Origin of the sequence: Paenibacillus sp. FSL K6-1558 (assembly GCF_038002565.1) — a bacterium.
In the GTDB taxonomy this organism is placed as follows: domain Bacteria; phylum Bacillota; class Bacilli; order Paenibacillales; family Paenibacillaceae; genus Paenibacillus; species Paenibacillus polysaccharolyticus.
The window spans coordinates 3,633,301-4,556,046 of sequence record NZ_JBBOCV010000001.1 but is presented as its reverse complement, the minus strand read 5'-3'; the positions used below and the strand labels follow the sequence as shown (position 1 = coordinate 4,556,046).

The following is a 922,746-nucleotide window of genomic DNA, read 5'->3' as shown; positions in this document are numbered from 1 at the left end:
GTCAGACGTGTCTTCATATAATTTTTCAGATATTCCCAGATTAAACCCATATAGTACATTCGCTTATCCCCCTTGCACGAACAGACGCTTGCGAGCCTGCCGCCAGATCAGCACCATGGGTATGAGAAGCAGGACAAACCAGAGCACCTGAATCCCGAGCACATTCCAGATGCCTGTACCTTCCACCCTGCCAGTGAAAACCGAGCCGGGCAGATACGTGATCGCCTGAAATGGCAATACTTTCATGATTGTGGACAACCAGTCCGGATACAAACTGATCGGAATGATCAGACCCGAAAAAAGATCGACTACGACACGTTTCATACGCATCATGCCTTCGTTATTTTCCACAAAAAACGCCGCCAGTCCCGTAATGACATTAATCTGGGAATTAATGATGAAACTGAAGAACAGCATAACGAGAAAACCGATCCATGCCGAAGGCGCTGTCGGAAGCTCCACCGGGAACAGCAGGATGGCAATAATCATGCCCGGAATCATGAGCAACAAGAAGCGAAAAATACCTTCGCCAAGCCCCTGCATCATTTTGACCATCACATAGTTAATCGGCCTTATAAACTGAATCGCAATGGAGCCATCCCGAATGTCGGCGGCAATCTCCCGGTCCAGATTGTTAAAGTAAAACGCACGCGCCATCCAAGAGACAGCAACATACGTTGTCATCTGTGCTGCCGTAAAACCGCCAATCTCTCCGCTGCTTCCATAAATAGCTTGCCACGTAAAGTAATACACGCCAATATTCAGCGTATATATCAAAATGCCGGAATAATAATTCACTCGATACGCGAGCATCGTCAGAAAACGAATACGCATGAAATCGATAAATGCACTGTTCATCTTAGGTAGCACCTACCGCTTCTTTATCTGCCGACACAATCTCCGGGCGCTCAGCCGAACCGGACTGGTAGATACTACGCACAATCTCATCCGTGTTGGTCTCAATGATCTGAATATCCGTAATATCTGCCTGACCTACCACACGTGCCAGTACATCCGAAACGTTCAGTTCCAGCGGAATCCAGACGGAGGCCGACAATTCGTTCTCCACGGTCCACCGCACAGGCATCGCCGCTGTCCATTCCTGCATCTGAGTCATCGTGTGACCTGTACCGAATTTGAACCGAACCTCACGCTCTGTGCCCCACTGGGACTTGAGATGATCCAGACCTCCATCATAGATGATACTTCCCGCATCCAACATGATGACTCGCGAACATAAGGCTTCGATATCCTGCAAGTCATGTGTCGTAAGCAGGATGGTTGTACCATGTTGCTCATTCATGTCTTTCAGGAACTCGCGGATTTCTGACTTCACCACGATATCCAGACCTATGGTCGGCTCATCCAGGAACACAATGCCTGGATTGTGCAGTAAGGCCGCCACCAGTTCACAGCGCATCCGCTGACCGAGACTAAGTTTGCGCACCGGGCGACTCAGCAACTCCTGTAATTGCAAACGCTCAACGAGCTCGTCCAGCCGTTTACGGAAGTCCTGCTCCCCAACACGATATACTTTGCGTAGGAGATGAAAAGATTCAATGACACCGATATCCCACCATAACTGGCTACGTTGTCCAAACACTACACCAATATTTTTGACAAACTTCTCCCGTTCCTGATACGGAACATACCCACCTACCGATAAATGCCCGGATGTAGGCACCAAAATGCCGGTCAACATCTTGATCGTTGTTGATTTGCCGGCACCGTTCTCTCCAATATATCCGCAGATTTCACCTTGCGGTATCTGAAATGAAATATCATTCACAGCCAATACTTCCTGGTATTGACGTTTGAACAGATCCTGAAACGCGCCCTTCAGCCCACCGCGGCTTTTCTGGACATTAAACGACTTTCGCAAATCTTTTACATCAATCGCCAGCATGTTTATACCTCACTTGGATTTTGTTGAAATTGCTTGTAGCCCAAAAAGAAATTATAATAGTAACAGTCAAAATTCAGCAAGCTTTAAAAAATAGTTCGAAGTGGCCTCCTCTGCCTTGAGCTTCGGAGGGGAAGCGAACGGAAAGCTTCGACTTATACGCTAACTCAACGCAACTTTACATGTACTGAAATCGTTTATTTTTTATCTCAAATACAAAGGAGCGCTAGCATGACCAGAAAGACGAAGAGAACCCTATGGATCTCTCTTGCCGCCTTCGTGTTAATTGTTGGAGGGGCAGTGGCCTACTATTTCGGTTCTATTCTTAATCAGTTGGATGGATTGCAGAAGAAAGGCGAGGATTCGCCATTTGCCAATATTGAAAATGTAGAGAAAGTGAAGACACCCGACCCTCCGAAATGGGAAGGTACCGAGACCGTGAACATATTGGTTATGGGTGTTGATGCCCGCGGTCTGAAAAAGGGTGAAGTGCCACGTTCCGACAGCATGATGGTGGTATCACTTGACCCGCTGACCAAAAAAATCAATCTCTTCTCCATTCTGCGGGACACTTACATCAATATCGACGGATATGGTAAAGATCGCATTAACACAGCGATTACCCACGGTCCGAACGTAGCCATGGAAGCCGCAAGTGACTTGCTCGGTATCCCTGTTCAATATTATGTGTATACCGATTTCCAGGGATTCATCAAACTTGTCGATGCGGTTGGCGGTGTAGACTTTGATGTCGAGAAGGACATGCATTATGTGAGTAAAGCCGACAACAATGAGTACGATATTGATCTGAAAAAAGGCTACCAGCATCTCGACGGTAAAACAGCCTTGATGTATGTTCGTTTCCGTCATGATGCGATGTCCGACTTCGCACGTTCGGAACGTCAGCGGGAGCTGCTCAAAGCCGTGACGGCCAAAATGCAGTCCACAACAACGATTGCCAAACTACCTTCCATTCTGGAACAAGTTAGCCCGTATGTAGATACCAACCTGACGCTTTCCGACATGTGGAAGCTGGGCGGGCTTGGTTACCAGAGCAGTATGAATGGCAGTGAGCAGGTTCCACCAATGAACCTGTTGAAAGAAGAACGCACTCCTGGGGGAGCACAAGTCTTGTCGGTAACCAGTGAAGAAAAATTAAAACAGCATGTTCAAGACATCATTCACCCACCAGTCAAGACGGAAGACGAAAAAGCCAAAGAAGACAAGACCGCCAGCGGTAATGAAAAGAACACACAGCAACCGGCAGAGTAAATGAGCCAATAATACAGCTCTGAGCTAACTTGGTATATACTATAACGATGATCTCATTCATTCTCAGAAGGGCAGCCTATATGCTGCCCTTTCGCTATGCCTGTTCGCCAAAGTATGCGAAAATAATCATATCATGCTATTGTTTTGCTGGTTTAAACTAATGGAATTACGAAAGGAAGTTATCTCATGAATACACGTACGAACTCGGAGTTGTTATATACAGAAGCGTTGGAACATATTGTAGGCGGGGTAAACAGCCCTTCACGCTCATTCAAAGCGGTGGGCGGCGGGGCACCCGTTTTTATGAAAAAAGCGCAAGGCGCTCACTTCTGGGATGTCGACGACAACAAGTACATCGACTATCTCGCGGCATACGGACCGATTGTGACTGGACATGCCCACCCTCATATTACCAAAGCCATAACGGAAGCGGCTGCAAATGGTGTCCTGTACGGTACACCAACGGAGCTTGAGATCAAGCTTGCCAAAATGCTGAAAGAAGCGATCCCGTCCATGGACAAGGTACGCTTTGTGAACTCCGGTACAGAGGCCGTGATGACGACGATTCGCGTAGCTCGGGCATATACGAAACGGAATAAAATCGTAAAATTTGCCGGATGTTATCATGGTCACTCCGATCTCGTACTGGTCGCTGCAGGCTCAGGCCCGTCTACGCTTGGCATTCCCGACAGTGCAGGTATTCCGACCAGTATTGCTCATGAAGTCATTACCGTTCCATACAACGACCTGGATGGTCTGAAGGAAGCGCTCGAACGTTGGGGTGACGATGTAGCCGCGGTTATGGTAGAGCCGATCGTTGGTAACTTCGGTATGGTTATGCCAGAGCCAGGTTTCCTGGAAGGTCTCTGTGCAATGACACGCGCGAACGGTTCACTTGTTATTTATGACGAGGTTATTACCGCTTTCCGTTTCCACTACGGTTCCACTCAGACGTATGCCGGATTGGACAATCATGCGGAGATTGAACCTGACCTTACTGCACTTGGAAAAATCATTGGCGGCGGCTTGCCGATCGGTGCCTACGGCGGACGTAAACATGTCATGGAGCAGGTTGCTCCACTCGGCCCGGCGTATCAGGCCGGAACGATGGCTGGCAATCCGGCATCAATCTCGGCGGGTATCGCTTGTCTTGAAGTACTGCAAGGTGCTGGCGTATATGAAGAAATGGAACGTCTCGCCTTCGATCTGACCACTGGCTTGCAAGCTTCCGCGGACCGTCATGGCATTGATCTGACGATCAACCGCATTCGTGGCGCGTTCTCCACGCATTTCTGCAATCATCCGGTGACGAATTATGATCAAGCACAAGACACGGACGGCGAACGCTTCGCGTCCTTCTTCCGCCACATGTTAAACCGTGGCATCAATCTGGCTCCTTCGAAGTATGAAGCTTGGTTCCTGACCACCGCTCATACGGACGAAGACATTGCTGTCACGCTCGAAGCGGCTGAAGCTTCTTTTAAAGCAATGGCACAGGAGTAAGAGTTGGAGCCGGCGGCAACATAATTTTAAATTCAAGATAGACCAGCCTATTAAAGACTGGTCTATCTTCACGTTGTCGATCTGATCTGCAGCTTCAATATCTCCTCCCGGATGATCTGCATCCCCTCTGCAATACGCTGTTTCGGAACATTAGAGATGTTCAGTCGCAACATCTGATCTGTAAATGCGCGGTACGTCCCTTCGGGATAATATCGCTCTGTTGTATCAGCAATAATTCCGCGGTTCTGTAAACGGGACAGCAAGGTACGGACAGGTATATTCCCTGGCAAAGGGAGGGCGGTATGTTCTCCGCCAGTTCGTGGCGCAATACGAAATGGTTCGAAATCGGAATAAGCCTCCAGCTGTTCTTGCACAACTTCCATCCGCGCGGCATAGCGGCTACGAATGATTTTGCGATGGTGGGCAAACATTCCGCTATGAATGTACACCTCAAGCGCAGCTTGAGATAACAGTGAGGTGTCGATATCCAGCATTCTTTTCATTGAACCGAAAGAGGCGATCAAGGCCACAGGCGTTACGGCTACACCCATACGAAGTCCAGGGAACAGAATCTTGGAATAACTTTTCAGATAAATAACGCGGTCATGTGTATCATAAGCCCATAAAGGATCTTGTCTCGCGTTGTCCTCCAAATCGGCCAGATAGTCGTCTTCGACCAGATAAACATCATATCGCTGTGCTAACCGAAGAAGTCTCTTCTTTTCCGCCGCCTTCATGGAAGTCCCGATCGGATTGTGGAACCGTGGGATCACATAGAAAAACTTGATATCCCCCTCCGCAAACTGGCGTTCGAGCGAATCCCAGTCCAGTCCTTCGTCAAACGTTCTTCGTACACCAGCAATCGGCACGTTCAAGCTCTTCAACAAGGTAGGCATGTTGTGATATGTAGGCAGTTCCACCATGACTTTGGTTCTTCCACCGGGAAAGGGCATCAAGGCCAGCGCCGCAAGCGCCTGCTGCACACCCGATGTGATGAAAAACTGTTCCGCTCGCGCAAATACCTGATAATCGGCAAACTGTTTCTGTAATAGCTCAATCAGCGAGGGCAATCCTTGCTGCGTGCCATATAAAAAAAGCTCATCTTGCTTCTGTTTCATCGCCACTTCCACGCAATGCCGAAAATCCGCATAAGGAAATACCCTTGGATCAGGAGCCGCGGACGCAAAATCCAGCGGCTCCTGCCAATCCATATCCTGTACACCTAGACCATTTTGAACGGCATAATAACCGGATTGGGGTACGGCATACACCAAATGTCGCTGTTCCAACCATTCATACGCACGAATCGCTGTGCTTACACTGCATTGATATTGCTTCGCAACACGGCGAACCGCTGGCAACCTTATTCCTTTGTCATCCCACTGGCGGCTTCCCTGCTGAACCATTTGCTCCTGTATCCACTGTTGCAATGCATGAGCGATTACCTCATATTTTTTCACCTTTCCACCCCTTATCTACAAAACTGTACCGGTACAATCGCTTGTTTTCCGTATTGTAGCACAGCGGATGTAGAAGTATATTAAATAAGGCTAATATATTCCATCGCTTGATAGGTAACAGTAAATCTAGTTCATATCGCATTACTGGAGGTAAAAGGAATGAATACTACACATAACCGAACCTATGCTTATATTGCATCTGTTGTATATGCTGCCATTATCGGACTATCTTTTTTATTTGTGAAAATGACCGTCACCATTGCTCATCCCTTAGATGTGCTTGCACATCGTTTCGCTCTGTCACTCATTGTGGTCAGCATTCCTGTGCTATTCGGCTGGATTAAAATCAATCTCCATTGGGCTGACCTGTGGCGAATCATTCCGCTTGGACTGCTCTCGCCCGTACTCTTCTTTGCCTTTCAAGCCTTCGGACTGGTAACCTCCAATTCTTCGGAAGCGGGAATTATTCAGGCGATGGTGCCTGTGTTCACCCTTGTTCTGGCCTCGGTCTTTCTGAAGGAACGTACATCTATTGTGCAAAAAATGTCTCTGCTCCTTTCTGTCGCTGGCGTCATCTTTATCTTTGCCATGAAAGGTAGCGGCATGTCGATGAGTAATATGCAAGGCATTGTGCTACTGGTTCTATCAGCCATCAGTTTTGCAGGATACGGGGTACTGGCCAGACCACTTACTCGGCAATATAAACCGCTGGAACTGACCTGGGTGACCTTAATGGTAGGGTGTATTGTGTTTAATGCGATTGCATTAATACGTCATGCATTCACAGGCTCAATGGCTGATTATGTTCAGCCGCTTGGAGATCTATCCTACTTGGGCGCACTCGCTTATCTGGCTATCTTATCTACCATGGTATCCACCCTGCTGTCCAGCTACGCCCTGACTCATCTGGAGGCTTCACGTGTCAGTGTGTTCAGTAATCTGTCTACACTCATCTCCATCGCTGGGGGTGCTCTGATTCTACATGAACCTGTCCGGAGTTATCACTATGTAGGTGCAATCCTGATCATTATCGGTGTACTTGGCACCAACATGAGTGGTCGCAAACGTACGTTGGTCAGTCATGCTAAAGCATGATATCCGTCAAGCCAGAAATACCGCAAAAGGTACGATGATTAACGTACCTGAGGCGATGATCCTGTATGAAGCTTCCCAAACACGTTAACACTGCTGAGGATACTCTACTCTGAAAAGGAGTTCCTCCGCATGAAGCGTACACAACCTTCGTTCTTGCAAGCCATGATGTTAATCATGTTATCTGTAGGCCTCATCAGCCATGTATTAATTATACCCGCCCTTCTGAGTGCGGCCAAAAGGGACTCATGGATCTCAGTTTTGCTATCTACCGGCCCACTCGTGATCTTTGTACTGATGCTGGCCTACGTGTCACGCTTTCTACAACATCAGACTCTACATGATTGGCTGTCTTCCCATCTTGGTAAACCCGTAGGTTTTCTGTTGCGGGTGGGAAACAGTCTCTTTTTTCTATGCGTCATCTACTTTACGTTACGTGATACCACGACTTGGGCCAAAACGAACTATCTGACCGAAACACCTGTGATCGCAACAACAATCGCACTTATGGCTTTGTGCGGATATGCTGCCTATAAGGGTATGCGTTCGCTCGCCTTCACAGCAGGACTGATTCTGCCATTAGTTGTGTTGCTCGGCTTCTACGTCGCCATTGTCAATTCCCAGTATAAAGATTACAACCGTCTTCTGCCTGTGCTGGAGCATGGATGGTCACCTGTATTTCAGGGCATGATTTACAGTCTCGCAGGCATGTTTGAACTGCTTTTCCTCTGGTACATTCAGCCTCATCTCTCCAAACGTATCAAGCTATGGCAGTATCTAATGCTTGCATTGATCATGGTTGGTTTAACGACAGGTCCGCTCATTGGAGCGATCGTAGAATTTGACCCTTATGAAGCAGCCAAAATGAGATACCCTGCTTTTGAAGAATGGCGCATTGCCTCCCTGGGCAAATATATTGCGCAGACCGATTTCTTTTCCATCTATCAGTGGCTCGCAGGTTCATTCACCCGGATTAGTCTGGCCATGTATATTGTGATAGAAATATGGAATATTAAGACCACTTCCAGAAGGATGGTTACTTGTGCGTCTTTGGCTACATTTTTTATTCTATCCATGCTGTACCCTCTGGACGATATTACTTTCACGAAGATTCTGGTTGATTACATCTTTCCATATAATCTCGTGTATCTGAGCGGATTTGCGGTTCTGGCAACAATCGTTGCCTTCATCCATTCACGCCAGCATAGGAGGAAACAACGCCATGGAGAAGGAGAAACACCCGATTGACACAACATCCTACGAGAACCTGCTTGCCTCCCTGAGAAAAAACTTTGAATCCTGTGCGGATGTGGTTATCCAGACGTTTTCTGCCCAAGATGAGACCGTTCGTTCTGTCATTCTGCTCTATTGCGACGGGCTGGTGGACAGTAAACAAATCAATCAGTTCATCATTCCACGGTTAGAAAAACATACATTGATTATGGAAGAGGCTGTACCCAAGGAGCTTGGGCTAACCCTGAAACCCATAGATGACATTTCCGATCTCCAAAACATAAGCATGCTCCTGTTTAGCGGGCAGCTTCTACTTATTTTTGAAAATGGTGTACAGGCTTGCAGTCTGGATATTGCCAATATTCCGGGACGCACACCAGAAGAGTCTGCCATCGAGACGTCCGTAAAAGGACCGCGCGATGGTTTCACCGAAGAACTATCCACCAACATCGCCCTGGTTCGCAAACGGTTAAAAACGTCATCCATGTGTTATGAGAAAATCATAAAAGGAGATCGCACACAGACAACGATCGGTCTCTTATACGTTAGAGATATTATTAACCCCGAAATTCTAGAGACTGCTCGTAGCAATCTGAATCAGATTAACGTCGACGGAATCATGGGCACGTCCATCATGGAACGCGCGGTCATGGGGGGCGTGAGAAGCATCTTTCCGCTTACAGATAATTCTGAACGTCCGGACTATGTCGCAGACTCTTTAATTAACGGACGCTTTGCTGTGCTCACGGATGGGTCACCTGTAGCCGTCATCGCACCGACAACACTGTTCAATCAGTTAAAATCACCTGAAGACGAGAGCACTCCCTTTTTCATCGTGACCTTTGAACGGATATTACGAATTGCCGGGCTGCTCATTGCCTGTTTTTTTCCGGCCTTCTACATCGGTCTGACCAGCTTTAATCTGGAGCAGATTCCACTGCCCCTGCTCGCAACGATCGCAGGAACACGGATGGGATTGCCCATGCCGGTTACGCTTGAAGCTTTCCTAATGATCTTTATGTTTGAACTGTTCAATGAGGCTGGAAGAAGGCTACCGCGTGCGTTGGGACAGACCGTCAGCGTAGTCGGCGGCTTAATTATCGGGGATGCGGCCATTCGTGCCGGGATTACATCTCCCACTATAATTGTCACGGTAGCGATCTCCGTCATCTCCAGCTACATTCTGGTGAATACGGTTCTGGGGGGAGCCACATCCCAGGTTCGCATCGGAATGTTAATTGCTTCTTCGATCTTGGGGTTATTCGGATTTATGGTTGCTCTGTTTGCCTTGTTAGTTCATCTCGTATCTCTGGAGTGTTACGGCGTATCCTACCTCTCCCCTGTATCACCTTACATTCCGGGAGATTTCACACAGGCCGTATCCATGCCACCTTCCATGACACGCACCAAACGCCCAGCTGTGTTACGCACACAGGATTCTACCCGCCATAAGGACAAACCTTGATGAGATGGACTTGCGTAAGTAGCATCGTTGCGGTTTGTGTCATGCTGCTGACAGGATGCTGGGATTCCAAGGAAGTGCAAAGCATTAACTTTATTACAGCCATTGGCATCGATTATGCGGATAATCAATATACGACATACGCCCAGTTAATCGATTTTTCCAGCATTGCAAAGCAGGAAGGGCCGACACCAAGAGAAGGTAGTCAAATATGGATCGGAAAAGGTACCGGTACAACGTTAAGTATGGCAATCAACAATCTGTATGAGACATCGCAGCAGCAAACGTTGTGGACTCATGTGAAAGCAATTGTGCTATCCAAAAATGCGTTGGAAGGGCGACTGGAGGATGTTTTTAACACGTTACTTCATTCCGGGCAACTGCGATATACACCATGGATCTATGCGACAGAACAAGATCTGTCCACTTTGCTCTCTCCCTCCGCGATCCTGAACCAGTCGGCTCAAACGATTGAGTTGTTCGAACCGATGAGACTGTACAGGCAGCATTCCGGGTATGAGCCCATTCGCCTGCATCAGTTACTTGATAGTCTGAGAGAACCTGCATCTGTGGTGTTGCTGCCTTCCGTTTCCACTAAAAATCAGACGTGGCATAACGGCGAAGAGACCCCGCCGCTGATTCGAATGGATGGATTTTACGTCGTGAGCAATGGAAAAAGTCAGGGGAAAGTCTCTGGTGCCGAAGCAGACGGCGCCCGTTACGTGAATTATGACCATGTGTACCAATATCCGCTGTATGTTTATGGGAAGCATGGCAATACTCCTGACCTTACATTGACTCTTCACAAACCCAAAACGCGTATAAAGGCGAAAAAAAGTGCTAGCGGTATCACCTTTGATCTGTTCACTTCAGTGAAAGGTTCGATTGCTGAGGATCATGGCTCTTTTCGTTCTCCCCGTGTAATGGAGCAAGAGGCAAGCAAGCAGATGGAAGCTCAAATACGAAGCTCATTTGCCACAACCAAAGCGCGGAATGTAGATTCATTCGGTCTTGTAGAGCATCTCTACCGGCATCATCCCGATTGGTGGAGAGCTGAGGTTGCCCAGCGGGCAGAACCCCTTGCTCGTATTCGCCTCGGCAAAGTTGAGGTCGACGTGAAGATTCTGAATGCCAGTACGTATAAATATGGGGAGTAAACCGAAGAGTAAAGACCTGTAATCCGGCATCAAACCAGGTGCAGATTACAGGTCTTTCTGTGCTTGGTCAGTGCTTGTTAGCTTGGCAAGATGATTAAGGCACCGTACAATATTCATTATTTTTTGTTGGCTTACTTCGTTTATGCCAAAGGGTACGCCATGACACTCATTAAGGCCAGTTCCGGCTGGGTTGTATCCAGGCGGCTGTACTGAATGATGACGGGTACATTACTTGAAACCGTGATGGCATATGGTACACCGGAAGGGATGCTTTCTTCTCCGGCACGTAGCGATGCGGTACGGATATGTTTTGTTCTTCTAGCCGGGACTTCCGCTTGCATATGTTCCAGCGGATCGCGGTCTTCAAAATAAATCGTGATGTCCAGCGTTGCATCCTCACCCCCCGTGTTTAACACACAGATGCTCTCATGACTCTCCAGTGCACCTGAGCTATCCGGCGGGATGTACCCATCCGGGATAACCCAGTACGTATGACCGTGGGATGAGGATTTCGGAAGGCTTGATTGATCTGGCATGATTCTCCTCCTTTTTGCGATACGCCCTGAAAATTAAAACCTTCGGTGGCTCGCGGGCGGGCGCTCGGTGGGCGGATCGGGCTTTGGGCCGCTGTTGGTCCGGGATTTCTTCTATTCCCCTCCAAGGGAGAAATCCCGTGCCAAACGCGGGCGCTTTGCTCCCTTTTCCCGATTCCGCCCTCCTCTCTGCCTCGCTCACCCTCCACTGCTTTTAAAAGGCATGGCCTTCGCTTCGTTGGGCCATTTTTTTGTGCTCGTTGCTTCGCTGAACTCGCATTTCATTTAAACCCCTCGGTGGCTCGCGGGCGGGCGCTCGGTGGGCGGATTGGGCTTTGGGCCGCTGTTGGTCCGGGATTTCTTCTATTCCCCTCCAAGGGGGAAATCCCGTGCCAAACGCGGGCGCTTTGCTCCCTTTTCCCGATTCCGCCCTCCTCTCTGCCTCGCTCACCCTCCACTGCTTTTAAAAGGCATGGCCTTCGCTTCGTTGGGCCATTTTTTGCGCTCGTTGCTTCGCTCGACTCGCTTATAATTTATAAGCAATTGTATAGTTCGCGTTTCAACGCAAATACATCTGCAATGGTTGCAAATGCATCTCGCGGATAGCTTCAGCCACCTGCTCTGCCAAGCGGCGTGCGCCTCGCTCCTGAAAATGTGTGTTATCTTCCATCCCGGTTGGGAAGTTGATATATTCGCCGGGCAACACCCACATAAAATCATCTTTGGTTCCTTCTTCACCCGCCTGCTCAAACATCAGGCGGCTGCGTTCGGCCAGATCGATTAGCGGCACTTCTTCATCTGCCGCAAGTTCACGTACGGCGGTAATATAATCGCCGTGTGTATCGGTCAATGTGCCGTCTTTCGCAAAGTATCGGCGATGCACTGGTGTGATCAGCACCGGACGCGCCTCAGCCTCGCGTGCGGCATCAATATATTTTTTCAAATACTGCTTATAAGTGGTAAAAGGATCTGTCCCCCGTTCCGGGTCAGGCTTCTCGTCGTTATGTCCAAATTGAATGAACAAAAAGTCATCCGGTTTTATTCGCTTCATGATCGCATCCAAGCGGCCTTCATGAATAAAACTACGGGAGCTGCGGCCCGACTGCGCATGGTTATCCACCGCCACGTCATGTTTGAACTGTGCAGGCAGCAGTTGTCCCCATCCACAATACGGATATCCGCTCTCTGGCTGATCTGTTACCGTTGAATCCCCAGCGAGAAAAACAGTCATCGTTTGATTTGCCAGCGTAATCTCCAGTACATTGATCCGAGGTGCAGGTCCCGAGAAGGTCAGGCGAAGCTTTCCTCCGCGAACAACAACGGCAAACCGCATTTCTGCGCATTGCCCAGCCACCGTGCGAATCGTGGGTAACATCAGCCGGCCTTCTCCTGCTTTGACACGCGTGATTGTATCCGCAAGCGGATCTCCGGCAATCAGTAACACCTGATACGTCCCGTCGGGCACATCGACGACAAACGATGCCTTAAGCGGGATGCAAAAGCTGGAACGCAAGCGGGCAGACATTGTTGCCTGCCCCTGCGATGGATAACCCCCTTTTGAAGAAGGCGACCCATCTTCCTGCTCTTCAATCCGTTGCTTTTCATATACCAGCGAACCGGGTTCAAATCCGAATCCTTGGCTCACATCATATATCGTTGTAGACGAAACAGCCACATAGCCATCTGCTTTTCTTACATTCGTATGGATGCCTTCTCTGCAAGCTTCCTTATCGGACTTCCTCATGCTTAAAGTGGATTGCGATATGATTTCTGATCTATGATCAGATTGAACTGTGATCGGGCCAAAACTAAACTTCCACGAGGAACTCTTTTGTTCTACTTGTTCTACTTTTTCTGCATGTTCTGCGTTTTCCAAGTCTGCTGCATCCACTAATTTTTCTCCTCCATGTATTATTGGTTTGATGCGCTCGCCTCGTTACCCCTTCAAACCACTCGTGCTCATGCCTTGCACAATCTGCTTCTGGAAGATGAAGAATACAGCCACAACCGGCACCAGACTGACAATCGACATCGCGAACATCGCCCCCCAGTTGGAGGCAGATTCACTATCGAGGAACATTTTGAGCGCCATGGATACGGTGTACTTGTCAGGCGAATTCAGATACAACACCGGCCCGAGCAAGTCTTCCCATCTCCAGTAAAAGGAGAAGATTGCCGCTGTCGCCAGCGAAGATTTGATCAAAGGCATGATGATCTGAATATACAGCCTGAATTTGTTACAGCCGTCAATCGTTGCGGCCTCATCCAGCTCTTTCGGAATCGTGCGAATAAACTGAACCATCAGGAAGATAAAAAACGGCATTCCGAAGAATGTAGGTACAACAATCGGCAGAATCGTGTTCAGCCAGCCCAGCTTGGTAAAAATGATATACTGCGGAACCAGTACGACGTCGTGCGGCAACATCAGCGTAAGCATCATCAGAGAGAACCAGAAGGTACGTCCTTTGAAATTCAGTCTGGCAAAACCAAACGCGATCAGTGACGAGGAAAGCACTGCCCCAATCGTAGAGATGACCACTATGATCAATGAATTGGTGATGTAATCCATAAACGGCCGTCCAGCTGTTCCTTTCCAGCCATCCACATAGTTGGACCAAATCCATTCGGTCGGAAACAGGCTTTCTGCCGTTACAAAAATCGTGCGACTCTCCTTGAAAGAACTGAATAACATCCACAGCACCGGGTAGAGCATCAGGAGGGCAAGTGCGGCAACGAATAGGTGATAGATTGGCCATTTTACATTTCTCCACACCATGATTACTTCCCTCCTTCAGATTCATAAAATACCCAGAACTTGGATGTCAGGAACACAGCCGCTGTAAGCACACCAATCATGATCAACATGACCCACGCCATCGCAGAAGCATAACCCATGTTGTTAAACATAAATGCCTGGCGGAACAGATATAACGAATAGAGCATCGTTCCGTCCATCGGGCCACCTTCCCCTTTGGAGATGATGTACGCAGGCACGAAGGTCATAAATGCACCGATCGTCTGCATGATCAGATTGAACAGCACGATTGGACTGAGCAATGGCAACGTAATGCTGAAAAACTTCCGAACAGGATTCGCGCCATCTACCCCTGCGGCCTCATACATCTCGGGAGAGATGTTTTTGAGTCCTGCCAGGAAGATCAGCATCGATGAACCGAACTGCCATACGGACAGGGAGATCAGCATCACAAGGGCCGCATCCGGGTCACCGAACCAACTGATCGGCCCAATGCCGATGGCGGTCATCGCACTGTTAATGACACCTTCGTTACTGAACAGGTTACGCCACATAATGGATACGGCCACGCTACCGCCGATGATGGAAGGCAGATAGTACAATGTACGATACGTTCCCACCATACGAGAGCCCGTGTTCAGAATCATTGCGACAAAGAGGGCAAAGATCAGCCTTAACGGCACCCCGATGAATACATATAAAAACGTAACCTTAACCGAATTCCAGTATTTCGGATCATCAAAAAACATCTTGGTATAGTTGTCCATCCCGATCCATTTGGGAGAGGTGAACAAGTTATAACTCGTAAACGACATGTAGAGAGAAACGAACATCGGGATGAGCGTAAATCCAAGAAAACCAATAATAAATGGGCTGATAAAAGCATATCCCGTCAAGTTTCTGCGCAATGAAGAATACTGCCTCAAGTGGAACGTACCTCCTTCATGGATCAGCTTGCTGCCGTCTTCATGTTGCAGACAGGACGGGGAAAGGCCCTCGCCGTCAGCGAGCAGCCCGGTTCCCGTCCATCCCTGCAAACGGGACGAGCAAGCCATCATTCAATTGTTATTTATTGTTGGCAAGCACGGATTCTGCATTTTTGCGGAAGGTCTGTGCTGCCTGTTCGGCTGTAATTTTACCAAAGTTCAGCTCTTCCACTACATCCGCCAAGGAGGAGATTACCTCAGGTGATCCAACCGGTGGTGGTGGGCTCATTGGCGAAGCTTTCGGCTCCATCGATGCCACGAATTCAAATACCTGTTTCGTTGCGTCACTCAGTTCAGGAGCAATAGCCTCTTTGATTTTTCCGGAGATCGGAACACCGCGCTCCCCTTTGATCAGTTTGTTGGCTTCTTCGTCATTCACCCAGAAGTCAATGAACTTCGCTGCTTCTTCCTTCACCTTGGAGTTGGACGTTACACCCCAGTACATACTTGGTTGCATATAAAGTCCTTTTTCCATATCCGGTCCCGGCATTGGCGCAATCGCAAGCGGACGGTTAGCTACCTGTTGCAAAGCAACGAACTGGTTCGACCATTGCCATACCCCGATGCCTTTTTCTTTGACCAGATCGGACTCTTCAATGATGCCTTTGGTTTGGTTAGCCACATCCGGTGAAGGCGCCGCCTTCTGCTCGATCATGCGTTGCATTAATCCGAAGAACTCTACGAACAGAGCGTCGTCATCATAACCAAGCCCTGTTCCTTCCGGGTTATAGAGCGATTTGCCTTTGGTACGCAGGAAGTAGTGGAAGAAGATATCCGGCGCTACGCCGCCATCCAGATACAGTCCCTTCTCTGCTGCTTGTTTACCAAGCGCTTCGTAGGATTCCCATGTCAGATTTTCCGGCATGGCATCTACGCCAGCTTTCTTGAGCAACGCAGGATCATATTGGAAACCAAGTACGTTAACCCCGGCAGGTACACCATACTGTTTGCCGTTAATTACACCTGTGCTGATGACATTCTCGGCCACATCATCCACTTTGATCTGATTGCCCAGATACGGTGCGAGATCTTCAAGCTGACCGTTCTGTGCATATTGGCTGATGTAGGAAATATCCATCTGAATAATGTCAGGCAGCTGGTTGGCTGCGGCTTGCGGGGCTAGCTTTTTCCAGTAGTCGTCAAAAGAAGCGTATTCCACATCAATTTTGACGTTTGGATTTTTCGTTTTATACAGGTCGATGACCTTCTGTGTATATTCATGCCGTGTATCCGAGCCCCACCATGCGATACGCAGATTTACCGAATCACCCTTGCTCCCGGATCCCTGTTCGCTGCCTCCACCTGAGCTACACGCTGCTGTAAACACAAGTAACGCAGCCATCATCAGGAATATTGCCTTTTTCACCATGCCAATCTCCCCTTTTTATGCTGATATGGTATTGTGAACGGGTTATCTCCATCTTGTTAACGATATACTGATAACGCTTTCACAAACTTGATATTGTCATTTTCGCAAAAGTACGATCCAAGTTGAATACACAAAACCGTCTTGTTGGTTCAAAAAACAGAGGAGGACATCCCTGACGCTCCAAGCGCCGGTTATCCTCCTCTTGAGATATGGTATGACCTCGTATTATCATAGCTTTGCCATTTCTAATCCCCTGTTAGATGCCGAATCTGCGGTATTCCGTAGGCGTCATGCCGGTCCATTTTTTGAATACCTGACTGAAATATTGCGAGTTACCTCCAAAACCGAACAATTCGGCCAGCTCAAACACCTTCACATCCCCGCCTCTGCGGATATGTTCACACGCCCGTTCGATGCGAAGACGATTAACGTAATTGGAGAAATTTTCGCCGGTGACTTTTTTGAAAATTTTGCCGAGATAGTCTGGATTCATATATAACATTTGATGTGCTACTCCACTCAGGGAAAGGTCAGCCTCACCATAGTGACGGTCCACGATGTCCATCATTTTCTCCACTGCCGATGATTGACGACTGATGTAATTTTTATAATAACCAGCAGTTAAACGGGTAGCACTGTCTGCTACAAATGTATTTAAATCAGCTAGCGTATCCATATGCGTCAGTTCCGCCATCCGCTGCGTGAAATCGGTTGCCTCCTCTGGCGGGCAGACTTGAATCATGGCAGAGTATAACTGCACCACATAAGCACGTGTCACCTCAATATCCAGCTTCTGGTCTGCCAGTTGCTCGAACAGACGATGTACCTCGGCTGCAGCCTCCTCCGTATTCCCCGATTTAATTAACTGGCACAGTTGCTCGGCATCCTGCTCCACATTCACACCGTCACACTCCCCTGCCAGCACCACATCATTCTTGGTTATAAGTTTGCCCTCTCCAATGAAAAAGCGATGATTCAAGTACTGCATCACCTCGCGGAACAACCGCCGGGACTGGGTCATATGATCCGCTTCGCTGAGCGCAGCTGTCAGCTCTAATCTGTACAGACGGGTAAACGTCTGGCAAACCGCTTCGATTCGCTCCTGCAACATATGCACATCCGCTGGTTCTGCTAGTACAATCAAGAGCTTGCCTTCAATCGTTGTGCTTAACAGTACACCCGGAAGCAGGTCAGCAGCTATATTTTTAATCGCAAATAAATGGCTGTAATCATGCTCATCCACAATCCGAAGCAACAGTAAACGGACGCTATTCTGTTGAAGCTCCATATTGAACAGATCCTGATAATACGCCAAATCCACAGGTCCATACGTGCGATTGGTCATGAACTCCAGCAGAAACTGTTCCTTCACATGGGGAAGTACTCGCTGCAGACGCTGCTTGATCTCTCCTGCAACATGTTCTTTCACCTGCGCATCCTGACGCTCCTGCAACAGCTCAACCAGGGCATCATGAATCTGATTCTCGTTACAGGGTTTGAGCAGATAGTGCTTAACCCCATATTGCATCGCCTTGCGAGCATACTCAAACTCCTTGTAGCCGGACAACATAATAAATCGTACCGCGGGATAAGCCTCGGACGCCTTCTCGATCAGCCCCAGCCCATCCAGACCCGGCATGGAAATGTCAGTAATGACGATATCGGGTTTGGCACTTTCGATTTTGCCCAGTGCTTCCACTCCATTTCTGGCCGTATCTACAAGCTCTGTCCCTGCAGCCGCCCAGTCAACCACCTGGGAAATCCCCTCCAGTATGACACGTTCATCATCTACGAGCATCACTTTGTACATCGTCATCGTCCTCTCTGATCCAAGGTATGCTGATCGATACTACAGTTCCTGATCCAGGCTTGCTATTTATGCTCATGGTGCCTTCATCGCCAAAGGTCAACCTTAGACGTTCCTGAATATTCGTAAGCCCTATGCCCTGTCCTCTGGTCTGAATCTGACCTTCCTGTAAACGTTCCATAAATTCGGAGGTCATGCCCGGCCCGTTATCCTCCACCTCGATCCGAATATACTCCCCTTCTGCTCTGGCACGGATTCGAATCTGACAAGGTTCGATACTTGGTTCAAGTGCATAGTGAATGGCATTCTCTACAAGCGGCTGTAATGTTAACTTGGGAATTCGAGCTGTTCCGACCTCAGGCGCAATATGCATGTCAAAATCAAGTCTTTCCTCGAACCGGGTACGCTGAATAGTAACGTAGCTACGCACGATGTCCAGCTCCCGTTCTAGCGTAATCCACTTCTCGGACATATTGACCGAGCTACGTAGCAGGAAGCCAAGCGCTTCGACCATCTCGGAGATTTGATGCTGTTTCTGCACTTTGGCAAGCCAGTTAATGGATTCAAGCGTGTTATATAAAAAGTGTGGATTGATCTGTGCTTGAAGCGCTTTCAACTCTGTTTCACGAATGACGAGTTGCTTCGCATAATTCTCATCAATCAGCTCTCGAATCCGCTGTAACATCATCTTGAACGTTCGATGTAACAGTCCGACTTCATTTTGCGGAGATACGGGAATGTTGCCAAGGGCTGCTTCCTCAAGTTTATCCAGATCCCCTTTTTCAATATTACGCATTTTCTTGATTAATTGAGCAATCGGATGGGTGATGCTGCGAGAGAATTTAGCTCCAATCACAAGGGCCACCAGGAAGATCATAATAAAAATGACCATGACTAACTGTTTGACAAATTGAATCTGTTTGAACATCTGATCAAATGGCGTGGTATATAAATAATTCCAGCTGGTATAGGATGAATGTGCTCTTGCAACAAAATATTTGCCCTGCTCCAACGTGGCAATTCCGTAAGGTTGAGTCCGCTTCATTTCTTCCGCAATTTCGGATTTGCTTACGGTCGATTCGGTTGGGTAGATGACTTCCGTCCCATCAACGATCAGCAACTGTGAGTCCTCTGCCGGTTCCTGCATCTGATCCTGTACGATACGATCCAGCCGTACACGGATAATCAGGGTCCCCAGCTTTTCCAGCGTAAATGATCCGCCCGTAAAGGACTTCACCTGTCTGACCGACAGCAACCTCGCCTGTTGATCTCCACTTGCCAGCCATACGTTGGAACCGGCATACTGCTCACCGAGCGAAATCAGCTCCTGTTGCTTCGTCTCTGAGATGCCTTCGCGATTACCTGCCGCCATGACATTTTCATCGTTGTCGATAAAGATCATGGAGTACACATATTTCTCGGAACCAGCGTAAGCAACGAGTCGGTTTGTAATCTTTTTACGAAGACTATTCCGCTCATATCCGGTCTCCGCCTTCTCCAGTTGCAATAGATACTGTTGCAGCGGCTCATCCGACATTACCTTGAAGGACAGATTGGATAACTCGCGTAGCTTGTTCTCGATGCCGACGGACGACATATTCAGTACTTGTGATGACTTCTCGTAGATCTGGCGGTCATAAATATTCAACACGTACTGCATGACAGATACGTAGAAAGCAAAGCTGATCAGCATTAAAAATCCAATCAGCAACATCGTTTTGTGGTGAATGGGTAGTGTGGTGAAAGCGTTTTTAAATTTACTCACTCGGGAGCGCTCCTTTGCTTGGCGAAGGGTTGCTGGATTAGAGGGATACCGGTCTACGATGAAGCTGATAAGGGTCTGAATTGGGTTGCATATGCCAGTTTACTTGTAAGTTATTTTCATATTTACACATCCATGGTCGGATGACAAGTCATATTTATACAACATTTTGGGTCATCTGAGAAGGTATACAATCATCAAGGTAGCTGACTATAACACTTTTTAGTGGAACTTGTTTATCTGCGTGGCAACGTTGGTTAGCGTGTGAGTGAATTATAATGCCAGGAGAGTTGCGTTACTCAGGAGAGCAATGTTAGGTATAGCACAAAAACAAAAAAATGACGAGTCAGGAACAAGTCCCTCCTCGCCACTAATGATATCTTTGGAATAAAGGTCACTCCTTACGAGTTCACCTTATCACTTTTAACCCTATTAAAAACTTTATGGATTTACAAATACCGTTTTAAGCTTCGCGATATACTGCACATCAAAACCAAGACCTTCGGCTACCATAGCCACAGGTACATACGTTTTGGCTTCTTTGCCTACTTTGTTCAGGAAGGCCGGAGTGTCCACTGCAACGGATGCACCGTTCACTTTCACGGCATTCGCTCCGATCTTCACAGCTACTGTGCGGTCACCGTAGGTTATGGTTGCCGTTGACGTTTTGTTATCCCAAACGGTTTTGGCACCCACCGCATTCACGATATCCTGGATCGCGACGAAGTTTTTGCCGTTACGAATAACTGGTTTATACGGTGTGTTCAACATCTTGCCATTTACGATGATGTTCATCGGTTGGCCTGCATCTGGCGCGGTCAGTTTCGTGTAGTCACCCCAGATGGTTTTCGCAAACTCTTCAGCAATAGCAGCATATCCAAGCTGATTCGGGTGGAAATCGCGATTTTTGATCATATGTGTCATCGTGCCTTCACCGCCCACAAAATCTTTGGCTACATGGGCTACTTTCACATCTGCACCCTTAGCTGTGAACTGAGCAGCAATGCCGTCAATCGTTTGTGTGAATCCCTGGGAAGCCTGCATCAGCTTGGCATATAGCTCTTTGCCCGCTACTTCGGGCATCGGCTGATACTGGTCAGCAATAACAATCCGGGCAGATGGATTAATCGCATGAATATCATTAATGATAGCAGTAACATTGGTTGTATACATTGAAAGCAGTTCTTTTACTTTCTCTTGGAGTTCTTGCTCGCTCATCGTGTTGGCTGTACCTAGAAGCTCCGAAACATCATTGCCACCAATTGTCATCGCAACGAGATTAGCCTGTGCAATGCTTTCACGAATCGCAGCTGTATTAGCTCCAATCTGTCCTGCTCTTGGATCAGGCAGACTCGGTTGAATGGCTTCAGAAGTCAGCGTCTTGCCTTCCTTGATCGCATCGGTGAAGTTCTTCAAACCGCTCGTTTTAAGTCCAGCGATGCCGAAGTTATCTACTTGTGTGCGCCCATGGAGCAAGCCTTGTTCTTGCAAACGCTCAACGTAACCATAAGGCAATGTGGTCATCTTTGGCTCATATCCTACGGTAATGGAGTCACCCAATGTGACGATCCGGAACTCTTTGGTTACCGCAGTAGCATCTTTCTTGGTTGCCGTAAGCGATGCTTCATTTGAAGCCACAGGTAATACGCCCGTTTTGGCGTCAGCAGCATGTGCCGGTAATGTGGACGGTGTAAGTAGCAGCATACCTGCCAGCATGCTGGCACTCAGCCCTGCGGCGGTGTTTTTCCAAATACGTTTACGCTTCATTCTTGTGAACACTCCTTTAGTTAAATCCAACATTTACACGATTATATAGTACACCATTCATTCCGATGACATATGCTTGTGTACCTCTATTCTATCACTTCAAATATAGCTTTGTCCTCTTGCCTAAATGTGCGCGCAAAATAATAGACTTCCCTATGCCGGGAAGTCTATTATTGTTAGAATCCGTCTCTATCGTATGAGAGCAATCCTATTGAGAATGTATATCCTTATGATGGTATGTCCATTAATGGTCATATGTTTCCTGTATGTTACGCTTCGCTATCCGAATCTGAATCCCTAACTTGATCTTGATCTGCAGGCTGACTCGGCGTTGGTTCACCATTTGCCCTGGCTCCCTGCCCGGCAGCACGATCCACATACGGGTCATATCGATCATCCAGTTCACGAGCCATGGTACGATACTTTAACGTTTCCTCCACAATCGGATCTCGTTCTGTCTGAATACGCACCTCGTACTTCGGAGGAATGAGCTGACGTTCTTGCTCTTCAGCATCACCGGACGCTTCCATATCTCCTTCCGTCAGCATGTCGCTAAGCCGTCGTTCCAGTTCTTTGGATTCATCCATCGTTATTCGCTCCTTTGATATAATAGTATATAAGTTAAACTAAAGATTTTACACAGTCCACTCCGATGACAGAATAGCCTTGAGGGTAGTTGTTATCCCCAGATTTTTTGAATTCCCTTTTCCAAAGGGGATAATCCGGTGATAAGCGTATGCTTCCGATGCAACTTTCTTGCAGAAAGCTTTCAGGCGAACGCTTCGCTTTTCCAGGTTTTTTCTGTCCCCTTCGTTAACGTGTAAAAGAATAGTTCAAATTATATTAATTAACTTATACCAAACCAAAGCTGCCTTCAGATTACTCCAGTCCGGTAGCCTTAGCTTCTTTAAGTACATCCGTCAACGCCTCATGAATCTTGCCATTGCTGGCCACGATATGATTCACCGCTAACGTGTACGGTGTTCCGATTGTATCCGTCACCTTACCGCCAGATTCCGCAACCAATAGCGCACCTGCGGCAATGTCCCACGGCTTGAGCCCCACTTCCGTATAAGCACTCAGTCGCCCCGCAGCAACATAAGCAAGATGAATGGCAGCAGAACCACCAGCACGCAGATTGCGCACCTGCGGAGCAAGGGCCTGAACAGCGGCCATATTCAGTGGCAACGCAAACGTAGTATCCGCCGGGAAGCCTACCGCTACGAGGCTCTGCGTTAGTGTTTCCTCACCCGATACTGTCATCCGGTTTCCGTGCACATAGGCTCCTTTTCCTTTTTCCGCAACAAATAATTCGTCACGGGAAGGATCATAGATAACACCCACAATCACTTCACCCTTATGTGCAAGCGCAATGGACACCGAATAGAATGGGAATCCGTGCACAAAGTTCGTCGTTCCATCCACCGGATCAACAATCCAGAGATACTCTTCCTCTGCTGCCTCTTTCAGCGCTCTTGCTGAAGCTTCAGGCCCCGGTTCAACTCCCTCTTCCCCCAGAATAGCGTGGTCTGGAAAATGCGTCAGAATCAGGCGCCGAATCATCTGCTCTGCACCTTTATCCACTTCGGTCACCAGATCTTGAGGAGAATACTTCGTTCCGAGTTCACTTACCGTACCCAGACGGCTCTTGATCCACTCTCCCGCCTTGGACGCAGCATTAATGGCAACGGCAGTATAGCTTTTGCTTGTCACGACATAAGGTACCTTTTCCTTTTCACTCAAAGCGTTCACTCTACTTTCTATATCAATCTACGAAAAAGTTAAAAATACTTGTTAGAAGTATACGTCTGAGCATTCGTAAAGTTTCTTGCTGTCCAAGCCCCTTTTGGCTTCACGGATGAATTCGTACCGTGGACTCGTCCACCCATTCAACACCTTCATCCTGAAAAAAGGCCAGTTTCTGCATCAGTTGCACCAGGGCTTCATCCTTGCGCTTCGCTTCAATCATGACATCAAGGGCCGGTGTATCCGCTGCAATATGACGCAGAAAATCAAGTATGGGCTCAACCTCTACTCCATCCGCATGACCACGAGGGTCCTTTTCACTCTTCGGGCTGGATACATGGATTTTGGGGACTAATGGCTGGTTTGGAGGTGCATCGGCCTGGGCAAGCGGTGATTGCCAGGTCTTTAAAATATCCGGCCACAGCTCCCATGGCTGCTCGCCTTCGTTATTCACCCACTGGTGATGAATATCCAGCACCATCGGTAACCCAATGTTCTGACATACCGCGAGTGTCTCAGGTGAATTGAACGTTTTATCATCATTTTCAAGCGTAAGTCGCTCCTGAATATCCCGATCCAGCTTCAGGAAATTTTCTTCAAAACGCCGTGCAGCCGAAGGCTTGTCCCCGTATGCACCACCGATATGAATATTGTTCTTGGCTGTCGCATTGAGGCCCATGGCATCCAGCATTCGGACATGATGACGAAGATCCTTCATCGAGTTACGCAACACCTCTTCGCGAGGGGTGCTTAGTACGGTAAAATGATCTGGATGAAAGGATACGCGCATCTGATTTTCCTTCACGAAGTCGCCAATGGCTTCGAAATCCGGTTTCAGTGCCGGAAACGGGTCCCAGTCACTCAAATCTTCATGGGTAGCCAGTGGAATTAATTTCGAAGAAAAGCGATATACATGAATATGACTTCCTTTATTGTGCCGGAGCAAACGTAAGGTATTGTGCAGGTTCTCGGCTGCAATGCGTTCCAGCTTGCGAATCGCCGCTTCCCTGTCGCCGATTTTATTAAAACTAGCCATTGTCATCGTCTTGGAAGGCGAAGCATTCTCCACCAGCACCGACATCGCCACGTAACCGAAACGTACAAGCATGAATTTCTTCCTCTCTGTTTAGGACGGACAGACTTGCACGACTGAAGACAGCCGCGAAGCTAAGCCGACATGGTATATAACCAAGTTTTACCCTAAACAGGGGAGCGTAATCCCGTGATTGCAAATCCGGCCGATCGCTCTCTTACAGGAGATAGACCCTATAAGGCTCTATGATCGTACCCAACGGTAGACTCTAACCCTCAGCCTGTTCCCCAAAGAACATCTCATCGGCAAGCGCCGTCTGGATGCGTGATTCTTCCTCGGTCAGCTTGCGAATAAGCTGCATCTCTACTTCCGTTACTTCTTGGTTCTGAAAATTGATTTCCGCAATGGAAGCCACAATTTTCACAATAGCCACCGCTACATTGTCCGGAGTGTAAGCAATGACCTTCTGCCCGGTAGGAAATACCCGAAAGCCTTGTTTGACCATTTTGCCGCGGCCGTATTCCAGCAGTTCAAATAACTCTTGTTCGCTCTTGAATTTACATACGGAATTAAACTCTGTCTGAAATCCCATGCACATTCCTCCCAATCTCCTGATAGTGGAAATCTAGCTTGGATAGCGGATCGTCCAGGCTATGCCTGAACGCCGTTTTCGTAATTCAGTGCCTGTTTGCGGTTATACCGCTCCAGTCCCAGTTCGATCATGCGATCCAGCAATTCAGCATATGACACACCTGTCTCGCGCCACAAGAGCGGGTACATGCTGTACGGGGTGAAGCCAGGCATCGTGTTCACTTCGTTAATCAGCAGCGCTCCATCCGACTTGCGAATGAAGAAATCTGCGCGAGAGATACCGTTACCCTCAATGGCACGGAACGCCTGCAAAGCCGCTTCACGAATGCGATCTGCTGCCTCAGGGTCGAGCGGTGCAGGAATCAGCATCTGGGACTGGCCATCGATGTATTTGGCTGCATAATCGTAATACTCACCAGAGGATACAATCTCGCCTGGAACCGAAGCCATCGGTTCATCATTTCCGAGCACACTAACTTCAACCTCACGTGCTTCCACAAATTCCTCAATGACTACTTTGGTATCATACCGGAGTGCAAACTCAATCGCTGTTTTCAGTTCATCGCGGTTACGCGCTTTGGAAATGCCTACACTAGAGCCAAGGTTAGCCGGTTTGATGAAACACGGGTAACCCAGCTGGTCTTCGACCTGTACGATCATTTCGTGTTCCGTCTGTTTCCATTGTGTCGCGTTAAAATACGTGAAGGCACACTGGTCAATCCCGGCTTGAGCGAACAGTTTTTTCATAACTACTTTGTCCATGCCGCCTGCCGAAGCTAGCACCCCTGCGCCAACATACGGCATATCCGCCATCTCGAACATACCCTGGATCGTGCCATCTTCACCAAACGTGCCGTGAAGCAACGGGAACATAATGTCCAGTGCCTCCGCTCCACCGTACAATCGTGCGAATAATGCGTTCAGTGCGTCCTGTGTGCCGCCCGCAAAGTTTTCCAGTTTAAGATCTTCAATACGTGCAAAAGGTGCATTCATCACGGCTCCTTTTTTCCATGTCCCCTGCTTGGAGATATAAAAAGGAACCAGTTCATACTTCTCGTAATCAAATGCATTTGTTACAGCAAACGCCGTTTGCAGCGATACCTCGTGCTCACCTGATTTTCCGCCATATACGACGCCTACTTTTAATTTATCCATACTCATGCGTAACCTCCGATTATATCTGTACGTGATGCTATCTGCGCAGCCGTTACAGGCTATTGTCCTGCTGCTTCCGGTCTCTGTTCTTATTTTACACGGAACGGGCTGTCTGCGTCACCGAATCTCGCAAATCTTTCCCTGTTAAAATTCGTCCGCGATATGAAAAAGTCGATATACCGTCCGCTCCGTCCAGGCATAGGAATCCCGGTAATCCCAGTAACGATGGCGACTGCTCACCGTATGTGCGTTCACCAGCGGCATCCCCCCCGCGTCAAAAGCGGTAACAACCGTGCTGTGCTGGAACCTTCCATCGCCGTCCCAATCATAGAAAATGACATCTCCGAGCATAAGCTGCTCAGGACGATCCACTTCGGTGGCCGTCAGCCCCCAGCTACTTCCCGACAGATATCTTGCCAGACTGTTGGATACAGCCCAGCTATAACTCCACATTTCCGCGCCGTTCACATACCCTTTATACCACCAGCCCGCTTCTCTTCTACCAGTATAGTGGATGGGTGCTTCCCCTGCAAAGAGACACTGGGACACATAATTCGTGCAGTCCACATCGAATTCTTCATATGCCGGATTGCCTGCATTCCACCATCGATCTGCGTAGGCCACGGCCAGATCCCGACGATATATATGCCTTTTGGCACTTCTGCCTTGACCCAATACTTCCCGATTCAGAAGCGGCCGATTCACCGCCTGTACAAAATCAGCTTGTTGATACGGCCGTCCTTCCCCCGCTGGACGGCGCTCCGGCACTTCTCTTTCCACACGCGCTATACTCCAATGGCCATTTTCGCGCAAAAAGGTTAATCGCTCCCGTTCGATCCGATCTTCCCGGTGAGTGATGCCACTCTTCTCATAGAACAACCTGCTGTACAGTTGCACTTCCACCACCGCTTCTTCAGATCCATCAATGAGTGTACGCACAAGCTTGGCGCTGGTCTCGCTGCGAAGAGGTACGGCGCGCCGTTTGCGATACCATTCATCCAGCCTTGCCATGCGTTCTCCCCGTTCCACCACAAATTCGGGATCGGTTACGATCCGTTCACTCGTCTGTGGACGGTAATCGATCTCACAGCGATTGTACTGGTTGACGTACGTATATAAGGCACTCTTCCATTCGCGTTCCAAGCTTGTGTCCCCCTTTGGCATGAGTTCAGTCTGCTCCTATTATTCATATGAAAGGAACCTCGGTTGTATGTGCACAGCTCAAATAACGCAGCTAAATCTGTGACCTGAAAAGATCAAAATCATCCACGCTCATACCAGAATGTAGAAAACGCCTTCATCCTTTCAAACGCTTGCTTGAACAGGCAAAAAGCCCTTTACGTACGGATGTGAAAACGGTATACTTAGAACTAAAGTTATGATTTTGAAATTATGTTTCATCTGATGAAACCACTGAACAAGAACACGGAACGGTGAAGGCCTGTTCTTCATTTAGAAATGAACGTTTTCTTCATCTCACCGACACATTTTAAGGAGGTACATGTATGTCAGCCAAGAACCATTTCTCCGCCGCTCGTACGCTTGAGGTTGGAGGCAAGTCTTACCGCTACTACAGTCTTGACGCTCTTCAGGAAGGCGGCCACGGCGACCTTTCCAAGCTTCCCTTCTCGATTAAAGTTCTGCTTGAAGCAGCGATTCGTCAATACGACGGACGTGCTATCACCGAAGAACACGTTAAACAACTGACTGGCTGGGCTGAAGGCCGTGATAATAATAAGGAAATTCCGTTTATCCCTGCGCGGATCGTATTGCAGGATTTCACGGGTGTACCGGTTGTTGTTGACCTTGCAGCAATGCGTGACACCGTGAAAAAAGCAGGCGGAGATCCAAAACAGATCAACCCGCTCGTTCCCGTTGATCTCGTTATTGACCACTCCGTTATGGTTGATGCTTTCGGAACCAGTGATGCACTTGATTACAACATCAAAGTTGAATTCGAGCGTAACGAAGAACGTTATCGCTTCCTTCGTTGGGCACAAACGGCATTCAACAACTTCCGTGCTGTTCCACCATCCACAGGGATCGTTCACCAGGTTAACCTGGAGTACCTTGCTTCCGTGGCTGCAACCAAAACAGTTGATGGCGAAACGGTTGTATTCCCGGATTCCCTCGTGGGTACAGACTCCCACACCACTATGATCAACGGTCTCGGCGTTGTCGGCTGGGGTGTAGGTGGTATCGAGGCCGAAGCAGGTATGCTTGGCCAACCGCTTTATTTTGTAACACCAGACGTTATCGGTTTCAAATTGACAGGTAGCCTGAGCGAAGGCGCAACAGCAACTGACCTCGCGCTCACCGTTACTCAAATGCTTCGTAAAAAAGGCGTTGTCGGCAAATTCGTTGAGTTCTACGGACCAGGTCTTGCCAACATCGGTCTTGCTGACCGTGCAACAGTTGCCAACATGGCACCGGAATACGGCGCAACGATCGGTTTCTTCCCGGTAGACAGCGAAACGTTGAACTACCTGCGCAGCACTGGACGTTCCGACGAGCAAGTAGAACTGGTTGAAGCTTATTACAAAGCTCAAGGCATGTTCCGTACTTCCAGCACCGTTGATCCGGAATTCACGGATGTAATTGAATTGGATCTCGGCTCCGTTGTACCAAGTCTTGCAGGACCAAAACGTCCACAAGACCGTATCGAGCTGACACAAATGAAAGAAAGCTTCAACAGTATCATCCGTACTCCTGTCGACAAAGGCGGATATGGACTGAGCGATGAGAAGATTGAACAAAAAGTGCCTGTGAAGCACCCTGACGGTTCCACTACTGAGATGAAAGCTGGAGCTGTAGTCATCGCGGCGATCACAAGCTGTACGAATACATCCAACCCTAGCGTTATGGTCGGTGCTGGTTTGCTCGCAAAAAAAGCGGTTGAACTTGGTCTCACTAAACCAGGATATGTGAAAAGCAGCTTGACTCCAGGTTCCCTCGTCGTTACCGAGTATCTGGAAAAAGCAGGTCTGATCCCTTATCTTGACCAACTCGGATTCAACGTAGCCGGTTACGGCTGTGCAACATGTATCGGTAACTCCGGTCCACTGCCGGATGAAGTGAGCGAAGCGATCTCTGCCAACGATATGACTGTAGCGGCTGTATTGTCCGGTAACCGTAACTTCGAAGGCCGTGTACACGCACAAGTAAAAGCGAACTACTTGGCTTCTCCACCGCTGGTTGTTGCTTACGCACTGGCAGGTACAGTTGATATTGACTTCGAAACCGATCCAATCGGTCACGACCAAAATAATCAACCTGTATTCCTGAAAGACATCTGGCCTAGCTCCGAAGAGATCAAGGATGCGATTGCAAGCTCCCTGAATGCACAGATGTTCCGCAACAAGTACGAGAACGTATTTACTGCCAATGAGCGTTGGAACCAAATTGCTGTACCGGAAGGCGAACTGTACGAGTGGGACCCGAACTCCACTTATATCCAGAACCCGCCATTCTTCCAAGAGCTTGGTGACAAGCTGAACGATATCTCCGATATCCGCGCTGCACGTGTAATGGCATTGCTGGGTGACTCCGTAACAACGGACCATATTTCACCAGCAGGTAACATTGCTCCGTCCAGTCCAGCTGGATTGTATCTGAAAGAGCATGGCGTAGAGCGCAAAGACTTCAACTCCTACGGTTCACGCCGTGGTAACCATGAAGTCATGATGCGTGGTACATTCGCCAACATCCGTATTCGTAACCAGGTAGCTCCAGGAACTGAAGGCGGTATTACGAAATACTTGCCAACAGACGAAGAGATGTCCATCTACGATGCTTCCATGAAGTATCAGGATGAAGGACAGAACCTGATCGTTATCGCAGGTAAAGAATATGGTACAGGAAGCTCCCGTGACTGGGCAGCCAAAGGAACGTTCTTGCTCGGCGTCAAAGCCGTTATCGCGGAAAGTTTCGAGCGTATCCACCGCAGTAACTTGGTAGGTATGGGCGTTATGCCATTGCAATTCCAGGAAGGTCACGGCTGGTCCAGCCTCGGCCTGAACGGACGTGAGACGTTTGACATCACAGGTCTGAGCAACGATGTGAAACCAGGTCAAGAATTGAAAGTAACCGTAACTCGTGAAGACGGTACACAGTTCGACTTCCCTGTTATTGCTCGTCTGGACAGTATGGTTGATGTGGATTACTACCACAACGGCGGTATCCTGCAAACGGTATTGCGTCAAATGATGAAAAAAGCGTAATCCCCTTAATCTTTCATGGGATAAAATGAGATAGCAAAGCCCCGCTTCATGTGCAGCCTGCACGATGAAGCGGGGCTTTTGATTTTTGATTTATTGAGTTGGGAACTCAGCTTGAGTTGAGTTGGGACCCCAATCTACTCAAAAATCAATCCTGATTCCCACCTCTGAATCGTCTGGTGGTGCAGCTATACGATAGATTCCCCTGCTTTTCAACTTTTCGACGTTGATCCAATCCATAAAATCATCCCCGCCGTAACTGCGAATAAACACCCCATATTCCAGTTCATCATCGAAATTAATCGATTCCATATATTGAGTGAACGGATGTTTACCTTCAATGCTTTGCAAAAAATCAGAAAATTCATTTCTCCACGCTTCGATCTGCTCTGCATACTCGTCAGGGACATAATAATAGAAACCGTCAGGAGTGTAATACGAAATTTTCATAATCATCCGATCTGCCTCCTAGAGTTTCAGAATAGCCATACCTTCCTTCAGTTGTTCAGAAACAGCCGTATAATACTCAATTCTATCTGCAAGCTCGTGTTCTGTTTTATGTACCAGATAATATGAATACTTCTGCATCAACTCATGCTCGTTCAGCTCAATGGACAGGTGAATGATCTCATAATAATCTGGATTCTCTGAGTTGGCATAATAACGATAACCTCTTTCGCATCGGCCAATATTCATAACCGTTTTGATAACCAATAATTCATCACGTGTGAAGCTACGAATCTGTGTGGATCTCTCCTTTTCCAACGCTCGTATGGCCTGTTCCTCTTCTTGTCTATGTGTTGCGTCTGCGATCTCACTTTCGATAGCGATCAGCGCTCTCATTCTTCCGGCAAGCTGTTTAGCTAACAGAATCAATTCGAACCCTCCTTCAAGTATAGTGAACATACAGGTAATAGGTGAATCGTCTTTTCTTTATCTCATTAGATGTCTCTCCACTACAACGATGAAGAAGTATCACAAAATGCTCCGCTAAAAACTACTCAAATCAATGCTCTAGAGTGTAACTTTAAGGTGAAAATCCCCCGCTGGCGAACAAAGCAAAATTGTATCCGTCGCAGGAACGTTTCTGAAGTTAAGAAATCAACGTCAATGACACCGGCAGCCAAAATGCTAACGACTCTAACGATCATGAGGAGCCTTATTGGGCGCCAAATAGGCCTTGTGAAATTCTAACGATCCGTAGGAACGCTATTGAAGTAAATCCTCCCCGATTTATCCCGATTTCAGCTAAAATTGAGAAAATAGCGTTTCTGGTGATCGTTAGAAGTTATAAGCTGGCTAAATCAACCAAATAAGCTCTGTCATGATCGTTAGCGCTACGAGAGAGACAGAACATTGATAATTATAGGGTTAGGTTTTTTGGGTTTGGGTTTTTGGGTTTGGGTTTTTGGTTTTTGGTTTTTGGTTTTCGAGTTTCCAGGGTTTTTAAAAATCCCCGCCACCTTCGTGTCTTTATAAAAAAACTCCCTCTCACGCATCGCTACAAGCTGTGCGTTCATAGGGAGATTCGCTTAATGTCCAATATAATGTGAGGATTGATCGAACAGTTGCATGGTTCCCATCATCAGAAATAAACACGACATGACGATCAAAGTTGCTCCTATCCACCTCGCTAGAAAACGACGATCCTTGATTTGCTGATCTGTGGCACCTGTTGTACTCTGCGGATATACCAGAAACATAAACCCTGCACTAATCAACAGCACAGCGATAATAATCAGTGTAATCCCTCCTTAGGCAGGCCACGAAACATGGGCCTCTCTCCCACAGTTATCACGATCACTCTTTCGCTTAATTACTCTCCCAGTGATTTACATCGCGATTCTCACAGTTACTCTCCTGTGATTTCATCGCCAGTCGCCTAGTTATTCACCACTACTCTCGATCTTCCTCCAGTGAATAGCCTGTTCAATACCAGTAACACGATATACAACACATATCCGATCATTCCACCAAGTGTATTCAGCATAAGATCATCCACATCAAAGATGCCCATCCCCGTCAGCAACTGTGTCACTTCATACCCCAGGCTAAGTAAAAAGGATAGGAACAGCACATGAATCCCGGCGAAAAAAGAATGGCGTACCAGACCCGTAATCCATACACCAAACGGTACAAATGCAAGTATATTACCCACCAAGTGAATGGCTGTTCCCGATCGGTGATGAACGGAGAGACTATGCCAGTCTCGCTTGATCTCCTGAAATGGCGTCAGATTTACAGTTCGTGTATGAATCAGATCTGGTTGACGCAGTAACGCCATCAGTCTGTCCCATACCAGTCCTACGTCCACGGGCCCTCCTTTAAATAAAATCAGCTTGGTTAGCATATAGAGGTAGACCACGAATAGGGCAATCCAGACGATTCGAAGCGGACTGGGTTTGATCCCATTGCGATGGGGACTATGATTCTTATGACGTTGGTTGTCATCAAAAAGTTTGATTTTTGGGTGATTTTTTTGACCCTGTTGCCTAACCTGCTCGTCCGGCTCGTTCTGTCTCATGCTGTCTCTCCCTCCTCCTCCGTCAGGCCGTCCTCTTAGGTTGATACTCATCATCAAGACGATTTTTCAACCGTAACAATAACTCCTTGCATATTATCACCGGAGATGTCATAGGCATCATTCTCTGGCAGATATATTTTCGCATCCTGCGACACCTGATAATAATGGATATCATATGTAACGCCGTCCAGATCGACGCTTACGTCTTTCTTTTCTCTTAACATCTCCAGATACTCTTCCAAAACCATATGGTTCTTGTACATCACTGCACTATGCGGCATGCCAACATATCTGAAATGCCAGGGTTCATACTGAATGCCGGTCACGTTCACTTTATCTTTCGGATATCGCAAAATAAAACCGTATCTCCACGCGTTCTTCTCCAGCCATGCCCCCTCAGGAGCTTCGCTCATCGCGGCCAGACTTGAACCTATATCCAGGGATAAACCCAGATTGTGCTCGCTGTAGCCTGCAGGCAAAGCGTAGTCTGAACCCTTTTGCCGATACAGCTCGTCCTGCTTCTCAAAATCTCTGTACCCGCTGCTCATCAGGAAATAGCGCACCCCCTCTTTACCCGCAGCCTCAACCATCTTCTGAAATTTTGCTGTGACCTCACGAGACAACATCAACGTCTGATCCATGATGCCATAACCCTGAAGCAAGTCTTCTTCATCCGCTACATATACAACATCGGAGCGAATACCCTCCGGGTGAATCGGATGCTTGGAATTGACCAAAACAAGATTGCCTTTATGTATTTGCTGTTTCATATCTTGAGTTGTAGCTTCATGGTACCCCCTGTATTTCTCATCGGTATCCAAAATAACAATCGGCACCCCCTCTTTTTGCTGTAAAGCTGCCGTTGATTGCGTTACGATATATCCAACCAAAATGATGCATAGTAGAAAGCCCCACTTTTTCATGATTGTTCCTCCTTCCTCTCATGATTCAAGGATAGACAAAACAATTTAAAGAAAACGCAGGGCAATGTTTAAATTTTTCTTAAGTTTCATGAGAAACCTGCTGGAAAACAGGTAGACGAACCTCAAACATCGTGTGCACCACATCACTTACAGCCGATATTACGCCTTCATGCTGCTCCACGATATTACGTGCGATAAACAGTCCAAGCCCCGTACCTCCCTCTTGTACGGTCCGTGCACGATCTCCGGTATAATACATGTCGAAGATGTGCGGCAGATCATCGGGATGAATATGTCCCCCATAGTTCGTCACCTGAATGACAACGTGACCTCCATCGTGAAATCCTTTGATGTCAACGTACATACCGTCCTTGCCATGTCTGGCAGCGTTAATTAGCAGATTCTCGAACACACGGGCGAGCAGCTCCCCATCTCCGGATACGGTAAGATCGTTATCGATATGTAAACGGGTGACCAGATTGTTTTTTTCAAAAACAGGATAAAGTTCCTCATTCATCTGCTTCAACAGCTCGCTTAGGTCCAGCCTCGTTTTGCGTACAGGTAACATGCCGTAGTTCATTCGTGTAATCTCAAACAGATCATCAATTAGCTTCTCAAGCCGCTGGGACTTGGTGAACGCAATCGCGATGAAATGCCGCGCCTGTTCCTCTGTCAACTGCTCATCCTTCATCAGCAAATCCAGATATCCCAGTACGGAGGTCAGCGGTGTGCGCAGATCATGCGCAAGGTTTACGATGAGCTGGTCTTTGCTGTTCTCGGCAAAATCCCCTCGTTTCACCGCTTCTCGCAGCTTCTGGCTCGCCATATTGACGCTTTCCGCAATCGTACCCAATTCGTCTTTGGCCACAATCTGTACCTGATGATCAAAATGCCCGTTAGCCAAGTGATTAATGCCCGCGGAAATCTCTTTGAAATACGTGACATAGCGCCTGGTAAACAAGTAGAAAAATAAAATCGCAAGCGGGATAAAGAGCAGCATAAAGACATATAAATCGCCAATACTTCTCATCATATTGCGATATTCCGCCAGCGGGTCTTCCCGCCTCACCCCTGCGTAGTACATCTGTAACAGCTTATACACGATAAATGTTACGACGCCAGAAGCCAACATACTCAGACCAAGCATCATAATCATCGTTGTGCGAAAACTTCTCCGTTTAGTCATTGAACGTGTACCCCACACCCCAGATGGTTTTGATGAACTTGTTCTTGTTCACATCTTCTCCGAGTTTCTTGCGCAGTGTTCGAATATGTACCATGACGGTATTACCGCTCTCGAAATAAGCCTCGCCCCATACCTTTTCAAAAATGATTTCTGTGCTGAATACCTGTTTGGGATTGCTGGCAAGTAACACTAAAATGTCAAATTCCTTCGGTGTTAACTCCAGCGGTTTACCGTAAAGAGTTACGCTATGTTGGTCGGGGACAATAACAAGTCCGCCCTTTTCCAAAACAGAACGCTGCGCCGTAGCTGTGGACTGACTGAACTGTAAAGCACGCCGTAGCTGAGAGTTGACGCGAGCCACAAGCTCCATCGGATTAAACGGTTTGGTCATATAATCATCGGCACCCATCACGAGTCCTGTAATTTTATCCATGTCCGACGTTTTCGCACTCAGGAAAATGATTGGAAAATGATGCTGTTCCCGAATTTTACGGGTCACCTCATACCCGTCCATACCCGGCATCATAATGTCCAGTACCGCCAGATCGATGGCGTGTGTCTGAACGGCCTGTAGTGCCGACTGTCCGTCAGAAGCCTTGACGGTATGATAGCCTTCTTTTTGTAAATGTAAAGCAACCAGATCCGCGATCTCTATTTCATCGTCCGCAATCAGAATCGTAATTCGCTTCATTGCTTATTTCACTCCTATATGGGATGCTGAGCATATAATACCTATGAATCTAACAGATAACTCCTACATACACAATTGAAAGCAATGTTATATAAGCAGAACAAGTTTTACACAGTCCACTCCGATGACAGAATAACCCTCCGATCGCTGTTATCCCCAGATTTTTTTGATTCCCTTCTCTATAGGGAAAATCCGGTGATAAAGGCGACCGCTTTGCTTCTCCAGGTTTTTTCTGTCCTCTCCGTTCAAGTGTAAAAGAAATATTCCACTTATATAGACACTAATAAAAAAGGAAGATATATCTATGAAACTGGAGCGTTTGTTAGCCATTGTGGTACTGCTCATTAATCGCAGGCGATTACAGGCCAAAGACCTGGCAGACATGTTTGAAGTGTCTATTCGTACAATCTATCGAGACATCGACACCTTAGGCCAAGCTGGAATTCCGGTGGTGACCTATCAGGGCGCAAGCGGTGGCATCGGACTGGCAGAAGGTTACCGGCTGGATCGCAATCTGTTAACCGACAAGGATCTCGCTTCCATCGTCACGGCGCTGCGTAGCATCTCAACCACTCATACGAATACTGCGCGTGAGTTATTGGTAGAGAAGCTGAGCAGTATCGTGCCGGAAGCCAAAAATGAAGATTTTCAGGCCAGCACACACCGATTCATCGTGGATTATTCAACGTGGACTCACCCTGAAGCACTGCAACAGAAATTAAAGGTCATCGATCAGGGAATCGATCAACTTCAATGCATTCATTTTGCCTATTGCAGCGCCGAAGGTGCAGAGACCTGTCGCACGGTCGATCCACACACCCTTGTGCTGAAAAGGCACGCGTGGTATCTGTACGCCTTTTGCCATGAACGGAATGAATTCCGTATGTTCAAGCTGGTTCGCATGAAAGAGGTTGTGCTTGCCGAACAACATTTTGAACGTCAATCCATCAATCTTCAGGACAGACCGTGGCAGCAGGAATGGAGCCGTCCGAACAATCACATTGGACTCACGCTGAAATTCCATGCCCGTGCCCGTCATCTCGCGGAAGAATGGTTTGGGATTGAGAATGTATTGCCTGACGGGAACGGGTATTATATCAGCCAGATCGCTTTCCCTGAGGATAACTGGCTATATGGCTTTATTCTCGGTTTTGGCGCGGACGTGGAGGTGCTGGAACCTCTGCATATTCGGGACAATGTATGCCGGATGGCAGAGCAGATTGTGCAAAATTATAAAACCTCAGCTCAAACCTGACAGACAGCTGTCCAGTTCCTCCCCGTATACTTCAACTATGTTCAGGTTGAAGTTGTACATATAACCGAGGAGGAATGAATAATGAACGTTACCGTATGTCAAAGCTGTGGAATGCCACTCACAAGTACCGATCAATTTGGTACAGAAATGAATGGCAGCACCACCCGCGAATACTGCATTTATTGTTACAAGGATGGCAAGTTCGAACAACCAGGCATGACGCTAGAAGGCATGATCGAGATGTGCACCGCTATTCTCGAAGAAGAAGGCATGGACGAGGAATCAGCCCGCTCGATGCTACGCAACCAACTACCTTTTCTGAAACGCTGGCGTAATGAAGGAAATGTAGGAAACGGTCCGGACGGGACAGCGACTGTCGCTCATGCACCTATTCATGCTGGGGCACCATCATCTGACGTTGCTTCTGCGGTGAACGATACTCTGCTGACCAAAGAGCCTGTTCGCTATGTCACCCTTCCAGGCAAACGCTTAGCCGGATTGTCCGCACGTACAACCAACGCAATTGAGATGAGCGGTCAAGGCAGCATCGGTGCGTTGTGGGGCCGTTATTTTGCCTCCGAACACATTCCGGCTACTGAGGCTGCACGCTATGGCTGTTACACGGATTACGCGGATGGCATTGCTGGAGAATATACCATTTTGATCGGACATGAAATCGGCGAGGAAGAACGACTACCTGAAGGTTTCGACGAGGTACAGTTACCGCCTGCTACCTATGCAGTGTTTACTTCGAGAACCGGACCCATGGTTGAGGTGGTCAGCGAAGTGTGGGGAGCGGTGTGGGCGTGGAGCCATCAGCAAGACCGTACATTTACCGGCGATTTTGAGTACTATGATGAACGCAGTTTAGACCCGGAACATACACAGGTGGATGTATATATTGCGGTAAACGAACGTAGGTAACGGAAGTAATACGAACGGATACCCCTCTTCAGAAAAGAATTTAAAGAGAGAATCAAATGAGGAAACCTGTAGCTGCCAAGTGGTCTTGGCAGCTTTTTTGACATTTTTCGATTAATATACCCCGACCATAGAACCAAGTTAGTTAGCATATACCATACCTAGTCACTTGGACATATGTCTTAGAGGCAAGTACCATTGACTTCCCTAAAATTAGGACCATTCGCATAACAACCGATACCACGCTCCCATGCCTCGCCTTTTATATCAGGTTCTTTGTTCCTGAATTTTCCTAAAACCGTTTACATCTTCTGAATACCGGGTAAAATCACTACATCCGAGTCGGAATAACGATCGAATTTCCGCTTCTTCATGTAACAAGTCATATGTACCTATATGCGTACAAGGTGAATTCATTTTATTTTCACCAACAAAACGAATGTTGAATATACATACAAACTAACGATGCATGTCCATCATGCATGTAAGGAGGAAACCAAGATGATCCGCATGCCTATTCAGCAAATGATCCCGTACCACCACCAATATCCGCGCAACACGGAGACCAATGTGCCCAAAAAGGAAAATGAGAACACTCAAGGCCTATCCTTCCATGAAATTTTACAGCAAAAAATGGCGAAAAAGAACGTATCCATGAACATGAGATAACGCTTTACATCTTTGCGGCTACTTCCTATACTACGTGTAAAAGGTGACATTTCAGGCGCGAAGTTTCTTAACCGATGGTTCACTCTAATTGTGTGATCCAGGCGCGTCTTGTAGTCACTCTACATAAAGGGAATTGCCTATGAGCACCATTGCCTGTTTCCACGCACATCACTCCAATATCAGGTTGATTGAACAAGCCTTGACTTCCTATAATATCGAACTGGTTCACTATGTAGACCCCGGTCTTGATCGGCTCAAGCATGATGAGTATTTCGATAGTGCGCTTGTTCGGGAAAAAGTAAATCAGACACTGCAATGGATGAGCCGCTGTCACGCTGACGCCATTCTTGTGACATGCACCTTGTTCGCTGCCGTGCTGGAACAAATACAACCGTTACCGATTAGGGTAACGGGTATTGACGATTCACTGCTCGCGATGATGGTAAAATATCCGAAGCGGTATTTGCTTGCGTTTACCAACCCTGCCACCGTAGAGCCGACGATGGCTCGATATCGTGACTATATGGATCGACACTTGGCAGGAAAGGACAAGCCTGAGCTTGAATCCGTGTTGCTCCCTGGTCTATTCGACATGATCATGCGAGGTGACCAGGAAGGCTACATCACCGCGTTAGAAGAAGCATTGCAGCAGCTTGCTCTTGAACGCAAGGATACTTGTCTTGTCGCTGCTCAGCTCTCCATGGCTCCTGCCGCTGAGCAGGCATCTTCCGATACAAGTATGACCATCTATACGCCGCTTTCATTATTAGGCGCGAATCTGGAGCGGGATATCGGTATCACGAAAAAAGTATAAGCATTTTCGCACTGTTTGCAGTTTCTAGTACGCGGTACCCTGCTTCATGACAAGGGTGGTCAGCCACAACTATGTAAACTTTTTATTTTGGAGGGAATGTAACCATGAAACATCTCACTGTAGAACCAGGTCAATCCATCGGGGGGATCCGTTTAGGCATGACACAAAATGAAGTTGAACAAACGGAAGCTTTCGGCTTTGATCCCAACGTGGAATATGATACTCAAGGCAAAGTACATTTTATTGAATTTCATGAAAGTGATGAGTATAAGTGTATGTTGGGAGAACTTGATCTGCTTGGCACCGAGGCTGACATTTTGATACCGCAGTTGGACGCTATTGCGCCATATGACCGTGAAGATCCCGAGCTTGGTTGCAGTTTCCAGTTCGATCAGATCGGTTTGATCCTGTGGCGTCCGGTACCCATGACCCGAGAGGATATGAAGGAGCCGTGGTTCCTGGAGATGCCGCCCGAAAATCAGCAGGATGAAATGAAACATCTCTGCTTCTCAACGGCAGCCGTCTATGCAAAAGGATATTACGAGTAACCTTCAACTTAAACATAAAAAAGTGACCCAAGCTCAGGCACTTCAGTCCTGTCGGGTCACTTTTTCGGTTGCGGAAGCTTACGACCGCCCCCGATACTCCTCTGCCTTCGCCTGCATCCCGGCGGCTACTGCTTCATCATCGTTCAGGCCGCGATCTGCGGCAAAGGCACGGATGTCCTGCGTGATGCGCATACTGCAGAACTTCGGTCCGCACATGGAACAGAAATGTGCTTCCTTCGCCCCTTCTGCGGGTAACGTCTCATCGTGGTAAGACAGTGCCCGTTCCGGGTCAAGTGACAGGTTAAACTGATCTCTCCAGCGGAACTCGAAGCGTGCCTTCGACAGTGCATCATCCCGGCGCTGAGCGCGTGGGTGGCCTTTGGCTAGGTCTGCGGCATGGGCAGCTATTTTATAAGCGATAACCCCTTCACGTACATCATCCTTGTTCGGAAGCCCCAGATGCTCCTTTGGAGTGACATAGCAGAGCATAGACGTACCAAACCAGCCAATCATCGCCGCCCCAATCGCAGACGTAATATGATCATATCCCGGTGCGATGTCTGTGGTCAGTGGCCCGAGCGTATAAAACGGCGCTTCCTGGCAGATCTCCATCTGCAAATCCACATTCTCCTTGATCTTGTGCATCGGCACATGCCCCGGCCCTTCAATCATCACCTGCACATCATGCTTCCATGCAATCTGCGTTAATTCCCCAAGTGTGGCGAGCTCCGCCATCTGTGCTTCATCGTTGGCATCGTAGATGCTACCTGGACGCAGTCCGTCCCCGAGGGAGAAAGCAACGTCATACCTTTTCATAATCTCGCAGATTTCTTCAAAATGGGTGTACAAAAAGTTCTCCTGATGATGTGCCAGGCACCACGCCGCCATAATGGACCCACCTCTAGACACTATTCCCGTCATCCGTTTCGCTGTCATCGGAATATATCGGAGCAACACACCCGCATGAATTGTAAAATAGTCCACGCCCTGCTCCGCCTGTTCAATCAGCGTATCCCGGTACAACTCCCAAGTGAGGGCCTCCGCCTCGCCATTTACCTTCTCCAGCGCCTGATAGAGCGGCACCGTACCAATCGGCACTGGGGAGTTACGGATGATCCATTCCCGTGTGGTATGAATGTCTTTGCCCGTGGAGAGATCCATTACCGTATCCGATCCCCAGCGAACAGCCCAGGTCATCTTCTCCACCTCCTCCTCGATAGAGGAAGATACAGCGGAATTACCTATGTTGGCGTTGATCTTCACGTGAAAATGACGCCCAATCAGCATCGGCTCACTCTCCGGGTGATTGATGTTGGATGGAAGAATAGCCCGGCCGCTCGCCAGCTCCTGCCGCACGAATTCAGGCTCTACGCCTTCACGAATAGCGGCGTACTCCATCTCGGGCGTAATCAAGCCCTGCCTTGCATAATGCATCTGTGTGACAGAGCGTCCAGCCTGAGCACGTAGCGGTTGACCGCGGAATCCCGGGTACTCCTCTGCCCCGGCTCTCCGTCCTCCCGCCTTCAATCCGTTATCCTCCGGCTTCACTGCGCGGCCCTCATATGCTTCAACGTCACCGCGCTCCATAATCCAGTGATTTCGGAGCGCAGGTAATCCCTTCCGAATATCCATCTGGAATTCGGGATCGGTCATCGGGCCGCTCGTATCGTAGACACGCAGCGGCTCATTATGCTCCACCCCTTGGGGAGTATTCGTATCATGAAGGGCAATTTCACGCTCCGGTACAGCAATGTCCGGTCGTGAGCCCTGAATGTAGACTTTGCGGCTGCCCGGGAAGGGTTGTACCCCTCCAGCCGCTCCGGTTTTCTTTTCCACCGGATGACCATCGCGCCCTGTTTCCTCTATTCCCGTCTGTTGCTCCTTTTGGTTACCTGTATTCATGTCTCCTGTTTCCTCCTCTGTGATCTTCATTTGCCCATATCGTCCACCAATGTGACAGCTTTGACTTACCACACCTGTCTGGAAAAAGCAGAGCACAGAAGCACAGCAGGATTGACCCTGCATAAGCAGCTAGAATGATCCAAAAGACAACTTTTATGTACAATCAGCATGAACACGAAACACGAGATCACTTCTCTTAGAAGTCCAGGCATATATGCCGCAATTATTGTGCTGTCACTTCCAAGGTGAAACACAACAACTGAATCTCTGCTTGCCGCTGTAAATAAAAAAAGCCGGTTCCGAAGGAACCGACTAATGTCCATCACCATACACGCAACAAGGGCCACCTGCTGCAATACAGCATGGATCCCGGGTTAACGTCTGTGGTGTCTGTGGTCATATGGCCGATTACTTCCCTACGCTGGTATGATCCAGATCAGGTGCAAAGGGTCCGGGATCTCATGCGATCCCGTCTCAGTCCGGACAATTCGGACTCCCCCAGTAACGTAAACGTATTGCGACAATCAAGCCGCTGTTCAACTTAAAATATGACATTCAACCGACCCCGCTGGGTCGTCCATTACAGAGTAGCGTAATCTGGGCTTAAATTCAACCTTAATATTCCAGAGGGGAAATTCCCTTCGAGCAAAACTTCATGCAAGAGCCTTCCCCTATGGCAACATAAGTCCCATTTGTACAGCTGCTTCTTTCAACACAGGCGCGTACTCATGTAATGTCTCTTGCGAGAGCCTGCTAACAGGTCCAGACACGGAAAGCGCTGCTGCAATGTTGCCTCTGCGATCCATAATTGGCACAGACACAGCGGCAGCTCCCGGCTCGCGTTCCTCATAGCTGGTTGCGTAGCCACTCACTCGAATGTCTTCCATCTGTGCCAGATAGACGGCCGGATCGATAAATACTGGCCATTCCGGGCCGTTCATCAGTTCCTCCCGATCCTCATCAGCGGCAAAAGCCATTAATACTTTGCTGGAGGCTCCTACGGAAAGCGGCAGTCTGACCCCTACAGGTGCAACCCGCCGAATCGCCTGATCACTCTGCACAGCCTGAATCCGAATCCGTTCACCGCCATCACGAAGGTAGAGACTTACGGTTTCGCCCAAGCGATCACGCAGCCTCTCCATTGCAGGTAACAGCAAAATTGCAGGATCGTCACTACGTGACATATGCGCTGACAGCTCCCAGATTCGAATACCTAGCCGATACTTCTCGGTTGCCGCATCACGTATTACGAACCCCCGATCCTCCAGTGTAGCCATCAATCGATGTACCGTGCTTTTGTGTAAACCGATCTGACTAGCAATTTCGGTGAGTCCAAGATCACTGCGCGTGGTAAAACATAATAATATATCCAGCGCCCGTTCTACAGCCCGGACGGTTAACTTGCGGTCTTCCATGGCATGATGCCCCCCTCATGTTTCATCACATGAAACTTGGTTACATAAATTATATGAGAAACGGTCTCATCTGTAAACCAAAAAGAACCGTTTTGAAGATGATCTGAAAACAAATAAATGAACAAGGATATCCAATTGGCACATCGTAATCTCCTGTAATTTACACACTATGGAATTGTTACCTCTACATCTTAAGAACTATATAACAATTGCGTAACAAATACCTCCAATCAATTGACTTTGACTATATCGGGACATACGATAAAGATAGAAACCAATTCAGATAAAATATCAAAAGCGTGACTTTAGCATTAGGATGCCATCTTCATGAATACGTGCTAAAAAGTACCTATATGCTATTTTTCATATCGTTATGATCTTGTCCATATTAATCCTCAACCGAAACTCAAAGGAGGGGCGTGCATGTATCCGACATCCCAGAGCGAAGCCCCGCTGCATACCAAAGTGTCCGATCTGCCCTCTTCGTTGTCACCGAGGCTGATTCGGTTCAAACATATTGTCGTAGCGTTGCTGCTCTCCGTTGTATTTTTTCTGTTGTTTTGTTTTATTGCCTTACACGGTTATATTGCTTGGGTGCTCTCCAACCCTACGGTCGCACCGGTGTTTTCGAACCCGATGCAGGCCAAAAACATGAAATATGAGGACATTACATTCCCTGCGGCCGACGGTAGCAGAACCATGCAAGGCTGGTATATCCCTGCGAATACCGATACGGGCAAAACCATCATCTTCAGCCACGGTTATGGAGCCAATCGGGAGGAAACCTGGGTGCCTATGTATGACCTCGCCCATTACGCGCACCAGCTCGGGTTTAATGTGGTGATGTTCGATTACGGCTTTGCCTCTCAGGTCAACCGAGCGGTAGCAACAGGTGGTAAGGCTGAGTCTCAGCAATTGCTGGGAGCTATTCAGTTTGCTAAACAGCGCGGAGCACAGGAGCTGGTCGTCTGGGGATTTTCCATGGGAGCAGGCACGGCTCTGCAAACCGGACTGCTAACCAAAGAAGTGGATGCCATGATTCTGGACAGTACATTCCTGCTGGAGCCGGATACGCTGTACCACAACATTCATAATCAGATCAATCTGCCGCGTCAGCCTACGCTCGAGATTATGAAGTTGCTCTTCCCGATCTTGAACGGTACCGGCTTGCAGCAAATCCCGTATCAGGAAGTGAAGAAAAAGGACTATCCGTTCCCAATCTTCTTTATTCATGGTACAGAAGATGAGAAGGCCCCTTATCCGATTGCCGAACAACTTGCCGCTAATCAGACGAATCCTTATTCAGAAGAATGGATTGTACAAGGCGCGCATCATGAACTGATCTTCCGGGAGCATCCGAAGGAATATCTACGCCGTGTTTCGATTTTCCTTAGTCATGTGACGAAAACAAGCAGTGAGGATGTGCAACAAAACCGGCAGTAATATTAAAATGATATACAGCATTTCGATGTGTTTAGAGCCCCCCGGGGCTCTTTTTTTATACACATAGGACAATGCGTCCCAAGAATACACTGTTGAGACAGAGCAAAGGTAATTGGACGAAGAGCGGGTTCGAAAAATAATCTGAAAGATTGGAGGTATAACGCATATGAACTGCGATGGATACGGTCATCTGCTTCCTCTACGGACGCTGGAAGAAATCCGTTTCTGGAAAGAGCAAGAGAAAGAACATACGCTCATCATTCGCACACTGGTTCCTGACCTTGAGCCCTCCTACGTTAAACTTCTGGAAGAATGGGAAGCAGCCTTTGCGTACAGTGAGCGAGTGGCGAATCAGTTGATAAAACAGCTGTTGCCTGCAACCCAGCCGCCTGCCCCCTATATCATGCGAAGTATCGATCAACTCGTCCAGACAGCAAAACATCAGTCCAAAGAGTTTATCAAGCAGCTTTATATTATGCTGGAGCAAAGTGCAGCGGTGCGTGCGGTCCCACTTGCTCAAACCTTCATCTTGCATATCATCCGCGAATCGGAGTATTTCCTGGGGGTATTAGAAACCCTGAGCCAGCCCGGCATTCTGCGTGAAACAGAACCACCCTCATCGATGTTGCTAGAGAATGCACTACACAACATTAACTCCAAAGTCGCCCAAGACACACGTCTAGAAGCAGCGGAGTCACAAGCATCTTTAGCCGGGCAAACCAATGCCAATGGTTCCCTTGCCGCATCTGCACAGGTACAATCGTCGTCACTCCAACCATCAACGGCTGGGACGGCTCCTGCGGAAACGCTGCCTGCATCTGCCCCGGTAAGAGAAAAGCCGGTTCCTATTGGCGGGCACACGTTACCTCCCCTCCCTTACGCGTATAATGCGCTGGAGCCGCACATTGACGAGCTGACAATGCGCATTCATCATGACAAGCACCATCAGTCCTATGTAGACGGTCTGAACGTTGCGGAGAAGAAGCTCGCCGAATCCCGGAAAAAGAATAATTTTGAGCTCATCAAACATTGGGAGCGTGAGCTAGCTTTTAATGGAGCAGGACATTATCTGCATACCATCTTCTGGACCATTATGAACCCAGCAGGCGGCGGCAAGCCTACCGGAATGCTTGCAGAGCAGATCAAACGTGATTTTGGCAGCTATGAAGCATTCAAAAATCAATTTACCGAGGCAGCTAACAAGGTGGAAGGTAGCGGCTGGGCAATGCTGGTCTGGAGTCCGCGAGCACATCGTTTGGAAATTTTGCAGGCTGAAAAACATCAGAATCTGTCCCAATCGGATATCGTTCCACTCCTGCCACTGGATGTATGGGAACACGCCTACTATCTCAAGCATCAAAACGAACGCAAAAAGTACATCGAAGACTGGTGGAATGTCGTCTACTGGCCCGCTGTCGCTGAACGGTACGAAACCGCACGCAAGCTCCTATGGCCGCCTTACTAAGGTAATCTGGTTCCAGCAAATATAAAAAGAGATATCTCCAGTCAAAGACTGAAAGATATCTCTTTGAAACGTGCTGGTCGTCAATCCTTTATGGATGCGGCCTGAATCGCTTGGTAAGCCCAATGGGTATCAGGTACGTCCGACCAGGATTTTAGCGCTGTTGCTGCAGGTTGAAGACCAATCAATTTATTAATCATAGTCACTGCTTCAGCACGCGATACCAGTTTCTCAGGACGGAAGGTACCATCCGTATATCCTGCAAGAACTCCTGCAGCATCAAGCCGAGCGATCGCTTCCTGAGCCCAGTGTTGCTTCACATCCGTGAATGCAGTTGTTGCTTCGGATGTCACTGCTTGTTCAGCTTTCAGCAAATGTTGTAATACACTCGCTATCTCTGCTCGTGTAATTCCTTGCCCCGGTTTGAAGCTACCGTCTGCGTAACCTGTGAAGTAACCAGCTTGAGTAGCAGCATAGATACTGCCATAAGCCCAGTGGCCAGCTCTAACATCAGTAAATGATGCTTTACTCTCAGACTCCACAGTGCCTGTTACACGCGTAATGAGTGCCGCCATCTCGGCACGTGTTACGAACCACTCCGGTTGGAAACGACCATCTGCATAGCCGCGAATATAAGGTTTGGCTGTTGCCGTGTCATCAGCCCAGTCTTTGACCCGTACCACGGAAAAGGTACTGAACTGATCCACATTGATCTCGATGCCTTGCTGGTTATTATCTTTATTCAATGTCACTACTTTACCGTGTACCAGCTCTTTTGTTCCATTGCTGTGTTCGATATACACGCCAAGATCCGCTGGTTTCACACCTGCAAGCTGTTTGCTGTCTACCGGCAGGACAAGCGTTACAGGACGGCTTTGCAGATTCGTTTCAATCGTCATCGGACGTCCCAACACCTGAATTTCTTTGGTGCCGGCGAATTGAGTAATCGTCTCGTTAGCCAGCAATCGTTGTTCGATAGCCAGACGTGTCTCCTGTTTCTTTACAGGCACGAGACGGAAATATACATCATCTGTTCTGTCTTTCATAGATGTGGCTGGAATGGTTACTTTCACGTTTGGATTGGAAATAACCAACTCGATTCCTTGTTCAGTGAACAACTTAGTCGATTCCCGCGCTAGTTTCACGTCCCACTGAGAGACTTCATCTTTCGCATCTGGAATCAGAACAACAGCTGTACGTGAGCCGGTTTTCTTTAACTGATCAATAACCGATTGTGCTTTACCTGGATTTAATCCAAGCTCGTCTTTTATCGTACCATCTGTTCCACGAGTCCGGCTGATTTCCAAGGAATCAATGGTGGAGGCCAGCTCGCCATTTGCCACATCCACTTTAATAATCTCCTTCTGTGGAGTCGATGAAACCGGTGATGAAGGCGAAGAGCTAGATGGTGATGGAGAAGGTGTCACAACAACTTCTCCCCCACTATTGCCAGGAGATTGCGGTGTTACCGATGCGGATACTTTATACTCTGACATTCCCGTGCTGCTTGAAGATCGAACAGCAAATACATAAGGCAGACCGCTCGTTAGATTTGAAACGGTATACTGCAATGCACTCATTGGCCCAGCTACTTTAGTCCAATTCTCAGGATCTTGTGGCGCAGTACTGCCCTGATACATATATACGACATACCCGTCTACCTCAGGTACACTATTCCAGTTTAACTGAACTTGTCCATTAATAGCCTGCGGAGTTAGTACAGCAGGTGCAGCAGGTGTAGCAGGCAAATCAGGTGTGATCACGTTAGAAACGACATAATCGGACTGGGTATGATCATCGTTGAATGTAGATTTAACTGCAAAAACATAAGGCAATCCATTCGTCAAACCATGGATGACCTTTTCACCGTCTAACATACTTGTAATATCAATCCAGCTATCAGGATCGATTGGCTCTTTGGAACCTTGATACATATAAACAGCATCCGTAACGGAAGAGTCTGAACTCCAGCTAATCTTCGCTTGAGCATCACCAGCAACAGCCTTCACTTGGGAAGGAGTAACCGGTGAGCCTGCGCTAGTCTGGAACTGTTGATACCCCAGATCAGCCAGATCGAATAAGTTATTGCTTGGATCATCTGCTGTAAAATATACAGCATAATCTGTAGATGAATTTAAGTGATTAAAAAACAGATCACGTTCTTCTCCTGCTTGTAAATCAATATACGTTCCTGCAAGTGTTGCATTTTCCTTGATCGTATCCAGTTCAGGTCTTGGACTAAGCCAGTCTACTGCACGGATCTCATAATATAAACGCGCACTCTCCGTTAGTTTTACACTTGATTTAAACGTTGACGAGGTAACTTTTACATCTATTGGATAATTAGGAGTGCCACGAGCAAAATCTATTCCGACTGAAGCATGTGCTTTTCCGGAGAAATAAACGTTGTTCGCCATACCAAGTGTTAACACAACCATCAAAAAGAATTTCATTGGACGAGACATCCATGAAAACTTGTTTTGCACTGACTTTCTCATCGTATAAACCTTCCCTTCCTTGTAGGCTTTTGGATGAGTATAACAATGTATTCTGAACATTTTCTGAACAAAATACGACATAGTTCACGCTCTATCGATGTTATCTGACTCAAAAAATGAAATCAACGTAAAAAAAAGCGAACCTCTCATTAGAGATTCGCCTCAATATCGACTTCATATTACAATCCATACATAACATACCTATGTTAAGAAGCACAGCCCTCGCACGCTACATAGTTGTCGCCAACCTGTTTGCTGATGGCGATCAGATCGCCCAGTTTGATATCGGACTCTTCTGTGAACTCCAGATCGGCAATACGTGCCACAATCAGGGCAGCCGCCTCTTCTTTACTTGTTGCCATTTGGCTGAATTCTGACTTTTCACCTGTTGAAATGACTTCATACAGGTATGTATATCGCAATGTTTCCACTCTAAATCCTCTCCTTCCGAAATCACATCATACCATCTCTCTTCACCAATTCCAAGCCTATTGATAAAGAACTCAGTCGTAGCGCTGTTTCATCTGTTCTGCCGTCCGCAACACATCATCCGCATCAACAGAAAGCACCCGTTCTGTCGCTGCATGAGGATACCTGTTACGCAATGTGCGTACCAGCGAAGCCGTATACGCAGCCGTGGATGGCACCCCTGCCAGCTCCTGCAGACTTGCCATAGTTCCATGCTTTACCTCAGGATATCCTTCGGCTATCCCTCCTGAGGCCTCTTCATAGAATTTACGCACCTCCGCAGCAAGCCGATCCCCCTGACCTTCCACAATGATAAATGCCGTGATGATGTACGCTTTGGCCTGACGCCGCTGAGCAATACCGCAAAATTTCAATCCACCCACGCTGACATCATAATCCCCAGGACAGAACGCCCCCTGCACTTCTCCTGTCTGCGCCTGAGTTGACCAAGGAGTTAACGACTCGGCAATGATCGAAGCCATCTCGCGAAAATCATCATGAATATTAATTGCGTGCCCTGGATTGGGCAAAATCAGCGACACGTTCACAATACCCGGATTCAACGGAACTGCGGCCCCACCAGAAGGCCGTACACATACAGCTGTCCCCTGACCTTTGATAACATCCATCGCTTCGACTGCCCGCGGCAGCCTTCGGTCGCGTAAGCCTGCCACAAAGGCATCTGGGTGTCGCCATATATGAGCAACAGGCAGATGGCCTGCTCCAACACGTCTGCACATCACTTCTTCCCATGCAAAAGCATCAAGTACACTGCTGCCAAGGCGCATAAGCGGTGTCTCCCAAATTTGCAAACGCAGCGATGAATGCTGCTCAGCGGATATCCTTTGTACAGTCAACTCGCTCTTCTCTGACTCAGGCAGTTGGTTGGATTGGGAAGGTATATTCATCGTCCATAACCTCCGACTATCGAATTCATATGTAGTTTCAGTCCCTCCGACAAATACGAAAAAAAAGCCCTATATAAATAAGCCGGTTCCCCAAAGGAACTCGGCTTATTTATCATTACTCTTTGACCAGAGACAGAAACTCCGCACGCTGTGCAGGGTTATCACGGAAAGATCCACGTACAGCAGACGTTACCGTCTTGCTGCCCGGTTTCTTCACGCCGCGGGAGCACATGCACAAGTGCTCACCTTCTACGACAACCATCACACCATGCGGTGCAACTGCTTCGGTCAAGATGTCCGCAATCTGCGATGTAATACGTTCCTGTACTTGAAGACGGCGTGTTACCGCTTCAACCAGGCGTGCCATTTTGCTTAGACCCACAATTTTCCCGCTTGGTATATAGCCAATATGGACTTTACCAAAGAACGGTGCCATATGGTGCTCGCACTGGCTGTAGTACACGATATCTTTCACGATGACCAGCTCTTCGTGATTCTCGTCAAAGGTGACACCCAGCACGTCACGGGGATCCACTTCATATCCACCAAAAATCTCTTCGTACATCCGGGTTACACGCGCAGGCGTTTCCAGAAGCCCTTCACGTGTGCTATCTTCTCCGATCAATTTGAGAATTTGTTCGACATGATACTCGATCTTCTCCCGATTGTCGGATACTTTGGAATTCAAATAATCTTTCACGCCAGCCACTGCCAAGCGCCTCCTTTCGAACCACATCCTGCAAGCGATTTAATCACCCACAGCTATTATTTTCGGCGGCCCGAGTTTTTACGCGCAGGATGTTGAGTCGGCTGAGGCATTTTTGCGCCTGGTTGCTGGTTCTTCATCATCTGCTGGGCACGCTGCATTTGCTTGCCATTCAGGTTATAGCCCATTTGCTTCGCCATTTTCTGTAACATGTCAGGGTCGCTTTGCATTTTCTCAAGCTGTTTACGCAGGTAGAACACCCCGATGAAAAATCCACCGACCAGACCCACAATCAATGTAATAATCGGTATTACAATATCCATCTCTTAGACACCTCTGTATGCAATATGCAATCTTAAAAAACGGATGATCTGTGCTTGTACACATCATGAATGATGAAGATTAATACCATGATGCAAACATAACACCGACCGGATTTCCTGAGAATTATCATAGCATTTCCACACGTCCTGAGCAAACGCATTTTCCAGTTATATCACTTACGTCAGTACTCCTTCAATAAAGATCGTGTTCTGTTTGGCCAAATCAATCTCAACAACATCCAGCGAATAACGCGTGTTGCCGTGAGCCACCCGAATAACCGGTCTTCCTGGCAGCCCGCGGTGCTGGCGGACAATGACGCCGGTCTCTTTCGTAGACAGCCGAACAGCAGTCCCGTTAGGATATACGGATACACTTTTATTAAACTCAATCAGAATATCGCGATCCAGCTTCGTTCCGGACATCGCCATCATTGCCTCACACGCTTCATGGGGAAGCATGTTGCTGCCTGACAGACCGTTAATGAGATTATCATAGATGTTAGCTGCACTTACAATTTTGGCAAAAAGATGGATGTCCTTCCCTCTGATTCCCCTTGGTGTACCACTGCCGTCCTCATGTTCATGATGTTGAAGTGCAGTGTGCGCAACGAGCAGACTGAACTCACGCTTGTTCTTGATCACTTCAAAGCCACGCCATGTGTGATGCAGCTTTGAAGTAGGAACAGTACCCGGAGGCTCGCCTACTTTCCCAATATCATGTAAAAGGGCACCTACAGCCAGATCCTTGAGCTGATTGTAGTTAAGCCCCATATTCAGTCCAATAACCGAAGACAACAAACAAACATTCATCGCATGAACATATTGTGCATTGTCTTGGGTTCGGATATCGGTTAACTGCACCAGCAATTCTCGCCCGTTTAGCACATCATTCAATAATTTGTCTATGCTAAGCGCGACTTTCTTCGGACTCCAGTCTTTCCCGGACCGTACCGCTTCCAGCGTAACGCTCATCTCATTGATAATGGCCCTTTTCGTGGCTTCATCCAGAATATCTTCTGTATCCACATCTTTAAACGCTTCATCCTGGATGTACAGCGTGGTTACCCCGATACGCTTCAGCGTATTGACCATAAACACGGTGAGCTGGACTCCGGCAGACAACAACACTGTCCCATTACTGGAATACACCGTCTTGCCCAAAATTTCCCCCGCCTCCACGCTTTCCACGTTTACATACTTCATGAACGTCCCCCGCTCTTACGATTACTGCTCCAATGTGAGCAATTGCTCCTTGGTTTGCAGACCGCCTACGTAACCTACCAGAGTGCCATCTTTACCGCTCAATCGATGACAAGGAATAATAATCGGGATTGGGTTCTTGCTAATAGCATCCAAAACTGCACGTATAGCCTTGGGCCTGCCGATCTTTTCCGCAACCTCTTGGTGGGTTAAGGCTTCTCCATAAGATATATCGGACAGAACCTCCCAAACTTGTAGCTGGAATGCAGTACCATACTGCTTAAGCTGCAAGTCAAATGTCGTTCTTTCCCCAGCAAAATACTGCACTAGCTGCCCCGTAGCTTCGCTGAGCTTCTCTTCGTTTTTCTCATATCGGTATTCACCGACCCACGTACGGGCCCATTGTTGCAGATGAGCTTCCCGAACATGAAAAGCGCCAAAATCGAGATGACACAGTCCCTCATCCGTTGCACATAAGGTAAGTGTCCCGATCGGTGTCAACACCTCATCATAATACACAGGTTTGCCGTGAAGCCCGGTTACTGCAGATGGCTTCCATGCAGCTGCTTCGGATCTGCCCGAGGCGACGGACTGCTCAGGCTCACCGTCACTTTCACTTTTAATAACGTTCGCAGTCCGCTGTGTCTCCTCCCCGAACTCCGTATCTCTTGCTTGAGAAAAAGATGCTGCTTGTGTATATTGCACAGCTTCCACTGTATCTGCTTGTTGTTTCTTCACTTGCTCCGCCTGCGGTCGATCGGGTAAGGTCTCGGACGATAATAATCTCTCCTCGGCCTTCTGCAGCATACTTAGCACGTTCCCATCTTGTTCGATCGCGGCAGCTTCCCCAATAGCTCTCATGGCGTCTTCTCCTCCAATTCTGCTCAGCGCCCAGGCAGCGGTTCCCCGCAGTTCCGGACGCGGATCACGCTTCAGTACCTGCGTTAGTTTCGGTACAGCGCTTTTGTCTTTGAAATTGCCCAGTGCAATGACCGCATTGCGCTGGATCGGCTTTTTGCCCCGCCAAGCGGCAGAGCTTTGACCGAAACGTTCTTTGAATTCACGGTTACCGATATCCAGCAGCGGCAACAGCAAAGGCTTTACAACCTCCGGATCGGGATGAAACTCGGGATGATGATCCCAATTTTTGCCCCGATTTTTCGGACATACAATCTGACATGTATCACAACCGTACAGACGGTTGCCTATTTTCAACATAAACTCTTCATCCAGGAACCCTTTAGTCTGGGTCAGAAAAGAAATACAGCGCTGTGCATTCAATTGCCCAGGGCCAATCAGCGCACCTGTAGGACAGGCATCGATGCATTTCGTGCATTCCCCGCAATCCTCGGTCACGGGAGTATCTGGCGGGAATGGAATGTTCGTGACAAGCTCACCAAGGAATATCCATGAACCGAATTTGGGCGATATAATCGAGCAGTTCTTGGCACTGAACCCGATCCCGGCCCGTTGGGAGACGGCGCGATCCACGAGCGCACCTGTGTCCACCATACTTTCAATGATCGCTTCCGGTACGCGTTCACGGATAAAATTCACCAGCTTGTCCATCGCTGCGCGAAGCACCTGGTGATAATCCTGCCCCCAAGCCGAACGAGCAAAAATGCCGCGGTACGCGCCAGGCTCCGACTTCGGCGGATTGACCATTTTGGACGGATAAGCTACAGCTATGGCGATCAGGGAAGCTGGCTCGCTATCCGGGAGGGCGGGATGCACTCTTTTTTCAATATCTGGTTCTTCAAATCCTGACGCATATCCCTTATCCCGAGACTGCTCCAGCAATGACTTCAGAGAGATGAAGGGGTCCGCTGAAGCAAATCCAATATCATCTATACCCATTTCCGGGCCTGCCGCCTTGATCTCCTGCTTTAACGCTTCCCATACGGAGGCGGCCTGTGCTGCCCCGGTCCGTACGTTCGTCATTGTTCTTCCCTCTTTTCTATAAGGCACGTAATCTCGTTATCTTTAAACAATGAACGCCCGCCTCACTTAAGAGACCAGGCGCTGAACTATAACGATATAAGTCTTGCATACGATTAAATGTAAAGTCTACGTGCCTGTATGGTTAAACGCAAATTGCGCTTCGAAGTTGTTGTGGTCCAACATTTTACAGCTTTTTTATCTCGGAGAAAGGCCAAAAAATAAACTCGGCTTTACCGACGATCTCGCTGGAAGTTATACTCCCAAACACACGGCTGTCCTTGCTTTTACCTTCATGACGATTATCTCCCATGACGAAGAAATGATCCGATGCCAGGGTAAGCGGCCCAAAATCAGGGTCCTGTACCTCAATGTCGGTGTAACTCTCTGCCTGCTGAACACCATTTACATATAGATGATGGTCTTTGACCTCAATTGTATCTCCAGGAAGTCCAACGATTCGTTTCACCAGAAAATCTTTCTTGCCTGCATCTTCACTCGGATCACGAAGAACGATCACATCCGACCGGGCCGGTTCACCGAAATGATAGACCATCTTGTTTACAAACAGACGATCAGACTCGACCAGCGTTGGTTGCATAGACTGTCCTTTGACCATCGACAGATTGAATACAAACAGGTTAAGCAGCATCATGATCACAAAAGCCACCACAATGGTCTTCACCCAGTCCCACAATTCGGCTGACCAGGACTTCCCTGCCTGCTTGGGGACAGGCTTCTGATTTTGCTCCTCAAACGTCGAATGCTCCATAGAAGGCATATTAGAATTCAAAGAGACACCTCATTTATCAGTTTGTAGATTTATCGTATAACCATGGTCGTACTCCTTTTCAGTCTACTCTATTTGCAAGAGCGAAACAATTGGAGATGCCCACCAGCATACAGACAATTACAATCTTTTATACACGCTTTGGAAAAAAGGAAACAGGATGCATATCAGCCGCTCCCTCCTCATACAAATAGAAAGGCATATCTCTCACGCCATGATGCGTGAACAGATATGCCTAATATGAAATGAAAATCCCTTTATTTCTTTGTCTAACTACACCGAATTTACCTACATCGATTAAGCCTTGGACAAAATACTAAGTTTCTGAAAAGCACTCAGAATCTTATTGGCCCCATATCCCATTGCTTCATACAAAGGCATGGCTGCTTTGTTGTGCTCATCACCAGCCACCCAAATCTGGCTGACTTTACGCTGCTGGAACCGCTGTTCCATAGCCTCGACAAGTGTTTTACCGACGCCGCGGCGACGATAGTCTGGATGAACCGCAATACGGTAGATGCATCCCTGGTTTTGATCAATCGTACCAATCAAAGCGCCCACGAGGTCTCCCTCTTCTTCCGCAACCATGATCAGGTCAGAATCCCATGACAATTGACGGGCAAACGGGCCCATCGTGTTCTCATAACACTCTTCCGATAGTGCAACCTGGAGAAGCTCCGTCATCTGGCTTGCATCACTCAACTGAAAGGAACGAACGTGCATGTTTTAAATCTCCCTTTTCGTTAGCTTAGATGAGGTTTTACCAAAAAGGGAATCCCCTTTTACCAAAAACCCGATGTTCATATAATGACAAAAAACGAGAAAATACCGCTTCTTCGTCAATTAAACCATACTTTTCTCCATAAAACACGCATTTTCTTCTGAAAGCGCTTTATTGTAAACGTTTACATTGATTTCGCTTTAATTTTAACGATTTTTTCCGTCGAAATCTCATAATTTTATTCATAATGGGTAAAATATGTTTGTTATCTCTGGCCTCGCTTTTGATTAACGGTTTGGGGGACTTAATAAACAAAAATGTTGATTAATTATCCCGAATGCGGTTTAATAATAATGGCAAGGGTATTATTACATATGTACCTAAACAACAAATCACAAAAATCTCAGGAGGTATTTCACTATGGCTTTTCAATTACCAGCACTTCCTTACGCTAACGATGCACTGGAACCACATATCGATGCACAAACGATGGAAATCCACCACGATCGCCATCACAACACTTACGTAACTAACTTGAACGCAGCTCTGGAAAGCGCTCCTGAACTGCAAAACAAAAGCTTGGAAGATCTGATCGCTAACCTGGACAGCGTACCAGAAAGCATCCGCACAGCGGTTCGTAACAACGGTGGCGGACATGCTAACCACAGCTTGTTCTGGGAAATCATTGGACCAAACGGCGGCGGCGCACCAACAGGTGACATCGCAGCAGCAATTGATAGCGAACTGGGCGGCTTTGACAAGTTCAAAGAAGACTTCGCTAAAGCAGCTACAACTCGTTTCGGTTCTGGCTGGGCATGGCTCGTTGTAGGCAAAGATGGCAAATTGTCCATTACTAGCACACCTAACCAAGACAGCCCGCTCTTCGAAGGTCTGACTCCAGTTCTGGGTCTGGACGTATGGGAGCACGCTTACTACCTGAAATATCAAAACAAACGTCCTGATTACATCGGTGCATTCTGGAACGTAATCAACTGGGATGAAGTAAACAAACGTTACGCAGCAGCGAAATAAGACGCTGTTCGAATAAAAGAGCCTGAATCGATCCTTGTGATCGATTCAGGCTCTTTTTTGTTTATTGCTCCGTTGCCTCATCATAGGCTCCAGCAAAATAGTTGCGAAGAAGCTTCAGAAATACATTAGGGAACGCCAGCTTCTCCATATCCTCCGGGCCGATCCATTGATAAGTGAGGCCATCGCCTTTGCCTGTCATCGCTTCCTGCGCCGCTTGAGCGGCGGTGGATGAAGATGATTCTGCAGCTGGGGCTGATTCTGCCATTGATGCCGCCTGTGCATGATAGGCGGCTCTGGCTTCCGCGGCGATCAGCGGAAGCTCACTGCTCTGGTCCTGCTCGGTGCACTTGTACACCTGTAGGCTCCAGACAATGTGGCTGAACACATGCTCCGCATGGGTAGCCAGCCCTTCCGGGCGGGCAGCGAAGCCTTCCGCCCACAGACTGCCGGCCAACAAAGCCATGGCCGGCTCATCCGCCAGCGGCGCTGCCGCCTTACCTGCTGCGGCAGGCGCCGCCAGCACATGCGGCAGCTCCCACATCCGGGCCAGCAGGCCTGTCTCTGGGCGCTGGCGCACAAGCACACGGCCGCGATGAGCACCGCGGCCTTCCACCAGGGCAACAAGCCGCTGCTCAGGGCGTGGCGGCTTCGCTTTGGTCTTGACCGGCAACGTAAGCTCCCTTCCGGCAATTCTGCCGGAACATTGCTCCATCACCGGGCAAGTCAAGCAATGCGGCGCTTTGGGTGTACATACCAGCGCGCCAAGCTCCATCAGCGCCTGATTGAAGTCACGCGCTCGCCCTTCCGGAATGAGCTCTCCCGCGAGCTCTTCCATCAAAACCCGGGTGCTACCCTTCATAATATCCTCATCAATGAGGAAATATCGGGACAGCACCCGCATGACGTTGCCGTCCACCGCTGGTTGTGGCTGGTTGAAGGCAATGCTGAGGATAGCGCCGGCTGTATACGGGCCGACTCCTTTTAATGCAAAGACGCTCTGCTTGTCCTGCGGCATCTCTCCGCCATGCAGCTCCATAACTTGCCTTGCTGCTGCCTGAAGGTTACGCGCTCTTGAATAATATCCGAGCCCTTCCCAATTTTTTAGCACCTCTTCCTCCGGTGCCTCGGCAAGAGCCTGGACGGTCGGGAAATTCCCGATAAATCGGTTAAAATACGGAATCACCGTATCTACACGCGTCTGTTGCAACATAATCTCCGAAACCCAAGTAAAATACGGATTGTTGTGGCGACGCCACGGCAAATCCCGACGATTAATCATGTACCAATCCAGCAGATTCACGCTGAAATGTCGTTTCTGTTCTTGTAAACCCATATGCCCTTCCTTTCCTGTACACACGTTTCTCCCGATTTCAGCGAGAGGCAATTCCTCGCCTCATTTTAACTGACGCATCTATACGTATATCACTCAAGCGGTTCACCCGCGCCCTGCTCAATGATCGCGAATGCCGCGGCCAGCTCCGTCTGATGTGTAATGCTTAGATGGATCTGGTATCTCTGACCACACGGTAGCTGAAGCCGCTCCCAGGCCTGACTGGACAAAGTAGCGACTGGACGACCGGACGGATCTGGCAACACTTCGATATCATGAAAACCCATGACAGCGCCGATCCCGCATCCGAATGCTTTGGATACCGCCTCTTTGGCCGCAAAACGCCCGGATACAAACTCCGCCATCCGTTTCCCGCGCCTAGCTGCAATTTCCTGTTCAGCCTGAGTTAAAATACGCTTCATAAATGCCTCTGCCTGGCGGCCAGACAGCAACCTGCGTAACCGTTCTATCTCTAATACATCGTTGCCAATGCCATATATCATAACGATTCACCCGCTTAATCTTTTAGGCTATAAAAGATAATCTTTAGTAATCCTTACTTCAACGAATCCATAGCTTTCCGAACACATATTCTATTGTAGCAGGAGGCGTGCATGGATGCGAGTACCTGTTATCCGCGTTTCCACTTTTGCTAAAATTTTCTCCCTACGAAATGGCGGTAAGATAGAACAACAAAAAGAGCCGCTGCTCAAGGCAGTGACTCTTTTTGTTAGCAACGACTCATTTGCAAAATGAAGTACGCTACTCGATTACACTTTTAAATCCCCAACCTTAGATACCAGGAATCGCATTACGTTTGTGATGTGTGCGTGTGTAAAAGGCCTCCAAACGCTCTTGCGCAGCCGGGTCAATCTGCTTGCCTTCAAGGTAATCACTGTTCGCCTCGTATGAGATACCCAGCTCGTCCTCATCCGTTTGCCCTTCCCATAGTCCGGCCGAAGGTGCTTTGTCCAGAATGGATTGCGGCACTTTCAGGTAAGCAGCCAGCTGACGAACCTGACGTTTGTTGAGAGTGCTCAGTGGTGTGATATCCACGGCTCCGTCGCCCCATTTGGTGTAAAAGCCCGTAATCGCTTCGGATGCATGATCCGTACCTACGACCAGCAGGTTTTCTTCAAAAGAAAGCGCATATTGCATCACCATACGTGTTCTTGCTTTCACATTGCCCTTGCCTTGATGAGTCATATGACGCGGACTGCCAAGAGATTTGAAGCCCTGCTCTACTTCCAGCGCGATTTCATTCACGGCATCCTCGATGTTTGTTTCCACAACATGCTTCAGATCGTATGCTTTGGCTACAGCATAACTATCCTGGATATCTGCTTGCTCTCCATAAGGCTGGAACACACCCAGCGTTTTGTACTCTTGATTGTTTTCCGCGGTAAGCTCGTCCGTAGCTTGTTTGCAAAGTGCCGTTGCCACAGCACTGTCAATACCGCCGCTAATGGCGATCAGCAATCCTTTGGTACCGGAATTTTTGACATACGTCTTCAGAAAATCCACACGCTTGCGTACTTCCTCAGCTTCATTAATACTCGGTTTAACCTTCAATTCAGCGATGATCTGTTGTTGCAAACTCATCGTTCGTACACCCCGTTTCTACTAAAATAGAATTTTGATGCTCGTTTGAAAGGTATGTTGATGTCCAGCTAGAAAGGTTCGAATGGTTCAATAACCTGATCTGTCCAAAATGAAACGCCCCGGCATCGGGCATCCGAAGTGCGGGGCGTTCTATGAAGCGGATTAACGGCAGTAACGTTCAAACGCACTTGTCAGGTCAGCCGCGATTTCCTCTGCAGAACGATCTTCCACTTGGTGACGCTCGATAAAGTGAACGAGTTCTCCGTCTTTCAGCAAAGCGATGGACGGTGAGGATGGCGGGTATGGTGCAAAGAATTCACGCGCTTTCGCCGTAGCTTCCTTGTCTTGACCAGCAAATACGGTGTAGAGATGATCTGGTGTTAAATCGTTCTGAAGTGCTTGAGCAACCCCTGGACGACATTGACCTGCTGCACAGCCGCATACAGAGTTAATTACAACCAGTGCTGTTCCTTTAGCATCAGGCAAGCTTGCTTCAACCTCTTCCGGTGTACGCAGCTCCTGGATTCCCAGACGAGTCAGCTCATCCCGCATTGGCTGAACCATATCTCTCATGTATTGATCAAATGACATCGACATTCAGTTTCACTCCTTATAATGGTTGTTCTATGATCTCGTTTGAAAAGTTAGAGGACAATAGCTATGCACCAACGAATGCGTCCATATCGAAAAAAATGGATACACGCTGTGCTATTCCTATTATACATCCCCATGCAATGAAAGCAAGGTTCAGACAACACCTGCGGAACAGCTTTCTCTCACTTATTATGGCTTATGGTCTGGCAAAATATGCTGATGAGCTAACACTGGAAGGCAACTTTAAAGGTCGTTCCCTGTCCTTCTTCAGATTCAACGGTAATTGTGCCATTATGGCGTTCGACAATGCTCAGACACATGGATAATCCCAGTCCGGTTCCTTTAGCTTTGGTTGTATAGAATGGTTCAAATAGCTTTTCCTGCTTCACTGGTGGTATTCCCGGCCCTGTATCGTGTACACACAGTTCCACCCGGTCATCAACCATCCGTGTTTCCAAGGTAAGCACACCTTTTTCCGTCATGGCTTCCATTCCATTACGAGCAAGATTCAATACGACTTGTTTAATTTCTTTTGCATTCAGATGTAGCTTCGGCACATTATGGGCCAGCATCAGTTCGATGCTCTGACCTCGCAGATTGGCGTCTGCCCATAACAAAGGACTTAGCTCATGAATGATATCGTGTAATTGTGATTCTTCTTTTTCTGCTATACGGTTCTGAGCCAGGGACAGAAAATCATTGATAATGCTGTTGGCTCTGTCCAATTCCTCCATAACGATCCGATAATAATGATTCAGGGATTCAGGACTCTTTTCCTGCATTAACTGGAGGAACCCTCGCACCACAGCCATCGGGTTGCGCACCTCATGCGTGATGCTCGCCGCCATCTGTCCCACCAAGCTTAGACGATCCACATTATCAAGTTCGCTACGCAACATCTCAAGCTCGGTAACATCCTGAATAGTGATCATAGCTCCCGAGACTTCCTTCGAGCCTTTTGCAGCATAAGCATAGATCGGCACCGTTCGGGAAAGAAATACATGCGATCCGTATCGCACGGTCAGCACACTTACTTCACCATGAACAACCGCTTGCTGAATACTGTGTTCCATCTTATCCGCCTGTTCTTGCTCGACAAATTGACTGGCGTGCTGCCCAATCAAGTTATGTGCTGATGTGCATGGAAGCTGTTCTTTTGCCGTTTGTTTCATCAGTTCGTTTACAAACACAACTTTGCCTTCGACATCTACCGTGGCTATAGAAAGAGGTACTGCATTCAAAATCTGGTGCAGTTTCTCCGTTTCACTTATGTAATGGTGATGTTCTTCAGATAGTTGCTGTTCCATTCCGCGATAACGTCCCATCCGATCCAGCCACAGCTGGCTCATGCCCCCAGCAGCCAGTGCACCTGCTGTATATCCAAGTGCTGACAAAATCAGATGAAGCTTGGAATATGTGGTGTAAGGATAGACATAAACCACCCATAACAGACTCGCAACAGCTAGTTCAGCGGTAATCAACGCGATGACCGTATTCATTTTGCGTGAACACGTATTATGCTTGAATCGTTTGGCAGACAACCATACAATAGGATAGAGAAGTATTCCCGTATGAAGAAGAAATCCGTACAGATCATAGGGATGTGCTAATAGAAAATAGAAGAGAATATGTAGAATAGACAAGGCAGCGCCTATGTGGGCTTTACAATATAGAATCGCAAGAGTAACCGGGATGATACTCAGGGATATAGGAACGGTCTCGGAACCTACAGATAATGCAAAAATCAGACAGAGTAACATACTGATGACACTTGTTGCAGCAAAGCTGAAATTGACTTTACCTGCATGATCCATCCGCATGACCTGTTGTTTGGAGAGACCCAAATATAATAAGGGAATCAGGAATACTGCCGATCCGGCCAGCAGTACTTGTAAAAGAATGTCCTTTAACGCAACCACAATGTCATCTCCTCCTCTGCCTGTACATTCCCTCATTTAATTCTGATTAAAACATAGGCGACAGCTTATTACAATATATCGCTTAAGACTGCAAAATAGAACACCGAATCACCCTGTCTGATTTCAGAAAGAGGCAGTAACAGACATTGTCTATAAAAAACAGACAAAATCAATCAAAAAGAAGGTAATTATGTATGTATGACGTTATCGTAATAGGTGGCGGTTCCGCTGGTCTGATGGCTTGTGTGGCAGCTGCCGAGCACGGAGCATCTGTGCTGTTGCTGGACAAAGGGGATCAATTAGGCCGCAAACTGGGCATCTCCGGCGGAGGACGCTGCAATGTAACCAATGCCAAAGAAACGGATGAGCTTATTCGACATATTCCGGGTAATGGACGTTTTTTATATAGCTCGTTTCAAAATCTGGACAACCAGGGCATCATGCGTTTTTTTGAAAATCTCGGCATTGCCTTGAAAGAAGAAGACAACGGAAGAATGTTCCCTGTCACGGACAAAGCCAAGACGGTTGTTGATGCGCTTGTCGGGAAAATTGTTTCTCTTGGCGTCGAGATTCGTACGAAAGAACCTGTTAAAGAGCTTATTCATAACGGTCAGCAAGTGCAAGGTGTTAAGCTCGCTTCAGGCAAAATCATTCACGGCCGCTCCGTCATTATTGCAACAGGCGGCAAATCCGTGCCGCAAACCGGTTCCACAGGTGACGGATATCCTTGGGCTGAGGCGGCTGGTCATACTATCACAGAATTGTATCCAACCGAGGTGCCGATCGTATCTGGAGAGAGCTGGATTCAGTCCAAGGAATTACAGGGCTTGTCTCTTCGTGACATTGCCCTGTCCGTACTCGATGCCAAAGGCAAAACTGTCATTTCTCACCGTGGAGATATGCTCTTCACCCATTTTGGTGTATCCGGCCCGGTTGCCCTACGCTGCAGTCAGTTTATTCGCAAAGTTCAGATGAAATCAGGGAATACACAGGTCACCATGAGTATCGACCTCTTCCCTGACTTTACCCCTGCCGCGCTGGAAGCACAAGTGAAGCAAGGCCTAGAGCAGGAGTCACGCAAGGCTGTCAAAAATATTTTGAAAACATGGGTGCCAGAGCGTCTGATTCCACTATTGATGAAACGCGCGGAGATCGGGGATGACCTGACATTTCACCATTTCCCTAAAGGTATGTTAAACCATCTGTGCGAACTGATGAAATCCTTCACCTTCCGCGTTGACGGCACAAGATCACTTAAAGAAGCCTTTGTTACCGGAGGTGGAGTTCACTTAAAGGAAATATACCCTAAAACAATGGAATCCAAGCTGCTGCCCGGACTATTCTTTTGCGGAGAAGTACTCGATATTCACGGTTATACCGGAGGTTATAACATTACCGCTGCATTCTCTACAGGGTATACTGCGGGCATGCATGCCGCGGAGTACAGACATGTTAATGCGTAGGTAAGCTGGTGGTTGGTGTTCTGCTTTTTGCTTTCGGCGTTCATGGTCGGGACAAGTGCCTGTGCCACGCGATGTTGACATACAGGATCAAGGGCCAGTGCATGGAGTGATCGAATTGTGTCTGGGGCAGACTGTTGTGGTGAAATGTTGCTTGCCATCTCTCAGGTATCGGTGTTGTATGCACGTTGCAGACGTGGCTTTAATGTGCACATCAATATGTTGCCTGTGTCGGTTGTTGTGGTTCGGTGCGGTGCGATGCTGGTAGTTGGCGAGTCGCTTTACGCATGGTTCAGCGCTAACGATCACCACGAACCTTATTCCGTGGAAATTAATCATTTTTAAATTCTAACGATCACCAGGAACGCTATTTGGCACCAAACAGGCCTTTACAGCTTGAAATGAGCCATTTCTACTAAAATAACGTCTCTGGAGATCGTTAGAGTTTCAAACACCTCTAACGGTTCAACCCCTTAATATTGGACACTAGCTAGCTTTTTCTCAGATTGACGCATCATAATGCAATGGATTTGGGCTCTATGGTTCCTTCGTTGACCAGGCGCAGGTAATCTGTCGGCGACCAGTCGTGTAGACTGCCGTGAATACGGTCTTTGTTGTAATAACGGATATAACGGTCTACCTCGGAAAAGGCTTCTTCGTAGCTTTCGAAACAATGTCGCTGGTAACACTCACGTTCCAGAACACTATGAAACGATTCAATAAAAGCATTTTTATTCGGTGTTCGAACGGGTGTCCGCTCATGCTCTAAACCTGCTTCTTCACAGAAGTTATAAAACGCTTTGCTTATAAACTGAGGGCCGTTATCGGTACGAATCACGAGCTTTGGCTCGGTCTTAGGGATACGTCGCGTTACCATAGCCTGCCGGAGCGTATGCAGGATGCTCTGCGTGTCGCAGGCTTTACCGCGATGGTGAGCGACGATTCGACGATCAAAAACATCAATAATACTTGCGAGGAAAAAGTGCCGGCGTTTCCCCGCAACATAACCGTACTTGATATCCATCTGCCACAATTGGTTAGGCCCATCTACCGTTCGGTTATTAGCTACTTTTCTCGGTACGGTATGGATTTGTTCGCGCTGAGGGAGAAGGATACTGAGAGACTTACAGAGCCGATATACTTTCTTTTTGTTAATTACCAGATTGTACTTTCGGCGTAACAACACGGTTAGTTTTCGGTAGCCAAACGCTGCATTTGGCCCTTGAATCAAACGACGAAGAAACCCGACAATCCGAGTGTCCGAAATACGATTCCCTTGCTGGTTGTAAGAGTATCCAGGGATTTTTCGTCCGCTACTTATGGGTTGCTGGCGTTCAGGGTGTTTCAAGTGATAATAATATGTTGAGCGAGGAACATCGCAGATCCGGAGCACCGTACGGACAGGATATCCTCGCTCAATCCAACCTATCGCGGTTTGTAGTCGGGATACTTTTTTTTAACGAGATCCTTAAGAATCTGGTTTTCTAATTCTTTTGCGCCAAGAAGTTTCAAAGCTTCATTGTATTTCTCCTGTAATTCTTGATAGTTGGCTACATCTTGCTGTATTTGTTGTGTTTCTTTTTGTTTTTTAGCCACCAGTTCCCCCACCTCATCTTCGTATTGACGAACCCAAGTCGTCAGCGTTTTAGGAGACATGCCGTACTTTCGTGCCACGACCTCTGTCCGGAGGCCAGAAAGCACCTCTACGACATACTCCTTTTTCGCCTCAACTGGGCATCTAAATCGTCTTTTCATGAACACTCTCCTCATTTCATTTAGTGTATCTGAGGTAGCTTTGAGTGTCCAATTGGATTAGGGGGCTTTAAAGCTAAATCGAGCAAATAGCGTTCTCTGTGATCGTTAGAAAATGTTCAGATACAGCGATAACCCATGGGACACTCACTCAACCTGCATCATTGGCTTGTACCAAAAAGGCACCCTACATGTCATTATCAATGACCGAAGGGGTGCCTTTTGCTTTGCTTGATACTTTTTACAGCTCCAAGGTAAGTTTCAGATGAACCCTGCAGTTTGCTGCGATAGGTACGGGGGAAATGTATTCGTGTGTGCAGTTTTTCCTCAAGCTTTAACGCTACCGGAAAATCCATCCGCCGAGTCATCATAAACAGGATCATCACTATAATTATGTTCGCCCTGGTCTACTCCTTGATCAACGTTTTGACCGTAATTTACCGTTTGGCTTGCGCCGCGTGCATAGCCTTCGTTCCAGTCCTCATTCACCAGATGTGCCGGAATGGATACGTTTTGGAACTGATCCAGTTGATCAACAGAAGAAGCAAACACCGCACTCCCTCCATGTGATTGCACAATCTCTACTGCGGATTGCGGGTCCTGCCGATCCGTCGGAATATATAATTCAAGTGGTGCAGATTGATATGGCTTATAGCCTAATTCCTCCAAGGTTGCTTTTGCCTCAAACAGTGCCGAAGGATCGGAAAAATGTACTTGAAGCTCACCGTTATCCATCATGCTCTACTCCTCCTCACTATAGATAATTCTATCCTCAGTCTGTGAAACCTATTGAAAATATCAAGACATCCATGAATCCAGAGATACATAAACAGGACGACCTAATATTCATGTGCTTCACATTCCTTTTCTTCTATAGCATGGGCAGTTCAACCAAGTGATATGCGCCTCGGATAGCAAATTCCTTTCAAGCCTAGTGATACAAAAACAAATCATGAACGAGTCTGTCTAATCAAGCCTGCAACGGACACTGAACCATAACCCAATGCCACTGTGCATGCAGCCGTCAGAAAACCGGAAATCCAGTCCAGCCAGAACACTCCCATGACATACCCCATCACTGCAACAAGTGGGAGCAATAACATACGCGCCATAATAGAGCCTGCTTCATGCAGCGCAGCAGAATCATACGTGACAAGCTGTACATACTCCGACGTAGCCAATCCATCCCAAGCACGGTACAACATCACGGTTAGCATAATGACCAGTAACCCACATACGATGACATTGACCGGAAACGGTGGCAAGGCTACCGCTGCAATAGACAACCCACCCAGTTGCAAATACAATTTCAACGTCTCGGAATTCCGAAAAAATGCTTTAAACGCGATCTCTGCTGTCCGATTCGGAATGGAGCGTTTACGAAATAGTTTGCGAGGTTTACGAAAAATAATTGTTCGTGTCTGTGGAGACTTCGGCTTGCTCACGGCCTGACTTAACATCAGTGCTGTTAACCTGAGCCTGCTTCGCAAATCCTCACGCACATCGCCTTCAAATGTACCTTTCATACGTAATCTCATCTGGATCATCGTAATGAGCAGTAGCAGAACGGCGGCAATACTGAGCATGATTTTCCACGTATACATGTCCCCTAACATCCAAGCCGACGTGCGGACAGTCATCCATCCCATGGCGATCACAAGTGAGGCCAATGAGAGCCAGCGCCGCCATCCCGTATATCGAACTTTGATAGTATGTATAGCAATGACTTGAAGTGACGCTACGGTTCCCAACCAGAAACATGTCAGCACAATCTGTAAAAGAGACATTTCATACACACGAACGAATAGCGGTGCAACCACTGCAGTAATAAGTATCATTTTTCCAAGTTGTAACACCGTCACCCGCACAAGTCCTCGCATCATCAGTGTTCGCATCCAGACCCTTCTCGATTTCAGGAACAATACATCCGCTTCTTCGATAAAAAGAAGAACTCCACCCGTCAGGATGATCAGTTCGATAATCCCTGTTAGTAAAGGGAATGATATGCCCCCGCTTGCCCATGCTGGCAATGCTTTTGTCCACAGACTGACGTAGTAGCCGATAAAATATAACATTCCTGGAACTAGCAGATACAGCCAGACTGTCCAGTCCACCACAAGCTTGAGATTGCGCCACTGTTCCCGAAGATGCTCTCTCTTTCTTCTCTGATATAGAAGATGCGGGGTATAACGTTTGGGCTCCACCATCAGGCCTCTCCTCTCTTCAATCGGATGTTAACGTGTCAAAACAATCAAACAACGACGCTTCCGGCATTTCCGCCGTAGCCCGAATCTCATCCAACGTTCCTTCCGCAGCCGGCCTGCCGGCAGCAATCAGAATGAAGCGGTCACAGATCCGTTCTGCCGTATCCAGCACATGTGTAGACATTAACACACCCGCCCCGCGGCGGCGCTCATCATCAAGTAATTTCAGAAAATCCTTCGTTGCACGCGGATCTAAACCGATAAATGGCTCGTCCACAATATAGATATCCGGTGAGGAAAGAAATCCGATCATGAGCATCATTTTCTGACGCATGCCCTTGGAGAAACTTGCTGGGAGATCATTGCGGACATGATCCATACCAAAACGGACTAACAATTCCTCTGCTCTCGCAACAAACACTTCTTCTTCTATTTCATACGCTGCAGCAGCCAGATCAAGATGTTCCCACAAGGTCATATACTCGTAAAAAACAGGCTGCTCGGGAATGTAAGCGTAACGCCCTTCTCCACCAATGGTTACATCATAATCGGCATGCTCCAGCAGGCCAAGCAATGTTTTAATGGTTGTACTTTTACCCGCGCCATTAGGCCCGATAATCCCGACCAATTCTCCCGGTGCCACGTGCATCCGAATATTCCGGATCGTAGACTGTCCTGGCGCGTAACCAGCTTCGCGAATATGTACGTTCAGAATGGAGTCGGGTAAAGCTGTTTCTTCCATCGATGCATGCTGCATGGCTTAACACTCCTGTTCTTGTCCTTTTTATACGTGATGAACTATTTATATTGTAAATGAGTTTTGTTTATCATGTTTGATCAAATTGAGCAAAAAGTGGGCAAACAAAAACAATAAACCATTAAAACTCCATGATTTATTGCTCATACATTCTTTGATCCCTATTATGTTTTCTCCTCAGACCAACAGTGAGTTTGAATCATCGAAGTAAGATCTTCAAATGAATATTTGTGGTTGACCATATCAACCGTAAAATCCTCAGCTAAGGCCTGTTCCATTTTAAAGTAAATATGATTGTAACGTAAAAACATGACTAATGCAGTAAAGGCTGTTCGTTTATTCGCATTATGAAAAGGATGGTTTTGACCTAACGACTGAAAAATTGCAGCCGCCTTCTCATAGACTGTCGGAGACGCTTCGTCACCAAAAGCAGATGATTGCGGTCTAAGAACAGCAGATTCAAGCAGATTAGAATCTTTTACACCAATCTGCTCTCCCGGGCTATACCGTTTTATCATCGCAACATTAATCGCAATTACTTCTTGAATATTTAAATAACGAATGAGACTCATCTGTCTTTAAGACCTTTCAGAGTTCGATCATACTCATCCATAACAGAAGCTAACGTATCCATAAAATCATTACTTATTCCGTTAGGCAGATTTACCTTGACCGACTTTTTAATAATGATTTCTCCGCTCGTTTGGTCGACCTCTACCTGAACCATATCTCCTTGTTCAAGTCCGATTTGCTTGAATGCTTCTGTCATCGTTATTCCAAGGCTGTTACCAAATTTCGTTACTTTTCGTTCCATCTCTCTCACCCTACTCACTTAGATTCATCCTATAATTATACTATTCAACTGTTATAACAATTATACCATGATTCACCCATTGTATTTGGTTAAATATAAAAAAAGAAGCAGGGTCTCCGGAGCCCCTGCTTCTTCATATTACAGTGAAAAACTCATATTATCGATTGCTCTCCACCATGGTCATCGTTTCGCTTTCTGCATCCGCTTTCGCGTTCAGACCCAGATCCAGCATGCCGCGATTTTCGCTGGCATAGCTGCTGCTTGCGGTACGCTCACGGTCGTTCACGTTACTATTGCGTTCGGATTGAGCCATTGTTGCACTCTCTCCTTCCGCTTTCGCGTTCAGACCCAGATCCAGCATGCCGCGACTTTCGCTGGCATAGCTGCTGCTTGCAGTACGCTCACGGTCGTTCACGTTACTATTGCGTTCGGATTGAGCCATTGTTGCACTCTCCCCTTCCGCTTTCGCGTTCAGACCCAGATCTAGCATGCCACGGCTTTCGCTGGCATAGCTGCTACTTGCGGTACGTTCACGGTTCTTCACGTTATTGTTGCGTTCGGATTGAGCCATTGTTGCACTCTCTCCTTCCGCTTTCGCGTTCAGACCGAGATCCAGCATGCCGCGGCTCTCGCTGGCATAGCTGCTGCTTGCGGTACGTTCACGGTCGTTCACGTTACTGTTGCGTTCGGATTGAGCCATTGTTGCACTCTCTCCTTCCGCTTTCGCGTTCAGACCGAGATCCAGCATGCCACGGCTCTCGCTGGCATAGCTGCTGCTTGCGGTACGTTCACGGTCGTTCACGTTACTGTTGCGTTCGGATTGAGCCATTGTTGCACTCTCTCCTTCCGTTTTCGCGTTCAGACCCAGATCCAGCATGCCGCGGCTCTCGCTGGCATAGCTGCTGCTTGCAGTACGTTCACGGTCGTTCACGTTACTGTTGCGTTCGGATTGAGCCATTGTTGCACTCTCTCCTTCCGCTTTCGCGTTCAGACCGAGATCCAGCATGCCACGGCTCTCGCTGGCATAGCTGCTGCTTGTGTTGCTGTTGCGTGCTTGACCGTCTCGTGAATACTCGTTCATCGTTGCTGCTTCTCCAGACACATTGGCATTCAGACCGAGGCCCAGTTTGCCAGAGCTACTTTGCTCGCTCGTAACGTCCGTAGATTCGTTATTGTAACGGTTCATGTTCTCGGCGGATACACCGGCGTTTAGTCCCAGATCCAGATTCAATGCACCACTTGCGTTAGAGGAACCCCCATAGCTGCCAGTATTCCCGTAACCAGCGTCACGTTGTCCTGACAACAATGATCCCAGTTCCAGACGCAGACCTGCATTCAGATCCAAATTACCGCTGCTGTTGCTGTTATAGCTATCTGCATAGGTTGACTGTGAAGCTCCCAGCAATCCAGCTACCAGCGTACCCGACAATACCGACAATTTTACCCAACGATTCACTTTTTTCATGATAATATACACTCCTTCTCATTTTTGGTTGAATTAACGCCATTGTTGTTTATGAGAAAGAGGTATATTTCGGCGGCTGACCTGGTGGTGCTTGTGACCACTGGCTGAAACCATCCAAGCGTTCCATGTCAAAAGCAAAGTCGTAACCTAGCATCACCAGACTTGTTATCGCCAAAGGCAGTGCTACAGCCGGAACGGATGCTCCGCCCCCCGTCACACCGGACGAACCGGAGCTTGTACCTGTAGAGGTACTCGTTGCAGAGGGAGCTATTGCCATAACAGACCAGTTAGCCGGTCGTTCTGCCCGTGGTTGCCATGGTGCAGAGGCTTCACCCTGCTTCTCAGGTATTGTCTGATCCGCATTCAGATTCCCCTGACCTTGGTTCTCCGCTGTTGATTTACCAAAGGATGGGTTCATCCGCAACCATTCATTATCCAGTAAAGATACGTTTGAATTTGTCTCCTTAGCACGTTGTTTCAGACCATCCTGCTTCACAGGCACAGCCTGAGAAACAGCAGGTTCGGTTACCGAGTCCGGATTGATCTCCCGATCCATCACCTGACCTGTAACCTGTATTTCATCTTGTGCCGTGTTCTGTCCACTCACTTTGTCCTGAGACGAAGGTGAATCGACTGCTTTACTAGGCTGATCTAAAGTATTCGCGGGTTGCTCCGGTTTCACAACCGGAAGTTCAATCTTCCCTTTACCAGAATCAACTTCTGTTGATACACCAGTAGCAGGCACTTTTGCTTTCACCTTTGGAAGCCGTACCTTGCCTTCACTCAGATTTACACCTGATGCCCTGACATCCACCGATGTAACTTCAGGAACATCAACTTTCACGGAAGGAAGTTCAAGCTTGCCTTGCCGTAGGTCTGTTTGTACAGCAGACGTCTCTGCTTTGATGACCTCGGGAACCTCGGCTTTAATTCCCGGCAAGGAAGCTGTTCCCTCTTGTAGATTCACCTGACTGCTGGACACATCTGCTCGAATGACAGGCGTGTCTGCTTGTACAGAAGGAAGATCGACCGTCCCTTGCTTCGCATCGATGCCAATCTGCGATGTTCCTGCCGATCCAAGCGGTGTATCGACCTTCAATTCAGATACACTTAGCTTGCCGGTAGATGCATTCGTTTGGATCGAAGGAACTTCTACATCCAGTAGTGGTGTGGATAGAGATATCGATGGAGTCAGATCAAGACTGCCATCTGCATCGTGTGAAAAAAGGTTCAGTGACAATCCGCTGGACGGTTTTCTTGAACCCGCCTGATTCTGAGCATCATCTGCATATGCATGCGATGAACCAATGCCCATAACCAACGTTCCGGCCAAAATGGCTAACGGAATGCTTGCCAGACGAGTGATCGATCTGGGTAATTTCCCTTTTAAGTTCAAGTTGCTTCACCCCCTTTCCGCGCTAGCGTTGGTGGGACAAGGCATATGAGTTTTCCCCTAGGATTAATTAGAATACAGGGATTTCTGCCTGTTCCTCATTAAACATGAAGGCTTTTCCTCAAACGATTTCTCAGTAAAAATATTTTAAATTTAAATCAATTTCCGCCTTCATGCGCAATGATTACCTCTCAAAAACGGCCTTACGACACCTCTCCGGTTGCCACGGATTTCGCCGGAAGAACTGCCTCCAGATCTTCTCCGCTCTTCGCTCTTGGCTTCAACAAATACAGCAGACCCAGCAGTGTCAACAGAATGCCTGAACTTACAAAAGCAGGCACAACACCAAACGAAGTCACTAATAACCCGCCAGCCACAGGGCCGAGAATGTTGCTCGTTGTCATCACACTGCCTACGGTACCAAATACCCTGCCTGTCATCGGCTCAGGGGTCTGTTCTTGCAGCAGAATCTGAAAAGGCACGACTGCAAACCCGATACCCACACCCGCCAAGGCAAACAGCGAAATAAGAAGCAGCTGTGCGCCTATTCCTGCTGAAGGCCATACAACCACGACTAATCCAGCCGTTCCAATGACAAGACCTGTTACAGCGGTTCCTAGCCCCATTTTTAACCCGTGGCTCGCTGTTTTCCATTTCCGGACACTCATCGCTGCGATTAACGTTCCAACACCACTTGCGGCAACGCACCATCCAAGCAGATCACCGGAAATGCCAGGTAGTTGCCTGAATAAAACTACAGTCTGTGAATCAGCAAATTGCAGAAACAAAATCGCGGATGCCAGTAAAAAAAGTGACGTTCCGACATGAGGCAGAGAAGCTAGCATACGGATGCCCTCAAGTGTTTCTTTCCAAAAGGATTGTTTGACTTGAATCGATCCTGCTGTCTCTTCCTCTACTTCTGTTACGTCAGAATTCGTCCGTTGGATCACCCGATGTCCAGGAATCCACAATAAAATGAGGCCAGAAATCAGAAATGACGATGCATCCAGCACAAAACACCACGTAATCCCAAACCCGGCTACAAGTAATCCGCCCAGCGCCGGTCCGATAATTTTGGACATCTGTTCAATCACCGAGCTAATGGAAACCGCTTGAGCAAGCTGGTGATGCGGCACAATTTCTTTTAACTTACCGTTCTTGGCGGGTGAGAACATGATATCAAATAAAGATTTAAGAATAAGCAACACATAAACATGCCAGATCTGATCCGCAAAAATAAATGCACCCACGATAATAATTCGGGCAGCATCCGCTGTAATCATCATCCACTTTCGGTTCAGGCGATCTGCCAGAGCACCGGCAAACGGCCCTGTGAGTAGCATCGGCAGTGCCGCAGATAACATTACAAACGTGATCTCCCAAGGCGTTGCATTCCAGCGAAGCCCTACCAGTGTGAAAATAGCCAACAGGTGTAGCCAATCCCCCAAGTTGGATATCGCCTGAGATACCATTAATGTCATGAATGCACGATTCTGTTTCAGTGTCCCTTGACCCGTTAAAGTGTAATTCGTCATCTCACTTCTCCTCCATCATTTTCCGAATGTTTAATATGAAAATGATTATATAAAAGAGACTCGGGTAGAACCTCCTGCCCGAGTCGGAGATGATAGAACATCCACAGGATGATTTTTCATTCCCCTAGTATTCTGCACTCTAATCCATTTGGTTGCTCCAATCGAAATATGTATCCAAAATCGTGACAAATGATCAAATTTTAAATGCTAAAAATGCAAATCTTGTGACATATCGCATGTTTTTCGGCCAAATTGAGGTCTACAATGAATATATGACGATCCTCTGATTCGTCAATTGATATAATGATCCAACTCATATAAGTTGATCTGATCTTTTACTAAACGCTTTGTATAGGTTTAACTTGATGTACGGGTAAATTAACCTTAGTTCAAACTTATACAGCAAAGAGAACCTTCATATATCACGTCAACTTATATAAATACACTGAAAGGCGGGATCAGCATGCTGGAATTACAAGAGATCGGGACAGAACGTTCACTTCATCTGTACCGCACCCTGGCTCATACGTTCAAAAGTGTGAATGAACACGCTGTATCTGGAAGTAAAGTACATGGCTTTAACCCGACTGCCTACGGAGTGCTCGAAGTGTTATATATGAAAGGAGCACAACCAATCCAGCAGGTAGGGGCTCAACTGCTGTTGCAGAGTGGGAACGTTACCTATGTCATTGACAAGCTGGAGCAAAAAGGGCTTCTACGCCGCAAACATTGTCCGCAAGACAGACGAATCATTTTTGTCGAACTGACAGAAGAAGGCCAGCGCACGATGGATGACATCTATCCAGGATATGCGGTCAAGATTGATCGCGCAGTCAGCGGTCTAAGCGAAGAGGACAAAGAACTGCTGTCCGAGCTTCTAGGAAGACTGGCGCATGGTGCAGAAAGTCTGTCAGCAAGCAGCTAGAACGTATGCACGCCACATCCGAGCCAGGTAACCAGGTTTACGTTGGATAACTTAAAAGAGTGGTAGAGATGCAAAAACCGGATGGGTCTGACCAAGGCTCATCCGGTTTTTGCTTGTTTATTATTTTTTAGCCAATGAGACCCAGCCCTCAAAATATATTGCCAGCCCAGAAAGATCGGGGTGAAGATGAACATCTGGCGGATTGCCCCCATGTAAAGAAACGTATCTTCCCGAAACACAAAAACAGAGAACAGAACACCGCTTGATCCTGCTAACAGCACATAACCAATCATGATGGAAACAACCTGCATCGCAACTCCTTTGAATCGTCGCGCTAAGGACAGAGTCACCGCATCCGTCAAAAGTGACAGCGGAAGAATAAGAAAAATGGCGATTGCTAGAGTAATCAGTCCAGCTATAACTAATGAATACCATAGCGGATAATAGTACGTATTCTCCATTCGCTCGGCAACCGGTACATAGTTAATAAAAACCATAATGACAGAGATTGAAATACAAGTCAGCAATGCTGAGAAGATACGGACAGGAAAGGAAACGGAATGCAGGGCTAGCCACTTCGGGTTGCTCAATTCACATCATCCTCCTTTTTCCAATTCATCATACCAAACCCATTGAAATATAAAAAGCAGCTGATGTTCAGCTGCTTTTAGTACATAGCGAAAATATGCATCGATCCTTGAATCCCATTGTATTGGGGTGTATTTCCATTCCTTCTCCCAGCATGTCAGTTACTTCTGCATGGCTTCCACTTGCGGCGGGGCATCTGCATCCTCAGGAACAATTAGCCTTTTGCGCAAGGCCAGCGTAGTGACCCATGAAACGATCGCAATAACAAACATGATGACAAACAAGGAGTGCAAGCTACCCTCCAGCACACTGCGTAGCAACGCCCACTTCTCGTCCGATAACGCAACATCGGTATGCGGTGCAAGCAGCTCATTCAGATCCTTCTCCGATATACCTGATGCCGCTAAATTTTGTTCACTCGACTGTGTCGAGATACGGAAATTCAGCCACGTTCCAAATGCCGCTGCCCCGATCGTCTGGCCAAGTGTACGCATGAACGTATGTAGTGCCGTTGAAGAACCACGCTCTTTGTACCCCACAGACGACTGCGCGATAATCGTGAAGATCGTAAAGGCGAAACCAAACCCGAGCCCATAAATAAAGGTCAGAATAAACAATACGGCTTGCGGTGAAGTACCACCAACTAAGAACAGACCACCCGAACCAATGGCGATCCCGGTAAGTCCGATTAAGCTGGTCAGCCGTGATCCAATCTTGAGCAACAATCGGCCTGCCCATACGCTACCGATCAGCCAGCCAACGGACATGGGCGCGAGCAGCAAACCGGACTCGGTTGCATTGCCTCCACGAACTCCCTGCACCCAGAGTGGCAGATAGCTGGTTAAGCCGATCATCAATGTGCTGGTCAGCAGGCCGGCGATATTCGCCACCCGGATGTCCCGAATACGGAACAGATGAAGTGGAACCATCGGGGCCTGGGCTCTTTTTTCCACCACAAAAAACAAGATAAGAAACAAAACAGCGACCACGCTCAGTCCCACAATTAATGGAGAACTCCACGCGTAATACTGCCCGCCTGCCGACAAAACAAAGAGCATAGCGGTAATACCAACAGTGAAAGTGAGCGCACCAACATAATCAATTTTAGCGGTACGCGGTGAAATGTCCTCTTTGAGATAACGGAATACAAACCACATGGCAAGCAAACCAAACGGTACATTAAATCCGAAGATCCACTGCCAGCCGAGGTTATCCACGAAATAACCGCCGAGCAACGGGCCAACGAGAGACGAGATCCCCCATACCGAGCTGATCCAACCCTGGATTTTGCCCCGTTCCTCAATGCGGTAAATATCCCCGATAATCGTAAAGGTAACCGGTACTACAGCGCCTGCACCAATCCCCTGAATGGCACGGTAGATGATCAGTTGCTCCATATTCTGCGAAAGACAGCATAAGAGTGAGCCCAGCAAAAACAAGGCACAACCGATGAGAAACACGGGTTTACGTCCATAAATGTCACTGATTTTCCCAAAAATCGGAGTACTGACTGCCATCGTGAGCAGGTATGCGGTAAAAATCCAGCTAAGCAGTTGCACGCTCCCCAATTCGCTGACAATCGTTGGACCCGCCGGACCGATTACCGTGCCTTCGATCGCGGACAGAAACGTTGCCAGCAACAAACCCGCAAGAATGAAACTGCGCTTCAAACCTCCTGTTGTATTCACACAAACCCTTCTCTCTTTAATCTTATACATAATTAACAGTTGATTTTACTTTCTGCTCCAAAACAGAACAAGCTTTCGATCACAGTTATCCCCAGATTTTTTCATCTCTTTTCTATAAAGAGAAATCTGGTGATAAAGGTGAACGTTCCACTTCTCCAGCTTTGTTCTGTTTCTTCGTTAATGTGTAATCTCAAAATAAATTAAGTATCTTTTCCTACCTTCCTTGCCACTACTTTCTCTTATTGCGGAGGAACTCATCATATAATAGCGAGTACATCACCATGTCCTTGTATCCCGTAGACGTATGCTGTACCTGGCGAAGCAGGCCCTCGCGTGTAAATCCCTGGCTTGTCAGGAAAGTTCCTGAGGCCGCGTTACGTGGGTCCACAAGAGCTTCAATCCGGTTCAATCCCATCGTCTCATAACCAAAGGGTAGCAGCGATGTGAATGCCTCGGACATATAGCCGTAACGCCAGTACTCACGGCCCAGCTCATATCCGATCTCACCCCGGAATGCCCCTTCCAGCTGCCAGGTATTGAATCCGCAACTACCGATAAGTTTGCCGGTAGCTTTCAGTTCAATGCCCCACCGAATGGCGTCTTCTTCCCCTGCCATATGATTCAGCAGCCCAATCATATCGGCCGCCTCGCTTGTCCCAATCATGGGCGCGAGATTCATGTACCGTGTGACCTCCCGGTCGGACCAGTGTACGAACATCTGCGCAGCATCCTTACGGCGCATTTTCCGTAAGCGTAACCGCGGTGTCTCCAGTTCCGGGATTCTTCCTTTACATTTATACATCACTTGACACTCCGATCCGATCCTTCTCTTGCAGACCATAAGATTCATTAGCCATCTAACCATAACCTGCACCAATTGGCAACTGTTCACTCCTCTGATCATATCAAAAAACCGGGCGCATCCGCTCCCGGTCTTGATGTACCTATGAATCCACCAGCACAGGTTGTCCTGTTCTATGCCGAGAATCAATCTTTATTTGCTCAGTTGCTCGCAAAACTTGATCTGCAACAGTTTTACGCCGGAGAGGCCTTCTTACTGTCGGGCAACAATTCTTCGCTCACCCGACCAAGCACAGCAACAATTTCCTTATACTCCTCAATGCCTGTCCCGGTCAGGCTCCACTGATCTCCGTGGGCAGTCAGGAAGTTCTCTTGCGTCAGGTGTTCAAGCTCCTGCTTGATCTCACGTTCACCCACGCGATATCCTCGCTCTTCTAACAAAGGCAACGCGTCGCTTACGTTTAAATCCTGATTTTGGGCAAAATATAGAAGATGAATTCGTACGAATAGATTCTGTACTTCTGCATGCATAAGCTAAGCTCCTTCCCGGGTTGTAGCCCTTCTTGGTTGCTAAGTAATTACCCCGCGAAAGAAGCGAAGAAACAGGTGCATAATCCAGGTACTGTCATCTCTTTCCAAAATCATTCCGCTTGACTAACCGCATCTACTGCACTATCTTGAAAATAAGTACCATTTTTGCTCGGGAGGGTGATTCACCATGTTTCAAGCTGTTTCCTATGAAGGAACACGAAGCGAGCAGCACACCGCCGTCCTGGGACAGTTAAGTGCTCTGATCCGCGATGAACCTAGTGCGATTGCCAATCTGGCTAACGCTGCTGCGCTGCTCAATGTATTTCTAACCGACACCAACTGGGTCGGATTCTATCTGTATGATGGAAAAGAACTGGTCCTCGGACCGTTTCAGGGATTGCCTGCTTGCATCCGTATTCCACTTGGACGCGGGGTATGCGGCACATCTGCTGCGGAGAGACGCACACTCGTTGTTGATGATGTGCATGCTTTTCCAGGCCATATCGCCTGTGATGCTGCATCCAACAGTGAGATCGTTGTTCCGATCATCAAAGACGGACAATTATATGGCGTACTCGATATCGACAGCCCGATCAAAAACCGTTTTGACGATGAGGATCGTATCTTCCTGGAAAAAGCGGTTAGCTTGCTCGTCGAGCAACTGTAAGCCGTCCGATTCATCTCCAATTCATGTGAACAAGAGGACTCTGTCCTCACCCGGTGATATCCATATGTACGAACAAAAAGCGCAGCCCTCCCGGAGGTCTGCGCTTTTTGTTGTTATTTTCTTACGAATGCTCTTACCAATGTTCTTACCAATCATCTTGCCCGCCCATGTTACTTTATGCATTCAGGATAGATCCTGTGACGCTTTGATGATCATTCCCTCTCGCAGAAACTCTGCCAGTCTTGGATGATAACCGTCATACATGTTCCGAAAATCGCGGTGCTCCACGTACAGATTGGCCAAATCCCGATAAATCTCAGCCGTAGGTGTGTAATATCCTTTGATCCATTCAAGGTGTCTTCCAATAATCTCCTGCACAGCCGGATTGCCCGGTTCAAGCCCAAGCTCCAGCGCCTGCTTCAGATCCAGATGAATCTGATCGATTCTGGTCTGTGAGTCCAAAAAATCCTCTTTGGATTTCAACTCGATCTTCTCCGCTTTCGATTCACGTGACGGCAGGGTCTCAGGCAAGTGCTGTGTTTGACCTGCTTCTGGCAATCTGGCATGACGCGTATTATGTTCGAAGCCATGGTAGAGTTCGTGCTCCTCTATCGTCTCTTCCCCTTGCAGATAAGAAACCGTTCGATCCAGCGTTTGGATCAAACCGTGCAGGCGAAGTGCTTCCTCCAAAATTCGGATACGATGTTGCCGCATGACACGGATGATCTCCACAGGCTCTTCCTTAAGCATAGAGCCGATCTCTTCCTCCGCTACTCCTGCTTCCTTGCAGAACAGAATCTGCTGCAGCGTCAGCAACTCTTTTTTTTCATAATAAATATCCTCATCCAGTCCACGAAAGGCAGGGGACAATAACCCCAGCTCCGCATAATGACTTAACTCACTTAGGCTCACACCTGACATACCCGATACATCCGTCATAGAATACGCCATATGAATTCACCTCCTACCTGTTATGCGTCCTCTGTGTGTTCACCCGCCGTATTGCTTCCGATATATTTAAAAAGATACAAAAGAATTGAAAACGCAGTTGAAAATGCGTGCACCCATGCCCTATGAAATTCAACGGGTTCAGACAGTTGCTTGCAGGATGTTACCTATTTTATACCCTTCTCACCCATTGTGAACCTATAGTCAGTGCAGAAAAATGATCGTTTTTTTTAGGAAATTTTAAGCGGATATCGATCGTTTGTGATATAAAATTACAAGCAAAAATCCTGCACCATGAGATGGATACAGGATCTTCGAAAATTTCATATAATCGGTTTATTACAAGCGATGAACTCACTTAATTTTTGTTAAACATGACAAACTTCAATTCCGTCATTTCTTCCGTTGCATATTTCACACCTTCACGCCCGATGCCACTTTGCTTCACACCGCCATACGGCATATGATCTACCCGGAATGTCGGGATATCATTAATCATTACACCGCCCGCTTCAATGTCATCCACAGCTCGAAGTGCCGTTTGAATGTCATTCGTGAATACCCCAGCTTGAAGTCCATACATAGAGTCGTTAACATGCTGAATGCCTTCTTCTACGGAATCAACCTTGTTAATCACAACAATCGGTGCAAACACTTCCTGACAAGAAACCTTTGCATCGCGTGGCACATTCGCAAGCACGGTTGGACGCAATACGCCTCCTTCAGCCTCACCACCTGCGACCACGGTTGCCCCTGCCTGTTTCGCTTCTTCAATCCAGTCCAGAGTACGTTGTACATCCTTAGATGTAATGAGTGCTGATACGACCGTATCCTCGTTCAGCGGATCACCGATCACAACCTGTTCAGCAGCTTCGGCAAAGCGCTTAATAAATGGCTCGGCAATCGACTGATGCACATAGATGCGCTGTAACGAAATGCATACCTGGCCCTGATATGTGAAAGCTCCCGTAACGCTGCGCGGGATGACCTTGTCGAGATCCGCATCTTTGTCTACAATGACAGCCGCATTGGAACCCAGCTCCAGCGTAACACGTTTCAGTCCTGCGTTGCTGCGGATGTTTGTTCCTACGGCCGGGCTACCTGTGAAGGTAAGATAAGCTACATCCGGATGGCTCACAAGTACATCGCCAATTGTTTTACCATCACCGCTCACCACATTCAGTGCTCCGTCTGGCAACCCTGCCTCTTGGAGCAGGTTTGCGATGTAATAGGCAGACAGCGGAGTCTGTTCCGCAGGTTTAAGCACGATGGTATTTCCAGCAGCCAGTGCGGGTCCAACCTTGTGAGCAACCAGATTCATCGGAAAATTGAACGGTGTAATGGCCCCAATCACCCCCAGCGGCTGCCGCATCGTATAACCAATACGACCTTCGCCGCCTTTTGCCGCATCCATCGGAACGGTCTCTCCAGTCAAACGTTTTGCCTCTTCGGCAGCAAACCGATAGGTCTCGATCGTACGATCAATCTCGCCTCTTGCCGCCGTGATCGGCTTTGCCGCCTCTAATGCAACGATGCGGGCTGCCTCTTCTTTACGTTCCTCCAGCATGGCCGACAGCTTGTACAGCAAGTCTGCACGCTGATGTGCAGGCATTTGGCGCATCGCTTTACGTGCCTTCACAGCCGCCGCAATGGCGGCTTCAGTCTCCTCCGCCGAGGCCGAAGCCACTTCTGCCAGCGTTTCCCCGGAATAAGGTGCTCGAAGTGTTGTATAGTGTACCGATTCGGTATACTTACCGCCGATAAACAGATGTTGTTTTTTCATAAACGCATCCTCCGTTCCCGTTCATTCGATTCGCGAGTAACTACCATCCTTACATAACTCTACTCTAGTTATACACCATTTCGCCCTCTTCCACCCAGTTGACGAAACGATATAAGTTACTCGGTACTGGTTGTTGGTAGGGCCGTGCGGTGGATGATCTTTAGAAAAATCGTTGCTTTATTTCACCGTCAGTACCGGACATTCGGCATGCTTCAGCACACCATGACTGACACTGCCGACTACAATCTCAGCCAGCACACTTTTGCCACCGGTGCCCATCACAACCAGGTCACATTTCCGCTCACTCGCCATCCGGCAGATTTCAGTTACAGGATCACCTGCAACCAGCAATGTCTCGTAGTCCACACCGCGACCAACCATTTGTTCAACCACTGGCTCTATAATGTGCTTCCCCTCTTCAGCGATACGTTCCTCCAAATCAACGCCAAGCGCTGGTTCGTTCATTGAGATAGAAGGATTCACATGCATAATCGTCAGACTGACAGGATGTTTCATCTGTTCAGCCAGCATCAGAGCCTGTTCCAGCGCCTTTTTCGCATGATCCGATTCATCTACAGCGACCAATATTCGTTTTAGCATACCCATATCCTCCAGTCTGTTTATCGGTTCTAAACATCTACATCTATCCACGCGTTGCGCTCGTACTAATTTCCTGTAGGCATAAACCAACTCTTAATGAGCTGTGATGGACGCATCAATATCCCGCAGGTGACGACGACGCATCAACAATACAGCAACACCGATCAGCACCATTAACGCACCGAAGTAAAACGGCGTTTCTGGCAAAAACCATTCAGACAATTTACCCGCAAGCCAAGGGGCTAGTGCACCGCCCATAAACCGCACAAAACTGTACGCCGCAGAGGCTACGGAGCGCTCCACTGGAGCGGCCTCCATCACAGCCGTTGTGATCAACGTATTGTTTATTCCAAGGAAAATCCCTGCTACGATCACCGCAACAATAACCGTCACCGATGAGCCCATTACCGTACCCACAGCCATCACCAGCAAGTCCAGCGCAAACAACGTGAGCATGACACTCATGGAAGGCACGGAGCCAAATCGGCGCTGCAGCTTCGGTGCCACAAAGACGGACGTAATCGCCAGCATCAATCCCCATCCGAAGAAAACATACCCAAGGCCGTGTTCGTCCAGTTTCATGACATAAGGGGAGTACGCCATCAACGTAAAGAATCCAAAGTTATATAAAAAGGCGGTTATCGCCAACGTTTTCAGTGAAGGGTACCCGAGCGCTTTGAACGGATCGGATAACGTGCTGCGTGTTTTCGGTTTAGCCATTTTGGGCAACATAAACATGATGCTGATAAACGCAATTGCCATCAGTACAGCTACCCCGTAGAACGGGCCGCGCCAAGAGATCGAACCCAGTTCCCCGCCAAGTAGCGGACCAACGGCAATCCCTAGACCCAGTGCTGCTTCGTATAAAATAATAGCCTTGGCTGTCCCTGACGTGGACAAGCCAACAATAGCTGACAACGCGGTGGCGATGAACAAGGCATTCCCGAGTCCCCAGCCCCCGCGATAACCAACCAGCGCTCCGACCGTGTCCGATGTACCGCCAAGGAACGAAAATACAATAATCAGCAATATACCGCTGAGCAGTGTCCATTTCACGCCAATCCGGCTGGAAACCACACCCGTAATCAGCATGGCGATCCCTGTTACCGCGTTATAGCTGGTAAATAGCAAGGACACCTGGCTTTTGGACGCATGTAGCTGATCCGCAATGGCTGGCAGAATCGGGTCAACTAAGCCCAGGCCCATAAACGAGATGATACAGGCGAAGGCTACAGCCCAGACTGCTCGTGGTTGGGACAGCAGACCTCCACGGGATGAGGGAAATTCGTCAGGTAGTGATGGTTCTCTTTTCATAGGTCATTCCTCCGATGTAATGTGTAATGTTGAGACGGTGAAAATAATTAAGAACAATTGATTAGTTGTATTTTCATGAGTTTTCTTGTTTTTTTCAGAAAACGAGTTGCAAAAACAGCACAAGGACACCGGAAATCCCGGTGTATTGCATTCATCCATACTGCTCTGCACTCCCACATAAAGACTTGCAAAAGCTCCCTATGCGTATCTTTTCACTTCGGCTTCTTGTTGCCTTCTCTGTTGGCTACTCGTCTTAATCTTCGTTTCTCTCACGAGCGTTGGCTTGCAACGTCTGTATGCCCGTTCTAACGCGCCCACGAAGCTCCTCCAGCTCCTGTTGTACAGCATGAATGCTCTGAAGCTTCTGCTCCAGCAACTGCAACTGACCATCCAATGTGGCTTCCATCAGGGTGAGCTTTTCGATCCGCTCTTTCACCTCAGTGGTCTGCTGATAGTCGAAACGTTGCTCGTTCAGCACATCTGTCGTAGCTACATAGGCATGAAGTTCTTGTAACGAAAAGCCAAGCACCTCTTTGGCTCGAACCACTTTTTTCAAATAGTCGATGTCATCCTGTGAATATAGCCTCGTTCCGCCGTCTGTCCGCTGAGGTGAAGGCATCACACCAATCTCTTCGTAATATCGAATGGTACGCTTCGTCAGTCCGCAGGCTTTGGCGACATCATCAATTTTGAACAAATTCATCGACTCCACCTCGCTTATATGTCATTAATATTATGTACGTAATTATATATAATTCTAACGTTAACGTCAACGTTAGATTTTAGCTTGGAATTTAACCGTTAAAATGATAGATATAATCGACCATTCCATTCCGTATTTGAAACAGAAGCAGAAAATAAAGACAAAAAAAGACCCGCATCCGCGGATCTCGGTGATAATACAGGTCATTAAGCATGTTGCTCTGCATGTACTTACTGACATTACTTGCTCTGACCTTGTCTTATCTTACTTTCCTTACTCATCTCACTTCTCTTATTTCTCTTGCTTGTCCTGTTCCTGCTGTGCCCTTTGCATTTGCTTCAAACGGCCTTCCACCCGGGTAAACAGCCTGATGGTATAGAAACCAACAGCGACTAGACTCAGTACCAACGCACGCACATCCGTAAGCCAGAAACCAATCACGCCAAAGGCGGTAATAATAACTCCAAATTGCATCATCAGTGCCGAACTGTACCGCTGCGCTTCTTCCCACAGCGCCCGGTCGCTCATTGCACGTGGTGTACGATACCCATATATTCCGTTAATTTGTTTTGGCGGCTTCTTATACACCATCAATCCCAAAATGAAATAACATACGCCGCATATAATCCCCACGAATGCTCCTGCCAAAATGCTCGCTCCTTCTCTATTCTTTAGCTCTCAGGCCAATTCGGTTCACAGTCTACCATAAAAACAGTAAAACGGCTCTACGTATATACGCAGAGCCGTGCTGTACGTTTCAAACCATTTAAACGTCCTTGATGCGCAGAACCCGCATCGCATTGAGTACCGCTAGCACCGTCACACCCACATCGGAGAAAACAGCTTCCCACATCGTCGCGATTCCGAATACTCCCAGCAAAAGGAAGACTGCTTTGACTCCCAGCGCGAATCCAATGTTCTGCCATACAATGCGGCGTGTACGCTTCGCAATACGGATAGCACTGGCGATTCTGGACGGTTCATCCGTCATGATCACCACATCCGCTGCTTCAATCGCTGCATCCGATCCGAGTCCGCCCATGGCAACACCGACATCTGCACGGGCAAGTACGGGTGTATCGTTAATCCCGTCACCGACAAAGATCATTCTTTCCTTCGGTAATTTGTTTTGTTCCAGTTGTTCCAGTCGTTCGACTTTATCCTGCGGTAGAAGTTCGGCATGAACCTCATCCACGCCAAGCTGGCGTGCAACTGCCTCGCCTACCGCTTTGGCATCGCCGGTCAGCATGACCGTTTTGTGTATGCCTAGCTGTTTGAGTGCCTCTATCGCAGACGCTGCATCTTCCTTCACTTCGTCCGCAATAATGAGGTGTCCGACATACTCTCCGGCTTCAGCTACATGCACAACCGTTCCTACCGTTTGCGGCTTCGTATACATGATCCCTGCCTGCTCCATCAACTTGGCGTTGCCTGCGAGCACTTCCTGACCGTTCACATTGACTTTAATTCCATGTCCGGCTATCTCGTCATATCCGTCCACACCTTTTGCAGGAATGTCTTTCGCCCAAGCGGCACGAATGGATTCTGCAATCGGATGATTGGAATTCGCTTCGGCAATCACGGCCAGCTTCATCAGTTCCTCTTCCGTACGCGTACCTTCAGGATGAACAGAGGTGACTTTGAAAACACCTTTGGTTAATGTGCCCGTTTTGTCGAACACTACCACTTTAACGTCATTTAGAGCTTCCAGGTAATTACTTCCTTTGACCAGAATACCGTTACGCGAAGCTGCACCAATCCCGCCAAAGAAGCCAAGCGGAATCGATACAACAAGTGCACAAGGACATGAAATAACGAGGAACACCAGCGCACGATAGATCCAGTCTGCGAACGTTGCACCGCTGAGTAGCAGTGGCGGAACGAAGGCGATCAGAGCAGCGAGAATGACCACAACAGGTGTGTAATACCGGGCAAATTTGCTGATAAAATGCTCCGTTTTCGCCTTGCGGCTGCTGGCATTCTGCACCATATCGAGGATTTTGGATACGGTGGATTCACCAAAGGTTTTGGTGACCTCTATGGTTAACATGCCGTTTTTGTTCACAAATCCGCTGAGTACATCACTTCCAGGCTCCAGTTCACGTGGAACAGATTCCCCCGTCAACGCGGATGTGTCTACCATGGAGTGGCCTGCCTTTACGATACCGTCGAGGGGCACACGCTCACCGGCTTTAACCACAATCCGGTCGCCAATGCGAACCTCTTCCGGGGAGACACGCCGCGTTTCCTCCCCTGCTCCCGTGAGTATATTCGCATAATCCGGGCGAATATCCATCAGGGACTGAATCGACTTGCGCGAGCGATTCACTGCCATGCCCTGGAACAGCTCTCCGAGCTGATAGAAGAGCATGACCGCGACACCCTCAGGATACTCTCCGATGGCAAACGCACCTAGCGTGGCAACCGTCATCAGGAAGTACTCATCAAACACCTGACCGCGAATGATGTTTTTGAATGCCTGTAGCACGATATCGCCACCAGCGATGAGATAAGCCACTACGTATAGCGCAAGCTGTGCCCAGCCATCGAGCGGTGACCAGATCGCTGCGGCCAGCAACACAGACCCCGTAGCAAGGCGGGCTAGTAACGTTTTGGTCTGTCCGGCACCATGCTCATGTGAATGCCCTGCATGAGCATCACTGCCTTCGGCGTGATTATGCGTATAGCTGTGATCATGTCCATGACTGTGTCCATGATCATGAGTATGTCCATGTGAATGTTCATGTGAATGAGCATGGCTCTGATGTTGATGCTTATGCGTGCCACCCGCTTGGCTTACGTTCGTGTGGGCAAGACTACCCGACCCTTTTTCCGAGATACGAATATGTGGCTCCAGCCGCAACACCTTGCGTCTCACTTCCTCCACTACCTGCTCTTCCATATCGGAGTTGGTGTACATGGATAACGTTTTGGTTACAAAATTAACGGAGCATTCATTAATGCCCTTAATTTTACTCACACCATTTTCAATCTTCAGTGCACAGTTGGCACAATCCAGTCCGTCAAGCAGCAGTTCCCTTTTCACCTGTTCCTGTTCGGTTCCCATGTGAATTCTCCCCTTTGCAGTCCGAAAAAAGTTGAACTAAAGGTATTACACGAGCACTACGATGACAGAATAACCTTCCAATCGCTGTTATCCCCAAATTTCTTTTATCCCTTTCATCTTCAGAGGGAAATTTGGTGATAAAGGCGAACGCTCCGCTTTTCCAGGTTTTTTCTGTCCTCTCCGTTTTTGTGTAAAAAATAGTTCATCTTTTTTTATATAATCTTGTATTTAATGATATATGAGCAATCATTCATATGTTCAATTAACCCTATTATATGCATGCCCAAACCGGAGTGTCAACACAAGGTGTTGATTTTGGATACAGAATATGCAGGGCGTGTCTGAAAACGCTGAAGGAAGCAGATTTTGCCGAATTTTCGTTCCAAGCCAGGAAGTTTACCGCAGGCGTGCCGGGGCACGTCAAGGGAAAGTGACGCAGAAGGGGGCGAAAAGGCGGTAAAAGATGCACTTCAGTCGGTTTCAATACACTCCCTATTAGTAATCATTTCGCTTTAGGCGTTTTTTGGATATAATAGAGCTATCAAGTTGTTAAACATAGGCGGTGATAGGAATGGAACAACCGGTTAAAGCTCCACATGATTGCGATGATGCCTGCTTAGGTACGGAAGCCGATGTGCAAACCATTCGCACCTCACTTATAGATCGGGAGACCTCTTCCGAGATGGCGGATTGGTTCAAAGCATTTAGTGATCCAACACGTCTACGTATTATTGATGCACTGTTACAGAAAGAATTATGTGTACATGATCTAACGGTATTGCTCGACATGGGTCAGTCAGCCATCTCCCACCAGCTGCGCTCTCTCCGCAACATGCGGATTGTGAAGCGTCGCAAGGAAGGCAAGACCGTTTTTTATTCTTTGGATGATGCTCACATTGAGCAGATTTTCCTGCAAACGCTCCAACATATCAAACACGGCTAGGCTACTGCCAGCCTGTTCAAACCAACAGAAACCCCCGTCATTCGGCCTTATGCCGATGGACGGGGGTTTCTGTTGTGTAAGGGAACCGTTTTAATAGTTACAGCAAACGGTTATTGTTCGGATCATAAAGACCCGACTTATCTTTGAACATGTTGAAGATATGGGACACCACCACTTTAAGTACCGCGTATCCCGGAACCGCAAGCAGGATGCCGACTACCCCGAACAAGTTCCCTGAAGTCAGAATGACAAAGATGATGGTGATTGGATGAATTTTGAGTGTTTTACCCATAATTTGCGGCGAGATAAGTTTACCTTCAATCAGCTGTACAATTGTCCACACGGCAATCATTTTCAGCAACATCACTGGCGAAGTCACCAGAGCGACAATCAAAGCCGGAGTAATCGCAATTGCTGGACCCAGATAAGGTACAACACTCGTGAAGGAAGCAATGATTGCAAGAATCAGAGCATAATCCAAACCAATGACCATGTACCCGATGTAAAGCAACACACCGATACAGAAGCTGACGATAATCTGTCCACGGATGAATGAGCTGATCTGGTGGTTGATATCATGCAACACATGCATGGCACCGGTACGACTTTTGATTGGCAAAAAAGACAAAATCTTGTCCGGCAACTTCTTGCCGTCTTTGAGAAGATAGAACAAGATGAATGGCACGGTTACGATAGATAACACGGTCTCGGTAAATGCACCAAGGAACCCGCCAAGCTTCGTCCAGGTAGAATTGAGGATCTCGGTAGCTTTCGTGGAAATCGTGCCCCACCAGTCCTGCCAGTTCATGTTGATCGTATCTTGCACCTGGCTGAACAGCTTATTGCCTGTCAATTCCTCGAATTGTTCCCTTACGTTTTCACTGTAAGTCGGGAAATTGGCGATCAGCCCCATAATCTGATTACGTAGCACAGGAATAACTGCCAGCACCACAATAGTCAAGATGCCACCAATGGCAAGATAGAGAATCAGTATCCCCCAGCCTCGCTTGATTTTCCATCGTTCCATCACGTCCACAAGTGGATTGAGCAGATAATAAAGGATACCCGACAGAATAATAGGCAGGAGAATTGTTTTGAGTAACACCGCTAGCGGATGGAACACAAAGGATACCTTGGTCAGCACCATAATGTTCAGTCCTACCAATAGCAGAACTAACAGAAACAGCACAAATTTGTTGTTCAGAAAAAATCGTTTGAATCGCTCAGGCCACACCCGAGTTTGTACCTCAGGTTGTTGCTCAGGTTGCTCCATAGGCTTGTCGTCCTCTCTTATGTATCTTTCTTCCGTTATAATCACCTTTCTGACGGGTACAATTAACTCTTGTACAAGCCAACATATGTATAATACTCCCGATTTATACGTATGAGCCCGTTGACCGTTTCAAATTCGGCAAGTAAAGTCATTTTACCCCAAAATGCATAACCTGCCCCACACCGACCAATTGAAAAATCTCCCATACAAAAAAACGATCCACCTCTGCTTGGAGGCGAACCGTCTCTCTCTGATCCGATGCTATTCACATTCTTCTGTCATATAAAACCTTTATACGTTTCCCGCAAGCTGTGCGATCAACTCATACGAATGCAGACGTGCTTGATGATCATAGATCATCGAGGTAATAATCAGTTCATCTGCCTGCGTCTGGCGAATAAAGGACTCCAGCTGGCCCTTCACTTTCTCCGGTGAACCGTTCACTGCAGCTTTCAGTGTTTGAGCTACAGTAGCCTGTTCGCGTTCTGTCCATTTGTCATCCATCACAGCTGGCGGCTGTACAAGCCCTGTTGTGCCGCGGATGATGTTCAGGAACTGTTGTTGCATCGTCGTTCCCAGCCACGCAGCCTCTTCATCGGTATCTGCCACCACGGCATTCACCCCTACGATGACATAAGGCTCCTTCAGACTCTCCGACGGCTGGAAGCTATTGCGGTAGGTATCCAGAGCAATTCGGGTATAATCTGGTGAGAAGTGGCTGGCAAAAGCAAACGGCAATCCCAGCTGGCCTGCCAATCGTGCGCTGAAATCACTGGAGCCCAGCAGGTAAATCGGGATGTTCAGCCCTTCGCCGGGCACTGCGCGTACGGGTGCATGATAAGACGTTGCCGATGCATCAAAGTATGCACGCAGTTCTGCCAGCAGCTCTGGGAAATCTTCTCCGCTGTTCAGATCTTTGCGAAGCGCAACGGATGTACGGCGATCACTGCCGGGGGCACGTCCCAGACCCAGATCAATGCGTCCAGGATACAGGGATTCAAGCGTACCAAACTGCTCTGCAATGACAAGTGGTGCATGGTTCGGCAGCATAACGCCACCAGAACCTACACGAATGGACTTCGTTCCACCCGCCAAGTGTCCGATTACAACCGAGGTTGCAGACGAAGCGATGCCCGGCATGTTGTGATGCTCAGCCACCCAGTAGCGATGATATCCCCAGCGCTCGGCATGTTGTGCCAGTTCCAGACTGTTGCGAAGTGCAATTGCAGGGGTTGATCCCACGACAACGGGAGCAAGGTCAAGCACGGAAAGTTTGACGTCAGTGATATGTTCTTTATGTTGATGTTCAATACTCATTAAAGTTCATACTCCTCTGTGAATATATTTTTGTATATCCAGATATATAGATATAAATAAACAACATTTTGCTTAAAAAATGAAACATAACTCTTATGTTTCGAAGACAGATTCTTTTCATACATGTAGCGAAGAAAGCCGGGAGTCCATGTGGTACACACCACGTGTTCTTACAACCTCTAGCCGTTCACATCCGGACGGAATCTCCTGCTTGCTGCGTATTGCATCCTTAGCTTCCGTTCCGGCATCCGGCTTATAACTCATGTTGTACGTACTCGGCAAAAGCCTGTATCGTTTCTTCATTGCGTCGATAGTACGTCCATTGTCCTCTGCGCTCCGATAACAACAACCCTGCCTTGAGCATCGTCAACAAATAGCTGGAGATTACAGACTGTGCCAGTCCAGCCTTCAATTGAATCGTGCCAACACAGATCCCACTCTTACCGCCATCCGGATGCTGGGATAGCTCGAGGGGGGAGAAGTGCTGCTCCGGGTTTTTCAGCCACAACAGGATCTGTCTGCGTGTCTCATTAGATAGTGCTTTGAAAATGAGTATAGGTTCCATGGGTCGATTATACCCCCTTTTTGACCTTTTGCCAAACCCCATAAACTAACAAACCGACTCATCAAGAGTCGGCTTGGCAATTCACATCTGATCAATTCCATGTTAGAAACGTGTTGTTACCGTCTGTTTCACTTCATCCAGCATTGCTTGATATGCAGCATCATCCAGATAACCAATACCACCGAAGAGCAGATGGCCTACCGGCTCGATTCCTACAAAATCAAAAATCCCTGTGTCGGAAGTCAGCTGGAGTGCATCCGTCATACCGATCTGGTCATACACGTCCTTAGGCGTTCCGTGTGTACTGATCATAACACCTTTTTTACCCGTTAACAGTTTCTCGATTCCTGCCGCTCCGGATGCATAAGCAAATCCGTAAGCAAACACCCGGTCAACGTATCCTTTCAGAATCGCCGGAAGCCCCGTCCACCAGATTGGATAGATAAACGTAATAGCTTCTGCCTCTGTCACATATTTTTGCTCCGCTACGATATCTTGGGGAGTCTGTCCTGCACGCATTGCAGCTGTATCCGCCTCAGTCAGTACAGGCTGAAAGCCGAGTTGATACAGATCACGTACAACGACCTCATGCCCCTCTGCTTCCAGAGCAGTTACGGCTGTAGTCAAAATGGCTTTATTGAAGCTGTCTGTATGTGGATGAGCGTATACGATAAGATGTTTCATGCTTTAATTCCTCCTCAATTGGGTTCAACAAGTTTTAATTTAAAGACGTCTGACAATCATAGACAGCAAATTCTCCAACTGCTCCGACTGCTCTTCAGAGAGAGCTGCGTAGATCATCTGGTTAATCTGATCCGACACTTCGCGGAAGATCGGCTCAAGCTGCTTCCCTTTGTCCGTAAGACGAATCATGGTCACTCGGCTATCCTCAGCGCTCTTACTGCGTTCGACATAACCCAGCTTCTCCAATTTGTTAACGAGCACCGTTACTGTAGGTTGCGTACGCTGAACACGTTCAGCCAGCATTTTGATCGATAATGTCTCTTCCCGGTACAAGAACATCAGGACATCTCCATGGGATGGCACGATACCCGTTACTTCATGCTGTTCCAATTCATGAACAATTCGTTTGTTCACATGATCTCTGATTCGTGCAATCATTGCAAAAGCGTTGTGTTTTAACATAAATGTATTATACATAGATATCTATGTATTTTCAACTCCTCATTTTTAGACTATATAAGTTAAACTAAAGATTTTACACGGCCCACTCCGATGACAGAATAACCTTCCAATCGCTGTTATCCCCAGATTTTTTGGATTCCCTTTTCCAAAGGGGAAAATCCGGTGATAAAGGCGAACGCTCCGCTTTTTCAGGTTTTTTCTGTCCTCTCCGTTATTGTGTAAAAGAATAGTTCAACTTATATACAATTCATAATTCCAAACAAAGTGACACGGCCCTTGTACTCTCATACTTGAAGGTATGGGACTACAAGGGCCGTACATCGTTACAACAGTTTAGTTCACAGAAGATTTGTTTGCACATTAATAGCCGTTACTTTCGTTCTTTACCTTATCGTTATTTAATCCAGAGTGTAATTTGCTCAACTGATTGGCGTGATTTCTCACGATGAGGCTCTTCTGCACGGTAACCAAAGGCCGCCATCACTGACACATCCCATGCGCCGTTCTCTAACAGTCCTGCATCTTCCAGAATACGATGCACCTCTGCATAATTGTATCCTTCGATCGGACAAGAATCGATGCCAATCTGAGCCGCTGCAGTCATCATATTGCCAAGGGCAATGTATGTCTGTTTAGATGCCCAGTCGAATAATGTTTTCGCGTTTTGAAGCAGACCTTGATTGTTCTGAAATTTACCGTAAGCTTCACTTGTCAGCTTGAATACATCATCAGGCATGCCCTGGACCTCTTTCAGCATGTACGCTGCATAAGGAGAGCTGTAGCTGGCATCCGTGCGAGCCAAGATCACAATGAAGTGACTGGCTGTGGCTAGCTGCCGCTGTGCACCGGACGACACCTCGGACAAGCGCTGACGGAACTCGGGATTTTGTACAATGAGAAACTTCCATGGCTCGAATCCAATGGAACTTGGAGACAAACGACCTGTTTCAAGGATGAAAGCGAAGTCTTCTTCTGTAATTTTGCGTGACGAATCAAATAGCTTTGTTGCATGACGAAACTTAAATGCCTGCAAAATCTCTTCTTTTTTCTTTGTCTTTACAGTAACATCCACTCTTCTCCACGTCCTTTGCTTTATATATTATATGCTGAACCTGCATAGCTATAGATTTCGTTTGCTGTTTATGGCTCAGGTATCAGTTTAGATGTTATGCTTCAGATTGAAAAGTACGTACCTTATTGTACCCTGGTTCCTAAAAGTAAGGATAGATTACATTACTAAATTGCTTAATTACTTAAAATACTTAATTAAAATCTTGCGTTCTACCTTAGTGATCATTGTGATACGCCCATCTTCTTTGTACCGAACCTCAAAAGCATCTTTTGCACCGCGCTCAAATGTAACTGTATCTATTTTTTCAGCATCTCGGTGGAGCCTGTAGTCGTCAAGATCTACATTGAAAATATTTTTCACAAATGGCCCAACCCGCTCTCTAAGAAGATTCTCATCCATATTTAATAACTGATCCTGGTAAGCCTCCATCTGTTCCGGACTGTTTATTTGGGGATAACCATAATCATTTGAATCTCCCACCATATATCTCGATCCGTTTTTGGCTTCTGTTATTTTTACAAAATAATTATCACTAAATGAGAAAAAAGTTGAATCTTCACCAATTTCATCATCTTTAATTCGACTAGCATCATCTAGGTTAAAGTTAGCTTTACCTGAGAACACTTCAATCGCCCTTTTCGCCTTTGCCACTTCAGTTTGGGATATCTGGTCTGGTCTTAACTCACCTGTAATGGAGATTGCTTGATCCTGCCGCCAAATAATCTCTCCGTAACTGTCACCATCGGCTAAATCTAATATAGTGTAACTCGTCGGCTCCGTTTCCCCTTGTTTCATTCCAACGGATCTTCTAACTTTCACAGGTTGAAGTGTCGGTATTATGCCAGTACTCTCCAGAATTGATGGTACCTGACGCAAATACCGATGTTCCAGCTTACTTGGCTGCATCTCCGCTCTCATCTGCACTTCACGAAGATTACCCGTCTTGGCATCCAGCCAAATTTGGGCGTAATCTGCTCCTTTCTCCTGGCCCGCTTCGACGTATATTCTTCCAGACACAGGCAGATCTTGTACTTTGGTAATGCGTAGCTGTTTGCCCAGATCATCTCTCATCGTCATCGCAACATTCTTTTTCATCTGATCGGTAAGGATATCGACATTCACGTGATCTGTAAACAACAAAGCTGAAGCCGGATTCATCTGCTCCATCAACGGTTTTGCGAGTTGCCCGTCGTGCCAATTCCACATAAATAGCCCACCTGCGATAACCAGTGCACTTAACCCTGCAACGAGAATGCCTCTACGACTTTTTCTATGACGTTGATGACCTGGACCAACTTTGAATGTATCTTTAGATATATCTTTAGCTTTAGCTCTATTATTAACTGTATTTGTGTCTGGATCTGTGTATCTCCTGGATAAATCAAAGTGTGAACCAGATCGCTCCAATGACGACTCTAAAGGGCTCATTTCACTCATTTCCTCTTCCTTACTGCTTACCGTTCGTATCCGCTGCACCTGCTGTAGCACCTTACGCTTGTGATCTTCAGTAAAAGGAGACGTTGCAAACGGCCCTTTACGGATTTCCTTTTCCCATTGATCATCCTCATGTTTCATTCGCTTCTCTCCTCCCACTGCTTTCGAACCTTATCCTTAGCCCGGAATAGCCGTGATTTCACGGTTCCTTGGCTAATTCGTAACATATCTGCGATCTCCACCGTTGTAAGTTCATACCTCAGATGCAACAGAAGGATCTCCCGAAACTTCTCCGGTAGTGCCAGCACGATATCCCAAATTTCATTGATATGTACTTTACGAATCACTTCTATCTCGGCAGATGGATAAGCTGATCGTTCTCGCATCGTTTTTCTTGATCCGGATTGATCTCCTTGATCTGACTCTAACGACAACGTTTCTCCCCATAAGCTGCTTCGGAAAAACCTCGACTTTCGGTATGTAAACGTTGTGTTCCTCGTAATTGTTAGAAGCCATGTTTTGATCGAGCAATCTCCCCGATAGTTCGCGATTCCTGTGTATGCCCGGACAAACACTTCCTGTGACAAATCATCTGCTTGCTCCGTATTTCTAGTTAAAAAATAAACATAATTCCACACATCATTGCCGTAATCATGCATCAGGCTGGCAAGTGTGTCATTGTTGATGGTCTCGGCCTCTGCCAGAAACGAATAGTCCAACGAATGTTCACCTCACTTAATACGACTAAACGGAATGTCATCCGGTTCCCTAATTTACACAATATTCTTTATACTTTAGCAAAAAAACAAAAAACAGCATGTCCAGATACACTGAACACGCCATCGTAAAACGCTGAATAATGTACATATAAGATTCATCATTATTTCTTCATTGCTACAATCATCAGAAACATCGGTCTTCGATTCTCATCAGACATCCCTGGGACCTGCTCCATCATCTCCAAAGAAGGTTTGGATTCTGCCACTTGTTGAATGATGAACCCCGCACCAATCAATTCATTCAGATGTGTAGCCATCGTCCGATGATACTTCACCACATCATGATCCAAAAAGTTTGCGATCCGCTGTCCTTGCTCATGATAATGATCCACAGGCCAATGCAGTTTCTCCCCTTGAGCATCATAATGCCAATCTTGCTCCGCACGAGCGGTGAATATCGGATGTTCAACAGATAGAATGAACGTTCCACCTGTGACTAGACAATGATTGATTTTACGATACACGTCATGCAAATGTTTAATGTAATGCAGAGCAAGCGAGCTAATAACCACATCGAACTGATTCTGGTCAAAATGAATATCTTCGATGGCCGTCTGCCGATACTCAATCTGTAGATCATTCGTCAGTTCACGCGCACGCCGCAGCATATTTTCGGATAAGTCTACACCGATGACAGAACTCGCCTGTTGTTCACGCGCATATCGGCAATGCCAGCCAAAACCGCAACCCAAATCAAGTACTCGCTTATCCTTTAAATCGGGTAATAAGGTTTGTAATTCATGCCATTCCCCAGCTGCATCTAACCCTTCAACGGAGCGAGCCATCTTACTATAATTCTGAAAAAATGCCTTATCATCGTATTTATTTTGTTTCATGTGATCTTACCTCCCTCCCCGGTCTTCTCTCATACTCTATCAAATAAACGGTATGAATTTCGGAAAAGTTGCCATTTGAATTGTACTCGTGTTATTATACAGAACGAACGTTCAGTATAATATATAGGTATAAACTTTTTAAACTTACTAACGGAGGTCATTATGAGTACAAATTGGACACATCCACTTGAGAGGCAAACGGTAGGCAAAGCTTTTATCAGCTATCTGGTGCCCTCTGTTCTGGGGATGCTGGTCATCGCATTTAACTTTATTATCGACGGCATTATGGTTGGGCATAAACTGGGGTCAACCGCTATGGCAGGCATCGGCATCGCTTCCCCTGTCTACACCCTGTTCGTGGCAATGTCTCTATGGATCGGCATGGGCGGAGCTACGTTATACTCTAATCATATGGGCAGGAAAGAAAATCAGAAGGCCAAAGAAGTGTTTACCAAATCCATTATTCTCATTTCGCTGGTCACAGTGGTTATTGGTTACACGGCCTTCACATTCAAAGATAAACTCGTATATGCATTGGGTGCAAATGCAGATACTTTTCCCTTCGCATCCGACTATATGAATATCATGTTACTTTTCGGGTTTGTTTTTACGATCGAAAATGCTTTATCCGTTTTTGTTCGCAACGATGGCGGTCCAAACACCTCAATGTATGCCCAGATTACCTTTGCTGTAGCTAACATTGTCATCAATTATATTACGTTATATGTGCTGGAGTGGGGAGTACGCGGGGTTGCACTTGGCACGATTGTTTCAGCCGCTTTGGCACTGCTCGTGCTGTTCAGTCATTTTTTCAAAAAGTCCAATAATCTTACGTTCACAAGGTTCACATGGAGTACCAAATTGCTTTGCATGATCGCACTTATTGGCTTTCCCAGCTTCCTGGCTGAACTCGGTATGTCCGTCTTTTCGGTCTCACATAACATCTCAACGGAACGGATTGGAGGTACGGATGGTGTTGCCTCGTTTACGGTTTTAAATTACATCCACGGGGTTGTCTTAATGGCATTCCTTGGTCTGGCTTCTGCTGCGCAGCCCCTAATCAGTTATTATCATGGTGCACAGCGAGCAGAACAAGTGCAGGAAACGATTCGTATTGCCGTCAAAACAGCCTTAACCTGCGGTGTGGTTCTGCTTCTCATCGTTCAAGTTGGAGCACCTTATTTTGTGCAAATCTTTGGTAACTTCAGTAGCAGTGTAACTGATAACGCCGTCTACGGTTTGCGTATTTTCACCATTGCTTATGTATTCATGGGAGTAAACTTTGTCATGAGCACGTACTTCCAGTCCATGGGTAACGCTAAAATGGCGATCTGGATTACAGCCGCACGCGAGATGATTATCATGATTGCTTTGATTGCTATTCTCCCTTCGTTCCTGGGTGTTACTGGGGTATGGCTGGCTGTACCTTTATCTGAAATGATTGTTCTAATCACGATAGCACTCTATTATCGCAAACGCTCCTTGACCGAGCGGCTCAATCTGTTACAGGCAAAATAAATATTATGGTTTAAAAACAAACATAACGTTCGCTGTATTTTCACCCCACCGTCACGATATTAAACACTGGCCCCTAACCCCGGCGTAGTTCTCCAAAAGAGAACGCCAGGGTCAGGGGCTCAGTACCATTCTGTGCAAGACACAAAAAAGACACACCTGATTTTCATCAAGTGTGTCTTTGCTTTGCTTGGCGGCGTCCTACTCTCCCAGGACCCTGCGGTCCAAGTACCATCGGCGCTAGAGGGCTTAACGGTCGTGTTCGGGATGGGTACGTGTGGAACCCCTCCGCCATCGCCACCAAACGCGATTGGTCGAAGCATAGCTTCTTCCATATCCATTTTGGAATTGAAAATCATACACACATTCCGTGATGTACCGATTTTCATTTCACCATTCAGAGTGTTGTTCTCTGAAAACTAGATTCGAAACGAAACGCACGCGATTTAAAACTTGCTATTGGATAAGCCCTCGACCGATTAGTACTGGTCAGCTCCATGCATTGCTGCACTTCCACCCCCAGCCTATCTACCTCGTCGTCTTCAAGGGGTCTTACATACTGGGAAATCTCATCTTGAGGGGGGCTTCACGCTTAGATGCTTTCAGCGCTTATCCCGTCCGTACATAGCTACCCAGCGGTGCTCCTGGCGGAACAACTGGTACACCAGCGGTACGTCCATCCCGGTCCTCTCGTACTAAGGACAGCTCCTCTCAAATTTCCTACGCCCACGACAGATAGGGACCGAACTGTCTCACGACGTTCTGAACCCAGCTCGCGTACCGCTTTAATGGGCGAACAGCCCAACCCTTGGGACCTACTTCAGCCCCAGGATGCGATGAGCCGACATCGAGGTGCCAAACCTCCCCGTCGATGTGGACTCTTGGGGGAGATAAGCCTGTTATCCCCAGGGTAGCTTTTATCCGTTGAGCGATGGCCCTTCCATGCGGTACCACCGGATCACTAAGCCCGACTTTCGTCCCTGCTCGACTTGTAGGTCTCGCAGTCAAGCTCCCTTATGCCTTTGCACTCTTCGAATGATTTCCAACCATTCTGAGGGAACCTTTGGGCGCCTCCGTTACTCTTTAGGAGGCGACCGCCCCAGTCAAACTGCCCACCTGACACTGTCCCCGCACCGGTTTACGGTACCAGGTTAGAACCTAGATACGATCAGGGTGGTATCCCAACGGTGCCTCCACGCAAGCTGGCGCTCACGCTTCAAAGGCTCCCACCTATCCTGTACAGATCGTACCCAAATTCAATATCAAGCTGCAGTAAAGCTCCATGGGGTCTTTCCGTCTTGTCGCGGGTAACCTGCATCTTCACAGGTATTAAAATTTCACCGGATCTCTCGTTGAGACAGCGCCCAAGTCGTTACGCCATTCGTGCGGGTCAGAATTTACCTGACAAGGAATTTCGCTACCTTAGGACCGTTATAGTTACGGCCGCCGTTTACTGGGGCTTCGGTTCACAGCTTCGGGATTACTCCCTAACCACTCCCCTTAACCTTCCAGCACCGGGCAGGCGTCAGCCCGTATACTTCGCCTTACGGCTTCGCACAGACCTGTGTTTTTGCTAAACAGTCGCTTGGGCCTTTTCACTGCGGCCCCCTCGTGCTATTCACACTACCGGGGCACCCCTTCTCCCGAAGTTACGGGGTCATTTTGCCGAGTTCCTTAACGAGAGTTCTTCCGCGCGCCTTAGAATTCTCTTCTCGCCTACCTGTGTCGGTTTGCGGTACGGGCACCTTCATCTGGCTAGAGGCTTTTCTTGGCAGTGTGAGATCATGACCTTCGCTACTGTAATTTTCACTCCCCATCACAGCTCAGCCTTACGGTTAGCGGATTTGCCTACTAACCAGCCTTACTGCTTGGACAGGCATCCATCAGCCTGCGTCACTACCCTACTGCGTCCCCCCATCGCTCGTAACGATTTACGGTGGTACAGGAATTTCGACCTGTTGTCCTTCGACTACGCCTTTCGGCCTCGCCTTAGGTCCCGACTTACCCTGAGCGGACGAGCCTTCCTCAGGAACCCTTAGGCTTTCGGCGGATCAGATTCTCACTGATCTTTTCGTTACTCATACCGGCATTCTCACTTGTATAATGTCCAGCGCTCCTTACGGTACACCTTCAACCCTTATACAACGCTCCCCTACCCCTGATGCAAGCATCAAGCCATAGCTTCGGTGGTGTGTTTAGCCCCGTTACATTTTCGGCGCAGAGTCACTCGACCAGTGAGCTATTACGCACTCTTTCAATGGTGGCTGCTTCTAAGCCAACATCCTGGTTGTCTGTGCAACTCCACATCCTTTCCCACTTAACACACACTTGGGGACCTTAGCTGATGGTCTGGGCTGTTTCCCTTTTGACAATGGATCTTAGCACTCACTGTCTGACTCCCGGAAGTAAGTCTATGGCATTCGGAGTTTGACTGAGCTTGGTAACCCTTGCGGGCCCCGCACCCAATCAGTGCTCTACCTCCACGACTCTGTTTTCCGAGGCTAGCCCTAAAGCTATTTCGGGGAGAACCAGCTATCTCCGAGTTCGATTGGAATTTCTCCGCTACCCCCACCTCATCCCCGCATTTTTCAACATGCGTGGGTTCGGGCCTCCAGTGCGTGTTACCGCACCTTCACCCTGGACAGGGGTAGATCACCCGGTTTCGGGTCTACGTCCACGTACTATAGTCGCCCTATTCAGACTCGCTTTCGCTGCGGCTCCGGCTCTTCACCTTAACCTTGCACGGGAACGTAACTCGCCGGTTCATTCTACAAAAGGCACGCCATCACCCCTAAAACGGGCTCTGACTTTTTGTAAGCACACGGTTTCAGGTTCTATTTCACTCCCCTTCCGGGGTGCTTTTCACCTTTCCCTCACGGTACTGCTTCACTATCGGTCGCTAGGAAGTATTTAGCCTTGGCAGATGGTCCTGCCGGATTCATACGGGGTTTCACGTGCCCCGCACTACTCGGGATCCGTCTCGGAGGGAACAGACTTTCAATTACAGGGCTTTTACCTTCTTTGGCGGGCCTTTCCAGACCTCTTCGCTTAACCGGTTCCTTTGTAACTCCATGTGAGACGTCCCACAACCCCAAAGAGCAAGCTCCTTGGTTTGGGCTTCTCCGCGTTCGCTCGCCGCTACTGACGGAATCACTATTGTTTTCTCTTCCTCAGGGTACTTAGATGTTTCAGTTCCCCTGGTATGCCTCTACATAACCTATGTATTCAGTTATGAGTAACTGGAAATTACCCCAGCTGGGTTTCCCCATTCGGACATCCCCGGATCAAAGCTTGCTTACAGCTCCCCGAGGCAGTTTCGTTGTTCGCCACGTCCTTCATCGGCTCCTAGCGCCTAGGCATCCTCCGTGTGCTCTTAGTAGCTTAACCATTGCGCTCGTGTTCGAGCTGTCACTTCCCTTGGTTTGCTTGCGCAAAGCCAAAAGTCGTTCCATTTCGATCACTCGCTCCAGCAATCTACCTTATAAAACACTTCACTTGTTTACACAAGATCAGCTTAAAGGAATGTTCTAATTCGCGTTTGTTTCGTTTCGATATCTAGTTTTCAAAGAACAAATCGTTTGGTTTCGGGCCGTTCACGGATGTGTCGGTCGAACAAACGAGAAGTTTTGAGAGTTTGAGCTCTCAAAACTGAGCAACGAGTGAGTAACTAGCCGACCTGGCTAGATTTTAGTTTTGAATGTCTTCATTGCAGAAGACGATTCTCCATAGAAAGGAGGTGATCCAGCCGCACCTTCCGATACGGCTACCTTGTTACGACTTCACCCCAATCATCTATCCCACCTTCGGCGGCTGGCTCCTTGCGGTTACCCCACCGACTTCGGGTGTTATAAACTCTCGTGGTGTGACGGGCGGTGTGTACAAGACCCGGGAACGTATTCACCGCGGCATGCTGATCCGCGATTACTAGCAATTCCGACTTCATGCAGGCGAGTTGCAGCCTGCAATCCGAACTGAGACCGGCTTTGTTGGGATTGGCTCCATCTCGCGATTTCGCAGCCCGTTGTACCGGCCATTGTAGTACGTGTGTAGCCCAGGTCATAAGGGGCATGATGATTTGACGTCATCCCCACCTTCCTCCGGTTTGTCACCGGCAGTCTATCTAGAGTGCCCACCCGAAGTGCTGGCAACTAAATATAAGGGTTGCGCTCGTTGCGGGACTTAACCCAACATCTCACGACACGAGCTGACGACAACCATGCACCACCTGTCTCAACTTTCCCCGAAGGGCACCTAACGCATCTCTGCCTCGTTAGTTGGATGTCAAGACCTGGTAAGGTTCTTCGCGTTGCTTCGAATTAAACCACATACTCCACTGCTTGTGCGGGTCCCCGTCAATTCCTTTGAGTTTCAGTCTTGCGACCGTACTCCCCAGGCGGAGTGCTTAATGTGTTAACTTCGGCACCAAGGGTATCGAAACCCCTAACACCTAGCACTCATCGTTTACGGCGTGGACTACCAGGGTATCTAATCCTGTTTGCTCCCCACGCTTTCGCGCCTCAGCGTCAGTTACAGCCCAGAGAGTCGCCTTCGCCACTGGTGTTCCTCCACATCTCTACGCATTTCACCGCTACACGTGGAATTCCACTCTCCTCTTCTGCACTCAAGTCACACAGTTTCCAGTGCGATCCGGGGTTGAGCCCCGGGATTAAACACCAGACTTACATGACCGCCTGCGCGCGCTTTACGCCCAATAATTCCGGACAACGCTTGCCCCCTACGTATTACCGCGGCTGCTGGCACGTAGTTAGCCGGGGCTTTCTTCTCAGGTACCGTCACCTTGAGAGCAGTTACTCTCTCAAGCGTTCTTCCCTGGCAACAGAGCTTTACGATCCGAAAACCTTCATCACTCACGCGGCATTGCTCCGTCAGGCTTTCGCCCATTGCGGAAGATTCCCTACTGCTGCCTCCCGTAGGAGTCTGGGCCGTGTCTCAGTCCCAGTGTGGCCGATCACCCTCTCAGGTCGGCTACGCATCGTCGCCTTGGTGAGCCGTTACCTCACCAACTAGCTAATGCGCCGCAGGCCCATCCCCAAGTGACAGATTGCTCCGTCTTTCCAGTTCTCTTCAGGCGAAGAAAACAAGTATTCGGTATTAGCTACCGTTTCCGGTAGTTGTCCCAAGCTTGAGGGCAGGTTGCCTACGTGTTACTCACCCGTCCGCCGCTAACCATCAGAGAAGCAAGCTTCTCTTCAAGTCCGCTCGACTTGCATGTATTAGGCATGCCGCCAGCGTTCGTCCTGAGCCAGGATCAAACTCTCCAATAAAGATGAATTTCGTCAGCGTCGTTAAACGCTGTGTAACTCATCGGGGTATTGAAAAGAGCGATAAGCTCATTTTGAATCTGACGAGATTAAAAAATCTCATTTTTGATCTTGCAAGCAAGATCCATACTCACTCGTTGTTCAGTTTTCAAAGATCAAACTTGACCTCGCTACCGAAACCAGTTCGTTTCAGCAACTCTTATATAATACCATGTCCGAACCAACTTTGCAAGCTCTTTTTTTCAAGTTTCTTTCGAAGCTTGTTTCAATGGCTTGCCGCACCGTGTAAGCTGTGTTTTCTTGGCCGGAATAAGAATATACCACGTATCGACTCCACTTGTAAAGTTTTATTTATTAAATTTATTTATCCACTTTTATCCAAATGAATATCAAGCTAAAGATTAGCACAGTCTATCACCACCCTCACTCTCCACCAACTGTAACCGACCAATTATCATTAGATAATAAAGACGCCTATTCATAGAAAGAAACCCTTTCAAACTAAGCGTCTGAAAGGGCTACTACGTGCATTCCTTTTATTGAAACAACTAAGATGAACCATAAAGAATAAACCATTAGATACCTTACCTAACTGTTTTCACCTTACTTGCGCTCTACCTTATATCCTTTATCCTCTAGCAACTTCACAACCCCGTGATCCCCTAAATAGTGTGCTGCTCCAACTACGATAAAGTACTCTTCGCCTTTGCCGTTTTTCAGGTAACCATCGATCTTGTCGGCCATACCGATATTGCGGTCTATCAACATCGCTTTGTTATACTCTTCATCATCGGAGAAGGTGTTGGTCAACTCCAGCAATTGCTCGTCATTACCTGTTTTCCACATCTCAGCCATCTGATTCGCGGAATTGTCCAGTACATCGAAGTTATCGATTGTGGAACGCAATGTTTTTTCCTGTAATTCTTTTGAGAAATTATCGAACATTCCTAATTGAGACTGGTAGGATTCAAGTTCAATGACAGGGATTTTACGCTCAATCGCTTTTTGAATAAAATACAAATCTACACCGGACGTTGCTTCCAGTCCAACTGATGACATCTTCAGACTTCCCAGCGTAGTTTCCACCACCCAAGGCTTAAATGCATCCAGCGCATTAGGCTCTAACCCCTTTTTCTTCAAAATATCACCAAGCTTGCTGTATGTCTCACTGGAAATATGATCCTTCAACGTTGTGCCATCCTGATATGAACCCATACTTAACACCAGCTTCTGTTGTTCTTCGTCTGCCGCTTTACTCAGATCTATTTCTACACCAAGATAGTCAGCTTCAGCAAACGCCTCTTCAAATTCAGGACGCAATGGGTAAAAACTTTTGTCTGCTACATGCATCGACCCTACCAGATATACGGTATTTCCGTTATTCTGCACTTCCCACATGAAGCCGCGTCCACCGTTTTGAGCGGTTTCAACCGTGCCGTCACCCTTGGATACGAGCAACACAGTTCTTGTAGCCTTATCCCAACGAACCTCATACCCTGCGGCATCGCCAACGATACGAATTGGTGCGTAAGTAACACCATTGATGCGAACAAGTTTGCTTTTCAGCGTTATGGTCTTGCCATTGACGATTGCTGTGATACTGTCATCGGTTGTACCCGCCAGTTTGGCATCAAGTGCATCCAGCGTTGTACGGAGTGGAACGAGAGTCGTTCCTTTTTCAACAATTGGTGCACCCGCAGTGTATGTAACAGCTTTATTATCGATTTTAACAGCCGTGTCTTGCGGAGCAGCCATTGCCGGAACTGCTGATGCGAGCAATCCTACTGAGACGGTAAGAGATAAGAGTACGTGTTTCCATTGCTTCATATATTATGTATTTCCCTTCTTCTTCTAATTTCTACACTTTTGATGTAGACAAAGATCAACGAGATCACTTTCACCTTCTATATTACGTTCTAATGTGAAGTTCGTTCCAGGAAATTTTCCAAATATTCATAGATTACTATAGTTTATAAAAAAAGCCCTGGCTTTAGCCAGGGTTTCAAATGGTTTTGTTATGTACCTTTTCACGACGGATTCGTTTTTTGATAAGCATGCATTGCCGTTTGAAATTGATCTAACGCCTCCTGATATTTAAGACGATCTTTGTCATTCGCTGCAAGTTGTTTTCTCATAATTAAATCGTCCTGCAATCGTTGTACCAGGTCTTTGATCTGATCATTTGGATTTGATTTGGCTGGTTTGGGCAAAGCCTCCGTTCCGGTCTGCACGGTCAGTTCTCCTTTACTATCCACCTGACCGATCGAAACTTGGCTTAAGGTCAGATCTAGCTTACGCAGTTCTTTTTTGACCCAATCCTCACTCACTGCAGCAGAATTTAAAGTTTCAGGTAGAATGCGACCATCCATAATGATCGTTCGCGGTTCTTTTTCCGAAGCAAGACGATACCCCAGCATGTCTGCGGTGAGCGGTTGATATTCCTTTTTTAATAACACACTGATATCTCCGCTCTGTTCCATTACCGCAAATTCCACATCGGCCACCCGAAAAACATCTTTCTTACGAAGCTGTTCCAAAAACTCATCAATCGTCAGTCGTTCCTTTTTCAGATTTTTCTGAATAACAGCTCCATTTTCAACAAGGATCGTTGATTTTCCATCCACAATATCTCGGAACTTTTTACTTTTCATCGTTAGATACTCTGCACCTGCCGAGAAAGAAACCCACACCAGCACAGCAAGAAAGCCCAAATACCAGCTTGTGTCGGTATCCAAAGAGATGTAACCTACCAGGTTCCCGAGCGTGATACCCGTTATATATTCAAACAAGGAGAGTTCAGAGATCTGCCGCTTACCTAAAATCTTCGTAATGAGAAACAGCATAGTTACCGCAGAAATCGTTCGTATAATAACCTCTAACCAATCAGGCACGTCGCATGCTCCTTTCCAAATGAAGTCCATATTCCTCGGATGACATAACTTCATTATTAAAGGTTATAATTAACATGCACGCCAGATTGTATGCATTGGAATGTTCAGTTTCTTGGCAATCTGATAGACCATCTACTTTTTTATCTTACTTGTCCAAGATGATATGAAATTTCTTTGGATGTCTCTAAAATTTTGTCGATCATAACACTCTTCTCTTCCTCTTTATACAGGCTCAAAGGGATTGCGAAAATAATGCTTCCGACTACATTGTGCGCGGCATCAAAGATAGGAGCACCGAATCCGATCGACTCATTTTTACGTTCACTGAACGTATAGGAGTATCCTTCACTTCTGATCCTCTCGATCTCCACCATAATTTGCTTTGCTTCATCTAATGGCACACTTTCCTGATTTAACACTTCCTTAATTTGTTCATCTGTTAAAAATGCTAAAATTGCTTTCCCGCTGGCTCCAATATGAATGGGTTGAAGCACTCCGAGCTCCAGGCGATACTGAAGAATGTTGGAACTATGAATACCTAAAATGAATGATAGCTTCTGATACTGCTCTTGATATTGTGCCAAATACACGGACTGTCCCACTTCATGCGACAAGGTCTTAAGGTAAGGTTCAGCTACGGATTTCAATCCAAAATTAGCACTAATAAATGATGAAAGTCGTACCCACTCATTCCCAATCGTGTACTTATTCGTTTCGGGGATAGTCTGTAAAATGTTCTCTTCTTTTAATGTCTTTAAAATACGGTGTATGGAACTAGGTGGACTTTCCAGATATCGTGCAAGATCATTGACTCCCCATACCGCTTGTCCATCAATGAAAGCCTTCATAATGGTTAATGTTTTCAAAGTTACGTTAGATTTATTGGTCATTAATAAGGCACCTTTCATCGTTAATCTTTATCTTGATTATAATGTAAGCGTATGCTACTATTCCAATCATACAACACACCCATTCCACATTCAAGAACACCATTCCATTATACGGAATGATAATTCAATTCCACTCATTAAGTTGAATGCCATTCCATATAGTGGAATGATAGGGGTGTGTACACATCAGGGGGGACAATATGAAAATTCACTATGCTTGGGTCATTTTTTTGGGATGCTGTATTATATCCTTCGTTGGTTTCGGATTAACAATCAATACAGCCGGTTTATTCTGGGGAGGGATGAGCACAGATTTAAATTTGACGCGTGCTGAAATCGCTCTCAACGCAACCTTTGGCGGGATTGCCGGTGCAGTTTCTTTATTATTTGCTGGTACAGTGTTTAAAAAGGTCAATACCAAACTGCTGCTCAGTCTGTCTTTCGGAATAACCGGCCTTTGTTTTATAGCATGTTCATTCATTCAAAGCGTCACTCCTTTCTACGGGATCAAAGTTGTCTTGGGAGTCATGCAGAGTATCTCCATTGTCATCTCCATCCCCATTTTGCTAGGTAACTGGTTCGAGAAAAAGCTGGGGATTTTGTTTGGAATTACAGGTGCGCTGACCGCTGTCGGAGGCTCGTTCTTTAATCCTATAATCAGTCATTTAATTCTTGAACACGGATGGAGAACAACTTATATCATCGTAGGCATTATATGTCTTGTCGTGCTTTTACCGACTGCCCTTCTGATGAAATTCAAACCTGAAAACGGTTTGCTTCCTTATGGTGCAGAAACGAACCATACAGCAGCAGAATCAAATCAAGCAGTCAACAATGTGGAAGCGAACGGTCTGTCGATAAAAGAGGCATCCCGCACACCTATCTTTTACAGCTTTATCATAGCTATTATCTGTTTTCAGGCAGCTGGCTCTCTGGCACAACATGTACCGGCACTTATTCAAAGCTTAAACTTCAGTTTACAAGTAGGTGCAAGTGTGATGTCCGCCCTGCTTATTGGAGCCGCCATTGGTAAACTGCTTATGGGCTTTATGTTGGATCATGTTAAACCCGTCATCGTACTACTTATTTTCACGCTCCTTGGAGCTTCTGGATGGTATAGTACAGGCGTATTCAACAATGTAGTCTTTTTGAATGGTTCTGGATTTCTGAGCGGGATGGGACAAGCCATCGTACTTACTGCAATCCCTCTATTGATTCGCGGATCTTTCGGAACGAAAGACTATAGTCAAATCCTTTCTATTATTCTCATGTTCGGTGCATTTGCCAATGCTGTTTCTGTATATATACATGGATCGATGTTTGATCAAACCCATTCCTACTCAGCCTCATTGATTTTGAACGTGGTAGCGTATACAATTGGTTTCCTTTGCCTTGCATTTGCTATTCAATTCAGAAAAAGAATGACCACATAATAAATTCGTTAGAAGGTGTAAAAAAATGAGATCATTCCAAGTAAATCCCCAATGGGAAGGTTTAACTAAAACGATCGAACAGGAAAACCCACCTTGCAAATATGAAATCCACGGTATGAGTGAAGCCATGGTTTCGATGCGAGATGGCGTTCAGCTTCATACTAGGATTTACCGGCCTAATCAAGGTGATTCTTGGCCATGCATTCTCGTACGTAATCCCTATCCCAATAACCAAGACTTGCTTGAAGCAACCTATACACAATTCGTCAGGCATGGTTATGTTCTAGTTATTCAATCCTGTAGAGGAACAGGACTTTCCGAAGGGGAGTGGTCTCCCTTTGTGAATGAACGTGAAGATGGCATTGATACATTGGAATGGCTAGTCCAGCAATCTTTCCAAAATGGAAACATTGCACTCTTCGGCCAATCGTACTGTTCATTTACAACCTGGATTATCGCTGATTCGTTTCCTAAAGAAGTCAAAACCGTATTTCTAGATCTTTTTGGAGTGGATCGCTACGGACAGATGTATATGAACGGTATGTTTCGGCATGACATATATACGTCCTGGGCGTTTGCGAATTCCGGGGTTGAAACGACGACCGATGCAGGCGAGCTGTATCAAGACTCTCTCAGCATTCTGCCTCATAACCAAGCAGACGAGAAACTTTTGGGCCGTACCCTTCCCTTCTACCAAAGCTATATTTCAGAGACGAGCCGTGAATCAAAATACTGGCAGGATGGAATATGGGCAGAGCTGTTAAATATTCCTGCCAAGATCAATATTCCAGTGTTTATGGTAGAGGGATGGTTTGACCATCATCTGGAGGGAGCCTTCAAAGGCTACAACCTGCTTCAAGATCACGTAAAACGTAAAAGCAGATTTGTAGTCGGCCCTTGGGATCATGTCGGGAATTCACCAGGTGAACGAACGTATCCTGATGCTAACCTTCTGGGAGCTTTTCGAATAAAAGCGGCCTTGGAATGGTTTGATATACATTTAAAAGGGAACCCTGGCACATTCAGCCCAATTTCCTTTTATCGTATTGGAGCTTCTCGGTGGGAAGAACGTCAGTCCATAACGGATCAGGATACAACCTGGCGTTTGTACTTTTCAAATAATCCTGAACAGCAACTAACCGACAAGCCATCGCAACCGTCAACAGTGAAGTATGTATACGATCCTTCCTCCCCCGTACCTACCCATGGAGGAAGTGCCTTACTCGCATGGATCATGCCTTCGTTTAAGGGTGCACCACATGGTAGTTTGGCCCAACCTGACTTTTCTGATCGCCAAGATGTCCTGAGGTTTGACTCTGCTGTACTGGATGAAAATACACAAATAACAGGCGGTATTAAAGTGTGCTTAGAGGTTAGTACAGATGCGGAGGATACGGCTTTTAGTGTGAAGATCTGCGAGGTATTTCCGGATGGTCAAAGTTTTAATATCGTCGATGGCATAACTTCTCTGAGATATCGGAATAACATTGATCAACCCGTGGATTATACACCCAACCAACCTGTACAGGTCATTATAGAGATGTGGCCAACAGCGTGGGAACTGCAAAAAGGTTCTTTTATTCGAGCAGAAGTATCTTCTTCTAATTTTCCTGCTTACCATGTACATTCCAATGTGAAAGAACCTTGGGCTTCCACATCCAAATACAAGATTGCAGCTCAGACCCTATATACAGGCTCTAACTATTGTAGTTATATTGAATTCCCTAAATAGATTGTATTTTTAAAAGGAATGCAGTCTAGTTAGCAAATCGTGCTTGCTTTAATTAATCGGATCAATTCATCAAATCAAAGATAAATAGGTGCCACTCCATTGCCGAGTGGCACCTATTTCAGTTACATGTCCCATCCATTTTGAAAATACATTCACTAATTATGACTCCCAGAATCCCATCATTTGATTTCACCTTATAAAAGGTTATAGTTTATCGTAGGAGATAAACGTTGTTAGTGATATTAATTCACGTACTACTATGTAAGATGGTGCTTCTATGTTCTGTCTCACTTTATCATATTACTCGTATGGGGTGACTAACCATGAACAAGCAAGAACAGGTTATGCTGAATTTCAGGGACTTATTTAACAAGTTAGTCTGGATTAATAAATCGAAGATGGAAAGCAGTCTTCAAGGGTACAAGCCTTCTGAAGTCCATTGCATTGAATTTATAGAGAAAAATGTAGATTCCAATGTAACCAAGCTGGCGGAGTCCATGTATATGACCAAGGGCGCTATAAGTAAATTAACGAAGAAACTCATTGAAAAAGGCCTGATTGAAGACTATCAGAAAACGAATAACAAGAAAGAAGTCTTTTTTAAACTCACCCAGCAAGGCAGAGTCGTATTTGACATTCACGAGAAACTGCATAAAGAGTTTCAGGAAAGAGATGAATCCGTATTCAAGCATGTAACGGAAGAGCAATTCGATCACATGCTGAACTTCATTGAACTGTACAGTAAACATTTGGACACCGAAATAAAGAAACAAGGTTTAGATATAATGAAGTGAAACAACTATAAATTAAGAATAAAACCAAGAGCAACCTTCTCTAAAGAGATATGGATGCTTTTTTTACACCTTTTTTATTGTTGACAAGGAAACTAAAAGTGGGTAGAATTTTGGTTGACGAGGAAACAATATTGATTAAAGGAGTGTAATATGCGTACAAACAAAGCAAAAGAAACCGGCATACCTAGACATATCCTGATTACCGCTTGGGCCATTGCTCTTGGAGCAATCGCTCCTATGTTAGATTCTACAATGGTGAATATCGCTGTAAGTCAACTCACAAAAGATTTTCATACCACATTAAGCACCGTTCAATGGGCCATTACAGGATATATTTTAGCCCTTGCCATTGCAGTTCCGGTATCTGGTTGGCTTATGAATCAATTTAATAGCAAAAAGGTCTTCATTGGAGCGGTCATTGCTTTTGGCGTAATCTCTTTACTAATTGGTGTTAGCTGGGATATATCCAGTTTTATCTTCTTCCGTTTGCTTCAGGGATTTAGTGCCGGAGTCATTACCACCCTCATGTTCACCCTCTTGGTTAAGACAACCGGACAAGAGTACTTAGGCAGAGTCATGGCGATTGTAAGCACTCCTATGATCTTTGGTCCTATTTTGGGACCCATCCTCGGAGGGTTCATTGTTCAAGTCGCATCTTGGCCGTGGATCTTTTTCATTAACGTGTTCGTTGTATTGATCTCTGCACCACTAATGATCAGAAAGATTCCAAACTACGAGCCTTTTAACAAAGAAAGCAAGCTCGATCTATTCGGAATTATCGTTTTATCCATTATGAGCATAGCTTTAATATACGGAATCACCAAAGCAGCGGATTATGCCACTTTCAACAATCAGGAGACCATCTTGTGGATGGGGATAGGCCTCGCTTCGGCTCTCTTATATCTCGTTTATAATCGTATTAAAAGGAATCAAACCGTTCTGCCCCTGAATTTGTTCACCCATAAGAACTTTGCAGCCTCAAGTGCCGGGCTATTCTTCGCGAATATCGCCATCATGGGTCCGTTGTTAATACTCCCTCTGTTCTTTCAAACCTTTCGACACTTCACAGCCATTGAAACAGCAGTTGCACTCATTCCTCAAGGCGTTGGTATGCTGATTACTCGGCCTTTCATTGGAAAAATGATCGACAGCATTGGTGCAAAAAATGTGCTGATCGTCAGTCTCTTCCTTTCCCTTATTGGGTCCATTCCTTTTATCTTCATCACAGATCATACAAGTATGATCTGGATTTCAGTAATCTTATTTATTCGCGGTGCCAGCGTTGGGGGCATTAGTCTTCCACTAATGAGCGAAGCCTACAATGGACTGGGCAACAAGCAACTTCCGGAGGCGGGTGTTGGAATAAATATCATTGAAAACCTCGGTTCAAGCTTCGGCTCAGCCATTATTGCGACGGCTGTTGCAACAGCTATACAAGGTTTGCATCCATCCATTGCAAATCAATTGCAGGCGTACCATATCGGTTTTCTTATAGCCGCGATCATTCTGGCACTGATCTTTATCCCCGGCCTGTTTCTTACGAATAAAAAGAAGGTGCACCCATTGTAGAGTAGCACCCATTCTTTTATCCAACGTTAAAACGAATCCAGACCAACAACTCCATCTTTATCCGAAAAAGGAATCATGGCCACCTGAACATCAGGAGGCCATGATCTACTTCTAATTATGACAACGCACAACATAATCGTCGTTTGAAATATTAAATCTTGTACGCCTTCATCGCTTTAAACAACTCTTTGAAGGTTGGACGTTTGCCGTACATCAGTACGCCCGTGCGATAGATTTTAGCTGCGAGCCAGCCAAAGACCAGAATGGATACAGCCAGAATGGCAAGAGACGTTAGAATCTCCCAGGTCGGTGCAACGCCTGCCCCGATCCGTACAAGAATCGCTGTTGGCGAGGTGAACGGAATGAAGCTTGCAACTTTGAGCAATAAAATATTCGGTGCAGAGATGCTGAAGAGTGCAATATAGAATGATACCAGGGACAGCATCGTGATTGGCAGAACTGCCTGCCCCAGCTCTTCCGTACGGCTGACCATTGAACCGACGGCTGCGAACAGCACTGCGTACAGGAAGTAACCCAGGATATAGAAGATCAATCCATATACAATTACAGCGATATTAATGTCGCTAACACTTAAATTGAAATCATCCAGTACTGCGCGGTTGTGCGGTAATAGAATATTCCCCGCAATAACTGCGCCGAAGATTCCGATCTGTAACATACCTACCATGAAGATACCGATGATTTTACCAAACATTTGACTGAGTGGAGATACACTCGTAATCAGAATCTCCATGATACGTGAGCTTTTCTCTGCTGTGATCTCGGAAGCAATCATATTACCTGTCATCATCGTAGATGTGAACAGCAAGATGATTAACAAGTACACAACGATATAGTTGATCGGACTCATTGATTTTTCCGCACCAGCTCCAGCCTCACCATCATCGGCGCTTAGACTCTCTGCAGTCAGCTTCACAGGTGTTGTAATCAACGCCTTCTGTTCAGGTGTCAGTACATCCTTGACTACGACATCCAGCTTCACACTTTGCAGAGCAGATTCAATAGCCGTAGTGATCTGAGGTGAAATGTCATCTGTGGAATATAAAACAGGCTTCGGGAACTCCTGTCCTACTACCGTTTCAAGTTTCAAATAACCATCAATCAGGCCTGCCTTCGCATCTTCCTGTAATGCAGCTTCGTCCTTATCCCCACTCACGATGAAACGATACGCCTGATTTCCCTGAGCAGATGAGAAGTCTTCCAGCTTCTGTGCTACATCCTGCTGTTCCGTTGTCAGAAGACCGATGTTGACAGGATTTTTACCGGAAGCTCCGCCGCCAATTGGTCCGCCATTGAATAAAGTAATGAAATATGGAACATTGAGTCCAATCGAAATTAAAAGTGCAAGTACAATGGTAGTAACCATAAATGACTTCGTTTTTACTTTGTTTTTGAACGTGAAACCTGTAATTGTGCCCATTTTATTCATTCGACTCACCTACCTCACGAATAAAGATTTGGTTAAGCGTTGGTTCCTTGATCTCAAAATGCTCCACGGTGGTCTGTGCCATTGCCGTTTTCAAAATCTCCTGAGCGGCTGCAACCTCACTGACCTGAATCTGATATCCACGTTCGTTTTGCTCCACTCGTTTCACACCTGCCAGCTGCTCAAGTCCTTCTACCTGTCCAAGAGTACTGAGGTAAACTTGCTCACGCGGATAACGGCTCTTAATCTCCTTAATCTCACCTTGCACTACCGTGTTAGAACGATGAAGTATCGTGATCTGACGACACAATTCCTCGACATGTTCCATCCGGTGTGTAGAGAACAAAATGGCTGTACCTTCATCACGCAATTCTTTAACCGTTGATTTAAGCAACTCTACGTTAACTGGATCAAGTCCACTAAAGGCTTCATCCAGAATGAGAATCTGCGGTCTATGTACCACCGCGGCTATAAAGCCCATTTTCTGCTGGTTTCCTTTGGATAATTCCTCGATTTTTTTATCATAGTACTCCGGCACTTCGAAACGCTTCAGCCAGTACTTCAGACTCTCATCGGCATCCTTGGCTTTCATTCCGCGAAGGCGTGCCAGGTAATTAATCTGTTCGCTAACTTTTACCTTGGGATACAATCCGCGTTCTTCGGGCAAATATCCCATAATCTGTTGCAGCTCTGTATTATATGGCTTCCCGTTGTACAGAATGTTACCACCATCCGGGTGGATTAGACCGAGCACCATGCGCATCGTTGTTGTTTTACCGGCGCCGTTCGCTCCAAGCAATCCGTAAATCTCGCCCTCTTTTACATTAAGCGTAACTCCATTGACAGCTGTTTTGTCTGCGTACTGTTTGACGACTTGCTTTAGTTCCAATCGGTTCATTCAGAATCGTCTCCCTTCGGTTATCTCCACTGTACGGGTGCATACCCGGCAATCCAATATTCAAGTACTTCTCCCAGTTCCAAATTGCGAATTTTGAGCACCCGGTGATTGGATAACTCCAACCTCTCCTGCGCTTCGCTCACCCGGGTTGTAATCACACGGATCAGACCATTCTCTTCCTGAAAAGATTCAACTACACCAGGAATATTCTCGGGCCGCAAATCCCCTTCGTACCAGATCTCCTTCCACTGCTCAAGCACTAGGTCTTTCTCTGCCATACCCAGAACCTGCCCGCGGTGCATCAGCACGATGTAATCTGCCAGCCGCTTCACTTCATCTGCAATATGCGTGGCAATCAGAATGGTTGTGTCTCCACCTTCCATATAATCACGGAACTGCTCCACCATTACCTTCCAAGCAAAAGGATCAAGACCGGACGAAGGTTCATCCAGAAGAAGCAGTTTAGGACGTGCAGCAAGTGCTGCGGCTATTTCAAACTTCCTTCGTTCTCCCTTGGACATCTTGGTCAGCTTCACATCACTTGGCACATCCATGTCTGTCATAAGCTGTTTGAACAGCTTCATATCCCACCTCGGGTACCAATGTGATCTGAAATCGGCTGCCTCCTGCGGCGTCATCCGATTCTCTTCAATACCACTGTTATCTGCCACAAAGCTAATCTGTTGTCTCAGCTCAATCGGGAGTATCCCCGAATGCTTCTCCTGTCCAAACCATATGATCTCACCACTATCCGGTAGTACAATTTGTTGCAACATGTTAAGCAATGTGCTTTTGCCAGAGCCGTTATGCCCCAGAATGGCAACCACATATCCTTCCGGAATCGTGAGATCAATCGGCCCAATAACCCTGCGTTTACGCATCTTGGATACACCATTTAATTGAACGGCTATAGGTTCCACCATACCTCCCCCTCCTTACTTCGAATAATTTGCTCTTAGGGCTTCCCGGAACAAAACTTCCATTTCCTCTTCTGTGCACCCTACAGCTTTGCCCGACTGCACCGCAGCTTGCATCGCTTCCTCCGCTGCCTTCAGCCTGTAGTTCTCTCGTTCTCCCGCCTCAACCTGGGCCACAAATGTTCCTGTCCCCTGCTTCGTGCGAAGCAGGCCTTCATTCTCCAGATCCTGATAGACCCGTCTAACCGTAATTACACTGCAATTCAGCGCTCCGGCAAATTCACGAATGGACGGCAAATGTGTCCCCTCCCCCAGTTGACCCGTTATAATTAACGACCTTAATTGGTTCTCAATCTGGTGATACAAAGGTTCAGCGCTATTCTCATTTATTTGAATGGGTATCTTCACATCTTGCACCTCGCCCTCCGGTACACTTCACTCACTTGCCTGAACGTGCCGGTTTCATCCTTTATTCTTTTTATCACTAATTCTGCTGCCTTCTAACTCAGATCTCTCACGGCAAGCTTCTTCAACGTCACTCGACTGAACCCCCATAATGTTGCCAAACCTGCAACCACCGCAATCCACATGATCGGAGATAACAAGCCCCACAGTTTACTGTAGTGTATTACATACCAGAATCCATAATTACCCGAGAGGCGGATCAGAACAGCTATCACAACGGCCATCGGTAAGAACATGAAGCTAAGCATCAAATATTTTTTACCACTGAAGAGAAACTCTCCGTAAATATATAATCCCGTAATCAGGAGTCCATATCCTGTGCAACTCAGCGCAAAGGCTAAATACTGATCCCATGTGAAACCTTCCTTGTGTAATCTGACTGCATATAATGATCCGTAGAAGAAAAAACCATTATATGCGAATGCAATCAGAGATTGCTGCAGTCTTGACCACATCACAGTTTCATTCGGAATCGGGAGCCTTCGATAAAAGGCGAGCAACTGTGTGTAGGAATCTTCTTGTATGTAGCGGAAGGAACGTCTGCTGAAAAGAAATCCTAGGAACGGGAGCATAATGAGAAAAAACGCATCTACTACCGGGTTAATAAAATTACTCTGTTGCTGCCCAATCAGCATTACGCCGCTCATACTGCCTGTGTAGATCATAAATATGGCAGACCATAACCACTGCAGCTTATCCTTACTATAATCGTTACGGGTTAGCCACCACGCTTGCTTCCATGCATCCATATCTATGCCTGCCTTTCAACTGTCTTCCTTCATCTGGTTTACTGTGCTTTTGTTTTGATCACTGTGATTACTGTATATATCAATATACACAGTATACAGACCTATCGCATGTTCCGTCAACCCCTTTTTTTCCTGAATCAGGAAAGCAGGATAGGAAAAGAATCCATTCTGCGATAAGATATACACAGCGATTTTAGTTGAGAGGAATGATCACCCTATGGGATGGCTTATTGAGCCCATACTTGTATTTGGTTTTATCCTTGCGATGATCTGGCTCATCATTCGAAGTGAGCCAGGTCGGGTTAAGAGCAAAAGTGACAGCAAAAGGCATTCCAGACAGTCCAGACAGCATCATCATTCGTCTAGCTCGGCTACGTCTTCTTCTATGATGACCTCTGACTTTTCGACGGACTCGCATACCAGGCCCACTCACGACCACCGACTCCATCACGATCACAAACATCACGATATAGATTCTTCTTCGGGCTCTCATCATCATTCGAGCAGTGATCACGGAAGCAGCGACAGCGGTGGGGATAGTGGCGGAGGCGGAGATAGCGGTGGCGGCGGAGACTAACAGCCTCTGCTCTACCTCAAGAGAAAAGAGCTGTACCCCACACTGTGAATCAATCACAGAAGGGCACAGCTCTTTTTTCTTTTTCTTTTTCTTTTTCTTTTCCGGTCACCTGATAGCAGAAGAGGCTCATGTTTTACACGAGGTTGTAGCCTGTTGGCAAGCTGCGGTTTCTACGGATGGCGCGAATCTCAGCCAAAGTGAGACGCTGATTGGTGGAGATCAACGACTCTACATCTTCGCCGCGGATCAAGTCATCCAAATCTCTCAGATTGGTGTTCCCGCGATAGACACGGAAGCCTCCCTGGAAGTTTGGCCGTGTAAACACCACAAGTGTTGCATTCGAACTCGTTGAAAAGAAGCGCAGGCTCTCAACCCCGTCCAAAATATTGTCCAGGTTGCGAAGTCCAGTGTTACCACGATAAATGCGGCTTCTTCCTCTGTAGTTCTCTTCGGAATACACGGTAAGACGAGGATACGTCTGACTGATGCTGACTGTTTTTTTCATTTTGGTTCCCTCCTCTCAAACTCATTCTATGAATGAATAAGAGAGATGGTATGGACTAATCATCTGCGAGATTCATCCATTTAAGCGCCGAGGATAACTTCCCATACCGGACTTGTGTGTCCCCCCGGATAGAGCAGATATAACAACACATATACCACCGTACCTGTCAGTGCAGAGCCAAACCAGATGATGGAGGTAAATTTCCCCCAGCGGCGATGTTTTCCAAAATTCTTTTTGAAGCCAAGTACCAGTGTCGAGATACCAAATACAGCGGCAACCGTGGCCAGAATAATATGAAAGATCAGAAAGATGCGGTAAAAGATCTCCATATCCGGGTCTCCGCCCCAAGCCGTATTACCAACAAATACAGTGCGGGACATGTAGATTACAAAAAAGATTAGAGCTGCGATCGCTCCCGCTACCATAGCAGACTGGTGTGCCTCACGTTTACCACGAATAATTAAAGCCCAGCCAATCGCCACAAGTATCGCACTAAGCACAATGAACGAAGTACTGATTGTAGGCAGCCAAAAATACATATCCATCGTGTGTTCCCCCTTTTGTCGTCACATTACACTCACGATTTGGCGGCCGGATTGAGCGGCCCCTGCTCTTTACCGCCACCAGCAGGCGAGAGATCATCATCCTCTTCCTGTCTCTCTTTCCGATACCATTGAGAAAACACATAAGCCAGCATAGACACAAAGATGCCCTCCTGGATAAACTTCATAAGAATCCCACCCACCTGCTGATCCTCCTTCGTGGAAGACAGGACATTAAAGAACGCCGGCCCTCCGAATGAACGAAGAATTGCCGAGGAGTCGCCAGATACGCAATACCTCATCGCTTCAGCCCATATGGCCGGGTTGCTATACGTCTGATACAGCGGTTCGGAAGCAAAAATGATTAATCCACATGCAGGCGTTAACAGCACCATGTTCAAAAAGATAAATCCAACCTTTGACAAGCCTGAAGCTTGTCTACCCTCTGGCAGAGGGTTAAGTAACGTCCACCACATCAGCATGGATGTGATAAAAAGTACGATATAATACAACCGGTGAACGGTAAAATTCAACATGACATAATCATGCACAACGGGCAGATGATACAAGGAAAACAGTCCGTTGAACAACACTGCCGCTACAATGGGATGCGCCAGGAAGGAAAGCTTGCGAGTAGGCAGCCAGCGCACAATACCGCGCCATACCCAAGTCGGCAAACCTTTCATCATCAATGGCGGAGCAACAAGGTAGGATAATGCCATGCTCACCATGTGGAAGCTGAACATTACATGACCCAGTAGATTGAAGGGACCCGCTTGTGCCAGATATAGAGCGAACAGACCTGCGAGAAACATGATTTTCTGTCCGGTAGTTGCTGGCTCTGCGCCCTGTACTTTCTCGCTGAACGGACCCACTAATACGAGATAGGCTGCCGCAATAATCAAAAATAAAGCAAGAATAAGCGGACTCCATAAGTCGTCAAAACTAAAATATTGCAACCCGAGCATACGGGAAACCTCCCCGTGACCTGTTTTGGTGAACATTTATTTCACTTACCACGATGTCATACTCTCTTGATGACAGTACATTGGAACGATCCAGAGATGCAAACCTCCATCATTCATCATTCACTCGTATAAAAGGGGAAAAGACGGCGGCATTCGCCGCCGCCATCTCTCTTACCACCAGACCCAGAAGAGGGCCATAATAATACATGTAAAGGCTACAAAAAATCCAAAGGCCATAAATAGTATTGGCATCAAGTGGCCTTTGTCCTTCAAGTGCATCCAGTAACCAAGTTGCACAAATACCTGCAGAATGGCCATGACAACCATAATAATAATGGTGAAGGTTGTGTTAACCCCTCCGGCTGCAGCAGCTGCAAAGGCAATCAACGTGAGTATAATGGAGAAAATAAACACGACGACATGCTTCGAAGGCCCTTCCGCACGGTGACGGTGCTTCACCGGCTGTTGATCACTTTGATCCTGAGCGGACATGTGTTACCCCACCTTTCCGAGCAGGTACACGACCGTAAAGATGAACACCCACACAACGTCGATGAAGTGCCAGTACATGGCTGAGACATAGACTTTCGGTGCGGTTACGACCGTTAATCCTTTTTTGAACAGTTGCCCGATAATGATTCCGATCCACACAATACCGAATGCAACGTGGGCTCCGTGGAACCCGACCAGCGTGTAGAATGCCGAACTGAAGGCGCTCGTGGTCATGCCAAACTCTTTATGTTTCACGTACTCGTAGAACTCGTAAATCTCCAGACCAAGGAATCCCAGACCTAGAACAACTGTGATCCCCAGCCACAAAGCCAGTGAATTTCGGTTCCCTTTGTGCATCGCCTGAATGGCGAATACACTCGTCAAGCTGCTGACCAAGAGGATGAAGGTTGCTGCTGCCACAAGCGGCAGATGGAACAGTTCATTCGCTGTAGGTCCATCATTGGTCTGCCCGCGAAGTGCGAGGAAGGTCGCGAAGAGTGTACCAAACAGTACCGTCTCACCGCCAAGGAACAGCCAGAAGCCAATCAGCTTGTTGCGTCCTTCCAGCGTTGCCTTCTCTGGTTCGTGCGGCAGTTTGCCGTTTACCGGCTCGGCATGTGAGGTTGTCATGTTCTCGCCCCCTTCTCGTCCTGATCCTCGGGTTCAATGTGCCAGCCGTGATCGTCATATAATGAGCGCAGTGCCATCGCACCAAATGTAATGAGAAGACCGATAATAAGCACAATATAATTATTGAAAATAAAATTCATGAATTCCATTTCGAATTTGTCTTTGCTGAACATTAGTCCAAGTCCGGCGATAAAAATACCTACCGACATCACAAACGGCAACGGTGTAGCAGATGGCATATGAATGGAACCTACCGGCTCCGCCGGAGTCATCTCCTTGTTGCCTGCCATCTTTTCTTTCCAATATGCATCGATACCACGCACCAGTGGTGTTTGTTTGAAGTTGTACTCTGGCGGCGGCGATGGAATCGTCCACTCCAGTGTACGGCCGTCTTCCCACGGATCGTTTGGTGCATCGATTGGTTTCTTTGTCGTGATGACGATGTTCACCAGGAAGATAATGACCCCTACGCCCATAAGGAACGCCCCGATGGAGCTAATCAGGTTAAGCAGGTCAAAATCCTGATTCGGCAAGTATGTAACAATCCGGCGTTGCATCCCCATCAGACCGAGGAAATGCTGTACGAAGAAGGTCAGCTGGAACCCGATCATAAATGTCCAGAATGTCCACTTCCCGAGCGACTCACTTAGAATACGACCAAACATCTTCGGCCACCAGTAATGAAGTCCGGAGAATAATCCGAGAACCAGTCCGCCCACAATAACATAGTGGAAGTGAGCTACAACAAAGTACGTGTCATGGAACTGGAAGTCTGCCGGGGCAGAAGCCAGCATGACACCGGTAACCCCACCCATAACGAAGGTTGGTACAAATCCGACAGCAAAGAGATTGGCCGCCGTAAAGCGAATCTGTCCGCCCCACATCGTAAAGAGCCAGTTGAAGATTTTGATCCCTGTCGGAACCGCAATCAGCATCGTTGAGATCGAGAATAACGCATTGGCCACGTTACCCAGGCCTGTCGTAAACATGTGATGCGCCCATACCATGAAGCCCAAGAAGGCAATCAGAATGGTTGCAAATACCATGGAGCTATATCCAAACAACCGCTTACGCGAGAAGGTTGGAATAACCTCCGAGATAATGCCGAATGCCGGCAAGATCAGAATGTAAACTTCCGGGTGTCCGAAAATCCAGAAGATATGTTGCCAGAGCACGGGGTTACCGCCACCTGCAACATCGAAGAAATTCGCACCGAGAATACGGTCAAACGTCAATAATACAAGGCCCACCGTGATGGCAGGAAAAGCAAACAGGATAATGGCTGATGTAATAAACGTGGTCCAGGTAAACATCGGCATCCGCATATAGGACATGCCTGGCGCACGCATGGTGATAATGGTAGCCAGGAAGTTAATGCCTCCGATGAGTGTACCCAGACCGGCGATCTGAAGACCGATCGTATAGAAGTCTACACCGTGTGTTCCGCTATACTCCGAACCGGAGAGAGGTGTATATGATGTCCAGCCTGCGTCCGGCGCGCCTCCCATGATCCAGCTCAGATTAAGTAACAAACCACCGAACAAAAATGTCCAGAAGCCCAGAGCGTTAACAAAAGGGAACGCTACGTCACGTGCCCCGATCTGCAAAGGGACCACCGCATTCATAATGGCGAAAATAATCGGCATCACGCCAAGGAAAATCATCGTAGTTCCGTGCATCGTAATCAATTCATTAAACACTTGCGCCGATACAAAATCGTTCATCGGCTTCATCAGTTGAATCCGGATCAAAATGGCTTCAATTCCGCCAATGCCGAAGAAAAGTCCGCCTGCAACCAAGTAAAGAACGGCGATTTTTTTGTGATCGACGGTGGTGATCCAGTCCATCAAGCCCTTGTACCGCTTGACGCTATGCGCATGAGCCAAGGTTGTGTACCCCCTTCTTCATCCTTGCTGTTCTATTCGTAGTCCAATTTGTAATTGGCCAAATATTCGGCAATTCCGTCGATTTCTTCATCCGTCAGTCCCAGACTCTTCGGACTTGGCATCGTATTGCCCGGCTTCACAGCTTGTGGATCATGAAGCCACTCTTTCATGTTATCCAGTACCGGTTTACCTTCTTCCTGACCTTCACGTTGATTCAGCAAAATACCTGCAACGGATTCCTTGCCACCAATACCTGTAAGGTTAGGTGCAACAGGTCCGCCCTGATCGCCTACAGCGTGGCAAGACAGGCAGTTCGTTTTGAATTTCTCAGCAAGCTGTGTGTCCTCAGGAAGCACAGCTGGCGCTTTCATCGCGTTAACCCAGCGGTCAAAGGACTCCTGGCTAACAGCCTTAACTTTGAATTCCATGAAAGCATGAGATCTACCGCATAACTCGGCACATTTACCACGGTAAACGCCTTCATTTGGAGCAGAGAAGCTGAATTTGTTCAGTGTTCCATCCGGGTTTGTGTCCATTTTGCCCGCAAGTGACGGCACCCAGAAGGAATGAAGCACGTCCGCGGTTTTCAATTCGAATGCAATTTTCTTTCCGGTCGGGATGATGAGGTCTTGAGCGGTGGTTATGTCATACTGAGGATAAGTGAATTCCCACCAATACTGATGTGAGGTTACCTGGACCTTAACTGCGTTTTTGTCGCTCGACAAATCTTCACCTTGGGCGAAAATCGTCTGAACCGTTGGTACAGCCAAAATAATGACCAGCAATAGAGGAATGGCTGTCCATATTACTTCCAGCTTGAAATTGCCTTCAACCTGTTCGGGTACTTCATTCTGCCCGGCTCGTCTGCGAAACTTAATCAGGACATAGGCAGCAATTGCAAATACAATGATGAGCACCACGATCATAATCGCAATAGACAGCTTCATCAGATCATATTGGCCTTGCGCCACAGGACCCTGAGGTTTCATTACTGACAAGTCTTCCCGCCCGCATGCGGATAGCAGCAAAGAGAACACCGCCAGCAAGGGGAGAATTCGCTTTGCAACCTGCCACTGTTTCATCATTGATCTACCCCACTTTTTTACGTTTTCGTAGATTACGTTGTCGTCGGTACAAAGGCAACACATGTACGTTTCAGCACGATACACATAATCCTCTTCATCATATAGGATGCTTACAAAAATAACGCTTCCAGTACTCCCGTCATTTCCTGTCCAGGGCATGTCTGCGCATTCTTCCAATTCATTCTATATGCTTCAATCACTTATTAAATATAAGTTGAGGGTATGATTTTGTCAATCTTTGGACACATGTTCACAAATTGTTCACTTTATGTATAAAACCGCATCACAACTTGGTTTGCAAACGATTTCACTTAAAAGTATTACAATTAACCACTGAAAAATTTTGCCAAATTTCGGTGATGATATCAGATTTCTTGGCGACTTTTATCACAATAAAAACATGCAAGATTATGCAAAAAGATTCTTCGCCTTTTCAGGAAACTATTACCACACCGACTGGAAATGGACGATTCTGCCCCATGGATCTTCGAGTCGATATTTGCATGGAGCATTCACGCCAGCTTTACAGCATTTCAATTATTCAATTATAGAGGGAAAATTTTCGTTTAAGTTCCATCTGTTAGGATCAACGGCCCATCCTTGGTAATGGCTACGGTATGTTCATACTGCACGCCCCAGCTTTCATCCAGCGTTCGGACTGTCCAGCCATCCTCATCCCACACTACAGCCCCGGAGCTACCCTTCGTGAATATGGGTTCAATGGTTATGACCATGCCTTCAGTAAGCATCATTCCTGTTTTTCGTTTTCCATAAGGCAGTACATTCGGTGGCTCATGGATATATTGCCCTATGCCATGGCCGATAAGCGGTTTAACGATTCCATATCGGTACAATCGTGCCGTTCGTTCAATTGCGCTACCAATGTCTCCAAGTGTATTCCCTGGAACGGCCTGTGCTATCGCCTTATAAAGCGCCTTTTCCGTACGTTTCATAAGCCGACGAATAGATCTGCTCGGTTCATCTATGGCATATGTCCAGGCCGAATCAGCAAGCCAACCGTCTTTGTTTACTACCATATCAATCGTCACGACATCTCCACTTGCAAGTGCCTGGCTTCCAGGAAACCCATGACAGACCACATCGTTGACGGAAGCACATGTAGCATAGGGATAACCTTTATACCCTTTCTGCTCAGGTGTGGCTCCATGATCCGCGAGAAAGGCTTCAACGTGCTCGTTAATCTCCGCTGTTGTGGTGCCTGGAACCATGTACTGTTCAATATGTTGATGGCATTCTTTTAATATCCGTCCCGCTTCTCGCATGTAGCCAATCTCTTCTCTGGTTTTCAATATAGGGTCCACATGCCTTCATCCTTCCTGCTGTAGGTATACTTCCATGTATATGCAGGCAATTCAGAACAAAGCCCCTAAAGTGACACTAAATCCAAGATAATATAGATACATGCTAATTGACTCCACAAACGCAAAAAAAACCGTCTGCCGGAGCCAAGGCCCGAGAGACGGTTCTATTCATATTGGAACAGTATAATCAGAAGTTGGTGTTGTTTCAGGATACGGAAGAATCCATCTTGACAAGTTCATGCTCAACGACAGAAGTCAATTCTTCCTCATATCCACCCGTAATCCGGTATTTTCTCACATACTCCTTCACGAATTTTTTTGGATCTTTAGGACGGAAAATCCGAGTCATTTCCCTCAAACTTTCTTTGACCTCATTGTGACCTTTCGTTGCCATTGTAATTCCCTCCCAAAACGTTGAAAGTGAATGCTCCGTTTAGAGAACGCCGAATAAGTCTTAAATGCCATTCATGAAGTTGTGTGCGCGGCTTAAAGCAAGCTTTAGGTCGGGAACCTCGCCGAATAGCAAGTACCTGACACTATAAATACCCGATATGATTCAGGTTGAATCATAATCTTATTGTATCATATTCGGAACCTCGTTACGACTTGACGATTTTTCCTAATATATATAACGGTTTTACTGCCCAAAAAGTTTAATTCCGAATCATATTTTATAAAATGTTTATTCTATACGGATTAATCTATCCAGCATAACCCGCAACTATTCGGGGGATATTATCTTGGATCACCAAATTAGTTAACTATATGGAACTAAAAGGAGGACCTGTTATGGAACGAAAAGAACAGGATATGTTACCCCTTTCGCATGAAAAGGTCGAGGTCGACGGCGTTTATATCAATGAAGCCGGGCAGGAAGAGCACCTTCACCGGGGGCAAGAGTTTCCTGCCGATCTCGTACTCGGCAAGACCGAATGGAAGCTGACAGAGTATGCATTCGATAATCATCATGAAGGAAAAACAGATGAGCGTCTGGTGCCGAAGGAAGATGATGAAGATAAAAAAGGGAAAATAACCAGCCCTCGCAGACAGATTCAAACTTAATCCATTCATCGGTTCAGTTCTGTCCACCTCCTACATAGCCTATATAAAAAGGACAAAGGAGGCTGGGCCGAATGTCTCCCATGAAATCGTCCAGCGGTCTGGATGAAAATATAGCCGGCATGTTGTGTTATTTATTCACGTTTGTAGGCGGCATCATCTTTCTAGCCGTGGAGAAGCGCAGCCGATTTGTGTTGTTCCATGCCCTTCAATCCGTGACGGTTTTCGGACTGATTATGGTTGGGCATGTACTGTCGGCCTTTCTCCCACTGTTTGGTCCACTTGTAGCTTCACTGTTATCCCTGCTAGGTGTAATCGTATGGCTCCTGACCGTCGTTACAAGTCTGCAAGGAAAATGGCTGAAACTGCCTTGGGTTGGTGATTTTGCCGAGAAGCAGATGCGGCACCTATAATATCGTATCGTGCAATAACAAGAAAACACCGAAACAATGGTTTGTGCTGAACCCATTGTTTCGGTGTTTGCTGTGCGTAAATTATGTTAACTGTCCAAAATAAAGGTTAACTTATACTTCATCGCATTGATATTTTATAACGTGAATAATATAAGAAATAAATCATTTATATGCTGAGTCAACATGCTTTATGACGTGAATCATTCATCATGTACGCTTTACATAATAACCCTTCTGACCATGCATCAGGCTAAAAGGAACAGCGATTCCGGCCAGTTTATGAAGGGATAGAATCCCACTCCAAGCCATAATCCTATCCAGCCTTACATTACTCCTTACCTCACCTTTATGCAGTCTTGCTGTTCTCCTGAGCCATCTCATCTGTATGCTGTGCAGCCAGTTGGGCAGCTGTTTCTTTACTGCCGAGGCCATTAAACAACAAATTCATAAAGATTGCCGTAAAGCTACCTGCAATAATGCCATTGCCCAGCATAATCTGAGCCCAGGCTGGTGCACCTGCGAACAACTGCGGTACCACCGTCACCCCTAGTCCCATGCCAATAGAACATGCAATGATGAACAGGTTCTCATGACGGTTCAGGTCCACCTGAGTGCCAATGATGCGAATACCCGACGAAATCACCATACCGAACAACGCCACCATGGCACCGCCAAGCACTGATCCGGGAACAAGCTGAGCTAGAGCAGCAATTTTCGGGACAAAGCCAATAACGATCAGCAAACCGCCTGCAACAACGATGACATCACGTGTCTTCACACGAGTCATCTGTACAAGCCCTACATTTTGCGAATACGTTGTATAAGGGAACGAGTTAAAAATCCCCCCAAGCACAATAGCCAGTCCCTCTGCACGATATCCACGCGCCAAATCCTTGGAGGTCAGATCCTTGTCCAACATTTTACCCAGAGCCATAAATACGCCCGTAGATTCGGCCACACTGACAATCGCGACCAGAATCATCGTCAGAATAGGAACAATCTCAAAGGTCGGTCTTCCGAAATAAAATGGCTGAACCATATGGAACCAGCTTGCATCAAGAACGGGAGCAAACTTCACCTCACCCATGAAGCCAGCAGCCACTGTGCCAACGAACAGACCGATTAATACAGAGATGGAGCGTACAAAACCTGTAGTGAAACGAGTCATTAAAATAATGAAGATGAATACACCGAAACCGAGCAACAGATGTACACCGCTGCCAAAGTCCTCCGCATTCTGACCCCCACCCAAATCGGTAAATGCTACCGGAATCAGGGTCAGACCAATAATAGTAACCACGGAACCTGTAACCACTGGCGGAAAGAGCCGAATGAGTTTGCCAAACAAACCAGAGAAAATGAGAACGAACAGACCGGAGGCAATAATGGCACCGTAAATGGCAGATACGCCGCTGCTCTTCCCGATCATAATCATCGGAGATACGGCCTGGAAGGCGCAGCCCAGCATAACTGGCAGGCCAACGCCGAAATATTTATTGCCCCAGACCTGAAGCAGTGTAGCTACACCGCAAGCAAGCAGGTCGATCGCAATCAAATAGGTAAGTTGCTCCTGTGTGAATCCAAGTGCGCTACTAACAATAAGCGGGACAATGACAGCTCCTGCATACATCGCAAGTACGTGCTGCAAGCCAAGTGAGAAGGTTTTGGCCGGATGCCGGTGACGTTGAAAAATACGTTCGCGTGCCATACTAGTTCGTGCCCTCCTCATCTGCAAAGGTTACTTGTCCATCGGACAGTGCTCCAATACGAACTAAAGATTCCACGCGGTAACCCGCTTCTTTCAACAGACGGCCTCCCGGCTGGAATGCTTTTTCAATCACGATCCCGATCCCAACGACTTCCGCGCCAACCTGTTCTACAATACGAGCCAGGCCAAATGCAGCTTCGCCGTTCGCCAGAAAATCATCAATGATCAGCACGCGGTCGCCGGGATTCATAAACTTCTTCGCTACCGTGATTTCATTCGTCTCCTGCTTGGTAAAGGAATACACTTTCTCCACCAAAATATCTTCCGTTAGGGTAAGTGACTTCTGCTTACGGGCGAAGATCAGCGGAACATTGAGTTCCAGTGCGGTCATAATACCCGGCGCAATGCCGGATGATTCAATCGTCAGCACACGTGTAATGTTCTCCCCTTCAAACCGACGAATGAACTCTTTGCCAACTTCCTTCATCAACACGGGGTCCATCTGGTGGTTCAGGAATGAGTCTACTTTGAGTACCTGCTCGGACAGGACAATGCCTTCCTGTCTTACTTTGTCTTTTAACAATTGCATCGTTTTTTCCTCCCAAATGCCCTCTACCGCCATGTACAGTCTGCTCCACAATATCTCTCCCGGGTAAAAAAACAAAAAGCCCGCCTGTCCACACCTGCGGCATGAACCGGAGACGGGAAAGACGGACTTGTTCCTGTACGGACACAAGCCGCTCGAACACTGCATACGCCACAGGGCGAGGCTCAGGAAGCCATACCTATGTATTTAGGCAGACCTAACCTTAACCCACGCAGAACGTAGAAGCATCCTTCCCGTAGTCCAATCATTCCGGTGATCGGGTAGAGACATGCAGGCCTATTCCTGCACATATACGAGTAACGGCTATTCAATTCATTTTGGCTTCACGATTCGTATCCATGTATAATTGCGAACCTGAATGTAAAAGTGTAATCTCACTGACAATGTTAGAAGTATACCGAATTGGCGGCTTGAAATAAAGAGGTATTTTCATGGAATTTGCGGAAACGATGTTTCTTTTGCATAATGGGGGATGATTGATTTTCATTTTTTATGTACAATATGAGAACAAAAGCGTATCCTGACGGGACTTACCTTGGAGGATGCGTTCCGAATCTAGTCGTTAAAGGAGATTGTTACATGAAAGGCATACTGAAAGAATTTAAGGAGTTTGCTGTTCGCGGCAACGTCATTGATCTGGCGGTCGGTGTAATTATCGGAGCTGCTTTTGGAAAAATCGTTACGTCCCTTGTGAATGATATCATCATGCCACCGGTTGGGAAACTGCTCGGCGGGATCGATTTCAGCCAAAAAATCATTAACCTTGACCCTGACGTAAAAACAGCTGGTGGACAAGACATCACGACACTGGCTCAAGCCAACGAAGCTGGCGCCACCGTCATTGCTTACGGTCAATTTATCAATGTGATGATTGATTTCATTATCGTGGCGTTCTGTATCTTCATGCTGGTTAAAGGCATTAACTATCTGAAACGTAAAGAGCATGCCAAGCCTGAACCGAAAAAAACAACGAAAGCATGCAAGTACTGTCTGTCTGAAATTCCTGCTGCAGCTACTCGTTGTTCCCAATGCACTTCCCAGCTCGAGGCTGAAGGAAGCAACGCTCCGGCATAAGGGTCTGATCTATTAATGTGTAGAGCAAATATAAATAAAGCAAATGCAGGTTTGATTCTTGATACAGCAATGACATCTAAGCCAATGTACGCTTATGTAATGATTATTGTCTGCATCTATAGAGCATTTAAGCATACTCATTCTTGTTTGATCGAAAACTATTTTAGCTATGCATACGCGTATAAAGTACATCAAACCTGCAAATGTTCAGGTTCCACCTTAATGGTGGGACCTTTTTTTTATTTACTGTGATTGCTGTATGCTGGTCATGCGTCTCTTATTTAGAAACGTTTTGGCAGCAAGTGTTCCAGAATCGATTTGAGATCTTTGTCTTCCTTGTAGACCTCTTCCCCGGTATCCAGTTCAGTAACCCGAATGTATTCAAAATTGGCGCTGGCATCCGTCGGTTTAAACAACAACTGTGCTTCGTCTTCCAAACGAACATGAAATCCCATGTCTTTGAACATCGTCGTAAGCTGACTCGTGGCCGGCTCCTGACCTTGCCCTACAAAGATAAGTCCCCTAAGCGCTTTACGCTCCTGAGGTTGCGGATAAATCACCTGAAAGTGTACAATGCATTCCATACAATCGTTCCCCTTTCGTTAAAAAGATACTTTGTGAAATTTTGAACTTTAAATTCTGCTATATAAGGAGATACGTTTCATGACCCCAGAACGTTTCGACATTTATGACGATCAGCAACAATGGATCGGTACAGCACCCCGAAACGAGGTCCATGCCAAAGGATATTGGCATCGTTCCTTTCATTGCTGGATCGTGCGTGACGAAGGCGACAAGCGCATGGTTCTGTTTCAGCGAAGACGGGATATTAAAGATACTTTTCCCGGATATTATGATATCACAGCGGCAGGCCACCTCGTAGCCGGTGAACAGCTACAGGATGCACATCGTGAACTCGAAGAAGAGCTCGGTGTGCATACCTCATTCGATGCACTGACTTATTTGTTCACGGCTAGGCAACAGCTACAGGGTGAGGTGCGTGGTATTCCGTTTCTGGATCGGGAATTCAGTGCTGTCTACGGTCTGTGCCTGAACCAGCCACTGGAGTCCTATGTTCTTCAGGCTAGCGAAGTGGATAGTCTCTATGAAGCGCCACTGGATGACTTGCTCGCCCTGTTCCGCCAAGAGAAAGATGCCGTGCAGGCATCTGGTGTGCGTGCGCAACAGACATTCGTGCAAGAAGGTGAAGCGTTATCTACCCCATTAGAGGATGACACACCCTTAACCGCATCCCTACGAACTGGTGAGTCACTGTCTGAGTGCACCCAAGAAATCACAATGACATCAACCGACCTTTCGTCCAATCATGGCGATTATGAGCATTCCGCCAGTGCTGCACGCCTCATATGCGAAGTAAGCACGGCGGATTTTGTGCCGCATGGCTCCACGTATTATATCGACGTACTCAAAGCTTTGAAACGAGTACATGGGGTCTAACTTCATTTTCTCAAAAATAGCATTACTTCATACGTTTAACTCATCCCTAGACGATTACCTTCATTATTCCCAATCACATTACCCTTTAGGTATTCCAGGAGCATTCCTTTACTATCAACCGGATGGCAAACCAATGCTGTAACAAGCATCACTGCATTTGGGTTCTGAATTGTATCGTTGTACCCATGAACCACCTAAAGTGAATGTGCGCGAGCTTGGGCTCAGAAAAATTCTAACGATCACAGGGAACGTTATTTGCCCCATTTCGGGGTCTCGTGAAATGTAACGATCACCATGGACCAATGTCAAGAAAGTAGACACTTACGCGACGGATTTGTCCGTAAACTTCTTCGCAAAACGAGTAGGGGAAAGATAACCTAGCGCACCATGCATTCGCTTGCGGTTGTAATAGAACTCAATGTACTGGTAAATGGCGTTATACGCCTCTTCTGGATTCTTAAAACGAGGGTTACAGTAAATGAGTTCCTTCTTCAAAATACTGTGCCAAGACTCGATACATGCGTTATCGTAACAGTTTCCTCGGCGGCTCATACTGAGCTCCATACCATACGATTTCAGTTGCTCCACGTATTCTTTTGACGTGTACTGTGAGCCACGATCCGAGTGATGGAGCAATCCTGGAGCGGGGCGTTTGGCCTGGTAAGCATCTTTCAATGCATCTAACACCAAGCTCGTTTCCATATGGTTGTACAGGCGCCAGCCCACAATCTCACGCGTACACAAATCCAGAACACTGGCGAGATATAACCGGCCTCCACGGCAGGGAATGTAGGTGATATCGGTGACCCATGCAGTGTTCGGTTTGGACGTTTGAAATTGCTGGTTCAGCGTATTGGGTGCAATGGGATGATGATGGTTAGAATCCGTGGTCTGGACACGATACCGAGGACTGTGCACGGAACGAAGATTCATTTGACGCATGTATATACTGACGGTACGGGAAGAAATTTTGTATCCTTCCAGATGGAGCGCATACGTAATTTTCGGACTCCCACACCGCTTCTGGTGGTCGTAGAAATGAAACCGAATACGCTTCATGATTTCAGTTCTCCGGCGCTGTTGCTTACTGGTTAGATCCATCCGCCACTTGTAATATCCGCTCCGTGACACGTGTAACAGAGTGCACATCTTCTCCAAAGAAAACAGGGAGCGATGGTCTTCCACAAACTGAAATCTTAATTCTTTGGTTTGCTGAAGATGTGCACTGCTTTTTTTACAATAGCCAGTTCCTCTTGCGTGTCCGCAAGCGTATGCTCTTTCTCTTGAAGTAACCGGCGCATTTCTTTAAGCTCTGCTTCCAGTTCTTTCACTCGATCTACGCTAGCTACGGGCTCATGTTTAAGTTCACGATACTTGCCCATCCACTGGTGTAATGTACTTTTTGGAATGTTGAGTTCTTCTGCCAAGTCTCCGAGTGTCTTGGTCTGTTCTTGAATAAATTTTACCGTTTGTTTCTTGAATTCTTCATTGTATCGTTGCCGTTGTTCTCCCATGTGGACACACCTCCGTTAGCCTTATTATCCTTCCGTCCGTTAACGGGTGTCCACTTTTTATTCTAGCTCCACCAGAGACGTTATTTAGGCAAAAATGGCTCTATTGGCGGTGAAAAGATGTTTTTTGGACGAAATAGCGTTCCTGAGGATCGTTAGAATCTGAAAGAGGTCGATTTCGCCAAAATAAGGCTTGTGGTGATCGTTAGCGCTCAAGCCGTAGGTTTTCGAGTATGTGCTAGACAAAGAGTGCCACGATCAGTAACACAAAACAACACAAAAAGAACGAAGCCGCAACGAACCCTTCTGTTCGCGCCTCGTCCTTTTTGGTATTTCTTATTTCTCCCGTAAGAGCTCTCCTGCTACTGTAGTGTTACTGTTCATGATCTGGTGCAGGGGTAGACCAGTACCGTGCAGCAATGTCTGCGTACCGACGTCCGTAGCGATCCTCCAACTCCTCGCCGATATCCTGCTCCAGTTCATACAGCACCAGTTCTTGTGCAAAATGATTCAGTAGCAATCCGGTCATTACCGGATGAGCTGTGACCACGGCCTGCGTAGGACATGACTCCCCACGCATGCCCAGCATGCACCAGCGGCGATCTACAACGAGCGAGAACTTACGCCCGTTACCCATGCCATGTGAGGGCAATCCCGGCAAAGGAAGCGGCTGATCTACCATACCTTCCCCACCTTCACAGGACCACAATAAGCGTACACCCCGAGCCTCAGCCTGTTGCAACTCCTCTCGAAGCAGTTCTGCTTCCTCGCGCCACACATCCACTACAATCTCGTGCTGCGCTGCGGCAAGTTCACGACTCAGATTCTCCAGAACATTTTTGTCGCCTTCGACATTGTAAAACACAGGTTTCTCCGGTTCGCTCTTCGGCATGCTTCGCTCGACGTAATCCAGAGAAGTATGCATCTGATCCGAGATCATGCGTGTCATCTCTTCCGGTTTCAACATGCTGTACTTCGCAGGTTCTCCCGGACTGCACCGGAGAAATCCTCTTGATTCCAGTCGTTGCAAGGTTGCATATACATTGGAACGGGACACACCCAGCCGTTTGGCTACCTCATATCCAGAGGCTGATCCCTGGCGGGCTAATTCCACCATAATTTTAGATTCCATCTCGGTGAACCCGAGATGACGTAGATGATGCAGCAGTTGGTCCATATTTCTGTCCCCCCATGCTGTCAGCAACCAGCACTGCCTGACGGCAGCACGTCTACTGCATCAAATCTGCTCGGCTCCGCAACGCGGGCACCACTTCGAGCCTTTTGGCAATTCGGATGCACAAATCTGACACTTCACCATTTCACGTGGCACTTCCGTCTGCACATCTACGGTGTTCACGATCGGATTGTTTTCTTTCCAATAACGAATACGCTCATCCAGCTCCTGCTGACGCTCACGTTCCCGCTGCATTTCCTCTTCTCTGCGGCGTTCCCACTCTGCATCGAACGCTTCCTTCTCTTCCAGCGTAAACTCGGTGCTGTTATATCCCGGTTCCGTATCCAGATCCGCAATCGAAGGGATAACCGTATGATACGGCTCGGTCTCTTCATGTTCTTCCACAGCCGGCGGTGCATCAAAAATCGACTGCTCCGTAACCGGGTTCTGTGCAGCTGCCGTCTCATGATTTGCCGTTTTGGCAACCCCTGCCGCTCCGGCCGTTCCCGATGCAGCTGCACCCGGTTTGGATTCGCCCAATTTGCGTCCACACTTCGGACAAAAATTGGCATCCAGTGATGCAACGTGTCCACACTCACACAGGCGTTCATTTTTCAACTCGGCAATCTTGCTGCGCAGAGCGTCGATCTCATCCTGTAACTCGTCACACAGATTAGACAGATCTACCATTTCCTTTTCAGCGAGCGTCATATCCTGTGCACGATAACCTTCATAGAAGATGCGGCCCATATCGGTAAAATGGACTTCCTGTTCCTGTTGCAAGCCCACAATCTGATTATTCAGTTTGCCAATCTCAACGGCATGCTGAGCACGCTCTGTTGCTTTGTTTGCTCCGTTTTTGATGCGCTGAAGCAGTTTCATCACAATTCCTCCTCTGTCCCGTCAAAACAATATCATTATTATTCTTCATTAGTTAGTAGGTGAGCAATTCGCAACATGCGAGATGCTCTGGATATATAACTTATACGATATGAAGCCAAAAAGTTGCGAAAAATCGCGCTGCCACCCCATTTTATGCGGATATTGGATCAAAACAGGGGCTTTCGTCAAGACCATACGTTCGGTATAATGGAACTTTGACTCCATATGAATGGAACACGCAGGATTCGCAACTTACTCTATCTTACCAATTTACAATGCGATTGTGAAAAGGGCAAATTCTTTACTCTTGAACGGGATTATTCAATCCCTGAATGTATACAGAGGTGGATGAAACATGTTAAGTCCGAACTCAACGTTCTACCCCCGTCCGCTCGGGGTGACCCCCGCGTCCTCCTTGCCTCAATCTCCCTCGGCGCCGCTGGAAACCAGCCGGCAGCTTGTGGGTGATGATCAGCAGGACGCCTATTATTTCCGCTCGCTTGAAGAAGCCGGCATTAAACTCAATGGTCCGCAAATCTCGGCTGTTCGTCATGGCAGAGGGCCTATTCTCACCCTCGCCGGTGCTGGCTGCGGCAAAACAACTGTACTCGCTGCGAGAGCAGGCTACCTGATGGAAGTCAGCGGTGTACACGCGGGCAGCATTCTGCTCGTGACGTTTACCAACAAGGCCGCTGCGGAGATGAAGGACCGGATTGCTGCTTTGCCAGGGATTAGACCTGCTGCAGCAAGAGCGGTACAGGCCCGCACCTTTCACTCGTTTGCGCTGACTTTGCTACGCCATTACGGGGTACAGGAAGACATTTTTGGTGAGTCGCGGGCCCAGCATACGGTGCTGAAAATGCTTCTTCGCCAAAATGGCATGAGCGAGGCGTTTCAGCCGGAGAGTCTGCTGGCGATGCTGTCCGCCTGGAAGATGCAAGGTTCAGACACGGCAGACTTGCCGGAGAAAACGCAGGACGAGCGCGATGCCAAGCGGGTATTACTCGGATACGAAAGCTGGAAACAGGATCGCGGCAAAATGGACTTTGATGATATCCTGCTGCGCGCGGCTGCGCTGCTTCGGGATCCGGCGGTGTTAAAGCCGCTGCAGCGGCGTTTTCAATACATTATGGTTGATGAATTTCAGGATACAAACCGGCTGCAATACGAGATTGTACAGATGCTCGCTGGAGCACACCGCAATCTGATGGTTGTTGGAGACGATGACCAGACGATCTATACGTTCAACGGCGCACGGCAGGAATCGATTTTGGAATTCGATAAAGTATACCCAGGTGCACGTATTGTGACGCTGGATATTAATTATCGTAGTGATGCGCGTATTCTGGGACTTGGAAGCGAGCTGGTCGCACGCAACAAACGCAGACGTGACAAACGGCTGCGTGCGGCAGGACAACGCGGGGATGCGCCCCGGTTCGCTACACCATCTAACGCCGAGGAAGAAGCCGCCTGGGTCGTGAATCAGATCTGTGAGCAGGTGGAGGAAGGACAGTTTCCATATCGGGACATTGCTATTTTGCACCGGACCGCCAGTAGCAGCCGGGCGGTATTTGAGCAATTGGTGCTTAAGGATGTGCCCTTTGTACAACACGGGGCCGCTCCGGTGTTCTATGATCAGTCACTGATTAAGCCGTTAATGGATCATATGCGCCTGTCTCTGAACCCACGAGCGATGGATGCTCTGCCAAGCGCACTCGGCCCGCTGTATGTGTCCCGGGATGCCGGTCTGGAGTATATCCAGCGCTGTGAGCAGGAACAGGCCAAGAAATATCCGCTAATCCATCTGAGCAAATGGGACAAGTTAAAGCCTTTTCAACAGGAGCAGGTCAAGGAACGCATCAAGCTGATCAAATCTCTGCACAAGCTGAAGCCGATTATCGCGATTCAGGAGATGCGCCGTCAGTTCTACGATAAGTATATGGAAAGCGGCGACCCGACTATTTTTACTCATTATAAGGAAACGATGCTGGAAACACTGGATGAATTCGAAGCGGCTGTCAAAAAGTTCGAAACCGTGGAAGAATTCGTGCAATTCGCAGACGAGTTATCCCGTAGACATCGCGAGATGGAATCACTGCGCCGGGCACAGGATAGTGATGCGGTGCAGCTCATGACCATTCACCGGGCCAAAGGACTGGAGTTCCCATGTGTGTACTGGATCGGAGCCAGTGAAGGCATTGTGCCGCACAGTACCGCCTTGCGTCAGGATATTCCGGAAGATCAGAAGGCAGCACTCACCGTGCAGCAGACGGATGCTGAATTGGATATGGCTTTGGAGGAAGAACGCAGACTCGCTTATGTAGCCATTACCCGTGCGAAGCAACACTTATATGTGACATCACCCGCAAGCCATCACGGCAAACCTGCTGATGTGTCGCGTTTCTTGCTTGAAGCCTTTGGCATGGAGGTTCCAGACAAACGTAAACCACGGGAAGAGGCACGCAGCGGCAGCACGTCGTCATCTAGTAATCATGGACACGCAAGCTATAACAGGAACAACAACGGAAATAGCAACAACGGAAATAGCAACAACCGAAGCAGCAACGGAAACTGGAAAAGCATCGGTAACGCTAAAGATGAAGGCAGACGTGAAAATGGTAAGGGTGGTACTACACATCAAACTTCATCTTATGTGCAGCACGATCGGCAGCGTAGTGCAATTAACCATAAGGATCATCGGGAAATGGAGATGCTGGATGAGCGGGATGAAGATCGTCTCAGCGAGAAACGCGGCAGCGGAATTATTCGAGATCATAAAGCTTTTAGCACACCAGGTCTACATCCAAAAGTTGCCGCTACAACCTCCACTTCCAGCGCTTCCACGCATGCTGATTCTACTCGATCAGGTGTGGACAAAGCCGAGCGGACAGAGACGGTAGCTGTCTGGAAATGTAGCTCGACTAAATGCAAAGCATGGTTGAGGCAGAAACCGGCTGTGCCTTCCGGTAAAGCCACGAAAAAGGCCAACTCTGGCCCTCCTGTCTGTCCACTATGTTCAGGAACGATGATTGCCGGCACCCGGCAGGTTCCAATGACGAATCGATTTGGAAAATAGAGAAGCATCTTCTTCGTTTCAGGGCGCTTGCTGCTGTTTATTAACAGTAGAAGCGTCTTTTTTCCAATTCAACAGTAAAATGGTCTTTTTTTTTCAATATTGAAATGGGGGTTGGATTATGCAGGAAGGCAAACAACATCTGTATGTGTCGGTAACTCATAACCTTATTGAACGAACGAGAAACGAATCTACTCCGTTCGAAGTCCTTGTGGATGATGGACAATTGGCAACATTGCAAGATCTGATGAAAGTACTTGAGGATGGGGACGACTACTCGTTACAGCGGGCCCCCGTACCTTACAAATCGGCAGACCACGACGATGGAAATGAACGATTAACAGACGGCGTGACGATGCTGTACACCTTCCTCTACGATCATGGTACAACGGAGACCCGACAGGCTATAGAGGACATGGACGTGCTTCCAAAGCTTCAGAATACGGATTACGATGACCCGGGATATGAAAACTCACCGATGAATAAATGATGAAATGCAACCATCCTATAACCAAAGCAATAACCCTCCTTCTGCTCCATTTACCATTTAGAAGGAGGGTTATTCTGTCAGCGGAATTTCCCGCGAGAATAGTCATGATTCAACTTTCCGTTATTATTTATTTTTTATATTCGTTATATTCTATATTCTATATTATCAACGTCTAATCTAAACGTACTTCCTGCCCTTTTTCGGCAGACTCATAGATGGCGCACAGCATACGCGTGGAGGCCACCCCATCCGCAATCGGGCTGATAGGCGGCGTACCGTTCAGGCAGCATTCTACAAAGTGATCGATCTGATTCTGGAAAGCACCGTGTATATCCAGACCGGAATGATCTGTCTGAGGTTCAATGTTCATGATGGTGTCATGTTTCTCGGTGACAATCAGTGTTTTGGGCTCCAGTTCAAATCCACCGCGCTCACCGTACAGCTTAACAAAGGATTCATCCTCACGGGCATGGAGGGTAAAACTCACATCTACCGCCAGAGAAGCGCCATTTTCAAAACGAATCAGGGCATTGGCCATATCTTCGACATTATTGACCGCAGCACTGTAGTCTGCCGCTTTGTAAAATGAGAGATGTTCCACATTCGCACGATTGCCGAGTTTACGATACGTATTCCCGCTGACGGAAACAGGCTTCGGTCTACCCATGAGGTACCAACACTGATCGATGATATGTACACCCAGGTCAATCAATGGGCCACCTCCGGAACGAGCCTTGTCCGCAAACCAGCCGCCCGGGTTACCCAGGCGCCGCAAAATCGACGCTTTCGCATAATATAGCTCGCCAAACTCGCCGGCATCAATGAATCTGCGCAGCATCTGCATGTTGTTATCGTACCGGCGTACAAAGCCGACAACAAAGGTCCGTCCGCTTTTTTTCACCGCTTCCTCAATCCGTAGCGCATCTTCCACATTCGTAGCCACCGGCTTTTCCAGCAACACATGCTTGCCAGCCTCCAATGCTGCAATGGCAAATTCCGCATGGGTATTATTCCATGTACAGATACTGACCGCATCGACATGCGGGTCTTCCAGCATCTCACGATAGTTCGTATACACGGACTGAGCGTCATACTTCTGTGCGGCTGCTTTGGCCCGTTCCTCGTTCAGATCACAGATGGCATAGATGACGGCATCCTCATTTTTGGCATAACACCTCATATGAAGATCCGAGATGGAACCTGTGCCAATCATACCGATATGCAGCATTTGCTTGGTGCTCATCTTCGTCCTCCCTTCCTTTTCCAAAACTTCGTTAACGTCTAGTCTGCCCGCAGCATGCCTTCGTAAATACCTGGTGTTGAATTTTCAATCTCCACCGCGCCCAGCGTTCGTTTGTAGAAGTCCATTGGCCCAGCCGATCCGATAATTGCATATCCATAGCCATCTGCTCTCATCGCATGCATACAAGCCAGTAGCAAGGCAGTACCAACACCCTTTCCACGGGCATCCAGGCTTACGCCAGTAGGGCCGAAGAAATTACGACAGGTCGCTTCATAACAGGCAAAACCAATCATTCTTCCATGCTCCAGCGCAATATAACAGGTCACAGGCTGTCGGGCAAAGGCGACATCACATTCATCTACCCAATGCTGGTTAAAATGGGTTCTCACCCAGTTCAGCACCTGCTGTTTCTCCGGAGCAATAGCTCTGCGAATGACAATGGATGCGGCCTTCAGTTTTTCCAGCCCGCCGTGTTGCTCAGGCAGACGATAAAGTGCGACCAACATATCACTCATCGGTTCGTTTCCTCCTCATCTGGCACGAAATGATCCGCATACTTTGAAATTAACCTAATCCTACTGCTGATAACCTGCTCCTTACGCAATATTCCGAATTGAAACGAACATACGGCGCTTACAGTGTTTATATCCTACTGCAACACTGAGACAGGTTATCCCGTCAGTAAAGATGAGATGCGGTGATCTGTATAAAAGTTTACCGCGACACAACGCAGATGAGAAGGGATGATTACGAATGAAAAACAACATGAAAAAGGTAAGCACCATCATGGCTCTTTCAATGGCACTGAGCGGTGGGGCTGCTTATGCTGCTTCAGTAGATAACACGGTACAACCTATGCAGGAAACCGTCACTTCTGCCCCGAGCAGTACTACAGGAGTTGTACATGTATCCGTCAATGGTGCAGCGGTTGCTAACGGATATTGGACTCAAGACGATAAGGCAGCCATGATCCCGCTTCGAGCGCTAACCGAAGCTCTCGGAATCGATTTGAAATGGCATAAGGAAGATAAGTCCGCAGAGCTGACTCGCGGCGCCTTGTGGACTCAGGTTTTTGCGGGTAAAGATCGTTACTCTGTAAACAAAATGCTGCTGACCCTCGGTACAGCTCCTGAAATCAAGGAGGGAACACTTTACGTACCTGCTGTTTTTGCGGAGAAAGTCCTACATGCCCAAGTAAGCACAACGGGAGATCAGGTGGAGATTAGAAGTGAGGAGGACGTCAAAACGGTTAAAGAACGCGGCGTGATTACCCGGATTTCAAATCAGGATAAATATCAATCCATTCAGATTGGTGGCGCAGGGCCAGATGGTATCGTGCTGAACCTAAGCGAGAAAACAACTTTCATTTCCGCAGAGGGAAAAGAGATTAAACTGGCCGATCTGTCTATCGGTATGATGGTAGAAGCTGAGCACTCCTTGATGATGACCAAAAGTCTGCCTCCACAAACACCGACATATAAAGTAACTGTACTGGATACAGCAGCTGAAACAGCAGCGCAACCTCAAGAACTTTTTGGAACCTCAGGTACGATTGAAAATGTATTTATGAAGGACGGCACGGTGTCCCAGATTGAGATTAAAGGTACACGTCTGGCTGAGACTGCACCAGATCATGTCATTTTAAATATCAACAAAGAAACTTCGCTAGTGAACCAGAGAGGCGAAATTGTAAAAGCCGAGCAACTGACTAAAGGTGCCAAAGTGATGGGTTTCTATAGCCCGATGCTGACACGCAGCCTGCCTCCAATCGGGACAGCTTGGAAAGTGGTTGTAGAGATTCCGGCAGTTCAGCCCAAAGCCGAGTAAAGGCGGTAGGATGTGCCGATAGGAAGTTAGAATTAGCCTACAGGCAAGTAAAGTAGAGTACATGTGGAATGACGAGTAAAGGCTAGAAAAGCTAAAAACCTTTCCCTCCTGTCTTCTGTCAGGGCGTGGAAAGGTTTTTTCACAAATGAGTAAGTATCAAAACTTCTAAGGTATGCATTCTAAGGTAAGTATCTGTTATCTGTTATATTTCTTCTGTTTTCCGGATAGAGAAAATATGATCAAGCCTCATCTGAAGATTCTATAATTGCTTCAGCCTCAATCTCCACCATCAACAAGGGGTCAATGAGCGCACTTACTTCGACCATCGTAGCTACAGGCTGGATCTGTCCGAAGAATTCGCCATGTGCTTTGCCAACCTCTTCCCACTTCGAAATATCCGTGACAAACATACGTGTTCTAACCACATCGGTCAAGTCTGCACCAAGCTCTTTCAGCGCTTTTTCGATCGTCTCCAAAATAAATTTGGTCTGCACATACGGGTCACCCGCACCCACAACGACGCCATCCTGCATTGCTGTTGTCCCGGCAACCTCTACCCGGTTACCCACACGAATTGCACGACAATACCCAACCAGTGGTTCCCAAGGGGAGCCCGTAAATACCTGCTGTCTGCTCATTTTCCTAACCTCGCTTTATGTCATTTCGTTATTGGATTAAAGATGAATTATATCAGTCCGTACTCATCTCAATCAACGATTAAAACTTGATTTCAACTTTATTGCCTTTCCTCAAACTCAAAAATCCCCTGAACACTTTCACCTTAAGTAAGGTTAAGTGTTCAGGGGGATTTGCTTAACGTACAAAGAAAATTAAAGTTTAATATTAGCCTCGTCAAAGTAATCTTCCAGCGTTAAACCACTCTTTACAACATCGGGTGCAATATCTGCACCAACATAACGAATGTGCCAAGGCTCATATACATAACCCGTCTTGCTCTCTTGGCCTTTCGGATAACGAATGATAAAGCCATATTCGGCAGCATGTTCATCCAGCCATTTGCCTTCTTTGGATGAGCCGAATACCTCCTCCAGCACATTGCCCACGCTTGGACTGGATACATCTATGGCAAGACCTGTCTGGTGTTCACTGCGGCCTGGAACGGCACTTACACGGGAAGCATACTCTTCCCCTTTGGTTTTCACATTATTGTTGTAGATGGATACCTGACGCTTGTAAGACCGATATCCAGACACGGCACGAAGCTCAATCCCGTCTGCTTTGGCACCGGCAAACAGTTTCTCCAGCGCTTCCGCAGCTTCTTTGCGCATATGACGTTTCTCATGTGGCCCCTCGAATGAGAACGGCACGTCAGGCTCGACCAGATCACTCGGCTCATAACCTTCCGGCAGACTACGCTGTTTGTTGACAATGACCGTCATGGCCTCCGCATTAGTAACCACCGATTGGGAGTCAATCGTGGTCTGCAGAGCGCTGATGCTGCGTTTCTCCATGAGCGGATCTTCTGCTGTTGCACCACCACTTCCATTGTCCGCAGAACCCTTCCCTTCTCCGGTAGATACGCTGCCTGAGCCGTTATCTGTGCCTTCATCGCTACCCGAATTGGTTGTGTTATTGCCCTCCGCATTACCTTTGCCATCTGAGCCAGATTCATCGGTCAAATGCACGGTTGTGCCATCCGTTCCCTGCTCCGTGTTAGGTGTTCCGTTCGCGTTCTGATTCTCGTTCGCACCGGAACCGCACGCAGCCAGCAAGGCTCCACATATCATAAGTGAGGACAGCAGAACCACGATTCGGCGCTGTCTTCCTGTTCCTGATTTCATCATAAAACTCCTATCACCTTAGTAGAATAATTATCTTTTTTACGTTTTCTCATGGTTACTATGATGTTCCCTGCGACAGTATACCTTAAATGTACGATAAGCTCCACCAGTAAAGAGTTCCTTCTCCCAGTCTCTATGCAAAGATATACCCTTTATACAGCTTGTAGCCTTGATTTCTGTACATTTAATGCAACATCCCAATCTTAGATAACTTCAGATGGAAACTGGAAATGAAAGCTAAGCTCCACAAAAAAGCAGGGGCGATCTGGTGATCTCCCCTGCTGTACTTGTGTGATGCCTCATTTGGTTGCCGGGCTGTCCTTGTGCTTCTGGACAGCCTGCCACATCCGCGCCGCCACGCGCTCGCGGATGAGATCCAGACCGGCTGCTGCGGGCACACCCGGCAGCAGCGCGGTCAGCTCGGGCAGCGCAGGCGGTTTGCCCGGCTGCGCAAGCCGCACCTCCACGGCCCCGAAGCCCGGCCCCGGCTGGTGCATGGCGCCGTCCGCGGCGGCCTCGGCGATCCACTCGCCGACGGCCGCGCCGCCTTCGCCAGCCCGTGCCTGCGGGCGGCCCGCCGTTTCCGCTGCGCGGCCGGGCCGCTGGGATCATGGGCAAGTTCCTCTGCCCATGATCCCAGCACGCCGGCGAGCAGCGCTTCGCGCGGCAGGCCGGCATGCGCCAGCTGCAGCGCCGGCTCGGCCGCGAGGCGCGCAGCAACGGCGCGCTCCGCCGCCGCGGCATGCGCGCGCCCGCACGGCCGCAGGTGCACGCCGCGCAGGCGCGGCGCCGAGCGCGGCCTCGCTTGGCGTGCCAGCAGGTGCCGCCGCGGGCAGTAGCCCGGCGAGCTCCTCTGGCGCCGGGCCACCGCGCAGCAGGGCGTACAGCGCCAGCGGGCGCTTGCGCAGCTGCGCAAGCACGGCCTCGCGCTGCGCCTCGCTTAGCTGCGGCAGCGTGCCTGTGACCGTGAACACGCCGGATGCGGCTGTTCCGGTCTGATCTGTATCAGCGGACCCGGGCACAGTCTCTCCCGAATCCGCCGCTGCATTCACCTCTGCTGTCCACACTCCGGGGGACATATGCAGCTCTACGTTCCATTTTTCGCTCATCATCATCCCCCTCTCTTCATTGATCATGCAAACCAGCTTTACCAACAACAAGCCGATTTTGCCTTCATTGCCAAACATTCAAATGTAGTGTGAATAACCTTATCCACTACATACCTCAGTGTTAATCTATAACCAAGTCTCTCCTTGAAGCGAGATCAGACTACGCAGTTCATCGTCTGACATCTCGGTCAGCCAGTTTTCACCCGAACCTACAACCTGCTCGGAGAGAGCTTTCTTGCTCTCAATAAGCTCATCAATTCGTTCTTCCAATGTACCCTGGCAGATCAACTTGTGTACCTGAACGTTGCGATTCTGCCCGATACGGAATACCCGGTCTGTCGCCTGGTTCTCCACCGCCGGATTCCACCAACGATCATAGTGAATGACATGGCTTGCCCGTGTCAGGTTCAGACCCACGCCGCCTGCACGAAGAGACAGGACAAACATAGACGGTCCTTCTCCTCTTTGGAATGTCTCCACCATTTCATCCCGCTGCGCCTTGGAAACTCCACCGTGCAGGAAGTAAGGCTCTTCCTCATAACGCCGGTTCAGTCTGGAAACCAACAGATCCCCCATCGCAACATACTGGGTAAAGATCAAAGCCGATTCTCCATTATCCCGAATAGCATCCAGCAATTCGAGCAATCGTTCCATTTTGCCGGATGCCTCGGCCTTGCCATGCTCCTTCCGGCTGCTGTCCGCCAGAACAGGGTGATCACAGATCTGCTTCAGCTTGGTCAGCGAGGATAATACGATCCCTTTACGCGCAATACCGTTCCGTCCATCCAGACCACCCATGAGATCATCCACGACCCGTTGATACAGAATCGCCTGCTCCGGTGTTAGTGAACAATAGGATTTCAGTTCCAGCTTTTCTGGCAAATCTTTGCGAATATCCGGATCACTCTTCAGCCTGCGTAACATAAACGGCGACACCAGTCGATGCAGTTCCCGGAGCGAAGCTGCGTTCTCTTCCGAAGGCGCCAGACCTGTATACCGCTGGCGGAACGAAGAAGATGTACCGAGATATCCCGGATTCAGGAATTGGAAAATAGACCAAAGCTCACTCAAACGGTTCTCCACCGGTGTTCCTGTCATGGCAATCCGATGAGAAGTGGACAGCCGCATGACACTCTGAGCCTGCTTCGTCCGATAATTTTTAATATACTGTGCCTCATCCAGTACAACGGTCGACCAGTGCAACGAAGCCAAATCCGGGCCATCACGGCCTGCCAGGTGATAGGTTGTGAGCACGATGTCATGCTTCTGCGCTTCCTCTTCGAAAGCATCTCCATGTAGCCTTTGTCCACCATGATGAATATACAGTGACAGGTCTGGAGCAAAACGCTTCAGCTCACGCTGCCAGTTGCCCAGTAGAGATGTTGGGCAGACAATAAGTGTAGGACATTGACCTTCCGGCATATCTGTATCTGGATCACCAACGGACTCCTGAGCTTCTTGCAGTGCAGCCTGGCGCTCCTCCTCTTTGCGATCCAGCAGACAAGTGATGACCTGAACCGTTTTTCCAAGTCCCATATCATCGGCAAGACATACCCCGAAGCCCAGTTCACCCATGGCAGATAACCACTGAAATCCACGTTCCTGATACGGTCTCAGTTCACCATGCAACTCCGCTGGCACTCGGCGAGGTTCAATGTTACGAAGCACCTGTCCCTCTAGTAGGAAAGCGAGCATGCCTTCAGATTCAGCACCAAAAACAGACATCCCTTTCCAAATGGAATCTTCCCCTTCATCTGCGGCAAGATGTAGCCATTCGGAAAGCGGCATGTATTGTTCTTCTTCTTTTTTCATATATCGAAGCACTTGGCGAATCTCTTTGGTATCCACTTCAATCCATTCCCCGCGAAACATAACATAGGGAACGGTGGATTCAGCCAGTGCGGCAAGTTCCTCTGCCGTAATCGGCTTGCCATCCAGCATCGGCTCTGCTGTAAAGGCTACGAGTTGCTCCATGCCGAGTGTAGAACCAGCTCCAGGTTGACGCTCCGGTGCTCCGTTCATCATCTGCAAGCGCAGACCTGCACGTCGTTTCCCCGCGCGACTCCATCTCGACGGCATTAGAACCGTTACCCCAGCCTTCTGCAACTTGGGAACGGCATGGGTAAGAAATTCAAAAAAACTCTGTTGCTGCAACTGCATCCCCTCGGGACGAGCATGCAGCAAAGCAGTCTCCAGTTCTGGTGCCAGCTCAGACGCCTCACCGATGGCCATCAGTAACTGTTCTGCCACAGAGGCGTAGTAGACTTTTCCCCGATCCAGATCACGCTCAGGATGTGCCCAAATGCTTCGTGCAGGCAGCCTGAGACCTGCCTCCTGATCGCTATCCACCCAGAAACTGATACCCCAGGTCGTCTCCTGCTCCCCCAGAGGCGGCTCCAAACGCAGGACCAGTCTGAACTTCCCTTCCGCAGGCGGCATTTCTTCGACACCAAATGCAGGCATCGTTGTACCCCCGGCCTCATGGATCGCATCCACGAAGTCCGCCATATCCTCTGTCGGTCCTTGCACAGTGACTGGGCGGAATATGGAGATCAGACTGTTCCACCATAGCTCAGACACCGGTGAAGAGCCGCGCCTGAACGATGTCCGGTAACGTGAAAGTTCACTATCCATGCTCTCCAGTTCATTCGTTACCACCGCATGAATGATGCCACTCATAAATGAAAACAATACCGTGCCTGCCGCTTCCTCACGTGTCTCCGGCTCCGTCGAGGCATAGGCCCCCGGCGCTGACAGCGCGATGGGAGGCATCGATTCGGCAAGGCTTCTGAAACGCTCCTGATCTTCTTCAAGCTGCAAACGCGGATGCCACACCCCTGTAAGGGTCTCCTGACCCGTTCGCCGTCTTGCGCCTGTTTTAGCGGCAAATGCCGCCGCCGGAGCAATTGCCCCTCGTAGCAACAGTTCCTGTGTGAACTGTGCTGCCTTGACCCAGTAACGCATCTCTTCTCCAGCCTGAATCCCAGCTGCATGTAACATCTGATCGTCCCACTGCAATAACAGTCTGAAAGCATCCTTCGGTGAAACCGCCAATCCTTCCAGCGTGCGTCCAAGCAACTGCCTCCGCTTTACGTTTTTGGCTTCTGCCGCATTTCGAAGCGGATTCGGCCAGCGCAGTTCGGCAAGACGTAGCGCGGCAGGCTGAAACAGACGACCCCCGTCGCCAAATTGCAGCCTTCGCACCACGTGACTCCATGCATCTACGCGCGGTTCCGATGTTTCACCGGAAAAACAAAAAAATACGTCTCCAAGCCATACTCCATACAGCGATTGCATCATTACAGTCTCCCGTCATCCCTTCGCATTGTTACTCTCCATCATATACGAAAATGGACGGATTTAAAAACCTTTACGTATAAAAAGTGCTGATCATGCTCTTTTTCTATACAAAAAAATGCCCCTTCTCCATTATTCGGATGAGGAACATTTTGTTTAAACATTTAATGATGCGGGCCGTCAGACGGTCACCATTTTGATCCGATCAGGATCTGACCAGACTTCCGAGCAGTACATCCAGGTTCAGAATACCCGCACGGTGATCCGCACAGAATCCGATTTTATCAAAAACACCAAGCATAAAGCGGCGGTGTTCTTCTGCAGGCTCTTCGAAGCGATCATACGTCACAACCGAATCTACCATGTCTACAATTAGAGGCACATACCCGTTCTTGTAAGGGACTACGATAATTCGTGTAGATGAGGTATCTTCCTTCTCCGGCATGCCGAGCAACACACGAAGACTCACGACAGAAACTACCTTACCGTACAATGAAGCGAATCCTCTGATCTCTGGACTTCCGAAAGGAACCGTTGTAACCTCTACCATTCTAATAATTTCATGAACCTGATCAATGCGAAGTGCAAAAATTTGATCTCCCACCGAGAAATTAATATATTGCATTACTTCATCCATAATGTCCCCATACCCTCTCATTCCGTAAAATCAGATCATCAACACGCTTTTGGCTGTCGAACTTTAGACGATGAGTCGTTACATGTTGTATCGGTAATTTTGGCGTAATTGTTTAGGCTTTCAAGAAGAAGAATCGCAGTTACATCTCTTTCCCTATTTTCTTTGAAAAATAAGCGATTTAACTCTCATTTCTGTGGATAACCCATTAAAAAATTCTAAAACTTTGCTTATCGTGAATATAAATATAAAGTTATACCCCATTTGTGGATAAGTTGTGCACATGTTGCACACAATCTGTGGATAGATACCTTCATTTATGTGGATATTCATAATTTTGATGTGGACATGTTGTGTATTTGTTTGTAAATCTAACGTAAACTTTGTCGTTTTTCGCCTGCTTATCCTCTACTGTGGACATATTGTGGAAAGCCTTTCAATAACAATATTGGATTTCACACTTTCACCCTATTGTTATTCACATCGCTTTCACCAGCCCAACCAAGAAGGATTTCCGCTGTACGTTCAACCTGAAAAACTGGAAAATAGTGCCCATAAGGGAGTCCCACTTTTGTATAACCCGCATGTAAACTAGCAGGAAAATGATATTCTCGATCCTTTTCAGCCCAAACAACCAGTGGGTCTGCGTTATACCCTGCCTGCTGAAAGCTTCCGAGTTCATCCCAAAAGCTTATCGTCTGCTTATGTCCCAAGTGAATCCATCGCAACAAATCTACATGCGCACCCGCTATACGAGGTGAACGGAGATAGGCTTGTACCCTCTCAGCCAGCCTCGTAAAGCTGATCTTATCCACCACTTCTTCACCGCTCGCACTAAACATCCGCGCCCAACTGCTCCGGGACTTACTCCGCAGTAATGTCCTCACAACACGCCTAGGCAGATGAAGCACCTGTTTTAAACGTCCATTATTCCACTCATTCACATTGTCCGCAACAGGCTGGAGTAACGCCAAACGAATATCGGTACGTCCGCTTCGCTTCAACGCTGCCGCCGCGATAGCTGCACCTACAGAGTGACCTACTAGTTTGATTGGACCCTGCACTTCAGATAGGGCTTCCACAAGAGCGTTAACCTGACCTGTAAATGCATCTTCTGCCTGGTGAACAGGTGAACGACCAAATCCTGCGAGATCAACGATCCAGACAGGATTACCCGTAAGTTTCCGCAACTGTGACCCTAATGGAAGCAAATCATCGGCACTTTGCAACAAACCATGCACGATCACCCACGGCTCCCCCTCCCCTTCCCAGCCTAAACTCGCCAGATTTCCCAAACGCACACGGATATAATCGTTTAGAACATGTTTATGCTCAGCTCCAGCCTTGGACAGAAGCCGGTAATCCAGATCAGCAATAATGAACGGAAGCTGCTCCCGGATATCTGGCCAGTTTCTCCCCATTCGTTGCATCAGCCCCTCGGTCTCCTCTACCGGAAATGTCCTGTCTGTAATAAAAGCAAGTGACTGTGAAGGTATACCGCTGACGCGACTTCCACCAAGGCTCATAAGGCGTTGAATCCAGGATAATGGCAATGATCCTGCCGGTCTGGGCACATCCAGTTGCTTTGTGATCAGATGCAATAATTCCTTCATGTCCGGACTCTCTTCCTTACGGGCGAGCAGTGGATAAGTCCCTCCGAACGGTGCCTCATCCCGAATTAGAAAGACAAGTGTTTCTGCCACCACATCATTCTCCACGAGTGGCAACCAGTACGACGATCCACCAGGCACAACCGGCATAAAACCTTTCTGAACGGCTCCAATAAGTAACCCGATCCCGCCAGTCTGCTCGGTTTCACCTGTTGGGCGTGGCCCGACTACCGTACTGGGATTTACCACGGACAACGGGTAGTCATACTGTTTTGCATGTGCCCTTATATAAGCATCGGCCTTGAATTTCATCTCTTCATAAGCACTCTCTTGGTTACCGGCATGATTCATTTCAACCTGTTCCTGTTTCTCTTGCTCATTCCCTTGCCCATAAGGGCTCATAAAACCAACCACATGAATGAAATGTCGCAGACTTCCGCCAAACTTCATCTCCTGAGCCAGCTGAGCAATCTCTCTGGCTCCATGCATAAAGGTTTTTTCTGCTGTCTCTCGTCCCAGCGTAATGTCCATCGTTCCCCCTGCATGAAGAACGACATTCGCCTTCCTGATGCGTTCACGATCTGCTCGAACAAGCCCTAAACCTGTCAAAGATAAATCACCTTCGATAAACGTAATCCGTTCAAAGCCTCTCACACCGTAACTCTCCAGAACTGATCTGGCGCGCCGCTCGGAGCGAACCAGCAGCAGCATATGTATATCTGTTTTCTCCACAAGTTGTTTGACTGTTTCCTTTCCAATAAAACCGGTACTACCTGTCATAAACAGAACGGTTTGCTCTAATCTTGCTTCGTTCATCGATATGCCTCCAATTTATCTTGATCTCGTTTATTATCAAACTACATATTAGTACTATTTAGTACTAATTAATCTCAAAAAAAGAGCTTCGTTTAACGAAGCATCTGACAAAACGTACATGCGGACTGCTCTATAATACCCAGATCACGAGAAGTTCCAGCCAAGATCAGCGAACCTTCAAGTGCTACGACAAATAAGGAAGCTGCCGCCCCCGGCTCAATCCCTTTGCGGAATTCGCCTCGTTCTGCCCCTTGCTGGAACAGCTTCTCCACCATAGGTACAAGTTCTCGGAAAAAGATCGAGATGCTTTCCTTCGCCAGGGAAGCACTTTCCGGTGCCTGCATATAAAGAGTGACAAACGGGCATGTACCTTCAAAGTTTCTACTTTCTATACCTGCCGAGAGCAATTCCAGGAAAGAGTTGATCCGTTCCTCCACTCCCCGCTCACGCTGACTTAGTAGCAAGTACAGCTCTGATTCATATTGCGCAATCCAGAACTGCACAACTGCCTGAAGCAGTTCCTCCTTATTTTTAAAATGATAATAGATATTGGATTTGGATACGCCACTAACACGCACCACCTCATCCATGCTGACATAAGCATAGCCTTGCCGGAGGAATAACTGCGCAGCAACTTCCACCGCTTTGGTACGGTTAACTGGACTAGAACTTCTGGGACTGGAGCTTCTAGGTTTGGATGATTTAGAAGATTCAGGAGTCCCTTGATGTGATGTATTGTTATTATTCATAACTAGAACTATATAGTACTATTTTAACAAAAGCAAGCATGGCTGTTTATAAAAGTAGATCAGAAGTTCATTTTCTGAAAAGTTGTCCACATTTAGATCATATACACACAGGATATCCACATCTAGTATTAAGCCGATGTAAAAGTTGTACTTTGACATTTATAAACGAGCAAAGTTATCCACATTCTCGAGGTGAATACTGTACTATAACAGGTAATGCAAAGAAGCCAGTTGCACAAGCTGCAACTGACTTCAAGTGTGCGTACTTTACTTATTTTTTAAGACTATCCCAGTTTTGCTGTAATGCATCAAGTAATGCTTTTTTGTCCGATTTACCTGCAACATATGCTTGGATAGTGCTACCGAACTCTTGTGGAACACCCTCAGGGAAACGGTTGAAGTTCCAGCTTAATGTTTTGTTTTCCTGACTATATTTCATGATATCTGTTGCGAGGTCCCCGAGCTCTTCCTCCGATGCCTGAATGGAACTGAAGGCCGGAATGAACTTGAACTCTTTAGTTAAATAGTTTTTACCAATGTCGGAGGTAACGAGCCAGTCCAGAAATTCTTTTGCCTCCGCCTTCACTTGAGAGTTTTTATTCACAACCCAGTAGTTAGGCACGCCTACAAACAGCTTATCATTCGGTTCATTCGTAATCGGCATAGGCAGAATACCCAGATTCAGATCCGGATTGATGCCGTCAATCTGTACTTGTGTCCAGTTTCCTTGTTGCATCATCGCCGCTTCGCCACTAGCAAAAAGAGTTACCTGCGTGTTGTAGTCTGTGGTGAGCGGATTTTTGTTGCTGTATTTGAGCGTCAGATCAAGCAGGTTGATCCATTCCTCGAAGACTGGGTTACCCGGAATTTTCTCCGTGCCCTCATTCAGACCTTGAATGAATTTTACCGGATCGGCCTGATTCGCAAAGGCTACATTGACGTTATGATTCCCGAGCACCCACCACTCCTGATAACCGTTCGAGAACGGTGTAATGCCTGCGTCCTGAAGTTTCTTTGCTGCTTGATCCAGTTGTTCCAGTGTTGTTGGGATTTCAGTGATGCCTGCTTTGGCAAACAGATCTTTGTTATAGATAAAACCGTACCCTTCCAGCGCGAGTGGCTGTCCATAAAGCTTGCCATCCTTAGTCATCGGCTCTTTGGCCACTTCCAGTACATCCTTAGCCCACGGTTCACTAGATAGGTCTTCGAGATATTCGAGCCAGGTATCGAGTTCACGGTATCCACCGACGTTAAAAATGTCCGGTTGCTCGCCTGCGGCAAACTTCGCTTTTAATGCAGCCCCGTAATCACTTCCACCGCCGACCGTCTGAATATCCAGCTTCACGCCTGGATGGGAAGACTCATACTCTGCTTTGAGACGATTAAGCGCTTCGGCAATTTCAACTTTGTATTGGAAAATTTTAATCGTTTTGGCGCCACCCGCTGCGTCACCACCACCCGTTTGAGCATCTGTATTCACGGGACTACCGCTTTTGTCCCCGTTTCCGCAACCTGCCAGCATGACTGAAAAAGCAATGAGCATCAGCAATGTTAACTTTGTCATTCTTTTCATAGATACACTCTCCCTGTAAGTAGTTTCACTTTTACTGCCTGCACCTCTTGCGTACACTTTGCCTCTTACTCCGGCTGTACTTCGTTTGTTTAGAATGACCCTGTCCCTGCTTTTAATTCTGTTGCTTATATAGATGAACTAACACAATTCCCACAAATGTGATTGCGTAGTTGATCACGAATTAACGGTCAAGCCAGCTCTTGTCGCTATGCCTTTGATGTCGGTGAGGCCAGTCTTTTTACTCGACCTTTTACAGAAATCCATTCTTTGTATCCCTTGTTTTAATCTCGTCTTTACTCTGTCTTTTCACGTTCTACTGCTCTGGCGCATCTGTCCAAGCCCTGCGGGCAGATGCGCCTTTTGCCCACCACCGTGCGAGGCAGGAGCGGAGGCATCATGATGCGCTGGAGGAGCGGAGCGTTCGCCTTTGAACCTCGGGGGCTTCCTTGCCTAAATCATTCAGGCCCCCGAGGAGCAACAGCGACCGAAAGCGCACATGATGACGGAGCGGCCAGTCCTCGCACTACCCTTTAACGGACCCGGCAGTAATCCCCTGAATGATATACTTCTGCATCAGCAGGAAGAAAATAATGATTGGCATGATCCCAAGTACCAGAGCAGGTAGCGCCAGATCCCACTGCTTTGTATATTGACCAAACAGTGCGAAGGTTGCAATCGGAATGGTGCGCAGATTGGAGCTTTGCAGGATCAAGGATGGCAACAGGTAGTCATTCCAGATCCAGAGTGTGTTCAGAATGATGACGGTTACATACATCGGTTTCATTAGCGGGAAAACAATCCGGAAGAATACCCCATAGGCCGAACTGCCGTCCACACGGGCCGCTTCTTCGATCTCAAGTGGCACCGATTTAACGAATCCGTGAAACAGGAAGATGGACATCGGTGCTCCAAACCCGAGATAACAGATTATGAGTCCGCCAAGGCTGTCGATCAGTCCCAAATTGCTGGTTACCGTAACCAGCGGGATCATGATAGACTGGAACGGAATCACCATTGCGGCGATAAACAGACCGAATAAGATCCGGTTGAACCGTGTATTGCTGCGAACCATGCGGTACGCGGCCATGGAACTGATCAGCACGAGCAACAGATTGCTGACGATCGTTACAATCAGCGAGTTCATGAGCGCCGATGGAAAGCTAATTTTCTCCCAAGCGTTCGCGTAGTTGCCCCACTGGAATACTTCCGGCCAGGCAGCCGAATTGGTAAGCAGGTCACCAAAGGTTTTAACCGAATTCACAAACAGGAAGTAAAACGGAATCAGGAACAACAATCCGATCAACACCATCACAATCTCGGTAATTACGGTACCGAAGCGATAATTTTTCGTTGTTTCCATCAGGCTTCAACCTCCTTGCTCTTCGTCAAACGAACCTGAACCATGGTGATGATGGCAACGATCACGAAGAATATAAACGCTTTGGCGGTTCCAATTCCGTACCGGTTGTTCACGAAGGCTTCATTGTAAATATTGAGTGCAACCGATTCGGTTGAACCAAACGGGCCACCCTTGGTGAGTGACAAGTTGAGATCGAACATTTTGAACGACCAAGAGATCGCCAGAAACAGACAGATGGTTACACCAGGCATAATGAGTGGTAAAATAATGCTCCGTAGCACTTGTCCGCGGCTGGCTCCGTCAATCTCGGCAGCTTCCAGCAGATCAGGTGATACATTCGTTAAAGATGAGATATAGATGACCATCAGATATCCGGCGGTCTGCCATACAAACACGATGACAATTCCCCAGAAGGCCGTCGGCTCATCTCCCAGCCATGGGAGGTTAAAGAAGGACCAACCCGTCACGTCGCCTACTGCTGAAAACCCTTTCACAAATATGAATTGCCAGATAAACCCGAGTAACAATCCACCGATTACGTTAGGCATAAAAAAGATCGTACGCAGAATATTTCTCGTCTTGAGCGGTTTGGTCAGGAAGTAGGCCAGGAAAAAACCGATGACATTGGTGAGGATCACCCCTACAACGGTGAAGCGTACTGTGAACCAGAATGCATTCTGGAACTTGGGATCGTTTGCAAAAATATGCACGAAGTTATCAAGCCCAACCCAGTTAATGCTGGCGGATACTCCGTTCCAATCCGTAAAGGAATACATCATGCCAAGCAGGAAAGGGACCACGATGATGAGAATAAAAAATACAACGGAGGGACCCACGAACACAAGCTGCTGTAACAGCTGTGAAGATTTGCGATGCTTCATATCGTTCTCCCCTTCTATAGATGGATGATATTGGTCTCTTTTTCTATTAAACTCCAAAATCGTGAAGGGAAACACCGACACTCGTGAACAGTTGGGTGTAAAATATTGTCCTCTCTTGACGAGTCACCAGAAGGGGTGTACTGATGTCCAAATACTACAGTATCCGATCCAAGCTCATCGCCTTTATGCTAATTGCAACAACGATTCCGCTGTTGGCATCTATAAGCATGACCTTTATTCAGACCAAAACAGCCTTGCGAGAACAGGCACTGGAAGAGAATAAACGTCTTATTTATCAGGCTTCAACCAATCTCAACAATTACGTCGATAACGTGGCACGGGCATCGCTCGCCATATACAATGATCCCACTTTCCTGCGGAATCTGGCTAAATTGCCGGGGGATTATCGGGCTGTTGCCGAGGTGTATACAACGTTGCAAACGATCAGAGCCGCTGTACCGGATGTATTCCAGCTCTATCTGCATTCTTTTGTATCCAACCAATCCACCTTGATTACCAACCCTTTCCCGAAGCGGGAGGAACGTAAGCAAGCCTATTCCGATTCACTGCATGGTAAAACAGGGGACGGAGGATCGGATATCTGGGTAGAATCTGCACATATGAGTCACACCTACGGTTTCAAGGCAGCTTCTCCTGACGATTCACCAAGAACCGTGATTACCTTGCACCGGATCATTCGGGATATCCCATCCCCTGAGCGGCTGGGCGTTCTAGCGATTGACCTCAACATGAACAGTATTGTTGCGATCTGTAGCAGACTGTATGATCCCGCTAAAGAGCAGATCTATGTCGTCGATGGGCAGAACCGGATTGTTTATCAAGGGCGTACCGAGATACAAGCGGCCAATGAGGCTGGTCATCTGCAACAAGTGGCAGGAAGCACGCTCGAAGATGGACGAAACCTCGCCGGTTCGGCAAGGAATGCAGCTGGACATTTTGAACAAGATCAGTCCATGTATATATATCAGCAACTTGGAAGCAACTACGCGGACTGGACCATAGTGAAGCAAATTCCGAATGAAACGTTATATGCGAGAGCCACAGCGTTAACCTGGAACAATGCAATGATTGCTATTGCAGCGTTGATCCTTGTGATCGTGGCAACTTTATTCATCTCCATACGTATTACAGGTCCGCTCAAACAGCTCATGCGATACATGAATCAGATTCAGGCAGGACGCCTGCATGTGGATATCCGTCTATCGAGCCGAGACGAATTCGGGGTACTTGCGAGGCATTTTCGGGATATGATGGATACTGTGAATAATTTGATCTTGCGAGAGTACCAGCTTGAACTTGCGAACAAGACGAATCAGCTCAAAGCATTGCAAGCACAGATTAACCCGCATTTTCTATATAACACTTTACAATCCATTGGAACTCTGGCGTTACAACAGCAAGGAAAACGAGCATATACCTTACTATCTTCCCTGTCCAAAATGCTGCGCTACAGCATGCGGGATCAGACCTGCGTAACCCTCCGCGAGGAAGCAGAGCATGCTCGGCTGTATCTAGATCTACAGCAGGAACGTTTTGGTGAACGCCTGGAGGTACACATGGATTTTGCAGAGGATACATTATCTGTTCAGATGCCTCGCATGACATTGCAACCATTGATTGAGAACTATTTCAAACACGGAGCCGATGTACAGCCGGGAAAAGGATACATCTCCATCACTAGTCGCCAAGTAGACAAACACTGGATAGTAATTGAATTGATCAACAACGGTCCAGCTATTCCTGAGGATAAACTGATTGAAATACGCGAATGGCTACAACCCCAAGAGACAGAATCTTCAATGTCCTCCCAGGATTCTGCCATGTCCGAATCCATCGGTCTTCGCAATGTGGTACGCAGACTTGCACTTAACGCTCATCCCGGCATGCCTGCCAGGATCGAAATTGATAATTTGGAAGCAGGCGGTGTAAAACTTCAAGTCAAACTATACGCGGGAGAGTGAACAACATGAAAGCACTGCTTGTTGATGATGAACAGCATGTCCGCCATGCGATCCAGCTCCTTGGTCATTGGGATGACCTGGGGATTGACGTATTGCTCGAAGCAGCAGACGGAAATGAAGCGATCGAGGCAATTACAGCGCATCAACCTGAGATCATACTGAGCGATATGCGAATGCCCGGCAAGGATGGAATGGCATTGCTTGAATGGATCTCAGCACATGCTCCACATTGTAAAGTCATTGTTATTAGCGGATACGACGATTTTGAACTGGTAAGACATGCAATAAGGCATGGCGGCATGGACTATTTACTGAAACCCGTCGAAGCAGACGAACTGAATGCCTCCTTGATGAAGGCAGTGAAATCTTGGGAAGAGGAGCACACCTTACGCACAGAGTCCACCAAACAATCCATCGTGGTGAATCGTATGCGCCCGCATTATCAGGATCGTCTACTCACCGAGCTGGCCATTGGCAGAGGCAATACTTCCGCACATATTCAGCGATTACAGGAAGAATTGAATCTCCCCCGCCTCATTCCGATGTGCTGTGTGGCCGTCACCAGTCTGTCTCATCTGGATGCGGATTGTTTAGCGAAATATCGCAGTCAACCAGATCTGCTCGTATTCTCCGTGCTTAACATCTGCGCGGAGATGATGCGCACACCAGATGAAGGCGTCACCTTTCGTCAGCTCAACCAGCCGGATGAAATTGTTCTGTTGCATTGGGGGGAACCGTCCTCACTGGTACGCATCCTGGACAGCATTAACGATGGATTGGAGCAGACGATTCAGCGCAGGCTTCATTTTGGGATATCTACTTGTGAAAACTACCCTGCCGGTATTTCCGGAGCCTATCTGGATGCCAGCTCTAAATTGTGGCGACGCAACACCATACTTACGCAGCGGCGTATTCACTCTACCCTTGAATCTTCGAGCAGGAATAAGGGTCAACGTTTGACTGTTTTTGAAGAGCCTATGCGTATAGCTGCCTTGAGCTGTCATGCTATCAGTGTAACCGATACCGTCACAGCGTGGCTTGAGCCGTTTACCAAGCTGGAGGTGATCAGTGCAGAGCAACTGCAACAATGGATGCAAGAGCTGGAATGGATGCTCAACCGTTGGCTAGATGATGCCGATGGTCAGCTCTCCCCCGAGGAAGAAAGTGCCGAGGATCAGTTTCCTCCTTTTGCCGAATTGCCTTTCGACGCTGAAGGTTTGCTTTCGTTCCCGCTTCTTCGTTCTCTGTTAGAGCAACGATTGCTTGCCGCCGGAAAAGCACTCACAGCTCAGCGTCACGCCGATCCTGATCCGATGCGCGAAATCGCTCGCTACATGGAAGCTCATTATCAGGAGGACTTGTCATTGCAACAGATTGCCGCACGCTTTTATCTGAGTAGGGAGTACATTTCTCGGAAATTCAAACAGCAGTTCGGGTTGAACTGGTCAGAATATCTCGGCAAGCTGCGGATTAACAATGCCAAGCTCCTGCTACAAAACCCTTCTCTGCGAGTTGCCAAAGTCTCGGAAATGGTCGGTTTTCAGGATGAAAAATATTTCAGCAAAGTGTTTAAAAAAATAGAGGGCATCACCCCCGCAGAATATCGCAAAACCATATCAGGAACCGGTAATTAACATCCCTGTTTCGATTAAAAAAGAGGACTTCTCGACATGATCTGTCGGAAGTCCTCTTTATGCCTTACGTATACATCAATGCAAGTTTAGTCAGGATGGCTTACTCGCTCTCTTTTTTCTAAAATAATATATCATTCGAAAGACTGCTCCTATTACAAAAACGGTCATAAACACATAAGGGAGGTTATCCCCTGTTTTCTGAGCCATGATGGGGAAATAGATTACACTGAACAGCAATATGGCAATATCCAGATAGAACAACACTTTCCAATACGTATTGACGATTATCCCTCCTTTTATTTACCAAATATGGTGCCCTTAAAAGTATTGTATCATATCAATCCATATTGGACGGGAGCGATGGTTACCGATCTTTCAGGATCACACCAGGCACAAGCCGGATATAAATCAACTCTCCTGCAAGCTCCACTATCGTCTGTGTGACGATAACTGCCGCAGCAATGGTTGCCCACTCTGGCGAGAGCGACAATGCCAATGGCAAAACAACCAGCGAATTACGGGTTGCCGCACTAAAAATCAGCGCCCGACCAGCACCTGTATCGAGCTGGAAGAGCTTTGCAATAAACCTGGATATGAAGGGCATAATGATGAGGAATGCAGCATAGATCGGAATGACATTCACAATACTGTTCAGATCATTGTAGACCTTGCCAATCTGGGAAGCTACCACAACGAGCAGGGCGAGTGCCATCATCGGAACCGGGAGCCATGCCGTCGCATGAAGCAGCCGCTGCGCACTTCCGCCTTTTTTGCACAATACTTGTGTCATCAATGCGAGCAATAGCGGAACAACAATCAGTAGCATGAAAGCCTCTACAAACGGCCCTGCCTTCATTATTGTGGCTGCATCACTGCCCATGAATAACCAGAGATACCCCGGAAGCAAAATCATTTGAACTACAAACAGCAGCGGAGTTGCTGCCAGCATCAGCTTCTCGTTCCCCTTCCCGAGCTGTGTAAACACAATGACGTAATCAATACAAGGAGTTAACAAAACTAGATAGACTCCTATCAACACATCAGGCGATTGCGGAAAAACAAGCGTAAGCAGCCAGACCACAATTGGAACAGTGATAAAATTCGCGATGAGCAGCGCAGCCATAAAATGCAGATTGGACCAGGATGCCCGAAGCTCTGTAAACGGAATCTGCACGAGCATGCTATAGAGAAGTACGGCAAGAACGGGTGATACCGCATAGTGCAGTACAGTGCCCCAAGCCGGAGCGGCTAGCCCGATCCATGCACCTGCAAATAGAGCCATCACATAGAACCAGGTCTGTTGTCTGTCCATTGTTTCTCTTGTTATCATCTCTCTCCCCCTACTGTATGAAAACACTCCTATGGACATATTCACGCCTGAAGTTGCGTACATTGGGACAGAGTACACTCCGTTCCAATAAGCTAGACCATGCGAGGTCTCCGGAAGGTGAGCGTTCTCAAATTTTGAAAACAGATTATTAAAACACGTCTTTAGTGGGTATATTTATTGTAGACTGACCCACGGTTCATTACATTTGTTAAACCAAGGAGGAAACGTCATGTCCCGTAACAATCCGTATAAGTGGTTAAACGCCCTCGGTTTTATTGCTGTGATTATTGTAAATTATCTCTCCAATGCCCTGCCCATTGGCGGCAAAACCAACAAGGAAGTTTCGGATATGTACCCTGTACTGCTGACACCTTCGGGTTATGCTTTTGCAATATGGGGGCTGATCTACCTGCTTCTCGCAGGTTTTATCATCTATCAGTTCACCCCTGCCTCCTGGAAAAATAATTCGATTACCCGCCTCGGATACTGGTTTCTCGCCAGCTGCGCCTTTAATGTCGCCTGGATTTTCGCCTTTCAAAATCTCAAGACTGGACTCGCGCTGCTGATCATCGCATTACTGCTAATTACTCTGATTATGCTGTACGTCAAAACACGTGCGATCACTATGCCAACCACGGCTGAAATCTGGCTAGTCAAACTGCCATTCAGCATCTATCTCGGATGGGTTAGCGTAGCAACCATCGTTAACACAGCCGTTTATTTGTACAAAATCGGATGGGATGGATTCGGCATCAGTGAAACGGCGTGGACGATCATTATGCTGATCGTTGGTATGGTTCTGGCCGTGCTTGTCAGCTTCCGGTACCGTGACAGTGTGTATCCACTCGTATTCACTTGGGCATACATTGCTATCGCTCTGAAACAAAAGGATGTCATTTCTGTCTACTATACAGGAATTATCATTGCCATCGTTTTGGCGATCTACGCCGTGTGGCTGTTCCTTGCGCGCAATCAAGACCGTGATTGAGTACCCTTTTCTATTATAAAATAAACCGAACACAAAAAGCCGATTTTCAGGTCAAACGACCCTAAATCGGCTTTTTGCTGTAATCTTATACAACACAGGATTCAATCGCTCATCCTGTTACAAGGCTGAAATATGATCCTATTTCAGCGCGATCACTTCAATCTCAACCAGTGCATCCTTCGGCAAACGCGCAACTTCCACAGCACTGCGTGCAGGATAAGGCTGCGTAAAGAAGCTGCTATATACTTCGTTGACAGGAACGAAGTCATTCATATCTTTCAGGAATACAGTTGTTTTCACCACTTTATCCATGCTTGTGCCTGCTGCTTCGAGAATTGCTTTAACATTACTGAGAGACAGACGAGTCTGTTCCTGTACATCCGCACCAAATTCACCGGTTTGCGGATTAAGGCCAAGCTGACCAGACGTATAGATGAAATCACCAGCATCTACGGCCTGACTGTATGGACCAATGGCGCCTGGCGCCTGTTCGGTCGAGATTGCTTTTTTCATTCGACAGGTACTCCTTTGTGTTCGCTACCCCGCCACGACATGGAGACAAGGCATGCTTTTATTTTTAAAACCTATTATACCACGCACCTGTTCTGACAAGAAACGTTTGTCTCCCTGCGCCCTTGCAAGTCTTAAGCGTCCTGCACCCCAAGCGCATGAATCACTTCATTGGAATAAACATGATTGCCCTTCGTCTGCACCATTGCGACATTTCTCATCGCTTGAGCAATCGTTGACGCTTGAATGGCCCGATATTTGTCTAAACGGCCTTTCATCCAGCGATCCAGAAAAGTCATCACATGTGCAGCGAATTGTTCACCCGGACGTTTCTCGCCTCGATCCCCCAGAATAAGAGATGGACGAAAAATGTGTAAGGCACGGAACCCGATACTCGAAAGTGCATCCTCCATCTCACCCTTGGTCCGACTATAAAACACACGCGAATCCGCATTCGCTCCCATCGAGGAAATCACTAGCATCTGCTCCACACCATGCTGCTTTGCCAGCGTCGCTGCGCGAACCGGATAGTGATAATCCACTTCACGAAAGTTCTCCTGACTGCCTGCTTTCTTGATCGTCGTACCCAGACAGCAGTACAGGTCATCGATTCCTTCAAACAAATGTCCTTGACCCTCAAGCTGTTCCCAGTCTACAACGTATTGCTTCAATGCGGGATGTTCCAGATCAAGTCTGCGTCTGACCAGAATGCGAACCTCGCTGTATGCGGGGTGCCCGAGCAGATTGTGAACCAAAAGCCCACCCACCAGTCCAGTAGCCCCGATCACCATCGCTTTGCGTTCAGGATGATGCATCTCTCCAACCACCCCAATCTATTCATATATAGCTGAGTATTATATCAAAGAACATCGTAATCAGCTTTTTTTGTTGTTATTTTAAAAGAACCCGACGTCCCAAAGTAAACGTAAGCAGCAACATCACTGCACCAACCGTCACTTGGAATCCGTAAGTGGATATCCAGACCATCGCTTCCGAGAGAGTCTCCATCTTCTCGTACAGCCAGCCTCCAATCAGCGGGCCAATAAACGATGTTACGCCAGTCAAAGCTGAATAAACGGCTATAAACATCGGTCTTTCACTTTTCGGTGTGTCGCCAATCGTAAAATTAAACGCGAGCTGGTTGAAACCGCCAACACCAATCCCAAGAAAAATGTGGGACAGGAACAACGCAACCAGTACCGGAGTAAAGGACATCAACCCCCACGACAGGCAGGACAAGGCGATGACGGGTAACGTCCAGAATAACAGCGTTTTGTTGCTGTATCTGGCATTCAGGTTGCCCCAAATATAGAATCCTCCCATCATTACCAGTGTTTGCACGACCGTGATCAGTGAGACCATCTGATAGCTGACTTTCAGCAGATCGAGCATAACGTAAGAATAGAGAGGCACAATTAATGTCTGGATCAATAGCCATGCCGCCAGAAAAATAGTCGCCTTCAGAAAAACCCGATCCTGAAACGGTTTGATAAACATCCGTGAGAACGACTTTTCGGTCGACCGTTCAAAGGGCAGATCCGGATAAAAGAAATAAATGACCGTATTGGCGATAGCACAGATCCATACAGGAATAAACAAAATCAGAAAACCGGTCTCTCCCGGATAACGATCCAGCAAAATCCCGCCACCAAATAAACAAACGCTTCCAAGTGCATTCAGAATCGTATTTCGTATCCCGAAATAACGTCCTCTTACCTTGGCAGGTACGATATCCCCAATCAGGGATGTCCAGATCATACCGCCGATGGTATTACATATGAATGCAACCGTGTATAGGCCAATAAAAACACTGACCCACCATTCCTTAGGGAAGATGAACGGAATTAATCCCGTTGCACTCCACAAAATACGGTGCCCTCCGACGAACAGCAAAAGCGCGCGCTTACGGCTCCGAATACGTTGCATCCAGTATGCTGCGCCGATCTGCGCGATGTTTACAAACGTGGTAATCGCGAGCACAAAGCCGATATGCCTCGACCCGGCCCCAAGATACAGCAAAAACCCGGTTAGAAATGGACCACCCAGCAACGTTTGCAAAATAATTGCCGGTACGCCCTCCCATGTTGCAATTGATAAATTCGTGCGTTGTGTCGAACCCTTGCGCCGTGGCTTGCCTAACGAAGAGGGGTTCATCTTGACCATCTTCTGTATGGGGATACACTCCTTAGACCGGGTAAAGCTTTGCCGGCCGATGCTAGTTGTCACCCCAAATTCTACTCACGGCACAGAGGTTGTCAACTCATTTTTTCACGGTGAGTGGAAGCCGCAGACGAAAGATACTCCCCTTGTGCTCAGCACTTTCAAGTTCAATTGATCCACCCAGTAATCTTGCCAGATCCCTGCTGATCGAGAGGCCAAGTCCGGTACCCCCAAATTTACGGCTAATCGAACCATCTGCCTGCTGAAATGCTTCAAATATAGAATGATGCTTGTCCTTCGGAATGCCGATCCCGGTATCCTGAACCGAAAAAACGAGCCATTGACTTACCATATCCGCCTGTTTAGTCTGTTGGGTACTCACGGTCAGAGTGACCTTCCCTTTCGGAGTAAACTTGATGGCATTGGACATTAAATTCCGCAAAATCTGCTGCACGCGTTGCGGATCAGACCAGAGTGTATCTGGCAGTCCCTTTTGCTTCTCCAGCACCAGCTCAATTCCTTTTTTGTCAGCAACGAGCCCAAAATGATTCATGGCATCTTCGATCAACTGACTCAGACTGATGTCCTCCAATACAATATCCAGCCGTCCAGCTTCAACTTTGGACAAATCGAGAATGTCGTTGATTAGCCTGAGGAGTTCTTGTCCGGATTGATCAATCATACCTGCAAAACGCACAATCTCATCCTGATCCATGGTATCGGCATTCTCACCAATCATCTGGGCGAAGTTAATCACACTGTTGAGCGGTGTACGCAACTCATGAGACATATTCGCCAGAAACTCCGACTTGTACTGTGAAGCAATTGTCAACTGCTTGGCTCGCTCCTCCAGAACAATCTGCGCTTTTTGTAACTCTTCCTTCTGCACAGATAAGAGGCGATTCGTACTCTGGATCAAGAGAATCCGATTTTGTTCATTCTGAAAATCACGTAAGATAAATGCAAATATAAGACTAAGAGCAATTCCGGTAGGAAGCGTATAAGGCATAATGTGTGAGAAGAAATAGGCCGTAGGAATGACACCCACGAAGGCGATATTCACACTGTTGACAACGTTCACGATCAGTGTAACGATGATTCCTTTGACAATAAGTCTGTAGCTACTGCGTCGCATCCATATATTGAGTCCCGCACAGAGCAATCCCAGAAGAGACATGTTAATTACCGCGGCTACGGTCGCATCGGAAATACCAAAGGTTAGCCTCGATAGTCCAATCCCCACACCTATAATCATGACACTATACGGTTGTCTGTATGACAGAACAGCAACAATTAGAGGTACATAACGAAGATCAAAAACGACTTCATCATTCAGCTGAAATCCAAACACGGTACTGATCCAGCCAGCAAAAATCAGCACTAGCACGGAACAGATCTGTTTTACCTGGGAAGAGGCACGTATTACGATATATTTATAGAAAACACTTGCAAGATAAGCAATCGTAATAAGCATCCCCATATTGAGTACGAACATTTTCGAAAATTGCATGCATTCACTCCTGTTGTTCGACGTTATAACCCAAGTGCTTATTTCGTTCGTATTTTTACATCATATCACGCTAGGCCCACCTCGGCATGGAAACCTCATCAAAAAGAAACAAAAAAATACACAAAATGAGGATTCAATTTGTGTACAAGACATAGTAAAATATATTGTTGTTTCATTTTTTTCATTTACCGCTATGATCATGTTTGCTTGAAGCATGATGAAAGGAGATCTACAGCTGTGCAATTGTTAAAAGACAAATCCTACTGGCTGTCGCTTAGTCTGATGTTATCCCTGGCTGTCATGGGACTTTTCTATGATATTCTGAACAATCCGGGTCGTGGATATGTTATCCTAAATTCTCCAATTGACCAGATGCTTCCTTTTATACCCGCGATGTCGATTCCCTATCTGGGATGGTACCCGTTTGTATTCGGCGTGCTGGCTTACCTGTGTGCCAAAGATCGACTTATGTATTATCGGGTCTTGTTATCCATGAACATCTGTGTCTGGATCTGTTATCTGATCTACTTCAACTTCCAAACCATGGTTCCACGGCCGGAATTAACTGGCTCTGGCTTGGGTACAGTCGTCATCGGATGGCTCTACAGCCAGGATCGTCCATATAACTGTTTTCCCAGTATTCACGCGCTGCACTCTTATCTGGTGATGCGTGCCGTTCTATCGGTTTCAACCATCCGTAAATCCGTCAAGGTGGCGGTAGTTGCCGGTGCATCCCTGATTATCATCTCTACACTGCTCATCAAGCAACATGTCATTTACGACGCACTGAGTGCAGTTATTCTCGGTGAATGTATCTTCACGATCATTACTGGATTAGCGCTTTATCGACGTCGCAGAAAAGCCTCCAAATGGACTGAGGGGATCAACTAACCCCCTCTTCAGGCTTCTTGTCCAGTTGCTTCTGTCTTCTCCACTCGTCAATAAACAAACCTGCATAATAGGGGTCCCACTGGGTCCCCTTTCCTTCTTCCAGAATCATAAGCGCTTTCTCATCGCTCATTCCATTACGGTAAGGTCTGTCTGACGTCATGGCATCAAAGGCATCCGCTACCGCAATAATACGCCCGAACAGCGGGATCTCTTCGCCTGCCATGCCATCCGGATAACCTTTGCCATCATACCTCTCATGATGGGATCTCACGCCCGGTAGAAAGTCAGCCATGGCATCCACAGGTTCAATCTGAAGCAAAATACTCTCTCCTAACACGGGATGCGTACGGATGATTGCAAATTCCTCATCACTTAGCTTGCCATCTTTGAGTAATACCTCGTCAGGTATACCGATTTTTCCGATATCATGGAGCAAAGCTGATTTGTACAACAAGTCGGCCTGTTCGTCATTCATGCCGCTGAGCCTGCCGATCAGAATGGAATATTCCGCCACACGCATCGAATGTCCCGCCGTATATTTATCCCGGGCATCCAGTGCGGCCGCAAGCAGAGAGAAGTAACTTTGCAGCAGTTGCCGATTGCGCTCCTGTCTCATCTCTAGCCGACTAATCATCATATTGAATCCCGAGATCAATTGCGAAAATTCATCCGAATACAGATCCGGCGTTCTTCTGCCGAACTCACCGCCCTGAATCCGGTTCATCTCTTGTGTCAACTCAGACACCGGATCACGGACATCCCGAATTAACAACCAACTGCCCACCATGGAGAATCCTGCACCCAAGATGACGATGAGTACACCCCATAACGTGTATTCTTTTGCAAACACCGGGTCTATATACTGGAGCCGAATATAGGTAGCCAGAAAAAATAAACATAACGGAAATAAACCGATAAGTGCAGTGCTCGTCTGAAACTTCCGCTGTATTGAGATCAAGATGCGTCCGCCAAGCGAAGGCTCCATCCTATACAGCATCTTGCCTCTACGGCGAACTTCGAGTAGTAGCGGCCTCACCGCCCTCACCGTAAGGTAATATTCAATCAGGGCATGCATAATTGCAATCAGGAATGCACACATAGCCGCAACAACGACATATCCATAGGGGATTTCTAGCCAGCCTGTGGAGATCATCCATAGCGTAAGTCCAGCCGCAGGCAGAGAGAAACCTAGCATATGTGGTCCAATAATGCGATATATGGTCTGGCCCGGAAAGCGGTGAATTCGTTCATACATCCGATTTAGTTCAGCCATTTCATGATGCTCGGCAGCGAAAAATTGCCTTATTGGACCCAATTGAGCCCACAATGTAATCAACTCCGCAACCAACATAAACAGAATCGATATGAGTACAATGAAAATCAATCGAACATATTGGATATTGGGTACCTGTAAGGTTGAAATCATCACCACGGAACCCACAACAAAGACGGCTGATAATGAACCAATTAGATAATTGCGTAGCAGACGGAAGATAAATGCACGATATACTTCCAATCCAATCCCTCGCTCTCTATGTCTAACCCGTTCCGCCCTGATAAAAAAGGGAGAATAAGGATGTTTTCTCCTATATATTTATCGGTTATTCCCACTAAAAAAATTAATAAAATCCTGCGAAAAATACTACATATTCTGCTTGGCTGTCTTCGGGGATTGCTTCATAGAAAAGGCCGCTCCCTGGGGGAGCGGCCTTTTATTAAGGTTTTTGTTACGTGTATTCCATTAAAGCTCCTTTTGGCGACTTGGCATCTAACTCGTTTTAATTTTAGCCGCCAAAATCATTGTGCCGCGTGGTTGATCCCCCAGCGCATCCGGTTCAAGCGTGATCGCTACGGTGTCATAATCGTTTGCGGAATCCAGCGTGTAATAGACCGCTCCCGTACCGTCGTGACTTAGGAAAGTCCCGGCATTCTTAGGAGTATCCCCCTTGATGAGCCATACCTGAAATGCCTGATTACCTTCCAGAGCAGGCAGTTTCTCTGCCTGCACCACGAGGTGCGTGCCTTTGCTATCGATCACGATGGTCGCCAGACCTTGAGCAACAATATCTTGCGTTGCCGGGCTCAGCTTGACGGCCTCGCCCGTTTTCATGCCCTGCGCAGGCGCCACAGCTGAAGCGAGTTGCTCTTGCAACTGTGCATTCTGCGCTTGCGCCTGAGCCAGCTGCTCCTGCGCGGCCGATACGCCTTCGGCTTGCTGCGTCAGCAAGTCGATGCGGCTCTGCAGCTGCGCCGTGTACACGCCGAGCACCAGCGCCGCTGCCGCGAGGCCCGCACTGGCTGCGCGCCAAGCGCGGCCACCGCGCGCACGTGCGCGCGTACCTGGTTGCCCCAGCTGTGCCTGGGCAGCCTCTTCGGCCCGGGCCGCAGGCACAGCCGCTGGCGGCAAGCCAGGCCCGGGCTGCGCCGCACGCTCATGCTGCGGCGCAAGGTCTTCCTGAAGCACCGCGGATGCGGGTGCTTCAGGTTGCTGCGCAGGAGTCGCAGCCGGCGTCGCGCCGGTGCTCTCCTGCGCCTGACCGAGCACGTTGCCCAGCACGCGTGCTCGCATGCCCGGCGGCGGTGCCACTGGGTCCGCCGCAAGTGGCAGGGAGCCGGTTACCTCCTGCAATTCCCTTACCTCCTGACGACAAGCTTCGCAATTCGACATATGTGCTTCGAATGCCGCCACTTCCTCTGCTTCCAGTCCGCCCAGCACATACATCGGTGCCAGATCAGACCACTCCTCATGTCGTTCTATCATGGATGTATGCCCTCCCTTCCCGCGTCCGGATGCAATTCAGCATCAGCAAGTAACTTCTGGAGCTGACGCATGGCAAGCCTGACACGGCTCTTCACCGTACCCAGCGGAATCCCGAATCGGCTGGATACCTCTTGTTGCGTTAAACCTGCATAATATATCGATTCAATCACTTGCTTCTGGTCCTCGTTCAATTGGGTCAATGCCTCTTTAATACGTGTGCCTTCCCATTTGCGCTGGACCTCAACTTCTGTATTTGTATATTCGTCAGCATACGCCGCCAGTGTCTCATTCTCAACTGGAGTGGTTGCTGCTCCTTTCGATCTCCGCCTCAGCATGTCCACTGCGATATTGCGCGTAATCGCGAACATCCACGTGGTCAGCTTCCCCTGTGAGGCATCAAATCGTTCCGCCTTGTTCCAGATGCGCAGGAAAAGTTCCTGCACGGTCTCCTCTGCCGTCATCGAATCACCAACAATTCGGTAAGCAAAAGAATAGACGGCCCGTTCATATCGGTCATATAGCAGTTCCAGTGCAGAAGCATCACGCTCTGCAATTCGTTGCATCAACCTGCTGTCCTCTATCGATTCAGTCATCCGAGGGCCCCTTTCTGTATCTTCCCTCATATTATAACCTACGCAGAAACGTTTGAAGAGGATTACCCTCAATAACATTTTTTTGAGATATTTCTTCTAAACTCCGGACTCAAATGAAGGCTTAAACCCGTGCCTCAGGAGTTATCCTTCCTTTTTATTGCAATAAATTACAGACTGTGGTATGATATAAAAGTTGTATAAACAACCTCATATGATTTTCTGTCTTCTTTTTAACCCCGGAATATTTTCTTCATGCTGCGACCGCAGCGAATATGCTAACTAACCTATGGAGATTGACGAACCTGAATCACAATAACCCGGTAGACTAAGGGTTTACAAGATGTTCCCATTCACACTGGCGCGGTCATCGGAGCCGCAAGGACAAAAGAGAGGTAGGGCTTTTGTTGTTTTGGATATCATTTATTCTTGAGAAGATTGAAAACATACATCAAGCACCCGGAATTGGGTTCCGGGTGCTTTTCTATATCCAATTCTCTTTATCGCTTTTGGAGAAAACCGGTACACGTTCCCCGCTCCCTGAGAAAAGCACGCCTTAAAAAAAAGATAACCCCGGCTTACTGCCGGAGTTAACACGTTAATGATTCCGTTATATTCTTTCGAGAAAGATTCTTATAAGAAACGGATCTGAATTGCATGATCCAGTCAGGCTTTCCGATCAGCCCGATGTTGCAGTCCACGTTTGGACCGCGGCCTCTCAGCAGAGGGATTAGATAAACATGGTTTTAGAGATGATTACGAGCAGAATGAATAAAACAAGAATGGTTCCCATGGAGCTCCACACGCCAGCACCACAGGCAGGTGAACAACCATGGTGGTATCCTTGCACCATCGGTGCTTGATTTGGCTGGTAGCCATAAGGCATTGTTCCGTAATTGTACATGTCTTGACCTGGATATTGGTATCCGTACATATGTTCATGCCCTCCTTGTTGTCCGTAAACTTGCCCCTGTCCGTTCGGTGAGTTCGGTTTAACTTCGCTCATCGTCATGCCTCCTTAACATTTGCCTACACCTTAAGCTATGTATTTGCCCTATACGGTGACCGGGCTATGGCCCTCATGATCTCAAAATAGGCGTTTAACCACTGATAAATAAACTACACCTTGCTTCCGTTACAACGATTAGGGGACTGAACTCTCTTTCCTTCCCCAACGGTGCTTGTCCAGTCTCATAAAACCCTGCCGGTTACCCGGCAGAGCAAGACACATTATACCCAGAAAGACTTAGTGATGATTACGAGCAGAATGAACAACACCAGGATTGCTCCAGTGGAAGTCCAGCCGCCGTATCCCATTCCTCCTACTTCACCCATCTTAAACCCTCCCTTACGTGTGAATTTACAAAACCGTTTATTAGATCAGGAATGCTTTAGAGATGATCACCAGCAAGATAAAGAGAACCAGAATCGCGCCAGTCGATGTCCATGCACCGCCGTATCCACCAACTACTCCACTCATGTAAAACCCTCCTTTGATTTGAGGTACAGTTCACTATATGCATCGGACGCACAACCGACCGGGCGCAGATGTAAAATGGGCTGACTTCCAGTTTTGACTACATTCTTCACCAGGAAGAATAGTATTAATTGAGCTTATAAATATCTCCTTTATTGTCTTTCGCTTACCTTAATTAATACTTAGTGTTATAATTTATTAGATTTGTAGCCTTTATGTTCCTAATATTGATATATGCTATCCATTTATTCAGAAGGGCTGCTATTCTAAAATCTATACGGAAGGGAGTATTTCAGCTTGTTTTGAGCAATGTGTCCATTATTACAAAGTACAGTAGTTTCTAGATTGAACCATTCAATATCAATCATTAAATGTCTGATTAGATTGAGTAAGTAACCTACAAATGACCAACATTTATTTTGCAGAATAAAAAGTACAAATTTTAGAGTTTGGTATTTCACCTGATGACCGGAGTAAAAAAACCCAACCGATGGGAAGCATACTAGGGGATTAGAAAAATGAAAAAACGGGTTATGATTCTTGCTTTAACTGTATTGCTCAGCGCTTGTGGTAATTCGGAGACAACTAAAACAGCTGACAACAAGCCCTCGGAAACAACGAATGCTGCTGAAACTGTCAAAGCTGAAGCTAAAGAAACAAAATATACTACATATAACGGTGAAGGATTTTCGTTCTCATATCCGGAGTCTTGGGAAAGTGTAGATACAAGTCAAATGCACGCAGCAGTGAAGGGCGCGTTCTCAGACCAATCAGGAACAAAGAAGTTTGCAGATAACATTAATCTAACGATCGAAGCCAACACATCAGGTTCAATCAACCCTGAGGAATTTGCTAATAACACAGCTGACTATTATGTAAAGAATGGCGCATCTATTGGTATATCTGATTATAAAAAGACCAATTTTAGCATCAAGCCTTATAAAGACATAAATGCAGGCGTACTGGAAGGAAGTTATACTCATTCCTCTGGAACCAATGTAGTTCTAGTTCAGTACATGATTCCAACAAATACAGACCTGTATACCTTGACGTTAACTTATGGCAAAGAATCATATCATTCAGATGAAGTGAGTGATATTCTTAATTCCTTGAATATTACTTCTCCGCTGGCGCAAACAGCTGTAAATACATCTGCTGCAGATTCATCGGCCGCAGCAACTGCTGCTGATTTCTTTAACGATCTTACATCATCCGTCTCATCTGAGACAGCCGTGATGGAGCAAGCATCTTATAATTTTCTCGCAAAACATACCGACCTGTTCCCAGCAGATACTGCTGAGCTTCGCAAAAAGGTCAAAGGACTTGTTAAAGCCGATGTAACCACCCGACATCTCAATAAAAATGTAGCCAACTACTATGAAAATTTTGTAAAAATAAGCGGACAGGTTATTCAGGTGGAAGAAGACAATTCACTTGGATCACCCATTTCTATCTTGCTGTTAGAGGACGATTACGGAAATTATATTACAGCCATATATCCTGCCTCGACCGGAGACTTGCTTGATGGGGACTATGCCACTGTTATTGGCGCACCTATCGCTAACTACTCCTTCGACAATGTTAGTGGCGGATACACCAATTCTACTATAGTAGGTGCATCTTTAATCGTTGCTGAATAATACAAACCAAGAATAGGTACAAACAGGCCAGCTTAATTAAGTTTAAGCCGGCCTGTTTGGTGTAAAGTTCTTTTTTTGAATGCACATGATCACAAAACCTTGAACTGTTTTCTCGATGTAGATACCCCGGTTTACATTTGGCAACTGGCTTATCATTCTTGATATAGGACAGAGCACCGCGTATTTTGAGTCATTTGTCAAAACTCAAAAACGGCAAGCCCCTATTGAGACTTACCGCGTAAAATGGGTTTTATTCCGTTTCTCAATTCGGCCTGTTGTGTAGTGAAATCAGCTTATCTTGTACGGATTGCAGTTTCTGCACGCTGGAAGCATCCGGTTTATCACGCCGGTCATCGATTTTCACGGATGTGGAGACACGCTGGGCTCCTGACAGAAACGGAGCTTCATGTAAAGCCGCGATGGCGGTGAAAACTTCATTTAGCGGACCTTCAATAATGGTGCTCATCGAAGTTAACTGATATGTAATGCCACGTTGTCTTTCCAATATCTTTTGCATGTCTGCTACATAACTGCTCAGACTGGTGGTTCCTGTTCCAATCGGAATAACGGTTACTTCTGCAATTGCCACTTCGCTCTGCCTCCTCTGGGCACCGTTCGAACCGTTGCCGCTCAAGTTTTAGTCGAGTTTTGACTGATTTTATTTTACCAGTTTAAAGTGCTCCAATTCAAACTGACGTTATGACGTCATTCCAAATCCCGTAAATTTTTTTTCGCAGAATCTTCAAATCTTCCAGTCCTTTTCCTTTGCGGATTTCTGGCTTAGATGGTATACTCGGAATTACGTTTTAAGGTTTCCTCCCTGTTTACAAACACTATATGTTGGGGTACATTAGTATAACAACAACAAAATATAGTGAAACGGGATACCCCACTTCTTATAACCAGCATCTGGAATCTATCGAAAAACAAGATGAAATCACCTCCAAAGGCACGTCCCTGTAGGTGTAAATCGCTTTCTCGAAGACAGGGCTGGCATGGAGGTTAACGGGGCTGTTTGGACTGCGTCCGTTAACATTATTCACAGGTATGAAATGATCAGACAAAAGCTTACATACAGCAACTTGTTCTGTCGAAGGCATGCATAGATAAGACTGTCAAAAACCAGAACATGAATGGGCATTTTCAGCCGTAAGGCAAGGGGAATGCTTTTTGTATGAGCAGGTTCTGTCCACTCCTTGTCGCATGATTTCATCCCAAACGTATCTGGTTACTGCCACTGTAGTCCGCAAAATCCGAATTTTACTCACCGTTGTAGACCTCCAATTCTTATTTTCAAAGAATTGTTTAATTTATTTTTTTATCATTATCTTTTTATCATGTGAAAGCGAGGAATATTCATGCCACAAGTTGTGACCAAGCCGAACAATCGCCAGCTTGCCTTTGACGAGATGCGTATCTCGGTATATGCCGACCGTATCCTGGAAGGACTGGACATGCTCGACAAGGAACGTCTGGTTCGCGGAGTAACGAGCAAACTTCGTCGTGACGAAGTTACCGGAGATGAGATCAGCAATGCTTTTATGATGAGCGCTCTGGAACTGGTAACGAAAGAAGAGCCGAACTGGAAATTTGCAGCAGCGAGATCCCTGCTTACTTCCCTTTACAAAAAAGCGGCAACCAACCGCAGATACAAATCCTACCCGGACGAACCTTATGGTGCATTCCACCCGCTGATCGTTGACCTTGTCAAAAAAGGCATCTATCGCGAAGAGTTGCTGGAATGTTACACCAAGGAACAGATCGACGAACTTGCGGAGTGCATTGACTATCGCAACGATCTGCTCTTCGATTACATCGGTTTGCTCACACTGGCTGAGCGTTACCTCGCCAACGATTTTGATGGAAAAGTCATGGAATTGCCGCAGGAGCGTTACATGGTTATCGCCATGTACCTGATGCACCAGGAACCTGCCGAGAAACGTATGGATCTGGTGAAAGAAGCCTACTGGGCGATGAGCAACATGTACATGACGGCAGCTACGCCGACTATGTCCAACGCAGGTAAAAAGGTAGCCGGACAGCTCTCCAGCTGCTTCATCGACACAGTAGATGACTCGCTCGAAGGGATCTTTGATTCCAATACAGACGTAGCTCGTTTGAGCAAAATGGGCGGCGGCATCGGCGTGTACCTCGGTAAAGTCAGAGCACGTGGTTCAGACATCCGCGGTCACAAAAACACCAGCTCAGGCGTTATTCCTTGGATTCGCCAGTTGAACAACACAGCAGTAAGCGTAGACCAGCTTGGCACACGTAAAGGTGCGATTGCGGTTTACCTGGATGTTTTCCATAAAGATATCCTGGCATTCCTCGACCTGAAGCTGAACAACGGCGACGAGCGGATGCGTGCGCATGACGTTTTCCACGGTATCTGTCTGCCTGACCTGTTCATGGAGCGTGTCGAAAGTCGTGGCGAATGGAGCTTGTTCTGCCCGCACGAGACGAAAAAAGTGATGGGCTGGAAAGATGAGAACGGCCGTGCACTGGGTCTGGAAGACTTCTACGATGAAACTAAGGGTCAAGGTACATTCCGCGAGAAATATGAAGAAGCCGTGAATCATCCGCTTTTGTCCCGTATTACGGTACAAGCAATCGACATCATGAAACGTGTCATGAAATCACAGCTTGAAACAGGTACACCGTACATGTTCTACCGTGACACTGTAAATCGTTCGAACCCTAACCGGGCACATGGCATGGTGTATTCATCCAACCTGTGTACTGAAATTATGCAGAACCAATCCGCTACCGTGGTGGAAAAAGAAGAACTGGTGACCAAGGATGGTCAGACACGCATCGTGATCTCCAAAGTTCCTGGTGACTTCGTCGTCTGCAACCTGAACTCGATCCACTTGGCTCGCGCGGTACCTCATAACGTACTGGAGCGTCTGATTCCGATTCAGGTTCGTATGCTGGACAACGTTATTGACATCAACAACATTGAGGTGCTTCAAGCCCAATACACGAACAGTCAGTATCGCGCTGTTGGTCTGGGAACGTTCGGATTGCATCACCTGCTTGCGCTCGAAGGCATTCGTTGGGAATCCGAAGAAGCTGTTACCTATAACGATAATCTGTATGAAAAAATTAACTATTTGCTCGTTCAAGCCAGCATGGAATTGTCCAAAGAAAAAGGACATTATCCGAAGTTCAAAGGCTCCGACTGGGAAAGTGGTCATTACTTCGATCAACGCGAGTACACAACGGGTGAGCGCGTAGGCGAATTCGTAACTACAGATCAATGGAAAGAACTGCAATCACAAGTCAAACAAAACGGCGTACGTAACGCATGGATGTTTGCTATCGCACCAAACGGTTCCACCTCCATCATCGCCGGTTCAACAGCAAGTATTGATCCACTGTATGAGCTGTTGTCCTATGAAGAGAAAACAACATACAAAATTGCCAACCCGGCACCGGATCTTTCCGAAAAAACGATCTGGTACTACAAAACGGCATTTATGGTGGATCAACATGCTTCCATCAATATGGCCGCTGCCCGTCAGCGTCACGTTGACCAAGGTCAAAGCTTTAACCTGTATGTTCGTCCAGATATCAAGGCAACGGAGTTCCTGGAATTGCATCTTCACGCTTGGAGAGCCGGCATGAAATCGACTTATTATGTTCGTAGCCGTGCATTAACGATCGAGGAATGTGATTCCTGCGCAAGCTGATCCACATAAGAATGGTAACATCGTGATGGATATGGGCACCTCCATTCTGTCACGCTGATCATGATGACCACCGGGGCATCCCTGTTTTGAATGCAAAATAGCGTTGCCCTGGTTCTTTTTTGCCCAAAACTTGACCACAGCATCGCAAGATGTTAAATATATGCCAGCCAAAACAGTACAAGCTTGTTCTGTCATCGTCGTTATATAGTTTAAATTCATTCAAGGAGTGAACGGATTATGCAAGTACAGAAAATTTTCAATACCGAAGCGCCTAACCAATCAACACGTATTATTGAAGGTGAATGCTCGGGTATCCTGAACTGGAACGACATTCGTATGCCTCATATGTACAAATTGTACAAAGTATTGTTGCTTAACCACTGGATCGCTGACGAGATTCCGATGTCCAAGGATGCTTCCCAATTTGCCCAACTGGACGAAGAAGAGAAACGTACGTTCAAAATTAACATCTCCCTGCTGGCTGTACTGGATTCCATGCAAACGATGTTTGTTGGTGACGTGAAACGTTATTTTACCGACTCTTCCCTTGAAGCGATCTCTGCCATTATCGGACAACAGGAAGTTGTGCATAACCAATCCTACTCCTACGTTCTGTCTTCCATCGTTTCCGATCAGGAGCAGAAAGAGATTTTCGAATATTGGAAACATGATCCGGTGTTGCTGGACCGCAACCGTTTCATCGCGGATATTTATCAAAGCTTCCGGGACAACCCTTCTCCACAGACGTTCTTCCAAGCGATGGTTGCTGACTTGATTCTCGAAGGTATTTTCTTCTATAGTACATTTGCGTTCTTCTATAACCTGGCTCGTGACCAGAAAATGATGGCAACCAGCCAGATGATCTCGTACATCCAACGGGATGAAAACCAGCACTGCTACTTCTTCGCGGAAGTATTCAAACAGTTGCTCGTGGACTTCCCTGAACTGAACACACCAGAAAACATGGACTACGTGTACAAAACGATTGACCGCGCAGTTGAGCTGGAAACGAACTGGGCACATTATACACTCAGCAACGTTCGCGGCATCGACCTGAACGAGCTGGAAGACTACATTAAATACACAGCGAACAAACGCTTGCGTCTAATGGGTATGGAAAAGGCATATGAAGGCGTTGACGTGAACTGTATGCCTTGGATCAAACCTTTCTCCGACGAAGCACTGAACGCAACGAAAACGGACTTCTTCGAAGCCAAATCCCGTAACTACGGTAAAGTCGGCGACGATAACGGATTTGACGATTTGTAGAATAACGTCTAACACTGCACACTCTCTCATACGGCTACCCGTATGAGAGAGTGTTTTTTTGTCTCTAAACCTTGTAAAATAGTGGGTAGAGTTGCCTATTCTTTCACGATGAAATGAGGTCTAATCATGGATAGAGAGTTGCTGGAACAGATTAATGTTTGGCATGAACAGGAAGACTATGCGCTCATCGTAAAACGTATTGAGGCATTACCCGAATCCGAGCAGGATGCCGAAACGATCGGACAGCTTGCAAGAGCATATAACAATTTGGAAGAGTATCGCACAGCCATAAAACTATTACAAGGCGTTAAGGAACAAGGCCAACTAGACCCGTTATGGCACTTCCGGTTAGGTTATGCCTACTGTTACGTCGCTGAATACAAGCTGGCACAGGCAGCTTTTGAAGAAGCGAATCGACTTGAGCCCAATGATGAGTCTACCCTGGAATATCTGGACTGGATTCGCCCCAAAGCAGCTAAGATGGATCGGGATCGCATTCGCTGGGAGACGGAGCAGGCAGAGTGGGAGCAAAGCGGAACACTAAACCAGCTTCAGGTTGCTTCAGGCACATACGATCCCGCAACATTCTGGCGGTATAGCGATTATGCGCAAGATAACCATGTGTCTTCTCCTTTTGACGAGGAATTAATTCAATCCATTGAACAGGAACTCGGCTACAAACTGCCAGCTTCCTATATCCAGCTAATGAAAACGCAAAATGGCGGTTTTCCTGCGCGCACAACGTTTCCGACCCAAGAAGGTACAAGCTGGGCAGAGAATCATATCGCCATTACAAGCATCTTGGGTATTGGACGGGATAAGATGTATTCCCTTGGTGGAGAGTTCGGCAGTCGCTTTATGATCGAAGACTGGGGATACCCTGACCTCGGGGTTGTCATCTGTGATTGCCCGTCTGCCGGTCATGATGTCGTCATGCTGGACTATCGCTTCTGCGGCCCTCAAGGCGAACCTTGTGTCGTTCATGTGGATCAGGAAAGCGATTATGAAATTACTTATCTGGCACCGAATTTCGAAGTTTTCATTCGGGGCTTGCTGGACGAAGAGGATTTTAATTTGCTTGACGAGGAAGGCTCTGACTCTCTTGATGAAGAACAAGCAATTACTGCTGTATTCACTGAGAACCAAAGCGTGTCAACATTCTCTAAAGAAGCCATTGCCCCTTTTAGGTTCATTGATGCGGGAACCAATTCCTATTCCGTGATTCTCAATGCAGGTACATATCTTCAGGACGTCTTTGACTCACGTGCAGATGAAGGTTTCGAAGGTGGCGGGTACGATTGGGCCTCCCTCGCATCTGTCTTTCTTGAAGAAAAGATGCCTCATCTGACTTCGGTTATTCGTTTCGATCCGGAAGCGGATATGTTCTGTGCCTATACAGATGACAAAGAAGCGCTCATATCTTTTATTCTCGGATTCAAGCAGGCATGTGAGCAACGCAATCTTATTCTCGACCTGTTTTCAAGAGCGGAGCTGGACTAAACAGAAAAATAAGGAGCCTTTTTATGACGACTCGCATCTACTTTGCTTCCAATAGTCTCGGTCATGTCTCGGAGCCCGATCTGCAACGGGCACTTGATCATTTCAATCTCGGGGAATTAGTCCATTTTCACCGGACAGCTGAAGGGGTGATGGGGCAAACCCTGCTCGTTCAAACTACGCTAGGCGAGTTTATTCTGAAGGGCAATCCGTTGTACAACGGACAGTTTCAAGAAGAGCAATTCTTCGTGGAGCAACTGGCGGCGCGCACTACCATTCCTGTGCCTGTTCCCTATCGGATTCAGGAGGACACGCAGCTACTGGGCTGGAGTTACGTAATCATGCCCAAGTTGCCTGGAAACCATCTATATGATCCTGTTTTCCAAGCGACTCTAACTTCACAAGATCATAAAGACATTACAGATGTACTGGCTGAAACGTTAGCCGAGTTGCATCACTGGAAAGTTCCGGATGCCGGAGAATACGATCCTGTGGCAGACAAAATCATGCCTTTTGCCGGCTCGTATCTGGACTGGCTGTACGGAAGCATCCGCCACTGGTTACATGATGCGGAGAAGTACTCCGTGATTACTGACGATGATGTATGCTGGGTGGATGAGCAATTGAGACAGTCCGAATCTGCTTTTTTAGTCTCGACGGTTCATGAATTTGTCATGGGAGATTTTAAAGTTGAGAACTTTCTTATCCAAAAAACAGATCCGCCTGCATCCTCTTGGAGAATCAGTGGATTATTTGATTTTACGACTGCTTATTTCGGCGATGGCACAGCCGATCTGACGAAAATGACTGCGAGATACCTCCGGGCAGACCGGCCTGATCTGGCTGCGAGATTTCTTCATTCTTACCGGGAAAAGGTCTGTGCAGACGATGTGGAAAAATGTAAACATTTTCGTTCACGCCTTCTGATTCACCTATTGTATCAACGTATTCTATGGTGGGGTGAGGCGAAGGCGACCGGACAAGTGACCTGGGAAGCTGATCTACCTTTTGCTCCGTGGGCAGAGCGGTATATCGAGAAGGTACTCTCTTTGCTGGACTGAACGTTCTGATTGTAAGACAAGCATGCGGCTTGTAGGTGCTAAAGGAATCCGTGACTACCAGATGATATATAAATAACAACTTCATGTGATTGACTTGAAACAAAAATAGCCAGTGATCACAAGGATCACTGGCTATTATTTGTTGCTCTATAGTAGACTCCATGTCTGTATGAGCTACCTCTTGTCACCCTCATACGAATGATCCACTGAAGTCTATGGTGATCAAATGATTCAAATTAAACTTGTGCAACAGGAGTCTCTTGATGCTTTTGTAAAAACTCTACCATTTTACGATAAACTAATATTTCATTTGTTTTTCTGGAGAAACCATGGCCCTCATCATCCAATACAATGTACTCCACGTCTACACCTTTTTCCTGCAGTGCGGCTACGATCTGGTCGGATTCAGCCTTGACCACCCTTGGATCGTTAGCCCCTTGAATGACTAGCATCGGGTTTACCATCTGATCCAGATACGTAATCGGGGAATCTTTGGTTAAGCGTTCACGGTCACGTACCGGATCACCTAGCCATCTGTCCATCATTGGCTTCCAATCCTCCGGTACAGATTCCAGAAAAGTAAACAGATTGCTTGGGCCAAAGATATCAACTGCTGCACGGAACAGCTCTGGATGACGACCTGCAAGTAGCAGCGTCATGTAACCTCCATAACTACCGCCTATCACAAATAAACGCTCTGGCGAGCTAATCCCCTGATCAAACAACCACCCAATGCCTGCAACACAGTCCAGTCTCGGTCCTTTGCCCCAATCCCGATTAACCATCTTCACGAATTCAGCACCATATCCCGTGCTACCCCGGAAGTTCGGAGCGAAGATATTGTACCCTTGTGCAAGCAACAACTGAAACATCGGACGGAAAAACTTGGCTTCCGATGCCTGTGGCCCGCCATGTGGCCAGAATACACTGTATCCGTTCGCCTGCTCCGGCTTCGCTTTGAACAGCAATGCTTCAATCTCCAGCCCGTCATAGGAATGGTATCGCACGACATCTGGATATACGAGATCATCCGGGTTCAGACCTGTTACTCGATTGGCCGTTAACGGCTCCCAGGACTCACTATCTGCAACAAGTCGATAGATATTATGCGGCTGCACAGCACCACGTCCGAGAATATACACGTTACCGGATTTAGTCACGTTCACCTGTTCAATCGTATCGAGTGGCATGTCCATGCGGCGAGGTTTTCCAGCACCTTTTTCCAGCGCATACATGTGATACTCCGGCCCGGTCAGTGTCCAGATATATAACGTTTCAGTTGCCTCATGCCAGCGGATTTCATCTACATCTTCACCCTCAATATGACACAACGCACGGAATTCTCCCGTATCTATGACATACTCAGCTACATAGGCATATGCCGAATTATCGTTGGTAATCAGCAACAAACGGTCATTACCTGCAAATAGAACATATGGAACCTGACTCTGCCGCTCCGTAACCGGTACTATGGCATGAGATTCCCCGTTCCGGTGCAGATGAGCAGTCTGATACGTATTGGAGTACATTTTCAAAATAACATAGGCTTCTTCATTGGGACTTACCGCAATCAGGCTGCTGGTTACCTCTTCTCCCTGATACAAAAGCTTGTCTTCCCCAGTCTCCAGGTCACGAAGGCGTGCATTCATATAATTAGGATTGCCTGAACTGGTGTTATAATATAACCGTTTTCCGTCCTCAGATAAATGAGCATAATAACAGCGGTCATTCGGATCAGCTGGGACAATCGGAAGCGGAACTCCCCCCTCCGGTGGCAACGCATAGAGGTGATAGTTTTCGTTCCCATCTCGATCAAAAGCGGTAAGAAGATGACGCCCTTGCGGATCAGCTTTAATAAATTGACTGCTTTGGTTCAAATACGTCAGTGGATACGGATACCCTCCCGGCAAGTCCATCGCCCAGATATTCGGCTGACCATTCAGGTTGCTATCCATATACAACTTTTTCTCATCCGCTGATACGGCAAAATGCGAAATACGATACGTCTGGAAATACTGCTCTACATCCGGTTCCGGAAACTGAATCATGACAAACCTCCTTAAGATTAAACCCATGAATTTAACATTGGTAAATTAAGGTTCCATTTGTCCAGTTTATCGTTTATTCCATTGTTTTCACAATAGATATGTGAGCTTTAATTCCATTTATTTTTTATTTGTGCATACCTCATGAATAAAAGGTCATATGCGGTTTAGCCTCACGATAATAGTCCAACCGCTTCTTCAAGCTGCCTGTATGTAGTTCAAATAGATGCCCGTCCGGGTCTGTAAAATAAACCGATCTCCCATCCCGCTCATCTCTCGCTCTTCCTGGAATAATATCGGCTCCTGCAGCTCGCAGTTGCTCCACGGATGCGTCAAACTCTTCTTCTTTTACCGTAAATGCAATATGGGTATAGGTTCGTTCCGTATAATTCCGAAGCACATCCTCCTGATTCAAAGCAATCCAGAGGCTCGCCAGTTCGAAGTAGGCCAGTTTGCGTCCTTTCACCTGAATTCGGGCACCGAGAGCCTGCTCAAAGAACGTAATAGATCGCTCCAGATTCGATACGGAAAAGCACAAATGATTAATTCCCTGAATGTTCATAGGGCTCCTGACACCTCCATCAAATTTAAAGGGTTACTCCCTTATTATGGTATATATTTTCGGTAGAACACAAGCTTATAGCACGGCCAAACTGCATCTTTTTCGGGATGAATGCATAGGGTAGGCTTATCAAGGAACGTTCGAGGAGGATATACAAACCATGAACCCTGTCTATCCATTTTACGGTGAGAAGACGGTATGCAAACCACAGAAGTTAGCTTTTCCGCCCCAGCATCAGGATCAGCAGCCCGGTCTGGAATCGCTGATGGTGCCCGAACCGATCAGTGAAGATCCTGCTTATATTGGCAGCTGCAAGCTCCAAGGCAAGGTTGCGATTATTACGGGCGGCGATAGCGGCATCGGGCGAGCGGCGGCGATTGCTTTTGCCAAAGAAGGTGCAGACGTTGTCATCGCTTATCTATATGAACGAACCGACGCGGAATGGACACGAGATCGGATCGTGGAGCTGGGTCAGCGCTGTCTGCTCATCGAAACAGACCTGCGGCTAAAACCAAACTGCGAAGCGGTCATTCGCAAGACCATCGAAACGTTCGGGAAAATCGATATACTGGTCAACAACCACGCCGTGCAGTATGTACAGCAGAGTATTGTCGACATCACCGAGGAGCAACTCTATCATACGTTTCAAACGAATGTGTTCTCGTATTTCTTCCTGATCCAGGCTGCCCTTCCCCATCTGTGCCAAGGAGCGTCCATCATCAACACTGCCTCCATTACGGCCTACAAAGGTGACGTGCGGCTAATCGATTATTCATCGACCAAAGGCGCTGTCGTCTCCCTCACCCGTGTACTCTCCCAATCGCTGGCTGACAAAGGCATTCGTGTAAACGCCGTGGCTCCGGGGCCCATCTGGACTCCGCTTATTCCAGCCAGCTTCTCGGCTGAAGATGTGCAGGTGTTCGGCACCGATACACCTATGGGCCGAGCAGGTCAACCTTACGAGCTAGCTGCAGCCTATGTCTATTTGGCTTCACGCGATTCCTCCTATGTCACGGGCGAATGTATCCATGTCAATGGCGGCGATATGGTGACAACGTAAGGGCTACTGGCATGAGTATATGTACATTCAAACGGCTTTGCTTATATTCTATGTTCTTGCCCCATGATGTCAGGTTGGATTTGGATGTTTTGGCAGGAGATTGGCTTGTCGGTTGCGAAAAGGGTTAGAAGCTACACTCCGGTTAACCAACGGAATCTGACATCTCGTGACAAGGAGCTGATTGACGAATGAACTTTGATCCCCTCTACCAACCTTATTCCTCGTACCGTGTGCCGGTATACGCCAAGCAAGGCATGGTGGCTACGTCGCAGCCACTTGCTGCACAGGCTGGTCTGGATGTGTTGAAACAAGGCGGCAATGCGATTGATGCCGCCATCGCCACAGCGGCAGCACTCACCGTGCTGGAGCCGACCTCCAATGGCATTGGTGGCGATGCTTTTGCCCTCGTGTGGACGGAGGGCAAGCTGCATGGCCTGAATGCCAGTGGACCTGCGCCTCAGAGCATTTCGATTGAGGCGCTACAGGCGGCAGGTTATACGGAGATGCCGAAGCTGGGGGTTGTGCCGGTGACGGTGCCTGGCGCACCGGCGGGTTGGGCGGAGCTGAGCCGTCGGTTTGGACGGCTCACGCTGGCGCAAGTGCTGGAACCGGCCATCCGCTATGCGGAGGAAGGTTATCCGCTTGCGCCGGGGCTGGCCCGCCACTGGGCACGGGCAGCCGAGATCTATGCACGCCAGGGCGATGCGGAAGCAGGGCGTGCGTGGTTTGAGACATTTGCCCCTGACGGGCGTGCACCCGCGGCGGGGGAAATGTGGCGCTCGCCGGGCCATGCGGCTACGTTGCGCCGGATTGGCGAGAGCGAAGCGCGAGACTTTTACGAAGGAGAACTGTCGGAACGCATTCATGCTTTTATGGCAGAACACGGCGGTTACCTGACACGAGATGACCTGAAGGCTTTTCAGCCGGAATGGGTTGATCCGATCTCCGTTTCCTACCGGGGTTATGATGTATGGGAGATTCCGCCGAACGGGCAAGGACTCATTGCCCTATCCGCACTCAATCTACTGAAGGGATTCGACTTCGCCGAGAAGGAATCCGTCCTCAGTTATCACCGGCAGCTGGAAGCGATGAAACTGGCTTTTGCCGATGGAGAAAAATACATTACGGAAGAACGAAAAATGGGCGTATCCGTGGAGGATTTGCTGTCCGAAGCCTACGCGGCAGAACGGCGCAAGCTGATTGGCGATACCGCACGTGCGCCCGAGGCAGGCGATCCACGCGGAAGCGGAACCGTTTATCTGGCTGCGGCAGACGGCCAAGGTAATATGGTTTCTTTTATCCAGAGTAACTATATGGGCTTTGGTTCAGGGCTGGTTGTGCCAGGTACAGGCATTGCACTCCAGAACCGCGGACATAACTTCTCGCTGGACCCGCAACATGCGAATGCACTGGAGCCGGGTAAACGCACGTATCATACGATTATCCCCGGATTCCTCACCCAAGGCAGTGAAGCGGTCGGACCATTCGGGGTCATGGGCGGTTTCATGCAACCTCAGGGTCATGTGCAGGTCATTATGAATACGATTGATCATCATCTGAATCCGCAAGCCGCTCTCGATTCACCTCGCTGGCAGTGGATTAAAGACAAAACGATACTGGTCGAGCAAGGCTTCCCTTCTCACGTTGCCCAAGCGCTGGCTCGCAGAGGACATAATATCCAAACAGAGCTCGATTCGTCCCAATTCGGACGGGGGCAGATCATCTGGCGCAACCCGGACACAGGTGTGTTATGCGGCGGAACGGAAAGTCGGACGGACGGCTCGATTGCGGCGTGGTAGGAAATCCATAACGTGATGAATGTAAAGGTTGAGCAAGGCAAGGCAATGTAAAGCAAAGCAGAGCAGAGTAGGATTCTCGCTCTACTTTGCTTTTTTTGTTTTTTTACGGCATCACGATGCCAACTCATAAGTTCTTATAAGAATGATTAAACAACATAATTGTAAAAACTATGTATAATTCATGAAATAGATTTATATTTCTGTAAATTTTCATTAGAGATCGTAAAAAAACGGATTTTTTCACCGATATAGATAAAGGGAAAAACTCGTTGCATAGATGATTGGGGTTCATCCATCTTCCAGTATATTTCCAGAATTATTACATAAGAAACTTACAGAAATGAGGGCATTTCACATGAAAACAACGATGTTCATCCGTTTAGGGCTCACCATGCTTCTGGCCCTGACACTGATCATGTTAGCTGCTTGTTCAACCGGCTCTAAAACAGCAACCACTGACGTAAAGACCAGAGTGGGAATTGTACTTACAGAGGTCGGTCTGGGAGACCGATCTTTTAATGATGCGGCTTTTAACGGACTGGTCAAGGCGAGAGACGAGAAAAGCATTGTTTTTGACTATCGTGAACCAAGCAAGGAGTTAACTGCAGAAGCTTCGTTTGAGGAATTTTCCAAAGACAAATTTGATCTTATTATTGGACTCAGCGATACCGTAAAAGCAGATATGGAAAAGGTCGCTGCCAAATATCCTGACCAGCAATTCCTTCTGATCGATAGTACGTCTGAGCTGCCTAACATCGCTTCCATTTCATTTCGTGCAGAGGAAGGCAGCTATCTGGCAGGTGTAATTGCAGGCATGGCTTCCAAGGAGAAACATGTCGGTTTCTTGGGCGGAATGGAAATTCCCGTACTCAAAAATTTTGAACAAGGTTTCAAACAGGGTGTGCTGGCTGTTAATCCGGAAGCCGTTGTAGATATTGTGTATGCCGGTGATTTTGGAAATGCCGATCTGGGTAAGCAGCTTGCGGAGCAAATGATTCAGGAGAAAGGTGCTGACGTGATTTATGTAGCCGCTGGTCTTACCGGTGTCGGCGCACTGAATGAGATTCAATCCCTCGGCAAATACGCCATTGGTGTTGATACGGATCAATTCTTTTTGGCGGAAAAAGCAATTCTTACATCTATGCTGAAAAATGTAGATGTCTCCATTTACAACGCCGTGAAGTCTTTTATCGAGAACAAACATACCTTCCCGAAAAAGGAAATCGTAGAGGGTCTCGCCGAGAATGCTGTAGGCTTAACTGCACTGCATAACATCACGCTGAGTGATGAACAACAGCGGATTTTCGATGATCTGAAAGCCAAAATTTCTTCGGGTCAAACCAAAATCACAGTGAATCCATAACCCAAGATTCGAGGAGGCTCGCATATGAAACTACAGGGAAAACTTATTGTCAATGCTCTGATCTCACTGCTTCTATGCCTTGCGCTGGTCGCTTATATTATTATGGAACTGCTTAGTATGAATGCAAAAAATCAAAATCTGGTACCTGCGATGCTCAAGGTAAGCGAGCTGAACTCCAACCAGATTCAGACCCAGCAGGCACTGGATGTCTATTCCTTCTCGATGACTGCCGGCAATCAGGAAGCTGTAATGCTTCTTTTAAAAGAAGGCCAAGCCATGATTAAGGAACTCACGGGTGGCTTGTTAGAAACGGATCAGGAGCTGCAGCTCATCCAAACGGTTCAAACGAAGCTGCAAGCACTGGATCAAGGTGCAACCCAAGCAATGAGCAATATGGACAGTGCAGAGGCCAAACGTTACAGTGCACGGGTTCGAGGCATACAAAATGACATTTACTCACTGAATGAGATAACGCGGGAGCGCTACACTCAATATACGCTCGATCTGGAAAGTGGCATCCAGCAGACATGGCAGATTGCCCTTGGCGGGGCTGCCCTTTTGTTCATCGCGGTCATGCTGTTTAACATGTATACTTCACGTCAGATAGCCAAACGTATTCGTCTGATCAAGGATGCTGCCGGGCATATCGCCAGTGGTGACCTGTCCCAAACGCTACCGGAACCTCGGGGGAAAGATGAACTGGATGATCTGAGCCGTTCTTTTGGGCAAATGACGAATAATATTCGCGGAATCATCCAATCCATTGACACGGCGGGGCAACGAGTCGATCAGATGGCTCAGGATATTGATCGCGGTAATGATACGGTGCAAGCCATCGTACAGCAGGTGTCACGTACCACAGAAGAGCTCTCCGTTGGCAGTCAAAAAATTGCGGAAGATCTTAGCGAAACGGTTATGGTCGTAGACAAGATGCAGTCTACCTTTAATCATAATCTGGAGGCCACTGCCCAATCTGCCAAGGATGGACGCGATGTTCTAACCACAGTGGAAGAGGGAAACAAGGCGATTGAAGAACAGTTGCGACTCGCCGAAGTAAATCGCCATGCCATGTCCGAAGTGGAACAGACCGTGCTGGAGCTGGAAGAGAGCGCGGCTCGCATTACAACGATGACGGGATATGTATCCGAGATTGCCAAACAAACCACCATGCTCTCCCTGAACGCTTCCATTGAAGCTGCACGTGCCGGGGAAGCCGGACGCGGATTCGCTGTTGTGGCAGGTGAAGTGAACAAACTGGCGGAACAGTCTGCTCAATCGGTCAAACATATCTATGCCGCCGTTAACGAGATTACAGCCTCAATGGAAAAAGTAAAAAGTTCCGTGGTGCAAAGCATGCAACTCTTTGGGGAACAGGAGCACGCCACCGGTCAGACTCAACAATCCTTCTCGGCGATTCGCGAGAGTGTGGAGCGCATCAGCGAAGGCATTCAGCAGCTTGCAGAGGACATGTCACAATCCAACAAACTTAGTTCACAGGTGCAACAGGCGATTGAAAACATCAGTGCCATCACCGAGCAATCTGCAGCCAGCAGTGAAGAAATCACTGCTTCCACCGCAGAACAACAACGTTCTTTCTCCGAAGCCAGTATCAAGGTCAAGTCACTTCGTGATATCAGTGCTGAGATGCATCAGGAACTCCAGCGTTTCCGTCTGTAAGAGGAGTCCACGAGATGTGTGTACCTGTAGTAAAGTAATCAATGAAGCTGCAGTATGCACGCGGAGTATGAGGATTATGTGAGCGAAAAGTGAGTGAAAATTAAATTTTATCCTAACGATCTCAGATGAGCTTATTTGCATGATTCTGAGTCGTTTGAAATTCTAACGATCCCCAGAGAGCTTATTTGGGCCAAAGTGGAGGGAAATGTCTCCTTTTTATAATAAATGATTGAAATAAGGTTCCCTGTGGACCAATGTCAAGAAAGTAGACACTTACGCGACGGATTTGTCCGTAAACTTCTTCGCAAAACGAGTAGGGGAAAGATAACCTAGCGCACCATGCATTCGCTTGCGGTTGTAATAGAACTCAATGTACTGGTAAATGGCGTTATACGCCTCTTCTGGATTCTTAAAACGAGGGTTACAGTAAATGAGTTCCTTCTTCAAAATACTGTGCCAAGACTCGATACATGCGTTATCGTAACAGTTTCCTCGGCGGCTCATACTGAGCTCCATACCATACGATTTCAGTTGCTCCACGTATTCTTTTGACGTGTACTGTGAGCCACGATCCGAGTGATGGAGCAATCCTGGAGCGGGGCGTTTGGCCTGGTAAGCATCTTTCAATGCATCTAACACCAAGCTCGTTTCCATATGGTTGTACAGGCGCCAGCCCACAATCTCACGCGTACACAAATCCAGAACACTGGCGAGATATAACCGGCCTCCACGGCAGGGAATGTAGGTGATATCGGTGACCCATGCAGTGTTCGGTTTGGACGTTTGAAATTGCTGGTTCAGCGTATTGGGTGCAATGGGATGATGATGGTTAGAATCCGTGGTCTGGACACGATACCGAGGACTGTGCACGGAACGAAGATTCATTTGACGCATGTATATACTGACGGTACGGGAAGAAATTTTGTATCCTTCCAGATGGAGCGCATACGTAATTTTCGGACTCCCACACCGCTTCTGGTGGTCGTAGAAATGAAACCGAATACGCTTCATGATTTCAGTTCTCCGGCGCTGTTGCTTACTGGTTAGATCCATCCGCCACTTGTAATATCCGCTCCGTGACACGTGTAACAGAGTGCACATCTTCTCCAAAGAAAACAGGGAGCGATGGTCTTCCACAAACTGAAATCTTAATTCTTTGGTTTGCTGAAGATGTGCACTGCTTTTTTTACAATAGCCAGTTCCTCTTGCGTGTCCGCAAGCGTATGCTCTTTCTCTTGAAGTAACCGGCGCATTTCTTTAAGCTCTGCTTCCAGTTCTTTCACTCGATCTACGCTAGCTACGGGCTCATGTTTAAGTTCACGATACTTGCCCATCCACTGGTGTAATGTACTTTTTGGAATGTTGAGTTCTTCTGCCAAGTCTCCGAGTGTCTTGGTCTGTTCTTGAATAAATTTTACCGTTTGTTTCTTGAATTCTTCATTGTATCGTTGCCGTTGTTCTCCCATGTGGACACACCTCCGTTAGCCTTATTATCCTTCCGTCCGTTAACGGGTGTCCACTTTTTATTCTAGCTCCACTGAGATCGTTAGAAAATAAAACGGGTGAATACGTGCCCAATAAGGTTTCTCATGATCGTTAGAAATGTTCACCCCGAAAAAGAATGCAGATCGGCACTAAGAAACGTTGTTCCGTCAACACTTGAATAGGCAGTAGGTCATGTTAGTGAGTTGGAACGATAGAATGTGCGATGGTCAGGTTAATCAAGTTGGGCTGATGAATGTGCAATGGGTGGGTAGATGAGTTGGGTAGATACTGTAACAATGTTTCCAAATGGGTGGTTCGGTGCTTTCAATAAAAAACGATATAGATTGTTTTTTATTTATAAATTCACTTTATATGAGAAAGGAGCCCCTCGAGATGATGGCGGGCTCCTTTTTCATATGTTTATACTTTCATGTGATAGGTATTTAAACATTATCGCTTCCGTATGATCCTGCACGCTGGATTGAACACACCTCTACAGTGCATCGATAATATCTCCTGCCAGCAAGGAGGATGGATCGCCTCGCCGCAATGCTGCCCGTTCGGCAGCCTGTCCGTGCAGGTATACACCGAACGCGGCGGCTTGTTCCGCGCCTAGCCCTTGAGCAAGCAGACCGGCGATGATGCCGGTCAACACGTCACCGGCACCGCCTGTTGCCATGCCGGCGTGGCCGGTGGTGTTGATGTACGCCTCGCCGGAAGGCGTTGCGATGACCGTTCGTGCTCCTTTGAGCACAAGGGTCACGCCCTGCTCGCGGGCGTACCGTGCAGCGTGTCCAATTCGGTCACGCTGCACTTCGGGGGTCGACATGCGCAGCAGTCGGCCCATCTCGCCAGGGTGCGGCGTCAGTATGGTCGCCGCACTGCGCTGGCCCCAGGTGCGTGGCCCATCTGGGCCTGCATCTGCCAGCATGTTGAGGGCGTCCGCGTCGATGACGAGCGGACGATCCGTCTGTTGCCACAGACGGCGCAGCCAGTCGGTGTCGCCTTCGAAGCGACCAAGGCCCGGGCCGGTCGCAAGCACGTCGCGGCTCTCCGCAAGGCGCAGCACCGCTGCGGCGGAAGCCGCGTTCCATTCGCCGCTGGCGCCATCGGCTGCAGCGGCGAGCATCAGCTCAGGCACGTTGCCGATGACATGCGGCAACAGTGCCGCGGGCAGCGCCCATGTGGCGAGCCCGCAACCTGCGCGTAGCGCGGCTTTGGCCGAGAGCAGGCCAGCGCCGCTCATCGGCATGCTTCCTGCGGCCAGCAATACATGGCCGTAGGTGCCCTTATGGCCGTCCGGTGCCCGGCGACGGCCTGTGTCCACGCGCAGCGCACCCCGCAGCACCTCGTCCGTTAGCAAACGGACCGAGGGGCCATGCTCTGGCGCAAGGCGCGCGGGAATGCCGATGGCGCGCACAACGATGCGCCCCGCGGCAGAAGCGCCCGGGTACTGTACCAGACCACGCTTAAGCAGCGCAAGGCATACCGTCACCCGGGCTTCAATGCACGGCTCGTACACCTCACCGGTGTCGGCGTCCAGCCCGCTTGGCACATCGGCGGATACGACTGGCTTACCGCTGTCGTTCGCCGCGCGAATCAGCGCCGCGTATGCTCCGCGCGGCGCACCACGCGAGCCGGTGCCCAGTAGCGCATCGACGATGCCTGTGCACCGGCTAAAGTCCACGGCTTCGCGCCCGTGGACAATGGCAGGGATGCCGAGCTTCGCGGCGGCATCCCGTTGCACTGCGGCTTCGCCCCGCAGTGCCTCCGGGGCATCGGCGTAGACTAACGTCACGCCCAGCCCCGCTTCAACCAAATGGCGCGCCGCAACCAGCCCGTCGCCGCCATTGTTGCCCTTGCCGATCAGCATGTACCAATGCTGATCACCGGGATGCGCCATCACCAGCGCCGGATCGGCGATGATGTCACCCCCGTAACCTACGCGGTCGCCGGGCCCGGTATGTGCCCGTAACGCCTCTTTTCGCTGGCCGCGATCAGGCCAGCCACCCCCACCTTCACCAATGTTTCTGTGCCGTGCTTCATCACTTTCAGCATGACTGCCTTCACCCCAGCCACGATCACCCCGACTGCCATCCTCTTGCCATTCCCGGCACAGCTTGATAACTTCCTCGGCGATAGCTCTGCCTGCATTCTCCATCAGACTGGCCGCAGGAATACCAAGCTGCTGAATCGTATACTCGTCCACAGCCCGCATCTGATCAGCGGTTACGATAAACAACACTCATCCCTCCCCGGTCGTGTTATGAATAACACTGCTTAGAGCATCACACTCATGGGTATTCCATTCTCATAAGTTTTCCATTGCCATTAGTTTCCCAATCTATCGTGTGTTACTCGTTTTCCGACCATTCGTGCCTTATGAGTTTTCAACCCATTCATGTCTCATTGGTTCTCCACTCACTCGTGGTTTGCGCCAAGGGCTTATCTGTCACATCTATAATTATCCCATTTGCTTATCTATCCTCAGTTAGTACCCCACCGTAAACCGCGCTTGAACAAATTGCGGATCATCCAGTTCGTCCACCAAAGCTGCGGCAAAATCACCTACAGAAATGCTGCTTTCGCCCAGATCATCTGTAATGACACGAGTCATGCCAATCCGGAATTGACCTGTTCTCCGCCCTGTCGTAATCGTTGCTGCCGGACTCATATACGTCCAGTGAATGTTGGATTCTTCCAAAAGCCCATAAGCATCCGCATGAGCCTGCGCAAGAGGTTTGATTTCCTCCGGGAATCCAGGGGTATTCATCAGCATTTCACCTGAATCGGTCATCAGACTACCTGCTCCGCCTACAACAACCAGACGCCCGGCATTCGCACGGCGCACGCCTTCGATCAGTGAACGCGTTACCTCCAGCAGTTCCTCTTCTTCGCCAAACTTCGGCCCGTAAGCACTCACTACCGCTTCTTGTCCCGCTGCAAAATCTGCAACCTGATCCGGGTTAAGCACATCTCCCTGCTCCACACGCAAGCGCTCATGCACCATCTCCACCTTGGACGGATCACGTACGACTGCTGTCACTTCATGACCACGATCCATCAATTCCCACAAAATCGTCTTACCAATCGCTCCTGTCGCTCCAAAAATAGTTACTTTCATATCTGAATCCCTCTTTTCTATCGATGTCATCTAAATAAGCTGTACCGTTATTTTAATACTTAATCCTGTTGTTATATACCTTAAACGGCTCACGCCATCTTAAACCGGATAAACCTACTTGTAAACTCGAATCTTCATCAGCGGAACCAACACCTCAGCTGAGCGTTTCTATTTCATTCGCATATTGTAGATTTCTTTATAAATGTTCTCCCAGGTTTCAACCCATTCTTCTCTCGTCTAATTAGATCCACGTACGCCAAAAAAGCCGCACGGGCGGCTTCCACATTTTATCTTGATCATCTTACCCTGGCTGAGTTACCTTGTTACGGGTTAGAAAATGAACCGACTTCGCCGCCCAGATTCGCTCCGCATACACCTCATGCTGAAGATCATCTATGATATGCAGTTCAAGTTGCCTGTCTTTCGCCTCTACAGGCTCCTTCCGCTTGAATATCTCCTGATATAAACGCTCCGTCTGTTCCACGGGGCAGAGCTGATCATTCCGTCCATGGACAAGCTGTAGATCTACTTCACACAATCCAGACGCATAGGTTAACGGGCTTCTCTCCCGCAGTGCGGATTCATCCTGTAACAATCCTCCAATTTCCATCTGCAAAAACGATCTTAGCTTCGCCCCACCATCAGCATACAAGCTGCTTAAGTCCGTAAACGGTGCGCAAGCCACAACGGCGCTCCACAGTTCCGGGTTTCTACCTGCCCCTAACAGCGCTAAATAAGCCCCATAACTGACGCCATACAGTGAAACTGCCGAATATGAACCCAAGACCTGCTCTCGAATAATCCGAATAACATCTGCATCCACACCGCCCCAATCATTCTGAATACGTTGCTTGTAATCAGAACCGAATCCTGAACTACCGGGATAATTCAGCCCAATCACCCTCACTCCAGCCTCACATAAACGCGCAATAACCGGACTGTAACTGTCCAGAAGGCAATTATGAGGCCCGCCGTGCAGATAGATGACTGCCTGTCCTTCACCTCCCGGATGGATATCCATATAAGGAATGAACTCATTCCCGTAACGCAGGTGTTTGTACTTGGTCTCCGGTTGCTGTACAAGATTACTCACAAGTGCATCCCCATGCCTGACCGAAAGTGGGGTAATGTCACCAAACGATTCAGATATTTTATACCTGGCGGGCACCGGGGCAGTCGTAATGGACTCGAATTTACCTATGAGACTCTGCTTGTCCTTGCTGTGAACCGCTTGCGTTAACGTTCCGGGATAGTCACACAGCTCAAATGTCTTTGTTCCATCCAGCGTGTACTGAACGTATTGCCACTTACCACGCCTTATTCCCTCGCATAAGATATGCTGTCGATCCACATCCAGCTGGATACGAATCAACTCAGAGAACGGCTCACTGTGCTCCAGACTACCTTGAACAACATTCTCCTGAACGCTCATCCAGCCAGGATAAAAACCATCTCCCGCCGGAATGCAGACAGCAATCTGATCACCCTGCTTGTCCATCACCGGATAAGCATATTCCTGATAAGGAATTTCCCGAGATGATCCGGTATCTTTCCCGTAAAAATATACTCTGCCAACCCCGCCTACATTAACACCAATCTCTCGCTCAGGCTTGGCCCAAAACACAAATTGCGGGTTATCCAGTTCTGGAGTAACCCACTCGGCTTTTTCCTTTACGGGATCGTACAGCCCGATCTGCACCGTTCCTGAACGATGCCGAACGGCAAAAAGCAGCAGGAGTTGTGCATCTTGCCAGGCAAACTGCATCACCGGAAACGGTAATTTTAGAGAGAGCGTTTGAATCATGCTTATGCGCTCCTGCTCTTTTTGAAATACATGAATCCATCTCTCCGTCTTCTCCAGGGTGATTGCCACCACTTGGTCTGTTCCGATGAATTGAACATGCTGTACAGTCTGGCCCCGTTCTGTCCAATGATCGGAAAGACAAAGCACACCTTGAACATCGCCAGCATCGTCAAGCCCACACCATTCACATGTCTGGTCGTCATAACACAAGACCATGCTTGTCCGCTCCCGGTTCACACTCATTCGGTTCAGGAATGCATTGCCCAACCGGATTCCCTCCCCTCATGCCAATGCTTGAATTGCTCCCAGGTATCAAGCTGTAGTCCCAGCTTGAGCGTAAGCTGATGCTGTGTGGCCGTTGCAGCAGGACTCTCTGTTCCCAAACTACTTAACGCTTGCCGGATCAAACGGATTTGCTTCAGATTGGTTGCTGGCAATCCCGCGATCAGAAGACGATACACCTCCGCAGCATGTTCCTCTTCCCCTTGCTGGATGAGCACGCCAGCCATTTCGATTGAACGTTGCAACAATTTGGAAGGAATTGAACCCGTCTTCATCCGTAACACTTGAATCAACATTTTGTATTCTAACTCCTGCTCGCCGAGTTGTTGATATACCGACATTTTTAATTGAAGTATATGCCCGAGCCAACCCGAGTACACACCTGTACAGAGCTTTTCGCCAGCTATTAGTGTCGTCTCGGCATCCATGAGAAGTCCTGCCCGGATCTGTAACCCTGCAATATTTAGAGCCGTTTGAATCTGAAAAACATGCCGATCCGGCCCTGGAGGAAGCTCACGAATACGCATCCCGGCTCGCTTCTCCAGTTCAATTGCACGTGAGATGTGGCCTTCCTGCATCTCAATTAATGCTTCACCGTTATCTAGTGCCGCCTCTTTTCCAATACGATAAACTTCGTCCAATTCCTCATGCTCCAGAACGGCCCGAGCGTGAGCATAACATTCTCTTGCCGCGTCATAATCATCCCCATTTTTGGTTAATAACTGACCCAGTTCAAACCATAGAATGGCCTGCTGCGAAGCTGATAATTGTTGGAATATGGCGTTTTGACTAAAAAAGCGAAAACAAGCCCTGTACCGCAGGTGATTATCCGATTTGCACAACAAAATCCAGGCCAGCCTGTTATATAGAGCCAATGCTTTACGTTGTTGTTTACCTTCCGCTTCATCGTGCCTACCAGCCATCCGCAACTGTTCATTTAACAAACGCCGGGTATGTTCCGGTGTATCTCTCACCAGAGAAATAGCCAGCCTCGATACATGTTGGGGAAGGTTAACACTCACGGGATATTGATGAAAAAATAACAATACGCTTACGTCCTTTAGTTTTTGACGATAGAGCAGATGATGTATGGCTCCCAAATCTGCAGGATGCAGACCGGAGACCACCTCAACCAAGATCCATTTCCGTGGCCCCGGTGCCCAGCCGGCTCGATGGAATCGGAGCAATGCATTTTTGCATGCCACCAGATCATCAATCGGGTGAACCGGGTTCAACTGATAAATGAATGGCAACGTGTGATACGTATCATCAAGCACAAGGCGAATCGCCTGATCCTGCCAATGCATACTTAACTTGCGTAGCTCTTGCTGCACAATATCCGAACGTCCTTCAACCACAAATAACCCTGGTTCGTGGCTCGCACGAAACCATGTACTTCTCAGATCATGATAGTCCGTACTTTCCAGCAAAACAGGTTTCATGAGGACTCCCTCTCTTTCCTGATCCGGCATACATGTATAAGTTCAGGCACCTGCTGTAAAGGCAATGCACTCATCAAGCGATAGCTCCCTTGATTGTTTGCATCAAGAGAAGCCTTAATCTGCTTTTCCGGGTCGGAACTGCACTGATGTAGAGCATAAGCAACAAGCCACCGTGCCCAGCCCTTGCGTTTTGCCGCAGGCATGGTGAATATATGTGACAGAAGGATGCTATCAAACTCATCACTTAACAGACAGCCTCCGATCTTCGTTCCTTCCAGTTCCACAAGTCCCGACCCTTCCAGTAAACGTCCATACAGCCCTTCATAGATATCATCCACTGCCTTGCGAGCAGCTTGGATTCCGGGGCAGGTTGGATCACTGCTTTGAAGCAAATGAGCCATAACTTCCTCTTGCCCTTCTGCAGGCAACCACTTCCCGTTCAGGTCCGGCATAACCGGAACAGAAATGTGCTTCAGATCACCGTAAAAGCGATATCGATGGGCAAGCACATCTGCCTTATACCCGAGCCTTTCCCATGGAAACGAGGCGGGTGCAGTTACATATATAGAGGAGTAGGACAACGTATCCAATAAGGATGTGATCCGTCCTTCCCAATATGCATGAGATGAAGCTTCACTCCATAAATCCATCATATATTGACCTTCCCCATGATCTATCAATAGCATGGAAGAGCTCGTTTCTCTTTTCCCAGGCTCACTGGCATAGTATCGACCCCCGACCTTGCCGGGTTCATGCTGACATTGTGGCAGGATATCAGCTATGGATGTTTGCATCATATACCTGCACCTCCCTGGTCTGGTCGAAGCCTGAATATACCATGGGTTCATGAGAAACCGCAGGATAAAATCGACGAAGCAGAAAAGAGTAAATCCCCATGTATCCCGTCATATAGTCCGGGGAGAATGATTCCATATCCTCCAGTGGCCACATCCAAAAGTCTTCCTGCACATCACTGCGAAGCATGTATAGACTCTGTGTATACTCTTTCAATTTGGCTTCGTATCTGCCAGGGAAACTCCGATTGGCCATGATCAAAAAGTCCCCGTTACCCGCGATCCCATGACACTGGCCGAAAGAAGCAAAAATGGTCGACTGGGCTACCGCATCCGCGGCCTGCTGACCAAGTCTGTAACATACCGGATCTTGCAGAACCTCGGCTGCAGTCAGTAAAAACCGTCCTATACCCGCCGAACCATTACACCAATGAACCCAGAGAGCATCCGGCTTTTCGGGGGAAGCAGGCCATAACCTCACCCCATTCTTGCCTTTGTAACTCGCATGTTCCAGCGTGTCCACAATGCGCTTCACCGCCGAATAATACTCGCCCTTCCCCGTCTGCTTCGCTAAAGCAAGCAAGAAATAACCGATCCCTGCCATGCCATGCGAAAACCCATACGAATGGTGGCTTTTTTTATCCGACTTGTCCTTCACTTCCCACATGCTCAGCCCGTCTTCTGTTCGCTTTTCCTGCTGTAAAATCATTTCACCGAGTTCATCAGCCCTTATCAAAAGTTCGGAACAACCTCCAAGATGATGTACCTCCATCAGCATTAATCCTAAACCTGCCGCTCCATGACTGATATTGGTTTGAACCGGGTCATGCCTCGTCATCTCCAAGGCCAGATTTTCAGCAATGCGAAGTAACGGTTTATCATCCAGCGCATCCGCTGTCTGTGCCAGTGCCCAAGGAACAGCCCCATAACCGAAATACAGGCTTTCTGGCGTTTCTCCGGGAACATAAGGCGTATGATTCAATATCCACTCCAATACTTCACGTGCATACTGATGATAATGTCTGTTCTGCGTAATCTGCCCAAGCTGATGAAAACCGTAGGCCATGCCCGTCCATCCAAAGTTGAAATTAGCCGGGTGAAACATCTTGCTCATCCTATTTTCGGGATATAACTGATGAGGATGATTAAAATCAAGAGATTGAACCAACTTGGTAGCCATAAGCTCGGCTTGATGAAGTACTTCTTCTGCCGTCATGCCTGCTTCATTCGCGCACGAAGATTGCTCGCTCCCTGTTAAATCTCCCTTAGCTTGTTCACACTTACGTATTAGCTGTTCACGTATTTCAGATAAATCATTATATCGTGCAGACATGATCTCGATCCCCAGACTTCCCAGCTCAAGAAGCTGTTTATCATTGAGATTGTCCAAATAGACTTGTCCAGCAGACAGATGAGACTGTCTGTATTTCAGATAAGGGTCCATGGAGGTTGCCATGTAATAATAAACGGCTCCCAGCGCGTAGAGATCATCGGAGTATTCCGATCGCTGACTGTGCTCTCTTCCTCGAAGCACATAACCAGGCGTGTGCCCTGTTAATGGTTTCACCTGACTTTTGCTATCTTTCACATAGGCTAACTCCAGATCGATCAACCGCACACTTCCGTCAAACATCACAACAATGTTATTCGGAGTTAAATCGTTGATGACAATGCCTCTATCGTGAAAATGTTCTACAATATCCAGAATATCTAAGCTGATTCGGTAAAATTCTGCCTGATGAATGCCATCGGCAGCTACATGTCTGCGGTGGACATGCTCGCGCAAGCTGATGCTCTCAAAGTATTCCAGAATCAGATATCGATTCCGTTCAGCACTGAACAGATCGATTGGCCGCGGAGTATACCCCGTATCCTTCATCAGATCAAGCACATGATACTCGTTATCCAGATAATCACGGGCAGAACGTCCGGCACCATCCACACGCATGAGATGAACCGCTTCTTTCATCACAGCTTGCTCATGCCGGGACGTGGAGACAAGAAATACGCCTCCTTTGCCCGATTTTTTGAGCACCCGCTTCACACGGATTTTACGTATTCCGAACTCATTGTTACTGGAATTATCGGGATTATTTACTGCCTCATTTTCTTTCTTCCACCCGGCCTGTATGCTCACCAGTTCTTCCGGCTCGTCTACCCACTCGGGCTTGTATCTGCCTGGTATTCTCCGGTCTTCCTCCAGTCTACCTTCCGGGTTCCGGATCGCATATACTTTTGCCCCAGAGTAACGATCATAATAGAACCGGTCTACAAAGGCTCCATAGCGATAAAATACACATGAACTTCCCCGATAAGCCCGATCTGTAGGGATCGCGGGGCCTTTAAGATCACCCGTACAAACATACATCTCCTCAAGCAATTGTATAAATTGTTCATCACTGCGTGCATAGATCGTCACACACTTCCCGGTCTGAGGTAGCGGTGTAGAACCATTGGATGTTTCAATTAACTTTAGCCCACTATTTACGACTTTCCACATCACACCATACGTTGTCAGAATGGGTGTAATCCTTCGTAGCAGTTCCGCTCCCTCTACAGGCACAACCGATAAATGAATCTTCCATCCCTGCGGGGGAAGTGTTAATCGGTCCGGTTTAAAACAAATCCAATGGCCGTCATTCGACCATTGGATGGATTCGGGTAGATCCCGGATTATATAATGCAAAGCGTTCTCATAGGCGTCCTTCTTTTCAGTCAGGCTTGCTGATTTCAATGAGAATCACTCCTTTTTTGAAGTAGAGTAAGAGGGGGAGGTACAATTATTTTAGTTTAGTAATGCGAAATCAAAGACTTATCTTACGAATCATTCAGTGGTTCGAGACGATGAAGAGTTCTAAGCCTCTACAACGATCGTTTGTGAGCTTGTCCAGCTGCACACTGTACACAAGCTAGTTTCCTCGAACATGTTGTTATCCTCTTCAACCTCCAGAGCCATCAAATCCTGTACAGATAAAATTTCCTTGTTTTCCATGATAAATTACCTCCCATTTGTCTCCCCCTCTTATAAACCAAATTCTACATAAAATTTTAAATTCCTTCTTTTTAATTGAATTTTTTTACAAAAATTATTTAAGAAACCCATATATAGTTGTAATACATGTCATAACCTTTGGTTTCCCCTTAAAAAAAGGAGTAATCTAACATCAAATCCCAGACGAAACGGACGATTTCCTGTGTGAGGTATGTCCTGCTCGATCTTCCCGAAAAGGTCTGACAAACAGGCTTGCCGTGCCCATAAAAATAACAAACATGCCGATTCCCATGTACACCCATGAAGGACTATAGGCTTCAATTAACCAACCTCCGAGTAACAAACCGAGCGGGTTACTAACACCACTCATAAGTACTCCCATACTATTCATGACACGTCCTCTTTTTTCTTCCGGTGTAGATAACAGAATGGAAGTGACTAACGGTACATTTACAAGAGCAAGCCCCAACATCAACAGGAAAGAGCAGGCAATGGCAAAGTACAAGTTAGGATACATCGGCATGAACAGCAAGCTTGCGCCCGAGATCAGATAACTGATTAGGAACCAATGGGCGAGTGACAGACGTTTGGCATATTTTCCACTAAGCAAAGAACCAACGATACTGCCAGCGGCAAAAGCAGATTGAAGCAACCCATATCCTTGTGGCCCGGCTTCAAGCACCATATTGGCAAAAATCGGCGTGAAGATATGTAGCGGGGCCCCTGCAAAATTGATAATGGCACCAAAGATAATACAACAGGCCAAAACTTTGTTTGAAAATAAAAAGGTAATCCCTTGCATGCTGTCTTTGACAAAACCTGAAAATCCTTTTTGTTTGACCACTTTGGTCACAGGGATACGAATGAAGGCAATAGCAAGTGCGGATAACAGAAAAGTGATCGCATAGATGAACAAGATGGATTGTACGGAGATAAAGGCAATTAAAATTCCCCCTAGAGCATAACCGAGCAGTTCTATCGTTTTGGAGGAGGAGTTCAATAGGGCATTGGCTGGAGCGAGTTGCTCAGTCGGTTTGGGCAGAATCGCCGGAATGACCGTCTGAGTGGCAGGGTTGAACATGAAACCGAGAATCGCAATGAGCAGATTGGCTACATAGATATGCCACGGAAGCATGCTACCCGTCAGAAATAGAATCGCTAAGATACAAGCAATAACGGCTCTCCATATGTCGGTCCAGATCAGCAATGGTTTCTTTGGCAGACGGTCACTGATCGTTGCAAGTGGAATACCCAGGAAAGCGTAGATCAAATAGGGAAGCATCGGAATTAGTGCCGCAGCAAGTGCGGATTCAGTTAACTGCAAGATGTACCACATCGTGGCCATGGAAAATAAAATCTGACCTGCACCTGAGACAAGCCTGCCTACCAGCAGCACTGTAAAGGAAGGTATTCGTAACACGGCAAGATAGCCGTCTTCGCCAGTCTTATTCGTTGTTTTCTGGTTCATTTCCATCGCCTCCAATCGGAATCTACCCACGCTCATCCCCTTGTTTTAATTGAGCAACCAGACCCGATTCTTGTATTCTTCGCTGCATTTTGGCTTTAACTTCTTCCAGCTCAGCTGTGTACTCCTGTAACTCGTGAAACAGTGTCTGGTGCGTGCGAATCCCTTCCCGAATCAGCATCGCTGTCGCATCTGAGCGGTTTTTGGCGAGTTCCAGAAATACCATTTGGTCGATCACATCAATCTCATCCTGACTTAATCGAACGGAAACTACCCCCTTGGTACCCGAAAGATTTTTAGCAGCCTGTTCCATTGATCGCTCGATCATTTGATTGAACTGTATTTTTTGATTTTTGTTCAACATATTTCCTCCATATTTTATAATCTGTAATTTGTAAATCGTAAATTGTATTTATTTTACATTATCATGTAAAAATATGGTTGTAAAGCAAAAAACCTTTGGTTTCCCAAAGGTTTGCGGTAACTATTTTTGTTGAACCTGCTGTATTGGCGGTTTCCGGTTTATACTTTATTCCCCCTGCCTCCACCACATGCCTTCCGATTTCGGGCTTGTATATTCAAAGCCAAATTGAGCATACAAGCGATCCGCAGGAACATCAGCCAGTAGACTGACCAACCCCCTCGCAGGCACGGCTTCACGCAAATAGTTCATAATTTCGATCATGATCAGTTTCCCATAGCCCTTCCCCTGAAGATCAGGATGCACTGCAATATCGACCACTTGAAAAAAACAACCACCATCCCCAATGACACGTCCCATCCCGATGAGAACGTCGGCTTCTCGCAAACACACCGCAAATAAACTGCGAGGCAGCCCTATCTCAGCCCCCTCCCGGCTCATCGGACTCAGCCCCGCAATCTGCCGCAGTGCCAAATATTCAACCGCAGCCGGCGGTGCATGTTCAATGTTCACCTCGTTCATCTGTTCCTCCCCTTTCTGATCTTGTATCTTATTGACCTGCATCAAACGCGTGGATATTTATGTTGATCTTCCTCTGTAATTTCCCTGATCACCCTGCATGGATTCCCAGCAGCAACAACGCCGGCAGGAATAGATTTTGTAACTACACTTCCTGCACCAATAACGGTGTTATCCCCAATGGTGACCCCTGGCAGAACAGATACCCCTCCACCTATCCAAACATTATTTCCTACCGAGATGGGTAGAGCAACCTCCAAACCTTGATTTCGCTGTTCCGCGTCAAGAGGATGCTCAGGTGTATAAAAGCCGCAATTGGGCCCGATAAATACATAATCTCCGAAACTGATCTTGCCCGCATCCAGCATGACAGTATTATGATTGCAATAAAAATGGTCTCCAATTTCAATGTTATATCCCTGATCGCAATAAAATGGCTGCTCAATCAGAAATTTCTCCCCGGTTTTCGCAAAAAGCTTCTGAATCAGTATTTCTCTGTCTTTTAGATTACTTGGGCGAATCTGGTTATAGTCATAACACATTTCCTTCGCATACGTACGCTCTCGAATCAACTGTTTATCGTTATTATTATCGTAAAGCAAACCCCTCTGAGCCTTTTCTTTCTCTGTCCATTTCATGCTAATTTCCTCCAGAACCTGATTTCCTTTCATACAGATGTATCCTAACAAAAAACCAGGAATTCTCCAATTAAGAATGGATCTAACTGCTTGAATTCATCTACTTCCTGTGTAATAGTGAGAGAAGGCTTGCGTAAAAGCGTGTTTAGATACGTCAAGTTGGTTGTAAAGGAGGAAATGTTGTGTTTCAACGTTGGTTGGATAACCTGTCATCACATCCCGATGCTACGTTTATACTGCTTGGTGTTGTTGCATTGCTTCTGGCAGCTTATCTATGGTCAGCCACAGAAATTCGGCGAAGCCATGAAAGGCATATGCAGAGGATACGAGATACATTATACATAAGCACAGGCCTTTTGGGACTACTTACCATTTGGGAACAACGAAAATATGAAGATCCCGCACAGGAACATCATGAGTTGTTACAAGCAATGCAGGCCTGCAAAGCGGCCTCATGCCTCTCCCCGCAGCTTCAGGATCAGATTCGTGACTGCGTTAAAAATGAAGATCCCGCCAGGCTTGCTCTGATGCATAAAGCACTTGAACGGGAGTGCACTGCACTATCGGATGAATTCAGCCGAAATACATATTCGGTGCACTGGGGCAGTGCCATCTGGAACATTCTCAGGCCTGCAGCTGAACCTGCCGCACTCACGGCCACAGCACTTTTAATCGGATACCTGTTCTACACAGAGCGTATCACTAGTACCCCCGTAGATTCCTGGGATAACCTGTTACCATGGTTTCAGGCCATTTCCCTCATGCTTACGATACTATACGGTTACCTGCTTTGGTCCAGCCCCAAGCGTGGCACTTCAGGAGCTCTGGTCAAATGGCTATCACTCTTGATCGCACTCTGCTCTTTGCTTCATCTGATCGGACTTGCGGCGGCCCCTTATGCCCTTGCTCTGCAACTCATTCTGTTTGTCTCCGGATTCGGATTAACTGGATCACGCTCCCGCAGCGAGCGCCCATATGCCGGACATGCTGAAACAGATGAAAACAGTAGCAATAGCCGTATGACTACGCCAGTACATGGAGCTGTTGTAGAGGATTCCCCTCCCCCTGTGACACCTCGCAGATCTGTATCGGCGTCCGACTAGTTCACACAAAAATGGCTATCCCTAAGTCATCACGACGACAGGGATAGCCTGTTTATTTTTTAAAATCAACCATGTAACACACAGGATTTTCATATGAAATGCTCTTAGGATAAGATGAAAAAGGATTATCCTTTCGCACTCGCGTTCGATCCACGAACGGAACGGGCGGAGTTGCTTCTAGCCGTATTGCCAGATTTGGAGGCATTGCCTGAGGACGTATTTTCAAAACGTTTGCGCTCGGTACGCTCCATCTGCACAATCTGTCCCTCATGTACCACAATATGCAATGAACCAAATTCCATGTCATCCAGCTGTCCGGCAATTCGGTTTAACCATACCTCATCCACTTTTAACGGCTTAGCCACTTGAGCCGCCTCCTCTTCTCGGGCTAACACCCGTTATTCATCCTGTACGTACCTGTCATTTAAAGTATTGAATTATAATTCATTCTTATCCAACCTATATACTTGGTTTATACCATATCAGGGCTTCCAGCAGCTGTCAATTGATATTTTGATCCACACTATGCCTTTTCTGCAACTGCTTTATGACCAAGCCAGCTCTTGAGTAGCAACGTAGCTAAAGCCAAGATTAACAGTAGGGAAGCGACGGCAAATGAGGCCGAAAATTGATATTCGTTATACAAAATCTCGACATGAAGTGGCAAGGTATTGGTTTCTCCACGAATATGTCCGGATACAACCGACACTGCTCCAAATTCACCCATAGCACGTGCATTACACAGGATAATTCCGTAGAGAAGCCCCCATTTAATATTGGGTAATGTCACACTCCAGAAGATGCGCCACCCGGAGGCTCCAAGTGTTACAGCCGCTTCTTCTTCTCGCGTGCCTTGATCTTCCATCAACGGAATCAGCTCTCTCGCCACAAAAGGAAAGGTAATAAATAACGTCGCAATCACAATTCCCGGCAGTGCAAAAATGATTTTGATATCATGCTCTGCCAGCCACGGGCCAAACCATCCGTTTGAGCCAAACACCAGGACAAAGATCAAACCGCCAACGACAGGCGAGATGGAAAAGGGAAGATCAATCAGTGTGATGAGCAGTCCTTTACCTTTGAATTGGAACTTGGTGATGACCCAAGCCGCTGCCACGCCAAAGATCGTGTTGAGTGGAACAGTTATTGCGGCAACCAGCAGTGTCAGCTTCAGTGCAGACCAGGCATCCGGTTCCGTCAGCGCAGCGATGTAGACCCCCCAGCCTTGCTTCAACGCTTCCATAAGTACGATGACCAGTGGCAGGATCAGCAACCAGATCAGGACGAGACTCGCAAGTCCGATCAGTAGCCATTTTACCCAAGGTGCTTCTGTTGTGGCACGATTTGTACTGAGACCGGTTTTTACAGGTGGAACAGGACTAAGGGGAACAGAACCCGCCATATGTACACCCCCTTCGGTTTGGTGATTGCGCCACATTGTGGCAATGTAAATCCATCCGGGCCACCACGAATGGGCAAGCCGCACGGACAGAATGTGAAGTGATCAGGCACACTTCTGGCTCTACTATTGCTGCGATCACACTCTCCCGGCCTTCCGACTCCAGCGCTGGAGAGAGTTGATGATGAGCAGCAGGATAAATGAGATCAACAAGAGTAACAAGGCTACCGCTGTAGCCCCTGCATAATCAAACTGCTCCAGCTTGGACATGATGAGCAGCGGCGCGATTTCCGTTTTCATCGGCATATTGCCTGAAATAAATACGACCGATCCGTACTCACCAATGCCCCGTGCAAAAGCCAGCGCAAACCCCGTTAGCAGAGGGGGGACGAGATCCGGCAGCAAAACGGCACGGAATATCCGCCATCGCCCCGCACCCAGCGTCGCAGCTGCTTCTTCGACCTCAGCTTCAAGCTCTTCCAGCACTGGCTGTACCGTACGCACGACAAAAGGGATGCCGATAAACATAAGTGCGAGTGTAATTCCCACTTGAGAGTATGCCAGCTTGATGCCCAAAGGTTCTACAAATTGTCCGATCCATCCATTCCCGGCATAGATCGCTGTCAGAGCCACCCCGGCTACGGCCGTGGGTAGCGCAAACGGAAGATCAATAACCGCATCGAACAATCTCTTACCGGGGAATTCATACCGAACCAGCACCCAGGCCAGAAGAAGGCCCAGGAACAGATCAATGAGTGCCGCCGCACCAGCTGTCAGGAAACTGACCCGGAACGAAGTCAGCACCCTTGGATTGGTAGCCACCTCCACCATCGTTGCCCAGGTCAATCCCGTGGAGTTGAATAACAGTGCCGTCAGCGGAATCAGCACGACCAGACTCAGGTAAAGCACGCTGTACCCCATCGTTAATCCGAATCCCGGCAATGTCCGCCTTCCCCGGGCCTCGATAACCTTGCTCATGCCTATTCATCCTCTCTGCCGTCAGCCGGTTAGGCTGGTTGGCTGCGTACAGCGCAATTTATGCTTTGTTTGATTTACTTTGACTGGTTTGCTTTGATTAATTTCTTTACTCGCTTCGGATGCTGTTGCCCTGTTATTCTTAGCTACCCGGCACGTAGATCTGGTCAAAGATGCCGCCATCTTTGAAGTGTTTGGCCTGGGTATCCCGCCAAGTACCAAAGACATCTTTTAACGTAAACAGCTCCAGCTTCGGAAACTGATCTTTGAATTTTTCCTTTACACTATCCAGCGTAGGACGGTAGTAATTTTCGGCAGCAATCGTCTGGCCTTCTTCGCTATATAGGTATTTGAGATACGCATCTGCCACGTCGCGAGTGCCTTTTTTATCCGCATTTTTATCCACGATCGCTACAGGAGGTTCAGCCAAAATGCTGATAGAAGGCACGACAATGTCAAATTTGTCTGGCCCTAACTCTTTGACAGAAAGGAATGCCTCATTCTCCCAAGCCAGCAATACATCGCCAATGCCGCGTTCCACAAATGTCGTTGTCGCCCCACGAGCACCCGAGTCAAGCACAGGGGCATGTTTGAACAGCTCTGCCACGAACTGCTTAGCCTTCTCTTCGTCGTTGTTGTTATGCTTCAGCGCGTAACCCCAGGCCGCTAAATAGTTCCACCGTGCTCCGCCTGATGTCTTCGGATTCGGAGTAATGACCTGCGTATCTCCTTTGATCAGATCATCCCAATCCTTGATGCCTTTCGGATTGCCTTTGCGCACCAGAAATACAATCGTGGACGTGTATGGTGAACTGTTGTGCTCGTATTTGTCCTGCCAGCCTGCATTAATCAGACCTTTATCTTCAATCGCATCGATATCATAGCCCAGTGCCAGTGTAACCACATCTGCATCCAGTCCGTCAATGACGGAACGGCTCTGTTTACCCGAACCTCCGTGAGATTGTTTGATGGTCACTTCCTGGCCTTTCTCTTTCAGCCAATGGGCGGCAAATGCTTTGTTATATTCCTCATAAAGTTCCCTTGTCGGGTCATAGGAGACATTGAGCAGTTCAACTGCTTTGCTGCCTTCTTTATTCCCATCTGTCCCCGTTCCTGTTGCTGCGCCCGCTGCACTTGACCCGTCGTTATTTGATCCGCAAGCTGCCAGCACCCCCGTTAACACCAATGCCAGCCCCATCAGAATTCCTTTGTGAACTCTCTTTTTCATCATCTTACACTCCCCCCGATATAAACTTGCATGATCAACTACAGGTCGGCAGAACAGCGATACGCACCAGAAAAGAACAAAAAGACGGAGGAACCCCCTGCGCATTCTTCCCTTCATCAAGTCATACCGACCCCTAAAGTCGTGTATGCTTCATCGGTAAAATGCACTGCGGTGTTCCTCCGTCTATACGGTGAGAACGTTATGCTGTTCAAGTGTTTGCAGTCATTTTTATTATTCCTACCTGTTTAGTAAGTTATATACGTATAATAAAGGCAGTCTATATGACTGTCAAACGTTTTTTTTCCGTTTTTTACCGAAATACCGCAACATTGACTCCACTTCCCTCCCTCACCATAATATAAAATATGAGACCAACACACCGACCCCCCCTGTTACGTAAATCAGACGGATTCCGCCGGCAAAAACTAATGGTGCTACCCGAATCATTACTGATGGAAGCGGCTGCTTCCCCGGTGACATCGGGATTGTATGTTACGGATATTGGATATTTCCATGAAGCAGAGCATCATTATCGGGATCGCCCCGAAGGATGTGACTCCCACATTCTGATGTACTGCACGGAAGGCTCAGGCTGGTATGAACTGGAGCAGGGTAAAACCTGCAAGGTGCAACCGGGGAACCTGATTATTTTGCCCGCCCACGTTCCTCATATCTATGGTGCCAACACGGAAGAACCGTGGAGTATACACTGGTTTCACTTGCGCGGCGAACACGCCCATGCATATATCGAATCTTTGATCTCGCAGCAAATTACAACAATGCCACCTGCGAAGGCACAACGATGGCTGGAGCTTTTTCATGAGTGTTACGGCGCACTCGAAACCGGATATTCGCTGCAAACGATGACCTTTGCCTCACAGATTATTGGTTACATGCTGGGCTTGCTTGCTTACGGTTCCTATGCCTCTGCGACAGATAACGGAGTGATGACCAGCAAACAAGCAGCCGAGTATTCTGTACAGTATATGCTGGAGCACCTGGAGAGCGGGGTTACACTCAAGGAACTGGCAGCGCATGCCCGCTTGTCCGTGCCGCATTATTCCCAAGTGTTCAAACAGGTGACGGGTCATTCACCCATCGATTATTTCTTACGGCTCAAAATCCAGCATTCCTGCCGTTATCTTGATTTTACCGATTGGACAATCAAACAGATCAGCTCCGAGCTGGGGTTCAGTGACCCGTACTATTTTTCACGACTGTTCAGCAAAATGATGGGTCAATCCCCCACGGATTACCGGAACCAATCCAAAGGATAAATTTGTGGGAAATTCAGCAACCTTTTGAACAAAAGGGTCGTCTATAGGGGCAAATCACTTTAAAACAAAGGGATATGAACTTCCTGGAAAAGCGAGGCGACACCGAAATGAAGAAAAATATTATAGCAACTCTTACAGTAGGAGCCCTGCTTACACTCTCCTTAAGTGCGGGCCCTCTCCATGCTGCGCCGTCCAAATTTACGGATATTCAAGGTATTCCAGGTGCAGACAAAATCGAATCTCTCCATCAGAATGGATTAATTAAAGGGGTTAGCGATAACTTGTTCAAACCAGAAGAACAGCTGAGTACCGCTCAAGGCGTTCAATTGATCGTAGACGGACTGGACTTAAACCTGAATGCTATTCGTTTTATTAAAATGCCTGTGCCTAGTGATTATTTCTCTGCTGTAAAAGACGGTGTCTGGTACAGCGATGCTTTCATCCGCGCACAGTACAACAGTATCAAGCTTCCGCAAAATATTGATCCTTCCAAACCGCTCACTCGTGAGCAGTACACTCTGTTCCTCATGCAAGCGATTGAGGCCAAAGGTGGTCTGCCTATGATCAAAATCCAGCCGGTAGACATTGCGGACGAGAATGAGCTTACACCAGAGTACCAAGGTGCCGTACAACGTTCTCTGGTGCTGAAGATTAGCGCGCTGGATGCGGAAGGACAGTTCCATCCGAAACAAACCATTACTCGTGCTGAGGCTGCCGTGATGATGTACAATGCCATGGAGCACATGAAATCCTTCTTCACACCGCAAATCCCGGAAACACCGGAGAAGTAAATGGTATCTCAGGATAAAAGAATAGAATGGCAAACCCCGCATCTTTCTTCTTTAGAAAGTGCGGGGTTTTGTGTACAGCCTCAGTGCGATTCTAAGACACTTGGGGAAAACCTCTAAGAAAAACTGGTTTCCCAGGTCGGTTAAATCCGAGCTTCGTAGGATCAAATCTTCCTTCAGCGAGCCATCCTCCTGAAACGGATCTACAACAATTAACTGGTTTTCTACTAGAAATTGCGTACCGACGGTCTGTAAAAATAGCAAAAAAGCGAGTACTTTCCTCCAATAAGAGGATGTACTCGCTTAGAATATTACTGCCTATAATCCACGTTTAGATAGACTTAGAAAGAACCTTTTACAACCACTTCGGACAATGGGAAGCGACCTGATGGACGAGCTGGCTCAGCAGCTTTACCTACAGTAATCAGCAAAGTTGGTACAAAGCGTGCAGGGATGTTGAACGCTTCGATCAATTGTTGTGGGTTGTATCCGCCCATTGGGCAAGTGTCATAACCCAGGGAACGTGCTGCCAGCATAATGTTTTGGGAAGCAAAAGAAGCGTTGCGGATTGCTTCATCACGAGCGATTTGCGGGCTTTGGTAAGCACCGTTAATTTGACCCACCAACGCGTCACGAACTTCAGCAGGCAATGCGCCAGCTTCAACAGCTTGATCGTAGATGAATGTATTGCGGTTCGCTTCCAGATCACCAAGAACGGCAATCGTAACAGAACTGTCCACTACTTGAGTTTGTCCGTAAGCGATCGGGAGCAATTTTGCTTTGTCTGCTTCGGATTCAATCACGAGGAATCTCCAGTGTTGCAGGTTCCAGGAAGACGGGGCTTCAGAAGCTGCAGTCAAGATTGCGTTCAGGTCAGCCTCCGGCAATACAAAACCTTTTTCATACTTTTTAACTGCGTGGCGTTCGCTAATGACGCTAAGTGTTTCATTTTTTTCAGTAACGGACATGTGTTCCACTCCTTAGTTCTGTTTGGAATATTATATTTTTACGTTCGCAAAGCACGCCTTGAAAGCCATTCCGCCCCAAGCACAGGCCTTCCGAAAATAACATCAGCGCAGACGAACGCTCCCCATCTGTGTTCACGTTATGCCCGGAATTACCCAACTTTCAACCTCTTTTACACCGGAGCATACGTATCTCTTACACTTCTCTCCCATGAGCCATGACAGCACCCATTCAGATCTTCTCTTTGGTAGATACCCCTTCCATCGGAAAAGGTCCTTCTCCACGCTCAATGCTTTGCATCACATCAAGGATGGATATGCGGTCGAAATAAGCGCTCAGCGCTTCTTCCCCTCCATCGTATATAGCCCCCATCACACCCTGCATATTAGAGGAAACTTTACACGGTGAACCCGATTCACCTGAACACCAGCTTGGCCCGAGCGAACCTCCAGCAACTAGTCTGTACACTTCTCCAAGCTTGATCTCTTCACTTGGTCGACTAAGCAAGTATCCCCCATGAGCACCTTCTTTGGTCGTCAAGTAACCATGTTTGCGCAGAACACTCAGTACCTTGCGGACTCTGGCCGGATGTGTGCCCACACTTTGAGACAGGTCTTCACTGTTGGCCATACACTCGCTTCTCATCGATAGAAAAACAAGACAATGCACCGCAATGGTAAATTCGCTGTTCATAACTTACTCCCTTCCCGGCATACAACACCGATGAAATTCATTCCAAGGTAAGTATAACTGTCATTATATGAATAACAGTTATGTTTGTCAACACTTGCTACTGAACGTCATTTGATCTTAGATTTCCCTGTTATATCAATACTTACACTCTCTTGGTAATCTGCCGAACGCTGATTCAAAACGGTTGTTGAAAACGTTCTATGCATAAAAAAGTGAGCCTTTCGCTTCGCGAAGGGCTCCAATAAGATAGACATATGAAAGGGCTTACGTGATTATTATAATCGCTAATCTTCATTTTGAAAACGCTTTTTTTGTAAAGTTTGATTTTAAGCTGATTCAGGATTTATCCGGTTATGATGAAAATTTATATTGCATAAACTAATGTCATTAGTTATATTACTAACACCATTAGTTTTAGGAGGATTTTCGATGCGGATCACCCGTGAATTCGATGTTTACCAAGTCACCTTTCTTCCCTGTAAATGTCTATCTTGTTGAAGAGGAACAAGGCCTGACCCTGATTGATACAGGCATGCCATTCAGTCTCAAAGGTATTCTGGAGACAGCCGCTTCCTTGGGGAAACCCATCACCACCATCATCCTGACCCATGCCCATTCGGATCACGTTGGGGCGCTTGATGGTCTCAAGGATGCGCTCCCCGATGCTGAGGTATGCATCTCCAGCCGAGATGCCAAGCTGTTAACCGGGGACATATCGCTGTTGCCGTACGAGCCGCAGACCCCGGTACGCGGCAGTGTGCCCAAAGGCATCCGTACGCAGCCGGATCGCCTGCTCGAAGATAGCGACCAGATTGGATCGCTGGTCGCTATTGCTTCTCCAGGCCATACGCCTGGGCATATGGCCTTCATGGATACACGCAGCCGAGTGTTGATCGCCGGCGATGCGTATCAAGTGCGCGGGGGCCTCGCCGTGTCCGGCCGCGTGCGCCCGCTCTTCCCGTTCCCTGCGCTGGCCACGTGGAATCGCGAAGCGGCACTAGCCAGCGGGATGCGTCTGGCGGAGCTGGAGCCGTCCGTGCTGGCCGTTGGCCACGGACGAATGCTCCGCCAGCCCGCGGCGGCCATGCGCGCGGCAGCCGCTGATGCTCAGCAGCGACTGCAACCAGCCGGGGGGCAGCGATGAGCCCCCGGCAAGGTCTGGATCGCGGCGCGTTGCTTGACGCTGCGATTCAGATCGTGGACAGCGACGGCTTTGAGGCGCTGACCCTGGCCGCTCTTGCGAAGCGGCTGGATGTGCGCTCGCCGTCGCTCTATAACCACATCAGCGGGCTCCCCGGGCTTCGCCAGGAACTGGCGCTGATGTCAGTGCAACAGCTTGGCCTTGCCGTAAACGAGGCTACGGCGGATCGCACCGGCGACGAGGCCATTCAAGCCATCGCCGCTGCTTATATAGGCTTCGTTCGCCAGCATCCCGGGCTCTACGAAGCCTCATACCATGCGCCCGACCTGAATGAACCGCAGCTCGCGGCATGCAAAACAGCTCTGCTGGACATGCTGCTGCATACCCTGCAGCCATACCCCCTCACCGAAGCGCAAGCATTGCATGCTGTTCGTGGATTACGCAGCCTCTGCCATGGTTTTGCCTCCATAGAGGCACAGGGCGGCTTCGGCATGGATTTCAGTCCGGACGATAGCCTGCGTCTGACCGTATCCGCTTTTCTCCACGGGCTGCGCCACCTGTCCGAAGACATATAAATGAGGACAAAGCTAAGTTTCCTAAATATCCGAGCAAGAGAAAACCGCCGAGACACTCGTAAGCAACCGAAGGAAGGATGATACTTTCGGAAGCTGAGCTACACCAAGTAATAGAAGTCTGTCTAATCAAACGAACTAAGTTTCCCGCACCGCTTGTAGCTCCTGGCTCACGCGGTGCCCCTCTTCATGCGAAGCATGCCTACAACTAAGCTAACCTCCGTCGCCTGATCCGTTGAATCTGTCCGACCTACTACAATTTCCTCTCAACAAAGTGAGACTTCCATGCGTCTGCCAGAATTCTAACGATCACCAGAGAGCTTACATGCCCGATAAACAGCCTTTTGGAATTCTAACGATCACCAGAGACGCTATTCTCTCAAAAAACGGTTAGAAACCATATAACAGACCGAGAATTCACAAAATAAGGTTTCTCCTGATCGTTAGAATTAAAAGAAGCAGAAAATGCGGCAAATAAGCTTCCTGGTGATCGTTAGCCTACATAGCTTGTGCCCAGGAACAGGAGCAGGAGGTTAATAAGTTTAGATACACCATCCCACGCCTGTCCATCTGTTGCAGTAATCCCTTCTTAGTGCAGCCATTAGTACATCTGTTAGTACATCTGCTTAATTTCCTCCTTATTCGAATAAACGACAACTCAGCGGGAACAATACTAGAGCGTGTCTTGAAACCTACTGAAGTGCATCTTTCCCCCTTTCCGCCCCCTGCTACGTCACTTTCCCTTGACGTGTCCCGATACGCCTGCGGGAAACTTCCTTGCTTGGAATGAACATTCGGCAAAATCAGCTTTCTTCAGAGTTTTCAGACACTTCTTACATATTTTCCGAATAAAAAACGATCAACATTGCCTGCATTTTTAAAAGATATGTATTCTATCGATTTCCTGTGTTTGTGCTATAATAGGAACTGAAAAATCAGGTCTTTTTGTATCTTATCCGGTTGAACGGATTACATATCATTGTAGAAAGAGGGCGTTTACGTGGCTCAAATCTCTCCGTACTATCTTCAAATCGGGGCGACTGTTGGCATGCTTGTCATGGCCTTACTTGCCATCTTCATTCGTATGAAAGCCAGCCACCGGCCGGTCACCATCCGTAAAATTATTATTCCGCCGCTCGGCATGAGCACAGGCTTTTTTATGTTTGTTGTACCGGAGACCCATGTTCCATGGTTATGGGCATTCATCGCTCTGCTGGTCGGCTGGTTTATTTTCTCGTATCCTCTCATTCGCAGCACCAAGTTTGAACGCGTAGGAGAAGAGATTTTTGCCACACGTTCCCGCAGCTTTGCCTTCATTTTGCTAGGACTTCTGGCTGTACGCCTGATTCTGCATGAAGTTATCCAGCGATATGTCAGCATTCCGCAAACAGGCGGCCTGTTCTTCCTGCTGGCGTTCGGTATGATTGTGCGCTGGCGTGTATATATGTACAAACACTACAAGGAAGTGCTCGCTGTTCAGAACTAAACGGTAGCTAAAATCTCCCGGCACTACCCTGATTTTTATAGGTCTAGAGCAATAAGAAATTAGACAATCAAGGTATTAAGCATTTACCAATCACATTGATCACATCAACTTATCGATAACATCAATCGACATCAACATCATTTTAAAAAGACACGTTCAACACACCATCAAAAGGTGCCAAGAACGTGTCTTTTGCTTGCAGGCTGCAACGACTTAATCAGAACTGTTATGCGGAAGTCGCTTTAATCGTTGGAATGAATGTACTCATCCATCAACCCAAGTTTACTCGCTCAATCCATCTATTCAGGGTCTGCAACCTTCACTAGCTGCTTGCCCAGATTATCTCCAGAGAAGAGTCCAATGAAAGCTTCCGGCGTCCGTTCGAAGCCGTCCACAATATTTTCTTCATACTGCAGCTTGCCTTCCTGAATCCACTTAGCAAGCTTAGCACGTCCTTCCTTGAAAGACTTCGTGTAGTCGCCCAGCAGAAAACCTTTCATCAGCGCCGTGTTCGTTAGCAGCAGTGTTTGTGGACGCATGCCGATATCCGGTTTCTCCAGATTATAAGACGAGATCTGTCCGCACAGCGGAATACGGGCATTCCGATTGATATGACGCAGTACAGCATCCGAGATATCGCCGCCAACATTGTCGAAGTATACGTCGACTCCGTCAGGACAAGCCTTTTCAATCGCTGCCGACATATCTTGCTCCGTCTTATAGTTCAGCACAACGTCGAAACCAAGCTTTTCTTTCAGATAGGTACATTTATCGTCAGAACCTGCGATACCAACCACACGCGCACCGACGATTTTACCGATCTGACCTGCGATCATCCCCACAGCTCCTGCCGCGCCAGAGACCACAACGGTCTCTCCATCTTTGGGTTTGCCGATATCCTCCATGCCGAAATACGCGGTCAAACCTGTCAGACCCAATGCACCGAGATAAGCTGTAATTGGAGCCTCGTCCGAATCAATCAGCGACAGATCCGTCGTATTGACCGCAGCATATTGCTGCCAGCCCCACATCCCCGTCACCAGATCACCTTTGCGTAAATTGGGCTCGGATGATTCCACAACCTGCCCGATCGCTCCTCCCTTAATGACTTCATTCAGGGCGTACGGCGGTGCATAGGATTTCGTATCTTTCATTCGTCCCCGCATGTACGGATCGACCGACAAATATAATGTACGAACCAGCACTTGCCCAGCTTCCGGTTCAGGTAGCGATGCCTCAACGAATTCAAAATTCTCTTTGGATGGAGCCCCTTCAGGACGGGACGCCAGTACGATCTGTTTATTTACACTCATTAAAATAACCTCCTGATTCCCAGTGGCTCCAAGGTCAGCCCTTGTCATCTGCAGTAACACAGGCACACCACTGGCTCTATGTTGATCTTCATAATAGTTTAAACCGAAACAGGCGGATCACAAACGTGGGCCGCCCGGAAATATACAAATTTCGTCACATTATAGCTCTAAACCAACCTTACAGCACAGTGAAAATGAATTAGCCAATAGTGAAATGACACAATCTTTTCATTCTGGGCGAATAGCCTTACATCTGTGTGTAGTCCACCCATCTGAATCCCTACCCCATCTTATTGCGCAGTCAGAATGACCGGTCCATCGGCTGTAATGGCAATGGTATGTTCATACTGAGCGGACAGACTTCCATCCAAAGTGCGTGCAGTCCAACCATCCGAATCCAGCTTGCTGCGGAATGTTCCGATATTCAACATCGGTTCAATGGTGATGACCATGCCCTCTTTAAGCCGCGGACCGCGATGCGGTGGGCCGTAGTGAGGAACCTGCGGCTCTTCGTGCATCTTCTCTCCAATACCGTGTCCAATAAATTCACGAACCACGGACAGTCCTTCTCCTTCAGCATACGTTTGAATGGCATGCGAGATGTCTCCGATCCGGTTACCGACAATAGCAAGCTCAATGCCTTTGTATAGAGAGTTTTTCGTCACGTCTAACAAATGTTGCGCTTCAGGACTTACATTTCCGACTGCATAAGACCAAGCCGAGTCCGCCAGCCATCCATCCAAATTCACGACCATGTCGATGGTAACGATATCGCCGTCTTTCAGCACGTATTTTCCCGGAAAACCGTGACAGATCACGTCATTAACCGACGCACATGTCGCATAAGGGTACCCGTTGTAGCCCTTTTGCTCCGGTATAGCTCCATTTTTCTTCATAAATGCCTCTGCAAACTGGTCAATCTCCTGTGTTGTGATTCCCGGACGAATCAGTTTTGCAATTTCTCTATGGCACGCAGCCAGAATTTCTCCAGCTCTTCTCATTTGTTCAATCTGTTCTTTCGTCTTTATCATGATCATGCCAACTACTCCTTGTCCGTTATGATCTTATCCTGTCTTCTATTGTAACGCGAAACGCTCAAAATAAAAAATTCCGATAACTGAGGCAACATCCTATTATACGCCAAGCTGTGAATGAATGAGTATTTTTTTCTCCAAAAACACGAAACCCCTCTTGGGCAAGCCACGTATTAGCATAAAAATAACTGAAAACGAAAGGATGAACGACTCATGTTTAAGAAACTCATAGGCAAACTCATCGACTCCAAGTCCTCATCTCAACACAAACGTTACAGTTCTTCCAATAGACGTTCCTATAAAAAATACAGCAGTTCCTCTGGCAAACGCGGCTACAAGCGCTATTCCTCATCTGATATGAAGTACAGGGATCAGCGCCATGGATCAGGATATTACAAAAGCAGAAAGTATAGCTCCAGCTAAACGATTGAATCTGATATGACTCTACGTCGGTCCCGAATTCGCTCTCGCTTGAACCTGACTCTTTACCACCAGATATAACAAAGGGGTGTTCCATCGATACCGTACACACGGCCTTCGGAACACCCCTGCTTTTTAGTTTATAACACTTCTACTCCGCTCTTCTGCTTCTACAGCAACGGTCTCAACCGATCCATCTCACGCTGCAACTCTCCTGCCCCGCCCTCATAACCCGGACGAAGCCCGAGAAGCCGCTCCAGCATCTCATGCAGTGCAGGCGTAAGCTGGAGCTCTTCCTGCCAGCTGGCAGGTGCGCTACCCTTCTGAGGCTCATAGGCCGAATACAGCATGAAAAGCAGAAAGTGACCAATATCCTGCAAATCCTGATCAGGTATAGCCGGTTCATCCTCAGGCTCAGGCACATCTTTCATTCGGCGTTTTAACTCTGGCAACAACGGCTCCCCCAAGCGTCTTGCCAGGCCAAAATCAATTAAATGTACTCGTCCCTCTCGTACAATGACGTTAGGGATTCGCACGTCGCCATGAATGAATCCCTGCTGATGTACATGAGCTATCGGAACTAGTAGCTGACAAGCGAGTTCCACGCATTCACGCTCTGTATATTGCTGACCTTCTTCGAAGATCAATTGTTCCAGCGTCTGTCCCCGGACATACTCTGTCACCATATAATTCCGTCTTCGCACGTTAAAGGTATCCAAAAGCTTAGGGATTGCTGGATGATGCAAATGCTGTAACACATCCGCTTCCCTGCTCAGCAGCCGCGCAGCAAGTCTGCCCTTACTCGGCTTCGATTCCTTCAACGCGACTTCCCTTCCCGTCTGCTGATCCACGCACAGATAGGTCAGTCCGTAACTCCCCATGCCTAGAAGCTCCCGTATCACATAACGATCCCCTATGATTATTCCTTGCCGCCCAGGACGGTCTGCAAATAATCCGATCAATCTTTGCCAGCTTCTCCCCAGCTCCACGTTGCCTCCCACGCCAGCTATCTGATGCCTGATCCGGTTTCCTGTCCTGTCATGAGAAACGGCTGATCAGCGGCTGGACTTCATGTTGTATTGGAGCTAATTATAGCAGGCTGTATATGTGAAATCACGATCATCCATAATGCAGATTCATTTAAGCTTCTTTATGTTTCTTTGGCATCAAACCAAACAACATACGGAGTGAAGTGATTTTGGACTTTCGTTTTCGCCCCTGATAGCTGCGCAAATTGGTCACGAGTTCGCGATCTCGTTCTTCCTCCAGTTTTTCGTTCATCCACTGACGTTGCTTCTCCATCTGTTCCTGGAGCGCAAGATGAGTCTCCGCCAGATGCTGGAGTGTCAGTTCCAGTTCATCCACCCGGTGCTGTAACACCTGCACGCGATCGTCCTCTTCCGGCTTGGGCTCAACCGCACCGTAGGTAACCTCACTTACAAGCTGGCCGAGTCCTTCATAAGATCTCAATTGACCGTACTGATCCACTTCCAACGGCGGTAATGGATTAGATCCAGATAAGACCGTACTGGTTGCAGCACACTCCTGCTCTGTATGCTCACGTATGGCTTGGACAGACTGCTGTTCTGTTTTCCCTTCTGCCGGGGATAGCACCGTAACCACTGCATCAGCCAGCGGCAGGTTATGCTCTCTAAGCTCCGTCATCAGACGTTCAATGCACTCGATATCATCGGATTTGAACAATCTGGATTTATTCGCAGAACGTTCGAAACGATATCCCTGCTCCTCAAGTGCTGCCGCATATTTACGAAGAGTACTGGCACCTATACCCAGGCTCTTGGCCGTTTCCGTCGTTGCTCCTACTTCTTCAATCATCATGAATTCCCTCCCGGTATGAAGTCTTTTTGGCTTGCAAAATCACGACTTTAGCGCTCCTGCAACGAACTGTCATCGGATCGGGTGACCTTTCTCTTGCACAACCATGGACTGTGAACATGAAACCTTAAACAATCCTAAAACAACCTTCTACATGTGACCCGCCAGTGCTTCTCTCTTGCATGTCGGTAAGTATTCGTCAATCTGCTTGCAGAACCCTTTGACGGTTTAGTTCTGTTTCTGGGGATTCATAAGAACTTTTGTCAGGTATATATTCCGCATAAAAGCCCCTCCATCCGACAAGCTACAGGAATGCTGTCGTGTCGAAAACGGTACATGCAAATGCCGTCTAAATTTCGGAATGCATCGAATTGATGTCAATTTTGTTAACTCCATTACTCCAATACGCTCCCGCGACAGAGGGAATCATTGCTGTATTGCTTTTTCATGTGTTATCTTATGTAACGTAGAATTGAATTTCAGCATAAAATAAAGCACTATACTTAACATAATAATAATCAAGTAATGGATAAATCCAATGTAAACGGAGGCTGAAGGCAGTGTTAGGCAAATCAGGGAAAGTGGCGGTCATCGGGGCAGGTCTTGTAGGTTCAAGTTGTGCATATTCGATGATCAATCAATCGATATGCAGGGAGATTATGATGGTCGATCGGACGTATGACCGTGCGGTAGCACAGGCACTCGATTTTTCCCATTGCATGGACTTTACACACAATCGAACGAAAGTATACGCAGGAACGTATGCCGATTGCGGCAGTATGGATGTCATCATTTTGACCGCTGGAGCCAATCCGAAGCCTGGACAGACAAGACTCGACGTTCTGGAGGAAGCAGAGTCTATTGCCAAAGATATCGTAGTTCCGATCATGAACAGTGGTTTTAACGGAATCTTCGTTGTCGCAGCCAACCCCGTGGACATTGTTACGTATATGGTATGGAAATTGTCCGGTTTGCCGCGTGAGCGTGTCATCGGGACGGGAACCTCGATCGACTCTTCACGGCTCAAAACACTGCTATCCGAGGTATTCTCCATCGACCCGCGCAGCGTACACGGCTACGCACTCGGTGAGCACGGCGAGTCCCAATTCGTAGCCTGGTCCCATGTTACCATTGGTGGCAAGCCTATTCTGCACATTTTGGATCAACACAAGGAACGGTTCAAACATCTGGATCTGGACGATATTGCTAAAAAAACGAAGGATGCGGGCTGGGAAATTTTCACTCGCAAAGGTTCAACCCAGTTTGGCATTGGGAATGCACTTGCCCATATTACTCGCTCCATCCTGAATGACGAGCATAAAATCATCGCTGTATCCGCGATTCTTGATGGCGAATATGGACAGCGGAATGTTTGTGCAGGAGTCCCTGCAATCATTGGGGAGGGCGGTATTCAAGAGATTATCGAATTAAATCTCGATCAAGCGGAGATTGAGAAATTCGAGCGCTCCTGTGAAATTTTATCCGGTAATATTAACCGCCTGACCATCGCCTAAGCCTTCGTAAATTCTGAGTAGGAACAGGTCTACACTGCGAGCTTGTTGCAAAATAGAACAAAAAAAACAACCTTCATTTCACCACACTGTGGACATGAAGGTTGTTCTGCTACACTATCTTTTTAATCCGTTGGGCTCAATCCAATGATCCACATATGAATCTCTACTTAACTAGGCCCAATCCGCGGCTCATCAGACGGTCCCCATTGCTGGAGGACCCGCTTCAGTTCACTTAGCATCACCGGCTTGCTGATAAAGTCCCGCATGCCGATCTCCAGACAGGCCTCTTTATCTTCCCGCCTCGAATTGCCCGTAACGGCAATAATCGGGGGAATCCGATCCTCAGGAATTAACCGATGCAACAGATTCGTGGCTTTCAGACCGTCCATTACAGGCATATGGATATCCATCAGAACAATATCATAGGCATTCTGCGAGATGGCATCAATCGCTTCTACTCCATTCGTGCACACATCGGCCTCATAGCCCAGTTTCTCCAAATATTCCTGTAAAATCTTCCGGTTGACCGGATGATCTTCTGCTACGAGAATACGCATAGCCACCTTGTCACTTTGACGTGTACGGTCATGCTGGAACTCACTTGCTGACTTTTCACCTGATGCTTCAACTCGCGTCGTCGGAATAGCAAACCGGAAAACGGAGCCTTCTCCTTCCGTACTCTCCACACTGATGCTTCCACCCATAATCTCAACAAGTCTCTTGGAGATCACCAGCCCAAGTCCTGTTCCGCCGTATTTGCGGTTAATTACTGGATGTAGTTGAGAGAACGACTGGAACAACTGATCCTGCTTGTCCGCAGGAATACCAATCCCCGTATCTTGCACAGCAAAATCCAGTACACTATCCTCAGGTTTACTTCCTTTAATGATATCCACCGTGACATCGATACTTCCCTGATCTGTGAATTTCAGCGCGTTGCCAACGAGGTTCACCAGAATCTGCCTTATTCGCATCGAATCCCCCGCCATATAATCAGGAATATTCGGGTTCAGACGAAAACGAATATCCAGATGTTTCTCGTCTGCTCGTGGCTTGAACAGCTCCGCAACCTGCTCCAGCATCTTGCGGAGCGAGAACGGCTCGTAGGCCAGGGCCATTTTACCAGACTCCAGCTTACTGAAGTCCAGAATATCATTCAGGATGTTCAGCAATGCATCGCCGCTCTCTTGAATAATCTGGGCGTACTCTCGCTGCTCCTCTGACAAGTCTGTACCCACCAATAGCTCAGTCATTCCTACAATGCCGTTCATCGGTGTCCGGATTTCGTGACTGACGAGAGACAGGAACTCGGACTTGGCTTGTGCAGCGAGCTCAGCCGTTTCCTTGGCGCGAACAATTTCACGTTCACCGGTAACGTCATTAAAAACAACGACCGCACCACGAATCTGACCCTCATCAATAATCGGAGTTACTTGATACTGTACAAGGAAACTACTGCCGTCTTTTCTCCAGAACACGTCCTCCGTCACTGAACGCGCATGTCCATCGAGCACCGTCATGTGAATCGGACATTCTTCTTTCGGAAAATAACTTCCGTCTGCACGCGTGTGATGGATAATCGGGTGTGAACTTTTACCAATGAATTCATGAGCTTCATAACCGAACATGGATGCCGCAGCCGGATTCATGAACATGGTAATGCCATCCGCATCGAGACCGTAGATTCCTTCGGTAACGGTATTGAGGATCAACTCATGCTGCTTGCTCAGCTCCTGAATACGCTCCGTGTACTCCTTGCGCTCCGTTATATCTGATACTATACCGTAGACACCAACTACTTCGTTATCTATAATAATCGGCACATTCGTTACCGAAACTTCGATCTTCCGGCCACTGGAATTTACAACACGAGTCTCATAGTATTGAGGCTTCCCCTGCTTCACGAGCTCAAATCCAGTTTCCCCCTTCTGCAGTTCTCGTTTATCCAGGTTCGACAGAAAGGACTGCCCGATGAGTTTGCTACGCGGAATATCAAGCATTTGCACCATATTGCTGTTCACAGCACTATAATTCCCTTCCAGATCGAGGGAGTATACCGCAGCTGGATTATATTCAAACAATGACTTGTACCGCTCACGGCTTTCGCGAAGACGTCTGTCAGCATCTTTCTGCTGGGTAATATCCCTGCTAATGCTCACAATTTGCGTTATTTTGCCATGTTCCCCGGTCACGGGCTTCGCCAATGTCTCCATCCAGATGTAATGCCCATCTTTGTGTAACACTCTCATCTTGCAGCCATGACCAATATTAGAAATGAGCAAAGGGTCCGGATAATCTCCCGGGTAACAGTAGGATTTAAACGATTTCCCTGCGACTTCCTCCGGCTCATAACCAAGCAGTGCACGAACAGATGGAGAGACATACAAGAGTTCACCATCTATAGCACAGGTTGTAATCAGATCTTGCGCATGTTCGGCCAATACCTGATATTTCTCTTGAGTCTGTTGCAGTTCCTGTTCGATGATTACTTTATCCGTCACATCCTTGGCAATACCATAGATGCCGACGACATCATCACCTTCTGTAATCGGTATATAGGTCACCTGTGCATGTTTCACAGAGCCATCTTTATGATAAAAAGCCATCGCTTCGCTGACTGAACGTCCAGCCAGAACATCTTCGATGAATTGCACTCTTCTATTTTCACTCTCAGGCGGGCTGATGCGATCCCGACTCACCCCTGCAAGCTCTTCAATCTTGTAGCCAGATAACCGTTCAAACGAAGGGTTAGCATCGATGTGATTCCCTTTAATGTCCATCACATAGATGGCATCCGGGTGGTTAAAAAACAATGATCGGTAAGAGCTACCCTCAGAAATAATTCGTTTCAGGGTTTCCGTTTTATTATGATCCAAAGGCCTACCCCTCTTTTCTCAGCCAAAATCTTCTTTCTTCATCACATTACATATGCGCCATTTTCGGCTGTAACAGTCTTACCCTCGAATAACCATGTTCGCCTGACTAGAAACAGCTTTTTTTATTTTACCAGATTCTCGTCTCATTTTGCTTATCAAATAGGATGAAATTCACATCAATAGGCATGAAAAAGATGGGATTTGCCCTTTATCGCATAATATAAAAAAAAACTGAGACTGTCTGCATACCAACTCTTTGGATGCACAGCCTCAGGAAAGGTTCATTTGTTATTCTCATCGAACGTATACTTTATACTTCCTTCTTCGAAAAATAAATCATGCCCATCGCAATGAATAACACGGCGCTGCCACCAACTACGGCTAGAAGTGTGCCGAGCGGAACATTGAACGCACCGAACCCTGTTCCCTCAATGGGAAGCATCAGAATCATCGGCTGTGCCCATGGATAATACGGGCCATACGTTGCGGAGTTTGCAACCAGAATGTTAGGTATCGTTAGCGCGAAGTTCAGGGCAAGCGGCGCGGCGAAACTGCTCCAGATCAGAGACACAAACATCTGTAATGCCGCCAATGGGATACAAGCCAGAAGTCCAAGCAACATTTTACTGACAAGGAATCCCCAAGGTACCGGTGATGCCATCCCATGGATTAATCCTGTCAAAACGATACTTCCGAATAGAAGTAACTGTGTACCAGCGAGGAGCAGTAACACCATTGTGAATTTGCCTAAATACACACCTGTACGTGTAAGTGGCAGAACCAAGAGCTGTTTCCATCCACCCCCTGCATGTTCAAAACGGCAGACAAATGAGGTGAACACCCCTGTCAGCATCGGTAACAAAAGCATACCGTGAATCATCACCATGGCTGACATCAATGCAATCCAATCGCCCGATGGGGAAGAGAGCAGACCGATGAGCAGTGCGATCAAGGGACTGATTAGAACCAAAAGCGAGATTGGCGATTTGGCCATTTTCAAACGTTCCGCAGATAAGATACGAAAATAGGTTGTAGCAAAATTCATATCAGGCCACATCCTTCCGACTGAAGTGCATCATGCCTATCAGCAAAATGAGGATTCCTAAACATGCACCCATTGCTGCGTATAAGTAAGCGTTAGGCGCACTCCAAGCCATCTGTGCCCAAGCAAGTGGAAAATGTGGAGAAATGCTGAGTGAAAACATACCGGTAATCGCAAGAATAATGCCGAATGTAACCGGTAGCGCCTGATTTTTGGATACCAGCGTAAACCATAATTCAATGGACAATACAGGCAGTGCGCCAGCTAGCGGCATAAGCCCCAGCTTCAGTGCCTGTGCCCACGGTATATCTTTGGCATCGAAACCAAGCACAAGTCCCAGTCCAACAACCCCCGCCGTTAGCAACAAACATGAGATCATTAGTAGCACACAGGCCAGCAGAAACTTTGCAAGATAAACGGCTGGCCTTTTAATTGGCATCGCCAGAAGTTGCTTCCACGACCCCTGCTCATGCTCTATTCCGGCGATCATCGAACTCAAAATGGTTGCGCCCAGCATTAAAGCCAGCGGCACAAAAACAACCACGTTTCCCAGCAGACCTCCCCACAAATTATCGGCATACTGCTCTTTCAGATAATCCAGCCGTAATCCGAAATTCAGAGCCTGCATGGCCGTCAAGCCGATTGGGGCCAGAAACACCAGAAACCAGATGCCTTTGCCACGAATTTTAAGCCAGTCGGCTGATAATGCACGTCCTGTCATAGGGAAGCCCCCTCGCCAATGACACGCATGAAGAGATCCTCCAAAGACTGTCTCTGTTCTTCGACCCGGTATACATCATGATCCTGTTCAATCAATCGGCGTACCAGCAGTGCGACTGCGCTGTTATCCATGTAGGGGAAGGTAAGCTCAGCACCCTGTCTCTGACCAAATTGCCCCTGCTCACGAGCAAGCTTCATGGCTGCCTCCGGTTCAGACACCGTGAGCCTGATTGAGCTGCCTGTCTGACTATGGAGACTCGCCATCGTGTCCTGCATCACCATTTTGCCATCTCTTATAATACCGACACGACTCGCCATCTGCTCCACTTCACTCAGCAAGTGACTGGATACAAGAACGGTGATGCCATGCTCCAGCGGCATACGTTTGATGAGTTCCCGAATCTCCTGAATCCCCGCGGGGTCAAGTCCGTTCGTTGGCTCATCCAAAATAAGCAGCTCCGGTTCACCGAGTAGCGCGCTGGCAATGCCCAAACGCTGTTTCATGCCGAGGGAATACCCTTTTACATTTCGTTTAGCATCTTTTGTCAGATCAACAATAGATAACACTTCCGCAATCCTTGACTTGGGTACATTGATAATGCGGCGCAGTACCTCAAGATTCTCTACCGCATTCAGATGACCGTAATAGGAGGGGTACTCCACCAGAGAACCTACACGCCGTAAAATGTCCATACGGTCCTTGCGAATATCTTTGTCGAAGACCCGGATGACACCTTTGGTCGGTTTAATCAATCCAAGAAGCATGCGGATCGTTGTTGTTTTGCCGGCACCGTTAGGACCAAGGAAGCCGTAGATATCTCCTTTTTTAATATGAAGGTCAAGTTCACGAACCGCTGCACGGTCCTTATATGTTTTCCATAAATTCGCTGTTTGAATAATATTTTCGCTCATTCATTATCACCTCGGAACTATCGTAACCCTCCAAGGTTAAAGCCAGCGTACATCCAAGTTTAAGTTTAGTTTAAAAAGAAACCTCTTCTGCCTGCGTTCAAACTTCCCGATCAATCCCTTAGCCGCTGTATAGATAGGTACGGACACCCGCATCTGAGCTATCTACCCGCTTCCGCAAGCCCATCTCACGAATCAGCAGATCGACAATGGATAAGCCAAGTCCTGTGCCCTTCGTACCCGAATCCGGCTGAATTCCCGGTCCGCGATCCTCGATCACTACGGCAGTTCGACCCTGAATCTGCTCCGTGGAAATGCGAATATATTTTCCGCTTGCCGCATGACGAACTACATTTTGAAACAAATTATCCAGCACACGCCGCAGCCCTTGCGCATCTACATCCCAGATTAACGGAGTTTCAGGCAGGTCAATATCGATCTCAAACTCTTCCTTCTCCCACACCGGATACCAGGAAGCAGCAGCTTCCCTTATCATACGCAGTGCATCTTTCTGCTCCAGTTTTAAAGTATATCTTCCACTAGTCAGCAGATTATACGTGAGCAAATTGTCGATCAGTTCACCAAGATCCTGTATCTTGCCTTCCATTCGACTCAGTGCCCGCACGCCTTGATCACTTAGGTTTTCTTTATTCAGTGCATGCATATGCCCGCGAATTACCGTAAGCGGTGTTCTCAGGTCATGGGATAACCCTGCCACAAGCCGTTTGCGAAGTTGCTCCTCTTCCCGTTCACGCTGAAGGCTATCCGTTAACTGATGTACCATCTGGTTAAAGGATTCCTCCAAATGTCCAATCTCATCCGATCTCTTAATGTCCACTGGAAGTGGTATACCCTCCTTGCCCGGGGTAACCATAGCAGATTGCAAGTGAATCAGTCGTTTGCGAATTTTGGCGAAGAACAGAACGGACATCACAATAAAGATCACAAACACAATCAGCATCACTGCCCCGAAATAGATGAATTCTAATACCCCGTTATTGGTGATGTTTTGAATGAGCTCACGAGGGACTTCAATCACCATAAACCCTTGTCCCTTATTCACATTTACTCCGCCAATAAAAGAAACCACGGTTAGAGGATCGCGATACAAGGCTTCCTTCATGAACTGAACCGTATCATTTGGTGTCCATCTTGCCGGGATTCGGGTCTCTGCTTTTTCTCCAGTTGCGAGCGACCACTTCAGAATGACGTCTGTATTTAAAGACGCCGGCTCCCCTTCCGAGGTGACTGAAGGATGCAATGATTTAGACTTCAGTACATCCGCCTCTTCACCGCCAAGCACTATCTTCGTTCGGCCTGCCGCATCTACACGATACATAGCCGATTTAGGGTATTTCTCCTGCAGTTCTTTCATCCGTTTATCTATGATTTGGTCAGAAGCCCCGCCCAGCTTTTTGGATTCCATAGCCCACAGTTCGGTAATTTGGTCAGCGTTTCCGTAAGGTGCTTCTTCACTAGAGCTTACGTTATTGATGACTACAATAAAAACCGTTGCTACCATCGGTACCACAACAGGTACAAACAGAAAAGCTGCCAGAATCAGTAGCATGTATCTGGACATCAGTGATCGCCCAAACTTTATTTTGGGACGGATAGGCTGTCCTGTTTCACTGCCTCTGTTCTGTTCAGACTTCCTTGCCTTCCGTTCTCTATACCATCTGATCATGGCTTCTTCACACGATAGCCAACACCGCGTACTGTCTGAATAATGACAGGATTGGCCGGATCAATCTCCAGCTTCTCGCGCAGATGCCGAATGTGCACCATCAACGTTTTGTCCCCATCCAGATAAGACTCGTTCCACACCGCTTCATAGATCTGCTCTTTGGTGCGAATCATGCCCATATGCCGAAGCAAATAAGCGAAGATGTGGAACTGTTTACCGGATAAAATAATCTCTTCCCCCGTCTGCTCATTCACGATCCGGTTATCCTGCTCATAAATCGACAGATGATCCAGCTTAAGTACCGCTTCACTTGAACCTACTTTGCCTGCTTTCCGCAGTTGAACCTCAATTCGCGCTGCAAGCTCGTCCGGATGAAAAGGTTTGGTCACATAGTCATCGGCAAAATCAAGCCCATGCAACTTGTCATCAATGGATGTTCTGGCCGAGAGCATAACGATGGGCACAGCAGGATATTCTTTTTTTAATCGCTGGCCTACCGTGAATCCGTCGAGCCCTGGCAGCATGACATCCAGAATGACTAGGGAGCAGTCTGCCACAGCCTCGGTGGCCCCTTCACCGCTCCCAAGCCAGACGACCTCATATCCACGCTCCTCCAGATCTTCTCTCACCCATGTTGCAATTTCCGTATCATCCTCAATGTATAACAGTTTGTTTTTCATCTATGTACTCGTTTCCTTTCCGTTCCCTTTGGGTTAATGATATATCTGGGCGGCAATGCTTATCTTTATGATTTTTGGCTTTAAATTTTGAATGGGGCGAACCTCCCCGCGAGTTTAAATGCAAGCCTGGTTGCACAAGCTACAATGTCCGTTGCCTAGGCCTCAGTACATTCCATGTCGCTCGTTTAGAGCCTGCCCTCTCTTTTCATACCCTCATTATAACGCAATCTGCAGTCACGTAATATGAAGCTATATCTTTCAGCAATAATGTCTACATATCACCTGTATTACTGTACTACTAGCATATTTAATCGAATTTAAATGAATTGGTCTCTGCTTACTTCATTCATATCTGACAGGAGGAATTACATATGCTGCTTGAAGCCATCTTCCACCAACCGAAACGAAACTGGGCCTATGCCTATGATCAGGATACGATTCGTCTACGTCTGCGTGCCAAAAAGAATGATCTCACCGAGGTGTATGCCCTGACTGGAGATAAATACGCGTGGGAGGAAACAAAAGATATGGTTCCTCTGACCAAATTGACGTCAGACTCTATGTTTGACTACTACGAGGGGGAAGTGAGACCTCCGTATCATCGATTGAAGTATGCTTTTTTGCTCAAAAGTGGAGATGAACACATCTGGATGACCGAGACGGATTTCCAAGAGGAGGAGCCCGATGACCCAGGCCGCATGTTTCAGTTCCCATATCTTCATGCCGGAGCTGTGTTTACACCCCCAGCATGGGTGAAAGATGCTGTGTTTTATCAGATTTTCCCCGAGCGCTTTGCCAATGGCAACCCGGATATCAATCCCAAAGAGGTTGAACCTTGGGGCGGTGAACCTACACCCTTTAATTTCTTTGGCGGTGACTTGCAGGGTGTAATCGACCACCTTGATTACCTCAGTGAACTGGGCATTAATGCGATTTATTTTACTCCGATTTTCGAAGCTACAACCAATCATAAATATGATACCGAAGACTATCTGCGCGTCGACCGCCATTTCGGTGATGCTGACACCGTGAAGCGTCTGGTGAAGCTGTGTCATGAACGGGGTATTCGTGTACTGCTGGATGCCGTGTTTAATCATTCAGGCAAAACATTTGCTCCTTTTGTCGATGTACAAAAGCTTGGTGCCAAGTCCAAATACAAGGACTGGTTTCACGTACATGAATTCCCGCTGGACGTGAAGGATGGCATTCCAACCTATGAGACATTTGGATTTGAGGCTCATATGCCCAAGCTGAATACAGAGAATCCCGATGTGAAGGCCTACTTGCTCGAAGTAGCGGAATATTGGATCAAGGAAGTTGGCACGGACGGCTGGCGTCTTGATGTAGCTGATGAAGTGGACGATGCTTTCTGGAGAGATTTCAGGCGGGTTGTTAAGGAAGCCAACCCAGATGCCTACATTCTAGGTGAGATATGGAACGAATCTTCTTCCTGGCTACAAGGGGACCAGTTCGATGCTGCCATGAACTATCCGTTCACCGCCGCCGTAAATCATTTCTTTGTGGAAGATAAGATGCACGCTGAACAATTCGCGAGTGCCCTTGGCAGGCAGCTATCTCGCTACCCACTTCAAGCGAGCGAGGTGGCATTCAACTTACTCGACAGTCATGATACTCCGCGCCTGCTTACCTTGTGCGAGGGCGATCAACGCAAGATGAAGCTGGCTGCCTTGTTCCAGTTCAGTTATATGGGAGCCCCATGTATCTATTATGGTGACGAGATCGGGCTCGACGGAGAACATGATCCAGGTTGCCGCAAATGCATGGAGTGGGACGAAGCGAAGCAGGATCGGGAGCTACTTCACTTTTATCAAAAGCTGATTGCTCTGCGTCATGCTCATCCTGCACTGCGTGCAGCAGGAACCATTCGTTTCCTGCAAGCCCAGGAAGGCGGTAGCCAGCTTGTGATGGAGCGGCAAAGTGACGAGGAACGCATCCTCATTCTGTTCAACCGTTCTGAGGAAACCGCCATCGTTGAACTGGATGCAGGAGAGCAACCTTGGACGGAGCTGTTTGAGGGCAACCATCGCACCGCTCTGGAAGACGGTGTGCTTGCCATTGAACTGCCTGCTTACGGATATGCCGTGATGCGCACAGAAGTAAAATAGATGCCTTTTGGAAACAACAATAAATGACTGCCTTCTCCAATTCTGAGTGGTTGACTGCTATCTTGGCGGTTTAGGCAAACTGGACAAACAAGCGTCTCGCATAACCTGAGAAAACCAGGTTCGCGGACGCTTGTTTGTTATGAAGTAATAACGACTAACATGCTCTAATTACTAATTTAATTGATAATCGGAACTTGGTTGTGTGCTCCTAAGCTATCTGCCCCTGTCCTGTATATGATCCACTTGCTATTCTGCCTCTGAGCCTGTTGTTGATGTTTCGGATGACTCATCCGGCAAGCGCTTGGCCTTTGGCTTCGCCAGCTTCTCCATCATCTTGCGGCCTGTAGGTGTCTGAGCGAGCCCACCTTGCGCTGTCTCGCGGTGACGGCTTGGCATCGCACTGCCTACCTCCAACATCACGTCAATGACTTCGTCAGACGGAATGGCACTGCGTACACCAGCGAGTGCCATATCTGCGGCAGCCAGTGCAGTAACGGCACCGAGTCCGTTGCGCACGATGCATGGAATCTCTACCAGGCCAGCAACCGGATCGCAGATGAGGCCCAGTGTATTTTTCAAAGCCAATCCTACAGCATGCACTACCTGCTCCGGCGTCCCTCCACGAAGCTCCACCATCGCACCGGCAGCCATGCCAATCGCTGATCCTACTTCCGCCTGACAGCCGCCCTCGGCCCCTGAAATAAATGAATTGTTGGCGATCACGTATCCAATAGCACCGGCGCAGAACAATCCATTCACCAGATGTTCATCCGTCCAGCCAAATCGTTCCTGCGAGCTGATAAACACACCCGGAATGATGCCACAAGAGCCCGCTGTTGGCGTAGCCACGATCCGTCCCATGGAGGCATTCACTTCCGATACGCAAAGTGCATAGGCCATGGCAAGGGCAGAAGCATCGCCAGAGCATGTTTCGCCTTGGCGAATATATTCGGCCATCTTTTTCCCGTCCCCACCCGTCAGTCCGCTACGTGAGGTGGTATCTTCTGTAAGTCCTTTACGAACCGCTTCTTTCATCACCTGGTAGTACTCCGACATTTGCTTTACGACATCTGTTTCGGGTGTGTTAGTCTCCTGCACCTGCTCTTCAATCATCAACTGTGCAATTGTTTTGGACTCCGCAGTGCAGATGGTGTTTAATTCATGTAGATGTTTAAACCGCATCCGGATCACCCCCTCTCTTCAGATCAATCACACGAATATCCAGCATATGATCCAATGAACGCAGTTTGTTCAACGCGTCTTCACTCGGCGGTGCATCCATCTCCATTGCTGTAAGTGCCTCACCATCACGAGCCTTTCGATCCACTTGCATATAGCCGATATTCACTCCGGACGAGCTAATGGTTGAGGTCACGGATGCCAGAACTCCCGCTTTATCGGCATGACGCAAAACAAGTGTCGGAAACTCTCCACTGATCTGTACGCGAAAATCATTTAATGCATGCACAGATACACTGCCGCCACCGATGGAAGCACCTATTAAAGAGCATGCCCGTTCGCCGTGCCACAATTCAATCTTGACCGTGTTCGGATGAGGAGCCGGTAGACCGCTGGTGTAAAATTCAACCTCCATGCCTGCTTCATCTGCATATTGCTCTGCATCCGGTATACGCGGATCATCTGTAACGTAACCCAGCAAACCACCGATTAGTGCCAGATCTGTTCCATGTCCCTGATAGGTATCCGCAAATGAGCCATATAACGTAAGCCTTGCACGTTCCGGTGTACATCCCAGCCACTGACGCGCAATTCGTCCCAATCTTGCAGCACCGGCTGTATGTGAACTGGATGGTCCCGTCATCGACGGGCCAATAATTGAAAAAACATCTTTAAATCGCACCTGTTAACCCTCCAATTGGTTTTGTCATCGATATCTGGACAAGACCCACCACAATGTTCCTGATTTACTGATTGATGACATCAAAAAAGGACAGAAGAAGGCCGTTAGCCCTCTCTCTGTCCTTGATACCTGAGAGTTTCATGATTTTAAGCCAGGAAGAACAAGGCCGAGTACACGCAAGCACTCATCTGTTCAGCAATCTGACAATCATATACCCCTTGGGTGGCGCTTCTTCCGCGCACTCTCCAGAGTTGCGTCCAACGACGGTACATTTACCTGAGAGATTAACGGTTATGCCGGGTGCATAACTGCTTGCTCCTTCGGTGCCCAAGCCATCTGTACAGTACAGTTCTACATCTTAAATTGCATTAATCATGCCTACTTGTACTGTATTGCATCATCCTGCTAGGTCTCTCCCGCTCGTTATCATTCGCTATATTCTGTTATTTCCTTAATGAAAGTTCACCATTCTGCCATGCATTCAATCATATACAGCGTAATATGCCATACGCTATATGTCAATAAAAGTGACGTAATCTCGAAGCACATCATTTCTATATACGATATGCTCCTTTCGTTCATATGGTTCAAAGCTTGTTCATTTTTCTCTATCCGCAATATTATTTCGCTTGCTTCGTTATTTGCAACTCATCTACCCACATCTGTAGTTGTTCTTCTGTCCAAAAATCATTTTCGCCCATGACCGAATAACGAAGACCATCCTCGCTCCACGACAAGTTCCGAATGATAGACATATATGAACCTTCTGTATCACGAATGTTAACTTTCTTTTCCTCTGGAAGCAGTTTTTCATTACCGTTTTCCCCTGGTGCTTTAAATACGGTCATGCTGATCTCTGGTTTGTTATCCTTCACATAATACAGTGTCACTTCATCCCGGCCTTGTTCACCCATAGATGAAATGAGCTCAATTCTCGATAATTTCATATCCGCTCCGATATACTGTAGGAAGGGCTGACCAACGGCCTGCACTGCCTCTTCTCGTGTGATTTCTCGGTTATTCATCACGTCATTCATTTTTTTCACTTCAACATCTGCAGGAATATCCAGCGTGAACGTCTGGTCTGTGAACTCAGGATTGTAATTGATCTGGTCATATAGAAACTCTGACTTGGTATCCCCATACGTACTCGTGGCTTTCACAACCATCCATTCTTTCGGGTTTATCCAATACTCCGAAGACATGGAGAGTGAATCCTTATCCTTCGGAGTTAGTTCAATATGAATGACCTCCTGGTCCTGAAGCTTTTCCTGACCCAGCATCTTCACATTATGGTTATCACGCATACGTTCCAGTTGATCCACCAGCATCTGCTTCTGGGTTTGGTTGGGTTCCTGCTGGAGCGCTGATGAATCCATCGCAATAGCGGTCTTCGCCTCTTCTTCATAGAGCAGAATCTCTGAACCGTTATGAACCGCATAACTCACGTTTCCGTTTTCATCGGTCTCGATCCGCTTTTTCCCTGTTTTTCCGTCGACCCATTCCTTCACGTGTATCGTGCTCGTAATCTCACTATCTGTCCACATCTTCATCGTACCTTCGGCATAGTATGACCCTGGCCCAGACTCGGATGCAATTACTTTCTCAATCATATCCGCTCCTGACATCCCAAGCATATCTTTCTCTGCGCATCCAGCAAACAATGAACCTGCAATCAAGGCCGCTCCCATCAGCTTCCATCCCATTTTTATCATCATTCTCACCTTTCCTTAAGTTATATCCTGTGTTTCATCCGGGTTCCTTCGTTCCGGCAATCGACAAACAGCTACAGTCCCATATCGTTCAGAGGACCACATGCGTATATCTCCTCCATGCTTTAATGCGATTCTCTTTGATATGCTTAATCCTAATCCAGAGCCTCCTGCATAACCGCCTAGTTGCTCTTTGTGATATTGAACGTACGGCTCAAAAATCCGCTCCAGCTGTTCTGCCGGAATAGGAGGGCCTTCATTTTGAACGATAAGCAATGTCGCACCATTTCTGTACGCATCCAGTTCTGCCCCCAGTGATGGATCGATCCATTCCGCCAGTTCTGATGCTGAATCCATTACAGCGAGCCCGATTCTACCTTGGGGAGGAGTGTAGCGAAGCGCGTTATGCACTAGATTATCGGTCAGACGCATCAGGGATTCAGGATGAATTCGATAGCAATGATTGGTCCGAACAGACATCTTCATGTCATACTCATCACGTTCCGCAAGACCTCCGTAACTGCCAAGCAGCATCTCAAAAAACTCTTCCCCTTCTACCTCAACCATAGCAAGCTCTGAATCTCTGGAACCCAATGCTGTGTACATCTCCAGCTCACCGATCATCTGTTTCATACGCTCCACATTTCTAGCGATGACATCTCTATACTCTTGTCTCTCTAATTGTCTAGAATCTCTCTCCATACTAAGTGCTTCCGCATAAGCACTGATGGACATGAGAGGTGTCTTTAGGTCGTGTGACAGAGAAGCTACAATCATCTCTTTTTCTTTTTGTTGCCTCTCCACTTCCTTCTGGGTCTGCCTGATGGTTTGTTGCATCGCATCAAACTGCTTTAACAACATACCCATCTCATCACTGTGACCGTTGACCCGGATCTCATCTGGTTCTTCTCCATGGGCAAATCCATGCATCCTGTTTATCAAAACTTTCATAGGGAAGAAAAGCTTGCGGGATAACAACCACAACACTGTTCCGTACAAGAGAACAAAAAATACCACTGATCCACCGATAACCCATGTCGTTCGAAGCGATATTCCTTCAAGCCGATCCTCACGCAACATCGTTATTTCATAAATCCCTACCAGCTCCCCTTGATCCCAAACTGGTTTTTTCAATGAAAATGTGCGGTGTCGAATCTGAAGATGATACAGATTTCGATATAATTCAGAGCTTCTTACCGTATATCCACCTGTTGACCAGGTAATATCCCCGCCAGATGTGTACACCCGAATCCCAGAAGGTAGATAAAGATTGAAACTTAGCTGTTCGCTGGCAAGCGCAGGGAGGGTTTGATCACGCTCAGGCGAATTCAGCTGATACAGCGTTGGATCATTTAAGACCTTTTCTATCGGTGCAATGCGTCCTGTCATTTCAACATACTCCGCTACTGCACGGTGATTTTCATAATAGCTATATAAGGAAAATAAAGCCCACCCTGCCGCCACAGGCAAAAACATCACGATCAGGAACGCAATCATCAGCCAATATTTCAGTTTCATTTAACCCGTTCTCCAATAAAGCGGTATCCACTGCCCCATATGGTTTGAATCCAGCGCGGCTGGTGCGGCTCATCTCCCAGCTTGGCCCGCAAACTTTTCACGTGCACAGTAACTGTAGCGGCGGAGCTTCCTTCTGCCGATTGACCCCACACATGTTCGTAAATCTCTGTTTTCGTAAAGGCTCGGTTGGGGTGCGAAGTCAGCAGCATTAGCAATGCTCCTTCTTTAGCTGTGCACTGCACCTCTATACCATTCAGTCTCACCTGCTGATTCAGTGGGTGAATCGTTAACCCATCGTTGTATTGCTGAAGCGATGCATTGGACTGACCACCTTGATATCTACGATATCTGTTCAGGTGGGCTTTAATTCGAGCCGTAAGCTCCGCCAAACTAAAAGGTTTGGTGATATAATCATCTGCGCCTAAGCCAAGTCCTTCTAGTTTGCTTTCTTCCTGGGTCCGGGCACTCATGATCAATACCGGAACATCGCTGATCAACCTGACATGTTTGCATACTGTAAATCCGTCCATCTCCGGCAACATTAGATCAAGTAGTACAAGATGATATAATCCGTTCTTGAAATCTTCCCAGCTCTCCAGTCCACTTGATGCCCAGGTCACTGCATACCCTTCACGACGAAGATGGTCCATTAAGATCCGGGCAATTTCTGGATCGTCCTCTACTAACAGTATGTTATTCTTGTCTGTCATTGCGCTTTCATCCTCCCTGGATTAAAGTGTAGCGAAAAATACTCGTGATGCTGCAAAGTTTATAGTTTCTTTAGAATTACAAATCGTCTATATCCCAGATCTCTAAACCGCACTCTACAACAAAAAGAGCACCCTGAACTTCAGGACGCTCCGTCTCATAATGAAATTTCAAATAAGTTGCCGCTTAACTCATGTAATGATTTCTCGATATTTATTTATCCTAGCATGGTGCATCCTATCCGGCAAACATTTAGATAGAGCAAAACAAGGCTCCCGGATAGACTAATCCAGAAGCCTTGTTTTTGTTTTCAATTAACCAAAACGCCCCATAATATATTCCTGAGTCAAGCGGTTGTCCGGGTTAGTAAAAATGTGCTCCGTCTCCCCGTGCTCAACCATACTGCCCAGATAAAAATAAGCGGTATAATCCGAGATGCGAGCCGCCTGCTGCATGTTATGGGTAACAATAACGATGCGTAGCTCCTGCTTCAACTCCGAGATCAATTCCTCCACTTTACCCGTAGATACAGGGTCAAGCGCAGATGCAGGCTCGTCAAGTAATAGGATCTGCGGGTCTACAGACAGTGCGCGCGCGATACAGAGACGCTGTTGCTGTCCACCTGAAAGTGCCAAGGCTGACTCATGTAGCCTGTCTTTCACTTCATCCCAGAGAGCAGCACGGCGCAAGCTTTTTTCCACGATTTCATCCAGTGCCTTCTTACTTTTTGTACCGCGGTAGCGGGGGCCAAATGCGATATTGTTGTAAATAGACTTGTGAAAAGGGTTTGGCTTCTGCCACACCATGCCGATTTTCTGACGAAGCTTGATTACATCCGTCCCCGGTTCGTTAAGGTCATTGCCGTCCATCCAGATATGTCCTTCCGTGCGGGACCCGGCAATCTCATCATTCATCCGATTTAACGAACGAAGGAATGTGGATTTCCCGCAACCGGACGGCCCGATCAGGGCCGTTACACTCGCTTCGGGGAAAGTCAGGCTGATCTGCTTCACGGCCTGAAAATGTCCATAATATATGCTTAACTGTTCCGTACCAAAAGGTATGGCCATGTGGATTTCCTCCTTATTTCGAAGCTGTCATACGGCGGTACACAACCCGGCCGATCCAGCGCGCGCTCAGATTGAATGCCAGTACCAGAATGACCAGCACGGCAGAAGCCCCTGCTGCAACTTCTTTTGAATCTGGTCCGATGCCTTCACTGTTGACTTTCCAGATGTGTACAGCTAGTGTTTCCGCAGGACGAAGTGGATTAATTGGTGATCTCGGACTTGTTGGATTCCAGTCCGTAAAGTCCAGCGGTGGACTACTCATACCCGCAGTGAACATCAGGGCCGCTGCTTCACCGAAGATCCTACCGGATGCCAGAATCGTACCAGTGATCAAGCTTGGCAGTGCCACAGGCAACAGGATGGACGTAATGATCTTCCATTTGGACAAACCAAGAGCAAGTCCTGCTTCCTTCTGCTCTTTGGGAACGGCTCGGAAAGCTTGCTCTGTCGTCCGTACCATAAGTGGCAAGTTGAAAATTGCCAGTGCCATCGCACCCGATAAGAGTGAGAAGCCCAGGCCAAACGTATTTACGATCAGCAAAAGTCCGAACAAACCGATCACGATCGATGGGAAAGATGACAATACTTCGACAACCAGTCGAATGAAACTTGTAATCCGACCCGGTTTGGCATATTCCGCCATATAAATACCTCCGCCCCAGCCGAGCGGGATGGTAATAATCAGCGTTAGTACAAGCAAAAAGATAGAGTTAAAGAGTTGCGGACCAATACCACCGCCACCTTTGAGCAATTGCGGCGCACTCGTCAGGAAGTGCCAGTTGATCTGACCGATCCCCCGGAACAGAATAAATCCGAGTAAACCGAGCAAAAGTACAACAATGAATAAAGCCAGAATCACGATGACTACTGTTGCAATTTTATCCGCTGTTTTTGGCTTCATTCTCATACCCGGTTCCTCCTTTCAAGCAGGCGAACCAGAATGACGAAGACAAAGGTCATTACCAGCAGGACAAGCGCCATGCTCCACAATGCATTGTTATGAACAGAACCCATCGTGGTGTTACCCATACTCAGGGTGATTACACTTGTTAATGTTGAAGCGGATTCGAGCAGGGATGTCGGTACATGCGGCGCATTACCGATGACCATCTGTACAGCCAATGCTTCACCAAATGCACGAGCCATACCAAGGACAATACCTGTCAGCAATGCAGGTAGCACCGTCGGAATGATTACCCGATAAATCGTCTGCCAGCGTGTTGCGCCAAGCGCATAAGAAGATTCACGCAAGCCCTTAGGCAAAGCAGACAACGCATCTGCCATGATACTCGTAACTGTAGGCAGAATCATGACGGACAACACCAGACATCCGGCTGCAATCCCAATGCCGGGTCCTCCGAAGATACTGCGTAACATCGGAACAATTACGCTTAGACCGATAAATCCGTATACAACGGATGGAATACCGGAAAGCAATTCAATCGCGGGCTGCAAAATCTTTTTACCTTTACCCGGTACAATCTCGGTCATAAAGAGTGCTGCACATAGACTAAGCGGACTTGCGATCAATGCTGCAAGCAAGGTGGTTGTAAAGGAACCCGTGATAAACGGTAATGCACCATAAACGCCAGGCTCACCTGTAGGATTCCACGTTTTTCCGAAAATGAACTCACGCAGGCTGACGCCATCCTGGAAAAAGGTTGATAACCCTTTGGATGCGACAAAATATACGATGGAAAACATGACAACGATCAGGAAAACGACACATATCGACGTGTAGATCCGTCCCGTCCACTCTTCCCAGTAATGTTTCTCTCTCAAGGGCCGGCGTGGTTTCAGTTTATTGTTCATCACCGTTCCCCCTTCGGTCTGTTCCATAACAACCATCCTTCTATAGTAGAATTAGTGCAAAATATGGGATAATTTCTGAGCAAACCGCGCAAAGAGGCAGGACCTGGGTCCGCCTCTTTCGCTGTATGCGCAAGTTCAAAGAATGTTACTGAGTCACATTACCTGCTGCATCGCGTTTTACTTTCATGCCGGATACCGGAATGTAGCCCAGTTCCTTAACGTCATTTTGTTGAATTTCATCGCTGAGCATGTAGTCGAGGAATGCTTTTGTTGCTGCATCCGGCTCACCTTTTGTATACATGTGCTGGTAAGCCCATACTGGATACGTTCCTGCTTCTACGTTCTCAACTGTAGCTTCAACACCGCCGTATTTCAGAACTTGCAATTTGTCATCCAGGTAAGACAGAGCCAGGTAACCAATTGCTCCTGGAGTCTCAGATACCAGTTTCTTAACTGTACCGGAAGAATCTTCTTGGATTGAACCTTGAATATCTTCTACTTTCGTTCCCAGCGCGAAGTTTTCGAAAGTTGCACGTGTACCGGAGCTACTTGGACGGTTAACGATAACGATCGCTTGATCTTTACCACCAACATCTTTCCAGTTCGTGATTTTACCGGAGAAAATATCTACCAGTTGTTCTTTTGTCAGATCCGTTACACCTGCATCTTTATTGCTTACTGGTGCAATTGCTACAACTGCTACCTGGTGGTCAACCAGTTCTTTAGCTTTTGCTTCGTCTTTCAACTTCTCTTCAGCAAATACGTCAGAGTTACCGATCGTAGCTTGTCCGTCAGATACTTGAGTCAGACCTGTACCACTACCGCCGCCTTGCACTTGTACCGTCACGTTCTTATATTGATCAACTGCCATAAATTTTTGTCCAGCTTGCTCTACCAGAGGCTGCAGTGCTGTTGATCCAACAGCGAGAATGTTACCGCTGAGTTCAGCAGCAGTATTATCTCCTGATCCATTACTTGCGGCACCATTTGTAGTACCTGCGTCGTTTTTCGATCCGCATGCTGCAAGCACCAGTACGAACGTTAAGGTCATCAAAATAAACGGCAACTTTTTAAACATTTTTTGTTTTCCTCCCCCAATGTAGTGATGGCGTTTTGTGAATTTGTGTGATCACCATCAACTCTTTAATCATTGTAGTTTCGTTATGTCATCTGAAAATCAATGTTTTGTAAACGCAATGTTAAAAATGTGGGCTAGGGATTAAATACGAAACATACGAAATATAATTTTGTGCGCAGGTGGCCGCTTCGGGAACGGACGTTGTTTCAATCGCTGTTACCCCCGGATATATTTGATTGTATTTGTAAGAGGAATATATCCGGGGATAAAGGCGAACGCTCCGCTTTTCCACAATCGTTCCGTTCCCTCCGCTGCGTCAGCGCTTATTCGTTCGTTTCCAAAAATGAATTCCTAGCCAGGCTGGGGGCAGAAGGGAAAAGAGCACTTCGTGCGTGCATTCCAGTTACGGATTGTTCTTTCGATCGCAGTTGTCTCCGACAAAGGAGGGCGCTTCGCTTCTCCAGAATTGATTCCGTCGCCTCCATGAGATTACTTTGTTGGTTTCTTCTATATAAGAGGACAATGGAAACACATTTATACAAAAACAAAAAAGGCCGTCTCAACGGATGTGTTTAACACATCTGGTGAGAACAGCCTTTTTAAATCATAACTATTTAACCATTTTAAACTCACTGCTTATTTTCATCCCAAGATCCACAGCCATAATGCTAAACCGGCCAATGTAATCAACAACGTTGGAATGGTTAGAATAATGCCTGCCTTGAAATAATATCCCCATGTAATCTTAACGCCCTTGCGAGACAATACATGTAGCCATAACAAGGTTGCAAGCGACCCAATCGGCGTCATCTTTGGACCTAGATCCGAGCCAATGACATTGGCATAGATCATAGCTTCCTTAATGATACCCTCGGTGTGTGCACCTTGAATGGCGAGCAGATTAATTAATACCGTTGGTAAATTGTTCATCACGGATGATAATACCGCAGCGGTCAGGCCCATACCTAGCGATGCTGCGAACAGACCATAATCCGCTATAGCATCAAGCCAGCTGCTCAGATGATCCGTTAATCCAGCATTACGCAAACCATAAACAACAATGTACATCCCTACCGAGAAGACAACAATAGACCAAGGTGCTTCCTTAACCACCCTTTTCAAATCCACCGCTTCGCTCTTGCGTGCAAGCATACCGAAAAGCAGGGCCACCGCACCTACAATAACGGAGACGGGAATCGGCAGAAATTCACTGGAAGCGTAAGCTACGAGCAATAGTCCCAGCATAAACCATGCAATCTTGAACACCCGTGGATCACGGATGGCTTCCTTGGGGTCACGAGCGGCCGTGACATCATACGTCTGCGGGATGCTTTTACGATAAAACAAAAACAACATCGCCGTACTCGCTGCAATAGAGAACAGATTAGGCACAAACATACGTATCGCATACTCTACAAATGTAATGCCAAAGAAATCGGCAGAAACAATATTCACCAGATTGCTGACCACGAGTGGCAATGAGGTCGTATCCGCGATGAAACCACTTGCCATGACAAATGCCAGCACCATGCGCTCATCAAACTTTAAAGCACGAACCATTGCCAGAACAATCGGTGTCAGAATCAACGCAGCGCCATCATTGGCAAACAAGGCAGACACCGCAGCCCCCAGTAAAATAGAATAAAGGAATAATTTACGTCCGTTACCTCCGGCCAGCCGGGCCATATGAAGGGCAGCCCATTCGAAGAATCCAGTCTCGTCCAAAATCAATGAAATCATAATAATGCCAACAAAGGCCAGCGTAGCATTCCACACAATCGAGGCCACATCCGAAGCATCATTGAAACTAACTACTCCTGCTGCCAAGGCAAGGATTGCCCCTCCCGAAGCGCTCCAGCCAATGCCGATGCCACGAGGCTGCCAGATCACCATCGTAATGGTCAAAACAAATATTAATATTGCTACATATACCATAGTTCCTCCTGCTGTCCTGTACAATTGCCCATAAGAACCAGACGATATATTTATACAGGGACGCAAGAGGAATGTCTATATTTATTTTTTTCTATTATTTTGATAATGGTTGGTTGACCCTTTATGGTCAGGATTTGCTATTATCTTTTGCGGGATCATCCATCATTTTGAACATGCCCAGCAATCCTTGTAACTGTTCAGCCATACTATTCAAATGTGCAGAAGACGAAGCAATTTCCTCAACAGAAGCCAGTTGTTCTTGCGATGAAGCCGATACAGATTCGGTACTCGCCGCAGATTCCTGAGTGACGTTCGAGATATCCGTCATCGTCTGAGCCACATGAGAGGCACCATTCTCCAATTGTTTCGTCGTTTCGGATAGTTCATCCAGCGTATGAACAGCATCCTCCACCGCTTCACGAATTTGGGCGAAGGATTTTCCAGAAGTATTTACAGCCTGTATCCCCTCACCAACACGGCTTTGGGCAGCATTCATCGCTGTTAGGGCAGAGTCCATGTCCTGACGAATATTATGCACAAGTTCACCAATCTGAGCCGCGGAACTACCCGATTCTTCAGCCAGCTTGCGTACCTCTCCAGCTACGACTGCAAATCCACGTCCTGCATCCCCTGCTCTTGCTGCTTCAATAGATGCATTCAGTGCGAGAAGGTTGGTCTGTTTGGAGATAGATGCAATGACATCAACCATACTACCAATCTCAACTGAACGGGCATTAAGAGACTGCACAACATCTCCTAACTGTTCCACCGTTTCCTGGATGATATTCATCTGTTCAACAGCTTCTCCCGCTGCTTCATTCCCTGAAGATGCTGCCCCGGATGTATTTCGCATGGCTGTAGTTATGGATTGTACACGCTCTGACATCTGACGGACGTCTTCTGCCATACGGCTCATCTGTCCAGAACCGTCCTTCACACTATTCACTTGTTGCTCTGCACCCTCGGCCAGTTCTTGGATCGCCATCGTTGAATGTTCAATGGCTTTGGTTGTTTGGTCTGCACTCGCAGACAACTCTTGTGAAGAAGCGGATACTTGTTCTGCCGTTTCCTGCACACCCAGAATCATCATGCGTAAGTTATCCACCATGCGTTCAAAGTACTTCGCGAGTTCGCCCATTTCATCTTTACGTTTACTATCCATCTTCACGGTGAGGTCGCCTTTACTTACAGCTCTTGCATTTTCCTGCAACCGTTTAATCGGGCTCACTAACGAACGAGTGAACCAGATAATAAAGATAAGGGCTAGGAATACAGAAGCCAGAAGAACGATAAGCGTAGCAAGTCTTATTTCCTTACTTGCGTCGGTGACTTCACTCTTGAACATCGTACCTGCAATTTTCCAACCCGTTGCTTCATTCGTAGAGAAAATCATGGTTTTGGAACGGCCTTCGTAATCATAGTCAAATTGACCTTCCTTGCCATCATACATTTGATCCAACACGCCGCTCTTTTCCTGTGTACCTACTTCTTGTACAGGAGAAACAACAACATGTTTATCTTTATCCAGAATAATAACGTACCCTTCTTGACCAACCTTAATCGCAGCCTGATCCCGTAGATCGGTCAAATCAAGTGACAAGCCAATTACAGCGGATTGATCCTTAAGCGTTTTGGAGATAAAAACAACCGCTACGCCATCTGTATTTTTGGTGACAGGTGAAATAGCAACCGTACCCGGCTTATCCATCGCGAGCTTATACCACTCACGCTCTCTTGGATCATAAGCTTCTCCTCGCTGGCTACTCTCTGTTGGCTTGCCGCGAACCATGACTCCTTCTGTCGACCCTACAAAAATATTTAAAACATCCGGATGCAGTCCCAGATACTGAGCAAGCTTGGTTTGAAGCTCCGTGCTATCATTTTCTCCTTTGATCAAGGACGGTTCGAGTGAATCCGAGAAGAAATTAATGTCAAAAATTTTGTTATTAACCTGACTTTCGACAATCTTATTAGCCGTACTTACGCTCTGAAGGGCACTGTCGTTCAGTTGTGCTTGTACTGTATCTTCCGCGATATACAAAGACACCAAGCCAATTGCCAAACTTGGTACCAAAAGAACAACCAAAAAAGAAACGAGCATTTTATTGCGGATATTCCAGACAAAAGCTTTCTTTTTACTTTTCTTTTTGTTCTTAGTCTCTTTCAATCGGTTCTCCCCCTTGTATTATGTCACCATGCTCCCAGCTATGTATGAACTTCTATTGGTCTATACTATATATCGGCTAATGACAGAGTTTTTTTGAATAAAAACAAAGTTCACGACAAACAAGTCACTTCAAGGGGAAAGTGACTTGTGCTGTAATGTTAATGTTCAATGTTAATGTTTAATCCAAAGGTGAACGACAGTTATCTCGCTTCTCTGTACGATGGATCTGAATATGGACCATCGGGAGGTCGTGCTGCGGGTTTACCAAAATAATATCCTTGTGCAAGTTCAATTCCAACCGATCGGCAGAAATCAAACTCCTCCATTCGTTCGATCCCCTCGGCAAGCACTTTGCCTCCAAATCGATTGGATAACTGAACAATATTTCTGATCTTCTGTTGCTTCACTTCATCCTGATCACAATAGTCGATCAGGCTGCGATCAATTTTCACAAAATCCGGCTCTAAGCGGTTCATTAGTTCGATCGTCGAAAATCCAGCGCCTACATCATCCAATGCTACGGACATACCGCGAGAGCGATAAACTTCAAAAATATGCTGCAATGTAGACAGTTGCTGGATCTGTTCAGTTTCAACGACTTCAAAAACGAAATCTTTCGGATCGAGCGAGAGACGTTCTATCGCCTCAAATGTATGTGTCAGGCAATATTCGGGGTTATAAATAGAGGAAGGCAGGAAATTAACAAAACGTTTCACACCGCGAGGCAGATATTTGGCGCTTGTCTCAATGGCCTTAATACGGGCAGTACGATCCAGAAACGAATGCAGTCCCGTTTCGCGAGCTACTTCAAACAATTCATAGGAACTAAATGCTCTCCCATGTTCAGCCGGACGAAGCAAAAACTCATATCCGATAATGCACTTTGAGGCATCTACAATCGGTTGCATATAACTGGTAAACTGGCGTTCTAAAATAGTAGAAACGATATCAGCATATTTGATTCTGGCATGTTGCATGGATAGACTAATCCACTCACTCTTAAAATCATCGGTGAATGGTTCCGTTACAGACTTTAACAGAACGGCCAGCGAAATCGACAATATCTTCTCCATATCTATAATCTCTTCCATCCGATTCTGTAACTCCTGTACGTCTGAAAAATGGAACCAAAACATCTCTTCTGAATAATCAACATACCTTCCCTTGGTTTGCAGCGCTTCCAGCAAAGCAGGGGAGACGGGACGCAGGTACAAGGTACCTTGGCTCTCTATCGGATAGATCGGACTGCAGCCACTGCAATTCATGTAGAACCCCCTTGCCAGTTTATCAAGCTACATCATTAATGTTACCAAGTTTTATACCCAAAGTTTGTAAATAGTATATCATGGGTCTAGAAATTAATCTCTAATGTTTTAATGACTTCCTATATGATGTATACAGAAACATTTGTATTCTTTCTTGCCACAAAAAAGACCAGCAGTCTGATGACTGCCAGTCTTTTGACTATACCCTTTATTAGAATCTATGAAACAGGAATGACAATTTTTTGTCCAACTTTCAGGTTATACACATTAGTGATTTTGTTTGTTTTGACAAGTACACGCCAGTCCACACCATGTTTTAAACCGATGCGATACAGGTTGTCCCCTTTTTGCACCACATATACGACTTTATGGTTCGTAGCTGGTTTCTCCGGCTGTGGTTTTGGTGTTGGTGTAGGTTTTGGCGTCGGCGCTGGTGTTGGTTCGGGTTTCGGTGTCGGAGCCGGGCTTGGTTCAGGTTTTGGTGTTGTTGCTGCCTCACCTGTCAGTTTCAATCCGTACTCTGCGAACCCATCTTTATTGGTACCAATAAAGGACATAGCCGGATTCGCCTCTACCAGATCCTTCGCATCTGGCGAAGAAGCAAATACCACCTCAAGGTCATTCAGCGCTGCCGCAGTTACACCAGCAGAAGGTTTAATTGGTGCTAGCGACCAGTTGCCATCCGCTGTCGGGTTAATCGTTTTGTTCTCACGGATATAGTCGATAATCACTTGACGGTTCTCATCCGGTGCAGCCAGAACGATACGTTTACCGTCCGGGTTAGCCAATTTGGATGAAGACGCACGATAGTTATTCGTTGCTACGATGAATTTTTGTGCTGGATCTACCGGCTTGCCTTCGAAGCTCAAGTTTTTGATCCGGCTGGCCGATGCATTAACCACTGTCGCTTTACTATCGTACTTAGCTGGTTGTGTAACATCAATCTGGTAGGTTACACCATCGATAACATCAAAGTTATACGTTGGGAAATCCATATTAATTAATTGTTGCTGACCGCCTTTAGCCGGATCAATCTGGTTAAATTGGCCTGCTGACCATTCTAACCACTCTTTCAATTCGGCACCATTCACCATTACAGCGTGTACCGTGTTTGGATATACATAAAGGTCTGCCACGTTTTTGATGGCAATCGTACCTTTAGGAATGTTGGTGTAATACGAAGCACCAGAACGTCCACCTGCTTTGAAAGGTGCACCCGCAGACAGGACTGGGACATTCTCATAGTCAGTGCCTTGCAGTTTCTTTTCCACGTACCACTTCTGTGCATTCGTTACGATCTGAATGGATGGGTCATCCTGCACCAGAGCGAAGAAGCTGTTGATCGGTGCTGTCGTTTCGCCAACCGGACCACGTACATATTCCAGTGTGCCTTCGTGCTCGTCATGGACAGCATCAACGATTGCCTGATCCGCATCTACCAGCGGTTTTTTGTTCGCGGTATCGTAGATTGGACGTGCTTCTGTTTTGGAATCAACCACTTTCCATTTGCCGTCCACTTGCTCCAGGTCCAGATCAATGATTCCGAGGTGATCACCCCAGAAACCAGGCTCTACAGCAGGAACACCATTGATTGTACCCTTTTCCAGATCGACTCCTTTTTTACCTTTAAAGTCTGCACTAGGGAATACTTTGTGGGCATGTCCAAACAGAATGGCATTAATGCCTTCCACCTGGCTCAGGTACAGCACGGAGTTCTCCATCAGGTCGGTTTGCGGAATATCCTCGAATCCCGAGTGAGGGATCGCTACGATAATGTCCGCACCTTCGGCTTTCATCTTTGGAACAAACTTTTTCGCAGTAGCGATGATATCCTTGGCAATCACCTTACCTTCAAGGTTAGCACTGTCCCATTGCATGATTTGCGGCGGCACAAATCCGATCACGCCCACTTTAATGGTATGCTCCTTGCCGTTCTCATCCGTTACTTTTTTGTCCAAAATTTTATAAGGAGTGAAGTAGTTTTTGTCATTTGTTTCATCTTTGTCACCATCGTCTACATAAACATTGGCATTGATGTAAGGGAAGTTTGCTCCCTCCAGCGTCATGTCAAGGAAATCGAGACCATAGTTGAATTCATGGTTACCGATGTTACCTGCATCATAATCGAGCAGATTCATCGCTTTATATACAGGGTGAGTTTCACCCTTTTTCAGAGGATCAATCTTCGCAACATAGTCTCCCATCGGGTTACCCTGGATCAAGTCACCGTTGTCGAACAACAAGCTGTTCTTCGCTTCCTCACGGGCTTTCTTGATCAGCGTAGCCGTTTTGGCCAGTCCATATTGATCCGTCGCTTTGTCTGAATAATAGTCATAGTTGATCAGGTTGTCATGAATGTCCGTTGTTTCCATGATCCGCAATTTGACTTTGGCCGCATCGGCAGCCGATACAGGTACTGGAAATACCGCAAGCACGTTAAATGCAACGAAAGCGGCAGTCAGGCTTGATAACAACTTCTTACTTTTCTTCAAAAATAACCCCTCCCGGTTTATGTACATTAAATCATGCAATACCGCAAATACAGGCACAGAAAATAATAGATTTCATGGGTTGTGCGTACTGATGATCCAATGAGCACTCATCGGCGTCTTCAGGTAAGTTTATCTCACATGAACATCTATTCATATCTGTGCGTGTATTTACATATCAAATCATAACGTAATGTTAAAACAATGAAAAGCATTAATTTTTACGTTATCCGCACATAACTAGTCCATTTTACGTTTTCATGCGTGATTTCGACATATTTTGCAGTGAATAAGGAAAGGGTTAGGGTATAATTACTCAAAATCACGTATGTTACATCAATGTTACATAAAGTGCATATCTTGCTGTTTTGGGATAAAATTAAAAACCGCGAAGCCTTAGAAAAGGCATTCACGGTTGAACATTCTCTATATTTTCGTCGTCTGACAACGAGTATTCGCCAAGATAATTTGGTAATTGGCTTTACCTTGAAGCTACGCCTGAATTTATTGCTCCCACACATGATGCTCATGGTCTTTGCCTGTATATTCTATGCGAGCTGGGGTAATATCCAAGATTACATAGTTGGGATCATTAGGTCCATCGAACCATGCCTTCAACTCATCATTCCACACTTGCTCACGCAAGGATTCATTTTTAGTGACCTCACAAGTACCCTCGATCTCCACCACTTCCTTGGTGCCTCCGGCTTCGTAACCAAGCAGAAGACTAACATTCGGATTGTTCTCCAGTTCCTCTACTTTGTGCGTCTGACGGTTGGTTGCCAGATGAATATTCAGCCCATCATTGAAAATAGCCATATAACGGGATTTCGGCTTGCCATTCTCTACGGTAGAGAAACTACAATACGGGTTATTTTCCAAAGCCTTCACAATGTTTTGTTCCAATTCGTTCTGGTTCATGGGAGTTGCTCCTTTCGGGATGGGGGAGTGTTTGATGAATTGTGCATAAGCGTTACGAGTACGGATCGTTCTTCCGATCGCTGTTATCCCCGGATTTATTATTGAATTTTTCTATTGGTAAATAATCCGGTGATAAAGGCGAGCGCTTCGCTTCTTCCGAATCGATTCCGTTCTCTCCACTACGCACAATTCCTCAAAATTAGAGTTAGAATTAAAATTCAAAACAACGTGCGGTTAACTCACTTCTGCAGAATCGATTTCGTCCCTTCCACTACTGCTGTAATTCTTCCATTGGTAGAAGCGGTTCAAAGCCCAAAAGCTTTAAAAACCTTCTAGGGTTAATTTAAAAATCTCTGTCTTTTACTCTAGACATTGATCTTTCTAATGGTACGTTGTACAGATGCACTATTAAGGACAGATGCCTTTTGGCTTTGCAAACGCCTGTACTTATAGTGTACCCGCCTCACCTATGATGAATCCCTGAACCAGAACATATGCATGACAATTTTGAGAATGTTAACTTAATTAAGGTCTCCAAGGTAAATGCGTTGCTCTCCCTTTTTCAACAGCAATTCACCGATGGTTTTGGGATACAGGCGGATGTTGGACAGCTCCTCGAGCGCAATCCATTCTACAGCAACCTGATGATCATCCGGGTTAGAGCCTTCAAAGACTGAAGCTTTTGGATCAACCAGACTGCACTCGAAATAAAACTCCACCTGATGGATATCTGCATCCCACTCAGCAAACTCATGATTGGCACCGATGTATTCCCGGATATGTAATAGCTCACCTACCTGCACCGCCTGTCCAATCTCCTCCAGACATTCCCGAGCTACCGCATCTTTCAGTTCTTCACCCTTCTCCTGCCCACCGCCTGGAAAAACATAAGCATCACCATACTGATCTTGTAGACGAATCAGTAACAAACTTCCGTCCTGAACAATGACCGCTTTGGCCGAATTCCGTATGGGTTTCATGGTGTACAACTCCTCCATTCTCCATCTTTATCTCGCTTCATATGCGGTCAGTGCAACACCCTCCGCTTCCAGCATGCGACGAATCTCTTGAGCAAACGTAAGGGCATGTGTGCCGTCACCATGGATGCAAACTGTATCTGCTGTAATGGGAACTAAGGTTCCATCCGTAGATACGACCACTCCGTCTTTAACCATGCGAATCACCTGAGCCAGTGCTTCTTCAGATCGTTCTATGAGAGCACCTTCGTGACTGCGAGGCGTTAATCTGCCATCAGAGGTATACGTCCGATCTGCAAATACTTCATTCACGCCGCGAACACCGATTCGCTGAGCTGCCCTGATCAGCTCACTGCCTGCCAAACCATATAAATAAAGCTCAGGTTGCACCCTATAAACCGCTTCGGCAATAGCCTCAGCGAGCTTCGAATTGGTTGCCGCCATATTATAAAGTGCTCCATGTGGTTTTACATGATGCAGACGCCCTCCGCTGGCACGGACAAAAGCATCGAGTGCCCCAATCTGATACACCACCATGTCGTAGGCTTCCCGTGGTGTAATCTCCATATTTCGTCTTCCGAATCCTTGCAAATCAGGCAACCCGGGATGTGCGCCAATGGCTACCTGATGCACGATTGCCCGTTCTACCGTCAGCCGCATGACGGAGGGATCACCCGCATGGAATCCACAGGCAATATTAGCCGATGTGATCAATGGCATCATGGCTTCATCGGAATTCATCATCGTCTGATAAAAACCATAACTCTCACCAAGATCACAATTGATATCCAGTGTATATGAAACGCTCATGATATCACCTCCATTTCGGCCATTTTCCTGCGAATCAACTGATTCAGCAATCTTAAGTTCCGCTCACGTTCTATATAGAGATCACGTGCTTCTTCATGCGTAATCTCTGCAAAAGAAACGCGACTTCCGGGCCTGGCCTGAGCCAGAATGGGCAAATCAACCGCAGCTACCTGTGCAATCACAGGATATCCTCCAATGGTCTGGTGATCCGCCATCAATACGATAGGCTGCCCATCCGCAGGTACCTGCACCGTGCCAAAGGTGACCGCCTCGGATAAACGATGCAATGGCCGATTTAGCTCCAGCCGTAACCCCTGCATCCGGTATCCCATACGATCAGATTGGGGAGAGATGAGGTAATCTTCGGTACCAAATCGATCCAGGCTCTCTGCGCTGAATTCCGCACAGTCTTGACCTTGCATCACTCGAACGACAGCTTTACCGTAATAGTTGGGTCTCTCCCGCTCTGATAATAGCCATGCCGGAGCGACCATGGATTTGTTATCACCTAATTGTTCTTCCATAAAACGCATCCATTGTCGAACCTGATCTTGGATGCTTCCCGTATCCAGGACATCTGCCGCACGCAGAGCTCTCCCATGAAAACCACCAAACCCGGTCTTAACATCCGTACTACGGCTGCCCATTACTTCTGGTACATCGATCCCGCCAGCAAACGCCAAATATGCACGCAGGCCATGCCGGCATGCGCCAAACTTCAATACACTGCCAGCCCGCAACAGCACGGGGCGCCACAAAGGTACAGGCTGCCTATCTACCGTGGCACTGAGATCTGCACCACATAGCGAAACCAGTTGATTGGTTTGTACTTGCAGTTCCGGCCCGGACATCGTGATCTCAAGTACTGCATCGTGCCGAGAGTTACCGACAAGTATATTGGCTGCTCGCGCCGCGAACATGTCCATTGAACCGCCTACGGGCACACCATAACGGCGATACCCGATTCTACCTTCATCCTGAACGGTTGTTAACAAGCCAGGACGAATGATCTGTATACTCATCACTCCTCCTCCTTCCGCGCCAGTTCCAAGTATTCTTGCATCGTAATGGGCTTGAAGTGAACAAAGTCTCCCGCTTCAAGCAGACTTGGAGGATTCGTTTCCGGACGGAAAAGACGGATAGGTGTCCGTCCAATACACTGCCACCCACCTGGTGTCGTTATCGGATAGATCCCTGTCTGAGAACCACCTATGCCTACCGTCCCCACCTCTACTTGAAGCCTCGGCGTTACCCTCCGTGGCGTGGCTATTTGTTCAGGCAGTCCTCCTAAATATGGGAAGCCGGGGGCAAATCCAATCATATGTACGAGGTAATCAACCGATGAATGGATCGCTATGACTTCCTCTATTGTCAGCCCATGTTCGTTAGCCACATGTTCCAGATCCGGCCCGAACTTTCCGCCGTAACATACCGGAATAGTCACAATCCTAGGAGAATTCCCCATCCCAATGGACTTCAAATCTTTAGATTCGTCATTGAGTTGACGCAAATGTTGTAGCAGAAGCCCACATGTGTCCTCATAAGACGATATCCAAGGATCGTAAAACAATGTGACAGACAAGTAAGAAGGCACCCACTCCACCGCAGCTGTCACAGATCCCTTTTCCAAAAGAGCACATACTGACATCACTCTCTGATGTACCACCTCAGACAGCGACTCGCCGCAGCGAATTACAATTCCACGCTCTCCGAGTGGAGATAACCTGTCCTCTGTCCAGTTATAGGAGATTGTGTCCATGGCTTTACCTCACTCCAGATGCGCACTGCAATTGTACAATTCACACTGCCATGCCTGATCCTGATGCACCATTCGTGTAATCGATGTGTTCCCCAGCTTTACGCTGATATCCAGTTCCGGTACCAGTGCCCGTAATGTATTACGAAGCACAGCCCCGTGACTCACCACGATGACTCGTCCATTCGAATGCTGCCGAAGGATATCTTCTAACGCCGCTTTCCCTCGGGAAGCACCTGTGTCCGGGTGCTCTTTTCCTAGATCGAGCAAACTCCAATCTGCTCCCCATTTCGCGACACGTTCCTCTTCTGTTGTGCCCTCCACCTGACCTCCGCCCATTTCACGTAATCTCGGGTCGAGATGAATCTCCTGAATACCAAGCCGATCTGCGATAACACGAGCCGTTTCACTTGCCCGCTCCAAGTCACTGGCGTAGATGGCATCCCAGGATTCCTCCGCCAGCCTCGCCGCTAACAAAGCCGCCTGTTCTCTGCCCTCCTGATCAAGCGGGTTGTCTGTCTGTCCCTGCGAACGTTTTTCTTTATTCCATGCCGTACTGCCGTGACGTATCAACGCAATTTGTGTCATCGTTTGTAATCCCTCTTTTCTCTAAAACTCATTCAAGCTCGTCCTCTGTGAAATGTTTTCTGGTCTTTGGTTTCAAAAACTTGCCTTCGTTATAAGTATTTGACCCGTTTCTGGGGATAGAAAGACTATCCCACGACGTTTCTTTTAACATTTTGGCCGTGTGCACAATCTGCCCCACATGGTACGGATAATGCGCCAACTGCCGCATAATCGCCTCCATAATGGTATGGCCCTCATTCCGAATATATATGATCTGAGACATGTGATCCGGAGTAAACGAACGCAGCGCTCCCAGCAGACAGTCCCAGCCCTCTTCCCACTTGGCAAGCAACTCTTCCCTCGTATGAAAATCACCCACGAATTCGGCATCACGCTCACGCCATGGTTTCTCACCATCCGTTGTCAGCACATCCGTCCAGCGGGATCGCATATTGCCCCACAAATGCTTTACGATGACTGCAATGCTGTTGGTGTCTTCGTTCCATGTCTGGAACAACTGCTCCGTCTCCAATTGCTCCATTGCGCGTTCACCAAGCTGCTTGTAGTAGAGGAACTGTTTCTCCGCTGTTTCCAAAAAAGCCTGATTCATATCCATCCGTCTTACCCCCATTTCAGAAAGTTATGCCGGGAAAGAAAACGTGCCGTCTGCATTCGGTTCAAAGTTCAGGACCTTACTTACCGCATCCAGATTCAACTCTCCATAGATGTGTGGAAATAACTCGTTTAATTCATATAGATCCTCATAGACCAGCTCTGCCTTCAACGTTCTCTCTTCAATCCCGAGCAGCAACAGATCGGTACGTCCTGCATAATACTGTCCAGCTACCCACGGGATCTGCTCTGCGGTGGAACAATGAATAAAGCCGTCCGTTTCTAAACTCTCTGGTGCATATGTGTCTCCTTTGGACACTTCCTCCCATACGGAACGGGAAATAATGCTATAGATCATAGTTTTTCCTCCTTGGTCGCTGTAAGACAGCTCATGTTAATCAACTATTATAGATCATCCCGGATGCGGGCGTACATCTTCTGGTCGGTAAATACACCTTTAATTTTCAATTGCTTGCGTAACACCCCTTCTTGCACCATGCCCAGCTTTTCCATCACACGCGCAGAGCCGATGTTGCCCGCATTGCATTTACCCTCCAGCCGGTTACACCCCAGTTGCTCGAAGCAGTAATCAACGATAGGTTGCATAGCTTCCGCGGCAAGCCCCTTGCCCCAATAGGCGCTACCAATGGCGTACCCCAGTTCCCCGCTCTGCATGAATTCATCCAGATGGAAAATGCCACCTCTTCCAATCAGCGTTTCCGTTTCCTTCAGCACAAAAGCCCAGAGATATACCGTTTTTTGCTCATAGTTTCGCAGCACTCGCTCCAGATAACCGATGGAATCATCCTTGCTTTGATGGCACTGCCACAAGCTTTGCTCACTAACTTTCGGGTCAGATGCAAATGCATAATATTCATCGAGGTCATCCATCGTAAGACGTCTGAGGTACAACCGTTCGGTTTCAAACTCAGGGGATGCTGCAAAAAGTTTATCGATATTCATTCAGCGTACCTCCTATTTATGAATTGACTCTATAAACGTATAAATCTAGTCAAGATAAAACGGTCTATAAAATAAACACATAATATGCCGATTAGGTATCGGATTAAATCATTGACTAGAAATCCACGACCCAATATCAGAGCTCCCAACAACGTCGAACGCAGATCGTTCAGCCAAGGTACCTGAATCATTTGAGAGAATTCAACGCCCCAACTGAATATAACACTGATCCAGACTGCTCTCGCACGGCTCAAGTGAATGAATACCATACGTATGCCAAAATAGATCATGCCTGCCCATAGCGCATCTCCAAAATGCTCATACATCCATTTCGGCAAAACCGCTCCATATGTTCTGGAAGCTAGTCCCGCTGCCATCGTGATGATCACGGCGATGAAGTAGACCCATCTATTTTTAATGGACAGCCCGTTCTGATGCTTCACAGCCGTCCATCCAGAACCTTTAAGATGAATTCGGTTTTGGCAGTGGTATACGATTCTCTGTCGTCTTTATTCTCATCTGCAAGCTTGATTTTCAGTTCGGCGTAGGCCTTCACCAAATCCGGCCGAGATCTCAGTGCATCCCGAAACCGGATCTGTCGCTCCCAGCGTTCCTCATCTGGACGCATGAGATGCAGATGCACAGCTCGTTTCCCATCTTTAACTTTGACCCAGAATCGTCTGTATTCCCGGCCATCCAGTTCAGGCGGAACGTAGTTCCAGCCTACAGGGTTCAACTTCTCGGCAATGCGCTCCATGTCATCCCAGGACTGCACCTTCCCCATCAGATCAATAATTGGCTTGGCAGACAAACCAGGTATGGATGTGCTCCCTATATGTTCGAATGTATGTATTTCCAGGTGTTTCAAAAGCTCTCTTAACTGCGCAATTTCTTCCTCAGCCTGCGCACTCCAAGCGGGGTTAGCTTCTACAACTTCTACAGGTTCCGTGGCCCATGCAGGCCAATTCTCCGGGTTCATCTGATCGGTCATTTCCATAATCACTCCTCGAAGCTCGATTCTATGTTCAAAAAAGGAGACGCATAAGTACGCCTCCCTCATAGTATACATGGATTCAATTCGATCTGATCAACACTTATATGGAAAAAGGGAACATTATTTTACCGTCACAGGTATCGTCACTTTTTTATTGCCCCACTTCGCGGTAATGCTTGTTTTACCTTTGGCTACAGCAACGATTCTGCCATTTGTTACGGTGGCGATATTCGGCTTAGAACTGCTCCACACCGCACTTCCTGTCACCATCAACGTTTTCCCTGTATCATACTGAGCCATTACCCCTAGAGCCGAGCTGGACTGCGGAGACAAAACCAAACTCTTCTGACCTATAATCAGCTTCTGGAGGGTAGGTACTACGTTGACTTGTACAGTAACGGTCTGACCCTGATACGTACCAGTCAAGGTGGCTTGTCCTTCGTTCATCCCTCTGACCGTACCATTTTTCACTGCTGCCACGCCAGGATTGGATGACGTCCATATCACAGATCTGGATAGATTGACTGTTTTGCCACTGGAGTACGTCCCCATCACTTTAAGCGGGGTAGATTTTTTGATCGTTAACTGGATTGTTGCAGGCTTAACCTCTATCTTGCTAATGGTGTCTGTCACCGTTATCGGTACTTTAACGAGAGTCGACCCGTACTTCCCTTGCAGCATCACTTTACCAGGAGTGACGCCTTTGATCTTTCCGTTCTCAATCACAGCCAGGTTACTGGACACCGTCCATACAATATCAGATGTGACTTCCTCTTCCTTGCCATTAGCACGCGTAATGCTGACTTTCGGAAGCGTGCCTTCGTTTCCTTTTACAAACGTATACGCATTAGGTGAAGCCTTGATGCTTTTGATTTTATCCTGCACCTGAACAACCACCTGTGCTTTAACCCCGCTCACTTGAGCAACAATCGTAGCTTCGCCTGCAGCGATCGCTTTGACTTTACCTTTTGTGATTGTCACCACAGCAGTATTGCTAGTGGACCAGTTTACTCCCCCGGTAACATCCTGTTTATGGTCCGCGCCTTCCACCGTCGCCAGCACCTGATAGGATGTAGTCTCCCCCACATTCATCTTCTGCGGACTGCTACCTGAAATCTCAATTGAAATGACATCACCTGACGCTGCCCAAACTGACGTAGGCAATACAACCGTAAGTGCGATAATTAGAGCAAGCATACCTCGTAACGACCATTTGATTCGACTCTTGTCCATGTCCAGTCTCATTCTCCCATCATCCAACCGTTTAATTTATTTTTCGCCTAATATTTTACTATCTACTATACTTTATATCGGACATGGGATGGTTAAAGTTAAATGACAAAGTGCAATGAGAGCCATTTCCACTTCACCATCCACGAAGGTGCGCTCAGAAGATGAGATAGTCTTACTGATGAAAACTGCCCGCAATCGTTCTGAAAAGGCACTCAAATCCGGAAAGATCGAAATTATTAACGAGCGTGAATGGAAGCTGCGTTAAAAATACAGGTGAACTATGGAGCGTATACAAACACCAGAAATACAGAAAAAAAATTCAATGGGCTATTGATCATATGTTTGAATAAAGAGGAACCCGATAAGGGCTCCTCTTTATTTGCTTCTTTCATTTCATTAAGTTGAAACCACTGTATTTCTTCTATTCACCCTGCTCATGCTCTGGCAAATTCAAGCGTTCGGCCCCGCCCATATATGGACGCAAAGCTTCCGGAATATAAATGCTACCATCTGCCTGCTGATGGTTTTCCAGCAGTGGGATCAAAATGCGCGGTGAAGCTACGGCTGTATTGTTGAGCGTATGGCAGTAGACCAACTTGCCCTCCTCATCACGGCAGCGAATGTTCGAACGCCGAGCCTGAAAATCATGCAAATTCGACGACGAATGAGTTTCCCCATATGCTTCGCGGCTTGGCATCCATGTTTCGATGTCATACTGTTTGTACGTTTTCTGAGACATATCTCCCGTACATACCGCCACTACACGATAGGGCAATTCAAGCCGTTGCAGCAATTCCTCTGCATGTCCCGTAATCTCCTGTAACATCCGTTCCGATTCCGCCGCATCCGGCGCACACAGGATGACCTGTTCTACTTTGGCAAATTGGTGTACACGGTACAAGCCCCGTACATCCCGTCCTCCCGAGCCTACTTCACTACGGAAACATGTCGATATTGCGGCCAGCTTTACGGGCTCTTTCACATCAATCACTTCATCCGCATAATAAGAAACCAGCGGTACTTCCGATGTGCCGACCAGCCATTTGTTCTCTCCTTGCAATTCATATACCTGATCCCGGCCTGTCGGGAAAAATCCGGTGTTTACCAGTGTATCCTCCCTGACCATGAGTGGAACCTCCAGCGGGGTGAATCCCTGCTTCAGCAACAGGTCCAGTGCAAGTTGCTGTACCGCCCGGTGTAACAACAGACCTGCCCCCTTCAATACATAGCTTCGCGTTCCACCGATCTTCACGCCGCGCGGAATGTCGATCAGTTCGTGCATCTCTCCCAGCTCGACATGATCTCTGGCCTCGTAGTCAAACACAGGTAGCTCTCCCACTCGCCGTAGCTCTACATTATCTTCATCCGACAAGCCCACAGGCGTATCTGGCGACACGATATTAGGCACCAGCCTTTGCAGTCTGGTCACTTCCTCCTGGATTACCGCCAGCTTGGCTTCCTCTTGCTCCAGCTGTTCATTCAATTGTTTAACCTGTGCCCGCATCTTCTCCGCTTGCTCACGCTCACCCGACTGCATAAGCTTCCCGATCTCAGCCGATAGTGTATTACGCTGACGACGCGCTTCTTCCGTTTGCTGCAAAAGTGCCTTGCGCTCGTCATCCCGCTGTAGTAACACAGCAATATCAACCTTGATCTTTTTCCCGTGTGCCGCCGCCTGAACCTCTTCTGCATGTGCCCGAACCCACTTCATGTCTAACATGATCACCGTCTCCTTTGGCTAAAAAAATACAAAGAGCGCCCTCATCCCTTGGGACGAGGAGCGCTCTGCTCGCGGTGCCACCCAACTTGCCAAATCAGTTCAAATCTCCTGATCAGCCTCTTGGTCCGCGATAACGGGCGGTTCCGGTTAACTTGGGATAGTTTCAATTCGCTCCCTGGCGAAAACGCCTCTGAGTTGGATTCTCTTCAACGGCATGATCCGATCTGTAATTGTGTTTCTCAGTATATACGAAGACAGAACAACATTGCAACTCATATATGCCCGTTTACGTATCTTTCCAAAGCTGGATCAAGTACAATTGAAATAACTTCTAAAACACCAAGGGGTGATTGCTTTATGAATATGGACCCAAACCATCTGAATTCATCCGAGGGCGAAGCCGCCAAACAAAGAGCAGATGAACTTGCCCGCCAAGCCCAGCGAGGTTCATGGTTGAGCGGAGTTTTCACTACGATCATTATTGCCGCTGTGGTTATTGGTATTTTGTTTTGGATCGCTTACGCTAGAACTTCTTAAACCACAGGATTGCCCAGGAAATACTTTTGTTATGATGGATAACGATACGATGATTTAAACCGACACAACGGCTACTGGTCCCTTGAACAACTTGCCAAATACATAACGCACTAGCGGCCCGAGTACAATCAACTGATAAGGCAATGCCAGACCGAAGTTACGTACAATCGTATGAAGATACGCATTGATTACGGAATCTCCTTCTAGCTGACCTGCAGTATAGGCTGTAATGATGCCATATAAAGACATGAGCAAAACCATGCCGATTACCATGAAAAAGGACATCGTAACTACACCTCTAATTTTACTCGACTTCGCAAATGAGAAGGAAAATGTGATTTTTCTCGCTATCGGTCCCACGATGAACGACTCCACCAAAAAGGCGATGGCAAAACAGATCACAAATTGGAGCAATAGCTGCAGCACGGACATCTGACTTAACATCCCCGTATGCCATAGATTGAAGGTCATCATCACTACGACCATTCCTGTACACATCATAAGTCCAAAAATCACTTGTTGTTTCTTGCGTACTGACAATACACTCATCCTTTCTGTAACTTGGATCATTATAGACAATCGGGCTACCCTCACATAAGTGAACATTCTGTGAAAATATTTTTAGTCCAACTTATGTAGACACAATCCTGTCACTGGCCTATAATTACACCTAGTAATGCCCGTAACTTCATAGTTTCCCAGGGGAGTCGGAATTGGCCGGCTGAGAGTGTATCCCATCAAGATACTAACCCTTAGACCTGATCTGGATCATGCCAGCGTAGGAATCGGAGTATATTGCAACGGCACAGCTATAAGCTGAACGCCACTCTCTCACGCCTGCACGCGTCCCGGATTACGGGGCGCTTTTTTTGTTTTCTTTTGACATGCAGAAACAGAAAAATGACGTTATTCGGATAACCCGCGAGTATAAATTCGTCGATTTATGCAAAGGGATTGGATATGAAGCCAAGGAGTACCCCCGTGCCATCCGGCCGGACATACCGAAGGAGAGAAACACGATGAAATGGCGTAAAACGATGGGAATGTTACTCATGTGTGTGCTACTCGTTACCGTAGCTGCATGTGGTGGCAAAGAAGCCGCTCCAACAGAGCAGCAAGGTGCGACAGGTTCGGACCAAACCAATCAGGGGAGCGGTACTGCACTGAAAGATGTAAAGGTCGTGCTCGACTGGACTCCAAATACGAATCATACCGGTCTGTATGCAGCGGTGGACCAAGGTTTTTATAAAGCAGCAGGTTTAAATGTGGAGATTGTACAGCCAGGAGCCGGCGGTGCGGATACGATGGTTGCTTCGGGTGAGGTACCGTTTGGCGTCAGTTATCAGGAAAGTGTAACTCAGGCGCGTACGCAGGACGTTCCCCTTGTGTCGATTGCCGCAGTTATTCAGCATAATACATCCGGTTTTGCCGCTCCAGTGGATCGTAAGATCAAATCACCCAAAGACTTTGAAGGTAAAACTTACGGCGGCTGGGGTTCCCCAGTGGAAGAAGCGGTGATGCAATCCATTATGGAGGGCGAAAGTGCTGACGTATCCAAAGTCAAAAAGATTAACATGGGCGATGCCGACTTCTTCACAGCTGTGAAACGGGACATCGACTTTGCGTGGATTTTCTATGCCTGGACAGGAATTGAGGCTGAATTACGTGGAGAACCGATTGACATGTTATATGTGAAGGATTATGCCAAAGCGCTGGATTACTACACCCCTGTACTCGTGACCAATGAACAGACGATTCAGAAAGACCCTGAACTGGTGAAGGCTTTCCTGAAGGCCACTTCTGAAGGATATCAATATGCGATTGATCACCCTGAAGAAGCAGCGAACATTTTGATCAAAGCTGTTCCCGACCTGGACAAAGAATTAGTACTCGCAAGCCAAAAGTGGCTCAGCCCGAAATACAAAGATGATGCCCCGCGCTGGGGTGAACAAAAGGAAGACGTATGGAAGAACTACACCGACTGGATGTTCAGCAAGAAACTGCTGGATAAAGAGATTGATGTAACGAAAGCATACACCAATGAATTTTTACCACAGTAATATTAAATCTAACTGTAACCATGAACTTTGATATTTACACGTTTTGAACGAAGAGGGCAGAAAAAAATTGAAGAAGTCAACGCTTATAAGGTTTTCTAAGGAAAACCACCTCATAAGCGCGCTTTCTCTTGAATTTTTTCCACAGCTTAATGGATAAGTTGAATTTTTTGTACACAAGAAACGGAGAGTACAGAAAAAACCTGAAAAAGCGGATTTTCCCCTTTGGAAAAGGGAATCAAAAAATCTGGGGATAACAGCGATTGGAAGGTTATTCTGTCATCGGAGTGTTACAGTGTACAACGACCATATCTACTTATCCATCCACACCCGAAAGGAGCATTAATCTCTCATGGCAAGTACATTACTCAGTATTCAGGTTATTCCCAAAACACCGAACGGCGAGAACTCATATCCATACGTAGACCGCGCCATTGAAGTCATTCAGCAATCCGGCCTGAAATATCAGGTCAATGCGCTAGATACCACCATGGAAGGCGAACTGGATGAACTGCTGGAGGTTGTTCGCAAAATGCACGAGGTACTTGTGGAAGCTGGTAGTCCAAGCATCATCTCCCAGATCAAAATCGCACATAGCCCGGACGGATTCAGCATGGATACACTGACGGAGAAATATCGCTAATGTCTACCTATTTCAAAAGTGTATGGCCGCCCCTCGTGGCGGTTATTCTCTTTATTGCGATATGGCAAGGGGCCGTCTCCCTATTCCACATTGAGAAATGGATGTTGCCCGCCCCGTCCGATATCGCTCGCGAAGCGGCGTCTCAGGCTGACCGATTGGGTATGCACGCCTCTGCAACGATTCAGCTAACCCTTATCGGATTTGTCGCCGGGACAGCGGTCGGTCTGTTCATTGCCATGGTACTGCATCTGATCCCTTTTCTGAAGTCAGCTTTGTATCCACTACTTATTCTTAGTCAAAATATCCCGACCATCGCACTTGCACCGCTCCTGCTGATCTGGTTCGGCTTCGGCCTGCTACCCAAATTGATTACTATCATTCTGGTCTGCTTCTTCCCGGTAGCAGTCGCTGCCATGGACGGTCTAACACGCACGGATGCGGCGATGATGAACTATATGCGCATGGCAGGTGCGAATCGCCGTCATATTTTTTGGAAACTGGAGCTTCCGCATGCCCTTCCATCGATATTTTCCGGTGTCAAAATCGCCGCCACATACAGTGTCATGGGTGCCATCATCGCGGAATGGATTGGTGCCGACAAAGGCATCGGTTATTATATGATGTTGCAGAAATCGGCTTACCGCACGGATCGCCTTTTTGTTGCCATCATGATTATCGTGGCACTCAGCCTGCTGCTTTTCCTGCTCATTGCGCTGTTAGAGAAGCTGCTCGTTCGCTGGCGCCCACAGAAGCGCTAGTTTTGCATATCAGAGGTTAACGTATTATGTACTTAGGAAGTGACTCCCTATGAAAAGATACCCGAAGGATAAAACGAATGGTCCGGGTTCCATTTCGGTTCCTCCCGCGCTAGACATTGTTAACTTGCATGTGTCCTTCAAGGAACGGCGGCAGAAACTGTCTGTGTTGAATGGCTTGTCCCTGACGGTGGAAAAAGGGGAGTTTGTTGCCATCGTCGGCCCTTCCGGCTGCGGCAAAAGCACCCTGTTCCACATCATCGGTGGCTTGCTCAAGCCGCAGGATGGCCAAGTGCTCATGAACGGCAAGCAAGTTACGGGACAACGCGGACATATCAGCTACATGCCACAGCAACCCGCCCTTTTCCCATGGCGAACTATTGAAGACAATGTGTTGCTGGCAGGCGAGATCGCTTCTGCTACAGCTTATACCGCTCCCGTTGCTCCACGCGCCGAAGCGCTCGCAGAGGCAAGACGGTGGCTAAGCAGCGTTGGCCTTGCAGGCTTCGAGCGGGCATATCCTCATCAACTGTCAGGCGGAATGCAACAGCGTGTTGCTTTCCTTCGTGCACTGCTCAGCCCGCAGGAACTGATGCTGCTTGATGAGCCATTTAGCGCGCTCGATGCTCTGACGCGGAGCGACATGCAACGCTGGTTGCTGGATATCTGGGAACAGAATCGTCGCTCGGTGCTATTCATCACCCATAATATCGAGGAAGCACTGTTACTGGCGGATCGGGTCTATGTATTATCCAATCGACCGGCGGTTGTGCTACACGAGGTTCATGTTCCTTTTGACCGTCCAAGACGAGATGAAATAACAGAAGAGCCTGCCTTTCTCGAACGCAAACGGCAGATTGCCCAGTGGATGAAAGAAGAACAGCAGAAAGCCCGCCTATCTTGATAGCGCGGGTTTTTTAGTTATATTTTTCCTAATATGGGTGATCCAACACCATGAACTCGGCGTTATATATACATACCTACGATATAAGGAGGCACTCCCCCATGCATTCTCCAACGTTTGCACCATTAATCGATGCCCACATTCATTTTGATAAATACACACATGAGGAACAGGAGAAGATGTTGCTAAGCTTACCATCGCATCAGGTCGAAGCCGTCATTGCGGTTTCCATGAATCTGGCTTCTGCTCAGGCCAATCTGGAACTTGCTAAACAGCATCCGCGTTACATCTACCCGGCGTTTGGCTATCATCCCGAACAGCAACTTCCCTCCCTCAACGAGCAAGAAAAGTTCTTTCTTTGGATTGAAGAAAACATTGGACATGCTATTGCCATCGGTGAGGTAGGCTTGCCCTATTACAACCGTGAAGAAGCACAGCGAGCAGGCCTTAGCTTTGACCAAAACGGATATATTGATCTGCTGGAGCAGTTCATCATACTCGCCAAAAAAAAACATAAACCCATCATCCTGCATGCCGTGTATGAGGATGCCGATATAGCCTGTGAACTGCTGGAGAAACATCAGTTTACACGGGCCCACTTCCACTGGTTCAAAGGATCCAAGCAGACCATTCGGCGTATGGCAAACAACGGGTATTATATCTCCTTCACACCCGATATTCTATACGAGACGGAGATCCGCGAACTCGCAAGGCAATATCCAGCAGAGCAAGTGATGGCCGAGACCGATGGGCCTTGGCCTTTTGAAGGGCCGTTTCAAGATAAGATGACACACCCGGCTATGACAGGTCAGGTGATTCAGGCCTGGAGTGAGATTACAGGTATGGGAATCGAGCGAGCCACACGTCTTTTTTACCGGAACACCAAGCGTTTTTATCGCCTGCCAGAATAAGAGAACGCAGCAATAAAGCAACACTGAACGAGGGCTAAACACGAAAAAGCCAGTCGGATTCTTGTTGCAGCTCTCCACTAAGCATACGTTGGCATATCCAACTAACCTTGGAGTAGCTGTTCAATTCTGTCCTACTGGCTTTTGAAACTAATTTTGAATTTACTATTAATCTATCTATTTCATTACCGCTTCAAGAACCCTCTGCGTTCAAGGAATGCTCTCACCTGCATACGAGCAGGCTCGGTAAGACGCTTCGCCATGAGTTCAGACCACGGGGTTGCGCGTTCACCGTGGGTACGTTCTTTCAAGTATTCCGTCGTGGTCACATCATACTCCTGAACACCTTCCAGGGTCTGAGCAGGCTGGTAGTGATTATGATGTAATACCGCCTTCAGTGGAAGACGTGGCCGGATACCGGTTTCCTGATCCGCAACCCCGATACACATCCCGTATACTGGATAAACGCCATCCGGTAATTGGAGCAATGTAGCTACTTCTTCAATACGAGTGCGGATTCCGCCGATATATACAATGCCGAAACCGAGCGATTCGGCTGCAAGAGCAGCATTCTGAGAAGCAAGGGCAGCATCAATCGTAGCTACCATAAAGTTTTCGGTGGAGTCCGCATAAGACTCCTTCTCCGGAAGATGACGCGCCGCTGCATCCTTCAATCGATATAGGTCAGCACACCATACGAGAAAGACCGGACATTCATTGACATAAGCCTGGCCCCCGGCAAGCTCAGCCAGTTTGGCTTTCTGCTCTTGATCTGTCACAGCGATCACCGAGTAAGCCTGTACATTGCTTGAAGAGGATGCCATCTGTCCCGCCGCAACAATAGCTGCGAGTTGCTCCTCACTGACCGGGTCTGGTTTGAATTTACGTACAGAGCGATGTCTCATCATCAGTTCAATCGTTTCATTCATGGCTGTTCACTCCTAATCCTCGAAGTACGAACTCTACCGTCTCTTCGGCAAGTTCCTCTGTATTCATATCCTGATAATCAAAACCAAAACGCGAGTGCTTGGCCCGCTTATGCGCAAGTGCTACGCCCATAACCTGAAGCATGGCATAGGATGAAGATTCAATCTTGAACAGTCCCTCATCTTTACCTTGCTGTAGATACTCTCTTACTTTATTCCAGACCGGATCCAGATATTGAAACACCGTTGCAGTCCGATGAGTACGCAGGGTAATCTCCAACTGTACAATGTCACTCATCTCGCGATCCGTCATCGTAAACCTCACGACTTCACCAACAATTCGGCGGATACCTTCTACAGGGGACATCGATTCTGCAGCTAACTTACTCAGAATATGTTCGGGGAAAAAATGCTCAAATAGTGCATCGAACACTTTCTCTTTACCGCCAAAATGATAAGACACCAGCGACACATTTGCCCCCGCCTCATCACAGATTTGACGAACACTCGTCCCGTCATACCCTTGTAATGCAAAAAGTTTCTTCGCTGCAAGCAATATCCTCGTTTTGATATCCAATTCCGGTTCCGTCATTTGTTTCTCTCCTCTTATCCGTTCATGTCAGTTGCTACAGTATTTTACGCAGACTGTAGCCCTCACTTCATCCCATCTATTATATTACACCAAGCACCCCGATGAAAATCACCGGGGTGCTTGGTACAAACGACGCAGCTTCATAATGCGTACGTATATTAGCTGTTTGCTGGAGCCGGGCTTGGCATGCCAGCCGGTTTGCGCCCTTTTTTGAGCAACGTCACAACGAGGGACAGTGCAACAGCAATCAGCAGTACAACCACGATGGAGCCTGCGGCAGACTGCACGCCCGGGCCACCTAGTTGCACGCTTAGAATACCCTGAACCGCATAGGTTGCAGGCAAGTAGTGACCGATTCCGCTGTAGAAGCTGTTCAACAATTCACGCGGCACCATCGCACCGGATGACACCAGTTGCAGGGATAGCGAGATAATGTTAAACACACTTCCTGCTGGTCCAAAGCAAATCAGGAAGAACTGGGAGAAGAACATAAACGTACACAGGAACAGCGCCTGGAACAACCAGAAGGCCACGAATCCTTGTGCAATCTGCCCTCCCAATGCCACGATCAGAGAAGAACCAAGCAAAGAAACAACCAATGCGGAACCTACATTAATGACAACTCGGGCACCGAACAATGTCATGCGGGAATACATGGAAGACAACATACCCATAGCTACTTGAAGATTCATGCCCATAATCATGGCGCCTACATAAGAGGCAAGCACCATCATCATCGGTACCATCTGATTGTTCATGCCGTTCACCGGATTAATCGATGTCGTCTTGCCTTCCACCCGGTTGGTCAGGTTCTTAGCGGCCTGAGCAGCTTGATCGGCTGAAGCACCCGAAGCGGTAAGAACAGTTTGCACACCTTGTGCGGAAGCTTGTTTGTTAATGGTGTTGGTCACGCTCTGTGACACACCTTGCATCATACTTTTAATCGTTACCGGATTGGCTTCATTAATCGTATATTTGATCTCGGCAGTGGCGCCAGCCGTTTGAAGGGATTCATTAAATCCTGCCGGAATGTCCAGCACCATGTGCACTTGATGATGGTTCAATTGATCCAGTGCTTCAGAGGCACTCAGGTTAGCCACGGTATGGAAAGGCAATGTTTCTGCCAATCGATCCGCAATCCCTTTGGAGAGTTCACCATCCTCATTCACAATAGCTACCGTTAATTCTTTCGTCCGATCGTTCACACCGGAATATGCGGTCATCCAGATCACACTAAAAATAACCTGAAACATCAGTGCAGTAACAATGCCTATGATCACTGGTGGTTTTTTAAACAATGTACGTAGAGCTTGCAACATATAATTAGGTTCCTCCATCTTCAAAATAGTTCAAATTTGATTTAAACATCCGTTTGAATCAAACGATCGTTTAAATTTTATAGGCATATGTCTTTATTGTCAATATACTTTCGTAATATTCAGAAAATTCGGCCCGCATTTTCATGAATGAAGCTGGGTTTATTTTCATGAGTGTTAATCTTGGTTAGCTTATGACCGCTTTTGCGTAAAAAATACGCAGTTCGCCTTGAAGCGAGCCGCGCATTTTAAAGGATCATCATTGATCTGTTACATAGCTCTTATTACCCAAGTGTTAATCTCTTATCTTATGACTTCGTTCGAGCAAGCTTCATCCGCTGCAACCGCAGGGCGTTCAGCACAACCGACACCGAGCTGAATGCCATTGCAGCCCCCGCCAGCCACGGAGCCAGAAATCCCGCGGCCGCGATCGGTATGCCAATCACATTGTAGCCAAGTGCCCAAAATAGATTCTGCTTGATATTGCCCATCGTGCGGCGGCTCATCTCGATGGCATCTGCAATGCTGTTTAAGTCACCACGCATCAACGTAATATCTGCGGCTTCCATCGCTACGTCGGTTCCGGTTCCAATCGCCATTCCGATATCGGCTGTAGCCAGTGCGGGGGCATCGTTGATGCCATCTCCAACCATGGCAACCTTTCGGCCACTCTCTTGCAATTTTTTCACTTCGGCCGCCTTGCCTTCCGGGAGAACTTCTGCCAAAACGTTCTGGATGCCCGCTTGCTCTGCTACCGCACGAGCTGTTCGTTCATTGTCTCCCGTAATCATAATGACATCGATTCCCATAGATTGAAGCCGTCCAATGGCCTCCCGAGAAGTATCCTTGATCGTATCCGCCACCGCAATGATGCCCGCCCACTGGCCTTGAGAAGCAACCAGCATAGCCGTACGGCCCTGTTCCTCCAAAGCGCTCATCTGCTGTATGCCTTCCTCCGGTACCTCTACGTTCGCATCTGCCAGCAAGCGGCGTGTTCCCACGAGAATCTCTTCAGCAGATACCGTTGCACGGACACCATAACCAGGGATGTTCTCAAACGATGCAGCTGACTCCAAAAGCAGACCTTTCTCCCGAATACCGTTCACAATCGCCTCGGCTAACGGGTGCTCCGAGCTTTGCTCTGCCGCTCCAACACGCTTAAGCAACTCTGATTCTGTCCAGCCGGGTGCAGCAATAACATCAGTTAATACAGGCTTGCCTTGGGTAACGGTTCCTGTTTTGTCGAGCACAACCGTCTGAATCTGCTGGGCTGACTCCAGATGTTCACCGCCTTTAAACAGAATGCCATATTCCGCCGCACGACCTGAACCAGCCATGACAGAGGTCGGTGTCGCCAGCCCGAGCGCACATGGACAGGCGATAACGAGCACAGCTATCGCTTTTTCCAACGATCCGGCGAAGTCCCCCGGACTTGCAAACAGATACCAGATCAAAAAGGTCAGTACAGCAATCCCCACCACAATAGGCACAAATATTCCTGAGATCACATCGGCAATCCGCTGAATAGGTGCTTTTGATCCCTGTGCCTGTTCGACCACTTTAATAATTTGCGATAGAGCCGTATCTGAGCCAACTCGGGTCGCCTGAATACGAAGAACACCATTTTTGTTCAGCGTTGCACCCGTGACGGGATCGCCAGGCTTTTTATCGATAGGTAGACTTTCTCCACTCAGCATGGATTCATCGACAGAGGATTGACCCTCTTCTACGATACCGTCCACCGGAATGCTGTCTCCAGGCTTTACCAGAACCAGATCACCAACGGCTACATAGGAAGCCGGAATCAAAACTTCCTGTCCGTCACGGATAACACGTGCTTCACGGGGAGCGAGTTCGATCAAGCTTTTAATCGCCTGTGAAGAGCGCCCTTTCGCCACAGCCTCGAACCATTTTCCAAGTAAAATCAACGTAATCAAAATCGCACTTGTCTCATAATACAACTCCACCATCGGCATAGCGGTAGAGCCTGCAGCAGTTCCTATACCCGTTCCCATTGCACCATGATCCATACTCTGACCCATACTGGCATCAGGTAAGTACCCGCTCGTGAGCGTCAGATACAGGCTATAAAAAAAGGCGGCGCTTGTTCCGAGTGCCACAAGTACGTCCATGTTAGCACTACCATTGCGAAGCGCTTTATATGCACCTACATAGAACTGCCATCCAATCACAAATTGCACGGGTGTCGCCAGTAACAGCTGGAACCATGGGTTCAAAAACAGCTCAGGTACATAAATGCCCGATGTAAAGGAGAAATGGGCAACCATTGCCCACAATAACGGAATGGACAAGAGTGCGGAGATCATCCATTTCCATTTCTTACGCTGTAGCTCCCGTTCCCGAACAGAGGTCGATTCCTCCTGTGTTAATTGCATTTCAGCGCCATAACCCAGCTGTTTGATTTTGGCTGTAATATCAGATGGCTTGAGGGTACCGGCAGCATATTCAATATGCCCTGTCTCTAGCGCCAGATTAACGTTAGCTTGAATAACACCCGGTAGTCGTGACAGTCCTTTCTCAATACGTGCAGAGCAGGCCGCACAGGTCATTCCCGTAATATCCAGATCGACGGATTCTGTCACCGTACCATAGCCAAGTGCCGCGACTTTGTCCCGTAATGCGTTCACACTGGTCGTTTTGGGATCATACGAGATGGTTGCCTGTTCAATGGCAAGGTTCACATTAGCTTCATGTACGCCTTCCATGCGGGACAACCCCTTCTCCACACGTGTAGAACATGCGGCACAGGTCATACCCGTAATGTGCAAGGTTGTCTTGAGACCTGAATTCTCCACAGGTACAGGAGTTGGTACAGGTTCTATATTTTCAGATGCGCCCGTTGTCATCATGTTAGCTCCTTTCGAACGTTTTATATACCCTATAGGGGTATATTCAGGACGGAAAATCAGGCTTAAACCCTCCCTTGTATAATCAAGTTCAACTGAGAATCAAGAGGTTTAAGCCTGTACTGCCATCTTTCGTTAATGAACTTCTCTCGAATCAATTAAACAACGTCGTATCCTTGATCTTCAATTGCGGCTTTGATCTGATCTACTGTAACCGCCTGCTCATTATATTCTACAGCTACTGTTCCGGCTGCCAGATCCACCTGACCATTTGCACCCGCATTTTTCACCGCTTCTTCAACGGACTTTACACAGTGATTACAAGACATCCCTTTGACATTCAACGTAACATTAGACATGTTTCATTCCTCCTCGATTGAGTATGTTCGTATTTACTATATAAATTGAACTAAAGATTATTTACATGGGCACTCCGTTTCTGTGTAAACGATTAGTTCAAAATATATAGTTTATCATCTGCACATTACTTCATCAGTTTTCTAACGGTAACCAGTAATTCATCCACGACTTCGTGTTCGCCGGCCTGAATACGTTCCACAATACAGCTCTTCATATGCCCTTCCAGCAAAAGCTTGCCTACCGAATTGAGCGCAGACTGTGCTGCAGCGATCTGGGTTAACACATCATCACAGTATGTGTCCTTATCAATCAGCCCTTTGATGCCGCGAATCTGACCCTCGACCCGGTTCAAACGAGAGATCAGGTTGCCCTTCATCTCCTGCGAATGGTGGCTTTTACGAATGGGCTTGCCGTCTTTATCGAGGTTCACGGCGTGGCATGAATCCGCTTGTTGCTCGGACTGATGTTCCGCAGTGTATACCGGCTCTTCGGGATGGCTTTGATGTTCCATCATAACACCCCTTTTCTTTCGTTCTTCATTCAGATTAACATACCCCCATGGGGTATTCAAGGATTTATTTTATTTTATTATCGAACATTTTGTGTATGTAGTTTTTATGCTCAGATTTATTCCACTACTCGACTTACAATTACAATGAAAACTCCAGTCTGCTGCTACGCACCCTTAGCCCCATCTGTTCATAAAAAGCCTGTGCATGCGAGTTGAATGTAGAAACCGTTAATTCTAAGTGGTCCGCCTGAAGCTCTCTTCCCAGATCCAACATGGTCTGCATTAATCGTTTGCCTGTTCCATGTCCTTGGTGACTTGAATCCACCACGAGTTCGTGGAGGTATAACATCCTGCGATCCGCAAAAAGCGAATGATCCTGAATGATGCTCAGCTGTGCGCTACTGAAGCCGACAATTTTACCAGCCTCTACGTGTTCCGCTACATAGAGGTAACGATCATCCTTCGCAAGCCAATCGGTGTACTCCTTTTCCCCAAGCCTGGGGTGCAAAGGTTTGTAAATGTCCGGTCTTGCCTGTACATGTAACTCGTGTAATTGATCCAACAACGTAGATACACCAGGATAGTCAGCAAGCTGTGCATTTCGGATCTGTATGGTATTCTTCATATTTGTTCCCTCCACCTTTCCTTATTATGTATTTATAATATTATACTAGGACGAAAAAGCAGATACCCTAAGGTACCTGCTCTGTCGATTAATACTATTTTTTGGAGGTTGTATTGATTTCTTCGTTATAAGCAACCGGTGATGGTTTAGCTGCCCAATCATCCGCCTGTGGCTCAATGTCCACGCCATTCAAGATCTTCTTTTTCTCCATCAAGGAGTCGCCATCTTCATCCAGTTTATTGCGAAGTTTTGCTTCATCCTGAGGTTGATTGTTCTGTGTCATCGTGTAAATCCTCCTTTTGCAATCTCATGTTGGATTCTGTTCCTGTATATAATTACCCAATGATTTCAAAATCATTCTGACTACATCAGCTGAACAAAAGTTCTTACACACTGCACTCCGATGATAGAATAACTTTCCTCGATGTAAAAAAAGACGCCCCCCGGCCATATTCATGACCGTAGAAGGACGTCTGACAAAATGTCCACTCTCAGTGGACGTTCACATTATGTTTAAGCTATCTTGTCGCCTGATCTTGGCGAGCAAGTGTAGCAAGTGCGCGTAGCGCTGCATTGATCTCGTGCTCCACAGCCTTAGCGACCGCATCGGTATGCGGATCATACTCGGCAGCAAGATCACTGTCTGCGAAGCCGTCAATCGCTACAATGGCTCCAGCCCGTGCACCACGCAAGGTGCTTACGATATAGAGTGCAGCGATCTCCATCTCGGCGGCAAGTGCTCCAGCCTGCTTGTATTTACGGTGTGGAATCTCCTCTACCCCTGTAAAGAATGCATCCAGTGTTACTGTGATTCCCACGCCAACTTTGGTAGCCCCCACACCTGTAAATGATGCTGCTCCAGCTTCTGTTCCTGCCTTACCACTCACAGCCTCACCTTTACCACTGCCTGTCTCACGTGCAGCAGCAACCAATGCGCTGGTCACATCAATATCCGCCACCGCGGGGAAGCCATCTGGTACTAGCTGACGTGTCAGCCCATCGGAGCGTACAGCTGCAGTGCTCACAATAACGCTACCTGCTGGATAATCGGCTGTATATGAGCCTGCTGTGCCTACACGAATCAGGGTTTTCACTCCTGCGCGAATCAATTCCTCGAAGCACACAGCTGCACCCGGTGAACCTACCCCATGACTAACCACGGCCATCTGAATGCCTTCATACTCACCTACAAATGTGCGATATTCGCGGCTGAACGCGAGCTCTCTGGCATTCTCCAACTTTCGGGAAATTTTCTCCGCACGAGCCGGATCACCGCACACGATAGCATACTCTGGCATATCTTCCGAATGAATCTGCAAAATCGGCATCAACATCTTAATCAAACTCCTTCTTCGTCCACTCATCCTCAGGAATCGGCAGATCCTCACCCGAGAAACGCTGTTCCTTGAACGGATCGGCAAAATGGTGGAAACCATTGCTTTCCCAGAAGCCGTTGCGATCCTCTGTCATAAACTCCAGCCCACGCACCCACTTTGCACTTTTCCAGAAATACAGCTGTGGCACAACCAGTCGCAGTGGGAATCCATGCTTCGGTGTGAGTGGCTCGCCGTTATATTTGAACGCAAGCAATACATCACCATGCATCAGTTCTTCGAGTGGCACATTGGTCTCATAATCATGGTCCGCATGAATCATGACGTACTTCGCTTCTGGTTTAACCCCCAGCAGCTTCATGAATTCCGAGAAGCGGATACCCTCCCACGGTGTATCAAATTTTGACCAGCGGGTAACGCAGTGAATATCACTTACCATGTTCACCTGCGGCATCGCTTGAAGCTCAGCCAGAGAGAACACCTTCTCTTCTTCGACTTCACCAAAAACCTTCAAATCCCAAGTGGAAAGGTCATACTCCGGCACTTCCCCTTCATGCAAAATCGGGAATTTCTCCGTCAGCACCTGACCTGGCGGCAACCGATCTCCGTAATCGGCGCCAGCTTTCGGTGACGGTGTTTTGGTTTTTTTCAAACGCTCAGCTTTGTTATGCACGTCCCTGATTCCTCCTTTGCTACAATTAACGTGAGCTTCCGCCTGCTTTCAATGCATCCTGCGCATACGTCCGGTCTTTGAAAAAGAACATCGCCACCAGTGTTACAATATACGGCAACATCATGGTGAAATGGGTCGGCAGAGAGAAGCCTTGCAGACGAATACTGAGTGCTTCCATGAATCCAAAGAGTACACTAGACCCCATCACCCCAAGCGGGTTGGCTTGTCCCAGCATCGTAGCAACCAAAGCGATGAAGCCGCGACCTGCGGTCATGCCTTCGGTGAACATCGTCACCTGACCAAGGGACAGCTGCGCTCCAGCCAGTGCACACAATACACCACACATCAGTACAGCACCATACTGAATGCCGCGTACCTTGATGCCAATGCTCTGTGCTGCAATCGGATTCTCGCCCACGGAACGCAGACGGAAGCCGGATACACTTTTAAATAGATAGAACTGTAAAGCAATAACAATCATAATGCCTAGATATACGAGTGGGCTATGACCAGATAACACCGTGCCCACCCAAGGAATATCCTTAATCAGCGGAATGTCCAATTTCGGGAGGCCCACCATATTTTTATCATAGTATGCACCTTTTACGTCGAAGATTGCCCGCAGGGCAAAGGTCGTGAGTCCCGCCGCCAGAAAGTTCAACGATATACCGACGACGATGGCGTTAGCCTTGAGATTAATACTTATAAATGCAAAAAGCGCCGAGAACAGCATCACGATAATAATCGAAAACAGTACTGCCAAGAGTACATTGCCGAACAAGTAATTGCCCACAATCGCGGAGAATGCCCCGATCAGCACCAGTCCTTCCAAACCCACGTTAAACAGACCGACGCGCGAACATAAAGCCCCGCCAAGTGCTGCGAGCAGAATCGGCGTCATAATCCGCAAGGTTGAGCCAAACATGGCTGCATCAAACAGTTGTTGCATTGGACTTTTTCTCCTTTCTCCGCTTCAGGAAGGAATAACCGATCTGTGCCGAGACAAACAGTGTCAAGACAGCCTGAATTACGCTACCAACTTCCAGAGGGACATCCGTATTCCGCTCCATGCCCATCGCCCCTGTCTGTAATGCCGCGAGCAGAATAGCCGCTACAGCTGTACCCAGTGGGTGCGAGCGCGCCAGCAATGTAGCCATGATGCCGCTCCACGCATAACTTGCCGAGGATAACGAGCCATCCAGGAAACGATACTGCGTACCTAGCACTTCGCCAGCACCCGCAAGACCTGCAAGTCCACCACTAATGACCATGGACAGCATCATCATACGAATCCGGCGAACACCGCCATAAGCCGCAAAAGACGGATTGCTACCCAGCATACGAATTTCATAACCCGTCACCGTTTTATGCGTAAACCAGTAGATCACCATCGCCGCTATAATCGCTATAATGAAACCCGCGTGCAGTCCCATACCCTGAAATAGCTTCGGCAGCCAGACACTCTGATCAATCATTGGTGTCTGCGCCATCGCTGCTGATCCTGTCTTATCTTTGAATGGATACGAAACCATATATCCACCAAAATACGTCGCAATATAGTTAAGCAGTAGTGTGGTAATCAAAAGGTTCATGCCAAAGCGTGCATCCAGCCACCCTGCAAAAAGGGACCACACACCGCCGGCGATAATTCCCGCCAAGATGGCAGCAATACATACGAACCAGCCCGGCCCTGGCAGATAAAGCGCCGTGAGCGCCGCACTGAGTCCGCCCAGAATCATCTGGCCTTCCGCACCCATATTGAAAAATCCGGCGCGGAATGCCAGTGCAACACCCAGACCCGCCAAAATAATCGGCGTGGCACGTGCCAATGTATTGGTGAAGAAGTAGAAGTTACCGAAGGCACCCTTCCACATCTCGGCATACGTATCTATGACATTGCCGCCAACGACCAGAATGGCGATCGCACCGGCGAGCAAGCCAATCAATACGGCAAGTAGCGGCTGCACAAGTCCGCGAAGTGTTTCTTTTACCCGATTCATACCCGCTCTTTCCCTCCTGCCATCAGCAAGCTGATCTGTTCTTCTGTCGCTTCCGCTGCCGGAAGTTCTCCGGCAATCTCGCCTTCATACATCACGATAATGCGATCCGATAATTGCAAAATCTCTGACAACTCGGATGAGATCAACAGGATACCTGCTCCCTCATTCCGCTTGCGCAACAATTCCGCGTGAATAGTCTCCATTGCACCGATATCTACCCCACGTGTAGGCTCTGCTGCAATCAGAAACGGTGTATCCTGCGCAAATTCACGTGCAGCAATCAGCTTCTGCAAGTTACCGCCCGATAGAAATTGGGCTTTTGTTTCCGCCGAGCCTGTCTTGATGCTAAACTGTTTGATCCAGCTTTCCACCATTGCTTTGGCTGCTCTGGCCTTGACCATGCCCCGCTTTTGCAGACGATGATGGTGCCCCATCAGTCCGTTCTCCTTCACGCTGGCGTCCTTCGCTGCCCCCCACATATAGCGGTCTTCCGGAATATGGGCGAGACCATGCTCACGAATCCGGCGTACCGGCCAATTGGTCGTGTCCTGTCCGGATAGAAGCACTCGGCCTCCATCGGGCTTCCGCAACCCGGCAATCACCTGAATCAATTCGGATTGACCGTTACCGGAGATGCCCGCTATCCCGACCACTTCACCTTTGCGAACCTTCATATGAATATTATTAAGTGCAGAGCGGTCTTTGGCTCCCGAGAGTTGAACGGCTTCCACCTGAAGCACAGCTTCACCCGGAACCGATGCGGGTTTGTCCATTCGCACCAGTTCACGCCCGACCATCAGACGTGACAACTCCTCTACATCGGTATCCTTCGCTTCTAATGTACCTGTGACTTGTCCATCTCGAAGTACGGTGATTCGATCCGCGACATCCATAACCTCTTGCAGCTTGTGTGTGATGATGACAAAGGTTTTGCCCAGCTTCGCGAGCGATTTCATATTCGCCAGCAGTTCTTTCACTTCAAGCGGAGTAAGCACCGCCGAAGGTTCATCCAATATAATGATGTCTGCTCCCTGATGCAGCACTTTAAGAATTTCTACACGTTGTTGCATACCCAGGGGACATTCTCCAACTCTTTTCCACGGGTCGACCGGCATGCCGTATTGTCTGCCCAATTCATCGACCTGAGCTGCCGCTTTTTTTCGATCAAATACCCCTGCCGCCGCAGGTTCACGTCCAATGACAATATTCTCCGCTACCGTAAAGGATGGAAACAGCATGAAATGCTGGTGCACCATGCCAATCCCGCTCGCCATAGCCTGAGATGGTGTTGCAAAGCTTACCTCGCGCCCACGGACTTTAATCGTGCCTGTTGTCGGTTGCTCCATCCCGTACAGCATACGCATTAGCGTCGTTTTCCCTGCTCCATTCTCCCCGACGAGAGCATGAATCTCCCCCTCGCGAAGATTAAAATGGATATCCTTGTTCGCCGTGAAGCTACCGTATTTCTTCGTAATTTGCTCCATCTCCAACAGCATATCTTGCGTTCGCTCCTCTCGGTTAATATAAGTTCAACGTGAAATGGTTACACTGGGCACTCCGATGACAGAACAACCTTTCGATCGCTGTTATCCCCGGATTTTTTTGAACTCCCTTTTATAAAGGAGAAAATCCGGGGATAAGCTTATGCTTACGATGTAGCTTTCTTGCAGAAAGCTTTCAGGCAACCACTTCGCTTCTCCAGGTTTCTTCTGTCCTCTCCGTTATGGTGTAAACGTTAAGTTCAACATATATGGTCACTGTAACAGTAGCAAAACCGGCTGCCTGGTTGGGCAGCCGGCTAACTAGATGGATTACACATCCGTCAATTCATTGCTCATTCTTCATATGAAATATTTCAGATCATATATAAGAAGTGATTTATATCCTTACTATTGTTGCAATGGATCTTTAACTACAATTTTACCGGATACGATGTCATCCTTGATCGCTTTAACTTTGTCGATAACTTCTTGACCAACAAATGCATTCAATGGAGACTCACTGTCACGCGTGACGTATGTCAGGCCTACACCGTCTTCTTTCAAGCCGTAGTTCACTGCGCCTGCTTTGAATGTACCTTCTGCAAAATCTTTCACGGTCTCATAAGCCACAGTATCCGTAGATTTCAACTGGGACAGTACGATATGCTCCGGATCTTCTACTGTACGGTCTGTATCTTGTCCAGAAGTGTAGAAGCCTTTTTCTTTTGCCGCTTCGAACACCCCAAGATCACCTACAGCAGATGCACCTGCGATGAAGTCAGCACCTTTGCCGAATTGCACCAGTGCCAATTCTTTCGCTTTAGCCGGGTCATTGAAACCACCAACATAGTTCACCAGGAATTCTGCTTTTGGATTAACCGACTCCAGACCTGCTTTGAAACCTTCTGTATATTTCTTAATCAAAGGAATGTCCATTGCAGCGACCATACCCACTTTATCCGTTTTCGTGGAAAGTCCGGCAGCAGCACCCAGCAGGTACGCTCCTTCATATTCACGGAAACCAACGCTACGAACGTTAGGCAGATCAATCGCTGTGTCTACAATCGCAAACGACTTGTTTGGATTCTCGGCAGCAACCTTTTTGAGTGCATCTTCTGCCTGGAACGTTGCTGTAATAATCAGATCATAATTCTCAGCAACAGCTGCACGCAGGTTTTGCTCGAATGCTGCAGGGTCTGTTGATTCAATCGTTTTGGTATCCACCTTGAACTCTTTACCTGCTTTTTTGAAGCCTTCATCCATTTGTACAAAGAAAGGGTTGACCCCTATTTTTTCAGGAAGTACCAGTGCCATTCGCAGGGATTTTTCAGAATCGCCGCCTTGAGCGGATTGTTCGTCTTTAGTAGCTGATTTCCCACAAGCGGCCAGCAAAATAGACAACATAACAATTGATAAGACGAACGATAAACCTCTTTTCATTTTGAAAATTCCCCTTTTCAATAATCTTTTTTATTATCCTAGCGGATAATGTCGATCCTTGTCAATAAAACTTTCAGCGTATACACTCATATGGAAGATCATCGTAACAACACTGGTTTCCATACTCTGGAAACCGCATTATAACTGGCTTTTTTCCGTTGACATTTGGCGCGACTCCGTGCTAAAGTCAATCAAATTATTATATTCTGATAGGATTTGTCAGGATTATATTTCATTCACCTATCATTTTTAACCTATTTTAAGGAGGCTTTTCATTTGAAAAAGATCACCCAGATTACGCTGGCAGCCCTGCTCGCCGCTCCGGTAACCCTCGGCAGTCTCAGTCTGCCCGCTTCTGCTTCTGCAGCATCCGCAACGCCAGTTGCACCTAAAACGCTACAAGTGAACACCCCTGCAGCAACAGCACCAGCTGGCTACACAGAGAGTGCAGCAGATTTCGCTCAATTCCTGCAAGCCAAGTACGGTGTCCAATTGCCACAGCAATCATCCAAGGGTGATTTTATCAAAGCCATAGCAGCCATTACGCAAGCAAGTTCCGCCTCCACTACAAGTACGGATGCCACAAAGGCACCTGCCTTCAGCGATCTGAAATCGGGTGACGACGCCTACGAGGCAGCTGTTGCGCTGTTCAACAACGGTGTGTTATCAACAACGGAGGTACGTGCGAAAGATCAACTGAGCATTTACACAGCGGTATTCCTCGCCGTCAAGGCAGCTGGTTTCAAAGAACTCGCTTACACCTATCCTGCGGACAAAACAGCGAAGGCCCTTGCCAAAGCAGGCATCAAGTCGAATCGTTTGCAAGGACAAGCTGGACAAGAACTGGCCGCGGCCATTGATACAGGACTTGTTCCGGAGAGTCTGTATCCCGCTCTGGTTAAGGGCGGCGTAGCAAGCAAGGATGCAGCGAACATTTTGCTTGGACGTGTGTTGATCAGCCAAGGTAAATATAAAAATGAAATCGGACGCTCCAATGATGCAGATATCTACTCCAAGCTCTATGCTGCATATCGCACAGCAGATCTGATTGAAGCTCCGGAACTGAGAAAGATTGTAGATCAGGCGCTACGTGAGGATCTCGTTACAGGTTACAACCTGAAGGATAGCCGTTTCGACTCCAACTTTATCGATGAACTGACGTTAACTTATGGTCATGACAGCATTAATCATGCAGTACAGTTGATTGGCCTGCTTCGTAGCGAAGGCATCGATGCCGATGTACAATTCCAGCCGAAGACATCTGCTTTTATCTATTTGAAAGAGTGGGGCGAGCCGAAAGAAACACCAGACTACAAAGTTACGCAGATTGAGAATGGTAATTACATCGCTTATGCGAAGGAATATGACATTCAGTTTGAATTTAACAACACGGCGGACAAAGCCCGTTTCAACGACATCGTTCTGAAATTTGCTAAAAAGAACAGCAACAGCCAATCTCCACTGATCATCAACTCCTGGTGGCAGCCGCTGTATTACTCACCAACCGCACTGGCTAATTTCCCAGTGATTACAAACAACAAAATTACGCTTGGTCATTATTATGCCCAATCTTTCTCACTTAAAGAAAATGCCAAGGCTATTCAGGAAGGATTCCGCAAGCTGGCTCCTGAAGCAAACATCACCTCATACAACTTCTGGGTGGATCAACCTTTCTTTAATTACTTGAATGGTGGTTCCGAGTAAATATCGACCTAGATAAACACTTGACTGAAATGATCATTATTTAGCAAAATATAAAGCCGTCTTCACCGATTCGGATTCAGGTTTCGACCTCTATTTTTCGGGAAGACGGCTTTTATATATGCTTTTACAAAATTCTTCTTAAAAATCATTTTGACCATGCAGGAATTGCCAATATCAGGTCGAATTTCTTATGTACACAAACACGCAAGTATCGTTGCGCACGTCCGCAAGAACAGGGGTTAATCATGGTATACGACGGTATTCTGATCGGCTTGATTGTTGGTCTATTCAGGGGTGGGGTCCGTTATGGACTCAACCAGTTTGCAACACTGCAGCTACGCGGCGGCTGGATCTTCCCTCTACTGTTACTCTTCCAGTTTGGCATTTTCTATATGCAGGAGCGGTTGAGCTGGGTAGCATCCATTAATGGTTATCTGTTTGTCGCTGTTTATATCACCGGCCTCATCTTTTTATGGCTCAACAGACATCATCGGGGGTTCACGCTGATCTGGATCGGGGTGTTTCTCAACTTCATCGTGATGGCTCTTAATGGTGGACGCATGCCCGTCTCCGTTGAAGCTTCTGCTGTGCTTGGGCCTTATTATGTCGATCTGCTTCGGGAAGGCACCGCCGTATCCAAGCATTATATGATGGACGCATCAACCCATCTTGCTTTTCTCGGCGACATCATCCCGCTATCGAGTCCATACCCACGAACACAGGTCATCAGCATTGGTGATGTCGTGATGAATGTTGGCATATTCCTGTTTATCCAGTACATGATGGTGAATCGGGGCAAAGAAGATATATCGTCCGCAGAAACATATCAAACCCAGTGAGAATTGGGTGAGCATCGGACCAGACTCCAAGGAAGGGAGGTCTTTTCCATGAAGAAATTCGAGGGTATTAAATATTCCCGCATTGTTATCAACGCCATCATCGTAGCGTCTGTCGTTGTAGCACTTACTTCGGGATACAAGCTTGGCGGTTAGGTTCTGCTGCCACACCAGACAAACAGGCTGCGAGCGGCCTGTTTTTTCTTGCTGGATTTTTGGAAGCGATCTTGTTATGTTAAAAAATATATAGTATATACCTATACAACAATAACCAATATAAATGCATCGAGCAGGAGTCTGTTATCTTTATAAGATGTCGTGATACTGCACCTTTCGTTTATACCTAACATCACGAGTTGACTAAATCCAAGCAGGAGATTTTCTATGAACTTTATTCGTAACCTTATCCGAAAAGCAGATCGAAGCATGATGTATGTTATTTTGCTTAGCTGCACAGGGGTTGGCGTTTTTATCTATATGAACCAGTGGTCTTATGTACATCTGACTACAACCGATTGGGTCATGGTTTATACCATGCTGGGAGCCGCGCTCATCCTCGACTATTTTACGTTCCAGATTCCCCCGAAGGGTAACCAGCAATCGATGGATTCCTCTGTGTATCTGGCCTGCATATTTATGTTTGGCGGGGCATTCAGCCTCTCGGTGTTGTTGCCGATTTCTATCATTTTATTAATTAAAGACCGCAAGCTTGCCTGGTGGAAACATGTTGTCAATTTCAGTATCTATAGTCTCATGATCACCGGAGCCGCCACTGTGTTCGAATGGACAGGTGGTCAGGTCGGAGCGATTGATAGTTACAACCTGATTCCATATGTTGCAGCGCTGGCTGCCTATTTTATTATTAATACCATTACGCTAGGATTGTTCTTTCATTTTTCAACCAAAGATGCATTACAGCAGATGAAACGGGCATTCGTAACCGAATCCCTCCTGGTCTACCTCTGTACACTTATTTTGGCGCTTGTGCTTACCATTTTGGTTGTACATAACGGTGTCCTTGGTCTATTTTTATATCTCAGCCTCAGCATCTTGTTATCTCATGCGTTCAAGCAACTGTTCATCATGTACCAGTCCATTGAAGAAAAGGCAAACTCGGATCAGCGTACAGGATTGTTCAACCATAGCTATTTCGAGAGCATGCTGGAAACGGAGCTAAACAAAGCTCGTACGCAAGGAACGCCCCTCTGTCTGGGATTGCTTGATATTGATGATTTCAAAAAATATAATGATCAGTTCGGTCACCTTCAAGGTGATAGCCTGCTGGCGTTGCTTGGGGATTTTCTCATTCGCAAGACCGAAGGCACATCCGTTACCGCTTTTCGATATGGTGGAGAAGAATTCACGTTGCTCATGCCAGGCATGGAACTCGATGAGTCTTACAGATTTATGAATAAGTTACGCAAACAACTGAATGATACCCCTTTTGAAGGGGTAGAGGTTTTACCGCATGGCTGTCTCTCTTTCTCTGCCGGAATTGCTGCATACCAAGTGGATATGTATAACAAGTCTCAACTGGTGGATCAGGCGGACAAAGCGCTTTACTATGCCAAGAAGCAAGGCAAAAACAACGTACATCGCTATGGTAGCAATGACGGTATGGAGCACGAGATTGATCTGGTTCAAGACGTCCGCGACATCGAGCAGCAGCTGAACCTGTTTCAATACAAGGATATGGATACGTTCAAACATTCCAAACGGGTCTATAAATACGCGCTCGATATTAGCGAAGTGCTGAAACTGGACAATGCAGAAAAGCGGCGTTTCGTGCTTGGGGCGCTGATTCACGATATTGGCAAGCTGGAGATCCCCTGGTCTATATTGAACAAAAGAGAAAAGCTGACATGCGAGGAATGGGATACCATCAAGGGTCATGTGACTTGGGGCAAAAAAATGGTGATGACGAATGATCGCTTCGCCGATCTGATTCCGTATATTGAATTGCATCATGAGCGCTATGACGGCCATGGCTATCCTTACGGCCTGAAGGGGCATGAAATTCCTAAGCTGTGCCGGATGCTGACCGTGATCGATTCCTTTGATGCCATGACCACCGAGCGACCTTATCAGAAAACCAAAAATGTGGATGAGGCCATAGAGGAGTTGCGGGCATGTTCAGGTACGCAATTTGACCCGGAACTCGCGGAGTTGTTCATTCGGTATATCGAGAAACGAGCGGCTCATCAACTATTGCAGTAGTCTGATATATGTATAAACGCCAAAGCGCTATCCCATGAGGGATAGCGCCATTTTCATTTTTCATCGTGATGTGAAGTGTGATTTGATTCATCGAATGCATCAGGGGCCAGTTCAGTCTTGTGAAGACTCTTCGTTACTCATCGTATTCAGTTCATGCGAGGTCTGATGTAACTCTTTGATCATCTGTTGCAAAAACATGTTGTCTTGGCGACTGATCCCGTGCTGATTGTCTTGAACAAGCATCTGGTGAATGTTCTTCTTGAGCAATTCACTGCGACGTTCCAATACTTCTTGACTCATGTTGCTGCGTCACTCCTTAACATGTTTTGTAATGATTTTGCGTTCTATATAAGTATAGAGGACCTTCCCTCATAGCGAAAACGGGCAGAGCCCTCCTGAGCAGAGCACATCAACCCTCACCTAGCGTGACAGTATTTCACCCCTCTGTGTTCTTAGATATCCTTCTAAATACTCCATGATGCTCCCCCATTTCCTGTAAACAGCCCGGACTAGGGTCTTGGACAAGGTTGCGTTATAATGATCCCATTACCCTCATTGTGGAAAAGGTACAACCTGCTACAGTATGATGTATCCAGCCCTTAAAAGGAGTTATGTATATATGTCCTATAAACAGATCAAATGGATGATCCTGCTAATTCCCACCATCACCGTGGGACTGTGGGAATATATTCGCCATCAGTTTCTGATGCCTTATCTATCGATGGATGCCGGAAACTGGTTGACACCTGTAATTGTATATCTTGTCAGCGTGACACTGCTAAGCCGTTTGTTCCTGATGTTAGAAGGGGCCCGAGCTGCCCTCGAACAAGAGCGAGCATCCAAAACGGCGCTTGAAGCGCGTGACCAGCTTGCCCGGGAACTGCATGACGGCATTTCACAATCGCTATTCCTGCTCTCGGTAAAGACTGACAAAGCAGGACGCAGTCTTGCAGGCACCAGCCATGAGCAGGATCTGCGCGAGATTCAAAAAACCGTGCACGAAGTCAATACATATGTAAGGCAAGCTATTGCTCAGTTGCGTTATGTACCTTCACCTGTTGCTGATCCTGAAGCCGTCGCTTTGCAAGCTCAGGTCGAAGCCATCGTGAGTGATACCGTTCCAGAAGCAGATATAGAATGGAATCTGACCGAAGTTTCCTTCTCGGCCAAAGAGCAGGTAGAACTGCTTGCTTGTATTCGGGAAGCACTGCTTAACGTACGCAAACATGCCCATGCCACCAAAGTGGAAGTTTACACTAAAGGCAATGCCTCTAACTGGTCTGTTCATATCCGTGACAACGGTACTGGAATTCAAGGCGATCCGATGCTGTTCAAGGACCGGTACGGTTTACGAATCACAAAAGAACGAGCCGAGCAGATGGGGTGGACATTCCAGCTTGATTCGACACCAGGTAATACACAAATGATCATTGGAAAGGGGCAGACTTGATGGAACTGGTACGTGTACTCGTTGTTGACGATCACGCACATGCGCGTGAGGCGATATGCACCATTTTATCCGAAGATAGCCTGTTTGAAGTCATTGGCACAGCCAAAAATGGGCAGGAAGCGATTGAGCTAACCGAACACTGGATGCCTGACCTGATTCTGATGGATGTGCAGATGCCCGATATGGATGGACTCGAAGCAACAAGGCAGATTAAACTGCGTTTCCCATACGTCATGATCGTAATGGTCACCGTATCGGATGATGTCACTTACCTCTTTGAAGCATTGAAACAAGGAGCCCAAGGTTATCTACGCAAAAATTTATCTCCTTCCACTTGGCTGGAATACCTTCGCGCCATTGTTAGTGACGATGCACCGCTGAGCAAGGAGCTAGCATACCGAATATTGCAGGAGTTTCCCGCTCCTCGCAGTGAGGATGTGCAAGAGAATCCGTTAACCGCTCGCGAATTGGAGATTCTGCAATGGGTATCTGCCGGGTACACCAATCGTGAAATTGCCGAGCAGCTCGGTATCTCGGATCAGACCGTCAAGAATCATCTGAAGAACATTCTGCAGAAGCTACAGCTGGAGAACCGGGTGCAGCTCACTCGCTACGCATTAGAGAGCGGGCTTGCCGGGCGCAAGCCTCGTAAATAAAACATGTTTCAGAGCGAATAGAATAGGGAAGTCTACCACAAAACGATTTACTTCTGATATGCGTTATGTAATAGCACCACTTATAAATGTGCATCATTTCAAGCATTTGTCACAAATATGCAGTAATCCATGATTTTTTATAGCCCTATGTAGTCATACGCCTTCATTTTGGACAAAGTTATAATGGTATAGATTATGTGTGAACGACGAATTATGGATAATTGTAAATCTATAACCCAAGGGTGATGATTTTTTGAGAGTAAGAAGCTTAACCCTGCGTTGGAGCAAACGTCACTGGGCGCTGCTCACCAGTCTGTTACTGGTGTTCTGTCTGGTGATGCCGCAATGGGCATCTGCTCATGCTTATATCGTGAAGGCGTCTCCTGAAGAAAATGAACTGCTCGTTACTGCACCGCAGCGGCTGACGTTGGAGTTTAATGAATCATTGCAGACGGCCTTTTATGATATTAAAATTACCGGACCTGACGGAAATCAAGCGGACAATGGTGACGTACAGATTGACTCAGAACGCCCGCACATTCTGGAAACGGGTCTGAAGCCTGGCCTTGCTGACGGGACATATCTCGTCAATTGGAAGGCCGTATCTGCCGATGGTCATCCAATCTCTGGAGCGTATGTGTTCCATATCGGTGAGCCTACCGGAGCACCTGCCGGATTGAAGGATTTGGCGTCCGGTTCAGGTGCCACCGGTGGCCCATTGAAATGGATCGTGTCATTCACGGACTGGATTCAATATCTCGGTCTGTCCGTCATTCTGGGTACGCTCGCCTTCCTGCTACTGCGAATTGCCCCAGCTTCCCTGCTACGGGAACCGATGGAGGCACCGGGTAGCTACAAATTGCTCTGGATCAGCTATGCTGCTGCTTCCTTTGCCGCACTAATAAGCCTTCCGCTGAACACACTCTATGAGTCAGGTGTCAATCTCGGCGAATTCAGTTGGGCCTTATTAGGCAGTGCGCTCAAACTGACCTCCTTCGGTCAGATCTGGATGTTACAGATGCTGATTGCCATGTTGATTGCAGTCACACTACTGTCCGGTTATGATCTGGATCGATCCCTGCGCGTGCGAATCTGGTCCTCATACGGATCATTGGTGCTGGTTCTAGGCTGGCTGCTTACCCATGCTATGACGGGGCATCCTGCTGCCGCAGAGCAACGTGTGCTTGCTGTAGCCATGGACTTTGTACATCTTGCTGCTGCTGCATTCTGGATCGGGGCTCTCACCGCTATGGCAGTGTGTCTGCCTGCACTCACCAATCGATTGCCTGCAAAATTGCGAGGCGAAGTCTACTGGGCAGCGATAAGGAGATTTACCGTTTGGGGTATCGGTGCTGTAGCCGTTTTGATCGCTACGGGTATCTATGGCAGTCTGGTCATCCTGCCCGCACCGCTACTGAACTCTTTATTCACAACAGCATATGGCCTGGTTCTGATTGGTAAAATTCTGCTACTTATCGTGATGATCGGTTTCGCGCTGATACATGCCAATCGAGCAAGAGCCGCTACAGGTAAGCAGTTGTCTGGCAGTCTAAAGGCTGAACTGGTTACAGGTGCCATCATTCTTGCGCTCGCGGCTGTACTGACACATCTGTCTCCAGGTCAGCCAGCACCCGTCGGTCCTTATAAGGGCACACAAACGACAGATGATGGCTCCGTGATAACACTCCAGGTAAGCCCAAACGTAGTGGGAGAAAATCAGTTCGAAGTCAGCATAAAGCGAGCGGATGGCAGTATCGTCAAAGATCTCGAACAGGTGACGTTGTCTCTGATCCATCTGGATATGGATATGGGTATCTATGAGATCACCATTCCGAAGAACGATACGGGCGTATACAAGGCGGAGGACTACATCTCTATGCCGGGCAAGTGGAGTATCCAAGTCCACGCGTTAACTCGGTCACTTGATGCCCTCGATGCCGAGTTCAAGATTGAGGCAGCAAAGCCGTAGTAAACAACGAAACCATTTTTAAAAGAGTGAAGTGTATCTAACAACGATTGCATAAGAAAGAATGAGAGGGGTTATCATTTTGAAAAAGACATCATGGGTATCCAAATTAACATCTGCTATGGCAACAGGTGCAGCAGCATTCCTGCTGTTCTCCGGTTTGGCCAGCGCTCACGTCACGGTAAATCCGTCCGTCGCACAAACGAGTGCATGGCAGACATATACGATTAAAATACCGTCTGAGAAAGAGTTGCCAACAACCAAAATTACACTCAAAATTCCAGAGGGTGTTGCATTTAAGCAATATCAGCCACTGTCTGGATGGAAGATCACAACTGAGAAAAATGATTCTAAAGAAGTAACCTCGATCACTTGGGAGATTGATGGAGATAACCAAGGGATTCTGGCTGGACAGTTCCAACAGTTTAACTTTGTTGCACAGAACCCAAAGACAGAAACAGAAGTGGCATGGGATGCCTTCCAATATTACAGTGATGGCAGCATTGTAGAGTGGACAGGCCAGCCGGGGGCAAACTCTCCTCACAGCATCACAACCATCAGCGAAGATCCGGCATCTGCTGGTAATGCCGCAACAGGCGGATCAAGTAATGGGCATGACAGTGCAGGTACTGCTGGCACTGCGACAGGTGACAAAGCTTCTGACACTGCGACTGATGGCAAAAAAGAAAATGATGACACTACTCTCGGCGATGCTCTCTCCGATACGGTAACAGGTCAACCGAACAACACGGATTCCGATGCAGGTACGTTGAAGCTACAACAAGCAACGTTAATCGTATCGATCCTGGCTCTGATCATGTCCTTCCTGGGCATCGCACTGGCTACTCGCCGCAAAAAGCGTTAATCTGCAGTTCTCTTACCCGGGGTCACCCGAGGAGATCATTGTAAAAAGATGCAAAAAGGAGTTTGCAGCGAACGGGATAACCCCGTTCATGCTACAAACTCCTTTTTTGGTTAACTCATATCTAGAATCCAGATAACTTGCCGTGCACGATACATGCGCCATCCGCAATATGGCACACCGTTGCATATTAACGTTGCTGATCCGTTTGAATCATAAATTCAATATACTGGATCAGACTTTTCTTCTGCATCTCGATGGATTGGATACGCTTGGCGAGACCTGCGAAAAATTCTTCAATCTGTTGCCTCGTATGATCCGCAGATTGTCCTTTCCAATCGTTCAGACGGCTGTACAGCGCCCTTGCCTCCTGCTCATCCGCTTGCATGCGAACCAGTAGCTGTGACAGCTCTTTTTCCGCAATCCGCAGGTCATTCAATTCCACCAGCAATTGTCCGCTCATCCGTGGTTCCCTCCCCCTCAGTGCACGTTCTCACCTTGAATACTCAATGCTATCTCTCCAGCCTGTCATTTATAACTAGTTAAAATGTACCGGACTCTCATCCGCTTGCCGGAAAGCCTCCGCCTTTTCCTCAATAAAGTTCAGGAACTGGCTCGTATGCTTCATATGCCATGTGCTCAGCTCCTGGATAGACGCATCCAAGTGAGTCACAATGGGCTCCAGTCTGCGGCTACGGCTTGTATGTAAATACTGAGCCATACGTGTCCGCACCTGATTCAACTCGGCATTGCACTGCTGGGCATTTTGTTTCCAGCGGGAAGCCACACTTTTCAGTTCCTCCGGGGTAACCTGGATTAGACCAGATCCCAGCGCCGCAGCCGCTCCTCTGCCGGCACCGCCTCTCAGCCCCATCGGACCTACCGCTTTGCTCAGCGGTCCCAGATTCTCCATAAGTCGTGGCGAATAACGAACCCGCTCACCCGTGATCGGATCATACAACTCGTTGGAAATGTAACCATTTTTGAAGTTATACTGATCCAGGCTGTGGTAGTTTTCTCCGCCAAATGTATTCTTGATTTTATCAATCAGACTTACACCATTATTGGCATCTGCGTAATTCGAATCAATATAATACGTAGAACCTACATGACGATCATATCCGCCTAACGTTCCGCTAGCGACCAGATCGCCCGGACTCGCATAGTTCGTCACTTGGCCATCCAACTCACCTGCCTCTACCCGCCGACGCATCTCAGGAGTCAAGTTGCCCATCACTGAAGGTGCACTGAATGTAACCGCAGGAAGACCTGTATAAGCGGAAGCATACTGCGCATCCCCACCTCCGAGAGAATGTCCTGTCAGAGAGAAATTCAGATCGCCATACTTTTCTTTCATATGGTTCGCATAATCTTCCGACTGATACATCTGGTTAGCCCAGCCCGTAGGCGAATAGGTCTTTTCGATATCCTTTACTCGATCGCCCGTCCAGTTTTGTACATCTCTTACCCTGTCGCCAGCCCAGTTCTCCACTTTGGAAATACCTGTGGAATCTTTGATATTCTGAACGCCTCTATCGAGCCAATCCGGTGTCAGGTTGTCTACAAATTGTGCCGTGTCTTGTTGCCCTTTGCGGATCAACTCTCCGCCCCCGATGCGTGCATCCATCACGAAATCAGGCACCGAGCGGTCCAGAGAGGCACTCCCCTCGGTTCCCCGATAGGCAATGACTGCCTCCTTGGTCTCCGGATTATAAAACGTTACGGCATCGAAGCCGGAAAATTTATTACTCTCTGTGCCCTCCAGTACTTGCCAGCCGGGAAGCTCCGTCAGACGGTCACCTGCCTTTTGATCCTGATAGGCTAACTCCGATAAGGTTTTGTACGTTTCATCATCAATGTTCCTGCCGTTACTCAATCACTGCACCTCCCCTTTTATTTGGCGTATGGATCATGTCCTTTAGCTTTAATGACTTCCTCGAGCTCGGGACTAATCACGAGATTTTTGGTGATTTTTTTCTTGTAATCGTACGATATGCCAAAGGTCTGATCGTCATGATCCTTCACATGCCCCTTCAGTCCGATCTGCGACATCGCCATCTCTGGCAGCAGTTCCTTGCTCGTAACGACCACATCCAGTTCAAACTTTTCTTTGAAGTGCTGCACCACAACCTTCTCAGCTTCCTGGTACAACGCCTGTTTTTCACTCTCTGTCATCTTCTGACACCCTCCCAGCAATATAGTGAACACCATCATCAGTGCGAATAAACTTCTCATCCATTTTGTGCGCGGAATAGCAATTCCCCCTTTTGGCTCAAACCTGTGTAAGTAAAGAGCGCCCCCTTCACCTGTTACATGCATCATAGTACAAAATCAACATAAGGCACATCCGCTCACAGGAGCGTTTTCCTGAAACTTTTCTCCTAGTTGATTCATGCCTATATTTGGGTGTATATTACCCGCTTCTAAGACTGCTGTACCATTTAGGCCCTAACTTTTTCCATATAAAAATAAAAAAAACTTTCCTCCGAGCACCGGCTGGTGTCAAAAAGAAAGCTTGATTATAAATGACACCCTCTTATCCAGGCCCAGCGAAGCAGAGACACCTCATAAATAACATGCTCTATCCATATTGTCTGAGCTGGGCCTCATTCAGCTGCTCTCCTACGAGTCTCTGATACGCGTCACACCTTGTAACCAACTCTTCATGTGTTCCCGCATCGACAAGTTCTCCCTGATCCAGCACATAGATCGTGTCGGCATTTCGAATGGTGCTCAGCCTGTGAGCAATAATAATTTGCGTACATTTCAACATGCTTAAGTTCCCGGCAATCGTAGATTCCGTTAACGTATCCAGTGCGCTGGTTGCTTCATCCAAAAGCAGAATTTTGGGCCTGCTCACAAGCGCCCGTGCAAGAGCTACCCGTTGTTTCTGTCCCCCGGACAGATTAGAGCCTGCCTCCGAAATTAACGTGTTATATTTCATCGGCATGCGTTCGATATCTGCATGAATATCGGCAAGTTTTGCAGCAAACATTACCTCTTCTGCAGTTGCTTCTTCCGCATGCAGCTTGATGTTATCGTAAACGGTATTGTTAAACACGAAGTTATCCTGAAGAACGATGCTGACTTGATCACGAATATGTTGAGGATCTAATTCCTCCGCATGAATGCCATCGAAATAAATATTTCCTTGTGTAGGGGTGTACAACCCCACTAGCAATTTAGCGAGAGTACTTTTACCAGAGCCAGATCTGCCAACGAGAGCCACCTTCTGTCCTGCTTTAATGGTCATACTAATGTCATTAAGCACAGGACTACTGTACTCCGTATATTTGAAGCTCACATGGTCAATCGTAATATCACCCTGAAGCTCGGCAACATGCACCATCTCATTTGGTTTCTTCTGAAAAGACCGACCCTTTTCTGCCAAAATCACATCATAAATCCGATCCAGCAACGCATCCGCCATTACGAACTCATTCAGCATCAAGGCAAGTGAATTAAGCGGCCCCAAAAAAAGTGCAGCCAGAGACTGGAATGAAACAAGCATACCTAACGTCATGTTGCCCTGCATAATCTGGTACAAACCCACAAGCAAAATGAGCATCGGTGTCATAAAATTCAAAGTATTGGTTATCGTGTTAACTCGAGTTTGAAAAATAGCCTTTTCCTTCACCGTGGCAAGCTGGCGTTTAAATAACTCCCGCCATTTTTCTTCCGTGCGCTGCTCGATACCGAGAGATTTAATTGTTGAAATCCCTTCTAACACTTCGGTCATAAAAGATCCTGCCAAGCTCTGAGCTACAATCTGAGTTTGCGTCAGTTTTTTGAACCTGCTGCGCGTGTATACAAAAATAAGAACCTGTGTTATTCCTATACCTAGCAACGTGAACGCAATAATGCGTGATTGAATGACAATGTAGGTAAACGTCACCACAATTAAAAATAAATTGATGAACGTGGAAATCATTTTTTGCGACAAAATTTCCCGGATGGTAACATTGCTGTTGACTCGCATCATCAGATCTCCGCGAGAGCGAATCTCAAAATATTGATACGGGAGCTTCAACATGTGGGACACAAAATTGGTGGTTAACTGCGAATCCAGCACTTCCTGAAGGCGCACGATCCACATATCTTTCACATATCCAAAACCGATCTGAAACAAGGTTAATAAAGCCACACTGGTGAGCAACACGGGAAAAATGGAGTATCCCTCATTGCCCGTTACCGCATCAATCGAAACCTGCATCAGGAACGGAAAAAGCACCGATACAAGCTGTAATCCCAGGGCAAGCAATACGGCCCATACAAAATACTTTTTGTTGCTGCGAATCAAATCTTTGAAATACGCTACTTTACTCATCTTTTTTTCTGAAAAAGGGACAAACCCCTCATCCGGGTATACCAGCAGAAAAATACCTGAATATTTCTCTTCGAACTCCTGTTTAGTGATCGTCATTCTTCCCATGGCAGGATCAACAATGGTATATAACTTACCAGCCTTAATCTCCTCAAGCACAATAAAATGTCGTTGCTCCCAGAAACAGATGATCGGCAAGAAATCATTGCTGAGTGAAGGCACAGGTGCCTTTTTGGCTACACCTTTCAGATGGTAGGTTTCGGCTACCTCCTTCATTTTCAACATGGAACTTCCGTCACGACCGCTCCCCAGCATGGCAAATCGTTCCTTCAGATCGGTAAAATCGGCTTCATAGCCGTAGTACGCAAGCAACATATGCAAACAGCTGGGCCCGCAGTCGTATTGATTCATTTGCAATTTAACAGGAATTTTTCGCTGTGCCTTGCCACGCAGACGGCTAAATACTGAACGTTTAGGCATAATGCTGTCCCGGTTCAGATGACGGCTCTGCCGTATACTCCTGCTGTCTGGTAAAAGCCATCTCCACTCTATCCTGCTGCGTGACCTGCTCTACATCCTTCAGTTCATGGCTTACCGGCCCTTCCATCATAAGTACAGAAGGCAGTGTCCGATTATACAGCCGCAGTAACTGGTATCCGATTCCGGCCAGACCCAGCATAAGTCCTGGTATTTGTTGACGACTCGGAATGCCGCATCTCCAGTGACCGTTATCCTCTCTAACCTTGGTCATGATATAATCAGCCATTTGATAAGCGTATGCTTCTAACGTTTCATCCTGCCAATAGTCGGCTGCGAGCAAGATCAGCTCCAAATTCCCCATATCTCCGTGACATAGTGAATAACTGACTTCTGTGAAACCATCTTCCATAGTCTTGGTCACCGCTCGGCGAATGTCTTTTTCCAGCACATCTATAGGCCCGCGGAAGCTTAACTCCTGTGCTGTTCCTACCCGGGCAATACCCAAACCGGGTGCGCCATTACACCAATACATGACATAATGTTCTTCCGACATATTGCCATCCGTGAACCGGAGATCCTTCCAGTTGTTCACTTCGGAACTGTAGATCGATTTCTCATATTTAATTCCTTCCAAACAAGCTTCAAAATAAGGTTCGTGACCTGTAACACGGTACAGACGGGCAAGACTCAGACATATGCCTGCGTTTCCATGTGCAATGCCGCTAAGGGGCACTTTATTGATCGCCGATGTCACCCATGCCAAGCCTTGTTCCATCGGCCCAGCCAGCTTAAGCAGACGATCTGCGCATCTTGTAGCTATGTCCAGTGCCTTAGGCAGGTGGAACATCGTATACAAATCCACGCATGCCATTAATGTGCCTGCACAACCTGAGATGACATCCAGCCGCTCATCTTCCTCGATCATCTCATCCAGTATATCCAGCAGTTCGAGCAGTTCCGGGTGAACATCCTGCTGGGAGTATACCTTCGCTTTATGCACTAACAAATAGAGAAGTGATCCGTAACCTGTAAACAGAGAGATATTTCTGTCCATGTTTTTGCGAATCATCTCCCAGGCCGTCTGGATACACAAATCGACCATCTCCGTATACTTCCCGTCACCCGTCTCTTGACCTAGATAAAGATAGAAATAAGCGATGCCCGTGACCCCATTGTATAGACCCAGTTCCGAGGATTTATAGATCAGTTTCTCGTCCGCATCCATGCCCATGCTGATCCAGGATACGGTGCTGCCCTCATCTCCCGTGATCGCGATATCCTTAATATAATCACCAATCCTTACCGCTTCACGTAAGTAATCAGCTCGGGTCGTGGAGATTGGATGCCCGTTCAACGCCTCTGGCCGTACACTCGCTGTACTCTTCTCCATAGCGAACGAGCGCTCCAGTACATACTTCGTTTGCAGTGTACGCTCCGTAAATTCCCACTGCATATCCATATCATCTTCATTCATGGCCCGAACCTTTGTCTCCGTCTGGGTCAAGATATCCGAGTCATAAACACCCTCAATGGCTTGATTATCCGAATGATGAAACAGCACCTTCTCACCAATTAATGTTTTGAACATGGGCACATCTCCGTGCAACAGATCATGGCATTCATAGCTGACCAGTTTCTCACGGTTACGATCCTGCCGGACGATGGCCCACATCATGTCAAACAGCAGACTTTTGTCCAGCCCATTGCGTAAATATTTAGGATGAGAGCTGGCTTCGATTAATGTAAAATAGGTCACGGTTGGCCGAACAATTGTCCGCACAGCACACCCATGAAAATGGTGGCGTACTGCCATGATGAAACGGTCTTTTTGCTCCATGATGGAACGATAAGTGCGATAGAACCCTTCTTTTAAACGATGGATATGGCGTTCGGGTTGTATTGGCGTTTGATTGTAAGATGGCAGGTGACTGAACCGACTTACAGCAATCTTGCTTCGTTTGATCCTCATCATATCTGTGTTTTTATCGTGAACCTCATAGGTATTGAGAATCTGTTCCACATCTCCGGCAAGCCCGCTCAGATCACTATGATACAAGGCGTTGGAGTCCAGCGTAGGGAGCATGCTTGTTTTTAATACGGAATCATTCAATATCGAAAGGGTCTTCTCCAGTGCCGTATACTGCTCCTTCTCATCCATATACTTGAAGGGTTGATTGTGCAGCAAAGACTCCAGATCTACGAAGAACGGATGCTCTCCTTGGGAAACGATATTTTCCATGTGCATATCCGTTGCATTTAATGCATATAGAATCGCTAAATATTGTCCCTGTCTCTCAAAAAAGCGTTCTGCCTCTTCCTCCCGGGTTACTTCCTCGTAAGAAATATATTGTTGCCAGCCATACTCGGAACGGTCCAGCGTTTTGGTAATCCGGAAAGGCAATCCAATCTCCTGTTCATTAAACCAATGTAGTATACCAGCAAATGCAGTATCAATTGCCATGTCTCTTGGCTTGTACATGACATCAACGTCCCCGGTAAATTTCAACCGCAGCACGCTGGCTCCACCATTATGGGAATCCCCAAGAAATACGATATCCTCCAGCCTGTCCAGTTTAAAATCAAACAAAGATTCCAGTTCATGACGGTCGGCCGTCAATCGCTCCAGAACCCGAATCATATTCTGATTGATCCGCAACGTCTGCTCGGCAATACCTCGGGCAAGAACCGGATATTCCAGTAACAGGTTGAGAATTTGTTCTCTGGACTGAATTTTCTCGCTTACAAAATGCAAATATCTCTGCCGGGAATCTTCACCTATCAATTCCTCCTGGAGCCGAGCTTTATTTAGTTCATAGATGAGTGTCTTCGCAGACAAGTGAAACACTTTATCCGAGACGGTCTTCAGTACAAGCCCGATGACACGGCGCCGATCCAGCCACTCATATCCTTCTGAAAGACCCTCTGTCATGATCTGAATAGATCGTTGCAGAAAAGGTTGTGAAAACTCAAAAAAAGGGATTTCCTCTGTATTGCCCTCGATGAAATATGTAATATCCTCATGCTCATTCTCAAGAAACGTCTTCCGAAGCTCCTGATGCCAGCCCATATCTGTAAACGCGTACTGGAAATCTGGAGTTTGAAATAGACTATTCACCTTATTCATGTCCATAGATTCAGCCTGGAATCGATCCGCTAATTGCTCCTGATCCTGAAAGAACTGATCCAGCCACAACTTCATTCTTACATCGTTTGAGGATACTGCATCTCCATGAGCGGAAGGCTCGGCAGCAACTTCAAGTTCATACTGCTTGTATTTCTCTGTCAAATATAAAGCATCACCCCAGCGGGAGTTATTCAACTGCTCCTGTATGCTCATCGTTTTCTCTCCCTTTCTAAATCAATGGTGGTAAACAGGCAAACGCCATATAAATACTTCAAGCACATAACTGAGATCAGCTATGTGCTTGAAGAAAATCGAATTCAGAATTAACAACAAGTCAACCAGGAAGAAGGTGAAACAGAATTATAATGGCACTCATGACTCACTGTGCAAAATACACCGCCGCTTTTCTTATCCTCGATTGCGGCCAACGCCCCTGTAACCACCATCAGTTCATCATCACTGATGTCCTCGATTGCTGCTAATGCTTCGAGATTGAATTGTTTCATTGAAAAAACCTCCATTCAATTTTTTGTATATGTATAGCTTAAATAAGCTAAACACCGGAGTTTATTCAAACAAAACATATATTTACATTAAATATAAAATATGTAATCTACTTCTGTCTTCACTCTATCACACTTTGCTAGATTTTGTAAATCCTTATTTTACCTTCTTTGGAACATCCCAAAAATCGACTAGATCTTACTTTAAATTATTAATTCTCTATATTACGTTGTTATACGCATGTGCTTGTAAAGAACCTGTCCTGAGACAGGCAACTCTCATACCGTTACAGGCAGTTCCAATACTGCGCGAAGCCCTCCTTGGCTGTTGCACTGGAGCAGAAGCTTCCCCCGATGGGCTTGAGCAATCCGTGATACCATTGGAAGTCCGAGACCATGCCCATGACGTGGAGGTCTTATGCGACCTGCCGTATAAGGAAGAACCAGCACATCAAGCAGATCTTCCTCGGGAATTCCCTTCCCATCATCGGAGACTATGAATTGTGCGTAACCACTTTGCACTTCACGCTTGATCATCAATTCGATTGCACACCCCTCTGGATTGTGTCTGATGCTGTTCTGCACCAGATTGGTTACCGCTCGATATAACAATCGTTCATCCCCTTGCACATACAGACTTTCGTCTTGAACATTCAACGATATCGGATAACGCTCGTCCAGACCATTATTTAAAAAATCAGATACTACTTGCCTTGCCAGAACAGGCAACCGAATGGATCTCATCTGTAGGGGCTGCATTTCATACTCTAGCATCGATACCAGATTCAAATCACTGACGAGCGATCGCAGACGCTCCCCCTGACGCCGGATAATGGATGCCTGTTGCTTTTGCTCGGTTGTTAGATCCGCTTGCTCCTCCAGTTCACTGGCATATCCCAAAATCATGGATAATGGCGTCCGTATATCATGCGATATCCCTGATATCCAGTTGGATCGTGCCTCATCCCTTGCCTTTAGCGCATCATTTTTCTCCTGTAACATATGGGAGGTCGAGTTAATGCTTTCAGACAAATCATTGAATATGCCCTTGGTTTCAACCTGCACCGACTCTCCTTTAGCAAGTGCATGAATGCCATCGATCAACGGGCGAATGCTTCGTATGACACGGGTTCCGATTAGCAATGAGATAAGTAGCGCAAGTGCCACATTGCATATCAATAACAGTACAATCCTGACCGGTAGAGACTTGAGCCAATCCGCCAAAAAATCGAACTGGTATTTTCCATACGTATTTTTGGGATACCCCAACACCAAAAGTCCATCTTCCCGTTCCCACACATATACCGGGTACTCTTTAAGATAGTATCGAGAAAATTTAGCAACATCGGTCACACTGTAAGTAAGAGGGATTTCTGCTGGAAGACGCTCACTCCACTGCACCCCACCCTCCTGATTCAAAAGCATCGCCCAGGCTTGATGTTCAGCGAGAATCTCCATCCCTTTACTTTGTAATGTGTACTCCCCCTGCTCGCTCTTGCTCAAACTGCCTGCGACCTGTTTGACAACAGCACTGGGGGAAGGTCCTTCGTGAATTTCCTTGAAGATCAATGAACCCAGCAATACGAGATTAAATAAAAGCAGTACAACAGATACAAGAATGGTAGAGCCGACAAATCTTCTTAGAATACGAACCAAACCATCCATTATCGAGTCTCCTGAGTCATCAGTTTATAACCAAGCCCACGGACGGTTAACAGAAACACTGGTTTAGACGGGTCCTCTTCGATTTTCTCCCGAATCCGCCGAACATGAACCATTAGGGTATTCTCATATCCGTAACTCTCATCTCCCCAAACGGCCTGACATAGTGCATCACTGGTTACAATCCGGTTCTGATTCTCATAAAGTTTGACCAGTATAGCGTGCTCCTTGGCTGTCAGTGGAAGTTCTGTTCCCTTCCCATGAACGACAGCGCTTTCCAAATCAATGGTTAATCCACCTAGACGAAATACAGGCAATCTTTCTATCGTATTGGAAGCGTATACCCTTTTCAAAATGCCCATGAGCCGAAGAATCAGCTCTCTTGGAAGAAAAGGTTTGACCATATAATCATCTGCTCCCAAACCTAAACCTAGTAAACGATCCTCATCCTCCCCTCGCGCTGACAAAAATAGCACAGGCATGTCCGAGAAGGAACGAATAGAAGACAACAAGGAGAATCCGTCTCCATCTGGCAACATGATATCCAGGATGGCTGCATCCGGCTTCTCTATTCTGCACATTGCCAGAGCATGGGCCACATTACCTGCGGTATAGACTCTGAAAAAGCCCTCCTTACGCAAAAAGCGTTCGATCATCTCACGGATTTCCGGTTCATCATCTACAATCAGTATTTTCTTGTTTTTCATTATGTCCATTCGTATCACCCTTTTCATTATACATCAGGACATGAATATAAGCCTATATTTTCCAATTCTATTTAAGGTAAATGTAAGGTTATCTTCAGCCAAGAGCAAGACGTCTGATCTATATTGAACTTAACAGAGATCACCGTGAAATGGAGATGAAATCAATGATAAACACTTCCCCCATTGTCGAAACGCATAATCTGTCCAAATCATACGGCGGTATGAATCGTGTGCATCAAGTGAATTTGTCGGTTGAGAAGGGGCAAATTTTTGGATTTCTAGGCCCGAACGGAGCAGGAAAAACGACCACGTTAAAAATGTTGCTAGGGTTGATCAAACCTAGTGAAGGTACGGTCAAGGTCTTTGGGAAAGACTTGACCACACATCGACCCGCCATTCTGAGCCAAACCGGTTCATTGATTGAATCCCCCTCGTATTATGGTCACTTGACCGGTCTTGAAAATATGAAGGTGATGCAGCGGTTGCGAAATGTACCAAGCAAAAATATCGATGAAGCCTTAAAAATTGTAAGACTGGAAAATCAGAAACATAAACAGGCCGATCAGTATTCACTCGGTATGAAACAACGGCTGGGCATTGCCATGGCTTTACTTGCTTTTCCCAACTTGCTTGTTCTGGATGAACCTACGAATGGGCTTGACCCTGCCGGTATCGGTGAAATCAGAGAATTGATCAAGTCCCTGCCTGGTCAATATGGCATCACCGTGCTGCTCTCCAGCCATTTGTTATCCGAGATCGAACAGATCGCAACCTCCGTGGGCATTATCAGTGATGGCAAATTGTTGTTTCAAGGTACCATGCAGAGTCTACAGGCTAACAATCAGGCCACGATCCGTTTTCAGACCCCCGAGCCGGCAAAAGCAGAAAAACTTCTACTAACTCATGGCTATATGCCACAAGTTCATGGAAATCAGCTCATATTGAAGTATCTTCGCGACGAAGAAGTATCGAAGCTGAATAAAGCGCTTGTGGAACAGAACATTCCGGTCACTCGCATTGAGGAACACAAAAAGAGTCTGGAAGACATTTTCCTTGATCTGACTGGAAAGGAGAGAAGCCTGTAATGAAAGCTCTATCTCTGGAGTATTACAAAATCCGGCGCAAAAAGATTTGGATCATGATTACCCTGTTCCTTGCTGCAGAGATGATCTGGGCTGCCATGTCCATGAGCATCTCGATCTCTCGAAGCGCGAGTAATGCCAGCTGGGAAGCACTCATTTTCAGCATCGCTTCGATGAATGGTCTGTTTCTGCCGATCATATCGGCGATTGTGGTGTCCCGCATCTGTGATATGGAGCATAAGGGGAACACTTGGAAGATGTTAATGACTACCAATACGGGGCGAAATCATGTCTACACCGCCAAATATATCTGTGCAAACAGTCTGATCCTGTATGGCATCATAGCACAGGCCATTTTTATCGTGGGCTTTGGTCTATCCAAAAACATTTCCGGTTCCATCCCACTCTCCCTGCTTGTGCAATTTGTTGTTGGGACGTTATTAACTACACTTGCCATTACAGCACTACAGCAATGGTTGTCGCTGACCGTCCGCAATCAGGCGTTTGCTTTGTGTCTGGGCATGCTGGGAGGATTCATTGGAACCACATCCGGTTTGTTCCCAGCCGCTATTCGTCACTTGTTTATCTGGTCTTATTATTTGGATTTGAACCCGGTCACTTACATTTACAGCGCCTCTTCAGGAACCTATGTATCTGGAATGTTGCCTGTCGGCCTATTGTTAGCGGCCCTGTGCATGACGATCATCTTCTATCTTGCTGGCAATTTTCATGCCTCGAGACAAGAAATCTAAGGAGGGAACTATATGCTGAGGAGTATCTCTGCCGAATGGCTTAAACTTCGGCGTTCCCGGATCGGTCTGGTACTGGCAATCCTGCCTATTATCAGCCTGCTTATCGGATGTTTTAACTTTTATTTTAACCAGGCCGCTTTACAAAATGGTTGGTTCAGCTTGTGGACACAGGTCAGTTTATTTTACGGGGAATTCTTCCTGCCTATTCTCATCGCCATCTGTTGTGCCTTTGTATGCCGTCTGGAGCATAGCAACCGCAACTGGAACATGGTTCTGGCTTCGCCGTTAAGTGTCACCAGTCTGTTTGTTGCCAAATTGGTCATTGTTGGCCTATTGATCTTTTTCGCCCAAGCCTTTTTCATGCTGATGTATTGGGCTGCGGGCAAGATGTTCAACATTCCGGGCGAGTTTCCAACGGAAATTCTGGTCTGGAGCCTACGAGGGTGGTTTGCTTCTCTTTCCATCGCTTCACTTCAACTTGGGTTATCCATTCGGATACGCAGCTTTGCTACACCTATTGGTATCAGCCTTTGTGCAGTTTTTTTTGGATTAGGCATGTATGTATTGAAGATTGGCATGTTATTCCCGTTTTCCCTGCTCACGATCGGTATGGGTGTGCTTAGTCAGAAAGGGCTGACTACCTCAGAGAATATGGTATTTTTATTTATGAACAGCTTGTTCATTCTTCTATTTGCCATCTGGTCGATTCGCTACCTAAAATATAAAGATATTGCAGCATCCTGAATTCCAATCTGTAAAGGAGTGCACTATGATGAAAAAATCACTCGGTATTCTCGCATTAGTGCTTGTGATTCTGACTTGCCTGTGGCTTATATTCATGGACCCGGCTAAACTGACACCTGATAATCCAGCAGGCAAAACAACCTATTATACGGTTGTGAATCAGACTGAAGTAAACAAGGATGAAAATGGACGATACAGCTACAAACTAGTCGGTTATACGGATGAGGGAAAATCCAAAACATTAAACTTTTCTACAGGAAAATCACTTAAAAGTGGTGCATATTTGAAGCTCTATGTAGCCGCAATACGTGGTGTAACGCACTGGGAAGAAGTGACGGCAGATGAATTGCCCGCTCAAGCCAAGCAACTAACCTCCAAATAATCCACCTCTCATCCCAAGCTAGCAACAAGATAACAAACCACATCATTACGATGACACTAAAAAAGAGCCTGCTCTACACACGAGCGGCTCTTCTTGCTGGCCAGCCAGATCGGCCCGGCCTTCCCTTTTATTCAAGTACCATCCGTAGCGCGGTCAGTAAGACCCCGATAATAAATCCGGTCACCGCACCGTTGATCCGAATCCATTGCAGATCCTGACCTACTTTATCTTCAATCAGCGAGATGAGTGAAGCATTATCCATTTTATCTACATTTTCGCGCACGAGATTCCCGATTTTGGAGTGATTTTTCTCCAGCAGTGTGGTGACACCTTCTACAATCTTGCCATTCATGCTTGTCATTAACGCATCATCTGCACGCAGATCAGCCAAAACCTTCTCTATTGCAGGTAGTGCATACGTATCCACATAACGACCATCCTCCATCGCCACTAGTGCTTTATCCCGCATCTCGATGAGCTTGTTCAGCACGGTTTCCTCAGCATTCCAGCCATCCAGCAGATTATTCTTCCACCCGTTAAGGCCATCCTGCACAGCTTCACTCACCGCAATACGCATGGCCTGTGTACGAAGCATATCCAGCACTTTGTAACGCAGCGCACTGCCTTCCCGTTTCATATCCTCTACCCGGTCAAAGAGATATCCTTGAATAATGCCGCCCAGACGGTCTTCATTCAAATAACCCATGAACGCATTCATCGCAAACTGCATGAGTCCATTCATCTGGATACCACTAATAGCTTTCATGCCACTTTCACCCAGGAACAGAATCGTTTCCGGTTTGACCAGCCACTCCTCTGCCTGTTTCAACGCATAATCCAGAGCCTGAGCATCATACCCTCGCTCAGTTACCTGTACAGCGGCCCGTTCGAGAATCGGCCCCAAGTCAAACGCTCCGGCCTGTGACTTGATCTCTTTGGCCACAATCGGAGCGATCTGCTCTAGCGGAAGCCCGGCCAAAATACGTTTGCACAACGTATCAATCATGGTTTTGATGCCGTCACTATGCAGCTCCCGGCCCAAAGTATCCAGCACAATCTCAGCTGCTTTGAAGCCAGCAATTTTCTCCGTAATGCTGTCCTTGTTGAGCAGATTATTCTCCACAGCGGAGACCAAACCTTCCGTCATCTTATCCCGGTTCTTCGGCAGTAACGCCGTATGGGGAATCGGAATACCTAGCGGATGACGGAATAACGCAGTTACTGCGAACCAGTCCGCAAGTCCACCCACGAGTCCTGCTTCAAACGAACCAACCAGCAGTTTACCTACCGGCACCCCCTGGAATGGCAATGATGCTGCGAAACCTGCTCCCATAATGACGAGAGACCAGGCTGCTGCCGTTTTGGTTTTTTTAGGTTTAGCCATGATTAATTTGCTCCTTTATTGTTAATCGCGCGAGCTCGACTTGTCATACGAGATCACTACGCTTGATTGACTTTGATTATGTAAAAGCATACGATTTCATGGTTTGGATAAGATTCCTCCTAAAGGTATCCCTCCAAGAATCATGATCAAGATCCACTATTCATGCTACACTTCCGTCGATTTTCGTATACCTCATCTTATCACCCACAAACGTCAAAACCAAACCTTCATTTTTGTGCCAATAAAATCGAAGAACCCCTCTATAGATATAGAAGGGTCGTGCAATACACTGAACATACTATCTTGTAGAGGCTCTTTGTTCGAACCATGCCAATGTCTCTAATATGGCCTCGTCATGTGAAGTTACATTCTTCTTAAATTTTCTTTCGTATTTTTCTGTATCGACAACAAACGGAGCTTCGTACAAATACAACATTTCTTTAAGTTCCCTCATATCAGAATTGAAGAGGGACATCACGTTCACAAAAAATTTAGGTGCTACTCGAAACTTCGGCTCCTGATTTTTCAATCTATAAATACGCGCGATTATTTCCCTGGTCGTCGTTGTCTCTGCACTCGGGATGTGCCATATCTGCCCATAAGAATCGTTGTCCTCTGCCAACTCCACAAGCCCCTTTGCAAAGTCTTTAATATATATATAGGTATGAGGCAAATCTATATTTCCTAACACCTCTGATGGCTTACCATCAAGGACAGCTCCAAAGACACGTTCTCCCAGAGCAGAATCCAACACTCCTGGACCGTAAAAGTCCGATGCTCTACCGATCACAGCTTTCACTTTTCCTTTGTTATGTGCATCCATTAATGTCTCTGCCATGTTTGCACGAGTCACGCCTTTACGTCCTGTAGCTCGATTGGGTAAGTCCTCAGATATTTTGGATTTCGTCTGTCCATACATGTACAAGTTATCTGCATATACAACTCTCGCATTCTCAGTTATAGCTGCATGTATCACTCCATCCATAATTGGTGGAAACTTCTCAGGCCATTCCTTATATGGAGCCTTGGCACAATGATAGATAACAGAAGCCCCCGAACAAGCCTTGCTGAACTCTAAATCATCAGTTGCATCCCCTCTAACTACTTCTACATTAGCCGATGAATCAATCTCGCCACTTCGGTTAACCATTCGCACTTTCTTGTTTCTTAATAATAACTGTTCCATGACTGCCATCCCTAATGGTCCTGTACCTACTACAACGTGCAATTCGCTCGTGTCCGTTATCAACAACTCCCTTTATCCATAATTATGTATAATCTACAAACTATATACACCAAACCGGACCCACTATAATTTCTTTATTAAGGAGCCAATATACCCATAATTACTTTTTGTTCATGTACTTTTCTATTTTCTTCTTCTCCCATTCAGCACCAAATATAGATCCACCACCCCAAATAGTAAACCCATGTGCGATCACTCCAATTCCCCATCCTAACAACGTATATATAAACCATATGTTATCCGGGTAGAAAATCAGATTGTATATAATCAATCCAGAATTCACAAGAATGTATACCACCAGATGAATATAAAAATCCTTAAGCGCTTTAACCCGTTTTAACGCCTGCTCATAATCTTCATTGTTTTTTTCCAAAGTTATACCTACCTTCTCAGATTTTTGGAAACACCGCTTACAGGCAAAACAAACTTCATTGAAGGCCTGAGCCTATTAAGTTACAAAAATAGCAAAAAGCCTTAACAAACCGATGTGATTTTGTAAATATATAGATTCCTATATAGGATATATATACTAAATTAACTATATCATAGTGTTTTAGAATCATAAACCATTATATTGTAAATAGTTACTATTGTTTAAATAAATAGATCATAAACACTAAATATGGTTTAAATCAAAATTATATAAATTTAATTATCTGATTTTGCGAAGGTTATATTCTTGAAAATTCGACCGATTACTAATATCGTAGTACTCTATATATAGGAAATTCACAGAAGAATCAGAGGAGGAATGACAGATCATGAAACACGTTCAGGACACAACCACACTCAACAATGGAGTCAAGATGCCATGGCTTGGCTTTGGCGTATTCAAAGTGAAAGACGGAGATGAGGTTGTAAGTGCCGTCAAAACAGCGATTGAAGCTGGGTACCGCAGCATCGATACCGCCAAAGTATATAATAACGAATCCGGTGTCGCTCAAGGCATTCGTGAATCTGGCATTGCTCGTGAAGATTTGTTTATCACAACCAAAGTATGGAACAGTGACCAAGGCTACGAGAGCACGCTTGCCGCTTTCGAAGAAAGCATGCAACGTCTGGAGCTTGAATATCTCGATCTCTACTTGATCCACTGGCCTGTCAAAGGCAAGTACAAAGATACATGGAGAGCACTGGAGAAACTCTATAAAGAAGGACGTGTTCGCGCCATCGGCGTGAGTAACTTTCAGACTCACCACTTGGAAGATCTCTTGATGGATGCCACCATCAAACCTGCGGTCAATCAGGTCGAGCTTCATCCGCTCCTGACTCAGAAGGAACTACGCGACTACTGCAGTACACATGAGATTCAGATTGAAGCCTGGTCTCCACTTGGACAAGGTAATCTGATGGAGCATCCTTTGCTCCAGGACATCGCTGCCAAATACGGCAAGAAACCGGCACAAGTCATATTGCGCTGGGATCTGCAAAACGGCATCGTGACCATCCCGAAATCGGTAACACCTGAGCGCATTCATGCCAATACCGAGCTATATGATTTCGAGTTAATAGCTGAGGAGATTGAACAGATTAACGGTCTGAACGAGAATAAGCGTTTCGGTTCCGATCCGGACAATTTTAATTTCTGACATATTGAATTGAACTACACCCGCCTTCGTTTCTGGAAGAGCGGGTGTTTTGATATGGTTCTGTGTAGGTTATAGTCACAGACTTCGTTGTGAAAAATGAAGGTATGGCCCCTTTGTAATAGAGATTACATATTTTTTTTGCAAGCCTTAAAACTATTTTGCCTCCTTATCAGTCTAACGGGTATCAAACAACTCAAGCACTCTACACCAATCCGGGCCTGGAATACACGAGGACTTGAATATTATTTAGGTTGATCAGGGGGGAACAAGATTGATTAGACTGAACAGCAGAAAAACAAAGGAAGAACAGTTCAGCGAAAAAATAACAACGATCCAAAACAAATTATACAGACTGGCATACTGCTATGTGAAAAATGAACAAGAAGCATTGGACATCGTATCCGAAGCCACATACAAAGGTTATATTGCTTATGGCAAAATGGATTCCATGACCTATTTTGATTCCTGGATGTCACGGATTGTAATCAATACATCGATCGACCATATTCGTCGCAGCCAGCGCGTAACTTATATGGAGGATCATGTGCAAGAGTTCGCAGCTCCAGAGCGAGGAGCCTCCATAGAAGAAAAGATGGATCTGTACGATGCGCTCGATCGCCTCGTGCCTGAAGATAGAGCCTATATCATATTGAAGTTTTTCGATAATATGCGTTTTCGAGAAATCGCTGAAGTGCTCTCCCTATCTGAGAATACCGTCAAGTCAAAATTTTATCGGATCATCAATAAATTAAAATTGGATTTAGTTGAAGGAGAGGTTGGAGATCTATGACAAGTAAAGAACGTTATGAAAACATTGAAATCCCGGCTCAACTTACAGAGGTTATTCGTCAAGCCCAGCGAAAAGCGGCTGCTCGCAAAAAATCATCTCGTCTCATTCGCTATGCTTCTGCTCTGGCAGCATGTGCAGCTTTTCTGTTCATCGTCAACATTCCTACAGTTGCAAATGCTATGGTCAAAATACCTGTGGTCGGAACGATTGTTCAAGTATTACAATTCGGCGATGGCGGTAAGATTACCGATGGAGTAACCGTGGGTTCGGACGCAACGCAAAATACGCTTAAAATTCATTTTAGTACCGATGACCAGGATCAGACGAATGACGCACCTTATTATAATGTAGTACACAAGTCAGCACCCAATCGTATCCTCTTTACATTCAGCGGTGCACGTTACATGGATATGGAGAAAGTAAAAAACGACTTCATGACTCAACCTTTAGTAAAAGATGTCTATGGTTCCATGATTCTAGACGACTCCTCCGTCGGATTCGTTGTTGTTTTAAAAGAAGGCGTACAGTATTCCGTCACGGAATTCAAGAACCCTGGATATTTGGAAGTGAAGCTGACTTCTGACGGCAAACCAGTCACACCTCGAAAGATGTTCTCACTCCGTACAGAATCAATGCCTTTTGGCGAGTCCATGGGTATATTAAAAGAATCTTATCCGGATGAGGATATCTCCTTCCTTAAAACGTCTACGGATGAGTTCACGGCTGTTATCGGTGAGTATTCTACCGCGGAAGAAGCTGAACTCAAGCTTAAGGAACTCGCTAAGCTACCGGAGTATAATGGAGAGTTTTATGTAGACAGCTGGATGAGTAATGAAAATCCGAAGTGAGCAGTATTCTCCATCGGACATGCAAAGCATTCACAATGAACATCAAGGAGATATGAGAAATGTAAGAGCAAGAAAGAAGAGCACTCAAAAAAACCGATTCAGATGCTGAAGCATATCTGAATCGGTTTTTTAAATTTAAAGTTTTAAATATAAGCTTATCCTTTGGATACCAGCTTGAAGTCATCAAAGTGAAAACCTGGCGCTACGACGCAAGTGACCAGAACCGGCTCATCGCCCAATGGTCGTGCCGTCTGCCATACACCTGCAGGCACAAGTACCTGCGGAGATTGTCCTGCCTCGATATCCATGCCGAGAATCAGCACTTCCTCATTCTCCGGGTTTTCGCCGTTGCCACCCAATTTCAATTCAATTGGACTGCCGCTGTGCCATAACCACAGCTCATCCGAAAGCACCGTGTGCCACTCGGAGATCTCATGAGCATGAAGCAAGAAATACGTTGAACTTGCTGAGAAGCGTGGACCAGAGTAAGCGTCCGGTAATACGGATTGAGGGATTTGATAAGATGCTTTCCAAACTTCCTTATACCAACCACCTTCAACGTGAGGCTGCATATCCAGCGCAGCTACGAGCGGTGATAATTCATGTGCTGTCATAACTTGTTTCCTTCCTTCCAATTCATTTTCGGGGATACTCCCAAACTGGGGCATGACCTCGCTCTCCTTACTCTAAAACAACATGTCCGTTTTGTCACCTTTATAACGGGCATTCTTCCATTCGTCCACCTTCTCCACAATATCCCCCCGTCCCTGATGAATGATATCTATCTTCACAAAAAGCAATCTCACTCTATATGATAGCGTTTACAAAATTATCTACTTTCCGTTATGATATGAGTATCAACGCCAAGCTGAAGTGGAGAGGAGTTGCCTAATGAGTCTCATTGAGGATCGAATCGGACCCAAGTATCGGATTGGTGATTATGCCTTTACCATAGAATATATGCGAAGACATGACGGGAGTGCGATGCCGCAACCTCATGCTCATCCCTTTTACGAATTATATTACCTGCTCGAAGGTGAACGGGTATACTCCATGAATGGACAGATTTTGCCTGCGCAAAAAGGTGACTTGGTTCTCATCAACCCGCATGATGTACACACCACCTCCAAAGGCAACAAACCTGGCTTCGAACGGATTCTCATTGGTTTTTCGCCTGCTTTTGCCACGGGCATGGAGCTAGGCATATGTGGCCTGCTGCCATTCAAATGCTCCAGCCTCCTCCGCCTTCCCGAGTCAGATCAACCAGAGATCGAGCGCATCCTGTGGCAGATGCTTCAGGAATGCAAAGAACGACGCCCTCATTATGAGATCGCCGTACGTAGTCTGCTGGCTCAACTTCTGATTCTTGTCCATCGGGCACAGGAGGTTATTCGGGAATCCAATCCAGGCTCGCTACATCCGATGCAGGACAAGATCAGCGAGATTGTAACCTATGTCAATAAACACTACACCGAACCGCTCACTTTGGAAGATGCTGCAGCCCGTTTTTATATCAGCCCTTCTTATCTCAGCCGAATGTTCAGCAGGCTTACCGGATTTCGCTTCAGCGAATATTTGCGTATCGTTCGAGTTCGAGAGGCACAGCGAAGATTACTTTCAACACAAGAGCGGGTTCAATTTATCGCAGAGAAGGTCGGATTTGAGCATACTGCTCATTTTAACAAAACCTTTAAACAGATCACAGGCACAACGCCGCTGCGTTATCGCAAAGAGCATCGATGAATGTGACATGTTGTCCTGACCTATTCTTCCTATACAAAATCAATTGGGCAGCCGTGTTCCAGCTCCAGCATGTGCTCTTCTCCATCTCAGGAGAAGTTCAGGCGATGACTGGACTGCATACATGGCTGCCCTATTACACTTCTAATAGGCACGAAAAAATCACACCGTTTATCTACGAATGATAACTCCATTTCGGACTTCCGGACTTACCGATATCTGCCGTCCTTCCGTATCTGCATCCGTTTCCCGACATACGATCCCCGCAGATTCAAGTCCAGTGACTTTCAATAGCTTCCCATCCGCACCCACACCTTTAATGTCCTCCAGTGTAGCGCCTTTGCAGTTATGAAGATGAATAAGCGGACCTTCGGTGATCTGTGCCTGAAGCCCTGTAATCTGTAAATGTTTTGCCTGAGCACACTGAATGCCAGTACGAGCTTCCACGCTGTAACGTTCGATACTTACGCTGTCCAGAGGCATCTCCGGTAGACCGCTAACAAATAATGCCGTATCGGCTCCCGCGCAGACCACATCCGAGATGCGAATATCGCGGAACACCGGCGTTTCTTCGCTGACCTCTTTTGCAAGGTCCCCACCGCGGGCAGACCCCTCCATATTGGCATAGAAAAAGGAAAACGAAATAGCTTCCATAATGATATCCTTCATATAAATGCGCTCAATCTGAATATCCTCAACGATCCCCCCGCGTCCGCGTGCGCTCTTGAAACGCAGACCAATATCCGTGCCGATAAACGTACAATCCGTTACCCGGACATGCCTTACACCGCCGGACATTTCACTGCCGATCACAAAGCCGCCATGACCATGATACACCGTGCAATCCCGAATCGTAACGTACTCCGATGGTAGCCCGAGTTCACGCCCCTCGGCATCTTTTCCTGATTTCATACAGATTGCATCGTCACCAACATCAAATATACTCCGCTCTACCAGAACATGACGACATGATTCAATATCCAGCCCGTCTCCATTCTGGGAGAACCACGGGTTTCGCACATTCACTTTACGAATCGTCACATGCTCACATGCCCAGGGATGCAGGTTCCAGGCCGGTGAGTTCTGGAAAGTAGGCCCTTCCAGCAGAACCCGTTTGCATTGGCGCAAGCTAACCATGTTCGGCCGCAAGAAATCCCGGATCTCTTGATGCGCGGCAAGATCACGTACTTTTTCCAGGTAGAGTTTCTCGGCAATGGCACCGCCATCCATCGCAGATTGGGAAGGCCACCAGATCTGTTCATCCGTCGTTTCTGACGTTTCCACAACACCACCAGAGGCAAGCAGTCGCTTCCACTGGCCAGCCGTCATTTTGGAACGTTTCACCGGACGCCAGGCTTCACCGCCGCCATCCCAGATGCCTTCACCCGTAATCGCAATATCTTCGAGCCCGTCTGCATCAATTGGAGATTGACAACGTACAACCTGCCAACCCTCGAAGCTTGATGCAATAAGAGGATACTTGTTGAAATCCTGACTGAAGGTTACCAGTGCGCCGGCTTGCACATTCAGTTCAATTCGGCTACGCAGCACGATCGGTCCAGTGAGCCACACGCCGGCAGGAATGATGATCCTGCCTCCACCTGCGTCTGCACATGCCGCAATAACCAACCGAAAGACCTCTGTATTATCTGTAATACCGTCTCCAACGGCACCATACTCGGTAATATGAAAATCATTTTTAGGAATCTCGGGCAAATCCACTTCGTATGCTTGAAGTTCAGTTGCACTGCCTGACCCTGCAGATAATGGGGAGCGATATATATTCATGGTATGAAATCATCCTCTCTACTCGGTTCTCTCGTTTCATCATATCAACGGCACAGTAGTGACGGGTTAAGCTTTTTTGCCATGTACAGAGTGAACTTGATGTTATTTGTTATTTATATTTGTTAGCCCGTCTATAAAAACAAGACACTATTTTTAGTTTACAGCATACATCAATTCCAGTCATTGTAAATAAACTAGGAGTATTGATTCATTTTTCTGTCAGCATTCGTCACAAGAAAACCAACTATATAACATATATATAACGTAATTTTGGGCTATAGCCCTATAAAACCCATTACTTATGTCACGTTTTATTACAGACCAATTGCTATCAGCAGGATGTCTATGTATGATTAAATAACCACTTTGCAATAATGCCTTTTTATCCCATTTTTACTCTCCATTGCAGAAAGGGTGTGTGTTCTTGATTGAATTTAAACGTGTGCAAAAGCATTTCGGTCATTTCCATGTCCTCAAGGATATTCATCTTCGTATCGAAGAAGGAGAAGTCGTCGTTATTGTCGGACCTTCAGGTTCTGGCAAAAGTACGTTGCTCCGTTGTATTAACCGCCTGGAGACCATCAGTGAAGGTGAGCTCGTTGTCAGCGGCATTCCTCTGCATCAGAAAAAGGTGGACATCAACCTCTTCCGCCGCGACATCGGCATGGTTTTTCAACATTTCAATCTGTATCCCCACAAAAAAGTCATCGACAACATCACTCTTGCACCCGTCAAGGTGCGTAAGCAACCCAAAGCCCAAGCCGTAGCAACCGCTATGAAATACCTTGAACGGGTCGGCATTGCCGATAAAGCAGACAGTTACCCATCCCAATTGTCCGGTGGACAACAGCAGCGTGTAGCCATTGCGAGAGGACTCGCCATGGAACCGAAGATTATGCTTTTTGACGAACCCACGTCCGCCCTTGATCCTGAGATGATCGGGGAGGTTCTGGATGTGATGCGCTCCCTTGCCCACAACGGCATGACCATGGTCGTCGTTACCCACGAGATGGGATTTGCCCGTGAGGTGGCAGACCGGGTCATTTTCATGGACGAGGGCCGGATCGTCGAAGAGGCTCCCGCAGTAGATTTTTTTGACAATCCCCGAGAAGAAAGAGCACAACAGTTCCTTAGCCGCCTGATCCATCATTAACCTCTTCGTACTTTCACCCAGACGTTAATCCAATCATTTATGCTCACTCCACATTTTGAAAGGGGTCTTAAATTGATGAACAATAATATGAAGTTCCCGTCTTTAACGTTAATGTTGGTGCTCATGTTATCTCTTGTATTGTCTGGCTGTAACTCCACTGGTACAAACACACCCTCCGCGAGCGGTGGGGGCGATGCGGAAGCGCAAGGTACGATTGAACGGATTAAGGAACGCGGCAAGCTGATTGCTGGCGTGAAATATGACACGAAGTTATTTGGACTCAAAGACCCGGCAAGTGGAGATGTGGAAGGCTTTGATATCGATATTGCCAAGGCACTGGCCAAGCAGATTTTGGGAGATGAAACGAAGGTCGAACTGAAAGAAGTAACGTCCAAAACACGGATACCGATGCTGCAAAACGGAGATATCGACATCATCATTGCGACGATGACCATCACGGATGAGCGTAAAGAGCAAGTGGATTTCAGTGATGTGTACTTCGAGGCAGGCCAATCCCTTCTGGTGAAAAACGACAGTGCCATCGCTGGTCTGGAGAGCCTGGATGGTGTGAAAGTGCTTGCCGTGAAAGGCTCTACGTCTGCACAGAATATCCGCGAGAAGGCACCGAAAGCCGACGTGCTGGAGTTTGATAATTATCAAGATGCGTTTACAGCGCTGAAAGCAGGCAAAGGCGAGGCGCTGACGACCGATAACATCATCCTCATCGGCATGCAGCAGACGGACAACAACTACAAGTTGGTTGGCGGCAACTTCACTAGTGAGCCATACGGCATGGCGATTCGCAAGGGCGATACGGCTTTTGTAGAAGAAGTGAACAAGATGCTGAAAGCCCTGAAGGATAGCGGGGAGTATGACACGTTGCATGAAAAGTGGCTAGGTAGCAAGCCTGAATAGTCCAAGTACCTGATGATGAGCAAATCTACCATCAGCTAAACATTCAATATACACTGCAAGCATCTGCCGTATACGAGAAATACGTATGCAGCAGATGCGCTGTTGTTTTATTTTCACACCTGGAGAACGGGGGCTCTTGTTATGGGCACATTGGATTTCAGCGTACTGTTCAGACACTCCGACCGCTTTATGGAAGGATTTCTGAATACAATTCAAGTGAGCGTGATGGCTCTGATTGGCAGCTTTGTACTCGGGGCCATTCTGGCGATCTTTCGAATCTCACCGGTCAAACCGTTGAACTGGTTTGGTACGGCCTTTGTTGAATTTATCCGCAACATTCCCTTGTTGCTGGTTGTGTTTTTTTTCTATCTCGGACTGCCTTCGCTGGGTATTTCTCTGGATGGATTTGTCGCGGGCACACTGGGACTAACCATATACACGGCCGTTTTCATCGCAGAAGCGATTCGGGCAGGCATCCAAACTGTACCTCGAGGTCAACTGGAGGCCGCACGTTCATCGGGACTGTCTTATGTACAGGCCATGAATCTGGTCATCCTGCCGCAGGCCATCAAAATTGTACTGCCTTCCATTGGCAATCAATTTATTAATCTGGTCAAAAACTCATCCATCCTGGCGGTTGTGGCCGGCATGGACTTGATGTATTTTGCCGACATTGTGAACTCCGATACGTTCCAGCCACTAAGCGTCTACACCATCGTTGCTCTGTTCTATCTGATACTGACCTTACCGCTCAGCTTTCTGGTGCATTATATGGAACGCAGATTTGGACAGAGTGATGCAGAAGCGCGCAAACCTAAAGGTAAACCGAAGAAAAACAAACCTGCCGGGCAGGTTACGATGTAGGGTATTACTACCCAGTCACATGTGGTGATTCATTGAACATATATCGCTCACCGAAGGAGGCATCGGATGTATGGACTTTAGCGGGGCCTATGAGTGGCCTAACCTTCGTTTCCTGTTGCAAGGATTTTGGGTGACCCTTCAAGTTGCAGGCTTATCCATTGTGTTCAGCTTTGTGCTGGGCACACTGCTCGGTACGATACGATTTACACGAATCCCCGTCCTCTCCCAGATTGTGGCGGTTATCGTAGATACCATTCGTAACCTGCCGCTGCTGCTCATCATCTTTTTTATCCATATCGTGCTACCACAGCTTGGTATTAAAATGCCACCCTTCTGGTCCACGGTTGTAGGACTGAGTCTGTTCGAAGGCGCCATGATCGCAGAAATCGTGCGAAGCGGCCTTAAATCTGTAGAACGTGGTCAGGTGGAAGCTGCCCGCTCCTCTGGCCTAAGTTACATGCAGACGCTCATCGGTATCATCATGCCACAAGCACTGCGCCGCATGTCTCCGCCCATGGTCAGCCAGTTCATCTCACTATTGAAGGATACGTCACTGGCCATTATCATCTCCCTGCCGGAGCTGATGCGCAATGTGCAGATCCTTGGAGGTCAAAGCTTCGATTACATCATCCCGGCGTTGTTGCTCGCTGCTGTACTCTATTTCATCATCAACTACTCCCTCTCGATCGTTGCCAGAAGACTTGAGGCACGAATGAACTAGGGAGGTGGGCGTTGTTTTGTTCCAGGTGCTTAGGTTCAGTTCCTTTGGTCTCCATTGCTTGTAGCAATGGTTTGAAGCTAAGCTACTCTATTGCTCCATGTTGAACAGTTTGAGGCTACCGCTACGGTTGCTCGCGATTCAACTGTCCAGCTTCAATACTCGAAGTGGAACTGCCAAAATACGAGCTAAACAAAGTAACGGTTCAACGTTCAAAAGCTCCCGTTCCACATTTTTCGTGGAATTGGAGCTTTTGAACTCTAACGATCTCAGATGAGCTTATTTAGCCATTTTTGAGGCATTTTCAATTCTAACGATCCGTAGGAAGCTTATTTTGCTGATTCAGGCCATTTTCCGCCCCATTCCGAGCAATCTTGGCAAAATAGCGTCACTGGTGGACCAATGTCAAGAAAGTAGACACTTACGCGACGGATTTGTCCGTAAACTTCTTCGCAAAACGAGTAGGGGAAAGATAACCCAGCGCACCATGCATTCGCTTGCGGTTGTAATAGAACTCAATGTACTGGTAAATGGCGTTATACGCCTCTTCTGGATTCTTAAAACGAGGGTTACAGTAAATGAGTTCCTTCTTCAAAATACTGTGCCAAGACTCGATACATGCGTTATCGTAACAGTTTCCTCGGCGGCTCATACTGAGCTCCATACCATACGATTTCAGTTGCTCCACGTATTCTTTTGACGTGTACTGTGAGCCACGATCCGAGTGATGGAGCAATCCTGGAGCGGGGCGTTTGGCCTGGTAAGCATCTTTCAATGCATCTAACACCAAGCTCGTTTCCATATGGTTGTACAGGCGCCAGCCCACAATCTCACGCGTACACAAATCCAGAACACTGGCGAGATATAACCGGCCTCCACGGCAGGGAATGTAGGTGATATCGGTGACCCATGCAGTGTTCGGTTTGGACGTTTGAAATTGCTGGTTCAGCGTATTGGGTGCAATGGGATGATGATGGTTAGAATCCGTGGTCTGGACACGATACCGAGGACTGTGCACGGAACGAAGATTCATTTGACGCATGTATATACTGACGGTACGGGAAGAAATTTTGTATCCTTCCAGATGGAGCGCATACGTAATTTTCGGACTCCCACACCGCTTCTGGTGGTCGTAGAAATGAAACCGAATACGCTTCATGATTTCAGTTCTCCGGCGCTGTTGCTTACTGGTTAGATCCATCCGCCACTTGTAATATCCGCTCCGTGACACGTGTAACAGAGTGCACATCTTCTCCAAAGAAAACAGGGAGCGATGGTCTTCCACAAACTGAAATCTTAATTCTTTGGTTTGCTGAAGATGTGCACTGCTTTTTTTACAATAGCCAGTTCCTCTTGCGTGTCCGCAAGCGTATGCTCTTTCTCTTGAAGTAACCGGCGCATTTCTTTAAGCTCTGCTTCCAGTTCTTTCACTCGATCTACGCTAGCTACGGGCTCATGTTTAAGTTCACGATACTTGCCCATCCACTGGTGTAATGTACTTTTTGGAATGTTGAGTTCTTCTGCCAAGTCTCCGAGTGTCTTGGTCTGTTCTTGAATAAATTTTACCGTTTGTTTCTTGAATTCTTCATTGTATCGTTGCCGTTGTTCTCCCATGTGGACACACCTCCGTTAGCCTTATTATCCTTCCGTCCGTTAACGGGTGTCCACTTTTTATTCTAGCTCCACTGGGGATCGTTAGAATTTTTTTGTCTACTTTTTTGCCCAAATAAGGCTTCTGGTGATCGTTAGAATTTCACCACTGTGCGGTTACCCTAACTTCGTTCCCTTTTCCGCTCAAATTGCCGCACCATTTTGACGCAACTCTGCTTGCAACAGTGATACAGGAAGCTTTGCAGGCGGAAGTTTCAGCTTTACCGCCATAGCCGCAGCTGTTCCCGAAGCTTCTCCCGTTGCCATACAGCTTGGGGTCAGTCTGGTTGTGGCGTGAGCCTCATGTGTCGTGGAGATACAGCGTCCGGCAGCCAGCAAGTTGCTGATATTTTGCGAGAGCAGCGAACGATAGGGAATATCATACGCACCATCTCCTTCAATAAAGGCTGCAGTCACGCCCTGCCCGGAGGGATCATGAATATCGATAGGATAACCGCTTCTAGCGATGACATCGTCGAACTTCCGTCCTGCAACGACATCTTCCTGAGTCAGCGCATAATGCCCAATGACACGTCTGGATTCACGAATGCCGATCTGTGGGGCTACAGCCGAGATCGAAGCTCGTTCGAAACCAGGCACATCATTCCGCAGAAATTCGGCAATCATCAGCACCTGCTTTCGTCCCTCCTGTTCAGCTTCGGTTAAATCCACAGCATTGGTGGCATCAAGCCCCTGCACCCGGGTACAGTTAATCAACACTTCATCAGCCGCCGGTCCGGTGAAAAATAACACCTGATCGCGTTGAATCGGCACTGCCGCTCTCTTCCAGTGTGAATAGAAGCCGCTCACGCCCGTTAACGGAATCGTGTCCAGTTCGGCAAAAGGTGTTTTCTCATAAAAATCCTCCGGATGCTCCTGCATATACTGCTTCACACGCCCGAGATCCACGCCGCGCATACGGAATTTCATCGTCATGGGCTGAGATTGGCTGTCTTCCTCCCGCCCCTTCGCTATAGTGGCCCCAGCCAGATAAGCCACATCCGCATCACCGCTCGCATCGACAAATACGTTCGCCTGAAGCTCCAGCTGACCGGATTTGTTCGTCACTCGCACCGCCTCTACTCGGTCATCCACCGTAGTAACACCATCTACGAAGCTGTGCAGCAACAGCCGAACACCCGCTTCTTTCAACATTTCTGCCGCGACCACCTGATAGACGGCCGGATCGTACGGTGTCACGCTATGCACAAAACCAACCGTATCACGCAGATGCCCGGGAGAACCGCCACGTGCCTGCAAGCGATCCACAATCTCCTGTGCAATCCCCCGAATGACCTGCTCACCCTGCTCGGTATGAAACGTCATCCACGGGTAGACCATAGCAGCCGTTGACATCCCGCCAACAAATCCGTAGCGTTCCACTAGCACCACGCGAACACCCTGCCTCCCTGCTGCAATCGCCGCCGCTATTCCCGCGGGGCCGCCTCCGACAACGACAACATTCGCCGTTTCCCTTTTGACATTCGCCACTTCATTCAAACATGCCCTCTCCCTTCCATACGATATGCTGCCCTTCCAATCGCCTGATGCCTGATGCATCGTGCCTCTGTCTGTCTGACTTCCCGATCCCGACTACTCCTTCAATCCCGTCATCGCCACTCCCTCAATGAAACGCCGCTGCGCCAGGAAAAAGACGATCAATAGCGGCACCGTCGCCATCACGGTTGCACTCATCAAATACTGCCAGGCTGTGCCCACCTCATCCGTGAACAGGGACAACCCCAGCGGCAGCGTCATTACCTCTCTCGAATTGATAAAAATCAACGGATCGAAGAACTCATTCCAGCTCGTCACAAATGTAAAAATCGTCAGCGTCGCCATACCCGGCTTGGCAAGCGGAAGCATAATCTGCCAATAAATCCGAAATCGGCTACAGCCATCAATCATGGCCGCTTCCTCCAGCTCGGTGGGCACCGTAATAAAGAACTGCCGCATCACAAAGATGCCAAACACGCCGCCCGCGCCAAAGATCGGCAATAAAATCAGCGGAAGATGCGTATCGATCCACCCCAGCTGCCGCATAAACAGAAACATCGGAATCGCTGTGACTTCATGCGGAATCATCATCGCGCTCAGCAAAATGAGAAAGACCACATTCCGTCCCTTAAACGGAATCTTGGCAAAGGCGTACCCAGCAAGCGAGGAAAAAAACACCGTGCCAAGCACCACCAACGCAGAGATATACACACTATTCCCGTAAAAACGGTGAAACGGAATCAATCGAAACACATCGATATAATTCTGAAATTGCAAGCTGTCCGGTATCCACTGCGGCGGATAGGTAAATATGCTCTGCGGTTCCTTGAGGGATGTCGAGACCATCCAGATCAACGGAACAATCATGATCAGCGAAACTGCCGACAGTATCAAATAGGTGCCAACCGCAGCCCCGAACCTTCGGCCTGACAAACTAGGCATCGCCTTCACCAAACACCCACCTCTTTCGAAGCTGCCATTGCAGCAGCGTCAGAATCAGCACAATCAGGAACAGCACATACGCAAGGGACGAAGCATAGCCGAACTGAAACAGCTTGAACGCTTTTTCCCAGATGTAATAGACCAGAACTTTCGTGCTGTTGCTCGGCCCGCCTTGGGTCATGACATAGATCTGTCCAAATACTTTGAGCGACCCAATGACGGTCATCACGACGGTCAGAAATACGGTCGGCGTGATCATAGGCAGGGTGACGTTGAAAAAAGAAGCCCTTCTGCCCGCGCCGTCCAGTGTCGCCGCTTCGTACAAGGAACGCGGGACTTGCTGAAGTGCTGCAATGAACAGCACCATGTTCAGACCGACATTTTTCAGCACACTCGTCACAATGACCGCAGGCATGGCCAGGTTCGGATCATATAGCCAGGCAGGGCCTTTAATGCCCATCATCAGCAATAGCTGATTGATCAGCCCCGACTCTGTTGCATACATCAGCTTCCACACGATGGCCCAGACAATTAATGACGTCATCACCGGGACAAAAATGGCCGTTCTGAACAGGCCAATCCCTCGAATGCTTTTGGATAAGAGCAGGGCGAGCAGCAAAGCGAGTACGATATTCAGCGGCACCAGACCTGCCGTAAAGTAAACCGTATTGCCAAGCACTTCCCAGAACATGGCGTCCGTCATAATATCCCGGTAATTGTTCAGTCCGATAAAATGGTGATCCCCAAGCAGCGGCCAATCCGTCAGGCTCATATAAAACGCAAGCCCCATCGGGAACAGAAGCAGCAAAGTAAAGCCCAGCACCATCGGTGAAATAAACAACCAGCCAGCAATCTGCGCTTCCCTGGCGAGCGGCCCTCCACGCCTCCGCTTTTTGGATCGGCTCACGAGCCATCCCTCCCAGTCAGACGATCTATGGCATTGCGGAAGCTACTCACCGCTCTACGCAGCTCATCCTCCGTTTTGCCTGTAACCATGGCCCCGAGCATAATCGCCTTGATGCCGCTATGGTGAAGCACGGGAACATCCTCCGGTACCAATTTACGCTGGGAAGGGACAAGTACCGGTACCCCGGCCTGCAAGACCAGTTGCCGATAACGAAGCACGTCCGCAAAGCTGAGCGGGGTGCCGTATTCTTTGCCGGGTACAATCGAAGCCTCCAATGCAGTAAAGCCGAAATGTACAGCAGATGCCACTAAAGACACATCATACTCGTTGTTAATCGCAAACGTAGATTCCACTCCAAAGTCTTGCAGCATAAAAGAAGGCAGATGATGCGCATAGATGGAGTAGAAATCAAAGCCTAGATCCGCCAGGCGCTCCACATCTTCTCTCCGTGTCCCTTCGATACTCCCGGATGGCACAACGCCGAACGGACCAGCGAACTCCGAGCGGATCGCCCGAAATACCTCGGTGTACTCATCCAGAGAACCAAAATGGTTGCCACTTGCGCGATGGCCCACATTAAAGTGCACCTTCAGAGCATCCGCACCTTCCTCCCGTGCCGCCCGAGCCAGTGCGAGATCGTTCCCGGGCAGACTGACGATGAGCGACAGCGGTTTTTGCTCCAGCATGGCTTGCAGTTGACCTGTCTTTTGCACATGCTGCTTAGCCCGAAGTTGATCGACTTGATGTGAATGTTGCGGGTTCTGGGAGTTCTGCCAACTCTGAGAATGCTGCATCTGTTGCGACTCCTTGGTCTGCTCCGTCCGCTGACCCTTCTTCATGTCTTCCACCTGGTTCATCCCCTCACTTCTCTCACTTCTCTCACTCTGCATACGCCCCATTCACTTTTTTTCCGTCATTTTTCTTTCCGTCATTTTCCCGTCTTCCCTACGCTCTATCTTATTTACGCTTCATCTCCCGCACTCCTTCACTCTCCAACTCTTCAGGGCTGCAATATGCGCTGCACTTCCGTCTGCATTTGTTTCAAATTTTCCTCTGGCGAGGCTGTACGGGCGAATAATCGGTCAAAACCTTGCAGTACCGCGTTATCAATATCCTGCCAGCGGATATGTCCAGGAATCAGACGAGCTTTCGGCATTTCATCAATGACCGCCTGCACGATATGCTCTTTGCTCGGGTTGTTCGGCTGCTGGATGAAAGCATCGGAGTTCAGCACCGAAGTACGCGCAGGCACAAAGTACGTCGCGGTTGCTTGCGTTCCCTGTTCACTGGCAAAATACTTCAGCAATTTCTTCGTCTCCTCCGGGTGCTTACTATCCTTGAACATGGCATAGCCCGCCTGCCCCAGCATCGGTACGCTGCCCTGTGAACCGGACGGCATAGGGGCAATGCTCCATTCAAAATCCTTGATCTCCCTCGCTTTGGACACATAGCTGTAGTTATCGAAGAACATGCCCACATTGCCTGCATCAAAGCTCACCTGTTCGCCCGCTTTCGGGTGAGATTCGTCGGTAAACATCATGCGTTCCAGCATCGCGAAGGTCTGCACACCGTACTGGTCATTCCAGGTAAACGCTGTCATATCTTCGTTGAACGGCCCGCTTCCGTTAGACCAGGAGTATGAAGAAAGCACGGCCCAGGTCTTCCAGTCCCGAAAAAAGTTAGCCCCATAGATGCGATTCGCCGCATCCTTGCTGGTTATCGCTTTGGCAGAAGCCTCGAACTGCTCCCACGTCCACTCGCCTTTGGCAGCCAGCGTATTCGGATCGGTCAGCCCAGCCTTGTCAAACAGCGTCTGATTATAAAACATCACCACAGGCGGTGTGGAAAACGGCAAGCCTAACAGTTGATCTCCCTCACGGAAGAGATCCAGCGTGCTGGGAATGTAATCGTCCAGCTTGAATTGTGCATCATCCTTGAACGCCGACACGTCGGCCAGGATGTGATTGGACTTGAATTGTGGTATCATGCGTTCCGATACCCAGGCCAGATCAGGAAGCGATCCGCCAGCGGCAAGCACCGATATTTTCTGCTGATAGTCGGCAAAGGGTACCGATTCCATCGTTACCTTAATGCCCGGATTCTCTTTGGTAAAGCCATCGATCAGCTTGTTGTACACATCAATGTGTGCCTGATTGCCCCACATCATGAACTTCAGCTCTACCTTGTCGTTCTCTCCACCAGAGGCGTTAGAACCCCCGCCCGTATTGGTGCTAGTACACCCGATTAGAGCTGTGATCATAAGCGCGAGAATCAGCATCAGTCCTGCCTTTTTCATGGAAATCCCCCTTATGGACGTTATGGTATTCCTGTGCCACCCCAGTATATCGAAAGCGCTGCTTGCTCCTAAATCACGTCAGTTGCAGAAATGGTACGTTTTTTAAAGAGATTTACTCGTGGCTCTGTCCCTGCCCTCATACAGTACTCGCCTAAATGCTCTCTATACTTCGCTCGTCCAAACTCTTCTAAACCAAGAGGCATTGTACTAGTGCTAATCCCTTGCCTTTACTCTCTGTTTCTTACTACTCCCCACGCTGTACACCATATCCGTCACGGTACTCCCCTGCCGTACACCCCATCTGCTGTTTAAAAACCAACATAAAATGTTTCGGACTCTGATATCCAGATAACCGGGCAACGTCATAGATTTTGAGTCCGGTGTTGGCCAGCAGCCACTTGGCACGTTCCATTCGAGCCTCCGCGATATATTCCGAATAGTTGATGCCCGTCTCGGTTTTGAATAATTGGCTCAGATACGTCGGGTTCAGATTGACCAGTGAAGCAACCGTCTGGAGCCGCAGATCACCATCGGGATGCTGGTGGATATGCTCTTTCACGCTACGAATAATTTTGCGAGGTTCCCCGTGTTCCGGGTTGGCTGCGCCAGAGGTTTCGGGGATGGGAAGTGTGGAGAGACCATACCTACGGTCCAGCAGCGATTGTATTTTTTGCAGACATTTCACCAGTTCATGACGTTCGATTGGCTTCAAAAGATAACTTAATACCCCGTGTTCCATCGCCCTGCGTGCATATTCGAACTCCCCGTACCCGCTGATGATAAGCATCAGCAGATCAGGGTACATCTCTCTCGCTAATGAAACCAGCGTCAATCCATCCATCTCGCGCATACGGATATCCGTGATTAGTACATCCGGCACTTCACAGCGCAGTACCTCCAATGCCTCGGCTCCGCTTGCCGCTTCCCCCACCACCTGAAACTGAGGGGATGCCTGTACAATCAACTCTCGTAACCCCTGACGAATCACCGTTTCATCCTCCACAAGCAGTACTTTATACATGCGTATCAATCCCCTTTCCGTTGAAGGTGAATGGATAAAGTCACAACCAGCCCTTGTCCGGGGCTGCCATCAACAGTTAGTCCGCTGTCTTTTCCATACACCAGATGCAGCCTTTGAGCGATATTGTGCAACCCCAGACTTTCCCCGGCATGACGATGCAGAATGGGATTAGCGGTTGGGTATACGTTTTGTCCAGAAACGGTCTGCCCAGAAACGGTCTGCCCAGAGACAGAAGCATTTAACCGATCCAGCTCCTCCTGTTCCATCCCTTTGCCGTTGTCCCGAACACTGATGAGCAGTTCCTGATCGAATAAAACGGCAGATACCCAGATCATGCCGCCATTATTACCACCCGTGCTGCCGCCTGCTAGCCGTCCTTCGATCCCATGGCAGATTGCATTTTCCACCAGCGGTTGCAGGATCAGCTTGGGAACAAGACAGTCGTTAACCTCTTCCTCCATGTCATAAATAATCTCCAGTTCACCGTTGTAACGCACTTGCTGAATTCGTACATAAGAATCGACAAACGCCAGCTCTTCCCGCAGCGTCACCATGCGATCTGCCTTATCAATGGTGTATCGAAGTAACCTGCCAAGCGCTGTCACCATGGCAGATACTTCGGCATGCCTCTGGCGGACAGCCATCATGTTGATCGACTCCAGTGTGTTGTATATAAAATGAGGGTTCATCTGGCTCTGTAGCGCCGACAATTCAGCCTCCCGTTCCTGAATTTCGAGCATATACACCTCATGGAACAGACGGTGGATCTCCTCCATCATCCGGTTAAATCCCCTGCTGATCTGCCCCAGTTCATCACTGCTGTACTGAGTAACCCGCTGACTGAAATCCCCCTGTTCCACACGAATCATATGATGTTTCAGACGGATAAGCGGACGTGTGACCCTATACGATACGAGTACGGCGAGGATCGCTACAGCCGCCATACAGAGAAGAGCAAGTCCCATCGTAAAGGTCAGCATCTCCCCAGACTCCTTTTGAATGACCGTAATTGGCGTCAGACTGATCACGGACAACCCTGAATATCCTGAATGATGCTTTACATGGAGATAAGATCTTCCCTCCAGCTCTATCTTCTGATTGTCTGCATAATCCTGAAGCTTTCCATGAGATAACAAAGGAGCATAAGCGGATAAGCCGTCTGTTGACGTTTTTTCAAAAATAAGACGTTGCTGGCTATCCACGATCATCAGACTTGCCTTTTGCTCAAAATTCAGGTTGGATAATAGCTGTCCAAATGCCTCCAGCCGGATATCGATCAAAATGTACCCCAGCCGCTGTAGCGTTCCCGGATCACGCAGCTCTCTGCCCACGCTGATGTATTCCGCTTCCTGACCTCTTACGTAGTAGCCGGGAATATGTGGAGGAAGCAAGTGCCATACGCCTTCGGTGCCCCTCAGTTCGGCAAACCATTTCTCTTGGCTGCCGTCCCAGACGGGTTTGACCGCAAGGGAGTCCAGATTGGAGAACAGGATGCCGCTGTTGCTGATCAGATGAATGCCTCGAATCTCTGGCCGATCATAGGCTTGAGCTGACGTATACAGCTTCATTTTCTGATAATCATCCGACTTGGCCCACGTCCCTGAACCCATCGCCCCATCGTACTTCCGCAGGATTCTAAGAACGGTCTCGTCATAAAGCGGCAAGAGCGACAACCGCTCCATATCCTTGAGCAGCCGGTTCAAATTTGTGTTGATCTGCCGCACCATATCAATGGTGAATTGCTCCGTCTTCTTATCCAGCGTCTGTGAAAAATGGGCGTAGCTCATCACCCCCTGCAAGCTAAGTGGCAAGAGCGTTAATGCCAGAAAAAGCACTAGCAGCTTGGAGCGCAGGTTTATGCTTTTTCGAATCGAGCTGAAACCTATGAAATCTCGAATAGAACGAAAACCTTTCAGTGTCCTTTCTGCCATTCACTTGTCCCCCTCCTTCGTTTCATTGTATGAACCCTCGCTGTTGTTCGATGAAATGGTTCAATCCGTTGGAACCAACAGATGCATCCATTCCGGGTGAATTGAGGTCATCATATCCAGTTTAGAGATGTCGTGACGATCCTGTAAGCTATGGATTTAGTACGGAATTTCAAAAGGGAGGTGAGTGAGATGGAGGGCTCTTCTGGGAGTAAGTTGGGGGAGCGTGATTTATCTTTCGGAAAACATTAAAAAGCCGAATGCAGTTTTGCAGTCGGCTTCTTTTGGGTCACATCAAAAAACCGACTGCATTAAGCAATCGGTTGTCTCTTCATCACATGTTTATATTGAAAACGATAGTATTCATTGATTAGCTCATCCAACACCATGGACTGCTCGAGGACTTTGTTATCCTGCATGCCATGATTCTCCGCCAACCGACGTAACTTTTGCCTATCCCGTTCAATTCGATCTTTAATCTGCATCGGTTCACCCATAGCATGCACCCCCTCGTTTTACATCATTTTAGGATACATTGCCAAAAAATTCATATTTTATTCCTTTGCAAAATCAAATGATTGTTTGCAAAGGTTTAGTTTCATAACTTAAGTATTTTAAAATATGTCCATTAATCAAAAATACATACAACATATGGATACGCGGTCTTATGTTTTATCCACATATCGTGATCCATCCACATTTCACAGAAACGCCAAGTCAGGATTCACCCCATCACCCATTTTAATAAATGTGTCATATGATCCGCTAAAGGTGTTTTTACCTTGATGAATAAAACCCATTGGTGTCGAATGCAATCCCTGTCATATCAATCGTTTTTTTCTAATCGCTGCAAGGGTGATGGCTGTGGCGATTCGGTGTTAATTGCTTAAATAATCAAAACAAAAAGAAATAGACCGCCCCCGCTAAGGTAATGATCTATTTCAGCTACCTATGCACAGCCACCACCCTTAGAAGCGGCTGTTGTAAAAAGTAGGGATGTTAGCGCATCCTTGCTCTTTTTTATTATCTTCAATTTAGCACAGTTTGTTGCACAAGTTAACTCTTTACTGGTAATTATTGTCGTACAATTTTGAGTAAGGGCAAGTGGCAAAGCTGGTAGATGATCTCCTTCTCATCAGGAATACCTTGTATTTCTGACGGACGTTTAACCACATTTGCGATCAGATCAAGTCGTTTTGCCAGACCCATTTTTTTGTTGCTACAATTTAGAAAACAGGGCTGTCCCTAGCCAATTTTATGACTTATGGGACAGCCCCTGCCTTATTTATTTCGTAATGAATTTGCTAAATACAACATTAACATCCCTAAAAATATCAATAATATTCCTTCAATTTTATACGACCAAATCTCTGAGTTTATAAAACTACCAAAGATATCAGAGGTATCAGACTTTACATTTTGGTATTCTGCCAAAACCAACATAGCTTTGTCCATACCCCAATCAGTACTTTGAGCAATAAACTGAAATCCAATAACAAATAATATAATAGAACAGATAAGGGGAACTAAGAAATTCATTTTACTTTTCAAATTTAAATTCTCCTTTAGTAATATAGTATCGCTATTGTATGCGTTATTAAATTACCAAAATTGTGAAATCAAGTCTAGTCATTAACCAATAGTATCTCGCCAGTAAAAATATAACCCCGTTGGTTCTTCACATTCATAAGTACCACTAATATGAGTAAGCTATATATTTTGCTAATGACTACAAGTGCTTTTTATAACATATTATGCTTTGCATAATATTGTAAAAATAATTCTTTAGAAAGAGCATTACATTCTTCCTTTTCTAGGATGTGAAAATAAAAAATAGCTTTTCCCCTCTCCGTCCTCGGTTAAAATTAAAAATGAGTAACTGCGTTTTTTGAAAATGCAACACTTCTCCCTACTTCACCTGCTCCAAAAACGCTAAGTCAGGATTCACTCCATCTCCCATTTCAATAAATGTCTCATATGACCCACTAAAGGTTATTTTACCTTGATGAATAAAATGCAGAACACACTGGATATTTGCAATATCCTGCAAGTGATGGTTCGAGACCAGTACAGTGCACTCATTATGGAGTGCAAGCTTTTCGATCCTTTTTAGAATATGATAACGCATCTCAGGATCGATTCCCGCTAGTGGCTCGTCAAAGATGTACAATTTCCTCTTCATTAATGTGATAGCCAAAATACACAGATAGCGCCTCTCCCCAACAGATAGTTGCCCAAACTCCATATGCCATACACGCTGTACCAAATCAACCTCAGCTGGACTCATAGCTTCATCTACATAAGGTTCATTATTCACTTCAATACGGTTGGAGTGGTCAGAATACAGAAAAAAACGAAAAAGATCCTTAGCCTTTAAGGTTAGAGGAAATAACAAACCCTGCAGCTGGTAGATGATCTCCTTCTCATCAGGAATACCTTGTATTTCTGGCGGGCGTTTTATCACATTTGCGATCAGATCAAAGTGATCTCAGGCTCCTGGGTAAACCACTGATAGTTAAAAATGAAAAACGCAATAAGGGGAAATAACAGATACCATACGAATGCCACTTTGTTGCTTAACATCATTTTAGTAAACAGACGGAAGTATTCACGAGTTATCTTCAAAAATCAACCTCCAATTGATCCATTGTTACATGCTGTATTGAAAGTTAACGCAGATAAATATATTCCAATTATATAATATTTTTCTAAATATTTTATAGTATTCTATAAGAAATGTTATTAGATATAGTCAACTTCTATCAAAAGGATGAATTCATACAATATAGAGCCCAAAGATTGCTCTATCTTCTTGAACCATCTTCAAATATATGTTAATTTAACTACATAGAATTACATAGTAGGTGGTGTATCAGTTGAAGAATGAAATGATCAAAGGATATATCGATGGTATTGTGCTCTCCATTCTGAGTCAAAGGGATGCATACGGGTATGAGATATCTCAATATATCAATCAAGTCACCGATGGAGCATTTCTGCTGAAGGAAGGTACGCTGTATCCTGCATTAAAGAGGCTGGAAGCCAATTCTTACATTGAGGGCTACTGGGGTGATCAAGAAGGTGGCCCTAGACGAAAATATTACAGGATAACAGATGATGGCCAACTTCGACTTGAATCGATCAAAACCTCATGGGAACAAAATACACATATCATTAATATTTTCTTAGGAGGAACGGCGAATGGACATTCAATCCTATTTAGACCAAGTTTTTAAGAAATCATTCTTATCTAAACGAGAACGTAGCGATTTAGCCGAAGAAATGGCTACTCATTTACACTCCTCCAAGGAGCATCATATCAATGAGGGATGCACTGAAGAACAAGCCACCACCAAAGCTATAGCGTCTTTTGGCGATCCGATCAGCATAAAAACTAAATTGACTCAAGAGACTTATGGTCTATCAAGTAAACTGATCCTACAGTTTATAATCATGAGCTTAATCCTGTATTTTAGCTCCCTGTTCGCAGGAGTAGTTCTTCATTATTATGATGTTCATAACAGAGTGATCGAACTTCTCCCTGTAGCCTTCATTACAATATGTGCCTTGAGCAGTGCTCTGTTGCTGACTCGCAAAAACACTGATCGTTGGTGCCTACTGTCGGTTCCCATTTTATTTGGATTAGGATACTTGCAGGCATATCTGGGTCTTTTCAAAAATATGTTTGGTGGCCTCGATTCATTTACGCTTTTTGAGAATTTATTTTTCAGCGGCGCTTATGATTTTTCAGGGCGCAATAGCTTCATGCTTATTGGTGGTCTGATCCTAGCTGTTCAAACACTCATTTTGTTTGTTATCAGCAAAAATATCTACATCTCTTTGATGCCCTTCGCCTTCTCTATCTTGTATACAGTTTCTCATATGGTCATTTTCGGATCATATTATCTATTCTTTGGGGATCATTTTAGTTCAGCTGTCACCAATGGATACAACGTTTTTGCCGCTGGTAATATTCAACGTCTCTCAGATATCGGTGTAAAATTAGGTATGTGTCTTGTATTGTTTTTCACTTTAAGTTCATTGAAGAAGCTGATCTTTAAATCTAAGCTTCAGGCTGGATGAGTTGGAATGATATATAATGTTTAATTAAAAAATAGGTCGCTTGTAATTATGAGAGCTGGCTTATTTTCCATGTATATATCGATTTCATACTATTCGAAATACTCTTATGGTAGGTACCAATTTCATTATCACAACTCCATCACTCAGACCACTTTTATGTAAATTATATTAAAATCTATTATTTTGCATCGGTTAATCTATGAAAACATAAAAAGGTTTACTTCCTCATTCGGAAATAAACCAATAAAGTATCCATAGATACTCCCCTATACCTTATGTTACAATCCTCCAGCACCATGACCTAATAGTACATAAATCTGTTCTTTCACATCAAACTGACTTATAGGAAAGATGCTAATAATCACAACACTAAACAAGAGTATAGCCATGATTTTTTTTATTTTCATAATAGCCGTGAACCTCCTCCATTAGATTGCGATAGCTATTTTCCACTTCTTTAGATGCAAAAGACCTGTACCTCTCAAAGAGAGCAACACATTGTATTATGTCATTAGAATTATTAATTCTAATAGCTGAATTCAGACAAGTGACCAGCTTTTCCATTCCTTCTGCGTACCGCCCTCTGTTAAAAAGATACATTGCGAGTTCAAATAAAAGTTTAGAGTATTGATCATTCTTTATTTGCTCATTGTACCCTTCAGTTAAGTTTTTATCGCTCAGCATTAAATTAAAAGAGTTTTCAAATTTCAGTAAAATATAATCTATATCCATTTCAAATTTATTTGCCGCTTCAATAATTTTAACAAGAGCAGTAAGAGTTTCTCCTTCATTTTGTTCAACCCAAGCTAAATATACCGGAAGAATCTCTTTCTTCCCCATCATCAGATTATATAAATATGTGTTGGCCTCAGTCCATCTATTAAACATATCGATATAAACATTATCTTCGTCACTAGAATTCAACACACTAGTTAAATCAGCATTTTTTCTTGTATATAACAGTGCCTCAGTATACTCACCTTGCCACTCACATGCAGTGGCTTTAAGCAAGTTTGAATATGCCTGGTACACAAATAAAGGGTAAGCTGTGACCCTGTTCTCTTTACTAATTTTTTTCTTAGTATAGGATTGGATAATTTCCGCTTTCCGTCCCAGATCATCAGCAAGTGAAAATGATTTGTCCCAATACCTTAAAGCCAGATACGTATTCGCCAAATCCTTGATCGCATCCAGCTGCCTCTCCTCATCCAAACGATTAATATACGGCTCGAAGTGTACCGCTGCACGGAGATTGTCATGCTGATTCTGACCGAGCGAGAGGGTGAAGATGCGATACTGGCAGAGGGCCAGGCGCTCGGAATGCTGGTATTTCTCGCACTCGGCTACACATTCATATAACATACGGGCAGCTTGTTGCTGACCGCGCTCCAGCATACCTTCGGCCATCTCGAACAGTTCCGAGATATAGGAACGATCATCCGTTACTTGTTGAATCACCCGCTGGATGCAGTCCAGCTTGTCCAATTCCGCACAGCGTTGCAGGAAGGGCTCAAGCCTTCGCCAGTGTGGAGCCGACTCTACGAAGCACTCCCCACCATACGTCTCGTAGAAATAGCCTTCCTCCAGATTCATGCCCTGGGTAATCAGATCAAGCTGCGCCATGGCGATGGGGCGTGTTCCCTTAATAATGGCGCTAAGCGTTCCAGCGTTCACTCCCGATATATCTGCAAAATATTGAAGGGTATATCCCTGTTTCCTGATGTAATCCTCAATCGTTGAGCGTATCGTAGTTGCAGGTTCCATGTATCCCACCTCCACAATTAAAATCCAGAAATTTGAATTTATATGATTAGACCAATTTTAATCCTAAATTTTACAGTGGTCAATAACAATCGTGGCAATAAATTTACATTTTTATGCAAGCACAAGAACTTCTACATCTCCAGCTTGTCTTCGCCTCGAATTGCTTATAGAAAAAATCCATTAGAAGAATGGACAGGAACATGATACAGTTATTCCAACTTCAATATCCTACTATTTCCATAGGATTATACAACACGGACAGACACGAACTGCCAAGTTCAGTGTGGAATGATCCCCCAATATTAAACAAGCACGAAACTCCCTTCGTCCCCAAACCAACGGACACATGGCCCTCTGCCATCTCCCCGATCTTCCAGGTATAGACTTCGTTTGGCTACGCAGTAACCGTATCCCCGGGTAATTCGGTCTTTCTCCGAATTGCCCTTTCCCTTTTCCTTTTCTTCTCTTCTTCTCTTCCTTCACTATCACATGCTGCTATCACTTATTGCTATGCCTCAGACCCGATGCCTTTGAATACCGTGCCTAGCAGCAACTCCACAAACGTATCATCCATCGGCTCGCCCGTGACCAGCATCCGGTAAAATACAGGCCCGTAGATCATGTCGATATACAGCCCAATGTCCAGTCCCTGCTTCAATTCGCCACGTTCCACGCCTTTCTCCAGAATGCCCCATGCTTCACGGCGGCGCGGCTGAATATATCTGCTACGGTATTCTTCCGCAAGGGCGGGATCAGACTGCCCTTCTCCGATGATCTGTGTAATGACTTTCCCTTCGGCACTTGTCAAAAATTGAACCAGGTTCCCTGCATGAGCACGCACATCCTCATATACAGACCCCGTATCCGGCACAGGCAACCTGGCCGTTAACGCCGACATGTACCCGTCCAGCATAACAGCACCTTTACTTGGCCACCATTTGTAGATGGTGGCTTTGCTGACCTGTGCACGTTCGGCAATCTTTTCAATCGTCACCGCTGCAAACCCATCCTCCAGTAGCAGTTCATACGCCGCGGCAAGAATGGCATTCTGGGTCTCCATGTTGCGGGGACGTCCTCTTTTTGCAGTCATTGCTGACCCCTCCATTGCAATCATCTCTATAAGCTCAACCAAAGTATTTACACAACCAATTCAATAACAGAATAACCGTTGAATCGCTGTTATCTCCAATAAAAAATACGATACGTTCATTATACTAAAATACAGCTTCGATATACATTTTTAAGCTCCCGGCAAGATCATTATATTTCCGTCATCTTTATGTAAAATCACTTTGTTCTGTAACTGCCTATTTACAATACTAAACGTATCGTATATTATTTAGATGTAATTAGTAAACGGATCGTTCATTAATTAAACCAACACATCATTCTTAGTGAAAATGGCAATTGAATAACCATCATACACTTTTATTGGAGGTTGATCTTATGGATACCAAACAGAAACCAAGCACCAACCAGACTCAGACGACCGTGCCCGCCTGGATGATTTTTCTGCTCGCCGCTTCCTGCGGTCTGATCGTAGCCAACCTGTATTATGCTCAGACCGTTCTTGGGCCGATCAGCAGCACTACAGGTCTCTCGTCTGCCGCAGCCGGATTAATCGTAACACTGACACAGATCGGTTATGTCATTGGACTGCTGTTCATCGTACCGCTCAGCGACATTATCGAGAATCGCCGTTTAATGGTTCTGTTTCTCATTGTACTTGTACTAGCGTTAATCACCGCCACCTTCTCCACCAGTGCTTTCCTCTTCCTGACGGCGTCACTGCTCATCGGCATCGGTTCTGTCGTTGCGCAGATTCTGGTGCCGTATGCGACTTATCTGACTTCGGAAGAGCAGCGCGGGCAGGTGGTCGGCAATGTGATGAGCGGTCTGCTACTCGGCATAATGCTCGCACGCCCTGTCGCCAGCTTTATCACCAGCGTGTTCGGCTGGCAAGCGGTCTTTGCATTCTCGGCCGTGGTGATCGCATTGCTCATGCTGTTACTGTCACGGGCACTTCCAGCGCATCGGCCTGATCCCAACCTGACTTATGGACAATTGATTATCTCTCTCGGTACACTGCTTCGCACCTTGCCGATGTTACGGCGTCGAGCGTTCTATCAGGCCAGCTTGTTCGGCGCATTCAGCCTATTCTGGACGACGGTGCCTCTTCGACTGGCAAACGATTTTGGCCTGTCGCAGCAAGGAATTGCCTGGTTTGCTCTTGCTGGGGTAGGCGGCGCCATTGCCGCTCCGATTGCCGGAAGATGGGCAGACCGCGGTTTTACCCGAGTGCTCACCGGAGCCGCTATGGTCATTGCCGCAGCTTCCTTTGGTCTGGCCTATCTGTTCCAGAGCCATTCCACACCGGCCTTGATCCTGCTGGTCGTGGTTGCCATTACGCTGGATATGGCTGTTTCCGGTAACCTGGTGCTAGGTCAGCGCATCATTTACTCCCTTGGCAATGAGGCAAGAGGACGTGTGAACGGCTTGTTTATGTCGATCTTTTTCATCGGTGGTGCCATCGGTTCTTCGCTTGGAAGTTGGTCATATGCCCATGGCGGCTGGAGCCTCACGACACTCATTGGTCTGATCATGCCCCTGCTCGCGCTGCTATACTATTTAACAGAGAAAAAGGTTACAGCCGTGAGCGGCACATAACCTGTATCTTATCTGTACTTGCACCTGCATCTTCATCACCATATACAGAGCATTCATCTAAAAATTTCTCTTGTACAAAATACGGGCAGAGGCCATCCATAGGATCGCTTCTGCCCTTCTTGTTATGTTCGTAACCCTTATGTTCGTACCCCGCATCGACAAGCTTTTCTGTCGTCCGCTAGTCTCCGGTACTCTGCTCCGTTCTGTTCCGTTCCAGCTAGGCGCGACAGCCTGCTTGTTGCAACTGCACCCCAGTTGTACTCCATTTAAAGCGTATCCCCAAACCCGCCTTATTCATTACACTATTTCATCACACTGAACTTCTTGGTCGCCGTCCGAACGGACTCGTCTTCTCCCCATACAATGACACCTACGACTTTGGCCGCCTCCAATGTCATCGATGCAATTTCACTTGCATATTGTTCGAAGGCGTTATTCAGGGACTGTCCTGTCTGTGTAAAAACAAGATGTTTCAATCCGTCCTGATTCTCGGCACAGGTCTTAGCCAGATTGATCAGTTGATTCTCCCCCGCCTTCAGAATAACGGTGCTATAGCGGATGCCAGCATGCTGAATGCCGCTCTGATCCCGTACAGGCTGATCGGCATATAACTCCGGTTCGTTGAGAGCAGCTTGTCCCATAAGCAGTGCTGCCACATTGGCTGCGGCTCCTTGCTCCAGATTTTTATCCAGTATAATTGCAATTCTCTTCATACGAGTGCATTCACCCTCTGTGGTTTTTTCGTAAAACATACCCATGGCATTTGAATGCCTTCACGCAACACTTTATACGTTACCAGTCCGTAATGATCCGCACAGAGCTGGTTCGTGAGCGCAATGGAGGTTTCAGTATTCAGCATGACCTGCCTGCAGGCCTCCGGGTTGGATGATACTGTGCTGCTCTCTCTATAGGCAATATTCAGTTCAGATAACAAGTATGTCGTCGCCGGATGATGAAAAATCGTATCAATCTGCTCCGGGCAAGCGGCGTGGAAGCCGGACAGCACCAGTGCAGGGATCTTCTCTACAAAACTTTCGGACACGACCAGATCTGAATCCATAATGAAACTGTTCAGCTTGGGATACGCTCCAGGCACCAGCAGACAGGAAATCACACCGGATTTCAGATCTTCTGCAGCTGCTTCGAATTCGGGGTATGGCTTAATCATATCCGAATTATCCATTTTTTTCGCAATATGCATGCTGCAAGTCAAGAATCCTTCATCGTCACCCAATGTGCCCAGTATGGCATATTTCTCTTTATTTATATCCATTTTTCTCCATTACCTCCCATTTATTTTCCAATTCGGTACGATACTATACCAAAAAATTCCTGCTGTCAATTAACACTTCAACGCAACAAAAATATGTACAATCGTGCATAAAATTTTACAAATAATGTATTGAAAACTGAAAATAATGAGCTATAATGTTGTGAAAACCATTCATTATTTCAAATTTTATCCAGGAGGACATATGAAAACGATCGTATACATATCTGATTTCAGGCTTCCCTTTGGTTTAAACTTCGTGAAACCCTTGACCAAATATACAGACTGCCGAAAAATTCTGATTATTGAACGCCATCAATTACATCACCCTGAACGGCTTGAAGCTTATTTTGATGAGATTAGATACGTTGATCATCTCGAATCTGTGGACGCCATCCGGGCACATATGCAACAAATCCTGCAATCTCACTCCATCGTTGCTCTGTTAACTCCGGGTGAGAATGCCATCGAGATCGGCGGACAACTCCGTTCCGAGTTCGGCATTCCGGGCATACAGCGCAATCAGGCCGAAGCGGTTCGGAACAAATGGATTATGAAACAAATGTTGCATCAGCGCGGAATCCGCACGTCCAGAACGGCCATTGCGCTCCAGCAACAGGACTATCTTCATTTCTCTGCTACGTATGGTTTCCCCATCATTGTGAAGCCGCTCAGCGGTTACGGCAGTATCAACACGTTCAAATTGTCCAGCATGGAAGAACTGTTGCATTACCTTCAATGCACAAGACAAGAACAGCAACGGGATTTGCTGGAAGAATTCATTCATGGCACAGAGTTCCACTGTGACTCCATTGTGTGCAAAGGAGAAGTGGTCTTTGCTTCCGTTTCCCAATATCTCTACAACTGTCTGGATATCGCAACGCAGCAGAAACCTCCAGCTAGCATTACTTTCCCCAAAGGCACAGAAGCGGATTTTATCCAGCGAATCGAGAACATCAATAGACAAGTTATTGCCGCGCTTGGCATCAATCAATCAGTGACCCATGCCGAACTGTTCCTCACGCCGGAAGGCGAAGTGGTTTTCGGAGAGATTGGAGCCAGAATCGGGGGTTCACATGTGATGCCGCCTTGCATCAAGAACACGCATGGTGTGGACTTTTTCGAAGCAGTGACGGATCTGGAACTCGGTACATATACCTTCATGCAGCAGGAAACCAGTAACAAATTCACGGGTATGATCTGCTTCCCCTCCCGCGCAGGAGTGATCCAGCACATCTCCGGCAGAGACGATTATGCGGACGTTCCAGGCATCATTGAATTTAACGTCTCCTATGAAGTGGGGCAACACGCCGGAGCTGTCAATGACACGATGACCCGCTCAGGGTTCGCTATTGTGGAAGGTGATTCGTTCGAGGAATTACGTCAGACGTTACTGGAGATGTACGACCGATTCGTCATTGAGGTAGCGGTTCCCGAAAACGTATAAGATCGTGAATACGCGGTAGAGATCGACCTGAACGTAGTTTTTTTTTTACTGGGATTGTGTGTTTTTTGAGGAGGTTTGAAACGATTGTCTTTATTCAAAACATACGCGGGACTCAGCCGCGACATCTATTATCTCTGCTTGGCCAGAACCATTAACAGCATGGGGGATTTTATTTTCTCCCTGATCACCTTGGTGCTTACGCTGCAGATGGGCATGAGTGTAGTCAGTGCGGGTATTTTTGTATCCATGGCGGCTCTGATTAGCGGCCCCGGTGTACTGCTTGGCGGTTATTTAAGTGATCTGATTGGCAAAAAAACGATCATTATCTCCGGGCAGATTTTGTCTGCCCTTATGATCATGAGCTGCTCCTTCTGGTCAGGCACGATGACCATCGGTTATCTTCTGATTGCGGTCATGTTCTTCATCAGTATTACACGCCCGGCGTATAACGCCTTAATTATTCAGCTGTGTCCAGAGGAGAAGGAGCGGAAGTCTGCCTTTTCCCTGATGTATCTTGGAGCCAATCTCGGTATCGCGCTTGGGCCATTGATTGCCGGCTTTTTTATTAAAGATTACGTGCATATCGTCTTTCTGAGTATCGGAACCGTATTTCTGATTTCTACCTTTATCATTTGGAAAAAGGTTCATGTGGGTGCGAGCGGCCAAGTAACGCAAACCATTGCCAGGGAATCTGCACAGCATACAGAGCAATCACAGGGGGAACAACGGCCACATGGGAAGCAACAACACCAAGAACGCCAGCAGCCTGGACAACAACAACAACAACATAAAAAAGGTCACTCTCCATCCAGGCAGCAACAAGGATCAGAGTCTTTGCCTTCGCCATTGTTCCCTATGCTGCTGAAGAATCCACTTGTTGTTTTTTTCATCGTGGTATCTTTTCTTAACTATTTTATTTACATGCAATACTCGTTCAGCCTGCCCTTGCAGATGAATCAGACGTTCGGTGAACATGGAGCAGCTTACTACGGCTCTGTCATGACCATTAATGCAATCAGTGTCATTCTTCTGACCACGCTGGTGCTATCGGCGACCCGTAACTTCACGGCTCTAAACTCCATCGCGGCAGGCGCTCTCTTTTATGGCATCGGATTTGGTGCGCTATATCTGCTCGGGGATTGGCCTCAATTTGCTATCGTTGTGGTATCCACGGTGCTCTGGACGATTGGAGAGATTCTGGTGCAGACCAATATCAATCTATATATAGCATCTCGTGTGCCTGACAGCCATCAGGGGAGATTTAACGGCTTGCTGTTGTTCGTCGGTTGTCTGGGGTATACCCTTAGCCCTTATCTGACGGGTCTGTTCATTCGAAGTGTGGATATGAAGAGTGTATGGATCATTATTCTGGGGATCAGTCTGTTCTATGCCGTGTGTATGGTTCTTCTCTGGTATATTGAAAAAAACGCCACAAATAACCGTGGAATCGAATCACCCGATTACTCGAAAAGTGTCTAAATCCAAGCCTCGGTTTATAAGAGCTGCCGCTTAAACTTATGCTAAAACGAAAACAAGCAATCACACCAAAAAGGGACAACACTGAATGGGGTCTGCACGAAAAACCTCCGAAAATGCGTTTTTTTTCGGAGGTTAGTACGTTCGTTTGACCAAACTTTCAGGATCGTCCCTTTAGTTCATCTGCTCGTCTTACCTATCGTCTTACACGTTGTCTTACATGAATCCAGCTTTCAGTTGCTTGACTGAAAGGATTTATTTCCGCAGTCTGCGTGCACTTAATGCATGATGACCATTTTGTAAAAAGGTGCTGCGTGTGTTCTTCATCATCTCGATCCGTTGCTCGGCAAGACGGTCTGCCGCGACATAAGAAGCGATGCCTTCGGTGCGGGAACTTTCGAATATTTTCTCCAGCGTGGTGTAAATCTCTCCGATCTTCGCCCAAGCTCGATCTTCATGATATCCGTTCAGCTCATCCGCAATGTTGATCACACCGCCTGCATTAATGACATAATCCGGTGCGTACACGATGCCTCGCTGATACAGCTCATCCCCATGGCGTGGCTCCAGCAGCTGATTGTTCGCACAACCCGCAATCACTTTGGCTTTCAGTGTCTTAAGTGTATCGTCATTAATCGTGCCGCCGAGCGCACATGGCGCATAGATATCACATTCCACACTCGTAATGTCCCCCGGATCAACTGCCTTGGCGCCAAAACGTTCCACCGCCAGCCTCACGGAATCCTTGTGGATATCGGTTACGATAAGATGTGCACCTTCCTCGTACAAATACTTGCACAGATGCATTGCTACGTTACCGACGCCTTGCACGGCAATGGTTTTACCCTCTAGCAGATCGGTTCCAAATGCTTCCTTCGCAGCAGCCTTGATGCCGCGGTATACCCCCCAAGCGGTTGCAGGGGAAGGGTTGCCGGATGAGCCATAGCTAGCTGAGATCCCTGTCACATAATCGGTCTCCTGATAGATCAGGTTCATGTCTTCTTCGGTCGTGCCCACATCCTCGGCAGTGATGTAACGGCCATTTAACCCTTGAATGTAGCGGCCGAAGGCGCGGAACATCGCTTCATTTTTGTCACGACGCGGATCTCCGATAATTACCGTTTTGCCTCCGCCCAGATTAAGACCGGATACTGCATTTTTATATGTCATGCCCCGAGCGAGACGCAGTGCATCTTCAATGGCAGCTTCCTCTGAAGCGTATGTCCACATTCGTGTACCGCCTAGCGCAGGCCCAAGTGTTGTATCGTGTATGGCAATAATGGCCTTCAAACCTGAATTTCGATCCTGGCACAGGACCAGTTCCTCGTAATCATGTTGCTCCATTGCTTCAAACCAACTCATGTGCTAACCGTCTCCTCTAACCATTTTTGCGATAAATCGCAGCATTGAAATCTAGCGTTCCTATTTACGCTCCACCCTCTATTGTACCCATATCCACCCAGTTTGTGCAAAACGAAACCTCTCACATAGCAAAAAGAGGCTCCGCCTGTCACCCTGTGACTGGTCAGCCTCTCCAATAACTCGCTCTGGATGCATAGGCAGGTCGATACGCTCATGTACTCATATGCTCACGATTATGTACCTATGTACCCTCGCCATCTCTCATATCGCTATCTGCTATATCCTCTAGGTCAGCGTTTCAACCACATTAATCGGATGCAATGCCCCGTCCACCGCAAAAGAAGCCTGTCCCGTTTCTTCCGAGACCACCAGCACCACCGCATCGGTCAGTTCGCTTAATCCAAGTGCCGCCCGGTGGCGTGTACCCAACTTACGTTCGTGGGCTTCGGCTTGGGATAACGGCAACACATTGCCAGCAGATACAATCTGGTTGCCACGAATCAGCACAGCTCCATCATGCAATGGCGCACCAGGGATGAAGAGCGATTCAAGCAACGCGTGAGTTACTTTGGCATCCACCGCTACACCGGAATGAATCATCGTCTCCAGCGGAACCTCCCGTTCAATGACAATCAGCGCTCCGTACCTGCGGTCGGATAGATGCTGCACACTGGACGTCAGTTCTGCAAACTTCTCGGTAAACGGGGACAAATAACAGTCGAGATAAAAAGAAGAAGCGAGCACCTCAATGTGTTTGATCTCGGCACGAATCTCCGCAAACTGCCCCAGCAAACAGACACTGTCATGGTCAAAACGCGATAATGTCAGATTCATTCGTTCTGCTACGCGGTGCAGGTCCGCCTTTAACTTCTGCCGCATCAGGGAACTGTCACAGTCTGCTTGTCCTATTTGCTGATTCATCTTGTGCCGCCTCCCTCTTTGGATTAACTAGCCCGAGTACCCATACCTTGCCCGGAGAAAAGAAGCTTTATGCATTGCCAATTGGATAAATGTTACAATGTATGTATGACGTTAAAAGAAGGAGATTTATGATGCAGAAACGTAATTATTACATCCTGGCATGTATGATCATCCTTTTAGCAATCGCACTATGGTTCTTTACAATGAATTCAACAAAGTCCCTAAAGGAATTTGCATGGAACGAGGTTGACTTCAACACGATAACCTTGAAGTGAAGAAAGATTCGAGTATTTCCAAAGATTTCAATGAGGTTTATAGGTTGCTGGTTGAAGTAAATGGAGGCGCAAGACTTGGAATATTTTTATATGACGACAAGTATATCGATGTCTATGATTACGAGGCGTCTCCTAAAAAGAACTCATCCATGAAGTATAAAATCTCAAATAGCTTTGATAAGAAGATCATTCATGATTATTTAAAATAAGAAACGCAAAGAAGAAGCTGAGTGACATCACCAGCTCCTTCTTTGCGTTTGTTTAACGTTGCTTCGTATTTTGAATGATTGTCATTCTAAATCCTTATCTAATTCTAATTTAGCCCTGACTTACCCATTATTGAGCCTTGCCGTACGAACCCGCTTTAAATGTCGTTGGATCATACCATTTGTACCCTGCCGCAGGCGCAGCCCACGGCTCAAGCTGTGGCTCGGTGGAGCTTGCTGGTGTCTCCATTGGCAACAAGCTTGTTGCTGTATCAAGGGTCAGACCTGGCACTTGGGACAGGCTGGTGTAACTTTCTTTGACCGCCAGCCATTTCACCGTATTCACGAGGAACGTAGCGTCGTCCACCTCTTTGAAGCCATCGTAGGTTTTCTTGGTAGCTCCGTTTTCTTCACGCAAATACTTTGGCGACGCATCTTCAACCGGAGAGGAATCACCGATGAACGCCGCTTTTCCTGCACCTACTTTGGCAACCGCAGCGTACGCCCCTTCTGCTCTTCCGCCACCGTTATATACGCCCTGATCGACGGCGTTATTCCATTTGGACACGCCGGCCGGAACATACACCAAACCTTTAGCTTTGTTCGGGTCCATAATGGCAATCGTTGATCCGGCATGCATCGCTACAGCTTGTACACCTGTCGTGATGCCAAAAGCCTGTGAAGGTGCAACGATATCTGTGGCGTTCACATCACCCAGCGCGTTATAACGGAAACGAACGCCGAAGTTCGTTCCAAGCCAGTCAGAACTGGTCACGCCTTGCATCGCCGGGGATTCCGCTTCGGCAGAGGACATGCCCTTGGCTGGATTCAGGAAAGCACCGCGGCGGTAGCCGTTGAACACTTCGGAAGAATCCCAGCGGTTTTTGTTCCGGTCTGCATTATAGTGATCGGAGATGAAGAAGACACTTCCGCCATTCTGTACATATTGCAGGAGCGCAGCCTGCTCCGTGGCCTTGAATGGCACGTTGGCTTCGCCGATGACAAACACGTCATAGTCTTTCAATTTGTTATAGGTGTACGCTTGCTCACCAAATGTATACGGGATGCTGCGTTCCAGCTGATCCACGGTAAAGCCTGCGTTTCGCAAACCATTCGCAAAGTCTGAAAAAGCTCCATCGATAATCCAGTCAGCCGCACCTGCGGTCTGAGCATGCGTGTTGTCAAACAGCACTTTTTTGCCGTTTCCGCCCGGAAGAGGTGTACCCGGATTCGGATTTGGCTCGGGGTCAGGGTTGGTGGTACCTGAAGAGAGGGTAATCGACGTAGGATTTTTGACACCAGCATAGCTGTTATAGGCGCCAAGCGTTCCCGTTACGATAATTTTTTTACCTACCAGACTTGGGTTTGAAGCCAGTCCATATTGAGCACGGAAAGAAGAAGAAACTTGCACATCCAGCAGTTTGGCGTTCGAGCGCTCGGATGCGGAATCTGCAATCAGCACATTGAAATCATTGGCATACGGTGAGGTAAACTTGGCCGTCAGTGACCCGGTCGCATGTCCCACAACATAACCTTCGACGGTTGCCGTGCCTCCGCTGCTCTGGGCAGCAATCGCTTGTGATACGGTAAGTGGTGCTGCGGCTTGAACCGGAGCCTGAACCCCCGGAGCGAATAACGTTGTTGCCATCATAACAAAGACCAGGAATGCCCCGATCCAGTGCTGTCTTAACGCCTTTTTCATATACCCTTTCTCCTCCTCCATAACGTATGATGCTTGTCCCTATCTAATTTAAAGCTTCATATGATGAATTCCTCTCGATTTATGTAAAATTTTTGAAAAATTTTATAGTCCACAAAGGTCATCATGAGCCTATTTCCTGAAAAAAGTTGAGTTATCGCGTGGTTAGGCATTGCAATTTACCTACATTCGATGCATAATGACATTATATATGTGATAATGATTATCATTATTGAGCTTGTTTATTTTCAATTCCGATGATGATGCCAACCATGCTTACGACTTTATAGATAAAGGGGAACGAACATCGAATGAACACAACTCTGCAAAAGGCTGTCCTGCAGCTTGACGATTATTTGGATCTTCTGAACCTGGCGATTAACCTGGGTGACACAAGATGGCAAAAGGAGATCATCCGCAAGCTGGCCTACACATATCCTGCAACGACTTGCAACCAACCATAAAAACATACCGTCACATAAACGATTTTGGTAATCTTCTAATAGTCTGCGAGGAATTCAGTTGTATGAATTCGATCGTGGGCTTTTTTGCGTGCATATGGTGCGTTACAATAGGATGCAATACGATGCGGAATCCATTCAGCAGAGGGATATGACCCACTCCAAGTAGAAAGAAGAAACCTGAGTTGGAGCAAAGGAGTGTACATTATGAAGCTTGAAACAGAAAGATTACTTCTTCGTGAAATTGTAGAACATGACTGGCCTCACATCCATACGTACACCTCGATGCCCGAAGTCACGGAACACACCGCATGGGGCCCGAACACGGAGGAGGATACCCGGGCTTATGTACAGGATGTCATTCGTATGCAGCTGGCCGAGCCGAGAGAAGGATATGAACTTGCCATTGTTTTGAAAAAGGAAGGGCTTCTCATCGGCGGCGCAGGGCTCCACCTTGTCGATCAGACCAATGCTGAGATCGGCTATGTGCTTCACCCTGCCTATCAGGGGAATGGATATGTGACCGAAGCCTGCCGCGCATTACTTCATTTTGGCTTCAAGGAACTTGGCGTTCACCGGATTTATGCCAAATGCCGTCCAGAAAATCCGGCGTCTGAGCGCGTCATGCAACGGATCGGTATGCAACGTGAAGGCCTTCTCCGGGAGCATTGGTTCTATAAAGGGGCATATCATGACTCGTCTCTCTACTCCATGCTGGATCGGGAGTTAGAATAAATATCAGATGTGCTTACCTGCGGGTGAAGCGAGGTACACAGTGGCAGCCAAAATTCTAACGATCACCAGGAACCCTATTTAGACGTTTTGCAGCTGTTTGGGATTCTAACAATCTCCAGTGACGCTATTTCACTAAAAAACCGCAAAAAAGCTACATTTTCGTGTGAATTTTGAGAAATAACGTCTCTCCTGATCGTTAGATTTCCAAATGGGCTAAAACACATAAAATAGGCTCATCTGAGATCGTTAGCCGCGGGAGAGCGAGACCCGATAGTTTGGAAAAGCTACATAACAAAAAGTAGGAAAAAGGGTGAAGCAGCCCGCGCCGCTTCATCCTTTTTCCTTTCTATTCATTCATTCCATTTCGCTACTTTAGTTCCGTTTTACTCTATTTCGTACCGTTAGTTCTGTTTTGTAAATTTCGTTCAGTTCCGTATCCGTTGCGTTTTTGTTATGTTCTATCCGTTCCGATCTCGTGTCTCCCCACCCGTGCGTTCTCTCTAATTAACTGTTTTGTTACCCGAATCTACTGTAATATGGCCTACAGACGACACAGTTCTTTCGGACAGCTTGGGAACGAAGGACATCCACACATGCAACGTAATGCAGCCATGTCCCGAATCATTAATTTGCCGTCCAGCATATCGAGGGTCCCCTGCTCCTTCCATGCTCCGAGCATACGTGTAACACTCTCCCGAGTTGCCCCGATCATCTCAGCGAGTTCAGTGTGGTTCAGCTTCATCTCCAGCACGATGCCATCTGGAACAATCTTGCCATACGTATTGCTGGCACGAATTAGTGTCGAAGCAAGTGCACCTGCTTTGCCGTAGAGCAACAGGTCACGGAATCTCGACTGTGTAATCCGCTGTGCAAGTGCCATCCATTGCAGAAATTTCAGCGCAAGATCCCCATTTTTGCTAAGCACACTTTCGAGATCCGTCAGCGAGATGATGGCCAGTTCCCCTTTTTCCGCCATCTCTGCACTGTAACTGTGGTTCAATCCGCCAATACCGCCGAATTCACCGATCAGATCGCCTCTTTGCTGGATCGACAGAATAATCTCTTTGCCATCCTCCGTCGATTTGGTCAACTTCACTCGTCCCGAACGAATGTAGTACAGATATCCAGCTTCATCACCTTCCAAAAAGAGACTGTATCCCGACTTTACTTTTTTAGGCTGCATTTTCTCTTCGATCAGACTCCATTGCTCCGGTGTAACAAAAGACAGAATCCCGCCTGTTCGCTGTGTCATCTTGCCCGCCTCCGTCTGTGTCTGCTCTACTTTTTGGGTGATTCTTTCCACGAATACTGTACCCATAACTTTCGTCCCCCTCGGTGATTCCTTATGTTTACATCATATCGTGAATGAGTTCGAAAGGTTATCGGGGGATTACCTGATCTTTGGCGGGAAACTCCCCCAATTCGCTGTGAGAAAAGTCACATATCCCCAATAATGCCCCGTTTGCGAGTGATCTTATCTTGCATTGTCAAACTTTTACGATAGTGCTAGCATACAGTTAAATGCTTGTGAGTGTTCAATCTTGCGAATTACAATCTTATGCATCTCCGGAACAGGAGGAATACATATGTTATCGTTAGATCATGATCTTTGGGCAAAACTATCAGGGCCCTATGGGTCAGCAGAAGATGTGCCCCACCTATTGCAACAATTGCAGCAGCAATTCAGCCAAGAGATTTTTGACGAACTGTTTCAGGAATATCTGTTTCATCAAAATACAATATATACGGCTACTTACGCCGCCATGCCATTCCTAGCTCGTCTGGCATGTACGACTTCCGATACAGCAGTGCGCAAGGAACTGTTTATCAACTGCGGTATTATTGAAGCAAGCCGTGATGAGCAGCACCAAATGCCATATCCGCCATCCTGGACTGAGCTGGCTGATGAGGTGGGAAGTACGGTCTGTACGCAGATGTACACTGATTATGTAGAAGCTATCGACCAGCTCAGATCACTGACAGAACAAGTGCTGACCGATGTTGCTGAGCTATCCACAGATGACACGGAGAAACGTTACGTCCTTATTGCGGATGCCGCATTCCGCGAATCCTATATCGTCGCGAATATGCTGATGACATTTTCGGACGGGGATGAGTATGTGGCTGAGTGCCCAGCTTGCGCAAATGAAGTGTACATATGGCCTGATGAACATCATGCTGTGCCTCTGAAAGCCTACGAACAAGATCCTGTTTTTCAACCTGATCAGGAAGCTCATGCTATCATTCCCGCTTCTATATGGACAGATGAGGAGACAGGAATTCTAGCAGAACGGACAGCAAGGATCGGAGAACAGACACTGTCCGCGCATTTGCCCTATCTGGCAGGCAAAACAACCTGTCCCTCTTGCCGTGAGAAGATCGCAGTATGGCCGGCATTACTGAGCACATTTACAATGTAGAAGAAAGATACGTGTACATTTCTAATCTACAGGAGAGTCTTCCTAGATATAACTCATTCCAAAATACACATTCAAACGAGACAGTTGGCTAATCGGCCAGCTGTTTTTTTCATTCTTATGCTTCTCGGAGTGATCCACTGCCCACGTTCAGCAGTTTCCAGAAGTGAAATAGGGGTATTCCCTGAATTACAAGGCTGACAAAACAGTCTACAATAGAACTAACATCGGAATATCCCGATTGTAGACTGATTCTCCCATCCAACGAGCCTTGAGTTCAAGGTTACCCATATGTTGTGACAACGATGAACGACCACAATAATGAAAGAAACGTAACGAGTGAAGAACAGATCATCATATGATTCGAAAAAAGGAAGTGTCCCTCATGCATGATGAAGTCTCATCTGCCGTTCAGGAGATGATGAGCGGCCTGTGTCAGAACACCACCGGCGATTTTTGCGGAATGGCTTGTGTGTCTGGATCAATGTTGCGCTGGAAGTATACCTTCGGGGCAACCAATGAACGTGTCAAACGCATGGCTATGCGCCCTGGACAAGATCTGGTAGGCACGGCGCTACGAACCGGACGCACGGTTATGCTGGATGAGCAGTTCCGTGGAGAATATATCCCGGACCGTTGCCCGCTTATGCTTGCTGAACGACTCGTTTGTGCGATAGCCGTGCCCATGTTCAGAGAAGGGAATCTGCCCAACGGTGTATTGCTGGTGGGAAGCAGAACCCCTTGCACGTTTTCCCCCGAGATAATTGTACAAACCGAGCAAGCTGCCAGAGAATTGGAACAATATGCATGAGCAGAATATGGAAGCAGAACACACTGAATAAGAGACTTTTCGGAGATTCCCCTCTGAAAAGCCTCTTTTTTTGGTATGATGGATATAGATGATGGAATCGGACAGGGGGAAATGAATGTGATTCGACTGTTAGTTGTGGACGACCATGTGGTTGTACGCTCGGGGCTAATCGCCCTGCTGGAAGGAAAGAACGATATACATATTGTTGGCGATGCAGCCGATGGCGACGAGGCCATTGCCAAAGCACAGGAGCTGAAACCCGATGTAGTTCTGATGGATTTCAGCATGCCTCCGGGCAAGGATGGATTGACCGCTACGGCGGAGTTAAAAAAGCTAATGCCGGATGTATCGATTTTAATTCTTACGATGCATGACGACGAGGAATACCTGTTCCGCGCAATCCACGCGGGAGCTTCCGGGTATATCCTCAAAAGCGCGCCCCACGAGGAATTGCTGGCTGCCATTCGTTCTGTAGCCGATGGAAGCGCCTACCTCTATCCAAGTGCAACCAAACGGTTAATGAGCGAGTATCTGGACAAAGCCAAACAGGAAAATGCCGGGCCATACGATACACTCTCGGATCGGGAAAAAGAGATCTTGTCCTGGATTGCCAAAGGATACGCGAATAAGGAAATTGCCGAGCATCTGGTCATCAGTGTCAAAACGGTGGAATCCCATAAAAGCAATCTGATGGAAAAGCTTGGCCTGCGCACCAGACCGGAACTGGTGAAGTTTGCGATGAAAAAGGGGTTGTTGAACTTTGAGTAAGCCACGCAAAAACAGACTCAGCGGATTAGCCGACCAACCTGTTCGGCACCTACTCAGCGAAATTGACAATCACATTTCGGACAATGAATTCCGAAGCAAACTGAAAGGTTCGCTGCATCAACTTGGTGATTTGAAGTTTGCACTCGACGAATCCTCGATCGTAGCGCTGACGAATCGTTTAGGTAAAATCCAATACGTGAACGATAAATTTTGCGAAATTTCACAATATAGCCGCGAAGAGCTCATTGGTCAGGATCACCGGATTATTAACTCGGGGTACCACGGTAAAACCTTTATGAAGACGTTATGGGATACCATCTCTGCTGGCAAGGTGTGGAATGGCGAGATTCGGAATCGTGCAAAAGACGGTAGTTATTACTGGGTAAATACCACGATTGTGCCATTCCTCGATAACGATGGTGAGCCATATCAGTATTTAGCTGTGCGCAGTGAGGTGACCAAGCTGAAACAAGTCGAGGCTGAGCTGCAACAGATGATGTCGCAAGTCATGAACATTCAGGAAGAAGAGCGACGGCGCATCTCTCGTGATCTCCATGACGGGATTGGACAAAGCTTGTTCTCTCTCGTAATTCAGATGGACCGTCTGCTGGCAGATCAAGCTAACCCGGGCGTTGAAGCACTACGGAAACAGGTTACCGGCATTATGGAAGATGTTCGCGGTATGGCTTGGGAACTTCGCCCGTCTGTGCTGGATGATCTGGGTGTTGTTCCTGCCATTCGAACCTATATTGAGAACTATAACCGCCATTACGGTATCGAAGTTACTCTCGAATGTAATTTGCGCAAGCGGCTCCCGATGAACCGAGAGATCGCCATCTATCGCATCATCCAGGAAGCCTTAACTAATGTAGCCAAATATGCCGACGTTGCCGAGGCTCAAGTGACCGTAGAAGATACGGAAGAGCTCACGCTTGTCGTTATTGAAGACCAAGGTACCGGATTTAACGACGCTACTGCCGGGAATGGTGTTGGGCTGTTCAGCATGGAGGAGCGTGCACGGGGAGCAGGCGGCACGTTACGCGTATCATCAGAACCCGGCGAAGGAACTACGGTTACGCTACTACTACCTAAGACAGTGAACTCATAATGGGTGATGCATCACCATCCAGATAAACACCTTAACTATAGCAACAACTCTTAATCTCCTGAGAGAAGCATCCTTGCTGATACAAATTCATGAAGTAACTTGTCCTAACAAGGATGTGCTGACTGCCCGCATAAAGCGAGCAGTCTTTTTTCTTTCATAGATGAGACAAAATGAAGGTGATTCCTTAAATATTTTTAACAATCCCCCTAAAATCAGTTGACGTTAGTTACGTTTCGTCATTAAACTATGAATGCTGCATGTATTAAGCGTACATTCAATTACTCTTTAAATTCGGATACACATCTTGCAACATATGAAAACGAAAAGGGTGATTCAAACATGTCTCACAAACGTTCCTCCAAAGGTGGAGAAATTCCGCAAATGTACAATCTGGACGAGATGGATCGCAAAATCATCGCCGCGCTCCATGAGAATAGCCGGATTTCCTATACAGACCTGGGTACACAGATCGGATTATCCCGCGTAGCCGTTCAAGCTCGCATCAATGCATTATCGGAAAAAGGAATCATTGAACGCTTCACCGTTGTCATTAACCCAGGCAAGGTGGGGCTACAGGTCTCTGCCTTTTTCAATGTCGATGTGGAACCGCGCTTCCTGGATGAAGTTGCAGAGATGCTGGATGATGAGCCAGCGGTGACCAGTCTCTATCATATGACAGGCCCAAGTACCCTGCATATGCACGGTATTTTTGCAGATATGGAAGAGATGGAGCAGTTCATACTGGAGAAACTCTACAAGATGCCTGGCATCGTCAAAGTGGAATCACAACTGCTCTTAAAACGATATAAAAGCCGCATGGGCATGAGACTCTAGGAGGATATCAGCATGAGTTGGAAAGATTACAACGGTCTCGTGATCGGCATGGTACGAACCGGAATTTTGGGATATGGCGGCGGCCCCTCGGTTATTCCGCTAATCCGTTATGAAGCCGTCACCCGGTACAAGTGGGTCAGCGACGATGAATTCGGCGAGATTCTGGCGATTGCCAATGCCTTGCCCGGACCTATCGCAACCAAAATGGCTGCTTATCTAGGCTATAAAACAAAGGGTGTTCTAGGCGCTATTGTGTCCGTACTCGCTCATATTTTGCCAACAAGCATCGCGATTATTGCTCTACTCGGTTCGATGTACGCACTGCGTGAATCCAAGATTGTAGCGGGTATGGTAGCAGCCGTGCGCCCTGTCATTTTTGTGATGCTTGGTATGATGGCCTATGAATTTGCGATGAAAGCCTGGAAAGGCTTGGGTAAGTGGTTTGCTATTTTATTCGGTGTGATTGCTTTTGCAGCATTACAGTTACTCAATATTCATCCGGGACTGGTGATTACGGTGTTCCTGGTCTATGGTTTCTTCCATTTCGGGCTGGTACAGCGTATAAAATCCAAAGGTAACTCCGACAAGGAGGTATCGTAGGATGCTTCAGACATGGTGGGAATTATTTTGGGGATTTTTCGTAGCGAACATCCTCGGATATGGAGGCGGCCCCGCTTCCATTCCATTGATGCAGGAAGAGATTGTGAATCATTACCGCTGGATGACAACCGAGCAGTTCGGTGATGTACTGGCGATCGGTAATGCGCTCCCAGGCCCGATTGCCACGAAAATTGCTGCATTTGTCGGATATCACGTCGCAGGCTGGTTTGGTGCGTTAATTGCCAGCTTCGCTACCATTGTACCGTCAGCAGTTGCACTCATTCTATTACTTCGTTTGTTGAACAAACACCGGACTTCACCTAAGGTCAAAGGCATGACTCTGCTTGTTCAGCCGGTAATCGCAGTGCTCATGATTCTACTCACTTGGGAATTCGGCCAAGTATCCACGGACTCCATCGGCATCTGGCAGACGCTGATTATTGCAGGCATCTCCCTCTGGGTCATGACCAAAACCAAGCTGCACCCGGCAATTCTTATTCTTATTGCTTTTGCCTATGGTGCTTTGGTACTGTCACATACGATGTGACCAGATTAGATCGCTATTAGATCGCTAATCTAAATTATGAATTCGGGAAAAGGTATGTTTTTCGACTCTATATGGTACTCAAAAAGGTGATATCAGCTTGAATGCTGATATCACCTTTTTGACATTTACTATTTCTAATTCCGTATTCCGACCTTACTTCTCCTCAACCACAACGTTGACCTTTGTTTTTACACCTGCATAGGAGATGGTAATAGTCGCTTTACCTTTACCATTCGCTTGAATGATCCCATCTTTTACGGAAGCCGTCGCAATGCGGGAGGAAGTCCAAAGTGCTGGTTTGGACACATTCGCTTCACTTCCATCCAAATACGTTGCGGTGGCGACTACGGTTGCTTTATCGCCAACTTTCATCGTTAACGTGACTTTATCCGTCTGTAAATATTTCAATGTATCTACATCCAGCGCAATCGTAATCGTTTTGCTACCGTACTTCGCAGTTATTCTTGCTTTACCTGAGCTCAGTGCCTTCACTTTGCCTTTGGTCACTTGAGCCACTTTGTAACTGTTTGATTTCCACTCTGCTTTGTCTGTAACATCCCGCTCACTGCCATCACTCAAGGTAGCAGTCAACTTCAAATCCACGGTTTCACCGGATTTCAGCGAAAGAGCTGGTTCAGATGCTTCAATCCGTGAAATGACATCGACTTCAACCTGAATTGTGATTTTCTGTGAGCCGTATTCAGCTGTGATGTTCGCTTTACCACTGCTATTACCTGTGATTACGCCTTTTTTCACATCAGCTACACGCGCATTGCTTGATTTCCAAGTTGCATCGGCTGTGACGTCTTTCGTATTACCGTCCCCATCCGTGCCTGTAAGGATAATGGCTTGAGTTTCTTTTGCAGACAGCACGACAAAGTTCATATCCGCTTCCAGCCCGCTCGCCATCCCTACTTCTACAGGCAGTGTCAACGTTTTTCCTTCGATTTTAGCAGTAATCGTTGCTTTGCCTGTCGCTACACCCGTAATAACCCCTTTGCTGTCTACCTCAGCGATTTTCTCGCTGCTACTGCTCCACGTTGCATCGTCAGATACATCCTTGGAAGTTTCACCGTATACGGCAAGCACTTTGGCAGCAGTGGTTCCGCCAACAGCAACGGTTGCTTTCTTTTTATCCATCTCATACTTGTCAGGCACGTCTACGTTTACTGTGAATTTCACCGTTTTGCCGCCATATGCTGCGGTAATGGTAGCTGTACCCGATTTGTATGCAATCAGTTCACCACCCGATACATATACAATATCTGCATTGCTGGATGTCCACGTCGCTTTGGACGTTACATCTTCCTTGCTTGCATCGATGTATTCAGCGTTCGCTGTCAGGTTTTTCTTTTTGTTATCACCAGTCACGCTCATGGCAAGTTTGTCGGTAACATCTTTGATATCCAGATATCTCGCCGTATCTACATCGACAGCGATCTCTACCGTTTTGCCACTGTATGCAGCCTTAATCGTTGTTGATCCCGCACTTATTGCTGTAATCTGGCCTTTGAACACCGTAGCCACCTTCTCATTGCTGGATGTCCACGTTGCCTGATCCGTTACATTCACATCACTACTGTTTGGATATGAAGCTGTAACTGCGACATTGGCCGTTTTATTCGTATCACTCAAGCGGAAGAAGATACTCTGTTTCGCTACGCTCAGCTTGCTCGTCAGATCTACATCCACATCTACGGATACCGACTTGGTACCATATTTACCTGTAATTGTGGCAGAACCTGCCGAATAACCTGTAATGTTGCCTTTCAGTACATCTACAACCTTTTCGTTGCTTGACGTCCACTCTGCCAGATCGGTTACATCTTTGGAAGTTCCATCTGGATAGGTCGCTGTTAATGTGACACTTTCCTTCTGTTTCAGAAGTAGACTGATCTGGCTTTTGTCCACATCCACACGTTTAACCACTTCCACGTTAACATCTACGGTTACGCTCTGACTGCCCAGCTTCGCTGTAATCAACGCTGTACCTGCACTCTGACCCGTCACTTTACCGTTGACCACTGTTGCCACTTTCTCATTACTTGTTGACCATTCGGCACTGCTCGCCGCCTGCTCATTCGTTGTATTATCACTGTAAGTTGCCGTCAGCAAAATATCCTTGGTAACCCCTGTACGGAGATCAAGATCTTGCACATTCTTCGAAAGGGCTTTGACTTTCTTGGTCACTTTGATTTGAATAGATTGACTTTGCCCTTGATACGCCACTGTAACTGTGGCTGTACCTTCTTTTTTGGCTGTTATTGAACCATTATATGCAGAGGCTACCGAAGCATCACTGCTCGTCCAGGATGAACTGATCGTAACGTTTGCCGAGGTATTATCTGAATATACCCCCGTTACGGTAACCGACCCGGAATCGCCGACTTCGAGCGACATTTCATTTTTAGAAACCACAATTTTGGACAGTTCTTTCTCTGCCGCAGCGGCCAAGCCTACGTTGGAAATACTCAGTATCAACACCAGCATCATCACCATGTACTTGGTCAATCTTGGCTTAAACATCATTTCCCTCCGATTAATCGTCAATTTTTTCCTACTCTAATTAATGTCGGCAAGATCTTTCCAGATGTTTAGACTTTCAGGAAATTTTCAGGTAATTATATGGAAAATCATACTATAGTCTCATCTACTCCCGCTGCGCATAACCTGAATATAAGGCTTACCATCTTACGCAACATCATTTTTCAGTATCGGAGGAAATCGGTGTGAATCAGTCATTTAATTACATCCATTATTGGGAGCAGACTTATTCTTCGGGTAAAACGTCGGGCAGTGGTTCATATGGCGTGCTGGCGGAATTCAAAGCCGAGGTGGTCAATGCGTTAATCCAGCGCGAAGGTATTCATCGGGTCATCGAATTCGGCTGCGGAGATGGAAACCAGTTGAAATATATGAACTATGGTGAATACCTGGGCATGGATGTGGCTGCCTCGTCTATAAAACAATGCGCTTCGCTATATGCCAGCGATCCTACCAAAAGCTTCATGGTGTATACACCGGGCCTGTGGGTCAATCGCGGTTTTCTCCAAGCTGATCTGACCGTGTGCCTGGATGTGCTGTATCATATTACAGATGAAACGGATTTTCGGGCTACCTTACGCGATGTTCTCCACACTTCAACTCAATGGGTGGTGCTGTATACAAGGCTGAAGGAGCAAGGAGATTCCGGCGTGAAAACCATCCAGGATCGCAATCTGTTCCACTATCTATTCGATTATCCCGAATTCAAAGTGCATGAGATCATACGCCAGCGATATCCCGAGCAATCCTCTGCCGACTTTGTCATTCTGAGACGTTCGCCAGCGAAGTAAGTTCACTTCCTGAAAATACAGCAGAGAAACAACATAAATAACCGCCCTATGCAGGGCGGTTGGCTAGGCGAATCTTGAAACCTACTGAATTGCATCTTTTCCCCCTTTTTCGCCCCCTGTTACGTCACTTCCCCCTGACGTGCCCCGGCACGCCTGCGGAAACTCCCTTGTTTGGAACGAATTTTCGGAAAATCGGCTTTCTTCAGCATTTTCCGTTAAAATAACCCCTCGTTTCCACGCAACTTCGCCAGCGCTTCCATATAGAAGTAATCGCCGTAAATAATCGGCACATTGATTCCCCGGCCTTCCGGGTAATGTACCGTTCCCTGCATAATCAGCCCTTCTTCCGCTACAGATTCAGCAGGACTGTAGCGCTCGTACAAGCCGCGGACGATGCGCTCTCCCGCGGCAGCGTAGATTTGCCCGCGTGGCGACAGCTTCGCGAGCTCAAGCAGACCGCTCGCGGCAATCGCCGCAGCGGACGAGTCCCACGCCGCCTGATGCTCGGCAGGCGCGCGGAAATCCCACACCGGCACGATGTCTTCGCCAAGCATGGCGAGGAAGAAATCGGCCGCCCGCTCCGCTATCTCCAGATATCGGGCTTCGTCCGTATACCGGAAAGACAGCGCAAACCCGTGCAACGCCCAGGCGGTTCCCCGCGCCCAGGCGGACCCGGGAGCATGGCCTTGGCCGCCATGCTCCCGCAGCTTCTGCCCCGTGTGTGGATCAAACTCCACCACGTGGCAGATGGACCCGTCTGCGCGGACGAATTCGCGCGCCACGGTGTCCGCATGCGCTTCCGCCAGCCATCGGAAGCGAGGATCGCCGCTCTGCTCGGATGCCCAGTAGAGCAGCGGCAGGTTCATCATGCTGTCGATGATGGCAACGCCGCGCGTGTCCATCATCGACGAGCCGAAGTTCCATGCGCGGATGAACTCACCGCGCACGTGAAAGCGGGCAGCGAGCAGATTCGCGGCAAGCATGCCGCGGCGGCGCCCATCCTCGCTGCCCATCTGGCGATAGCTGGCTACGCCACTAAGCAGCCAGATGAAACCCAGATCGTGATCCACCAGGTCTGGATCACGCAGACAATCTTCAAGCTGTCGCTCACAGCTAGCGGCGATATGCCGCAGATCGGCGGCCGCTTCATGCTGCGGATCATTCCGGTACACCAGCCACAACAGTCCGGGCCAGAAACCGGCTGTCCACCATTCCGGATCATTTTTGTCGTACACACCCTGCGGTGAAATATGAGGAAAGGTATCCTGGATTCGTTTTGCATTTCGAATCGTCTTGTGAACCCCTTGCTGCCATGCTTCCTCCAGCCATGTTGCGGATGTTGAGGTATTCATGATCATGTCCTCCTGTTCCTATGTGAGATCGCGTCCCAATCGAATAGTGAATGTCAGTTGCTGTGCATCGTAAACTTCCATCCGCGCTTGCTTGAGCAGCCCGTTGCGTGAAGCCACTTCCTGTGGATTCAGCTGAATCACAGCTTTTGCATCTTGAATTGTCGATTCAACGTATGCTCCCAGGTACGTTGTGCGCACACTGCGCTCCGTATAGGTAATCACAGCCTGCTCCCGACCATCGCTATACATCAGTGGAATCACAGCTCCCACCGCCTCAATCTCACCCTCAAATATATACGTCACCACCAGTTCATCTGCTCGTTGCACATAACGGGTAATGATAGATCGCATCCCAGGTAAAGGCCCCGTCCAGGTAATTTCAAAATCATTCTCCATTGTATTCAACATGGCTTTTTCGGCAGTTTCCCTCTTAGTTTGCTCAGAAGCTTTTCTCGTATCATGCTCAGCAGTGCTCATCACAATATTTGAACCAACTGCTGACACGGTTTCTTGTAGCTCATTATCCGCCGAACTCTCACCCATCCGGGTCGCCATTTTAAATATGATTGAACCGCCACCGTGTGCCGGATCAATTCCCGCATCACGGTCATACTCACTACCCGATGGTATGCCCTCAGCCAGACTATGCCACACCCCATCCGTTGTCTTCCAAGCGGGGCAATAACTCAAAGGCTGCACAACACCTTCAGCAAATTCCGTAAATCCTGGCTGTACATGACTGGCTGCGGACGGGCCTATTAATCCCGGCATACCTGCCTGTTGCACTCGTACCAGCCCCGGGATCGTATACGGGTCATTCAGCGCAGTGTGCAAAACCAACTGCTGGCCTGGCACAGAGGCCAGCACGGTTTCGAACCAGCCATCCGTCTGTAGTACCCTGTTTCCAATCTCGGAAGGGAGATAGGATAGCACAATCCCCTCATCTGAAGCACGAAGACAGGCATGTGCCAGCGCGGCTGCCGTCCACAGATTGTAACAGGTGTGATTGGTGTATACTTCATAACCGTGACGTTTCTCAGGCGCATATTCGTTGCGTACAATCTTCAAACGTCCATCCGGCATCAACCAGCGCTCTACGGCTTCAAAACAACGATTTGCCGCTCGTGCGAACGCCCCGGCCATCACCGAATCCCCAGCCTGCATCGCCAGCTTGGCGTGTACCGAGCAAACATATGCCGCCGCCGCTTCATTCCATTGGTGCTGGGAGCTGCGACCACGCGGCGGTATTTCTCCCAGCGGAGACAACATCAGCAGTGAGCTGAACGCACCATGATTCAACTTCTCTCGTAATGCATCTGCGACTGCCCCTTCATAACCTCCATCAAGCATCACTTCAAGATGATAGCGGGTAGCGATATCATAGGAAAACGGACAATTCGGCTGATCCAGCGGGCCGTCCTGATACAGACCGAGCGGAGTAAAACGTGGCAGATGGTATGCTTCGAGATAACGATCCATCCACGTTGTATCCTCACTCGCAAGATGTTCGCTCCATCGCAGATATTCACCAGAGATCATAATGGCATTCCAGTTAATCATGCGATTGGCATTATTCATCTTACTCATCGTAAATACATAATCGTTCTCGGGATCAATCGTCCGAAGTGCCTCGGCCCAGATGGAGGCCTGATCAGGTCGATGAGATCTAAGCAACATGTATGCCCGCATCATCAGTACAGGAAAAAAATCCGGATGATTGTCCGGCGCACTGCCACTTACCACCGCATCAATACTATGTGACAGAGCTGCCGATGCAGAATCCAGCAGCTCGATGTGCCCAGCATCCACCAATACTGCAGCTGCCATAGCGTAGGCTGGGGTAGAGTAGTACCGTTCCATGCCTGAGTACGGATCGATAATCGCACCGTTATTATCCTGATATTCCGTGTAAGCGCACACAATTCGTCTCACGAGTGCCAGCTTACGCTCCCTGTTCCAGCCATCTGCCGGTGCAGAGCCTGCTTCAGCTACTAATGTGCGATACCTTTCAAGTTCATTTTTCCATGGATATGTCGCTGTGGCTGTATAACGACTCACGTGGACTCACCTCGGTTTCTCCTTAATGGGGTTCAACCATAAAATCAATCTGACATACAATCTCTAGCGGAGCATCGTTGGCGGTTTCGGCATCTTCAACTCGTTCATTCTCGCCCTTTGTCGCTGTAACTTCGTTCCCTTTCCAAACAAGTGATGTACGATAAAATGTAACAGGGACCTGATCATGATCCACGGTATGCACAGCTTCTGTCTGCACCCGCCACAGGACAGCATCATAGTTCATGTACAGATTAGCCTGCGAAGCCTGCCACCGAAGTCTGCCTTCCTTTTCCATTGTCGGACCTACCCGGCTTATCCAGCGCTCAACGACTTGTGCTTCAACATATGGCTCGTTCAACGAAGACTTCGTAGTATCCGCTTCTGTGTCCATCTTCCATTGGAATCTGTCTATAATCCGCAAGGTCGCCATATCTACATGCACACCCGGATCAGAAGGATTCCCCGTACTACAACAACTGCCGCCTCTTTCCTTAACTTCCATAGTCCTATTCATTCCAACACAATCTTGTCCGGCCTTCCAGCTCAGATGACGTGTATATCGGTGTAGTGTTGTTGCTTCGGAATATGCACGCGTCAGGTCGAACAAGGCCTGCATTTCACTTCCATCCGGCTCAAGCCTGAATTCCAGCAACTCGGCTTCAGCCTTTCTACCCGAACGTTGCTCGCACCCTCTGATCAGGGGCACGTTATGCCCGGCAGATGAGATATGAAATAACTGCTCGCGCCCTGGAGCAAAATACGCCTGAGTGTACAACCCTGCTCCAGGGTCACAAAGTATATTTTCGCCACCGCAGTGGATAATCACTTGTCCCAGATCATTATGATTGTGGGGTTCATCATTATGACCGCCTTTAAACGAACATGCCACCTGAACCCACTCCCAGTCTGAACAAGGTTTGCTTGTCTCTCCTTGTACATTCGGCGGCATATGAAGGACATGTTTAGCAACCATCCATTCCAGCTGTTGAAAAATAAACCCTCCATTCGCCCGCTCAGCCGCTTCTCGATGTATACGTTTATATACCACCGGATCGCTCCACATCACGTTCCGTAACAGATGAGCCCAGCGACGACAAGGATCTTCTGTCAGCCGGGGAATACGCAAGGGCAAATCCACTTCCATTCCGAAACGTACAGCTAACAGAGACAGGAGCCCCGAAGGTATCTCTTCATGCTCCGAGCTATCCGAATAATTGATAAATGTACCGCCCGACAGATGGATTCGTAGCGGAAATGCCGCTATCGCCGCTATCTTGGAACCTTGTAACAAGTCCAACGCTCCCTCGGTGTAGTCCAGTAACATCTCGGCATAATAGACGAAATAACCGAAGCCATACACCCAGTACCCCATCCCTTCAGCACAGCCGCCGTCCTCGCCATACCCGCTCAAGAACGCCTTCATACAGTCGATCGTCTGCCTGGTGGACTCCAGCAGCATCGCCTGATCCTCCAGCAATAACAGAGCAGCCATGCCGCAACATCCCCCACAGACAGCAGACCAGTTGTGATCGGCTATCTGCCAGTGATATGCCCTCTTTTCCCTGTATAACGGCGTAAAGATACGTCGCTCCGCCTCTTTACGTATCCGTTCAACAACCAGAGCATCGAGATGATGACGATGAAGTATCACAATCTCCGCAAGCATATGTACCGTCTCTGCGGCGAAGAGGTCGATATTGCCTGCTACCTGCTCCGCCTCTCCCGTTCCCAGATGTGCCGGAAGGCACCACGTATATTCATCACATACCGCCCACAACATCTCTTCGAGAGCATGAACCATATGAGGGGTGCCAGCATCGAGAGCAAGCATGGCAACGGCTGCTAATCTACCGCGCCTTTCGAAGTAAACCTGCTCGTATGCTTTGCGGTCTCCCGCCCTGCCGAACTGTCGAAATAATTGAAATGTCAGAAGAGGTAGCGGTTCTCTTAATGCTTGCTCTCCATACCTTCGTAAATCGGTGAGCATCTCAGCCAACTCGGGCCGGAACAATTTTTCCCGAAGTTCATCAGCCTTGAATCCTGCACCCTCTTGAACATGATTCCGATTGTTAATGTTAAGAAACACTTGCTGGATCTGCTCTTCGTCTGGCCAGTCGAGTACCTCAGATTCATCTACAGCGTATCTTACACGCATTTCATGATGTTCGTTTCCGATTTCGTGATTAGAGCCTTGCAAAGGATTCACCACGCTTCACTAAAGGAATTTAAGATAAGCTACACAATAGCAAGTGGAGATTGCTGCACCACAGACAACCACTGACGAGCAATTAGCTCATGACCTGCCGCAGTAGGATGAACGCCATCCCATAACCAGTATGAAGCATCGGCTTGCTCCAATGCCGCATTGAACGTTTGCTGTAGCGGGACCCACACCGCCCCGAAGTGCTCGGCCATTTCTCGAACCTGTTGCTGGTATTCAGCCATAAGCGTTTCCCAGCCATCCCATTTCTCCAGTGTCGCCCCTGTCTTCAGAATGAAAGGCTCCATCAGTACAAGTCCGGTATTCGGTATAACTTCCCGTGTTTCCTCTAGCAAGTGACGATACGCCCGGGCAAAACGATCTGTATATCCTCTTGGTTCATCATTCATAAAACGCCAAGCATCGTTAACCCCAATCAGGATACTGATCAGATCGGGTTTCAGACTATATGTGTCTTCATTCCAGCGTGCGTACAGATCGGATGCCCGATTTCCGCTAATGCCTCGGTTATAGAACGTTTTTTGCTTGCTCGCCAGTTCCATGCCCAGTCTGCTTGAGATCAGATACGCATACCCGTGACCAAGAACATGATTCAGATCCTCATTCCGTGATCTTCCTCCGTCGGTAATGGAATCCCCTTGAAACAAAATCGTCGATGGACTTGGTTTCATCTTAGACATCGTTCCTTTCGCTCAAAATAGTTGATGAAATCCTTATACTATATCCATGGCACAACAGACTATTTCATGCTGCTTTCTCCATCTTATCCCTTTTAGGTTCATTAGAAAATAGCGTTTTCATCACGATCCTACCTTCCTATCCCATGAGGTAACGTAATATCATCATGGATACAATACCAACCAGCACCGTACCGAGCAGACTGCGTGTCCAGATGGCTACAGCCACTGTGGGCAATGCTGCCCACAAGGCGGCATTTTCTGTAATGGGGACAAGACGATTGCCTGACATAAACAATTCCTGACCAATGAGTGAGGCCATGACAGCAACAGGCACATATTCGAGCCAGCGCATCAGCCACACCGGAATCTGTATTTTACTGAAGAGCATAAGCGGCAATACCCGGGGGATAAACGTGAGTAGTGCCGAGCCCATAATAATCCAGAATACATCCCATCTTACTTCCATCGTTCCATAAACACTCCCATCGTTGCTGCAACCACTGCCGCTATGATAATGCTCAGACTACCTAGTGAAGCCATGCTTGCTAAGATAACACACACGACCGCTATGATTGCTACATTGATATGTATTTTTTTGCTTTTGCGATGTACCAACTGAAGCACGATTAGACCGATAAACATCGCTGGCAACGCATAATCCAGTCCGAAGCGATCAGGGTTTGTAATCCAGCGTCCAAAGTACGCTCCCGCCATGTTCGCGACAAACCAGTTCAAGTACGCCGTAATATTCAGACCGTGCATCCAGCGCTCACTGAGCGTTTTTCTGCCGATTGCACGTGTCATCGCCACACCGAATGACTCATCCGTAAGCAGTGAGCCAATCCACATATTTTTAAGCGGTGTCAGATGTCTGAAATACGGAGATACGGCTGCGCTAAGCAGCAGATGACGCAGATTCACAAAAAATATAGTGAAGATGATCGCTAACGCCGATCCGTTGGAAGCCAGCATCCCTGCTGCGATGAACTGGGCAGAACCTGCATACAAAATCAGGCTCAACAATGCCGTTTCGGCAAAACTGAGACCTGCAGTCATCTCGATGACCCCCGCTGCAAAGCCAATACTTAAGTATCCAAGAAGGGTAGGCACACAATCTCGAACCCCCTGCATAAATGTTGCTTTATCCTGGATTTCCACACTTTTTTCATGTGCAGATAATCTTGGTGCACTTTCATTCAACTCTCGCACAACTCCTCTCTAATTTTAATCACTGTCAGCCGATATATATCGATACATACCATTCTGAATCAGAGATTTGGAATAATGAATGCAGAATTGGTTTGCATTAACTTAGAAATATACCATATTTTATGTCAGTTCGGGAGAGTTGACAGGGGGAGAATGTACTATGAAGAAAGTGAAGCAGCCAAAGGGGAAACGAACGTTACAGATGAGAGAGAAACTGATACTTTCATTTGCTATCGTGCTGCTGATCCCGACGATCAGTTTAGGCATCATTTCATTCCAGACAGCGGCTACCAAGGTCGAAGAAAAAATGTTTGAGAATGCCAACAGTAGCGTGAGTGTACTGAATCAGACCATTGACCAGATTATTGGTGCTACACGTAAAAATGTAGACTTCCTGGCAAGTCAGCTGGATGCTGGTAATGTGGGTCCGGTTCAAGGGGACGAAACGAAAACGATTCGTACCTTACTTGATGCTTACAAAGATACCCACGATGACGTGGAACTTGCTTCCGTCGGAACGGATAAAGGTGTCTATATCAACTCCCCAGTCACCGCTGTAAACAAGCCGGGATATGATCCCCGTGAACGTCCTTGGTTTAAGGCTGCTTCGGAGAACAAAGACGTGCCTACTGTAATCACACCTTACATCTCAAGCAATACAGGTAACGTAGTTGCTTCGGTCGCTCAGACGACCGGTGACGGTCATGGTGTTGTTTCGGTCAGCCTTTCCCTTGAAGCTCTTTCCCAGACGGTAAATTCCACGAAAATCGGGCAAAGAGGATATATCTATATTATTGATAATGCAAATAAAATCATCGTGCATCCAACCGAAAAACCAGGTACTGAAGGTACGATGGAACCCTATAAACAAATTTTTGATCAAAAGAATGGTGATCTGCAGTATACGTTGAACGGAAAAAGCGAGCATGCCTTCTTCGTAACCAATGAAACGACAGGCTGGACAGTTGTCGGTGTTATCGATAACGACGAAGTTACGGAAACCGTCCGTCCAATCCTGTACACTACCCTGATTGTTATTGCGATTGCTGTAGTTATCAGCTCCATCATTATTTTTTGGATTGTACAAGCCATTACGAGACCGCTCAATCGACTTGTCAAAGCTTCCAACGAAATCAGCGATGGAAATCTGACCATTGAGGTTGCTGTGCACGGTCAGGATGAATTTGGCAAACTCAGCAACAGCTTTAACAAAATGAGTCAATCTTTACGAACCGTCATTCAGGATGTGCGTAATACAGCTGACGAGCTTACAACATCTTCTGCACAGCTTGCGATCAATTCATCGGAGACAACCAAAGCTACAGAGCAAGTGGCCCTCATTACAGAACAGTCCGCAGCTGGCATTGAAAAGCAGGCAAACAGCCTGAAACATACCGCACAACAGATGAATGAACTTGCCGGAGGGGTTGGACAAGTAACCAACAGTACACAGCAAGTATCCGAAGCTGCAATGCAAGCAAGCGAACTCGCGCAACAAGGGAACTCGACGATCAAAACGGCTGTATCGGAGATGGGCTCCATCCAGCATTTTGTGCAAGGTATCGCAGAAACTGCGACACGGCTGGATCAGCATTCCAGCTCTATCGGTGAGATGGTCTCTGTCATTACGGATATCGCAGCCCAAACCAACCTGCTTGCGCTAAATGCCTCCATTGAAGCAGCTCGTGCAGGCGAGCATGGACGCGGATTCTCCGTTGTAGCAAGTGAAGTCCGCAAACTGGCCGAGCAGTCCAGCGAATCCGGTCAGAAGATCGTGGAGATGGTCGCATCCATTCAGCAAGAAATCTCCAGGGCTAATGAGAATGTTCGTCTGGGACAAAAAGATGTAGACAGCGGCATCCGAGCTGTACAATTTGCCGATGATGCATTTGTACAGATTAGCGAGGCTGTTGGGGTGGTTAATCAGCAGCTTGAAAATATCGCAGCAGCATCAGAAGAGATGTCTGCCAGCACAGCAGAAGTGGTTCAGTCTATCGACCACATTCATACCATCTCGGAAACCAATGCCGATGGCACAGAGAATATCTCCGCTGCGACGGAAGAGCAAGTGGCGTCCATGCAGGAAATCTCATCCTCTGCCGATTCCCTTGCGCATCTGGCTAATAAGCTGCAGAAGCTGGTGGAGCAATTCAAGCTGTAATGGACAACCAACGCAAATCTTTCGCCATTTGGCGAGCATTTTAGAGCACATCAACTTAAAAAGTCCCTTTGCCGACTCTACAGCAAAGGGATTTTTTTTCATTTAGGATAGTCATACATACTCACTCACTACTTACTTTCCACTTGCTTGCTTACTAACTTATCAAAAAGGCTAAATCACAATATTCCGCCCAGAAGTGACTGCCCTGCATCGCCTGATCTAGCTGGATAATTTTCTAACGATCTCAGGGAAGCTTATATAGTAAAAATAAAGAGAAAATGGACGGATATCGTGTGTTTTAGTGAAATAAGGTTTCTGGTGATCGTTACATTTCTAGAAAACCAGTCATGTATTATGATACTTAATGAAGCGCAAAATCTACGTAAAGACGGTCCTAATCCATCTATCGGTTACATGAATCGGGATCGTCTTTTGTAATCGAAGTCCTTCAGCACCTCTTTGGTTGTTGACAATAACTGAACGTTCATTTAATATAGGCTCGTGAGACATAATAGATGAAAAAAGAACCAAGCTAATTCGATTTCACAATCCGGTTGAATAATGACGTTAAAAATAGCTAAGCGGCTAATCTTGTGAATGTAAATAAACTACAATTTAAAAGGAATTTGAGCTCATATTCTACTGAGCTGGGGATGCCATTAGTCAATAATGGCATTTATTCTTCTAATAATTAAATAAACATTCATTTAATTAATAGTCTGGAAGTGAATATAGAACGACGTTCATAATAGCCAAAATGACTTCCTCATCGTTTAAATCTATGCATATGTAGAGGACATTAAAAATAGGAATAAGCATTTCCCTCTAACGAGAGTCAGCTTTTTAAAGAAAGGATGGCAGCAATGAAGGTGATTTTATATGGTGTAACGGGTATGATGGGTCAGTCAGCATTAAGAGAAAGTTTACGCGATCCAGAGGTGGAACAAATATTAGCGATTGTACGTAAACCAACAACTAACCAACATGTCAAATATCAAGAAATTGTGTTACCGGATATTTCTGATCTCTCCTCAATTCAGGAAAAAGTGATGGGATATGATGCATGCCTTTATTTAATTGGTGTTTCATCAGCTGATGTGTCGGAGGCTGACTATATCCATATCACCTATGAAATGACAATAAAAGTAGCCTCTCAATTAATCAGACTCAATCCTGATATGAAAATGATTTATATTACGGGAATGGGAGCAGATAGTACGGAGCAAGGAAAAAAAATGTGGGCTCGCATAGAAGGAAAAACGGAAAATGCGTTACTTCGCCTGCCTTTCAAAGGAGCGTATATGTTACGCCCGTTAGTTATTTTACCTATGCATGGTGTTCGTTCAAAAGTAACACTTCATCGTATCCTATACAATGTATTAAAACCTTTGAATCCGTTGTTAAAACGAATGAAGTCAGTTATAACATCTGAACAATTAGGTCAGGTTATTTTACATTTAGCCAAAACAGGAACAACAAAAGAAGTGTTGGAGAAAGAACAGTTAAAAGAAATGGCGTTATCGATTCAAAGATAAGATGTATTAGAAACTTAGCACACAAAAAACCGTTGACCGTTGCCGTTGACAATAACCGAACGTTCATTTAATATAAATTCATGAGACATAAAGATGAAAAAAAGAACCAAGCTATTTTTGATTCTACAATCCAGTTGATTAATGAAGTTGGATTCTCCGATCTCTCCATGTCAAAAATAGCGAAGCGAGCTCACCTTTCTCCTGCTACTATTTATACTTATTACGAAAATAAAGAAGATTTGCTAGTCAAACTGTATCTGGATGTAAAGGAAAAGTTGAGCAGAAGTATGTTGCATGGTATTCATGAAGAATTGGATACTAAAGAAATCTGCTATATCTTCATGAAGAACTCATTAGAATTCATGATGGAAAACAAAGATTGGTTTCTTTTCTTAGAACAGTTTACAGCATCACCATTTATGAACAAGTTATGTATGGCTGATACTGCTCCCATGTTTGAAAACTTGTACCGTTATTTTGAACGAGGGATTAGCAATGGCTCTTTAAAAAATGCGAAAGCGGAATTAATTATCTCATATTGTTATTTCCCTATTGTTCAGCTTGCAAAGGAATATTATGAAGGAATGTACACTACAATTGAAAAGGAATTTGAGCTCATATTTTCACTGAGCTGGGATGCCATTAGTCAATAATGGCATTTATTATGTTTTTTAATTAAACGATCATTCATTTAACTAATGATAAGAAAGTTAATATAGAAAGAACGTTGAAGTTTCTTAATATCCACAGTGATTTCTTCTAAAGAGAGTCCGTTTTTTCAAAGAAAGGATGGTAGCAATGAAGGTGATTATATATGGTGTAACAGGTATGATCGGTCAGTTAGCATTAAGAGAAAGTTTACGTGATCCAGAGGTTGAACATGTATTAGCAATTGTACGTAAACCAACAACCAACCAACATGAGAAATATCAAGAAATAGTGTTACCAGATATTTCGGATCTTTCTCAAATTCAGGATAAAGTAACGGGATATGATGCTTGTTTTTATTTAATTGGTGTTAGATCAGCTGGTATGTCAGAGGCTGACTATATTCATATCACCTATGAATTGACGATAAAAGCAGCCTCTCAATTAGTCAAACTTAATCCCGATATGAAAATGATTTATATTACGGGAATGGGAGTAGATAGTACGGAGCAAGGACCAGAACTATGGGCCTGTGTAGAAGGAAAAACGGAAAATGCGTTACTTCGCCTACCTTTCAAAGGAGCATATATGTTACGTCCATTAGTTATCTTACCCATGCACGGTGTTCGTTCAAAAACAGCACTTTATCGTATCCTATCCAATGTATTAAAACCTTTGCATCCGTTGCTAAAACGAATGAAGTGGGCTATAACATCTGAACAATTGGGTCAGGTTATTGTACATTTAGCCAAAACCGGAACAACTAAAGAAGTGGTAGAAAATGAAAAGTTAAAAGAAATGGCGTTATCCATTCAAAAATAAGATGTGTTAGAAAATTGAACTAACGAAGGCCCTATTGGATTGCATCTGTTACGCTAATCTGCCCGTTAGGTGCTAATCGCCTGGTCATGAAGCAGGAGAATCTAGTTATTTTCCAAAATTAAAATGTTAAGTTCGTAGTGTTCAATACTGAAAGTGAACTCTATTTACCTACTGATTCGATGGTTTTGGCTCCCCGTGGTATCCACGATCCCCGTAAGGCTCCAGCTTCTCAAACCAGCTTTCCAAACATTTGGCCAGCGCGTCCTTCGGATCGGCGTAGGGATTGTCATCCTTTTTCATGACTTCTAATACCTCAATCGTAAATGCACTCTCACCGTATTCATTCCACTCTGCCTGTAAACGTCGATTTAGATGGCTCCCCATCTGCAGCATAAATTGCTGTCCGTTAATGGTCTTCAGATTAGGCGTGCTGTCGATGTACACTTTACCGTTTCGCTCATTCCGAATTTGATAAACGCCTGCTTCTGTTTTGACTTCTTTGGCTTGCTCTTGTAACTCTTTGCGTCGATTCATGCTCTTCTCTCCTTTACCTGCTCTTTCTTCTGGAACTTGCTGTTCCATGGTTAGGGATTCAGCTGAGTTATCTGTTAATTTGGCTGATGATCCTTTCGGCTGTTTCCCGTCGCCTCTACCGTTACCTTGTTCCTCTTCTACACTACCCAGCCAGTACTGGCTTCCATCCTCCTTTCGCTCTAACAGACCGTAATCCACCAGATATCTCCGAATCTCAACATAGTCAGCATGTACCTTCTCCAAGAGTGTGTTCACTTGTTTTTCGGTGTACTGACGCCGGGGTTCAAAACGTTTGGCAATCTCTGTGAGCACGATATACTTATGTTTTTGCTGCATATGGAACGTAGTCATTGGGCCGCTTGTGCCTTCGGGAAAGTAGCTGCGTAACACTTGTTCCCGTTCCTCTTCGGATATATCAAAGGAATGCTGATGAATCGTATGACCTTGTTTCATAATCGGCGACACCCATGTTGCCGGAGCATGCAGGTCTTTATTTTTCAACAGTTCCATTAACGCCAGAAATATTTTGGCCTGCCTCTCTTTTTCCTTCAAAACGAATCGATGGTTTCGAATGGTAGACGCACTGCCGATGCCCAGAGCCTGTTGCACTTCTGCATCCTTTTTCCCTTCATAGAACTGGGCCAGCAGACCTCGCTGTACATCCGACAATCCGGTCACACTTTTATCCAGCTCCAGCAAATATTCAAATACCGAACCGTGGACCTTCTCAATATGAACACGCATGTAACGAACCGCATCATAGAGCACGCCTTCGTCAGGGTAAACTATTCCCGGTTCTGTTGTAAAACCGCAACAAATACAGAAATAGGCCGTTCCTTCCTCCACATATCCGCGTTTGATCTCTTCGAGAGATGCTGTCTGCAATCTTGAATCCGAGGCTTTCATCCTTCGCCGTCCTTTCTATAATTCATCTAATGTATTTTGATTTGTGAGTTATTTGGAGTCCCAAGTTAATTCTGTATTGATTCATACGGGAAATTAATTTATATCAATTCCACTCGGTTTATTTGTTTGTTTATTTATAGATATAATATAATTTTGTTTGTTCATTGTCAAACTAAAGAGATAGATTAGATATTTCACTCATAATCCAATCTCCCGCAAAAAAGAAAAAAAGACTGCCGGTTCATTACTCCGACAGTCTTCAAACCCACTTTCATACTCTCTTCGTTACAATTTGAATCGTTCGATCATGCTCTGCAGATCCTCTGCCATGCGAGACAAAGCCGCTGAAGATGCCGCAACCTCCTCCATTGTAGCAAGCTGCTCCTGAGCAGCCGCCGATCCATCCTCGGTTCCCGCAGCAATCCGGTTAGAGAGAACCATCGTTTCGTTTACAGCTTTGTTCACATGTCCCATTCCTTGATCGATCTGACGGGAAGCTGTAGCTGCCTCCTCGGCCTGGGACGCAACGGTTCGAACCGCATCACGAATCGTCTGGAAGGCTTCTCCGGCCTCTGCAATCATCTGCGAGCTTTTCACCATACCTTCACCTGTACGGGCAAAGGTAGACTGAACAGCATGAGTCTTCTCATGCATCTCGCGCATTAGATCATTAATCCGCTCTGCAGAAGCGCCTGAGCTGTTCGCAAGCATTTTCACTTCGTTCGCAACCACAGCAAATCCCAGGCCATGCTCGCCTGCTCTCGAAGCCTCAATGGAAGCATTCAGTGCCAGAATGTTCGTCTGCTTGGCGATGGCTGTAATCTCCGCTACAATCTCCAGAATTTCATCGTTTTTCGCTCGCAGATCTTCGATGACAGCCTCCATATCCTTGCTCTCATCATTCACCTGCTGAATATGGGACACGGCCTGCTGCATCGTGACCATACCCGCTTCCGATTTGGAGGATGCTTCAATGGCAATACGTTCTGCATCTCCGGCTCTTGCAGAAATCTCCTTCACACCAAGTGACATCTCACCGACAAGTTGCTCTGTCGCTGCAAGACTTTCATTCTGCATCGTTGTTCCTGCAGCTGCATCTTGCATCAACTCCGCTACTTGCTCCGTTGCTTTTGAGGTCTGCTCAGAACTTGCCATCAACTCTTCCGATGATGCCGCCAGCTGACTCGATGTATCATGTACTTCGCCAAGTACATGACGCAGTGAATTCGTCATGGTATCAAAGCTTTCTCCAAGCTGACCGAACTCATCCTTGCGCCGCAGGCCTACACGAACCGTCAGGTCCCCTGCACTTACTTGAGAAGCAGCTTGGGTTAACTGTTGCAATGGACGGTGAATGCTACGGATAATAAAGATCAGCAGCACAATCCCCACCATAACCGCTACGCCGACAAGAGTGATTGCTCGGATCATAATAGGTTGCACGGACTCCGCCGCTTCGGAGGGAATCATCTCGCCGACAATTTTCCAACCCGTTGCCGTATTTGTGTAAAATACAGCCTCCATCGGTTGACCATCATATGTATACTTCACGGTTCCCTGATCTTTCGTATACATCTCGTTGATGTAACTTTGATCAGACTGAGTACCGGATTCAATCTTGTAATGGAATAAAAATTTCCCGCCATTATCCAGCATATACAGTTTCCCTGCTTTACCGATATGGATCTGATCCACTGTCTCCTTCAAATGATTCAAGCTTACATTGGCTCCAAAAACACCTTGTCCGTCTGCTAGCTTGGCCGCTGCTGTCACCACCCATTCCCCAGTCGTTGCGGACTGGAAAGTATCCGAGATGACTGGCTCAGATTGTGATAGAGCCATCTTATACCATGTGCGTTCACGAGGATCATAAATCTGGTTGCCGGGATCAGGGGATTTCATCCAACTTCCATCCTCCGCTCCAGCCGTAAGCACCCCGAGTTCTTTATGGTTTTTGGACATCCGATCCATCTGAGCTTGAAGCGCAGGTGACTTGTTAATAATGTCTTCGGATGTAATACCCGATGCCATCTGTGCAGCGTTATCCTTCTCCATATTGAGCATCTGATCAATCTGCAGACTAAGCATTTCCGTTTTGGCCTGTGCAGAACGAGTAATCTCCATTTTAACCTGATCTGCTGCCTTAAGATAAGCAAGCCACCCTACACTAAGGCTGGGTACAATCAGGAACAAAAGGAATGCGGCAATCAGCCGTTTTTTTACCGTCAACGTAAACCATGATTGAAACCTCCCCTTCACTTTATGCCCTGTTTGAGGCTTTTTTTGAAGTCTTTTTTGAAGTCTTTTTTGAAGCCCTTTTCTCATTATCTATCTATCTCCCATCATTAAGTTCAACTCTTTTTATCGGAAAGTTCGCCGCGAAACATTATGTATCCATACTAAATAATCGCAATTTTAATGATCTGATCCTATTACTTAGATATACTCTCTTTTTGACCCCCTTGTTGGGATCGTTTACAATATTTATATAATGGATTATTAAGAAACACTTGGAAGGAGAGGGTTCAAATCTTACGCAAGTTTCACACGCAACAACCTGTATCTAGCAGTGGTTATTCATCCATGCTTCGTATTCTATTCGCAATCATTCTATGCGCAGGCCCGGTATTCGGGCTGTTTAACAACCCTACGGTTTCTGCAGCGCAGACTACACAAGCCGTGCATATTGAAGTCAACGGAGAGCCGCAATTCTGGAACAACGCTCCGCTTATTCTAAAAGGTACAACGTTCGTTCCCTTACGAGATGTAGTCCAATCTGTTAAAGGGGATCTGAAGTGGGATGCTCGTACCAACACAGCTACAATCACCGTTGGAAGGGACACACTGGTGCATCAAGCCGGAAGTAGATCCATTAAAGTAAACCAGGTATCTCTGGCTTCTCCAGTGAATTCACGCACCATTAACGGCACATTAATGATTCCTGTCCGGACCCTGGCGAATGCTTTGAAGGCTGATATTCAAGTCCAGCGAACGCTCTCAGGCCAGATGAATGTTGGTATAACGACTGACCAGGTCAGCGTGTTAAATCCTGAAGTGGCTAGCGTAGACACATATCTGCGCGAGATCAACTATCCGGGGATGGCTCTGATTGCACGAGACGGCGAAGTCTTGCTCAAACAGGGTTATGGTCTTGCTGACGAACAGACCATGAATCGTCCGGACCAAAAGACCCGTATCGCCTCCTTGAGCAAGTCATTCACTGCGGCTTCCATTTTGAGTCTCGCAGAAGCAGGCAAGTTGGATGTTCAAGATCCAATCTCCACCTATATTTCTGGCATCCCGAAGGGAGAACAGATTACCCTGCATATGTTACTGTCCCAAACGTCGGGTCTGCCGTCGGCCTTCGGTCGCGGGGAAGGGGATACACTTGAAAAAACGGTAGAAGAGATTCGCCACAAAACGTTGAAGTTCGAACCCGGCAGTGCCTACCTGTACAGCAATAGCGGCTATGTATTGCTTGCGTACGTTGTGGAGCAGGTATCTGGCATGAGCTATGCAGACTATGTGCAACAAACCATTCTGGGGCCGCTCGGCATGCAAGATTCGGGAGAAGCATCGCGCAAAGTGCATACGAACAGTGGATTTGTCCAGCAAGGAAAAGGATGGGCATCTGCACCTTACTATGTTTCACAATCCGGGTCAGGTACGATCTACTCTACCGTGGATGATCTGCTGAAATGGGATCGGGCACTATACACTGACCAGATTTTAAATCAGGAAACGATTGAAACGATGTATGAGCCCTATTCCAATAAAAATTACGGCTATGCCTGGATTCTCAAGGAAAACGGAACAAAACGCACCGTCTTCCACAATGGAAGCGGAGGTGGGTTTTCCACAGCATTTTCACGCAATCTATCCGATGATATTACCATTATCCTGCTCGGCAATCATGCAGGCATGGATATGACCACACTGCTAAGTGATATAGAGACACGAACGGCCAAAGCCTTGCAATTGTGATGGTCGCTTGAAGCATCATAACGTAGCCGCACGAAGCCACCAATTCAGCGAGGTTGAAAGTTTGAGGTTGGTGTTTTGCATTTTGGTTAGTGGTTGTTCTCTGATTGGTGTTGGCGGTTCGGGGTTAGAGTTAGGTAAAATTGAAGATTACGGTTTGGGGTGAGGTCTGGGTTGGCTACACACTCTTCACCCACCCCCTGTTTATTCTAACGATCTCAGATGAGCTTATTTGAGCGATAATCACCCTTCAGAAATTGTAACGATCACCCTGGACCAATGTCAAGAAAGTAGACACTTACGCGACGGATTTGTCCGTAAACTTCTTCGCAAAACGAGTAGGGGAAAGATAACCTAGCGCACCATGCATTCGCTTGCGGTTGTAATAGAACTCAATGTACTGGTAAATGGCGTTATACGCCTCTTCTGGATTCTTAAAACGAGGGTTACAGTAAATGAGTTCCTTCTTCAAAATACTGTGCCAAGACTCGATACATGCGTTATCGTAACAGTTTCCTCGGCGGCTCATACTGAGCTCCATACCATACGATTTCAGTTGCTCCACGTATTCTTTTGACGTGTACTGTGAGCCACGATCCGAGTGATGGAGCAATCCTGGAGCGGGGCGTTTGGCCTGGTAAGCATCTTTCAATGCATCTAACACCAAGCTCGTTTCCATATGGTTGTACAGGCGCCAGCCCACAATCTCACGCGTACACAAATCCAGAACACTGGCGAGATATAACCGGCCTCCACGGCAGGGAATGTAGGTGATATCGGTGACCCATGCAGTGTTCGGTTTGGACGTTTGAAATTGCTGGTTCAGCGTATTGGGTGCAATGGGATGATGATGGTTAGAATCCGTGGTCTGGACACGATACCGAGGACTGTGCACGGAACGAAGATTCATTTGACGCATGTATATACTGACGGTACGGGAAGAAATTTTGTATCCTTCCAGATGGAGCGCATACGTAATTTTCGGACTCCCACACCGCTTCTGGTGGTCGTAGAAATGAAACCGAATACGCTTCATGATTTCAGTTCTCCGGCGCTGTTGCTTACTGGTTAGATCCATCCGCCACTTGTAATATCCGCTCCGTGACACGTGTAACAGAGTGCACATCTTCTCCAAAGAAAACAGGGAGCGATGGTCTTCCACAAACTGAAATCTTAATTCTTTGGTTTGCTGAAGATGTGCACTGCTTTTTTTACAATAGCCAGTTCCTCTTGCGTGTCCGCAAGCGTATGCTCTTTCTCTTGAAGTAACCGGCGCATTTCTTTAAGCTCTGCTTCCAGTTCTTTCACTCGATCTACGCTAGCTACGGGCTCATGTTTAAGTTCACGATACTTGCCCATCCACTGGTGTAATGTACTTTTTGGAATGTTGAGTTCTTCTGCCAAGTCTCCGAGTGTCTTGGTCTGTTCTTGAATAAATTTTACCGTTTGTTTCTTGAATTCTTCATTGTATCGTTGCCGTTGTTCTCCCATGTGGACACACCTCCGTTAGCCTTATTATCCTTCCGTCCGTTAACGGGTGTCCACTTTTTATTCTAGCTCCACTGCATGTACAATAATTAGAGTATGCAACACGCAAAGGGACGAGGCATGAACAGCCTCGTCCCTTTTGTTATTCTCATACATCGTTTGTTATTCCGGCTGTGTGACGAGACACCAGCTCATCCCTCATATCCTTAAAAGTTCAGTTTCAGCTACGTCAAGTCCCGTCAGATTGCGTCATATATAGAATTGCATCTATTTATTCAATCGTGACAGGAAGCTCGCCCTTGAACGGGATCTGTCCCATCATCGCTTTCGCTGCACTACTCATCGCGAGAGGCCGACTCTCATATGCCGCGATATAAGTCTGCACATCCGGCAACTTCTGTAGGTCGTACGGACTGCGAAGTGCGGTTACAGCCAGCGGTTTGCCAAGTTGCTGAAGCCAGCCGATCAACCGGCATTGCGGGTCACCGGAAGGGCTGCCTGCATTATAAGTGCCGATCACGATCTGCCCAACATCCACCGCTTCTGCGGCTTGAAGCAAACGAGCCGAGGATAGCGCAATTTCATCCGCCGCTACCCTCATATCCACCACTTCCAGACCTTGAGCTGACAAAGCCGCTCCGAGCGTTGCCCCTCCATCCAACTGTTCATCCGCAATACTTGTCACTTCTGCGGCAACCGTAATGACAAGTGTTCGCTCTTGTTTTAGCGGCAACATATGCTGTGCATCCCGAATTAATGTAATGCTCTTCTCACTGATTCGCTGAGCTACCTCCTGATGCAGTGGACTATTACGTTGAAACGGAACTGCAACTGGCTGATTTACATTCATGGAATTTATGGAATTGTGAACAACCGCCGGGGTCGCATGGATATCATCCACACCAGATATCCCGCTCATACTGACAGACATCTCCACTGCCGTGTCGCTCTCCAGCCCCATCTCCACATTCATCAGCCCACGCTTCATTTTATATGTCAGCAGACGTTTAACAGATTCATCAATCCGCCGCTCACTGATACGTCCACTCTTCACCGCATTCATCAATGCTTCAAAAGCTTCCACCTGTAACTGTGCCGTATGACTGATCAGTACCATATCTGCTCCAGCTTCAACCGCCATCACTGCCGCATCGACCGTGCCGTAGTGAGTAGCGATCGCCTTCATCTCCATACAGTCGGTCAAGATCATACCCTCATATCCAAGCTCCTTACGGAGCAGTCCGGTCAAAACAGAATGGGATAATGTCACCGGCAGACGTTCTGGCTCCAGTGCCGGAAAATAGATGTGAGCAGACATCATTGCGTCTACACCCTCTGTAATAGCTGCACGAAATGGCACAAGCTCTACCTGATCCACCCTTGTTCTGTCATGTGTAATCACAGGAAGATCCAGATGGGAATCCGTATCCGTATCTCCGTGGCCGGGAAAATGTTTGGCGGTTGCAGCTATACCGGCTTGCTGAAATCCAGCAATGGATGCCGCACCGAAGTCAGCTACCTTTTCCGCGGATTCCCCGAAGGAACGCACGCCAATGACCGGGTTGCTCGCATTGTTGTTCACGTCGAGTACGGGTGCAAAATTCATGTTGATGCCCATCGATTGTAACTCCGCTCCACTGATCCGTGCCGCTGCATGAGCATCTTGCACCGATCCGGCCGCAGCAATGGCCATCTGTCCAGGCATAAGTGCAATCCCCTCTGTAATTCGAGCCACCATGCCGCCTTCCTGGTCAATAGCAATCCAGAGAGGTACATTGCCACTTGCTTGCGCAATGTTCTGCAAACCGCCGGATAGCCGCTCTACCTGCTCAGGCGAAACCACATTCCTTGCAAAATAAACGATACCGCCAATCGGGTAATCTCCAAGCAGCTTCTCTATCCCGCCTTCCGGCTCTGTTCCATGAAATCCGCATAACAGCATCTGCCCGATCTTATCCCTTAAGCTCATCTGCCCGATTCTTTGCTTCACCCTGTCCTTCAAGCTACGCATTGCGTATCCTCCTCCCATGAACCTCAAACCCTCGCGCCTAAGAGCAGCATCCCTGTCTAACCATGCTACTCTTCATTCACCTCTACCTGCCTATTAAGTCCGTCATTCATCGTATAGTAAATAGGGTCTGCGGCGTTCCTGCCACATCTTCTCCTGCTCACGCCAATTAGCCATTAAACGAAATAAGCCACGACCGTTTCCAATGGTCTCGCGAACCTTTTCCCCTCCAGTAAGTAAATCAATAAAATATCGGGAGCCCTTACGTGGAGGTTCAAGCCACTTAAACTGTTCGGGGTATCGAACGGCGATCTCATGCAAAAGCAACAAACCTGTTTCAACGGAACGGAATTGCTTTTCTTCTGTGACAAAAAGCCTCACACCCTCACATCGTTCTCCAGCGTGTTTGGAAAAGGCTGGTGTCATATACACCGGGTGAAAATGTACCCCGCCCAATCCATGAGACTGCATCGCATCTGCCAGCTGTTGCCCATTAATCCACGGGGCACCCAGCCATTCAAATGGCCTCGTCGTGCCTCGACCTTCCGATACATTCGTACCTTCCAATAGACACGTTCCCGCATAAGCACGCACGGTATCTACCGTTGGCATATTGGGCGAAGGCATCATCCAGGGGAGCCCCGTCTCCGTAAAAGTCATGTATCGCCGCCAGCCCTCCATCGCTATGACCTCTAACTCACAGGGCACATGATGCTCGGCGTTGACAAGCAAAGCCAGTTCCCCAATCGTCATACCGGTACGAATCGATGTAGCCCAGGCTCCCACGAAGGATTCAAACCCGTGCTTGAGTAAACCGCCTTCCACCTCCACACCGCCAAGCGGATTGGGGCGGTCCAGCACCAGTAGACGTTTACCCGCTTCGCCACACGCCTCCATCATCTCAATTAACGTCGAAGCATACGTATAATACCTCACACCTACATCCTGGATATCAAAAAGAACCGTATCCACATCAGCCAGCATGTAAGGCTGCGGCTTTTTATGTACGCCGTACAAGCTGTATACCGGAATGTCATAACGGGGGTGTTCCGAGTCTGAAAAAGGAATACCCGCCTGCAGCTCACCAGATAGCCCATGCTCACATGCAAACAAGGCCGTCAACTTGGCATCCACTAAGCCTGCACATACATCCACCGTGGAGACAAAGTCTGCGGTGATGCCCGTCGGATTGGTTACCAAACCGATTCGTGCACCATCGGTTAACCATGGATGTGCAGCTCCATCGGCCAGCACATCCACTCCTGTTTTCACTCTCATGACACATGCCCCTCACTGGCCCAACCGGCTTGCTGATGATCATTACCACGAGACAAGGCAGGCTCCTCTTCAGGTTCAATCAGATTATATGTGGCCTTATGCTGATAGACGGCAAACATGCCTGCAAACAACGCCCCGAATCCCACAACTGTCAGCATAAGCAGTGCGCTAAGGCACACCACTTGGAAACAGGCCGCAATCGTATACCCCGGATAACGGAAGAACAACTTCACACTCTCTCCCATCGCCTGCAGGAAGCCCATTCCTTTTTGCAACATAAGCTGCCAAGTGTAGAACTGTGAGATGAACGCCAAGATGACAAAAAACGTCTGAAACATGCCTACTGCCATGCCCGTCATGTTGCCTTTCCCTCCGTAATACCACCAGGTTGACCAGAGGATGAAACCGAGCAGTGCAAACAACAGCCCCGTTACACCGCCCGGAAGCAGCCCCTTCAACGTACCTTCCCATATATCACGCAGCGCGTTTCGGCGCTCTTTCCGCTCCAGCCGATGATGCACTGCGTAACAGACACCGAACAAGAGCGGCATATAGATGATGGCAAGTAGCAGCACGGCCACCGGTATCGGCGCAAACATGAGAATCGGAATGAGCAGCACGGAGCTGCCCACACTGAACAGCGCCACCGGAATAATATCCCGGTAGATCTCTACCCCTGACTTGACCACCACTTCGCTCAGTTTACGCATAAAAGCTCTCCTCCCTGTAATTTGTGAAAGCCGTTATTCGTTAAGAGTTTGATTACGCTCTCCATCATGACGGATCTTCTATTCCCGTCCGATCGCCATCTCCGTCTCCGGGTCAAAAAAATGCGCTTTTCGCATATCTAGCACAAAGGTCTTATCCATACCCACATATGCATGGGTCTCAGGATGAACCTTGGCTGTCACCGTCCGGCTTCCGAGACGGAAGTAGAGCAAATTTTCCGAACCCAGATGCTCCACCACCTGAACACGTGCTTGAAGCATGTGATCTTGCGGAACATTGGGTGCCACATCATCACCAAAAATATGCTCTGGACGCAGTCCAAGGATGACTCGTTTGCCCTGATAGCTGTTTAAGCGCTCTAGCACATCCGCTGGTAACGTGAACGATGTACCCTCCACCTTCACTTGCGTACCTTCGATGTGAGCATCAATGAAGTTCATTGCAGGCGAGCCGATAAAACCGGCGACAAACATATTGCGCGGACTGGCATAGAGCTCTTTCGGTGATGCGACCTGTTGAATATCCCCATGATTCATCACTACAATGCGCTCGCCAAGCGTCATAGCCTCGACCTGATCATGTGTAACATAAACGATTGTAGCGCCCAGCCTTTTATGCAGCTCGCCAAGCTCTACACGCATCTGCACACGCAGCTTGGCATCGAGGTTTGAGAGCGGCTCATCGAACAGAAAAACCTGTGGATCACGCACAATCGCTCGTCCCACGGCGACACGCTGGCGCTGTCCTCCGGACAATTCGCGAGGCTTACGTTCCAGCATAGCTTCCAGGCCAAGGATTGAAGCAGCATTCTGTACTTGCTCATCAATATAGGCTTTGGGTTTCTTCAGATTTTTCAGACCGAAGGACAGATTCTCCCGAATGGTCATATGAGGATACAAGGCATAATCCTGAAAGACCATCGCGATATCCCGATCCTTGGGATGCAGATCATTCACAATGCGATCCCCGATCACGATGTCCCCGCTGGTCTGTTTTTCAAGCCCTGCGATCATTCGCAGTGAAGTGGTTTTACCGCAGCCCGAAGGCCCAACAAACACGACAAATTCCTTATCTTCTATTACAAAGTCCGAACCGGCGACCGCCGTGAACGTTCCTTTATGGTCGTCTTTGAACTCTTTGCGCACTTGGCGAAACTCCACGCGTGCCATAGGTTAATCCCCCTTTTACATTGTCACCTGTTGTAACTGCATAGGTTGCAGTGGTTATCCCTTCACGGCTCCAATCGTGATGCCTTGCAAGAAATAACGTTGCAATGAGAAGAACAGAATGATCATCGGCAATGCACCAATTGTAGCTCCAGCCATCATGGCACCGAAGTCGGTGGATTCAGCAAAAACAAAGGATGCGAGTCCAACCTGTACCGTCCGCATTTCATTCGAATTGGTGATCAGGAAAGGCCAGAAAAATTCATTCCATGAGGCGACAAAAGTGAAAATCGCCAGCACCGCGATGCCTGGCTTTGCCATAGGCAGAATCACTTTCCAGAAGATGCCGAACTCACTGCACGCATCGATTCGAGCCGCGTGAATGAGTGACGTCGGCAAGGTGGACATAAATTGTTTCATCAGAAAGATATTGCCTACACTGACTGCTGCGGGAAGGATAATCGCTGTGTACGTGTCCCCCAGATCAAATACGTTGACCATCAAAATGTAGAGTGGAATCAGCGTCACCTGTGCAGGAATCATCATCGTTCCAAGCAACACCCAGAATACGGCCTGACTGCCCGGAAATTTTAATTTAGCAAATGCATATCCTGCCAGCGAAGCAAAGAACACATTAGTGACTGTCAATATAATGGAGATCAGCAGCGAGTTATAGAGCCAGCGCCATGCATCCGTTTTGGCAAAAAAACGTTCATACGGCGACATGGACAACTGCTCGGGTATCATCTGTGGCTTAAACGAAGCTGACATCGTTGTGTCCTGCACCGATCCGACGAGCATCCAGTACATCGGAATAATCGTAATCAGTGCCCAGCCAGCGAGCAAAACAGACGCTATAACAAGCAACATCTTTTTTCGTGTTGAATTCATACGTGTATTCACCCCCGGATGCCTAATGAAAGCCCTAATTAATACTCGATATCACTGGAGAAATATTTGAATTGAATCACGGAGATGACAATAATGATGACTGCCAGTACAAAGGATTGTGCCGAGGCTAATCCAAACTCGTAAAACTTAAAGGCCGTCTCATAGATTAAATAAGCAATCGTAGTGGTCGCAAAGTTAGGCCCGCCTTGGGTCATCAGGTATACGGAAATAAACACTTGAAAGGACGTAATGACGCCAGTCACAAGCAAGTAGAGCGTCGTTGGTTTCAAAAGGGGCCATGTGATCTTGCTGAATTGTGTCCATCCGCTCGCATGATCGATATCGGCAGCCTCGTACAGCGATTTCGGGATACCTCCCATAGCTGCAAGATACAGAATGATGCCTGCACCGTGGGAACCAAGCCAATTCATCAAGATTAGAGAAAAGAGGGCTGTCCCTGACTGGCCAAGCCAGATGACCGGGTCAAGGCCGAAAAAGCCCAGGAAGCGATTGAGTAGTCCCGAATCCGTCGGGTCAAAAATGGCTAGCCACACGATCGAGATCGTCACTCCCGATGCTACCGCAGGCAGATAAAGTGTGGCCTTGAAGAACGTCTGCCATTTGCTTTTCATCTGGAAGATAAAATACGAGAGCACAAACGTAATCAGGATGTTGACGGGTACTGTTCCAAGTGTAAAAATGACGGTATTTTTAATCGATTTCCAGAAGGTTTCGTCCTTCACCAGACGTTCGTAATTGTCCAATCCCACCCACGTGGAGTTCATGATGTTGTATTTCTGAAAGCTCATAACAAGAGCTGTTAATACGGGGTACATTGTAAAAACGAGAAACAGCAGGACAGGCGCCAAAATAAACAAATACGCCCACCCGTAATCTCGCCAGAACCGGACAACCCGGGAATGCCGGGGTGCAGGCTCCGGCGCAAGGGCGGTCTGCATGGCGAATCCTCCTCTCCGAATCAAAGTATCACTGCGAAGTTATTTATTGCCCGAACATCTGCTGACCTTTGCCTTTGAAGTCTTCCGCGATCTGCTCGGGAGTTTTCTCACCCGAGAACAGCGCCTGAATGTTTGGTTTCACAACCTGTTCCTTGAACTGCTTTTGCTGTGATGCTTTGTCAATGTCCAGCTTGAGCACGACCGGCATCGCGATGTGTTTGGCCATTTCTTTCGCTGCATCCAGATTCACCTGCTGTCCCAGCTCCTTGCCTTTGAATAAGTCCGCTTGCGATTGTCTGACAAAAGGAAGAGCCAGCTCATTAGCCGAGTTCCCCGCTTTGGCACCGCTAAGCGCCTCCATTACAAGAAAAGTATTTTTGGCATGCTGCTCGCCCTTGTCTTTCTTCTGTTTGAAGGCCACATAACCCTCGCCGCCCATAGTCGTGGCTGCAGGCTGATTGTCATTGTGCGGTACGGGCAGCAATACAAAATCAATCTTTTCCCCCTGCACCTTGCCATCGTCAATATCTTTGTTGCGGTTCTGAATCATGACATCATAATAAGGAATCGCCTTCGAGATGATTGCCGTTTCACCGGCATAGAACATGTCCGTCCGCTTCGCCGGAGCAAGTGCTGCCGTTTCCTTCGGCATATAACCCTGATCCATCAAATTTTTGATAAAAGAGAGCGTGTCCAGAATCCGTCCATCATTCCACTGGAACTTTCCGGTTTCATCCAGCACATCAATCATGCCGTTGTTACGGGACAGCATTTCGATAAAATCAAGCGAAGTACCATCTGTCACCAAGGCATATTGTTTACTTCCGTTATCCAACGTTTTCGTCAACTTGGCCGCGGCTTCGTTAAACTCTGACCAGGTCCAGCCATTCTTCTGGATGCTCTTCCAATCAATGCCCGCTTCATCGAGAATACGTTTGTTACCGCCCCAGGCCCACTGGAACTGATAAAGAGGCAGACCGTATTGTTTCCCTTGAATCTGCCCCAGTTCTAAAGTGCCCGGCAGATAGTCATTTTTGATCTCAGGGGTCAGATAACTGTCTAGTTCCAGTGCCAGTCCGGTATTCACATACGTACCGTCCACACTATGGAAGTACAGATCAGGCGGATTTCCCGCGTTTAAAGCGACATCAAATTTCTTGGGCCCCTCAGCCCAGGAGAGCATTTCCGTTTTCACCGTAATATTCGGGTGTTCCTTATTAAAATCAGCAATTAAGTCCTTCAATTCATCCTCGTATGTGCCATGAACCGGGTATGTCCATACCGTCACCGTATCATTCGCACCCGGATCATTCGAATCTGCTCCACCACTGTTGCCACAGGCTGTGATCCAGACCATCAATAACACCATTGCCAAAACAAGACCCTTCCTTTTCATACCCTTCATCTCCTTTTGCATGTCGTCTTCTCTTGTCCTACGCCCATTATGAATGTCTATTGCTGGTGCCCTTCTGTTACCTTTCCCTTTCGTAACCCTCTGTTCACAGCCTGGCACAGAGCCGAAATCTACACCTCCTTGGAGATCGACCTGTTCGGCAAGGTCTAGTTTTACTAATGAAACTTTAACGTTAATTAATGTAACATCAATCGTATCGATTTCTTCCAAAATTGTGGATTGAATTCATTATATGAGGTGTAAAATAAAAATTCAACAATAAATTTATTTATAAAATTTAATTTTACTTTTTCGTTTTAAGCCTCTATACTATGAAAAAAAGAAAATATGCCCTAACGAGGTGAGCACGCTTGCGAGTATACGTAGGAATTGATGGAGGCGGTACCAAAACTGATGCAGCAATCATTTCTGAATCTGGGGACATTCTGGCAACAGCTCGTGGCGGTGCAACGAATCCACATAGTGTACCGCTTCACGAAGCTATAAAGGAGTTATTTCATCTCTTAGATGTTCTATTTTCATCCGATGTAGATTTTTTGTCTAGTTGTGAGAGTATATGTCTCGGTATGTCAGGTATAGCTAAGGATCAGGAGCGACAATGGATCACAGCTCACGTTGATGACTATATGAAAAGCAAGAAAAACACGGCTGATGCCATTCATGCGAACTGTACGATCCATGTTGCCACGGAGGGAGAAATCGCACTAATGGCCTCGCTTGGGCAACCGCACGGTTTGCTTGCAATTTCAGGAACCGGCTCGATCATCTATGGAATCACACCGGAAGGTGAAGTGAACCGGGCAGGCGGGTGGGGACATTTACTCGGAGATGAGGGGAGCGGTTATCGAATTGGACAGCGTGCACTGCAAAGCGTGATGAAGAGCCATGATGGCGTTTTGCCTACAACCATTTTGGCATCACTCGTATTGCAGGAGTTGCAAGTCAAGCATCCACCGGAATTAAAATACGTGGTATACCAAGCGGACTGGAACAAATCAAGTATGGCTTCCATAGCTCGCCTGACAATAGAAGCCGCTGCTGGAGGGGATGAGGTAGCACGTTTACTTCTCATGGATGAGGCTCAGCAGCTGGCCGATACCGCTAAAGCGCTCATACGCCAACATGTTTCTTTTGCCACGGCTCCTATGGCACTTTCCGGTTCCATATTTCGCTACTCTTCCCTGTTTCGAAATACATTCCTTCACCATCTTACCGGCGTACACGATCAACAGCAGGTTGTCTGCTCCGAAAATGCTCCTGCCCCAGCCGTGGGTGCGGCACAGTTAGCAAGACTACAATGCCACTTGGATAAATCATGCTAAACAAAAAAAGGAGGGCTTACGGATGAATCATACCCTTAACTCATTGGTAACGGAACAGCCTAACCCACAGACAGACGATATGGATCAACTGCCTTCAGCGGAAATTATGGAACTCATCAATCGGGAAGATCGCCGCATAGCTGAGCTTATTCAGCCACTAATTCCAGTCATTGCTCAAGCCGCAGACCGCATTGTAGCCAGCTTTCAATCGGGAGGAAGACTGTTTTATGTAGGTGCAGGCACAAGCGGTAGGCTAGGTATTCTAGATGCATCGGAATGCCCCCCTACGTACGGTACTCCCCCTTCTATGGTGCAGGGCATTATTGCAGGCGGGTTTCGGGCAGTTAAGGATCCGGTAGAAGGCGCAGAAGATAGCGAGGAAGCCGGGGCAACGGATTTGAAGCAGCACGGACTACATGCCAGCGATGTGGTCGTTGGCATTGCAGCGAGTGGACGCACCCCTTATGTGCTTGGAGCTATGAATTATGCCAGACAGCTCGGTGCTGTAGTCATCGGGTTGAGCAATAATGCAGGTACACCTATGAGAGCAATCTCGGATGTGAGTATTGAAGCGGTTATGGGACCAGAGGTTGTGATGGGGTCGACTCGCATGAAAGCCGGCACCGCCCAGAAAATGATTCTGAACATGCTGACGACAACAGCGATGATCCGTTTAGGTAAGGTATATCGAAATTTCATGGTGGATCTGAATCCGTCCAACGAAAAGCTTGTACACCGGGCAAAACGCATGATACAGCTTGCGACTGGAGCGCAGGAAACCGAAATTGAACAAGCCTTTACCGCAGCGAATGGACATGTCAAAACAGCTATTGTGATGCTGATGGCGGATGTCGATGCAGCCGAAGCCGGGCGTCGGCTAGAGAATGCAGATGGTTTTGTACGTCATGCTATTTCCGGATCAGGCTGATCGGGACGCTACCTGGTTAGCTGCTGCAACATCTATCACCTACCTGTTTAAGAATCATTGGAGAGTATGCGGCAGCTTGTTTGTTTTAGAAAAGTTGGGATAAATAAGCAAAGCCAGCAAGTCATTTGGTACTTATAGGCGAGCTTTCCCAGTGCTGAGATATGGTTATTTGTATGAGAGAAGCCTTGCCTGCCCGGTTGGCTTCTCTTTTTCTATTTTTCCTAACGTACCATTGTATTCCCACATCAAAAAAATCCCTGGTACATATGACTGTACGGGATTCTCCACGTTTTTATTTTCTAAACAACTCATAGTCTCGTTGCTCATTTATGCTCCTGAATCGCTTGTCTGCTCTTCTCCAGATACTGCACCGACTGATTATAATCCCGGCTGGCAATAGCCAAATAAAGAATATCAATAACGTTAAGCTGTGCAATGCGTGAAGAGGTAGCTCCACTGCGAATATCGCTCTCCATCGACGTAATCATAAGAGGAACATCCGCAAGACTACTCAGCGTGTTACTGCCCCACTTGGTAATACTGATCGTTCCTGCACCACCTTCACGGGCATGCTTCAAACAGGAAATCACATTGGAGGTCTCGCCTGAATAAGAAATACAGACCACAACATCGTCCTCACGTAACGTCGTCGCAGACGAAATCTGCATATGTGGATCGGCGAACGAAAAGCTGGTTCGGTTAATCCGCATGAACTTGTAATGTGCATCCAATGCGATCAAATTAGACGCCCCCACGCCGTAGAAAAAAATGCGATTTGCTTTATTCAACATGTTAACCGCCTGATCTACAAGCCTTGGTTCCAAAATATGAACCGTGTCCTTAATCGATTGAATATTGTTTGTAGACACATGCTGAATAATACTTTCCACTGAGTCCTTAGGACGAATCTCCGTATATTGATATTGCTCATTGGTCTGTAAATCCCCCACTATCTTGAGCTTCAGCTCCTGAAAACCGGTTACACCCAGGGATTTGCACAACCGGATAATGGCGGCCGGACTGCCTCCGCTTCGTTCAGACAGTTGCGCAACGGACGACTGCACTGTCTCTTGGGGGTGTTCCAGAATGTAAGCTCCGATCTTTCGTTCTGACGGAGTCAGATCATCCAGTAATGCGCGTAAACGTACAAGTCCACCTTTCATACCTTCCATCCGCTCCTCCTCTCCGTACTGTTATCTGTACAAGCATTTTATCTTATATTTATTGCCACGTCTAATTGTAGATACCGCTTACCTTGGCAATTCAATAGCCACTACAGAGTCAGATGTCCCGAAATAACAGCATGTGCCGCACCTGTTACATTAGGAAGTGTATTTGTTCTACCCATCAGAGCCTCATGTCCAAGCAGCGCAAAACCCATCGCTTCCCTGGCATCATCCGGAACACCGTAATCTGCTGTACGCTCCAGACGGATGGATTCTGGAAGTCTTAATCGAATCATCTTCATTAATGTTTCATTGGACGTACCACCGCCGCAGGTAAGCATCGCCGAGATTGACGTCTTGGGTAACACAAAATTCTCAACGGCCCGTACAATTGTTTCTGCTGTAAGCCAAGTTACGGAAGCTAACAGATCTTCCAGTGACAGATCATGCAATGCCGCAAATTCCAGAAGTCGCTTGGCATAATCTGCACCATAAACTTCACGTCCGGTACTCTTGGGTGGTTGGCGACGGAAGTATTCATCATTCATGCAGTAGGCCGCCAGCTCGGGGTGCACGGTTCCCTTCGCTGCTATACTTCCATCGGGATCGTAATGCTGTTTCCCTTCGGTAGCATGACGAACCAGTGCATCTATCACCATATTCCCCGGTCCTGTGTCAAAAGCCGAAACCTCCGTCTCGGATAATCCTGACGGAAGCACAGTCACATTGCCGATCCCGCCAATGTTCTGCACCAGACGTCCTTCCGTAGCACTACGGAACATTAATGCATCCGCATAGGGCGTGAGCGGAGCACCTTCACCGCCTGCGGCCATATCACGTGCACGCAGATTACCAATAACGGGTAGCCCGGTGCGCTCTCGCACTACAGCACACTCACCGATTTGCAGTGTAGAAATTACTTTCATATTGCCGGTACCCAACGGGCTTGGAAACGCAGAAGGAACAGGTGCATGCCAGATTGTCTGCCCATGCATGCTGATTACATCGACTTGTCCGCTGGAGACACCAGCTGATTGCAGTAGCTCCTGTACACTCTGTGCGTACCATTCGGATACACCGAAATGGGCTGTTGTCAGCTCATCGACACGCGCTGTTTCGGGAGAACATAAGCGAATCAACCTCTCTCTGAGCTCATTCGTATATGGCGTACAGACAAAATCAATAAGATCAAGCCGTTGCATTGCTCCGCTCTCATCGGTCTGAATACGTACCAGCGCTGCATCCGTTCCATCCAGCGACGTGCCAGACATCAATCCAATCACCAGGTGCTCCCGTTTAGAACGATACTTTGCCCACATCGGGAAACTGCTGATATCTCCTCGTGTGTCCATACGTATGCCAACCTCCCTAGACCGGATGCATAACCTGCCCCGTCCTGTCCATATTTCAATCAGTATATGACATAAAATTTTACAAGTCAATTGTAATTTGAAATTTAATTACACCCTCATACACTTCTTTTATTTCACACTACATAGACGAGACTCTACAAATAATCGAGTACGTTGAAAATAAGAATAAGTCCAGCTATGCACATAACCCACGAAAGCATAGAGCCCGAATGTTCAACCAGCTTACGATGCAACTTCTCCACGTGGTATTGAATGAATGACCCGATCCAAGTGTACAGCAGATAGATCAGCACAGGCGGCATAATCATCAAAATATTGTAACTGATCAGTAGCGGCAACCATTCCAACCATGAAAGCCCCTTACTCGTCATGAGACCTACTGCACCGAAATATGGTAAGGCTGTGCCTGCTTCCAGCAAAAACGTTGTAAACCCCATTAAGACTACTCCCACAGTACCGGTGGAGCGTAAAGAATGGATTCGATTATTTTTTCGAGAATTGGGTTTAATCCAGAAGCTTACCACAAACAACAGCGCACCAATGATAAATATCGACCAGCTTGCAATCTTGTTATGGAAAAAGGAACTCAAATAATTTTGTACAAACTCCATCCCCAGCATGAGTATACAGCCAAGGAAAAAGTATAGTACCGCAACAGTCAGCAAATACACCGTCAACCGCGAACCGAATTGTCTTTGCCCCAACGCCATCAGATAGATGGTTACCCCCAGAAGTGTTGGGCTTAACATATCCAGAATTGCGAGACCTCCAACATAGAGCAACATTTCAGCATTCATTCAGCTGTTCCACCTTCGTTGGTTATAAAAATGTCATAGGCCGCCTCCATATAATCTAAAAGTTCAGGCTCCAAGGGGTAGAAGCCAAGCTCTTCGGAAACTTCAGCCGATTTCCTCGCCTCCCATAGTTTGTTTAAAAAATCATCCTGCCCTGCGAAGTCCTCTCGTTGCTTCTCCATCATTCGCCTGATAATGTTCTGTACTTTCTCATGTGTAGGCGATTCATGCATATGACTCTTAAGCTGCCCAAGCAGTGCAATCCACTCCAGCGAATGGGGATCGTTTGCACGCATCCGTGGTAACTTCCGCCACATCTTCATTTCATCATGACTAAATAATTCCTCTCTTAAAGAAGGCCGCTTGGCTACATTGGGTTTGGAGAGTTGAATCAGCTTTTCGATCGCTTCATGCTGATCTCCCTGCTCCAGCACTAAGCTGTGCAACATCTCCCTGATCGATACCTCCATCGATTTCAGCCGTTGTTGCTCTTCTACAATGTAATCCAGCTGATTACGCAAAGAATGCTCCCAATTCCAAGACGCATCCGATAACATCTCCTGGATATCTTTGAGCGCATAACCCAAATCTTTGAGAAACTGAATCTGCTGAAGCTTCTTTAGATCGTTCTCTACATACAAACGGTGACCACCGTCTGTCTTAGAGGATGGCTTTAAAAGACCGATTGAATCATAATACCGCAGTGTTCTTACAGTAATATCCGTCTTACGTGCAAGTTCATTAATATGAATATACAACGTTCATTCACCTCTCAGGCATCCTGTACAATTCGCTCAGGTATCCTTGTTTTTCTGTTCTCCAGACCACGCATATTTCAGAAGATAACCAGCACCTAACCCGATTAATACACCTGGAAATACATAATCCATGGTTAGTCCGATGCCTGCCCCGATGATAACACAACTGTATATGAGGACATCCCCGGTTTTCATGTTCACACCTCCTTCTATTTGCAAAACAAGACCTTTTTGACTTGAAACTATTATATAAAATGACGTAACGTCAGCTTCAACTCCTAATCATTATGCAAAAAAACTTGATCCTTACGTAACGTCATCTCGTACGATGGATGAACACACCCTGTTCCTAATCCATTTCTTATTATGAGGTGATATAATGAAAAAAGTTTGGCCTGTATGGCTTTGTATGCTTCTCATTCTGGTATCCTGCAATCCGCCTCATGCCCCTTTTACAGACAATCAGACCATGCCGCTTGGTACAGCTAAAGTCATTTCTATTGATAACGGTAGTACTCCCGTAACCATAGAAACCGTATCCGGCCTTGATTCGTTGGAAGTGTCAAGCACTGCTCCCGATCGTAAACCTGCTTTCACAATAGAACGAAGCCAACAACACATTCGAATCGCAGCCAATAATCATCTGTTTCGCATCTTTAACTTGGCCAATAAGCCCGTCATGGTCGTCAAAATCCCTCTACATTATGAGGGAAGCCTGCAGATCAACAGTTCGTCCGGAACCGTAAACATCATTCGGCCTCAGAATAGTCTGGTAGTGGATGGAACTAGCGGCTCCATTGAACTGATCGCTGACCGTATTGTTTCAGATATTCGCCTTGCCTCCACCAGTGGTAAGATATCGCTAAGGATCGCGGAGCCTGTACCTGATGTAAGTTGGACACTCGAGTCCCGTAGCGGAAGGCGTTCTTTTGCTCTTGAATGGCAGCAGATGAACGAAAATAAACATATATCACAAGGGGTTACCGGTCAGGGAACACATCAAGTACACGTGATAACTCGATCAGGTAATATTCAGGTTCAATAAATAGAGCAGGCTATACCCCTTAGGACAGACACATCCCTAGGAAATTGAAAAATGAATGGATTAGCAATATGACAAAAAAGGCACACAAGGTGCCTTTTTGGCTGTTCAAGCTATTCTTTGTCCGTATCCTTTTCGAAATCAAAACTGAGGTGATCGTTAAGCTCTCCTTCAAAAGATTAACTCATCCCCTGGAGATAATAGATCAATATCTGTACCCGATCGAGATTGTCCAACGAGCAATCCCTGTCTTAGTCGCTCTGTCTCTGCAATATCGGTATGAACCAGCACGTTGTGCCGTGCAGAGACCCGGTTCAACATCCGCTCTACATCATTCCATCCTTGATGAACCTTGTATCGGACCTTTTCCACCCTGCATGTGCCGTATTGCTCAGGATTTTCGAGCAATTGATGTGCGAATGTACCGGTAGAAGTATGTCCCGTGAGCAAAATCAGATTTTGCATCTCGGGTGCCCACATTCCGTAATACCAGCGTGCGAGCGGAGACTGCATCATGCCATCCGGAATGAACCAGAGCGAAGCTTCATATTTTTCAAGCAACGTTGTCCGTTCTTCGGTTGTACTCACTCTTTCCCAGCCTTCTCCGCTCAGAAATGTTGCAATCCTATGAGCAGGTGCACTTTCGGTGACTTCACCTTCCAGCTCTCTAAGCCAAAAAGATGCACGATGCAATTGCTTCATGCCATCTACAAGCCTCTGCTCCACAATCAAAGGTATATCTGCAAAACGTTGTTGTGCCCACAGAATCAGTTCCTGTCCTCGGCCAACCGCAGGCATGGGTAAGAGCACCTTACCCCCTTGATGAAGAGCATTCTGGATGGCACTTTCCAGCTGCTGTAACTTGTCTGCCTGTGTATCACGATCTGTTCCATAGGCCGCATCGATAATAGCCAAATCCAGCCTGATGATAGGTAGCTTATGCCCGTCTTCATTTCGGTCTATATGTTGATCTTTCTGTTGATCGTTGTACTGATCTTTGTGTGGATATTCGTGTGTTGTCACCTGCATTTGCGCTTCCAAAGGAGCATACTCCACGGCTTGCCTGCTACTCGTAACGGATGCGTTGCTGGACAAAGACAAATGTTGAGCTCCACCTGCCACAGAAGCAACGGGCATGACTTCTTTCAGTCTCTGCCTCTTCAGATCAGCCTGCCTGAATCCGTCAGCCACATCATCTGCCTGTAATAGCATAGACTCCAACGTGTAATCACCAGAGTACAGTATTCGCTTGTCTTCCATCTCCAGCCCGAACCAGACTGATCCAGCCAAATGTCCAGTACGTCCCCACATGACCGATACACCAGGTAACAATTCAAACCAGTACTCACGCTCAGCCTCATCCTCTAAAAATCGATAGCGAATCCGTTTTTCATCTACTTCATCATAGGGCAAAGATTGACCTGCACGTTCCATATTGTTACGCCATGATCGAAAGTAAGTTGTTAACTGCTCTTTCGTCTCGCGTGTTGTCCATACTTCACCCATATACCCCAGCTTGTAAAGTAGTGGGATGGCAACGGAGTGATCCTCATGGGCATGGGATAACAGCACCGCATCCAGTTGTGGCACAACCTCCGGGTCGATGAGCGGATATTCGCCGTTGCCTTCTTTTTTCACACCACAGTCCAGCAACAGCCGGTAACGGCTCCCGCTAAGCAGATAGGCGGAACGTCCGTGCTCGCCCGCACCGCCCCATACATTCAGTTTGATCATGAAGCATTCCACTTTCTCTTTGAATTCAGCATTTCAATCCCAAGCAGCATCAGTACGGTCATGCCGACGGTTACCACAGCCATCGCCATACCAAGTGACACCTGACCCTGTTCAAACTGGGCAAAAATATACGTCGCCGACGTCTGCATCGACGGCGGAAGAATAAGCAGTGAGCCGACCAGTTCCCTCGTTGCGATCGTAAAGGTCATCATCCAGCCCGCCAGCATACCGGGCAGAATCAGCGGAACTAGGATACGCCGCAGAATGTACAGCGGCTTACCGCCAAACAACTGACCCGCCTGAAACAACGTGCCATCGATTTGGGTAAAGCTTGATTTTACATATTGCACGGTATATGGCAGGAACAGCACAACATAGGTGAGCACCACCATCCCATACGTGTTATACAGCGTCACGGGCATCCAAGGCGAGTTCCAGAACAGAATCAGACCAACTACCATAACAATACCCGGCACCGTGTTTGGTAGCAGACTGAACAAGTCGATGACCCGCTGCATGAACGAAGATGACTTGCCAATGGCCAGCGCAAACCCCGTACCAATGATTACTGCCACCGTAGAAGCTGCCAGAGATAATCCGAGACTGTTACCGATCGCCTTCATACTTACTGAACCCCAAGATAACAATTCCCGATAGTGTTCCAATGTCAGATTGTCCAGCGCAAGTCCTACTCCCCTTAGCTTCATTGTGGATGCCGCTATAATCGAGAAATACGGGATGCCGATGGATAGAATGAGCAAGATGGCAAGATATGCACCGCATAACCATCCTGCCCACCCCCGCAAAGAATAGCGCTTCGAGCGTTGTCCTTTACCGCCTACCAACCGATATGTGAACTTCCGGCTGATTGCTGACTGCATGTACCACATCACCAGACAGACGGACAGCAACACCGATGCCAGTGAAGTCGCCTTACCGAAGTCAATCGGCCAGCTGGAGATGTATTTGTGAATCTCGGAAGTCATCACATAGTAACCGATTTTGCGCCCGAAGGTCGCGGGTGTGCCGAACTCTGCAATCGTTTTGACAAAAACAAGCATAATTCCCATCCCGTAAGATGACAGCAACAAGGGTAAAATAATACGTCTGAATCGGTATCCGGCACGCCCACCGTGCACGGCTCCCGCTTCCTCCAAATTGCCGCCGATGCGGATTAACGCATCCCGTAGCAACAAGTAGAGGAAGGGGAACAAGTGCAGACTCATGATCATCACCATGCCCCAGAAGCTGAAGAACAGCTCCGTCCAGTTCGCAGAGGAGGGTATCCATTGCTGGAGGTATCCCCCTTTTTGCATAAATAGAATCCATCCCATGGAGCCGATATACGGCGGGGTCATGAACGGAATCATCAGGATGACATCCACCCAGCGATGCTCTCCCATTCGGGTTTTGGACATCATCCAGGCAAGCGGTAACGCCAATAGCGTTGTCATCGCCACCACGCAGATGCCCAGCCACACGGAATTCAGCAACACACCGGATAGATGATGCCCCGTAATCGTACGCAGAGGCGCCATCCAATCCCATTGCCCGTTCAGGTACACACTTTGCCAGAAAATGAGTAACAAGGGCATACCAATGCTAATTGTCAGCAGAAAGAGGGCCAACACCACCCCCACTCTCCGAAAAATACGGTTGTTATCTGTTACAACAGGTTTCACTACGCTCACCTCACATGACTTTCCACATCAAGACAGCAGCATCACCTGTTGTCCACCGTTTCTGTAGTTGCGTTCACTTATTTAAAAGTTTCGGAGAAACGTGCTGCGGTTTCATCACCATGCTCGCTCATCCAGTTCCAATCCACTTTCAGTTGCGGAATATCCTTCACGTTGGCACGGTTGGTTGCTTCGATATCTTCGCGTCCTGGAATCAGGTATGCATCTGTAACCAGCTTCTGTGCTTCATCCGACAACAGGTAGTCGATAAATGCTTTGGCATTCTCTACGTTAGGGCTGGATTTTAGAATGGCCGCCGGTCTTGGGCTAATCACTGTACCCTCTTCAGGGTATACGATATCCAGCGGTTCCCCTTTGGCTTTGGCGGAATAAGCCATATAGTCTACACCTGCTGCCACAATGCTTTTCGCACCCGTAATCACCGGGTCAAGGGCTTCCTGATTCGCTCCTGCCATCGCTACACCGTTCGCTTTGTAGGCGTTCAGCAGATCCCATCCTTTTTCACCATTGGCGCTCAGGTAACCTGTAATGAAATCAAGTGCGGAGCCAGATAGGGTCGGATCAGGAATATTCACTTTATCTTTCCATGCGGATGTTGCGAGTTCAGCCCAGCTTGTAGGCGGGGTTGTCACCAGTTTGCTGTTATACACAATACCCAGTGCAGATGCACTACTGCTAAAATAGTTTCCGTCTGCATCCGACCATTCCTTATTCAGCTTGTCCGCATTCGCGGCTTCCGGATATGGCAATGTGAGTCCATCCGCTTTCAGAGCTTGTGCCGAAGGCAAGGAAGCCAGAATAACGACATCTGCTACCGGATTGGCTTTTTCCGCCTCCATACGAGCCAAAATTTTACCCGTCGTTCCCTGGAACATCTCGACCTCAATGCCTGTCTTCGCTGTAAATCCATTCACGATATTGTCTGCCAGCTTCTGTGGACCTGCACTGTACAATACCAGTTTGCCGCCTGCTGCTTTATTCGGCGCTTCCGCTGCCGCTGCAGCATTTCCTTCCCCTGCGGGCTGTGCTGCGTTTCCAGTCGTTGTATTCCCCGTGCTACATCCGAATAGACTCAGACTCATCACTGCTGTTAATAAAAGTGTTGCACTCTTTTTACTTGATTTCATACCGAACATGTCCATTCCAGCTCCCTTAGTTTCGAATTAGAGTAAAACTGCAAGTGTTTGCTTCCATTTCTTCGATCATATCTTCTTTATTTTTTTCTGTTATTGTCTTCATTTCATTGTGCTTTACGTTTTGAAAAGCTTTGTCGCTGTAGTTCACTGTAAGTCGCTATCTATCGAGCTACGGCGATCACTTCTCGCTGTTTAACACTAGCATTCGGCTTCATATCATGTTTCATATCCAGCTTTGGACTGCCCTCCTGGCTCTGCGCATCATGCATTCGGCAGATTCGTTCCGGCGAGACATAGAGCTGAATTTTCTCTCCAACGCTTAATCTATGATTCGCATATGCTGTCCACACGCCCAGTCCTTCCATCTGCACACGTACCTCGTAGCGTTCTCCCACATAGCTGACGCTGAGAATAATTCCGGGGTAGCCCAGATCATCGTGGCTTGTTTTGTTCCAGGTGACATATTCCGGCCGAACCATGGATTCGTTTGGCGTAAGCCAATTGGACTTTCCGATAAACGATGCGACATAAGAGTCACTTGGCGCAGAGTAGATCGTTTCCGGGGTACCTTTTTGCAAAATCCGCCCCTTCTGCATCACCACGATCTCATCTGACATCGACATGGCCTCAATCTGATCATGTGTCACATACAGGGCAGTGAGTCCCATATCGCGTACCAGTGACATCATCTCAATCCGCATCTCTTCTCGCAGCACAGCATCCAGTGCACTCAGCGGCTCATCAAACAAGATAACACCCGGCTTCACCGCTACTGCTCTGGCAAAAGCAACCCGCTGCTGCTGTCCACCCGACAGCTGATGAGGATACCGATCTTCCATGCCTTGCAGTCGAACCATGCCAAGTGCTTCATTAACCTTTTGCCGCAGATCAGCCTTCTGTTTGCCTGCTTTCAAGCCAAAAGCTACATTTTCATATACCGTCATATGCGGCCATAATGCAAAATCCTGAAACACCATGCCCAGATTACGCTTGTGTGTCGGTTTATCAATCCGCTTTGCTGTAGAGTAGAAGTACTCCCCATCTGCACGAATCTCCCCCGCATCCGGCTGTTCCAGCCCGGCAATCATGCGGAGCAACGTCGTTTTGCCGCAACCCGAAGGGCCAAGCAAAGTGGTGAATTTTCCGTGTTCAAGCGTCAGATCCGTGGGCAATAGTGCAGGCGTTTGATGAAATGATTTTTGAATTCCTGTTAACTCCAGTTTCATAAGCACCCCTGCCTGTCCTCTTTACTAAACTTTTATTGCACATCCCTTGGACTACTCTCTTGTTTTACTCTGTTATTGTGTTTCTCTGTTATTTCGATTTCTTCTGTTGCTTTTGGCTTTAGCTTATCTAGTTAATATTGCTCTGCTTGAGCTTATCCCCTTTAAACTGCTCTTGTACTGTTTTCAGTCTAACGCTCGCTTTCGAGAGTTGTTTGTTATGTTTGTAAAATGGGAATTAACTTTTTAGATGAATTCTGTTGATGTTCATAGATTAAATCTATAGATAGACACGGTATGATCTTTCATTGAATTTTCTATGTGCTTTCCATGGAGGAATCGGATTATTATACATACCGCGAAGTTGTAGAACAGAGGAGTGTGGGAGAAACATGAACCTGATCAAATTACAAATTGTTGAACTGATCGACAAGTATCATCATATGACAAGTGTGGCCGAGATTCTGGGCATCAAGCAACCAACGGTTACGTTTCATATGAAGTCACTGGAGGAAGAGATGGGGGTTCGTTTATTCGAATCTCGCAGTGGAAAAACATTTCTGACCGAAGCTGGACAAGCCTTGCTTCACTATAGTGTCAAAATCAATGCCCTAACCCAGGAGGCCCGCCGCGTCGTCAAGGAATACGATAGCCTGTACCGGGGTACGCTCCATATTGGAGCAAGTTATGTTCCGGCTACATACCTGCTACCCGCGATGCTTCATACGTTTTCTCAAGAGTTTCCGGGTATTCGGATGTTGTTGTCTGTCAAACCAGCCCCGGTTATCCGCGAGATGGTCATCCGGCATCAGCTTGATCTGGGCATCATCTCATCCGAACCGTTTGTTGGGTCGGTATTACACGCTGAAACGTTATGTGAGGACGATCTTGTGCTCATCTGCTCTCCGCAACATGGGCTGACTCAGAAAGAATCGTTGCATCCTGAGGATATTGCACAGGTGCCTTTTGCTCTACACGGTGATGAGTCCAGTACGCGAAGGCTGACCAACCACTGGCTTGTACAGCACGATATCCGGCTGCGGAGCACCGTGGAGATGGATTCCCTGGAAGCGATCAAACAGCTTGTGTTACTTGGCGGTCACATCTCCTTCATGTCGCGGATGGCCGTTCAGTGGGAGGAACAGCAGGGTCTTATTCAGGTGCTTCCCATTCCGGGGGAGCAGGCACCACGCCATATTTATACCGTTCATAACAAGGATCGCCACCCTTCTGTTCAGGTCAATCGGTTCATCGAAGTTCTACACGAAGTTATGAACACACAGCCTTTACTCCATCAGCCTATCGGTTGAACCTATATAAACTATCGCGGGCCATTCATGAAATCTATGCAAGGTTAACGTAATGTGCGCTTCCCGTTAATCGTATTCAGAAACTTGCACGGTAAAGTGGGGTCTGTACGTTAATCCAGATTAGGAGAGTGATTGGTTTTGAAAAAATGGAAAAAAGTAACCGCCTCGTTGATGCTGAGCATCGTCACCCTGGGAAGTGGACTAACATTTCTGGATACGCCGCAGGCTTCAGCTGCTGCCAACGCCGTTCCCGCTTATGAAGTGAAGTTCCTCGCCAAGCCGGAGCTTGTGTTAAACGCCAATGGAACACCGCGCAGTGAGGTCATCCAGACCCTGGGGCTTAACGCTACACCACGAAATATCAATGTGGAGTACTTTGACACCAATGCTCTCGGATTGGATGCCCAAGGTTGGAACGTCCGTTTTCGCAAAAAGGATGATAAAAACAACTTCGAATTAACCTACAAGAAGCGTTATCCTGTCATTAACGGGGATATCAATGCAGCACTGACACTTGCAAATCAGGAAGGCTTCGATTCATCAGATGATAACTACGAGGCTGAAATTGACTGGGGATACGGTAAACAAACACTTAGCTTCTCCAACACGAAAAAAGTAGACACCAAAACAACTGGCACACAGTTGCCTTCCGAAAAGGATGCCTTGAATCTGCTATTGGACAAGCTTCCCGGTAAATTAAAAAACTGGTCTGCCTCCAACTGGGGCAAACAACAACTTACACAGGCCCGTGCCTATGGCCCAATCACCTTCCAACGGTATGAAGGTACATGGAACGGTCAGGAGCTTACCCTGGAAGTATGGCCGATCCGCAACGCAGCAGGTACGGATATTGAAAATATCGTCGAGGTTTCATTCAAAACAGATGACGCAGCAACCGTATCTGGTCTACGTAACCAATTACTACAATTGCTTCAAAACAAAAACTGGTTGATCCCTGCCGATGGTCTGAAAACACAGACCATCCTGGAACGGTATTAATGTAAAGCGATATGCAGTAGAAACAAAAGCTCCTCCTGCTTCTTTAGATAGAAGCAGGAGGAGCTTTTGATTTTCATCATATTTATCCGATAATTTAAACATTAGCTTTCACAAGACAAATGTTCTTTTTCCGGGGGACATATATTAACTATGTATATTCTACACCACTAAAACTAAGCGATCACGAATTACAATCGAATTACCCCATTACTTGAGTTATTAGTGAACAACTGTCTCTCGATCTCCCATAAAAAAGTTTTAGCTACTGAAGACTTAAAAAAAGCTAATTTTATTTTTCGATGTCTGCCGTTCATATGATAACCAATAATCAGAAAACTTTGGAATTTCATTACTTCTCGTTGGTTAGGGTGATGTACGCCACTCACTTTACTTAGTGAAAGCTCGAATATTTGTTGATCTGCTTGTATGTATAAGTTTCCGTTACCTAGTAGTACATCCACTTTCTTACCCTCCGGCACCTGAGGTAGACCTGAATAATGAATTCCGACTGAATGTAATGCTGCACCATATTTTTTCTTTAATCTGTTCGATTTTCTCGTTTGGGTAATTCCATAAATAATTATGGCGATCATCACAAAGACAAGGAATATAATAGGGCCCATTTAACAACCTCCTGTAACTTTTCTACTTTTGATTAAGAATAGATTACCACAAAACCCCAACATACGGTTCACTTGATCCGTATAAGCCAACTTATACACACTAAAAATAAAAAAAGAGTTCTTGCATTATGCAAGAACTCTTTGAATCGTAAGCGGGTGATGGGAATCGAACCCACGCTATTAGCTTGGAAGGCTAAAGTTCTACCATTGAACTACACCCGCATAAACGAAAAATCGGGATGACACGATTTGAACATGCGACCCCCTGGTCCCAAACCAGGTGCTCTACCAAGCTGAGCTACATCCCGATATAAAGGAAATAATGGCGCGCCCTGAGAGATTCGAACTCCCGGCCTTTTGATTCGTAGTCAAACGCTCTATCCAGCTGAGCTAAGGGCGCAAATATTGGAGCGGAAGACGGGAATCGAACCCGCGACCCTCGCCTTGGCAAGGCGATGCTCTACCGCTGAGCCACTTCCGCAAAATATATGGTGCGGTCGAGAGGACTCGAACCTCCACGGGGGGTTAGCCCACACGGACCTGAACCGTGCGCGTCTGCCAATTCCGCCACGACCGCATAATATGAAAGTGAGTCATGAAGGATTCGAACCTTCGACACCCTGATTAAAAGTCAGGTGCTCTACCAACTGAGCTAATGACTCATAGTAAATGGCTGGGGATATAGGATTTGAACCTATGCATGACGGAGTCAAAGTCCGTTGCCTTACCGCTTGGCTAATCCCCAATAAAGAAAACTATGGGGCGATCGAGGGGAATTGAACCCCCGAGTGCCGGATCCACAAACCGGTGCGTTAACCACTTCGCCACGATCGCCATAAAATCAAACCTTAAAGCATGAGTTTTTAGTATTACCATCAGAGCTTATATTATACAACTTATAAACCTCTAATTGCAAAATACTAAAATGGTGCCGGCGAGAGGACTTGAACCCCCAACCTACTGATTACAAGTCAGTTGCTCTACCAGTTGAGCTACACCGGCGCGGTGTAAAGTATTAAAATGGCGGAACCGACGGGATTCGAACCCGCGATCTCCTGCGTGACAGGCAGGCATGTTAGGCCAACTACACCACGGTTCCAGATCACTTTCGGTTAGGAAAGCTACAATTGCGGGGGCAGGATTTGAACCTGCGGCCTTCGGGTTATGAGCCCGACGAGCTACCGGGCTGCTCCACCCCGCGTCATTTAAAAAAATATATGGTGGAGGCTGAGGGGATCGAACCCCCGACCCTCTGCTTGTAAGGCAGATGCTCTCCCAGCTGAGCTAAGCCTCCGAAAATATGACCCGTAGGGGATTCGAACCCCTGTTACCTCCGTGAAAGGGAGGTGTCTTAACCCCTTGACCAACGGGCCTCACTAAAAAAGAATTATGGCGGAGAGAGAGGGATTCGAACCCTCGAGACGCTTGTGACGCCTACACGATTTCCAATCGTGCTCCTTCGGCCAGCTCGGACACCTCTCCATGGCTCCCCGAACAGGACTCGAACCTGTGACAACTCGATTAACAGTCGAGTGCTCTACCAACTGAGCTATCAGGGAATGGTGGAGCCAAGCGGGATCGAACCGCTGACCTCCTGCTTGCAAGGCAGGCGCTCTCCCAGCTGAGCTATGGCCCCATTCATGTATTTCTTATGCAGTTACTATGGGCCTTGGTGGACTCGAACCACCGGCCTCACCCTTATCAGAGGTGCGCTCTAACCAACTGAGCTAAAGGCCCACATATACATCCCATATCCCTAACGAGGGGGCAAAAAAAATACCCCAAAGGGAATCGCTTGGCGGCGTCCTACTCTCCCAGGACCCTGCGGTCCAAGTACCATCGGCGCTAGAGGGCTTAACGGTCGTGTTCGGGATGGGTACGTGTGGAACCCCTCCGCCATCGCCACCAAACGCGATTGGTCGAAGCATAGCTTCTTCCATATCAATCAGAACTGAAAATCATACACACATTCCGTGATGTACCGATTTTCACTTCATTCAGAGTGTTGTTCTCTGAAAACTAGATTCGAAACGAAACGTACGCGATTTACAACTTGCTATTGGATAAGCCCTCGACCGATTAGTACTGGTCAGCTCCATGCATTACTGCACTTCCACCCCCAGCCTATCTACCTCGTCGTCTTCAAGGGGTCTTACATACTGGGAAATCTCATCTTGAGGGGGGCTTCACGCTTAGATGCTTTCAGCGCTTATCCCGTCCGTACATAGCTACCCAGCGGTGCTCCTGGCGGAACAACTGGTACACCAGCGGTACGTCCATCCCGGTCCTCTCGTACTAAGGACAGCTCCTCTCAAATTTCCTACGCCCACGACAGATAGGGACCGAACTGTCTCACGACGTTCTGAACCCAGCTCGCGTACCGCTTTAATGGGCGAACAGCCCAACCCTTGGGACCTACTTCAGCCCCAGGATGCGATGAGCCGACATCGAGGTGCCAAACCTCCCCGTCGATGTGGACTCTTGGGGGAGATAAGCCTGTTATCCCCAGGGTAGCTTTTATCCGTTGAGCGATGGCCCTTCCATGCGGTACCACCGGATCACTAAGCCCGACTTTCGTCCCTGCTCGACTTGTAGGTCTCGCAGTCAAGCTCCCTTATGCCTTTGCACTCTTCGAATGATTTCCAACCATTCTGAGGGAACCTTTGGGCGCCTCCGTTACTCTTTAGGAGGCGACCGCCCCAGTCAAACTGCCCACCTGACACTGTCCCCGCACCGGTTTACGGTACCAGGTTAGAACCTAGATACGATCAGGGTGGTATCCCAACGGTGCCTCCACGCAAGCTGGCGCTCACGCTTCAAAGGCTCCCACCTATCCTGTACAGATCGTACCCAAATTCAATATCAAGCTGCAGTAAAGCTCCATGGGGTCTTTCCGTCTTGTCGCGGGTAACCTGCATCTTCACAGGTATTAAAATTTCACCGGATCTCTCGTTGAGACAGCGCCCAAGTCGTTACGCCATTCGTGCGGGTCAGAATTTACCTGACAAGGAATTTCGCTACCTTAGGACCGTTATAGTTACGGCCGCCGTTTACTGGGGCTTCGGTTCACAGCTTCGGGATTACTCCCTAACCACTCCCCTTAACCTTCCAGCACCGGGCAGGCGTCAGCCCGTATACTTCGCCTTACGGCTTCGCACAGACCTGTGTTTTTGCTAAACAGTCGCTTGGGCCTTTTCACTGCGGCCCCCTCGTGCTATTCACACTACCGGGGCACCCCTTCTCCCGAAGTTACGGGGTCATTTTGCCGAGTTCCTTAACGAGAGTTCTTCCGCGCGCCTTAGAATTCTCTTCTCGCCTACCTGTGTCGGTTTGCGGTACGGGCACCTTCATCTGGCTAGAGGCTTTTCTTGGCAGTGTGAGATCATGACCTTCGCTACTGTAATTTTCACTCCCCATCACAGCTCAGCCTTACGGTTAGCGGATTTGCCTACTAACCAGCCTTACTGCTTGGACAGGCATCCATCAGCCTGCGTCACTACCCTACTGCGTCCCCCCATCGCTCGTAACGATTTACGGTGGTACAGGAATTTCGACCTGTTGTCCTTCGACTACGCCTTTCGGCCTCGCCTTAGGTCCCGACTTACCCTGAGCGGACGAGCCTTCCTCAGGAACCCTTAGGCTTTCGGCGGATCAGATTCTCACTGATCTTTTCGTTACTCATACCGGCATTCTCACTTGTATAATGTCCAGCGCTCCTTACGGTACACCTTCAACCCTTATACAACGCTCCCCTACCCCTGATGCAAAGCATCAAGCCATAGCTTCGGTGGTGTGTTTAGCCCCGTTACATTTTCGGCGCAGAGTCACTCGACCAGTGAGCTATTACGCACTCTTTCAATGGTGGCTGCTTCTAAGCCAACATCCTGGTTGTCTGTGCAACTCCACATCCTTTCCCACTTAACACACACTTGGGGACCTTAGCTGATGGTCTGGGCTGTTTCCCTTTTGACAATGGATCTTAGCACTCACTGTCTGACTCCCGGAAGTAAGTCTATGGCATTCGGAGTTTGACTGAGCTTGGTAACCCTTGCGGGCCCCGCACCCAATCAGTGCTCTACCTCCACGACTCTGTTTTCCGAGGCTAGCCCTAAAGCTATTTCGGGGAGAACCAGCTATCTCCGAGTTCGATTGGAATTTCTCCGCTACCCCCACCTCATCCCCGCATTTTTCAACATGCGTGGGTTCGGGCCTCCAGTGCGTGTTACCGCACCTTCACCCTGGACAGGGGTAGATCACCCGGTTTCGGGTCTACGTCCACGTACTCATTCGCCCTATTCAGACTCGCTTTCGCTGCGGCTCCGGCTCTTCACCTTAACCTTGCACGGGAACGTAACTCGCCGGTTCATTCTACAAAAGGCACGCCATCACCCCTAAAACGGGCTCTGACTTTTTGTAAGCACACGGTTTCAGGTTCTATTTCACTCCCCTTCCGGGGTGCTTTTCACCTTTCCCTCACGGTACTGCTTCACTATCGGTCGCTAGGAAGTATTTAGCCTTGGCAGATGGTCCTGCCGGATTCATACGGGGTTTCACGTGCCCCGCACTACTCGGGATCCGTCTCGGAGGGAACAGACTTTCAATTACAGGGCTTTTACCTTCTTTGGCGGGCCTTTCCAGACCTCTTCGCTTAACCGGTTCCTTTGTAACTCCATGTGAGACGTCCCACAACCCCAAAGAGCAAGCTCTTTGGTTTGGGCTTCTCCGCGTTCGCTCGCCGCTACTGACGGAATCACTATTGTTTTCTCTTCCTCAGGGTACTTAGATGTTTCAGTTCCCCTGGTATGCCTCTACATAACCTATGTATTCAGTTATGAGTAACTGGATATTACCCCAGCTGGGTTTCCCCATTCGGACATCCCCGGATCAAAGCTTGCTTACAGCTCCCCGAGGCAGTTTCGTTGTTCGCCACGTCCTTCATCGGCTCCTAGCGCCTAGGCATCCTCCGTGTGCTCTTAGTAGCTTAACCATATGCTCCGGTTTCGTCTGCTCGCTTCCCTTGTTTTGGACTACGTCCAAAGCCAAAAGTCGCTCCCACCCGATACCATCGCAATTGCATTATCTACCGTTTTTATTGAAACTTGTTATACACAAGTTCAGCTAAAAAGGAATGTTCTAATTCGCGTTTGTTTCGTTTCGATATCTAGTTTTCAAAGAACAAATCGTTTGGTTCGGGCCGTTCACGGATGTGTCGGTCGAATCAACGAGAAGTTTTGAGAGTTTGAGCTCTCAAAACTGAGCAACGAGTGAGTAACTAGCCGACCTGGCTAGATTAGATTTGAATGTCTTCGTTGCAGAAGACGATTCTCCATAGAAAGGAGGTGATCCAGCCGCACCTTCCGATACGGCTACCTTGTTACGACTTCACCCCAATCATCTATCCCACCTTCGGCGGCTGGCTCCTTGCGGTTACCCCACCGACTTCGGGTGTTATAAACTCTCGTGGTGTGACGGGCGGTGTGTACAAGACCCGGGAACGTATTCACCGCGGCATGCTGATCCGCGATTACTAGCAATTCCGACTTCATGCAGGCGAGTTGCAGCCTGCAATCCGAACTGAGACCGGCTTTGTTGGGATTGGCTCCATCTCGCGATTTCGCAGCCCGTTGTACCGGCCATTGTAGTACGTGTGTAGCCCAGGTCATAAGGGGCATGATGATTTGACGTCATCCCCACCTTCCTCCGGTTTGTCACCGGCAGTCTATCTAGAGTGCCCACCCGAAGTGCTGGCAACTAAATATAAGGGTTGCGCTCGTTGCGGGACTTAACCCAACATCTCACGACACGAGCTGACGACAACCATGCACCACCTGTCTCAACTTTCCCCGAAGGGCACCTAACGCATCTCTGCCTCGTTAGTTGGATGTCAAGACCTGGTAAGGTTCTTCGCGTTGCTTCGAATTAAACCACATACTCCACTGCTTGTGCGGGTCCCCGTCAATTCCTTTGAGTTTCAGTCTTGCGACCGTACTCCCCAGGCGGAGTGCTTAATGTGTTAACTTCGGCACCAAGGGTATCGAAACCCCTAACACCTAGCACTCATCGTTTACGGCGTGGACTACCAGGGTATCTAATCCTGTTTGCTCCCCACGCTTTCGCGCCTCAGCGTCAGTTACAGCCCAGAGAGTCGCCTTCGCCACTGGTGTTCCTCCACATCTCTACGCATTTCACCGCTACACGTGGAATTCCACTCTCCTCTTCTGCACTCAAGTCACACAGTTTCCAGTGCGATCCGGGGTTGAGCCCCGGGATTAAACACCAGACTTACATGACCGCCTGCGCGCGCTTTACGCCCAATAATTCCGGACAACGCTTGCCCCCTACGTATTACCGCGGCTGCTGGCACGTAGTTAGCCGGGGCTTTCTTCTCAGGTACCGTCACCTTGAGAGCAGTTACTCTCCCAAGCGTTCTTCCCTGGCAACAGAGCTTTACGATCCGAAAACCTTCATCACTCACGCGGCATTGCTCCGTCAGGCTTTCGCCCATTGCGGAAGATTCCCTACTGCTGCCTCCCGTAGGAGTCTGGGCCGTGTCTCAGTCCCAGTGTGGCCGATCACCCTCTCAGGTCGGCTACGCATCGTCGCCTTGGTGAGCCGTTACCTCACCAACTAGCTAATGCGCCGCAGGCCCATCCCCAAGTGACAGATTGCTCCGTCTTTCCAGTTCTCTTCAGGCGAAGAAAACAAGTATTCGGTATTAGCTACCGTTTCCGGTAGTTGTCCCAAGCTTGAGGGCAGGTTGCCTACGTGTTACTCACCCGTCCGCCGCTAACCATCCGAGAAGCAAGCTTCTCTTCAAGTCCGCTCGACTTGCATGTATTAGGCATGCCGCCAGCGTTCGTCCTGAGCCAGGATCAAACTCTCCAATAAAGATGAATTTCGTCAGCGTCGTTAAACGCGGTGAAACTCATCGGGGTATTGAAAAGAGCGATAAGCTCATTTTGAATCTGACGAGATTAAAAATCTCATTTGTGTTCCAGTTTTCATACAGCCAGATGGCATGTACCAAAAACCTTCACGTCATTCTGCAAGCAGAATGTTTACTCACTCGTTGTTCAGTTTTCAAAGATCAAACTTGTTCTCGCTACCGAAACCAGTTCGTTTCAGCAACTCTTATATAATATCATGTCCGAACCAACTTTGCAAGCTCTTTTTTTAAGTTTCTTTCGAAGCTTGTTTTCAATGGCTTGCCGCACCATGTAAGCTGTGTTTTCTTGGCCGGAATTAGAATATACCATGTATGACATAACAATGCAATACTTATTTTAAAAATATAAAATTCCATCAGATTCCCTCATATAAACTAGGACTTATATCATTATAGACATGAACTTTAAGAAACCATATCCAACTTATGAAGCTGTGTAATACACTCGCGACGTCGCGCTCATTTCACAAATCACAAACCGAAACCGGATAGAAACTGTAATATGACATCAGACGAACGATCACAGCTGTACCACAACATTTATTAACGTAATAAATACAGGGAAGCCGCGTATATGATCAGCAAAATATTTCAACCGACCAATAACACAACTCCCCTGCAACATACCTTATAGATCATACCTGTTCCCTCTGAGCACTTTCCGCTTCCTTCTATAGAATAGATTTCCCTAACAAAGATGCAATTAATCCAACACCAAGCCGTGCCGTATGCCGGTTCTGATCAAGTAGCGGGTTCACTTCGACCAATTCCATAGATACAACCTGGTTGCTCGTAGCTAAACACTCCATTGCAAAATGCGCTTCTCGATAACTCAACCCACCCGGTACAGGTGTCCCCACCCCTGGCGCTTCACGCGGATCAAGGCAGTCCATGTCAAAGCTAACATGAATACCGTCCGTCCCATCTCCCGCAATCATCATCGCCTGATCAATGACCTGTTGCATCCCCAATCGATCAATATCATGCATCGTAAAAGCTCGAATGCCCAGTGCTCTGATCTGCTCCTTCTCGTACTCATCCAGATCACGAAGTCCGATATACACCAGATTGGACGGATTCACAAAGGAACCAGCACCTCTGATCTGTGACAAATTAAAAGCCGAATGCCCCAGAAACGCAGCCACGCTCATTCCATGCATATTCCCAGTCAAACTATGTTCTTCGGTATTCAAGTCTGCATGAGCATCGAACCAGATCACACCTAAATTGCTGTAATGAGCAGTTAACCCGGCCAAAGTACCGATGGCTACACTATGGTCTCCCCCAAGCACAACTGGAAAGGCTTCCTCTTCAAGAGCAGATGCTACTTCTTGACACACATACTCACTGACCTGCTGAACCTCATTCAGATACTTTACCGTCTTGCGCCCAAGTGAAGTTGCTGATTGTGTAGGGCAATCCACACGCACCTCTCTATTCAAGAGAAACCCCAAACTCGCAATTTCACGCTTCAACCCGGCGGTGATCAGTTCATCAGGGCCTAACTCGGCCCCATTTCTAGCACCAGCTAATCCAAAAGGAACTTTAATCAGAGCCACTTCTTGTTGATGAGTATTTACATGGCGAGTGGCCTGACCAGATACATTTGCTATCCCCCGCTCCCGCGAAGCCAAAACATCCTCATTCTTCATAAAGTATCGCTCCTTTTCATCGTTGTCGAATTATAGTCCACTGATGCCGCCTTACCTTTACGATGAAGCATCACTAAGCACTTCTTTAATGATCTCTATAGCCCAATCAATCTCAGATTCGTTGATAGTTAGTGGGGGAGCAAAACGAATGGTTGTTTCATGCGTTTCTTTACAAAGTAACCCCGCCGACATCAGACGTTCGCAATAAGGTCGTGCAGGACCATCGAGCTCAACCCCAATGAATAGACCTTTGCCCCGAATTTCCCGAATGGCAGAGCTCTGAATACCTTGAAGTTGTTCCATAAAATAATTCCCCAGCCGCTCTGACCGCTCCGCAAGCTGCTCATCTTCCAAAACATCCAATGCGGCAACTGCCACCGTACAGGCAAGTGGATTACCCCCAAACGTAGAACCATGCGATCCCGGCTCAAACAGATCCAGGATATCTGCTCCGGCAGCGATTGCCGAAATCGGCATCACACCACCTCCAAGCGCTTTGCCCATAATCCATATATCTGGTTCGGCACCCTCCCAATCAGAGGCGAATCGACGCCCCGTTCTTCCAAATCCGGTCTGGATCTCATCCGCCATGGTCAAGACTCGCTGCTGTCTGCATATCTCAAACGCCTCGGACAAGTATCCAACTGGAGGAATAATAATTCCCGCTTCGCCCTGAATGGGCTCAACAAGGAAACCCGCCGTATTCGGTGTGATCGCTTGTCTCAACGCCTCCAGATCACCGTAAGGGATAATTCGAAATCCAGGTGTGAACGGTCCAAAATCCTTTTTATATTCAGCAGATGAAGAAAAAGAAGTAACCGTCAGGGTTCTTCCATGAAAATTGCCAGAACATACAATAATTTCAGCACGATTTTCAGGTACCCCCTTACAACGATATGCCCATCTGCGTACAGCCTTTATCGCTGTTTCAACCGCCTCTGCTCCTGTATTCATAGCTAATATTTTGGCTTTACCCGTAAACGTGGACAGTTTTTGATAAAATATCGCTGCAGCATGGCTGTGAAATGCCCGTGATGTCAATGTGACCTTGTCTGCCTGATCTTTCAACGCTTGAATGATGACAGGGTGTCTATGTCCATGATTCAGTGCTGAATACGCACTTAACATATCCATATATCGGCGGCCTTCAGGGTCCTCTACCCACACCCCTTCTGCCTGTTCAATGACGATGGGAAGTGGATGATAATTAGGTGCAGCATACGTTTCCGACCATTGAATGAACATCTCGGTATCTGGCATTCCTTCACAACCTTCCGCATAATATTGTATACAAAATACAGTAACAGTGTATGCGAGTTGATCTGCGTTTACGACTTGTTTCCTCTTTTTCCGCATCCGCCCTGTTTGTATACCAGCACTCCAACATATCAAAATAGCTTTATCTTTCTTAAAGATGAACCTCTATACCTCGGGTGAAGAATCCGTGTGAACCCATTTTAAATTTGTATACAATATACATAGTATGATATGCGCTTGTTTATATCTTCAATAGTAGCAAACCCATACGAGGATGACAACGCTTTTTCGATCATTTCCATACTATAATTCCAAAAAATGTTCACTGAACATTGCCACTTATGTATCTCCCCACATGTGAACTTTGCTTGCCCAACTCCCCCCTCGATGGTAAGATGATAAAAACTTGAAACACCCGGAACAGCGCGCCCTGTATGGCTTCATTAACCATCGATCGTCACTATACATATAGAAGGGAGAATTTGTATGGAGGTTCCTAAATACCGTTCCTTGAAAGATCACGTCTACGATTACATCGCTCAGAAGATTCAGGACGGGACGCTACTTCCCAACCAGAAGATTAACGAAGCCGAAATTTGCAAAAGGCTGGATATCAGTCGTACCCCTACCCGGGAAGCTTTATTTCAGTTGACCTCTGACAATCTATTGCAATATATCCCACGCAGGGGATTTATTGTTGCTCCTTTTGACACAAGCAAAAAGCTCGAATTCTCGCAGGCCATCGGTGCACTGGAGGCATTAGCCGCCACGCTGGCAGTGGATCACCTCAAAGCGTCAGAACTTATAGAAATGAAAGCCCTGATCGCCCGTATGGATGAAGACATCAATCAACTCGATCTGGCTGCCTACAGCAAAGATCAGTATCTGTTTCACAACCTATACATCCAGCGCTGCGGCAACGCCACCGTCATCGAAATGTTGAACACACTTAAGAATAGCTTTATCCGTCAATCCTATGTCAGTGATAACAAGCCAAAACTATCCGAGGTGCTACATGAAGTCAATGAGGAGCACAGACAGATTTTAAGTGCGTTTCGTGCGAAGGACAAACCACAGCTGGAAGCACTGCTCAAACATCACTGGCGTATTATTGATAACGACATGCTGTAACCTACTACTTATAAACGTGAGAGGCAACTCACATCATAACGAAGGTGAGTTGCCTCTTTTTTTAATTCGTCCCAGCTTCTGTAGGAACTCTAGCCGCAAATACGGCATATCCCAGCCTTTTTCCGTATCTCAGAAGCAACCGGTCATTGGTACGACTCATTCGCTGTATATTTTTATCCTCAATCCAGTTCATATCCATCTCTCGTAAAGGGTCGTGATCGACTCCCCACTTGCCCATTGTACGCGATTGCTCCTTCACTTCAACTTTGGAGAATCCGCATCCCCTCAGTCGTTTCTTCCAAGCTGACACCGTTGCCAGTGTACGTATCCCATAAAATCGCTTCAGTCTGCGACTCATCAGCTCTGTTTTCCTTCCCGATAAAACCATTTCCCGATCGACAAGTAGTCCTCCAGGTTTTAGCACTCTTCGGTACTCAGCCAGTGCTCTGCGCCATGAGGTGAAAATCGTGACCGATTCGATAAACACCACGTCCACGTGATGATCTGGTAAGGGTAATGCTGTAGCGTCAGCTTGAATAAAACGCACATCAACCCGCTCTTTACGCGCACGCCTTACCGCTTTATCCAGCATGTGACGGTGCAGATCAACTGCAGTTACGTTGTACCCCTGACGGGCCAGATAACATGCTGTTCTTCCCGTACCACACCCAATCTCCAGAACATGAACCCCAGCAGGAAGCGATAATGAATCAAGCAGTTGCAGTGTGGCCGAAAATCCACCAGGATGAGCACTTCCTTCTCCTAAACGAGCAAGCAAATCATGATAATCCATGACTCCCCCTCCTTCCCTCCCTCCAGTCTATGGAACAAACCGAAAAACGGCTCCTGACTATGGAGAAAACCGGGTACTCGTCCATACCAATCCACTCGATTCCTACTATGATATACAAACCGTTGATTTCAGGCGGCAAACCGCAACTATGAGGGGGATATGCATGCACAGAATTCATCCGGTATGTGAAGAAACGGTGTCACCGCATGTGGGGCGCCCTGTCTGTCTTGTCATGAGAGACGGCACGCATATGTATGGTACACTTGGAGGCTGTCGGGACGGGAAGGTCTACTTGAATGAATGTTTTCAAGGTCCGCGCCTGTCTTCCGTCCAATCCAAGCAACAACTGCGCAGAGTAAGTAAAAAGAAATTATCATCAGCCAGAAAAGCTAAATCTTCAGCTTATGGTGGCTACCCATATGGCGGTGGATACGGTGGTTATGGTGGTTACGGATACGGAGCTGGCTATGACGTTGCCCTGATTGCTACGTTGTTCCTTCTTCCATTCTTATTTATCTAAATCTCAAAACAATCAGCTATTGTATGTATATTAGCAATCAACAAAACCTCTTCTTGTCCAATTACGGAACATGAAGAGGCTTTTTTTCTGCAACAAAAAAGGCATTCGCCTTAAACGAATGCCAGGATGTTCTTATTTAATTCCCTACCTCAGTCACGGACGTTCACTTTATCTAAAAAAAAACACCTCGCGAGAGGCGGGTAAGCTATATTAAATCCGATTTCCTTTAGACATCGTTTTCAGGTTACTATTCGAATTCTCAAGCAATGGCAGCATCCTAGTCGTGCTCACCATCTCAGAAGCACATATTGGACAAGTAGGTACGGTATCAAACGCAAAATTGTCCCGCATCCATCCTTTGCACGTATCACTCGTACATTCCCAGATTGCCGCATCTGCTTGTGGAATTTCTTCCAACGGTTTTTTGCGATTATACATGACTTCTACCCCCTTTGTTATGGAAACACATCTTACTGACGTTATTTCACAAAAGCCACTGCTTAGCGGAAGTGTAACATCCGCCGAACTTCTGCCTCGACAACGGTTGGGCCAACTTCATCTATAAATCAAAAAAAAGAAGCTGCCTTTATCATTATAACATGTTAAAGGCAGCTATGCTTTAATTACAGTTTTACAACTTCTTCTGCTTGAGGACCACGGTTTCCTTGTACAATTTTAAATTGCACGCGTTGACCTTCGTCCAGCGTTTTGAAGCCTTCGCCTGTAATAGCGCTGAAGTGTACGAATACATCTTCTCCGCCTTCAACTTCGATGAAACCGAAGCCTTTATCAGCGTTGAACCATTTTACTGTTCCGTTTTGCATGTGAATTACACCTCCAAATAAAGATTAACATGTTCCTTTGTTCTTTGCAGCAAGCAAATAAAAATTCACACATTGAAAAAGGTACCAGTCATAAAATATAAGTGATCGCCCTTTACAATATGTGAATTAGGTTTTCCACTCTGCTCTGTACAACTTGATTCTTAGTATACCTCTAATTGATTCAAAAAGCAAATCATTGTATTTTCTTTTCAAACAGCTTTGGAAATACCTGTTTATTATCTTCATGCCATGATCAGTCTGTGTTGTCCCCTGTGAAAGATCGTCTTTCTGCGGTCTTATGAAAGGATATGCAGTTCCCACCCAACTTATACATGATTTGTGAAAATGTTCTGTCTTGCATATCCATCATACTCAGGCCACTACTGCCCATCTTACTCAGAGTCAATGCAACAATATGTCGGCACCCGACTTAACTACACAACTAAGTCCATGCCCACATAAAAGCATCGCGATCCCAAGCAACCCGCCCGCCATGAAGCTTGCGAAATGCTTTTTTCACCTCTTTGGACAAGGAAGCATTACCGTTCTCATTAACAAAAACAAAATGCTCTCCGTAATGAGTTCTTACATATTCTATTGCTACTTCCTGACGAAGCGTGCCTGTAAACTTAATCTCAGAAACCATCCATTCAGCTACGTCCTGCGCCGTCTTTTCCATTCTTTCACCTGCCGTTCTTCAATTACAACGTGGTCAATCTTTTCTTGCCTGACTTTCTACCGTCTAAAGTATACCACGATTGTAGAAAATACGAAAAATAGGAAAGGACAGAGTTAGAACGAAGGAAAATTAAACGTTCTACAATCCTTTTCAGAGCAAGTGTACCCATTCCAGAGAGAGCGTAATATAATACCTTGCATGAACAGCTTGAATGCTTCGTAAGGAAGGTGCCGAAATCTTTAGTCATAATATAGTCATTCCTATCCTTGTCCCGATATGGATAAAAAAATAAAAAGTAACAAAAAAGAGATACATCTAATTGTATTTTACCCTAAAATCAGGTATGGCTTATCCCTCTGCCTGTCCATTATAGTAAGACTTAAGATTGAAACTGCAGGGGCGCTTCATCTATTTAGCGTCAAATGACTATGAAACTTAGATAACGATGAAATTGATAATGAATATCGAATCAGGGAGGATTTTATGAAAGCATTTTTTCAACGATGGGGACATCTGCTGGCCATTCTATGTATACCACTTCAAGGCTCCATTTATATGTTCCTAGGTAGTCAAGCGGGAAGTGATGTATTTTACAATTATGCCTGGATTGATACACAAATTCCTTTTATCAAAGAATTTATTATTCCATATGTCAGCTGGATGCCTATTCTATATCTAAGCTTTCTCTATCTTGGTTTAACGAATAAGTCGTTATTCTGGCGGACACTGCTCATTTATAACGTCGGGGTGATGGCAGCGAATGTTTGTTTTGTGGTATTCCCCTCGTATGTACCACGTCCGGAAGTGACTGGAACAGATCTAAGCAGTGTACTTGTGCAATTCATCTATTCTAATGATGCGCCTGTGAACTGTTTTCCAAGCGTCCATTGTTTAACAAGCTACATGTTGTTCATCATTCTCAACCGACATCTGAACGTTAAACCTGCCGTGCGAATCTTCGGCTCCGTCTGGCTATGGCTCATCATTGCTTCAACTGTCTTCGTCAAACAGCATTCCATGCTGGACGTCGTTGGTGGCATTGCTTTTGCTGAAGCCGCTTATTGGACAGTTCATGTGTTTGCCAAACGTCTGGGACAGACCGCAAAAAACAGCAAGCAACCAATCAGATCCACGCAGCCAAGCCGAAATGCATAACGTAGTTCCAGGACAAACATTATAGATAAACAGGTTGCGACATGGTACATTTCAACAATAACAACAATAATGATAAAGAGGGCTCAGGTGCCCTCTTTTTTTATTGCATTCTTCAGACTAAAGTTATTGATTATAAATTCCACTAGACCAGTACGGGCTACCATTCGTTAGACAATTGGGGGACGCTCATGCAAGAGATCGGATGGTGGGCTGCCCATAAGTCGTTTGAATATGCGGTAAAAATAAGACAGATCCCGGTAGCCGAGAAATTCGGCAATTTCCTGAATAGAGAGCTGCGACTCGGTGAGCAGGTACAGAGCCCTTTTCATCCGTTGGTCATGAACGTACTCGCTAATCGTCTGATTCGTTACAGTTTTGAACAGGGAGGCCGCATAATTGGGAGACTTTCCGATCTCGTCACCAAGCTCTTCCTTCGTTACCTTCTCCCGATAATGCTGCTCAATATACCGTTTCATCCGTTCCACGTACCGATGCCTCTCTGGCGGAATGATACCGCGATCGAGTTCCCGGTTAATATAAATTAGGACTTCCATCAATAAGGCCTGGCTCATCATGACATAATAAGAAGGACGCTCTTCCCATTGTTGCTGAATGCCCTTCATTCGCTGATGAATCAATTCGTAACAGCCTGGTTTATGCCTCAAAGGTTCACACTGTTCGAGTGCAGGCAGTTCTGCAGTCTCATTTTGCCTCAACAAAATAACAAACTGGGTGTGCGTAACCGTAGGAATACTCTTTCCATAATAGGGTGTCCCACCGGGAATAAGTAACAGTTCACCCTTTTCCATGATCTGTTTATCTCCGTTCACCCAATATACACATTTTCCATATGTAACCAAGCTAAGACGCCAAATCCCTTGTGGTTGCACGGCTTCTTCGTACCACCCTACGCCATTCACATGATGTACTTCAAGTGGAGTAACCATATAACACCTCATTATCGGACTATACTCTAATCATTGTACTATAGTTCATATCGTGATTCGACAGAAAACGCTACAATGTACACATAAGCACTAAATATGAGGAGGATATTAGCATGTTGAAAACCAAAATTATCTGTACTATGGGACCTGCTTGTGACTCAATCGAAACGTTGAAAGTAATGATTCAGGAAGGTATGACAGTTGCCCGTCTAAATATGGCTCATGGAGAGCTGGAAGATCACGTGGGACGGATTAACAATATCCGTACAGCTGCTGCTGAACTGAACAAATATATCCCCATTATGATGGATATCAAAGGACCGGAAGTACGGATCGGTAAATTAAAAGAGGCTTCGGTTCACTTGCAGGCAGGTAAAGAACTTACGCTGACTACTGAGGATATTCTTGGCGATGTAGAGCGTATCTCTGTAAACTATCCTGAATTGAATCTGGTTGTGAAACCAGGAGATCGCATTCTGATTGACGACGGCTTGGTTGATCTGACTGTATTGTCTGTTGAAGGTTCAGAGATTCACTGCAAAATCATCAGCGGCGGTATCCTGAAACCACGTAAAGGTGTGAACCTGCCGGGAATCAAAACGACTTTGCCAGGCGTAACCGAGCGTGACGTAATGCACATCGGATTCGGGATCGAGAACAACATCGAGATTATCGCAGCATCCTTTGTTCGTAAAGGCGATGACATTCGTGAAATCCGTAGCATTCTCAAAGAACGCGGTCAAGACCATGTACAGATCATCTCCAAAATCGAGAACCAAGAAGGCATGACCAACCTGGATGATATCATCGAAGCATCCGACGGCATTATGGTAGCTCGTGGTGACCTCGGGGTTGAAGTTCCGATTGAAGATGTACCGATGATGCAAAAAGAAATGATCGACAAATGTAACAAAGCCGGCAAACCGGTTATCGTCGCTACACACATGTTGGAATCCATGCAAGTAAATCCTCGTCCGACACGTTCTGAGGTAAGTGACGTGGCAAATGCGGTACTGCAAGGCGCAGACGTTGTAATGTTGTCTGGCGAATCCGCTGCTGGTAAATATCCGATCCAATCTGTTCGTACGATGGCTGCTGTTGCACGTCGCGCAGAAACAATGATCGATTACAAAGAACAATTCAACCAAAAATCTGCGCAGCAAGTGGCTGACATTACCGAAGTTATCAGTCAGGGAGCAGTGAGTTCTTCCCTCGTTCTGAATGCTAAAGCGATTATTACTTCGACAGAGAGTGGTTTCACAGCTCGCATGATCTCCAAATATCGTCCAAAAGCACCGATCATCGCAGTCACTCAACATGAGGAAGTGCTGTCCAAAATCTGCCTGCTCTCCGGCGTTATTCCGGTAATGGGTGATAAAGTGACAACAACGGATGAAATGTTCGAATCTGCAACACGCAATGCGATCAAAACAGGTTACATTGAAAAAGGTGACATTATCGTATTGTCAGCTGGTGTGCCAATCGGCCAATCCGGTAACACCAACCTGATTAAAGTACTGCAAGTATAATTACGAATCGCGGCATAGCGAAAAAGTATGAAATCAAAAATCCACCGGGATGTGAAATCCGGTGGATTTTTTGGTTTTCCTCTTTTACTTACTAAATTAAAAGCTGAACGAGAAAAAATCGATCTATTTTTTTACACAGAAACTACAAGTTGCGCGAATAGTTAACCAGATCCTGTGACATGTTGTTGATCTCATCCATTGAGGCATTGACCTGCTGCGTCAGGGCTGCCTGATTCTGAGTCAATGTGGACATGTTGCCGATATGCTGCAAAATATGATCAATTAACGTTTTCATTTTCTGCATGCTATCTTCAATGTTGACCGTTGCCTCCGAACTGTGATCAGCCAACTTCCGCACTTCCCCAGCTACAACGCCGAAGCCCAAACCGAGTTCGCCTGCACGTGCGGCTTCGATGGCTGCATTCAAACCGAGCAGATTCGTCTGACTGGCAATCTCTCGAATAAACGCTGTAATGCTTTTCGTATCGTCCACACTATCCCGAACTTGTATTGCCGCATCAGCGGATAATTCCTGAGCATTAACCAGCTCCTGTGCCTGATCCGTAATGGAGTTAATGCCACGCACCATCTCTTCGATCGACTCGGACAACTGTTTAGTTTTCAAATTCATCGCTTCGACAATGACTTCTTTGTTCTTCTGGTGAGTCACATCCCGAATTGTCCCGGCAACACGAAGCGGTACGCCATTCTCGTCACGAATGGTTTCACCACCCGCATGATACCAGCGATACTCCCCGTCTTTCCGTTGCAAACGGTAGTCAAGATCGTACGGCGTTCTGCCGCTGTAATCATTCATATGTTCAGCAAATGCATTGATCGTACGGTCATGATCTTCGGGATGAAGACGAGAGCTCCAGCTGCTGAACACATTCGGAAAATCTTCTTCATTCTTGAAACCGAGTTCTCTGCGGAACTGTGGCGACCACCAGAATTCATTGTTTGGATTGACTACATCCCCGGCAACGACCGTCATATCCCACGGCGCTTCTACAAGTGCACGGTTGACGAGATCATAACGGGTAACAAGCGCCTCGAGTTCATCTGACTTGATCTTCTCCTCATGAACGTCGAACATGACTCCAATTAACTTAACCGGAGCACCTGTAGCATCTCTCAGAAGTCGTCCAAGACATCTGAACCAACGAACATCTCCGTTTTTCAAAACCATACGGCTTGTAACATTATATCCCGCTTGGTCATTCGGATCATTCACATGTCTCGTAATATCCTCCACAAGCTGTGGTCTGTCCTCTGGATGCACAGATTTAGCCCAACTGGCGAATTCATTGGGGAAGTCCTTCGAATTACTATAGCCCAGCATCTTCCGGAACTCTTCCGAGAATGAAACGATGTTATTGTGATCCAGCGGATTACCTGCAACGATCTTCGACTCCCATATCGCCGCTTGGAGTGCCTGATTCAACATGGTAAGACGCATTTGCGCAACCTCATGCTGTGATTGCATCAGTTGTACTGCTTTTTGAATATTTCCCAAAATTTCATCATTGCCTTGTGCATCAGCATCTGTCCCGCTCCAAAACTGGCCCTTCTGAGCGTTCTCAAGCAAACGACGGCTGTAACTCAGCAATTGCTCATGTGAATCTATACGATTCGATTTGCTTACTTCACTACGTTTCAAAAACATCGCGGTATCCCCTCTTATGTAAGGTGTCTTTATATATTCTTCGACATATATTGACAAGAAGTGTAGGTCTAAAGTCTCCAATGTAAAAAAAAAACGCAAATCTCCCTCAGTTGGAGAAGATCCACGTTGTTAGATGATATTCTGTTTTTTGTATAACTCCGATTTACGTAAAAATAATTCTCTACTACCATCCGAAATTAAGCGTTTTGCCCGTCTCGACCCATGTTTTAATACTACTTAGAATCATCCACCAGCTATTCTGCGCATTGGCATAGGAAGGATGGTTATCTGTAAACCGATCATTGATCAGCGTCAGCTTGGTACACTCCCCTACGTTCTCCAACTGAAAGATGACTCTCGACTGAAGCTCGGCATGATTGGAATGATACGAGGGCCCTGGATGTTCCAGGTAGCCAAGTGTGGAGAGCGGCTCAAACTCCAGAATCTCACCATATACATGGACGGTTTCCTCACCATCATTACCGGGCCCGACATAAGCAAAGGGCTGTCCAGGTTGAAAATTCGAACGAAGCTCACTGCCGAAGAAGCTACTGCGTGTACCCTCCGAGGATATCAGAGCATTCCATACTTCTTCACGCCCTGCATTGATATAAATTTCATATTTTAGATCCATCACTTGCGCACTCCCTTTCATACACTCAAAATACGGCATTTCTCCCGCATTTCTATCCTATCTATAAACCCCATTACTCGTATTGTAAAAACGCGACAACGACGAAAAATCCGTTATACTAAAGAAGACTCATTGAACCAGATCGCTTCACCATCTTTTCCAAAAAGGAAGGAGTGTACACAGGTATGCACAGGACAGGCAAGCTCGATCCGCCCCCCATGGGTTTGCTTCATCTGGAAGTAGGCAGGCAACAATATCAGTTACTGCGAGTGCCTCCAGCCGAGGAACTGAATCCATTTGTCAAACATTACTGGATGGTGTCCTGGGATCTTGCGGGCAGTGACACGTATCCCCAGCATGTCGTACCTAACCCCTGCGTCAATCTGGTTGTTGAACGAAACAAAACATTTTTTTTTGGGCCTTCTGATCAAAAGTTTACCTACGCTATTCACGGCAAAGGTTGTGTTTTCGGCGTAAAGTTCAGACCGGGGGGATTCTATCCCTTCCTTCGAGCACCCGTTTCTACTCTCTACGGGAAACCACTTGAGGTATCGGGTCTGCTCGGCATCCGTGCCGGAGCATTAGAAGATATTTTGCTTGGTTAAGACGCTATGGAGGAAAAAGCCCGCTATATGGATCAAATGCTTTCTGCACGCCTTCCCGCGAAGGACATTGACGCAAGCTTAACCTGTGCTATTGTGCAGCATATTGAGCAAGATCGGGATATGCTGAGAGTAGATCAGCTGTCATCCCACTGGAATCTGCATACACGCAAACTCCAGCGTCTGTTTAATCAATATGTCGGCATCAGCCCCAAAACAGTCATCCAATTATATCGCCTGCAAAATGCCGCTGAATGCATCGAACGCGGCTTAGCCTGCGACCTGGGCAAGTTATCTCAAGACCTGGGATACCATGATCAATCTCATTTTATTAAAGACTTCAAATCCATCATTGGCAGCACACCCGAAGAATATATGCTGTTGTCTGCATCTGTTCCATGAAGCAGAAGCGGAAACCATGCAGGATGAGAATCTATGAAATACAGCCACCAGGATAGATACCTAAGGCAAACGTATCACTTCAATCGTGTCACCTGTATGAATGGTACCCTCACGTTCAACGGAACAGACGATACCGCGTTTCTTGCGGGCGGCCGGCACAAACTTTTTGCGCAAACCCTCCTGTCCGTAGAACTGTTCAATGACTTTTCCAGGATGCACGCAAGGCAGGTTCTCTCCTTCACAGATCAAGCCTGTTCCATCAGGAAACAGAAGTCTGGTTCCCACGGGCAGTTCAGTCAATTGCTCTATACCTCGAACCAGTATATTGGCACCAAGCCACTCGGGACGCACTTCCGGAATGTTCATCTTCTGGGCGATCAAAGCGCACTCTTCCTCAGAAACGATGCTGATCTGCCGGCGATTGGCAATCGGCGTACCCCGTTTGTAGATTTTCTGACGGGAATCTGCCGGTCTTAACAGACCGTAATGCCGATCACCGGGTATTCCAGCAAGTTCAATATCTATAAAGGGCACTACCCTTGTTACAAATGTAGACGGATCATCTGCAAGCAGAACAAATTGAGCTGTTCCCATTAAACTCCCCTCCCTTTCTGGATCATTCACTTTCCCCTGTTACTCTAAGTGTTATTACTCTGTGTATGAATTTTTGATAATCGGTAGATGCTGATAGGTAAAAGGTATGTCTTATTATCTTACCCACTTTTCGAAGTTAGAAGAAAATCACGAATAAAATTCAATTACAGTATACGAAATTAAATTGCAAAAAATTAATTTGAAATTCCACGTTTATATGCTAATCTATATATTAAGTATGATAGGAGTTCATTACATAGTAGAAAGCAGGGTGTTTCTTTTGATAGGTACTATTTTTGTTGCTCTTGTAGCTGTTGAACACTTCTATATCATGATTATGGAGATGTTCATGTGGACACGTCCACGCACGATGAAAACGTTTGGCACTACACCGGAGTTTGCTAACTCCACCAAAGCTCTTGCCGCAAATCAGGGTCTGTACAACGGTTTTCTTGCAGCCGGTCTGATCTGGGGCCTGTTGTATCCGGATTCCAGTGTAGGGCTGCATATTCAGATTTTCTTCTTAGCATGTGTAATCATTGCGGCTCTTTACGGCGGTGCAACTTCTTCACGATCCATTATTATCAAACAGGGTTTGCCGGCTATCATAGCACTTTTGCTTGTATTGTTCCTGTAACTTGGTTAAAACGGGCAAAATCTGCGACTGAACCCTCGGATATGGTAAGGTAGGAAGTATATCTTACCAATCACCAGAATGGTTCTGGGAGTAGAAAGGGGAACATGTCATGGGACTGTTTGACAAGCTGCGTCGGCGCAAAAAGGAAAAGGTACCATCCAGCGTTGTTGCTCCGCAGACGGATTATAGTCAAACCATTGTCGGATTTGTGCTATTAGAACGGGAAGACTGTGATTTTAATCTTTTTATCGACCGGATGAAGATGGAATGGAATATTGAGATTAATGAACAAGCCGAGGAAGGCAACCTCTTCTTTGAAGTTGATGGAATGCAGGTCGTGTGCGCTCACATTGCCGCACCTGTACCCGATCGCGAGGTCGAGGAGAATGCGAAGTTAAACATTCTTTGGCCAGAAGCTGAACAGGTAACTGCAAGGCACCAGTCTCAGATCATTGTATCTGTTCTGAATGCAACAGATGCTATTCAAGGACACATCCTTTTTACTCAAACCGCATCCGCATTACTGCAATTGGATCATGCTCTCGCAATCTACATGTCTCCACTTGTCGTTGAAGCAGGTAAGTATGTGGAGGTAAGCCGTGGGCTTAAAGAGGATGAATTACCGGTACCTCTATGGGTGTTCATTGGTCTGTATCAAAACACCGAAGGTGCTTCAGCTTATACGTACGGCCTGCGTAACTTCGGGAAAGTTGAGATGGAGATTACTGGATCGTCCAAGCCATTAAGTGATGTCTTTGAGATGATGTTTATGACAACCACCTATGTTGTTGAAAATGATGTTACCCTGCATGATGGTGAAACTCTTGGATTCACTCCAGAGCAGAAATTAAGCATTACTCTTTCCAAGGGAATTGCTACGGAAGGGGAAAGCCTGAAGATTGGCTTATAACCGTTCCTGATACTCCCTTGCAATACTGATATTCACAAAAGCCGCCTGGCGATAATACTCCGGGCGGCTTTTGATTTTTAGAACCCTTCCAGAGTCCACGCTTGACCGGAGTTGTAAACCCCGCATTTTACTCTACTAGAATTATATGGTTCAAAAGAACTACAATCATGTGAATTCCATATTCAACCATCGCAGAAAACAGTATAATTAATAGGCTATTAGACTTATATAATACATAAAACAATCAATGAGGAGCTGCTTTTATGTCTGTCAAACGTTTGGATTCAACAAAACCGATAATTGAGATTACGTGGGAGGGGATTGTCTCACCAGAGCAGGTCGATCAAGTTAACGCAGAGATTGAAAAGATCGCCCCGCAACTAGGTCAACCATTTGATGTACTCGTTGATATGATACACATGAAGGCTTTTCCGCAAGACACGAAGGAGAAAATGGTGGAGCATCAAAAAAGACTGAAAGACCTGGGCATGAAACGGGCCAGTGTGGCTGTCGGTGGAGCGATCGCCAAAATGCAGCTCAATCGAATCTCCAAAGAATCAGAACATCAGACCGAATTCCAATGGGAAACGTATGATGAGGCATTGGAATTTTTATTGAAATAAGAGTGCAATATGATGTGTTTAAAAAAGGGTGCTTTCCATTGGAAAGCGCCCCTTTCATTTTTCTCGTTTATTAAGCAGCTTATAAAGTGCAATATACTAGGATAATATCTCATTTTAATTCTCCGTGTGTCTAGAAAGAGCGTTTTCAAGTAAGAAGTATAAATATACAAGATCTCGCGGAAAGCTATACATTTTAATTTAATAATGACGATATATTTCATATACCAGAGCTGTAATCCACACTATCATAATCGTTATTTCGCTTGTGTTTTTTTAACATGTGGGTTACGGATCTATCGAACTTTTCATGGGGTAAAGCAACTACAGAGAATAGAAGGGATTCTGTAACATCACATGAGTTTCATTCAACAGAGAATTAACATACTAGGAGGAATAATATGAAGCTCAAACCTAAATTAATGGTAATGTTTATGGCCTCTGTGCTAGTTACTGCACTGCCTCTTGCCCTTCTTGGTTTGTATCAAACAGAAAATCAGGCTACCCATAACGTCAAATCTCTACTTCATGGGTTAATGAATTCAGCGACTAACCAGTTAGAGGGGTGGATTGCGAGCAATGCCAAGGTCGTCGAAACCTTAGGCTTTGTAATCGAACAAGCTGTGCCTGAAGGCACGCTTACAGAGGATTATTTCAAAATAATGAACATGGGCGATAATAAGGACTATCTATCCGATCTATACTTTGGCTCAGAGAAAGATGGCACCTTCATGAACGGATCAGATTGGTCACCGGATGCAGGTTACGATCCACGTGAACGCCCATGGTATGAACAGGCCAAACAAGCATCTACCTTAATATTCTCTGACCCTTATCAGGATATGATGACTAAAAAATACGCTATTTCCATGGCTATGCCTGTTCATAATAAACAAGGGAGCCTAGAAGGAGTCGTCTCAGGCGTTTTATTGCTCTCTACCTTAAAGGATACAGTTAATAAAATTAATCTAAACGGACTCGGGTACTCCTTTTTGATAGACAAAAATGGGATGATTCTCGCCCATCCAGAGGATAAAATGTTGAACACCTCTGCCAAGGATAATCCAGAATTAAGTCCCCTGCTCGCAGATATGCAGAGCAATCCTTCAGGGGAGAAGTCGTTTCAATATAACGGGGAAGATTATTTGTTATTCTATAACCAGATTCCTAGTACAGGCTGGGTGATTGGTTCCGTGATTTCAAAAAAACTTGCCTATGCTGAATTTTATCAGTTGCGTAATAACTATATTCTAATTATTGGAGCTACACTTCTGGCTGTACTGGCAGGAGCTTACTGGATTGCGACACTGTTCATCAAACCGTTGAAACAGCTGCACCAGACTTCCATGCAAATGTCAGGCGGTGACTTCACGGGACGGGTTAACGCGAAGGGCAAAGATGAATTTGCCGAACTCGGCATCGCCTTTAACCAAATGTCTGATCAACTCGGCACACTGCTACGCCAAGTCACCACCTCGGCTGACCGGGTACACGGCATATCAGGAGAGATGCAGGAACACACGGAAAATACCAAACGAATTGCTGAACAAATCTCGATTGCCACAGATGAGCTGGCTCAAGGCTCCAGCACACAAGCTGAATCCGTCTACGATGGATCAGGTCGTCTGGCTATTATGAGTGACAATGTTGGGGGTATTAACCGCAGTGTAGAACAATCGGTGGAGATGATACGTGACGCCGGTGAAGCGATGCTCACAGGTCTGCAAGCCGTGGATCACCAGGTTGAACTGGCAGACGGCAATCGTCACTCCATTGACCGGGTAGGTGAATCCATTACACTGCTTGCCGACAAGTCTCAGAAGATTGAGGGCATCGTTGCTATGATTCAAGGCATCGCCTCTCAAACCAATCTGCTGGCGTTAAATGCTTCGATTGAAGCTGCACGAGCGGGTGAACACGGACGGGGCTTCGCTGTTGTGGCAGAAGAAGTACGCAAACTTGCCGAGCAATCTGCCGATTCTGCCAAAGACATTATCATACTGCTGAATGAAATTCAGACTGCCAGCGGCATGAGTGTTAACGAAGTACGCACTGCTGAGCAGGGTGTGGAGCAACAGGTTGCTGCCGTGCACAATATGCGTGAATCCTTTGTCCGCATTCAACAGTCGATTGAAGGTATTGAAGCTCAGTTGAAACAAGTCTCCTCTGCTACGACGGAACTGGACGACAATGCTGGCAAAGTTGCCGAGGTGATCTCCAGCGTTGCGGCGATGTCGGAGCAAAGCGCTGCTTCGACGGAAGAAGTGGCTTCTTCCACACAAGAGCAATTCAATTATATTACCAGCATCTCCGAGCGCTCTAATGAATTGGCTGAGCAATCCAAAGCATTGGCCGACGAGGTGAAAAAGTTTAAAGTGTAATCTTCAATATCGATACGGATGACCTCTGCAAAAGGAAATGCATATCCAAGCTGATTAAATCAAAAAATCAGTATTATAGATATAAAAAAACAGACCTCATTATGCTCCCAGATGGTGCATAATGAGGTCTGTTTACTGTTTGGTTATGTGTCACAGACACCATTGAAACTTTGCATGGTACCGCAGCAGATAAATAATCAACAGGTACGGTTAGATCCCGTGTTTTACATTAAATGCTACGACTATTTACGCAGCTCTGCTGGTGCTTGGCCTGCCGAATCCCGAACCACCAACTCGGGTTTAAGTACAATTTTTTGTGGAGCCTTCTGTTCATCCTTTAGCTCATCGATCAACAAATCCACTGCCCGACGGCCCAAATCTTCAATTGGTTGGGCAATCGTGGTCAGAGGTGGACTCGTTACTGAAGCAAGAATCGTATTGTCGAATCCGATAATGGATACATCTCTCGGTACACGTAGTCCTAACTCCTTGGCTGCTTGAAGTGCACCAATCGCCTGAATATCATTACAACAGAATAAGCCTGTCGGATGATTCTGTTCACCGAGTAGCCGCAATGCTTCTTGTTTGGCAGAGCCTAGATCTGCAGCTGATTCACGGATCTGATCAGGCTCCAGTACGTATCCTGCCTTATTTAATGCTTCACGGAAGCCACGTATCCGTTCCTGACTGCTACTGACTTTGGATGGCTCAGACAAAACTGCCAGACGCGTATGTCCAAGTTCAAGCAGATGTTGCGCAGCCAATAAGCCGCCAAGTCTATCGTCAATGGTGACCGTATGCACTGACAACGCGGGCATATGGCGGGCAATCAGCGCAACAGGCATCGACTGCTGCAAGAGCGGTGACAGAATTTCGGCATTATCGATCCCGGTTCCGATCATCATGCCGTCGACTCTTTTTTGCTGCAACAGGTTCAGGTATCGCTCTACTCGCTCGTCCTTGTTATCCGTACTACAGATCACCACGCTATATCCCAACTGGCGGCTACGATCCTCTACTGCCCGGGCAAGTTCGGCAAAATACGGATTCGAAATATCCGGCACAAGCAGGCCTAGCGTATACGTCTGTTTACCTGTCAGTGCGGCAGCAATTGCGCTCGGTTGATAGTGAAGCCGCTCCATGATCTCCATAATCTCGGCACGGCGCTTCTCACTGATCTTGCCTTTGCCGTTAATCACCTGCGAGACGGTGGCAATCGATACCCCCGCCTCGCGTGCTATATCGTAAATGGTTGCTTTCATCGTTTTTCCCCATTTGTGCTATATATAAATTCATTATACATAGATGATTATTCTCTTCTTATTATGAAGGGGGAATACTGCTTACGCAATGTGAAGACGAAATTACTTATGACTTTTACTTTTTGAAAAGCCACTCATGATCCGGGTCGTTATGGAACTTCCACGTTCGTGTCGGCCCAGCCATCACATTCAAATAATAGACTTCATATCCCGGAGGCGCACCTACCGGATGGTATCCATTCGGCACAAGCACAACCTCGCCGTTTTTCACGGCAAGCGTCTCGTCCATAGAACGATCATCGGTGTACACGCGTTGAATGGCAAATCCCTGCTCCGGCTGCACACGGAAATAATACGTTTCCTCTAGCAGTGATTCATCCGGCAACGCATCCCGATCATGTTTATGCGGCGGATAGCTCGACCAGTGACCGTCCGGTGTGAACACTTCAACGACCAGCAGGCTATCGGCTTCCTTTTGCTCCGGTAAAATGTTATGGATATGACGCTCCAGATTGCCGTAACCGCGCCCTTCCACACCTACATCCTCAGGAGCGATCAAGCGTGAAGGATACGTACCTTTCCCTGGAGCAACACAAATCGCGATCTCCAGCTCGGTAAGTGCCGTAACCTCAATCTGATCTGACGTGGACACATAGACAGAGTACGGAGGAATTTTTTCGAAAACGCTCATGCGTTTCCCGATATTCTCCCATGTATGCTCCCGAGTACTTACATTCGCAAGCCCGCTGAGAAGCACCACGCATAGCTCCTGGTCTCCACTCTCACGGCTTAGCTTCTCCCCTGCTGCTAGTTTCGCAACCTGAAATCCGACGTATTCCCAGCCAGCAGATTCCGGTGTCACCGTTAATATTGTCCCGTCTGCCTCCGGGTTTGCGGCAGGTTTTACAATAAGTTCTGACATGTTATTGATCCACTCCTTCCATACTCGTCTGCTATCACTTGATCTGATCCTTGTGTGTTTGACATAGATAACATTCATTCATTTTGAAGAGAAAATTGCTTTGCAACTTCTACTAAATTCTACTTAATTTGCCGGTTGCGTCTCACGCGATGCACCTGGAACTTCTGTCATCTTCACAGGTCTTCCCTGCTCCATGGACATCTTGGCTGCCAAAGCGATCCGCTCTGCCTGTACTGCATCGTTACCGTCTACAATGACGGGTTTATCATGAATAATGGCATCGATGAAAAGAGCAGTCTCCTGCACATATGCTTCATTGTAACGTTCAAGGAAGAAGTGCAGTGGTTTGTCGCGCATCAGTCCAGCTGCTGTGCTGATCTCCGCTGTATTCGGATGATCATTATCCGCCGAAGCGCTGCCCAGCGAACCGAATACTTCCACACGTTGATCATATCCGTACACGGCCTGACGGCTGTTGTCGATCACACCAATTGCGCCATTAGCAAACGTTAACGTAACGATGGCTGTATCCACATCACCATGTTCTGCGAATACCGGGTTAATGAGTACCTTGCCTTTGGCGTAAACTTCCTCTACTTCACTGCCGGACAAATAACGGGCCATATCGAAATCATGAATCATCATATCCATGAAAATTCCGCCGGATACCCGGATATATTCCGCAGGTGGTGGGCTCGGGTCACGGGAAGTAATCTTGAGAATATGTGGATCACCAATCGTGCCTTCCAGCACATGAGAGCGTACTCTTCTGAAGTTGTGGTCAAAGCGGCGGTTAAATCCGATCTGAAGTTTCACGCCAGCCTTTGCTACAGCCGCTACAGCCGCTTCGGTCTGGGACAAGTCCATGCTTACCGGCTTTTCACAGAAGATATGTTTACCCGCTTGTGCTGCTTGCTCGATCAACGGTACATGTGTATCTGTTGAAGAACAGATTAATACTGCATCAATGTTTGGCATAGCAATGAGCTCACTGCTGTCTTTGGTGACAACAGAGATGCCGCGTTTAGAGGCCCACGCCTCCAGTTCAGGTCCTGCGAACAAATCACTGATCGCTACAATCTCGGCATTCGGGTTACGCAGCAGGTTGTCTGCATGGATTTTGCCGATACGTCCAGCACCAATGATGCCAATTCTTACTTTGTCCTTGCCCATTCCGTTATCCTCCCTATTTGCATCCCTATGGTGTCTGGGAACTGAGCCCTTGCTCAGCCCCTGTATTGCATGCTGTACGCTGTGCGTTGATCGATTACCAGCGTGTAGTTACCATTTTTTTGCGAGTGTAGAACTCTACACCATCCGTGCCGTTAGCATGCAGATCACCGTAGAAGGATTTCTTCCAACCGGAGAATGGGAAGAAGGCCATCGGAGCTGGTACGCCCAGATTAACGCCCAGCATACCCGCTTCAATCGTTTCACGGAACTGGCGCATATTCGCACCGCTGCGAGTAAACAGGCATGCCCCGTTAGCAAAGTCTGAACGGTTTGCCAGTTCTACCGCTTCCTCCAGCGTTTCTACTCTTGCCACCGAAAGTACTGGAGCGAAGATTTCATCTTTCCAGATTTTCATGGTGCTATCTACATGATCAAATACAGTTGGCCCTACAAAATAACCGGAGCCGTCTGTCGCTTGATCCTTACGTCCATCCCGAATCAAGGTTGCGCCTTCCTGTTCACCTGACTCAATGTAACCCAGTGTACGCTCTTTGTGAGGTCCACGGATTACCGGTCCCAGGAATACACCTTCGTCCATACCATTACCGATGTTGATCCGGTCCGCCGCTTCCACCAGCTTTTGTACCAAAGCATCCGCCACATCGCCAACAGCAACCACAACGGAGCAAGCCATACAACGTTCGCCAGCTGATCCAAATGCTGCACTTGTGATCTCTTTTACGGTCAGATCAAGGTCAGCATCCGGCATAACGATGGAGTGGTTCTTCGCACCAGCAAGTGCCTGAACACGTTTGCCGTGTGCAGAAGCTGTTTTGTAGATGTATTCAGCAACAGGTTGTGAACCGACAAAGGAAATAGCCGCAACTTCTTTATGCTCAAGCAATCCGTTTACAACGTCATGTGCACCGTGAACGATGTTGAGTACGCCGTCTGGAAGTCCCGCTTCTTTGAAAAGTTCTGCCAAACGTCCGGCCAGGAGCGGAGTACGCTCTGACGGCTTCAGAACAAATGTGTTACCGCAAGCAATCGCTAGCGGGAACATCCAGCACGGTACCATCATCGGGAAGTTGAACGGAGTAATTCCGCCGATGACCCCGATTGGGTAACGGTACATGCCTGATTCCAGTCCTGTAGCGATGTCAGGCAACTGTTTGCCCATCATGAGGTTCGGGGCACCTGCCGCAAATTCAACGCACTCAATCCCGCGCAATACTTCACCATAAGCCTCGGCATAACTTTTACCGTTCTCCAGTGTCACCAGTTTAGCCAACTCTTCCCAGTGCTCTACCAGTAGTTGCTGATAACGGAACAAAATGCGGGCACGGCGAGGAACCGGTGTGGTGCTCCATGATTTGAATGCTGTCCGTGCAGCCTGTACGGCCTGATCCACATCCGCTTGTTCAGACAGCGGTACGTATGCAATAATCTCTTCTGTAGCCGGGTTAACAACCGCTTCGGTTCGTGTCGTTGTCGGGGTTACCCAAGTACCCCCGATCCAGTTTTGTACGTTCGTCACTGTTGCAGACGTTTCTGAAGTCCCTTTTCCCATGTGTGTTGTCTCCCCTCGTTTATGTGCGTTACTTCTATGCGTTTCTTTCCTATCCATTGCGTATTTTCGTATCACGAATTCCCATTGATCCAACATGGATCATCTAGAACAAAGCCATCTGTTTACGGCTGCATCAAGACGGAATAATCTCGCCCCGGTTGCAGCGTTCGATATACTCATTCACTTGTTCTACAGTCGGCATTGCATCCGAGCAGCTGTGACTGGAGATAACGATACTTGCTGCAGCACTTCCGTAACCCATACTGCGCTCAATCGTCCAGCCTTGCATTAAGCCGTAGAGGAATCCCGCAGCGTAGGAGTCGCCTGCACCGAATGTTTTTACGACACGAGCAGGGTAACTGTTAGCCCGGTGCGAGAGCCCTTCACGCGTATACGCGATGGAGCCTTCTTTTCCGTGCTTGATCACAACGATTTTCGCTGAAAAATCAAACCATTTCTGTGCTGTCACCTGATCATTATGATCCGGGTTATTCTCAAATGTCTCCATCATGTCGAACTCTTCTCGTGTTCCCAGAATGATATCGCATTTCTCGGCAGCGAGGTTATAATAGACTGCTGTCTCTTCTTCCGATGTCCAAGTATATGGACGGTAGTCCAAATCAAATACGATGACAGTGCCATGTTTTTTTGCATAAGTCAGAGCTTGAATAACTGCTTCCCGTGATGGGCTCTGTGCGAGAGCTGTACCGGAGATCAACAACACTTTGGAATCCGCAATTAGTTGCTCCTGTACCTCGCTAGCCTGCAATAAAAGATCCGCTACGTTGTCTCGATACATCAAAATACTGCAGTCTGTCGGGCTTTTGATCTCGGTAAAAGCAAGTCCGGTTACTGCCCCCGTGTTATCAGTCACCACATTGGAGGTGTCGATCCCGTTCTTCTCCAGATAACTTTGGATGAATCTGCCCATCTGATCACCTGCGATTTTGCCGATGAAAGCCGTCTCCATGCCAAGTCTGGACATGCCGATTGTAATATTGGCCGGAGAACCGCCAACGTATTTGGTGAACGTCATCGTCTCTTCCATCGGACGGTTGATCTCATTGGCATTCAAATCGATGCACAAGCGGCCAATGGCAGTGAAATCCTTCTTCCTGGATGCTGGAAAGGATACGTAAGTCATTGCGTTTGAGCCCCTTTCTATGGTGGAAATTTCGATTGGTTAGGAGATAATTCTTACTCCATTTATATGAATTCATATTGGTTCTTTTTAATTTGCTACACATATAGAGGCTAGGCTGGCTAGCAGTCTTTCGTTGCGTTGTCTTTACTACCCTAGTACAGAGACTCCATGTAACTCAGAGAGCGTTTTGCATACTCATACGGATTATGAATGGCAGGATCTTGTTCTCCTTCGAGCATCGCCCAGCCGTTATACCCGCGAGTGATCAGTTCCTGCAGGATCGGTGCAAAATCAATGCAACCATCTCCTGGTACCGTGAATACCCCCCTGCGAATACAGCCAACAAAGTCAGATTGCTCCGCTCGTGCCTGATCCAGCACATCCGGGCGAATATCCTTCAGATGGATGTAGGCAATCCGGTCGTAATGTTTACGCAGCACCTCAAGTGGATCAGCGCCGCCATAATAGGCATGGCCTGTATCAAAGAGTAAGTACACCAGTGATGGGTCTGTGAGCTCCATCAAACGATCAATTTCATCAGGTTGCTCAACTACCGTGCCTCCGTGATGGTGATAGGTGAGTTTCAGCCCATACTCCTGAGCAATGGCACCAGCTTGGTTCAAACCTTCAGCAAGAACATGCCATTCGGCATCACTGAGTCTAAGCACTTCTTTTTCATTCGGTGTCCGTCTTGGATCAAAATGAAGTGACCCGCCAACCTCGGCTGTACTAATGACCTTGCTGCCCATGGACTGCAGAAATTCAGCATGTCTGCGATAATCGTCCAGCTCCGCTTGGCGATATGCCGGATCGGAGAACAGTACGGATTTCCACTGGGAGATCAGATTAATATTCCGCTTGCTCAGTTCTTCACGCAGTGTAGCGGGATCGGTCGGATACTTGCGTCCCATCTCAGTACCCTTCAATCCCAGACGCTGAATATCGTCCAGAATCTGCGCACAAGTTGTATGATCACCATGTTCTTTCACATCTTCGCCGACCCAATTGATCGGATGAATCCCAAGCTGGAATGGCAGCTTGCTCATGATTCCACGGCTCCTTTTGTTGTTCAGCTTTGTCAGACTTTATCTTTATGAGAAGAGATTTATTTATAAAATAAATGAGTAGATGAGATTAGTAGCGTGAATTACACCCGTTTTGCTTTACCACGATTTGATTTCATCGTCTCGTGGGCACGAACGACTTTCTCCTCAACAGATACTTCAGGTACGCCGACATTCCACCATGACTCATATCCGCCCGTGTTGGTCCCCGGTACAACCGGAATTTCAATCAATGTTGTTACCGTCTCGTTCTTGGCATCCCGAAGTGCCTGTTCCAGTTGCTCTGCGGTTTCCGCACGATATGCTTTCGCTCCCATACTGCGAGCGTGAGCCGCAAAATCCATAGGCATATACTCACCCGTCAAACGGCCACTGTCTGTTTCACGATAACGGAACTCGTTCCCGAATCCGTCACTGCCATGTTCACGTTGCAGATTATGAATGCACTGGAAGCCATTATTATTAAATAAAAGAACCGTCATTTTCTTCTGTTCCTGCAGACTTGTAACCAGTTCAGAATGCAACATCAGGTAACTGCCGTCACCCACCATGGCGTAGACTTCACGATCCGGCTCTGCAAGTGCTGCTCCGAATGCACCGCTGACCTCGTATCCCATACAAGAGAACCCATACTCCATGTGATAAGTCTTCGGCTCAGCAGTACGCCACAAACGGTGCAAGTCCCCTGGGAGACTACCTGCCGCACAGACAATTACCGAGGATGGATCAATCGTGCGATTTACAATACCAATGGCTTTGGTCTGCGCCAGACCGGCTTCATGCTCCGCAGCGTAGAGTCGATCCACTTCTGTATTCCATTGATCACGAAGTTCAGCCACTTCAGATGAACCATATGCACTGCTGTACTGTTGTGCCTTCAATTCTTGTTGCAACGCCTGCAAGCCTTCACGGGCATCAGCCAGGATAGCTTCCCCGCCTAACTTGGCAGCATCCATACTATTCAAGTTGATGTTGATAAAGGATACTTCTGGATTTTGAAAAGCAGCATGTGAGGCCGTGGTAAAATCGGAGAACCTCGTACCCACGCCGATCACGACATCTGCTTCTTTAGCCAAGCGATTGGCTGCCAGAGAACCGGTAACCCCGATGGCCCCCACATTAAGCGGGTGTTCCCAAGATACTGCGCTTTTGCCTGCTTGCGTTTCAGCAATTGGAATACCGAAAGCTTCGGCGAACTCGATCAGTTGTGCAGATGCCTCAGAGTACAGCACCCCGCCGCCCGCAACGAGCAGGGGCTTTTTGCTATGGGTGATCTGCTTCGTTGCCCGTTCAATGGCTGCCTGAACAGGTGGCCTGCGATCCAGATAATGCACTTTACGGGCAAAGAAAGATTCCGGGTAGTCATACGCTTCTGCCTGCACATCCTGAGGTAATGCCAGCGTAACAGCTCCTGTCTCAGCTGGGTCGGTCAATACACGCATAGCATTGGTAACTGCAACCATCAACTGTTCCGGGCGCACGATGCGATCCCAGTATTTGCTGACCGCTTTGAACGGATCTGTAGCCGATATGGTATAGTCACTGCTTACTTCAAGTTGTTGCAATACTGGATCTGGCTCTCTTGTAGCAAAGTTATCTCCTGGGAGAAGCAATACCGGAATCCGGTTCACCGTTGCTGTTGCTGCGGCAGTAATCATATTCAGTGCACCAGGGCCGATAGATGTAGTGCATGCGTAGATCTGTTTGCGGTTTTTCTGTTTGGCATACGCTGCAGCTGTGTGCACCATACCTTGTTCGTTCTTACCTTGCATATACGTCAGGCTTCCAGAGCTGCGTTCTAATGCTTCCCCGATGCCTGTTACATTCCCGTGTCCAAATATTCCGATAATTCCTTTTACAAACTTGGTCTCTACCCCATCTACCGAGATATACTGCTGATCCAGGTATCGAAGCAAGGCCTGAGCCATCGTTAGTCGAATCGTTGTCATGAATTGATCGCCATCCTTTCCTTTACGGGTTAAGCGCTTAATCTAAGTTAAGTTTAAGCGCCTTACCCCTAAAGGTTAAGCGCTTAATTTATATGGTATTACAGGCTGAGCATTTTCGCAAGCTATTTTTGAAAGCGTTTTATTAAAATTAGGTTGGATTTGCGTAAAATAAGGGGTGAGATCGTACGATGCTGGAGGAATGTAAGGTATAAATGATCAACAAATATTAGCTTGGAGTGTAACAAGAGAGTTCGCTGAATGTGGATTGAATGTTAATTGAGAAAATAGCTGAAGAATATGACGGAGACTTGGCCACATAATATAGGAAAAGGGGACTAACTTCTTGTTCATGCAAAAAAAAAAAGAGAACACAGATTGTGTCTCTTTCTTCTTCAATATATAAAGCGGGTGATGGGAATCGAACCCACGCTATTAGCTTGGAAGGCTAAAGTTCTACCATTGAACTACACCCGCATAAACAAAAAAATCGGGATGACACGATTTGAACATGCGACCCCCTGGTCCCAAACCAGGTGCTCTACCAAGCTGAGCTACATCCCGTTAAATATACCGGCGAGAGGACTCGAACCTCCACGGTTTCCCACTCGATTTTGAGTCGAGCGCGTCTGCCATTCCGCCACGCCGGCATAGTTTAAATTTAGTTATAATGGCGCGCCCTGAGAGATTCGAACTCCCGGCCTTTTGATTCGTAGTCAAACGCTCTATCCAGCTGAGCTAAGGGCGCAAATATTGGAGCGGAAGACGGGAATCGAACCCGCGACCCTCGCCTTGGCAAGGCGATGCTCTACCGCTGAGCCACTTCCGCAAAATAAGGGATGCGCGTGGAGGGACTTGAACCCCCACGTCAAAGACGCTAGATCCTAAGTCTAGTGCGTCTGCCAATTCCGCCACACGCGCATATAATAAAAGTGAGTCATGAAGGATTCGAACCTTCGACACCCTGATTAAAAGTCAGGTGCTCTACCAACTGAGCTAATGACTCATAATAGAACTGGTGGAGGATGATGGATTCGAACCACCGAACCCGTACGGGAGCAGATTTACAGTCTGATGCGTTTGGCCACTTCGCTAATCCTCCATAAAGTGGTGCCGGCGAGAGGACTTGAACCCCCAACCTACTGATTACAAGTCAGTTGCTCTACCAGTTGAGCTACACCGGCGTATCAAATTGTTTTATTAATGGTGGCTCGGGACGGAATCGAACCGCCGACACGAGGATTTTCAGTCCTCTGCTCTACCGACTGAGCTACCGAGCCATATAAAGATGGCGGAACCGACGGGATTCGAACCCGCGATCTCCTGCGTGACAGGCAGGCATGTTAGGCCAACTACACCACGGTTCCAGATCACTTTCGGTTAGGAAAGCTACAATTGCGGGGGCAGGATTTGAACCTGCGGCCTTCGGGTTATGAGCCCGACGAGCTACCGGGCTGCTCCACCCCGCGTCATTTAAAAAAATATATGGTGGAGGCTGAGGGGATCGAACCCCCGACCCTCTGCTTGTAAGGCAGATGCTCTCCCAGCTGAGCTAAGCCTCCGAAAATATGACCCGTAGGGGATTCGAACCCCTGTTACCTCCGTGAAAGGGAGGTGTCTTAACCCCTTGACCAACGGGCCTTACTGGCTCCCCGAACAGGACTCGAACCTGTGACAACTCGATTAACAGTCGAGTGCTCTACCAACTGAGCTATCAGGGAAAATGGTGGAGCCAAGCGGGATCGAACCGCTGACCTCCTGCTTGCAAGGCAGGCGCTCTCCCAGCTGAGCTATGGCCCCATACATGTATTTCTTATGAAGTTACTATGGGCCTTGGTGGACTCGAACCACCGGCCTCACCCTTATCAGAGGTGCGCTCTAACCAACTGAGCTAAAGGCCCCTATCATTCGAAAAAAAATACCCCATTGGGGTTCCGCTTGGCGGCGTCCTACTCTCCCAGGACCCTGCGGTCCAAGTACCATCGGCGCTAGAGGGCTTAACGGTCGTGTTCGGGATGGGTACGTGTGGAACCCCTCCGCCATCGCCACCAAACGCGATTGGTCGAAGCATAGCTTCTTCCATTCATTCAGAACTGAAAATCATACACACATTCCGTGATGTACCGATTTCCACTTCATTCAGAGTGTTGTTCTCTGAAAACTAGATTCGAAACGAAACGTACGCGATTTAAAACTTGCTATTGGATAAGCCCTCGACCGATTAGTACTGGTCAGCTCCATGCATTGCTGCACTTCCACCCCCAGCCTATCTACCTCGTCGTCTTCAAGGGGTCTTACATACTGGGAAATCTCATCTTGAGGGGGGCTTCACGCTTAGATGCTTTCAGCGCTTATCCCGTCCGTACATAGCTACCCAGCGGTGCTCCTGGCGGAACAACTGGTACACCAGCGGTACGTCCATCCCGGTCCTCTCGTACTAAGGACAGCTCCTCTCAAATTTCCTACGCCCACGACAGATAGGGACCGAACTGTCTCACGACGTTCTGAACCCAGCTCGCGTACCGCTTTAATGGGCGAACAGCCCAACCCTTGGGACCTACTTCAGCCCCAGGATGCGATGAGCCGACATCGAGGTGCCAAACCTCCCCGTCGATGTGGACTCTTGGGGGAGATAAGCCTGTTATCCCCAGGGTAGCTTTTATCCGTTGAGCGATGGCCCTTCCATGCGGTACCACCGGATCACTAAGCCCGACTTTCGTCCCTGCTCGACTTGTAGGTCTCGCAGTCAAGCTCCCTTATGCCTTTGCACTCTTCGAATGATTTCCAACCATTCTGAGGGAACCTTTGGGCGCCTCCGTTACTCTTTAGGAGGCGACCGCCCCAGTCAAACTGCCCACCTGACACTGTCCCCGCACCGGTTTACGGTACCAGGTTAGAACCTAGATACGATCAGGGTGGTATCCCAACGGTGCCTCCACGCAAGCTGGCGCTCACGCTTCAAAGGCTCCCACCTATCCTGTACAGATCGTACCCAAATTCAATATCAAGCTGCAGTAAAGCTCCATGGGGTCTTTCCGTCTTGTCGCGGGTAACCTGCATCTTCACAGGTATTAAAATTTCACCGGATCTCTCGTTGAGACAGCGCCCAAGTCGTTACGCCATTCGTGCGGGTCAGAATTTACCTGACAAGGAATTTCGCTACCTTAGGACCGTTATAGTTACGGCCGCCGTTTACTGGGGCTTCGGTTCACAGCTTCGGGATTACTCCCTAACCACTCCCCTTAACCTTCCAGCACCGGGCAGGCGTCAGCCCGTATACTTCGCCTTACGGCTTCGCACAGACCTGTGTTTTTGCTAAACAGTCGCTTGGGCCTTTTCACTGCGGCCCCCTCGTGCTATTCACACTACCGGGGCACCCCTTCTCCCGAAGTTACGGGGTCATTTTGCCGAGTTCCTTAACGAGAGTTCTTCCGCGCGCCTTAGAATTCTCTTCTCGCCTACCTGTGTCGGTTTGCGGTACGGGCACCTTCATCTGGCTAGAGGCTTTTCTTGGCAGTGTGAGATCATGACCTTCGCTACTGTAATTTTCACTCCCCATCACAGCTCAGCCTTACGGTTAGCGGATTTGCCTACTAACCAGCCTTACTGCTTGGACAGGCATCCATCAGCCTGCGTCACTACCCTACTGCGTCCCCCCATCGCTCGTAACGATTTACGGTGGTACAGGAATTTCGACCTGTTGTCCTTCGACTACGCCTTTCGGCCTCGCCTTAGGTCCCGACTTACCCTGAGCGGACGAGCCTTCCTCAGGAACCCTTAGGCTTTCGGCGGATCAGATTCTCACTGATCTTTTCGTTACTCATACCGGCATTCTCACTTGTATAATGTCCAGCGCTCCTTACGGTACACCTTCAACCCTTATACAACGCTCCCCTACCCCTGATGCAAAGCATCAAGCCATAGCTTCGGTGGTGTGTTTAGCCCCGTTACATTTTCGGCGCAGAGTCACTCGACCAGTGAGCTATTACGCACTCTTTCAATGGTGGCTGCTTCTAAGCCAACATCCTGGTTGTCTGTGCAACTCCACATCCTTTCCCACTTAACACACACTTGGGGACCTTAGCTGATGGTCTGGGCTGTTTCCCTTTTGACAATGGATCTTAGCACTCACTGTCTGACTCCCGGAAGTAAGTCTATGGCATTCGGAGTTTGACTGAGCTTGGTAACCCTTGCGGGCCCCGCACCCAATCAGTGCTCTACCTCCACGACTCTGTTTTCCGAGGCTAGCCCTAAAGCTATTTCGGGGAGAACCAGCTATCTCCGAGTTCGATTGGAATTTCTCCGCTACCCCCACCTCATCCCCGCATTTTTCAACATGCGTGGGTTCGGGCCTCCAGTGCGTGTTACCGCACCTTCACCCTGGACAGGGGTAGATCACCCGGTTTCGGGTCTACGTCCACGTACTCATTCGCCCTATTCAGACTCGCTTTCGCTGCGGCTCCGGCTCTTCACCTTAACCTTGCACGGGAACGTAACTCGCCGGTTCATTCTACAAAAGGCACGCCATCACCCCTAAAACGGGCTCTGACTTTTTGTAAGCACACGGTTTCAGGTTCTATTTCACTCCCCTTCCGGGGTGCTTTTCACCTTTCCCTCACGGTACTGCTTCACTATCGGTCGCTAGGAAGTATTTAGCCTTGGCAGATGGTCCTGCCGGATTCATACGGGGTTTCACGTGCCCCGCACTACTCGGGATCCGTCTCGGAGGGAACAGACTTTCAATTACAGGGCTTTTACCTTCTTTGGCGGGCCTTTCCAGACCTCTTCGCTTAACCGGTTCCTTTGTAACTCCATGTGAGACGTCCCACAACCCCAAAGAGCAAGCTCTTTGGTTTGGGCTTCTCCGCGTTCGCTCGCCGCTACTGACGGAATCACTATTGTTTTCTCTTCCTCAGGGTACTTAGATGTTTCAGTTCCCCTGGTATGCCTCTACATAACCTATGTATTCAGTTATGAGTAACTGGATATTACCCCAGCTGGGTTTCCCCATTCGGACATCCCCGGATCAAAGCTTGCTTACAGCTCCCCGAGGCAGTTTCGTTGTTCGCCACGTCCTTCATCGGCTCCTAGCGCCTAGGCATCCTCCGTGTGCTCTTAGTAGCTTAACCATTGCGCTCGTGTTCGAGCTGTCACTTCCCTTGGTTTGCTTGCGCAAAGCCAAAAGTCGTTCCATTTCGATCACTCGCTCCAGCAATCTACCTTATAAAACACTTCACTTGTTTACACAAGATCAGCTTAAAGGAATGTTCTAATTCGCGTTTGTTTCGTTTCGATATCTAGTTTTCAAAGAACAAGCTTCATAATAAACAAGCTGTTTGAGAGTTTGAGCTCTCAAAACTGAGCAACGAGTGAGTGGTTTGCAGCTAAGCTGCATATTTGAATGTTTCCACGCGGGAAACGATTCTCCATAGAAAGGAGGTGATCCAGCCGCACCTTCCGATACGGCTACCTTGTTACGACTTCACCCCAATCATCTATCCCACCTTCGGCGGCTGGCTCCTTGCGGTTACCCCACCGACTTCGGGTGTTATAAACTCTCGTGGTGTGACGGGCGGTGTGTACAAGACCCGGGAACGTATTCACCGCGGCATGCTGATCCGCGATTACTAGCAATTCCGACTTCATGCAGGCGAGTTGCAGCCTGCAATCCGAACTGAGACCGGCTTTGTTGGGATTGGCTCCATCTCGCGATTTCGCAGCCCGTTGTACCGGCCATTGTAGTACGTGTGTAGCCCAGGTCATAAGGGGCATGATGATTTGACGTCATCCCCACCTTCCTCCGGTTTGTCACCGGCAGTCTATCTAGAGTGCCCATCCAAAATGCTGGCAACTAAATATAAGGGTTGCGCTCGTTGCGGGACTTAACCCAACATCTCACGACACGAGCTGACGACAACCATGCACCACCTGTCTCAACTTTCCCCGAAGGGCACCTAACGCATCTCTGCCTCGTTAGTTGGATGTCAAGACCTGGTAAGGTTCTTCGCGTTGCTTCGAATTAAACCACATACTCCACTGCTTGTGCGGGTCCCCGTCAATTCCTTTGAGTTTCAGTCTTGCGACCGTACTCCCCAGGCGGAGTGCTTAATGTGTTAACTTCGGCACCAAGGGTATCGAAACCCCTAACACCTAGCACTCATCGTTTACGGCGTGGACTACCAGGGTATCTAATCCTGTTTGCTCCCCACGCTTTCGCGCCTCAGCGTCAGTTACAGCCCAGAGAGTCGCCTTCGCCACTGGTGTTCCTCCACATCTCTACGCATTTCACCGCTACACGTGGAATTCCACTCTCCTCTTCTGCACTCAAGTCACACAGTTTCCAGTGCGATCCGGGGTTGAGCCCCGGGATTAAACACCAGACTTACATGACCGCCTGCGCGCGCTTTACGCCCAATAATTCCGGACAACGCTTGCCCCCTACGTATTACCGCGGCTGCTGGCACGTAGTTAGCCGGGGCTTTCTTCTCAGGTACCGTCACCTTGAGAGCAGTTACTCTCCCAAGCGTTCTTCCCTGGCAACAGAGCTTTACGATCCGAAAACCTTCATCACTCACGCGGCATTGCTCCGTCAGGCTTTCGCCCATTGCGGAAGATTCCCTACTGCTGCCTCCCGTAGGAGTCTGGGCCGTGTCTCAGTCCCAGTGTGGCCGATCACCCTCTCAGGTCGGCTACGCATCGTCGCCTTGGTGAGCCGTTACCTCACCAACTAGCTAATGCGCCGCAGGCCCATCCCCAAGTGACAGATTGCTCCGTCTTTCCAGTTCTCTTCAGGCGAAGAAAACAAGTATTCGGTATTAGCTACCGTTTCCGGTAGTTGTCCCAAGCTTGAGGGCAGGTTGCCTACGTGTTACTCACCCGTCCGCCGCTAACCATCAGAGAAGCAAGCTTCTCTTCAAGTCCGCTCGACTTGCATGTATTAGGCATGCCGCCAGCGTTCGTCCTGAGCCAGGATCAAACTCTCCAATAAAGTTATTGAAAAGAGCGATAAGCTCATTTTGAATCTGACGAGATTAAACATCTCATTTGTGTTCCAGTTTCCATACAGCCAGATGGCATGTACCAAAAACCTTCACGTCATTCTGCAAGCAGAATGTTTACTCACTCGTTGTTCAGTTTTCAAAGATCAAACGTATTCAGTCACCGTCACTCATTCGCTTCAGCAACTTTTATATCATACCACTTCCGAACCAACTTTGCAAGCTCTTTTTTTCAAGTTTCTTTTGAAGCTTGTTTTTATTTGCTTGCCGCACCGTGTAAACTGTGTTTTCTTGGCCGGATTTAGAATATATCATAACATACAACCTTTTTGCAACTTGCAAAATATCCCATCTATATGTCGACATTAGATCAAAACCATATAACATCAGCCTGCTTCTATAATGATAATTGAAACTGCCCTCACACACTACATTCCTTTACTTACCCTACTCGTTTCAGCTACACATGAAATACACCTTATAAAATACTCATCATTTAAATTTATCCAAGGAATCCTGTGATACTAGACCAGCTCTTATTTTTTAAATGTTTATTCTCAGCTAGCTTGTATTAATCATACAACCCTTCCATCTAGCATTAGGGATAAAACTATCTATGGTAACATTTGTTCCGTGTATTCTAGCTACTAAGCAAAGACCCCTAATTTCATATGTTATCTCGTTCCATCGGGAAATCTGGCCATCATCACTGTATCGTAATACTCTCCATCCGCATGCCTTCGATCTCGCTTGAGGACTCCTTCAATCTCAAAACCACTCATCTTATATAATCGTATCGCTTTATCATTCGTTGAAAGTACCTTTAACGTTACCTTTTCGATCCCTTGTTCATCCGCCCAATGTAAGGACGATTTCAGTAACTCTCTTCCTATACCATATCCCCAGAAGGAACGGGCAACACATACCCCAAACTCGACCTGATGCGAAAAACGCTTCAACTCAGATCCAGCACACCTGCAGTACCCGACAATGTCACCTGATGCCACAGCAACCAGAAACAGATTGTTACGTTTTGCGGTATCCATGCGAATCAACTCTTGGAACCCCGAAGCATCAATGTAGGCTTCGCCCGCTTCACGATCCATATTATCCGTCTCACCGTCTAGCTGTACACGAAGTGAGCACAACGTATCTACATCCTTTTCCACGGCTGAACGAATGGTATATTGCATTCCTTTGACTAGGTACTCCTGATCATCAATGATCATCTCGCCTCTCTCACACCTTTCACGCTTAACATTAACAACATCATCAACTCTGTTTAGGCTACATTCCACACTCACCTTGCCTTATTCTCTTCTATATACTGCTCTGTTCGGTGCGCCAACCTCACTCGATCTGACTTAGAATCCCGAATCTTCAACCTGCCAGACTGACAACTAATCCACTCAGCCAATCTCTGACGGGCTTTTCCCCGTCAACATCTTGAACACCTGACTAAAATACGTCGCATTGCGGAACCCCGTCATTTCACTGACTTCGTACACCATATAATGTCCCGACTGCAGTAGCTCCACTGCCCGCTGGATACGGTATCCGTTCAGGTAGCTGACGAAATTCTCTCCGGTTACCCTTTTGAATAGTTGACTTAAATACTTGGGATGCACAAAAAGACCTTTGGCAATGGCCTCGAAACTGATCTCCTCTGCGTAATGTTCCTCAACGTATTGTTTCACTTGAGCGATAAGTTTGTTGCTTTTCTTCTCGCCCATCTCCTTGCGGATCTGCTCCAGCCATCCCTTAATGACGCCATCCATCCAGTTTATCAGATCATGCAAAGCATATTTAGACTGAATTTCACGCAGGAAGTCACTCATCGTGAGAGGCGGTGTCAGCATCGGCTGTTGCTTTTTCCAGCTATGCATCATCGTATCAAATAAACTAACCGCTACCACCTGGGCATCCTGAATGCTTGCACAGTTCCCCTCTTGTAGCGAATGGAATAATTGAAGCCAGACCTCCTCCGCCTGATCAATCCGTAGATCGGCCCACGCCTCATCCCATTGATGAAGCAACAATGAATAATCTGTCGCGCTTCGCTCCACCTCTTCCGATGTCTCCACATGATAAATGCGGTTCCCACCCTGAAACTCCGCTCGTTCTACCGCTTCCCTGCTCTCCAGATAAGAATCGATGACCTCGCAGGGATGCTCTTTCACCCGACCAATGCCGGCGCTAACTTCAATTTTCAGATACGTAAAGATCTGATCAATCATCCGACCTACGAGAGCCTGCAAGTCCTCAAAATAATCCTTGTCTCCAAGCATAACGAGTACAAATACCTGATCCGAATAATCCACAACCTCCACTTGGCAATTCGCCATCTCAGCAGTCTGTTGCTTCACTGTTTCCTGGATGATATCCGCCGCTCCATAACGTAACAGTTGCCAGTCTCGCTCTTTCATACGTGTCATAAAACCCGGACGATTCAACTGCAAACTGACTGCACGAACCTTATCATAGATTTGAAACCCGATATAATCCATCCGTGCCTCGGGCAATTCGTCCGCTCGATAACGTGTGGTCAGCAATTCATGAAGAAACTGTTTGCGTAAGTAAGGGAGCACTCTTCCCGCTTCTTGTTTATACGTCCGCTCCAGCCGCTCTCGCCGCTCTCGCACATCTTGTTCCAGCAACACTTCCCGTAGCACTGACTCAATCTCTTCCACCTCCGCTGGCTTTAGCAAAAAGTGATTCACGCCCCAGCGCATAGCCGCTCTGGCGTTTTCGAACTCGTCATATCCACTAAGGATGATAATCGGCAAGTGGGGATAGTCACGCCGCAACTCCTGCGTGACTTCAAGTCCAGTCATGCCCGGCAAGTACACGTCGGTCATGACAAGATCCGGACGCACGCGCTGGAACAGCTCAAGTGCATCCACTCCACTCGCAGCTGTACCAGCAATACTCAGGCCCAGGGAGGGCCAGTTAATATGCTCGGTCAGCGCTTTAATAATATGCGGGTCGTCATCGACAAGCATAATGGTTTTCATCATTTTTCACCGTCCAGCCACAGATTTAATTGCTCTTCGGTCTCAATGCGCGGTAGTGTAATCTCCACCTCGACACCGCCTGAACTTCCATTCCGTAGTTGCACGCCATACCTTTGTCCACAATACAACTGAATACGTTGATGTACATTACGAACACCGATACCTCGTGCATCCTCCATGTTCCAATCCTCCGGCAAACCTTGTCCATTATCCGTGATTCGAATGGTGATATCAGCAACAGCCCCTTCCGCCGGGGCAATACATACTTGGATACGCAATGTTCCTTCCAATGGATACCCATGCATCACAGCATTTTCAATAAAGGGTTGCAAGATGATCTTGGGAATGTGACACCCACGTATACGTGGGTCGATCCGCTCCTCATATTGAATCGAGAACGGTAAGCGTTCAGATTGAATGCTGACGTAACAACGGGCATGCTCTAATTCATCCCTTACACGGATAAACAATCTGCCCCCGCTCAGCCCGATCCGCAGCAGCTTGCTCAATTGCACAATCATACGACTGATGTCCTTGGCTTCATAATCAAGCGCACGCCAGTGAATCATATCCAGCGTATTGTATAAGAAATGAGGTTTGATCTGAGCCTCAAGCAAGCTGGTTTGTGCTTCCCGTTTCGCTCGACTCTCTTCCTTGACCTGCTCCATCAGCATCGTAAGCTGTGAAGCCATATGGTTAAAACCATAGGCCAGATGGGCGTACTCCTCTGTAAACGACAGTTTTACACGCGTATCGAAGTCCCCTTTTTCAAGCTGTCTCATTCGTTTGATCAGTTGGCGCAGAGGCCGAATAATCTGCCGTACAAATAAATAAGCAAGCACAGCCGAGCATAACAATCCAAGGACGGCGATGCCGAGAATCTGCCAGCCTGCTTGGCGCACCGGGGATAACAAGGTATAGACAGGAATCGTCTGCACAAGACGCCACTGAAGCATAGCAGGTCTGGAGTACAGCACCAACTCTGCTCCACCCGGTTGACCTGATACCACTTCGAATCCATCTTCTCCAGGCCGCGCATGCTCCTGAATCCAGGCACTATCTATAATAGAAGATGATGGGTCAGTCCCGTCCACCGTTCCTTGAGCTATGGTCTGCTTTTCTTCGGGACGTGATTGATCTTCTTGATCGGACTGACCTGTACTTCCCCCTGACGGATCAGCCTTCCCCATCTGCATCACCACATTGCCGGCGGTATCCACCAGTAGCACTTTGCCATCGAGCACCATTGGAACATCGGCAAACCTGCGTACGATATCCGCTCTGCTTAGACGAATGAGCACATAAGCGACCGTCCCGCCTCGACTATCATAGATCCGCTGTGCATACCCAACCAAGGATTGTCCCGATTCATTCTCACGAAGCGGGACCCAAGCTGCGTCCGCCTTCTCCAGTGCGGCAAACCAGGAATCATTCGATATAGCATCTACAGGAAAAATACGATCAGCCATCGTCACCGTTACTTCATTAAAGGCATCCGTATACAGCTCAATCGAGGTAATCCCATCACTCACCACCATGGTATGATCCAGAATTTTTGAAACCTCTCTCCGCTGATGAATCTGTGCCAACCTGCCCGTATTGGATGTATCCAGCAAGTTAGACAACTCCCTGTTGCTTGCGAGCCCATAGGACGTGCCCGTTACCCCAGTAATAAAATCAAAGCCCCGCCTGGTGCTCTCATTCAAAAGAGCAAGACGTGCTTTACTGATTTCGGTAAATGTGACCGCAGAGAAGGATTGGTAAGCCAGCCATACAATAATGGAGACAAGCAGCAAATTAAACGCAATAAAGCAAGTCACCATCAATGTGGAGAGCTTGCTTTGTTGCAACTTTTGAAGAATGTAGGCAGACCATCTTGTTTTTCGCACTCGGAATCAACTCGTTTCGTCTTGGAATTACCCTTTGAGCCCAGAGGTCGCGATTCCTTCCACGAAGTACTTCTGACACACGATAAATACGATAAAACATGGCACAAGGGATAAAACAGACATGGCAAACATCGGACCCCAATCGGACTGTGAGCTCGAATCCAGGAACAGACGTAGTCCCAGCGGAACGGTGTACTTGCTTACATCGCTCAGGTAGATCAATTGACTGAAGAAATCATCCCATGTCCACAAAAACGTAAAGATCATCGTCGTTACCAGTGCCGGAAAAGCGAGCGGGATAATGATTTTGGTATAGATTCTTACCGGGCCACAACCGTCGATCGTCGCTGCTTCATCCAGTTCTCGCGGCAATCCCCGGAAAAACTGTACCATAAGGAAGATGAAAAACGCGTCAGTTGCCAACCATTTTGGTACAACAAGTGGCAAGTACGTATTCACCCACTCCAACTGATTAAAGAGAATATACTGCGGGATTAGCGTAACGTGGTGCGGTAGCATAATCGTCATCAGCATTAGCCCGAAGCAGATCGCTTTGAAGCGGAAGTTTAGCCGGGCGAAGGCATAGGCCGCCATCGAACAGGAGATCACATTGCCCAGCACGGCTCCAAGCGACAGAACGATGGAGTTGGTCAGAAATTTGGAAAAGGCATTCCCCTGAGCGCCGGACCAGCCCGTCATGTAATTTTGCCAATTCCATTCCTTTGGCCAGAACCAAGTTTCTGTAAAAATCATGTGCCCCGGCTTGAACGAGCTGCCCAGCATCCACAGAACAGGATAGAGCATCACAAGGGCAATACCTGAAATCAGTACATGTTTGGTGACAATCCATGCTACGGAGTTACGTTGTCCAATCATGATTTTCCACCATCCTCATAGTGTACCCACAACTTGCTGCTGCGGAATACGAGCAATGTAAATACGCCGATCAGGATTACCAGCACCCACGCCATGGCAGAAGCATAACCCATCTGAAAGAAGGAGAACCCTTTTTTGTACAGATAGAGAGAGTACATCAATGTGGAATTTACAGGACCCCCGCTGCCGTTACTGATAATGAAGGCCTGTGTGAACGATTGAAAGGACGTAATCAGCTGCATAACTAAGTTAAAGAAGATGACAGGTGACAGGATCGGCAACGTGATATAGAAAAATCTCCGCATCGGACCCGCACCGTCTACCGCAGACGCTTCATCATACTCCGGTGGAATCTGTTTGAGTCCTGCCAGGAAGATGATCATGGATGAACCGAACTGCCATACAGACAACAGAACAATGGAATACAGTGCGTACTTCGGATTAGCCACCCAGTCAGGTGCTTTAATGCCTACCATCGCCAGTACGCTGTTGAGCAATCCGTCACCGCCCAGCATTTTGCGCCACAACATTGCGATAGCTACGCTGCCTCCCAGCAATGTAGGGATGTAATACACGGTGCGGTATATGCCAAGTCCGCGAATGCCTTTGTTGAGCAGCATCGCGACAAATAAGGCAAAAATCAGTTTGAGTGGGACGGAGACAGCAACGTAAGTAAATGTCACCTGAAGTGACTTGGTGAACAGCTTGTCAGACGTAAACATGGTGACGTAGTTATTCAGACCGACCCAGTTTGGAGCGGCAAGAATACTATAATCGGTAAAGGAAATGTATAACGAAGCAAGCATGGGACCCAGGGTCAGAAATACTAATCCGACAAGCCAAGGAGCGAGAAAGAGCAGAGCGGCTCCATTATGGGCGTATCGACGTTTCATGCGCCGGGCGGCTACTTTCTCGATTCTGGCTTGACTGACCTGTGATGTCGTCATTTTCGCAACCTCCCCGCAGGATTTGAATTCATCGGAACGGTTTCCGCCAGGTGTATTTGTAGATATATCTTGTAGACATATCTACAAATACAGATACAGGTAAAACTCGTCTATAGCTACAAGTTCTATTCTCTTTACTGGCTTGATCCAAGCGTTGCTTTGGCGCCCTCAATAAACTGGGCAATGATGTCTGTCATACTACCTTGACCAAAAGCGATCTGTTCGCTTGCACTTTTGAAACTCGTGTCCACTTCAGCAAAACCTTGCGGGTATGGCGGGCTAATTTCACTGGAATGTTTGGATACCGTATCAATGAATTGGAAAATGACTTTCTCTGCATCTGACAGCTTCGGCTGCATCTGCTCACGGATACTCGCATTGACTGGCACACCGCGCTCTGATCCAAGAATCGCTGTCGCTTCAGGGTCATTCACCATAAAGTCAATGAACATAGCTACTTCTTTTGGATGTTTGGATTTGGCATAACCGGACAGGAACTGGCCTGGCTTCAGATACTCACCGATCCGTTGTTCGTTCACACCATGTGGCAACACTTGAATGCCAAGCTTATGATCCTGGTTTTTGTTCACTTGTTGGAACGTAAGCAGTTGGTTGGACCACGCAAAGTCCATAGCCGCTGTACCCAAAGAAATCGGTCTGGTTTCGAGTGCATTGGTTGTGGAAGCAGCGACTTCAGCGGATGTAGCTCCTCTGTTCTCACGCAATGCAGCCCACATCTCAAACCACTCTTTCAATTGGTCACTTGTTGCTGTCATGGTGCCATCCTCAAACAACCCTTTACCGGACTGGCGTACAAATACCTCAAACATATTCGTAGCACCGGAAATGTCAGCCGAACCGTAGAATCCGTCTCCCTTCGCTGCAGCAATCTTGGCTGCTATCGCTGAGAAGTCGTCCCATGTCCAGCTTTCCTTCGGCTCTTCAATGCCCAGTTGCTGGAATAATGTTGCGTCATAAATGACACCTGGCGCATTCACCCCAAGGGTGATGGCATATAGTTTATCGTCGATCGATCCGGCTGTAATCATGCTCTTGTCGTGGTCTTTGATTCGCAGCTCTTTATCTGCATATGGCGTCAGGTCAAGCAAAGCACCGCGCCGTGCAAAGTCCGTCAGAAACGCGTAGTCCATCTGGATGATATCCGGAGCGTTCGAACCGGCAACCTGAGTCGTAAGTTTGTCAAAATATCCATCCCAGCCCGAATATTCAGCTTTAATTGTAATGCCTGGATGTTTCTCTTCAAACAGTTTGATCACTTTGGTTGTCAGATCATGTCTGGTCTGTGACCCCCACCAGGTCATGCGCAGTTCAATTTTGTCAGAAGTACCGCCTTGGCCTGAATCACCGGAAGATGCCGGTGTGCTTGAGGTTCCTCCAGAACAGGCTGTAGCGAATAATAACAGGGACAGGCAGAACAGGGTTACCCACTTTTTGGTGATGATCATGAATGAATTTCCTCCCCTTTTTGCTTATATGAAATCGCTTACAAAACTATTGTAATCGCCTGTCTCTGTACATGACATAAACAAAAGTAAGCTATCCTGTCAAAAAAGTAAGGGGTTCACAGGAAAGAAAAACCACCGGAAACCACATTCCCGGTGGCGCTTATCTCTTCATGATGAACAAACCTAAAAAATGAAGCAGGTGGGAAGCTGATACAACCTCGTTCTATCCGGAATGTACAGTAGACGCTGTAGACTTCGCCGTGCGCTCCGATAAATGTTTCTCCATTTTGGCTACCTCTGTTCCAGCCAGCATCATGATCCCAATGCCATGGTTGTCATTGGTAACCGTCCGCAAATCTTGATCGTAGTATTCAGCTGTGAATGCATATCTTGATCCGCTACATACGCCGTGAACGTTCCCTTGACGGTCAATGGCGTTGCTCACCAGTCCCTTCCAAGCCCGCTGAGCTGCCGTAACGTATGCCGAAGGATCTTTAAACCAGCCGAAACGCACACCACGTGCGAAACCATACGCAAACATAGCTGTACAGGAGGCTTCCAGATACGTTTCCGAATGATTCAATACTTGATGCCAGAGCCCGCTCTCACTTTGCAGTGCTGCATAACCCTCGCATAGCTCGTTGAAAAACTCGATTAAAGCGGGACGCTCCGCGTGGTCTTCAGGCAATGCCTCCAGTACTTCTGTCAGGGAGAAAAGAGTCCACCCGTTACCACGCCCCCAAGGAATCTGAGTCGCCTGTTTATATTTGAAATCATATACATGAGACATGATCTTGTATTCAGGCATAAACAAATATTTGCGATACAACGAAAACTGTTTGGCCGCTTCATCGAGTGCTTCGGATTTCCCTGTCACACGAGCATACCGCACAAGGAACGGTGTACTCATGTAAAGGTCATCTGCCCACATCGTATTCTCGGCATATTCCCCAGCACATGTTCGATAGAACGCCCCATCCGTTTGACGCTCCAAACGGTTAAGCATAAAGTCCGCGATTCGTTCAGCAATGGGAAGGAAGGTTGGTTCCTTACATTCCGTATATGATTCCAGCATCGCTGAGCCGAAGGAACCACAGTTATCCAACATCTTCAACATAATTAACTGCTGATTAATAGAAGGAAAACCATACTGCTCACGATCCCATAGAGAATACTCATACATCTGAGTGCATGACTGTACATGTTCTGCGGCATAACGGGTAATATCTGTTCTTTGCATATATCGTCCTGCCTGGAGCAGGCCATAGACGGTAACACCCAGCGGGTAATCCCAACGTCCATAGTTGGTTACACTACCCACGGTCCATTTATTGCTCAGCATCGCATTTTCATAATAAGGTCGGATGAACGTATCCGGCCGATCCAAACGCCAGTACGTCCGCCCTGCTTGCGAAACGCCGCTCGTTCCTGTGCCTTGTTGTCCTGCATTAGTCCGGTACACACGATCCAAACGCATCAAATCTGCAAGTTCTGGCTCGGCTCCAGATTCAAATGGACCTGCATAGAACCAACATTCTTCCAATGCTCCCTGCACTCGTTGCGGAAGCTCCAACTGAAGAGACTCTTTACCGACAGAAGCTTTCAGGTCAAATCCCCATGAGCCAGCACCAGCTTGACATTCACTTCGTACCAGAAGATCATTTCGGCCAAATGTGGCTTCAACCTCCACTTCGAACGATCCTGCGTTTTTTATTGTTGCAACTGACTTGTCCCCGAGCCAGATCTGTATTGGACCAGAGGATTGTCCAGATAATCGAACCGGACGTCCAGAGGTATCACGATTGTTCAGATTCGTCCATGCATAAGCGTGTCTGCCTGGAAGCAGTCCATAGATTCGTTCCAAAGCCGATTTATTCTGTTCGGAAGCAGACCACTGGGTCTCTGGCAACCATTTTAGATTACTCTCTCCTTGACTCGCGAGCAGGTTTGGCTGGGCTTGTGCAGATGTAACAGGTTCAGAGAAGACCCATCCCGCTTGCCCCGAACGCTCTTGAAAAGGAGCAAGTACATTCAAAATACGTACTTTGCCTTCATCGGAACCGAACTGGCATCCGAATCCGGCAGGGGTGTTTTTCATCTCCAGCCACACGGTATTCCAGCCGGGCTCGATGTCGATTCCAAGCTTCACCGTGGCATCTGGCGTTATCTCATCAATGACCGTAGAACGGTAGATCAACTCGTTGTTAAAATAAAAACGTACCGGTCCATAGCAACGTACCAGCACATCGAGATTACGGTTCTCATCCCCCCATACCAGCGCTGCGGCGTAGGAGATATGATCTTTCGGCGCGTCTGGAAAGCGTTTACCAAGATTCAGATCATAGAGCCCTTTATCATTTTGCAAAATGCCGGATTGCTGAAACGCACGGTACACAAAATCGGCCTGTGCATTGGCACCAATATATCTCTCGGCAAGCACCTTCAATACCTGCTCCTGATCTTCTCCGAATCGATAATACATGCTCTGCGGTTCACTGAAATACGTTGTCATTGAATGCCACATTCCTCTCATGTTGAAGTACTTCTCAATCTTATAAAAGCCCATGCTTGTTTACAGGACGTTGTTCACTTATTTTCATGATATAGATATAGCGCTTAACCTCAATGAGGATACCCCTTTATGAGCAAGCGACAGCATTTCTTTTACCATTCGTATCGATTAATAATCCTAGTATAACTGACACAGCTCATGGTGGCTATAGATTTTTGTTTACGCTTACACTGTATTCGCAAATCCTCGCTTCGCTTACCAAAACCAAGAAATATATGGTACCTGTGACAATCATGGTTAAAAGAAATTCGAGACGCAACCGATATATACTAGGTAGTTTAATAACAACCCATACTAATTTGGAAAGGACAGATTTATATTGAATACGCTTGAATCTCTGGTCAATACGATGCCTTTTGTACGTCAAATGTTCCGTGACGATATCTCCATATCGATCAATGATCATGAAAAGGTATTATATTTCTCCGAAGCCCAAAGTCTAGATATTGGTGTAAAAGCCGGCGACGAACTACATGATGACTACAAGCATTTCAAAATGCTGAGCAATAAGGACTCCCGCACCGTTGTGCGCATGCCTGGTGATCTTCAGGGAAGGCCGTTCGATTCCATCCTCATCCCTGTAAAAGAAAACGGACAAGTAGTCGGCATCCTGGGGGTCAACTACGCACTTGATAATCACCTTACACTGGAAAAGCTGATTAGCGAAAGCGAAAAAACAATCAACTCCCTTGTTGGTGGCATTCAGCAAATTGCAGCTCATTCGGAGCAGCTGTCAACAACCTCGGAGGAAATTTTGCGAAATTCTCAAAAGGCATCCGAAAATTCGATTAACGTCACAAAAGTCACTAACGTGATTCGTGAAGTCTCCGAGCAAACCAATCTGCTTGGATTAAACGCAATGATCGAGGCCGCTCGTGTCGGTGAGCAAGGCGCCGGATTCGGCATCGTAGCTAGTGAAGTCCGTAAACTCTCCGATCATACGAAACAAGCTGCGTCGGATATAGAGACCTCTCTGGGCAGTGTGCAGCATTCCATGAAATATATGGAGCAAGAGATTGGCCAGATTACGACAGCAACTGGAGATCAAGCCAAGCTTGTGACTGAATTTATGCAAAGTATTGAACAACTGAGTGAGACTAGCGCAAACTTGAAAAAGTTTGTAGAGCAGATGCTCACGCTTGAGTAAACTTGAGTAAGTCAACCCTAGCCACCACGAATTACATAAAAAATAGCCCTATTACGACACACCAAGAGCCTCCGCAGTCATTCCCTGTTCGGAATATGAGCGGAGGCTTTCTATCTACATGATCGAATATAGCATTCAGGCGTACACGAGAAAGAGAATGTACGTGCAAAAGCATAAACTCGGAAGATCCTTATATCTCTACCGCAACACCGAAATGATCGGATACGACAGGTCCCTTTTTACCATTTAACACAACGTTGGAGGTCTGCGCCTGAACAGGACGATTCGAGAAAATATAATCAATTCTTAGCGGTTGTTCATTGTTCGCCCAGCCGGCAATCGCTTTAACCACAGTAGCCCCGTCGTCTTTTTGTTCGGCTGTCGTATACAGATCATTCCAGCCATGTTCCATCATGTAATCGTAGCCTTGTCCACGAATCTCCGCGACATTGTTGAAGTCCCCCATCAGATACAACGGTTGATGCATATAAGGTGTAAGCACACGCTCGGTCAAATCCCATTGCCCCTTAAAAGGTTCCTGTGCATCATCCCACCAGTTATAATGTCCGTTCACAAACCATGTGGATGTGGACTCACCTTCCAGGGTAGTCTCAATCCCGACGATTTTGCGTGTTCGATAGTTGTTATAATCCCGCATGTGGGACACGTATTCGCCGAATGAACGAGTAATGGGTGTCCGGCTTAGAATCGCCAGCCCCTCATCGTATGTACGAAACCCGATATGTGTTGGAATCCAGGTCCAGTAATACGTCTCGGTTAGTTGCTGTAGCAGGACATGAGCGTAGTTATCTTTTTTGATCGTCACATCCGCTTCGGTTGCTGTATACGTCTGCAATTCCTCTTGGGTCAGAGCCGTTTCTTGAATCGGCTGGTTCACTTCTTGCATCGATATGATATCAAATTGATGTGTATTGATAAAATCAGCCAGCTGACTGATCTTGGTTCGTTGGTTTTCTTCCGCCCAAGCATGGACATTTAATGTAAGGATTTTCATCTCTATGCTCGCTCCTGTTGTTGAATATAGTCTTCATATGGCTGCCGCGCAGCCAGTACCGCTCCTGAAATGAATACATACGTTATAAGATAAGCATACACAATATGGAGTATTCGTGCAGTAGATTCCGATGACGTCTGCACGAGCATCTCCAGAACTGATATGATAGAAGCATTGAAACTCTAGGCCGTGACGTTGAAGACGTCATCATTAGTTAACCATGTATACCCCAGGAGATGGAATGATGAACATACCTAAGGATCAGATCATGGATGACACGCAGTGGCAAGCACTGATTCGTGAAGTTGCAGATCTTTTTAACAACCTGACGATCATGCGTGGATTCCAATATTATAAACAGAAACGTGTTGTATCTATAAATTTCAACGATGCTCAGTCTATTACCGCCCAGGTACAAGGATCAGAATCTTACGAGGTTGTGCTCCGTATGCAGGACTTGTCCACCAGTTATTGTGCCTGCCCGGTTAACTCTCCATGCAAACATATGGCTGCTGTATTGATGAGTTATGCCGAACAGCAAGGACGCCCCGTTACTGCACTGGTCAATGCACATGCAAGTACTGCCTTGAAACAAACCAGCAAACCGGCAGGTTCGACATCTGCGAGAGCTTATAGCTTCAGCGATGTTACGGAACAAGAGGAGGCTGTCCAAGACAATATCTCCTCGGATGGACCCCAGTATAGCACAATTAAGGAGCGGGCAACCGAACTCGCTGGAATGGACATTGTTGAATGGCATGAACTATTTCGAGCGACCCTTAAGCGACTCGGGACAGGAACGGCAACGACGGGCTACATTCAGGAAGCTGCAGATGAACTATACGCGATCAAACCCAAGATGTCAGTGGCGATGGATCAGCTGTTTGAGCTGCATGTTCAGCTTTACCTCATGCGATACTGTATACCACCCGCGCGCAACTCGATTACGCATACTCCTGTGTATTTAAGTTACCCTGCCCAGCTGGCGGTAGACTCTCTCCAAAAAGGAATTGAGACCCTTCTGCTCCAGTCGCTGGACTTGTCCGGATTGAAGGGCACGGCATTTGAACAAGTCTGGGCAAGGCTCGAAGAAACTTCGGCTTATTTGCGGACAGAGATGTTGCCGGAGACAGCTAATATGATGTTCTTCTCACCCGTTTACTCCAAGCTGTGGCTGAACTGGATTGTGCCCTGGCTTCAAGGTAAACAGGCGATGTTGGAGTCAGAACTTCATCTACTGAACGAAGCAGAAGCAAAGATCATTTCGCCAGAAGGAGCTGTCCCCGGCGGAGAGAAGAACGTCAGAAAAGGATCTTTACCCTTACCGCTTGTTCTGGCACAGAGCTGGATGTACTACCATCTGGAACAGGATTCATCAGCTTGGCAGAAACTTGTCCATGGCAGCTCAGCCTATGGCATTCCGCCGGAACATCTGTTGTACTTTCTCCATACACTGACCGATGCAGCTGAATGGACACGTCTGTCCGAATGGCTGGTACAGCTCGGGCCCCTGCTGGCGGGTCGCCGCAATGCTCCTTTACAGGACTATATGCGATTGTGGGATACTGCAATCCAGCATGTCCCTGATGCAGAGCACCGGATGTGGGACACGCTGGTCAGCATGCTTCCCCACTCCAGGCCTGCTTATGAGGATGCCATGCATTCTCGGGGGCAGTGGCGCAGGTGGATTGATTTTCAGCTGAGTACAGGCACTGAACCTCTCGAATTCCGAGTAGCTGTATTGCAACCCATTGAGAAGGATGCCCCTGAATTGCTGTTGCCGTTCTATCATCAGGCGGTGGAGCGTTATATCGCACACAAGAACAGGGATGGTTACAAAGCCGCAGTAAAGCTGCTGAAACGACTATCCAAAATATATAAAAAAATGAAGCGAGAAGAGCCGTGGGAGCAGTTTATTACTGCACTGGCTGTTCGTAACAGCCGATTGCGCGCTCTGCAGGAGGAACTTCGGAAAGGTAAACTGATACCATGAGTCTAATTCACCCATACACGGAAACGATTGAGGTACACGTGGCTTTGACCGGCTATGGCGATGCGCTATTTTACGGTGCGCTGAATACACATCACTTTGTGTCAGGCCAATCGTTGAAGCAGCGTCTATTCGCATGGCATGCTCCTTCCTTTTACGGCACGGAGCTTGAAATCCGGCAGATTGAAGAGATTGAGCTTGTGGTGTTGCCTGCGGAAGAGGTTCTCCCATTCTTTGCAGAGATGAAGACTCTGATTCATATTGAGTGGAAGTGGGATGAACAGGCTGAGTACCTGATCCGACTAGCCCCGATACTGTCCTCGTCTATTGATCATCGCAAGCATGTACCCAGCTTTGAGGCTTATCGTGCCGGACAACTGCAATGGACGTGGGACTCGGATAGTCTGAAAAAGCAGGATCTGGCTGCACTTCACCAAGCCATGCAGCAGACGGATGAAAGTTTCGCTGAAGGACTTGGCGCAGCTTACTCCGCCGCTGTGTTCCAGCGCTGGTATAGCTCCGAAGAAGCAGCCACCGACCTGCGGCGGGAGTTCCCGCAGCTCTTCCCCGAGCGCGGAGTGCTTCCGCGAACAGGCGGCCTTGATGCTCGGTCGTGGCTGGTGTCCATCGGCTGGAAAGCCGATGCCGCACCCTTCCGCCCGATGCTGCAATTGCAGGAGCCGGACGAGGACGACTTCTCCTGGCGACTGCGTTTGGTATTGCAGAACAAGCTGGACGCTGCCGTTCTCGTGCCGGTCTTGCTGGATTCACGCGGACGACTGGAGGGCGAATGGCCCGAAGCTTGGACGCCATTTGTTCTGGATCGCTCGGCTGGCTGGCTGGATCAGCTGCGTGCGCAACTGCCGCGTCTTGGCAGTTCGATCAGCGGCAGACGAGATATTCTGAGCGACCCGCTGGATGATCAGCAAGCCTGGCAGTTTCTGACCCAGGAGAGCGGTCGCTTGCTAGCCGCGGGATGGCAAGTTCTATTGCCGGGCTGGTGGGAAGCCGCCCGGAAGAAAAAACCGAAGCTGCGAGCCAAGGTAAAACCGGAGGAAGGCAGCGAGCGGGGCCAATCGTTCTTTGGATTGGACTCCATCATTCATTTTGACTGGCGCATCGCCATTGGGGATAGTGATCTTAGTGAAGAAGAATTTGCAGATCTCGTCGCCCGTAATGAACGACTCGTCCGATTCCGCGGCGAATGGGTTCCGCTCGACCCCGATCTGCTGGAGCAAATTCGCAGAGCGATGGGTGGTGTAGATCGGGAGCAAGGACTCTCTTTCCAGGATATTCTGCATCTGCATCTACTTCACAATGAGCAGCGGGAATACGCCAAGCAGAAATGGAAGGAAGGTCAACAGGCCGAGGGCGAACAGGAGCCAGAGCCATCTCAGACCAGCGAGAGTATCCGGCTTGAGGTGGAGTTAAATGATCATCTGAACCGGGTCATCGCTCAGCTCGGAGGCGGACAAGGCGGAGCCCCTTCCCTGCCCGTTCCGGAGGGACTTCACGCAGAGCTACGTTCCTACCAGAAGGAAGGTTTTGCTTGGCTTGGTTTTCTGCGCAGATTCGGCTTAGGCGCTTGTCTTGCTGATGATATGGGTCTTGGGAAAACGATTCAGTTCATTACGTATTTGTTGCACATTAAAGATCATGAGCCAAGACTACCTGGACAAGCACCTGCCCTTCTGATTTGTCCAACATCCGTACTCGGGAACTGGCAGAAGGAAATCAGCCGTTTTGCTCCTTCCATCCGTGTCAGTCTGCATTACGGGGCACGCCGGTTAAACGGAGAAGAATTCCGGGAGCAAGCCGAACAGTCGGATATTATCATTACTTCCTACGCCACGGCGACGCTGGATCAGGAACTGTTGGAAACCTACACGTGGTCTGCTATCTGCCTCGATGAAGCACAGAATATCAAGAATGCCCAGACGAAACAGTCCGTGGCTGTACGCAGCTTCCCGGCGAAACATCGCATTGCGCTTACAGGTACGCCGATCGAGAATCGGTTATCCGAACTGTGGTCGATCTATGATTTCATTAATCCGGGTTATCTGGGCAGTGCCCGGGCATTTCAAACCCGCTTCATCAGTGCGATTGAAAAGGATAAGGATGAGCAACGCATGCAGGATCTGCAACAACTGGTGAAACCTTTTATGCTTCGCCGTAAGAAAAAAGATCCGAATATCCAGCTCGATCTGCCGGACAAAAATGAGATGAAAACGTATATTCACCTTACAGGTGAACAGAGTGCATTATATGACCAATCGGTGCAAGCCCTGATGGATAAAATGAAAGAGCTGGAGGGCATCAAGCGCAAAGGCGCGATTCTCTCCGCGTTAACCCAATTGAAGCAATTGTGTGACCATCCGCTGTTGCTCACCAAGGAAACGTTGCCTGAAGAACTGCCTGCGGATGATCCGGCAACATCAACCTATGACGTGTACAGTCCGCAGGACATGGCGATGCTGATCAGCCGCTCGGCCAAGCTGGAACGGCTGATGGAGCTTGTCCGCGAGCTGCGTGACGAGGGCGAACGCTGCCTGATTTTCACACAATATATCGGCATGGGGCAGATGTTACAGCAAGTGCTGCGGCAGGAGCTGCAAGAACCTGTACTCTACCTGCATGGCGGCACGTCGAAGACTGCGCGGGATCGCATGATTGAGGAATTTCAATCTCGTACACTGCCTGCGGACAAGCAGCCTTCGGTCTTCATTCTGTCCATCAAGGCTGGTGGTGTTGGGCTGAATCTGACGGCGGCCAATCATGTCTTCCACTTTGACCGCTGGTGGAACCCCGCAGTGGAGAACCAGGCAACAGACCGGGCCTATCGCATGGGACAAACCAAGGACGTACAGGTGCACAAATTCATCTCCCTCGGTACACTGGAGGAACGCATCGACGAGATGCTGGAGAGCAAGCAACAACTTAGTGACAACATCATCACCAGCTCCGAGAACTGGATTACCGAACTATCGACCGATGAACTGAAGGATTTGTTCACGCGTCGCCGGGACTGGTCTGGTTAAGCTGGCTGAGTAAAATAAAAAAAGAGCGAAGCTTTGGAATGTGGATTCCGGCTTCGCTCTTTTTGCTTTTGTAACGTTGTGCTTCTTGATGAAAGTACCATTCTAAACCTTGTTTTGGGATCCCAGTCCTAGCGCATGTTACCGATGATGGAGGATCTGGAGTCTTGCATCTTTTTAATGAAATTAGTCATGAGATCAAAAGCTTCATTCCGCTTGTTAGACATGGACTGCAGACGAAGCATATCCATTTGTTGCGAATTGCTGAGGGCATCAATCTGGCCTTTCAATGTTTGCACAGCGGCTTGATCTCCGTTTTGCTGAGCCACTTGCAATTTTGCATTGAGATCAGCAATCTGTTGATTGCGGTTCTGTACCTCTTGAATTTGTGTTTGCAATTGAGCATCCAGCAATCTAGTGCGCTCCTGCTGCACCATCATCAAGGCCGTTTCAATATCCATAGAGGAGATGTTTACTCCGGACAATGAAGAAACGGGCTTTGCCACAGTTGCACTTGCTGCCGATGCAGAAGTGACAACCGATACTGCTGCAATTGCAGCAATAGCTGTTGAAGAGAGAAGCTTTGTTGACTTTTTCATAGGGTAGACCTCCCAAAATATGTAGAAGACATCTGGTCATAATTGACATCTTTCGACATGATTATATCAGAAGACCTGGGACTTTAAATCTATTTATTTTAAATTTGAAATAAAATATATACTTCCCGTTGTTATATCCAGAGCTAGCCATCCAATAAACTCTCATATCTGCTAGTTACATCGTCCGTGATAGCTGTTGAATCAGTTCGTTAATGTATGATTTCACCGGCTGATCATCCAGATTCTTAATCCTTGACGGGTTAAGTAACTGATGTTTCTTTAGGATGTAGAAGTCAAACAAACCCTGCCGGATGGTCATATCATGTGTAATGGAAAACGAAGGTTCAGCGATTCTGCGGATCACAGCTTCATCTTGAATCATGTATAACACCGGGCTAATGCGATTAAAAATACCTTGTTCTATTCCCTTTTCAAAAAATGAACATAACTGTTCACTATGATGCCTCAAAGCGGAAGCAATGCCTTCGTATAATTCCGGGTAAAGCTTCTTCACCTCGTTCCAAAAGAACTCGGGCAGATATAACACATGGGTCATCGCATGCTCATAGGCGATCTGAAATCTACGCTCGTACGAGATCGTATCATCGTCCATTGTTGCCCGGGAATCATGAATCTCCTCAATATACACGTTCAGTACGTTCTGGATAATTTCCTCTTTGGATGAGAAATATTTATATAGGGTTGCCTTGCTGATATCCATATGTTTCGCGATGTCATCCATGCGCAGGGAACTGATGGACTTTGCACGCAGAACCGGAATGATTTTGGTTAGTAGTTTTTGTGAATTTTCCAAACGTTTCAAGGGGGTACCTCCTTCATGCTGCGTCAATTGCTCCAAATTGGACAATATAATGAGTATACCATGCCTGGACAAAATAGATAGAATAAACGAACTATACGAATTTCATCGTTTTAGTTTACTTTAACAAATGAGTATGGTATATTGTCTGCATGAAGTTGTTAACGATTATATTTTACACAATTTAAATTACAAGCATGTACAGGAGGTTTTCACGATGAAAAAAATATTAGTTGTTTTGACCAATGTCGATAAATATGCAACCAAAGATGAACCTACAGGTCTGTGGCTCAGTGAAGCCACTCACTTCATTGAAGAGTTCGACCATAACGATAATGTGCAGATTGATCTGGTTAGCCCGAATGGCGGCAACGTGCCACTTGATCCGAAAAGTCTGGGCGACTCTCTGGATGCCAGCACCAAAGCTTATTTCGAGAACGAATCCTTCATGAACAAATTGAAAAATACATTGAAACCGAGCGAAGTAAGCGCAAGCGACTACGATGCCATCTACTTCACGGGTGGACACGGTACAATGTGGGATTTCCCGGACAATGCCGAACTTCAAGCGCTATCACGTGATATTTATGAAAAAGGTGGCGTAGTATCCGGCGTGTGCCACGGGGTTACTGCCCTGCTGAATGTGAAGCTGTCCAATGGCTTGCTTCTGATTAACGATAAAAAAGTGTCCGGCTTCACCAATGAGGAAGAAGAACTGGCACAACAAACGAAATATGTTCCATTCCTGCTCGAAGATGCACTTCGGGAACGTGCTTCCGAGTACGTTAAATCCTCTCCTTACACTTCCTATGTGACAACAGATGGACGTGTGGTTACGGGACAAAACCCGCAATCCAGCAAAGCCGTAGCCGAAAGTGTCAAAGAATTGCTTGGTCTGTAAGATACCTCAGCTCCCCCATGAGCTTTTATATAAATGAATGTTGCAACAATTTACACAACACAAACAGCACGTATCCGTCATGATCTGATGGGTACGTGCTGTTTTATTACCGTTTCTAGTCTTAAGCCTTTTGGAAACTACTAGGAATTAACCACACCTTCACTATAGATACAGGTGCGATGCGGTTACAGTTCTGCCCCATTGGTACGGATTACATTCTGGTACCAGTAGAACGAGTCTTTGCGAATCCTTTTCAGCGTACCCTTACCGTAGTCGTCCTGATCCACATAGATAAATCCGTAGCGCTTACTCATCTCCGATGTACCTGAACTGATCATATCAATCGGACCCCACATCGTATACCCAAGTACCTCGACGCCATCCGCGATGGCCAGTCCCATCTGTTCGATATGTTTGCTTAAAAAATCAATCCGATAGGGATCATTCACCGTGCCATCTTCATTCAGTGTGTCGTAAAATCCAGAGCTGTTCTCCAAAATAAACACAGGCTTTTGATACCGGTCATAGACTAGATTCAGCGTATAACGCAGACCGATCGGATCAATCTGCCATCCCCACTCGTTTGCGGGTAGATGCGGATTTTTGTACACGCTGTGCACATTACCCGCTGTTAATTCAAGCTGCTCGGTATCGCTGCTGGAGATCATGGAGTTGTAATACGACATGCCTACAAAGTCAGCCGTATGTGACCGAATTCCTTCCAGGTCTCCATCCTCAATGTGGAGATGAATGCCTTTATTTTTAAAATACGTCTTGCTGTAGTACGGGTATTCTCCCTTGTTGAGCACATCCAGATAAAACTGATTTTTCATCTGATCATCCTGCTGCATCTGTAACGCGTCCTCCGGCTTGCATGTGTACGGATACGTGGTGAAATAGGCCACCATGCTGCCAATCTGATTACTCGGATCAATCTCATGTGCCAGTCTGGTTGCTCTGGAAGCAGCCACAAACTGGTGGTGCAGACCCTGAAAGAGCATTTCCTCGTAATTAGGCGCGTCATAATCAATGATACCGAGCGTTTTAGCCGATGCTTTGACACTCATATTAATCTCGTTGAACGTAACCCAGTATTTCACTTTTCCTTTGTAGCGATTGAACAGCACTTCGCAATACTTCACATATAGATCCACGAGCTTGCGGTTGTACCAGCCACCGAACTTGTCCATCAGTACAATCGGAGTATCAAAATGGCTAATAGTAATCAACGGCTCCATGCCGTGCTTCAAACATTCATCAATGACCTGATCGTAGAACTGTAACGCCTTCTCGTTTGGAGAAGCATCATCCCCGCCCGGAAACACTCTCGCCCACGCAATCGAATAACGGAACACCTTGAAGCCCATCTCCGCAAACAACGCAATATCCTCACGGAATCGATGATAAAAATCAATCCCCCGCCGTTTCGGATAGTTCGCCGCATTCGGGTCGTTTCGAGCTTCCTCAATCATCTCCCAGTTCACCCGAATCTGTTTGGTTACCTTGCGGTCGTTCTTCTCGTTAAACTTCATGACCTCGGGAATGGTCAGGCTCTTGCCGTCCACATCATAAGCACCCTCTGCCTGACAAGCAGACAGTGCACCGCCCCATAAAAAGTCTTTTGGAAAATGAGATTTGCTCATATTCGTCATTGTAATTTCCTCCTGTATTTTTATTCAAGGAATAAGTTTAATTAATGCTTCGCTCTCCCGGATCGGGCCACTGCTCGCTGTCGTGAGCACATCTCCATATTGTTGCATGTTAGTAACAACAATCGATGTAATCGTGTTATAACCTGCTGATCTAATGCCGTCTGGATCAAACTCCACCAACAAATCTCCTGCTTGGATAGTCTCTCCCTGTTTGATGTGTGCGTTAAAATATTTGCCTTTCAGGCTGACGGTGTCTACCCCGATATGGATCAGAATCTCTACGCCGTTATTTGCCTTTAAGCCAATAGCATGTTTCGTGCGATAAAGAGCTTCAACCACTCCGTCAAACGGGGCATATACCTTGCCTTCCGTTGGCACGATCGCAATCCCTTTTCCCATCAGTTCTTGTGCAAAAGCTTGATCCTCTACTTCGGAGATCGGTTTAATCTCACCCGTCATCGGACTTACGATGAGCATGTCTGAAGAAGAAGTGTCGTTCAAAATAGACTTTTCTGATTGTACTGTGCTTGCCACTGCATTCGATTGATCGGTGTTTACTGTGCCAGAAGTTTTCTGCGACGGGCTTCCGTCTGTATCTTCCTTAATGCCCGCAATCAGGGTGAATACAAAGGCTAATACCACTGCAGCAATACATCCGATGATGACATAGATGTAACGATCTGCTGTGTACGTGCCTAGCGCCAATAAACCTGGAAGTGCAATTGCATTAGCCGTGGTATGAACCAGACTGTAAAATCCACCAACGATACCACCAGCCAAACAAGCTGCGAAGAAAGGGCGTTTATATTTCAACGTTACACCATAGATTGCTGGCTCCGTAATTCCGAATAACGCCGTGATGCCACTAGATCCCGCAGCAGATTTCATCGTTTTGTTCTTCGTTAGGACAAATACACCAAAGGCCGCGCCAGCTTGTGCCAAATTCGCTGCCAGTGCTGTAGGAATCAGCACCGTTGCACCCAGTGTAGCCACCTGTTGAATCTGAATCGGCATGATGGCATAGTGCATACCAAACATAACCATAATCGGTTTAAAGAAACCGAGAATCGCTCCTGCCAGAACACCCGCGGTAGAGAAGAGTGAGTTAATACCGTTCGTCAGCCAGTCACCAATATGTGAACCCACAGGGCCAAACACGATAAGTTCAAGTGGAACCATAATAAACAGCACGATCATTGGCGTAAGCAACACTTGCAAAAACTTAGGAATCACTCGATTGACGAGTGGATATAAGTAACTCATAATCCAAACAGCCAGAATAATAGGAATAACCGAGGATGAATACTTCATTAACAGGATCGGCATGCCCAGAAAATCAACGGTGCTCACACCTGTCTCAGCTATTTTAGCTGCCGCATTCAAAATCGTCGGGTGCATCAGTCCAGCGGCAAGCGCTACTGCCAGATAGGGATTTGTTTTGAACTTATGTGCTGCGCTGACAGCAAGGAAGAACGGCAAGAAATAAAAGATCAAGTCACCGATCATATTGATAATGACCATGAACCCAGACCCTTCCAACCATCCGAGTGCTGCCATTACCGTGGCAAAACATTTGATCATGCCGCAACCAACCAGTGCTGGCAGGATCGGCGTAAAAATACCGGCAATCGTTTCAAGTACCGCATTGAACGGATTGCGTTTTTTCTTCGATCCACTGCTTGCTGCGGATTCCTCGGAATTTTCAAGTCGATCTGAGGTTAAGTTTTTGACTTCATTGTAAACAGCATCTACTTTCGCTCCAATGATGATCTGAACCTGCCCCCCGGAGTTCTGCGCTTTAAGCACACCTTCCAGCTGATTCAGCTCCTTCAAATTGGCCTTACCATCGTCTTTCAATACAAAACGCAAACGGGTAGCACAGTGTGTAAGTCCGGATATATTTTGCTCGCCGCCAACGAGCTCAAGCACGTTTTTAGCCAAGTCTTTATTATTCATAATCCTGTTCTCCTCTGCTTCATGATGGATAATTAGATATATATGAAAAATGACCAAGCCGGGGAATCGTCATTCCCTACGCTTGGTCATGCCTGATCGAATCAGTAACAGTCCATTAATGAGTATTCAGTTGTCCTACTAGTTAAAGCTAAGGAGCATTTACACTGACACTTCGATGACAGAAGAACCTGGAGAGTAGCTGTTATTCTGCTGGTTCGTTAGTGGTTAATCGCTGGATGTGCAGGATCAGATATAACTTTTCATCATCGGAACATGTCCAGCCATAGTTTGTTTTCAGGAAATCCGCAATCTTCTCTACACAAGCGAGTTCCTTCGGGAACTTTTCCTTCACCATCGTATACAGGGACTCATTCTCATCTTTCAGTGACTTGCCGCTCATCTGCCGCATGATGAAGTATCTTATATGTGTAGCGAACCGCATGAAATGAATGGAGTCCTCTTGAAAATCAATCTTGAGTGCGTATTTGATTACGGAAAGGATCTCTCCCGTCACGGTAGTTACCTTGGTTGTATCACTCATCTCGCCAGAACCTACCTGTGCATTCACAAAATGCAGGGCAAGCAGGGTGATCTCGGCTGACGGCAGAGCCAAATTCGTTTTCTCCTGAATCAGCTTCAGTGCAGCTTCCCCTACCCGGGTCTCACTCGGATACAGTGTCCGCACTTCCCACTCCAAAGGATTTTTAATGTTGATGCCTTCCCTGGTTCGGGAAAGGGCAAAGCTGATATGGTCGGACAGGGTGAGAAGCAGATTCGGGTTAAAGGTTTTGTTCAAAATCTCACTGCCCAGCTTCATCACTTCCTCCGCGAGATAGATATCCTCAATCGGAATGCTGTTCAGCAGGTCATACATCCGAATGTTCTTCGGGGCCACGAAGATTTTCTCCACCAGATCCGTCTCGGTCAGCTCATATGGGGTTTTGAGAAACCCTACACCTTTGCCCACCACGAATACCTCTTCGTTATGCTCATTAATCGCAATGGCCACGTTATTATTCACTTTTTTGATAACCTTCAACGTTCTCACCCCCCCGTTAGAAATAAAAAAAGACCGAAAGCGATTACACGAAGGCAATCGAATTCGGTCATGCCTGGTTTCCCCAGTAACAGTCCGTGTTAACAATATACTTTTATTATAGGCACATCCTTCGAAAAGTCAATTGGTTAATATCAGGAGAATCAGAGCCTGCTTCCTATGTAACCTGTACTTTGGCATTTTGCTACGCATGAAGGGCATCTGTTGCTCCTAAGCGTCTAACAAACTAGAACTTTTTTATTCAAAAATAAATGTGACCATCTGCCCCACCCGGCAGTCTAATCTATGTAAAACCGGCCAAGAGATGTATCTCTAACACGATATAAACCCGTTACGAAAGGAGCTGTTAACTATGGATTCACCCGATCTCATCACACAGGCTATCCAGGGAGATCGTGAAGCTTTCATCAGGCTGATCCGAGAGATCGAAAATTCCCTATACAATACCGCCATATCCATGCTGCGCAAAGAAGAGGATGCCGCAGACGCGATTCAGGAGACGATCCTGAAAGCCTACAAATCCATGCATACCCTTCGGGAACCACAGTATTTCAAAACCTGGATGTTCCGTATTCTCATCAATGAATGCAATACCTTGTTATCCCGCCGCTCTCTCTCCACTTCTTACGCAGAAGTACCCGCAGAACATCAGGCACAATCCAGTCCATACGATGAGGTGGATATGCGAGAAGCAGTCGATCAGCTGGAAGAAGCCAAACGCATTGTGATTGTACTGCACTACTTTGAAGATATGAGCCTGCGTCAAGTCGCCGATACACTGGGCCTGTCCGAAAGCGCCGTGAAGATGAGGCTGAGCCGGGCAAGGAAAGAGCTATATCAAAAATTCAAAAACTTTCGGGAGGTAAAATTACATGTCGAACCCGTTTAATCTCGATCAAAAATTAAAAGAACAAGCCAAGGAGCGTCCTGCCATGTCTAAAATCGTACGTAACCGCATTGATGCCACACTGGATTCCCTTCCGGAATCAGCTAGCCAAATGAATATGGAGTCGGTTCAGGCTCATCCATCAAAACGTGTTCATAAGCCACTACGCCGTACCGCAGGAGCTGCTGTCGCAGCAGGTGTGCTGGGCTTAACGGTATTTGCATCCGGTTTTGTCTCTCCAGCAATGGCTGACTCGTTGCGCAACATTCCACTGATAGGCAGTCTCTTCAGCTCGATTGAAGCTGATATGGGTCTGAGAACAGCAGGCAACGAAGGTTTGACTACACCAGTGAACAGCTCTTTCACTTATCAGGATGTGAAATTCAAAGTATTAGAAACGGTCTATGACGGCACACGTGCAGCGTTTCTCGTTCATGTTACTGCACCTAATCTCAATCAGGGCATGTACGACAATGGCAAAGATATCGTAAAGCTGAGCAGTGGCGTTGAAAATGTATTTTTCGATGTGAACGGTTCTCGTCCAGATAGCGGTCTGTTCTATACTTCAGCCGGAGCGAACGAGCCTGATACGTTGCTTTTTGAACAGGTTATTCCTGCAGATCACACAGGCGTCATCCCGGATCAGTTCGAAGCTAAAGTGAAGTTGAAGTTGCAAGGTATGGATCATGAGTTCGAATTGACCGTTCCGTTCACTAAATCTATAACGGACACTCATAACGTTCAGCCGAATAGCACGATAGAAAATGATCTGTACACGGTCACTGTGAACAAAGCCGAGGTCACCCCAATTACGACTCGTCTAACTGCTTCGATCGCGTTAAAAGGGGAAGAAACGTTAAGTAAAAAAGAAGAGAAACAGCTACGTGAAATCCGATTTGCTGTCTATGATGATCAAGGCCGACAATTGACTGCATTGAGCGGTGAAGGTGTGTATCAAGCAAACCAGTTGAACTGGGAAAACATCTATGCTACCACAGCCAAGGATGTGAAATACTTGATTGTGAAGCCTTTTAAGGTGAAAGATGATTTTGCCGAAGAGGTCAAGGACGATCAATTCATTAAAGGAATGGAAATGAAAATCCAGTTGCCATAGCTCAATTTCATTTCCTTGCAGAGGGGTTATCGCATGTCCATTCAGTTTACCATTTCATCCTTTGTAGTTCTTGTGCCACTGTTTATTCTGACCCTGCTCACTCTGGTGATTCATGCCAGGGTGAGCAAAGTCAGATATACAGGCAAACAGTATATGTTGATGCTGACATTTGTGATATATATGCTGGGCATGATGCATTTTGTATTTTTCCCCATTGATGTGAACATCGGGATGTATGCCAACCAAACACCCTGGTATTCAAACATTCAGTGGGTTCCATTGCTGACTGCGGATGCGCCAAGCTTTCTTTTGAACATCCTGCTGTTTATGCCGTTAGGATTCCTGCTTCCTCTTTGGAGACCTTCGGTCAACTCCATAAAAAAAGTGGCGAAGACAGGCTTAACGGTAAGTTTAACTATTGAACTATTGCAACTCGTGATTCGAATTGCGGTAGGCAACGGCCGCTCAACCGATATTAATGATCTGATCGCCAATACTTCAGGAAGTGTGCTTGGGTTTATTGTGCTTAGTCTGCTTACCCGCCTGATCGGCCAAAAGCTGATTCTTCCTTGGAAAATGCCAGGTCATAAATCACACTCTACGCAACGTTAGAATGATACATCTGAAAATGAGCTTCCTCCTTTGAAGGCAAAACATGGTCTGTTCCTTAAGATGAAAAAGTTCGCGAGCTGTGATACAATGAAGGAATTGTGTATTCGCAGACAGACATGCAGATCGCGCTTAAAAATAAAACATTTTGGGCACTCTTTATCGATTGATCATGCTGCCACTTTAGGGAGGTTTATGGAACAACCATGCTCATTATTGGTATCGCCGGAGGAACCGGCTCCGGCAAAACAACGGTAGCTCGCTCCGTTATTGAACGTCTGGGATCAGCCAAAGTTACATTCATATCCCAAGACAATTATTACAAAGACCAGTCAGACCTCACACCTGAGCAACGCAGACTGACGAATTACGATCACCCGTTTGCTTTTGATAACGATCTGTTGATTGAGCATCTTACCCTGTTGAAAAAGGGCCAGCCAGCGTATGCTCCCGTGTATGACTTCACCATAGATAACCGCGCTGCAGGCGAAACGATTGAGCTTGCGCCGAACCACATCATCATTGTCGAAGGGTTACATGTGTTGATTGATGAGCATCTTCGTACACTGCTGGATATCAAGGTATTTGTAGATACCGACTCCGATGTACGCATTCTGCGCAGAGTACTACGGGACATGGAAGAGCGTGGACGCTCGATTCAATCCGTGTACAAACAATATCTCGAAACGGTAAAACCGATGCATGATGCGTTTATCGAACCGTCCAAAAAGTATGCGGATATCATCATCCCTGAGGGCGGGCATAATGAAGTAGGGATTCAGATGCTGTCCATTCTTACCGAGAAATATCTCACGGGAGAAAACTGGAACAGATCTTAATCAAAATTGCATAAAGAAAAACAGAGTTTTTCAGGGATTAATCCAGGTTACGATACAGCGTAATCTGGATTTTTTGTTTTCGGGGATGGATATATCATCTATACTATATGACATCGTTTCGTTGAGAGGAGTTTATTTATGGCTACTTTTGAAGAGTTCACGCAACATGATATTCGAGTAGGTACCGTGGTGGAGGCTGAACCTTTTCTGAAGGCTCGTGTTCCTGCGATTAAGATGAGAATAGATTTCGGGCCACTCGGTTTAAAAAATTCCAGTGCCCAGATCACCCACCGTTACACGCCCGAGCTGATGATTGGCAAACAGGTCGTTGCTGTCGTGAATTTCCCACCTCGGCGGATTGCCGGTTTCGTGTCCGAGGTACTTGTACTGGGCGGTGTTCCCGGCGAAGGTGACGTCGTCCTGCTCTCCCCAGATCATCCGTTACCGAATGGAACACCGATTGCTTGAATTTATTTTTATGTACATGGGGTTTTCAAATGTTGGAAAATGGAGTATTCTCTATGTATTGAGCAATAACTGAAATGAATTACATATTTCGAGAGACCTTAAAGCATAAGGCTATGAATCTGCGGATTCGTGGCCTTTTTTTGTGTTTTGAGAGGATATACATGGTAGAATATTGATTATTATTACAAATTTAGCAGATATAATCCTAGTAAGTACATATCAGCGCCAAATTATATCCATCGAGAGGAGTTAGATTCATGAGAAAACAGATGATTTCCAGTTTAACAGCATTAGCTTTATTCGTAGGGGGATATGCAAGTTTGGTGGGAATAGGCGGCACTAGTACAGTCGAAGCAGCGCAAGCCGTCAGCTCATTTAAAGATGTACCCGCATCCCACTGGGCATCCTCAGCAATTTATTCCGCAGTAGAGAAAGGTTATTTCAAGGGATATGCAGACGGAACGTTTAAACCAGGTTTACCCGTCACCAAAGCTGAAATGGCTAGTATTTTAGCACGTTTGAATGATCAGCCGGAGCTACCGACTGCTGAACCGAATCATTTTACAGATGTACCGGAGTGGGCTAAAAATGGTGTCTCTACGGCGATTGCCAAAGGATTTATCCATCCTTCCAGCTATAAGGACAAACTGGGTGCTCAAGCTGCACTTGAACGGGGCGAAATGGCGGAATGGTTAACACAAGGATTGAGTGTAGTGGATTCAGACTATGGACAGGCTCTCTCGGATGTAACAAACACCGTCATTCCTGCGAAGGAATATTTTACAGGCAAGCTGGCCGACTCGCAAAAAAATGCTGTCGCCGTTGCCCTTGGAACCGGGCTGATGAGCGTTGCGAATGATAAAACATTTGGCGTAAACCGCACCACAACCCGGGCAGAAGTCGCCGTGTTGCTCAGTCGTTACGCGTCCGTGGCCAAAACCAAACCTGCCGATCTTCAAGGGCTGAATGAGCTGCGGCAGGTTGGATTGACGGGCACCAATCTGGGTGTGATTGCACCGAGCTATCAAGTTTTCCCTGAAAACAGATATCCAGACTCATATGACTATAGCAAGGTAACGGATGACTTCTCAAAAATTCGTAATAAAGAATTGAATACTGTAACTAAATATGCTTCAGCCAAGCTAAAGAATTGGGTTGTAATTAATCCCTATGTGAAAGAAACCGAACGAAGTATCTATTACCCAGTATTTGTTGACGAAAAGGATAAACTTCTTCGTGGCGCATATTACTCTTTCACGGAATATGATTTTAACATCATTGACTCTATGAGTCGTTTACAAGCTGGAAGTCTTTTTAATTCCCCAACGATAAATCCATTAACCTCACCTAATAGCAAAGCATTTAGAGAATACGCGGTACCACATATGAACAATCTGCTTAGCTCTAAAGGTATTTTCAATGTAAAAAATCCAATCTATTGGGGAGAGGGCTTATTACACTTTGACAAAACGTTAAATCCAGAGGTCCATCTTACTCTCAAAGATGGCACCACTTTTTACATAGTGCCAAATTAAATCTAAAAGGATGATTATTATTGGTTATACATAGCAATTCAATCTTTAGAAGGTTTCTCATCTCTTTGATAACGGTCTGCATTCTATTCTACCCTTTTCATTTTGTTTTTGCAGGTGGGGGTCCAGGTACTAAACCTATATTGGAAGCCACGTACTTTGAGCCTTCAATACCCGCCAAATCACAGAAGAAATTGACTCCTGTAGAGGGAACAGGCACAACAAATATCGGAGTGTTTATTTACCAATTGGATAGTTTAAAATGGATGGTCGAGGGAGAATGTAATGGTCAACAATTATCTAATAACAGATCTACTAACAGACCCGTTTCATCCCTGGTGTGTGTTGACCTTTCTTTAGAAGATCCTAGTTATCAACCTTCTTTGTATAAAGACAGTTTGGGTAATCAACATCCCAGCAATGAGCTCACCGAGCTTTCTTTAAAGCCAATCTACATGGATAATATAGCTCATTATCGTCCTGGAAGGCCTATTTTAGTAAGTGTAGATTCCTTTACTGGTAAAAAGGTTAAATTCACCACTCAAATCGGAGGAGTAATTGAACCAATAGAATATAGGCCATATAACCCACCCAAATACTCTGCAGACTATGTATTTAATACCGATATATATTGGCGGGCTGTCGCCGAAACCACCAAAGAAATCAACCTCTCTCCTGGGGAACAAATTCGGTTAAATCAAACCAAACAGCTCAATGCGATGGTTAAAACCAAAACAGGGGATGGTAACTTTGGTGCAGAAACCAATGTAAACACAGGCAGCGGAGGAACGACCACGTGGGAGTCCTCCAATCCCTCGGTCGCAACGGTAAGTAACTCCGGACTGGTACAAGCGATTAGCAGGGGTACTACATCTATAACGGTTTTATGGGAAAAAGACGGATTCCAATTAACAACCCGCACAACCATTGGTGTTGAACAGGGAACCGGTGGTGGTGGTGACGACGGAGGCGGGAATACCGGCGGTGGAGATAGCGGAGGCGGGGGTGGCTGTACGCCTACGATTGGATCACCATCTCCAGGTACAACGATGAATATGAGTGAACTTGATCCCAACGCTACAGGTACAATAAATTCAGATAACAGGGGTAATGAAACATTCGATGTATTGAAAGGAATTCCTACTTCCGAGTCTCTTTACACTAACGCCTTCGCGGACAATTATCTATTCAAGCAAGCCTGGACCAAAATGAGCGGCAAAGTGATATATGATTGTAATATCACCATCTCCTATGATAGAGAATGGACCGTACCTGGACCGCAGGTCTGTAATGACGACGGATGTAGGGATGGCACACCTATACCTAAAAATGATACCGTTCCTAAACCATACAACTTCCAAATTACACGAGACTATTCCTACTGGATGATTAGCAATCTTGAAGTGTACAAGCTCGTCAAAGCAACGATGAAAAATTATGCACTGCCTGGCGAAACCATTACGATGAATCCTGCTGGTTATGTTCCACCGGCACTTGAATCCAGCAATGACTCTGCTGTTGAACGTCATGTGAGGCCAGGACAAACGTCATCAATCTCGTACACTCCATCCAAACTGACAGGTGGCTTGAATGCACCCCCGGATGTACCAGATGACACAGCCCTATTAAAGGGAATGGCGGAAACTAACACACCACAAAGCACCGTAAAAAATGATTTGGTGAAGTTCAACAATGCAGTGATCATGAATGATACCGAAACTACCAAGGATGGGCCACTGCCGAACAACATTCCTTCACCAACAACAATTGGAAGGGATGTTTTGTACACTCCCAACCACAGGATCAGCAGTTCCCTGCGAAACAAGGCCAACACGGAAAGTTCTGGCCAGATCTATTATGATCTACTACCGGGTAACGTGAACGGCGGAGCCAACAAGATACTTCCGATTCATGGGATAAACACTGTCACGGTGCACACCCCCGTCGTAAACTACGCATGGGTGTCGGACGATCAGCCGCATAATCAGAAAACAACACCTGACCCTACCCGTGCTGCACTGATTTTGGAGCGCCCCTTCATTGTGCGTATCCCTACATCTGGACAGCACCTAGATGCATCCATCTATCCTGGATATGGCAACCGGGACTATACCAAATATTTTCGCATCAAACAGGTGTTATTCCCGTTTGACGTCTACACAGCAGATCGAACACAGTTCATCCCAAGCCACACATGGGTCAACATTCCGGTGAACCAAATGGATACAACATTCTATATGCCAGTATGGGTGGACGAGGGGAAATATACCATCGAATTTCGGAACATCGCCGAGAATGCACCAGCAAACTTCACAGAGCAACCCGATGCCAACACCGATCTAACTCATCATGTTGCAAGCGATAAGATACCTGTAGATGTAATCGGCAGGCTGTATGACTTTCATGTGACTGATGTATCCGACTATAACTGGGAGAGTGTATTCCGCAAACGACCAGGTAGCCCGGAACCTACAGGCCATAGCTACTGGAGCGGATTACGCGGCATCGATGGTGACCCCCGAGGAAACCTTGCTCCATTTGTATTGCCGATTAGGCCTGGCAGTCATCCGGTCGAAGGATTTCGGAACGTTGCTGTGAAAACAGGCTATCACTTCAAGTTTGATCTAAAGACGAAGGGTAATATGTTCGGAAAACAGGATGGTATTCGAATAACACCCACATTCTCTTTTATAAACAAGGATAACTCTTTCCGTCAGGATGTTGATCTATACTACCATCGGGGGCAGGAACGTCTTATTCGAATTGGTTCAGCGCAGGATATGGAGAAACGATTTGTTGTGTTGAACTCACGACTGCGTAATGTACCCGGCACCGAATTGAGCGATGCGGCACGTTACCAATATACGTATGAATTTTCACCAGACGAACGCAATCGTCTCACATTAGCAGAACATATGGTCAAAGTCGCCAACCAGACTTCACACCAAAAAACCTGGACAGGCCGTTATGACTGGATGATTCTGACGGCGCCGATTCGTACACTGATTGGTCCTAAAACAAATATCCCTACCAGCGTTAACGTTGACAGGGCCAATGCTGCAATACAGCGGTGGTACGGGGAATACAGTCTGCCGGCAGATGTGTACGCTGTTCCCAAAGGCACAAATCTTGAACCACTTGCCAGACAGAATAAGCTAGATGAACAATCTGATATCTTTTTGAAAAATGGGTACATCGTCGTCAACTTTAATATCGAGAGTCTACGTAATGGCAATTCACAGGCACCGCATCTGCAATATACCCATGCTCCACTTATGGATCAGTGGCAGTTGGAGGGTTTCAACTACCCACCTGCATTCAATAACAGCGCTAACGACAGCAGTAGATGGCCATTGAAGGATGGTGATATTCTCTTCTATTATGCAGACCAGTCCAGTCGAAATGACTTTCAGTCTCAGGTGCCTCATTAAGAAATAGAGTTACGGATGACGGATAAAGATATCTGGAGAATGAATATCAGGATAAAGTTTAACCCAGGGCAGAAACAGCAAGATCATTCTCATTCCGTATAGATGACAACTATCAAAAAAGGCAAAAGGGTTATCTCGAATGAATTCATTCATCAGCAGAATTCAACTCCAGATAACCCTTTTCTCATCTAATCTTTATTCATAATTAACCTGATCTATCTACTTCCCGCTAGTACCACCACACGCTCACGCATCTGCATATCATCCTTCAGCTCTCTCAGCGACAGAGCGGAGGACATCAGACTTCGGGTATACGGATGATTGGCCGAACTGGTCAGCTTGGCACTGTCCACAACCTCCACCACTCTCCCTTGATGCATGACTGCAATACGGTCACTCACTTGCTGCACCACAGCAAGATCATGTGATATGAATATGGAGGAAACTCCCGTCTCCCTACGTAGTTCCATAAGCAGATCCAAAACCTGTTGCTGAATGGAAACATCCAAAGCAGAGGTAGCTTCGTCAAACAAAATGATCTCAGGCCGTAAACCAATCGCACGAGCAATGACAGCTCGCTGTTGTTGCCCGCCGCTTAATTCATGTGGATACTTATCCGCATCCATAGCAGACAATCCAACGCGCTCCAGCAATCTGCGTGTTTCCTGAGCAGCCGCCTGCCGTTTCATCATTTTATAATTCAACAGAGGCTCACCGATAAACATGCCCACCTTCATGCGTGGGTTGAAAATCGCCGCAGGCTCCTGAAAGACCATCTGAATCTGCTTACGCATCTGGCGCAGCTTCTCACCTTTCAAACGGGTAATCTCCTGCCCATAGTACCAAATCTCTCCTGAAGTCACCTGTTCCAGCTGAGTTACACACTTGGCCAGTGAGCTTTTGCCGCTTCCACTCTGCCCGACAATACCCAGACACTCCCCGGGATATAACGCAAGATCTACATTCTGTAAAGCCTGAACAGCCTGCCGCCCTTTCATCTCGTACGTTTTACATACGTTACTCAGTTTTAGAATGGGTGATCCGGCATTGATCATGTATGGTTCCCCTCCAGTTCAGGTACAGCTTCTAACAGTTTGCGGGTATACTCGTGGTCAGGATTCGATATGACACGCAGTGTATCTCCCAGTTCCACTAACCTGCCGTCTAACATCACACCGATCCGATCAGCCATATGGGCCGCAACCGCCATATTATGCGTCACGAGCATCATGCCCGTTCCCTTGTCCGCACAAAGCCTGCTCAATTGATTCATTACTTCATTTTGAGTCGTAACATCCAGCGCACTCGTCGGCTCATCCGCCAGCAGCAGTTCCGGCTCCAACGCAGCCGCCATTGCGATCGCGGTTCGTTGCTTCATCCCCCCGCTAAGCTGGGAAGCATAGGCATGCATGACTCTCTCTGGATCATCCAGCCCCATACGGGTCAGTGTGTGAACGGCCAATCTCCAAGCCTCTTTACGGGACATAGGCAGGTGGGCACGAATCGCCTCCACATACTGACTTCCAATACTACGAATCGGATTCAGATATGAACCGCTGTCCTGAAAAACCATCGCGATTCGTTTGCCACGCATCCCCTGCCAATCTTGTTGCGAGTCACGTAGCAACACCCGTTCCCGAAAAATAATCTCTCCTCCGGTGTATCGTCCGCCTACAGGCAGTAGTCCCAGCAAAGCCCGGATCAGGGTCGACTTCCCGCTTCCGCTTTCCCCCACAATGCCAATGATCTCTCCTGGCTTCATCGAAAAGGATACATCCTGCAAGGAAGGCACGCCTTCCTTGTAACTTACAGACAGATTCTTCATCTCAACAAGCAAAGATGTCGTTCCCCCACGCAAGGACGTCATCACTACTCGACCTTAATGTTGCGATCTAGCAGATAGAAGTCGATCGGGTACATCGTTGCACCCTTTACATTACTTTTGCTGACGATATTAATCGGTGTATATGTCAAGAACATATAAGCAGCATCGTCCAGAATCATCTGTTGCGCTTCTGCCGCAAGTGCATAACGCTTCTCCACATCAAACTCCGAGTGAAGACGCTCAATAAGCTCGTCAAGCTTCGGATTGCTGTATCCGCCAACATTCCACTCCGCACCTGTTTTGAAATAAAAGTCGAGAATATACTGCGGATCACCCGTTATGCCTGTATTGATGCTCGTCAGAGCCAGATCATAATTCCCACTCTTCTGATGGTCAGTGAGATCCTCATATGAGGTGAGCTCCAGCTCAACCCCAATTTCTTTAAGCTGGGACTGCATCGCAGCAGCCACAACGGAATCGGATTCATAAGCTGAGTTAAGAATGAGTTGTAACGACAGCTTCTTCCCTTCCTTTTCACGAATGCCATCTCCATCAGCATCCTGATATCCAGCCTCATCCAGCAATTGTTTTGCCTTCGCGGGCTCGTAATCATATCCGGTAATTTTGTCGTACCCAAAAGGCAATGCAGAGGTAAACGGACCTTTGGCTGCTTGTCCACCCACCAGCGTATTCGCGTACATTTCGCGGTCAATTCCGTAAGATATGGCACGGCGAACCTTTACATCGCTTAGCAGTGAATGGGTCGTGTTAAACCACACAAACTGCGTACGGAGGCTCGGAATTTCATCAATCGTATATTGTGTTTTATCCTGAAAAAGAGGCATCTGGCTGCGTCCCACATTACTCGCTACATCGATTTCCCCTGATTGCAGTGCCAGCGCCCGTGTATTGTCATCCTTGATGTATTTTAGTGTCATCGTATCCAGATCAGCCGCGCCACCCCAGTACTTATCGTACTTTTTCACCTGAATCTCCTGGTCGGGCGTATATCCTGTAACCATGAACGGCCCGGTAGCGATGGGCTCACTCTTGAATTTTGATGTATCTGCACTCGTATCCACGATAATAAACAGTGGCTCTGCAATATTGCCTAGCAGTGAGGCATCTGGCTGTGTTGTTTTGATCGTCAGATCCTGCCCCTTGGCAGTCATTGACGCAATTGGCAGTGTGGATTGACCTCTCTCATTCAGCGAGATGGAGCGTTCGATTGATTTTTTAACCGCATCCGCAGTCACGGGATTGCCATTATGGAACGTTACTCCGTCGCGAATATGAAAATGCCAGGTTGTATCATCGATCCGATCCCACTTATCGGCAAGTTTGGGGACGATCTTCATCTGCTCATCAAACTGAATCAACGTCTCCCCAATAGCCGCGCGCGTCAGCGTCCAGCCGTTCCATTCCTCCGCAGGATCAAGGCTACTCCCCAGCCAGAACAAGGCCACATTCAGATGTGATTTCTTGTCCTCACCAGCCGCACCACTCGCATCCACCCCTGCCTTTTTCCCCGTAGCATCGGATGATGAAGGTGTTGAATTTTTGTCGTTACCACAGGCCGCGAGCAACAGAATAGTCATCATTGATATGATAGCCAGTAGCCATGTTTTTTGAAACTTACCCATACTTCCCCATTCCCCTCAGTTACACTGTATTTTTCTTGGGATCAAGCACATCTCGCAGACTGTCCCCCAGCAAATTAAAAATGATAACCGTGCTAAATATCGCGAGCCCCGGATAGATTAACAGCCAAGGCGCTGTCTGCAGATATCTTCTGCCTTCATTCAACATCGCTCCCCACTCGGGATCAGGCGGCTGTGCACCAAGTCCGAGAAAGGACAGACCCGAAATCGACAACATCATGCCGCCTACGTCCATCATCGCCATGACGATCAAGGGTGGCAACATATTCGGCAGAATCGTTCTGCTAATGATCTGGATTTTACGCGCACCGCTGAACGCGGCGGCAGTGACGAACTCTTTTTGCTGAAGAGAAATGACCAGGCTTCGGGCCATCCGTGCATACTTTGCCCACCAGACAACTGACAGTGCGACCACCGTGTTAAATAACCCCGGCCCTAACATGCCTACTACGGCAATAGCAAAAATCAAACCCGGAAATGCCATCAACGTATCGCACAGCCGCATCAGCAGCGTATCCACCAGCCCTCGCAGAAAACCTGCGACGACACCAACCGCTACACCTAAGCCGAAAACAATACCGATCATCATAAATGTAAGCAGCAGAGAGGTGCGTGCTCCATATAAAAGTCGGGACAGGACACATCGCCCAAGCTGATCCGTACCGAGTGGATATTCGGGGCTGGATGGCTGCAACACTTTGGCAAAATTCGTAGCAAGTGGATCGTGAGGCGCCAGAAGCGGCGCAATCAGAGCCAGAACGATCCAGCCTGTGGTCAGGGATAGCAAGAAAATAAATAGACGACGTTGTGTCAGATATGCTCGAATCTTCATCACCATCTACACATCCACATCCAGTTGAATGCGCGGATCGCGAAGATGTGTCCAGAGATCCACGATCAGATTCAGGGTGACATAGATGACTGCCATCCAGATTACATAACCCTGTATCAGGGGGTAATCGCGGGTGAAAATGGCATCCACCGCCATCTGTCCTACTCCCGGCCATACGAATAAACTCTCCACAATTGCTGCTCCGCCAAGTAGTGCTCCTGTTGTCATGCCTAGCAAGGTCACAATTGGCAACAGTGAATTGGGCAAAATATGTCGCCAAATAATCATTGATTCCTTCACACCTCTTGCTCTTGCACCCACTACGTAATTCTGGCTTGTCTCCTCCAGCATGACTGCACGAATCTGCCGGCTGTATTGGGCGATCAATGGAATCGCGAGTGTCGCAGCAGGCAGGATCAGGCTGTTCCAGCCGGAACTACCCATGACCGGCAGCAGCTTCAGCTGCACACCAAATACCAGCATCAGCAACATCCCCAGCCAGAAGCTCGGCATGGATAGACCGGCAAACGAAAACAGGCGAATCACATAATCCAGCCATTGATTCCGGCGTACAGCCGAAAGAACTCCGAGCGGAAAGGAAATCAAAATCACCAGAAGCATTGCGCTCCCGGTTAACTTGAGCGTTGCTGGAAGGCGGGCCATTAACACATCCAGCACCGGACGGTCATATTTATACGACGTACCAAAGTCTCCAGTGACTACTTGTCCCAGCCATGTGCCATACCGAACCAGAAATGGCTTGTCCAGCCCAAGCTCTGACCTCACCTGTCTGACCAGTTCATCCGAAGGTGTGACTCCGGTAGACATCAGCATCAGTCTGGCGGGATCTCCAGGAGACAGATACGTTAATAGAAATGTCAGGAAGGTGATTCCAAACAGAACGGCGACCAGTTGTAATAACCGTTTAACGATATATCTGCCCAATAATAAAACGCCCTTCCCGGTTTAATGCGCGTGTACGCCTTCATTTTCATTCCATTCAATACAAGCCAATTCAAGCCAAAAAAGCGCCCTTTCCGTTTCACGGGATAAGGACGCCTTAAATAAACAGATTTTCAGAAAAAATCATGCTCTTTAAACACCTTCCTATCTCCCGTAGGGTACTGCTGTGTTTGTCCAACCTGGCAGGTCTCCTGGCTCCAGTATCATTGCCATAGCAGCTCCTTCCCGGTCTTCGTAAGACCAGTGGATATGCTGCCTGACTCCTCTGTTACAGTGGCGGGACCGCGCCGGCATCACACCGGACTTCCCTTTTAAGCTTCTACCCCAGCGGGTAGAGCACCAAGTTCCACGTATTCAATTCACTAAAAGTTGGTATCTGTTACACTTCTGTATCAGTATAGCGGCATACGGAATAATGTTCAAAACTTTTCTTTCAAAATTTAAAATCATGATTGCGGCTAATCTCGCACTCGCGAGCCCTTGGGTGACACCCCCGTCACACGTTTGAACATTTTGGAAAAAAGCAGCGGGTCGGTGTATCCAACGGAGTGGGCTACTTCACTCACAGACAGCATCGGGTTACGAAGCAACTCCGCTGCACGATTCATGCGATACTCTAAGAAAAAGGCTTGCAGCGACTTGCCATATCGCTCTTTGAACAACCCCGATAAATACGTTCGATCCAGCCCGACCGCCTGTGCGATATCCAGAATAGAAGTACGCTGGCTATACCGGTTCTCCATAAACTGCACAGCCTGCCGAATATAAGTCTCTTTCGTCGAAAGGAGCGGATTTTCTTCTTCTTTGATCGGTGAGGATGCGATTAATGCCGCCATAAGTCGGTATAACAGACTTTGATGTAGCACATCCCCTCCTGCAACAGAGCTCGTTCCGGCCTGAAGCATCTCGTCATACAGCGCTGCCATCATATTCTTATCATGAGCAGTAAATACCGGGTGCTCCTCGCTTAACTGCGCACGTTGCATAAAAGCCTTCGCCTGTACACCTCTGAAGCCAAACCATGAATATGTCCAAGGCTCCTCAGCATCGGCTTCATAATGAATGACCGTGTCGGGTAATATGAGAAATCCTTGGCCCTCGCCCAGAGGATATTCCCGATCTCCCATATATACCGTACCATGACCCTCATGTACGTAATGCACAATATAGGAATCACGCACCCCCGGCCCCCAATAGTGGGCAGGATCACATGCCTCCCAACCATAAAATAACAAGACCAGTTCCATCTGCGTCCAGCCGGCAGAGACCACATTCATTTCCACTTTTCGACTCATGTTTCCCCTCCTTTCGACGATGAGGTTAAAGATATCTTAATGTGAGCTCACATATTCCCTTACCAGTACACACAATAAATTATAACAGGTAGAAGAGAGGAAATCTTGCTGAAAACGAAAACAAAAATGGGATTATGCCATATTTGAGAGGGTTTGAGCCATAGTGATATGGGCCTGTTCGGCCTATAGTTGGGGTACAACATTTTTCGGGAAGGATGAAGTTGAAATGAACAAAATTACGTTTCTCGGTGCAGGCAGCACCGTTTTTGTCAAAAATGTATTGGGTGATGTGATGATGACGGAGGCCTTGCAAGACTTTGAACTGGCCTTGTTTGATATTGATGCTGAACGTCTAAGTGACTCGGAGCGTTTGTTAAAAAGCCTGGCTCAGTCGCTGGGAAGCCGCTGTTCCGTTAAAACATACCATGACCGCAAGGAAGCGCTCCGCGGAGCTAAATATGTCATCAATGCCATTCAGGTGGGCGGATATGACCCGTGTACGATTACCGATTTTGAGATTCCGAAGAAATACGGCCTGCGTCAAACGATTGCCGATACGCTCGGCATTGGCGGAATCTTCCGTAACTTGCGTACCATTCCGGTGATGCTGGACTTCGCCAAGGATATGCAGGAAGTGTGCCCGGATGCCTGGTTCCTCAACTATACGAACCCGATGGCTGTACTCACCAATGTCATGAACGTGCATGGCGGAATTAAAACGATCGGTCTGTGTCACAGTGTACAAGTCTGCGTACCTCATCTGTTCGATACGCTGGGGATTGACCAGACGGGTGTCGTTGCCAAAATCGCCGGGATTAACCACATGGCATGGCTCCTGGAAGTAACAAAGGATGGTGTCGATCTATATCCTGAGATCAAACGTCTTGCCAGACAGAAACAGCAGGAGACACATGATGACATGGTACGTTATGAACTGATGCATCGCTTCGGTTATTATGTTACCGAGTCTTCTGAGCATAGTGCAGAATATCATCCGTATTTTATTAAACGCAACTACCCGGAATTGATCGAACATTACAACATTCCACTCGACGAATATCCACGTCGCTGTGTGAACCAGATTGCAGAATGGAAGGAAATGCGGGAGAAGCTGTTTGCGAGTGAAAATATTCAACATACCCGCAGTCATGAATATGCTTCGCATATCATGGAAGCGATGGAGACGGATCGCCCGTACAAAATTGGCGGTAACGTTATAAACAACGGGCTCATCACCAACCTGCCACGCGAAGCTTGTGTCGAGGTGCCTTGTCTGGTCGATGGTTCGGGTATCAGCCCAACATATATTGGTGATCTGCCGCCACAGCTGGCAGCGCTGAACCGTACCAATATCAACACCCAATTGCTTACCATTGAAGCCGCTATGACTGGCAAAAAAGAGCATATCTATCACGCGGCTATGCTTGATCCGCATACGGCTGCTGAGCTGTCCATGGACGACATCGTGGCGATGTGCGACGATTTGATTGAAGCTCATGGCGACTGGCTGCCTAAATTCTCATAATAAAAACATCAAGATATACAAAAGTAGCACCGTTCCTTTCGAAATCGAAGGGACGGTGTTTTTTTTCACTTATTTTCAGATTACTCCATTACTCCGCAGGCAGTAGAAAACGATATCCAATCCCTGGTTCCGTCTGAATATAGAATGGACGAGTAGGATCTTCCTTTAGCTTTTTACGCAAATGACCCACATAAACTCGCAAATAGTGGCTGTCCGACTCATGATGATGTGGACCCCATACTTGCTGTAAAAGCTGGCGCTGGGTAATAATTTTGCCTGCATTCGAGGCAAGCACCTTCAGCATCTCATATTCGGTTGGCGTTAATTTGACCTGTTCTCCGTCCAGCTCAACCTGCCTGAGAGCCAGATCGATAACCAGTGAGCCAAATCGCAAAATGGGTTCATCCGTTGTTTTGGCCACATGTCGCAGCGCCACTCGAATCCGGGCAACCAGTTCACCCATGCCAAACGGCTTCGTCACATAATCATCTGCACCTGCATCCAGTGCGGCAATCTTATCAGCCTCCTGATCTTTTGCTGTCAGCACAATAATTGGCACCTGTGACCATTCCCTTATTCGGTGAAGCACGTCCATGCCAGATATGCCTGGCAAACCCAGATCCAGAATGATCAAATCGGGATGCACCACACTTGCCTGCGTAATACCCTCCTCTCCATCAGCACACTCATAATGATCATATTGGTGAGCCTGAAGAGTCACTTTTAGCAGTTTGCGAATCTGCGGTTCATCATCAATCACCAGAATGCGAGCCCCTAATGCGGCATTCATCTAATCTCCAACCTCTCCTTGCCCTGTATAGGAAAATCGCACTTCATCCCTTCCCACAGGCAACTCTATACGTATTCTTGTTCCTCCATCCGGATTGCCCTCAGCTTGGATTGTACCTCCGTGAACCTGCACAATCCCTTTGCAGATGGCAAGCCCCAATCCAGTTCCCGTAATATGCTGCGTGGAGGGTGAGCGATAAAACTTATCAAACACGCGAGTGCGCTCCGCTTCCTCAATCCCAACACCCTGATCATCTACGATGAAGGTCACACAACTCTGTCTCGGTTCATTCTTTACCCTTATGATCACCATGCTCTCGTCGGGTGAATATTTGATTGCATTGCTGACGATGTTCACAAGTACCTGTTCCAACAACACTTCATCTCCGTCAAAAAAGGCCGGTTCTTCCGGCAGTTGTACCGTAACTTTGCGGTGAGGGCTGAATTCTCTGACTTTTGCCAAAACAACGCTAATCATATCTCCTACATCACACCATTTGCGATTAAGTTGTAGCATACCGCTCTCCAGCCGCACCATGCCAAGCAAGTTGGTTACGAGACGATTCATACGCAACGCGCCGTCACGGATGTTACCAGTCAATTCCAGGCGATCCTCGGGTGTAAAAAGACTGTCATTCTCTATCAGCCCTGTGGCTGAACCGATAATGGCAGTTAACGGCGTACGTAGCTCATGGGATACCGAATCCAGCAGCGCAGTTCGGATGCGCTCTGATTCAGCGGTAACTTGAGCAAGGCGCGCTTCCTCAGCCAGCTTCACCCGGGCGATTGCACCTGCCGCAAGACTGCCGCAGGCTTCCAGCAGCTGGCCCTGTTCCTGTTGCTTCTCCGGCTCACTAGTAGTCATGTATACGGCAAGTACACCGTGAATGTGATTCTCTGTTCGTAACGGAACATACAGCCCCGCCGACTCACCAAGCTTTGGTGTACCTTTGCCTGCGATCTGCCCCTGTTTATAGACCCAATCCGCGATAGCCAGCTCCGAAGAACGGCTTCCCCAGGCATTCTTCTCTGTCCCGATCTCAGACGCAGGTCTCTGTTTCGTCCAAAGCTTCAGTTCACCCTGCTGATCCGGCAGATATATGGCGGCTGGACTTCCGAGCATAAGGGATATCTGGCTCGTCATGTTATCCAACAAGGTATCCAGATTAGTAATTGCAGTGATCTGTCGACTAAGATCATACAGGGCATTCGTTGTGGCTTCACGAGATTTAACCCGATCCAGCTGTTGCCGTAAACGTCCGGCGAGACTTGCCGTCATGACGGCGACAGCCAAATACACCCCAAACGAAATCAGATATCGCAAATCCTCTATCGTAAAACTGAGATAAGGTGGAACAAAAAAGAAATCAAACATGACAACACTAAGGGTCGCTGCATATACTGCCGGCCCCATTCCCCAATATACAGCACTAATCAGTATGGGAAACAGGTACACCAGTGCAACGTTGACCAAGTCATCACTCATCCCAATGGTATGAAGCAGTACGGTTAACAGGATGATGGCAAATGTTACCCATATATAGGCAGGAACCCTTTTCTGGCGAGAGATTCCCTGTAAGCTTTCCTGATCTTTGCCCTCTTCCTGATGTTCAGACAAATTCAATTCCACCCGCTTTATTTATAATCATCATCCGCTACGATCAATACATCACGATGTCTCGACAGACGAACAAGCTGGTTCACCACCGATCCCGAGCCACGATGACCATTCAGCCACCATACCCGTTTCGCCTGCCCAACTACCAGTTGTGTCGCCTTCGCTTCCGTAGCCTTTGCATCCAAAATACCTGGTACTTCCCGCAACTTTGCACTTTGATGGATATGAAAATGCCCTCCTAGCCGCACAGTGAGTTGCTCCAATCCTGCCAGGTGCTCCTTCACTTCAGGAGTCATTGCCATGCCTGTGCCGATGTGTACATGATGGACATGCCAGGATGCCTTCAGCCGATAAGCCATGCGAAAACCTCTACGAATTAACCGTTCGGCGTGACGGTCACTGCTGACACACACAAAAACCGACTCCTCACGGCGCCATGGGCCCCGTAGTGTTCGCGCCGCTCGCTGCGATTCCAGCCGCTCATCCACATCGTCTGCAAGTTCGCGTAGAGCCAGTTCACGCAATGCGATCAGATTACCCATTTTAAAAAAATTCGCAAGCGCCTGCTCCACCTTGGCAGTTGCATAGATTTTACCCTCTCGCATGCGCTGCCGCAAGGCCTCGGGAGCGACATCAATCAGTTGCACCTCGTCTGCCAATTGAATGATCCGATCAGGTACCGTTTCTCGCACCCGAACACCGGTAATATGCTCAACGGCATCATTCAAGCTTTCAAGATGCTGTACGTTCACGGTTGTAATGACGGATATGCCTGCGTCCAGCAGCCTTAGCACATCCTCGTAACGCTTTTGCCGAGCATTTCCAGGCACGTTGGTATGCGCGAGCTCATCCACAAGCACCACTTCGGGATGCAATCGTAATATCGCTTCTGTATCCATTTCCTCTAAGCATGTGCTTTGATACACACGCTGCGCTCGCGGGATGATGGACAAAGAGCCGATTTGTTCCACCGTGTCCGCTCGTCCATGGGTTTCCAGCAAACCGATTTGCACATGGATGCCTTTGCGCAACAGATCATTGCCTTCCCTCAGCATCATGTAGGTTTTGCCCACCCCTGGAGCAGCTCCAATATAGATTTTGAACGTACCGCGCCTAATCAGCCCAATCTGTTCCTCTATCTCCTGCTCACTGAGTCTGCGATAGGTTTTTTGTTCCGTTTCACTTACTTTTGTCGGCACAACCCGTTCGCCCTCTTGCGCCGACCGATCTGCAACCAGTAGTAAATCTACTCCTTGCAGTTTGCGAAGCAACGAGTTAATGAGAGAGCCCTGCCATAACTCCTGCCGGCGTGTACGCCGCGAATGTCCCATAACGATCCGGGTAATCTGCTGTCTGATCGCATACTGTGCCAATGTGGCTGGGATATAGCGGTGATGTATGACCGGAAGCTCCTCCATGTGCCCGCCGATCTTCTCCACTAGTTTCATCATACTGCGGCGAAATACCGTAGCTTCCTTCGTTAGTGGCTGTTTCATGGGCCGGAAGACAACAACATGCAAGCTCCCGTTCAATCGACGGGCAATCTGCTGTCCGCGCTGAATGTAGATCGAACCGTTCCAGTGGTACTGCGCGGAGACAAGAATGCGTTCCATGATGCCTGTTGCGGGCGGAAGACCCATTTCCTCGCGATGTTCACGTAAAGACTCGTTAACCCCTTCTGCAACAAGTTTCAGTGCCAGCTCACGTAAAATCCCAAGATTACCATGGCGAAAAATGTCCATACCCCCGTGCCCTTGCAGGTGACCTTCCGCAAGACGACTCAAAATGGTCTCTGGCGTAACGTCGATCAGCTTCACTTCATCCGCCAGTTCCAGTGTGTCCGCCGGCACGGTATGTGCCACCTTAATTCCAGTGAGCCGCCTGGCGAGTTCGGTATATCCCTCGAGCTCATACACATTCACGGTAGTTATGACACTGATATTGTGGCGCAATAGAAAACGGATATCCTCCAGTCTCGTTACATGTCTTGCTCCCGTCCGGTTTCGATGTGCCAACCCATCGACCAGAACAACCTCCGGATTGCGAATTAACAATGCATCCAGATTTAAGTCTTTCATCTCCGCTCCGTCACTGCTCCGAATCCAGTGGATGCTGGGCACACGCTCAAGCTCACCGAGCTGTTCTACCGTTTCCGGTCTTCTCATCGTGGAGACCGCACATATGACGACATCTATGCCCTGCTCGCGCAAATGATTGCCGTCTCTGAGCATATGATACGTTTTACCTGAACCGCTGACCGGGCCAATGTAGATTTTAAACGTGCCCTCTTGCAGCTTCGAAATCATACGCAGCATCTCTTCCGGCGATTTCCGCTTGAAGCTGCCCTCCATGCTGTCGCTCTCCTCCTCTCCTTCCTATAATGAACTCCACTTCTACTTCTTCTGTGCTGTAGTGAGTGCCAGATTTAGCTCCATCACATTCACACGAGGCTCCCCAAATATACCTAACTGGCGGCCTTGTATATGATCCTGAATGAGCTGAGTCAACTTCTGCTTACTAAGTCCTGTAGCTTGACTGATCCGCGGAATTTGGGCCATAGCCGCTTCAGGAGACAGGTCCGGGTCAAGCCCTGAACCGGAACCCGTAACCAGATCGGCAGGGATATGTTGCGGCAGAGTAGGATTTTCCTGGCGGAGTGTAGCCAGCTTTTGGTTCATCTCTGCAATGTATTCCGGAGATGCCACCGCTCGATTAGACCCTGCCGATGCGGTCGGATCATATTTCGCATTTGAAGCGCGAGGCTGGAACAATCCCGGTGATTTCACTTCCTGCGCTAACAGGGATGAACCGATGATTTTCCCATCTTGAATGATGAGACTGCCGTTTGCCTGTGAAGGAAACAGCAACTGGGCCACCCCCGTTGTGACGAGCGGATAGAGCAGACCACAGACTAGCATGAGCACAACAGACAACCGCAATGCGGGCAATAACATCTTCATACAAATCACTTCCTGAATGGATTTAATGTAATATCAAAAAGGCGGGCAACCACGTTATCTTCACCATGAATGTCATCACACCTGTACTTCACAGCTACAATGACATTTACATCAAACCTGACAAAACCAGGTCAATCAGCTTGATGCCGATAAACGGTACAATGACACCCCCAACACCATAGATGAACACGTTGCGGCTCAGCAGCCGTTCGGCAGACATCGGACGATATTTCACGCCTTTCATCGCAATAGGAATGAGCAACGGAATAATAATCGCATTAAAGATCAGTGCGGACAGAATTGCAGACTGCGGTGAAGAGAGATTCATAATGTTCAGAGCCTGCAACTGTGGCATGGCGAGAATGAACATCGCTGGAATGATAGCAAAATACTTGGCGATATCGTTGGATATGGAAAAGGTGGTCAGCGCGCCGCGGGTAATCAGCAGTTGCTTGCCTATAGAGACTACCGACAACAGCTTGGTCGGGTCAGAGTCCAGGTCAATCATGTTAGCCGCTTCTTTGGCCGCCATGGTTCCAGAATTCATCGCCAGGCCCACATCGGCCTGCGCCAGAGCAGGAGCATCATTGGTGCCGTCGCCTGTCATGGCGACAAGTTTACCCTCCTGCTGTTCTTTTTTGATCGCCGCAATCTTGTCCTCAGGCTTCGCTTCCGCTATAAAATCATCCACACCCGCCTCCAGTGCGATCGTCGCTGCTGTCAGCGGGTTATCGCCGGTGCACATGATTGTCTTGATACCCATGGCACGCATCTCGGCAAATTTCTCCTTGAGACCGGGTTTCACGGTATCTTTCAAATAAATCACGCCATAGATTCGGTTATGGATCGCTACCGCCAGTGGTGTCCCCCCGGCCTTTGCAATCTGTGTTGCGATTTCGTCCAGATCACCGGGTACACGTCCGCCTTCGGAGGTCACATACCGCTTGATTGCATCTACTGCGCCTTTGCGGATTTTCGTTCCATCACTCAGATTCAGACCAGACATGCGTGTTTCCGCAGTAAACTCGATACGATCGGCATTGGTGTAGTTGCCTTCCTCCCAGCTCTGCCCCTGCTTACTTGCAAGCTCGACGACAGAACGACCTTCTGGTGTTTCATCTCGCACTGAAGCTTGAAGCGCCGCCCGTGTCATCTCGGGTACAGTTACACCCTGAACCGGAATAAATTCAGAAGCCATCCGGTTGCCGTATGTGATCGTGCCTGTTTTGTCCAGAATCAACGTATCGATATCGCCAGCCGCTTCCACCGCTTTCCCCGACATCGCTAGCACGTTAAACTGTGTCACCCGATCCATGCCAGCAATCCCGATGGCAGACAGCAGACCGCCGATCGTAGTTGGAATCAGGCACACAAGCAGAGCAATTAAGGTAGCCAGATCGAGCCGGATGCCGAGATAATTTGCCATAGGGACCATCGTCACAATGACGATCAGGAAGATTAGCGTTAATACGGCAAGAAGGGTAGTCAGGGCAATCTCGTTTGGCGTTTTCTGACGCTGTGCGCCTTCCACGAGAGAGATCATTCGATCCAGAAACGATTCGCCGGGATCGGTCTGAACTCGCATGATGATGTAATCAGAGGTCACCCGTGTACCTCCGGTGACTGAAGAGAAATCGCCGCCGGCTTCCTTGATCACCGGGGCGGACTCCCCTGTAATAGCCGATTCATCGATAGAGGCCAAACCTTGGGTAATCTCACCGTCCGTTGGAATGAGTTGCCCGGCTTCCACACGGACGAGGTCCCCTTTTTTCAACTCGGTCGAAGCGACCTGTTTCACAGTTCCATCCTTCTGCAATAGATTGGCCATCGTATCCGATTTTGTCTTACGCAGGGTATCCGCCTGTGCTTTGCCCCGCCCTTCCGCTAGCGCCTCGGCAAAATTGGCAAATAGCAACGTGAAGAGCAGAATAAAAAATACAGCCACATTGTATCCTCGCCCTGCATCCGAAGCGGTAAATAGATTGGGATCAATACATAATAGCAACGTAATGAATGTGCCGACTTCCACGATAAACATGACTGGATTTTTGATCATGACCATCGGATTCAGTTTTTTGAATGCATCTCGCATGGCCTGGAGCAACATGGATTTATTTAAAGATCGTTTCGACCCGGGATGATGCTGAACGTGGTTGATGCGTTGATGAATTTGTTCTTTGTTTTGTTCCACTGCATTCATTGTGAATGCCACCTCCATACTATACGTGCTTACTTCAATCCTTTGCCGTGCTTCCATAATTATTGGCTGTGTCGCTGTCGCTCCGCTGGCTTATTCGCCTGCCACTTCTTCAGCCATCACCACCTCGTATCATTCACCTGCCGCTCATCGCACCATCGCCAAATGCTCCGCAATAGGACCAAGAGCCAACGAAGGGAAGAATGTCAGCGCGCCTACGACCACAATCATCATGACCAGAATGCCTGCAAATAGCGGTGTATGCGTCCGTAGCGTTCCTGTGGTAACCGGGACAACCCGTTTCACGGCAAGTGAACCTGCTATCGCCAGCATGGCAATCATCGAGATATATCTTCCGAGCAACATCACAATCCCTATAGCGATATTGTAAAAGTCCGTGTTGGCGTTCATTCCGGCAAAAGCCGATCCGTTATTGGCCGCTCCTGAGGCAAAAGCGTACAACACCTCGGTTAGCCCATGTGTACCGCCATTGGAAATGGAAGCCACGGCCTCCGGCCTTATTAAAGCGAGTGCGGTTGGCACGAGAATAATCAACGGATGAATCAGCAGGGCGATACAGGCCAGCTTGATCTCTTTGCCTTCAATCTTTTTGCCCAGGAACTCCGGTGTCCGGCCGACCATCAACCCGCAGATAAAGACCGCAATGATCACATACAGCAGACCATTCAACAAACCTACACCCTTGCCGCCAAATACATTGTTCAGCATCATCTGAGCAAGAGAGACCAGACCTCCAAGCGGAGTAAGTGACTCATGCATGTTGTTCACCGACCCCGTTGTTGCTGCTGTAGTTACAGCCGTGAACAAAGCCGATTCGGGAATCCCAAACCTGACCTCCTTACCTTCCATGTTGGTTTGTAGTCCATTCGCAGCCAGCGCAGGCACTCCGCGATACTCGGAAACAAATACCGTCGTCAGCATCACTAGGAACAGAACTCCCATTGCAGCAAACAACGTCCAGCCCTGCTTCCGATTGTTCACGATTAAGCCAAATGCATACACCAGCGCTGTCGGCAGCAACATCATACAAACGATATGCACCAGATTGCTCAGCGCCGTTGGATTCTCAAACGGATGCGCGGCATTGGTGCCGAACCAGCCCCCGCCGTTGGTTCCAATGTGTTTAATCGACTCGAGCGAAGCCACTAATCCACGCGTAATGGTCTGCTGTGCACCCTCCAGCGTGGTTGCCTTCACCGCACCGGCCAGCGTCTGCGGCACCCCTTGAAATACAAGGAACAAGGCCACAATGAGGCTGAGCGGTAAAAAAATACGAGTAATCGACCGAACCAAGTCGACATAAAAGTTACCCAGATCATCCCGGCGGCCTACTAATCCGCGAATAAAGGCAATCGCCACCGCGAATCCCGTTGCCGCCGAGGTGAACATCGGGAACGTTACCGCGAGCAGTTGTGACAGATACGACAGGGCATTCTCTCCCGTATAGGACTGCCAGTTGGTATTGGTCATAAACGATGCCGCTGTGTTAAAGGACTGCGCAGCCGGCATGTTATCGATCCCATCCGGATTGAGGGGCAGGAACTTTTGCAGCCGTAATACCAGAAACATCAGGATCAACATGACCGCATTGGAGATGAGCACGGCAGACAGATATTTTTTCCACCCCATCGTTTCATCTTCCCGTACCCCCATCAGCCGATACAATAATCGCTCCGGCCCGCCAAACACACGATCAAGTCCCGTTCGTTGCCTGTCAAATACCCTCACCAAATAACTGCCCGTTGGCTTCACCAGTAACAATATGATGAGTAGCGTAACCGCTACCTGCACTACACCGATACCCATATCTGTATATCCTCCCTAATTCAACCTTGATGTTTCCTGCTGACCTGTTATTTATCTTCAGTTACAGGCACATGATCTGAAGAGTTACGTTAGAATTTCTCTGGCTTCAACAGCACGTACCCGAGATAGACAATCAGAGCCATGACAATCACGCCGATGAAAATCATCTTTTCGCCCTTCCTTTCTGCCCTCAGGCCTTCTCGCAAAATTTTACAAAGCCCCAAAACACCGCAAACAACAGTACGATCAGTCCAATCATCGTTGCATCATTCACCATGCGTCCTTCATCCTCTCTTCTCTACCGTTCCTCTCGCTTGCTACAAGTAAAATCGTAATACGAATCGCTGTAAAAAGGGGGTAAAGAAACGCCGCTCTGGCTGTAAAAAAAGCGTAAAAAAGACCCGTTCTTCTCAGCGATCAGCTGAAAGAACGGGTCTGACGTAAATACATATCAATGTAGGATTAAAGATTACATTGAATAGGTCATCTTTTTTTTAAGAACTGCGAGTAGTCCTGCCCTTAATGCCAGCGGGGAAAACATTTTAGATCTCAAGGTTTTACAACAAAAAGGAAATCAAGAATTAGATCCAGAGCCCTCCCTACCCGAACGGATTCTGCGCCCACTGTGTCAGCCGTTTTTTGGTGATGTGTCCATGTGAAGTGTGTTCAATAACCTTCCCTTGATCGAGTAGGAGTACCTGCGGCGATTCATGGCGAACCTCGGTCTCTTCGGCGATGTGACGGGATAACGGACGGTTCTCGATAACTTTCACCATACGATATTCCATCGTCTGTTTCGGATCGGATGCATTGGTGCCGACAAAAGCCATGAACTCTCTATATGCTCGCGCACTAACGGGACAAGTTGTGCTGTGTTTCAGCAAAAGCACCGGATGCTCTTGCGAACGTTGGAGCGCCTCTTGCCAATCCTCCAGTTTATGCAATTCCAGCACATGCTCGCTTAACATCTCATGTGAATCGGCGCCTGTACGTTTACTGACCACGGAACCGATCACCACGCCAAGAGCAGCACCAAAAGCGATGCCCAGTCCAATCTGCCCCGTAGCTGTACCAAAGCTTGCACCAAGAGCCACACCGACTCCGAGCCAAAGTGCCTGATGATTTACCTTTTTCTCCACATCAAGTCATCCTTTCTCTACGTATGAATCAAGCGATTCGAAGCTATATAAGTCGAACGACTAAACAGGCTTTTCCTGAATACTTCAATGATCATATTTTTATCTCATATTTTGTTCAAATTATAGCACAGCCCCTGCACACAAGCTTTCAGAATCTGCATCTTTCGGGTACATAATTGTGTTACACTGATGGTAATTTGGAAACGATGAACATAAGAGCAACTGAAAGGCGGAAATTCAATATGACATACGCTTTTACGATTGAACCACCGGAATATTATGCACTGGACAACGAAGACGAGTTAATTGCCAAGTGTCAGGAATGGGGTCTGATTTCGGCGAAAGCAACTAAACTCAAAACATTTTATTATAAAGGCAACGGGCTGAACCTGCCCTGTAACATTCTAGGTTTTGTGGATCACATGACGGCTGTAATTGAGCTGGATAATGGGCAAAAACACTGCATTCACCCCTCCTATCTCAAAGAAATGCAGGCTTCGAGCTACAGCACCAGAGGATTAAGCGGAGCGGGAGCAGAGACGGGAACGGAACAGGGCTACACTGCACAAGCCCCTGATTCCGCTGAAACATCTGCCCAGGACGACTCGTCAGCCGAGCTGGTTAATCCGGAGGATGACATGGATGGGCCAGATTCCTTCTCCGAGCTCAAAGGTGATCCTGACGGATTGGTGGAGGAATACATCGGGCCTCAGGCAGGCAGCAATGCCGATGCGACTTCAGAAACCAAATCCAAAACCAAAGCTGCACCGAAAACAAAAGCCGTTAAAATCGATCTGCCCGAAGGCAAAGTGAAGATGAGCGGGGTGGTTAAGGAGTTTACGACAGTACCCAACCATTTCTCGGACAATGACGATGAAGTTATCATTTATGAGTCTGTAACCATTACGGAGCCTGATGTCATTGAGGTCGGAGAGGCTTGGTCCAGTCACAGTGCAACGATGAAGAAACAGGAATTAGAAGTTGGCGATGTGCTAACCTTTGAAGCTAAAATTATCAAAAAGAAATTAACCCGCAATCCGGTACCCTATAAAATCAACAACCCGTCCAAGATTCAGAAGGAAGATTAGTCTTTCTTTAAAAAAACAGCAAAAAAACCTCCACGCTGCATTATGTAGCGGATGGAGGTTTTTTCCAGCTAGTTATTTAGTTATTACGTGTTTTATAGTTTAATGCTTGATATTTAGCACATAAGCCCAGACTGTAACTGTCCCTATGCTTGTCCAGGAGTTGCACTGATTTGGAACTGCACACCAAACTTATCGGTTACATTACCGTAAGCCGGGCTCCAGAACGTTTCCTGAATCGGCATATTCACTTTACCGCCCACTTCAAGTTTACTGAAAATATCCTTCGCTTGCTCAGCCGTGTCCGTATTGACCGTCACCGTGATATTATCTCCAATGGTGTGAGGCATACCAGGCAGCGTATCCGATAACATCAACACCGAACTGCCGATTTGCAGAGACGCATGCATAATCCAGTCTTTGGCTTCTGGTGGAATCGGATGATCCGGACTGGAAGGGCCTTCCCCAAACGTCTGCATTGCGAGCACTTCCGCACCAAATGCCTCTTTGTAGAACTCGACAGCTTCACGCCCGTTACCATTGGTAACAAGGTATACATTCAAGTTAATTGCCATGGATTGTTCATCTCCTTGGATTTGTGTAGTATATATGGGTCAGGTCACTTGCGACATGAGTATATAGGAGCGAATTGTCCTTTGACAAGCACAAATTTCCACTCTATACGGTGACCGTTACTGAGCTATATTTCCCAACATCTTCTTCTCCCATTCTCCACTTCATTCAACTTCACTATTTAAACCTTACGCTTGCGAAGGTAATGCACAACCATGATCAACATCCCCGGTACAAGAAAGGCAAAACTGGCGTAGATCATACACCATTTTAACAACGTAAATACAGGAGTCAGTTCAGCAATCACAAGTGTTCGCTCGGGATACCGGAACATGACCAAAGACGCCCCCAGGTTTTCCAGCATATCCATCCCCCAGCCCATAAAGGGCAACAGATTTATCCACCGCCAGCGGCTTGTGACTGGAAGTATTTGATACAACATGGATATCAAAACGACGAGCAGGAACAGATAGACCAGCGGCCAGATCATATCAAACGTAAACCTAGCCTGAATATAGGCGCTTCGCCCGCTCTCTCCATAGTGCTCAGCCATCCGATACAAATCATCGGCGCTGTATAGAAACGACGAATCCGGTGACTCTCCGCCGCCTGTTGCCTCCTTTGACTTTTCTGCCTGCCAAGGTAGAACGAATGCGATAAAACACCCAAAGACAATGGTCGCAACGACAACCCATTTCCAGTTTACATACCGATATAAACCTGATGATAACCTGCCGAGCATGCCTGACTCCCCCTCTCTATTCAAGAAAAAAGCCACTCTCCCGAGTAATGCCCGGTAAAATGGCTATAAATGTTCTATTCAGTTATTACCCCGGTCAACTAAGACTGCTTGCCTTTTTCCTACTCAATTATTGCGCCTGCACAATGCGATCGATTTCACTTTTTAACAAAAGATATCGATGCACACTTCTCATAATAGGTACTTTGGTGAGTTTGTTTTTATCCACGTATAACTTCATCTGGTCTTTACTCAGCCCTAGCAGGCTGCCCGCCTCAGTTACCGTCAATACCACTTCGGGATTCGTTGCGTTGAACGTCTTCTTTACCTTTTGGTTCCAGTCCTCAAATACCTGCATAGATTCACGATCTCTCCTATCCATAGCCAGTTATTTTCAGGCTGCGTACATTCAGTATAGCATACTTGTGATTATCGTCACTTATTCCTCTTTATGGCACTACAAAATGATCTCCTAGTTCATATGCTGTATATGACAAAAAGAGCCACGAAAACGCGGCCCTATACCAAATCACTATTAATATTCCCTCTATGCTTCATCCCAGAAACGACGCAGATTATCCATGGCGATTTTGGAAGCGGCTTTGCATTCCTCCATGCCTTCGAACTCCACCGTTATGTTGCCATCGTAACCGGAATCTTTGATCAGCTTGACGATTTTACGGATGGGGATATCACCTTGACCCACGATCGCACCGCGCAGGAAGTTACCATAAGTTGTGGTAAACCACTCCCCTTCCCCCGGATGCTCGTCATACGGACGGAAGTAGAAGTCTTTGAAATGAATGAGCGAAGCGTACGGCAGATTTTTCATCACACCGATAATCGGGTTTTCGTCTACACACATGAAGTTGCCAATATCCAGCGTTGTTTTAAAATTCGGCCGATCTACGGCATGCAATACTCGCTGAACCCGATCACTAGCCTGCACACTGAATCCATGATTCTCAATCGTTGTAATTATCCCGTACTGTGCAGCATAATCGGCAATGACCTGGCTTCCCCTAACCATCAGCGGCAGATGCTGTTCAAACCAGGCAATGGTCGTGCTCTCCTTGGGTAGCCTGAATGAAGTAACGTCGTGGCGCAGATGCCTGACACCCATCCGGTGTGCGACATCCACATGTCTTTTGACCCGGGCCATCTCTTCTTCAAAAGCCTCTTCCGTCTCCTGCACAAAGTTGGCTGGCATAGAATAGTTCGACAGTTCAATCCCAGCTGCTTCGGCGCGCTCCCGAATCGCATCCGCCAGTTCATGATTATCCTCCACCGTGTATCCGTAGGGAACCATCTCCATGTGCTCGCCGCCGTTCGCTGCAATCCAGTCGATTACATCCAGCACCGTCATGGCTCCTGAATTCAGATCATTCAACAAACTGTACGTGCTCAGACCTACCTTCATCTGCTCCACTCCTATCGATATTGTTTGATGAACTGCACGGCTTTGCGAATATCCACTTCCGGTTGGTCTCCCACTTCGCGCTCAATGGTCAGATACCCTGTATAGCCAATCTCATGCAGCGCGGCAAAATAAGCATTAAAATCAACAGCTCCCTCGCCCAGCGGCACTTCGCGGAAAAAGGCGCCGGAAGCTACCATTTCGGCAATTTTCCCATGATCCATCGGAGCATAACCCACCGCACCGTACACGTCCCGTGGATCGACCTCTTTCAGACGCAAGCCATCCTTCACATGCGTATGCACGATATAATCCTTGAGTAGCTTCACACCCTGTACCGGATCATCTCCTGTCACCATCACCATGTTTGCCGGGTCAAAGTTTACGGATACCCCGTTCGTGGAGAGGGTATCCAAGAAACTTTTCAGATCAGCAGCCGTTTCCGGCCCCGTCTCGATCGCAAAGTAGGCTCCGACACTTTTGGCGTACTGTCCCAGTTCTTCACAGGCAGCGTGCAGTGTTTCGTATACTTCGGAAGAAGGATCATGTGGAACAATACCGATATGTGTGGTCACAATATTTGTGCCCAGATCAAGGGCCAGGTCAACAATTCGTTTAGATTTTTCCACTTTCCAAGCATTGTCTTCCTTGACCTGAAAGCCGTGACCGCCCAGATCACCAACCAATGCCGAGATCTCAAGACCGAGACCATCTATATAACTACGAAGCTCTTTACGAGCCGCTAGCGACAGATTTTCCGGGTCCATCTCCCCCTTCACCGCGTAGATCTGTACCCCTTCTGCCCCTGCATCTTTGGCTTTCAACAGCCCTTCCCTTACACCTACGCCAAAACTGTCTACGATTACACCGATCTTATTGGTTAATTTCATGTCGTACCTCCCATGAGATTAGATGAGTTATGCTGCTCTTTGACGTTTCAATCCATCGTGCATCCGTGAATTCAAAAATCAAGCTATATAAGTTGAACTAAAGGTTTTTTACACGGAACACTCCGATGACAGAATAACCTTCCAATCGCTGTTATCCCCAGATTTTTTTGATTCCCTTTTCCAAAGGGGAAAATCCGGTGATAAAGGCGAAGCCTATGCTTCCGATGCAGCTTTCTTACAGAAAGCTTGTAGCTTCGCTTTTTCAGGTTTTTTCTGTCCTCTCCGTTATAGTGTAAATGAATAGTTCAACTTATATCGTATCAACTTGATGGCACAAGTTTTACCGACTTGATTTCATAGGGTTTAAAAGTCAGTTCAAAAGCTCCACCCTCGCAAGTGAGTGGCGCAAGCTCATCTTCCAGCAAATTAATCATTGATGCACTCACATTTTGCTCATTCCACTGCACCTGTACCGTTTCCCGGCCTCCGCTTGATTCGTAGAAACGCAGTACCGTTCCCGTTCCATCTTCCGATGCCTTAATCGTATCCAAAATAACATGTTCACTGTGGAACTGAAGCCAGCTATGTTCTGAGGATTTATCGCCCCCATGTGGTGTAGGTGCAATCACCTGGACCGGATGATTCAGTTCCATCGCACGTTGCACCACATTTGCCTGACGCCAGTCTCCTGCATGTGGCAGTACCGAATATGTGAATGCATGCTGTCCTTGATCGGCATGTACATCAGGCCATTTTGGTGCTCGCAAAAGTGAAAGACGAATCGTGCGATCCTTAATGTCGTAGCCATACTTGCAATCGTTCAACAAACTGATACCACTATTGCCCTCCGAGAGATCAGCCCAGCGATGCCCGCACACCTCAAACTGCGCCCGTTCCCAACTTGTATTGTTATGCGTTGCCCGCTCTAAGGCACCAAACGGAATCTCATAGGTTGCTTTAGCCGCCACCAAATCTGCTGGAAACGCCACCTTGAGCAGCTTGTGACTTTCATTCCAGTCTACCCGAGTTTTAAAATCAACGCGTCGCTGATGATGAAACAAAATTACATCCTGGCTAATCTCGGATTCATTCAGCTTCCAGCGGAAACGCAGTACATCCTGCACAGATCCGCGCTGCACAATCTCTCTGGAGATCAGCTGCACGGCACCTGCCCGCTGAGATTCGAACCTTGGGTCTATATCCCATGCATCCCAATACGTCGGTTTGTCGTGGAAAAACTGCCACTCATTCGCTTGGTCGCCTGGCCTCAACCATTCACGCTCTACCGTCTTGTCATACCATCTTGTGATCTCACCCAAGTCGTTGAATTCGAGCAAATAGAACTCGGTTTCCCAACATGCAGGTATCTGCTCAAGCTTAGTTTCCTTTGGGATCGTTGAACTCACTTCTAGATCTGCATTTGTTGTTCTTTTCCCTACTGGAATGTCGCCCTCACCTGTTGCTCCTAATGCGCTATCCGCTCCCTGTTCTACAGTTACCGCTATTTCTTCTTTTGAATATCGTTCTACTTCTTCTTTTGTCTCGCGCAACCATATGGTGATATACCCAAAGGCAGGAATCGAAGGAACAAGAACATGCAATCTAACCCTATTTTCTTGCTCTTCCCGCTCTACCTCGCTAATCAAACGATTTCCATAGCGATCATACGCCGCCAAGCCATCCCAATCCGTATCCCCTGCGATACAGATCACTTCACTCCGCTCCCAGCCAAGACTGTTGAATACAACGTAAGGCTTACCTGATACTTCATTTGTTGCAATGTTATCCGTGAGCGCATCGAGTGACACCTGTAGCACGTCGTCACCAAGCGCAAACACCTTCGTATACTCCTCAGCAGAAGTTACATACACTTCGGGAATCGACGTACCTGGAATAATATCATGGAACTGATTCAACATGATCAGCTTCCAGCCTTCATCAAGCACTTCCTTGCGATCCAACATACGGACGCGATTCTGATCCCACTGGCTCCAGATTTCTGCTTCGCGATAGAGCACCTCGGCCTTGCGGTTGCTGCGTTTATTCCGCGCATGGGTTGTATATGTGCCGCGATGCAGCTCCAGATACAGATCACCATGCCACTTCGGCAGTGTTGGCTTACTCGCTGCAATCCCTTCAAAAAAGGCGCTCGCCGTGCTGAATTGACTGATCGGTTGCCCTGCCATCAGGTGAGAACGCTCCGCAAACTCCACCATTTCGTTCGTCACACCGCCGCCACCATCGCCGTGTCCATAAAGCAACATCTGCTCTGCATGAACGTCTTTTTGCTTGTAGGACTGCCAGTGTTCATGCACATCTTTGGGACGTGTATGTTCGTTTACACCATGATTCAGGTAAGACAGCACGGAGGTACCGTCAATCCCCACCCAGTCGAACAGATCATACGGGAACACATTCGTATCATTCCAGTTTAGTTTGGTCGTCATAAAATAAGGAATGTCGGCAAGCCTCAGAATCTGAGGCAGTGAAGCACAATATCCAAACGTATCCGGCAGCCATTCAATGTTCGAACGTTTGCCAAACTCCGACTGATAGAACTGCTGTCCGTACAAAATCTGCCGCACCAGGGACTCGCCACTTGGGATATTCAGATCCGGCTCCACCCACATGCCACCGACCAGTTCCCAGCGCCCTTCGGCAATTCGTGCCTTCACCCTTTCATACAGCTCGGGATAATGCTCCTTAACAAAAGCATATAGTTGAGGCTGGCTCTGGGAGTACACAAAATCCGGGTATGTGTCCATAAGCGTACACATCGTAGAGAACGTTCGGCTCGATTTGCGCACGGTTTCCCGCACAGGCCAGAGCCAAGCCACATCAATATGAGACTGTCCAACCAGATGCATAAACCCGCTTCGATGCTGCTCCGGATCTTGCCGCTCCACGGTCTGGACGATTCTCTGCTCCAGCTCATGCAGCCATACACCATCCTGCCAGCGTCCCGGATCATGGTGCATCTCATCCATCACCTGATGGACAGCCCGAACCCATGTTGTGCGTTTCAAATCCTTCTCCGGTAAAGCCTGCAGCGATTCTGAAAGTACCATTATGCTGTACATCAGGCTCTGCAACGGTTGATTCACATGCACCAGCGCCGCTCGTATCCCCTGAATCGGGGGCTGAATTACCGCTTGCCGATTCAAGGGATCATGCGGTTCAGGGATGGGGTCATACAGCTCGATCTCCAGCTGTGGCGAGATTCCCACACGTTCTCTTGGGAGAGGTACGAAGGTATGATTACGATCCAGACCGTGATACGGAACACCGTTGACCTTCATCAACCCTTCCCCACCCGCTTCAAAAATGAATCCGATAGCCTCACCCTGCCACGTCTCAGGAATCTGCACTCTTTTGCTCAGAAAATACGTCGTTCCGTGCGTGCTGTTCAACGGATTCAGGGAATGCTGGATCTCCTCGTGCCCTTCCTGTTCAGATGCGCGCTCCTGACCATACGCATATCCCTGCTCATGTGCATATTCTTGCTCATACTCGTATTCTCCCGGCCGAATATATCGGGCTCGCTGCATCTGCCACTCGGGAAGCTCAACGACTTCCAGCCACTGCTTCTGCTTCAAGTCTTCGATAAACCTCTGCATTCGGATCATACCTTCACCTCCACCTGTTGTACATGCAGACTGCAAGCCGTCCAGTCCGCAGAGCTGCGTCCAACCATCAGCTTGAATTCACCCGGTTCCACCACAGACTGGAGACGGGAGTCGATCAGTGCGAGATGTTCCTTTTGTACAGAAAACGTTACGGTTTGAGTCTCTCCTGGTCCCAGATGGATTTTGCTGAAACCTTTCAGGGCAATTTCAGCCCGGGTAACGGAAGCCGTCACATCGCTAATGTACAGTTGTACGACCTCTTTGCCTGCCACAGCACCCACATTCGTCACTTCGACCTGCACCTGTGCCTCCTCGTCCGGGCCAATCACTTCTGGTGTCACTCGTACATTGTCGTACTTGAAGTCCGTGTAACTAAGCCCATGCCCGAAAGCATATTGCGGCGTTAGATCCATCTCCAAATACCGTTTGCCACGCGTCCGTTTCGCATGATAGTACACGGGAAGCTGACCTTCATGTTTGGGAATGGATACGGTCAGTCGCCCCGATGGATTCACATCCCCAAACAGTACATCGGCGATGGCATTGCCCCCTTCCTGCCCCGGATACCATGCTTCCAGAATGGCTGGAATGTGCTCGTCGATCCACGGTTCGGCAATAGGGCGCCCGTTAATATACACCACAACGACTGGTTTCCCCAGCTTATGTATTTCTTGCACCAGTTCTAGCTGCACACCCATCAGGTTCAACGAAGAACGGTCTATGCCTTCCCCGCACTCCATGTCATTCCACGGATCATCGGTTACCACGGATGCCCCTGTTCGCAGATCAATTGTACCTTCGCCAAAATCACGCGCACTCGATCCACCCATCACCATAACGATGACATCGGCCTGCTCCGCACATGCCAGCGCCTGCGCAAAGCCTTCTCTCGAATCCCCCTTGACCCGACATCCGGGTGCATACAGCACCTGAGCAGAATCGGTTCCACCGAGTTTGCGAGTGATACCATCCAGCACCGTCACAATCTGGTCTCTTGGCTGCGGCGAGGTATAATCTCCAAGCTGGTTATAGATATGGTTGGCGTTCGGCCCGATCACAGCCAATTTGGCTCCCTGAGTAGCAAGCGGAAGCACATGGCCTTCATTTTTCAACAGGACGATTCCCTCTTGTGCCACCTCCCGTGCGAGCCGAACATGTTCCTCACACCCAATAACCTTTTCTGCAAAATCAGGATCAACATACGGCTGCTCAAACAAACCAAGCTTGAATTTCATCTCCAACACCCGCCGCACCGCCAAATCCAGCACCGCCTCTTCCAGTAAACCCTGTTCGAGAGCTTGTGCCAGATGTTTGCGGTACATGAATCCTGACATCTCCATATCTACACCTGCCCGCAGGGACTGGGCCACGGCTTGCTCTCCATTCTCTGCCGTATTGTGTCCGTTCACCAGCATCTGGATCGCCCCAAAATCGGTAATGACAAATCCGTCAAAACCCCACTCTTTCCGCAAAAGATCATGCAGCAGGTACGTACTGGATGTACACGGCACGCCATCGATCTCGTTATAGGCCGTCATGACCGAGCAGGCTCCGGCTTCCACCGCTTGTTTGAACGGCAGCAAGTCGATTTCGTGCAACTCACGCATTCCCATATGCACTGGCGCCGCGTTGCGTCCTCCCTCTGAACTGCCGTACGCTGCAAAATGTTTGAGTGTTGCTACCACCGTCCGGGCGGAATCAAGACGATCCCCCTGCAATCCATAGATGGCTTCTACGGCAAACTGTCCGATGAGATAAGCATCTTCGGCAAAACATTCCTCCGTTCGTCCCCATCTCGGGTCACGTACAACATCAAGCACTGGAGAATACGTCGCTGCGCCGCCCTGACTCCGGGTTTCCACAGCGATCGCCTCGCACATCCTGCGATATAGATCAGTATTCCATGTGCTACCTACCGTTAACGGCACAGGAAAGACCGTTGCACCAATGGCCATATGTCCGTGGGAACATTCTTCTCCGAACAGAATCGGAATGCCTAACCGGGAATGTTCTATGGCATATTGCTGAATCACATTCGTGGCTACCGCTCCTTGCCGCGGCGTCAGTCCTGTATCCAAAGTAACTTCTGTCCATGGATCAGCCCTGAGTACACCATACAACGAGCCGACACCACCCTGCGCCATGTCCGCCTCGAACTCTTCGGTTACCTGTACCGTACCGTCTACCGTTTTCTTGTACGTTTTCCACCCCATAGGTTGGATCAACTGTCCGATCTTTTCTGCGGTAGTCATTCGTTCGAGCAGATCCCGTACCCGCTCCTGAATGGGAAGTGATACATCTTTATAGCCCGTTTGCGTTTGCATGTGCACATTCTCCTCCTGCCTGTGAGTTGGTCATACGTGGAGCTTACATCGCCTTGCGATAGTCACTTGGAGCCATGCCCACGACATTTTTAAAAGCGCGGTTGAAGGAATTGTAATTGGTATATCCCACTTCCTCACTGATCTCCTGAATGGCTTTGTCCGTCTGTTGCATGAGCTGTTTTGCTTTTTCGATCCGGTGACTGATGAGCAGATCCACGAATTTCTCCCCGATCTCATCTTTGAAAAGCTTGCTCAGATACTTCGGATTGATATCGAACAGATCACTAAGGTAATTCAGCGACAGATCGGGATTGTTGTAATGCTCTTCGATATATTTGCGAATCTCCAGAATATGTGACCGATGTTTACGAGAGCATTGCAGTGTCTCCATCTGCTTCGCCAGCTCACGGAACCCTTCCAGGCACAGCTCGCGCAGATCATCCAGCGTCTCCCAACCTTCTAGCCGCGGCAACAATGGCGTAAATATCGCCGCCCATGACTCCTGATATTCACGCGGAAGCTCGGCAAATTCACGATTATAATGCTGGAACAACAGCTGAACCGTGTTCATAATCTCCTGACGAGACAGAACAGACTGACGAATCTGCTTAAACAGCCGTTCAAAATGCTGTTCCCAAACATTGTCTGATAGCCGCATCGCCTGCACGAGCAAGGAGATGGTCTTAAGAAACTCATACACGTCATTCGTTGAACTCGGTACATCTCCGCATGGTATGATCCGATTGGTGCCCAGAACCGCCTTGTACTCCAGGGCATGCACAGCCTCTTTAAGCGAAGCTCGAAGCCCGCGAATATCCACAGCAACCCTGCCCACACCAATGGTTACGGTAAAATTCAAATACTGACCCACCTGATCCAGATAACCGCTGAGCAAGCGTTGCTCTGTCTCTTCGGACTGTTCCGTCTCAGGCAACCAGAGGATGGCATACAACCTTTGACTCGATACCCACTCTGCCCATACCTCGGTTCCTTCTTGCCTTGCACTTTCCTGCAAAATGCTCGACAGCACAAATTTCAGGAGAGCTTGATCCTGCTGATGATACTCATCCACAAACACGTCGTATCGATCCATCTCCACTACCATCACAGCCCAGCGATGCTCTAATGCCGGTAGCTTGAACTTACTCATCTCCGCAGATAACTCATGACATGTGTAATCCCGTGTACCTTCCAGCAACTCCTGAAAGAAGACCTTCTTCTGCAAAATCAGATTCTCTTCATGCTCCTCCTGATATTGCTTCGTCTGGTCGATCATGCGCTCCAGCGTGGTATGAATGAAACGGAATTCATTCTCCTTGCCATAGTTCAGTGGTGACGGTTTCTGTGAGGAGACCGTCTGAATCAGGGTAACAATCTGCTGGATCGGTTTATAGTTTCTACGCGTCACATAAACGACCCATACAACTCCAATCAGTACAACAGCGACCGCGAAAATAAACCAGATATTATAAAATTGCAACGTAAACTTGATGATTTTCCCGTTATTTAGCCCCGTCTGTACCTTCCAGCCACTATAGCTGGACGTGAATTCAGAGAAAACCTCTCCCGAAGCGGAAGCTGGCTTGGAAGCAAGCATCTCAGCATCAGGCGTACCACCATGCCACAGACTCCCCCCGGATCGGTTATAGATGTTCACAAACGTAAATTCAGGGTCGTACATCTGCATAATGGACTTTTGCAGCGTATTCAACTCCACGTTGGTCACTACAAGACCTCTACCGTTCCCGACATTCCGCACAATCGTAATGACCTGCTCCGCCGATTGGGAAGGAAACGCCTTGAATGACCGTCCGCCGACCCACTTCTGCTCATCCTTCGTCCGGCTGTCTGCAATAAAGGCTGCATCGGGGAATTCGTTGATCGGAACGGCCTTGCCATTGCTAAAAACGGTGTTATCGCTGTACCTGACCAGGTAGACCGAGTCGATCAGCGGATATTCTATCTTCAATTCATCGATGACCTTAACGGCCTGAATGCCGGCATAGACATCCTCGCTGCCAGATACCGAGAAATAATTTTTCAGATTCGAGTTGGTCAAAATCTCGCGCAGTACCTTGAAATCGATGGAACGCAAGGAATTATCCAGATACTGTGTCACCTGTGAAGCCAAAAATTCATTAGCCTTGAGCGCTTCTCTCCGGTTCTGCTCATTGAATACCTGAAAGAAAATAAAAAATAAAATCGTCGTCACAATAAAAAAAATAGGCAAATACGATAACAGCAAACGTCTGAACCAATTGTTGTTCATCTCCGCGCCCCCCACCAATCCATTTCATGTTGCATGACGACAACCACTTGCACCTTGCCTCTGTTCACAAAGTTTTCATAATTATGCGTTCATTATATCGAATGACGTGGGGTTGTCATAGGAGAAGACTGCCCCGGTCACGGGTGACAGGCGGGACAGTCCTTTTGCATCACTTTTTCTCAATTGCACGCTGATAAATATCCAGATAATTGCTTAATCCAAGCCCATCGAAACCTTTGACGTATGAATCCCAGTCCTTATCAATGCTCTTGCTACCAATGATGAACTGAGCCATATTCGTCTGCACATAATCTTTGATCGCGGTGGTCAGTTGAGCTGCTGTCTCGGTATCTTCTGGACGAATAAATACGTTGGCAGGGTATACTTCTTTCGGAGCGTATGGAGCATATACTTTCGTCGCTTGAGCAAGCCTTGTACCGTATCCTTCAGCAGACAGTGGATCTTGACCCTCTGCAAACAGATTACGGAACGTATTGGACAAATCATGCGCACCGATCTGTGACCAGCTCTCGTTCACAACCACGTTGGGATCACGTTCAGGCAGGTTGTAATAGCTGTATTTGGCAGGTTCGCCGTTGATGTTTTTCTCATCCGGGTCTGCTTTCTTCCAGCCCTTTCCTTCCGTTGGGCCGTACTCTGCGTAGAGCGCACCCTCTTCACTGAACATGTAATCTACAATTTTGATCGCTGCGATCTGTTGTGCTTCGGTCGCTTTGTTGGTGATGGCAAATTCAAACTCACCTACACTTTGCGTTGCTCCAGTCGTCTGCACACCGTCCGGTCCTTTGAGTGGGGGCACAATCTCCCAGTGCTGGTGACGGGTAATTTTTTTGTCATACGTATTCACCAGATAACTCACCAGTGCCGTTGTAATGGAACCAACCACTTCATCTCCTTCTTTGTTCCCCAGTTGACCAATCGCCTGGTCATTCTGTGTGAAGGAAGCCGGGTCGATCAGGCCATCCGCGTACAGCTTGTGCATGTACTCCAGCCCTTTCTTCCATCCCTCCTGGTTGGCGGCAAAACTCACCTTGCCATCGTTCACGATCAGGTATTTATCGTTATCGTTGTATATGAAGCTGTTCATCAGATAGGCATCAATATTGCCGTTCCACACATATTTGTTCGGTGCACCTGTGAGCGGAATCTCGTCGGCTTTGCCGTTACCGTTCGGGTCTTGGGTTTTGAACGCCTTCAGAACGGTATACAGTTCATCCGTCGTCGTTGGCATTTTCAGCCCCACCTTATCCAGCCACTCTTGGTTGATCCAATACTTCTGCGCATACGTACAGTGGTAACATTCATTAAAAATAGGCAATGCATAGATGTTACCGTCCGGTGCCGTTATGGCATCCTTGAAATAAGGCTTCTCTTCCATCACTTTGGTGAGGTTCGGGCCGTATTGCTTGATCAGGTCTTGAAGCGGGAGGAACACGCCTTGTTTACCATAGGTTTGAAGATCCGAAGTGGTGAATTTGCCGTGCAGGAACACTTCAGGATAATCCCCGCTGGCTAGCAGCAATTGTCTGCGATCCTGCAAAGCGTCTGTCGGGGCCAGATCCCATTTCAAGGTCACGTTGAACTTTTTTTCGATAAACTTGGTGAATTCATTGTCTTCCATCGGTGCTTTACCTTGTGGGGCAAAAAAAGTCATCGTCACCGGGCCGCCGCTCTCGCCGCTCCCCTCGCTACCTGTACCCGCTTTTTCAGATGAACTGCATGCAGATAATATCGTTATCGAAGCTAAGATCAGACACAAAATTGAAATCCAGGATTTTCTCAAGCTGACTCCTCCTTTTTATTCATAACGACAAACCTTTGGTTAAGCTGTTGGGTTGATATAGCCGGCGTGTGCCCCCACCTCCTTTCATAAACCGGCTACCGTCTATCCTTTAAGTGAACCCACCATAACCCCTTTGACGAAGTGTTTTTGCACAAAAGGATACATAATCAGAATCGGAATACTTGCGACCACAATCAGCGCATATTTCAGCACCTGCTCAAACCCTTGATCTCGCATCTGCTGGCTTGTATTCGCAAGCATGGCCGGGTCAGCCGCATTCAGAATTAACAAGTTGCGAAGCACATATTGTAATGGGAACAGTTTCTCTGAACGGAGGTAAATGAGTGCATCAAAGTATGCATTCCAGTGGCCTACTGCGTACATCAGGGTCATGACCGCCAAAATCGGTTTGGAGAGCGGCAGCACCACGCTGATCAGGTAGCGAATATCCCGGCACCCGTCCATCTCGGCAGCTTCACCAAGCTCCTCGGGGATCGACGACTGGAAGAAGGTGCGAGCAACGATGACCTGGAACACGGCAAGCGCTCCGGGCAGCCACATCGCCCAGCGGGTATCCAGCAGATGCAGGTCTTTCATCAGCAGGTAGGTCGGAATCAGACCCCCGTCAAAAAACATCGTAATCATCATGAAGATAATGATCGCTCCCCGTCCATAGAACGACTTACGGGAGAGCGGGTAGGCTAGCATAACCGTCAGCGCCACGTTGATAAACGTACCAACCACGGTGTAAATGATCGTGTTGTAAAACCCGAGCATGAGCTGCTGGCTTTTGAAAATGGAGATGTATGCCTTGATGTTGAAATCAACCGGGAACAGCCACACCTGGCCGGATGTTACGGCACGTGACGAGCTGAATGAGGAACTGACAATGTACAAGAGCGGGTAGAACACCGTTAACAGAATGGCAATCAGAAAGATATAGTTGATGGTCATGAAAATACGGTCGCCAATGGGATCTTTGATTCGGTTCCGATTGATCAGATTAAACATGGACATGCTCCTCCTTTACCACAAGCTGTTCTCGGATACTTTGCGTGAAATGCTATTGACGATGACCAGCAGAATCAGGTTAATGATGGAGTTAAAGAATCCGACAGCCGCGGAGAAGCTAAAATTCGCTCCGATCAGACCGACCTTGTACACGAACGTGGAGATGACCTCCGAAGCACTTGTATTCAGCGGATTCTGCATCAGGTATATTTTTTCGAAGCCAACGCCCATAATGCTGCCCAGACTTAGAATCAACATGATTACGGTCACCGGAACAAGGGTGGGAAGGTCGATGTGCCAGATTTTCCGCAACCTTGAGGCGCCATCCATCTTGGCCGCTTCGTACAGGGATGGATCAACTCCCGCCAAGGCCGCGATGTAGATAATGGAGGAATACCCCATGCCCTGCCATACCCCGGACCAGACATAGATTGATTTGAAATATTCGGGAATCCCCATAAAGTTAGTCATCGGGAAACCCAACCAGGTAAATAACTTGTCTACGACGCCTACATGTGGCGAGAGCATTAGAATGATGATGGATACCATGACAACGGTGGAGATAAAATGCGGTGCATACGTGACCATCTGTACGGTCTTTTTAAAATAACCCGTTCGAATCTCGTTCAGTGCCAAGGCGAGCAAGATCGGTATAGGGAAACCTGCAATGAGGGAATAGAAACTGATGCCAATGGTGTTCTTGATCAGTAGCCAGAAGTTCGGGGAATTAAAGAAGGCTTCAAAATGTTTGAGCCCCACCCATGGGCTACCCCAGATGCCTTTGACTACGCTGAAATCTTTAAAGGCAATCTGCACACCCACCATCGGGATGTATTTGAAGATCAATAGATACAACACCGGAGGTAGCACAAGCAGGTACAGCTCCCAGTGCTTTTTGAAGCTTTTGATAAACGGATGCTGCTTCTTGGGCGCTGTCTGACGTAATTGCTGCAGCTCTATGTTCGCAGGTATGCTATCTGTACCTCGACTCATTTGCGTCACTCCTTCTCAGCCTCAAGTGTAATAATACATTACATTCACATCTCTTAAACGTTCATTTTCGATGCTCATTTGTTGCCTTGAATCCAATCAATGTTAACAATCATATCAGGTAGCGCTTTCTTAATTTGATAGTACCTTGCCGAGGTCTTTTTGATCAATTTGCAATTTTCTCTGACCTCTCTTTATTCCAAAAACCCTTGTGCAGCAAGTGTTTAAAGCCCTGTTCTTTGGGGTTCTGTAAGTTTATATGTACAAAAATAAAATTCCGGAGGCCCTGATATCTCCCCCGGAATTGACATGCATTTTTATGATTTGGTGATCAATCTAAATGTATGAGTGATCGGTGCTTGGTTGCTTGTAGCGGATCGTGGCAACTCCACGAGCAGCCCTTCTTCGGTCTGCTGAAACGAAAGTACGTCATTCGTACCGATGAGTTCAATACGCTCTACCTTTTCCACATAAGGAATGATGAGTCGCTCTTCCGGGGTCTCGCTCTCGTTGCGATACATGCGGAAGGCATAGACGGTGTGTACGTCTTCTTTCTGTGTGAATGCCCACTCCTTCGTGTAAAACGGTGCGCAAATGCGGGTGCCATAAATGCCCTCGCCGTGTGTGTTCAGCCATTCGCCGAGTCCCTGGATGCCTCGAATTGCCCCTTTAGGTAGACGTCCGTCCGGCTGCGGCCCGACATTCAGTGCCAGATTCCCGCCTTTGGATACCACCTCGAGCAAAATATGTGCAAGCTGCCGGCCTGATTTATACTGATCATCAAAGCCAAAAGCAAAGGAGTGCCCGACGGTAATACAGCTCTCCCACGGGATATTCATCGGATGCTCGGGGATCGTCTGCTCCGGGGTGACGATGTTTTCATACGGCCCGCCTACGGTGCGATCTGCGGACAGAAGCCAAGGCTGCGTGCTCTTTCTCGCCCGCTCGACCACTTCGCCAAGCCGAATATCCTGACCGTGGCGGCCTTCACGTACCCAGCCTGCATCAAGCCACAAACACTCGATCCGTCCGTAATTCGTCAGCAATTCCATGATCTGCTCATGGGTGAACTCCACGAACTTTTCCCACATCCATGGATACTTGTGTGGATCATAGGAAGGCCCGCGCCACATATGCCGTCCACGCTCCATGCCCGGTGCCCAGTAATAAGGGGTGTGCCAGTCTGCTTTGGAAAAGTACGCCGAGATGCCAAGTCCCTTCGCTCGGAACGCGTCGAATAGCGTACGGCAGATATCGGCATATTTGTGCGTGTGAAACGGCGTATCTTTGCCTGTAATCCGGTAATCGGTTGTTTTGGTATCCCACATGCAGAAACCGTCATGGTGCTTGGTCGTAAACAGGAAGTATTTGAAGCCGTTGTCGGCGGCCATCTGTGCCCATTCCTCGGGCTGGAACCGGATCGGATTGAAGGTTTTGTTCAGGTCAAAATATTCACGCTTGAAGTCCTCCATATCGTCCGTCCAGTCCACATCATCCCGTGACCAGTCGCCATCCTCATCACTCAGCGCCCATGATTCCACCAAGCCGAGCTGCGAGTATGGCCCCCAGTGCATCATCAAACCGAGCTTCTGATCTTTGAACCACTCCAGCCGCTCCAGCAACATTGGATCTTCCGGCTTTACCCATTCGTCTTCTTTGCTAAAGTTGTGTACGCCTGCTTCAACGATCTGCTCTTCCTGCTCTGGCAGGGGGGAATTGGTTTGAGTCAAAATAAAGCATCTCCTTTAGTTGAAATTTCTCGCGCTGTAAAAAAAGATTAAATTTACACTAGGCCACTCCGATTGCAGTACCATCTTTCGATCGCTGTTACCCCCAGATTTCTATGAATTATTTCCCTGATGGGGAAATCCCGGGATAAAGGCGCACGCTTCGCTTCTTCGGATTATTTCTGACCTCTCCGTTTTCGTGTAAATAAATGCTGATACAACGTCCAAAGATGGTTTCACCTCGTCGATGGGGTAACTTGGGATACGTCGGGTTACTTATTCCTCCGTTTTGGGTAGAGCAAATGACTTAAGATCACTGGTGAATTTACTCTAGGCCACTCCGCGGTCAGAACAATCCTCCGAGCGCTGTTACCCCCGGATTTCTTTGAACTATTTCCCTGATGGGGAAATCCGGGATAAAGGCGCACGCTTCGCTTCTTCGGATTATTTCTGACCTCTCCGTTTTCGTGTAAATAAATGCTGATACAACGTCCAAAGATGGTTTCACCTCGTCGATGGGGTAACTGGTTACGTCGGATTACCTCTTTCCTCCGTTTTGGGTAGAACAAATGATTTAAGATCATTGGCGGATTTACACTGGTCACTCCGTTTTTGTGTAAATTGAATTTTTACAACGTGATCTCCTTGCCCTCGCGCGCCGATTCGTAGATGGCGCACAGCATTTTCATGACTTCCACGCCGTCCTCGACGGGGCTAAGGGTTTCTTTTCGGCCCTGCGTGCTATCGATAAAGTGGTTGATTTCATTGCGGAACGAGCCCATGAAGTCAAAGGATTTGAAATCGACCTGCGGTGTCATGTTCAGAATGGTATCGAACTTCTCGCCAACAATTGAAATCTCGGGCTCCAGTTCGGCTCCGCCTTTGTCGCCATACAGCTTAACTGCTGTTTCATCAGCCTTTGCATGCAGGGTGAAGCTGACATCGACCAGCAGGCTTGCTCCGTTTTCAAAACGGATCAATGCATTCGCCATATCCTCCACGGTGTTCTGTTCTGCATCGTAATCGGCAGCCTTATAGAACGAAAGATTGCGAATGTTCGCTCGGTTGCCGAGACGATTGGAGACGTTAGCGGAAACGGATTTCACCTTCGGTCTACCCATCAGGTACCAGCAAATATCGATAACATGTACGCCGATATCTATTAACGGGCCGCCGCCGGAGCGACTTTTATCCGCAAACCAGCCACCAGGGTTGCCAAGACGACGCAAACTGGAAGCTTTGGCATAATAGATTTCGCCGAGCTCACCTTCGTCGATGAACTTTTTAAGAATCTGAGCATTGTCACTATAGCGGCGAACAAAGCCTACTTGTAGCAACTTACCACTGCGATGAACGGCTTTTTCTACCTCAAGTGCTTCCTCCACCGTCTGGCAGAGGGGTTTCTCGCAGAGCACGTTTTTGCCCGCATCCAGCGCCGCAATACTGATCTCGGCATGCGAGTCATTCCATGTACAGATGCTAACCGAATCGATTTCCGGCAGAGCGAGCAGATCTTTATAATCCGTAAACACATGGGATGCTCCGTACTGCTTCGCCACATCGGCGGCACGAGTTTCGTTCAGATCACAGATCGCATAAATCTCTACTTCCGGATTACTGGCATACGCTTGCAGGTGGCAATCGGATATTGAACCGGCGCCGATTACAGCGACTTTTAATTTGGACATTTCACTACCCCTCCAGTGTTAAAAATGAAAATGAATACCGTTCAGCTCGGCAGAGCCAGCTTTTATAAAAAGTTGTACAACCTTGAATCATTCATACTGATTACATTTCAATGTATTTCATCTGAGAGAGAACGGATAACGACGTCTTCTTTCATACAGCCTACTTTTTTACTAAACCTCCTGTATAGAAGACTCCCTACACTGCACCTCACAGCACTAAACCAATCGACACGGGATATCATAGGCGATCCCAGATCATAGCAAGGCGCATAACTACATATTGTCACGCCTCATCCCACAAACGTCGCACGTTATCCATTGCAATGCGCGAGGCGGTTCGGCAATCCTCCATGCCTTCGAATTCAACCGAGATATATCCCTCGTAACCGGACTGCTTCAGCACACGAAACACCTCTGGCATGTCGATATCACCATGGCCCACGATAGCACCACGCAGATAATTGCCATGGGAAGTCTGGAACCAGCCTTCGCCGGGATTCCGGGTGGAAGGACGCCAGTAGAAGTCTTTGGCGTGAACGATAGACGCGTGAGCAATGTTATTTTTCACCGCACTCACCGGATCTTCATCCACACAGAGGAAATTGCCGATATCCAGCGTCGTTTTGAAATTTCCCCGACCCGTCTCATGTAACAGCCGTTGAATCCGCTCACTCGATTGCACATAATATCCGTGGTTCTCTACACTTGTTGTAATGCCAAAGCCTGCGGCATAGTCGGCAATTCGCTGACAGGCTTTGACGAGTACGGGCAGGTCGGCTTCAAACTGCGCTACAGTCCCCTCCGGTGCAGGCCTGAAAGCCACATCGTGGCGCATCAGCTTCACACCCAGGGCAGCGGCGACATCCACGTGGCGCATAACACTCTGAATTTCTTCTTCCAAAGTCTCGGCATTCTCCTGAACCGCAAAATTTGCACCAATAGCATAGTTTGAAATGTCGATACCAACGTCCTGAGCCGTAGCTTTGATTTCCTCAATTAACGCTGGATTATCAATCAAACTGAAGCCCATCGGTACAATCTCCACATGCTGCCCGCCCTGCTCCGCAATCCACCGAACGGCATCCGGCACAGTCAGCTCCTTACGATCCAACGCTTGCTGCAAACTGTATGTGCTGAGTCCAACTTTCATCTTCCTCATCCTCTCCCTCTCCTGTGATGGGTGTCCATACCCAACGTATACCTTGTTCCAGTCCATAGAGCAATTGCCAATAATCGCATGGCTCACCGATTTTCCTTTTCTAGCCCAAATCCGGCTGATCCACGAACATGACGGCGGCATCTGCTGTCCCATGAAGCTCAAATATGATGATCTCGTTCTCCCCTAGACGGAGAAGAGGCGCAGGGACATACAACGTCTGTTGCGGGCCTTTATTCCAGTAGCGCCCCAGATTGAATCCGTTTACAAATGCAACCCCTTTTGTCCAGCCGTCCAGACGAAGAAAAGTATCCTTTATATCCAACACATCTTCAATATGAAGACTTCCTCGATAAAAAAATGGCTCCTCTGTTACTGTTCTTACGCTACTCTCAAGCTCAGACAGCACAGCGAAGGATAAACCCGAAAGATCGGTCATCGGCAAACAATGAATCGTCCAATCGTATAAAAACTGAAATCCATGCCGCACACCCTCCGTAATTCCCTTCGGATCTCTCAGGTACGGACCATAATTGATTCGCCCCATATTCTCAACGAGAATGAGCAACTCTGCGCCTTCCGCGGGTACTTCAAAGGATATCGCAGTCTCAGCTTTTCCACGTTCGAGAACACCCTGCAACAAACCATCTACAAACACCAGAGCCCGATCACGCACCTCCTGAACAACGAATTCCTGTCGTTCTCTTGGCCCGGATATCCGCGTCCGGTAGCTGATAAATCCGTAATCCTGTCCCAACTTCTCCATTGGCTCCGGATTTGTACGGTGCATTGGAACAGCCAGAGCATTCAGATGCTGAAGCAAACTAGCGTGTTGCACCATCTCGACCCTACCGTAAGCGGCTGTCCCCATAGGTTCTGGTAAAACCATATCTCCCAGTTCAGAGCTACGATCCTCTTTTTTAGAACCGCTATACCGCAAGAGCACCTCCCTCACCGCATAAAATTTCGCTGTTGGCTCACCCGATTCACTAAGCAGGGGGTCATAGTCGTAACTTGTGATGGTTGGTTCGTATTGATCCTTTTGCTGACAGTTCGCCCCATTATAAAATGCAAAATTCGTACCGCCATGGAACATGTAGAAGTTCACCGAGGCGCCCGCTTCTAACATTTCCTCCAGTACTTTAGCTACATCTTCTGCTTCCCGAGTGTGATGAGACTCGCCCCAGTGATCGAACCAGCCATTCCAAAACTCCATACACATCAGCGGTTCCTCTGCTTGATATTCACGTAGCTTGGCAAACGCACACTCGGTCCCAGACCCAAAATTAACTGTTGCCAAGTGTCCTGGCACGGAACCAGCCTGCAACATATGATCGGTTGGCCCATCCGAGGTAAACAGGAGTACATCCATGCCCCGCCTCACCATGCCATCTCGCAAATATTGCAGATAACTCGCATCGTTCCCGAAGCTGCCGTATTCATTTTCAATCTGCAATGCAATAACGGGGCCGCCAGAGGTGCTCAGAAGGGGTTTCAATTTGGGCAAAAGCACATCGTAATACCGATCCACGTACGCCAGAAACGCCGAATCACTGCAACGAAGACGCAGATTGTCATCTGCAAGCAGCCAGGACGGCAATCCGCCAAACTCCCACTCCGCACAGATGTAAGGACTTGGACGAACGATCACATGCATCCCTAAATCTCCCGCAAGTCGTACAAACTGTCCCACATCCGCCATGCCTTCAAAACAGTACTCTCCCGGCTGCGGTTCGTGCATATTCCATGGCACATAGGTTTCCACCGTGTTGAATCCGCAGGCCTTCAGCTTCAGCAGCCGATCTTCCCAATACTCGGGCACCACTCGAAAATAGTGAATCGCACCCGACAGAATTTGAAAAGGTTCTCCATCCAGCATGAATTGTGACCCCTGAACCGTCAGTACTACCATCTCATATGTCCTCCCGTTCACTGTAAAATAGGCTGAATCTAGATAACGTCGGGAACCATCTGGACTCCTGAATGGTTACTCGAACCCGGCGTGCAGTCACTTTTGGAAAACAGCAAATTCGTTTGTATCCAACCACCGTTCCGGCATAGATGTCCTGCCACCGACCATCCTCACCGCATACTTCCAGCGTGAATCGTTCGATCCGTTGCCCCGATTGGATGTGCTCCATCAGCATCACACGGTCGAAGGTCTTTTCTTCCGGCAAAAGCAATTCAATCCACGCCTGCTCTGTTCCTTCGCGTGGGCACCAATAAGCTTTTGGTTTGCGCTCTCCATACGGATTTAGCACTTGTGAAGCATCATGTGCTTCGTCCATCGTCTCCGAAGCCTTCGCCTGTGCGCCTTGCGCCAAGTCTTCACTGAACGTGGTACGAAGCACCGAACCTAACTCGTGCAAGCGCTGGACATCATTTTCATGAATCAGACCACGCTTGTCTGGCGGCAGGTTAAGCAAAAAACAGGCGTTGCCGCCCACGGCTCCGTAATAAATGGAAAGCAGTTCCTCCAGCGTTTTGACCTGATCGTCTTCACTTACATGATAAAACCAGCCTGGACGTATCGAAGTATTCACCTCGGCAGGATACCACACCAGCTGATCTGCATAATCACGGATAACGCTCCGACTCCCTAGATCACGGTCCTGTGTATTGATTTTCCTCGCAAACGCTCCATCATCCACCTGTTGCGACTGCTCCTGAATCTTCTCATTATCCTGCATATGCGCCGGCACAACGCTCCATTCCGATTCGCGCGTATGTCCTGCCTCATTGCCACACCAGCGTACGTCCGGACCACAAACCGAAATGACCGCTTCTGGCTGAAGCTCACGAATGAGCGCATAATAGGCGGACCAGTCATAGATCTGCCTTTTCCCATTAGGCCCTTCACCACAAGCTCCATCAAACCAGACACAGAAGATGTCACCGTAGTTCGTCAGCAGTTCGCGCAGTTGATGAAGAAAAAAGGCGTTATACCGCTCCGAATCCCCATAACATGCTTCATGGCGATCCCATGGAGAGAGATACACCCCAAATTTCAGCCCGGCGTCACGACAGGCATCCGCAACTTCTCGAACCAGATCCCCGGAGCCATTTCGCCATGGACTCGCTGCGACCGTATGATCTGTATAACGGCTGGGCCATAGACAGAATCCGTCATGATGTTTACATGTCAAAATTAGCCCTTTCATGCCTGCGTCCTTACATGCCTCCACCCATTGCTCTGCATGTAGTTCAGTAGGGTTAAAGATCGCCGGGTCCTCTTCCCCCGTTCCCCACTCCCGATCCGTAAATGTGTTCACCGTAAAATGAATAAAAGCATAAAACTCCATCTCCTGCCATCTCATCTGGCGCTCGGATGGGCTGACCTGTGCCGCCGTTTTAATCCAATCTGCTGGTACTGGTGAAAGCTTTGAGTTCACGGCTTCCCACTCCCTTATATGAAAAGTACATTTTGCTTTCGTCGCATTTATTGCTTTTATTACTCCTGATCTAGCTATTCGTCTGCTTCTATAACCACCGCCATGTCCGCTACATCCAGAACACACAACTGCCATTATCACTTCTACTGTTGCTGCAACTCCTGTACTGCATGAATCAACGCTGCTTTGGCCTGAACGACAAGCTGAGCATCTACAGGGTGAGCGAAACTGCCTCCACGCCGCACACCCGATCCCATATGAATCTCGGTGATTCCCGTTCGGCTCACGATGGTTGGAATCCCCTTAATCGTGACACCCGCCCCCGCCATGATCGATATGTTCAACGTCTGTCCTATCTCCTGCAACCGCTGTAATTCGAGCAAACCCTCAGGGGCAGTAGGTTTGCCTCCCGATGTAAGCACACGCCCAACGACACTTTCCTCGCTCTTACTCACACATGCACTCTTGCTCTCACCCTTGCTATTACTCTCACACTCACTCTTGTCCTTGCTGTTATTCTCGCTACTACTCCTGTCCTTACTTTCACTAACACTCTCACTCTTGGTTTTCATCTTCCTCTCATGCTCGAACCTGCCCTTACCCTCACTCCCACCATTGACGCTACCGATGCTTTCCAGTGCTCTCACCACATGTGCACTCGAATCGATGGCGCGATGAAACGTAACTCCCAGCCCCTGAGCGCTTAACAGACAAGTTTGTAAAAAGGAGCAATCTACTTCTCCCTCATTGGTGAGAGCTCCAATCACGATGCCTGCGGCACCAAGCTCCCGCGCCACACGTATGTCTTGGATTATCACTTGAAGATCATCAGCGCTATAGCAGAACGAGCGGCTATGTGGCCTTATCATGACATACACTGGAATCGACACCTTGGATACAACCTGTTCAATCTGCCCATAGCTTGGCGTAAGACCACCTTCGGACATAGCCGACACCAGCTCAATCCGATCGGCTCCCCCCTGCTCTGCCGCTAGGGCATCTGCTGTGTCTACCGCAATGACTTCCAAAGTCGGTTGTCTCTTAATGACTTGCCTATTCATCGGAACTCCTCCTCACAAGTAACCACGACAGAAAGGACCGATTAAACGCCTGATCAGCGTTTCTGCGGCCCTTGCTTATTCCCATGTATGAACGTTCAGTTTCCAGAACGCAATCCGATCTCTTTTCCACGTATAAGTAATATACAGACGCCCACCCTGAGATACGATGGCAGGATATGAATACTCTCCCGGCTCATCTTCAAGCACCCATTCATCTCCCCAGCTCGCACCATTGTCATTCGAAAAAGCAACCACCAGTGGTGTCCGGGGACTCTCTGTCGCATATCCGCTTACGGGATTGTAAACAAGCGCAAGCAAGCCACTCTCCAGGCGTGTGACATCAATTCCGCTATTGTTGTTTGGCAGTTCTGTCGGGTACGCTTCACACCATGTCCTGCCGCCATCCACCGAGTCACTGCGGAAAATCTTCCCCTCCGTACTACGGAGTAACATGTGTACATCAACCTCACTTGAAGTCCATAGAGTAGGCTGAATCAGACCTTTTGCAATCCAATGATCCGCCCCCACATAAACAGACAGGTTCATCGGCACAGGTTTACTTTTTGTCCATGTCTTGCCCTCATCGGTTGAAATATCAATAAAAGCTTCCCACACCTGTTTGCCCGGACTCTCCATATCCATTCGCTCAATAGAAGATGGAGCCAAAATGGTTCCATCCGTTAGCCGTACAGGTTTATTGCGCACCGGACCACGACCACCCACATCACCGGGAACCAACTCACGAGCCTCCGTCCATGTCTGCCCGCCATCCTCCGAGCGCATGATGCGAGTATGCCAGTCTGTAATTTCGTGTCCCACCTTGTAAAAGAGGACTAGTCAACTCCCATGTACATATAGCACCGGGTTCCAATGCGCAATACCTTCTTCATCCGCTACTTTGCGCGGCGCTGACCACAAGCCATCTCGCTCCTGAATAGCCATCCAGATCGCGGTGTCGCTGGATTTTTCATACGAGCCTGCGAACCAAGCTGCAATAACCACCCCACCTGGCAAAACAGTGACGGTTGACGCATGACTGCTCTGAAAATGCTGCCCTTCCTGAAAAACATACTGTTTCTCAGCCTTAATCTTCATGAGTTAGCCTCCTATAAAATGGAGTAATAAAGACGTTAGCTAGCGTTGATTCAGTTAAACGAGTCCAGGTTTCCATAGCTTCCATGAACTTCATGCTTTATTGGTTCTAATTGATTTTTACTTTTGCGATTCTCATCTCTTTTGTTATTTTTGTTATTTTTGTTATTAAATTTGTTATGAAATTATATATTCAGTCTAAAACGTTAGGTATTGAACGTCAATACTCTTATATGAGCTTCTTCGAAAATATCTTATACGGGGTCCAGCGCCCCTACCAGCTCAAACATGGTCTTTTGGAGGTCGTGGGAGAACAGTTTTTATTACGGGGTTGGTGCCCCTAAAAGAGCCACGTTCTCCCGGCTTCCCCCATCGTAAAACGACCACAAAAAAGGCCAACCAGTAATTACTGGCTAACCTGATAATACGAAAAAGAGTCTTACTACATAAACCACCACATAAAATTGTTGATTTTAATGTATTAAAATTTGGTAAAAAAGATAAGTGTAGAGAAATTAGGTATTTAAACCTATATAAATCGATTGAAATTATCTCTATAGTTAATATTATACAAAAAAGAGGAGGAAAAGGAATTTGAATACTAAAAAGTTTATTGCATCATTTCTTGTTGTAGCAATGGTAGGTACTTCTGGAAGTGCATTTGCTAGTCAATCTTTGGATAATCCCCAAAACAGGTCAGAAGCAGGGGGTGTGATACAAGTTAATTCAGTACCTCAGAATGAATATCAAGACTGGTCAACCAGCAACGAAGTGGTATTAGATAATCAGGTTATTGGAACTCGGACAACAAACTTTGATTATGATCGGGTAGTTAAAGGTGAAGCTACTACAGTTAAATTGATTACAACCACTACATATCAATTCAATGAAAAGGCTACTGAGCAGCAAAAGGAAGTACTTCAAAACTCCACTAATGTTTATGATGTTTATGTAGATGAAGACACTACAAGCTTAGCAGTTAATGGAGTTGAAGTTCCAGAAGAAATGTTAGACCAGGAAGTCTCTTTCGCGCCTTCTCTCAGTAACTCTGCATCTAATCAAATGGGGGTTTCGAGGGCGGCGGCTGCAACTGACAGAGGGGGCGTCCCTGCAGTTTCTCATTATTACGGAAATTACGAAACATATGCATTTGGTTCTTACAGTGGTATTTCCTTCTGGACATTTGGCCCCAAAGGTGATAATGTTCAAAAGCAAGGAATAGATATAGGGAATAAATATTTTATGCCGGCCAAAACTGCAATTGATAGTTTCGCGGCTAACCTTACTGAGACCAATCGAGCTACCTATGTCTTGGGTAGTGAATTAGGATTTGCTGTTGTAACCTTTTCAACAGTAATAGGAGCACTTGCTGCGGGGGGAGCTGCTGCAATCACAGCTGGTCAAATCTCCGACTATTGGAATGCAACACAAAACAATTTAACTGCAGCTTACAATTATATAAAGAAGATGTAAAAATCAAAAAAATGTTACAATAAAAATCAAAGGTCATATTTGTTTATGACCTTTGATTTTTTATCATATTTAAAGAATAATAAGGAAGGTGAAGTTTTGAAAATACTGTGTTTTGTATGGATTAGTTTTATATTACTTTTGTTACTGTATAGACTTATTTTTCAAAAGTTTAAAAAGCATAATAAAGAAAACATAGGACTATCTGCAATACTGATCATTTTCTTGACAAGTAGTTATAATATCATGCAGATTAACAATCTTTTATTTTATTTAATAATCGCTATCTCCATATATTTTGCTGTATTAAATAGCATTAATTATAGCAAAAGTGGGAATGAGCATAAGAAATTGTTTTAGAAAACCCCTTTGAAATTAAAACTGAAACTCCTCCATTAGCAGAGAAAAAGCTCACGAGCCATTGCCAAGGAGCTTGGTAGACCTCCTTCGACGATATGTCGTAGGTTAGAATGCACTACATCTTCCGACGCATGAGATTTGGTTGAGGATCTGGAGTTTGGATAATTTCTTCGTGTCGTTATTACCTGTTCCAATCTTCCACGTTCCTCAACCTTTGAGAAAAAATAAAGGGCTTTCAAAATTGCTTTTTTCTACCTACTTGTCCCATCGGAGACCACACCGTTTTACTTGTTACGCCGGGCTTTTGTCATGCGGTTGAACATAATTAAAGCCACAATAATCATGGCAAGCATCGCAATATTACTGGACACCTCTTGCGACAGTCCAAACAGCATACACACGTTAGTAACCAGACCTCGCACAATTAATGCAACGACAATCAGCAGAATCGGACTTAAATAATTGTATCTTTTCATCGTTTGCCACACCCCTGACCCCATTATTCTGTTTGACCACGATCCCGTAACTCGATCATAACAGCCTGTCTCTCTGGTGACAACAAAAGGACACCGCAAGCAGTGTCCTTTGTTATCATCTCTATCATTGTTACATCGCTACAATAGTTTTATTACTGCTTGGTTACCCTTCTTCTTTCAAAAACCCATCCCAAACAACAGCCAATTCGCATAAAACTTAATCTCTATTGAGCTTACAAAATTATTCCCCATCTACTTAACCTAACCAACCTACACCTGCTTGAATTCGATCCAATCGATCTGCAGTCCTGGTTTGGTAAAGTCGAGCTTGAGTTCATACACCCCTGCTTCCAGCTGCACTTTCACCAGCTTTTGTCTGATCCATTTGCCCTCTGTACCATTCGTTTGAATCGTCGTGGCGAGCTGATCATTGAGCAGCACATTACATGCACTTTGTGCCAGTTCAGGCTCAGGTGACATGATCTGCACAATAATCCGGTACTGGCCTGCTTCATCGACTTTCATATATACAGGCTCAGCTACTGCAGGTTTTACCTGTGCATTCTCAGCCAGCGACTGAGCGTCTGCCGCTGACAGGGACGTGTTCGCTTGGAATGAGGCCACGTTCTCTACAATCTCATGTTTGCGTGAGGATACCGGCGCGTTCATGATGAATTTGCAGATATTGATCGCGGAGCGTTGCAGCTCGCCGCGGGTCAAGGTTCCATTTTCGAGCGATTCAATCGTATTGTCATCCCAGCCGTTGATCTCTGCGCCATAGTTTGGCACAACCATGTAAAGGTCATTCTGAGCGCGAACCATCCAGTTCGTGAACTTGCGATCGGCTTCTCCGCCTTCAACCACATCGTTCATAATCGCCCACCAGTCCGTCATCACAATGCCGTCGAAGTTCCACTCTCCACGCAAAATCGTCGTGTTCAGATCGTAGTTGGACGCAGCCCAATGTCCGTTAATTGGATTGTAAGAGGTCATGATGGAGTTGGCTCCACCCTCTTTGACTGCAATCTCGAACCCTTTCAGATAAATTTCGCGTAACGCACGTTCGGATACAACAGCATCGACTTTGCTGCGGTGTTTCTCTTGATTATTGCAAGCAAAGTGTTTCAGTGTGGCGTTAGATCCGCCCTTCATAATACCTTTTGTACAAGCTGCGGCAAATACACCAGAAATCAGCGGATCTTCCGAGAAGTACTCGAAGTTTCGACCATTCAGCGGACTGCGGCGGATATTGAGTCCGGGTCCGAGTAAGGTGTCCACCTGATTGCGAAGCAGCTCTTGTCCTTCCATCACATACAGTTCTTCTACCAAGTCTGCATTCCACGTTGCCGCTAGCAGCGTTCCGATAGATACTTGTGTTGCTTTTTCTCCACTATCCATACGGATACCGGACGGGCCATCTGCCGTACAGGCAACAGGAATGCCATAGTTAAATAGGCTGTCACTCACACCGCCAAATGCCGATGCCGTTCCCGAAGTCACCAGCGGACTGCTCATGCCTTCGCCTCGTACAATTGCTGCCAGATCCTGATCGTTCAGTTGAGCTACAAAGGCCTCCAGACTCACTTTACCCGCCCTCACGTCACTCAGCTTGTAACCCTGATTTCCCGTTTGGTCCAACGTTTGGGGCATGTTCTGCGTAATACGGTCTGCGATAGACACTTTGCGCTTTGGCACATCTACATACGTCAGCTCATACGTTCCATCTGCCTTGCGAGTACCCGGTTTCATGCGTGTAAAATCTTCCGTTGGCGCCATCGCTTCCTGCAATTGCTCCACCAGTTGAACCGTGTCCACAACGTAGCCATCCTGGCCATCCACGCCAACATGCTCTACCTGCTTCACACTCGTACCCACATGCAGACGGTATGTTCCCGCTTCAAGCACATAAGCAGAAGCATACCCCGTTACACCCGCATCATCATATGAAGCCATGCGATTTACCGGGAAACGGATCGTTAACAGCTCGGAATCGCCGGGCTGCAATAGTCCTGTTTTGCCAAAAGCGGCAAGTGCTTTCACCGGTTGTCCCAGTTCCCCTTGCGGTGCTTCATAATACACCTGAACGACCTCTTTACCTGCATAGGTTGTACCGGAGTTGGTCACGTTCACACGAACCTCGATCAATGTCTCACCGTTCTCGGTCACCGTGCGAGCTTCCTCGATTTGTGTGGCAAAAGTGGTGTAAGACAAGCCATAACCGAACTCAAATTGTACTTTTTCAGGTCGAAACGTTTCGAAAAAACGATACCCCACATAAATATCTTCCTGGTACAGGTTCTTGAACTCATTTCCGTAGTTGCTTGTAGAAGGGTAATCTTCGATGGAATATGCAATCGTATCCGTCAGTTTACCGCTTGGTGTCACGTCTCCAACCAGTACGTCCGCAATCGCATTACCGCCTTCCATGCCACCGTGCCAGGAGTAAATCACACCTTGAATTGGATGTAGAACCGTTTCGTTCAGCCAACTCATATCCATAATATTGGAGACATTCAGTACCACGATGGTATGTTCAAAATGGTTCGTGACATGCTTCAGCATCGCCTTCTCATCGTCTGTCAGACGATAGCTTCCAGGTGCATCTGCATTATCCTGATCTTCCCCTGCGGTACGCCCAATGACCACAATGGCTTTGCTGGATTTACTTCTGGCTTGTGCGACCAGTTCGTCCGTGAGTGGCATTTCCTTCTGATTCCACGGCTCTGCCGCCCATACTTTGCCGCCATCGTCAAACGGATTTTCCTCGATCCATTTCTCATAAACCGCTGCCAGTTCTTCGTTAACGTTAATATTCTTCTTGCTACGCAATCCATCCAGCAGATTCGTGGTATATGCGACATGAACACTCCCGCCTGAACCTGTGCCGCTACGATAATAATTTACTTGAATCCGGCCAAAAACTGAAACGTTTTCGGAATGGCCAAGTGGAAGCACCTGTCCTTCATTTTTAAGCAAAACGGCTCCTTCGGCAGCTACTGTACGACTGAATTCTGCAAACCCTTCCAATGGAACACCAATTAGATTCGTACTCAAATGATTTCCCTCCTGAAATGTCATCTCCATATCTGTGTGAAACGGCTATTTATAAACAAGATTAGATCGTACTCCAATTCTCTGCGATGGAAAAAATAATCTAAAAATTACTCTTGCCCAAGCTAAGCTCATTTAAAAAATAGAACGAACTTCATGGATATGGCAGATTTACTTGTACCTAGTCCCATCTTAACAGATTGCGTACATGAAAATATATGAGAAATATTTATGTTCTTATAGCAAAAATGAAAGCCACGAACAAAGTCGTCCGTGGCTCTCGCTTCTTTTTTATATAAACGTAGATCATGTCGTCAGCTTCGCATATACCAGAAAGAACAACATATCCTCACCCATGATGACATATCCGGGAACGCGGTAGATTAGATCCACCACCACAAAGGCCACTAACAGCCCCACCATGACCACCATATGAGTCGGACGGAGACGGAGATGCGGATGTCTGTAGCGATGAAACACAAGAGTTGTCGACAGGAAATACAACAACACCGAGCCAAATACAAACGCAAGCATAAACTCATAACTCAGCAGGTTCTGGTACAGCAGTTGGATCGATGCAGCGATCATACTCAGGGAGATGTAGATAAATAGATGCCCGTAGATAATTGCCTGCCCGGCGGTTTGCATCTCTTTGCTCACTTTTTTCTCCACGTTATCGAAGTACTGCCACCACATGGCGATGACAAACAGGGACGTAAAGACGGCGAACAAGATTGATTTCAAATCCCATTGATCGGCCGACAATACCGCGATAATGCTGACAACGGATTCACCGAGCAGAATGAGCGTAAAAAGAGCGAAACGTTCCAGCAGATGATGGGTCTGCACAGGCACCTTCACCAGATTTTTACGGCCGAGTAGTGGCAAAATAATATCCACGGCAATCCCGGCATACAAAATTACGTAACGCACCCATGAATCAAAGAACAGGGAGCCCGATGAGATCACGATGCCAATGATAAACGAGATGCCCAGGAAACGGGCTGCCTGCTGCTGATGCTCGCTTTTCGATTTGTGGATCGTCAGGTACTGGATGGCGGTAAATGCTCTGGAACCAATGTAACCTACGAAGAAGGACAGATAATGTTCGTCAAAATGAGTGGACAGACTTGCCGTCATAATGAGAACCGACAGCAGTTGAAGGATGAGGAAAATCCGATGGCTCAGAATATCCTGACCATAACGGTTGATGAATAAGGTCTGGCCTACCCACGCCCACCATACCGGAATGAAGATTAACACAAACTTTAATAAATATTCCCATGTAATGACGCCGTGCTCGGCATGTAACAAGACATGGCCCGCTTTGGAGACTGCCGCGACGAAAAGCAAATCATAGAACAGCTCCAGCCAGGTGACCTTTTTCTCCATCATCCCTCAATGCTCCTTTTGGTTTAGTTTCATATTCGTTGAAACAAAGGTGTTCACACGCAAACTTCGAGGACAGAACAACCTTCCAATATCCTTTATCTCTCTACCTCACTCTGTTACAGCTGTGGCAGGAGTAAGTGTTCTAACTTGAATCGGCTGCAGATTATCCTCGATCTGAGTCCGGTATTGCTCAAACCACTCTGGCAGCATCAGTTTCTGTCCAAGTGCTTCGGCGGGTTCGTCTTTTGCAAAGCCTGGAGGATCGGTCGCAATCTCAAACAGGATGCCGCCAGCTTCTCTGAAGTAAATCGCGTTAAAATACTGGCGATCCCGTACCGGAGTCGGCTGGTAGCCATACCCGCGCACGGCTTCACTCCACTGCGCGTGCTGTGCATCATCGACTGCACGCCATGCGATATGGTGTACTGTTCCTGCGCCGCCCATACCAAGTGGCACGCGGGTAACAGGCACATCCACGATATTGCCAATGTCACCGATGGAACGGAAACGGGCATATTCTTCATTTTCGCCCACTTTCACAAATCCGAGAATACGCTCAAGCGCATCCATCGTACGCTGCGGATTCACACTGAACAGTACGGCTCCACCGAACCCTTTGATTGCATGTTCAGCAGGAATACCTTCCTGCACCCAAGTATTTGCCGCTCCTTCTTCCCGCTCAACAAGCTCCAGACGCAAGCCTTCGCTATCTTCGAATTGCAGCAATTCCTCATCAAAGCGGTTAGTGCGAGTTAATTCGATATTAAAACTTTCCAGACGATTTTGCCAGAAGTCCATAGAACCCGGTGGAATGACATATGAAGTGATGCCTACCTGACCGCCGCCAATCTGGCCTCGTGGTGAACCAGCCGCCGGGAAGAAGGTAATAATGGTTCCCGGACTGCCGTGCTCATCTCCGAAGTACAGATGGTATACATCCGGTGCATCGAAGTTTACTGTTTTTTTCACTAGACGAAGTCCCAGAACTCCGGCGTAAAAATCAACGTTAGCCTGCGGATCTCCAGCAAAAGCGGTAATGTGGTGGATGCCTGTCGTTTGAATATTCATGATTATTTCCTCCTTGGTTTGTATGCTTATTTATAGTGGAATTATATTATCTTTAAATTAAGATATATGGTCTGTGCTACTAGTTCCGGATTGAGACTAACATCCGTACGAGTAGCACAGTTTATCGTGAACTCCCGATCAGGGAACGTTTAGTGCCCCTCTGCTTCTGCAACAAAATCTATGGATTCTGTCTGGAAGCCTGCTCTTGTTTCAATTTATCTGGAGTCACGTCATCGCCGTTTGGATCGTAGATGGTGGCATTCAGCAAAATGTCGTTGACTGAACCACGGAAAGTCTGCAAATATTCCTGGCGAAGGCGAGTCTGTTCAGCCTGTTCCATCTCCGTCAATCCACCTGCTTTGGCTTTTCTCGCGAGTTCATTAATTCGCGTCAATGTTGGAATCATCATCTGGATCTCTCCTCCTGTTCAATCATTTGAAGATATTTATTTGAGTATATTCTTGTGTTAGTCTTACTGTCACTTTCATTCAAATTAAATGTCTTAATATAAAGATAATTGATTTTGTTTTGGTTGTCAACACTTTGTTTTTATGAAAAATCAAGCGGGTTTACTTCGCATTCAAACGTATCGCTCCTATATAATTAAAATCAATAAAAGGTTAGCTCTACGGATATGATCTCCTGTAGAACTAACCTTTTATTCGAAGTTATACTTAGCATATATTAGATAAGCTTAAGTTGAATTTGAATCTTAAGTATCCCGTTACATCGGGAATCCGGATTTGGCAAGCGATCAGGCCAGCTTTTGTCCGCAGTTCGGACAGAAGTTGGCTCCTTCATTTTTGGCACCACAGTTCGGACAGAAGTTTGGCTTTTTGCCATCCCCACCAGAAGACGAAGGCGCACCCGCATTATTATTCTGCTGTTGACTTTGATTCTGGTTGCTTTGGTTATTCCCTTGGTTATTTGAATTTTGATGATTGGAGTTCTGATTGTTCTGGTTCATGTTTTTCAGCATTTCATTCGCCATGTTCATACCCATCATCATACCTGCCATATCGGAAGCTGCACCGCCGCCCTGTACTTTACCGGAAGAGATCCCGTCGGTCATACTCACCTGCTGGTACTTTTGCAGATTGCCGATCATCTCGTGGGAGGCCGTTTTGGTGATCATATCCTGAATTTCCTGCGGATAGTTAAAGCTCATTACCTGGAAGCCGGTTATGCCAATCCCGATATCCATCATCTGCATATCCAGATCCTCTTGAATACCGCGTGCAATATCCGATGCATTCGCTTGTAGATTGAACATGTCCTTGCCCTCACGGCTAATCCACTTCATCAGTAGCTGATCCAGCACAGACGTGATGCGGATTTTGACATCCTCCACCAGGTAACTCTGTTTGATGCCTGCGATTTTATCAATCAGAGTCACATAGTCACTTACTTTGAAGTTAAACGTTCCATTCGCCCGAATCGGCATGCCGCCCGGAAGCTGTGGTGTTGGAATCAATACCGGACTCTGTGTGCCCCAGCGTACAGTGAACTCTTTTGTATTTACGAACAAAACTTCAACCCGCATACCGCTGTTGAATCCGAACTTGAATCCTTTTAGCGTGGACAGAAACGGAATAATCTCCGAGTCGATATTAAACGAACCTTCGTCCTCAAAAATCCCTTCCACCTTGCCGTTATTCAGGAAAATCGCATCCTGTCCCGAGCGGATAATCAGCTTACTGCCCTTTTTAATCTCTCGGTTGTTCCACTTCCAGAAGATCATATCATCTCTGAATTCTTCCCATTCCACTACGTTGGAGAACTGATTTCTGAAAAATCCCATGTTCGATCCCGTCCCTTCTATAGTAACCCTATCAAGCTTCATCTACGTTGTGCCATCATTCAATAAATGTTGACGATATGTCTGGTTATTGCGGTTAGAACGATCGGCTACTACCACTGTGCGAATGTCCACCTGCGGTCGTACCTCCACCACCGCCGCCTCCGCTGTTGTTATTGTTTTTCTCAATTTTGGTCTTCGTGACCGTTGTGCGAATATATCGATCCTGACGATCAATCACATGAGAGTTAGCCGAATCCTCATAAGTAGCGCGGTTGACCGTCACACGTCCGCCCGAACGATAGGTCATGACGCCAACGACAATACCACCAATCGCTACAGATGCGGCAAGCTGAAACCATGTTTTGAATAAAATATTATCCGGGTTCACTCCAGGCTTGAGATCCAGATATTCGTAAGACAGGTTCAGAAACTTTTCAAAAGCGATCCGATAATTGCCATCTGTCAATTCTGGGGCAATTTTGGCTGTAATTTTATCTGCCCGGCTGTTATCAACGTACTCTTCGCCTTTATAAAAACCCGCTACGTACAATTTCCGATTGTACATATCCAATGTCAGCATAACGGTGTTCCCGTGAGGTTTATCATATCCCGGTGCGCGGTTATCGTAGAATTCCTGAGTCAGCAGCATGTCACTCTTCTGTTCCTCATTGTTGGTAGTGTATATAATCAAGTCCGTCTGCCGCTCTGCTGAATACTGATTCGCCAGTGCATTTAATTCATTTCGATCCTGTTCACTTAGCAGATTGGCCTCATCGTAGATGAGGTTTTTGTTCTCCGCTGCGGATGCCGATGATAGAGGCAAGATCGGAGCGATCATGGTCACTAGGAGTACGATTAGCGCAGCCATCGCAGCTAAGGGTCTTTTTTTGCTCACAGGAACCCACCTCCCATCATCCACGACACCAGCTTCAGCGACAACAGTGAAACGGCGGCGACACCCGTAAACCATCCAGCCACTTTGGCTTTACTGATCGGTGGTTTGCCGACCACTTTACCCGTCTGTCCATTCATGGCAAAGGTGTACTGTTTGTGGTTGTAATCATAGTTGACCATCCATACGGGTAACAGGACATAGTCTGCATTTTTGAGCGTGGTATCGATATGTTTATTGGTGTAGCTCACGCTTGTATATCCCGATACGGTAGAGGCGATGTAAGAATCAATGTAGGATCTCGTCTTATCCTTGGCCCGTGGGAAAAGCTCATCTTCGGAATAACTGTATTTTTCCGCAATATATCCCGCCAGATACGGGGTTTTGAACAATTTCAGCTCATTGTAGGGAAACGGCTCCAGCTTATCCATCAGCTCGTCGTTCATTTTTTCCGATGCGTCGATGGGCAGATTCACGTATTCCAACCGAATTTTACGATAAATATCAAAATGCTGCGTCTCCGTATAATGGTAGTCACCCTGCGTATAGGATCGTACCTTGGTTCCCTGAGCATGGACCTCAATTCGGTTATGTAAATCATAAAGCCAGAACGGCACGTATATGCCGGTAACGCTCTGGATGCGATCAGCGGTCATGAAGCCACCGGGCGTGAGCAGACCGTTTCTGCACCATTTTTTGAACGCCTGTTTCGCTTGATCTTTGTTGATGGAAAAAGGAATCACCATCGCCGGGGCCAAATTGCCCGTCAGCCGATCACTTAGCACCACCGCCGCACCGCAGAAACTGCATGTCGTTGCACTTGTCTCCGGTTCGGTCACGATATCTGCTCCGCAGCTGTTGCAGTGATATTCCTTCACTTCCCCCTCCGTAAACACCTGCTTCTTCAAGGGATCAGGGAGCTGTTCAATGTTGTCCTGCCGCCCGCAGCTCGGACAAGATAATGCACCGGACACACTATCAAAAATCATGCCGCTGCCGCAATTCGGACATTTATACTCTAATACCGGCATCTGTTCACCTCCGTGTCTAAATCGGATGTCTTACTTCCCTAGTTTCTCCTGGATCGCTGCCAGTTCCTCGTCCGCACTTGGACTTGGATTCTCTCTATTCCTATTACCCGCATCCGCGTTCATATCCCGCTCCAGCTGTGCAATAAGTTCATCCAGATCATCTTTCTGTGTGCCTGCACGAAGCTCGGCAAGTGCTTCCGCTTCATTTAATGCCTGATTCGCGTGATCTTCCATCGCTTTAAACGCAGATTCAGCACGGCTCGCAGATGCCTTTTGTTCATTCAACTGCTGCTTTGCCTTCGCATCAGCCATGCGGCCTTTCAGCTCTGCATGTCTTGCCTCCAATGTCCCCAAATCTGCAACAAGTTTGTCGTTCATGTGTTTCATCATCTGCGCTTTGGCGGAGGCCCGGTCATATGCCGCTTGTAATTCATTGCGTTTGTCAGCCAGCTTCACTTTTTTCTCCAAAAAGCTGCGTGCCTTGTCCACATCACCTGACTCCGCTGATTTCTCCGCATAACGTTGCAACTTGTTCACCTCAGCTTGGCACTCATCCAGTGCCCGCTTGGCCCGATTTTCATCCGACAGTACCGCGGCTGTCTCGGCTTTCACCTGTCCCAGGTCACTGCTCAGGCTCCGCATGTACTCGTTCACCGTTTTCTCCGGGTCGCCTGCCCGGTTCAGCATGTGATTCACATTGGCCTTCATCACGTCTCTAAACCTCGATAAGATTCCCACCATTTGTTCCTCCTTCGGGTATGTTCATATGAATATAATACATGAATAACACCGCATACGTTTCATTAAAATGATTCTAAGCTCTGGCTACATCTCCTCAGGGAGGCTCTCCACCGCTGTAAAAAAGACATCCAGCAGCTCCACACCATACGCAGTCCGCACGTATTCTGTAATCTCTGCCACATCCTCTTGCCGCTGATACTCCAGGCACGGACGGCCTTCGCTCCACAGCACTCTGCAAGGGAATCTCTCCACCACACACTGGATAATATGGTCTGGATCAGCGGCTTTATGTATATTTGGCATATGTCTCGACTCCTTTATATAAATTAGCTTTGATGTCGCAAACACGCTCTAACTATGCACTCAGGTAAATTCCTTCCCAATGCTTTAATTTTGAAATACATGTTGTTTTGATTCAGTGCAGTTCGTCACATCGTTCTTCATACCTCGCTTCACTCCTCTTCAAAGATGCCTTTCTTCTTCAAATTAGCTATAATAAAGGGATCAATGATTTTATAAAAGGCAGGAAAACTATGCGTACACGAGTTCATTTCATCGCTCCTTATGAATCGATGATTCCTATTATAGAAGAATGCATACCTCGCTATCCTGAGCTATCCATCCAGACCGATGTGGGTGACTTGGCAAAAGGGGTAGAGCTGGCCATTCAAGCTGAGAAAAACGGTGCAGAAATTATTATTAGCCGCGGCGGAACCGCGCAACTTATTAAACAGGCGGTGGCCGTTCCTGTCATCGATGTGCAGCTATCTGGCTATGACATGATTCGTTCTCTCACACTGGCAAGCCAGTTTAACGGACATACGGCTATCGTTGGATTCTCCAACATTACATCTGGCGCACAGTCCATCATCGACCTGATGGATCTGCCGCTCAAAGTTTACACCATACATAGCTCCGAAGAGGTCGCCAGGTTACTACTGGAGTTGAAGGCCTCTGGGTACCAGCAGATTGTGGGTGACGTTATTACCGTGAATACCGCAAAGGCCTACGGTCTGGACGGTTTATTGATTCAATCGGGCACCGAATCCATTCTCAGAGCCATGGAGGATGCACAGCTAGTCTACCGTTATTTGAGCAAAAATCAGACGGTCTCCATCATACTCCATGATCTCGTGACCCAAGAGCATCGGAATCTGCTGATTTTGGACGAACAGGACGAAGTAGTTTTTGAAAACTGGGCTGATTTTGATCATAATCCTCTCACCGATAATCACCTATATCTGATGAACACAAGCCTGGAGTTCCACCAATCCAAAATTCAGAACGTGTTTATGGTAGACGATTATCAATTGACGGTGCAGGCTTATGAAACCAAGCTGGATAACAAGAGCTACAAGGTGTATCTGCTGGAAAAAGGAGAACCTTACGCATTTGCACAATTCGGCATCACCACGTTCACCGATTCCTCGATGGAGCCCATCGTTGCCGAATCACCTGCCATGCAGGCTATATTAAAGAATATCCGCGCACTCTATTCGCATAATGAAGCGATATACTTATTGGGCGAAGCCGACTCTGGTAAATCCTTTCTGGTCAAACATATGCATCAGATGCACGCTGGCGGTGGACTTTTGTTGCAAATTGATCTCTCCCAGGTTCCTTCAGGCCATTTACACAAAATCCCGTTAACCAAGGTGAAAACGGTCGAGGTGAATCAGATCGAATCACGCCTGAGCGATCCTGAGCTGCTTACCTTCATCGAGACCTGTCTCCAAAACAACATCGGTCTGTTTATTCTAAGTGAGCAAGTGCCTGATCCGAATTGGACACTCCGGCTGAAGCTGAACACACTCATGATGCCAAGCCTGGCCGAACGTACGGAGGATCTTGAACCGTTGATGCAGCATTTCCTGACGGGGTATTATCACAAATACGGCACTACCGCTGTACGAATCAAGGAGGATGCACTACAGATAATTCGGGATCAGGCCGCACAGATGAACGTCAATCAACTGAAACATCTGATCAAACAAGCTGCGCTGAATGAACCGGATTATGTCATCACGAGTGAAACCTTAATCCGTCTACTTCATCAACAGTCTGCGGCCAATCCAAGCGCTATGAAGCTCAGCGGCACACTGAAGGAAATTGAGCAGCAAGTCATTGAGCGGGTGCTGCAGGAAGAAAATAATAATCAATCCAAAGCCGCTGAGCGTCTGGGGATTAATCGAGCCACATTATGGCGTAAACTTAAAGATTAACTTTAAGTTTACGTCTTTTTTTATGGGCTTTTTTGCGGGCTTCTTTTTCAAGAGCAGCACTCCTTATGCTTCTTCAATGGATATTGGACTGCACACGATAATGTGTTGCATTTTTAAACATTAGTGCACTTATTTTAAATTTACAATAATTTATTGTTGCTAATTTAAACAACATAAGCTAACATAGTCTCTGCAAGCGCTTAAGAAAACGATTACTTCATAAGGAGCTACGACTATGAATATTAAAGCTACGCTCGATCGCATCCCTGGCGGTATGATGGTTGTTCCCCTGTTGCTAGGTGCAACGATCAATACATTTTTCCCGAATGCTCTACGCATCGGCGGATTTACAGAAGCTCTTTTTGTAAACAGTGCGAGCACACTCATTGCATTATTCCTGTTAATTGCAGGTACACAGATCACATTTAAAACAGCTGGTTCCTCTGTCGGCAAAGGTTTGACCCTGCTTACGTTCAAGTGGGTAATCGGTGCTGGTCTTGGTTTCATCGCTATTCTACTCGCTGACTCAAACGGCTTATTTCTAGGACTTGCTCCGCTTGCCATTATTGCAGCTATGACGAACTCCAACGGCGGCCTCTACATTGCACTTGCAGGTCAATATGGCAAAGAAGATGATAAAGCAGCCTACCCGTTCCTCGCACTCAGTGACGGACCCTTTTTAACCATGGTAGCGCTCTCGATCTTTGGTGCGATGGGCTTTGCGAACGGCATGTTCTCACCGATGTCCTTTGTTGCGGTATTGCTTCCTCTGATTGTTGGTGTCATTATTGGTAATCTGGATCGTAACATGGCTGAATGGTTGCACAAAGGCAGTGACAAGCTCGTTCCGTTTTTTGCCTTTGCACTTGGTATGGGCATCAACTTCTCCTCCATTATCCAAGGTGGACTTGGTGGAATTCTGCTCGGCGTGCTGACTGTGCTTCTTACAGGCGGGGTTGGATACTTGCTCTTCAAAGCCATCGGCTGGAATCCCATTGTTGGCGCATCCGAAGGTTCTACAGCAGGGAATGCGGTAGGTACACCAGCCGCCATCGTAGCTGCCAACGCTTCATTTGGCCCTATTGCGGAGATTGCTACGGTGCAGATTGCGGCAAGTGTTGTGACCACGGCAATTTTGTTGCCGATCTTTATCGGTTTCCTCTCTAAACGGCTGGAGAAATCAGGCGGGGTCGCCAAATATAATGAACGACCGACCACATAAATAATGGGCATTAATACTGAGTAATTTTTTTGAATTTTTTACCATATAAATTGAACTATCTATTTACACATTAACGGAGAGGACAGAAAAAACCTGGAGAAGCGAAGCGTTCGCCTTTATCACCGGATTTCCCCCTTTGGAAAAGGGATTCAAGAAATCTGGGGATAACAGCGATTGGAAGGTTATTCTGTCATCGGAGTGATCCGTGTAAACACCTTTGGTTCAATTTATATGGTTAATGTAACAAACGAAAACTAAAGGAGGGATGACTGCATGAAACTGGCCATTATTGCAGATGATTTGACCGGTGCCAATGACAGCGGGGTGCAGCTAGCCCGGCATGGCCTGAAGACGAGTGTTCTATTTAATATGGACGAGGCCTCTCTGGCCTCTTATGATACCGTTGTTTTTGATACAGACAGCCGCTCTGTTGCAGCGGAGGAAGCTTATGATCGCGTGTATCGTGCAGCCAAGCTGCTGACCGAGAACGGGTTCGATACCCTTTTCAAAAAGATGGACTCCACCATGCGCGGCAATATCGGTATCGAGATCGATGCAGTATATGACGTTGTACAACCGGATTTCATGATGATCGCCCCGGGATATCCGAAAAATAACCGCACCATTCGGGAGGGTATTCATTATCTGAACGGCGTGCCACTTGCGGAGACAGAGATTGCTCTTGATCCGAAGACACCCGTGACGCTCTCTTACCTGCCGGATCTGCTCAAACAGCAGACGAAATACCGCGTGGGCGAGATCACAGTTGGTGATCTGGAAGCCGGACAAAAGCAATTACATGCCAAACTGGAGCAGTTCAAACAAAACAACATTCCGTATATACTGGTGGATTCCACGGAGGAAGCACATTTGGAGCAGATTTTGCAGATGACACAGGACATGCCGTATACGTTTGCTTGGGCAGGTTCAGCAGGGATTGCGAACTATCTTCCCGCTCACTATGAGCTAGAGTCCAAATCCGCCGCACTCGCCATCCCGGAGAATACCGGCCCCATCTTAACCGTCGTGGGCAGTGTGAATAAAAACTCCCGTGAGCAGTTGTATCGTTTGCTCCGCCAGTCTCGGATTGCGTCGGTATCGTTTCATTCGTTCAAAGCCGTATCGGCAGAAGCAGATCGTACTGCGGAGATGGAACGTGTCTACGATGAGGTCAGAACCAAAGCGTTGGAGGGAGAAGATGTCGTGCTCTACTCCACTGCCGAATCCATCGATATTGAGCTGGCACGGGCAACAGGTGAGAATCGCGGATTGAATCACACACAAGTCAGCAACGAAATCGTACGTGCGATAGGCGAAATATGCGCCAGATTGCTCGAAGAGGGACTTTTCAAAGGAGTATCCATGACGGGCGGCGATACCGCCAAACAGATTTGTCTGAAATGGAATATTAGCGGCTTCGAACTGCTGGACGAGCTCGAAATCGGCGTGCCAATCTCCAGATTTATGGGTATTGAAGATTTATATGTGATTACCAAAGCAGGCGGATTCGGCAAACCGGATGTCTTTATCCGAGCAATTCAAAAATTAAAAGGGGGCATTCTCGTATGAAACCCACAGTAGGTATTACGATGGGCGATGCCGCAGGCATTGGACCGGAGATTATTATGAAAGCATTGGGACATCAAGAGGTGTATGATCAGTGCAACCCGCTTGTGATCGGTGATGCAAAGATTTTGGAGCGTGTGCTACCCGTGATCGGCTCCAACTTGAAAGTGAATTCTATTCAGGAACCAGAAGAAGCAAAGTATGAATTCGGTACTGTCGATGTCATTGATCTGAACCTTGTTCCAGCTGATCTGGAGTACGGCAAAGTATCAGCTGTCGCGGGAGATGCGGCATTTCAGTTTCTTGCGAAGGCCATTGATTTGGCGAAAAAGAAACAGATTCACTCGATCTGCACAGCACCGCTTAACAAAGAAGCACTGCATCTGGGAGGTCATCTGTATCCAGGCCATACGGAGATTTTGGCAGACCTGACGGACACCGAGGACTTCTCCATGATGCTCACTACGCCTAACTTGCGCGTCATTCACTTGACCACTCATATGGGCCTGATTGATGCTATTGCGAGCATTAACCCGGAAAGAACCTACACGGTTGTGAAGCTGGCTCATGATACGTTGAAAAAAGCAGGCTTTGACAATCCCCGCGTCGCGGTATGCGGGATTAACCCTCATGCCGGAGAGAACGGCCTGTTCGGCAACGGGGAAGAAGAAGAGAAGTTGCAGCCCGGCATTGAGCGTGCGCAGCAGGAGGGCATTAACGTCGTTGGTCCACTGCCAGCGGACACACTCTTCTTCCGCGCAGGCCGTGGCGACTTCGACATCGTTGTAGCCTGCTATCACGACCAAGGTCATGCCCCAATCAAAGTGATGGGCATTGAGGAAGGCGTAAACATCACGGTTGGACTGAAAGGCGGCATCATCCGCACATCCGTGGACCACGGCACAGCCTTTGATATCGCTGGCAAAAACATCGCTGATGACAAAAGCATGCTGGCAGCTATTCGCTCCGCCATTGAGCTTGCACCGAAAGACTTGGTGTAAAGAGAGTAATCCTTTAGTATATAGCTCTATAAAGTAAACATCATATAGATCAACCAAGGCAAACCTACTTCATTCGAAGGTTTGCCTTGTTATTTTTTTATATCCATACACCTCTAATGAAAAGAACAGCTACGATTCCTCTGTTGCCCATTTTTATGAACCAACATGGGCAACGCCTCGAATCTCCACCCATTGTTCAGGGAATGCCAGATAATTTACCCCAATCAGACTGCCTGCCGGTCGATGCTCACCAATATATTCTTTAAACATTTCGATGGCGATTTCCCCGTGCTTCTGCGCCTGAGTCAAGTAAATTTCAACATATGCAAGATTAGACCTGGTTACATCAAACTGTGCTAATACGGTATCCAAGTTCTCTAATGTCTGTAATACCTGTGCCTGAATATCCCCCTCACCAACAAAGCTACCTTCTGCGTTGTGAGAAAATTGTCCAGAAATGTACAGCGTATTATTGACGCAGTAGCCTTGAGAGATCCCGTGATCCCAGAGATCATGATTGTACGTTTGAATTGTGGTCATATAACTAGCCCCTTTACTTTAAATTAAGGCTAGTATAGACTGAGCAAAAAGATTAGGATAGTACGCACAATAATGATAGGTACTATCTGAAAGGATAGTGTAAACATGGGCATATCCGACTTTGAAGGCGAAAATATAGCTATTCAAGATACACCTTTTGGCTACACCATGTCTGTCATCGGTGGTAAGTGGAAGATGATTATTTTATATCTGCTCGCTGCCAAGCAACCGGTTCGTTTCAATGAAATGCAGCGGCAGATTGGAGCGATCACGTACAAAGTTCTAAGTGCACAGCTCAAGGAACTCGAGGCCGATGGATTAGTTACGCGTAAGGAGTTCCCGCAGATCCCGCCCAAAGTAGAATATTCACTGACATCGAAAGCACAGACAATATTACCCGTGCTGGAACAGCTGTGCGAGTGGGGCGAAAAGAATCGTTAAAGCGGTAATGCTTTTAGAGACAACGAATAAAGATGGATTCCCTGTCATTTTCAATGGTCTATATTCGGCATTCGGGTATCTTATGCTAAACTGAGTATATTCAGTAGATTGTGTTGCAGTCGCTGCACCATTTTACGATCACAAGACACGTTTTAGTTTTAAATCAGACGAAAGAAGAGATTGTTCATGGGAAGAAAGCAATCGTTTACGGAAACAGAGCTGCTGGATATGACCAAAAAATTGGTGCTTGAGCATGGGTACGATGGTTTCCACCTCAAGCTGCTTTCGCAGCATCTCTCCGGAGCTCGGAGTACCATCTATCAGTATTACGCCAATAAAGAGGAGATTGTGGCTGCTTGCATGAAAAGAGTCATCGCTAATGTATTGGAACATGCATCAGCCGTTGATGAGTCCGACCCATTAGAAGCGCTTGAAGAACTGCTACTTATTTACGTTGAAGAAGCCGCGCTCCATCAGCTTCTAGGGGATGCGAATAAAATTAATACCTCCAACTCTCCTGCAGCAGCAAGAGATCTTGAATTTATTGAAGAAGCGCATCAGACACTCAAACTTCAATTATCACGTTTGTTTGAACGCGCTCAACAGGATAAATCTCTCCGCCAAGATATCCCTCTACCTGTACTTATTGGTGTCTTTTTTAACTTGTTTAATACACCTAACATGATGAATTTGCCTACAGCTGATTGGGGTAAACTGCTTTTTCAAACGTGGATTGGAGGAGCCAAGAGATGAGTTTTCTTCTTGGGACTAATTTGACACAAGTGTCAATTATATTGTTTAATAAATGAGAACGTGTGTCGCGACACTTCAAATCTGACACAAGTGTCATAAAAGGGGTTGAGAGAGTGTTTTTAGCTGTAAAAGAATTAATGCACAGTAAATTGAAATTTCTAATGATTATCATCATTTTTGTATTGATCGCTTGGCTGGTATTTATTTTATCTGGTCTAGGCAATGGGTTATCCACGCTAGCTGCATCTACCTTTAAGAATATGAAAGCGGACTATGTCATTTTTGAAGAAGGATCCCAGTCTTCCATGAGCAAGTCTTTATTGTCTGGTCAACGGGTGCCGGAGGCTGAAAAGCTGCCTAATGTTGAAGCTGCCGCACCCATGGGTAGCACGATGGCGACAGCAATGAAGGGTGAAAATTCAAAGAACGAAGATAAGGTCGATATTGCGATTATAGGCATTCTTCCAGGAAGTTTTCTAGAACCGAAGGTAGTCGAGGGTAAACCTCTATCTTCGGATAACCCTACTAGTGTAGTGGTGAATACTTCCCTTAAAGATGAGGGCTTCAAACTCGGAGATACATTTCAATTAGATGGTACGACCGAATCCCTAACCATTATCGGTTTTGTGGAGAATGAGACGTATAACCACGTTGCATCCGTATTTACACCGATCGATCAATGGCGGAAGATTGCCTTTGCTGCTCCAGGTTCCGATAAAGGCTTGGCTGAACCTGTGAATGCCATCATGCTGCAAGGCGAGAATATAGATGCAGCTGAAATCAATAACAAGTTGTCTGGTACGGATACCGTTACTCGGGGCGAAGCAGTACAAGGCATGCCCGGATACAAAGAAGAGAACGGTACGATTCTGATGATGCTGGCCTTTTTGCTCGCTATATCTGCCTTTGTACTGGGTGTATTCTTTTATGTCATCACGATGCAAAAGACGAATCAATTCGGCATTATGAAAGCCATAGGTGCCAGCAATAAATTTCTGAGTAAAACGATCGTATCGCAAGTATTTGTGCTGTCGGTAACAAGTATTCTGGTCGGTATTTTGCTGACTTATGGAACTGCTGCGATTATGCCTAAAGGTATGCCATTCAAGCTGGAGACTAGTCTTGTTGTGACCTATTCCATCATTCTGCTCGTGATTGCAATGTTAAGCTCGTTGGTGTCTGTTCGCAAAATTACCAAGATTGATCCGCTTAAAGCGCTCGGGAGGGTTGAATAATGACTACAGGTCTGCAGATGAATGAAGTCACTATGGTTTACGGTGAAGGAAGTAATCAGATGAAGGCTCTTGACCATGTGTCCTTATCCGTAGAGCCAGGAGAATTTGCTGCTGTCGTTGGACCATCCGGATCTGGTAAAAGTACATTTCTGTCGATCGCTGGGGCGATGCTTAAAGCATCTGAGGGAGAAGTCAGACTAAATGGAAATCTGATCTCGACGCTTACGGAGAAACAGTTGTCCACGATACGGCTCAAAGAAATCGGTTTTATCATGCAATCATCTAATCTAGTTCCTTATCTGCATGTTCTTGATCAGCTCCTTGTCGTAAAACGAATGTCCGGAACCGTCAGTAAGGAGGATCAACAATTTGCCATGAAGCTATTGGAAGAGCTAGGACTCGGACAGAAGTTGCGGAAATTCCCAGAGGAATTGTCAGGCGGCGAAAAACAGCGGACAGCCATTGCTCGTGCTTTAATGAATGATCCTAACCTGATTCTGGCAGACGAACCCACCGCAAGTCTGGATACCAAGCGAGCCCATGAAGTGGTCAGTCTCATGGCACAAGAGGTGAAAGCACGCCAAAAAGCGGCCATTATGGTCACGCATGATGAGCGTATGCTTGCCTACTGCGATAAGGTATACCGAATGAATGACGGAATTTTAACGCTCGCTGCAACGTCTTAGAATGAACTTTAACCCGATTATGTATTGAAATGAATTAACTCCCCTATATGGTGAAGAGTCAACTCCCTAACGTGGCAGTTGACTCTTCCTATATTGTGCCAAGTTTCCGATTATCCCGCTCATACCTCACACTTTAGACACTCGATCTAAATCTCACTCATTACCTGCTTAGGCTGATAAGGTTTGCTTAATGCTCCTTATTACTCTTTAAGTTACCTTATGCCCTATCCTTCCCCTACAAGTACCATCTGACGTTCATCCTGTGCTGGTCTGCTACGCCGATACGCACTTGGCGACATTCCATTCTGCTTATTAAAAATGCGATTGAACTGCGAAAAGCTGGTGAAGCCACATTGGGCGGCAATATCCGTAATTTTCTCACTCGAATGTAGTAACATTTGTTGGGCATTTCGAATTCGGGTCATCTGCACATATTCCGTAAACGTGAAGCCTGTGACTTTGTTGAACTGGCGCGATAAATGATGCGCACTGACATAAAAGCGTCTGGACACCTCATCCAGCGACATCTCCTGCTGATAGTGACTGTGAATATAGGAAGCAATGGCATACATCCGCTGAGTCATGGATGATCCTTTTTCCTCGCGAACATAACTATTCTCCGCCGCATAGCGATGAAGACCACATAGAAACTCGACAAACTTATGATGAATAGCTACCGATTGAATAGGAGATAACTGCTGTGATATCGCAAAAATGTCGTTAAGGGGCGCAAGAACTTCCTTACGCCGTTCTTCCGAGAAGCGGAAAATGGGAACCTGCGCATTAAATATCGTAAACAGCTCGCTGTAACCGTTCTCAAGTCCAGGTAAACTGCGAGGCATAGCAAAATTAATCATTAACCTTTTGGGTGGCACACCCTTCGGATATTGGGTTTTATGAAGCAAAGCAGGCCGAAGCAACACAATATCATAGGGCTGCATCTCGTATAAACTGCCTTCAATAATATGTGCAGCGGTCCGATCCAGCAGAATGCAAATTTCATAAAAATCATGAAAATGCTGAAATTCCATATTGAGGTCATGCGAACGCTCGTCGTAATCCAGGTAATAATAAAGCGAATCCCCTGGCTGGTTCACATGGATCGCATATCCCTTCTCATATGTCAAAACCGATGATGTCATGGACATGCTCCTTCCCTAGGGCGTGTCTGAAAACGCTGAAGAAAGCAGATTTTGCCGAATTTTCGTTCCAAGCAAGGAAGTTTCCCGCAGGCGTGCCGGGGCACGTCAAGGGGAAGTGACGTAGCAGGGGGCGAAAAGGGGGTAAAAGATGCACTTCAGTAGATTTCAAGACACGCCCTAATCATTCATACGTCTATTTTAGCATGAAATGCAATAAAAAAACGGCATTTCCAGCATACATTACGTAGTTTCTAGCATTTTTCGTTTGATATGATAAAGTTAAAATGTCAGCGTTTTCAACGAGTAAGCTTCTATTGTTGTTGAAGTAACCCTTACAGCCTGTACTTACTAAATACCAAGGTGGGAAACACATATGAAATTGAATTCCTTGTCTACTCGAATCCATACGATTGTGAAACACTTGGAAAGTGCGCGATTAACTTCAAAAACGTATATACCTGAGCTTTATCATAAAGAGAGCGGATACCATACATGGAATCTCGTGCATGAAGACCCTTCTTCATGGAACGTGTTCCGCAAAGGTGATGGCTGGGGCGGCAAAGATGTACACAGCTGCTTCAAAACCCGCATTCGCATTCCCGACCACCTGGAGGGAAAAAGGGTCGTCTGCGCCATCGTTACCGGTGCTACAGATATTTGGAACTATGATAATCCACAATTTCTGGCGTTCCTGAACGGAGAGCTCATCTGCGGTCTGGATGTGAATCATACTGAGATTGACCTGACGCCTGCTGCTGTCAAAGGGGAAGAGTTTGAGCTGGCGCTGTATGCCTACTGTAGCACGTCCGCAGCCGATGTTTTCCTGAACGTATATATTGCCGAGCATCATGAGCCTGTCTCGAATTTGTATTATGACCTGAAGGCTGCACTGGATGCGGCAGACCTGCTACGCGAGGATGATCTGGAGCGTCTGAAGTTGATCGAACAGCTGAACGAAGCTGTAAATCTGCTTGATTTACGCCAAGAGAACAGCACAGCTTTTCACGCATCCGTACTGAAAGCACGTGAGTATCTGCAAAACCATATCTATGGAGAAACTCGCCCCGACAGTGATCATATCCCGACCGTTCACTGCATTGGTCACACTCATATTGACGTAGCATGGCTGTGGACGCTGGATCAGACACGTGAGAAGGTTATCCGTAGCTTCGCGAGTGTGCTTTATCTGATGGATAAATTTCCGGAGTACACCTTCATGTCCTCCCAGCCTCAGCTCTATGCATATTTGAAAGCCGACTTCCCGTCTTTATATGAGAAAATCAAAGAAAAAGTGGCCGAAGGCCGCTGGGAAGCAGAAGGTTCGATGTGGCTGGAAGCAGATTGTAACCTGATCTCGGGTGAATCGATGATCCGTCAGATTATCTATGGCAAACGTTTCTTCAAGGAAGAATTCGGCGTAGAGAACCGTGTGCTCTGGCTGCCCGATGTATTCGGTTATAGCGCAGCGATGCCGCAGATTATGCGCAAGAGCGGGATCGATTATTTTATGACGACCAAGATTGCCTGGAATGACACTAACCAGATTCCAAACGATACGATGTACTGGAGAGGCATTGACGGTTCGGAGGTTCTGACACATTTCATTACGGCCAAAGACTATATTCCCCACCCGGAATTCGGAAAGCACCGTTTCGAGACCACATACAACGGACGTTTTAACGCTTCACAAGTGAAAGGCACATGGCAGCGATATCAGAACAAAACCATCAACACCGATGTTTTGCAATGCTTCGGCTTCGGAGACGGCGGCGGTGGACCAACCGAGGAAATGCTAGAGCACGGCAGACGGCTTGAAAAAGGACTCCCCGGCGTACCTACGGTAAAGCGTACATTCGTGCGTGAATTTTTTGAAAAGTTAGAGCAGAATTTAGACGGCGTACGTTCGGTTCCGCGCTGGTCAGGCGAGCTGTATCTGGAATATCATCGCGGTACGTACACGTCTATGGCACGTAATAAAAAGTATAACCGTCACAGCGAATTTGCACTGTCCGATGCCGAGCTATTCTCTATGATTCAACGTCAGGCGGATGCCCAAGCCGTCTATCCAACCGACACATTGGAACACGCTTGGAAGCTGACGATGCTGAACCAGTTCCATGATATTTTGCCAGGCAGCTCCATTGAGCAGGTATACATCGATTCGCAGGAGCAATATGAAGAGGTGTTGCGTGTCACGGACGAACTGAAGAGCAGCGCCTTGAACGGCATTGTAAGCCAGATTACGTCAGACGGCGAAGCCATTGTTGTCTTTAACAGTACCGGCTTTGCAAGGACAGATGTGGTGGAACTGCCCGCTTTTGCGAAAAAAGTAACCGTACACGATGGAGATCATCCTGTACCAAGTCAGTACACACCAGAAGGCGGATTGGTGTTCCTTGCCGAGAATGTGCCTGCATCAGGATACAAAACGTTCCGCATCACGCCGGATGCCGCCGCTGATCTTGGCAGTGCAGGTGTATCGGTTGCCCAGTGGCAGTCGGAGCAGCAATCCATCGAGACCCCTTGGTATGATATTCGCCTGAATGAGAGTGCTGAATTTGTATCCGTGTGGGACAAGCTGGAGGGGCGTGAACTGCTTCAATCCGGTGAGCGCGGCAATGTATTGCAAGTATTCGAGGATCGTCCTGCGGAGTATGAGGCATGGAACATTGATGATTTTTACGAACAACATATGTGGGAGATCAATGATCTAGAGTCGATGGAATGGGTAGAGAGCGGCCCGGTACGTTCCGTGCTTCAAGTGAAAAGACAATTCCTGGACTCTGTCGTTGAACAAACTATCATTTTCTACGCACATACACGGCGGATCGACTTCCGTACCTTCGTAGACTGGAAACAGGAGCATTTGTTGCTGAAAGCTGCTTTCCCACTTGATATCTGGAGTGAAAAAGCCGTCTATGAAATCCAGTACGGTAACGTAGAACGCGCAACACATCGCAATACAAGCTGGGATCAGGCTCGTTTTGAGGTATGTGGTCAGAAGTGGGCTGATCTGGCGGAGAGCGGCTACGGCGTTGCCCTGCTGAATGACTGCAAGTACGGATATGACATTCACAATTCGGTGATGCGTCTATCCCTGATCAAGAGCGCAACCTATCCGAACGAAAATGCCGACAAAGAGCAGCATGTGTTCACTTACTCCCTCTATCCGCATCAGGGTGATTTCCGTGAGGGACGAGTTATCCAGGCAGCTTATGATCTTAACCGTCCACTGGTTGGTCTGGAAGTAGGTTCACAAACCGGAACATTGCCGGGTACATGGTCGCTCGCTTCTGTGGATCAGGAGAATGTCGTGCTAGAGGTTATTAAAAAGGCCGAGGACAATGATGACATGATCATCCGTGTCTATGAAGCCCATGGCCGCCGCAGCCGTGCCTCCTTGCAATTGCCTGAGGGAACAGGTGCTACAGCTTATGCATGTGATTTGCTAGAGAACATCGAAGCAGAGTGCCGTGTGGAGAATGCTCGCATTGCTTTTGACATCAAGCCTTACGAGATTCTGACGTTCCGTATTCCGCGCGTATAAGGCATCTGGCTGAGCGGACTTGTCTTAAAGCAGTGAATGCCAGAAGATGTAAAAACATAGATGTTTCTGTTCGGGAATCTGTTTAGATGCTAGCCAATACATCGTTCTATATATCAAAAGAGTGCCGCTTGTCCTTATGGACGAGGGCACTCTTTCTCTATGCGAGCTTCTTCTATACATCTTTCTTCAATGATCCGTAATCTCTTAAAATTCCTCGTACTCACTCGGATCTTGGTTCCACAATCGTCCATCCGGACGATTAAACGAAGCGATGGCCCGCATCTCTTCTTCGTTCAACTCAAAATCAAAAATATTAATATTCTCTTGCTGATGCTCTAAGGAACCTGCCTTCGGAATCGGAATAGAGCCAAGCTGAATATGCCAGCGCAATATCACTTGTGTTGGTGTTTTGTCATGCGTTTCTGCAATGCGAACAATATTCTCGTCCTTCAAAATATCCTGCAAAGCATCATTCCCACGTCCGATAGGACTCCAGGATTCGTTCACAATGCCATGCTTCGCATCCTGCTCCCGCTGCTTCGCTTGATCGAAGAACGGATGTAGCTCGATCTGATTCAGACTTGGTGCAACGCCCGTCTCCTGAATCAGCTGTTCATTGTGTTCAGGCAGGAAGTTGCTGACACCGATGGAGCGGATATATCCGCGTTTTCTCGCTTCGATTAAAGCTTGCCACGCCTCCACATACATGTCTTTCTTCGGATTAGGCCAGTGGATCAAGTATAGGTCATAATATTCCAGATCGGCTCTGTACAGCGATTCCTGAATCGCGACCAACGCTTTATCATAGGCATGATATCTGCCCGGCAGTTTGGAGGTAATGAGCAGTTCCTCTCTCGCAATGGAACTTTGTTTGATTGCTCTACCCACGGTAGCTTCATTTTCATAGTTATACGCTGTATCAATCAAGCGATACCCTGCATCCAACGCAGACGCAATGGACTGAACCCCTGCTTCCCCTTTCAAACTGTACGTACCAAATCCAATCGCAGGCACTTTCAAGCCATCATTCAACGTGTATTCCGGGATATGATTCATTCGAGAACTCTCCTTTGTAAAAGGTGGTATGATCTTTCCTGAACAGCACTGGAAATATAAAACATTCTCTCGTTATTCTACCCCTTCACGCCGGCTTGAATCAATTCAGGCAACTTCCGTTCTATTTGCCATCTCCTATAATTAGATCTGTAATGATGTCCAGTTGTTTCTCTACCGCAATAGGGTCACTCGGAAGGAACTGGTCAAAATCAATAGAGTACACATGGCCTGATTTCCCCGCTGGTGAGGCATCGACCAGTTTCTGTACATCCTTGAGCTTGTCCTCCGCCCCCTTATTCACAGCCAGGAACAGACGGTCACCGATAAACTCGGGAATCACCTCGCTAGATACCTCCCACGTTTCGCCATGAATGACATCGGACTCTACCTTGGCTGCCGGCTTCAATCCAAGATACTTATAAATAATATTGCCACCCATATTGGTATCTCCGTATACAAAAAGAGCATCTGGACGTACGTTTAATATGGAGAACGTTTCATCCGCACGAACATTAGGGCTGATTTTTGCTTTGTATTCTGCGATTTTGGCTGTAAACTTCTCATTCCACTGCTTCGCTTCTTCCTGTTTACCGAAAATATCCCCAAACATCTCTATATCTTTGATGGGTTCATTATTCTGCTCGATCACAATGGTTGGGGCAATCTTGCTCAGTGCATCATACCCACCCTCCACAATCTCGGCTAATGCAGGTGTTGTTACAATCAAGTCTGGTTGCAGGGACAGAATCTTCTCCGCATCTGGCGGTATGCCGATATCGGTAATGCCTGTTTTGTCGCTAATATGCGGGTTGTCCAGAACATATGTCGTTGTGCCCACCGGTTTCACGCCAAGTGCGATCAGCTCGCCAAGATGAAAGAAACTAACAACACGCTGTGGGTGCACAGGGATGGCTGTTTCGCCTTTTAAGTGTTTATAAACTCTCGTTTCCGCAGCAGTACTGTCTGATGCGGTCGCGGTCGCGGTCGCGGTCGCTGTTTGGCTTGCAGGCTCTTGAGCTACCGCAGCCCCTCCTGTAGGATTGCTTGCCTGACATGCACTAAGAATCAACGATGTACATAATACCATCATGGCTCCAAAAGCAGGCCTTGAAAATCGAAACATGGATGTATCCCCTTCCTCACTCAATTGATAATAAGACTCATTCTCATTATGGGAATCAAAAGGAGGGGAGACAATGGACGATTCCAACCCATGTAATGGATTATTCTGAACCTGAGCTGCTTGTTGATATTCCGCGCGGAACTGAAGTGGGGAACGACCAGTGTGTTTTTTGAATAATCGACTGAAATAATATACATCTGCATAGCCTACCTTGGTTGCAATATCCTGAATCCGTGCATCCGACTTCAACAGTAGCTGCTTGGCCCGGTGGACACGCTCATGAATCAGATACTCGATTGGCCCTAGTCCGATCTGATTGCGGAATAAACGCGATAAATAACTCGTGCTGCAATCATATCTGCCCGCCAGTTTCTCCGCTGTAACGGACTCCCTATAGTTCGCTTTAATATATTTGATAGCGTCGGTCACGATGTTGATTTTAGTATGCTCTGGTTGCGCCAATGTCTGCAGTTTTTGGCTCAAAACCCCGTACACCATCGATAAAAAGATGGATTGGGCTTGCAGCCGTTCTAACGACTCACTGCTTTTCAACAGAGCTCCCACCGCTTCACATTTTTCCTGAATCGGCAGCATAGCATTGGGTGTAAACCCGTAAGACAGAGCTAGGTTCCCCTGATCCTCCGACGATGCAGATGCTGCTGTATATAAAACCAAATAACCATCCCATTCCTGATTGTCATTGGGTACTACAAAACTCATGTTGTTATCGGCTCCTCCGTGGAAAATGTAAGGTGCGCGACATCGATATATTTTATCGGACATCCTGATCTCGATCTCTCCACGCGTAAGAATAAAGAAAAAACCTGTGCTTGCCTCAAGCTTGAGCTCGGACAAATTAGGGGCTGGATTACCCTTCACATGATATGACTGAATAGACTGTAAATGTGCAGTCGCTCGACTCCACTGCTCGATATAAGCATTCCAATCTATTATCCTCTCCATCAACATCCCCCCTGTCTGTACGTGTACTGTATCTCGAATTCTATGAAGTGAGTTATTCTTTACCTGTATATTGAAGCAATAGCGATTTTCAGGGGAAACGTTACCATTCCTCATCATCTTCCCATGCTCGCCTCATTCTATGTCCTTAAAATATGCCCTATTATATCACAGACAAAAAGCCATCAACCGGAGAGGTTCATGGCTTTTCTAAATATCTTCTGAACTACGTAGTGTAACTATATTAGCGCTACTTACTGGAGCTATTTGTATAGCTACATCATGAAACTATGCAAGAATTGGAGAGTCACTCCCAAAAAGTGCTTGATGGATAGGATACCCCATTAATATTCTCGCACGTATTCTTTATTTTCCTTGAGCTGTACAATGTCATGCCCTGTTGGATTCTGGAAGGCACGCAGCCCAAACGTTGATGCAACTGCAAAGATATGGTCAAAGATATCTGCCTGCACATTCTCATACACAGCCCAGTTGGTGTCATTGCTGAACGCATAAATTTCGAGAGGTAATCCGCGATCCTCCGGAGCAAGCTGTCTCACAATCATCGTCATATCCTTATTGATCTTCGGATGATGTCGCAAATATTGATGAATGTATTCACGGAATACACCGATGTTAGTGAGTTGTCTGCCATTTACGTTGCTTTCCCGATTTACCTGATGCTCTACGTTGTACGCTTCGATTTCTTTTAATTTCGACGTGACATAATCGGTTAAATAGTGGATTTTTTCGAATTCAGCCACCATCTCTTCGTCACAAAAACGGATACTGCTAATATCGATAAAAATACTCCGCTTAATTCGTCTGCCGCCGGAAACCTGCATGCCTCTCCAGTTTCGGAATGAGTCAGAGATCAGCGCATAACTCGGAATCATGGTAATCGTCTTATCAAAATTCATGACTTTCACCGTATTCAATGTAATGTCGATCACGTCGCCATCCGCATTGTATTTCGGCATCTCAATCCAGTCGCCTACTCGCACCATATCATTGGATGACAGTTGCACACCCGCGACCAGACCCAGAATGGAATCTTTGAAGATGAGCATCAATACTGCTGATAAAGCCCCCAGTCCACTGAGGATGATCAACGGATTCTGTCCGACCAGACTGGAGATCACAATGATACCGCCAATGATAAACAGTACTATTTTAGCCACCTGAATATAACTCTTGATCGGGCGGATTTTAGACACTTCATAGGTACGATAGATATCATCGAACACGTTCAGCAATGCATTCAGCACCGTAATCATGATAACAATCATGTAGGTCATGGCCGCTTTTTCAATCAAAGCCTGATAACCCGGGAAAATGTAAGCCGTATAATAGATGATAATAGCCGGTACAAGGTGTGATAGTCGCTGGAACAGCTTTTTCTGAACAACGATATGCCCCCATTTGAACCGGTTATGACTCACAATCCGATGCACGGCCTTAAGTACAAGTCGTTTGGCAATATAATTGGCAATCATCGAGATCAGTGCAATAAAAATAATCATAATTACACTGGAAAAGTATCCAAGGGAAGGCTCAGTCATGCCGAGTTCCGTTAACTGTTTTTTGATAAAATCCATAACTTCCTCCTGACGCAGTCTAGTTTAGCCTACTATTATAGAGTAGATTCTATAGTAAAGTAAAACACATGGGAGATGTTCTACCTCCATTTACACAACAAAAAGACCCATCAATCTATAAAATGATGGGTCTGCTCTATTTTATGACAATTTGTTTTACAGCTTACAGCAGCATGTCACTCAGCCATTCTTAACAATTCACTCACCGTGACCATGCGATATCCCTCTGCCGTCAGTTCTTCCACCAGCACACGTACGGCCTCAACAGTCTGGGAACGTTCCCCGTATCCATCATGGAAGATCAAAACACTGCCGGGTTTTACCACGGAACGGGTATGTTCCAAAATGTGTTCAACCCCGGGATTATCCCAATCCTGCGCACCGCCGTTCACCGCACCGATCGTCCGGTAACCCCGCTCCGCAGCCAGAGCTAGAATGTCCTCGTTCACGCCAAAATAAGGCGGACGGAAGCTGCGGGCAGCATTGCCCGTGACTTCTTGAACAAGGCGTTCTGCTTGCCGCAATTCTTCCCCGGCCTCATCCAGCGTAAGCTCGGTCAGGTTCGGATGAGTGTATGTATGATTGGCAATCTCATGGCCTTCACGATGCACCTGTGCCGCAATGTCCGGGTATGCTTCCATCTCCTTGCCGATCATGAAAAACGTTGCATGCCCGCCTACACGGCGGAAAATGTCCAGCACTTGATGGGTATACACCGGATGAGGGCCATCATCAAACGTAAAAGCTACAACCTTTTCCTGTACAGATACCTGCTCAACTAACTGCGCCATCATGTAACCACATTCCCCTCTCTGACTGCTCAGATCAACTCTCCCTTATTATTCCACGGCTGAAAGCTGGGGTCTAGTCCATATAAGTTGAACTTGATATGTTCACACAAGCACTCCAATGACAGAACAACCCTCCAATCGCTGTTATCCCCAGATTTTTTGATTCCCTTTTTTAAAAGGAAAAATCCGGTGATAAAGGCGAGGCGTATGCTTCCGATGTAGCTTTCTTTCAGAAAGCTTTTAGCTTCGCTTTTCCAGGTTTTTTCTGTCCTTTCCGTTTTTGTGTAAAAAATAGTTGAACTTATATAGCAATCACACTAGCAAAAAGCTAACCTTTAATCGCACCAGCAATCATACTCTTCTGCACCTGTTTGTTCAGGAGCAGATAGATCACAACCGTCGGTACGGTCGTAATCATTAGACCCGCGCCAATGATGCCCCACTGCGTAATGTACGTTCCAACCATGGACATCATGCCCACCGTCAGCGTTTGATACGCTGTATTGTTAATAAACGTGACTGCAAACATCAGCTCATTCCAGCACGACAAAAATGTAAATATCGCTACCGTGGAGATCGCAGGAGTTACGAGAGGCAGGATAATGGAGAAAAACGTGCGGTAAATCCCGCATCCGTCGATAACGGCAGACTCCTCCATCTCTCTGGGGATACCTTTGAAAAAGCTACCCAGGATGAAGACCGCCATCGGAATGCCGAAGGCTACATAAGGAATGATCAAAGCCCAGTAGCTGTTGAGCAGACTCAGGTTTTTCAAAATAATAAATAACGGCAGCAGCGCCGCATGAATCGGCACCATCATTCCGAGCAGAATCAACGTCATCGTCAGCCCACTGAGCTTCCAGTTCATTCTTGTAATCGCGTATCCCGTCATCGAGGACAGGATCAGCACCAGAATAATGGAGACCGCCGTGACCAGCACGCTATTCATAAAATAGTTCAGGACATGCCCATCAGACAGTGCCTTGGTATAGTTGCTCCACAGAAAGGCTTTGGGTAGCCCTGCCACGTCGCCGCTGAAAATTTCACTGTTATCCTTCAGGGAAAACAGTGCCAGCCAAATCAGCGGATAGATCTGAATGACGGCGATCAGGATCAGAAACGCCTGCAATAACACTTTGCCGATAGCTCCGGTGAGGGAGCGCCGAGGCTGGGGCTTTTTTTGCAACATGATATTGTTAACCGTACTCATACGTCTTCCCTCCCTCTACTCTGTCTTGAACAACGAATTAATAAGGATGGTACACACCAGACATTCCACGATAATAAAAACAGAAATAGCACTGCCGTATCCGTACCGGAACGTGTCAAAAATGGTAGCGTACATCAGCGTGCTCGGCACCTCTGTACTGTAAAATGGCCCGCCGCCTGTCAGCACATAGATCAGGTCAAACACCTTAAACGCCCCAATTACCGAAAATACAAGACATACCTTCAGAATCGGCTTCATCAACGGGATCATAATGGACCACGCCACACGCATCCGGGAAGCACCATCGATTCGTGCCGCCTCTAAGACATCCTGGGAAACGGATTTTGCCCCAGCGTACATCAGCAACATATGATATCCCATGTACTGCCAGAGCGTTGGAATGAAGGAGGCCGTCAGAGCCGTCTCCTTCTGACCCAGCCAATCCTGCGCCCAGCTGGATAGACCGATATTCTGTAGCATCACGTTGAGCAGACCGTAATCGGCATTATAAATTTTCGACCATAACTGGGCAATAACGACCGTGGAGATCAGTACAGGAATAAAATATACAGTTCGGTAAAAGCCTTCCCCTTTGATGTTAGAGGCCAGAATCAGCGCCAGCACCAGTGAGATTGGCAACTGAATGAATACAGAGGCACCTGCAAATAGCAGGGAATTTTTGATCGAGTTAATCACTCGGGTATCCTTGAACATCTCCACATAGTTGTCCAGGCCGATAAACGCCCCTTTCCCCACGCCATTCCAATCAAGCAGACTGTAATAACTGGAGACAAAGATCGGAATCAGCACAATGCCGCAGAACAGAATCAGTGTAGGTAATACAAAAACGGCAATCGTACCTTTATTGGAAAATACAGAGTTCATGACTCTTCTCCTCTCAAAGGCGTGACCGGAAATCCCGGATCACGCCTCGTTTGGGCATTATTTTGATGGTTTACAAGTGTATATGAGCGCGCACGTAGCATAAGCCTATACTTGCTTGCCTGTTTAGTCTACAGACTTAGCTCCGTTGGTTTCAGCTGCGCCATCTGTTTGCAGAACTCCTCTGGCGTCACGTCACCAGCCAGCAGCTGTGCAATCAGATTTTTATGTGCTTCCGCAGACTCGGCTGGCAGAATGTTATCCCACCAGGCGATAAACGAGGTAGCCGTTTTCATAATGTCCGCCGCAGACAGATCGAGTGAAGACAAGCTGGAGGTGTCGAGTGAATCGGTTTTCCAGCTTGGCAGTCCCGCTCCGGCCAGGAAACCTTGTGTGCCGAGCTGCTCGCTCAGATACATGAGGAATTCCGTAGCTTCCTTCGGATGTTTGGTCGTCTGGCTGATATAGAAACCGTCGACTGCTCCGCCGAAGATTTCAGTGCTAGTGCCTTTGCCATCCTCAAATACCGGGAACGGAATCACCTTCACTTTGCCTTTGACTGCCGAGGAAGACGGGTCTTCAATACCTGCATTCACCCAGTTGGCTTGGAACATCATCGCTCCTTTGCCCGCATTAAACGCCCCAAGCATCTCGTCATAACTCATACTGAACATACTGCTGTTGAATGCTCCGGCCTGTGCCAGTTGCTGCATCTTGGTCGCCGCCGCGACAAAGTCCGGTGAATCCCACTTGGACGGATCTTTGAACGCTTCGATCACAGCCGCATTGCCCGCTTGGCGCATCGCAATCATGTCATACCAGTACATGCCCGGCCAGCGGTCTTTCTCACCAATCACGGCAGGGGTAATTCCAGCCGCTTTTAATTTGGTGACAGCATCCAGCAGCTCGTTATATGTAGTCGGGATTTTGGCACCCGCCTGCTCGAACAGCTCCGTATTTACGTAAAGGTTGGCGATGTGTGTGTACACAGGTAACGTATAGATTTTGCCATCCATATTAATCGCTTCTGCCATCCCGGGACCCATACGTTCCTTGATATCATCAGTCAGATAACTTGTAATCTCCAGTACATTACCGGATTTAATATAGGGCTGCATGAAGCTACCCCCACCCATTCCGTAGAACAGGTCTGGTGACTCACCAGCTGCAATAGATGTTTTTACTTTCGTTTTATATTGTTCGCCTGTTGTGCCTGTACGTTCAACCTGGATGTCGGGATGCTCGCTGTTCCATTTCTCCACAATCTCAGGTAGCAGTTTGGCTGACGGGTCTGTTGTACCAACCGATTGATCCCACAGCGTCAGCTTGATCTTACCGTTGCTTCCCCCCTGTGCTCCGCCAGACGAATCGGACGAACATGCAGCCAGACTTCCCGCAAGTCCCAGAGCCAGAAACAGACTTAAAGATTTCTTTAATAGCGCTTTCATCATATGACCTCCCTGATCTTTTTATTGGTTCTGTACATCGTTGAACTCAGATATTTACACGTACACTCCGATGACAGAATAACCTTACGATCGCTGTTATCCCCAGATTTTTTTGATTCCCTTTTGAAGGGGTAAAACCCGTGATAAAGGCGAACTCTTCTTTTCTTCAGGTTTTTTCTGTCTTCTCCGTTTTTGTGTAAAAAGTAATTCAACTATGTACCCATATTTTAGTAGTGGTTCGCACTGTGCTCCATTTAGAAAACAGGCATCGACTTGTAATATTCGAACACAATTGAAAGCGTAACCATTTTGAAATTTACCAGGCTAATCTCGGACGTTCCGGTATTCGTTCATGGAGCGGCCGAACTGTTTTTTGAATAATACGCTGAAATAGTGCGGGTCCGGGATGCCTACCTGCTCCCCGATCTCATACCCTTTCAAATCCGTCTGCTTCAGCAAGGATTCGGCCTTTTTCATACGAAGCTGCGTTAAATACTCGACAAACGTCTGCCCGGTTTCTTTTTTCATCAAACGCCCCAAGTGACCCGGACTCACGTAAAAAGTCGCGGCTGTACTAGACAACCCCACCTCTGCATTGCTCATCTGCTCTTCCAAATACGCCTTGACCTGATCGATTAAATTGACTTCCTTCGCTTGTCGTTTGGCTTTAATCACACCCGATATGGCCCGGACATGTTGCTCCAGCATCGCCCTCAAGTCTGGTAAATGCTCTGACATCAGCATCATGGCAACAGCTTCCTGGTTGAATACCTGCTCACCCTCAAGTTGCTGCTCCATGGCTGCACGTTGGCATTCGGTAATTACATCCATAGCCGCCATGCGGAACTGTGCTGGATTGGAAAATGGGGTAGCAAGGATCTGTTGAAGTAAAGACACAGCCTCCTCTCCCGCACCAACGCTAATGCAGAATTGCAATTGCTCTAGAAGCCCTTTATCCGAGCGATACGGCTGACTTCGTTTATCGCTTTCGATCACGAGATCCTCGAAGCAGATGACCTGATTTTTCCCCACAAACGTCTGGTAATCCAGAGCACGACATGCTTCACGGTAAGCGATACAGACTCTCTCCCACCCGGAGTACAGCTGTCCAATCCCTATTGTTACGTCTGCCTCGGAACCGTCAACTTTCAGCAGATATCGAAGTTCTCCCATTAATTGCTCGGCCTGCTCGGTTAGCTTGGCATCAGGGTGGGTCGTAAAGATGACAATACGATTGTGTGTGTCCATGTCAATGATTTTGTATATATCCTGCTGGTAATAGGCCTGTACGTGCTTCAAACCATTCATACGCATCAGGATCTGAACTTCCTCTGTAGAAGTCTCCGTTTGTGAAGGTATCGCGGCCTGTACCTCGATGATGGCTACTCGAGATTGCAGGTTATCAGCAGCGATTGGAATGTCGAAGAAACGCACCTGTTCCCGCACCTCTTCCTCATGCAACACCCCTTGTAGCCACTGATTCACAAAACGTTCCTTGAGATACGGCAGACTGCGCTTCATCTCCTCTCGCAGCTTAGACAGCTCATATTCCCTTCCCCTCTCCTGCTCGATAGCCGCTCGCAACTTGGTGGTAACCTGTAATAATTCAGTAGCTCGAATCGGTTTCAAAATAAAATCGGATATGCCCAGCTTCACACTCTGACGTGCATATTCAAATTCATCGTGTCCTGTCACCACTACAATTTTGATGTTCGGATAACGCTCCAAAATGAGACCACTCAGCTCAATGCCGTCCATCTTGGGCATATAAATATCCGTGAATACGATGTCGGGATGTAACAACTCTATCTGCTCTAAGGCTTCTGCCGCATCACAGGCTTCGCCAACGATCTGCATGCCTTGTTCCTGCCAATCGATGCGCATACGTAGTAGATTTCGGATGAGATATTCGTCATCCACAAGCAATACTTTTAATGGTTCCATGATCCAACGTCTCCCTTCGGGATCGTAATGGTTATGGTGGTTCCTTTTCCAGGCACACTCTTAAGATTCAACACATCTTCACGATCATAAAAAATACGCAGCCGCTCCATCGTTCCCCACAGACCAAAGCTTTGATTCACATTGGAGTTAGAGGCAGGAGTAGGGTTGGAAGAGGATTTAAAGGCGTTCGAGAGAGCAGCTAGATTAGTTAGGTCACAGGTGCTGAAGGAGCTAGGCTGTGACTGATCATGCACGAGTCGGATGAAGTTGTGCTTTTCTGTGCGCTGAATCTGTTGCACTTGTTCCTCGGACATACCCGCACCGTCATCCGTAAGTAATAGAGTAACGCTATCTCCCGATTGCTGTGCCTGAATACGTATAATTCCTGAGCTACCTTTGGCGCGAATGCCATGATAGAGTGAATTTTCCACCAGGGGTTGGAGTACGAGTTTCGGAATCAGCACCTGCTCACAGTCCGGATCGATATCGTACTGCACCTCAAAAACACCAGGATAACGCACCTGCTGGATGATCAAATAATGACGTACAATCTCAACCTCTTCGCGTAATGTGATGACCTCATTGCCTTTGCTCACACTCAGCCGGTAATAACTTCCGAGTGCCTCCAGCATCTCGCACACTTTGTCGTTCATACCCGACATCGCCAGAGAAGTAATCGAGTCGAGTGTGTTGTACAGAAAATGCGGTTTGATCTGTGCTTGGAGCGTGTTTAGCTCCGCTCGGCGGATCGTCTGTTGCTCCTGAATAATGCGACTCAGCATCTGCTCGATCTGCTCAATCATCTGGTTGTAGCCACTGTAAAGCTGTTCGAATTCGTAACTGTTCAGCTCCACTTTAACTTTGCGGAAGTTGCCACTGGGTGCTTTTTGCATGGATCGGAGTAACTTATGAATCGGCTTGATGACGCTACGAGAGATAATAAAAGAACTGACAAAAAAGACAGACCCATTCACCGCCAGCAGCATAAAAGCAAGCAGAACCAGAGATGTGTTACGGGTGTCCGTTGCACGATATGGACTCATGCTGATGTACTTCCACTGATCTTCACCTGCTGAGCGGTAGGTCACCGCGTAGTCCTGTCCTCCGGAATGTAAAGTCAGAACGCCTGAAGACTGTTCTTGAAATGCCTGTTTTAACTTCGCTTGATTGGCCTCTAAAATATCTTGCATACTTGCCTGCTTCTGAGCTGTGGAGGAGGATGCATCAGATGGAATTGCCTCTTCTGATTCTGTAGCTGTTGGAGTTGCTGTATGTGCGGTAGATTTTGATGAAGCTGTGTATGCCAGAGATGTTGAAGAAGAAACTGTAGAATCTGCATTCTTTACAGCATTTGTCATGGTGTTTGTTGCCGTATTTGTAGTGGCATTCGATGCGATAATCTGCTGATGCTCGTCCAGAATGGCTACCTGAAATGAATCAGATGCCGGTAGATTAGCGTAAGCCTGCGCAATGGATTTCTCTTTGATATTCATGACCAGAAAGCCGAGCGGAGAGGTATCGTCCAGATCGCGCATTAAACGAATAAAAGAGACCACTTTCTCTTTTTGTTTCTCACTTTCATTTTTTTTCTCTTTTTCTTTCCCCTGTTCTGTTTCCTTCTCCGTCTCCATTTCTAAACTTCTACCGTTGGCCGGGGGCATGCCGACATTTTGACTATGGGTTATACTGTTGGTATTTTTGCTGTCCATGTTGTTAGTGTTTTCGTTTTCATGAATTTCGCTATTAAGTTGCTCAGTACCTCGATCATTATTGTTCGAGTTCTTGCTCGTCACTTTGTTAGCAGATTCATGATGAGGATAATTTTGACGTTTATTTTCTTTTACATCTGCCCGTGTGTATACAGTGTTGTTAATGTTCTCTGCCACTGCTCCGACTCCCGCTTCCTTTTCGTTGCTGTCACCGCCATTCAGCCTGAGCAGGTATCGCCCTTTGTAATTCAGAGCTTGCTCATACCACGGTGCATCCTTCACATTCGCTTCGAGAAAAGCTGGCCACTGCTGTGTGCCCACCGAAAAACGGTGTCCCGAGTTGTCATAAATATAGACTGAATCAATAATTGGAACCGCTTGCATAAGATTAGTCAAATACGAACTAACCTTGGATTGCATCTGCAAATTAGAATATACATTGCCTTGCCTTAGCAGGTTCTGCAGGTTCGGATCGGAAAAAATCATTTTCGAATAATTGTTCACATTCTCGATCATCAGATTGACATTCGTCTGGATCGACGTAATCGTCTGCAGAGACGCTTCGTTGATCTTTTGTTGCGCGTCATTTTCCGAAATACGGTTCAACACCAGCGCACTAAACGCCACCGTTAGCAGAATAATAACAAAGTACGCAAAGGGAATTTTAAAGGCAAGTGTTTTGGGCTTTCGTTGCAAAAACTCTCTTAGACGTAATATCAGGTTTAACTTCCTGCTCAATACAGGACCCTCCATTCTTCTCAGATTTCCGAGAGATCCACGCTACCTCGGACTGCATACAATTGTATATTATATGCCTGGATCTGGAAGAGCCTCAACACCTTTTATCGCTTTGTGCTAGTTTGTATTGGTAGAGAGGTTGGGCATTAGGTGGAAAAATGCCGTACTCGATATGGACATGCCTTATTCGGCGTAAAAAAAACGACCTTCACGGTTAGCTGTGAAGATCGCTCATATTGAATACGTAGTTGAGATTATAGCGAGAACTCAGTAACGCCCTTTTTGGAGGCAAATTTCAGCGTGTAGCTGCCTTCTGTGCCGTAAGGCATGGTTGCAATGAGGATGCGGGTGTGATCTAGCCGGCTCTCTCGAAGTACTTTTTTGACCAATGCTATGCCCCGCTCTTCATCCATCACCACACAGAAGATGTTCATCACATATTTCTTCGGATCAGCCACGCTGCTTCCTATCTCGCATCCATCCACTTCCCCCAGTTCATGCTGGGTTAGAGCAGTTTCAAGATACTCCATAACCTTCTCCTTCAACCACTGATCACGTTTGCTGCCATTGGCACTTTTTAGCGGGTATTGCACGACAAGCCAGTGTTTTTTGCTCATTTGGAGTTAACTCCTTTTCAGTCAAACCAGTTTGGATTTCCGCACATGATCATTCTCAGAGGAAATGTAACACTCGGTTTGACATCTACCTTTTAATGCAGGTATTATTATTCAATTATTATTATCTTGCACAAATGCCTCACATAACTCACGAACCTCAAACGGAAATGTCTCAAGATCAGTTCCTTTAAAATCACTTTGTGACATTTCTTTAATTATACTTCTATTTAACGGTTTGATTGATCTTCGTTTTTTCCCATCTTTAGCAAAGCCTAACTGAACATCTAGACTTTGATCAGACCTAATTGTGGTTAAATTTGATGGCATCTCATCTTTCAGTACTTTTTGTAAAGCGGCAATTGTAAAGTAATTTTCAATCGAATACCTTTCTAACCTTATGCATCTTATACCTTTTTCCTCGCACTCTCTAGCAAATCGCGTACGAGCTACACTACTACCTGGATCATTATCAATTATTGCAATTACGTTATTTCTCTCAGAAAAGACATCCAAATCTACGTATGCCATGATATCTCCCCCAAGCGGCCAAAATTTAATATTATATTCGTGCAGCACTCCATCCCACTCCAATATTTTTGAGTATATTGGAATGTCTGTAGGTCCCTCTGTTAAAATTACTACATCAGAAACAATATTCTCTACTGCAGAGTATCCTAAATTTTGAAGTATTTGAGCTTTATATGTTTGGTCAGAAACAACTAAAGATGAATCCTTTATCTCAGAATAAAAAATTTTATCAACTAAGTATGGATTTACAAAAACACTAGAATGAGTTGAAATAATAAACTGCTTCCCCCGAGCCTTACTAAGAAAAAGCAAAAGATTTTTTTGAAACTCCGGATGTAAATGACTTTCAGGTTCTTCAATTAAAATAACATTATATTCAAAATCAAGTGAATAACATATTATAACCAGAATATCCTTTAGTCCCATGCCACTATGATCTGCTTCAATCCAAACTGTTTCCAATGTTCCAAATCTTAGTAGAAGATTGTTGTTTTGATCCGGGATAATACTGAAGGAGGATTTAGTTATCTTTTGAAAAACATCACTGATTTCTTCAAATTTTTTGTACTCTTTTGAGTTCAGATCTTGAGATTTTAGATAAAACAATCGATTAATTAAGCCTTCACCATTAGGAAGGGAACTCCCTAAACTATCATAACTTACTTTACTTTCTAAATGTCTCTTCGCAGGAATATATATTGGTTTATATTTAGCAGCAGGTTTATCAAGGTAATCTTTTAATATCTTGCTGATAACAAGGGATGCTCCATTTTTAAATCCTCTCATTATTTCCAGACTTTGATTTTGTATGTCTGACTCATAAATTGTCGGTTGACTCGGACCGTAATCTTTGAGAAAAGTTTCAAAACTCTCCATCACCTCTAATTTATCAACTATCTCGGATTTATCCAGCATTGGTTGGAGTAACTGCTTCAATCGTTCAATGTCTGTTAATTTTCTACCAATAAAGTACTTCCCTTCAATAGTTAACGCTTCTAAAATGGAGGTTTTTCCACTATTATTTTTCCCACATATTACATTAATCTTGCGTAGCCCTTCAAGTTTCTCCTCTTTTATCGCTTTGTGGGTGAATATTTTAATATCAGTAAACATACTGGACACCTCGTTGAGGATAGATATAATTCAATTTATGACTTTTCTGCTAATTTTATTAGTTTTGACTTCTAGTTTTCTTAAACCTAATAGATTATCCCAATTCTTAAAGCTTCACTCTTCCTCAAACTCTTCTTCCCAATAAACGTTATTGACTAAATATTCTACTGACTTAGCTTTTTCACTACCAGGAAAACTAATTGCAAACCCAATATATGGTATTTTTGAGTCACTTATATTATTAAAACTAGGGTTAATAGGATATATTATCAAAAGTCCTTTTTCAGGTTTCCGCATATTTCGAATGTAATGGCCCCCTGGATTAGTTGGCTCTCCCTTTTTCCCATTTTTTATACGGTCTTCTTTTGTTTTTTCTAACGCAACATCAATATCCTCTTTCTCCAAATCCAAACATTCATCGAGTGGGCTTATAAGATGATTCCTAATCATCTTATAAATGTCTGTCTTATTCGTATTATCATTGAGATCATTATCACGATCCGTTAATCCAAGTGAAATACCAGCAAGCTCATGAGGGGCACCCTTCTGAGTAGATTTTAAGATTATTGTCCACTCTGAAAGCTCTTGTACTTCTTGTTGTTTCTCAATATATTCTTTCAGTTTCTTGGGATTTGATCTTCTGGAGTCAGGGTGCCCTATGTAACTGTTCAAAAAATCAAGAACAAGTGTTACCTCCTTCCCTTCCCATTTATAGTTTTTTGATCTATCCAATTTCCATACACCTAAACTTTTAATAAACTGTTCAGTAACTATATAGTTTTTTTCAATTATAGTAGTATCATTTTTATGGAATACTGTAGTCTCAGCAAGTGTATCAGCAAAAGTAACCTGCATTGGAGTCCCATTCTTCATCTTACTTGCCCCAGTTACAATCATTCCAGCCGGATGTGTACGCACTTTAAGTCCAAAATCATTTGGTGTCCTACCCGAGCTTGCCATATATTCAAAGTCTAAGCGCAACTCTTCAGTAGCTGATGAAATATGTTTGTACCACTTTATCAACTCTGAACTGGTATATATACGACATAAATCAATATACCCTGGACGGTACCCAAACCAGCGACCCATTTGCATAAGTGTATCGTACATTCTTGAACCACGGAGATAGTAACTAACAGTTAACCCTTCTAATGTAAGCCCCCTTGAAAGTTTATCTCCGCCAACAGCAATCACACTAAGGCCATTTTTATGATCTACGTAATCTAAAATATCTTTTGCAGATCCATTAATTCTCCTAACTTGAATTTTCATAACTGCAGGGTAGATTTGCTCTTTAACTCTATTCCATGATAAGGATGTAATACTTTCATCCTTTAATTGAAGGGCAACTTTTTTTGTTGTTGGAATAAATTCTGTTTCCCATATTTGTTGAAGTTCGTCCATTATATTATATCTAGATTTTTCATCACCGTTTTCAATACGTCTCTGTAGTAGGAGAAACTCCCTTCGCACTAGTTCTTCAACCTGATTTTGAACATTTATAAAACGAGTAACATGAACCAACATAGAATTATGTTGATTTTCCTGCCCCCGAGTCAACCGTGCTGCACAAGATAGAATAAAAACCTTAATCGCATGATAAAGGGACTCAGGTAGTTCTTCTATAGAAAGTGTACCTTTATGTGAATTTGGAATAAACTTATGATAGTCTTGAATCGTGCGAACTATAGGAAGTGCATCTACATGCTTTATTCCTAGACTAGCATCTTCGTCCAACCCAAATACTTGAGCAGGCCCTATATAATTTGAGGGAGCAGGAATATTGATAATAAAACTTTTCGGAAATAAATCAGGACCGAGCTCTTCATCATCTGTATTAGGATAAATAAAAATATTGGCATATGGAGTGGCTGTATATCCTATATAAGCTTTTTGCTCAAAGCTATGTAGAATTTTACGAATACTCGCATTAATTGCTGAAGCATTTTCATCATCTTTCTTAGTGTTCACAGATGCATTGTCTGCTTCATCATCAATTAATAATAGTGGAATCCCACGAACGATCCGTCTCCCACTTTCAGGATCAGCTTCCCCCCGCACACTAAGAATCCAGTTTAAAAGATTATTTAAAATAGTCTTATGTTTCTTGACAACAACTAATACTGGATCTCCACCGAGTGTTGTACCACCCACCTGATTTTTTTTAAAATCGCCATTATCTGCGCTACTGGTCATTGAGTGGGCAATTAACTGCTCTTTACTTGGAATAGCTCCTGCACCTAAACGGTGACTATCCATGCTGAAAATGCGCTCTCGTTGTGTATCTCTTCCTAAGAAACCTTCATCAAGACGATATTGTGTTTGACTACGCAAGCTACTATGTAATCCAGAAAGAACGACTATTAACTTATATCCGGCATCTGCTGCTTTACAAATAAGTCCAGTATAATTAGAAGTTTTACCAGATTGAACTTGGCCCACTACCATACCTCGCCGATCCCATGGTCCGAATCGTTTAGGATTTTCGAGTTTACCTAAAATTGAATCAGTAAGCTCGTGAAGTTTCAAGACATTATCTGTCGGCATTCTTTTATCTTGTTCTAGATACGTTTCGTATCTCCTCCAGAATCCCCATGGTAGCTGACTTTTTACATCATCAAGCCATGGCTCATGTCCCTCATTATTCGTAAGTTCAGAATGATTAGCACTCCATATGCTATACTCACTCTCTAAATCACGAACTAAATCATCCAGATTAATATTTACTGGTATATTAGACATCTTATACATATTCAGTACCATCTCAGCCCTAGTAATAATTAATTCCCTTGTGCGAATTGGTTCAGGCTTTAGCATCAACTTGATCTGTTGATAAATCATCTCATAATTCATAGTCTTGCCTCCTGTTTTATAAAGGTAGCATCTGATTCAGGGGTATAGATCAATAGTCTAATAAATACTTAATATCAAAACTATTTCTGAGATCTATTCTGAATCTCTCTAAACCCTTACAACCTCTTTCAGTAAGTGGATTATTGTTTAACATAAATATATACGTGCATTTGAAGTATTCCGATCTATAGCATTACCCGATATTGCTTGCTGAATTAAAAGACTACTAGCTAATCAACCACCCATAAAAGTTCTAAAATAAAACTAGTGTCTAGTAAATAATAAAACAGAGGTTCAACTAGTGGTTCAACAATATCACATTTTCAAAGGTCATTCATACTACTTCTAAATAAAAAATAGTAAGGATAGCATACTACTCCATAATTCAACCTACCATTATACAAATATTCACCTGATTAACACATTCGACATATTTTTTTCTTTACCTCCTAAGTCAGATAATCCATAAATCACCATTTACTTATATCAGTTTATAATCACAAAGCTCTACAGTTAGAAGATTATCTGTTGTTTGTTATAAAAACAGACAAAATAGCCAAGTGTCATATTACTATTTAAGCAGTGCGCTTGGATTTCTAACTCGATACCTTCACGAACTATACAGACCTTATGTACAATTGCTTCAATATATGTAGCGGCGTATAGTAGGGAATATTAGTTTTCCATATCAAAGAGCCTCATACAGAGTATGAGGCTCTCATTTTTAAAAATTTTTCTCCATTCGTTTTATCGCATTTTCCAAAGGGAATTTTACTGATTTACCTAGATATTTTAATACCTGTTCAGCCACTGCCCTTCCCAAAAGCGGAGGGACAGCATTTCCAATTTGTTGATACTGTGAATCCTTAGAACCTTCGAAAACAAAATCATCAGGAAAAGTTTGAAGTCGCGCTGCTTCTCTAATACTTATTGCCCGATTTTTACAAGGATGTATCCACATTGACTTTCGCACATTCATAACAGTCCCGGAGGGTTTCCTGTAATCAAGCCTTGAGTATACAGTATTTTGGGTTCTTTGGGGATTAGAATATGTTTGTTTTTGGGACTCGTGCAAGTCGTGAAAATTCTGGCCTGGTCCTAGTGCTTTAAACCTTTCCATCGCTGTGTCAGAAGTTTCTGTCATAACATGATTTTGAATTGTGTTAATGTTCCCACGTAAATACTGAAGTAACGGATTCCAGCTATTAGGAGGATTTTTTTTAATTGGTCTGTCGGCTCCCATTACTGTGAATGGTTCAATATCCTCAAGATCTCCAATAGCGTCTTGCACTTTATAAAATTGATTTGGATCCTTAATAATTGAATTTGGCAAAACTACAGTTGTATCTTTAACAAAATCTTTTTTAACTCCTATAAGAACTAAGCGCTCTCGAAGCTGCGGTGCTCCGAAATGAGCAGCATTTAAGATATGATCATCATTTACAACATAACCAAGACTTCTAAATTTGGAAAGCAAGTAATTCATCACACCATAAGTCTTCACGCTTACACAAACATGCTTATGATCTCTTAAAATGTCGACTATCTCAATGTTATTAGATTGAATTTCGCTCATTTTCATTAATATTCTTTGAATTTCAATGATCTCATTTAAAATCACAAAAAATTGTTGTCGGGATGAATCAGTAAGTTCTTTACTTGAGAGCAGATCCCCAAGTCGTAACCACATATCCTCATATGCAGTACTCCAATACTTACTATGCTGTTCTTTCCATTTCAACAAAATTTTCTTTAAGGAATTCTGGGCTTTAGTAATATATATATGAGCCTCTTTCTGTTTTCTACTTATATGACTTATTTTAGAGAAGAGAGTTTTATCAGTAATCACGAAGGGAGATAAATCAAAGTTATTTTGAATGTATTCAGTTAGAAAAACAACAAGATCATCGGATAAATTACTTTTCATTCCTAATATAAATTTATCAAGTGTCAAATTTATTCCTAATTTATCTACTATCTCTTCCTGATCTTTAGCCGAATAGAAAAATTTATGCTTGTCTGACTTCATTGCTTTAACATTTTCTAATACAAATGCATCTGGTTGTAACTCATGTATGGCTCTAACATATTCTTTAACCAATTGATTATTAGTTGAAATGAGCTCTGACTTCTGTCGATTTGCGTTTGAAAATCCTTGACAGGGAGGCCCGCCAAAAACGAGATCTATCTTCTGTTGATCATCTTTTATCTTTCGAAAGTCAACCTTCCTAATATCCTTGTAGTACACAATATCTCTATTTTCTTCAGAACTATTATAATTATGGTTTCTTACATAAGTTTTTTGAGCAGATGCATTATTCTCTACTGCGGCCACAATATTCACTTGGCCCGTTTGTAAAAAACCTAGACTTAATCCCCCAGCCCCTGAAAATAAATCCACTGCTAATAGCTTTTTTTCTTTCATAATAACCCCACCTCTAAATTACGAACACACGCTCTATATAAGCAGCTTAACACTTCGCTTAATATTTTTCAAGCTCCTTCTTTTAATTATCAGATCAACGAAACCTTGACGATTATCTTTTTACATATATATTATTGCATTTTTAAGTACTCGTTCTATTATGCCACTTTCTATTAAAGAATTTCTTTTGCATTAAAAAATTGCTTCAAAGTATAATAATGATTGACACCATATTATCACTAATAAATTGCAGTAACTGCAATCTATTGAATGTTTCACATAACATATTTAATATCATTTCAATGAAACGCAAAATCCACAACCAGATTCGGTTGTGGATTTGACTAATGGAGGCGAGGGGAGTCGAACCCCTGTCCGAAGATAACGACACATAAGCTTCTACGGGTGTAGTCACAGTTTTGATGTCACCCGAGTATCGCCCCGTAACCGGCTATACGTTGGGTCAGCCTGATTGTCTTCTTCAGCACACCCCAGGCGGAGATGTGACAGCGTATCCCACTACTTGTTAGCCCCTAGTCCTGTCACATGGGCGATGCAGGGTAGAAGCACGCACACAGTTTCTTAGGCTGCGAAAGCGTAGTTTGTTTGTTGTTTGCCGTTTAATAGGCTTTAGCGTTGATAAAGCGGACGCGTCCCCACTACCCGCTACCCATGCTCGAACTATCCCCGTCGAATCCATAAACGCCCCCTCAATGAAGAAGGGCTCCAGGATTAATCCGTGAATACGGAGCAAAGGTGCTGCACATCTAATCCCTCCAAGGTGAAAAGATGTTTCTTACATACTCGGCATTCCTGTCTGCTACATGAATAATCATATCACAGCCCGAATCACCGATATAGTGCAGATTGCTGGAAAGCAATCCAGTCTACTGAGCGCAGATGAAAGGTTATCCAAACTAGGCTAACTAACCAATCAGGCTCAATCGTCTACATATTATACCGCGTGACTCAGCGGAAGTAAAGTTTACCCAGCTACAACCGTTGGTTTAATTAATTTACCCACCGATGCACAAATTTACGCAATCTACAAAATAAAAAGCCTCACACTCACCCATACATAGGCAAACTGCGAGGCTCCATCGATTCCGAGTTTCTAATCATTCTTCGCTTATCGTTTTCTGCCTCGACCAGCTAAGCCATAAGGCTTAACATACCTACACATTGCGAATCGATGCGAATGAACATTGGCGAAACGTCGTTCTCTTTTAACGCGCAACCTTCTGCTTCTCGCGCAGTGCACGTTGGATATCACGTTGAGCATCCCGTTTCGCGGCAGTGTCACGTTTATCATACTGCTTCTTACCTTTACCCAAGCCAAGTAGCAGCTTCGCGTAGCCATTACGAATGTAAATTTTCAATGGCACAATGCTGTATCCATCCTGCTTGGATAATCCAAGCAATTTATGAATTTGCACCTTATGCATTAACAATTTACGTGTGCGTGTTGGATCAAGCGGATTATGCCGATTGCCTTGTTCAAAAGGACTGATATGCATATTGTGAATATGAATCTCACCGTTACGAATCGTTGCAAATGAGTCTCCAATGTTCGCACGACCGTTACGAATCGACTTGATTTCTGTGCCGGTCAGCACCATGCCCGCTTCATACGTATCTTCAATGAAGTAATCATGGGAAGCCTTTTTGTTCTGTGCAAGCACTTTGTTCTGCCCATCATTCTTGCCCATGTCCTCACTCCTTCTTCGTAAAATAAACCCGTACCATGCTGTACCAGCATAGCATCCATGTTGCACCAAAAAACCTGTGCCAGACCCTAATTGTAGCAAGGACGGCTGTTAAAATCAAGAAAGAGGCGGCCTGCGCCGCCCCTTTCTGGCTTCTCACTTACTTCTTTTTCTTCCGAACAAAAGCGGCTGTCCCATTCCCGGCCCCGCCTTTGTTTTTCTTACGTTTACGGCGTGGTGCTCCGCCTTCTTGCGCGCCGCCCGGTGTAGCATTTTCCCCGATAAAGATACCGCTAGGTGAGGTGTTCTTACGTTTACCTCCGCCTTTGCCACCTTTACCGCTACCGCCCTTACCGGATTTGAAGCTTCCTTCTCCACGGCCGCTACCATTTAGGCTATTTCCTTGGTTACGTTCACCTGATCCACTATCCTGACCAGCCGGGGCAGAGCTATATCCGCCTTTACCCGAACCAAAACCAAAGCTTACCGCACCTTTACCACGACTACCTGAAGCGCCTGTGCCTGCACTTGCATCACTCGCACGACGTTCACCTTTCGGTCTGCCGCTGCCTTTACCAGCAAACCCACCTGCTGATGAGCCTGCGCTTGCTCCGGCATTTGCCGCTCCACCACGGCCACCGCGGGCACCTTTACCACTCTCTTCTGCTGATCTGCCGCCGCGGTCACGTTTACCGCCTGAACCAGCAGCTGCAGCACCGCCTTTTCCGCCACGGTTTCCACCGAAGCCACCTTTGGCTCCGCCTCGGCCGCCGCCGCTACCAGGACGACCACCTTTACCACCGCGAGCACCACGATCGAAACCGCCATCGCGTTCTCGGCGAGGTTTCATATCGACCATTTCAAAATCAATGGTGTACTCTTCCATACTCACTCGTGCTACGCGAATCTTCACTTCGTCACCAATACGGAATACTTTGGATGTACGCTCACCAATCAAAGCCATATGCTGATCATCAAAATGGTAATAGTCATCTGTCAGCGCGCTAAGTCGAATCAGACCTTCGACCGTGTTCTCCAGCTCAATAAACATACCGAAGCTGGTTACGCTGCTGATGATGCCTTCGAACTCTTCGCCGACCTTATCAAGCATGTACTCGGCCTTTTTCATTTTCTCCGTGTCGCGCTCCGCTTCCACCGCCACACGCTCGCGCTCTGAAGACTGCTGGGCGATATCCGACATCCGGCTTGCCAGATACTCTTGGCGATTCTCCGGTAATGCTCCTTTGTTCTCAATCACTTCACGAATGACCCGGTGAATAACCAGATCGGGATAACGACGAATCGGGGATGTAAAGTGACTGTAGAACTCAGCAGCCAGACCAAAGTGACCTGACATTTCCGAGTCATACTTCGCCTGTTTCATGGAACGTAGCATCATCGTGCTGATGACCGTCTGCTCTTTCGTACCGTTAATATCCTCCAGTAGTGATTGAAGCGCCCTTGGATGAATGGCATTGCCACGCCCTTTGACCTGGTGTCCAAAATTCGCCGCAAAAGCGAGGAAGTTTTGCAGTTTTTCCTGATCCGGGTCTTCATGCACACGATAGATGAACGGCACTTTAAGCCAGTGGAAATGCTCCGCTACGGTCTCATTGGCGGCAAGCATGAACTCCTCAATGATTTGTTCTGCAATGGAACGCTCCCGTTTCACAATATCCACCGGTTTGCAGTTCTCATCGACAATGATTTTGGATTCTTCAAAATCAAAATCAACCGCCCCGCGGCGCATGCGCATCGCACGTAGCTTCAAGGCAATCTCTTTCATCAGGTGGAAATCATCCACCAAGTCTTTATAACGTTCAAGCAATTCCGGCTCTTCGCCTTCCAGGATTTTGCGTACGTTGGTATAGGTCATACGTTCCTTCGTTTTAATGACACTCGTGAAAATGTCGTGTTTCACAACCTTCATCTGGTCGTTAAACTCCATCTCACAAGACAACGTCAGACGATCCACCTGCGGGTGCAAACTACAGATTCCGTTCGACAGACGTTGTGGCAGCATCGGAATAACCCGGTCCACGAGATACACACTGCATCCGCGGTTATATGCTTCCTGATCCAGTTTGGAGTTCTCACGCACGTAGTAACCTACATCGGCAATATGCACGCCCAGACGGTAGTTGCCGTTCGGCAGTTTTTCCACGTTAACCGCATCATCCAGATCCTTCGCATCCTCACCATCAATCGTAACGATGTTCAGACCACGCAAGTCGCGACGTCCTTGCTGGATAATCTCTTCATCCGTAATGGAGTCCGGTGCTTTTTCCGCTTCTTGCATCACTTCATCCGGGAAAGCTTCAGGCAGCTGGTGTTTGCGGATGACCGATAAAATATCAATGCCTGGCTCATCCTTGTGACCCAAAATCTCTATAATTTCACCCTCTGCGGCTGCACGGCCTTCCGGATAACTGATAATCTTGGCAACAACTTTCTGTCCATCTACAGCACCGGCAAAATTCGTACGCGGGATAAAAATATCACGATTAATCCGTTTATCGTCCGGAATTACAAATCCATACACTTCGTGGCTCTGGAAAACACCCACAACTTGTGTAATTGCACGCGTCACAATCCGTACAATTTCACCCTCCAGACGTCCACCGGACGGCCCTTGGGACGTTACTTTCACAAGCACAATATCGCCATTCATTGCACTTTTCATATCATTGGCATGGATATATACGTCCGGGTGTTCGCGGTCTTCTGGAATCAGAAAGGCAAACCCCTTCGAATGCGCCTGCAAGCGCCCACGCACCAGATTCATACGTTCTGGCATACCATAGCGGTTGTTACTGGTCAGCAAAATTTGGCCGGATTCCTCCAGCGTATTCAGCATAATCAAAAAGGCTCGGAAATCAGCAGCATCTTCAATCTGAAAGTGCTGTTCCAGCTCCTGATAAGTCATCGGTTTATAAGCGGTCTCCCGCATGAAGTCAAGCAATTGTTGTTCGGTTATCATTAGTTTTCACCTCGGGAAACGTAAGAGTATAGTCTGATCTCTTCTCTTTATGTATCGGAATTCGTGCCGTATTCGTACAGATGCCATATAGTAAAATGCGTATGATTACCGCGCCCTTACTATCTCATACCCTAGTATACACGAATTCAATCCAGCCCATCCGTAGCTACCCAAAAAAGACCCTTGGTCTCTTAACGTTCCAAGTTAGCCGTTTGAGTCTGCTCCTTCAAACAGTTTATGCAGTATGTGATATGCCCGATCTGATTTAAATTAGCATTTAGAAAATTAGTTTCACCACAAATCTTATCTATACGTTTGAAGTATTAATCACAGGATTTTTACATCTCGCCGGGGCATACCTGCCTGAAATGGGTCTCTAAAACAGTAAGGGGGAATCGAACAGAAGTTACAAGCAAAATGCAGTATCCCTCAATTTCATGAAGGATTAGATGGCCTATATAGCAATATAAATGGAAAACTTTGGGGCAATAAATTTCTACTAAAAAACCTCCGTTTCTGCACGAAACGAAGGTTTATCCGTTAAGCCATTGGCTTCAGCTATTCGGTTTCTTGCTGTAACTTGACTGCAAGTTACTTCGAAACGATCGTAACAATAACAGCCAAAATCATAAATCCTGCACCCAGTACCACCGTTGCACGTTGCAAGAAAAGATCCAATCCGCGCGCTTTCGTTTTACCGAAAAGATGTTCCGCACCACCGGAGATGGCACCCGCCAAACCAGCGCTTTTCCCGTGCTGCAGCAATACTACAGTGATTAGACCGATCGAGAAAACAACGAGCAGCAATTTCAAAGCAATATCCATTCTTTCCACCTCCTACCCATGTGGGCATAACATCTGACCATAAAAACAGTTACTTTAATTGTAGCATAGCTATAGGTGTGATACAAGTAGTACACCACACCCTATTTCCCTTAAATTTCAAAATTGGACACCAAGTATTCATATAGCTACTACATCCACATTCTACAGCACCATATATAATCATAAAAAAGACAAGCCGGTTACCCGGCTTGCCCGAAAAGCTGTGTACACAGCTTATTTTTTAAGGTTGTAGAATCCTTTAAGACCATTGTATTGAGCAAGCTCATCCAATTGATCTTCAATGCGAAGCAATTGGTTGTATTTTGCGATACGGTCTGTACGGGAAGGAGCACCCGTTTTGATTTGACCCGCGTTTGTTGCAACAGCGATGTCAGCGATTGTGCTGTCTTCGGACTCACCGGAACGGTGGGAGATAACAGCTGTGTATCCTGCACGTTTAGCCATTTCGATTGCATCGAATGTTTCAGTCAATGTACCGATTTGGTTTACTTTGATCAGGATGGAGTTACCGATACCTTGCTCGATACCTCTAGCAAGACGCTCAGTGTTCGTTACGAACAAGTCGTCACCAACGAGTTGTACTTTGTCACCCAATTTTTCAGTGAGCAATTTCCAACCATCCCAGTCATCTTCGGACATACCGTCTTCAATCGTGATGATTGGGTATTTCTCAACCCATGAAGCCAGAAGGTCAACATACTCAGCGGAAGTGTAAGATTTACCTTCACCAGCCAAAGTGTATTTACCATCTTTGTAGAACTCAGTGGAAGCAACGTCCATACCCAAGAATACGTCAACACCTGGTTTGTAACCAGCTTTTTCGATTGCTTCGATAATTGTAGTGATTGCTTCTTCGTTAGAACCCAGGTTTGGTGCGAAACCACCTTCATCACCTACAGCTGTGTTCAAGCCTTTGGAGCTCAGTACGGATTTCAGGTTGTGGAAGATTTCTGCGCCTACGCGAAGAGCTTCTTTGAAGCTAGGTGCGCCAACTGGCAATACCATGAACTCTTGTACGTCGATGTTGTTGTCCGCGTGCTCACCACCGTTGATGATGTTCATCATTGGTACTGGCAATGCTTTTGCGTTGAATCCACCCAGGTAAACATACAGTGGCAATTCCAGAGCATCAGCAGCAGCGCGAGCTACAGCCATGGATACAGCCAGGATTGCGTTTGCGCCCAATTTACCTTTGTTTGGCGTACCATCCAAAGCGATCATCAATCTGTCGATACCCAGTTGATCCAAAGCATCCATACCGATTACTTCTGGAGCGATGATTTCATTTACGTTTTTAACAGCTTGCAGAACGCCTTTACCGAGGTAACGGGATTTGTCACCATCGCGAAGCTCAACTGCTTCGTGGGCACCAGTAGATGCACCAGATGGAACGATTGCGCGTCCGATTGCGCCGGATTCCAGGTATACTTCAACTTCAACTGTAGGGTTACCGCGGGAGTCGAGGACTTCGCGAGCGTACACGTCAGAAATAATAGTCATGAGTGATAATCTCCTTTAATTTTGAATTTATTAAAAATTAGGACCACTTGTGTTTCCCCTTATCCACTACGTCAGCAGAATCGTCTTCCGATCGCTGTTATCCCCGGATTCCTTTGAACTTATTCTCATAAGTTGGAATCCTGTGATAAAGGCGAACGCTAAACGCTTCTTCAGACGATTTCTGCTGCCTCCGTTCGGGGGTAAACTCCAAACTTCCCAATTTCATATATGGTTGCTGTGCAACTTATTTACGGGTAGCAATGACAGATGTACCTGTCATCTCTTCCGGTTGTGGCAATTGCATCAGGTCAAGAATGGTTGGCGCGATATCGGCCAAAATTCCGCCTTCACGCAATGTTACATTTGGATCAGTCACGATAAATGGAACCGGGTTCGTTGTATGAGCTGTGAACGGACGTCCTTGCTCATCAAACACCATATCCGCATTACCATGATCCGCAGTGATCAGCACCACGCCGCCTTTGGCAAGTACCGCGTCTACAACGCGACCCATGCACTCATCCGTCACTTCAACCGCTTTGATCGTAGGCTCCAGCATACCGGAGTGTCCAACCATGTCAGGGTTAGCAAAGTTCAGGATAATCGCATCGTGTTTATCCGCTTCAATCTCACGGACTGCTGCATCGGCTACTTCATAAGCGCTCATCTCCGGTTGCAGGTCATACGTCGCCACCTTAGGAGAGTTAATCAGCACGCGAGTTTCGCCCGGAAGCTCTACGTCACGGCCGCCGCTGAAGAAGAAGGTTACGTGCGGGTACTTCTCCGTTTCTGCAATACGCAGTTGTTTTTTGTTATTCTGTACCAGCACTTCACCCAGCGTATTGTCGAGGTTTTTAGGCGAGTAAGCCACATAACCTTCAACCGTTTCGCTGAACAACGTCAGGCACACAAAGTGCAAGCCTACAGGGAACTTCGGCCCACGATCGAAACCGCGGAAATCGGAGTTCGTGAATACTTGCGACAACTGGATTGCACGGTCAGGACGGAAGTTCAGGAAGATGACGGAATCGCCACTCTCTACCAGACCTACCGGCTCACCATCCGCTTGAACGATAACCGTTGGTTCAACGAACTCATCAAATACGGATTTCTCATACGATTCCTCAACCGCTTTGAGTGGATCAGTGTATTTCGGCCCATCACCGTAAACGATGGCGCGGTAAGATTTCTCCACACGCTCCCAGCGTTTGTCACGGTCCATAGCATAGTAGCGGCCTTGAACCGTTGCGATTTTACCTACACCCACTTCATCAATCTTAGCGATCAGCTTCTGCATGAAGTCTTTACCACTATCCGGCATAACATCACGGCCATCCAGGAAGGCATGAATGTATACTTCATTCATTTCTTCTTTTTTAGCCAGATCCAGCATCGCGAACAAGTGGTCGATGTGACTATGTACGCCACCATCGGACAACAAGCCGTAGAGATGAAGCTTTTTACCGTTCTGTTTCGCTTCGCGCACCGCTTTGACAAGTGTTTCATTGTCATAGAACTCGCCGTCACGAATCGATTTGGAGATACGGGTCAAATCCTGATATACGATCCGGCCGGCACCAATGTTCAAGTGACCTACCTCGGAGTTCCCCATTTGGCCTTCCGGCAAACCTACAGCCTCACCGCATGCAGTCAAAGTTGTGTGTGGGAACTGGCTCATGAAACGGTCATAGTTCGGTTTTTTGGCTTGCGCTACCGCATTGCCTTCCACCGTGTTACGCAGACCGAAGCCATCCATAATGATCAGTGCTACAGGTTTTGGAGCTGTCATCTTACTTCGCCCCCTCAACAAGCGCGATAAACGAAGCCGGCTGCAAGCTGGCACCGCCAACAAGTGCGCCGTCGATGTCGCTTTGTCCGAGGTATTCTGTTACGTTTTCCGGTTTCACGCTGCCGCCGTATTGGATACGAACCGCATCTGCAACCTGCTCGTTGTACAGATCCTTCACCAATGTACGGATGTAAGCAATAACTTCATTCGCATCTTGGGATGTAGAGGATTTACCTGTACCAATCGCCCAGATTGGCTCATAAGCGATAACCACTTGAGCTGCTTGCTCAGCAGTCAGACCAGCAAAAGCTGCTTCGGTTTGCACTTTACATACGTCTTTTGTTTGGTTTGCTTCGCGCTCTTCAAGCGTTTCACCAAGGCAGAAGATTGGAGTCAATCCATGACGGAATGCTGCATGCAACTTTTTATTGACAGTCTCATCGGTTTCCGCAAAGTACTGACGGCGCTCCGAGTGACCGATAATCACGTAATCAACACCCAGTTCTTTCAGCATGATACCGCTGATTTCACCAGTGAATGCACCGTTGTCTTCGAAGTGAAGATTTTGTGCACCGATTTTGATGTTAGTGCCTTTCACAGCTTCTACCAGGGATGGCAGGTTTGTAAAAGGTGCGCAGATTACTGTTTCTACGCCTGCGACTTCCGCTTTTCCTTTAACTTCCTGAATAAAGTCATTGGATTCGGAAACCGTTTTGAACATTTTCCAGTTACCCGCGATAATTGGTGTTCTCATTGGTTTCAACTCCTTCATGCTATAGCTTAAAGCTTACTTGTCGTTCAATGCAACTACGCCTGGAAGCACTTTGCCTTCCATGAACTCGAGCGATGCACCGCCACCTGTGGAGATGTGGTCCATTTTGTCAGCCAATTTGAACTTCTCAGCTGCCGCTGCAGAATCGCCGCCGCCGATTACTGTGTAAGCAGATGTTGTAGCACAAGCTTCTGCTACTGCACGAGTACCGTGGGAGAATGGCTCGATTTCGAATACGCCCATAGGTCCGTTCCATACAACCAGTTTGGAGTTTTTAACAACGTCAGCGTAGATCTCACGTGTTTTAGGACCGATGTCGATACCTTCCCAATCTGCAGGAATGTCGCCAACTTCAACGATTTTTGTGTTTGCGTCTGCACTGAAATCGTCAGAGATTACGATATCCACTGGCAGGTAGAAGTTTTTGCCCAGTTTTTTTGCTTTTTCGATAAAGCCAAGTGCTACATCCAATTTGGACTCATCCAGCAAGGATTGACCTACTTCGTGGCCTTGAGCTTTCATGAATGTGTAAGACAAACCACCACCGATGATTACGTTGTCTGCAATATTCAGCAGGTTGTCGATCACATCGATTTTGTCTTTTACTTTGGAACCACCGATGATTGCTGTGAAAGGACGCTCAGGGTTGGAGATTGCTTTACCCAACACATCAAGCTCTTTTTCCATCAACAAACCGGACACTGCTGGAAGCAAGTGAGCGATTCCTTCAGTCGAAGCATGTGCTCTGTGAGCTGCGCCGAATGCATCGTTAACGAATACGTCAGCCAGTTCAGCAAATTGTTTTGCCAGTTCCGGATCGTTTTTCTCTTCGCCTGCGTGGAAACGAACGTTCTCAAGCAACAATACGTCGCCATCATTCATTGCTGCGATTTGAGCTTTAACCGCTTCACCTACGGAATCATCCGCTTTAGTAACCGGTTTACCCAGCAATTCAGACAAACGCTCAGCTGCTGGTGTCAAACGCATGGATTCTACAACTTCACCCTTTGGACGTCCCATGTGGCTCGCCAAGATTACTTTTGCACCTTTTTCGATCAGGAAGTTGATCGTAGGCAGTGTTGCACGAATACGTTTGTCATCTGTAATTTTACCATCTTCGAGCGGCACATTGAAATCTACACGGACAAATACCCGTTTTCCATTCAATTCGATATCGCGTACACTTTTTTTGTTCATCTCTATTTCCTCCGCACCCATGTATTTGGTGAACCTTTCAAGAGCTGAATCCCTTGTCAGTCCTGGTGTTCATGAGAAATTAACTAAATATCCATATATAAAGAGCGGAAACAATAACAATCTGTTTCCGCTCTATGTTATTACAGATATTACTTGATCATTTTTGCAAAGTGCTCCAATGTGCGAACCAATTGAGCTGTGTAGGACATTTCGTTGTCATACCAAGCTACAGTTTTAACCAGTTGTTGGTCGCCAACAGTCAGAACTTTAGTTTGAGTTGCATCAAACAGGGAACCGAAAGTGATTCCTTGGATATCGGAAGATACGATTTCGTCTTCAGTGTATCCGAAAGTTTGTGGATCGGAAGCTTCTTTCATTACTGCGTTAACTTCTTCAGCAGTAACTTTTTTGCCCAGAACAGTTACAAGCTCAGTCAGGGAACCAGTAGCTACTGGTACACGTTGAGCTGCACCATCCAATTTGCCTTGCAGTTCAGGGATAACCAGACCGATTGCTTTAGCAGCACCAGTTGTGTTAGGAATGATGTTTTCAGCTGCTGCGCGAGCACGACGGAAGTCACCTTTAGGGTGTGGAGCATCCAATGTGTTTTGGTCGCCAGTGTAAGCGTGAATTGTAGTCATCAAACCTTGAACGATTCCGAATTTGTCTTGCAGTGTTTTTGCCATAGGTGCCAGGCAGTTTGTTGTGCAAGATGCGCCGGAGATTACAGTTTCAGTACCGTCGAGAATTTCATGGTTTACGTTGTAAACGATGGTTTTCATGTCGCCAGTAGCTGGTGCGGAGATAACAACTTTCTTAGCTCCACCTTTCAAGTGTTTCTCAGCAGCTTCTTTTGTTGTGAAGAAACCAGTACATTCCAGAACGATGTCTACACCCAGGTCTCCCCAAGGCAGTTCTTCAGGGTTACGGTTAGCAAGTACTTTAACTTCTTTGCCGTTTACTTTGAAGAAACCATCATGTACTTCAACATCGCCATCGAAGCGACCTTGAGTTGTATCATATTTGAGCAAATGAGCCAGCATTTTAGCGTCAGTCAAGTCGTTGATTGCTACTACTTCAATGCCCTCTACATTTTGAATACGGCGGAATGCCAAACGACCAATACGTCCAAAACCGTTAATACCTACTTTAATCATGAGTAAGTTCCTCCCAAGTTTTGATTAGTTTTTTATGAAGCTATATATTCAAGACAGACGGTAAAGTCCGTCAAGACAACAAGAGTTGTGTTCAAAATAAAACCATTTCATCTCTGAAAAGTTAGATGTTTTCCATGTCAGCGACGATGACTTCGGCCGCAGCCTCATCAATAATCAGAATATCTTCCTGTCCGAACCGCAGTACGGAATGGATGGCAGCTGCCTTGCTTTTGCCGCCCGCAATGCCAATGACTACATCGGTGCGTTCGATATCCTGAAGCCGCATGCCCAGCGTAAGCATGGTATGTACCACCTCACCCTGACCATTGAAGTAATACCCGAAGGACTCCGATACAGCTCCCTGCTCCTGAAGTTCGTCAATGATCTCCGGTGCAAGCTTGCGTCTCTTCGCCATCTCCACAGCATCACCAATGCCATGAATTACGATGCGAGATTGCCTGATCAGCTGTAAAATCTCCTGAACTCCCGGGTCCTGGATCAGTGATTCATAGGCATGGTCACTAAGCAAATCCGGTACATGCAGGAGTTTGTATTGAGCCCCTGTCCGTTTTGCCATCGTGGATGCAATCGTATTTGCCTGAATTTCCAGGCTCTCTCCCAACCCTCCGCGTGCTGGTACAAACCAGACACCCTTCATTGAAGTCGGTGGTGTGAGTTGTTCTGCGACTTCGGCCGTTGTTGATCCGCCTGTTACAGCGACAACGTCGTTGTCATTCATGATACTGCTGAGAGCTTTTGCTCCAGCTCTTCCAAGCTCCCTTTTGGCGTAAGGAGATATATCCGAATCACCAGGAACCACGACTACCTTTTGCAGACCGTAGGCTTGCTTGATTCGCTCTTCCAGCTCGGATAATCCAAACAGCTCTTTCGCGACAGGTTCTAATTGCTGCAGCAAATTATAACCCGCCTCGCTGATCTTCATCCCTGCACTGTCAATTTCGATAAGTCCCTGAGCCTTTAACAGATCGGTCTCAGCTCTCAGAACCCGCTCGGTCATCTGCATGGAATTGGCTAACGTTCTCCGCCCAATCACATCCGATAACATGATCTGGTGCAGAATCGTATAGCGTTTTTTCAAGACATCCATGAGATCGGGCAGAAGCTGCTTTTGCACTTCCAAGATCGTTCGCATGCTTTCCACTCCCGCAAGCTTCATGTTCCAAGCTTTCTGCATGGCCTTAAAATGTCCCGGGTTAACTTTTTAAGTCCCACGTTCATTCTACCTAAAACTGACGCGAGATGCAAGTGTTTCGATTGCTTATTTCGACAGGTTAGCAGGCGTTTGTACGCGCCTATTTTCACAACCTTTACACATCGAGATAAGGAAATGAGGATCTCACACCATATATAGAAGAAGTCCACACATAACATCTATATCTTGCTGTGTTTCATTTTCATAGGGCATGTCCAAAACTTCTTATAGCATGTACTGAAATACAAGCTTTATCCATCTTTCTTCATCATGATCATTTCCGAAACAATTCAAACCATCTTCGGAATAACTCGGCCCATTCATGAAAGACAACGTGAGCCCATTTATCTTAAGGAAAACCACACCATGTTCATGCAAAGCAACTGCTTGCAATTCACCAGTGCATAAGCTATAATCATTATTGCTGTCACATAATTTGCGCCCGTGGTCCAATGGATATGACGTAGGCCTCCGAAGCCTGAGATCCAAGTTCGATTCTTGGCGGGCGCGCCACTAAATTTTCTAACAGCTCATAATGCATTTAACCAACGAAACCGGAAAGGTTTCTTTTTTTTCAAACTTAGTTTGACTTTCTTTGACTTTTTGTTTGAGATTGTTTATGATGTGGTTAATACGGTAACAGTTTAAGTATAAACACCATTTAACATTTACATTTCCGAGGAGGTTTTTCACGTGAGTTATATTCCAATGGTCGTTGAACAGAGCAACCGGGGTGAGCGCGCCTATGATATTTATTCCAGATTGCTGAAGGATCGTATCATTTTCCTTGGCAGCGACGTGAATGACGTTGTAGCGAATGCCATCATGGCACAGATGTTGTTCCTGGCAGCGGAAGATCCGGAGAAAGACATTCACCTATACATCAACAGCCCAGGCGGATCCATCACAGCGGGTATGGCAATTTACGATACAATGCAGTTCATCAAACCGGATGTATCTACGATCTGCGTAGGTATGGCGGCTTCCATGGGTGCATTCTTGTTGAATGCCGGTGCAAAAGGCAAACGTTTTGCGTTGCCAAACAGTGAAATTATGATTCACCAACCTCTTGGTGGTGCACAAGGTCAAGCTTCGGACATCGAAATCCGTGCACGCCGCATCCTGAAAATGCGTGATACCTTGAACCGCATCATCTCCGAGCGCACAGGTCAACCCCTGGAGCGTATCGAAAAAGATACAGATCGTGACTACTTCATGAGTGCTGCTGAAGCAGCCGATTACGGTATCATCGATAAAGTAATCCAAAACGTAGGCTCCCAAGGCATCTAAGCTTTAGCTGCCTGGAGACAACGTAAATAAGCGCAGGGCGGGCATCATCTGAATATAGGTGAGCACGCTCTGCGCTTTTTAATTATAACAGGCAATCTCACCACCCGGACTTGGGGTGCCTTGCCTGCATAAACCAGAAGCCCCCGTCATTCTTGCTTTGACGGAGGCTTCTGGTTTATTATTTTTCACTAATAAAAGGTATAAGTGCTCTTGTCTTGTTTTGACTTGAATTTAATTTATTTTATGATTTCATCTAAGCTAAAACGAACTTACTTCTCAGAAGCTACGTTGCTGAATGGTGCGGTTCCTTTAGGCAGAATATCTTTGTAAGTGAACTTGAATTCAGGGAAGCCCTCCGCATACGCGGTGTACTCATACAACTGGAAGAATACCACTGCGCCTGTTGGCGTCACGTAGAAATCCTGATCTTTGTTAAGGCCTTTGTAGTCGTTCAGGGCTCCCGCGTTCGCTTTCAGTTGCTCGCCAACCTTTTTGCTGATCGTTTCACGCATCGATTTGCTGTTTGCAATTACATCATCCAGTGTCAGCTCTTTACCTGTGTCGAGAGCAAACGTATGACCGGTGCGAGTCGTCATGCCATGTGCGCCTGCATAGTCCTCATAACGTTGAGTGATCAGACCCAGCACACCGTTCTCATTGTAAGTCACCACATAAGAAGCTTCGAATGCATATGGACGATTTGCGGTTGCTCCACCGAATTCTGACGTTTGTTTTTTGAACGCCGCAACAGCGGTGTCCACTTCATCTTTGAGCACTTTGTTAATCGCAGCTTCGGCCTCTTTGCTCGCTAGTCCGCTCACTTGCGGGTACTGCACATCCACCTCAGCATTTTTAACGGTTACACTCGCTTTGGTCGATTTCACCTGAACGTTATTTTGTTTCACTTTACTCAGGGTCAGTGTTTTGGTTTTGGCATCCCAGCTACCTTGTACACCCAAATAATCTCTCATTGCAGAGAACGGGATGTACAAACGACCCTGGATCAACTTTGCTTCCACTTGAGGATAAAAACCATTAATATACACGTTTGGCTGTCCATCCATCAAACTCACAGTCATTGCATTGTTCGCTGCAGTTACTGTATATGACTTTGTTTTTGCATCATATTTCAATGTCCCACCTGCTACATCCTTAACTGCTGTCAGCGCCACCCATGTAGATCCACCTTGGAGCAACCCTTTTTGCGTGAGGGTTTTTCCACCTGATTTCAACGTTACTTCAGCCGGTGCAGTTACTTTGGCAGATACGGATGTTGCTTGAACCGATTGATCCATCCATGCTGTGCTTCCTCCCATAATTACACCTGCTGCCAATAATGCACTCGTCCACTTTTTCCATGTTTTCATCTATAAAACTCCTCTCTATATTCCATCAGGTTTAATGCGTATGTAAATAGAATTAGATTGCATAGGCCATACGCTTGCCTCTTTATTATAATTAACCCATTATCGGAAAGGTTTACAGCCCCAGTTACAATGTTGATGAAAATAGTCCAATATTCATTGCAGAAAATGAATGTTTTGTCACGAACAATGCTACAAAAAAGACATGATTCACTCTGTTCTCAAACCAGTCATATAATCACTTTCCGGCCCCGCTTCCTCAAAGCCAGCATGTGCAACAAAAAAACACGGCCCCGAAGGACAGTGCTTTTGTCATTATTTTAAATTCTTAATATTTAATATTTTATCCCGTGAAGTGCAAAGTTCCTTACTTCATCTCATACGTGATATTCAGAACGGTACTTACTTTGACCTGACCAGCTTCGATCTGTGTACCTGCATCTGATTCACTCTTCGCTTGCGACATGAGCTCTGATGCATAGAACACAGGAACATTAGCATCCGGCTGACTTACCGATAGAACAGTACCCAGCTGACGTTTAACCGCTTTAGCGATCGCTCCTGCTTTCACATCTGCATTAGCTACCGCCTTAGCAATCACTTCGGATTCGTATTTCTCTGGATTCTCTACTGTAAAGCGTACATTTTCAATATTATTGGCCCCTGCTTGGGAGGCTGCATCCAGCAGTTCACCAATCTTGTCCATATCACGATATGTTACTGTCAATGTGTGATGTGCTGTGTAACCTTTAATTTTCTGTCCATCTTTTTCGCTATACGTGTAGTTTGGTTGCACGTAAAATTGACTGGTTTGAATATCATCGGCACTAATCTTCCATGTGTTTTTCAGCAAATTAGTAACCTTTTGAATCTTAGCAGCATTTGCTTTCTGAGCTGACGCCGCAGTATCGGCAGTACTGTTCACACCGATGGACAGATAGGCAATATCCGGCTTCACTTGAATCTCACCTTTACCTACGACATTGATTACATTTTGCTGTACGCCCTGAACTTCGGCAGCATAAGCATAATTTCCTGGAGCTACATAAGCCGTTCCTCCGACCAGCAACGAACTTGCCACCAGCACTGCACCAAACGGTTTCATCCATTGTTTACCCATTACGAATAACCTCCTCATATGTTAACTTCTCAAACTTGAAGCGATTTGATACCTTAACAGACGGGACAAATTCCATAATGTTGCACTTGACGGACCCGTTTAATTAAATTTTATATAAAACGCAAAAAAGCCCCTTGCGGGACTTCTTCATGGATTGAATGGAGTTCATGAAGCTTATTGATTCTCAAGCTCTTCTTTGCTAACCAGACTAACTAAAGCGTTTACAGCCTGATCCGCATCCGCGCCTTCAGCACTAATATGGATTTCTGTACCTGTACTGATCGCAAGGCTCATGATTCCCATGATACTTTTAGCATTTACTTTTTTATCGTCCTTCTCGACGAACACTTCAGATGAGTACTTATTCGCTTCCTGAACGAACAGTGCTGCAGGTCTGGCATGGAGACCCGTTTTCAAACGGACAACTACCGGGTGCTTTGTCATAGAAACTTACCCCCTATTATGAAATCTGGACATTAAATACACAATTATATTTATACAACATTATACCATTAACCCGTGCAGGACACTAGAAGAAAAAACATAGCCCGCCAGCATAGGCAAAAATCCAGAGCCGAAGCCTCTCCTTCACCCGCACGAGTAACCCAACACGACCTGGTAAGGTCATAACAAACCTTAAACCTAAATGATTCGTTTCAACCTTCAACTTTAACGTTCCGCACGCACTTTCTCAGCAAGCTCATCAATCTTCCGAAGGCGATGGTTCACGCCCGATTTGCTCACCGTACCTTTTAGCAATTCGCCTACTTCCTTCAGATTGATATCGGGATGAGCAAGCCTTACCTCAGCTACCTCACGTAGCTTATCCGGAAGAGATTCCAGACCTACTTCCTTTTGCAGTAAACGGATATTGTCGATTTGTCTAACCGCCGCGCCAATCGTTTTGTTCAGATTAGCTGTCTCACAATTGACAATTCGATTCACCGAGTTACGCATGTCCCGCATAATTCGAACATCTTCAAACTTGAACAAGGCCTGGTGAGCACCAATGATGCTAAGCAACTCAATGATTTTCTCGCCTTCCTTAATGTATAGGATGAATCCTTTTTTCCTTTCTATACACCGGGCATTAAGATGAAATTCATTAGCCAAATCCACCAGTGCCTGACAATGCTCTTCATACATGGACGCAATCTCCAGATGATATGAGGAGCCCTCCGGGTTATTTACGGAACCACCTGCCAGAAACGCACCACGAAGATAGGCTCGCTTACAACAATTCTTCTCCAGTAACTCTTCATTAATGCCAGGAGTAAACAGGAATCCTTCAGAGACGATGTGCAGCTCCTTTAGAATCTCCTGAACCATAGACGGAACACGAACAATATACACATTGTTCTTCTTCAGCCGCATTTTTTTGCGAACCAACAATTCCGTATGCACTTGAAAATGCTTTTTAAGCAGAGAGTATGCCCTTCTTGCGATCGCAGCATTCTCTGTCGAAATATCCAAGATGACTTTTTTATTCGATAACTGCACTGCACCAAGCATACGGATGAGGGCTGAAAGTTCCGCCTGTTCGCAGCACGCTTCACTTTCAATCATCGTTAATTCTTTTTTGGTCTGTGCTGCAAATGACATGGGACTTCACCTCTTCCGTAACATCCAATTTTGAACCAGTTGGTAAATATGATGGCTGAGCTTATCAGCATCATGGCGCAGATAGGTTTTGAACAAAACCAGCGTATCTGCGACAACCTGATAACCTGAACTTTTCAGCACATTCATATCGAGAACAACCGGTTTTGCTCCTTTTTCCGCATACTTATTCTGCACTTGTAGCGGAATGTCACCATTGTTCACGATCACGTAGTCAAAGAGCTGGTGACCAATATGATCATGCACTGCCTTAAGATGATCACTCACTGTATAATTATCGGTCTCTCCCGGCTGTGTCATTACGTTACAAATAAACATCTTCACCGCATCCGTTTGAACGACAGCTTCTGCCAGTTTGGGCACAAGCAGATTAGGAAGGATGCTCGTATATAGACTACCTGGGCCAATAAGAATCGCATCTGCTTGGCGTATAGCCTCCACAGCTTCTGGCAACGGCTCCACGTGATCCGGTTCAAGAAAGACACGTTTAATACGCCCGCCTGCCTCAGGGATTTTGGACTCACCAGTAATAATTGTTCCATCCTCCATCTCAGCATGTAGCACAACAGCTTGACCTGCTGCCGGAAGCACCTGACCCCTAACGGCAAACACGCGGCTAAGCTCCCGCACAGCGGTCACAAAGTCGCCTGATATATCCGTCATTGCAGCCAATATCAAATTCCCCAGGCTGTGGCCTGCAAGCCCCGCGCCTGTATTGAAACGATACTTTAACATGTCCGAAAGCAGTGGCTCAACATCTGCCAGCGCGGTGAGAACGTTACGAATGTCGCCTGGTGGCGGCATTTGCAACTCACTGCGCAAGATCCCTGAACTCCCACCGTCATCGGCAACCGTAACGATGGCCGTGATATCCATCGGCTTCTCTTTTAAACCGCGTAACATCACAGATAATCCGGTTCCGCCGCCCATAACAACGATTCTCGGACGTTCTCTCCGTGGTCCGGCCTCTTTCATCCCTTCACCCTCTTCAATGACGGTCCCGGTCAGCGTCGCGGTGGCTTACGGTAACAGCTTCAGTCTCACTGCTTCCGAGCATTTTGCCCAAATATTCCGATATTGCTACCGAACGATGCTTGCCTCCGGTACAGCCGATTCCAATAATAACCTGGCTTTTGCCTTCCTTCCGGTATTGCGGAATCAGAAAATGCAGCATATCCAGCAGCTTGGTCAGAAACGCTTGCGTTTCCGGCCATTTCATAACATATTCGTACACTTCACTATTTTGTCCTGTATTCGGCCGCAAATGATCAATATAATGCGGATTCGGTAAAAAACGAACATCAAATACGAGATCCGCATCAATCGGAATACCGTATTTAAATCCGAAGGACGTTATATTCACGGACAACATCTGGCTCTCCAAGTGAGAGAAACGTGAGATGATGCGCTCCTTCAATTGAGCAGGCTTCATGGTGCTGGTATTCAGCACCTGAGTTGCTGAATTTTTAAGTTCCTCCAGCATCTTGCGCTCCAGCTTAATGCCATCCAGCGGCATACCTTCTGGCGCTAACGGATGTCTACGTCTACTCTCTTTGTAACGTTGAACCAGAACCGAATCGGTTGCATCCAAAAATAGAATTTCGCAGTGAATCGTAAAATGATCCTTGATATAGTTTAAAGACTCGGACAATGCTGTGAAAAATTCACGTCCCCGAAGATCGATGACCAGCGCTACCTTGCCAATCTTGCCATTCGACTGTTCGATCAATTCCGCGAATTTAGGAATTAGAACAGGCGGTAAATTATCTACGCAGAAAAACCCTAGATCTTCCAGGCTCTGCACAGCTATCGTTTTACCCGCTCCGGACATGCCCGTAATGATAATGAGCGTGGCGCCTGTGCCTGGTGAGCCTTCACCGTCAAGCATAAATGTCCCCTCCTTATCATATTGCTGTCGGATATATCGTGTTACAAAGGTACTACGAACGTAAGAGGAGACCTGCCGCGCCTACGATTCCTGCATCATTACCCAGTGTAGCTTCCAAAATCTGAACACCTTGTTGCAACGGCTCTGGAGTCAATTGAGCAAACACAGTCCGAATCTCATCAAACAAGAAGTCGCCTGCCTTGGATACTCCACCGCCAACAATGAATAATTCCGGGTTCAGTACAGCGGCTACGGTTGCCATGGATTTGCCCAAATAATAAGCCGCACGGTTTACAATCCGCAGAGCCACTTCATCGCCTGCTTTGGCCGCATCAAATACTTCCTTGGCAGCGATTTTGTCTACCAAAGCAAGGGACGTATGATCACCACGCTCTACAGCATCCTTCGCCATGCGAATGATACCTGTTGCGGATGATACCGTCTCTACACATCCCATTTTACCACAGCCACACTTGATTGCTTCCAGATCAGGCACAACACTGATGTGGCCCAGTTCCCCTGCCATGCCGGAAAACCCCTGATAGATTTTACCGTTCAGGATGAGACCGCCGCCAACGCCTGTACCGAGTGTGAAGCATACACAATTGTCTACACCCTTGCCGGCCCCAGCCCAAGCTTCACCCAGAGCAGCAACGTTCGCATCATTATCTATTTTGACAGGCTTGCCCAGACGCTCTTCCAGAACCGAACGAATGGCTACATTCCGAAATCCGATGTTAGGAGCATGAACAATAATCCCCTCGCGTACATTCGTGAAACCGGCAACTCCTGCTCCGACACCCTCAAGCTGTTCCCAGCTGTATGGCGATTCGGCTACGATATGACGGACATACTTCTCGATGTTGGCGATAACCGTGTCAACGCCCTGGTCCACTTCAGTCGGTCCTTCATACGTATGCATAAGCTGACCTTGATCATCACATATACCGACCTTGATTGCTGTTCCGCCGAGATCGACCCCAACGTAGATTTTCTCAGACATGCTGCAAGCCACCTTTATCTATCTAAAATAGTTTAAGTCCTACGTACCAACTATAATTGAAGGATACGCCGGGGTCAAGACGAGAAGACCTCACGCGCAACATGCTTTGGCAGGGTTGTGAACGACATCACACACCATTTTTGAATGCGTATACAACCTCATTTTAATCTATTAAAACGCCATGCTCCCTCCTCCCCTGATAGAAAGGGTAGCCTCAACTCATGATATTTCATTATCTCTCGTTCCATTCATAAAAGATGACAATTGTCATCTGATAATCATGACAATGATTACTAAACCCTTCACGTCCCCACAGTTAAGATGAAAGTATAACATTCGATCAGAAGAAGGACGTGACCATTCATGAACTCCCACAATAACGTGATACAACTGGATAACGTCAGTAAACAGTTCGGAAAGAAACAAGCTGTCCGCCAGGTTTCACTCCAGATCGCACAAGGTTCGATTACAGCTATTCTTGGACCTAACGGTGCAGGCAAAACAACCACAATCAAAATGATGCTCGGTCTAACCAGCCCTACTTCAGGCGAGATTCAGATACTTGGATTGCCCCCAGGTCACAAGCAGGTGCAACAACGAATCGGTGTCATGATGCAAGATGTCAGTGTCATGGATTTCCTCACCGTACGTGAGATCATTCGTATGGTACATAGCTATTATCCGGCACCACTAGATAGAGTAGCTCTTGAGAAATTAACAGGGCTCTCCCCGGCCGATTTGAATCGGAGAGCAGAAAAGCTATCAGGGGGACAGAAGCGTAGTTTAAATTTTGCCCTGGCTATGACGGGGAACCCCGATATTCTTTTTTTCGATGAACCCACAGTTGGCCTGGATTCTGAGACCCGCCGGCAATTCTGGTCACAGATCCGCACACTCGCACAACAGGGTAAAACGGTGGTCTTCACTACGCATTACCTCCATGAAGCCGATGAAGTGGCTGATCGGATTATTCTGTTTAATGAAGGGGCTATTGCCGCCGACGGAACACCCGAGCAAATCAAAAACGGGATGACTAAGCGGACCCTATCCTTCACCTATATCCCTTCCCTTGAGGACAGCGGCGAATCGGCTCATACAGAAAACGATGAAACCACTGCGGCCGCCAATCAGGCCTTGATTGAAAAACTGTCTGGCGTGGACCATGTGTTATATCAACAAAACCGCTGCATTCTCCAAAGCCAAGATACAGATGCACTGATTCGTCAAATTATAACGATGCAGCTTCCGGTTCGGGACATCCGCATTGAAACCGGACAACTGGACGATGCCTATGCATCTATGTTGAATAACGTGAAGGAGGAACAATAATATGTCGATGTTAATCGCTCAATCCCGTGCAGAGATGATTCGTATGACCCGTAACGTATATTTTGTGTTCTGGTCTTTGCTGATGCCCGTTCTGTTTTACATTCTATATACACGTATATTTACAACCGGTGCGGTGGATGCCAAGGAATGGAATGCACACTATCTCATGTCGATGACCTGCTTTAGTGTAATGGGATCTTCCATTATGACACTCGGCATTCGCCTTGTGCAGGAAAGAGCCCACGGCTGGGTTACTTACCTGCGAGTCACACCGCTACCGAACTCTATTTATTTCGGGGGCAAGATGATCGGCCAGACCTTCATCCACTTATGCTCGATTATCGTCATTTTCACATCTGGTTACTTGATTAACGGCGTCTCTCTCACCTTCTCACAGTGGGTCAGCTCTGCGCTCTGGATTCTTGCCGGTTCCCTTCCTTTTCTCGCTATAGGCACCTGTATAGGCACGTTACGGAGGGTAGATACAGCAAGTGGATTAAGCAATGCCTTATACCTTTCTCTTGCCCTGCTCGGAGGCATGTGGATGCCGCTGAATGTGATGCCAGACTGGCTCGCACAGATCGGTCGCTGGCTTCCGTCCTACAGTTTTGGCAATGGTGCATGGGTCATCACCGGCGGTGGGATACCGCAATTGCGGGACATCCTTCTTTTAGGAGGTTATCTGGCGGTATTTATGTTACTATCCACATATATCCGCAGTAGACAGAAGGAGGCGTAACTCCGGCACATGTTCCAAGAACTTGAGCTTTTCCCTAAACGATTTGGAATCTATCCGTACATATGGATGATCTATTTAGCCATGCCCCTATATTACCTGGCGAACGCCCATGGACATGAACAATACATCGGAATCACCGCTTTTATCGTTTTTGTCCTGACCTATCGACAGCTGTATATGACAGCAGGAGAATTTATTTTTTCCTATTGGCTCATTCTGCAAATGTTATGTGTTCTGATTCTGACGTTGGTCATTGACCCAAACATGTTTTTTCTTGGATTTTTCACAGCTAACTTCATCGGATGGTACACCGAAAAGCGACTCTTTAGAATGTTTTTATTGGTATTTGCCATTATTCAGACGATCCCGATCGCTATGGCTATCGCTTTTAACCAACTCAGCGCTGAGCAGCTCTTATTCTTTACTCCATTTTATATCATCATGCTGATTTCACCCTACGGCATTCGAACCATGCTGGATCGTCAGCAGCTCGAAGCTAAACTTGATGAAGCTCAGCAACATATCAGGGAGTTAATCAAACGGGAGGAACGCATGCGAATTGCCAGAGATCTTCACGATACGATGGGGCATACCCTATCATTGATCACATTAAAGAGTGAGTTGGTGACCAAACTGATTGCCAAAAATCCGGAACGAGCAATCCAGGAAGCACGCGAAATTGAACGCACCTCCAGGGCAGCACTTCGTGAAGTGCGCCAGCTTGTCTCCGATATGCGAGCTATTAGTATCGCAGAAGCAATAGCCGATGCCAGAGAGATGCTGCGGAGCGCAGATATCGAGTTACAACTGTCTGCCCAGCAAGAGACTTGCAGTGATGTACCTGATTTGACGCAGAATATGGTCAGCCTATGTCTGCTTGAGGCTGTGACTAATATTGTGAAGCACAGCAAGGCAACCTGGAGCCTGATTTTACTGAAGCGAGAAACGGATGGGATTTATATTACAATTCAAGATAACGGAACAGGCATATCAAGTGATCAGCATCCCGGTAATGGTCTAAAAGGTATGTCGGAACGGCTTCATCTGATCGATGGATCTCTCCAGATCGACTCCGATACTAAAGGCACCCGGCTGGCACTTTTCTTTCCCATCGTTGCAAACAAACCGCAAGGAGGTACGTCCATATGATTCGTATTTTGATCGTGGAGGATCAGCGTATGCTTCGAGGGGCTTTAGCCTCCCTGCTTGATCTTGAGGATGATTTTGAGGTCATCGGTGAGGCTGGAAACGGGGAGGAAGCCCTGCAGCGGATCATTTCACTGCAGCCCGACCTGTGTCTGATGGACATTGAGATGCCTGTCATGAGCGGATTAGATGTTGCTGAACGGATGCAGCAGCTTGGATTGAACTGCCGCATCATCATTCTCACAACTTTTGCACGCCCCGGATTTCTGGAGCGGGCTGTACAGGCAGGCGTGCAGGGCTACTTACTCAAAGACGAACCCAGTGACCGCCTAGCTGAAGCTATCCGCCGTGTCATGAATGGAGGCCGTGAAGTATCGCCAGAGCTTGTGTTTGGTGCAGCTAAATCGTTCAATCCGCTCACAGAACGAGAAAAGGAAGTATTGAAATTAGCCGCAACCGGTATGAATGCCAATCATATAGCCGCTTCACTGCACCTGTCTTATGGAACGGTACGTAATTATTTGTCAGAGGCCTTTGCCAAACTGGATGCCAAGAACCGGATGGAGGCCGTTGCTATAGCTGAGGAAAAGGGCTGGCTGTAAGCACATGTTCTTTGCTCCAAGGAAGAAGAGTTTCTCTTCGTTCGGTATAGAATGGTATACCTCGTTACATCATCGCGATACGTCTATAAATCGATAATGTTTCGAATTTTGCTTCATTATAATACCTCCCTCTCTCAGGAGCAGAAATAACAAAAAACGCCATCCAGCGAAGCACTGGAGGCGTTTATTCTTTTTTACCAACCATTCGGCGAACTCTCAAGAATCAAATTACAACTTCGTCTCTACTCGCACAGGCTCCTCAGTCTTCTCCATCTTGTTTACATCCAGAATATCCAGCATGAAGACAAAGATTGGAATACCAATAATCAAGCCCCAGATGCCGAGGAAATGTTGCGACAGAATCAGCACGATAAAGGTGTAAAACATCGGTAACTTGGTCTTGTGCGCCATGAGCTTCGGATTCAGGAAGTATGTTTCCAGCGCATGAATAATGATGATCATAACGATCACGATGATGGCCATCTGCAATCCGCCCATTTGATACCCGATCAGACAGAGCGGCACAAGGGAGATCATAACCCCTGCAACAGGCACCAGACTGAGCAGGAAGACCATAATTGTTAACGCGAATAGGTAAGGGTAACCTAAGATCCACAATCCGAGCATCGTCAGCACCGTATTAAATACGGCAATTAGCAGCTGCGCTTCAATGACTTTACCAAAAGAAGATACAAATTTGTCTCCCAGGTATGCCACTTCATTATAGAACCAACCGATTTTACTTGTTTTGAACTTGGACGTGAATTTATAGATTTCTTTTTTCTGCAACAGGAAGAACAAACTCAAAATAATAACCAGCAGGATGAATTCCAGCCATTTACTAAAGGCAAAAATGTATTTCAGCGCTTCGTTGGTATAATTTTTAATGTCGAAGGACTGCAGATAACCAGCGATCTTGGAGGCAAAATTATCACCATCAGCCGTGTCGAGAAATTTCATAATCTCGTTGGTTAACTGCACAACCTGATCCACAATCCGTGGTGAATATCTGGATATACCAAGTACAATTCCGGCTATCACAATCATATACAGCAGAATGACCACGACTTTATAGTCGATTGGAAAAAAGCGATTCAAACCTTTTGTAATGAGATGCTGTAGCCTGTTCATGACATAAGTCACCAGGAACAACAGCAGAATCATATGAAGCATACTCCCCATACTGAACAAAATTAAACAGAATAACAGCAGGATCAAAAAACGTCTAACCGTTGCATTCTGAAGCCAATCTTTTATCATTTCCCCCAACTTCTTCACCTCACAGCTAATATACCCCTTATGTATACGAAATCATGCCCATCATCGTTTCAAAAAAAGAGAAGCCCTCCGGCTTCTCTCAGTTCATGAGACTTCCCGTTGTCTCTTATGCTAGTTTATTCCAAACCATAGGGCTGTCATGCGTATTACTTATCCAGCGTTTCGCTCCAATCGTGCACGATACTTCCCTCCAGGAACTTTTCACAATCCATCGCTGCCATACAACCTGATCCTGCAGCTGTAATGGCTTGACGATATTTCGTATCCTGAACGTCACCACATGCAAATACACCTGGAATGTTGGTTTCTGTTGTTCCTGGCTTCACCACAACATACCCATGCTCATCCAGCGCAATGGCGTTGCCAAGAAATCCAGTATTCGGCGTGTGCCCGATGGCAATGAATACACCATCTGCTTCGAGCAACTCTTCCTGACCAGTTTCATTGTTGCGCACCTTCAACCCTTTGACACCCATTGCTTCAGGTACAACCTCAAGAGGTGTACGGTTCAAAGCCCATTTCACCTTCTCGTTGCTGCGGGCCCGATCCTGCATAATCTTGGATGCGCGCAGTTCATCCCGGCGGTGAACCAACGTAACATCTGTAGCAAAACGAGTCAAAAAGCTCGCTTCTTCCATAGCGGAGTCGCCACCGCCCACCACAACGATCTTTTTGCCGCGGAAGAAAAATCCGTCACATGTTGCACAAGTACTTACTCCCCGCCCTACGTTTTCCTGCTCACCCGGAATACCGAGATAACGAGCCGAAGCACCTGTGGAGATAATGATGGAGTCTGCCTCCAATTCACCAATGCCCCCCACACTTACTTTAAAAGGTTGCTTACTGAAGTCAACCTCTTCCACCCAGCCATTCTTGAATTCAGCCCCAAAACGTTCTGCTTGCTTACGCATGTTGTCCATCAACTCAGGCCCCATAATACCTTGCGGGAAACCCGGGAAGTTCTCGACGTCTGTAGTCGTTGTCAATTGCCCACCTGGCTGAAGACCTTCAATCACCAGCGGATTCAGATTCGCACGAGCCAGATATATCGCTGCTGTCAGACCCGCAGGTCCGGTTCCGATCACAATCGTTCTGTATTTAGACATATAGATACAGCCTCCTTCATCAGGTTAAGATGTGTAATGGTCGCGAATAACTTGCCAAGATGATATCTACAGGCATTTTTAGACCTATTCGTTAAGTTTACCCGTTTTCCCGGTTAATGTATCCTTCTCTCAGGGACAACCATGCTTCAAGCTTGAATTGCCACGTTTTACAGAGCCTATATCTCTGAATTCTACCCGTTAGGCGGAGTTACACTACAGATCTGATTGAGCTGCCTCGCATATTTGCTGACGGTAGATGCGGATATACCGTAACGTTCAGCGATACTCTGATACGTAACGGGCCGGCTACGGTTTTTGGAAGCCAGATACTCCAGTCCTGCAGCCCATCCTTCGATCTGTTTAGAACCAGATAGATCCGGTCGAACCCTGGAAACATAATCTGCCCAGATCCGCTCCATCTCTTGCTGTAATTCGGCTCTCGCCTCTGACATCTGAAGCGCACGATCAACAACAGCCTGCCAATGGGGGGATGTCTCTTTTCCGAGTCGAATCCCTGTAATTTCCTTCTTACTCGCCTTAGGTACGGTCTTTAACGCCTCCGCCTCCGGGGTAAGTGGTTGAGAAACTTCAGCGTTCAATTCAGGATGTTCAACCCTTTGCAGATCATGTAAAACGGCTTGTGCCGCCTTGACCAGGGTAGGCTCTTCACCAGGTTCATCAATGAACAATTGCAAGGCCTGTTGCACCTCGTAATCGCCAATCATGCCAAGCGCATGAATAACCTGCAACTTGGTTGCCTGATCTCCATGACGTAAAGCCCAGAAGAACGATGAGCGAATCAGTGGATCATTTTTCATCTCTTCCGGAATGCCATTACCGTAATCCTCCCATTGCTTGAACTGCTCGTCAAAAGGAAGATGGTAGTGATAGCTTAACTTACTCGGCTCCTGCACACCTTGAATTACCGCTTCAAGGCCGTCCAAATAATAACGAGCCACCTCAGAACCTGGGTCAAGCTTGTTCACGTGATGCCACAGCCGCTTTGCGATGTCATACCGTTCTGTGTTGAAAGCTGCTACTGCTGCGTAATGCGCCAGTGCCGGATCAGTGGCGGTCTCTTCACCCTTAAGCAAACGGCGGAAATGAATATAGGCCGCGTCATGCTGGCCCAGAATCCCCATTGTTGTAGCGAGCTTGTATACCTGTTCGTGCTGGAATGGCACGATCGCGCGCAGTTTTTTGATCAACAACAACACTTGGTCTGTCCGATTCTCATTTTGATAAAAGATCGCCAGATTGCATAGCGCATGCAGATTGCCCGGTTCTTGTTCCAGCACTTCAGCAATAGTCTCTTTCGCTTTGGAGAACAGCCCCATATAATAATAGGCGAGAGCAAGATTGTTACGGGCAGCAAGATAATCCGGATAATCGGGCGACATGCCTTCAAGCAGTTCTGCCGCTTGGGCAAACTTCCCTTCTTCCAGCAACTCACGTGCCTGATCGTGCTCCACAACCCCCTGGCGTGACTTGATTCGATTTAATTTGGCTGGGCGATCCAGCTCATAATACAAAAGCTCCATCATCTCTTCTGCTTCCGTCATGAACTGCCCCTGCGTGTCTTCCTCTAAATAGGTGACCAACGCCCGCTCGGCTTCCTCAAATTGATCCATGTTGGCATAATTGTTTGCCATATAGAAATAACATTCCGTCATCGACGGGTCAACCACATCCAGCACATGAGCCAGAATGGCATTGGAAGCTTTATAGTCTCCCTTTTCTGATAAAATACCCGCCATATTACAATGATTCACCGGATTTTCCGGCTCGTACTCAACAGCTTTGCGAAAATATTTCAATGCCTTGTCGACATGATTACGGTCCAGCGAGCGGACAGCTCTTTCAAAAAAGAAAGAAGCATCCAAGTGAATCGGTATAATATTGGCAAGGTGACCCTCGGTCCGCACTAGCTTGCCCTTCATCTCGCAAGGCACCTCCTCTTTGTTTTCATTCATACTCTTCAGTATACCACATCTTTAGGCGCTCTTCGCTATATGTAGTTTCATGTCGTTTATGAAAAAAATACAAATAATTCAGATGGCATTTTATCCCGATTATGAGTGAAATACCATCGGTCCAGAGCTTCATAGATAGATAAATTCCACACCCTCTATAACACTCTCCATTTAAGGGAATTTAAATGGTATGAATTGTTTGTGGTAAAATAAGTTTATCTTTTTACAGTAATGCTAATTTTATATAATTTCCCATACAAATCACCTAATGCATCACTTTAACTCAGTTTTACACATTGAAAATTAACATAAATTGTGTCTATGACGAAAATAAGCAGATATTATCCAAGGAGAGGGATTTCATATGAATATTACAAAGACAAAGTTGCTCTTAATCATGATTATTATGTGCTTCGTTGCCTTAGTCGGATGTTCCAGAGATAATGAAAACAAGTTAAATTTGGATGATGTGCTCGATGTACTTAAATCGCAAAATTTAGAATTAGAGCCTTATGGCATTACCGGATATCCTATGAAATTAAATGATGTTATACCGGAAGTGTACTCCGTTAAGTTGCCAGGCTCAGAAGAAAGCAATAATACCGAAGAATTTATCCATTTCTATATCTTCAATTCAGAAAAGGATCGTTTAAAAGGAGCTAAAGAATTTAACGAATTTACAGAAAATACCAATCCAACAACGTTTCCTTTCCTATACGAAAAAGAAAATATTCTCCTTATTTACTGGAGTAACAGCAAAGACCATCCATTAATGAAGGAAGCAATTGAAACTGCGTTAGAACAACTAAATTCATAACATATAATTCCATTTATTACCACAAAAAGATTCAAGAAAGCATAAACAGCGTGCACCGGATGAATATCGGTACACGCTGTTTACTTAATTCTATAAATACCTAGCTAAGAAGTTTACTGAGATTTCTCATCATACTATTGACGGAGAAAGGGTTATATTCAGCGTTTTATCGAAGGGAGTCATGAAATTAACCAGTACAATTTTGCAATTCACAGGCATTTTGGCTTCACGCACCGTTGCCGCCAGATGTCCCATCTCGCCTCCATCAATCTCAAGCCAATCTTCTCCGCAACTATAACGAAGCTTGCCGCCTTTCCACAGAATACTACCATCACTGGTTTCTATGCCATCCTCACAGCTAAGTTCTCCTTCACTTCCAAATACAAAGGATAATTGCATCATGATGTCCTGTGGTTCCTCACCAGTCAGATGCAGCGTCCAGCCACGATCTGTCTGAAGTACCTCTGCACCAACACGGAATGTCTGCTCATGTGTAAGTGTACGAGTCTGATGAGGAAGCAAATACCACGGACTGATGGATGAAGAAGCTGTGGCTGGTAGATCAGCCGAAGGAACAGGCCCGTAATAGCCTTTCTTCTGTTCCCCGGTCAATCGATATCCCTGAGGGAGACGAGTCATATTTTGCATCGGTACATACCCGGGGTTGAAGTAAGATGCTAACTGAACCGCGAGCAGACGTACCTCACCGTGGCGAAGCGCAAAAAACGGAGCTACCTCAGTCATGACAGTTACACTGGTCTCTCCATCACGGATTCGGGCAACAGGAGCACCAAAATCCGTATGCATGCGACTGTGCGAGATTCGTCCATAATGGCCTACGTTCTCCATTTGGCTCACATAACGTTCCCGTCCAAAATGCTCATTGAGCATAACTTCATATTGGCTCGGGAGCGCATCCGTTGTTCCGATAGTTTGTTGAAGCTCAGGCTCCAGCAACAATCGCACGAGTGCATTCACCGAACACACGCCTGGATCTGTCAAATCGCTGTCTGCCCAAGCAGCCATACCTGCAAAGATCGGATCTTGATCCAGTTTGGCCATAATCGCATAGGGCAAATAATATGAGGACAAGCCATGTTTACTGCCCAGATCCTGTCGACCTGAATAATCAGTCACAATTTCACCGGTAGGGTGCACTAGATATACCATCATCCGGAGGTTCAAACGTACCGGCTCCAGCAGTTCAGGGCGATTCAACAAACGTGCAGCATGAATCAGCATAATATCACTCACCGCATTGTAAATTCCGTTGCTGCGCTCCGTCCACTCCCCGTCAGGAGTAATATCAATCCCTTCCGCTAGCCATTGCTCCGCACGTTGCACCGCTTCCTCTATACCAAAGATCTCATGCAGAAAACCCAGTGCGGCACACAACACCCAGCGATGATTTGGTGTATGACAGCCTCCCGTTAACATGACTGGAATCGTCCGTTCCAGAAACAATCGCATATTATCCAGTACAGGCTTCAGTGGCGCCCAATCCTGTTGGTTCAAAAGTTGATATAACTGCGAATATCCTACGACAACAAAAGCAGTGTCTGGCGGGGAGTGATAGTTTGTCCAGCCAGGTGATATCGATCCATCACTGTGCTGATGACGCAACACAAACTCACTCGCTAGCCGAAGTCTCTCTAACAGAGTCTCGTCACGATAATACGTTGAGTCTGGATTAGAAAGGGCTGCCCCCCAGAAACACATATCTGTAGGTGTTCCCGTCGTATGGTTAACCCAAGCCACACCCGAAAAGGGATCAATTGTTCCACCATAGTAACGGCTTTCCGAATCAAGCACCTGCCGCTCAATGCCTCGTTCAGTAGCTCTGTCATTGCTTTCTACCATTTGTATATACATCTACATTACCCCTCCATCCCATCCATTCAATAACATCAACTCATATAAAAATATCCCTATTCAAAAGATAAGATCAGCAGGCTGTGCGCTCTAACAGCCCAAGCCAACCGATCTTATCACTTTGTCTAAACTATACTTCTAAACTCGCAAGTTTCTGCATTAGCAGATCATGACTTTCGTGAATCGCTTCCGGTTCACAGGCTGACTTCAGTTCGTATACCTTCACCTGTGCTTTACGGATCATAGGCAGATATGCATCATAGAAGTGCATATCCTTACTGTGCACGTATGGACACCAGTGATCCGATAATCCCAGCGTTTCATGGATATGAACACCAACGATATCATCCATGAGCCCCTGCATCTCACCTACACTATCGTACAGTCCCAGTCGATCCATCATAATGGCATGACCCGTATCGTACCAAATTCCGACCGGAGCGCCCTTCAGAGCCTGAATGATCGTTTTCGCTTCGGCAAGTGTAGGGATTTGTTGCGGTCTTGAGCGGGTCTCGATCCCAAAACGGACGTTTAGCCCCTTGGATACCGCACGGTTGCAAACTTCATCCAGACTGACGATAATTTTTTCAATATACCCTGCGCTCAGGGCCTCGCGCCGCTCCATGAACTCTGCCCATTTGCTCTGATAATGCGGAGAGTCCGTTCCTTCTTCGCGATACAACTTTTCCAGATCCTTGCTGACATCATGTGGGAAAGGTACCTCGCCTGGGTGTACAACAACCGCTTCCCCTCCATAACGATGCGCATATTCAGCCGATCCAACCAGCAGATCAATGGCCCGCTTACGCTTGACTTCATCTTCAAAGCCGAGCAGCACAGAATCGGTTCCGTAATCAGGATCGGGATCATGGGGGAATGTGTTGTGTACACTGGACACCCCAATCTCTCCGCGCTCAATCATCGGCTCGATTGTAGTCAGCATTTCCTTCGTTACGTTATAGTTAAGCTCCACCCGGCGAAAGCCGAGTCCTGCAATTTCCCGGATCATGTCTTCTCCTACAGGATGTCTCCTGATATTCCAGCATGTCGAGAATGAGTATTCTCCCTTGTCAATTCCCTGCATAATACATTCCTTCTCCTTCCCCGGTTGTGATGTTTGCGTGAATGGGGACTACCAATTAACCTTTAACCGCTCCTTGCATTGCGCCACTAACAAAATACTTTTGCAACCAAGGATATACGAGCAGGATCGGTACTGTTGCAAAAACAACCGTAGCAGCTTTGAGACTTTCTGGTGTTAATCTTGTACGGTTTGCACCCTCCAGCAATGTAAGCTCACTTACCATGTTGTTTTGTACCATCTGATAAAGCTTCAGTTGCAATGGATATAGTTTCGGATCGTTAATGTACATCAGGGAATCCTGGAATCCATTCCAGCGTCCAACTGCATAAAACAGAGACAGTGTAGCAAGCACAGGCAGAGACAGTGGCAAAATAATTTTAAAGAGTGTGTGCACATGAGAGCTTCCATCGATCTCGGCAGACTCTTCTAGGCTGTCCGGTATTCCGCGGAAGAAAGAAATCAGGATAATCAGGTTAAATGGACTCACCAATCCAGGTAAAATCAATGCCCATACCGAGTTCAGCAAATGAAGATCACGAATCAACAAATACTCAGGAATAATCCCGCCGCTGAAGAACATCGTAATGATAATGATGTACATAAACAGCTTGCGGCCTTTCAACTTTTTCTTTGTCAATGGATATGCTGCAGCAATGGTGAACAACATACAGAGTAACGTCGTTGCAACCGTTAGGAGCGTAGTAAATCCTAGGGAATAGATCATGGAACTATCTGAAAATACTTGACCATATGCATCCCAGGTGAACTCTTTCGGGAAGATCGTTACTTCACCTGATGTAATGGCCCGGTTCGAACTCATGGATATGGCAATGGTATGCAAAAACGGAGCAAGACAGAATATGACAAACAAACTAATAAAGGTGACATTAACAATATCGAAAATACGATTCGAGGTGCGGTCACTCATCTGTGCACAACTCCTTTACTAATGGTCTATATATACAACAAGCCGAAGGGCATACATCTTATTGCTTTTGTGAGTTTAAAGAATACCTTCTCCCGTCGTTTTCTTCGAGATATAGTTGGAACCGAGGACAAAGATCAGTCCAACAACCGCCTGGAATAAGCCTACAACCGTTGCAAGTGTATACTGCCCGGATTGTATACCCATTCTATATACGAAGGTACTAAGTACATCGGAATATTCACGAACAGCCGTATTACCAATAACGAAAGGCCGGTCAAAACCGATGCTGACCATATTTCCAAGATTAAGGATAAGCAGGGTTACAATCGTTGGTTTAATGCTTGGCAGTGTAATATGCCAAATTCTCTTCAGCCGCGTTGCGCCATCGATCTCAGCTGCTTCGAACAATTCCTTGTTCACACCGGTTAATGCAGCCAGATATAGAATGGTTCCCCACCCAGCGCTTTGCCACACACCTGTAAACAAGTAGGTAACAAGCCATGGATTTTTTTCTGTCAAAAATGGGATGGAATTCAGGCCTAGACTCTCTAATATTCCGTTTACCATACCGGATTGATTACCAAACAACTGGTATACAATCCCCCCGATGATAACCCAAGAGATAAAGTGAGGAATGTACAGAATGGTCTGTGAAACTTTCTTAAACCATTTGAATCGCACCTCATAGAGCATAATCGCCAGAATAATTGGAGCAGGGAATGAAACGATCAGATCAAGAAAATTCAGCATAAATGTGTTGCGTAATGTAGTGTAGAAATCCGGCATTGCGAATACCTCACGAAAAGCATCGAGGCCGATCCACTCACTACCGTTAATCCCTTGGAACAAGTTAAAGTCTTTAAACGCAATCTGCACACCATACATCGGTCCATAACGGAAAATGATAAAGTAAATCAGGGGCAATGAAATTAACGCATACAGCTGCCAGTATCTCTTCAAGTATGTGGTCATGTCTCTCTCTCCTCCTCACAAACGAAGAAACGCTATGCCGCCGCCTAAAGCGACGGCACAGGCCTCATCGAAACCCTTCAATTTACATGAAATTCATGTCAATCTTATTGTTCAGCAGCTTCCAACTCTTTTTTAAGATCTGCTCCACCCAGGGACATGTAGTCAGCCATTTCTTTTTCATAGACTGAGTCGAAATCAGCTGGTTTTGCCATAGCTGTTTTTACGATAATAACGTCCAATTTGTCTGACAGTGCTGTACTGTACTTCATCTCAGCCTGAATTGGCTTACTGAAGACAATTGGTCCAACAGTATCTGTGTTTGCAACTTCAAGTGCTTTTTTCAAGATTTCCTGATTGGCTGGAGGGAATCCCATAATCCATGCTTTTTCATTCATGGCTTGATCACCCAGGTTTTTACCGTTCGAGATGATAGCTGTATCACCTGCGTTGAACAAACGGTCTTTTGCTTCTTGAGTAGCGTCTGCTTTAGCAACTGGAACACCGTCTACCAGATCATAGTTCTCGCCTTCCACACCATCATAAATGGCAGTAAGGTTTTTATCGGAAGCCATCCAATCCAGATATTTAATCGCTTCTGCTGCACGTTCACTGCTCTTTGGAATCATGATGTACATACCATTGGATCCATAACGGGACTTGATATGTTTTCCATCAGCATTTGCATTGGTGTATGCATCCAGCGGAGCTAATTTGCTGTCCGGTTTGTTTGTTTTCAACAGATCATAAGATCCATCTGGCCAGAAAATGGAGTCCACGTCTTCAGAGAAGAAACCAGTGTTTCCATTGGCAACGTCTTTATTTAACTGAGTTTTATCCTTATCCAAACTGAAATCTTTACTGATCAGGCCTTCGTTGTACAACTTGTTCAGGAACTGCATAGATTCTTTAAATCCTTCATGCAGAGGTAATTCATAACGTTGAGAATATGTTTTATCCCCAGCAATTGGCTTGATGAAAGAGTAGATCAGTGGCTCATAGGAAGCTGGTGCAAGTGCAAAACCCATAGGGATGTTTTGACTTCCCACCTTGCCAGGATCTTTTTCCTTGAATGCTTTCAAGGTGTTATACAATTCATCTGTTGTTTTAGGTGCTGGCATTCCCAGCGTATCTAACCAGTCTTGACGAACAAAGGAGCTGTACCGAGCGGTAATTGCACGTTTACCCGGAATCGCGAACTGCTGTCCTTCCACTTGACCAAACTTTAATGTATCGTCGCCCAAAAACTTTTTCAGATTCGGTCCATACTGATTAATCAGATCACCTACATCTGTCAAACCACCTTGTTGTGCATAGCGGTAAAACACGCTGGAGTCATAAACGAAGACAATATCCGGAACGTCCGAAGCACTAGCCATCAGGACATTCAGCTTGGTTACTTCCTCAGAACGTTGAACAGGTACGAATTGTACGTCAATGTTGTTCGGATCACCAAAATTCTTTTGAATCATTTGAGAGATAAAGTTGTTTGAGATCGTGTACTGAGAAGGTGTTTTACCACGGTCGAAAAGCTCCACCTTTAATGTGACGCGTTTTCCATCACCAGCTGCTCCGCCTTCTGCTGATTTGTTGTCTGAAGATCCGCACCCCGCAAGTAGTGAGACACCCATTACTGCTGTAAGTGCCAAACCCATCAACTTCTTTAGACTCCCTTTTCTTGTCATTCTGTTCATCCCCTTTGGCTTTACGTGAATGTTTTAAAGCTTGCCCTGAGTATTCCATACTATTGTGATCCCAGACAACTGACTAAATTCGGGTACATCAATAAAGGAGTTTCGGTTTGCATCATATGCTTATTTTCGCAGACCGCCAAAATGCCCGAAAACCCTATGGTATCAGGCTTCAACAGTGCTTCTACCCTCTTTGTGTGTAAGGTACAGATAAACCATTTTCCCACACTGACTAAATTCGTAAATAACATACCAATGTAATGGTGGAACATCTTCTTACATAGTGATGAAAGCATCATGTATATTTCTAAAACTTTCAAGCGCTTTCATTTTTAGATTGTTAAATACACAAAATAAGGTGAACCATTACATGTGATATCTCCATACATTCTGGAGACTCATTGCAATGATTCACCCTAATTTAAGAAATCAACACTCTCATCATGTACGAAAAACTGACACAATCATTTGATTCATTCATAAAATTTTGCCTATTCTGACCCAGCTCACTCATCCGCTACCTTCGGATCTTTCTTCATCCGCCGATAATCTCCGGGAGTAATCCCAGTAACCCGCTTGAACACACGTCCAAGTGTGATCCCGTTCGCATAACCGACCTTCAAAGCGATATCCTGCAAGGAATAATCGGTATCAAGCAACAACTTCTCTGTTTCTTTCATCCTAAGGTCGGTCACGAAGTCAACAAACTTCATGTTGAATTCGGTCTTGAACAGATAGCTGGCATGCTTTCCGGAAATCTGAAAACGGTCACTCAGATGTTTAAGCGACAGATCGGGATTGGTGAACTGCTCCTCGATATACTTTTTCATTTCATTAACCATCGCTTTGTAGCTCTTCGTTTCCGTAACAGCAACGTATGTCCGGAACAAATCGGTAAGACTATCGAATAACAGCACCTTAACATCATCCAGCGACTCTGCTTCTTCCATCGCTTTCAGCCAATTGTTGATGTTTTCTTCAGACAGTTCTTTCTGTAACCCTTCAGACATCATAGAGACTTCACGGCTGAGCATTTGGAGCATCGCCTGAATCAGGGAACGGATCTCATCATCTGGCAGCTTATTTCGCTCAAATTCCTTAAAGATATCCTCCAATTGCTCTCTCCACTGTCCACTCGACATCCTGAACCGTTTGACAAAGTCTGCAATCATCTGTAGATATGTGTAGGTCTCCAGCAATGGATGCTGCATCTCGCTTGCTTCCGCCTCACCCACATCGCCATTCATCAGTAGCTTACGCTGCATCACCGCTTCAGCGGCTGTAAACGATTGATGGATCGCCCCAATTCCTTCAGCAACAGGTCCAATGCCAAAGCTGAGAGAGATTCGGAGGTTCTGCTCTACCCAGGATTTACATTCCTCAGCAACCAATCGAATCTGTTTGGCTAAATCCTGTCCTTGCTGCGTTTCTTCCTTCGAAAAGAAAAGAATAGCAATCCGATCTGCACTGATCCATTCAGTCCAGCATTGGACTTTCGTATCCCGAGACAGCTCCTGTAGTACATTCATCAGGGCAAACTTAAGTGTGTTTTGTTCACCTCTGGTGAACTTCTCCTGAAATCCCTTCTCATAGCGGTTAATATCCCCAACGACCACTATAAAACGGGAAGCCTCATGTGCTCCATCAAATGGAGATACCTCGTACAGTTGCCCAGCTGCATTATCTACGTGCTCACCTTGAAGCAAAGCGCTGAACAGCTTACTCCGCTGCATAAGCACATTTTCACGGCTCTTTTTATCATAATCCATCATATGATTGATCAGATTTTCAAGTACACCGTCAATCATCTTCATCTCGTCCATACGAGCACCGGATTGTTCAAATGCCTTGATCTGTTGAGACTCAATCCGATTCATGATGATTTGAATTGGCTTGTAGTTCCGCCGGGTCACATACACGATATAGATAATTGCACAAATTACCGTCAGTATGGCAATGAAAACCCAAACATACGATACAACAGAAACCCAACCAAACAAATTACCCGCTTTGATGCCGCTAGTAAGCGTCCATCCCAATCGTTGCAGAGGTAGTTCATTTAACTTGGTACCTTCGAGTGCACTCTCCTTATCGGAATGTGCATTATAGATAATTCTGCCCTCTTGGTCGGTTATTGTCAGGAAAGTAAGCTTTCCGTTAACCATCCCGTCCACACTCTGCTTGATGCTACTCATCTTGATATTGATGACCAATACACCTTCTGTGCCAAAAGGCAATGGCATTTCTTTATTGACGGTCAATACTTGCACTGGTGTCTTCTGCACATCGTCCCATTCAATCTCCCGAACAGGCTGCCACCCTTGTCCCATAGTACCTTTTAGAATTTGACTTATCCATTCTTTGTCTCCGAAGCTGTCCACTTCTCTAGAACCACTCACCGTTATCACACGTTGGTGTTGCTTGTCATACAGGTATATGGATTGAATCCAAGAAGATGAGTTCATCATCTCACGTAAGTTTTGTGCAATGGTATATACTGTATCTGAATTGTTTGGGTTATTTTCGTTAAAATAAAGCCTGTACGCCGGTTCATATTGCACTTTCTCTGTCACAGCCAGTTCAATGTCCCGAATTGTATGATCCAGCGTAGTCGCAAGATAACTGGAAGATATCTGGTCAGCCTTCTTAGTTTCTTCTTTGGAAATGTCATTAATGAAGACAAACGCACTAAAAATGAGTATGGTCATCGTAAAGAAAAATATAGGGAAATACGAAAAGAGTAACCGATAATACCACGTGCGCGACAATAGACCCCACTCCTCACTCCACGATGCCAATGTCCATCAGCCGTGGTTCTACTGTTTAGTATCCGTAACAAAGCCATTCCAGATTCATCTATAAATAAAACGCTATCATTTCTTAATATTTATAGTTATTATAGCACAAGCGACCAAACAGCAAAGCACAGAATTCAATTCGTGGGGTTAACACAAAAATACCGTGCTGAGCAAATGCACTCAGACACGGAACATGAAACGAGATTGGGCTGTGATGTACACATTTATCTCATTTTAAAATTAAATACCAGAATCCTTAAACAGTGTGGCCATAGATCCGCCATCAACAATGATGCGAATAGCTCGTGAAAGCATTGGCGCGACGGGTAATACTTTAAAACAATCTGGGTGATCCTCCGGCAGTGCAATGGAGTCTGTTACCACAACTTCCGTAATCGATGGATGATTTAATTTGCTTACTGCTCCATCCGAGAACAAGCCATGAGTTGCGCAAACATAAGCATTCTCTGCACCCCGTTCTTTCAACCCTTCAACAACATTTACAATCGTTGTACCTGTATCGATCAGATCCTCGATAATAATCGGTGTTCTTCCCTCAACATCACCGATAACATGCGTGATAATCGATTCATTATGACTTGGACGTTTCTTGATCATGATGGCAAAAGGTGAATCCAAACGATTCGCCAGCTTCTCCGCCATGGATGCCCGTCCGGCATCAGGAGAAACCACAACCGGATTTTTGATCTCTTTACTGAGCAGGTATTCGCTGATTAAGTCGAGTGATGTCATGTGATCCACCGGAATGTTGAAGAAGCCCTGAATTGCAGCCGCATGCAGATCAATCGTAACCACCCGGCTTGCTCCTGCTGTTGTTAATACATCTGCAACCATCTTGGCCGAGATAGGCTCACGTGGAGCAGACTTCCGCTCTTGCCGAGCATAGCCGTAATACGGAACGATAATATTTACCGTGCGTGCCGAAGCTCGTTTTGCCGCATCAATCATAACAAGCAATTCGACAAACAGTTCATTAATCGGATGAGACAAAGACTGTATCAAAAACACATCACAATTGCGGATCGTTTCTTCGTAATGAACGTATATTTCTCCGCTCTTGAACCGGGACAGTTTAATCTTACCCAGTTGTACTCCCAGCTTGTCGCATACCTGCTCTGCAAGCTTAGGGTTAGATGAACCGGAAAAAATACGTAACGAATGCTGCATAATGCCCTCCCGCGGGTTTATCCCCGATCATAATTCCTTGTATAGTTAAATTGGAGAATCCAACTTGTATAAAAGGTGGTTTTACCCTTATTATACTCCACTGCTGTCTACATTTAAAGGAATGAACGAGCGCTGGCGGCTTTCGAAAACAGCAACTTCCTTACAGCCAAGTTCATGCAAAAGCGCCTCCGCCTCTGGCAAATAATCGCCTAGCTTCATCGGATCATGTGCATCCGATCCCATCGTCAGAGGAATACCCAATCGAATCGCTTCGGTTAGCATTCTTCGGCTTGGGAACATCTCTGCACAAGGTTTGGACAGACCTGAAGCATTCAGCTCCATAGCGCAGCCGCTCTTCGCAATAGCTTGCAAGGCCGCATTCTCCAGTGCAATGCGTTCCTCATTTTGCTCAGGAGATGGTACATAACCAAAACGTTTGATCACATCCGAATGTCCAATGATATCATACAACCCTGTAGCGGCTGCTTTGCTTACAGCATCATAATACTGGCGATATACTTCAAGGACATCCTTGCCTTCCCAGTGGTGGGTCTGCCGAAAATCTGTAATATCCCACTCACCAAGGAAATGCACAGAGCCAATTACATAATCCCATGGATAACGTTCAATGATTGAACGAATCTCCGATTCAAAGCCTTCGATATAATCCCCTTCAAGACCAACACGGACATCAATCTGCCCGCGGTAACGTTCCTTCAAGATGAAACATTCCTCTACATATCGTGGCAATTCATCCATAGGCATGGCCATCTCTGGATAGTATTCAGCCGGATCTACGTGCAGGAGCGGCATATGATCAGACAACCCAATCTGGGACAGACCGATGGCGATCCCGCGTTGCACGTATTCTTCCAACTTGCCAACAGCATGTCCGCAGCGTTCATGGTGGGTGTGATAGTCTATACGCATTCAGCGTTCGCCTCCTAATCGCGGCGCGGCCGTTCGTGACGGCGACTCAATTCGGACATGATGTCATCCAGCGGTAGCTTGCGCTCTTGGAGCAATACGAGCAAGTGATACATCAGGTCACTGACTTCAAGACGAAGTTCGTCATTGTCTTTATTTTTCGCGGCAATAATCGTCTCGGAGGCTTCCTCACCGATTTTTTTCAAGATTTTATCGACACCTTTATCGAAGAGATACGTGGTATACGCACCTTCTGGGCGTTCGCGCTCACGTTCAGCAATGACGGATTCCAGTTCAGCAAGAACATCAAAGCGGCTTTCCGCATTAGATGAAGAGGTTGTGCTGGAGTTTGTAGTGCTTCCCGCTTCTTCTTTGTTGTCTTGTTCCGTTTCACTTGCGGACAACCCGATAATTTCATTATGGAAACAGGTCACTGCACCTGTATGACAAGCCGGCCCCTTCGGCTTCACCTCAACTAACAGCGTGTCGCCGTCACAGTCATATTTTAAAGAAACGATCTTCTGTACATTACCTGAAGTTGCTCCTTTATTCCACAACTCCTGACGTGAACGTGACCAGAACCAAGTTTCCCCTGATTCAAGTGATAATTTGAGGGATTCACGGTTCATATAAGCCATCATTAACACTTCACGGGTATCCACATCCTGCACAATGGCAGGGACCAATCCTTCATCCCAGCGGATATGCTCCACAACCTGCTCCAAGGAGAGTTGCTCCTTGATTTCATCGCTCACTTTAGTCACGGATTTCCACCCCTTGCTCTCGTAATTGTTGTTTTAATGCCGGTACGGCAATTTCTTTATAGTGAAAAATGGTTGCAGCCAGACCTGCGTCCGCTTTGCCTGTTGTGAATACATCATAGAAGTGCGATTCCTTGCCTGCACCGCCTGATGCAATAACAGGAATGCTCACCGATTCCGAAACGGCAGCGGTCAGCTTCAGATCAAAACCGTCCTTTGTGCCATCTGCATCCATACTGGTTAACAGGATTTCTCCTGCACCCAGTTCCTCGGCTTGTTTCACCCACTCCAATGCTTTGATGCCAGATGCTTTCCGGCCGCCGTGGGTGTACACTTCCCACTCGCCCCACGCCTCGTTATACTTGGCATCAATTGCAACCACGATACATTGCGAGCCAAAGCGGCGTGCGCCATCCGCAATAATCTGTGGATTAAGTACTGCCGCTGTATTTACCGCGATTTTGTCCGCACCTGCACGCAAAATACGCTTCATGTCCTCCACTTTGGAGATCCCGCCGCCTACCGTAAATGGAATGGCAATTTCGCCTGCTGTCTGTCTTACGACTTCCTCCATCGTTTCACGGCCCTCCACCGATGCGGAGATATCGAGAAATACGAGCTCGTCCGCGCCTTCGCGGTCGTACAGTGCCGCCAGCTCTACCGGATCACCCGCATCGCGGAGATTGACGAAGTTCACGCCTTTAACGACCCGGCCATCCTTCACGTCCAGACAGGGAATGATTCTTTTTGCCAGCATACTGTTTCTTCCTCTCTACCCGGTTATCCGTTACTTGTTAACCAAACGCACTGCTTCAGCCAGATCAATACTTCCCGTATACAAGGCTTTACCTACAATGGCTCCGCCAACACCGTCATCTGCATGACGACTCAAACGAAGCAAATCATCCATCACACTGACACCGCCAGAAGCAATAACTGTACGTCCGCTTGCTTTGGCAAGAGACACAATTGCCTCAACATTAGGCCCCTGCATCATACCGTCACGGGAGATGTCCGTAAAGATAAACGTTTCCGCTCCATAAGCAGCGAGCTCCTTCGCTAGCACTTCAGCCTGTACTTCGGAGGTTTCTAGCCAGCCACGAGTGGCAACATATCCGCCCCGCGCATCGATACCGATCGCTACTTTATCCCCGTAACGTCCCAGTACTTCTTCCGTAAAAGCACGATCCTCAATCGCCGCTGTCCCGATAATCAATCGGCTAACACCGAGTCCCAATAAACGCTCAACGTCAGTGACTGTACGAAGCCCGCCGCCAACCTGCACAGGTACATTCACTGCGGATGCAATACGTCCAATCAATTCATCGTTAACCGGGTGTCCGGCCTTTGCCCCATCCAGATCCACCAGATGAACATATGTACCGCCTTGCTTCTCCCAGTTAAGGGCAACCTGAACCGGGTCATCGTTGTACACGGTTTCTTGATTATAATCTCCCTGCACCAGTCTTACACATTTGCCGTCCCGGATATCGATTGCCGGATATAAGATAAAAGATGACATACAAGTCCTCCTGAGTGTAGATTCGATTGAAATTTGCTCAAACGTTCATGTAACTTCAAGCTGAATATATTTAAAACTGATTTTGTTTTAGACGAGTATAACAGTACATACAGCTTACTGGAATAACCGCTATACGTGATAAAGGTTAGGCTTATATTGCTGTTAAACTACTGAGCTCGTCAAAGACAGGAAGTTGCCCAGTAGTTTCATGCCAAGCTCACCGCTCTTCTCTGGATGGAACTGCATGCCGAAGTTCGAGCCTCTACCTACAATCGCTGTAACGGGATGTCCGTAATCCGTAACGGCGAGCAGATCACCCTTGTTCTCCGTAAGTGCATGATAAGAGTGAACGAAATAGACATGGCCTGCAGCCAGACCTGCGAAGAGCGGATTTTCCGGATGTAAAAATTCCAAACGGTTCCATCCCATATGGGGAACCTTCAGCTCACTTGGTGCGAAGCGCACTACTTTGCCCGGTAAAATGTCCAACCCCTCATGCTCGCCATGCTCCTCACTGGAGCTGAATAATAGTTGCATGCCTAGACAAATGCCAAGGAGCGGTTTCGTTCCAGCCGCCGCTTCTTTAACGACCACATCCAGGCCCGTCTCCCGCAAATGCACCATTGCGTCGCCAAAAGCACCTACCCCCGGCAGAATAACGCCATCTGCGGCAAGAATAGCTTCCCGCTCACCCGTGACCAGCGCTTCATAGCCAAGACGTTCGACCGCTTTGCCGACGCTGTGCAGGTTCCCCATACCGTAATCGACAATTGCAATCGCCATCGTCTACAGCACTCCCTTCGTGGAGGGCACGCCGGTTACTCGTGGATCGATCATCGTTGCTTCATCCAGCGCACGTCCGAGAGCTTTGAAGACTGCTTCGATCATGTGGTGTGTGTTCTGACCGTAGTGCACAATGACATGTAGCGTAATCCGCGCTTCGAGCGCCAGTTTCCACAGAAATTCATGCACAAGCTCTGTAGAAAAGCTTCCTACTTGTTGTGACGGGTACTCGGCCCGGTATTCAAAGTGCGGACGGTTACTCACATCAATGATAACTTGCGCGAGTGCTTCATCCATCGGTACAAACACGCTCGCATAACGCTTAATACCACGTTTGTCGCCGAGCGCCTGGTACAGCGTCTGTCCCAGACAAATGCCGATGTCTTCAACCGTGTGGTGATCATCAATATCAATATCTCCACGAGCCTGTACGTTAAGATCAAATTGTCCATGCTTTGTGAACAGATCGAGCATATGGTTCAGAAACGGTACATCCGTTTCAATATTTGATTGCCCTGTGCCATCTACGTTGAATGACAGCTGGATATTGGTTTCGTTCGTTTTGCGGTCAACCTCTGCTTGGCGAACTGCACCATTATTTTGAAGCTCGACACCCTGTTCTGTACTCTTATTCTGATTATCCATTGTCCGATTCCGCCTTTCCTTCCTGTTCTAAACGTACAGCGATTGCACGAGCGTGTCCTTCAAGCCCCTCATGACGGGCTAATTCGATAATAGCCGCTCCGTTCTGTAGCAATGCCTCTTTACTATAATAAATCAGACTCGATTTTTTGATGAAATCATCCACATCTACCGGTGAGCTAAACCGGGCAGTTCCATTGGTCGGAATAATATGATTCGGTCCGGCAAAATAATCGCCAACCGGTTCGGAGCTATACGGCCCGAGGAAGATCGCACCGGCATTCTCGATCCGGCCAGCGTAAGCCATCGGCTCTTGCACCATGATCTCCAGATGCTCCGGTGCAAGCCGGTTCACGACATCGATTCCCTCATCGATGGAATCGACCACAATAATCGCGCCATGCTGCTCCACGGAAGCAGAAGCGATATTGCGCCGCGGCAGCACATCCAGCTGCCGCTGCACCTCGGCCTGCACCGCATCCGCCAGCGAGGCCGAATTCGTGACGAGAATGGCCGATGCCATCTCGTCGTGCTCCGCCTGCGACAACAAGTCCGCGGCGACATACACCGGGTTCGCCGTATCATCGGCGAGCACCACAATCTCGCTTGGCCCGGCGATACTGTCGATATCGACTGCCCCGTACACCTCGCGCTTCGCGAGCGCCACGTAGATATTACCCGGTCCACAGATCTTGTCGACCGGGGCAATGCTCTCCGTGCCGTAAGCGAGGGCGGCGATCGCTTGCGCGCCGCCAACCCGGTACATCTCGTTCACGCCCGCTTCCGCGGCAGCCACGAGAATGTACGGGTTAATACCTTCACCGCCGTTCGTCGCCGGCGGTGTGACAAGCACAATCTCCGGCACGCCTGCAACCTGTGCCGGAATGACATTCATCAGCACCGACGATGGATACGCTGCTTTCCCTCCAGGGACATACACGCCGACTCGTTTCAGCGGCCGAATAACCTGGCCGAGCAGACTGCCATCCGGCTGCCAGTCCATCCACGAATTGCGTTTCTGCTTCTCATGAAACGCACGAATGTTAACGGCGGCTTGGCGAATCGCCGTTACAAAAGATGGCTCAACGGCTGCATACGCTGCCTGGAGCTCCTCCTGCGGCACGCGCAACTGCGCAGCCGTCAGCGTCGTGCGGTCCAGCTGCTCCGTGTAACGCAGCAGGGCCGCATCACCTTCCCGGCGAATATCTGCGACAATTCGCCGTACCGATTCATTTTGCTCCGGTGTACCATACTCCACTTCCCGCTTCAGATCAAATTCCCGTGCCGGTACAATTTTCATGCGTACAACCTCCTTACATATCAATTGACTCACTTATCTATCCATTATCCCTGCTCACTAATCTATTCGCTATCGTTCTTTACTGATCTGTTCGCTATCTTCTCGCACTTCCCGCAGTAACCTCATTCCCACTTGGGATGACCGATTGAAGTGCATCACACAGCGCCTGAATACGTGCGTTTTTCATCCGGTAGCTCACCCGATTCGCGATCAAACGGCTAGTAATATTCAGAATTTCCGTCATTTCCACAAGTCCGTTCTCACGTAACGTCTGCCCGGTCTCCACTAGATCGACAATCCGATCAGCCAGTCCGATTAGAGGCGCAAGCTCAATTGATCCGTTCAGCTTAATAACCTCAACCTGTTGTCCTTGCTCACGGAAGTACTGGGAAGCGATTCGTGGATATTTGGTTGCAACTCGCTGCTGGATACCTGCCTTCCAGTCCGGTAGCCCGATAACCGACATACGGCACTGGGCAATGCCTAGATTCAGCAGTTCATACACATCACGGTCCTCTTCAAGCAACACGTCTTTCCCGACAATGCCAATATCGGCAACACCGTACTCCACGTACGTTGGCACATCCACAGGTTTAGCCATAATGAATTCCATACCCGCTTCTGGTACCTCGATCACCAGTTTGCGCGTATCGTCCACGTCCTCTGGAATGTCTAGCCCTGCCTCACGGAACAATTTGGAGGCCTTTTTATAGATGCGGCCTTTAGGCATGGCCACCTTCAGAATATCCGACATCTTAGTTCCCTCCCTTTTTCGATCCATAGATGATGACCTGCTCCACCTGATCCGCAGTCGTTTCGCTTGTTACAGATGTCGTCTCTGCCTTTTCATTAGCAAGAAGAGATGTAACTACATTGTGACCTAGACTTCGTAATCTCGCTGCTTCGGTCAATGCCTCAGCACGCCGATCTGGGCTATATTCAATACGTACCGTTTTCGTCTCTTCAATCGTAATGCCATGAACACCATCGATAATCCGGTTTGTTTTCAACGCAAATCCTGTAGCCGGAAGAGCGCGCCCAAACTGCTGCAACAGATTGTCATATCGTCCGCCGCTACACACAGGTGATCCCAGCTCTGCCGCATAACCTTCAAATGTCATGCCTGTGTAATAGGAGAAATCCCCGATCATCGTCAGATCAATCAGCACATGCTCAGAGACACCATAGGCCTCCAATACTTCAAACACTGCACACAGATGTGCAATAGATTGTGCCGCTTCAGCACTTGAGCTAAGTTCGCTCGCATGTGTGCATATTTCTTTCCCGCCACGCAGACGTAAAATCGCTTCAAGTTGCTGTTTTTGTTTGGGTTCCAGTTGCAAAGCTTCAATGGACTGACGGTAGCCCACATAATCACGACCTAATAGCCCTTCCTTCAACTGTTCCTGCTCAGCCGTCTGACCCGGAATCACTTCTTCCAGCAGTCCATTCAGAAAACCCATATGACCCATTGCTATTTTAAAAGAAGATACACCCGCTGCCTGCAATGAGGCAATCGCTAATGCAACTACTTCAGCATCCGCCTCAGGAGAATCGTCTCCTACAAGTTCAACACCTGTTTGGAAAAATTCAGCCTCCCGTCCAGCTTCCTCTTCAATAGAACGAAATACATTCGCATGATAGGACAGACGTAGCGGCAAAGCCTCATCTTTGAGCATCGATGATACTACACGCGCAATCGGAGCTGTCAGATCAGAACGTAGAACCAGTGTCGTTCCCCGGCTGTTCAGCAATTTAAACAATTTGCGATCCGAAGTAGAGCTAGCCACCCCTACTGTGTCGTAATATTCAATCGTTGGTGTTATGATCTGACGATAACCCCAACGCTCCATGCAATCCAGTACATTTCGTTCAATTTTACGCAGCTTGGACACCACATGTGGTGTATAGTCACGGAAGCCAGTTGGTTTTTCAAAGCCTTTTGGTTTGGACATGGAAATGATTCACCCCGAGTCATGAATTTGGATTGTTATATAAGGTTGCACTATAATATCTTCACATCTGCTAAAATACGATAACTAAATTTAGATTTTCATCTCTATCGTCTCTAACGCTCTATCTCAAAAGGATTTATGTATGACAAATCCCCGTTCTATGTTAGTTACCCTAATTTTGAGTAAAGCCGCATGTTCTTTGGCTTAACGAACGCTTCACCTTTACAAGAATAACCCGTTTACTCTATAGATTAATTGTCACCTTCACCCGGTTCGCTTTCACATGGTAAAGTGCTAACAAACTAAAGGATATGGGATATGATAACATGGAAGCTGCGGAATCGTCAACAATCTTAAGCTATGACTGCTCTTGGTGACTATCCGATCTAAACCCACTTGTCCTGTTGTCCGTGTCTTACGGCCCCTAACCATTTGCTTCAATTCAAGTTTTGTATACGAAAAAAGCTGCCCTCAGCAGCTCTTCCCTCCATGCATTCGTTCACTTGCAAACAATGATCCTCGCGCTTAATGTAGCTTTCGCTGAGAAGGTTCCTCCGTCTTGAACACCATTTCTTCCGCCGATCCTGACGGACGTGACAAATCACGCAAGGGATTGCCTCCAACAAAAGCTCCTGGAGCAACATCCTTATGAACTACCGCTCCGGCAGCAACTACCGCTCCGTCTCCAATCGTTACCCCTGGCAAAATGGTTGTATTCGCCCCGATCAGCACATTGTCTCCGATAATGACATCGCCAAGTCTGTACTCTTTAATGAGATACTCGTGAGCCAGAATCGTGGTATTGTAACCAATCACTGAATTTTCACCAATCGTTATTTTTTCCGGAAAAAATACATCCACCATTACCATCAGGCCAAAAGCTGTATGCTCCCCCACCTTCATACCAAGCATGCGTCGATAAATCCAGTTCTTGAGAGGCAAAACAGGACAGTACCGTGACAACTGAATCCAGATAAAATTACGAACGCCCTTCCACGGGCTCACTGTCTTGTAGATATGCCAAAGTGCATTTTGACTTTCTACCGGATAGCGGGTTACTTTTCTCATGAACGACCCGTTCCCGTAAGAACCATATCCAGTAGATCCCTCATATCATGCAAAATGTAATCTGGCTTATACCCGCTCAGCACCTGCTCCCCTTTAAGCGACCAGGCCACACCAGCGGAGAGAGCACCTGCATTTTGCGCCGATTGAATATCGACAGGACTGTCCCCGATCATCAGTGTGTGAGCTGGGTTCGATCCCAGTTCCTCCATCGCTTTTTGCACCGGTTCTGCATGAGGTTTGGGATGAGTTACATCCTGCACAGTCACAATGGACTTCATATATTTAAGCAAATCAAAGCGCTCCAGCACCTTTAATGTAGAAGGACGAATTTTAGTCGTCACCACACCCATCGTAATCCCTGCCTGATTCAAAGCCTCAACAACCTCGATCACATGGGGGAAGGGTCTGACCATCGCCTCATGGTGAATATCATTATAAGCACGATAACCTTTGACGTACTCCGATACCTCTTCCTGACCTGAAAAGGTTCGCATTTGTTGCTCCAATGTGCCTCCCATATGCGGAATAATCTGCTCTCTTGTCCACGGGGCAGCATGATCCCAACCTCCCATAACATGCAGGAATGAGTTGATAATCAGCTCATTGGTATCAATAATCGTTCCATCCAGATCGAACAGTACCGTATTAATCACGTTGCATTACTCCTTTTTATCTTCAACTTGCTTCGGATCATCTTGAGCCTGATTTGGTGCTGTTGTTACCTTGCCCTCTTCAACAGCTACTGTTTCTGAATGTCCAATATCATCTGCAGCCACTTTCGACGAGACAATCGGATCACTATAATGTGCACTTGCTTTACCTGTCACTCTTCTCACGACAATAAACACAACAGCGGCAACAATAATGCCAATCGCAAGCAGTTGTGAAATTCGTACATTACCGTACGCTGGATCTAAATAACCTTGTTCGAAGCCGAGTGCAGTCATTGGAGACCATAATCCGTTCACCAAAGAAGCGATCCACTCTGGAGCCTGAAAACCCAGACTGTCCGTACGCACAGCTTCAATAAAGAATCGTCCGATGGAATACCAGATGAAATAGGACATAAACATCTCGCCTGCACGCATGAACTTCTGACGACGAAGCACCAGCAACAGGATCAGCCCTGCAAAACTCCATACGGATTCATACAAAAAGGCCGGATGATGAAATACACCTTCCACGTTCATTTGATTCACAATAAAGTCTGGCAAGTGCAGCTTGTCTCTTAAAAATGATTCTTCTACAGGACCGCCATACGCCTCCTGATTTACAAAGTTACCCCAGCGTCCAATCATCTGTCCAACGATCAGTCCAGGTGCACAGATGTCGGCCATACGCCAGAAGTTATATCCTTTACGACGGAAGAAAATGACTGCACATATAATGGCACCAATCAGTGCGCCATAGATCGCAATACCGCCATTCCAGATTTTAAAAACGTCCCATAGGTTGTCCTTATAATCTTCCCACTTAAAAGCCACATAGTAGATTCGGGCTCCAATAATTGCAGAAGGCACACCTAGCAAAACCATATCCATGAACACTTCTTGCGGAATATTAAATCGTTTGCCCTCCCGAATAACAAGCAGCAACCCTAACAGCGCCGCAGTACCCAAGATAAGCCCATACCAGTGAACCTTTAAAGCGCCAATAGAGAACGCAATCGGGTTCAACAGTAATAATGTATCCATTCATTCACACTCCTATCAATCAATTCACATCGGTAAGCATGACTGTCTGGAGCCTGCTATCCACCTTCCGGTTTGAAGGTGTGCAGACCCCAGTTGTCATGCCTCATGAAAACTTTAATCTTTATTTTATAGCTTGATGCTTAATATTGCCCCTACCCTGCTATTCAGTTGATCGGGGTAACTTTCCTTAGCCCACCTTAGTCCATATCTTCCATATCTTCTGAAATTGTTGCAGTCAGCTTGTTCGTGAACTGGAGTGCAGCATTAAGCCCCATCTGTTTTAAGCGATAGTTCATGCCCGCCACCTCAATAATTACAGCCAAGTTTCGTCCAGGACGAACCGGAATAGTAACCAAGGGTACATCGGTATCAATAATACGCGTTGTTTCTTCATCCAATCCCAGACGGTCATACTGTTTATCCTGCTGCCATGCTTCAAGACGTACAACCAATGTAATCCGTTTATTATTACGTACAGCCCCGGCGCCAAACAAAGTCATGACGTTGATAATACCGACACCCCGGATTTCAAGCAGGTGACGGATCAGCTCCGGTGCGGTACCGTGAAGTTGAAAGTCGGAGGTTTGGCGAATTTCAACGGCATCATCGGCAATTAGACGGTGACCGCGTTTAACAAGTTCAAGCGCAGTTTCACTTTTACCAATACCGCTACTGCCTGTGATCAACATACCTACACCATACACATCACACAATACACCGTGAATGGTGGCTGTCGGCGCCAACTTACCTTCCAGAAAACCAGTAATGCGGCTGGATAGAATCGTTGTCGCCATATTGCTACGAAGCACAGCCAGATTCTGTTCTTCACTGATATCGATCAGTTCCTGAGGAACTTCGAGTCCACGTGTAACCACAATACAAGGTGTTTCCTCTGTGCATAGACGCTGCATACGTTCACGGCGCTCATGTTCAGGCAACATTGCAAAAAAGGCCAGCTCTGTTCTTCCCAGGAGTTGCACCCGCTCTTTTGGATGATATTCAAAGTAACCGGCCATCTCCAGGCCAGGACGGTTAAGATCATCTACCGTGATAAACCTTTTCAAACCCTGTGACCCCGACACCACTTCCATCTGAAACTGCTGTACCAATTCGGATACTTTCACTTTTTTCGCCATTTGTCTCTTCCTTTCAGCATTCGCTGTGCCTCTATGTACCCATTCGTGTATCGTTTCTTTCCATTATTAGCGTATTCACAACAACATTCATAACCAGGTCACTTCGCCTGTAAAATATCGCTCTAATAATACTCCAACATGCAACATTTTGAAGACAGACCTTCAAATAATCTTAAATGAATTTGGGATCGATTGCAATCGCAGACTCCTTGCTCTATCTGCACTATATTTCCACCCGAACGTATTCATCATCCCTTGCATTTTTGAAAAAAGCCCCTTCCAGCGAAAACGGAAGGGGCTCGATTTACATTATATAATTACGTTACTTCCAGATTCCATCGTTACCGAGGAACCTTCAGTAGAATTAGTCTTGAAGAAGTACGTTAACTTCGGATTCCTTGTCAAAGATATGAACTTTGTTCATGTCAATGGCCATTTTAACTGTGGAACCATCACGAGTGTTAGAACGTCCGTCTACACGTGCAATTGTAGTGTCGTTACCTACACCGCTCAAGTAAAGGAGCATTTCGTGACCCAGGTTCTCTGTTACATCTACGTGAGTAGAGAATACAGAGTTCGGGGAAGCTTCCAGGAATACTGGCTCTTCGTGAATGTCTTCTGGACGAACACCCAGAATAACTTCTTTACCAACATATCCTCTGGATTTCAGCACTTGTGCTTTACCTTGCGGGATTTCAACATCCACACCAGGAGCTACGAAGTGAAGACTCGCACCTTGCTCAGCCAGTTTACCCGAGATGAAGTTCATTGTCGGGGAACCGATGAAACCAGCTACGAACAGGTTCGCCGGGTGGTTGTACAGCTCTTCAGGAGAAGCTGCTTGTTGGATGATACCATCCTTCATAACTACGATCCGGTCACCCATCGTCATTGCTTCGATCTGGTCATGCGTTACGTAGATAACGGTTGTTTCCAAACGTTTAGCAAGCTTAGTGATTTCCGCACGCATTTGTCCACGAAGTTTCGCATCCAAGTTGGAGAGAGGCTCATCCATCAAGAAGACTTGTGGATCACGGACAATCGCACGTCCCAAAGCGACACGTTGACGTTGACCACCGGACAATGCTTTAGGCTTACGCTCAAGCAAGTGCTCGATGTCGAGGATTTTAGCTGCTTCACGTACACGTTTGTCGATCTCATCTTTTTTAACCTTACGCAATTTCAAACCAAATGCCATGTTTTGATATACGCTCATATGCGGATACAAGGCGTAAGATTGGAATACCATCGCGATATCGCGGTCTTTAGGTGCAACATCATTAACGACACGGTCACCGATATAGAGTTTACCTTCAGAAATTTCCTCAAGGCCTGCGATCATACGCAGTGTTGTTGATTTACCACAACCGGACGGACCTACCAGTACCAGAAACTCTTTATCTTTAATGTCCAGGTTAATGTCAACTACAGTTGCTTTATCAGAACCCGGGTATTTTTTGAAAATATGCTCTAAACGTACTCCTGCCATGATTGTTGCCTCCTCAGAGATCATTTTGTAATCGAATACAATTTGTAGTTTTATAATACCCTATCGGTTGGTTATCTGACTATTCGCAAACTGCACAAAAATATTAAGCCTTTTTCGTCACTTTGTACATTAGAAGTAAAAGTTGCACAACGATCGCACTTTTAAAGTGTCTTACATCATAACCAATCTCTTGTTTAATCTTATCCAGACGGTACACCAGCGTATTACGATGGATAAACAAACGCTTTGCTGTCTCGCTCACGTTACAGTCTAAACTGAAGAAGGTCTCCAATGTAGCCAACGTCTCGCTGTCGTTAAAGAGCGTCGTATCCTTTCCCGTTTCCCGGATAAAACGCATTCGCTGTTGCTCAGAAATACTAGCCACCAATTGCTCTAGTTGCAGATTCCAAGGAAGGTGGATATGCTGTGTAACGTGGAAAGAGCGACCAAGCTCCATGCTTTCCTGAAGAAGGAATGTCACCTGAAGCAACGCCTCTTTGGGAATACACGGTAGCGAAGCTGACAAGTGGAAAACGCCGGCGAACTCACTGGCCACAAGCTCATACAGTCCCATACAAAAAGCGTTAAGTGACTCTTTTCTCGCCTCTGCTGTATCTTCATCGGCCTCACCGGTAACAATCTCTTCGTCTCCCATGAAGAGCCATTCTTGCTCACCCAACGGGATTAGTGTGATGTCTTCACCAAAATAACTTTCGAGCAACTTATTCAAAACTATAGAGTCAACACGCTGAGAATCCGGAGTCTCACCCTGCAACAGAAAAAGAACTTTCTCCTCCTGAAATCCTGCAATAGAAGCAAACGAATCAGGCAGTGGATCGAAACTGCCCGCATCGTACTCTTTAATCTGATCCTTAAGCCATATTCCCAGCGAAAATAATTGTTTATCGGTATCATTCTTGAATAGCGATGAATTATCGCCTTGACTCGTAATAAACTTATTAAGAATCAGTAATTCAATTAGACGGCGAGTCTCCATTGTAATAGATGCCGCATCACATCCCCAGCACAGAACGGTTTTTACCTGCTCATTTATGCCAACTTTGAAAAAGACGCGCTCACCATGGTGTAAACTCAGAACATCAGAAGATATTGAAGAACTTTCTAATGAACCACGCTCACCTTTACTCGCTCTATTTAGAATATGCTGCGGTTTATTTTCATCCAAGCCAATTAAATGATCAATGGATTGTATCCACTCATGCATCGTAATTTCATATTCATCCAATGTGGTGCCTATAATAACTTCAATTTGCTGTTTTAAATCAGGTATGAGCTTCATCTAATGAACTTCACCACTCTGCTTTATTTTTATCATCATTTTATCATATCTTGATGTTTACTGCTCTGTATCCACAATTCTTGAATATATCAGTGTAAACAAAAAGAGTGATCGATCATTATTATGATCGATCACTCTTTATTTAAAGATGAGTCATGAAGGATTCGAACCTTCGACACCCTGATTAAAAGTCAGGTGCTCTACCAACTGAGCTAATGACTCATAAAACTGGTGGAGGATGATGGATTCGAACCACCGAACCCGTACGGGAGCAGATTTACAGTCTGATGCGTTTGGCCACTTCGCTAATCCTCCAAGGATAAAAGGTGGCTCGGGACGGAATCGAACCGCCGACACGAGGATTTTCAGTCCTCTGCTCTACCGACTGAGCTACCGAGCCGTATTTAATTTTAGATTAATGGCGGAACCGACGGGATTCGAACCCGCGATCTCCTGCGTGACAGGCAGGCATGTTAGGCCAACTACACCACGGTTCCAGGCATTAATGGTGCCGGCGAGAGGACTTGAACCCCCAACCTACTGATTACAAGTCAGTTGCTCTACCAGTTGAGCTACACCGGCGTATATGGTGGAGGCTGAGGGGATCGAACCCCCGACCCTCTGCTTGTAAGGCAGATGCTCTCCCAGCTGAGCTAAGCCTCCTGGGTAATATGGTAGCGGCGGAGGGGATCGAACCCCCGACCTTACGGGTATGAACCGTACGCTCTAGCCAGCTGAGCTACACCGCCATATTATAAATGTTTCGATTGCTTGTCCATCCTTAGGTAAAGATGGCGGAGAGAGAGGGATTCGAACCCTCGCACCGATTACTCAGCCTAACCCCTTAGCAGAGGGTCCCCTTATAGCCACTTGGGTATCTCTCCAAAGACAATCTCAACGTTGTACAAGGATTGCTCCTTGAAAACTAGATTCGAAACGAAACACACGCGATCAAAACTTGCTATTGGATAAGCCCTCGACCGATTAGTACTGGTCAGCTCCATGCATTGCTGCACTTCCACCCCCAGCCTATCTACCTCGTCGTCTTCAAGGGGTCTTACATACTGGGAAATCTCATCTTGAGGGGGGCTTCACGCTTAGATGCTTTCAGCGCTTATCCCGTCCGTACATAGCTACCCAGCGGTGCTCCTGGCGGAACAACTGGTACACCAGCGGTACGTCCATCCCGGTCCTCTCGTACTAAGGACAGCTCCTCTCAAATTTCCTACGCCCACGACAGATAGGGACCGAACTGTCTCACGACGTTCTGAACCCAGCTCGCGTACCGCTTTAATGGGCGAACAGCCCAACCCTTGGGACCTACTTCAGCCCCAGGATGCGATGAGCCGACATCGAGGTGCCAAACCTCCCCGTCGATGTGGACTCTTGGGGGAGATAAGCCTGTTATCCCCAGGGTAGCTTTTATCCGTTGAGCGATGGCCCTTCCATGCGGTACCACCGGATCACTAAGCCCGACTTTCGTCCCTGCTCGACTTGTAGGTCTCGCAGTCAAGCTCCCTTATGCCTTTGCACTCTTCGAATGATTTCCAACCATTCTGAGGGAACCTTTGGGCGCCTCCGTTACTCTTTAGGAGGCGACCGCCCCAGTCAAACTGCCCACCTGACACTGTCCCCGCACCGGTTTACGGTACCAGGTTAGAACCTAGATACGATCAGGGTGGTATCCCAACGGTGCCTCCACGCAAGCTGGCGCTCACGCTTCAAAGGCTCCCACCTATCCTGTACAGATCGTACCCAAATTCAATATCAAGCTGCAGTAAAGCTCCATGGGGTCTTTCCGTCTTGTCGCGGGTAACCTGCATCTTCACAGGTATTAAAATTTCACCGGATCTCTCGTTGAGACAGCGCCCAAGTCGTTACGCCATTCGTGCGGGTCAGAATTTACCTGACAAGGAATTTCGCTACCTTAGGACCGTTATAGTTACGGCCGCCGTTTACTGGGGCTTCGGTTCACAGCTTCGGGATTACTCCCTAACCACTCCCCTTAACCTTCCAGCACCGGGCAGGCGTCAGCCCGTATACTTCGCCTTACGGCTTCGCACAGACCTGTGTTTTTGCTAAACAGTCGCTTGGGCCTTTTCACTGCGGCCCCCTCGTGCTATTCACACTACCGGGGCACCCCTTCTCCCGAAGTTACGGGGTCATTTTGCCGAGTTCCTTAACGAGAGTTCTTCCGCGCGCCTTAGAATTCTCTTCTCGCCTACCTGTGTCGGTTTGCGGTACGGGCACCTTCATCTGGCTAGAGGCTTTTCTTGGCAGTGTGAGATCATGACCTTCGCTACTGTAATTTTCACTCCCCATCACAGCTCAGCCTTACGGTTAGCGGATTTGCCTACTAACCAGCCTTACTGCTTGGACAGGCATCCATCAGCCTGCGTCACTACCCTACTGCGTCCCCCCATCGCTCGTAACGATTTACGGTGGTACAGGAATTTCGACCTGTTGTCCTTCGACTACGCCTTTCGGCCTCGCCTTAGGTCCCGACTTACCCTGAGCGGACGAGCCTTCCTCAGGAACCCTTAGGCTTTCGGCGGATCAGATTCTCACTGATCTTTTCGTTACTCATACCGGCATTCTCACTTGTATAATGTCCAGCGCTCCTTACGGTACACCTTCAACCCTTATACAACGCTCCCCTACCCCTGATGCAAAGCATCAAGCCATAGCTTCGGTGGTGTGTTTAGCCCCGTTACATTTTCGGCGCAGAGTCACTCGACCAGTGAGCTATTACGCACTCTTTCAATGGTGGCTGCTTCTAAGCCAACATCCTGGTTGTCTGTGCAACTCCACATCCTTTCCCACTTAACACACACTTGGGGACCTTAGCTGATGGTCTGGGCTGTTTCCCTTTTGACAATGGATCTTAGCACTCACTGTCTGACTCCCGGAAGTAAGTCTATGGCATTCGGAGTTTGACTGAGCTTGGTAACCCTTGCGGGCCCCGCACCCAATCAGTGCTCTACCTCCACGACTCTGTTTTCCGAGGCTAGCCCTAAAGCTATTTCGGGGAGAACCAGCTATCTCCGAGTTCGATTGGAATTTCTCCGCTACCCCCACCTCATCCCCGCATTTTTCAACATGCGTGGGTTCGGGCCTCCAGTGCGTGTTACCGCACCTTCACCCTGGACAGGGGTAGATCACCCGGTTTCGGGTCTACGTCCACGTACTATAGTCGCCCTATTCAGACTCGCTTTCGCTGCGGCTCCGGCTCTTCACCTTAACCTTGCACGGGAACGTAACTCGCCGGTTCATTCTACAAAAGGCACGCCATCACCCCTAAAACGGGCTCTGACTTTTTGTAAGCACACGGTTTCAGGTTCTATTTCACTCCCCTTCCGGGGTGCTTTTCACCTTTCCCTCACGGTACTGCTTCACTATCGGTCGCTAGGAAGTATTTAGCCTTGGCAGATGGTCCTGCCGGATTCATACGGGGTTTCACGTGCCCCGCACTACTCGGGATCCGTCTCGGAGGGAACAGACTTTCAATTACAGGGCTTTTACCTTCTTTGGCGGGCCTTTCCAGACCTCTTCGCTTAACCGGTTCCTTTGTAACTCCATGTGAGACGTCCCACAACCCCAAAGAGCAAGCTCTTTGGTTTGGGCTTCTCCGCGTTCGCTCGCCGCTACTGACGGAATCACTATTGTTTTCTCTTCCTCAGGGTACTTAGATGTTTCAGTTCCCCTGGTATGCCTCTACTTGCCCTATGTATTCAGACAAGAGTAACTGGATATTACCCCAGCTGGGTTTCCCCATTCGGACATCCCCGGATCAAAGCTTGCTTACAGCTCCCCGAGGCAGTTTCGTTGTTCGCCACGTCCTTCATCGGCTCCTAGCGCCTAGGCATCCTCCGTGTGCTCTTAGTAGCTTAACCATTGCGCTCGTGTTCGAGCTGTCACTTCCCTCGGTTTGCTTGCGCAAAGCCAAAAGTCGTTCCATTTCGATCACTCGCTCCAGCAATCTACCGTTTTTATTGAAACTTGTTATACACAAGTTCAGCTAAAAAGGAATGTTCTAATTCGCGTTTGTTTCGTTTCGATATCTAGTTTTCAAAGAACAAGCTTGTAAATCTTGTTGGTGGAGCCAAGCGGGATCGAACCGCTGACCTCCTGCTTGCAAGGCAGGCGCTCTCCCAGCTGAGCTATGGCCCCATACATTATTTAGATGTTAAAATGGTGGGCCCTGGTGGACTCGAACCACCGGCCTCACCCTTATCAGAGGTGCGCTCTAACCAACTGAGCTAAGGGCCCACATTTATATAAGTTTTGAACCCATAATGGGTTACGCTTGGCGGCGTTCTACTCTCCCAGGACCCTGCGGTCCAAGTACCATCGACGCTGAAGGGCTTAACGGTCGTGTTCGGGATGGGAACGTGTGGAACCCCTTCGCTATCGCCACCAAACGTTTGAGAATTTGAGCTCTCAAAACTGAGCAACGAGTGAGTAACTAGCCGACCTGGCTAGATTTTAGATTTGAATGTCTTCGTTGCAGAAGACGATTCTCCATAGAAAGGAGGTGATCCAGCCGCACCTTCCGATACGGCTACCTTGTTACGACTTCACCCCAATCATCTATCCCACCTTCGGCGGCTGGCTCCTTGCGGTTACCCCACCGACTTCGGGTGTTATAAACTCTCGTGGTGTGACGGGCGGTGTGTACAAGACCCGGGAACGTATTCACCGCGGCATGCTGATCCGCGATTACTAGCAATTCCGACTTCATGCAGGCGAGTTGCAGCCTGCAATCCGAACTGAGACCGGCTTTGTTGGGATTGGCTCCATCTCGCGATTTCGCAGCCCGTTGTACCGGCCATTGTAGTACGTGTGTAGCCCAGGTCATAAGGGGCATGATGATTTGACGTCATCCCCACCTTCCTCCGGTTTGTCACCGGCAGTCTATCTAGAGTGCCCACCCGAAATGCTGGCAACTAAATATAAGGGTTGCGCTCGTTGCGGGACTTAACCCAACATCTCACGACACGAGCTGACGACAACCATGCACCACCTGTCTCAACTTTCCCCGAAGGGCACCTAACGCATCTCTGCCTCGTTAGTTGGATGTCAAGACCTGGTAAGGTTCTTCGCGTTGCTTCGAATTAAACCACATACTCCACTGCTTGTGCGGGTCCCCGTCAATTCCTTTGAGTTTCAGTCTTGCGACCGTACTCCCCAGGCGGAGTGCTTAATGTGTTAACTTCGGCACCAAGGGTATCGAAACCCCTAACACCTAGCACTCATCGTTTACGGCGTGGACTACCAGGGTATCTAATCCTGTTTGCTCCCCACGCTTTCGCGCCTCAGCGTCAGTTACAGCCCAGAGAGTCGCCTTCGCCACTGGTGTTCCTCCACATCTCTACGCATTTCACCGCTACACGTGGAATTCCACTCTCCTCTTCTGCACTCAAGTCACACAGTTTCCAGTGCGATCCGGGGTTGAGCCCCGGGATTAAACACCAGACTTACATGACCGCCTGCGCGCGCTTTACGCCCAATAATTCCGGACAACGCTTGCCCCCTACGTATTACCGCGGCTGCTGGCACGTAGTTAGCCGGGGCTTTCTTCTCAGGTACCGTCACCTTGAGAGCAGTTACTCTCCCAAGCGTTCTTCCCTGGCAACAGAGCTTTACGATCCGAAAACCTTCATCACTCACGCGGCATTGCTCCGTCAGGCTTTCGCCCATTGCGGAAGATTCCCTACTGCTGCCTCCCGTAGGAGTCTGGGCCGTGTCTCAGTCCCAGTGTGGCCGATCACCCTCTCAGGTCGGCTACGCATCGTCGCCTTGGTGAGCCGTTACCTCACCAACTAGCTAATGCGCCGCAGGCCCATCCCCAAGTGACAGATTGCTCCGTCTTTCCAGTTCTCTTCAGGCGAAGAAAACAAGTATTCGGTATTAGCTACCGTTTCCGGTAGTTGTCCCAAGCTTGAGGGCAGGTTGCCTACGTGTTACTCACCCGTCCGCCGCTAACCATCCGAGAAGCAAGCTTCTCTTCAAGTCCGCTCGACTTGCATGTATTAGGCATGCCGCCAGCGTTCGTCCTGAGCCAGGATCAAACTCTCCAATAAAGTTATTGAAAAGAGCGATAAGCTCATTTTGAATCTGACGAGATTAAAAATCTCATTTTTGATCTTGCAAGCAAGATCGATACTCACTCGTTGTTCAGTTTTCAAAGATCAAACTTCTTTTTTTCATCACCATTTTGTCTCAGCGGCGACTTTTATAATATATCATACTTCGTTTGTTTTGGTCAAGCCTTTTTTTGAAATTATTTTTGAAGTTCGTAATGAACTTCATTTGTTTCAAGCAAAGCGTGTAACCAAGCAAGCAAAGCAACGAGATATAATGTACCATATACATTGCTCGGTAGTCAACTACCCGAATAAAGAAATTTTCAACCCCAATAACAGACCAACCCCCGGGAGTCCCAGAACAGTAACTGTACCTATTGTTGCAGGATTTAAAGGGATATAAATTCCTGTTATCCAACCCGAGTAATTTACGACATATATCCCAGCGGCCGCAAGCACCACATGAATTCCGATTGATGTAAAGATTGATAAGCCTAAGCGTTTTCTAAACAAAACAGCAACCAGTGCCAACAGAGAGGCAACCAATATGCTTCCCAGAATAACACTCTTCATACATTCCACCTCCAGCTATATATAAAATCATCTGTATACTCAGCCAACTGACTCTAATTACACACTGAGTTCTCGATCGGTAGTAGCCACATCCATCCCATTCAACCGTTTGGCCCGTTTCAAATGAATTTGGTATTTCCTCTCGGCCGCTTCAAGCACATAGATGGCATAATCGATCTCATCCTCTCCCAGAGCATCCTCAAACTGTCGCATCGCACGTTCCCACTCTTGTTTGGCCTTCTGCACATCCACATACACCAACTCCGCCTCCAGTTTCGCAAGCTCTCTCTTCTTCCCGTCCCTTAATTTTCGCCATATCAACATAAACACCCTCCCTTATCCATCCGTATAACACACTCTCATACATATCAAGGAAGGGACAAACTTAGAACTCGGACATCTACTTTTATAATAAAAAAAAGAGAGAGCTCACGGCTCTCTCTTGCAATATAAATCAATTTATTGGATTGTCTTCTATACGAACGACACCCTTATCAAACTCACACGCAACTAGATACATTAGCGCATCTCTCTGCGTCCTTCCAGCGCCTTCGAAAGTGTAACTTCATCTGCATACTCCAGATCGCCGCCCACGGGCAATCCGTGAGCAATACGGGTCACACTAATTTCAAACGGACGCACTAGGCGGGAAATGTACATCGCCGTAGCTTCTCCCTCAATATTGGGATTAGTCGCCAAAATCAATTCTTTTACCCGCTCATCACTCAAACGAGTTAACAGCTCTTTCAAGCGTATATCATCCGGACCAATTCCCTCCATTGGAGAAATTGCCCCCTGCAACACATGGTAGTACCCATCGAATTCCTTAGTCCGCTCCATAGCTACCAGATCTTTCGAATCTTGGACTACACAGATGACGGACACATCTCTCGACTTATCCTGACATATCCGGCAAGGGTCTGTATCTGTAATATTACAGCACACAGAACAGTAATGGAGATTACGCTTCACACTCACGAGCGCTTTGGCAAAATCAATAACGTCATCTTCCTTCATGTTAAGCACATGAAAAGCTAAACGAGCCGCTGTCTTCGGACCCACCCCAGGAAGACGGGTGAAGGCATCAATCAGCTTGGCTATCGGTTCAGGATAATACAATCGGTTGTGTCTCCTTTTGACAGGATCAGTTTATACTAAAATAACCCCGGAATTTTCATGCCGCCCGTGAATTTACCCATATCCTGATTCGCAATTTCATCTGCTTTGGTCAAAGCGTCATTCACAGCAGTCATGACAAGGTCTTGAAGCATTTCAACATCATCCGGATCTACGGCTTCAGGCTTGATCGTGATGGCGAGCAGTTTTTTATGCCCGTTAACTTCAGCAGTTACCACTCCGCCGCCAGAAGTACCTTGAACCGTTTTGTCCGCGAGTTCTTCCTGTGCCTTCAGCATTTGCTCCTGCATTTTCTTCACTTGTTTCATCATTTGGTTCATGTTATTCATATCCGTCATCTCCTTTAATATAGTTATCTCAAATTATACACATTACATCGTAATGTACTACTCTTTAATGACTACGAGATCTTCGCCAAATAACTGAATAGCTTCATCAATCCAAGGCTGTTTATCGCCTGAACCACCGTCTTCATGCTCTGGTTCAAGCTTAAAATCCTCCTTTGGCGTTTCAGAAGTTCCTTCCATCGCACCCGTCCAGTCTCTAAGCATCATCGTCACAAGTCGAGCCGGACGCCCAAGCTGTTCCGAAAGGACCCGCTCAATGACATCACGATTCGCCTGTTTTTCGGTTGTTTCACGGTGGATGTTGTTCTTAAAAGCAACCAGCACATTGTCTTCGAGCAGTGAAACCGGCTCTCCATCCATAAACCAGGCATGAACCGTAACTTTCTCTTCTTTGACACGTTGCAAAATCTGGCTCCATTTTTTGCTAATCTCCGTGAATTCTGGAGATCCTTTGCGCGCGATATATTGATCCAAATTCGCCGGAAGCTTCACCGGAGCGTTCGCTCTGGACATTGGCGCACGTGTTGCCGGTCGTGCAGGAGCATTTGAAGCCGCATCCCCACCTGACAGACCACTCTTGAGCGCCCGATCTAGCTTTTTCTCCAGCTCAGCAAGCTGCTGTTTCAATCGATTGATCTCTCCAGTATCAGCGGGTGCAGAAGGAGAAGTCACTCCAACCGATGAAGCAGCTCCGCCCATAGCCGGGATACTACACAGTTTAAGCAGAGCCACCTCAAACAATGTCTGCGGCTGAACTGCATATTTCATCTCACTCTGGTACCGATTCAGCGTATCGATCATCTGAAACAACTGTTCCTTCGTAAACGATTCCGCCATATCTCGAAACGATTCCGGGTTCAACACCCGATCCGTCAGTTTGTCCGCATCTGGCACCATCTTGATCATCAGTAAATCCCGGAAATAGTAGAGCAGATTCTCCATACATTTGTCCGCACTCTTGCCTTCATGCATAAAGCCCTCGATCATCTGCAAAATATAACCGACATCCCCTTTGAGCAAGGAGGATGCGAGCTTGGCAAATTGCTCTGAAGGAATACCGCCTGTCATGTCCATAACCTGCTGATAAGTTACTTTCCCATCGGTAAATGAAGAGATTTGATCCAGCACACTGAGCGCATCCCTCATCCCACCATCAGATAGACGGGCAATGTACTGCAACGCATCTTGATCCGCTTCCATCCCTTCCTGTTCACAGATCAAAGTCAATCTGGCTGTCTGTTCTTCCAGAGATACGCGGCGAAAATCAAATCGCTGACAACGCGATATAATGGTAGCAGGCAGACGATGCGGTTCTGTCGTTGCTAAAATAAACATTACATGTGGCGGCGGCTCCTCCAATGTTTTGAGCAAAGCATTGAACGCCTCTGTCGTCAACATGTGCACTTCATCAATAATATAAACTTTCTGCCGGACTTCGGTAGGGGCATACTTCACCTTTTCCCGAAGATCGCGGATCTCCTCGACGCCCCGATTGGAGGCAGCATCAATCTCCTGCACATCCATAACAGCGCCGTTCGTAATTCGGCGGCAAGCCTCACATTCGTTACAAGGCTCAGTTGCAGGTCCGCGTTCACAGTTTACAGCCTTGGCCAATATTTTGGCCGCACTTGTCTTCCCCGTCCCTCGGGGACCGCTAAACAAATAAGCGTGGGAGGTCCGCTGTTCACGAATCGCGTTCTGCAAGGTCTGAATAATATGTTGTTGTCCCACCATATCCTGGAACGACTGAGGACGCCACGCCCGGTATAACGCGATATGCTCCATGATGCGTTACCTTCCTTCCACTTCGCATTCGAGTCCGTTGTCGTCACCCCATTATACTATATTCCAGAGTGAATCCAAACTTTATCTGACTCATTTCATAAGCGGTTTTTTAACATATCAAAAAAGACCCCTGCATTTATACTACTGCAAAGGTCTCTACAATTTAAAAGGTTAAGCCGTGCACCTGCTATCGATATTTGCGATCCAAGCGGCACCCCTGAACAATAGCTCAGGCTAGGCAACCCTCCGGCACAAGAGTGATCTCACTTATGGCTGCTTCCTTCCGGACCTGACCAGGTTCATGAGTACTCATTGCGGAGGACCCAACCGTCAACACCACGTTCAGGGACCAAACCTCACATCGACAAAACCTCTAACAGGAATTCAACCTCGCTATAGCGGATTGCGAGTTACAGGGCACCGCTACCTCCCCATCTAGCACGGTAAGAAATAGTATAACGCAAGGTAGTCCAAAATGCAACCGGCTGGAAAATGGAAACCACACACTTCTCTGTATAAGTAACTAAAAACCCCTGCCAAAATAGCAGGGGTGATTGGGATACAATAATTAGACAATCCACAAGGAATTGTACGATTAGATTCCGTATTTCTTTTTGAAACGGTCCACACGGCCGCCAGCATCGATAAACTTCTGTTTACCTGTGAAGAACGGGTGGCACGCGGAGCAAATCTCTACACGAAGTCCTTCTTTAACCGAACCAGTCTCAAAAGTATTACCGCATGCGCAGGATACTTGACCAATCGTGTATTTAGGATGAATTGCTTCTTTCATTACCTTTCACCTCTTTCCGCCCTGAGCCTCAAGCGGACCCAGAGTAAATGGCACAACACAGCAGATTATAACACGGCCTAAACCCGGTTGCAATCTAATTCATTCAAGAGGTAATTAGCTTTTTGGGACGAGCCATCCCAGCCGGTGGAACATGCGTATACGACCCGATGACAACATCCGGCAACTCTTCCGCAAATATCTCCAGCATCTGCTTCATTCCCAAAATATCTCCCTGTGCTGGCGGAATTAACTCCAGATAGCTCTCCGGGTCAATATTCAGGTTACGCATCTGAATCAATCGCAGGTTGGTGCGGCGTGCAAATTCAATCATTGCCTCGATCTCTTCCTCACGATCGGTTACACCCGGGAAGATCAGATAGTTAATGGAGGTATATACCCCTTGCTCCGCAGCGTACTTCATTGATTTCTCTACATTAGCCAATGTATATCCACGAGGTTTGTAATACGCGTTGTAATGATCATCCAATGCACTGATCGTACTCACACGCATCAGATCCAGCCCCGCATCCACAATTCCGCGGATATGATCATTCAATCCAGCATTGGTATTAATGTTGATGTAACCCATATCCGTAATGGAGCGCACTTCGCGAATAGCTTCGATGATCAGCTTGGCCTGTGTGGAAGGTTCACCTTCACACCCCTGTCCGAAGCTAATAATAGATTCGGGTGTTTTCAGATGTTCCAGCATCACTTCAACGATCTCATCTACACGAGGACGGAAATTCATCCGTGTTTGAGGTGATACAAATCCACTGTCATCCGGCTGTTCAGAGATACAACCGAAACAACCAGCATTACATGAGTATGATACAGGAACGCCGCCTTCCCAACGATTCAAGAATGTGTTGGAAGACGTGAGACACTCATAACCCAGTGCACAATTGGACAGGTGGGTGTATAAACGGTTCTCTGGATACTTCTCCGTAAATCGTTTAACCCCAGAGCGCACATCGTCACGATCACAGTTCATCGGATTCCACTTCTCAGGAATATCGGACTGGGAAGCCGTAACGTAGAAACCGCCATCTTTCCAAACGACAGCCGAGTATCCAAACAACGGCAGCTTGTAATCCTTATCCGTTTTTACGTAACCCGGCAAGCACAGACGCGTAAAACCTTGCGGCAACAGAGCCCCTACAGCTTGTGTATCACTCGGCAACGGCAACATCTCGCCTGTATCCGGGTCCATACCGATAGGACGGGTGCTTGGAAGACCAACCAATGTTGCACCGTCCGGCAGAGGAATCAACTCATCCTCCATTATCTCGACAATCATATCTCCACTACGGGCGAGTCCGTACAGGGAGGGATGATCAAAAACATTACCTTTTTCATCTGCGTATACTAAATACATGATGTTCTCCTCACATCTATTGGGTTAAACCTGACGACGAGTATATTATATTGCAGTCAGTTGATTGTACAGTCAGCCACATCTTTATCTTACAACGATCATGGCTACGTTATACGAATTCAAACTGCAGTTCAAATGTTAATTCGATGTTCCTGATGTAGCCGTTTGTCTTGGGGAACGGCGAGTTGTCGTCGTTCCAGCATTGCTGGAGGGCGCATTGCCAGCCGCGTCAAACGCAGCCAGGAACTCGGCATTCGTTTTACTGTTGCGTAGTTTTTTCAGGAAACCTTCAACGAAGTCATGGGAATCATTCATATTTTTACGAATAGCCCAGATCGTATCCAGCTCTTCCTTGCTAAGCAATACCTCTTCACGGCGTGTACCGGAACGGCGAATATCGATGGCAGGGAAAATACGGCGTTCAGCCAATTTGCGATCCAGATGAAGCTCCATATTACCCGTACCTTTAAATTCTTCATAAATGATGTCATCCATACGCGACCCCGTATCAATCAACGCTGTTGCCAAAATAGTCAAGCTACCGCCTTCCTCCACGTTACGAGCAGAACCAAAGAAACGCTTTGGACGATGGAATGCTGCTGGATCAATACCACCACTTAGTGTACGTCCAGATGGTGGAATCACCAGGTTATATGCACGAGCCAGACGTGTGATACTATCGAGCAAAATAACGACATCCTTTTTGGCTTCAACCAAACGCAGAGCGCGCTCCAGCACCAGTTCCGCTACTTTGATATGATTCTCGGGCAACTCATCAAACGTGGAAGCGACAACTTCACCTTTTACCGAACGAGACATATCCGTTACTTCTTCTGGACGTTCATCAATCAACAGGACAAAAAGTTCAATTTCTGGATTGTTAGTTGAGATGCTGTTGGCAATTTCTTTGAGGAGAAGCGTTTTACCGGCTTTGGGAGGTGCTACGATCAATCCACGTTGTCCCAACCCTACAGGGGCAAGCACATCCATAATACGTGTGGATAAATGGCTCGGGGATGTTTCAAGAACCAGTTTCTTCTGCGGATACAATGGGGTTAATGCCGGGAAGTGAAGTCTCTCCGCAGCCGCCGATGGATTCTCACCATTCACAGCGTTAACTTGCAATAAACCGAAATATCTCTCATTTTCTTTTGGCGTTCGACACTTACCTGATACAAGGTCACCCGTGCGTAAATCAAACTTGCGAATCTGTGAGGCCGAGATATAAATATCTTCTGTACTTGGCAAATAGTTGATTGGCCTCAAGAAGCCGTAACCTTCAGGTAAAATCTCGAGCACGCCCTGCATAAACATCAAACCACTTTGTTCCGCTTGCGCACGGAGTATTGCAAAGATTAATTCTTTCTTTTTAAGGGTCCCGTAATAAGGAATCTGGTATTTTTTCGCCAGCTTATAGAGGTCCGTTAATTTCATTTCTTCCAAATCGGAAATTTGCAGATCCATATAATAACCACCTATTCAATTAATGAGTCCGTGAAATGGATAGTTTCGTTAGCTAATTCAAGCCATAGAAAGCAGTTCTACCACAATCTCTTCTATCCATTGTACGGAATGTAACCGTTATAATGCAAATACATGTCTTGGTGTGTAAGTTTCCGGGTGGAATGGCCATTACATGGCATAATCCTTAATGAGTGAACTCCAAACATGGGGCGATCGATCCGGGAAGACCGGCTATGAAGCGCAGGTTCAAACAAATCCGGGGATTGGAGAAAGGGAATGATTTTCAAAAACAATATAAGAAATGATGTGTTCTAAAGCCTTATGATGTTTATTTCAAAAAAAGACCCTCCGAAACGAGAACCTGTTACAGTTCATCATATCCGGAAGAGAATACAAAATCTATTAGAATAGTATACCCTATTCTACTATAGGTTATGCAGCACCGCTACAAAACACGCTTCAAGCGGGAATATTTGCGATGCTGCGCCTTAATCAATACCTATTCGGTTTCCCGCCACACGTCTGCACCAAGCAAACGTAGGTTGGTCACCAAATGATCGTAACCACGATCAATAAACTCAACTCCCGTCACCTCAGTAACTCCTTCACTGACGGTAAGTCCCGCGATGACTAGTGCTGCACCAGCACGAAGATCCGACGCTTTTACTTTAGCCGCATTCAGTGCACTGCCTTCAATAATGGCTGATCGGCCTTCCACACGGATTTTGGCGCCCATACGAACCAGTTCAGGCACATGTTTGAACCGATTGCTGTATACAAAGTCACTCAGTACACTTACACCGTTCGCTTGTGTTAATACACTGGTCATTGGGGACTGCAGGTCGGTAGGGAATCCTGGATATACCAGCGCCTTTACATCAACATGACTGTACTGCGGCTGTCCAATAACCCGAATACTTTCGTCCAGCTCCTCGATACCCACTCCCATCTCCAGCAACTTGGCCGTTAAAGCCTCCAGATGTTTGGGAATGACATTATCAATGAGTACATCTCCGCGCGTGGCCGCCGCAGCGATCATATACGTGCCCGCTTGAATCCGATCCGGAATAATGGAGTGACGGCAACCCTTAAGCTCCGAGACCCCTTCGATTCGAATCGTTTCTGTACCTGCACCTTTGATGCTGGCACCCATAGAATTCAAAAGTGTTGCTACATCTATAATCTCAGGCTCTTTAGCCGCATTTTCAATAATTGTAGAGCCTTTGGCACGAGTGGCCGCCAGCATAATGTTGATGGTTGCACCAACACTGCTTACATCAAGATATATTTTAGCTCCGCGTAGCTCTTTGGCATACAAATGGATAGAGCCATGTTCATTCGTCACGGTTGCGCCAAGCGCTTCAAACCCTTTGATGTGTTGATCAATTGGACGAGGTTCAAAATTACAACCTCCGGGCAAACCTATTGTTGCTTCTTTAAAACGTCCAAGCAGTGCTCCCATCATATAATAAGAAGCACGAAGTTTCTTCACAGGACCGTTTGGCATCGGAATGGATTTAATATCAGAAGGATCAATTTTCATCTGACTACCTTCCCAAGTCACACGCGCCCCAAGTTCCTCCAAAATTTCTGCATATACGGCCACGTCACTGAGTAATGGCAAGTTATCCAACACGACCTCTGACTCGGCAAGCAATGCTGCAGGAATAAGCGCAATGGCGCTGTTTTTGGCACCGCTTATAGTTACAGTTCCCTGTAACGGACGTCCGCCACTAATCATTAATTTTTCCATAAAGCTTAATGTCCCCCTACGTGTTTTGCAGCCGATGAACGGCAATACGTGCTGATGGCTAACGATGTAGAAATAAGGTGTGAAAATGGAAAGACACCGGCTAGGCGGTGTTCTTCCATTTCACAGTATGGAACTTTTAAAGATAAATTACGCTTTGTTGTTGGAACCAAACTCACGGATTTTACCTTTAACAGTTTCTTTGATTGCATCACGGCCTGGTACGATGAACGTACGTGGATCGTAAGCGTTTGGTTTTGCTGCAAGCACTTCACGAACTGCTTTTGTGAACGAGATTTGGTTCTCTGTGTTCACGTTGATTTTGGAAGTACCCAAAGAGATTGCTTTATCGATATCGTGCTTAGGAATACCTGTACCACCGTGCAATACGAGTGGAACTTGTACCGCGTCACGAACTTCTTCCATTTCTTTGAAGCCGAGGTTTGGCTCGCCTTGGTAAGGACCGTGAACGGAACCCAGAGCTGGTGCCAAAGTATCGATACCTGTTTCTTTAACGATGCGGATACATTCGTTCAAGTCAGCGTATTGAATACCACCGATAACGTCGTCTTCTTGTCCGCCTACAGTACCAACTTCAGCTTCTACAGAAACGCCTTTAGCGTGTGCGTATTCAACGACTTTTTTAGTCATTTCGATGTTCTCATCGATGGAGTGATGGGAACCGTCGATCATAACGGATGTAAAGCCAGCATCGATTGCTTCTTTACATTTGTCGAAGCTTGAACCGTGATCCAGATGGATTGCAACTGGTACGGAAATTTTCATGTCAATCAAGAGTCCTTCTACCATTTTAACTACAGTAGTAAAGCCGCCCATGTGACGTGCTGCACCTTCGGATACGCCCAGAATTACTGGGGATTTCTCTTCTTCAGCAGCAGTAAGAATCGCTTGAGTCCACTCAAGGTTGTTGATGTTGTATTGACCAACTGCATATTTTCCTTCAAGTGCTTTGTTCAACATGTCTGTCATAGATACTAATGGCATGGTTTCAATCCTCCTAGGGGTTTGGGTTGTGTCTATGGTTTTTAGCCGAAATCACATACGGGCTTATTATACCACATCCCATGTCAAATACTAAACAAGCTTTTGCAAAAATGCTGTGCTTTGCAGCACAGTTTTCACAGACACGGCATGATGGCGTTACCATTTCCAATATTCCCTACACTAACAGGTGAAATACTCCATTTTCTCATGATTACATGTGGTTGGTGGTTGACGCAAAAAAATCCTGTATCGACAGGATTTAGCTGCATTTGTTCGCAGCGCCATTGCGAAGTTGCATATTAACGGCCACACGCATCTCATCAATATCAAACGGTTTCGTAAAATGCATGAGCGCGCCAAGATCGGTAGCTTCCTTGATCATGTCAAGTTCTCCATACGCCGTCATCATAATAACCTTGATATCAGGGTCAATCTCCTTGATATGCTTCAGTATTTCAAGCCCGTCCATCCCCGGAATTTTCATGTCCAGCAGAACGAGATCCGGCTTGTCCTTATTGACGATTTCGAGCGCAATCTTGCCGTTTGCCGCCTGAAATGTGTTATACCCTTCGCTGCTGAACACTTCCATCAGTAGAATACGAATACCGTTTTGGTCATCGACAATCAGAACTTTTTTCTCTTCCACGCTGTAACCTCCTAGAATTAGGAAAGCATATACACATTACATCTGGATAACTATCCCATAGTCGTCATGATAAGTATTCTACCTCTTCCAGTAAAATCCTTCTATTATCTCAAATTGACAAAGGGTAAATCAATCTACATCTTTATTAAAAAGAAAAGGACGTTTCCGCGCTATAATAGCAGCCAGAAACATCCTCATAATACTAGGGTTTTCAATGATTCAATTTATTATTTCTCCGCGTTCTCCAGAGAAGCTTTCACAAACTCACGGAACAATGGTTGCGGACGGTTCGGACGGGAAGTGAATTCCGGATGGAACTGTACTGCCAAGAACCAAGGGTGTCCAGGAAGTTCCACAATCTCAACCAGGCGTCCATCCGGTGATGTACCGGAAATAACAAGACCTGCTTTTTCAATCGCTTCACGGTATTCGTTGTTAAACTCGTACCGGTGACGGTGTCTTTCGTATACCAACTCATCGTCGTAACATGACATCGCCAAAGAACCTTCCTGCAGCTTACAAGGGTACAGACCAAGACGCATCGTACCGCCCAGATTTTCAATATCTTTTTGCTCAGGCAGCAGGTCAATTACCGGGAACTCGGTAGCCGGGTTAATCTCCGAACTGTTTGCTCCGTTCAAACCAACGATAGAGCGTGCATATTCAATGACAGAAACCTGCATACCCAGGCAAATTCCGAAGAACGGAATATTTTTTTCACGGGCATAACGAATTGCCGATACTTTGCCTTCAATACCGCGATCACCGAAGCCACCAGGAACAAGAATACCACCAATACCATGCAACATGTCGCCTACATTCTCATCGGTAATATCTTCAGAAGGAACCCAGCGGATCTTCACGTCCGCATTGGATGCAAACCCTGCATGTGACAGGGACTCTACAACACTCAGGTACGCATCATGCAATGCCACATATTTACCAACGATTGCAATCTCGACCGTACGCTCCAGCTTGCTGATCCGGTTCACCAGACCTTCCCACTCGCTCATATCCGGTGCAGGAGTAGTCAGTTTCAGATGGTTAACCACGATTTCATCCAGACCCTCTTCACGAAGGTTAAGTGGTACTTCATACAACGTGCTTGCATCACGGCATTCAACGACTGCATTCTCGTCAATATCACAGAAAAGTGCGATTTTGGCCTTCATGTCCTTGGACAGCTCATATTCCGTACGACAAACGATAACGTTTGGTTGGATACCAATGCTACGCAATTCCTTCACACTGTGTTGTGTCGGTTTTGTTTTGACTTCACCCGCTGCTTTGATATATGGAATCAGTGTAACGTGAATGTACATCACGTTGTCACGACCTACATCACTCTTGATCTGACGAATCGCTTCCAGGAATGGCAAACTCTCGATGTCACCCACCGTTCCGCCAATCTCGGTAATAACAACATCCGAACCCGCTTCACGTCCAGCGCGGAATACACGCTCTTTGATCTCGTTTGTGATATGTGGAATGACTTGAACTGTACCGCCCAGATACTCTCCGCGACGCTCTTTGCTGATTACAGAAGAGTACACTTTACCTGTCGTGACATTGCTGTTTTTGGAAAGGTTGATGTCGATAAAACGTTCGTAGTGGCCAAGGTCCAGGTCCGTCTCTGCGCCATCATCCGTTACGAATACCTCACCATGTTGATAAGGACTCATGGTTCCCGGGTCAATGTTGATGTATGGATCGAATTTTTGGATTGTTACTTTGAGTCCTCTGTTCTTCAGCAATCTGCCCAGCGAGGCTGCTGTAATCCCTTTGCCCAGGGAGGACACAACTCCGCCCGTCACGAAAATATACTTTGTCACTGTTATTACCCTCCTAATATAAGTACAGAAATTCAGGCGATATATGGTGTTATCGTAACCCGTTTCCCAGGTAATCATCGTTAAAAAGAGCAATGGCAGAAATTAACTGCATCTGCGAACTGCCCTTTCCAGCGAAGACGGCTTTAACTAACACATCATTCCTGGCAAAAAATAATGCAAACTTTCCGGGAGCCTTCATCCACGCTTGTCCCACTACAAACCTCGTCGGTAGTTCCATTTTCTTTGTTTGAACATACAAAAAAACAGGCCGAAAAGGTTTGGCCGGAAGCAGTCGGAAAAGTAATCGTTTGGCATCATTCTGCCTCTAAAAATACAAAAAGAAAGTACTCCCGCAGGACGGGGCACTTTCTCTAAAAAAACATAAATATATTGTCGCTCATTCATAAGCCCATGCAATAGTTTACCCGTTACCCCGTCTGCTGTCAAGGCTGACTATCGGGGAAAAAACGGGCAATTTTTCGTCAGCAAAAAGGATTACCGATTATCGGAATCGTCGTCAAATTCATCCTCGTCTTCGGACTCTTCTTCGTCTTCTTCGAGGTCTTCGTCTTCCAAATCGTCATCTTCAACCAGCACTTCTTCTTCACTGTCTTCTTCATCAAAGATGTCATCATCATCGTCATCTTCGTCTTCATCTTCGTCTTGATCATCATCTGTGCTGTCGAAGTCTTCGTCACTGTTGTAGCTGTCGTCCTCTTCACCGAAGTCTTCGTCTTCCAGATCATCATCTTCATCGTTGATGATACGCGGACGCTTCGCACCCGTCATGGAATCTTCCGATCCAACAACCGGATACCAGCGTTTCAATCCCCAAAGACTCGTACCGACGCAAGCAAAACGGCCATCGATATTAATTTCGGTATACAGCTGGGCGATATACTCGTTGATCTCTTCATCTGTCATTCCGCGCTGTTTCGCTACCTCATTCATCAAATCCCGGTAGTAATACGGCGTGTTTGCCGCTTTCAGCACCATAAAGGCCAGATCCACCAAAGGGATCTCTCTTACCTTTTCTTTATCAATTTTCAAATTGAGCGAGGTACTCACTGAAGACACTTCCTCTCACACATAATTCACTTTATATCCCCTGCAAACTGGATCGTTACGTATAACATATCCATTAACAAACCTAAGTAAAACCTATTTAGCGTTAAAAAGCAAGTTTTTATGTAAGCATGTCCCATATTTACACATCCGTCCTTTGATCCATATCCCGATCTTCTCACTTCGAGAGACAGAATGATAAGGAAGCAATGAATAATATGTACGCTATCTCTATGAACAAAAGCCCAAACCATATGTAAAAGACGGAGTCCCCTCCGCCTTCTGACTGTATACCCTCGTAGGATTGCTCCTCACCAGGTTCCCCGCAAGAGCCCTCTAGCCCTCCATCCATCATATGTACCTGCGCCCGTTTTGACACGGAGAGAATGTGTTTTTATAAAAAAAGGGCAAGTTCCCCATGCGCCGGGATGAGCGCATTCATAGAATACCTCAGCATGTTCATCCCGAAGGGGGCAGCCCATAATGGACTATACCGGTTTATTGCATCAGTTGATTGACGGAATGAGATGCCCCGAACCTGAACACGGGGGACGTTATCTGATTCGATTCGCCAAACCGCAGCAGTACGAGGCCTGTCTCGTTGAATTATCCCGAATGCGCAATGAATTCACCGATCTGGGAGGCGTTCGAACCTCAAGGCTTGCCAGAACTCTCATCGCTCCTGTCCAGAGCCCGGACGTGTTATATCGATACGGGGACGACATTACGTTAGAGGAAGACACTCCTGTCTCGCTGCATTCTACTGCACTCCACAACAAACCCAGCACCCCTCAAGGCATACCCTGGGGTGTGAAGCAAATTCGAGCCCCTAAAGTATGGTCTGTTTCAACAGGACACCGAATCAAAATTGGTGTTATTGATACAGGAGCAGATTACCATCACCCTGATCTACGATACTCCCTTGCCCGTGGCATTAATCTGTTGAACCGAAGCTTGCTTCCCCATGATGACAACGGTCACGGTACCCATATTGCAGGAACCATTGCCGCAGCCAACAGTACCGAAGGCATGATCGGCGTTGCCCCGCGTTCATTAATCTACCCCGTCAAAGCCTTTGATCACAACGGCTCCGCTTATGTCTCGGACATCGTACTCGGCATCGACTGGTGTGTACGCAACAAGGTGGATATTATCAATATGAGTTTCGGTATGAAAACACGAAGTAAATCTTTGCTTGATGTGGTCAACCGTGCATATCAAGCAGGAATCGTCATTGTGGCTTCGTCAGGAAATGACGGCAAGCGCCGCAGCATCGATTATCCTGCTCGATATCCGCAGACCATCTCGGTTGGGGCTACCGACAAAAACAGACGTATTGCTTCATTCAGCAATCGCGGTGCTTATGTGGACGTCTATGCTCCCGGGGACAAAATTGTGTCCTCCTGGGTGCAAGGCAAGCACCATGAGATGAGTGGAACATCCATGGCCACCTCCCATGTGAGCGGCGCAATCGCATTGCTGCTCGCCAAACATCCCGGCTTGTCTCCAGCCGAGATCAAGACGCTTGTGAAGCGCGCGACGGTTCCGCTGCGCGCCCGTAAAAGCACCACCGCGAAGAGTAAAGTCCGCGGTGGCGAGCTAGACGCCCTCAAGCTGATGCAAGAGGGCGGGGGGTGACTTGGCGGCGCATGCTACACGCCGCCAGCACCTGTGCTGCGCAGCAACGGGTGCCGGCCACTGCCGGGCACGCCTTGCGCAGCAGGCAAGAGCGAGAGCAGGCACAACCGAGCCTGCTCTTGAAGCAGTGCCCTGCGGCTGTGCCGATGGCAGGGCACTGCTGGGTGCCGCGGCAGGCGGCAAGCCTGAGCCCTTTACGGGTACTTGGCGAGCATCGCAAGTACCCGTAAAGGCCAGGTGCTGGCCACCGCCAGCCACGGGCACAAAAAAGTCTCCATGCCCGCGCGCGTTAGCAACTGCTCGCGCGGGGCATGGAGACTTTGCCTTCGGCCGAGCGGCAGGAAGCTGCCCGCCGCTTGGCCGAAGGGATTACATTTTGTCTGGTGCGGATACGCCCACCAGACGGAGCGCTGTCGCGATGACGGTGCGAACGGCACCGATCAGCGCCAGGCGCGCCTGGGTCTGCTGCGCGTCTTCGGTAATGACGCGATCAGCCCGGTAGTAACTATGGAACAGGGATGCCAGTTCGTAGACATAACGAATGATGCGATGCGGCGCATAACCTGTAGCCGCTGCAGCGATCTCTTCAGGTAATTCTCCCATTTTACGAAGAAGGTCATACTCGTGCTCGGTAGTCAGCTTGGACAGATCGATCTGTGCCAGTGGCAACAACTCGATACCTTGCTCTTCGGCTTGACGATACACACTGCACACACGCGCATGTGCATATTGTACGTAGAATACCGGATTTTCATTGGATGTCGAAATCGCCAAATCCATGTCAAAGTCCAGATGGGAATCCATGCTACGCATCGTGAAGAAATAACGAATGGCATCAATGCCAACTTCGTCCATCAGGTCTTCCATCGTTACAGCTTTACCTGTACGTTTGGACATTTTTACTTTCTCGCCATTTTGGAACAAGCTAACCATCTGTGCAATCAAAACTACCAGCTTGTCCGGATCGTTGCCCAGCGCTTGCATTGCTGCTTTCATACGCGGAATATAGCCATGGTGATCCGCTCCCCAAATGTTGATCATTGTGTCATAACCACGGGAATATTTATCACGGTGATATGCAATATCCGGCGTCAGGTAGGTGTACGTACCGTCATTTTTGATCAGCACCCGTTCCTTGTCGTCACCATATTGCATCGTTTTCAACCAAGTTGCGCCGTCTTTTTCATAAATCTCGTTGCGGTCACGTAGCTCGTCCAGCACGCGAAGCACTTCACCGTTATCATACAGCGATGTTTCGCTGAACCAGATATCGAAGTTCACACGGAAGCGGTTCAGGTCGCGTTTGATCTTGTCCAGTTCTTTCTCCAGACCATAATCACGGAAGTATGCTGCGCGATCTCCCGGGTGCATAGACAGCAAGCTGTCTCCTTTTTCAGCAACCAGTTCCTTCGCGAAACCTTTAATGTCTTCACCATGGTATCCATCTTCCGGCATTTCAGCTTCTTGACCCAGCTCTTGCAGATAACGCGCTTCAATAGAACGGGCCAGATTAAATACCTGGTTACCCGCATCATTAATGTAATATTCACGAGTTACATCGTAACCTGCGTAATCGAGGATGTTGCACAGGGCATCCCCTACAGCTGCTCCACGGGCATGGCCCAGATGCAGACTGCCTGTCGGGTTGGCGCTGACAAATTCCATCTCCACCTTTTTCCCCGCTCCAACATCAATTCTTCCGTAGTTCTCTCCTTGCTCATGCACCAAGTTAAGCACGGGATAGAGATAACTCTTGTTCAATTTGAAGTTAATGAATCCTGGTCCCGCAATCTCCGCCTTTTCAATTCCGGCTTCTGCAAGATTCAGGTTAGCGATGATTTCCTCGGCAATCTGACGAGGGTTCCGTTTGGCAATCTTGGTCAACTGCATCGCTGCATTGGTAGCCAGATCACCATGGGACTTCTCGCGCGGCACTTCAAGCGTAATAGCTGGAAGCTCTTCCTGTGTTACGATGCCAGCAGCAACAATCGCATTGCCAATGGCTGTACTTACCCGTTCGTTAATCGTATCTAGTGGATTACGTGTCATGAATTTGGTTCCTCCTGTATATGCAAACTAATCGCAAAATGTCCGGCTTCTTCATCAAAGCGGTAAAAGTCGTAGCTCCACGCTGCGCGTGCGCTCAATCCCTGAATGGAAAGTTCCAGCTTCTGTGTATGCGTGGACAGGGTAAACGACATATATGGTGAACGGTAGAAACCTGGAAGCTTTCGGTTTAATTCAAACGTCTGCTCCGACTCCACCTCACCATGACGTATAATCTTGATGGATTGTCCGCCCAGCTTCAATGTTGTACGAGTGATGCCTCCCTCGGGTCCAGCCTGTGGCTCTTCGTAACGAACATACAAGTATGCTCCCTTGACCACAGCTTCTCCTTGCATTTCCTGAAGTACATCTTCCCCTTCATAACGGCTGTGCAGCCGGATCTGAACCGGTCGCATCTTCGACATGAATGTTAACCTCCATTATATTCGAGGCGACGCAAAATCAGGACAGCTGGTGAGAACAGCCCTTCCTGAATGGTTGTGTCGCTATACACGCTCATATTCCGAATAAACTTGCTCTCCTACACTCTACTGTATAACTATATCCAGTTCACCCGCTCAATTCAAATCCAAATTCAGAGTTTTTTTGTTATGACATCAAAAAGGAGAGCTGCACCCGTATCGTGCAGCCCTCCCTTAATTCACATCTATCTCGTTATCTTGCTTCATCATCTGGCTGTCTGACTTCATTCACTTTGCCACTTTGCTTCATTGGGCTTGCTCTCTTACTACATTATAATGAAACGTATCTAGGCAATATAACAACATACTTGTTTACCCAGTTTCAAACATAAAATGATGAACTCTGTTCATGCCCACTGCGATGCATACGGATAGGGACAGGTGGAATCGGCCAGTTTCGCGCGCACTTGTACAAGGCAGCCGCAGTGCCGGCATGTTGTTCCATATTGCAGATCAGGGCAGCCTGAGCAGATCGCAAGGCGACGCTCATACTCCTCATCCTCTACCGTAGTGCGTGAGCGTGAAGCGATCTCCACCAGACGGGCCATTTTGGCATCACTGATATGAATATCATACTGGCTGTCACAACCCTTACAGGGTTCGTTTCTTCCCTCACGGGGCTGCTGTTGGTATTGGTGATTGCTAGGCTTCATACCTTAACCCTGAACAGCGACCACACCAACGGAAGCCGGAGGTAACACAAAACGCAATGTATTATTCTCCAAAACAAGCCCTTCCCAAGCTACAAGTTTCACCTGATCTGGCTGTTCAAACGTATTAAATGCCCCAAAGTCAGTGTTATGGAGCAACTGTCCCGATACGCTTGCCGCTTGACCTGCCTCCAGTTGCACGACTACTTCAAGCTCATCCGTATGACTGAGATTACATCCTGTCACATGAATAACTCCATCTTTGTTCCGTGATGCAGACAGACTAAGTTGCGGAATCGTCTCCTCACCAAATGTATACCCCGGGCTCTCATAACTGAGATCTAGACGCTGTGCATCCATATGGACCTGATACATATCGAACACATGGTACGTCGGCGTCAGGATCATTTTATCCCCTTCAGTAAACACAAGCGATTGAAGTACATTAACGATCTGAGCCAGATTCGCCATATGCACCCGTTTGTTATGCTGATTGAAGATGTTCAGGTTCACCGCCGCAAGTACTGCATCCCGCATGGTATTCTGCTGGTATAGAAAACCCGGATTGGTTCCTGGTTCAACGTTGTACCATGTCCCCCACTCATCTACGATAATGCCTACTCGGCCTTCCGGATCATATTTGTCCATGATCTCGGAGTGCTTTACAAGTAATTCATCCATAAACAGCGTTTTTTTCAATGTAGTGAACCATTCAGCCTCTCCAAAACCGGTAGCATTCCCTTTATCTTCCCATACACCTGTCGGAATCGTGTAATAATGAAGGCTAATGCCATCCATGAAACGGGCTGCTTCTCTCATCAACACTTCCATCCACTCATAGTTGCTGTCATTCGGTCCACAAGCAATTTTGTAAATCTGATTTTCTGAATAATTACGTACATATGTAGCGTAACGACGATATTCATCCGCATAATACTCTGGACGCATGTTGCCACCGCAGCCCCAGTTCTCATTGCCGACGCCAAAATACTTCAGCTTCCACGGTTCTTCCCGGCCGTTCTGCTTCCGCCAGTTCGCCATAGGAGACTCACCATCAAACGTAATGTACTCTACCCACTCCTGCATTTCCTGCACGGTTCCACTGCCTAGGTTGCCGCTGATATAAGGTTCTGCCCCCAGCAGTTCACACAGCCTCATGAATTCATGTGTACCAAAATGGTTATTCTCTTCCACGCCACCCCAGTGGGTATTAATCATGCGTGCACGTTCACTTTTTGGCCCTACACCATCCTTCCAGTGATATTCATCAGCAAAACAACCACCTGGCCAGCGAAGCACAGGAATGTTCAGCTTCTGAAGTGCCGCAAGTACATCGTTCCGAATACCTTCTGTATTTGGAATAGGTGAATCTTCACCCACCCAGAGGCCTTCATAAATACAACGTCCCAAATGCTCGGAAAAGTGACCATATATATTGCGATTTATTAATCCTTTATCTGAATCAGTCTTTAAAATAACATTAACCATTATTTCAACCTCCTTGAAATATGTTGTCAACGCTTACAATAACCTGTTTCGAGACAGGTTTCAACCCTTTTGTTTCCTGAAAAAAAAGCCCTTTTCCATATCAAATCTCAGGAAAAGGGCTCATTATGAGGTTACATCATTTAAATTCAATTAAAAATACACATAGATCGTTTTCACTATGAATTAGCTAATATATTAATTCATTATATAATTTATTAATTCTGTTCTGAGCGAAATAAAATTTTTGCTGACCAGGTTATTCCACCATCTGTTGTTGCATAAACGGCAGGTGCGTTCGTACTTGTCACAACAAGCCAGCCGATCTTGGTTGTAGGGAACGAGATACGGGAGCTATAGCCTTGAGCTTTCAGATCAATGTTTTTCCACGTGGAACCTCCATCAAAGGAACGCCCAATTCCAACCTTGTCTGCCGCTGGCGATCCAGCAGAGAGATAAGCGGTCTTTTTACCAATCAGTGCCATGTTGCCTGGATGTCCACCGGGATTAGCCGGTCCGGTTCCTTTGCCATCTTGATTGGCACCGGGGGCCGGCCCTGCGCCTGCTGTCGATTGAGTGAAAACCTGCCTCCAGCTCTCTCCTTGATCACCACTCGCATACAGGGAGTAGGATTGCTGGGACATGCCTGCATCTCCATATAGGATAGCCCATACCTGAGATCCATTTGCATACAGGTCTGCTCCGTTCCACGTACCGGATTTCACCTGAAGAGCTGTATTCCAGCTCTTGCCTCCATTACTTGTCTTCTCGATCTTATAGCCTGTCCCGGGTACAACTACAACAGCATACCCCAGCTTATCTGTAATAAATGTAGCGGCTCTAGTGTTGGCTGGTGTAGTTATTTTACTCCATGTCATACCGCCATTCGCAGTTCGATATGCTCCGTTATAGGTGTATCCATAGCCCGTATTTTTATCCCCGAAATCAATCCGCTTGAACGGCGGAACACCTGGTGTACTCAGTCTTTTCCAGTGTGAACCCCCATCGTCCGTACGTATGAGATATGTTGTAGAAGAATCTTTCGTTCCTGCAAGTGCATAGCCGTTAACATTGTTCGGAAAGTTCAACTGTTTGAACTGCCACTGCCCGGTATATATGGATTGCCAGGTACACCCTGCATTGGAGGTACCGATCAGAAACCCTTGACCTGCAGCTCGTCCAGTGTTTGGAGTCAAAAAGTCGATATCCGTGAATTGCAATTGCTGTTCTTCCACGCCACTGCCTTTTTTTAGTTCCGACGATAGCCCATGATCTCCTGTGCCGCATGTTACGGTTGAAGGTGCTGCGCTAGCATCAGGTAATGTATGAGCCTGTCCCATTCCCCATAATAGTGTAAGCACTAGAGTTATCGCGCTTGCTCGTTTCCATGTCTTGGTGTTCTTGGTTGTCTTGATTCTCATTGGTAACACCTCCTTCTATCGTTTTACCCCAAATCGCGCATCATAACGTAACAATTCGGGTGAAAGCAGATGACAATTTTGCAAGATAAAAAACAAAAACCACCTTTACCCATGATGGAGTTCATCTGGTTAAAGGTGGTTTGCAATACGTTATGTGTCTCTGTCTCCATTAATTCTTATGACAATGAATAAGACTGAATAGCCATCATAACAAAACTGATACTTAGGATCAGACATAAAGCGAAAGAGATTTTACTGGATTTATATTCCCTGATGGAATAAGCACCAAATAACATTGCCAGATTTACAAGCATAAAGCTGAAATTAGAATAACCTGTCATGGCTACAACCAGTTGAATAATAAATATGGTTGTAATGGTAACAAACCATTTGGGGAACATACTCAAATGTGCTCGAATGGCATACATATAATCTCCACCTCACTTCTATAGAGTAATAGGAACGTATGTGCTATAATTAGAGGTATGGACTTATGATTGAGTGTGGATGTTTTATGATCACGGCGTTGCTGTCCGAAAGGGGGTGACGTCGATGGTCAAACTTGTGGCGTTGCTTGATGTAATCCGGTGGATTGCTGCGATCCTCAGCATTGTGCTGAGTGGACGAAGGCTTTACCTTTGGTTGCGTAAAAAGTTTCGTAACAAGCAAAAACCCACCTCATAAGGTTGATCGCCTGACGGTGGGTTTTGCTTGAATAGCATTATTTAATTCTTGCACGCCGTGGCAATCCACAGCCTTTCGGGTCCTAAGAGTCATTACCGTTGGCGCGGTAATGGCTCTTTATTTAGTATATGGTTGAACCCGCAGATCCTATACTTCACGACCACAATATATTAATTAAATATATTACTAACACTTCTGTTTCCAGTATAACATAGCTTGAAACAGAAGTTAAGTTCACTTACTTCACGAATCCAAGCAGCATTTCACGAATCAACTTGGCAGCTACGATCTGTGTCTGTTGTGTCGGATCATAGATTGGTGCTACTTCCACCAAGTCACAGCCAACAACGTTCACATCCGATCCAGCAATCATATGAACCGCTTCAAGCAGTTCTTTGGATGTGATTCCGCCAGCTTCTGCTGTTCCAGTTCCTGGTGCAGCAGACGGATCAAGCACGTCGATGTCGATCGTTACATAAACTGGACGGTTGCCCATTTTCGGAAGAGCTTCCTTCATTGGAGCCGCTACTTCAAACGGGTAGAAGTTAATGTTCTCACGACCATACTGGAATTCCTCGCGGGAGCCGGAACGGATACCGAATTGATAAATATTTTGACCGCCCATCAGTTCAGCAGCTTTACGCACAGGTGTGGAGTGAGACAGAGGCTCGCCTTCATAGTGTTCACGAAGGTCTGCGTGTGCATCAATGTGGATCAGGATCAGATCCGGGTATTTCTTGTACATCTGTTGAATCACGGGCCATGTCACCAGATGCTCGCCGCCCAGGCCAATCGGGAACTTGTCATCTGCCAGCAGGTTGCCGATGTACTCATGGATAACCTCAAGGCTGCGTCCCGCGTTGCCGAACGGCAAAAGCAGGTCTCCCGCATCAAAATAAGTCATATCCACGATACTTTTATCCAGATACGGGCTGTACTCTTCAAGTCCAACCGATGCCTGACGGATATGAGCCGGGCCGAAACGGGAACCCGGACGGAAGCTGACGGTGTAGTCCATCGGCATACCGTAGATGACCGCTTTCGAATTTTCATAATCCTCAGAGCTGCAAATAAATACGTTTCCTGAATAAGCTTGATCCAGTTTCATCTTCATTTCCCCTTTATTTCGTTAAATCTTCCACGAATTTTGGAAGTACAAATGCCGCTTTGTGCAGACGCGGAGAGTAATACTTCGTATCCATCTCCGGAATTTGAGCCTCGTCTACCTCAAGTGGATCATGCTTTTTGCTGCCCATGGTAAATGTCCATAGACCACTTGGGTAGGTTGGAATATTACAGCCGTACACATGTACGATCGGGAAGATTTCTTTGACATCTTTGTTCACCTTCTGGATCAGATCCGCCTTAAACCAAGGGTTGTCCGTCTGGGCAACGAAGATCCCGTCTTCTTTGAGTGCTTCATAGATCCCCTGATAGAAACCACGCTCGAAGAGCGGAGCAGCTGGGCCTACAGGTTCTGTTGAGTCTACGATAATAACATCGTACTCATCTTTATGTTCAATGATATGCATGTAACCATCGTTAACGAGCACTTCAACGTTCGGCTCATCAAGCTTGCCGGCGATTTCAGGTAAATACATTTTGGAATATTCGATCACTTTACCGTCAATTTCGACGAGAACTGCTTTTTCTACAGCCGCATGTTTGATGACTTCACGGATTACACCGCCGTCACCGCCGCCAACCACCAGCACTTTTTTCGGATTTGGGTGAGTGTTCAAGGCCGGATGTGCCGCCATTTCATGATATACAAACTCGTCCTTAACCGTCGTCATCACCATGCCGTCCAGTACAAGCATATTGCCGAATTCTTCGGTTTCAACCATCGCGAGATCCTGAAAATCCGTTTGCTCCGTGACGTAAGTCTGCTTAATCTTAGCGGTAATGCCGAACACAGGGGTCTGCTTCTCTGTAAACCACAATTCCATGATCGCTACCTTCTTTCCGTAAAAGTAATGAGTGATCATTTTAAAATGCATAATCACTGGTCTGTTCGTCCACACATGCTTTAGTATGTTGTGCCGAACCCTACCTTTTCATTACCCTTTTGCATTATACGCGATAGACGATTCAACTGTAAAACGGTTTTCAGGCCAAAATTGGCCAGAATTTGTTCACTTCGCAGCCCAATTGAATATCCCGGTTATTCCAGTCCCATACTGGAAAGAAAAGAGAGGAGCCCGTTCCATGAACAAGCCAAGTGTTAAGACCCGCAAACGCGGGTTCCGTGCACTCCAATTCATCAAATATCTATCCATACTTATGGCGCTCGGCCTGATTGCCACAGCTGCTATTCTGGTATATCTATACGCCACCAGCCTTCCCCTGGCTGACTCGGATCGCAACTCCAGACTACTAGATAGCCAGGGCGAGGTGATTGCCACATTTTCCGCTGGCGGCAAGGATTCGATTCCCGTTCAACTTCAGGATATTACCCCTGATTTGGTGAACGCTACACTAGCCGTAGAGGATCGTAAATTCAGGCAGCATTTCGGATTCGACATTCAGGGCATGGGACGAGCTGTCCTTGTCAACATCCAGCACATGCGAATGTCTCAGGGAGCCAGTACGCTAACACAGCAGCTTGCGCGTAACCTCTACCTATCCCATGAGAAAACCTGGACACGCAAAGCCAAGGAAGCAATGTATACCGCTCAGCTTGAGATGAAATACAGCAAAGATGAAATTTTACAGATGTACTTAAATGAAATCTATTATGGTCACGGTGCCTACGGCATTGAGGCAGCTGCGCAGATGTATTTTGGCAAATCCGCAAAGAAACTTGATCTGGCGGAGAGCGCTATGCTTGCGGGTATTCCGAAGGGACCGACTTATTATTCCCCCTACAATCATATGAAAAATGCCAAGGATCGACAGAAGATTGTGCTGAAAGCCATGATTGAAACGGGTAAAATTACGCAAAAACAAGCGGACTCCGCCTACGAAGAAATGCTGAACTTCAAACCCGAGGGCGAGCGCAAGACGGTGGAGAACGCACCGTATTTCCGCGACTACATTCGAAGTCTTGCAGTGAAGGAGCTTGGCATCAGCGAAGCGATGCTGGATCACGGCGGGCTGAACATCTACACGACACTGGATTTACGAGTGCAGAAGGCTGCGGAAATGGCGGTTGTCAAAGGTATGGATGCGAAAAGCGAGCTGGAGACCGCACTCGTGTCGATTGACCCGCGCACCGGTTACATTAAAGCGATGGTTGGTGGCAAAAATTATCGTACCAATCAGATCAACCATGTGCTGACAACAACACGCCAGCCGGGATCAGCCTTTAAGCCGATTATGTATCTCGCTGCTCTCGAATCGAAGCAGCTTACCAGTGCATCTATTTTCAACAGCCAGCCTACCTTGTTCCATTACGATAATGACCGCAAAACGTACAAACCCGGCAACTTCGGCGATAAATATTTAGGTGAGATTGATCTTCGCCAAGCCATCGCTGCATCTGATAACATCTACGCGGTCAACACGATTATGAAGATCAGTCCAGAACAAGTCGTAAACATGGCTCAAAAGCTCGGTATTACAAGCAAGCTGAGTCCTGTCCCTTCTCTTGCACTGGGTACTTCACCTGTCAGTCCGCTGGAGATGGCCTCCGCCTTCTCCGTTATTGCTGCTGGAGGACAACGGACACCACCCGTAGCTATTTTACAAGTGACGGATGCGGCAGGGCGTGTGTTGTATGAATCTCCGCAGACCAAAGCAGACACCGTGGTGGAACCGGCAGCAGCCTACGTACTGACACGTCTGATGGAGAGTGTTTTTGAGAACGGAGGCACAGGCAATCGGGTATCTGCCACCATCAAACGTCCGGTGGCTGGCAAAACAGGAACAACCAATACGGATGCCTGGTTGGTTGGATTCACCCCAGAGCTGTCCACCGCTGTATGGGTGGGCTATGATCAGGGCAAAGCGATCTCGACATCCGATGGCCGACGCGCAGCCCCGATCTTTGCTCAGTTTACGGAACAAGCCCTTGCAAGTGTCCCCCCAAAAATCTTCTCTGTACCTGATCAGGTCGTGAGTGTCTACATTAACCCGGAAACCGGAAAACTCGCTGGTAACGGCTGCGAAGAGAAACGGCTGGAAGTGTTTATTCAGGGAACGGAGCCGACTGAAGTCTGCCGTGGCGAGACGGAGCCACTGGACAATCCTCAGGACGATAAGGCGCGCGAAGCACAGAACCAAAAAGGGGTACAGGAGCAGAAGCGTTCTTGGTGGAGTGATTTCAAACGCTGGTGGGTAGAATGACAGAATGACGCATATCCGTAATGACTTGATTGCGTCAAGAAGATGGCCGGTTTAACAGACTCCATATATTTGCATGGAGGATTCATAAATATGCAGGCGACTGTATGAAGCCTTCGCTACATCTTCATCACAGAAATAAAGCAAGCCCCGAAACCGGATAACCTGCCGGTTCGGGGCTTGTTGCTTTTTTCTTTTTTCCCGTTAGGCAAGTGCCTCTTTCAATTCATCCGGGGAAGCATTCCACCATTCTTCATTATGAGAGATCAGAAGAGTCTTCAGTGCCGCTTTGTCTTGCGGTCCCAGCTCATCCAGCATAAATCGGCGTTTCATCGCATAATCCATCCGGTTGACGTGATCCGCGAGCAGCTTCCACCCCCGTTTGGCTTCCGTGTCAATCCACATCTCACATGCCGTTGCCCCGCCATACAACTGTCCTTGCTCTGTACGATCCACAGCAACCCATACCAGCCATACCTGACGTCCATTCGGAACGTCTTCACGATTCGTTGAAAATTTAATGCCTCGTTCCACTTTACTCTTCGCGTGCATGGCACCGATGTCGATTTTCGCTTCGCCCTGGTCAATGATGACCGGAGAAAGATTGTTCAGATCAATAGAGCCTGAACCAAAGCCTTTATGCTTGCTCTTTGCACTCACGATATTCAAGGCAATCTGTTTCTTGCCGTTTTGCTCATTTTGGTCCATGTTCATAGCCTCCAAGAGTTGATACAAATATTTTAACTAATAATTGGCCCAATGCAAACATATACATGCTGTAGATGCTTGTCAACGGGAGGTATTGAACGATGATTCCACGACGCGCCAAGAGCTGGCTCATCATATCCCTGGCCTTATGCCTGTTTGCCGGAGGGGTATGGATCACACTCGGTTACAATCGCTCCATTTCATCTGAGTTACCCGTACTCGCTCCAGAATCGGGCAAGCCTCCAGCCAAAAACGGAGCGCCCGCCCCCCCGGAAAGTGTACAATCCCCTACAGCCGAGGTATACAGCAATCGTGTGGTTGAATACCACATGGATGTGAAGCTGAACGAGGGGAACAAACTGCAAGGCACACAGACCATAACATGGACTCATCCGGGCAAAAAAACGGTGAACGAACTTTATTTTCATATGTACCCTAATGCATTCTCCTCTGCGGATACTACATTTATGAAAGAATCGGGCGGTAAGCTTCGCGGCGATGTCATGCCTACAGATGGTTATGGCTCCATGAAATTTACTGACATGCAGACGGAGGATGGGCTCTCTCTGCTACACCGGATGCAGTATGTACAGCCGGATGACGGGAACATCAAAGACAAAACACTGATTAAGGTTCGTCTCCCTAAACCCGTCAAGGGCGGGGAAAGCATCACAATACGCACATCGTTTGAAGTAAGTTTACCCAAAATTTTCGCAAGGATGGGCAAAACAGATGATTTTGTCATGGCAGGCCAGTGGTTTCCTAAACTCAGTGCTTACGAGCCTGTTGGAAGACGGGGCCGTACCATAGAAGGCTGGAACCTGCATCAGTATCACGGGAACTCCGAGTTCTATGCTGACTTCGGTATCTACAGTGTGCGTATCCGAGTACCCGAAACATACAAGGTGGCAGCAACCGGATTCCCCACGCAGCAGGCAACCTTGAAGAATGGTGAGAAAGTGTATCAATTTTATGCCGATGATGTGCATGATTTCGCTTGGGCAGCCTCACCTGATTTTGTGTATGCGGAGGAGCCCTTCTCTGCCCCCAACGTGCCCGGTGTACGCATTAAACTCTACCTTGATCCGGCACATCAGGATCTGAAGGAGCGGTATCTCTTTGCTGCCAAAGCCGCATTAACGAATTACAGCAAGTGGTTTGGCCCCTATCCTTATGCCACCTTATCTATCGTGGTTCCGCCAAAAGCCGCAAACGGGGCCGGAGGCATGGAGTACCCGACTCTTATTACAGCCTTTGGGGCCGATGACACAACACCGGGTTACGATCTGGAACGCACCGTTGTTCATGAAATTGGACATCAATACTTCTACGGCATGGTTGCGAGCAATGAGTTTGAGGAGGCCTGGCTGGATGAAGGGTTCACCTCCTATGCAGAAGATAAACTGATGGAACAGGAATACGGATTGATTCCGAATCTACCGGTACAATCAGGTCTGATCACATCTCCGGCTCCTCTAACACAGCCCTCGTGGAAGTTTGACTCACAGAATCAATATGCTTCCAACGTGTACACAAGGGGCAAACTGGTGCTACTCGGCATTGAACAGCAAGTCGGAGCGAAGACCATGGAACGAATCCTTTCGACGTATGTAAAAAAATATCGTTTTAAACATCCTGCAACGGGTGATTTTCAAAAGGTGGTTGAGCAAGTCACCCGCACCTCCTGGGCGGATTACTTTGACCAATATGTCTACCGGAACGGCATGGCCGATTTTGCTGTAGAGAAGATCAACGTTTCTTCTATAGAGAAGGACGGCAAAAAAATGTACGAGTCCTCTGTCACCATTATCAAAAAAGGCAGTGACTTTCCCAAGGTTCCTGTTCGGATTGCGTTTGAGGACGGCCATATCGTAACCAAACACTGGGATGGCCGCGAGGAGCGCGTCACCTATAAACTGACATATACATCTCCTGTCACCTGGGCCATGACTGACCCTTTGTATGACATCGTGCTCGAAAATCGCCATATGAACAATTTCCTGAGAACCGGACTGGACGAGCAAGTCAAATCCCGCTGGAACATGAGTGCTACGAAACTAATTGAAGCCATATTCGGAGGTCTGTCATGGTGAGGTGGAGACAGTGAAAGCAAAAATTCGTGAAGGCTGGTTTCTTGTCCGTCAGCATATGTTTATTGCCGCACTCTTGTTTATCTATCAATTAACTTGGGGTTATTTCATCTACCGGTTGGTTCAATCGGCTGTCGTTCCTCTATTACTACGTTATCCAACGGATGATGTCGGCGAGCTAAGCACACTTTTATTTAAAATGGAAAGCCAGCTCAGCCTGTCCGGTCCGGAGGTCCAGCGTTATCTGTGGATTTTGGGCGGCATGTTATTGCTTCGCCTGCTGATCAGTCCACTTATTCAGGCCGGGTTACTCTACTCCCTGCAACATTATCAATCTACTGAAGAACGCATTCCTTTTATTCGGGGCATCAAAACGTTATGGAAACCCATGATATTGCTACACACGATACGTACCTTTCTCATGTTCTTGCCTGCATACTGGCTTCTGCCCAAATTGTTTTCTACAATAATGGACAGTTTTCATTCTCTTCATTTATTACTTCCCGGCATTCCATATGTAGCAGGCTGGATTATTTATGGCTGGATTGTACATCATGCAGTGCTCTACATGCAGTTTGGTATTTCTGACCCGGAAGCAGAAGGGCGAATTCACGGGACGCTCAAGGGACTGTGGATTGCTGTGCGCCGCATCTTTGCTGTCATCGGCATTGCGCTGGTGCTGGGAGTTGTGCATTTAGTGGTCTTTGGTGCATTCACTTCCGCTTCCTGGTTCTTGACAGGACTATCCGGATTAATCCTGCAACAATCCTATCCGCTTGCTCGAAGCCTACTCAGTATGTGGAAAGTATGTAGTCATTTCCGTTTATGGCAGTCCACATCTACCAGACATGAAAATCATATACGTTGAACTAAAATGTTACACGCCGTCTGAGATCGCTTTCAAAAATAAAGAAATGTTACCATCTTATATTAAACATTTCATTGGTTATTACGTATAAATACGCAAACCTCGACCTTTCCCCGTCAAAGGTCGAGGTTTTTTTTGTTAATTTTACTGCTAAACGTTGCCAAAGTACTAAGCCTCTGGTACAATAAGCGCAGTGAGTTTTTAGTAACAACTTTGTAATCTTTAAATCCTTATTTGTAACAACTTTAAATTAAATCCTTAAAATTAAATTTTCTTTTCATTTTTCAGGTGCATAACTAGCATAGCCAAATTCCTGGCACCTGGGAAGCGGGGGAACCAGTTATGGGTGAATTGATCTTGAAACAGAGGGATCATAGGGGACCTTCAACCGAATCCTTAAGCTAACCTCGCAGGCGTTGGAAGGGGTATATCACTTGTTTAAGAAGAAACTGACCGCAGCAGTACTTAGCCTCACATTTGCATTATCACTTGGAGCAGGCAGCGCATTTGCAGATTCTAAGATGGATAAAGTAATTGATTCAGCAATGGGAACTACATACAAAAGCGGAGGAACAACGCTTGACGGTTTTGACTGCTCCGGATTCACACGGTATGTATTCGACAAATTAGGTATTGATTTGGCTCGTCAATCTAGCTCCCAATACGACATGGGTGATTCCGTATCTCGCATGGAGATGAGACCTGGAGATCTGGTGTTCTTCAACACAACAGGTAAAGGTATATCACACGTAGGCATTTTTGTAGGAAGTGGCAAGTTTGCACATTCTTCTTCTTCCAAAGGTGTAACGATCAGCTCTTTGAGTGAGAACTACTGGGCTAACCGCTACGTTGGCGCTAAACGGATCATGAGCACGGACGATTATGAGTCACTGGCCCTTGACTAGGTACAAGCTGTAATCAACATGATGTTGGAACCATGTAACTCTACTGTAACGAAATACGAAGTATAAACAGAACCGCCCGGTACATTCTCCGCAGGAATGTATCCGGCGGTTTTTTTATGCTTTCTGACTCTGTGTAGTTCCCGATGTTGCAAGTCATGGTGTGTATGTGAACTAACACGTTCGCCTGCTTTCGTTTGTCCGTGCCCTTATCATGTTTTTACCCAGCCTGTTATAATATAAACGGAATGATCACGACTTTTGTTTCAATTTTTATTTGATCATATGAAGACTTGCCTAATACACAGCTCTTTTGTAGAGTGAACAATGATACGGATATTGAAGAAAGGAGCATGCACTGTTATATGAAGAATGAAGCCTCTTTGATACTTCATGTTGTACCGATGCAAGAAGAACATGCTGAACTTATATGTGGCTGGAAATACGCCCCACCTTACAATATCTATAGCTGGCTTCCTTGGGAACAGATGAAAGTACTCGAAGTCGAGTTCGGTGATGCACAGCTCAGACAACAACAATATGCCATTATCCTGGATCAACATGACCAGGTTTATGGGTTTGCACAATATTTTCCGCTCCAGCATGTCACACGAATCGGTCTCGGTATGCGCCCCGATCTGTGTGGTCAAGGTCTTGGTAAAGCATTCGTTACTGCGATTGTACAAGAGGCCATCCGCCGCAATCCATCCAATGAGATTGATCTTGAAGTGCTCACTTGGAATAACCGTGCCATTCAGGTATATCTGAAGAGCGGATTTGTCATCCAGGATACATATGAACGCCAAACTCCTAGTGGTTTAAAGCCCTTCCATTGCATGGTTTATGAAGGCCCAAGAGAGTAAACTCACGATTAAATGGTTTCAATTTGTCTCTCTTTTGTGATTAGTTCAAAAAATTACCACAAAATGCTATGATGTAACGACGGCTTCCGTTATAATGATAGGGATTAGTTTGAGTTAGATGATCTTTCATTCTGGAGGGGACATAAGGGATGCACAAATGGATCATGAGCGGGGTATTTTTTGCAGCATGTGCTTTAGCTATTGTTTTAATGTTTACGCTTCCAGGTAAAGAGGAAGTGGAGCAGGAAGCCAAACCAAGCATGCCTGAAGTGGCTATGGATGCTGGACAGGCTGAGACGTTAGTGAAAGCCAACTGCATTTCCTGTCACGGCGATCAGCTTCAAGGTGGCGTAGGCCCAGCTCTTGCAAACATCGGTAGTAAGGATGATGTGGAGAAAATCTATTCCACCATTGTCAAAGGTAAAGGTGGCATGCCTTCTTTCAAAGGCAGACTGCAGGACGAGGAAATTGCCCACATCGCGATGTGGCTGGCAGAGAAGAAATAAGCATTTTTGCGCGCAAGGCATCAAAGAGGCTCTCCATCCTCCCGTTAGGGAGGCAAGAGCCTCTTTTGGTATGCATGACAAACATCATCCTGCAGACGACGTTGGTGCAGATTATTATGTTCTCATTTTCTCAAAAGCTTCGTTGTACTGCTCTGCTTCTTTGATGTCTACCGATGTAATGCCACCTGCATCCCAAGACGTAAGACGCAGTGTAACCGTTGTATAATCAATAGTAATAAAAGGGTGATGATTGAATGCTTCCGAAATCGCAGCGACTTCATCCACAAAAGCAATCCCTTTCATATAGTTAGAAAACACAAATTTGCGGACAATCCACCGTCCCTCTTCCAGCTCCCAGCCTTCCAGCCTTCCCAGATGAGCTTCGACTTCCTCTTGCGTAAAAACCATGCGTTATCTTCCTCCCCATATGATGAGACATCGCGGACTTACATCCACATGACCATCGGCACCTTTACATGCTGCCCATACAGCCTAAAAGGCAGGCCACCGCCCAGCGGCGCCTTTTTCATGAGTATCATCTTACCACGTCAAAGCACCAAAATCCATAGAACAGATGGCTCAGTGCCTTGAAGCGCAAGGTTTTATCGTTACTACACATGTTAAATTAGAGGTACAAAGGTTAGCTCTTCTTCTCCAATCAAAATATGGATCCGGTGTTGGTCTTTGTCATGGATCACCACACCGCTCCCAACCGGAATGACGGATTCCTCTCCAAGCGCGTAGAACAAGTCCTCCGCCAGCGCTTCGTCCACCTCAAGCTGTCCCGGTTCCCCTAGTCTCCCCCACTCTTCCGCATCCATTTCAAAGAAAACATAGCGATCCGGTATGCGTCCTATGGCCACTGTTAAATCTGTCAATATTCCTTCATAATCACGTCCATGCTTTACGCCCATTGACTTCTCACTCCCACTCACCTTGTAAAAGGCGGATTTGATCTTATTATACCTGAAAATAACCCTTAAAAAAAAAGCCCATCTGGTCGATAAATACTATACATGACCGTTTCATTCGTTTTCGGTAGCCATGGAGGTTGCCAGACATGCAACGGATTGCAGCAGAACCTTCGTCTGGAAGCCCGAATTCTGCCGCCTGAAAGGATTCAATTTTATCTCATGGATGAGGTGTATGATGGAAATTTCAACGATTATCGGACTAGTTTTGGGGTTAGTCTCCCTTGTACTCGGTATGTTTTTGAAGGGTGCTCCGCTGATCAACCTCGTTAATAACCCGGCAGCATACGTTATTATCTTCGTTGGTACGGCAGGAACCATCTTTATGGCGTTTCCTATGTCTGAAGTTAAGAAGATCCCGAAGTTATTCGGTATCCTTTTCAAGAAGCAAGAACTGATTGACCGCGTTTCTCTAATTGGCACATTTATGGACTGGGCTTCCACTACCCGTCGTGAAGGTTTGCTCGCTCTGGAATCAAAAGTAGAAGAGATTGATGATCAGTTCCTTCGCAGCGGTATGCGGATGATTATTGACGGTAACGACCAGGAATTCGTCAGTGATGTACTGATGGAAGATATTCATGCGACCGAAGAACGACATCGCGGCGGCGCACTGATCTTCGCTCAAGCGGGGATGTATGCACCAACCCTCGGGGTTCTAGGGGCTGTCGTAGGCCTGATTGCGGCACTCGCCGACCTCAGTGACATGGAGAAGCTCTCTCATGCGATTGCAGCGGCATTTATCGCAACCCTTCTGGGTATCTTCAGTGGTTACGTGTTATGGCACCCGATGTCCAACAAGCTGAAGCGGATGTCCAAGAAAGAGATGGAAATCAAGTTGATGATGGTTGAAGGACTCTTGTCTATTCAATCTGGCGTATCTACTATTGCCATCAACCAAAAGTTATCCGTATTCCTGACACCTTCCGAACGTAAACAACTGGAAGAGAAGGAGGGATCATCAGGTGAAAAAGGGTAAAAAACACGAACCGCATGAGGAGCATATTGATGAAAGTTGGTTGCTTCCCTATTCCGACTTAATGACCTTGTTGCTCGCCTTGTTCATCACCCTGTTCTCCATGAGTTCACTGGATGCTGCCAAATTCGAGCAAATGGCCTCTGCACTAAGCAGTGCACTCAACGGAGGTTCCGGTGTTCTGGATCACACGTCAATGAATCCAACGGACTCCAGTACAGACTTAGGCAAGAACAAGGAAATACCCAAGGAAATCACAAAGAAAACTCCTGCGCAGATTACGGATGCCCAGATGGCCCAAAAGGAACAGGAAGATCTGGAAAAACTCAAGAAGCGACTCGACAAGTATATTTCTCAGAATGGACTATCAGACCAACTGAATACCAAACTCAACCAGTCTGAACTCAAGATCACCATCAGTGATAAAGCGTTATTCTCCTCTGGGCGAGCAGATGTGAAGCCTGAATCACGTTCACTGGCCAAGGCGATCTCTAGCATGCTGCAAGAGTTCCCTGAGTATGAAGTTGTCGTATCCGGCCATACCGATAATATTCCCATTTCCAATAACCAATATAAGGATAACTGGGATTTGAGTGCAGATCGTGCTCTGAACTTTCTGAAAATCCTGTTGCTGAACCCGCAGCTTGATCCTTCCAAGTTCACACCTAGTGGTTACGGGGAGTATCATCCAATCGCCAGCAATGATACAAACATCGGAAGAGCACAGAATCGGCGTGTAGAAGTGTCCATTATCCGGAAGTATCAAAGTAACAATGCGAATGTAAAATCCGTGAATGGCGGCAATTAGCAGTCCTTCAGCACGGAATGAGTTTAAGACCGTTCTCCTTGAAATTGATGGAGAGCGGTTTTCCTCTTTTTTGAGGCGTCGAGTATATGGGTGCCCTTCTGTATTTAAACTAAAAAGCATTGTCTCCTCTTAAAGGAAACAATGCTTTTTCATTCGTGCTAATGTTAAGGCGGGCCTTCACCCGTTTCATATTCAGTATTCCTTATTCCAGCGAATAGTCCAGTAAGCCGCCCAGCTCTGCTTTTTCAGCAGTTGTAAGCTCCCGCCATGTTCCTGTTGCCTGCTCTCCAAGATGAATGTTCATGATACGAATCCGCTTCAGCTTGCGAACCTCATATCCGAAAGCACTGCACATCCGCCGGATTTGACGGTTCTTGCCTTCCGTCAAAATAATACGGAACACACGGTCTGTCATTCTAGTTACGGTGCAAGGCAGCGTCATTTCACCTAGGATTTTAACACCGGTGCTCATTCCCCTGAGGAAGCTTGGTGTGATTGTCCGATCAACCGTTACAATATATTCCTTTTCATGACGACCTTCGGATCTCAAAATCCGATTCACGATGTCCCCATCATTCGTCATCAGAATTAAACCTTCCGAATCCTTGTCTAGACGTCCGATCGGGAAGATCCGTTCATGATGCCCAACAAAATCAACGATATTCCCCTGAATATGCTGTTCAGTTGTACTTGTGATTCCCACGGGTTTGTTCAACGCAATGTACACATGCTTTTTCTTCTCACTAATCGGCTTCCCGTTGATTCGAACATCGTCGCCTTCTTCTGCTTGACTGCCGAGCTCCGCCTTAATGCCATTAATGGTCACCTGACCACTTTCAATTAATTTGTCGGCTGCTCGGCGGGAGCAGTAACCTGTCTCACTAATAAATTTATTAATACGCAAAAGGTCATCTCACCTCATCTAGTTCTCTTCATCTGGTTGTTGTTCTTCCGCTGATGGATCTGCCTCCTGTAACTGTGTCTGCACTTCAGAAGCCGGCAGTTCAATAATGACAGTGGTTCCCCTATTCATAGCACTCTTAATATCCATCATGCCCTTATGGGATTGAATAATTCGCTGACTTACCATGAGGCCGAGTCCTGTGCCGGATTCTTTGTTCGTGAAGAACGGCTCACCAAGCTTTGCCATCATTTCTTCCGGGATGCCAATGCCTTCATCCTTAATTTCAATCCTAACTCGGTTGGCCTGCTCGTTAACCTTCAGCTTGATATGGATGCTTCCTCCATTCGGCATAGCTTCCATACCGTTTTTGAGGACATTGATGAATACTTGCTTTAACTGATTCTCTTCACAGTGTACCATAGCTGAATCCGATGATGCATGCAACACAAACTCAACCCCGTGCAGATGTGCCTGACTATCCAGCAATGAGATAACATCCCCAAGAATGAAACGAATATCCCGCTCTTGAAAATGAACTGCTTGCGGCTTCGCCAGAATCAAAAACTCGCCTACGATCAGGTTGATTCGGTCAAGCTCAGATAACATCAGATCCAGATGGCGATGATTTAGCTTGTTGCTCTCCTGTTGAAGCTGTAGGAAACCGCGCAACGTTGTAAGTGGATTTCGAATCTCATGGGCTACTCCGGCGGCTAGCTGTCCAACCGTCGTTAGCTTCTCCGACCGTCTAAGCAGCTCTTCCATCCGATTACGGCTTGTAATATCCCTTGAGACACTGATGAGAGCTGTAATCTCACCAGCCTCGTCGCGTACAGGCGCCGTACTTACACTGACTTCAACCCGGGTTCCGTCTTTTTTCATCCAGATCGTTTCATTAGACGTAATCGACATGCCTTCAATAAGCTGTGCATGTTGCTGCTTCATTTCTTCCTCCGCTTCAGGAGGAATAATCTTGAGCGAACGTCCTTCCACCTCACGGCTACGAAAACCATATAATTGTTCAAATGCACGGTTAACCCGTAGCACTTTTCCTTCAAGGTCTGTTATATGAATTGCATCAGCTGTCTGATTAATGATAGACTCCAGATGCTCCTTCACTGCCCGGTTCTCTTCATACATCTGCTTTAGACGACTTGTATAGTGACCCAGATTACGAATCATCGCATTGATCCGGTTGGCGAGCTGTCCCAGCTCATCCTTGCGTTTAATCTTCAGACGGAAATCAAAATGCCCATCCGCCACATCATTCACCTTGCCCAAGATCGATTGGATAGGACGTGTAATGTAACCAGCAAGCAAGTAACTGCCAAAGATCACAATCTCCAGCAAAACCAGAGATATCGAAGCATGGCTGACCAGCTGTTCAGATACCATCGAGGATATTTGTTTGTAATCCATGACAATACTGATCACATATGAAGACTCATTCGGTGTGAAAATCGGAATAAAACTCTTCAAAACCTTCTGATCATGTGTTTCACTCACGAAAGATACATTCTGCCCTGTGCGAACAGCTCGCACCACAGCACGATGGTCTTCATCTACCGAGCCATACTGATATGTACCAAAACGGATCGGTCTGTTATTCAGTTTGCTGAAGTTCGTATCTCTTCCATCATCGCTCATATCCGGGCTCGCAAAAGTCAATGGATTAATGCCTGTAATCTCCAAAATGGAGGGATTGACTTCACGGATTTTATTTAAGATTTCATCCGGGCTAGAGATCTTCACATAGTCATCTACTTCAGTATTATTATAGAAGGGGTTGATTATGTAATTTCTCTTTCCATCATGGTAATAACCCCAGATATCAATATCTGTAGGACTGGACGTCGAATACTCGAAACCATCTGACCAGAAATGATCAAGCTTCTGCCCCTCGGGAATCGTTACCTGATGCTTCTCGAATAACTGCTTAAACGCCTGATACCAGTACGTCATTGATTTCGTGGAGAGCCCTATCTCCCTTGGATCAGAGGATCTGTTAACCACAATGTCATCATCCGTCTGTTCCAGGAGTGAGATATGGGATACACCTACTTTTTTACTCAAACGAACCAGATCTTCATTGGTAATGTTCTTGATATCTGGATCTAATTCCTCTGCTGCCATAATAGAAGCAAGCCACAAATTGTTTCCGATCTGTCTTTTTACATAATCTGCACTGTACTGATTTTGTTCGACAGAAATTGCAATCTGTTTCGCTGTGAGTACCATCTTGTTCTCACTATCCTGCCTCAAATTCTCTTCTGTAGTATAATAACTCAGTGCGATATTTAATACCAAAATAACGAGCACCGAGCACGACATAATCATGGATAATTTCGTTTTAATAGACAAATTCGTTCTTCACCTCTCGGCTTATGCCCTCTGGCGATATATGGCAAAACCTATACCCATCATAACGCTTGTATGACTATTTGAAAAGGATAATCGCCCTTTGCCCGAAAGTTACCGCTCTGGCTGAATAGATCGAATATTGTTGTATGTTCACTTTTCATGAAATGCAATGAGATGTATCACTGGATTTGTACACAAATCCACAGGGTTGTGGATAGTATGTTTATAACTATGTGATTAACTAATAGTTATCCACAATTCTGTGCACAACATGTTAACAAACCGAATGTTTGTTCGCTGAATAAATGTTGAAGAAGGGAGTTTTAAGCCTATGAAGGATGATTTTCCCCAGCCTGATCTCACAGTGCTACCCGAGGAAGAGCTGCATGAATATTGGATGAGGCAAGCTATTGCAGAAGCCCAGAAAGCAGAGGCGCTTGGTGAGGTACCTATCGGAGCCGTTATTGTGCGTAACAACGAGATTATCGGCCGCGGGTATAATCTGCGGGAAACCACGCTCGATTCTACTGCCCATGCGGAGATGGTGGCCATTCGAGAGGCAAGCGAAGCCATTGGAGCTTGGCGCTTACTAGACTGTTCACTGTACGTTACTCTCGAACCTTGTCCAATGTGTGCCGGTGCGATTGTGCAATCCAGGGTTCCACGCGTAATCTTCGGTACTGCGGATCCCAAAGCAGGATGTGCAGGGACATTAATGAATTTACTTCAAGAACCGCGCTTCAACCATAGAACCGAGGTTATCCCTGATGTTCTGCAACCGGAGTGTTCTTCCATGCTGACTCAATTTTTCAGACGTTTGCGTAAAAAATAATAACCCTGTAACATAAGAAAACAATATGTGAGAAAGGATGTTTGCTGCAATGGCACTAACACTATACGATACAGCTCATGGCATAAGTCTTCGTTTACTCGACATCAAAGATGCACAAGCCTATCTTGAACTGATTGAGCTTACCCGCATCCCTTATCAAGCAGTTGAACCAATTCGCGAAAATGATTTTTACACGCTTGAAGCTCAGACCCGGCGCATTGAGGATCGCGTGCGAGCTGCTGACGAGGGTACCGGTTATCAGTTCGGTATCTTCACGATTAAGGATGACCTCCTCATCGGGCAAGTCAGTCTGAACAATGTTGTGCTCGGCGTTGCTAATTATGCAGATATGGGTTACTTCATTCATCCGGACTATCAAAGCGGTGGACGAATGACTGCTGCGGTAAAGCTGGCTGTAGCCTATGGGTTTCGTGCTCTGAAGTTAAACCGGGTGCAGGCCGCTGTATTGCCATCAAACCAGGGTTCTAAGCGGGTACTGGAGAAGAACGGATTCCAGCCTGAGGGGATCGCTCGTAAATATTTGAAAATTAACGGGGTCTATCAGGATCATCAAATCTACGCCGTGCTTGCCGAAGATTTGGGAGATGAATTACAGCGCTAAGCCCATTGCCGCACCCTCAGTGATTGTCTACATAATAAACACCACATCATTCCTTGTGTACAGGAGCGAGTGGTATTTATACAAATAAAACCCGCCTAGATACTAGCAGGAAAAGAGCGTTCTCTGCTTGAGTATCAGGCGGGTTTTATTTGTAGATCAGGTTTAGATCTTAATATCCGTAAGAGGAGTTCATCAATTGCTCGAACTCTTCCATCGTAATTACATCGTCACCCGTTGGGATGTTGATTTTGAATTCAGGCTTTTCGTTAATTTTAGTGTATGTGTTCGAACCAGTGAAGGCCAATTTCATTTCGTCTTTGGTATCTTCCGGTTTGATCAGCATGTCAGCAACCATTTTTTGATAAACTGGGAAGTCGTTTTTATCCAACGCAAAATCAATGTTGAATGTGTTGATTGTCAGAACGTTTTTCAATTTATCCAGATCTTTAGTCATTTCAGCTTGATCTGCTTCAGAGATTTTCAAATCTTCTTTGGCTTTGTCAATATCTGCCTGGCTCAGTTGCAACATATCTCTGTACTCTTCTTTAGAGACAATATCCATCACTTTAGGAAGTGCTTTGGTTACCAGTACAGTAACTGCTTCTTTCACATTGTCATTGTTTACAGAGAATTGTACAACCTGCTTCGCGTCTACACCTTCAGGCAACTTTGCATCTTTGGTGTCGAGGTTTTTGAAGAACTTAGCTTCATCATACTCACCCAGTACCGCATCCATGATTTCGTTGCTCAGCTTTTGTGTTTTGGCTGCGTCCAGTGCATCGGGGTTAAATTCTGTACCCTCTTGCTCCGCCAGCTTTTTCAAGTCGAATTCAATAAATTTGCCCACCATATTTTCCGGAATCGGGAAGAATGGGATGTTTGGCACTTTTATATACAATTTCTCTTTGGTCATTACCATAGGAATGTTAAAAGTCATCCCCATATCGCCTTTAAGCTCGATGCCAACGGTCATCTCTGTCTGCATTGGCTCGCTTTGGTATACACCTGTGACATTCAGTTGTGCGTCCTTCAGCATGCTCATAAACTGGGTCATGCTTTGATCGGTCTGAGATGCATCACCAGGTTTATAGCTCAACTCATTAATTGTAAAGTTGGAACTCATTTCGTACGAAGTTAATTTAGAAGCATTCGCTGCAGCCGTCTTCAATGCCTCTTTTGGTTCTTGCTTGCTACTACATGCTGTTAAAGCCAAAGATACGGTTAACAACAACGTAAGAAGAAGCGCCCCCATGCGTTTAGTCATTTGTTTCTCTCCTCTCGTGATAACCCCAAAAAAATAATTCAATACCAATGATATACCATCTCGGCCGATACTGAAACCTAATTTGGGAAAATTGTGATTTTTCCTCTTGAAAATGGCTAGAAAGACCTATGTAAGGTACGGGATGATCTGACTGCTAGTCTTTCCATATGTATGAATACGCAAAAGCCCCCTGTTAGGTAACAAGGGACTTTCGAAATGAAGTGATTTTTTATGTTTGGTACTTATCTTTTGCACGAGAACATTATAGGGTTACCCCTCCGGATTTAGATGATCCACATGGTTCTGATTCTTCACTTTTTTAGAGCCAGACAATGGTTCCTGCATGGAAGAGCGCTTGGATGAATGACGTTGCTGATGGTTATCCCGAGCTTCGGGTACAGGGATTGCTTTTGGTTTACTCATATAAGTGCCTCCTCATCATAGGTTAGGAATGAGATGGGTCTCTATCTTCCGTTTTATCATGATTTAATGCATCCTGATGGCGGCGATCATTGGAATCTTGCTGTATTTGCTGCGCATGATGGCTGTTAACACCAGTTTGTTCGAGATCTCCAACAACATTTTGCAGGTTTTTATCCACGCCCGATTTGGCTTTAGTCATTCCATTCGACCCCTTTTGGTTCGTGTTATGATTTCGTTATCGATTGCAATGACTGAGCACACTCGTGAATATGCCGAGTGTAATCATGCGCCAGTTCCTGAATCGGCTCTGTGCGCTCATCCGTTGTTCGCCCATCCCGTTCCACGTCAACTAGCTCTACACTGACCTCACGGGAATCAACATATTGGCATTTAAAATCAAAAGAGTACATTTCGTGACCTGCTGTTGCAATGTGTATCCGAATCGCCTGATGATTTGCTTCGTCTGCCATAACCTGTGCCTGATCCCCCACATTCAAGACTTCAGGCAAACGCTCCTGCCAAGCACCTACAAGTTCGTTCTGATCAATGTTTAGCTCGCGGTTCATCTTTAACCACCTCCACTTCTATAACGTGCGGAGATGATGATGTTTTTATGCATGCTGAGTAGTTATACTCTTTATATAAAATTAAATCAAAAAAGGACCCGAGCATTATCGCTCGAATCCTTGTTATAAGTGTGATATGGCGGAGAGGGTGGGATTCGAACCCACGTGGGCTTGCACCCTAACGGTTTTCAAGACCGCCCCGTTATGACCGCTTCGGTACCTCTCCAAAAAAATATTTTATAAACTTGCCACGAAAAGTATCATACCATAGATTAATGATGGAATGCAAGTATTTTTATTTAAAATTTATAATAGAACCGGATTTAACAGCCTCCAGCACTGTAACACATCACCCATCCCACCCGCCATCCTCAAATGGCGAATGGAGTAAGATGATTTGTTAATTATGCTATCTTAAACATCGTACTATTTACGGCGAGCGATGACTTCAATCCCACCCATATAAGGACGCAATGCTTCTGGAATAATCACCGTTCCGTCTTCTTGCTGATAGTTCTCCAGAATGGCTGCTACTGTACGTCCCACTGCCAGTCCTGAACCGTTCAGTGTGTGTACAAATTCAGGTTTTGCCTTAGGCTCTCTGCGGAAACGGATATTGGCACGACGTGCCTGGAAGTCTTCGCAGTTGGAGCATGATGAAATCTCGCGGTAGGTATTGCTCTCAGGCAGCCACACTTCAATATCATATGTTTTAGCCGAAGTGAAACCCATATCTGCCGTACAGAGCGTCAACACACGGTAAGGCAAGCCCAGAAGTTGTAGTACACGCTCTGCGTTTTGTGTCATTTTCTCCAGCTCATCATACGATGTCTCTGGTGAAGATAGCTTGAGCAACTCTACCTTGTTGAACTGATGCTGACGGATCAAGCCACGAGTATCCCGTCCAGCCGAACCAGCCTCTGAGCGGAAACAGGAACTATATGCGACAAAATGCTTCGGCAGATCATCGGCATTCAAAATCTCTTCACGGTGGTAGTTCGTTACGGGTACTTCTGCTGTTGGGATCAGATAATACTCGGTATCTCTAAGCTTGAACAGATCTTCCTCGAACTTCGGCAACTGGCCTGTTCCAAACAAGCTGTCCCGGTTCACGATATATGGAGGCAAAATTTCTTCGTATCCGTGCTGATCACTGTGCAAATCCATCATAAAGTTAATCAAAGCACGTTCCAGACGCGCTCCAAGTCCTTTATAAAAGGTAAAACGTGAACCTGTCACTTTGGCTGCTGCTTCAAAATCAAGGATGTCCAGCTCCTGTGCAATCTCCCAGTGCGCTTTTGGCGTGAAAGAGAATGACTTGGGCTCTTCCCAACGGCGAATTTCAACATTATCCTCTTCGGATGTACCTACAGGCACACTTTCATTTGGAATGTTAGGAATCGCCATCGTGAGGTCATTAATTTTAACCTCAAGCTCGCGTACTTCCTCATCCATTGCTTTAATTCGATCGGAGACCTCACGCATCTCGACAATCAAATCATCGGCGTTCTCACGATTTTTCTTCAGTCTGGCTACTTCTGCGGACACGGTGTTACGGCGACTCTTCAGATTCTCACTCTCCTGAAGCAATTCCCGTCGCTTTGCATCGAGCTCCGTAAACCCAGCAATCAGGTCGAGCGATTTGCCACGATTATTTAATGCTTCTTCTACACGTGCATATTCATTCCGCAATATTTTCACATCAAGCACTACGTACCCCTCCTAATAAACCTACATTATAGAGCCTCATGTCAGGCCCGTTCTCGATACATTCATTTAAAAACACAATAATATCTATTATAACCTACAATGTGCTAATAACCGAAAAAACAACCTATGTCCCCGGTTGCCACCTCCGCTGCGATTCCGCTATGCAGCAGTTACAAGCAACATGAGGCATCCGTCCAGATGCAGCTGCCTCCGTAGTCTAGAACAGACAACTGAGGAGTGCTCCGATGACCGGGAGATCATAGGTTGTACATCATACTTTATTTTGCTTATACCGATTGTTTATATGCCCTTGCCATGTCTACAAAGTAAGCATGTAGACGGTAGTCATCCGTCAACTCTGGATGGTAGGAGCAAGCCAGCAAATGTCCCTGGCGTGCTGTCACAATCTCATCTTTATACGTGGAAAGAACCTCGACCTGTTCGCCAACACTCTCAATTAACGGAGCGCGTATAAATACAGCCCGTACCGTCTCATCGATACCTTTTACAGGTAGGTCTGTCTCAAAGCTCTCTCTCTGTCTCCCAAAAGCATTACGGGAAACGGTCATATCCATAAGCTCCAGATGAGCCTCATCCTGACCTTGAATACGCTTGGCCATAACGATCAGACCCGCACAGGTACCGAATACCGGCTTTCCAGCTGCGGCGAAGGCACGAATGGCTTCCATGAACCCATACTTGCGCATGAGCTTTCCGATGGTTGTGCTCTCTCCACCCGGTAAAATCAAGCCATCCAGTTCCTCTAACTGCTGAATTTGCTTAATGGCTACACCTTCAGCTCCAGCACGTTCAATACTGCATATATGTTCTGTAACAGCACCCTGAAGTGCCAAAACGCCGATCTTCATGTCTGAATTCCCCTTCTCTTACCAGCCGCGATCCTGCATACGCTCGGAAGGTGCGAGTTTGGAAATTTCGATGCCTTTCATTGGTGCTCCCAGGTTTTTAGAAACCTCGGCAATCAATTTATAATCGGTATAATGTGTTGTTGCTTCAACGATTGCACGTGCGAATTTCTCCGGGCTGTCCGATTTGAAAATACCAGAACCTACAAATACACCGTCTGCTCCAAGGTGCATCATAAGTGCAGCATCTGCTGGAGTGGCTACGCCGCCCGCTGCAAAGTTAACCACTGGCAATTTTCCGTTCTCATGCACATCCAGCAAAAGCTCATAGGCAACGCCCAGGTTCTTCGCTTCAGCATACAACTCGTCTTTTGACATATTGGTTACTTTACGAATTTGGCCGTTAATGAAACGCATATGACGTACCGCCTCAACAATGTTGCCTGTTCCCGGCTCACCTTTTGTACGAATCATAGATGCTCCTTCACCGATCCGGCGAAGTGCCTCACCCAAGTCTTTCGCTCCACATACAAACGGTACAGTAAACTCATGTTTATCAATATGGAATACTTCATCCGCAGGAGTCAGTACTTCACTCTCATCCAGGTAATCCACACCCAGTGACTCAAGTACTTTAGCTTCTACATAGTGACCAATACGTGCTTTGGCCATAACAGGGATCGTAACAACTTTCATTACTTCTTCCACAATCGTTGGATCAGCCATACGAGCCACTCCACCTGCTGCGCGAATATCAGAAGGAACACGCTCAAGTGCCATTACTGCTGTTGCACCTGCTGCTTCCGCAATTTTAGCTTGCTCAGCGTTCATGACGTCCATGATTACGCCGCCTTTTTGCATTTCAGCCATACCTCTTTTAACGCGTGATGTTCCCGTTTCCATATTCCAAGCCCCCCGTAGTGTATGTGTTGTCTCCCATTTTTCAATAAGCATAATAGCGCTTCTATTCAGATGAAAGAACCTTAGACTTTTATACTGTAATACGTAGAATTCTAACTTGATATTTTACCGGAAAAAGCGTAAATATACAATCCACTCATTCAGTATTAGTTTGTATTTTTCGGTTAAAACAAGTTTTTGATTCCATCGAACAGATCAACGAAGAAGTCTTTGATCGCACGGAAGAATAGGCGGAACCAGCCGCCCTTCTCAGCCTCTTCGGCTGTAATCAGGTTTACCGTTTTTTCCTGAGGTTCCATTCCCTCTGCTTTGTAGGTGTAAGTGACCGTACCAACCTTAGTACCTGCTTTAATTGGTGCAACCAGTTTATCCGCTTCGGTTACACTCGCTTTGAATGTTACGTTCAGGTCTTGAGTACCTTTAGGAACAACAAAACTTACTGCATTGTCGGTTACGACAGGAACTGTCGTCTCTTTCCCTTTTTTCAGAGGTACCGTTTCCCAGCCTTTAACTTTGGTTTTACCTGCAACAGCCTGTTTTACTTCAAAATTATCAAAACCATAATCCAGCACCTTTTTCGTTTCTCTAAAACGTGCGGATTCAGAATCGGTTCCCATCACCACGCTAATCAAACGCATACCGTTACGCTCAGCCGTACCCGTAAAGTTATTGCCTGCGTTGCTCGTATGGCCTGTTTTCATACCATCCAGACCTTCGTAAGCGTAGCTTTTGAAGTTGGTTATATTTTTATTCGCTTCCAGCATCCAGTTATAATTGATAATAGGTGCTTTGTCGTTCGGACGGAATTTGTAGGATTGAATCGTTGTAAAATCTTTGTAGTCAGGATGATCTCTGACGATATATCTACACAAAATAGCAGCGTCTAAAGCGGACATCACCGTTTCCTTGTCTTCTGCTGGACGGAATTCTGCTGGCATGTCTGCACGATCCAGACCAGTAGAGTTAATGAAGTGGGTATCCTTCATACCCATCCGTTTCGCTTCCTCATTCATCATTTTTACGAATTCAGCTTCCGAACCGGCAACATACTCGGCCAATGCCACGGTAGCATCATTGGCCGATCCAACAGCCATGGCGATATACAGATCTTTTACCGTGTGCTGATCACCTTCAGCCAGGAAAATGCGTGATCCGATACTTTTAGCTGCATTTTTTTTAACAGTAACTACATCGTCCCAGCCAAACTTGCCCTGTTTCACTTGTTCAGCAACGATATACTCTGTCATCATCTTCGTCATACTCGCTGGCGGCATCGCTTTATCCGCATCAACTGACAGTAAAATCTGGCCTGTAGAAGCTTCCATCAGGACTGCCGATCTTACATCAAGTCCAAGCGAGTCTACTGAAGGGATACTAACGGCCTTTGCTGGCGTTTTCGTTGTTGTAGCTGCCGCAGTCAGAACCTGACCAGAGTCACTGGCAGCGGCCATAACAGGCATCACTGCAGACATGCATAGCATGTTAAGGAGCATAACGGAGGCTACGCTCTTTTTGAGGATCTGACGTTTTTTCTTATTCATGTGTTTGGCTTTCAATGATGAATACTCCCTTCGGTCTGAAGCTTCTGAATAATGCCTCAGTGCAGCTCAAGCTGCTATTTTCATAGTCCCTGTCACTGTGTCAATGGATATGTGGTTCTCTGCTGAATGCGCTGTATCGAAATGAGCAAGTTCGTTGCTCTATTATTCAGATCAATTGTCACTTCGCTCGCATCTTGCTGAATGCTTATCTTATGTAAAACGTAATAAACATTCTTTCTAGTATGATAAGTCATAACTGGCTTACTTTGAATCTCATAAAAAAATCATGGATCACGTCAAAAAATCGCCGCAACGCCCAGTTCCATCCTAGGACGGTCACCGCTTGTTCTATTCTATCACAGGGGTATCCGCAAAAAAAGACAAGCCCGGCGAAAATCGCCGAGCCTGCCTTGGAAATCATTAACTCACTTCAGATTACAACGAGTAGTTAGGTGCTTCTTTCGTAATCTGCACATCATGTGGGTGGCTCTCGCGAAGGCCAGCGCCTGTAATACGGATAAAGCTTGTGTCATTACGCAATTGATCCAGATTACTCGTTCCGCAGTATCCCATACCCGAACGCAATCCGCCGATCAACTGATGAATTGTATCAGACAAAGGACCTTTGTATGCTACTCGACCCTCAATGCCTTCAGGAACCAGTTTTTTGTCATCATCCTGGAAGTAACGGTCTTTACTGCCTTGTTTCATTGCAGCCATTGAACCCATACCACGATATACTTTATAACTACGTCCTTGGAAGATTTCCGTTTCTCCTGGACTCTCCGCTGTTCCTGCAAACAGGCTTCCCAGCATTACCGCATGAGCACCGGCAGCAAGAGCTTTGGTGATCTCCCCAGAGTATTTAATACCGCCGTCAGCAATGATAGGTACGCCGTATTCACGCGCCACGCTTGCACAATCATATACAGCTGTAACTTGAGGAACACCAATACCTGCAATAACACGAGTAGTACAAATGGAGCCTGGCCCAATACCTACTTTAACAACCGAAGCTCCTGCTTCAATCAGATCACGTGTGGCTTCACCCGTAGCAACGTTGCCTGCAATAATGGTGAGCTCAGGGAAACGTTCGCGTAACTTGCGAACCGCTTCAATAATGTTAATATGATGGCCATGAGCTGAATCTACTGTAATCAGATCCACACCCGCTTTGACCAAAGCGTCTGCACGTTCAAAAGTATCTTTGGAGATACCAATGGCTGCACCAACCAAAAGGCGACCTTGCGCATCCTTCGCAGCTTGTGGGAACTGAATGGCCTTCTCGATATCTTTAATTGTGATAAGGCCCTTCAATGTGTTGGACTCATCCACCAATGGAAGTTTTTCAATTTTATGCTTCTGCAAGATACCTTCTGCCTCTTGCAGTGTTGTACCCACAGGAGCTGTGACCAAATTCTCACGCGTCATGACTTCACTAATCTTGATGTTGAAATCATGGATAAATCGCAAGTCACGGTTTGTCAGAATGCCTACGAGCTTCTGATCTCCTTCAACGATAGGCACACCAGAAATCCGGTATTTTGCCATAACTGCCTCAGCATCAGATACCAGATGTTCAGCTGTAAGTGAAAAAGGATTGGTAATAACACCGCTCTCCGAGCGTTTAACCCGATCCACTTCTTCAGCTTGCTGTTCAACGGACATATTTTTATGAATAATGCCAATACCGCCTTCACGTGCAATGGCAATCGCCAGTGTCGCTTCAGTAACAGTATCCATCCCTGCACTAATCAAAGGAATGTTCAATTTGACGTTATCGCTCAAACGGACCGATACGTCTACTTCTTTAGGCAGTGTCTCGGATTTCCGTGGCACTAGCAATACATCATCAAAGGTGAAGCCTTCCTTACCAAATTTATCTTCCCACACGCAAGTGTTCCTCCTTATGTTTGCTCAGCTTTACGGACCAAAACCCGAAGATTCCAGGCTGTATTGTATGCCGAAAATTCGTTTTCTGAAAATATATTATTGTCCATCTTAGCAAAGCGATATTTAGAATGTCAAGGGAAACTCCTTGGAACAATCAGGTGTGCTTCCCCTTGTATACAAATGTGTTTCTTAGGTGGACAAGCCTTGATAATATAACAAAAGGCGTCCTTTTATTCAGATCGGACGCCTGCTTTTGTTTTGAATGTAGTTTAAGTATTCCTTTAATGAAGATTTTTATGTTCTTCCCTATTTAAACAAAATAAAAACCACCACCGAACATCATCGGCAGTGGTTCTTTGCTTGGCGGCGTCCTACTCTCCCAGGACCCTGCGGTCCAAGTACCATCGGCGCTAGAGGGCTTAACGGTCGTGTTCGGGATGGGTACGTGTGGAACCCCTCCGCCATCGCCACCAAACGCGATTGGTCGAAGCATAGCTTCTTCCATATCAATCAGAACTGAAAATCATACACACATTCCGTGATGTACCGATTTTCACTTCATTCAGAGTGTTGTTCTCTGAAAACTAGATTCGAAACGAAACGCACGCGATCAAAACTTGCTATTGGATAAGCCCTCGACCGATTAGTACTGGTCAGCTCCATGCATTACTGCACTTCCACCCCCAGCCTATCTACCTCGTCGTCTTCAAGGGGTCTTACATACTGGGAAATCTCATCTTGAGGGGGGCTTCACGCTTAGATGCTTTCAGCGCTTATCCCGTCCGTACATAGCTACCCAGCGGTGCTCCTGGCGGAACAACTGGTACACCAGCGGTACGTCCATCCCGGTCCTCTCGTACTAAGGACAGCTCCTCTCAAATTTCCTACGCCCACGACAGATAGGGACCGAACTGTCTCACGACGTTCTGAACCCAGCTCGCGTACCGCTTTAATGGGCGAACAGCCCAACCCTTGGGACCTACTTCAGCCCCAGGATGCGATGAGCCGACATCGAGGTGCCAAACCTCCCCGTCGATGTGGACTCTTGGGGGAGATAAGCCTGTTATCCCCAGGGTAGCTTTTATCCGTTGAGCGATGGCCCTTCCATGCGGTACCACCGGATCACTAAGCCCGACTTTCGTCCCTGCTCGACTTGTAGGTCTCGCAGTCAAGCTCCCTTATGCCTTTGCACTCTTCGAATGATTTCCAACCATTCTGAGGGAACCTTTGGGCGCCTCCGTTACTCTTTAGGAGGCGACCGCCCCAGTCAAACTGCCCACCTGACACTGTCCCCGCACCGGTTTACGGTACCAGGTTAGAACCTAGATACGATCAGGGTGGTATCCCAACGGTGCCTCCACGCAAGCTGGCGCTCACGCTTCAAAGGCTCCCACCTATCCTGTACAGATCGTACCCAAATTCAATATCAAGCTGCAGTAAAGCTCCATGGGGTCTTTCCGTCTTGTCGCGGGTAACCTGCATCTTCACAGGTATTAAAATTTCACCGGATCTCTCGTTGAGACAGCGCCCAAGTCGTTACGCCATTCGTGCGGGTCAGAATTTACCTGACAAGGAATTTCGCTACCTTAGGACCGTTATAGTTACGGCCGCCGTTTACTGGGGCTTCGGTTCACAGCTTCGGGATTACTCCCTAACCACTCCCCTTAACCTTCCAGCACCGGGCAGGCGTCAGCCCGTATACTTCGCCTTACGGCTTCGCACAGACCTGTGTTTTTGCTAAACAGTCGCTTGGGCCTTTTCACTGCGGCCCCCTCGTGCTATTCACACTACCGGGGCACCCCTTCTCCCGAAGTTACGGGGTCATTTTGCCGAGTTCCTTAACGAGAGTTCTTCCGCGCGCCTTAGAATTCTCTTCTCGCCTACCTGTGTCGGTTTGCGGTACGGGCACCTTCATCTGGCTAGAGGCTTTTCTTGGCAGTGTGAGATCATGACCTTCGCTACTGTAATTTTCACTCCCCATCACAGCTCAGCCTTACGGTTAGCGGATTTGCCTACTAACCAGCCTTACTGCTTGGACAGGCATCCATCAGCCTGCGTCACTACCCTACTGCGTCCCCCCATCGCTCGTAACGATTTACGGTGGTACAGGAATTTCGACCTGTTGTCCTTCGACTACGCCTTTCGGCCTCGCCTTAGGTCCCGACTTACCCTGAGCGGACGAGCCTTCCTCAGGAACCCTTAGGCTTTCGGCGGATCAGATTCTCACTGATCTTTTCGTTACTCATACCGGCATTCTCACTTGTATAATGTCCAGCGCTCCTTACGGTACACCTTCAACCCTTATACAACGCTCCCCTACCCCTGATGCAAGCATCAAGCCATAGCTTCGGTGGTGTGTTTAGCCCCGTTACATTTTCGGCGCAGAGTCACTCGACCAGTGAGCTATTACGCACTCTTTCAATGGTGGCTGCTTCTAAGCCAACATCCTGGTTGTCTGTGCAACTCCACATCCTTTCCCACTTAACACACACTTGGGGACCTTAGCTGATGGTCTGGGCTGTTTCCCTTTTGACAATGGATCTTAGCACTCACTGTCTGACTCCCGGAAGTAAGTCTATGGCATTCGGAGTTTGACTGAGCTTGGTAACCCTTGCGGGCCCCGCACCCAATCAGTGCTCTACCTCCACGACTCTGTTTTCCGAGGCTAGCCCTAAAGCTATTTCGGGGAGAACCAGCTATCTCCGAGTTCGATTGGAATTTCTCCGCTACCCCCACCTCATCCCCGCATTTTTCAACATGCGTGGGTTCGGGCCTCCAGTGCGTGTTACCGCACCTTCACCCTGGACAGGGGTAGATCACCCGGTTTCGGGTCTACGTCCACGTACTCATTCGCCCTATTCAGACTCGCTTTCGCTGCGGCTCCGGCTCTTCACCTTAACCTTGCACGGGAACGTAACTCGCCGGTTCATTCTACAAAAGGCACGCCATCACCCCTAAAACGGGCTCTGACTTTTTGTAAGCACACGGTTTCAGGTTCTATTTCACTCCCCTTCCGGGGTGCTTTTCACCTTTCCCTCACGGTACTGCTTCACTATCGGTCGCTAGGAAGTATTTAGCCTTGGCAGATGGTCCTGCCGGATTCATACGGGGTTTCACGTGCCCCGCACTACTCGGGATCCGTCTCGGAGGGAACAGACTTTCAATTACAGGGCTTTTACCTTCTTTGGCGGGCCTTTCCAGACCTCTTCGCTTAACCGGTTCCTTTGTAACTCCATGTGAGACGTCCCACAACCCCAAAGAGCAAGCTCTTTGGTTTGGGCTTCTCCGCGTTCGCTCGCCGCTACTGACGGAATCACTATTGTTTTCTCTTCCTCAGGGTACTTAGATGTTTCAGTTCCCCTGGTATGCCTCTACTTGCCCTATGTATTCAGACAAGAGTAACTGGATATTACCCCAGCTGGGTTTCCCCATTCGGACATCCCCGGATCAAAGCTTGCTTACAGCTCCCCGAGGCAGTTTCGTTGTTCGCCACGTCCTTCATCGGCTCCTAGCGCCTAGGCATCCTCCGTGTGCTCTTAGTAGCTTAACCATTGCGCTCGTGTTCGAGCTGTCACTTCCCTTGGTTTGCTTGCGCAAAGCCAAAAGTCGTTCCATTTCGATCACTCGCTCCAGCAATCTACCTTATAAAACACTTCACTTGTTTACACAAGATCAGCTTAAAGGAATGTTCTAATTCGCGTTTGTTTCGTTTCGATATCTAGTTTTCAAAGAACAAATCGTTTGGTTCGGGCCGTTCACGGATGTGTCGGTCGAACAAACGAGAAGTTTTGAGAGTTTGAGCTCTCAAAACTGAGCAACGAGTGAGTAACTAGCCGACCTGGCTAGATTTTAGTTTTGAATGTCTTCGTTGCAGAAGACGATTCTCCATAGAAAGGAGGTGATCCAGCCGCACCTTCCGATACGGCTACCTTGTTACGACTTCACCCCAATCATCTATCCCACCTTCGGCGGCTGGCTCCTTGCGGTTACCCCACCGACTTCGGGTGTTATAAACTCTCGTGGTGTGACGGGCGGTGTGTACAAGACCCGGGAACGTATTCACCGCGGCATGCTGATCCGCGATTACTAGCAATTCCGACTTCATGCAGGCGAGTTGCAGCCTGCAATCCGAACTGAGACCGGCTTTGTTGGGATTGGCTCCATCTCGCGATTTCGCAGCCCGTTGTACCGGCCATTGTAGTACGTGTGTAGCCCAGGTCATAAGGGGCATGATGATTTGACGTCATCCCCACCTTCCTCCGGTTTGTCACCGGCAGTCTATCTAGAGTGCCCACCCGAAGTGCTGGCAACTAAATATAAGGGTTGCGCTCGTTGCGGGACTTAACCCAACATCTCACGACACGAGCTGACGACAACCATGCACCACCTGTCTCAACTTTCCCCGAAGGGCACCTAACGCATCTCTGCCTCGTTAGTTGGATGTCAAGACCTGGTAAGGTTCTTCGCGTTGCTTCGAATTAAACCACATACTCCACTGCTTGTGCGGGTCCCCGTCAATTCCTTTGAGTTTCAGTCTTGCGACCGTACTCCCCAGGCGGAGTGCTTAATGTGTTAACTTCGGCACCAAGGGTATCGAAACCCCTAACACCTAGCACTCATCGTTTACGGCGTGGACTACCAGGGTATCTAATCCTGTTTGCTCCCCACGCTTTCGCGCCTCAGCGTCAGTTACAGCCCAGAGAGTCGCCTTCGCCACTGGTGTTCCTCCACATCTCTACGCATTTCACCGCTACACGTGGAATTCCACTCTCCTCTTCTGCACTCAAGTCACACAGTTTCCAGTGCGATCCGGGGTTGAGCCCCGGGATTAAACACCAGACTTACATGACCGCCTGCGCGCGCTTTACGCCCAATAATTCCGGACAACGCTTGCCCCCTACGTATTACCGCGGCTGCTGGCACGTAGTTAGCCGGGGCTTTCTTCTCAGGTACCGTCACCTTGAGAGCAGTTACTCTCTCAAGCGTTCTTCCCTGGCAACAGAGCTTTACGATCCGAAAACCTTCATCACTCACGCGGCATTGCTCCGTCAGGCTTTCGCCCATTGCGGAAGATTCCCTACTGCTGCCTCCCGTAGGAGTCTGGGCCGTGTCTCAGTCCCAGTGTGGCCGATCACCCTCTCAGGTCGGCTACGCATCGTCGCCTTGGTGAGCCGTTACCTCACCAACTAGCTAATGCGCCGCAGGCCCATCCCCAAGTGACAGATTGCTCCGTCTTTCCAGTTCTCTTCAGGCGAAGAAAACAAGTATTCGGTATTAGCTACCGTTTCCGGTAGTTGTCCCAAGCTTGAGGGCAGGTTGCCTACGTGTTACTCACCCGTCCGCCGCTAACTATCAGAGAAGCAAGCTTCTCTTCAAGTCCGCTCGACTTGCATGTATTAGGCATGCCGCCAGCGTTCGTCCTGAGCCAGGATCAAACTCTCCAATAAAGTTATTGAAAAGAGCGATAAGCTCATTTTGAATCTGACGAGATTAAAATCTCATTTTGATCTTGCAAGCAAGATCGATACTCACTCGTTGTTCAGTTTTCAAAGATCAAACATATTCAGCCACCGTCACTCGTTCGCTTCAGTAACTTTTATATCATATCATTTCCAAACCAACTTTGCAAGCACTTTTTTTAAGTTTCTTTCGAAGCTTGTTCTTATTGGCTTGCCGCACCGTGTAAACTGTGTTTTCTTGGCCGGAATTAGAATATACCATGTATGATTTTTGATTGCAAGCTTTTTTTCACTTTTATCAAGAACTTGATCATTTCATAAGACAATCTGAACCGTTAACCTATATTTTTAGCAGGAGCTTTCCTCGGCCAAAAGCTATAACTAATACTTATCACGAGATCAATCCCCAGCACCATTGCCCATACTCGGATTAGACCTGAAAACACCTCTGTTCGAGCTGGATCACCAATCCACCATATCATAATATACAAAAGCGCACTTCCAATACTCCAAGCCAAAAGATGTCTGACCCACCCTATACGCTCGTTCCTTGCATGTTCTCTTCCATATAACTTATTCCGCCTAGGATTCTCTCCCCCTCTAAACCAGTATTGAAAGTAACCATCAGCCCAAGCGATCATTTGATGTCCAAAAGCAATGCTTACTCCAATATAGATAGCCGCTATACCATGAACCATACTTGCTGTTGCTCCGCGTTGAAGATCTACAACAGTAGCTATGAGCAACAAAACATCAACAATCGGTGTGGCGGCAAGCAAAGCCAATCCCAATCGCTTCTTACCCAGCATATACCGAACACTTAGCCCTGCCGCGACAAATATCCAAAATGCAATCTCACAGGCAATAATGAAATAAGCAACCATAATTACACCCCTTTTATATAATACGACTGTATTATAATTAATTTAACACTTTTGTACCATAATAATCAATGGTGTTATAATCATGACATGCCTAAAATCGTTGATCATGACAAACAGCGCTTGCTCGTAGCCGAGGCCGCTTGGCGTATTATCCGGAAAAATGGTATGGAACAAGCTTCTGTTCGAAATATCGCTGAGGAAGCTGGAATCTCGGTCGGATCCATGCGCCACTATTTTTCCACTCAATCGGAGCTTCTGTTATATGCAATGAATTTGGTTTCGGAACGGGTGACTGCCCGGATTCAAAGTATGTCTTTCGACGGGCCTCCGATGGAACATATGAAACAGTTACTGCTTGAATTCATACCCAATACGGATGAGAAAATGGCTGAAATGGAGGTGTGGTACGCTTTTACTGTCAAATCCAAAACGGATCCTGCACTCAAAAAACTGGCTGACACTGTATATAATGATATTAGACGAGCTGTTGAGATCGTTATTACTTCTTTAATACAGTCCGGCATCTTCAGACCAGATCTAAATCAGGAACTTGAGATCGAAAGACTGTATGCTCTAGTTGATGGCTTGGCTATCCATGCCGTGCTTAGACCAGATCAGATGAACGGCCAACTTATGGACGAGGCTCTCACCTTACATCTGACCTCTCTATGTCCTTAGAGCGCAACATAAAAAACGCAGTACATTTAATACCACCCCATTATTACTCATAGGGGTAGATATCGAATGTCTGCGTTTTTTGTTTTATCCAATAATGATCCGGCCTTCTGGATGGCGATACAATTTCTTCTCTTTACGGGGACGAAGTGCATACGCAATCGTTAGCGGCCCAATCCGACCAACAAACATGGTGAAGGTAATAATGATTTTGCCCCAATTGGTCATCTCATGGGTTACGCCCACCGACAGCCCCACCGTACCAATAGCAGATGCAGCCTCAAACATGAGGGAAAGGAATGGTGCATCTTCGGTTGTAAGTAAAAGCATCACTACAATCATGAAGATACTGAGGGAAACCATAATGATCGTCAGGGCTCTCATGAGCAGATCTTTAGGTACACGTTGACGAAAAAAAACAATGTCCTTGTTGCCCCGAATCATGGCATATACAGCACCAATCATGATCAGAAACGTGGTTGTTTTAATCCCTCCACCTGTCGAACCTGGAGAAGCGCCAATAAACATGAGCAAAATAAAGAAAAACTGAGTCGCTTGTCGCATCTGTGTAATGTCAATCGTACTTGTCCCGGAAGAACGCGTTGAGACAGACTGAAAGAACGATGCGTAGATCTTCTCGCTCCAAGTTAGTGAACCAAGCGTGTGACTGTTGGTGAATTCGAAAATAAACAACACCACTGCACCTATACCGATCAACGCACCTGACACGGACAGCACCAATTTCGATTGCAAAGATAACCGGCGGCGTTTGCGATATTCAAACAGGTCATTCAACACAACAAAACCAAGTCCACCAGATATCACGAGAATCGAAGCAGTAATGTTAAAAATCCAGTCTCCGGTATAATATTGAAAACTGTTGCCAAACAGATCAAACCCACCATTGTTAAACAAGGAAACGGAATGAAATATGCCGTAGTATACGGCCTGCATAAAAGGCATCTCCGTTGCCCAGAGTAAAGCCAAAATGACCGCAGCTACCCCTTCAATAGTGAATGAAAAGATCAGAACCTTGCGGATAATCCGTACAATTCCCTCCATGCTGTCCGCATTAATAGCCTCTTTCAGTAGCAACCTGTCTTTAAGAGATATGCGTTTGCCCAGCACAAGTGCAAACAATGTGGCCATGGTCATGAAACCGAGCCCGCCAAGTTGCATCAGGATCATGATGACAATCTGACCAAACAAATTGAAAGTTGTTCCTACATCCACCACAACTAGCCCAGTCACACATGCCGCTGATGTAGCTGTGAATAAAGCGTCAATAAAAGCTAGATGTGTGCCACTCTGATTAGAAAACGGCAACATCAACAAAACGGTCCCAATAGAGATAATTAGCAAGAAACCGCCAACCAATATTAACGGAGGAGATATGAACCTGGCGATCTGAAGCCTGAACTTCATGAAGGGCACCTCTTTTAACCAAAATAAAAATAGGAGCAACTTGTGACCCGTAGCACGTCTGAATGAGTTGCCTATGTAAACCCAAAGAGGAACTTGCCCCAGCTTGAAGCAAGTGGCAGGTTCCTCTTCTATTATGAACGAAAGATACGTTCCTTATTTACTCTTGTGTACGTGGACGCATATGTGGGAAGAGCAGTACGTCACGGATGGACGGAGAATTGGTCAACAACATAATCAGACGATCGATACCGATTCCAAGACCACCTGTTGGTGGCATACCATATTCAAGTGCACGGATGAAATCGTCATCCATCTCATGAGCCTCATCGTTACCGTGCTCTTTCTCTAACATCTGAGCTTCGAAACGCTGACGCTGATCGATTGGATCATTCAGCTCGGTGAAAGCATTGGCATGCTCACGTCCAACGATAAACAACTCGAAGCGATCCGTGAAACGTGGATCTGCATCGCTTTTCTTCGCCAGTGGCGAGATTTCAAGCGGATGTCCCATAATGAACGTTGGCTGAATCAACGTTTCTTCAACAAACTCTTCGAAGAAGGCGTTCAGGATGTGACCAAATGTCATATGTGGTTCAACTTTTACGTTATGCTGTTTCGCCAAGCTGTGCGCTTCCTCATCCGTCATATGAACGGAGAAGTCTACACCGACAACTTCCTTAACCGCATCCACCATGGTTACACGGCGCCATTGCGGCTTAAGATTCACTTCATGATCTCCATATTGGATAACTTGTTTACCCAATACTTCCTGTGCGATGTGAGCAACCAGGTTTTCAGTTAAAGCCATGATATCCTTGTAATCCGCATAAGCCTCATACAACTCAATCATCGTAAATTCCGGATTGTGACGTGTAGACATACCTTCGTTCCGGTATACGCGGCCAATCTCATATACTTTTTCCAGACCGCCGACAATCAGACGTTTCAAGTGAAGTTCAATCGCGATCCGCATGTACAGTTCCATATCAAGCGCATTGTGATGAGTGATAAACGGACGAGCCGCCGCACCACCTGCGATTGTATGCAATGTCGGTGTCTCCACTTCAAGGTAGCCATGGGAGTCAAGATAACGACGCATGGATTGAATGATTTTGGAACGCATAATGAAGGTCTGCTGCACATCAGGGTTCATGATCAGGTCTACATAACGCTGGCGATAACGCAGTTCAACGTCAGTCAAACCATGGTATTTATCCGGGAGTGGATAAAGAGATTTCGACAACACTTCCAGGTCTTTTACTTTAACGGAAGTCTCACCCGTTTTGGTTTTGAAGACAACGCCAGTTACCCCAACGATATCCCCGAGATCAAGCAGGCTGAATGCCGCAAACTTGTCCTCAGGTACGCTATCCTGACGAACATAGATCTGGATTCGGCCGCTCAGGTCCTGAATATGTGCAAAGCTTGCTTTACCCATGCCCCGCTTCGCCATAATCCGTCCGGCAATACTGACTTCGATGTGCTTCTCTTCCAGCTCTTCCTTGGTCAGTTCTTCATACTTCTTCAGAATGGAGCCGGCTTCTTCGGTACGTACGTATTTTTGGCCAAAAGGGTCGATTCCCAAGTTGCGGAGCTCGTCCAATTTGTCGCGGCGAATCTGTAACAGCTCGCTAAGTTCGGTTTCCTGATTCAAGACTTCATCCGTCATGATCTGTATTCATCTCCTTATTTACATTGCAGCCTGTGCGTGAGGCTTGTCCGTAATGTTGAAAAAAGCTTCCCTAAGGAAGCTTTTGTCTACTACGCCTGACTGCTTCGTTACTACAGCTTTTTAATATCTACAATTTTATATTGAATTACGCCAGCAGGCACACTTACATCAACCACTGTACCTTTTTTCTTGCCCAAAATAGCTTTACCTACAGGACTTTCATTGGAAATCTTGTTCTGAAGCGGATTGGATTCCGCTGTACCTACAATCGTATATTCTGTGATATCGCCGAATTCCAAATCCTCTACAGTTACGGTTGCACCCACACTTACGGAATCGGTATCGATTTCGTCGCTGTTGATAATTCGTGCGTTACGCAACAGCTTCTCGAGTGTGATGATACGTCCTTCAATAAAAGCTTGCTCGTTTTTCGCATCTTCGTATTCGGAGTTCTCACTGATATCACCATAGCCAATAGCTACTTTGATCCGTTCAGCCACTTCGCGGCGCTTCACTGACTTCAGTGTTTCCAGTTCTTCTTCCAGCTTCTTGAGTCCTTCTGGTGTAAGGATAACTTCCTTGTCGCTCATCTCAACCGATTCTCCTGTCATGGGAATAATTTGATTGTACGGCAACGGAATCAGTGCTGATGACAGAACTCCGCCCGCATACATCTTCAAAACTATATGAAGTTCTCCAGAGAAATAGAATATTCCTCCTGATGCACTATACTTAGTAAACGCACATGGCGAATTTATACTGAGAAATTATAGGTGAACGATCTCGAAAAGTCAATGTTACATCCCCTGCGGCTGTAAACGTTTTACAGCACAGCTCCTAATTATGAGGCATTACCCGCAATTACCGGTTCAGACTCCAGATTTCCTTCCATTTTCAACTGTTCCACAAAGTTCTCCAGTATGCCCACCATCTCATCCCGTTTGGTTCCTTCCATAATAACGTCCTTGATTCGGGCAGATCCCTTCAATCCCTTCAAGTACCAAGCCAGATGTTTACGCATTTCACGTACAGCGACGGTCTCATTTTTGAGTGCAATTAGTCGATCCATATGCAAAACAGCTACACGGATCTTCTCCTCTGCATTCGGGTCAGGAGGTAACTGGCCTGAACTCAGATACTGAATTGTGCGATATAACATCCATGGATTACCCAAGGCAGCACGCCCGATCATTACTCCGTCACACCCGGTCTCGTCCAGCATACGGCGTGCATCTTCCGGTGAAGATACGTCGCCATTACCGATGACTGGAATGGAGACAGCTTCTTTGACATTTTTGATATGTGACCAATCCGCTGTACCTGTATAGAGTTGTTCTCTTGTCCGTCCATGCACGCTGACAGCACTTCCACCAGCGCGTTCCACCGCAAGAGCGTTCTCCACTACATAGATGTGTTCGTTGTCCCAGCCGATCCGCATTTTAACGGTGACTGGTTTCTCAACAGCTTCTACAACAGCCGATACCATCTCATAGATTTTGTTCGGGTCCAGCAACCAGCGTGCACCTGCATCACACTTCGTTACCTTCGGAACAGGACACCCCATGTTAATATCAATGATATCTGCATTGGTTTCCTTATCTACGATTCTAGCTGCCTCGACAAGCGATTCCCGGTCGCCTCCCCAAATCTGCAGACTGAGCGGTTTCTCACGTTCATCCACAAATAACATCTCGCGTGTCCGCTGGTTGCCATGAACAATGGCTTTACCACTCACCATCTCAGCGCAGACAAGGCCCGTACCAAACTCTTTGGCGATCAAGCGAAAAGCAGGATTACATACACCAGCCATAGGTGCAAGAACAACCTGATTCTTCATTTCAATATTACCAATCTTAAGCATGCTTGCTGTTTCACCTCTTTATCCGTTCTTCGTTATCCGCCGTTCATTATTTCCCTTGTAATTCCTCGATACTAATCGCGAGCACACCCGCTATCTTACTTAGTTCCTGTGGTGTAACTTTCCGATTTCCACGTTCAATCGTCCCCAGAATAGCCAAAGATATACCTGTCTCGGCCGCAAGCTCATGCTGGGTTAACCCTTTCAGCTTCCGGAACGCCCGGATTCGGTTGGCCAATTGCATGTTTTCCAACGCTGTATTCCATCCTTTCCATCCAGTACAGACAACGATGCGTGTACAAAGGTATGCAGACCTGATGCCTCGTTCTGCGGTACGATGTCCGACAGCGGCACCAGTACAAAAGCCCGCTCTCCCATACGGGGATGCGGCAGTTGAAGCAGTTCGGTATCTCGCGTCTCTCCATGCATCCAGAGCAGATCCAGATCCACCGTACGCGGGCCCCAGCGAATATCCCTAACCCGTCCAAGTTGATTCTCTACACTGAGCAATTCGGCGAGCAAAAGCTCCGGCGTCAGATTTGTACTGACCATAGCAGCCATATTCAAAAACGCAGGCTGATCGACATATCCTACCGGCTCTGTCTCATATAGTGCAGAGCAGCGCAGCACAGATATATGAGGATGTTCATTCAGAAGCGTTAACGCTTCAAGCAGCGTCTGCTCCCGATTACCCAAATTAGCCCCTAAAGCAATATAAGCCTCTGAGGATTCAGAGGTCGAATGTGCAATCATGATCGGTTCTCACTTTCTTGAGCGGCGAAGCTCTACCGTTACGCCTCCAAAATGAATATCAAATGGCGGGTGCGGCTTCGTCACCTTGACTGTCAATGCATTGATAATAGTATAAGTGTCTAGTAAAGAAGATGCAATATGTTCACCCAACGCTTCAATTAACTGGAATGATTTATTTTCGACGATCTGCTTCACCAGCTCATGAATCTCTGCGTAATTAATCGTTTTGGTCAGATCATCGTTACGCCCAGCCTCACCCAGATCCATATCGATCTCCAGATCAATGTAATACCGCTGACCTAGCTTTCGTTCTTCTGCAAACACACCGTGATACCCGTAATACTCCATGCGGTGCAATACCATTCTGTCCATACAGTTCCCCTGCCTTCTATTCAAATACTTTCTATATCAAAACGCTTCGCTTCAACATGAGGGGCCGTGAAGGCCCTCTATTACGATCTTCTCCGTAAGCCCGGAGAACGATATAACATCGCATCACACATGTCCGCCGTCCGACGGATCGGCTTCACATCATGAACCCGTACCAACTGGCAGCCTTGGGCAATGCCAAATGCAACCGTTGCTGCTGTACCTTCCAGCGCATCGTCAGCACCTACATCCAGCGTGTGCTGGATGAATCTTTTGCGGGATGTAGCAAGCAGCACGGGATACCCCAACTCGTTTAACAGACCGAGAGAAGACATCAACTCCAGGTTCTCCGAGAGGTCCTTCACAAAACCAATCCCTGGATCCAGTATAATCTGACTCTTCTCTACGCCCGCTGCAAGCGCAAGCTGAACGCTGTCCTGCACATCACGCACAACATCAAGCAGGTAATCGGTGTAGTCTCTTGTCTGCCGATTATGCATCAGAATAATCGGGCAACCCAGCTCAGCAGCAGTCCGCGCCATATCCGGGTCGGCCTTGGCCCCCCATACATCGTTGATGATATGGGCCCCTGCCAGAATGGCTTGGCGCGCAACGTCAGCCTTGTACGTATCCACGGAGATCGGAATATGCGGCGCCTCTGCACGCAAGGCTTCGATCACCGGAATAATTCGATGAAGTTCTTCATCTGCACCGACCACCTCTGATCCTGGACGGGTGGATTCTCCACCGATATCAATCAGATCCGCACCGTCCTCCATCATTTGTTTCGCATGGGCTACTGCCCGCTCCACATTATTGTAGCGCCCACCATCTGAGAACGAATCTGGCGTGACATTCAAAATGCCCATAATCTGCGTCCGGGATCCCAGCGTAATTGAAGCTGGTCCCCATTCATATTTCCGTTCATAGATGACCGGTGTAAGTGTCATGAAGTATACCCCGCTTTCTCCCGGTACATACGCAGCAGTACTGCCGTTACCGGACCAATCCGTCCATTGCTGATATCTGTTTCAGTGCCGCTCAGATCCCGCAACGTCGTCACCGGCACGAGCTCGGCTACGGAACCCGTCAGAAAAATTTCATCTGCTTGCTGTAGATCTTCCCATAGTGCCTGCACCTCTACGCAAGCGATGCCTTGATCTGCGGCAATCTCCATCACTACGGCTCTAGTAATCCCTGGAAGAATGCCCGTAGACAGCGAAGGGGTGTAGAGAACTTTCTCTCGCACCCAAAATATATTGCTGACAATGCCCTCCGCAACATAATCGTCGCGCGTAAGTTGTAATCCTTCTGCGCTCAGTAATCGCTGGTCTTGCCCAACATAAGTGTTTAATTCACGTTTCGCCAAGATACTGTTCATGTAGTGAAGCGACTTGAATCTGATTTGGCTTTCCGGTGTATTACGAGGTGTAGATAGACGTTGTAGCATTTTACCCCTTTCATACAGAGTAGGAGAAGGGTCAGGTAATGATTTTGCCAGTACGATATGTGTGGGGTCTGTATAATTCCCCGAAGGTAGTCCAAGCGGCGCTTCACCAGCAGATACTGTATAACGCACGTACGCATCCTTAAGTTCGTTTCCCTGCATCAGACGGGATATCCAGTCTTTGACTTCCTCTGCTGTCACTGTAAAAGGAATGCCCAACTCTTCACAGCCTGAAGCCATGCGCTCCAGATGCCTTTCCAGAAGGTAGGGAACTCCTTGGTATGTTCGAAAGGTCTCGAACAGCCCCAGTCCGTACAAAAAGCCGTGATCCGTTACAGGAACCACAGCCGACGCCAGTTGAACCAGTTCCCCATTAATCGCGGCATATTGCATATTATACGTTTGCTTTTTGCTGTGCTAGGAAATTGCGAAGCATCTGATGACCATGATCTGTAATGATGGATTCCGGGTGGAACTGTACCCCTTCAATCGCATACGTTTTGTGACGCAGACCCATAATCTCTCCTTCAGCTGTTTCCGCTGTAATCTCCAGACAATCCGGCAGGCTACTACGTTCCACGATCAATGAATGATACCGAGTTGCCGTAAACGGAGAAGGCAGCCCCGTAAATACCGATGTACCCTGGTGATGCATCTCCGATGTTTTGCCGTGCATCATCCGATCCGCTCGAATGACATTACCTCCAAATGCCTGCCCGATCGCCTGATGTCCAAGACAGACGCCAAAGATGGGAATGCTTCCTTTGAAATGTTCGATAACTGCCAAGCTGATCCCCGCTTCATTCGGTGTACATGGACCTGGAGAGATCAGAATATGATCCGGTGCCAGTGCTTCAATACCTGCCAGATCAATCTCGTCATTGCGGCGAACTTCCACCGTCTCCCCCAATTCACCCAGATATTGAACCAGGTTGTAGGTAAAGGAATCGTAATTGTCGATAACCAGAATCATAGGTCTGCTCCTCCTCATATTCCACCGCAGATTACGGCGGATGCCTTGTTTATTTTAACTTATTCCATTTCATCGCTTCATTCTGTTCTGTTCGTGTGTTTCTGCTCGCGTTGGGGTTCTCCTGCTGATGCCTGCGCTGTGTCAGCCTCCGCTCGTTCACTGTAGTTCACAGCTCGCATCATTGCTCTAGCCTTGTTGGAACACTCCTTGTACTCGCGATATGGATCGGAATCAATGACAATACCTGCACCAGCCTGCACATACCCCGTCCCATCCTTAATCGCAAGAGTGCGTATAACGATATTCAGCTCCATATTGCCACTGTAGTCTATCCATCCGATTGACCCTGTATATGGCCCCCGTCGTACTGGCTCAAGCTCTTCGATAATCTCCATCGTGCGTACTTTCGGAGCACCCGTTATCGTTCCGCCAGGAAACGTTGCGGCAATGACATCAAACACAGTTAATCCTTCCGCCAGCTTGCCTTCCACCTGTGAAACCAGGTGCATAACATGCGAATATTTCTCGATTGTCATTAATTCAGGAACATGAACCGATCCATACGCAGCAATTCGCCCGATATCATTACGCTCCAGATCAACCAGCATAATATGCTCGGCTCGCTCCTTCTCACTGCCAAGCAACTCATCTGCCATCGCCTGATCCTCTGCTTCATCTCGTCCTCTTCTTCGCGTTCCTGCGATGGGCCGCGCACTCACTTTGCCGTTCTCCACTTTGACCAGCAATTCTGGCGATCCACTGACCAGTTGGAATTCGGGACTGCGAAGCATCCCCATATACGGTGACGGATTCACTATACGTAACCATTCATAGATATGCTCGCTACTGGATTGGAGCTGCTTTTCATGTCGCAGGGACAGATTAACCTGAAATACATCGCCTTGCCTGATATACTCCTGTACCTGAAGAACAGCTTGTTCAAAATCCTTTTGTGGGAAGGACGTCTTCCATCCCTCTGTTTCCCGTTCGGATTCTTCTGTGCGTAGGGCAAGATGAACCCGCCTGTGACGGAGCTCTAACGCTTGCTGTTGCTCCTCTGCCTGAGCGAAACCCATAATATGAAGCCAGCGTTGCTGCATGGCTACCGCACGTTTCCCAGCTGCAGCATAGAGACTCTGTAGATTGGCCCGTTCCTGCTGTTCAGCACTCACTTCCAGATGCACCATACAGAAAAGAGCCTGCTGCTCATGGTCGTATGCCCATATTTCCTCAAAGCGCATCCACCAGTAATCTGGAAGTGTGGGATTATCCTCAGCAATCGTTGGCAGTTTCTCCAGTGATCTGGCTACATCATAGCTGAGGTATCCGGCGCAACCGCCTGCAAAATCTGGTGCTCCGTCAACCTTGGGTGCTCGGTAAGGTGATGTCCACCGTTTTAGCACATCCAGCGGATTGCCCTGATCTGTTCGACTTGTTCCTTGAAACACGTCATGAATTGTGGCTTCCTGTCCTTTGCCGGAAACGATGGATACCGGATTTAAGCCGAGGAAAGTATACCTTCCGCCTTTACCATTCTCCAGCACAATTGCGTTAGGAGATGCTTGCTGCCACGCTGCCTCCCACGTTAGCGGTAAACCGCCATGATACGGTCCCTCATCCGACTTCGTTATATATGGTAACATTGTCCAGCCTTGTCCAGCCCATGCTTCCCAGTCGGCGTATGTTGTCATCAGGTGTGTCACTGCGGCCCGCCGCCCTTCTTGTGTCACTATATAAGTTAAATTATTGATTTAGACAGACACTCCGATGTCACAATAAACTATGCAACCGAGTGTTCAACTTATATAGTTCTTATTGTTTGATAGTATACTAAAGCGCCGTTGCTTTTAAAAGCATTACGCAAAAAATCCTCCCTACCCGTCAGGGCAGGAAGGATTGATATAAACTGTTCAGAAACATCAAGCTTATCCGGTAAAAGATACGTCCTGTGTCTGAATTACGCCTCGAAATTGTAAAGCGGTGTGCTCAGATAACGTTCGCCATTACTTGGCACGATAACGACAACGCGTTTACCTGCACCCAGTTGTTTGGCTACTTGAAGTCCTGCGCGAATCGCTGCACCGGATGAAATACCGGACAGAATACCCTCTTCTTTTGCAACAGCACGAGCCGTTTCAAATGCATCATCATTCTCGATGTGAATGATCTCGTCATATACTTCTTGATCCAAAATTTCAGGAATAAAGTTTGCTCCAATTCCCTGAATTTTGTGAGGACCCGGTTTGCCACCAGCCAGGATTGGTGATGCTGCCGGCTCTACAGCCACAATTTTGATCCCAGGGAACGCTTCTTTCAACACTTCACCTGTACCTGTGATTGTTCCGCCAGTACCGATACCCGCAACAAATGCATCAAGCGTGCCGCCTACAGACTGGATCGCTTCAACGATTTCAGGACCTGTCGTTTCGCGGTGAATCTTCACATTTGCTTTGTTTTTGAACTGCTCCGCCATGAAGTAGGACGGGTTTTCTTTCAACAGCTCTTCGGCTTTTTTGACTGCACCATTCATTCCTTCTGCTCCAGGTGTAAGTACAAGCTCAGCACCATAAGCACGAAGCAGGTTACGACGCTCCAAGCTCATCGTCTCAGGCATTACAATAACAGACTTGTAGCCTTTAGCAGCAGCAACCATCGCGAGGCCGATCCCCGTGTTACCGCTTGTTGCTTCAATGATCGTACCACCCGGTTTCAGCTTGCCTTCTTTTTCCGCTTCTTCAACAATGCTAATTGCGATACGGTCTTTAACACTTGATCCTGGGTTCTGGTATTCCAGCTTCACCAATACTTCAGCACTACCTTCAGGTACGATATTGTTCAAACGAACAAGCGGAGTACCTCCGATGAGTTCAGTTACGTTATTAACTACTTTAGCCATATGAATGCCCTCCTTAATGGTATAAATGGTACTTAACTCCTGTAAACTTATGTGATTTGTGCGAGTCAGCCTCTGGATGTTTATGAAGAACTGCGGAAATCCGGTGATTATCCGTTCCTTTCTGCATAAAGAACCACGCAAACAGGTGTAGGTAGCGCCGAGTTTTCCGAAAGTTTCTTTATTACATTGAAAATATCTAAATTCATGCATATCATGATGCATTTATATCCGAGTAAACGAGTAGGTTTTGATTATTTTCATCTTATCAACGTTACACGCCATTGTCAATATGAGTACTCAAAAAAATACTTTGCCTTGGGCCCTGAGACCGTAGACAAAGTATTTTTATCAAGATGCAACTTCTATAAGACAGGAAAATTGTCAATCTTCGTTTCAGGAGGCAGGAATCTCGGAGATGATCACAGCCTCGTATTTATCGCGCAGCATCTGCTCTACCTGCGGAAGTGGATCAGCCTGGCTTAAGGCCAGCTCCATACGAATCTCTTCATGTACTTCCTTTGCTGACTGCTCCTGGCGTTCGGCTTTGTCATTCAGTTTGATGATGGCATAACCGTCCTCAACTTTCACTGGACCAGCAATATCACCGATTGACATATTGGCAGCCCTTTGCAAAATGGATTTAGGTTGGAAAGGGTCGTTCTGATCAATCCACCCCAGTTTACCTCCCGCATCTCGGGAGTAACTATCCTCTGATTCGGAGCGAGCCATTTCTTCGAAATCTTTCCCGTTCCGAAGCTCCGTCAATATAGCCTCTGAATCAGACTTTTCTTTTACCACAATAATAGACAGATCATATTTCTCAGGGGTGATATAGTCTTCTCGATGCTCTACCCAGTATTTTTGAATATCGTCATCCTTCACCTGGATACCTGCGGTAGCAATCTTTTCGAGCAGTAGACGGTAACCTGCCTCTAATTCGAGATCCTGCTTCGACAGGCCAAGCTGTGATTTCATGGCATCATAGTATGACTTCTCTGAATCATACCCATCCATCGCTCCAGCCATTTCTCTTGCAATCTCTTTCGGAGTAACCACCAAATTGCGTTGAAGGGCTTCAGCATAAACCGCTTTTCGGTTCAACATCTGCAGCAGGATTTCACTGCCATAACGTCGTTTTAATGCATCTGTCCAATCTTTATCCGTAATCACTTCACCGTTAATCGTTGCAACCGTACTTCCCTCTTCCTTGTTGGCATCATGAGGTGTCTCTGCATCTTCTTTCCCCTGATGAAGCACCTGCATCGCCATGAATGTACCCATCACGAGCACGCCAAGTGTCAAAATAACGACCGCCGTCCATAATCCTTTTTCCTGTCTGGTCATACCTCATCCCGTCCCCGCATCGATCAATTCTTGGCTTGTTCTAGGATGGCCTCTAGCTGCTCTTTGTTAAAATCATACGCTTCATTACAGAATTGGCAGACCACTTCAGCTTGCCCTTCTTCTTCAATTAATTGCTCCAGCTCGGACTGACCAAGACTGATTAAGGTTTGTTCCAGACGTTCACGAGAACAACTACATCTAAAACGAATATCCAGTTCGCCCATGACCTGCACATCCGGCAGGAGACGGCGCAACAATTCTTCTAGCTCGAGTCCTTCGTTCAACAAGGTTGTCACCGGAGGCAGTGCACCGATGGCATTCTCGATTTCTGTAATCTCGGGATCAGTGAGGCCTGGGAGAAGCTGAATAATAAATCCGCCCGAAACAATAACCGAGTTATCCGTATCAACCAGCACACCCACGCCAACAGCAGAAGGCGTCTGTTCTGACTGAGCAAAATAATAAGTAAAGTCTTCGCCCAGTTCGCCCGAGATAATCGGAATGCTACCACGGTACGGGTCTTTCAGCCCCAGATCCTTCGTTATATTTATGAAACCTTCTGTACCCACCGCCCCAGCTACATCCAATTTACCAAAACGATTGCTGGGCAGATGTACATGCGGATTGGAAACATAACCGCGCACCTCACCTTTGGCATTAGCGTCGGCTACGATCTGGCCAATTGGGCCATCTCCGTTCACTTGTATAGTTAGTTTCTCATCACCTTTAAGCATGGCACCCATAATGGCTGCTGTCGTTACTGTACGCCCCATAGCTGCTGTAGCCGTGGGAAACGTATCATGTCTTCTACGCAGTTCTTCTACCAGTTCTGTGGTCTGAACGGCAAACGCTCTTACCTTTCCATTCATCGCTGTACCACGGATCAACCGGTCATGTTTGTTGTTGTTTTCCAAGTCATTCAGCCTCCTTTGGCGTGTCATTTTAATATCGTAACAGAAAAAAACGGCTCAACATTTAAGCTGTAATCCCAGCCTGCTGTATGCCGCCCTTTGTATGTCTACCTTTCCCGGTTCCGCTCGTAGATGACACGTAGCCCCTCAAGCGTAAGCAGTGGATCAACTTTCTCAATGCTACGGGTTTCTTCTGCAATCAGAGTAGCAAGACCTCCTGTAGCAATAACCATAGGTTCAGCCTTCATCTCTTCGCGAATTCGTTCTACGATGCCGTCCACTTGGCCAGCATAACCATAGATGATGCCGGACTGCATGGCATGCACGGTATTGCGCCCAATCACCTTCTTCGGCTTCTCCAGCTCAATTCGCGGTAGCTTCGCTGCTCGCTCGTAAAGAGCTTCGGTAGCAATGTGAATACCGGGTACAATCGCACCGCCAAGGTAATGGCCCTTCTCATCAATACAGTCGAACGTCGTGGCTGTACCAAAATCAACGACCACAAGGGGGCCGCCGTATTTTTCCACGGCCGCCACAGCATTCACGATCCGATCCGCCCCTACTTCACGCGGATTTTCATATCGCAGATTCAGGCCGGTCTTGATACCGGGCCCAACCAGCAATGGTTTTTTGCCCACATATTTCACACACATCGTTTCGATGACACTCACCAGTGGCGGAACCACTGAAGAAATAATGACACCCTCAATGTCTCGGGCAGAAATACCGGACATATGAAATAAATTATAAATCAATACGCCGTATTCATCCACTGTGGACTGACGAGATGTGCTCAGACGAAAATGATGCAACAGTTCACGGCCCTGATATACCCCGAGCACGATGTTACTATTGCCCACGTCTACGACTAGAATCAAAGAGGTTCACCCCTCTTTCTTTTCGTTTAAATCCAGGCTGATATCCAGGCTCTCAAAAGAATAGGTTAACCTGCCAACCGAAATTACATCCACACCCGTTTCCGCTATTCCGCGAATCGTTTCAAGTGACACATTGCCGGATGCTTCTATCTTCACATGCGGAGCCTGTTCACGAATCAGAGCGACTGCTTCTCGCATCCGATCAGGCTGCATGTTATCCAGCATAATGATATCTGACCCAGCTTGCAAGGCTTCCTGTACCTGAGCAATGTTTTCCGTTTCAACTTCAATCGTCATCGTATGCGGAATAACTGCCCGCGCTCGCTGCACAGCTTCTGTAATGCTACCTGCACCTTTAATATGATTGTCTTTGATCATTACAGCATCATACAGTCCAAACCGGTGATTGGCTCCGCCCCCCACACGTACAGCATACTTTTCAAGCAAGCGATGACCAGGTGTTGTTTTACGTGTATCGACAAGTCTGGTCTTCAATCCATCAAGAGCATCTACGTAGTAACGTGTTCGGGTAGCAACACCGGACATACGCTGTAACAGATTAAGTGCGAGCCGTTCCCCAGTCAGGAGCGAATGTGTACTCCCTTCAACTTCAGCCAATATGGTGCCAGGAGTGACTGTATCACCGTCTTTTACTTTTGCCGTATAACGAAGCTCCGGATCTACGACTTGAAATACAAGCTCTGCAATCGTTATGCCTGCTATGACTCCATGATCTTTGGCATGAATCACAGCCTTGGATTCACTACCCGCTGGAATGGTCACATTCGTTGTGACATCCCCTGCACCTACATCCTCCCGTAGCCAGCCTTTGATCGTCTCAATTAGTTCCTCATTATATCCGTTCAGTATCATGACATCCATTCCTCCACAATCGCTTGTTCTCGCTGCTGCAGACTATGCTTCTGCCATATTATATCGTCTCGTGCAGGGAAGTCCTCACGGTAATGTGCTCCTCGGCTCTCCTCACGGTGCAGCGCTCCGCTGGTTACAAGCCACGCACAAGTCAGAAGGTTCGCATACTCCAGTTCTTCTCTTTGGGTAAGTCTTTGATCAAAAAAAGACAACTCCTGTTGCATTTTATCCATTGCCTGTTGCAAGTTCTTTCCGTTTCTTCGCAGTCCCACTTGACGAACCATCATCTTTTGCAGACGTAAACGTCTTTCCGATACCGGCTTGGAATGTTGCTGTTCTTTTGCACGGCTAATATTCTGATTCTCCATGCTCAGAGATTTCACATCTCTTCCAAGTGATTCTTCGATGGCCGGCAACGCATGGATACGATCCACGATTCTGCGTCCAAATACAATCGCTTCAGATAAGGAATTGCTCGCTAGTCGATTAGCTCCGTGCACGCCGGTAGAGGATACCTCGCCACAGGCAAATAAACGGGGGATACTGCTCTCACCACTCAAGTCCGTCTTTACTCCGCCCATCATATAATGCGCGGCAGGTGCAACCGGAATCCAATCTGTAGTCATGTCGAGACCGTAACGCATACAAGTTTCATAAATGGTAGGAAAACGATGTTTCACCATCTCCGGTAGCTCATGGGTAATGTCGAGGTAAACAAAGGTACTGTTTGTCAGCTCCATCTCGCTGACAATGGCTCTAGCTACAATATCACGAGGCGCCAGTTCGAGCTGGGCATGATATTTCTCCATGAATCGTTCACCCTTCACGTTGCGGAGATAAGCACCTTCCCCGCGTACCGCTTCAGATACCAGGAAGCGGGGTGCTCCCGGGTAACATAAGGATGTCGGGTGAAACTGGATGAATTCCATATCACGAACTATAGCCCCCGCACGGTATGCCATAGCTACCCCATCAGCTGTAGCTACATCCGGATTCGTCGTATAACGATACAGCTGTCCCGCACCGCCTGAGCAGAGCACTGTTGCTTTTGCTTTGACAAACACCTTTGAGCCGTCTTCTTTCAGAATCAGAGCACCGATACATTCTCCTCGATCCGTAATCAAATCCACCACAAAGTGCTCATCCCAAACGTCAATGCCTGGATGCTCGTGAACCTCAACAGCGAGCGCCCTTACGATCTCATATCCAGTTGCATCCCCATTGGCATGTAAAATACGGCGGTGGCTGTGCGCACCTTCCTGCGTCAACGCCAACTCGCCGTTCTCCAGATCGAACAATGTTCCCAGACGGATCAGTTCTCTGACACCGTCTGGGCCCTCATTCACCAATACTTCAACTGCCTCGGATCGACACAAACCGGCTCCGGCAACAAGAGTATCTTGCAAGTGGTACGCAGGAGAATCATCTTCAGCAATAACAGCCGCAATCCCGCCCTGCGCATATCTGGTGTTACTCTCAAGTAAAGACTTCTTCGTAATCATCAGAACACGATGCTGTTCGCTAGCCTTAATTGCGGTAAACAGACCAGCAATGCCTGAACCGATCACCAGTACATCGGTCTCCACCATTGGCAGCGCAGAGAGGTCAAAATCATATATATATTGCGGTATCATCTTATTCACCTGTCTCGGAGCAAGAGTAACGCATGTTACTTCACCAGTAACATGCGCTCTAGTGATTCTCTGGCTTTATCAGCAACAGCCGGTGGGACATAGATCTGAGGCTTCATCGTCTCCAGGCATTTGACCAGCTTCTTCAGGTTGTTCACCTTCATGTTCGGACATACCAGGAACTTGGTCGCAAAATGGAACTGTTTATCCGGACTGTCGAGGCGAAGCTGATATCCTGTGCCATCCTCCGTGCCGACAATGAATTCCTTAGTGGAGGATTTCTTGCAATATTCCAAAATGGCTGTTGTGCTGCCTACAAAATCCCCCATTTCTACAACTTCAGGGCGACACTCGGGGTGCACCACAAACTCAGCATTCGGATATTTAGCCTTCATCTCAACAACATCTTTTACCGTGAGCATATCGTGTGTATTGCAGTAACCCTCCCAGATGATCATCTTCTTGTCTGTGTGCTGCTGTACATAATGCCCCAGGTTTTTGTCCGGTACCCAGATGATTTCTTCGGAATCCACAGACTGGATTACACGAACAGCGTTTGCTGATGTACAGCAAATATCTGTTTCTGCTTTGATCTCAGCCGAGGAATTAATGTAGGTGACTACCTTGGCGTTCGGGTGTTGTGCCTTCAGCTTACGTAATCCGTCCACGTTCACCATGTCTGCCATTGGGCACCCGGCACGTTCATCAGGGATCAAAACGGTTTTGCCCGGAGCCAGAATTTTAGCGCTTTCACCCATAAAATGAACACCACAGAATACAATAACATCCGCATCTGTTTGCGCTGCCTTCTGGGCCAGCAGGAAAGAGTCTCCCCGGAAATCTGCGACTTCCTGTACTTCATCACGTTGATAATAATGAGCAAGAATAATAGCATTACGTTCCTTCTTGAGTTCCATCAGCCGCTCACGCAGCTCACGATTCATCTCAGCCTTGCGCTCTAAAGCCAGAGCTTCCACCTGTGATCCTCTCCTTATCGGGACAGCGTCAAGCGCTGTTTCATGGACTAACCTATGTCGTTATGTTCGCTGGTGAAACGAATCACAAGCGGTTTAACAACTAATGTACACAACGTTCACGACTCTGTCAATAAATGAAAAAAGGCAGGATATACTGCCTTTTCCCCCTTATGCTATCCGGTTCGCCATATAGCTCTTGATTATCTGTTTCTTCTGATCTTGAATAAATCCTACAAAAAAAAGAGAGCCACAAGGGCTCTCTTTTCATTCCGGTCACATGACCAGACATGTTACATATTAAGATGTTGGCTTTGAGCCACCATCATTCGGATCATTGCTGCCCTTATCCAGGTCAGGAGCTTCGTTTGGAATATCTCCAGCTGGTGGCTCAGATGTTTCATCTTTGCCTTGAATGCGAACGCGAACATCACCGATGTTATCAATGATTGGCTCGCCGCCTTCATTTGGCGTACCTTCTCCTGAGTTATCGCCTTCTGCTTTTGGTGTCAAGGAACCTGTTTCAATCAATTGCTTGATCTGATCCATTTCCAGTGTCTCCACTTCAAGCAGTGTTTCAGCGATCAGATGCATCTCTCTTGTATGTTTGGTAAGGAGAGCTTTACACTTCTCATAACAGTCGTTAATAAAGCGTTGCATCTCTTGGTCGATCTCATATGCGATGGAATCCGAGTAATTCTGTTCATGACCGATATCCCGTCCAAGGAATACCTGTCCTTGTGAACTTCCGAATTGCATTGGACCCAGTTTCTCACTCATACCGTATTCCATAACCATGCTACGAACGATACCTGTCGCTTGTTGGAAGTCACTGTATGCACCGGTACCGATCTCACCGATAAACAATTCTTCCGCCACGCGACCTCCGAGAAGTCCGGTTACTTTATCCAGCAACTCCTGTTTGGTAACGAGCATACGGTCTTCTTTTGGCAACATGATTACATATCCACCCGCACGTCCGCGCGGAATGATGGTCACTTTATGTACCATATCAGCATGTTCCAGGAAGTATCCTACAATGGTATGGCCTGCTTCGTGATAAGCAACAATGCGTTTCTCCCGATCACTGATGACACGGCTTTTCTTCTCCGTACCAACGATGACTCGGTCAATCGCCTCATCCACTTCACGCATGGAAATATCTTTTCTGTTACGGCGTGCTGCGAGCAATGCCGCTTCATTCAGCAAGTTCTCCAGGTCTGCACCCGAGAAACCTGTTGTACGCTTCGCGATGATGTCCAATTTCACATCTTTCGTGAGCGGTTTATTACGGGAGTGTACTTTCAGTACAGCTTCACGGCCCTTGACGTCTGGACGATCCACTGTAATTTGACGGTCAAAACGGCCTGGGCGCAACAACGCAGGGTCCAGAATGTCTGCACGGTTCGTTGCGGCAACGATGATAATACCTTCGTTTGCACCGAATCCGTCCATTTCAACGAGCAATTGGTTAAGGGTCTGTTCACGCTCGTCGTGACCTCCGCCCAGACCAGCACCACGCTGACGTCCTACTGCATCGATCTCGTCAATAAAGATGATACAAGGCGCATTTTTCTTTGCATTTTCGAACAAGTCACGTACACGTGATGCACCGACACCGACAAACATTTCAACGAAATCGGAACCGGAAATGCTGAAGAATGGTACACCTGCTTCACCGGCTACAGCACGAGCAAGCAATGTCTTACCTGTACCTGGAGGACCTACGAGCAATACGCCCTTCGGAATACGTGCCCCAACGGCTGCGAACTTCCGAGGGTCCTTGAGGAAGTCTACGACTTCAACAAGCTCTTGTTTCTCCTCGTCTGCACCCGCCACATCTTCAAATGTAACGCGCTTCTTCTCTTCATTGTAGAGGCGAGCACGGCTTTTACCAAAGTTCATTACTTTACCGCCGCCGCCTTGAGCCTGATTAAACAGGAAGAAGAACAGCAGGAACATAATGATCAAAGGAATAAAGGAAGTCAGCAACGTCAACCAGATGCTGTCACCTTTCATTGGTTCCTGATGATATTCAAATTTGTTAGCTTCACTTGCAGCTACAAGTTCGGTAATTGCCTCATCCGTAGGAGGAATATACGTTGAGAAATTTTCTGATTTGGCCCCATCAGGTGCTTGTTTGTATCGGCCGGTCACGAGATATGTCTGACCATTGAATTGAACAGTCACTTCGGCGATATTGTTGGCTTTAACCTCAGCACGAAACTGATCATATCTAGGGTTTTCTATAACATCGTTTCCATCTGTGATAAATCTAACTAAACCCACCACAACTAAAAAAAGAATCAAATAAAAACCAGAATTCCGGATGAACCGATTCATCCCCTACCTCCTCTCGAGACACTTTAATTATTTTAACATAGCCCGACATGGCTTCTCAATAGAAGCCAAGAACAGCTCAAGGCTTCGGCCTTACTAGATATCAGCTTGTGTAGATTTCTGGTTTCAGAATCCCGATATAAGGAAGATTCCGGTATTGCTCGGCATAATCCAGACCGTACCCCACGATGAACGCATCAGGGATATCAAAGCCCGTGTAGTGAGCTTCCAGTTCCACTTTACGGCCGGATGGTTTATCGAACAATGTCACCACACGTACGGTTTCAGCACCGCGGTTTTCCAACAATTCAATCAAATAGCTGAGGGTCAGTCCGCTGTCGATAATATCTTCGACAATCAGAACTTCACGTCCTTCAACGGATACATCGAGATCCTTGATGATTTTGACAACACCGGATGACTTGGTAGATGCACCATAACTGGATACGGCCATAAAATCCATCTCAACCGGTACCGTTATGTTCTTAACCAAATCAGCCATAAATATAAACGCACCTTTGAGCACGCAAATGACCAAAGGGTTCCGGTTAGCATAATCGGCACTAAGTGTTGCGCCTAATTCCTTAACCTTATTCTGAATTTCTTCTTCACTGATCAATACTTCTTGAATGTCGTTCTGCAACTGTGCGAACCTCCTAAGTTATACTATGAAAGCCTTACCTGAACCATAACCACTACCCCTGAATCGCTGAATCGCCTACAGTCATGTACAGGATTGCGGAAGTGCTCTCCCTGACAGGAGCCATATCGGACCGGCGAACACCCGGTAACCAGATGACATTGCCTGCTCCATCACAAACCACAGGAATGCGTGGTCTGACAGATGGGGGAATCTTCTCGTCGATGAAAATATTTTTCACCTTTTTGCTCCCGTTTAATCCCATTACCTTCATGGTATCTCCAGGTAACCGTGAACGTACAACCAGCGGCATCTGAAGCCCATTCGCATCAAATGCGGCCTGATCAGCCGATTCCGGTACATGATAGTTTTCGGGACTCATCGGCATCAACCGGATATATCGGTTAATCTCGGTGAGTGAAAGCTCATAAGTTCCGCTCCATTGTGCAAGACGATACTCGTAAGATTGACCCTGTGCACTTGCCCGTTCGCCAAAAGAAATCAGATCATACTCCCGGGCACATACGAGTGTCTGTCCTATATCCAGGCTCCAGGTCGTCACCTCGGTCTCCATGACCTTGCGCCGAATAGTTTCAATACGGGTAAAGTCGACAAAATCACTGTCCAAAGGCAGATAATTCAATATTAGTTTAATCAACCTTCGTTGTAAAGCGACATGTAACTTCAAGAAGGAAGGCACCTCAAAGGTCTGCCTTCCGCCGTTCACCTGCACTAGACACCTGTATGTGTCATGAGTACTCTGCTCCATGAAATCGTCTTCGTCACCCACAATTTCGGCAAGTCGATTCAGTGACGGCGTGAGTTGTCCATTATATTGCCCCAAAAATGGAAGCACATCCAGACGAATCGCATTACGCCGATATTTTCGTTGATCATTACTCTCATCATGAAAATAAGTAAAACCCTGTGTAATACAAGCTTCTACAAGGTCTGTCTTGTTTATACGAAGGCATGGACGGATAAGTTCCACATTTTTTTCACGACGTTTGAACTTCATACCTGCCAGCCCCGAAAGCCCGCTACCTCGGAGCAAATGAAGCATAACAGTCTCGGCCTGATCATCGGCATGATGTGCCAAGGCAATACTTGCTGCCCCATATTTGTCAGCCACTTCATGCAAAAAGGCGTAACGCCGGTTCCTCGCTGCCTCCTGTGGACCCTGACCTGTCTGTTTCATATAGGAAGGTATATCGGCTTTGACCCACTCAAATGCAAGGCCAAGCTGACGTGCCACATCCATCATCTGACGGGCCTCTTCATCCGACTCCGTCCGAAATCCATGATGTACATGGGCACAGATCAATTCAAGCGGCACATGTCGCTTGCTGATCTCATGCATGATATGCAAAAAAGCTACCGAATCCGGCCCGCCCGATACAGCGATGACAATCCGGTCCCCGGGAACCCATAACTGATGCTCTTCCGCTGCATCCAGTACGTTATCCACCAGTGTCTCCCAGCGTGAAGCTTCCATACCTGTTCCTCATTCCTTGCGTTATGTATATGCACGCCCAACATCAAAAACGTAGTGCATAGATAAGTACACCGATAAGTAGAATTACCGATAGAGCAAATGCATTTTTCAGCCATCGCGGTGTGCTGCTTCTGGAACGCCGGCGCATCTGTGTAGGACGTGCCATTAATTCCTTCCACGATTTTGCAGCATGGTCTGCATTCTGGAATTGTCCCCGTAGGGCCACTATAATCCATCCACGAAAAGGGGCCAGCCGTTCGCTTTTTTCCACCAACATCACAAGTTGACTCACATTCCGCAATTGTGGGAGGCCATCTGCAGCCAAAGACTTCAGCGCGTCCGCTTCCAAAATGTGAATCATCAAAAGCGCATACGCAAACACATCATATGTAGCATCCGCAGTTCGGCTACCTGCATTCCAAAATCCCCGGTCATACCATTCCGTGAACTGTTTAACGCTTCGTCCAATGGACGTTACCCCGCCATAATCAATCAGCTCAACATGACCGTAATCGGACACGAGTACATTTTGAGGTTTGAGATCACCAAATACCCAGCCTGCCTGATGTAATTGAGCGAGTCTCTGCAACAATCTTAATCCAACCAGCAGTGTCCAGTCCGTTCCCTGACGCCGAATGAAATGATGGAGAGCCTCACCCCGAACGTAGCGCATCACATAAAAAGGAATATCCCGTCCACGAACGGCATAATCATCCACATCTTTAAGATAGGAAGGAATGCCGCTCTGCCGAAGGGCTTCATGATTACGCTGTAATTGAAATGATTTGAGTACATTGATCTCCGATTGCAAATCAACCGGGTCAAATCCCATTTTGAGCGCATAATGTTTGCCATTCTCTCCACGCTGGACGAGGAAAACAACCCCATTGGCGCCTCTGCCCAGCAACTTTCGAATCGTATACCGACTTCGGTTCCATTTCCCCGTAATGACGGTTCCTGGCGGGAAAGAGGCATCAGACAACGTTGTCACCGAGCATCCCTTCTCTTTCAATGCGATAGTTCCCTTCTATTTCCTGCTGTTCCTCCAGTGTACCATAACGGTAAAAATCAATCACCTTCTGAATTGCAGGGCCTGTCGGTGTTGCACCCTTTGTTTGCAACCGTCCAAACAAGGAACGAACACGCCCGGGATCATCGGTCCAGTCGATATCCATTACCGCATCCTCTCCGCTGTGGCGACCTGGAAAATGAAATACAGATAAACGACTTTTGCCTACTCGTGCCTGCAGGCTTAACATCAAATCCCGAATCCCTTCTTCTACTGCTGCCAGTTTCGGTTTCATACTTGCACTGACGTCAATCAGAAGTGTGACCTGCAGGGCGGCATTTTCCGTCAGATTGTCAATCACTTCCACAACCTGTGAGCGCTGGGATGGTTCCAGATCCGTTACAGTCTTGGTCCCCTTCTCTCCCAAAATTTGTGTTAACTCTCTATTAACCGCCTGTTGAATGGTCTGAACCACTGTTTTTCTCGTCATCATCTGCATCGTATGGGCAAGCTGTCTTGTGCCTACAGTCTGACTGATGCCTCCGCCAGCTCTCGCAATATCCTCAATCTCCCGACTACCCAGCTCGCCAATCGTGCCATAATCAATTACACCTACGACATTGACTGTAATACCCTCTTCGCGTGCCTCCGCCGCTGCCAGTACCGGGCTTACCCCCACATTGGAACAACCGTCGGTGATCAACAAAATTTGTTTCATCCGATATCCCTCCGTTTTTCGTACTCTCCAACTCTATGACTAGCATTGCCACATTGAAGAGAGTTCAAACGGATTCGAATAGATTTAACTTACGGTGCGAGGACGCTCCATACGATTAATACCAGGCACACGTAAGGTGGCCCATTCCGGGCGATAATGTTCAACTTTGCCAACCACAACGGTCATGTCATCCAAAATCTCTTGCTGCTGATAGCGAATAACACTCTCAAGCAAGCAATCTGCGAGTTCCTGCGGATCATCCGTATGAATCTCCTGAATAAGTCGTTTCATCCATAGCTCTTTATTGACTGCATATCCTGGAGCATCATAGATGCCGTCCGTCATCATGATCAAGATATCACCCGGCTGTAACTGAAGGGTGACCAAATCGACCTCAATATCTTTAATGATCCCAATCGGTAGATTGCTCGCTGAAACTTGAATAACCTCCTGCCCACGTTTAATAAAGCTTGGGGTCGAACCAATTTTCATAAACGTTGTCTCTGCCGTATATTCATCGATCAATGCCATATCTACGGTGGCATACATCTCCTCTGGAGAACGCAGCATCAGCACAGAATTGACAGATTTGATTGCTAATTTCTCGTCCATGCCCGATTGAAGCAGTTGCTCCAAAATATTTAATGCAGCACTGCTCTCCATACGAGCCCGTTCCCCGTTGCCCATCCCGTCACTAAGTGCCACTGCAAACGTACCGTTGCCAAGTTCCACAGTGCTGAAGCTGTCTCCCGACATCACATCGCCTCCTTTAGCGGCGGCAGCTACACCTGTCGTGATCTCGAATGTCTTCGCTGAACCGAAGGTTACGGTTGCCAGTCCCTGACGGGGATCAGTCATGGTCTCATGCAACACAGCAATATGCTCGTCCAGCACGTTAGAGATCAGCGGAGCGATCATTTTACGGCATTCATCGAATCCTCTCGTATATGCATGTACAATCTCAATCTCCACATTGCCAGCTTCCAGATTAATAATTTCTATAGAATGAATAGATAGTCCCAATGACTCCAGTGCATCCCGAATTTGTTCTTCCTGCTGTACCATCTCCTCACTTTCGCGTTGAATTTCTTTGGCCAAGTCCTCCATCACCTGTGATACACCTGACAATTGCTCAGCAACCAGCTGACGGCTGTCCATAATCTGGCGTTTCCATTGCATATTATGCTGATGCAGGCCATATTGGGCACGCATCACTTCGAGTACCTCCTCCGGTTTGGCACACACCCGGTTCCATTCCACCGGAATTTGGTCACCTGACATCTCCGGGTTTGTCTCAATGGAACTCATCACATCGGTCATATAGCTATACGTTTGAATAAACTTCGCATCCCAGCATTGCGCACGCTTGAAGCACCCCGCACAAGTACCCTCAGCAACCGCGTTCATGAAGTGATCCATCCCGCCTTCTTTATGTACCGGCTCCCCCGTGCCGGACATCTGATCGAAGCTGCGTGACAACTGACGGAATACCTGTGAGAAGCGTGTTACTCGCTCCGCCGTAATATCCCGAATGCGTTTCGCATATTCATGCTGGGATTTGGTATGATCCTGTGTGCCTGGTACGTATTTGGAGATTGCTGTGAACATGCTTTTGGGTGTTAACATAAACAGGACGATAGCTGCACACGTCTCCCACAAGGAATTCATCACGTCACTTGGGCCGCCCAAGTAAATCGATAGAATAGATGAACCTAGCAACATTCCTAGGGCAACCCCCATACGTTTCCCCTCACGAAGCATACCTGCCAACATCCCGGCAAAAGCAAGCAGACTCATCTGATACACGGCAGACATATCGGCGAGACTCAGAATTAACCCCGTAATCACTCCAACCGATGCACCCAGGGGGGCTCCGCCCACCAGCGCAAAGACGAGAATGAGATAACGGGAAAGCATATGCTCCACCGAAAGAGACTGAATGGTCCACCCAACTGCCCCAGTCATCACGGAAGCCAGCAGGATGATCAGACACAAAATCTCCTCGTTCTTTAGGCTGAACTTTTTTTTGCGATACGTAAAAATGGGGATAGCCTGAATGAATACAAGGGTTAATACGAAACTTAGCACGGAATCCATGGTGAGCATCAACATCGCATACCAACTGAACGAAGGCCCAATCACAACGGCGAATAGCTTCACCATAAAAGTTGTCGTAAACACCATCACTGGTGCATAAGATAATTCAGCACGGTCGTAAGACTCGAGCCCTCGGAACAGCAGATAGAAGATGGCAATCTCAGAGGCTACAATTAGCGAAACCGGGAATGGTGCAAACAGACTCCCTGCGAGTAATGCCGCACCAACGGGTATCATATAATCCCTGCGCATAAAAGCAATCACGGCAAAGTATGCAATCGCAAAAGGAGTTAATTCATTGAGGATCATCGCCTTTCCCAATAAGAACCCCATAAAAGTAAGTAGCAACACCCACTTGCGAGATGCCACAGCCTGGACAGCCTTGCGGGAACCCAGCCACTGTTTCAGACGTACCGACAGCTCCTCCCGAGCTGCAGCACCCCCCTTGCCTGCTTTCATCCCCGGAAATTGAATGACATTCCACTTCTCCATCATGCTCAAGGCACCCCATTCGATTATTTGATTTCGTGTTTCACTCTCGATGGTTCTGATTATAGATAGAATAGAAGACATAGTTTGTCAGAATAGCTGGACGAGCTTCAAAAAGTTTACGACAAAAGAAACCGCTGCGGCGCGATGGTGTGAAACCCTCGGCCTTATTGTGCTTTCCAGCATTTTTGAGCAAACTGTTGAACGGTGGCATGTCTGATTTTGAACGAGAAGTTAGAGGGTGTCGTCATGATCTGAGCAGAATAACTGGAGAATGCCATGGAAACCTGTCGGTAAAAAATGGGAGACGACAAATGTTCTTATTCTCCCCTGCACAATGTAAATCATGAAGAAATCATGTCGCGTTTTACCTAAAAATAAACTCCTAGCCGATGTTTCATCGAAATATGAAATGGTCATCAGATTATATAAAATAAGCACAAAAAAACCGTTAGCCAGTAGGCTAACGGTTTTACTTATATATTCAAATCAGGTTGAAACAGATTACACACGCTTAGCGCCGCGGCCACCACGTTTGCCTTCTGTATTCTTCTTGAGCGAAGAGATCCGTTCCTCGCTATCTTTCAGGAAGCGTGACATTTTATCCTCAAATGAAGGTTTGCCTGCTGCGGGCTTGAAAGAACGGCCTCCGCGGTCACGGTTAAATCCACCGCCGCCACCACCACGACCTTGGCCACCACTTGGGCCTCCGCCGCTGAATCGTTCGCGATCTCCTCCACTGCGTTCCGGTCTAGGAGCTCTTGGGGGTCTGGATTGAGTTTGTTGCTCTACCGGTTTGTCAACAGCCTGTTTGATGGAAAGTCCGATCTTGCCGTCTTTGTCAACGTTGATAACCTTTACTGTGACTTGGTCATTCAGCTTCAGGTGGTCGTTGACATCTTTGACGTAATTGTCGGCGATTTCCGAGATGTGAACGAGACCCGTGACACCTCCTGACAGATCCACAAATGCTCCAAAATGCGTGATTCCTGTCACCTTGCCCTCTAACTTGGTGCCCACTTCAATTGCCATAGAATAAAATGATCCTCCCTTAAAAATATACAACCCGATTTTTTGAATGCCAAAATCATGCTGTGCTAAATGTAATTATACCTTATGCCATAAACCAAGGTCAACTGAGCACTACCCCATTGTAACGCCTATTTTTTCCGGTTTACGCGCATAAGACTCATGGAAAACAAACCTTGCTTAGCAAAAGACTGGATTCCATCAGTTCCCTGACCCTTCGACCTGAATTGGTGTTTCTTCAGGAAGATAGTAACCTTTTTTTCGTGCCAGCTGTCCTATGTATTCAGGGTCCTTCAACCGACTGACCTCATACTTCAGCTGCTCGAGCTGTTTCTGCGTATCCTGCTGCGAAGTTTGCTGTGTGGCCAAGTAATCACTCTTGTCCGAAATTTGCGCATTCTGTACAAGAAACGTATATCCTGCCCAGATCGCGAATACAGCAACAAATGTCAACCAAAGCATCAGACGCCTTCGTGCACCAGCAGATTTTCCCTGGTTAGCTGGGCTCTTCTTACTACCCACAGGTGTTCTACTCATTCCCCGGACGACCTCCTTGAAACCAGCGTTTCCATATCGCTGCAATTCTTGTACCCGCTTGGATCATCCATCGAGGCGTTACCCAATATCTCAGTAGCGGCCTAAACATCCAGCGGAACAACTTGCCGAAAGGGATTAAACATTGCAACACCAGCTTGCCCAGGAATAGCAGGATCGCGATGATGAAACCAAATATTACACGAACCAATCTGTATATTCCCTTCGCTGGCACAACAATCAGGATGTTAAGGATATGTCCACACCACTGGATGAGTGTTCTCGCGAGTTTAATTAACATTACCACAAAATGCTGGGTTGTAACACTTAAAAGCCAAAAATAGAAGCAAACTCCGATAATCAGCCCCAAAAAGACATAAAACCGCAACTGTCCGTGGTTTCCGGCATACAACATCCGGAAAACGAACAGTGCGGAAGCGACCCAATACAACAGGTCTAACGTGTGGATGCTCCACCTCGGAAATCGCAGCTGTCCTGACAGTACCCGGTAACTGTCATAAGCTACACCCATCACAACTCCCGATAACACCATCCAGGTCAGTGTGATCCACTGCGCATCCAGAATCATCGGAACATCTTGCCAAACAGGCCTTTACTGTTTTTGGACTGGGAACCGGGATCGAGATACTGAAGTGAACTAACCGTACCCTCAATGGATAAAAGACCTTCCTCCAGGCTCAGGTTCTTGATATGTAAATTGTGCCCCCGGATCGTCAGATGCCCAAGTTCGGTCTGTAGCAAGAACTCCTCACTGTCAAAGCTCTCCACATTCGAAACCCCTGTTAGATCCAGCAGTTTCCTATTTTGCATGTTTAGATAGTGTTGTTTAGCTTTTCCGTGCTCAGCCATGGCATGTACCCCTCCTTCTTTTGTACCTAGCTTATGGATGAGATACCCAGATTAGAACTCCTGTCTCTTTGATCTTTCCATTTGTCTCTGGGAAAAAACATAAAAGCGTCCTCCCTTTACTGGGAGAACGCTTCATTTAAATGATCTAAAGATGTATCAGAAATTTCTGTTACCAATCCATCCCGTTATCCTTGGCAATCGGCTCTTCCTTAACCAAGGTATAGAGGCTGCTTGCCTCATCCTTCTTGGTACTCTCAGAAAGACGCTCCACCTTCACGGTGACTAGCTTCTGACCGAACTGAACCGTCAGCTCATCGCCTACCTTTACAGCAGCGCTGGGCTTGGCTTCCCGTCCATTTACAAGAACACGTCCCTGTTCAGAAACGTCCTTGGCTACAGTACGGCGTTTGATCAACCGAGATACCTTCAGGAATTTATCAAGACGCATTATTTTACAGCTTCTTTAAGTTTGTTACCTGCTTTGAATGCAGGAACAGTGGACTCAGGAATCACAATCTCATTCCCTGTTTGTGGGTTACGTCCCGTACGACCAGAACGTTTGCGGGTCTCAAAAGTGCCAAAGCCGATCAATTGTACTTTGTCTCCGCTGGCAAGTGCATCTGTAATTTCTCCTAAAAAGCCGTTCAATACGGACTCGACATCTTTCTTTGTCAAACCGCTTTTGTTTGAAATGTTGTTGATCAGGTCTGTTTTGTTCATGTTAAAAGCCTCCCAAATTGAAAAAAAAGTATCTGCGAGCCTTGGCTGTTTTAAAATAACCAAGTTGATTCTCGCACGGTTACTACACATGTATTCTGGCTTTCATGCTAAATTCCTGCCTTGACCAACGACTTTTTTTAACTTATGCCGTTGCATGACAGAGAATCATCTTAGTCCAGTACCCGATATGATGTCTCTTCAAACACCAGACTCAATATAATGCTGAACACACGTTCGTATCATCATAACACACTGCCGAGCCTGATGGAATACGGTGTCTGGGTATTTTTACAAATCAGTAAAATCAGAGCCCGGCCTTCTTTGCCTGTTGCCAGAACCGTTCCATCTCTTCTACCGTACTTTCCGCAGGTGTTTTGCCCTGTTCACGCAACCGATCCTCAATGTACTGAAACCTTGCCACAAACTTGCGGTTCGTGGCGGCAAGAGCCTCCTCCGGATCTGTGTCAATAAAACGTGCCACATTCGCCGTGGCAAATAACACATCACCGAGTTCAAGCTTGCGTGCTTCTGCATCATGCCCTTGCTGTACCGCTTCTCTGAGTTCAGCCAGTTCTTCTTCGATCTTGGCAAAAACGCCCTCCACATCATCCCAGTCAAAGCCAACTTTGGCGGCCTTCTTCTGGAGCTTATATCCTTTCATAAGTGCAGGCAGATCACGGGGGATACCGTCCAGTACGGAAGTTTTTTCTACGTCCTGGCCTTTACGTTTTTTCTCCTCTGCTTTCATCTGTTCCCAGTTTTGCAGGGCTTCATTCGCGTCTTCGGCTTGATTATCGCCAAATACGTGCGGGTGACGGAAAATCAACTTGTCATTAAGTCCTTCTATAACGTCATATACGTTGAATGTGCCAACCTCTTCCTCCATCTGAGAATGCAACATAATTTGCAACAACAGATCACCCAGTTCTTCTTTCATGTGATCCGGGTCATCCTCATCAATAGTTTCAATCACTTCGTATGTCTCTTCAATCAGGTTTTTACGAATCGACTGATGTGTCTGCTCCTGATCCCATGGGCAGCCACCCGGACTGCGAAGAATGTTTACGATCTCGTGCAATCGCGCGAAAGAACGGCGGCGTAGTGCATCATCTGTATTTTTCGGCACATAGATCAGCGACAGGTTCCCATATCCGGGGGTACGATCCAACTCATGCAGTGGTACCTTATGGATGACTTCCTGATCTTGTACACCAAGTGCATGACCCACAAACACCGGATAATCATCCGGGTATACTTCCATTAGACATAGCTTCACATCGGATGCAGTAAAACCGTCGTAGACTTGTCCAATCAACGTATGCAGCTGGGGTTGTATCAATTCGGGGCTGAGGCTACTTGCATCAAGCAGTTGAAAGCCTTCAATAGGGTCGAATCCAAGTCGGATAAAGGCTTCATCCAGGAAGCTCTCTCCGCCCATAATACGTAAGGAAATGCCCTGCTGCGGACAACGTTCTTTCAAAAGTCGTACACTGGCTTCGGCCACCATTGGATGGCCTGGTACAGCATAGACAATCTCGGTGCCTGCATCGCTGCTACGAGCCGCGTCGATTAATTGGTTCGCAATCTCATCGTAAACCTCCGGGAAGGAGGATTTGGACTCATAGATTGTGTCAAACGACGTCATCTCTAGCCCTTCCTGCTGTAAATCATTCAAGACAGGATGATCCAATGTGCGTACATACAATGTAGCCGCATGTTTCATTTTTTTAATAATACCTAAAGTCAGTTGGTCCGCATCTCCAGATCCAAGACCTACCACTGTCAAAGCTGCACTCATTACACTTAACCTCCATCCGAACCATCCTGCTTTTCCGAGCGACCTCTAACTCATGTACCATTTCAATGTGCGCATGAGCATCTCTCTTTTTTATCTGAACAGGATGGCGCTCAATAATTAAACGTATTATACCAGAATCTGTCTACATCCTATAATTGCATCCGCGTAGCTGTTTCATCGCTGTTCAATCGTACTGGCTCTCCATCAACTTACACTATAGCAACTATGATTTGGCTAGTGCAGTACACGCAGTCTGCGCAACAGCTGCGCCAGACGCGGCCCCAGCTTCGGCAAGGCCGCCAGCTCTGCGGCGGTCAGTAACCCTGTCCGGGCCGCGGCCAGCACAAACACGGCTGCGCCTGCGGCAATGCCCAGCAGGCTCACGCCCATCGCAGCCAGCCGATGCGTGGCTGCGATGCCCAAGCCGCCGAGCACTGCTTCGGCGGCCCAGGCCATGCCTAGCGCCGCCAGGCTCATGGCGGCGATCACCAGCGCCGGCTTCGCCAAGACGGCGCCAAGAGCAGGGCGCATGGCGGTGAGCCGCGCCAGAAGCACCACATTCAGGCCAGCCGCCAGCATATAGGCGGCTGCCCCTGCAAGTGCCGCGCCGCTGATGCCTAGCGCTGGCACAAGCATGACGTTCAGCAGCACCTTGACGCCTGCGGCGGCCAGCATGCTGAACGCAGGAGCACGCACGGCGCCGAGGCCTTGCAGCAGCGCCGCCGCGATGATGCTGACGGTGCTACCTGCAGCCGTCAGCGCCATATACCGCAATGCTTCGGTGCCTGCGGCATCCCCGTACAGCATGCGGTTAATCGGGTCTGCCAGCACCGCAAGTCCTGCAGAGGCTGCCAGACCGATCAGCCAGAACCAGCGCAGCGCCATGCCCGCTTGCTTCCTGACGGCTTCTGGCCCGCCCTTCAGGCGCGCTTCGGCCATCGCCGGAATAAACAGCACCGAGAGTGACGTGGCAAGCATCGTCACCAGCTGCACCAGCGGCAATCCGCGGTTGTATATGCCGAAGGATACCATCGTTTGCATATCATCCAGCCCTTCACCACGTAGCAGACGTGGAACGGTAAAGGTGTCCACCAGATTCATCAGGGGCACTGCCAGCGATCCAAGACAAACCGGAATGGCATAGACAAGCAAAGTACGCATCCATTCGGCATTTGAGCGTCTGATCTTCCGAACTTGACCGCTTCCTCCAACTACTGCAACGTCATGTTCCACTACTTCGGTATGCCGATCTGCCCCTGAATCCAAAGACTCTTCACATACTGCCTCGCCCTTTTTCTTGCGATCTTCTATGTACATCGGCTCTCTATCCATCGAATGTACTTCCTGCTCTTTCCGCCGATGTCTATATACGAATCCCAACATGACAATGAGCCCTGCACATCCTCCGGCTACCGAGCCTAACATTGCCCCGGAAGCAACCGTTTCAAGCGAAGCATCCTGGCGGATCAGCCATAATAACACCACAATCATGACCGTGACCCGCACCGTCTGTTCGACCACCTGAGATACCGCTGTAGGCACCATCTGCTGCATCCCCTGGAAGTATCCACGTAAACCCGTCATCAGCGGTACACATAACAAGGCCAGGGATGCTGCACGGATGGAAGGAATCACATGCTGATTCCCAATCAGACCTGCAATCCACGGCGCACTTCCATACATCACCATCGCGGTAATCATGCCTAATCCGCCAAGCAACATCGAAGATATTCGTATAATTCTTCGGCTCTCGTCTGGTCTGCCGAGGGCATTCTGTTCAGCTACAAATTTGGATACAGCCAAGGGCAACCCAGCCGCAGCCAGCGTAATAATGAGCATATATAACGGATAGACCGTATTGTAGATACCAAAGACACCGTCTCCCCCCAGATTTTGAAGAGGAATTTTTTGAAAAGCACCAATGATTTTGGAGATAATGGCGGCAAGCCCAAGGATAAAAGCACCCTGTAGCAGCCTTGTTCCTGAAGATGGCTGTTTTGTCAATTTCCCGGTTCCTTCCATGTGTATTCTGGCATTCAACGAAGCATAAAGCTTCCTTTGCTATTATACCTGCCAGAAGGCACACAATACGAACATCCTTTGAGCCACAACCTGTGATCAGATCAAAACCTCTAGCCTCCCTGAAAGAAAGCTGCATCGGAAGCATATGCCTCGCCTTTATCACCGGATTTTCCCCCTTTGGAAAAGGAAATCCAAAAAAAATCCTGGGGATAACCGCTACTCTCCAGGTTATTCTGTCATCGGAGTACCTGTGTAAATACCTATAGTTCAACTTATATGTAAAAAGCAAAAACTCCCGTATGCCCGGTTCAGGCTCACAGGAGTCCATCTGCTATCTATTGTTCCATTTGTTTGCCAAGGAAGCCAGCAGCCGTCTCAGCCATTTTGGTCTCCATCTGAGACATCTTCACGGATTCATCCTTGTTGAACAGGATAACGGTTCCGATGGGATCACCACCAGAGATAATTGGCGCGATAACAAAAGAGGATAACGTCTCGTCATGATCTTTGCTAAGCTCATAAGTACCATTGGTTGCTTCCATAATTGTCTTACGGTTTTCCATGCAACTCTCCACAAGGCTGCCAACCTGTTTATCCAAATACTCTTTCTTGGAGCCGCCTGCCACCGTGATAATGGTATCCCGGTCAGAAATCATCGTAACGTGACCTGTACTCTCATACAACGATTCCGCATATTCTTTGGCAAAATCACCAAGTTCGCCAATAGGCGAATATTTTTTAAGAATAACTTCTCCATCCCGATCCACAAAAATTTCAAGCGGATCTCCCTCACGAATACGCAACGTACGACGGATTTCTTTAGGAATGACCACACGACCCAGGTCATCTATACGGCGGACAATACCAGTAGCTTTCATTTACATGTTGCCCCACTTTCTCGAGAAGATTTTTCAACTACTGTTCCTTAATGGGTAGAGGAAAGTCCCAGAACGTTTAGTGTGATTTCTTGACCATAGTATTCATCTGTTCCCATATCCTTATACATGCTTTGCGGAATATCGTGGTTTAACTTTTTTATAAAGTAATAAAAATTGTATCTCCAGTCGTTTACGCTCCATGTAAACCAAAAAACGAAGCAACAGAAAGAACCGTAGTTCTCCCTGTACTTCGTTATAGGTTGTCCATATTACGGTGAATATAACCCGGTTCAGCAAGCTTCTTAGGCTTCTCTGAAACGCATGTTAAAATCACTGTGAATCAGACTATTTACTGCTTGTACCTTCTTCGGTTTTTGCATCTTTGTCTGTTCCTGTTGTACCTTGATCTGTTTTTGCATCTGTACCTTTAGAATCGGTTTTTGATCCATCTGTTTTCGTGCCTTCTGTACCAGTACCTGTCGAACCTTCAGTAGTGCCTTCCTCTTTTTTCTCCGTTTTTGGAAGTTTCACTTCTTTGATGATTTTATCCAGCTCTTTTTGCATAAACGTATCGATTTGAGCAGCCGCCAGTTGGCTTTTCAGTGTCTCTTTTTGCTCTGCCGTCAACTTGGAGTAATCTGCTTCCGTACGTGCTTCCACTTTCATGATGTGATAACCGTACTCTGTTTCAACCGGATCACTGATTTTGTTCAGCGGCAATGTTTTTGCAGCTTCCTTGAAAGAATCTACCCAATTCGCAACAGGTGTATTTTCATAAAGTCCGCCTTTTTCAGCAGATCCCGGATCTTCGGAATATTTTTTCGCAATCTCAGCAAAATCAGCGCCGCCATCCAGTTTCGCTTTTACTTCTTTTGCAAGCTTCAACGTGTCTTCTTTTTTACGATCTTTTTGCGTTTTAGGATCTTTAAAAGTAATCAGCACATGACGTACAGAAGCTGTTGTATACTGATCTTTGTTTTTCTCAAACTCTGCCTTCATGGCATCTTCGGTTACGCCTGTTTCTTTATCTTTGATTACCGTCATAATACGGGTCATGTAATCTTTAATGTTTTGGTCTGTCAGTTTTTGAGTCTTTAACATTTCAGTCCATTGCTCTTCCTTCACGGAAGCCTTCATTTTGTCGAATTGTTCAGATGCTGTTTTGGCTCCAGCCGTTTTGGCATCTTCACTTGCTTTGCCACTCAAATATTCATAAGCAATCTCTTGCTTCACGAGATATTCTTTAAAATCATCCATCTCCATCATTTGTGCATATTCCGGATAGAGGAATTTCATGACACGTTGTTCCATGTCGAATTCATTCGCTGTAATTGTGCCACCATCATACGTAGCTACAACAGCACTTTTATCTGTTGATTCCGGTGCTTTTGCTTCTTCCTTCTTGCCACATGCAGCAAGCAAGGACAGGGACAGTACTGCTACCATACCTACGGACAGCACTTTTCCCACTTTTTTATACTTTGCTAACATCTTTTAGTTCCCCCTTTGATTTAAAAGCAGTCTTCATGGATTCCAGAAACTTTTCTACCAGCTCCATCAGTTGCTTATCCCCAAGACCCTTGCCTTTGACATGAATCAGCATATGGGGTCCTTGTTCAAATTGTACACGTCTTTCGAACTGATTTCCAATGTGTGCGATTTTTGACAACTCGAAGGCATGTTCACGTCCTTCATAGAACTTGACTGTAAGATCATCGCCACGCTGTGTGATGGACTCAATACCATAGATTTTGCCATACACTTTGAGGCGGGCTACTGCCATCAAATTAATTACAGCTTCCGGTAAATCACCGAAGCGGTCAACCAGTTCGTCTTCCAGTTCCATTGCATCGTCGAAGGAAGCAATCACTGCGACCTTTTTATAGATCTCAATCTTCTGAATACTGTCATAAATATAATCCGATGGCAAGTAGGCATCGATACTGAGATCTAGCGTTGTATTCCACTGATCAGAAGGAACGGGCTCTTCACCCAGCATGGTAACTTTACGTTTGTTAATCTCTTCCGCCAGCATCTGTGAGTACAGATCGAACCCGACGGAGGCGATAAAGCCATGCTGTTCTGCTCCAAGCAGGTTACCGGCCCCACGGATGGACAAGTCTCGCATTGCAATTTTGAAGCCTGAACCAAGCTCTGTGAATTCCTTGATCGATTGCAGACGCTTCTCGGCAACTTCGGTTAACACTTTGTCCCGTTGGTATGTGAAATACGCATAGGCAATCCGGTTAGACCGTCCTACCCGTCCACGCAACTGATACAGCTGGGAAAGTCCCATTTTGTCTGCATCATGCACAATGAGTGTATTTACATTCGGAATGTCCACACCTGTTTCAATGATACTCGTGCTCACCAGCACATCATACTCTCCGTCCAGGAAGTCGAGAATCGTCTTCTCCAGCTCGGTTTCTGTCATCTGCCCATGCCCAACACCCACTTTGGCTTCTGGCACCAGATCCGAGATTTCGGCTGCCATCTCCTGAATGCCTTGTACCCGGTTGTAGAGATAATATACCTGACCACCACGCGCCAACTCACGCTCAATCGCTTCACGAACAAGAGCCTGACTATGCTCTACCACGTAGGTCTGAACGGGGAAACGGTTCTCTGGCGGTGTCTCAATAACGGACAAGTCACGTACACCCAACATGGACATGTGTAAAGTACGCGGAATCGGGGTTGCCGTGAGGGTCAACACATCCACGTTGGTTTTGAGCTTCTTGAGCTTCTCTTTATGTGTTACACCAAAACGTTGCTCCTCATCGACAATAAGCAATCCCAGATCTTTAAACACCAGATCCTGTGACAGCAAGCGATGCGTACCAATAACAATGTCTATTGTACCGGCTTTGATACCTTTGGCGGTCTCATTCTGTTCCTTGCGGGAACGGAATCGGCTAAGAACATGAATGTTAAACGGATAACCGGAGAACCGCTCACGGAACGTTTCATAGTGTTGCTGAGCTAAAATTGTGGTCGGAACCAATACCGCTACCTGTTTGCCCTCGATTGCCGCTTTAAATGCAGCCCGAATCGCAACTTCAGTTTTCCCGTAACCAACGTCTCCACACAATAAACGATCCATGGGACGGTTTTGTTCCATATCTTTTTTGATTTCTTCAATCGCGCGCATCTGATCACGTGTCTCATCGTAAGGGAACATGTCTTCGAATTCTTGTTGCTCTGCGGAATCCTTGTCGAACCCATAGCCTTTAGATGTTTGACGTTCTGCGTACAGCTTGATCAGATCATCGGCGATATCCTGAACGGATGAACGAACCTTATTTTTAACCCGTGTCCACTCGTTACCGCCCAGCTTGTATATTTTAGGCTCCTTCTCTTCGGAACCCACATATTTCTGAATAAGATCAATCTGTTCAATCGGAACAGACAATTTGTCGCCGCCTGCATACAGAATGTGCATGTAGTCTTTGTGAATACCAGCAACCTCAAGCGTACCAATCCCGAGGTATTTACCAATTCCGTGGTTCTGGTGAACGACATAATCGCCCACTTTCAGCTCGCTATAGGATTTGATACGCTCGGCATTATCGATGTTTCGAATCGGTTTACGGGCTTTACGCTGCTTCTGTGAGAACATCTCACCTTCTGTGATCACCGCCAAATGAATGGACGGCATCTCAAATCCCGTTTGCAAATTGCCATTCAGCATCTCCGGCTCAGGAATGTCGTAATCCTGCAATACCCGGCGCATCCGGTCCATCCGTTCCTCACCATTCGCAAGCATCAACACCTGAACACCGGCTTTCTGCCAGCGTTCCATCTCCGCCTTCAGCACGTTCATCTGTCCGTGGAAATCCTGCATGCCACGGCTGATAAAGTTCAGAATATTCTGTGGCTGGGTATGCGGAACCTGACGCAAAAAGATCGACATAAAGATGGTCTGGAATGGACGCTCATAGAGCAAATCATCCCCATCTGCCGATAACGGCAGATCCGGCAAGGTTTTACCATTTTGCATCAGATGCAAGTTCCACTCCGATTCGTCTCTGTCCAGTTGTTTCGAGGTTTCCGACAATCTCGCCGGCTCATCCATCACTAGAATGGTATCTTCTGGCATATAGTCATAAATCGTTTTATTTTCAGGATAAAGCGGGGAGATGTATTTGTACATTTCCGAAAAGTAGACATGCTGACGCAGCAACTCAATCTCCCGATGCATCTCTTCCCGAAGGCGCAACTTGGCCTGGCGATCTGTCATTTTCTCCAGCTGCTGTTCAAGCAAAATTGCTGCCGTATCCGCTGCCTTCTCCATACGCTCCTGATCAGCGATTAACTCTTTACATGGCAAAACAGTAATTTCCTCTATCCGTTCAATGGAACGCTGATCCGCAGGGTCAAATGTACGAATGGAATCGATTTCGTCGTCAAATAACTCCACCCGATATGCAATCGATGAAGTCACTGGATAGAAGTCGATAATGCCTCCACGTACACTCATCTCTCCGCGAGATTCAACTCGCTCAACACGTTCATAGCCAAGCGTTACCATCTCAAGCAAGAACGAATCCAGTTGAAGCGTGCTGCCTTGCTTAATCTGGATATGTGCATTTGCCATGACTTCCGGGAGCGGAACATAACGTCTTACCCCTGAAAAAGGAATGACAACAATGCCCCTGAAACCCTGGGCGCAACGAACCAATACTTCAATGCGCTGAGCAAGTGTCTCCGGACTAGATACCGCTGCCTCAGCAGCAACAAGTTCATTCGCAGGATAGATCAACACCTGATCTGATGAAAGCGCTTCCTGTAAATCTTCCGCTATTTTTTGTGCGGCAAACATATTATGTGTCACGACGAGCAGTGGTCGATCCATCTCTTGGTGCAGCGTAGCCAGCATGATCTGACGAGCCGAACCGGATAGGCCCGAAACCAATTGCTCCTTCATGCCGGATTTAACCCCGGCTGTAATGGACGCAAAGTCCGGATCTTTGGAAAAAGCCTGTATGAGTGCTTGTAACAAAAGGGGCACCTCTCTTATAACTTTCTTGATTATAGATTATTGCACATCGATGTGCAGCATCTTCGGTCATTGGAATTTTTTAAAAACTGGATACTTATTCCTTTTTGTCCTGTTTCATCATAAAGGATTACTCCAAACATTTCCACATCTGTTCCTACAGGACCACTCTGAATCCTATTACAAAGTTGAATATACCCTTGATTCTGTCCCAACTGAAAAGAAGCCTCAGCAGGCTGCCAAGGCTATAAAAAGGGCAAACCGCTGTAACTGCGGTCATCCTCTCTGTCATTTTTCAACATTTATCCATTCCATAGCATTAATTAAATCCCTACAGGCAATAGCTACTGGAGCGGATTTGCAAGCAGGCTCAGCTCGGGGTTGTGTTCCAACGCTTCCTTACAATAATCGCATGTAATCCGAACGGTAACATCACCACCGGAATTATACGCTATTATATCCCTCCGCTCGTCGGGGGTCAAGAAATGAAAACCGAGCTGTGCTTCCGTAATTTTAGCCGAATCAATCTGGCCAATAAAGGTACGGCAATGCCGACATACATAATTCACTGACATAGTTATGCCTCCTGAACATGGTTTATACATCCAGTATGCCCAGGTTGTCCGAATCAAAGTCGTCAATTAATCTTTTTTTCAGTGTAAATTCCATATTACTGGAATGCATCAGCCGTTGAATTTCGCCATCGTTTGCTCGAACGTATTCGTCAAACTATATTCCAGCGCATCACATGTTTGCTCAATCGTCTGCTCCAGCGCTTCTTTTTCTTTCTTCATGAACGTTGACAGTACGTAGTCTACAATGGCATGTCCCGAATCAGGCCTTGATATCCCCATACGAACCCGGTTGAACTGCTGTGTACCTGTGTGCTGAATAATGGACTTGATTCCATTATGTCCACCGGCGCTACCCTGATAACGCAATCGTAACTTGCCTATTTCTGTATCCATATCGTCGTATACAACGATTAGATCTTCCAGGTTCACTTTATAAAAATCCATATAAGCTCGTACCGATTCACCCGAGAGGTTCATATAGGTCATCGGTTTGATCAGTACTGTTTTGACGCCTCCAATGTTGCCTTCTCCGATCAGTGCTTTACACTTGTTCTGTGTAATCGAAATGTTATGGCGATCTGCCAATCGATCCAGTGCCATAAAACCGATATTATGCCGGGTTTTGGCATAGTTTGAACCTGGATTCCCAAGTCCGACAATCCACTTCATCTTGTTCCCTCCTTCGAGCATCCATTAGGTGAGGCATAGACTTCGAATGTTATATTTCATATAATATCAGGAAAGTACGTATTGAACATTTATCCACCCAGGAAGGTGAGCGGGTTTTGCGCGAAGATAACGGACAACTGACTCAACATAGTGACTTTATTTATCATCTGGAACATCACGTGCCTGTGCAGGTGTACGACCGTGATACCCATATCGAGATTGGTGTGATTACCCGTTTCGATAGTCAATTTGTCGAAATTGCCGATACACTCTTTCACAGACGCCGCTTCCGTTTTATTTCCCGCCCGGGATATTAATGCGCCAGGCGGTTTTCTATCACATTAAAAACGGCACGCCGACAGGGGTTACATTTTCCGTTCAACCGGAAGACGTAACCCCTCTACTACTTTATGCAGACATCCTATTCAATTTCAAACAGCTTGCTGATTGACAATTCCTCATGAACCCGGATGATGGCTTCCCCAAGCAATGGTGCTACAGAAAGCACTTTAAGTTTGCTTGTTGGATTTGCATGTGTAATTGGAATTGTATCCGTCACGATGACTTCCTTCAGCGGTGCATTTTCCAAACGTTCCATCGCAGGGCCAGACAATACCGGGTGAGTACAGCATGCATATACTTCCTTCACGCCGCCTTCCATCAGAGCATTCGCTCCCAGTACAATTGTTCCGGCAGTATCAATGATGTCATCTATCAGAATCGCTGTTTTGCCTTCGATATTACCGATAATATTCATAACTTCGCTGACGTTCGGCTCAGGACGACGTTTGTCGATAATCGCAAGCGGTGCATTCAGGAAATCAGCCAGTTTGCGCGCACGAACCACACCACCGTGGTCAGGTGACACTACAACCGGGTTTTCGATCTGTTTCGAGCGGAAATATTGCGCCAGAATCGGCACACCCAGCAGATGATCGACTGGAATGTCGAAGAATCCCTGAATCTGCATCGCATGCAAATCCATTGCGATTACACGTGTTGCGCCTGCTTTTTCAATCAGGTTGGCAACCAGCTTGGCCGTAATCGGGTCACGTGAACGTGCTTTGCGATCTTGGCGCGCATAGCCGTAATACGGGATAACTACGTTGATTGTTTTGGCCGATGCACGTTTTAATGCATCAATCATGACCAGCATTTCCATCAGATTGTCATTAACCGGCAAGCAAGTTGACTGCACGATATATACGTGGCAACCACGAACACTCTCGGAGAGTTTCACTTGAATCTCGCCATCACTAAAGCTGGTTGTATGAGATTCACCCATAGGAATCCCGATATAATCAGCAATTTGATGAGCAAGCTTGGGGTTAGAATTGCAAGTAAATATTTTTAATTTCGAGTCAAAATAAGTCATAAAATAAAAACCCTCCGTGCTGGTTCATTGGAATCTATAAGCGTCTGCGACATGTCGGCACCTCCCGGGTAACGGGAGGCAATTGGTTATCAAAACCCCTTATTCGGGTTTGGCGTTTTGTTTCTTGGCTTTTGCACGTCCGCGGATTTTCTCCGCATAACCTGCTTTGTTTTCCTGACGTGGACGAGCAATCGCCAGATCATTCTCAGGAACGGAATGTGTTACGGTGGAGCCTGCAACGACATAAGCGCCTTTACCAACCGTAATCGGTGCGATCAAATTAACGTTGCTACCTACAAAAGCATCATCTTCAATGGTTGTTATAGCTTTATTATATCCATCATAATTGACCGTTATTGCCCCGCAACCAACATTTACGTTCTTACCTACCTGCGCATCCCCGATATAACTGAGATGTGACACTTTAGATCCTTCATCAATTGTAGCATTTTTTACTTCAACAAAGTCACCAATTTTTACGTTACGACCTAACTTGGTGCCAGGGCGCAGATTGGCAAAAGGACCTACGGTTGCATCAGGACCAACTTCTGCCTGGGATAGCACCGAATGTTTAATCGCAGCACCATCTTGGATGATACTGTCTTCAATATCTGCATGAGGACCGATATGACATGCTTCACCAATCGAAGTAGTGCCTTTAAGAACGGTTCCCGGATACAGTACTGTGTCTGATCCAATCGTAACATCTGCTCCGATATATGTCGATGAAGGATCAATAATCGTTACCCCGTTCAACATATGGCGCACAGCCAGACGTTCCCGCATATATGCTTCTGCTTGTGAAAGAGCAAGTCTGTCATTAACCCCGATGGATTCAGCGATATCGTCAGACATATAAGCTTCGACGACTTCGCCCTCGCTCTTGAAAATGCCGACAACGTCTGTCAGATAATACTCGCCCTGCGCGTTCTGGTTCGTAACCTTCTCCAGTGCGGCAAACAGCTTTGCATTGTCAAAGCAATACGTGCCTGTATTAATTTCCTTTACGGCATCTTCTTGCGGTGTGCAATCCTTTTGTTCAACGATTCGTTGTACGGAACCATCTTGCCCGCGGATTACGCGTCCGTATCCCTTAGGATTATCGAGCTCAGCTGTGAGTACTGTAGCGGCTGCGCCACTTTCCTCATGCAACTTCATCAGACCTTCCAACGTTTCGCTGGTAACGAGAGGTGTGTCGCCACAGACTACAATCGTTGACCCATGTTCATTACCGAGCAGGGATTTGACCTGTTTCACGGCATGACCAGTACCGAGCTGTTCCGCTTGAAGAGCGTACTCCGCTCTGGAACCTAAAAATGACTGCACCGCTTCGGCCCCATGTCCGACAACAACTACGCTGCGTTCAACGCCTGCACGAAGCGCTGCATCCAGCACATGTCCGACCATCGGTTTACCGCATACGGGATGCAGTACTTTGTACAATTTGGATTTCATTCGTTTGCCCTGCCCTGCGGCTAGAACAATTGCCATGCGTTTCAAAATTAACGACCTCCTGTTCTGAAAACCCCATTGAATTCCTTACACATTCATCTCCAATGAGAATCATTCAGCCGGCTTCAAGCCGGTCTTGTTCATCGCCTGCTGTCTCTGTAATCACGCGTAACAACATAGTCACGAGTGGATCATGACCTCATAAGTAACGCCGTGTACCTGCGAGCTTAACTGAATCCCAACGATTCCTAAGATGCCGCTCTGCTACCGAACGCAGGATGCGCTCCGGTTCTCTTTTGAATAAACTCAATACTGAATATATCTTATTCCGATCAAAAAGAAAAGAGAGCCATAAGACATGGCTCTCTTTTCCTTCGAACCCCAATAATGTTCTCAGGCACCTTCTTCAATGACTTCTTCCTCAGTAGCTGCACGATCGTACTCAGTTAATACTGCTGCCTGAATCTTCTCACGCGTACCAGAAGAGATCGGGTGGGCGATATCACGGAACTCTCCGTCAGGAGTCCGCTTGCTCGGCATTGCAACAAACATTCCGTTGTTACCATCGATGACACGAATGTCATGAACGACGAATTCGTTATCGATGGTAATGGATGCGATAGCTTTCATTCTCCCTTCCGAGTTAACGCGGCGGAGTCTGACATCCGTAATTTGCATGTGTGTGTTCACCACCTTTTTCCATCAGAACTTGGTGTATAATTCCACACAGCCTATACGAACTCCTTCTTTTCACGACCATAAAAATATCCTAATTTCAGGAATTTTTTTATTTAATACACAATTCGACAACGTTAGTGCCAGGTCGATGGAAAAGAACCTTTCCCGACATGTAATTCGTCATTATTCTACAGGTCGAAATAGTTACCCGGCGAGACAGAAATGTGTCTGCTCTTGGCATCAACCGCTGTCAGCTTCGCGAGAGATACATAATCCGTCAGCAGACGCTCCTCTGAATCTACCGAACCCGATTCCACCAACACGCCAACTCCCGCCACCGTTGCATTGAACTCTGCAAGCAGATCAATCATGCCTTGAACGGTACCTCCGGCTTTCATGAAATCATCCACGATCAGTACACGGGAATGCTCTTTCATCGCCCGGCGAGATAGGGACATGGTATGCAGACTTTTGTGCGATCCCGATACATAATTAATACTTACGGCTGATCCTTCCGTAGCCTGATGGTCCCTGCGAACGAGTACAACAGGAAGGTTAAGCTGGGCTCCAGTCGCATAAGCTAGCGGGATGCCTTTGGTTTCCACCGTCATGACTACATCAATATTCATATCGCCAAAAGCCGTTGCAAAGATTTTGCCCGCTTCATTCATCAGGGCCGGCTGTCCAAGAAGATCTGACATATACAGATACCCTCCCGGTAAAATCCGATCCGGCTGCGCAAGCTGTGTAGACAGCCGCTCAGCAAAAGCAAGAGCATGTTCTTCCGATACTTTCGGAATCCACTTCACCCCACCAGCAGCTCCTGCCAGCGTATGCAGTTCTCCCGACCCACCTTCTTCGAACACTTCCTTGATAATAGCCAGGTCCTCGCTAATAGACGACTTGGCAGCACCATAACGTTCGGCAAATGTGGTGAGCGGAATCACCGTATGTGGTCTGGATAATAAGTATTGCGTCATTTCAACCAGCCTTGCGCTTCGTTTTAACTTCTTCACAGAGATCCATCCTCACGATCACGGAAACATCCAAATCCGAATAATTATTTAAAAATATACCACCTTTATACGTGTTTGTACATTATAAATAGTAAATTTACGTTAACAACCGTACAGCGTATACCTCTTTGCAGAACCCCCGAAGTCCGTTATAAATACGTGCAACTTTGGCTTCTTTGGACACAAGTCCAAATACCGTTGGTCCACTGCCAGACATCAACACTCCGTCTGCTCCAAGACGAATCATCGCATCTTTGAGATGCTGCACTTCCGGATACAGCTTGAGCGTCACATCCTCCAGCACATTACCCAGCTGACTACACACCTCTGTAAAGGATTGGCTTCGAATCGCCTGCTCCATTCGGGATGCACTTGGATGCCGAACAATCTTGTCACTGCGGAATCGTCCATATACATCTGCTGTGGACACATTGATTGGGGGTTTGGCTAAAATAACCCAGCACTGAGGCGGATTAGGAATCGGGGTTAACTTCTCCCCCCGCCCTGTTGCCAGTGCAGTGCCGCCTGTAATACAGAACGGAACATCCGAGCCCAGTTCTGCACCAAGCTCTTGCAACTCCTGATCCGGTATATTCAGCCGCCATAGACGGTTTAATCCACGCAACGTTGCGGCTGCATCACTGCTACCGCCGGCAAGGCCAGCAGCTACCGGAATTTTTTTATCCAGATGAATGTGGACCCCTGTACGCACGTTGTAACGTTCTTTAATTAGTCTTGCCGCCTGAAAGGCCAGATTCTTCTCATCCAGCGGAATATAACCCGCTTGGCTTGAGATGACAATCGTATCTCGAGGAAGTTCCGACATCTCCAGTCGATCCGCCAGATCAACCATCGTCATGATCATTTCAACTTCATGAAATCCATCACTTCTTTTATGTAGAACATCCAACATCAAATTAATTTTAGCAGGCGCTTTTTCGTAAATTTTCAAGACGTTCACCCGTCCTCACCTTTTCCCTAAGACAACTTAACATATTATATCAAAATGGGGCTGTCAAGTCATTTGTATTCCACATCTATGGGGAAAAAGCGGGGTGATTCCTGAGAATTGCCCCGCTCTCCAATCTGGATGAACCTGATTATGATTTGCGCGCTGCTTGCTCAGCCATTTGAATCGCTCGTTTCACCATGTTACCGGCATCCTTGGCTTTAATTCCGCCCCAGCCTTCCTGCTGAACGGTATCATAGAAGCCCAGGTCCTTCGCCAGCTCGTACTTCAGTTCCTCCGACATGACACTTCTTCTTCTCCGACTCATGAACCATCCTCCTCCATATCTTATTCAAGACACAATGAGTCCCTTCAATTCGGGATTGTTCATCCCCAAGCCCCAAGTCCTGGTATAACATCCCCGTCTTAACAGAGAGCTTTCCCAGGACCTGTCCACATAGTATGCCGCCTGCATTCCGTAGTCATTCCTGCATACAAAAAAGCGACCCACCTATAGGTGAATCGCCCGTAAACCAATGCTTACGTTTCCATGTTGTAAGAGCTAGTCTCACTGCCCGGCTCAAAGACCATGACTTCCACAGACTCCGTAAGTATATCCGCATAGCTGTATGATACTCGCTTGAAGGTTTCTTGTTCCTCATCAAGCTTTACAATAAAAACAGAAGGGTACGTTTCTTCCAATACACCCGTACGCTCAATCGTCTTACGGCGGCCACCATTAGCCCGCAGCGTGATTTTCTGACCAATATGTGCATCGAGATTGCGTTTGATATCCAACAGCGTATTTTTAGCCATTGTGGACGTCCACCTCTTTTCTTGTCCATTATACTGTATTTTACAGTCATTGTCAAATCAAAGCTAAATATTATATCAGCACTAAAAAGTCGTTGTCAATGAATTTTTTCGCAAAATAAAAAAGCCCTTTTCAGGGCCTTTTTCGAATCGCAATGTGAACTTCACATGACTTCATTATTGTACTGCCACATGAATAAATCATACTGCGGATGGATTCACTTTTAGCGTAGACAGATCATTAAGTCCCGGCAATCCTACCCGGTAACTTCCCTTCGTTTCCACACCGCCTACACCTTGAATGCCGCTAATCGTGTTATGCAGTATATCATTCATGTTCAAGGTATCACGAACAGACGTGAAGGAAGCCTTAGCAGCCACGTAGACCGGATCAAGTGCATGAATGAGAATTCGCCCTGGCGAACTAGCAAAGTTCGCACCCGCACGCAGCAGTGCTTCAAAGTGAGACTGGCATGCTCCTGCAATAATCGTCAGCGCATCCAGATGACGCTCGTATTGCCTTGCAACTTGAATAGCCGAGACAAAGTTTTGCGAATTCTTATAGCTCCCCAGACTGTAGAGGTCATAGGGCTGGCGTGTCTTTAACACACCATCATGACCCGTGATCACAACGATATCCGGACGAACTTTGGGTAGCAGACGATATAACGTATCAGCCATCGCTGACTCATGTACATACTGCCCTTCTGCAGGAACACGAAGCTGTTCATACAGATTCATACTTTTCTTCAGATAATTCGGGTCGCCATCCAAATGCAGTACCTTACCTGGCATTTCAAAATAGGCGGGTTCTTGCTGTGCAGTCCATTCTTGCATCAGGCCTTCCCGATTACGCTCAGCCTGCTCCATGCGATTCTGCTGCAAGCGTGAGAGCGTCTGATGAGCTTTAATATGTGCCTGGCGTGTCTTAGCGCTCTGTGGTTCATAAGGAACCTGTATCAAATCGTTCACCGGGGAGTCTGCCAGCAACCGGAACTCAGTCCCTTTAATGACCGCAGCGTCCGACTGGAGTCCTTCTACCCGGAAAGTCACATCGCCGCCGTATGACTTCCGAACGACCAAGTCTCCGATATTCATCACCATTATCACCTCTACCCCATCGTATGGGCAGAGACCCGGATTGGTTCATTGAAATTAAAGCTCGCCGCGAACCCCAGCTTCCCACATTACGGTGCTAAGGGTTGCATACTCCTGTAGACTCAATGTCTCACCACGCCGTGAAGGTTGAATACCTGCCTGCTCTAACAGGATGTCTGCCTGTTCTCTGTTCTCCTTGGTGAAGAAACGAGCTTTGAGATTATTGGAGATTGTTTTTCTCCGCTGGGCAAAAGAAGCCTGTACCACCTCGAAATAGTGTGCTTCGTTCGGAACCTGTACTGGTGGGTGCTCACGCACCTTCAGTTTAATTACCGCCGACTCTACATTAGGCTGTGGGATAAATACAGTAGGCGGCACCACACAGACCAGTTCGGGCATACTGTAATACTGCACGGCGATGCTTAGGCTACCATAATCTTTGGAACCTGGTGCAGCCGCCATGCGTTCGGCTACTTCCTTCTGTATCATGACCACAATGCTATCCACTGGCAACTTTTCCTCCAAAAGCTTCATCATGATCGGAGTCGTTACATAATAGGGCAAGTTCGCTACTACACTTACCTTATCAACGGAGGCAAAGTCCGTGGCAAATAGTTCTGCCAAATCCAGCTTGAGTACATCTCCATGGTGAACGCGCACGTTAGGGTATGGTTCCATCACTTCTCCAAGAATCGGTAACAGGCGCTGGTCAATCTCAACCGCTGTAACAGGACCCGCTATACGCGCAAGACGCTCTGTAAGTGCTCCGATACCCGGACCAATCTCCAGCGCTCCCTTGGACTCGTCCAAATCAGCCGCGCCTACGATTTTGTTCAAAATATTTTGATCGATCAAGAAGTTCTGACCCAGACTTTTTTTGAAAGAGAATCCATGCTTTTGAATAATTTCTTTGGTACGTTTGGGTGTTGCTATTTCAATGGTTTGCTCCATATCCTTCATATGCTCACATTCCTTCACGTTCGATTTGCGCTAATGCAGTGGAGAACTCTTCTCTTGTAATCTGAAATACACTCAGCCGTTTATGGAACTGCTTGCCGTTACAATACCCGATACCAAGCAGATTACCCATCTCCATACGTCGTGCGGCTGCTTGCGGGTGTATGATCAATCCTGCTTCAATGAGGTCCTCCCAATCGATTAGACTAGGTGCGCCCTCATAGGATGTGTGTACGCGAGCAAGTGCATGACGAATAGCTTCCGGTGAAGCATTCTCTACTCCGATATCTCCTTTGCGCGTTGCATCCGCCTCTGGAATGAACGCATGTTTGCAACCAGGAACCTTATTGGCAATAATTTTACGGATACGCTCTCCCGCATGATCCGGATCCGTCAGGATAATGACGCCACGTCTCTCTTGAGCAAGTGCAATTCGCTTCAGAATACGCTGATTAATGGCAGAGCCTCCGGTTTCAATCGTATCCGCTTCGACCGCCCGACGAATCGCTACCGTGTCGTCACGACCCTCCACAACAATCACTTCTTTTATCATGTTCCTTTTCTTCCTTTCTAACGCAAAAAGAAGAGGAATATCCTCTTCTCTGCCAAACGGCGGAGGAGACTGAATTCAGACCCCTCCGCCGCATATTCCGCATGAATCATTCATGCAACTATTTTATAGCATTCCCATTTCAAAGTAAAACGATTTTAGTTCGCTTCCGGCTTAACTGGACCAATCACATAGACCGTTTTGCCTTTTTTACGTCCGAAATTCAGGGCGTGCTTCACACTGTCATAATAAACGTCAATTTTGTTGCCTTTAATAGCGCCGCCTGTATCTTCCGCACGACGGAAGCCGAGGCCCTCAATGTATACCCACCAGCCGATTGGAATGACCTTGGGATCAACTGCAATGGTGCGCCCCTCCGTTACACGAGTACCGGAAGCTGTTTTTGTACCAATACCCGGCTCTTCAGAAGAGTAGGCTGTCATCGATACATTTTTCAAAACTTTAGAGTATTTAAAAGAATTCCCGGAGACCGTAATCACCTTGCTGCCCGAGGCAGATGTTTTCTTCGAGTTCGTTGTTACAGCTTTTTTGGTCGTCGAAGTTTTGGCAGATACCAATTGAACCTCAGGTTCCTTCACAACCGGTTTAGCTTTCGTACCTACCGCAATCACTTTATCTACACGATTGGTGGCAACCGTTTTACCTACCACTTTTTTGGAGACGAGTTCTCCATCTTGAAATACCTTTTCGATATGTTGCACAATTGTGCCTTCCTTGCCTTTCACTACAACACGGTTATCTCCTTGGAACAAACTTGGGTCTGCCGTTTTCACAACCTTGTAAGCAATCGGTTGTTTCACATCCACTGTATGCTTTGTTACACGCACTACACGAATCTTCATATCCGCTTTAATTGCGGTTCCGAGCGCTGGATACACTTTATCATGATCTTCAACTTGAATACCTGATTGCTGAATTACACCCTGTACCGATGAATCGGTTGTATAAAGAGTCTTGGTGTCTCCGTCTGCCGTGATTTTAACTGGAACGGCCCGCTCAATAACGATTCGGTCTCCGTCTGTAATCGCCCCATTCATGGGCATGGATACCTTGTCGTGAGGGCTGACTGTGATTGACTGCTCCTCCAGCATTTCCTGAAGCATTCCTGTACGAGTCTCTACCACTTGAGCTTTGCCGTCAATAACCAGTGAAACCTGCTTCCCGGCCTGACCGTAAACGACTAACAAGATCATGATTGCAAGCGCAATTGAGAATATCGCGATCAATGCCATTTGACGCAAGTTCTCATGCTTCCACCGCAACGCGAAAGACTTACTGGATGATCGTGACTCATGGGTCTCTTCTGGTTGGAATATGCCCACTTCTCCGTCCTCCTTCATAGCCTCGCCGTCTAAAGTAATGCATGATGTCTTTGACGCGACTATAACAATTTTTCTACAGAACACAGATCAGAGATAATGACCGGTTCTGCACCATGAACCCCTCTTCGCAACATGATGTCATCCTCCTGAATACATACCGTATGATGACAATATTTCTTTTATTCAAAACAAAAAAAGCCAAAGAAAGAGTGTAAGAGACCCTTTCGTGGCTTCCGAATGATTTTGAATATCGGAAATTCATGCACGAGGTTGCCTCTCTTTTTCCGCTTGCGAGGTTAGCTGTCGGGTTCGGGCGAAAGAGAGCCGCCCTATCTTAGGTCACCCGCTCATGGCGGACGCCCTTGAATTCACCCCGAGACCCAAAGAAGAAATCAAATACGGCTTCGCAGAACATTCCGCTGCTTTTGGGTCAGCGAACGATGCGCACCGGCTAGAATCACCGATGTTTAAGCCCTATTGGTTCCCCCGCTCTCCGTTAACGGAGACTCAGCGAGATTGATTCATGAAAGTAATGTTGTCTCATCGGAAAGTGTCCCTTTGTTCATCCCCCGAACATCTGTCCAATTTTCCGCGCAACAATTCACTGAAAAGATGATATCCTGTTTTGATGCATGTTGTAAAGCACGGATCAAGTACGTTTTTCTAAATATTTGGTTAAAATATTGTAATATTCTGCAATTATTCGAAACAAAGAGCAAATTACCTCTCTGTATCTCCCTTTTTCACCCGATTTACTCGTTTTCTTATCGAATCCCAAATCGTTCCATGGCATTTTTGGTGGTAATTGCAGCAATTTCCTCTACCGAAATGCCTTTAATTTCCGCAGCTACTTCAGCAACCAGACGTACATGCGCTGTCTCATTTCGTTTTCCACGATAAGGATGCGGTGTAAGATACGGGGAGTCCGTTTCTAAGAAAAATCGATCCATCGGAACCTTGGCGAGCACCTCTTTCGGTTGCTTGGCATTTTTGAAAGTGACCGGTCCTCCGAAGGACAGATGGAACCCTAAATCCAGACACATTTTCGCCGTTTCCCAGCTACCAGAGAAAGAATGCATCACACCTCCAACCTCACCAGCCTTCTCCTCACGTAAAATACGCACAATGTCCTCATGAGCATCCCGATTATGGATGACGATAGGCATACTCAATTCACGTGCCAATGCAATTTGTTGTCGTAATACGCGGTGCTGTACCTCCTTAGGGGAAGTGTCCCAATGATAGTCTAGACCGATTTCGCCAATTGCTACCACTTTCTCATGTTTGCACAATGATGCAATCCATTCGAGATCTCCCTCTTGCATCGTAATGGCATCCACCGGGTGCCAGCCTACAGCTGCGTGGATAAAATCATACGTTTCGGCCAGTTTGATCGTTGTTGGAATCGTCTCCCGATTAAAGCCGATATTAATCATGCGAGTAACTCCGGCCTGAACGGCCCGTTTAATCATGTCCTCTCGGTCTTCGTCGAATTGTGGTGCATCCAGATGAGTATGTGTGTCGAATAACATGCTTTCTCGTTCTCCCTTCATGTCGAAAGTCAAATGCCGATGATTTTTTCATGGGAACTCCTCTTATTCTTGTACAGGAATTCTTGCGTTTGAATTTCAAATTTATTTTTTTGCATCATTAAATGATTGGGACAAGCATCAATTTCAGTATTTTCAGTTTTAGCACTCAAGCTACTATATATAGAAGGAAAATAAAAAGTCAAATCAACATCTTGCAAGAAAAGGCGTTAGAAACTGTATAATTACTCACTCGAATTACAAAATTATGTCGATCTACACATCCTCCCCATTAAAGCAGATTACTGTATCATGTAAAATAGCTCTCTTAGAAAGTCTTTTGATATCAAAATGTTTCACCCTGCTGCATCGACTCAAGCTTATAGAAAATAGGGGCGTATATGGGACGGTAATTCATGAAGGATGGCATCCACCTTGTTTTGCGGATAGTACAGATGATGTTTGCCCAGATGAAGTCCACTGATGGAACGAACAATATCAGAAACTTCTGACAGCTCATGCAACTTGTCCTGCCGATCGAGCAGAAGAATTTGCTTATCTGTGGATTGATCTGGACGAAACACATCATACGGATTATCCGTCGGAAAATCAATTTCAAGATCGTACTCGGGATTCAATCCTGCTTGTACAAATGCTTCCCGAATCTCTTCAATGATGTCCAAGTCGATCTGTTCAAGTTCCACATACTTATATAACCTGCGATCCATAAAACGTTCGCACAACTCGCTTAGAACAGAATCGTCCTCCTTACGCCACTGCATAAAGGCTGTTTGAATTAACGATTCATCAAGCTGCAGATATTCATGAACTGAAATTTCTCCTTCAAACAGTTTGGGCAGTGGCTCTACCATGAAACGGTATGGAAAGCCTTGCTTCACAAGTTCTTTTGCCCGCTTAAAGATTTGTCGCAATATAATCTCGGAGCTACGCGTCACAGGATGGAAGTAAATCTGCCAATACATCTGGTATCGTGACATCAGATAGTCTTCCACAGCATGCATACCAGACTCTTTAACTACAATTCGTCCATGAAATGGACGCAGCATGCGCAGAATACGATCCAAGTCGATCGTGCCATAATTAACTCCTGTAAAGTAGGCATCCCTGAGCAAGTAATCCATTCGGTCTGCATCAAGCGGACTGGTTACCAGGTTCACGACAATCGGTTTATCATACGTCTTCTGGATAACGGAAGCCACTTTTTCATCAAAATCAGGAGCATACCGTCTTAGAATCGCCCCTACTTCGGTATCACCCTTGATAATGCGGCATGTCCAATCCTCATGATTCATGTCAAAAGCCTCTTCAATTGAATGAGAGAATGGTCCATGTCCGAGATCATGAAGTAAGGCGGCGCACAACGTCACCAGCTTTTCTTCCTTGGGCCAGTCCGAATAGTGGCTACGTTCAAACTGAGAGATGATTTTTCGGGTAATTTCGTATACACCTAACGAATGGGAGAACCGACTGTGCTCTGCCCCGTGAAAAGTAAGATAAGATGTCCCTAATTGACGAATGCGGCGTAGCCTCTGAAATTCAGGTGTATTGATCAATTGCCATATAATCGGTTCTTGCACATGAATATAATTATGTACCGGATCTTTAAATACTTTTTCTTCCGTCAAACGATGTTCCATTTCGATTCACTCCTTATAAATTGTTCTCTTGCCATAAAGAATAGCGCGTCCAGCTTCAATTTTCACCAACAATTCGACATGTAATGACGAATTTTGTCGAATAAAGCACTTTTGTCGTTTTCCAAATCGACAAAGCTGACATGAGTGTTTAAATACGAAAAATTGCTTTCAATCCCTTACCACCAGCAAACTTAAGAAAAACACCCTTTATTTTAAGCTAATTTTAAGGTTGACTGTTTTGGGAATCGTTGGTATGATGGGTATCATAAAACATAAAATAATGTCGAATAATGACAATGATAGTTAGCTGAGAGGAGCACTGATTATAATGATGAAATCAACAGGTATTGTAAGAAAAGTGGATGAACTGGGACGGGTAGTTATTCCAATCGAATTGCGTCGTACACTCGGTATTGGCGAAAAAGATGCTTTGGAAATCTACGTTGATGGTGAGCGCATCATGCTCAAAAAATACGAGCCAGCTTGTATCTTCTGTGGTAACGCTGAGAACGTAACTTACTTCAAAGGTAAAATCGTTTGTAACGAATGTATTTCTGAAATCCCTGCACCTGTAGCAAAATAAGAAAAACAAGTATACTGGAATTATTCAAATCGTTAATTCTAACCTTTTTATATTTCCTTATCGCCTTCCTGGTGTAATATCACCTTGGAAGGTTTTTTTCTAACTTTAAGAGCAGACACATATCTTTCACATTTTGGTGTGCTGCTCTTTTTACATTTTAAGGTTATATTAAGCTTGGTTTTAATCTCTCTTTAAGGTAATTACAACTAAATTTGGTATTTTCAAAATTTTAGACTACCCAATTAACGCATTATATACGTCCCGTTTTGCCAAACCTCGATCTACTGCTGTTTTTTTCATCGCATCTTTACGACTGTTTCCTTCATTTTCATAGTGTTCCACGTGTTCTTCCAGCGACAAAACCTGCCACCAAGCTTCCCGTTCAGCCTTACGTTCCTCTTCCCTGATTCCTTCAACCAACAAACAATATTCACCTAGAGGCGGGTGCTCTTCGAGCCACTCTATGCATTCCTTCAGACTACCTCTAACAAATTCCTCATGCCGTTTGGTCAACTCACGAGCCAGTACAATGGAACGTTCGCCCAAAATTTCCTCCAGATGCATTAACGTTTTACGAATCCGGTGAGGGGACTCATAGAAAAGCAACGTACCATTGGACTCATTGAAAGCTTCCAGCACCTTACGTATGTCCTTTTTCTCTCGTGGCAAAAAACCACCAAAGGTAAACCTTTCCGTAGGTAATCCGGATACGATCAGTGCAGATAATGCTGCATTCGGACCAGGAATCGGTATGACCGTAATTCCGGCTTCAATTGCAAGCTTTACCAGATCAGAACCTGGGTCAGAAATAGCCGGTAAACCGGCATCGCTTACCAGTGCCAAATTTTTTCCTTCTATTATATAGCGTATCAGTTCAGGGCCACTTGCCCCCTTATTGTGCTCATGATAGCTGAACAACATTGAAGGTGTAATCTCAAAATGAGTGAGCAACTTTCGCGTCTGACGAGTATCTTCAGCGGCAATAATATCGCAGGCCTGTAACGTCTTGATGGCCCGGAAGGTCATATCCTCCAGGTTTCCAATCGGTGTCCCAACCAGATATAACTTACCTGCATGTTCGGCCTGCTCATTAAAGCTTTTCTGCACTTGTAAAGACATCTAGTTTCCTCCTTCCTTCGAGCGTTCAACATCCTGCTGACCATAGTAGATCTCCATAATCTCATCACAGTAGCTTCCCTGTTCATTGTAAACAATAAGTGGCGGCAACATGCGTACCTCCGGCTTGCCATCTTTCATCGCTTCAATTAACACCATGTTCGCTTCCAGATGAGCACGCGGGTGCACCATACGAATACGTTTGGGTTCCAGCTTGTATTCGCGCATTAATGATATGATCTCACCTAGGCGTTGCGGTCTATGAACCATGGATACTTTGCCACCATTACGCACAAGACGACTGCATGCCTGGATGACTTCCTCAAGGGTACATCCGATTTCGTGACGTGCCATAGCCTGATGGGTGTTCATCTTGAGGTCACTTCCATTCAGCGGCATGTACGGGGGATTCACCGTAATGGCATCATATACTGCATGTCCTGTTTCTTTAACCAATTCGCGCAAATCTCCCTCACGAATATGGATGGACTCACCCAATTCATTCAGCTGCACACTCCGGCGTGCCATATCGGCCAATCTGGGCTGGATCTCAATGCCTTCCAGGCTTGCCTGTGTACGTGTTGTCAGTAATATAGGCACGACCCCATTTCCTGTGCACAAATCCAGAACACGTCCTCTTTTGGGCACAGAAGCAAATCGGGCCAGCAATACAGCATCCATAGAAAAACTGAACACTTCATCACTTTGAATAATTCGCAAATTATGAGAAAGCAGATCATCGACCCGCTCCGATTCCTTTAAAATTACTTCTTGGTCTGTCATAGGGTACTCTCATCCTCCGGTACGTTAAACGTTTATAACCTTGAAAAAAAACCGTAGGGAATCCCTACGGTCACTTCATTTATTCAAAAAAGACAGGCAGAACAGACAATCGCCTTCCGTCCGCAAGTGTCCATAATAGACATTGCAGATATGGAATCCTTCATGATACAGCCGAGCCAGGTTGTCATAACCCTCGCCCACTACATCTTCACCTGGAGCTGGACCCGCAGGTCTTGCGACAGGAGCAAGAGCAGATGAGATCGGCAGATCTGCTGGCGCTTCACGCTTAAGCAGTTTGCGTAACTGCTCATTTTCGATGGTAAGCCGCTGATTATCTTCCAGCAACTCTTTCACAATCATTTTTAATTCTGCTAAATCACCGTGCAACTGACCCATTTGGGTTTCCATTTCATGAATGTGCGTAAACAGATTTTTCTTTTCCAAGTTTCCACCCCGAAGCAACCTTTATGGTTTACTTGATAACGACGTCATCCAGCGGAAGTTCTTTGACTTTACTGATGTCGAACAGTTGAACATGCACCGTGCGGTTACCGGCATTAATTCCGACAACTTTGCCTTCACCCATTGAGGTGACGACCAGTTTGCCTACAGCTGGCAACTCTTCTCTCACGCTCTCGTAATTATCATGCTCAAATTTCAGACAGCACATAAGTCTTCCGCACAACCCTGAAATTTTCGTCGGATTCAGTGACAGGCTCTGATCTTTAGCCATCTTGATAGACACAGGCTCAAAATCTCCCAGCCAAGAGGAGCAACACAACACACGGCCGCAAGGCCCTATTCCACCAAGCATTTTTGCTTCGTCGCGAACACCAATCTGTCTCAGTTCAATTCGTGTCCGGAAGATGCTTGCCAGGTCCTTGACCAACTCGCGGAAATCGACTCTGCCCTCTGCTGTAAAATAAAAAATAATTTTATTGCGATCAAACGTGAATTCTACATCGACCAGCTTCATTTTGAGGCCATGGTCTCTGATTTTATTTAAACAAGTGCCGAATGCTTCTTTGGCTGCACGCTTGTTCTCATCCACCACACGGGCATCTGTATCGCCTGCAACGCGGATAACCTTTTTGAGCGGCAAAACCACATCAGCCTCGCCCACTTCCTTCTTGCCCACGACAACCTTACCATACTCAACCCCTCGCGCCGTTTCCACGATCACGCAGTTTTCTTTCTCAATGGGAAGGTCCAGGGGATCGAAGTAATAAATTTTGCCCGCCTTTTTGAAACGGACACCCACTACACTGTACAAAAAATTAACCCCCTTGTAAGCCAACCCCACTTCGTCTGAAGCCCTGACTTCTTATGGAACCCGCCGAAGTTATAACCGTTTGCATAGGATTGGAACTCACGCGATCCTCCACTCTTATGCCAAACCGATCAAAAATTGCTCCAGACAAAGCTGGCCATTGACATTAAAACGCAATTTTTTTCTGCATGCCGCGGCCAAATCCATATAGGAGACCCACTGCTCTGTGCTGCGGGTATGTGCCAACTGAGACAGCATGTCTAACTGATCTATAAAAACGATATGTTCATGCCTACCATACTGAACATACAGCATGTCCCTAAACCACAAATGGAACAAACTAAGCAGCATGTCCAGGTGTTCCGAGAGTCCTGTTTTGAAAAGCTTCTGCTGTGCCGAGATCAAAGATGTACTTCCTCTGCCCAGGGACTCCTTCCCTAATTGTAACATTACGTTTCTAATTTCTGCAAACCAATTCTGCTGGAGAATTTCTCTACATGCTTCCAATCCTGACGCTAAATGGACGGCAGACCGTGCAAGATTCGCAGGATAACCTTCCTCGATCAACGATTGAAGCATTTCCTCCGGATTCAGTGCACTGAACGGCACCATCTGAGAACGTGAGCGAATGGTAGGCAACATGGCTTGTCCATTATCTGTAATCAGAATTCCAACCGCCGGAACTTGAGGTTCCTCCAGAAACTTCAACAAGCTGTTTGCCGCTTGAACCGTCATTTTCTCAGCTTGCTCTATAATATATACTTTGGGATGTCCCGCCTCTGAACGGTAAGAGAAAATGCGTTGCAAATCCCGAATCTGATCTATTTTAATGTTATTTCCATCCGGCGCAAGCATCGTCAGGTCTGGATGGTTTCCATGTTCTACTTTGCGGCATTCAAGACATTGCCCGCAAGCGTCATCCTCAAGCTCTGTGCAGAAGATTGCCTTGGCAAACGCCATTGCTGTCTGTAACTGCCCACTTCCAGATGGACCGCTAAACAAATATGCATGACTGATGGCCTGACGTCTCAAACTGCTCTGTAACAATTGCTTGGCTGCCTGCTGACCCATAATCTGTTGAAAGGACATACTTCCTCCTCAGAAGCTTAAATTAATAAGCATTCCCCGAATTTCTCCTACTTGTTGCAAAAGAGAGATTTTCCCCTCTTCTGTATCCAGTAATTCATCTGCCATAGATAACAGAGCAGAGTCAATCTCATCAATAAGCTTATATCGTTTACCCCTGCCCCGGCGATCCCAACCCCTTGTCTCTTTCATAGATACACCACGGCGGACCGTCTCTTCCAGAAATCTTTTGACAAGCTGTTTATATGCTTTCAGTTCACGAATCGTCATGGATCGAGCCAAACGATCACCCTGAAGCTGGATTTCGCTTAATCGGCGGTTGAGCTCTGCTTGGGAAGCACGTTCTCCCTGGTGATTCATCATATCAGAGAAGTTTTTGGATTGAACCGGCTTTGAGCCTGAATCATTCGTATTGATTCCAGTCTGTAGCGGTCTGAATCCAGGATTGATTTTCATGGACACGCCTGCTTTCTATCATCGTTAGGCCAATCGCACATCAGCACAGAGCGCATTGCGCCTGTGCGTAAGATGGACCTTATAGGTTGAGATATACTGTATATATAATGGTAGAAAGATAGTCTTATCTACGATTGTATTCTAAGTCGCCTCTCCCAGAAGAAGCATATTATTTCGGAATAAAGTCTCCTTTGGGAGAGAGTGTGCCGGTTCTTGTCATCAAGAAGGGCGCTCCATAAGTGGCACGTATGCATACCGGATACGTCCTTTTACATCCTTCGTTATCATCATGCAAGATGCAGTCATGCTATCGATAAATGAAAAACACTCATGGAGTTCATCTGCGAAACCGGATTAGAAATGCTCGAAACGATCTACTGGAAGAACAAATACAGTTGCTCCACCAACTTGGACCTCAACAGGCAGCGGCAGGTAAGAGTCGGTCGTTCCGCTCATCGGTGTAACCGGAGTTACAAGCTGTTCACGAACCTTACAGCTGCTGCGAATGACATTCATAACGGATTCGACTTGACTATCATCGACACCGATCATAAACGTCGTGTTGCCTGCCTTCAAAAATCCACCGGTACTGGCAAGCTTGGTTGCCCGAAAATTCGCTTTGACCAATGCGCTGGATAATCGGTTGCTGTCTTTATCCTGTATAATCGCAACAATCAGTTTCATCCTGCATAACCTCCTTTATAATAAGCACTTCTAACAACATGCCCTGTCTATATATTAGACAATTACTCGTCAAAATCCTTCAAAATCCCGGCTTCTAGCGACAAAATCATCGCTTTCTCTACCTCATCCGGGGCCTGTGAAGCATCAATAACTTGGATACGCTCCGGAAACTGTTTCTGAAGCAAGAAGTAAGCTTCACGTACTTTGCGATGGAATTCCAGGTTCTCCAGATCAAGACGATTGACTTCACGACCATCATGAGCTTCAATTCGGCCAAGCCCCTGTTCTGGCTCAATGTCCAGATAAAGTGTCATGTCCGGCATCAGATCTCCAATGGCAAAACGATTGATTGCCCATACATTCTCAATTCCGAGGCCTCGAGCATACCCTTGATAGGCCAGGCTACTATCTACAAACCGATCACAAATCACGGTTTTGCCAGCTTCCAGTGCAGGCTCTACCTTCTCCGCCAGATGCTGACTGCGTGCCGCAGCATAGAGCAGTGCTTCGGTTCGTGCATCCATCGCCGTATGAAGAGGATCGAGGATGATACTACGTATTTTTTCTGCAATCTCAATTCCGCCAGGCTCTCTTGTGACTACGTAGGGTATACCCCGTTTTTCAAAATACGAACCGATCCTGCCGATCATCGTTGTTTTCCCCGATCCCTCTCCTCCTTCCAGCGTAATGAATTTACCTCTGCCCTGCATATGCTTCCCTGCTTTCTGTATTCATTGCTGCATCCATTCATGGCTATTATGCATGTGCCTAGACCCTCTTGCTTCAAGATATGATTTCCTTCGCCCAGAGGTGTCTTGTTAAACAACTGCATTTAATAACACAAAAATAAACCAAGCTAGTTTTTCTTTCTATCATACTATAAGGTGGCTTTTCCTCCAACATGAAACGTTAGTCCTTTTTCAACCATACGACTTAGTTTCAAGCCCCCCCTTGTCATGAAGCAGGGCACTGCTCGCTGGGAGCTACAAGATTACTTTTTCTATGACTCAGGTTTCATGACTTTTATTTTCTGATACATATGATCTGAGATCCCCTGAAATTTGGCTCCTCCATCGCGTAGAATTCGAATTCGCTCAGCAATCTTTGAACTTATTCGCTCGCCGGGATACACCAGTGGAATACCTGGAGGATATGGAATAACCATCTCCGCCGACCGATATCCTGCGCAGTCTTCGATTGGAACTACGATCGTATCCCTCTCTATTATCGGTTGCAGGGAGAAAGCAACAGGCTCTGATAAGCGTTCATGATCTTCTATAATGTTCCACGTGGAAACATAGATTGGAGGATCAGTCTGAGTTTGAGAAGCCGTCCTAACAGGCGCAGTTGACTCCAGTGAATGCTCTAGCTTGTAGGCAACGTTAATATGCCGTAAAGCCTGTAACACATGCTCCGCATCCTGCAATGTGGAGCCAAGACTGAAGAGCAGGACGACGTACCGTTCGTCGCTCATCTCTGGCACGCAGCCGCAAGCTTCCAGCTGTTGCTGCAGCCCATAACCGCTCAGTATCCCTGTGTCGTCATATATGAGGACCTTGAATGGGTCCTGAGCGGTGTATCCTTGGCGGCCAGGCAGCGCCGTCGGATTTTCATTGCCGTAGGCCGGCTCCTGTTGCAGCGAATCCGCAGGCTGCAACAACTGGAAGCGCGGTAGCTCCGCGAGACCGCGCTTCAATGCCTTCACGGCAGCAAGCCCTGCCGTGAAGGCATCGGCGCCGTGCACATGCAATAGCCGGCGCGATAGATCAAGCGAAGCCATCACCGGGTAGGATGGGCTTGAGCTTTGCACCATGGCCAGACGTTGCTGAAGCAGGGGCCGATTCAATCTCGGCCCCTGAATGTGCAACATGGCTCCCATGGTGAATGCGGCCAGCATCTTATGCGTCGACTGCACTACACCGTCCGCTCCGCAGGACAGTGCAGACACAGGCAGCTCCGGATGCTGCCCATAATGGGCGCCATGCGCTTCATCCACGAGTAGTGGCATGCTTGCCTCGTGGCAAACCTCGACAATGGGCGTCAGATCCGCACCCATGCCATAATAATTTGGCAACGTGACAAATACACCCTTTGCCTCAGGATACATCTGGACAGCAGCCTGAACCGTCTCAATGGACGGCATGACAGCAAGTCCAGATTCAGGGTCAACCCACGGCTCCAGAAATACTGCCCTTGCGCCAGCTAACATCAGTCCATGAATAACCGATTTATGTACGTTACGCTGCACCAGCACAATACTGCCTGGCTCATCACAGATCGTTAGTAATAAAGACAGGTTGCCTGCTGTACTTCCTCCAACTAGAAAGAAACTTTCCTCTGCACCAAAACAATCCGCCGCCAAGTCCTGTGCTTCCTTGATCACTCCCTCAGGATGGTGAAGATCATCCGTACCCGTAATCTCCGTAACATCCATCTCCATCATGTCCAGATAAGCACGTACGGGTACAACATGTCTGGATTGATCTGTATCCTTCAAGGAATAATCTGCCGAAAAAACAGTCTGTTCTCCCTCTTTTACATTTTCCTCCTGTCTCCTTTGTTCTCTTCCTAAAATATCCCCGGTTTCTGTATGATCTACTATCCCTTTTTGCAGAGCATCTTCTGTCCCCTCGGATTGATTCATCCATTGATGATAGACTTGTCCATTTTTATGTCCTGGCACATGAAATGAACGCTGCTTCGAATCACGATATGCGAGCAATGCTTCATATAATGGAGCCCTTTTTTTTCCTACACCTGATGTATTATGTTCATTCATAAGATATCCATCCTGTAACTGTTATTTTCGTAAAACATGCATCTCCATTCTTTATTTCAGCATACGCTTTCTGCACAAGTCAGACAAGGTAGTCCCCTCTCCAACAAAAAAAGGCCTCTCGGGCCCCTATATAATCATTCATATTGATCATATAAATTTCTAACTTCACAGTGAAGCATATAACGTCCTTTAAGCGTTCTTTTGCACCCAAATCTGTTTCATCTGATGAATAAAAAAGTTATACTTCGCATCCTGGGCATCGGTGTGAACCATCTCTGCTTCACAAGCATCACATATGAATTCAGATACAATAAAAATGCCTTCTCTCTTCCGTTGCTCGCAAATGATACATGTGTGTTCGGCATGTTCTTCCATGAACCATCCCACCTTGTTTTACGTTTACTATCAGTATTGCACAGTTTCTATTATTTTAAACATTTTCATAGTGCTTTCTTTCTATAAAATATATATATTCGCCTATCCCTTAATAGGTGTCTGTACAGAAAATATACATAGTACTGTCCCAAGTCACGTTTATTCTTGACCCTGCAACCTCTCCCGCTTCCATGAAACAACAAGGGATTTCTTCATGCAGATTCAAACTGATTCAAACTACGATATAATAACCTTAAAAAAACTTGGAATTTCAGCCGATATATAAGATATGATAACGATAACAAAATCTTTCTGCGACAATAATTATTTCATCAACACCTTTATCTTTCCATACATATGTATACACCAATCTATCACGTACTCGTAAATTTGAAGGAGGATTTAAAATCGTATGATCGCCGAACCGGAGAATAAGGCAACCTTTTATCAGTATCGCCTTCTGAAAAAAAAAGCTATCGCTCGTAGCGTTATATACAGCTACCTGTGTCTACCTGTTATCATGCTCATCTTTAATCTGCTTGCCTTCTCCTGGAACGGCCTCTTCTTCTTTTTACTGGCAGGGCCGATTACCGTCTGGATCCATTATGTCATTGCCAGAACTATATTGTTACTCGTTCGCACCTCGTATGCCAAGCGTTGGCACTGGAACTTGCGTATGCCTTGGTTTGGATATATACCAGATCAGCACTTTAGTTACCGCATGTTTGTCCGAGTTCACCTGAATATGAGCTGGATTGGATTGTGTATCATTACCGTGTGCATGCTATGGTCTCCAGTCTCATTCACGCTTTCCCTTATATTCTGGCATCTGTGGTTACTCGGACCTCGCTTATACGTAATACTCATTCTATCTCGTGGACGTAAAGACGGTCTTATTAAATTAAATGATCAAGATGTCTCTTATTACTTACAGTAAAAAATAGTTCTATTCGTTGTCCTTCTCTGAAAAGGTTATCCACAGTGGATAACCTTTTTATTCTCTCCTCTCTTCTATCCACAAATATAAGTGTGTTCATCCTTATCCATTTTGAATGATTACTCAGCTCCGCTAACTCACTCGAGCCTTCAATATAACTTATATCTAACAAAATTCGCATGTACTGGAATCTTTCAACTTGTAGTAACACAAAAAAAGCCCTCATCGTATTGATGAGAACTTCACTTTATAAGAACATCACAATGTTAACTCGTACGCTTTCAAACAATACGTTAGTTCTCTTCTTCCAGTGACTTTACTGTCGTCTGGGTCGTTTCATTTCTGGGAACCATTAACGTAAACGAACCATCATGCACAGCCAACTGTACAATATGGCCATCCTTTGAGAAAACATGAACGTTACTTGAAGCATTCGATGAACGCTTTGCTTGCCTTTCTGTCCAACCCCAACTTTTAATCTCGTTAAGATATACCTCAGGCAAACTTGTGCTTTCACTGATTCCAGACAACGTATATCGAACATAATCCATATCCGAATTGTTTTCGGACTGGTCAGATTTATTTGCTACTTTGGGTACAGGGAAACTCTTTTCGTTAACTGCACCTTCATATGAGATCCATACAGATCCTGAAGCTTCACCGCATCCTGCAAGAACAATTACCAGACAAAGCAACAGAAGCGAGTGGAGTCCAACTCTCCGCCAACTTAACACACACACCCTCCTTTTCACAGCTGCACAATCCAGCTCTTCGGTCAGGTACTTTTAGCATATTTAACATAGTCCTATTATACTGGTTTTATCCCTGCCATCCGTAACAAAAATGTTACCTTCCCATAACGAAGCTGTCAGAGCTTTACGCTTTGATAGGAGCTATCTCTTATACTTTCATATAAATGAACAAAATAAAAACCACCACCGAACATCATCGGCAGTGGTTCTTTGCTTGGCGGCGTCCTACTCTCCCAGGACCCTGCGGTCCAAGTACCATCGGCGCTAGAGGGCTTAACGGTCGTGTTCGGGATGGGTACGTGTGGAACCCCTCCGCCATCGCCACCAAACGCGATTGGTCGAAGCATAGCTTCTTCCATATCAATCAGAACTGAAAATCATACACACATTCCGTGATGTACCGATTTTCACTTCATTCAGAGTGTTGTTCTCTGAAAACTAGATTCGAAACGAAACGCACGCGATCAAAACTTGCTATTGGATAAGCCCTCGACCGATTAGTACTGGTCAGCTCCATGCATTACTGCACTTCCACCCCCAGCCTATCTACCTCGTCGTCTTCAAGGGGTCTTACATACTGGGAAATCTCATCTTGAGGGGGGCTTCACGCTTAGATGCTTTCAGCGCTTATCCCGTCCGTACATAGCTACCCAGCGGTGCTCCTGGCGGAACAACTGGTACACCAGCGGTACGTCCATCCCGGTCCTCTCGTACTAAGGACAGCTCCTCTCAAATTTCCTACGCCCACGACAGATAGGGACCGAACTGTCTCACGACGTTCTGAACCCAGCTCGCGTACCGCTTTAATGGGCGAACAGCCCAACCCTTGGGACCTACTTCAGCCCCAGGATGCGATGAGCCGACATCGAGGTGCCAAACCTCCCCGTCGATGTGGACTCTTGGGGGAGATAAGCCTGTTATCCCCAGGGTAGCTTTTATCCGTTGAGCGATGGCCCTTCCATGCGGTACCACCGGATCACTAAGCCCGACTTTCGTCCCTGCTCGACTTGTAGGTCTCGCAGTCAAGCTCCCTTATGCCTTTGCACTCTTCGAATGATTTCCAACCATTCTGAGGGAACCTTTGGGCGCCTCCGTTACTCTTTAGGAGGCGACCGCCCCAGTCAAACTGCCCACCTGACACTGTCCCCGCACCGGTTTACGGTACCAGGTTAGAACCTAGATACGATCAGGGTGGTATCCCAACGGTGCCTCCACGCAAGCTGGCGCTCACGCTTCAAAGGCTCCCACCTATCCTGTACAGATCGTACCCAAATTCAATATCAAGCTGCAGTAAAGCTCCATGGGGTCTTTCCGTCTTGTCGCGGGTAACCTGCATCTTCACAGGTATTAAAATTTCACCGGATCTCTCGTTGAGACAGCGCCCAAGTCGTTACGCCATTCGTGCGGGTCAGAATTTACCTGACAAGGAATTTCGCTACCTTAGGACCGTTATAGTTACGGCCGCCGTTTACTGGGGCTTCGGTTCACAGCTTCGGGATTACTCCCTAACCACTCCCCTTAACCTTCCAGCACCGGGCAGGCGTCAGCCCGTATACTTCGCCTTACGGCTTCGCACAGACCTGTGTTTTTGCTAAACAGTCGCTTGGGCCTTTTCACTGCGGCCCCCTCGTGCTATTCACACTACCGGGGCACCCCTTCTCCCGAAGTTACGGGGTCATTTTGCCGAGTTCCTTAACGAGAGTTCTTCCGCGCGCCTTAGAATTCTCTTCTCGCCTACCTGTGTCGGTTTGCGGTACGGGCACCTTCATCTGGCTAGAGGCTTTTCTTGGCAGTGTGAGATCATGACCTTCGCTACTGTAATTTTCACTCCCCATCACAGCTCAGCCTTACGGTTAGCGGATTTGCCTACTAACCAGCCTTACTGCTTGGACAGGCATCCATCAGCCTGCGTCACTACCCTACTGCGTCCCCCCATCGCTCGTAACGATTTACGGTGGTACAGGAATTTCGACCTGTTGTCCTTCGACTACGCCTTTCGGCCTCGCCTTAGGTCCCGACTTACCCTGAGCGGACGAGCCTTCCTCAGGAACCCTTAGGCTTTCGGCGGATCAGATTCTCACTGATCTTTTCGTTACTCATACCGGCATTCTCACTTGTATAATGTCCAGCGCTCCTTACGGTACACCTTCAACCCTTATACAACGCTCCCCTACCCCTGATGCAAGCATCAAGCCATAGCTTCGGTGGTGTGTTTAGCCCCGTTACATTTTCGGCGCAGAGTCACTCGACCAGTGAGCTATTACGCACTCTTTCAATGGTGGCTGCTTCTAAGCCAACATCCTGGTTGTCTGTGCAACTCCACATCCTTTCCCACTTAACACACACTTGGGGACCTTAGCTGATGGTCTGGGCTGTTTCCCTTTTGACAATGGATCTTAGCACTCACTGTCTGACTCCCGGAAGTAAGTCTATGGCATTCGGAGTTTGACTGAGCTTGGTAACCCTTGCGGGCCCCGCACCCAATCAGTGCTCTACCTCCACGACTCTGTTTTCCGAGGCTAGCCCTAAAGCTATTTCGGGGAGAACCAGCTATCTCCGAGTTCGATTGGAATTTCTCCGCTACCCCCACCTCATCCCCGCATTTTTCAACATGCGTGGGTTCGGGCCTCCAGTGCGTGTTACCGCACCTTCACCCTGGACAGGGGTAGATCACCCGGTTTCGGGTCTACGTCCACGTACTCATTCGCCCTATTCAGACTCGCTTTCGCTGCGGCTCCGGCTCTTCACCTTAACCTTGCACGGGAACGTAACTCGCCGGTTCATTCTACAAAAGGCACGCCATCACCCCTAAAACGGGCTCTGACTTTTTGTAAGCACACGGTTTCAGGTTCTATTTCACTCCCCTTCCGGGGTGCTTTTCACCTTTCCCTCACGGTACTGCTTCACTATCGGTCGCTAGGAAGTATTTAGCCTTGGCAGATGGTCCTGCCGGATTCATACGGGGTTTCACGTGCCCCGCACTACTCGGGATCCGTCTCGGAGGGAACAGACTTTCAATTACAGGGCTTTTACCTTCTTTGGCGGGCCTTTCCAGACCTCTTCGCTTAACCGGTTCCTTTGTAACTCCATGTGAGACGTCCCACAACCCCAAAGAGCAAGCTCTTTGGTTTGGGCTTCTCCGCGTTCGCTCGCCGCTACTGACGGAATCACTATTGTTTTCTCTTCCTCAGGGTACTTAGATGTTTCAGTTCCCCTGGTATGCCTCTACTTGCCCTATGTATTCAGACAAGAGTAACTGGATATTACCCCAGCTGGGTTTCCCCATTCGGACATCCCCGGATCAAAGCTTGCTTACAGCTCCCCGAGGCAGTTTCGTTGTTCGCCACGTCCTTCATCGGCTCCTAGCGCCTAGGCATCCTCCGTGTGCTCTTAGTAGCTTAACCATTGCGCTCGTGTTCGAGCTGTCACTTCCCTTGGTTTGCTTGCGCAAAGCCAAAAGTCGTTCCATTTCGATCACTCGCTCCAGCAATCTACCTTATAAAACACTTCACTTGTTTACACAAGATCAGCTTAAAGGAATGTTCTAATTCGCGTTTGTTTCGTTTCGATATCTAGTTTTCAAAGAACAAATCGTTTCGTTCGGGCCGTTCACGGATGTGTCGGTCGAATAAACGAGAAGTTTGAGAGTTTGAGCTCTCAAAACTGAGCAACGAGTGAGTGGTTTGCAGCTGAGCTGCATATTTGAATGTTTCCACGCGGGAAACGATTCTCCATAGAAAGGAGGTGATCCAGCCGCACCTTCCGATACGGCTACCTTGTTACGACTTCACCCCAATCATCTATCCCACCTTCGGCGGCTGGCTCCTTGCGGTTACCCCACCGACTTCGGGTGTTATAAACTCTCGTGGTGTGACGGGCGGTGTGTACAAGACCCGGGAACGTATTCACCGCGGCATGCTGATCCGCGATTACTAGCAATTCCGACTTCATGCAGGCGAGTTGCAGCCTGCAATCCGAACTGAGACCGGCTTTGTTGGGATTGGCTCCATCTCGCGATTTCGCAGCCCGTTGTACCGGCCATTGTAGTACGTGTGTAGCCCAGGTCATAAGGGGCATGATGATTTGACGTCATCCCCACCTTCCTCCGGTTTGTCACCGGCAGTCTATCTAGAGTGCCCACCCGAAGTGCTGGCAACTAAATATAAGGGTTGCGCTCGTTGCGGGACTTAACCCAACATCTCACGACACGAGCTGACGACAACCATGCACCACCTGTCTCAACTTTCCCCGAAGGGCACCTAACGCATCTCTGCCTCGTTAGTTGGATGTCAAGACCTGGTAAGGTTCTTCGCGTTGCTTCGAATTAAACCACATACTCCACTGCTTGTGCGGGTCCCCGTCAATTCCTTTGAGTTTCAGTCTTGCGACCGTACTCCCCAGGCGGAGTGCTTAATGTGTTAACTTCGGCACCAAGGGTATCGAAACCCCTAACACCTAGCACTCATCGTTTACGGCGTGGACTACCAGGGTATCTAATCCTGTTTGCTCCCCACGCTTTCGCGCCTCAGCGTCAGTTACAGCCCAGAGAGTCGCCTTCGCCACTGGTGTTCCTCCACATCTCTACGCATTTCACCGCTACACGTGGAATTCCACTCTCCTCTTCTGCACTCAAGTCACACAGTTTCCAGTGCGATCCGGGGTTGAGCCCCGGGATTAAACACCAGACTTACATGACCGCCTGCGCGCGCTTTACGCCCAATAATTCCGGACAACGCTTGCCCCCTACGTATTACCGCGGCTGCTGGCACGTAGTTAGCCGGGGCTTTCTTCTCAGGTACCGTCACCTTGAGAGCAGTTACTCTCTCAAGCGTTCTTCCCTGGCAACAGAGCTTTACGATCCGAAAACCTTCATCACTCACGCGGCATTGCTCCGTCAGGCTTTCGCCCATTGCGGAAGATTCCCTACTGCTGCCTCCCGTAGGAGTCTGGGCCGTGTCTCAGTCCCAGTGTGGCCGATCACCCTCTCAGGTCGGCTACGCATCGTCGCCTTGGTGAGCCGTTACCTCACCAACTAGCTAATGCGCCGCAGGCCCATCCCCAAGTGACAGATTGCTCCGTCTTTCCAGTTCTCTTCAGGCGAAGAAAACAAGTATTCGGTATTAGCTACCGTTTCCGGTAGTTGTCCCAAGCTTGAGGGCAGGTTGCCTACGTGTTACTCACCCGTCCGCCGCTAACTATCAGAGAAGCAAGCTTCTCTTCAAGTCCGCTCGACTTGCATGTATTAGGCATGCCGCCAGCGTTCGTCCTGAGCCAGGATCAAACTCTCCAATAAAGATGAATTTCGTCAGCGTCGTTAAACGCGGTGAAACTCATCGGGGTATTGAAAAGAGCGATAAGCTCATTTTGAATCTGACGAGATTAAAAATCTCATTTGTGTTCCAGTTTTCATACAGCCAGATGGCATGTACCAAAAACCTTCACGTCATTCTGCAAGCAGAATGTTTACTCACTCGTTGTTCAGTTTTCAAAGATCAAACATATTCAGTCACCGTCAGTCATTCGCTTCAGTAACTTTTATATCATATCATTTCCGAACCAACTTTGCAAGCACTTTTTTTAAGTTTCTTTCGAAGCTTGTTTTTATTGGCTTGCCGCACCGTCTAAACTGTGTTTTCTTGGCCGGAATTAGAATATACCATGTAGAGAATTTTAATGCAAGTGTTTTTTCTAGTTTCTTTTATTACTTAACACTAAACTATATTTGGACTCATTTGATAACCAAATATACTCATAAACGTTAAACTTTTAACTACCATATTAAAAAAAGACCCTCTCGTTATGAGAAGGTCTTCACACAACAAATCCAACTATGCTTCTAACCTAATACTTCTTGAATATATAACTGTCTTTGTTGCATCAGATTGATGATCGATCCTTCTACAGATACCATTGGCCGAGTAGGATGATCTCGATCTGAGAAAATAATTTCCCCAATCTGGTTATTACTCAGTTTCACCCGTATTCCATTATGAATCTGAGTGGAGCGTTGCACAAACATATTCACAATAGAAGGTTCCAGTTTACCAAACGCCTCACTTTGAATTTGTTCCAGAACCAGATATGGAGATTGAGCCTTACGATAAATCTTCTCTAGGGTCATTGCATGGAAAATATCTGCGATAGCTACGATTTTGGCATAGATATGAATCTGTGTCCCGGTAAGTTGCAAGGGATAACCCGATCCATCCACTTTTTCGTGATGCTGCAGTGCTGCAAGTCTCGCACCTTCATTGATGGCCTTAGCCTGTTTAAGAATCTGATAACCATACTTGGTGTGTTGCCTGATCTCCTCTTGCTCCTCCGCTGTCAGAGAAGAAGGTTTATGGAGAATCTGCGGATCAACCTTGTTATTACCGATATCATGGAACAATCCAGCAAAGGCAACCTGCATCCAGTCCTTGGAGGGGAGATCGATCCACTGAGCCAGTTGATAGGATGTGATCGCGCTTAGCACAGCATGGTGATATACATAATCATGCTCTTTCATATTGCGTGGACTGAAGGTAAGCACATTATATTGTTTGAGATGTATGAACAAAGCCTCTAGCTGTGTCCGTAACTCATAAACGGGCAATTCAGCAGCTAATGAGGAGAGAAACGCGTTTTTAGTCAACGTAACCATTTTCTCGTATTCATCCTGAAGTGTAATAACTGGGGCTGAAACTATTGTACTTGTCCGTTCCCCATTCTTCTCTGCGACGGCTGTTCCTAATGCTCCGCTGGGTCCAGTTACTCCTTTTGAACCTCCACTGCTAGTTCCTGTCCTCTCTTGTTCGATGTCCACCTGATGAATCAAAAACGCCCTGAGGACTTCCATATCTTTAGGTAAAATAATTTTACCCTTTTGAAGCAACACATTGCCACGTGACGTCTGCACATCACTTCCCAATTTTAGTCCTGGTTTGACTTCTGACAGGGTAATTAATCCCATACCGATTCCCCTCACTCATCGTTCTTCTTAAGATGATGACAATACAAGACCATAGTCCCGGTTTCTCATGTTATTTCCCATTATATTACTCAGAAAACAGGCTGTACATCCTAGATTTTGAAGCTTTCATTATTTCTTCTGTACATATCAAAAAGGGCCCCCATAAAGGGAGCCCTTCGTATCCTGTTTCAAGTTTCTTAACGATTCAATAAAACAAGATACCTATGTTATTCTTCCGAACCTGAATCATCATCTTGAACATCAGTTTCTGCTTCAGACGCCATGCCTTCTTCCAGATTTAACTCTGTATCAGAGGACGCTCCAGATTCTGTTGCTTCATCGTTATCTTCATCTGGTTCTTCTTCATTTTTATCAATTCGGCTTACGGTAGCTACAGCGTCTTCCTCACGAATATGGATTAGCTTCACACCCTGAGTATAGCGACCCATGGTTGAGATGCCATCCATGCTCATCCGAATTAGTGTACCACTGGATGTGATAATCATCAGATCCTCTTCTGTTTTAACCATTTTGAGGCTGACAACAGCACCGTTCTTCTCGGTAACATTGATCGTCTTGATTCCTTTACCACCACGAGTTTGCATCCGGTAATCACTAACTGGGGTCCGTTTACCGTACCCTTTGGCTGTGACAATCAAAACATCCAGATCAGCATCTACGACGTCCATACCGATAACCGCGTCTTGATCGTCAAGCGTGATACCCTTAACCCCGGTAGCACTACGTCCCATAGAACGTACATTACCCTCTGAGAAACGAATAGACATTCCATGAGCTGTACCCATGATAATCTCTTGTTGCCCATCCGTCAGCTTCACATCAATCAGGCTGTCATCATCACGCAAGGAGATCCCGATAAGTCCGCCTTTGCGAATGTTCGTGTAATCTTCAAGCGGCGTTTTCTTCACTACACCCTGACGTGTTGCAAAGAATAGATACTTATCGCTCTCGAATTCCTGTACTGGAATAACCGCATTGACAGACTCCCCTTGCTCAATCTGAATCAGGTTGATAATTGGTGTCCCACGCGCTGTACGTCCAAGCTCTGGAATCTCATAAGCTTTCAGGCGATATACTTTCCCTTTATCCGTGAAGAACATCAGGTAGTTGTGAGAGTTGGTAACGAAAAGATGCTCGACAAAATCGGTATCCTTTGTATCCATCCCTACAACACCGCGTCCTCCGCGTTTTTGGCTACGGTAGGTAGATACAGGCAGACGTTTAACGTAACCTGTGTGGGTAATCGTGATGATTACTTCTTCACGTGGAATCAGATCCTCATCCAGAATACTTTCTTCTCCAACCGTGATCTCGGTACGGCGATCGTCACCAAAACGCTCACGAATTTCCTGAAGCTCTGTACTGATAATCTCAAGTACAAGATGTTCATTAGCCAAAATTTCGCGATACTCGCGGATTTTGACCATCAATTCGTTGTACTCGTTCTCGATCCGTTCACGTTCCAAACCTGTCAGACGTTGCAAACGCATATCCAGAATAGCTTGCGCCTGGTCATGGCTGAGTGAGAAACGCTCAATCAAACCTTCTCTAGCTGCATCTGTATTGCTTGATGAACGAATCAACGTAATGATCTCGTCGATGTGATCCAATGCAATACGCAAACCTTCCAGAATGTGAGCACGAGCTTCCGCTTTTCTCAATTCGAATTGTGTACGGCGACGAATAACCTCAATCTGGTGCTGCAAATAGTGATACAACACTTCACGCAGATTCAGAATCTTTGGTTCTTTATTGACGATCGCAAGCATGTTAATACCGAATGTGGACTGCATCGAAGTGTGCTTGTACAAATTGTTCAACACAACACCAGGATTGACGTCCCTGCGAAGCTCAATCACAACCCGCATACCATTACGGTCAGATTCATCACGCAGATCGGTAATGCCATCGATCTTTTTGTCACGTACCAGTTCAGCAATTTTCTCTACGAGTCTTGCTTTGTTCACCTGGTACGGAAGCTCAGTAACGACGATACGAGCTTTGTTATTGTTCTCTTCGATATTGGTTCTGGCACGCATCGTTACCGATCCGCGTCCAGTCTGGTAAGCCTGACGAATACCTGAACGTCCCAGAATATAACCAGATGTAGGGAAGTCGGGACCTTGGATATAATCCATCAGTTCCATGGATGTAATGTCTGGATTTTTAATCATGGCCTGTACGCCGTCAATAACCTCTCCCAGATTATGAGGAGGAATATTGGTAGCCATACCTACGGCGATCCCGCCAACTCCATTGACAAGCAAGTTAGGAAAACGAGCAGGGAGAACAATAGGTTCATTTTCTTCGCCATCATAGTTTGGTTGGAAGTCAATGGTGTCCTTGTTGATATCTCTGAGCATTTCCATTGCAATCTTGGACAAACGTGCCTCGGTATAACGCATCGCTGCAGCCATATCACCATCGACTGATCCGAAGTTACCGTGTCCATCTACATGCATGTAACGCAGGGAGAAGTCCTGTGCCATCCGTACCATCGTCTCGTAAACGGCAGAGTCACCGTGCGGGTGATACTTACCGATAACTTCGCCGACGATTCTGGCTGATTTTTTATGTGGTTTATCAGGTGTCATGCCAAGCTCCGACATTGCATACAGAATGCGCCGGTGAACCGGCTTCAATCCATCACGCACATCTGGCAGGGCACGGCTCACAATGATGCTCATCGCATAATCCATAAACGATTCACGCATCTCGACGCCAATATCCCGATCTTTAATCTGCGAGTTCATTTCTTCCGCCATGCTGGACCTCCTTCTTGTCCTTCAACAAACGTTCCAAATCAATCATTTCCAGAAAATTAATATATGTGAAAAGCCTAACAAGGCTAAAACCGCGCAAGAACGCTACTCTTTATTATATTACTTTCACAAAAGTTACACAATTAAACGTCCGCTGGGCAATAGCCTTTCTTCCAGGAACTTGAGCGTGTCTGGGGGTTCGCCCTGCCTTCCTCTGCAATTGCACATACAATGCTAGAAAAGCGGCATATGTACTGTCCAATCAAGGCTAGAGCCGTTCCCACGTGGCAATCAAACTGCAATTTTATCGGCTGACAGCACAAAACGCCATATTCCTCTATTATACCACTGAAATCATCTCTTGTCCTTTGATTTTCTGCATAATGTCCCTCAGCACAACGGATCAAAACAAGAAAGGACTGATGCACATGAGTATCCAGCGTGTCTCCAGCAAATGGACTAAAACAGCAATTTTGCAACGCAGTCGTCATGTCAATGAATATATACCGGTGACCCGAAAATATAGCTCGCAAACACTAGAACGAATGACCGAGTTATTCCCAGCCAATTTTATTAAACCCGACAGGGGAACTTACGGTAATGGGGTGATGCGGGTAAGGACAGTTCACACCACAATCACAGTCCCTCGTTCTGCAGACTCAACTGCCGAATCCATAAGTGATGAAGCATCTGATGAATCCACCTCACCTGAATCAGTAGAATCAGAGCCTATTCCTCCGACTATGTCCGATATTACGACCTATCATCTGCAACATGGAACTGAAGAGCGAGTCTTTCATTCGCTCACAGAACTTGAGAACGCATTGAACGAACGTATTCAGAAACGTGACTATATCATTCAACAGGGTATTCCACTAATGACACATGAGGGATTACCTTTTGACCTGCGTGTGTTAACCCAGAAGAACCCACAGCATAGCTGGGAAACAACAGGTATTCTCGGACGGGTTGCTGCGCCAGGGAAAATCATTACCAATATCCACGGTGGCGGCCGTCTGGCTACCTTTGAAGAACTTGTACTCCCGCAACTCAAAAGGGAAGGATATCAAAAGCTTGAGCATGAACTGCACCGCCTCGGTATCCATACTGCTGTCCAATTGCAAAGCTCTTTTCCCAGACTCAAAGAGATTGGAATTGATATCGCTTTGGATGATCATGGGCGTCCCTGGATTCTGGAGGTCAACACACTGCCTGGCATCTATGCCTTTGGTCTGCTTCCCGATAAAGAGGCTTACCGCAAAATCAAAAGTTATGCCATTGCTTACGGACGCTTACCCTCCAAAAAAGGCAAAGCGAAAAAAACAACCTCGAAGGCTTCCAAAGCGCAGGCTTCCACAATCAAACGACGGACTGCCAGGTAAATAAGCGCATTATCACTCATAATATAAAAAAAGGCGCCCTCACAGGCGCCTCTTCGCAACTCGTTAAATATCGAGGTTTTTCACGTATTTTGCATTCTCCTGGATGAAGTCACGACGAGGTTCGACGTTATCTCCCATCAAGGTGTCAAACATGGCATCCGCGAGCATCGCATCACTGATCGATACTTGCAACATTGTCCGGCTTTCCGGGTCCATCGTGGTTTCCCACAGCTGTCCGGCATTCATCTCGCCAAGACCTTTGTACCGCTGGATATTGAACTTGACGTTCTCACCCAAGGAAGCAATAATCTCGTCACGCTCTTTCTCGGAGCCTGCATAACGAATGACTTTGTTACGCTCAATCTTGAACAGTGGTGGCTGTGCAATATATACATAACCGGCCTCAATGATTTTGCGCATATACCGATACAAGAATGTCAGCAACAGTGTACGGATATGGGCACCATCGACATCGGCATCGGTCATCAAGATGATTTTGTGATAACGTGCTTTGGAGATGTCAAAATCGTCGCCGATCCCTGTTCCCATCGCAGTGATAATCGCACGAATCTCGGCATTGCCCAGGATACGGTCAAGGCGTGCCTTTTCCACGTTCAGGATCTTACCACGAAGCGGCAAAATAGCCTGGAAGTGACGGTCACGACCCTGTTTGGCTGAACCGCCGGCAGAGTCACCCTCGACGATGTACAATTCACTGATGGACGCATCTTTGGATGAACAGTCCGCCAGCTTACCCGGCAGGGAGCTGACTTCAAGCGCGCCTTTACGGCGTGTCAGTTCACGAGCTTTACGAGCCGCTTCACGGGCACGCGCAGCCTGCAATCCTTTTTCCAAAATACGACGGGATACGGAAGGATTCTCTTCCAAGAACTCCTGCAGCTTCTCTGCAAACAAAGACTCCACAATACCACGTACTTCACTGTTTCCGAGCTTTGTTTTTGTTTGTCCTTCGAATTGCGGTTCCGGAATTTTGACCGAAATAATGGCCGTCAGACCTTCACGCACATCGTCACCAGACAGATTGCCGGTACTATCCTTGATTACACCAGCCTTACGGGCATAGTCATTAATAATCCGGGTGAGTGCACTCTTAAAGCCTGACTCGTGCGTTCCGCCCTCATGGGTGTTGATGTTATTCGCAAAAGAATAAATATTCTCGGTGTAATTGTCATTGTATTGCAGTGCAACCTCCACCTGAATGTTATCCCGTGAACCTTCAACGTAGATCGGATTCTCATGCAACACTTCACGCTTTTGATTTAAGAAGGATACATACTCAATGATCCCGCCTTCGTACATGAAGGAGTTAGTTACACCTGTACGCTCATCTGTCAGAGTCAGACCGATTCCTTTGTTCAGGAACGCCAGCTCACGGACACGTGTAAGCAATGTTTCGTAATCATATACCAAAGTTTCTGTAAAAATCTCCGGATCGGGATGGAACGTCACAGTTGTTCCCGTCTCGTCGGTTGTGCCGATCACTTTGAGATCATATTGCGGAGCACCGCGGCGGTATTCCTGTTGATGGATATGACCATCCCGTTTTACAGTAACGACTACTTTTTCAGAAAGTGCGTTAACAACGGATACACCTACACCGTGCAAACCACCGGATACCTTGTACCCGCCTCCACCGAATTTACCCCCTGCATGAAGAACAGTCATAACGACTTCCAGAGCTGGACGTTTCATTTTGGCATGTTCGCCAACTGGAATACCCCGTCCATTATCCACAACGGTTACACTGTTGTCTTCATGGATGTTGATCTCGATATGATCACAGTAACCCGCCAGCGCTTCATCGATACTGTTGTCCACTACTTCCCAGACCAGATGATGCAGACCTTTGGCACTGGTGGAACCGATGTACATCCCCGGACGCTTACGTACGGCTTCCAGTCCTTCAAGGACCTGAATTTCATTCGCATCATATGACGGTTGATTCATAGACATGCCTTTCACCTACTTCTATAGATTCAATATCTTGAATATGCGTTAACTTAAGAATATTAGCAGACAAAGAAATTCTCTTTTGGAATATCCGCTATAAATCAGGAAAATGGTGCGCACGCTTCTTGAGCGTTGCGGAGGAAATCGGTGAGTAATACACAATGTTTTTAGTCACCACGATAGACTTTGCTTCCTCTTCGCCGATATGTTCGACCGTTTTTTCCTGTTCGGCATGTGTAACATACTGCTTGGATATTTTTGAGGATTTCTCGATCGATATATCAAAAATAGCAACCAACTCAGAAGAACGGATGATTTTTTCACCGCCCAGATGAATGTACATAAGCCTTCACCCCTTAGCGTTCCACCTGTCCGGCATGAACGTGATAGATACTAGCGTCTTTAAGCTTGTCAACGTTCAGGCTCTCGATTCCCGTAGCGGTAATAAAAGTCTGTACCTTGCTTTGGAATGTTTCGATCAGCTGGGTCTGACGAAAAGGATCAAGTTCGGATAATACGTCATCCAGCAACAGAACCGGATATTCCCCGATCTCTTCATGAATCAGTTCAATCTCCGCAAGCTTAAGAGACAACGCTGTTGTGCGTTGCTGCCCCTGAGAGCCATACGTTTGTACTTCCCGTTCGTTAATGAAAAAGGACAGGTCATCCCGATGTGGCCCACTCAGCGTTGTGCCCCGGCGAATCTCCTGCTCTTTCATTTGTGATAATTTTATCATAAATTGCTCCATTAAGACAGCTTCATCTTCCTCAGCGGCTTCGCTGAAGGAGGGAAGGTAGGCCAGACGCAGAACTTCTCCACCTCCAGTAATCCCCTGATGGATCGTTTCTGCCCACTTTTGAAGTTTCTTTATGAATTGTTTCCTTTTTTTGACGATTTTAACACCGTGCTCTGCAAGCTGTTCGTTCCAGATTTCCAGCATCGCTTGAGCTGAATCCCCTTTTCCCCACAGTTGCTTGAGTAGATTATTCCGTTGCACCAGCACTTTCTGATACTGCTGCAGATGATAGAGATAACCTGGAGCCACCTGCCCGATCTCCATGTCAAGGAACCGGCGGCGAACCCCCGGTGTGCCTTTGACAATCTCCAGATCCTCGGGGGCAAACATCACCACGTTGAGAGAGCCGACAAAATCGCTTAATTTACGTTGCTCCAGACCATTAATCTTTGCCTTTTTCCCTTGCTGTGATAAGGACAGCTCCAGCTTAACTGCTCCGTATTTTTTGTCAACCTCGGCGGTGAGCCTTGACCGTTCTTCCCCAAAACGGATCAGTTCCTTATCTCGGGAGGTGCGGTGGCTCTTGGTGAGTGCCAGCACAAAAATAGCCTCGGCCAGATTGGTCTTGCCTTGGGCATTTTGTCCAATCAACAGATTGACGGGTCCAAATGATTCCAGCTTCAGATGCTCATAATTGCGGAATTGCTGCAACTCTATGCTGTTTACAAACACGCGTTAACCTCCCTTTTATCCCGTCCGTCAGGAGGCAGCAGGATTGCACCTTGGTCTTTTACTCCGCAACCACTTCGAACGTGCCTTCTCCGTCTACCTCTACGATATCCCCAGGGTATAACTTCCGTCCACGGCGTTCCTCAGCCTCTTTATTCACACGAACAAGCCCTTCTTGGAGGAGGGCTTTTGCCATACCTCCAGTAGGGATGCAGTCTGCTAGTTTCAAAAATTGGTCAAGCTTAATATATTCCGTTCGAATCGATACTTGCTTCATCGTGTTATCTTCCTTTCGTTAATTGGTCGTCCGGTAAGGCAGGATGACGTATAGGCTCTGACTGTCGTCGAGCGGTTTCAAGATAATGGGACTCATGACACCCGTAAAGGCAATCATCAGTTGCTCACTCTCCACCACTTTCAGCACATCCAGCATGTATTTGGAGTTAAACGAGATCTTGAGCGGTTCACCCGAAAATTCAGCCGGCTCAATCTCTTCTCTTACTTTACCAAGCTCAGAGGAGCTGGAGGATATTTCAATCGTGCCGGAGTCCATCGTCTGCATGCGCACAATGTTTGTTTTTTCCTCACGCGACAGCAAATAAGCCCGGTCAATCGATTCACTTAATTTTTTTGTGTCCAAAACAAGTTCTGTTTTGTATGACGTTGGAATAATTCTAGAAGTATCCGGATATGTTCCGTCCAAAATACGGGAGTAGAAAAGTACACGGTCAATTTTAAACAACACCTGATTATCTGCGACAACGATATCCACAAGCGTGTTCTGGTCGGGAACGATTTTACTCAGCTCGTTTAGTGTTTTACCGGAAATGACGACGTTGTTGAAACGGATACCCTCTGCATTATCCAGCATTGCCGCACGTGTAGCAAGACGGTGACGGTCCGTTGCCACAAATTTCAACTCGTTATCACCAAGACTCCAGAGTACACCTGTCAGAATAGGTGTCGTTTCATGGGTGGAAATGGAGAACACGGTCTGTTTAATCATATTTTTCAGCAAATCTCCAGGAATGGAGACCGTTTGGTTCTCTTCAATGCTTGGCAGTACCGGGAACTCTTCCGGGTCCAGACCTACCAGTTGAATCTCCGTTGCACCTGCCGAAATAAAAGTGTTGAAGTTTTCTTTGACTTCCATATGCACTTCCTGCGAAGGCAACTTTTTGATGATCTCTACGAAAAATTTGGCTGGCAGAACAACGCTACCCGGTTGTTCTACTTGCACCACACTTTTGTCTCCCTCTTCAAGTGGGATAAATGACTGAATGGAGATATCTGTGTCACTTGCTGTCAACGTTACACCTTGGTGATTCACGTCGAATTTGATACCGCTCAGAATGGGGATCGTCGTACGACTTGAGATCGCTTTGGATACTTGTTGAATGGATTCGTTAAGATAACTTTTCATTATGCTGATTTTCATGGTTTCACTCCTAGCGGATTTGTTAGATGTTTTTTGGTTTTGTTTTGGTCTTAAAAAGGTGTTTATCGAAAGGCCGAAGGCCGTGCTTTGCAACGGCTTTTTGGAGAAGATATCTTTAGATCTTTATAGTAATAATAGTAATAGGGGCACTGAATATGTGGATAAGTAGGGTTAAACCCATAAAATTAAGCCTATCCACATGTGTACACGTTGTGCATAGGCTTGGGACTTGTTCAGGTTGGATTCTTAATTTTTTCGGTTAAGTTGTTGATAACTTTATAGAGATCTTGATCGTTCTTGATCGCTTGAGAGATTTTTTCATGGGCATGAATGACCGTGGTATGATCTCGTCCTCCAAAAGCCTCCCCGATTTTGGGCAGAGAAAAGTCTGTCAGTTCACGAGAGAGATACATAGCGATCTGTCTAGGAAAAGCAACAGCTTTTGTCCGTTTCCGTGCTTTGAAATCTTCAAGCTTGAGGCTGTAGTATTCGCCGACCTTTTGTTGGATGTCTTGAATCGTGATCATTTTGGGACGGCTGGAAGGAATAATATCCTTCAGTGCTTCAGCGGCCAGATGAGAACTAACGTCCTGATTGGTCAGTGAAGAGTAAGCAACGACACGAATGAGTGCTCCTTCGAGCTCCCGGATGTTGGTGTCGATCTGGTTCGCGATGTACATCATCGCTTCATTTGGAATATCCAGATTCTCCGCACGCGCTTTTTTACGCAAAATCGCAATCCGCGTCTCCAGATCCGGAGGCTGAATATCCGTAATTAACCCCCACTCAAACCGGGAGCGTAGCCGCTCCTCCAGGGTTGGAATTTCCTTCGGTGGTCTATCGCTGGAGATAATGATCTGCTTCCGTTCCTCATGCAGCGCATTAAACGTATGGAAAAATTCCTCTTGTGTTGATTCTTTCCCGGCCAGGAACTGAATATCATCAATAAGCAGAATATCTACACTCCGGTACTTGTTCCGAAAGCTTTCCCCGCGATTATCACGGATGGAGTTGATGAACTCATTCGTGAATTTCTCAGATGACAAATAAACCACCTTGCTACTCGGATTATGCTCCAAAATATAATGTCCGATGGCATGCATCAGGTGGGTTTTGCCCAGTCCTACGCCTCCATATAGAAAAAGAGGATTGTAGGCTTTGGCGGGCGCTTCAGCGACCGCCAGCGATGCGGCATGGGCAAAACGGTTCCCCGGTCCAATGACAAAGGTGTCGAACGTATATTTAGGATTCAGCATGCTGAGCACGGCTTCTTCCTGAACGACTGTCGGCGTCGGCGCCGGCAACTGCGGATCTGGTTCTACAGGTTTGTTCTCCTCGATGACAAATTTCACATCGACCTGTTTGCCAAGCAGTTCATAGACCGTCGAACCAACCAGTTTGGTGTAACGGCTCTCCAGCCATTCGACGGCAAACGTAGTTGGGGCGGAGATGACGATCGTCCGATCGTTCAGCTTGGTGGCCTTGGTTGCTTTGAACCAGGTGTCGAAGCTGGGTTTGCTGAGTTTATTTTGTATGATTGATAAGATTTGCTGCCATAAATCAGAAGTATGGCTGTCCACAGACTGTCACTCCTTTTACATGTTCCAAGTGTGGCTTAAGCCATGATGCAGTGTCGAAATACGAAATATATTGCCGAATTTATCCCCAAACCCCCGCAGGTCAAAAACAAAAAAAGAAGGAACAACGGAAAATTGTTCACAACTTTATCCACAGGCTGTTGATAATATTATGGGTCAGATCACATATTCACATCCAAAAGTAATACAATCATAGCAAAAGAAGCCCCGCATTTCAACGTATGGCGAGATTTTATCCACAAATTCAATAACTTGTGTATAATTTTTAGTCACAACACAATATATTGTTTATAAATTGTTTAATTTTCGACAGCATGACCTAAAGTGCCAAAAACTTTTATACACAGGATATCCGTCGAAAGATGCTAAATGATGTGCAAAAGTGGACTTGCAATGTGAATAACTTCGTTGTGGATAAACTGAAAGTGAATTGAAGTGAGTTAAGTGGGAAAATGAGAAGAATGGTAATTAGTCCTTTTCAACCTCATGAGGTGCTATGTCGTAAAAAGGTGAGGTTTTGGATTGCTGAATGCTCATAAAGTGACTAAAAAGGGATGGCCTGATTACATTAAAAGTGACCATGAGGAAATGATTGAGGTAAACCACGAGTATGGATGTGTTCATTGATAGAGACAAAATGATATCAAAAAGAGGAAGACCCCGCAGCCGTTTTATGGCTGCGGGGTCTTCCTGTACTTATATATGAAGCATAGACATTTTGCGTTGGAATTCCGCAATGTCTGCATATTCCTCTTCAAGTTTACGTGAAATGCGAATGTAAATCGGTAGCAGCTCCTGATAGAGGGAGGCATGTTCTTTGACTGGCGTATGCCGGTGAGTTGTGCCTATCATTGAGGAAACATCTTCAAGAGACTTGATTCGTCCCGTAGCATACAGGCCTAGAACAACAGCACCGAGGCATGAACTTTCAAAGCTCTCAGGCACAACGACTTCCTGATTAAAGATGTCGGACATCATCTGCCGCCACAACGGCGATCGTGCAAACCCACCCGTTGCTTGAATTGAGGTGGGTTGCCCGATCTGTTCCTCCATGGCAAGCAGAACGGTATAGAGGTTGAAAATAACCCCTTCAAGTACTGCACGAATCATGTGCTCTTTCTTATGATGGAGGGTCAGTCCAAAAAAAGAGCCACGGGCATCTGGGTTCCAGAGTGGAGCACGTTCGCCCGAGAGGTACGGATGGAACAGCAACCCTTCGGAGCCGGGTGGAACACGTTCTGCAATTTTGGTCAGTACATCGTAGGAGTTGATGCCGAGGCGTTTCGCTGTTTCCACTTCCGACGCGGCGAACTCATCCCGTACCCAGCGGAACAGCATTCCACCGTTATTCACAGGCCCACCTACAACCCATAGTTTTTCCGTCAGGGCATAACAGAAGGTACGGCCTTTCGGATCGGTCACAGGGCGATCAACGACAGTACGAATGGCTCCACTCGTTCCGATGGTTGCGGCGACGATGCCCGGTTTGATGGCGTTAACGCCAAGGTTGGATAGTACCCCATCACTTGCGCCGATTACAAAAGGCGTGGAGGGGGAAAGAGCCATTTTTTCAGCCCATTCAGGATGCATTCCCTCTATTGTATAAGTCGTCGGTACAAGCTTCGATAGATGATTCGGTGTGATCCCTGCGATGTGCAGTGCTTCCTGATCCCAGTCCAGTTGCTCTAGATTCAGCAGTCCCGTACACGAAGCGATGGAATGATCGACGATATATTGCCCAAATAGACGCAAGAAAAGGTACTCTTTGATCGAAATAAACTTTGCCGTGCGTTCGAATAGTTCTGGCTCGTCATGACGAAGCCACATCAATTTGGTCAGAGGTGACATCGGATGAATGGGGGTGCCTGTGCGTAGATAGATTTGATGACCGACACCATTTTCTTGCAGCTTGGCGGACCAAGCTGCGCTTCGATTATCGGCCCAGGTGATGCAGCGCGTTAGCGGATGATCGTTCTGATCCATGGCGATGACACTGTGCATGGCTGAACTGCAGGATACAAAGAGAAGCTGGTTAGCCGAGACTCCGCTCTGGGTCATCACGCCGTGTACAGATCGGATGGCTGCCTGCATAATTTCATCCGGATCTTGTTCTGCAACATCCGGAGCAGGTGTGTATAGCGGATATTCCTGAGTGGAGGTCGTGATTACCTCGCCTTGCTCTGTGAATAACACGGATTTAGTGCTGGTTGTTCCAATATCGATTCCAATCATATAATTGGTCATTCGTTCGTCCTTCTTTCGATTTTTTATATGAGAAAAAGGATGTTAGCGTCCAATCACACCACTGTACTTAGTAGCAAAATAAAGATCAGTCCAACCACAGAAAGTAGTGTTTCCATAACAGTCCACGTCTTGAGTGTCTGAGCAACACTCATATTAAAGAACTCCTTAATCATCCAGAAGCCTGCATCATTCACATGGGAAAGTACAAGGGAGCCTGCCCCCGTGGCAAGTACAACCAGCTCAATGTTAGCTCCTGGTGTAAGAGCGAGTACTGGAGCAACAATACCAGCAGCTGTAGTCATCGCAACCGTAGCTGAACCAGTAGCGACACGAATCAGTGCAGCTACAAGCCAGGCAAACAAAATGACATTAATGTGTGCATTTGTGGCGAATTCTGCAATGGCATTACCAACGCCGCTGTTAATCAGCACCTGTTTGAAGGCACCGCCGCCTCCGATAATGAGAATAATGGTAGCTGTTGGGGCCAGACATTCACTGGTGAAGCGTGAAAGTTCATGTTTGGTGAATCCGCGGGCAAAGCCGAGTGAAAAGAGGGCAAAGACAACAGAGATCAACAAAGCAATAATCTCATTGCCGATAAACTCACTAAAGACGGTAAACCCACTTGTTGCATCAGGATCAACGATGTTTGCAATGGATCCAATCAGCATCAGGATGACGGGCAGCAGAATCGTAAACAATGTAATGCCGAATCCGGGCAAATTAATGTTTTTCTTAGACGAGAACTGTTCAGCGAGTTCAGCTGGTGGTTCGGTGTGAATTCTTTTGCCGATAAATTTACCGAATACCGGTCCAGCAATAATCGCAGTAGGAATGCCTACAATTAAAGAGTACAGAATTGTTTTTCCCAGATCCGCATTGAAGGCTTCAATGGCAATCATCGGTGCTGGATGTGGTGGAACAAGCCCATGAACTGTGGAGAGACCGGCCAAAATAGGAATACCGATCTGAAGCAGGGACATATTGGTTTTGCGGGCTACCGTGAAGATGATCGGAATCATTAGAATGACACCGACTTCAAAGAAAACAGGAATACCTACAATGAATCCAACAATCATCATAGCCCAGTGCACACGTTTCACACCGAATCGGTCAACAAGAGTCGTCGCAATCTGCTCGGCACCGCCAGATTCAGCCATCATTTTACCAAGCATGGTACCAAGTCCGATGACGATAGCGATCGTGCCTAAAGTACCGCCAAGTCCGCCCGTAATGGAAGAAATGACGTCAGCTGGCTTCATACCTGCAAGCAAACCAAGCATTAATGCAGATAATAAAAGGGTGATAAAGGGGTTCCATTTATATTTGGAGATTAAGAGGATCAGGAAGATGATTGCGATCAACGTCCAGATCAGCAATGTAGCATTATGGGATAATCCGAAAATCGTGCTCATGATGTAATTACTCCTTTGTCTTGGGATAAACGCTTACAATGAAAGCAGTGATAAAAAAATTAGCATCTTGATGATCTGATAACAAAGTAATGAAGCAAACTACCCTTATCATGTCCGGAAAATGAAAAAAATCGCATTTTGTATACTTGTCGACAAGTTATGTGGCAATCATTCACGTCCTTGACGCTGGATTGATTGCCAACTCTATGGTCACTCATAAGAAAATCTGTACGCAACGCTTTCGGTTCTAACAAATAGCAAGATTTCTAACATCGATATGCTGTAAGAAATCAAGTTCAAAATTCAAAGCTTTCGTGTAACGTTTGGCCAGAGTCTTTAAAATATGTGCGTACCCCGTGCTGGATCAGAGCTTTGTCCCCTGATTCCAGAGCAGTTGCAAGGGAGCGGTGTTTTTCAATTACAGCACTTACTTTGGACTCACCTTGGGCAAATACTCTGCGCGTAGTAAGTAGCATGACCGTCATCACGACATATCTGATGCTCTTCCACAGGTGTGAAATACGGGAATGGGAGGCTGCCTCGACAATGGCCTCGTGAAACGTAAGATCCTGATAAGCAAATTCGACAGCATCTTGATGTTTGCCAGCGAGTTGCATTTTGTCAATGATATTGCTCAGCTGCGTAATTAGCGCTGGAGGCACATCTGCCGCTAGCCGTTGCTGTACAAAGCTTTCAATGAGAAAACGTACATCATACAGTTCTTCGACATCCTTCATATTGAGGCCCAGGATGACAACGCCCATCCGTTCAAGCCGAATCAGCCCTTCATTTGACAACGTTCTCAATGCTTCGCGAACAGGCGAGCGACTGCTGTCAAAATCAGCAGCAATTCGATTTTCCGACAAAATTTCCCCAGGCGGAAGGGTACCGTTGATGATTCTCAGCCTTAATTCGCAAGCTATGGCCTCACCGCGAGATGCTCCTTGAAGCCAGGAAGATGGAAATTGCATATGGCTAACGCTCCTAAATTAAGTAATTCGTACGTTAGAATCATAACACAATGTGCTACACCTCAGAATTCGATCAATTGTCGAAAAGTCAAAATTACTGAATGTACACACAAGAGTTGATGTGTACTGTTCTCGTATCGCAATTCGATCTAGTGTCGATTGCTTGCGAAATGAAAACGGTAAAAAACAAAAGGTATACTTGTATACAAGATGCTGATTTCCATCCTACACCTTTCTTAAAACGTTGTAAACCTGTACAGTGAAGCGGATACATCACGCGTTATTTTTGAAAACTTCAACCTATTACTATTTATCCACATGTGAATAACTTAAAACAGGAATACAGATTTCAGTACATATTATAAGAAGTGTGGATAACGGAAGAAGGTGAAGAAATCAGCTCTTTTTCGGAGGTTGGGGATAACTTTTTTTGATGATTTTGTGGCTGTATTATTGGGGAAAATCTCTAGGGATAGAGAGGCATGTTTTTTGAGCGCTGGAAAGCATATGAAAAAGAGGGAGGGAGGCGTCTCTTTTCAGTTGACTTTTCCAATTGGACGTGGTTAAATATATAAAGGTGTTTTCTGTGAAGATGAAAAGGATTCATCACATAAGTATTTCCTTGTAAGGAGGTGCAATACATTGAGACCTACATTCAAACCGAACGTTAGCAAGCGTAAAAAAGTTCATGGTTTCCGTAAAAGAATGAGCACAAAAAACGGCCGTAAAGTTTTGGCTGCACGTCGCCTGAAAGGCCGTAAAGTCCTGAGTGCTTAATGCATCTGAAGACCACCGAGGTGGTCTTTTTTTTCTTAAAACGGGATTATTCAGGCTGGTTATATAGCGTAATTCATTGCTTTACAGGCTGTGAAGAAGCATACCAGTTAGCTAATCATAATTGTTGGTTAAGTTTCTCTTTTTCAGAAACTTTCCTTATATACAAGTTGTCGCCAAGACGGTTTACCGTCGATCAAGAAAGCCTATACTAAATTAGTAATGATACCTCCGTCAATAACGTTGATGAAGGACAGCAAGGAGAAGCGCCGTGTATAAAAGACTGCGTCTGCGAAACCGTGCGGATTTTAGCCGTGTATATCGGTTTGGAAAATCGTTTGCCAATCATCAATTCGTGGTGTATGGCTGCCGCCGTAAAGATACCGAACAATTCCGGGTGGGCGTATCCTGTAGCAAAAAAATAGGAAACGCTGTCGTGCGTAACCGGATGAGACGCATGATCAAGGAAATTGTACGTCATCATGAACAAGAGATTGTTACGCAGATGGATTTGATTTTCATCGTCCGCAAAGGTGCATTAGGCATGCCCTATAAGGAAATGGAAAAAAGTCTGTTACATGTACTGCGTAAGGCCTCCCTGTTGAAGTCGTGCAAGCGGTAAGCTTCGGTTTATTTGTCCTCCTAATTATGGTATGATTTACGGTGGAATGGAATGGTTAAGAGAGGGGTTATGAAGTGTCGCGATTGAAGACATCTAAGGGGAAGTGGATTCTCCTCATTGCAGTCATTGCAATGGTCACTGTACTCGCCGGATGTACTCCACAAGGTGCAGGGGTTACAACGGAAGATCTGAAGAATAGTGAATCATTCTGGCAAGCCAATGTCGTGTACTGGTTCTCACTGGCGCTCGATACATTCGCTAACTGGTTTAGCGGTGAATATGGACTGGCTGTCCTGGTGATGGTGCTTATTGTACGGACATTGATTTTACCATTGACGATGAAACAGGTCCGCAGCTCCAAAGCGATGCAGGCCATTCAGCCGCAGCTGAAGGAGATTCAAGCCAAGTATAAAGATACACCTGAGAAAGTTCAGCAAGAGACGATGAAATTGTTTCAGGAGAACAAGGTTAACCCGATGGCCGGCTGTCTGCCTCTTATCATTCAGATGCCGATTTACATCGCACTTTATAACTCCATTTACGGAAACTCCAGTCTGAGAACGCATGATTTCTTGTGGCTCCAACTGGGATCACCGGATCACCTGTTTATTTTGCCAGTGCTGGCTGCCATCACAACGTTCATTCAAACGTGGATGATGATGCGTATGAATCCTGCACAGCAGATTGGCCCAATGCAGTTCATGCTGTGGGTGTATCCGATTTTGATTTTTGTTATGTCATATCAGTTCCCGTCAGCGTTGCCGCTTTACTGGTTCTACAGTAATATCTACACCATCGTGCAAAACTATTTCCTTTACCGGAATAATGATAAAGTTGTGGCCGAGGTCAACGTGAAGCAAAGCAGCTCTTCCAAAAATGGAGCTAAACGCAAAAACGGTGGCAAGGCAACCGTCTCTGGGAAAGGGTCGAAAGGGGCCAAAAAATCGAAATGACCACAGTCATTACGTCAGGAAAAACCGTTGAAGATGCTGTAAACCAAGGATTGGCTGAGCTTGGCGTGAGCCGGGACAAGGTCGAGATACAAGTTTTAGAGCAGCCGTCAAAAGGATTCCTGGGTTTGTTCGGGGTGAAGGCTGCTAAAGTTGAAGTGAGCTTGTTGCCCGTACCCGAAGCTGCACCGCAGCCGATCAAACCAGCCACACCTGAACCTGAGATTGAAGCATTACTTGAGGGTGTAGCAGTCCATAATCCCTATGAAGAAGCGGCTGCGTTTTTGAAAGAGGTTGCGGCAGGTATGGGGTTGGATGTGGAAGTGCATATCAAGAAACAGCGGGATGGTCACATCTTCAATATTTCCGGGGAAGACCTCGGCATGATTATTGGCAGACGTGGACAGACGCTGGATGCTCTTCAGTATTTGACCAATATCGTAGCCAATCGGTACTCGGAAAGCTTCGTTCGCATCGTACTTGATGCGGAGAACTTCCGTCAGCGCCGGCGGAAAACGCTTGAAGATCTAGCTGAACGATTGGCTGGACAAGCAATCCGTACAGGTAAGGAAGTTGTGCTAGAGCCGATGCCTCCGCTTGAACGTAAAGTGATTCATGCCAAACTGCAAAATCACCCGCAGATTAAGACCTTAAGTAAGGGCGAAGAGCCCAATCGGCGTGTGGTTATTACGTTGAAATAACACGCAATTGATGACGCAATGGCTGCCTGCCCGGTGCAGAAGCCATTGCTTTTTTCGTACCGAAGCATATGCGATAGGTAGTGCACCCATTGAGTTGAATATGTGTTGGCGTTCTCCGGAATGGGATGGATGACAACTTCATTATAGAGAGCAGGGAGAGATCACAATGATTAGCGATACGATTACAGCCATATCTACGGCGGTTGGTGAAGCCGGCATAGCCGTTATTCGCGTCAGCGGGCCGGATGCGGTGACCGAGACAGAGAAGATTTTCCGCAGCAAAACACCTTTGACTCAGGCACCTTCCCATACAGTTCATTACGGGCACATTATAGATCCTGGCCATGGTGAAAAGATTGAAGAGGTACTGGTCACGGTGATGCGTGCGCCTCGTTCCTTCACCACAGAGGATGTTGTTGAGATTAGTGCACATGGTGGTGTCGTATCTGTTAAGCGGGTGATGGATCTGCTACTGCAGCTGAACATCCGTTTGGCTGAACCGGGTGAATTTACGAAACGCGCTTTCCTCAATGGACGGATTGACTTGTCCCAAGCTGAAGGAGTCATGGATCTGATTCGTTCGAAGTCGGATCGTGCTTTCTCGGTAGCACTGAAGCAGGTAGAAGGTAAACTCTCCTCCAAGTTGCGTGAGTTGAGATATACATTGGTAGAGACACTGGCTCATATCGAAGTAAATATCGATTATCCTGAGCATGATGTGGAATCATTAACGTCTGAATTTATAAAAGAAAAATCCAGTGAGGTTATGGCTGAGATTGATAAGTTGCTCACTACGGCAGAACAAGGCAAAATATTACGTGAAGGCATCACGACAGCAATCGTTGGAAGACCTAACGTAGGTAAATCCTCATTAATGAATACACTTGCGCAAGATAACCGGGCCATTGTGACTGATATTCCGGGTACGACCCGGGATGTCATTGAAGAATTCATTACAATAAACAATATCCCTTTGAAGTTGCTCGATACAGCAGGGATTAGGGAGACTATGGATGTTGTTGAGAAGATTGGGGTCGAGCGCTCACGTTCAGCTGTCAATGATGCGGATCTGATTCTGATGGTTGTGAATGCAGCTGAGCCTCTTCATCAGGATGAGATTGAATTGCTGGAACAAATCCGCGGTAGACAATCAATTATCATTATGAATAAAATGGACTTAGCGCCACAGATTGACCGTGACGTCCTGCTCCGTTACATTCCGGAGGAGCGGCTTGTTCCGATGTCTGTGAAGGATGATCTGGGCGTTGATCGATTGGAAGATGCCATCTCGACGCTGTTTTTCAGTGGAAAGCTGGAGTCTGCTGACTTGACGTATGTAAGTAACGTTCGCCACATTGCCTTATTGAAAAAGGCAAAGCAATCTCTGATTGATGCGTATGAGGCTGCGGATCAGTTTGTTCCGATTGATATGATCCAGATCGATGTTCGTTTGGCATGGGAGCAGCTTGGAGAGATCGTGGGAGATACAGCGCATGACGCATTAATAGATCAGATTTTCTCCCAGTTCTGCCTAGGAAAGTAAATCATTTTATCGTTTCTTTCAATGAAATGGTTGTGTATGATGGGAAGGTACAATTTCTGCCCGTTGTCAAAGGATGGAATGATGTTGTTGCCAGGAAGTGTTGGTTTTCATATAGATAACAGCAAAATAAGGAGGTAATACACATGGCTTTTGATGGCGGCAGATATGATGTTATTGTCGTTGGAGCAGGACATGCCGGGGTAGAGTCAGCTCTTGCAGCGGCCCGAATGGGTTCAAAAACTCTGATGATTACGATCAACCTCGACATGGTGGCTTTCATGCCTTGTAACCCATCCATTGGTGGGCCGGCAAAAGGACACGTTGTACGGGAAATAGATGCACTGGGCGGGGAAATGGGCCGGAATATCGACAAAACCTTTATCCAAATGCGGATGCTCAATACGGGTAAAGGACCTGCCGTTCATGCGCTACGTGCGCAAGCGGATAAGTTCTCTTATCAGCATACAATGAAAGAAACGATGGAGAAAGAATCTAATCTAACCATGCGTCAGGGCATGGTAGATCGTCTAATCGTAGAGGATGGTCAGTGTGTAGGAGTTGTCACTCAAACAGGTACAGAATATCGTGCCAAAGCTGTAGTGCTGACAACAGGAACATACCTGCGCGGTAAAGTCATTATGGGCGAGCTGATGTATGAAAGCGGACCAAACAATCAGCAGCCATCTCTGAAATTGTCGGAGCATCTGCGTGAGCTGGGCTTCGAGCTTGTACGTTTCAAAACGGGTACACCACCACGTGTGCATAAGGATACAATTGATTTTAGCAAAACTGAAATTCAGCCCGGCGATGATGAGCCGAAGTTCTTTTCCTATGAGACAACATCTTCTACGAATGAGCAGCTACCTTGTTGGTTGACGTATACATCTGTGGAAACACATCAGATTATTAATGATAATCTGCATCGTGCGCCGATGTTCTCAGGTGTGATTGAGGGAACAGGGCCGCGTTATTGCCCATCCATTGAGGATAAAATTGTACGTTTCAGCGATAAGCCAAAGCATCAGATTTTCCTGGAGCCGGAGGGTAAAAATACATCGGAGTATTACGTACAGGGTTTATCTACAAGTCTGCCAGAGGATGTACAACTGGCTGTTCTTCGTTCGATTCCGGGTATGGAAAAAGTGGAAATGATGCGTAACGGTTACGCAATTGAATACGATGCGATGGTTCCAACGCAATTGTGGCCATCTCTGGAAACAAAACGTCTGCCAGGGCTGTTCACAGCGGGTCAGATCAATGGTACATCCGGATATGAGGAAGCGGCAGGACAAGGGGTCATGGCTGGTATCAATGCAGCACGTAAAGTGCAGGGCAAAGAGGCTATTGTACTTGATCGTTCCCAAGGTTACATTGGAGTACTCATTGATGATCTCGTTACCAAAGGTACCAATGAGCCTTACCGTTTGCTGACATCTCGTGCCGAGTATCGTTTGCTGCTCCGTCATGACAATGCAGATATGCGCCTTACGGAGATTGGTCATGACATTGGACTGATTACCGAGGATCGGTATGCATCTTTCCTGGATAAAAAGGCGAAAGTCGAGCAGGAGATTGCACGTTTGAAAGATTCAAAGGTACGTCCTGTTGAAGTTAATGCCAAACTGGAAGAGATCGGTTCTACACCGATCCAGGATGGAAGCACATTGCTGAACCTGATGCGTCGTCCGGAGATTGGATATGACTGGATTGAGCAAGTATCTCCTTCCGAGGTGGAATTGACTGCTGATATGAAGGAACAAGTCGAAATTCAAATTAAATATGCGGGTTATATTGAGAAGCAATTGATCCACGTGGAACGTTTGCTAAAAATGGAGAAAAAGAAAATTCCAGACACGATCGTATATGATGAGATTCATGGTCTTGCGATGGAAGCCAAGCAGAAGCTGGCGAAAATTCGCCCGATCTCCATTGGTCAGGCGTCTCGTATTGCGGGTGTAACGCCTGCTGATATCTCTATCTTGCTTGTCTATCTTGAGCATTATAACCGCGTTACCGCAGCAAGGGGACAATAATGGACGATATTCAACAGCAGTTGCAACAACGCTTGAAGGAGCATGGCTTGGAAATAGGAGAACTCCAGCTGGAACAGTTCGAATTGTATTATAAAGAACTTGTCTCCTGGAATGAAAAAATGAATCTTACCGGTATTACAGATCGGGAGCAAGTATATACCAAACATTTCTATGATTCGGTATCGTTAGCGTTTTATACGGATATGAACAAAGTAAACAAACTGGCTGACATCGGGTCAGGAGCAGGATTCCCAGGAATCCCGCTTAAGATTTGTTTTCCACATATCCAGCTTACAATCATCGACTCATTGAATAAACGGATTGGTTTCTTACAGTATGTAGTGGATACACTTGGTCTGGAGCAGGTCGAATTAATCCATGGTCGTGCTGAGGAACTGGGCCGCAAAGAAGGATATCGAGACAGCTATGATCTGGTTACTGCACGGGCGGTAGCCAAGCTCGCGGTACTGAATGAATTCTGCCTTCCCTTTGTACGTAAAAGCGGTATGTTCGCTGCAATGAAGGGCGGAGACCCGCGGGATGAAATGAAGGAAGCAGAGTTCAGCTTTAATCAGCTGAAAGGACGGGTGAAGGCTGTTCATCCATTCCAGCTGCCGGTGGAGGAATCAGAACGTCATATTATTTTGATTCAGAAGTTTGATAAGACACCACATAAGTATCCACGTAAACCGGGGACACCACTTAAAACTCCACTCGTGTAGTATTGTGACATAGGGACAAAAACAAAATAACATGTTGAATGACCAGATGGAAATAGAGGATGTTTCACGTGAAACATTCTCTATTTTTTTGTGTTTTCTAAATTAGAACTGAGTTAAATTAAATGCATACGGTGGGATGAGATTTTCATATACAAAATCAGGGCTGGAATAATTTTAGTTCATCAGGATTTATATAATTTGAACTATTTTTATTTACACAGAAACGGAGAGGAAAGAAAAAACCTGAAAAAGCGAAGCGGTCGGCTAAAAGCTTTCTGCAAGAAAGCTACATCGGAAGCATAAGCTTATCATCGGATTTTTCCCTTTAGAAAAGGGAATCAAAAAAATCCGGGGATAACAGCGATGGGAAGGTTATTCTGTCATCGGAGTGCTCAGTGTAAACATCTTTAGTTCAACTTATATAGGTAGTCATTCATTTTATTTTCCTAATAAACAGAATAAAAAAGCAGGAAAATTTGATTCTTTTAAAGAATAGGTAAACATAGGATTATGGTGAAAAAGATGATAGAATAGAAGTATCAGTTCCTGCGTAAACAGTGATCTTAGATTAGTTCATATCAATAGATGGTTAAGCATTTGATGCTGTTTCGCAGCAGGGCAATACGAATGGCATAACTTATTTCAGGAACGATGAGTATGAAGTCTCGCTTATGGAATAAGAAGCACCTGCTAATGTGGGAGCTATTACGAAACTAGGTGGTAATCTACGGAATGAAAGAACAATTTTCGAAGTTGTTTGGTTTGGCGGAGCGCAATAACGGAGACGAGATTAAACAGGTTCCGGTTAACGAAATTGTGAGTAGCCCATATCAACCCCGTACTATTTTTGATGATGATAAAATTGATGAGTTACTGCAAACAATCAGAACACATGGTGTTATTCAACCTATTGTTGTTCGGGTTCGTAATGGATCATATGAGATTATCGCTGGGGAACGCCGCTGGCGTGCTGTTCGCAAACTAGGTCTTGAGCACATCCCGGCCATTGTGCGTGAATTCAACGACTCTCAGGCCGCATCCATTGCGTTAATTGAGAACTTGCAGCGTGAAGGTTTAACCTCGATTGAGGAAGCGGTTGCCTACCAAAAGTTGATAGATTTGCATCAGTTGACACAGGAGAGCCTTGCTCAACGACTTGGTAAAAGTCAATCTACCATTGCTAACAAGATTAGGTTGTTGAATCTTCCAGAAGGTGTGAAAACAGCCTTGATGGAGCGCAAAATATCTGAACGTCACGCAAGAGCCTTATTGTCGCTGGATACGGAAGAACTGCAATTGAAATTGCTGGGCGAGATTATCGACAAGGAATTGAATGTTAAGCAGACAGAGGTACGTGTTGCTTTTTATAAGGAAGCTTCCAAGATTAAAAAGTCCAAGCGGATATCTTTTACTAAGGATGTAAGACTGGCACTTAACACGATTCGTCAATCTATCGATATGGTAACAGGCTCAGGTATGGATATCAAAACAAAAGAAGCGGATCATGAGGATCACTACGAAATTGTTATTCATATTCCAAAACGCAAATAATTGAAGCTTAAGGCGGCAATGGCCGCTTTTTCTGTCTATATAGTCCGTTTTTCATGCGACGTGAAGGGAACAAATCGTTCTGTTAAGGAAACGGTAGTTGTTGTTCTTGTGGACGGTGGCCGCCTGCTTATTGTTAACTGTAACTCACAACCTACAAGAAAAGACTCCTATTTTATTTGAGGTGAAGGTATTGTCTAAGATTATGGCCGTAGCAAATCAAAAGGGCGGTGTGGGGAAAACAACGACATCGGTTAACTTGGGTGCAGGACTTGCTTCACTCGGGAAGAAGGTACTGCTTGTTGACATTGACCCCCAAGGAAATACAACGAGCGGAGTCGGAATTAATAAAGCAGATGTGGCGAATTGTATATATGATGTCCTAATTAATGATGTGCCTCCTCAGGAAGCGATCGCGGAGACACAAATTGAGGGACTTCATATCATACCTGCAACAATTCAACTTGCCGGAGCCGAGATCGAATTGGTATCCACCATATCGCGAGAAGTTCGTCTGAAAAAGGCACTCGCACAAGTTAGAAATAATTATGATTATATTCTTATTGATTGCCCGCCATCGCTCGGAATGTTGACGATCAACTCGCTAACAGCCTCCGATTCCGTGATTATTCCGATTCAGTGTGAGTATTATGCATTGGAAGGGTTAAGCCAATTGCTGAATACGGTTCGGCTGGTGCAAAAACATTTAAATACCTCTCTTCAGATTGAAGGCGTGTTACTGACGATGTTTGATGCTCGGACGAATCTGGGCATTCAAGTTATAGAAGAAGTGAAGAAGTATTTTCAGCAAAAGGTATATCAAACGATTATTCCGCGTAATGTACGGCTGAGTGAGGCACCATCTCACGGGCAATCCATTATAACGTATGATCCCCGTTCCCGAGGAGCGGAAGTGTATTTAGAGCTCGCAAAGGAAGTGATTTCTTATGAGTAAGCGGCTTGGAAAAGGACTTGATGCCCTCATTCCTTCGCTTTCAATTAATGACGATGATAAAGTCGTAGAAATCCCGATTAGTCAACTGCGGGCTAACCCTTATCAGCCGCGTAAAGCATTTGATGAGGAAGCAATACATGAACTGGCGGAATCGATCCGGCAGCACGGTGTGATCCAACCCATTATCGTTCGTCCTGTACTCCGAGGATATGAGATTATTGCAGGCGAGCGCAGGTTTAGGGCATCACAGTATTGTGGTAATGCTACCATTCCAGCTGTTGTTCGTACGTTTAATGATCAGCAGGTTATGGAAATAGCCCTGATTGAGAACCTGCAACGGGAGAATCTGAATGCAATGGAACTAGCAGTTGCCTACCAGGGATTAATGGATCAATTCTCTTTGACCCAAGAAGAGTTGTCCGTGAAGGTTGGTAAATCACGCTCTCACATCGCTAACTTTTTACGATTATTGGCTTTGCCAGAGGAAGTAAAGGATCATGTTTCACGTGGAACATTGTCAATGGGACATGCACGTGCCATTGTTGGTGTGAAGGATGAAAACCTGGTCAAACAACTAGCTAAACAGTCCATTGATCAGCAGTGGAGTGTGCGTGAGCTGGAAGAGGCAGTGCAACAACTTGATCGTTCCAAACCAGGTGAAGTGAAGGCTAAGGCCAAGCTAAAGAAGAAAGATCCGTTTATCGACACCTTGGAAGAGTCACTTCGGGAACGATTTAAAACGACAGTGAAAATTAAACATGGTCAGAAAGATAAAGGTAAAATAGAGCTCAACTACTATAGCAAACAAGATCTCGAACGATTATTAGAACTGTTGCAATAACAACTCGGGTGCATCATTAACAACATGCAGAGCTACTCATGTCATGACATATCGACTCTGTGTTCTGGAGAAACGATATGTCATTCTTTGTTTGTAAACAAATCCTGTAATTATTTCTTATGAGCTGAGGTGGTAGGAGGATGGAGAACACAATCTATCTGGATCATGCAGCAACATCATGGCCTAAACCACCTGCTGTTGGTGAGGCAATGATGAATGCCCTTCAATTTGCAGGGGCTAACCCAGGCAGGGGGAGTCATCGTATGGCTGTGCAGGCGAGCAGGGTTTTGTTTGAAACGAGAAAAGGCTTAGCGACTCTGTTTGGTATTAGAAACCCTAATGATATTGCATTTGGTTCAAACACAACAGAAGCCCTTAATCTTGCAATTCAGGGTGTGCTTCAGGAGGGTGATCATGTTATAGCCACCATGGCGGAACATAATTCAGTTCGGCGCCCTCTGGAGTTCCTTCGCAGACAGGGTAAGATTGAGGTTGATTATGTACCCGTCACAGCTTATGGAGCCATAGACTTAAAACAGATGGAGCGGATGTTTCGGAAAAACACCCGTTTGGTCGTATGTACGCACAGTTCTAATCTTCTAGGGAGCATTTTGCCAATCGGAGAAATCTCAGAACTATGCCGTCAACATCACGCTCTTTTACTGGTGGATGCAGCTCAGAGTGTTGGGGTAATGCCAGTGGATGTAGGAAAACTAGGCATTGATATGCTCGCTTTTCCAGGACATAAGGGATTGTTAGGACCCCAAGGTACAGGCGGCTTATACATCGCTCCTGAGCTTGATGTGCAACCTCTCCTTCATGGAGGTACAGGTAGTCAATCCGAGGCAGTAGAACAGCCTAAAGTGCGTCCAGATCGATATGAAGCAGGGACTCCTAATACGGTGGGGATTGCTGGGTTAGGAGCGGGGGTGAAGCATGTACTTGCCATGACACCTGCTTCCATCTATCAGCATGAGTGGGAGTTAACGCAACTTATAATGAATGGGCTTTCTTCGATCAAAGGTATTCAACTGTTGGGCCCGGACATTGGACAACCTCGTTCAGGATTAGTATCCTTTATAATTGAGGGATATGATTCAGCTCAGCTTGCATTCCGGCTGGATCGGAATTATGGTATTGCGGTTCGTTCAGGATTTCACTGTACTCCACTTGCGCATGAGTCAGCAGGTACAACAGCTACCGGGGCTGTCAGAGCAAGCGTTGGATACAACTCTTCCCATGAAGAGGTCGATGAACTCATTCGGGCCATTACTGAGCTGACAGCAGTGAAATAGGGAGCAACAAAATTGTTCAACGTTCTGTTGTTCAAAATGGAAATATATGATTAATTCCTTGAATAACGGGTTGATTTATAATAAAAGCTAAGAACTACGGACAGACGTGAATCTGATCAAAAACATAGAGGGGTAGTTGCACTTACATGGCTGAATTAAATGAGCTGATTCTGGAACAGCTGTTATGGATTATTGGCGGATTGGCATTGCTTACGGTGATTTTGCTGATCGTGAGTATTGCTCAAGGGGCAAAGTTACGGAAGTTTAAACGTAAATACGAAGCCATGATGGCTGGCAGTGGTGTGGAGGATTTGGAGTCCCTACTAATTAATCTGAAGATTCAGATGGACAGCATTGAGGACGAACACAAACTGCAAACGAATCAGTTGCAAACAGCATTGCAGAAGCTGGCTCGTATTCAGGGCAAGGTCGGTGTGAAAAGATACAACGCTTATGGAGAGCGTGGTAGCGACCTGAGCTTTTCGATAGCCATGATTAATGAAAGTCAGGATGGTATGATCCTTACGGGATTATTCAATCGTGATGGTTCATATGTATATGCAAAACCTCTAAAAGGGGGAGAGTCAACGTATACACTTTCCCCAGAGGAGAAGGAAGCTATTACTCTGGCACAGCAAGCAGAGTAGAGCGAGTGTGCCATTCCCGAATGGCCGAGTACAGACTGCTTGCTATAATTTCAGACATCCGCATAACGAGACTAAGCCGTGTGTTCTGAAGCACAAAGTATTCCATAAAACCGCCGACGTTAACGATACCTGTCAGATGGATATCGCCGACCGGCGGTAATTCTTTATTTACGCCTGCGCCAGGCTTGAGCGGGCCGTTTACGACCTGGATACAACCGACACTAGAGGATTGGCCAAGACAGGCGTCAATACCAATCACATACGGATTTTGATGGGTGTTGTAGATTTTGTGGAGTGTGTCTTGCAGATTTACAGCATGAACCGGCTCATCCAATGTGCCATATAGATGGAACAGAGGGCTGTCCCATTTTGCCAGTGACGTACCCACTAGCGGTCCGAGACAGTCACCGGTGGAACGGTCTGTACCGATGCAGACAATCACTACATTTTGCAAGGAATGAGCTTTATAGAGATGGAACATTAAACGATGTACAATGGCAGAATGCACACCTGGATCAGTATGAGGAACTTTCAGGCTGGTCAGATCTTGTGATGAAAAGGAACGCGAAGTAGGATTCATAGGATCTATCCTTTCCCTTGGAATAGTAGTATCAGTATATGGAAAGGTAGAGTGTTTTATACTTCGGAAGGACAGGCTTTTTACCTGAGAGTGGTTGTAGCTTGAAAGGAGCAGGACATGGACGAATGGCTGAACGATTGGATGTTGATTGCGTTTGATTCAACGCAGCAGGCACTGCGAGCAGAGATGCTATTAGAGTTTGCTGAGATCGAGATTGACTTGTTTCCGACACCTAAGGAGATTACAGCGGGCTGTGCACTGTGTATTCAGTTTCCAAAAGAGGATCTGATGCGAGTACAGAAAATTATTCGTGATGAGTTTGTTGAGATTCGCGGCCTCTATTTCAAAACCGAAGACAGCTATGATAACATACCGATGTAGAGGAGGAATCAGACTTTGATGTCATTTTATTTTGCGCAAGCTGGTAATAATGTCGGCATTTATGCATCAACTGTGGATGAAGCCATTCGTTGGACGGATAAAGTGTGGGCTAAAATTTCGGATACGGATATGTGGCTTAACATCATGTTCAGTTCGATTCGCATCCTCATTATTTTTATTATCACTCGTATTGTCATTAAAGTGGTGTCCAGGGTTATTGATCGTTCGATGGAACGGAAGCAGGAAGGCAAAATTCGCGTCAACCCGCGCAGATTTGTAACGATTGGTGAGTTGTTGAAAAATGCGACCTCGATAACATGTAATTTCATTATGATTTTGTTACTGTTATCCGAGATCAATGTACAGGTTGGACCATTGCTAGCTAGTGCCGGTGTTCTGGGGCTTGCAATTGGTTTTGGTGCCCAGGGTTTAGTGAAGGATGTCATTACCGGATTCTTTATTATTTTAGAGGATCAGTTTGCTGTAGGAGATGTGATTCAGACAGGCACGTTCAAAGGAACTGTTGAAGTCATTGGTCTAAGAACAACCAAACTGGTAAGCTGGCAGGGAGAAGTACACATCATTCCGAATGGTACAATTGCAAGTGTGACTAACTATTCGATGTCTAATTCGCTTGCTGTAGTGGATATCCCGATGAAGGCTGATCTGACGCTGGATGAGTCCGTACATCTGGTGAAGCAATCGCTCGCAGGTATTGAGGAACGAGATCTGAATATTGTGAAGGTACCGGATGTGCTAGGTATTCAGTCGATGTCTACTTCTGATTATGTCATTCGTGTGGTAGCGGAATGTATGCCGAACTCCCGGTCTTCGGTCGAACGTCAAATTCAGGGAGATGTGAAGAAAATACTCGAGTACCATGAGAGAAGCAAATTGGCTGCATTAGAGCAGGCGGCTGCGATGGATAATGATGAGGGAGATGGTGCAGGTGGAGCGTAAAAGTTTCCAGCTTGGAGATATCGTACAGATGAAAAAGCAACATCCCTGTGGAAGCAATGAGATGGAGATCATTCGGATGGGGATGGATATTCGGATCAAGTGTGTTGGTTGCAAACATAGCGTACTGATTCCTCGGGCCAAGTTCGAGAAAAACATGAAAAAGGTGTTACGCTCGGTAGAAGAGGATGAGGAATCCTGAGGGTAGGGTGGAAGAGGAAAACATATATCCGGTGTTTTAGATGCATGATCTAGCCATATCGCGGTGATGAAACGTAATAGTGAAATAGCGTTTTCATGCAGACAGGGTATAGGTATTGCTTTCCGACTACAGGCGTGATATAATCAATTTTGCTGCGGAAAGGTACCCAAGAGGCCCAAGGGGGCTGACTCGAAATCAGCTAGGCGTGTCACAGCGTGCGTGGGTTCGAATCCCACCCTTTCCGCCACTTAAGTCATTTAGATTTTGCGAAAATGCAATGCTTACATAACTCCATGGACTGGAGTCATCATAAACAACTTGAAGGGACTAGCCTATTGGATAGTCTTTTTATTTTGTTTCTTATATTTTTTTGGAAAATTGTATAATGTGGCCTCGTATAAAAAAATAAAGAGCCCTGACGGGCTCTTTATCCGGCGGTACATGTTTAGTTAGATCACAATCGGTCGTAACGACAGAAACGCTGGCTGTACTGCTTGTAGCAATACCTGTGCTTCGGACTGAAGTCTTACACACCCACAAGCTTCTTATATTACGTGATGCATCTCCAACATCGAAAAATCGGCTTCGTTGTCCAACGGAACCACACCTCTCTCGTGTACCGCCTGATTGTATTATGTGCTAACTACCGTTTTATATACGTGGTACTGAAAAAAAACTTAGTGAACGCGAGCTTTAGTCAGCTTTTTCCACTTGCGATTGTGATTGCTCGTTTCCGGAAAGGCTTCACCTTTTTTTAGCGTGACTCGCTTGGGATCATTAATCTCCGTGTGAAAACTCTTCTCCCCGACTTCAGTGTATTCTCCATCATTCGGCGCTTTGTCACCAGGTTCGAACTCGGTTCTTTCACCCATAATAAGTAGCCTCCTCCACAGAATGAGATCAGTGTTACTTCTGTAGTGTGTTCCATCTGATGTCTAAACATGATGGGGATTATGTACCAATATGTACAGGGAACGTTTGCTTGCATTTCGTTTGTGCATTTGTTATATTAATATAGTTCGAGTTTGTGCTCGTTCCTTGCTCTCAACCTGGATTGAGGGCCAGAGTCCATAAGGAGGTGAAAATTATGCGCAAATATGAAGTGATGTACATTATTCGTCCTGACGTTGAGCAAGAAGTTGTTCAAGCTACAGTCGATAAATTCCAAGGCATCATCTCCAACGGCGGTGGTGAGGTTACAGCTCACGACGTTATGGGTAAACGCCGTCTTGCGTATGAGATCAAGAAATTCCGTGATGGTGTTTATGTTCTGGTACACTTCACTGCTGAACCAGCAGTAGTTACTGAGCTTGAGCGTCTCATGAAAATTTCTGACGAAGTAATTCGTTATCTCATTACCAACGACGTTAAGTCTGCCTAAGACATTAACTCGTGATTATCGCACCAATACGCTCAGAAGGAGGGGATTACATTGTTGAACCGTGTCATTCTGATCGGCCGGTTAACCCGGGATCCTGAGTTACGTTATACTCCAGCAGGAGTAGCTGTGACACAATTTACTTTGGCGGTAGACAGACCGTTTACAAGCCAAGGAGGAGAGCGGGAAGCAGATTTTATTCCGGTCGTAACCTGGAGACAGCTTGCCGAGACTTGTGCAAACTATTTGCGTAAAGGTCGTCTGGCTGCAGTCGAAGGACGCATTCAAGTACGTAACTACGAGAATAACGAAGGAAAACGTGTATACGTGACCGAAGTCATTGCCGATAATGTTCGTTTCTTGGAGTCAGCTAACCGCGAAGGCGGTGGCGGCGGGGGTCAACCTATGCGTGAAGAGCCTTCTTATGGAGGCGGCGGACGTGCGAGCAACAATAATGCTGCGCGTAGCAACAATCAGGATCCTTTTTCCGATGACGGAAAACCGATTGATATATCGGATGATGATTTGCCATTTTAACGTGAGCCGTTACTCGTACGAGTTATCGGTTACATGATAGGAAAGGACTGAAAAGCATGGGCTTCAAGCAAAGAGAAGGCGGAGACGATAAAAGACCGGCACGTCGTGGTGGTCGTAACAAACGTCGTAAAGTGTGCTTCTTCACAGCGAACAAAATTACTCACATCGATTATAAAGATACGGACTTGCTTCGTAAATTTATCAGCGAACGTGGAAAAATTTTGCCACGCCGTGTAACAGGTACTAGCGCTAAATATCAACGCATGCTGACGATTGCAATCAAACGCTCCCGTCAAATCGCATTGTTGCCATACACAACTGAGTAGTCTTACTCAGTTTGCATACAAGAGCAGCCGGCTATAAGCCGACTGCTTTTTATGTATTCTTAAATACTATAAATCTAAGGATAAGAATAAGGATACCATATGAAAATTCAAGAAAATGAAAACGTATAATCATGTAATTTTTGCAGAAGAAGCTTTCACAACTGAGATGAATTATAATAGAAGTTAGTTTACCTGAAATGAAGCCTTTAAAAAAGAATTAAAGCTTGATGAGTAGAAAAAGTGTAGGAGAGTATATGAATTCATCACTACGTAAGCTAAGACAGCAAAGGAAGAAAAGCCTGAGAAACTGGATCATCGCAACGATTATTCTATCCATTGTATTTGTATGGTTGCAACAAAAAGGGGACTTGGGAGAGATATGGCAAGATGAAATAATTCCTGAGCCTTTGCCAATTACCGGTTTGCATCCAGCTGTTGCCGAAAGTGAAGGTGTATTAGTCCGTATGGCTGCCAGGCGAGGTATAGAAGTTGTGATTACGCATGGGTATCGGAGTGTGGAGGAACAAGATGCTCTCTTTGCACAGGGACGCTCATCTTCTGGGAATATTGTCACCAATGCAAGAGGCGGGGAGTCTTATCATAACTATGGACTAGCCATTGATTTTGCCTTAAGAACCCCTGATGGAGATATTGTCTGGGATATGGAACGAGATGATAATGGCAATGGCAAGGCAGATTGGATGGAGGTTGTCGATTTAGCTAAAGAGCTAGGTTTCACCTGGGGTGGAGACTGGACTAACTTTCCGGACTATCCTCATCTACAGATGGACTTTGATTTGAGTATTCGTGATTTAAAACGTGGTAAAAGGCCACCATTGGCACCACAAAGGTAATAGTATATATGCGTAATTATGAATATTTATTAGTAAAGTCCTGCTTTTTGCAGGACTTTTTTCTTTCTTTTGTAAAATAAATGTTCAAAAGTAACAATTAACTCTTTACAGCAACAATTAAATAAAACTATACTATAATAACTAGATTTTTACGTTTATCTTACAAACCTTGAATAAATGTATATATATAAGCTTCATATGACCTCTAAGCAGAGATTCTATGAAACGACAAAATCCCCCTAAATGTGACATGTAATTTACACTAACTAAGTTACTCCCAAATCATATGCTATTAACTCTACACATTGTGTCATAGACATGTTATATATAAACAAAAAAAAACTTTGTACACACGCCTCATATTGTTGTAATTCCACCCGAGCACACTTAACTCTCACACTAAAATCCTGCTATAGATACCTTTTAGCCAAAACTATTACCCAAAACTGTAGCATAGAAAACATTTATTCCATAAATCCCAAAATAATGATTGACGTTAACTTAAATTACACGTATGATTACAGTAATTATTTGTATTTATAATTCCGCTAGGAATTATCAACATTAATTGACCAATGGTTTAAATTGAAGACTATAATCTTGATTCTGTTAACGATAAGGTATTTTGTATACACTTTTGTTCAATTTAAGGAACAACATGGAAATATACAGTGGATGCACTCTTCTACTTATGAATACAGTCTGATGAAATTACAGGGTTAGGGTGATTGATTTGAATAAAGAGCTATTGGAAGTCAGAGACTTAACGACATCATTCAGAATTGAAGATAACTATTATGCAGCAGTCGATCACGTTAATCTTAAGGTTAAGAAAAATGAAGTGTTGGCTATTGTAGGAGAATCAGGTTCAGGTAAGAGTGCATTTGCATTTTCTCTGATGGGATTGCATAACAAAGCCAAAATCGAAGGTCAGATTCTCTATAAAGGGAAAGATATCGCCAACATATCCCCTAATCAATTAAACAAACTGCGCGGAAGAGAAATGGCCATGATCTTTCAGGATCCACTATCCGCACTCAATCCTCTAATGATCATAGGTGAACAGATTGAAGAGATTCTCACTCTTCATCAACCGAAGCTGTCTTCCAGAGAGAAGCGGGATAAGGTTATTCACTTATTGAACCAGGTAGGGATTCCACGTCCCGAACAAATATATAAGCAATATCCCCACGAATTATCTGGCGGTATGAGGCAACGTATTGTTATCGCAATCGCAATTGCCAATAAGCCAGAACTGCTCATTGCCGATGAACCAACAACAGCACTTGACGTGACCATTCAGTTGCAAATTCTCGAGTTGATCCGAGAGCTGAAGAATGAGATTAACGCAGGTATTATCCTTATTACGCATGACCTTGGTGTAGTGGCCGAGATGGCTGATCGTGTAGCCGTCATGTATGCAGGAGAAATTGTTGAAATAGCGGATATTGTTACATTGATGACCAATGCAAAACATCCCTATACACGTTCATTATTAAACTCGATCCCTACGATTACTGAAGAAAAATCCAAATTACATGTCATTCAAGGCATCGTACCTTCTCTCAAAAATCTTCCAAGGCAGGGGTGCAGATTCAAGGCCCGAATTCCATGGATTAGCGACTCTGCTCATGAAGATAACCCGCAGATGCATGAAATTGCGCCAGGACACTTTGTAAGGTGTACCTGCTATCAGCACTTTCATTTCCCTGATCAAGCGGAGGAGGCATAACATAATGGCATTACTTGAAGTAGAAGGACTCAAAATACACTTTCCGATTCGCGGAGGATTACTAAAACGGGAGATTGACAGTGTCAAAGCGGTTGACGATGTCAGCTTTTCCATTGAAGAAGGCCAGACTTACGGTCTTGTTGGAGAATCCGGTTCAGGCAAGACAACAACAGGCAGAGCTGTGATTGGTCTGAATCATGTGACAAGTGGAAAAATTTTATTCAATGGCAGGGATTTGACCAAAGAACGACGCAAAGATCGCCAGCTTCAGCGGGATGTACAGATGATTTTCCAGGATCCTTATTCGTCTCTTAACCCGAAGAAGCGCGTTATGGACATCATTGCTGAGCCTCTAAGAAACTATGAACGACTGACGGCAACGGAAGAGAAGAGACAGGTCGGTAGCTTATTAGAGAAGGTAGGGTTGAGTCCAGAGTCTATCTACAAGTATCCGCATGAATTCTCAGGTGGACAGCGTCAACGGATTGGAATCGCTCGTGCCATTGCACTCAAGCCCAAACTGATTATCGCTGACGAACCTGTATCTGCACTGGATGTATCCGTACAAGCCCAGGTGCTCAACTTCATGCAGGAAATTCAGAAAGAACTGAATCTGACCTATTTGTTTATCAGCCACGATCTGGGCATTATTCGTCATATGTGCGACCAGATTGGAATTATGTATAAAGGTCGATATGTGGAACAAGGGACAACAGATGATATTTTTGAAAATCCCCAACATATCTATACCAAACGTCTTATCGCAGCGATTCCGGATATGGACCCAACCAAACGTGAGGAAATGATAGCTTTCCGACAGCAGATCAAATCCGAGTATGAAAATTCATACCGCAATTTCTTCGATGAGGAAGGGCTTGCTTATTCGCTCCAATCCATTTCCGATACTCACCGGGTAGCTTTACCTCAGAAAGGTTGAAGGCCATATGTGGAAAACTATTGTACGCCGAATATTTATAATGATTCCTCAAATAATTTTGCTCAGTATTCTGGTCTTCCTGATGGCCAAAGCCATGCCAGGTGACGCGTTGACGGGACTGCTTGATCCGAGTATTGATCCCAAAGCGCTAGAAGAACAGCGCGAACGGCTAGGATTGAATAATCCATGGTATATACAGTATTGGGACTGGATCAGGCATGCAGCTATGGGTGATTTCGGACAATCGTTCCGTTTTAAAATGCCAGTAACAGATCTTATTGGTCAACGGATTGCCAATACATTCTGGCTTGCATTGGCAACACTGATTCTCACATATCTTATTGCTATTCCACTCGGTATCATCAGTGGTCGTTATAACGACACCTGGTCTGACCGTTTAATTACAGGATATACGTACCTGGGTTTTGCAGCACCACTCTTCATTTTCGCTCTGGTCATGGTCTGGATTTTCGGGTTCCGTTTTGGATGGTTCCCGACAGGGGGAAGTGTGGCACCAGGTCTTACACCAGGAACATTTGAATACGTCATAAGCAAGATTCACCATTTGCTACTACCAGCGTTATCAATGGCACTAATCTCCACTGTATCCACGGTACAATATTTACGCAGTGAGATTATTGATATCAAGCACAAAGAGTTCGTAATCACGGCGAGAGCCAAAGGTGCTTCGGAATCCCGAATCTACAACAGACATATTTTGCGAAACTCCCTGTTGCCGATTGCTGCATTTTTCGGGTATGAGATTACGGGGCTGATCGGCGGAACCATCTTTATTGAAAGTATATTCAGCTACCCGGGTATGGGACAGTTGTTCCTGAATTCCATCTCATTACGGGATTTCAGTGTAGTCACGGCACTCGTATTATTATATGGGATTGCTACGATTCTAGGCTCACTGCTGTCTGATATTATTCTGGGATTGGTCGATCCGCGTATTCGCATTAAGTAAGAACTTGAAGATTTCGGGGTGAAAACAGATGAGCAAGACCAATGATGTTATTGTAACTTCGCAGAAGGTTGATAAAAGCCCTTCCGGCTTAAGCATTGTGTGGCGAGAGTTGGTCAGGGACAAAGTAGCCCTCGTTTCGCTCATATTCCTGGGGCTTGTCATTCTTCTTGTATATGGAACCTCTATGATTCTGAATCAGGACGATATTGTTAAAGTTGATTTGTTTGCACTATATGAGCCACCTTCCGCTCAATACTGGCTGGGAACAGACTATGGCGGACGAGATGTATTTGGTCAGCTTGTTATTGGGACAAGAAACTCTTTAACTATCGGTATTCTGGTAACCTTAATGACTGGATTTATTGGCATTCTGGTTGGTGTGCTCTCGGGATACTTTGGCGGAATGATTGATAATATGTTCATGCGTGTGGTGGACTTTTTCATGATCTTGCCATTCCTGATGATGGTTATCGCCTTTGTAACGGCTGTACCGAAATATAATATCGTTTCATTCTCGCTCATTATGACCGCCTTCCTATGGATGGGAATCGCCAGATTGATTCGATCCAAGGCGCTTCAGGAGGGTGAACTCGAGTATATTAAAGCATCCAAAACACTTGGATCTTCTCACTTTAAAATTATTGTATCGCAGCTTCTTCCTAACCTGAGTTCGATTATCATTGTAACGATGACATTGAACCTGGCAGCTAATATTGGTCTTGAATCCGGGTTGTCTTTCTTGGGATTTGGTTTCCCGGAAAGCACACCAAGTCTTGGAACACTCGTAAGTTATGCACGTAATCCGCAAACCTTGGAATACAGATGGTGGATTTGGCTACCTGCATCACTACTGATCCTGGTATTGATGTTGAGTATAAATAATGTCGGACAGGCCTTGAAACGTGCGACGGATGCAAGACAAAGAAGAGGTTAAAAAAAGGGAGGAAAGGTTCATGAAAAAGGGATTATTTTCACGAGGACTATTTTTCACGATGATGCTGGTCTTTGTATTGGCGCTTGCGGCGTGCTCCGAGAAAGAAGCAGCAACTCCTGCACCAGGAGCCAAAACTGAAGAAGGGAAAACGGAGGAAAAACCTGCGAAAGAAGAGGGGGTTTACTCCATTGAAGACTTCAGTAATGTTAAAAAGAATGAAGGTACAGCCATCGAGGGTGGATCACTTACCTATGGTCTCGTATCCGATACTGCTTTTGAAGGTACACTAAACTTTAACTTCTATTCCGGTAATCCGGATGCGCAAGTTTTGCAATGGTTTGACGAAGGTTTGCTGACTTGGGATAAAGACTATGTCTACACCAATGATGGTGCAGCAACATATGAAACATCCGAAGATGGCAAAACGTTTACGCTCACGATTCGTGACAATGTAAACTGGCATGATGGCAAGCCGGTAACGGCTGAAGATTTGCAGTTTGCTTATGAAGTCATCGGTGGCAAAGGTTATGATGGCCCACGTTATGATTCCAATTTCACAAGTGTTGTAGGTATGGATGAGTATCATGCTGGAAAAGCAAAAACAATCTCTGGTATTAAAGTGCTGAGTGACAAAAAAATCAGCATTACGTATAAAGAAGCAACGCCATCCCTGCTGACAGGCGGCGTGTGGACATATCCATTAGCGAAACATATTTTTGGTGGTATGGATATTGCGAAAATGTCTTCTTCCAAAGAAGTACGTGAGAAGCCAATCGGTTTTGGTCCGTTTAAAGTAGAAACGATCACACCAGGTGAGTCTGTAACGTTTGTTAAAAACGATGACTACTGGCGTGGAGCTCCAAAACTGGACAAAGTAACATTGAAAGTAATCAACCCGACAACGGTTGTTCAAGAGCTGAAATCTGGCGGTGTAGATCTGGTAGACTCCTTCCCGACAGATCAGTATAAAGACAATGCGAACCTCTCCAACGTTGAATTCCTGGGTGCAATCGACCGTGCGTATACGTACATCGGTTTCAAACTGGGAACATGGGATGCTGAGAACAATAAAGTTAAATCTAATCCTGACGCAAAAATGGGTGATAAAAACTTGCGTAAAGCGATGTGGATGGCTGTAGATAATGACCAAGTAGGTAAACGTTTCTACAACGGTCTTCGCTGGAATGCAACAACACTGATTCCACCTTCTCACCCTGAATTCCATGATTCCAACAATCCAGGTGTGAAATATGATCCGGAAGCTGCAAAGAAATTGCTTGACGAAGCTGGCTATAAAATGGACGGAGAATTCCGTACGAAGCCAGATGGTTCACCACTTGAAATCAATTTTATTTCTATGACAGGTGGCGACACAGCTGAGCCACTCGCACGTTACTATGTTCAATCTTGGGCAGCAATCGGTCTGAAAGTAAACTTGGAAATGATCGAGTTTAACAACTTCTACGACCGTGTAGGTAACACAGGTAAAGATGATCCTAATGTCGATGTGTACCAAGCGGCTTGGGGTGTTGGTATCGACGTTGATCCATCAGGTCTGTATGGACGCGATGCACTCTATAACTTCCCTCGTTTCTCCAGTGAAGAGAACGACAAATTGCTGGCACGTGGTATCTCTGCTGAAGCATTTGACGTAGAGAAACGTAAAGAGATCTACAATGAATGGCAACAATACATGGTAGATGAAGTTCCAGTATTCCCAACATTGTACCGTGCTGTGGTATCACCAGTTAACAAACGTGTAATGAACTATGCGATTGGCGATGGAACTGGCGTATACTTGAGCGATCTGGCTGTAAATGCAGATAAAGCAGTTGTTGCTCAGTAATTATTAATAAACATGGATTTCGACACTCTGGCATGGGGTGGAAGAAATCCATGTTTTTTTTGTAACCAAAAAATAAAAAAAATTTAATTTATTCTCAAAAAAGTGCAGACAAAATGCCTCTTTGCTACGTCTATATAGGTAAGAGGTGATGAATCGATGAAAATATGGTGGAAACGCGCAGGAATGTTATTCACTTTACTAGTTATTATATATTTGGGAGTAAAACCGGACATGCTGGTTGGTAAGCCAGGCATTAAAGCCGAGTCGGCTGTTTTGATGGATATGAATTCGGAACAGGTGCTGATGGATTACAATGGCTCCGAAGAGATTGCTCCTGCAGGTATCAGCAAGCTAATGACCGAGCTACTTGTAATGGAGGCTGCAATGAGAGGAGATATTCGTTGGGATGATCCTGTTAATGTTAGTCGTTACGCCAGCTCTGTTGGCGGGAATCAGCTTGCACTCAAACAGGGGGATCGATTCACTGTTCAGGAGTTATTCCAAGTGGTGGCAGTATATTCTGCCAATGATGCTACCGTTGCTTTGGCGGAACATATCAGCGGTTCAGAACATCAATTTGTACAGCGGATGAATCAAAAGGCTGCTGAGATTGGTCTGTCAGGGGATACTCACTTCACCAACTCTACAGGTCTAAGCGAGACTATGCTTGGTCCTTATCGTCCACATAATATCCAGGGTCAAACGTTAATGACTGCGATGGATGCCTGCAAGCTTGCCCAATATTTGCTTAACCATCACCCCGAGATTCTTAAAGTTTCCAATCAAATGCAAGTCTCGTTGCACCAAAAGGGGATCTATATGAGCAATACAAACTGGATGTTATCTTCAATCGGGGGTCCATATGCTTATGAAGGTAATGATGGATTAAAGACTGGATATGACAAGGATACGGGGTATCATTTCGTTGGAACGGCTGAGCGAGATGGCAAACGGCTAATATCGGTTGTATTTGGATCAGATACGAGGGAAGGGCGGTTCGTTGAGACACGCAAGCTGTTGAATTACGGATTTTCGAACACAAAAGTAAACTAAACATACCACCCGTGTCAAGGAGAGTTGCCGCTGTTCCGAAATGGATAATCATAGTAAAATAGGATACGTATAGTTCCACATTATCCTGTAATTCACTTATAAGGGGGAAAACATTTGAACTCGATTAGCAAAAAAGTGTACGCACTCACGCTGTCCATGGCCATGTCGATTGCCTTGATTCAGCCTGCCGTACAGGCGGCCGAAGCAGTCAAACCTACGGCGGCTGTCTCGGAATCTATCGTTTCCAAGGCAACACAGACACTGCAACAACTGGGATACATAGATGGCACCACAGATGGAATGAAAGAAACGGCAACACCTATTACACGTGCTGAAGCTGCGATTATTCTGCAGCGTGTGCTTGAACTGGATGCTCCGGCAACCCTTACAGGTTTTGCAGACGTTCTGTCTGATCATGCAGCAGCACCAGCCATTTATGCGCTGAAACAAGGTGATCTCATTCAAGGTAATACCAAAGGGTATGCGCCAGATGCTCCGCTCACACGTGCCCAGATGGCTTCGTTGTTCACACGAGCTTTCGAATTGAAGGATAACGGTATACAGGTGATCTACAGTGATGCTGACCAAATCCCGGCTGTACATGCGAATGATGCTGTCCGAGTTAAACAACATTTCATTATCGAAGGTAATGCATTTCATGCAAAACAAGCAGTAACGCATGGGGAATTTGCTAGTGCACTGTACCTTGCCCTAGGGCTTGATGTGAAGAAAGCAGGGGTCACACCGCTTGAGGACTTCTTCAAACAGCCTGCTCAGGCAGGTTTTCAAATGTCCCCTGATGGCAAACATCTGGCTTACATGGAGCCGTGGAACAATCGGATGAACATCGTGGTTACGGCAAATGGTCAAGATAAGCCTGTACGTATTACAAGTGAAACAGATCGCAGTATTGCTAGTTTTGCATGGGCAACGAATGACAAGCTGTTGTATGCAAAGGATGCGGCTGGAGATGAGAACTACCACCTGTATATTACAGATATCGATGGAAAAAATAGCAAAGATCTGACGCCTTATCCAAATACAAGAGCGATGCTTGTCGATCCTTTGGAGAATATTCCAGATGAAATTTTGGTAAGCATGAACAAGCGTGATGCGAGAGTTTTTGACGTATACCGTATCAATATCAAGACAGGGGAGGCAGTTATTGCTGCCGAGAATCCGGGTAACATTACAGGCTGGATGACAGACCATGAAGGAAAAATTCGTGTAGCCATATCCAGTGATGGCAATGTATCTTCCTTATTGTATCGGGATGCGGAGAATCAGCCGTTCCAGCCACTGCTCACAACAGATCTGGGAGATACGTTTGTTCCTGTCATGTTCACAAGCGACAACAAAAACCTGTACGCAGTATCCAATCTGGAGCAAGACAAGATGGCTGTCGTGGAATATAGCCTGGCAACAAAGAAGGTAACCAGAACTCTTTTTGAAAACAAAGATGTGGATGTCAGCAATGTTATTCCTTCCAAAGAAAAAGGCAAGATCCTTGCAGCAGTCTATGAGACAGACAAGGTCAATTATGAGTATTTTGACAACGAGTTCAAGACACTCATGCAGGATATCAAAGCCAAGGTGCCTGGCAAAGAGGTTGGTATTATAAGCACAAGTGATGATGGGCAGGCACTCTTTATATCATACAGTGACAAATCGATGGGCACATATTATTTCTATAATTCCAAAACAGGCAAGCTCGATAAGCTGGCGGATACGGCTCCATGGATTGATGAGACCAAAATGGCGGATATGAAACCAATTATGTTCAAGTCTCGGGATGGTCTTGACCTTCATGGATATCTGACACTGCCACAAGGTGCGACGGCATCGAATCTTCCTTTGGTTGTTCTTCCGCATGGTGGACCTTGGGCCCGGGATTCATGGGGATATATTCCGGATGTCCAGTTCTTGGCAAGCCGCGGATATGCAGTCCTGCAAGTGAACTTCCGTGGATCAACAGGTTATGGTAAGAAGTTTCTAGAGGCAGGCAATAAACAGTGGGGTAAAGCCATGCAGGATGATCTCACCGACGGTGTGAACTGGCTGGTAAAAGAAGGTACAGTTGATCCGAAGCGAGTCGCAATTTATGGTGGATCATATGGGGGTTATGCGGCTCTCGCTGGCCTGGCCTTCACCCCGGATGTATACGCTGCTGGGGTTAGTTATGTAGGCCCATCCAATATCTTTACGCTGCTTAACTCGCTACCGCCATATTGGGAATCTGGGCGCAATCTGTTTTATGAGCGTGTCGGTGATCCGGAGAAGGACAAAGAGCTGCTTACCGCAATCTCACCGCTCTTCCATGTTGATCAGATGAAAGCACCACTATTTGTTGTTCAGGGTGCCAATGATCCGCGTGTCAAACAGGCCGAGTCCGATCAGATTGTCGAAGCACTGCGTAAACGTGGAGTAGACGTGCCATATATGCTGAAAATGAATGAAGGTCACGGCTTCGCCAATGTAGAGAATCAACTGGATCTCTACCGCGCGATAGAGAAATTCTTGAACCGTCATCTGATGCAGTAAAAAAATAAGATCTAAGGTTGTTCTCTGATTCCGATAAGGGATCAGAGAACAACCTCTTTTTTTAAATCGTGAGACTGAGAAATACATCATTGAAATGGAATGCAGGTGTTACATAAATTGGGTCTAATCGATATTCATCAATTGACATATAGACTCGCTTTATTTTAAAATGACCAGTGAGTCATTATTATTCATTCAGGTTTATATAGATGGTATTAAGAGTTGTACGAGAGTGTACAGAATCAGATGAAGGAGGAATCCGGGATGCAAAAAGAAATGAAATGGCCATTGATTCTCTTTGCCGTGGGTGTATTTATGGCCGCACTGGATAACGGAATAATTACATCGTCGCTGACCACATTAAATGCCTCGTTTGGTGTTTCGCCAACATGGGGTGCTTGGACGATTACGCTATACACGCTTGGGCTTGCAATCAGTGTACCCATTGCGGGTAAGCTGTCAGATCGATTTGGACGCAAAAAACTGTTTCTCATTGAGGTTGCTTTATTCGGAATCGGATCGCTCCTTGTTGCGTTAAGCACTTCGTTTACCTTTTTCTTGATCGCCCGGGTCATTCAGGCGCTTGGTGGAGGCGGGATATTTATCATCGCGAGCTCTTATGTGCTTAGTAAGTTTCCTGCTCAGCGGCAGGGTACAGCTCTGGGGCTTCTGGGAGGCATGAACGGCATAGCAGCTATTCTTGGCCCTAACATCGGCGCATTCATCCTTGATATTACAGGCAACTGGCACTGGTTGTTTCTCATCAACGTACCGATTGCAATCCTGCTGTTCATTGTCGGAATCCGTTATATCCAGGAAGAACAGGAGCTCAGCCGGGCAGCTGTCGATTGGAGCGGCATAGCGGTCTTAACATTAGGCGTACTGAGTCTGATGTACAGCTTCAGTAATCTCGACGGTGTGAACATGCTTCAAAGCTTGGCTTCGCCAATGTTTTATAGCTTCTTTCTAGTGGGTGTAGCTGTGCTGGTGATCTTTTATTTTATGGAAAAAAGGTTGGAAGGGTCCGACCGTGAACCGGTCGTTTCCACAAAACTGCTTGGCATTGCATCTTTCCGCTGGACGTTGCTCATTGCCTTTTTCTCAGGAGCCATTTTGGCCTCTGTTATCTTCATTCCGGGTTTTGTAGAGCAATATCTAGGCGTATCCAGCACAGCTTCAGGCTACTGGTTTACACCGCTCGCACTGGCTTCAGGGATTGGAGCAGGAGGAGGAGGATACCTCGTTGACCGGAAAGGACCAATCTGGACATTGTCGGTAGCTGGCTTGCTCTCTGCGATTGGTTTCCTATTATTCCCGCTATGGGTAGAGCATATCTGGCAGTTTGTTATTGCGAGTACCCTTGTCGGTATTGGTTTTGGCATGATGCTGGGTGCGCCAGTCAACGTTCTTGTAACCGAACAGGCAGGTGAGAACAATAAAGGTATTGCAGTAGCAACCAGCTCTTTGTTCCGTCAAATGGCGATGGCGATTGCGCCGACGATCTTCGCCGGATTCCTGGCACGTTCTTTTTCTAACCTGGGCTCGAACATCCAGTCAGGTCTGGCGGATCGAGGAATTGAAGTACCACCGGCCGCGCTGGAGCAATATGCTTCTGGTGGAACATCAGGAAATGATGTCTCCAGTCTCATGGCGGGGTTGTCCAAGATTCCAGATGCCAATATACGGGAGACGTTGCTTCAGGCTGTACATCAAACGACAGGTCAAGGGTACAATGGACTTTTCTGGTCAGCAGTTATTTTTAGCGTGTTAACCTTGATCGTGGCTCTAGTAACGGGACGTCTTCGTCAAAAAGAGAAACAGAAGCAGCAACCGGAGGGATCGTTGGGATCCACATAATATGTAGAAGTAAAATGAGAGGATACGGAGGAACAGTGAACCTTTTGTAACCGAAAAAGGGGGCGCTGTTCTTTTCAATTTAACCCGATTGTAACTTTTCATGATGCAGGAATGATTACAATAGAACGAGCATCAGCGGTACTCCGGCCCAAAGAGAAATAAAAGTTTGGAGAACGGCGTGTCATCAGACGTTGCTCACGTTTAATGGGTAGTAATGAATTTCAATTTTGAGAGTGAAGAAGGAATCGACGGATGAAAAGCAGAACTAAAGAAAAGAAGAAAAAAAGTCGCAAAGGCCTCTATATAACACTTATCTCCCTAGTCGTTCTGATCATTGGCGGTTATGTTTTCCGTCAGCAGCTCGCTGTGGCCGCTTTTGACCTGTTTCTGGCGGATACAGTAGAAGCGCAGCTAACGCAATCTTACGTGCCGCAGGAAGGTAATAAAACGCCTGATCCAACAGTATATCGTAAAGAACCATTTTCTGTGTTGCTCCTGGGCTCCGATAAACGAGACTACGAGAAGTCACGCGGACGTTCGGATGCAGTCATCTATGCTGTGGTACGTCCGAAGGAATCTCGGGTGCTTCTGGTATCTATTCCGCGTGACACGTATGTGCAGATCGTAGGAAGAGATGCGGACAAGGACGGGACGGATGATTATGACAAAATCGCGCATGCTTACGCCTTCGGCGGGGAGAATATGTCCATCAATACGGTGGAAAAGTTTCTTGATGCAGACGTAGGTTATTACGCAACGATTAACTTTCAGGGAATCAAAAAGGTGGTTGACGCCCTCGGAGGCATATCACTGCCAATTGATAAGGATATCGTGAACAAAGATCCAAACCATGAAAAGTTCACGGTAAAAGGCGGCAAACCGATCTATGACGGACAGGAAGCACTCTATTACGTGAGATATCGGGAAGACAGTGATTTTAACCGTACGAATCGGCAGCAAATTTTCCTGAATGCTTTTGCAGACAAAATGTTGAATCTGAATCAGATCGCGAAGATCCCCGAGTTATTCCAGATCATGGGTGATAATTTTCAGACCGACATGCAGCCGAACTTTATTATTGATCTGGCAAAACAAGTGCTGACACAGGAAAAACCACAGGTTTCCAGCTTTACGATTTTGAGCGAAGGTATGCGTAAAAACGGCATTTATTATGGGCGTGCCGATGAGAAAGATGTTCAATATGCTAAAGAGCTGATTAAAAACTGGATGGATCAATCGACCCCAGCCGGTGAAGTCATGATTCCTGACCGGCAGAAGATTGAATAGTTAACTCCATACAGATGGTTTGTCTTACACAACAATCAGCAGTACGTTAAGCGGGCTGCTGTTTTTTTCTTTGTGTGAGGCTTTTCATCGCGTAAGAACTTCATCCTTTTGGAACATCCTTCGTTCTATAACGTATAATATAAGTTGAGCGATCTAGTTGAACGAGAAATAGACAAGGAGGATATATGAGGGTATGAACATCGCGTTTTTTTTGCTGCCCAAACAAGAGGTTACATGTGTGACGTCGGACTCTACACTGCGGCAAACGCTGGAACGGATGGAATATCATCGGTTTACAGCAGTGCCTATTTTGAATAAGGAAGGCAAATATATTGGTACGGTTACGGAAGGCGATCTGTTGTGGTATATGAAAAATGCCGAGGGGAAGATATCATTTGAAAACGCTTCAAAATTTCTTCTCAAGGACGTTCCGTTGAGACTTGATATCAAGCCGGTATCCATTGATGCCAATATGGAGGATTTAATTAATCTAGCCAAGGTGCAGAACTTTGTCCCGGTCGTGGATGATATGGAACGTTTTATCGGCATTGTGAGACGCAGTCAGATCATTGAATACTGTGAAGGAATTGTTGCCAAGGAGTCCATGAAAGCTAAATAGTTGATTACTTTTCAAAAATGGCGGGCTTGCAGGGATAATCAAAGCGATTATTACGAATATATATGATAAGACAAACGGGGCTCGGCATCGCACCTGTCATGGAGTTTAGGAGAATTTCTCCGCTTTTGGGGGTAATTTTGCAGGCCCCTTTTTTATGCTATAATCGAGAATAAAGCTTTTTCGGGGGAGAGTGACTTTCGCCAAATGCCTAAAGAACTGGATGTAGCCAAGCGGGCTAAAGTGATTGAATGGCTGAAAACCGAAGTACTTGATCAAGTATCCCGATTATTCAAAGCATTGTGGGAAGGCAGCACGATTCGAATCGGAGATAGTCTTGCCAGTTTAATGATGAGCAGTTACATATTGGGCCGTCGGCTCGGTATTCCATTTAAGGATCTCGATGCTCTGCTTGTAGAGAAATTAAAAAAGCATAAACAGGAAGGTCACCAGCTGGAAGACTGGTACCAGGATATTTCCGCGCTAGAAGATCATATGCGTAAGAGGTGAATTTGTTGAAATTTAGCTTTAAATCAGCTGTCTGGAGTGCAGTGCTTTTACTTTTGCTGCTTTCGCTACTAACTCCTTTATCGGTGCTCTCTATATTTTTTATGATGATTCCGGGAGTTATTTTGTATGCCTCACTATCTGTAAAATCCTTTATTTTGCATCTAGTGCCGGTTGCTATTATTTTGGTGATGGTCCATCCGATTTATCTGTTGTTCATGGTGATCTTGATTTTGCCAGCCATCGCTATGGGTCACGCGTATAAGAAACAAAAATCGGCCTTGTTTGCTCTAATGACAGGTGCCGGAACGATGCTGGCGGAATATTTGTTGTTACTGTTGGTGGGCAGTCTCATTTTCCAATTTGATCTGTCCAGTTATATCAGAGATGTGGTGCAATTAACGATTGAGCCACTCACGAATTCTTCGAATCAGATGATCAATGGTTTCGTTTGGACACCTGAAATGACTGAAGATATCGCGAAACAAACACAGTTAATGATTCCTTTTGCCCTGGTCGTTACGTCGATGGTCATGGCATTCATTACACATATCATTGCTCGTCCGATTCTGAGTGTTATGGGCTTGAACGTATCCAAACTTCCACCTGCAAGAGAATGGCGTATGCCACGTGCATTGATCTGGTATTACTTCCTCGCGTTGATTATTGAGGTAGTATCCAGACAAAACGACGGATCATATTGGAAGATGATTGCGATGAACTTGTCACCATTAATTAATCTTGGTTTCATGATTCAAGCCATCGGTTTCTTCTTTTTCCTCTCATATACAAGAAAATGGAATCCGATTATCCCATTTTTATTGGGAGCAGCAGTGTTTTTCATTGGTCCGCTTCGCATTGTCGGAATTATTGATCTGGCGTTCCCGATCCGTGAGGCAATATCGAAATCAAAACGATAGGGTGATGAGTCATGCCTAAATTTCTAAAGAAACGCTGGCACGGCTATTATACCGTATGGGCGTTCATACTGCTGTTGCTACTAGTGATGTTAGTTACTATCTATAACTGGACGCTTGGTTTGATTAGTCTGATACTGGCTTCGGCGCTGGGAATCGTCATGATCAAGGCAGAACTTGCATTCCGCCGCGAGCTTAATGACTATATTAATGGCCTTACCATTCGTATTAAACGTATGGAAGGTGAGGCGGTTAGCATGCTTCCCTTCGGAATTGTGCTGTATAGCGAGGATCGTACGATAGAGTGGCACAACCGCTTCGTTGCAGATATGTTCCATGAGAAGACGGTCGTCGGCAGCTCACTGCTTAACTTGTTCCCACATCTTCCCCAGCCGAAGGAGAAGAAGGATAAGGATGGATCCAAAGAACCTTCCCCCAAGGAATTCCATGATGAATTCCAACTGGATGATCGGTATTACGGTGTAATTCACAACCCGCAGGAGCGGTACGTATATGTGTACGAGATCACCGAGTTAGCTATATTGCGGGATAAATATGAGAATGAACGTATTGCGCTGGGTATTCTCGTTCTGGACAATCTGGATGAGGCTGCTCAAGGCATGGATGACCAACAACGTACAGCGCTGATCGCACGAGTTGCCAGTGAGATTACAGCCTGGGCAAAGCAATATGGCGTGTATCTCCGTCGTCTTTCGTCGGATCGTTACTTGATGATGCTGAATCATAAGTCTCTGCAGGAGCTTGAACAGAGCCGGTTTGTTATTCTGGATGAAGTTCGGGAGATGACAGCCGATCTGAAAGTGCCGATGACGCTAAGCGTTGGCCTTGCATCGGGTTCAGACAGCATCAGCGAGATGGGAGAACTGGCACAATCCAGTCTGGATATGGCACTTGGACGAGGCGGAGATCAAGCGGCTGTGAAGTCGGGTCAGCGTTTATCGTTTTACGGTGGTAAGTCCAATGCAGTGGAGAAGCGCACACGCGTCAGAGCGCGGGTTATTGCTCACGCCTTGCGGGACTTGATGCAGGAAAGTGACCGTGTAATCGTTATGGGTCATAAAATGCCGGATATGGATGCCATCGGTGCATCCATTGGGGTATGGAAGGCAGCGAGTCTGTACAACGTTGAGGCTCGTATTGTGCTGGACGGTATGAATCCTTCTATTGAACGGCTGATGGAACAGGTCAACAAGGACGAGAAGTTGTCCAAAGCTTTGATATCACCGGAGCAAGCGACGCAGCTGATGACAGAGCACACACTGCTGGTTGTTGTGGATACCCACAAGGCTTCAATGACGATGGAACCTAAACTGGTGCAATCTGCAACGCGTGTGGTGGTCGTGGATCACCATCGCCGGGGTGAGGAATTTATTAATGATGCAGTACTGATCTATCTGGAACCGTACGCTTCGTCTGCCGCTGAACTTGTTACGGAGCTTCTGCAATATATTCACGAAAAGGTACAGTTCACTCCACTTGAAGCAACGGCCCTACTTGCCGGCATCACGCTGGATACGAAGCATTTTGCACTGCATACCGGCTCCAGAACGTTTGAAGCAGCGGGCTTCCTTCGTCGTAGTGGTGCAGATACCATTATGGTCCAGAAGCTGATGAAAGAGGATCTGTCAGAATATATTGCTAAGGCAGAAATCATAAAGCATGCTAAAATGGTATATGGGAACATTGCGCTGGCGGTCACTGGCCCTGGCAACAAGATCTCACAGATGATGATCGCCCAGGTGGCGGACACATTGCTGAACATGACCGACGTGGTCGCTTCATTTGTCATCAGTGAGCGAACGGATGGACTGATTGGCATCAGTGCAAGATCACTGGGTCGCATGAATGTTCAGGTCGTTATGGAACGATTAGGTGGCGGCGGTCACTTAACCAATGCTGCAGTGCAGCTTGAAGGAACGCTGGGAGAAGCGGAGAAACGGCTGATGAACGTCCTGGCTGAAATCGAAAAGGAAGAGGGGTTATTCGAATGAAAGTCATTTTTATAAAAGATATGAAGGGTCAAGGCAAGAAGGGGCAAGTGAAGGAAGTATCTGAGGGTTATGCACAGAACTTCCTGTTGCCACGGGGAATTGTTCGTCCGGCAACGGAGGGTAACATGAAGACTCTGGACAATCAGAAGGCAGCGGAAGAAAGACTTAAGCAGGAAGAGAAAGCGGAAGCTGAAGCACTTGCGAAAAAGCTGGAGGCAGAAGTAACGGAACTCAAGGCAAAAGCGGGTGAGGGCGGCCGTCTGTTCGGTGCCATTACGAGCAAACAGATCGCGGAAGCTTTGTCAAAAAAGGGCCTGAAAATAGATAAGCGCAAAATTGAGCTGGATGATCCGATCCGTACGCTCGGTGTAACGCAAGTGATCGTCAAGGTTCACCCTGAGGTGAAGGCAACCTTGAAGGTACAGGTAACGGAGGAGTAAGATGGGCGGCGAAATGTTATTCGACCGGGTCCCCCCGCAGAACCTAGAGGCCGAACAGGCTGTGCTGGGTGCAATCCTGTTGCAGGGCGAAGCTCTGATTACAGCGATGGAACGGGTGCAAACCGAGGATTTCTACGATAAGCCCCATCAATTGATATATGAAGCGATGATCCAGCTAGGTGAGGAAAATCAACCGATTGACCTTGTTACGCTGACTTCGCGTCTGAAGGATAAAGGTGAGCTGGAGGACATCGGTGGCGTTAGCTACCTTGCCAAGCTTGCTCACGGTGTGCCAACAGCGGCCAACGTGGATTATTATGCGCAGATTATCGAAGAGAAATCGATGCTTCGTCGTCTGATTCGCACAGCTACGCAGATTGTAAGTGAAGGCTACACAGGTGGAGAAGATGTTGCAGGTATGCTCGGGGAAGCGGAGCGCCGCATCTTGGAGATTTCCAACAGACGCTCCAGTAGTGGTTTTATCGCCATCCAGGATGTTCTCATGGAAGTGTTCGACAAGGTCGAAACGTTGCATCAGAACCGGGGAACGACAACAGGAATCCCTTCCGGCTTCATCGATTTGGACAAGATGACCGCTGGATTCCAGCGTAGCGACTTGATTATTGTAGCGGCGCGTCCATCTGTAGGTAAGACCGCCTTTGCTTTGAATATCGCTCAGAACGTAGGCATCAGGGCACAAGAAACGGTAGCCATCTTCAGTCTGGAGATGTCCGCGGCACAGCTCGTACAACGGATGATCTGCGCCGAGGCCAATCTGGATGCGGGAGTTCTTCGTACAGGGGAATTCAAAGGCGATGAAGACTGGCAGAAGCTGACCATGGGGATTGCTGCTCTCAACGAAGCCAACATCTACATCGACGATACGCCAGGGATTACGGTAGCTGATATTCGTGCGAAATGCCGTCGTCTGAAAAAAGAGAAGGGTCTCGGTATGATTCTGATCGACTACCTTCAATTGATTAGTGGACGTGGTAAAGCCGGGGAGAACCGTCAACAAGAGGTATCCGAGATTTCACGTACGCTGAAACAGATTGGCCGGGAACTGGAAGTTCCGGTTATCGCCTTGTCTCAGCTTAGCCGGGGTGTAGAGCAACGGCAGGATAAACGTCCGATGATGAGTGACTTGCGGGAATCCGGTTCGATCGAGCAAGATGCTGATATCGTAGCCTTCCTGTACCGGGATGACTACTACAACCAGGAAACCGAGAAGAAAAATATTATTGAGATCATTATTGCTAAACAGCGTAATGGTCCGGTAGGAACCGTAGAATTAGTCTTCTTGAAAAACTTTAATAAATTCGTCAATTACGAGAGGGCACATAATGATGCCTTCGCGATGTAGCGGATAGACTGCGATTACTCTAAGCAGGGGTACACAGGCTATCCGATACAACCAGTAATAGGAGATTAGCTTGGTCGGATATCAGGATCTATACCATATGTAGCGTCAATCCATTGCAAATATAAAAGTACCGGTGAAAATGCAGTCAAGGTAACAAGACTGGAATCACCGGTTTTTTACTGTGAAATTCGGTCATAATTCCGAACATTAAGCAAGTGGCATATATAATTGTTCGCCATTTCATTTGACTTTGAAAAAGGGGACTGGTACACTAATATTGCTGCGTTAAAGCAGCGCAAACCTTCCCTTGAATGTAACGGAAGGACATTTTTACTGTCCGTTAGCACGCTTCTCAGTCGGTTTATTGCGTAACATGCCTGCCGGGATAGAGGACGGACAGACCAATACAAAGGTGCGCAAGGCACCCACGGAGGTATGTTAACTATGTCAACGGTAGTTGTAGTGGGAACGCAATGGGGAGACGAAGGAAAAGGTAAAATCACGGATTATTTGGCGGAGAGCGCTGACGTGGTGGCTCGTTACCAAGGAGGTAACAATGCTGGCCATACGATCCTGATCGACAACAAAAAATATAAATTGACGATGATTCCATCGGGTATCTTTTACACAGACAAAGCTTGTGTGATTGGTAACGGTATGGTTATCAACCCGAAGGCACTTATCGAAGAAATTAATTATATTCATGATAACGGATTTACAACGAAAAACCTGTCCATCAGCGAGCGTGCACATATCATCCTGCCTTATCATATGGTTCTGGATGCACTGGAGGAAGAGAGTAAAGGCCCGAACAAAATCGGTACAACCGGCAAAGGGATCGGCCCTTGTTACATGGACAAATCTGCCCGGATTGGTATCCGCATGGTGGATCTGCTGGATGCAGAAGATTTCGAATTGAAATTGCGTCATCTGGTTAAAGAGAAAAATCGTGTTATCGAGCAAGTTTACAACGGTACTCCGGTTGATGTAGAAGAGATTCTGAAGGATTACCTTGGTTATGCAGAAATTCTTCGTCCTTATGTAAAGGATACATCGGTTGTGCTGAATGATTCCATTGATGAGAATAAAAAAGTACTGTTTGAAGGCGCACAAGGTGTGATGCTGGACCTTGACCAAGGTACGTATCCATATGTGACTTCTTCCAATCCGTCTGCAGGCGGCGTATGTATCGGTTCAGGTGTTGGTCCAGCACGCATTCAGCAAGTTATTGGCGTAGCGAAAGCATACACAACTCGTGTAGGTGACGGCCCATTCCCTACCGAATTGCATGATGCGGTTGGCGACCAGATCCGTGAGACAGGCCATGAGTACGGAACCGTAACTGGACGTCCACGTCGTGTGGGCTGGTTTGACAGTGTGGTTGTTCGTCACGCTCGTCGTGTAAGTGGCATTACAGGGCTGTCCTTGAACTCTTTGGACGTTATGACAGGTCTGGATACCGTAAAAATCTGCACAGGTTATAAATTCCGTGGTGAAGTAATCACTCACTACCCGGCAAGCCTCAAAATGCTGGCTGAATGTGAAGCGGTATACGAAGAAATGCCAGGTTGGAGTGAGGACATTACAGGAGCGAAGAAGCTGGAAGATCTTCCGGTGAACACACAGAACTACGTGAAGCGTGTATCTGAACTGACAGGTATTCCGATCGCGATCTTCTCTGTAGGTCGTAACCGTGAGCAGACAAATCAGGTTCTGCCAATCTACGTATAACATGATATATGAATGATAGATCTACCTCCAGTTGTTGCTACTCAGCGGCGACTGGAGATTTTTTGTGTCTGTTTCGGATATAATCCCGAGATTTCCGTCAATACTGGCTAACAGGATATACGTTGAACGAATGATATGTATATGGAAGGAGAGAAACAGAGATGAAGTTGCTGATGTGGTTTGTCAAAATGGTGCTTATCGTGTTGCTGGTCAGTTCACTGACGTTGCTTACGACAGGTTTAATCGTGCAATCGTATGCCAAGTCATTGCTAGCCAGTTTTAATATACAGTGGGAAGGTCAGCCCATGGGTCTGATGGGCATGTTCCAAGGGGCCTTGGGCGGCAAGCAGTCCAGTGAGGGGGAAAAGTCAGAGGATACAGATCAGCGAGCGGGAACGAAAGAGGAAAAGGCTCCGGAGAATTCAATTTCGGTGATGGGCAACGGAACGACGAACTCCGGAACCTCCAGCAACGATGAAACGGGCGGAGCAGGAGCAAGCGGGGATTCTGGAAATGGAACCGTAGATGGTAACGGAACAGCGGCTGGACCTGACGAGCTAAGTGGTCAAGGAGCGAACAGTAACAATGCAAAGGATAATGATGCAATCGTTGTTACACCAGATGATATTACAGGCGCCAAAAACAAACTGCCGACGGAGGAAAAAGAACGTATTTTCACTCTGCTGATGAACAAGTTACCCCAAAAGGAAATGCAACAGATCTCAGGAGCGATGGAGGATGGACTGACCGAGCAGGAACTGCGAGAGATTGAACAGGTGATCTCGAAGTATCTTACGAGTGAAGAATACGATGATTTGATGCAAGTCCTGCAAGCAGAATAAAAAGGGTCGCGGTACCTTCTTAGCCCCGTATCCTCCAACTAATAACCAGTTAAACTGGGGAAATGTTACATTCATGTTGAAATCCATGATTCTTTCCCCATATAATTGCATGAAATAGTAGAGAACGTACCTAGGAGGAAGAGTATATGAGAATGAACCGTAAAGAACACGATATATAACAACAGAACCTCTCCTTAACACCGGCTCTCAGGCCAAGGAGTCGTGGCCCTCCGTTCATGCCTTTGTACCAGAGGTACGTTGTACCGATACCGGAGAAAAGCATGAAATGGACTATTGGAGGCCTAATAACTATGAAGACATCGAATAATGCAGGTTCTAAAAATACGATAAATACATCATCAATGATGCCGGCTGAACAACTTGCTGCAATGAAGGAACGATTTGAGCAAGGATTAAAGGAAGCAGAACAGCCCTTCCATGGTTGGAATTTTGGATATATTACGGATAGTGGGCGGATGCAGAGTGGTGTGTTGTGCTGGTCTTACGACGAGATGGCACGGAGTTGTATGAAGGATGCGAAGCGAATGCTGGATATGGGCACAGGCGGTGGTGAGCTGCTGTCGAGCCTGCATCCGTTACCGTCATACACTTGTGCAACGGAAGGATACGCCCCAAATATAGCGATTGCGAAGGATCGTCTTAGCCCGTTAGGCGTAAATGTGTATCCTGTAACGGATGATTCTCAGCTTCCTTTTGCAGATGGGGAATTTGATCTAATTCTCAATCGGCATGAATCGTATGATCCACGGGAAGTCCGGCGCTTGCTTTCAGAAGGTGGAGTGTTTCTGACACAGCAGGTAGGTTGGTCGGATTGCCGTGAGATCAATGATCGATTAGGCATCCCAATGCCATCTGATTATGCTGGATGGGAGCTCGATTTCGCCGTAGATCAGATGGTGAGAAACGGTTTTCACATCTGGGATCAGCGTGAAGCTACGCCTGTACAGCGTTTCTATGATATCGGGGCTCTGGTTTATTATCTAAACACCATCCCGTGGCAAGTACCAGATTTTACAGTAGAACGATTCCGTGAACCATTATGGGAGATCCATCTGGAGATGGAGCGGCATGGATTCTGGGAAGTGCAACAAAAGCGGTTTATTATAGGAGCAACCAAGAATAAGTGAAAATGAATCTTGCTTTAAGCGTGATGAGCCTGCCAGACTAAGAATAGAACAAGTCGATTTTAATCCTTCATCAGAGGTATTCTGATGGGGGATTTTTTTGTATTTACATGAAAAATTGAATGCAATTCAGTAGGTCTTAGAACCTAGTCTTAGATTGAGATAAAAAGTACATAGTATAACTGGAGTTGAGGCATAATGGGTGATGGAACAGACGCTCTAACCTATGGATATATCAGGGAAACCAGATAGGACGCGGATTTTTCTTGTGAGGATAAGAGTTGAAATGACTGTAAAACCTGTGTTAAAGTATACGGGTGTGATAAAAGGTTAAAATTTTGACACTTTTAAGAGCACAGCTAAAGTCCTGCTTTTTTAAATAATCATAACAATGAACTTACTTGCATAAGACTCACCATGAGGTGAAGTCCGATTCAAATGCGGATTAAGAAGTGCTGAAAAGGAGAGAATCATGAAAGGTTTCAGAGGCAAACGCCAACCGGATCAACACCGGGTACACGAACAATCCGGAGAACACCGGACGGCCGAAGACAAAAACAGCATGAGCATGTCCAACTTCAGTTCAAATAAGAAAAGAATTTTGTCATCGCGCAAATGGATCATTACCGCAACTTGTGGCATTCTGATTGCAGCATCGGTTGGATTCGGAGTTAAGCAATATGTGGCTTCCAATACGGTTCCTTATTATAAGGTTATAGTCAAAGGCACTGAAGTTGGAACCATTGCCAACGAGGCACAACTGCAGCAGTTGTTTGCGAAAAAAACCGAAGAATACCGGGAGAAGTATCCGGATGCAGAGATGGTGCTGAACACAGACGGAATTACAACGGAAACGGTAAGGGCATATAAACCCGAAGTGAACAGCGAGCAAACGCTGGACAAACTGGGCAACATGTTAACGGCTTATGCCAAAGGCGTGGAGCTTAAAGTGAACGGTGAAGTCGTCGGCATTGTGAAGGATCAGGAAACGGCAGACAAGATCCTGCAACAAGTACAGAGCAAATACATACCGGCATCGGCTGTGCGAAGCTCACTGAAAACCAAGTCGGTATCGGCGAATTCTTCTAAAAAGGATAACGGGCCAAGTACAACGTTAAAATCCGTAGACATCAAAGAAGAAGTGACAACGGATACGGTGAAGGCGGACCCGAATAAAATATGGGATGAGTCCGAGGCGGTTAAAGCTTTAACCGTTGGTAAAGACGCGCCTGTAACCTATGTAGTGCGAGAAGGAGATACGATCTCTTCGATCGCAGCCAAATATGAGATTACACAAAGCGAGATTCGTAAACATAACCCGGGCATCAAGGAGACATCCCTCCAGATTGGACAGGAGTTGACTCTGACCGTACCAAAGCCGGCAATCACGGTTAAATCGGTGGAGCAAGTGGTAGAACAGATTGAAGTGAAACCACAGGTTGAGGTGCGCAAAAGTGCTGAGCTGAAGGCAGGTACGACGAAAGTGGTTCGTCCAGGCCAAAGCGGGCTAAAAAATATGCAGTATCGCATCACCAAAGAAAACGGCGAAGTCGTTCGCGAAGAATGGCTGGGTCAGGAAGTTCTCAAAACTGCGGTGACTGAGGTAGTGCTGAGTGGAACTAAAGTGGTTGGCGAAGGCACAGGACAGTTTGCATGGCCTGTATCCAATGCGACGATGAGCAGCAGCTTCGGTCAACGTTGGGGGCGTCAGCACAAAGGTGTCGATCTGGTCGGTAATCGCGATGTGAAATCTGCAGATGAAGGTGTAGTTACTTTTGCAGGCCAAAAGAGCGGTTATGGGAATGTCATCATTATTAACCATCGCAACGGATATGAAACACTTTACGGTCACTTGAATAGCATCAGTGTTGATGTTGGCCAAGTGGTGGAAAAGGGCGACAGTATCGGCGTGATGGGCAATACCGGACGTTCCACAGGAACACATCTGCATTTTGAGATTTTGAAAAATGGTACAGCAGAAAATCCGATGACTTATCTGAATTAAGGATATATCACGATATTGAGTATAGTACACAAGGCATCGCTTCACGATGCTGAGATAAGAACAAGGTCCGCTGTAAAGCTGGCCTTGTTTTTTTGGTGTGAAATATTTCTACAGGAAACGGCTTCCAAGAGGGGGATCGGGATGTGACGGTGCCTCAGGTATGTTAAACTAGAGAGTATAAGTCGTTGACTATATTCAACACACAACATGATATGGACTATAAGCAATACAATAGATTAGAGAGACAGCGCCAGTGGCGGATTAAGCAGGATATAGGGGTGAATTCAGCCGATGCAGGGAAAGATTTTGGTGGTGGACGACGAGCAGCCCATCGCAGATATTCTGAAGTTTAATTTGGAAAAAGAGGGATACGAGGTCATCTGTGCGTTTGATGGTATTCGTGCGGTCGAACTGGCGTTATCCGAGAAACCGGATCTGATGCTTCTGGATCTGATGCTTCCGGGCAAGGACGGGATGGATGTGTGCCGCGAGGTGCGTGCTCATCTGGAGGTCCCGATTATTATGCTGACAGCCAAAGATGGAGAGATCGATAAAGTACTCGGTCTGGAACTAGGCGCAGATGATTATGTAACCAAACCTTTTAGCACACGGGAGTTGCTCGCGCGGGTCAAGGCTCAGATGCGCAGACAACAGAAACCTACAGCGATTGTAGAAGCGCCAGAGGAAGAAGGGAAGCAGATCCTGCGGCTGTTTGATCTGGCTTTTGATATGGACATGTATACGGCGTACAAGGGCGGAGAACCGCTTGATCTGACGCATCGGGAATATGAGCTACTCTATTATATGGCCAAGCATTCGGGCAAAGTCATGACACGAGAGCATCTGTTGCAAGCTGTATGGGGATACGAGTATTTTGGAGATGTGCGTACAGTGGATGTGACGATTCGCAGGCTACGGGAGAAGATTGAAGAAAATCCGAGCAAGCCGGAAACGATTCTGACTCGCCGGGGGCTTGGTTATCTCGTGCGCAGTGCCAAAAGCGTGGGGATATAATGGGCCGATTCTCGCAATTTTCGTTCTTTCGAACGATTCAGGCGAAATTAATTATTATATATGTGCTGCTGATTCTAATTGCGATGCAATTGATCGGGGTTTATTTTGTAAGTGCGATGAAGAACTCGCTCACTAGCAACTTTACAGAAGATTTGCAGGCACGGGCAGAGATGCTCTCAGTGTTAGTCGGTCAGACGATGGCTGGTGGAGAAGCGGAGGGTGGAGAGGACAAAACGGAGAACCTGCGTGTCCTGGTAAACAATCTGTTCAACATCAACGGTGCCGAGATTCAGGTGCTGGATGCCAGCGGCAAGGTGCTTACGACTTCGCTAAGTTCACATTCCGATTATATTGGGCGAAAAAATACCCAGACCGTTGTCAGCCGTGCATTGCAAGGCATTCGGGATAATGAGGAATATATCGTAGACGAGGATAATGTCCGCAAAAAAGTCGTGGCCAAGCCAGTTTTAACCGGCGGCAAAATTATTGGTGCAGTCTACATCGCCGCTTCGATGAACGAGCTGTACGCGACGATGGAAGGCATTAACAAGATTTTCATATCCGGTATTCTGATCGCCTTGGTATTAACGGCGGTGCTCGGTGTCATTCTGTCACATACGATTACCCAGCCGATTAAGGAAGTGACAAGGCGGGCAACCGCGGTTGCAGAAGGGAACTTCGATCAGCAGACACCGGTATTTGGCACAGATGAGATTGGTCAGCTTAGCCAGGCATTTAACTATATGACCAGCAGGCTGCGAGATGCTCTTTCCCAGAACGAAGAGGAGAAAGAGAAGCTGACCTCGATCCTGACCAATATGAGTGATGGTGTTGTTGCGACGGATGAGCATGGAAAAGTCATTCTCGTCAACCGCCGTGCCAGCAACATTCTCGGCATGCGCCCATCGGATATTGAGGGCAGGCACTTTGCTGTCCTGCTGGGTATTGATCCGGAGGACGCGGAAGCACTGGCAAGTGGTTTCACCGGCTCAACATTGCTCCAGATTGCTCCGGCAGGTCAGGAAGAGCCGGTCGTGATTCGCATGACGTTCACTCCTGTACACCGGCGTGAGCTGGGGATCACCGGCACAATTGCGGTACTTCAGGATGTAACGGAGCAGGAAGAACTGGAAAACTCCAGGCGTGAGTTTGTAGCGAATGTATCGCATGAGCTGCGTACACCGCTCACCACGATTAAAAGTTACGCCGAAGCGCTGGATGATGGGGCATTGGAAGACCCGCAGCTGGCGGGACGTTTTGTCGGTGTAATTCAGAATGAGACCGAGCGCATGATCCGTTTGGTGACGGACCTATTGCACCTGTCCAGACTGGATTCCAAGGAAGCGTTGCTACGCAAGCAACCTATCGATATTTTGGAGATGCTGGAGGAAGTCACGGATCGATTCTCCTTCCAGATGCATCAGAAGGACATTCAGTCTGTTCTGTCTGTGGAGAATGATATTCCAGCCGTTCCACTCGATCGGGATCAGATTGACCAGGTTCTGGACAATGTAGTGTCCAACGCATTGAAATATACGCTGGAGGGCGGCACCATTACGATCGCCGCCCGGCGTAGCGATGAGCATACGTTAGCTATCTCCGTATCTGACACAGGTATGGGTATTCCGCAGCGTGATCTGGATCGGATATTTGAGCGTTTTTACCGCGTTGACAAAGCACGCTCTCGCAGCATGGGGGGCACAGGGCTTGGATTGTCCATTGCCCGGGAAATTGTAAAAGCTCACGATGGAAACATCTCTCTTGAGTCTGAGGTAGACGTTGGCACAACGGTAACGTTCACATTGCCAATGCGTGATAAGGGAGGTGAGCACCTTGAAGGAACGGATTAAATCTCTGGTGCTCGCTTCACTGGTTGCAGCCAGTCTGATCCAGAGTTATTTCCTGATCTATCGTCTTCCTGGGGGCGGTGACTCTGTGGTGACCTCGGAGACAAACTACGTGAAGACCGAAAATATGGGCCAAGAGCGTAATATTGAGGAGTTAATTTTCCCGAATCAGATGATTATTCATCTGGGTCAGGATAAACATACGGTGTTTTACCCTGGCAACACGTTCTATCAATTGATCTATTCCAGGCTGAAAGGCCGGACGTTCGAGGATTTTCAGCGTCGCAATGTGCAGTCGGTGAATTGGGATCAGATTCGTAAGGAGAGTCCCGGCTTTGAGTTGTCGTTTAAGGAAGGCATGCCAGTGGCCTTGTTACAGCGAGTGATGCGCTTAGGAACAGATTCTCTTTTTCAAGGAGAGACAATCAACCGTATCGCTATATATACAACTCCAGATGAGACAAAGGCTCATGCGCTTTTTTTCAGTGCCAAGGGGGATGTGGTCTATGAGGCCACACAGGCCGACTTGACGGTGCAGGATGTGCAGCAACATGTCGATTTTGGGACGAGCTGGACACCGTACACGCTAATGGAAGGCGGATATTATATTCCGACGCAGGCACTGGATACGATTGAGGCAGATGTGCCGACAGGGCAGTTCACGGTAGAGCAGATGCAGCGCAGTCTGTTCACTGATCCAAGCATGACCCGGAATATTCGGGAAAAAGATGGATCAGAGATTTATACGGATAGCAAACGTAGTCTGCAAGTGAAGCAGGAGCAACGCTGGATCAGCTATACAGACCCGGCGGCACCGCCAGCTGGACAGAGTGATGCGTCCAAGGACGCACTGTTTGCGGTTGACTTTGTCAATCAGCATGGTGGCTGGAAAGGGCGCTCACACATGATGCTCAAATCAGCTGACAACAAAACGAAGTTGCAGTTCCAGCAGTATTACGGCAGTTACCCAATCTTGGATTCGATGCAATTCCGTTTCGGCACGATCAACATGGAAATGCAGCAGGAGACGGTATCTAGTTATGAACGATCTTTGGAATATTTGAACGAAGGTGCGGAGACGAAGAAGTCCATCAAGTTGCCCGGCGGGGATAAACTGAAAAATCTGATCCGCAAAGTAGCGGGTGAAAACCGTAAAGTCGTGGATGTATACCCGGCATATCGTCCATCTGCGATGGAGGATGGGTTGCGGCTGATCCCGGTTTGGGTGATCCGCTTTGGCAACGGTGAGGAGACGACGGTGTCTTAGCTTAGTCTCAATGGAGATGTAAATAAGGAGGTGAATGATCTGGATTGGGGACGGGCGAAAAATGTATTAATATATGCATTTCTGCTGCTGAATCTGGTATTGGGATATCAGATCTGGATGGATGCGCGGGAGACGGCCGGAGCCAATCTGGACTTCACCTCGCTCGCAGATAATACACAGCAGGCGATGGAAGAGAAGGGCATCCAGGTGCTGGCGCCGATTCCAAATGAAACGCCGAAGCTGCCGAAGTTGTCCTATGAGTTTACCGAAGAGGACAAGTCGGGGATTGAAGTGGAGCTGGAGGAGCCGGTGGACAGCAAGCTGATCTTCTCGCCAAGCGAGCTAGCGGACGCGCTGCAGGCGGAGATTCCGCAAATCGGCACGTACCGGCTGGATCAGCTGATGGCGGAAGATGGGGCTTTTGTGCTCCACCCGCTGGTGGACGGCAAATGGCCGCTCTTTAACGTGAGTCTGGAGCTGTTCTACAGCGATCAGAAAATCACGGGTTATCATCAGACTCCCGTGCGGATTACAACCGCCGAGGAGAGCGATCAGCAGGTGCTTCCGGCGTCAAAGGCGCTGGGAACGCTGATCGAAAACTTTTTGCCAAACAATGCAATTGTGAAAGACATACAGCTGGGCTATTACGGCCAGTTGTTCAATTCAGATATACAGGTAGCGATGCCGGCATGGCGGTTCGTGCTGGAAAGTGGCGAAGTGTTGTACGTGCAGGGCATCAGTGGGGATGTATTCAGTCCCAAGTCAGATAAACCAGGGGAGTAATGCGTTATGGGGATATATTTTACGGTGTTATCCAGTGGTTCGACAGGTAATGCCACAGTCATTCAGCATGGGGGCACTTCGCTCATGATTGATGCGGGTCTTAGCGCGAAGCGGCTGGAGGCATTATTTCTGGAACGGGAGATTTCTGGAACGGAACTGGATGGCATTCTGGTGACACATGAACATTCGGATCATATTAAAGGACTAGGCGCGATGTCTCGGAAATATAATTTACCGATCTATGCAAATACAAATACGTGGGCGGCTTTGGAGAAGTCGGTCGGAGCGATTCCCGAGGAGAACCGACGGATTTTTGAAACGGGTGAAAAGCATGATTTTGGCTCGCTACGCGTAGAGTCCTTCGGTATTTCGCATGATGCGGCTGAACCGGTAGGTTATACATTCGACGATGGTAGCGAGAAGTTGTCCGTTGCGACAGACCTCGGCTATATGAGCGACAAGGTTCGCGATGCGATCTCGGACTCGGATGTGCTCGTGCTGGAGGCGAATCATGATGTCGAATTGCTCCGCATGGGGCGGTATCCGTGGAACACCAAGCGCCGGATTCTGAGTGATATCGGGCATTTGTCGAACGAAGCCGCAGGTGCGGCGCTTAGTGAACTGATGAACGGACGCATCAAACGTACGTATCTGGCACATCTCAGCCGGGATCATAATATGATGGATTTGGCTAAAATGTCGGTGCGTGATGCGATGGAAAGCCGTGGCTGTTTTTATCGGGACCATGAGTTCAAGCTCTGTGATACGTATTATGATCGTCCTACACCATGGGATAGGGTGGGTGAGCCATAAAGCTGTCTAGTTCGGCGGCTTTGCGCTCCACTTCCTCGCGGGTGAGGATGCCTTTATCAATAAGCAGTTCAATGATGGTGCTGAGCGCGAGTGTGTTACGATAATGTTCTTCTTTGAGATCAGCCAGCTTGGCCGCCATATGAACTTCGTCCATAGCTGTGAGTGTTCGCGTGCGTTCCATTGTGGAATCCTCCTTCATTCTATGAAGCTTTGAATTGTTCTTTTACTATTATTGTAGTCAGGCTGGGTGGAAAACATTCCTCTTTTTGCCGCTAACATTCTCCGGGCGGGATGTGTATGCTGAAACTGTAGCTGTACCGCTTTGAATTTGGAATGAGTTGGGATTGAAAAGTTTGATGAATTCGAAAGAATAGCGCTTAGCGTATCCCATTTTGTGGTGATAGATAGTATGAACCTTTATTGTTAAGGGAGTTGTCGCGAAAATTTACGTTTATTTACGTAATTATGCAACTTTTTGGGATATAAAGTGTTTAGTATATAAGGAGTATTATGATTTTGGCTGTTTTTGCGTATGAAATGGAATCTCAAATCTCGCAATAGGCGAGAGCATGATTGATAGAGCACACGGATGCAGTGCCATCCTGTTGTATATATACGTTCGTTCCTGGCCTTGTTCGGGAATGTAGCGATGTGCAAGACCATTTTGTTAAAAAGCAAAAAGGCATGGGGAAACAGGGAGTTTCACTGGTCATCCATGCAATAACTTGGGCGGCAGTCAGGGTCTTGATGCGTGACAACGAAGGGGAGAGGATCACGATGGGATTGTTTGGAGACGATTTTTATTCAACCAAGGTATCAAGACGCGCCGAACCTGAACAGAAAGGCAAACTTCAGATCATCCGCCCGGGAGGCGGAAAACGCGCACGTGATCGCTGGAGCAATCCGCGTAGATCACGCTCGGAATTCAGTTCTACCGTCAAGGTAGCTGTGATCAGTTCGGTGATTAGCTCCATCGTGACGGTTACGCTGTTCAGCTTCATCAGCCAGCCTGCAACGCAATTACCTCTGGCGAATGCGGCAGGTCAAGGTAGTGGAACTGCACAGACAGCACAGGTCGCTGATCCTTACGACCGCATCATCAACGCGGCGGCAGAAGTACGTCCTTCTGTTGTCAGCATCGTGAATCATAAAACAGGCAGTAGCCTGTCGATGGAAGATTCCGCGCTGGGGTCTGGGGTTATTTTCAAAAAAGAAGATGGCAAAGCCTACATTATGACCAATCACCACGTCGTGGAAGGTGCCAGTGATCTGGAGATCGTGACGGTGGACGGGGAAACACATAAAGCCAAACTGGTAGGTAAAGACCGGGTGAGTGACATCGCGGTACTGTCAACGGACGACAAAGGCCTCGGAGCGGCGGCAGAAATCGGTGATTCCAGCAAGCTGCAACGCGGCCAGACGGTGCTGGCGATCGGTAACCCGCTGGGACTTGGGGGTACGCTGACCTCGGGAATCGTTAGTTACACAGATCGGATTTTGCCTGTATCCATTAATCAGGATGGGGTATATGACTGGGAGCAAAACGTCATTCAGACGGATGCAGCCATTAACGAAGGCAACAGCGGCGGAGCACTGGTTGATCTGAACGGCAAGGTTGTAGGCATCAACACGATGAAAATTTCGGATACCGGCGTTGAGGGTCTCGGCTTCGCTATTCCGATGAACGAAGTGATGAAAACGGTGGATTCCCTTTTGCTGAACGGCAAAGTATCCCGTCCTTATCTTGGCGTGTACACCGTTGATCTGAGTAATCCGTATGCTCCACTGGATGATGATCAGCGCAAGGACCTCAAACTGCCATCCCACGTGGATAGCGGTGTGGTCGTATTAGAGGCTTCCGGCCCGGCATCCGAGGCAGGCATGAAGCTGAACGATGTGATTACGGAATTTGATGGGCAAAAAATTACCTCCACGCTGGACCTGCGGAAATTCCTGTACGATAAGAAAAAGATCGGCGATTCAATAGAGGTCTCGTTCTATCGGGATGGCAAAGCGGAGAAAGTGTCTGTGAAGCTGACGGATAAGCCGGAGTAAGGCTTGCTGAGTTTTATGAAGTTTGTGGGGCTGTGACCGTGGAGCATGATTTGCAGGTTGTTTCACTGAAATGATCATATGTCATGGAACATGGCCATACTGATAAGGTGATCATGAGACAGATGATAGTAGAGAGAGTGATCAGAATATATCTGACCACTCTTTTTATGTTCATGGGGCATGAGGTAGAGCCTGAAGGTAGGGCAGGACACAACTATATAAGTTGGACTATTCTTTTACACGTTAACGAAGAGGACAGAAAAAACCTGGAAAAGCGAAGCGCTCGCCTGAAAGCTTTCTGCAAGAAAGCTACATCGGAAGCATACGCTTATCACCGGATTTTCCCTTTGGAAAAGGGAATTAAAAAAAATCTGGGGATAACCGCTACTTTCCAGGTTATTCTGTCATCGGAGTGGACTGTGTAAAATCTTTAGTTCAATTTATATAGACAGAAAGACTTGGAGCGAAAGGCGCAGATACATTTGTTCGCCTGTATGGTAAACTGTTCTTAATGTGTTTACATAGATCGTTGTTGCAAATAACAGCTGGATAACGTGTGATCTGGCTAGCTAATCTGAAAATGGAGGGATTCGGAGATGAATCTGTTGAAGAAAAAGGTACTTGGAGGAACAAGCTTGGCACTATCGATGCTGTTGTTATCTGCTTGTGGATCGGAGAGCACACCAGCTGCATCAGTAGATACGAGCGCGTTGCAGGAGAAGATTGCTGGCCTGGAGAAAAAGCTGACCGAGCAGGGAATTAAAAGCGATGAGCAGGCGCAGAAAATTGCTGCACTTGAGAAAAAGCTGAATGAATTTGGTACAGCTGGCGTTGCTGGACAAGGGACGGGTGGCAAAACACCGACAGCTGGAGGAAACAACGGATCTGCTGGAAAAGGAGACGGGGTGCTGATTACGTTTGCCCAGTATGAGAAGCTGGAGGTTGGCATGACCGTGGAAGAGGTCATCAATATTCTAGGCGGTGAAGGTGAAGCGCTAAGTGAAGCGGAGAACATGGTCGTGTACAACTATAAAGGTACAGCTGGCAACGGCGGCAACGCGGTAATTGCTTTTCAAGGCGGGAAATTGCTCACGAAGGCTCAGTCGGGATTGGAGTAGGCTGGTAGCTGGGGGTAAGAAGCAAGTTGAGGATAGCGTAAAGGTAACGACAAGGGTAAAGCAAGGATGAGTGCAAGAGCGTGAATGCGCTTGGAGTTAAATTAAAGTTGAAGCATTCCAGCAAGGATACCTGACTGAGGTGGGTATTGTTGAGGGGGTGCTTTTTTGATCTTATGGGAAAGATAGATGTGCACATCTTGAGGAAGAGGCTTTTTTTGGTGCAAGAGTGGCAAGTTTTTGCGCCGATCTGCGAGGTGGGGGTTTCTTTTCCGCGGCAGGTGTGATAGAACTGAGAAGTGGCTATCCTGTAATGGGATAAGCGGTTGTGAATCGGGAACATAGCTGGTGACAGAAAGGATGCTTGACGGATGTACGTTGTATGCAAAGAACACGTGGACATTGCCATCGACATGTTTGTAGATGAATATGAGGACGCTCCAGATATCGTGGATCTGAAGGAGACGGAATTTGCCGACTGGGACCCGCCTGCCAAATGCGCTGAGTGCGATCAGCACGCGGAATTCCTTGTCGTTTAGCGTACTGTAGAGCAGGCCGCCAGGGGTGCTATTGGATGTTGCTATGGGATATCGTTGTGCATGGCGTAGTAGCGTAGCGGTAGTGCTTCTGGCGTTAGACTTGGTTCGATCCGGTATGAACATCACAGCAAGGTGCAGAGAGAGCGTGTTGAGCGCTCTTTTTGCGTTTGTAGGGAGCGAGCGGCTGTGGCATGGGAGATTTTAAAAGTGGGCGATTCGAGCTGGATAAGGTTTGTGGTGATCGTTAGAGTTTTGGAATGAACTTGGTTTGCATGAACGATGCGATTGAAGCATCTAACATATAGATGGATGGCAAGACGACGATTCAGGAGGAATGATGAGATGTTAATTCAAATTATTGGCGTAGGCAAATTGAAGGAAAAATATTTAACGCTGGGCATTCAGGAATATGCCAAGCGGCTCGCCCCGTACATCAAGTTTCAGATGATCGAGGTCGCAGACGAGAAAGCGCCCGATACCCTGAGCGAAGCTGAGGTGCGGGCGGTAAAAGAGCGCGAGGGCGAACGCATCCTCGCGCATGTGAAGAGCGAGGCGCATGTCGTCGCGCTCGCACTGGATGGCCAGCTCTGGAGTTCGGAGGAGCTGGCTATGGAGATCGACAAGCTCGGCACGTATGGGACGAGCCATGTCGTGTTTGTCATCGGAGGAAGCCACGGGCTCTCCGATGAGGTGTTGCGCCGCGCGAAGCAGCGCTTAAGCTTCGGGCGCATGACCCTGCCGCATCAGTTAATGCGGCTGGTGCTGGTAGAACAGATTTATCGCGCAGTGAAGATCAATCGGGGTGAACCATACCACAAGTAAGGGAGAAATTTCTACATTTTATACTTTCCGAGCGTGGAAGTGTACCCACTTCGTGAGGGGGGACTGCCCTGCCTATTGGTTATAAAGACTGTCACACAAGCAAGTGATTAAGTAATCAATTAAATTTTTAATTTTATATGATACCATGTAAACTGAATTTGAATGAAGAGCGAGGAGAAATACTAGGTCTCAGCCCTCAAGCACTTTTTATAAAAAGAAATGTCGCCTAAGTAAGTCTCTATTTTTAATCTATATAGGATTTGAAAAATATACAGTAAATAAAAGGATAGATATAAGGCCGAGTATAAAAAAAGAGGTGATTGTTTGAACTCATCAAAAAATCGCGTCCAATTAATTGATGGGCTACGTGGATTCAGTCTGATAGGCATTGTGTTGGCGAATATGCTGGCTTTCCAATACGGAATGTTTGGACAGAGTGAACCCCAACTGTTAGGAATCGATGGTGCAGACCGCACTCTTCACTCCTTACTTCTTATCACTGTGGTGGGTAGTTTTATGCCGATTTTTGCATTTATGTTCGGTTTTGGAATGATTAAGCTGGCTGAAAGTCTAGAATCACGAGATTTACGACCGAAATACCATTTGGCTCGTCGTTTCCTACTGTTGTTGGTTATTGGGATACTTCACATAACTTATCTATGGGAAGGGGATATCTTGACGATCTACGGTGTACTCGGATTCTTCTTGCTTCTGTTTCTAAATCGAAATCCAAAAACGTTATTTATCTTGGCGTTAATGCTACTCACCGGAGTTGGATTGCTGGATATTCTGAAGTTCAATCCAATGAATCCAATTGCTGATGTATCGACACATATGGAGAGTTATATCATACAGAGTCAGAATGTTTTTGGAAACGGTAGCTACACAGAGATTAGAGATTTTAGTAATAGTGTTAGTCCATTCGGTGGGGAGTCGGATAAAGGGATACTCCTGTTAGCCTTGGTGTTAGCTCCTCTTATGACACTACCAATGTTTCTGCTTGGCATGCGTGCTGCTAGAATTGGTACATTTAATGATCCACTAGCGATGCGATCTATGTATATTCGCCGTGCTTTGTTTCTGCTACCAATCGGTTTGCTGCTTAAAGTTTATAGTGTGCTACGACCCAAATTCAATGCCGAAGACTGGTTGTGCATCGAATTTGGATCGATGTTGGGAGGGATACTGCTCGCACTAGGCTACATTTACTTGTTTGCTCTACTTTATTCTGTAAACAGTCGAGCTAGTATATTCGTCAAGTTCGAGGCGGTTGGTCGTCTCTCATTGACCAATTATCTAATGCAGAGTGTAATCTGTACAACGATTTATTATGGATATGGATTGGGGCTGTTTGGCCGTGCTGGAGTATTTGCTGGAGTGATTATTGCACTCTCTGTATATGGTATTCAATTATTGTTCAGTCATCTATATCTCAAAAAATTTAGTAGCGGACCAGTGGAATATGTCCTAAGGATTGGGACATATATGTCCTTGAGAGGGAAGCCAAGAAAAAAGGAATGAAATCACCAAACTTCTCCAAAAGCAATGTGTTGAATCGTTCTGGAACAAACAAAAGGCTCGTATAAGTAGGATAATTTACTCTCCCTACGTAATTACGAGCCTTTACGTCTAATCTAATGTACATAAAGGATGATAAATAATTGTAATGATTTGGGGTGTCGACATTCTAATTAATATGAAATGGGCAGCCCCATTTGGTCAGAAACTATATAATTCCCCAAATCCTTTAAAGGTAGTAACTGTATTCTTGCTATTTTCAATTGAAAATTTGATATAACAGTTAGTTGCTTTTAAAGTATCTCCAAAAATTTCAGCTTTGAAGCCAACTCCTTTTTTTTCTCCGTATACATCAGTGTATCCCCAAAGATTATCTCCAAAGAACTTAGTTTCAAATATTTCATATTTAATAAGAGGAATAATTTTATCTTTATGATCGTTATACTGTTGAAGATTTAGAGTTGTTCTATAGTCTTTGGTAGATAAGTCGAATTTTTTGCACAAAGAGGTGAATGTGCGTCCATCTACTCTCTCTGAAAAGCTCCAAGTGCATTTTGTGCTAGGCTGAGGTTCAGCTAGGGCTTGATTCTTTTGGATCATCAGATTGTCATCAGCGTGCTCTATTATTTCGTAACCCTTTTGCTCGTTGACTGGCTGTGTACTTATAATTACTTTCCAGTTTTCATTGATATTTTTCATGTTTATTGGTAGGTTTATTATTTCATTGTCTGGAAATTCTAGCTTCACACTATAATTATATTCCTTATCACTAACTCTTTGTTGATCAATGATTGTAAATGAAAGAGGTACTTCTGAAGGATTCTCCAGAGAAGATTTATACTCTTGTTGCTTCTCTTCTAAACTGTTATAACGATGGTCTTCAGTCAATCTACTAAGTCTCTCATAGTCTTGATTAACCGAGGCCTCAAGATACTCTCTCAATATAAATTCCGAAGCTTCACTATTTGAAGTAGACTCATTAGCAAAGATAGTGGTAGAAATTCCAAAGAAAAGAACACAAACAATACTAAATACTTTTAATCTTCGCATGCAAAAAATCGCCTCACAATTCTTTCGAATATGTTTGTTTTAACAACTCTATTGTTTGAGAGAGGAAGTTCAGTGTTTTTTTACTTGTATGGATATTGTAGCTATTCATATAAGCATAAAAATTGGATGCTCCAGTAATGAGTTGTTGAAGAAAATCACGTTCTTCTAAAATAAATTGAGATATGGTCTTTTCTACGTGCAATGGATCATATTTTAGAGTTACTTCTATCAACCTATTATCAATCTTTTTAAAGCATATCAACTTTGGATCGATACCGTATATTCCTTCACCATATTCAAATCCACTTTCAATATAAATTTTTAAGACTGACAAATAGCATCCCCACAAATCTAATCCCCACTGTTCAAATCCAATCAGTAGTTGGTGAGTATCTTGAACAATAACGGCAATATTAAGCTCATTACTCTTCATAGGAATTTCATCACTCTGGCCAACATATAAACTTTCAAAATGTTCAACTGCGACAAAAAGCTCTCGCAACTCTTCAGTCCCCATACAAGAATATACTTCTGGAAGTGATTGTTGCGGTGGAATAAGAAACGTTTGAATGGAAACCATAAGCCCTCCAAATATCGATCCTCTTAACGAAATATATTTATTAAAATTATTTAGATTCAGCTACGTTCCAGCCCAAAGGATATAAAGTTACTACTTCATAGTCGCTACTAACAACAAGTCTATACTTTTTACCGTCATAAGTACCATCTACTGAAACGTTACCACTGTTGTTTGCGATTATTTTATTTTTATTGTTTTGGGTTTGATTTGCTACTACTGCAATAATACTTATAATATCTCTCATGCTGGTGGTGTCGTTGAAAAATGAATTATATTCTCTGTATCCTAGACCAGTCCAATATTTTGGATGATGTTTGCTTAAGATATGTTCTAATCCTCGGTCACTAGTACCGAATTTAAGTTCCACATATTCATTCGTGCCAATAAGCCAAAATTCCTCAATTAAAGAATTCCGAGTGACTAAGAAAGGAAGTTCATCTTTAAACTCATTTTCGATAGCATTCTCAACATAGGCCTCTGTAACTTTATTATATGTTTTAGTTGCTCCAAAGAGCAATTTAGCTGCCTCCATAACAATCCTAAAGATATTAGCTGGACGAACTTCACTCTGAGGTTGGACACTATTTGAACCTCTAGAGTTTTCTATTATCTCTAAAGTATCACTCTTTATTTTTTCAGTGAGCACTCTTTCAGTGTTGGGATTTGGATCAACTGCACCGTTAGCAAATGTTTGTGGAGTGGATACTGCGAACAAAGAAACACAAAGCAACAGTGATAAAATTTTATTTTTGATCAAGTTATTCTCCTCCTAAATATAATTTTATGAAATACTTACTGTTATTCCCTTTGGATATATTACCATTTTTATTTAAATTGTAAATATACAATAAAATACATATATATTAATATATATGTATTTTTAATTTCCATGTAAAGTTACAATATAGTATTTAGAGAAAAAAAGTTCCGTTGAGCAGTTGCAAGTCAAAAGTGATCTTCACACTTATTTTCTTATGTTTTGAAGTAAGAGGCTATCTCAAATAAAATCAGAGCCTCGTTTCAATTAGAGCCTTATTTTCTGATTATCGGAATATAGGCTTCACACAAAAAAGATCCAGTCACCCAAAGTGACTGGACCCTCAATAACAAACTAAATCCCAAACTCAACAATACCCTTCTCCCTTAACTCAAACGGACCTGGTGTAACATCTGCATCCGGTCTTTTTGTGCCGATAAAGTCAGAATCTAAGCGATAGGGAGTGCTGTCGGGTTCCTCGTACTTCATATCGGCGTGATACGTTTTTCCGAGCAGGTCGGTAGTAATCACCATGGCAGAGGTACCTCGAAGCAATTCGGCCTCATTGATCTGAATCTGCACCTTACCTAGAGCAGGATCAATCTCAACGTTTATGCCCTTCTGTTTAGAGACCTTCCCATCGGATTCGTGAGTACTTGGAACCGCATGATTGAGATATACATTGCCACCCATAGCTACCGGGAGAACGGCATTGCCTATAAAGAAATCCTTCGCGGCATCGCCAAGCTCCATAAGCTCTTCTTTGGTGTATTCCCACCACTTCTTATCTTTCACATTCGGATGTTGATCGTAGCCACCAAGTCCCACAGCATGCAGATAACAAATGGAATCGTCCGGCACACCATCCATAACCGTCTTCCCGTTCTCTCCAACGGCATCCCTTGGTTTGAGGGGAAGATGTTCAAAAAAGGTGATTGGAACAGGTTCCTTATTGGCGTCGGCGTCATTATCCCCCAAGAAGATATTGTTGTAGTACCTGTCGTCGCCTCCAGTGATATTGGAGTATCCCGCCATGGCTGTCTCATGAGGGAAGTGATATGGCGTAATCCGTGTGATCTCGGAACGAACGACAAATCGACCTGCGAATAAATTATGGGCAAACGCCCCGCCCTGAGCCATATTTCTGAAATTCATAGGTGAGAGGAATAGATTATGATCAACCATATATGGACCATGGCACACCTCAACGAAGAGGTCTTCTGAAATGTTGTCAAAAAATACATTGCGGCTGATCCGAGTGCCCTGTGCCTGCCAGTCAAGCCAAAGCGCTCGGTAACAACTGTACATTATATTTTCGCTAATTTGAGTATCCAGTGCAGCATGCAGTTTAATTCCCGCAACTTCAGCACCGTGTCTGAGCCGTTTATGATGAATATTATAAATCCGATTCTGGTAAATGTGGCTGAAGGCTGCTCCCATATGGCCCACAATACCGGCCTGTTCACAATCATGAATTACATTACCTCGAACGATGTGACTGCCGACGTGATCTTTATGCCAGCCGGAGCGTAATGCTCGTAAAATAACTTCCTGCTCCCGTTGTGTCCCACCTTTACTGCGCTTTTCCAAAGAGTTGGTGTGCCCTGTACCCATTTCGGTACCTAGGCTAATACCAACACATTTGGATTCACTGATTATATTGTTTTCGATAATCCAGCCCTTGCTCCAGTGTGGTCCGATCAGACCTTCCTGGTAGTCCGTAGGTGGCGCCCATTGAGGCGAAGCTTGACGCAATATGAAGCCACTCACGGTGATATAGTTCAATCCTGGCTTCTCAGGCCAGAAGCAATAAGGACGTACATTAATTTCTACATTTTCTTTTCTAGGATCTTTTCCGCCAAAATTAGCCCAAATCTTCGTCGTCGTAGAATCGACCTCGGCATACCATTTCAACAGTGAATCCTCGGAATACTTGGCTTCGGGCCAAACCTCCGGATTGTGAACGCTTTCAACATGAGCACATTCATACAATGACTTTCCATCCAAATAGACATCGCCGAGATGAACTGGGAAGGGCCCGTCGAACAACCAGTCTCCACTAAGCTCCACTTCAAAGGGATTACGAACGGAAAAGATGGAATTCAGCACTTCTGTGCTCCAAACGTCATTTCCTTCAGCTTTCCAGTCGGTAACCCGCTCAGCTCCTGTAATGACGACTTCACCGTCTCCTGCGGATCGATACACGATTCGATGCTCGGCTGTTCCTCCATTCGTCGGGTTGACCCATTCCCTGTATACTCCCGCATGAACAATAACGGTATCACCAGCCATGGCATGAGCCGCAGCGCGTGATATGGTACGAAGGGGTTGATCTGCGGTTCCTTTTCCTTGATCATTCCCATGTATGGATACATGATATTCCATAACAGCTCTCCTTCTATTTCAAAATGTTTGTTGGTTTCCACTATTATACTAGTAAATAAATGTATTGGGATATACAGGAAGAAGGATGTTTTATGAACAGGTGCTCTAGTGACATTGATCTGATGGAGATGACCCTGAAGAAATAAAGAAGCCACTCCATTTTTTGAAGTGGCTTTTTACTCGGCTATTATTTTGCAATCTGCTATTCATACGGTGAACGGCAGCCATCTTATCTTCTACCTAGTGTCTCCCAAATACCATGGAGCCAGGAGTCGAACTCAGCATCTTTGTCGCCCTCGTAAGTATCATAGAGATCCAGACGTGTTTTTTGCAGTTTTTCCTTGAATTCCTCAAATGTGTGACCTTCGGGAAGGCTTTTTTTGATCCGTAGCAAAATTTTGTTCGTACCTTTAAACAGCTCGCCTTTGTTTTTGGCAGGCATTTGTACTTCTTCACCCAACTGTTTGAGCTTGAGATATGCGGCTTCGCGCACTTGGAACACTTGATCATTTTTCAAAACATTCTGCAGTAACTTAATGGTAGGTTCTGTGTCCCAGTTCCCCAATTCGTTCACCGCGTTCAGTCTGTCTCTCCAGCTTGAAGACCGATTAGCCGCTCGTTTGAGCTCTTCAAAGTTCTCTGGTAGTCCGTTAACTGCTCCACTATCATGGTTGTTCGTCAAGATTCAATCTCCTTAATCATCGCCATCTGGCAAATGATGAATGTTATTTATGTGATCCCTATTATAGCACGAACCTGACTAAACTACTCATACGAAGCCGATGGGTTAGCCTAAAACCATGTTCACCCAACTCATAAAGATGTACCAACCCATCTATTCTCCTTGGCCATCTTTTTCTCCTGAATAGAGTTTACCATGTACACCCAACCAATCAATCCGCATAAGACAAAACCAAATGCGTGTAGAGCTCCGTAAATAGGAATAAAGTCGAGTATGGTTAAGGAATACATATTTTTCAGTAACGGATAGAAGATGGAGATGACAACAACCGTGTAAAAGGCTAGACAAGAAAGGCCTAGGAAGAAGGATGCCTTCATATTCAAAGCGTTTTTCCGCAAGTAAGCCAGGAGATAAGCCGTATAAACCACAATATTACAAGCGAACAAAGCGACACCAACGTACTCGATCGGTTTGGAGAAAATCATACCAAAAGCAATCAATAGCGGTCCGATAATATCGATGGCAACGACCCAGGGATACCAGTTTTTTTTCGCCATAATCCGTCCCAGTGCACCAATGAAAATTGGAACGATCGCAGATGAGAAATGAAAGTGAACCGAGCTCAAGGCATGCGTAGTAACATTGGCATTGAAAAGCTCCACTTGATATTGATATAACGTAAACCATATTCCCCCGATAAAAAAGTAAACAAGTCCCGCGCCAATGGCTATTTCCGCTGCTTTTCCTTTAGCCATCACAATTGTGGTCAAGCCATAGATGCCCAGCAGTAGTGTGAACAGTAGCCAACCCAGGGAGAGCATGCCTGGTATTACCGTGCCTTCGAAACTCCACATCTTATTGCTCATGACGGAAAATAGGGTAAGAAGCGCGGCCGGATATTGAAGCCACTTCATAAGAACAAACATTATTCGTTGCTGTTTATTCTGTGCATCATATCTCAAAAGTAAAATGACAAGAGGAACGATGACGAATGCCGCATACAGTATGAACTTTTCAACAAGTTGGAATTGGAAGTAATCCAAATAAAATATAAGAATCGTCATGATTCCACCGGGAATCACAGGCATTAATAATGACTTCATTGGTTGCTTCAGAGAACGCTTCATGGCAGTTCCTTTCTAACTATATTTGTTGTATAAGCGGCGTACATTCAGGTATGTAGCATTCATTAGAATAGACGGGCAATGCTCGTTTAAGTTTAACACATTTGATTTTCAAAATATTGTCTAGCATATAAAACGAGACCCTCTAGATAACATGGTCAACCTTATCACCACAAGTCACAGCAATTTCTCTAAAAATCCTGTGAAATTGGAAAAATGTTGTTCTTGGATTTCTTTCCCGAAGTACTGCTGTGTCTGAGATCGTGGTATCTTATATTCGTCAAAAGAATTAAACGGTTCAACGAAAAGAGGAGATTCCCGTCGAACAGCAATTTTTGAATACAATCGCGACCGAATTTAAGAACAACCAGAAGGTACTGAATGCCATCGGAGACGAGACTCGGCAGGCGATATTGATGGCTTTAATTCAAGGACCGCAGAAAACGGGCATGCGTGTGGGTGAGATCAGAGTGCAAACACACCTCTCCCGGCCTGCTGTATCACATCACCTGAAAATACTGAAAGAAGCGCAGATTATCAGCGTTCACAAAGAAGGAACTCGTAACTTTTATCGGCTGGACGCCGGAAGCAAGCTGAAGTCGTTGAAAAACTTGGCGAGCGAGATTGATAAGCTATTTGAACAATGTGAGGAGCCAGCCACGGAATCACGATCCCGAACCAATGAAAGGGACGATCTTCGATGAAACGTACAATGCAAGCAGCAAACGGAGTCGATATTCCGCAACTCGGATTCGGCCTATATAAGATCAAGCAGGGGGAATCTTTCGAAAAAACGGTTGAAGAGGCGATTCGAATCGGATACCGCCATTTTGATACAGCGAAAATTTACGGGAATGAAGTAGCGCTAGGCCGAGTCATTCAAAAAAGTGACATTCCTCGGGAAGATTTCTTTATTACCTCGAAAGCTTGGACAACGGATCTCGGATATCATGCGACGAAAAAGACATTTGAGCGAACTTGCCAAAGACTAAACGTAACGTATCTCGATATGTATTTAATTCATTTTGCCGGTGCCCATTATGTGGATGCCTGGAGAGCGATGGAAGAGTTGTACGACGAAGGCCGGATCAAAGTCATAGGCGTAGCTAATTTTGAGATCAAGAATTTGGAGCATCTTAAGAAACATGCCCGGATTTTGCCCATGGTGAATCAGATCGAGACACACCCGGAATTCCAACAACGAGAGTTGCATGAGTATATGGTGAAAAATCAGATTCTGCACGAGGCCTGGGGCCCGTTAGGTCAGGGGAGCAAAGAACTGCTGGAGCACCCCGAACTGCTTACAATCGCTAGAAAGCACCGAAAGTCGGTGGCACAAGTCATTTTGCGCTGGCATCTGGAGCGGAGTATTATTGCAATCCCGAAATCATCAAATTCGCGAAGAATACGAGAGAACAGTGAATTATTTGATTTTGAGTTGAATGCTGAGGAAATGGAACATATTCGCCGATTGGATACGGGAAAAAGATACTCCGTAAGCCCGACTGGTCTTATGGTCCATCCGATTTACATCCATTTTATGAAGCTATTTAGTCGTCCGTAATAACGCATAACGACAGGGACATCCGACGAAGGATACCCTTAAACGTGCAGTTTAAAGAGAATATAGAGGATGTAGAAAGCCTTATCCTCATATGGCGGCATACAGATTCCTCTTTAAGACATGGTTTCTTTGGTCATATGCGTAATCGACATAGCCAAACTTTGGTTTCGGCCTAGAAATACAAATCAATTGTACTTGCCCTCAATCAGTGTTACGCTGAGAATCGACAACCTCAGGTTTATTCAAACTTACGTTCTGTAACAACCCCAAACAATAAATTACTATTCTAGATACCAAGAAAGGTAACACCATGATCAAAGCCCAAAACTTATCTTTTTCTTTTCCGCAGAAAGAACTTTATAAAGACATTTCATTTACACTCGAAGAGGGCCAACACTGCGCTTTTATCGGCACAAGCGGTAGTGGCAAGAGTACGTTGATTGAAATCTTGATGGACCCGGAAAGACATTTGTTCGAGGGAAAGCTGGAGATCGATCCGGATTGCACAATCGGGTATATGAGTCAGTTCTCACAGGTAGACCCAACGACAGAAATGACGGTTTTTGAATATATCGCAGAAGAATTTATCAAGCTTCAGGATGAGATCACAGCGATTTATGGGGAAATGGCCAACACATCGGATATGGATTCACTGATGGAAAAAGTGCAATCGGCTTTGGACGCACTGGAGGCCATGGGTGGAGATGATTATGAAAATACCATTCATAAACAGTTGAATCTGGCCAACCTCATGAAGCTGAAAGATGCAAGCCTATCGTCCTTAAGCGGCGGGGAATTCAAGCTTGTTCAAGTCATGAAGGAAATGCTCCGCAGTCCGGATCTGATGATCATGGATGAGCCGGATGTATTTCTAGACTTTGAAAACCTCAATGCGCTTAAAAAATTGATTAATTCCCATAAAGGCATGTTACTGGTCGTTACGCATAACCGCTATCTGTTGAATCATTGCTTCAACAAAATCATTCACCTTGAGAACATGGAGCTTCAGGAGTTCGATGGACGATATATCGAGTACAATTTCTCCTTGCTTCAGACGAAGATTGAACTGCAGGAAATCGCAGTTGCTGAAGCGGAAGAGATCGAAAGATACGACGGTGTCATCGAAAATCTCAGAGCCATAGCAACGATTAATTCGGAAGCCTCCAGAGGAAGAGCGTTAAAAGCGAGAGTGAAATTTCAAGAACGTTTGGAAGCGCGCAGAATCAAAGCACCGTTTGTCGACATCAAGCAGCCGAATATTCGGTTTGGCCTGGATCATCAAGTGAAAGACAGCATCGCGATCAAGGTCAATAACTATAGTGTTTCCTTTGATGAGCTAGTTCTGCAAGATGTGAACTTCGAGATCAAATCGACAGATAAAGTGGCCATCATCGGCCCCAATGGTACCGGAAAAACAACGTTGCTTCGGGATATTTTCAAAAACAATCAGCCATCCATCGAAATCAATGAGGATCTCAAATCGGCTTATTTATCACAGCTTCAAGGCGAAACGCTCAAAGATTCGAATACAATCCTACATGAATTCATCGATGCCGGGTTTGAAACGTATGATGAGATCAGAGCTTATCTTGTAAACTACGGCTTTGAAGGCGAAATCCTGGATCAAAAGATCGAATCACTGTCCGGCGGCGAAAAAAACATGCTTCAATTGGCTAAAGCTGCCGGGGTTCAAGCTGACCTGTTGCTTCTTGACGAACCGACAAGCCATCTGGATATCTATTCGCAGATTGCACTGGAGAAAGCTATCGAAGAATATCAAGGCGCGATCCTCATGGTTTCGCATGATTTCTATTCGGTCGTCAACGGTATGGATTATGTACTCATTATTGAGAATAAGACGATCAGAAAAATGAGCATGCGCAAATTCAGACAGATGATATACGCCAGTCATTTCGATAAAGACTATTTGCAAAATGAACAAAATAAAAAGGCTGTTGAAATGCAAATCGAATTGGCTTTGAAAGATACCAATTTTGAACGTGCAAAAGGCTTGGTCGATGAGCTGGAAGGCATCATTAAGCAGCTATAATCATCAATGCTGGCGCTCCATTATATAAATCCACGACCCTATGAGGTTGTGGATTTTTTTCTTGTTGAGGGCTTTTTGTTATTGCTAAAAGCTATGACCAGTCATGCTTTTTTCATATTACAGGTAATCATTTTGATCATGCTATACTCAGGAAACTAAAAGTTAGAAGGAGATTTTTCTATGATACCATTCCGTAACGATCATGTTGGAAGCTTCCTACGTCCTGCGATCTTGAGTCAGGCGCGTGAACAATATAAAGCTGGCACTATTACATATGAAGAACTAAGAGATGTGGAAGATCAAGAGATCATCGGATTGATTGAGAAACAAAAAGAAAATGGCGTACTCGCGATTACGGATGGTGAGTTTCGCAGAAGCTGGTGGCACTTTGATTTCCTGGGTGGTTTGGACGGTGTAGAGCTGTATGAGGAAATTGATGGACCTAAATTCCATAACATGCAGACTCGCAAGGGCGGAATTCGAGTTGTGGGTAAGGTCGATTTCTCTACGCATCCCTTTGTGGATCATTTTAAGTTTTTGAAAAAACATGCAGGTGACGCCGTGGCAAAACAAACTATTCCAAGTCCGAATATGCTTCTCTATCGATTGGAAAACGGCGCCAACAGCTATACGGATCGGGAGCAATTTCTTCAGGATACGATTGCGGCCTATCAAAAGGTCATTCAAGCCTTTTATGACGCAGGATGTCGTTATCTGCAATTAGATGATACAGCTTGGGCAGACCTATTCTCAGAGGCTGGTCATGATAAACTGCGCGCTAAAGGGTTGGAACCGGCAGTAGAATTGAAAACGATGCAACGTATGATTAATGAAACTTTGGCTCATAAACCGGCGGATTTAGTTGTAACGATGCATATTTGTCGGGGTAACTATAAATCCAACTTTTTCTCAACAGGTGGTTACGATTATGCTTCTGAAGTTATTTTTGGAGGCTTAAATGTAGATGGGTTATTTTTAGAATTTGACGATGAGCGCTCAGGTAGTTTCGAGCCATTAAAATATGTGAATCGAACAGATTTGAAAATCGTGCTTGGTTTAATCACATCGAAAACCGGCGAGTTAGAAAATAAAGAGCAGATCAAAGCCCGGATTGCAGAAGCGGCAACTTACGTTCCCCTTGATCAACTTTGCTTGAGTCCACAATGTGGCTTTTCTTCCACCGAGGAAGGCAACATTCTAACTGAAGAACAACAATGGCGTAAACTTCGTTACGTGAAGGAGATTGCAGAAGAAGTATGGAGTTAAGGGAGGGAATTTCATATGACAATTCAAGCAGATCAAGAGACAGTTACAGTTGAAGCCTTCATTAACGGTCAACATGTAAAATCCCTTTCGCAGTTAGCAAAAGAGAATCCGGCCAATCCAACTGAGATCGTAGGTTATTTCCCTGTCACGACCAAAGAACAAGCGGTCACCGCCATTGAAGCGGCGTCAGGGGCTTTTAAAACGTGGAAACAGACCTCCATTGACGAACGCATTACTCGGATGCGCAAGGCGATAGAGAAAATTAAAGCAGCGGAGAATGACATTGTGCATTTGCTGTCTAGAGAGCATGGCAAGCCTCTGTATGATGCACACGGTGAAATTTTTGTTTCGCTGATGTGGATGGATTTTGCTTGTAATGAAGCTGCATCCGTTCTGGCAGAAGAAATCCACGAGCATGACCATGGTAAAACGATTGTATCCTATGATCCGATCGGTGTGGTAGCAGCGATTAGTCCATGGAACTACCCGATTGCTCTATCTACAATTAAGATTGCTCCTGCCTTGCTTGCGGGCAACACGATTGTGCTTAAACCGAGTCCATATGCACCACTGGCAGCGGCGAAGGTGGCCGAGATCATTGCGAGTGAGTTCCCTGCGGGTGTAATCAATGTTGTATACGGTGATGCGGATGTGGGCGTTGAACTGACGAGTCATCCTCTGGTTACGAAAATCGCCTTTACAGGTGGAACTGCAACAGCGAAGCATATTATCAAAGCCGCTTCCGAAACGATTAAAGATATGACGCTGGAGCTTGGTGGGAATGATGCGGCAATCTTCTTGGAAAGCTTTGATGTTCATGATGAGCGAGCCATGCGCCGGATTGTCATCTCTAATTTCCTGACAACAGGCCAAATCTGTATGATCGCCAAACGCGTATATGTACACCATTCGATTTATAATGAATTTGTGGAAAAATATATAGAGGCGGCTAATCGCTGGATTCGAATTGGTGATCCGTTTGATTCCAATACGACGGTAGGTCCCGTCAATAATTTGAAGCAGAGAGATTATGTGCAGGGTTTGGTTGAAGATGCGCAAAAGCGCGGGGCTAAGGTCATCCCTCTCGGTCAAATCCTTGATCAAAAGCGGTTTGAACAAGGTTACTATCTGCAACCTACGCTTGTTTTGGATTGCGATGTTCATGATCCGATTGTCGTGGAGGAACAGTTTGGTCCGACGGTTCCAGTTCTGCCATTTGACGATGAAGAGCAGGTTATTAAACTGCACAATGAGAGCATATATGGACTTACGAGTTCTGTGTGGGGAAAAGAAGAGGATGCTATCTCTTTGGCACGTCAACTCGAAGCTGGAACAACCATGATTAATACAGCTGCTGTGCAGGGGCTTGATGTTCGGTTCCCTTTTGGTGGCTTCAAGCAATCGGGTATTGGCCGTGAATACGGCGCAGAGGGTATTCTCACGTATACGGAAAAACATGTGGTCAACGTTCCGAAGATGCTGGATCTTCCATATATACCTGAATAGATTTTAATCGAATAACAGACCACATCGACAGTGTGCAGGGAATAAATAGGATGTGGAATTAGAATTAAACATGGAATGTAGGCTCTCCATTTGCGCTTTGTTTACTGATTGTTAATCAGTAGACAGGGCGCTTTTTTGCTTACATATAAGATTCGTAACCAATATTATAACGCTATAAATGTAGCACATATTTAATGGAGGCAACTCATTACAAATCATCTCTAAAGGGCAAATATACGGCTGGTCAGAATTTGGTTAGACCTCTAATTTATAATGGTCAGGTATGCCAGTTTCGACGAAAATTTTAGAAATGGAGGAGATTCTCGTATTGAAGCAAAGACGCAATGTAGGTAAACCGTTATTGTCCTTATTTCTGGCAATTATGCTTGTTATGCAGACAGTGATGTTCTCCACTGCTGCATATGCAGAGAGTGTACCTAACGATATTGGAATGGGCGCAGTTAGTGACACTGACTCGCTGAGTATGGAAGAACCAACTTCAGTATCGGAGGCAGTATATGATGTACCCGACAATTCCATAATGCTGGCAGCTGTCCCAATGGATAAAACAGCAATTTTTATGGAATCTAATGTATCCTTTCCGCTGGAGTTGAAGCAAGGGAATGTGGTCATTGATCTGAACGGTATTATTAAGGGACGACAACCATTTACGCTCAAATCGGAAGGGCTCAAGATACCTGTCAATGGGGATGATGCCAATCCAACGAATGCAGATCCTGAGAAATACATTCAAAAGGGTGACTGGATTGAGCTGAAAAGAGAAGATCACTTCAAGGAAGTCGTGCTTCCGACAGCGACCAGAACCTTGTATGCACAGACTGACTCAGGCACTAAACAGCTGGGTACTACCTATTTTACTCCAAATAGCATTCGAGTTGTCTTTGATGGTGATGATAACTTTTTCAATGGTGTTGGACGAGGTGTTACTTTCAGTTTCGAAACGACAGCTGATGCAGATGTAACGGGATTGAATTATGGCGATAAAAAACCTGTCAACATCTTTGGTAGTACATATCAGCTAGAGAATCCGAATGTTACAGCAGAGTACGGTATTACGTTAACCTCGCCTGGAATGATCAGGTGGGATCAGTATAGTTATCGCGGACTTCAACCGGCCCAATTCGTAGAAGGCGCGATTACTTGGCAGTCAACCGTATCGGCATCCGATCAGTTTGATAAAACGATCAAATTGCCATTAGACGGGAAGACATTTTATACGAATCCCTCAGCATATAATACAGGCTCTGGAAATTCACGCGGCATTTATGTGGAGGGCTCCTTCAAAGTTAACGATCAGAACGTAGCACCAGTTGTTGGAGCAGACGGATCGCTGACTTACATTTTTCCACAGGGAACAGGTCCGGAACCAAAAGTAGAATATAAAACCTGGATTCCTAAGGAATCGTATTATTACGAGTATCGGAATCCGCCAACCAATCTGGGGCGCAACCACCGGGATACGAATGGTAAAGTGGAACTGAGACAAGACGATAGCATGCTGGTACAGGCTGGGCTGGAGATGAGCTTTGCTCCCGACTGGATTCAATCCAGTGCTTCATACGATCATGCGAGTGAGACCATTACCTGGAAAGTCACAGTTAACCGATATAACAAAAATGGGTTGAAAGACTTTACGATTACCAATGGTTTACCTGCCGGGCTGAATTTTGTATCGGCTGAATGGCAAGAGGATGGTACCGAATCTGGATTAACACCCATTACACCAGATGCAAACGGTGTGTATTCTTTTGGAAATATTAACGGTAAAGTGGATTTAATTATTAAAAGCAAAGTAATAAGTGGTTCCAGCTTCAGAATCGATCCTCGCGCCAACTGGAATTTGGATACACCGGCTGGTATACAGAACAACGATGTAACGACGGGTAAATGGCCTGTAGCAGTAACGGACGAGGCCATCGTTAACATCGGCGCGCATAATTTCACCAAATCAGGTGCTGTTTCTACAGAGGATTATAACCAAGGTAGCATCACGTGGACGGTTAACCTTGCCCCGCAATATGCTCTGCCGAATGCAGCGGTATATGACGTCCTTGTACATGGCGGTAATTTGGACGTCTTGGACAACGCCGTAGATGTAACTGGCGAAGTGAGTGCAGAAACCATTGCGAAGATCAAAGCAAATGTAACTTCCGCACAGCTTTGGAAGCAGTATAAGGCAGGAACGCTGAAGACGAGTGAAGCCAATCTGACGATGAAGGCAATCCCTTTAACGGTGGATGGTAAAGTTGTGGCGGATTTAATCAAGGTGACTGGATATACGGATAGTTCCGCATCCTTCAGCTTCCGTGCACTGGAGACCAACCCGGACATCCTTTTCAGACAGGACATCAACGTAGGCAAAACAAGTTCTAATCGCGCTTTGCTCATTGATGGTGAGAACGTAAGACAAGCGCAAAACAATGCCAATCTTCACCTGCGTATGCTGAACAAGGATATGCTCTTTGCTTCGAGGCCGTTGAAAGTCGATGGCACACTTGAAAATGTTAGCCCAAATAACGTTAACAGTTACATTAGAAACGATAGTAATGATGCATGGACGATTTCTGCTTATGACCGGACAACCAAGACAGTCACCTTCCGTCTAGGGGTAAACATGCCAGGATATAACACAGAAGAAATGGCTAAAGATGGCGGTAATCGAGTCATTAGTAATATGAAGCTAGTGGATACATTGCCTGAAGGCTGGGAGTTTGTTCCCTTTTCCGAAGGTAAAGACTATGAGCTTTGGAAAGGATTTTCCGACAACGGTTCAGGTACAGATTACGGTACGAGAAACGATGCCAAGAACATTATTGAACCGGGCACTGACGCTCATGTCGTAAGTTCCTTCACCCATAATGGCAACGTAGGAACGTTCACTTTTTCTAAATTGGAGAGTCCTTATGTGATCTTGGTGAAGGCAAGACCTTCTAACGAAGCTTTAGAGGAATATTTGAACGAATACACGACGAATGGCACGGACAAGCAAGTGGTATATAACAAAGCTGACCTCCATATGTCTTGGGGTGGAGTAGAAAAGATTGTCTCTGAACAGCGTAAGATTATCGTACCGATCCAGACTCTGGGCAAGTCGGTAACTAAACCTGTTCCAGGTGTGTTGGAATGGACAGTAAACTATACTCCGCCATTTAACATGAAGCAGGGCGTTTATCTGGAGGATACCCTGGGTGCAGGCATGAACTTACGATATGAAGTTAACGGAAAGCTTGTGCTGACATCACCTAGTATGGCCGTCTACCCTGCTAAACTAACAGCTAGCGGTACTCTGGAACGAGGTGAAGCCCTCGACCTGAGCGATCCTAATAGCGAAGTTCAAGTAGAGGTTGCACCAGGTGCAGATGGGACTACCGTCCTCAAATTCAAAATGAACAATCCGAATAAGTTTTACCAGTTTGTATACCAAACTGAAGTTGATCCATCGAAAGCGAAAGCCGGAGACAAAATGGGCAACGAGGTAAAACTGCAGGGCGATGACAGTCTGAGTGCTGTCAGCGCTAGAAGTGAAAGTACACTGGACAGTTCAGACGTAGCAGGTAGTTCAAGCTCCAATGCCTTGTTGCCTCTGAGAAAAGTAGATCCGAATGGAAATCCGTTGAAAGATGTAGAATTTACACTCTATAAAAAAGACAGCGGAACTACAGTTATCAAAGGAAAAACCGATAATTTAGGGAAACTTAATCTTCTATTCCCTGACCCAGGCTACTATGAGCTGAAGGAAACATACATTGATACAAATACTTGGTTGCCTACAACAAAGATTTATCAAGTATATGTAGGTAATACACCGGGAAAACCTCTCTGGGTAGACGGGGTAAAAGTAACCTCGGATCAGCCACTGATTGTGCCAACACCTGCCCAAGGCAAGCTGACCATTACCAATAAGGTAGAAGGCAACGGCAGTGATCCGAACAAAGGGTTTGTATACACTGTGACCTTCACTGGTGAAGGTCAGGACGAAGAGTATGTCTATAAGAAATCGGATAATACGTCTGGAACGCTCAAAAATGGAGACAAGATCGTCCTCAAGCATGGGGAATCTGCAATACTTCCTGCTTTGCCTGCGAATCTGGTCTATACCGTGACTGAGGACGATTATACGACCGTTGATGGCTATACGACCACACCTGATACGAGAGAGCTGTCCGGCTCCATTGTGAACAAAGGTGATCATAAAGCGGACTTCATCAACGAACGAACCGTTAACAAGCTGACTATTAGTAATACGGTCATGGGCAACGGTGGCGATAAGACGAAGGAGTTCGAGTACACCATTCACTTTGAAGAAACAGGCAAAGATGAAAGTTACTCTTACATGAAGTCGGATAATAGTACAGGCACGATCAAGTCTGGCGACACCTTCCGCCTTAAAGACGGAGAGACACTGGATATTTCAGGCCTGCCTAAACATCTGAGATACACAGTTAGCCAAAAAGATTACACAACCGATGAATACATGACTACTCCTGAGGAACGGTATTATTCCGAAGTGATGAAAGGCATGGATGAAGAAGCTCCATTCACGAACGTGCGCGTTTTGAAGGGCGGACTACTCATCAGCAACACAGTGAAAGGCAAAGACGAAGATAAGAGTAAGCTGTTTAAGTACACCATCACCTTCACAGGTGAGGGATCAGATGAGTCCTACGCCTATGAGAAGTCAGATGGCAGCAAGGGCATGATCAAGAACGGTGATAGCTTCGAGCTTACCGATGGCCAGACACTTATTGTGCAAGGACTCCCTACATCTCTCGAGTATACGGTAACGCAGGACGATTATACGAAAGATGGTTATGTGACAGACCCTGAACGTTTTGTTCGCACGGGTGTGATTCCGGAGAAAAAAGCGGCTGAAGCTAAATTTAAAAATACTCGCCCTTATCTGGAAGGTGTACTGCGTGACAACAATACAGGAGAAGTCATTCCGAATGCATCCATCACGGTGACTGATCTGAAGACAGGTGAAGAGCTTCAGATTGAGACGAATGAGAAGGGTGAATATGCAGTCCCAGCCGTAGCTGATACGGACTACACGATCACATATACGAAGTTGTATCGGGTAGGCGGAAGAGATGTACCTGTTAAGTTTACACAAAAAGCAAATGTAAACAGCAGTGTTACAGACGAGACCATTCCAGCGGATATCACTGCTGTAGGTATCATTATGCTCAAACAAATGGACGGAACAACAGAGCTATTTAACAGCTTGCATACCAGCCATATGTATATCTACCTAAAAGACAGAGACGGTAATTATATTACGGAAAATGGTCGTCCTAAGGCTTTTCCAATGGCTTCGAACGGAACGTTCTCCGTGGAAGGCTTAAGCGAACAGAAGTACACCATGGAAGTTCGTTATCAAGTGGAGACGGGTGAGGAGTTGCTCCTCAAAGTAACGCAACTCGACGTGAAAGCTAACGGAGAGCTGAATATTTCTGAGGAATTAGTCGACCCTTACGGTACGGTCTACGATGAAACTACAGGAAATGCGAGCACGGGCAAGAAAATTGAAGGAGCAAAAGTTACACTGTATTATGCGGATACACAGCGGAATAGAGATAAAGGCCGCATTCCGGGTACAAAAGTAACACTTCCAGCGGTTCCAAATTTCCCGCCGCACGACAACAAGAGTCCAGAGCAGGATAGCGATGTCAATGGACTCTATGCGTACATGGTATTCCCTGAAGCAGATTACTATCTGGTTGTAACGAAGGATGGATACGAAACGCACACTAGCGGTACGATTTCTGTAGATTTTGACATTGTCAAATACGATGTGCCAATGAAGCCGATCCGTTCAGGTGGTGGCTCCGGTGGTAACAGCGGAGGCAACACTGGCAACAGTGGAACCGGCAACGGCACTCCAGGAACGAGCACTGGCAACAGTGGGACCGACCCTGGTATCCCAGGAATCAACAACGGTACTCCCGGAACGAGCAATGGGAACGGTGGGACCGATAATGGTATTCCAGGAACCAACAACGGTACTCCGGGAACGAACAATGGGAACAGTGGAACAGATAATGGTGTTCCAGGAACCGATAACAGTATCCCAGGAACTGACACTGGCAACAGCGGAACCAATAACGGTACTCCGGGAACGAACAACGGCAACACCGGAACCAATAGTGGTACTCCAGGAACAAACACGGGCAACACCGGAACCAACAATGGCAACGGTGGAGCGACCAAAGGTGACCAGTTTACGGATAACGTCAGCAACGAGTTGGACGATGCTCCGAAAACAGGAGACAACAGTATATCGCCAATGTTCTATATGATTTTGGCACTGATGTCCTTGATTACGATCGCTTTCTGTCTGCTCGGTAACAAGAAGAAAAAGCACATTTAATGACCGGAAAGGCGGTAAGAACATGAGCAAAACCAAAAAAATTCTTATCGCCATTTCCTCCCTTGTGTTGGTATTCTCTCTCATCGGTATTTCAAGAACGCTGCTGCGAGATTATGCTGAGCAACAGAAAATAGATGAGTTGGCGAACATGTGGGAGGAAGGGTCGAATAAAAACGGAGGGGATGCAATCCCCTCTTTTTTGTTCAATAAGAAGAAAAAGCGAGTCATGCTTCCTGAATTTCAAGCCCTTTACGAGCGGAACTCGGACATTGTGGGCTGGCTGAAGATTAACGGCACTCGAATTGAATATCCTGTCATGCAAAATCCACAGGATGCGGATTATTATCTGGATCATGATTTCGATAAGAAGGAAACCCAAGGTGGCCTTCCTTTTTTGGACAGGCATAGCCAGATCAGGGGTTCAGATATTTTGCTAATTCACGGACATCATATGAAAAGTGGCTGGATGTTTAAAGACCTAATGAAATACAAGAGTGAAAGCTTTTATAAAGAGCACGCTACATTCGAGTTTAGTACGCTTTACGAAAAGGAAGAGTACGAGATTGTTGCTGTGATTCTATCCAAAGTGTATCGTAAATCAGATGACGTGTTTAAGTACTATCAAATTGGGGATGTACAGACGTCCACCGAGTTTGATTCATATGTTCAGAATATCAAAAAACTCGCTCTTTACGACACAGGTGTAAACGCTCAGTATGGTGATAAACTTGTTGTACTGTCCACATGTGAATATTCGACTGAAAATGGCCGGCTAGCGGTAGTTGCTAAAAAGCGTTAAGGCCGATGACCAAACACCAAATGAATGGGTTTCATCTCGCGTGTCCTCTTTAGAGGACACGTTTTTTTGTGTTATCCCCTAACTTTTAATGAAGTTTCAGGATTGAGATTAAACGTAGGTGGATTAGAGAGGAGTCTTCTTTATAATGGAGATGAGTGTTATATGCGAATAAATAAGTAAATATCAGATTCCGGAGAGGGAGTTGTAAAGTGCCGATAGAGAATCAAGCGAATATGTTGACGACTAGAGTAGAATCTATTCTTTATTATGCCGAACCGTTCTTAACCAGTGAACATAGAGCAGGCTGGATCGGCGGTAATGCACCTGAGTTTTTTGACGACCAATCTGAACTCATCCACGAAGGTAACCAAAAGTATGCTTTCTATCTGAGCCTTAACCATCCCTTCAAACCAGAGAGCATGATCTCGATCTTTATCCCTGAAAATCGTGAAAGCTATCTGAAAAATAACATCTATCCTGATTGCTCGATCAAGGTGATTGAACATCCTGTTTCAGCAGAAAGCATCCAGGTGTCTTTTACTCACAAAGATCTGATAAGACACTCCATCTCACACGGAGAAAGAAGCATGGACGAAGAATCCATGGAGCAGCCCTTTTTGATTAAGGTGGGCGGTAATCCGAGACTGATTCAGGATGAAGACTATTATTTCGCAGAACTCAAGAAAGAGTCACTATCATTCTTTTTCCAAGTCGATGAAGATGGTTATCCCGATACATTGATTCAAGAGGATGGCAATTATCCATTTGGTTTTGGTTCACTATATATTTTCGCCAAAATGGGTACTGAAATAGAACACCCTGTAGCCGGTTTCTGTCAGTTTTCTTAAGCGCAATAGACGAAAATCGCATGAAATCCTTAACCGTCCTGTTCTCTGCAGCGGTTATTTGGGGGGAGGCGAATTGGATACGTCGCTGCTTCGTGATATGTAAGTCCAAAGAGTACCTATAAACGCTACTGACATTACGTTGTCAGTGGCGTTTTTTTATAATCAGATCAGTATAGCAAGGGAGGCAGGTAAGTAACAAGATTTAGGGATAAATAATGTAGAAAATTAGGGAGGATGATCTGTTATGAATATTGCATCTGTACGTATCATTACTGACAATGTAGAGGGTCTTGTGGTGTTCTATGAACACGTTCTTGGGGTGACAGCGGAGCGCCCTGCACCTGTATTTGCAGAGTTTGTTTTACCATCATGCACGCTTGCCATCGGGCACACCCAGACCACAGCATTATTTGGAGTGGATGGTACAAATGCATCCTGGGCCGTGAACCATCCAGTCATTTTGGAGTTCCATGTTGCTGATATCGAAGCGGAATACGTGCGCCTGAAAACATACATTCATGATTGGGTGCAACAACCAACCACAATGCCTTGGGGAAACCGCTCAATGCTATTTCGTGATCCGGATGGCAACATGGTAAACTTCTTTCAACCGATAACCAAAGAAGCGATTCAACGATTAAATGATAGACATTAACCTGTAAATATACGCATAAAAATCAGCTCACGTCTTGTTTACGATTTTCAATAAATCAGTAGACAGGGCGTTTTTAAATCTGTATTTGGCGGAAAAAAGCAACTCATAACTACGGCAGCGATTCAGCTCCTAAGTATTTCCTTCTTGTGGTAATATAAGTGAGTCAGTACATATTCTGCGCTTTGGGAACGAAAAGATCAGCTTGAGTACGAGACATCAATGGATAGGGAGTGATTTTGAATGAGTCAGTTTCTTCAGATGGGAGCAAATACAACTTTAAGTGCGGCAAAAGGGAGTATCAAGATTAGCCACGAGATTTCTACTCTCATCGATGTTTCACTAACTGCCTTCCTTTTAACGGAGTCCGACAAGGTGCAAGGAGATAGCGGGATCATTTTTTACAATCAACCAACAAGTTCCACAGGTGTAGCCACTCTTTTACCCTCCGAGCAAGCAAGTAATACCAAAGTACATAGAATTGATTTCGATATGGATAAAGTTCCTGAAGGGATAACCAAAATAGCAATAACACTGACAGAGGATCATAACACGGGATTTTCGAATGTGAAAAATCTGACAGCTGAAATATGTACTGATAATACAGTTATTCAGTTATCTCCCTCCAGCTTCACGAACGAAAATGGAATCGTAGTTCTGGAATTATATTTAAGGAATGGACAAACCAAGGCAAAATCAATCTGGCGCGGATTTAATTCAGGGCTTGAAGGATTGTGTAAAAACTATGGTGTTGAGGTTGAAGCGGACGAACCAAGCAAATCTGCTGAGCCTCACATTACTCCAAACCCATCACCAAAAGTGTCTGATTCAATGAGTGGAGCTGCTGCTGATCAGACAAATACCCAATCATCTAAATCATCATTAAATCTTCAAAAGGTAACGGGTAAGATTAACCTCGAAAAAGGGCAAAAGTCAGTACTCATAGATAAAACACCAGAGATTACAGCTACAGTATCATGGGAGACTGGAACGGATTATGATATCTACGCTTTGGTCTACACCAAGGATGGTAAGCAGATTGATGTAGCTATGTTTGGTGCGAAGGGCGTACCGCCACTTCAAAGCTTTGGTAACGGTGCTGTAGAACATAAGGGTGATGTGGGGAGAAGTAACCAAGCCATTAAGACAGAGGTGATCAAGTTAAGATTAAGAGATGATATCCTCGCGGTTGTTCCTGTCGTTTATTCAGCTCAGTCCAATGGGACAGGTTCTTTCTACAGATACAAGGTCTCGATGAGTATAGATAATCATGAGGGAACCTCTGTTACGATCTCGGCTAAGAATGCCAATAACAATGATAAGATATATACCTGTGTACCAGGAATACTGTATAACACACCAGACGGTGTAATCATAAGTCCATTGGAGCTTTATAGTAAGCCTAATTCAGAGAATAGGCCAAAGCTCAAGATGGGATCTTCCAAAATGGTAGAAGTGATCATGGATAAAGGGCCGATGAATGACTATAAATAATCAAATGGTTCGTTCAAGTTACTGTCCCACAAATCCGTGCATAAAATGTCGGATGTGAACATTCCACTCTTGATATTCTATACCTGAAAGGAGGTCATTTGGATGGATTCGCTGGAAAATCTGAATAGAGCCTTACAGTATATTGAAGATCATCTTGAGGAAGACATCGATCTGAAGGAAGCAGCGAAACGGGCACATTGTTCAGACTATCATTTTTCAAGAATGTTTTCCTTTCTTGCAGGCATTCCGTTGTCGGAATACATCCGGAGGAGGCGTCTGACTCTCGCGGCATTCGAACTTCAAGCTGGAGATTTAAGAATTGTGGATGTGGCAGTGAAATATGGTTATCGATCAGCTGATGCTTTCTCCAGAGCTTTCCAAGCATTGCACGGAATAACGCCCTCATCGGTCAGGTCGCATGTGTCGTCTTTAGTAGCCTATCCACGAATGACCTTCCAATTAACTGTTCAGGGAGGAAATGCAATGAACTATCGTGTTGTTGAGAAGGAATCGTTCTATATTGTAGGCATAATGAAGAGGGTACCCATTCAATTTGACGGGGTGAACCCGGAAATTGCATCAATGTGGCAAAGCTTAACCAGTGAAGATATTGGTGAATTGAAACAACTTTCCAATGTTGAGCCACAGGGATTAATTTCAGCTTCGGTGCATTTTTCTGAAGGGCGAATGGAGGAAAGAGGAGAGCTGGACCATTATGTAGGTGCTGCTACATCATCCAAGGAGTTTCCAGAGAGATTTGCAAAGTTAGAGGTTCCCGCAATGACGTGGGCCGTCTTCGAAGCGGTTGGACCTTTCCCGGAAACGTTACAACAGGTATGGGGTCGAATCTATTCCGAATGGTTTCCTTCTGCCAGCTATGAAGTGGCGGAAGGACCGGAAATCTTATGGAATGAAGGTAAAGATGTGTCATCTCCCAACTTTAAGAGCGAGATTTGGATACCTGTTATTCCAAGATAATAGAATAGTAGTGCGGTTACTTGTATTTAAGGCCATCCATCAGAGGATGGCCTTAAACGTATGTTTGAACACAGCATGGTAAACCCTGATCCAAATATAGGGGAATTTTTATAGAGCTAGGTAAAGTTTACTTAAGATATTCATTGCCTATATCCCGCATCATTTCGAGTGGTATCCTTTTCTTATGTCAGATGCGCACCTGATGAATCTTAATTGAGAAAAGGAGAAGAAGAGATGAGTAAGGACCACATGATTCGTTCGATGCTATCTGAAAACGTAAATATGACGCCGAATGGACGTATCGCTGATCAATTAAACCTGGAAGAGTTTGCTGAGTGCCACGAGCTATTTTTTGACAAGATCATGGAAATTCATGTATCTGATATCCAGGGAATTGAGGGCTACGGTGAATTTGATGAGGAATGCAAAACAGAATACGAGAGTTGTAAAGAATTTCTGATCGAAACATTCGCAGAACCTCAAGAGGGCTATTGGTACAATTGGCAGGAGATGTTCGAGACAACGATACTTGATCGTGAATTTTTTGAAACATATTTGCAGGAAATGAAGGATAGAATCCCGTATTGTGAGGGGAAACGCTATTTGGTCTATAACAATACATTCTTCGTTAATCTGATCACGGATGGCAAAACGACGGTTGGATTCCCTGACTGGAGCAGATCCGGCATCGGCGATTTTCTTCTCGATTTTGTAATTATGGATTTAAATAAGCCATACTTGCGTATTCCAGAATTATTATTTGATTACTGCAAAAAAAGGGAGATTGTCATACCCGATTTTCAGGAAAGATTTCTATGTATGGCTTATTATAAAGGCATTGATGTCTTGCGCTGGCACGCATCTATTGATGATACGGAGTCCTGCCGGTCCATTATGAAGTCTATCAGTGAACTAAAAGATCGAATTTACGCTTTATAGATGGTGATATTATGAAATATATCAATGCTAGCGATGTTCTTCCCGAGGAGCTGATGAAAGAAGTTCAGAAGTATGCGGCAGGCAAACTATTGTATATTCCTTCCGGGGAGGAAAAAAAGGGTTGGGGCGAAACGTCGGGTTACCGAACTCAACTCAAAAAGCGCAATCGAATGATCCGAAATAAGTACGCTCATGGGCTCACTGTATCAGAACTTGCGGACGAATATTATTTATCTCTGGACTCCATTAAGAAAATCATCTACTCGAAGCATACCGATGCACAATTAACGTATTCTCCGACACTAGAATCAGCTGTAAGCTATGCCAATACCGGCATGCTTGAAGAATGGATACAATGCTATTTGTTGCTCACTTGCCAAGCCTCTCCCGATGTGCAGGGACTCATCAAGGAAGATGATTTAAACTTTGGAGTGGTTCAGTTTCCATTACGCCTTATTCAGTATGAAGAATTCGATAGCGTGGAGAACGTAGCAAGCGAAAGTGATGATACATCTATGTCCCCACCACTTCTTATTCAGTATAGGGAAGGAAAGTTTCATTGCATGATGCACAAGGGATTGCTCGCTTCGTTGAAAGAACGCAAAACAAATGCCTATCCCTCTATCATTGTATTAAAAGAAAATGCCGAGTATAAAAGATTCATGAAACATTTCGGCAATGTATTCATTTTTGTTGATAAAGTTTGATTTAATGCTGGGCCATCCTGTAAAGGAGGCCCTTAATATAATTGGGAAAATGATATTCTTTCTTTTTAATTTACAAAGTTTAGTAGTAAAGCAAACATTGTGCAGTTTATCCTACGCCATCACTTTCTAACAGGGAGTAAAAATTATCGCGGTCTTCATCATCGAATTTGCCAAGCGTCCGCACCTTGACCATTTCATGCCCGCCAAACAGGTCGATCTCTTCGCCATAAAAGAGAGAAAATTGGATTTTATCCACGCTGTTCATGTAAAGCTCCTTTCTGAATTCTTCATCATTCTGAACAATATTTTACGTGATACCGGATGAATTGAAAAAAGTGATAATGCCCTGCATATCCGGAAATTCAATACTGTATAGAAAGAATAGAGGGGGGCTCGCTCGTTATATCGCTCATTCGCACATTATTTCTTGACGAGAGGGGATTTGGGGAGTATTATAACGTGCCGGTTTTTAGAAGGTCTATCCATAAAAATAAGAACAATCTCACGTCCTGTTTACGGTTATCAACAAACCAGTAGATAGGACGTTTTTCGTTCGTTAAGTTGAACGTAGCAACAGGCGAGGTATAACCCCAAAAAAGCATCTGGCACCCTCACTCTCTCACAGAGCAAAAATCAAGGGTGCTAGATGTTCGTGATCTGCAAGTTTTTGCGATAGGAGCGCGGGGTTGTACCAGTCTCTCTTTTGAACATGTTGCAGAACTGAGCATCATTCACGAATCCAGCCTCGGCGGAGACATCCGAGATGGACATCTGTGTGCTGGCAAGCAGATGCTTTGCGTAATCCAGGCGTTTGATTAGCATATATCGAGAAGGGGAGGCTCCGTATTTCTCTTTGAACAGATGCCGGAAGCGATCATAGCTATATCCGGACATGTTCGCTAACATCTCGATGGAGAGACGTTGTGTGAAATGTTCATTTATATATGAAAGCACATGTTGGAGTCGATCTCCGGAGAACAGAGGGTACATGCTGTTACCTCCACGATGGAGCAAGTGCAGTAACATATGGTGTAGACGGTCGTTCAGGTAGTCCTGAGCACCTTCACCCCGCCGTGTATATTCCGTGTTCAACTGTAGCATGTAGTTATAGATGTTATGCTCCCGGTCATCCTGATGCATGCCTTGCAGCTCGGCAATTTCGGACAGATCCGTCTGAAATCCAACAAAAAGTACCTCAGCGTCCCCGCGATGATCCTCATCATGCTGTTGGTGTGGCGGAATAAGTGCATAGGTTCCAGCTTGAAAATGGTAGTTATGTTCTCCAATCATGGATGTCCCGTTCCCTTTAAAATAATATACCAACTCATAACATTCATGGCGATGAGGGATGATATGTGTGAACCGGACGTGTTCGGCTCTGACAACATATAGAACTTGATCCATTATTGTTTCCCCCTAATTTCGACAATTAGCCGAATCGTACAAAAAAGCGACCGAAATCATATAAATATAATGGCTTGATTTTGTTATGATCATACTCATAAACGAATGTTAAATGAAAGTAATCGTTTTTACGTTCGGTTATAGCAGAAAAGAAAACGCATTACAATTCAGAATTAGGTTTTAATTTACATGATTTATAAAGCTGGGCTGTAAGCACGACAGATTATCCATGATTTTAACAACAAACAGGGGTGTGAGTAAAGAACATGAAGAAGAATGCGTTGGTAATTTGTATGGTAGCGTTGTTGTTGCTTCTGTCCGCATGTGGAGGTAAGAAGGGTACAACAGGTGAAACGGGTTCAGCAGGAACGGGGAATGGCGGTGAGCAGACCAATCAACTGAAAGTGGTATTGCTGATTCCAGGTACACTGGGAGACAAATCCTTCTTCGACGCTGCTAATCATGGTCTTGAGCTAGTTAAGTCCGAACTGGGCGCTAAGACCAAGGTCATTGAAATGGGTGCAGACAAAACAAAGTGGGAGCCAACGTTTAACGATATTTCTGCTGAGGACTGGGACATCGTCATTTCTGGTGGCTCTGAAATTACAGAAATGTTTAATGCTGCTGCGGAGCAGCATCCGGATAAAACGTTCATTAACTACGATACAGACATCGAGGATGCCCCGGCCAATGTATATAATATGTCCTATTCTACTAATGAAGTATCCTTCCTGGCGGGAGCGGTTGCGGCGCTCACGACCAAGTCGGACATGCCAAATGCAAACAAGGACAACCTGATCGGTTTCCTGGGCGGGATGGACATTCCCGGTATCAATGCTTTTCTCGTCGGTTACATTGAAGGAGCTAAGTACGTAGATCCAAATATTAAGGTCGCTGTATCTTATGCTGGTGATTTCGTCAATCCGGCCAAAGGAAAAGAACTTTCCCTTATTCAATATAACTCGGGAGTTGACGTGATTTTTAACGTAGCGGGCGGTACAGGCCTGGGGATTTTTGATGCAGCCAAGGAAAAAACCAAGTATGCGATCGGCGTGGACTCGGACCAGGCTGCGTTGCTCAAAGAGACAGACCCTGCCAAAGCTAACCTTATCATTACTTCTGCGATCAAAAAGATCGACACTTCGATTTTGGAAGCCGTGAACCAGGCGAAAGAGGGCAAGCTGGAGACAGGAAAGCGCCAGGTGATGGGCTTTGTCGAGAACGGTGTTGGTATTGCGGAGAATGACATCTATACAAGTGTATTCCCTGCTGATCTGCAAGCGAAAGTAGAAGAGATCAAGAAGAAACTTGAAAACAAAGAGATTAAGGTATCCAATGCGATGGGCATGGAAACCTCAGAGATCGAAGCGATCCGTAATAGCGTGAAGCCATAAGATAAGCATAAACATTCGTTTACTGGATAGGATCATCGGAGTGAAATAACCGAGTGTATGTTGTACAGCTGGAGATGTAGTCATGATCATTGATGCATTTTCGGCTGTACATTTTTTGTGCACATTGCTAGTAGAGAGGAGCAACCCGACATGTCCGGCGCACTGTTGGAAATGCGTAATATTTCAAAGGTTTACCCCAATGGGGTGGTCGCTAACAAGAATGTTCAGTTCTCCTTGCAGGAGGGAGAGATTCATGCCATCGCCGGGGAGAACGGGGCGGGCAAGTCTACATTGATGAAGATGATGTTTGGCATGGAAGAGCCGAGCGAAGGCGAGATTTTGTTAAAAGGAAAACAGATCAAGCTTGGCAACCCTCAGGATGCTATTGCGCTTGGAATCGGTATGGTGCATCAACACTTCATGCTCGTTCCTTCCTTCACCGTGGCTGAGAATATGGTGCTCGGCATGGAGCCGAGACGCGGTGTGGGCATTCATTATGCAGAAGCTGTCCGCATGACGGAGGAAACGGCGCGCAAGTACAATCTGTCCGTGAATCCAAGGGCCAAGGTTGAGGATTTGAGCGTAGGGATGAAGCAAAAGGTAGAGATTTTGAAAGCTCTGCTACGTGGTGCAGAAATACTCATTCTGGATGAGCCTACAGCCGTACTAACTCCACAGGAGACAGAAGAGTTGTTCCGAGAGTTGAAGCTGCTGAAAGAAAAAGGACATACGATTGTGTTTATCTCGCACAAGCTGAAAGAAGTGAAAGCGATCTGCGATAGAATTACCATTTTGCGTGGCGGACGTACCGAGGGTGTGCTTAACATTGCAGATGTGACAGAACAGGAAATATCACGGCTAATGGTTGGACGGGATGTTGTGCTTAAGTATGACAAGACGCAGAAGAATTATGGTGAGCCTGTACTGTCTGTGCAGAATTTAGGGGCAGTTGATCCCGAAGGCAAGGCACTGTTGTCGGATATCAGCTTTCATGTTCGTGCAGGAGAAATTGTCGGGATTGCTGGTGTAGAAGGCAATGGGCAAAGTCAGCTCGTAGAAGCACTGACTGGAAGCTTGGGGAACCGCTATGCAGGCGGCAAGGTCGAAATGAAGGGAAAGGATATTCATTCACTCGGTATCCGTGAGATTCGTGGGCTCGGCGTCTCCTACATCCCGGAAGACCGGATGCGCCAGGGGTCAGCTGGTGAGGCAAGTATTGCAGACAATCTGATCTCCACCCGGTACCGTTCGAAATTGCTGAATAGAGGGCCGCTCCTTAGTATGTCATCCATTCAAAAGCTGGCAAGTTCTCTGGTGGAGGAATTCAAGGTTCGTTGCTCCGGCCCGTCACAGCCAATCGGTATGTTGTCAGGAGGCAATATGCAAAAGGTAGTCGTTGCCCGTGAGTGCTCAACCGAACCGGATCTGCTCATAGCAGAGCAACCTACGCGGGGGGTGGACATTGGAGCGGCACAGTTTATCCATCAGAAGTTGCTGGAGCTACGGGATGCGGGCTCTGCAATTGTGCTTGTATCGGCTGATCTGAATGAAATTCTGGAAATGAGTGATACACTGCTTGTGTTATATGACGGCAAGATTGCCGCCCGGTTGGATTCGCCGTCAAGCGTCAGCGAAGAGGAGCTGGGTCTCTACATGCTTGGGATTCGTGAGCAGCAGGAGCAGTATGAGGAGGAGGCTTCCCCATGATCCGATTAAAATATTTTGAAGTATACCGCACGGCAGCAGTCATTCTTATTTCTTTAGCTATTGCATTTATTATTATCTCTCTGGTGAGCAGCCAGCCTGTAGAGACTATCCGCATCTTCCTGTTTGAGCCGCTGTCCACCTTAAGCCGCATGGGCAATGTTGTGGAAATGGCAATCCCGCTCATGTTTACAGGGCTGTCGGTGTCACTCCTGTTTAAAACGAACATGTTCAATTTGGGCGCAGAAGGCATCTTTTATATCTCAGGTATTGTTGCTGCCATTCTGGCTATTCATCTAAGCATGAACGGAATTATGCACCCGATCGTGGCGATTGGAGCGGGTTCGATTGTGGGTGCACTACTCTCAGCTATTCCCGGTTATCTAAAGGCCAAATGGAATGCCAATGAACTGGTCACATCACTGATGTTTAATAGCATCTTTTTTGGAATTGGCTTGTATCTGTTGAATTATCACCTGCGGGATGCCAAGGCGTTCTCGAATGTATCTTATAAATTTGCCGAGACGGCACAGCTGGACAAAATAATGCCAGGCACACGGCTGCATACCGGACTGATCATTGTGCTGGTGTTGATTGTTCTTGCTCATTATTTCATGTATCGCACGAAGTGGGGATATGAGCTGCGCATGACGGGAGCCAACCGCGAATTTGCTGGATACTCCGGTATGAAAACAGCAAAAGTCATCATTCTGGTGCACCTAATTGCAGGTTTTATTGCCGGTATGGGTGGTTCGGTCGAAGTGCTGGGCATGTATAATCGCTTTCAATGGACGGCATTGCCGGGATATGGACTGGATGGTGCACTTGTGGCCATGCTTGCCAAGAACAATCCTCTTTCCGTCATTGGTGCCGCACTCTTCCTCGCCTATATTCGTATCGGTGCGGACCTGATGGCTCGTTTGTCGGATGTGCCTTCCGAGATGATTTCCATTATTCAAGCAGTCATTATTTTGCTGATCTCTGCGGAGCAGTTCTTGAAATTCTGGAAGAATCGGATGCTGCTGAAGGAGGCCAAACTGCATGAATAGCCTGCTGAACGTCATTTTAACGACGGATTTTGCCTTCTCTGTATTACGGGTTACTACTCCGATTTTGTTCGCGGCTTTAGGTGCATTGATCTCCAATCGAGCTGGGATCATCAACATTGGTATGGAGGGAATCATGCTCGTATCCGCACTGGCGGGGGTTGTTGTCAGCTCATACACGGCCAGTGCCTGGATCGGATTACTTGGCGCAGTGCTGTCGGGTACGGCGATTGCCGGAATGCTTGCTTTCTTCACCCTTAAATTCAAGACGCATATTATTCTCGGCGGCGTTGCCATCAATATGTTTGCATCAGGGGGAACGGTGTTTCTACTGTACTTGCTTAGTGGTGACAAAGGTTCATCTACGTCCTTGCCGAGCAAGGTGCTGCCTAGTATAGATATTCCCCTGTTGCAACAAATTCCGGTGCTCGGCCCGATTCTGTCAGGGCATCATATTTTGACATATGCTTCCATTCTAGCCGTTATTGCCGTCTATTATTTATTAAAACGTACGCCACTAGGTCTGCAAATTCGTTCCGTCGGTGAGAATCCGCATGCGGCACAGTCGGTTGGTGTCAGTGTGGTGAAAATTCAGTATATGGCTTTGTTGCTGAGTGGATTCTTTGCCAGTTTGGGTGGTGCCTACATGTCGATGGGATATTTATCTCTATTCACCAGAGATATGATCGCTGGCCGGGGCTGGATTGCCATCGCAGCGGAGTCTATGGGACGCAGTACAACCGTAGGCACAGCCCTGACCTCACTGCTATTCGGTGGAGCGGAGGCACTGGCTAATGCATTGCAGGTGCTCAAGATACCGGCTGAGTTAATCGGTACATTGCCTTATGTAGCCACCGTGATCGGACTAATTGTTTATGCGATTGCTGAGACACGTAAGAAGCGGCGTAAATTCGCACAAAAAACGAACTGAGGAGAGAACAATGACAAAACCTATAATTATTGACTGTGATCCAGGACATGACGACGCAATTGCCATTTTGCTGGCGCTGGCTAACCCAGAGCAGCTGGAGATTAAGGGCATCACAACAGTGGGCGGCAACCAGACCTTAGAGAAGATTACGAATAATGCGCTCAAAATTCTCAGTTTTGTCGGAGCGGATATCCCGGTAGCGAAAGGAGCGAAGGGGCCGCTGTTGGGTTCCTTAGTGACGGGAGAGGAAGCCCATGGTGAATCGGGAATGGACGGCCCTGTACTTCCGCCAAGCCGCTTTCGGGCAATTGAAGAAGGGGCTGTAGAGTTTATACGAAATCTGTTGCTGTCTTCGGATGAGCCGATCACCCTTGTGCCCATTGGCCCGTTGACCAATATTGCTACCCTCATTCGTGCGTATCCTGAACTGAAGTCACGGATTGCGGGCATTTCCATGATGGGTGGAGGCATTGCTTATGGAAATGTAACTCGTACAGCAGAGTTTAACATCTATGTTGACCCGGAAGCGGCCCAAATTGTATTTGAATCAGGAATTCCGATCACGATGAGTGGACTGGATGTGACGGATAAAGCGGCTATTTTTGACGAGGAGATTGAGGCTTTGAAAACACGCGGCCCCGTATCAGTTATGGTTGGGGAACTGCTGGACTTCTACTCGATTTACGGCAAAAAGATGGGTTACCATGGCAATGCCCTGCATGATCCGTGTGCCATTGCATGGCTGCTTCAGCCTCAGCTGTTCCAAAGCAAAATGCTGGACGTGACGATCGAAACCCAAGGAACGCACACACGCGGGATGACCGTGGGCGACTTGCGCACCAAGACAGATCGCGAGCCTAATGTGAACGTACTGCTAGATGTTGACCGTGATGCCTTCATTCGTCTCATCTATGATGCACTTGCTATCCTGGACGCTCGTGTAGAGCAATCTCCACAAGGGGATTCTTAATATGGCAGGCTGGACTGACTTGCGAGAGACGGTGCGACTTGAACTGCTTCAACGGGGTGAGGAAGGCTGTGACACTCAGGGATATATGCAAAAGTGGGACGAGGCCGCTGATGATGAGAGCACGCTGTTGCAACTCTACCGAGAACTGATGGAACTTCAGGTATCGGCTGATTTTCCTTTTGCAGAACCTTCGAATTTGGAAGACATCCGTGCTTTGCGTCCAGAGGGACCTCGCGAGCTTCAAGCGGACTGGAGTGAGCAAGTATGGCGAGATAAATTCTACGGGGCTTGGCTCGGGCGAAGTGTTGGGTGTGCACTAGGGAAGCCATTGGAACACCCCGATTACCTCTACGGTAAGGATGGACGCCCGGGCTGGGAAAATATTGAGCTTTGGTTCAAGGGAGCTGACGCCTGGCCAATTCGAGGGTATACTCCTGAACATTCCCGTGCGGAGCAGGAGTATGGCTTGAGTTTGACAGAACTAGGGCCTTTAAGTGTCCGAGAGAAAATTCGGTTTATGGAGAGCGATGATGATATTCGTTACACGATTCTGGGCTTGCTGTTGCTGGAGGAAAAAGGGCTGGACTGGGATTCGTGGGATATCGGAAAACTGTGGCATCACCGTCTCACATACAGTCAGGTATGTACAGCGGAGACACAAGCATACATGAATTTCGCTCAGGAGACCTCGCACCTGAAATCGGATAAACCTGTAGATTGGGCGCAACGCCAGGAGTGTGTGCGTATGTATCTTAATCCATACCGCGAGTGGATCGGAGCTGCAATCCGTGCTGACGGATTAGCATATGGTGTAGCCGGACGACCTGAACTGGCAGCCGAACTTGGCTGGCGAGATGCCTCCTTTTCTCATGTCAAGAATGGTATTTATGGTGAGATGTTGAATGCAGCGATGATCGCTGCGGCGTTTGTGGAAAATAATAGCGAGCGTATCGTAGAAATTGGACTCAGCGAGATTCCGAAGACAAGCAGACTGGCCGCAGATGTGCTTCAAGGCATGGAGATTGGACTCTCTGCTCGGAACGAGCGGGAATTGGTCAGCAGGATTTGGGATACGTTCAGTCATTATGATGCGGTGCATACCAATAACAATGCTGCACTGGTAGCAGCATCTCTGGTGTATGCTGGCAATGATTTTGAGAAGGCAGTTGTCACGTCTGTTTATGGTGGGCTCGACACCGATTGTAATGGAGCTACGGTTGGGTCGATCATGGGTGCGCGCCTTGGGGCAGCACAGTTGCCCGAATCCTGGACAGCTCCACTAAACGACACGCTGTACGCCGATCTGGTTGGATTCGATCCGGTGTCGATCTCTTCCTGTGCTGAACGCAGCTATCAGGTGTTTTTGAAGCTTCACAATCAAGCGCGTAACTAGGGCGTGTCTTGAAACCTACTGAAGTACATCTTTTACCGCCTTTTCGTCCCTGATGCGTCAGTTTCCTTTGCTTGGAACGATCCTATCATAAAATAGAACTCGAATTAATTATATTAATAGTGTGTAGCCTTAGGATTTTCCTAAGGCTTTTTTGTTGTTCAGTATTTGTTTAGAGACAGAGGTTATACTGAATCTCGCTAATCATCTTTTATATAGAAAGTAGGTCATAAACAATAATAGATTCAGTAGATTGCTTTGTGAATGCACGTTTGTAGATCAGGCACAAGAATTCCCTATAGCAAGTTAACTGGGTTGCATATATGAAAGGGGATTCAGAATTATCTACAGCAAGAAACCAGTTACATTTCAATTTTATATGGAGGCAAAAAGGATATGACCAAAGGCATCAAAAAAATCATTTCTATTGTGCTCACGGTATGTTTAATCCTGGGGGGGAGTGGCCTATCTGCATTATTAGGTTCAGTAGCCTATGCAAATAACGCTCCAACCACAGCAGAGGCAAACTACAAGCAATATCGTGTGAAGTTAATGGCCGATCCGGTCACAGATACAGCACCTGCTGGCTTCGGTACAGCTGCCTCAGATGGAAGGATCTGGACAGACAAAAGTGTTACGGCAGAGAATGATGGTACATTCAATATTCAGTTATCTGCACTAGCACAAGAATATATGACATCCAACTCCACGAATCCAGGCGTTGGCGGTAACAGCAATGCGAACGGATCTGCGGCAGACGTAACTTTTATTTTGGATATGAGTTCTTCAATGGGTACCCGCAGCGGTAAAGAAATAGCGCTCACAGCTGGAGATGCAGGCGTTTATTATCGCGTAGAAGCTATGGCTAAGGCTGCAAATGACGCCATCCGTACAGTCATGAACGCCAATTCCAACAACCGTGTTGCGGTATATTGGTTCGGCGGATCAGCTGATGCTAACCATCTCGGTACATTTATGGAGATGGGACATTACGAATTTAGTTCGGGTCATGGTACAGAAGACTATCTGAAATATGTAGGTGGCAATACTCAAACGGTTACTTTGAACAGTAATCTAATCAAAGATGGTAGTTCCGTTGGAACACAACCTGCAGTTGGACTAGGGCCCGGCACTCCCACTCAGGACGGCATCATGTACGGTGTCTCGAAGACGATGAGTAAGGTGGGAACGAAGGGAGCAGGCCCAAAGCGACAGCCTTATTTATTCCTTCTATCTGATGGAGCGGCAATTCATGCCAAGAAAGCATGGTCTCTTTCGCCGAAAGGCAGTTCATTTGAGACCGATTTTGCCAATGCATTAGCTGAGGCTATAACAATCCCGAATTATAATCAAAGCGGAACGAATGTTAACAAGTATGTGCCAGCTACAGCGGGCGTCGGTTTGGCAAATACAGGTGATCCGGAAATTGCTGCGTTAACCATTCTTACCGGTGCATATATGAAGGATCTTATGGACCGTAAATACACCGAATACAATGGGGGAGAAGCCACTCAGTCCAAAGTGTATACTGTAGGGTTGGGTTCCACAACGGCGATCAATGGACCGTATAACGGTAACGAACCTGTGTATGCGTGGGCAGGACTTGATCCGAAACGAGTCAACGAGAATAAGGAAGATAGTAATTATAACTATGGTACTGCCAAGAACACATATGACAAACTGAGTGCATATGCATCTCAGGGGCCTAATGGATTTAACTATGCCAATTCATTTGTATACAGTAGTTATTACACATTTGCCCCAACGTATGACATTGTGAAATCAGCTTTCTCTGGTTTAACCAATGATGTCGAGGCTACTACAACGATACTTCCGCTTCTCAACATACCGGAAACCACGGATTTGGGGAACGGTGGGGAGACGGCAGATATCGCGAGTGCTATCGTTGTTGCAGACGATATCAGCAATGATTTTGCTGTGGATCTGTCCACGTTAAAAATCGGGGATGCTGTTGCGACAGTAGACACAAATACGAATATAAACGGTGGTACAGCGTATGCATTCGCGGGGTATGGAAGTAAGGCGGTCATTAAAACCGTCGCAGGCGTTAGCAATCTTACATGGTATATTGACGCAGATGATATGCAATCGCATATTTACCGTTTCAAAAACCGGACAAGTCCGCAACCTGGAGACTATAGTGCGCCAGCAGGCGGTTCTTTTAAAATCAGTTATAAAGTAAAACCGACATTTCAGGTAGCACCTGATCAGGTGACGGACATATCCCGTTACATCAATGCGGGCAATGCGAATGACGGAGCCAAGACGGCAGCGTACTTCCACCCACCTGCTGACAGTCCCTATTATCAGGCTTTAACAAGTAAACAGACCATTTCCAAAACGGGTGGAATCGGCGCAACGTATGTAACCGAGGAATCGCTGAATAATGGCAAGGCCATTATGAGACTTGGAAACAACGGGAAGCTTGATTTGCAGATGGGAATTATGAAGACAGGCCCGGCAACCGTTCCAATTAACGGGTCTATAGATTACAAAGTGACCATCTATAACTATACAAATATAGCTATTACAGGGCTCAGCGTCATTAGCGATGGCCAAACCCAAACAGGGATTGATGTTCCAGCCAATGACAGCAAGGTGCTTACTTTTACGAAAACTGCACCGGGCACGCCGCAGACGTTAGATAGCGATAATGCTGTCATTTCAGGAATTAACCTTGCGTCGAATACGGTATCTACGGATGTAACCAACGTGACCACAGCTGTAATCAACACGCATGTTATTGGAGCCGTTGGTGGTACATCTGTAGGGGATGCCACCTATAACATTGGTGATTCTGCAACAATTACAGCTACTCCGAATCAGGGTTATACATTCGCAGGGTGGTATGATAACCCGGGAGGAACAGGAACTCCTGTAAGTACGGATGCAACTTATCAGTTCAATGTTCAGACGAATCAGGATTACTATGCAAAGTTCACAACGCTACCCGTAGCCCATGATGATACTTATAGCGTTGTGAGAGGAGAAACTCTCAGTGTTCCAGTGGAAGAGGGCATTTTGCTCAACGATACGGATAGCGAGGGACGTACACTTACTGCTGCAAGTATCAGTTCAATCAGTGATGAAGGCAAGGGGACACTGAATGTATATTCAAATGGATCATTCACCTTTGTGGCGGAAGCAGAAGCATCGGGTAGTGTGACGTTCACCTACAAAGCTAATAATGGTTCTGCCCTATCGAATGAAGCGACGGTAACGATTAACATTACACCACCTGCACATAAACCAACCGCGAAAAACGACAGCTACAACGTTAGAAGCGGAGACACACTGGATGTTCCAGCGGAGAAGGGCTTGCTCTCTAACGATACCGATGATGAGAATCATCCGCTCACCGTGGACCATGTCAGTTCGCTTAGTGATACGAGCAAAGGTACACTACATGTAAATCCGGACGGATCGTTTACGTTTGTTGCGGACGCAAATGCATCGGGTAATGTGACATTTACTTATGAGGCCTATGACGGGACAGCCTACTCAAGTTCAGCTACGGTTACCATCACCATCAAAGTGCCGATCACGACTCATGTCATTGGTAATGTTGGTGGCGTAACAGAAGGTGACGGTGTCTACGGTCTTGGTGAATCTGCAACGATTAAGGCAGTTCCAGCTTCCGGTTATGCCTTCGCAGGATGGTATGACAACGAGGAAGGTACAGGTACACCTGTAAGTACGGATAAAGTTTATGCATTGACAGTTTCCTCAGCTGGAGACTATTATGCAAAATTCAGTAAGCTGTCTACAGCTGAGAATGACAGCTATCAGGTAGTGAAGGGCCGTACGCTGAACGTTCCTGCGGCAACCGGTATTCTATTGAATGATACCGTTGTAGGGAACGGTACGCTTACTGCCGTGAGCATCAGCTCCCTGAGTGATACAAGCAAGGGTACACTGAATGTTAAAACCGATGGTTCATTTACGTTTGTGCCTGCTGGAGAAATATCTGGCAGTGTGACGTTCACTTATCAGGCTTATGATGGAGTAGGTAATTCCAACGAAGCTACGGTTACAATCACATTTATCAACCCTAGCATTGATGGAACAATCAGAGATAAAGAGACCCAAAATCCGGTATCCGGTGCTACTGTAATTTTGCGCGACCTTGCGGGTAAAGAGAAGGGGCGTACTACGACCGATACAAATGGGAAGTACAATTTCGAAGACGTCGTCATCAATAATTATATTTTGGAAGTTGTGCGTGATGGATATAGCCCGGCGCATAGAGAAGTCTCTGTGTCTACAGCCAATGTGAATGGAAACGGACGTATCACCGAAGATTTTGAACTTGTGGATTACGAGATAACATTAACAGCCAACCCCTCATCCATACTTGGTAATGGTACGGCTACATCCGAATTTAAGACGGTGATAACCGATAAAGAGGGGCGTCCTCAGGCAGGCGTTGAAGTTGTGTTTGAAGTACCGAATACAACGTACGGTCATTTTACCGGAAATACCAATACGATAACGGTTCTGACGGATGCACAAGGCGTTGCTAAGACAACCTTTACTGCAGCGGTTCTTGGGGGTGCGGGATCGGTATCCATACCGCTGACGGCAACCGTAGATGATAGCCAAAAGGGTATCCAGGTTAGTGACACGATCTATATCACGATTACTCCTGGGGTTATTACAGGTGTTGTCACAGACCAGGCAGGACATCCGTTAGCAGGTTCCACGATTAAAGTAAGTAAAGATTTTGACGGAGATGGCATTGCTGATTTTCACGCGGTTGCTATTACAGGAGTTGATGGGGCATACACCATTGCTATACCGCAGGGGAATGTGACGTACGATGTATCGATTACAAAGCTGGTTGAGATCAACGGTCAGCAGAAATCGGTCACGTTTAATCAGAACGTCCCCGTAAACGGAAGTGTGGATGGCCATTCCTTTGATGGAAATAAAACGGTATCAGGTATTGTCCTGGTTGGAAAAACGCAAGGGGAATCCGCAACGCTCGATGGGACTGTGGGCGGTGGCTACAACGTATTGATCAATGATGGCAATGGCGATCATACAGGTCCAGTTGACCACAACGGTATATTTAATATTGACAGTGTGCTCAAGGGCAGCTATACGGCAAAAGTTATCTATAACATTCCGCTTCCAGGAGGCGGGACACAACCTATCGTTGTAGGGCACATGAATGCCGAAATTAATGCAGACGGACAGATTAGCATCAGTGAAGTGCTTATTGACCCGTATGGTACAATTACAGATTCCGTAACAGGTCAACCGATAACCGGTGCTGTTGTTACACTTCATTACAGTAACGGAACAGTTGTTAACTTGCCGCCAGTGAATAACTTCCCACCAGCGGATAATGCCAACCCGCAGACAAGTGATGCGACAGGGCAATATGCCTTTATGGTATTTCCGCATACGGACTATTATTTAACTGCGAAGAGAGCTGGATATAAGGATTTTGATAGCAGAGTTGTTGATCCAAGCCAACCGCTGATTCATGTGGGTACGGATATTGTGCTGTATAACTTTAGCATGACACCTATGCCAACATCTGGAGGAACAGGATCAGGAGCAGGAACGAGTGCGGGTGCATCAAACTCACCGACAACTTCAACTCCACCAGCAACTGTTCCAACAACTACGACGCCTTCGGGGTCTATCGATCTCGCTACAGCGATTCTGGTTGACAAAATGAAGGGTGGCGAAGGAGATACACTTACCTTCACCGTGATCTATGCCAATAAAACCTCGATCGATGCCGATGGTGTGTACATCAAAGTTAAGATCCCTTCAGGGCTAAGTTTGGTGGATGCGAACGGCGGTGTTTTGACAGGCCAAGAACTCAAGTGGAATGTTGGTAAGCTGACGGGAGGAACGCAAGGCAAGCTGACGTTCAAACTCAAGGTTAACGATATGAACGAAGGTGAAGATTTTGGGACCATAACGGCTAGTATAGGCACGGATCACAAGCTTACACTTACGAATACACAAGATGATGCATCCTTGATCAAGGTGATGTTGTATTCTAACCGTTATGAACATAAGCATGCCCGTTACATTATGGGATATCCAGATGGTAACGTTAAACCCGGACGACTCATTACCCGTGCAGAGATTGCTGCCATCTTTGCCCGTACACTGCAATTGCAAGATGAGGTTCGTCACGTACAGTTATTCAGCGATGTTGCTACAAGTTACTGGGGAGCCGATTATATCGAAGCAGTTGTAAACAAAGAGATATTTAAAGGTTATGCAGATAACACGTTCAAGCCAGATCAACCGATCACACGGGCAGAGCTGGCAACAGCCATTGCTCGTTATCTCGGAGTTGCAAGAGAGCTGAAGATGAACAATGTATTGAGAATCAGCTCGTTTACCGATATTGAAGGGAGCTGGGCGGAGCAGTCTATCGATGAGGTATACCGTTTTGGATTCCTATCAGGATACAAAAATGGCTCCTTCCAACCCAACAGTCAGCTTACCAGAGAGGAAGCTGTCAAGATGATTAACGGTATGCTGTACAGAGGTCCATTAACCGGGGTTGAAGCTTCTTATCCAGACAACCGTTTGGGCAGATGGTCATTCGGACATCTTGAGGAAGCGACAAGAACGCATACGTACAAGATCAATCCAGATGGCTCCGAAACGATGTTAAAATACATTCCGGAAGATCTGTGGTAATTCGCGAAAAATAAAAAAGCCGAAGCGGGGATAAACTCCTGCTTCGGCTTTTCATATATTCATTGCTAGTATCAATCAACATAAATATAAGGCTTCTGTCGATCCCCTATTAACGGCCGCCCGTATTGGAAGCCCAGACAGGAATCCAGCTATTCGGGTAATATTCGTTGGTCAGGGTAGTATTGTAGAGAACTAGGTTACCGTCATTTTGCATGACGAAAGTGTCCCCTGTTGTGTTCGTTGGTAACGCGCTTCCATGGTGACCAGGAATCCATGCTGCAGTATTCGCAAACCAGGCATCTACCAGCTTGGTTGTATCTGTTACCAGTACGGTATCCCAGCCCGGGCCATAATAGTATTCATACTTCCCTGTGGCCGGGTTGGTTCCCCAACGATAAGCATATTGATAAACCGTTTGCCACTTCGTTCCATATTTATAGATGACAGGCTTCCCATATTGTTGTTCGAATTTAAACGAAAGTGCTCCGCTTTTACTTGTGCCACTGCTCCATAGAGAAGAGCCGTTCTGGTAGATTACGAAATTCCCGTCATCCTGCCAGATGGCTGAAAACCTGCCGTCTTGGGAGGTAAGATAGTCCCCTTTTTGCATACTCTGACCGATCAACAATTTATCTCCAAGGTAGCCTGCGGAAGCTGTTGTAGGTACAGCAAAGGCCAGGATCAACAAACATGCGATCAAAATGCGGAATGATTTTGGGAAAAATAGCTTTTTCATTGGACACTCTCCTATATTCCTTAGAATGGTTGATGCAAATTGCGTAGTACAACAAACGCTTACGGGTATTGCCGTAATGCAACATAGCGTTCGGTCAGAAGTGGTGAAAGAGCAATCAACACATCCCCCAGTGGTCATTTATGGGACAGCCATATGTACAGTGCTCTCAGGGTCACCTCCTTTAATGGACATCAAATGCTAAAATAGATGGTTTATATCGTTGTGAGCTTAAATATGTTTGGTAGAAGTTGCAGGAAGGCATAGTGGTAGTGAAAGAGGATGATTCATTCATTTAACAGAGTTAGAAAGTGATTACAAAGAGAATATATAACATTTTATTCCACTATAGCAAGAGAAAAATATAAAATACAACATTTTCAATATAAAGAGTTATGTATTCTTTTGTAATTTTTTTTACATAGATTTAATAGAATTGGTCACTTTTATGAATTGAACTATGGTAAAATGTTTCAGGATTTGAAATTGGAGAGGGGTTTGGTTTACTCATGTCTTGGAAAAAAGTTTTGGGGAAAAGCACCATTCGTGTGGCAGCTGCTACATTATTACTCACTCAGCTGTTCGGAGCAGCCGGTTCCGTTTCTGCCGCAGGTAAAGATGTAGAGGTACATTTGATAGGAATCAATGATTTCCACGGCCAATTGCATACAACATCTATGGTTGGTGATAAGAAGGCAGGTTCTGCTCCAATTCTAGCAACCTATCTCAAAGAAGCTAAGGCCAAATATGAGCATTCCTTGCTGTTCCATAACGGCGACTCGGTTGGTGCATCTGCTCCAGTCTCATCTATGGATCGTGATGAGCCTACCATGGAATGGATGAATATGATGGGATTTGATGTAGGTTCTCTGGGTAACCATGAATTTGACCAAGGGATTGCTGCATTGAAGGCTCAAATTTTTGGCGGACTTGATCCAAAAGAAGGTAAAGTAACCCATGCTGGTGCGAAATTTGATTATGTGAATGCAAACGTGATTGAGAACTCCACAGGTAAACCCTTGATTAAACCGTATGTGATCAAAGAAGTAGGTGGCGTCAAAATCGGATTCATCGGACTCGTGACGAAATCAACGCCAAACAAAGTATCTCCAGCGGGTACAGCAGGTGTACGTTTCCTGAGCGCTGAAGAAGAGGTTGAAGCCGTTAATAAATATGCAAAAGAACTGCAAGACCAAGGCGTTGAAACGATTATCGTTCTGGCACATGACCCAGCATCGACCAAAGAAGGGGTAACAACTGGAGAAGCAGCTGATCTGGCAAAAGCGTTGCCTGCAAACTCTCCTGTTGATGTCATCGTTGCGGGTGATAATCACGCTCTGGCGAACGGTGTCGTGAATGGCAAACTGATCGTGCAAGCATACTCTTATGGTACAGCGTTTGAAGATATCAAGCTGATGATTGACCCTGTTACGGGAGATGTAACTGAAAAATCGGCTACCGTGACAACCACGTTCCAAGAGGGTGTAAAAGAAGATCCTGAAACACTAGCAATTATCAAAAAGTCTTTGGATAAGCACCCTGAGCTGACCAAGCCAGTAGGTACAACAGATGGTACCGTTTTGCGTACGGATGCTTACAATAACGAAGCTCCACTGGGCAACCTGATTGCAGATGCGATGCGTCAAGCAGACTTTGGCGATAAAGCAAGTAAGGCTGACTTTGCATTCATGAATCCAGGTGGTATCCGTGCAGACCTGCCAAAAGGGGATGTGACCTTTGCAGATTTGGCTAAAATCCAGCCTTTCGGCAATACACTCGTGAAGCTGGAGCTGACAGGTGAGCAGGTAAAAACGTTGCTACAACAGCAATGGGGAACCAATGCTGACGGTACACCAAATACAAAAACGTTGCAAATTGCTGGTTTGAAATACACAGCCGACTTCAGCAAGCCGGTTACTGAGCGTGTGACGGCTCTTACGCTTGAAGATGGTACACCGATTGATCCTAAAAAATCATACACCGCTGTCGTGAACAATTTCATGGCTGCAGGTGGAGACAACTACAAAGTACTGCTGGATGCAAAATCCTCCTTGGCTGGCCCAATTGATCTGGATGTGTTCTACAAATACATCACAGATACATTCAAGGGTGGCGATATTCAAGCTAAAAAAGAAGCCCGCATTACAAACATCGGTGTCGCTACAGAGCCAGCAGAAACACCAGCACCAGCGAACAATGAACCTATTTCTCGTGCTGAATTTGTCACTGCGCTCGTGAATATGCTGAAGCTTGACGCAGTATCTACAGCACCTGCATTCAAAGATGTTGCTGCGAATGCTGCATATGCCGATGCCATTGCAGAAGCTTCCAAAGCCGGATTTATTCAAGGCTACGGCGGTAACTTCTATCCTGAGCGTGATATCACTCGGGAAGAGGCAGCAACCATTTTGGCGAAATTGGTGAATAGCCCGGCATCCGAAGCGAAAGCGGCAACGATCATTGCTGGCTTCGAAGACGGAAAATCGGTGGCTGCTTACGCGTTGAAACCACTAGCAAAACTGATTGATAAAGGCATTTTCAGTGCAACAGACAAAAAAATGCTGGAACCTAAGCAAGGCCTTTCAGTGAATGATGCCAAAGCGTTGATTCAAAAAGCAGCGGCGGCGAAAGCTTCCTAATTCATCATTGCTACAGCAGTTGCAAACCACTCGCTAACATGGCGGGTGGTTTTTTTTGTAAGGCAAATACACTTTTTCAGCCTTGTCCACGTCTATCCCTCACCAAAATCGCTCTATTGCATCTAATAAACTATCAACAATAAGGAGGTTTTGAGAATGGGAAATCGTAGACCAACAGGTGGGTATGATCCAGTTCAGATTTATAACTCTACTTCGTTTAATGCGTATGGAACGGTCGAGTATGCGTCTATTTTCTGTAGCAATGACCGTTACAGTGTTCAACGTGAAGGGACTTGGCAGTCATCGGGGCGTGGGGTTTGTCTGGTGACTCGAATTACTGCAACTGTGATCACACCGAGTGGAAATATTGAAGCAGAACCTTACACGTCATCAGGAACATCCTACAGCCAGTTCGCGATTATCCAAGTGGGCCCGAATCAGTTCCGGGTAACGCGTGTAGTAAGTTCAGCTAGACGCCGTCGGAAATGTTAATAATATCGGCAATCGGTTGAACAAAGAAACGGATGTTAAGAAGCGACTCTCCAGGTCAACGGGGAGTCGCTTCTTGCGTCGTAACGATTGGAATTAATGCTTCTGATACCACAAGATTCGGCGATACATCGAAGAGTCCTTCAAGTGCCGGAACGGACGAAGGTCAGGGCGGTAATTGCCTTCAATAATCCAGATCCCGCCTTTCTTATCGATTCCAATATCAAAACCGATCTGTCTCAGATCAGGGTAGTGTACCTCCAGGCTCTTGGCGGCCAGCAGAGCAGTGCGCTCTACTTGAAGGAGCAGTTTCCGTCCACCTACACGTGCTAGTTGCAACGCTTTGAGCACAGGAATGGTACGGTTGGTCACATTAGTCACCAGATACCCGCGTGATGCGATCTTGGCGTAGGAACCGGTTACCTTCCAGGCAGATGAAGTTGCTTTTTGACGTTGAACCATGATACGAAGGTCGAACGGTCTTTGCCGAATACGAGCTAAATACAGACGCTGCTGGATGATATACTCACGATCCTTGTCAATTTGATCAAACCAATCCTGTAAATCACTTTTGTTTTGCATGGTAATGATATTATTCTCATTTTGGATTTGATAGGTACCTGTTTTCAGCCGCCGGATGAACACAATATCTCTCCCATAACGTCCGTCGCAGGGTTTCAGTACGACACTTGAATGTTGTAGAAGCATATGGTCTAAGGTTTCTTTCTCAAGCAACTGTGTTTCTGGCAATCGTCTGGCGAGCAAAGGGACATTGCGAAAGGCCCGATACTGTAGCCATTTGTCCCGTTGAAATAACATTGACATCACAGCCTTTAATCAGGGTCAAATCAGGGTCTACGACTCTCATCTTATTTTAGTTCAAACCTGTGTCTGGCATAAGCTGCCATTCGTCTAAATATGAGAATCTTTCCCCTGTCAGGTAACTACAAAAAAATCCTTGATAAAGCTATACATGTTGTCATAGATGGATATAAAAAGCTGTGCTACACTTTATCGCATAAGTTAGTGAATTATTTCACAATACAATCATGAGGGGAAAAGATCTCAGTGGAACTGACAAAAAAGAGATGGATTATTCTGATTGCAAGCTGTTTTATCAACCTATGTATTGGCTCCATTTATGCATGGAGTGTATTTGCTGCCCCAATGGCAGCTTATCTAAGTGGTCTCACAGGACGTACATTGACGCCAGGGGATTTGGCTATTGCGTTTACCATCTGCAATTCAGTCGGACCCATTACGATGATATCGGGTGGATGGATTAATGACAGATTCGGACCCAAGAAGGTCATTCTGGTTGGAGGGATTTTATTCGGGGGTGGTATGATTCTATCGAGCTTTGCCACATCTGTAGGTTTTCTGGTATTTGCTTATGGAATTGTGCTTGGTTTGGGAACAGGAATGGTTTACGGGTGTACGATCAGCAACTCCATCAAATTCTTCCCCGACAAACGCGGATTGGTTGGGGGCGTAACGACGGCTGCTTATGGGTTAAGTTCTGTGATTATTCCTCCGGTCGCCAATGTGTTGATCAGCAACTCGGGGGTAACCTCTGCATTCTTGATCATAGGGATTGCCTTTCTCCTTATTATTTGCGTAGCGTCGTTCTTTATTGAGAAATGCCCGGCTAATTTTGCTCCGTCAGGATGGACACCAAGTGCTGTCCAACTTGCCCGTTCTCCGCGAGAAGAGAAGAATTGGAAAGGCATGCTTGCAAGCCCGATCTTCTACGTGATGATCTTGCTGTTGATCAGTGGAGCTTTTGCCGGACTGATGTGCACCTCTCAAGCTTCACCTATCGCTCAGAAAATGGTTGGTTTATCGGCTGCTGCGGCAACAACAGTTGTATCGATCTTGGCGCTGTTTAACACAGGTGGCCGGATTCTGGCCGGATATATCTCAGACAAGATTGGCCGAATCAATACACTTGCCATTACGTCTCTCTTATCTGTGGCCGGCCTGATCATGCTTTATTTTTCAGGAGAGAACAGTGTAGGTACATTTTATATGGGGATTTCCATGATTGGTTTAAGCTTTGGTTCTTTAATGGGGGTATTTCCCGGCTTCACGGCAGATCAGTTTGGGGCCAAAAACAACAGTGCCAATTACGGAATTATGTTTATCGGATTCGCACTGGCCGGCTATTTCGGACCCTCAATCATGAGAAATGTGTATAGTGCAGATGGCAGTTATCAGAGAGCCTTTGTTATTGCGGCCGTCTGTGGCCTGACCGGATTTATTCTGACCTTCGTATATAAGTGGGCTGTCAGATATCAGAATAAAAATGTGAATAACAACCACAAAGTGACAGTCTGAGCAAAAGTATATCAATAGCATGTGAGTAACCCGAACCTTCCGTTTAATAGACGGGGGTTCTTTATTATTTATAAGGTAGCTGAATGATTAATATATCAGAGTGATATAGTCTGTTACGACTATCACATGTACATGAAAATGTAAAACTTTTTTACCATTAGATTACAAAAGTTCTCGTTTACGCCCCACCTTTTCGATGGTATACTCTCCTATATTCAAGGAAGATATTAACGCTAATATACAACAGATTTTCATGAAAATATGTCGAATTGGGGCTCATTTCGGATGATTATAGCAGAAGAAAAGGACGAAACGATCATCCTCATTCCTTCTCTGGAACCAGATGATAGACTTTTATCCTATGTACGTCAGTTGCGGGATTACGGTTTTATGAATTTGGTCATTGTAGATGATGGTTCTGGTGAGAAATATCAGCACATTTTCGAAGAATTAGAAGATAATGGATGCTCTTTGCTGCGACACGCACAGAACCAAGGAAAAGGTGAGGCGCTGAAGACCGGATTTCGTTACATAGCACAGCATTATGGGCAGGCTCATTACGTAGTTACTGCGGATTCAGATGGGCAGCACGCTGCAGAGGATGTGTATCGGATTGCTCAGGAAGCCAAACGTCGTCCGAATGACTTACTACTCGGCGTGCGGGATTTCAGTGAGGGCGATATTCCGCCTAAATCTTTATTTGGTAATCGGATGACATCATTTATTTTTGCGCTGTTATATGGAAAAAAACTGTCGGATACCCAGACGGGACTTCGTGCCTTCGGTACCGAGTTATTGTCATTTATGCTGGATGTACGCGGCAAGCGATTTGAATATGAACTGCAGATGCTGATCTCCTGTATTCAGTCAGGTATTGGCATTCATACGGTACCCATTCAAGTGATCTATGAAAATGGCAATGCGGGTACCCATTTCAAAGCGATTCAGGATAGTGCCCGGGTGATGGGGGTGCTGTTCTCGAATTTCTTTCGTTTTATATCATCGTCGGTAGCCAGCTCTGTCGTTGATTTGGGCATTGCCTGGTTTTTGATCGATTTTCTGCGTCCCCTGATGGGGGATCAGCATTATTTAAGAATTTTGCTCGCGACCGTGATCGCCCGAGTCATTTCAATTGTCGTGAATTATGTTTTGAATCGATATTTTGTGTTTCGGAAGGAAGACAGCAGAGGCAGTTTGTGGCGTTACTTAACGCTATGTGGCTTGGTTATATTGTTGTCGAGTACAGGCGTGTATTTATTCCATACCCTATTCCTCGTGGATGAGAAGGCAGCGAAATTCGTCTGTGATGCCATCCTGTTCCTGCTAAGTTTCCAATTGCAGCGGAGGTGGGTATTTGCAGCAAGGAGGAAGCAGCAGTAGTGCAAAACGAGAAAAGGCAAAACGTTTTTTTCATCATCACGATGATCCTCATGACCATCTATCTGATCTGGCGTATGTTCTTTACGCTGCCATGGGGAGAAGGGGTGCTGAATGTCATCTTTGGCATGTTGCTCATTATGGCGGAGATGGTTACTGTAGGGACGACCTTTGAGTTATTTTTTCAAAAGATGCAAAAGAAACGGGCGCAGCTCGATTTTCCGGTGATCCCGGATGAATATTACCCGCACGTCGATGTATTTATCGCCACACATAACGAACCCGTTGACCTTTTGTATAAAACGGTGAATGCCTGTACATTTATGGATTACCCGGATAAATCGAAGGTACATATCTACCTGTGCGATGATGGGGCCAGACCTGCGGTAGAAGAGTTGGCGAAGCAGTTCGGCATTGGTTATCTGGGATTCCCCGGCAACAAGGATGCCAAATCCGGCAATCTGAACAATGCCCTGAGCAAGACATCGTCTCCACTCATTGCAACCTTTGATGCTGATATGATTCCGCAGCATACGTTTCTGATGAAAACCGTACCCTACTTCATGCTCTCCACGTTTATCGAAGAAAACGGAGAATGGCGCCTTCGCCGTGAAGAGGAGATCGATCCAACCTTTAAGCTGGGGCTGGTGCAGACCCCGCAAAGCTTTTACAACCCGGATCTATTCCAGTTCAATCTGTATGCGGAGCAGGGTATTCCGAACGAGCAGGACTTTTTCTCGCGCGAGGTTAACATTCTGCGCAATGCGTCCAATGCCGTAGCCTATACGGGCAGTAATACAGTGATTGCCCGGCAAGGGATGGTAGATATCGGTGGGTTTCCGCTGAACACCATCACGGAGGATTTTGAGACAAGTATCCGTTTGCAGCAAGAGGGGTATATCACGTATGCCACGCAAGAGGTTCAAGCTGCAGGACAGACGACGACCACGATTCCGAGCATGATCAAACAGCGGATACGATGGGCGAGGGGCATCATTCAGAGCTTGCAAAATACGCGTGCACCGATCTCCAGAAAGTTGCCTTTCTGGACGAGAGTGACCTATGTGAGCAGTTTTTTATACTGGTGGTCTTTTTTCAATCGACTGATCTTTATCTTGTCTCCCATTCTGTTCGCTTTATTTGATTTCCAGATCGTAAATACGACCTTCTGGCAGATTCTGATCTTCTGGTTGCCATCGTATTTCTTCTACAGTCTATCAATGCGTTATCTGTCCAGTAATATACGGAATCAGCGCTGGAGTCAGGTCATCGATACCATCTTCATGCCGTATCTGATCTGGCCGGTTATCCTGGAGACGGTGGGCATCCGTGAGCGTAAGTTCAAGGTGACGAATAAAAATCGTTCAACCGGACGCGAGTGGATTGCCTCGATGAAATATGCACTGCCGCATATTTTTCTGGTCATCCTGTCCATCGCTGCGATTATCCGGTATGTGAATGGCAAGTACGGCATTGCTTTATTTTTCAGCAGTATTATCATCTTCTGGCTCGTTCACAATATGATTGCCTTGTTCTATGCGCTCTTCTTCATGATCGGGCGGCGAGCATACCGGGAGAATGAACGGATACGGGCGCAAGAAGATGTGATCATCCGTTATCCGGACAGCACGCTACGTTACGAGGCCAAGACAGTGGATCTTTCGGAAAATGGCATTGCATTTTATGTGCCGTACCCGATTTATCTACCAGAGCAGAAGACCATCTCTCTGGTCGTCAAATCGAGTCGATATGAGGCCAATCTTGATGCGGTTATCGTATATGTCAAAGCAGATGGCGAAGGATGGCGTTATTCCGCAACGGTGAAACCGCTCAGTGAGGCGGATAACCGGCAGTACATGCAGCTCATCTATGACCGGAAGCATTCGCTACCGGAGCAAATGAACCTATGGGACACTGCATATGACGACATGTTGCGTAATGTGAAAAAACGGATTGTGCAGCCCAAATCGGATCAGCGGAAGATGCCAAGGCTTTCTCTTCATCTTCCCGTAACGTTTACGAATCATGCGAGCTGTACACTGCTCAGCTTTAATTATCGTTTCTTCTCTGCCACGAATCTGCAAGGCAAGATAGCAGAAGGGTCAGAGGTTACCTTTTACACTGAAAGCAATATTGAATTGGTCTTAAAACATACGGGAAAAACAACGGCAAACAAACGTGAAGTGCTTCTCTCCGTAGAGAATATCGATGAGATCTTGGGGCGTGGTTTGATTGATCAGTTACTGAGTGATTTGATTCGTCCACAAGCTGAGCGGTTCACCAAAGAGGGTTAGGAGAGATAGACATGCTGTTTTTGCTTCAACTTGTGATGGGCATTTTACTCATAATATCGATGATCGGTTATATGCAGTTTGTCCGTAAGGTGATGTCCATCCGGTGGGAGTTCATTCCGATATTTGTGTTCTCGGCTATCGCCTGTATCGTCTATTTTGCCGGACTAGCAGGGCAGCTCTTCACGGGCAGCATTGTTGTGCTGGTCACAGGCTTATTGTTGTTTAGAGGCAGAGTGATACAAGCTTTGTACCAGAGTAAACGGGGCTCATGGTCATTATCATTTTCATTATTTCAATTGAGTTTTCTGAGCGGGGTTTTCATATTTTTGCTCATTTTGTTCCACACGGAGCTGACTCACTACGATAATTTCTCACATTGGGCGATTGTGGTGAAGGAGATGCTCAGTACCAATGCGTTTCCAACACCGAATTCGGACCTGATTGAGTTTAAAAATTACCCGCTCGGCACGTCGTCGTTTATCTACTACATCTGCCGATTTATGGGACATGCCCAGCCGATTATGTTACTGGCGCAGGGGTTGCTGATCTTTTCCTGTTTCTACGCCATGTTTGGCATCGTGTCAGAGAAAAAACGTTTCCTGTTATATGCTTTTCTCGGGTTAGGTTTATCGACCTTATCCTTCTTCAACCTGACGATTCGCATCACCAACCTGCTAGTAGACTTCCTGCTTCCAATCTTTGCACTTGCGATTGTGGCGGTGATATACCAGTATCGTCATGATCTTAAGCGAGCTTGCATCATTATTCTGCCTCTGGCGGGTCTGCTGACGGTGATCAAAAGTACAGGAATCATCTTTGCTGCCGTGGGCCTGATCTTTCTCGTATATGTCTGGCTTACGAATAAGCAACGTGCGAATTGGAAGATTGGACTCGCTGTGCTCGGTACGATTGCAGGGGCATTATTGCCGTATTTCAGTTGGAGCTTGCGTATGGCAACGGTATTCCACGGTGTGAATAACAAGTTCGAGGGAGCAGCTGCGGCTCTAAAGCCGGGTAAAACAGCTGAGCAAAAGTGGGACATACTGGTGCTCTTCTTGAAATCTAGCGTGGATATTACATCCAGACCTGTGCTGGGCATTGTTATTTTTGAAGTTGTTGCGATCGCGGCTTCAATTGTAGCCTATGTGGTGCTCAAGAAGAAGTGGAACCTGTGGAAAGTGCTGATTGCACTGAATGTGGTCGTGGTACTGTACTATGCCGGAATTCTGGCACTGTATCTGTTCTCCATGCCTGTGGATGAGGCTGTTCGACTGGCTGGGTTCGAGCGTTATGCATCAAGTATCGTGGTGTTGTTCGCTGGTGGACTGGTGCTTTGTGCAGCCGTTGATATTGAGCGTACGTTCCATTACCGCATTGGTGAGGTTCCTGATTATCAATCATTCAAGACGGTACAGACGAAGAGGCATTATCAACAGGGAATCATCGCGTGTATGGCACTCGCGGCAACAACTCTCTTGTCCGAATATAACGGGATGATCTCGATCAACAAAACGTACGACAAAACCCTTCCCTACGAAGTTCATGCGGTGACAGGGGATCGGTGGTATACGGGCGGCAAAGAGGATCGAAGCAAGTATCTGTTTTACGGCTCTGACCGAGATCAACAGGTGACCAGTTATTACATGCAATACGTGGGTAGATACTTCTTATATGCTCCCAATGTGGACGGTATCGTGCTGTTCTACGAGGATAATATGGACAATCTGCTAAGTAACTACGACTACCTTGTGGTGATTGAGACAGATCTTAACGCGAAAATGTTACTGAAAAAACACTACGGCATTGATATGCAAAAAGGGATCTATAAGATTACTCGATCCGGCGATAAAATTATGCTGACGTTGCAGTAGCAACAAGAACGAATTAAACAAAAGCTCCACTCCCATGAAACCGGGGAGTGGAGCTTTTTAATATGCAGTGAGCGGAACGACTAGTTAGGTAGCCTTACCCTCGGGTTGAAGCTTTCGCATAAAAGCTTCGATATTATCGATTAGCAGCTTGTTGTTTGGCGAATCGGTCCGGGTAATGATCTCTTTCACCGCATGGACAAATGAGCTTAGGTTGGTTGTGTCAGCCTTTTCAAATCGGTTCGGGATGGGCATGTTATCAGCAGAACGGGCCGCATCCTCACGGTATTCTTTGATCCATGCTTGATTCGTGGAGGCCTGTTTCGCAAAGTTCTGTAGAATGCTGCTCCAGTCTTTGTTGTTTACGATGGCGTCCTGCAACTTATCATAGGTCTGGGGCTGGAATTTACGCATCATATAATTAAGATCCACGTAATCCTCTGGTGCACCAACCGGCCGTTGTGGTGGTGTATCATACTGAACTTGCTTCGTTTCAGGGTTGATCGTTCTGGTTGTGGAGATTGCTCCAATCTGACGCAACGTATTCATGAACTCGGTGGCCTGATCGCCTTTTATGTAGTTGTCCGCTATGTATTGTGCTTGAGTTAGACCCAGTTCGAGTAAAGCGGATCGATGGTCCTCATCTGATACATCCGTAATCAGGTTAGATTGAATAATGCCATAGACCGTTTCTTTAACCTCAGAAGATTGGCCCTTGAGCAGGCGTTCCAGTGACTCGTTGATCTGAACGGTGCCGAAGTAAACGGCTGAATGGTTCGCGACATCCGAGGAGGCAAGCTGTCTGGAAGCGTTACTGATCTCCACGGTATCTATGTCATGAGACAAATCGAACTTCCCCGTAATCATCGTTGGTTGATTTGATGGATTCGCTTGTCCTGTGCGTTGTTGTGAATGAGTGTAGGCATTGAGGTCAAACGGCGTTGTGCTTGAAACCTTCATTCGTAAACACCCCTATTCGTCAAAAAAATAAATGCTCTAGTTTCCATCTCAGACATGTCTCTTTATGTTATCGGAATAATATTCCATATTTTTAATATAAATGGACAAAAAAAGAGCAACGAACGGTTATCTTTCACCACTCGTTGCTCTCCTTGATTCAATCAACCGCCATAAATACTGTAGGCGAAGTGATACACAATATCGGTCGTATTCACACTTGGGCGACTTGTCACTCTAGCCACCACAGCACAAAGATCATAATAATGGGTGAAGCTTATGGCTCCTGGCAAGTACTGACTGAGGCTACCGGCGGAAGGAGGCAGGGACAACGTTGCTGTGAACTGTCCACTGCTGTTGGTCATAACTTTGGCACTGCGATAACGATTGTTGCTGCTTTCAGACCAGGCATCATTCGCCCAGATGACCTCGACTTCCGTATTAGCAACGGCATAGTTATCGGAAGTAGCCGCAACCCCTGTCACCGTGAAGCTTGATCCTGTGATTCGGTAGTAGCGTCCATAGGCGTAAGAAGGATAATCGTTGGGGCCGCCGTTTGAGTTGTAACCCGTAATGACAATTTTGTCTGCACGTAATACAGGCTGCAAATGCAGTGAATAATTGGTGTCCGAATAAGTGTTGGTGGTATACACCTTCAAATAATAAGTGCCTGTACCTAACGATACGTTACCGTTCGTGGTCGGCATCAAGGCCATTCGATTGTTACTTAAAGCCCCGTACAATTCAGCTTTGTAACCATTCGCCGTTGAAGCCTGGTCCAGCGTGATACGCATCGCATCATAGTTTCTGCTCTCAGGAACGGTGATTTTGTACCAATCCTGATCGATCTCCGAATTCAATGAACGGGTTGCGAGTGTAGAGCCGCCAACAGCAACGGTAAGCGGATAGGCACGTAGCGCGTTCTCGTCCGTCTCGAAGGCATCATATGTCGAGCTTGTGGAGACCGTCAGGGTAAACGGCTCATTAATGCTGGCACCAACCTTGCCGTAGGCTTCAATTAAGTAGGCTTTGGCGCCGGAAGTGATATTTTTCGTGCCTACATTTTCAGATAAGGTTCTGGACCCGTTCCCGTAATTGTTCAAATATGTCCCGTAGATGGAGTAATCAATAGGATTCGGATTCACTTCCCCGGTGGACATATCGAATTCATAGAGATATAGATCGTAATCAAGCTGCGCAGATGCGGGGGTATCCATCTGTACTTGCAGAATGTGCCCCGGCTGTACATAGATCGGGTATAAATAGCTGGAGGTGCCTTGCTCCTGGATGTAGCCAGTGTATGTAGTGGTCTCAGCTGAGGCTGTTGTGTTATCTGTATCCTCCGATTGCGGAGTAGCCAGTAGACTTTGTTGCTTATGTGTTTTGGAAGTGGAAGAAGTTTCATTCAGGTTAACCGTTTCCTTGAGCTGGTGTTCCTTCAATGGAGTAGAATCCAACTCGGTGGGAGCCTCGGTCAGCTCAGTGATGATCTCAGTGTCTGGCTGTATGAACTGTTCCGTAATGCGTGCATCCGGCAGTTCCTTTCCCTCAATATCATTGTTAGCAGAAGCGCTGAAACTAAAGGCAAGGGTAAGAACTAAATTCATGACGATAAGCATGGAGAGTGTCTTTTTCAAAGTGTAAACTCCTCTCTTCTTATAATTTTTTGCTACAATTCTATAATATACCAAATGTATGTATTTGTTAAGTAATGAATATCATGGTACAGTTGGTCGGTTCATCGACAAACATGGGTTTCTATGATAGGCTGGAAGCATCCCAAGGGCATTCTACTTTTCCAAGTAGAGTGCCTTGCTGTATATTATGGGAGTTTACATTTAATGGTTATAAAATGAGGCCGTGTGGAGGTGGTGATGCTATGTTTCTCTCTTTAGCCCCCGTAGGGGAATGTTGGATGATGGTAAGTGAACGTGTACAGAAAATCATAGAATACAGAGGAGCGAACATAGCATGACTACTCTTATACAAGCGGAAACTCGTATCAAATTAAAGCCGTCCGGACTTCAGAATTTGCGCCAATCTGGCCGCCTGCCAGGTATTGTTTTTGGCAAAAACACAGAAAATGAAATGATTCATATCCCGTCGGTACCCTTTCAAAAATGGTTGAACCAAGGTGCGTCCGGATTCATCGAACTGCAATTCGAAGAAAAACCTTCACTTACCGTATTGCTGGAAGATCTGCAGCGTGATCCGGTTACACGAGATTTGATTCACGTCGATTTTCAGCAGGTACAGAACGATGAGGTGCTACGTACCAAAATCCCGGTCAAGTTCAACGGAACCCCAGAGGATGCGAAGTACGGCGGGGTTGTGCAGATTCAGTTAGCTACTATTGAAGTGGAGGCTCTACCTCGTCATTTGCCAACCGTGGTCGAGTTTGATATTAGTGCAATGAAAATTGGTCAAACCCTACATGTTGAGGATGCCGAGTTCGCGCCGGAAGTAACGGTGATCTCAGAGGGCAACGAATCACTTCTCTCTGTGATTAAACCTTAATAGGTAAATACTTGCGTAATCGGGGTTATTCTTTAATTACGAGTACATTTTTAAATAGAATGTGCTGTAAATATACAGTTGCATTAATCGAAATAAGCTGTATGGGCTAAATGTCCATGCAGCTTATTTTGGTATGACTAAAATAAAATATTTCTCATCCATGGAAGGTGATACAGGAAATAAGCTACAATACTATATATAGAAATTCACGAACAAGGTGGTGAATAGATGAAGGAATTGCATAGTCCAATGAACCGGAAGACCTATTATATATCGATGTTTCTAATGATCCTTCTAATGGTAGCCGGTTTAGCCGTATCTACCGCAGAGCTTCAGGGTATGACCATCGGATATGTCATTCATTTGTTATGTGTTGTGACGATACCTGTATGTCTGCTCATTTACCCCAGATATGAGACATTTGCATTTCGATTGAGCATTATTTTACTTGGGTTTGTCTATTTCTACACGCTAGCTTTGATCTATCCTCAGACGTGGACAACTTACATTATGATCTGTTTGCTTCCAGCACTCGCGATCTTGTTCTATGATTTCAAGTTGTTTTATATTTCGCTCAGCTTGAATACAGTCATGCTGGTGATTGTAACGACGTATATTCACAAGCAAGATAATTTGTATAAATATATACATATAGATCTGGCCGGAAATCTGATTAATATCATTGCGAGTCAACTGCTCCTGTTTCTCATTTTCTATTTAACGTTTGATCGGATCCGCAAACAGGAACTATATTTGGAACAGGTACAACAATCTGAACGTCTCCAAATGGTTGCACATCTAACGGCAGCGGTTGCGCACGAAATTCGTAATCCGGTAACGGTGGTTCGGGGATTCCTGCAGTTGTATCAACAAAATCCGGCCTTCGATGCTGCCGATCGATCCAAGTTCGCGCTGATGATCGATGAGCTGAATACGGTGGAACAGGTGACCTCCCAATTTTTGTCCATTGCCAAACCGAACCGAGAGATATTGGTTGATGAGAAAGTACATGTGCAAGAGGTGCTTGAGGGGGTAGCTAGCCTACTGGGCTCCTATGCCATGTTGTCCAATAAACATATCGATATCGAGATTGAAGAGGGCTGCACGATCTTCATGAATGCCGTTGAGTTTAAGCAGGTGATCATTAATCTGATCAAGAACGCTCTGGAAGCCTCGGATACGGGAGCCATGGTTCATGTAACAGCAAGACTTGTGAAGCAGAAGGTGGAGATCAAAATTGTGGATCAGGGGTGTGGGATGACGGAGGAGGAAGTTAAAGCTTTGGGTACCCCGTTTTACTCGCTGAAAACGAATGGTACGGGACTTGGGCTAATGATCTGCTTCAACATCGTGGAGAAGGTTAACGGAACGATCAAGTATGTGAGTGAGAAGGGAGTGGGTACGACAGTGATCCTGACGTTTCCGGCAACAGACCGCAGCTGAAGGGCATGGAGAGTGGGAGATTGCCTGATAAGAGGAGTAAAAAAAAGAAGATTATGAGTATAAGTAGATTTAAAAAGTGAGATAAGAAAGGCTGCCGAACGGCAGCCTTTTTAATGTTCTTACTCTTATTCAGCTCTGACCTCAGGAAAACGAAGGGTAACGTTCGCCAGCCGCAAACCCTTTTGGCGAGATGTGTTCGATCTCAGCAAGTTCTTCCGGTGTGATTGTTACCTGCAATGCACCAAGGTTCTCCTGCAACCGATCCAGACGTTTTGTACCCGGAATAGGCACAATCTGCTCCCCCTGCGCCAGAAGCCAGGCTAGAGCCAATTGAGGCGTAGTGCAGCCTTTTCGTGCGGCAAGCTGTTCAATCAGACTTACGACTTCCAGATTTTTATTGAAATTATCTCCTTGGAAACGAGGGAAGAAGCGGCGGTAATCATCCGCAGGCAGATCATCAAACGACCGAATCTGTCCTGTCAGGAATCCGCGTCCTAAGGGACTATAGGGCACAAAACCGATACCCAGTTCATCCAGCACAGGCAACACCTCATCCTCTACTTCGCGGCTCCATAACGAGTATTCTGTTTCTACCGCCGTGATGGGATGAATGGCATGAGCCCGCCGAATCTGATCCGCCGTTGCTTCCGAAAGGCCAAGGAAGCGGACTTTACCTTCCTGCACAAGTTGAGCCATAGCGCCGACAGTCTCTTCAATGGGGACGTCCGGATCAACACGATGCTGATAGTACAGGTCGATGTAATCGGTGCCCAGTTGAAGCAGGCTGGAATCGATTGATTTTTTGACATACGCCGGGTGTCCGAGTACCTTCATGTTTGGAGATACAATGCCAAATTTGGTCGCCAGAATGGCTTGATCACGACGGCCTTTCAGAGCTCGACCAACCAGCTGCTCGTTACCTCCGAACAGTCCTTGTTGCATGAAATGTACCCCGTATATATCAGCTGTGTCGAACAAGGTAACTCCGTGATCCAGTGCACCATGAATCGTACGTATAGAATCCTCGTTGTCAGGCATCATCATGGTACCAAGTCCCAGTGCGGATACCTCAAGTCCAAGTGAACCTAACTTTCTTTTCACCACTCCATTATTATTAAACTCCATCCGATCATCCCTCTTTTCCGCAAATTAAAGAATATAGTACCTTCATCGTTATGCTTAAGGCATGATTCCATTCTAATTCGCAGTTACTACCCCAACCACAGCATGCTTATGCTAGTAACGGCAGTACCAGGATGGCATTATTCTGGTTGTCTTGTATAGGACTACGGTGGTAAATGAAGTGTAGATCATACGATTTGTGAAAGAAGAGGGGCAAGCGCTGTTTAAGATTCCTGTTCTTTGACTGGAGAATAGATGCACAGATGCAGATCCGGGTGATCCAGCGTGAATGATAGCGAATTAATGTCATATGCGATAGCTTGTTCTTGGTCGGGCAGTTGGTAGTAAACGCGCGTAACCCTCTTTGCCTCTACGTGGTGCAGCTCCCATAACGATGCAAATTCAGAACTTTCTTTGGAAAGATCATCTACAAACTTGGGAAACCACGGATCATGTGTATATTTATCATAAGAGGTACGGAATATGGCAACGGAATGTGCCGCCATCTCCTCCCAATTGATAAGGCGAGCGCGCATTTCCGGATCTGTAAATAGGCTAAACATCATGTTCCGTTGTTCTGGAGCACGTGAAGTGTAGTCCAATACGTATTTGTCGACAGATGTGTTCCAGGCAAGCAACTCAGCACGATCATTCGTGATGAACGCAGGAAACGCCATCTGATTCACAATATCCCGCCAAGGTTGAGTGATCTCCGAGGTAATTGGCAGGGCCATCTCAGGTTCATTGCCATTCCATAGGCCGAGCAGATGGGTGTGCTCATCGGGAGACAATTGAAGTGCCCGGCCGATACTCTCGATAACTTCTCGGGAGACGGCTACCTCTCGCCCCTGTTCCAGAAACGTATAATAGGTTGCGCTAACCCCTGCCAGTATGGCAACCTCTTCTCGGCGTAACCCCGGTGTTCGGCGTTGACCATGAGTCTTAGCGAGTCCTGCTTGCTCCGGTTGAAGCCGGGCGCGTCGTGATTTCAGAAAATCTCCCAACGTTTCTGGCACGCATGCTGTTCAAGTCCACAGGTGACAGATGTGCTGGTTGTGATAGGCCGTTCATTTCAACCATGACGAGATCACCTCCTGAACTCTTTTTATCCCAAATTGTATTGCTCGTGTAAATGTAAAAAAACGTAAATCGTATGGAACTCTACGTCATCCGTACGATATATATTACGCCGTGCCCCATCTAGTATATCACTTGCTACTGGCTAGCGTTGCAAGCATAAGAATATTTACTCAATCTCCATCTCTTTCACTGTTTCTCCCTCCACCAGTTCAGGCTGATAGTAGGTTTGAGTAGGGAGGTCTTTCTTCCCCTGAAGCTTGCGGATAACCCAATCGGCAGCATCACGACCCATCTGCTCTTGGGGATGAGTGAGTGTGGTGAGCCTGATATTTGCATTTTTGGCGATGTACGAATTGTCCTGACCAATAATGGACAGCTCATCCGGGATCGAAATACCGAGCTGGCGGCAAGCGTGTACCACTTCCAGCCCAACTTCATCGTTGTAACAAACAATCGCGGTGAGTGCTTCCCGATTTTCTTGCAGATATGCTGTCACGTTTGCGGACAGATCTGTTTTTGATGCGGTATCAAACGAGAGCACATGCTCGGGGTGGAACCTCAGTTTTGCTTCCCCTAGTGCCTTGATGTATCCCTTCATCCGGTACTTGCCCTGCAGATCATCCATTTTGGCAATAATCCCGATCTGGGTGTGGCCTTTGGAGATTAATTCCTTAGTGGCGAGATAACTGGACTGTACATCATCCAGACAGAAAAAGGGGACCTCTAACTCCTCATAAAATGCATTGATCATCGCAAACGGCACATCCTGCTCCTTAAAAGACAGATAGTACGCAATATTCGGGTTGTACAGATTGCTTTTCGTCGGTTCAACAATCAGACCATCTACGCCGTAAGATAACATCATCTCAAGTGCCTTTTTCTCTTGTGCTACATCATTATTCGTACTGGCGAGCAGTAGCGAGTAGTTGTCCTCATTCAGACGACGCTCGATACCGCGAATAATGGAAGGGAATATATAGTCCGAGATATAGGTGGTAATGACCCCGATCGTCTTCTTGGAAGTGTTGCCACCTGCTCGCGATCGGTACTGATTGCTGACATAGGTGCCCGAACCCTTTTCGCTGCGTAAAAAACCTTCGTTAGACAACTCCAAAATGGCCTTACGAACGGTCTGACGGCTCACGTTATAACTTTCCTGCAAGGCTGATTCAGTAGGAATCTGCTCGCCGATGCTGTAAGTCCCGGACAGGATATGGCTCTTTATATCATCAATAATCACTTGGTATTTAGGTTTCAATTCGTCCACTTCTTTCGTTGTAACATCTATATTATATCAATATGGCTCAAGTTGTACGTACATATTCTAGCATGATTCACTTTACTTGCAAGAGAAACCGTACATTTTTATAAATGTTACGTACAACTGACTGCGATTTTGTCGAATTAAACCTTACATTTCTATAGAGGAAATAAATTAAAATACGTTGATGCAATTGAATATTTTACAAAAATAGTCCTTTGTGAGTATAACTTCGTTATCTCATTGACAAATGTACGTACAAAAAATATACTAAGGCTGTCAGTACAGGAAAGCGCATTCTTGGAATGCTGAAATAGATTATAGCCACGAACGTAGGTGGTGGATTGCACCTTACGAGGGTGCAGTTGGAATACATGCCATTCCACGGACGTAGATGGCGAGCAGAGAGGGGATATGTGGAAGTGACGAGTCATGTGGATGTGAAAGAAGCTATTGCCAAGGGAGCAACCTCACTTGGGATTGAGCTTGGATCAACGCGCATTAAAGCGGTATTGATTGATGAGCATTTTGAGACGATTGCCTCCGGCAGTTATGAATGGGAGAACCTGCTGAAAGACGGCTATTGGACGTACAATCAGGAGGATATCATTACGGGTTTGCAGACAGCGTACCGCGAGTTGAAGCAGGATGTACAGCAGAAGTATGGTGTACCGCTGACGACTGTAGGTTCAATCGGCTTCTCTGCCATGATGCACGGATATATCGCGCTGGATCAGGCGGGGGAAATGCTCGTACCGTTCCGTACGTGGCGTAACTCAACGACAGGTGCGGCTGCACGCGAGCTGACCGAGCTGTTGCAATTCAACATCCCTGAACGCTGGAGCATTGCCCATCTGTATCAGGCGATTCTGAACGGAGAGCAACATGTGCCTCAGATTGATTACCTGACCACACTGGCGGGTTACATCCACTGGTTGTTGACTGGCAATAAGGCGATTGGGATCGGCGATGCATCGGGTATGTTCCCGATTGACGAGACAACGCATAATTACCACCCGGCAATGATCAAGCAGTTCAATGAGCATATTGCTGGCAAAGGTTATCCGTGGAAGGTCAAGGATTTGCTACCTAAAGTGTACCTCGCAGGTGAACATGCAGGTGCATTGACGGAAGCTGGAGCGAATCTGCTTGATCCGTCAGGAGAACTGGCATCAGGAATTCCACTCTGTGCACCAGAAGGTGATGCGGGAACAGGTATGGTCGCGACAAACAGTGTGCGCAAACGGACAGGGAACATTTCCGTGGGCACGTCAGTCTTTGCGATGATCGTTCTGGAGAAGGAATTGTCCAGCGTGTATCCCGAGATTGACATGGTGACCACGCCAGACGGCAGTCCGGTTGGCATGGTGCATGCGAACAACTGCTCCAGTGATCTGAACGCATGGGTCGGATTGTTCCGCGAGTTCGCTCAGGCGATGGGCATCGAGGCCGATTCCGGCAAGCTGTTCAGCGTGTTGTTTAACAAGGCGCTTGAAGCCGACCCGGACGGGGGCGGATTGCTCAGCTACGGGTACTACTCTGGTGAAAATATTACAGGACTGGAGCATGGGCGTCCATTGTTCGTGCGCTCTCCTGAAAGTAAGTTTAACCTAGCGAATTTTATGCGCACCCATCTGTTCAGCGCCTTCGGCGCACTCAAGCTGGGCATGGATATCCTGACCGAGAAGGAGCAGGTGGCGATTGACAGCATTCTGGCGCATGGCGGTCTGTTTAAGACACCTGTGGTGGGACAGCGAATCGTGGCAGCGGCCATGAACGTTCCGGTATCGGTAATGTCTACCGCTGGTGAAGGCGGCGCGTGGGGTATGGCTTTGCTGGCTTCGTACCTGAAGGACAAAGGCGAGCAAGAAACGCTGGATGTTTTCCTGGAGCAAAAGGTGTTCAAGGATGTAGAAGGGGTCGAAGTGGCTCCGGAAGCTGCCGATGTGAAGGGATTTGAAGCATTTATCGAACGCTACCGGAGCGGACTTGCCATTGAACATGCCGCTGTAGAGCATCTGGTAGAGAACGGAGGAAACTAAACATGTTAGAGCAACTGAAACAAGAGGTATTCGAGGCCAATCTGGAGCTTCCGAAGCACGGACTGGTGAAGTTCACTTGGGGCAATGTGAGCGCGATTGATCGGGAAAGCGGTCTGTTCGTCATTAAACCAAGCGGAGTTGATTATGAAAAAATGAAAGCCAGCGACATGGTTGTCGTCGATCTCGACGGTAACGTGGTGGAAGGGGAGATGAGACCTTCCTCGGATACTGCAACCCATGCCGTTTTATACAAACACTACAAGGAAATTGGTGGCATCGTGCATACGCACTCCACATGGGCAACGATCTGGGCACAAGCCGGTCTGGACGTACCTGTCATGGGAACGACTCACGCGGATACGTTCTACGGAGCCGTGCCATGCGCACGTTTCCTGAACCAGGATGAGATTGATCGTGGATACGAAGCAGAGACGGGCCGTGTAATCATTGAAACGTTCGAACAACGCGGATTAGATGTGATGGCAATTCCGGCTGTGCTCCTGCATGGTCACGCACCGTTTACATGGGGTAAAGACGCCAAGTCAGCCGTGGTGAACAGCGTCGTGCTGGAAGAGGTCTGCAAAATGAACCTGTACGCCCGCCAGTTGAACAACTTTGCCAAAGAACTGCCGCAAGGCATTTTGGATAAACACTACCTGCGCAAACACGGCAAGGACGCATACTACGGCCAGAAGTAATCTGGATATGTAAGACCCGGAGATGCTGCAATCGCAGTTTCCCGGTGTGAAAATCTGTTCAATACGAGGTTGAACAACCTTTTTTTACACCACTAACGGAGCAGACAGAAGAAAGCTGTAGAAGCGGAGCGTTCACCTTTATCACCGGATTTCCCCTTATACATAAGGGGTTCGAAGAAATCTGGGGATAACAGTGATCGAAAGATTATTCTGTCTGCGCAGTGTCCCGGTATAACTACCCTGCCCAACCCGCAGTTGAATAACCTTTTTACACCATTAACGGAGAGTGCAGAACCAATCTGAAGAAGCGAAGCGCTCGCGTTTATCATCGGATTTCCCCCTTAAAGAGGGGAATGGAAAGAAATCCGAGGATAACCAGCGATCGAAAGATGGTACTGCAATCGCAGTGTCCCGGTGTAACCAACCTATCCAACTATAATCTAATGAAATGAGGATGATTCCATGTCAGCAACAGCAGCAAAAGAGTTTTGGTTCGTTGTCGGTTCACAACATTTGTACGGTGAAGAAGCACTTGGTGAGGTTAAAGCAAACGCACAGAAAATTACAGATGCCCTTAATGCTAGCGGCGTACTCCCTTATCCACTCGTATTGCAAGATCTGGCTGTAACCGCAGACAAAATCACCAGCATCATGAAAGAAGTGAACTACCGCGACGAAGTAGCGGGTGTCATCACTTGGATGCATACTTTCTCTCCAGCGAAAATGTGGATTCGCGGTACGAAATTACTGCAAAAGCCATTGCTTCACCTCGCAACGCAATATAACGAGAGCATTCCATGGGCAACCATCGACATGGACTTCATGAACCTGAACCAAGCGGCACACGGTGACCGTGAATATGGCTTCATTAATGCCCGTCTGAGAAAACAAAATAAAATTGTTGTGGGTTACTGGGAGCGTCCGGAAGTGCAACAGCAGGTTGCAGACTGGATGGACGTAGCGGTGGCATACAACGAAAGCTTTAACATCAAAGTTGCTCGTTTCGGCGATAACATGCGTAACGTAGGGGTAACAGAAGGGGATAAAGTAGAAGCTCAAATCCAGTTTGGCTGGACAGTAGACTACTACGGCATCGGTGACCTTGTAGAGTACGTGAACGCTGTAACTGAGCAAGAGATTGATGAATTGATCACACAATATGCGGACCTGTATGAATTCGATTATGGCACCAACAGCAAAGAAGCATGGGAAGCTAGTGTACGTGTGCAAGCAAGCTATGAAATTGCGATCAAAAAGTTCCTGGATAACGGCGGTTATACGGCCTTCACAACGAACTTTGAAGACCTGCACGGCATGAAGCAGCTTCCGGGTCTGGCAGTACAACGCCTGATGGCTCAAGGCTACGGATTTGCGGGTGAAGGGGATTGGAAAACAGCAGCACTGGATCGTTTGCTCAAAATTATGGCTCACAACGAAAACACAGGCTTCATGGAAGATTACACGTATGAAATGGCAGCCGGCCAAGAAGCGATTCTTCAATCTCACATGCTTGAGGTTGATCCTACACTTGCCAGCACAAAACCAAGAATCATCGTGTCTCCACTGGGGATTGGCGATCGTGAAGATCCGGCTCGTCTCGTATTTGACGGCAAAGCTGGCGAAGGTGTCGTCGTATCTATGGCAGACTTCGGTACACACTACAAATTGCTGATCAATGAAGTATCTGCCTTCGAACCAACGGTTCCAGCACCAAATTTGCCAGTCGCTCGTGTATTGTGGACGGTAAAACCGAATTTCCAAGACGGCGTTAAAGCTTGGATTGAGAACGGTGGCGGACACCACACGGTGGTATCCCTGAACCTGACGACAGATCAGATCGTAACGTATGCGAAGCTGGTGAACCTGGAGTACGTTATTATTAAATAGTCATACGGACAAACATGGAATTATAAATGGTATATATCGTTTTAGAATCATCACTAAGGTCTTTAATCCACGCCTTGATTCCAATTCCAAAGGATGAATCTCGGTTGTAATCCGATCATGCCTGAAGTATGATCAGAGTATCAGAGATCAAATTCATGAGTGTATTCAACGTTAAAGCGAGCATCTGCTTGCCGTATAAAAGTGTATTACAGAGGCCGAGAACCTATCTCGGCTCTTTGTTTTATTTTTCGATACATCACATCGATTCCTAAGGAGGTTATTCCAAGATGACACATACATACGAAAGTCTTATCGCGCAGCTAGAGGAATTAGGCATAGATCGTCACGGCACCTTGTTGATGCATTCTTCGATGAAGAGTATGGGGGAGGTAGAGGGCGGGGCAGATACCGTGCTGGATGCGCTGAGTGAGTATATGAAGGATGGTTTGCTCGTTTTGCCTACGCATACGTGGTCTACCATTAACAAAAGTAATCCATTGTTCCACGTGGAAACGTCTTCCTGTTGTGTGGGCATTCTGCCGGAGTTGTTCCGTAAACGTCCTAACGTTGTCCGTTCCTGGCATCCTACACACTCGGTAGCGGCATTAGGGAAGGACGCACAGGCGTTCACACAGGACGATCATCTCTTCGATACGCCATGTGCACGAGGTTCTGCATGGGGCAAGCTACTTGATCGCAAAGCGACAATTCTGCTGGTGGGGGTGGATTTGAAACGGAACACGTTTATTCATGGGATCGAGGAGTGGGTGGACATTCCGGGCAGAATGACCGATGAACATGAGATGCTGTATACTGTTTTGCCAGATGGAACTAAAATTTCCGTACCTTCACGCAGACATTGCGGACTATCTTGGTCAGAACACTTCTGGAAGGTGGATGAGGTGCTGGTTCAAGCAGGCGCGATGCATAAAGGGAGTTTTGGAGATGCCGTCGCAAGTGTCTGTGATGCTGAGAGAACAACCGAGGTGCTTACAGAGATGTTGAAGGAAAACCCGGATCTGTTCTCGGACAATGAGCCTTTGGCAGATGTGAAGTAAGTGGAATTGAAGCGTTGATATCAGGTACGAAAAGGGAGTCTGATTTTTATGGGAAGCAAACGGTTTTCTAACGAATTTCATGGAAATAACGGATTAACTGAGGCAAGACACGAGCTTCAACTTCGTTTAATCGTTGCGGAGAAACAGATTTCTGCTAAAGAACCTTTGATGGATCATGAGCTAGTCATGAATAGATTGAAAAGAAAAATAGAAATAGCACGGACGTAGGAGAGTTACCAGTAGTGAAGCTTTTTTTTCAATAAAATAGATTACGTATTCCGTTACGGGCTGGATAACGCTCAGTTGCAAGCTGGGCGTTTTTTTTGACGTGGAGTCTTCAAATAAAACGTTCACAAAAGTGCAAAAAATGAATACGATTTCAATCAGAGGTTGGGCAGACTTCCAGTGAATGGGCTACTCAGCGTATCAGGGGTATGGTACGATATGGGTAATTTAACCAGAACAAATTCAAAGCCTAGCAGATGTATCTCATATAGTTGTTTGTAGAATGATCCGAAGAAAAATCAAAGTTCAACGTTTGGTAACGTATCAGAATTCCGCTGATAACTATGGAACAGTGTCACTTCCAAGAAGGAGAAGATTTGTGAACCCATTAGTGTGGTATGATCTTTCGTTATTCGTGCTATTGTTTGGTGTGGGCGTGTATGTGTTTGCTACCGTTAGAATTACCAATTTACATAAGGTGTATTTTTTGTTTCACGGTTTGATGATGATGTGGCCTTTCTGTCAATTTGCGAGTACGCTCACCGATGATCCGGGCCTGCAATTATTCTATGTTTTGTTGTCCTTTGTAGCGGTGTCGCTGCTAGGGAGCGGGTGGCTGCTGCTGACGTTGTTTATTACCGGTTATGCGGAACGATTAAGCCAAAGGCGGCTGGTGTTGCTGTTTGTACCCGCTGTAATCGGAGCGATTGGGGTTGTTGCGAACCCTTGGCATGATTTTGTCATGCCTCTGGAGGGTGGTTATATCGAGCGTGCTTACGGCCCATGGTTCTGGGTGGTCATGTTCATTTTGGTGAGCTATTTCGTGACTTCCCTTGTTATTATGTTTCATGCGGTATTTTCCTCCAAGACACCAGCCATGATTCAAAAGCAGGTCAAAATCACTCTTTGGGGTATTTTTGTGCTGGGTGCGTTTGCCACGTTGGATGCCATCCTTAATGTATTGCTAAGCCGCTGGTTGCCGATTATTCCGGGTCTGACCTCACTGGGTATTTTCCTGTCCGACCTGTTCTTCGTGTATGTAATCAAAAGGTACAACGTGTTCAATCTGGTCTCCATCGCCCATGAGGACGTCATTAATACGATTCCGTATGGCATCCTGGTGCTGGATGAGAACGAAGTGATTGTGGAGGTGAACAAAGCCTCTCGTTTTTTCATAGAACAACATGTAGGGGATGCCTGGGACATGGAGGCATTTCTCGCTGGGGTGTCTGTGGAGGGGAATAGTCGGAAGTTCCTGAACAAGTATCGCTTGAAAAAAATGGAGCTTTGCCAGATCGAAGTGATCGTGGAGAAAGACGGCCAGCTCTGCCACTATATTCTGCAGTCTTCTCCGATTGTGGACTCGGCTCTTGCACCGCTAGGGCACCTGCTGACGTTCCAGGATGTCTCGCAAGAGCGCTTCTATGCTAAAACGATGAACCAGCAGTACAAGACGCTACAAGAGCGCAATGAGGCGCTCGATCTGATTGGTCAGGAGTTATCCGATGCCAACCGCAAGCTGGAAGAGCTGGTGCTGACGGACAGTCTGACGCAGTGCTATAATCGCCGTTACCTGACGCAACATCTGAATCATGAAGTACTCACGAACCTTCAATATAAAATGCCGTTTTCCCTCATGCTGCTCGATATCGACCACTTCAAAGCCATTAATGACCACTATGGTCATGTGGTTGGAGATGAAGTACTGGTTCGCACAGCAGAGGCACTACGGCAATCTGTACGCAGTACCGACATTCTAACCCGCTATGGTGGAGAGGAATTCATGATCTACCTGCCGCATACCGAGCATGATCTAGCGATTGATATTGCAGAGCGTGTAAGACAGACCGTGGAATCCAATCGTATTTCATTGAATTATGGGATGGGGGAAATAGCAATTACAATTAGCGTCGGTATTCTGTCGATTGATGATTTTGCATATGAGGACGAAGACGTACCGGAGGATGGCGAACGCTATTTAATTCAGCTATTTGATGCCGTGGACAAGGCGCTGTATCAGGCGAAGCAAAAGGGCCGGAACCGGGTGGAGTATGGGGTATTGGCGCGGGGTGTGGTGTGATATTTATGAAGACGATAAAGATTATTTTATCAAATGTCCCAAAAGTTATCAGAAATTAAACTATATAGAGTTTATTTTGAAGAAGGCTTTAACGATGGTCGATTATAAAGAGGATAGCACATCCTTAGCAAAACCTATTGAAAATATAATTAAGAGCGTAATTGAAGAATTAAAAACAGTAAAATCATAATATGATCAAATGTAACTAAGTACATATGGATCTCGGTTGAAGATCTCATATGTACTTAATTTAGAAGTTATTATTTACATACAGCAGAGCAAAGACAATGCTCAATTTTAAATTGTACTTGAAATATATATCAAGAATAAAAGATACATATGGAAATATAAACCACAAAGAAGTACTATATAAGCCAATATAGTTTAAACTTCAAGGGGGAAGCCAATGCTTGACTTATCAGTATTAGGGAAAAAAGGAAACCATATTGTCCTAAAGGCTACAAAGGGAATCCAGTTTGGACAAGAAATTGTTACAGCTCAATGCTCGGTAAATGATGTCCTTAAGTTCTTATTAATAGATAGAGATGTTCAGAGGGACATAGCACCCGAAAGAGTTTCAGCTATAAGTAAATATATACAATCTGGAATAGATGGAGAAGATGTATTCTTTGCACCTATGATCTTTTCTTCTAGAGGAAAAGGTGTGTATGATGAAGAAACATCTGAGTTTAGGCTTAACATGAATGATAAACTAGTTATTTTAGATGGGCAACATCGAATAAAAGCATTTGAACATCTTAAAAATCGTGTAGAAGCAATGCTTACTCAAAAACCTCAAGATAAAGATTTGATGGAATTCTCTGACAATCTCGAGTCATTTCCATTAACTATACAAATATACTCAAATCTAGATTTGGTTAAAGAAAGACAATTATTTACTGACGTGAACACTAAATCTTCGGCGGTGAATAATACTCTACTAATAATGTATAAGAAAGATGATCTATATGGTGAAATGATAAAAGAGATAGTATCAAACCACCCTACGATCTCACCGGATTTATTTGAATGTCGTTCAAAAACAACAAGAAGTAAACTTGCCACCGCGGCCACAATATATGTTATTGCAAAAACACTCAATGAAGGTACATATACTCGAACTTCGAATTCGAAAATTAGTTCACAAACTTATCCAGTCTACAAAAAAAGTACAGAAGAGTTTTTAACCCTATTGGTGAAGTACACACCGAAGGATGCGTTAGACCGTGAAAAATATGTTGTTTATTCTTCTAATGTAATGGTTGCAATAGCAAAGTATGTATTCGAAATGAAAAAGAAATATCCAAACAAAAGAATGGAAGAGTTTTTTAAAGGAGCTATATATAACGTTGATTGGAGCCATAAAAATAACGATTTCAGAAAATTAGCAGCTAAATATAACAATCAGACTAAAAAATATAACTTTGGTTCAATTGGTAGAATAGTAAGAACATTTTCAATGTATTTAATTGAAAAATACGAAGGAGCTAGAGCACATGTCTAAAATCAGCTTGAAAGGAACTATTGACACAATTAACAAAAGCAGAACAAAAGGCATGATGTCAACACAAATAAGAGTAGATGATATATTACAAATATCTAAAATAGATCTTAGAATAAATCGTGATTTATCCTACAATCGTTTGCCTAGTCTTTTAAAATATTTCGATAAAGCAGAATCAGATATAGGAATTTTTCTCCCAGCTTTAGTTTTTTCTTTCCGAGAGAATCCAATTGCCAAATATAATAGGGCAACCAGCACACTTGAATTAGAGGAAGATGATAAATTAATAGTTATAGATGGACAACATAGGATAAAGGCAATGGAAAAGTACATTGAAAAAAACAAGTTGAATAAGGATGAGCACATTAATTTTGTTTCCAATTTTCTTACTGCACAAATTTATTTTGGGCTATCTGAAGAAGATGAGCGTAAGCTTTTCTCTGATATTAATTCAAATGCTAGGCGAGTATCGATGTCATTAGTAACACAATATGATTCAAGGGACATAATGAATTTACTAGTTCAAGAGTTACATCGAACTACTTCGATTCTTAAAGTTGTCCAAATCGAATTAAATAAGAGCAAAATTCTTAGACCAACTAATCAAGCATTTTCTACGGGGGCTAGATTTAAAACATTTATCAGTTATCTGCTCTTTGGAAAGAAAACACCTAATAGAAAAGACGAAGAATTAATCAAGAGTCAGTATGATGAAATATCTAGCTTCTTAAGTAAATTCTTTACTATGTTTTTTTCTGTTCTCCCAGAAGTACCAGGAGATGTAGTAAAGTACGTACTTGGTCATGAACCTATTCAAAATGCAATTGCTCTCTATCTAAATGCTACAATAATGTCAAGTGATAATGAAGTTATTGTCTGGAAAGAGGATTGGGAAACAGAAACCGAACAGTTAGAAGCGATTGATTGGTCTGTTAAGAATCCTGAGTGGAATAGATGGGCAATCACTGTTAATCCTGTGAAGGGAAGCTATAAGGGGTTCGTGGAAAATATAACATTAGAAGTGACAGAATTTATTATAGATAAAGTAGGCTAGTCATTATCTTGAGAGATTATTCATACACTTCCTGAAAACTAGAAAAAGGACGCTAAATTCCAAATATAGCGTTCTTTTTTATTCCTTGATTTTTTGACTGATAATAAGTGGGGGGCGTTAGTATTAATCTATTCAAAAGCTTCTTGCATGTTTTTAACTAGCTTATTTAGAATGGTAATCTGCTTAATGTTCATGTTTCTGACAGTAGCTGTATATTCATCGATTGCTTTTTGTTGAAATAGCTGTAACTCATTCATATTATTTAGATCGAAAAAAAGTTCAGTTGCAGGAATCTGTAAAGCCGTGACAATCTTCTCCAAAGTATCAATTGAGAAATTTCTCTCCCCACGTTCAACTGATCCAATATACGCGTCATCTAATCCGGAAAGTTCAGCAAGTTGCTGTTGTGTCAAACCCTTTGTTTTTCGAATTGCTCTAATTCGTTCCCCTACCGTGTTCCGTAATTTTGTCATATTAACCACCTCTCCTAAAGGTTAGGAGAGTATCGATGTATTTAGCAGAGACTTAAAGGCGGTAAAATCTATTGAAAAAACTGCGATTAAGTACTATATTTGATTTATTGTACTACTTCTTTGGAGTTTCTGAAAGTGAATAAATGAAAGGCTGTATCTTAAAGCATAAATAGCTTTGTTTCATTATCTCTAATATTCATATTATAAGGAGGCTTCCTTTTGCGATCATCTATCCTAAAATCCCTCAAACCGGATATTATCGTTGATATGCTGGATATGGCTGTGGCTTTTGAAAATTGGAACAAAGTGCTGGAGACAGCGGGTGTGTTGTACCAGTGCGCACAGTCTATATATGAAGAACGGGTGGAGTGTAAGGAGAAAGGTGGGTATAAACTTCATATTCATACGGAACGTCCATTGGTTTATTACATGGGATGGAGTCATATGATGCGAGGTATGGCTTATCAGAAGCTGGGGCAGATCGATAAAGCACGAGCTTGTATCCAGCAGTATGCAACATTGGGGTGTATGGAAGGAATGGATGAGGCAGAGCTACAAGTTGTGCAGGAGTTCAAACGGAAGGCTGAAATCCATCGCTATGCACTTGAGATTGAAGCAGGACAGGTTAAGTTGCTGGAAGGGTACGTGAACCTTTTGCTGGAGTATCCGGAGGAACGTTTGGATCACAGAGGCCGCGGTGCGGCATGGGTGGCGGATTGATTTTGTCATACAGATGATTGAGGAGAAGGTTGATGGGTCGGGAGTGGGGATAGATTCGTTAAACAACGATGATATGTACCACTATTGTTACCAAAGGGCTTTATATGAACAGTGGATGGGAAGGCCGCAGGAGGCGGTGGAATTTATTTTGAAGGCGATGTGTATAGCGGACAGGCTGGGGATGGAGAGGCATATTATCAAGTGTACAGCGGTGCTGGAATCTTTGCGAGAAATGGCTACGAAGGAGCAGATTGAACGGTATCGGGTGTTTTTAGCGGGGATAAAGTAGGGGGTTGTTATTGGGTTTACTGAAAATGGTAGGATGTGCTTGGATGTGGGTATATGCATATAGGACTATAGCACCGATGAGTGGTGTATCAGATGTCGGGTTATAGGTAAATTCAGGATGTTAGCCGGATGGTTTTACATATTATACTTCTGCTAACATAGGAGGATCCTATTTCAAATGAGCGGAGAAAGCGTATGAGTACAATCAAAGTGACCCCTGAACAATTACATCACGTATCAAATCAGGTGGATCAGGCGAGACAGCAGTTGGAGCATATCCAGGATAACCTCTCAAGGCAGATTATGTTTCTTCAGGCTGTATGGCTGGGTGTGACGCAGGAGCGTTTTTATGGTGATTTTGCACGGTCACGTCCTGTATTACAGAAAGCACTGGAGAGCATGTTGTATACTTCAAAAGAGTTAACGAATATTGCTACGAGGTTTGAGCAGACAGATGCCGAGAAGGGCAGTCTGGGTGGTGTTATTGGTGCTGTGGGTGCGGCAGCGATGATGAAGAGTTCGGGGAATGATGCGGGTTCGGAGGATAAAGGCTACCGGATGGCACAAGTCAACGTGTTTGGGAAACTGGTACATATGCCTGTAAATGAGGATGGTGTTACTGATCAGGCGGCCTTGCAGGCGTATCAAAAGGATCAGGGACATTTGGACTTTAATCGGATGCAAGCTGTAGGGACTGAGGAGCCTGGGGAAGATATTTTTGCTTTGCAGATTGAAGCCTTTGAAAATCGAATTCATCCCTTCACAGGCGAGCCAGTGAATGATCGATATGCACAGATGATGGTGACTTCTCTAAAGTTCAGTCAGGTTTTAATGGCTTTTCAGATGGTTCGCGGAAGTATGCCTGGGCGCAAAGGCCCGTTTCGCTTGCCTTCTTCTCATCCGGCGGTGGCGAAGTTGAAGAAGAATTTAGAGGATGTGAAAAATCAGAAACCAGTTATAGAGGAAAAAAGTCCGGTTATTAAAGATCGGCCTACTCAACAACTGAGTCAAAATCTAATTGACCACGTTATTAATAGACATTCTGTTAATAGTACAAAACAACAACTCCCATTCTTGCAAAAGAAGATGTCTGATGAGCAAATAAATGAGATGCTGAGTAGGAAGTCTTTTTTTAATAAAGAATGGTCTGATAAAAGAATAACAGATGCTTCTACAGAGGCAGTAAATCAATTGAAACAACAAGGTGTGAAGGATGGTTTGCATACTGTCACGGTATTTGATGAATCAATTAAAGTGTTCATTCGGAATGATAATGTAGATTCAATATATGGTACACATAAGTATAAAATTAGTGATTTAAAAGATTAGGAGTGTGCTCAAAATATGTTCGCGATTTCGTTTAAAGCCATAGATGATTTGGACGCGCTGAAGCAAATGTCTGCAGAGCAGTTTGATCAGGCCAAACAAGATATAGATGGAATAATTGAATTGGATTTCAACGGAAGTACGTATGGTATGTTTTTTGATGATTGCCCATTCGGTAATGAGAGACTAGTTAGATGGTTTGTTGACTTACTGACGGTGGCTAAGATGGTAAGCGTGAATCCGTACGTTGCTTATCGAATTCCTGATAGTGCTAATCTATGGTTGGAGTTTAAAGCACATGGAGAAGAACTGCTAGTTAGCTTAGTGGAAGATACGGATCGTGAAGTAGTTTTGGACTTATTTATTACTGAACCGCTGGAGGAATTCAAGTACTCAACATGGAGTGCGATTTCTATAAATTTGGAGTCCTTTGTCAAAGAAATCATACGTAATACACATCTGTTTCTGGATTTCATCTCTGAACTCAACGCAAAACTATTGAAAAGTGAGAACGTTGCAAGAATAAGTGAGAAGTTATCTGATTTAGAGCAAGAATCCTCAACGTGAAATATATCAGCAGAACTATATATGCACCAAGAAGTTATCAAGATAATGCGAAAGAGCAATTCTTCATATGAATGATCCCGCATTTGGTGCAGTACAGTAACCCTGAATTAAAATTAAACGATACGATCAAGACAGCTATTTCTTACATGGATTAGAGGACGAGGGACGGATGAGAAACGATATGTATAACAGATTCAAACTTCATAGAAAATGGGTTGATACTAGCGGTCAGGAAGGTGAGCAACTTCGATTGCAGGATGTTGATTTTCGTGAATTTGATATCTCTACTATTTGTTTAGAGCAGTCATTTATGGCGAGTTGTACGTTTGAGGGTCTGAGTCTGAACAACATAGATTTTCATGCCTCTGTTTTAAGTTCGTCATTATATAGAAATAGCAACGTGATCCATTGTGATTTTTACAAATCAGACTTGTCATATGCAGAATTTTCTAACTCCAATGTGGATACAGTTCGATTTTCAAGAGGCGATCTATGGGAATCACTATTTGATAATGCAACAATTAAAAATAGTAATTTCTCAGCCTGCAACCTCTCTTTAACTGATTTTAGCCATGCCTCATTAACAGATGTAGACATAAGTGAAGCAAGGTTGGAAGGGGGTTTGTTTTAAGGAGTAACGTTAAGAAACATCAAAGGAATAGAAGAGGCCAATTTCCACAGTATTCATATTGGTTCAGCCGATAAACCTCAAATTCTCAAAGGGCAGGAAGCAAGGGACTGGCTTCGCATGAAGGCCGAAGAAAGAAAGTAATCTATCAGGTTTTAAATTTCTCTGGAATCATGAAAAGAGGCAATAAAATAACATGGGAACAACAGCTTTTTTTCTAACGGAGCGTGAGAAGTATTCACCAGAGAAGTTTTTATCTGACACTATAATTGCTGTGTTTCAATCAGATCATAGACTAATTTTTGATAATCATAAACATATTGAAAATGGGGAGATTTTCTTCAACAACCTTGAATGTTCTAAGTCATTCGTACAATAGTGAAGAAAATAACCGTCAATTTATCCTATATGTAAAGGCAAAAGAAAATAAAAGTGTTTTATTTCATGATCACGAAGATCTGAATTTAGACCCTAAACAGGATCTCATTCGGGTAGGTACAATAGAAGAGGCATTTGGTGCAGAAGAGGTTATTTTTCAGTTTGTGTATGAATATTTGAAACTTAACCAGGCGGACTACTTTTGGGTAGCAGATTATGACTGGGTCTACACATGGGAAGATATTAAGAAACTACACTCCATGTCCTATGACTCAGACTGGTGTTATAAAAATCCTAGGATGGGATAAGGAATGATATGTACCAACAACTTGATAATCTTTTATACGCCGAGACGACAGTTGATTCCTGGTACGATGACGGTTGTGTTATAGCGACAGAAATTCTGGAAGATTTTAAACTAGGTGATTGGGATATTTTATCTAGAGAAGTATTGAGCAAACCCCTCAGCTGGCAGAAGAAGCTTGCGTACTGCTTGGATAGTACTCGAGAGAGGCATGAATTTGAATTGTTGCTTTCTCTACTGACTGTTGAGGATAGAGAGTTATTAGAAATATGTATAGACACACTAAGGAGCTACACATCTCCTGAGTATAAACAAAGATTAATGCATGAACCTCTGTTACTAGAGCGTGTGGCTACTGTACTGTCTGGTGCAGGAATTGCGGAACGAAGGGTACTGGAGGATTTTCTCAGAGGTTTAATAATCTGGCCAGATTCGGAGGGGTGCACCTGAGTAAACGGATTATGGACATTTACTGTATAGATTATAATAGCCAGCTGGGCAAAAGTAATTCTGTGGCTTTGGAGCAGTGGTACGGTAGGCTGCTTAACAAAAAAGTAGATGATCTTAACTTAGAAGATGTAAGTCGAATGCTGGGTCAGCGTGTGTTTTTGGAGCTGGGTATAGAAAAGGCGATGGAAATTTTGTCCGATGATCCTCTTGCTGGGGAGATGTACGATGGTCATTTGCTAGAGCTCTTGTATGGTATCGAACTGGGTGATTATCAAGATTTGGAACAGTTGAAATTATTACTCCAGCACATTCATGCTATTCTTCCACAATTCGAATGGACTCATCGAGAGGAACAAAAAGAGTATGCTGATTTAGTGCAACGGTTTATAGCAAAATTTTGAGAAGAGAATACTATCTTGGATGTCAGATCATAAGGTCAACTTTTTACATAAGACAAACCCCGAGGGGAGCTAGAGCCATTTTTGAATACCATGGATGGGCTACAATTAGGGAAAGTGTATCGTTTGAAGAAGATGAGGATCAATATGATGAAGCTATTCAGGAGTTACAGAAGTACATTGAGAAGTTGAGTTGGCCTTCGGGTGTACTAGATCTGAGGGCTGTTAATGGTGACTATCAGCTTTGGATTGCTGGCCTTGATAACCACAAACCTGAAATCCAATTTAATCCGATTGAAGTGTTCAGAAAAGCAGGTGAAATAGCTCCGGGTTCCTACGGCATTCTTTACGTAAGAGATAGTGATGATTTAGCATCATCTAATCAGTTCAAGGTGTATACGTTAACACGAGGTGAGATCGCAGAGCAAGAAGATCCATTTCTTTCACCTTTTGTGCCGAAATTAGAGGATGAATGCTGAGTATTTGCTCCTAAGAACGGAAATGAACAAGAGGTGGTTGGAGTGAATTTACAAGCGGCAATAACAAGGATTAATGCGATCCATTGGGAACGCGTAGGAACGAGCTCTTTCGAAATAGAAGCCGATTTAGCGCGCGAGTTTTTAAGAAGATTAGCACTCTTCTTTAGAGATACGTCTACTAGACCTCTGCCTCCTTTCATAGCTAATGTTGCTAATTACCCCCTTGTCTTTCCACAGTTAGATAAAGAAAAATTTAAGAATTGCACAACATTTCAGTAAGTTGTTACGTTATACTTATTAGACCTAAAGAAAATTTAGGAAATATAACCTTGAAAAGGGGTATTTGATCATGAAGGGAAAAAAAATAGTATCACTTTTACTGGCAGGGGTTGTTGCTGGCTCAATCTTGGTGGTATCCACTATAACCGCAGAAAGAGGAATTGCCCAAACTCCGATGGAAGCAGCAACTAGCTACTTTGATGCTTACATTGACAAGGATGCAGAGGGAATGATTTTTTATTCAAAAGACACAAACTATTTGGATGAGAAAAGTCGCGAAGAAGGATATCTAAAAGATTTTAAAACAAATCCTACTACTGGTTATGAAATTGTGGAAAGCAAGCAAATTAACAATAATGAAGTCCAATTTTATGTAGTTCAAAAATATTCAGGGCAAAGCTACGAGCAATCACCACCACTGCCATTTAAAGTATTCAAAAGTGGTAGTGGATGGAAAGTTTTAGTAGAGCCATTAGAAATCAACACAGTGACAGGTCAAGTCACTAAAGGTACACCAATTCACTCTATGCAATTTACGGATGAATAATCTTAAGTTAAAATGTAATATTTTCCCTTTTAAAAAACAAGCTTACCATTTATACTATACTTTGATCTATAAATTATAGTAATGGAGGAATTATTTTGTATTTATTGAAAAAGATAAAAATTTTAACTATGTCTTTGCTCTTAACAGTTGCAGTTGTTCCCTCCGCTAGTGCTTCTCCTTCTCATAACTCATATTCACAGGTGTTAGAAGAAGCGGAACAAGTAGCTTCAAACTACTTTAATTCCTACATCTCTAAAGATATTGAAGGACGTATAAAAAATTCTGTAGAACCTAATTATGAAAATGATACAGAACGTAGGTCTGCTTATGCGCTACAAGCAGAAACTGATACTCCAGTTGTTGATTTTAAAATTCTCAACTCAACAGAAGTTAGCAATTCTGAAGTTCATTTGTCTGTTCAGTTCACGACAGTAGATACAATTCTTCCGCCATTACCTTACGAAGTAAAAAAAATCAATCAAGACTGGAAAGTAGTCTTAATTCCTCAAGAGGTTAATGCGGATCAGAATTCACCTGATTACGGAAAAGTTAAACCAATTAATGTTGAAAACACAGAGTATATAGACAACTCTGGTTTGATGGCTGCCCGTGCTACGACCTTAGATTATTACAGCTTTAGTAACTGGGGTGGAAACACTCTTATCGGGAAAGATACATTCAATACAACCAATAACTGGGTTTCAATTATGGGGTACCAATCCGACAGTAATTGGAATGGGGGTCCAACAAGCGGTTTCTACGTAAAATATGAAATTATCACTCAAATTGGTGGCTCTGTTCAATGGTACGGTCAAAAAACAGTAAATGGTTACTACTTTCAAGAAAATCAATACTACGCAATCATAAATCTAAGCGCTAATAAAATTTCTAATGCCAAGGTTAGAATTTCTTCTAACGGCAATCAAGTCAGTGGAGCTGGAAACGTTTACGAAAACTAATGCAGTATAAAGAATCAGCAGTTCATGCCTGAGCTGCTGATTTTTTTATAGAATGTCAATTTAGCTTAAAGTGCTTTTAAATTCTTACTTGATTTTAGTCAAGTTTATTCTGATACACTTCCTTCAGCATTTAGACTATTTTGCGAAGGGAAATATACCCAAGCTCAATATGACAGCGAATTTCGCAGGTACTTTGAACAGACAGATCCTGTAGCGATGCAGAACGCTAAAGGCTACTGGTCACATCTACTTGAAGACTACGAAACAGGGTTATAGCACAGTATACCAAAACATACACATCCCAAATCCGCTCTCATTCGAGAGTCGGATTTTTTTGCGTCCAATCAATCAAAAATATCTTGTCAAAACGTAATCATTACGATAAGATAATACTCATTGTTTAAATGATAATGATTACGATTAACAACCATATGAAAAAGAATGAGAGAGGGGCATGACCTTGTTTACGAAAAAGAAGCCTTTGCTGGCGCTAATCTCCTTGGCCCTGAGTGCGGCAGTATTACTTACCGCTTGCGGAGCATCCACCTCTAGCCCGGCAGCGCAAGGCGATACCAATACCCAAGGGAATAAGAACGTTCACTTCCTATATAACTTCTCCACCAGTTCACTTGATCCGCATGTGGATTCAAGTTATGTGCCGCTACGTGCGGGCATTACGGAAACGCTCTTGCGTCTGGATGAGGACAATCTGACCGTTGTGCCGTGGCTTGCCGAGAGCTGGGAGAGTAAAGATGGTCAGCACTGGACGATTAACTTGCGCGACAATGTGACCTTCCAGAACGGCAAACTGATGACAGGGGAAGCGGTTAAAGCATCCCTGGAGCGGGCGTTGAAGGAGAACGTAGCCATCCAAAATACTTTGAAGGTGGATACGATCAAAGCCGAGGGGAACAAGCTGGAGATCACCACGACCGAGCCGTTCCCTGAGTTTGCATCCGAGCTGGTGAACCCGAACACGGCGATCATTGATGTCAGTGAGCCGGATATTGTGAACAAACCTATCGGTACAGGCCCGTTCAAGCTGACTTCTTTCACGGCAGGCAGCAAGCTGGAGCTGAGCCGATATGACGGATATTGGGACGGGGCCTCGCCGCTGGATTCCGTAACATTTTCGTTTAATGAAGATGCTAATGCACGTTCGCTTGCACTGAAGTCCGGTCAAGTAGACGTCGTCTACCGCCCGGAAGTGGAAAGTCTGGAATCCCTCAAAGCCATCGACGGGTTGAAAGTTGAATCCACATCCACGTTCCGTGTGCACCAGTTGACGATGAATATGCAGCGGGAGAGCATCAAGGATGTGAATGTCCGCCGAGCACTGGATGCGCTAATTGACCGTAAAGGCATTGTCGATACAATTCTGCTTGGATACGGCGAGCCTGCCATTGGCCCATTCTTGCCCTCGTTGCCATTTGCACCTAAATATACACATGCAACAACGGAGACCGGTTCAGATGTGGCCGTAAAATATCTTGGCGAAGCTGGTTACACCCAGCAAAACGGCGTAATGACCAAAGACGGCAAACCATTGAAGCTGACACTACTCACCTATTCGTCACGCGCCGATCTGCCTCTGATTGCACAAGTGTTCCAATCGGATGCAAAAAAGATCGGAATTGATGTGCAGATTCGTCAGATTGATGCACCGGAAGAATACATGGCTTCCAACCGGGATTGGGACATCGCTACATACAGTAATCTGACCGCTCCACGCGGGGATGCGGGTTATTATTTGAATGCGACATACCATCCGAAGGGTGCGCTGAACTTCAGCGGATCGGAAGATCCGGCACTGACCAAGATCATTGATGAACTGAACCTTACCGTTGAACCGCAGAAACGCGCGGAGCTGGCAGAGAAAGCAGCGAATTATGTACATGATAACGTGCTGAACTCCTTTGTACTGCATCCAGCAACGATTGTGGCCTACAACGGCAAAAAGGTGAAGAACTGGGTTACCACGCGTAGTGAATATTACATGATCACCAACAAGCTGGATGTGATGTAATGTTTCGCATTTTGCTTCGCAAGTTTCTAGAGGTATTTGTATTCCTGCTCTTCATTATGTTTGTAAGCTTCCTGTTCATCCGGCTTGCTCCCGGCGATCCGGTGCTGACCATCCTGAATGTTGAGGAGTTATCGGTCAGTAAGGAGCAAGTCGAAGCACTGCGCGAGGAAATGGGCTTTAATGACTCGCTTCCCGTGCAGTTTGGTCGCTGGCTGCTTGATTTTGTACGCATGGACTTCGGTGTGTCCTATTCAACAGGTCAGCCGGTGATGCAGACACTGATGCGCGCACTTCCGGCAACAGCCGAGCTGACAATCGGTTCACTGCTGGTCATGCTATTCGTGGCTATCCCGCTGGGCTCCCTGTCCGCACTATATCGGGGCAGCTGGATTGATCAGGGGAGCCGTATCTTGTCTATTCTGGGTGCAGCTGTGCCCAGCTTCTGGCTGGGACTCATCCTGATTGACCTGTTCGGCGTGCGATTTGGCAGTCTGCCGACGATGGGACGGGACGGATTCAACTCACTTATTCTGCCATCACTGACGCTGGGACTTGCCATCTCCAGCGTTTATGTGCGCCTTTTGCGTTCCAGCCTGCTGGACTCTCTGAGCCAGGAATTTGTGCGATCTGCCCGGGCCAGAGGGCTTTCGGAGGGGCGTATCTTCTTCCTGCATGCGTTCAGACACAGTCTGCCTCCAGTGATCACTGTATTTGGAGTTAGTCTGGGCAGTCTAATTGGCGGCGTTGTGGTGATTGAAGTGCTGTTTGCTTATCCGGGGATCGGCAAGCTGGTTGTGGATGCCATTCGCCAGCGCGATTATCCATTGATTCAGGGATACATCCTGATTATGGCGGTTGTCGTGTTCCTAGTGAATACGGCGGTAGATCTGTCTTACCGTTATTTAAATCCAGAGATGAAATTGAAGGAAAGGGAGGCCCACCGATGAAAACGATGCCCCTGCACATGCCGTCAACCAAAACAAAAAAACATAGCTGGCAGGCCATCATCGGCATGCTGTTTGCATTGCTGGTTATCGCGGCCTCCCTGTATGCCTTTCTATATCTAAAACATGATCATACCCTTACCGACCTGCGAAGCAGGTTGCAAGGGATGAGTGCACTTCATCCGCTTGGCACCGACCACCTGGGCCGTGATGTGCTGACACGTCTGCTTCTAGGCGGCGGTCAGACGCTGGGTTACAGCCTGCTTGCACTCGGTGCGGCACTGCTTATCGGCATTCCTTTTGGTCTAATCGCAGGGTACAAACGCGGCTGGATCGACAAGCTGTTCATGCGTATTGCAGATGCTTTTCTGGCTTTTCCGGACACCATCGTGGCGATTGTACTGAGCGGTCTGCTTGGTGCAGGCATCGGCAATCTGGTGCTGGCGATTGTTATCGTGAAATGGGTGAGTTACGCACGTCTGGTTCGAAGCACTGTCCTATCCGAGTCGCAAAAGGATTACATTCGTGTAGCCCGAACCAACGGTCTGTCCGATGCACGAATCATGACCAAACATCTGTTACCGCATATTGCAGGTCATGTGCTGGTACTGGCGAGTCTCGATCTCGGCAAAATCATCCTGCTGATCTCATCCTTATCCTACATTGGACTAGGCGCACAGCCGCCGACACCTGAATGGGGAGCGATGCTGAATGACTCGCGTCCTTACTTCCAGTCCAGACCCGAACTAATGGTCTTTCCGGGTCTCGCGATTGTCTCCGTTGTGCTACTGGCGAATATGTTGGGAGACTACTTGCGAGACCGGTTCGATGTGAAAAAGGAGGTGCAGTCATGATTCTCTCCACCCAGGAACTGAGCATCTTCAGCCGGGAGCGAACGATTGTGGATCAGGTGTCCCTTGCCGTCCGCGAAGGGGAATTCATGGCGCTCGTGGGACAGAGCGGCAGTGGAAAAAGCCTGCTCTCGCAGGCCATTGGACAGCTGCTGCCTCCCAACCTGCATGCATCTGGACGTGTCCTGTTCGAAGGCAATAACCTTCTCGAACGGAAACCGAAGGAGATGCGTGCATTGCGCGGACGCGACATCTCATATATTTTTCAGGACTATCAGGGAGCATTCACCCCTTTTCGCAGCATTGGCGGACACTTTGATGAATACCAGAAGGTGCATGGCGAGAAGTCTGCTACGATCCGTAAAAAGCGTGCCGCAGAAGCGCTGGAGTCTGTCGGACTCCACCCCGAGCTCCTTCGTCGCTATCCGTTTCAGCTGAGCGGCGGTCAGCTACAGCGAGCATCCATTGCTACATCGCTGATGCTCTCACCGCGTCTGCTTATTGCCGATGAAGCAACGACAGCGCTGGATAGCATGTCCGCGCATCGCGTAATGGAACTACTCGCACGCAAGCAAGCCGAGACGGGCTGTGCGATCCTGTTCATTACGCATGATTGGCGGCATGTGCGCCGATATGCGAACCGCTTGTCTGTCATGAGAGAAGGGAAGATCGTGGAATCAGGCGGCAAACACCGGATTCTGGATCATCCCCAGCATGAATATACACGCCAATTAATTGAAGCAGCGCCTGTATTGAGTAATGAATTGAAGTCTGGTTTGAAGGAGGTGGGTGCGGAGTGAGAAGCCAAGCCAGCCAAGTCGTGTTACACGTGGAACAGCTCACCCGCACCTATGCTGGTGCGGAACATCCTGCCATCAACGCTATCTCGTTCACCCTGAATCGCGGCGAATGCCTGGGTCTTGTCGGAGAGAGCGGCTGCGGCAAAAGCACACTGGCCCGCTGCCTGCTACGCATCGAGGACGTGGATCATGGTTCGATTCAACTTGGCGGGCAGGATATTGCCCGGCTGGATGGGCGCCGCTTGCGCCCGCACCGTCGCAAGATTCAGATTGTTTTCCAGAATCCTTCGGCTGCACTTAATCCGAAACTTACCATTGGAGCATCTTTGATCGATCCCTATGAGCAACTAGGTCGGGATGCGAAGCTCACACACTTCACCTATACATCGAAAGAAGCTTACATCCGTCAGCTACTGGAGGCCGTAGAACTGCCGAGTGAACTGGCGAACCGCTACCCGCACGAGCTGAGTGGTGGTCAGCGGCAACGTGTTACGATTGCGCGAGCCATCGGCATTGAGCCGGATGTGGTTGTGCTGGATGAACCGACGGCCAGTCTGGATGTTATTTCGCAGGGAGCGATTCTGCAGCTACTCACCGACCTTCGTATATCGCTCGGCCTTTCCTACGTGTTCATCTCACATGATTTGGCAGCGGTGCACCGGATGAGCCAGCGAATCATCGTGATGCAATCCGGGCAGATCGTAGACCAATTTGGCGCGGATGCGTTGTTCGCCGAGGAACGCCACCCGTATACGAAGGAACTGATTTCGATATTCTGAGGGCGCAGCGCGTATGAGCGTGTGGACTGACTTCTTTCTATAATAAGAGCCGTTATGCGAAGGTTATCATGCATGCGGCTCTTTATGCACTCTTTTTCACAGCGAATCATATGTTTTAAAAAAAGGCCGTTTGCCTAGCGAATGAAAAGTTCCTTCTTTGCTTTGAACAAATAAATCTTTCAGGCCTATAACCGGGCTAACGAACCGCGGCAAACTAGCGTATACTGAGGGAATAGCAAATATCTTGAAATTGCATATTTAAATTGCTCCATATTATTGATACACTAGTTCAAGGTTATATTCATTCAGACAAGGCGTGAACCCTCGAAGAGTGGGCTTGCAGCCAATGCCAAATCGATAACGCTTACATCCTTTTGGCAAATATAGGATATAAGGACGGTAGACATGAGCCAGGGACAAACGAGTACAGATGTAATCTTGATCGGTGCCGGAATTATGAGTGCAACTTTGGGAACTTTGCTTAAAGAATTGGCACCAGACTGGAATATTAAGGTTTTTGAGAAGCTTGCCACGGCAGGAGAAGAAAGCTCGAATGAGTGGAATAATGCCGGAACCGGGCATGCTGCGCTGTGCGAACTTAACTATACTGTTGAACGACCAGACAAAACCGTAGATATTAGCAAAGCCATTAAGGTGAACGAGCAATTCCAGGTTTCCAAGCAATTTTGGTCCTATCTGGTGAACAGTCGTCTGATTCGGAATCCGAGGGACTTCATTATGCCGATTCCTCACCTCAGTTACGTGCATGGCGAGAGTAATGTGCAGTTTCTGAAAAGACGGTACGACACATTGTCAAACCATCCGCTGTTCGCAGGCATGGATTTCTCGGACAACCGGGAAGAGCTGGCGAAGTGGATGCCGCTAATGATGAAAGACCGCACAAGTAGCGAGCCGGTAGCGGCGACCAAGATTGACTCCGGTACGGACGTTAACTTTGGTGCTTTAACGCGTATGCTACTGAAACATCTACAGGAACAAAAGGTGGAAGTCCACTATAAACATAGCGTGAAGAGCATTAAACGCAAAAGTGATAAGTCATGGGAATTGACCGTGAAAAATCTGACGAGTGGAGCTGTTGAACGTCATCGGGCGAAATTTGTCTTCATTGGCGCGGGCGGCGGAAGTCTGCACCTGCTCCAGAAGTCCGGTATTCCGGAAGGTAAACATATCGGTGGCTTCCCGGTAAGCGGGATCTTCATGGTCTGCAAAAATCCGGAAGTCGTGGAACAGCATCATGCCAAAGTATATGGCAAAGCTTCCGTAGGTGCTCCACCGATGTCCGTACCGCATCTGGATACACGTTACATCGACAACCAGAAGTCACTGCTGTTTGGGCCTTTCGCCGGTTTCTCACCGAAGTTCTTGAAGACCGGATCGAATGCAGACCTCATTGCTTCGGTGAAGCTGCATAACCTATTAACGATGCTTGCGGCGGGTGTGAAGGAACTATCACTCACCAAATACCTTATTCAACAACTCATGTTAACGAAGGAACAGCGCATGAAAGAACTGCGTGATTTCGTACCGAGTGCGAAGAGTGAGGACTGGGATATGGTGCTGGCGGGTCAGCGTGTGCAGGTGATCAAGGACACCGTTCAGGGCGGCAAAGGCACGCTGCAGTTCGGAACCGAAGTCGTAACTGCTGGGGATGGTTCTATTGCGGCACTGCTGGGCGCATCCCCGGGTGCTTCGACGGCGGTTCAAGTTATGCTGGAGATTTTGGAGCGTTGTTTCCCGCAGCACATCAAGGAATGGGAACCAAAGATCAAAGAGATGATCCCGTCTTACGGCATCTCGCTTGCAGAGAACCTCGATCTATTACGTGAGGTGAATCTGTCTACGGCGAAATCGCTGGGATTGTCGGATGAGAAGCAAGCATTGCATGTGTAATGGATAAAGTGCTTCATGAAGCCAGGAAATGAATCAAAAAAGCTGAGTCCGGATCAAGTCCAGGCTCAGCTTTTTGTGGTTTGGTTTTCCCGAAAATGAACTTATAACGAATCCATATCGGTCTGGTCAGGGATAAAAAAGGAAACCTTCGTCCCTTGCCCAGGGGAGCTGACGATCTTTAACCCTTGTCCATAGAGCTGATTCAAGCGCCGATGGGTATTGGTTAAACCAATGCCTCCAGGCTTTAGCGGATTCGGTTTAGGCCATGCGAGCGCTCGTTCGATCTGTTCCGGATGCATGCCTGAGCCGTTATCTTCGATCTCGATCAGTGTGCCCGTGGTTTGGGCAACGATGCGGATCCATACCGTCCCACCGTCCACTTGGCTGAGTACACCATGGCGAACAGCATTTTCAATCAGCGGCTGGATCGTGAGTGGAGGAAGAATCACATCGATGTCTTCTGGAATGTCCCAGACTACGTTTAATCGTTCTGCGAATCGTTCCTTCTCAATGTAGAGATAGGCCTTCGAAAGGTCAATCTCGTGGGTGATCTCCACCATTTTCTCCGAATTCACAAAGTGGAAGCTGGTCTGCAAATATTCAATAAAAGCATCCCCCAATCGCTGCATTCGATCCGTATCGATCTCACTGAGCATCATAATGGAATTGAGTGTGTTAAACAGGAAGTGAGGCTGGATCTGTGCCTGCAAATAAGCGGCTTCCATCCGCAATCTCTCATCAATCGATTGTTTCAACACAATCAATGAACCAATGCGATGTCTCAACTCTACAGCGTCAACAGGCTTGGTCACATAATCAGTAGCACCCGCCATGAATCCGGCATAAATATCAGCAGGTTCGTTTCGGGCCGTTAACAACAGAATAGGAAGCTCCGATACGGAATAACGTTTACGCACGCTCTCTGTCAGTTCATAACCGGACATATGAGGCATCATCACATCGGCAATTAATAAATCCCATGACTGCGTATTTAGTAATTCCAGGGCTTCTAACGCTGAAGTGGCAGGTTGTATATCATAGGGTTCATTCGACAGCATCGAGATGAGTACACGTAAGTTGACCGGATCATCATCGACAGCGAGAATGCGAGCAGTAGTTTTCCCAGGTATGACGGGGTTCACAGGATGTTGCTCTTCATCTAGGCTCACAGCGACCTCACTCAGATGCTGGACACCCCATCGCGAATGCTCCGTCTGATCGGTCTGTTCGGTTAAGGCAGGTGTATCTTTTCGTGGCAACGAAACTTGAAAAGTAGATCCTTGTCCCAGCACGGACTGCACGGTAAGTTCACCACCATGAAGCTCTGTGAGCTGTTTGCTGATACTTAACCCGAGCCCAATCCCACCACTCAAACGTGCTTGAGCAGTACCTTGCTCGTAAGCTTCAAATATTCGTTCTTGTAACTCCTCGCTAATTCCCGTGCCTGTATCCGAAACTTGCATAATGACGCTATCTTTATCTGCCCTGACCGATACGGTGATGGTACCCTCATCCGTGAATTTGAGCGCGTTATGCAGCAGATTGTACAAGATCTGAACAAGTCGTCTCTCATCTGCCTGAACAAGCGGTAATCCCTCGGGTGTATCTACGATGATCTGGACTCGCTTGCCCTCCGCCATGAATCGGAACATACCAATGACGCCGGATATGACAGAGGCGAGGGATAACGGTTTTTTCTGCAATATGATGCGTTTTTCTCTCAGACGAATGACATCCAGAAGATCATCAATCAATTGCGACATCTGTCTCCCGATATTGACGAGCAGTTTCATGTCTTCCGTATGTTGTCCTCCGGATTGACGCTGTTCGCGCACCGCAATACTTTCGGCAATGTTAATAATCCCATGCAGGGGAGTGCGCAGTTCATGCGCGGTGTTCACCAGGAATTGATCTTTTTGCTGGTCTTCCACTTTGAGCTGTTCATACAGTTTTTCAATTTCAGTGGCATTGCGGAAATATTTTCTGAACCAGTAGGCCGCAAAGCCAAATATGGCAGCAATAACATCGATCGGATAATACACATTAGTGATTTCGTTGTGTGAGTTTACAATTCCCCACAGCACACTGGACATACTGCTCATTGCTGCAAAGAGCAGAAAGCTTGCGTCGCTTTGTTTGGCTGCGGCCATTTTGAAGAACAGGAGCACAGACCAACCAATGGCGAACAAATACAGGAAATCAGGAATTTGAGTATGAAGTGCTTGGTACACAAGCGTTACGGGAGCAAGGAGCAAAAATAATAGATATCCTCCTACAATACCGGCATATGCAAGAAAGAGCTTTCGCCCATGATTCGGATTCGCAAAGCTTCTGGCCAGCATAAGAAGGAAAAGCGCAAATGAAGCATATGAAATCGCCTTGGCTTTAACCATCCAAGTGAAGTTCAGTGGTAGCCAGTTTAATAACAGCCCGTCATGGTCAGAGACAACCGTCAAGGCCGTAGCCAGTATTAACAAAGAGAACGTGAGCAGTGCCCGCTGCTTCCGGATAAATAGAAACATGACAAAGGCATACAGGCTGTGCAGAAGCAGTATAGCGAACGTAATTTTCTGCAAATCAATCGATAAACCTCGCTCACTTCCGATGGCTTCAGGAGAACCCAAGTATAGAGAACGCGTAATGCCTCCACTGAATGGATCGTCGAAATTGGCTGTCTGCACAAGTAGAGTGAGTTCATTTGTCCCATCTAGTGCATAGGAAGTTACAAATGCAGTCCTTTCTGGTTGATAGCTTTCGGCATCGCTGGCAGGTTGACCAAACTGGGCAACAACCGTTCCGTTGATCTCAATGATGGATGAGGTCTGAATTTTCTGAGCCCAGAGGGATATTTCCTTCACCGAAGGGTCGAGCAGTATACGAAGCTGGTACGTTCCATATCCGAATGACGAAGCAGAAGGTGGTTGTAACGCCTTGCGCCAGTCACCCGGCACTTGGACCCAGGTGGAAGGCTTGTCCGACCCCATATCTGAATTCGTATGTTTATCTTCTCCGCCAGAAATCAATGCATGGGGTGTGAATCCCCATTCTCCATCCAGAGAGATCGGGGAAGTGTCAGCAAAATCCCAACCGCGAAGATCCAACACGCCTCGAACGGGTTCTGGATGATCCGGTATAACAAAAGAGGCGGACCATATCCAGCGAAAGCTAAGTAAAATGGTTAAAAAGACAAGGGACAACACGACATATCTAGGTATTTTTATAATGGTTATTGGTTTCATGGCAGATTTTAATTTCGACAAGTTTCGTCTAACTCCTGCACCGTCGTGTTCGATGAGCGCCCTTTTTTTATTTCGAATTTTAGACGTATTACCAAATTGATAGCGTTCGCAATCCAAAGTTTATGGTAAAATTATAGATTAAAGGATCATCAAGTGAGTCGGAGGGCTGTGCATATGAGAGTGATTTTGGTAGATGATGAAAATCTCGCTCTGAGCAGGTTGAATAAATTGTTAGTTGAGAGAGAGGATTGCGAGGTCATCGGTTCTTTTTTGAAGGCAGAAGAAGCGATAGAGCAAATTAAGCAACATTTGCCTGACCTCGTTTTCATGGATATTGAGATGCCGGGGATGAATGGAATCGAAGCAACTGAACGAATTCATGAGGTATCTCCAAGAACAGAAGTTATTTTCACAACAGCCTATAACGAACATGCACTAACGGCTTATGGTCTTGAAGTGCTGGACTATATTATGAAACCCGTCACACGGAATCGTTTGGATAAAACGATGAAGATGTATCAGCGCAGGGCTGTACCGGCACCAATGGACGTGATCGAAGACGCAGCAGAGCGAGGAACGTTAATCCGTTGCTTGGGAATGCTTCAGGTGCAGTTGCATCCGAATGAGGCGCCCAAACATCTGAAGTTTAGAACGACCAAAATCAGAGAACTATTCGCGTATTTGCTTCATCATCGCAATAAACCGATCAAGCGTGACACCCTGCTTGAGCTGTTATGGCCGGAGCTCGATGAGAGGAGAGGTATAACGAACCTGCACAGTGGCATTCATCGCTTACGTGGTATGCTGAACGAATTCATGGGTGAGGACCGGATTTCGGTACGCTATCAACAATTTGGTTATATATTGGAAACTGGCGAACTCCGGATTGATGCGGAAGAGTGGGAGAGCCGTCTTAACCGATTGCCTTCATTATCGCCGTCTACACTTGCCGAGCATCGGTATGTTTCGGATCAATATGAAGGCAAGTATTTCGGTGAGGGTGATTACGCATGGGCGGAACTGGAACGTCAGCGATTACATGCGCTCTGGCAGAATCATGCGCTGAAGCTTGCGCAATACTACATTGAATCGGGACACCCTAATGAAGCCCTGATGTTGTACCACCAGATGCAGCAATTTGATCCGATGATGGAGGAGGTCAGCCTTTCTTTAATGAAGTTGTATGATCGGTTAGGCAATAAAGAGCCGGTGGTTGCTCAGTATCATCAATTGGCAGCAGCATTACAGCAAGAGGCAGGAGTAGACCCTGGCCCCGAAGTGGAATCATGGTATCGGGAATGGAAAACCAGGAATATATGAGCATCTGCTCACTGGGATATTTGGCGTATGGAAAAAATCAACGTGTTGTACCTTGTGACAGCCTCATGAATGAGGCTGTTTTTTATCCCAACGACACTGCCAAGAGTACTTGTTACTCATTGTTACTCGTTGCAGGGGTACTACAGAAACCACTCCGTAGCCTGTTCATTAAAAAATCGGGTCACCTCGGGATACTCGTTCAGATCAATCTCTTGCTGGCGTATGATTTTATTGAGAAAAATGGTGTCTGTGAACATTTTGCTGATGATGAAACGGCATTCCATGGGGGTATCCTGGAAAGCATCTATAAGTACTTGAATTTCGTTAAAATCAAAGAACAGGATATATGAAGCGTAATTTTGAAGCAACACGGTAAAACAGTAATCACGATATGATCTGGAGTTCACCGAAGCACCCTCAGCGGCAACTTCCAGTGTATCTGTATTGGCAGTGGTATCGGAATCCGAATCAGCACTAGCGTTTGTCTCACACGTCACATCCATCATGACATCAGCGAGCAAATCTCTAATGATCTGGCAAAACGCCGCAGGATCATCCTTGTATAGCTTGAGCATTCCATCGACATCGTTAATGAGTTGAATGGCGGGCTCCAAACTTTTAATAGAAGGTATGATTAACTTGGGGGAACGTCCCTCAATGACCTGTAACAGCTCCAGAGTTAACGCTTTGCAGGCTTGAATCTCGTCTGCTGAGATCACGATATGTTCCGCGTGCTCGTCGCGATGTGTGGTGTAGTGATTATAATAAGCAACGAAATAATCCTCGAGTGGAATGCCCGTATTGGTATGAATCAAACGTTGTTGGTCAAATGTACAGGCGTATAAAGTCTCATCATTCACCGGATGGGCGTAGAGATAGATAAAGAAGAAAAAGTCGCGTAGCGACTGCTTCTGTGAAGCGTTTAAACAAGTTATGTCATGCAGATGGGACAGCTGGAGGAAGCTATATTTTTTCATCACATCATTCATCTCGCTGTAGGTGTTGTGTATGTTGATGGATAGTGTGCTATTGATCGTGAACAGCAGGTAGTACAGAATCATCTCATCGTAAACATTCAGTTGCTCAAACGTCTCAGCTAATACGGGCTTCCAGTCTGGCTTTGATCCATAGTAGGGGTCTTTAGGACGTAATCGGACGATCCAGCCTGAGAAGGTTTCCTCGGGGTGATCATTAAAGAATAACGCTGCACTGTCATCCTCATATTGACCAAATGCCATTATCATATCTCCGTGTGTGGGTTCCGGGGGGAGATGGAATTTATGACGAATATAATCATTATATAAAGTGTGGAGTCTCATTTTCGGGTAACCTCATTTCATAAATACGTTGGATTCCTGTACTTCTGCCTCGCTCTTCATTGTACTCTCTGGTTTCTATTCTTTGCATCCTATTCGACACCCGTTCGAGCACTCCCTCTGTATAAATTCATGTCGTAATACTTTTGCCCTGCTCATGGATGCCAAAATCTGAGATGATGAGTTCACCAAAGGTTCGGGTGACGAACTTCGGAACCTCGAACTCTTGGCCTTCAGGCTATGGCGGTCCTTCCTTCTACATCATTGGAGATTACTAGGGTCGCCGCTCTCCTGAAGATTTCGAATCAGAGAGGAGGCGTCCAGGCTATCATATTCCTTCCTTCTCAAGCTAACCACCAAATGTTAATTAGGGATATGGCTTTCCTGGACTCTTTGATCATGAACAATAAAGATGTAAATTACAGCAATATAAAAATGAACAGTATCTATGTGCGCAGAGCCGGCAAATTAATGATCGAGCCTGACCAACAGAGGGTGCATCGATTGCCCAAAAATCTTCTGGCGACTGTACTCAAAAATATAGAATCTCTTGGGTTTACCTTCTCCAATGAGCTGATGCAGGCATTGCGAACGCTGTCCGAAGAACAATTTTCAGCATTGGCAGAGCAACTTGTTAGAGACCTGAAAGTGATGGTCGGTGCCCATGTGAAGTACAAACCGATGTATGCGGGATTCCCGGAGCAGGTGATGGAAGCAGACGAAGCGGAGCTTTACTTGAATGCTGTTTTTTATTACCTGACACATCATACACTGGGTGATTTTGAGCCTTCAGATATGGCTGCTGGCGCGCGGTCTCCTTTCCTGGAGCAAACGAAGCTGAGAATCATTGATCTGGGGAGCAAGCAAGCGTTCCAGAAGCTGATCCGTCAGGTAATCGAAGCGAATGGCTCCATCTCGGATACGGACAAAAAAGATATCAAACAAGCGTTGAAACATGCCGATCCGAGTGATGTTGAGACCATGCTGCCTGAGGAGATTCCGTTTAAGGAGAATGTAGGGTTCGTTGTTGCGGTGCTATTGAAATATGAATTGGCAAGCATGGAACGTATCGGGAATTATTTTAAAACGGCAAGCGATGTGCTCCGACTGGCAGTATCCTGGTCGGAGGGGGACGTCAGTCTGGCAACAGCCACGCCTTTTCGTAAATTCAAACGCCGTGAGCGCCGCCTGCTCCTCAGTTTACTGGAGCAATGCGGCTCCATCACGGAGGATATGCTGCGCTACAAGGATCGCTGGATTCGTCTGGGGGAGATTTTGCACCCATCCGAATACAAGCTACGGTATCCGCGGAGCCAGGAGGCCTTCGATATCCTGCGAAATAACAAGCCGTTTACAACCTTTAACGGTAGCATTGAACTGGCATTCCAGTATCGGAATATTTGGAGCCTGATTGACCTGTTGTCCCAGCGTCCGGGTGAATTTGCACGGAAGCTGGATCATATGCTGCGCATTACAGACAATGAAGAATATGTGCTGCTTGCTTTTGGAGAGGTAGCGGGGCAGGTGTCCACGCCGGTGTTATTGCAGGTGAGGCAGCATTTCGCACAGCGGAATGAAGCGTCAAAAATGCGGGTGTTTTTTCCGAAAGGCAATGTCGC

Annotated in this window: 777 protein-coding genes, 47 tRNA genes, 18 rRNA genes, 2 other RNA genes, 3 pseudogenes and 8 riboswitches (2 of these 855 cut by a window edge); of the genes and pseudogenes, 269 read left to right on the top strand and 578 right to left on the bottom strand. The window is 46.8% G+C overall.

The features are described 5' to 3' along the window. The 3 genes in view from MHI38_RS19870 to MHI38_RS19860 are tightly spaced (at most 4 nt apart) and all read right to left on the bottom strand, a layout consistent with a single transcriptional unit that may run on beyond the window. Positions 1–59 carry the beginning of an ABC transporter permease gene (locus tag MHI38_RS19870; RefSeq protein ID WP_336121188.1) on the bottom strand. Its footprint begins 727 nt before the window's first position, so the window shows 59 of its 786 coding nt (coding positions 1–59); it begins with the start codon at positions 57–59; its stop codon lies off the left edge, out of view. A gap of 4 nt (positions 60–63) precedes the next feature. After that, positions 64–858: an ABC transporter permease gene (locus tag MHI38_RS19865; RefSeq protein ID WP_090924537.1), complete on the bottom strand. Its 795-nt coding sequence runs from the start codon at positions 856–858 to the stop codon at positions 64–66. Between the two features lies 1 nt (position 859). Continuing rightward, complete coding sequence (locus MHI38_RS19860) at positions 860–1,906, bottom strand: ABC transporter ATP-binding protein (RefSeq protein WP_090924538.1); 1,047 nt, start codon at positions 1,904–1,906, stop codon at positions 860–862. Between the two features lie 228 nt (positions 1,907–2,134). Here MHI38_RS19860 and MHI38_RS19855 point away from each other — a divergent pair, with 228 nt between their 5' ends. Together MHI38_RS19855 and MHI38_RS19850 are read left to right on the top strand one after the other, a co-directional pair. After that, on the top strand, positions 2,135–3,175 hold the full coding sequence (locus MHI38_RS19855) for an LCP family protein (protein WP_341181564.1): 1,041 nt from the start codon (positions 2,135–2,137) through the stop codon (positions 3,173–3,175). A 186-nt stretch (positions 3,176–3,361) separates the two neighbouring features. Further along, positions 3,362–4,678, top strand: a complete 1,317-nt coding sequence (locus tag MHI38_RS19850; RefSeq protein WP_341181563.1) for a glutamate-1-semialdehyde 2,1-aminomutase — start codon at positions 3,362–3,364, stop codon at positions 4,676–4,678. Positions 4,679–4,746: 68 nt separating this feature from the next. On the opposite strand, the gene MHI38_RS19845 is transcribed toward MHI38_RS19850, so the two are convergent. Then, positions 4,747–6,138, bottom strand: a complete 1,392-nt coding sequence (locus MHI38_RS19845) for an aminotransferase-like domain-containing protein (RefSeq protein ID WP_341181562.1) — start codon at positions 6,136–6,138, stop codon at positions 4,747–4,749. A 159-nt stretch (positions 6,139–6,297) separates the two neighbouring features. On the opposite strand from MHI38_RS19845, the gene MHI38_RS19840 reads away from it, so the two are divergent. The 4 genes from MHI38_RS19840 (at position 6,298) to MHI38_RS19825 (ending at position 11,082) form a co-directional block, all read left to right on the top strand. Beyond that, positions 6,298–7,233, top strand: a complete 936-nt coding sequence (locus tag MHI38_RS19840) for a DMT family transporter (RefSeq protein ID WP_221791410.1) — start codon at positions 6,298–6,300, stop codon at positions 7,231–7,233. A 129-nt stretch (positions 7,234–7,362) separates the two neighbouring features. After that, positions 7,363–8,478, top strand: coding sequence for a GerAB/ArcD/ProY family transporter (locus MHI38_RS19835; protein WP_341181561.1), 1,116 nt, complete (start codon positions 7,363–7,365; stop codon positions 8,476–8,478). Further along, a complete protein-coding gene (locus MHI38_RS19830) occupies positions 8,453–9,928 on the top strand; it encodes a spore germination protein (RefSeq protein ID WP_253497579.1) in 1,476 nt (491 codons plus the stop codon). Before MHI38_RS19835 ends, MHI38_RS19830 begins: the two co-directional genes overlap by 26 nt. Continuing rightward, a complete protein-coding gene (locus MHI38_RS19825; RefSeq protein ID WP_260511172.1) occupies positions 9,928–11,082 on the top strand; it encodes a Ger(x)C family spore germination protein in 1,155 nt (384 codons plus the stop codon). Before MHI38_RS19830 ends, MHI38_RS19825 begins: the two co-directional genes overlap by 1 nt. Positions 11,083–11,222: 140 nt before the next feature. Here the strand turns inward: MHI38_RS19825 and MHI38_RS19820 are convergent, their stop codons facing one another. The 14 genes from MHI38_RS19820 to MHI38_RS19755 form a co-directional block, all read right to left on the bottom strand. Then, positions 11,223–11,618 (bottom strand): sensory rhodopsin transducer, encoded by a 396-nt coding sequence (locus MHI38_RS19820; RefSeq protein ID WP_341181560.1) that lies wholly within the window; start codon positions 11,616–11,618, stop codon positions 11,223–11,225. Positions 11,619–12,174: 556 nt separating this feature from the next. Further along, complete coding sequence (locus MHI38_RS19815; protein WP_341181936.1) at positions 12,175–13,359, bottom strand: rhamnogalacturonan acetylesterase; 1,185 nt, start codon at positions 13,357–13,359, stop codon at positions 12,175–12,177. Positions 13,360–13,551: 192 nt separating this feature from the next. Next, positions 13,552–14,391, bottom strand: coding sequence for a carbohydrate ABC transporter permease (locus MHI38_RS19810; protein ID WP_090924547.1), 840 nt, complete (start codon positions 14,389–14,391; stop codon positions 13,552–13,554). 2 nt (positions 14,392–14,393) lie between these two features. Then, the gene (locus tag MHI38_RS19805; RefSeq protein ID WP_090924548.1) at positions 14,394–15,296 is read right to left on the bottom strand and encodes a carbohydrate ABC transporter permease; all 903 of its coding nucleotides are present in this window, start codon (positions 15,294–15,296) and stop codon (positions 14,394–14,396) included. Positions 15,297–15,435: 139 nt separating this feature from the next. Beyond that, complete coding sequence (locus MHI38_RS19800; RefSeq protein WP_145336179.1) at positions 15,436–16,725, bottom strand: ABC transporter substrate-binding protein; 1,290 nt, start codon at positions 16,723–16,725, stop codon at positions 15,436–15,438. A gap of 256 nt (positions 16,726–16,981) precedes the next feature. Continuing rightward, complete coding sequence (locus tag MHI38_RS19795) at positions 16,982–18,535, bottom strand: response regulator (protein ID WP_154891924.1); 1,554 nt, start codon at positions 18,533–18,535, stop codon at positions 16,982–16,984. Beyond that, the gene (locus MHI38_RS19790) at positions 18,510–20,246 is read right to left on the bottom strand and encodes a sensor histidine kinase (protein ID WP_186809857.1); all 1,737 of its coding nucleotides are present in this window, start codon (positions 20,244–20,246) and stop codon (positions 18,510–18,512) included. Before MHI38_RS19790 ends, MHI38_RS19795 begins: the two co-directional genes overlap by 26 nt. A 489-nt stretch (positions 20,247–20,735) precedes the next feature. Continuing rightward, positions 20,736–22,061 carry a stalk domain-containing protein gene (locus tag MHI38_RS19785; protein ID WP_341181559.1) on the bottom strand — a complete coding sequence of 442 codons (1,326 nt, stop codon included), beginning with the start codon at positions 22,059–22,061 and terminating at the stop codon, positions 20,736–20,738. Between the two features lie 269 nt (positions 22,062–22,330). Continuing rightward, on the bottom strand, positions 22,331–22,648 hold the full coding sequence (locus tag MHI38_RS19780) for a hypothetical protein (protein WP_341181558.1): 318 nt from the start codon (positions 22,646–22,648) through the stop codon (positions 22,331–22,333). A 292-nt stretch (positions 22,649–22,940) separates the two neighbouring features. Then, the gene (locus MHI38_RS19775; protein ID WP_244159478.1) at positions 22,941–23,804 is read right to left on the bottom strand and encodes an inositol monophosphatase family protein; all 864 of its coding nucleotides are present in this window, start codon (positions 23,802–23,804) and stop codon (positions 22,941–22,943) included. 109 nt (positions 23,805–23,913) lie between these two features. Then, positions 23,914–24,915, bottom strand: a complete 1,002-nt coding sequence (gene uvsE, locus MHI38_RS19770) for a UV DNA damage repair endonuclease UvsE (protein WP_341181557.1) — start codon at positions 24,913–24,915, stop codon at positions 23,914–23,916. A 193-nt stretch (positions 24,916–25,108) separates the two neighbouring features. Beyond that, the gene (locus MHI38_RS19765) at positions 25,109–25,432 is read right to left on the bottom strand and encodes a hypothetical protein (RefSeq protein ID WP_090924555.1); all 324 of its coding nucleotides are present in this window, start codon (positions 25,430–25,432) and stop codon (positions 25,109–25,111) included. Between the two features lie 59 nt (positions 25,433–25,491). Then, positions 25,492–26,592, bottom strand: a complete 1,101-nt coding sequence (locus MHI38_RS19760; RefSeq protein ID WP_154891913.1) for a D-alanine--D-alanine ligase — start codon at positions 26,590–26,592, stop codon at positions 25,492–25,494. A 138-nt stretch (positions 26,593–26,730) separates the two neighbouring features. Then, a complete protein-coding gene (locus MHI38_RS19755) occupies positions 26,731–27,750 on the bottom strand; it encodes an amidase domain-containing protein (protein WP_090924557.1) in 1,020 nt (339 codons plus the stop codon). A gap of 341 nt (positions 27,751–28,091) precedes the next feature. Here MHI38_RS19755 and acnA point away from each other — a divergent pair, with 341 nt between their 5' ends. Next, entirely contained in the window at positions 28,092–30,806 is a 2,715-nt protein-coding gene (gene acnA, locus MHI38_RS19750) for an aconitate hydratase AcnA (protein ID WP_154891911.1), read from the top strand. A gap of 138 nt (positions 30,807–30,944) precedes the next feature. Here the strand turns inward: acnA and MHI38_RS19745 are convergent, their stop codons facing one another. From MHI38_RS19745 to MHI38_RS19715, 7 genes are all read right to left on the bottom strand, one after another. Next, entirely contained in the window at positions 30,945–31,259 is a 315-nt protein-coding gene (locus tag MHI38_RS19745; RefSeq protein ID WP_154891909.1) for a hypothetical protein, read from the bottom strand. A gap of 12 nt (positions 31,260–31,271) precedes the next feature. Beyond that, positions 31,272–31,679 (bottom strand): hypothetical protein, encoded by a 408-nt coding sequence (locus MHI38_RS19740; RefSeq protein ID WP_154891908.1) that lies wholly within the window; start codon positions 31,677–31,679, stop codon positions 31,272–31,274. A 656-nt stretch (positions 31,680–32,335) separates the two neighbouring features. After that, entirely contained in the window at positions 32,336–32,530 is a 195-nt protein-coding gene (locus tag MHI38_RS19735) for a hypothetical protein (RefSeq protein WP_154891907.1), read from the bottom strand. Between the two features lie 155 nt (positions 32,531–32,685). Further along, positions 32,686–33,327, bottom strand: coding sequence for a VanZ family protein (locus MHI38_RS19730; RefSeq protein ID WP_308723493.1), 642 nt, complete (start codon positions 33,325–33,327; stop codon positions 32,686–32,688). Between the two features lie 53 nt (positions 33,328–33,380). Beyond that, positions 33,381–34,250 carry a D-alanyl-D-alanine carboxypeptidase family protein gene (locus MHI38_RS19725; protein WP_154891905.1) on the bottom strand — a complete coding sequence of 290 codons (870 nt, stop codon included), beginning with the start codon at positions 34,248–34,250 and terminating at the stop codon, positions 33,381–33,383. Positions 34,251–34,329: 79 nt separating this feature from the next. Beyond that, on the bottom strand, positions 34,330–35,436 hold the full coding sequence (locus tag MHI38_RS19720) for a HAMP domain-containing sensor histidine kinase (RefSeq protein ID WP_341181556.1): 1,107 nt from the start codon (positions 35,434–35,436) through the stop codon (positions 34,330–34,332). Further along, positions 35,429–36,127, bottom strand: coding sequence for a response regulator transcription factor (locus tag MHI38_RS19715; RefSeq protein ID WP_090924565.1), 699 nt, complete (start codon positions 36,125–36,127; stop codon positions 35,429–35,431). The genes MHI38_RS19720 and MHI38_RS19715 overlap by 8 nt, the downstream gene beginning before the upstream one ends. A 304-nt stretch (positions 36,128–36,431) precedes the next feature. Here MHI38_RS19715 and MHI38_RS19710 point away from each other — a divergent pair, with 304 nt between their 5' ends. The 5 genes from MHI38_RS19710 (at position 36,432) to MHI38_RS19690 (ending at position 40,334) form a co-directional block, all read left to right on the top strand. Beyond that, positions 36,432–37,382 carry a helix-turn-helix transcriptional regulator gene (locus MHI38_RS19710; protein ID WP_090924566.1) on the top strand — a complete coding sequence of 317 codons (951 nt, stop codon included), beginning with the start codon at positions 36,432–36,434 and terminating at the stop codon, positions 37,380–37,382. Positions 37,383–37,463: 81 nt separating this feature from the next. After that, positions 37,464–38,306 carry a zinc ribbon domain-containing protein gene (locus tag MHI38_RS19705; protein WP_341181555.1) on the top strand — a complete coding sequence of 281 codons (843 nt, stop codon included), beginning with the start codon at positions 37,464–37,466 and terminating at the stop codon, positions 38,304–38,306. A 498-nt stretch (positions 38,307–38,804) separates the two neighbouring features. Further along, a complete protein-coding gene (locus MHI38_RS19700) occupies positions 38,805–38,972 on the top strand; it encodes a hypothetical protein (protein ID WP_186809853.1) in 168 nt (55 codons plus the stop codon). A 139-nt stretch (positions 38,973–39,111) separates the two neighbouring features. After that, entirely contained in the window at positions 39,112–39,786 is a 675-nt protein-coding gene (locus MHI38_RS19695) for an aspartate/glutamate racemase family protein (protein WP_253497628.1), read from the top strand. Positions 39,787–39,890: 104 nt separating this feature from the next. Then, positions 39,891–40,334, top strand: a complete 444-nt coding sequence (locus tag MHI38_RS19690) for a hypothetical protein (RefSeq protein ID WP_154891901.1) — start codon at positions 39,891–39,893, stop codon at positions 40,332–40,334. A gap of 78 nt (positions 40,335–40,412) precedes the next feature. On the opposite strand, the gene thiC is transcribed toward MHI38_RS19690, so the two are convergent. Together thiC and MHI38_RS19680 are read right to left on the bottom strand one after the other, a co-directional pair. Further along, positions 40,413–42,236, bottom strand: coding sequence for a phosphomethylpyrimidine synthase ThiC (gene thiC / locus MHI38_RS19685; protein WP_261769648.1), 1,824 nt, complete (start codon positions 42,234–42,236; stop codon positions 40,413–40,415). A 396-nt stretch (positions 42,237–42,632) separates the two neighbouring features. Next, a riboswitch (TPP riboswitch) is annotated at positions 42,633–42,746 on the bottom strand. Positions 42,747–42,907: 161 nt separating this feature from the next. Further along, positions 42,908–43,651, bottom strand: a complete 744-nt coding sequence (locus MHI38_RS19680) for an IclR family transcriptional regulator (protein WP_090924571.1) — start codon at positions 43,649–43,651, stop codon at positions 42,908–42,910. 423 nt (positions 43,652–44,074) lie between these two features. Between MHI38_RS19680 and MHI38_RS19675 the strand changes: the two genes are divergently transcribed. Beyond that, positions 44,075–45,094 carry an alpha/beta hydrolase gene (locus MHI38_RS19675; RefSeq protein WP_090924572.1) on the top strand — a complete coding sequence of 340 codons (1,020 nt, stop codon included), beginning with the start codon at positions 44,075–44,077 and terminating at the stop codon, positions 45,092–45,094. Positions 45,095–45,260: 166 nt separating this feature from the next. Beyond that, on the top strand, positions 45,261–46,559 hold the full coding sequence (locus MHI38_RS19670; protein WP_154891900.1) for a Fe-Mn family superoxide dismutase: 1,299 nt from the start codon (positions 45,261–45,263) through the stop codon (positions 46,557–46,559). 80 nt (positions 46,560–46,639) lie between these two features. Here the strand turns inward: MHI38_RS19670 and MHI38_RS19665 are convergent, their stop codons facing one another. The 9 genes from MHI38_RS19665 to MHI38_RS19625 form a co-directional block, all read right to left on the bottom strand. Further along, positions 46,640–49,054: an S-layer homology domain-containing protein gene (locus tag MHI38_RS19665; RefSeq protein ID WP_341181554.1), complete on the bottom strand. Its 2,415-nt coding sequence runs from the start codon at positions 49,052–49,054 to the stop codon at positions 46,640–46,642. A gap of 206 nt (positions 49,055–49,260) precedes the next feature. Next, complete coding sequence (locus MHI38_RS19660) at positions 49,261–49,485, bottom strand: hypothetical protein (protein ID WP_090924575.1); 225 nt, start codon at positions 49,483–49,485, stop codon at positions 49,261–49,263. 72 nt (positions 49,486–49,557) lie between these two features. After that, positions 49,558–50,430 (bottom strand): lipoate--protein ligase family protein, encoded by an 873-nt coding sequence (locus MHI38_RS19655; RefSeq protein ID WP_341181553.1) that lies wholly within the window; start codon positions 50,428–50,430, stop codon positions 49,558–49,560. A gap of 115 nt (positions 50,431–50,545) precedes the next feature. Further along, on the bottom strand, positions 50,546–51,139 hold the full coding sequence (gene folE / locus MHI38_RS19650) for a GTP cyclohydrolase I FolE (protein WP_090924577.1): 594 nt from the start codon (positions 51,137–51,139) through the stop codon (positions 50,546–50,548). A 56-nt stretch (positions 51,140–51,195) separates the two neighbouring features. Next, complete coding sequence (locus MHI38_RS19645) at positions 51,196–51,459, bottom strand: YneF family protein (RefSeq protein WP_090924578.1); 264 nt, start codon at positions 51,457–51,459, stop codon at positions 51,196–51,198. 177 nt (positions 51,460–51,636) lie between these two features. Beyond that, a complete protein-coding gene (locus MHI38_RS19640) occupies positions 51,637–52,662 on the bottom strand; it encodes an HD domain-containing phosphohydrolase (RefSeq protein WP_154891897.1) in 1,026 nt (341 codons plus the stop codon). A 21-nt stretch (positions 52,663–52,683) separates the two neighbouring features. Further along, positions 52,684–54,600: a tRNA epoxyqueuosine(34) reductase QueG gene (queG, locus tag MHI38_RS19635; RefSeq protein WP_154891896.1), complete on the bottom strand. Its 1,917-nt coding sequence runs from the start codon at positions 54,598–54,600 to the stop codon at positions 52,684–52,686. A 184-nt stretch (positions 54,601–54,784) separates the two neighbouring features. Further along, on the bottom strand, positions 54,785–55,369 hold the full coding sequence (gene lepB, locus MHI38_RS19630; RefSeq protein WP_341181935.1) for a signal peptidase I: 585 nt from the start codon (positions 55,367–55,369) through the stop codon (positions 54,785–54,787). 315 nt (positions 55,370–55,684) lie between these two features. Beyond that, complete coding sequence (locus tag MHI38_RS19625; RefSeq protein WP_090924581.1) at positions 55,685–56,110, bottom strand: GNAT family N-acetyltransferase; 426 nt, start codon at positions 56,108–56,110, stop codon at positions 55,685–55,687. 418 nt (positions 56,111–56,528) lie between these two features. Here MHI38_RS19625 and MHI38_RS19620 point away from each other — a divergent pair, with 418 nt between their 5' ends. After that, positions 56,529–57,140 carry a superoxide dismutase gene (locus tag MHI38_RS19620; RefSeq protein WP_123066845.1) on the top strand — a complete coding sequence of 204 codons (612 nt, stop codon included), beginning with the start codon at positions 56,529–56,531 and terminating at the stop codon, positions 57,138–57,140. 61 nt (positions 57,141–57,201) lie between these two features. Here MHI38_RS19620 and mutY read toward each other — a convergent pair whose 3' ends face one another. Together mutY and acpS are read right to left on the bottom strand one after the other, a co-directional pair. After that, positions 57,202–58,473, bottom strand: coding sequence for an A/G-specific adenine glycosylase (mutY, locus tag MHI38_RS19615; RefSeq protein WP_221791452.1), 1,272 nt, complete (start codon positions 58,471–58,473; stop codon positions 57,202–57,204). 89 nt (positions 58,474–58,562) lie between these two features. After that, the gene (gene acpS, locus MHI38_RS19610) at positions 58,563–58,973 is read right to left on the bottom strand and encodes a holo-ACP synthase (protein WP_154891894.1); all 411 of its coding nucleotides are present in this window, start codon (positions 58,971–58,973) and stop codon (positions 58,563–58,565) included. Positions 58,974–59,088: 115 nt separating this feature from the next. Between acpS and MHI38_RS19605 the strand changes: the two genes are divergently transcribed. Beyond that, positions 59,089–59,226, top strand: a complete 138-nt coding sequence (locus MHI38_RS19605) for a hypothetical protein (RefSeq protein WP_186809852.1) — start codon at positions 59,089–59,091, stop codon at positions 59,224–59,226. 36 nt (positions 59,227–59,262) lie between these two features. Here MHI38_RS19605 and nadE read toward each other — a convergent pair whose 3' ends face one another. The 3 genes from nadE to MHI38_RS19590 all read right to left on the bottom strand — a co-directional run bounded on the left by nadE (position 59,263) and on the right by MHI38_RS19590 (position 62,585). Then, a complete protein-coding gene (gene nadE / locus MHI38_RS19600; protein WP_090924930.1) occupies positions 59,263–60,072 on the bottom strand; it encodes an ammonia-dependent NAD(+) synthetase in 810 nt (269 codons plus the stop codon). Positions 60,073–60,234: 162 nt separating this feature from the next. Further along, positions 60,235–60,669 (bottom strand): BrxA/BrxB family bacilliredoxin, encoded by a 435-nt coding sequence (locus MHI38_RS19595; RefSeq protein WP_090924929.1) that lies wholly within the window; start codon positions 60,667–60,669, stop codon positions 60,235–60,237. A 221-nt stretch (positions 60,670–60,890) separates the two neighbouring features. Beyond that, a complete protein-coding gene (locus MHI38_RS19590; RefSeq protein ID WP_186809851.1) occupies positions 60,891–62,585 on the bottom strand; it encodes a two-component system sensor histidine kinase NtrB in 1,695 nt (564 codons plus the stop codon). A gap of 194 nt (positions 62,586–62,779) precedes the next feature. Between MHI38_RS19590 and MHI38_RS19585 the strand changes: the two genes are divergently transcribed. Continuing rightward, positions 62,780–64,048: a BaiN/RdsA family NAD(P)/FAD-dependent oxidoreductase gene (locus MHI38_RS19585; RefSeq protein ID WP_154891892.1), complete on the top strand. Its 1,269-nt coding sequence runs from the start codon at positions 62,780–62,782 to the stop codon at positions 64,046–64,048. Positions 64,049–64,165: 117 nt separating this feature from the next. Next, on the top strand, positions 64,166–64,390 hold the full coding sequence (locus MHI38_RS19580; RefSeq protein WP_341181552.1) for a hypothetical protein: 225 nt from the start codon (positions 64,166–64,168) through the stop codon (positions 64,388–64,390). A 169-nt stretch (positions 64,391–64,559) separates the two neighbouring features. On the opposite strand, the gene MHI38_RS19575 is transcribed toward MHI38_RS19580, so the two are convergent. From MHI38_RS19575 to MHI38_RS19530, 10 genes are all read right to left on the bottom strand, one after another. Then, positions 64,560–65,465, bottom strand: coding sequence for an IS3 family transposase (locus MHI38_RS19575; protein ID WP_308723561.1), 906 nt, complete (start codon positions 65,463–65,465; stop codon positions 64,560–64,562). Positions 65,466–65,470: 5 nt separating this feature from the next. After that, complete coding sequence (locus tag MHI38_RS19570; RefSeq protein WP_308723560.1) at positions 65,471–65,800, bottom strand: transposase; 330 nt, start codon at positions 65,798–65,800, stop codon at positions 65,471–65,473. Between the two features lie 324 nt (positions 65,801–66,124). Then, positions 66,125–66,535: a hypothetical protein gene (locus tag MHI38_RS19565; protein ID WP_154892191.1), complete on the bottom strand. Its 411-nt coding sequence runs from the start codon at positions 66,533–66,535 to the stop codon at positions 66,125–66,127. Between the two features lie 212 nt (positions 66,536–66,747). Beyond that, positions 66,748–68,004 carry an ABC transporter permease gene (locus MHI38_RS19560; protein WP_154892190.1) on the bottom strand — a complete coding sequence of 419 codons (1,257 nt, stop codon included), beginning with the start codon at positions 68,002–68,004 and terminating at the stop codon, positions 66,748–66,750. 16 nt (positions 68,005–68,020) lie between these two features. After that, positions 68,021–68,758, bottom strand: coding sequence for an ABC transporter ATP-binding protein (locus tag MHI38_RS19555; protein WP_341181551.1), 738 nt, complete (start codon positions 68,756–68,758; stop codon positions 68,021–68,023). A gap of 164 nt (positions 68,759–68,922) precedes the next feature. Continuing rightward, positions 68,923–69,330, bottom strand: coding sequence for a type II toxin-antitoxin system death-on-curing family toxin (locus tag MHI38_RS19550; protein WP_154892189.1), 408 nt, complete (start codon positions 69,328–69,330; stop codon positions 68,923–68,925). Beyond that, positions 69,327–69,572 carry an AbrB/MazE/SpoVT family DNA-binding domain-containing protein gene (locus MHI38_RS19545; RefSeq protein WP_260511177.1) on the bottom strand — a complete coding sequence of 82 codons (246 nt, stop codon included), beginning with the start codon at positions 69,570–69,572 and terminating at the stop codon, positions 69,327–69,329. The genes MHI38_RS19550 and MHI38_RS19545 overlap by 4 nt, the downstream gene beginning before the upstream one ends. Positions 69,573–69,729: 157 nt before the next feature. Continuing rightward, the gene (locus MHI38_RS19540; RefSeq protein ID WP_341181550.1) at positions 69,730–71,037 is read right to left on the bottom strand and encodes a hypothetical protein; all 1,308 of its coding nucleotides are present in this window, start codon (positions 71,035–71,037) and stop codon (positions 69,730–69,732) included. A gap of 49 nt (positions 71,038–71,086) precedes the next feature. Further along, a complete protein-coding gene (locus tag MHI38_RS19535; protein ID WP_154892186.1) occupies positions 71,087–72,433 on the bottom strand; it encodes a hypothetical protein in 1,347 nt (448 codons plus the stop codon). Positions 72,434–72,633: 200 nt separating this feature from the next. Next, entirely contained in the window at positions 72,634–73,965 is a 1,332-nt protein-coding gene (locus tag MHI38_RS19530; RefSeq protein ID WP_154892185.1) for an MFS transporter, read from the bottom strand. A 463-nt stretch (positions 73,966–74,428) separates the two neighbouring features. On the opposite strand from MHI38_RS19530, the gene MHI38_RS19525 reads away from it, so the two are divergent. Then, positions 74,429–74,890: a MarR family winged helix-turn-helix transcriptional regulator gene (locus MHI38_RS19525; RefSeq protein WP_090924920.1), complete on the top strand. Its 462-nt coding sequence runs from the start codon at positions 74,429–74,431 to the stop codon at positions 74,888–74,890. 98 nt (positions 74,891–74,988) lie between these two features. On the opposite strand, the gene MHI38_RS19520 is transcribed toward MHI38_RS19525, so the two are convergent. The 4 genes from MHI38_RS19520 to MHI38_RS19505 form a co-directional block, all read right to left on the bottom strand. Further along, on the bottom strand, positions 74,989–75,480 hold the full coding sequence (locus tag MHI38_RS19520) for a hypothetical protein (RefSeq protein ID WP_154892184.1): 492 nt from the start codon (positions 75,478–75,480) through the stop codon (positions 74,989–74,991). 159 nt (positions 75,481–75,639) lie between these two features. Continuing rightward, the gene (locus MHI38_RS19515; protein WP_445667216.1) at positions 75,640–77,196 is read right to left on the bottom strand and encodes an MDR family MFS transporter; all 1,557 of its coding nucleotides are present in this window, start codon (positions 77,194–77,196) and stop codon (positions 75,640–75,642) included. 199 nt (positions 77,197–77,395) lie between these two features. Continuing rightward, on the bottom strand, positions 77,396–77,968 hold the full coding sequence (locus tag MHI38_RS19510) for a GNAT family N-acetyltransferase (protein WP_154892182.1): 573 nt from the start codon (positions 77,966–77,968) through the stop codon (positions 77,396–77,398). Between the two features lie 233 nt (positions 77,969–78,201). Then, positions 78,202–78,498 carry a hypothetical protein gene (locus MHI38_RS19505; protein WP_145336608.1) on the bottom strand — a complete coding sequence of 99 codons (297 nt, stop codon included), beginning with the start codon at positions 78,496–78,498 and terminating at the stop codon, positions 78,202–78,204. A 187-nt stretch (positions 78,499–78,685) separates the two neighbouring features. On the opposite strand from MHI38_RS19505, the gene MHI38_RS19500 reads away from it, so the two are divergent. Next, entirely contained in the window at positions 78,686–79,165 is a 480-nt protein-coding gene (locus MHI38_RS19500; RefSeq protein ID WP_154892181.1) for a GAF domain-containing protein, read from the top strand. Between the two features lie 183 nt (positions 79,166–79,348). Here MHI38_RS19500 and MHI38_RS19495 read toward each other — a convergent pair whose 3' ends face one another. The 7 genes from MHI38_RS19495 to MHI38_RS19465 all read right to left on the bottom strand — a co-directional run bounded on the left by MHI38_RS19495 (position 79,349) and on the right by MHI38_RS19465 (position 87,580). Next, positions 79,349–80,116, bottom strand: coding sequence for a MerR family transcriptional regulator (locus tag MHI38_RS19495; protein WP_090924914.1), 768 nt, complete (start codon positions 80,114–80,116; stop codon positions 79,349–79,351). Positions 80,117–80,471: 355 nt separating this feature from the next. Beyond that, positions 80,472–81,896: an aldehyde dehydrogenase family protein gene (locus MHI38_RS19490; protein ID WP_154892180.1), complete on the bottom strand. Its 1,425-nt coding sequence runs from the start codon at positions 81,894–81,896 to the stop codon at positions 80,472–80,474. A 177-nt stretch (positions 81,897–82,073) separates the two neighbouring features. Further along, entirely contained in the window at positions 82,074–82,496 is a 423-nt protein-coding gene (locus MHI38_RS19485) for a universal stress protein (RefSeq protein WP_253497672.1), read from the bottom strand. Positions 82,497–82,589: 93 nt separating this feature from the next. Continuing rightward, entirely contained in the window at positions 82,590–83,810 is a 1,221-nt protein-coding gene (locus tag MHI38_RS19480) for an MFS transporter (protein WP_154892178.1), read from the bottom strand. 253 nt (positions 83,811–84,063) lie between these two features. Next, positions 84,064–84,513 carry a MerR family transcriptional regulator gene (locus tag MHI38_RS19475; RefSeq protein ID WP_308723474.1) on the bottom strand — a complete coding sequence of 150 codons (450 nt, stop codon included), beginning with the start codon at positions 84,511–84,513 and terminating at the stop codon, positions 84,064–84,066. Positions 84,514–84,804: 291 nt separating this feature from the next. Then, positions 84,805–85,161 (bottom strand): SdpI family protein, encoded by a 357-nt coding sequence (locus MHI38_RS19470; protein WP_251511690.1) that lies wholly within the window; start codon positions 85,159–85,161, stop codon positions 84,805–84,807. A 118-nt stretch (positions 85,162–85,279) separates the two neighbouring features. Further along, a complete protein-coding gene (locus tag MHI38_RS19465) occupies positions 85,280–87,580 on the bottom strand; it encodes a heavy metal translocating P-type ATPase (protein ID WP_341181549.1) in 2,301 nt (766 codons plus the stop codon). Between the two features lie 571 nt (positions 87,581–88,151). Between MHI38_RS19465 and MHI38_RS19460 the strand changes: the two genes are divergently transcribed. Next, complete coding sequence (locus MHI38_RS19460) at positions 88,152–88,523, top strand: ArsR/SmtB family transcription factor (protein WP_090924908.1); 372 nt, start codon at positions 88,152–88,154, stop codon at positions 88,521–88,523. Between the two features lie 97 nt (positions 88,524–88,620). On the opposite strand, the gene MHI38_RS19455 is transcribed toward MHI38_RS19460, so the two are convergent. The 10 genes from MHI38_RS19455 to MHI38_RS19410 form a co-directional block, all read right to left on the bottom strand. After that, positions 88,621–89,796 (bottom strand): AI-2E family transporter, encoded by a 1,176-nt coding sequence (locus tag MHI38_RS19455; RefSeq protein WP_090924907.1) that lies wholly within the window; start codon positions 89,794–89,796, stop codon positions 88,621–88,623. 291 nt (positions 89,797–90,087) lie between these two features. Next, positions 90,088–91,113, bottom strand: a complete 1,026-nt coding sequence (locus MHI38_RS19450) for an LLM class flavin-dependent oxidoreductase (protein ID WP_341181548.1) — start codon at positions 91,111–91,113, stop codon at positions 90,088–90,090. A 117-nt stretch (positions 91,114–91,230) separates the two neighbouring features. Beyond that, positions 91,231–91,377, bottom strand: a complete 147-nt coding sequence (locus MHI38_RS19445) for a hypothetical protein (protein ID WP_221791523.1) — start codon at positions 91,375–91,377, stop codon at positions 91,231–91,233. Further along, positions 91,367–91,678: an ArsR/SmtB family transcription factor gene (locus MHI38_RS19440; RefSeq protein ID WP_123066816.1), complete on the bottom strand. Its 312-nt coding sequence runs from the start codon at positions 91,676–91,678 to the stop codon at positions 91,367–91,369. The genes MHI38_RS19445 and MHI38_RS19440 overlap by 11 nt, the downstream gene beginning before the upstream one ends. Positions 91,679–91,780: 102 nt before the next feature. Continuing rightward, complete coding sequence (locus MHI38_RS19435) at positions 91,781–92,362, bottom strand: NAD(P)H-dependent oxidoreductase (protein WP_154892173.1); 582 nt, start codon at positions 92,360–92,362, stop codon at positions 91,781–91,783. Positions 92,363–92,401: 39 nt separating this feature from the next. Further along, the gene (locus tag MHI38_RS19430) at positions 92,402–92,824 is read right to left on the bottom strand and encodes a MarR family winged helix-turn-helix transcriptional regulator (RefSeq protein WP_341181547.1); all 423 of its coding nucleotides are present in this window, start codon (positions 92,822–92,824) and stop codon (positions 92,402–92,404) included. A gap of 394 nt (positions 92,825–93,218) precedes the next feature. Next, positions 93,219–93,896 (bottom strand): NAD(P)H-dependent oxidoreductase, encoded by a 678-nt coding sequence (locus MHI38_RS19425; protein ID WP_341181546.1) that lies wholly within the window; start codon positions 93,894–93,896, stop codon positions 93,219–93,221. 177 nt (positions 93,897–94,073) lie between these two features. After that, positions 94,074–95,471, bottom strand: a complete 1,398-nt coding sequence (locus MHI38_RS19420) for a hypothetical protein (protein WP_341181545.1) — start codon at positions 95,469–95,471, stop codon at positions 94,074–94,076. After that, positions 95,468–96,049: an RNA polymerase sigma factor gene (locus MHI38_RS19415; protein WP_341181544.1), complete on the bottom strand. Its 582-nt coding sequence runs from the start codon at positions 96,047–96,049 to the stop codon at positions 95,468–95,470. Before MHI38_RS19415 ends, MHI38_RS19420 begins: the two co-directional genes overlap by 4 nt. A 161-nt stretch (positions 96,050–96,210) precedes the next feature. Next, a complete protein-coding gene (locus tag MHI38_RS19410; RefSeq protein WP_154892168.1) occupies positions 96,211–96,945 on the bottom strand; it encodes a class I SAM-dependent methyltransferase in 735 nt (244 codons plus the stop codon). Positions 96,946–97,107: 162 nt separating this feature from the next. Here MHI38_RS19410 and MHI38_RS19405 point away from each other — a divergent pair, with 162 nt between their 5' ends. Next, entirely contained in the window at positions 97,108–98,463 is a 1,356-nt protein-coding gene (locus MHI38_RS19405; RefSeq protein WP_154892167.1) for an MATE family efflux transporter, read from the top strand. Positions 98,464–98,648: 185 nt separating this feature from the next. On the opposite strand, the gene rrf (MHI38_RS19400) is transcribed toward MHI38_RS19405, so the two are convergent. The 6 genes from rrf (MHI38_RS19400) to MHI38_RS19375 form a co-directional block, all read right to left on the bottom strand. Then, a 5S ribosomal RNA gene (gene rrf / locus MHI38_RS19400) occupies positions 98,649–98,765 on the bottom strand. A gap of 154 nt (positions 98,766–98,919) precedes the next feature. Then, positions 98,920–101,847: ribosomal RNA gene (locus tag MHI38_RS19395) — 23S ribosomal RNA — on the bottom strand. Between the two features lie 342 nt (positions 101,848–102,189). Next, positions 102,190–103,745 (bottom strand): 16S ribosomal RNA (locus MHI38_RS19390). Together the 16S, 23S and 5S rRNA genes form the textbook arrangement of a ribosomal RNA operon. A gap of 600 nt (positions 103,746–104,345) precedes the next feature. After that, a complete protein-coding gene (locus tag MHI38_RS19385) occupies positions 104,346–105,569 on the bottom strand; it encodes a TraB/GumN family protein (protein WP_341181543.1) in 1,224 nt (407 codons plus the stop codon). 200 nt (positions 105,570–105,769) lie between these two features. Beyond that, positions 105,770–106,633 carry a DUF421 domain-containing protein gene (locus tag MHI38_RS19380; protein WP_253497710.1) on the bottom strand — a complete coding sequence of 288 codons (864 nt, stop codon included), beginning with the start codon at positions 106,631–106,633 and terminating at the stop codon, positions 105,770–105,772. Between the two features lie 140 nt (positions 106,634–106,773). Continuing rightward, the gene (locus MHI38_RS19375; protein ID WP_341181542.1) at positions 106,774–107,523 is read right to left on the bottom strand and encodes an IclR family transcriptional regulator; all 750 of its coding nucleotides are present in this window, start codon (positions 107,521–107,523) and stop codon (positions 106,774–106,776) included. A gap of 200 nt (positions 107,524–107,723) precedes the next feature. Between MHI38_RS19375 and MHI38_RS19370 the strand changes: the two genes are divergently transcribed. The 4 genes from MHI38_RS19370 (at position 107,724) to MHI38_RS19355 (ending at position 113,051) form a co-directional block, all read left to right on the top strand. Next, positions 107,724–108,956, top strand: coding sequence for an MFS transporter (locus tag MHI38_RS19370; RefSeq protein ID WP_341181541.1), 1,233 nt, complete (start codon positions 107,724–107,726; stop codon positions 108,954–108,956). Between the two features lie 25 nt (positions 108,957–108,981). Continuing rightward, on the top strand, positions 108,982–110,688 hold the full coding sequence (locus MHI38_RS19365) for a CocE/NonD family hydrolase (RefSeq protein ID WP_154892202.1): 1,707 nt from the start codon (positions 108,982–108,984) through the stop codon (positions 110,686–110,688). A 323-nt stretch (positions 110,689–111,011) separates the two neighbouring features. After that, positions 111,012–111,482 carry a MarR family transcriptional regulator gene (locus MHI38_RS19360; RefSeq protein WP_341181540.1) on the top strand — a complete coding sequence of 157 codons (471 nt, stop codon included), beginning with the start codon at positions 111,012–111,014 and terminating at the stop codon, positions 111,480–111,482. A gap of 150 nt (positions 111,483–111,632) precedes the next feature. Continuing rightward, on the top strand, positions 111,633–113,051 hold the full coding sequence (locus MHI38_RS19355) for an MDR family MFS transporter (RefSeq protein WP_341181539.1): 1,419 nt from the start codon (positions 111,633–111,635) through the stop codon (positions 113,049–113,051). Between the two features lie 151 nt (positions 113,052–113,202). Here the strand turns inward: MHI38_RS19355 and MHI38_RS19350 are convergent, their stop codons facing one another. From MHI38_RS19350 to MHI38_RS19330, 5 genes are all read right to left on the bottom strand, one after another. After that, the gene (locus MHI38_RS19350; protein ID WP_221787956.1) at positions 113,203–114,501 is read right to left on the bottom strand and encodes an ABC transporter permease; all 1,299 of its coding nucleotides are present in this window, start codon (positions 114,499–114,501) and stop codon (positions 113,203–113,205) included. After that, positions 114,494–115,396: an ABC transporter ATP-binding protein gene (locus tag MHI38_RS19345; RefSeq protein ID WP_090918540.1), complete on the bottom strand. Its 903-nt coding sequence runs from the start codon at positions 115,394–115,396 to the stop codon at positions 114,494–114,496. The genes MHI38_RS19350 and MHI38_RS19345 overlap by 8 nt, the downstream gene beginning before the upstream one ends. A gap of 20 nt (positions 115,397–115,416) precedes the next feature. Then, positions 115,417–116,319, bottom strand: a complete 903-nt coding sequence (locus tag MHI38_RS19340; RefSeq protein WP_336121233.1) for an ABC transporter ATP-binding protein — start codon at positions 116,317–116,319, stop codon at positions 115,417–115,419. A gap of 12 nt (positions 116,320–116,331) precedes the next feature. Then, positions 116,332–116,721, bottom strand: coding sequence for a GntR family transcriptional regulator (locus MHI38_RS19335; RefSeq protein ID WP_090919013.1), 390 nt, complete (start codon positions 116,719–116,721; stop codon positions 116,332–116,334). A 92-nt stretch (positions 116,722–116,813) separates the two neighbouring features. Then, entirely contained in the window at positions 116,814–117,527 is a 714-nt protein-coding gene (locus tag MHI38_RS19330; protein ID WP_221787954.1) for a hypothetical protein, read from the bottom strand. A 217-nt stretch (positions 117,528–117,744) separates the two neighbouring features. On the opposite strand from MHI38_RS19330, the gene MHI38_RS19325 reads away from it, so the two are divergent. Beyond that, positions 117,745–118,104 carry a hypothetical protein gene (locus MHI38_RS19325; RefSeq protein ID WP_139168873.1) on the top strand — a complete coding sequence of 120 codons (360 nt, stop codon included), beginning with the start codon at positions 117,745–117,747 and terminating at the stop codon, positions 118,102–118,104. A 133-nt stretch (positions 118,105–118,237) separates the two neighbouring features. Here the strand turns inward: MHI38_RS19325 and MHI38_RS19320 are convergent, their stop codons facing one another. From MHI38_RS19320 to MHI38_RS19280, 9 genes are all read right to left on the bottom strand, one after another. Then, on the bottom strand, positions 118,238–118,609 hold the full coding sequence (locus MHI38_RS19320) for a hypothetical protein (protein WP_154960588.1): 372 nt from the start codon (positions 118,607–118,609) through the stop codon (positions 118,238–118,240). 80 nt (positions 118,610–118,689) lie between these two features. Then, positions 118,690–119,154 (bottom strand): DUF420 domain-containing protein, encoded by a 465-nt coding sequence (locus tag MHI38_RS19315; protein ID WP_090918548.1) that lies wholly within the window; start codon positions 119,152–119,154, stop codon positions 118,690–118,692. 32 nt (positions 119,155–119,186) lie between these two features. After that, positions 119,187–120,119 (bottom strand): cytochrome c oxidase assembly factor CtaG, encoded by a 933-nt coding sequence (gene ctaG / locus MHI38_RS19310; RefSeq protein ID WP_154892196.1) that lies wholly within the window; start codon positions 120,117–120,119, stop codon positions 119,187–119,189. Positions 120,120–120,290: 171 nt separating this feature from the next. Beyond that, entirely contained in the window at positions 120,291–120,611 is a 321-nt protein-coding gene (locus tag MHI38_RS19305; protein WP_090918552.1) for a cytochrome C oxidase subunit IV family protein, read from the bottom strand. Positions 120,612–120,614: 3 nt separating this feature from the next. Further along, a complete protein-coding gene (locus MHI38_RS19300) occupies positions 120,615–121,241 on the bottom strand; it encodes a cytochrome (ubi)quinol oxidase subunit III (protein ID WP_090918554.1) in 627 nt (208 codons plus the stop codon). Then, positions 121,238–123,088, bottom strand: a complete 1,851-nt coding sequence (gene ctaD / locus MHI38_RS19295) for a cytochrome c oxidase subunit I (protein WP_445667239.1) — start codon at positions 123,086–123,088, stop codon at positions 121,238–121,240. The genes MHI38_RS19300 and ctaD overlap by 4 nt, the downstream gene beginning before the upstream one ends. Before the next feature lie 71 nt (positions 123,089–123,159). Next, complete coding sequence (gene coxB / locus MHI38_RS19290) at positions 123,160–124,212, bottom strand: cytochrome c oxidase subunit II (RefSeq protein WP_154892194.1); 1,053 nt, start codon at positions 124,210–124,212, stop codon at positions 123,160–123,162. A 566-nt stretch (positions 124,213–124,778) separates the two neighbouring features. Next, on the bottom strand, positions 124,779–125,522 hold the full coding sequence (map, locus tag MHI38_RS19285) for a type I methionyl aminopeptidase (RefSeq protein WP_276539943.1): 744 nt from the start codon (positions 125,520–125,522) through the stop codon (positions 124,779–124,781). A 217-nt stretch (positions 125,523–125,739) separates the two neighbouring features. Beyond that, the gene (locus MHI38_RS19280) at positions 125,740–125,928 is read right to left on the bottom strand and encodes a hypothetical protein (RefSeq protein WP_017690840.1); all 189 of its coding nucleotides are present in this window, start codon (positions 125,926–125,928) and stop codon (positions 125,740–125,742) included. A gap of 395 nt (positions 125,929–126,323) precedes the next feature. On the opposite strand from MHI38_RS19280, the gene MHI38_RS19275 reads away from it, so the two are divergent. Together MHI38_RS19275 and MHI38_RS19270 are read left to right on the top strand one after the other, a co-directional pair. Beyond that, a complete protein-coding gene (locus tag MHI38_RS19275; RefSeq protein ID WP_145333884.1) occupies positions 126,324–126,596 on the top strand; it encodes a transposase in 273 nt (90 codons plus the stop codon). Between the two features lie 71 nt (positions 126,597–126,667). After that, positions 126,668–127,006 carry a DUF4870 domain-containing protein gene (locus MHI38_RS19270; protein ID WP_090918563.1) on the top strand — a complete coding sequence of 113 codons (339 nt, stop codon included), beginning with the start codon at positions 126,668–126,670 and terminating at the stop codon, positions 127,004–127,006. A 346-nt stretch (positions 127,007–127,352) separates the two neighbouring features. Here MHI38_RS19270 and MHI38_RS19265 read toward each other — a convergent pair whose 3' ends face one another. After that, positions 127,353–128,714, bottom strand: coding sequence for a nucleobase:cation symporter-2 family protein (locus tag MHI38_RS19265; protein WP_251509841.1), 1,362 nt, complete (start codon positions 128,712–128,714; stop codon positions 127,353–127,355). Position 128,715: 1 nt separating this feature from the next. Then, complete coding sequence (locus tag MHI38_RS19260; protein WP_090918567.1) at positions 128,716–129,303, bottom strand: xanthine phosphoribosyltransferase; 588 nt, start codon at positions 129,301–129,303, stop codon at positions 128,716–128,718. 234 nt (positions 129,304–129,537) lie between these two features. Next, positions 129,538–129,637, bottom strand: a riboswitch (purine riboswitch). A 263-nt stretch (positions 129,638–129,900) separates the two neighbouring features. Between MHI38_RS19260 and mscL the strand changes: the two genes are divergently transcribed. After that, positions 129,901–130,395: a large conductance mechanosensitive channel protein MscL gene (gene mscL / locus MHI38_RS19255; protein ID WP_090918569.1), complete on the top strand. Its 495-nt coding sequence runs from the start codon at positions 129,901–129,903 to the stop codon at positions 130,393–130,395. 281 nt (positions 130,396–130,676) lie between these two features. Here mscL and MHI38_RS19250 read toward each other — a convergent pair whose 3' ends face one another. Next, the gene (locus tag MHI38_RS19250) at positions 130,677–130,979 is read right to left on the bottom strand and encodes a hypothetical protein (protein ID WP_090918571.1); all 303 of its coding nucleotides are present in this window, start codon (positions 130,977–130,979) and stop codon (positions 130,677–130,679) included. Between the two features lie 79 nt (positions 130,980–131,058). Between MHI38_RS19250 and MHI38_RS19245 the strand changes: the two genes are divergently transcribed. Further along, positions 131,059–131,853, top strand: coding sequence for an NUDIX hydrolase (locus MHI38_RS19245; protein WP_308722961.1), 795 nt, complete (start codon positions 131,059–131,061; stop codon positions 131,851–131,853). 321 nt (positions 131,854–132,174) lie between these two features. On the opposite strand, the gene MHI38_RS19240 is transcribed toward MHI38_RS19245, so the two are convergent. The 4 genes from MHI38_RS19240 to MHI38_RS19225 form a co-directional block, all read right to left on the bottom strand. Beyond that, on the bottom strand, positions 132,175–133,038 hold the full coding sequence (locus tag MHI38_RS19240; protein ID WP_341181302.1) for an IS3 family transposase: 864 nt from the start codon (positions 133,036–133,038) through the stop codon (positions 132,175–132,177). Between the two features lie 11 nt (positions 133,039–133,049). Next, positions 133,050–133,367 carry a transposase gene (locus tag MHI38_RS19235; RefSeq protein ID WP_090921784.1) on the bottom strand — a complete coding sequence of 106 codons (318 nt, stop codon included), beginning with the start codon at positions 133,365–133,367 and terminating at the stop codon, positions 133,050–133,052. Positions 133,368–133,737: 370 nt separating this feature from the next. Further along, positions 133,738–134,541 carry a TrmB family transcriptional regulator gene (locus MHI38_RS19230; protein ID WP_090918573.1) on the bottom strand — a complete coding sequence of 268 codons (804 nt, stop codon included), beginning with the start codon at positions 134,539–134,541 and terminating at the stop codon, positions 133,738–133,740. A gap of 60 nt (positions 134,542–134,601) precedes the next feature. Continuing rightward, on the bottom strand, positions 134,602–135,420 hold the full coding sequence (locus MHI38_RS19225) for a zinc ribbon domain-containing protein (protein ID WP_154985310.1): 819 nt from the start codon (positions 135,418–135,420) through the stop codon (positions 134,602–134,604). Positions 135,421–135,775: 355 nt separating this feature from the next. Between MHI38_RS19225 and MHI38_RS19220 the strand changes: the two genes are divergently transcribed. Then, positions 135,776–138,496, top strand: a complete 2,721-nt coding sequence (locus tag MHI38_RS19220) for a UvrD-helicase domain-containing protein (RefSeq protein WP_154985308.1) — start codon at positions 135,776–135,778, stop codon at positions 138,494–138,496. A gap of 118 nt (positions 138,497–138,614) precedes the next feature. Continuing rightward, positions 138,615–138,983: a hypothetical protein gene (locus tag MHI38_RS19215; protein WP_154891360.1), complete on the top strand. Its 369-nt coding sequence runs from the start codon at positions 138,615–138,617 to the stop codon at positions 138,981–138,983. Between the two features lie 172 nt (positions 138,984–139,155). Here MHI38_RS19215 and MHI38_RS19210 read toward each other — a convergent pair whose 3' ends face one another. Then, positions 139,156–140,226, bottom strand: coding sequence for a Gfo/Idh/MocA family protein (locus MHI38_RS19210; protein ID WP_154985307.1), 1,071 nt, complete (start codon positions 140,224–140,226; stop codon positions 139,156–139,158). Between the two features lie 38 nt (positions 140,227–140,264). Beyond that, entirely contained in the window at positions 140,265–140,741 is a 477-nt protein-coding gene (locus MHI38_RS19205; RefSeq protein ID WP_154891364.1) for a GNAT family N-acetyltransferase, read from the bottom strand. Between the two features lie 238 nt (positions 140,742–140,979). Here MHI38_RS19205 and MHI38_RS19200 point away from each other — a divergent pair, with 238 nt between their 5' ends. Further along, positions 140,980–142,053, top strand: coding sequence for a copper amine oxidase N-terminal domain-containing protein (locus MHI38_RS19200; protein WP_341181537.1), 1,074 nt, complete (start codon positions 140,980–140,982; stop codon positions 142,051–142,053). 239 nt (positions 142,054–142,292) lie between these two features. On the opposite strand, the gene MHI38_RS19195 is transcribed toward MHI38_RS19200, so the two are convergent. From MHI38_RS19195 to MHI38_RS19150, 10 genes are all read right to left on the bottom strand, one after another. Further along, on the bottom strand, positions 142,293–142,691 hold the full coding sequence (locus tag MHI38_RS19195) for a RidA family protein (protein ID WP_123067305.1): 399 nt from the start codon (positions 142,689–142,691) through the stop codon (positions 142,293–142,295). A 192-nt stretch (positions 142,692–142,883) separates the two neighbouring features. Further along, complete coding sequence (locus tag MHI38_RS19190) at positions 142,884–143,855, bottom strand: D-alanyl-D-alanine carboxypeptidase family protein (RefSeq protein ID WP_341181536.1); 972 nt, start codon at positions 143,853–143,855, stop codon at positions 142,884–142,886. Positions 143,856–144,092: 237 nt separating this feature from the next. Further along, positions 144,093–144,383, bottom strand: a complete 291-nt coding sequence (locus MHI38_RS19185; RefSeq protein ID WP_341181535.1) for a hypothetical protein — start codon at positions 144,381–144,383, stop codon at positions 144,093–144,095. A 707-nt stretch (positions 144,384–145,090) separates the two neighbouring features. Further along, complete coding sequence (locus tag MHI38_RS19180; protein ID WP_341181534.1) at positions 145,091–148,264, bottom strand: DEAD/DEAH box helicase; 3,174 nt, start codon at positions 148,262–148,264, stop codon at positions 145,091–145,093. A gap of 202 nt (positions 148,265–148,466) precedes the next feature. After that, a complete protein-coding gene (locus MHI38_RS19175) occupies positions 148,467–148,898 on the bottom strand; it encodes a chemotaxis protein CheW (protein ID WP_167375702.1) in 432 nt (143 codons plus the stop codon). 452 nt (positions 148,899–149,350) lie between these two features. Continuing rightward, the gene (locus MHI38_RS19170; protein WP_341181533.1) at positions 149,351–151,321 is read right to left on the bottom strand and encodes an alpha/beta fold hydrolase; all 1,971 of its coding nucleotides are present in this window, start codon (positions 151,319–151,321) and stop codon (positions 149,351–149,353) included. A gap of 92 nt (positions 151,322–151,413) precedes the next feature. Then, positions 151,414–152,070, bottom strand: coding sequence for a TetR/AcrR family transcriptional regulator (locus MHI38_RS19165; protein ID WP_341181532.1), 657 nt, complete (start codon positions 152,068–152,070; stop codon positions 151,414–151,416). Positions 152,071–152,341: 271 nt separating this feature from the next. After that, positions 152,342–153,643 (bottom strand): ABC transporter substrate-binding protein, encoded by a 1,302-nt coding sequence (locus MHI38_RS19160; RefSeq protein ID WP_090918601.1) that lies wholly within the window; start codon positions 153,641–153,643, stop codon positions 152,342–152,344. A gap of 523 nt (positions 153,644–154,166) precedes the next feature. Further along, positions 154,167–155,003, bottom strand: coding sequence for a carbohydrate ABC transporter permease (locus MHI38_RS19155; protein WP_090918608.1), 837 nt, complete (start codon positions 155,001–155,003; stop codon positions 154,167–154,169). Beyond that, positions 155,003–155,884, bottom strand: coding sequence for a carbohydrate ABC transporter permease (locus tag MHI38_RS19150; RefSeq protein WP_090918610.1), 882 nt, complete (start codon positions 155,882–155,884; stop codon positions 155,003–155,005). Before MHI38_RS19150 ends, MHI38_RS19155 begins: the two co-directional genes overlap by 1 nt. A gap of 143 nt (positions 155,885–156,027) precedes the next feature. On the opposite strand from MHI38_RS19150, the gene MHI38_RS19145 reads away from it, so the two are divergent. Both MHI38_RS19145 and MHI38_RS19140 read left to right on the top strand, forming a co-directional pair. Further along, positions 156,028–157,866: a cache domain-containing sensor histidine kinase gene (locus MHI38_RS19145; protein ID WP_154891371.1), complete on the top strand. Its 1,839-nt coding sequence runs from the start codon at positions 156,028–156,030 to the stop codon at positions 157,864–157,866. A gap of 5 nt (positions 157,867–157,871) precedes the next feature. After that, positions 157,872–159,500, top strand: a complete 1,629-nt coding sequence (locus tag MHI38_RS19140) for a response regulator transcription factor (RefSeq protein ID WP_154891372.1) — start codon at positions 157,872–157,874, stop codon at positions 159,498–159,500. A 364-nt stretch (positions 159,501–159,864) separates the two neighbouring features. Here the strand turns inward: MHI38_RS19140 and MHI38_RS19135 are convergent, their stop codons facing one another. Further along, on the bottom strand, positions 159,865–160,830 hold the full coding sequence (locus tag MHI38_RS19135) for an arsenic resistance protein (RefSeq protein ID WP_154891373.1): 966 nt from the start codon (positions 160,828–160,830) through the stop codon (positions 159,865–159,867). 229 nt (positions 160,831–161,059) lie between these two features. Here MHI38_RS19135 and MHI38_RS19130 point away from each other — a divergent pair, with 229 nt between their 5' ends. Then, positions 161,060–161,818, top strand: coding sequence for a tryptophan-rich sensory protein (locus MHI38_RS19130; RefSeq protein ID WP_154891374.1), 759 nt, complete (start codon positions 161,060–161,062; stop codon positions 161,816–161,818). Between the two features lie 138 nt (positions 161,819–161,956). Here MHI38_RS19130 and MHI38_RS19125 read toward each other — a convergent pair whose 3' ends face one another. The 4 genes from MHI38_RS19125 to MHI38_RS19110 form a co-directional block, all read right to left on the bottom strand. After that, entirely contained in the window at positions 161,957–162,331 is a 375-nt protein-coding gene (locus MHI38_RS19125; protein WP_090918620.1) for a RidA family protein, read from the bottom strand. 131 nt (positions 162,332–162,462) lie between these two features. Further along, the gene (locus MHI38_RS19120) at positions 162,463–163,143 is read right to left on the bottom strand and encodes an oxidoreductase (RefSeq protein ID WP_341181531.1); all 681 of its coding nucleotides are present in this window, start codon (positions 163,141–163,143) and stop codon (positions 162,463–162,465) included. Between the two features lie 76 nt (positions 163,144–163,219). Next, positions 163,220–164,482: an MFS transporter gene (locus MHI38_RS19115; protein WP_186809807.1), complete on the bottom strand. Its 1,263-nt coding sequence runs from the start codon at positions 164,480–164,482 to the stop codon at positions 163,220–163,222. Between the two features lie 106 nt (positions 164,483–164,588). After that, a complete protein-coding gene (locus MHI38_RS19110; RefSeq protein ID WP_154960489.1) occupies positions 164,589–165,998 on the bottom strand; it encodes a sensor histidine kinase in 1,410 nt (469 codons plus the stop codon). Positions 165,999–166,235: 237 nt separating this feature from the next. Between MHI38_RS19110 and MHI38_RS19105 the strand changes: the two genes are divergently transcribed. Further along, positions 166,236–166,889 carry a phosphatase PAP2 family protein gene (locus tag MHI38_RS19105; protein ID WP_154891378.1) on the top strand — a complete coding sequence of 218 codons (654 nt, stop codon included), beginning with the start codon at positions 166,236–166,238 and terminating at the stop codon, positions 166,887–166,889. On the opposite strand, the gene MHI38_RS19100 is transcribed toward MHI38_RS19105, so the two are convergent. The 6 genes from MHI38_RS19100 to MHI38_RS19075 form a co-directional block, all read right to left on the bottom strand. Beyond that, the gene (locus MHI38_RS19100) at positions 166,882–168,405 is read right to left on the bottom strand and encodes an HD-GYP domain-containing protein (protein WP_154891379.1); all 1,524 of its coding nucleotides are present in this window, start codon (positions 168,403–168,405) and stop codon (positions 166,882–166,884) included. The genes MHI38_RS19105 and MHI38_RS19100 overlap by 8 nt on opposite strands. Before the next feature lie 252 nt (positions 168,406–168,657). After that, complete coding sequence (locus MHI38_RS19095) at positions 168,658–169,650, bottom strand: anti-sigma factor (RefSeq protein ID WP_154891380.1); 993 nt, start codon at positions 169,648–169,650, stop codon at positions 168,658–168,660. Then, positions 169,647–170,243 (bottom strand): RNA polymerase sigma factor, encoded by a 597-nt coding sequence (locus tag MHI38_RS19090; protein WP_341181530.1) that lies wholly within the window; start codon positions 170,241–170,243, stop codon positions 169,647–169,649. Before MHI38_RS19090 ends, MHI38_RS19095 begins: the two co-directional genes overlap by 4 nt. A 727-nt stretch (positions 170,244–170,970) precedes the next feature. Then, the gene (locus MHI38_RS19085) at positions 170,971–171,246 is read right to left on the bottom strand and encodes a hypothetical protein (RefSeq protein ID WP_308723050.1); all 276 of its coding nucleotides are present in this window, start codon (positions 171,244–171,246) and stop codon (positions 170,971–170,973) included. A gap of 224 nt (positions 171,247–171,470) precedes the next feature. After that, positions 171,471–171,575: a YjcZ family sporulation protein gene (locus MHI38_RS19080; RefSeq protein WP_222592193.1), complete on the bottom strand. Its 105-nt coding sequence runs from the start codon at positions 171,573–171,575 to the stop codon at positions 171,471–171,473. A 40-nt stretch (positions 171,576–171,615) separates the two neighbouring features. Then, positions 171,616–171,720, bottom strand: a complete 105-nt coding sequence (locus MHI38_RS19075; protein WP_017690880.1) for a hypothetical protein — start codon at positions 171,718–171,720, stop codon at positions 171,616–171,618. A gap of 515 nt (positions 171,721–172,235) precedes the next feature. Here MHI38_RS19075 and MHI38_RS19070 point away from each other — a divergent pair. Then, a complete protein-coding gene (locus MHI38_RS19070) occupies positions 172,236–173,357 on the top strand; it encodes a PsbP-related protein (protein WP_154891381.1) in 1,122 nt (373 codons plus the stop codon). A 262-nt stretch (positions 173,358–173,619) separates the two neighbouring features. Here MHI38_RS19070 and MHI38_RS19065 read toward each other — a convergent pair whose 3' ends face one another. After that, on the bottom strand, positions 173,620–173,946 hold the full coding sequence (locus tag MHI38_RS19065; RefSeq protein ID WP_090918642.1) for an MTH1187 family thiamine-binding protein: 327 nt from the start codon (positions 173,944–173,946) through the stop codon (positions 173,620–173,622). Positions 173,947–174,715: 769 nt separating this feature from the next. Here MHI38_RS19065 and MHI38_RS19060 point away from each other — a divergent pair. The 4 genes from MHI38_RS19060 (at position 174,716) to MHI38_RS19045 (ending at position 180,876) form a co-directional block, all read left to right on the top strand. Then, positions 174,716–177,049 (top strand): ribonucleoside-diphosphate reductase subunit alpha, encoded by a 2,334-nt coding sequence (locus tag MHI38_RS19060; protein WP_154891382.1) that lies wholly within the window; start codon positions 174,716–174,718, stop codon positions 177,047–177,049. 237 nt (positions 177,050–177,286) lie between these two features. Continuing rightward, on the top strand, positions 177,287–178,318 hold the full coding sequence (locus MHI38_RS19055) for a ribonucleotide-diphosphate reductase subunit beta (protein WP_090918646.1): 1,032 nt from the start codon (positions 177,287–177,289) through the stop codon (positions 178,316–178,318). A 126-nt stretch (positions 178,319–178,444) separates the two neighbouring features. Next, on the top strand, positions 178,445–179,818 hold the full coding sequence (locus tag MHI38_RS19050) for an Imm51 family immunity protein (protein ID WP_154891383.1): 1,374 nt from the start codon (positions 178,445–178,447) through the stop codon (positions 179,816–179,818). A 23-nt stretch (positions 179,819–179,841) separates the two neighbouring features. Continuing rightward, on the top strand, positions 179,842–180,876 hold the full coding sequence (locus MHI38_RS19045) for a phosphotransferase (RefSeq protein WP_154891384.1): 1,035 nt from the start codon (positions 179,842–179,844) through the stop codon (positions 180,874–180,876). Between the two features lie 236 nt (positions 180,877–181,112). On the opposite strand, the gene MHI38_RS19040 is transcribed toward MHI38_RS19045, so the two are convergent. After that, positions 181,113–182,924 (bottom strand): S9 family peptidase, encoded by a 1,812-nt coding sequence (locus tag MHI38_RS19040; protein WP_341181529.1) that lies wholly within the window; start codon positions 182,922–182,924, stop codon positions 181,113–181,115. 139 nt (positions 182,925–183,063) lie between these two features. Next, a complete protein-coding gene (gene fosB / locus MHI38_RS19035) occupies positions 183,064–183,483 on the bottom strand; it encodes a metallothiol transferase FosB (protein ID WP_154891386.1) in 420 nt (139 codons plus the stop codon). A gap of 160 nt (positions 183,484–183,643) precedes the next feature. Between fosB and MHI38_RS19030 the strand changes: the two genes are divergently transcribed. From MHI38_RS19030 to MHI38_RS19010, 5 genes are all read left to right on the top strand, one after another. After that, a complete protein-coding gene (locus MHI38_RS19030; protein ID WP_341181528.1) occupies positions 183,644–184,543 on the top strand; it encodes an SDR family oxidoreductase in 900 nt (299 codons plus the stop codon). 66 nt (positions 184,544–184,609) lie between these two features. After that, the gene (locus MHI38_RS19025) at positions 184,610–184,735 is read left to right on the top strand and encodes a hypothetical protein (protein ID WP_341181527.1); all 126 of its coding nucleotides are present in this window, start codon (positions 184,610–184,612) and stop codon (positions 184,733–184,735) included. Next, positions 184,732–186,342: a gamma-glutamyltransferase family protein gene (locus tag MHI38_RS19020; protein WP_341181526.1), complete on the top strand. Its 1,611-nt coding sequence runs from the start codon at positions 184,732–184,734 to the stop codon at positions 186,340–186,342. Before MHI38_RS19025 ends, MHI38_RS19020 begins: the two co-directional genes overlap by 4 nt. A 355-nt stretch (positions 186,343–186,697) precedes the next feature. After that, positions 186,698–187,705: a BMP family lipoprotein gene (locus tag MHI38_RS19015; RefSeq protein WP_336121255.1), complete on the top strand. Its 1,008-nt coding sequence runs from the start codon at positions 186,698–186,700 to the stop codon at positions 187,703–187,705. A 24-nt stretch (positions 187,706–187,729) separates the two neighbouring features. Continuing rightward, positions 187,730–189,382 carry a methyl-accepting chemotaxis protein gene (locus MHI38_RS19010; RefSeq protein ID WP_336121256.1) on the top strand — a complete coding sequence of 551 codons (1,653 nt, stop codon included), beginning with the start codon at positions 187,730–187,732 and terminating at the stop codon, positions 189,380–189,382. A 273-nt stretch (positions 189,383–189,655) separates the two neighbouring features. Here MHI38_RS19010 and MHI38_RS19005 read toward each other — a convergent pair whose 3' ends face one another. The 13 genes from MHI38_RS19005 to MHI38_RS18945 form a co-directional block, all read right to left on the bottom strand. Then, positions 189,656–190,519 (bottom strand): IS3 family transposase, encoded by an 864-nt coding sequence (locus tag MHI38_RS19005; RefSeq protein ID WP_341181302.1) that lies wholly within the window; start codon positions 190,517–190,519, stop codon positions 189,656–189,658. An 11-nt stretch (positions 190,520–190,530) separates the two neighbouring features. Then, positions 190,531–190,848 carry a transposase gene (locus MHI38_RS19000; RefSeq protein WP_090921784.1) on the bottom strand — a complete coding sequence of 106 codons (318 nt, stop codon included), beginning with the start codon at positions 190,846–190,848 and terminating at the stop codon, positions 190,531–190,533. A 512-nt stretch (positions 190,849–191,360) separates the two neighbouring features. Further along, positions 191,361–193,109 (bottom strand): NAD(P)H-hydrate dehydratase, encoded by a 1,749-nt coding sequence (locus tag MHI38_RS18995; protein WP_154891391.1) that lies wholly within the window; start codon positions 193,107–193,109, stop codon positions 191,361–191,363. 249 nt (positions 193,110–193,358) lie between these two features. Continuing rightward, positions 193,359–193,991 (bottom strand): NAD(P)-dependent oxidoreductase, encoded by a 633-nt coding sequence (locus MHI38_RS18990; protein WP_090918666.1) that lies wholly within the window; start codon positions 193,989–193,991, stop codon positions 193,359–193,361. 301 nt (positions 193,992–194,292) lie between these two features. Then, complete coding sequence (locus tag MHI38_RS18985; protein ID WP_154891392.1) at positions 194,293–196,062, bottom strand: alpha/beta fold hydrolase; 1,770 nt, start codon at positions 196,060–196,062, stop codon at positions 194,293–194,295. Next, positions 196,044–197,519: a hypothetical protein gene (locus MHI38_RS18980; protein ID WP_154891393.1), complete on the bottom strand. Its 1,476-nt coding sequence runs from the start codon at positions 197,517–197,519 to the stop codon at positions 196,044–196,046. Before MHI38_RS18980 ends, MHI38_RS18985 begins: the two co-directional genes overlap by 19 nt. Continuing rightward, positions 197,516–198,316, bottom strand: a complete 801-nt coding sequence (locus tag MHI38_RS18975; protein ID WP_154891394.1) for a hypothetical protein — start codon at positions 198,314–198,316, stop codon at positions 197,516–197,518. Before MHI38_RS18975 ends, MHI38_RS18980 begins: the two co-directional genes overlap by 4 nt. Continuing rightward, positions 198,294–201,047 carry a lanthionine synthetase LanC family protein gene (locus MHI38_RS18970; RefSeq protein ID WP_154891395.1) on the bottom strand — a complete coding sequence of 918 codons (2,754 nt, stop codon included), beginning with the start codon at positions 201,045–201,047 and terminating at the stop codon, positions 198,294–198,296. The genes MHI38_RS18975 and MHI38_RS18970 overlap by 23 nt, the downstream gene beginning before the upstream one ends. Positions 201,048–201,167: 120 nt before the next feature. Next, the gene (locus MHI38_RS18965; protein ID WP_161556981.1) at positions 201,168–201,305 is read right to left on the bottom strand and encodes a hypothetical protein; all 138 of its coding nucleotides are present in this window, start codon (positions 201,303–201,305) and stop codon (positions 201,168–201,170) included. Between the two features lie 172 nt (positions 201,306–201,477). Continuing rightward, positions 201,478–202,773: an MFS transporter gene (locus MHI38_RS18960; protein WP_186809799.1), complete on the bottom strand. Its 1,296-nt coding sequence runs from the start codon at positions 202,771–202,773 to the stop codon at positions 201,478–201,480. 22 nt (positions 202,774–202,795) lie between these two features. Continuing rightward, the gene (locus tag MHI38_RS18955) at positions 202,796–203,131 is read right to left on the bottom strand and encodes a hypothetical protein (RefSeq protein ID WP_186809800.1); all 336 of its coding nucleotides are present in this window, start codon (positions 203,129–203,131) and stop codon (positions 202,796–202,798) included. A 168-nt stretch (positions 203,132–203,299) separates the two neighbouring features. Further along, positions 203,300–203,713, bottom strand: coding sequence for a GNAT family N-acetyltransferase (locus tag MHI38_RS18950; protein ID WP_154891398.1), 414 nt, complete (start codon positions 203,711–203,713; stop codon positions 203,300–203,302). Positions 203,714–203,754: 41 nt separating this feature from the next. Then, on the bottom strand, positions 203,755–204,348 hold the full coding sequence (locus MHI38_RS18945) for a sugar O-acetyltransferase (protein ID WP_154891399.1): 594 nt from the start codon (positions 204,346–204,348) through the stop codon (positions 203,755–203,757). A 182-nt stretch (positions 204,349–204,530) separates the two neighbouring features. Here MHI38_RS18945 and MHI38_RS18940 point away from each other — a divergent pair, with 182 nt between their 5' ends. Next, complete coding sequence (locus MHI38_RS18940) at positions 204,531–205,451, top strand: hypothetical protein (protein ID WP_154891400.1); 921 nt, start codon at positions 204,531–204,533, stop codon at positions 205,449–205,451. Between the two features lie 125 nt (positions 205,452–205,576). Here MHI38_RS18940 and MHI38_RS18935 read toward each other — a convergent pair whose 3' ends face one another. The 4 genes from MHI38_RS18935 to MHI38_RS18920 form a co-directional block, all read right to left on the bottom strand. After that, a complete protein-coding gene (locus MHI38_RS18935) occupies positions 205,577–205,816 on the bottom strand; it encodes a YezD family protein (RefSeq protein ID WP_090918685.1) in 240 nt (79 codons plus the stop codon). 158 nt (positions 205,817–205,974) lie between these two features. After that, positions 205,975–206,853, bottom strand: a complete 879-nt coding sequence (gene cysW / locus MHI38_RS18930; protein WP_154891401.1) for a sulfate ABC transporter permease subunit CysW — start codon at positions 206,851–206,853, stop codon at positions 205,975–205,977. 135 nt (positions 206,854–206,988) lie between these two features. Beyond that, a complete protein-coding gene (gene cysT, locus MHI38_RS18925) occupies positions 206,989–207,828 on the bottom strand; it encodes a sulfate ABC transporter permease subunit CysT (protein ID WP_154891402.1) in 840 nt (279 codons plus the stop codon). 139 nt (positions 207,829–207,967) lie between these two features. Further along, on the bottom strand, positions 207,968–209,053 hold the full coding sequence (locus MHI38_RS18920) for a sulfate ABC transporter substrate-binding protein (RefSeq protein ID WP_154891473.1): 1,086 nt from the start codon (positions 209,051–209,053) through the stop codon (positions 207,968–207,970). 428 nt (positions 209,054–209,481) lie between these two features. Between MHI38_RS18920 and MHI38_RS18915 the strand changes: the two genes are divergently transcribed. Both MHI38_RS18915 and MHI38_RS18910 read left to right on the top strand, forming a co-directional pair. Then, positions 209,482–210,330 (top strand): AraC family transcriptional regulator, encoded by an 849-nt coding sequence (locus MHI38_RS18915; RefSeq protein ID WP_186809801.1) that lies wholly within the window; start codon positions 209,482–209,484, stop codon positions 210,328–210,330. A gap of 107 nt (positions 210,331–210,437) precedes the next feature. Continuing rightward, positions 210,438–211,121: an S-layer homology domain-containing protein gene (locus MHI38_RS18910; protein ID WP_154891404.1), complete on the top strand. Its 684-nt coding sequence runs from the start codon at positions 210,438–210,440 to the stop codon at positions 211,119–211,121. Positions 211,122–211,459: 338 nt separating this feature from the next. On the opposite strand, the gene MHI38_RS18905 is transcribed toward MHI38_RS18910, so the two are convergent. Next, complete coding sequence (locus tag MHI38_RS18905; protein WP_090918698.1) at positions 211,460–212,086, bottom strand: nitroreductase family protein; 627 nt, start codon at positions 212,084–212,086, stop codon at positions 211,460–211,462. Between the two features lie 229 nt (positions 212,087–212,315). Beyond that, positions 212,316–212,777, bottom strand: a complete 462-nt coding sequence (locus tag MHI38_RS18900) for an RrF2 family transcriptional regulator (protein WP_090918700.1) — start codon at positions 212,775–212,777, stop codon at positions 212,316–212,318. Positions 212,778–213,206: 429 nt separating this feature from the next. On the opposite strand from MHI38_RS18900, the pseudogene MHI38_RS18895 reads away from it, so the two are divergent. The 3 genes and pseudogenes from MHI38_RS18895 to MHI38_RS18885 all read left to right on the top strand — a co-directional run bounded on the left by MHI38_RS18895 (position 213,207) and on the right by MHI38_RS18885 (position 215,976). Then, positions 213,207–213,921, top strand: a pseudogene (locus MHI38_RS18895) (MBL fold metallo-hydrolase). Next, positions 213,918–214,493, top strand: coding sequence for a TetR/AcrR family transcriptional regulator (locus MHI38_RS18890; protein WP_090918704.1), 576 nt, complete (start codon positions 213,918–213,920; stop codon positions 214,491–214,493). The pseudogene MHI38_RS18895 and the gene MHI38_RS18890 overlap by 4 nt, the downstream one beginning before the upstream one ends. A 997-nt stretch (positions 214,494–215,490) precedes the next feature. Further along, positions 215,491–215,976: a CcdC family protein gene (locus tag MHI38_RS18885; protein WP_186809802.1), complete on the top strand. Its 486-nt coding sequence runs from the start codon at positions 215,491–215,493 to the stop codon at positions 215,974–215,976. 299 nt (positions 215,977–216,275) lie between these two features. Here MHI38_RS18885 and MHI38_RS18880 read toward each other — a convergent pair whose 3' ends face one another. The 4 genes from MHI38_RS18880 to MHI38_RS18865 form a co-directional block, all read right to left on the bottom strand. After that, positions 216,276–217,289 (bottom strand): NADP-dependent oxidoreductase, encoded by a 1,014-nt coding sequence (locus tag MHI38_RS18880; RefSeq protein WP_090918707.1) that lies wholly within the window; start codon positions 217,287–217,289, stop codon positions 216,276–216,278. Between the two features lie 290 nt (positions 217,290–217,579). Next, a complete protein-coding gene (gene map / locus MHI38_RS18875; protein WP_090918710.1) occupies positions 217,580–218,326 on the bottom strand; it encodes a type I methionyl aminopeptidase in 747 nt (248 codons plus the stop codon). 587 nt (positions 218,327–218,913) lie between these two features. Beyond that, positions 218,914–219,744: a serine/threonine protein kinase gene (locus MHI38_RS18870; protein ID WP_261769527.1), complete on the bottom strand. Its 831-nt coding sequence runs from the start codon at positions 219,742–219,744 to the stop codon at positions 218,914–218,916. A 139-nt stretch (positions 219,745–219,883) separates the two neighbouring features. Then, positions 219,884–220,579 carry a hypothetical protein gene (locus tag MHI38_RS18865; protein WP_186809803.1) on the bottom strand — a complete coding sequence of 232 codons (696 nt, stop codon included), beginning with the start codon at positions 220,577–220,579 and terminating at the stop codon, positions 219,884–219,886. 560 nt (positions 220,580–221,139) lie between these two features. On the opposite strand from MHI38_RS18865, the gene MHI38_RS18860 reads away from it, so the two are divergent. Next, positions 221,140–222,093 carry an L-lactate dehydrogenase gene (locus MHI38_RS18860; RefSeq protein ID WP_154891411.1) on the top strand — a complete coding sequence of 318 codons (954 nt, stop codon included), beginning with the start codon at positions 221,140–221,142 and terminating at the stop codon, positions 222,091–222,093. A 167-nt stretch (positions 222,094–222,260) separates the two neighbouring features. Here MHI38_RS18860 and MHI38_RS18855 read toward each other — a convergent pair whose 3' ends face one another. From MHI38_RS18855 to MHI38_RS18830, 6 genes are all read right to left on the bottom strand, one after another. After that, positions 222,261–224,969 (bottom strand): PAS domain-containing hybrid sensor histidine kinase/response regulator, encoded by a 2,709-nt coding sequence (locus MHI38_RS18855; protein ID WP_253498235.1) that lies wholly within the window; start codon positions 224,967–224,969, stop codon positions 222,261–222,263. Between the two features lie 310 nt (positions 224,970–225,279). Then, positions 225,280–226,014, bottom strand: coding sequence for an ABC transporter permease (locus MHI38_RS18850; protein WP_253498238.1), 735 nt, complete (start codon positions 226,012–226,014; stop codon positions 225,280–225,282). A gap of 1 nt (position 226,015) precedes the next feature. Then, complete coding sequence (locus MHI38_RS18845) at positions 226,016–226,732, bottom strand: ABC transporter permease (RefSeq protein ID WP_154960034.1); 717 nt, start codon at positions 226,730–226,732, stop codon at positions 226,016–226,018. After that, positions 226,729–227,643 carry an ABC transporter ATP-binding protein gene (locus MHI38_RS18840; RefSeq protein WP_090918727.1) on the bottom strand — a complete coding sequence of 305 codons (915 nt, stop codon included), beginning with the start codon at positions 227,641–227,643 and terminating at the stop codon, positions 226,729–226,731. The genes MHI38_RS18845 and MHI38_RS18840 overlap by 4 nt, the downstream gene beginning before the upstream one ends. A 118-nt stretch (positions 227,644–227,761) precedes the next feature. Continuing rightward, positions 227,762–229,327, bottom strand: a complete 1,566-nt coding sequence (locus tag MHI38_RS18835) for a sensor histidine kinase (RefSeq protein ID WP_341181525.1) — start codon at positions 229,325–229,327, stop codon at positions 227,762–227,764. Next, positions 229,324–230,007 carry a response regulator transcription factor gene (locus tag MHI38_RS18830; RefSeq protein WP_154891416.1) on the bottom strand — a complete coding sequence of 228 codons (684 nt, stop codon included), beginning with the start codon at positions 230,005–230,007 and terminating at the stop codon, positions 229,324–229,326. Before MHI38_RS18830 ends, MHI38_RS18835 begins: the two co-directional genes overlap by 4 nt. A 371-nt stretch (positions 230,008–230,378) precedes the next feature. Between MHI38_RS18830 and MHI38_RS18825 the strand changes: the two genes are divergently transcribed. Further along, on the top strand, positions 230,379–232,133 hold the full coding sequence (locus MHI38_RS18825; protein ID WP_308722984.1) for an alpha-glycosidase: 1,755 nt from the start codon (positions 230,379–230,381) through the stop codon (positions 232,131–232,133). Positions 232,134–232,379: 246 nt separating this feature from the next. Here MHI38_RS18825 and sdaAA read toward each other — a convergent pair whose 3' ends face one another. From sdaAA to serS (MHI38_RS18695), 26 genes are all read right to left on the bottom strand, one after another. Then, positions 232,380–233,315 (bottom strand): L-serine ammonia-lyase, iron-sulfur-dependent, subunit alpha, encoded by a 936-nt coding sequence (gene sdaAA, locus MHI38_RS18820; protein ID WP_154891418.1) that lies wholly within the window; start codon positions 233,313–233,315, stop codon positions 232,380–232,382. Next, on the bottom strand, positions 233,305–233,994 hold the full coding sequence (gene sdaAB / locus MHI38_RS18815; protein WP_221790956.1) for an L-serine ammonia-lyase, iron-sulfur-dependent subunit beta: 690 nt from the start codon (positions 233,992–233,994) through the stop codon (positions 233,305–233,307). The genes sdaAA and sdaAB overlap by 11 nt, the downstream gene beginning before the upstream one ends. Positions 233,995–234,108: 114 nt before the next feature. Next, positions 234,109–234,245, bottom strand: a riboswitch (glycine riboswitch). A gap of 4 nt (positions 234,246–234,249) precedes the next feature. Beyond that, positions 234,250–234,423: riboswitch (glycine riboswitch) on the bottom strand. A 191-nt stretch (positions 234,424–234,614) separates the two neighbouring features. Beyond that, on the bottom strand, positions 234,615–235,712 hold the full coding sequence (locus tag MHI38_RS18810) for a LolA family protein (protein ID WP_341181524.1): 1,098 nt from the start codon (positions 235,710–235,712) through the stop codon (positions 234,615–234,617). Between the two features lie 12 nt (positions 235,713–235,724). After that, on the bottom strand, positions 235,725–237,224 hold the full coding sequence (locus MHI38_RS18805; protein ID WP_336121270.1) for a HAMP domain-containing sensor histidine kinase: 1,500 nt from the start codon (positions 237,222–237,224) through the stop codon (positions 235,725–235,727). Continuing rightward, on the bottom strand, positions 237,221–237,934 hold the full coding sequence (locus tag MHI38_RS18800) for a response regulator transcription factor (RefSeq protein ID WP_154891422.1): 714 nt from the start codon (positions 237,932–237,934) through the stop codon (positions 237,221–237,223). The genes MHI38_RS18805 and MHI38_RS18800 overlap by 4 nt, the downstream gene beginning before the upstream one ends. 312 nt (positions 237,935–238,246) lie before the next feature. Further along, positions 238,247–239,002, bottom strand: a complete 756-nt coding sequence (gene pstB, locus MHI38_RS18795) for a phosphate ABC transporter ATP-binding protein PstB (RefSeq protein WP_090918740.1) — start codon at positions 239,000–239,002, stop codon at positions 238,247–238,249. A 13-nt stretch (positions 239,003–239,015) separates the two neighbouring features. Further along, positions 239,016–239,903 (bottom strand): phosphate ABC transporter permease PstA, encoded by an 888-nt coding sequence (gene pstA, locus MHI38_RS18790; protein ID WP_090919024.1) that lies wholly within the window; start codon positions 239,901–239,903, stop codon positions 239,016–239,018. Positions 239,904–239,905: 2 nt separating this feature from the next. Then, a complete protein-coding gene (gene pstC, locus MHI38_RS18785; protein ID WP_373323268.1) occupies positions 239,906–240,841 on the bottom strand; it encodes a phosphate ABC transporter permease subunit PstC in 936 nt (311 codons plus the stop codon). Positions 240,842–240,959: 118 nt separating this feature from the next. Then, a complete protein-coding gene (locus tag MHI38_RS18780) occupies positions 240,960–241,892 on the bottom strand; it encodes a phosphate ABC transporter substrate-binding protein (RefSeq protein WP_154891424.1) in 933 nt (310 codons plus the stop codon). Between the two features lie 642 nt (positions 241,893–242,534). Continuing rightward, a complete protein-coding gene (locus MHI38_RS18775; RefSeq protein WP_154891425.1) occupies positions 242,535–243,827 on the bottom strand; it encodes an arsenite/antimonite efflux transporter in 1,293 nt (430 codons plus the stop codon). A gap of 127 nt (positions 243,828–243,954) precedes the next feature. Continuing rightward, entirely contained in the window at positions 243,955–245,994 is a 2,040-nt protein-coding gene (locus MHI38_RS18770; RefSeq protein ID WP_154891426.1) for a methyl-accepting chemotaxis protein, read from the bottom strand. Between the two features lie 200 nt (positions 245,995–246,194). Beyond that, on the bottom strand, positions 246,195–247,259 hold the full coding sequence (locus tag MHI38_RS18765) for an EAL domain-containing protein (protein WP_154891427.1): 1,065 nt from the start codon (positions 247,257–247,259) through the stop codon (positions 246,195–246,197). A 218-nt stretch (positions 247,260–247,477) separates the two neighbouring features. Beyond that, the gene (locus MHI38_RS18760; RefSeq protein ID WP_154891428.1) at positions 247,478–249,751 is read right to left on the bottom strand and encodes a bifunctional 2',3'-cyclic-nucleotide 2'-phosphodiesterase/3'-nucleotidase; all 2,274 of its coding nucleotides are present in this window, start codon (positions 249,749–249,751) and stop codon (positions 247,478–247,480) included. 501 nt (positions 249,752–250,252) lie between these two features. Beyond that, positions 250,253–250,669 carry a pyridoxamine 5'-phosphate oxidase family protein gene (locus MHI38_RS18755; protein ID WP_090918752.1) on the bottom strand — a complete coding sequence of 139 codons (417 nt, stop codon included), beginning with the start codon at positions 250,667–250,669 and terminating at the stop codon, positions 250,253–250,255. A gap of 521 nt (positions 250,670–251,190) precedes the next feature. Beyond that, positions 251,191–251,649, bottom strand: a complete 459-nt coding sequence (locus tag MHI38_RS18750) for an NUDIX domain-containing protein (RefSeq protein WP_154891429.1) — start codon at positions 251,647–251,649, stop codon at positions 251,191–251,193. A 27-nt stretch (positions 251,650–251,676) separates the two neighbouring features. Further along, entirely contained in the window at positions 251,677–252,456 is a 780-nt protein-coding gene (locus tag MHI38_RS18745) for a LamB/YcsF family protein (protein ID WP_154891430.1), read from the bottom strand. Then, complete coding sequence (locus tag MHI38_RS18740) at positions 252,453–253,478, bottom strand: 5-oxoprolinase subunit C family protein (RefSeq protein ID WP_341181523.1); 1,026 nt, start codon at positions 253,476–253,478, stop codon at positions 252,453–252,455. The genes MHI38_RS18745 and MHI38_RS18740 overlap by 4 nt, the downstream gene beginning before the upstream one ends. Beyond that, the gene (pxpB, locus tag MHI38_RS18735) at positions 253,478–254,215 is read right to left on the bottom strand and encodes a 5-oxoprolinase subunit PxpB (protein ID WP_341181522.1); all 738 of its coding nucleotides are present in this window, start codon (positions 254,213–254,215) and stop codon (positions 253,478–253,480) included. Before pxpB ends, MHI38_RS18740 begins: the two co-directional genes overlap by 1 nt. A 9-nt stretch (positions 254,216–254,224) precedes the next feature. After that, a complete protein-coding gene (locus tag MHI38_RS18730; protein WP_341181521.1) occupies positions 254,225–254,800 on the bottom strand; it encodes a histidine phosphatase family protein in 576 nt (191 codons plus the stop codon). A gap of 28 nt (positions 254,801–254,828) precedes the next feature. Further along, positions 254,829–255,395 (bottom strand): DUF1572 family protein, encoded by a 567-nt coding sequence (locus tag MHI38_RS18725; RefSeq protein ID WP_253498272.1) that lies wholly within the window; start codon positions 255,393–255,395, stop codon positions 254,829–254,831. A 24-nt stretch (positions 255,396–255,419) separates the two neighbouring features. Continuing rightward, positions 255,420–255,749 (bottom strand): DUF952 domain-containing protein, encoded by a 330-nt coding sequence (locus MHI38_RS18720; RefSeq protein WP_090918766.1) that lies wholly within the window; start codon positions 255,747–255,749, stop codon positions 255,420–255,422. Between the two features lie 47 nt (positions 255,750–255,796). Next, positions 255,797–256,354, bottom strand: a complete 558-nt coding sequence (locus MHI38_RS18715; protein ID WP_154891435.1) for a GNAT family N-acetyltransferase — start codon at positions 256,352–256,354, stop codon at positions 255,797–255,799. 29 nt (positions 256,355–256,383) lie between these two features. Beyond that, on the bottom strand, positions 256,384–256,797 hold the full coding sequence (locus MHI38_RS18710; protein WP_261769530.1) for a ribosomal maturation YjgA family protein: 414 nt from the start codon (positions 256,795–256,797) through the stop codon (positions 256,384–256,386). Beyond that, entirely contained in the window at positions 256,794–257,345 is a 552-nt protein-coding gene (locus MHI38_RS18705) for a GrpB family protein (RefSeq protein ID WP_154891436.1), read from the bottom strand. The genes MHI38_RS18710 and MHI38_RS18705 overlap by 4 nt, the downstream gene beginning before the upstream one ends. A 123-nt stretch (positions 257,346–257,468) precedes the next feature. Beyond that, a complete protein-coding gene (locus MHI38_RS18700) occupies positions 257,469–258,581 on the bottom strand; it encodes an Ig-like domain-containing protein (protein WP_221790946.1) in 1,113 nt (370 codons plus the stop codon). Positions 258,582–259,002: 421 nt separating this feature from the next. Then, entirely contained in the window at positions 259,003–260,301 is a 1,299-nt protein-coding gene (gene serS, locus MHI38_RS18695; protein WP_341181520.1) for a serine--tRNA ligase, read from the bottom strand. Between the two features lie 357 nt (positions 260,302–260,658). Between serS (MHI38_RS18695) and MHI38_RS18690 the strand changes: the two genes are divergently transcribed. Beyond that, the gene (locus MHI38_RS18690; protein ID WP_090918782.1) at positions 260,659–260,838 is read left to right on the top strand and encodes a hypothetical protein; all 180 of its coding nucleotides are present in this window, start codon (positions 260,659–260,661) and stop codon (positions 260,836–260,838) included. 54 nt (positions 260,839–260,892) lie between these two features. Here MHI38_RS18690 and MHI38_RS18685 read toward each other — a convergent pair whose 3' ends face one another. Further along, a complete protein-coding gene (locus MHI38_RS18685) occupies positions 260,893–261,387 on the bottom strand; it encodes a hypothetical protein (protein ID WP_308722992.1) in 495 nt (164 codons plus the stop codon). Between the two features lie 141 nt (positions 261,388–261,528). Continuing rightward, positions 261,529–261,641: riboswitch (TPP riboswitch) on the top strand. Between the two features lie 216 nt (positions 261,642–261,857). Here MHI38_RS18685 and MHI38_RS18680 point away from each other — a divergent pair. The 5 genes from MHI38_RS18680 to MHI38_RS18660 all read left to right on the top strand — a co-directional run bounded on the left by MHI38_RS18680 (position 261,858) and on the right by MHI38_RS18660 (position 266,108). Beyond that, complete coding sequence (locus MHI38_RS18680) at positions 261,858–262,898, top strand: ABC transporter substrate-binding protein (RefSeq protein WP_154891477.1); 1,041 nt, start codon at positions 261,858–261,860, stop codon at positions 262,896–262,898. A 349-nt stretch (positions 262,899–263,247) separates the two neighbouring features. Next, positions 263,248–263,538: an MTH1187 family thiamine-binding protein gene (locus MHI38_RS18675; protein ID WP_090918785.1), complete on the top strand. Its 291-nt coding sequence runs from the start codon at positions 263,248–263,250 to the stop codon at positions 263,536–263,538. Further along, entirely contained in the window at positions 263,538–264,296 is a 759-nt protein-coding gene (locus MHI38_RS18670; protein WP_154960014.1) for an ABC transporter permease, read from the top strand. Before MHI38_RS18675 ends, MHI38_RS18670 begins: the two co-directional genes overlap by 1 nt. Positions 264,297–264,345: 49 nt before the next feature. Then, positions 264,346–265,197: an ABC transporter ATP-binding protein gene (locus MHI38_RS18665; protein ID WP_341181519.1), complete on the top strand. Its 852-nt coding sequence runs from the start codon at positions 264,346–264,348 to the stop codon at positions 265,195–265,197. Between the two features lie 101 nt (positions 265,198–265,298). Continuing rightward, positions 265,299–266,108: a TatD family hydrolase gene (locus MHI38_RS18660; protein ID WP_341181518.1), complete on the top strand. Its 810-nt coding sequence runs from the start codon at positions 265,299–265,301 to the stop codon at positions 266,106–266,108. Between the two features lie 182 nt (positions 266,109–266,290). Here the strand turns inward: MHI38_RS18660 and nfsA are convergent, their stop codons facing one another. The 14 genes from nfsA to MHI38_RS18590 form a co-directional block, all read right to left on the bottom strand. Next, positions 266,291–267,034, bottom strand: a complete 744-nt coding sequence (gene nfsA / locus MHI38_RS18655) for an oxygen-insensitive NADPH nitroreductase (RefSeq protein WP_090918793.1) — start codon at positions 267,032–267,034, stop codon at positions 266,291–266,293. Beyond that, a complete protein-coding gene (locus tag MHI38_RS18650; protein WP_145334097.1) occupies positions 267,027–267,623 on the bottom strand; it encodes a TetR family transcriptional regulator in 597 nt (198 codons plus the stop codon). The genes nfsA and MHI38_RS18650 overlap by 8 nt, the downstream gene beginning before the upstream one ends. Before the next feature lie 158 nt (positions 267,624–267,781). Next, positions 267,782–268,960 (bottom strand): YhgE/Pip domain-containing protein, encoded by a 1,179-nt coding sequence (locus MHI38_RS18645; protein ID WP_308722994.1) that lies wholly within the window; start codon positions 268,958–268,960, stop codon positions 267,782–267,784. Positions 268,961–269,247: 287 nt separating this feature from the next. Further along, entirely contained in the window at positions 269,248–271,806 is a 2,559-nt protein-coding gene (locus tag MHI38_RS18640; RefSeq protein WP_261769535.1) for a heavy metal translocating P-type ATPase, read from the bottom strand. Between the two features lie 158 nt (positions 271,807–271,964). Continuing rightward, on the bottom strand, positions 271,965–272,165 hold the full coding sequence (locus tag MHI38_RS18635) for a copper ion binding protein (RefSeq protein ID WP_090918799.1): 201 nt from the start codon (positions 272,163–272,165) through the stop codon (positions 271,965–271,967). A gap of 125 nt (positions 272,166–272,290) precedes the next feature. Further along, positions 272,291–272,677, bottom strand: a complete 387-nt coding sequence (locus tag MHI38_RS18630; RefSeq protein ID WP_154891479.1) for a metal-sensitive transcriptional regulator — start codon at positions 272,675–272,677, stop codon at positions 272,291–272,293. A 139-nt stretch (positions 272,678–272,816) separates the two neighbouring features. Beyond that, the gene (locus tag MHI38_RS18625; protein ID WP_154891444.1) at positions 272,817–273,302 is read right to left on the bottom strand and encodes a GNAT family N-acetyltransferase; all 486 of its coding nucleotides are present in this window, start codon (positions 273,300–273,302) and stop codon (positions 272,817–272,819) included. 94 nt (positions 273,303–273,396) lie between these two features. Beyond that, complete coding sequence (locus MHI38_RS18620; RefSeq protein WP_090918807.1) at positions 273,397–273,585, bottom strand: hypothetical protein; 189 nt, start codon at positions 273,583–273,585, stop codon at positions 273,397–273,399. A gap of 235 nt (positions 273,586–273,820) precedes the next feature. Further along, positions 273,821–274,636, bottom strand: a complete 816-nt coding sequence (locus MHI38_RS18615; protein WP_154891445.1) for a nucleoside phosphorylase — start codon at positions 274,634–274,636, stop codon at positions 273,821–273,823. A gap of 1 nt (position 274,637) precedes the next feature. Continuing rightward, positions 274,638–275,309: a sulfite oxidase-like oxidoreductase gene (locus tag MHI38_RS18610; RefSeq protein ID WP_341181517.1), complete on the bottom strand. Its 672-nt coding sequence runs from the start codon at positions 275,307–275,309 to the stop codon at positions 274,638–274,640. Positions 275,310–275,334: 25 nt separating this feature from the next. Beyond that, positions 275,335–276,258, bottom strand: a complete 924-nt coding sequence (locus tag MHI38_RS18605; RefSeq protein WP_154891447.1) for an ABC transporter permease — start codon at positions 276,256–276,258, stop codon at positions 275,335–275,337. Beyond that, positions 276,242–277,309 (bottom strand): ABC transporter permease, encoded by a 1,068-nt coding sequence (locus MHI38_RS18600; protein ID WP_090918814.1) that lies wholly within the window; start codon positions 277,307–277,309, stop codon positions 276,242–276,244. The genes MHI38_RS18605 and MHI38_RS18600 overlap by 17 nt, the downstream gene beginning before the upstream one ends. Continuing rightward, positions 277,306–278,805: an ABC transporter ATP-binding protein gene (locus MHI38_RS18595; protein ID WP_308722996.1), complete on the bottom strand. Its 1,500-nt coding sequence runs from the start codon at positions 278,803–278,805 to the stop codon at positions 277,306–277,308. The genes MHI38_RS18600 and MHI38_RS18595 overlap by 4 nt, the downstream gene beginning before the upstream one ends. Before the next feature lie 393 nt (positions 278,806–279,198). Next, the gene (locus MHI38_RS18590; RefSeq protein WP_090918818.1) at positions 279,199–280,230 is read right to left on the bottom strand and encodes a BMP family lipoprotein; all 1,032 of its coding nucleotides are present in this window, start codon (positions 280,228–280,230) and stop codon (positions 279,199–279,201) included. Between the two features lie 276 nt (positions 280,231–280,506). Between MHI38_RS18590 and MHI38_RS18585 the strand changes: the two genes are divergently transcribed. The 3 genes from MHI38_RS18585 to MHI38_RS18575 all read left to right on the top strand — a co-directional run bounded on the left by MHI38_RS18585 (position 280,507) and on the right by MHI38_RS18575 (position 284,987). After that, positions 280,507–281,934, top strand: coding sequence for a hypothetical protein (locus MHI38_RS18585; protein ID WP_341181516.1), 1,428 nt, complete (start codon positions 280,507–280,509; stop codon positions 281,932–281,934). 245 nt (positions 281,935–282,179) lie between these two features. Continuing rightward, on the top strand, positions 282,180–282,773 hold the full coding sequence (locus MHI38_RS18580; protein ID WP_341181515.1) for a DUF5317 domain-containing protein: 594 nt from the start codon (positions 282,180–282,182) through the stop codon (positions 282,771–282,773). Between the two features lie 381 nt (positions 282,774–283,154). Next, positions 283,155–284,987, top strand: a complete 1,833-nt coding sequence (locus MHI38_RS18575) for a bifunctional diguanylate cyclase/phosphohydrolase (protein WP_154891451.1) — start codon at positions 283,155–283,157, stop codon at positions 284,985–284,987. Between the two features lie 111 nt (positions 284,988–285,098). Here the strand turns inward: MHI38_RS18575 and MHI38_RS18570 are convergent, their stop codons facing one another. Then, the gene (locus MHI38_RS18570) at positions 285,099–285,287 is read right to left on the bottom strand and encodes a hypothetical protein (RefSeq protein ID WP_090918827.1); all 189 of its coding nucleotides are present in this window, start codon (positions 285,285–285,287) and stop codon (positions 285,099–285,101) included. Positions 285,288–285,606: 319 nt separating this feature from the next. Here MHI38_RS18570 and MHI38_RS18565 point away from each other — a divergent pair, with 319 nt between their 5' ends. The 4 genes from MHI38_RS18565 to MHI38_RS18550 all read left to right on the top strand — a co-directional run bounded on the left by MHI38_RS18565 (position 285,607) and on the right by MHI38_RS18550 (position 289,924). Then, positions 285,607–286,437 carry a sensor histidine kinase gene (locus MHI38_RS18565; protein ID WP_154891452.1) on the top strand — a complete coding sequence of 277 codons (831 nt, stop codon included), beginning with the start codon at positions 285,607–285,609 and terminating at the stop codon, positions 286,435–286,437. Continuing rightward, a complete protein-coding gene (locus MHI38_RS18560; RefSeq protein ID WP_090918831.1) occupies positions 286,437–287,093 on the top strand; it encodes a response regulator in 657 nt (218 codons plus the stop codon). Before MHI38_RS18565 ends, MHI38_RS18560 begins: the two co-directional genes overlap by 1 nt. A gap of 253 nt (positions 287,094–287,346) precedes the next feature. Next, positions 287,347–289,062: a copper resistance protein CopC gene (locus tag MHI38_RS18555; protein WP_341181514.1), complete on the top strand. Its 1,716-nt coding sequence runs from the start codon at positions 287,347–287,349 to the stop codon at positions 289,060–289,062. 79 nt (positions 289,063–289,141) lie between these two features. Continuing rightward, the gene (locus MHI38_RS18550; RefSeq protein ID WP_261771712.1) at positions 289,142–289,924 is read left to right on the top strand and encodes a YcnI family copper-binding membrane protein; all 783 of its coding nucleotides are present in this window, start codon (positions 289,142–289,144) and stop codon (positions 289,922–289,924) included. Positions 289,925–290,111: 187 nt separating this feature from the next. Here MHI38_RS18550 and MHI38_RS18545 read toward each other — a convergent pair whose 3' ends face one another. The 8 genes from MHI38_RS18545 to MHI38_RS18510 form a co-directional block, all read right to left on the bottom strand. After that, entirely contained in the window at positions 290,112–290,384 is a 273-nt protein-coding gene (locus MHI38_RS18545) for a hypothetical protein (protein WP_090918837.1), read from the bottom strand. A gap of 75 nt (positions 290,385–290,459) precedes the next feature. Beyond that, a complete protein-coding gene (locus MHI38_RS18540; RefSeq protein ID WP_186809805.1) occupies positions 290,460–291,797 on the bottom strand; it encodes a hypothetical protein in 1,338 nt (445 codons plus the stop codon). A gap of 17 nt (positions 291,798–291,814) precedes the next feature. Continuing rightward, positions 291,815–292,096, bottom strand: a complete 282-nt coding sequence (locus tag MHI38_RS18535; protein ID WP_154891455.1) for a hypothetical protein — start codon at positions 292,094–292,096, stop codon at positions 291,815–291,817. Between the two features lie 406 nt (positions 292,097–292,502). Next, complete coding sequence (locus tag MHI38_RS18530; RefSeq protein WP_341181513.1) at positions 292,503–294,725, bottom strand: peptidase domain-containing ABC transporter; 2,223 nt, start codon at positions 294,723–294,725, stop codon at positions 292,503–292,505. After that, a complete protein-coding gene (locus MHI38_RS18525; protein ID WP_341181512.1) occupies positions 294,718–298,062 on the bottom strand; it encodes a type 2 lanthipeptide synthetase LanM family protein in 3,345 nt (1,114 codons plus the stop codon). Before MHI38_RS18525 ends, MHI38_RS18530 begins: the two co-directional genes overlap by 8 nt. A 110-nt stretch (positions 298,063–298,172) precedes the next feature. Then, entirely contained in the window at positions 298,173–298,355 is a 183-nt protein-coding gene (locus MHI38_RS18520; RefSeq protein ID WP_161556976.1) for a type A2 lanthipeptide, read from the bottom strand. 276 nt (positions 298,356–298,631) lie between these two features. Then, on the bottom strand, positions 298,632–300,017 hold the full coding sequence (locus MHI38_RS18515; protein WP_154891458.1) for a sensor histidine kinase: 1,386 nt from the start codon (positions 300,015–300,017) through the stop codon (positions 298,632–298,634). Further along, a complete protein-coding gene (locus MHI38_RS18510; RefSeq protein ID WP_154891459.1) occupies positions 300,017–300,730 on the bottom strand; it encodes a response regulator transcription factor in 714 nt (237 codons plus the stop codon). Before MHI38_RS18510 ends, MHI38_RS18515 begins: the two co-directional genes overlap by 1 nt. Positions 300,731–300,888: 158 nt before the next feature. On the opposite strand from MHI38_RS18510, the gene MHI38_RS18505 reads away from it, so the two are divergent. From MHI38_RS18505 to MHI38_RS18490, 4 genes are read left to right on the top strand one after another with little or no spacing between them, the layout of a single operon-like run. Next, positions 300,889–301,806 carry an ABC transporter ATP-binding protein gene (locus tag MHI38_RS18505; RefSeq protein ID WP_154891480.1) on the top strand — a complete coding sequence of 306 codons (918 nt, stop codon included), beginning with the start codon at positions 300,889–300,891 and terminating at the stop codon, positions 301,804–301,806. Further along, positions 301,806–302,555 (top strand): ABC transporter permease, encoded by a 750-nt coding sequence (locus MHI38_RS18500; RefSeq protein WP_090918850.1) that lies wholly within the window; start codon positions 301,806–301,808, stop codon positions 302,553–302,555. The genes MHI38_RS18505 and MHI38_RS18500 overlap by 1 nt, the downstream gene beginning before the upstream one ends. A 12-nt stretch (positions 302,556–302,567) precedes the next feature. Then, on the top strand, positions 302,568–303,299 hold the full coding sequence (locus tag MHI38_RS18495; RefSeq protein ID WP_154891461.1) for an ABC transporter permease: 732 nt from the start codon (positions 302,568–302,570) through the stop codon (positions 303,297–303,299). Positions 303,300–303,327: 28 nt separating this feature from the next. Then, positions 303,328–303,681 (top strand): YxeA family protein, encoded by a 354-nt coding sequence (locus MHI38_RS18490; protein WP_154891481.1) that lies wholly within the window; start codon positions 303,328–303,330, stop codon positions 303,679–303,681. A 127-nt stretch (positions 303,682–303,808) separates the two neighbouring features. Here the strand turns inward: MHI38_RS18490 and MHI38_RS18485 are convergent, their stop codons facing one another. From MHI38_RS18485 to MHI38_RS18475, 3 genes are all read right to left on the bottom strand, one after another. Beyond that, the gene (locus tag MHI38_RS18485; protein ID WP_154984949.1) at positions 303,809–305,065 is read right to left on the bottom strand and encodes a DUF445 domain-containing protein; all 1,257 of its coding nucleotides are present in this window, start codon (positions 305,063–305,065) and stop codon (positions 303,809–303,811) included. Between the two features lie 298 nt (positions 305,066–305,363). Next, positions 305,364–306,293: an SDR family oxidoreductase gene (locus MHI38_RS18480; RefSeq protein WP_261764649.1), complete on the bottom strand. Its 930-nt coding sequence runs from the start codon at positions 306,291–306,293 to the stop codon at positions 305,364–305,366. A gap of 118 nt (positions 306,294–306,411) precedes the next feature. Beyond that, complete coding sequence (locus tag MHI38_RS18475) at positions 306,412–306,690, bottom strand: 2TM domain-containing protein (protein ID WP_154891464.1); 279 nt, start codon at positions 306,688–306,690, stop codon at positions 306,412–306,414. A gap of 382 nt (positions 306,691–307,072) precedes the next feature. Here MHI38_RS18475 and MHI38_RS18470 point away from each other — a divergent pair, with 382 nt between their 5' ends. The 3 genes from MHI38_RS18470 to MHI38_RS18460 all read left to right on the top strand — a co-directional run bounded on the left by MHI38_RS18470 (position 307,073) and on the right by MHI38_RS18460 (position 309,538). Next, a complete protein-coding gene (locus tag MHI38_RS18470; protein ID WP_154891465.1) occupies positions 307,073–307,900 on the top strand; it encodes an aldo/keto reductase in 828 nt (275 codons plus the stop codon). Between the two features lie 271 nt (positions 307,901–308,171). Further along, positions 308,172–308,690 carry a sigma-70 family RNA polymerase sigma factor gene (locus tag MHI38_RS18465; RefSeq protein WP_154891466.1) on the top strand — a complete coding sequence of 173 codons (519 nt, stop codon included), beginning with the start codon at positions 308,172–308,174 and terminating at the stop codon, positions 308,688–308,690. Further along, positions 308,687–309,538 (top strand): hypothetical protein, encoded by an 852-nt coding sequence (locus MHI38_RS18460; protein ID WP_154891467.1) that lies wholly within the window; start codon positions 308,687–308,689, stop codon positions 309,536–309,538. The genes MHI38_RS18465 and MHI38_RS18460 overlap by 4 nt, the downstream gene beginning before the upstream one ends. 155 nt (positions 309,539–309,693) lie before the next feature. Here the strand turns inward: MHI38_RS18460 and MHI38_RS18455 are convergent, their stop codons facing one another. Then, positions 309,694–310,152, bottom strand: coding sequence for a cupin domain-containing protein (locus MHI38_RS18455; protein WP_090919039.1), 459 nt, complete (start codon positions 310,150–310,152; stop codon positions 309,694–309,696). A gap of 277 nt (positions 310,153–310,429) precedes the next feature. Here MHI38_RS18455 and MHI38_RS18450 point away from each other — a divergent pair, with 277 nt between their 5' ends. Continuing rightward, entirely contained in the window at positions 310,430–311,281 is an 852-nt protein-coding gene (locus MHI38_RS18450) for a helix-turn-helix domain-containing protein (protein ID WP_154891468.1), read from the top strand. A 168-nt stretch (positions 311,282–311,449) separates the two neighbouring features. Here MHI38_RS18450 and MHI38_RS18445 read toward each other — a convergent pair whose 3' ends face one another. Further along, entirely contained in the window at positions 311,450–313,066 is a 1,617-nt protein-coding gene (locus MHI38_RS18445) for a glycosyl hydrolase family 28 protein (RefSeq protein ID WP_154891469.1), read from the bottom strand. A 403-nt stretch (positions 313,067–313,469) separates the two neighbouring features. On the opposite strand from MHI38_RS18445, the gene MHI38_RS18440 reads away from it, so the two are divergent. The 4 genes from MHI38_RS18440 (at position 313,470) to MHI38_RS18425 (ending at position 316,719) form a co-directional block, all read left to right on the top strand. Next, positions 313,470–314,219: an amino acid ABC transporter ATP-binding protein gene (locus tag MHI38_RS18440; protein WP_276539760.1), complete on the top strand. Its 750-nt coding sequence runs from the start codon at positions 313,470–313,472 to the stop codon at positions 314,217–314,219. A 75-nt stretch (positions 314,220–314,294) separates the two neighbouring features. Next, the gene (locus MHI38_RS18435) at positions 314,295–315,134 is read left to right on the top strand and encodes an ABC transporter substrate-binding protein (protein WP_341181511.1); all 840 of its coding nucleotides are present in this window, start codon (positions 314,295–314,297) and stop codon (positions 315,132–315,134) included. Between the two features lie 141 nt (positions 315,135–315,275). After that, complete coding sequence (locus MHI38_RS18430) at positions 315,276–315,998, top strand: amino acid ABC transporter permease (RefSeq protein WP_090918871.1); 723 nt, start codon at positions 315,276–315,278, stop codon at positions 315,996–315,998. 70 nt (positions 315,999–316,068) lie between these two features. Continuing rightward, a complete protein-coding gene (locus MHI38_RS18425) occupies positions 316,069–316,719 on the top strand; it encodes an amino acid ABC transporter permease (RefSeq protein ID WP_154959977.1) in 651 nt (216 codons plus the stop codon). 418 nt (positions 316,720–317,137) lie between these two features. Here MHI38_RS18425 and MHI38_RS18420 read toward each other — a convergent pair whose 3' ends face one another. The 13 genes from MHI38_RS18420 to MHI38_RS18360 all read right to left on the bottom strand — a co-directional run bounded on the left by MHI38_RS18420 (position 317,138) and on the right by MHI38_RS18360 (position 329,582). After that, positions 317,138–318,001 carry an IS3 family transposase gene (locus MHI38_RS18420; protein ID WP_341181302.1) on the bottom strand — a complete coding sequence of 288 codons (864 nt, stop codon included), beginning with the start codon at positions 317,999–318,001 and terminating at the stop codon, positions 317,138–317,140. 11 nt (positions 318,002–318,012) lie between these two features. Next, complete coding sequence (locus MHI38_RS18415) at positions 318,013–318,330, bottom strand: transposase (protein WP_090921784.1); 318 nt, start codon at positions 318,328–318,330, stop codon at positions 318,013–318,015. Positions 318,331–318,510: 180 nt separating this feature from the next. Then, on the bottom strand, positions 318,511–319,857 hold the full coding sequence (locus MHI38_RS18410; protein WP_445667215.1) for an FAD-dependent oxidoreductase: 1,347 nt from the start codon (positions 319,855–319,857) through the stop codon (positions 318,511–318,513). Positions 319,858–319,959: 102 nt separating this feature from the next. Then, the gene (locus tag MHI38_RS18405; RefSeq protein ID WP_341181934.1) at positions 319,960–320,805 is read right to left on the bottom strand and encodes a carbohydrate ABC transporter permease; all 846 of its coding nucleotides are present in this window, start codon (positions 320,803–320,805) and stop codon (positions 319,960–319,962) included. Further along, positions 320,798–321,631: a carbohydrate ABC transporter permease gene (locus MHI38_RS18400; protein ID WP_373323273.1), complete on the bottom strand. Its 834-nt coding sequence runs from the start codon at positions 321,629–321,631 to the stop codon at positions 320,798–320,800. The genes MHI38_RS18405 and MHI38_RS18400 overlap by 8 nt, the downstream gene beginning before the upstream one ends. A 77-nt stretch (positions 321,632–321,708) precedes the next feature. Further along, entirely contained in the window at positions 321,709–322,611 is a 903-nt protein-coding gene (locus MHI38_RS18395; protein ID WP_341181509.1) for a hypothetical protein, read from the bottom strand. A gap of 101 nt (positions 322,612–322,712) precedes the next feature. Then, complete coding sequence (locus MHI38_RS18390; protein WP_308723014.1) at positions 322,713–324,008, bottom strand: ABC transporter substrate-binding protein; 1,296 nt, start codon at positions 324,006–324,008, stop codon at positions 322,713–322,715. A gap of 244 nt (positions 324,009–324,252) precedes the next feature. After that, the gene (locus tag MHI38_RS18385; RefSeq protein ID WP_154959973.1) at positions 324,253–325,029 is read right to left on the bottom strand and encodes a response regulator transcription factor; all 777 of its coding nucleotides are present in this window, start codon (positions 325,027–325,029) and stop codon (positions 324,253–324,255) included. 5 nt (positions 325,030–325,034) lie between these two features. Next, positions 325,035–326,960 carry a cache domain-containing sensor histidine kinase gene (locus MHI38_RS18380; RefSeq protein ID WP_341181508.1) on the bottom strand — a complete coding sequence of 642 codons (1,926 nt, stop codon included), beginning with the start codon at positions 326,958–326,960 and terminating at the stop codon, positions 325,035–325,037. 308 nt (positions 326,961–327,268) lie between these two features. Further along, positions 327,269–327,454: an aspartyl-phosphate phosphatase Spo0E family protein gene (locus MHI38_RS18375; protein ID WP_341181507.1), complete on the bottom strand. Its 186-nt coding sequence runs from the start codon at positions 327,452–327,454 to the stop codon at positions 327,269–327,271. Between the two features lie 784 nt (positions 327,455–328,238). Further along, on the bottom strand, positions 328,239–328,508 hold the full coding sequence (locus MHI38_RS18370; protein ID WP_308723017.1) for a hypothetical protein: 270 nt from the start codon (positions 328,506–328,508) through the stop codon (positions 328,239–328,241). Between the two features lie 358 nt (positions 328,509–328,866). Then, complete coding sequence (locus tag MHI38_RS18365; protein ID WP_308723018.1) at positions 328,867–329,421, bottom strand: ATP-binding cassette domain-containing protein; 555 nt, start codon at positions 329,419–329,421, stop codon at positions 328,867–328,869. Between the two features lie 8 nt (positions 329,422–329,429). Further along, positions 329,430–329,582 (bottom strand): hypothetical protein, encoded by a 153-nt coding sequence (locus MHI38_RS18360; RefSeq protein WP_186809862.1) that lies wholly within the window; start codon positions 329,580–329,582, stop codon positions 329,430–329,432. 242 nt (positions 329,583–329,824) lie between these two features. Between MHI38_RS18360 and MHI38_RS18355 the strand changes: the two genes are divergently transcribed. Both MHI38_RS18355 and MHI38_RS18350 read left to right on the top strand, forming a co-directional pair. Further along, entirely contained in the window at positions 329,825–330,193 is a 369-nt protein-coding gene (locus MHI38_RS18355; protein ID WP_373323270.1) for a PadR family transcriptional regulator, read from the top strand. Beyond that, positions 330,159–331,040, top strand: coding sequence for a permease prefix domain 1-containing protein (locus MHI38_RS18350; RefSeq protein ID WP_308723020.1), 882 nt, complete (start codon positions 330,159–330,161; stop codon positions 331,038–331,040). The genes MHI38_RS18355 and MHI38_RS18350 overlap by 35 nt, the downstream gene beginning before the upstream one ends. Positions 331,041–331,409: 369 nt before the next feature. Here the strand turns inward: MHI38_RS18350 and MHI38_RS18345 are convergent, their stop codons facing one another. Both MHI38_RS18345 and MHI38_RS18340 read right to left on the bottom strand, forming a co-directional pair. After that, complete coding sequence (locus MHI38_RS18345) at positions 331,410–332,714, bottom strand: transcriptional regulator (RefSeq protein WP_154892029.1); 1,305 nt, start codon at positions 332,712–332,714, stop codon at positions 331,410–331,412. A 598-nt stretch (positions 332,715–333,312) separates the two neighbouring features. After that, positions 333,313–333,894 (bottom strand): TetR/AcrR family transcriptional regulator, encoded by a 582-nt coding sequence (locus tag MHI38_RS18340; protein WP_221790880.1) that lies wholly within the window; start codon positions 333,892–333,894, stop codon positions 333,313–333,315. Positions 333,895–334,250: 356 nt separating this feature from the next. Between MHI38_RS18340 and MHI38_RS18335 the strand changes: the two genes are divergently transcribed. Next, positions 334,251–335,471: an MFS transporter gene (locus tag MHI38_RS18335; RefSeq protein ID WP_341181506.1), complete on the top strand. Its 1,221-nt coding sequence runs from the start codon at positions 334,251–334,253 to the stop codon at positions 335,469–335,471. 302 nt (positions 335,472–335,773) lie between these two features. Here MHI38_RS18335 and MHI38_RS18330 read toward each other — a convergent pair whose 3' ends face one another. Further along, positions 335,774–336,184 (bottom strand): DUF2000 family protein, encoded by a 411-nt coding sequence (locus MHI38_RS18330; protein WP_341181505.1) that lies wholly within the window; start codon positions 336,182–336,184, stop codon positions 335,774–335,776. Next, complete coding sequence (locus MHI38_RS18325; protein ID WP_341181504.1) at positions 336,181–336,744, bottom strand: hypothetical protein; 564 nt, start codon at positions 336,742–336,744, stop codon at positions 336,181–336,183. The genes MHI38_RS18330 and MHI38_RS18325 overlap by 4 nt, the downstream gene beginning before the upstream one ends. A 202-nt stretch (positions 336,745–336,946) precedes the next feature. Between MHI38_RS18325 and MHI38_RS18320 the strand changes: the two genes are divergently transcribed. Together MHI38_RS18320 and MHI38_RS18315 are read left to right on the top strand one after the other, a co-directional pair. Beyond that, positions 336,947–338,188: an ATP-grasp domain-containing protein gene (locus MHI38_RS18320; protein ID WP_341181503.1), complete on the top strand. Its 1,242-nt coding sequence runs from the start codon at positions 336,947–336,949 to the stop codon at positions 338,186–338,188. Positions 338,189–338,272: 84 nt separating this feature from the next. Further along, positions 338,273–339,667 carry an MFS transporter gene (locus tag MHI38_RS18315; RefSeq protein ID WP_341181502.1) on the top strand — a complete coding sequence of 465 codons (1,395 nt, stop codon included), beginning with the start codon at positions 338,273–338,275 and terminating at the stop codon, positions 339,665–339,667. Positions 339,668–339,919: 252 nt separating this feature from the next. On the opposite strand, the gene MHI38_RS18310 is transcribed toward MHI38_RS18315, so the two are convergent. Both MHI38_RS18310 and cdaS read right to left on the bottom strand, forming a co-directional pair. Next, a complete protein-coding gene (locus tag MHI38_RS18310; protein ID WP_154984974.1) occupies positions 339,920–341,026 on the bottom strand; it encodes a Leu/Phe/Val dehydrogenase in 1,107 nt (368 codons plus the stop codon). A 285-nt stretch (positions 341,027–341,311) separates the two neighbouring features. Continuing rightward, a complete protein-coding gene (gene cdaS / locus MHI38_RS18305; protein ID WP_154892036.1) occupies positions 341,312–341,947 on the bottom strand; it encodes a sporulation-specific diadenylate cyclase CdaS in 636 nt (211 codons plus the stop codon). Between the two features lie 271 nt (positions 341,948–342,218). Between cdaS and MHI38_RS18300 the strand changes: the two genes are divergently transcribed. Further along, entirely contained in the window at positions 342,219–342,431 is a 213-nt protein-coding gene (locus tag MHI38_RS18300; protein WP_253498399.1) for a hypothetical protein, read from the top strand. Positions 342,432–342,558: 127 nt separating this feature from the next. Here MHI38_RS18300 and MHI38_RS18295 read toward each other — a convergent pair whose 3' ends face one another. Then, positions 342,559–344,079 (bottom strand): DUF6359 domain-containing protein, encoded by a 1,521-nt coding sequence (locus MHI38_RS18295; protein ID WP_418792777.1) that lies wholly within the window; start codon positions 344,077–344,079, stop codon positions 342,559–342,561. Between the two features lie 359 nt (positions 344,080–344,438). On the opposite strand from MHI38_RS18295, the gene MHI38_RS18290 reads away from it, so the two are divergent. After that, positions 344,439–344,591 carry a hypothetical protein gene (locus MHI38_RS18290; protein WP_167375706.1) on the top strand — a complete coding sequence of 51 codons (153 nt, stop codon included), beginning with the start codon at positions 344,439–344,441 and terminating at the stop codon, positions 344,589–344,591. Positions 344,592–344,795: 204 nt separating this feature from the next. Continuing rightward, the gene (locus MHI38_RS18285; RefSeq protein WP_341181501.1) at positions 344,796–345,323 is read left to right on the top strand and encodes a GNAT family N-acetyltransferase; all 528 of its coding nucleotides are present in this window, start codon (positions 344,796–344,798) and stop codon (positions 345,321–345,323) included. Between the two features lie 541 nt (positions 345,324–345,864). Here the strand turns inward: MHI38_RS18285 and MHI38_RS18280 are convergent. Then, positions 345,865–346,641 carry a Crp/Fnr family transcriptional regulator gene (locus MHI38_RS18280; RefSeq protein WP_341181500.1) on the bottom strand — a complete coding sequence of 259 codons (777 nt, stop codon included), beginning with the start codon at positions 346,639–346,641 and terminating at the stop codon, positions 345,865–345,867. Between the two features lie 268 nt (positions 346,642–346,909). Here MHI38_RS18280 and MHI38_RS18275 point away from each other — a divergent pair, with 268 nt between their 5' ends. The 7 genes from MHI38_RS18275 to MHI38_RS18245 all read left to right on the top strand — a co-directional run bounded on the left by MHI38_RS18275 (position 346,910) and on the right by MHI38_RS18245 (position 352,408). Continuing rightward, positions 346,910–347,743, top strand: a complete 834-nt coding sequence (locus MHI38_RS18275; RefSeq protein WP_341181499.1) for a hypothetical protein — start codon at positions 346,910–346,912, stop codon at positions 347,741–347,743. A 355-nt stretch (positions 347,744–348,098) separates the two neighbouring features. Further along, on the top strand, positions 348,099–348,551 hold the full coding sequence (locus MHI38_RS18270; protein WP_341181498.1) for a GAF domain-containing protein: 453 nt from the start codon (positions 348,099–348,101) through the stop codon (positions 348,549–348,551). Between the two features lie 117 nt (positions 348,552–348,668). Further along, complete coding sequence (locus MHI38_RS18265) at positions 348,669–349,319, top strand: response regulator (RefSeq protein WP_090919046.1); 651 nt, start codon at positions 348,669–348,671, stop codon at positions 349,317–349,319. After that, entirely contained in the window at positions 349,312–350,427 is a 1,116-nt protein-coding gene (locus MHI38_RS18260; RefSeq protein ID WP_221790858.1) for a PAS domain-containing protein, read from the top strand. Before MHI38_RS18265 ends, MHI38_RS18260 begins: the two co-directional genes overlap by 8 nt. 339 nt (positions 350,428–350,766) lie before the next feature. Continuing rightward, positions 350,767–351,261, top strand: coding sequence for an Lrp/AsnC family transcriptional regulator (locus MHI38_RS18255; RefSeq protein WP_090918940.1), 495 nt, complete (start codon positions 350,767–350,769; stop codon positions 351,259–351,261). Positions 351,262–351,273: 12 nt separating this feature from the next. Further along, positions 351,274–351,861, top strand: a complete 588-nt coding sequence (locus MHI38_RS18250; protein WP_154892043.1) for a chromate transporter — start codon at positions 351,274–351,276, stop codon at positions 351,859–351,861. Between the two features lies 1 nt (position 351,862). Further along, complete coding sequence (locus MHI38_RS18245) at positions 351,863–352,408, top strand: chromate transporter (RefSeq protein WP_154892044.1); 546 nt, start codon at positions 351,863–351,865, stop codon at positions 352,406–352,408. 153 nt (positions 352,409–352,561) lie between these two features. Here MHI38_RS18245 and MHI38_RS18240 read toward each other — a convergent pair whose 3' ends face one another. After that, positions 352,562–354,934: an Ig-like domain-containing protein gene (locus tag MHI38_RS18240; protein ID WP_154892045.1), complete on the bottom strand. Its 2,373-nt coding sequence runs from the start codon at positions 354,932–354,934 to the stop codon at positions 352,562–352,564. 203 nt (positions 354,935–355,137) lie between these two features. Here MHI38_RS18240 and MHI38_RS18235 point away from each other — a divergent pair, with 203 nt between their 5' ends. Then, positions 355,138–355,743, top strand: coding sequence for a methyltransferase domain-containing protein (locus MHI38_RS18235; protein ID WP_154892046.1), 606 nt, complete (start codon positions 355,138–355,140; stop codon positions 355,741–355,743). Between the two features lie 215 nt (positions 355,744–355,958). On the opposite strand, the gene MHI38_RS18230 is transcribed toward MHI38_RS18235, so the two are convergent. The 6 genes from MHI38_RS18230 to MHI38_RS18205 all read right to left on the bottom strand — a co-directional run bounded on the left by MHI38_RS18230 (position 355,959) and on the right by MHI38_RS18205 (position 363,185). Beyond that, entirely contained in the window at positions 355,959–357,095 is a 1,137-nt protein-coding gene (locus MHI38_RS18230; RefSeq protein WP_341181497.1) for a glycosyl hydrolase, read from the bottom strand. 18 nt (positions 357,096–357,113) lie between these two features. Further along, positions 357,114–359,153, bottom strand: a complete 2,040-nt coding sequence (locus tag MHI38_RS18225; RefSeq protein ID WP_341181496.1) for a glycosyl hydrolase — start codon at positions 359,151–359,153, stop codon at positions 357,114–357,116. A 22-nt stretch (positions 359,154–359,175) separates the two neighbouring features. Then, complete coding sequence (locus MHI38_RS18220) at positions 359,176–361,308, bottom strand: heparinase II/III family protein (protein ID WP_341181495.1); 2,133 nt, start codon at positions 361,306–361,308, stop codon at positions 359,176–359,178. Positions 361,309–361,388: 80 nt separating this feature from the next. After that, positions 361,389–362,045, bottom strand: a complete 657-nt coding sequence (locus MHI38_RS18215; protein ID WP_341181933.1) for an SGNH/GDSL hydrolase family protein — start codon at positions 362,043–362,045, stop codon at positions 361,389–361,391. Positions 362,046–362,190: 145 nt separating this feature from the next. Next, a complete protein-coding gene (locus MHI38_RS18210; RefSeq protein WP_145334208.1) occupies positions 362,191–362,520 on the bottom strand; it encodes an AzlD domain-containing protein in 330 nt (109 codons plus the stop codon). Next, complete coding sequence (locus MHI38_RS18205) at positions 362,511–363,185, bottom strand: AzlC family ABC transporter permease (RefSeq protein ID WP_145334290.1); 675 nt, start codon at positions 363,183–363,185, stop codon at positions 362,511–362,513. Before MHI38_RS18205 ends, MHI38_RS18210 begins: the two co-directional genes overlap by 10 nt. A 238-nt stretch (positions 363,186–363,423) precedes the next feature. Between MHI38_RS18205 and MHI38_RS18200 the strand changes: the two genes are divergently transcribed. The 4 genes from MHI38_RS18200 to MHI38_RS18185 all read left to right on the top strand — a co-directional run bounded on the left by MHI38_RS18200 (position 363,424) and on the right by MHI38_RS18185 (position 368,429). Further along, a complete protein-coding gene (locus tag MHI38_RS18200) occupies positions 363,424–365,424 on the top strand; it encodes a methyl-accepting chemotaxis protein (RefSeq protein ID WP_308723029.1) in 2,001 nt (666 codons plus the stop codon). A gap of 854 nt (positions 365,425–366,278) precedes the next feature. Further along, positions 366,279–366,959, top strand: a complete 681-nt coding sequence (locus tag MHI38_RS18195) for an NAD-dependent epimerase/dehydratase family protein (RefSeq protein ID WP_341181494.1) — start codon at positions 366,279–366,281, stop codon at positions 366,957–366,959. A gap of 80 nt (positions 366,960–367,039) precedes the next feature. Next, positions 367,040–367,612, top strand: coding sequence for a TetR family transcriptional regulator (locus MHI38_RS18190; protein ID WP_154892051.1), 573 nt, complete (start codon positions 367,040–367,042; stop codon positions 367,610–367,612). Between the two features lie 145 nt (positions 367,613–367,757). After that, on the top strand, positions 367,758–368,429 hold the full coding sequence (locus tag MHI38_RS18185) for an NAD-dependent epimerase/dehydratase family protein (protein WP_341181493.1): 672 nt from the start codon (positions 367,758–367,760) through the stop codon (positions 368,427–368,429). Positions 368,430–368,597: 168 nt separating this feature from the next. Here MHI38_RS18185 and MHI38_RS18180 read toward each other — a convergent pair whose 3' ends face one another. Together MHI38_RS18180 and MHI38_RS18175 are read right to left on the bottom strand one after the other, a co-directional pair. Continuing rightward, positions 368,598–369,848: a DUF2087 domain-containing protein gene (locus MHI38_RS18180; RefSeq protein WP_341181492.1), complete on the bottom strand. Its 1,251-nt coding sequence runs from the start codon at positions 369,846–369,848 to the stop codon at positions 368,598–368,600. A gap of 306 nt (positions 369,849–370,154) precedes the next feature. Further along, a complete protein-coding gene (locus tag MHI38_RS18175) occupies positions 370,155–372,098 on the bottom strand; it encodes a methyl-accepting chemotaxis protein (protein WP_341181491.1) in 1,944 nt (647 codons plus the stop codon). Positions 372,099–372,452: 354 nt separating this feature from the next. On the opposite strand from MHI38_RS18175, the gene MHI38_RS18170 reads away from it, so the two are divergent. Next, positions 372,453–373,853: a serine hydrolase gene (locus tag MHI38_RS18170; protein WP_341181490.1), complete on the top strand. Its 1,401-nt coding sequence runs from the start codon at positions 372,453–372,455 to the stop codon at positions 373,851–373,853. 295 nt (positions 373,854–374,148) lie between these two features. On the opposite strand, the gene MHI38_RS18165 is transcribed toward MHI38_RS18170, so the two are convergent. From MHI38_RS18165 to MHI38_RS18125, 9 genes are all read right to left on the bottom strand, one after another. Continuing rightward, positions 374,149–375,012, bottom strand: coding sequence for an IS3 family transposase (locus MHI38_RS18165; RefSeq protein ID WP_341181302.1), 864 nt, complete (start codon positions 375,010–375,012; stop codon positions 374,149–374,151). Positions 375,013–375,023: 11 nt separating this feature from the next. After that, a complete protein-coding gene (locus MHI38_RS18160) occupies positions 375,024–375,341 on the bottom strand; it encodes a transposase (RefSeq protein WP_090921784.1) in 318 nt (105 codons plus the stop codon). Positions 375,342–375,609: 268 nt separating this feature from the next. Next, entirely contained in the window at positions 375,610–377,349 is a 1,740-nt protein-coding gene (gene nagZ / locus MHI38_RS18155; protein WP_341181489.1) for a beta-N-acetylhexosaminidase, read from the bottom strand. Positions 377,350–377,451: 102 nt separating this feature from the next. After that, a complete protein-coding gene (locus MHI38_RS18150) occupies positions 377,452–378,624 on the bottom strand; it encodes an exo-beta-N-acetylmuramidase NamZ family protein (RefSeq protein ID WP_341181488.1) in 1,173 nt (390 codons plus the stop codon). Continuing rightward, entirely contained in the window at positions 378,621–379,334 is a 714-nt protein-coding gene (locus MHI38_RS18145; RefSeq protein ID WP_308723037.1) for a hypothetical protein, read from the bottom strand. The genes MHI38_RS18150 and MHI38_RS18145 overlap by 4 nt, the downstream gene beginning before the upstream one ends. Before the next feature lie 78 nt (positions 379,335–379,412). Continuing rightward, positions 379,413–380,522 (bottom strand): ABC transporter ATP-binding protein, encoded by a 1,110-nt coding sequence (locus MHI38_RS18140; protein WP_339834847.1) that lies wholly within the window; start codon positions 380,520–380,522, stop codon positions 379,413–379,415. Between the two features lie 54 nt (positions 380,523–380,576). Further along, positions 380,577–381,410 (bottom strand): carbohydrate ABC transporter permease, encoded by an 834-nt coding sequence (locus MHI38_RS18135; protein WP_154892058.1) that lies wholly within the window; start codon positions 381,408–381,410, stop codon positions 380,577–380,579. A 38-nt stretch (positions 381,411–381,448) separates the two neighbouring features. Then, complete coding sequence (locus MHI38_RS18130) at positions 381,449–382,369, bottom strand: carbohydrate ABC transporter permease (protein ID WP_154959941.1); 921 nt, start codon at positions 382,367–382,369, stop codon at positions 381,449–381,451. Between the two features lie 43 nt (positions 382,370–382,412). Further along, on the bottom strand, positions 382,413–383,765 hold the full coding sequence (locus tag MHI38_RS18125; protein WP_308723039.1) for an ABC transporter substrate-binding protein: 1,353 nt from the start codon (positions 383,763–383,765) through the stop codon (positions 382,413–382,415). Positions 383,766–384,133: 368 nt separating this feature from the next. Here MHI38_RS18125 and MHI38_RS18120 point away from each other — a divergent pair, with 368 nt between their 5' ends. After that, entirely contained in the window at positions 384,134–385,105 is a 972-nt protein-coding gene (locus tag MHI38_RS18120; RefSeq protein WP_341181487.1) for a BadF/BadG/BcrA/BcrD ATPase family protein, read from the top strand. Positions 385,106–385,127: 22 nt separating this feature from the next. Next, a complete protein-coding gene (murQ, locus tag MHI38_RS18115) occupies positions 385,128–386,033 on the top strand; it encodes an N-acetylmuramic acid 6-phosphate etherase (RefSeq protein WP_341181486.1) in 906 nt (301 codons plus the stop codon). Positions 386,034–386,356: 323 nt separating this feature from the next. Here the strand turns inward: murQ and MHI38_RS18110 are convergent, their stop codons facing one another. The 5 genes from MHI38_RS18110 to MHI38_RS18090 form a co-directional block, all read right to left on the bottom strand. Beyond that, the gene (locus MHI38_RS18110; RefSeq protein WP_154892074.1) at positions 386,357–387,196 is read right to left on the bottom strand and encodes an SIS domain-containing protein; all 840 of its coding nucleotides are present in this window, start codon (positions 387,194–387,196) and stop codon (positions 386,357–386,359) included. Between the two features lie 110 nt (positions 387,197–387,306). Continuing rightward, positions 387,307–388,551, bottom strand: a complete 1,245-nt coding sequence (locus tag MHI38_RS18105) for an anhydro-N-acetylmuramic acid kinase (protein ID WP_261769669.1) — start codon at positions 388,549–388,551, stop codon at positions 387,307–387,309. A 155-nt stretch (positions 388,552–388,706) separates the two neighbouring features. Continuing rightward, a complete protein-coding gene (locus tag MHI38_RS18100) occupies positions 388,707–389,369 on the bottom strand; it encodes a GAP family protein (protein WP_154892062.1) in 663 nt (220 codons plus the stop codon). Beyond that, the gene (locus MHI38_RS18095; RefSeq protein WP_261769670.1) at positions 389,366–390,124 is read right to left on the bottom strand and encodes a MerR family transcriptional regulator; all 759 of its coding nucleotides are present in this window, start codon (positions 390,122–390,124) and stop codon (positions 389,366–389,368) included. The genes MHI38_RS18100 and MHI38_RS18095 overlap by 4 nt, the downstream gene beginning before the upstream one ends. A 36-nt stretch (positions 390,125–390,160) precedes the next feature. After that, positions 390,161–390,319 carry a hypothetical protein gene (locus tag MHI38_RS18090; protein ID WP_186809868.1) on the bottom strand — a complete coding sequence of 53 codons (159 nt, stop codon included), beginning with the start codon at positions 390,317–390,319 and terminating at the stop codon, positions 390,161–390,163. A 184-nt stretch (positions 390,320–390,503) separates the two neighbouring features. Between MHI38_RS18090 and MHI38_RS18085 the strand changes: the two genes are divergently transcribed. After that, entirely contained in the window at positions 390,504–391,169 is a 666-nt protein-coding gene (locus MHI38_RS18085) for a DUF4097 family beta strand repeat-containing protein (RefSeq protein ID WP_154892063.1), read from the top strand. Between the two features lie 168 nt (positions 391,170–391,337). Here the strand turns inward: MHI38_RS18085 and MHI38_RS18080 are convergent, their stop codons facing one another. The 4 genes from MHI38_RS18080 to MHI38_RS18065 form a co-directional block, all read right to left on the bottom strand. Next, positions 391,338–392,900 (bottom strand): MBL fold metallo-hydrolase, encoded by a 1,563-nt coding sequence (locus MHI38_RS18080; protein WP_261769671.1) that lies wholly within the window; start codon positions 392,898–392,900, stop codon positions 391,338–391,340. After that, positions 392,897–394,495, bottom strand: coding sequence for an ABC transporter permease (locus MHI38_RS18075; RefSeq protein WP_261769674.1), 1,599 nt, complete (start codon positions 394,493–394,495; stop codon positions 392,897–392,899). Before MHI38_RS18075 ends, MHI38_RS18080 begins: the two co-directional genes overlap by 4 nt. 164 nt (positions 394,496–394,659) lie before the next feature. Further along, on the bottom strand, positions 394,660–395,736 hold the full coding sequence (locus MHI38_RS18070; RefSeq protein WP_341181932.1) for an ABC transporter substrate-binding protein: 1,077 nt from the start codon (positions 395,734–395,736) through the stop codon (positions 394,660–394,662). Positions 395,737–395,897: 161 nt separating this feature from the next. Then, positions 395,898–396,962 carry an ABC transporter ATP-binding protein gene (locus MHI38_RS18065; protein WP_261769672.1) on the bottom strand — a complete coding sequence of 355 codons (1,065 nt, stop codon included), beginning with the start codon at positions 396,960–396,962 and terminating at the stop codon, positions 395,898–395,900. A 389-nt stretch (positions 396,963–397,351) separates the two neighbouring features. Here MHI38_RS18065 and MHI38_RS18060 point away from each other — a divergent pair, with 389 nt between their 5' ends. Together MHI38_RS18060 and MHI38_RS18055 are read left to right on the top strand one after the other, a co-directional pair. Further along, on the top strand, positions 397,352–398,269 hold the full coding sequence (locus MHI38_RS18060; protein ID WP_154892066.1) for a LysR substrate-binding domain-containing protein: 918 nt from the start codon (positions 397,352–397,354) through the stop codon (positions 398,267–398,269). Between the two features lie 138 nt (positions 398,270–398,407). Then, on the top strand, positions 398,408–399,268 hold the full coding sequence (locus tag MHI38_RS18055) for a hypothetical protein (protein WP_154892067.1): 861 nt from the start codon (positions 398,408–398,410) through the stop codon (positions 399,266–399,268). Positions 399,269–399,456: 188 nt separating this feature from the next. Here MHI38_RS18055 and MHI38_RS18050 read toward each other — a convergent pair whose 3' ends face one another. The 23 genes from MHI38_RS18050 to MHI38_RS17940 all read right to left on the bottom strand — a co-directional run bounded on the left by MHI38_RS18050 (position 399,457) and on the right by MHI38_RS17940 (position 409,749). Beyond that, on the bottom strand, positions 399,457–399,891 hold the full coding sequence (locus MHI38_RS18050; RefSeq protein WP_154892068.1) for a hypothetical protein: 435 nt from the start codon (positions 399,889–399,891) through the stop codon (positions 399,457–399,459). Between the two features lie 151 nt (positions 399,892–400,042). Beyond that, a tRNA-Gly gene (locus MHI38_RS18045) sits at positions 400,043–400,113 on the bottom strand. Between the two features lie 12 nt (positions 400,114–400,125). After that, positions 400,126–400,199 (bottom strand) — tRNA-Pro (locus MHI38_RS18040). Positions 400,200–400,214: 15 nt separating this feature from the next. Continuing rightward, a tRNA-Arg gene (locus MHI38_RS18035) sits at positions 400,215–400,291 on the bottom strand. A 6-nt stretch (positions 400,292–400,297) separates the two neighbouring features. After that, positions 400,298–400,372, bottom strand: a tRNA-Gly gene (locus tag MHI38_RS18030). Positions 400,373–400,380: 8 nt separating this feature from the next. Beyond that, positions 400,381–400,468: transfer RNA gene (locus tag MHI38_RS18025), tRNA-Leu, on the bottom strand. 12 nt (positions 400,469–400,480) lie between these two features. Continuing rightward, positions 400,481–400,553: transfer RNA gene (locus tag MHI38_RS18020), tRNA-Lys, on the bottom strand. An 8-nt stretch (positions 400,554–400,561) separates the two neighbouring features. Continuing rightward, positions 400,562–400,636 (bottom strand) — tRNA-Gln (locus MHI38_RS18015). A 13-nt stretch (positions 400,637–400,649) separates the two neighbouring features. Beyond that, positions 400,650–400,725 (bottom strand) — tRNA-His (locus tag MHI38_RS18010). Between the two features lie 92 nt (positions 400,726–400,817). Continuing rightward, a tRNA-Thr gene (locus MHI38_RS18005) sits at positions 400,818–400,893 on the bottom strand. Positions 400,894–400,912: 19 nt separating this feature from the next. Beyond that, positions 400,913–400,990, bottom strand: a tRNA-Asp gene (locus tag MHI38_RS18000). 28 nt (positions 400,991–401,018) lie between these two features. Beyond that, positions 401,019–401,092, bottom strand: a tRNA-Met gene (locus MHI38_RS17995). Between the two features lie 17 nt (positions 401,093–401,109). Then, positions 401,110–401,185, bottom strand: a tRNA-Val gene (locus MHI38_RS17990). Between the two features lie 7 nt (positions 401,186–401,192). Beyond that, positions 401,193–401,264, bottom strand: a tRNA-Glu gene (locus MHI38_RS17985). 17 nt (positions 401,265–401,281) lie between these two features. Beyond that, positions 401,282–401,373 (bottom strand) — tRNA-Ser (locus MHI38_RS17980). Between the two features lies 1 nt (position 401,374). Further along, a tRNA-Asn gene (locus MHI38_RS17975) sits at positions 401,375–401,450 on the bottom strand. A 1-nt stretch (position 401,451) separates the two neighbouring features. Then, positions 401,452–401,527 (bottom strand) — tRNA-Ala (locus tag MHI38_RS17970). A 27-nt stretch (positions 401,528–401,554) separates the two neighbouring features. After that, a tRNA-Ile gene (locus tag MHI38_RS17965) sits at positions 401,555–401,628 on the bottom strand. Positions 401,629–401,684: 56 nt separating this feature from the next. Then, a 5S ribosomal RNA gene (gene rrf, locus MHI38_RS17960) occupies positions 401,685–401,801 on the bottom strand. A 149-nt stretch (positions 401,802–401,950) separates the two neighbouring features. Further along, positions 401,951–404,878: ribosomal RNA gene (locus tag MHI38_RS17955) — 23S ribosomal RNA — on the bottom strand. Positions 404,879–405,223: 345 nt separating this feature from the next. Next, positions 405,224–406,779 (bottom strand): 16S ribosomal RNA (locus MHI38_RS17950). Between the two features lie 729 nt (positions 406,780–407,508). Continuing rightward, complete coding sequence (gene rocF / locus MHI38_RS17945; protein ID WP_154892208.1) at positions 407,509–408,489, bottom strand: arginase; 981 nt, start codon at positions 408,487–408,489, stop codon at positions 407,509–407,511. Positions 408,490–408,546: 57 nt separating this feature from the next. Then, positions 408,547–409,749, bottom strand: coding sequence for an ornithine--oxo-acid transaminase (locus MHI38_RS17940; protein WP_154892226.1), 1,203 nt, complete (start codon positions 409,747–409,749; stop codon positions 408,547–408,549). A gap of 483 nt (positions 409,750–410,232) precedes the next feature. Between MHI38_RS17940 and MHI38_RS17935 the strand changes: the two genes are divergently transcribed. Continuing rightward, complete coding sequence (locus MHI38_RS17935) at positions 410,233–410,877, top strand: FCD domain-containing protein (protein WP_154892209.1); 645 nt, start codon at positions 410,233–410,235, stop codon at positions 410,875–410,877. A 61-nt stretch (positions 410,878–410,938) separates the two neighbouring features. Here MHI38_RS17935 and MHI38_RS17930 read toward each other — a convergent pair whose 3' ends face one another. Then, complete coding sequence (locus tag MHI38_RS17930) at positions 410,939–411,670, bottom strand: methyltransferase domain-containing protein (RefSeq protein ID WP_154892210.1); 732 nt, start codon at positions 411,668–411,670, stop codon at positions 410,939–410,941. A 163-nt stretch (positions 411,671–411,833) separates the two neighbouring features. Between MHI38_RS17930 and MHI38_RS17925 the strand changes: the two genes are divergently transcribed. Beyond that, a complete protein-coding gene (locus tag MHI38_RS17925) occupies positions 411,834–412,190 on the top strand; it encodes a hypothetical protein (RefSeq protein WP_090924969.1) in 357 nt (118 codons plus the stop codon). A 210-nt stretch (positions 412,191–412,400) separates the two neighbouring features. On the opposite strand, the gene MHI38_RS17920 is transcribed toward MHI38_RS17925, so the two are convergent. The 3 genes from MHI38_RS17920 to MHI38_RS17910 form a co-directional block, all read right to left on the bottom strand. Continuing rightward, positions 412,401–412,628, bottom strand: coding sequence for a cold-shock protein (locus MHI38_RS17920; protein WP_090924970.1), 228 nt, complete (start codon positions 412,626–412,628; stop codon positions 412,401–412,403). 185 nt (positions 412,629–412,813) lie between these two features. Then, a complete protein-coding gene (locus tag MHI38_RS17915) occupies positions 412,814–413,014 on the bottom strand; it encodes a cold-shock protein (RefSeq protein WP_024633772.1) in 201 nt (66 codons plus the stop codon). 442 nt (positions 413,015–413,456) lie between these two features. Next, positions 413,457–413,693, bottom strand: a complete 237-nt coding sequence (locus MHI38_RS17910) for a DUF6953 family protein (RefSeq protein WP_090924971.1) — start codon at positions 413,691–413,693, stop codon at positions 413,457–413,459. 483 nt (positions 413,694–414,176) lie between these two features. Between MHI38_RS17910 and MHI38_RS17905 the strand changes: the two genes are divergently transcribed. After that, positions 414,177–414,848 (top strand): phosphatase PAP2 family protein, encoded by a 672-nt coding sequence (locus tag MHI38_RS17905; RefSeq protein ID WP_154892211.1) that lies wholly within the window; start codon positions 414,177–414,179, stop codon positions 414,846–414,848. Positions 414,849–415,015: 167 nt separating this feature from the next. On the opposite strand, the gene MHI38_RS17900 is transcribed toward MHI38_RS17905, so the two are convergent. After that, on the bottom strand, positions 415,016–415,795 hold the full coding sequence (locus MHI38_RS17900; protein WP_154892212.1) for a helix-turn-helix transcriptional regulator: 780 nt from the start codon (positions 415,793–415,795) through the stop codon (positions 415,016–415,018). Positions 415,796–415,908: 113 nt separating this feature from the next. Here MHI38_RS17900 and pyk point away from each other — a divergent pair, with 113 nt between their 5' ends. Continuing rightward, the gene (gene pyk / locus MHI38_RS17895; protein WP_090924974.1) at positions 415,909–417,324 is read left to right on the top strand and encodes a pyruvate kinase; all 1,416 of its coding nucleotides are present in this window, start codon (positions 415,909–415,911) and stop codon (positions 417,322–417,324) included. A gap of 142 nt (positions 417,325–417,466) precedes the next feature. On the opposite strand, the gene MHI38_RS17890 is transcribed toward pyk, so the two are convergent. Both MHI38_RS17890 and MHI38_RS17885 read right to left on the bottom strand, forming a co-directional pair. After that, the gene (locus MHI38_RS17890; RefSeq protein WP_154892213.1) at positions 417,467–418,990 is read right to left on the bottom strand and encodes a methyl-accepting chemotaxis protein; all 1,524 of its coding nucleotides are present in this window, start codon (positions 418,988–418,990) and stop codon (positions 417,467–417,469) included. 184 nt (positions 418,991–419,174) lie between these two features. Then, positions 419,175–419,624 (bottom strand): SRPBCC family protein, encoded by a 450-nt coding sequence (locus MHI38_RS17885; protein WP_341181485.1) that lies wholly within the window; start codon positions 419,622–419,624, stop codon positions 419,175–419,177. A 185-nt stretch (positions 419,625–419,809) separates the two neighbouring features. Here MHI38_RS17885 and MHI38_RS17880 point away from each other — a divergent pair, with 185 nt between their 5' ends. Continuing rightward, complete coding sequence (locus MHI38_RS17880; RefSeq protein WP_341181484.1) at positions 419,810–420,229, top strand: DUF6597 domain-containing transcriptional factor; 420 nt, start codon at positions 419,810–419,812, stop codon at positions 420,227–420,229. A 27-nt stretch (positions 420,230–420,256) separates the two neighbouring features. Continuing rightward, complete coding sequence (locus MHI38_RS17875; RefSeq protein ID WP_253498513.1) at positions 420,257–420,628, top strand: helix-turn-helix transcriptional regulator; 372 nt, start codon at positions 420,257–420,259, stop codon at positions 420,626–420,628. Positions 420,629–420,688: 60 nt separating this feature from the next. Here MHI38_RS17875 and MHI38_RS17870 read toward each other — a convergent pair whose 3' ends face one another. Beyond that, positions 420,689–421,222: an MOSC domain-containing protein gene (locus tag MHI38_RS17870; RefSeq protein WP_090924978.1), complete on the bottom strand. Its 534-nt coding sequence runs from the start codon at positions 421,220–421,222 to the stop codon at positions 420,689–420,691. Positions 421,223–421,460: 238 nt separating this feature from the next. Here MHI38_RS17870 and MHI38_RS17865 point away from each other — a divergent pair, with 238 nt between their 5' ends. The 4 genes from MHI38_RS17865 to MHI38_RS17850 all read left to right on the top strand — a co-directional run bounded on the left by MHI38_RS17865 (position 421,461) and on the right by MHI38_RS17850 (position 425,770). Further along, positions 421,461–421,859: a DUF1304 domain-containing protein gene (locus MHI38_RS17865; protein WP_154892216.1), complete on the top strand. Its 399-nt coding sequence runs from the start codon at positions 421,461–421,463 to the stop codon at positions 421,857–421,859. A 109-nt stretch (positions 421,860–421,968) separates the two neighbouring features. Continuing rightward, positions 421,969–422,769, top strand: a complete 801-nt coding sequence (locus tag MHI38_RS17860; protein ID WP_154892217.1) for a DUF4261 domain-containing protein — start codon at positions 421,969–421,971, stop codon at positions 422,767–422,769. Positions 422,770–423,032: 263 nt separating this feature from the next. Continuing rightward, complete coding sequence (locus MHI38_RS17855; RefSeq protein ID WP_154892218.1) at positions 423,033–423,392, top strand: hypothetical protein; 360 nt, start codon at positions 423,033–423,035, stop codon at positions 423,390–423,392. 398 nt (positions 423,393–423,790) lie between these two features. Further along, positions 423,791–425,770, top strand: coding sequence for a methyl-accepting chemotaxis protein (locus tag MHI38_RS17850; RefSeq protein WP_154892219.1), 1,980 nt, complete (start codon positions 423,791–423,793; stop codon positions 425,768–425,770). A 242-nt stretch (positions 425,771–426,012) separates the two neighbouring features. Here MHI38_RS17850 and MHI38_RS17845 read toward each other — a convergent pair whose 3' ends face one another. The 34 genes from MHI38_RS17845 to MHI38_RS17680 form a co-directional block, all read right to left on the bottom strand. Next, entirely contained in the window at positions 426,013–427,032 is a 1,020-nt protein-coding gene (locus tag MHI38_RS17845) for a LacI family DNA-binding transcriptional regulator (RefSeq protein ID WP_090924982.1), read from the bottom strand. 115 nt (positions 427,033–427,147) lie between these two features. Beyond that, a complete protein-coding gene (iolB, locus tag MHI38_RS17840; protein ID WP_154985910.1) occupies positions 427,148–427,954 on the bottom strand; it encodes a 5-deoxy-glucuronate isomerase in 807 nt (268 codons plus the stop codon). 123 nt (positions 427,955–428,077) lie between these two features. Next, positions 428,078–429,127 carry an inositol 2-dehydrogenase gene (gene iolG / locus MHI38_RS17835; protein WP_341181483.1) on the bottom strand — a complete coding sequence of 350 codons (1,050 nt, stop codon included), beginning with the start codon at positions 429,125–429,127 and terminating at the stop codon, positions 428,078–428,080. A gap of 94 nt (positions 429,128–429,221) precedes the next feature. Further along, on the bottom strand, positions 429,222–430,697 hold the full coding sequence (locus MHI38_RS17830; protein WP_154985912.1) for a CoA-acylating methylmalonate-semialdehyde dehydrogenase: 1,476 nt from the start codon (positions 430,695–430,697) through the stop codon (positions 429,222–429,224). Positions 430,698–430,830: 133 nt separating this feature from the next. After that, a complete protein-coding gene (gene iolC, locus MHI38_RS17825; RefSeq protein WP_341181482.1) occupies positions 430,831–431,841 on the bottom strand; it encodes a 5-dehydro-2-deoxygluconokinase in 1,011 nt (336 codons plus the stop codon). A 152-nt stretch (positions 431,842–431,993) separates the two neighbouring features. Continuing rightward, positions 431,994–432,887: a myo-inosose-2 dehydratase gene (gene iolE / locus MHI38_RS17820; RefSeq protein WP_341181481.1), complete on the bottom strand. Its 894-nt coding sequence runs from the start codon at positions 432,885–432,887 to the stop codon at positions 431,994–431,996. Positions 432,888–432,988: 101 nt separating this feature from the next. Next, the gene (gene iolD, locus MHI38_RS17815) at positions 432,989–434,854 is read right to left on the bottom strand and encodes a 3D-(3,5/4)-trihydroxycyclohexane-1,2-dione acylhydrolase (decyclizing) (RefSeq protein ID WP_308723559.1); all 1,866 of its coding nucleotides are present in this window, start codon (positions 434,852–434,854) and stop codon (positions 432,989–432,991) included. Positions 434,855–435,257: 403 nt separating this feature from the next. Beyond that, a tRNA-Gly gene (locus MHI38_RS17810) sits at positions 435,258–435,328 on the bottom strand. 13 nt (positions 435,329–435,341) lie between these two features. Next, positions 435,342–435,415: transfer RNA gene (locus tag MHI38_RS17805), tRNA-Pro, on the bottom strand. Between the two features lie 7 nt (positions 435,416–435,422). Then, a tRNA-Leu gene (locus tag MHI38_RS17800) sits at positions 435,423–435,501 on the bottom strand. A 21-nt stretch (positions 435,502–435,522) separates the two neighbouring features. Further along, positions 435,523–435,599 (bottom strand) — tRNA-Arg (locus tag MHI38_RS17795). A 6-nt stretch (positions 435,600–435,605) separates the two neighbouring features. Next, positions 435,606–435,680, bottom strand: a tRNA-Gly gene (locus MHI38_RS17790). Between the two features lie 11 nt (positions 435,681–435,691). Continuing rightward, positions 435,692–435,772, bottom strand: a tRNA-Leu gene (locus MHI38_RS17785). A 12-nt stretch (positions 435,773–435,784) separates the two neighbouring features. Continuing rightward, positions 435,785–435,857 (bottom strand) — tRNA-Lys (locus MHI38_RS17780). 10 nt (positions 435,858–435,867) lie between these two features. Continuing rightward, a tRNA-Tyr gene (locus MHI38_RS17775) sits at positions 435,868–435,953 on the bottom strand. A 6-nt stretch (positions 435,954–435,959) separates the two neighbouring features. Continuing rightward, positions 435,960–436,035, bottom strand: a tRNA-Thr gene (locus tag MHI38_RS17770). Between the two features lie 20 nt (positions 436,036–436,055). Then, positions 436,056–436,131 (bottom strand) — tRNA-Phe (locus MHI38_RS17765). 9 nt (positions 436,132–436,140) lie between these two features. Beyond that, a tRNA-Asp gene (locus tag MHI38_RS17760) sits at positions 436,141–436,218 on the bottom strand. A gap of 28 nt (positions 436,219–436,246) precedes the next feature. Next, positions 436,247–436,320 (bottom strand) — tRNA-Met (locus MHI38_RS17755). A gap of 17 nt (positions 436,321–436,337) precedes the next feature. Beyond that, a tRNA-Val gene (locus MHI38_RS17750) sits at positions 436,338–436,413 on the bottom strand. 7 nt (positions 436,414–436,420) lie between these two features. Beyond that, positions 436,421–436,492 (bottom strand) — tRNA-Glu (locus MHI38_RS17745). Between the two features lie 4 nt (positions 436,493–436,496). Beyond that, positions 436,497–436,572, bottom strand: a tRNA-Asn gene (locus MHI38_RS17740). 3 nt (positions 436,573–436,575) lie between these two features. After that, positions 436,576–436,651: transfer RNA gene (locus tag MHI38_RS17735), tRNA-Ala, on the bottom strand. 27 nt (positions 436,652–436,678) lie between these two features. Beyond that, positions 436,679–436,752 (bottom strand) — tRNA-Ile (locus MHI38_RS17730). A gap of 35 nt (positions 436,753–436,787) precedes the next feature. Next, a 5S ribosomal RNA gene (rrf, locus tag MHI38_RS17725) occupies positions 436,788–436,904 on the bottom strand. Positions 436,905–437,052: 148 nt separating this feature from the next. Continuing rightward, positions 437,053–439,980, bottom strand: a 23S ribosomal RNA gene (locus tag MHI38_RS17720). A gap of 303 nt (positions 439,981–440,283) precedes the next feature. Beyond that, positions 440,284–441,839: ribosomal RNA gene (locus MHI38_RS17715) — 16S ribosomal RNA — on the bottom strand. A 684-nt stretch (positions 441,840–442,523) separates the two neighbouring features. Then, positions 442,524–443,078 carry a GNAT family N-acetyltransferase gene (locus MHI38_RS17710; protein ID WP_154891482.1) on the bottom strand — a complete coding sequence of 185 codons (555 nt, stop codon included), beginning with the start codon at positions 443,076–443,078 and terminating at the stop codon, positions 442,524–442,526. 180 nt (positions 443,079–443,258) lie between these two features. Beyond that, a complete protein-coding gene (locus MHI38_RS17705; RefSeq protein WP_341181480.1) occupies positions 443,259–444,863 on the bottom strand; it encodes a response regulator in 1,605 nt (534 codons plus the stop codon). Next, positions 444,863–446,752: a cache domain-containing sensor histidine kinase gene (locus MHI38_RS17700; RefSeq protein WP_341181479.1), complete on the bottom strand. Its 1,890-nt coding sequence runs from the start codon at positions 446,750–446,752 to the stop codon at positions 444,863–444,865. The genes MHI38_RS17705 and MHI38_RS17700 overlap by 1 nt, the downstream gene beginning before the upstream one ends. Before the next feature lie 27 nt (positions 446,753–446,779). Next, entirely contained in the window at positions 446,780–447,628 is an 849-nt protein-coding gene (locus MHI38_RS17695; RefSeq protein ID WP_090924199.1) for a carbohydrate ABC transporter permease, read from the bottom strand. After that, a complete protein-coding gene (locus tag MHI38_RS17690) occupies positions 447,625–448,575 on the bottom strand; it encodes a carbohydrate ABC transporter permease (protein WP_397351819.1) in 951 nt (316 codons plus the stop codon). Before MHI38_RS17690 ends, MHI38_RS17695 begins: the two co-directional genes overlap by 4 nt. A 134-nt stretch (positions 448,576–448,709) precedes the next feature. Beyond that, positions 448,710–450,041 carry an ABC transporter substrate-binding protein gene (locus tag MHI38_RS17685; protein WP_154891485.1) on the bottom strand — a complete coding sequence of 444 codons (1,332 nt, stop codon included), beginning with the start codon at positions 450,039–450,041 and terminating at the stop codon, positions 448,710–448,712. A gap of 223 nt (positions 450,042–450,264) precedes the next feature. Beyond that, positions 450,265–452,553 (bottom strand): glycoside hydrolase family 88/105 protein, encoded by a 2,289-nt coding sequence (locus MHI38_RS17680; protein WP_221790199.1) that lies wholly within the window; start codon positions 452,551–452,553, stop codon positions 450,265–450,267. 379 nt (positions 452,554–452,932) lie between these two features. On the opposite strand from MHI38_RS17680, the gene MHI38_RS17675 reads away from it, so the two are divergent. Beyond that, positions 452,933–453,760 carry a methyl-accepting chemotaxis protein gene (locus MHI38_RS17675; RefSeq protein WP_154891486.1) on the top strand — a complete coding sequence of 276 codons (828 nt, stop codon included), beginning with the start codon at positions 452,933–452,935 and terminating at the stop codon, positions 453,758–453,760. Between the two features lie 190 nt (positions 453,761–453,950). On the opposite strand, the gene MHI38_RS17670 is transcribed toward MHI38_RS17675, so the two are convergent. Both MHI38_RS17670 and MHI38_RS17665 read right to left on the bottom strand, forming a co-directional pair. Then, complete coding sequence (locus tag MHI38_RS17670; protein WP_154891487.1) at positions 453,951–454,775, bottom strand: endonuclease/exonuclease/phosphatase family protein; 825 nt, start codon at positions 454,773–454,775, stop codon at positions 453,951–453,953. 2 nt (positions 454,776–454,777) lie between these two features. Continuing rightward, positions 454,778–454,918: a hypothetical protein gene (locus tag MHI38_RS17665; RefSeq protein ID WP_341181478.1), complete on the bottom strand. Its 141-nt coding sequence runs from the start codon at positions 454,916–454,918 to the stop codon at positions 454,778–454,780. Between the two features lie 101 nt (positions 454,919–455,019). On the opposite strand from MHI38_RS17665, the gene MHI38_RS17660 reads away from it, so the two are divergent. After that, entirely contained in the window at positions 455,020–456,768 is a 1,749-nt protein-coding gene (locus MHI38_RS17660; protein WP_186809811.1) for an SWIM zinc finger family protein, read from the top strand. Then, a complete protein-coding gene (locus MHI38_RS17655) occupies positions 456,765–459,803 on the top strand; it encodes a DEAD/DEAH box helicase (protein WP_434349234.1) in 3,039 nt (1,012 codons plus the stop codon). The genes MHI38_RS17660 and MHI38_RS17655 overlap by 4 nt, the downstream gene beginning before the upstream one ends. Before the next feature lie 128 nt (positions 459,804–459,931). On the opposite strand, the gene MHI38_RS17650 is transcribed toward MHI38_RS17655, so the two are convergent. Beyond that, positions 459,932–460,399 (bottom strand): hypothetical protein, encoded by a 468-nt coding sequence (locus tag MHI38_RS17650; RefSeq protein ID WP_260511046.1) that lies wholly within the window; start codon positions 460,397–460,399, stop codon positions 459,932–459,934. A gap of 175 nt (positions 460,400–460,574) precedes the next feature. Then, positions 460,575–461,222 (bottom strand): TetR/AcrR family transcriptional regulator, encoded by a 648-nt coding sequence (locus MHI38_RS17645; RefSeq protein ID WP_154891490.1) that lies wholly within the window; start codon positions 461,220–461,222, stop codon positions 460,575–460,577. 214 nt (positions 461,223–461,436) lie between these two features. Here MHI38_RS17645 and MHI38_RS17640 point away from each other — a divergent pair, with 214 nt between their 5' ends. Then, positions 461,437–462,120 carry a type 1 glutamine amidotransferase domain-containing protein gene (locus MHI38_RS17640; RefSeq protein ID WP_090924207.1) on the top strand — a complete coding sequence of 228 codons (684 nt, stop codon included), beginning with the start codon at positions 461,437–461,439 and terminating at the stop codon, positions 462,118–462,120. A gap of 185 nt (positions 462,121–462,305) precedes the next feature. Here the strand turns inward: MHI38_RS17640 and MHI38_RS17635 are convergent, their stop codons facing one another. The 3 genes from MHI38_RS17635 to MHI38_RS17625 form a co-directional block, all read right to left on the bottom strand. Continuing rightward, positions 462,306–463,772, bottom strand: coding sequence for a glycoside hydrolase family 1 protein (locus MHI38_RS17635; RefSeq protein WP_222591846.1), 1,467 nt, complete (start codon positions 463,770–463,772; stop codon positions 462,306–462,308). 24 nt (positions 463,773–463,796) lie between these two features. Continuing rightward, positions 463,797–465,728, bottom strand: coding sequence for a beta-glucoside-specific PTS transporter subunit IIABC (locus MHI38_RS17630; RefSeq protein WP_154891491.1), 1,932 nt, complete (start codon positions 465,726–465,728; stop codon positions 463,797–463,799). Positions 465,729–465,930: 202 nt separating this feature from the next. Further along, positions 465,931–466,776, bottom strand: a complete 846-nt coding sequence (locus MHI38_RS17625; protein WP_251511027.1) for a PRD domain-containing protein — start codon at positions 466,774–466,776, stop codon at positions 465,931–465,933. Positions 466,777–467,137: 361 nt separating this feature from the next. On the opposite strand from MHI38_RS17625, the gene MHI38_RS17620 reads away from it, so the two are divergent. The 7 genes from MHI38_RS17620 (at position 467,138) to MHI38_RS17590 (ending at position 475,664) form a co-directional block, all read left to right on the top strand. Beyond that, on the top strand, positions 467,138–467,674 hold the full coding sequence (locus MHI38_RS17620; protein WP_154891493.1) for an RNA polymerase sigma factor: 537 nt from the start codon (positions 467,138–467,140) through the stop codon (positions 467,672–467,674). Further along, positions 467,658–468,785, top strand: coding sequence for a DUF4179 domain-containing protein (locus MHI38_RS17615; protein WP_154891494.1), 1,128 nt, complete (start codon positions 467,658–467,660; stop codon positions 468,783–468,785). Before MHI38_RS17620 ends, MHI38_RS17615 begins: the two co-directional genes overlap by 17 nt. A gap of 33 nt (positions 468,786–468,818) precedes the next feature. Continuing rightward, positions 468,819–469,397 (top strand): VanZ family protein, encoded by a 579-nt coding sequence (locus MHI38_RS17610; protein ID WP_154891495.1) that lies wholly within the window; start codon positions 468,819–468,821, stop codon positions 469,395–469,397. A gap of 203 nt (positions 469,398–469,600) precedes the next feature. Then, positions 469,601–470,233: a uridine kinase gene (gene udk, locus MHI38_RS17605; RefSeq protein ID WP_090924213.1), complete on the top strand. Its 633-nt coding sequence runs from the start codon at positions 469,601–469,603 to the stop codon at positions 470,231–470,233. Between the two features lie 138 nt (positions 470,234–470,371). Continuing rightward, the gene (csaA, locus tag MHI38_RS17600; RefSeq protein ID WP_154891496.1) at positions 470,372–470,701 is read left to right on the top strand and encodes a chaperone CsaA; all 330 of its coding nucleotides are present in this window, start codon (positions 470,372–470,374) and stop codon (positions 470,699–470,701) included. Between the two features lie 257 nt (positions 470,702–470,958). Next, positions 470,959–472,236, top strand: coding sequence for an S-layer homology domain-containing protein (locus MHI38_RS17595; RefSeq protein WP_154891497.1), 1,278 nt, complete (start codon positions 470,959–470,961; stop codon positions 472,234–472,236). A gap of 716 nt (positions 472,237–472,952) precedes the next feature. Next, entirely contained in the window at positions 472,953–475,664 is a 2,712-nt protein-coding gene (locus MHI38_RS17590) for a DUF5704 domain-containing protein (RefSeq protein WP_341181477.1), read from the top strand. Positions 475,665–475,879: 215 nt separating this feature from the next. Here the strand turns inward: MHI38_RS17590 and MHI38_RS17585 are convergent, their stop codons facing one another. The 6 genes from MHI38_RS17585 to MHI38_RS17560 all read right to left on the bottom strand — a co-directional run bounded on the left by MHI38_RS17585 (position 475,880) and on the right by MHI38_RS17560 (position 482,240). Further along, a complete protein-coding gene (locus MHI38_RS17585; protein ID WP_154891498.1) occupies positions 475,880–476,719 on the bottom strand; it encodes an ABC transporter ATP-binding protein in 840 nt (279 codons plus the stop codon). Next, the gene (locus MHI38_RS17580; protein ID WP_154891499.1) at positions 476,716–477,531 is read right to left on the bottom strand and encodes an ABC transporter ATP-binding protein; all 816 of its coding nucleotides are present in this window, start codon (positions 477,529–477,531) and stop codon (positions 476,716–476,718) included. The genes MHI38_RS17585 and MHI38_RS17580 overlap by 4 nt, the downstream gene beginning before the upstream one ends. 2 nt (positions 477,532–477,533) lie before the next feature. After that, the gene (locus MHI38_RS17575; RefSeq protein WP_154891500.1) at positions 477,534–479,132 is read right to left on the bottom strand and encodes an ABC transporter substrate-binding protein; all 1,599 of its coding nucleotides are present in this window, start codon (positions 479,130–479,132) and stop codon (positions 477,534–477,536) included. Positions 479,133–479,151: 19 nt separating this feature from the next. Then, positions 479,152–479,982 (bottom strand): nickel transporter permease, encoded by an 831-nt coding sequence (gene nikC / locus MHI38_RS17570; protein ID WP_260511044.1) that lies wholly within the window; start codon positions 479,980–479,982, stop codon positions 479,152–479,154. Positions 479,983–479,988: 6 nt separating this feature from the next. Beyond that, positions 479,989–480,927 (bottom strand): nickel ABC transporter permease, encoded by a 939-nt coding sequence (nikB, locus tag MHI38_RS17565; protein WP_221790165.1) that lies wholly within the window; start codon positions 480,925–480,927, stop codon positions 479,989–479,991. 182 nt (positions 480,928–481,109) lie between these two features. Further along, positions 481,110–481,304, bottom strand: a riboswitch (cobalamin riboswitch). Between the two features lie 99 nt (positions 481,305–481,403). Then, positions 481,404–482,240 (bottom strand): AraC family transcriptional regulator, encoded by an 837-nt coding sequence (locus MHI38_RS17560; RefSeq protein WP_221790163.1) that lies wholly within the window; start codon positions 482,238–482,240, stop codon positions 481,404–481,406. Between the two features lie 226 nt (positions 482,241–482,466). Between MHI38_RS17560 and MHI38_RS17555 the strand changes: the two genes are divergently transcribed. Then, positions 482,467–483,765: an alpha-glucosidase/alpha-galactosidase gene (locus tag MHI38_RS17555; RefSeq protein ID WP_341181476.1), complete on the top strand. Its 1,299-nt coding sequence runs from the start codon at positions 482,467–482,469 to the stop codon at positions 483,763–483,765. 88 nt (positions 483,766–483,853) lie between these two features. Here the strand turns inward: MHI38_RS17555 and MHI38_RS17550 are convergent, their stop codons facing one another. From MHI38_RS17550 to ytxJ, 8 genes are all read right to left on the bottom strand, one after another. Next, positions 483,854–484,555, bottom strand: a complete 702-nt coding sequence (locus MHI38_RS17550; protein WP_336121346.1) for a response regulator — start codon at positions 484,553–484,555, stop codon at positions 483,854–483,856. Continuing rightward, positions 484,556–486,172: an ATP-binding protein gene (locus tag MHI38_RS17545; RefSeq protein ID WP_341181475.1), complete on the bottom strand. Its 1,617-nt coding sequence runs from the start codon at positions 486,170–486,172 to the stop codon at positions 484,556–484,558. A gap of 17 nt (positions 486,173–486,189) precedes the next feature. Next, positions 486,190–488,523, bottom strand: coding sequence for a histidine kinase (locus MHI38_RS17540; RefSeq protein WP_341181474.1), 2,334 nt, complete (start codon positions 488,521–488,523; stop codon positions 486,190–486,192). A gap of 42 nt (positions 488,524–488,565) precedes the next feature. Continuing rightward, on the bottom strand, positions 488,566–489,132 hold the full coding sequence (gene kdpC / locus MHI38_RS17535) for a potassium-transporting ATPase subunit KdpC (RefSeq protein WP_341181473.1): 567 nt from the start codon (positions 489,130–489,132) through the stop codon (positions 488,566–488,568). Positions 489,133–489,238: 106 nt separating this feature from the next. After that, positions 489,239–491,332: a potassium-transporting ATPase subunit KdpB gene (gene kdpB, locus MHI38_RS17530; RefSeq protein ID WP_341181472.1), complete on the bottom strand. Its 2,094-nt coding sequence runs from the start codon at positions 491,330–491,332 to the stop codon at positions 489,239–489,241. Between the two features lie 144 nt (positions 491,333–491,476). Then, positions 491,477–493,150 carry a potassium-transporting ATPase subunit KdpA gene (kdpA, locus tag MHI38_RS17525; protein WP_341181931.1) on the bottom strand — a complete coding sequence of 558 codons (1,674 nt, stop codon included), beginning with the start codon at positions 493,148–493,150 and terminating at the stop codon, positions 491,477–491,479. Between the two features lie 95 nt (positions 493,151–493,245). After that, on the bottom strand, positions 493,246–493,323 hold the full coding sequence (kdpF, locus tag MHI38_RS28785; protein ID WP_373323320.1) for a K(+)-transporting ATPase subunit F: 78 nt from the start codon (positions 493,321–493,323) through the stop codon (positions 493,246–493,248). Positions 493,324–493,755: 432 nt separating this feature from the next. Beyond that, positions 493,756–494,295: a bacillithiol system redox-active protein YtxJ gene (gene ytxJ / locus MHI38_RS17520; protein WP_253498604.1), complete on the bottom strand. Its 540-nt coding sequence runs from the start codon at positions 494,293–494,295 to the stop codon at positions 493,756–493,758. 242 nt (positions 494,296–494,537) lie between these two features. On the opposite strand from ytxJ, the gene MHI38_RS17515 reads away from it, so the two are divergent. Continuing rightward, positions 494,538–495,383, top strand: a complete 846-nt coding sequence (locus MHI38_RS17515) for a hypothetical protein (RefSeq protein WP_308723407.1) — start codon at positions 494,538–494,540, stop codon at positions 495,381–495,383. Positions 495,384–495,526: 143 nt separating this feature from the next. Here MHI38_RS17515 and MHI38_RS17510 read toward each other — a convergent pair whose 3' ends face one another. The 18 genes and pseudogenes from MHI38_RS17510 to MHI38_RS17425 form a co-directional block, all read right to left on the bottom strand. Continuing rightward, positions 495,527–495,955, bottom strand: a complete 429-nt coding sequence (locus MHI38_RS17510; protein WP_154891512.1) for a VOC family protein — start codon at positions 495,953–495,955, stop codon at positions 495,527–495,529. A 179-nt stretch (positions 495,956–496,134) separates the two neighbouring features. Continuing rightward, the gene (locus MHI38_RS17505; RefSeq protein WP_341181471.1) at positions 496,135–496,695 is read right to left on the bottom strand and encodes a hypothetical protein; all 561 of its coding nucleotides are present in this window, start codon (positions 496,693–496,695) and stop codon (positions 496,135–496,137) included. A 127-nt stretch (positions 496,696–496,822) separates the two neighbouring features. Further along, a complete protein-coding gene (locus MHI38_RS17500) occupies positions 496,823–497,050 on the bottom strand; it encodes a DNA-binding protein (RefSeq protein WP_090924231.1) in 228 nt (75 codons plus the stop codon). A gap of 189 nt (positions 497,051–497,239) precedes the next feature. Beyond that, positions 497,240–498,112 (bottom strand): TIM barrel protein, encoded by an 873-nt coding sequence (locus MHI38_RS17495; protein WP_154984870.1) that lies wholly within the window; start codon positions 498,110–498,112, stop codon positions 497,240–497,242. Between the two features lie 11 nt (positions 498,113–498,123). Next, positions 498,124–498,999, bottom strand: a complete 876-nt coding sequence (locus MHI38_RS17490; protein ID WP_341181470.1) for a sugar phosphate isomerase/epimerase family protein — start codon at positions 498,997–498,999, stop codon at positions 498,124–498,126. Positions 499,000–499,319: 320 nt separating this feature from the next. Beyond that, positions 499,320–502,625 carry an alpha-mannosidase gene (locus tag MHI38_RS17485; protein ID WP_341181469.1) on the bottom strand — a complete coding sequence of 1,102 codons (3,306 nt, stop codon included), beginning with the start codon at positions 502,623–502,625 and terminating at the stop codon, positions 499,320–499,322. Further along, entirely contained in the window at positions 502,622–504,949 is a 2,328-nt protein-coding gene (locus MHI38_RS17480) for a glycoside hydrolase family 3 N-terminal domain-containing protein (RefSeq protein ID WP_341181468.1), read from the bottom strand. Before MHI38_RS17480 ends, MHI38_RS17485 begins: the two co-directional genes overlap by 4 nt. A gap of 43 nt (positions 504,950–504,992) precedes the next feature. Continuing rightward, positions 504,993–507,218 (bottom strand): helix-turn-helix domain-containing protein, encoded by a 2,226-nt coding sequence (locus tag MHI38_RS17475; protein WP_154891518.1) that lies wholly within the window; start codon positions 507,216–507,218, stop codon positions 504,993–504,995. Between the two features lie 169 nt (positions 507,219–507,387). Further along, on the bottom strand, positions 507,388–509,022 hold the full coding sequence (locus MHI38_RS17470) for an ABC transporter substrate-binding protein (RefSeq protein ID WP_154959873.1): 1,635 nt from the start codon (positions 509,020–509,022) through the stop codon (positions 507,388–507,390). Between the two features lie 102 nt (positions 509,023–509,124). Next, positions 509,125–510,033 carry a carbohydrate ABC transporter permease gene (locus MHI38_RS17465; RefSeq protein ID WP_090924237.1) on the bottom strand — a complete coding sequence of 303 codons (909 nt, stop codon included), beginning with the start codon at positions 510,031–510,033 and terminating at the stop codon, positions 509,125–509,127. A gap of 15 nt (positions 510,034–510,048) precedes the next feature. Next, positions 510,049–511,026 carry an ABC transporter permease gene (locus MHI38_RS17460; protein ID WP_341181467.1) on the bottom strand — a complete coding sequence of 326 codons (978 nt, stop codon included), beginning with the start codon at positions 511,024–511,026 and terminating at the stop codon, positions 510,049–510,051. A gap of 314 nt (positions 511,027–511,340) precedes the next feature. After that, entirely contained in the window at positions 511,341–512,753 is a 1,413-nt protein-coding gene (locus MHI38_RS17455; protein ID WP_341181466.1) for an alpha-L-fucosidase, read from the bottom strand. A gap of 626 nt (positions 512,754–513,379) precedes the next feature. Further along, on the bottom strand, positions 513,380–514,438 hold the full coding sequence (locus MHI38_RS17450; RefSeq protein WP_341181465.1) for a Gfo/Idh/MocA family protein: 1,059 nt from the start codon (positions 514,436–514,438) through the stop codon (positions 513,380–513,382). 283 nt (positions 514,439–514,721) lie between these two features. Then, positions 514,722–515,588 (bottom strand): TIM barrel protein, encoded by an 867-nt coding sequence (locus MHI38_RS17445; RefSeq protein ID WP_154984902.1) that lies wholly within the window; start codon positions 515,586–515,588, stop codon positions 514,722–514,724. Between the two features lie 109 nt (positions 515,589–515,697). After that, positions 515,698–517,506, bottom strand: coding sequence for a glycoside hydrolase family 35 protein (locus MHI38_RS17440; protein WP_341181464.1), 1,809 nt, complete (start codon positions 517,504–517,506; stop codon positions 515,698–515,700). Position 517,507: 1 nt separating this feature from the next. Further along, complete coding sequence (locus MHI38_RS17435; protein WP_341181463.1) at positions 517,508–518,986, bottom strand: alpha-L-fucosidase; 1,479 nt, start codon at positions 518,984–518,986, stop codon at positions 517,508–517,510. A 143-nt stretch (positions 518,987–519,129) separates the two neighbouring features. After that, a complete protein-coding gene (locus tag MHI38_RS17430) occupies positions 519,130–520,047 on the bottom strand; it encodes a copper homeostasis protein CutC (protein ID WP_341181462.1) in 918 nt (305 codons plus the stop codon). A 75-nt stretch (positions 520,048–520,122) separates the two neighbouring features. Further along, positions 520,123–521,142, bottom strand: a pseudogene (locus tag MHI38_RS17425) (sialidase family protein). Positions 521,143–521,733: 591 nt separating this feature from the next. Between MHI38_RS17425 and MHI38_RS17420 the strand changes: the two are divergent. Then, positions 521,734–522,612 (top strand): hypothetical protein, encoded by an 879-nt coding sequence (locus tag MHI38_RS17420; protein ID WP_341181461.1) that lies wholly within the window; start codon positions 521,734–521,736, stop codon positions 522,610–522,612. A gap of 641 nt (positions 522,613–523,253) precedes the next feature. On the opposite strand, the gene MHI38_RS17415 is transcribed toward MHI38_RS17420, so the two are convergent. From MHI38_RS17415 to MHI38_RS17370, 10 genes are all read right to left on the bottom strand, one after another. Beyond that, complete coding sequence (locus tag MHI38_RS17415; protein ID WP_090924244.1) at positions 523,254–523,445, bottom strand: hypothetical protein; 192 nt, start codon at positions 523,443–523,445, stop codon at positions 523,254–523,256. A 270-nt stretch (positions 523,446–523,715) separates the two neighbouring features. Then, positions 523,716–526,523 (bottom strand): glycoside hydrolase family 3 C-terminal domain-containing protein, encoded by a 2,808-nt coding sequence (locus MHI38_RS17410; RefSeq protein ID WP_445667238.1) that lies wholly within the window; start codon positions 526,521–526,523, stop codon positions 523,716–523,718. A gap of 279 nt (positions 526,524–526,802) precedes the next feature. Further along, a complete protein-coding gene (locus tag MHI38_RS17405) occupies positions 526,803–527,891 on the bottom strand; it encodes a low temperature requirement protein A (protein ID WP_341181459.1) in 1,089 nt (362 codons plus the stop codon). Positions 527,892–527,996: 105 nt separating this feature from the next. Then, entirely contained in the window at positions 527,997–528,956 is a 960-nt protein-coding gene (locus MHI38_RS17400; RefSeq protein ID WP_154984860.1) for a VOC family protein, read from the bottom strand. Between the two features lie 178 nt (positions 528,957–529,134). Then, positions 529,135–529,362, bottom strand: a complete 228-nt coding sequence (locus MHI38_RS17395) for a DUF896 domain-containing protein (protein WP_090924289.1) — start codon at positions 529,360–529,362, stop codon at positions 529,135–529,137. A gap of 348 nt (positions 529,363–529,710) precedes the next feature. Further along, positions 529,711–530,757, bottom strand: coding sequence for an SPFH domain-containing protein (locus MHI38_RS17390; RefSeq protein WP_154984859.1), 1,047 nt, complete (start codon positions 530,755–530,757; stop codon positions 529,711–529,713). A gap of 94 nt (positions 530,758–530,851) precedes the next feature. After that, on the bottom strand, positions 530,852–531,625 hold the full coding sequence (locus tag MHI38_RS17385) for a TPM domain-containing protein (RefSeq protein WP_445667237.1): 774 nt from the start codon (positions 531,623–531,625) through the stop codon (positions 530,852–530,854). A 23-nt stretch (positions 531,626–531,648) separates the two neighbouring features. Further along, positions 531,649–532,680 carry a TFIIB-type zinc ribbon-containing protein gene (locus MHI38_RS17380; RefSeq protein ID WP_154891530.1) on the bottom strand — a complete coding sequence of 344 codons (1,032 nt, stop codon included), beginning with the start codon at positions 532,678–532,680 and terminating at the stop codon, positions 531,649–531,651. Between the two features lie 30 nt (positions 532,681–532,710). After that, on the bottom strand, positions 532,711–533,418 hold the full coding sequence (locus MHI38_RS17375) for a PspA/IM30 family protein (RefSeq protein ID WP_341181457.1): 708 nt from the start codon (positions 533,416–533,418) through the stop codon (positions 532,711–532,713). 87 nt (positions 533,419–533,505) lie between these two features. Further along, the gene (locus tag MHI38_RS17370) at positions 533,506–533,724 is read right to left on the bottom strand and encodes a hypothetical protein (RefSeq protein WP_090924252.1); all 219 of its coding nucleotides are present in this window, start codon (positions 533,722–533,724) and stop codon (positions 533,506–533,508) included. Between the two features lie 230 nt (positions 533,725–533,954). Here MHI38_RS17370 and MHI38_RS17365 point away from each other — a divergent pair, with 230 nt between their 5' ends. The 4 genes from MHI38_RS17365 to pdxA all read left to right on the top strand — a co-directional run bounded on the left by MHI38_RS17365 (position 533,955) and on the right by pdxA (position 539,432). Further along, entirely contained in the window at positions 533,955–535,643 is a 1,689-nt protein-coding gene (locus MHI38_RS17365) for a PrpR N-terminal domain-containing protein (RefSeq protein WP_336121363.1), read from the top strand. 235 nt (positions 535,644–535,878) lie between these two features. Beyond that, positions 535,879–536,865: a 2-keto-3-deoxygluconate permease gene (locus tag MHI38_RS17360; RefSeq protein WP_090924254.1), complete on the top strand. Its 987-nt coding sequence runs from the start codon at positions 535,879–535,881 to the stop codon at positions 536,863–536,865. A 273-nt stretch (positions 536,866–537,138) separates the two neighbouring features. Then, positions 537,139–538,434, top strand: a complete 1,296-nt coding sequence (locus tag MHI38_RS17355; RefSeq protein ID WP_341181456.1) for a four-carbon acid sugar kinase family protein — start codon at positions 537,139–537,141, stop codon at positions 538,432–538,434. Beyond that, complete coding sequence (gene pdxA, locus MHI38_RS17350; RefSeq protein WP_341181455.1) at positions 538,431–539,432, top strand: 4-hydroxythreonine-4-phosphate dehydrogenase PdxA; 1,002 nt, start codon at positions 538,431–538,433, stop codon at positions 539,430–539,432. Before MHI38_RS17355 ends, pdxA begins: the two co-directional genes overlap by 4 nt. A gap of 153 nt (positions 539,433–539,585) precedes the next feature. On the opposite strand, the gene MHI38_RS17345 is transcribed toward pdxA, so the two are convergent. After that, complete coding sequence (locus tag MHI38_RS17345; protein WP_154891536.1) at positions 539,586–539,972, bottom strand: RidA family protein; 387 nt, start codon at positions 539,970–539,972, stop codon at positions 539,586–539,588. Between the two features lie 105 nt (positions 539,973–540,077). Here MHI38_RS17345 and MHI38_RS17340 point away from each other — a divergent pair, with 105 nt between their 5' ends. The 4 genes from MHI38_RS17340 to MHI38_RS17325 all read left to right on the top strand — a co-directional run bounded on the left by MHI38_RS17340 (position 540,078) and on the right by MHI38_RS17325 (position 543,087). Continuing rightward, positions 540,078–540,413: a winged helix-turn-helix transcriptional regulator gene (locus tag MHI38_RS17340; protein WP_154891537.1), complete on the top strand. Its 336-nt coding sequence runs from the start codon at positions 540,078–540,080 to the stop codon at positions 540,411–540,413. A 186-nt stretch (positions 540,414–540,599) separates the two neighbouring features. Next, complete coding sequence (locus tag MHI38_RS17335) at positions 540,600–541,166, top strand: TetR/AcrR family transcriptional regulator (protein ID WP_154891538.1); 567 nt, start codon at positions 540,600–540,602, stop codon at positions 541,164–541,166. Positions 541,167–541,279: 113 nt separating this feature from the next. Then, complete coding sequence (locus MHI38_RS17330) at positions 541,280–542,401, top strand: ABC transporter permease (protein WP_308723423.1); 1,122 nt, start codon at positions 541,280–541,282, stop codon at positions 542,399–542,401. Further along, complete coding sequence (locus MHI38_RS17325) at positions 542,401–543,087, top strand: ABC transporter ATP-binding protein (RefSeq protein WP_090924263.1); 687 nt, start codon at positions 542,401–542,403, stop codon at positions 543,085–543,087. Before MHI38_RS17330 ends, MHI38_RS17325 begins: the two co-directional genes overlap by 1 nt. Positions 543,088–543,311: 224 nt before the next feature. On the opposite strand, the gene MHI38_RS17320 is transcribed toward MHI38_RS17325, so the two are convergent. Next, a complete protein-coding gene (locus MHI38_RS17320; RefSeq protein WP_341181454.1) occupies positions 543,312–544,229 on the bottom strand; it encodes an AraC family transcriptional regulator in 918 nt (305 codons plus the stop codon). A 373-nt stretch (positions 544,230–544,602) separates the two neighbouring features. Between MHI38_RS17320 and MHI38_RS17315 the strand changes: the two genes are divergently transcribed. After that, positions 544,603–547,776: an alpha-mannosidase gene (locus MHI38_RS17315; protein ID WP_341181453.1), complete on the top strand. Its 3,174-nt coding sequence runs from the start codon at positions 544,603–544,605 to the stop codon at positions 547,774–547,776. A 204-nt stretch (positions 547,777–547,980) separates the two neighbouring features. On the opposite strand, the gene MHI38_RS17310 is transcribed toward MHI38_RS17315, so the two are convergent. The 23 genes from MHI38_RS17310 to MHI38_RS17200 form a co-directional block, all read right to left on the bottom strand. Further along, positions 547,981–548,832 carry an aldo/keto reductase gene (locus MHI38_RS17310; RefSeq protein ID WP_341181452.1) on the bottom strand — a complete coding sequence of 284 codons (852 nt, stop codon included), beginning with the start codon at positions 548,830–548,832 and terminating at the stop codon, positions 547,981–547,983. 121 nt (positions 548,833–548,953) lie between these two features. Continuing rightward, positions 548,954–550,918 (bottom strand): AraC family transcriptional regulator, encoded by a 1,965-nt coding sequence (locus MHI38_RS17305; RefSeq protein ID WP_341181451.1) that lies wholly within the window; start codon positions 550,916–550,918, stop codon positions 548,954–548,956. A gap of 341 nt (positions 550,919–551,259) precedes the next feature. Then, positions 551,260–552,513 carry a mechanosensitive ion channel family protein gene (locus tag MHI38_RS17300; RefSeq protein ID WP_090924269.1) on the bottom strand — a complete coding sequence of 418 codons (1,254 nt, stop codon included), beginning with the start codon at positions 552,511–552,513 and terminating at the stop codon, positions 551,260–551,262. A 176-nt stretch (positions 552,514–552,689) separates the two neighbouring features. Further along, the gene (locus tag MHI38_RS17295; RefSeq protein WP_154891545.1) at positions 552,690–553,307 is read right to left on the bottom strand and encodes a polysaccharide deacetylase family protein; all 618 of its coding nucleotides are present in this window, start codon (positions 553,305–553,307) and stop codon (positions 552,690–552,692) included. A gap of 325 nt (positions 553,308–553,632) precedes the next feature. Beyond that, complete coding sequence (locus MHI38_RS17290) at positions 553,633–554,514, bottom strand: carbohydrate ABC transporter permease (protein WP_222592195.1); 882 nt, start codon at positions 554,512–554,514, stop codon at positions 553,633–553,635. Between the two features lie 15 nt (positions 554,515–554,529). Continuing rightward, positions 554,530–555,399 (bottom strand): carbohydrate ABC transporter permease, encoded by an 870-nt coding sequence (locus tag MHI38_RS17285; protein ID WP_154891546.1) that lies wholly within the window; start codon positions 555,397–555,399, stop codon positions 554,530–554,532. A 128-nt stretch (positions 555,400–555,527) separates the two neighbouring features. Next, entirely contained in the window at positions 555,528–556,844 is a 1,317-nt protein-coding gene (locus MHI38_RS17280; protein WP_154891591.1) for an extracellular solute-binding protein, read from the bottom strand. A gap of 324 nt (positions 556,845–557,168) precedes the next feature. Then, positions 557,169–558,788: a response regulator gene (locus MHI38_RS17275; protein WP_154891547.1), complete on the bottom strand. Its 1,620-nt coding sequence runs from the start codon at positions 558,786–558,788 to the stop codon at positions 557,169–557,171. Next, on the bottom strand, positions 558,776–561,235 hold the full coding sequence (locus MHI38_RS17270) for a histidine kinase (RefSeq protein ID WP_261769574.1): 2,460 nt from the start codon (positions 561,233–561,235) through the stop codon (positions 558,776–558,778). The genes MHI38_RS17275 and MHI38_RS17270 overlap by 13 nt, the downstream gene beginning before the upstream one ends. A gap of 254 nt (positions 561,236–561,489) precedes the next feature. Beyond that, a complete protein-coding gene (locus MHI38_RS17265; RefSeq protein WP_154891548.1) occupies positions 561,490–561,852 on the bottom strand; it encodes a hypothetical protein in 363 nt (120 codons plus the stop codon). Positions 561,853–561,963: 111 nt separating this feature from the next. Then, positions 561,964–563,493 (bottom strand): AAA family ATPase, encoded by a 1,530-nt coding sequence (locus MHI38_RS17260; RefSeq protein ID WP_154891549.1) that lies wholly within the window; start codon positions 563,491–563,493, stop codon positions 561,964–561,966. 114 nt (positions 563,494–563,607) lie between these two features. Then, the gene (locus MHI38_RS17255) at positions 563,608–566,346 is read right to left on the bottom strand and encodes a Z1 domain-containing protein (RefSeq protein ID WP_154891550.1); all 2,739 of its coding nucleotides are present in this window, start codon (positions 566,344–566,346) and stop codon (positions 563,608–563,610) included. A 724-nt stretch (positions 566,347–567,070) separates the two neighbouring features. Then, complete coding sequence (locus MHI38_RS17250; protein WP_154891551.1) at positions 567,071–568,771, bottom strand: DNA cytosine methyltransferase; 1,701 nt, start codon at positions 568,769–568,771, stop codon at positions 567,071–567,073. Positions 568,772–569,116: 345 nt separating this feature from the next. Then, positions 569,117–569,481: a transfer-messenger RNA gene (gene ssrA / locus MHI38_RS17245) on the bottom strand. Between the two features lie 516 nt (positions 569,482–569,997). Then, positions 569,998–570,480: an SsrA-binding protein SmpB gene (gene smpB / locus MHI38_RS17240; protein ID WP_090924803.1), complete on the bottom strand. Its 483-nt coding sequence runs from the start codon at positions 570,478–570,480 to the stop codon at positions 569,998–570,000. Positions 570,481–570,637: 157 nt separating this feature from the next. Beyond that, the gene (gene rnr / locus MHI38_RS17235) at positions 570,638–573,457 is read right to left on the bottom strand and encodes a ribonuclease R (RefSeq protein WP_154891552.1); all 2,820 of its coding nucleotides are present in this window, start codon (positions 573,455–573,457) and stop codon (positions 570,638–570,640) included. A 591-nt stretch (positions 573,458–574,048) separates the two neighbouring features. Further along, positions 574,049–574,282, bottom strand: a complete 234-nt coding sequence (secG, locus tag MHI38_RS17230) for a preprotein translocase subunit SecG (RefSeq protein ID WP_090924801.1) — start codon at positions 574,280–574,282, stop codon at positions 574,049–574,051. Between the two features lie 234 nt (positions 574,283–574,516). Continuing rightward, positions 574,517–575,803, bottom strand: coding sequence for a phosphopyruvate hydratase (eno, locus tag MHI38_RS17225; protein ID WP_090924800.1), 1,287 nt, complete (start codon positions 575,801–575,803; stop codon positions 574,517–574,519). 244 nt (positions 575,804–576,047) lie between these two features. Beyond that, entirely contained in the window at positions 576,048–577,592 is a 1,545-nt protein-coding gene (gene gpmI / locus MHI38_RS17220; protein ID WP_154891553.1) for a 2,3-bisphosphoglycerate-independent phosphoglycerate mutase, read from the bottom strand. Position 577,593: 1 nt separating this feature from the next. Next, the gene (gene tpiA / locus MHI38_RS17215; protein WP_154891554.1) at positions 577,594–578,346 is read right to left on the bottom strand and encodes a triose-phosphate isomerase; all 753 of its coding nucleotides are present in this window, start codon (positions 578,344–578,346) and stop codon (positions 577,594–577,596) included. 33 nt (positions 578,347–578,379) lie between these two features. Continuing rightward, positions 578,380–579,561 carry a phosphoglycerate kinase gene (locus tag MHI38_RS17210; RefSeq protein WP_154891555.1) on the bottom strand — a complete coding sequence of 394 codons (1,182 nt, stop codon included), beginning with the start codon at positions 579,559–579,561 and terminating at the stop codon, positions 578,380–578,382. Positions 579,562–579,710: 149 nt separating this feature from the next. Beyond that, a complete protein-coding gene (gene gap, locus MHI38_RS17205) occupies positions 579,711–580,718 on the bottom strand; it encodes a type I glyceraldehyde-3-phosphate dehydrogenase (protein WP_056695277.1) in 1,008 nt (335 codons plus the stop codon). Between the two features lie 121 nt (positions 580,719–580,839). Continuing rightward, positions 580,840–581,871, bottom strand: a complete 1,032-nt coding sequence (locus MHI38_RS17200; protein WP_090924807.1) for a sugar-binding transcriptional regulator — start codon at positions 581,869–581,871, stop codon at positions 580,840–580,842. A gap of 498 nt (positions 581,872–582,369) precedes the next feature. Here MHI38_RS17200 and MHI38_RS17195 point away from each other — a divergent pair. Together MHI38_RS17195 and clpP are read left to right on the top strand one after the other, a co-directional pair. Then, positions 582,370–582,444 (top strand) — tRNA-Arg (locus MHI38_RS17195). Between the two features lie 180 nt (positions 582,445–582,624). Next, complete coding sequence (clpP, locus tag MHI38_RS17190; protein WP_090924795.1) at positions 582,625–583,221, top strand: ATP-dependent Clp endopeptidase proteolytic subunit ClpP; 597 nt, start codon at positions 582,625–582,627, stop codon at positions 583,219–583,221. A gap of 269 nt (positions 583,222–583,490) precedes the next feature. Here clpP and MHI38_RS17185 read toward each other — a convergent pair whose 3' ends face one another. The 7 genes from MHI38_RS17185 to MHI38_RS17155 form a co-directional block, all read right to left on the bottom strand. Then, a complete protein-coding gene (locus MHI38_RS17185; RefSeq protein ID WP_154891556.1) occupies positions 583,491–584,588 on the bottom strand; it encodes a stalk domain-containing protein in 1,098 nt (365 codons plus the stop codon). A 364-nt stretch (positions 584,589–584,952) separates the two neighbouring features. After that, positions 584,953–585,705 carry an SIMPL domain-containing protein gene (locus MHI38_RS17180; RefSeq protein WP_154891557.1) on the bottom strand — a complete coding sequence of 251 codons (753 nt, stop codon included), beginning with the start codon at positions 585,703–585,705 and terminating at the stop codon, positions 584,953–584,955. 174 nt (positions 585,706–585,879) lie between these two features. Further along, on the bottom strand, positions 585,880–586,149 hold the full coding sequence (locus MHI38_RS17175; RefSeq protein WP_090924792.1) for an HPr family phosphocarrier protein: 270 nt from the start codon (positions 586,147–586,149) through the stop codon (positions 585,880–585,882). Between the two features lie 225 nt (positions 586,150–586,374). Then, on the bottom strand, positions 586,375–587,307 hold the full coding sequence (gene whiA / locus MHI38_RS17170) for a DNA-binding protein WhiA (protein ID WP_090924791.1): 933 nt from the start codon (positions 587,305–587,307) through the stop codon (positions 586,375–586,377). A gap of 6 nt (positions 587,308–587,313) precedes the next feature. Continuing rightward, on the bottom strand, positions 587,314–588,300 hold the full coding sequence (locus tag MHI38_RS17165) for a uridine diphosphate-N-acetylglucosamine-binding protein YvcK (RefSeq protein ID WP_154891558.1): 987 nt from the start codon (positions 588,298–588,300) through the stop codon (positions 587,314–587,316). Between the two features lie 13 nt (positions 588,301–588,313). Beyond that, entirely contained in the window at positions 588,314–589,213 is a 900-nt protein-coding gene (gene rapZ, locus MHI38_RS17160) for an RNase adapter RapZ (protein WP_090924789.1), read from the bottom strand. 52 nt (positions 589,214–589,265) lie between these two features. Then, positions 589,266–590,216 carry an ROK family glucokinase gene (locus MHI38_RS17155; RefSeq protein ID WP_123066169.1) on the bottom strand — a complete coding sequence of 317 codons (951 nt, stop codon included), beginning with the start codon at positions 590,214–590,216 and terminating at the stop codon, positions 589,266–589,268. Positions 590,217–590,579: 363 nt separating this feature from the next. Here MHI38_RS17155 and MHI38_RS17150 point away from each other — a divergent pair, with 363 nt between their 5' ends. Genes MHI38_RS17150 through MHI38_RS17135 form a run of 4 tightly spaced genes read left to right on the top strand, consistent with a single transcriptional unit; the run spans position 590,580 to position 594,032 of the window. Next, positions 590,580–591,545, top strand: a complete 966-nt coding sequence (locus MHI38_RS17150; RefSeq protein ID WP_154891559.1) for an ABC transporter ATP-binding protein — start codon at positions 590,580–590,582, stop codon at positions 591,543–591,545. A 1-nt stretch (position 591,546) separates the two neighbouring features. Then, a complete protein-coding gene (locus tag MHI38_RS17145) occupies positions 591,547–592,284 on the top strand; it encodes an ABC transporter permease (protein WP_154891560.1) in 738 nt (245 codons plus the stop codon). Between the two features lie 9 nt (positions 592,285–592,293). Beyond that, on the top strand, positions 592,294–593,433 hold the full coding sequence (locus tag MHI38_RS17140; protein WP_154891561.1) for a sensor histidine kinase: 1,140 nt from the start codon (positions 592,294–592,296) through the stop codon (positions 593,431–593,433). After that, positions 593,430–594,032, top strand: coding sequence for a response regulator transcription factor (locus tag MHI38_RS17135; RefSeq protein ID WP_154891562.1), 603 nt, complete (start codon positions 593,430–593,432; stop codon positions 594,030–594,032). Before MHI38_RS17140 ends, MHI38_RS17135 begins: the two co-directional genes overlap by 4 nt. A gap of 228 nt (positions 594,033–594,260) precedes the next feature. Here MHI38_RS17135 and MHI38_RS17130 read toward each other — a convergent pair whose 3' ends face one another. The 3 genes from MHI38_RS17130 to MHI38_RS17120 all read right to left on the bottom strand — a co-directional run bounded on the left by MHI38_RS17130 (position 594,261) and on the right by MHI38_RS17120 (position 598,356). Then, on the bottom strand, positions 594,261–595,292 hold the full coding sequence (locus MHI38_RS17130) for an AI-2E family transporter (protein ID WP_090924787.1): 1,032 nt from the start codon (positions 595,290–595,292) through the stop codon (positions 594,261–594,263). A 164-nt stretch (positions 595,293–595,456) separates the two neighbouring features. Next, positions 595,457–596,416, bottom strand: coding sequence for a thioredoxin-disulfide reductase (gene trxB / locus MHI38_RS17125; protein ID WP_341181450.1), 960 nt, complete (start codon positions 596,414–596,416; stop codon positions 595,457–595,459). Between the two features lie 191 nt (positions 596,417–596,607). Further along, positions 596,608–598,356, bottom strand: a complete 1,749-nt coding sequence (locus MHI38_RS17120; RefSeq protein WP_336121420.1) for a tetratricopeptide repeat protein — start codon at positions 598,354–598,356, stop codon at positions 596,608–596,610. A gap of 397 nt (positions 598,357–598,753) precedes the next feature. Here MHI38_RS17120 and MHI38_RS17115 point away from each other — a divergent pair, with 397 nt between their 5' ends. After that, positions 598,754–599,206 (top strand): hypothetical protein, encoded by a 453-nt coding sequence (locus MHI38_RS17115; RefSeq protein WP_154891565.1) that lies wholly within the window; start codon positions 598,754–598,756, stop codon positions 599,204–599,206. Between the two features lie 129 nt (positions 599,207–599,335). Here the strand turns inward: MHI38_RS17115 and MHI38_RS17110 are convergent, their stop codons facing one another. The 49 genes from MHI38_RS17110 to rpoE all read right to left on the bottom strand — a co-directional run bounded on the left by MHI38_RS17110 (position 599,336) and on the right by rpoE (position 644,177). Next, positions 599,336–601,078, bottom strand: a complete 1,743-nt coding sequence (locus MHI38_RS17110) for a hypothetical protein (RefSeq protein WP_154891566.1) — start codon at positions 601,076–601,078, stop codon at positions 599,336–599,338. Positions 601,079–601,208: 130 nt separating this feature from the next. Further along, entirely contained in the window at positions 601,209–602,162 is a 954-nt protein-coding gene (locus MHI38_RS17105) for a sugar phosphate isomerase/epimerase family protein (protein ID WP_154891567.1), read from the bottom strand. A 55-nt stretch (positions 602,163–602,217) separates the two neighbouring features. Further along, a complete protein-coding gene (locus MHI38_RS17100; RefSeq protein ID WP_154891568.1) occupies positions 602,218–603,090 on the bottom strand; it encodes a carbohydrate ABC transporter permease in 873 nt (290 codons plus the stop codon). 75 nt (positions 603,091–603,165) lie between these two features. After that, entirely contained in the window at positions 603,166–604,062 is an 897-nt protein-coding gene (locus tag MHI38_RS17095; protein ID WP_154891569.1) for an ABC transporter permease, read from the bottom strand. A 104-nt stretch (positions 604,063–604,166) separates the two neighbouring features. Then, the gene (locus MHI38_RS17090) at positions 604,167–605,753 is read right to left on the bottom strand and encodes an extracellular solute-binding protein (RefSeq protein WP_154891570.1); all 1,587 of its coding nucleotides are present in this window, start codon (positions 605,751–605,753) and stop codon (positions 604,167–604,169) included. A gap of 503 nt (positions 605,754–606,256) precedes the next feature. Further along, on the bottom strand, positions 606,257–608,518 hold the full coding sequence (locus MHI38_RS17085; RefSeq protein ID WP_154891571.1) for a helix-turn-helix domain-containing protein: 2,262 nt from the start codon (positions 608,516–608,518) through the stop codon (positions 606,257–606,259). 270 nt (positions 608,519–608,788) lie between these two features. Further along, complete coding sequence (locus MHI38_RS17080; protein WP_090924777.1) at positions 608,789–609,736, bottom strand: ribose-phosphate diphosphokinase; 948 nt, start codon at positions 609,734–609,736, stop codon at positions 608,789–608,791. A gap of 90 nt (positions 609,737–609,826) precedes the next feature. Further along, positions 609,827–610,666, bottom strand: a complete 840-nt coding sequence (gene hisJ / locus MHI38_RS17075) for a histidinol-phosphatase HisJ (RefSeq protein ID WP_154891572.1) — start codon at positions 610,664–610,666, stop codon at positions 609,827–609,829. Between the two features lie 14 nt (positions 610,667–610,680). Continuing rightward, complete coding sequence (gene hisIE / locus MHI38_RS17070; protein ID WP_154891593.1) at positions 610,681–611,418, bottom strand: bifunctional phosphoribosyl-AMP cyclohydrolase/phosphoribosyl-ATP diphosphatase HisIE; 738 nt, start codon at positions 611,416–611,418, stop codon at positions 610,681–610,683. A gap of 1 nt (position 611,419) precedes the next feature. After that, the gene (hisF, locus tag MHI38_RS17065) at positions 611,420–612,181 is read right to left on the bottom strand and encodes an imidazole glycerol phosphate synthase subunit HisF (RefSeq protein ID WP_090924775.1); all 762 of its coding nucleotides are present in this window, start codon (positions 612,179–612,181) and stop codon (positions 611,420–611,422) included. Between the two features lie 30 nt (positions 612,182–612,211). Beyond that, a complete protein-coding gene (hisA, locus tag MHI38_RS17060; protein ID WP_154891573.1) occupies positions 612,212–612,946 on the bottom strand; it encodes a 1-(5-phosphoribosyl)-5-[(5-phosphoribosylamino)methylideneamino]imidazole-4-carboxamide isomerase in 735 nt (244 codons plus the stop codon). Between the two features lie 162 nt (positions 612,947–613,108). Then, the gene (gene hisH / locus MHI38_RS17055; protein ID WP_154891574.1) at positions 613,109–613,729 is read right to left on the bottom strand and encodes an imidazole glycerol phosphate synthase subunit HisH; all 621 of its coding nucleotides are present in this window, start codon (positions 613,727–613,729) and stop codon (positions 613,109–613,111) included. Positions 613,730–613,732: 3 nt separating this feature from the next. Further along, positions 613,733–614,374 carry an imidazoleglycerol-phosphate dehydratase HisB gene (gene hisB / locus MHI38_RS17050; RefSeq protein WP_154891575.1) on the bottom strand — a complete coding sequence of 214 codons (642 nt, stop codon included), beginning with the start codon at positions 614,372–614,374 and terminating at the stop codon, positions 613,733–613,735. Next, positions 614,367–615,671 carry a histidinol dehydrogenase gene (gene hisD / locus MHI38_RS17045; RefSeq protein WP_154891576.1) on the bottom strand — a complete coding sequence of 435 codons (1,305 nt, stop codon included), beginning with the start codon at positions 615,669–615,671 and terminating at the stop codon, positions 614,367–614,369. The genes hisB and hisD overlap by 8 nt, the downstream gene beginning before the upstream one ends. Before the next feature lie 94 nt (positions 615,672–615,765). Continuing rightward, a complete protein-coding gene (hisG, locus tag MHI38_RS17040) occupies positions 615,766–616,425 on the bottom strand; it encodes an ATP phosphoribosyltransferase (RefSeq protein WP_090924770.1) in 660 nt (219 codons plus the stop codon). Between the two features lies 1 nt (position 616,426). After that, on the bottom strand, positions 616,427–617,626 hold the full coding sequence (locus MHI38_RS17035; RefSeq protein WP_154891577.1) for an ATP phosphoribosyltransferase regulatory subunit: 1,200 nt from the start codon (positions 617,624–617,626) through the stop codon (positions 616,427–616,429). Between the two features lie 525 nt (positions 617,627–618,151). Further along, positions 618,152–618,694 carry an acyltransferase gene (locus MHI38_RS17030; RefSeq protein WP_154891578.1) on the bottom strand — a complete coding sequence of 181 codons (543 nt, stop codon included), beginning with the start codon at positions 618,692–618,694 and terminating at the stop codon, positions 618,152–618,154. Next, entirely contained in the window at positions 618,691–619,347 is a 657-nt protein-coding gene (gene ppaX, locus MHI38_RS17025; RefSeq protein WP_154891579.1) for a pyrophosphatase PpaX, read from the bottom strand. Before ppaX ends, MHI38_RS17030 begins: the two co-directional genes overlap by 4 nt. Positions 619,348–619,353: 6 nt before the next feature. Next, positions 619,354–620,388: a prolipoprotein diacylglyceryl transferase gene (gene lgt / locus MHI38_RS17020; protein ID WP_154891580.1), complete on the bottom strand. Its 1,035-nt coding sequence runs from the start codon at positions 620,386–620,388 to the stop codon at positions 619,354–619,356. Between the two features lie 197 nt (positions 620,389–620,585). Next, the gene (gene hprK, locus MHI38_RS17015) at positions 620,586–621,524 is read right to left on the bottom strand and encodes an HPr(Ser) kinase/phosphatase (protein WP_090924765.1); all 939 of its coding nucleotides are present in this window, start codon (positions 621,522–621,524) and stop codon (positions 620,586–620,588) included. A gap of 364 nt (positions 621,525–621,888) precedes the next feature. Continuing rightward, entirely contained in the window at positions 621,889–623,013 is a 1,125-nt protein-coding gene (locus tag MHI38_RS17010) for an ABC transporter ATP-binding protein (protein ID WP_090924764.1), read from the bottom strand. A 103-nt stretch (positions 623,014–623,116) separates the two neighbouring features. Continuing rightward, positions 623,117–624,313, bottom strand: a complete 1,197-nt coding sequence (locus tag MHI38_RS17005) for a PucR family transcriptional regulator (RefSeq protein WP_154891581.1) — start codon at positions 624,311–624,313, stop codon at positions 623,117–623,119. A 149-nt stretch (positions 624,314–624,462) separates the two neighbouring features. Next, a tRNA-Lys gene (locus tag MHI38_RS17000) sits at positions 624,463–624,535 on the bottom strand. 7 nt (positions 624,536–624,542) lie between these two features. After that, positions 624,543–624,628 (bottom strand) — tRNA-Tyr (locus MHI38_RS16995). A 12-nt stretch (positions 624,629–624,640) separates the two neighbouring features. Then, positions 624,641–624,713: transfer RNA gene (locus tag MHI38_RS16990), tRNA-Phe, on the bottom strand. Between the two features lie 19 nt (positions 624,714–624,732). After that, positions 624,733–624,810, bottom strand: a tRNA-Asp gene (locus tag MHI38_RS16985). Between the two features lie 9 nt (positions 624,811–624,819). Then, positions 624,820–624,895 (bottom strand) — tRNA-Thr (locus MHI38_RS16980). 5 nt (positions 624,896–624,900) lie between these two features. Next, positions 624,901–624,976: transfer RNA gene (locus MHI38_RS16975), tRNA-Val, on the bottom strand. 9 nt (positions 624,977–624,985) lie between these two features. Next, a tRNA-Met gene (locus MHI38_RS16970) sits at positions 624,986–625,062 on the bottom strand. 43 nt (positions 625,063–625,105) lie between these two features. Beyond that, positions 625,106–625,197, bottom strand: a tRNA-Ser gene (locus tag MHI38_RS16965). An 80-nt stretch (positions 625,198–625,277) separates the two neighbouring features. Continuing rightward, positions 625,278–628,206, bottom strand: a 23S ribosomal RNA gene (locus tag MHI38_RS16960). A 201-nt stretch (positions 628,207–628,407) separates the two neighbouring features. Beyond that, positions 628,408–628,483 (bottom strand) — tRNA-Ala (locus tag MHI38_RS16955). A gap of 22 nt (positions 628,484–628,505) precedes the next feature. Beyond that, positions 628,506–628,582 (bottom strand) — tRNA-Ile (locus MHI38_RS16950). Positions 628,583–628,617: 35 nt separating this feature from the next. Next, positions 628,618–628,734: ribosomal RNA gene (rrf, locus tag MHI38_RS16945) — 5S ribosomal RNA — on the bottom strand. A gap of 106 nt (positions 628,735–628,840) precedes the next feature. Further along, a 16S ribosomal RNA gene (locus tag MHI38_RS16940) occupies positions 628,841–630,396 on the bottom strand. A gap of 306 nt (positions 630,397–630,702) precedes the next feature. Further along, positions 630,703–630,972: a pro-sigmaK processing inhibitor BofA family protein gene (locus tag MHI38_RS16935; RefSeq protein WP_154892125.1), complete on the bottom strand. Its 270-nt coding sequence runs from the start codon at positions 630,970–630,972 to the stop codon at positions 630,703–630,705. Between the two features lie 57 nt (positions 630,973–631,029). Then, entirely contained in the window at positions 631,030–631,296 is a 267-nt protein-coding gene (locus MHI38_RS16930; RefSeq protein ID WP_154892126.1) for a DUF2508 family protein, read from the bottom strand. A gap of 195 nt (positions 631,297–631,491) precedes the next feature. Then, complete coding sequence (gene recR / locus MHI38_RS16925) at positions 631,492–632,091, bottom strand: recombination mediator RecR (protein WP_062329683.1); 600 nt, start codon at positions 632,089–632,091, stop codon at positions 631,492–631,494. Positions 632,092–632,126: 35 nt separating this feature from the next. Beyond that, positions 632,127–632,438 carry a YbaB/EbfC family nucleoid-associated protein gene (locus MHI38_RS16920; protein ID WP_090924857.1) on the bottom strand — a complete coding sequence of 104 codons (312 nt, stop codon included), beginning with the start codon at positions 632,436–632,438 and terminating at the stop codon, positions 632,127–632,129. A 57-nt stretch (positions 632,439–632,495) separates the two neighbouring features. Beyond that, positions 632,496–634,241, bottom strand: coding sequence for a DNA polymerase III subunit gamma/tau (gene dnaX, locus MHI38_RS16915; RefSeq protein ID WP_341181449.1), 1,746 nt, complete (start codon positions 634,239–634,241; stop codon positions 632,496–632,498). A gap of 176 nt (positions 634,242–634,417) precedes the next feature. After that, positions 634,418–634,685: signal recognition particle sRNA large type (gene ffs, locus MHI38_RS16910), an RNA gene on the bottom strand. A gap of 151 nt (positions 634,686–634,836) precedes the next feature. Beyond that, entirely contained in the window at positions 634,837–635,034 is a 198-nt protein-coding gene (gene rpmE / locus MHI38_RS16905) for a 50S ribosomal protein L31 (RefSeq protein WP_090924859.1), read from the bottom strand. Positions 635,035–635,137: 103 nt separating this feature from the next. Continuing rightward, the gene (locus MHI38_RS16900; protein WP_090924860.1) at positions 635,138–636,412 is read right to left on the bottom strand and encodes a radical SAM protein; all 1,275 of its coding nucleotides are present in this window, start codon (positions 636,410–636,412) and stop codon (positions 635,138–635,140) included. Positions 636,413–636,550: 138 nt separating this feature from the next. Next, positions 636,551–637,876: a transcription termination factor Rho gene (gene rho, locus MHI38_RS16895; RefSeq protein ID WP_090924861.1), complete on the bottom strand. Its 1,326-nt coding sequence runs from the start codon at positions 637,874–637,876 to the stop codon at positions 636,551–636,553. Positions 637,877–638,375: 499 nt separating this feature from the next. Continuing rightward, the gene (locus MHI38_RS16890; RefSeq protein WP_090924862.1) at positions 638,376–639,629 is read right to left on the bottom strand and encodes a UDP-N-acetylglucosamine 1-carboxyvinyltransferase; all 1,254 of its coding nucleotides are present in this window, start codon (positions 639,627–639,629) and stop codon (positions 638,376–638,378) included. Positions 639,630–639,776: 147 nt separating this feature from the next. Further along, a complete protein-coding gene (gene fba, locus MHI38_RS16885) occupies positions 639,777–640,631 on the bottom strand; it encodes a class II fructose-1,6-bisphosphate aldolase (protein WP_056698160.1) in 855 nt (284 codons plus the stop codon). Between the two features lie 259 nt (positions 640,632–640,890). Continuing rightward, positions 640,891–641,277, bottom strand: coding sequence for a response regulator (locus tag MHI38_RS16880; RefSeq protein WP_090924863.1), 387 nt, complete (start codon positions 641,275–641,277; stop codon positions 640,891–640,893). A gap of 227 nt (positions 641,278–641,504) precedes the next feature. Next, positions 641,505–643,109, bottom strand: a complete 1,605-nt coding sequence (locus tag MHI38_RS16875) for a CTP synthase (RefSeq protein ID WP_090924864.1) — start codon at positions 643,107–643,109, stop codon at positions 641,505–641,507. A gap of 495 nt (positions 643,110–643,604) precedes the next feature. Beyond that, on the bottom strand, positions 643,605–644,177 hold the full coding sequence (gene rpoE / locus MHI38_RS16870; protein WP_154892127.1) for a DNA-directed RNA polymerase subunit delta: 573 nt from the start codon (positions 644,175–644,177) through the stop codon (positions 643,605–643,607). Positions 644,178–644,657: 480 nt separating this feature from the next. Here rpoE and MHI38_RS16865 point away from each other — a divergent pair, with 480 nt between their 5' ends. Beyond that, positions 644,658–645,812 (top strand): S8 family peptidase, encoded by a 1,155-nt coding sequence (locus tag MHI38_RS16865; RefSeq protein WP_154892128.1) that lies wholly within the window; start codon positions 644,658–644,660, stop codon positions 645,810–645,812. A 369-nt stretch (positions 645,813–646,181) separates the two neighbouring features. Here MHI38_RS16865 and argS read toward each other — a convergent pair whose 3' ends face one another. The 6 genes from argS to MHI38_RS16835 all read right to left on the bottom strand — a co-directional run bounded on the left by argS (position 646,182) and on the right by MHI38_RS16835 (position 652,324). After that, positions 646,182–647,861 carry an arginine--tRNA ligase gene (argS, locus tag MHI38_RS16860; RefSeq protein WP_090924868.1) on the bottom strand — a complete coding sequence of 560 codons (1,680 nt, stop codon included), beginning with the start codon at positions 647,859–647,861 and terminating at the stop codon, positions 646,182–646,184. Further along, positions 647,858–648,283 (bottom strand): DUF1934 domain-containing protein, encoded by a 426-nt coding sequence (locus MHI38_RS16855; protein ID WP_154892129.1) that lies wholly within the window; start codon positions 648,281–648,283, stop codon positions 647,858–647,860. The genes argS and MHI38_RS16855 overlap by 4 nt, the downstream gene beginning before the upstream one ends. A 404-nt stretch (positions 648,284–648,687) precedes the next feature. Continuing rightward, positions 648,688–648,993 (bottom strand): DUF6171 family protein, encoded by a 306-nt coding sequence (locus tag MHI38_RS16850; protein ID WP_221790080.1) that lies wholly within the window; start codon positions 648,991–648,993, stop codon positions 648,688–648,690. 3 nt (positions 648,994–648,996) lie between these two features. Continuing rightward, the gene (locus MHI38_RS16845; protein WP_154892130.1) at positions 648,997–650,478 is read right to left on the bottom strand and encodes an alpha-L-arabinofuranosidase C-terminal domain-containing protein; all 1,482 of its coding nucleotides are present in this window, start codon (positions 650,476–650,478) and stop codon (positions 648,997–648,999) included. Between the two features lie 215 nt (positions 650,479–650,693). Beyond that, on the bottom strand, positions 650,694–651,896 hold the full coding sequence (locus MHI38_RS16840) for a WD40/YVTN/BNR-like repeat-containing protein (protein ID WP_154892131.1): 1,203 nt from the start codon (positions 651,894–651,896) through the stop codon (positions 650,694–650,696). Between the two features lie 176 nt (positions 651,897–652,072). Next, positions 652,073–652,324, bottom strand: coding sequence for a hypothetical protein (locus MHI38_RS16835; protein ID WP_154892132.1), 252 nt, complete (start codon positions 652,322–652,324; stop codon positions 652,073–652,075). 124 nt (positions 652,325–652,448) lie between these two features. Between MHI38_RS16835 and MHI38_RS16830 the strand changes: the two genes are divergently transcribed. After that, on the top strand, positions 652,449–652,580 hold the full coding sequence (locus MHI38_RS16830) for a hypothetical protein (protein ID WP_261769680.1): 132 nt from the start codon (positions 652,449–652,451) through the stop codon (positions 652,578–652,580). A gap of 238 nt (positions 652,581–652,818) precedes the next feature. Here MHI38_RS16830 and speB read toward each other — a convergent pair whose 3' ends face one another. Both speB and speE read right to left on the bottom strand, forming a co-directional pair. Beyond that, positions 652,819–653,688 carry an agmatinase gene (speB, locus tag MHI38_RS16825; RefSeq protein WP_090924873.1) on the bottom strand — a complete coding sequence of 290 codons (870 nt, stop codon included), beginning with the start codon at positions 653,686–653,688 and terminating at the stop codon, positions 652,819–652,821. A 13-nt stretch (positions 653,689–653,701) separates the two neighbouring features. Further along, complete coding sequence (gene speE / locus MHI38_RS16820) at positions 653,702–654,529, bottom strand: polyamine aminopropyltransferase (protein ID WP_154892133.1); 828 nt, start codon at positions 654,527–654,529, stop codon at positions 653,702–653,704. A gap of 259 nt (positions 654,530–654,788) precedes the next feature. On the opposite strand from speE, the gene MHI38_RS16815 reads away from it, so the two are divergent. Next, a complete protein-coding gene (locus MHI38_RS16815; protein ID WP_154892134.1) occupies positions 654,789–656,867 on the top strand; it encodes a PBP1A family penicillin-binding protein in 2,079 nt (692 codons plus the stop codon). A 201-nt stretch (positions 656,868–657,068) separates the two neighbouring features. Here MHI38_RS16815 and MHI38_RS16810 read toward each other — a convergent pair whose 3' ends face one another. Next, positions 657,069–657,572: a YwhD family protein gene (locus MHI38_RS16810; protein ID WP_090924876.1), complete on the bottom strand. Its 504-nt coding sequence runs from the start codon at positions 657,570–657,572 to the stop codon at positions 657,069–657,071. Between the two features lie 101 nt (positions 657,573–657,673). On the opposite strand from MHI38_RS16810, the gene MHI38_RS16805 reads away from it, so the two are divergent. From MHI38_RS16805 to MHI38_RS16785, 5 genes are all read left to right on the top strand, one after another. Continuing rightward, positions 657,674–659,665, top strand: coding sequence for a M1 family metallopeptidase (locus tag MHI38_RS16805; RefSeq protein ID WP_154892135.1), 1,992 nt, complete (start codon positions 657,674–657,676; stop codon positions 659,663–659,665). Between the two features lie 10 nt (positions 659,666–659,675). Continuing rightward, on the top strand, positions 659,676–660,530 hold the full coding sequence (locus MHI38_RS16800) for a hypothetical protein (RefSeq protein ID WP_154892136.1): 855 nt from the start codon (positions 659,676–659,678) through the stop codon (positions 660,528–660,530). A gap of 293 nt (positions 660,531–660,823) precedes the next feature. Further along, positions 660,824–660,961: riboswitch (cyclic di-AMP (ydaO/yuaA leader) on the top strand. A gap of 3 nt (positions 660,962–660,964) precedes the next feature. Continuing rightward, positions 660,965–661,435: a C40 family peptidase gene (locus MHI38_RS16795; RefSeq protein WP_090924879.1), complete on the top strand. Its 471-nt coding sequence runs from the start codon at positions 660,965–660,967 to the stop codon at positions 661,433–661,435. A 362-nt stretch (positions 661,436–661,797) separates the two neighbouring features. Continuing rightward, on the top strand, positions 661,798–662,295 hold the full coding sequence (locus MHI38_RS16790) for a GNAT family N-acetyltransferase (protein ID WP_154892137.1): 498 nt from the start codon (positions 661,798–661,800) through the stop codon (positions 662,293–662,295). Positions 662,296–662,444: 149 nt separating this feature from the next. Further along, complete coding sequence (locus tag MHI38_RS16785; RefSeq protein WP_090924881.1) at positions 662,445–662,801, top strand: c-type cytochrome; 357 nt, start codon at positions 662,445–662,447, stop codon at positions 662,799–662,801. A gap of 114 nt (positions 662,802–662,915) precedes the next feature. Here the strand turns inward: MHI38_RS16785 and MHI38_RS16780 are convergent, their stop codons facing one another. Together MHI38_RS16780 and MHI38_RS16775 are read right to left on the bottom strand one after the other, a co-directional pair. Beyond that, positions 662,916–663,209, bottom strand: coding sequence for a 4a-hydroxytetrahydrobiopterin dehydratase (locus MHI38_RS16780; protein ID WP_090924882.1), 294 nt, complete (start codon positions 663,207–663,209; stop codon positions 662,916–662,918). A gap of 212 nt (positions 663,210–663,421) precedes the next feature. Continuing rightward, positions 663,422–663,715: a hypothetical protein gene (locus tag MHI38_RS16775; protein WP_154892138.1), complete on the bottom strand. Its 294-nt coding sequence runs from the start codon at positions 663,713–663,715 to the stop codon at positions 663,422–663,424. A gap of 235 nt (positions 663,716–663,950) precedes the next feature. Between MHI38_RS16775 and motA the strand changes: the two genes are divergently transcribed. After that, positions 663,951–664,751: a flagellar motor stator protein MotA gene (motA, locus tag MHI38_RS16770; RefSeq protein WP_090924884.1), complete on the top strand. Its 801-nt coding sequence runs from the start codon at positions 663,951–663,953 to the stop codon at positions 664,749–664,751. Then, positions 664,738–665,556 carry a flagellar motor protein MotB gene (gene motB / locus MHI38_RS16765; RefSeq protein ID WP_154892139.1) on the top strand — a complete coding sequence of 273 codons (819 nt, stop codon included), beginning with the start codon at positions 664,738–664,740 and terminating at the stop codon, positions 665,554–665,556. The genes motA and motB overlap by 14 nt, the downstream gene beginning before the upstream one ends. 202 nt (positions 665,557–665,758) lie before the next feature. On the opposite strand, the gene MHI38_RS16760 is transcribed toward motB, so the two are convergent. Both MHI38_RS16760 and MHI38_RS16755 read right to left on the bottom strand, forming a co-directional pair. Next, complete coding sequence (locus tag MHI38_RS16760) at positions 665,759–666,460, bottom strand: pseudouridine synthase (protein ID WP_154892140.1); 702 nt, start codon at positions 666,458–666,460, stop codon at positions 665,759–665,761. An 18-nt stretch (positions 666,461–666,478) separates the two neighbouring features. Then, a complete protein-coding gene (locus tag MHI38_RS16755; protein ID WP_090924887.1) occupies positions 666,479–668,818 on the bottom strand; it encodes a PAS domain S-box protein in 2,340 nt (779 codons plus the stop codon). Between the two features lie 331 nt (positions 668,819–669,149). Between MHI38_RS16755 and tadA the strand changes: the two genes are divergently transcribed. Both tadA and MHI38_RS16745 read left to right on the top strand, forming a co-directional pair. Then, positions 669,150–669,650 carry a tRNA adenosine(34) deaminase TadA gene (gene tadA, locus MHI38_RS16750; RefSeq protein ID WP_154892141.1) on the top strand — a complete coding sequence of 167 codons (501 nt, stop codon included), beginning with the start codon at positions 669,150–669,152 and terminating at the stop codon, positions 669,648–669,650. Between the two features lie 49 nt (positions 669,651–669,699). Continuing rightward, entirely contained in the window at positions 669,700–670,272 is a 573-nt protein-coding gene (locus tag MHI38_RS16745) for a GNAT family N-acetyltransferase (protein WP_154892142.1), read from the top strand. Between the two features lie 169 nt (positions 670,273–670,441). Here MHI38_RS16745 and MHI38_RS16740 read toward each other — a convergent pair whose 3' ends face one another. The 14 genes from MHI38_RS16740 to MHI38_RS16675 all read right to left on the bottom strand — a co-directional run bounded on the left by MHI38_RS16740 (position 670,442) and on the right by MHI38_RS16675 (position 685,799). Beyond that, positions 670,442–671,536, bottom strand: coding sequence for a hypothetical protein (locus tag MHI38_RS16740; protein ID WP_090924890.1), 1,095 nt, complete (start codon positions 671,534–671,536; stop codon positions 670,442–670,444). 270 nt (positions 671,537–671,806) lie between these two features. Further along, complete coding sequence (locus tag MHI38_RS16735) at positions 671,807–671,959, bottom strand: small acid-soluble spore protein P (RefSeq protein WP_090924891.1); 153 nt, start codon at positions 671,957–671,959, stop codon at positions 671,807–671,809. Between the two features lie 22 nt (positions 671,960–671,981). Beyond that, entirely contained in the window at positions 671,982–672,158 is a 177-nt protein-coding gene (locus MHI38_RS16730) for a hypothetical protein (RefSeq protein ID WP_167375858.1), read from the bottom strand. Positions 672,159–672,183: 25 nt separating this feature from the next. Then, positions 672,184–672,525 (bottom strand): hypothetical protein, encoded by a 342-nt coding sequence (locus MHI38_RS16725; protein ID WP_090924892.1) that lies wholly within the window; start codon positions 672,523–672,525, stop codon positions 672,184–672,186. Between the two features lie 137 nt (positions 672,526–672,662). Next, positions 672,663–672,751: transfer RNA gene (locus MHI38_RS16720), tRNA-Ser, on the bottom strand. 200 nt (positions 672,752–672,951) lie between these two features. After that, positions 672,952–674,235, bottom strand: a complete 1,284-nt coding sequence (gene serS / locus MHI38_RS16715; RefSeq protein WP_090924894.1) for a serine--tRNA ligase — start codon at positions 674,233–674,235, stop codon at positions 672,952–672,954. A gap of 287 nt (positions 674,236–674,522) precedes the next feature. Beyond that, complete coding sequence (gene pdxT / locus MHI38_RS16710; protein WP_154892143.1) at positions 674,523–675,104, bottom strand: pyridoxal 5'-phosphate synthase glutaminase subunit PdxT; 582 nt, start codon at positions 675,102–675,104, stop codon at positions 674,523–674,525. Positions 675,105–675,122: 18 nt separating this feature from the next. Next, positions 675,123–676,004 (bottom strand): pyridoxal 5'-phosphate synthase lyase subunit PdxS, encoded by an 882-nt coding sequence (gene pdxS, locus MHI38_RS16705; RefSeq protein ID WP_024628815.1) that lies wholly within the window; start codon positions 676,002–676,004, stop codon positions 675,123–675,125. A 182-nt stretch (positions 676,005–676,186) separates the two neighbouring features. After that, entirely contained in the window at positions 676,187–677,578 is a 1,392-nt protein-coding gene (locus tag MHI38_RS16700) for a D-alanyl-D-alanine carboxypeptidase family protein (protein ID WP_154892144.1), read from the bottom strand. 420 nt (positions 677,579–677,998) lie between these two features. Further along, positions 677,999–679,456 carry an IMP dehydrogenase gene (gene guaB, locus MHI38_RS16695; RefSeq protein ID WP_090924897.1) on the bottom strand — a complete coding sequence of 486 codons (1,458 nt, stop codon included), beginning with the start codon at positions 679,454–679,456 and terminating at the stop codon, positions 677,999–678,001. Between the two features lie 358 nt (positions 679,457–679,814). Next, positions 679,815–679,931 (bottom strand): 5S ribosomal RNA (gene rrf, locus MHI38_RS16690). A 148-nt stretch (positions 679,932–680,079) separates the two neighbouring features. Next, positions 680,080–683,006 (bottom strand): 23S ribosomal RNA (locus MHI38_RS16685). 341 nt (positions 683,007–683,347) lie between these two features. Next, positions 683,348–684,903 (bottom strand): 16S ribosomal RNA (locus tag MHI38_RS16680). Between the two features lie 347 nt (positions 684,904–685,250). After that, entirely contained in the window at positions 685,251–685,799 is a 549-nt protein-coding gene (locus MHI38_RS16675) for a hypothetical protein (RefSeq protein WP_154892078.1), read from the bottom strand. Between the two features lie 87 nt (positions 685,800–685,886). Between MHI38_RS16675 and MHI38_RS16670 the strand changes: the two genes are divergently transcribed. Beyond that, complete coding sequence (locus MHI38_RS16670) at positions 685,887–686,477, top strand: TetR family transcriptional regulator C-terminal domain-containing protein (protein ID WP_154892079.1); 591 nt, start codon at positions 685,887–685,889, stop codon at positions 686,475–686,477. 84 nt (positions 686,478–686,561) lie between these two features. Here the strand turns inward: MHI38_RS16670 and MHI38_RS16665 are convergent, their stop codons facing one another. The 37 genes from MHI38_RS16665 to pth all read right to left on the bottom strand — a co-directional run bounded on the left by MHI38_RS16665 (position 686,562) and on the right by pth (position 727,360). Next, the gene (locus MHI38_RS16665; protein ID WP_154892080.1) at positions 686,562–687,899 is read right to left on the bottom strand and encodes a TrkH family potassium uptake protein; all 1,338 of its coding nucleotides are present in this window, start codon (positions 687,897–687,899) and stop codon (positions 686,562–686,564) included. A gap of 157 nt (positions 687,900–688,056) precedes the next feature. Then, complete coding sequence (gene lysS / locus MHI38_RS16660; RefSeq protein WP_090924642.1) at positions 688,057–689,568, bottom strand: lysine--tRNA ligase; 1,512 nt, start codon at positions 689,566–689,568, stop codon at positions 688,057–688,059. A gap of 113 nt (positions 689,569–689,681) precedes the next feature. Then, positions 689,682–690,161: a transcription elongation factor GreA gene (gene greA, locus MHI38_RS16655; RefSeq protein WP_090924651.1), complete on the bottom strand. Its 480-nt coding sequence runs from the start codon at positions 690,159–690,161 to the stop codon at positions 689,682–689,684. Between the two features lie 251 nt (positions 690,162–690,412). Continuing rightward, entirely contained in the window at positions 690,413–691,432 is a 1,020-nt protein-coding gene (dusB, locus tag MHI38_RS16650) for a tRNA dihydrouridine synthase DusB (protein WP_090924641.1), read from the bottom strand. A 46-nt stretch (positions 691,433–691,478) separates the two neighbouring features. Further along, positions 691,479–691,673, bottom strand: coding sequence for a helix-turn-helix domain-containing protein (locus tag MHI38_RS16645; RefSeq protein ID WP_154892101.1), 195 nt, complete (start codon positions 691,671–691,673; stop codon positions 691,479–691,481). Beyond that, positions 691,634–692,182 (bottom strand): 2-amino-4-hydroxy-6-hydroxymethyldihydropteridine diphosphokinase, encoded by a 549-nt coding sequence (folK, locus tag MHI38_RS16640; protein ID WP_154892081.1) that lies wholly within the window; start codon positions 692,180–692,182, stop codon positions 691,634–691,636. Before folK ends, MHI38_RS16645 begins: the two co-directional genes overlap by 40 nt. Before the next feature lie 9 nt (positions 692,183–692,191). Then, a complete protein-coding gene (gene folB / locus MHI38_RS16635) occupies positions 692,192–692,554 on the bottom strand; it encodes a dihydroneopterin aldolase (RefSeq protein WP_090924638.1) in 363 nt (120 codons plus the stop codon). 80 nt (positions 692,555–692,634) lie between these two features. Then, complete coding sequence (gene folP, locus MHI38_RS16630) at positions 692,635–693,501, bottom strand: dihydropteroate synthase (RefSeq protein WP_154892082.1); 867 nt, start codon at positions 693,499–693,501, stop codon at positions 692,635–692,637. Further along, positions 693,498–694,391, bottom strand: a complete 894-nt coding sequence (locus MHI38_RS16625) for an aminotransferase class IV (protein ID WP_154892083.1) — start codon at positions 694,389–694,391, stop codon at positions 693,498–693,500. The genes folP and MHI38_RS16625 overlap by 4 nt, the downstream gene beginning before the upstream one ends. Position 694,392: 1 nt before the next feature. Further along, the gene (pabA, locus tag MHI38_RS16620; protein WP_090924635.1) at positions 694,393–694,971 is read right to left on the bottom strand and encodes an aminodeoxychorismate/anthranilate synthase component II; all 579 of its coding nucleotides are present in this window, start codon (positions 694,969–694,971) and stop codon (positions 694,393–694,395) included. A gap of 77 nt (positions 694,972–695,048) precedes the next feature. Beyond that, positions 695,049–696,662 (bottom strand): anthranilate synthase component I family protein, encoded by a 1,614-nt coding sequence (locus tag MHI38_RS16615; protein WP_154892102.1) that lies wholly within the window; start codon positions 696,660–696,662, stop codon positions 695,049–695,051. Between the two features lie 266 nt (positions 696,663–696,928). Further along, on the bottom strand, positions 696,929–697,867 hold the full coding sequence (gene cysK, locus MHI38_RS16610) for a cysteine synthase A (protein WP_145336417.1): 939 nt from the start codon (positions 697,865–697,867) through the stop codon (positions 696,929–696,931). 393 nt (positions 697,868–698,260) lie between these two features. Then, entirely contained in the window at positions 698,261–699,211 is a 951-nt protein-coding gene (locus MHI38_RS16605; RefSeq protein WP_154892084.1) for a peptidyl-prolyl cis-trans isomerase, read from the bottom strand. A 23-nt stretch (positions 699,212–699,234) separates the two neighbouring features. Further along, the gene (gene hslO / locus MHI38_RS16600; RefSeq protein ID WP_154892085.1) at positions 699,235–700,152 is read right to left on the bottom strand and encodes an Hsp33 family molecular chaperone HslO; all 918 of its coding nucleotides are present in this window, start codon (positions 700,150–700,152) and stop codon (positions 699,235–699,237) included. A 77-nt stretch (positions 700,153–700,229) separates the two neighbouring features. Further along, on the bottom strand, positions 700,230–701,000 hold the full coding sequence (locus tag MHI38_RS16595; RefSeq protein WP_090924631.1) for a type III pantothenate kinase: 771 nt from the start codon (positions 700,998–701,000) through the stop codon (positions 700,230–700,232). A 6-nt stretch (positions 701,001–701,006) separates the two neighbouring features. Further along, positions 701,007–701,873 carry a carboxylating nicotinate-nucleotide diphosphorylase gene (nadC, locus tag MHI38_RS16590; protein WP_154892086.1) on the bottom strand — a complete coding sequence of 289 codons (867 nt, stop codon included), beginning with the start codon at positions 701,871–701,873 and terminating at the stop codon, positions 701,007–701,009. Next, positions 701,870–703,507, bottom strand: coding sequence for an L-aspartate oxidase (nadB, locus tag MHI38_RS16585; protein ID WP_154892087.1), 1,638 nt, complete (start codon positions 703,505–703,507; stop codon positions 701,870–701,872). Before nadB ends, nadC begins: the two co-directional genes overlap by 4 nt. A gap of 35 nt (positions 703,508–703,542) precedes the next feature. Then, entirely contained in the window at positions 703,543–704,481 is a 939-nt protein-coding gene (gene nadA / locus MHI38_RS16580) for a quinolinate synthase NadA (RefSeq protein ID WP_090924628.1), read from the bottom strand. A gap of 297 nt (positions 704,482–704,778) precedes the next feature. Further along, positions 704,779–706,821: an ATP-dependent zinc metalloprotease FtsH gene (gene ftsH / locus MHI38_RS16575; protein WP_221788856.1), complete on the bottom strand. Its 2,043-nt coding sequence runs from the start codon at positions 706,819–706,821 to the stop codon at positions 704,779–704,781. 100 nt (positions 706,822–706,921) lie between these two features. Next, the gene (hpt, locus tag MHI38_RS16570) at positions 706,922–707,461 is read right to left on the bottom strand and encodes a hypoxanthine phosphoribosyltransferase (protein ID WP_216520627.1); all 540 of its coding nucleotides are present in this window, start codon (positions 707,459–707,461) and stop codon (positions 706,922–706,924) included. Between the two features lie 52 nt (positions 707,462–707,513). Next, complete coding sequence (tilS, locus tag MHI38_RS16565; protein WP_090924625.1) at positions 707,514–708,953, bottom strand: tRNA lysidine(34) synthetase TilS; 1,440 nt, start codon at positions 708,951–708,953, stop codon at positions 707,514–707,516. Positions 708,954–708,996: 43 nt separating this feature from the next. Next, positions 708,997–709,944, bottom strand: a complete 948-nt coding sequence (locus tag MHI38_RS16560) for a protein kinase domain-containing protein (RefSeq protein ID WP_154960443.1) — start codon at positions 709,942–709,944, stop codon at positions 708,997–708,999. Next, positions 709,928–710,680: a VWA domain-containing protein gene (locus tag MHI38_RS16555; RefSeq protein WP_154960444.1), complete on the bottom strand. Its 753-nt coding sequence runs from the start codon at positions 710,678–710,680 to the stop codon at positions 709,928–709,930. The genes MHI38_RS16560 and MHI38_RS16555 overlap by 17 nt, the downstream gene beginning before the upstream one ends. An 84-nt stretch (positions 710,681–710,764) precedes the next feature. Beyond that, complete coding sequence (gene spoIIE, locus MHI38_RS16550) at positions 710,765–713,272, bottom strand: stage II sporulation protein E (RefSeq protein ID WP_221788853.1); 2,508 nt, start codon at positions 713,270–713,272, stop codon at positions 710,765–710,767. Between the two features lie 498 nt (positions 713,273–713,770). After that, complete coding sequence (locus tag MHI38_RS16545; protein WP_090924622.1) at positions 713,771–714,298, bottom strand: S1 domain-containing RNA-binding protein; 528 nt, start codon at positions 714,296–714,298, stop codon at positions 713,771–713,773. Positions 714,299–714,496: 198 nt separating this feature from the next. After that, positions 714,497–714,832 (bottom strand): septum formation initiator family protein, encoded by a 336-nt coding sequence (locus MHI38_RS16540; RefSeq protein WP_090924621.1) that lies wholly within the window; start codon positions 714,830–714,832, stop codon positions 714,497–714,499. Then, positions 714,825–715,418 carry a spore cortex biosynthesis protein YabQ gene (yabQ, locus tag MHI38_RS16535; RefSeq protein ID WP_221788850.1) on the bottom strand — a complete coding sequence of 198 codons (594 nt, stop codon included), beginning with the start codon at positions 715,416–715,418 and terminating at the stop codon, positions 714,825–714,827. Before yabQ ends, MHI38_RS16540 begins: the two co-directional genes overlap by 8 nt. Continuing rightward, positions 715,415–715,699, bottom strand: coding sequence for a sporulation protein YabP (yabP, locus tag MHI38_RS16530; protein WP_090924619.1), 285 nt, complete (start codon positions 715,697–715,699; stop codon positions 715,415–715,417). The genes yabQ and yabP overlap by 4 nt, the downstream gene beginning before the upstream one ends. A 169-nt stretch (positions 715,700–715,868) precedes the next feature. Then, a complete protein-coding gene (locus MHI38_RS16525; protein WP_341181447.1) occupies positions 715,869–716,147 on the bottom strand; it encodes an RNA-binding S4 domain-containing protein in 279 nt (92 codons plus the stop codon). Then, the gene (locus MHI38_RS16520; RefSeq protein ID WP_090924617.1) at positions 716,147–716,419 is read right to left on the bottom strand and encodes an HU family DNA-binding protein; all 273 of its coding nucleotides are present in this window, start codon (positions 716,417–716,419) and stop codon (positions 716,147–716,149) included. Before MHI38_RS16520 ends, MHI38_RS16525 begins: the two co-directional genes overlap by 1 nt. 304 nt (positions 716,420–716,723) lie before the next feature. Next, on the bottom strand, positions 716,724–718,217 hold the full coding sequence (gene mazG / locus MHI38_RS16515; RefSeq protein ID WP_341181446.1) for a nucleoside triphosphate pyrophosphohydrolase: 1,494 nt from the start codon (positions 718,215–718,217) through the stop codon (positions 716,724–716,726). Between the two features lie 234 nt (positions 718,218–718,451). Beyond that, positions 718,452–720,239 (bottom strand): putative polysaccharide biosynthesis protein, encoded by a 1,788-nt coding sequence (locus tag MHI38_RS16510; protein WP_341181445.1) that lies wholly within the window; start codon positions 720,237–720,239, stop codon positions 718,452–718,454. Positions 720,240–720,574: 335 nt separating this feature from the next. After that, positions 720,575–721,117: a stage V sporulation protein T gene (gene spoVT / locus MHI38_RS16505; RefSeq protein WP_090924614.1), complete on the bottom strand. Its 543-nt coding sequence runs from the start codon at positions 721,115–721,117 to the stop codon at positions 720,575–720,577. A gap of 345 nt (positions 721,118–721,462) precedes the next feature. Then, positions 721,463–722,608, bottom strand: coding sequence for a peptidylprolyl isomerase (locus MHI38_RS16500; protein WP_154892091.1), 1,146 nt, complete (start codon positions 722,606–722,608; stop codon positions 721,463–721,465). Continuing rightward, entirely contained in the window at positions 722,592–726,119 is a 3,528-nt protein-coding gene (mfd, locus tag MHI38_RS16495) for a transcription-repair coupling factor (RefSeq protein WP_154960448.1), read from the bottom strand. Before mfd ends, MHI38_RS16500 begins: the two co-directional genes overlap by 17 nt. Positions 726,120–726,460: 341 nt before the next feature. Continuing rightward, positions 726,461–726,691 (bottom strand): anti-sigma-F factor Fin family protein, encoded by a 231-nt coding sequence (locus MHI38_RS16490; protein ID WP_090924611.1) that lies wholly within the window; start codon positions 726,689–726,691, stop codon positions 726,461–726,463. Positions 726,692–726,799: 108 nt separating this feature from the next. Next, entirely contained in the window at positions 726,800–727,360 is a 561-nt protein-coding gene (gene pth / locus MHI38_RS16485) for an aminoacyl-tRNA hydrolase (RefSeq protein ID WP_341181444.1), read from the bottom strand. 116 nt (positions 727,361–727,476) lie between these two features. On the opposite strand from pth, the gene MHI38_RS16480 reads away from it, so the two are divergent. Further along, entirely contained in the window at positions 727,477–727,677 is a 201-nt protein-coding gene (locus MHI38_RS16480; protein WP_090924609.1) for a hypothetical protein, read from the top strand. 104 nt (positions 727,678–727,781) lie between these two features. Here the strand turns inward: MHI38_RS16480 and MHI38_RS16475 are convergent, their stop codons facing one another. The 13 genes from MHI38_RS16475 to MHI38_RS16415 form a co-directional block, all read right to left on the bottom strand. Continuing rightward, the gene (locus MHI38_RS16475) at positions 727,782–728,735 is read right to left on the bottom strand and encodes a ribose-phosphate diphosphokinase (protein WP_017691370.1); all 954 of its coding nucleotides are present in this window, start codon (positions 728,733–728,735) and stop codon (positions 727,782–727,784) included. A 99-nt stretch (positions 728,736–728,834) separates the two neighbouring features. Then, positions 728,835–730,226, bottom strand: coding sequence for a bifunctional UDP-N-acetylglucosamine diphosphorylase/glucosamine-1-phosphate N-acetyltransferase GlmU (gene glmU, locus MHI38_RS16470; protein WP_373323339.1), 1,392 nt, complete (start codon positions 730,224–730,226; stop codon positions 728,835–728,837). Between the two features lie 354 nt (positions 730,227–730,580). Continuing rightward, on the bottom strand, positions 730,581–730,865 hold the full coding sequence (gene spoVG, locus MHI38_RS16465; protein ID WP_017691372.1) for a septation regulator SpoVG: 285 nt from the start codon (positions 730,863–730,865) through the stop codon (positions 730,581–730,583). A 188-nt stretch (positions 730,866–731,053) separates the two neighbouring features. Then, a complete protein-coding gene (purR, locus tag MHI38_RS16460; RefSeq protein WP_090924607.1) occupies positions 731,054–731,881 on the bottom strand; it encodes a pur operon repressor in 828 nt (275 codons plus the stop codon). A 97-nt stretch (positions 731,882–731,978) separates the two neighbouring features. After that, positions 731,979–732,833 (bottom strand): 4-(cytidine 5'-diphospho)-2-C-methyl-D-erythritol kinase, encoded by an 855-nt coding sequence (gene ispE / locus MHI38_RS16455; RefSeq protein WP_154892105.1) that lies wholly within the window; start codon positions 732,831–732,833, stop codon positions 731,979–731,981. 148 nt (positions 732,834–732,981) lie between these two features. Continuing rightward, positions 732,982–733,158, bottom strand: a complete 177-nt coding sequence (locus MHI38_RS16450) for a small, acid-soluble spore protein, alpha/beta type (protein WP_090924606.1) — start codon at positions 733,156–733,158, stop codon at positions 732,982–732,984. A gap of 212 nt (positions 733,159–733,370) precedes the next feature. Further along, entirely contained in the window at positions 733,371–733,646 is a 276-nt protein-coding gene (veg, locus tag MHI38_RS16445) for a biofilm formation stimulator Veg (protein ID WP_154892094.1), read from the bottom strand. A 198-nt stretch (positions 733,647–733,844) separates the two neighbouring features. Then, positions 733,845–734,741, bottom strand: coding sequence for a sporulation peptidase YabG (gene yabG / locus MHI38_RS16440; protein WP_090924604.1), 897 nt, complete (start codon positions 734,739–734,741; stop codon positions 733,845–733,847). 57 nt (positions 734,742–734,798) lie between these two features. After that, positions 734,799–735,701, bottom strand: coding sequence for a 16S rRNA (adenine(1518)-N(6)/adenine(1519)-N(6))-dimethyltransferase RsmA (rsmA, locus tag MHI38_RS16435; protein WP_373323338.1), 903 nt, complete (start codon positions 735,699–735,701; stop codon positions 734,799–734,801). Positions 735,702–735,705: 4 nt separating this feature from the next. Next, positions 735,706–736,251 (bottom strand): ribonuclease M5, encoded by a 546-nt coding sequence (gene rnmV / locus MHI38_RS16430; protein ID WP_090924602.1) that lies wholly within the window; start codon positions 736,249–736,251, stop codon positions 735,706–735,708. Positions 736,252–736,406: 155 nt separating this feature from the next. Beyond that, positions 736,407–737,591, bottom strand: a complete 1,185-nt coding sequence (locus tag MHI38_RS16425; protein ID WP_090924601.1) for a 3D domain-containing protein — start codon at positions 737,589–737,591, stop codon at positions 736,407–736,409. A 269-nt stretch (positions 737,592–737,860) separates the two neighbouring features. Next, positions 737,861–738,114, bottom strand: a riboswitch (cyclic di-AMP (ydaO/yuaA leader). Between the two features lie 241 nt (positions 738,115–738,355). After that, positions 738,356–739,123: a TatD family hydrolase gene (locus MHI38_RS16420; protein WP_154892095.1), complete on the bottom strand. Its 768-nt coding sequence runs from the start codon at positions 739,121–739,123 to the stop codon at positions 738,356–738,358. A 377-nt stretch (positions 739,124–739,500) separates the two neighbouring features. Then, the gene (locus MHI38_RS16415; RefSeq protein WP_154892096.1) at positions 739,501–740,778 is read right to left on the bottom strand and encodes an HD domain-containing protein; all 1,278 of its coding nucleotides are present in this window, start codon (positions 740,776–740,778) and stop codon (positions 739,501–739,503) included. Between the two features lie 328 nt (positions 740,779–741,106). On the opposite strand from MHI38_RS16415, the gene MHI38_RS16410 reads away from it, so the two are divergent. After that, positions 741,107–741,361 carry an AbrB/MazE/SpoVT family DNA-binding domain-containing protein gene (locus tag MHI38_RS16410; protein WP_017691383.1) on the top strand — a complete coding sequence of 85 codons (255 nt, stop codon included), beginning with the start codon at positions 741,107–741,109 and terminating at the stop codon, positions 741,359–741,361. Between the two features lie 234 nt (positions 741,362–741,595). On the opposite strand, the gene rsmI is transcribed toward MHI38_RS16410, so the two are convergent. From rsmI to MHI38_RS16360, 10 genes are all read right to left on the bottom strand, one after another. After that, positions 741,596–742,480, bottom strand: coding sequence for a 16S rRNA (cytidine(1402)-2'-O)-methyltransferase (gene rsmI, locus MHI38_RS16405; protein WP_154892097.1), 885 nt, complete (start codon positions 742,478–742,480; stop codon positions 741,596–741,598). Further along, entirely contained in the window at positions 742,481–743,260 is a 780-nt protein-coding gene (locus MHI38_RS16400) for a tRNA1(Val) (adenine(37)-N6)-methyltransferase (RefSeq protein ID WP_154892098.1), read from the bottom strand. A 75-nt stretch (positions 743,261–743,335) separates the two neighbouring features. Then, positions 743,336–743,704: an initiation-control protein YabA gene (locus tag MHI38_RS16395; RefSeq protein WP_090924596.1), complete on the bottom strand. Its 369-nt coding sequence runs from the start codon at positions 743,702–743,704 to the stop codon at positions 743,336–743,338. A gap of 28 nt (positions 743,705–743,732) precedes the next feature. Beyond that, a complete protein-coding gene (locus MHI38_RS16390; RefSeq protein ID WP_090924595.1) occupies positions 743,733–744,533 on the bottom strand; it encodes a PSP1 domain-containing protein in 801 nt (266 codons plus the stop codon). 114 nt (positions 744,534–744,647) lie between these two features. Further along, positions 744,648–745,619: a DNA polymerase III subunit delta' gene (gene holB, locus MHI38_RS16385; RefSeq protein ID WP_090924594.1), complete on the bottom strand. Its 972-nt coding sequence runs from the start codon at positions 745,617–745,619 to the stop codon at positions 744,648–744,650. 9 nt (positions 745,620–745,628) lie between these two features. Then, positions 745,629–746,072, bottom strand: coding sequence for a YaaR family protein (locus MHI38_RS16380; RefSeq protein WP_090924593.1), 444 nt, complete (start codon positions 746,070–746,072; stop codon positions 745,629–745,631). Positions 746,073–746,426: 354 nt separating this feature from the next. Beyond that, entirely contained in the window at positions 746,427–746,756 is a 330-nt protein-coding gene (locus MHI38_RS16375; RefSeq protein WP_047914178.1) for a cyclic-di-AMP receptor, read from the bottom strand. 62 nt (positions 746,757–746,818) lie between these two features. Beyond that, positions 746,819–747,466, bottom strand: coding sequence for a dTMP kinase (gene tmk, locus MHI38_RS16370; protein WP_154892099.1), 648 nt, complete (start codon positions 747,464–747,466; stop codon positions 746,819–746,821). Positions 747,467–747,756: 290 nt separating this feature from the next. Further along, entirely contained in the window at positions 747,757–749,535 is a 1,779-nt protein-coding gene (locus MHI38_RS16365) for an aminotransferase class I/II-fold pyridoxal phosphate-dependent enzyme (protein ID WP_308723513.1), read from the bottom strand. A gap of 189 nt (positions 749,536–749,724) precedes the next feature. Beyond that, positions 749,725–749,910, bottom strand: a complete 186-nt coding sequence (locus MHI38_RS16360; RefSeq protein WP_090924590.1) for a sigma factor G inhibitor Gin — start codon at positions 749,908–749,910, stop codon at positions 749,725–749,727. A 412-nt stretch (positions 749,911–750,322) separates the two neighbouring features. On the opposite strand from MHI38_RS16360, the gene MHI38_RS16355 reads away from it, so the two are divergent. Next, positions 750,323–750,847, top strand: a complete 525-nt coding sequence (locus tag MHI38_RS16355; RefSeq protein ID WP_090924589.1) for a hypothetical protein — start codon at positions 750,323–750,325, stop codon at positions 750,845–750,847. 293 nt (positions 750,848–751,140) lie between these two features. Here MHI38_RS16355 and MHI38_RS16350 read toward each other — a convergent pair whose 3' ends face one another. From MHI38_RS16350 to gyrA, 6 genes are all read right to left on the bottom strand, one after another. After that, positions 751,141–751,581: a hypothetical protein gene (locus tag MHI38_RS16350; RefSeq protein WP_090924588.1), complete on the bottom strand. Its 441-nt coding sequence runs from the start codon at positions 751,579–751,581 to the stop codon at positions 751,141–751,143. A 230-nt stretch (positions 751,582–751,811) separates the two neighbouring features. Continuing rightward, positions 751,812–751,928, bottom strand: a 5S ribosomal RNA gene (gene rrf, locus MHI38_RS16345). Positions 751,929–752,076: 148 nt separating this feature from the next. Then, positions 752,077–755,003 (bottom strand): 23S ribosomal RNA (locus MHI38_RS16340). A gap of 333 nt (positions 755,004–755,336) precedes the next feature. Further along, a 16S ribosomal RNA gene (locus tag MHI38_RS16335) occupies positions 755,337–756,892 on the bottom strand. A gap of 543 nt (positions 756,893–757,435) precedes the next feature. Further along, complete coding sequence (locus tag MHI38_RS16330) at positions 757,436–758,551, bottom strand: HD-GYP domain-containing protein (protein ID WP_090923614.1); 1,116 nt, start codon at positions 758,549–758,551, stop codon at positions 757,436–757,438. A 227-nt stretch (positions 758,552–758,778) separates the two neighbouring features. Next, complete coding sequence (gene gyrA, locus MHI38_RS16325; RefSeq protein ID WP_154889609.1) at positions 758,779–761,337, bottom strand: DNA gyrase subunit A; 2,559 nt, start codon at positions 761,335–761,337, stop codon at positions 758,779–758,781. Positions 761,338–761,762: 425 nt separating this feature from the next. On the opposite strand from gyrA, the gene MHI38_RS16320 reads away from it, so the two are divergent. Beyond that, on the top strand, positions 761,763–762,716 hold the full coding sequence (locus tag MHI38_RS16320; RefSeq protein ID WP_341181443.1) for a YheC/YheD family protein: 954 nt from the start codon (positions 761,763–761,765) through the stop codon (positions 762,714–762,716). 63 nt (positions 762,717–762,779) lie between these two features. Here the strand turns inward: MHI38_RS16320 and gyrB are convergent, their stop codons facing one another. The 9 genes from gyrB to MHI38_RS16275 all read right to left on the bottom strand — a co-directional run bounded on the left by gyrB (position 762,780) and on the right by MHI38_RS16275 (position 773,819). After that, positions 762,780–764,690, bottom strand: coding sequence for a DNA topoisomerase (ATP-hydrolyzing) subunit B (gene gyrB, locus MHI38_RS16315; protein ID WP_154889614.1), 1,911 nt, complete (start codon positions 764,688–764,690; stop codon positions 762,780–762,782). Positions 764,691–764,781: 91 nt separating this feature from the next. Further along, a complete protein-coding gene (gene remB / locus MHI38_RS16310; protein ID WP_090923610.1) occupies positions 764,782–765,030 on the bottom strand; it encodes an extracellular matrix regulator RemB in 249 nt (82 codons plus the stop codon). Between the two features lie 13 nt (positions 765,031–765,043). Continuing rightward, positions 765,044–766,156, bottom strand: a complete 1,113-nt coding sequence (gene recF, locus MHI38_RS16305) for a DNA replication/repair protein RecF (protein WP_154889616.1) — start codon at positions 766,154–766,156, stop codon at positions 765,044–765,046. A 58-nt stretch (positions 766,157–766,214) separates the two neighbouring features. After that, entirely contained in the window at positions 766,215–766,430 is a 216-nt protein-coding gene (gene yaaA, locus MHI38_RS16300; protein ID WP_090923608.1) for a S4 domain-containing protein YaaA, read from the bottom strand. A gap of 18 nt (positions 766,431–766,448) precedes the next feature. Beyond that, a complete protein-coding gene (gene dnaN / locus MHI38_RS16295) occupies positions 766,449–767,591 on the bottom strand; it encodes a DNA polymerase III subunit beta (RefSeq protein WP_090923607.1) in 1,143 nt (380 codons plus the stop codon). A gap of 233 nt (positions 767,592–767,824) precedes the next feature. Further along, positions 767,825–769,171: a chromosomal replication initiator protein DnaA gene (gene dnaA, locus MHI38_RS16290; RefSeq protein ID WP_336121482.1), complete on the bottom strand. Its 1,347-nt coding sequence runs from the start codon at positions 769,169–769,171 to the stop codon at positions 767,825–767,827. Positions 769,172–769,885: 714 nt separating this feature from the next. Next, positions 769,886–771,433, bottom strand: a complete 1,548-nt coding sequence (gene gntK / locus MHI38_RS16285) for a gluconokinase (RefSeq protein WP_341181442.1) — start codon at positions 771,431–771,433, stop codon at positions 769,886–769,888. 53 nt (positions 771,434–771,486) lie between these two features. After that, positions 771,487–772,848: a GntT/GntP/DsdX family permease gene (locus MHI38_RS16280; RefSeq protein ID WP_154960412.1), complete on the bottom strand. Its 1,362-nt coding sequence runs from the start codon at positions 772,846–772,848 to the stop codon at positions 771,487–771,489. Positions 772,849–773,144: 296 nt separating this feature from the next. Continuing rightward, positions 773,145–773,819 (bottom strand): GntR family transcriptional regulator, encoded by a 675-nt coding sequence (locus MHI38_RS16275; RefSeq protein WP_154889636.1) that lies wholly within the window; start codon positions 773,817–773,819, stop codon positions 773,145–773,147. Between the two features lie 642 nt (positions 773,820–774,461). Between MHI38_RS16275 and rpmH the strand changes: the two genes are divergently transcribed. The 12 genes from rpmH to MHI38_RS16215 all read left to right on the top strand — a co-directional run bounded on the left by rpmH (position 774,462) and on the right by MHI38_RS16215 (position 786,450). Beyond that, positions 774,462–774,596, top strand: coding sequence for a 50S ribosomal protein L34 (rpmH, locus tag MHI38_RS16270; protein ID WP_019914530.1), 135 nt, complete (start codon positions 774,462–774,464; stop codon positions 774,594–774,596). 268 nt (positions 774,597–774,864) lie between these two features. Beyond that, positions 774,865–775,215, top strand: coding sequence for a ribonuclease P protein component (gene rnpA, locus MHI38_RS16265; RefSeq protein WP_090923602.1), 351 nt, complete (start codon positions 774,865–774,867; stop codon positions 775,213–775,215). Positions 775,216–775,289: 74 nt separating this feature from the next. Further along, complete coding sequence (locus tag MHI38_RS16260; RefSeq protein ID WP_090923601.1) at positions 775,290–776,168, top strand: YidC/Oxa1 family membrane protein insertase; 879 nt, start codon at positions 775,290–775,292, stop codon at positions 776,166–776,168. Next, the gene (jag, locus tag MHI38_RS16255) at positions 776,165–776,866 is read left to right on the top strand and encodes an RNA-binding cell elongation regulator Jag/EloR (protein WP_154985154.1); all 702 of its coding nucleotides are present in this window, start codon (positions 776,165–776,167) and stop codon (positions 776,864–776,866) included. Before MHI38_RS16260 ends, jag begins: the two co-directional genes overlap by 4 nt. A gap of 166 nt (positions 776,867–777,032) precedes the next feature. After that, positions 777,033–778,409 carry a tRNA uridine-5-carboxymethylaminomethyl(34) synthesis GTPase MnmE gene (gene mnmE / locus MHI38_RS16250; protein WP_341181441.1) on the top strand — a complete coding sequence of 459 codons (1,377 nt, stop codon included), beginning with the start codon at positions 777,033–777,035 and terminating at the stop codon, positions 778,407–778,409. A gap of 143 nt (positions 778,410–778,552) precedes the next feature. Beyond that, positions 778,553–780,442, top strand: a complete 1,890-nt coding sequence (gene mnmG / locus MHI38_RS16245; RefSeq protein ID WP_154889642.1) for a tRNA uridine-5-carboxymethylaminomethyl(34) synthesis enzyme MnmG — start codon at positions 778,553–778,555, stop codon at positions 780,440–780,442. Next, on the top strand, positions 780,442–781,164 hold the full coding sequence (rsmG, locus tag MHI38_RS16240; RefSeq protein WP_090923597.1) for a 16S rRNA (guanine(527)-N(7))-methyltransferase RsmG: 723 nt from the start codon (positions 780,442–780,444) through the stop codon (positions 781,162–781,164). Before mnmG ends, rsmG begins: the two co-directional genes overlap by 1 nt. A 732-nt stretch (positions 781,165–781,896) precedes the next feature. After that, entirely contained in the window at positions 781,897–782,715 is an 819-nt protein-coding gene (noc, locus tag MHI38_RS16235; RefSeq protein ID WP_090923596.1) for a nucleoid occlusion protein, read from the top strand. A 190-nt stretch (positions 782,716–782,905) separates the two neighbouring features. Next, entirely contained in the window at positions 782,906–783,667 is a 762-nt protein-coding gene (locus tag MHI38_RS16230) for a ParA family protein (RefSeq protein ID WP_090923627.1), read from the top strand. Then, positions 783,660–784,508, top strand: a complete 849-nt coding sequence (locus MHI38_RS16225) for a ParB/RepB/Spo0J family partition protein (RefSeq protein WP_253498856.1) — start codon at positions 783,660–783,662, stop codon at positions 784,506–784,508. The genes MHI38_RS16230 and MHI38_RS16225 overlap by 8 nt, the downstream gene beginning before the upstream one ends. Positions 784,509–784,648: 140 nt before the next feature. Further along, positions 784,649–785,803 carry an aminotransferase class V-fold PLP-dependent enzyme gene (locus MHI38_RS16220; RefSeq protein WP_253498858.1) on the top strand — a complete coding sequence of 385 codons (1,155 nt, stop codon included), beginning with the start codon at positions 784,649–784,651 and terminating at the stop codon, positions 785,801–785,803. Between the two features lie 146 nt (positions 785,804–785,949). Then, positions 785,950–786,450, top strand: a complete 501-nt coding sequence (locus MHI38_RS16215; protein WP_090923593.1) for a DUF4446 family protein — start codon at positions 785,950–785,952, stop codon at positions 786,448–786,450. Here MHI38_RS16215 and yyaC read toward each other — a convergent pair. After that, complete coding sequence (yyaC, locus tag MHI38_RS16210; RefSeq protein ID WP_090923592.1) at positions 786,425–787,030, bottom strand: spore protease YyaC; 606 nt, start codon at positions 787,028–787,030, stop codon at positions 786,425–786,427. The two genes, MHI38_RS16215 and yyaC, sit on opposite strands and share 26 nt — an antisense overlap. 117 nt (positions 787,031–787,147) lie before the next feature. Here yyaC and MHI38_RS16205 point away from each other — a divergent pair, with 117 nt between their 5' ends. The 4 genes from MHI38_RS16205 to MHI38_RS16190 all read left to right on the top strand — a co-directional run bounded on the left by MHI38_RS16205 (position 787,148) and on the right by MHI38_RS16190 (position 788,817). Then, complete coding sequence (locus tag MHI38_RS16205) at positions 787,148–787,411, top strand: DUF3343 domain-containing protein (RefSeq protein ID WP_186809681.1); 264 nt, start codon at positions 787,148–787,150, stop codon at positions 787,409–787,411. A gap of 18 nt (positions 787,412–787,429) precedes the next feature. Then, entirely contained in the window at positions 787,430–788,371 is a 942-nt protein-coding gene (locus MHI38_RS16200) for a mechanosensitive ion channel family protein (RefSeq protein WP_336122766.1), read from the top strand. Continuing rightward, on the top strand, positions 788,361–788,570 hold the full coding sequence (locus MHI38_RS16195) for a DUF951 domain-containing protein (protein ID WP_090923590.1): 210 nt from the start codon (positions 788,361–788,363) through the stop codon (positions 788,568–788,570). Before MHI38_RS16200 ends, MHI38_RS16195 begins: the two co-directional genes overlap by 11 nt. 156 nt (positions 788,571–788,726) lie before the next feature. Then, positions 788,727–788,817, top strand: a tRNA-Ser gene (locus tag MHI38_RS16190). 430 nt (positions 788,818–789,247) lie between these two features. Here MHI38_RS16190 and MHI38_RS16185 read toward each other — a convergent pair. After that, entirely contained in the window at positions 789,248–789,442 is a 195-nt protein-coding gene (locus MHI38_RS16185) for a YjzC family protein (protein ID WP_090923589.1), read from the bottom strand. A gap of 215 nt (positions 789,443–789,657) precedes the next feature. On the opposite strand from MHI38_RS16185, the gene rpsF reads away from it, so the two are divergent. The 28 genes from rpsF to MHI38_RS16045 all read left to right on the top strand — a co-directional run bounded on the left by rpsF (position 789,658) and on the right by MHI38_RS16045 (position 822,124). After that, positions 789,658–789,951 (top strand): 30S ribosomal protein S6, encoded by a 294-nt coding sequence (gene rpsF, locus MHI38_RS16180; RefSeq protein ID WP_024629534.1) that lies wholly within the window; start codon positions 789,658–789,660, stop codon positions 789,949–789,951. 51 nt (positions 789,952–790,002) lie between these two features. Beyond that, entirely contained in the window at positions 790,003–790,485 is a 483-nt protein-coding gene (gene ssb, locus MHI38_RS16175; protein ID WP_341181440.1) for a single-stranded DNA-binding protein, read from the top strand. 56 nt (positions 790,486–790,541) lie between these two features. Next, positions 790,542–790,811, top strand: a complete 270-nt coding sequence (gene rpsR, locus MHI38_RS16170) for a 30S ribosomal protein S18 (RefSeq protein ID WP_090923587.1) — start codon at positions 790,542–790,544, stop codon at positions 790,809–790,811. Between the two features lie 227 nt (positions 790,812–791,038). After that, positions 791,039–791,665, top strand: coding sequence for a M15 family metallopeptidase (locus MHI38_RS16165; RefSeq protein WP_341181439.1), 627 nt, complete (start codon positions 791,039–791,041; stop codon positions 791,663–791,665). 733 nt (positions 791,666–792,398) lie between these two features. Then, positions 792,399–793,397 carry an ABC transporter ATP-binding protein gene (locus MHI38_RS16160; RefSeq protein WP_090923585.1) on the top strand — a complete coding sequence of 333 codons (999 nt, stop codon included), beginning with the start codon at positions 792,399–792,401 and terminating at the stop codon, positions 793,395–793,397. A gap of 4 nt (positions 793,398–793,401) precedes the next feature. Beyond that, on the top strand, positions 793,402–794,334 hold the full coding sequence (locus tag MHI38_RS16155) for an ABC transporter ATP-binding protein (protein ID WP_260510743.1): 933 nt from the start codon (positions 793,402–793,404) through the stop codon (positions 794,332–794,334). 7 nt (positions 794,335–794,341) lie between these two features. Continuing rightward, positions 794,342–795,304 carry an oligopeptide ABC transporter permease gene (gene opp4B, locus MHI38_RS16150; RefSeq protein WP_154889655.1) on the top strand — a complete coding sequence of 321 codons (963 nt, stop codon included), beginning with the start codon at positions 794,342–794,344 and terminating at the stop codon, positions 795,302–795,304. Positions 795,305–795,332: 28 nt separating this feature from the next. After that, complete coding sequence (locus MHI38_RS16145) at positions 795,333–796,238, top strand: ABC transporter permease (RefSeq protein WP_123067009.1); 906 nt, start codon at positions 795,333–795,335, stop codon at positions 796,236–796,238. 19 nt (positions 796,239–796,257) lie between these two features. Beyond that, positions 796,258–798,084: an oligopeptide ABC transporter substrate-binding protein gene (locus MHI38_RS16140; RefSeq protein WP_253498862.1), complete on the top strand. Its 1,827-nt coding sequence runs from the start codon at positions 796,258–796,260 to the stop codon at positions 798,082–798,084. A 156-nt stretch (positions 798,085–798,240) separates the two neighbouring features. After that, positions 798,241–799,137, top strand: a complete 897-nt coding sequence (locus MHI38_RS16135; protein WP_154960421.1) for a D-alanyl-D-alanine carboxypeptidase family protein — start codon at positions 798,241–798,243, stop codon at positions 799,135–799,137. 114 nt (positions 799,138–799,251) lie between these two features. Beyond that, entirely contained in the window at positions 799,252–801,678 is a 2,427-nt protein-coding gene (locus MHI38_RS16130; RefSeq protein ID WP_154960422.1) for a S9 family peptidase, read from the top strand. A gap of 246 nt (positions 801,679–801,924) precedes the next feature. After that, positions 801,925–803,535: an MFS transporter gene (locus MHI38_RS16125; protein ID WP_445667236.1), complete on the top strand. Its 1,611-nt coding sequence runs from the start codon at positions 801,925–801,927 to the stop codon at positions 803,533–803,535. A gap of 252 nt (positions 803,536–803,787) precedes the next feature. Further along, the gene (locus MHI38_RS16120) at positions 803,788–804,822 is read left to right on the top strand and encodes an LCP family protein (protein ID WP_090923577.1); all 1,035 of its coding nucleotides are present in this window, start codon (positions 803,788–803,790) and stop codon (positions 804,820–804,822) included. A 193-nt stretch (positions 804,823–805,015) separates the two neighbouring features. Next, positions 805,016–805,441, top strand: a complete 426-nt coding sequence (locus tag MHI38_RS16115; RefSeq protein WP_090923576.1) for a CBS domain-containing protein — start codon at positions 805,016–805,018, stop codon at positions 805,439–805,441. Positions 805,442–805,645: 204 nt separating this feature from the next. Further along, complete coding sequence (locus MHI38_RS16110) at positions 805,646–805,948, top strand: MazG-like family protein (protein WP_090923575.1); 303 nt, start codon at positions 805,646–805,648, stop codon at positions 805,946–805,948. 5 nt (positions 805,949–805,953) lie between these two features. Then, positions 805,954–806,865 carry a DUF2232 domain-containing protein gene (locus tag MHI38_RS16105; RefSeq protein ID WP_090923625.1) on the top strand — a complete coding sequence of 304 codons (912 nt, stop codon included), beginning with the start codon at positions 805,954–805,956 and terminating at the stop codon, positions 806,863–806,865. A gap of 11 nt (positions 806,866–806,876) precedes the next feature. Further along, complete coding sequence (locus MHI38_RS16100; RefSeq protein ID WP_090923574.1) at positions 806,877–808,874, top strand: DHH family phosphoesterase; 1,998 nt, start codon at positions 806,877–806,879, stop codon at positions 808,872–808,874. Continuing rightward, a complete protein-coding gene (gene rplI / locus MHI38_RS16095; RefSeq protein WP_090923573.1) occupies positions 808,871–809,314 on the top strand; it encodes a 50S ribosomal protein L9 in 444 nt (147 codons plus the stop codon). The genes MHI38_RS16100 and rplI overlap by 4 nt, the downstream gene beginning before the upstream one ends. Position 809,315: 1 nt before the next feature. After that, complete coding sequence (dnaB, locus tag MHI38_RS16090) at positions 809,316–810,677, top strand: replicative DNA helicase (RefSeq protein WP_090923572.1); 1,362 nt, start codon at positions 809,316–809,318, stop codon at positions 810,675–810,677. A gap of 444 nt (positions 810,678–811,121) precedes the next feature. Beyond that, positions 811,122–812,408, top strand: coding sequence for an adenylosuccinate synthase (locus tag MHI38_RS16085; RefSeq protein ID WP_154889670.1), 1,287 nt, complete (start codon positions 811,122–811,124; stop codon positions 812,406–812,408). Between the two features lie 161 nt (positions 812,409–812,569). Further along, the gene (locus tag MHI38_RS16080; RefSeq protein ID WP_341181437.1) at positions 812,570–813,250 is read left to right on the top strand and encodes a hypothetical protein; all 681 of its coding nucleotides are present in this window, start codon (positions 812,570–812,572) and stop codon (positions 813,248–813,250) included. Positions 813,251–813,639: 389 nt separating this feature from the next. Further along, positions 813,640–814,398 carry a class I SAM-dependent methyltransferase gene (locus MHI38_RS16075; protein ID WP_445667235.1) on the top strand — a complete coding sequence of 253 codons (759 nt, stop codon included), beginning with the start codon at positions 813,640–813,642 and terminating at the stop codon, positions 814,396–814,398. Positions 814,399–814,867: 469 nt separating this feature from the next. Then, a complete protein-coding gene (locus MHI38_RS16070; protein WP_154960427.1) occupies positions 814,868–816,400 on the top strand; it encodes a peptidoglycan DD-metalloendopeptidase family protein in 1,533 nt (510 codons plus the stop codon). Positions 816,401–816,691: 291 nt separating this feature from the next. Further along, complete coding sequence (gene yycF / locus MHI38_RS16065; RefSeq protein ID WP_154889677.1) at positions 816,692–817,414, top strand: response regulator YycF; 723 nt, start codon at positions 816,692–816,694, stop codon at positions 817,412–817,414. After that, positions 817,414–819,264, top strand: a complete 1,851-nt coding sequence (gene walK / locus MHI38_RS16060) for a cell wall metabolism sensor histidine kinase WalK (protein ID WP_154889679.1) — start codon at positions 817,414–817,416, stop codon at positions 819,262–819,264. Before yycF ends, walK begins: the two co-directional genes overlap by 1 nt. After that, positions 819,248–820,528, top strand: a complete 1,281-nt coding sequence (locus tag MHI38_RS16055) for a YycH family regulatory protein (protein WP_154889681.1) — start codon at positions 819,248–819,250, stop codon at positions 820,526–820,528. The genes walK and MHI38_RS16055 overlap by 17 nt, the downstream gene beginning before the upstream one ends. 39 nt (positions 820,529–820,567) lie before the next feature. Further along, positions 820,568–821,311: a two-component system regulatory protein YycI gene (gene yycI / locus MHI38_RS16050; protein WP_090923623.1), complete on the top strand. Its 744-nt coding sequence runs from the start codon at positions 820,568–820,570 to the stop codon at positions 821,309–821,311. A 6-nt stretch (positions 821,312–821,317) separates the two neighbouring features. After that, positions 821,318–822,124, top strand: a complete 807-nt coding sequence (locus MHI38_RS16045) for an MBL fold metallo-hydrolase (protein WP_090923565.1) — start codon at positions 821,318–821,320, stop codon at positions 822,122–822,124. Here the strand turns inward: MHI38_RS16045 and MHI38_RS16040 are convergent. Next, entirely contained in the window at positions 822,093–822,305 is a 213-nt protein-coding gene (locus tag MHI38_RS16040; protein WP_090923564.1) for a hypothetical protein, read from the bottom strand. The genes MHI38_RS16045 and MHI38_RS16040 overlap by 32 nt on opposite strands. A 596-nt stretch (positions 822,306–822,901) precedes the next feature. Between MHI38_RS16040 and MHI38_RS16035 the strand changes: the two genes are divergently transcribed. The 5 genes from MHI38_RS16035 to MHI38_RS16015 all read left to right on the top strand — a co-directional run bounded on the left by MHI38_RS16035 (position 822,902) and on the right by MHI38_RS16015 (position 828,176). Next, positions 822,902–824,179 carry a S1C family serine protease gene (locus tag MHI38_RS16035; protein ID WP_154890313.1) on the top strand — a complete coding sequence of 426 codons (1,278 nt, stop codon included), beginning with the start codon at positions 822,902–822,904 and terminating at the stop codon, positions 824,177–824,179. A gap of 596 nt (positions 824,180–824,775) precedes the next feature. Next, positions 824,776–825,297 carry a hypothetical protein gene (locus tag MHI38_RS16030; protein ID WP_260510742.1) on the top strand — a complete coding sequence of 174 codons (522 nt, stop codon included), beginning with the start codon at positions 824,776–824,778 and terminating at the stop codon, positions 825,295–825,297. Positions 825,298–825,665: 368 nt separating this feature from the next. Next, positions 825,666–825,833 (top strand): CxxH/CxxC protein, encoded by a 168-nt coding sequence (locus MHI38_RS16025; RefSeq protein WP_090923561.1) that lies wholly within the window; start codon positions 825,666–825,668, stop codon positions 825,831–825,833. A gap of 342 nt (positions 825,834–826,175) precedes the next feature. After that, complete coding sequence (rlmH, locus tag MHI38_RS16020; protein ID WP_062327777.1) at positions 826,176–826,655, top strand: 23S rRNA (pseudouridine(1915)-N(3))-methyltransferase RlmH; 480 nt, start codon at positions 826,176–826,178, stop codon at positions 826,653–826,655. 324 nt (positions 826,656–826,979) lie between these two features. Further along, positions 826,980–828,176: a DUF418 domain-containing protein gene (locus tag MHI38_RS16015; protein ID WP_308723238.1), complete on the top strand. Its 1,197-nt coding sequence runs from the start codon at positions 826,980–826,982 to the stop codon at positions 828,174–828,176. Between the two features lie 198 nt (positions 828,177–828,374). Here MHI38_RS16015 and MHI38_RS16010 read toward each other — a convergent pair whose 3' ends face one another. The 6 genes from MHI38_RS16010 to MHI38_RS15985 form a co-directional block, all read right to left on the bottom strand. Further along, positions 828,375–829,223, bottom strand: coding sequence for a hypothetical protein (locus MHI38_RS16010; RefSeq protein WP_154889689.1), 849 nt, complete (start codon positions 829,221–829,223; stop codon positions 828,375–828,377). A gap of 13 nt (positions 829,224–829,236) precedes the next feature. Next, positions 829,237–829,803 carry a hypothetical protein gene (locus MHI38_RS16005; protein ID WP_154889691.1) on the bottom strand — a complete coding sequence of 189 codons (567 nt, stop codon included), beginning with the start codon at positions 829,801–829,803 and terminating at the stop codon, positions 829,237–829,239. A gap of 46 nt (positions 829,804–829,849) precedes the next feature. Next, positions 829,850–830,560 carry a hypothetical protein gene (locus tag MHI38_RS16000; protein WP_154889694.1) on the bottom strand — a complete coding sequence of 237 codons (711 nt, stop codon included), beginning with the start codon at positions 830,558–830,560 and terminating at the stop codon, positions 829,850–829,852. 354 nt (positions 830,561–830,914) lie between these two features. Beyond that, complete coding sequence (locus MHI38_RS15995) at positions 830,915–832,945, bottom strand: right-handed parallel beta-helix repeat-containing protein (RefSeq protein ID WP_221787657.1); 2,031 nt, start codon at positions 832,943–832,945, stop codon at positions 830,915–830,917. Between the two features lie 229 nt (positions 832,946–833,174). Beyond that, a complete protein-coding gene (locus MHI38_RS15990; protein ID WP_154889698.1) occupies positions 833,175–833,627 on the bottom strand; it encodes a HEAT repeat domain-containing protein in 453 nt (150 codons plus the stop codon). Positions 833,628–833,758: 131 nt separating this feature from the next. Continuing rightward, entirely contained in the window at positions 833,759–834,754 is a 996-nt protein-coding gene (locus MHI38_RS15985; protein WP_221787655.1) for a YndJ family transporter, read from the bottom strand. A gap of 311 nt (positions 834,755–835,065) precedes the next feature. On the opposite strand from MHI38_RS15985, the gene MHI38_RS15980 reads away from it, so the two are divergent. The 13 genes and pseudogenes from MHI38_RS15980 to MHI38_RS15920 all read left to right on the top strand — a co-directional run. Continuing rightward, a complete protein-coding gene (locus MHI38_RS15980; RefSeq protein ID WP_312027586.1) occupies positions 835,066–835,455 on the top strand; it encodes an ArsR/SmtB family transcription factor in 390 nt (129 codons plus the stop codon). Next, a complete protein-coding gene (locus tag MHI38_RS15975) occupies positions 835,452–836,315 on the top strand; it encodes an aldo/keto reductase (RefSeq protein WP_221787653.1) in 864 nt (287 codons plus the stop codon). Before MHI38_RS15980 ends, MHI38_RS15975 begins: the two co-directional genes overlap by 4 nt. A gap of 310 nt (positions 836,316–836,625) precedes the next feature. Further along, positions 836,626–838,365 carry an ABC-F family ATP-binding cassette domain-containing protein gene (locus tag MHI38_RS15970; protein WP_341181435.1) on the top strand — a complete coding sequence of 580 codons (1,740 nt, stop codon included), beginning with the start codon at positions 836,626–836,628 and terminating at the stop codon, positions 838,363–838,365. A 180-nt stretch (positions 838,366–838,545) separates the two neighbouring features. Then, complete coding sequence (locus MHI38_RS15965) at positions 838,546–839,631, top strand: 5-methyltetrahydropteroyltriglutamate--homocysteine S-methyltransferase (RefSeq protein ID WP_341181434.1); 1,086 nt, start codon at positions 838,546–838,548, stop codon at positions 839,629–839,631. Between the two features lie 15 nt (positions 839,632–839,646). Then, positions 839,647–841,137 (top strand): aldehyde dehydrogenase family protein, encoded by a 1,491-nt coding sequence (locus tag MHI38_RS15960; protein ID WP_341181433.1) that lies wholly within the window; start codon positions 839,647–839,649, stop codon positions 841,135–841,137. Positions 841,138–841,465: 328 nt separating this feature from the next. Beyond that, positions 841,466–847,528, top strand: a complete 6,063-nt coding sequence (locus MHI38_RS15955; RefSeq protein ID WP_341181432.1) for a DUF7601 domain-containing protein — start codon at positions 841,466–841,468, stop codon at positions 847,526–847,528. A gap of 22 nt (positions 847,529–847,550) precedes the next feature. Continuing rightward, entirely contained in the window at positions 847,551–848,327 is a 777-nt protein-coding gene (srtB, locus tag MHI38_RS15950; protein ID WP_341181431.1) for a class B sortase, read from the top strand. A 209-nt stretch (positions 848,328–848,536) separates the two neighbouring features. Further along, a complete protein-coding gene (locus tag MHI38_RS15945) occupies positions 848,537–849,175 on the top strand; it encodes a hypothetical protein (RefSeq protein ID WP_445667214.1) in 639 nt (212 codons plus the stop codon). A 244-nt stretch (positions 849,176–849,419) separates the two neighbouring features. Further along, positions 849,420–849,830 carry a VOC family protein gene (locus MHI38_RS15940; RefSeq protein ID WP_154889719.1) on the top strand — a complete coding sequence of 137 codons (411 nt, stop codon included), beginning with the start codon at positions 849,420–849,422 and terminating at the stop codon, positions 849,828–849,830. 240 nt (positions 849,831–850,070) lie between these two features. Then, a complete protein-coding gene (locus tag MHI38_RS15935) occupies positions 850,071–851,321 on the top strand; it encodes a TerD family protein (RefSeq protein ID WP_154889721.1) in 1,251 nt (416 codons plus the stop codon). Between the two features lie 102 nt (positions 851,322–851,423). Beyond that, complete coding sequence (locus MHI38_RS15930) at positions 851,424–852,299, top strand: AraC family transcriptional regulator (RefSeq protein ID WP_154889723.1); 876 nt, start codon at positions 851,424–851,426, stop codon at positions 852,297–852,299. A gap of 249 nt (positions 852,300–852,548) precedes the next feature. Continuing rightward, positions 852,549–853,238, top strand: a complete 690-nt coding sequence (locus MHI38_RS15925; RefSeq protein ID WP_261769292.1) for a hypothetical protein — start codon at positions 852,549–852,551, stop codon at positions 853,236–853,238. 11 nt (positions 853,239–853,249) lie between these two features. Beyond that, a pseudogene (locus MHI38_RS15920) lies at positions 853,250–853,507 on the top strand (CD3324 family protein); the annotation flags it as partial. Between the two features lie 544 nt (positions 853,508–854,051). Here MHI38_RS15920 and MHI38_RS15915 read toward each other — a convergent pair. Together MHI38_RS15915 and MHI38_RS15910 are read right to left on the bottom strand one after the other, a co-directional pair. Next, positions 854,052–854,210 carry a hypothetical protein gene (locus tag MHI38_RS15915; RefSeq protein WP_186809682.1) on the bottom strand — a complete coding sequence of 53 codons (159 nt, stop codon included), beginning with the start codon at positions 854,208–854,210 and terminating at the stop codon, positions 854,052–854,054. Positions 854,211–854,587: 377 nt separating this feature from the next. Continuing rightward, positions 854,588–855,349 (bottom strand): AraC family transcriptional regulator, encoded by a 762-nt coding sequence (locus MHI38_RS15910; protein WP_154889725.1) that lies wholly within the window; start codon positions 855,347–855,349, stop codon positions 854,588–854,590. Between the two features lie 266 nt (positions 855,350–855,615). Here MHI38_RS15910 and MHI38_RS15905 point away from each other — a divergent pair, with 266 nt between their 5' ends. From MHI38_RS15905 to MHI38_RS15875, 7 genes are all read left to right on the top strand, one after another. Next, complete coding sequence (locus MHI38_RS15905) at positions 855,616–856,743, top strand: BMP family ABC transporter substrate-binding protein (protein WP_154889727.1); 1,128 nt, start codon at positions 855,616–855,618, stop codon at positions 856,741–856,743. A 150-nt stretch (positions 856,744–856,893) separates the two neighbouring features. After that, the gene (locus MHI38_RS15900; protein ID WP_154889729.1) at positions 856,894–858,450 is read left to right on the top strand and encodes an ABC transporter ATP-binding protein; all 1,557 of its coding nucleotides are present in this window, start codon (positions 856,894–856,896) and stop codon (positions 858,448–858,450) included. After that, positions 858,447–859,496: an ABC transporter permease gene (locus MHI38_RS15895; RefSeq protein WP_154889731.1), complete on the top strand. Its 1,050-nt coding sequence runs from the start codon at positions 858,447–858,449 to the stop codon at positions 859,494–859,496. Before MHI38_RS15900 ends, MHI38_RS15895 begins: the two co-directional genes overlap by 4 nt. Further along, entirely contained in the window at positions 859,489–860,424 is a 936-nt protein-coding gene (locus MHI38_RS15890; protein ID WP_154889733.1) for an ABC transporter permease, read from the top strand. Before MHI38_RS15895 ends, MHI38_RS15890 begins: the two co-directional genes overlap by 8 nt. Before the next feature lie 10 nt (positions 860,425–860,434). Then, complete coding sequence (locus MHI38_RS15885; RefSeq protein ID WP_154889735.1) at positions 860,435–861,394, top strand: nucleoside hydrolase; 960 nt, start codon at positions 860,435–860,437, stop codon at positions 861,392–861,394. Position 861,395: 1 nt separating this feature from the next. Beyond that, the gene (locus tag MHI38_RS15880; RefSeq protein WP_221787641.1) at positions 861,396–862,787 is read left to right on the top strand and encodes an ADP-ribosylglycohydrolase family protein; all 1,392 of its coding nucleotides are present in this window, start codon (positions 861,396–861,398) and stop codon (positions 862,785–862,787) included. Positions 862,788–863,180: 393 nt separating this feature from the next. Further along, positions 863,181–869,480 (top strand): Ig-like domain-containing protein, encoded by a 6,300-nt coding sequence (locus tag MHI38_RS15875; protein WP_341181429.1) that lies wholly within the window; start codon positions 863,181–863,183, stop codon positions 869,478–869,480. Positions 869,481–869,589: 109 nt separating this feature from the next. Here MHI38_RS15875 and MHI38_RS15870 read toward each other — a convergent pair whose 3' ends face one another. Next, complete coding sequence (locus MHI38_RS15870; protein WP_221787639.1) at positions 869,590–870,216, bottom strand: hypothetical protein; 627 nt, start codon at positions 870,214–870,216, stop codon at positions 869,590–869,592. 506 nt (positions 870,217–870,722) lie between these two features. Here MHI38_RS15870 and MHI38_RS15865 point away from each other — a divergent pair. Together MHI38_RS15865 and MHI38_RS15860 are read left to right on the top strand one after the other, a co-directional pair. After that, positions 870,723–872,852, top strand: a complete 2,130-nt coding sequence (locus MHI38_RS15865; RefSeq protein WP_341181428.1) for a 5'-nucleotidase C-terminal domain-containing protein — start codon at positions 870,723–870,725, stop codon at positions 872,850–872,852. Between the two features lie 156 nt (positions 872,853–873,008). Beyond that, a complete protein-coding gene (locus tag MHI38_RS15860) occupies positions 873,009–873,344 on the top strand; it encodes a hypothetical protein (RefSeq protein ID WP_090923530.1) in 336 nt (111 codons plus the stop codon). A 93-nt stretch (positions 873,345–873,437) separates the two neighbouring features. On the opposite strand, the gene MHI38_RS15855 is transcribed toward MHI38_RS15860, so the two are convergent. Further along, the gene (locus MHI38_RS15855; RefSeq protein ID WP_221787637.1) at positions 873,438–874,160 is read right to left on the bottom strand and encodes a YheC/YheD family protein; all 723 of its coding nucleotides are present in this window, start codon (positions 874,158–874,160) and stop codon (positions 873,438–873,440) included. 249 nt (positions 874,161–874,409) lie between these two features. Here MHI38_RS15855 and MHI38_RS15850 point away from each other — a divergent pair, with 249 nt between their 5' ends. The 4 genes from MHI38_RS15850 to MHI38_RS15835 all read left to right on the top strand — a co-directional run bounded on the left by MHI38_RS15850 (position 874,410) and on the right by MHI38_RS15835 (position 881,220). Next, on the top strand, positions 874,410–875,678 hold the full coding sequence (locus MHI38_RS15850; protein WP_341181427.1) for an L-lactate MFS transporter: 1,269 nt from the start codon (positions 874,410–874,412) through the stop codon (positions 875,676–875,678). Positions 875,679–875,963: 285 nt separating this feature from the next. Next, complete coding sequence (locus MHI38_RS15845) at positions 875,964–877,058, top strand: bifunctional glycosyltransferase family 2/GtrA family protein (RefSeq protein ID WP_341181426.1); 1,095 nt, start codon at positions 875,964–875,966, stop codon at positions 877,056–877,058. After that, positions 877,058–879,349, top strand: coding sequence for a glycosyltransferase family 2 protein (locus MHI38_RS15840; RefSeq protein WP_154889754.1), 2,292 nt, complete (start codon positions 877,058–877,060; stop codon positions 879,347–879,349). Before MHI38_RS15845 ends, MHI38_RS15840 begins: the two co-directional genes overlap by 1 nt. A gap of 11 nt (positions 879,350–879,360) precedes the next feature. After that, a complete protein-coding gene (locus MHI38_RS15835) occupies positions 879,361–881,220 on the top strand; it encodes a hypothetical protein (protein ID WP_154889756.1) in 1,860 nt (619 codons plus the stop codon). Positions 881,221–881,304: 84 nt separating this feature from the next. Here MHI38_RS15835 and MHI38_RS15830 read toward each other — a convergent pair whose 3' ends face one another. Then, on the bottom strand, positions 881,305–882,177 hold the full coding sequence (locus MHI38_RS15830) for a hypothetical protein (protein ID WP_154889758.1): 873 nt from the start codon (positions 882,175–882,177) through the stop codon (positions 881,305–881,307). Between the two features lie 161 nt (positions 882,178–882,338). Then, the gene (locus MHI38_RS15825) at positions 882,339–883,811 is read right to left on the bottom strand and encodes a hypothetical protein (protein WP_341181425.1); all 1,473 of its coding nucleotides are present in this window, start codon (positions 883,809–883,811) and stop codon (positions 882,339–882,341) included. 334 nt (positions 883,812–884,145) lie between these two features. Here MHI38_RS15825 and MHI38_RS15820 point away from each other — a divergent pair, with 334 nt between their 5' ends. Both MHI38_RS15820 and MHI38_RS15815 read left to right on the top strand, forming a co-directional pair. Continuing rightward, positions 884,146–884,691, top strand: coding sequence for a 50S ribosomal protein L25 (locus MHI38_RS15820; protein ID WP_090923510.1), 546 nt, complete (start codon positions 884,146–884,148; stop codon positions 884,689–884,691). Between the two features lie 228 nt (positions 884,692–884,919). Then, positions 884,920–886,134: a HAMP domain-containing sensor histidine kinase gene (locus MHI38_RS15815; RefSeq protein WP_341181424.1), complete on the top strand. Its 1,215-nt coding sequence runs from the start codon at positions 884,920–884,922 to the stop codon at positions 886,132–886,134. A 141-nt stretch (positions 886,135–886,275) separates the two neighbouring features. On the opposite strand, the gene MHI38_RS15810 is transcribed toward MHI38_RS15815, so the two are convergent. From MHI38_RS15810 to MHI38_RS15800, 3 genes are all read right to left on the bottom strand, one after another. Further along, positions 886,276–887,238, bottom strand: coding sequence for an aldo/keto reductase (locus tag MHI38_RS15810; protein WP_445667234.1), 963 nt, complete (start codon positions 887,236–887,238; stop codon positions 886,276–886,278). A 242-nt stretch (positions 887,239–887,480) separates the two neighbouring features. Continuing rightward, positions 887,481–888,272, bottom strand: a complete 792-nt coding sequence (locus MHI38_RS15805; RefSeq protein WP_341181422.1) for a helix-turn-helix transcriptional regulator — start codon at positions 888,270–888,272, stop codon at positions 887,481–887,483. A gap of 230 nt (positions 888,273–888,502) precedes the next feature. Beyond that, positions 888,503–889,594: a GntR family transcriptional regulator gene (locus tag MHI38_RS15800; protein WP_090923506.1), complete on the bottom strand. Its 1,092-nt coding sequence runs from the start codon at positions 889,592–889,594 to the stop codon at positions 888,503–888,505. Between the two features lie 377 nt (positions 889,595–889,971). Here MHI38_RS15800 and MHI38_RS15795 point away from each other — a divergent pair, with 377 nt between their 5' ends. The 8 genes from MHI38_RS15795 to MHI38_RS15760 all read left to right on the top strand — a co-directional run bounded on the left by MHI38_RS15795 (position 889,972) and on the right by MHI38_RS15760 (position 900,145). After that, positions 889,972–891,639, top strand: a complete 1,668-nt coding sequence (locus MHI38_RS15795) for a xylulokinase (RefSeq protein ID WP_341181930.1) — start codon at positions 889,972–889,974, stop codon at positions 891,637–891,639. Between the two features lie 2 nt (positions 891,640–891,641). Continuing rightward, a complete protein-coding gene (locus MHI38_RS15790) occupies positions 891,642–892,337 on the top strand; it encodes an L-ribulose-5-phosphate 4-epimerase (protein ID WP_090923505.1) in 696 nt (231 codons plus the stop codon). Between the two features lie 462 nt (positions 892,338–892,799). Continuing rightward, on the top strand, positions 892,800–894,224 hold the full coding sequence (gene araA, locus MHI38_RS15785) for an L-arabinose isomerase (RefSeq protein WP_154889766.1): 1,425 nt from the start codon (positions 892,800–892,802) through the stop codon (positions 894,222–894,224). A 287-nt stretch (positions 894,225–894,511) separates the two neighbouring features. Beyond that, positions 894,512–895,282, top strand: coding sequence for an AAC(3) family N-acetyltransferase (locus MHI38_RS15780; protein WP_336121553.1), 771 nt, complete (start codon positions 894,512–894,514; stop codon positions 895,280–895,282). A gap of 48 nt (positions 895,283–895,330) precedes the next feature. Then, on the top strand, positions 895,331–895,510 hold the full coding sequence (locus tag MHI38_RS15775; protein WP_154889770.1) for a hypothetical protein: 180 nt from the start codon (positions 895,331–895,333) through the stop codon (positions 895,508–895,510). A 376-nt stretch (positions 895,511–895,886) separates the two neighbouring features. Continuing rightward, positions 895,887–897,587: a histidine kinase N-terminal 7TM domain-containing diguanylate cyclase gene (locus MHI38_RS15770; RefSeq protein ID WP_341181421.1), complete on the top strand. Its 1,701-nt coding sequence runs from the start codon at positions 895,887–895,889 to the stop codon at positions 897,585–897,587. 406 nt (positions 897,588–897,993) lie between these two features. After that, positions 897,994–899,091 (top strand): DNA sulfur modification protein DndB, encoded by a 1,098-nt coding sequence (locus MHI38_RS15765; RefSeq protein ID WP_341181420.1) that lies wholly within the window; start codon positions 897,994–897,996, stop codon positions 899,089–899,091. Further along, positions 899,084–900,145 carry a DNA sulfur modification protein DndB gene (locus MHI38_RS15760; protein ID WP_341181419.1) on the top strand — a complete coding sequence of 354 codons (1,062 nt, stop codon included), beginning with the start codon at positions 899,084–899,086 and terminating at the stop codon, positions 900,143–900,145. The genes MHI38_RS15765 and MHI38_RS15760 overlap by 8 nt, the downstream gene beginning before the upstream one ends. 128 nt (positions 900,146–900,273) lie before the next feature. Here the strand turns inward: MHI38_RS15760 and MHI38_RS15755 are convergent, their stop codons facing one another. Continuing rightward, positions 900,274–900,618, bottom strand: coding sequence for a helix-turn-helix domain-containing protein (locus MHI38_RS15755; RefSeq protein ID WP_341181418.1), 345 nt, complete (start codon positions 900,616–900,618; stop codon positions 900,274–900,276). A 219-nt stretch (positions 900,619–900,837) separates the two neighbouring features. Here MHI38_RS15755 and MHI38_RS15750 point away from each other — a divergent pair, with 219 nt between their 5' ends. The 18 genes from MHI38_RS15750 (at position 900,838) to MHI38_RS15665 (ending at position 915,252) form a co-directional block, all read left to right on the top strand. Beyond that, the gene (locus MHI38_RS15750) at positions 900,838–901,338 is read left to right on the top strand and encodes a hypothetical protein (RefSeq protein WP_341181417.1); all 501 of its coding nucleotides are present in this window, start codon (positions 900,838–900,840) and stop codon (positions 901,336–901,338) included. After that, on the top strand, positions 901,316–901,627 hold the full coding sequence (locus MHI38_RS15745) for a hypothetical protein (RefSeq protein WP_341181416.1): 312 nt from the start codon (positions 901,316–901,318) through the stop codon (positions 901,625–901,627). Before MHI38_RS15750 ends, MHI38_RS15745 begins: the two co-directional genes overlap by 23 nt. Before the next feature lie 194 nt (positions 901,628–901,821). After that, a complete protein-coding gene (locus tag MHI38_RS15740) occupies positions 901,822–902,955 on the top strand; it encodes a WXG100 family type VII secretion target (RefSeq protein ID WP_154889782.1) in 1,134 nt (377 codons plus the stop codon). A 15-nt stretch (positions 902,956–902,970) separates the two neighbouring features. Beyond that, on the top strand, positions 902,971–903,519 hold the full coding sequence (locus MHI38_RS15735) for a hypothetical protein (protein ID WP_154889784.1): 549 nt from the start codon (positions 902,971–902,973) through the stop codon (positions 903,517–903,519). A gap of 169 nt (positions 903,520–903,688) precedes the next feature. After that, on the top strand, positions 903,689–904,150 hold the full coding sequence (locus MHI38_RS15730) for a pentapeptide repeat-containing protein (protein ID WP_222592178.1): 462 nt from the start codon (positions 903,689–903,691) through the stop codon (positions 904,148–904,150). Between the two features lie 317 nt (positions 904,151–904,467). Further along, positions 904,468–904,833: a hypothetical protein gene (locus MHI38_RS15725; RefSeq protein ID WP_341181415.1), complete on the top strand. Its 366-nt coding sequence runs from the start codon at positions 904,468–904,470 to the stop codon at positions 904,831–904,833. 8 nt (positions 904,834–904,841) lie between these two features. Continuing rightward, complete coding sequence (locus MHI38_RS15720; RefSeq protein WP_154889786.1) at positions 904,842–905,279, top strand: hypothetical protein; 438 nt, start codon at positions 904,842–904,844, stop codon at positions 905,277–905,279. Between the two features lie 11 nt (positions 905,280–905,290). Further along, the gene (locus tag MHI38_RS15715) at positions 905,291–905,680 is read left to right on the top strand and encodes a contact-dependent growth inhibition system immunity protein (protein ID WP_261764707.1); all 390 of its coding nucleotides are present in this window, start codon (positions 905,291–905,293) and stop codon (positions 905,678–905,680) included. Then, positions 905,677–906,156 (top strand): immunity 7 family protein, encoded by a 480-nt coding sequence (locus MHI38_RS15710; RefSeq protein ID WP_261764706.1) that lies wholly within the window; start codon positions 905,677–905,679, stop codon positions 906,154–906,156. Before MHI38_RS15715 ends, MHI38_RS15710 begins: the two co-directional genes overlap by 4 nt. 42 nt (positions 906,157–906,198) lie before the next feature. Continuing rightward, positions 906,199–906,435 carry a hypothetical protein gene (locus tag MHI38_RS15705; RefSeq protein ID WP_154889788.1) on the top strand — a complete coding sequence of 79 codons (237 nt, stop codon included), beginning with the start codon at positions 906,199–906,201 and terminating at the stop codon, positions 906,433–906,435. A gap of 70 nt (positions 906,436–906,505) precedes the next feature. Continuing rightward, positions 906,506–906,982: a hypothetical protein gene (locus MHI38_RS15700; RefSeq protein ID WP_154889790.1), complete on the top strand. Its 477-nt coding sequence runs from the start codon at positions 906,506–906,508 to the stop codon at positions 906,980–906,982. Between the two features lie 95 nt (positions 906,983–907,077). Further along, a complete protein-coding gene (locus MHI38_RS15695; protein ID WP_341181414.1) occupies positions 907,078–907,941 on the top strand; it encodes a hypothetical protein in 864 nt (287 codons plus the stop codon). Between the two features lie 454 nt (positions 907,942–908,395). Next, entirely contained in the window at positions 908,396–909,967 is a 1,572-nt protein-coding gene (gene nikA / locus MHI38_RS15690; RefSeq protein ID WP_341181413.1) for a nickel ABC transporter substrate-binding protein, read from the top strand. After that, complete coding sequence (gene nikB, locus MHI38_RS15685; RefSeq protein ID WP_123063870.1) at positions 909,967–910,914, top strand: nickel ABC transporter permease; 948 nt, start codon at positions 909,967–909,969, stop codon at positions 910,912–910,914. Before nikA ends, nikB (MHI38_RS15685) begins: the two co-directional genes overlap by 1 nt. Next, entirely contained in the window at positions 910,911–911,765 is an 855-nt protein-coding gene (nikC, locus tag MHI38_RS15680) for a nickel transporter permease (RefSeq protein WP_341181412.1), read from the top strand. The genes nikB (MHI38_RS15685) and nikC (MHI38_RS15680) overlap by 4 nt, the downstream gene beginning before the upstream one ends. Further along, positions 911,762–912,562, top strand: coding sequence for an ABC transporter ATP-binding protein (locus MHI38_RS15675; RefSeq protein WP_341181411.1), 801 nt, complete (start codon positions 911,762–911,764; stop codon positions 912,560–912,562). Before nikC (MHI38_RS15680) ends, MHI38_RS15675 begins: the two co-directional genes overlap by 4 nt. Continuing rightward, a complete protein-coding gene (locus MHI38_RS15670; protein WP_341181410.1) occupies positions 912,559–913,341 on the top strand; it encodes an ABC transporter ATP-binding protein in 783 nt (260 codons plus the stop codon). Before MHI38_RS15675 ends, MHI38_RS15670 begins: the two co-directional genes overlap by 4 nt. A gap of 405 nt (positions 913,342–913,746) precedes the next feature. Next, a complete protein-coding gene (locus MHI38_RS15665; RefSeq protein ID WP_341181409.1) occupies positions 913,747–915,252 on the top strand; it encodes a malate:quinone oxidoreductase in 1,506 nt (501 codons plus the stop codon). Between the two features lie 101 nt (positions 915,253–915,353). Here MHI38_RS15665 and MHI38_RS15660 read toward each other — a convergent pair whose 3' ends face one another. Then, positions 915,354–918,512, bottom strand: a complete 3,159-nt coding sequence (locus MHI38_RS15660) for a hybrid sensor histidine kinase/response regulator (protein WP_341181408.1) — start codon at positions 918,510–918,512, stop codon at positions 915,354–915,356. 153 nt (positions 918,513–918,665) lie between these two features. Between MHI38_RS15660 and MHI38_RS15655 the strand changes: the two genes are divergently transcribed. Beyond that, the gene (locus MHI38_RS15655; RefSeq protein WP_154985706.1) at positions 918,666–919,811 is read left to right on the top strand and encodes a response regulator; all 1,146 of its coding nucleotides are present in this window, start codon (positions 918,666–918,668) and stop codon (positions 919,809–919,811) included. Positions 919,812–919,951: 140 nt separating this feature from the next. On the opposite strand, the gene MHI38_RS15650 is transcribed toward MHI38_RS15655, so the two are convergent. Then, a complete protein-coding gene (locus MHI38_RS15650) occupies positions 919,952–921,049 on the bottom strand; it encodes a hypothetical protein (RefSeq protein WP_341181407.1) in 1,098 nt (365 codons plus the stop codon). A 477-nt stretch (positions 921,050–921,526) separates the two neighbouring features. Between MHI38_RS15650 and MHI38_RS15645 the strand changes: the two genes are divergently transcribed. Next, on the top strand, positions 921,527–922,746 hold the 5' portion of the coding sequence (locus MHI38_RS15645) for a TerD family protein (RefSeq protein ID WP_341181406.1). Its footprint extends 934 nt past the window's final position; the window shows 1,220 of its 2,154 coding nt (coding positions 1–1,220); it begins with the start codon at positions 921,527–921,529; the stop codon falls past the right edge of the window.

Coding starts and splice junctions, on each gene's coding strand:
- MHI38_RS16805 (WP_154892135.1), top strand. CDS start 657,674: ATGATTCCACGACGCGCCAAGAGCTGGCTCATCATATCCCTGGCCTTA.
- MHI38_RS16845 (WP_154892130.1), bottom strand. CDS start 650,478: ATGGTTAATGTTATTTTAAAGACTGATTCAGATAAAGGATTAATAAAT.
- MHI38_RS19055 (WP_090918646.1), top strand. CDS start 177,287: ATGCAAGTACAGAAAATTTTCAATACCGAAGCGCCTAACCAATCAACA.
- MHI38_RS19800 (WP_145336179.1), bottom strand. CDS start 16,725: ATGGTGAAAAAGGCAATATTCCTGATGATGGCTGCGTTACTTGTGTTT.
- MHI38_RS17120 (WP_336121420.1), bottom strand. CDS start 598,356: ATGAAGGGCAAGCTAGTGCGGACCGAGGGTCACCTTGCCAATATTATA.
- MHI38_RS19550 (WP_154892189.1), bottom strand. CDS start 69,330: ATGAGTCTCATTCGTTATTTAAATATTCAAGAAGTAATTGCGATTAAT.
- MHI38_RS16675 (WP_154892078.1), bottom strand. CDS start 685,799: ATGGTTGCTTATTTCATTATTGCCTGTGAGATTGCATTTTGGATATTT.
- MHI38_RS15820 (WP_090923510.1), top strand. CDS start 884,146: ATGACTACTCTTATACAAGCGGAAACTCGTATCAAATTAAAGCCGTCC.
- holB (WP_090924594.1), bottom strand. CDS start 745,619: ATGTCCTTTCAACAGATTATGGGTCAGCAGGCAGCCAAGCAATTGTTA.
- MHI38_RS16200 (WP_336122766.1), top strand. CDS start 787,430: ATGTCATTTTATTTTGCGCAAGCTGGTAATAATGTCGGCATTTATGCA.
- MHI38_RS15885 (WP_154889735.1), top strand. CDS start 860,435: ATGACAAAACCTATAATTATTGACTGTGATCCAGGACATGACGACGCA.
- MHI38_RS18990 (WP_090918666.1), bottom strand. CDS start 193,991: ATGAAAGTAACTATTTTTGGAGCGACAGGAGCGATTGGTAAGACGATT.
- MHI38_RS19130 (WP_154891374.1), top strand. CDS start 161,060: ATGTCCCGTAACAATCCGTATAAGTGGTTAAACGCCCTCGGTTTTATT.
- MHI38_RS18245 (WP_154892044.1), top strand. CDS start 351,863: ATGCTTCAGACATGGTGGGAATTATTTTGGGGATTTTTCGTAGCGAAC.
- MHI38_RS18850 (WP_253498238.1), bottom strand. CDS start 226,014: ATGAATTTTGCTACAACCTATTTTCGTATCTTATCTGCGGAACGTTTG.
- MHI38_RS19850 (WP_341181563.1), top strand. CDS start 3,362: ATGAATACACGTACGAACTCGGAGTTGTTATATACAGAAGCGTTGGAA.
- hslO (WP_154892085.1), bottom strand. CDS start 700,152: ATGACACGCCAAAGGAGGCTGAATGACTTGGAAAACAACAACAAACAT.
- MHI38_RS17915 (WP_024633772.1), bottom strand. CDS start 413,014: ATGCAAAACGGAACAGTAAAATGGTTCAACGCTGATAAAGGCTTCGGT.
- MHI38_RS18595 (WP_308722996.1), bottom strand. CDS start 278,805: ATGCTGTTGGAGATGGAGCAAATTACGAAGAAATACGGTAGCTTCACG.
- MHI38_RS16850 (WP_221790080.1), bottom strand. CDS start 648,993: ATGAAGCCTAGCAATCACCAATACCAACAGCAGCCCCGTGAGGGAAGA.
- MHI38_RS18310 (WP_154984974.1), bottom strand. CDS start 341,026: ATGAGTTGGTTTGAAGCAATGGAGCAACATGATTACGAGGAACTGGTC.
- MHI38_RS18140 (WP_339834847.1), bottom strand. CDS start 380,522: ATGGCACGCGTGGAGTTTCGCCAAGTGCGCAAAGAGTTCAAAGACGAC.
- mnmG (WP_154889642.1), top strand. CDS start 778,553: ATGGCTTTTGATGGCGGCAGATATGATGTTATTGTCGTTGGAGCAGGA.
- MHI38_RS17390 (WP_154984859.1), bottom strand. CDS start 530,757: ATGGGATTTTTCAGAAATCAGTTCTCCAACGTAGTGGAATGGGAAGAA.
- MHI38_RS15870 (WP_221787639.1), bottom strand. CDS start 870,216: ATGAAAAAGCTATTTTTCCCAAAATCATTCCGCATTTTGATCGCATGT.
- MHI38_RS18250 (WP_154892043.1), top strand. CDS start 351,274: ATGAGTTGGAAAGATTACAACGGTCTCGTGATCGGCATGGTACGAACC.
- MHI38_RS16215 (WP_090923593.1), top strand. CDS start 785,950: ATGGCTGAATTAAATGAGCTGATTCTGGAACAGCTGTTATGGATTATT.
- hprK (WP_090924765.1), bottom strand. CDS start 621,524: ATGGCGAAAAAAGTGAAAGTATCCGAATTGGTACAGCAGTTTCAGATG.
- MHI38_RS19250 (WP_090918571.1), bottom strand. CDS start 130,979: ATGGAATGCATTGTACACTTTCAGGTGATTTATCCGCAACCTCAGGAG.
- MHI38_RS18685 (WP_308722992.1), bottom strand. CDS start 261,387: ATGAGTGTATTGTCAGTACGCAAGAAACAACAAGTGATTTTTGGACTT.
- MHI38_RS17110 (WP_154891566.1), bottom strand. CDS start 601,078: ATGTATATACAAATGGTAGAAAGCAATGACAGAGCTACTGAACGAGGC.
- argS (WP_090924868.1), bottom strand. CDS start 647,861: ATGACACGTAATCCACTAGATACGATTAACGAACGGGTAAGTACAGCC.
- MHI38_RS19555 (WP_341181551.1), bottom strand. CDS start 68,758: ATGCAGCATGCATCGATGGAAGAAACAGCTTTACCCGACTCCATTCTG.
- MHI38_RS19120 (WP_341181531.1), bottom strand. CDS start 163,143: ATGCATCATCCTGAACGCAAAGCGATGGTGATCGGGGCTACTGGACTG.
- MHI38_RS18845 (WP_154960034.1), bottom strand. CDS start 226,732: ATGACAGGACGTGCATTATCAGCCGACTGGCTTAAAATTCGTGGCAAA.
- MHI38_RS17685 (WP_154891485.1), bottom strand. CDS start 450,041: ATGATCATCACCAAAAAGTGGGTAACCCTGTTCTGCCTGTCCCTGTTA.
- MHI38_RS19500 (WP_154892181.1), top strand. CDS start 78,686: ATGTTTCAAGCTGTTTCCTATGAAGGAACACGAAGCGAGCAGCACACC.
- MHI38_RS17275 (WP_154891547.1), bottom strand. CDS start 558,788: ATGGAACCATTAAAAGTATTGCTTGTGGATGACGAATATCTCATCCGA.
- MHI38_RS18835 (WP_341181525.1), bottom strand. CDS start 229,327: ATGATCAGATGGTATAGAGAACGGAAGGCAAGGAAGTCTGAACAGAAC.
- MHI38_RS18605 (WP_154891447.1), bottom strand. CDS start 276,258: ATGCAACAACTGTTTGATGCAGCCATGTTTGGCTCAACCTTGCGGATT.
- araA (WP_154889766.1), top strand. CDS start 892,800: ATGTCAGCAACAGCAGCAAAAGAGTTTTGGTTCGTTGTCGGTTCACAA.
- MHI38_RS18900 (WP_090918700.1), bottom strand. CDS start 212,777: ATGAACAGCGAATTTACCATTGCGGTGCATTGTCTTGTTTTTCTATCG.
- rocF (WP_154892208.1), bottom strand. CDS start 408,489: ATGAAGAATGAGGATGTTTTGGCTTCGCGGGAGCGGGGGATAGCAAAT.
- MHI38_RS18570 (WP_090918827.1), bottom strand. CDS start 285,287: ATGAGTCAAGAAGTATTGGAACGTCGCAGTGAATTGCTCAAGAAGAAC.
- rnr (WP_154891552.1), bottom strand. CDS start 573,457: ATGATAACCGAACAACAATTGCTTGACTTCATGCGGGAGACCGCTTAT.
- MHI38_RS18185 (WP_341181493.1), top strand. CDS start 367,758: ATGAAGGTGATTATATATGGTGTAACAGGTATGATCGGTCAGTTAGCA.
- MHI38_RS17100 (WP_154891568.1), bottom strand. CDS start 603,090: ATGAGTGACCGCACCTCGAATCGTATTTTCGATATTGTTAATGTCACC.
- MHI38_RS17035 (WP_154891577.1), bottom strand. CDS start 617,626: ATGTCCAAACCAAAAGGCTTTGAAAAACCAACTGGCTTCCGTGACTAT.
- MHI38_RS18755 (WP_090918752.1), bottom strand. CDS start 250,669: ATGAACCAGAACGAATTGGAACAAAACATTGTGAAGGCTTTGGAAAAT.
- MHI38_RS17900 (WP_154892212.1), bottom strand. CDS start 415,795: ATGGTTACTCCACTTGAAGTACATCATGTGAATGGCGTAGGGTGGTAC.
- MHI38_RS18615 (WP_154891445.1), bottom strand. CDS start 274,636: ATGTTGATGCCGATTTTGCAGATTCATTCGGAAGATATGCCAGAGTAT.
- hisA (WP_154891573.1), bottom strand. CDS start 612,946: ATGTCATCTTTTATCTTATATCCGGCAATCGATATCCGGGACGGCAAA.
- spoVG (WP_017691372.1), bottom strand. CDS start 730,865: ATGCAAATTACGGATGTCAGACTCCGCCGCGTTAACTCGGAAGGGAGA.
- MHI38_RS16815 (WP_154892134.1), top strand. CDS start 654,789: ATGAACAAGCCAAGTGTTAAGACCCGCAAACGCGGGTTCCGTGCACTC.
- MHI38_RS18865 (WP_186809803.1), bottom strand. CDS start 220,579: ATGATTGAAGAAGTAGGAGCAACGACGGAAACGGCCAAGAGCCTGGGT.
- MHI38_RS15775 (WP_154889770.1), top strand. CDS start 895,331: ATGGGAAGCAAACGGTTTTCTAACGAATTTCATGGAAATAACGGATTA.
- MHI38_RS16085 (WP_154889670.1), top strand. CDS start 811,122: ATGTCAACGGTAGTTGTAGTGGGAACGCAATGGGGAGACGAAGGAAAA.
- pstC (WP_373323268.1), bottom strand. CDS start 240,841: ATGGAACAGACCGAAGGGGGAACGGTGATGAACAATAAACTGAAACCA.
- MHI38_RS16330 (WP_090923614.1), bottom strand. CDS start 758,551: ATGGGATTAATTACCCTGTCAGAAGTCAAACCAGGACTAAAATTGGGA.
- MHI38_RS18390 (WP_308723014.1), bottom strand. CDS start 324,008: ATGAAAAAGGCAGGACTGATGCTGATTCTCGCGCTTATGATCACAGCT.
- MHI38_RS18450 (WP_154891468.1), top strand. CDS start 310,430: ATGAGTCTCATTGAGGATCGAATCGGACCCAAGTATCGGATTGGTGAT.
- cysK (WP_145336417.1), bottom strand. CDS start 697,867: ATGGCTAAAGTAGTTAATAACGTAACTGAACTCATCGGAGGTACTCCG.
- MHI38_RS17490 (WP_341181470.1), bottom strand. CDS start 498,999: ATGAAATTAACCAATAAGATCGGTGTAATCGTAGACAGTTTTGGCGTA.
- MHI38_RS19020 (WP_341181526.1), top strand. CDS start 184,732: ATGAACTTTGATCCCCTCTACCAACCTTATTCCTCGTACCGTGTGCCG.
- MHI38_RS19450 (WP_341181548.1), bottom strand. CDS start 91,113: ATGAGTATTGAACATCAACATAAAGAACATATCACTGACGTCAAACTT.
- MHI38_RS18590 (WP_090918818.1), bottom strand. CDS start 280,230: ATGAAAAGAGGTTTATCGTTCGTCTTATCAATTGTTATGTTGTCTATT.
- MHI38_RS15855 (WP_221787637.1), bottom strand. CDS start 874,160: ATGTTATTTCAACGGGACAAATGGCTACAGTATCGGGCCTTTCGCAAT.
- pabA (WP_090924635.1), bottom strand. CDS start 694,971: ATGATTCTGGTTATCGACAATTACGATTCCTTTACCTACAACCTGGTT.
- MHI38_RS15880 (WP_221787641.1), top strand. CDS start 861,396: ATGGCAGGCTGGACTGACTTGCGAGAGACGGTGCGACTTGAACTGCTT.
- MHI38_RS18510 (WP_154891459.1), bottom strand. CDS start 300,730: ATGGACATAATGAAAAACAAGAAAATACTGATTGTAGATGATGAACCG.
- MHI38_RS18840 (WP_090918727.1), bottom strand. CDS start 227,643: ATGAGCGAAAATATTATTCAAACAGCGAATTTATGGAAAACATATAAG.
- MHI38_RS17030 (WP_154891578.1), bottom strand. CDS start 618,694: ATGAGAAAAGTAACCCGCTATCCGGTAGAAAGTCAAAATGCACTTTGG.
- MHI38_RS19440 (WP_123066816.1), bottom strand. CDS start 91,678: ATGGAACCTATACTCATTTTCAAAGCACTATCTAATGAGACACGCAGA.
- MHI38_RS19355 (WP_341181539.1), top strand. CDS start 111,633: ATGCGTACAAACAAAGCAAAAGAAACCGGCATACCTAGACATATCCTG.
- MHI38_RS16540 (WP_090924621.1), bottom strand. CDS start 714,832: ATGAGTAGAACACCTGTGGGTAGTAAGAAGAGCCCAGCTAACCAGGGA.
- MHI38_RS16520 (WP_090924617.1), bottom strand. CDS start 716,419: ATGAACAAAACAGACCTGATCAACAACATTTCAAACAAAAGCGGTTTG.
- MHI38_RS19695 (WP_253497628.1), top strand. CDS start 39,112: ATGAGCACCATTGCCTGTTTCCACGCACATCACTCCAATATCAGGTTG.
- MHI38_RS15655 (WP_154985706.1), top strand. CDS start 918,666: ATGAGAGTGATTTTGGTAGATGATGAAAATCTCGCTCTGAGCAGGTTG.
- MHI38_RS19445 (WP_221791523.1), bottom strand. CDS start 91,377: ATGAGTTATAAGCCGGATGCCGGAACGGAAGCTAAGGATGCAATACGC.
- MHI38_RS17430 (WP_341181462.1), bottom strand. CDS start 520,047: ATGAATAGGCAAGTCATTAAGAGACAACCGACTTTGGAAGTCATTGCG.
- MHI38_RS19135 (WP_154891373.1), bottom strand. CDS start 160,830: ATGATAACAAGAGAAACAATGGACAGACAACAGACCTGGTTCTATGTG.
- MHI38_RS19860 (WP_090924538.1), bottom strand. CDS start 1,906: ATGCTGGCGATTGATGTAAAAGATTTGCGAAAGTCGTTTAATGTCCAG.
- MHI38_RS17305 (WP_341181451.1), bottom strand. CDS start 550,918: ATGGAGAGGATAATAGATTGGAATGCTTATATCGAGCAGTGGAGTCGA.
- MHI38_RS19865 (WP_090924537.1), bottom strand. CDS start 858: ATGAACAGTGCATTTATCGATTTCATGCGTATTCGTTTTCTGACGATG.
- MHI38_RS16935 (WP_154892125.1), bottom strand. CDS start 630,972: ATGAAGAGTGTTATTCTGGGAAGCATATTGGTTGCCTCTCTGTTGGCA.
- folB (WP_090924638.1), bottom strand. CDS start 692,554: ATGGACAGAATGGTATTGCACCGCATGGAGTATTACGGGTATCACGGT.
- tmk (WP_154892099.1), bottom strand. CDS start 747,466: ATGCAGGGCAGAGGTAAATTCATTACGCTGGAAGGAGGAGAGGGATCG.
- MHI38_RS17620 (WP_154891493.1), top strand. CDS start 467,138: ATGGATTCACCCGATCTCATCACACAGGCTATCCAGGGAGATCGTGAA.
- MHI38_RS15925 (WP_261769292.1), top strand. CDS start 852,549: ATGATTCGTTCGATGCTATCTGAAAACGTAAATATGACGCCGAATGGA.
- MHI38_RS17880 (WP_341181484.1), top strand. CDS start 419,810: ATGCACAGGACAGGCAAGCTCGATCCGCCCCCCATGGGTTTGCTTCAT.
- MHI38_RS17320 (WP_341181454.1), bottom strand. CDS start 544,229: ATGACATCATCGGTTTTGACATATGAGAAGGGATATGCGATCCATGTG.
- MHI38_RS19300 (WP_090918554.1), bottom strand. CDS start 121,241: ATGACAACCTCACATGCCGAGCCGGTAAACGGCAAACTGCCGCACGAA.
- MHI38_RS17005 (WP_154891581.1), bottom strand. CDS start 624,313: ATGAAGCTCATACCTGATTTAAAACAGCAAATTGAAGTTATTATAGGC.
- MHI38_RS19090 (WP_341181530.1), bottom strand. CDS start 170,243: ATGACTGAATCGATAGAGGACAGCAGGTTGATGCAACGAATTGCAGAG.
- MHI38_RS19145 (WP_154891371.1), top strand. CDS start 156,028: ATGTCCAAATACTACAGTATCCGATCCAAGCTCATCGCCTTTATGCTA.
- csaA (WP_154891496.1), top strand. CDS start 470,372: ATGGCTACTTTTGAAGAGTTCACGCAACATGATATTCGAGTAGGTACC.
- spoVT (WP_090924614.1), bottom strand. CDS start 721,117: ATGAAAGCTACTGGTATTGTCCGCCGTATAGATGACCTGGGTCGTGTG.
- MHI38_RS17295 (WP_154891545.1), bottom strand. CDS start 553,307: ATGATGGCGCAGTTAGTTGAGCAGGTATCTGTACAGGAAAAGGTTGTA.
- MHI38_RS16665 (WP_154892080.1), bottom strand. CDS start 687,899: ATGAAGTTCAGGCTTCAGATCGCCAGGTTCATATCTCCTCCGTTAATA.
- MHI38_RS19175 (WP_167375702.1), bottom strand. CDS start 148,898: ATGGATGAAGTAATGCAATATATTAATTTCTCGGTGGGAGATCAAATT.
- MHI38_RS17395 (WP_090924289.1), bottom strand. CDS start 529,362: ATGATTCCAACATTGACGCGAATTAATGAACTCGCGAGAAAAGCCAAA.
- MHI38_RS19545 (WP_260511177.1), bottom strand. CDS start 69,572: ATGGAACGAAAAGTAACGAAATTTGGTAACAGCCTTGGAATAACGATG.
- MHI38_RS18535 (WP_154891455.1), bottom strand. CDS start 292,096: ATGACAGAGAGTGAAAAACAGGCGTTGTACCAGGAAGCTGAGAAGGTT.
- MHI38_RS17870 (WP_090924978.1), bottom strand. CDS start 421,222: ATGGGAACAGCTCAATTTGTTCTGCTTGCAGATGATCCGTCTACATTT.
- lepB (WP_341181935.1), bottom strand. CDS start 55,369: ATGGAGCATTCGACGTTTGAGGAGCAAAATCAGAAGCCTGTCCCCAAG.
- MHI38_RS17380 (WP_154891530.1), bottom strand. CDS start 532,680: ATGCCGGTATTAGAGTATAAATGTCCGAATTGCGGCAGCGGCATGATT.
- MHI38_RS16645 (WP_154892101.1), bottom strand. CDS start 691,673: ATGCAATTGGCCAACCGAATCCGGGCGTTCCGGAAGCTGAAAGGGTTA.
- MHI38_RS19045 (WP_154891384.1), top strand. CDS start 179,842: ATGACGACTCGCATCTACTTTGCTTCCAATAGTCTCGGTCATGTCTCG.
- MHI38_RS19325 (WP_139168873.1), top strand. CDS start 117,745: ATGGGATGGCTTATTGAGCCCATACTTGTATTTGGTTTTATCCTTGCG.
- MHI38_RS17510 (WP_154891512.1), bottom strand. CDS start 495,955: ATGGCAATTAACTTGAATGTATACCTTGTTACCAATGGTAACGGGCGT.
- jag (WP_154985154.1), top strand. CDS start 776,165: ATGACCACAGTCATTACGTCAGGAAAAACCGTTGAAGATGCTGTAAAC.
- MHI38_RS17705 (WP_341181480.1), bottom strand. CDS start 444,863: ATGAAAACCATTATGCTTGTCGATGACGACCCGCATATTATTAAAGCG.
- MHI38_RS18090 (WP_186809868.1), bottom strand. CDS start 390,319: ATGAAAACCGGGGATGTCCTCATATACAGTTGTGTTATCATCGGGGCA.
- rsmA (WP_373323338.1), bottom strand. CDS start 735,701: ATGAAGGATATGGAGCAAACCATTGAAATAGCAACACCCAAACGTACC.
- rplI (WP_090923573.1), top strand. CDS start 808,871: ATGAAAGTCATTTTTATAAAAGATATGAAGGGTCAAGGCAAGAAGGGG.
- MHI38_RS18065 (WP_261769672.1), bottom strand. CDS start 396,962: ATGAAACTGGAGTTAACAGGAATTCAAAAATCATTTCATCAAACGCCT.
- nikC (WP_260511044.1), bottom strand. CDS start 479,982: ATGAAGATTCGAGCATATCTGACACAACGTCGTCTATTTATTTTCTTG.
- eno (WP_090924800.1), bottom strand. CDS start 575,803: ATGACTATTATTTCTGACGTGTACGCTCGCGAAGTCCTCGACTCCCGC.
- MHI38_RS19530 (WP_154892185.1), bottom strand. CDS start 73,965: ATGACGAATTACACTTTAACGGGTCAAGGGACACTGAAACAGAATCGT.
- MHI38_RS18775 (WP_154891425.1), bottom strand. CDS start 243,827: ATGGTATATGTAGCAATATTAATATTTGTTTTGACCATTACGATGGTG.
- MHI38_RS15960 (WP_341181433.1), top strand. CDS start 839,647: ATGACAATTCAAGCAGATCAAGAGACAGTTACAGTTGAAGCCTTCATT.
- yabQ (WP_221788850.1), bottom strand. CDS start 715,418: ATGATTCTGGATGCGCAGTGGATCACACTGACCTGGATGGTGTTATCG.
- MHI38_RS17290 (WP_222592195.1), bottom strand. CDS start 554,514: ATGAGTACGGTTAACAATATCATGTTGCAAAAAAAGCCCCAGCCTCGG.
- MHI38_RS17670 (WP_154891487.1), bottom strand. CDS start 454,775: ATGAAAATCCTTACATTAAATGTCCATGCTTGGGCGGAAGAAAACCAA.
- remB (WP_090923610.1), bottom strand. CDS start 765,030: ATGTACATTCATCTGGGCGGTGAAAAAATCATCCGTTCTTCTGAGTTG.
- MHI38_RS19570 (WP_308723560.1), bottom strand. CDS start 65,800: ATGAAAAGACGATTTAGATGCCCAGTTGAGGCGAAAAAGGAGTATGTC.
- MHI38_RS18280 (WP_341181500.1), bottom strand. CDS start 346,641: ATGGGTACAGTATTCGTGGAAAGAATCACCCAAAAAGTAGAGCAGACA.
- MHI38_RS16615 (WP_154892102.1), bottom strand. CDS start 696,662: ATGACAACATACGCCGACTGGGAAGCATGGGCTGGACAAGGCTGGACA.
- yaaA (WP_090923608.1), bottom strand. CDS start 766,430: ATGAAGCAAGTATCGATTCGAACGGAATATATTAAGCTTGACCAATTT.
- MHI38_RS17505 (WP_341181471.1), bottom strand. CDS start 496,695: ATGCTCGGCAGGTTATCATCAGGTTTATATCGGTATGTAAACTGGAAA.
- MHI38_RS18825 (WP_308722984.1), top strand. CDS start 230,379: ATGCTGCTTGAAGCCATCTTCCACCAACCGAAACGAAACTGGGCCTAT.
- dusB (WP_090924641.1), bottom strand. CDS start 691,432: ATGCTTAAGATTGGTAATATTGAAATGAAGAATCAGGTTGTTCTTGCA.
- pstB (WP_090918740.1), bottom strand. CDS start 239,002: ATGGCCATACCTTTTGGTACGGAACAGTTAAGCATATATTATGGACAT.
- MHI38_RS16205 (WP_186809681.1), top strand. CDS start 787,148: ATGGACGAATGGCTGAACGATTGGATGTTGATTGCGTTTGATTCAACG.
- MHI38_RS19780 (WP_341181558.1), bottom strand. CDS start 22,648: ATGGATGAATCCAAAGAACTGGAACGACGGCTTAGCGACATGCTGACG.
- MHI38_RS15915 (WP_186809682.1), bottom strand. CDS start 854,210: ATGAACAGCGTGGATAAAATCCAATTTTCTCTCTTTTATGGCGAAGAG.
- MHI38_RS18890 (WP_090918704.1), top strand. CDS start 213,918: ATGAGCCCCCGGCAAGGTCTGGATCGCGGCGCGTTGCTTGACGCTGCG.
- speB (WP_090924873.1), bottom strand. CDS start 653,688: ATGAAACTGGATCAAGCTTATTCAGGAAACGTATTTATTTGCAGCTCT.
- MHI38_RS18240 (WP_154892045.1), bottom strand. CDS start 354,934: ATGTTTAAGCCAAGATTGACCAAGTACATGGTGATGATGCTGGTGTTG.
- MHI38_RS18730 (WP_341181521.1), bottom strand. CDS start 254,800: ATGACACAAATTGCGTTGATACGTCACGGCAGTACGGCATGGAATAAA.
- MHI38_RS18520 (WP_161556976.1), bottom strand. CDS start 298,355: ATGAAACAATTCAATCTCGAAGCATTAGCAGCAATCGAGGACATCAGT.
- MHI38_RS17415 (WP_090924244.1), bottom strand. CDS start 523,445: ATGAAAAGATACAATTATTTAAGTCCGATTCTGCTGATTGTCGTTGCA.
- MHI38_RS17680 (WP_221790199.1), bottom strand. CDS start 452,553: ATGACAACGTATTTCAGTGAACCGCAGAGCATGTATTATCGATTCGGA.
- MHI38_RS17145 (WP_154891560.1), top strand. CDS start 591,547: ATGTCGATGTTAATCGCTCAATCCCGTGCAGAGATGATTCGTATGACC.
- MHI38_RS17130 (WP_090924787.1), bottom strand. CDS start 595,292: ATGATAAAAGATTGGCTTCAGAATGCAACGGTTAGACGTTTTTTGATC.
- MHI38_RS16625 (WP_154892083.1), bottom strand. CDS start 694,391: ATGCAATATGCCGCGATTAATGGGGAACTGGTTCAACTGGCGTCGGCT.
- MHI38_RS19025 (WP_341181527.1), top strand. CDS start 184,610: ATGTCAGGTTGGATTTGGATGTTTTGGCAGGAGATTGGCTTGTCGGTT.
- MHI38_RS15935 (WP_154889721.1), top strand. CDS start 850,071: ATGAGTCAGTTTCTTCAGATGGGAGCAAATACAACTTTAAGTGCGGCA.
- MHI38_RS17465 (WP_090924237.1), bottom strand. CDS start 510,033: ATGTTTAATCTGATCAATCGGAACCGAATCAAAGATCCCATTGGCGAC.
- MHI38_RS18325 (WP_341181504.1), bottom strand. CDS start 336,744: ATGGATATAAATAAAGAGAAATATGCCATACTGGGCACATTGGGTGAC.
- MHI38_RS15675 (WP_341181411.1), top strand. CDS start 911,762: ATGATTCTCTCCACCCAGGAACTGAGCATCTTCAGCCGGGAGCGAACG.
- MHI38_RS19110 (WP_154960489.1), bottom strand. CDS start 165,998: ATGCAATTTTCGAAAATGTTCGTACTCAATATGGGGATGCTTATTACG.
- iolE (WP_341181481.1), bottom strand. CDS start 432,887: ATGAGCAAGCTGCCATTCCAGCTTGGGATTCATCCGATCAATTGGGTC.
- MHI38_RS17080 (WP_090924777.1), bottom strand. CDS start 609,736: ATGCAGCATTCGTTACGTATTTTTTCCGGTTCATCTAACCCTAAGCTT.
- MHI38_RS19095 (WP_154891380.1), bottom strand. CDS start 169,650: ATGATAGAACGACATGAGGAGTGGTCTGATCTGGCACCGATGTATGTG.
- MHI38_RS17695 (WP_090924199.1), bottom strand. CDS start 447,628: ATGATTGGACAACGTAACTCCGTAGCATGGATTGTCACCAAACATGTA.
- MHI38_RS17615 (WP_154891494.1), top strand. CDS start 467,658: ATGTCGAACCCGTTTAATCTCGATCAAAAATTAAAAGAACAAGCCAAG.
- MHI38_RS15895 (WP_154889731.1), top strand. CDS start 858,447: ATGATCCGATTAAAATATTTTGAAGTATACCGCACGGCAGCAGTCATT.
- MHI38_RS16280 (WP_154960412.1), bottom strand. CDS start 772,848: ATGAGCACGATTTTCGGATTATCCCATAATGCTACATTGCTGATCTGG.
- hisB (WP_154891575.1), bottom strand. CDS start 614,374: ATGGATAATCAGAATAAGAGTACAGAACAGGGTGTCGAGCTTCAAAAT.
- MHI38_RS19510 (WP_154892182.1), bottom strand. CDS start 77,968: ATGTATAAATGTAAAGGAAGAATCCCGGAACTGGAGACACCGCGGTTA.
- MHI38_RS18645 (WP_308722994.1), bottom strand. CDS start 268,960: ATGGAGGAACCTAATTATATGTTGCAAGCTCTACGTACATTGTTTAAA.
- MHI38_RS18070 (WP_341181932.1), bottom strand. CDS start 395,736: ATGTTCGGTATGAAATCAAGTAAAAAGAGTGCAACACTTTTATTAACA.
- MHI38_RS17480 (WP_341181468.1), bottom strand. CDS start 504,949: ATGCAAACGCAAACGGGCTATAAAGATGTATCACTTCCCATTCAGGAG.
- MHI38_RS16790 (WP_154892137.1), top strand. CDS start 661,798: ATGAAGAATGAAGCCTCTTTGATACTTCATGTTGTACCGATGCAAGAA.
- MHI38_RS19075 (WP_017690880.1), bottom strand. CDS start 171,720: ATGAGTGGAGTAGTTGGTGGATACGGCGGTGCATGGACATCGACTGGC.
- MHI38_RS18290 (WP_167375706.1), top strand. CDS start 344,439: ATGAACACAACTCTGCAAAAGGCTGTCCTGCAGCTTGACGATTATTTG.
- MHI38_RS16400 (WP_154892098.1), bottom strand. CDS start 743,260: ATGACAGACCAAGAAGTAATTTTAAAGGAATCGGAGCGGGTCGATGAT.
- MHI38_RS18905 (WP_090918698.1), bottom strand. CDS start 212,086: ATGTCCGTTACTGAAAAAAATGAAACACTTAGCGTCATTAGCGAACGC.
- MHI38_RS18880 (WP_090918707.1), bottom strand. CDS start 217,289: ATGAGTGTAAATAAACAGATCGTACTGGCGTCCCGTCCTGAAGGGGCT.
- MHI38_RS19485 (WP_253497672.1), bottom strand. CDS start 82,496: ATGCTAAAACGAATATTGGTCGCTGTAGATGAATCGGATCATGCGAAA.
- MHI38_RS18470 (WP_154891465.1), top strand. CDS start 307,073: ATGAAACACGTTCAGGACACAACCACACTCAACAATGGAGTCAAGATG.
- nadE (WP_090924930.1), bottom strand. CDS start 60,072: ATGAGTTTGCAACAACAGATCATCGCTGAATTGAAGGTTAAACCGAGT.
- MHI38_RS17560 (WP_221790163.1), bottom strand. CDS start 482,240: ATGAGTCGAAAAGTGGAAATGAATGTGGTCTCTGCCGGCTGGACGCAG.
- hisD (WP_154891576.1), bottom strand. CDS start 615,671: ATGAAAATTGTACCGGCACGGGAATTTGATCTGAAGCGGGAAGTGGAG.
- trxB (WP_341181450.1), bottom strand. CDS start 596,416: ATGTCTAAATACAGAACGATTGTGATCGGAACCGGACCTGCGGGTCTG.
- MHI38_RS18660 (WP_341181518.1), top strand. CDS start 265,299: ATGCATTCTCCAACGTTTGCACCATTAATCGATGCCCACATTCATTTT.
- MHI38_RS19490 (WP_154892180.1), bottom strand. CDS start 81,896: ATGAAAAAACAACATCTGTTTATCGGCGGTAAGTATACCGAATCGGTA.
- MHI38_RS19150 (WP_090918610.1), bottom strand. CDS start 155,884: ATGAAGCATCGCAAATCTTCACAGCTGTTACAGCAGCTTGTGTTCGTG.
- MHI38_RS16475 (WP_017691370.1), bottom strand. CDS start 728,735: ATGACTTATTTTGACTCGAAATTAAAAATATTTACTTGCAATTCTAAC.
- MHI38_RS18255 (WP_090918940.1), top strand. CDS start 350,767: ATGTCTCACAAACGTTCCTCCAAAGGTGGAGAAATTCCGCAAATGTAC.
- MHI38_RS19855 (WP_341181564.1), top strand. CDS start 2,135: ATGACCAGAAAGACGAAGAGAACCCTATGGATCTCTCTTGCCGCCTTC.
- MHI38_RS17175 (WP_090924792.1), bottom strand. CDS start 586,149: ATGACAAAGCACCCGGTAGTTGTCCGTTTGAAAACGGGTCTCCATGCC.
- MHI38_RS18405 (WP_341181934.1), bottom strand. CDS start 320,805: ATGCCTAGTTTGTCAGGCCGAAGGTTCGGGGCTGCGGTTGGCACCTAT.
- MHI38_RS17325 (WP_090924263.1), top strand. CDS start 542,401: ATGACTACAGGTCTGCAGATGAATGAAGTCACTATGGTTTACGGTGAA.
- MHI38_RS19420 (WP_341181545.1), bottom strand. CDS start 95,471: ATGAAACATGAGGATGATCAATGGGAAAAGGAAATCCGTAAAGGGCCG.
- queG (WP_154891896.1), bottom strand. CDS start 54,600: ATGACGAACGTACGGACCGGGGCAGCACAGGCCGCCTCCGTATGGGAA.
- MHI38_RS16835 (WP_154892132.1), bottom strand. CDS start 652,324: ATGTATGCCATTCGAGCACATTTGAGTATGTTCCCCAAATGGTTTGTT.
- MHI38_RS17410 (WP_445667238.1), bottom strand. CDS start 526,523: ATGACATTTCAGGAGGGAAATCATTTGAGTACGAATCTAATTGGTGTT.
- MHI38_RS15830 (WP_154889758.1), bottom strand. CDS start 882,177: ATGAAGGTTTCAAGCACAACGCCGTTTGACCTCAATGCCTACACTCAT.
- mazG (WP_341181446.1), bottom strand. CDS start 718,217: ATGAGTGCAGCTTTGACAGTGGTAGGTCTTGGATCTGGAGATGCGGAC.
- dnaN (WP_090923607.1), bottom strand. CDS start 767,591: ATGAAAATCAGCATAATGAAAAGTTATCTTAACGAATCCATTCAACAA.
- MHI38_RS15730 (WP_222592178.1), top strand. CDS start 903,689: ATGAGAAACGATATGTATAACAGATTCAAACTTCATAGAAAATGGGTT.
- MHI38_RS18380 (WP_341181508.1), bottom strand. CDS start 326,960: ATGGCAGAAAGGACACTGAAAGGTTTTCGTTCTATTCGAGATTTCATA.
- MHI38_RS18975 (WP_154891394.1), bottom strand. CDS start 198,316: ATGATGCAAACATCCATAGCTGATATCCTGCCACAATGTCAGCATGAA.
- MHI38_RS18320 (WP_341181503.1), top strand. CDS start 336,947: ATGAAAACGATCGTATACATATCTGATTTCAGGCTTCCCTTTGGTTTA.
- MHI38_RS19375 (WP_341181542.1), bottom strand. CDS start 107,523: ATGACCAATAAATCTAACGTAACTTTGAAAACATTAACCATTATGAAG.
- MHI38_RS17690 (WP_397351819.1), bottom strand. CDS start 448,575: ATGACGACATCACAGGTCAGTCAAGCCAGAATCGAGAAAGTAGCCGCC.
- MHI38_RS16930 (WP_154892126.1), bottom strand. CDS start 631,296: ATGTTGATATGGCGAAAATTAAGGGACGGGAAGAAGAGAGAGCTTGCG.
- MHI38_RS18780 (WP_154891424.1), bottom strand. CDS start 241,892: ATGTTTAAAAAGTTGCCGTTTATTTTGATGACCTTAACGTTCGTACTG.
- MHI38_RS19330 (WP_221787954.1), bottom strand. CDS start 117,527: ATGGATGCATGGAAGCAAGCGTGGTGGCTAACCCGTAACGATTATAGT.
- MHI38_RS18530 (WP_341181513.1), bottom strand. CDS start 294,725: ATGCCTAAACGTTCAGTATTTAGCCGTCTGCGTGGCAAGGCACAGCGA.
- MHI38_RS15760 (WP_341181419.1), top strand. CDS start 899,084: ATGTCTAAAATCAGCTTGAAAGGAACTATTGACACAATTAACAAAAGC.
- ctaD (WP_445667239.1), bottom strand. CDS start 123,088: ATGGACTGGATCACCACCGTCGATCACAAAAAAATCGCCGTTCTTTAC.
- MHI38_RS15975 (WP_221787653.1), top strand. CDS start 835,452: ATGAAACGTACAATGCAAGCAGCAAACGGAGTCGATATTCCGCAACTC.
- MHI38_RS15900 (WP_154889729.1), top strand. CDS start 856,894: ATGTCCGGCGCACTGTTGGAAATGCGTAATATTTCAAAGGTTTACCCC.
- nikC (WP_341181412.1), top strand. CDS start 910,911: ATGAAAACGATGCCCCTGCACATGCCGTCAACCAAAACAAAAAAACAT.
- MHI38_RS19840 (WP_221791410.1), top strand. CDS start 6,298: ATGAATACTACACATAACCGAACCTATGCTTATATTGCATCTGTTGTA.
- MHI38_RS16415 (WP_154892096.1), bottom strand. CDS start 740,778: ATGGAACATCGTTTGACGGAAGAAAAAGTATTTAAAGATCCGGTACAT.
- MHI38_RS17885 (WP_341181485.1), bottom strand. CDS start 419,624: ATGGATCTAAAATATGAAATTTATATCAATGCAGGGCGTGAAGAAGTA.
- MHI38_RS15715 (WP_261764707.1), top strand. CDS start 905,291: ATGGACATTTACTGTATAGATTATAATAGCCAGCTGGGCAAAAGTAAT.
- MHI38_RS17845 (WP_090924982.1), bottom strand. CDS start 427,032: ATGAAAGCAACCATTTACGATATAGCACGCGAGGCGGGGGTATCGATT.
- MHI38_RS19115 (WP_186809807.1), bottom strand. CDS start 164,482: ATGAACCCCTCTTCGTTAGGCAAGCCACGGCGCAAGGGTTCGACACAA.
- MHI38_RS19220 (WP_154985308.1), top strand. CDS start 135,776: ATGTTAAGTCCGAACTCAACGTTCTACCCCCGTCCGCTCGGGGTGACC.
- gntK (WP_341181442.1), bottom strand. CDS start 771,433: ATGACCAATTATATGATTGGAATCGATATTGGAACAACCAGCACTAAA.
- MHI38_RS19825 (WP_260511172.1), top strand. CDS start 9,928: ATGAGATGGACTTGCGTAAGTAGCATCGTTGCGGTTTGTGTCATGCTG.
- MHI38_RS19815 (WP_341181936.1), bottom strand. CDS start 13,359: ATGAGGAAGTCCGATAAGGAAGCTTGCAGAGAAGGCATCCATACGAAT.
- MHI38_RS17445 (WP_154984902.1), bottom strand. CDS start 515,588: ATGAAAGTTGGACTCAGCACATACAGTTTGCAGCAAGCGTTGGATCGT.
- MHI38_RS17200 (WP_090924807.1), bottom strand. CDS start 581,871: ATGCGAACGATCTTGGAAGTGCAAAAGCAGCTTCTGCCCGATCTCATG.
- acnA (WP_154891911.1), top strand. CDS start 28,092: ATGTCAGCCAAGAACCATTTCTCCGCCGCTCGTACGCTTGAGGTTGGA.
- MHI38_RS16165 (WP_341181439.1), top strand. CDS start 791,039: ATGAGTAGAAAAAGTGTAGGAGAGTATATGAATTCATCACTACGTAAG.
- MHI38_RS16040 (WP_090923564.1), bottom strand. CDS start 822,305: ATGGAACGCACGCGAACACTCACAGCTATGGACGAAGTTCATATGGCG.
- iolC (WP_341181482.1), bottom strand. CDS start 431,841: ATGACTTACGTATCCTTTCCAGCATCCAGGAAGAAGGATTTCACTGCC.
- MHI38_RS18980 (WP_154891393.1), bottom strand. CDS start 197,519: ATGAAACCTGTTTTGCTGGAAAGTACGGACTATCATGATCTGAGAAGT.
- MHI38_RS15875 (WP_341181429.1), top strand. CDS start 863,181: ATGACCAAAGGCATCAAAAAAATCATTTCTATTGTGCTCACGGTATGT.
- MHI38_RS19305 (WP_090918552.1), bottom strand. CDS start 120,611: ATGTCCGCTCAGGATCAAAGTGATCAACAGCCGGTGAAGCACCGTCAC.
- MHI38_RS17575 (WP_154891500.1), bottom strand. CDS start 479,132: ATGGGTAAGTTTCAAAAAACATGGCTACTGGCTATCATATCAATGATG.
- MHI38_RS19680 (WP_090924571.1), bottom strand. CDS start 43,651: ATGGAAGACCGCAAGTTAACCGTCCGGGCTGTAGAACGGGCGCTGGAT.
- MHI38_RS19835 (WP_341181561.1), top strand. CDS start 7,363: ATGAAGCGTACACAACCTTCGTTCTTGCAAGCCATGATGTTAATCATG.
- MHI38_RS18160 (WP_090921784.1), bottom strand. CDS start 375,341: ATGGGAGAACAACGGCAACGATACAATGAAGAATTCAAGAAACAAACG.
- MHI38_RS19525 (WP_090924920.1), top strand. CDS start 74,429: ATGCTGGAATTACAAGAGATCGGGACAGAACGTTCACTTCATCTGTAC.
- MHI38_RS16420 (WP_154892095.1), bottom strand. CDS start 739,123: ATGTTATTCGACACACATACTCATCTGGATGCACCACAATTCGACGAA.
- MHI38_RS17710 (WP_154891482.1), bottom strand. CDS start 443,078: ATGATCATTGATGATCAGGAGTACCTAGTCAAAGGAATGCAATATACC.
- MHI38_RS17920 (WP_090924970.1), bottom strand. CDS start 412,628: ATGTATAATCGCAAAAAACCGTTGGAAGAAATTCCACAAGCAGATGCG.
- MHI38_RS15860 (WP_090923530.1), top strand. CDS start 873,009: ATGGGAAATCGTAGACCAACAGGTGGGTATGATCCAGTTCAGATTTAT.
- MHI38_RS18375 (WP_341181507.1), bottom strand. CDS start 327,454: ATGGGTGAACCGATGCAGATTAAAGATCGAATTGAACGGGATAGGCAA.
- MHI38_RS19225 (WP_154985310.1), bottom strand. CDS start 135,420: ATGAAACTGCTTCAGCGCATCAAAAACGGAGCAAACAAAGCAACAGAG.
- MHI38_RS15970 (WP_341181435.1), top strand. CDS start 836,626: ATGATCAAAGCCCAAAACTTATCTTTTTCTTTTCCGCAGAAAGAACTT.
- MHI38_RS16510 (WP_341181445.1), bottom strand. CDS start 720,239: ATGGAAGGAACCGGGAAATTGACAAAACAGCCATCTTCAGGAACAAGG.
- MHI38_RS18145 (WP_308723037.1), bottom strand. CDS start 379,334: ATGCGTAAACTGAGCGAAGTGGTGGTCAAGTCAGGGGTAGAGATCTAC.
- MHI38_RS18965 (WP_161556981.1), bottom strand. CDS start 201,305: ATGGAAAACAAGGAAATTTTATCTGTACAGGATTTGATGGCTCTGGAG.
- yabP (WP_090924619.1), bottom strand. CDS start 715,699: ATGGCTGAGCACGGAAAAGCTAAACAACACTATCTAAACATGCAAAAT.
- MHI38_RS18075 (WP_261769674.1), bottom strand. CDS start 394,495: ATGCCCTTGTTACTCATTTTCTGGCAAAGTGTGTACCTGAACGGGCAA.
- MHI38_RS18800 (WP_154891422.1), bottom strand. CDS start 237,934: ATGACAGACAAGAATAACATACTGTTAGTAGAGGACGATCCAGAAATT.
- dnaX (WP_341181449.1), bottom strand. CDS start 634,241: ATGGAGCATATCGCGTTATACCGGGCGTGGCGTCCTCAGTCGTTCCAG.
- MHI38_RS17540 (WP_341181474.1), bottom strand. CDS start 488,523: ATGGAGGGCAGCTTCAAGCGGAAATCGCCGGAAGAGATGCTGCGTATG.
- MHI38_RS18425 (WP_154959977.1), top strand. CDS start 316,069: ATGGACTTTAGCGGGGCCTATGAGTGGCCTAACCTTCGTTTCCTGTTG.
- MHI38_RS18270 (WP_341181498.1), top strand. CDS start 348,099: ATGATTCGAAAAAAGGAAGTGTCCCTCATGCATGATGAAGTCTCATCT.
- MHI38_RS18545 (WP_090918837.1), bottom strand. CDS start 290,384: ATGAGCGGACAATTGCTGGTGGAATTGAATGACCTGCGGATTGCGGAA.
- MHI38_RS18640 (WP_261769535.1), bottom strand. CDS start 271,806: ATGACAACGGGCGCATCTGAAAATATAGAACCTGTACCAACTCCTGTA.
- MHI38_RS19605 (WP_186809852.1), top strand. CDS start 59,089: ATGCGAGTACCTGTTATCCGCGTTTCCACTTTTGCTAAAATTTTCTCC.
- MHI38_RS17265 (WP_154891548.1), bottom strand. CDS start 561,852: ATGAGCAAAAAACACTGGCTTGTCGTGCAATACCCGCTAAAAAGTGCC.
- mutY (WP_221791452.1), bottom strand. CDS start 58,473: ATGGGTTTACAAGAACAGAAACGACATTTCAGCGTGAATCTGCTGGAT.
- MHI38_RS19655 (WP_341181553.1), bottom strand. CDS start 50,430: ATGAATATACCTTCCCAATCCAACCAACTGCCTGAGTCAGAGAAGAGC.
- MHI38_RS18205 (WP_145334290.1), bottom strand. CDS start 363,185: ATGCAGGGGGTTCGAGATTGTGTGCCTACCCTTCTTGGATACTTAAGT.
- MHI38_RS17365 (WP_336121363.1), top strand. CDS start 533,955: ATGCGTACACGAGTTCATTTCATCGCTCCTTATGAATCGATGATTCCT.
- MHI38_RS16010 (WP_154889689.1), bottom strand. CDS start 829,223: ATGCGAAGATTAAAAGTATTTAGTATTGTTTGTGTTCTTTTCTTTGGA.
- cysT (WP_154891402.1), bottom strand. CDS start 207,828: ATGAGCAAGGTTATCGAGGCCCGGGGAAGGCGGACATTGCCGGGATTC.
- MHI38_RS19725 (WP_154891905.1), bottom strand. CDS start 34,250: ATGAAAAAGTGGGGCTTTCTACTATGCATCATTTTGGTTGGATATATC.
- nfsA (WP_090918793.1), bottom strand. CDS start 267,034: ATGAATGAAACGATTGAACTGATGATGAGACATCGCTCTGTACGTAAA.
- MHI38_RS19205 (WP_154891364.1), bottom strand. CDS start 140,741: ATGAGTGATATGTTGGTCGCACTTTATCGTCTGCCTGAGCAACACGGC.
- MHI38_RS19345 (WP_090918540.1), bottom strand. CDS start 115,396: ATGAACCGATTGGAACTAAAGCAAGTCGTCAAACAGTACGCAGACAAA.
- mscL (WP_090918569.1), top strand. CDS start 129,901: ATGAAAGGCATACTGAAAGAATTTAAGGAGTTTGCTGTTCGCGGCAAC.
- MHI38_RS17630 (WP_154891491.1), bottom strand. CDS start 465,728: ATGAATAATAAAGACTTGGCTAAAAACGTGCTTGAGCTCGTTGGCGGC.
- MHI38_RS16865 (WP_154892128.1), top strand. CDS start 644,658: ATGGACTATACCGGTTTATTGCATCAGTTGATTGACGGAATGAGATGC.
- MHI38_RS19640 (WP_154891897.1), bottom strand. CDS start 52,662: ATGAAGTATGTAAACGTGGAAAGCGTGGAGGCGGGGGAAATTTTGGGC.
- MHI38_RS18060 (WP_154892066.1), top strand. CDS start 397,352: ATGAACCTGATCAAATTACAAATTGTTGAACTGATCGACAAGTATCAT.
- hisF (WP_090924775.1), bottom strand. CDS start 612,181: ATGCTGGCAAAAAGAATCATTCCCTGTCTGGACGTGAAGGATGGCCGG.
- MHI38_RS17580 (WP_154891499.1), bottom strand. CDS start 477,531: ATGACGTCCTTGCGTGGGGGAACGACATCTTTGCTTGTTGAGATGAAG.
- MHI38_RS19515 (WP_445667216.1), bottom strand. CDS start 77,196: ATGTATAAGATTAAAGAGAGAAGGGTTTGTGTGAATACAACAGGAGGT.
- MHI38_RS19730 (WP_308723493.1), bottom strand. CDS start 33,327: ATGAGACAGAACGAGCCGGACGAGCAGGTTAGGCAACAGGGTCAAAAA.
- MHI38_RS18675 (WP_090918785.1), top strand. CDS start 263,248: ATGGCAAGTACATTACTCAGTATTCAGGTTATTCCCAAAACACCGAAC.
- MHI38_RS16185 (WP_090923589.1), bottom strand. CDS start 789,442: ATGGGTGAAAGAACCGAGTTCGAACCTGGTGACAAAGCGCCGAATGAT.
- MHI38_RS19585 (WP_154891892.1), top strand. CDS start 62,780: ATGTATGACGTTATCGTAATAGGTGGCGGTTCCGCTGGTCTGATGGCT.
- MHI38_RS16155 (WP_260510743.1), top strand. CDS start 793,402: ATGGCATTACTTGAAGTAGAAGGACTCAAAATACACTTTCCGATTCGC.
- MHI38_RS17450 (WP_341181465.1), bottom strand. CDS start 514,438: ATGTCCAAATTAAAAGTCGCTGTAATCGGCGCCGGTTCAATATCCGAT.
- MHI38_RS18210 (WP_145334208.1), bottom strand. CDS start 362,520: ATGGAAGTAAGATGGGATGTATTCTGGATTATTATGGGCTCGGCACTA.
- sdaAA (WP_154891418.1), bottom strand. CDS start 233,315: ATGCGGTTTAAACATCTACATGAATTAAACACCATCTGCACTGCGGAG.
- MHI38_RS19125 (WP_090918620.1), bottom strand. CDS start 162,331: ATGAAAAAAGCAATCTCGACCGAACAGGCGCCAGGCGCCATTGGTCCA.
- MHI38_RS17440 (WP_341181464.1), bottom strand. CDS start 517,506: ATGGTAGTACTGACGGTTCAGGGGTCACAATTCATGCTGGATGGAGAA.
- MHI38_RS17930 (WP_154892210.1), bottom strand. CDS start 411,670: ATGGATTATCATGATTTGCTTGCTCGTTTAGGAGAAGGAAGTGCTCAT.
- rnmV (WP_090924602.1), bottom strand. CDS start 736,251: ATGATAAAAGAAGTGATTGTTGTGGAGGGTCGTGACGACACGGTAGCG.
- MHI38_RS16375 (WP_047914178.1), bottom strand. CDS start 746,756: ATGAAACTGATTGTTGCGATTATACAGGATAAAGACAGCAACCGATTA.
- MHI38_RS17905 (WP_154892211.1), top strand. CDS start 414,177: ATGAAAGCATTTTTTCAACGATGGGGACATCTGCTGGCCATTCTATGT.
- MHI38_RS19645 (WP_090924578.1), bottom strand. CDS start 51,459: ATGGATATTGTAATACCGATTATTACATTGATTGTGGGTCTGGTCGGT.
- MHI38_RS15930 (WP_154889723.1), top strand. CDS start 851,424: ATGGATTCGCTGGAAAATCTGAATAGAGCCTTACAGTATATTGAAGAT.
- MHI38_RS19315 (WP_090918548.1), bottom strand. CDS start 119,154: ATGGATATGTATTTTTGGCTGCCTACAATCAGTACTTCGTTCATTGTG.
- MHI38_RS19280 (WP_017690840.1), bottom strand. CDS start 125,928: ATGGCAACGAAAGGTCACAATGAGGTCAAAGAAAGTTTGAGGGAAATG.
- gap (WP_056695277.1), bottom strand. CDS start 580,718: ATGATTAAAGTAGGTATTAACGGTTTTGGACGTATTGGTCGTTTGGCA.
- MHI38_RS17345 (WP_154891536.1), bottom strand. CDS start 539,972: ATGACCACAATTCAAACGTACAATCATGATCTCTGGGATCACGGGATC.
- MHI38_RS18340 (WP_221790880.1), bottom strand. CDS start 333,894: ATGACTGCAAAAAGAGGACGTCCCCGCAACATGGAGACCCAGAATGCC.
- MHI38_RS18945 (WP_154891399.1), bottom strand. CDS start 204,348: ATGAAATGGACAGAGAAAGAAAAGGCTCAGAGGGGTTTGCTTTACGAT.
- MHI38_RS17310 (WP_341181452.1), bottom strand. CDS start 548,832: ATGAATCATATCCCGGAATACACGTTGAATGATGGCTTGAAAGTGCCT.
- MHI38_RS18725 (WP_253498272.1), bottom strand. CDS start 255,395: ATGGATATGAATCAGGCTTTTTTGGAAACAGCGGAGAAACAGTTCCTC.
- MHI38_RS16100 (WP_090923574.1), top strand. CDS start 806,877: ATGCCTAAATTTCTAAAGAAACGCTGGCACGGCTATTATACCGTATGG.
- MHI38_RS15790 (WP_090923505.1), top strand. CDS start 891,642: ATGTTAGAGCAACTGAAACAAGAGGTATTCGAGGCCAATCTGGAGCTT.
- whiA (WP_090924791.1), bottom strand. CDS start 587,307: ATGTCATTTGCAGCACAGACCAAAAAAGAATTAACGATGATTGAAAGT.
- MHI38_RS19060 (WP_154891382.1), top strand. CDS start 174,716: ATGCCACAAGTTGTGACCAAGCCGAACAATCGCCAGCTTGCCTTTGAC.
- MHI38_RS16030 (WP_260510742.1), top strand. CDS start 824,776: ATGAATCTGTTGAAGAAAAAGGTACTTGGAGGAACAAGCTTGGCACTA.
- MHI38_RS19505 (WP_145336608.1), bottom strand. CDS start 78,498: ATGCATGCAGAAGTACAGAATCTATTCGTACGAATTCATCTTCTATAT.
- MHI38_RS17095 (WP_154891569.1), bottom strand. CDS start 604,062: ATGACCACATACTTGAAGAGATACTGGCAGCTGTATGCGTTAATTTCA.
- MHI38_RS16360 (WP_090924590.1), bottom strand. CDS start 749,910: ATGGAAGAACATGCCGAACACACATGTATCATTTGCGAGCAACGGAAG.
- MHI38_RS16605 (WP_154892084.1), bottom strand. CDS start 699,211: ATGACCAGACAGGAAAAAGGATTATGGACGGCGGTCGTTATTTTGACA.
- MHI38_RS16140 (WP_253498862.1), top strand. CDS start 796,258: ATGAAAAAGGGATTATTTTCACGAGGACTATTTTTCACGATGATGCTG.
- MHI38_RS17210 (WP_154891555.1), bottom strand. CDS start 579,561: ATGAACAAAAAAAGTGTACGCGATATCGAATTGAATGGAAAACGGGTA.
- MHI38_RS17550 (WP_336121346.1), bottom strand. CDS start 484,555: ATGAATGCCGCATTAGGGGCTCGCATTCTGGTGATTGATGATGAACCG.
- MHI38_RS18715 (WP_154891435.1), bottom strand. CDS start 256,354: ATGAATATCGATAAACTTTTTGCAGCATCCCCTGAGTTTGAAACCGAA.
- yyaC (WP_090923592.1), bottom strand. CDS start 787,030: ATGAATCCTACTTCGCGTTCCTTTTCATCACAAGATCTGACCAGCCTG.
- MHI38_RS18110 (WP_154892074.1), bottom strand. CDS start 387,196: ATGAAAGGTGGACTTGTACGTTTACGCGCATTACTGGATGATCTGACT.
- MHI38_RS16025 (WP_090923561.1), top strand. CDS start 825,666: ATGTACGTTGTATGCAAAGAACACGTGGACATTGCCATCGACATGTTT.
- MHI38_RS17165 (WP_154891558.1), bottom strand. CDS start 588,300: ATGAAAGAGGCCGGACCACGGAGAGAACGTCCGAGAATCGTTGTTATG.
- MHI38_RS19370 (WP_341181541.1), top strand. CDS start 107,724: ATGAAAATTCACTATGCTTGGGTCATTTTTTTGGGATGCTGTATTATA.
- tilS (WP_090924625.1), bottom strand. CDS start 708,953: ATGGAAGCTTCACGCTGGGAGACACTGGTGGATAACGTACTGGATGCA.
- MHI38_RS19365 (WP_154892202.1), top strand. CDS start 108,982: ATGAGATCATTCCAAGTAAATCCCCAATGGGAAGGTTTAACTAAAACG.
- MHI38_RS15795 (WP_341181930.1), top strand. CDS start 889,972: ATGCCATTCCACGGACGTAGATGGCGAGCAGAGAGGGGATATGTGGAA.
- MHI38_RS19710 (WP_090924566.1), top strand. CDS start 36,432: ATGAAACTGGAGCGTTTGTTAGCCATTGTGGTACTGCTCATTAATCGC.
- gpmI (WP_154891553.1), bottom strand. CDS start 577,592: ATGACAGCTCCAAAACCTGTAGCACTGATCATTATGGATGGCTTCGGT.
- MHI38_RS18130 (WP_154959941.1), bottom strand. CDS start 382,369: ATGCAGACCGCCCTTGCGCCGGAGCCTGCACCCCGGCATTCCCGGGTT.
- MHI38_RS18295 (WP_418792777.1), bottom strand. CDS start 344,079: ATGATGGCAACAACGTTATTCGCTCCGGGGGTTCAGGCTCCGGTTCAA.
- MHI38_RS19560 (WP_154892190.1), bottom strand. CDS start 68,004: ATGGTGGAGCCCAAACGTTATACCCCGCATCTTCTATATCAGAGAAGA.
- mnmE (WP_341181441.1), top strand. CDS start 777,033: ATGATTAGCGATACGATTACAGCCATATCTACGGCGGTTGGTGAAGCC.
- MHI38_RS18830 (WP_154891416.1), bottom strand. CDS start 230,007: ATGAAAAACAAACTGTTATACATTGAGGATGATACGGAAATTGCAACA.
- MHI38_RS17555 (WP_341181476.1), top strand. CDS start 482,467: ATGAACAAAATTACGTTTCTCGGTGCAGGCAGCACCGTTTTTGTCAAA.
- MHI38_RS17300 (WP_090924269.1), bottom strand. CDS start 552,513: ATGGATTTTATCAAAAAACAGTTAACGGAACTCGGCATGACTGAGCCT.
- rpsF (WP_024629534.1), top strand. CDS start 789,658: ATGCGCAAATATGAAGTGATGTACATTATTCGTCCTGACGTTGAGCAA.
- MHI38_RS16920 (WP_090924857.1), bottom strand. CDS start 632,438: ATGAATAACATGAACCAAATGATGAAACAAGTGAAGAAAATGCAGGAG.
- kdpF (WP_373323320.1), bottom strand. CDS start 493,323: ATGATTTTCATCGGCGTGATTGTCATGGCTCTGATTGTCTATCTCGGG.
- MHI38_RS16410 (WP_017691383.1), top strand. CDS start 741,107: ATGATGAAATCAACAGGTATTGTAAGAAAAGTGGATGAACTGGGACGG.
- MHI38_RS18700 (WP_221790946.1), bottom strand. CDS start 258,581: ATGGACAAGAGTCGAATCAAATGGTCGTTACGAGGTATGCTTGCTCTA.
- MHI38_RS19405 (WP_154892167.1), top strand. CDS start 97,108: ATGAGTACAAATTGGACACATCCACTTGAGAGGCAAACGGTAGGCAAA.
- MHI38_RS17610 (WP_154891495.1), top strand. CDS start 468,819: ATGTCCATTCAGTTTACCATTTCATCCTTTGTAGTTCTTGTGCCACTG.
- cysW (WP_154891401.1), bottom strand. CDS start 206,853: ATGGCGGGTTCTGTTCCCCTTAGTCCTGTTCCACCTGTAAAAACCGGT.
- MHI38_RS16725 (WP_090924892.1), bottom strand. CDS start 672,525: ATGAACCGCGAGCTAAACATTGATCAGAACGAACTTGTAGGTGCTTGG.
- pth (WP_341181444.1), bottom strand. CDS start 727,360: ATGAAGTGGATTGTCGGACTTGGGAATCCAGGTTCAAACTATGCCAAA.
- MHI38_RS17460 (WP_341181467.1), bottom strand. CDS start 511,026: ATGAGTCGAGGTACAGATAGCATACCTGCGAACATAGAGCTGCAGCAA.
- MHI38_RS17280 (WP_154891591.1), bottom strand. CDS start 556,844: ATGAAAGCGCTATTAAAGAAATCTTTAAGTCTGTTTCTGGCTCTGGGA.
- MHI38_RS19000 (WP_090921784.1), bottom strand. CDS start 190,848: ATGGGAGAACAACGGCAACGATACAATGAAGAATTCAAGAAACAAACG.
- MHI38_RS18100 (WP_154892062.1), bottom strand. CDS start 389,369: ATGAATGCTGAAATGTTGCTCTATGTTGGAGGTCTCGCAATTCTGGAT.
- MHI38_RS15650 (WP_341181407.1), bottom strand. CDS start 921,049: ATGGCATTTGGTCAATATGAGGATGACAGTGCAGCGTTATTCTTTAAT.
- MHI38_RS19595 (WP_090924929.1), bottom strand. CDS start 60,669: ATGTCGATGTCATTTGATCAATACATGAGAGATATGGTTCAGCCAATG.
- spoIIE (WP_221788853.1), bottom strand. CDS start 713,272: ATGATGGAGAAGTGGAATGTCATTCAATTTCCGGGGATGAAAGCAGGC.
- MHI38_RS16075 (WP_445667235.1), top strand. CDS start 813,640: ATGAAGGAACGATTTGAGCAAGGATTAAAGGAAGCAGAACAGCCCTTC.
- MHI38_RS18960 (WP_186809799.1), bottom strand. CDS start 202,773: ATGAACCAGAAAACAACGAATAAGACTGGCGAAGACGGCTATCTTGCC.
- rapZ (WP_090924789.1), bottom strand. CDS start 589,213: ATGCTTGACGGTGAAGGCTCACCAGGCACAGGCGCCACGCTCATTATC.
- MHI38_RS16145 (WP_123067009.1), top strand. CDS start 795,333: ATGAGCAAGACCAATGATGTTATTGTAACTTCGCAGAAGGTTGATAAA.
- MHI38_RS19165 (WP_341181532.1), bottom strand. CDS start 152,070: ATGAATAATAACAATACATCACATCAAGGGACTCCTGAATCTTCTAAA.
- hisH (WP_154891574.1), bottom strand. CDS start 613,729: ATGGCGATTGCAATTGTCGATTACGGTATGGGGAACCTGCACAGCGTC.
- MHI38_RS16780 (WP_090924882.1), bottom strand. CDS start 663,209: ATGGTTTTTACGCAAGAGGAAGTCGAAGCTCATCTGGGAAGGCTGGAA.
- iolD (WP_308723559.1), bottom strand. CDS start 434,854: ATGACAACGATTCGACTAACGATGGCTCAGGCCTTGCTTCGATACCTG.
- MHI38_RS17115 (WP_154891565.1), top strand. CDS start 598,754: ATGAATATTACAAAGACAAAGTTGCTCTTAATCATGATTATTATGTGC.
- MHI38_RS15765 (WP_341181420.1), top strand. CDS start 897,994: ATGCTTGACTTATCAGTATTAGGGAAAAAAGGAAACCATATTGTCCTA.
- MHI38_RS18910 (WP_154891404.1), top strand. CDS start 210,438: ATGAAGAAAAATATTATAGCAACTCTTACAGTAGGAGCCCTGCTTACA.
- MHI38_RS16890 (WP_090924862.1), bottom strand. CDS start 639,629: ATGGAAAAATTAATGATTAGTGGCGGACGTCCGTTACAGGGAACTGTA.
- MHI38_RS18670 (WP_154960014.1), top strand. CDS start 263,538: ATGTCTACCTATTTCAAAAGTGTATGGCCGCCCCTCGTGGCGGTTATT.
- MHI38_RS17590 (WP_341181477.1), top strand. CDS start 472,953: ATGGTTAAAACCAAAACAGGGGATGGTAACTTTGGTGCAGAAACCAAT.
- murQ (WP_341181486.1), top strand. CDS start 385,128: ATGAATCATACCCTTAACTCATTGGTAACGGAACAGCCTAACCCACAG.
- MHI38_RS19270 (WP_090918563.1), top strand. CDS start 126,668: ATGTCTCCCATGAAATCGTCCAGCGGTCTGGATGAAAATATAGCCGGC.
- MHI38_RS15845 (WP_341181426.1), top strand. CDS start 875,964: ATGATTATAGCAGAAGAAAAGGACGAAACGATCATCCTCATTCCTTCT.
- MHI38_RS18085 (WP_154892063.1), top strand. CDS start 390,504: ATGAAAAAAGTTTGGCCTGTATGGCTTTGTATGCTTCTCATTCTGGTA.
- MHI38_RS19480 (WP_154892178.1), bottom strand. CDS start 83,810: ATGAAAAGAGAACCATCACTACCTGACGAATTTCCCTCATCCCGTGGA.
- MHI38_RS19350 (WP_221787956.1), bottom strand. CDS start 114,501: ATGAATAAAATGGGCACAATTACAGGTTTCACGTTCAAAAACAAAGTA.
- MHI38_RS16745 (WP_154892142.1), top strand. CDS start 669,700: ATGGCACTAACACTATACGATACAGCTCATGGCATAAGTCTTCGTTTA.
- opp4B (WP_154889655.1), top strand. CDS start 794,342: ATGTGGAAAACTATTGTACGCCGAATATTTATAATGATTCCTCAAATA.
- acpS (WP_154891894.1), bottom strand. CDS start 58,973: ATGATATATGGCATTGGCAACGATGTATTAGAGATAGAACGGTTACGC.
- nadC (WP_154892086.1), bottom strand. CDS start 701,873: ATGATACTGAACGGATATAATGAGGAACTAATTGAGACGATCAAAGGC.
- MHI38_RS16125 (WP_445667236.1), top strand. CDS start 801,925: ATGAAGGAGGAATCCGGGATGCAAAAAGAAATGAAATGGCCATTGATT.
- MHI38_RS19620 (WP_123066845.1), top strand. CDS start 56,529: ATGGCTTTTCAATTACCAGCACTTCCTTACGCTAACGATGCACTGGAA.
- MHI38_RS16775 (WP_154892138.1), bottom strand. CDS start 663,715: ATGGGCGTAAAGCATGGACGTGATTATGAAGGAATATTGACAGATTTA.
- MHI38_RS16545 (WP_090924622.1), bottom strand. CDS start 714,298: ATGGCAATTGAAGTGGGCACCAAGTTAGAGGGCAAGGTGACAGGAATC.
- MHI38_RS19070 (WP_154891381.1), top strand. CDS start 172,236: ATGAAAAAACGGGTTATGATTCTTGCTTTAACTGTATTGCTCAGCGCT.
- MHI38_RS18330 (WP_341181505.1), bottom strand. CDS start 336,184: ATGAAGAGAATTGCAATTATACTGGATAAAAATCTGGAGCAAGGAGCC.
- MHI38_RS15700 (WP_154889790.1), top strand. CDS start 906,506: ATGAAGGGAAAAAAAATAGTATCACTTTTACTGGCAGGGGTTGTTGCT.
- pyk (WP_090924974.1), top strand. CDS start 415,909: ATGTTGAAAACCAAAATTATCTGTACTATGGGACCTGCTTGTGACTCA.
- veg (WP_154892094.1), bottom strand. CDS start 733,646: ATGGCTAAAAATACGCTGTTGGATATCAAACGCAATCTCGATGCACAT.
- MHI38_RS15835 (WP_154889756.1), top strand. CDS start 879,361: ATGCTGTTTTTGCTTCAACTTGTGATGGGCATTTTACTCATAATATCG.
- MHI38_RS18950 (WP_154891398.1), bottom strand. CDS start 203,713: ATGAACGAGGTGAACATTGAACATGCACCGCCGGCTGCGGTTGAATAT.
- MHI38_RS18650 (WP_145334097.1), bottom strand. CDS start 267,623: ATGACGGAACCGGAATTGGATATCAAAACGAGGATATTGCTTGCAGCG.
- MHI38_RS18125 (WP_308723039.1), bottom strand. CDS start 383,765: ATGAAAAGGAAGGGTCTTGTTTTGGCAATGGTGTTATTGATGGTCTGG.
- MHI38_RS16740 (WP_090924890.1), bottom strand. CDS start 671,536: ATGACTAAACGCATGGGGGCGCTTCTTCTTACGTTGTTGTTAACCGTA.
- MHI38_RS19235 (WP_090921784.1), bottom strand. CDS start 133,367: ATGGGAGAACAACGGCAACGATACAATGAAGAATTCAAGAAACAAACG.
- MHI38_RS19790 (WP_186809857.1), bottom strand. CDS start 20,246: ATGTTGCTGATTGGATTTTTAATGCTGATCAGCTTTGCTTTCTACGTA.
- MHI38_RS19810 (WP_090924547.1), bottom strand. CDS start 14,391: ATGGTGTGGAGAAATGTAAAATGGCCAATCTATCACCTATTCGTTGCC.
- MHI38_RS17010 (WP_090924764.1), bottom strand. CDS start 623,013: ATGGCAGGAGTACGTTTAGAGCATATTTTCAAAAAATACCCGGGTTCT.
- MHI38_RS17360 (WP_090924254.1), top strand. CDS start 535,879: ATGAATATTAAAGCTACGCTCGATCGCATCCCTGGCGGTATGATGGTT.
- MHI38_RS17485 (WP_341181469.1), bottom strand. CDS start 502,625: ATGATCCGAATGCAGAGGTTTATCGAAGACTTGAAGCAGAAGCAGTGG.
- MHI38_RS19720 (WP_341181556.1), bottom strand. CDS start 35,436: ATGACTAAACGGAGAAGTTTTCGCACAACGATGATTATGATGCTTGGT.
- MHI38_RS18105 (WP_261769669.1), bottom strand. CDS start 388,551: ATGGACACACGAGGAGATATCAGCAGTTTCCCGATGTGGGCAAAGTAT.
- MHI38_RS17940 (WP_154892226.1), bottom strand. CDS start 409,749: ATGCCAGATACCGAGATGTTCATTCAATGGTCGGAAACGTATGCTGCA.
- MHI38_RS17660 (WP_186809811.1), top strand. CDS start 455,020: ATGAACATACCTAAGGATCAGATCATGGATGACACGCAGTGGCAAGCA.
- fba (WP_056698160.1), bottom strand. CDS start 640,631: ATGCCATTAGTATCTATGACAGACATGTTGAACAAAGCACTTGAAGGA.
- MHI38_RS17105 (WP_154891567.1), bottom strand. CDS start 602,162: ATGCAGGGAATTGACAAGGGAGAATACTCATTCTCGACATGCTGGAAT.
- MHI38_RS19830 (WP_253497579.1), top strand. CDS start 8,453: ATGGAGAAGGAGAAACACCCGATTGACACAACATCCTACGAGAACCTG.
- MHI38_RS18635 (WP_090918799.1), bottom strand. CDS start 272,165: ATGTCTAATGTTACGTTGAATGTCAAAGGGATGTCTTGTAATCACTGT.
- MHI38_RS17585 (WP_154891498.1), bottom strand. CDS start 476,719: ATGATCAATGCCGGATCACCCATTCTAAAACTGAGTAACGTATGTAAA.
- MHI38_RS17925 (WP_090924969.1), top strand. CDS start 411,834: ATGCACAGAATTCATCCGGTATGTGAAGAAACGGTGTCACCGCATGTG.
- smpB (WP_090924803.1), bottom strand. CDS start 570,480: ATGGGCAAGAATGATGGGCAGAACAAAGTGCTTGCACAGAACAAAAAG.
- MHI38_RS16355 (WP_090924589.1), top strand. CDS start 750,323: ATGATCGCCGAACCGGAGAATAAGGCAACCTTTTATCAGTATCGCCTT.
- MHI38_RS18805 (WP_336121270.1), bottom strand. CDS start 237,224: ATGAAACTGAAATATTGGCTGATGATTGCGTTCCTGATCGTGATGTTT.
- fosB (WP_154891386.1), bottom strand. CDS start 183,483: ATGAACATTCAGGGAATTAATCATTTGTGCTTTTCCGTATCGAATCTG.
- gyrA (WP_154889609.1), bottom strand. CDS start 761,337: ATGGCGGAAGAAATGAACTCGCAGATTAAAGATCGGGATATTGGCGTC.
- MHI38_RS15865 (WP_341181428.1), top strand. CDS start 870,723: ATGTCTTGGAAAAAAGTTTTGGGGAAAAGCACCATTCGTGTGGCAGCT.
- MHI38_RS17635 (WP_222591846.1), bottom strand. CDS start 463,772: ATGACGAATATGAGCAAATCTCATTTTCCAAAAGACTTTTTATGGGGC.
- MHI38_RS18750 (WP_154891429.1), bottom strand. CDS start 251,649: ATGAAACCCATACGGAATTCGGCCAAAGCGGTCATTGTTCAGGACGGA.
- MHI38_RS16045 (WP_090923565.1), top strand. CDS start 821,318: ATGGGGATATATTTTACGGTGTTATCCAGTGGTTCGACAGGTAATGCC.
- pxpB (WP_341181522.1), bottom strand. CDS start 254,215: ATGGACACAATCTCCTATAACTGGACAGAGGACAGGTTATCTCCACTC.
- MHI38_RS17655 (WP_434349234.1), top strand. CDS start 456,765: ATGAGTCTAATTCACCCATACACGGAAACGATTGAGGTACACGTGGCT.
- lysS (WP_090924642.1), bottom strand. CDS start 689,568: ATGACGGATGAAGTCTTGAATCAGGAAACCGAACTTAGCGAGCTGTTA.
- MHI38_RS16785 (WP_090924881.1), top strand. CDS start 662,445: ATGCACAAATGGATCATGAGCGGGGTATTTTTTGCAGCATGTGCTTTA.
- MHI38_RS16810 (WP_090924876.1), bottom strand. CDS start 657,572: ATGGACCAAAATGAGCAAAACGGCAAGAAACAGATTGCCTTGAATATC.
- MHI38_RS15780 (WP_336121553.1), top strand. CDS start 894,512: ATGACACATACATACGAAAGTCTTATCGCGCAGCTAGAGGAATTAGGC.
- MHI38_RS19765 (WP_090924555.1), bottom strand. CDS start 25,432: ATGGGATTTCAGACAGAGTTTAATTCCGTATGTAAATTCAAGAGCGAA.
- MHI38_RS17155 (WP_123066169.1), bottom strand. CDS start 590,216: ATGTCTGAGAAAATCTACGTTGGGGTCGATCTCGGCGGAACAGCAATC.
- MHI38_RS17910 (WP_090924971.1), bottom strand. CDS start 413,693: ATGGAAAAGACGGCGCAGGACGTAGCTGAATGGATGGTTTCTGAGATT.
- MHI38_RS15905 (WP_154889727.1), top strand. CDS start 855,616: ATGAAGAAGAATGCGTTGGTAATTTGTATGGTAGCGTTGTTGTTGCTT.
- rpsR (WP_090923587.1), top strand. CDS start 790,542: ATGGGCTTCAAGCAAAGAGAAGGCGGAGACGATAAAAGACCGGCACGT.
- MHI38_RS18230 (WP_341181497.1), bottom strand. CDS start 357,095: ATGAATACCTCAACATCCGCAACATGGCTGGAGGAAGCATGGCAGCAA.
- MHI38_RS19265 (WP_251509841.1), bottom strand. CDS start 128,714: ATGGCACGCGAACGTATTTTTCAACGTCACCGGCATCCGGCCAAAACC.
- MHI38_RS18665 (WP_341181519.1), top strand. CDS start 264,346: ATGAAAAGATACCCGAAGGATAAAACGAATGGTCCGGGTTCCATTTCG.
- MHI38_RS17385 (WP_445667237.1), bottom strand. CDS start 531,625: ATGGCTGCGCTAATCGTACTCCTAGTGACCATGATCGCTCCGATCTTG.
- MHI38_RS18385 (WP_154959973.1), bottom strand. CDS start 325,029: ATGTATAAAGTACTGCTTGTGGAGGATGAAACGGTGATTCGTCAGGGG.
- MHI38_RS19460 (WP_090924908.1), top strand. CDS start 88,152: ATGGAACAACCGGTTAAAGCTCCACATGATTGCGATGATGCCTGCTTA.
- MHI38_RS19755 (WP_090924557.1), bottom strand. CDS start 27,750: ATGCCAAAGGGGGACACAAGCTTGGAACGCGAATGGAAGAGTGCCTTA.
- MHI38_RS19385 (WP_341181543.1), bottom strand. CDS start 105,569: ATGAAGCAATGGAAACACGTACTCTTATCTCTTACCGTCTCAGTAGGA.
- MHI38_RS19715 (WP_090924565.1), bottom strand. CDS start 36,127: ATGAAGCGAATTACGATTCTGATTGCGGACGATGAAATAGAGATCGCG.
- MHI38_RS15720 (WP_154889786.1), top strand. CDS start 904,842: ATGTACCAACAACTTGATAATCTTTTATACGCCGAGACGACAGTTGAT.
- MHI38_RS19670 (WP_154891900.1), top strand. CDS start 45,261: ATGAACTGCGATGGATACGGTCATCTGCTTCCTCTACGGACGCTGGAA.
- MHI38_RS18620 (WP_090918807.1), bottom strand. CDS start 273,585: ATGACACAGAACAATCAACCTCAGGATGAAGCAAAACTTCGCAATAAA.
- gyrB (WP_154889614.1), bottom strand. CDS start 764,690: ATGTCTATGAATCAACCGTCATATGATGCGAATGAAATTCAGGTCCTT.
- MHI38_RS19665 (WP_341181554.1), bottom strand. CDS start 49,054: ATGAGAAAGTCAGTGCAAAACAAGTTTTCATGGATGTCTCGTCCAATG.
- folP (WP_154892082.1), bottom strand. CDS start 693,501: ATGACACTTACACCGGTCATCTATGAACGGAAATATGAATGGGGACCA.
- MHI38_RS18915 (WP_186809801.1), top strand. CDS start 209,482: ATGGTGCTACCCGAATCATTACTGATGGAAGCGGCTGCTTCCCCGGTG.
- kdpC (WP_341181473.1), bottom strand. CDS start 489,132: ATGAAGATGTTATTGCCCGCATTGCGGTTGTCTGTTGTGCTCATGCTA.
- pstA (WP_090919024.1), bottom strand. CDS start 239,903: ATGAAGCCAAAAACAGCGGATAAAATTGCAACAGTAGTCATCGTGATT.
- MHI38_RS19230 (WP_090918573.1), bottom strand. CDS start 134,541: ATGGACCAACTGCTGCATCATCTACGTCATCTCGGGTTCACCGAGATG.
- rlmH (WP_062327777.1), top strand. CDS start 826,176: ATGTTAATTCAAATTATTGGCGTAGGCAAATTGAAGGAAAAATATTTA.
- yycF (WP_154889677.1), top strand. CDS start 816,692: ATGCAGGGAAAGATTTTGGTGGTGGACGACGAGCAGCCCATCGCAGAT.
- MHI38_RS18625 (WP_154891444.1), bottom strand. CDS start 273,302: ATGAAGAATACCATACAGATCCGAAATGCACAGCTTGCTGACTATCCT.
- MHI38_RS19210 (WP_154985307.1), bottom strand. CDS start 140,226: ATGAGCACCAAGCAAATGCTGCATATCGGTATGATTGGCACAGGTTCC.
- MHI38_RS19340 (WP_336121233.1), bottom strand. CDS start 116,319: ATGGTGGAACCTATAGCCGTTCAATTAAATGGTGTATCCAAGATGCGT.
- folK (WP_154892081.1), bottom strand. CDS start 692,182: ATGATTGCACATTCGACCTCTGAATCCTCAGAGGCTTATATTGCTTTA.
- rsmG (WP_090923597.1), top strand. CDS start 780,442: ATGGACGATATTCAACAGCAGTTGCAACAACGCTTGAAGGAGCATGGC.
- MHI38_RS19010 (WP_336121256.1), top strand. CDS start 187,730: ATGAAACTACAGGGAAAACTTATTGTCAATGCTCTGATCTCACTGCTT.
- MHI38_RS19455 (WP_090924907.1), bottom strand. CDS start 89,796: ATGGAGCAACCTGAGCAACAACCTGAGGTACAAACTCGGGTGTGGCCT.
- MHI38_RS19435 (WP_154892173.1), bottom strand. CDS start 92,362: ATGAAACATCTTATCGTATACGCTCATCCACATACAGACAGCTTCAAT.
- MHI38_RS16380 (WP_090924593.1), bottom strand. CDS start 746,072: ATGAAAATCAATCCTGGATTCAGACCGCTACAGACTGGAATCAATACG.
- rsmI (WP_154892097.1), bottom strand. CDS start 742,480: ATGTCTTTACAAGTGCAGAAAAGCTTTAATGAGCAGGCCGAACATGCA.
- MHI38_RS16555 (WP_154960444.1), bottom strand. CDS start 710,680: ATGAAACAAATTTTGTTGATCACCGACGGTTGTTCCAATGTGGGGGTA.
- MHI38_RS15755 (WP_341181418.1), bottom strand. CDS start 900,618: ATGACAAAATTACGGAACACGGTAGGGGAACGAATTAGAGCAATTCGA.
- MHI38_RS19410 (WP_154892168.1), bottom strand. CDS start 96,945: ATGAAACAAAATAAATACGATGATAAGGCATTTTTTCAGAATTATAGT.
- MHI38_RS16855 (WP_154892129.1), bottom strand. CDS start 648,283: ATGTCGAAGATGCGACCGGTTCAGATCCGGCTGCACAGCCGTTATGAA.
- MHI38_RS19275 (WP_145333884.1), top strand. CDS start 126,324: ATGGAACGAAAAGAACAGGATATGTTACCCCTTTCGCATGAAAAGGTC.
- srtB (WP_341181431.1), top strand. CDS start 847,551: ATGAGCAAAACCAAAAAAATTCTTATCGCCATTTCCTCCCTTGTGTTG.
- MHI38_RS18495 (WP_154891461.1), top strand. CDS start 302,568: ATGCTGAGGAGTATCTCTGCCGAATGGCTTAAACTTCGGCGTTCCCGG.
- MHI38_RS18690 (WP_090918782.1), top strand. CDS start 260,659: ATGAATATGGACCCAAACCATCTGAATTCATCCGAGGGCGAAGCCGCC.
- MHI38_RS15965 (WP_341181434.1), top strand. CDS start 838,546: ATGATACCATTCCGTAACGATCATGTTGGAAGCTTCCTACGTCCTGCG.
- MHI38_RS19705 (WP_341181555.1), top strand. CDS start 37,464: ATGAACGTTACCGTATGTCAAAGCTGTGGAATGCCACTCACAAGTACC.
- MHI38_RS16080 (WP_341181437.1), top strand. CDS start 812,570: ATGAAGTTGCTGATGTGGTTTGTCAAAATGGTGCTTATCGTGTTGCTG.
- MHI38_RS19320 (WP_154960588.1), bottom strand. CDS start 118,609: ATGAAAAAAACAGTCAGCATCAGTCAGACGTATCCTCGTCTTACCGTG.
- MHI38_RS19245 (WP_308722961.1), top strand. CDS start 131,059: ATGACCCCAGAACGTTTCGACATTTATGACGATCAGCAACAATGGATC.
- MHI38_RS17250 (WP_154891551.1), bottom strand. CDS start 568,771: ATGAAAGAAAAAAAGCTATTAGCAGTGGATTTATTTTCAGGGGCTGGG.
- MHI38_RS19475 (WP_308723474.1), bottom strand. CDS start 84,513: ATGAATTTGTTCAAAATTGATGATGTCGCCAAAGCCTGCGGACTGACG.
- MHI38_RS16670 (WP_154892079.1), top strand. CDS start 685,887: ATGCCTAAAATCGTTGATCATGACAAACAGCGCTTGCTCGTAGCCGAG.
- MHI38_RS19430 (WP_341181547.1), bottom strand. CDS start 92,824: ATGTTAAAACACAACGCTTTTGCAATGATTGCACGAATCAGAGATCAT.
- MHI38_RS16730 (WP_167375858.1), bottom strand. CDS start 672,158: ATGACTAAAGCCAAATCGGGCGTGGATAAAAACCTGCAAAATGTTGTT.
- MHI38_RS18050 (WP_154892068.1), bottom strand. CDS start 399,891: ATGGGCCCTATTATATTCCTTGTCTTTGTGATGATCGCCATAATTATT.
- noc (WP_090923596.1), top strand. CDS start 781,897: ATGAAAGAACAATTTTCGAAGTTGTTTGGTTTGGCGGAGCGCAATAAC.
- MHI38_RS17355 (WP_341181456.1), top strand. CDS start 537,139: ATGAAACTGGCCATTATTGCAGATGATTTGACCGGTGCCAATGACAGC.
- MHI38_RS17650 (WP_260511046.1), bottom strand. CDS start 460,399: ATGAAAAAGTCAACAAAGCTTCTCTCTTCAACAGCTATTGCTGCAATT.
- MHI38_RS18170 (WP_341181490.1), top strand. CDS start 372,453: ATGCTTCGTATTCTATTCGCAATCATTCTATGCGCAGGCCCGGTATTC.
- MHI38_RS18525 (WP_341181512.1), bottom strand. CDS start 298,062: ATGAGCATACAGGAGCAGTTGAATAACTCCCGCTGGGGTGATGCTTTA.
- MHI38_RS16450 (WP_090924606.1), bottom strand. CDS start 733,158: ATGAGTCGGAGAAGAAGAAGTGTCATGTCGGAGGAACTGAAGTACGAG.
- MHI38_RS17340 (WP_154891537.1), top strand. CDS start 540,078: ATGGGCATATCCGACTTTGAAGGCGAAAATATAGCTATTCAAGATACA.
- MHI38_RS17285 (WP_154891546.1), bottom strand. CDS start 555,399: ATGAACTCTGTATTTTCCAATAAAGGTACGATTGCCGTTTTTGTATTA.
- MHI38_RS16110 (WP_090923575.1), top strand. CDS start 805,646: ATGCCTAAAGAACTGGATGTAGCCAAGCGGGCTAAAGTGATTGAATGG.
- uvsE (WP_341181557.1), bottom strand. CDS start 24,915: ATGCTTGTACGTTTCGGTTACGTGGCGATGTCGGTGCTGGTGGAGAAT.
- hisG (WP_090924770.1), bottom strand. CDS start 616,425: ATGTCGGATATTCTGAAGGTGGCCATGCCTAAAGGCCGCATCTATAAA.
- MHI38_RS15985 (WP_221787655.1), bottom strand. CDS start 834,754: ATGAAGCGTTCTCTGAAGCAACCAATGAAGTCATTATTAATGCCTGTG.
- MHI38_RS18415 (WP_090921784.1), bottom strand. CDS start 318,330: ATGGGAGAACAACGGCAACGATACAATGAAGAATTCAAGAAACAAACG.
- MHI38_RS18575 (WP_154891451.1), top strand. CDS start 283,155: ATGAACTTTATTCGTAACCTTATCCGAAAAGCAGATCGAAGCATGATG.
- MHI38_RS16500 (WP_154892091.1), bottom strand. CDS start 722,608: ATGTTAGCAAAGTATAAAAAAGTGGGAAAAGTGCTGTCCGTAGGTATG.
- MHI38_RS18275 (WP_341181499.1), top strand. CDS start 346,910: ATGTTATCGTTAGATCATGATCTTTGGGCAAAACTATCAGGGCCCTAT.
- MHI38_RS17830 (WP_154985912.1), bottom strand. CDS start 430,697: ATGGGAAAAGGGACTTCAGAAACGTCTGCAACAGTGACGAACGTACAA.
- MHI38_RS18335 (WP_341181506.1), top strand. CDS start 334,251: ATGGATACCAAACAGAAACCAAGCACCAACCAGACTCAGACGACCGTG.
- MHI38_RS19140 (WP_154891372.1), top strand. CDS start 157,872: ATGAAAGCACTGCTTGTTGATGATGAACAGCATGTCCGCCATGCGATC.
- MHI38_RS19690 (WP_154891901.1), top strand. CDS start 39,891: ATGAAACATCTCACTGTAGAACCAGGTCAATCCATCGGGGGGATCCGT.
- MHI38_RS19785 (WP_341181559.1), bottom strand. CDS start 22,061: ATGAAGCGTAAACGTATTTGGAAAAACACCGCCGCAGGGCTGAGTGCC.
- MHI38_RS16525 (WP_341181447.1), bottom strand. CDS start 716,147: ATGCGTCTTGATAAATTCCTGAAGGTATCTCGGTTGATCAAACGCCGT.
- MHI38_RS16120 (WP_090923577.1), top strand. CDS start 803,788: ATGAAAAGCAGAACTAAAGAAAAGAAGAAAAAAAGTCGCAAAGGCCTC.
- MHI38_RS15815 (WP_341181424.1), top strand. CDS start 884,920: ATGAAGGAATTGCATAGTCCAATGAACCGGAAGACCTATTATATATCG.
- nadB (WP_154892087.1), bottom strand. CDS start 703,507: ATGATACCGCAATATATATATGATTTTGACCTCTCTGCGCTGCCAATG.
- MHI38_RS19465 (WP_341181549.1), bottom strand. CDS start 87,580: ATGGGAACCGAACAGGAACAGGTGAAAAGGGAACTGCTGCTTGACGGA.
- MHI38_RS18195 (WP_341181494.1), top strand. CDS start 366,279: ATGGCAGCAATGAAGGTGATTTTATATGGTGTAACGGGTATGATGGGT.
- MHI38_RS19195 (WP_123067305.1), bottom strand. CDS start 142,691: ATGAGCAGACAGCAGGTATTTACGGGCTCCCCTTGGGAACCACTGGTT.
- MHI38_RS18400 (WP_373323273.1), bottom strand. CDS start 321,631: ATGGTGCTGGGCTTTACTTTGCTGCTTCTGTTCCCGATGGGGCTTGCG.
- MHI38_RS16275 (WP_154889636.1), bottom strand. CDS start 773,819: ATGCAATTTCCATCTTCCTGGCTTCAAGGAGCATCTCGCGGTGAGGCC.
- MHI38_RS17500 (WP_090924231.1), bottom strand. CDS start 497,050: ATGCAGGTATTTGAGGACTGGAACCAAAAGGTAAAGAAGACGTTCAAC.
- pdxA (WP_341181455.1), top strand. CDS start 538,431: ATGAAACCCACAGTAGGTATTACGATGGGCGATGCCGCAGGCATTGGA.
- MHI38_RS17475 (WP_154891518.1), bottom strand. CDS start 507,218: ATGAACAACAATTGGTTCAGACGTTTGCTGTTATCGTATTTGCCTATT.
- MHI38_RS18745 (WP_154891430.1), bottom strand. CDS start 252,456: ATGAGCGTTTCATATACACTGGATATCAATTGTGATCTTGGTGAGAGT.
- MHI38_RS17855 (WP_154892218.1), top strand. CDS start 423,033: ATGTCTGTCAAACGTTTGGATTCAACAAAACCGATAATTGAGATTACG.
- hisJ (WP_154891572.1), bottom strand. CDS start 610,666: ATGCGTATAGACTATCACACCCACCATGAACGCTGCGGACATGCTGTT.
- serS (WP_341181520.1), bottom strand. CDS start 260,301: ATGTTAGACATGAAGTGGGTTCGGGCACATGCAGAAGAGGTTCAGGCG.
- MHI38_RS19540 (WP_341181550.1), bottom strand. CDS start 71,037: ATGAAAAAAGTGAATCGTTGGGTAAAATTGTCGGTATTGTCGGGTACG.
- MHI38_RS15735 (WP_154889784.1), top strand. CDS start 902,971: ATGTTCGCGATTTCGTTTAAAGCCATAGATGATTTGGACGCGCTGAAG.
- MHI38_RS17255 (WP_154891550.1), bottom strand. CDS start 566,346: ATGAATTATGAGATGATTTATCAACAGATCAAGTTGATGCTAAAGCCT.
- thiC (WP_261769648.1), bottom strand. CDS start 42,236: ATGAATACAGGTAACCAAAAGGAGCAACAGACGGGAATAGAGGAAACA.
- lgt (WP_154891580.1), bottom strand. CDS start 620,388: ATGGATACATTATTACTGTTGAACCCGATTGCGTTCTCTATTGGCGCT.
- MHI38_RS18190 (WP_154892051.1), top strand. CDS start 367,040: ATGAGACATAAAGATGAAAAAAAGAACCAAGCTATTTTTGATTCTACA.
- tpiA (WP_154891554.1), bottom strand. CDS start 578,346: ATGAGAACACCAATTATCGCGGGTAACTGGAAAATGTTCAAAACGGTT.
- MHI38_RS17335 (WP_154891538.1), top strand. CDS start 540,600: ATGGGAAGAAAGCAATCGTTTACGGAAACAGAGCTGCTGGATATGACC.
- greA (WP_090924651.1), bottom strand. CDS start 690,161: ATGAGCGACAAGGAAGTTATCCTTACACCAGAAGGACTCAAGAAGCTG.
- MHI38_RS16115 (WP_090923576.1), top strand. CDS start 805,016: ATGAACATCGCGTTTTTTTTGCTGCCCAAACAAGAGGTTACATGTGTG.
- MHI38_RS15665 (WP_341181409.1), top strand. CDS start 913,747: ATGAGCCAGGGACAAACGAGTACAGATGTAATCTTGATCGGTGCCGGA.
- MHI38_RS17515 (WP_308723407.1), top strand. CDS start 494,538: ATGACATACGCTTTTACGATTGAACCACCGGAATATTATGCACTGGAC.
- MHI38_RS15940 (WP_154889719.1), top strand. CDS start 849,420: ATGAATATTGCATCTGTACGTATCATTACTGACAATGTAGAGGGTCTT.
- MHI38_RS19155 (WP_090918608.1), bottom strand. CDS start 155,003: ATGGAAACAACGAAAAATTATCGCTTCGGTACCGTAATTACCGAGATT.
- MHI38_RS17890 (WP_154892213.1), bottom strand. CDS start 418,990: ATGTTTTTGAAACGTAGTGAAGTAAGCAAATCGAATCGTATAGATTCA.
- MHI38_RS17150 (WP_154891559.1), top strand. CDS start 590,580: ATGAACTCCCACAATAACGTGATACAACTGGATAACGTCAGTAAACAG.
- yabG (WP_090924604.1), bottom strand. CDS start 734,741: ATGAATATCGGAGACTTGGTCGTTCGGAAGTCATACGGCGGCGATGTG.
- MHI38_RS18705 (WP_154891436.1), bottom strand. CDS start 257,345: ATGACCGATCAGATGAACCCGGAGAATTGGCCTGCATGGGCCACGGAA.
- MHI38_RS18485 (WP_154984949.1), bottom strand. CDS start 305,065: ATGGCTAAACCTAAAAAAACCAAAACGGCAGCAGCCTGGTCTCTCGTC.
- MHI38_RS17370 (WP_090924252.1), bottom strand. CDS start 533,724: ATGCCAAATATACATAAAGCCGCTGATCCAGACCATATTATCCAGTGT.
- MHI38_RS18580 (WP_341181515.1), top strand. CDS start 282,180: ATGGTATACGACGGTATTCTGATCGGCTTGATTGTTGGTCTATTCAGG.
- MHI38_RS19080 (WP_222592193.1), bottom strand. CDS start 171,575: ATGGGTGAAGTAGGAGGAATGGGATACGGCGGCTGGACTTCCACTGGA.
- udk (WP_090924213.1), top strand. CDS start 469,601: ATGCTCATTATTGGTATCGCCGGAGGAACCGGCTCCGGCAAAACAACG.
- MHI38_RS19795 (WP_154891924.1), bottom strand. CDS start 18,535: ATGTACAAAGTGATGCTCGTAGATGATGAACGTGTCATACTGGAGGGG.
- MHI38_RS17180 (WP_154891557.1), bottom strand. CDS start 585,705: ATGGGTAAACAATGGATGAAACCGTTTGGTGCAGTGCTGGTGGCAAGT.
- ftsH (WP_221788856.1), bottom strand. CDS start 706,821: ATGAATCGGTTCATCCGGAATTCTGGTTTTTATTTGATTCTTTTTTTA.
- MHI38_RS16900 (WP_090924860.1), bottom strand. CDS start 636,412: ATGTATTTAGTATACGCAGATGAAAAAGGTAATGTTTTTGATCATCCC.
- MHI38_RS19215 (WP_154891360.1), top strand. CDS start 138,615: ATGCAGGAAGGCAAACAACATCTGTATGTGTCGGTAACTCATAACCTT.
- MHI38_RS16840 (WP_154892131.1), bottom strand. CDS start 651,896: ATGAGAATCAAGACAACCAAGAACACCAAGACATGGAAACGAGCAAGC.
- MHI38_RS19040 (WP_341181529.1), bottom strand. CDS start 182,924: ATGATTCAGTTTCCGGAACCGGATGTAGAGCAGTATTTCCAGACGTAT.
- MHI38_RS17090 (WP_154891570.1), bottom strand. CDS start 605,753: ATGAACAGAATGACAAGAAAAGGGAGTCTAAAGAAGTTGATGGGTTTG.
- MHI38_RS18765 (WP_154891427.1), bottom strand. CDS start 247,259: ATGAATTGCAGTGGCTGCAGTCCGATCTATCCGATAGAGAGCCAAGGT.
- MHI38_RS19260 (WP_090918567.1), bottom strand. CDS start 129,303: ATGCAATTGTTAAAAGACAAAGTAAGACAGGAAGGCATTGTCCTGTCC.
- MHI38_RS18350 (WP_308723020.1), top strand. CDS start 330,159: ATGGACATTCAATCCTATTTAGACCAAGTTTTTAAGAAATCATTCTTA.
- MHI38_RS19565 (WP_154892191.1), bottom strand. CDS start 66,535: ATGATGGATAACGGTGAGCTTCAAGTACATTTTTCCGATCCTTCGGCA.
- MHI38_RS18810 (WP_341181524.1), bottom strand. CDS start 235,712: ATGATGATAAAAATGGGATGGAAGCTGATGGGAGCGGCCTTGATTGCA.
- MHI38_RS17260 (WP_154891549.1), bottom strand. CDS start 563,493: ATGTTTACTGATATTAAAATATTCACCCACAAAGCGATAAAAGAGGAG.
- MHI38_RS19170 (WP_341181533.1), bottom strand. CDS start 151,321: ATGAACGAAGCAAGATTAGAGCAAACCGTTCTGTTTATGACAGGTAGT.
- nikA (WP_341181413.1), top strand. CDS start 908,396: ATGACCTTGTTTACGAAAAAGAAGCCTTTGCTGGCGCTAATCTCCTTG.
- MHI38_RS17640 (WP_090924207.1), top strand. CDS start 461,437: ATGAAAAAAATATTAGTTGTTTTGACCAATGTCGATAAATATGCAACC.
- MHI38_RS18435 (WP_341181511.1), top strand. CDS start 314,295: ATGAACAATAATATGAAGTTCCCGTCTTTAACGTTAATGTTGGTGCTC.
- MHI38_RS16005 (WP_154889691.1), bottom strand. CDS start 829,803: ATGGTTTCCATTCAAACGTTTCTTATTCCACCGCAACAATCACTTCCA.
- MHI38_RS17935 (WP_154892209.1), top strand. CDS start 410,233: ATGGAGGTTCCTAAATACCGTTCCTTGAAAGATCACGTCTACGATTAC.
- MHI38_RS18150 (WP_341181488.1), bottom strand. CDS start 378,624: ATGAGAGTGAAAACAGGAGTGGATGTGCTGGCCGATGGAGCTGCACAT.
- MHI38_RS17860 (WP_154892217.1), top strand. CDS start 421,969: ATGGGACTGTTTGACAAGCTGCGTCGGCGCAAAAAGGAAAAGGTACCA.
- MHI38_RS19495 (WP_090924914.1), bottom strand. CDS start 80,116: ATGGCGTATTCTATGACGGATGTATCGGGTATGTCAGGTGTGAGCCTA.
- MHI38_RS16365 (WP_308723513.1), bottom strand. CDS start 749,535: ATGAATGAACATAATACATCAGGTGTAGGAAAAAAAAGGGCTCCATTA.
- MHI38_RS16830 (WP_261769680.1), top strand. CDS start 652,449: ATGGTCAAACTTGTGGCGTTGCTTGATGTAATCCGGTGGATTGCTGCG.
- MHI38_RS19050 (WP_154891383.1), top strand. CDS start 178,445: ATGGATAGAGAGTTGCTGGAACAGATTAATGTTTGGCATGAACAGGAA.
- MHI38_RS17595 (WP_154891497.1), top strand. CDS start 470,959: ATGAGAAAACAGATGATTTCCAGTTTAACAGCATTAGCTTTATTCGTA.
- MHI38_RS19820 (WP_341181560.1), bottom strand. CDS start 11,618: ATGCCAGATCAATCAAGCCTTCCGAAATCCTCATCCCACGGTCATACG.
- MHI38_RS16070 (WP_154960427.1), top strand. CDS start 814,868: ATGAAAGGTTTCAGAGGCAAACGCCAACCGGATCAACACCGGGTACAC.
- MHI38_RS18680 (WP_154891477.1), top strand. CDS start 261,858: ATGAAATGGCGTAAAACGATGGGAATGTTACTCATGTGTGTGCTACTC.
- MHI38_RS18200 (WP_308723029.1), top strand. CDS start 363,424: ATGAAGAAAGTGAAGCAGCCAAAGGGGAAACGAACGTTACAGATGAGA.
- nikB (WP_123063870.1), top strand. CDS start 909,967: ATGTTTCGCATTTTGCTTCGCAAGTTTCTAGAGGTATTTGTATTCCTG.
- kdpB (WP_341181472.1), bottom strand. CDS start 491,332: ATGAATGCAGTGGAACAAAACAAAGAACAAATTCATCAACGCATCAAC.
- MHI38_RS18460 (WP_154891467.1), top strand. CDS start 308,687: ATGACAAGTAAAGAACGTTATGAAAACATTGAAATCCCGGCTCAACTT.
- MHI38_RS17400 (WP_154984860.1), bottom strand. CDS start 528,956: ATGAATATTCAAACGACAGGCATCCACCACATTACCGCTTTTGCTGGA.
- MHI38_RS19760 (WP_154891913.1), bottom strand. CDS start 26,592: ATGAGTATGGATAAATTAAAAGTAGGCGTCGTATATGGCGGAAAATCA.
- MHI38_RS16135 (WP_154960421.1), top strand. CDS start 798,241: ATGAAAATATGGTGGAAACGCGCAGGAATGTTATTCACTTTACTAGTT.
- cdaS (WP_154892036.1), bottom strand. CDS start 341,947: ATGAATCAGCAAATAGGACAAGCAGACTGTGACAGTTCCCTGATGCGG.
- MHI38_RS18490 (WP_154891481.1), top strand. CDS start 303,328: ATGAAAAAATCACTCGGTATTCTCGCATTAGTGCTTGTGATTCTGACT.
- MHI38_RS17850 (WP_154892219.1), top strand. CDS start 423,791: ATGAAGCTCAAACCTAAATTAATGGTAATGTTTATGGCCTCTGTGCTA.
- MHI38_RS19190 (WP_341181536.1), bottom strand. CDS start 143,855: ATGAAATCAGGAACAGGAAGACAGCGCCGAATCGTGGTTCTGCTGTCC.
- MHI38_RS18430 (WP_090918871.1), top strand. CDS start 315,276: ATGGGCACATTGGATTTCAGCGTACTGTTCAGACACTCCGACCGCTTT.
- MHI38_RS19745 (WP_154891909.1), bottom strand. CDS start 31,259: ATGATTATGAAAATTTCGTATTACACTCCTGACGGTTTCTATTATTAT.
- MHI38_RS15995 (WP_221787657.1), bottom strand. CDS start 832,945: ATGGAATATCATGTATCCATACATGGGAATGATCAAGGAAAAGGAACC.
- MHI38_RS18455 (WP_090919039.1), bottom strand. CDS start 310,152: ATGACAGCACATGAATTATCACCGCTCGTAGCTGCGCTGGATATGCAG.
- pdxS (WP_024628815.1), bottom strand. CDS start 676,004: ATGGAAACGGGAACATCACGCGTTAAAAGAGGTATGGCTGAAATGCAA.
- MHI38_RS18445 (WP_154891469.1), bottom strand. CDS start 313,066: ATGAATATATATCGCTCCCCATTATCTGCAGGGTCAGGCAGTGCAACT.
- MHI38_RS19675 (WP_090924572.1), top strand. CDS start 44,075: ATGTATCCGACATCCCAGAGCGAAGCCCCGCTGCATACCAAAGTGTCC.
- MHI38_RS18560 (WP_090918831.1), top strand. CDS start 286,437: ATGGAACTGGTACGTGTACTCGTTGTTGACGATCACGCACATGCGCGT.
- motA (WP_090924884.1), top strand. CDS start 663,951: ATGGAAATTTCAACGATTATCGGACTAGTTTTGGGGTTAGTCTCCCTT.
- MHI38_RS19030 (WP_341181528.1), top strand. CDS start 183,644: ATGAACCCTGTCTATCCATTTTACGGTGAGAAGACGGTATGCAAACCA.
- MHI38_RS18515 (WP_154891458.1), bottom strand. CDS start 300,017: ATGGATGGTTTGGTTCGTATTCTAAGAAGATTTGTCGGCTCTACCATT.
- MHI38_RS19015 (WP_336121255.1), top strand. CDS start 186,698: ATGAAAACAACGATGTTCATCCGTTTAGGGCTCACCATGCTTCTGGCC.
- MHI38_RS18220 (WP_341181495.1), bottom strand. CDS start 361,308: ATGCGTGTAAGATACGCTGTAGATGAATCTGAGGTACTCGACTGGCCA.
- dnaB (WP_090923572.1), top strand. CDS start 809,316: ATGGGCGGCGAAATGTTATTCGACCGGGTCCCCCCGCAGAACCTAGAG.
- MHI38_RS18285 (WP_341181501.1), top strand. CDS start 344,796: ATGAAGCTTGAAACAGAAAGATTACTTCTTCGTGAAATTGTAGAACAT.
- MHI38_RS17405 (WP_341181459.1), bottom strand. CDS start 527,891: ATGATGGAGAAAAAGGTCACCTGGCTGGAGCTGTTCTATGATTTGCTT.
- glmU (WP_373323339.1), bottom strand. CDS start 730,226: ATGGCAATTGTTCTAGCCGCAGGGCAGGGCAAACGAATGAAATCCAAA.
- MHI38_RS18565 (WP_154891452.1), top strand. CDS start 285,607: ATGTCCTATAAACAGATCAAATGGATGATCCTGCTAATTCCCACCATC.
- MHI38_RS19160 (WP_090918601.1), bottom strand. CDS start 153,643: ATGAAAAGAATGACAAAGTTAACATTGCTGATGCTCATTGCTTTTTCA.
- MHI38_RS19700 (WP_186809853.1), top strand. CDS start 38,805: ATGATCCGCATGCCTATTCAGCAAATGATCCCGTACCACCACCAATAT.
- secG (WP_090924801.1), bottom strand. CDS start 574,282: ATGGATATTGCTTTGAAATTGCTGCTCGTTGTTTTCTCGATCGGTCTA.
- ctaG (WP_154892196.1), bottom strand. CDS start 120,119: ATGCTCGGGTTGCAATATTTTAGTTTTGACGACTTATGGAGTCCGCTT.
- MHI38_RS17315 (WP_341181453.1), top strand. CDS start 544,603: ATGAAATTGAATTCCTTGTCTACTCGAATCCATACGATTGTGAAACAC.
- rpmE (WP_090924859.1), bottom strand. CDS start 635,034: ATGAAAGAAGCAATTCATCCTAAATACACGATTGGTCAAGTATCCTGC.
- MHI38_RS18080 (WP_261769671.1), bottom strand. CDS start 392,900: ATGATCAAACTGAATGTATGGGGCGGTGCGGGCGAGCACGGACGTTCC.
- MHI38_RS17185 (WP_154891556.1), bottom strand. CDS start 584,588: ATGAAAACATGGAAAAAGTGGACGAGTGCATTATTGGCAGCAGGTGTA.
- MHI38_RS18600 (WP_090918814.1), bottom strand. CDS start 277,309: ATGAATCGGGTAAAAGAAACACTTCGCGGACTTGTGCAGCCGCTACTT.
- MHI38_RS16320 (WP_341181443.1), top strand. CDS start 761,763: ATGAGTATCCAGCGTGTCTCCAGCAAATGGACTAAAACAGCAATTTTG.
- rho (WP_090924861.1), bottom strand. CDS start 637,876: ATGGATCTGCAAATTTCCGATTTGGAAGAAATGAAATTAACGGACCTC.
- MHI38_RS16225 (WP_253498856.1), top strand. CDS start 783,660: ATGAGTAAGCGGCTTGGAAAAGGACTTGATGCCCTCATTCCTTCGCTT.
- MHI38_RS15910 (WP_154889725.1), bottom strand. CDS start 855,349: ATGGATCAAGTTCTATATGTTGTCAGAGCCGAACACGTCCGGTTCACA.
- MHI38_RS16035 (WP_154890313.1), top strand. CDS start 822,902: ATGGGATTGTTTGGAGACGATTTTTATTCAACCAAGGTATCAAGACGC.
- walK (WP_154889679.1), top strand. CDS start 817,414: ATGGGCCGATTCTCGCAATTTTCGTTCTTTCGAACGATTCAGGCGAAA.
- tadA (WP_154892141.1), top strand. CDS start 669,150: ATGAAGGATGATTTTCCCCAGCCTGATCTCACAGTGCTACCCGAGGAA.
- speE (WP_154892133.1), bottom strand. CDS start 654,529: ATGGAATTGTGGTTTACAGAGAAGCAGACCCCTGTGTTCGGCATTACC.
- iolG (WP_341181483.1), bottom strand. CDS start 429,127: ATGGGCAAGGACAAAGTAAGAATTGGCATCATTGGTGCTGGACGTATC.
- MHI38_RS16735 (WP_090924891.1), bottom strand. CDS start 671,959: ATGAGTAAACCAAAAGCAATCCCTGTACCCGAAGCTCGGGATAACCAT.
- iolB (WP_154985910.1), bottom strand. CDS start 427,954: ATGTCAGAACTTATTGTAAAACCTGCCGCAAACCCGGAGGCAGACGGG.
- MHI38_RS17875 (WP_253498513.1), top strand. CDS start 420,257: ATGGATCAAATGCTTTCTGCACGCCTTCCCGCGAAGGACATTGACGCA.
- coxB (WP_154892194.1), bottom strand. CDS start 124,212: ATGATGAAACAGTGGCAGGTTGCAAAGCGAATTCTCCCCTTGCTGGCG.
- MHI38_RS19360 (WP_341181540.1), top strand. CDS start 111,012: ATGAACAAGCAAGAACAGGTTATGCTGAATTTCAGGGACTTATTTAAC.
- MHI38_RS17135 (WP_154891562.1), top strand. CDS start 593,430: ATGATTCGTATTTTGATCGTGGAGGATCAGCGTATGCTTCGAGGGGCT.
- MHI38_RS18135 (WP_154892058.1), bottom strand. CDS start 381,410: ATGAATTCAACACGAAAAAAGATGTTGCTTGTTATAGCGTCTGTTTTG.
- MHI38_RS15890 (WP_154889733.1), top strand. CDS start 859,489: ATGAATAGCCTGCTGAACGTCATTTTAACGACGGATTTTGCCTTCTCT.
- MHI38_RS16490 (WP_090924611.1), bottom strand. CDS start 726,691: ATGTCAGTGAATTATGTATGTCGGCATTGCCGTACCTTTATTGGCCAG.
- nagZ (WP_341181489.1), bottom strand. CDS start 377,349: ATGCGTAGCTTGAAGGACAGGGTGAAGCAAAGAATCGGGCAGATGAGC.
- MHI38_RS19200 (WP_341181537.1), top strand. CDS start 140,980: ATGAAAAACAACATGAAAAAGGTAAGCACCATCATGGCTCTTTCAATG.
- MHI38_RS18920 (WP_154891473.1), bottom strand. CDS start 209,053: ATGAAAAAGAGAGTTCACAAAGGAATTCTGATGGGGCTGGCATTGGTG.
- pdxT (WP_154892143.1), bottom strand. CDS start 675,104: ATGAAGATCGGCGTTTTGGCACTTCAGGGTGCTGTTACAGAACATATA.
- MHI38_RS19180 (WP_341181534.1), bottom strand. CDS start 148,264: ATGATGCAATCGCTGTATGGAGTATGGCTTGGAGACGTATTTTTTTGT.
- MHI38_RS18630 (WP_154891479.1), bottom strand. CDS start 272,677: ATGGAACATCAAAGCCATCCCGAAGAGCCGGTATACACTGCGGAACAT.
- MHI38_RS18395 (WP_341181509.1), bottom strand. CDS start 322,611: ATGGGGCGTATGCAGAGTGAGAGAAGTGAGAGAAGTGAGGGGATGAAC.
- MHI38_RS17865 (WP_154892216.1), top strand. CDS start 421,461: ATGATAGGAGTTCATTACATAGTAGAAAGCAGGGTGTTTCTTTTGATA.
- map (WP_090918710.1), bottom strand. CDS start 218,326: ATGATCATGATAAAGACGAAAGAACAGATTGAACAAATGAGAAGAGCT.
- MHI38_RS18740 (WP_341181523.1), bottom strand. CDS start 253,478: ATGAGTATACAGATCATTCGTCCTGGCTTGTTAACAACCGTTCAGGAT.
- MHI38_RS18500 (WP_090918850.1), top strand. CDS start 301,806: ATGAAAGCTCTATCTCTGGAGTATTACAAAATCCGGCGCAAAAAGATT.
- MHI38_RS19625 (WP_090924581.1), bottom strand. CDS start 56,110: ATGCACGTTCGTTCCTTTCAGTTGAGTGATGCAAGCCAGATGACGGAG.
- MHI38_RS18215 (WP_341181933.1), bottom strand. CDS start 362,045: ATGAAACCAAGTCCATCGACGATTTTGTTTCAAGGGGATTCCATTACC.
- MHI38_RS19085 (WP_308723050.1), bottom strand. CDS start 171,246: ATGAGCGAAGTTAAACCGAACTCACCGAACGGACAGGGGCAAGTTTAC.
- MHI38_RS16220 (WP_253498858.1), top strand. CDS start 784,649: ATGGAGAACACAATCTATCTGGATCATGCAGCAACATCATGGCCTAAA.
- MHI38_RS17140 (WP_154891561.1), top strand. CDS start 592,294: ATGTTCCAAGAACTTGAGCTTTTCCCTAAACGATTTGGAATCTATCCG.
- MHI38_RS17495 (WP_154984870.1), bottom strand. CDS start 498,112: ATGAAGGTAGGTCTGAGCACGTACAGTTTGTTGAATGATCTGAATTCA.
- MHI38_RS15740 (WP_154889782.1), top strand. CDS start 901,822: ATGAGTACAATCAAAGTGACCCCTGAACAATTACATCACGTATCAAAT.
- MHI38_RS18720 (WP_090918766.1), bottom strand. CDS start 255,749: ATGATCTATAGCATTATTTCCCGTTCCGTATGGGAGGAAGTGTCCAAA.